Annotated in this window: 775 protein-coding genes, 18 tRNA genes, 3 rRNA genes, 1 other RNA gene, 10 pseudogenes and 2 riboswitches (1 of these 809 only partly in view); of the genes and pseudogenes, 483 read left to right on the forward strand and 324 right to left on the reverse strand. The window is 72.0% G+C overall.

Features of this window, described 5'->3' with window-relative positions; translation table 11 throughout:
- The first annotated feature begins 565 nt into the window (after positions 1-565).
- The 4 genes from OG730_RS24390 to OG730_RS24405 all read left to right on the forward strand — a co-directional run bounded on the left by OG730_RS24390 (position 566) and on the right by OG730_RS24405 (position 5,682).
- Positions 566-2,359: a D-alanyl-D-alanine carboxypeptidase family protein gene (locus OG730_RS24390; RefSeq protein ID WP_327306243.1), complete on the forward strand. Its 1,794-nt coding sequence runs from the start codon at positions 566-568 to the stop codon at positions 2,357-2,359.
- 165 nt (positions 2,360-2,524) lie between these two features.
- Entirely contained in the window at positions 2,525-4,537 is a 2,013-nt protein-coding gene (locus tag OG730_RS24395; RefSeq protein WP_327306244.1) for a DUF8823 domain-containing protein, read from the forward strand.
- Between the two features lie 105 nt (positions 4,538-4,642).
- Positions 4,643-4,852 (forward strand): hypothetical protein, encoded by a 210-nt coding sequence (locus OG730_RS24400; protein WP_327306245.1) that lies wholly within the window; start codon positions 4,643-4,645, stop codon positions 4,850-4,852.
- A gap of 212 nt (positions 4,853-5,064) precedes the next feature.
- The gene (locus OG730_RS24405; protein WP_327306246.1) at positions 5,065-5,682 is read left to right on the forward strand and encodes a sortase domain-containing protein; all 618 of its coding nucleotides are present in this window, start codon (positions 5,065-5,067) and stop codon (positions 5,680-5,682) included.
- 141 nt (positions 5,683-5,823) lie between these two features.
- Here OG730_RS24405 and OG730_RS24410 read toward each other — a convergent pair whose 3' ends face one another.
- Positions 5,824-6,384, reverse strand: coding sequence for a hypothetical protein (locus OG730_RS24410; protein WP_327306247.1), 561 nt, complete (start codon positions 6,382-6,384; stop codon positions 5,824-5,826).
- A 218-nt stretch (positions 6,385-6,602) separates the two neighbouring features.
- Here OG730_RS24410 and trhA point away from each other — a divergent pair, with 218 nt between their 5' ends.
- Entirely contained in the window at positions 6,603-7,388 is a 786-nt protein-coding gene (trhA, locus tag OG730_RS24415) for a PAQR family membrane homeostasis protein TrhA (protein ID WP_327306248.1), read from the forward strand.
- A gap of 68 nt (positions 7,389-7,456) precedes the next feature.
- On the opposite strand, the gene OG730_RS24420 is transcribed toward trhA, so the two are convergent.
- The 4 genes from OG730_RS24420 to OG730_RS24435 form a co-directional block, all read right to left on the reverse strand.
- Entirely contained in the window at positions 7,457-7,816 is a 360-nt protein-coding gene (locus tag OG730_RS24420) for a PRC-barrel domain containing protein (RefSeq protein WP_327306249.1), read from the reverse strand.
- 276 nt (positions 7,817-8,092) lie between these two features.
- A complete protein-coding gene (locus OG730_RS24425) occupies positions 8,093-8,431 on the reverse strand; it encodes a helix-turn-helix domain-containing protein (protein WP_327306250.1) in 339 nt (112 codons plus the stop codon).
- Positions 8,432-9,890: 1,459 nt separating this feature from the next.
- Positions 9,891-10,094: a cold-shock protein gene (locus OG730_RS24430; RefSeq protein WP_109779107.1), complete on the reverse strand. Its 204-nt coding sequence runs from the start codon at positions 10,092-10,094 to the stop codon at positions 9,891-9,893.
- A 248-nt stretch (positions 10,095-10,342) separates the two neighbouring features.
- A complete protein-coding gene (locus OG730_RS24435) occupies positions 10,343-10,678 on the reverse strand; it encodes a helix-turn-helix domain-containing protein (protein ID WP_327306251.1) in 336 nt (111 codons plus the stop codon).
- Between the two features lie 629 nt (positions 10,679-11,307).
- Between OG730_RS24435 and OG730_RS24440 the strand changes: the two genes are divergently transcribed.
- On the forward strand, positions 11,308-11,712 hold the full coding sequence (locus tag OG730_RS24440; RefSeq protein WP_327306252.1) for an ATP-binding protein: 405 nt from the start codon (positions 11,308-11,310) through the stop codon (positions 11,710-11,712).
- A 145-nt stretch (positions 11,713-11,857) separates the two neighbouring features.
- On the opposite strand, the gene OG730_RS24445 is transcribed toward OG730_RS24440, so the two are convergent.
- The 4 genes from OG730_RS24445 to OG730_RS24460 form a co-directional block, all read right to left on the reverse strand.
- A complete protein-coding gene (locus OG730_RS24445; protein WP_327306253.1) occupies positions 11,858-12,172 on the reverse strand; it encodes an SCO5918 family protein in 315 nt (104 codons plus the stop codon).
- A gap of 49 nt (positions 12,173-12,221) precedes the next feature.
- Positions 12,222-12,626, reverse strand: a complete 405-nt coding sequence (locus tag OG730_RS24450) for a CBS domain-containing protein (protein ID WP_327306254.1) — start codon at positions 12,624-12,626, stop codon at positions 12,222-12,224.
- Positions 12,627-12,672: 46 nt separating this feature from the next.
- Positions 12,673-14,205, reverse strand: coding sequence for a DEAD/DEAH box helicase (locus OG730_RS24455; protein ID WP_327306255.1), 1,533 nt, complete (start codon positions 14,203-14,205; stop codon positions 12,673-12,675).
- 322 nt (positions 14,206-14,527) lie between these two features.
- Positions 14,528-14,731, reverse strand: coding sequence for a cold-shock protein (locus OG730_RS24460; RefSeq protein ID WP_327306256.1), 204 nt, complete (start codon positions 14,729-14,731; stop codon positions 14,528-14,530).
- 583 nt (positions 14,732-15,314) lie between these two features.
- Between OG730_RS24460 and OG730_RS24465 the strand changes: the two genes are divergently transcribed.
- Positions 15,315-15,674 (forward strand): GvpU-like protein, encoded by a 360-nt coding sequence (locus OG730_RS24465; RefSeq protein ID WP_327306257.1) that lies wholly within the window; start codon positions 15,315-15,317, stop codon positions 15,672-15,674.
- A 404-nt stretch (positions 15,675-16,078) separates the two neighbouring features.
- Here the strand turns inward: OG730_RS24465 and OG730_RS24475 are convergent.
- The 3 genes from OG730_RS24475 to OG730_RS24485 form a co-directional block, all read right to left on the reverse strand.
- Positions 16,079-16,151, reverse strand: a tRNA-Arg gene (locus OG730_RS24475).
- Positions 16,152-16,273: 122 nt separating this feature from the next.
- On the reverse strand, positions 16,274-17,539 hold the full coding sequence (locus tag OG730_RS24480; RefSeq protein ID WP_442815208.1) for an MFS transporter: 1,266 nt from the start codon (positions 17,537-17,539) through the stop codon (positions 16,274-16,276).
- Entirely contained in the window at positions 17,536-18,891 is a 1,356-nt protein-coding gene (locus OG730_RS24485; protein WP_327306259.1) for an NAD(P)-binding domain-containing protein, read from the reverse strand. Before OG730_RS24485 ends, OG730_RS24480 begins: the two co-directional genes overlap by 4 nt.
- Before the next feature lie 119 nt (positions 18,892-19,010).
- Between OG730_RS24485 and OG730_RS24490 the strand changes: the two genes are divergently transcribed.
- From OG730_RS24490 to OG730_RS24500, 3 genes are all read left to right on the forward strand, one after another.
- On the forward strand, positions 19,011-19,370 hold the full coding sequence (locus OG730_RS24490) for an ArsR/SmtB family transcription factor (RefSeq protein ID WP_327306260.1): 360 nt from the start codon (positions 19,011-19,013) through the stop codon (positions 19,368-19,370).
- A gap of 78 nt (positions 19,371-19,448) precedes the next feature.
- Positions 19,449-19,772 (forward strand): ArsR/SmtB family transcription factor, encoded by a 324-nt coding sequence (locus OG730_RS24495; RefSeq protein WP_327306261.1) that lies wholly within the window; start codon positions 19,449-19,451, stop codon positions 19,770-19,772.
- 11 nt (positions 19,773-19,783) lie between these two features.
- Positions 19,784-20,257 (forward strand): GNAT family N-acetyltransferase, encoded by a 474-nt coding sequence (locus OG730_RS24500; RefSeq protein WP_327306262.1) that lies wholly within the window; start codon positions 19,784-19,786, stop codon positions 20,255-20,257.
- 109 nt (positions 20,258-20,366) lie between these two features.
- Here OG730_RS24500 and OG730_RS24505 read toward each other — a convergent pair whose 3' ends face one another.
- Both OG730_RS24505 and OG730_RS24510 read right to left on the reverse strand, forming a co-directional pair.
- Positions 20,367-21,161, reverse strand: coding sequence for an aquaporin (locus OG730_RS24505; protein ID WP_327306263.1), 795 nt, complete (start codon positions 21,159-21,161; stop codon positions 20,367-20,369).
- Positions 21,162-21,202: 41 nt separating this feature from the next.
- A complete protein-coding gene (locus tag OG730_RS24510; protein ID WP_327306264.1) occupies positions 21,203-21,517 on the reverse strand; it encodes an ArsR/SmtB family transcription factor in 315 nt (104 codons plus the stop codon).
- A 107-nt stretch (positions 21,518-21,624) separates the two neighbouring features.
- On the opposite strand from OG730_RS24510, the gene OG730_RS24515 reads away from it, so the two are divergent.
- Positions 21,625-22,056: an arsenate reductase ArsC gene (locus tag OG730_RS24515; protein WP_327306265.1), complete on the forward strand. Its 432-nt coding sequence runs from the start codon at positions 21,625-21,627 to the stop codon at positions 22,054-22,056.
- A 34-nt stretch (positions 22,057-22,090) separates the two neighbouring features.
- On the opposite strand, the gene OG730_RS24520 is transcribed toward OG730_RS24515, so the two are convergent.
- The 8 genes from OG730_RS24520 to OG730_RS24555 all read right to left on the reverse strand — a co-directional run bounded on the left by OG730_RS24520 (position 22,091) and on the right by OG730_RS24555 (position 31,169).
- A complete protein-coding gene (locus tag OG730_RS24520; protein ID WP_327306266.1) occupies positions 22,091-23,299 on the reverse strand; it encodes an MAB_1171c family putative transporter in 1,209 nt (402 codons plus the stop codon).
- Between the two features lie 2 nt (positions 23,300-23,301).
- On the reverse strand, positions 23,302-23,976 hold the full coding sequence (locus OG730_RS24525; RefSeq protein WP_327306267.1) for a hypothetical protein: 675 nt from the start codon (positions 23,974-23,976) through the stop codon (positions 23,302-23,304).
- A 169-nt stretch (positions 23,977-24,145) separates the two neighbouring features.
- The gene (locus OG730_RS24530) at positions 24,146-25,087 is read right to left on the reverse strand and encodes a helix-turn-helix domain-containing protein (protein ID WP_327306268.1); all 942 of its coding nucleotides are present in this window, start codon (positions 25,085-25,087) and stop codon (positions 24,146-24,148) included.
- A 314-nt stretch (positions 25,088-25,401) separates the two neighbouring features.
- Complete coding sequence (locus tag OG730_RS24535; RefSeq protein ID WP_327306269.1) at positions 25,402-26,130, reverse strand: tyrosine-protein phosphatase; 729 nt, start codon at positions 26,128-26,130, stop codon at positions 25,402-25,404.
- 66 nt (positions 26,131-26,196) lie between these two features.
- On the reverse strand, positions 26,197-28,005 hold the full coding sequence (locus OG730_RS24540; RefSeq protein WP_327306270.1) for a PucR family transcriptional regulator: 1,809 nt from the start codon (positions 28,003-28,005) through the stop codon (positions 26,197-26,199).
- A 376-nt stretch (positions 28,006-28,381) separates the two neighbouring features.
- Positions 28,382-28,861 (reverse strand): RidA family protein, encoded by a 480-nt coding sequence (locus tag OG730_RS24545; protein ID WP_327306271.1) that lies wholly within the window; start codon positions 28,859-28,861, stop codon positions 28,382-28,384.
- Positions 28,858-29,778: a zinc-binding dehydrogenase gene (locus tag OG730_RS24550; protein ID WP_327306272.1), complete on the reverse strand. Its 921-nt coding sequence runs from the start codon at positions 29,776-29,778 to the stop codon at positions 28,858-28,860. The genes OG730_RS24545 and OG730_RS24550 overlap by 4 nt, the downstream gene beginning before the upstream one ends.
- A gap of 110 nt (positions 29,779-29,888) precedes the next feature.
- Complete coding sequence (locus OG730_RS24555) at positions 29,889-31,169, reverse strand: M6 family metalloprotease domain-containing protein (RefSeq protein WP_327306273.1); 1,281 nt, start codon at positions 31,167-31,169, stop codon at positions 29,889-29,891.
- 432 nt (positions 31,170-31,601) lie between these two features.
- Here OG730_RS24555 and OG730_RS24560 point away from each other — a divergent pair, with 432 nt between their 5' ends.
- From OG730_RS24560 to OG730_RS24575, 4 genes are all read left to right on the forward strand, one after another.
- Positions 31,602-32,339 carry a TetR/AcrR family transcriptional regulator gene (locus OG730_RS24560; protein WP_442815209.1) on the forward strand — a complete coding sequence of 246 codons (738 nt, stop codon included), beginning with the start codon at positions 31,602-31,604 and terminating at the stop codon, positions 32,337-32,339.
- A gap of 85 nt (positions 32,340-32,424) precedes the next feature.
- Positions 32,425-33,954: an MFS transporter gene (locus OG730_RS24565; RefSeq protein WP_327306274.1), complete on the forward strand. Its 1,530-nt coding sequence runs from the start codon at positions 32,425-32,427 to the stop codon at positions 33,952-33,954.
- Positions 33,955-34,077: 123 nt separating this feature from the next.
- On the forward strand, positions 34,078-34,884 hold the full coding sequence (locus OG730_RS24570) for a dioxygenase family protein (protein ID WP_327306275.1): 807 nt from the start codon (positions 34,078-34,080) through the stop codon (positions 34,882-34,884).
- Positions 34,877-35,269, forward strand: a complete 393-nt coding sequence (locus OG730_RS24575) for a hypothetical protein (protein ID WP_327306276.1) — start codon at positions 34,877-34,879, stop codon at positions 35,267-35,269. Before OG730_RS24570 ends, OG730_RS24575 begins: the two co-directional genes overlap by 8 nt.
- On the opposite strand, the gene OG730_RS24580 is transcribed toward OG730_RS24575, so the two are convergent.
- Entirely contained in the window at positions 35,241-35,888 is a 648-nt protein-coding gene (locus OG730_RS24580) for a Uma2 family endonuclease (RefSeq protein WP_327306277.1), read from the reverse strand. The two genes, OG730_RS24575 and OG730_RS24580, sit on opposite strands and share 29 nt — an antisense overlap.
- 497 nt (positions 35,889-36,385) lie before the next feature.
- On the opposite strand from OG730_RS24580, the gene OG730_RS24585 reads away from it, so the two are divergent.
- On the forward strand, positions 36,386-37,363 hold the full coding sequence (locus OG730_RS24585; RefSeq protein ID WP_327306278.1) for a sigma-70 family RNA polymerase sigma factor: 978 nt from the start codon (positions 36,386-36,388) through the stop codon (positions 37,361-37,363).
- 98 nt (positions 37,364-37,461) lie between these two features.
- Here OG730_RS24585 and OG730_RS24590 read toward each other — a convergent pair whose 3' ends face one another.
- A complete protein-coding gene (locus tag OG730_RS24590; protein ID WP_327306279.1) occupies positions 37,462-38,427 on the reverse strand; it encodes a helix-turn-helix transcriptional regulator in 966 nt (321 codons plus the stop codon).
- Positions 38,428-38,693: 266 nt separating this feature from the next.
- Between OG730_RS24590 and OG730_RS24595 the strand changes: the two genes are divergently transcribed.
- From OG730_RS24595 to OG730_RS24610, 4 genes are all read left to right on the forward strand, one after another.
- Positions 38,694-40,097 (forward strand): MFS transporter, encoded by a 1,404-nt coding sequence (locus OG730_RS24595; protein ID WP_327309393.1) that lies wholly within the window; start codon positions 38,694-38,696, stop codon positions 40,095-40,097.
- Between the two features lie 140 nt (positions 40,098-40,237).
- Entirely contained in the window at positions 40,238-40,999 is a 762-nt protein-coding gene (locus OG730_RS24600; protein WP_327306280.1) for a DeoR/GlpR family DNA-binding transcription regulator, read from the forward strand.
- Positions 40,996-41,949: a 1-phosphofructokinase gene (gene pfkB, locus OG730_RS24605; protein ID WP_327306281.1), complete on the forward strand. Its 954-nt coding sequence runs from the start codon at positions 40,996-40,998 to the stop codon at positions 41,947-41,949. The genes OG730_RS24600 and pfkB overlap by 4 nt, the downstream gene beginning before the upstream one ends.
- Positions 41,946-44,006 carry a PTS fructose transporter subunit IIABC gene (locus OG730_RS24610; protein WP_327306282.1) on the forward strand — a complete coding sequence of 687 codons (2,061 nt, stop codon included), beginning with the start codon at positions 41,946-41,948 and terminating at the stop codon, positions 44,004-44,006. Before pfkB ends, OG730_RS24610 begins: the two co-directional genes overlap by 4 nt.
- Positions 44,007-44,042: 36 nt before the next feature.
- On the opposite strand, the gene OG730_RS24615 is transcribed toward OG730_RS24610, so the two are convergent.
- The gene (locus OG730_RS24615) at positions 44,043-44,813 is read right to left on the reverse strand and encodes a DUF6227 family protein (RefSeq protein ID WP_327306283.1); all 771 of its coding nucleotides are present in this window, start codon (positions 44,811-44,813) and stop codon (positions 44,043-44,045) included.
- Between the two features lie 192 nt (positions 44,814-45,005).
- Here OG730_RS24615 and OG730_RS24620 point away from each other — a divergent pair, with 192 nt between their 5' ends.
- Positions 45,006-45,647, forward strand: coding sequence for a vitamin K epoxide reductase family protein (locus tag OG730_RS24620; RefSeq protein ID WP_327306284.1), 642 nt, complete (start codon positions 45,006-45,008; stop codon positions 45,645-45,647).
- A gap of 151 nt (positions 45,648-45,798) precedes the next feature.
- Here the strand turns inward: OG730_RS24620 and OG730_RS24625 are convergent, their stop codons facing one another.
- Positions 45,799-46,209 (reverse strand): rodlin, encoded by a 411-nt coding sequence (locus OG730_RS24625; protein ID WP_327306285.1) that lies wholly within the window; start codon positions 46,207-46,209, stop codon positions 45,799-45,801.
- A gap of 278 nt (positions 46,210-46,487) precedes the next feature.
- On the opposite strand from OG730_RS24625, the gene OG730_RS24630 reads away from it, so the two are divergent.
- Both OG730_RS24630 and OG730_RS24635 read left to right on the forward strand, forming a co-directional pair.
- Positions 46,488-47,060: a hypothetical protein gene (locus OG730_RS24630; RefSeq protein WP_327306286.1), complete on the forward strand. Its 573-nt coding sequence runs from the start codon at positions 46,488-46,490 to the stop codon at positions 47,058-47,060.
- A 156-nt stretch (positions 47,061-47,216) separates the two neighbouring features.
- The gene (locus tag OG730_RS24635; RefSeq protein ID WP_327306287.1) at positions 47,217-47,456 is read left to right on the forward strand and encodes a chaplin; all 240 of its coding nucleotides are present in this window, start codon (positions 47,217-47,219) and stop codon (positions 47,454-47,456) included.
- An 86-nt stretch (positions 47,457-47,542) separates the two neighbouring features.
- Here OG730_RS24635 and OG730_RS24640 read toward each other — a convergent pair whose 3' ends face one another.
- The 5 genes from OG730_RS24640 to OG730_RS24660 all read right to left on the reverse strand — a co-directional run bounded on the left by OG730_RS24640 (position 47,543) and on the right by OG730_RS24660 (position 50,553).
- The gene (locus tag OG730_RS24640; protein ID WP_327306288.1) at positions 47,543-47,890 is read right to left on the reverse strand and encodes a hypothetical protein; all 348 of its coding nucleotides are present in this window, start codon (positions 47,888-47,890) and stop codon (positions 47,543-47,545) included.
- Positions 47,891-48,065: 175 nt separating this feature from the next.
- Complete coding sequence (locus tag OG730_RS24645; RefSeq protein WP_327306289.1) at positions 48,066-49,172, reverse strand: chaplin; 1,107 nt, start codon at positions 49,170-49,172, stop codon at positions 48,066-48,068.
- A gap of 121 nt (positions 49,173-49,293) precedes the next feature.
- Positions 49,294-49,527 (reverse strand): chaplin, encoded by a 234-nt coding sequence (locus tag OG730_RS24650; protein ID WP_327306290.1) that lies wholly within the window; start codon positions 49,525-49,527, stop codon positions 49,294-49,296.
- 243 nt (positions 49,528-49,770) lie between these two features.
- Positions 49,771-50,181 (reverse strand): rodlin, encoded by a 411-nt coding sequence (locus OG730_RS24655; RefSeq protein WP_112451357.1) that lies wholly within the window; start codon positions 50,179-50,181, stop codon positions 49,771-49,773.
- Between the two features lie 117 nt (positions 50,182-50,298).
- On the reverse strand, positions 50,299-50,553 hold the full coding sequence (locus tag OG730_RS24660; RefSeq protein WP_327306291.1) for a chaplin: 255 nt from the start codon (positions 50,551-50,553) through the stop codon (positions 50,299-50,301).
- Between the two features lie 174 nt (positions 50,554-50,727).
- Between OG730_RS24660 and OG730_RS24665 the strand changes: the two genes are divergently transcribed.
- Positions 50,728-51,849: a DUF3344 domain-containing protein gene (locus tag OG730_RS24665; RefSeq protein ID WP_327306292.1), complete on the forward strand. Its 1,122-nt coding sequence runs from the start codon at positions 50,728-50,730 to the stop codon at positions 51,847-51,849.
- 19 nt (positions 51,850-51,868) lie between these two features.
- Positions 51,869-53,110 (forward strand): glycosyltransferase, encoded by a 1,242-nt coding sequence (locus OG730_RS24670; protein WP_327306293.1) that lies wholly within the window; start codon positions 51,869-51,871, stop codon positions 53,108-53,110.
- On the opposite strand, the gene OG730_RS24675 is transcribed toward OG730_RS24670, so the two are convergent.
- A complete protein-coding gene (locus OG730_RS24675) occupies positions 53,100-53,309 on the reverse strand; it encodes a hypothetical protein (RefSeq protein WP_327306294.1) in 210 nt (69 codons plus the stop codon). The two genes, OG730_RS24670 and OG730_RS24675, sit on opposite strands and share 11 nt — an antisense overlap.
- A 10-nt stretch (positions 53,310-53,319) precedes the next feature.
- Here OG730_RS24675 and OG730_RS24680 point away from each other — a divergent pair, with 10 nt between their 5' ends.
- From OG730_RS24680 to OG730_RS24710, 7 genes are all read left to right on the forward strand, one after another.
- On the forward strand, positions 53,320-54,750 hold the full coding sequence (locus OG730_RS24680) for an exopolysaccharide biosynthesis polyprenyl glycosylphosphotransferase (protein ID WP_442814999.1): 1,431 nt from the start codon (positions 53,320-53,322) through the stop codon (positions 54,748-54,750).
- A 3-nt stretch (positions 54,751-54,753) separates the two neighbouring features.
- Entirely contained in the window at positions 54,754-56,181 is a 1,428-nt protein-coding gene (locus OG730_RS24685) for an O-antigen ligase family protein (protein WP_327306295.1), read from the forward strand.
- A 422-nt stretch (positions 56,182-56,603) separates the two neighbouring features.
- Complete coding sequence (murJ, locus tag OG730_RS24690; protein WP_327309395.1) at positions 56,604-58,292, forward strand: murein biosynthesis integral membrane protein MurJ; 1,689 nt, start codon at positions 56,604-56,606, stop codon at positions 58,290-58,292.
- Entirely contained in the window at positions 58,282-59,058 is a 777-nt protein-coding gene (locus OG730_RS24695) for a polysaccharide deacetylase family protein (protein WP_327306296.1), read from the forward strand. Before murJ ends, OG730_RS24695 begins: the two co-directional genes overlap by 11 nt.
- Positions 59,055-60,440, forward strand: a complete 1,386-nt coding sequence (locus OG730_RS24700) for a glycosyltransferase (RefSeq protein WP_327306297.1) — start codon at positions 59,055-59,057, stop codon at positions 60,438-60,440. The genes OG730_RS24695 and OG730_RS24700 overlap by 4 nt, the downstream gene beginning before the upstream one ends.
- 71 nt (positions 60,441-60,511) lie before the next feature.
- Positions 60,512-61,225, forward strand: coding sequence for a YveK family protein (locus tag OG730_RS24705; protein ID WP_327306298.1), 714 nt, complete (start codon positions 60,512-60,514; stop codon positions 61,223-61,225).
- A complete protein-coding gene (locus OG730_RS24710; RefSeq protein WP_327306299.1) occupies positions 61,222-62,364 on the forward strand; it encodes a GNAT family N-acetyltransferase in 1,143 nt (380 codons plus the stop codon). Before OG730_RS24705 ends, OG730_RS24710 begins: the two co-directional genes overlap by 4 nt.
- A 14-nt stretch (positions 62,365-62,378) precedes the next feature.
- Here the strand turns inward: OG730_RS24710 and OG730_RS24715 are convergent, their stop codons facing one another.
- A complete protein-coding gene (locus OG730_RS24715) occupies positions 62,379-64,004 on the reverse strand; it encodes a glycoside hydrolase family 26 protein (RefSeq protein ID WP_327306300.1) in 1,626 nt (541 codons plus the stop codon).
- A 150-nt stretch (positions 64,005-64,154) separates the two neighbouring features.
- Here OG730_RS24715 and OG730_RS24720 point away from each other — a divergent pair, with 150 nt between their 5' ends.
- From OG730_RS24720 to OG730_RS24740, 5 genes are all read left to right on the forward strand, one after another.
- Positions 64,155-65,564 carry a carboxylate--amine ligase gene (locus tag OG730_RS24720; protein ID WP_327306301.1) on the forward strand — a complete coding sequence of 470 codons (1,410 nt, stop codon included), beginning with the start codon at positions 64,155-64,157 and terminating at the stop codon, positions 65,562-65,564.
- Positions 65,565-65,646: 82 nt separating this feature from the next.
- On the forward strand, positions 65,647-66,912 hold the full coding sequence (locus tag OG730_RS24725) for an NAD(P)-binding domain-containing protein (RefSeq protein ID WP_327306302.1): 1,266 nt from the start codon (positions 65,647-65,649) through the stop codon (positions 66,910-66,912).
- 31 nt (positions 66,913-66,943) lie between these two features.
- Positions 66,944-67,321, forward strand: coding sequence for a hypothetical protein (locus tag OG730_RS24730; protein WP_327306303.1), 378 nt, complete (start codon positions 66,944-66,946; stop codon positions 67,319-67,321).
- 14 nt (positions 67,322-67,335) lie between these two features.
- On the forward strand, positions 67,336-69,447 hold the full coding sequence (locus tag OG730_RS24735) for a SpoIIE family protein phosphatase (protein WP_442815210.1): 2,112 nt from the start codon (positions 67,336-67,338) through the stop codon (positions 69,445-69,447).
- A gap of 67 nt (positions 69,448-69,514) precedes the next feature.
- Positions 69,515-69,694 (forward strand): hypothetical protein, encoded by a 180-nt coding sequence (locus OG730_RS24740; protein ID WP_243335422.1) that lies wholly within the window; start codon positions 69,515-69,517, stop codon positions 69,692-69,694.
- A gap of 132 nt (positions 69,695-69,826) precedes the next feature.
- On the opposite strand, the gene OG730_RS24745 is transcribed toward OG730_RS24740, so the two are convergent.
- Entirely contained in the window at positions 69,827-70,288 is a 462-nt protein-coding gene (locus OG730_RS24745) for a DUF6299 family protein (protein ID WP_327306304.1), read from the reverse strand.
- Positions 70,289-70,462: 174 nt separating this feature from the next.
- Between OG730_RS24745 and OG730_RS24750 the strand changes: the two genes are divergently transcribed.
- Positions 70,463-71,068, forward strand: a complete 606-nt coding sequence (locus OG730_RS24750) for a DUF4352 domain-containing protein (RefSeq protein WP_327306305.1) — start codon at positions 70,463-70,465, stop codon at positions 71,066-71,068.
- Positions 71,069-71,125: 57 nt separating this feature from the next.
- The gene (locus OG730_RS24755) at positions 71,126-71,620 is read left to right on the forward strand and encodes a DUF5949 family protein (RefSeq protein WP_327306306.1); all 495 of its coding nucleotides are present in this window, start codon (positions 71,126-71,128) and stop codon (positions 71,618-71,620) included.
- A 126-nt stretch (positions 71,621-71,746) separates the two neighbouring features.
- On the opposite strand, the gene OG730_RS24760 is transcribed toward OG730_RS24755, so the two are convergent.
- The 3 genes from OG730_RS24760 to OG730_RS24770 form a co-directional block, all read right to left on the reverse strand.
- A complete protein-coding gene (locus OG730_RS24760) occupies positions 71,747-73,006 on the reverse strand; it encodes a cytochrome P450 (protein WP_327306307.1) in 1,260 nt (419 codons plus the stop codon).
- Positions 73,007-73,089: 83 nt separating this feature from the next.
- Positions 73,090-74,259, reverse strand: a complete 1,170-nt coding sequence (locus OG730_RS24765) for a low temperature requirement protein A (RefSeq protein WP_327306308.1) — start codon at positions 74,257-74,259, stop codon at positions 73,090-73,092.
- A gap of 28 nt (positions 74,260-74,287) precedes the next feature.
- Complete coding sequence (locus OG730_RS24770) at positions 74,288-75,010, reverse strand: sirohydrochlorin chelatase (RefSeq protein ID WP_327306309.1); 723 nt, start codon at positions 75,008-75,010, stop codon at positions 74,288-74,290.
- 272 nt (positions 75,011-75,282) lie between these two features.
- On the opposite strand from OG730_RS24770, the gene nirB (OG730_RS24775) reads away from it, so the two are divergent.
- From nirB (OG730_RS24775) to OG730_RS24830, 12 genes are all read left to right on the forward strand, one after another.
- On the forward strand, positions 75,283-78,069 hold the full coding sequence (gene nirB, locus OG730_RS24775) for a nitrite reductase large subunit NirB (protein WP_327306310.1): 2,787 nt from the start codon (positions 75,283-75,285) through the stop codon (positions 78,067-78,069).
- A 199-nt stretch (positions 78,070-78,268) separates the two neighbouring features.
- Positions 78,269-79,690: a NarK family nitrate/nitrite MFS transporter gene (locus OG730_RS24780; RefSeq protein ID WP_327306311.1), complete on the forward strand. Its 1,422-nt coding sequence runs from the start codon at positions 78,269-78,271 to the stop codon at positions 79,688-79,690.
- 198 nt (positions 79,691-79,888) lie between these two features.
- The gene (locus OG730_RS24785; protein ID WP_327309397.1) at positions 79,889-81,199 is read left to right on the forward strand and encodes an anaerobic C4-dicarboxylate transporter family protein; all 1,311 of its coding nucleotides are present in this window, start codon (positions 79,889-79,891) and stop codon (positions 81,197-81,199) included.
- A gap of 239 nt (positions 81,200-81,438) precedes the next feature.
- On the forward strand, positions 81,439-83,709 hold the full coding sequence (pflB, locus tag OG730_RS24790; RefSeq protein ID WP_327306312.1) for a formate C-acetyltransferase: 2,271 nt from the start codon (positions 81,439-81,441) through the stop codon (positions 83,707-83,709).
- A gap of 109 nt (positions 83,710-83,818) precedes the next feature.
- The gene (gene pflA / locus OG730_RS24795; protein WP_327306313.1) at positions 83,819-84,646 is read left to right on the forward strand and encodes a pyruvate formate-lyase-activating protein; all 828 of its coding nucleotides are present in this window, start codon (positions 83,819-83,821) and stop codon (positions 84,644-84,646) included.
- A 116-nt stretch (positions 84,647-84,762) separates the two neighbouring features.
- Positions 84,763-85,857 (forward strand): MFS transporter, encoded by a 1,095-nt coding sequence (locus tag OG730_RS24800; protein WP_327306314.1) that lies wholly within the window; start codon positions 84,763-84,765, stop codon positions 85,855-85,857.
- A complete protein-coding gene (locus OG730_RS24805; protein ID WP_327306315.1) occupies positions 85,854-88,190 on the forward strand; it encodes a molybdopterin oxidoreductase family protein in 2,337 nt (778 codons plus the stop codon). Before OG730_RS24800 ends, OG730_RS24805 begins: the two co-directional genes overlap by 4 nt.
- Before the next feature lie 6 nt (positions 88,191-88,196).
- The gene (locus OG730_RS24810; RefSeq protein ID WP_327253148.1) at positions 88,197-88,796 is read left to right on the forward strand and encodes a 4Fe-4S dicluster domain-containing protein; all 600 of its coding nucleotides are present in this window, start codon (positions 88,197-88,199) and stop codon (positions 88,794-88,796) included.
- On the forward strand, positions 88,793-89,476 hold the full coding sequence (locus OG730_RS24815; RefSeq protein ID WP_442815002.1) for a QcrA and Rieske domain-containing protein: 684 nt from the start codon (positions 88,793-88,795) through the stop codon (positions 89,474-89,476). The genes OG730_RS24810 and OG730_RS24815 overlap by 4 nt, the downstream gene beginning before the upstream one ends.
- The gene (locus tag OG730_RS24820) at positions 89,473-89,841 is read left to right on the forward strand and encodes a DUF6755 family protein (protein ID WP_327306316.1); all 369 of its coding nucleotides are present in this window, start codon (positions 89,473-89,475) and stop codon (positions 89,839-89,841) included. The genes OG730_RS24815 and OG730_RS24820 overlap by 4 nt, the downstream gene beginning before the upstream one ends.
- 2 nt (positions 89,842-89,843) lie before the next feature.
- Positions 89,844-91,271: a NarK family nitrate/nitrite MFS transporter gene (locus OG730_RS24825; RefSeq protein WP_327306317.1), complete on the forward strand. Its 1,428-nt coding sequence runs from the start codon at positions 89,844-89,846 to the stop codon at positions 91,269-91,271.
- Positions 91,272-91,308: 37 nt separating this feature from the next.
- Positions 91,309-91,536 carry a hypothetical protein gene (locus OG730_RS24830; RefSeq protein ID WP_327306318.1) on the forward strand — a complete coding sequence of 76 codons (228 nt, stop codon included), beginning with the start codon at positions 91,309-91,311 and terminating at the stop codon, positions 91,534-91,536.
- Positions 91,537-91,549: 13 nt separating this feature from the next.
- Here OG730_RS24830 and mscL read toward each other — a convergent pair whose 3' ends face one another.
- From mscL to OG730_RS24865, 7 genes are all read right to left on the reverse strand, one after another.
- Positions 91,550-92,053: a large conductance mechanosensitive channel protein MscL gene (gene mscL / locus OG730_RS24835; protein ID WP_327306319.1), complete on the reverse strand. Its 504-nt coding sequence runs from the start codon at positions 92,051-92,053 to the stop codon at positions 91,550-91,552.
- Between the two features lie 120 nt (positions 92,054-92,173).
- Positions 92,174-92,740, reverse strand: a complete 567-nt coding sequence (locus tag OG730_RS24840) for a hypothetical protein (protein WP_327306320.1) — start codon at positions 92,738-92,740, stop codon at positions 92,174-92,176.
- A gap of 139 nt (positions 92,741-92,879) precedes the next feature.
- Complete coding sequence (gene pyrF / locus OG730_RS24845) at positions 92,880-93,617, reverse strand: orotidine-5'-phosphate decarboxylase (RefSeq protein WP_327306321.1); 738 nt, start codon at positions 93,615-93,617, stop codon at positions 92,880-92,882.
- 17 nt (positions 93,618-93,634) lie between these two features.
- Entirely contained in the window at positions 93,635-94,468 is an 834-nt protein-coding gene (locus tag OG730_RS24850; RefSeq protein WP_327306322.1) for an S-methyl-5'-thioadenosine phosphorylase, read from the reverse strand.
- A gap of 86 nt (positions 94,469-94,554) precedes the next feature.
- Positions 94,555-94,869 (reverse strand): FmdB family zinc ribbon protein, encoded by a 315-nt coding sequence (locus OG730_RS24855; RefSeq protein WP_327306323.1) that lies wholly within the window; start codon positions 94,867-94,869, stop codon positions 94,555-94,557.
- Between the two features lie 67 nt (positions 94,870-94,936).
- Entirely contained in the window at positions 94,937-96,277 is a 1,341-nt protein-coding gene (locus OG730_RS24860) for an MFS transporter (RefSeq protein ID WP_327306324.1), read from the reverse strand.
- A 364-nt stretch (positions 96,278-96,641) separates the two neighbouring features.
- A complete protein-coding gene (locus OG730_RS24865) occupies positions 96,642-98,213 on the reverse strand; it encodes a potassium/proton antiporter (protein ID WP_442815211.1) in 1,572 nt (523 codons plus the stop codon).
- Positions 98,214-98,518: 305 nt separating this feature from the next.
- On the opposite strand from OG730_RS24865, the gene OG730_RS24870 reads away from it, so the two are divergent.
- Positions 98,519-101,371 carry a penicillin acylase family protein gene (locus tag OG730_RS24870; protein WP_327306325.1) on the forward strand — a complete coding sequence of 951 codons (2,853 nt, stop codon included), beginning with the start codon at positions 98,519-98,521 and terminating at the stop codon, positions 101,369-101,371.
- A 9-nt stretch (positions 101,372-101,380) separates the two neighbouring features.
- Here OG730_RS24870 and OG730_RS24875 read toward each other — a convergent pair whose 3' ends face one another.
- On the reverse strand, positions 101,381-101,992 hold the full coding sequence (locus OG730_RS24875) for a 5-formyltetrahydrofolate cyclo-ligase (protein ID WP_327306326.1): 612 nt from the start codon (positions 101,990-101,992) through the stop codon (positions 101,381-101,383).
- A gap of 92 nt (positions 101,993-102,084) precedes the next feature.
- Between OG730_RS24875 and galU the strand changes: the two genes are divergently transcribed.
- The 8 genes from galU to OG730_RS24915 all read left to right on the forward strand — a co-directional run bounded on the left by galU (position 102,085) and on the right by OG730_RS24915 (position 108,128).
- On the forward strand, positions 102,085-102,987 hold the full coding sequence (gene galU, locus OG730_RS24880) for a UTP--glucose-1-phosphate uridylyltransferase GalU (protein WP_327306327.1): 903 nt from the start codon (positions 102,085-102,087) through the stop codon (positions 102,985-102,987).
- 4 nt (positions 102,988-102,991) lie between these two features.
- The gene (gene glp / locus OG730_RS24885) at positions 102,992-104,335 is read left to right on the forward strand and encodes a molybdotransferase-like divisome protein Glp (protein ID WP_327306328.1); all 1,344 of its coding nucleotides are present in this window, start codon (positions 102,992-102,994) and stop codon (positions 104,333-104,335) included.
- Between the two features lie 73 nt (positions 104,336-104,408).
- Complete coding sequence (gene moaC, locus OG730_RS24890; protein WP_327306329.1) at positions 104,409-104,945, forward strand: cyclic pyranopterin monophosphate synthase MoaC; 537 nt, start codon at positions 104,409-104,411, stop codon at positions 104,943-104,945.
- A complete protein-coding gene (locus OG730_RS24895; protein ID WP_442815003.1) occupies positions 104,942-105,526 on the forward strand; it encodes a MogA/MoaB family molybdenum cofactor biosynthesis protein in 585 nt (194 codons plus the stop codon). Before moaC ends, OG730_RS24895 begins: the two co-directional genes overlap by 4 nt.
- 17 nt (positions 105,527-105,543) lie before the next feature.
- Positions 105,544-106,164 (forward strand): GNAT family N-acetyltransferase, encoded by a 621-nt coding sequence (locus tag OG730_RS24900; RefSeq protein WP_327306330.1) that lies wholly within the window; start codon positions 105,544-105,546, stop codon positions 106,162-106,164.
- Between the two features lie 157 nt (positions 106,165-106,321).
- Positions 106,322-107,332, forward strand: a complete 1,011-nt coding sequence (sepX, locus tag OG730_RS24905) for a divisome protein SepX/GlpR (protein ID WP_327306331.1) — start codon at positions 106,322-106,324, stop codon at positions 107,330-107,332.
- Between the two features lie 78 nt (positions 107,333-107,410).
- Positions 107,411-107,484: transfer RNA gene (locus OG730_RS24910), tRNA-Ala, on the forward strand.
- 185 nt (positions 107,485-107,669) lie between these two features.
- The gene (locus OG730_RS24915; RefSeq protein ID WP_327306332.1) at positions 107,670-108,128 is read left to right on the forward strand and encodes a hypothetical protein; all 459 of its coding nucleotides are present in this window, start codon (positions 107,670-107,672) and stop codon (positions 108,126-108,128) included.
- A gap of 203 nt (positions 108,129-108,331) precedes the next feature.
- Here the strand turns inward: OG730_RS24915 and OG730_RS24920 are convergent, their stop codons facing one another.
- Both OG730_RS24920 and OG730_RS24925 read right to left on the reverse strand, forming a co-directional pair.
- On the reverse strand, positions 108,332-108,832 hold the full coding sequence (locus OG730_RS24920) for a GNAT family N-acetyltransferase (RefSeq protein ID WP_327306333.1): 501 nt from the start codon (positions 108,830-108,832) through the stop codon (positions 108,332-108,334).
- Positions 108,833-108,929: 97 nt separating this feature from the next.
- Entirely contained in the window at positions 108,930-109,178 is a 249-nt protein-coding gene (locus OG730_RS24925) for a hypothetical protein (protein WP_327306334.1), read from the reverse strand.
- Positions 109,179-109,513: 335 nt separating this feature from the next.
- Here OG730_RS24925 and OG730_RS24930 point away from each other — a divergent pair, with 335 nt between their 5' ends.
- Together OG730_RS24930 and OG730_RS24935 are read left to right on the forward strand one after the other, a co-directional pair.
- Positions 109,514-110,602 carry a recombinase family protein gene (locus tag OG730_RS24930; RefSeq protein ID WP_327306335.1) on the forward strand — a complete coding sequence of 363 codons (1,089 nt, stop codon included), beginning with the start codon at positions 109,514-109,516 and terminating at the stop codon, positions 110,600-110,602.
- A gap of 35 nt (positions 110,603-110,637) precedes the next feature.
- Positions 110,638-111,441, forward strand: a complete 804-nt coding sequence (locus tag OG730_RS24935; protein ID WP_327306336.1) for an exodeoxyribonuclease III — start codon at positions 110,638-110,640, stop codon at positions 111,439-111,441.
- On the opposite strand, the gene OG730_RS24940 is transcribed toward OG730_RS24935, so the two are convergent.
- Positions 111,423-112,097, reverse strand: coding sequence for a MerR family transcriptional regulator (locus OG730_RS24940; RefSeq protein ID WP_327309401.1), 675 nt, complete (start codon positions 112,095-112,097; stop codon positions 111,423-111,425). The genes OG730_RS24935 and OG730_RS24940 overlap by 19 nt on opposite strands.
- A 208-nt stretch (positions 112,098-112,305) precedes the next feature.
- Here OG730_RS24940 and OG730_RS24945 point away from each other — a divergent pair, with 208 nt between their 5' ends.
- From OG730_RS24945 to OG730_RS24960, 4 genes are all read left to right on the forward strand, one after another.
- Positions 112,306-113,877 (forward strand): flavin-containing monooxygenase, encoded by a 1,572-nt coding sequence (locus OG730_RS24945; protein WP_327306337.1) that lies wholly within the window; start codon positions 112,306-112,308, stop codon positions 113,875-113,877.
- Entirely contained in the window at positions 113,874-114,896 is a 1,023-nt protein-coding gene (locus OG730_RS24950) for an alpha/beta fold hydrolase (protein WP_327306338.1), read from the forward strand. Before OG730_RS24945 ends, OG730_RS24950 begins: the two co-directional genes overlap by 4 nt.
- On the forward strand, positions 114,893-115,777 hold the full coding sequence (locus tag OG730_RS24955; protein WP_327306339.1) for an SDR family oxidoreductase: 885 nt from the start codon (positions 114,893-114,895) through the stop codon (positions 115,775-115,777). The genes OG730_RS24950 and OG730_RS24955 overlap by 4 nt, the downstream gene beginning before the upstream one ends.
- A gap of 78 nt (positions 115,778-115,855) precedes the next feature.
- A complete protein-coding gene (locus tag OG730_RS24960; protein WP_327306340.1) occupies positions 115,856-116,023 on the forward strand; it encodes a hypothetical protein in 168 nt (55 codons plus the stop codon).
- Positions 116,024-116,127: 104 nt separating this feature from the next.
- On the opposite strand, the gene OG730_RS24965 is transcribed toward OG730_RS24960, so the two are convergent.
- Entirely contained in the window at positions 116,128-119,436 is a 3,309-nt protein-coding gene (locus OG730_RS24965; protein ID WP_327306341.1) for a S41 family peptidase, read from the reverse strand.
- A gap of 210 nt (positions 119,437-119,646) precedes the next feature.
- On the opposite strand from OG730_RS24965, the gene OG730_RS24970 reads away from it, so the two are divergent.
- Together OG730_RS24970 and OG730_RS24975 are read left to right on the forward strand one after the other, a co-directional pair.
- Positions 119,647-120,237, forward strand: a complete 591-nt coding sequence (locus OG730_RS24970) for a TetR/AcrR family transcriptional regulator (RefSeq protein WP_327306342.1) — start codon at positions 119,647-119,649, stop codon at positions 120,235-120,237.
- Positions 120,238-120,399: 162 nt separating this feature from the next.
- A complete protein-coding gene (locus OG730_RS24975) occupies positions 120,400-122,607 on the forward strand; it encodes an MMPL family transporter (protein WP_327306343.1) in 2,208 nt (735 codons plus the stop codon).
- A 121-nt stretch (positions 122,608-122,728) separates the two neighbouring features.
- On the opposite strand, the gene OG730_RS24980 is transcribed toward OG730_RS24975, so the two are convergent.
- Complete coding sequence (locus OG730_RS24980) at positions 122,729-123,151, reverse strand: SsgA family sporulation/cell division regulator (protein ID WP_327306344.1); 423 nt, start codon at positions 123,149-123,151, stop codon at positions 122,729-122,731.
- A 207-nt stretch (positions 123,152-123,358) separates the two neighbouring features.
- On the opposite strand from OG730_RS24980, the gene OG730_RS24985 reads away from it, so the two are divergent.
- From OG730_RS24985 to OG730_RS25005, 5 genes are all read left to right on the forward strand, one after another.
- Entirely contained in the window at positions 123,359-124,414 is a 1,056-nt protein-coding gene (locus OG730_RS24985; protein ID WP_327306345.1) for an energy-coupling factor ABC transporter permease, read from the forward strand.
- 1 nt (position 124,415) lies between these two features.
- Positions 124,416-125,177: a cobalt ECF transporter T component CbiQ gene (gene cbiQ, locus OG730_RS24990; protein ID WP_327306346.1), complete on the forward strand. Its 762-nt coding sequence runs from the start codon at positions 124,416-124,418 to the stop codon at positions 125,175-125,177.
- Positions 125,165-125,947 carry an energy-coupling factor ABC transporter ATP-binding protein gene (locus tag OG730_RS24995; RefSeq protein WP_442815004.1) on the forward strand — a complete coding sequence of 261 codons (783 nt, stop codon included), beginning with the start codon at positions 125,165-125,167 and terminating at the stop codon, positions 125,945-125,947. Before cbiQ ends, OG730_RS24995 begins: the two co-directional genes overlap by 13 nt.
- Positions 125,948-126,026: 79 nt before the next feature.
- The gene (locus OG730_RS25000) at positions 126,027-127,184 is read left to right on the forward strand and encodes a serine hydrolase domain-containing protein (RefSeq protein WP_327306348.1); all 1,158 of its coding nucleotides are present in this window, start codon (positions 126,027-126,029) and stop codon (positions 127,182-127,184) included.
- A gap of 55 nt (positions 127,185-127,239) precedes the next feature.
- Entirely contained in the window at positions 127,240-127,713 is a 474-nt protein-coding gene (locus tag OG730_RS25005; protein ID WP_327306349.1) for a YbaK/EbsC family protein, read from the forward strand.
- 131 nt (positions 127,714-127,844) lie between these two features.
- On the opposite strand, the gene OG730_RS25010 is transcribed toward OG730_RS25005, so the two are convergent.
- Together OG730_RS25010 and OG730_RS25015 are read right to left on the reverse strand one after the other, a co-directional pair.
- On the reverse strand, positions 127,845-129,491 hold the full coding sequence (locus tag OG730_RS25010) for a penicillin-binding transpeptidase domain-containing protein (protein WP_327306350.1): 1,647 nt from the start codon (positions 129,489-129,491) through the stop codon (positions 127,845-127,847).
- Positions 129,492-129,642: 151 nt separating this feature from the next.
- Complete coding sequence (locus OG730_RS25015; protein WP_442815005.1) at positions 129,643-131,424, reverse strand: dolichyl-phosphate-mannose--protein mannosyltransferase; 1,782 nt, start codon at positions 131,422-131,424, stop codon at positions 129,643-129,645.
- A gap of 157 nt (positions 131,425-131,581) precedes the next feature.
- On the opposite strand from OG730_RS25015, the gene rsmI reads away from it, so the two are divergent.
- The 13 genes from rsmI to OG730_RS25080 all read left to right on the forward strand — a co-directional run bounded on the left by rsmI (position 131,582) and on the right by OG730_RS25080 (position 148,297).
- Positions 131,582-132,466 (forward strand): 16S rRNA (cytidine(1402)-2'-O)-methyltransferase, encoded by an 885-nt coding sequence (rsmI, locus tag OG730_RS25020; protein WP_327309403.1) that lies wholly within the window; start codon positions 131,582-131,584, stop codon positions 132,464-132,466.
- Between the two features lie 301 nt (positions 132,467-132,767).
- Complete coding sequence (locus tag OG730_RS25025) at positions 132,768-133,139, forward strand: hypothetical protein (protein WP_327309404.1); 372 nt, start codon at positions 132,768-132,770, stop codon at positions 133,137-133,139.
- Between the two features lie 10 nt (positions 133,140-133,149).
- Entirely contained in the window at positions 133,150-134,028 is an 879-nt protein-coding gene (locus OG730_RS25030) for a TatD family hydrolase (protein WP_327306351.1), read from the forward strand.
- 766 nt (positions 134,029-134,794) lie between these two features.
- Positions 134,795-135,979, forward strand: coding sequence for a resuscitation-promoting factor (locus OG730_RS25035; RefSeq protein ID WP_442815212.1), 1,185 nt, complete (start codon positions 134,795-134,797; stop codon positions 135,977-135,979).
- Positions 135,980-136,074: 95 nt separating this feature from the next.
- A complete protein-coding gene (rsmA, locus tag OG730_RS25040; protein WP_327309406.1) occupies positions 136,075-136,914 on the forward strand; it encodes a 16S rRNA (adenine(1518)-N(6)/adenine(1519)-N(6))-dimethyltransferase RsmA in 840 nt (279 codons plus the stop codon).
- On the forward strand, positions 136,911-137,807 hold the full coding sequence (locus tag OG730_RS25045; protein ID WP_327306352.1) for a 4-(cytidine 5'-diphospho)-2-C-methyl-D-erythritol kinase: 897 nt from the start codon (positions 136,911-136,913) through the stop codon (positions 137,805-137,807). Before rsmA ends, OG730_RS25045 begins: the two co-directional genes overlap by 4 nt.
- 401 nt (positions 137,808-138,208) lie before the next feature.
- The gene (locus OG730_RS25050) at positions 138,209-139,528 is read left to right on the forward strand and encodes an acyltransferase family protein (protein ID WP_327306353.1); all 1,320 of its coding nucleotides are present in this window, start codon (positions 138,209-138,211) and stop codon (positions 139,526-139,528) included.
- Positions 139,529-139,556: 28 nt separating this feature from the next.
- Entirely contained in the window at positions 139,557-141,356 is a 1,800-nt protein-coding gene (locus OG730_RS25055; RefSeq protein ID WP_327306354.1) for an ABC-F family ATP-binding cassette domain-containing protein, read from the forward strand.
- A 151-nt stretch (positions 141,357-141,507) separates the two neighbouring features.
- Positions 141,508-143,223: an outer membrane protein assembly factor BamB family protein gene (locus OG730_RS25060; RefSeq protein WP_327306355.1), complete on the forward strand. Its 1,716-nt coding sequence runs from the start codon at positions 141,508-141,510 to the stop codon at positions 143,221-143,223.
- Positions 143,224-143,296: 73 nt separating this feature from the next.
- Positions 143,297-145,048, forward strand: a complete 1,752-nt coding sequence (locus tag OG730_RS25065; protein WP_327306356.1) for a hypothetical protein — start codon at positions 143,297-143,299, stop codon at positions 145,046-145,048.
- Between the two features lie 171 nt (positions 145,049-145,219).
- Positions 145,220-145,909 carry a response regulator transcription factor gene (locus OG730_RS25070; protein WP_327309407.1) on the forward strand — a complete coding sequence of 230 codons (690 nt, stop codon included), beginning with the start codon at positions 145,220-145,222 and terminating at the stop codon, positions 145,907-145,909.
- Between the two features lie 99 nt (positions 145,910-146,008).
- Positions 146,009-147,010 (forward strand): UDP-glucose 4-epimerase GalE, encoded by a 1,002-nt coding sequence (gene galE / locus OG730_RS25075; protein WP_327306357.1) that lies wholly within the window; start codon positions 146,009-146,011, stop codon positions 147,008-147,010.
- Between the two features lie 501 nt (positions 147,011-147,511).
- Positions 147,512-148,297 (forward strand): response regulator transcription factor, encoded by a 786-nt coding sequence (locus tag OG730_RS25080; RefSeq protein WP_327306358.1) that lies wholly within the window; start codon positions 147,512-147,514, stop codon positions 148,295-148,297.
- Here the strand turns inward: OG730_RS25080 and OG730_RS25085 are convergent.
- Positions 148,256-148,753: a MarR family winged helix-turn-helix transcriptional regulator gene (locus tag OG730_RS25085; protein WP_243335294.1), complete on the reverse strand. Its 498-nt coding sequence runs from the start codon at positions 148,751-148,753 to the stop codon at positions 148,256-148,258. The genes OG730_RS25080 and OG730_RS25085 overlap by 42 nt on opposite strands.
- Before the next feature lie 161 nt (positions 148,754-148,914).
- On the opposite strand from OG730_RS25085, the gene OG730_RS25090 reads away from it, so the two are divergent.
- Both OG730_RS25090 and OG730_RS25095 read left to right on the forward strand, forming a co-directional pair.
- Positions 148,915-149,796 carry a trans-aconitate 2-methyltransferase gene (locus OG730_RS25090; RefSeq protein WP_327306359.1) on the forward strand — a complete coding sequence of 294 codons (882 nt, stop codon included), beginning with the start codon at positions 148,915-148,917 and terminating at the stop codon, positions 149,794-149,796.
- A gap of 2 nt (positions 149,797-149,798) precedes the next feature.
- Entirely contained in the window at positions 149,799-150,191 is a 393-nt protein-coding gene (locus OG730_RS25095) for a VOC family protein (protein ID WP_327306360.1), read from the forward strand.
- 83 nt (positions 150,192-150,274) lie between these two features.
- Here the strand turns inward: OG730_RS25095 and OG730_RS25100 are convergent, their stop codons facing one another.
- Both OG730_RS25100 and OG730_RS25105 read right to left on the reverse strand, forming a co-directional pair.
- Positions 150,275-150,946 (reverse strand): TetR/AcrR family transcriptional regulator, encoded by a 672-nt coding sequence (locus OG730_RS25100; protein ID WP_266881878.1) that lies wholly within the window; start codon positions 150,944-150,946, stop codon positions 150,275-150,277.
- Positions 150,946-151,926, reverse strand: a complete 981-nt coding sequence (locus OG730_RS25105) for an acyl-CoA desaturase (RefSeq protein ID WP_327306361.1) — start codon at positions 151,924-151,926, stop codon at positions 150,946-150,948. The genes OG730_RS25100 and OG730_RS25105 overlap by 1 nt, the downstream gene beginning before the upstream one ends.
- 441 nt (positions 151,927-152,367) lie before the next feature.
- On the opposite strand from OG730_RS25105, the gene ppc reads away from it, so the two are divergent.
- On the forward strand, positions 152,368-155,133 hold the full coding sequence (ppc, locus tag OG730_RS25110) for a phosphoenolpyruvate carboxylase (RefSeq protein WP_442815006.1): 2,766 nt from the start codon (positions 152,368-152,370) through the stop codon (positions 155,131-155,133).
- Between the two features lie 111 nt (positions 155,134-155,244).
- Here the strand turns inward: ppc and pth are convergent, their stop codons facing one another.
- The 5 genes from pth to OG730_RS25135 form a co-directional block, all read right to left on the reverse strand.
- On the reverse strand, positions 155,245-155,835 hold the full coding sequence (gene pth, locus OG730_RS25115; RefSeq protein ID WP_327306362.1) for an aminoacyl-tRNA hydrolase: 591 nt from the start codon (positions 155,833-155,835) through the stop codon (positions 155,245-155,247).
- 91 nt (positions 155,836-155,926) lie between these two features.
- Positions 155,927-156,502 (reverse strand): 50S ribosomal protein L25/general stress protein Ctc, encoded by a 576-nt coding sequence (locus OG730_RS25120; RefSeq protein WP_327306363.1) that lies wholly within the window; start codon positions 156,500-156,502, stop codon positions 155,927-155,929.
- Positions 156,503-156,694: 192 nt separating this feature from the next.
- On the reverse strand, positions 156,695-157,672 hold the full coding sequence (locus tag OG730_RS25125; protein WP_112451977.1) for a ribose-phosphate diphosphokinase: 978 nt from the start codon (positions 157,670-157,672) through the stop codon (positions 156,695-156,697).
- A 133-nt stretch (positions 157,673-157,805) separates the two neighbouring features.
- On the reverse strand, positions 157,806-159,254 hold the full coding sequence (gene glmU / locus OG730_RS25130; protein ID WP_327306364.1) for a bifunctional UDP-N-acetylglucosamine diphosphorylase/glucosamine-1-phosphate N-acetyltransferase GlmU: 1,449 nt from the start codon (positions 159,252-159,254) through the stop codon (positions 157,806-157,808).
- A gap of 109 nt (positions 159,255-159,363) precedes the next feature.
- A tRNA-Gln gene (locus OG730_RS25135) sits at positions 159,364-159,435 on the reverse strand.
- Between the two features lie 154 nt (positions 159,436-159,589).
- Between OG730_RS25135 and OG730_RS25140 the strand changes: the two genes are divergently transcribed.
- From OG730_RS25140 to OG730_RS25150, 3 genes are read left to right on the forward strand one after another with little or no spacing between them, the layout of a single operon-like run.
- Complete coding sequence (locus OG730_RS25140; RefSeq protein WP_327306365.1) at positions 159,590-160,852, forward strand: sensor histidine kinase; 1,263 nt, start codon at positions 159,590-159,592, stop codon at positions 160,850-160,852.
- Between the two features lie 6 nt (positions 160,853-160,858).
- Positions 160,859-161,131 (forward strand): hypothetical protein, encoded by a 273-nt coding sequence (locus tag OG730_RS25145; protein ID WP_327306366.1) that lies wholly within the window; start codon positions 160,859-160,861, stop codon positions 161,129-161,131.
- Positions 161,132-161,159: 28 nt separating this feature from the next.
- Positions 161,160-161,702 carry a hypothetical protein gene (locus OG730_RS25150; protein WP_327306367.1) on the forward strand — a complete coding sequence of 181 codons (543 nt, stop codon included), beginning with the start codon at positions 161,160-161,162 and terminating at the stop codon, positions 161,700-161,702.
- Positions 161,703-161,883: 181 nt separating this feature from the next.
- Here the strand turns inward: OG730_RS25150 and OG730_RS25155 are convergent, their stop codons facing one another.
- Together OG730_RS25155 and OG730_RS25160 are read right to left on the reverse strand one after the other, a co-directional pair.
- On the reverse strand, positions 161,884-162,411 hold the full coding sequence (locus tag OG730_RS25155; RefSeq protein WP_327306368.1) for an SUKH-3 domain-containing protein: 528 nt from the start codon (positions 162,409-162,411) through the stop codon (positions 161,884-161,886).
- 5 nt (positions 162,412-162,416) lie between these two features.
- Complete coding sequence (locus OG730_RS25160; protein ID WP_327306369.1) at positions 162,417-163,064, reverse strand: YwqJ-related putative deaminase; 648 nt, start codon at positions 163,062-163,064, stop codon at positions 162,417-162,419.
- A 230-nt stretch (positions 163,065-163,294) separates the two neighbouring features.
- Here OG730_RS25160 and OG730_RS25165 point away from each other — a divergent pair, with 230 nt between their 5' ends.
- The 3 genes from OG730_RS25165 to OG730_RS25175 all read left to right on the forward strand — a co-directional run bounded on the left by OG730_RS25165 (position 163,295) and on the right by OG730_RS25175 (position 167,815).
- Complete coding sequence (locus OG730_RS25165; protein ID WP_327306370.1) at positions 163,295-164,344, forward strand: SMI1/KNR4 family protein; 1,050 nt, start codon at positions 163,295-163,297, stop codon at positions 164,342-164,344.
- A gap of 7 nt (positions 164,345-164,351) precedes the next feature.
- Positions 164,352-166,808, forward strand: coding sequence for an SUKH-4 family immunity protein (locus OG730_RS25170; protein ID WP_327306371.1), 2,457 nt, complete (start codon positions 164,352-164,354; stop codon positions 166,806-166,808).
- A 134-nt stretch (positions 166,809-166,942) separates the two neighbouring features.
- Complete coding sequence (locus OG730_RS25175; RefSeq protein WP_327306372.1) at positions 166,943-167,815, forward strand: DivIVA domain-containing protein; 873 nt, start codon at positions 166,943-166,945, stop codon at positions 167,813-167,815.
- Positions 167,816-168,269: 454 nt separating this feature from the next.
- Here OG730_RS25175 and OG730_RS25180 read toward each other — a convergent pair whose 3' ends face one another.
- Both OG730_RS25180 and OG730_RS25185 read right to left on the reverse strand, forming a co-directional pair.
- The gene (locus OG730_RS25180; RefSeq protein WP_327306373.1) at positions 168,270-169,091 is read right to left on the reverse strand and encodes a hypothetical protein; all 822 of its coding nucleotides are present in this window, start codon (positions 169,089-169,091) and stop codon (positions 168,270-168,272) included.
- A 75-nt stretch (positions 169,092-169,166) separates the two neighbouring features.
- Positions 169,167-170,861, reverse strand: a complete 1,695-nt coding sequence (locus tag OG730_RS25185) for an MFS transporter (RefSeq protein WP_327306374.1) — start codon at positions 170,859-170,861, stop codon at positions 169,167-169,169.
- Between the two features lie 363 nt (positions 170,862-171,224).
- Between OG730_RS25185 and OG730_RS25190 the strand changes: the two genes are divergently transcribed.
- Positions 171,225-172,001: an ABC transporter ATP-binding protein gene (locus OG730_RS25190; protein ID WP_442815007.1), complete on the forward strand. Its 777-nt coding sequence runs from the start codon at positions 171,225-171,227 to the stop codon at positions 171,999-172,001.
- Positions 171,998-174,571, forward strand: a complete 2,574-nt coding sequence (locus OG730_RS25195) for an ABC transporter permease (RefSeq protein WP_327306376.1) — start codon at positions 171,998-172,000, stop codon at positions 174,569-174,571. The genes OG730_RS25190 and OG730_RS25195 overlap by 4 nt, the downstream gene beginning before the upstream one ends.
- 70 nt (positions 174,572-174,641) lie before the next feature.
- On the opposite strand, the gene OG730_RS25200 is transcribed toward OG730_RS25195, so the two are convergent.
- Positions 174,642-175,016 carry a type II toxin-antitoxin system VapC family toxin gene (locus OG730_RS25200; protein ID WP_327306377.1) on the reverse strand — a complete coding sequence of 125 codons (375 nt, stop codon included), beginning with the start codon at positions 175,014-175,016 and terminating at the stop codon, positions 174,642-174,644.
- Positions 175,013-175,288, reverse strand: a complete 276-nt coding sequence (locus OG730_RS25205; protein WP_327306378.1) for a type II toxin-antitoxin system Phd/YefM family antitoxin — start codon at positions 175,286-175,288, stop codon at positions 175,013-175,015. Before OG730_RS25205 ends, OG730_RS25200 begins: the two co-directional genes overlap by 4 nt.
- Before the next feature lie 230 nt (positions 175,289-175,518).
- On the opposite strand from OG730_RS25205, the gene mfd reads away from it, so the two are divergent.
- Positions 175,519-179,055: a transcription-repair coupling factor gene (gene mfd, locus OG730_RS25210; RefSeq protein ID WP_327306379.1), complete on the forward strand. Its 3,537-nt coding sequence runs from the start codon at positions 175,519-175,521 to the stop codon at positions 179,053-179,055.
- 87 nt (positions 179,056-179,142) lie between these two features.
- On the opposite strand, the gene OG730_RS25215 is transcribed toward mfd, so the two are convergent.
- Positions 179,143-179,304 carry an Rv0909 family putative TA system antitoxin gene (locus tag OG730_RS25215; protein WP_327306380.1) on the reverse strand — a complete coding sequence of 54 codons (162 nt, stop codon included), beginning with the start codon at positions 179,302-179,304 and terminating at the stop codon, positions 179,143-179,145.
- 110 nt (positions 179,305-179,414) lie between these two features.
- On the opposite strand from OG730_RS25215, the gene OG730_RS25220 reads away from it, so the two are divergent.
- On the forward strand, positions 179,415-180,134 hold the full coding sequence (locus OG730_RS25220; protein WP_327306381.1) for an HNH endonuclease family protein: 720 nt from the start codon (positions 179,415-179,417) through the stop codon (positions 180,132-180,134).
- Between the two features lie 98 nt (positions 180,135-180,232).
- Here OG730_RS25220 and OG730_RS25225 read toward each other — a convergent pair whose 3' ends face one another.
- Positions 180,233-180,943, reverse strand: a complete 711-nt coding sequence (locus tag OG730_RS25225) for an Rv1352/Rv1906c domain-containing protein (protein ID WP_327306382.1) — start codon at positions 180,941-180,943, stop codon at positions 180,233-180,235.
- Positions 180,944-181,087: 144 nt separating this feature from the next.
- Here OG730_RS25225 and OG730_RS25230 point away from each other — a divergent pair, with 144 nt between their 5' ends.
- The 3 genes from OG730_RS25230 (at position 181,088) to OG730_RS25240 (ending at position 185,560) form a co-directional block, all read left to right on the forward strand.
- The gene (locus tag OG730_RS25230) at positions 181,088-183,232 is read left to right on the forward strand and encodes an N-6 DNA methylase (RefSeq protein WP_327306383.1); all 2,145 of its coding nucleotides are present in this window, start codon (positions 181,088-181,090) and stop codon (positions 183,230-183,232) included.
- A gap of 193 nt (positions 183,233-183,425) precedes the next feature.
- Entirely contained in the window at positions 183,426-184,055 is a 630-nt protein-coding gene (locus OG730_RS25235) for a hypothetical protein (RefSeq protein WP_327306384.1), read from the forward strand.
- Entirely contained in the window at positions 184,052-185,560 is a 1,509-nt protein-coding gene (locus tag OG730_RS25240) for a protein kinase domain-containing protein (protein ID WP_327306385.1), read from the forward strand. Before OG730_RS25235 ends, OG730_RS25240 begins: the two co-directional genes overlap by 4 nt.
- Here OG730_RS25240 and OG730_RS25245 read toward each other — a convergent pair.
- Positions 185,548-187,917 carry a YfhO family protein gene (locus OG730_RS25245; RefSeq protein WP_327306386.1) on the reverse strand — a complete coding sequence of 790 codons (2,370 nt, stop codon included), beginning with the start codon at positions 187,915-187,917 and terminating at the stop codon, positions 185,548-185,550. The genes OG730_RS25240 and OG730_RS25245 overlap by 13 nt on opposite strands.
- Positions 187,918-188,093: 176 nt before the next feature.
- Here OG730_RS25245 and OG730_RS25250 point away from each other — a divergent pair, with 176 nt between their 5' ends.
- The gene (locus OG730_RS25250; RefSeq protein ID WP_327306387.1) at positions 188,094-188,714 is read left to right on the forward strand and encodes a SurA N-terminal domain-containing protein; all 621 of its coding nucleotides are present in this window, start codon (positions 188,094-188,096) and stop codon (positions 188,712-188,714) included.
- A 30-nt stretch (positions 188,715-188,744) separates the two neighbouring features.
- A complete protein-coding gene (locus tag OG730_RS25255; protein ID WP_442815008.1) occupies positions 188,745-189,740 on the forward strand; it encodes a nucleoside triphosphate pyrophosphohydrolase in 996 nt (331 codons plus the stop codon).
- Between the two features lie 60 nt (positions 189,741-189,800).
- Here OG730_RS25255 and OG730_RS25260 read toward each other — a convergent pair whose 3' ends face one another.
- The gene (locus OG730_RS25260) at positions 189,801-191,012 is read right to left on the reverse strand and encodes a globin domain-containing protein (protein ID WP_327306388.1); all 1,212 of its coding nucleotides are present in this window, start codon (positions 191,010-191,012) and stop codon (positions 189,801-189,803) included.
- A 172-nt stretch (positions 191,013-191,184) separates the two neighbouring features.
- On the opposite strand from OG730_RS25260, the gene OG730_RS25265 reads away from it, so the two are divergent.
- The 7 genes from OG730_RS25265 to OG730_RS25295 all read left to right on the forward strand — a co-directional run bounded on the left by OG730_RS25265 (position 191,185) and on the right by OG730_RS25295 (position 198,697).
- Positions 191,185-192,465, forward strand: a complete 1,281-nt coding sequence (locus OG730_RS25265) for a cytochrome P450 family protein (RefSeq protein WP_327309410.1) — start codon at positions 191,185-191,187, stop codon at positions 192,463-192,465.
- 143 nt (positions 192,466-192,608) lie between these two features.
- Positions 192,609-193,787, forward strand: coding sequence for a LysM peptidoglycan-binding domain-containing protein (locus OG730_RS25270; protein ID WP_327306389.1), 1,179 nt, complete (start codon positions 192,609-192,611; stop codon positions 193,785-193,787).
- Positions 193,788-194,063: 276 nt separating this feature from the next.
- Positions 194,064-194,235: riboswitch (cyclic di-AMP (ydaO/yuaA leader) on the forward strand.
- A gap of 2 nt (positions 194,236-194,237) precedes the next feature.
- The gene (locus tag OG730_RS25275; protein ID WP_327306390.1) at positions 194,238-194,936 is read left to right on the forward strand and encodes a transglycosylase family protein; all 699 of its coding nucleotides are present in this window, start codon (positions 194,238-194,240) and stop codon (positions 194,934-194,936) included.
- Positions 194,937-195,256: 320 nt separating this feature from the next.
- A complete protein-coding gene (eno, locus tag OG730_RS25280) occupies positions 195,257-196,543 on the forward strand; it encodes a phosphopyruvate hydratase (protein WP_327306391.1) in 1,287 nt (428 codons plus the stop codon).
- A gap of 108 nt (positions 196,544-196,651) precedes the next feature.
- Positions 196,652-197,140: an FtsB family cell division protein gene (locus OG730_RS25285; RefSeq protein WP_327306392.1), complete on the forward strand. Its 489-nt coding sequence runs from the start codon at positions 196,652-196,654 to the stop codon at positions 197,138-197,140.
- 40 nt (positions 197,141-197,180) lie between these two features.
- The gene (locus OG730_RS25290; RefSeq protein WP_327306393.1) at positions 197,181-197,759 is read left to right on the forward strand and encodes a DUF501 domain-containing protein; all 579 of its coding nucleotides are present in this window, start codon (positions 197,181-197,183) and stop codon (positions 197,757-197,759) included.
- Positions 197,756-198,697 carry a Ppx/GppA phosphatase family protein gene (locus OG730_RS25295; protein WP_327306394.1) on the forward strand — a complete coding sequence of 314 codons (942 nt, stop codon included), beginning with the start codon at positions 197,756-197,758 and terminating at the stop codon, positions 198,695-198,697. The genes OG730_RS25290 and OG730_RS25295 overlap by 4 nt, the downstream gene beginning before the upstream one ends.
- A gap of 70 nt (positions 198,698-198,767) precedes the next feature.
- Here OG730_RS25295 and OG730_RS25300 read toward each other — a convergent pair whose 3' ends face one another.
- On the reverse strand, positions 198,768-199,907 hold the full coding sequence (locus OG730_RS25300; RefSeq protein ID WP_327306395.1) for a DNA polymerase III subunit beta family protein: 1,140 nt from the start codon (positions 199,905-199,907) through the stop codon (positions 198,768-198,770).
- A 441-nt stretch (positions 199,908-200,348) separates the two neighbouring features.
- Here OG730_RS25300 and OG730_RS25305 point away from each other — a divergent pair, with 441 nt between their 5' ends.
- Positions 200,349-201,734, forward strand: coding sequence for an NAD(P)/FAD-dependent oxidoreductase (locus OG730_RS25305; protein ID WP_327306396.1), 1,386 nt, complete (start codon positions 200,349-200,351; stop codon positions 201,732-201,734).
- A 198-nt stretch (positions 201,735-201,932) separates the two neighbouring features.
- Positions 201,933-203,252, forward strand: a complete 1,320-nt coding sequence (locus tag OG730_RS25310; protein ID WP_327306397.1) for a class I SAM-dependent methyltransferase — start codon at positions 201,933-201,935, stop codon at positions 203,250-203,252.
- Between the two features lie 94 nt (positions 203,253-203,346).
- On the opposite strand, the gene OG730_RS25315 is transcribed toward OG730_RS25310, so the two are convergent.
- Positions 203,347-205,899 carry an ABC transporter permease gene (locus OG730_RS25315; RefSeq protein ID WP_327306398.1) on the reverse strand — a complete coding sequence of 851 codons (2,553 nt, stop codon included), beginning with the start codon at positions 205,897-205,899 and terminating at the stop codon, positions 203,347-203,349.
- A gap of 64 nt (positions 205,900-205,963) precedes the next feature.
- A complete protein-coding gene (locus OG730_RS25320; protein ID WP_327309411.1) occupies positions 205,964-206,728 on the reverse strand; it encodes an ABC transporter ATP-binding protein in 765 nt (254 codons plus the stop codon).
- A gap of 591 nt (positions 206,729-207,319) precedes the next feature.
- Here OG730_RS25320 and OG730_RS25325 point away from each other — a divergent pair.
- Positions 207,320-207,401: transfer RNA gene (locus OG730_RS25325), tRNA-Leu, on the forward strand.
- A gap of 187 nt (positions 207,402-207,588) precedes the next feature.
- Positions 207,589-208,446: a Bax inhibitor-1/YccA family protein gene (locus OG730_RS25330; RefSeq protein ID WP_266957629.1), complete on the forward strand. Its 858-nt coding sequence runs from the start codon at positions 207,589-207,591 to the stop codon at positions 208,444-208,446.
- Positions 208,447-208,586: 140 nt separating this feature from the next.
- Here OG730_RS25330 and OG730_RS25335 read toward each other — a convergent pair whose 3' ends face one another.
- Complete coding sequence (locus OG730_RS25335) at positions 208,587-208,817, reverse strand: DUF4287 domain-containing protein (protein ID WP_327306399.1); 231 nt, start codon at positions 208,815-208,817, stop codon at positions 208,587-208,589.
- 106 nt (positions 208,818-208,923) lie between these two features.
- Between OG730_RS25335 and OG730_RS25340 the strand changes: the two are divergent.
- A pseudogene (locus OG730_RS25340) lies at positions 208,924-209,223 on the forward strand (hypothetical protein); the annotation flags it as partial.
- Positions 209,224-209,454: 231 nt separating this feature from the next.
- Here the strand turns inward: OG730_RS25340 and OG730_RS25345 are convergent.
- The 3 genes from OG730_RS25345 to OG730_RS25355 form a co-directional block, all read right to left on the reverse strand.
- A complete protein-coding gene (locus OG730_RS25345) occupies positions 209,455-210,270 on the reverse strand; it encodes a hypothetical protein (RefSeq protein ID WP_327309412.1) in 816 nt (271 codons plus the stop codon).
- Between the two features lie 416 nt (positions 210,271-210,686).
- The gene (locus tag OG730_RS25350; RefSeq protein WP_327306400.1) at positions 210,687-211,907 is read right to left on the reverse strand and encodes an acetyl-CoA C-acetyltransferase; all 1,221 of its coding nucleotides are present in this window, start codon (positions 211,905-211,907) and stop codon (positions 210,687-210,689) included.
- Positions 211,908-211,974: 67 nt separating this feature from the next.
- On the reverse strand, positions 211,975-213,060 hold the full coding sequence (locus tag OG730_RS25355; protein WP_327306401.1) for an SGNH/GDSL hydrolase family protein: 1,086 nt from the start codon (positions 213,058-213,060) through the stop codon (positions 211,975-211,977).
- 168 nt (positions 213,061-213,228) lie between these two features.
- On the opposite strand from OG730_RS25355, the gene OG730_RS25360 reads away from it, so the two are divergent.
- Complete coding sequence (locus OG730_RS25360; protein ID WP_327309413.1) at positions 213,229-214,614, forward strand: cystathionine beta-synthase; 1,386 nt, start codon at positions 213,229-213,231, stop codon at positions 214,612-214,614.
- A gap of 384 nt (positions 214,615-214,998) precedes the next feature.
- Here the strand turns inward: OG730_RS25360 and OG730_RS25365 are convergent, their stop codons facing one another.
- On the reverse strand, positions 214,999-215,391 hold the full coding sequence (locus tag OG730_RS25365) for a hypothetical protein (RefSeq protein WP_327306402.1): 393 nt from the start codon (positions 215,389-215,391) through the stop codon (positions 214,999-215,001).
- 9 nt (positions 215,392-215,400) lie between these two features.
- Positions 215,401-216,663, reverse strand: coding sequence for an MFS transporter (locus tag OG730_RS25370; RefSeq protein WP_327306403.1), 1,263 nt, complete (start codon positions 216,661-216,663; stop codon positions 215,401-215,403).
- 312 nt (positions 216,664-216,975) lie between these two features.
- On the opposite strand from OG730_RS25370, the gene OG730_RS25375 reads away from it, so the two are divergent.
- Positions 216,976-217,818, forward strand: a complete 843-nt coding sequence (locus tag OG730_RS25375) for a MurR/RpiR family transcriptional regulator (protein WP_327306404.1) — start codon at positions 216,976-216,978, stop codon at positions 217,816-217,818.
- Between the two features lie 57 nt (positions 217,819-217,875).
- Here OG730_RS25375 and OG730_RS25380 read toward each other — a convergent pair whose 3' ends face one another.
- Positions 217,876-219,039: an FAD-dependent oxidoreductase gene (locus OG730_RS25380; RefSeq protein ID WP_327306405.1), complete on the reverse strand. Its 1,164-nt coding sequence runs from the start codon at positions 219,037-219,039 to the stop codon at positions 217,876-217,878.
- A gap of 112 nt (positions 219,040-219,151) precedes the next feature.
- On the opposite strand from OG730_RS25380, the gene OG730_RS25385 reads away from it, so the two are divergent.
- Entirely contained in the window at positions 219,152-219,733 is a 582-nt protein-coding gene (locus OG730_RS25385; RefSeq protein ID WP_327306406.1) for a TetR/AcrR family transcriptional regulator, read from the forward strand.
- 610 nt (positions 219,734-220,343) lie between these two features.
- On the opposite strand, the gene OG730_RS25390 is transcribed toward OG730_RS25385, so the two are convergent.
- On the reverse strand, positions 220,344-221,717 hold the full coding sequence (locus OG730_RS25390) for a type III PLP-dependent enzyme domain-containing protein (RefSeq protein ID WP_327306407.1): 1,374 nt from the start codon (positions 221,715-221,717) through the stop codon (positions 220,344-220,346).
- A gap of 104 nt (positions 221,718-221,821) precedes the next feature.
- On the opposite strand from OG730_RS25390, the gene hutU reads away from it, so the two are divergent.
- The 9 genes from hutU (at position 221,822) to OG730_RS25435 (ending at position 233,602) form a co-directional block, all read left to right on the forward strand.
- Positions 221,822-223,507, forward strand: coding sequence for a urocanate hydratase (gene hutU / locus OG730_RS25395; protein WP_327306408.1), 1,686 nt, complete (start codon positions 221,822-221,824; stop codon positions 223,505-223,507).
- A gap of 23 nt (positions 223,508-223,530) precedes the next feature.
- On the forward strand, positions 223,531-224,721 hold the full coding sequence (locus tag OG730_RS25400; RefSeq protein ID WP_327309414.1) for an allantoate amidohydrolase: 1,191 nt from the start codon (positions 223,531-223,533) through the stop codon (positions 224,719-224,721).
- Entirely contained in the window at positions 224,712-226,070 is a 1,359-nt protein-coding gene (locus OG730_RS25405) for a formimidoylglutamate deiminase (protein WP_327306409.1), read from the forward strand. The genes OG730_RS25400 and OG730_RS25405 overlap by 10 nt, the downstream gene beginning before the upstream one ends.
- 171 nt (positions 226,071-226,241) lie before the next feature.
- On the forward strand, positions 226,242-227,420 hold the full coding sequence (gene hutI, locus OG730_RS25410; protein ID WP_327306410.1) for an imidazolonepropionase: 1,179 nt from the start codon (positions 226,242-226,244) through the stop codon (positions 227,418-227,420).
- A gap of 177 nt (positions 227,421-227,597) precedes the next feature.
- Positions 227,598-228,257, forward strand: coding sequence for an LPXTG cell wall anchor domain-containing protein (locus OG730_RS25415; RefSeq protein WP_327306411.1), 660 nt, complete (start codon positions 227,598-227,600; stop codon positions 228,255-228,257).
- A gap of 17 nt (positions 228,258-228,274) precedes the next feature.
- Complete coding sequence (locus OG730_RS25420; RefSeq protein WP_327306412.1) at positions 228,275-229,342, forward strand: COG1470 family protein; 1,068 nt, start codon at positions 228,275-228,277, stop codon at positions 229,340-229,342.
- An 89-nt stretch (positions 229,343-229,431) separates the two neighbouring features.
- The gene (locus tag OG730_RS25425) at positions 229,432-230,547 is read left to right on the forward strand and encodes a hypothetical protein (protein ID WP_442815213.1); all 1,116 of its coding nucleotides are present in this window, start codon (positions 229,432-229,434) and stop codon (positions 230,545-230,547) included.
- Positions 230,544-231,881, forward strand: coding sequence for a hypothetical protein (locus tag OG730_RS25430; protein WP_327306414.1), 1,338 nt, complete (start codon positions 230,544-230,546; stop codon positions 231,879-231,881). The genes OG730_RS25425 and OG730_RS25430 overlap by 4 nt, the downstream gene beginning before the upstream one ends.
- A 1,547-nt stretch (positions 231,882-233,428) precedes the next feature.
- Positions 233,429-233,602: a hypothetical protein gene (locus tag OG730_RS25435; RefSeq protein WP_327306415.1), complete on the forward strand. Its 174-nt coding sequence runs from the start codon at positions 233,429-233,431 to the stop codon at positions 233,600-233,602.
- A 63-nt stretch (positions 233,603-233,665) separates the two neighbouring features.
- Here the strand turns inward: OG730_RS25435 and OG730_RS25440 are convergent, their stop codons facing one another.
- Positions 233,666-235,183, reverse strand: coding sequence for a peptide MFS transporter (locus OG730_RS25440; RefSeq protein WP_327306416.1), 1,518 nt, complete (start codon positions 235,181-235,183; stop codon positions 233,666-233,668).
- 493 nt (positions 235,184-235,676) lie between these two features.
- Between OG730_RS25440 and OG730_RS25445 the strand changes: the two genes are divergently transcribed.
- Positions 235,677-236,354: a response regulator transcription factor gene (locus OG730_RS25445; protein ID WP_243335168.1), complete on the forward strand. Its 678-nt coding sequence runs from the start codon at positions 235,677-235,679 to the stop codon at positions 236,352-236,354.
- 124 nt (positions 236,355-236,478) lie between these two features.
- Positions 236,479-237,744, forward strand: coding sequence for a sensor histidine kinase (locus OG730_RS25450; RefSeq protein WP_327306417.1), 1,266 nt, complete (start codon positions 236,479-236,481; stop codon positions 237,742-237,744).
- A 36-nt stretch (positions 237,745-237,780) separates the two neighbouring features.
- On the opposite strand, the gene OG730_RS25455 is transcribed toward OG730_RS25450, so the two are convergent.
- Positions 237,781-238,338 (reverse strand): GtrA family protein, encoded by a 558-nt coding sequence (locus tag OG730_RS25455; RefSeq protein ID WP_327306418.1) that lies wholly within the window; start codon positions 238,336-238,338, stop codon positions 237,781-237,783.
- 257 nt (positions 238,339-238,595) lie between these two features.
- On the opposite strand from OG730_RS25455, the gene OG730_RS25460 reads away from it, so the two are divergent.
- From OG730_RS25460 to OG730_RS25475, 4 genes are all read left to right on the forward strand, one after another.
- Positions 238,596-239,735: a 5-(carboxyamino)imidazole ribonucleotide synthase gene (locus OG730_RS25460; protein WP_327306419.1), complete on the forward strand. Its 1,140-nt coding sequence runs from the start codon at positions 238,596-238,598 to the stop codon at positions 239,733-239,735.
- Positions 239,732-240,268: a 5-(carboxyamino)imidazole ribonucleotide mutase gene (gene purE / locus OG730_RS25465; RefSeq protein WP_327306420.1), complete on the forward strand. Its 537-nt coding sequence runs from the start codon at positions 239,732-239,734 to the stop codon at positions 240,266-240,268. Before OG730_RS25460 ends, purE begins: the two co-directional genes overlap by 4 nt.
- Positions 240,265-241,476 (forward strand): dipeptidase, encoded by a 1,212-nt coding sequence (locus OG730_RS25470; RefSeq protein ID WP_327306421.1) that lies wholly within the window; start codon positions 240,265-240,267, stop codon positions 241,474-241,476. Before purE ends, OG730_RS25470 begins: the two co-directional genes overlap by 4 nt.
- A gap of 206 nt (positions 241,477-241,682) precedes the next feature.
- On the forward strand, positions 241,683-242,762 hold the full coding sequence (locus tag OG730_RS25475; RefSeq protein ID WP_327306422.1) for a membrane dipeptidase: 1,080 nt from the start codon (positions 241,683-241,685) through the stop codon (positions 242,760-242,762).
- A gap of 7 nt (positions 242,763-242,769) precedes the next feature.
- Here OG730_RS25475 and OG730_RS25480 read toward each other — a convergent pair whose 3' ends face one another.
- The gene (locus tag OG730_RS25480) at positions 242,770-244,107 is read right to left on the reverse strand and encodes a glycosyltransferase 87 family protein (RefSeq protein WP_327306423.1); all 1,338 of its coding nucleotides are present in this window, start codon (positions 244,105-244,107) and stop codon (positions 242,770-242,772) included.
- 205 nt (positions 244,108-244,312) lie between these two features.
- On the reverse strand, positions 244,313-245,665 hold the full coding sequence (locus OG730_RS25485; RefSeq protein WP_327306424.1) for a UDP-glucose dehydrogenase family protein: 1,353 nt from the start codon (positions 245,663-245,665) through the stop codon (positions 244,313-244,315).
- A gap of 208 nt (positions 245,666-245,873) precedes the next feature.
- Here OG730_RS25485 and OG730_RS25490 point away from each other — a divergent pair, with 208 nt between their 5' ends.
- The 3 genes from OG730_RS25490 (at position 245,874) to OG730_RS25500 (ending at position 249,028) form a co-directional block, all read left to right on the forward strand.
- Complete coding sequence (locus OG730_RS25490; RefSeq protein ID WP_266878075.1) at positions 245,874-247,046, forward strand: acyl-CoA dehydrogenase family protein; 1,173 nt, start codon at positions 245,874-245,876, stop codon at positions 247,044-247,046.
- Positions 247,047-247,177: 131 nt separating this feature from the next.
- Positions 247,178-247,831 (forward strand): hypothetical protein, encoded by a 654-nt coding sequence (locus OG730_RS25495; RefSeq protein WP_327306425.1) that lies wholly within the window; start codon positions 247,178-247,180, stop codon positions 247,829-247,831.
- Between the two features lie 114 nt (positions 247,832-247,945).
- Positions 247,946-249,028 carry a mannose-1-phosphate guanylyltransferase gene (locus OG730_RS25500; protein WP_327306426.1) on the forward strand — a complete coding sequence of 361 codons (1,083 nt, stop codon included), beginning with the start codon at positions 247,946-247,948 and terminating at the stop codon, positions 249,026-249,028.
- Between the two features lie 50 nt (positions 249,029-249,078).
- Here OG730_RS25500 and OG730_RS25505 read toward each other — a convergent pair whose 3' ends face one another.
- A complete protein-coding gene (locus OG730_RS25505) occupies positions 249,079-250,431 on the reverse strand; it encodes an LCP family protein (protein WP_327306427.1) in 1,353 nt (450 codons plus the stop codon).
- Positions 250,432-250,537: 106 nt separating this feature from the next.
- Here OG730_RS25505 and OG730_RS25510 point away from each other — a divergent pair, with 106 nt between their 5' ends.
- Both OG730_RS25510 and OG730_RS25515 read left to right on the forward strand, forming a co-directional pair.
- A complete protein-coding gene (locus OG730_RS25510) occupies positions 250,538-251,080 on the forward strand; it encodes an acyl-CoA thioesterase (RefSeq protein ID WP_327306428.1) in 543 nt (180 codons plus the stop codon).
- 79 nt (positions 251,081-251,159) lie between these two features.
- A complete protein-coding gene (locus tag OG730_RS25515; protein ID WP_327306429.1) occupies positions 251,160-251,990 on the forward strand; it encodes an SGNH/GDSL hydrolase family protein in 831 nt (276 codons plus the stop codon).
- A gap of 272 nt (positions 251,991-252,262) precedes the next feature.
- Here OG730_RS25515 and OG730_RS25520 read toward each other — a convergent pair whose 3' ends face one another.
- Positions 252,263-253,786, reverse strand: a complete 1,524-nt coding sequence (locus tag OG730_RS25520; RefSeq protein WP_327306430.1) for an LCP family protein — start codon at positions 253,784-253,786, stop codon at positions 252,263-252,265.
- Positions 253,787-253,927: 141 nt separating this feature from the next.
- On the opposite strand from OG730_RS25520, the gene OG730_RS25525 reads away from it, so the two are divergent.
- Positions 253,928-254,953 carry a glycosyltransferase family 2 protein gene (locus tag OG730_RS25525; RefSeq protein WP_327306431.1) on the forward strand — a complete coding sequence of 342 codons (1,026 nt, stop codon included), beginning with the start codon at positions 253,928-253,930 and terminating at the stop codon, positions 254,951-254,953.
- Between the two features lie 98 nt (positions 254,954-255,051).
- Here the strand turns inward: OG730_RS25525 and OG730_RS25530 are convergent, their stop codons facing one another.
- The 4 genes from OG730_RS25530 to OG730_RS25545 all read right to left on the reverse strand — a co-directional run bounded on the left by OG730_RS25530 (position 255,052) and on the right by OG730_RS25545 (position 260,962).
- Entirely contained in the window at positions 255,052-256,719 is a 1,668-nt protein-coding gene (locus OG730_RS25530; RefSeq protein WP_327306432.1) for an LCP family protein, read from the reverse strand.
- Between the two features lie 110 nt (positions 256,720-256,829).
- On the reverse strand, positions 256,830-258,566 hold the full coding sequence (locus OG730_RS25535; protein WP_327306433.1) for an LCP family protein: 1,737 nt from the start codon (positions 258,564-258,566) through the stop codon (positions 256,830-256,832).
- 222 nt (positions 258,567-258,788) lie between these two features.
- Entirely contained in the window at positions 258,789-260,033 is a 1,245-nt protein-coding gene (locus tag OG730_RS25540; RefSeq protein ID WP_327306434.1) for an LCP family protein, read from the reverse strand.
- Between the two features lie 179 nt (positions 260,034-260,212).
- Positions 260,213-260,962: a TIGR03089 family protein gene (locus OG730_RS25545; RefSeq protein ID WP_327306435.1), complete on the reverse strand. Its 750-nt coding sequence runs from the start codon at positions 260,960-260,962 to the stop codon at positions 260,213-260,215.
- Between the two features lie 150 nt (positions 260,963-261,112).
- Between OG730_RS25545 and OG730_RS25550 the strand changes: the two genes are divergently transcribed.
- Together OG730_RS25550 and OG730_RS25555 are read left to right on the forward strand one after the other, a co-directional pair.
- Positions 261,113-262,561 (forward strand): peptidoglycan recognition protein family protein, encoded by a 1,449-nt coding sequence (locus tag OG730_RS25550; protein ID WP_327306436.1) that lies wholly within the window; start codon positions 261,113-261,115, stop codon positions 262,559-262,561.
- Positions 262,562-263,266: 705 nt separating this feature from the next.
- Entirely contained in the window at positions 263,267-264,154 is an 888-nt protein-coding gene (locus OG730_RS25555; protein WP_442815214.1) for a DNA-3-methyladenine glycosylase family protein, read from the forward strand.
- A 21-nt stretch (positions 264,155-264,175) separates the two neighbouring features.
- Here the strand turns inward: OG730_RS25555 and OG730_RS25560 are convergent, their stop codons facing one another.
- Genes OG730_RS25560 through OG730_RS25570 form a run of 3 tightly spaced genes read right to left on the reverse strand, consistent with a single transcriptional unit; the run spans position 264,176 to position 267,038 of the window.
- Positions 264,176-265,480: a coenzyme F420-0:L-glutamate ligase gene (locus OG730_RS25560; protein WP_327306438.1), complete on the reverse strand. Its 1,305-nt coding sequence runs from the start codon at positions 265,478-265,480 to the stop codon at positions 264,176-264,178.
- Positions 265,477-266,436 carry a 2-phospho-L-lactate transferase gene (cofD, locus tag OG730_RS25565; RefSeq protein ID WP_327306439.1) on the reverse strand — a complete coding sequence of 320 codons (960 nt, stop codon included), beginning with the start codon at positions 266,434-266,436 and terminating at the stop codon, positions 265,477-265,479. Before cofD ends, OG730_RS25560 begins: the two co-directional genes overlap by 4 nt.
- Before the next feature lie 53 nt (positions 266,437-266,489).
- Positions 266,490-267,038 (reverse strand): cysteine dioxygenase, encoded by a 549-nt coding sequence (locus OG730_RS25570; RefSeq protein WP_327306440.1) that lies wholly within the window; start codon positions 267,036-267,038, stop codon positions 266,490-266,492.
- 660 nt (positions 267,039-267,698) lie between these two features.
- On the opposite strand from OG730_RS25570, the gene OG730_RS25575 reads away from it, so the two are divergent.
- The 3 genes from OG730_RS25575 (at position 267,699) to OG730_RS25585 (ending at position 273,539) form a co-directional block, all read left to right on the forward strand.
- Positions 267,699-267,962 (forward strand): WhiB family transcriptional regulator, encoded by a 264-nt coding sequence (locus OG730_RS25575; protein WP_112450237.1) that lies wholly within the window; start codon positions 267,699-267,701, stop codon positions 267,960-267,962.
- A 436-nt stretch (positions 267,963-268,398) separates the two neighbouring features.
- Entirely contained in the window at positions 268,399-272,052 is a 3,654-nt protein-coding gene (locus OG730_RS25580) for a glycosyltransferase family 2 protein (protein WP_327306441.1), read from the forward strand.
- On the forward strand, positions 272,049-273,539 hold the full coding sequence (locus OG730_RS25585) for a DUF5719 family protein (protein ID WP_327306442.1): 1,491 nt from the start codon (positions 272,049-272,051) through the stop codon (positions 273,537-273,539). The genes OG730_RS25580 and OG730_RS25585 overlap by 4 nt, the downstream gene beginning before the upstream one ends.
- 329 nt (positions 273,540-273,868) lie before the next feature.
- Here OG730_RS25585 and OG730_RS25590 read toward each other — a convergent pair whose 3' ends face one another.
- Positions 273,869-274,363 carry a metallopeptidase family protein gene (locus OG730_RS25590; RefSeq protein ID WP_442815011.1) on the reverse strand — a complete coding sequence of 165 codons (495 nt, stop codon included), beginning with the start codon at positions 274,361-274,363 and terminating at the stop codon, positions 273,869-273,871.
- Between the two features lie 136 nt (positions 274,364-274,499).
- Between OG730_RS25590 and OG730_RS25595 the strand changes: the two genes are divergently transcribed.
- The 6 genes from OG730_RS25595 to OG730_RS25620 all read left to right on the forward strand — a co-directional run bounded on the left by OG730_RS25595 (position 274,500) and on the right by OG730_RS25620 (position 280,242).
- Positions 274,500-274,874, forward strand: coding sequence for a DUF3499 domain-containing protein (locus OG730_RS25595; RefSeq protein WP_327306443.1), 375 nt, complete (start codon positions 274,500-274,502; stop codon positions 274,872-274,874).
- A gap of 78 nt (positions 274,875-274,952) precedes the next feature.
- On the forward strand, positions 274,953-276,323 hold the full coding sequence (locus tag OG730_RS25600; RefSeq protein ID WP_327306444.1) for a phosphomannomutase/phosphoglucomutase: 1,371 nt from the start codon (positions 274,953-274,955) through the stop codon (positions 276,321-276,323).
- Between the two features lie 265 nt (positions 276,324-276,588).
- Entirely contained in the window at positions 276,589-276,777 is a 189-nt protein-coding gene (locus OG730_RS25605; protein ID WP_274552984.1) for a Trm112 family protein, read from the forward strand.
- An 81-nt stretch (positions 276,778-276,858) separates the two neighbouring features.
- On the forward strand, positions 276,859-277,992 hold the full coding sequence (locus OG730_RS25610) for an SIS domain-containing protein (RefSeq protein WP_327306445.1): 1,134 nt from the start codon (positions 276,859-276,861) through the stop codon (positions 277,990-277,992).
- A 39-nt stretch (positions 277,993-278,031) separates the two neighbouring features.
- On the forward strand, positions 278,032-279,204 hold the full coding sequence (gene manA, locus OG730_RS25615; RefSeq protein ID WP_327306446.1) for a mannose-6-phosphate isomerase, class I: 1,173 nt from the start codon (positions 278,032-278,034) through the stop codon (positions 279,202-279,204).
- 93 nt (positions 279,205-279,297) lie between these two features.
- Positions 279,298-280,242, forward strand: coding sequence for a cation diffusion facilitator family transporter (locus tag OG730_RS25620; protein ID WP_327306447.1), 945 nt, complete (start codon positions 279,298-279,300; stop codon positions 280,240-280,242).
- 72 nt (positions 280,243-280,314) lie between these two features.
- Here the strand turns inward: OG730_RS25620 and lepB are convergent, their stop codons facing one another.
- Positions 280,315-281,007, reverse strand: a complete 693-nt coding sequence (lepB, locus tag OG730_RS25625) for a signal peptidase I (protein WP_327309416.1) — start codon at positions 281,005-281,007, stop codon at positions 280,315-280,317.
- A gap of 173 nt (positions 281,008-281,180) precedes the next feature.
- Positions 281,181-283,271 carry a fructose-specific PTS transporter subunit EIIC gene (locus tag OG730_RS25630; RefSeq protein WP_327306448.1) on the reverse strand — a complete coding sequence of 697 codons (2,091 nt, stop codon included), beginning with the start codon at positions 283,269-283,271 and terminating at the stop codon, positions 281,181-281,183.
- Between the two features lie 362 nt (positions 283,272-283,633).
- Here OG730_RS25630 and ahcY point away from each other — a divergent pair, with 362 nt between their 5' ends.
- Positions 283,634-285,085, forward strand: coding sequence for an adenosylhomocysteinase (gene ahcY / locus OG730_RS25635; protein ID WP_327306449.1), 1,452 nt, complete (start codon positions 283,634-283,636; stop codon positions 285,083-285,085).
- A 112-nt stretch (positions 285,086-285,197) separates the two neighbouring features.
- Positions 285,198-285,830 (forward strand): hypothetical protein, encoded by a 633-nt coding sequence (locus OG730_RS25640; RefSeq protein ID WP_327306450.1) that lies wholly within the window; start codon positions 285,198-285,200, stop codon positions 285,828-285,830.
- Here OG730_RS25640 and OG730_RS25645 read toward each other — a convergent pair.
- Positions 285,827-286,747, reverse strand: a complete 921-nt coding sequence (locus OG730_RS25645) for an RDD family protein (RefSeq protein ID WP_327306451.1) — start codon at positions 286,745-286,747, stop codon at positions 285,827-285,829. The two genes, OG730_RS25640 and OG730_RS25645, sit on opposite strands and share 4 nt — an antisense overlap.
- Positions 286,748-286,862: 115 nt before the next feature.
- On the opposite strand from OG730_RS25645, the gene OG730_RS25650 reads away from it, so the two are divergent.
- The 4 genes from OG730_RS25650 to rrf all read left to right on the forward strand — a co-directional run bounded on the left by OG730_RS25650 (position 286,863) and on the right by rrf (position 293,585).
- The gene (locus OG730_RS25650; RefSeq protein ID WP_327306452.1) at positions 286,863-287,870 is read left to right on the forward strand and encodes a stage II sporulation protein M; all 1,008 of its coding nucleotides are present in this window, start codon (positions 286,863-286,865) and stop codon (positions 287,868-287,870) included.
- A gap of 591 nt (positions 287,871-288,461) precedes the next feature.
- Positions 288,462-289,986, forward strand: a 16S ribosomal RNA gene (locus OG730_RS25655).
- A 283-nt stretch (positions 289,987-290,269) separates the two neighbouring features.
- A 23S ribosomal RNA gene (locus OG730_RS25660) occupies positions 290,270-293,393 on the forward strand.
- 74 nt (positions 293,394-293,467) lie between these two features.
- Positions 293,468-293,585, forward strand: a 5S ribosomal RNA gene (gene rrf, locus OG730_RS25665).
- Together the 16S, 23S and 5S rRNA genes form the textbook arrangement of a ribosomal RNA operon.
- A gap of 98 nt (positions 293,586-293,683) precedes the next feature.
- Here the strand turns inward: rrf and OG730_RS25670 are convergent.
- The 6 genes from OG730_RS25670 to OG730_RS25695 form a co-directional block, all read right to left on the reverse strand.
- Positions 293,684-294,280: a Uma2 family endonuclease gene (locus tag OG730_RS25670; protein ID WP_327306453.1), complete on the reverse strand. Its 597-nt coding sequence runs from the start codon at positions 294,278-294,280 to the stop codon at positions 293,684-293,686.
- A gap of 48 nt (positions 294,281-294,328) precedes the next feature.
- The gene (locus tag OG730_RS25675) at positions 294,329-295,639 is read right to left on the reverse strand and encodes a DUF58 domain-containing protein (RefSeq protein ID WP_327306454.1); all 1,311 of its coding nucleotides are present in this window, start codon (positions 295,637-295,639) and stop codon (positions 294,329-294,331) included.
- Positions 295,639-296,601 carry an AAA family ATPase gene (locus tag OG730_RS25680; RefSeq protein ID WP_243337432.1) on the reverse strand — a complete coding sequence of 321 codons (963 nt, stop codon included), beginning with the start codon at positions 296,599-296,601 and terminating at the stop codon, positions 295,639-295,641. The genes OG730_RS25675 and OG730_RS25680 overlap by 1 nt, the downstream gene beginning before the upstream one ends.
- A complete protein-coding gene (locus tag OG730_RS25685; RefSeq protein ID WP_442815014.1) occupies positions 296,598-297,953 on the reverse strand; it encodes a DUF4350 domain-containing protein in 1,356 nt (451 codons plus the stop codon). The genes OG730_RS25680 and OG730_RS25685 overlap by 4 nt, the downstream gene beginning before the upstream one ends.
- Before the next feature lie 395 nt (positions 297,954-298,348).
- Positions 298,349-299,011, reverse strand: coding sequence for a DUF4129 domain-containing protein (locus OG730_RS25690; protein ID WP_327306455.1), 663 nt, complete (start codon positions 299,009-299,011; stop codon positions 298,349-298,351).
- A 7-nt stretch (positions 299,012-299,018) separates the two neighbouring features.
- Entirely contained in the window at positions 299,019-300,242 is a 1,224-nt protein-coding gene (locus OG730_RS25695; protein WP_327306456.1) for a glycerophosphoryl diester phosphodiesterase membrane domain-containing protein, read from the reverse strand.
- Positions 300,243-300,514: 272 nt separating this feature from the next.
- Between OG730_RS25695 and mtrA the strand changes: the two genes are divergently transcribed.
- From mtrA to OG730_RS25725, 6 genes are all read left to right on the forward strand, one after another.
- A complete protein-coding gene (gene mtrA, locus OG730_RS25700; protein WP_274552971.1) occupies positions 300,515-301,204 on the forward strand; it encodes a two-component system response regulator MtrA in 690 nt (229 codons plus the stop codon).
- A gap of 1 nt (position 301,205) precedes the next feature.
- Positions 301,206-303,302, forward strand: a complete 2,097-nt coding sequence (gene mtrB, locus OG730_RS25705; protein WP_327306457.1) for an MtrAB system histidine kinase MtrB — start codon at positions 301,206-301,208, stop codon at positions 303,300-303,302.
- Positions 303,292-305,139 (forward strand): LpqB family beta-propeller domain-containing protein, encoded by a 1,848-nt coding sequence (locus OG730_RS25710; protein ID WP_327306458.1) that lies wholly within the window; start codon positions 303,292-303,294, stop codon positions 305,137-305,139. Before mtrB ends, OG730_RS25710 begins: the two co-directional genes overlap by 11 nt.
- 88 nt (positions 305,140-305,227) lie before the next feature.
- Positions 305,228-305,998: a ComF family protein gene (locus OG730_RS25715; RefSeq protein WP_327306459.1), complete on the forward strand. Its 771-nt coding sequence runs from the start codon at positions 305,228-305,230 to the stop codon at positions 305,996-305,998.
- Between the two features lie 358 nt (positions 305,999-306,356).
- Positions 306,357-307,058, forward strand: a complete 702-nt coding sequence (hpf, locus tag OG730_RS25720) for a ribosome hibernation-promoting factor, HPF/YfiA family (RefSeq protein ID WP_389434907.1) — start codon at positions 306,357-306,359, stop codon at positions 307,056-307,058.
- A gap of 258 nt (positions 307,059-307,316) precedes the next feature.
- A complete protein-coding gene (locus tag OG730_RS25725; protein WP_266878018.1) occupies positions 307,317-308,045 on the forward strand; it encodes a response regulator in 729 nt (242 codons plus the stop codon).
- 48 nt (positions 308,046-308,093) lie between these two features.
- On the opposite strand, the gene OG730_RS25730 is transcribed toward OG730_RS25725, so the two are convergent.
- Complete coding sequence (locus tag OG730_RS25730) at positions 308,094-309,269, reverse strand: winged helix-turn-helix domain-containing protein (protein WP_327306460.1); 1,176 nt, start codon at positions 309,267-309,269, stop codon at positions 308,094-308,096.
- Between the two features lie 9 nt (positions 309,270-309,278).
- Positions 309,279-309,857: a GNAT family N-acetyltransferase gene (locus OG730_RS25735; RefSeq protein WP_327306461.1), complete on the reverse strand. Its 579-nt coding sequence runs from the start codon at positions 309,855-309,857 to the stop codon at positions 309,279-309,281.
- A gap of 240 nt (positions 309,858-310,097) precedes the next feature.
- Between OG730_RS25735 and secA the strand changes: the two genes are divergently transcribed.
- Positions 310,098-312,878: a preprotein translocase subunit SecA gene (gene secA, locus OG730_RS25740; protein WP_327306462.1), complete on the forward strand. Its 2,781-nt coding sequence runs from the start codon at positions 310,098-310,100 to the stop codon at positions 312,876-312,878.
- 103 nt (positions 312,879-312,981) lie between these two features.
- Here secA and OG730_RS25745 read toward each other — a convergent pair whose 3' ends face one another.
- Positions 312,982-313,650: an Rv3235 family protein gene (locus tag OG730_RS25745; RefSeq protein ID WP_327306463.1), complete on the reverse strand. Its 669-nt coding sequence runs from the start codon at positions 313,648-313,650 to the stop codon at positions 312,982-312,984.
- A 446-nt stretch (positions 313,651-314,096) separates the two neighbouring features.
- On the opposite strand from OG730_RS25745, the gene OG730_RS25750 reads away from it, so the two are divergent.
- The 3 genes from OG730_RS25750 (at position 314,097) to OG730_RS25760 (ending at position 320,797) form a co-directional block, all read left to right on the forward strand.
- A complete protein-coding gene (locus OG730_RS25750) occupies positions 314,097-314,597 on the forward strand; it encodes a DUF6912 family protein (RefSeq protein WP_327306464.1) in 501 nt (166 codons plus the stop codon).
- A gap of 110 nt (positions 314,598-314,707) precedes the next feature.
- The gene (locus OG730_RS25755; RefSeq protein ID WP_327309418.1) at positions 314,708-315,418 is read left to right on the forward strand and encodes an HAD family hydrolase; all 711 of its coding nucleotides are present in this window, start codon (positions 314,708-314,710) and stop codon (positions 315,416-315,418) included.
- A gap of 396 nt (positions 315,419-315,814) precedes the next feature.
- Positions 315,815-320,797, forward strand: a complete 4,983-nt coding sequence (locus tag OG730_RS25760) for an NAD-glutamate dehydrogenase (RefSeq protein WP_327306465.1) — start codon at positions 315,815-315,817, stop codon at positions 320,795-320,797.
- Positions 320,798-320,896: 99 nt separating this feature from the next.
- Here OG730_RS25760 and OG730_RS25765 read toward each other — a convergent pair whose 3' ends face one another.
- Both OG730_RS25765 and OG730_RS25770 read right to left on the reverse strand, forming a co-directional pair.
- Complete coding sequence (locus tag OG730_RS25765) at positions 320,897-321,703, reverse strand: ABC transporter ATP-binding protein (protein WP_327306466.1); 807 nt, start codon at positions 321,701-321,703, stop codon at positions 320,897-320,899.
- Complete coding sequence (locus OG730_RS25770; RefSeq protein WP_442815016.1) at positions 321,696-322,655, reverse strand: ABC transporter permease; 960 nt, start codon at positions 322,653-322,655, stop codon at positions 321,696-321,698. Before OG730_RS25770 ends, OG730_RS25765 begins: the two co-directional genes overlap by 8 nt.
- 148 nt (positions 322,656-322,803) lie before the next feature.
- Here OG730_RS25770 and OG730_RS25775 point away from each other — a divergent pair, with 148 nt between their 5' ends.
- Positions 322,804-323,439 carry a TetR/AcrR family transcriptional regulator gene (locus tag OG730_RS25775; RefSeq protein ID WP_327306467.1) on the forward strand — a complete coding sequence of 212 codons (636 nt, stop codon included), beginning with the start codon at positions 322,804-322,806 and terminating at the stop codon, positions 323,437-323,439.
- A gap of 274 nt (positions 323,440-323,713) precedes the next feature.
- On the opposite strand, the gene OG730_RS25780 is transcribed toward OG730_RS25775, so the two are convergent.
- The 5 genes from OG730_RS25780 to OG730_RS25800 form a co-directional block, all read right to left on the reverse strand.
- A complete protein-coding gene (locus OG730_RS25780) occupies positions 323,714-325,963 on the reverse strand; it encodes a bifunctional glycosyltransferase/CDP-glycerol:glycerophosphate glycerophosphotransferase (protein ID WP_327306468.1) in 2,250 nt (749 codons plus the stop codon).
- A gap of 128 nt (positions 325,964-326,091) precedes the next feature.
- Positions 326,092-327,000 (reverse strand): carbohydrate ABC transporter permease, encoded by a 909-nt coding sequence (locus OG730_RS25785; protein WP_442815017.1) that lies wholly within the window; start codon positions 326,998-327,000, stop codon positions 326,092-326,094.
- Positions 326,997-328,391: a carbohydrate ABC transporter permease gene (locus OG730_RS25790; RefSeq protein WP_442815018.1), complete on the reverse strand. Its 1,395-nt coding sequence runs from the start codon at positions 328,389-328,391 to the stop codon at positions 326,997-326,999. Before OG730_RS25790 ends, OG730_RS25785 begins: the two co-directional genes overlap by 4 nt.
- Positions 328,392-328,395: 4 nt before the next feature.
- Complete coding sequence (locus OG730_RS25795; protein ID WP_327306469.1) at positions 328,396-329,820, reverse strand: ABC transporter substrate-binding protein; 1,425 nt, start codon at positions 329,818-329,820, stop codon at positions 328,396-328,398.
- Between the two features lie 149 nt (positions 329,821-329,969).
- The gene (locus OG730_RS25800) at positions 329,970-333,608 is read right to left on the reverse strand and encodes an FHA domain-containing protein (RefSeq protein ID WP_327309422.1); all 3,639 of its coding nucleotides are present in this window, start codon (positions 333,606-333,608) and stop codon (positions 329,970-329,972) included.
- 505 nt (positions 333,609-334,113) lie between these two features.
- Between OG730_RS25800 and OG730_RS25805 the strand changes: the two genes are divergently transcribed.
- Both OG730_RS25805 and OG730_RS25810 read left to right on the forward strand, forming a co-directional pair.
- On the forward strand, positions 334,114-335,901 hold the full coding sequence (locus OG730_RS25805) for a serine/threonine-protein kinase (protein WP_327306470.1): 1,788 nt from the start codon (positions 334,114-334,116) through the stop codon (positions 335,899-335,901).
- Between the two features lie 176 nt (positions 335,902-336,077).
- Positions 336,078-337,325: a serine/threonine-protein kinase gene (locus tag OG730_RS25810; protein WP_327306471.1), complete on the forward strand. Its 1,248-nt coding sequence runs from the start codon at positions 336,078-336,080 to the stop codon at positions 337,323-337,325.
- 63 nt (positions 337,326-337,388) lie between these two features.
- Here OG730_RS25810 and OG730_RS25815 read toward each other — a convergent pair whose 3' ends face one another.
- Positions 337,389-338,489 carry an isopenicillin N synthase family dioxygenase gene (locus OG730_RS25815; RefSeq protein ID WP_327306472.1) on the reverse strand — a complete coding sequence of 367 codons (1,101 nt, stop codon included), beginning with the start codon at positions 338,487-338,489 and terminating at the stop codon, positions 337,389-337,391.
- A 323-nt stretch (positions 338,490-338,812) separates the two neighbouring features.
- Here OG730_RS25815 and prfB point away from each other — a divergent pair, with 323 nt between their 5' ends.
- Positions 338,813-339,922: a peptide chain release factor 2 gene (gene prfB, locus OG730_RS25820; protein ID WP_327306473.1), complete on the forward strand. Its 1,110-nt coding sequence runs from the start codon at positions 338,813-338,815 to the stop codon at positions 339,920-339,922.
- Between the two features lie 133 nt (positions 339,923-340,055).
- On the opposite strand, the gene OG730_RS25825 is transcribed toward prfB, so the two are convergent.
- Positions 340,056-340,250: a hypothetical protein gene (locus tag OG730_RS25825; protein WP_327306474.1), complete on the reverse strand. Its 195-nt coding sequence runs from the start codon at positions 340,248-340,250 to the stop codon at positions 340,056-340,058.
- A 225-nt stretch (positions 340,251-340,475) separates the two neighbouring features.
- Here OG730_RS25825 and ftsE point away from each other — a divergent pair, with 225 nt between their 5' ends.
- The 6 genes from ftsE (at position 340,476) to OG730_RS25855 (ending at position 347,203) form a co-directional block, all read left to right on the forward strand.
- Positions 340,476-341,165, forward strand: coding sequence for a cell division ATP-binding protein FtsE (gene ftsE, locus OG730_RS25830; RefSeq protein WP_327306475.1), 690 nt, complete (start codon positions 340,476-340,478; stop codon positions 341,163-341,165).
- Positions 341,166-341,182: 17 nt separating this feature from the next.
- Complete coding sequence (gene ftsX / locus OG730_RS25835; protein WP_327306476.1) at positions 341,183-342,106, forward strand: permease-like cell division protein FtsX; 924 nt, start codon at positions 341,183-341,185, stop codon at positions 342,104-342,106.
- Between the two features lie 67 nt (positions 342,107-342,173).
- Positions 342,174-343,403 carry a S41 family peptidase gene (locus tag OG730_RS25840; RefSeq protein ID WP_327306477.1) on the forward strand — a complete coding sequence of 410 codons (1,230 nt, stop codon included), beginning with the start codon at positions 342,174-342,176 and terminating at the stop codon, positions 343,401-343,403.
- An 18-nt stretch (positions 343,404-343,421) separates the two neighbouring features.
- Complete coding sequence (gene smpB, locus OG730_RS25845) at positions 343,422-343,907, forward strand: SsrA-binding protein SmpB (RefSeq protein ID WP_266908355.1); 486 nt, start codon at positions 343,422-343,424, stop codon at positions 343,905-343,907.
- 127 nt (positions 343,908-344,034) lie between these two features.
- Positions 344,035-344,423, forward strand: a transfer-messenger RNA (tmRNA) gene (gene ssrA / locus OG730_RS25850).
- 287 nt (positions 344,424-344,710) lie between these two features.
- Entirely contained in the window at positions 344,711-347,203 is a 2,493-nt protein-coding gene (locus tag OG730_RS25855; RefSeq protein WP_327306478.1) for a hypothetical protein, read from the forward strand.
- 198 nt (positions 347,204-347,401) lie between these two features.
- On the opposite strand, the gene OG730_RS25860 is transcribed toward OG730_RS25855, so the two are convergent.
- Positions 347,402-348,658, reverse strand: a complete 1,257-nt coding sequence (locus OG730_RS25860; protein ID WP_327309423.1) for an MFS transporter — start codon at positions 348,656-348,658, stop codon at positions 347,402-347,404.
- Between the two features lie 351 nt (positions 348,659-349,009).
- Between OG730_RS25860 and OG730_RS25865 the strand changes: the two genes are divergently transcribed.
- The 8 genes from OG730_RS25865 (at position 349,010) to OG730_RS25900 (ending at position 359,201) form a co-directional block, all read left to right on the forward strand.
- Complete coding sequence (locus OG730_RS25865; protein ID WP_327306479.1) at positions 349,010-349,972, forward strand: LysR family transcriptional regulator; 963 nt, start codon at positions 349,010-349,012, stop codon at positions 349,970-349,972.
- A gap of 169 nt (positions 349,973-350,141) precedes the next feature.
- Positions 350,142-351,512, forward strand: coding sequence for a nitrate/nitrite transporter (locus OG730_RS25870; protein ID WP_327306480.1), 1,371 nt, complete (start codon positions 350,142-350,144; stop codon positions 351,510-351,512).
- Positions 351,513-351,678: 166 nt separating this feature from the next.
- Positions 351,679-352,923, forward strand: coding sequence for a uroporphyrinogen-III synthase (locus OG730_RS25875; protein ID WP_327306481.1), 1,245 nt, complete (start codon positions 351,679-351,681; stop codon positions 352,921-352,923).
- Positions 352,924-353,026: 103 nt separating this feature from the next.
- On the forward strand, positions 353,027-353,572 hold the full coding sequence (locus OG730_RS25880; protein ID WP_327306482.1) for a GNAT family N-acetyltransferase: 546 nt from the start codon (positions 353,027-353,029) through the stop codon (positions 353,570-353,572).
- Positions 353,573-353,632: 60 nt separating this feature from the next.
- Positions 353,633-354,202 (forward strand): CGNR zinc finger domain-containing protein, encoded by a 570-nt coding sequence (locus OG730_RS25885; protein ID WP_327309424.1) that lies wholly within the window; start codon positions 353,633-353,635, stop codon positions 354,200-354,202.
- 161 nt (positions 354,203-354,363) lie between these two features.
- Positions 354,364-356,694, forward strand: a complete 2,331-nt coding sequence (locus tag OG730_RS25890; RefSeq protein ID WP_327306483.1) for a HelD family protein — start codon at positions 354,364-354,366, stop codon at positions 356,692-356,694.
- A gap of 479 nt (positions 356,695-357,173) precedes the next feature.
- Entirely contained in the window at positions 357,174-358,598 is a 1,425-nt protein-coding gene (locus OG730_RS25895) for an NAD-dependent malic enzyme (RefSeq protein WP_327306484.1), read from the forward strand.
- Between the two features lie 321 nt (positions 358,599-358,919).
- The gene (locus OG730_RS25900) at positions 358,920-359,201 is read left to right on the forward strand and encodes an HU family DNA-binding protein (RefSeq protein ID WP_007264399.1); all 282 of its coding nucleotides are present in this window, start codon (positions 358,920-358,922) and stop codon (positions 359,199-359,201) included.
- A gap of 214 nt (positions 359,202-359,415) precedes the next feature.
- On the opposite strand, the gene murA is transcribed toward OG730_RS25900, so the two are convergent.
- Positions 359,416-360,759, reverse strand: a complete 1,344-nt coding sequence (gene murA, locus OG730_RS25905; RefSeq protein ID WP_327252982.1) for a UDP-N-acetylglucosamine 1-carboxyvinyltransferase — start codon at positions 360,757-360,759, stop codon at positions 359,416-359,418.
- A gap of 273 nt (positions 360,760-361,032) precedes the next feature.
- Between murA and OG730_RS25910 the strand changes: the two genes are divergently transcribed.
- From OG730_RS25910 to OG730_RS25965, 12 genes are all read left to right on the forward strand, one after another.
- Positions 361,033-361,593, forward strand: a complete 561-nt coding sequence (locus OG730_RS25910) for a YqgE/AlgH family protein (RefSeq protein ID WP_327306485.1) — start codon at positions 361,033-361,035, stop codon at positions 361,591-361,593.
- Between the two features lie 72 nt (positions 361,594-361,665).
- The gene (locus OG730_RS25915; RefSeq protein WP_243337322.1) at positions 361,666-361,953 is read left to right on the forward strand and encodes a DUF3039 domain-containing protein; all 288 of its coding nucleotides are present in this window, start codon (positions 361,666-361,668) and stop codon (positions 361,951-361,953) included.
- Between the two features lie 153 nt (positions 361,954-362,106).
- A complete protein-coding gene (locus OG730_RS25920; protein ID WP_327306486.1) occupies positions 362,107-363,756 on the forward strand; it encodes a beta-N-acetylhexosaminidase in 1,650 nt (549 codons plus the stop codon).
- 425 nt (positions 363,757-364,181) lie between these two features.
- A complete protein-coding gene (locus OG730_RS25925) occupies positions 364,182-365,114 on the forward strand; it encodes an FAD binding domain-containing protein (protein WP_374323622.1) in 933 nt (310 codons plus the stop codon).
- Positions 365,111-367,108: a 2Fe-2S iron-sulfur cluster-binding protein gene (locus OG730_RS25930; protein ID WP_327306487.1), complete on the forward strand. Its 1,998-nt coding sequence runs from the start codon at positions 365,111-365,113 to the stop codon at positions 367,106-367,108. The genes OG730_RS25925 and OG730_RS25930 overlap by 4 nt, the downstream gene beginning before the upstream one ends.
- 44 nt (positions 367,109-367,152) lie before the next feature.
- Positions 367,153-369,438 carry a xanthine dehydrogenase family protein molybdopterin-binding subunit gene (locus OG730_RS25935; RefSeq protein ID WP_327309425.1) on the forward strand — a complete coding sequence of 762 codons (2,286 nt, stop codon included), beginning with the start codon at positions 367,153-367,155 and terminating at the stop codon, positions 369,436-369,438.
- A gap of 146 nt (positions 369,439-369,584) precedes the next feature.
- The gene (locus tag OG730_RS25940; RefSeq protein WP_327306488.1) at positions 369,585-370,085 is read left to right on the forward strand and encodes a DUF2563 family protein; all 501 of its coding nucleotides are present in this window, start codon (positions 369,585-369,587) and stop codon (positions 370,083-370,085) included.
- Positions 370,085-371,563: a WXG100 family type VII secretion target gene (locus tag OG730_RS25945; RefSeq protein WP_327306489.1), complete on the forward strand. Its 1,479-nt coding sequence runs from the start codon at positions 370,085-370,087 to the stop codon at positions 371,561-371,563. The genes OG730_RS25940 and OG730_RS25945 overlap by 1 nt, the downstream gene beginning before the upstream one ends.
- A gap of 21 nt (positions 371,564-371,584) precedes the next feature.
- Entirely contained in the window at positions 371,585-372,763 is a 1,179-nt protein-coding gene (gene mycP / locus OG730_RS25950; RefSeq protein WP_327306490.1) for a type VII secretion-associated serine protease mycosin, read from the forward strand.
- A gap of 56 nt (positions 372,764-372,819) precedes the next feature.
- Positions 372,820-373,245, forward strand: a complete 426-nt coding sequence (locus OG730_RS25955; RefSeq protein WP_327306491.1) for a hypothetical protein — start codon at positions 372,820-372,822, stop codon at positions 373,243-373,245.
- 16 nt (positions 373,246-373,261) lie between these two features.
- Positions 373,262-375,622 carry a hypothetical protein gene (locus OG730_RS25960; protein WP_327306492.1) on the forward strand — a complete coding sequence of 787 codons (2,361 nt, stop codon included), beginning with the start codon at positions 373,262-373,264 and terminating at the stop codon, positions 375,620-375,622.
- Between the two features lie 108 nt (positions 375,623-375,730).
- The gene (locus OG730_RS25965) at positions 375,731-376,336 is read left to right on the forward strand and encodes a hypothetical protein (RefSeq protein WP_327306493.1); all 606 of its coding nucleotides are present in this window, start codon (positions 375,731-375,733) and stop codon (positions 376,334-376,336) included.
- A 57-nt stretch (positions 376,337-376,393) separates the two neighbouring features.
- Here OG730_RS25965 and OG730_RS25970 read toward each other — a convergent pair.
- Positions 376,394-376,468 (reverse strand) — tRNA-Cys (locus OG730_RS25970).
- Positions 376,469-376,670: 202 nt separating this feature from the next.
- Here OG730_RS25970 and OG730_RS25975 point away from each other — a divergent pair.
- From OG730_RS25975 to OG730_RS26000, 6 genes are all read left to right on the forward strand, one after another.
- Positions 376,671-378,128 carry an MFS transporter gene (locus OG730_RS25975; protein ID WP_327306494.1) on the forward strand — a complete coding sequence of 486 codons (1,458 nt, stop codon included), beginning with the start codon at positions 376,671-376,673 and terminating at the stop codon, positions 378,126-378,128.
- Positions 378,129-378,390: 262 nt separating this feature from the next.
- Positions 378,391-378,591 carry a hypothetical protein gene (locus OG730_RS25980; protein WP_327306495.1) on the forward strand — a complete coding sequence of 67 codons (201 nt, stop codon included), beginning with the start codon at positions 378,391-378,393 and terminating at the stop codon, positions 378,589-378,591.
- A complete protein-coding gene (locus tag OG730_RS25985) occupies positions 378,588-378,986 on the forward strand; it encodes a type II toxin-antitoxin system death-on-curing family toxin (protein ID WP_327306496.1) in 399 nt (132 codons plus the stop codon). The genes OG730_RS25980 and OG730_RS25985 overlap by 4 nt, the downstream gene beginning before the upstream one ends.
- A gap of 193 nt (positions 378,987-379,179) precedes the next feature.
- Positions 379,180-380,964: a DEAD/DEAH box helicase gene (locus OG730_RS25990; protein WP_266877913.1), complete on the forward strand. Its 1,785-nt coding sequence runs from the start codon at positions 379,180-379,182 to the stop codon at positions 380,962-380,964.
- A gap of 404 nt (positions 380,965-381,368) precedes the next feature.
- Entirely contained in the window at positions 381,369-382,010 is a 642-nt protein-coding gene (locus tag OG730_RS25995) for an IclR family transcriptional regulator (protein WP_054222485.1), read from the forward strand.
- A 98-nt stretch (positions 382,011-382,108) separates the two neighbouring features.
- The gene (locus tag OG730_RS26000; RefSeq protein ID WP_327306497.1) at positions 382,109-382,906 is read left to right on the forward strand and encodes a S16 family serine protease; all 798 of its coding nucleotides are present in this window, start codon (positions 382,109-382,111) and stop codon (positions 382,904-382,906) included.
- Here the strand turns inward: OG730_RS26000 and OG730_RS26005 are convergent.
- From OG730_RS26005 to OG730_RS26040, 8 genes are all read right to left on the reverse strand, one after another.
- Complete coding sequence (locus OG730_RS26005; RefSeq protein ID WP_327306498.1) at positions 382,836-384,131, reverse strand: MFS transporter; 1,296 nt, start codon at positions 384,129-384,131, stop codon at positions 382,836-382,838. The two genes, OG730_RS26000 and OG730_RS26005, sit on opposite strands and share 71 nt — an antisense overlap.
- Positions 384,128-384,373 carry a hypothetical protein gene (locus OG730_RS26010; protein ID WP_327306499.1) on the reverse strand — a complete coding sequence of 82 codons (246 nt, stop codon included), beginning with the start codon at positions 384,371-384,373 and terminating at the stop codon, positions 384,128-384,130. Before OG730_RS26010 ends, OG730_RS26005 begins: the two co-directional genes overlap by 4 nt.
- Positions 384,374-384,410: 37 nt before the next feature.
- Complete coding sequence (locus tag OG730_RS26015; protein WP_327306500.1) at positions 384,411-385,034, reverse strand: ArsR/SmtB family transcription factor; 624 nt, start codon at positions 385,032-385,034, stop codon at positions 384,411-384,413.
- 87 nt (positions 385,035-385,121) lie between these two features.
- Positions 385,122-386,087, reverse strand: a complete 966-nt coding sequence (locus OG730_RS26020) for a glycine betaine ABC transporter substrate-binding protein (RefSeq protein WP_327309426.1) — start codon at positions 386,085-386,087, stop codon at positions 385,122-385,124.
- 27 nt (positions 386,088-386,114) lie between these two features.
- Entirely contained in the window at positions 386,115-386,981 is an 867-nt protein-coding gene (locus OG730_RS26025; protein ID WP_327306501.1) for an ABC transporter permease, read from the reverse strand.
- A complete protein-coding gene (locus tag OG730_RS26030; RefSeq protein WP_327309427.1) occupies positions 386,978-388,249 on the reverse strand; it encodes a betaine/proline/choline family ABC transporter ATP-binding protein in 1,272 nt (423 codons plus the stop codon). The genes OG730_RS26025 and OG730_RS26030 overlap by 4 nt, the downstream gene beginning before the upstream one ends.
- Positions 388,250-388,295: 46 nt before the next feature.
- Entirely contained in the window at positions 388,296-388,943 is a 648-nt protein-coding gene (locus OG730_RS26035; protein WP_250741110.1) for an ABC transporter permease, read from the reverse strand.
- 94 nt (positions 388,944-389,037) lie between these two features.
- Positions 389,038-389,508 carry an Lrp/AsnC family transcriptional regulator gene (locus OG730_RS26040; RefSeq protein ID WP_112448141.1) on the reverse strand — a complete coding sequence of 157 codons (471 nt, stop codon included), beginning with the start codon at positions 389,506-389,508 and terminating at the stop codon, positions 389,038-389,040.
- 133 nt (positions 389,509-389,641) lie between these two features.
- On the opposite strand from OG730_RS26040, the gene hppD reads away from it, so the two are divergent.
- Entirely contained in the window at positions 389,642-390,793 is a 1,152-nt protein-coding gene (hppD, locus tag OG730_RS26045; protein ID WP_327306502.1) for a 4-hydroxyphenylpyruvate dioxygenase, read from the forward strand.
- A 96-nt stretch (positions 390,794-390,889) separates the two neighbouring features.
- Here hppD and OG730_RS26050 read toward each other — a convergent pair whose 3' ends face one another.
- Positions 390,890-392,398 carry a tetratricopeptide repeat protein gene (locus OG730_RS26050; RefSeq protein WP_327306503.1) on the reverse strand — a complete coding sequence of 503 codons (1,509 nt, stop codon included), beginning with the start codon at positions 392,396-392,398 and terminating at the stop codon, positions 390,890-390,892.
- A 96-nt stretch (positions 392,399-392,494) separates the two neighbouring features.
- Here OG730_RS26050 and OG730_RS26055 point away from each other — a divergent pair, with 96 nt between their 5' ends.
- Entirely contained in the window at positions 392,495-393,886 is a 1,392-nt protein-coding gene (locus OG730_RS26055; protein ID WP_327306504.1) for an FAD-binding oxidoreductase, read from the forward strand.
- Position 393,887: 1 nt separating this feature from the next.
- Here OG730_RS26055 and OG730_RS26060 read toward each other — a convergent pair whose 3' ends face one another.
- Complete coding sequence (locus OG730_RS26060) at positions 393,888-394,367, reverse strand: SsgA family sporulation/cell division regulator (RefSeq protein ID WP_327306505.1); 480 nt, start codon at positions 394,365-394,367, stop codon at positions 393,888-393,890.
- Between the two features lie 295 nt (positions 394,368-394,662).
- On the opposite strand from OG730_RS26060, the gene OG730_RS26065 reads away from it, so the two are divergent.
- Together OG730_RS26065 and OG730_RS26070 are read left to right on the forward strand one after the other, a co-directional pair.
- Positions 394,663-396,243, forward strand: coding sequence for an RDD family protein (locus OG730_RS26065; protein ID WP_327306506.1), 1,581 nt, complete (start codon positions 394,663-394,665; stop codon positions 396,241-396,243).
- A gap of 88 nt (positions 396,244-396,331) precedes the next feature.
- Positions 396,332-397,102, forward strand: a complete 771-nt coding sequence (locus OG730_RS26070) for an RDD family protein (protein ID WP_327306507.1) — start codon at positions 396,332-396,334, stop codon at positions 397,100-397,102.
- A 104-nt stretch (positions 397,103-397,206) separates the two neighbouring features.
- Here OG730_RS26070 and OG730_RS26075 read toward each other — a convergent pair whose 3' ends face one another.
- Positions 397,207-397,506 (reverse strand): hypothetical protein, encoded by a 300-nt coding sequence (locus OG730_RS26075; protein ID WP_327306508.1) that lies wholly within the window; start codon positions 397,504-397,506, stop codon positions 397,207-397,209.
- A 504-nt stretch (positions 397,507-398,010) separates the two neighbouring features.
- Between OG730_RS26075 and OG730_RS26080 the strand changes: the two genes are divergently transcribed.
- Positions 398,011-400,416 carry an immune inhibitor A domain-containing protein gene (locus tag OG730_RS26080; protein WP_327306509.1) on the forward strand — a complete coding sequence of 802 codons (2,406 nt, stop codon included), beginning with the start codon at positions 398,011-398,013 and terminating at the stop codon, positions 400,414-400,416.
- Between the two features lie 111 nt (positions 400,417-400,527).
- Positions 400,528-400,896, forward strand: coding sequence for a hypothetical protein (locus OG730_RS26085; RefSeq protein WP_327306510.1), 369 nt, complete (start codon positions 400,528-400,530; stop codon positions 400,894-400,896).
- 94 nt (positions 400,897-400,990) lie between these two features.
- Here OG730_RS26085 and OG730_RS26090 read toward each other — a convergent pair whose 3' ends face one another.
- Both OG730_RS26090 and OG730_RS26095 read right to left on the reverse strand, forming a co-directional pair.
- The gene (locus tag OG730_RS26090) at positions 400,991-401,590 is read right to left on the reverse strand and encodes an isochorismatase family protein (RefSeq protein WP_327306511.1); all 600 of its coding nucleotides are present in this window, start codon (positions 401,588-401,590) and stop codon (positions 400,991-400,993) included.
- 263 nt (positions 401,591-401,853) lie between these two features.
- Complete coding sequence (locus tag OG730_RS26095; RefSeq protein ID WP_327306512.1) at positions 401,854-403,182, reverse strand: nicotinate phosphoribosyltransferase; 1,329 nt, start codon at positions 403,180-403,182, stop codon at positions 401,854-401,856.
- An 81-nt stretch (positions 403,183-403,263) separates the two neighbouring features.
- On the opposite strand from OG730_RS26095, the gene clpS reads away from it, so the two are divergent.
- From clpS to OG730_RS26130, 7 genes are all read left to right on the forward strand, one after another.
- Positions 403,264-403,578, forward strand: coding sequence for an ATP-dependent Clp protease adapter ClpS (clpS, locus tag OG730_RS26100; RefSeq protein ID WP_243337276.1), 315 nt, complete (start codon positions 403,264-403,266; stop codon positions 403,576-403,578).
- A complete protein-coding gene (locus OG730_RS26105) occupies positions 403,578-404,192 on the forward strand; it encodes a DUF2017 domain-containing protein (RefSeq protein WP_327306513.1) in 615 nt (204 codons plus the stop codon). The genes clpS and OG730_RS26105 overlap by 1 nt, the downstream gene beginning before the upstream one ends.
- A 367-nt stretch (positions 404,193-404,559) precedes the next feature.
- Positions 404,560-405,981, forward strand: coding sequence for an amino acid permease (locus OG730_RS26110; protein WP_327306514.1), 1,422 nt, complete (start codon positions 404,560-404,562; stop codon positions 405,979-405,981).
- 175 nt (positions 405,982-406,156) lie between these two features.
- Positions 406,157-406,579, forward strand: a complete 423-nt coding sequence (locus OG730_RS26115) for a M67 family metallopeptidase (protein ID WP_327306515.1) — start codon at positions 406,157-406,159, stop codon at positions 406,577-406,579.
- Between the two features lie 99 nt (positions 406,580-406,678).
- The gene (locus OG730_RS26120; RefSeq protein ID WP_323182362.1) at positions 406,679-406,786 is read left to right on the forward strand and encodes a putative leader peptide; all 108 of its coding nucleotides are present in this window, start codon (positions 406,679-406,681) and stop codon (positions 406,784-406,786) included.
- A gap of 89 nt (positions 406,787-406,875) precedes the next feature.
- Entirely contained in the window at positions 406,876-407,163 is a 288-nt protein-coding gene (locus OG730_RS26125; RefSeq protein WP_327306516.1) for a MoaD/ThiS family protein, read from the forward strand.
- Positions 407,163-408,113, forward strand: a complete 951-nt coding sequence (locus OG730_RS26130) for a PLP-dependent cysteine synthase family protein (RefSeq protein WP_327306517.1) — start codon at positions 407,163-407,165, stop codon at positions 408,111-408,113. Before OG730_RS26125 ends, OG730_RS26130 begins: the two co-directional genes overlap by 1 nt.
- Positions 408,114-408,597: 484 nt before the next feature.
- Here the strand turns inward: OG730_RS26130 and OG730_RS26135 are convergent.
- Together OG730_RS26135 and OG730_RS26140 are read right to left on the reverse strand one after the other, a co-directional pair.
- Positions 408,598-409,002: pseudogene (locus tag OG730_RS26135) on the reverse strand (DUF488 domain-containing protein).
- On the reverse strand, positions 408,942-409,376 hold the full coding sequence (locus tag OG730_RS26140) for a hypothetical protein (protein WP_327306518.1): 435 nt from the start codon (positions 409,374-409,376) through the stop codon (positions 408,942-408,944). Before OG730_RS26140 ends, OG730_RS26135 begins: the two are co-directional and overlap by 61 nt.
- Positions 409,377-409,614: 238 nt before the next feature.
- On the opposite strand from OG730_RS26140, the gene OG730_RS26145 reads away from it, so the two are divergent.
- Complete coding sequence (locus OG730_RS26145) at positions 409,615-410,367, forward strand: MBL fold metallo-hydrolase (protein WP_327306519.1); 753 nt, start codon at positions 409,615-409,617, stop codon at positions 410,365-410,367.
- 95 nt (positions 410,368-410,462) lie between these two features.
- Here OG730_RS26145 and OG730_RS26150 read toward each other — a convergent pair whose 3' ends face one another.
- Together OG730_RS26150 and OG730_RS26155 are read right to left on the reverse strand one after the other, a co-directional pair.
- Complete coding sequence (locus OG730_RS26150) at positions 410,463-411,728, reverse strand: PTS transporter subunit EIIC (protein ID WP_327306520.1); 1,266 nt, start codon at positions 411,726-411,728, stop codon at positions 410,463-410,465.
- Between the two features lie 407 nt (positions 411,729-412,135).
- Positions 412,136-413,437, reverse strand: coding sequence for a PTS transporter subunit EIIC (locus OG730_RS26155; RefSeq protein WP_327306521.1), 1,302 nt, complete (start codon positions 413,435-413,437; stop codon positions 412,136-412,138).
- Between the two features lie 221 nt (positions 413,438-413,658).
- Here OG730_RS26155 and OG730_RS26160 point away from each other — a divergent pair, with 221 nt between their 5' ends.
- The 4 genes from OG730_RS26160 (at position 413,659) to rdgB (ending at position 416,000) form a co-directional block, all read left to right on the forward strand.
- Positions 413,659-413,955: a PTS sugar transporter subunit IIB gene (locus tag OG730_RS26160; RefSeq protein WP_327306522.1), complete on the forward strand. Its 297-nt coding sequence runs from the start codon at positions 413,659-413,661 to the stop codon at positions 413,953-413,955.
- Between the two features lie 140 nt (positions 413,956-414,095).
- Positions 414,096-414,827 (forward strand): ribonuclease PH, encoded by a 732-nt coding sequence (gene rph / locus OG730_RS26165; RefSeq protein ID WP_327306523.1) that lies wholly within the window; start codon positions 414,096-414,098, stop codon positions 414,825-414,827.
- A gap of 124 nt (positions 414,828-414,951) precedes the next feature.
- Complete coding sequence (locus tag OG730_RS26170) at positions 414,952-415,338, forward strand: hypothetical protein (protein WP_327306524.1); 387 nt, start codon at positions 414,952-414,954, stop codon at positions 415,336-415,338.
- Between the two features lie 44 nt (positions 415,339-415,382).
- The gene (gene rdgB / locus OG730_RS26175) at positions 415,383-416,000 is read left to right on the forward strand and encodes an RdgB/HAM1 family non-canonical purine NTP pyrophosphatase (protein ID WP_327306525.1); all 618 of its coding nucleotides are present in this window, start codon (positions 415,383-415,385) and stop codon (positions 415,998-416,000) included.
- A 59-nt stretch (positions 416,001-416,059) separates the two neighbouring features.
- Here rdgB and OG730_RS26180 read toward each other — a convergent pair.
- From OG730_RS26180 to bcp, 3 genes are all read right to left on the reverse strand, one after another.
- Positions 416,060-416,143 (reverse strand) — tRNA-Leu (locus OG730_RS26180).
- A gap of 42 nt (positions 416,144-416,185) precedes the next feature.
- Positions 416,186-417,208 (reverse strand): HNH endonuclease signature motif containing protein, encoded by a 1,023-nt coding sequence (locus OG730_RS26185; protein ID WP_327306526.1) that lies wholly within the window; start codon positions 417,206-417,208, stop codon positions 416,186-416,188.
- A gap of 144 nt (positions 417,209-417,352) precedes the next feature.
- Entirely contained in the window at positions 417,353-417,820 is a 468-nt protein-coding gene (gene bcp, locus OG730_RS26190; RefSeq protein ID WP_250741149.1) for a thioredoxin-dependent thiol peroxidase, read from the reverse strand.
- A gap of 115 nt (positions 417,821-417,935) precedes the next feature.
- Here bcp and OG730_RS26195 point away from each other — a divergent pair, with 115 nt between their 5' ends.
- The 4 genes from OG730_RS26195 to OG730_RS26210 all read left to right on the forward strand — a co-directional run bounded on the left by OG730_RS26195 (position 417,936) and on the right by OG730_RS26210 (position 420,421).
- The gene (locus OG730_RS26195) at positions 417,936-418,253 is read left to right on the forward strand and encodes a DUF3618 domain-containing protein (RefSeq protein WP_327306527.1); all 318 of its coding nucleotides are present in this window, start codon (positions 417,936-417,938) and stop codon (positions 418,251-418,253) included.
- Positions 418,254-418,299: 46 nt separating this feature from the next.
- The gene (locus tag OG730_RS26200; protein WP_243337241.1) at positions 418,300-418,644 is read left to right on the forward strand and encodes a GroES family chaperonin; all 345 of its coding nucleotides are present in this window, start codon (positions 418,300-418,302) and stop codon (positions 418,642-418,644) included.
- Between the two features lie 55 nt (positions 418,645-418,699).
- A riboswitch (guanidine-III (ykkC-III) riboswitch) is annotated at positions 418,700-418,793 on the forward strand.
- 31 nt (positions 418,794-418,824) lie between these two features.
- Positions 418,825-419,145: a DMT family transporter gene (locus OG730_RS26205; RefSeq protein WP_327306528.1), complete on the forward strand. Its 321-nt coding sequence runs from the start codon at positions 418,825-418,827 to the stop codon at positions 419,143-419,145.
- 334 nt (positions 419,146-419,479) lie between these two features.
- A complete protein-coding gene (locus tag OG730_RS26210; RefSeq protein WP_327306529.1) occupies positions 419,480-420,421 on the forward strand; it encodes an FG-GAP repeat domain-containing protein in 942 nt (313 codons plus the stop codon).
- A gap of 97 nt (positions 420,422-420,518) precedes the next feature.
- On the opposite strand, the gene OG730_RS26215 is transcribed toward OG730_RS26210, so the two are convergent.
- Positions 420,519-422,996 (reverse strand): transglycosylase domain-containing protein, encoded by a 2,478-nt coding sequence (locus tag OG730_RS26215; RefSeq protein ID WP_442815020.1) that lies wholly within the window; start codon positions 422,994-422,996, stop codon positions 420,519-420,521.
- Positions 422,997-423,182: 186 nt separating this feature from the next.
- On the opposite strand from OG730_RS26215, the gene OG730_RS26220 reads away from it, so the two are divergent.
- From OG730_RS26220 to OG730_RS26235, 4 genes are all read left to right on the forward strand, one after another.
- Entirely contained in the window at positions 423,183-424,013 is an 831-nt protein-coding gene (locus OG730_RS26220; RefSeq protein WP_327306530.1) for an ABC transporter permease, read from the forward strand.
- Positions 424,006-424,908, forward strand: coding sequence for an ABC transporter permease (locus tag OG730_RS26225; RefSeq protein WP_442815021.1), 903 nt, complete (start codon positions 424,006-424,008; stop codon positions 424,906-424,908). Before OG730_RS26220 ends, OG730_RS26225 begins: the two co-directional genes overlap by 8 nt.
- Positions 424,909-424,910: 2 nt before the next feature.
- On the forward strand, positions 424,911-425,894 hold the full coding sequence (locus tag OG730_RS26230; protein WP_327306531.1) for an ABC transporter ATP-binding protein: 984 nt from the start codon (positions 424,911-424,913) through the stop codon (positions 425,892-425,894).
- A 130-nt stretch (positions 425,895-426,024) separates the two neighbouring features.
- On the forward strand, positions 426,025-426,756 hold the full coding sequence (locus tag OG730_RS26235; RefSeq protein WP_327306532.1) for a DUF1707 SHOCT-like domain-containing protein: 732 nt from the start codon (positions 426,025-426,027) through the stop codon (positions 426,754-426,756).
- Positions 426,757-426,913: 157 nt separating this feature from the next.
- Here OG730_RS26235 and OG730_RS26240 read toward each other — a convergent pair whose 3' ends face one another.
- Positions 426,914-427,108: a hypothetical protein gene (locus tag OG730_RS26240; RefSeq protein WP_327309631.1), complete on the reverse strand. Its 195-nt coding sequence runs from the start codon at positions 427,106-427,108 to the stop codon at positions 426,914-426,916.
- On the opposite strand from OG730_RS26240, the gene OG730_RS26245 reads away from it, so the two are divergent.
- On the forward strand, positions 427,047-428,303 hold the full coding sequence (locus OG730_RS26245) for a DUF445 domain-containing protein (RefSeq protein ID WP_327306533.1): 1,257 nt from the start codon (positions 427,047-427,049) through the stop codon (positions 428,301-428,303). The genes OG730_RS26240 and OG730_RS26245 overlap by 62 nt on opposite strands.
- 242 nt (positions 428,304-428,545) lie before the next feature.
- Here the strand turns inward: OG730_RS26245 and OG730_RS26250 are convergent, their stop codons facing one another.
- From OG730_RS26250 to OG730_RS26260, 3 genes are all read right to left on the reverse strand, one after another.
- Positions 428,546-429,316, reverse strand: coding sequence for a class I SAM-dependent methyltransferase (locus OG730_RS26250; protein WP_327306534.1), 771 nt, complete (start codon positions 429,314-429,316; stop codon positions 428,546-428,548).
- 187 nt (positions 429,317-429,503) lie between these two features.
- Positions 429,504-429,803 (reverse strand): hypothetical protein, encoded by a 300-nt coding sequence (locus OG730_RS26255; RefSeq protein WP_327306535.1) that lies wholly within the window; start codon positions 429,801-429,803, stop codon positions 429,504-429,506.
- Between the two features lie 65 nt (positions 429,804-429,868).
- Positions 429,869-430,045, reverse strand: coding sequence for a hypothetical protein (locus OG730_RS26260; protein WP_327306536.1), 177 nt, complete (start codon positions 430,043-430,045; stop codon positions 429,869-429,871).
- Between the two features lie 192 nt (positions 430,046-430,237).
- Between OG730_RS26260 and OG730_RS26265 the strand changes: the two genes are divergently transcribed.
- From OG730_RS26265 to OG730_RS26290, 6 genes are all read left to right on the forward strand, one after another.
- Positions 430,238-430,780 (forward strand): GNAT family N-acetyltransferase, encoded by a 543-nt coding sequence (locus OG730_RS26265; protein WP_327306537.1) that lies wholly within the window; start codon positions 430,238-430,240, stop codon positions 430,778-430,780.
- Positions 430,781-431,408: 628 nt separating this feature from the next.
- Positions 431,409-432,695: a hypothetical protein gene (locus OG730_RS26270; RefSeq protein ID WP_327306538.1), complete on the forward strand. Its 1,287-nt coding sequence runs from the start codon at positions 431,409-431,411 to the stop codon at positions 432,693-432,695.
- A 43-nt stretch (positions 432,696-432,738) separates the two neighbouring features.
- A complete protein-coding gene (locus tag OG730_RS26275; RefSeq protein WP_327306539.1) occupies positions 432,739-433,137 on the forward strand; it encodes a very short patch repair endonuclease in 399 nt (132 codons plus the stop codon).
- Positions 433,138-433,266: 129 nt separating this feature from the next.
- A complete protein-coding gene (locus tag OG730_RS26280) occupies positions 433,267-435,360 on the forward strand; it encodes a helix-turn-helix domain-containing protein (protein ID WP_327306540.1) in 2,094 nt (697 codons plus the stop codon).
- On the forward strand, positions 435,357-436,340 hold the full coding sequence (locus OG730_RS26285) for a hypothetical protein (protein WP_327306541.1): 984 nt from the start codon (positions 435,357-435,359) through the stop codon (positions 436,338-436,340). Before OG730_RS26280 ends, OG730_RS26285 begins: the two co-directional genes overlap by 4 nt.
- A gap of 5 nt (positions 436,341-436,345) precedes the next feature.
- Positions 436,346-437,284: a DUF6339 family protein gene (locus tag OG730_RS26290; protein ID WP_327306542.1), complete on the forward strand. Its 939-nt coding sequence runs from the start codon at positions 436,346-436,348 to the stop codon at positions 437,282-437,284.
- A 20-nt stretch (positions 437,285-437,304) separates the two neighbouring features.
- Here OG730_RS26290 and OG730_RS26295 read toward each other — a convergent pair whose 3' ends face one another.
- From OG730_RS26295 to OG730_RS26320, 6 genes are all read right to left on the reverse strand, one after another.
- Positions 437,305-438,576, reverse strand: coding sequence for a DNA cytosine methyltransferase (locus tag OG730_RS26295; RefSeq protein ID WP_327306543.1), 1,272 nt, complete (start codon positions 438,574-438,576; stop codon positions 437,305-437,307).
- Between the two features lie 53 nt (positions 438,577-438,629).
- Positions 438,630-439,592 (reverse strand): DNA cytosine methyltransferase, encoded by a 963-nt coding sequence (locus OG730_RS26300; protein ID WP_327309430.1) that lies wholly within the window; start codon positions 439,590-439,592, stop codon positions 438,630-438,632.
- Positions 439,593-439,634: 42 nt separating this feature from the next.
- A complete protein-coding gene (locus OG730_RS26305; protein ID WP_327306544.1) occupies positions 439,635-442,592 on the reverse strand; it encodes a Z1 domain-containing protein in 2,958 nt (985 codons plus the stop codon).
- 16 nt (positions 442,593-442,608) lie between these two features.
- Positions 442,609-443,589, reverse strand: a complete 981-nt coding sequence (locus OG730_RS26310) for a PD-(D/E)XK motif protein (RefSeq protein WP_327306545.1) — start codon at positions 443,587-443,589, stop codon at positions 442,609-442,611.
- Positions 443,582-445,114, reverse strand: a complete 1,533-nt coding sequence (locus OG730_RS26315; protein WP_327306546.1) for an ATP-binding protein — start codon at positions 445,112-445,114, stop codon at positions 443,582-443,584. Before OG730_RS26315 ends, OG730_RS26310 begins: the two co-directional genes overlap by 8 nt.
- A gap of 98 nt (positions 445,115-445,212) precedes the next feature.
- Complete coding sequence (locus OG730_RS26320; RefSeq protein WP_327306547.1) at positions 445,213-446,214, reverse strand: SEC-C domain-containing protein; 1,002 nt, start codon at positions 446,212-446,214, stop codon at positions 445,213-445,215.
- 56 nt (positions 446,215-446,270) lie between these two features.
- Between OG730_RS26320 and OG730_RS26325 the strand changes: the two genes are divergently transcribed.
- From OG730_RS26325 to OG730_RS26350, 6 genes are all read left to right on the forward strand, one after another.
- On the forward strand, positions 446,271-447,089 hold the full coding sequence (locus OG730_RS26325) for a class E sortase (RefSeq protein WP_327306548.1): 819 nt from the start codon (positions 446,271-446,273) through the stop codon (positions 447,087-447,089).
- Between the two features lie 42 nt (positions 447,090-447,131).
- Positions 447,132-447,314: a DUF3311 domain-containing protein gene (locus OG730_RS26330; protein ID WP_327306549.1), complete on the forward strand. Its 183-nt coding sequence runs from the start codon at positions 447,132-447,134 to the stop codon at positions 447,312-447,314.
- 38 nt (positions 447,315-447,352) lie between these two features.
- A complete protein-coding gene (locus OG730_RS26335) occupies positions 447,353-448,900 on the forward strand; it encodes a sodium:solute symporter family protein (protein ID WP_327309431.1) in 1,548 nt (515 codons plus the stop codon).
- 123 nt (positions 448,901-449,023) lie between these two features.
- On the forward strand, positions 449,024-449,377 hold the full coding sequence (locus OG730_RS26340) for a DUF6412 domain-containing protein (protein ID WP_442815022.1): 354 nt from the start codon (positions 449,024-449,026) through the stop codon (positions 449,375-449,377).
- A 118-nt stretch (positions 449,378-449,495) separates the two neighbouring features.
- Positions 449,496-450,377 (forward strand): hypothetical protein, encoded by an 882-nt coding sequence (locus tag OG730_RS26345; protein ID WP_327306550.1) that lies wholly within the window; start codon positions 449,496-449,498, stop codon positions 450,375-450,377.
- A 122-nt stretch (positions 450,378-450,499) separates the two neighbouring features.
- Positions 450,500-451,357, forward strand: coding sequence for a fumarylacetoacetate hydrolase family protein (locus OG730_RS26350; protein WP_327306551.1), 858 nt, complete (start codon positions 450,500-450,502; stop codon positions 451,355-451,357).
- 80 nt (positions 451,358-451,437) lie between these two features.
- Here the strand turns inward: OG730_RS26350 and OG730_RS26355 are convergent, their stop codons facing one another.
- On the reverse strand, positions 451,438-452,547 hold the full coding sequence (locus tag OG730_RS26355; RefSeq protein WP_327306552.1) for a Gfo/Idh/MocA family oxidoreductase: 1,110 nt from the start codon (positions 452,545-452,547) through the stop codon (positions 451,438-451,440).
- A gap of 125 nt (positions 452,548-452,672) precedes the next feature.
- On the opposite strand from OG730_RS26355, the gene OG730_RS26360 reads away from it, so the two are divergent.
- The 13 genes from OG730_RS26360 (at position 452,673) to OG730_RS26420 (ending at position 466,027) form a co-directional block, all read left to right on the forward strand.
- Positions 452,673-453,728, forward strand: a complete 1,056-nt coding sequence (locus OG730_RS26360) for an ROK family transcriptional regulator (protein WP_442815023.1) — start codon at positions 452,673-452,675, stop codon at positions 453,726-453,728.
- 531 nt (positions 453,729-454,259) lie between these two features.
- Positions 454,260-455,039, forward strand: coding sequence for a hypothetical protein (locus tag OG730_RS26365; protein ID WP_327306554.1), 780 nt, complete (start codon positions 454,260-454,262; stop codon positions 455,037-455,039).
- Positions 455,040-455,174: 135 nt separating this feature from the next.
- Positions 455,175-455,948: a GntR family transcriptional regulator gene (locus OG730_RS26370; RefSeq protein WP_327306555.1), complete on the forward strand. Its 774-nt coding sequence runs from the start codon at positions 455,175-455,177 to the stop codon at positions 455,946-455,948.
- Positions 455,949-456,095: 147 nt separating this feature from the next.
- Complete coding sequence (locus tag OG730_RS26375) at positions 456,096-457,217, forward strand: TIGR03364 family FAD-dependent oxidoreductase (protein ID WP_327306556.1); 1,122 nt, start codon at positions 456,096-456,098, stop codon at positions 457,215-457,217.
- 5 nt (positions 457,218-457,222) lie between these two features.
- The gene (locus OG730_RS26380) at positions 457,223-457,954 is read left to right on the forward strand and encodes a phosphonatase-like hydrolase (protein WP_327306557.1); all 732 of its coding nucleotides are present in this window, start codon (positions 457,223-457,225) and stop codon (positions 457,952-457,954) included.
- Positions 457,951-459,000: an ABC transporter ATP-binding protein gene (locus tag OG730_RS26385; RefSeq protein ID WP_327306558.1), complete on the forward strand. Its 1,050-nt coding sequence runs from the start codon at positions 457,951-457,953 to the stop codon at positions 458,998-459,000. Before OG730_RS26380 ends, OG730_RS26385 begins: the two co-directional genes overlap by 4 nt.
- Positions 458,993-459,976, forward strand: a complete 984-nt coding sequence (locus OG730_RS26390; RefSeq protein ID WP_327306559.1) for a 2-aminoethylphosphonate ABC transporter permease subunit — start codon at positions 458,993-458,995, stop codon at positions 459,974-459,976. The genes OG730_RS26385 and OG730_RS26390 overlap by 8 nt, the downstream gene beginning before the upstream one ends.
- A complete protein-coding gene (locus OG730_RS26395; protein WP_250741184.1) occupies positions 459,963-460,760 on the forward strand; it encodes an ABC transporter permease in 798 nt (265 codons plus the stop codon). Before OG730_RS26390 ends, OG730_RS26395 begins: the two co-directional genes overlap by 14 nt.
- A 73-nt stretch (positions 460,761-460,833) precedes the next feature.
- Complete coding sequence (locus tag OG730_RS26400; RefSeq protein WP_327306560.1) at positions 460,834-461,928, forward strand: 2-aminoethylphosphonate ABC transporter substrate-binding protein; 1,095 nt, start codon at positions 460,834-460,836, stop codon at positions 461,926-461,928.
- A gap of 176 nt (positions 461,929-462,104) precedes the next feature.
- Positions 462,105-463,631 (forward strand): alkaline phosphatase family protein, encoded by a 1,527-nt coding sequence (locus OG730_RS26405; RefSeq protein ID WP_327306561.1) that lies wholly within the window; start codon positions 462,105-462,107, stop codon positions 463,629-463,631.
- A 177-nt stretch (positions 463,632-463,808) separates the two neighbouring features.
- Positions 463,809-464,588, forward strand: a complete 780-nt coding sequence (locus tag OG730_RS26410; RefSeq protein ID WP_327306562.1) for an HAD-IIA family hydrolase — start codon at positions 463,809-463,811, stop codon at positions 464,586-464,588.
- A gap of 92 nt (positions 464,589-464,680) precedes the next feature.
- A complete protein-coding gene (locus tag OG730_RS26415; protein WP_327306563.1) occupies positions 464,681-465,352 on the forward strand; it encodes a hypothetical protein in 672 nt (223 codons plus the stop codon).
- A gap of 48 nt (positions 465,353-465,400) precedes the next feature.
- Positions 465,401-466,027: a class F sortase gene (locus tag OG730_RS26420; RefSeq protein ID WP_327306564.1), complete on the forward strand. Its 627-nt coding sequence runs from the start codon at positions 465,401-465,403 to the stop codon at positions 466,025-466,027.
- Positions 466,028-466,107: 80 nt separating this feature from the next.
- Here the strand turns inward: OG730_RS26420 and OG730_RS26425 are convergent.
- Positions 466,108-466,181, reverse strand: a tRNA-Lys gene (locus OG730_RS26425).
- A gap of 248 nt (positions 466,182-466,429) precedes the next feature.
- Between OG730_RS26425 and OG730_RS26430 the strand changes: the two genes are divergently transcribed.
- The 5 genes from OG730_RS26430 to OG730_RS26450 all read left to right on the forward strand — a co-directional run bounded on the left by OG730_RS26430 (position 466,430) and on the right by OG730_RS26450 (position 473,542).
- Positions 466,430-467,791 (forward strand): peptidoglycan-binding protein, encoded by a 1,362-nt coding sequence (locus tag OG730_RS26430; protein ID WP_327309433.1) that lies wholly within the window; start codon positions 466,430-466,432, stop codon positions 467,789-467,791.
- Positions 467,792-467,802: 11 nt separating this feature from the next.
- Positions 467,803-470,763: an SPFH domain-containing protein gene (locus OG730_RS26435; RefSeq protein WP_327306565.1), complete on the forward strand. Its 2,961-nt coding sequence runs from the start codon at positions 467,803-467,805 to the stop codon at positions 470,761-470,763.
- A gap of 232 nt (positions 470,764-470,995) precedes the next feature.
- Positions 470,996-471,622, forward strand: a complete 627-nt coding sequence (locus OG730_RS26440; protein ID WP_327306566.1) for a lytic polysaccharide monooxygenase auxiliary activity family 9 protein — start codon at positions 470,996-470,998, stop codon at positions 471,620-471,622.
- 58 nt (positions 471,623-471,680) lie between these two features.
- Complete coding sequence (locus OG730_RS26445) at positions 471,681-473,357, forward strand: AMP-binding protein (protein WP_327306567.1); 1,677 nt, start codon at positions 471,681-471,683, stop codon at positions 473,355-473,357.
- 111 nt (positions 473,358-473,468) lie between these two features.
- Positions 473,469-473,542, forward strand: a tRNA-Lys gene (locus OG730_RS26450).
- 92 nt (positions 473,543-473,634) lie between these two features.
- Here the strand turns inward: OG730_RS26450 and OG730_RS26455 are convergent.
- Entirely contained in the window at positions 473,635-474,393 is a 759-nt protein-coding gene (locus OG730_RS26455; protein WP_243337173.1) for an IclR family transcriptional regulator, read from the reverse strand.
- Positions 474,394-474,633: 240 nt separating this feature from the next.
- Here OG730_RS26455 and OG730_RS26460 point away from each other — a divergent pair, with 240 nt between their 5' ends.
- On the forward strand, positions 474,634-475,830 hold the full coding sequence (locus OG730_RS26460) for an LLM class flavin-dependent oxidoreductase (RefSeq protein ID WP_327306568.1): 1,197 nt from the start codon (positions 474,634-474,636) through the stop codon (positions 475,828-475,830).
- A gap of 22 nt (positions 475,831-475,852) precedes the next feature.
- Here OG730_RS26460 and OG730_RS26465 read toward each other — a convergent pair whose 3' ends face one another.
- Positions 475,853-476,428, reverse strand: a complete 576-nt coding sequence (locus OG730_RS26465; RefSeq protein ID WP_327306569.1) for an NADAR family protein — start codon at positions 476,426-476,428, stop codon at positions 475,853-475,855.
- Between the two features lie 328 nt (positions 476,429-476,756).
- Between OG730_RS26465 and OG730_RS26470 the strand changes: the two genes are divergently transcribed.
- The 3 genes from OG730_RS26470 to OG730_RS26480 all read left to right on the forward strand — a co-directional run bounded on the left by OG730_RS26470 (position 476,757) and on the right by OG730_RS26480 (position 479,694).
- The gene (locus tag OG730_RS26470) at positions 476,757-478,460 is read left to right on the forward strand and encodes a glycosyl hydrolase family 18 protein (protein WP_327306570.1); all 1,704 of its coding nucleotides are present in this window, start codon (positions 476,757-476,759) and stop codon (positions 478,458-478,460) included.
- Positions 478,461-478,625: 165 nt separating this feature from the next.
- The gene (locus tag OG730_RS26475; RefSeq protein WP_327306571.1) at positions 478,626-479,474 is read left to right on the forward strand and encodes a helix-turn-helix domain-containing protein; all 849 of its coding nucleotides are present in this window, start codon (positions 478,626-478,628) and stop codon (positions 479,472-479,474) included.
- The gene (locus OG730_RS26480; protein ID WP_327306572.1) at positions 479,434-479,694 is read left to right on the forward strand and encodes a DUF397 domain-containing protein; all 261 of its coding nucleotides are present in this window, start codon (positions 479,434-479,436) and stop codon (positions 479,692-479,694) included. Before OG730_RS26475 ends, OG730_RS26480 begins: the two co-directional genes overlap by 41 nt.
- Position 479,695: 1 nt before the next feature.
- Here OG730_RS26480 and OG730_RS26485 read toward each other — a convergent pair whose 3' ends face one another.
- Positions 479,696-481,546: a putative bifunctional diguanylate cyclase/phosphodiesterase gene (locus tag OG730_RS26485; protein WP_327306573.1), complete on the reverse strand. Its 1,851-nt coding sequence runs from the start codon at positions 481,544-481,546 to the stop codon at positions 479,696-479,698.
- 441 nt (positions 481,547-481,987) lie between these two features.
- Between OG730_RS26485 and OG730_RS26490 the strand changes: the two genes are divergently transcribed.
- On the forward strand, positions 481,988-483,181 hold the full coding sequence (locus OG730_RS26490; protein ID WP_442815025.1) for a M6 family metalloprotease domain-containing protein: 1,194 nt from the start codon (positions 481,988-481,990) through the stop codon (positions 483,179-483,181).
- Positions 483,182-483,299: 118 nt separating this feature from the next.
- Here OG730_RS26490 and OG730_RS26495 read toward each other — a convergent pair.
- From OG730_RS26495 to OG730_RS26505, 3 genes and pseudogenes are all read right to left on the reverse strand, one after another.
- Positions 483,300-483,373: transfer RNA gene (locus OG730_RS26495), tRNA-Lys, on the reverse strand.
- Positions 483,364-483,937 (reverse strand): annotated as a pseudogene (locus OG730_RS26500) (bifunctional DNA primase/polymerase). Before OG730_RS26500 ends, OG730_RS26495 begins: the two are co-directional and overlap by 10 nt.
- 202 nt (positions 483,938-484,139) lie before the next feature.
- A complete protein-coding gene (locus OG730_RS26505) occupies positions 484,140-484,487 on the reverse strand; it encodes a DUF8844 domain-containing protein (protein ID WP_327306575.1) in 348 nt (115 codons plus the stop codon).
- A gap of 137 nt (positions 484,488-484,624) precedes the next feature.
- Here OG730_RS26505 and OG730_RS26510 point away from each other — a divergent pair, with 137 nt between their 5' ends.
- On the forward strand, positions 484,625-485,899 hold the full coding sequence (locus OG730_RS26510) for a M20 metallopeptidase family protein (protein WP_327306576.1): 1,275 nt from the start codon (positions 484,625-484,627) through the stop codon (positions 485,897-485,899).
- Here OG730_RS26510 and OG730_RS26515 read toward each other — a convergent pair.
- On the reverse strand, positions 485,889-486,587 hold the full coding sequence (locus OG730_RS26515) for an NADPH-dependent FMN reductase (protein WP_327306577.1): 699 nt from the start codon (positions 486,585-486,587) through the stop codon (positions 485,889-485,891). The genes OG730_RS26510 and OG730_RS26515 overlap by 11 nt on opposite strands.
- A 114-nt stretch (positions 486,588-486,701) precedes the next feature.
- Here OG730_RS26515 and OG730_RS26520 point away from each other — a divergent pair, with 114 nt between their 5' ends.
- Positions 486,702-487,190, forward strand: a complete 489-nt coding sequence (locus OG730_RS26520; RefSeq protein WP_327306578.1) for a MarR family winged helix-turn-helix transcriptional regulator — start codon at positions 486,702-486,704, stop codon at positions 487,188-487,190.
- Between the two features lie 49 nt (positions 487,191-487,239).
- Here the strand turns inward: OG730_RS26520 and OG730_RS26525 are convergent, their stop codons facing one another.
- The 4 genes and pseudogenes from OG730_RS26525 to OG730_RS44340 all read right to left on the reverse strand — a co-directional run.
- Positions 487,240-488,583 (reverse strand): AAA domain-containing protein, encoded by a 1,344-nt coding sequence (locus OG730_RS26525; protein WP_327306579.1) that lies wholly within the window; start codon positions 488,581-488,583, stop codon positions 487,240-487,242.
- Positions 488,580-490,190, reverse strand: coding sequence for a hypothetical protein (locus OG730_RS26530; protein WP_327306580.1), 1,611 nt, complete (start codon positions 490,188-490,190; stop codon positions 488,580-488,582). Before OG730_RS26530 ends, OG730_RS26525 begins: the two co-directional genes overlap by 4 nt.
- The gene (locus tag OG730_RS26535) at positions 490,181-491,500 is read right to left on the reverse strand and encodes a hypothetical protein (protein WP_442815026.1); all 1,320 of its coding nucleotides are present in this window, start codon (positions 491,498-491,500) and stop codon (positions 490,181-490,183) included. The genes OG730_RS26530 and OG730_RS26535 overlap by 10 nt, the downstream gene beginning before the upstream one ends.
- Before the next feature lie 187 nt (positions 491,501-491,687).
- Positions 491,688-492,320 (reverse strand): annotated as a pseudogene (locus tag OG730_RS44340) (phosphatase PAP2 family protein); the annotation flags it as partial.
- A 149-nt stretch (positions 492,321-492,469) separates the two neighbouring features.
- Between OG730_RS44340 and OG730_RS26545 the strand changes: the two are divergent.
- A complete protein-coding gene (locus tag OG730_RS26545) occupies positions 492,470-493,063 on the forward strand; it encodes a histidine phosphatase family protein (protein ID WP_327306582.1) in 594 nt (197 codons plus the stop codon).
- A 120-nt stretch (positions 493,064-493,183) separates the two neighbouring features.
- On the opposite strand, the gene OG730_RS26550 is transcribed toward OG730_RS26545, so the two are convergent.
- A complete protein-coding gene (locus OG730_RS26550) occupies positions 493,184-494,533 on the reverse strand; it encodes an NsdA family TPR-like regulatory protein (RefSeq protein ID WP_327306583.1) in 1,350 nt (449 codons plus the stop codon).
- A 304-nt stretch (positions 494,534-494,837) separates the two neighbouring features.
- On the opposite strand from OG730_RS26550, the gene OG730_RS26555 reads away from it, so the two are divergent.
- Together OG730_RS26555 and OG730_RS26560 are read left to right on the forward strand one after the other, a co-directional pair.
- The gene (locus OG730_RS26555; protein ID WP_327306584.1) at positions 494,838-495,254 is read left to right on the forward strand and encodes a hypothetical protein; all 417 of its coding nucleotides are present in this window, start codon (positions 494,838-494,840) and stop codon (positions 495,252-495,254) included.
- 56 nt (positions 495,255-495,310) lie between these two features.
- On the forward strand, positions 495,311-496,228 hold the full coding sequence (locus tag OG730_RS26560; protein WP_327306585.1) for a spermidine synthase: 918 nt from the start codon (positions 495,311-495,313) through the stop codon (positions 496,226-496,228).
- A gap of 7 nt (positions 496,229-496,235) precedes the next feature.
- Here the strand turns inward: OG730_RS26560 and OG730_RS26565 are convergent, their stop codons facing one another.
- Both OG730_RS26565 and OG730_RS26570 read right to left on the reverse strand, forming a co-directional pair.
- Positions 496,236-497,729 (reverse strand): class I adenylate-forming enzyme family protein, encoded by a 1,494-nt coding sequence (locus OG730_RS26565; RefSeq protein WP_327306586.1) that lies wholly within the window; start codon positions 497,727-497,729, stop codon positions 496,236-496,238.
- 57 nt (positions 497,730-497,786) lie between these two features.
- Entirely contained in the window at positions 497,787-498,329 is a 543-nt protein-coding gene (locus OG730_RS26570) for a hypothetical protein (protein WP_327306587.1), read from the reverse strand.
- A gap of 79 nt (positions 498,330-498,408) precedes the next feature.
- Between OG730_RS26570 and OG730_RS26575 the strand changes: the two genes are divergently transcribed.
- From OG730_RS26575 to OG730_RS26595, 5 genes are all read left to right on the forward strand, one after another.
- The gene (locus OG730_RS26575) at positions 498,409-499,095 is read left to right on the forward strand and encodes a response regulator transcription factor (protein WP_327306588.1); all 687 of its coding nucleotides are present in this window, start codon (positions 498,409-498,411) and stop codon (positions 499,093-499,095) included.
- A 10-nt stretch (positions 499,096-499,105) separates the two neighbouring features.
- Positions 499,106-500,479, forward strand: coding sequence for a sensor histidine kinase (locus OG730_RS26580; protein ID WP_327306589.1), 1,374 nt, complete (start codon positions 499,106-499,108; stop codon positions 500,477-500,479).
- 68 nt (positions 500,480-500,547) lie between these two features.
- Complete coding sequence (locus OG730_RS26585) at positions 500,548-500,712, forward strand: DUF5993 family protein (protein ID WP_327306590.1); 165 nt, start codon at positions 500,548-500,550, stop codon at positions 500,710-500,712.
- Between the two features lie 11 nt (positions 500,713-500,723).
- Positions 500,724-501,365 carry a disulfide bond formation protein B gene (locus tag OG730_RS26590; protein WP_327306591.1) on the forward strand — a complete coding sequence of 214 codons (642 nt, stop codon included), beginning with the start codon at positions 500,724-500,726 and terminating at the stop codon, positions 501,363-501,365.
- Between the two features lie 119 nt (positions 501,366-501,484).
- A complete protein-coding gene (locus tag OG730_RS26595) occupies positions 501,485-502,159 on the forward strand; it encodes an NADPH-dependent F420 reductase (protein WP_327306592.1) in 675 nt (224 codons plus the stop codon).
- Between the two features lie 92 nt (positions 502,160-502,251).
- On the opposite strand, the gene OG730_RS26600 is transcribed toward OG730_RS26595, so the two are convergent.
- Positions 502,252-503,532: an MFS transporter gene (locus OG730_RS26600; RefSeq protein WP_327306593.1), complete on the reverse strand. Its 1,281-nt coding sequence runs from the start codon at positions 503,530-503,532 to the stop codon at positions 502,252-502,254.
- Positions 503,533-503,680: 148 nt separating this feature from the next.
- On the reverse strand, positions 503,681-504,184 hold the full coding sequence (locus tag OG730_RS26605; protein ID WP_327306594.1) for a MarR family winged helix-turn-helix transcriptional regulator: 504 nt from the start codon (positions 504,182-504,184) through the stop codon (positions 503,681-503,683).
- A 102-nt stretch (positions 504,185-504,286) separates the two neighbouring features.
- Between OG730_RS26605 and OG730_RS26610 the strand changes: the two genes are divergently transcribed.
- Positions 504,287-505,192 (forward strand): NAD(P)H-binding protein, encoded by a 906-nt coding sequence (locus OG730_RS26610; protein WP_327306595.1) that lies wholly within the window; start codon positions 504,287-504,289, stop codon positions 505,190-505,192.
- Positions 505,193-505,274: 82 nt separating this feature from the next.
- Positions 505,275-506,999, forward strand: coding sequence for an FG-GAP repeat domain-containing protein (locus tag OG730_RS26615; protein WP_327306596.1), 1,725 nt, complete (start codon positions 505,275-505,277; stop codon positions 506,997-506,999).
- A 51-nt stretch (positions 507,000-507,050) separates the two neighbouring features.
- On the opposite strand, the gene OG730_RS26620 is transcribed toward OG730_RS26615, so the two are convergent.
- The 4 genes from OG730_RS26620 to OG730_RS26635 all read right to left on the reverse strand — a co-directional run bounded on the left by OG730_RS26620 (position 507,051) and on the right by OG730_RS26635 (position 509,781).
- Positions 507,051-507,123: transfer RNA gene (locus OG730_RS26620), tRNA-His, on the reverse strand.
- 96 nt (positions 507,124-507,219) lie between these two features.
- Complete coding sequence (orn, locus tag OG730_RS26625) at positions 507,220-507,822, reverse strand: oligoribonuclease (RefSeq protein WP_266877785.1); 603 nt, start codon at positions 507,820-507,822, stop codon at positions 507,220-507,222.
- An 83-nt stretch (positions 507,823-507,905) separates the two neighbouring features.
- The gene (locus tag OG730_RS26630) at positions 507,906-509,075 is read right to left on the reverse strand and encodes a helix-turn-helix domain-containing protein (protein ID WP_250741288.1); all 1,170 of its coding nucleotides are present in this window, start codon (positions 509,073-509,075) and stop codon (positions 507,906-507,908) included.
- Between the two features lie 376 nt (positions 509,076-509,451).
- Entirely contained in the window at positions 509,452-509,781 is a 330-nt protein-coding gene (locus OG730_RS26635) for a hypothetical protein (RefSeq protein ID WP_327306597.1), read from the reverse strand.
- Positions 509,782-510,256: 475 nt separating this feature from the next.
- Between OG730_RS26635 and OG730_RS26640 the strand changes: the two genes are divergently transcribed.
- Positions 510,257-510,787 carry a universal stress protein gene (locus tag OG730_RS26640; protein ID WP_214951587.1) on the forward strand — a complete coding sequence of 177 codons (531 nt, stop codon included), beginning with the start codon at positions 510,257-510,259 and terminating at the stop codon, positions 510,785-510,787.
- Positions 510,788-510,886: 99 nt separating this feature from the next.
- Positions 510,887-511,453: an acetate uptake transporter gene (locus OG730_RS26645; RefSeq protein WP_327306598.1), complete on the forward strand. Its 567-nt coding sequence runs from the start codon at positions 510,887-510,889 to the stop codon at positions 511,451-511,453.
- A 68-nt stretch (positions 511,454-511,521) separates the two neighbouring features.
- On the opposite strand, the gene glmS is transcribed toward OG730_RS26645, so the two are convergent.
- The 3 genes from glmS to OG730_RS26660 form a co-directional block, all read right to left on the reverse strand.
- Positions 511,522-513,339, reverse strand: a complete 1,818-nt coding sequence (glmS, locus tag OG730_RS26650) for a glutamine--fructose-6-phosphate transaminase (isomerizing) (protein WP_327306599.1) — start codon at positions 513,337-513,339, stop codon at positions 511,522-511,524.
- Between the two features lie 62 nt (positions 513,340-513,401).
- Complete coding sequence (locus OG730_RS26655; RefSeq protein WP_327306600.1) at positions 513,402-513,683, reverse strand: hypothetical protein; 282 nt, start codon at positions 513,681-513,683, stop codon at positions 513,402-513,404.
- Positions 513,684-513,790: 107 nt separating this feature from the next.
- Positions 513,791-514,747: a DUF4429 domain-containing protein gene (locus tag OG730_RS26660; RefSeq protein ID WP_327306601.1), complete on the reverse strand. Its 957-nt coding sequence runs from the start codon at positions 514,745-514,747 to the stop codon at positions 513,791-513,793.
- Between the two features lie 52 nt (positions 514,748-514,799).
- Here OG730_RS26660 and OG730_RS26665 point away from each other — a divergent pair, with 52 nt between their 5' ends.
- Complete coding sequence (locus OG730_RS26665; protein ID WP_327306602.1) at positions 514,800-516,392, forward strand: beta-N-acetylhexosaminidase; 1,593 nt, start codon at positions 514,800-514,802, stop codon at positions 516,390-516,392.
- A 4-nt stretch (positions 516,393-516,396) separates the two neighbouring features.
- Here the strand turns inward: OG730_RS26665 and OG730_RS26670 are convergent, their stop codons facing one another.
- From OG730_RS26670 to OG730_RS26695, 6 genes are all read right to left on the reverse strand, one after another.
- On the reverse strand, positions 516,397-517,332 hold the full coding sequence (locus OG730_RS26670; protein WP_327306603.1) for a siderophore-interacting protein: 936 nt from the start codon (positions 517,330-517,332) through the stop codon (positions 516,397-516,399).
- A 251-nt stretch (positions 517,333-517,583) separates the two neighbouring features.
- A complete protein-coding gene (locus OG730_RS26675; protein WP_327306604.1) occupies positions 517,584-518,624 on the reverse strand; it encodes an ABC transporter substrate-binding protein in 1,041 nt (346 codons plus the stop codon).
- 125 nt (positions 518,625-518,749) lie between these two features.
- On the reverse strand, positions 518,750-519,910 hold the full coding sequence (locus tag OG730_RS26680; RefSeq protein ID WP_327306605.1) for an acyl-CoA dehydrogenase family protein: 1,161 nt from the start codon (positions 519,908-519,910) through the stop codon (positions 518,750-518,752).
- Between the two features lie 8 nt (positions 519,911-519,918).
- A complete protein-coding gene (locus tag OG730_RS26685; RefSeq protein ID WP_327306606.1) occupies positions 519,919-520,851 on the reverse strand; it encodes a hydroxymethylglutaryl-CoA lyase in 933 nt (310 codons plus the stop codon).
- Entirely contained in the window at positions 520,848-522,995 is a 2,148-nt protein-coding gene (locus OG730_RS26690; RefSeq protein WP_327306607.1) for an ATP-binding protein, read from the reverse strand. Before OG730_RS26690 ends, OG730_RS26685 begins: the two co-directional genes overlap by 4 nt.
- A 16-nt stretch (positions 522,996-523,011) precedes the next feature.
- Positions 523,012-524,643, reverse strand: a complete 1,632-nt coding sequence (locus OG730_RS26695; RefSeq protein ID WP_327306608.1) for a carboxyl transferase domain-containing protein — start codon at positions 524,641-524,643, stop codon at positions 523,012-523,014.
- A gap of 100 nt (positions 524,644-524,743) precedes the next feature.
- Here OG730_RS26695 and OG730_RS26700 point away from each other — a divergent pair, with 100 nt between their 5' ends.
- The 3 genes from OG730_RS26700 to OG730_RS26710 all read left to right on the forward strand — a co-directional run bounded on the left by OG730_RS26700 (position 524,744) and on the right by OG730_RS26710 (position 526,997).
- Entirely contained in the window at positions 524,744-525,322 is a 579-nt protein-coding gene (locus tag OG730_RS26700; RefSeq protein WP_243337072.1) for an SACE_7040 family transcriptional regulator, read from the forward strand.
- Positions 525,323-525,378: 56 nt separating this feature from the next.
- A complete protein-coding gene (locus OG730_RS26705; protein ID WP_327306609.1) occupies positions 525,379-526,185 on the forward strand; it encodes a phosphatase in 807 nt (268 codons plus the stop codon).
- A gap of 380 nt (positions 526,186-526,565) precedes the next feature.
- A complete protein-coding gene (locus OG730_RS26710; RefSeq protein ID WP_327306610.1) occupies positions 526,566-526,997 on the forward strand; it encodes a hypothetical protein in 432 nt (143 codons plus the stop codon).
- 82 nt (positions 526,998-527,079) lie between these two features.
- Here OG730_RS26710 and OG730_RS26715 read toward each other — a convergent pair whose 3' ends face one another.
- Genes OG730_RS26715 through OG730_RS26725 form a run of 3 tightly spaced genes read right to left on the reverse strand, consistent with a single transcriptional unit; the run spans position 527,080 to position 530,124 of the window.
- Complete coding sequence (locus OG730_RS26715) at positions 527,080-528,042, reverse strand: cation diffusion facilitator family transporter (protein ID WP_327306611.1); 963 nt, start codon at positions 528,040-528,042, stop codon at positions 527,080-527,082.
- A gap of 24 nt (positions 528,043-528,066) precedes the next feature.
- On the reverse strand, positions 528,067-528,948 hold the full coding sequence (locus tag OG730_RS26720; RefSeq protein ID WP_327306612.1) for an acyl-CoA thioesterase: 882 nt from the start codon (positions 528,946-528,948) through the stop codon (positions 528,067-528,069).
- An 18-nt stretch (positions 528,949-528,966) separates the two neighbouring features.
- Entirely contained in the window at positions 528,967-530,124 is a 1,158-nt protein-coding gene (locus tag OG730_RS26725; RefSeq protein ID WP_327306613.1) for an acyl-CoA dehydrogenase family protein, read from the reverse strand.
- Between the two features lie 247 nt (positions 530,125-530,371).
- Here OG730_RS26725 and OG730_RS26730 point away from each other — a divergent pair, with 247 nt between their 5' ends.
- Positions 530,372-531,244, forward strand: a complete 873-nt coding sequence (locus OG730_RS26730; RefSeq protein ID WP_327306614.1) for a hypothetical protein — start codon at positions 530,372-530,374, stop codon at positions 531,242-531,244.
- Positions 531,245-531,318: 74 nt separating this feature from the next.
- Here the strand turns inward: OG730_RS26730 and OG730_RS26735 are convergent, their stop codons facing one another.
- On the reverse strand, positions 531,319-532,533 hold the full coding sequence (locus tag OG730_RS26735; RefSeq protein WP_327306615.1) for a hypothetical protein: 1,215 nt from the start codon (positions 532,531-532,533) through the stop codon (positions 531,319-531,321).
- Between the two features lie 130 nt (positions 532,534-532,663).
- Entirely contained in the window at positions 532,664-534,484 is a 1,821-nt protein-coding gene (locus OG730_RS26740) for a helix-turn-helix domain-containing protein (RefSeq protein WP_327306616.1), read from the reverse strand.
- Between the two features lie 117 nt (positions 534,485-534,601).
- On the opposite strand from OG730_RS26740, the gene speB reads away from it, so the two are divergent.
- The 6 genes from speB to OG730_RS26770 all read left to right on the forward strand — a co-directional run bounded on the left by speB (position 534,602) and on the right by OG730_RS26770 (position 541,228).
- On the forward strand, positions 534,602-535,570 hold the full coding sequence (gene speB / locus OG730_RS26745; protein ID WP_327306617.1) for an agmatinase: 969 nt from the start codon (positions 534,602-534,604) through the stop codon (positions 535,568-535,570).
- Between the two features lie 46 nt (positions 535,571-535,616).
- Complete coding sequence (locus OG730_RS26750; RefSeq protein WP_327306618.1) at positions 535,617-537,284, forward strand: thiamine pyrophosphate-binding protein; 1,668 nt, start codon at positions 535,617-535,619, stop codon at positions 537,282-537,284.
- 82 nt (positions 537,285-537,366) lie between these two features.
- Positions 537,367-537,741: a hypothetical protein gene (locus OG730_RS26755; protein WP_327306619.1), complete on the forward strand. Its 375-nt coding sequence runs from the start codon at positions 537,367-537,369 to the stop codon at positions 537,739-537,741.
- A gap of 16 nt (positions 537,742-537,757) precedes the next feature.
- Positions 537,758-539,905 (forward strand): DUF6571 family protein, encoded by a 2,148-nt coding sequence (locus OG730_RS26760; RefSeq protein ID WP_327306620.1) that lies wholly within the window; start codon positions 537,758-537,760, stop codon positions 539,903-539,905.
- Position 539,906: 1 nt separating this feature from the next.
- A complete protein-coding gene (locus tag OG730_RS26765; protein WP_327306621.1) occupies positions 539,907-540,554 on the forward strand; it encodes a hypothetical protein in 648 nt (215 codons plus the stop codon).
- A 32-nt stretch (positions 540,555-540,586) separates the two neighbouring features.
- Positions 540,587-541,228 (forward strand): hypothetical protein, encoded by a 642-nt coding sequence (locus OG730_RS26770; protein ID WP_327306622.1) that lies wholly within the window; start codon positions 540,587-540,589, stop codon positions 541,226-541,228.
- On the opposite strand, the gene OG730_RS26775 is transcribed toward OG730_RS26770, so the two are convergent.
- Positions 541,218-541,628, reverse strand: coding sequence for an ATP-binding protein (locus OG730_RS26775; protein ID WP_327306623.1), 411 nt, complete (start codon positions 541,626-541,628; stop codon positions 541,218-541,220). The two genes, OG730_RS26770 and OG730_RS26775, sit on opposite strands and share 11 nt — an antisense overlap.
- A gap of 163 nt (positions 541,629-541,791) precedes the next feature.
- Between OG730_RS26775 and OG730_RS26780 the strand changes: the two genes are divergently transcribed.
- Positions 541,792-542,556, forward strand: a complete 765-nt coding sequence (locus OG730_RS26780; RefSeq protein ID WP_327306624.1) for a GntR family transcriptional regulator — start codon at positions 541,792-541,794, stop codon at positions 542,554-542,556.
- A gap of 82 nt (positions 542,557-542,638) precedes the next feature.
- Entirely contained in the window at positions 542,639-546,496 is a 3,858-nt protein-coding gene (locus OG730_RS26785) for an ABC transporter ATP-binding protein (RefSeq protein WP_442815027.1), read from the forward strand.
- A 73-nt stretch (positions 546,497-546,569) separates the two neighbouring features.
- On the opposite strand, the gene OG730_RS26790 is transcribed toward OG730_RS26785, so the two are convergent.
- A complete protein-coding gene (locus OG730_RS26790) occupies positions 546,570-547,001 on the reverse strand; it encodes a hypothetical protein (RefSeq protein ID WP_327306610.1) in 432 nt (143 codons plus the stop codon).
- Positions 547,002-547,263: 262 nt separating this feature from the next.
- A complete protein-coding gene (locus OG730_RS26795; RefSeq protein ID WP_327306626.1) occupies positions 547,264-547,698 on the reverse strand; it encodes a hypothetical protein in 435 nt (144 codons plus the stop codon).
- A gap of 333 nt (positions 547,699-548,031) precedes the next feature.
- On the opposite strand from OG730_RS26795, the gene OG730_RS26800 reads away from it, so the two are divergent.
- Positions 548,032-548,793, forward strand: coding sequence for a hypothetical protein (locus OG730_RS26800; RefSeq protein ID WP_327306627.1), 762 nt, complete (start codon positions 548,032-548,034; stop codon positions 548,791-548,793).
- Between the two features lie 81 nt (positions 548,794-548,874).
- Here OG730_RS26800 and OG730_RS26805 read toward each other — a convergent pair whose 3' ends face one another.
- From OG730_RS26805 to OG730_RS26820, 4 genes are all read right to left on the reverse strand, one after another.
- Positions 548,875-549,306 (reverse strand): hypothetical protein, encoded by a 432-nt coding sequence (locus OG730_RS26805; RefSeq protein WP_327306628.1) that lies wholly within the window; start codon positions 549,304-549,306, stop codon positions 548,875-548,877.
- 64 nt (positions 549,307-549,370) lie between these two features.
- A complete protein-coding gene (locus OG730_RS26810) occupies positions 549,371-549,805 on the reverse strand; it encodes a hypothetical protein (RefSeq protein ID WP_327306629.1) in 435 nt (144 codons plus the stop codon).
- A 274-nt stretch (positions 549,806-550,079) separates the two neighbouring features.
- On the reverse strand, positions 550,080-550,472 hold the full coding sequence (locus OG730_RS26815; RefSeq protein WP_327306630.1) for a hypothetical protein: 393 nt from the start codon (positions 550,470-550,472) through the stop codon (positions 550,080-550,082).
- 129 nt (positions 550,473-550,601) lie between these two features.
- Entirely contained in the window at positions 550,602-551,156 is a 555-nt protein-coding gene (locus OG730_RS26820; RefSeq protein WP_327306631.1) for an EF-hand domain-containing protein, read from the reverse strand.
- Positions 551,157-551,255: 99 nt separating this feature from the next.
- Between OG730_RS26820 and OG730_RS26825 the strand changes: the two genes are divergently transcribed.
- From OG730_RS26825 to OG730_RS26835, 3 genes are all read left to right on the forward strand, one after another.
- On the forward strand, positions 551,256-552,908 hold the full coding sequence (locus OG730_RS26825; protein WP_327306632.1) for an aldehyde dehydrogenase family protein: 1,653 nt from the start codon (positions 551,256-551,258) through the stop codon (positions 552,906-552,908).
- A gap of 71 nt (positions 552,909-552,979) precedes the next feature.
- On the forward strand, positions 552,980-553,402 hold the full coding sequence (locus OG730_RS26830; RefSeq protein ID WP_327306633.1) for a hypothetical protein: 423 nt from the start codon (positions 552,980-552,982) through the stop codon (positions 553,400-553,402).
- Between the two features lie 84 nt (positions 553,403-553,486).
- Positions 553,487-554,956, forward strand: a complete 1,470-nt coding sequence (locus tag OG730_RS26835; RefSeq protein WP_327306634.1) for a S28 family serine protease — start codon at positions 553,487-553,489, stop codon at positions 554,954-554,956.
- Between the two features lie 36 nt (positions 554,957-554,992).
- Here the strand turns inward: OG730_RS26835 and OG730_RS26840 are convergent, their stop codons facing one another.
- Both OG730_RS26840 and OG730_RS26845 read right to left on the reverse strand, forming a co-directional pair.
- Positions 554,993-556,870 carry a glycoside hydrolase family 3 protein gene (locus OG730_RS26840; RefSeq protein ID WP_442815028.1) on the reverse strand — a complete coding sequence of 626 codons (1,878 nt, stop codon included), beginning with the start codon at positions 556,868-556,870 and terminating at the stop codon, positions 554,993-554,995.
- A gap of 10 nt (positions 556,871-556,880) precedes the next feature.
- Positions 556,881-557,837 carry a LysR family transcriptional regulator gene (locus OG730_RS26845; RefSeq protein WP_327306635.1) on the reverse strand — a complete coding sequence of 319 codons (957 nt, stop codon included), beginning with the start codon at positions 557,835-557,837 and terminating at the stop codon, positions 556,881-556,883.
- Positions 557,838-557,956: 119 nt separating this feature from the next.
- Here OG730_RS26845 and OG730_RS26850 point away from each other — a divergent pair, with 119 nt between their 5' ends.
- Positions 557,957-558,904, forward strand: a complete 948-nt coding sequence (locus OG730_RS26850) for an EamA family transporter (protein ID WP_327306636.1) — start codon at positions 557,957-557,959, stop codon at positions 558,902-558,904.
- Between the two features lie 27 nt (positions 558,905-558,931).
- Here the strand turns inward: OG730_RS26850 and OG730_RS26855 are convergent, their stop codons facing one another.
- On the reverse strand, positions 558,932-559,900 hold the full coding sequence (locus OG730_RS26855; protein WP_327306637.1) for a helix-turn-helix transcriptional regulator: 969 nt from the start codon (positions 559,898-559,900) through the stop codon (positions 558,932-558,934).
- Between the two features lie 308 nt (positions 559,901-560,208).
- Between OG730_RS26855 and OG730_RS26860 the strand changes: the two genes are divergently transcribed.
- The 14 genes from OG730_RS26860 (at position 560,209) to OG730_RS26925 (ending at position 578,160) form a co-directional block, all read left to right on the forward strand.
- On the forward strand, positions 560,209-561,012 hold the full coding sequence (locus OG730_RS26860; RefSeq protein ID WP_327306638.1) for a hypothetical protein: 804 nt from the start codon (positions 560,209-560,211) through the stop codon (positions 561,010-561,012).
- A gap of 231 nt (positions 561,013-561,243) precedes the next feature.
- Entirely contained in the window at positions 561,244-561,825 is a 582-nt protein-coding gene (locus tag OG730_RS26865; RefSeq protein ID WP_327306639.1) for a GNAT family N-acetyltransferase, read from the forward strand.
- Between the two features lie 319 nt (positions 561,826-562,144).
- Positions 562,145-562,729 carry a cysteine hydrolase family protein gene (locus OG730_RS26870; RefSeq protein WP_327306640.1) on the forward strand — a complete coding sequence of 195 codons (585 nt, stop codon included), beginning with the start codon at positions 562,145-562,147 and terminating at the stop codon, positions 562,727-562,729.
- A gap of 43 nt (positions 562,730-562,772) precedes the next feature.
- The gene (gene hypE / locus OG730_RS26875) at positions 562,773-563,798 is read left to right on the forward strand and encodes a hydrogenase expression/formation protein HypE (RefSeq protein WP_327306641.1); all 1,026 of its coding nucleotides are present in this window, start codon (positions 562,773-562,775) and stop codon (positions 563,796-563,798) included.
- A 22-nt stretch (positions 563,799-563,820) separates the two neighbouring features.
- Positions 563,821-566,280, forward strand: a complete 2,460-nt coding sequence (hypF, locus tag OG730_RS26880) for a carbamoyltransferase HypF (RefSeq protein ID WP_327306642.1) — start codon at positions 563,821-563,823, stop codon at positions 566,278-566,280.
- Complete coding sequence (locus OG730_RS26885) at positions 566,277-567,611, forward strand: diaminobutyrate--2-oxoglutarate transaminase family protein (protein WP_327306643.1); 1,335 nt, start codon at positions 566,277-566,279, stop codon at positions 567,609-567,611. Before hypF ends, OG730_RS26885 begins: the two co-directional genes overlap by 4 nt.
- Before the next feature lie 78 nt (positions 567,612-567,689).
- Positions 567,690-568,418: a hypothetical protein gene (locus OG730_RS26890; RefSeq protein WP_327306644.1), complete on the forward strand. Its 729-nt coding sequence runs from the start codon at positions 567,690-567,692 to the stop codon at positions 568,416-568,418.
- A complete protein-coding gene (locus tag OG730_RS26895) occupies positions 568,405-569,829 on the forward strand; it encodes an MFS transporter (protein WP_327306645.1) in 1,425 nt (474 codons plus the stop codon). Before OG730_RS26890 ends, OG730_RS26895 begins: the two co-directional genes overlap by 14 nt.
- Positions 569,830-569,839: 10 nt before the next feature.
- On the forward strand, positions 569,840-571,189 hold the full coding sequence (locus OG730_RS26900; RefSeq protein ID WP_327306646.1) for an amidohydrolase: 1,350 nt from the start codon (positions 569,840-569,842) through the stop codon (positions 571,187-571,189).
- A complete protein-coding gene (locus OG730_RS26905) occupies positions 571,186-572,460 on the forward strand; it encodes an ATP-grasp domain-containing protein (protein ID WP_327306647.1) in 1,275 nt (424 codons plus the stop codon). The genes OG730_RS26900 and OG730_RS26905 overlap by 4 nt, the downstream gene beginning before the upstream one ends.
- Before the next feature lie 76 nt (positions 572,461-572,536).
- The gene (locus OG730_RS26910; protein ID WP_327306648.1) at positions 572,537-575,158 is read left to right on the forward strand and encodes an ATP-grasp domain-containing protein; all 2,622 of its coding nucleotides are present in this window, start codon (positions 572,537-572,539) and stop codon (positions 575,156-575,158) included.
- Positions 575,155-576,495, forward strand: coding sequence for an MFS transporter (locus OG730_RS26915; protein ID WP_327306649.1), 1,341 nt, complete (start codon positions 575,155-575,157; stop codon positions 576,493-576,495). The genes OG730_RS26910 and OG730_RS26915 overlap by 4 nt, the downstream gene beginning before the upstream one ends.
- Positions 576,492-577,718 (forward strand): aminotransferase-like domain-containing protein, encoded by a 1,227-nt coding sequence (locus tag OG730_RS26920; RefSeq protein ID WP_327306650.1) that lies wholly within the window; start codon positions 576,492-576,494, stop codon positions 577,716-577,718. Before OG730_RS26915 ends, OG730_RS26920 begins: the two co-directional genes overlap by 4 nt.
- A gap of 67 nt (positions 577,719-577,785) precedes the next feature.
- Entirely contained in the window at positions 577,786-578,160 is a 375-nt protein-coding gene (locus tag OG730_RS26925) for a nuclear transport factor 2 family protein (protein WP_327306651.1), read from the forward strand.
- Positions 578,161-578,290: 130 nt separating this feature from the next.
- On the opposite strand, the gene OG730_RS26930 is transcribed toward OG730_RS26925, so the two are convergent.
- Positions 578,291-578,905 carry a DUF937 domain-containing protein gene (locus OG730_RS26930; RefSeq protein ID WP_327306652.1) on the reverse strand — a complete coding sequence of 205 codons (615 nt, stop codon included), beginning with the start codon at positions 578,903-578,905 and terminating at the stop codon, positions 578,291-578,293.
- Between the two features lie 301 nt (positions 578,906-579,206).
- Between OG730_RS26930 and recD2 the strand changes: the two genes are divergently transcribed.
- The gene (gene recD2, locus OG730_RS26935; protein ID WP_327306653.1) at positions 579,207-581,453 is read left to right on the forward strand and encodes an SF1B family DNA helicase RecD2; all 2,247 of its coding nucleotides are present in this window, start codon (positions 579,207-579,209) and stop codon (positions 581,451-581,453) included.
- 183 nt (positions 581,454-581,636) lie between these two features.
- Positions 581,637-582,926 carry a citrate synthase gene (locus OG730_RS26940; protein WP_243335006.1) on the forward strand — a complete coding sequence of 430 codons (1,290 nt, stop codon included), beginning with the start codon at positions 581,637-581,639 and terminating at the stop codon, positions 582,924-582,926.
- A 293-nt stretch (positions 582,927-583,219) separates the two neighbouring features.
- Here the strand turns inward: OG730_RS26940 and OG730_RS26945 are convergent, their stop codons facing one another.
- Together OG730_RS26945 and OG730_RS26950 are read right to left on the reverse strand one after the other, a co-directional pair.
- A complete protein-coding gene (locus tag OG730_RS26945) occupies positions 583,220-585,517 on the reverse strand; it encodes a heavy metal translocating P-type ATPase (protein WP_327306654.1) in 2,298 nt (765 codons plus the stop codon).
- A 126-nt stretch (positions 585,518-585,643) separates the two neighbouring features.
- The gene (locus OG730_RS26950) at positions 585,644-585,877 is read right to left on the reverse strand and encodes a heavy-metal-associated domain-containing protein (protein ID WP_266877713.1); all 234 of its coding nucleotides are present in this window, start codon (positions 585,875-585,877) and stop codon (positions 585,644-585,646) included.
- 186 nt (positions 585,878-586,063) lie between these two features.
- Between OG730_RS26950 and OG730_RS26955 the strand changes: the two genes are divergently transcribed.
- Positions 586,064-587,299, forward strand: coding sequence for a cation:proton antiporter (locus OG730_RS26955; RefSeq protein ID WP_327309436.1), 1,236 nt, complete (start codon positions 586,064-586,066; stop codon positions 587,297-587,299).
- Here OG730_RS26955 and OG730_RS26960 read toward each other — a convergent pair.
- Complete coding sequence (locus tag OG730_RS26960; RefSeq protein WP_327306655.1) at positions 587,277-588,017, reverse strand: TetR/AcrR family transcriptional regulator; 741 nt, start codon at positions 588,015-588,017, stop codon at positions 587,277-587,279. The genes OG730_RS26955 and OG730_RS26960 overlap by 23 nt on opposite strands.
- 141 nt (positions 588,018-588,158) lie before the next feature.
- Between OG730_RS26960 and OG730_RS26965 the strand changes: the two genes are divergently transcribed.
- Complete coding sequence (locus OG730_RS26965) at positions 588,159-590,420, forward strand: MMPL family transporter (RefSeq protein ID WP_327306656.1); 2,262 nt, start codon at positions 588,159-588,161, stop codon at positions 590,418-590,420.
- 44 nt (positions 590,421-590,464) lie between these two features.
- Here OG730_RS26965 and OG730_RS26970 read toward each other — a convergent pair whose 3' ends face one another.
- From OG730_RS26970 to OG730_RS26985, 4 genes and pseudogenes are all read right to left on the reverse strand, one after another.
- Complete coding sequence (locus OG730_RS26970; RefSeq protein WP_053674774.1) at positions 590,465-590,665, reverse strand: helix-turn-helix transcriptional regulator; 201 nt, start codon at positions 590,663-590,665, stop codon at positions 590,465-590,467.
- Positions 590,666-590,903: 238 nt separating this feature from the next.
- A pseudogene (locus tag OG730_RS26975) lies at positions 590,904-591,254 on the reverse strand (GNAT family N-acetyltransferase); the annotation flags it as partial.
- Between the two features lie 19 nt (positions 591,255-591,273).
- On the reverse strand, positions 591,274-592,287 hold the full coding sequence (locus OG730_RS26980) for a Gfo/Idh/MocA family protein (protein ID WP_327306657.1): 1,014 nt from the start codon (positions 592,285-592,287) through the stop codon (positions 591,274-591,276).
- A 55-nt stretch (positions 592,288-592,342) separates the two neighbouring features.
- The gene (locus OG730_RS26985) at positions 592,343-593,257 is read right to left on the reverse strand and encodes a sugar phosphate isomerase/epimerase family protein (RefSeq protein WP_327306658.1); all 915 of its coding nucleotides are present in this window, start codon (positions 593,255-593,257) and stop codon (positions 592,343-592,345) included.
- 66 nt (positions 593,258-593,323) lie between these two features.
- On the opposite strand from OG730_RS26985, the gene iolC reads away from it, so the two are divergent.
- Genes iolC through OG730_RS27005 form a run of 4 tightly spaced genes read left to right on the forward strand, consistent with a single transcriptional unit; the run spans position 593,324 to position 598,632 of the window.
- Positions 593,324-594,307: a 5-dehydro-2-deoxygluconokinase gene (iolC, locus tag OG730_RS26990; protein ID WP_327306659.1), complete on the forward strand. Its 984-nt coding sequence runs from the start codon at positions 593,324-593,326 to the stop codon at positions 594,305-594,307.
- Positions 594,291-595,244, forward strand: coding sequence for a 5-deoxy-glucuronate isomerase (iolB, locus tag OG730_RS26995; protein ID WP_442815030.1), 954 nt, complete (start codon positions 594,291-594,293; stop codon positions 595,242-595,244). The genes iolC and iolB overlap by 17 nt, the downstream gene beginning before the upstream one ends.
- On the forward strand, positions 595,241-597,121 hold the full coding sequence (gene iolD / locus OG730_RS27000) for a 3D-(3,5/4)-trihydroxycyclohexane-1,2-dione acylhydrolase (decyclizing) (RefSeq protein WP_327306660.1): 1,881 nt from the start codon (positions 595,241-595,243) through the stop codon (positions 597,119-597,121). The genes iolB and iolD overlap by 4 nt, the downstream gene beginning before the upstream one ends.
- An 11-nt stretch (positions 597,122-597,132) precedes the next feature.
- Positions 597,133-598,632: a CoA-acylating methylmalonate-semialdehyde dehydrogenase gene (locus tag OG730_RS27005; protein WP_327306661.1), complete on the forward strand. Its 1,500-nt coding sequence runs from the start codon at positions 597,133-597,135 to the stop codon at positions 598,630-598,632.
- Between the two features lie 149 nt (positions 598,633-598,781).
- Here OG730_RS27005 and OG730_RS27010 read toward each other — a convergent pair whose 3' ends face one another.
- The 5 genes from OG730_RS27010 to OG730_RS27030 form a co-directional block, all read right to left on the reverse strand.
- Positions 598,782-599,996 (reverse strand): hypothetical protein, encoded by a 1,215-nt coding sequence (locus OG730_RS27010; RefSeq protein WP_327306662.1) that lies wholly within the window; start codon positions 599,994-599,996, stop codon positions 598,782-598,784.
- A 72-nt stretch (positions 599,997-600,068) separates the two neighbouring features.
- Entirely contained in the window at positions 600,069-601,091 is a 1,023-nt protein-coding gene (locus OG730_RS27015; RefSeq protein ID WP_327306663.1) for a WxL protein peptidoglycan domain-containing protein, read from the reverse strand.
- Between the two features lie 116 nt (positions 601,092-601,207).
- Positions 601,208-602,500, reverse strand: a complete 1,293-nt coding sequence (locus OG730_RS27020; RefSeq protein ID WP_327306664.1) for a hypothetical protein — start codon at positions 602,498-602,500, stop codon at positions 601,208-601,210.
- A gap of 321 nt (positions 602,501-602,821) precedes the next feature.
- The gene (locus OG730_RS27025) at positions 602,822-604,072 is read right to left on the reverse strand and encodes a S8 family peptidase (RefSeq protein ID WP_327306665.1); all 1,251 of its coding nucleotides are present in this window, start codon (positions 604,070-604,072) and stop codon (positions 602,822-602,824) included.
- Between the two features lie 257 nt (positions 604,073-604,329).
- Positions 604,330-604,743: a GNAT family N-acetyltransferase gene (locus OG730_RS27030; protein ID WP_327306666.1), complete on the reverse strand. Its 414-nt coding sequence runs from the start codon at positions 604,741-604,743 to the stop codon at positions 604,330-604,332.
- A gap of 353 nt (positions 604,744-605,096) precedes the next feature.
- Between OG730_RS27030 and OG730_RS27035 the strand changes: the two genes are divergently transcribed.
- Positions 605,097-605,753, forward strand: coding sequence for a nucleoside deaminase (locus tag OG730_RS27035; RefSeq protein WP_327306667.1), 657 nt, complete (start codon positions 605,097-605,099; stop codon positions 605,751-605,753).
- A 47-nt stretch (positions 605,754-605,800) separates the two neighbouring features.
- On the opposite strand, the gene OG730_RS27040 is transcribed toward OG730_RS27035, so the two are convergent.
- Complete coding sequence (locus tag OG730_RS27040; protein ID WP_327306668.1) at positions 605,801-606,370, reverse strand: hypothetical protein; 570 nt, start codon at positions 606,368-606,370, stop codon at positions 605,801-605,803.
- A 311-nt stretch (positions 606,371-606,681) separates the two neighbouring features.
- On the opposite strand from OG730_RS27040, the gene OG730_RS27045 reads away from it, so the two are divergent.
- Positions 606,682-607,119, forward strand: coding sequence for a phospholipase (locus OG730_RS27045; protein WP_442815031.1), 438 nt, complete (start codon positions 606,682-606,684; stop codon positions 607,117-607,119).
- 34 nt (positions 607,120-607,153) lie between these two features.
- On the opposite strand, the gene OG730_RS27050 is transcribed toward OG730_RS27045, so the two are convergent.
- Positions 607,154-607,585, reverse strand: a complete 432-nt coding sequence (locus tag OG730_RS27050; RefSeq protein ID WP_327306669.1) for a metallophosphoesterase — start codon at positions 607,583-607,585, stop codon at positions 607,154-607,156.
- Positions 607,586-607,842: 257 nt separating this feature from the next.
- Positions 607,843-608,748 carry an N-acetyl-1-D-myo-inositol-2-amino-2-deoxy-alpha-D-glucopyranoside deacetylase gene (mshB, locus tag OG730_RS27055; RefSeq protein WP_327306670.1) on the reverse strand — a complete coding sequence of 302 codons (906 nt, stop codon included), beginning with the start codon at positions 608,746-608,748 and terminating at the stop codon, positions 607,843-607,845.
- Between the two features lie 59 nt (positions 608,749-608,807).
- Between mshB and OG730_RS27060 the strand changes: the two genes are divergently transcribed.
- A complete protein-coding gene (locus OG730_RS27060; RefSeq protein ID WP_327306671.1) occupies positions 608,808-609,440 on the forward strand; it encodes a class I SAM-dependent methyltransferase in 633 nt (210 codons plus the stop codon).
- Between the two features lie 18 nt (positions 609,441-609,458).
- Here OG730_RS27060 and OG730_RS27065 read toward each other — a convergent pair whose 3' ends face one another.
- Genes OG730_RS27065 through OG730_RS27110 form a run of 10 tightly spaced genes read right to left on the reverse strand, consistent with a single transcriptional unit; the run spans position 609,459 to position 618,259 of the window.
- Positions 609,459-610,457, reverse strand: a complete 999-nt coding sequence (locus OG730_RS27065; RefSeq protein ID WP_327306672.1) for an aminotransferase class I/II-fold pyridoxal phosphate-dependent enzyme — start codon at positions 610,455-610,457, stop codon at positions 609,459-609,461.
- Positions 610,454-611,824 (reverse strand): nucleotidyltransferase family protein, encoded by a 1,371-nt coding sequence (locus tag OG730_RS27070; protein ID WP_327306673.1) that lies wholly within the window; start codon positions 611,822-611,824, stop codon positions 610,454-610,456. Before OG730_RS27070 ends, OG730_RS27065 begins: the two co-directional genes overlap by 4 nt.
- Complete coding sequence (locus OG730_RS27075; protein ID WP_327306674.1) at positions 611,814-612,314, reverse strand: CYTH domain-containing protein; 501 nt, start codon at positions 612,312-612,314, stop codon at positions 611,814-611,816. Before OG730_RS27075 ends, OG730_RS27070 begins: the two co-directional genes overlap by 11 nt.
- Positions 612,311-613,036, reverse strand: a complete 726-nt coding sequence (locus OG730_RS27080) for an HAD family hydrolase (RefSeq protein WP_327309439.1) — start codon at positions 613,034-613,036, stop codon at positions 612,311-612,313. The genes OG730_RS27075 and OG730_RS27080 overlap by 4 nt, the downstream gene beginning before the upstream one ends.
- Complete coding sequence (locus OG730_RS27085; RefSeq protein WP_327306675.1) at positions 613,033-613,695, reverse strand: hypothetical protein; 663 nt, start codon at positions 613,693-613,695, stop codon at positions 613,033-613,035. Before OG730_RS27085 ends, OG730_RS27080 begins: the two co-directional genes overlap by 4 nt.
- Positions 613,692-614,393, reverse strand: a complete 702-nt coding sequence (locus tag OG730_RS27090; RefSeq protein WP_327306676.1) for an MOSC domain-containing protein — start codon at positions 614,391-614,393, stop codon at positions 613,692-613,694. Before OG730_RS27090 ends, OG730_RS27085 begins: the two co-directional genes overlap by 4 nt.
- Positions 614,390-615,337 carry a nucleoside-diphosphate kinase gene (locus tag OG730_RS27095; protein WP_327306677.1) on the reverse strand — a complete coding sequence of 316 codons (948 nt, stop codon included), beginning with the start codon at positions 615,335-615,337 and terminating at the stop codon, positions 614,390-614,392. Before OG730_RS27095 ends, OG730_RS27090 begins: the two co-directional genes overlap by 4 nt.
- A gap of 17 nt (positions 615,338-615,354) precedes the next feature.
- Positions 615,355-616,392, reverse strand: a complete 1,038-nt coding sequence (locus OG730_RS27100) for an acetylxylan esterase (protein WP_327306678.1) — start codon at positions 616,390-616,392, stop codon at positions 615,355-615,357.
- Entirely contained in the window at positions 616,389-617,357 is a 969-nt protein-coding gene (locus OG730_RS27105; RefSeq protein ID WP_327306679.1) for a nucleoside-diphosphate kinase, read from the reverse strand. The genes OG730_RS27100 and OG730_RS27105 overlap by 4 nt, the downstream gene beginning before the upstream one ends.
- A gap of 35 nt (positions 617,358-617,392) precedes the next feature.
- Positions 617,393-618,259, reverse strand: coding sequence for a diiron oxygenase (locus OG730_RS27110; protein WP_327306680.1), 867 nt, complete (start codon positions 618,257-618,259; stop codon positions 617,393-617,395).
- A gap of 754 nt (positions 618,260-619,013) precedes the next feature.
- Between OG730_RS27110 and asnB the strand changes: the two genes are divergently transcribed.
- The 12 genes and pseudogenes from asnB to OG730_RS44345 all read left to right on the forward strand — a co-directional run.
- On the forward strand, positions 619,014-621,230 hold the full coding sequence (gene asnB / locus OG730_RS27115) for an asparagine synthase (glutamine-hydrolyzing) (RefSeq protein ID WP_327306681.1): 2,217 nt from the start codon (positions 619,014-619,016) through the stop codon (positions 621,228-621,230).
- Positions 621,227-622,018 carry a CPBP family glutamic-type intramembrane protease gene (locus OG730_RS27120; RefSeq protein ID WP_327306682.1) on the forward strand — a complete coding sequence of 264 codons (792 nt, stop codon included), beginning with the start codon at positions 621,227-621,229 and terminating at the stop codon, positions 622,016-622,018. Before asnB ends, OG730_RS27120 begins: the two co-directional genes overlap by 4 nt.
- On the forward strand, positions 622,011-622,787 hold the full coding sequence (locus tag OG730_RS27125; protein ID WP_327306683.1) for a nucleotidyltransferase family protein: 777 nt from the start codon (positions 622,011-622,013) through the stop codon (positions 622,785-622,787). The genes OG730_RS27120 and OG730_RS27125 overlap by 8 nt, the downstream gene beginning before the upstream one ends.
- A complete protein-coding gene (locus OG730_RS27130; protein ID WP_327306684.1) occupies positions 622,787-623,068 on the forward strand; it encodes a PqqD family peptide modification chaperone in 282 nt (93 codons plus the stop codon). The genes OG730_RS27125 and OG730_RS27130 overlap by 1 nt, the downstream gene beginning before the upstream one ends.
- Before the next feature lie 27 nt (positions 623,069-623,095).
- Entirely contained in the window at positions 623,096-624,352 is a 1,257-nt protein-coding gene (locus OG730_RS27135; protein ID WP_327306685.1) for a hypothetical protein, read from the forward strand.
- Between the two features lie 32 nt (positions 624,353-624,384).
- Positions 624,385-624,567 (forward strand): (2Fe-2S)-binding protein, encoded by a 183-nt coding sequence (locus OG730_RS27140; RefSeq protein ID WP_327306686.1) that lies wholly within the window; start codon positions 624,385-624,387, stop codon positions 624,565-624,567.
- 34 nt (positions 624,568-624,601) lie between these two features.
- On the forward strand, positions 624,602-625,120 hold the full coding sequence (locus OG730_RS27145; protein ID WP_327306687.1) for a hypothetical protein: 519 nt from the start codon (positions 624,602-624,604) through the stop codon (positions 625,118-625,120).
- Between the two features lie 12 nt (positions 625,121-625,132).
- A complete protein-coding gene (locus tag OG730_RS27150) occupies positions 625,133-626,398 on the forward strand; it encodes an MFS transporter (RefSeq protein ID WP_327306688.1) in 1,266 nt (421 codons plus the stop codon).
- Between the two features lie 3 nt (positions 626,399-626,401).
- Positions 626,402-627,589, forward strand: coding sequence for an ATP-grasp domain-containing protein (locus OG730_RS27155; RefSeq protein WP_327306689.1), 1,188 nt, complete (start codon positions 626,402-626,404; stop codon positions 627,587-627,589).
- Positions 627,590-627,591: 2 nt separating this feature from the next.
- On the forward strand, positions 627,592-629,583 hold the full coding sequence (locus tag OG730_RS27160; RefSeq protein ID WP_327309440.1) for a phenylacetate--CoA ligase family protein: 1,992 nt from the start codon (positions 627,592-627,594) through the stop codon (positions 629,581-629,583).
- Positions 629,580-630,815, forward strand: coding sequence for an MFS transporter (locus OG730_RS27165; RefSeq protein ID WP_327306690.1), 1,236 nt, complete (start codon positions 629,580-629,582; stop codon positions 630,813-630,815). Before OG730_RS27160 ends, OG730_RS27165 begins: the two co-directional genes overlap by 4 nt.
- A gap of 149 nt (positions 630,816-630,964) precedes the next feature.
- A pseudogene (locus OG730_RS44345) lies at positions 630,965-632,230 on the forward strand (BTAD domain-containing putative transcriptional regulator); the annotation flags it as partial.
- A 105-nt stretch (positions 632,231-632,335) separates the two neighbouring features.
- Here the strand turns inward: OG730_RS44345 and OG730_RS27180 are convergent.
- From OG730_RS27180 to OG730_RS27195, 4 genes are read right to left on the reverse strand one after another with little or no spacing between them, the layout of a single operon-like run.
- Entirely contained in the window at positions 632,336-632,587 is a 252-nt protein-coding gene (locus OG730_RS27180; protein ID WP_327306693.1) for a hypothetical protein, read from the reverse strand.
- A 57-nt stretch (positions 632,588-632,644) separates the two neighbouring features.
- Positions 632,645-633,931 carry a cytochrome P450 gene (locus tag OG730_RS27185; protein ID WP_327306694.1) on the reverse strand — a complete coding sequence of 429 codons (1,287 nt, stop codon included), beginning with the start codon at positions 633,929-633,931 and terminating at the stop codon, positions 632,645-632,647.
- Positions 633,931-634,680: a thioesterase II family protein gene (locus OG730_RS27190; RefSeq protein WP_327306695.1), complete on the reverse strand. Its 750-nt coding sequence runs from the start codon at positions 634,678-634,680 to the stop codon at positions 633,931-633,933. Before OG730_RS27190 ends, OG730_RS27185 begins: the two co-directional genes overlap by 1 nt.
- A gap of 55 nt (positions 634,681-634,735) precedes the next feature.
- The gene (locus OG730_RS27195) at positions 634,736-636,520 is read right to left on the reverse strand and encodes an amino acid adenylation domain-containing protein (protein ID WP_327306696.1); all 1,785 of its coding nucleotides are present in this window, start codon (positions 636,518-636,520) and stop codon (positions 634,736-634,738) included.
- A gap of 137 nt (positions 636,521-636,657) precedes the next feature.
- Between OG730_RS27195 and OG730_RS27200 the strand changes: the two genes are divergently transcribed.
- From OG730_RS27200 to OG730_RS27225, 6 genes are read left to right on the forward strand one after another with little or no spacing between them, the layout of a single operon-like run.
- Positions 636,658-637,698 (forward strand): pyridoxal-phosphate dependent enzyme, encoded by a 1,041-nt coding sequence (locus OG730_RS27200; protein WP_327306697.1) that lies wholly within the window; start codon positions 636,658-636,660, stop codon positions 637,696-637,698.
- A gap of 58 nt (positions 637,699-637,756) precedes the next feature.
- On the forward strand, positions 637,757-638,938 hold the full coding sequence (locus OG730_RS27205) for an ATP-grasp domain-containing protein (RefSeq protein WP_327306698.1): 1,182 nt from the start codon (positions 637,757-637,759) through the stop codon (positions 638,936-638,938).
- Positions 638,939-638,961: 23 nt separating this feature from the next.
- Positions 638,962-640,194: an MFS transporter gene (locus tag OG730_RS27210; protein WP_327306699.1), complete on the forward strand. Its 1,233-nt coding sequence runs from the start codon at positions 638,962-638,964 to the stop codon at positions 640,192-640,194.
- Positions 640,187-641,365 carry an ATP-grasp domain-containing protein gene (locus OG730_RS27215; protein ID WP_327306700.1) on the forward strand — a complete coding sequence of 393 codons (1,179 nt, stop codon included), beginning with the start codon at positions 640,187-640,189 and terminating at the stop codon, positions 641,363-641,365. The genes OG730_RS27210 and OG730_RS27215 overlap by 8 nt, the downstream gene beginning before the upstream one ends.
- 60 nt (positions 641,366-641,425) lie before the next feature.
- Entirely contained in the window at positions 641,426-642,433 is a 1,008-nt protein-coding gene (locus OG730_RS27220) for an ATP-grasp domain-containing protein (RefSeq protein ID WP_327306701.1), read from the forward strand.
- Positions 642,430-643,758, forward strand: a complete 1,329-nt coding sequence (locus tag OG730_RS27225) for an ATP-grasp domain-containing protein (protein WP_327306702.1) — start codon at positions 642,430-642,432, stop codon at positions 643,756-643,758. The genes OG730_RS27220 and OG730_RS27225 overlap by 4 nt, the downstream gene beginning before the upstream one ends.
- A 387-nt stretch (positions 643,759-644,145) precedes the next feature.
- Here the strand turns inward: OG730_RS27225 and OG730_RS27230 are convergent.
- A tRNA-Arg gene (locus tag OG730_RS27230) sits at positions 644,146-644,218 on the reverse strand.
- 323 nt (positions 644,219-644,541) lie between these two features.
- On the opposite strand from OG730_RS27230, the gene OG730_RS27235 reads away from it, so the two are divergent.
- The 5 genes from OG730_RS27235 (at position 644,542) to OG730_RS27255 (ending at position 651,697) form a co-directional block, all read left to right on the forward strand.
- Positions 644,542-646,179, forward strand: coding sequence for a dynamin family protein (locus OG730_RS27235; protein WP_327306703.1), 1,638 nt, complete (start codon positions 644,542-644,544; stop codon positions 646,177-646,179).
- Between the two features lie 4 nt (positions 646,180-646,183).
- Positions 646,184-648,010, forward strand: a complete 1,827-nt coding sequence (locus OG730_RS27240; protein WP_327306704.1) for a GTPase — start codon at positions 646,184-646,186, stop codon at positions 648,008-648,010.
- A gap of 136 nt (positions 648,011-648,146) precedes the next feature.
- On the forward strand, positions 648,147-648,554 hold the full coding sequence (locus OG730_RS27245) for a single-stranded DNA-binding protein (RefSeq protein WP_327306705.1): 408 nt from the start codon (positions 648,147-648,149) through the stop codon (positions 648,552-648,554).
- A gap of 68 nt (positions 648,555-648,622) precedes the next feature.
- Positions 648,623-649,981 carry a thioester domain-containing protein gene (locus OG730_RS27250; protein ID WP_327306706.1) on the forward strand — a complete coding sequence of 453 codons (1,359 nt, stop codon included), beginning with the start codon at positions 648,623-648,625 and terminating at the stop codon, positions 649,979-649,981.
- Positions 649,982-650,206: 225 nt separating this feature from the next.
- On the forward strand, positions 650,207-651,697 hold the full coding sequence (locus OG730_RS27255; RefSeq protein WP_327306707.1) for a bifunctional phosphatase PAP2/diacylglycerol kinase family protein: 1,491 nt from the start codon (positions 650,207-650,209) through the stop codon (positions 651,695-651,697).
- A 63-nt stretch (positions 651,698-651,760) separates the two neighbouring features.
- Here the strand turns inward: OG730_RS27255 and OG730_RS27260 are convergent, their stop codons facing one another.
- Entirely contained in the window at positions 651,761-652,336 is a 576-nt protein-coding gene (locus OG730_RS27260) for a hypothetical protein (RefSeq protein ID WP_327306708.1), read from the reverse strand.
- A 202-nt stretch (positions 652,337-652,538) separates the two neighbouring features.
- Here OG730_RS27260 and ettA point away from each other — a divergent pair, with 202 nt between their 5' ends.
- From ettA to OG730_RS27275, 3 genes are read left to right on the forward strand one after another with little or no spacing between them, the layout of a single operon-like run.
- A complete protein-coding gene (ettA, locus tag OG730_RS27265) occupies positions 652,539-654,203 on the forward strand; it encodes an energy-dependent translational throttle protein EttA (protein WP_327306709.1) in 1,665 nt (554 codons plus the stop codon).
- An 18-nt stretch (positions 654,204-654,221) separates the two neighbouring features.
- Entirely contained in the window at positions 654,222-654,674 is a 453-nt protein-coding gene (locus OG730_RS27270) for an acyl-CoA thioesterase (RefSeq protein WP_327306710.1), read from the forward strand.
- Positions 654,671-655,384 (forward strand): DUF8010 domain-containing protein, encoded by a 714-nt coding sequence (locus tag OG730_RS27275; protein WP_327306711.1) that lies wholly within the window; start codon positions 654,671-654,673, stop codon positions 655,382-655,384. Before OG730_RS27270 ends, OG730_RS27275 begins: the two co-directional genes overlap by 4 nt.
- Before the next feature lie 30 nt (positions 655,385-655,414).
- Here the strand turns inward: OG730_RS27275 and OG730_RS27280 are convergent, their stop codons facing one another.
- Positions 655,415-655,819, reverse strand: coding sequence for a globin (locus tag OG730_RS27280; RefSeq protein WP_243334938.1), 405 nt, complete (start codon positions 655,817-655,819; stop codon positions 655,415-655,417).
- 125 nt (positions 655,820-655,944) lie between these two features.
- Here OG730_RS27280 and OG730_RS27285 point away from each other — a divergent pair, with 125 nt between their 5' ends.
- The 3 genes from OG730_RS27285 to OG730_RS27295 all read left to right on the forward strand — a co-directional run bounded on the left by OG730_RS27285 (position 655,945) and on the right by OG730_RS27295 (position 658,286).
- The gene (locus OG730_RS27285) at positions 655,945-656,934 is read left to right on the forward strand and encodes a methyltransferase domain-containing protein (RefSeq protein WP_327306712.1); all 990 of its coding nucleotides are present in this window, start codon (positions 655,945-655,947) and stop codon (positions 656,932-656,934) included.
- 96 nt (positions 656,935-657,030) lie between these two features.
- Positions 657,031-657,414: a PadR family transcriptional regulator gene (locus OG730_RS27290; RefSeq protein WP_327306713.1), complete on the forward strand. Its 384-nt coding sequence runs from the start codon at positions 657,031-657,033 to the stop codon at positions 657,412-657,414.
- Positions 657,411-658,286 carry a hypothetical protein gene (locus OG730_RS27295; protein ID WP_327306714.1) on the forward strand — a complete coding sequence of 292 codons (876 nt, stop codon included), beginning with the start codon at positions 657,411-657,413 and terminating at the stop codon, positions 658,284-658,286. Before OG730_RS27290 ends, OG730_RS27295 begins: the two co-directional genes overlap by 4 nt.
- 76 nt (positions 658,287-658,362) lie before the next feature.
- On the opposite strand, the gene OG730_RS27300 is transcribed toward OG730_RS27295, so the two are convergent.
- The 14 genes from OG730_RS27300 to OG730_RS27365 all read right to left on the reverse strand — a co-directional run bounded on the left by OG730_RS27300 (position 658,363) and on the right by OG730_RS27365 (position 677,899).
- Complete coding sequence (locus OG730_RS27300) at positions 658,363-659,493, reverse strand: FHA domain-containing protein (protein ID WP_327306715.1); 1,131 nt, start codon at positions 659,491-659,493, stop codon at positions 658,363-658,365.
- Positions 659,494-659,619: 126 nt separating this feature from the next.
- The gene (locus OG730_RS27305; RefSeq protein ID WP_327306716.1) at positions 659,620-660,945 is read right to left on the reverse strand and encodes a vWA domain-containing protein; all 1,326 of its coding nucleotides are present in this window, start codon (positions 660,943-660,945) and stop codon (positions 659,620-659,622) included.
- Between the two features lie 43 nt (positions 660,946-660,988).
- A complete protein-coding gene (locus tag OG730_RS27310) occupies positions 660,989-662,911 on the reverse strand; it encodes a protein phosphatase 2C domain-containing protein (protein WP_327306717.1) in 1,923 nt (640 codons plus the stop codon).
- Positions 662,912-662,914: 3 nt separating this feature from the next.
- On the reverse strand, positions 662,915-665,647 hold the full coding sequence (locus OG730_RS27315) for a serine/threonine-protein kinase (protein ID WP_442815215.1): 2,733 nt from the start codon (positions 665,645-665,647) through the stop codon (positions 662,915-662,917).
- Positions 665,648-665,652: 5 nt separating this feature from the next.
- The gene (locus tag OG730_RS27320) at positions 665,653-666,966 is read right to left on the reverse strand and encodes a coiled-coil domain-containing protein (RefSeq protein WP_327309442.1); all 1,314 of its coding nucleotides are present in this window, start codon (positions 666,964-666,966) and stop codon (positions 665,653-665,655) included.
- 101 nt (positions 666,967-667,067) lie between these two features.
- Positions 667,068-668,003, reverse strand: a complete 936-nt coding sequence (locus OG730_RS27325) for a glutamate ABC transporter substrate-binding protein (RefSeq protein WP_327309443.1) — start codon at positions 668,001-668,003, stop codon at positions 667,068-667,070.
- Positions 668,004-668,149: 146 nt separating this feature from the next.
- Positions 668,150-669,475: a GlnX family signal transduction membrane protein gene (locus OG730_RS27330; protein WP_327309444.1), complete on the reverse strand. Its 1,326-nt coding sequence runs from the start codon at positions 669,473-669,475 to the stop codon at positions 668,150-668,152.
- Positions 669,476-669,752: 277 nt separating this feature from the next.
- Entirely contained in the window at positions 669,753-670,778 is a 1,026-nt protein-coding gene (locus OG730_RS27335; protein WP_327306718.1) for an N-acetylglucosamine kinase, read from the reverse strand.
- Positions 670,769-672,034, reverse strand: a complete 1,266-nt coding sequence (locus OG730_RS27340) for a 6-phospho-beta-glucosidase (protein ID WP_327306719.1) — start codon at positions 672,032-672,034, stop codon at positions 670,769-670,771. The genes OG730_RS27335 and OG730_RS27340 overlap by 10 nt, the downstream gene beginning before the upstream one ends.
- A 5-nt stretch (positions 672,035-672,039) precedes the next feature.
- The gene (locus OG730_RS27345; protein WP_327306720.1) at positions 672,040-672,957 is read right to left on the reverse strand and encodes a carbohydrate ABC transporter permease; all 918 of its coding nucleotides are present in this window, start codon (positions 672,955-672,957) and stop codon (positions 672,040-672,042) included.
- Positions 672,954-673,913, reverse strand: a complete 960-nt coding sequence (locus tag OG730_RS27350) for a carbohydrate ABC transporter permease (protein ID WP_327306721.1) — start codon at positions 673,911-673,913, stop codon at positions 672,954-672,956. Before OG730_RS27350 ends, OG730_RS27345 begins: the two co-directional genes overlap by 4 nt.
- A gap of 4 nt (positions 673,914-673,917) precedes the next feature.
- The gene (locus OG730_RS27355) at positions 673,918-675,252 is read right to left on the reverse strand and encodes an extracellular solute-binding protein (protein WP_327306722.1); all 1,335 of its coding nucleotides are present in this window, start codon (positions 675,250-675,252) and stop codon (positions 673,918-673,920) included.
- A 118-nt stretch (positions 675,253-675,370) separates the two neighbouring features.
- On the reverse strand, positions 675,371-676,618 hold the full coding sequence (locus tag OG730_RS27360) for an ROK family transcriptional regulator (RefSeq protein WP_327306723.1): 1,248 nt from the start codon (positions 676,616-676,618) through the stop codon (positions 675,371-675,373).
- Positions 676,619-676,795: 177 nt separating this feature from the next.
- Positions 676,796-677,899, reverse strand: a complete 1,104-nt coding sequence (locus tag OG730_RS27365; protein WP_442815032.1) for a mechanosensitive ion channel family protein — start codon at positions 677,897-677,899, stop codon at positions 676,796-676,798.
- Positions 677,900-678,160: 261 nt separating this feature from the next.
- Between OG730_RS27365 and OG730_RS27370 the strand changes: the two genes are divergently transcribed.
- On the forward strand, positions 678,161-678,715 hold the full coding sequence (locus OG730_RS27370) for an HNH endonuclease (RefSeq protein ID WP_327306724.1): 555 nt from the start codon (positions 678,161-678,163) through the stop codon (positions 678,713-678,715).
- A 337-nt stretch (positions 678,716-679,052) separates the two neighbouring features.
- On the opposite strand, the gene OG730_RS27375 is transcribed toward OG730_RS27370, so the two are convergent.
- A complete protein-coding gene (locus tag OG730_RS27375; protein WP_327306725.1) occupies positions 679,053-682,109 on the reverse strand; it encodes a glycoside hydrolase family 84 protein in 3,057 nt (1,018 codons plus the stop codon).
- A 398-nt stretch (positions 682,110-682,507) separates the two neighbouring features.
- Between OG730_RS27375 and OG730_RS27380 the strand changes: the two genes are divergently transcribed.
- Genes OG730_RS27380 through OG730_RS27390 form a run of 3 tightly spaced genes read left to right on the forward strand, consistent with a single transcriptional unit; the run spans position 682,508 to position 685,101 of the window.
- A complete protein-coding gene (locus OG730_RS27380) occupies positions 682,508-682,756 on the forward strand; it encodes a hypothetical protein (protein ID WP_327306726.1) in 249 nt (82 codons plus the stop codon).
- A 15-nt stretch (positions 682,757-682,771) separates the two neighbouring features.
- Positions 682,772-684,841, forward strand: a complete 2,070-nt coding sequence (locus OG730_RS27385; RefSeq protein WP_327306727.1) for a 4-alpha-glucanotransferase — start codon at positions 682,772-682,774, stop codon at positions 684,839-684,841.
- Between the two features lie 20 nt (positions 684,842-684,861).
- Positions 684,862-685,101, forward strand: coding sequence for a hypothetical protein (locus tag OG730_RS27390; protein ID WP_327306728.1), 240 nt, complete (start codon positions 684,862-684,864; stop codon positions 685,099-685,101).
- A 99-nt stretch (positions 685,102-685,200) separates the two neighbouring features.
- On the opposite strand, the gene OG730_RS27395 is transcribed toward OG730_RS27390, so the two are convergent.
- A complete protein-coding gene (locus OG730_RS27395; protein WP_327306729.1) occupies positions 685,201-685,692 on the reverse strand; it encodes a MarR family winged helix-turn-helix transcriptional regulator in 492 nt (163 codons plus the stop codon).
- Between the two features lie 128 nt (positions 685,693-685,820).
- Between OG730_RS27395 and OG730_RS27400 the strand changes: the two genes are divergently transcribed.
- The 3 genes from OG730_RS27400 to OG730_RS27410 are packed head-to-tail and all read left to right on the forward strand — an operon-like array spanning position 685,821 to position 688,653.
- Complete coding sequence (locus tag OG730_RS27400) at positions 685,821-686,771, forward strand: EamA family transporter (protein ID WP_327306730.1); 951 nt, start codon at positions 685,821-685,823, stop codon at positions 686,769-686,771.
- A 51-nt stretch (positions 686,772-686,822) separates the two neighbouring features.
- The gene (locus OG730_RS27405; RefSeq protein ID WP_327306731.1) at positions 686,823-687,740 is read left to right on the forward strand and encodes a DMT family transporter; all 918 of its coding nucleotides are present in this window, start codon (positions 686,823-686,825) and stop codon (positions 687,738-687,740) included.
- A 10-nt stretch (positions 687,741-687,750) separates the two neighbouring features.
- On the forward strand, positions 687,751-688,653 hold the full coding sequence (locus tag OG730_RS27410) for a LysR family transcriptional regulator (RefSeq protein ID WP_327306732.1): 903 nt from the start codon (positions 687,751-687,753) through the stop codon (positions 688,651-688,653).
- Positions 688,654-688,827: 174 nt separating this feature from the next.
- On the opposite strand, the gene pepN (OG730_RS27415) is transcribed toward OG730_RS27410, so the two are convergent.
- Positions 688,828-691,398, reverse strand: a complete 2,571-nt coding sequence (pepN, locus tag OG730_RS27415) for an aminopeptidase N (protein WP_327306733.1) — start codon at positions 691,396-691,398, stop codon at positions 688,828-688,830.
- Positions 691,399-691,537: 139 nt separating this feature from the next.
- On the opposite strand from pepN (OG730_RS27415), the gene OG730_RS27420 reads away from it, so the two are divergent.
- Positions 691,538-692,047: a DUF1203 domain-containing protein gene (locus OG730_RS27420; RefSeq protein WP_327306734.1), complete on the forward strand. Its 510-nt coding sequence runs from the start codon at positions 691,538-691,540 to the stop codon at positions 692,045-692,047.
- A gap of 78 nt (positions 692,048-692,125) precedes the next feature.
- On the opposite strand, the gene OG730_RS27425 is transcribed toward OG730_RS27420, so the two are convergent.
- Entirely contained in the window at positions 692,126-693,154 is a 1,029-nt protein-coding gene (locus OG730_RS27425) for an aspartate-semialdehyde dehydrogenase (protein ID WP_327306735.1), read from the reverse strand.
- Positions 693,155-693,405: 251 nt separating this feature from the next.
- On the opposite strand from OG730_RS27425, the gene OG730_RS27430 reads away from it, so the two are divergent.
- Positions 693,406-694,896 (forward strand): M28 family metallopeptidase, encoded by a 1,491-nt coding sequence (locus OG730_RS27430; protein ID WP_327306736.1) that lies wholly within the window; start codon positions 693,406-693,408, stop codon positions 694,894-694,896.
- A 100-nt stretch (positions 694,897-694,996) separates the two neighbouring features.
- On the opposite strand, the gene OG730_RS27435 is transcribed toward OG730_RS27430, so the two are convergent.
- Together OG730_RS27435 and OG730_RS27440 are read right to left on the reverse strand one after the other, a co-directional pair.
- Positions 694,997-698,329 (reverse strand): S8 family serine peptidase, encoded by a 3,333-nt coding sequence (locus tag OG730_RS27435; protein ID WP_327306737.1) that lies wholly within the window; start codon positions 698,327-698,329, stop codon positions 694,997-694,999.
- A gap of 334 nt (positions 698,330-698,663) precedes the next feature.
- Entirely contained in the window at positions 698,664-699,224 is a 561-nt protein-coding gene (locus OG730_RS27440) for a CGNR zinc finger domain-containing protein (protein WP_327306738.1), read from the reverse strand.
- A gap of 119 nt (positions 699,225-699,343) precedes the next feature.
- On the opposite strand from OG730_RS27440, the gene OG730_RS27445 reads away from it, so the two are divergent.
- Positions 699,344-699,802: a VOC family protein gene (locus OG730_RS27445; RefSeq protein WP_327306739.1), complete on the forward strand. Its 459-nt coding sequence runs from the start codon at positions 699,344-699,346 to the stop codon at positions 699,800-699,802.
- A complete protein-coding gene (locus tag OG730_RS27450) occupies positions 699,802-700,707 on the forward strand; it encodes a pyridoxamine 5'-phosphate oxidase family protein (RefSeq protein ID WP_327306740.1) in 906 nt (301 codons plus the stop codon). Before OG730_RS27445 ends, OG730_RS27450 begins: the two co-directional genes overlap by 1 nt.
- Positions 700,708-700,763: 56 nt before the next feature.
- Here the strand turns inward: OG730_RS27450 and OG730_RS27455 are convergent, their stop codons facing one another.
- Both OG730_RS27455 and pepN (OG730_RS27460) read right to left on the reverse strand, forming a co-directional pair.
- The gene (locus OG730_RS27455; protein WP_327306741.1) at positions 700,764-701,723 is read right to left on the reverse strand and encodes a putative endonuclease domain-containing protein; all 960 of its coding nucleotides are present in this window, start codon (positions 701,721-701,723) and stop codon (positions 700,764-700,766) included.
- Positions 701,724-701,994: 271 nt separating this feature from the next.
- Positions 701,995-704,550, reverse strand: a complete 2,556-nt coding sequence (pepN, locus tag OG730_RS27460; protein ID WP_327306742.1) for an aminopeptidase N — start codon at positions 704,548-704,550, stop codon at positions 701,995-701,997.
- A 110-nt stretch (positions 704,551-704,660) separates the two neighbouring features.
- Between pepN (OG730_RS27460) and OG730_RS27465 the strand changes: the two genes are divergently transcribed.
- Complete coding sequence (locus OG730_RS27465) at positions 704,661-705,308, forward strand: mycothiol-dependent nitroreductase Rv2466c family protein (RefSeq protein WP_327306743.1); 648 nt, start codon at positions 704,661-704,663, stop codon at positions 705,306-705,308.
- 68 nt (positions 705,309-705,376) lie between these two features.
- Positions 705,377-706,084, forward strand: coding sequence for a hypothetical protein (locus OG730_RS27470; protein ID WP_327306744.1), 708 nt, complete (start codon positions 705,377-705,379; stop codon positions 706,082-706,084).
- 40 nt (positions 706,085-706,124) lie between these two features.
- On the opposite strand, the gene OG730_RS27475 is transcribed toward OG730_RS27470, so the two are convergent.
- The 3 genes from OG730_RS27475 to OG730_RS27485 all read right to left on the reverse strand — a co-directional run bounded on the left by OG730_RS27475 (position 706,125) and on the right by OG730_RS27485 (position 709,891).
- Positions 706,125-706,781: a superoxide dismutase gene (locus OG730_RS27475; protein ID WP_327306745.1), complete on the reverse strand. Its 657-nt coding sequence runs from the start codon at positions 706,779-706,781 to the stop codon at positions 706,125-706,127.
- A 158-nt stretch (positions 706,782-706,939) separates the two neighbouring features.
- The gene (locus OG730_RS27480) at positions 706,940-708,349 is read right to left on the reverse strand and encodes an amino acid permease (protein WP_327306746.1); all 1,410 of its coding nucleotides are present in this window, start codon (positions 708,347-708,349) and stop codon (positions 706,940-706,942) included.
- Positions 708,350-708,493: 144 nt separating this feature from the next.
- Complete coding sequence (locus tag OG730_RS27485) at positions 708,494-709,891, reverse strand: amino acid permease (protein ID WP_327306747.1); 1,398 nt, start codon at positions 709,889-709,891, stop codon at positions 708,494-708,496.
- 284 nt (positions 709,892-710,175) lie between these two features.
- Between OG730_RS27485 and OG730_RS27490 the strand changes: the two genes are divergently transcribed.
- On the forward strand, positions 710,176-710,757 hold the full coding sequence (locus tag OG730_RS27490; RefSeq protein WP_327306748.1) for a biotin transporter BioY: 582 nt from the start codon (positions 710,176-710,178) through the stop codon (positions 710,755-710,757).
- 79 nt (positions 710,758-710,836) lie between these two features.
- Here OG730_RS27490 and OG730_RS27495 read toward each other — a convergent pair whose 3' ends face one another.
- Positions 710,837-712,276: an amino acid permease gene (locus OG730_RS27495; RefSeq protein ID WP_327306749.1), complete on the reverse strand. Its 1,440-nt coding sequence runs from the start codon at positions 712,274-712,276 to the stop codon at positions 710,837-710,839.
- 220 nt (positions 712,277-712,496) lie between these two features.
- On the opposite strand from OG730_RS27495, the gene OG730_RS27500 reads away from it, so the two are divergent.
- Both OG730_RS27500 and OG730_RS27505 read left to right on the forward strand, forming a co-directional pair.
- Positions 712,497-712,982: a ribose-5-phosphate isomerase gene (locus tag OG730_RS27500; protein WP_243334875.1), complete on the forward strand. Its 486-nt coding sequence runs from the start codon at positions 712,497-712,499 to the stop codon at positions 712,980-712,982.
- Between the two features lie 98 nt (positions 712,983-713,080).
- Entirely contained in the window at positions 713,081-713,890 is an 810-nt protein-coding gene (locus tag OG730_RS27505) for an Fpg/Nei family DNA glycosylase (RefSeq protein ID WP_327306750.1), read from the forward strand.
- Between the two features lie 7 nt (positions 713,891-713,897).
- Here the strand turns inward: OG730_RS27505 and OG730_RS27510 are convergent, their stop codons facing one another.
- Positions 713,898-715,133, reverse strand: a complete 1,236-nt coding sequence (locus tag OG730_RS27510) for a GNAT family N-acetyltransferase (RefSeq protein WP_327306751.1) — start codon at positions 715,131-715,133, stop codon at positions 713,898-713,900.
- 116 nt (positions 715,134-715,249) lie between these two features.
- On the opposite strand from OG730_RS27510, the gene OG730_RS27515 reads away from it, so the two are divergent.
- The 4 genes from OG730_RS27515 to OG730_RS27530 all read left to right on the forward strand — a co-directional run bounded on the left by OG730_RS27515 (position 715,250) and on the right by OG730_RS27530 (position 719,607).
- Positions 715,250-716,395: a SpoIIE family protein phosphatase gene (locus OG730_RS27515; RefSeq protein WP_327306752.1), complete on the forward strand. Its 1,146-nt coding sequence runs from the start codon at positions 715,250-715,252 to the stop codon at positions 716,393-716,395.
- Between the two features lie 1,037 nt (positions 716,396-717,432).
- Complete coding sequence (locus tag OG730_RS27520) at positions 717,433-718,830, forward strand: pyridoxal phosphate-dependent decarboxylase family protein (RefSeq protein ID WP_327306753.1); 1,398 nt, start codon at positions 717,433-717,435, stop codon at positions 718,828-718,830.
- Complete coding sequence (locus OG730_RS27525; protein WP_327306754.1) at positions 718,827-719,282, forward strand: HD domain-containing protein; 456 nt, start codon at positions 718,827-718,829, stop codon at positions 719,280-719,282. The genes OG730_RS27520 and OG730_RS27525 overlap by 4 nt, the downstream gene beginning before the upstream one ends.
- A 130-nt stretch (positions 719,283-719,412) precedes the next feature.
- Positions 719,413-719,607: a hypothetical protein gene (locus tag OG730_RS27530; protein WP_327306755.1), complete on the forward strand. Its 195-nt coding sequence runs from the start codon at positions 719,413-719,415 to the stop codon at positions 719,605-719,607.
- A gap of 97 nt (positions 719,608-719,704) precedes the next feature.
- Here OG730_RS27530 and OG730_RS27535 read toward each other — a convergent pair whose 3' ends face one another.
- Together OG730_RS27535 and OG730_RS27540 are read right to left on the reverse strand one after the other, a co-directional pair.
- The gene (locus OG730_RS27535) at positions 719,705-719,950 is read right to left on the reverse strand and encodes a hypothetical protein (RefSeq protein ID WP_327306756.1); all 246 of its coding nucleotides are present in this window, start codon (positions 719,948-719,950) and stop codon (positions 719,705-719,707) included.
- Between the two features lie 126 nt (positions 719,951-720,076).
- Positions 720,077-720,147 (reverse strand) — tRNA-Gly (locus OG730_RS27540).
- A gap of 178 nt (positions 720,148-720,325) precedes the next feature.
- Here OG730_RS27540 and OG730_RS27545 point away from each other — a divergent pair.
- From OG730_RS27545 to clpX, 5 genes are all read left to right on the forward strand, one after another.
- A tRNA-Pro gene (locus OG730_RS27545) sits at positions 720,326-720,402 on the forward strand.
- Between the two features lie 187 nt (positions 720,403-720,589).
- The gene (gene tig / locus OG730_RS27550; protein WP_327306757.1) at positions 720,590-721,984 is read left to right on the forward strand and encodes a trigger factor; all 1,395 of its coding nucleotides are present in this window, start codon (positions 720,590-720,592) and stop codon (positions 721,982-721,984) included.
- Between the two features lie 321 nt (positions 721,985-722,305).
- Positions 722,306-722,923, forward strand: a complete 618-nt coding sequence (locus OG730_RS27555; RefSeq protein ID WP_250739480.1) for an ATP-dependent Clp protease proteolytic subunit — start codon at positions 722,306-722,308, stop codon at positions 722,921-722,923.
- Positions 722,924-723,030: 107 nt separating this feature from the next.
- Entirely contained in the window at positions 723,031-723,681 is a 651-nt protein-coding gene (locus OG730_RS27560) for an ATP-dependent Clp protease proteolytic subunit (RefSeq protein WP_243334852.1), read from the forward strand.
- Positions 723,682-723,834: 153 nt separating this feature from the next.
- On the forward strand, positions 723,835-725,121 hold the full coding sequence (gene clpX, locus OG730_RS27565; protein ID WP_250739478.1) for an ATP-dependent Clp protease ATP-binding subunit ClpX: 1,287 nt from the start codon (positions 723,835-723,837) through the stop codon (positions 725,119-725,121).
- Positions 725,122-725,624: 503 nt separating this feature from the next.
- On the opposite strand, the gene OG730_RS27570 is transcribed toward clpX, so the two are convergent.
- A complete protein-coding gene (locus tag OG730_RS27570; RefSeq protein ID WP_327306758.1) occupies positions 725,625-726,590 on the reverse strand; it encodes a flagellar basal body-associated FliL family protein in 966 nt (321 codons plus the stop codon).
- Positions 726,591-726,717: 127 nt separating this feature from the next.
- Between OG730_RS27570 and OG730_RS27575 the strand changes: the two genes are divergently transcribed.
- Positions 726,718-729,339 carry a valine--tRNA ligase gene (locus tag OG730_RS27575; RefSeq protein WP_327306759.1) on the forward strand — a complete coding sequence of 874 codons (2,622 nt, stop codon included), beginning with the start codon at positions 726,718-726,720 and terminating at the stop codon, positions 729,337-729,339.
- 114 nt (positions 729,340-729,453) lie between these two features.
- Here the strand turns inward: OG730_RS27575 and OG730_RS27580 are convergent, their stop codons facing one another.
- Entirely contained in the window at positions 729,454-730,035 is a 582-nt protein-coding gene (locus OG730_RS27580; RefSeq protein ID WP_327306760.1) for a vitamin K epoxide reductase family protein, read from the reverse strand.
- 152 nt (positions 730,036-730,187) lie between these two features.
- On the opposite strand from OG730_RS27580, the gene OG730_RS27585 reads away from it, so the two are divergent.
- On the forward strand, positions 730,188-731,339 hold the full coding sequence (locus OG730_RS27585; RefSeq protein ID WP_327306761.1) for a sensor histidine kinase: 1,152 nt from the start codon (positions 730,188-730,190) through the stop codon (positions 731,337-731,339).
- Positions 731,340-731,360: 21 nt separating this feature from the next.
- Here the strand turns inward: OG730_RS27585 and OG730_RS27590 are convergent, their stop codons facing one another.
- Positions 731,361-732,410, reverse strand: a complete 1,050-nt coding sequence (locus OG730_RS27590) for a rod shape-determining protein (RefSeq protein ID WP_327306762.1) — start codon at positions 732,408-732,410, stop codon at positions 731,361-731,363.
- A 117-nt stretch (positions 732,411-732,527) separates the two neighbouring features.
- Here OG730_RS27590 and folC point away from each other — a divergent pair, with 117 nt between their 5' ends.
- From folC to galE (OG730_RS27685), 19 genes are all read left to right on the forward strand, one after another.
- The gene (gene folC / locus OG730_RS27595) at positions 732,528-734,042 is read left to right on the forward strand and encodes a bifunctional tetrahydrofolate synthase/dihydrofolate synthase (protein WP_327306763.1); all 1,515 of its coding nucleotides are present in this window, start codon (positions 732,528-732,530) and stop codon (positions 734,040-734,042) included.
- A 3-nt stretch (positions 734,043-734,045) separates the two neighbouring features.
- The gene (locus OG730_RS27600; RefSeq protein WP_327306764.1) at positions 734,046-734,405 is read left to right on the forward strand and encodes a DUF4233 domain-containing protein; all 360 of its coding nucleotides are present in this window, start codon (positions 734,046-734,048) and stop codon (positions 734,403-734,405) included.
- A 62-nt stretch (positions 734,406-734,467) separates the two neighbouring features.
- Positions 734,468-734,878: a nucleoside-diphosphate kinase gene (gene ndk / locus OG730_RS27605; protein WP_327306765.1), complete on the forward strand. Its 411-nt coding sequence runs from the start codon at positions 734,468-734,470 to the stop codon at positions 734,876-734,878.
- A gap of 296 nt (positions 734,879-735,174) precedes the next feature.
- Positions 735,175-736,194, forward strand: a complete 1,020-nt coding sequence (locus OG730_RS27610; protein WP_069923827.1) for a rod shape-determining protein — start codon at positions 735,175-735,177, stop codon at positions 736,192-736,194.
- A gap of 181 nt (positions 736,195-736,375) precedes the next feature.
- Positions 736,376-737,323 carry a rod shape-determining protein MreC gene (mreC, locus tag OG730_RS27615; RefSeq protein ID WP_327306766.1) on the forward strand — a complete coding sequence of 316 codons (948 nt, stop codon included), beginning with the start codon at positions 736,376-736,378 and terminating at the stop codon, positions 737,321-737,323.
- Positions 737,324-737,335: 12 nt separating this feature from the next.
- Positions 737,336-738,040, forward strand: a complete 705-nt coding sequence (gene mreD / locus OG730_RS27620) for a rod shape-determining protein MreD (RefSeq protein WP_327306767.1) — start codon at positions 737,336-737,338, stop codon at positions 738,038-738,040.
- A 13-nt stretch (positions 738,041-738,053) separates the two neighbouring features.
- Positions 738,054-740,234, forward strand: a complete 2,181-nt coding sequence (mrdA, locus tag OG730_RS27625; RefSeq protein ID WP_327306768.1) for a penicillin-binding protein 2 — start codon at positions 738,054-738,056, stop codon at positions 740,232-740,234.
- A gap of 15 nt (positions 740,235-740,249) precedes the next feature.
- Complete coding sequence (gene rodA / locus OG730_RS27630) at positions 740,250-741,452, forward strand: rod shape-determining protein RodA (protein WP_327306769.1); 1,203 nt, start codon at positions 740,250-740,252, stop codon at positions 741,450-741,452.
- A gap of 117 nt (positions 741,453-741,569) precedes the next feature.
- A complete protein-coding gene (locus OG730_RS27635; protein ID WP_327306770.1) occupies positions 741,570-743,102 on the forward strand; it encodes a CYTH and CHAD domain-containing protein in 1,533 nt (510 codons plus the stop codon).
- Between the two features lie 73 nt (positions 743,103-743,175).
- Positions 743,176-745,116 carry a TIGR03960 family B12-binding radical SAM protein gene (locus OG730_RS27640; protein WP_327306771.1) on the forward strand — a complete coding sequence of 647 codons (1,941 nt, stop codon included), beginning with the start codon at positions 743,176-743,178 and terminating at the stop codon, positions 745,114-745,116.
- A gap of 637 nt (positions 745,117-745,753) precedes the next feature.
- Positions 745,754-745,897 (forward strand): hypothetical protein, encoded by a 144-nt coding sequence (locus OG730_RS27645; RefSeq protein ID WP_327306772.1) that lies wholly within the window; start codon positions 745,754-745,756, stop codon positions 745,895-745,897.
- A gap of 51 nt (positions 745,898-745,948) precedes the next feature.
- Positions 745,949-747,061, forward strand: coding sequence for a hypothetical protein (locus tag OG730_RS27650; protein WP_327306773.1), 1,113 nt, complete (start codon positions 745,949-745,951; stop codon positions 747,059-747,061).
- Positions 747,062-747,205: 144 nt separating this feature from the next.
- Positions 747,206-747,997, forward strand: coding sequence for a TIGR03936 family radical SAM-associated protein (locus OG730_RS27655; RefSeq protein WP_327306774.1), 792 nt, complete (start codon positions 747,206-747,208; stop codon positions 747,995-747,997).
- Between the two features lie 246 nt (positions 747,998-748,243).
- Positions 748,244-752,344: an Rne/Rng family ribonuclease gene (locus tag OG730_RS27660; protein WP_327306775.1), complete on the forward strand. Its 4,101-nt coding sequence runs from the start codon at positions 748,244-748,246 to the stop codon at positions 752,342-752,344.
- 446 nt (positions 752,345-752,790) lie between these two features.
- Complete coding sequence (gene rplU / locus OG730_RS27665; protein ID WP_214950890.1) at positions 752,791-753,111, forward strand: 50S ribosomal protein L21; 321 nt, start codon at positions 752,791-752,793, stop codon at positions 753,109-753,111.
- Positions 753,112-753,124: 13 nt separating this feature from the next.
- Complete coding sequence (rpmA, locus tag OG730_RS27670; RefSeq protein ID WP_030013081.1) at positions 753,125-753,379, forward strand: 50S ribosomal protein L27; 255 nt, start codon at positions 753,125-753,127, stop codon at positions 753,377-753,379.
- Between the two features lie 180 nt (positions 753,380-753,559).
- Positions 753,560-755,002 (forward strand): GTPase ObgE, encoded by a 1,443-nt coding sequence (obgE, locus tag OG730_RS27675; RefSeq protein WP_327306776.1) that lies wholly within the window; start codon positions 753,560-753,562, stop codon positions 755,000-755,002.
- Between the two features lie 130 nt (positions 755,003-755,132).
- A complete protein-coding gene (locus tag OG730_RS27680) occupies positions 755,133-756,755 on the forward strand; it encodes a glycosyltransferase family 2 protein (protein WP_327306777.1) in 1,623 nt (540 codons plus the stop codon).
- A 100-nt stretch (positions 756,756-756,855) separates the two neighbouring features.
- Positions 756,856-757,845: a UDP-glucose 4-epimerase GalE gene (gene galE / locus OG730_RS27685; RefSeq protein ID WP_327306778.1), complete on the forward strand. Its 990-nt coding sequence runs from the start codon at positions 756,856-756,858 to the stop codon at positions 757,843-757,845.
- Positions 757,846-757,964: 119 nt separating this feature from the next.
- Here galE (OG730_RS27685) and OG730_RS27690 read toward each other — a convergent pair whose 3' ends face one another.
- Both OG730_RS27690 and OG730_RS27695 read right to left on the reverse strand, forming a co-directional pair.
- The gene (locus OG730_RS27690) at positions 757,965-759,170 is read right to left on the reverse strand and encodes a glycosyltransferase (RefSeq protein ID WP_327306779.1); all 1,206 of its coding nucleotides are present in this window, start codon (positions 759,168-759,170) and stop codon (positions 757,965-757,967) included.
- The gene (locus OG730_RS27695) at positions 759,167-762,046 is read right to left on the reverse strand and encodes a bifunctional glycosyltransferase/CDP-glycerol:glycerophosphate glycerophosphotransferase (RefSeq protein WP_327306780.1); all 2,880 of its coding nucleotides are present in this window, start codon (positions 762,044-762,046) and stop codon (positions 759,167-759,169) included. Before OG730_RS27695 ends, OG730_RS27690 begins: the two co-directional genes overlap by 4 nt.
- Before the next feature lie 156 nt (positions 762,047-762,202).
- Here OG730_RS27695 and OG730_RS27700 point away from each other — a divergent pair, with 156 nt between their 5' ends.
- The 7 genes from OG730_RS27700 to OG730_RS27730 all read left to right on the forward strand — a co-directional run bounded on the left by OG730_RS27700 (position 762,203) and on the right by OG730_RS27730 (position 769,230).
- Positions 762,203-763,222 (forward strand): glycosyltransferase family 2 protein, encoded by a 1,020-nt coding sequence (locus OG730_RS27700; RefSeq protein ID WP_327306781.1) that lies wholly within the window; start codon positions 762,203-762,205, stop codon positions 763,220-763,222.
- Positions 763,222-763,737 (forward strand): GtrA family protein, encoded by a 516-nt coding sequence (locus tag OG730_RS27705; RefSeq protein ID WP_327306782.1) that lies wholly within the window; start codon positions 763,222-763,224, stop codon positions 763,735-763,737. Before OG730_RS27700 ends, OG730_RS27705 begins: the two co-directional genes overlap by 1 nt.
- 81 nt (positions 763,738-763,818) lie before the next feature.
- On the forward strand, positions 763,819-764,946 hold the full coding sequence (gene proB, locus OG730_RS27710; protein WP_327306783.1) for a glutamate 5-kinase: 1,128 nt from the start codon (positions 763,819-763,821) through the stop codon (positions 764,944-764,946).
- A 98-nt stretch (positions 764,947-765,044) separates the two neighbouring features.
- A complete protein-coding gene (locus OG730_RS27715; RefSeq protein ID WP_327309446.1) occupies positions 765,045-765,443 on the forward strand; it encodes a DUF8830 family protein in 399 nt (132 codons plus the stop codon).
- A gap of 631 nt (positions 765,444-766,074) precedes the next feature.
- Positions 766,075-767,352, forward strand: coding sequence for a glutamate-5-semialdehyde dehydrogenase (locus tag OG730_RS27720; RefSeq protein ID WP_327306784.1), 1,278 nt, complete (start codon positions 766,075-766,077; stop codon positions 767,350-767,352).
- A 77-nt stretch (positions 767,353-767,429) separates the two neighbouring features.
- Complete coding sequence (locus OG730_RS27725) at positions 767,430-768,005, forward strand: SCO2584 family spore wall biosynthesis protein (protein WP_327306785.1); 576 nt, start codon at positions 767,430-767,432, stop codon at positions 768,003-768,005.
- 67 nt (positions 768,006-768,072) lie between these two features.
- Positions 768,073-769,230 carry an SCO2583 family membrane protein gene (locus OG730_RS27730; protein ID WP_327306786.1) on the forward strand — a complete coding sequence of 386 codons (1,158 nt, stop codon included), beginning with the start codon at positions 768,073-768,075 and terminating at the stop codon, positions 769,228-769,230.
- On the opposite strand, the gene OG730_RS27735 is transcribed toward OG730_RS27730, so the two are convergent.
- Positions 769,214-770,335, reverse strand: coding sequence for a M48 family metallopeptidase (locus OG730_RS27735; protein ID WP_327306787.1), 1,122 nt, complete (start codon positions 770,333-770,335; stop codon positions 769,214-769,216). The two genes, OG730_RS27730 and OG730_RS27735, sit on opposite strands and share 17 nt — an antisense overlap.
- 141 nt (positions 770,336-770,476) lie before the next feature.
- Between OG730_RS27735 and OG730_RS27740 the strand changes: the two genes are divergently transcribed.
- From OG730_RS27740 to OG730_RS27805, 14 genes and pseudogenes are all read left to right on the forward strand, one after another.
- Positions 770,477-770,644 carry a hypothetical protein gene (locus OG730_RS27740; RefSeq protein ID WP_267753255.1) on the forward strand — a complete coding sequence of 56 codons (168 nt, stop codon included), beginning with the start codon at positions 770,477-770,479 and terminating at the stop codon, positions 770,642-770,644.
- Positions 770,645-770,733: 89 nt separating this feature from the next.
- Positions 770,734-771,351, forward strand: coding sequence for a nicotinate-nucleotide adenylyltransferase (gene nadD / locus OG730_RS27745; RefSeq protein WP_243334788.1), 618 nt, complete (start codon positions 770,734-770,736; stop codon positions 771,349-771,351).
- 24 nt (positions 771,352-771,375) lie between these two features.
- Complete coding sequence (locus tag OG730_RS27750; RefSeq protein ID WP_327306788.1) at positions 771,376-773,133, forward strand: LytR C-terminal domain-containing protein; 1,758 nt, start codon at positions 771,376-771,378, stop codon at positions 773,131-773,133.
- A gap of 141 nt (positions 773,134-773,274) precedes the next feature.
- Positions 773,275-773,721: a ribosome silencing factor gene (rsfS, locus tag OG730_RS27755; protein WP_250739445.1), complete on the forward strand. Its 447-nt coding sequence runs from the start codon at positions 773,275-773,277 to the stop codon at positions 773,719-773,721.
- A gap of 47 nt (positions 773,722-773,768) precedes the next feature.
- On the forward strand, positions 773,769-774,452 hold the full coding sequence (locus tag OG730_RS27760) for a histidine phosphatase family protein (RefSeq protein WP_327306789.1): 684 nt from the start codon (positions 773,769-773,771) through the stop codon (positions 774,450-774,452).
- A 112-nt stretch (positions 774,453-774,564) separates the two neighbouring features.
- Positions 774,565-774,637 (forward strand) — tRNA-Ala (locus OG730_RS27765).
- Positions 774,638-774,774: 137 nt separating this feature from the next.
- On the forward strand, positions 774,775-775,008 hold the full coding sequence (locus OG730_RS27770) for a hypothetical protein (RefSeq protein WP_073915042.1): 234 nt from the start codon (positions 774,775-774,777) through the stop codon (positions 775,006-775,008).
- Between the two features lie 177 nt (positions 775,009-775,185).
- Positions 775,186-775,258 (forward strand) — tRNA-Ala (locus tag OG730_RS27775).
- Positions 775,259-775,581: 323 nt separating this feature from the next.
- Positions 775,582-778,455: a leucine--tRNA ligase gene (gene leuS / locus OG730_RS27780; RefSeq protein WP_327306790.1), complete on the forward strand. Its 2,874-nt coding sequence runs from the start codon at positions 775,582-775,584 to the stop codon at positions 778,453-778,455.
- 159 nt (positions 778,456-778,614) lie between these two features.
- Positions 778,615-779,313 carry a hypothetical protein gene (locus OG730_RS27785; protein WP_327306791.1) on the forward strand — a complete coding sequence of 233 codons (699 nt, stop codon included), beginning with the start codon at positions 778,615-778,617 and terminating at the stop codon, positions 779,311-779,313.
- Positions 779,314-779,707: 394 nt separating this feature from the next.
- A complete protein-coding gene (locus OG730_RS27790; protein ID WP_327306792.1) occupies positions 779,708-780,553 on the forward strand; it encodes a DegV family protein in 846 nt (281 codons plus the stop codon).
- Positions 780,554-780,651: 98 nt separating this feature from the next.
- Positions 780,652-781,641 carry a ComEA family DNA-binding protein gene (locus tag OG730_RS27795; protein WP_327306793.1) on the forward strand — a complete coding sequence of 330 codons (990 nt, stop codon included), beginning with the start codon at positions 780,652-780,654 and terminating at the stop codon, positions 781,639-781,641.
- A 101-nt stretch (positions 781,642-781,742) separates the two neighbouring features.
- A pseudogene (locus tag OG730_RS27800) lies at positions 781,743-784,139 on the forward strand (ComEC/Rec2 family competence protein); the annotation flags it as partial.
- Between the two features lie 136 nt (positions 784,140-784,275).
- Positions 784,276-785,157 (forward strand): YceI family protein, encoded by an 882-nt coding sequence (locus tag OG730_RS27805; protein WP_442815033.1) that lies wholly within the window; start codon positions 784,276-784,278, stop codon positions 785,155-785,157.
- 164 nt (positions 785,158-785,321) lie between these two features.
- Here the strand turns inward: OG730_RS27805 and OG730_RS27810 are convergent, their stop codons facing one another.
- Positions 785,322-785,582, reverse strand: coding sequence for a hypothetical protein (locus OG730_RS27810; RefSeq protein WP_327306794.1), 261 nt, complete (start codon positions 785,580-785,582; stop codon positions 785,322-785,324).
- A gap of 90 nt (positions 785,583-785,672) precedes the next feature.
- Between OG730_RS27810 and holA the strand changes: the two genes are divergently transcribed.
- Together holA and OG730_RS27820 are read left to right on the forward strand one after the other, a co-directional pair.
- Positions 785,673-786,665: a DNA polymerase III subunit delta gene (gene holA, locus OG730_RS27815; protein ID WP_327309448.1), complete on the forward strand. Its 993-nt coding sequence runs from the start codon at positions 785,673-785,675 to the stop codon at positions 786,663-786,665.
- Between the two features lie 57 nt (positions 786,666-786,722).
- A pseudogene (locus OG730_RS27820) lies at positions 786,723-787,700 on the forward strand (IS481 family transposase); the annotation flags it as partial.
- 468 nt (positions 787,701-788,168) lie between these two features.
- Here OG730_RS27820 and OG730_RS27825 read toward each other — a convergent pair.
- Positions 788,169-789,599: an MFS transporter gene (locus OG730_RS27825; protein ID WP_327306795.1), complete on the reverse strand. Its 1,431-nt coding sequence runs from the start codon at positions 789,597-789,599 to the stop codon at positions 788,169-788,171.
- 92 nt (positions 789,600-789,691) lie between these two features.
- On the opposite strand from OG730_RS27825, the gene OG730_RS27830 reads away from it, so the two are divergent.
- On the forward strand, positions 789,692-790,351 hold the full coding sequence (locus OG730_RS27830) for a TetR/AcrR family transcriptional regulator (RefSeq protein WP_327306796.1): 660 nt from the start codon (positions 789,692-789,694) through the stop codon (positions 790,349-790,351).
- A gap of 197 nt (positions 790,352-790,548) precedes the next feature.
- On the opposite strand, the gene rpsT is transcribed toward OG730_RS27830, so the two are convergent.
- Complete coding sequence (rpsT, locus tag OG730_RS27835; RefSeq protein WP_250739437.1) at positions 790,549-790,815, reverse strand: 30S ribosomal protein S20; 267 nt, start codon at positions 790,813-790,815, stop codon at positions 790,549-790,551.
- A 223-nt stretch (positions 790,816-791,038) separates the two neighbouring features.
- Between rpsT and lepA the strand changes: the two genes are divergently transcribed.
- From lepA to hemW, 3 genes are all read left to right on the forward strand, one after another.
- The gene (gene lepA / locus OG730_RS27840) at positions 791,039-792,904 is read left to right on the forward strand and encodes a translation elongation factor 4 (protein WP_327306797.1); all 1,866 of its coding nucleotides are present in this window, start codon (positions 791,039-791,041) and stop codon (positions 792,902-792,904) included.
- 231 nt (positions 792,905-793,135) lie between these two features.
- Complete coding sequence (locus tag OG730_RS27845) at positions 793,136-795,028, forward strand: AMP-dependent synthetase/ligase (RefSeq protein ID WP_327306798.1); 1,893 nt, start codon at positions 793,136-793,138, stop codon at positions 795,026-795,028.
- 93 nt (positions 795,029-795,121) lie between these two features.
- Positions 795,122-796,354, forward strand: a complete 1,233-nt coding sequence (gene hemW, locus OG730_RS27850) for a radical SAM family heme chaperone HemW (RefSeq protein ID WP_327306799.1) — start codon at positions 795,122-795,124, stop codon at positions 796,352-796,354.
- Positions 796,355-796,649: 295 nt separating this feature from the next.
- Here the strand turns inward: hemW and OG730_RS27855 are convergent, their stop codons facing one another.
- Positions 796,650-797,447, reverse strand: coding sequence for a DUF3097 domain-containing protein (locus tag OG730_RS27855; protein ID WP_327306800.1), 798 nt, complete (start codon positions 797,445-797,447; stop codon positions 796,650-796,652).
- A gap of 28 nt (positions 797,448-797,475) precedes the next feature.
- Positions 797,476-798,201 carry an MBL fold metallo-hydrolase gene (locus OG730_RS27860; protein WP_327306801.1) on the reverse strand — a complete coding sequence of 242 codons (726 nt, stop codon included), beginning with the start codon at positions 798,199-798,201 and terminating at the stop codon, positions 797,476-797,478.
- Between the two features lie 153 nt (positions 798,202-798,354).
- On the opposite strand from OG730_RS27860, the gene hrcA reads away from it, so the two are divergent.
- The 6 genes from hrcA to OG730_RS27890 all read left to right on the forward strand — a co-directional run bounded on the left by hrcA (position 798,355) and on the right by OG730_RS27890 (position 803,912).
- Entirely contained in the window at positions 798,355-799,371 is a 1,017-nt protein-coding gene (hrcA, locus tag OG730_RS27865) for a heat-inducible transcriptional repressor HrcA (RefSeq protein ID WP_327309449.1), read from the forward strand.
- Positions 799,372-800,508 carry a molecular chaperone DnaJ gene (gene dnaJ / locus OG730_RS27870; protein WP_250739430.1) on the forward strand — a complete coding sequence of 379 codons (1,137 nt, stop codon included), beginning with the start codon at positions 799,372-799,374 and terminating at the stop codon, positions 800,506-800,508. It abuts the gene before it with no gap.
- Between the two features lie 191 nt (positions 800,509-800,699).
- A complete protein-coding gene (locus OG730_RS27875; protein WP_327306802.1) occupies positions 800,700-801,791 on the forward strand; it encodes a nitronate monooxygenase in 1,092 nt (363 codons plus the stop codon).
- Positions 801,788-802,531, forward strand: a complete 744-nt coding sequence (locus OG730_RS27880; protein WP_327306803.1) for a 16S rRNA (uracil(1498)-N(3))-methyltransferase — start codon at positions 801,788-801,790, stop codon at positions 802,529-802,531. The genes OG730_RS27875 and OG730_RS27880 overlap by 4 nt, the downstream gene beginning before the upstream one ends.
- 100 nt (positions 802,532-802,631) lie before the next feature.
- Entirely contained in the window at positions 802,632-802,991 is a 360-nt protein-coding gene (locus OG730_RS27885) for a histidine triad nucleotide-binding protein (protein ID WP_327306804.1), read from the forward strand.
- Between the two features lie 3 nt (positions 802,992-802,994).
- Positions 802,995-803,912 (forward strand): ribonuclease Z, encoded by a 918-nt coding sequence (locus tag OG730_RS27890; protein WP_327306805.1) that lies wholly within the window; start codon positions 802,995-802,997, stop codon positions 803,910-803,912.
- Between the two features lie 196 nt (positions 803,913-804,108).
- Here the strand turns inward: OG730_RS27890 and OG730_RS27895 are convergent, their stop codons facing one another.
- Positions 804,109-805,536, reverse strand: coding sequence for an MFS transporter (locus OG730_RS27895; protein ID WP_327306806.1), 1,428 nt, complete (start codon positions 805,534-805,536; stop codon positions 804,109-804,111).
- A 196-nt stretch (positions 805,537-805,732) separates the two neighbouring features.
- On the opposite strand from OG730_RS27895, the gene OG730_RS27900 reads away from it, so the two are divergent.
- The 7 genes from OG730_RS27900 to OG730_RS27930 all read left to right on the forward strand — a co-directional run bounded on the left by OG730_RS27900 (position 805,733) and on the right by OG730_RS27930 (position 812,035).
- The gene (locus OG730_RS27900; protein ID WP_442815034.1) at positions 805,733-806,902 is read left to right on the forward strand and encodes a carbohydrate kinase family protein; all 1,170 of its coding nucleotides are present in this window, start codon (positions 805,733-805,735) and stop codon (positions 806,900-806,902) included.
- 315 nt (positions 806,903-807,217) lie between these two features.
- Complete coding sequence (locus OG730_RS27905) at positions 807,218-808,264, forward strand: PhoH family protein (protein ID WP_327306808.1); 1,047 nt, start codon at positions 807,218-807,220, stop codon at positions 808,262-808,264.
- A 13-nt stretch (positions 808,265-808,277) separates the two neighbouring features.
- Entirely contained in the window at positions 808,278-808,775 is a 498-nt protein-coding gene (gene ybeY, locus OG730_RS27910) for an rRNA maturation RNase YbeY (RefSeq protein ID WP_327306809.1), read from the forward strand.
- Positions 808,772-810,079, forward strand: a complete 1,308-nt coding sequence (locus OG730_RS27915; RefSeq protein ID WP_327309450.1) for a hemolysin family protein — start codon at positions 808,772-808,774, stop codon at positions 810,077-810,079. Before ybeY ends, OG730_RS27915 begins: the two co-directional genes overlap by 4 nt.
- Positions 810,076-810,438, forward strand: coding sequence for an MmcQ/YjbR family DNA-binding protein (locus OG730_RS27920; protein ID WP_327306810.1), 363 nt, complete (start codon positions 810,076-810,078; stop codon positions 810,436-810,438). Before OG730_RS27915 ends, OG730_RS27920 begins: the two co-directional genes overlap by 4 nt.
- Before the next feature lie 291 nt (positions 810,439-810,729).
- The gene (locus tag OG730_RS27925; protein WP_327306811.1) at positions 810,730-811,086 is read left to right on the forward strand and encodes a cytidine deaminase-like protein; all 357 of its coding nucleotides are present in this window, start codon (positions 810,730-810,732) and stop codon (positions 811,084-811,086) included.
- A 104-nt stretch (positions 811,087-811,190) separates the two neighbouring features.
- A protein-coding gene (locus OG730_RS27930; protein ID WP_442815035.1) for an IS5 family transposase occupies positions 811,191-812,035 on the forward strand; the annotation gives its coding sequence in 2 pieces (ribosomal slippage) (positions 811,191-811,544 and positions 811,547-812,035; 843 coding nt in all).
- Between the two features lie 15 nt (positions 812,036-812,050).
- Here OG730_RS27930 and OG730_RS27935 read toward each other — a convergent pair.
- Together OG730_RS27935 and OG730_RS27940 are read right to left on the reverse strand one after the other, a co-directional pair.
- A complete protein-coding gene (locus OG730_RS27935; protein ID WP_327306812.1) occupies positions 812,051-812,575 on the reverse strand; it encodes an ankyrin repeat domain-containing protein in 525 nt (174 codons plus the stop codon).
- Positions 812,576-812,621: 46 nt separating this feature from the next.
- Positions 812,622-814,010, reverse strand: a complete 1,389-nt coding sequence (locus OG730_RS27940) for an MFS transporter (protein WP_327306813.1) — start codon at positions 814,008-814,010, stop codon at positions 812,622-812,624.
- Between the two features lie 71 nt (positions 814,011-814,081).
- Here OG730_RS27940 and OG730_RS27945 point away from each other — a divergent pair, with 71 nt between their 5' ends.
- The 4 genes and pseudogenes from OG730_RS27945 (at position 814,082) to era (ending at position 818,976) form a co-directional block, all read left to right on the forward strand.
- A complete protein-coding gene (locus OG730_RS27945) occupies positions 814,082-815,146 on the forward strand; it encodes a GlxA family transcriptional regulator (RefSeq protein WP_327306814.1) in 1,065 nt (354 codons plus the stop codon).
- Positions 815,147-815,266: 120 nt separating this feature from the next.
- On the forward strand, positions 815,267-816,703 hold the full coding sequence (locus OG730_RS27950) for a WxL domain-containing protein (protein WP_327306815.1): 1,437 nt from the start codon (positions 815,267-815,269) through the stop codon (positions 816,701-816,703).
- A gap of 446 nt (positions 816,704-817,149) precedes the next feature.
- Positions 817,150-817,518, forward strand: a pseudogene (locus OG730_RS27955) (WxL protein peptidoglycan domain-containing protein); the annotation flags it as partial.
- A gap of 507 nt (positions 817,519-818,025) precedes the next feature.
- Entirely contained in the window at positions 818,026-818,976 is a 951-nt protein-coding gene (era, locus tag OG730_RS27960) for a GTPase Era (protein WP_374213701.1), read from the forward strand.
- Between the two features lie 109 nt (positions 818,977-819,085).
- Here the strand turns inward: era and OG730_RS27965 are convergent, their stop codons facing one another.
- The 5 genes from OG730_RS27965 to OG730_RS27985 all read right to left on the reverse strand — a co-directional run bounded on the left by OG730_RS27965 (position 819,086) and on the right by OG730_RS27985 (position 822,771).
- Positions 819,086-819,757 (reverse strand): class I SAM-dependent methyltransferase, encoded by a 672-nt coding sequence (locus OG730_RS27965; RefSeq protein WP_327306816.1) that lies wholly within the window; start codon positions 819,755-819,757, stop codon positions 819,086-819,088.
- A 107-nt stretch (positions 819,758-819,864) separates the two neighbouring features.
- Entirely contained in the window at positions 819,865-820,512 is a 648-nt protein-coding gene (locus OG730_RS27970; RefSeq protein ID WP_327306817.1) for an SMI1/KNR4 family protein, read from the reverse strand.
- A 13-nt stretch (positions 820,513-820,525) separates the two neighbouring features.
- The gene (locus tag OG730_RS27975; protein WP_327306818.1) at positions 820,526-821,347 is read right to left on the reverse strand and encodes a GNAT family N-acetyltransferase; all 822 of its coding nucleotides are present in this window, start codon (positions 821,345-821,347) and stop codon (positions 820,526-820,528) included.
- Between the two features lie 27 nt (positions 821,348-821,374).
- Positions 821,375-821,644, reverse strand: coding sequence for a protealysin inhibitor emfourin (locus tag OG730_RS27980; RefSeq protein WP_327306819.1), 270 nt, complete (start codon positions 821,642-821,644; stop codon positions 821,375-821,377).
- Positions 821,645-821,712: 68 nt separating this feature from the next.
- On the reverse strand, positions 821,713-822,771 hold the full coding sequence (locus OG730_RS27985; RefSeq protein ID WP_327306820.1) for a M4 family metallopeptidase: 1,059 nt from the start codon (positions 822,769-822,771) through the stop codon (positions 821,713-821,715).
- Positions 822,772-823,147: 376 nt separating this feature from the next.
- On the opposite strand from OG730_RS27985, the gene leuA reads away from it, so the two are divergent.
- From leuA to OG730_RS28015, 6 genes are all read left to right on the forward strand, one after another.
- The gene (gene leuA / locus OG730_RS27990) at positions 823,148-824,911 is read left to right on the forward strand and encodes a 2-isopropylmalate synthase (RefSeq protein ID WP_327306821.1); all 1,764 of its coding nucleotides are present in this window, start codon (positions 823,148-823,150) and stop codon (positions 824,909-824,911) included.
- Positions 824,912-825,240: 329 nt separating this feature from the next.
- Positions 825,241-825,936 (forward strand): TerB family tellurite resistance protein, encoded by a 696-nt coding sequence (locus OG730_RS27995; RefSeq protein ID WP_327306822.1) that lies wholly within the window; start codon positions 825,241-825,243, stop codon positions 825,934-825,936.
- A gap of 788 nt (positions 825,937-826,724) precedes the next feature.
- A complete protein-coding gene (locus OG730_RS28000; RefSeq protein WP_327306823.1) occupies positions 826,725-828,239 on the forward strand; it encodes a nucleobase:cation symporter-2 family protein in 1,515 nt (504 codons plus the stop codon).
- A 133-nt stretch (positions 828,240-828,372) separates the two neighbouring features.
- On the forward strand, positions 828,373-829,119 hold the full coding sequence (gene recO, locus OG730_RS28005; RefSeq protein WP_327306824.1) for a DNA repair protein RecO: 747 nt from the start codon (positions 828,373-828,375) through the stop codon (positions 829,117-829,119).
- 11 nt (positions 829,120-829,130) lie between these two features.
- Positions 829,131-829,952: an isoprenyl transferase gene (locus tag OG730_RS28010; protein WP_327306825.1), complete on the forward strand. Its 822-nt coding sequence runs from the start codon at positions 829,131-829,133 to the stop codon at positions 829,950-829,952.
- A gap of 23 nt (positions 829,953-829,975) precedes the next feature.
- Positions 829,976-830,545: a YcxB family protein gene (locus OG730_RS28015; RefSeq protein ID WP_327306826.1), complete on the forward strand. Its 570-nt coding sequence runs from the start codon at positions 829,976-829,978 to the stop codon at positions 830,543-830,545.
- A 161-nt stretch (positions 830,546-830,706) separates the two neighbouring features.
- Here OG730_RS28015 and OG730_RS28020 read toward each other — a convergent pair whose 3' ends face one another.
- From OG730_RS28020 to OG730_RS28035, 4 genes are read right to left on the reverse strand one after another with little or no spacing between them, the layout of a single operon-like run.
- Positions 830,707-831,138: a Fur family transcriptional regulator gene (locus tag OG730_RS28020; protein ID WP_327306827.1), complete on the reverse strand. Its 432-nt coding sequence runs from the start codon at positions 831,136-831,138 to the stop codon at positions 830,707-830,709.
- A gap of 59 nt (positions 831,139-831,197) precedes the next feature.
- Positions 831,198-832,061, reverse strand: a complete 864-nt coding sequence (locus OG730_RS28025; protein ID WP_327306828.1) for a metal ABC transporter permease — start codon at positions 832,059-832,061, stop codon at positions 831,198-831,200.
- Positions 832,061-832,852, reverse strand: coding sequence for a metal ABC transporter ATP-binding protein (locus OG730_RS28030; protein WP_274552013.1), 792 nt, complete (start codon positions 832,850-832,852; stop codon positions 832,061-832,063). Before OG730_RS28030 ends, OG730_RS28025 begins: the two co-directional genes overlap by 1 nt.
- Before the next feature lie 35 nt (positions 832,853-832,887).
- On the reverse strand, positions 832,888-833,862 hold the full coding sequence (locus OG730_RS28035; protein ID WP_327306829.1) for a metal ABC transporter substrate-binding protein: 975 nt from the start codon (positions 833,860-833,862) through the stop codon (positions 832,888-832,890).
- Positions 833,863-834,018: 156 nt separating this feature from the next.
- Here OG730_RS28035 and OG730_RS28040 point away from each other — a divergent pair, with 156 nt between their 5' ends.
- Positions 834,019-835,401 (forward strand): glycine--tRNA ligase, encoded by a 1,383-nt coding sequence (locus tag OG730_RS28040; RefSeq protein ID WP_266877543.1) that lies wholly within the window; start codon positions 834,019-834,021, stop codon positions 835,399-835,401.
- A 69-nt stretch (positions 835,402-835,470) separates the two neighbouring features.
- On the opposite strand, the gene OG730_RS28045 is transcribed toward OG730_RS28040, so the two are convergent.
- The 6 genes from OG730_RS28045 to OG730_RS28070 form a co-directional block, all read right to left on the reverse strand.
- Positions 835,471-836,202, reverse strand: a complete 732-nt coding sequence (locus OG730_RS28045) for a VC0807 family protein (RefSeq protein WP_327306830.1) — start codon at positions 836,200-836,202, stop codon at positions 835,471-835,473.
- Positions 836,203-836,342: 140 nt separating this feature from the next.
- On the reverse strand, positions 836,343-836,936 hold the full coding sequence (locus OG730_RS28050; protein ID WP_327306831.1) for a TetR/AcrR family transcriptional regulator: 594 nt from the start codon (positions 836,934-836,936) through the stop codon (positions 836,343-836,345).
- A 21-nt stretch (positions 836,937-836,957) separates the two neighbouring features.
- Entirely contained in the window at positions 836,958-838,016 is a 1,059-nt protein-coding gene (locus OG730_RS28055; protein WP_327306832.1) for an aldo/keto reductase, read from the reverse strand.
- Positions 838,017-838,125: 109 nt separating this feature from the next.
- Positions 838,126-838,554 carry a MarR family winged helix-turn-helix transcriptional regulator gene (locus OG730_RS28060; protein WP_327306833.1) on the reverse strand — a complete coding sequence of 143 codons (429 nt, stop codon included), beginning with the start codon at positions 838,552-838,554 and terminating at the stop codon, positions 838,126-838,128.
- A complete protein-coding gene (locus OG730_RS28065) occupies positions 838,554-838,970 on the reverse strand; it encodes an SRPBCC family protein (protein ID WP_327306834.1) in 417 nt (138 codons plus the stop codon). Before OG730_RS28065 ends, OG730_RS28060 begins: the two co-directional genes overlap by 1 nt.
- A 129-nt stretch (positions 838,971-839,099) precedes the next feature.
- Entirely contained in the window at positions 839,100-839,444 is a 345-nt protein-coding gene (locus tag OG730_RS28070; protein WP_327306835.1) for a DoxX family protein, read from the reverse strand.
- Positions 839,445-839,534: 90 nt separating this feature from the next.
- Between OG730_RS28070 and OG730_RS28075 the strand changes: the two genes are divergently transcribed.
- The gene (locus tag OG730_RS28075; protein WP_327306836.1) at positions 839,535-839,990 is read left to right on the forward strand and encodes a MarR family winged helix-turn-helix transcriptional regulator; all 456 of its coding nucleotides are present in this window, start codon (positions 839,535-839,537) and stop codon (positions 839,988-839,990) included.
- A gap of 72 nt (positions 839,991-840,062) precedes the next feature.
- Here the strand turns inward: OG730_RS28075 and OG730_RS28080 are convergent, their stop codons facing one another.
- Entirely contained in the window at positions 840,063-841,523 is a 1,461-nt protein-coding gene (locus OG730_RS28080; protein WP_327306837.1) for an MFS transporter, read from the reverse strand.
- Positions 841,524-841,587: 64 nt separating this feature from the next.
- On the opposite strand from OG730_RS28080, the gene dusB reads away from it, so the two are divergent.
- From dusB to OG730_RS28095, 3 genes are all read left to right on the forward strand, one after another.
- Positions 841,588-842,730, forward strand: a complete 1,143-nt coding sequence (dusB, locus tag OG730_RS28085) for a tRNA dihydrouridine synthase DusB (RefSeq protein ID WP_254382970.1) — start codon at positions 841,588-841,590, stop codon at positions 842,728-842,730.
- A gap of 375 nt (positions 842,731-843,105) precedes the next feature.
- A complete protein-coding gene (gene ppdK, locus OG730_RS28090; RefSeq protein ID WP_327306838.1) occupies positions 843,106-845,814 on the forward strand; it encodes a pyruvate, phosphate dikinase in 2,709 nt (902 codons plus the stop codon).
- A gap of 468 nt (positions 845,815-846,282) precedes the next feature.
- A complete protein-coding gene (locus OG730_RS28095; RefSeq protein ID WP_327306839.1) occupies positions 846,283-847,368 on the forward strand; it encodes an ArsR/SmtB family transcription factor in 1,086 nt (361 codons plus the stop codon).
- 63 nt (positions 847,369-847,431) lie between these two features.
- Here the strand turns inward: OG730_RS28095 and OG730_RS28100 are convergent, their stop codons facing one another.
- Positions 847,432-848,592, reverse strand: coding sequence for an alkaline phosphatase PhoX (locus OG730_RS28100; protein ID WP_327306840.1), 1,161 nt, complete (start codon positions 848,590-848,592; stop codon positions 847,432-847,434).
- A gap of 263 nt (positions 848,593-848,855) precedes the next feature.
- Between OG730_RS28100 and OG730_RS28105 the strand changes: the two genes are divergently transcribed.
- Together OG730_RS28105 and OG730_RS28110 are read left to right on the forward strand one after the other, a co-directional pair.
- A complete protein-coding gene (locus OG730_RS28105) occupies positions 848,856-849,320 on the forward strand; it encodes a group III truncated hemoglobin (RefSeq protein WP_327306841.1) in 465 nt (154 codons plus the stop codon).
- Positions 849,321-849,443: 123 nt separating this feature from the next.
- Complete coding sequence (locus OG730_RS28110; RefSeq protein WP_327306842.1) at positions 849,444-849,860, forward strand: VOC family protein; 417 nt, start codon at positions 849,444-849,446, stop codon at positions 849,858-849,860.
- A 10-nt stretch (positions 849,861-849,870) separates the two neighbouring features.
- Here OG730_RS28110 and nirD read toward each other — a convergent pair whose 3' ends face one another.
- From nirD to OG730_RS28125, 3 genes are read right to left on the reverse strand one after another with little or no spacing between them, the layout of a single operon-like run.
- Positions 849,871-850,200, reverse strand: a complete 330-nt coding sequence (nirD, locus tag OG730_RS28115; protein ID WP_327306843.1) for a nitrite reductase small subunit NirD — start codon at positions 850,198-850,200, stop codon at positions 849,871-849,873.
- Complete coding sequence (gene nirB, locus OG730_RS28120; RefSeq protein WP_442815036.1) at positions 850,197-852,776, reverse strand: nitrite reductase large subunit NirB; 2,580 nt, start codon at positions 852,774-852,776, stop codon at positions 850,197-850,199. Before nirB (OG730_RS28120) ends, nirD begins: the two co-directional genes overlap by 4 nt.
- Before the next feature lie 2 nt (positions 852,777-852,778).
- Positions 852,779-854,056, reverse strand: coding sequence for an NAD(P)/FAD-dependent oxidoreductase (locus tag OG730_RS28125; RefSeq protein WP_327306844.1), 1,278 nt, complete (start codon positions 854,054-854,056; stop codon positions 852,779-852,781).
- Between the two features lie 167 nt (positions 854,057-854,223).
- Between OG730_RS28125 and OG730_RS28130 the strand changes: the two genes are divergently transcribed.
- The 4 genes from OG730_RS28130 (at position 854,224) to OG730_RS28145 (ending at position 858,463) form a co-directional block, all read left to right on the forward strand.
- Positions 854,224-855,525 (forward strand): ferredoxin reductase family protein, encoded by a 1,302-nt coding sequence (locus OG730_RS28130; RefSeq protein ID WP_327306845.1) that lies wholly within the window; start codon positions 854,224-854,226, stop codon positions 855,523-855,525.
- A gap of 599 nt (positions 855,526-856,124) precedes the next feature.
- Positions 856,125-856,901, forward strand: coding sequence for a sulfite exporter TauE/SafE family protein (locus tag OG730_RS28135; protein ID WP_327306846.1), 777 nt, complete (start codon positions 856,125-856,127; stop codon positions 856,899-856,901).
- 51 nt (positions 856,902-856,952) lie between these two features.
- On the forward strand, positions 856,953-857,957 hold the full coding sequence (locus OG730_RS28140; RefSeq protein WP_327306847.1) for a class I SAM-dependent methyltransferase: 1,005 nt from the start codon (positions 856,953-856,955) through the stop codon (positions 857,955-857,957).
- Positions 857,954-858,463 carry a hypothetical protein gene (locus OG730_RS28145; protein ID WP_327306848.1) on the forward strand — a complete coding sequence of 170 codons (510 nt, stop codon included), beginning with the start codon at positions 857,954-857,956 and terminating at the stop codon, positions 858,461-858,463. Before OG730_RS28140 ends, OG730_RS28145 begins: the two co-directional genes overlap by 4 nt.
- Here OG730_RS28145 and OG730_RS28150 read toward each other — a convergent pair.
- Positions 858,460-859,863, reverse strand: a complete 1,404-nt coding sequence (locus OG730_RS28150; RefSeq protein WP_327306849.1) for a DHA2 family efflux MFS transporter permease subunit — start codon at positions 859,861-859,863, stop codon at positions 858,460-858,462. The two genes, OG730_RS28145 and OG730_RS28150, sit on opposite strands and share 4 nt — an antisense overlap.
- Before the next feature lie 117 nt (positions 859,864-859,980).
- On the opposite strand from OG730_RS28150, the gene OG730_RS28155 reads away from it, so the two are divergent.
- Positions 859,981-860,619 (forward strand): helix-turn-helix domain-containing protein, encoded by a 639-nt coding sequence (locus OG730_RS28155; protein WP_327306850.1) that lies wholly within the window; start codon positions 859,981-859,983, stop codon positions 860,617-860,619.
- Here OG730_RS28155 and OG730_RS28160 read toward each other — a convergent pair.
- From OG730_RS28160 to OG730_RS28175, 4 genes are all read right to left on the reverse strand, one after another.
- The gene (locus OG730_RS28160; RefSeq protein ID WP_327306851.1) at positions 860,616-861,248 is read right to left on the reverse strand and encodes a class F sortase; all 633 of its coding nucleotides are present in this window, start codon (positions 861,246-861,248) and stop codon (positions 860,616-860,618) included. The two genes, OG730_RS28155 and OG730_RS28160, sit on opposite strands and share 4 nt — an antisense overlap.
- A 126-nt stretch (positions 861,249-861,374) precedes the next feature.
- The gene (locus tag OG730_RS28165) at positions 861,375-861,953 is read right to left on the reverse strand and encodes a GVDTG sorting domain-containing protein (protein ID WP_327306852.1); all 579 of its coding nucleotides are present in this window, start codon (positions 861,951-861,953) and stop codon (positions 861,375-861,377) included.
- A gap of 349 nt (positions 861,954-862,302) precedes the next feature.
- Complete coding sequence (locus tag OG730_RS28170; protein ID WP_327306853.1) at positions 862,303-863,580, reverse strand: ATP-binding protein; 1,278 nt, start codon at positions 863,578-863,580, stop codon at positions 862,303-862,305.
- Entirely contained in the window at positions 863,577-864,311 is a 735-nt protein-coding gene (locus OG730_RS28175; protein WP_327306854.1) for a hypothetical protein, read from the reverse strand. The genes OG730_RS28170 and OG730_RS28175 overlap by 4 nt, the downstream gene beginning before the upstream one ends.
- 202 nt (positions 864,312-864,513) lie before the next feature.
- On the opposite strand from OG730_RS28175, the gene OG730_RS28180 reads away from it, so the two are divergent.
- Complete coding sequence (locus OG730_RS28180) at positions 864,514-865,035, forward strand: gamma-glutamylcyclotransferase family protein (protein WP_327306855.1); 522 nt, start codon at positions 864,514-864,516, stop codon at positions 865,033-865,035.
- A gap of 86 nt (positions 865,036-865,121) precedes the next feature.
- Here OG730_RS28180 and dnaG read toward each other — a convergent pair whose 3' ends face one another.
- The 4 genes and pseudogenes from dnaG to OG730_RS28200 all read right to left on the reverse strand — a co-directional run bounded on the left by dnaG (position 865,122) and on the right by OG730_RS28200 (position 870,802).
- The gene (gene dnaG, locus OG730_RS28185) at positions 865,122-867,047 is read right to left on the reverse strand and encodes a DNA primase (protein ID WP_327306856.1); all 1,926 of its coding nucleotides are present in this window, start codon (positions 867,045-867,047) and stop codon (positions 865,122-865,124) included.
- 34 nt (positions 867,048-867,081) lie between these two features.
- The gene (locus OG730_RS28190) at positions 867,082-868,356 is read right to left on the reverse strand and encodes an NAD(P)/FAD-dependent oxidoreductase (protein WP_327306857.1); all 1,275 of its coding nucleotides are present in this window, start codon (positions 868,354-868,356) and stop codon (positions 867,082-867,084) included.
- Between the two features lie 93 nt (positions 868,357-868,449).
- On the reverse strand, positions 868,450-869,793 hold the full coding sequence (locus OG730_RS28195) for a deoxyguanosinetriphosphate triphosphohydrolase (RefSeq protein WP_327306858.1): 1,344 nt from the start codon (positions 869,791-869,793) through the stop codon (positions 868,450-868,452).
- A 77-nt stretch (positions 869,794-869,870) separates the two neighbouring features.
- A pseudogene (locus OG730_RS28200) lies at positions 869,871-870,802 on the reverse strand (sirohydrochlorin chelatase).
- A 230-nt stretch (positions 870,803-871,032) separates the two neighbouring features.
- Here OG730_RS28200 and OG730_RS28205 point away from each other — a divergent pair.
- From OG730_RS28205 to OG730_RS28220, 4 genes are all read left to right on the forward strand, one after another.
- Positions 871,033-872,049 carry a hypothetical protein gene (locus OG730_RS28205; protein ID WP_327306860.1) on the forward strand — a complete coding sequence of 339 codons (1,017 nt, stop codon included), beginning with the start codon at positions 871,033-871,035 and terminating at the stop codon, positions 872,047-872,049.
- A gap of 162 nt (positions 872,050-872,211) precedes the next feature.
- Complete coding sequence (locus OG730_RS28210) at positions 872,212-872,928, forward strand: SanA/YdcF family protein (RefSeq protein ID WP_327306861.1); 717 nt, start codon at positions 872,212-872,214, stop codon at positions 872,926-872,928.
- A 15-nt stretch (positions 872,929-872,943) separates the two neighbouring features.
- Positions 872,944-873,765: a glucose 1-dehydrogenase gene (locus OG730_RS28215; protein WP_327306862.1), complete on the forward strand. Its 822-nt coding sequence runs from the start codon at positions 872,944-872,946 to the stop codon at positions 873,763-873,765.
- Between the two features lie 163 nt (positions 873,766-873,928).
- Positions 873,929-876,058: a molybdopterin oxidoreductase family protein gene (locus OG730_RS28220; protein ID WP_327306863.1), complete on the forward strand. Its 2,130-nt coding sequence runs from the start codon at positions 873,929-873,931 to the stop codon at positions 876,056-876,058.
- Here the strand turns inward: OG730_RS28220 and OG730_RS28225 are convergent.
- Entirely contained in the window at positions 876,055-876,633 is a 579-nt protein-coding gene (locus OG730_RS28225; RefSeq protein WP_327306864.1) for a nucleotidyl transferase AbiEii/AbiGii toxin family protein, read from the reverse strand. The genes OG730_RS28220 and OG730_RS28225 overlap by 4 nt on opposite strands.
- An 18-nt stretch (positions 876,634-876,651) precedes the next feature.
- Positions 876,652-877,257, reverse strand: coding sequence for a nucleotidyl transferase AbiEii/AbiGii toxin family protein (locus tag OG730_RS28230; RefSeq protein WP_327306865.1), 606 nt, complete (start codon positions 877,255-877,257; stop codon positions 876,652-876,654).
- A gap of 175 nt (positions 877,258-877,432) precedes the next feature.
- Between OG730_RS28230 and OG730_RS28235 the strand changes: the two genes are divergently transcribed.
- Positions 877,433-878,548, forward strand: coding sequence for an RNA polymerase sigma factor (locus tag OG730_RS28235; protein WP_442815037.1), 1,116 nt, complete (start codon positions 877,433-877,435; stop codon positions 878,546-878,548).
- Positions 878,549-878,613: 65 nt separating this feature from the next.
- Here the strand turns inward: OG730_RS28235 and OG730_RS28240 are convergent, their stop codons facing one another.
- Both OG730_RS28240 and OG730_RS28245 read right to left on the reverse strand, forming a co-directional pair.
- Complete coding sequence (locus OG730_RS28240) at positions 878,614-880,539, reverse strand: ABC transporter ATP-binding protein (RefSeq protein WP_327306867.1); 1,926 nt, start codon at positions 880,537-880,539, stop codon at positions 878,614-878,616.
- The gene (locus OG730_RS28245) at positions 880,536-882,269 is read right to left on the reverse strand and encodes an ABC transporter ATP-binding protein (RefSeq protein WP_327306868.1); all 1,734 of its coding nucleotides are present in this window, start codon (positions 882,267-882,269) and stop codon (positions 880,536-880,538) included. The genes OG730_RS28240 and OG730_RS28245 overlap by 4 nt, the downstream gene beginning before the upstream one ends.
- 232 nt (positions 882,270-882,501) lie before the next feature.
- Between OG730_RS28245 and OG730_RS28250 the strand changes: the two genes are divergently transcribed.
- A complete protein-coding gene (locus OG730_RS28250; RefSeq protein WP_327306869.1) occupies positions 882,502-882,867 on the forward strand; it encodes a cupin domain-containing protein in 366 nt (121 codons plus the stop codon).
- Positions 882,868-882,924: 57 nt separating this feature from the next.
- Here the strand turns inward: OG730_RS28250 and OG730_RS28255 are convergent, their stop codons facing one another.
- Complete coding sequence (locus OG730_RS28255) at positions 882,925-884,364, reverse strand: FGGY family carbohydrate kinase (protein ID WP_327306870.1); 1,440 nt, start codon at positions 884,362-884,364, stop codon at positions 882,925-882,927.
- A 150-nt stretch (positions 884,365-884,514) separates the two neighbouring features.
- Entirely contained in the window at positions 884,515-884,823 is a 309-nt protein-coding gene (locus OG730_RS28260) for a YtxH domain-containing protein (protein WP_327306871.1), read from the reverse strand.
- Positions 884,824-884,969: 146 nt separating this feature from the next.
- Here OG730_RS28260 and OG730_RS28265 point away from each other — a divergent pair.
- From OG730_RS28265 to OG730_RS28280, 4 genes are all read left to right on the forward strand, one after another.
- Positions 884,970-885,042: transfer RNA gene (locus OG730_RS28265), tRNA-Asn, on the forward strand.
- Positions 885,043-885,047: 5 nt separating this feature from the next.
- Positions 885,048-885,120 (forward strand) — tRNA-Asn (locus OG730_RS28270).
- A gap of 188 nt (positions 885,121-885,308) precedes the next feature.
- Positions 885,309-885,385, forward strand: a tRNA-Ile gene (locus OG730_RS28275).
- Positions 885,386-886,407: 1,022 nt separating this feature from the next.
- Positions 886,408-887,655, forward strand: coding sequence for an MFS transporter (locus tag OG730_RS28280; RefSeq protein WP_327306872.1), 1,248 nt, complete (start codon positions 886,408-886,410; stop codon positions 887,653-887,655).
- A 268-nt stretch (positions 887,656-887,923) separates the two neighbouring features.
- On the opposite strand, the gene OG730_RS28285 is transcribed toward OG730_RS28280, so the two are convergent.
- A complete protein-coding gene (locus OG730_RS28285) occupies positions 887,924-889,099 on the reverse strand; it encodes a carboxylate-amine ligase (protein ID WP_327306873.1) in 1,176 nt (391 codons plus the stop codon).
- Positions 889,100-889,262: 163 nt separating this feature from the next.
- On the opposite strand from OG730_RS28285, the gene OG730_RS28290 reads away from it, so the two are divergent.
- Complete coding sequence (locus OG730_RS28290; protein WP_327306874.1) at positions 889,263-890,585, forward strand: MFS transporter; 1,323 nt, start codon at positions 889,263-889,265, stop codon at positions 890,583-890,585.
- Positions 890,586-890,644: 59 nt separating this feature from the next.
- Here the strand turns inward: OG730_RS28290 and OG730_RS28295 are convergent, their stop codons facing one another.
- Positions 890,645-891,055 (reverse strand): cupin domain-containing protein, encoded by a 411-nt coding sequence (locus tag OG730_RS28295; protein ID WP_327306875.1) that lies wholly within the window; start codon positions 891,053-891,055, stop codon positions 890,645-890,647.
- A 49-nt stretch (positions 891,056-891,104) separates the two neighbouring features.
- Between OG730_RS28295 and OG730_RS28300 the strand changes: the two genes are divergently transcribed.
- The 3 genes from OG730_RS28300 to OG730_RS28310 all read left to right on the forward strand — a co-directional run bounded on the left by OG730_RS28300 (position 891,105) and on the right by OG730_RS28310 (position 893,742).
- Positions 891,105-891,941, forward strand: coding sequence for a helix-turn-helix domain-containing protein (locus tag OG730_RS28300; RefSeq protein ID WP_327306876.1), 837 nt, complete (start codon positions 891,105-891,107; stop codon positions 891,939-891,941).
- Between the two features lie 157 nt (positions 891,942-892,098).
- On the forward strand, positions 892,099-893,196 hold the full coding sequence (locus OG730_RS28305) for an esterase-like activity of phytase family protein (protein WP_327306877.1): 1,098 nt from the start codon (positions 892,099-892,101) through the stop codon (positions 893,194-893,196).
- A gap of 9 nt (positions 893,197-893,205) precedes the next feature.
- Positions 893,206-893,742, forward strand: coding sequence for a hypothetical protein (locus OG730_RS28310; protein ID WP_327306878.1), 537 nt, complete (start codon positions 893,206-893,208; stop codon positions 893,740-893,742).
- On the opposite strand, the gene OG730_RS28315 is transcribed toward OG730_RS28310, so the two are convergent.
- From OG730_RS28315 to OG730_RS28325, 3 genes are all read right to left on the reverse strand, one after another.
- Positions 893,707-895,140: a carboxyl transferase domain-containing protein gene (locus tag OG730_RS28315; protein WP_327306879.1), complete on the reverse strand. Its 1,434-nt coding sequence runs from the start codon at positions 895,138-895,140 to the stop codon at positions 893,707-893,709. The two genes, OG730_RS28310 and OG730_RS28315, sit on opposite strands and share 36 nt — an antisense overlap.
- Positions 895,141-895,598: 458 nt before the next feature.
- Positions 895,599-897,194: a sensor histidine kinase gene (locus OG730_RS28320; protein WP_327306880.1), complete on the reverse strand. Its 1,596-nt coding sequence runs from the start codon at positions 897,192-897,194 to the stop codon at positions 895,599-895,601.
- Positions 897,191-898,228: a rod shape-determining protein gene (locus tag OG730_RS28325; protein ID WP_327306881.1), complete on the reverse strand. Its 1,038-nt coding sequence runs from the start codon at positions 898,226-898,228 to the stop codon at positions 897,191-897,193. Before OG730_RS28325 ends, OG730_RS28320 begins: the two co-directional genes overlap by 4 nt.
- A 242-nt stretch (positions 898,229-898,470) precedes the next feature.
- Here OG730_RS28325 and OG730_RS28330 point away from each other — a divergent pair, with 242 nt between their 5' ends.
- Positions 898,471-899,217, forward strand: coding sequence for an esterase/lipase family protein (locus tag OG730_RS28330; protein WP_327306882.1), 747 nt, complete (start codon positions 898,471-898,473; stop codon positions 899,215-899,217).
- On the opposite strand, the gene OG730_RS28335 is transcribed toward OG730_RS28330, so the two are convergent.
- Positions 899,214-899,816, reverse strand: a complete 603-nt coding sequence (locus tag OG730_RS28335; RefSeq protein WP_327306883.1) for an RNA-binding protein — start codon at positions 899,814-899,816, stop codon at positions 899,214-899,216. The genes OG730_RS28330 and OG730_RS28335 overlap by 4 nt on opposite strands.
- A 79-nt stretch (positions 899,817-899,895) precedes the next feature.
- Here OG730_RS28335 and OG730_RS28340 point away from each other — a divergent pair, with 79 nt between their 5' ends.
- Positions 899,896-900,654, forward strand: a complete 759-nt coding sequence (locus OG730_RS28340) for an SCO2400 family protein (protein WP_327306884.1) — start codon at positions 899,896-899,898, stop codon at positions 900,652-900,654.
- A 51-nt stretch (positions 900,655-900,705) separates the two neighbouring features.
- On the opposite strand, the gene OG730_RS28345 is transcribed toward OG730_RS28340, so the two are convergent.
- Entirely contained in the window at positions 900,706-901,128 is a 423-nt protein-coding gene (locus OG730_RS28345) for a MarR family winged helix-turn-helix transcriptional regulator (RefSeq protein WP_327306885.1), read from the reverse strand.
- A gap of 98 nt (positions 901,129-901,226) precedes the next feature.
- On the opposite strand from OG730_RS28345, the gene OG730_RS28350 reads away from it, so the two are divergent.
- From OG730_RS28350 to OG730_RS28360, 3 genes are all read left to right on the forward strand, one after another.
- Entirely contained in the window at positions 901,227-902,249 is a 1,023-nt protein-coding gene (locus OG730_RS28350; protein ID WP_327306886.1) for an NADP-dependent oxidoreductase, read from the forward strand.
- A gap of 65 nt (positions 902,250-902,314) precedes the next feature.
- Positions 902,315-902,737, forward strand: coding sequence for an organic hydroperoxide resistance protein (locus OG730_RS28355; protein WP_243329373.1), 423 nt, complete (start codon positions 902,315-902,317; stop codon positions 902,735-902,737).
- A 135-nt stretch (positions 902,738-902,872) separates the two neighbouring features.
- On the forward strand, positions 902,873-903,760 hold the full coding sequence (locus tag OG730_RS28360) for an EI24 domain-containing protein (RefSeq protein WP_327306887.1): 888 nt from the start codon (positions 902,873-902,875) through the stop codon (positions 903,758-903,760).
- Here OG730_RS28360 and OG730_RS28365 read toward each other — a convergent pair.
- A complete protein-coding gene (locus OG730_RS28365) occupies positions 903,750-904,661 on the reverse strand; it encodes an NAD(P)-dependent oxidoreductase (protein WP_327306888.1) in 912 nt (303 codons plus the stop codon). The two genes, OG730_RS28360 and OG730_RS28365, sit on opposite strands and share 11 nt — an antisense overlap.
- Before the next feature lie 97 nt (positions 904,662-904,758).
- On the opposite strand from OG730_RS28365, the gene OG730_RS28370 reads away from it, so the two are divergent.
- Complete coding sequence (locus OG730_RS28370; protein ID WP_327306889.1) at positions 904,759-905,109, forward strand: winged helix-turn-helix transcriptional regulator; 351 nt, start codon at positions 904,759-904,761, stop codon at positions 905,107-905,109.
- Positions 905,110-905,146: 37 nt separating this feature from the next.
- On the opposite strand, the gene OG730_RS28375 is transcribed toward OG730_RS28370, so the two are convergent.
- The 3 genes from OG730_RS28375 to OG730_RS28385 form a co-directional block, all read right to left on the reverse strand.
- Positions 905,147-905,881 (reverse strand): class I SAM-dependent methyltransferase, encoded by a 735-nt coding sequence (locus OG730_RS28375; protein WP_327306890.1) that lies wholly within the window; start codon positions 905,879-905,881, stop codon positions 905,147-905,149.
- A 242-nt stretch (positions 905,882-906,123) separates the two neighbouring features.
- On the reverse strand, positions 906,124-906,873 hold the full coding sequence (locus OG730_RS28380; protein WP_327306891.1) for a carbon-nitrogen hydrolase family protein: 750 nt from the start codon (positions 906,871-906,873) through the stop codon (positions 906,124-906,126).
- Between the two features lie 25 nt (positions 906,874-906,898).
- Complete coding sequence (locus tag OG730_RS28385; protein WP_327306892.1) at positions 906,899-907,483, reverse strand: TetR/AcrR family transcriptional regulator; 585 nt, start codon at positions 907,481-907,483, stop codon at positions 906,899-906,901.
- 186 nt (positions 907,484-907,669) lie between these two features.
- On the opposite strand from OG730_RS28385, the gene OG730_RS28390 reads away from it, so the two are divergent.
- Entirely contained in the window at positions 907,670-910,123 is a 2,454-nt protein-coding gene (locus OG730_RS28390) for a beta-glucosidase family protein (protein WP_327306893.1), read from the forward strand.
- 90 nt (positions 910,124-910,213) lie between these two features.
- Here the strand turns inward: OG730_RS28390 and OG730_RS28395 are convergent, their stop codons facing one another.
- Positions 910,214-911,125 carry a GDSL-type esterase/lipase family protein gene (locus OG730_RS28395; protein WP_327306894.1) on the reverse strand — a complete coding sequence of 304 codons (912 nt, stop codon included), beginning with the start codon at positions 911,123-911,125 and terminating at the stop codon, positions 910,214-910,216.
- A gap of 250 nt (positions 911,126-911,375) precedes the next feature.
- Between OG730_RS28395 and OG730_RS28400 the strand changes: the two genes are divergently transcribed.
- A complete protein-coding gene (locus tag OG730_RS28400; protein ID WP_254385450.1) occupies positions 911,376-911,870 on the forward strand; it encodes a DUF3145 domain-containing protein in 495 nt (164 codons plus the stop codon).
- A 166-nt stretch (positions 911,871-912,036) separates the two neighbouring features.
- Here OG730_RS28400 and OG730_RS28405 read toward each other — a convergent pair whose 3' ends face one another.
- The 5 genes from OG730_RS28405 to OG730_RS28425 form a co-directional block, all read right to left on the reverse strand.
- On the reverse strand, positions 912,037-913,314 hold the full coding sequence (locus OG730_RS28405; RefSeq protein WP_327306895.1) for a beta-ketoacyl-[acyl-carrier-protein] synthase family protein: 1,278 nt from the start codon (positions 913,312-913,314) through the stop codon (positions 912,037-912,039).
- Between the two features lie 76 nt (positions 913,315-913,390).
- Positions 913,391-913,639, reverse strand: a complete 249-nt coding sequence (locus tag OG730_RS28410) for an acyl carrier protein (protein WP_327306896.1) — start codon at positions 913,637-913,639, stop codon at positions 913,391-913,393.
- A gap of 63 nt (positions 913,640-913,702) precedes the next feature.
- On the reverse strand, positions 913,703-914,707 hold the full coding sequence (locus OG730_RS28415; protein ID WP_327306897.1) for a ketoacyl-ACP synthase III: 1,005 nt from the start codon (positions 914,705-914,707) through the stop codon (positions 913,703-913,705).
- 19 nt (positions 914,708-914,726) lie between these two features.
- Positions 914,727-915,653 (reverse strand): ACP S-malonyltransferase, encoded by a 927-nt coding sequence (locus OG730_RS28420; RefSeq protein ID WP_327306898.1) that lies wholly within the window; start codon positions 915,651-915,653, stop codon positions 914,727-914,729.
- An 89-nt stretch (positions 915,654-915,742) separates the two neighbouring features.
- Complete coding sequence (locus OG730_RS28425) at positions 915,743-916,960, reverse strand: PucR family transcriptional regulator (RefSeq protein WP_327306899.1); 1,218 nt, start codon at positions 916,958-916,960, stop codon at positions 915,743-915,745.
- An 80-nt stretch (positions 916,961-917,040) separates the two neighbouring features.
- Between OG730_RS28425 and OG730_RS28430 the strand changes: the two genes are divergently transcribed.
- Positions 917,041-917,446, forward strand: the 5' portion of a protein-coding gene (locus OG730_RS28430) for a pirin family protein (RefSeq protein WP_327306900.1). The gene runs 266 nt beyond the window's last position; only the first 406 of its 672 coding nucleotides appear in the window; the start codon lies at positions 917,041-917,043; its stop codon lies beyond the right edge, outside the window.

Below are 917,446 nucleotides of genomic sequence, written 5' to 3' on the forward strand. Positions count from 1 at the left end.
TACTGAGGGCTCGCCGTCTGCCCCCGGCAACCAGGCGGGCCCGGGTGTCCCGGCTCCTTCCGGTACCCGAGGCCCTTCGGGCGCCCCGGGCTCTCCGGCGACTCCGGGCAAGGACGCCGCCGCGGGTGCGTCGGCTACCTCCGGCGCCCAGGCGCCCTCGAGCGCTCCGGCCGCCCCGGGTGCCCCGGCTTCTTCCGGTAGCAAGGCGCCTTCGGGCGCGCCGGGCTCTTCGGTGCCGTCGGGTGCTCCGGCTGCGCCGGGCAACCGGGCGGGTGCTGGTGCCCCGGCTTCTTCCGGTACCAAGGCGCCTTCGGGCGCGCCGGGCTCTTCGGTGCCGTCGGGTGCTCCGGCTGCGCCGGGCAGCCAGGCAGCCCCTGGTGCCCCGGCTTCCGCCGACGCCCCGGCGACCTCGGGGAACCCGGCCGCTCCGGGTGCCCAGGCCGCTCCGGGCAGCCGGACTGGTTCCGGTGCTCCGGCGGCCCCGGGCGGTCGGACCGCTTCCGGTGCTCCGGGTGCCTCCGCCGGTCGTGGCTCCGGTGAGTCGGGTGACAGTGAGCGGACGGCCGTGTTCCGGGCGGTCAAGCCCGGGTCGGCCCCGGGTGGTTCGGCGGAGGACAGCGAGCGGACCGCGGTGTTCCGCGCGGTCAAGCCCCCGACTCCGGCCGCTCCGGCCGGCGACGAGCCGATCGACAGCGAGCGGACGGCTGTGTTCCGGGCCATCAAGCCCGGCACCGCCAACCCCAGCACCGCCAACCCCGGCACCACCAAGCCCGGCACCGCCGGGCAGGGCACCGCCGGGCAGGGCACCGCCAAGCCCGCCGCCCCCGGCCAGGGGCCCAACCCCGCCGGGCGTGGCAGCGTCGGGCAGGGGTCGGCTCAGGCGGGGTCCGAGCGTGCCGGTGGTGCGGAGCGGGCGAGCACCTTCGTACCGCTGCGGAGCGACGACGGGCCCGCGCGGCCCACCGCGGGCGCGCCCGGCGCGCCCAGCGCACCGGCCCCCGGGCGGACTCCGGTCCCCGCCGGCGTGCGGACCCCCGTGACGCGGGAGTCCCCCGAGCGGACCACGCAGCAGCCGCTGCCTCCCAAGCCGCCGCTCGACATGCTGGCGGACCTCACCAACAACCCGCCCCCGCCGCCGAGCGCGGCCCGTACGGCCGTACGCCGGTTCAAGATCTACGCGCCGATCCTGGTGCTCCTCGCGGTGATCCTCGCCGTCGTCCAGCTCGTGCGCCCGCTGCCGGCTCCGACGTTGAAGATGACCACGAACGCCTCGTACACCTTCAAGGGCGCCGAGGCGTCCATGCCGTGGCCGAAGGAGGGCCAGGCCTACATGGCCGCGGCCGGCCTCGGCACCGTCGGGACCTTCGGCGAGCAGAAGCCCGTGGCGATCGGCAGCGTGGCCAAGGCCATGACCGCCTACGTCATCCTCAAGGACTTCCCCATGAAGAAGGGGGAGAAGGGCCAGATGATCCCCGTCGACAAGACGGCGGTCGACGACGGCAAGAAGGAGACCGAGGGCGAGTCCACGGTCAACAACTTGAAGGAGGGCGACGAGATCTCGCAGTACGACGCCCTCTCCGCGATCATGATCCCGTCCGCCAACAACGTCGCGCGGCTGCTCGCGCGCTGGGACGGCGGGCAGGAGGCGTTCGTCAAGAAGATGAACGACACCGCCAGGGAACTCGGCATGACCAACACCACGTACACGGACCCGTCGGGTCTGGACGCGACCACGGTCAGCACCGCCGAGGACCAGGTCAAGCTGGGCCTCAAGATCGTCGAGATGCCCGAGCTGATCGACATCACCAGGAAGCCGTCCTGGACCGACCCCACGGGCAAGAAGTGGCGGAACTACAACGACCTGGTGCCCTTCAACGACTCGCTCGGCATCAAGACCGGCTCCACCACCAAGGCCGGCGGCAACCTGCTCTTCGCCGCCGAGAAGAAGGTCGGCAAGACCAACCAGCTGATCGTCGGAGCGGTACTCGGCCAGCACGGCGTGCCGATCCTCGGCACCGCGATCGCGGCGAGCAAGGACATCATGCTCGCCACGCAGAAGATGCTGAAGGCCGCGCCCGTCATCAGGAAGGGTGATGTCGTCGGCTACGTGGACGACGGACTCGGCACCCAGGTCCCGGTCGTGGCCACCGCCGACGTACAGGCGGTCGGCTGGCCGACCCTCACGATCGCCATCAAGCTGGCTGACGGGGCCACCCAGCTCCCGCAGAGCGCCAAGGCGGGCTCGGAGATCGGCATGCTGACGGTCGGCGAGGGCGCCAGCCAGGTGAAGGTGCCGGTGGCGCTGCAGAGCGACCTCACCACACCCGGCCTCGGCAAGAAGCTGACGCGCGTCGGCTGACCCGTGGGCCGCGGGCCGCACGCCGCGGCCCGCAGGCGGCCGGTCGAGGCCGCGCAGGAGCGCGGAACGGGTCCGGCGACCGCCCCCGGGGCAACCCCGGGGCGGCGGACCGCGTCTACGAACCGAGGGACGCACCCGAGGGACCGGAGTGGGGAGTACGTCGGCGTGACCACCGCTGAGCGGCAGGACCAGGGCCAGGGCCAGAGCCAAGGCCAAGGCCAAGGCCAGGGCCAGGACCAGAGCCAGGACCAGAGCCAGGAGCAGGGGCAGGGGCACGGCCAGGGGTACGGCGCCCACGGCAGCGGCGGAGTTCCGGCGCGAGCCGCCGACGCCACTGAAGCCCCAGGGGCCCCAGGGGCCCCAGCGGCCCCCGGCGCGCAAGCCCGCCCCGGGCCGGTCCTCCGCGCCCTCGGCTGGGCCCGCCGGCACCCCGTGGCCGTGGCCACCGCGCTGGCCGGGCTGCTGCACCTGATCTGGTTCTTCGCCGTCGCCAACAGCGGCGGCGACCTCGCCGCGCAGGACGCCTGGGCGGAGTTCGTGGGCCGCCATCCCGACTCGGCGTACAACCTCGCCTGGTACGGCGGCATGCACCCGGTCTCGTACAGCGTGGTCTCGCCCTACGTGATGCACGTGCTCGGCGTCCGCACCACGATGATGATCGCCGGTACGGTCTCGGCCGGGCTGCTCGCGATGATCCTGACCCGCTGCCGCGGCGCCGTCCGCGAGCCGCTGTGGCCCGCCCTGGCCGGGGTGTACGGGCTGCTGTGCAACGCCCTGTCGGGCCGCGTCACCTTCGGGCTCGGCGTGATGTTCGCCCTCGGGGCCGTCGCCGCCGTCTTCTGCTGGCCCCGCAAATGGGCCGAGCGGCGCTGGGCGAAGGCCGCCGTGGCCGCCCCGCTCGCGGCGATCGCCACCGCCTCCAGCCCGGTGGCCGGACTGTTCCTCGGGGTCATCGCGGCCGCGCTGTTCCTGAACGGCCGGCGCCCGGGCGCGTACGCCCTGGGCCTGGCCCCGGCGGCGGTGGTCGGGCTGTCCTCCTGGCTGTTCCCCTTCTCGGGGACGCAGCCGATGAAGCTGCTCTCGGCGGCGCTGCCCTTCGCGTGCGCGCTGGCCGCGCTGTTCCTCGTACCGCAGGGCTGGAAGACGGTCCGGACCGCCTCCGCCATCTACGCCCTCGGGGTGGCGCTGACCTGGGCGATCGACTCCCAGGTCGGTTCGAACGTGACCCGGCTGGCCATGCTGTTCGGCGGGGTGGTGCTGCTCGCGGCCCTCCCCTACGAGGCCCCGCGCACGCGCCGCTGGTACGGGCTGCTCCTCGCGCTGACCGGGGTGACCGCCTGGATCACCGTCAACAGCGTCACCGACATCGTCCGCACCACCCCGCTGGCCTCCTGGAGCCGCGAGCTGGCCCCGCTGGTGGACCAGCTCCAGAAGGCGGGCGCCGACCGGGGCCGCGTCGAGGTGGTCCCGGCCAGCAGCCACCGCGAGTCCTCCGCCTTCCCCGCGTACGTGAACCTCGCGCGCGGCTGGAACCGGCAGGCGGATCTGGAACGCAACGCGGTCTTCTACGACGACACCCTGACGGCATACAGCTACCGCGAGTGGCTGGACCGCTGGGCCGTGCACTACGTGGTGCTGCCCGCCGACAAACCCGATGAGGGCGGGCGGGACGAGGCGAAGCTGGTGCGCGAGGGGCTCCCGTACCTCCAGCAGATCTGGGGCGACGCGAACTGGCAGCTTTTCAAGGTCACCGACCCGACGAACCTGGTCGCCGGCCAGGCGGCGGTGGTGCGGGCCAGCGCCGACCAGCTGGTCATCGACGTGAAGCAGGCCGGCCGGGTGTTCGTGCGCATTCCGCACTCCCCGTGGCTCGGTCTGGTGGACGGCGCGGGCAAGCCGGTGGAACCGCCGCAGGAGACGGAGGCCTCCAAGGCCGCCGGTAAGGCGACGCCGAAGGGCACGGTCGCCGAGCCCAAGGTCTACGCGAACACCGCGGGATGCCTGTTCAAGGCGCCCTCGGACGGCATCGGGGACGAGTGGACGGAACTGCTGGCCCCGGCGCCGGGGGAGTACCGGATCGCGGCGAAGTACCAGCTCCCGCGGGGCACGCCGTGCCCGGAGGAACTGCTCTACGAGGTGCTGGGGCCGCCGGAGCGCTCGACTCCGCCGCGTCCTTGATCGACCATTCTTTACGTCCGGTCCGGGTGCGTTCGGCCCTATATATGCATACGATCCCAGTAGTCCGATTGGGTGCCCCGAGTCTTTTTAGGGAGTGACGACGGGATGAGCAAAGAGCAGAAGCAGGACTTCCAGGCGGCTGTCGCGAAGGCCGAGGAAGCGACCCACCTGCCCGGCGTCGTGCAGCACGCGCACGGCTTCTCCGGTCCGATCCGGAGCAAGGTCAAGGGCGGAGCGCACACGAAGGCGGAACTCAAGCGGGCCGGGACCCCGCAGGGCGACCGCATCGGCGAGCGCAGCAGAGGCCTGAGCTGAGGGATGATCTGGCCCTTCCGGCGCAGGCCGGAAGGGCTTTCGTCTGCCTGCGCCCTGTTTCCTGCGCCCTGCGCCCTGTGTCCAGCGGCCCTTAACGGGTTCGCGGGGCGGCGTCCGGCCGACTGTTACGTTCCCGACGGACTATCCGGACATGCCTCTCGTAACGTCGTGGTCGTCGCCACCGCAGGTGACGCCGACCGAGGGAAACATTCATGCGCGCCACCTTCCGCACCGCCGCCGTCGCCACGCTCACCGTGTGCGGGACCCTCACGGCGTGCGGCACCGGGGGCGGCACCGGGCTGCCGGCGGACCCCAAGGTGGGCAGCACGGCGGCTCCCGCCCCTCAGGGCGGGCACACGGCCGCCGCCGCCCTTCCGGGCTCGAAGCCGACCGGCATGAAGATCGAGGCGGCCGGCGTGGACGCGAAGAAGATGGTCGACCTCGCGGTGGACCCGGCGACGGGAGAGCTCGGCGTGCCGGACGCGGACACCGACGCGGACAACCCGGGGTGGTGGACCCAGGGCGTGACGCCGGGCGAGAAGGGGGTGTCCGTGCTCGTCGCGCACTTCGACACGAAATACGGGCCCGCGGTGATGAAGAACGTCAAGAAGATCAAGCTCGGCGACCTGATCGAGGTGTCGCGCGAGGACGGGAGGACGGCCAGGTTCAAGATCCGCGAGATCGAGGACGTCGCCAAGAAGGACTTCCCGACCGACAAGGTCTACGGGGAAACCAACCGCCCCGAGCTGCGCCTGCTGACCTGCGGCGGCGAGATCAAGAACGGCCACCGCACCAACAACGTGATCCTCTACGCCGACCTCGTGGCCTGATCCCGACCAGCCGCCCCCGACCGCGGACACCGGCGACGCCGTAGGGCGTCGGGGCGAGCGGTACGCGCTCAACGGGCTCACCGAACCCGACACCGAACCGGACACCTTCCAGCGGCTCCTGCTCCCGGGTGACGGCGCGGGTCAGACGCTCGTCCACGCGTCGAAGAAGGCCTCCCGCCTGGACGGATCGGCTGACTTGTGGTCCGCGTGCAGGACGCGCCAGGCGGTGAGTTCGAGGTCGCGGAGCCACAGCTCGCCGATGACCTGCGTTTTGAGGTCGGGGAGGTGGTCGGACTCGGCGAGTGCCTGGCCGATGACCTCTCCGGCTGCGATGCGCTGGGGCGGGGTCATCTCGTCGAAGGCCGAGAGGATCTGCCCGGCCAGGCCGGTGCCTTCTCCCGCCAGCGAACTCAGCACGCACGCTTTGATGTTGGCGGGCAGCAGGTAGAGGGAGCCCGAGGACCTCCACAGTTCCGACCAGAAGTGCTCTCCGGACGCGGTGGGGGCGGGCAGCGCGGCCAGTAGACCGAGAAGGTGTGCGGTGGCCGCGTATCCGTCGGAGTGGGCCGATGCGACGACGGCGATGTCCGCGACGCGCTCCACGTCGATGTGGCCGGCTTCGAGGCGGGGGTCCAGCCCCAGCCGCTGTTCCAGCTGATGGGAGAGGGGGGCTGACGCGTGGGAGCGGAACTCGGGAAGCATCGGCGGTCCTTGGACGTAGGCGAGCGGAGAGGCCCGTTCGGAAGCCCAGATCGTTCCCCTGGCCCGCCGGATTACACGAGTTCCACAGCCCCAGTTGGAGGAGGACCGCCAGGACCGCAACCAAGAGGCGGTCGAACCGGCCGCACCCGACGATGCCGCGCCGGAGGCTGGAGCCACCTCGGGCCATGCCGCTCCGGACCGGCTCCTAGCATGGACTCATGGTTGCCAGTGATGCCCAGCAGCACGTGTCAGGACGGGAAGCAGTGCCCCGGGACGACGCCCGAGCCGGCCGTGTCGTCTCCACACCGACGGATGGGGGAAGCGAGGGCTCCGAGCCTCCCGCCGACCTGTTCGGGCGAGCGGCCGATCTGGTGGAGCCGATCAAGCCGAAGCTACGGGGCTGGCTCCATGCCGGCATGGTCCCCGCGTCCCTGGCCGCGGGCATCGTCCTCATCTGCCTGGCAGGAACACCGCGGGCCACTGTGGCTTGCACCGTGTACGCCGTCACCGCCTGGCTGCTGTTCGGGACGAGCGCCGTCTACCACCTCGGCACCTGGGGACCGCTCGGGGAGGCCGTCCTGCGCCGCCTCGACCACGCCAACATCTTCCTGATCATCGCCGGCACCTGCACCCCGCTGGCCGTGCTCCTCCTCGCACCTGACCAGCGGTCCGTCCTCCTGTGGATCGTGTGGACGGGCGCTCTGGCCGGCATCGCCTTCCGCGTCCTGTGGATCGGAGCGCCCCGCTGGCTGTACACGCCCTGCTACCTGGCCCTGGGCTGGGCACCGGTGCGCTACCTGCCCGACTTCCTGCACAGCGGCGGGGCGGCCGTACTCACCCTGATCGTGACGGGCGGGCTGCTCTACAGCGCGGGCGCCGTCGTGTACGCCCTCCAGCGCCCCGACCCCTCACCCCGCTGGTTCGGCTACCACGAGGTGTTCCACGCCCTGACCGTGGCAGCCTTCACCGCGCACTACATCGCCGTCTTCCTCGCTGCCCACTGAGCGCGACGACGTATCGATGCATGCCCACCCATTCGTGCGGTGCCGGCGAGTTGCCGACCGGCTTCGGGTCAGGGCGCGGGCGGGCGGCGGAGGGAGGCGTAGTAGCCGCCGACCGCGGACAGGTAGGTGTGGTCGGCTGTTTCGCTGTCTGTGGTGAACCGGGGTGCGGCTTTGATGTCTTCCTGCGTGGCCGAGACCTTCACCGCCTGCGCAGCCGTATCGATGTGGGTGATGGCGTCGGCCGGGATCAGGACGCTCCTGCCGAACACCCACACGCCGGTGTCCACGACCAGGTGCTGCATGCCCGGCTGGTCCTGCTGTCGGTCGACGTGCCCGATGACACCGTCGGCGGCTTCCACGGTGAATCCCACCAGCGACTGCCCGGGCGTGTATCCGCTGTCCTGCGCGTACATCCACACTCCGCTCACAGACCGTCTCCTCGTCCTCGGCGACCGGGCGTGGTGGCTCGGTGCCCCACCGGTGCGCGCCTGACCGACCAGATGCCCCGGTGTCCGCTGCCGAACCGCGTCCGCGGAGGATTCCGGGCGGGCGCGCCAGGGCTGACCGCGCAGAGGCCTCGACGCCCGAGTACCGCTCCGCCCCGGAGTGGCCGGTGGCCGAAGAGGCCCCGTGCCTACGCACCCGCGTCACCTCGGGAATGCTTGAAGACCGGGAGCCCGCCGACGCCGACGGGCACGATCACCTCAGGCCGGGGTCGATGGACCCGAAGATTCGCCGGCTCGGCGGTACTCGGCGTTGATGCGCTGGGCTTCTTCGAGCTGGTCTTCCAGGATGATGATCCGGCAGGCGGAGTCGATCGGGGTTCCGTGGTCGACGAGTTCGCGGGCTCGGGCAGCGATGCGCAGCTGGTAGCGGGAGTAGCGGCGGTGTCCGCCGTCCGAGCGGAGCGGGGTGATGAGGCGGGCCTCGCCCAGGGCGCGGAGGAAACCTTGGGTGGTGCCGAGCATCGCGGCGGCCCGGCCCATGGTGTAGGCGGGGTAGTCGTCGTCGTCGAGACGGCCGAATGAGTCGTCTGCTGTCATTGAACCTCTTTCAGGAACGCGTGGAGGGGCCCTGGTGCCTATGGCACCAGGGCCCCGAAGGAACTGCTACACCATCTGCCGGCCCTGTTACCGCGCCGGCCTTCTGTTTCCGCAGACCCGACTCATGCGTGATCGGGTTGCGGGGATCGCGGTTGCTTGACCGGAGACCACCTCACTGACGATGTCCTGCGGTACCCGGGCTTCAACCTGCCGGCCCGGGCGATCCTGATGGCGCCAAGCTCCTCCGTTCTTCCCTCGGTGATCAACTACTTACCAAGCGGGGTACTGCGTACTGCTGATGATGCTTACCGCTGGTACTGCGTACTGCGAACCGCTTGCACTGCTCGCGGCCTGACCGAGCACCGCTTCGGCAGCCAGCCCCGTTGCCCGTCCTGCGTCTGCTCTGGCTTGGAACCCCACTGCCGAACTTCCTGGTGGCCGCGCCTGCACTCGACGCTTTCACCAAGGTGCCGCTCACTGACTTCACTTCACTGCTGGGTACTGCACCTACGAGAACTGCACTTGCGGGTACTGCCACTGCGTTAACTGCGGTACTGCTCGTGGTGGCCCCTGATGACTGCGGGCCACCCGGTCCGGTCGTCAGTCCCGTCGCCGTCCTGCACCAGCCCTGGCTTCGGAACTCCACCACCGCACCGTCCTGCGCACTGCGACTACGGGCACTACTGGTGATGCGTACTGCCCTCCTGCGAACCGCTTGTACTGCTCGCGGCCTGTCCTAGCGCCACGTTTCGGCAGCCAGCCCCGTCGCCCGTCCTGCGTCTGCTCTGGCTTAGAACCCCACTGCCGAACTTCCCGGTGCGCGCGCCCGCAGCCGACGCCTTCACCGAGGTGCTGCTCTACTCGCTTCGCTGCTGGGTACTGCTCGTGGTGGCCCCTGATGACTGCGGGCCACCCGGTCCGGTCGTCAGTCCCGTCGCCGTCCTGCACCAGCCCTGGCTTCGGAACTCCACCACCGCACCGTCCTGCGCACTGCAACTGCGGGTCCTGCGTGTACTACTGCCGGCAGTTCGTCTCTGCCAGGCCCTGCTGTCTCGCTGGGCTACGAGAGAAACCATAACCACGTCACGGCCCAATGTCTACTCCAGCCAAGATAGATTTGCTCTTGGCCGGTCAGGAGGTAATCGAGCTCGAACCGTTTGGCGAACGCGACGGATGATCATTGGGTACACCTCGACCGCAGTGCGCAGGTCGGCAGTGGCAAGCGCAGAGCCGCTTCCCGGAACAGCTGCGCCGGTGGGCAGGCCGGTGGAGGGGTCTCACGTCCTGACCGAACCGTCCTGACGCGGATCAGGGCCGCGCGGCAAACGCTGCGCGGCCCTGATCCAGTACTCCCCGGTTCCCGCCGACAGCGCAGACGTCCGCTGATCGGGCGCCCGCGAGCTGTACGGACAGCCGTGAGCGTCGATCGCGGCGGCCGCGCGGGCGGGGTGGGGGAGGGTTAGGCCGGGTTGATGTTCTCGGCCTGGGGGCCCTTCTGGCCCTGGGTGATGTCGAACGTCACGACCTGGCCCTCCTGGAGCTCGCGGAAGCCCGAGGAGTTGATCGCGGAGTAGTGGGCGAAGACGTCCGGGCCCCCACCGTCCTGGGCGATGAAGCCGAAGCCCTTTTCAGCGTTGAACCACTTCACAGTTCCCGTAGCCATGTCTCATGCCTTCCAGTCGATGAACGCCTGCCACATCCTGTGGCAGGCGGAGGTGATCGTCCTGGTTCCTGCGGCACTGCACAGCAAAACGCCCACACCAAGGCGTGGGCAAAGGGGACTTCCGAACCACGACAGCTGACGCAGACGCTACACGCCTTCAACGGCCCGTCACCATAGGAATCAAGGTGCGTCATTCCTCCGACACGCGCGGGCGGGAGTGCCCACCGCGACCGGCGGGCACGTCCACCTCAGGCTGCCTTGCGTGGGCGCCCTTCGGCCGCGGGGGATTGCTGCTCGGCGTGGACGCGCTGAGCTTCCTCAAGCTGGATCTCGAGCATCACGATCCGGCAGGCGGCCTCGATGGGAGTGCCCCGGTCGACGAGTTCGCGGGCGCGGGCGGCAATGCGCAGCTGGGAGCGGGAGTAGCGACGGTGACCGCCCTCGGAGCGCAGCGGGGTGATCAGGTGGGCCTCTCCAATGGCGCGGAGGAAGGCCTGGGTGGTACCGAGCGTCTCTGCGGCCCGGCCCATCGTGTAGGCGGGGTAGCCGTCGTCGTCGAGACGGCTGAACGAGTCGGCTGTCATCGCACCTCACTGCGAAACAGATGGAGGAAGGGGGAACGCGGGGAGGGGCCCTGGCGCGTACGACACCAGGGCCCCGAAGGAACTGCTACACCATCTGCCGGCCCTGTTACCGTGCCGGCCTTCTGTTTCCGCCGACCCGACCGAAAGGCTGTCGGGAGTACGGGGATCGCGGTTGCTTGACCGGAGACCACCTCACTATCGATGTCCTGCGGTACCCGGACTCAGGCGTACGTCCGGGCGATCCTGATGGCGCTTCAACTCCTCCGTTCATCCCTCGACGTCAACTGCTCGCACAGCGGGGGACTGCGTCCTGCTGGTCCTTCTCTTACTGCTGGTACTGCTGGTACTGCTGGTACTGCTGGTACTGCTCATGGCCTGCCCCAGCGCCACGTCTCGACAGCCAGCCCCGCCGTCCGTCCTGGCAGTTCGTCTCTGCCAGGCCCTACTGTCTCTCTGGGTTACGAAAGAAACCATAACTACGCCATGACCCAATGTCTACTCCAGCCGGGATAGATTTTTGAGTGCGTGTCGCGGAGGTAATCGGGTTCCGTCAGGTTGAACAGCCGTGGGTCAGGGAACAACGACCGGGCAGGCAAGGCCGGACACCGACAACAGACCCGGAGCGCGCGATGACCACGATGAGCGCCGAGTGCACGGCCCTTGCTTCTCTGTCCGCCGTCGCCGAGGCGCGCCAGGCGGCCCGGTCCTTCATCGAAACCCTCGGGCAGCGGGCCATCGAGCCGGAGCACGCCGACACCGTGATCCTGGTCGTCTCCGAGCTCGTCACCAACGCCCTGCGTCACGGCGGCGGCTGCTACACGCTCCGGCTGGCCGTGCATCCCGACGCCATCGAGGTCGCCGTCGAGGACTCCAGTCCTCTCTCGCCGCGCATGCGTATCCCCGACCTCGTCGACGGCACCGGAGGGTTCGGCTGGCACATGGTCAACGACCTGGCCCGCGCCACCGTCGTCACGCCCGCCCCTGAAGGCGGGAAGATCGTACGCGCCCTCCTGCCCCGTCGGACCCCCGGATAGGCGCGAGCCTGGGGTCAGGTCAGGCCGCCCGGTGTGCGGTCCACCCACATGCGCTTACCTCTGGGGATGCGGAAGGGCCCGACCGGCGCGTGCCGGTCGGGCCCTCTTCGCTACGCGGGTGGCGGTGTGCGCCGGGGCCCGGAGGTCAGACGGTCACAGGGGTGCCGAGCATCGCGGAGGCCCGCTGGAGGGGGCTGAGCACGCGCGTGGCCACGGCGGTCCGGGGAAGGGCGCCGCGGCAGGTGAAGCCGAGCTGGGTCATGGCGCGGAGGACTTCGCCGGCGCTGAAGTCGCGCCTGTCCTGGCGGGTGATGACCTGGCCGACCTGCTTGACGGGGTAGGTGCGGCGGCCGATGATCACGGACTCGCCGAGGACCTCCTCGGGCTTGATGCCCTTCATGGACTCCAGGACGCCGCTCTTGGTCAGGTCGAACGGGAAGCGGGCGATGACGCAGCGCATGGTGCCTCACAGAGTGAAGAGGGGAAGGGTCCGGCCACGGTGAGGTGGTTCAGCGGGCGAGGGCGAGGACGCCCAGAGCGCTGCCTTGCTCATCGACGACGGGCAGGGCGGCGAGCTTGCGGTAGCGCATCGCGTGCTCGGCCTCGGCCATCGTGGTCACGGGCGAGGCGAACGGACCGCGGTCGCCGAGGACTTCGCGCAGCCGGAGCCGGTCGGTGTACGCGGCGCTGTCGCGGACGGCGCTGAGCCGCTCCCGGGTGATCAACCCGGTGCAGAGGCCGTCCTCGTCGCAGACGAGCAGGTGGTCCGCGCGGGAACTGGCCGTGACGGCCAGGGCCACCTCGACGGTCATGTCGTCACAGACCTGCGGTCCGGCCGCCTCCATGGCGTCCTCCACCGTCTTGCGGACGAGGTCGGCGTGCGCGGATCGGGGCTGCATCTGGACCAGCGTCAAAATCTGCCTCCTGCAGAGATGGGTCAGTTTCCGGATCACGTAGTGCTCAGGCCGCCGCATCAAAAGCGGACTGCCGAGCGCTCGCGCGCCGGGCGGCCGACGCGGGCCCGCGGCGCCCGCGGGAGGCAGTGCTGCGCTTGGGCCGCTCGGACACCGGAGCGGTGATCGTGACCGGAATGCCGGAGGGTGCCTGCGCGCCGGTGATCCGGGTCAGGGCCTCGTCGCCCGAGCGGACCTGGGTGGTCAGCGGGGTGACGCCCGCGGCCTGCATGAGGCGTGCCATCTCGCGGCGCTGGTTGGGCAGGACCAGGGTGACGACGCTGCCGGACTCGCCGGCGCGGGCGGTGCGGCCGCCGCGGTGCAGGTAGTCCTTGGGGTCGGTCGGCGGGTCCACGTTGACGACGAGGTCGAGGTTGTCGACGTGGATGCCGCGGGCCGCGACGTTCGTGGCCACGAGCACGCTGACGTGCCCGCTCTTGAACTGCGTGAGGGTGCGGGTCCGCTGCGGCTGGGACTTTCCGCCGTGCAGGGCCGCGGCGCGCACCCCGTTGCTCAGGAGGTGCTCGGTCAGCCGGTCCACGCCGTGCTTGGTGTCCAGGAACATGATCACGCGGCCCTCGCGGGCGGCGATCTCGGTCGTGGCGGCCTGCTTGTCGAAGTTCTGCACGTGCAGGACGTGGTGTTCCATCGTGGTCACCGCGCCCTGCGAGGGGTCGACGGAGTGCACGACCGGGTCGGTCAGGTAGCGGCGGACCAGCAGGTCCACGTTGCGGTCGAGGGTGGCGGAGAACAGCATCCGCTGGCCCTCGGGGCGCACCTGGTCGAGGAGCGCGGTGACCTGGGGCATGAAGCCCATGTCGGCCATCTGGTCCGCCTCGTCCAGGACGGTGATGGCCACCTGGTTCAGCCGGCAGTCACCCCGCTGGATGAGGTCCTTCAGACGGCCCGGGGTGGCGACGACCACTTCGGCGCCGGCACGCAGCGCCTGTGCCTGCCGGTAGATGGGCATGCCGCCGACGACGGTGGCCATGCGCAGCTTGACCGCGCGGGCGTAGGGGGTGAGGGCCGCCGTGACCTGCTGGGCGAGCTCACGCGTCGGTACGAGGACCAGAGCGAGCGGCTGACCCGACTCGGCGCTCTGTCCGGCGGTGCGGGCCAGCAGGGCGAGGCCGAAGGCCAGGGTCTTGCCGGAGCCGGTGCGGCCACGGCCGAGGACGTCACGGCCCGCGAGGGTGTTGGGGAGGGTGGCGCCCTGGATCGGGAACGGCGTGGCCATGCCCTCACGGGTGAGCGTGGCGAGCAGCTGGGCCGGCATGGCGAGGTCGGCGAAGGCCTCGACGGCGGGCAGCGCGGGGGTGATCGTCTTCGGCGGCGCGAACTCGCCCTGGATCGCAGCGGGCCGACGACCATAGCCGCCCGAGCGGCTCGGGCCACCGGAGCGGCTCGGGGCCGGAGAGCCGAAGCGGCTGCCCCGGCTCGAACCGGAGCCGGAGCCGGCGCCGGCGCCGGAGCCGAAAGCGGGGCCGCCTGTGCGGCTGCGGGTGCGGGAGGAGCGTTCGTTCGTACGGGAGGGGTTCATGCGGAACCTTCCTTGATGCGGCACGTATCAAGGAATTCCCGCAGCGTAGGAGCGGCGCAGAGAATTGCGAGAACGGGCCGAATGGAAATGCGTAAGCGGATCTGGCGGACAGGAAATCTGTACGGGCTCAGACGCTGAAAAAAGGTGGCGCCATGCGGGCGCGACAACCAAAAACAATCCACTCGGGTTCGGCTCTCAAAGGGCCGGTCCGTCGAGTGTCTTCATGATCGATACCGCGGGTGAACTCACCGCGGGAAATGCGTGCAGCTGGGGCCCGCACCCCGAGGGATGCGGGCCCCAGCTGTAGAACGCGTGTCAGCGCTTAGGCGGGAACGATGTTCTCGGCCGTCGGGCCCTTCTGGCCCTGCGCGATGTCGAAGATGACCTTCTGGCCCTCGTTCAGCTCGCGGAAACCCTGGGCGGCGATGTTCGAGTAGTGGGCGAACACGTCAGGACCGCCACCCTCCTGCTCGATGAAGCCGAAGCCCTTTTCCGCGTTGAACCACTTCACGGTACCAGCAGCCATGTCATATCTCCTTTGGGGCAATACATCGGCGACTACACTGTGCAGACGCCGTGTCGCCGCGATGATGCCCCGCCCGGTAAAAGACCGGGAAATATAAAGCGCTTCCAGTGGAATGAATTCCGGCTGGAGGCGCTTGAAGTTCTTGGGTACCAAAACTGCAACCGAGATCGACAGTAGCACGCTGCGGCGGCTTGCGTGCGTTGAATATTTCCGACCGCCGTGTTGCGGTAGAAACTCTCCCCGCTGGATCCGCTAAATCCTTAGGTCGCGGTGACAGATATTGATTCACCCCGACCGCAGCATTCTTTGGCTGTTCGCCGCCGGCTGCGGGAGGCGGCCGCGAAGGCGGCCGGTTGGAGACGCGTGGGGGACAGGTCCGGACGTGGCGGACTGCCGGAGGGGTCCTCGCGGTGACGAAGTCTTGTACGGCAGCGAACGCGGCCCGGGGGAGGTTCGACCCGACCCGGCGCCACTGGCGGTTCGGAGCCCCGGCAGCGGCCGCCCCGCCCGGCGCGGGCTCGTAGGTTCCGCGTAGACCGCGGGCATTGCCCGCGGTGGCGCGGTGGCGAATAAAATGACTTCCATGTCGAAGCCTGACGAGCTGCTCGTGAACCTCGCCGCCTTGGTGGAGTCCGGGCAGAGCAACCAGATGTCCCTGACCGTGGTCACCGGCGGTGCTGTCATCACCGGCCGGCTCGCCCCCGAAGCAGTGTGGAGAGAGCGTGTGTCGGAGGTGCTGACGGATTCCGCCCGCCTGGGCGAGTTCTCCTCCATCTTCACTGCCACGACACCCAAGGAGGGACCGCCCACACATCTGCACTTCCATGTGGCGCGGATCCTGCAGGGAACCGTGGGCATCCCGGAGACGGGCGGGATGTACCGCATCTCGATCAAGGACGTCAGCGCCTGGACCGTGGGCGACTTCAGCTACTCCGACAACTGACCCGCGACTACGGCGCGGACCCGCCGCAGGACTGAGGGCCCGACCGGTGCGTCCGGTCGGGCCCTCGCCGCCGCTGGACCACAGCTCTCGATCACCATCACGGCGGACACCTACCCGAGCCTGCTCCCCGAGGCCGACCTCGCGATCGCCGAGGCCGCGGCCCGGCTCGTACCGCGCGCTCGAGCGGCCGGTCAGGGTGCCCCCGCTGAGGCCCCCAAGGGCGCCGAGCCCGGAGCAGAAGGCGCAGCGCACGTGCCGGATCGTGCCGATCCATCGGCGGGAATCCCGGAGATCATCGGCACGTCCGCTCACGCACCGCTCACGCAAACGGCCCCGGACGAGGGGTCCGGGGCCGAATAGGGCGCCTCCCTGGGAGGAAATCCAGGTCAGCGGCTTACAACTTGTGCCCTCGGCAGGATTCGAACCTGCGACACCCGCTTTAGGAGAGCGGTGCTCTATCCCCTGAGCTACGAAGGCGGGCCTTGCGTGAAGCGTGGCTGAACGCTCTGTGTGAGAGTCCGGCTCGCCTCGGCAAGGTCCTGGGCTGCCACAAGGGCAGCCCAGGGACAGGGTAGCGGATCCGGGCGGGGCTCCGCGGCTCAGTTCTTGGGGGATCGGGTGAGGTCTTGGTGCTGGATCCGCGGCTGGGCGCTGCTCGTCCTGGAGGTGCCGAGTGCGAGGCAGGCGGCCGCCATCGAGAGTGAGGCCAGGGCCGCGAAGAGGTGGGGGTAGCCGCCGAGCGGGCCCGCGAGGGCGGCTCCGGCCCAGGGGGCCAGGGCTCCCGCGATGTGGGCCGGGGCGCCGAGGAGTCCGGAGAGGCGGCCGTAGTGGGTGGTGCCCCAGCGGTCGGTGACCGCCGTGGCCTGGAGCAGGGTCAGGTTGCCGCGTACGACACCCGCCAGGACCGCGAGGGCGATCAGCAGGGGCATCGGGCCGGGCGCGAGGGCGAAGGCCGCGGTCGTCGCGCCGCCCAGGGCGATCAGGGTGACGGTGCGGGTGGCGACCGAGGTGGGCGCGGACAGGCCGGTGTACAGGGTGCGGCCGAGGGTCTGCCCGGCGCCCCCGAGTCCCAGTGCCCAGGCGGCGGTTGTGGCGCTGGCGTCGCGCTCGGTGAGGAGCGGGATGATGCCCATGACGACGGCGTACATGGCGAAGCCGGAGAGGGTGAAGGCGACGGCCAGGAGGAGGAAGGGCCGGCTGCGGGCGACGGGGGTGCGGTCGGTTGACGGCGGGGTGGGCGGTGCCGGGGGCCAGGGGGCGCGCAGGGCGAGGGCGTGGGCGGGGATGGTGACGGCGGCGAGGATCAGGGCAAGGGCGACGTAGGTGGCGCGCCAGCTGAGGTGTTCGGCCAGGGTCGCGGTCAGCGGCGCGAAGACGGTGGAGGCGAGTCCGCCCGCGAGGGTGACGACGGTCAGGGCGCGGATGCGGTCGGGGCCCCACCAGCGGGTGAGGGCGGCGAAGGCGGGCGGGTAGAAGGTGGCGGCCATGGTCAAGCCGGCCAGGACCCAACCCAGGGTGAACACGGCCAGGTTGGGGGCGGTCGCGATGGCGAGGAGTGCGATGGCGCCCAGCACGGAGCCCGCGGTCATCACGGCGCGCGGCCCTCGGCGGTCGAGGATCCGGCCGATGGGGATGCCGGCCAGCGCCGAGACGAGGAGCGCGAGGGAGAAGGCGGCTGTCGCGGCATTGGTGGACCAGCCGGTGTCGGCGGTCAGGCGTGGGAGGAGTACGGGGAAGGCGTAGTAGACGATGCCCCAGCTGGTGATCTGTGTGGCGCACAGGGCGGGCAGGGCGGCGCGCGGCCGCGACCGGACCCCCGTCCTGGTCGCGGCCGCGTCGGCCCGGGGGTGTGGCACGGAGGTCAGCAGCCGCCGGAGGGGGCCGGGGCGCCGATCGTGAGGGTGGCCGGGGCCGCGCAGCAGCCTCCGCCGCTGGTCTCCTCGGCCGCCGCGGGCTGGTCGAAGAGGCCGGCGCCGCCGCAGACTCCGGTTTCGGGGAGGGTGAGTTCGACGCGTTCGGCGGCCTCGTGGTCGCCTGCGAGGTGGGCGGCGATGGAGCGGACCTGCTCGTAGCCGGTCATGGCGAGGAAGGTCGGGGCGCGGCCGTAGGACTTCATGCCGACGAGGTAGACGTCCTTCTCCGGGTGGGAGAGCTCCTTCACGCCGTGGGGGTAGACCGTGCCGCAGGAGTGCTGGTTCGGGTCGATCAGCGGGGCCAGGCCGACGGGGGCCTGGAGGCGCTCGTCGAGGCCGAGGCGCAGCTCGTCGAGGAAGGTGAGGTCGGGGCGCAGGCCGGTGAGGACGATGACCTCGTCGACCGGGTCCAGGCGCCGGCCGTCCTCGGCGATCAGGACCAGCTGGTCGCCGGTCCTCTCGACGGCGGAGGTGCGGAAGCCCGTGACCGCGTCGGCGTGGCCGTCGTCGACGGCGGCCTTGGCGGCGAGGCCGAGGGCGCCGCGCGCGGGGAGCTGGTCGGCGCTGCCGCCGCCGAAGGTGGAACCGCTGATGCCGCGGCGCAGGATCCAGACGGAGTGGGTGCCGGAGGCCTCCTTGGAGAGGCCGGCCAGGTAGGCGAGGGCGGTGAAGGCGGAGGCTCCGGAGCCGATCACGGCGGTGCGCTTGCCGGCGTAGCGGGCGCGGACGGCCGGGTCCTTCAGGTCGGGGATCCGGTACGAGATCCGGTCGGCGGCGGCCTTCTCGCCGAGGGCGGGCAGTCCGTCGCCGCCGATGGGGCTGGGGGTGGACCAGGTGCCGGACGCGTCGATGACGGCGCGGGCGGTGAGACGTTCCTCGGTGCCGTCGGCGTTCAGGACGCTGACGGTGAAGGGCTGGGCCTCGCGGTCGGCGTCGACGATGCGGTCGCGGCCGAGGCGGGAGACGCCGGTGACGCGGGCGCCGTAGCGGACCTTGTCGCCGAGGACGTCGGCGAGGGGCTGGAGGTACCGCTCGGCCCAGTCCGCGCCGGAGGGGTAGGTCGCACGGTCAGGGGCGGTCCAGCCGGTGGGGGCGAGGAGCTTCTCGGCGGCCGGGTCGAGGAGCTCGGACCAGGTGGAGAAGAGCCGTACGTGGCCCCACTCGCGGACCGCGGCGCCGGCGGCGGGTCCGGCTTCCAGGACCAGGGGCTCGATGTAGCGCTCGAGCAGGTGGGAAGCCGCGGCGAGTCCGGCGGGGCCGGCACCGATGACGATGACGGGCAGGGCTTCGGTGGATGCGCTCACGGCGGGCTCCCGGTGTGATTGATTCGATGAACGTCGATGCCCTTCTGGACTCAGCATCCACCGTGTATCGACGTACGTCAACATAGACATCTGTCGAATTTGGAGGGAGGATTGCTTTCATGTCCTCCACGAAGCCGCTGCCGATGCTCGAAGGCGAAGCCGCGGCACCCTGTTGCCCGCCGCTGACCGAGCGCCCGCTGACGGCCGAAGAGGCCGAGCGGACCGCCCTGATGTTCAAGGCCCTCGGCGACCCGGTGCGGCTGCGGCTCTTCTCCGCGATCGCCTCGCACGAGGGCGGCGAGGCGTGCGTCTGCGACATCTCCGATGTGGGCGTCTCCCAGCCGACGGTGTCCCATCACCTGAAGAAGCTCCGGGAGGCGGGCCTGTTGTCCTCGGAGCGCCGTGGGACCTGGGTCTACTACCGGGTGGAGCCTTCCGTCATCGCGGCGATGAGTCAGATGCTGGGCCGCTCCGCCTGAGCCGCTTCGCCCGCGCCTGCGCGCGTGCCTGCTGGCGGCCTTCCGGCCCGCCCGTTCATCGACTATCGTCGATGAACGATGAACGAGACGACGAAACCCGGTCAAGGGCTGAGCCCCGAGGACGCGCAGACGTACTCAGGGTGGTTCAGGGCCCTCGCGGACCCCATGCGCGTACGACTGCTGAACCTGCTGGCGGAGGAGCGGCGCCCCCTGACGGTCGGGGAGATCACCGAGCGACTGCCCATCGGCCAGTCGACCGTGTCCCACCACCTCAAGCTGCTGGCCGAGGTGCGCTTCGTGCTGCCCGAGCGGCGGGGCACCTCCGTCAGCTACGAGGTCAACGACGCCTGCCTGGAGTGCTTCCCGGCAGCCGTGTCGGCGATCCTCGGGCGGCGGCCGTGAACATCTCTCCCATGGCACGGGATCACGCCGAAGAGGTCCTGGAGATCTACCGGGCCGGCATCGCAGGGGGCAACGCCACCTTCGAGACCGAGGCCCCCACCTGGGCCGAGTTCGACGCGGCGAAGCTGCCCGAGCACCGTTTCGCCGCGGTCGGCCAGGACGGGAAGCTGCTCGGCTGGGTCGCCGCCTCCAAGGTGTCCGACCGCTGCGCGTACGCGGGGGTCGTCGAACACTCCGTCTACGTCCACCCCGACGCCCGGGGTCGCGGCGTCGCCCGCGCCCTGCTCGACGCCCTGATCGCCTCGACCGAGGCGGCGGGCATCTGGACGATCCAGTCCGGGATCTTCCCCGAGAACACCGCGAGCCTGGCCCTGCACCAGCGCGCCGGCTTCCGCGTCATCGGCACCCGCGCCCGCATCGGCCGCCACCACGGCGTGTGGCGCGACGTCGTCCTGCTGGAACGCCGCAGCCCCACGATCGGCTGACCGCGCCAGCCTCACCGATCCCGGACCCGTTCCCGCGCCCTGGCGTGGCCCGCGCGCCGAACTCGAGCCCGACGCGCTTCAGCGCCTCAGCGGCTCCGAGATCTCACGGTCATGCGGAGGGTGACCCGCCGTCCGTCGTGCCGCGCATGAAGATGACCGCGACCAGGGCCAGGCCCACCACCGAGCCCACGAGCTGCACGCCCACGAAGGCCGGCACGGACGCGGGGGCGATGCCCGCGAAGGTGTCGGTGAAGGCGCGGCCGATGGTGACGGCGGGGTTGGCGAAGGAGGTGGAGGAGGTGAACCAGTACGCGGCGCCGATGTACGAGGCCACCGCGACGGGCGCGAAGCGCAGGCGGTCCGTCCGCGCCAGGCCGAAGATCAGCAGGATCAGCCCGGCGGTGGCCACGACCTCGCCGAGCAGCAGGTTCCCGGCGGAGCGGTCGTGCGTGGCCCACTTCACCAGGGGCTCGCCGAACATCGCGTCGGCCAGGATCGCGCCCGCGATGGCGCCGGCGATCTGGGCGGGTACGTAGACGGCCAGTTCGCGGGCGGTGACTCCGCCGCCGGTGCTGCGGGCCGTCCACCATTCGGCGAGGCTGACCACCGGGTTGAAGTGGGCGCCGGAGACCGGGCCGAGGAGGGCGATGAGGACGCCGAGGCCGAAGACGGTGGCGGTGGAGTTGGCCAGCAGTTGCAGGGCCACGTCCTGGGTGAGCTTCGTCGCCTGGATGCCGGACCCGACGACGACCGCGACCAGCGCGGCCGTCCCGACGAGTTCTGCGGCGGCGCGCGCCACCAGCGGGGCGGCGGGCGGGGTCGCGCCGGGTACGGGCCGGGGTGCGTCGACGGGTATCGCGGCGTCCACCGCGGGTGCGGCGGCGACGGGCTCGGTGACGGACAAGGCGGGTTCTCCTCGGGCAGGTGAGGGGGGATCCAAGCGGGCTACGGGCAGGACCGCTTGGTGTTCGCTTCGGAAGTGGCACGCGCGGCCTGCGCGAGGCCGGCGAACTGACCGGCGATGGCCTCGATGACTTCCGGGCGGAGTCTGTAGTAGATGAAGCGGCCGCACGGTTCGGTGTCCACGACCCCGGCCTCTCTGAGCACCTTCAGGTGGTTGGAGAGGTTGGTCTGCTTGGCGCCGGTCTCTTCCACGAGGTGCGTGGTGCACAGCGTCTCGCGGGAGAGCAGGGTCACGATCTGAAGCCTGAGGGGGTCTGCCAGGACTCGGATCAGTTCAGTGTCGACTGACGTCATCATGGACTGATACTTTCACATCGCCCGGGGCTGATGACGGTCCGGGCCGAGTCATGGCCGCCCGAGCGCGATCGACGGCCCCGTCGACCCTGCCGATGAAGGAAGAACCGATGCCCTCCACCCCGCTCGCGTCCGTGCTGTTCGTCTGCGTCCACAACGCGGGCCGCTCGCAGATGGCCGCCGGCTTCCTGCGTCACCTCGCGGGCGACCGGGTCGAGGTCCGTTCGGCCGGCTCCGTCCCCGGCGAGCGGATCAACCCCTCGGCCGTCGCCGCCATGGCCGAGCTGGGCATCGACATCTCCGGCCAGAAGCCGAAGGTCCTCACCCCCGAGGCCGCGCAGGCCTCGGACTACATCATCACGATGGGATGCGGCGACGCCTGCCCGTACTTCCCCGGCAAGACCTACCTCGACTGGCAGCTGGAAGACCCGGCCGGCCAGGGCGTGGAGGCCGTACGCCCCATCCGCGACGAGATCAAGGGCCTCATCGAGGGCCTCGTCGCCGAGATCGACGCCAAGACCGCGGAGAACCAGGAGAGCTGAGCGCATCGGGGCGACCGGCCCGACTCACCGGCACTCATCCACCCGGGCTGGTCCGCGGTGTGAGCCCGACCCCTGCCGTGGTCTGCCGGGTCCGCTGGACGCGCGGGGAGCGCAGCATGGCGGCGGACAGGTCTACGAGGTCTTCGGAGTCCTCGGTGGAGGTGATGGTCCAGCGTTGCTCCGGCGTGACGGCGGGCCGGGCGAGGCCCTTCTGGATGACGGCGTGGGCCAGGACGGAGGCGTCGGCCTCACTGCGGGCCCGGCGGCCCTCGGAGTGGTCGGCCAGGGCGAGGTCGTAGGTCTTCGTGCCGGTCGTGTGGTCGAACCACGGGGTCAGCCGCAGTACCGCGTCGAAGATGTCCGTCTCCCGCTGGATGAGCCGGCGTTCCACGGGTTTCCACCAGGGCATCGGCGGTGGACTCGTGGGCGGTATCTCGCGACGGATCTCGGACCAGAGGGGCCGCAGGCGGCGGAAGCGGTGAAGGGCCCGCCAGCGGGATTCGGCGCCTTGCCCGATGGCCGGGAGCAGGATGCCGATGCCCGTCATGCAGGAACCCACCCCCGCGAGGGGAGGGGCGATGTCGGTGCCGAGCCAGTCCCATCCGTCCGTACCCGCCCATCGGGCTCCGACGGCCAGGAGTTTGAGCAGGGCGTACGACAAGCCGAAGCCGAATGCGGCGACGAGGATGAGCAGTCCCGCGTAGGTCCAGGCATCGTGGACGTCTCGAAGCTCACGGGCCCACCGCCAGCACCTCGTCGCGACCACGAGGGTCGTGGCGAAGTGCGCGGTCAGGCTGAGCACGATCAACTCGCGCACGAAGGGGGTGTTCGCGTAGAAGGTGTCGAAGTCCCGGCGCCGCTCGATGGGCATGCTGCCGAGGTAGAAGAGGACGCAGAAGGTCACGATCAGTACGGCGGTCGCGGCGACCCAGATCCTGGTGCGTCTGCGCAGGACGTCTTCGGTATCCCCGCGCCAGTGGATGAGGAGCACGTTCGCAGCGCAGGACAGGCACGACAGAATGCAGCAGACGATGAGCACCGAGACGTTCGAGACACCGAAGAACCGGTTGACCCGCTCGATCGTCGGCGGAGCACCGAATACGAAACCCGCCGCCGGCGCCGCGAGGATCACCAGGATGGACTGGGCCATCGCCGAGTGCCGGTTGCGCCAGAACGAGGGAGCCTTCACCACCAGAGCTATGGCCAGGGCGCCGGCCGGAATGTAGTAGTCCGATCCGGTCATGCTCAGTACCCTCTGCCTCTGCCCATGCTCGACTGGATCCGCCCCGCCAGGCCGGTCGTCGGCACGGAGTCGCCGCCCTTCAGGCACTCCCGCACTCGGGCTCCCATCCGCAGCCCGAACTCCTCGGCGTCGCTCTCCTCTTGGGTGTCGATGTGGCTCCTCGCCGCCAGGGCGACGAGGTCGTCGCCCGCGAGTTCACCACCGAGCGAACGGGCGACGGCCGCGGCCACGTCGCTGGAGGCGCCGTGCGACAGACACTCTCCCATCAGGACGTGCCACATCTCGTGGGCGAAGATCACGAACTGGTGGAGCGTGGTCGTCTGGTTTTCGATGATGATGACGATCCGGTCGTCGAACCTCGCCGTGAGGCCACTGGCCGTGTCCACGGGAAACCTGCGGAAGTACAGGAGGACCGGCCGGAAGGGGGCTTTCCCGCGGTCGTCGTTGAAGCGTCGCTCCACATCGGCTCTCAGTACCTCGAACAGGCTGTCCGGGTCCGAGGGAATCGGCCTGTCGAGCCCCGCGAGAACCGCCTCGCAGAACTTCGCGATCTTCCGCGCGTTGGCGCGTCGTGCCCACTGGGCCCTCGGTGCGCCGAGCGCGCCCCGGTGGTGCGGCAGGCTGCCGAGAGTCGCGAGTACCCTCCGGCGGAAGTCGGCCGGCTGCCCCTCGTTCATCCGTGTGCCCCCACTGTGCTTTCCCCTTCGATGAGTGGTGGAGTCGCCCCCGCCCCGCCGCCATGTCCGGTGACCGACGTCAGATCAATTTCTGTGCTCGAACCGACTCTAGGGTCCTGCGGTCGCTCCCGGCGATCGTGGCCACGAGCGTCCGGAAGCAACTGGATTCCTAGAAATCGGTGTGGTCGCCCTGCTGGGGCTCCGCGCCGAACATGTCGGCCACCCAGCGCATGAGTTCGGCGTTCTGCGCGTCGCCCTCCACTCCGCGTGCCGCCATGGCGGTCAGGCCGATGCGTGCCGTACGCAGACTCGTCACGACGGCCGCCACTTCCGCGTCGCCGGTTTCGAAGAACATGGCCGGTACGTCGAGCGCGGCCGCCAGGGCCTCCAGAACCTCGGGGCCGGCGTGCGCAGGCCGGCCGAGGCGCAGGCTCGTCACGAGGGGGCCGTTCAGCACCGTCCGGCCCGTCCGGGCGTTGCCGAGTTCGGCGATCTCGGAATCGGTGGGGCGGTGCTGCTCGGTGGCGCCTTCGAGGAGGGCGGCGATCTTCTTGGCTATGCCGTACGGCCCCACGGGCTGGCGGAGCTCGGCCTGCGGGGGCTGAGCCGGAGTGGCGCGAGTCCGCGGGTCGTGGGCCTGCGGGACGTGGGTGCCCGGGCCGGGGGCCCACCCGGGCCCTGTCGCGGCGTCCTCGCCGAAGGAACGCTTCTCCGCCGCGAGGAGCTCTTCGACGCTGACGCCGTAGGCCTGGGCGAGTGGAGCGCGGTAGTGGGGGGCGAGTTTGCGCCGTCCGCCTTCGGCCGCGCGTACCGGGGACGCCGAGCCGGTCTGAGTGACGGCCGCGGTGTCCTTCTGCGTCATGCCCGCGTCGCATCGCAGGTCCGCGAGGGTCGGGAGGCCGGGCCGCGGGAACAGGTCGTCGACGCGCTCGCCCATCAGTGCCGCGAGTCGGGGCAGCTTCTCCGGTGGCGGGGTCGCGTCGCCGCTCTCGTAACGCGACACCACGGAAGGGTCCTTGACCCCGAGCGCCGCGGCCACCTGTGTCTGGGTCATGCCCTTCGCGACGCGCGCGCTGCGCAACCCGGAGGCGTCAAAGCGGCGTTCGGGCATCGGGACTCCACGGTGCGGGCGGGCGGTGGCTGCTTTTAGCCGCTTGATCGGATCGCCAGATACATATAACTTGCATTTGGCAACCCGAGGGGGGTACATCCGAGGTGGGTTCAACCCGCCTCGGATGCCCTCCACGCTACCAAGCACGCCTGTCGATCAGTCCGTCAATCGTCCGAAGGGACGTTGCGCATCCCATCTCGGGAGGGGCTCGCGGCAGCCGGGCCGCCCGCGGCGAGAACATCCGCGGCACGTTGGGCGGGATGTCCCGCGTCCAGACCTGTCTCCTCGCGGCGCACCACCGCGTTCGAGGGGCGTCACCGCGTCAGGAAGCGGTCCCGCAGCGCTGCCGCCGTGGCCGGCGTGATGCCGACCTCGTCCGCGAGGTAGGAGTCGACCGAGCCGTAACGGGTGGCGAGACCGGCCAGGGTCAGGCGCAGGATCTCGGCGGGCGCGCGGCCGTACGAGGGCCAGCGCATCGTGCGGCCCGGGTGGGCGGTGTGCCAGTCGGCCGTCAGCCGGGCGGTGGCCAGCTCGGTCAGGGCGAAGTCCGCGAGGATCTGCTCCTCGTCCACGCCGAGGAGGGTCAGGACGAGCGCCGCGATCAGGCCGGTGCGGTCCTTGCCGGAGGCGCAGTGGAAGACCGCCGGGCCCGGGCCCTCGGCGAGCAGCTCGATCGCGGCGCGGATCTCCGCCACCCCGTCCTCGGCGACTTCGGCGAACCGGTCCGCGAGGAACCGCCACGGGTCGGTGTCCGGGTCGATCTCCGCCTGGTCGTACGGCCGGTGCTCGATGCTGAGGTTGGCGTACGTGAACCGCTCGGGCTCCGGTATCCGGCCCTTCGCCTCGATCTCCCAGGGGTAGCGCAGGTCGATGACCGTCCGCACGCCGAGGCCCAGGAACCGGTCCCAGTCGGCGCCCGCGAGCTTCCCGAGCGAGTCCGCCCGGTAGAGGGCTCCCCAGGCGACGGTGGAGCCGTCCTGCGCCCGATAGCCCCCCAGATCACGGAAGTTGTGCAGTCGCTCGAACTCGATGTGACGGTTCATGCGCGGATCCCCCTCGATGGCGTACCGATGATCTTCCTGCGCTCGAGAGGCTACTGCGGGCGGGGCTCAGCCCATCTGCAGGGCCGCGGCGAAGTCCATCTTGTCCTCCAGCCGGCTCAGGTTGCGTCCCGTCAGCGCCTCGATGCGGCTGATCCGGTAGCGCAGCGAGTTCACGTGCAGGTGCAGCGCCTCTCCGCAGCGCGCCCAGGAACCGTCGTGTTCCAGGAAGGACCGCAGGGTGGGTACCAGGTCGGAGCCGTAGCGCCGGTCGTAGTCGGTCAGCGGTGCCAGCAGCCGGCGGCTGAACTCCCGCCGGACCTCGGCCGGGATCAGCGGCAGCAGCGCCATGACGTGCGCGGCGAGATCGTCCGGCCCGGAGGCGGCGACCGGCTGCGAAGGGGCCGCGACCTGACGGGCGTTACGGGCCTGCGCGAGCGCGTGCCGCAGTTCCGCGGCCCCGCCCACCGGGTCGCTGACGCCGAAGGCCAGCCGCTCCCCGGCCCGCAGCCCGCGGGGCAGCGAGCCGCCGGCGACCCGCTCGACCGCGTCGGGTGTCAGGCGCGCGTCCTCCCCGACGAGGACGAAGGCCACGGCCTCGGCCCCGTCAACGGCCCCGGCCCCGTCCCCGTCCTCGACCGCCGTGACCGCCATCCTCGGTCCGGCGTCCGGCCCCAGGCAGCGCGGATGCAGCAGGACCTCCTCCAGCAGGCCGCGCGCGGACGCCGCCACGGGCAACCCGTGCGCGCCCTTCGCCTCCAGCCGGGCCGATACGGCCTGCCAGCACAGCCGGCCTTCCGGACCGGCGGCCTCCGAGGCCCCGGCGGCCCCCGCCGTGAGCCGGGCCGCCGCCTCCTCTTCCTCGAAGAGCGACGGCCCGCCCTCCCGGGCGGCGGCCGAGCCGACCAGCGCGAGCAGCCGTTCGGCGGCGCGCCGCCGCACCGTGCGGTCGGTGTCGCGGCCGCCGCGCTCCACCGCGACCAGCCGCGCGAGCCGGTCCAGCAGGTCGACGCGTTCCTCGTTCCAGTCGGCGCTGTCGGCCTCGACGGCGATCAGCCAGTCGGTCAGCGCCGCACGGGGAGCGGAGTCCCCTTCACCGGCCCCGGAGCGGACCGGGAACAGGGAGAAGGCCGTCCCGCGCGCGACCGTACGGTGCGGGGCCCGCTCGCCCGCCCGTTCGGCGGCCAGGAACCGCCCGGCCAGCGCCGAGGCGGTCTTCTCCGGCAGCGAGGGATGCGCGCCCGCGATCTGCCGCCCGGTCGGGGAGAGGATGTGCGCGCGCAGATCCAGCTCGGCCAGCAGCAGTTCGAGGAGGGCTTCGGATCCCGCCCCGGCCTGTCTCTGGGTGCTGAAGCGCCGGTGCCGGTCCACGAGCGCGGCGAGCCCGCCGATCCGCTCCTCGGTCCTGCCGCGCGCCACGTACTCGGTGACCGAGGTGAACGGCACCTCCACGCCCACCGCGAGCAGCGGCAGCCCGTGCCGGGCGCAGGCCTCCACCAGATCGTCCGGAACGTGCCCGAGCCGCGCCTCGCCCGCGCCCAGCGCCACGGCCCCCGCCTGCACGAGCACCCGGACGAACGCGTCGGACCGGTCGGCCGCCGCGTCCAGGTCGGCGCCGGAAGCGGCAGCGGCCTCCGGGTCCCGCTCGGCTCCCGGGTCCTGCTCGGTTCCCACGTCCAGGCCGTGCCAGGCCAGTCCGGACAGCACCAGGTCCCCGGGGGACACGAAGCGCCCGGGGTCGGGCAGATCGATGGTCACCGTTCCGAGGACGGGCCGGTCGAGGTCCCGCTCGCCGCCGGGCAGGCGCAGCAGGCGGAGCGGACACAGGTCCGCAGGTGCCTGGGTCTCATCGGACGACAGCAGATCACGCAGCCTCATGGCCCCACTTTGCCATGTGCCGCCGGGTTGCCGATCGCGACGTATCCCCGCTGAACCGCAGGTCAGGCCTTTACGTTGGGGTAATTCCACGGAAATCGGGGTGAGTCCGAGCGCGCCGGTTCGTGGGATCGGTGACTTCCCGGCACCCCGCCCGGGGGAGCGCCCCGCCCGCACGGCGCGGTACGGACGATCGGCGTCCCAGCTGGTGCCGATCGGCCCTCATCGCGGCCGCCCGCCGGTGACTTCGGCATCTGGGGCGGACTCACCGGACACGAGCGCCGTGCCCGCAGGCGGTACGGCCGCCCCTGCGACGGCTGACGCAGGCTGACGCAGGCCGACGGCGGCTGACGGCCGCCGGGCTTAGAGGCTTAGAGGCCTAGAGGCCCATGGGAGCGTGCAGTTCGACGAGGATCTCCACCTCGACGGGGGAGTCCAGCGGCAGCACGCTCACGCCGACCGCGCTGCGGGCGTGGATGCCCGCGTCGCCGAAGGCGGTGCCCAGCAGCTCGCTCGCGCCGTTGAGTACGCCGGGCTGTCCCGTGAAGTGCGGATCGCTGGCGACGAAGCCGACCACCTTGACCACGCGCTTCACGGCGGACAGGTCCCCGGCGACGGAGGTGATGGCGGCCAGCGCGTTCAGCGCGCACTGCTGCGCCAGTTCCCTCGCCTGCTCCGGGGTGACCTCGGCGCCGACCTTCCCGGTGAGGGGGAGTGCGCCGTCGACCATCGGGAGCTGGCCGGAGGAGTACACGTAGTGCCCGCTCCGTACGGCGGGGACGTAGACGGCGACCGGCGAGGGCGTCGGCGGGAGCTTGAGACCGGCGGCGGCGAGGCGCTCTTCGGGGGTGCTGGTCACGGGCGGATCTCCTTGGGGTCGCCGGCGGGGGAGGAGTGGCCCGGCCGGGGGAAGAGGATGACCGGCTTGATCATGCCGGGCTCCTTGGCGGCGAGCCGCCCGAAGGCCTCCCCGACACGGTCGAACGGGAACTCGTGCGTGGTGATCACCGTCGGGTCCACCAGCCCGTCCCCGATCAGGTGCAGCGCCCGCGCGAGCCGCGCCCCGCTGCTCTGCGGCGGCCGGCAGCGGGCGTACGTGATCTTCCCGCCCCCGGAGAGCCCCCCGCGGGCGGCCCGCGCGGCGGCGGGCGCGGCCGTCGCCATGATGGCGCGGTCGGCGCCGGAGCCGCCGGTCAGTTCCAGGATCCGCTCGCTGGTGTCCTCGTAGGCCGGGTCGATCACCACGTCGGCCCCGAACCGCAGGGCGAGGCGCTGGCGCTTCATCTCCGGTTCCACGGCGATGACGCGGGCCCCGCGCAGCCGGCCGGCCGCGATGGTCGCGCTGAGCCCGACCGCGCCCTGGCCGAAGACGACGACGCTCCCGCCCGGGGGCGGCCCGGACTCCTCGGCGGCGGCGAAGCCGGTGGGGAGCGCGCCCGCCGCGTAGAGGGCCTGGTGGTCGGAGATGGTGTCGGGGAGCGCGACCAGCCCGGCCCCGGCCGCGGGGGCGCGGAAGAACTCGGCGAGCCGCCCGTGGCCCTCGACGCCGACGCGCCGGCCCACGTAGGACGGGCACACCCCGGGGCCGACGGCCTCGACGACGCCGACGGCCTCGTGCCCGAGCCCGGCGGGCGCACCGGCGGCGGTGTGCCCGTCCCAGGCGCAGATGAGCGCTGCCGTGGTGCGTACGAGGACCTCGCCCGCCCGCGGGTGGGGGACGGGCCGTTCCAGCACGGAGGGCGGCTCGCCGGTACGGCGCAGCGCGAAGGCCTTCACGAGTCTCCTTACTACGTCGTCACACGGCTATTTCCCAACCATGCGGGTACGGATCCGGTCCGGCGGGGGGCCGTAGGTCGGAACCTGGCGGGCCGACCGTCAGCACTTGCTCAAGGCCGGGTGACCCTGACCTGGTAGCTGCCGTTGCGCAGTTCGCCCACGACCGAGACGCTGATGCCCGACTTCTCGTCGGTGAAGGTCTCGCCCGGCCGGAACGGCGCGTCCGAGAGCTCCGCGTGCACGTTGGAGCGCCGGGTGCAGCCGCCGCTCGCGCCGGAGCTGTCGGAGACGGTGACGGGCCCGCGGCCGGTGTCGACATCGGAGTCCACCTTGTAGATGAGCACGCCGGGCTTGCAGACGGCCTCGTCGTTCCCGGCGCGGGTGCGCACCTCCACGGCGTACCCGGCGCTCTCGGAGACGGGGACGAAGGCCAGCTTGGTGCCGCCCTCCACGGCCAGCGGGCTCAGCACGTGGTCGCTGACCCCGGACTTCCCGGCGCAGCTGATCTGGTTGCTGTCGAGCCAGCCCAGCTTCCACTTGTGCCAGCCGAGCAGGTCGTTGTTGGCGCCCCAGTCCTCGCTCATGATGTCCCAGTGGCCCACCGTGCCGCCGCCGTCGGCGGTGTAGAGGTCGGGCAGGCCGAAGACGTGGCCGTTCTCGTGGGGGAGCACGCGGTAGCCGGTCTCCCGGTAGGAGCCGGAGCCGTCGTCCTGGCGGCTGTAGACGAAGGACGTGTTGGCGAGCGGGACGCCGTCGGCCATCGGGGCCTCGCCGTTGCCGGAGAAGGTGACGGAGAGGACGGTGTCGAGGGCGGAGGGGCCGGCGTTCGGAGTGACGAGGATGTTTATCAGGTCGTACCGGGAGAAATCGACCTCGGCGTCGGAGGCCTTGACGATGTGCTCGACGAGCTGGCGGTAGCCGGGCTCGTACGCGGAACCCCGCTCGATCCCGTACGCCGCGAACGGCATCGGCATCCGCAGCCAGTTCTTTATCGGCGCCTCGGCCCGGTAGGTCAGCCGCCCGTAGGAGCTGATGCGAAACCAGTCGGACGTCTGCGGGAAGAACTCCGCCATCCGGTCGGCCGCCGTGCCCTCGCCCTTGGCGTCGGGGAAGTCGATCATCAGGTTCAGCGCCCGGACCTCGCCGGTCGAGCGCGAGTACCCCGGAGCCGTCGGCAGTCCCTCCGACATCTGCACGCCCATCGCGCCGGCGATCCGGCAGGGCGCGAGCATCGATTCGGCGCTGGTCGCGCCCACCGGCCCGGCCGCCGAATGGCTGCGGCTGGATATGCCCGCGCTCGCCGTAGCCGTGATGCCGAGGGCCAGCGCGGTGATGCCGATGTAGACGCTGGTGCGGCTTGGCTTGCGTATCCGGTGGCGCGTCTGCGACATGGAGATCGGCCTTCGGGTCCGCGGCAGCCGGCCGGGTCCGGACTGCGCTCTGTGGGCTCACCCTCCGACGGCTGGCGCGGGCTCGCGCGCCGGAGGAGGCCAAACGGGAACGGAGACCCTGGAGTCGTGTGACCCAGGTCACACGGGAGAGTGAAATAAGCGGGGACCCTCTCCCCGTTTGAACCAGAGTCCCCATGAACCGGGGATCCGCTCCCCGTTTCGGGGATCGGGCAACCCACCCGTAATCGCCTGTAAGCACCCGTAAGCACCCGTCACCGGAAGTGCCCGTCACCCGCCAGGGAGCCGTCCATGAAGAGCCCCGCCACCACCGATCCGGCGGCCCTGCCCGTACCGGGCCCGGAGGCCGACCTCGACCTCACGGCTCCGGCCGCGGGTGCCCGGGGCGCCTCCGGCGCGGGTGCGGGCGTGGGCATGGGGGCGGGCGTGGGCGTGGGCGGGGGCGCGTGTGCGGTCGTGGGCGCGGCCGCGGGCAAGGTCAAGGCGGCGGTCAAGGCGGCGGGCAAGCGCGCCCGCACCTCCGCGGACGGGGTCCCGCGTCCGCGCGCCGACGCCGTCCGCAACCGCGAGCGCATCCTGACCGCCGCCCGGGACGTGCTCGTGGAGTTCGGCCCCGCCGCGCCCCTCGACGAGATCGCCCGCCGGGCCGGCGTGGGCAACGCCACGCTCTACCGGCACTTCCCCGACCGCCCGGCCCTGATCCACCACGTCGTGCTCTTCGGCCTGGACCGGGTGACCGCCCTGGCCGTCGACTCGCTCGCCCAGGAGCCGGACGCCTTCGCCGCGCTGCGCCGGTTCACGCACGCGGCGGCGGACGAGCGGATCGGCGCCCTGTGCCCGGTGCTCTCCAGCGAGTTCGACCACGACCACCCCGAACTGGTCGCCTCCCGCGAGACCTTGGAGGAGTCGATCGAGGCCCTGCTGGCCGCCGGTCGCGCCTCCGGGCTGCTGCGCTCCGACGTCGGCGTCGGCGACCTGATGATCGCGCTGTCGCAGCTCAGCCGCCCCCTCCCGGGCACCGCCTGCTTCGACGCGGACGTCTTCGTCCACCGTCATCTGCAGCTGTTCCTCGACGGGTTGATGGCCCCCGCCCGCTCCGAACTGCCGGGCTCGGCGATCACCCTGGCGGACCTGAGGCGGAAAACCATGTGACGCCCCCAGGTCGCGCCCTCTAGCGTCGTAAATCAACCCTGATCGTCTTATTTCAGTCATCTCGCACCATGAAGTGGGTACCCCCATGTCAAAAACAGCCGCGAACCCGCAGCTGACCGGCGCAGACCCCAGTCGCTGGAAGGCCCTGGTCTTCATCGCGCTGGCGCAGCTGATGGTCGTCCTCGACGCCACCATCGTGAACATCGCCCTGCCGTCCGCCCAGACCGACCTCGGCATCTCGGACGGCAACCGCCAGTGGGTCATCACCGCGTACGCGCTGGCCTTTGGCGGGCTGCTCCTCTTCGGCGGCCGCATCGCCGACAAGTGGGGACGCAAGAACGCCTTCATAGTCGGCCTGACCGGCTTCGCCCTGGCCTCCGCGCTGGGCGGCGCCGCCCAGGGTGAGGCCATGATGCTGGGCGCCCGCGCCCTCCAGGGCGCCTTCGGCGCACTGCTCGCGCCCGCCGCGCTCTCGCTGCTGGCCGTCATGTTCACCGACGCCAAGGAGCGCGCCAAGGCCTTCGGCATCTACGGTGCGATCGCCGGTGGCGGTGGCGCCGTGGGCCTGATCCTCGGCGGTGTCCTCACCGAGTACCTGAACTGGCGCTGGACCTTCTTCGTCAACATCCCGTTCGCGATCGTCGCCGCCGTCGGCGCCTGGATGATCATCCGCGAGCCGGCCGGCGGCCGTAACCGCGCCCCGCTCGACATCCCCGGCGTCCTGCTCTCCACGACCGGCCTGGTCGCCCTCGTCTACGGATTCACCCGCGCCGAGTCGGCCGGCTGGTCGGACGGCCTCACCGTGGGCATGTTCGTCGCCTCGGTCGTGCTGCTCGCCTCGTTCGTCTTCGTCGAGTCCCGTACGAAGAACCCGCTGCTCCCGCTGCGCGTCCTGCTGGAGCGCAACCGCGGCGGCGTCTACCTCTCGCTGGGCCTCGCCGTCATCTCGATGTTCGGCCTGTTCCTCTTCCTCACCTACTACCTGCAGGTCGTCAAGGGCTTCTCGCCCGTCACGACCGGCTTCGCCTTCCTCCCGATGATCGTGGGCATGATCACCGGCTCCACGCAGATCGGCGCCCGCCTGATGACGCGGGTCCCGCCGCGCCTGCTGATGGGCCCCGGCTTCATGGTCGCCGCCGCCGGCATGCTGCTGCTGACGCAGCTCGAGGTCGGCTCCTCCTACCCGGCGCTGATCCTGCCGGCGCAGCTGCTGCTCGGCCTCGGCATGGGTACGGCCTTCATGCCCGCCATGTCCCTGGCCACGTACGGGGTCAACCCGGCCGACGCCGGTGTCGCCTCCGCGATGGTCAACACCTCGCAGCAGGTGGGTGGCGCGATCGGCACCGCCCTGCTGAACACGATCGCCGCCTCCGCGACGACCGCGTACCTGACCGACCACGCGGCCGCGGCCGCGGCGGGCGGCCCGGCGGCGCAGCTGATCCAGGCCCAGGCCATGGTGGAGGGCTACTCCTCCGCGATCTGGTGGGCGGTCGGCATCCTGGTCGCCAGCTCGCTCATCGCCCTGACCCTCATCACCACGGGCAAGCCGGGCGCGGGCGACCCGCTCGCCGAGGGCGCGGACGCCGACATGAAGATCCCGGTGATCGCGCACTGACCCGCCCGGGCCCCGCTCGGGGGTGCGTGAGGGAATGACTGATGACCCCGCATCGTTCAAATTTGAACGATGCGGGGTTAGTCTGTTCGTGGCGCCCCGCCGCGACGATTCCTGGAGCTCCCGATGACCGTGCCGATGCCGACGCCCGAAGCCGTCACCCCCACCCGGATGCCGGCGCTGTACCTGAGCCACGGAGCCCCGCCGCTCGCGGACGACCCGGTCTGGCCCGGTGAACTGGCCGCCTGGTCGGCGGACCTGCCCCGCCCCCGGGCGATCCTGATGGTCTCCGCCCACTGGGAAGAGGCCCCGCTCGCCCTCGGCGCCACCGAGCCGGTCCCGCTCGTCTACGACTTCTGGGGCTTCCCCGAGCACTACTACCAGGTCCGCTACGACGCTCCGGGCGCCCCCGAGCTGGCCGCGGCGGTCCGGGGGCTCCTCAAGGCCCCGGGCACGCCCGTCCAGGACATCCCCGACCGCGGCCTGGACCACGGCGCGTACGTCCCGCTGGTGGAGATGTTCCCCGGAGCCGACATACCGGTGCTCCAGATATCGATGCCCACCCTCGATCCGCGCCGCCTGATGGAGATCGGCCGCAAGCTGGCCCCCCTGCGCGACGAAGGCGTCCTCATCGTGGGCAGCGGCTTCTTCACCCACAACCTGGCCGCCCTGCGCCACACCGGCCCCGGCGTCCCGTCGTGGTCCGCCGAATTCGACGCCTGGGGCCACGAGGCACTGGCCGCCTCCGACATCGACGCCCTGCTGGACTTCGAGGCCAAGTCCCCGGCCGGCCGCCTGGCCCACCCCCGTACGGAACACTTCGCCCCGCTGTTCGTCACCCTGGGCGCCGCGGAATCCGACCTCGCGGCGGCGTCTACCCCCGTCTCGGGCTTCTGGATGGGCCTCTCGAAGCGCTCCCTGCAATTTGGCTGACCCCGAGCAGCGGCTCTGGTGCCCCAGCGGCTCCGCGTACGCGCCGGAGTCGCTGGTCCTCGCCGTCCGCGAAGGCCTCGACGGCCCCCCGGCCTACCTCCCCGCACCCCGCCCGGCGGCCGAAGCCCTGGCCGAGCTCGCCGACGGGGTGGAACCGCGCCGCCTGCTGCGCCTGGCCTCCCACTGCGTCCCGCACTGCCTCAACCGCGCGGGCGACACCTGCACCCTGGCCACCCGCCTGACGGCGACCGCGAGCCCCCGGGCCGGATCCCCGCTCCCGCCCTGCCACCTCCGGCCGGCCTGCAAGTGGTGGACCCAGTCGGGCCCACCGGCCTGCCGCGCCTGCCCGCAGGTCGCTACCCGCCGCTCCGCCCCGGACCGGTGACGTCCTCCCCGATGGTGAACCCCTTGGCGGGGCCGGTCGGGATCGAGATCGGGGTGCCGTATGCCGTCCGCGACTCGTCTTCGTAGACGGCCTTCTCGGGGTCGGGTGAGGTCAGCACGGTGACGGTGCCACCGGCGTCGAAGTCGTCGATCAGGACGTACACGGGAACGGCCGCCCGGGCGTAATCGCGCCGCTTGCGCGTCCGGTCGCGCGTGATGTTGTCGCTTCCGGGGGAGACGACCTCGACGATCATCGCTACGGCCGAGGCGTCGACCCCGAGACCGTCCTCGGTGACGTGTCCCTCGGTGTCCTCCAGTACGACGAACAGATCGGGAATCCACACCTTGCGTTGGTGGACGACGTTCATGTCCTGGCGAGCGGCGAACTCGCCGCCGGCGAGGAACACGACGAGCTGATCCCTCAAGCGATTGACGGTACGGCCGTGCGAATAGCGACCCGTGGGTGACACCTCGATGAACCCCTCGACGATCTCGGCGTGGTAGCCCTCGGGGAGTTCCATGGCTTTCCATGCCTGCCACAGGACGTCGTCAAGGTCCGACGGGGGAGTCGCGACCTTCGGCATTACGGCCTCCAGCGTCTCGTGGGCGAGAGCGGTCATGTGCAGCACCTCCTCTGAGTGTGGGCGCCGCCGGCCGGACGGCACAAGCGACTCTCCGATGCTCGGGGCGCTGCCGCTCATGCCGGAGGAATATGCCATCGGTTCACTCGGACGAGTAGGCCCCCGCCGACCGAGGCAACCAGAAGCCGGTGGGGACCGTCTCTCGGGGTACAAGCGCAGTCGGGGACGGCGCTGCCGCAGGGGAGAAACCGCCCGTGTCAAGTGTGACGGTGGTCTCACCGCTGCCCCGCGCGGACGGGCCCGCCGCCCCCTGGGGTCGGCCGTAATCCCCGCCCTGACCTGCGGATCTTCGGGTCCGTCGGCATCGCTCATCCCCTCGAGCCGGGGGGTGGCGGGGCAGGATACTGCAAGATCTCGAAAAACAGGGAGCGACGTGGGAATTCTGTCCCGATTCCAGTCGTTGTTTCCTTCGGAAGCGGGCACTCGGGAGAGTGTCACCGCACCACCGCGACCGAACTCATCGCAAGGGAGCACGCATGGCAACCCGCGCCGTCGCCCGTCGTCAGTCCACGAGCAGCGCTCGTGCCGTGGGCGGGGAGATCGCAGACCGCGACCTGGTCGGCATGTACCTGGACGAGATCGCGCGCACCCCGCTGCTCGACGCGGCCAAGGAAGTCGAGCTCTCGCAGATCATCGAGGCGGGCGTGTACGCCCAGCAGATCCTCGACGGCGCGATAGAGCGCAAGGGCAAGCAGCCCTCCCGGGACGAGCTCGAAGCCCTGGCCGCCGAGGGCGAGCGTGCCAAAGAAGTCTTCATCCGCTCGAACCTCCGCCTGGTCGTCGCCGTGGCCCGCCGCTACCCGCGCAGCGGCCTTCCCCTCCTCGATCTCATCCAGGAGGGCAACGCCGGCCTGGTCCGCGCCGTGGAGAAGTTCGACTACGCCAAGGGCTTCAAGTTCTCCACGTACGCCACGTGGTGGATCCGCCAGGCGATCACCCGCTCCATCGCCGACCAGTCCCGCACCATCCGGCTCCCCGTCCACCTGGTGGAGGAGCTCGGCAGGATCCGCCGAGTGCAGCGCGAGTTCAACCGCGAGAACGGCCGTGACCCGGAGCACGCGGAGATCGCCGCCGAGCTGGACACCACGGAGAAGCGCGTCGGAGACGTCCTGGACTGGGCGCGCGACCCGGTCAGCCTGAACATGGGCGTGGACGAGGACGGCGACACGCAGTTCGGCGACCTGCTCGAAGACACTTCGGCGATTTCCCCCGAGCAGTCCGTCCTCTCCCTGCTGCGCAGCGAGGAGCTGGAGGACCTGCTGGGCAAGCTGGACCAGCGAACCGCGTCGATCATCAAGATGCGTTACGGCATTGACGACGGTCGAGAGCGTACGCTGACAGAAGTGGGCAAGCAGCACGGCCTGACCCGCGAGCGGATCCGTCAGATCGAGAAGCACGCGCTGCTCGAACTGAAGAAGATGGCCCGCGACACCGGCTTCGACGCGGTGGCCTGACCGGCCCCAGACGAAGCCCCCCATACGAGCCCCCGGCGCCTATCCCCCCCAGGCGCCGGGGGCTCCCCTTTGCCCCCTACGGCCCCGCCGCTTTGCCCCTACGGCCCCGCCGCCTCCGCCAGCCGCGCACCCAGCACCCGAGCCGCCTCCACCAGGAACTCGGGCCCGTGCACGACGAACGGCACCCCGGCCAAGGCCAACCGCGCCACCAGCCACTCCGGCGAATCCGCCGACTCGAACCGCACCCGCACCCCGGCGCCCTCCCCGGCGCCGCCCCCCGCCGGCGCGACCACGTACTCCCGTGCCCACTTCGGCAGCTCCGCCGCCTCCGCGAAGGTGACATCGACCAGGTAGGTCGACTCCCTGCCGCGCAACCCCCGCCGCACGAACTCCACCGCATCCATCGGCAGCTCCCGCGGAGCGAACCGCACTCCCGTCGCACCGGGCTCGCTCAACCGGTCCACGCGGAACGTCCGCCAGTCCTCGCGCTCCATGTCGTAGGCCACGAGGTACCACCGGCTCCCGGTGCTGACCAGCCGGTACGGCTCCACCAGCCGCCGTGAGGCCACCCCGTCCCGGGCCCGGTAGGCGAACCGCAGCCGCTCCGGCCCCGCCACCGCCGAGGCGATCGCCGTCAGCGTCCGCGGATCCACGCTCGCCCCGTCGCCCCGGGCCACCGCGACCGTCGCCGACTGCAGCGCGCTCACCCGCCGCCGGAGCCGCCCCGGCAGGACCTGCTCCAGTTTCGCGAGGGCCCGTACGGAGGCCTCCTCCACGCCTTCGATCGCATGCCCGGCCCCCGCCCGCAGCCCCACCGCGATGGCGACGGCCTCCTCGTCGTCCAGGACGAGCGGCGGCATCGCGGCGCCCGCCACCAGCCGGTACCCGCCCTCCGCGCCGAGCGTGGCCTCCACGGGGTATCCGAGCTCCCGCAACCGGTCGATGTCGCGCCGGATCGTACGGGCGCTCACCCGCAGCCGCTCGGCCAGCTCGCTCCCGGGCCACTCGCGCGGGGTCTGGAGCAGGGAGAGCAGGGAGAGCAGACGGGCCGGGGTGTCGGTCATGGTTCAAAGATGCCAGCCAAATAGGACACCAACTGACCTAGATGCCGTCTAGGTTTCTCCTCATGAGCACCGAGACGACCCAGTCATCGCCCGAAGGAAAGAACGGGCCCGTACAAGAAGAGCGGACCGACCCTCCCGTAGAGACCACCTCGATCAGCAAGTCCGGCGAGGCCGGCGACTCCGGCCGCGCCGGAGGCCCGGGCACGGCCGGCGACGAGTCCGCGGCCCCCGCCGACCGCCGCCGCTGGATCGCGCTCGCCATCGTGATGACCGCGGCCTTCATGGACCTGGTCGACGTCACGATCGTCAACATCGCGATACCCCGGATGCGCGAGGACCTCGGCGCCTCCACCAGCGCCATCCAGTGGATCACCGCGGGCTACGCGCTCGCCTTCGCCGCCGGCCTGATCACGGGCGGCCGTCTCGGTGACATCTACGGCCGCAAGCGCCTCTTCCTCATCGGCATATCCGGCTTCACCGCGGCTTCGCTGCTCTGCGGCCTCTCGCCCAGCCCCGACGTGCTCGTCGCCTCCCGCATCCTCCAGGGCGGCATGGCGGCCATGATGGTCCCGCAGGTGCTCGCGATCATCCACGTCACCTTCCCGCCGCACGAGCGCGGCAAGGTCTTCGGCCTGTTCGGTGCGATCATCGGCCTCGGCGCCGTCTCGGGCCCGATGCTCGGCGCCCTGCTCACCGAGTGGAACATCGCCGGTCTCGAATGGCGCCCGATCTTCCTGATCAACCTGCCCGTCGGCATCGCCGGCGTGATCCTGGGCCGCAAGTTCATCGCCGAGTCCAAGGCCCCCAAGGCGCTGCGCCTGGACCTGGTCGGCGTCGTGCTCGCCACCCTGGCCCTGGTCATGCTGATCTTCCCGCTCACCCACGGCCGCGAGAACGACTGGCCCGTGTGGGGCTTCGTCTGCATGGTCGCCTCGCCGGTGGTCTTCATCGCCTTCATCGCCTACGAGAAGTACAAGATCCGCAAAGACGGCTCCCCGCTCGTCGAGCTCTCCCTCTTCAAGGTCAAGAGCTTCGCGGGCGGCATCGCCGTCCAGCTGACCTTCGGCATCGCGACCGGCATCTTCTTCCTGGTCTGGACGCTCTACATGCAGATGGGCCTCGGCTGGAGCGCCCTGAAGGCGGGCTCCACCGGCATCCCGTTCTCGATCGCCGTCTCGGCCGCCGCGGGCGTGTCCGTACAGAAGCTCGTACCGCGCTTCGGCCGCAAGGTGCTCCAGGCCGGCGCGCTGGTCATGGCCGCGGGCGTCCTCCTCTACATCTGGGAGTCCGACCGCTACGGCATGGCCATCACCTCCTGGCAGATGGCCGCTCCGCTGATCGTCATGGGCATCGGCATGGGCCTGATCATCGCCCCGCTGACCGACACCGTGCTCTCCGAGGTGCCGCGCGAGCACGCCGGCTCGGCGTCCGGCCTGATCAACACCACCGGCCAGATGGGCAACGCGCTGGGCCTCGGCCTCACCTCCGTCGTCTACTTCGGGTTCATCGAGGACGACGGGGTCTTCGGGCCGCCCTACGTCGACGCGTTCCACCACGCCATGTGGTGGGTCGCGGCCGTCCTGGTCGTGATCTTCTCGGTGATGTTCATGCTGCCGCGCAAGGCCGTCCCCATCGCCGAGCGCGAAGGCGGCACGGAGTACGCGGGCTAGTCCGCACACCTCCGCGCTTCTCCTGACGGGCATGTCCGCTTCTGTTGGCGGGCATGCCCGTTTGTTTTGTTTTCAGGCGCAAACGGGCGTACGATCCTAAGGAACCCACAGAGTCGGGCATCGAACGGATCTGAAACCACATGTACGCACAGGAGCGCCAGCAGGAGATCCTCCGCCTCGCCCGCGAGGCGGGCCGGGTCGACGTCCTGTCCCTGGCCGACCAGTTCCAGGTCACGGCCGAGACCGTGCGCCGCGACCTCAAGGCCCTGGACCGGTCCGGGCTCGTGCGGCGGGTGCACGGCGGTGCCATACCGGCCGGCCGCCTCGACTTCGAGCCGGACCTCACCGAGCGCGAGTCCACCGCGGCCGACGAGAAGGACCGCATCGCCGCCGCGGCGCTCGCCGAACTCCCCGCGGGCGGCAGCGTCGTCCTCGACGCGGGCAGTACGGTGGCCCGCCTCGCGGCCGCGATCCCGGTCGACTCCGCGCTCACCGTGGTCACCCACGCGCTGCCCGTCGCCGCCCGGCTCGCCGACCACACCGGCATCGACCTCCACCTCGTCGGTGGACGCGTCCGCCACCGCACCCGCGCCGCCGTCGACGCCTGGGCCCTGCGCACCTACGCCGAGATCCGCGCGGACGTCCTCTTCCTCGCGACGAACGGCTTCACGGCCGAGGGCGGCCTGACCACCCCCGATCTCGCCGAGGCCGCCGTCAAGCGGGCCGCGATGGCGGCGGCCCGACGCGTCGTCCTCCTCGCCGACTCGGCGAAGGCGGGCCAGGAGCACTTCGCGCGCTTCGGCTCCTTCACGGAGGTCGACCTCCTCATCACGGACCCGGGGCTCGACCCCGCTCAGAAGGCGGCGATCGAGGCCGCCGGTACGGAAGTTGTGCTCGTATGATCCTCACCGTCACCCCGAACCCCTCCCTCGACCGGACCTACGAAGTCCCCTCGCTGGACCGCGGTGAGGTGCTGCGCGCCACCGCCGACCGGGTCGACCCCGGGGGCAAGGGAGTCAACGTCTCCCGCGCGGTGGCCGCCGCGGGCGTCCGTACGACGGCGGTCCTCCCGCTCGGCGGCACGCCGGGCACGATGATCGCCGAACTCCTCGGCGCCCAGGGCGTGGACGTCACGGCGGTCTCCATCGCCGGGCAGACCCGCTCCAACATCTCCCTGGCCGAACCGGACGGCACCCTCACCAAGATCAACGCCGCCGGCCCGGAGCTGACCCCCGAGGAGTCGGCGCTGCTCCTGGAAACGGTCCGCACCTGCTCGGGCGGCGCCGCCTGGATCGCCTGCTGCGGCAGCCTCCCGCGGGGCCTCGGCCCCGAGTGGTACGCCGACATCGTGACCCGGGCCCACGCCGCGGGCGCCCGCATCGCCCTGGACACCTCAGGCCCGGCGCTGCTCGCGGCGCTGGCGGCCCGCCCGGACGTGATCAAGCCGAACGCCTCGGAACTCGCGGCGGCGGTCGGGCGGCCCCTGGCCACCCTCGGCGACGTGCTCAAGGCCGCGGAGGAACTGCGCTCGCTGGGCGCGGGCGCGGTCCTGGCCTCCCTCGGCGCGGACGGCCAGCTCCTGGTCTCCGAGGAGGGCACCTACTACGGCACGGCGGCCGTCTCCTCGGTCCGCAGCAACGTCGGCGCGGGCGACGCCTCCCTCGCCGGCTTCCTGATCGCGGGAGGTACGGGGCCTGCGGCCCTGGCCTCCGCCCTGGCCCACGGCGCTGCCGCGGTCCAGCTTCCCGGCAGCCTCATGCCGGCCCCCTCGGACCTGCGGCCCGACGCGGTCCATGTCACCCAGGACCTGCCCCTGGACCTCCCTCTGTCCGAAATGAGTGACGAGCGATGAGCGAGATGATCACCCGTGACCTGGTCGACCTCGACCTGTCCGCGGAGTCCAAAGTGGGGGCGGCACGTGCCCTCGCCGAACGGATGGTGACGCTGGGCCGGGTCACCGACCTGGACGGCTTCCTGGCCGACGTGGCCGCGCGCGAGGCCCAGATGCCGACCGGCCTGGAAGGCGGCATAGGCATCCCCCACTGCCGCTCCACCCACGTGACGGCCCCCACCCTGGCCTTCGGCCGCTCCCCGTCGGGCATCGACTTCGGCGCCCCGGACGGCCCGGCGGACCTGATCTTCCTGATAGCCGCCCCGGCCGGCGCCGACGACGCCCACCTCTCGATCCTCTCCACCCTGGCCCGCCGCCTGATGCGCCCGGACTTCGTGGCGGCTCTGCGCGCGGCGGCCACTCCGGAGGAGGCGGCGGCACTGGTGGCCGGCGAAGAACCGGCTCCGCCCAATCCAGCCCCTTCGGCCGCCAATCCAGCCCCTCCGGCGTTTGAGGAGCGGGGGTCCGGGGGCGGAGCCCCCCGCGCGGCGGAGCCGCAAAATGCTGCACAGCCGGGAAGGGGCGGGGTGGGGGAAAGCCCCGCAGGGCAGCCGTTCCGAGTGGTCGCCGTCACGTCCTGCCCCACGGGCATCGCCCACACCTACATGGCGGCGGAGTCCCTCCAGCAGGCCGCCGCCGAGGCGGGAATCGAGCTCACGGTCGAAACCCAGGGCTCGGCCGGCTTCACCAAGCTCACCCCGGAAACCATCGCCGCCGCCGACGCGGCCGTCTTCGCCCACGACGTCCCGGTCAGGGAGAGGGCCCGCTTCGCCGGCAAGCCCACCGTGGACGTAGGCGTCAAGGCCGGCATCAACCGCCCGGCGGAACTCCTCCAGGAGGCCCGCGACAAGGCCGCCCGGGGCGAGGTGTCCACCACCTCCCCCACCCCGGTGGAAGAGGCCGGAGAGGACCAGGACGGCTACGGCGCGAAGCTCCGTACCTGGCTGATGTCCGGCGTCAGCTACATGGTCCCCTTCGTCGCCGCCGGCGGCCTCCTCATCGCCCTGGCCTTCGCCATCGGCGGCTACGAGATCAACAACGCCCCTTCGGTCGCCGAGCACTTCGTCTGGACCGAGGCCGCCAGCTGGGCCGCGCTGCTCTTCCAGACCGGCGGCCTCGCCTTCGGCTTCCTGGTCCCCGTACTGGCCGGCTACATCGCCTACGGCATGGCCGACCGGCCCGGTCTCGTCCCCGGCTTCGTCGGCGGCGCCGTGGCCCTCACCATCGACGCCGGATTCCTCGGCGGCCTGATCGCCGGTCTCATCGCGGGCGGCACCGTCCTCGCCGTCCAGAGGCTGAAGATCCCCACCGCCCTGCGCGGGATCATGCCGGTGGTCGTCCTGCCGCTCATCGGCTCCGCCGTCACCGCGTTCCTGATGTTCCTGGTCGTCGGCAAGCCCGTGGCCTCGCTCCAGCGGGCCCTCACCGACTGGCTGTCCGGCCTCTCAGGCGCCAACGCGATCATCCTCGGCGTCATCCTCGGCCTGATGATGTGCTTCGACCTCGGCGGCCCGCTCAACAAGGTGGCCTACGCCTTCGCCATCGGCGGCCTCGCCACCCCCAACGAGGGCAGCCTCAAGGTCATGGCCGCCGTGATGGCCGCCGGCATGGTGCCGCCGCTGGCGATGGCACTGGCCACCACGGTCCGCGGCCGGCTCTTCTCCAAGACGGAGCGCGAGAACGGCAAGGCCGCCTGGTTCCTGGGCGCCTCCTTCATCAGCGAGGGCGCCATCCCGTTCGCCGCGGCCGACCCGCTGCGCGTGATCCCGGCCTCCATGGTGGGCGGCGCGGTCACCGGAGCGCTCTCGATGGCCTTCGAGTGCACCCTGCGGGCCCCGCACGGCGGCATCTTCGTGATCCCGCTGATCGGCAACCCGCTGCTCTACCTGATCGCCATCGCCGCCGGTACGGCCACCAGCGCCGGCCTGGTCATCCTCCTCAAGGGGATGCGCAAGCAGGACACGACCGCCGAAGCGGCGCCCCTGCCGGACCCGGCCGAGGTCACCGTCGCCGCCTGACCGACTTCCCGGTCCAGGACCAGGTCCCGGTCCCCGTCACCTCACCCGCGCGCGGAGCTCCATGGCTCCGCGCGCGGCCGTTTCGGTCTCGTAGACCTCGCACATGTGCCGTCCGTCCGGCGTCACCGTGTGCTCGACCTCCCACAGGCTGAACTCGCTCCCGTCCAGCAGGACGAAGGAGTGCTCGTACAGGCTGAAGCCGGCGTCCCGCCCGTCCGCGAGGCACTGCCGGGTGCCGAACACCTGCGTGATCTGGTGCGCGTAGGCCGACCGCAGCAGCAGGGCCACCTGCTCGCCCGGCCGGTCCGGGTTCTCCGCGCGGCGCAGCACCCGGCGGGCGTGGTCCGCGGACTCCTCCACCGCGTACTCGCGGTGCCGCTGGGCGGGGGTCGGATTGCTGAACAGCGCGCTCAGCACGGCGATGTCGCTCTCCGGGTCCTCCTCGACCGTCACCTCCACGAGGTCCCGCGCCACCTGCGAGGGGACCTCGCCGAAGAGCCGGGCCGCCGCGAGGCAGGTCTCCGCCTTGCCGGCGAAGACCTCGTACCGTATGGACAGGCCGTCGTCCTGACGGTGGGCCAGCTCCCACAGGACGACGGAGTCGCCGTCGGACAGCAGGTAGGCGTGCCGGTGTATCTCCCGCCACGGTCCGGCCGCGGGACTGCGGCGGGTGGTGTGCAGCGAGGACCTGTGGGCGAGCGCGGTGCCCAGCCGCTCGACCAATTCGTCCGGCAGGTCGAAGGAGTTGAGGGCGCGGCCCAGGAGTCGGCCGAGGTGCGCCTCGGTGGTCTCGTGCGGATCGCTCAAGGTGGGTCTCCAGGCCGTCGCAGCTTGTCACTTCGCGGAAGCTCAACGTAGCCCCTGGGTCTGACATCACGTCCGGGGTTCGGTAAAACGTCCGGGAAGCGCCGGGGGTTCCAGCCACCCCTTCAGGTCAACCTCCATGTCGATGAGCATGGTTGGGCCTGATGGCGGGCACAAGGGCGGGAGCATGACCGTATGGCAACAAATACCGTGGGAGTCCCCCGCCAGCAGGCCCGGCCCCACAACCGCAAGGACGCTGAACCGATCGCGGCCCCCCGTGCGCTGGCCTGGCTGCTGCTGCTCACCGGGGCCGCCGGGGTGCTGGCCGCCTGGGTCATCACCCTGGACAAGTTCCTGCTGCTGGAGAACCCGGACTTCAAGCCCGCGTGCAGCCTCAACCCGGTCGTCTCCTGCGGCAGCGTGATGAAGAGCGAGCAGGCGGCGGCCTTCGGCTTCCCGAACCCGATGCTGGGCCTGGTCGCCTACGGGGCGGTCGTGTGCGTCGGCGCCGGCCTGCTGGCCGGGGCCCGACACCGCGGCTGGTTCTGGCTCGGCCTGAACGCCGGAATGCTCTTCGGCGTCGGATTCTGCTCCTGGCTCATGGTCCAGTCGCTCTACGAGATCAACGCGCTCTGCCTGTGGTGCTGCCTGACCTGGGCGGCCACCCTGGTGATGTTCTGGGCGGTCACCGCGCACACCGTGCGCACGGGGATCCTGCCCGCGCCCGCGCCGGTACGGAACTTCTTCGCCGACTTCGGCTGGGCCCCGCCCGTCCTGCACACCGGCGTGATCGGGATGCTGATCCTGACCCGGTGGTGGGACTTCTGGACCGGCTGAGGCGGCCGGACGACATGCGAGGGCCCCGGCAGCTGGACGCTGCCGGGGCCCTCGTCACTTCACGACTTCACACCGCTTCTTCGAACGCGTCGCTCCACGGGCGCCGGGCACGTGGACCACGGGGTCCCGGAGCGTAGGTCGGGAGCGGAGATCAGCTGCCCTGGGAGACGTTGCCCGAGAGGACCGGGATGTTGTCCAGGATGTGCGAGAGCGGCTCGTCGCCCTTGGCCTGGGTGGAGTTCTCGGTGCACTGCTGGTTCTGCGGGTTGGACAGGACGTTGATGTCCTGGACGCCGATGTTGAGCAGCGCCACCAGCGACTGGGCGTTGACCTTGGCCGGCAGACCGATGCAGGGCTTGTTCAGGGTGCCCTGGACGACTCCGAGCTGCGGGCTCATGTCACCGTGGGTCTTCTGGTTGCCGTAGGCCTGCACGGCACCGTTCCCGTTGACGGTGTTGATCCCGTTGTCGTTGCCGATCGCCATGGCGGGGGCGGCAGCAGCAGCGCCCGCGCCGACGGCGGCGGCGGTGACCGCGGCAGCAGTCATGATCTTCTTGAGCATCTTGATCCTTTTGTCGCACGAGTGCCCGCTAGTGGAGCGCCCTGATCAACTGTTCTTCCGGACGTTGGTTCCGCTGCTTCACTCAAACGGCCTGTCCACGGCCAGGTTTTCCCCGAGTGGGGTGAGCCGCCCCCGGACGCGTGCGCGAAGCCCGTACGCACCCCGGAGCGGCGCGGGGGGCCCGCGCTCGTGTTGCGCTCCGTGGAACCCGTTCGCACGGTGGGTAAGGAAGCGGATCGCTCGGGTCCGTTTCTGAGCGACCACCAGAAGGAACACCCATGCACCGCACCAAGGCCTCCCGCGTCCGCGTCCTCGTCCCGTCGGCCCTGGCGGTCGTCATACTCACCGGCGCGGCAGCTCCCGCGGGCGCCGCAGAGGGTGCCGGTGCCGCCGCGAACCGGGTGGCGGCCGCCCAGGAGGAGATCAACGAGAGGGTGGCGAAGGCGGGTCCCGTCGAGGACGCCCTCGCCGCCGTCTCCAAGATCCTGGAGGGTCTGACCAAGAGCCTGGGTGATCTGGGGATCAAGATCCCCGAGATCAAACTGCCCACGCTCCCGGCCCTGCCGGCGATCCCCGCGATCCCCGGCCTCCCGGACCTGCAGCTCCCGGCGATTCCGGCGATTCCGGCGGTACCCGCGGTACCCGCGGTACCCGCGGTTCCCGCGGTGCCGGAGATCCCCGACATCCCGGTCCCCGACGTCCCGATCCCGGAGATCCCCGGCGTCCCGGCGCTTCCGGTCTCCGATCCCGCGGCCCCGCCCGCGGCCGCGGTGCCCGCCGTGCCGGCGGTGCCCGCGACACCGGCGGGCCTCGTCCCGAAGGTCCCCTCGTTCGCGGAGTTCCTTCCGTAGGCACCGGGATCCCTACGCGGACCCGCACGCGGTTACGACTATTGGGCTGAACAGGTCTGATCGCGTGCGGAACCGTGTCGTCTGGGATGCTGGACCGTTTCGCTCGATGTGAGCCCCGGAATCGGGGCAGAACATCGAAGAGAAGGTGCACTTCCCATGAACACTGCCAAGAAGGCCGCCCTGGTCCTGGCCACCGCTGGTCTCGCTGCGGCCGGTGCCGCCGGCTCCGCTATGGCCGACTCGTCGGCCGAGGGCGCGGCCGTGGGTTCCCCCGGTGTCCTCTCGGGCAACCTGGGTCAGGTCCCGGTCCACGTCCCGGTCAACGTCTGCGGCAACTCCGTCAACGTGATCGGTGCGCTGAACCCGGCGTTCGGCAACGTCTGCGTCAACGACTGACGTTCGACACACCACATGACTGTGGGCGCCCCCGGCCTCGCCGGTGGCGCCCACAGTCATGTCGGCGGGAGAACGGGACGGACCCGTCAGTGCTTGCTGCCGCCGTTGAGCTTCACTCCGCCGAGCAGCGGGGAGGCCTGAGTGGCGCCGTTGGCGAGGTGCATCACCTCGGCCGGAGCGTCGTTCTTCACCTCGTTGACCTTCTGGACGGTGGTGACGACCTTCTCGACGCTCTCGCCCTGCTCGGCCAGCCCGTTGCCCACGGTCTGCGGCAGCGCCGCCGATACCGGGTTCACCGAGTCGGTGACCGCCGTCAGCCCGCTCGTCAGGCTCATGGGGACGGCCGGCGCCTCCGTGGCGGCGAAGGCGGGGGAGGTGGCGCCGAGGGCGGCGACGGAGCCGACGACGACTGCGGCGACCTTCGAGAGCTTCATTTCAAAATCCTCTTCCAGGGGTGTCCAATGGCGGCCAGTGGCGACCGTCGCGCCACTTTCGACCTGGTTAACGATTACCCGGCGCCACGGAAACGCGGAACCGAACACGGCAACGGCCGGAGAATCCGACAAGGGATTCTCCGGCCGATATTTTTTCTGATTACCGGTATTGCCGTCAGGCGGCCTTGCGGGACCTGCGGTACAGAATGGCGCCGCCCAGGATCAGGGCCGAGGCCAGGGCCGCCGCGGCGCCGGGCTGTCCGGCACCGGTCGCGGCCAGCTCCTGCCGCGCGGGGGCCGCGGGGACCGCCGCGACGGGGACGGCCTCGGGGGCGGGTGCCGGGGCGGGCGCGGGAACCGGCGCGGGTGCCGGGGCGGGCAGCGGTGCCGGAGGCAGCGGGACCGGCAGGTCACCGGCGGGGGCCGCCGGCGGCTGGTCGACCGCGGGCACTACCGGCGCCGGGTGCTCCACGACCTGGCTGCCGTGCGGGGGCATCGGCGCGGGGGCCTCCTCCACGGGCGCCGGAGCGGGGAGCGTGTGCGGAGCCTCCTCCACTACGGGCGCCGGAACGGGCTCGGGCTGCGGCGCGGGTGCCTGCTCTACGGGAGCGGGCGCGGGCGCCGGAGCGGGAGCCGGGTGCTCCGCCTCGGGCGCGGGCAGCGGCTGCGGCGCGGGGGGCGCGTGCTGCGGGGCCGGCGCCGGGGGGTGCTCGGTGTGCGGCGGCTGCTCGTGCTGCGACTCGTGCTGGGGCGGGGGCTCGGGCCGCTCCGGGGCGGGGTGGTCGTCGCACTCCTCCTCGCCGGAGTCTCCGTAGCCGCCCTGCGGCCCGGGTCCGTGGTCCTCGTGGCCGCCCTGCGGCCCGGGTCCGTCCTCGCCGTAGCCGCCGTGCTGCTCGGGTCCGCGGTCCCCGTAGCCGCCCTCCTCGTGCCGGTCGTGCTCCTCCTGCTGATCGACGTAGCGGCGGACCTGTTCGGCCTGCTGCGGGCTGAGGTAGCGCTCGTAGTCGTGGCCGGCGTCGGAGCCGGTCGTGGTGGCGCAGTTGTTGCCCATGGCGGGGTTGAGGCCCGCTCCGGCGTCCACGGTGTTGCCGCACACGTTCGGCGCGAAGGTGATCGGTACCGAGACGCTGTTGCCGGCCAGCACGCCCGGTGAATGGGAGGCCTCGGCCATCGCCCCGGGTTGTGCGTAGGCCGCGCCGGTCGCGATGGACAGCAGGCTGGACGCGGCGGCCGCGGTGAGCACCCCCTTGCCCAGTACCTGTCGGCTCAGTACCTGTCGCATGGGTCCTTCCCTGTCTACCGGCCCTGCGGCCGGTGCTGAATCGAAGGTGGCCTCGGAGTGCACCGCCGTGCACTCCGAGGCCACCCCGAGGAGGTCTGCCCTTGCGGGCACAGGCGCTTCGTCAGGCGTTGACGCAGGTGTTGCCGAACGCGGGGTTCAGCAGGGCGATCACGTTGACGGTGTTGCCGCAGACGTTGACCGGGACGTGGACCGGGACCTGGAGCACGTTGCCGGACAGGACGCCCGGGGAACCGACGGCCTTGCCGTCGGCCGCCGAGTCGGCCATGGCGGGGGAGGCGGCACCGGCGGCCATCAGAATGCCGGCGGCCAGCACCACTGCCTTCTTGTACGTCATTTGTTTTCGTTTCCTTCCCGCAGAGGTCTATCCGCTGCAGGAATAACAACGAGTGGGTCCGGGAAAAGAAACCGCGGATTTTTGCGCGCCTCCGGCCAATTCACTCAGATGCCTGTGCGTCCTGAATTGTGGCCGGATTTTTCCGCGCCCTTATTCGAGTCCCGACATGCGGCGGGGCCGCCGCGACCCGAAGGTGCGACGGCCCCACTGGTGCGGTGCTGTGTCGGCTGGCGCGGCGCTGTGTCAGCTGCCGGCGGAGGCGTTGCCGGACAGGACCGGGATGTTGCTGAGGATGTGCGAGAGAGCCTCGTCGCCCTTGGCCTGGGTGGAGTTCTCGGTGCACTGCTGGTTCTGCGGGCTGGACAGGACCGGGATGTCCTGGACGCCGACGTTGACCAGAGCCAGGACGGACTGGACGTTGGCCTTGGCGGGCAGGGCGATGCAGGGCTTGTTGAACGAGCCCTGGATGAGCGCCATCTGCGGGCTCATGTTGCCGTAGGTGGCCTGGTTGCCGTAGATCTGCGAGGCCCCGTTGCCGTTCACGGTGTTGATGCCGTGGTCGTTGCCGATGGCCATGGCCTGCGGGGCCATGGCGGCACCCAGACCGACGAACGAGGCGGCAACCGCTGCGCCGGCCGCAAACTTCTTGATCATGATGGTCCCTTTTTTGCAGGATTGCCCGTTACTCAAGCACCCGGAACAACGGCGCAACCGCGGTTCGGGTTGCGTGTATTCACTCGGATGCCGAAGTTTCGGGCGGCACGGTTGACGTCAGGCGTTGACGCAGGTGTTGCCGAACGAGGGGTTCAGCAGGGCGATCACGTTCACGGTGTTGCCGCAGACGTTCACCGGGACGTGGACCGGGACCTGGAGCAGGTTGCCGCTCAGGACGCCGGGGGACTCACCGGTGAAGCCGTTCGCCGTCGCGCCGCCGTCGCCGTGCGCGGAGGCGAGGCCCGCGCCGCCCATCAGCAGCGCGGTGCTCGCGACCGCCAGGGTGGCGCCGCGCACCAGCCTCTTCTTCATCTCGCTTTTTCCTTTCCGTTCGAACAATGGTGCAAGCCATAACGACCCGCCCGTCTCCAGGGTGCGTGTTATCGCCCAAAAGGCCGTATGAGCGAGTCCGGCGTGATTTCCCTCCTGACTTCTGACAAAGTTCACTCCTGTTTTGTCCCCTTGATCGAAAATGGAGACAGGGTCATGGGTTCCTCCCGCAGAATCCTCGGCACGCTCGGTCTGCTGTCCTGCCTCGCACTTTCGGTGAACGTCCCCGCAGCCGGGGCCGCCGCCGCCCCGCCGGGCGTGCGGGGGCCGCTGGTCAAGGAGGCGCCCCGGGTGCCCTTCACCCAGCGTTACCAGGCGGTGCAGCACGGGGGCCTGGTCCGGGCCTCGAACTCCTCCATCGGCTGCCGCAAGGAGGAGTCCGCGCAGGCCGAGCCGTGTGCCGCGGTCAACAAGGGCGCGGCGGGGACCAACGGCGACTACGAGATGTTCTACGACGAGGTCGACAAGGACCCGGACACCTACAACTCCACCCGGGCCGAGCTCAAGGTCCCGGCGGGCGCGAAGGTCTCGTACGCCCGGCTGTACTGGGGCGGGAACCTGCGGGTCGGCGAGCAGAAGCCGCCGGAGGACAACGGCCGGGTGCTCGTCGCCGAGCCGGGCGGCGCGTACAAGGAAGTCCTGGCCGATACGGCGATCGGGCACCGCAGCGATGCGGCCGCTGACGCCTACCAGGCCTCCGCCGACGTGACCCCGCTGGTCCGCAAGGGCGGCGCCGGGATGTGGACGGTGGCCCAGCTGAACATCGCCATGGGGCACTCGGACGCGGGTGCCTGGGGCGGCTGGACGCTGGTGGTGGCCTACGAGCACCCGCAGGAGCCGGTGCGCAGGGTCTCGATCTGGGACGGCTTCGAAGGGCTGGCCGCGGGGGCCGGCGAGGCGGCGGGCGAGACGGTGGAGCTCACCGGCCTGGACGCGGCGCCCGGAGCGCGGGGGCGGGCCGGGGTGGTCGCGTACGACGGGGACCGCGGAACGCTCGGGGACTCACTCACGGTGACCGCCGACAGCGGTCGCCGGATCAGCCTCAGTGACGGAGAAAATCCTTTTAATGATGTTATGAATTCCACGATCACGGAATTCGGCGATCACTCGTTCGTGCGACAGCCCGAACATATGAATAACCTCGGATATGACGCGGACGTGTTCGATCTGAGCCCCGCCCTGTCCGGTGGTGCCCGCAGCCTGACCTTCGGGTTCACGGGCGAAAACCAGGGTCATTTCCTCGGTGTGCTCTTCGTTCAGACAGACGCGCGCCGCTGAACGCAGGAGACCACTCCACGTGCCCACGCAGCCTTCTTCTTCTCCTTCCGCATCCCCCTCTCCCGACCCTTCTCCCGATCCCTCTCCCGCGCCGTCCCGGCCTCCGGTCGTCCTCCACCTCGTCCAGCCGGTCGAGGGCGGGGTCGCCCGCGTCGTCGTGGACCTCGTACGCGCCCAGTCCGCGGCCGGCCTGCGGACCTTCGTCGGCTGCCCGCGCGGCGGACAGCTCGCCGACGCCGCCCGCGAGGCCGGGGCCGAGGTGCTCACCTGGCGTGCCGGGCGGGCTCCCGGGCCGGGCCTGGCCGCCGAAGTGCTCGGCGCGCGCCGCCTGATCGGGCGGGTCCGGCCCGACATCCTGCACGCCCACAGCGCCAAGGCCGGACTCGCCGGGCGGCTCGCCGTGCGCGGGGCCGTCCCGACCGTCTTCCAGCCGCACGCCTGGTCCTTCGACGCCGTGGGCGGGGCCACCGCCGCGCTCGCGCTGCGCTGGGAGCGCTTCGGGGCCCGTTGGGCCGACCGGGTGCTCTGCGTCAGCGAGGCCGAACGCCGCACCGGGGAGTCCGAGGGGATCGCCGCCCGCTGGTCGGTGATCCGCAACGGCGTCGACCTCGGCCACTTCCGCCCCGGCGGCCCGGACCCCGTCCAGGACAAGGCCCGGGCGCGCGCCGAACTGCCCCTGCCCACTGCCTTCCTGGGGGACGGACCGCTCGCCGTCTGCGTCGGCCGGCTCTGCCAGCAGAAGGGGCAGGACGTCCTGCTGCGCGCCTGGCCGGAGCTGCTCGGAGCCGTTCCCGGGGCCCGTCTCGTGCTCGTCGGGGACGGCCCCGACATGGAACGGCTGCGCCGTGGCGCCCCGCCCTCGGTCCACTTCGCGGGGGCCGCCTTCGACATCCGGCCGTGGCTTCGGGCCGCCGATCTCGTTGTACTGCCGTCGCGGTGGGAAGGCATGGCGCTCGCCCCGCTCGAAGCCATGGCCTGTGGCCGACCGGTCCTGGTCTCCGACGTCAGCGGTGCCCGCGAGAGCCTTCCGCCCGGCCAGGGGCGGCTGTGCCTGGTGGAACCGGAGGACCCGACGGCGCTGGCCAAGGCCCTGGGCGGGCTGCTCGCCGAGCCGCGGCTGCTCGCCGCACTCGGGGAGCAGGCGGAGCGGCACGCGCGGATGGAATTCGACGTGCGGCGCACCACGGACGCGGTCACCGGTCTGTATCACGAACTGCTGGGCAGGCCCCGGCCCTTGAACCAGGAGCGCATCAGCCGATGACGATGGACAGCGCACCCGCCCGGCACACCGGGCAGGGCGGTACGGGGCCCGCCGGCGGTATCACCGGCATCACCGGCATCTCTGGTACCACCAGCGGCGCCGGGGCGACCAGTACGGCCACTAGTACGGCCACCAGTACGGCCACCAGTACGGCCACCAGTACGGCCACCAGTACGGCCACCGGGACGGTCTCCGGCACCGGCGCCGCCGTGCGCCGTTCCGTGACCGCGATCCACCCCCCGCGCGGACCCAAGGCCGACCGCGCGCGGGCCACCGTACGGCCGAGCCGGGTGCGCCGCCGGGACGGGATCGCCCCGCTGCTGGCCGCCGACGCGTTCGCCGCCACCGCGACGGTGGCGGCGCTGCCGGGGACGGAGCTGCCCCTCGGGGCCGCCGCTCCCCTCGCACTGGCCCTGGTCGCACTGCACGCGCAGGCCGGGCTGTACCGGCCGCGGCTCGCCCCCTCCGCGCTGCTCGAACTGCCCTCGCTCGCCGGGCGGTCCGCCGCCCTGTGGTGCGGGGCCGCCGCCGTGCTGGCCGCCACCGCCCCGGGCGAGGCCCTGGGCTGGAGCGCGCTGCTCGGCGCCGTCTGCGTCCAGGTCGCCCTGGCCTGCGCGGGACGCGGCCTCGTCAACCAGCTCCGCCGCCGCACCCGTGCCCGCCGCCCCGCCTCCGCCCTGGTCGTCGGACCCGGCGCCGGGGCGAGCGCGGTCGCCGCCGCCCTGCACGGGCGCCCCGAGTACGGACTGCGCCCGGTCGGGCTCGCGGACACCGGGACCGACGGGGAGGGGGACGCGGGAGTTCCCGTACTCGCCACCCACGAGGACATCCGGCGGGCCGTGATCCAGAACTCCGTCCGGCACGCCGTCTTCACCCGCCCGCCCGAGGCAGACGAACGCACCGCCTCCCTGGTGCGGCTCTTCCACGACCACGGGTGCCGGCTCTGGCTCGCCGACCCGGCGGGCACCGCCAAGGTCACCGGGATGCGCGTCGCGCAGCCCGCCGACCAGCTGTGGGGGTACGCCGTCCAGCCGCTGCTGCCGCGCCCGGCCCGGCCGGTCGAGCGGTACGCGAAGCGGGTCATCGACTCCTCGCTCGCCGCGATCGCGCTGCTCGCCGCCGCCCCCGTGATGGGGGCCTGCGCGCTGGCCGTACGGGTCTCCGACGGGCCCGGGGTGATCTTCCGGCAGGAGCGGGTCGGCCTGTACGGACGCCCCTTCACTCTGCTGAAGTTCCGCACCCTGCGCGCCGACGCGCACGAGTCCGCCACCCGCTGGACGGTGGCCGGCGACTGCCGGATGAGCCCGATCGGCTCCTTCCTGCGCAAGTCCTCGCTGGACGAGCTGCCGCAGCTGTGGAACGTGGTCCGGGGTGACATGAGCCTGGTCGGTCCGCGTCCCGAACGGCCTTTCTTTGTGGCCAAGTTCAGCAGCGTGCACCCGGGGTACGAAGCCCGGCACCGGATGCCGGTCGGCATCACCGGGCTCGCCCAGATCAACGGGCTGCGCGGGGACACCTCCATCGAGGACCGGGCCCGCTTCGACAACCACTACATCGACACCTGGTCGCTGTGGCAGGACCTGTGGATCCTGGCCCGCACCGCGGCCTCCTTCTTCCGCTTCCGGCTGGGGGGCAGCTAAAGCATGAGCCTTGCCGCACCGACGTCCCCGACGTCATGGTCCTGCCCGGACCCCGCCGATCTGCTGCGCCGGCACTGGCCGCTGCTGCCGCTCGCCGCGACCGTACTGGCGCTCCTGATCCCCGTCCCGGCGGGTGACGCGAGCGCCTCGGGGAAGGTCGGTCCGGCCGACGCCGCCTCACTGCTGCTCGTGTTCGTCTGCGGGGTCCAGGCCCTGCGGGGCCGGGTCCGGCCGCTGAGCCCGCTGGGGGTGCTCGTCCTCGGCCTCCCGGCCGTCGGGCTCGCCGTCTCGACGGTGACCGCGGGGGACCCGTACGCGGCCCTGCCCGGGTTCGTGCGCTACCTCCAGGTGTTCGTGCTGGTCCCGGCGGCGATCGTGCTGCTGGTGCGGGACGCCTTCGAGTTCCGGCTGGCCGCCGGGTGCTTCGTGGTGCTGGCACTGGTCCAGGGAGCGGTGGGCGTGGTGCAGTTCGCCACCCACACCGGTGCCTCCTACCAGGGCGAGGACATCCGCGCCGTGGGCACCTTCGGACCCGGGGACGTCATGGGCATGGCCACGGTCGTGGCCTACGGCCTGATCGTCGCGACGGCCGGGGCGCTGGCTCCGGGGCTGCCGGCGCGGGTCCGGCGGGCCTCGGGCACGGCCGCGCTGGTCCTGGTGCTCCCGCTGGTGCTGTCCTTCAGCCGGGGCGCGTGGATCGCGACCTTCGCCGCGGCCGGGCTGGTGATGGCCCTGGCCGGGATCCGGCGGGCCCTGAAGGTGCTGCTCGCGCTGGCCGCCGTCGGTGTGGTCCTCGTGGGCGGGTTCGGCGTCGGCTCCGCGATGGTCGCGGAGCGGCTGACCTCGATCACGCAGGTCTCCGACGCCCCCGACCAGTCGGTGACCGACCGCTACACGATGTGGGACGCGGCCGGCTCGATGTGGCGCGAGCGGCCCGCGGTGGGGGTCGGGCTGAAGGGCTTCCCGGCCAACCGGGACTCGCACTCCGGGCTGGCGCTGTCCTCCGGCAGCGACACCGCGGGCGCGGGCCAGGGGTACGTCCGCCAGCCGCTGCTCTCCCCGCACAACATGTACCTGCTGGTGCTGAGCGAGCAGGGGCTGATCGGGCTGATCGCCCTGGCGGGCGGCTGGCTGGCCGTCCTGGTGGCGGGCCTGCGGCGGTGCCTGTCGGGCGCCGGTGCGGTGCGGGACTGCGGACTGGTCGCCATCGGCCTGCTCGTGTGGCAGCTCACCGACTTCCTCTACGCGGACATCGGGGGCCCGTCCACCGTGCTGACCGGAGTGATCATCGGGCTGGCGGCCTGGTGGGCGCTTCCCTCCGGGAGCGGGACGGGCGAGCTCGCCTCGGGCGGCCGGGCCGCCGCGGGATCCGGCCGCGGGTCGGGCGCGCCCGGCCGGGCCGCGGTCCCTGAGGGTGCGGCCGGCCGGTGACGGATACGACGCCCTGGCGGCGGCCCGCAGCCGCGGCGACCGAGGTCGCCGCGGCTGCGGGCCGTCCGCCGCACCCGCCGGTGGCCCCGGTCGCGCAGACCACCGGTCCGGCCGACAGCGCGAGCCGCGTGGCCGCCTCGGGCGGACCGCTGTCCGCCGGACGCGGCGCCGCGCACGTGGGCGTTCCCGTCCCCGCCGGCGACGCCGGAGCGGGCCGTGTGGTGGCCACCGGCCGCCCGGGCCCGGGACTCGAAGGGCCTGCCGGGTCCGGGGCCGTCGGGACCGCGGCGCCGGGCACGGCGCCGGGCGACGCGGAGGCCGTGCGCCGGTCCGTACTGGGCACCGCGGCGACCGGGTCCGTACGGGCCGGGAACGGCCGGGATCCGGGTGCCCCGGCCGCGCGGGACGGCGGCCCGCGCCGGATGGCGGGGGGCGGGCGCCGGGACGGCGACCCCGACGCGACGGCCGACGGGGCCCGGTCCGGGATCGGCGGGGCGCTCGCCAAGGCGGCCGCCGTGACCGCCGGGCTGACCGCCGCCGGGGCGGTGTTCGGGCTGGTCCGCGACCAGACCATCGCGCACCTCTTCGGAGCCGGGCACGACAGCGACGCCTTCCTCATCGCCTGGACCGTCCCCGAGATGGCCTCGACGCTGCTCATCGAGGACGCCATGGCCCTGCTGATGGTGCCCGCCTTCAGCCACGCCCTGGCCCGCCGGGCCGCCAGCCGGGCCGGGCTCACCCGCCAGGAGGCTCGCGCGCAGGATCCCGTACGGCTGCTGGTGGGGGCCACGCTGCCGCGGCTGCTGGTGCTCCTGGCCGCCGTCGCCTCCGTGCTCGTCGTCGCCGCGCCGCTCGTCGTGGGCGTGCTCGCGCCGGGGCTGCCCGACCCCGGGCTCGCCGTCGAATGCACCCGGATGACCGCCCTGACCGTGCTGTCCTTCGGGATCGCCGGCTACTTCAGCGCCGCCCTCAGGGCGCACCGCTCCTTCGTGCCGCCCGCCGCCATCTACGTGTCGTACAACGTCGGCATCATCGGGACCATGGTCGCCCTGCACGCCCTGTGGGGAGTGCGCGCCGCCGCCGCCGGGGTCGCCGTCGGCGGAGTCCTGATGGCCCTGGTCCAACTGCCCGCCTTCATCCGCAACGTGGGCTTCGGACCGCCCCGCGCCGTGCTGGCTGCGGGTCCCCCGCGCCGCCAGCGCGACCGGGACCGGCCGACGCTGATCGCCTTCGGGGTGATCGCACCGGTCATCTTCTTCGCCGTCTTCCGGCAGTCCCAGGTCCTCGTCGAACGGTTCCTCGCCGCCTCGCTGCCGCCCGGCGCCATCTCGCACCTCAACTACGCCCAAAAAGTCGCGCAGATGCCGATGGTGCTCTCCCTCATGATCTGCACCGTCACCTTCCCCGTCGTCGCCCAGGCCATGGCCGGCGGGGAGCGGGACAAGGCCCGCAGGCGGGTCGAGCGGGACCTCGCGCTCGCCTCGCTCGCCGTCCTCATGGGCACCGCGCTCGTCATCGGGTACGCCCCCCAGATCATCCAAGTGCTCTTCGAACGCGGGGCGTTCACCCACGTCGACACCGAGGCCACCGCCTCCGTCATGCGGGTCTACGGGCTCGGCCTGCTCGGCCACTGCCTCGTCGGAGCGCTCTCGCGGCCCTTCTTCTCCACCGCCCGGCCCACCTGGTTCCCGGCCCTCGCCATGGGCTCCGGACTCCTCGTCAACATCGTCGCCGGAGCCTTCGCCGTGGGCTGGTGGGGCATCTACGGGATCGCCGCCGCCAACGCCGCCGGCATCTCCACCACCGCAGCACTGCTGCTCACCGGACTCGGCTCGCGGATCATCGCCATCCAGGTCCGCCGGGTGGCCATCAGCATCGGCCGGCTCTCCGTCGCGGCCCTCGCCGCCTGCGCCACCGGCTGGATCGCCGGCCCGATGATCCCCGACCCGCTCGTCAGCGCCGCCCTCGGCTGCCTGCTGGTCCCGGCCATGTTCGGCGCCACCGGCATGGCCATACGGGCCCTGGAGGTCACCGCCCTGCCGGGCCAGCTCGCCCAGCTCACCGCTCACCTCACCTCCCAGCTCACCCAGAGGTTCCGCAATGTCCGCTGACACCGAAACGGCGCGCCCCGCCGCGGCGGTCACCGCCCGCCGCGGCGCATCGCCGTGGGTCCTGATGTACCACTCCGTCGCCGAGTTCACCGATCCCGCCGAGGACCCGTACGGCATCACCGTCACCCCGCACGCGCTGGAGGCGCAGCTGCTGTGGCTGCGCTCCCGCGGGCTGCGCGGGGTGTCCGTCGGCGAGCTGCTGCGGGCCCGCGCCGCCGGGCGGGACGCCGGACTGGTCGGGCTGACCTTCGACGACGGCTACGCCGACTTCCTGACCCGCGCACTGCCGCTGCTGCGCCGCTACGACTGCACCGCCACCCTCTTCGTGCTGCCCGGGCGGCTCGGCGTGGACAACGTCTGGGACCCGCTGGGCCCCCGCAAGCCCCTCCTCACCGCCGAGGGCATCCGCGAAGTCGCCGCCGCCGGCCAGGAGATCGGCTCGCACGGGCTGCTCCACCAGGACCTCACCGCGGCCCCCGACGACGTACTGCAGCAGGAGCTGCGCGGCAGCCGGGAGCTGATCCGGGAGCTGACCGGGACGCTGCCCGCCGGATTCTGCTACCCGTACGGGCACCTCGACGCCCGGGTCGTCTCCGCGACCCGGGCCGCCGGGTACGGCTACGCCTGCGCCATCGACCCGGGCCGCCTCGCCGGACCCCACGCGATGCCCCGTACGCACATCAGCCAGGCCGACGGCGGCCCCCGGCTGCGCATCAAGCAGGTGCGCCACCAGGTGCGGGAGCTGCGCCGGGCGGTGCACCTGTGAGCCCCGGGAAGGTGCTGCACGTCATCACGGGACTCGGCGTCGGGGGCGCCGAGCAGCAACTACGGCTGCTGCTGCGGCACATGCCGATGCGCTGCGACGTCCTGACGCTGACCAACCCCGGGCCGGTCGCGGAGGGGCTGCGCGCGGACGGCGTACGGGTCGTCCACCTCGGGATGCGCGGCAACCGCGACCTGGGAGCGATGCCGAAGCTGGTGAAGTTCATCCGCCGGGGCCGCTACGACCTGGTCCACACGCACCTGTACCGGGCCTGCGTGTACGGGCGCCTCGCGGCGCGGCTCGCGGGCGTGCGGGTGAGCGTGGCGACCGAACACTCCCTGGGGGCCGCCGAGATCGAGGGCCGGCCGCTCACGGGCGGCGTACGGGCCCTGTACCTGGCGAGCGAGCGGCTGGGAGCCGCGACCGTGGCCGTGTCGGACACGGTGGCGGCCCGCCTGGAGGCCTGGGGGGTGCCGGCCGCGCGGGTGCACGTGGTCCCGAACGGGATCGAAGCCGTGCGGTTCCGCTTCGACGAGGCCGTACGGCGGGCCACCCGGACCCGGACCGGCCTGCCCGAACGGGCCTTCGTGGTCGGCGGCGTCGGCCGGCTGGTGCCGGGGAAACGCTTCGACGTCCTGGTCCGGGCGGTGGCGGCGCTGCCCGGCGCGCACCTGCTGCTGGCCGGGGACGGGCCGGAGCGGGCCGCGCTGCGCCGGCTCGCCGCCGAGCTGGGGGCGCAGAGCCGGATCCACCTGCTGGGGGAGCGGGACCCGCTGGGCGACAGCACCGACGGGCGGACCCCGGGGATCCCCGCGCTGCTCGCGGCGATGGACGTGTTCGTGTCCCCTTCGCGGGAGGAGGCCTTCGGGCTGGCGGTGATCGAGGCGCTGGCGGCGGGGCTGCCGGTGCTGCACGTCACCTGCCCGGCGATCGACGACCTGCCCGCGGCGCAGGCGCCGGGGGCGCGGCGGATCGGCACCGGCACGGAGGAACTCGTCGCGGCGCTGCGGGGGCACATGGAGGCCGGCGTCCGGCGGCTGCCGCCGCCCGGGGTGGTGCGGCGCTACGACATCGGGCGGAGCGCGGAGCAGTTGCTTCGCGTGTACGACCTCGCGATGGCCGGCTCGCCGGCCGGGTCCCGGGTAGTGGGGGCGCTGCCCGCTCCCGGCAGCGGCCCTCGGGGCGCCGCCCCGGCGGGTCCGCAGGGCGCGGCGCCGTTGCCGGGGACCAGTCCCCGGACCCCTGCTCCTCAAACGCCGGAGGGGCTGGATCTCGGCTCGGCCGATCCGGATCCGGCCCCGGCCGGAGGGGCCGCGCCGGCGGGCGTCGCGGGACGGGCCGATGACGGGCCGCCCGGGGCTGCGCGCGGCGGAGAGGCCGGCTGAGCCGGCCGCCGCAGGGGTCCGCGGAGAAGGACCCGAACCACACCACCCGTCACCAGGAAAGAGGTACGCACATGGCGGACACCGCCGACCAGAAGAAGTCCACCCACCGGCGCCGGGTACGGCTGCTGTCGCCGCCCGTGTGGTGGCCGCTGCCCGCCGTCGCGGTGCTGGGGCTCGCCGCGGGCGGGGCGTACGGGGTACTGAAGGCGCCCGAGTACGCCGCCACCAGCTACGTCGTCGCGGTTCCCGACGACACCACCGAGCCGGCCACCGCCCTCGGCTTCGCCCAGGCCTACGCCCGCATCGCCACGAGCAGTTCGACCCTCGCGTACGCCCAGCCCCGCGCGGGCATCAGCGTGCAGAAGCTGCGGACCCAGGTCCGCGCCGAGACCTCCCCCGAGTCCCCGATGATCGCCGTCACCGGGACCGCGAAGAGCGCCGGCGAGGCCGCCGACATCGCCAACGCCGTGGCCGACGCCCTGTCGCTGAGCAGCAACACGGCCGCCAAGAACACCGGCGTGCAGCTGCTCCTCTTCAACCAGGCCGTCGCGCCCAGCGACCCCGCCTCCGCGTCCCCCGCCCTCAGCGGGGCGGTCGGGCTGTGCGCGGGCGGGCTGCTGGGAGGGCTGTGGCTGCTGGCCCGGCCGACGGCCGCCCGGCGGCGCGGCGAGGAGACCGCCTCGGACGCGGTGGAGAGCATCACGGAGCCCGTCGCGGAGGAGTACGCCTCGCTGCCCGCGCAGGGCGAGCCGGCCGCGGCCAAGGAGAAGGAGTCGGTGCGATGACCTCCGGCTCCGCCGGGGCCCTGTCGGTGACGCTGTGCCGCGATCCCCGGCAGTTCGCCGTGCTGGAGGAGCAGTGGAACCGGCTCGTCCGCGCCTGTCCCACCGCCACTCCCTTCCAGAGCCATGCCTGGCTGCACTCCTGGTGGCTGTCCTACGGCAAGGACGGCCGGCTCCGCATCGTCCTGGTGCGGCGCGGGGAGGAGCTGGTCGGCGCGGCCGCGCTGATGCTCGTACACCGGCCGATGCCGCTGCTCGTGCCCCTCGGCGGGGGCATCACCGACTACTTCGACGTGCTCGTCGCGGAGCGGTACGCCGACCAGGTCGTGCCGGCCCTGGCCAACGGTCTGCACCGGGCCGCCCGGGGCGCGGTGGTCGACCTGCGCGAGGTGCGGCCCGGGGCCGCGGCCGAAGCCGTGTACGCGGCCTGGCCGGGGATCGGCAGCAAGCTCACCGACTCCACCTGCATGGAGCTGCCCGCCGTGCCCTTCGACGAGCTGGTCAAGCGGATGCCGGCCTCCGGCGCCCAGCGGGTGCGGGCCAAGCTCCGCAAGACCGACGCGGCCGGGATCGAGGAGCACGAGGTCACCGAGCAGGAAGTGCCGCGAGCCGTACGGACCTTGCTGCGGCTGCACGAGAAGCAGTGGCGCGGCCGCGGGGTGACCCCCGAACACCTCAAGCCCCGCTTCGCCGAACACCTGACCCGGGCCACGCGGCGGATGGTGCGCGCGGGGGAGGGCCGGCTGGCCGAGTTCCGGCTCGACGGGAAGGTCGTGGCCGCCAACCTGACGCTGCTCTCGGGCGCGCTCAGCGGCGGCTACCTCTACGGCGCCGATCCCGACCTGCGGGACCGGAAGGTGGACGTGGCCACGCTGCTGCTGCGCTACGAGGCCACCCGCGCGCTCGCCGAGGGACGCCCGGTGGTGAGCTTCCTGCGCGGCAACGAACCGTACAAGAACCACTGGCGGCCGCGGACCGTGGTCAACCAGCGCTTCCTGCTGGCCACGGCCGCGCTCGCGCCCCTGCTGCGACTGCACGAGTCGCAGGTGACGGGGCGCGAGCGGGCGGTGGACGTACTGCGGGAGGCGTTGCCGGCCGCCAGGGACTGGCGGGCGCGGCTCAACGAACTGCGGGTCCGATGACCCGGACGCCCCGCCTAGAAGGGCCAGAAGCCGGACTCCTTGCCCCAGTCGACCTTGACGCAGACCGACTGCTTGCCGACCAGCTTGGAGAGCCACTCGCCGAAGTTGATCGGCACGCACCACTCCGAGCTGTTGACGGGCGGGACGGTCGGGACGGTCGGAACGGTCGGTACGGGAGGCGTCGTCGGCTTGGGCGGCTGGGACGGCTCCGGCTTCGGGACGAGCGGCGAGGGCGTCGGGGACGGGACCTCGGGGCTCGGCTTGGGCACGACCGGGCTCGGGCTGACCTCGGGGGACGGGACCAGCGGGCTGGGATCGACCGGGCTGGGCTCGACCGGGCTCGGTTCGACCGGGCTGGGCTCGACCGGGACCTCCGGGCTCGGGACCACGGGCGAGGGCGTCGGGACGACCGGGCTCGGGACGGCAGGACTGGGGACGGCAGGGCTCGGGCTGACCTCGGGGCTCGGGACCAGCGGGCTGGGCTCGACGGGGCTCGGCGCGACCGGGCTGGGCGCGACCGGGCTCGGGACCTCCGGGCTGGGGAGCACGACCGGCGGGGTGACCACCGGCGTCGGGATCTCGGGCGTGGGGACCTGCGGGGTCGGGATGACCGGCGTGGGCACCACGGGGGTCGGGACGACCGGGGTCGGGATGACCGGGTCGGGCCGCTGCGGGGTCAGCGCCTCGCGGAAGACCTTCGTCGAGGCCGGGTTCTGCTTGCACTGCCAGACGCCGTGCGGGCAGTAGTCGGTGATGGTGTGGTAGAGCGGCTTCTGCTTGTCGATCCACTGCAGCATGCGCCGCACGTACTCCGGGTTGTCCCCGTTGCGGAACAGCCCCCACTCCGGGTACGAGATCTCTTTGCCGTGTGCGCGGGCGAAGTCCACGTGCTGCTGGAGCCCGTACGGCTGGCTGATCTGGTCGTCGAAGGTCCGGCCGGGAGCCTGGTCGTACGAGTCCATCCCGACGATGTCGACCACGTCGTCGCCCGGGTAGCACTTGGTCCAGCCGATCGCGTCCGTGCCGCGGTTCGGGGTGAAATCGAACTTGAACTTCTGGCCGGGCACGGACCGCATCGTGTTGACGACGCGCTTCCAGTACGCCTTCCAGTTCTCCGGGTCGGGCCCGCACCGGTGGGTGTACGTGGTGCCGTTCATCTCCCAGCCGAGCACGATCACGGTGTCCGGGACGCCCAGCGCCACCAGTCGTTCGGCGAGCTTCTTGAAGTGCCGGTCGTACTGGCCCTCCGCGCCCGCCCGGATCAGCTGGGCCACCTGGCGGTCGGGGATCCGGTCCTCGTTCCGCTCCTGCATGGGCACGTTGAGGACGAACATCCGGTCGTCCCGCTGGCGCCGCCACCGCGCCCAGTCGTCCAGGAAGCTGACGCCGCCCTCGATGCCGGCCCACTGGTCGCCGGGCAGATAGGTGTGCCCGACCCGGATCTCCTTGCCGCCCAGCCAGTTCGACAGGAACGGGATGCGGGCCACTCCGGGCGGCCCGTAGTCGAGGTAGGCGCCCATGGCGACGTCGGATCCGGTGCTCTGCTCCTCGGGGGCCGCGAGGGCGGCCCCGGTGGCGAGCAGTCCGGCCGTCACCGTTCCGATGCAGGTGCTCGCCAGTCGGCGGCGTGGTCTGGGCATGGCGTCTCCCGAGCTTTCCTGAATCGGTGTGCTTACCAAAGACGTTAGGCATCACATCTGACGAATGGCCTGTCCGGTGACCTCTTCCTAGGCCATTCGCACGTGCGCACCCTCCCCGCTTGGTCCGACTAGGTGAAAGACACCGTTCCCATGCACGCGCATCGCAGCCAAGTGCCCGCAGTTCTGCTCAGACTCGATCGGAATCCGTTCCACCACGGAACCCTCGGCGCCGTCAGATCCCTTGGGCGCGCGGGTGTGGAGGTCCATGCCGTCGTCGAGGCCGGGGGAGGTCCCATGGGGCGTTCGCGCTACCTGCGCGCCGTGCATCCCGGACCCGTCGGCGGCCTCGACCCGGAGGCGCCCGAGGCGCTGCTGGAGTGCCTGACCGGGGTCTCCGAACTGATCGGCCGTCCGGCGGTGCTCATCGCCATGGACGACCTCAGCGCGATCGCGGTGTCACGGGTCGCGCCGATGCTGACGGACCGTTTCCGGATCCCCCATCAGCCCGACGACCTGCCGGCGCGGGTGGCGGACAAGGCGGAGCTGTCGCGGCTCTGCGCCCGGTGGGACGTACCGCACCCGGAGACCGTGATCCCGGCGAGCGGGGCCGAGGCGGCGGAGGCCGCGTGGCGGCTCGGGCTCCCGGTGATCGCCAAGTGGAGCCGGCCGTGGCTGCTGCCCCCGGGCACCGGCCTGCGCAGCACCACCCTGCTCCAGTCGGCCGCCGAGGCACGGCGGCTGCACGAGCGCTCGGCGGAGGCGGGCAGCAGGCTGCTGCTCCAGCGGTACCTGCCGGCCGGGCCGGACACCGACTGGTTCTTCCACGGCGCGTTCGCCCGGGGCGGGCGTCCGCTGATCACCGGGTCCGGCCGCAAGGAGCTGTCCTGGCCGGTACGGACGGGGCTGACGGCGGTCGGGCGCTGGCTGCCGGATCCGGCGGTGGAGGAGGCGGGGCTGCGGCTCGCCGAGCGGCTCGGCTACCAGGGGATCCTGGACCTGGACTTCCGCCGGGACGAGCAGGGCGTCTTCCGCCTGGTGGACTTCAACCCGCGTCCCGGGGCGCAGTTCCGGCTCTTCACCGACGCGGGCGGCCTGGACGTGGTCCAGGCGATGTACCTGGACCTGACGGGCCAGCGGGTCCCGGAGCCGTCCGGCGGACCGGGCCGCGTCTTCGTGGCGGAGAACTACGCCCTGCTCGCGGCGGTACGGGGCCGCTCGCTCCCGCGCCGCCCCCCGGCTCCGCCCGCCGGAGCGGGCGCCGCGACCGCCCCCGCGCGCCGGGGCCGGGGCCGGGAGCGGGGGCAGGTGGAGGCGGCGTGGTTCGCCGCCGACGACCCGATGCCGTTCCTGGGGATGCTCGCCGCCTTCCTGGGGCGCGGTGCGTTCAAGGGGCTGCGGGTGCTGCGCGGGGTCCCCGAGCAGGGCCGCCGGACGGCCCGGGCGGTGGTCCGCGCCCCGCGCCAGCGGGGCCGGGAGCTGCCCCCGGCCGCCGCGGGGTCCGGCCCCCGGTCCGCTCCGCCGGAGGCCCCGGCGGAGCCGGACGAGCTGGTGACGCGGTAGGGCGCGGGGCGCGCCGCGTCACGCGGTGCGGTGCGGGTGGCAGTGGGCGAACCATGAGGCTGGAGGGACTGCGGTGACACGGATGGACGACCTCGTGGTGGTCGGAGCGGGGCCCTATGGGCTGTCGATCGCGGCCCACGCGGCCGGGGCGGGGCTCGGCGTGCGGATCCTCGGGCGGCCCATGGCCTCCTGGCGGGACCACATGCCCGAGGGCATGTACCTCAAGTCGGAGCCGTGGTCCTCCAACCTGTCGGCGCCCGACGGGCGTTACACGCTGGCCGAGTACTGCGCGGGCCGCGGGATCGCCGCCGAACACGGAACTCCGCTGCCCATCGGGACGTTCAGCGCGTACGGGCTCTGGTTCGCCCGGCAGGCAGTACCCCCGGTGGAGGAGGCGACCGTCACCGAAGTCACCCCGCAGGGCGGGGGTTTCCTGATCCGCACCGCCGAGGGGCCGCCGCTGCTCGCCCGGACCGTCGCGCTGGCCGTGGGCGTGATGCCGTTCGTCCGGTACCCCGAGGCGCTACGGGACCTGCCCGCGGCGCACTACTCGCACAGCAGCGGCCACCGCGACCTGACCCGCTTCGCCGGCCGCGAGGTCGCCGTGCTCGGCGCCGGGCAGGCGGCCCTGGAGACCGCGGCCCTGCTCGCGGAGAGCGGGGCCCGGCCGTGCCTCGTGGCCCGGCGCTCCCGGCTGAACTGGAACACCGTCCCGCAGCCGCTGCGGCGGCCCCCGCTGCGCGCCCTGTGCGATCCGCACAGCGGCCTCGGCACCGGCTGGCGCAGCTGGGCCTGGTCCGAGCTGCCCTGGGCGGTGCGCCGGCTGCCCGCGCCGACCCGGGAGCGGATCGCCGCCACCGCGCTGGGCCCGGCCGGAGCCTGGTGGCTGCGGGAGCGCTTCGAGCGCCGGGTCCCGGTCCTGCTCGGGCACCGGCTGCGGCGGGCCGTCCCGGCGGGCGGGCGGACCCGGCTCGGGCTGTCCACCGCCGCCGGGGAGTCCGTCGTCCTGGACACCGCGCACGTGATCGCGGCGACCGGCTTCACCCCGGACCTGGCCCGGCTGGAGCTGCTCGACGCGGGGCTGCGGGCCGCGCTGGTCACCGTAGGGGAGAGCGGGACGCCGGAGCTGAGTCCCGGCTTCGAGTCCTCGTGGCCCGGGCTGTTCTTCGCGGGACTGCTGACCGCTCCCTCATTCGGCCCTTCCATGCGATTCGTGCACGGTGCCGGCTTCACGGCGGGGAGACTGGTGTCAGGAGTCCGCAAGCGTCTGGGGGCCCGGAGCCCGCTGACGGGATCCACCGGCACGCCCCGGAACGACCGGGCTCCGGCTGCCGGGCATAGAGCGTGAGAGCCGGTCACACGACGTGAGAGGTGTCGCGATGAGCGAGGAGCGCGCACAGGGCCGGGGCTGGGTGAGGATTCCGGCCAGCCGTGCGGAGCAGCCCGGTACGACGAGGGCGGCGCCCGTGCAACCGTACGCGCAGCCGCCTTACGGGCAGTCGCCGTACGGGCAGGCCTCCTCGCCGCAGGACCCGTACGCGCAGGACCTGTACGCGCAGGATCCGTACGCGCAGGGCCCGTACCCGCAGGATCCGTATCCGCAGGGCCCGTACCCGTATCCGCAGGCCCCGTACGACCCCTCGACGATCTACCTCTCCCTCGTCAAGCGCTGGCAGGAGGCCGGACGCACCCTTCCGGGGCATCCTGACGAGGAGTGGGAGCGGCTCATTTCCCAGCCGTGCTGGCCCGGCCGTTAGGTGGTGTGAGTCTCGTGGCAGCGGCGGAGCGACGCGACAAGAGACCGGAGGGCCCCGGAAGCACGGGGGCCGCCGGGAGTCCCCTCATCGGCCCGGGCGAGCGGCTCGCGCTCAACAGCATGGGCAGCTTCGAGTGGGACCTCGGCGCCGGGACCCTGGACATGGACGAGGCCGGGAGGGCGGTCTTCGACCTGGACCCGGAGGACTTCGACGGCACCCCGGACAGCCTGGGGCTGCGGATCCCGCTCGACGATTCCGCGCGGCTCCGGGACACCGTCCAGGGTGTCCTGGACGGCGGTGAGGAGACGTACGGCCAGTACTTCACGGTGCAGCGGCGCGACGGCCGCGACCAGTGGACGCACACCCAGGGCCGGGTCCTGCGGGACGACGAGGGGCGCCCGGTGCGCATCGTCGGCATCGTCCGGGACGCGACGGCCGAGCTCGCCCACCTCACGGTGCTGCGCAAGCTGGAGTCGGCGCGCGCCCAGCAGGCGACCATCGTGCAGCGGACCACGGAGGCCCTGTCGCGGGCGGTGACCGTCGATGACGTGACGGCCACCCTGACGGGCGCGGGGGCGCTGGAGCGGCTCGGCGTCGACGGGATGGCGCTGGGGCTGGTCGAGGGCGGCCACATCAAGATCATCGCGCTCAGCGGGGAGTCCCTGGAGATCCTCAGCGAGCGCAAGTTCACGCGGCTGGACGGCTCGCTGCCGCTGTCGCAGGCGGTGCTCACCCGGAAGGCACGTTTCGTCACCTCGCTGGCGGAGCTCGCGGGCGAGTTCCCGCTGCTCGCCGACTACCTGAGCCGCATCCAGTACGACGCGGCCGCCTACCTCCCGCTCATCGCGCAGGCCGAGGCCATCGGCGGACTGGTGCTCTTCTACCGGCGCCGCACCGACTTCAGCCCCGAGGAGCGCAACCTCTGCCTGGGCCTGGCGGGCATCGTCGCCCAGTCGCTCCAGCGGGCGCTCCTCTTCGACCAGGAGCGCGAGTTCGCCACCATGCTCCAGGCCGCCATGCTGCCGCGGCGGATCCCCGAGATCACCGGCGGGGAGATCGCGGTGCGCTACCACTCGGCCTGGAGCGGCCGCGAGGTCGGCGGGGACTGGTACGACGTCATCGCCCTGCCCCGCGACCGCGTCGGCATCGTCGTGGGCGACGTACAGGGCCACGACACGCACGCCGCCGCCATCATGGGCCAGCTCCGCATCGCGCTGCGCGCCTACGCGGGCGAGGGCCATCCGCCCTCCACCGTGCTGGCGCGCGCCTCCCGCTTCCTGGCCGAGCTGGACACCGAACGGTTCGCGACCTGCATGTACGCACAGGTGGACCTGGAGACCGGAGGCGTACGGGCGGTCCGCGCGGGCCACCTCGGACCGCTGATCCGGCACACGGACGGGCGAACGGGCTGGCCCAATGTGCGCGGCGGCCTGCCGCTCGGGCTGGCCACGGTCTTCGAGCAGGAGGAGTTCCCCGAGACCCGGCTCGACCTGGTCCCCGGCGAGACCCTGGTGCTGTGCACCGACGGGCTCGTCGAGGAACCCGGCACCGCCATCACCCAGGGCATGGAGGCCCTCGCCCACGCGGTCCGCAGCGGCCCCCAGGAGGCCGGGGCGCTCGCGGACCACCTCTCGGACCGGCTGTGGGAGCGCTGGGGCTCCGGCGACGACGTGGCCCTGCTGGTGCTGCGCCGGGCGCCCGACCCGGGCACGCACCGGGCACCGCGCATCCACCAGTACGTCCACCAGGCGGACCCGGAGGGGCTCTCCGAGGCCCGCTACGCCCTGCGGCAGGCGCTGCGCGACTGGGGCATGCCGGAACTCGCCGACGACGTGGAGCTGGCGGCGGGAGAGCTGCTGGTCAACGCCCTGCTGCACACCGAAGGCGGAGCGGTGCTGACGATGGAGGTGCTGCCGGAGCCGGTCCGGCGGATCCGCCTGTGGGTCAAGGACCGCTCCAGCGTGTGGCCGCGGCGGCGCACCCCGGGGGAGTCGGCGACCACGGGGCGCGGGCTGCTGCTGGTGGACGCGCTGGCCACGCACTGGGGCGTGGAGTCCCGGGGCGACGGCAAGGCGGTGTGGTGCGAGTTCTCCGCGGCGGGCAGCGCGGCACGGAACGCCCCGTGACCGGGTGTTCACGTCGAGTTGTGGGGCGGTGGGGGCGGGGTGATGATGCCGCCATGGAACGGATTGCGTGGAACCCGCCGTGCGCCGGCTGAGCAAGCGCGCGGTGACGGGAGTCCTGGCGCTGCTGCTGTGCGCGGCCGGGGCGGCGACGGCGGTGGACTGGTCGACCGGGCGTCCGGACACGGACCCCGGGTGTCAGACGGTGGCCTTCATGTCGATGACGGGCGAGGCGCCCGCGTGCCGCTGACGGGCGAGGCGCCCGTGTGCCGCTGACGGGTCCCGTCCGGCTCCGGTCGGCGGCGGCGCCCGGCTCCCGGTGGCGGCGGCTCCCGGTAGCGGCGGCTACCGGAAGGGCGTATGCGCGCACCGCGGGCGGTGTCTACCGGTGGTCGATCACCCGGACCGGGCGGACGTCCTGCGCGACCGTGTCGATCGACCGGGGCAGCAGCCCGCCGCCGAAGCGGATCTCCTGCAGCTCGGCCTCGGCCAGCGCCTCGCCGGCGTGCACGGTCGGGGTGAGCCGGAGCGTGCCGTGGGCCGCCCAGTCGTGCACTTCGCCGTCGCACTGGGCGTCGCCGCCGCCGATGCTGAGGCGGACGTCCTCCTGCTCGATGGTCGCCTTGATCTGAACCGCCCCCGAGGGTGACGGGGCGGTGCAGTGGTACTCACCGAAAAGGTGGATCGTGCCGTCGGGGGCGATGTGCGCTTCCGAAGATACGTAAATGTCACTGCCGTGCATTTCACCGCCGTGGGGCGCGGCATTCGCCGGGGCGGTGAATACCGCCGTGGCGCCCAGTGCGGCGAGTGCGGCCAAGGCCATGCGGGGGCCGGTCGTGGCCATCGTTCCTCCTGTTGGACGAGGGATGCAAGGGGTTGCGGAATTCCGCCGGAACGCATTGTGCTGGCATATGGAGGTCAATGGGTTCCGCGCGATCGTGTCGGTGTGTGCAATTTCCCGCCCGGGCGCGTGAGACTGACCGGAATACGTCCCCGAAGATCCCCGAAGGGATCCCGCATGCGTCAGTCCGCTCTTGTCACGGCCGCCCTCCTCCCGCTCCTGCTCCTCGGTGTCACGGCCTGCTCCGGCGCCCCCGAAGGGGCCGCGCTCGCCCCGGCGGCGGTGCCCGCCGTGCCCGTGGACGACGGTGCGCCGGGCGTCGGGGACGATCCCGCGGCCGAGCGCGACGGGGTGACGCGGGCCGCCTCGAAGGACGCCCATGTGGGTGACTCCGTACGGGTCAGGGGCCGGGAGGTCGGCCGCCACCTCCAGGTGGTGCTGGGCGCCTACGTCGATCCTGCGGTCAGCGTCGAGAAGAACTTCGCCCCGGCGGCGGGCAAGCGCTGGGTGGCCGCCTCGATGTCGTTCGTCAACGTCGGTGGAGCCTCGTACGGGGCTCTCGGGCGCATGTGGGCGCTCGACGGCGCGGGGCAGCGCCACCCGGTGGTGCCCACGGGCGAGCTCACGACCGGCAAACCACTCGTCTTCGATTCGCTCTCGGTCGGTGAGCGGGCCGAAGGATGGGTGGTGTTCGAAATTCCGGAAAACACGCGCATCGTGCGGCTCCAGTACCAGGACGCGAACATGCTGGCGAATTCCGGAGGTGGATTCTGGGCGGTCTAGCCCGCCCGGGTGAAACGGCGTCAAAGGGCCGGGCCGTCGGCCACTAAGGTGCGGCGCATGACTTCTACCCAGGCCGAACTCGACCGCTCCAAGCTCGGCACCCTTTCGGTGCTCGCGTGGATCGGCGACCCCGAAGAGGCCCACGACATTCCCTATCTCCTCGCCTACATCCTCGGGGACGGTCCCGACGGTCCCCAGGCGAGCGAGGCGGCCGCCCGCGGGCTGCTGGAGGAGATCGGCCTGCCCATCGGCGACGTGGTGATGGACGGAGTCCGCAACCCGGCCTCCTTCCCGGTGCAGATCCTCCTGGAGGGCAACCAGATCGCGCTGACCCTGCCGGGCATGAACGCGAAGTGCATCGCCCCGCCGGAGTGGGTCAAGGCGGCGTCCGACAGCGGGCAGGCGTACTTCCTCTTCGCGACCCGCGCCTGGCCCGAGGCGGTTCCCGGACAGCCGGTCGAGGCCGAGACGCTGCAGGCGTTCGCGGGTGACACCGAGGTGCTCAACCACAGCGCCCACGCCGTGCTCGCGGTGCGGCGCCTGCAGCGCTAGGAGCCCTCGGCGCCGGGCACCACGCCCCCCGCTCCGGCCGCCGGGCTCCCAGCCCGCTCGGTGGCCGGTACGCCTCCCTCGGTCTCCTTCGGGCTCCTCCGGTCTTCTCCGGTCCTACGGGCCGGCCTAGGGCCGGTCGAAGGCGAAGCGCAGCGAGCGGACCCGGTTGTCGAAGCTGGAGCCGGCCAGATCCGGCAGGCCCACCGCGCGCAGTCCCACCGGGCGGGTCAGCAGCTCGCGGAAGAGCGCCTTCATCTCCACCCGGGCCAGGTGCGCGCCCAGGCAGAAGTGCGGCCCGCCGCCGCCGAACCCCAGGTGGGGATTGGGGGAGCGGGTGATGTCGAAGGCGTCCGGATCGGGGAAGACGGCCTCGTCGCGGTTGGCGGAGGCGTAGTACAGCACCACCTTGTCGCCGGGGACGAACGTGTGGCCGCTCAGGGTGTGTTCGGCGACCACGGTCCGACGGAACTGGATGATCGGCGTGGAGTGGCGGATCATCTCGTCCACAGCGCCGTCCGCGTGTGCCTCGAAGTCCGCTACCAGCAAGTCGCGTTGGTCCGGGTGGTCGGTCAGCAGGGTCAGGCCGTGGGTGATGGCGTTGCGGGTGGTCTCCACCCCGGCCACCATCAACAGGGAAAAGAACGCGCCGAGTTGACGCGCGCCGAGCGCCTCGCCGTCCACGTTCGCGCAGACCAGGGCCGAGATCAGGTCGTCGGTCGGGTTCTCGCGCCGATCCCGCCCGATCCCCGCCACCATCCGCTGCATCCGGGCCAGGGCCCGCAGTCCGCGTCCGGGCATCCGCAGCCGGGCGGTCAGACCCCGCTCGACGCCGATGTTCTCGGAGGCGTGGTTGACGCGGTCGGCGATCTCGGCACGGTAGCGCTCCGGGATGCCCATCATGTTGCAGATGACCTCCAGGGGCAGCTTCGAGGCCACCGCCTCGACGAAATCCTCCGGCCGCCGGTCCAGTACGTCGTCCACGATGCGTGCCGCCACCGCGTGGATGTCCTCCTCGGCCGCCGCCAGCAGCCTCGGGGTGAAGGCCCGTTGCACGATCTTGCGCAGCTGCGCGTGCTCGGCGCCGTCCAGGTTGACCATCGAGTCCCCGAACAGCGCCCGCACCCAGCGGGCCGGCTCGGGCGTCGTCACCCCGGGCGCGCTGGCGAACACCTTGGGCAGCCGGCTCGCCTCCTGCACGTCCGCGTGCCGTACGAGGGCCCAGTGCCCGGCGCCTTCGGGGACGAACACGGGGGAGTCCAGGGCCCGCAGGCGGGCGAAGGCGGCCAGCCGGTGGGCGGGGGGCGCCTGCCAGAAGGCCGGGTCGGCCAATTCCCTGCCGGGGGCTTGACCGGGGGCTGGGCCGGGGCGTTGTGCGGGGAGTGTCATGGCCTGGAAACGGTGCCGGGGGCGCGGGGGTGACGGGTCCGGCGCGGCGCCGTTGCCGGGGGCTCCGCCCGGACCCTCGCGCCTCAAACGCCGGCCGGGGCGGAGGGGGCGCGGTCCGCCAGGGACATTCCGATCACCACCGTGGCCACCGCGACCAGACCCGCGTACAGGACGGCGTACGTGCCCGTCCACGAGCAGGCCAGCATCGCGAGGGCGGAGACCGGGAGGGTCAGCTGCTGGGCGAGGCCCCGCTTGAAGTGGCGGGAGTGCAGCAGCCAGACCATCAGCAGGAAGAGCGCGGTCGGGACGGTGACGGCCGCGTTCGCGGCGAGCCGCGAGATGTGGGCCTTGCCGACCGCGTGCTCGACCGCCACCTCGATGCCCGCTCCGATCGCCGCGCCCGAGGCGAAGATCAGCAGGTGTCCGTACCCCCACGGGATCGCTTCCCGGTTGGAGGTCAGGTGCTCGTGCATCGGCACCGCGAAGTAGATCCACCAGGCGGCGAAGACGATGAGCAGCCCGCCGGCGGCGATCGGCAGCAGCTCGCCCAGGGCCTCGTGCTCGTCGAGGGCGGACTTCACGGCCACGGTGCTCGCCGAGATCGTCTCGCCGAGCACGATGATGGTGAACAGGCCGTAGCGCTCCACGATGTGGTGGGCGTGCCACGGCGTCTGGTGGCCGCGCTCGGCCAGCACCGGAACCAGCAGCTCGGCGGCGGCCACGACCAGGAACAGCCAGTGCCTCATGCCGTCCGGGACGAACAGCAGGACCACCCAGCCGGCCTGGCACAGGACCAGCCCGGCGGCGTACTTCAGGGCCGCGGTGCGGGCCTCGCCGCTCTCGCCGGAGGCGGCCCGCAGCCATTGGGCGGTGAGCGCGACGCGCATGATCAGGTAGCCGATGACGGCCATCGTCCAGTCGTTCTCGTTGAACGCCCGGCCCACGCCGGCCGCGTAGACGAGCACGCCGGCGATCTGGACGAGCGTCGCGATCCGGTACGGCACGTCGTCGCAGTCGTAGGCGGAGGCGAACCACGTGAAGTTCATCCACGCCCACCACACGCCGAAGAAGACGAAGAAGTAGTTGATCACGCCGGTGCCGGGATGTCCCTCGGCCAGCGCGTGGACGAGCTGGGCGCCCGCCTGCGCGATGGCGACGACGAAGCACAGGTCGAAGAACAGCTCCAGCGGGGTCGAGGCGCGGTGGCCCTCGTCCCGGCTGCGGGCGGTCATGGGTACGTAAACCAGAGCCATACCGCCCAGGACACCAGCCCTACGGGGTTCAGCAGGCGAGGCGCGCGGCCCTCAGGGCCCGTGTGCCCCGGGCGGACTCGTACCGGCCCAGGACGAGCCGGGCGAGCCGCGGGTGGTCGGCCAGCGGCTCCGAGACCGTCCAGGCGGCCGAGGCGTTCAGGGCGCGGGTGAAGCGGCCCGGGGCCAGCAGGTGCGCGGCCACCGCGATCCGGCGGTAGCCGGCGTCCTGGAACGCGGCCAGGGCTTCGGGCACGGTCGGCCCGGCCGAGGTGAGGTAGGCGGGCAGTACGGGGACGGGGTCGCCGCTGCCCTCGAACTCCAGCAGGGCGGACAGCTGGGCCGCGCAGGCCTCCGTACCGGTGTTCCCGCCCGGGCGGGAGGAGCCGGCGCCGGCCACGACCACCGCGTCCGCCCGGGTGTACGGGCCACGGCGCCGCTCGGCCTCACGGAGCCGGCCGTGCAGGGCGCGGGCGACGTCGCGCTCGCCGCTGAGGCCCTCGGTGAGCACGCAGCCGGTGCCCTCCAGGACGGCGGGGATGTCAACGCGGCGGTGGAAACCGTCGCCGAGCAGCAGCGGGACGACCACGGCGCGCGGGTGTTCCCGTACGACCTCGGCGAGGGAGGGGCGCTGCACGTCGAGGTGCCCGACCAGCGCGTGCACCCCGCTGATGGCCTCCACGGCGGCGACGAGCCGGTCAATGGTCGCGGCGGCCTCCGGGGCCGCGCTGCCGTGGACGGCGATGACGAGCATGTGGTCTGCCTCCCTGGTCCACCCCGTGGGTCCCCCTTCCACGCTAGGCCCGCCGCGGCTCCGGGGCAGCCTGGCCAAGGGCCCGCGCGGCAGGCCGGAGGTCCTGTGCGGAAAGGGTCGTTTCCCCGTCCCCAGGGGTCCTTTTCGGGCGTCCGGGGCCGTGGCCGCGACCTACCGTCGAAGAGTCGGAACGCATGCACGCGTGACGTCTTGGCCCGGCCGCCCTGGCCGCCCCGGGACCGCGCGGCACAGGGACACACGGAGTGAGATCCATGGGGCAGACGCTGGTTGTCATCGGCCACGGCATGGTGGGGCACCGCCTGCTGGAGGCGCTCGCCGAGCGTGACGCGCTCGCCGACCCGACCCGCCCCGAGCGCGGCGGCTGGCAGGTCACCGTCCTCGCGGAGGAGGAGCGCCCCGCCTACGACCGCGTGCACCTGTCGGCGGCCTTCACCGGCTCCACCGGCGAGGAGCTGTCCCTGGTGGAGCCCGGCTTCCTGGAGAAGTACGGCATCGACCTGCGCCTCGGCGACCCGGCGGAACTGATCGACACCGCCGCCCGCACGGTCACCGCCCGCTCCGGCGACGTGCTCCGCTACGACGCCCTCGTGCTGGCGACCGGCTCCTACCCCTTCGTGCCGCCGATCGACGGCGCCGACGCCGAGGGCTGCTTCACCTACCGCACGCTCGACGACGTCGAGGCCCTGACCGCCTACGCCGCGGACCCCGGGGTCCGTACCGGTGTCGTCATCGGCGGCGGGCTGCTCGGCCTGGAGGCGGCGGGCGCCCTGCGCACCCTCGGACTGGTGACGCACGTCGTGGAGTTCGCGCCCCGGCTGATGCCGCTGCAGGTGGACGACGGCGGCGCTGCCGCCCTGCGGGCCACCATCGAGTCCATGGGCGTCGCCGTCCACACGGGCGTCGGCGCGGCCGGCGTGCAGATCCACCCCGACGGTCGGGCCCAGGCGCTCCGGCTGACCAGCGGCGAGGAGATCGGCTCCGACGTCGTCGTCTTCTCGGCCGGTGTGCGCCCGCGCGACCGCCTCGCCCGCGAGTGCGGCCTGGCGGTGGGCGACCGCGGCGGGGTCGTCGTGGACGGCCACTGCCGCACCAGCGACCCGTACGTCTACGCGATCGGCGAGTGCGCGCAGACCGTAGACGGCAAGGTGTACGGCCTGGTCGCGCCCGGCTACCAGATGGCCGAGACCGTCGCCGAGGCCCTCGCGGGCGCCGGCGAGCTGACCTTCACCGGGGCCGACACCTCCACCAAGCTCAAGCTGATGGGCGCCGACGTGGCCTCCTTCGGCGACCCCTTCGCCCCCGAGGGCCGCGACGGCGCCGTCTCGGTGGTCTTCTCCGACGCCCGCGAGGGCGTCTACAAGAAGCTGCTCCTGGGCCCCGACGGCGCCCTGCTCGGCGGCATCCTGGTCGGCGACGCGGAGGCCTACGGCTCGCTGAAGCCGCACGCCGGCCGGCAGCTCCCCGCCCCGCCGGAGGCCTTCATCCTGCCGTCGAGCGAGGGCGTGGCGCTGCCCGGCGCGGACGCGCTGCCCGATGACGCGGTCGTGTGCAGCTGCCACAACATCACCAAGGGGCGGGTGCGCGAGGCGGTCGTCGCGGAGTCCCTCACCGACATCGGCGGCATCAAGAAGTGCACCAAGGCCGGTACGGGCTGCGGCGGGTGCGTCGGCACCCTCCAGGCGGTCCTGGACGCCGAACTGGCCGCCGCGGGCATCGAGAAGCCGCGCGGGCTGTGCGAGCACTTCACCCTGACCCGGGCGGAGATCTACGAGAAGATCCGCACCGAGCGCATCCGCGGCTTCAGCGAGCTGCTGGAGTCCTACGGCGAGGGCGGCGAGGGCTGCGCCGTCTGCAAGCCGGTCGTCGCGAACGTGCTCGGCACCCTCGCCCCCGACCTCGGCATCGGACACATCCTGGCGGGCGAGCAGGCGGCCCTGCAGGACTCCAACGACCTCTTCCTCGCCAACCTCCAGAAGGACGGCACCTACTCGGTCATCCCGCGCGTCGCCGGCGGCGAGATCACGGCCGAGCAGGTCATCGCGCTGGGCGAAGTGGCCCGGGACTACGGCCTCTACACGAAGATCACCGGAGCCCAGCGCATCGGCCTCTTCGGGGTCGAGAAGGAGCAGCTGCCCGACATCTGGCGGCGCCTGGGCGGCGCCGGATTCGAGTCCGGGCAGGCGTACGGGAAGTCCCTGCGCGCGGTGAAGTCCTGCGTGGGGGCCCGCTTCTGCCGCTTCGGGCAGGGCGACTCCATCCAGCTCGCCATCGACCTGGAGCTGCGCTACCGGGGTCTGCGCACCCCGCACAAGTTCAAGGGCGGCGTCTCGGGCTGCCTGCGCGAGTGCGCGGAGGCGCGCGGCAAGGACATCGGCGTCATCGCCACCGCCAACGGCTGGAACCTCTACGTCAGCGGCAACGGCGGCGCGACCCCGCGCCACGCCGACCTGCTGGCCTCGGACCTGAACACCGCCGAACTCTTCGCGCTGATCGACCGGTTCCTCATGTACTACATCCGCACCGGCGAGCGCCTGGAGCGGACGTCCGCCTGGCTGGAGCGGCTCGGTGGCAGCGGCGCGGGCCTGGACCACCTGAAGGCCGTCCTGATCGAGGACTCGCTCGGCCTGTGCGCGGAGCTCGAGGCGCAGATGGAGCGCCACGTGTCGGCGTACGAGGACGAGTGGTCGGCGGTCCTGGAGGACCCTGCGGCGCTGGAGCGCTTCGGGACCATGGACTTCGGAGCGGCCGAAGGCGCCGAGGGCGCGGCGCAGGCGCTGGAGCCGGGCCGCGGCCGCACCGCGGTGCTGCCGGACGGCACGGAGGCCGCGGTCTTCAAGGACCGTGCGGGCGAGCTCTACGCGGTCGGCAACCGGGACCCCTTCTCGGGCGCCGACGTGATCGCCAACGGCATCATGGGCTCGCGCGACGGGGTGCCCGTCGTCGCCTCGCCGATGCACAAGCAGGTCTTCGACCTGCGGACGGGCATCTGCCTGGACGACCCGGAGGTGTCCCTGCCGCTGGTGGAGCTCAAGCCTTAGGGCTCTGCGGCGGCCGTACCAACGCACTGTGGGCGATGGGACCTTGTCCTGTCGCCCACACGACGTTCTCCCCTGATGCGGGGCGCCCCTGTAGGCGGACCCTAAGAAGGTCAGGGCTTTCAGCTTCATTTTTCTCAACCCCTCCGAACATCCGGGCCCCTTCAAACCTTCAGGCCCCCTCGACCCTTCAGGACATGCCATGAGTTCCGCCAAGCAGGACGTGCGCGCGGCGACCGCCCGGGTGCAGGCGCCGGATCCGGCGCAGTACCGCCCCGGTCGCACCATCACCGAGTGGACGCCGGAGGACCCGTCCTTCTGGCAGACCACCGGCAAGAAGGTCGCCACCCGCAACCTGTGGATCGCGGTGCCCGCCCTGCTCGTGGCCTTCGTGGTCTGGCAGGTCTGGAGCATCACGGCGACCAACCTCAAGGACGTCGGCTTCGGCTTCTCGCAGTCCCAGCTGTTCTGGCTGACGGCGGTCCCCGGCATCACGGGCGGTACCGCCCGCATCCTGTACACCTTCATCGGCCCGATGATCGGCCAGCGCCGCTTCACCGCGGTCTCCACGGTCATCCTGATCGTGCCGCTGCTGTGGCTGGGCTTCGCGGTGCAGGACCCCACCACCTCGTACAGCACGCTGGTCGCCATCGCCGCGCTCTGCGGCATCGGCGGCGCCAACTTCTCCTCCTCCCTGGCCAACATCGGCTTCTTCTACCCGAAGCAGGAGAAGGGCAACGCGACCGGCATCAACGGCGGCCTGGGCAACCTGGGCGTCTCCGTGGTCCAGCTGCTCACCCCGATCCTGATCACCACCTCGGTGCTGGCGATCGGCTCGGGCCAGAAGAAGGCCGACGGCTCGGAGATCTACCTCCAGAACGCCGCCTTCGTCTGGGTGCCGGTCCTGATCGTCCTCGCGGCCATCGCCTGGTTCGGCCAGAACGACCTGAAGGTGGCCTCCACCCCCTTCAGCCAGCAGAAGATCATCTTCAAGCGCAAGCACAACTGGCTGATGACCTGGCTCTACGTCGGCACCTTCGGCTCCTTCATCGGCTTCGCGGCGGCGCTTCCCCTCCTGATCAAGACCACCTTCCCGGCGTACTCCGTGGCCACCTACGCCTGGATGGGCCCGGCGCTCGGCGCCCTGGCCCGCTGGGCCGGCGGCTGGATCGCCGACAAGTTCGGCGGCGCGCGGGTGACGATCCTGTCCTTCGTGGGCATGGGCGCGTCGATCATCGGCGTGATCACCTTCCTTCCGGCGGGCTCCGACCAGGGCTCCTTCTACGGCTTCTTCTTCTGCTTCCTGTCGGCGTTCTTCTTCTCGGGCATCGGCAACGGCTCGACCTTCCGCCAGATCCCGGTGATCTTCCGCGGCCAGCACCTCGCGGGCCTGACCGAGGGCACTCCCGAGTACGCGAAGGCCCTGAAGCAGGCCGAGATCGAGTCGGGCGCGGTGACCGGTTTCACCGCGGCCATCGCCGCCTACGGCTTCTTCTTCATCCCGGCGATGTTCGCCAACTTCGCCGTGACCAGCGCGATGTGGGGCTTCGTCGCCTTCTACGCCAGCTGCGTGGTCGTGGCCTGGTGGTTCTACGCCCGCAAGGGCGCGGAGGCCCCCAGCTAGACCGTCCCTTCCTGACCCTGCCCGGCCGGTACCCCCGGCCGGGTCGGCCCGGGTGTGGGTGAGGGGACGCCGCGCCGGCGGAACCCGACCCCACCCGGGCTTTTCGGTGTCCCGCCCCGCTTCCCCGGCCACGCCTGCGCCCGGGCCCCGACGCGGGCCGGGACGCACACAGACTGAAAGGCCACGTCCGTGCTCGGCATGTTCCTGCAACTCGGTGTCATGGTGGCGGCCATCGCCCTCGGGTCCCGCAAGGGCGGAGTGGCCATGGGGCTCTGGGGAGCCGTCGGGGTCTTCGTGCTCGCGACGTTCTTCGGGGTCACCCCCGCCGACACCTCAGGCGTCGTCGACGTCATGCTGATCATCCTCGCGGTGATCATGGCGGCCGCCGCGATGGAGGCGGCCGGTGGCATCGACTACCTCGTCGGACTGGCCGAGAAGGCGATCCGCCGCAAGCCCAGCCGGGTGGTCTACGTGGCTCCCCTCGTCTCCTGGGCCTTCACCCTGGGCGCCGGCACCGCCCACGTCTTCTACCCCTTGCTCCCCGTGATCCACGACGTGGCCCGCGAAGGCGGCGTCCGGCCCGAGCGGCCCATCGCGGTCGCCTCCATCGCGGCCACCTTCGGTATCACCGCCTCGCCCGTCTCCGCGGCCATGGCCGCCATGATCGTGATGTTCGACGGGGGCGGCTGGAACCTGCCGCGGATCATGGCCGTCGCCGTGCCGTCCACGCTGCTCGGCGTGCTCGTCGCGGCCACCGCGCAGTCCCGGATCGGCAAGGAGCTCGGGCAGGACGCCGAGTACCTGCGCCGGCTGGCGGCCGGCGAGATCGAGGCCCCGGCCCCGGCCCCGGCCGAAGCCGCCCCGCCGCTGCGGCCGCGGGCGCGCTGGTCCGCGTACCTCTTCCTCGGCGGGACCGTCGCCGTCGTCCTCAGCGGACTCTTCCCGGCGCTGCGCCCCGAGACGGGCAAGGGACCGCTCTCGATGCCCGCCACCATCGAGATCCTGATGATGGCCGTGGCCGCGCTGATCCTGCTCCTGTGCAAGGTCGACGCCAAGCGGATACCCGGCACGGACGTGGCCAAGTCCGGGCTCGTCGCCGTCATCGGGGTCTTCGGGCTGTCGTGGCTGGGGCTGTCCTTCATCGGCGCCAACGAGACCCGGATCACCGGCGCCCTCGGCGGGGTCGCACAGGACCACCCCTGGTTCTTCGCGATCATGCTGCTGCTCCTCTCCGCGCTGCTGTTCAGCCAGGCCACGACCACCAAGGCGCTGATGCCCCTCGGGCTCGCCCTCGGTATCCCGGCCCCCCTCCTCATCGCGATGTGGCCCGCCGTGAACGGCTATTTCCTGCTCCCCACCTACGGCACCTTCATCGCGGCGATCAACTTCGACAGGACCGGCACCACCCGCGTCGGCCGCTTCGTCGTCAACCACTCCTTCATGCTGCCCGGCCTGATCACCACGTGCGTCGCGGTATCCACAGGTTTCGCCCTGGTTCAGATTGTCTGACCGGTCCGAGCTCCCTCCGCCTGCTCCGTCAGACTTTTCCCAGAATCTTGTGAAAGTTTTCACAAGCGCACGATGGACCTTTGACCTGCTCAAAGTGCCAGGTCAGCCGGGATGGGAGACCCTTGGGGCTGGGGATCAGGGGACTTTCGGGCCCCAGCTCAGGACCAACGCGGCGCCAAATGATCGATCAAAAGGCGTGCAATGGAAGCAAGCAATGAGGCGATCGGAAGGTGCGGGCGATGACTGCCACCCCTGCGGAAACCACGAAGAACGGCGAGGCCTGGAACGGCTTCAAGGGCGGTCTGTGGCGCGACGCCGTCGACGTCCGCGACTTCATCCAGCAGAACTACACGCCGTACGAGGGTGACGACACCTTCCTCGCCGGCCCCACCGAGCGCACCACCGCCGTGTGGAAGGCGATCACGGACAAGTTCCCGGAGGAGCGCGAGAAGGGCGTCTACGACGTCTCGTACGACATCCCGTCGTCGATCACCGCGCACGCCCCCGGCTACATCGACCGCGACAAGGACCTGATCGTCGGCCTCCAGACGGACGCCCCGCTCAAGCGCGCGATCATGCCCTACGGCGGCTGGCGCATGGTCGCCGGCGCGCTGGAGACCTACGGCTACCCGGTCTCCGACGACCTGGAGAAGGTCTTCACGGAGTACCGCAAGACCCACAACGCCGGTGTCTTCGACGCGTACACCCCCGACATCCGCGCCGCCCGCAAGGCCGGCATCGTGACCGGTCTGCCGGACGCGTACGGCCGCGGCCGCATCATCGGCGACTACCGCCGCGTGTCGCTCTACGGTGTCGACCGCCTCATCGCCGTCAAGAAGGAGGAGAAGGAGGAGATCAACTCCCTCCCCGCGGGCAACCGCTCGCTGGAGGAGACGATCCGCCTGCGCGAGGAGCTCTCCGAGCAGATCCGCGCCCTCGCCGAGCTCAAGGCGATGGCCGCCTCCTACGGGTATGACATCTCCGGCCCGGCCACCACCGGCCGCGAGGCCATCCAGTGGCTGTACTTCGCGTACCTGGCCGCCGTGAAGGAGCAGAACGGCGCGGCCATGTCGCTCGGCCGCACCTCCACCTTCATCGACGTCTACCTCCAGCGCGACATCGAGGCCGGCATCCTCACCGAGGAGCAGGCCCAGGAGCTGGTCGACGACTTCATCATCAAGCTCCGCATCGTCCGCTTCCTGCGCACCCCGGAGTACGACGAGCTCTTCTCCGGCGACCCCACCTGGGTCACCGAGTCGATCGCCGGCATGGGCGAGGACGGCCGTCCGCTGGTCACCAAGACCTCGTTCCGCTACCTCCACACCCTCTACAACCTCGGCCCGGCCCCCGAGCCGAACATGACCGTCTTCTGGTCGCCCCAGCTGCCGCAGGGCTTCAAGGAGTTCTGCGCCCGGGTCTCCATCGACACCTCCTCGGTGCAGTACGAGTCCGACGAGCTGATGCGCCCGCGCTTCGGCGACGACACCGCCATCGCCTGCTGCGTCTCGGCGATGCCGGTCGGCAAGCAGATGCAGTTCTTCGGCGCCCGCGTGAACGTCGCCAAGACGCTGCTGTACGCGATCAACGGCGGCCGGGACGAGAAGTCCGGTGCCCAGGTCGGCCCGTCCACCGGCGCCCTCACCTCCGACGTGCTGGACTACGACGAGGTCATGGCGAAGTTCGACGAGCAGATGGAATGGCTCGCCGACACCTACGTCCACGCCCTGAACGTCATCCACTACATGCACGACAAGTACGCCTACGAGCGCATCGAGATGGCGCTCCACGACCGCGACGTGCGCCGCACCATGGCCTGTGGCATCGCCGGCCTCTCGGTCGCCGCCGACTCGCTGGCCGCCATCAAGTACGCCAAGGTCACCGCCGTGCGCGACGAGACCGGCCTCGCCACCGACTACACCATCGACGGCGACTACCCGGCGTACGGCAACAACGACGACCGTGTCGACTCGATCGCCGTCTGGCTGGTCGAGGAGTTCATGAAGAAGATCCGCAAGCACCCCACGTACCGCGAGGCCGAGCACACCCAGTCGGTGCTGACCATCACCTCGAACGTGGTCTACGGCAAGAAGACCGGCAACACGCCGGACGGACGCCGCGCCGGCGAGCCCTTCTCCCCGGGCGCCAACCCGATGAACGGCCGCGACACCCACGGCTACGTCACCTCGGCGCTGTCGGTCGCGAAGCTCCCGTACGAGGACGCCGAGGACGGCATCTCGCTGACCAACACCGTCACCCCCGACGGCCTGGGCCGCACCCCCGAGGAGCGGATCAAGAACCTGGCCGGCGTCCTCGACGGCTACATGGCGGTCGACGGCTTCCACATGAACGTGAACGTGCTCAACCGCGACACGCTCATGGACGCCATGGAGCACCCGGAGAACTACCCGCAGCTCACCATCCGCGTCAGCGGATACGCGGTGAACTTCGTCCGCCTCACGCGCGCTCAGCAGCTCGACGTGCTGAACCGCACCTTCCACGGCTCTCTCTGACCCTTACGAGAGCCCACGAGCACGCGCGGCCCGGGGCCGGCCCTCACCCGGCCCCGGGACCGCGCGTCACCAGATCAGCCCACGGAATCTGGAAGCTGGAGCACCTGCCATGACCGTCCTCTTCGGTACGAGCCTCCCCGTCGGCCATGCCAACGCGATCAGCGTGAGCGCCGGCCAGACGCCCGCCGCCGCCGCGACGCAGCGGCCGAGCGAGGGCACGGTGCACTCCTGGGACCTGTCCACCGGGGTCGACGGCCCCGGGACCCGGTTCGTGACCTTCCTGTCCGGCTGCCCGCTGACCTGCCTGTACTGCCACAACCCCGACACCATGCGGATGCGCAACGGCAAGCGCACCTCGGCCGACGACGTCATCGCCGAAGCCCGCAAGTACACCAAGTTCATCTCCGCCTCCGGGGGCGGTGCCACCATCTCCGGCGGCGAACCGCTGCTCCAGCCCGTCTTCGCGGGCGAACTGCTGCACCGGATGAAGAACGACCTCGGACTGCACACCGCGCTGGACACCTCCGGCTTCCTCGGGGCCCGCGCCACCGACGCGCTGCTGCGCGACGTGGACCTGGTGCTCCTGGACATCAAGTCCTGGGACCGCGAGACGTACAAGAAGGTGACCGGCCGCCCGCTGGAGCCGACCCTGGACTTCGCCCGCCGCCTCGCCGACCTCGGCAAGGAGGTGCACCTGCGGTTCGTGCTCGTGCCGGGACTGACCGACGCCCGGGAGAACATCGAGGGCGTCGCCGCCTTCGCGGGCGCACTCGACAACATCTCGCGGGTCGACGTACTGCCCTTCCACAAGCTAGGCGAGAGCAAGTGGGAGGCGCTCGACATGAAGTTCACCCTCCACGACACGCCGTCGCCGACCGCCGCACAGGTCGCCGAGGCGAAGGCGATCTTCGCCGCGCAGGGACTGAACGCGGTCTGAGGCCCGGGACCTCTCTACGGGACCTCCCTACGGGTCCGCCCGCGCCTCACTCGAACAGCGCACCCATAAGCTCCGCATAACGGGCCGAATCGGTACAGAACACCTAGCGTGGTGCTGTGTCCGAGCCCTCAGATGTCATCGACGCCGCGCCGCCCCCACCGGCGCCCGAGACCCCGCCGCCGGCCGGGCGGTCCGTCACCGCACGGGCCACCCTGGCCGGCACCGTCGTCTCGCTCCTGCTCATCCTCGCGATCGTGCTCGGCAGCCGACTGCTGCGGGACTTCGACTCGGCCCTGCTGCCGTACGCCGTCGCCACCGTCTTCCTGGCCTTCGGCGTGGCCTACCGGTACACCGTGTGGGTCTCGGCCCCCGGTGCGCGGCGCCTCTTCAAGAAGGGCATCGGCAGCTTCTGGTCGGTGGAGAACTTCCGCAAGGCGCCCACCGCCCTGCCGAAGATGATCGCCACCTACCTCGGCTTCCAGAAGTTCCTCGGCGCCCGCTCGCGCCCCCGCTGGATCGCGCACCAGCTGATGTTCTGGGGCTGCCTCCTGGCCGCGGCCATCACCTTCCCGCTGACCTGGGGCTGGTTCACCTTCACCTCGGAGAGCGGCGCGGGCCCCGGCTACGACATGCGGATCTGGGGCATCAAGGTCCTCGGCTTCGACGCGCTCAGCGTCCTGGGCTGGCTGATGTTCCACGGCCTGGACATCGCCGCCGTCCTGGTCATCCCCGGCGCCTCGTACTTCCTGTACCGGCGGATGAAGGACCGCGGCGCCATGACCGGCCAGCGCTTCGCCTACGACCTGCTGCCGCTGATCTGTCTGATCGTCATCTCCGTGACGGGTCTGCTGCTGACCTTCTCCTCGATCTTCCTGCACGGCGGCGGATACGAGTTCCTCGCGATCCTGCACATGGTGTCGGTGGTGTTCACCCTCATCTACATCCCGTTCGGGAAGTTCTTCCACATCGTCCAGCGCCCGGCCGCCGTCGGCATGCAGCTCTTCAAGTACACGGCCCGCCAGGACGAGCAGGTCTTCCTCTGCAAGCGCTGCGAGGAACCCATCGACACCGCCCCCTACGTGGAGAACCTGCGCGGCACGATGAAGGACCTGAAGCTCGACTTCGACGCCTGGGCCGAGTACTGCCCGCGCTGCAAGCGGGTCCTGCGCGGCAATGCCTACCTGACCCATGTCAAGAAGGGCTTCAAGTGACCGCGACCGACCCGGGCAGGGCCGCGGCCCGGCCCGCACCCGTGCCCGTCTCCATCGACCCCTCCATCGCCCCGCCCGGCACCCGCAACTTCCGCGACGCCGGAGGCATCCCCGCCGACCAGTGGCACGCCGACCAGAACGGCGAAACCCTGGTCCCCACCCACTGCTGCTTCTGCGGGGTGCAGTGCGGGATGTACCTGCGCGTGGACAAGGGCGGCAAGGTCTTCGGCGTGGAACCCCGCAACCACGACATCAACCGGATGCGGCTGTGCCCCAAGGGCATCAACGCCTACCAGCAGGTCAACCACCCCGACCGGCTGACCGCCCCGCTGATGCGGCGCTCCCGGGACGAGGAGTTCAAGGAGTGCTCCTGGGACGAGGCCCTGGACTTCACCGTCTCCGAGATCCGGCGCATCCAGGAGGCCCACGGCAACGACGCCTTCGGGCTGCTCGGCGGAGCCAGCCTGTTCTCCGAGAAGACCTACCTGGTCGGCAAGTTCGCCCGGGTCGCGCTGAAGTCCAAGCACGTCGACTACAACGGCCGCCTGTGCATGGTCAGCGCCGCCGGAGCCAACAAGCTCGCCTTCGGCATCGACCGGGCCGGCAACCCCTTCTCCGACATCCTCCTCACCGACTGCCTGCTCATCGCCGGGTCGAACGTGGGGGAGTGCTTCCCCGTGATGACCCAGTACCTGTGGGGTGCGCGGGACCGCGGCGCCTCGCTGATCGTGATCGACCCGCGCGAGACGGCCATCGCCCGCACCGCCGACATCCACGTCGCGCTCAAGCCCGGCACCGACTCGGCCTTCTTCAACGCCGTACTGAACGTGGTCATCGCCGAAGGCCTCACCGACGAGGCCTACATCGCCGCGCACACCACCGGCTGGGAAGAGGTCAAGAAGACCGTCGCCGAGTACCCGCCGTCGCGCTCCGCGGAGATCTGCGGGGTGCCCGCCTCGCAGATCGTCCAGGTGGCACGCGTCTTCGCCGGCGCGGACAAGGCCATGGCCTGGCACGCCCGCGGCATCGAGCACCACTCCCAGGGCGTCGAGAACTGCCTGTCCGTGATCAACCTGTGCGTGGCCACCGGCCACATCGGCAAGCCCGGCGCCGGCTACGGCACCATCACCGGGCAGGGCAACGGACAGGGCGGCCGCGAGCACGGCCAGAAGTCCGACATGCTGCCCGGCGGCCGCTCCATCACCAACCCGGAGCACCGCAAGCAGATCTGCCAGATCTGGGGCATCGAGGAGTCCGAACTCCCCACCGCCGGCACCTCCATGATGGAGATGGTCTGGCAGATGCAGCGCAAGGAGATCCGCGGCCTCATCGGCATCTGCAACAACCCCTTCGTCTCCCTCCCCAACTACGCGGTGGTCAAGGACGGCTACGACACCGCCGAGTTCCACGCCCAGTTCGACTTCTTCCTCTCCGAGACCGCGGCCAACGCCCACGTGGTCTTCCCCGTCACCACCTGGGCCGAGGACGAGGGCGTGATGGCCAACGCCGAGGCCCGCGTGGTCAAGCACAACAAGGCCCAGGATCCCCCCGCCGGGGTGCGCACCGACACCTGGGTCATCTGCGAACTCGCCAGGCGGCTCGGCGCCGGGAAGCACTTCGAGTTCCCCGGCTCCCGCGAGGTGTTCGAGGAGCTGCGCGTCGCCTCCGCCGGCACGGTCAACGACTACTACGGCATCACCTACGACCGGCTCGACGAGACCGGCGGGATCGCCTGGCCCTGCCCCTCCACCGAGCACCCGGGCACCCCCCGGCTGTTCGAGGACGGCAGGACCTACCACCCCGACGGGAAGATCCACATGCAGGTCGTCGAATGGCATGCGCCCATGGACGCCTACACCGAGGAGTACCCCCTCTCCCTCACCACCGGCCGCACCGTCGCGCACTTCCTCTCCGGCAACCAGACCCGTCGGCTCGGCGCCCTCGTCGAGCAGACCCCCCGCCCCTGGGTGGAGGTCCACCCCTCGCACGGCTTCCGCAACGGCGACCCGGTACGGGTGGTCACCCGGCGCGGCAGCGAGGTGTTCCCGGCCCTGGTCACCGAGGCGATCCGCCCCGACACCGTCTTCATCCCGTACCACTGGCCGGTCCCGACGTCCGCGAACGCCCTGACCATCGACGCCCTCGACCCCCGCTCGAAGATCCCCGAGTACAAGGTCTGCGCCGCCCGGATCGAGGCCGCCGAGCGGGTCGACGAGGTGCCCGCCCCGCCCACCCCGCCGGGTCGTGAGGCCTATCCGGAGACCCAGGTCTCCCGCACCGACCCCCTGCCGCCCACAGCCCCCCAGGGCCGTGGCACGGCGGAGAGGAGCTGACCCGCCATGATGGGCCGCACGATCTTCATCGACCCGGGTCGCTGCATCGGCTGCCAGGCGTGCGTCTCGGCCTGCCGCGAGTGCGATTCGCACCGTGGGAAGTCGATGATCCACCTCGACTACACCGAACCCGGCATGTCCGTCGCCTCCCTCCCCAGCGTCTGCATGCACTGCGAGGACCCGGTCGCACCCTGCGCCGAGGTCTGTCCCGCCGACGCGATCCTGGTGACCGCCGACGGGGTGGTCCAGCAGGCCGACACCACCCGCTGCATCGGCTGCTCCAACTGCGTCAACGCCTGCCCCTTCGGCATCCCGAAGATCGACCTCCAGGCGAAGCTGCAGATGAAGTGCAACCTCTGCTACGACCGCACCGCCTACGGCCTCGCCCCGATGTGCGCGACCGTCTGCCCGACCGGGGCCCTCTTCTACGGAACCCTCGAAGAGCTCCAGGCGGAGCGCCCCGGGGTCCAGGTGGCCGACTCCTTCGTCTTCGGCGACGTCGTCGTCCAGACCGGGGTCGCCATGGTCGTCCCCGCCGACAAGGTCCAGTGGCCCGTCCCCGGCGGCCTCCCCGTCGTCGAGATCAACGGAAAGGACGTCCGGTGAGCGTCACCGAGCAGCCCCCTCCACACCCAGGGCACCGGGGCGACGGCCCCGCGGACGGCGGCGCGGCCGCCGACGCCGCGATCGAGCAACTGCGCGACCGGATCAGCGCCGACTCCCTCACCACCCGCCGTGACTACCTGCGGATCGTCGCCACCGTCTCCGGCGGCCTGGCCATCGGCGGTGTCGGCGTCGCCGCGGGCATCCTGCACCGGCACGGGGACAACGAGGGCCTGCCCGACCCGAAGAAGGTCGCCGACCTGCTGCCCCCCGGCCAGTCCGTGGCCTTCCGGTTCCCCGGCGAGGACGACCGGGCCCTGGCCGTGCGCCTCGGGGACGGCTCCCTCGTGGGCTACTCCGCCGTCTGCACCCACCTGGCGTGCGGTGTGCTGTGGCGCGAGGACCGGGGCCCCGACGGGGAGCTGTACTGCCCCTGCCACGAGGGTGTCTTCGACGCCCGTACCGGCGAGGTGACGGCCGGTCCTCCGCCGCGCCCGCTGCCGCGGATCTACCTGACCGAGCAGGCCGACGGCAGCGTCTGGGCCGTGGCGACCGCCCGGTCGGGAGAGCAGGTGAAGGACGCGCTCTGCCGGCAGTTCGGCGACTCCCACCCGCAGGAGTCCGCCCGCCTGGGCTGCCCCGGCGCGGCCCGGGCCGGTACCACCGAGAGGAGGCCCACATGAGCGAGGCACCGCTGCCACCCCGCCCGGAGTACCACCCGGGCAGTGCCCAGCCACGGCTCAACCGGCCGGTGCGCGAGAGGTACCCGCAGATCCGCTCCACCAGCGGGTACGGGGACCCCCGGATCCGGCACACGGGCCCGGGCCCGGGAGCCGGCACCGAGCAGGAGCCCGAGCGCTCCTCCCGCCTCAACGCGCGCCTCGCCCTGGCGCTCACGGTCGTGATCGGCCAGCTCTGGGCGCTCACCGTGACCGTCAACGAGTGGATGAAGGGAAACACCGGCACGGCCTGGTGGGGAGCGGGGTTCCTGATCCTGTCCTTCCTCGTCGTGATCGGACTGTGGCTCCTCGACCCGAAGGACCGATGACCATGTCGATGCCCACGCCGACCTCGTCGGCACCCCGCAGTCACCGTGCGGAGAGCTACAAGCCCGGGGCCACCATCGCCGACTGGCGGCCCGAGGACGAGGGCTTCTGGAATTCCAAGGGCCACCGGGTCGCCCAGCGCAACCTCTGGGTCTCGATCCCCGCGCTGATGCTCGGCTTCGTGGTCTGGCAGGTCTGGTCGGTGACCGTGGTCCGGCTCAACGACGTCGGCTTCGGTTTCTCGAAGTCCCAGCTGTTCTGGCTGACCGCCATCCCCGGGATCACCGGCGGCACCTTCCGGATCCTCTACACCTTCATCGGGCCGATGTTCGGCGAGCGGAAGTTCACCGCCTTCAGCACGATCATCCTGGTCGGTCCGATGCTGTGGCTGGGCTTCGCGCTCCAGGACACCGGGACGCCGTACTGGGAGCTGGCGCTGATCGCGGCCGTCTGCGGCATCGGCGGCGCGAACTTCGCCTCCTCGATGGCGAACATCGGCTTCTTCTTCCCCAAGCGGGAGAAGGGCAGCGCCAACGGCCTCAACGGCGGCCTCGGCAACCTCGGCGTGAGCGTGGTCCAACTGGTCGCCCCGCTGGTGGTCACCGCGGCGGTCCTCGGCGCCCCGGCGGGCGGACCCCAGCACGACGCGAAGAAGAACACCGACATCTGGCTGCAGAACGGCGCCTTCCTCTGGGTGCCGCTGCTGGTCATCATGGCGCTGGCCGCCTGGTTCCTGATGAACGACCTGAAGGTGGCCGCGGCCCCCTTCAGCCAGCAGAAGATCATCTTCAAGCGCAAGCACAACTGGCTGATGACCTGGCTCTACGTCGGCACCTTCGGCTCCTTCATCGGCTTCGCGGCCGCCCTGCCGCTGCTGATCAAGAACAACTTCGAGGGGCAGGGCTACCAGGCCACCACCTACGCCTGGATCGGCCCGTTCATCGGGGCCCTCACGCGCTGGGGCGGCGGCTGGCTCTCGGACAAGATCGGCGGAGCCAGGGTCACCATCCTGTCCTTCATCGGCATGGCCGCGGCCCTCGTCGTGGTGATCTTCGCGCTGCCGTCCGGCGGCCAGGAGGGCAACTTCTGGCCCTTCTACATCGGCTTCCTGGTGGCCTTCGCCTTCTCCGGCCTGGGCAACGGCTCGACCTTCCGGCAGATCCCGGTGATCTTCCGGGACCACCACATGAAGGCGGCCGAGGGCAAGGGCCCCGAGGCGCAGGCCGCGGCGCTCAAGCAGTCGGAGATGGAGTCGGGCGCCGTCACCGGCTTCTCCTCGGCCATCGCGGCCTACGGCTTCTTCTTCATCCCGGCGATGTTCGCGGCCATGGCCGTCACCAACGCGCTGTGGATCTTCATCGGCTTCTATGCCACGTGCCTGGTGGTCTGTTACTGGTTCTACGCCCGCAAGGGCGCCGAGGCTCCCAGCTGAGCGGGGCCGGTGGCGGGGGCGGCCGTACCCTGGAGGCATGAGCGACGCCCCCGCCACCGACCCGCACGCCCCGAAGTCCCCGCCGGCATCCGAGGCGGAATCCCGGCCGAAGGCCCGGCCGAAGCCGCGACTGGACTTCGGCGACCCGCTGGACCAGCAGTCCTCGGACGACACCGACCGGGGCTGGGGCGATCGGCCGCCCGCCGGCGGAAGCGCGGCCGACCTGGCCCGCTTCCTCGACGAGAAGCCTCCGCACCACGTCTGACCGCGGAGCCCGCCTAGAGCCGGGGGCTCGGAGCGTCGGAGTGCGCGCTCCCGCCACCCGCGCCGCGCTGGGCGATCAGCTCGTCGCGGATCTCCTTGAGGACCACCAGCTCGGTGATCTCCATGGTCTCCTGGACGCCTTCCTTCGCCTTGCGGCGAGCCTCCTGCCGGGCGAGGTACTTCGACATCGGCAGCACCATGAGGAAATACACGACCGCGGCGGTGATCAGGAAGGTCAGCGCGGCGTTGAGCACCGAGCCCCAGAGGAGCTCCACGCCCGTCGGCTTGCCGTCCGCGCCGACTCCGCAGGGGTCCTTGATGCAGCTCTTGTAGGCGTCCAGACTCTGCGTGCCGACGAGGCCGATCACCGGGCTGATCAAGCCCTTCACGACCGAATTCACGATGTTCGTGAACGCGGCGCCGATGACCACGGCCACCGCCAGGTCGACCACGTTGCCGCGCATCAGGAAGGCCTTGAAGCCTGCCAGCACGCTCACCTTCTTCTTCTCGCTCACCACTGAGCCTTTCTTCGTATCTGCCGAACACGGAGCCAACGGTTCCGAAAGCTACGGCAGTTTGGGTCGGGGGTGTCCAATCGACCCTCACCTCACGGTGACTTGACCGCACGTTCGTACGATTCAACACAAGGTCACCGCCAGACGGGAAACGCTCCCGGCTCCCACGAGGGCCCGCGCGGTGTCCCGGGGGACGGACAGCACCACCAGCGCCCCGCCGTCCCCAACACCAGCTTCCGGAGCGGGTACTTCGGCGACCCGGGCCCCCGCCGCCACCACCCGTGGCGGCCCGCCGCGCTCCGCGGCGACCACGTCCACCCGGTCCCCGGGCCGCAGCAGCCGCACCGTCGCCGCGTCCGCGATGCGCACCGGAGCCGACACCAGCCGCACCGCCGCCGGAGGGGGCTGCGCCGCGGGCGGAGACGAGCCCCGCGAGGCCCGCGCCTCGGTGCCGCCCACCACGAGCACGGCCGCGACGACCGCCAGCCCGGCCGCGGCCCCGCGCCGCCGGCGCCGCACCGCCCTGCGCAGCCGGTCCCCGGCCCGCCCCACGCGGAGCGGGGCGAAGAGGGGAACGGAGCGCGCGGGAGGACACGTGGCGGAGGAGGGGTGCCGGGGGACGGGGGAGGGACGCACCGGGGTGTGGACGTGAGGCGAGGAGAGCGACGGGACGCGGGAGTTCGCGGTCATGAAGGCCACCACCAGACGGGGAGGGATCCGAAGCCCGGACCCAACGCCCGGACACCCCACACGATCCGCCGCCCCGCCGGATCCCGCTCGGACCTGTGGACCGTCCCCAGCTTGTGGATATCCCCGTCACCCGCAGGAGCTACAGAGAGCCGCCCGCCCCGACCCGCCGCAGCGCCGCCACCGGATCCGCGGCCCGGGTCACCGACCGCCCCACCACGACGTGCGAGGCCCCGGCCGCGAAGGCCGCCCACGGGGTGTCGGCGCGGGCGTGCCCGCCCGTCTCCCCGCCCGTCCCCGCCCCCGCCCCCGCTGCTCCCGGCAGGGTCAGCGTCACCCCCGGCGTGACGATCAGCCGATCCGGCCCCAGCAGCTCCCGCAGCGCCCCGGCCTCCCGGGGCGATCCGACGACCCCGTCGCAGCCGGCCTCCGCCGCCAGCCGGGCCAGCCGCAGCACCTGCTCGTCGGTGCCCGCGCGGATCCCGATGTCGGCGAGGTCGCTCCCGGTCATGCTCGTGACCACCGTCAGCGCGAGCACCCGGAGCCCGGGGAACTCCCGCGCGGCCTCCACGGCGGCCGTCATGATGCCCGTACCGCCCATGGAGTGCACGGTGACCACGGAGGCGCCCAGGGCGCCCGCGGCGCGGACGGCGCCGGCCACGGAGTTCGGGATCTCGAAGAGCTTCAGGTCGAGGAAGACCTCGTGGCCCTGGTCGACGAGGCCGCGCACGAGGTCCGGCCCGGCGGCGGTCAGCAGCTCCAGCCCGACCTTGTAGAAGCCGCAGGCGCCCCCGAGACGTGCCACGAGGGCCTCGGCGGCGCCGCGGTCGTCGAAGTCGAGGGCGACGATGACCCGGCGGTCGGCGGTGCTGCCGTTCACGGCAGGGGGCTCAGCCACTAAGGCAGCTCGATGCCCAGGTCCCAGCCGTCGTGGGCGTGGGTGCACAGGCAGGCGCGGGATTCCGTCGGGGGCAGGGCGGCCACCGCGTCGAAGAGGACCTCGCGCAGCCGGCCGACGTTCTCGCCGAAGACCTTGAGGACCTCGGTGTGGGAGACCCCCTCGCCCGTCTCCGCGCCCGCGTCCAGGTCCGTGACCAGCGCCATCGAGGTGTAGCAGAGCCCCAGCTCGCGCGCGAGGACCGCCTCGGGGTGGCCGGTCATGCCGACCACCGACCAGCCGGCCGCGGCGTGCCACTGCGATTCGGCGCGGGTGGAGAAGCGCGGCCCCTCGATCACGACCATGGTGCCGCCGTCCACGGGCTCCCACTCCCGCCCGCGCGCCGCCGCGAGCGCCACCGAGCGGCCCACCGGGCAGTACGGGTCGGCGAAGGTGGTGTGCACGACGTTGGGGACCGAGCCGTCGGGGAGCGGCTCCCCGTCGAAGAAGGTCTGGGCGCGGGACTTCGTACGGTCGACCAGCTGGTCGGGGACGAGCAGGGTGCCCGGGCCGTACTCGGGGCGCAGGCCGCCCACCGCGCAGGGGCCCAGCACCTGGCGGACTCCTACGGAGCGCAGCGCCCACAGGTTGGCCCGGTAGTTGATCTTGTGCGGGGGCACGGTGTGGCCGCGCCCGTGCCGGGGCAGGAAGGCCACGGTCCGGCCGGCGAGCTCGCCGAGGTAGAGGGAGTCGCTGGGGGGCCCGTAAGGCGTCTCCACCTGGATCTCGGAGACGTCCTCCAGGAAGGAGTAGAAGCCCGATCCGCCGATGACACCGATCTCTGCATTCGCCATGCGGCCACCCTAACGGGGCATGTCGAAGGCCCCGCGGTCCGTGGGGACGGGCGGGGCCTCGGGCGAAGCATGAAGCGTCGGGCAGGTCAGGCGGCCGAGGTGCTCGACGACGAAGACGAGGAGGTCGAGGACGTCGAGGACGTCGATGTGCTCGACGACGACGCGGCCGGGGTCGCGGCGGGCGTCGAAGCCGGCTTCGAGGCAGGGGTGCTGCTCGACGAAGCGCCGCGGCTGTCGTTCCGGTAGAAACCGGAGCCCTTGAAGACGATGCCGACCGCGGAGAACACCTTCTTCAGGCGTCCGTCACAGCTCGGGCACACGGTCAGTGCGTCATCGGTGAACTTCTGCACGGCCTCAAGGCCCTCACCGCACTCGGTGCACTGGTACTGGTAGGTCGGCACGAATTTCCTCCTGGCACTCTGGCTCAATGAGTGCTAACGACGCTTCATGGTGACGTATTCCGGCGGATCAGTCCACCGTCACCGGGACTCGGTGACCCATCCCACGCTCGTTCACCTTCGTGGACGCTGCGGTGGGCGCGGCCTGTGCGGCCGGCTTGGACGAGCTGACGATCCGGCTCGGGGCCTTCGGAGCCAGCTTCGCACGCAGCGCCAGCAGGATCGCCAGAGCGAGCACGGTGGCCACCATCGGCACGAGGAACCCGTACGAGGACCCGTGCGCGTCCGTCAGGCGGCCGGCCAGGGTCACGGCTCCGGCCTGCCCGAAGGCGACGCCACCGGTGAGCCAGGTGAAGGCCTCGGTCCGCGAGGTGGCCGGGATCAGCTGCTCGATCATGGTGTAGCCGGTGATCAGCGCGGGGGCGATGCACAGACCGACGACCAGGCCGAGCGCGCCCAGCAGGATCATCGAGTTCGCGGCCCACAGGACCGAGGCGGCCGCGGTGAGACCGATGTAGCCGAGGATCAGGCGGCGGCGCGGGCCGATCTTCCAGGCGATGGCGCCGCAGGCGATGCCGGCGATCATGTTGCCCGCGGCGAAGACGCCGTAGAGCAGACCGTTGGCTCCCGGGTTGCCGATCTCCTCGGAGAAGGCGGCGAGCGAGACCTGCATGCCGCCGAAGACGGCGCCGATGCCGATGAAGGCGACGATCAGGACGCGCAGGCCGTGGAACGACAGGGCCGGGGCGTGCTTCTCACCGTGCGCCGGGCGGGCGACGGGCTTGGGCTGCGTGGCGCGCTGCGCGGCGAAGAGCAGGCCGCCGATCAGGGTCAGCGCGGCCTCGGTGACCAGACCGGCCGCCGGGTTGATGCCGGTGCACAGCGCGGTGGCGAGCACCGGGCCGACGACGAAGGTGAACTCGTCGGTGACGGACTCGAACGCGGCGGCCGTGGGCAGCAGCGGGGAGCCCTCGAGCTTGGCCGCCCAGCGGGACCGGACCATGGGTCCGACCTGCGGGACGGATGCACCGGCGGGGACGGCCGCCAGTGCGAGCGCCCAGACGGGCGCACCCAGCAGCGCGAACGCCACCAGGGAGCTGACGGCGGTGGCGTGTACGAGGGCCACCGGGACCAGGACGGCGCTCTGGCCGTGGCGGTCGATGAGCTTGCCCATGACCGGGGCGAACACGGCCATGGAGATACCGGTGAAGGCGGCGACGATGCCGGCGCTTCCGTAGGAACCGGTGGTGTGCTGGACGAGCAGCAGGATGCTGATCGTCAGCATGCCGAAGGGGAGTCGCGCGGCGAATCCCGGGAGAACGAAGCCGAGGGCGCCGGGCGTGCGCAGGAGCTGCCCGTAGCCGGGTCGGGTGGACGTGGCGGACTTGTCGGTCGTGACCGCGGATGTCACGGCCTGGCCTTTCCGCTGCCTGGTAGAACTCCCCGTCTGCGGACGATGCGGCGCCTTGTGAGCGATCGCACCCGTACATGTGGGAGCCCCGAGAGCTGTCCTCTTGCGCAAAACCGAGTGATACCTGGGCGCCCACTGCGGGAGGGCACCGCGGCCGCTTTGCGGTCGCGCCAGCTCTGCGTCAGGCAGAGTTGGTTCGATGTGTGTTCCTTAATCGTACAGGCAGATCGACCGATACGCCCTGTGATTAGGGCTACAGGGCGTGTCTTCACCTGCGATTAACTGGAACTTCGCATTCAAGCCCCACCTAAACAGGGGTGAATATGGACAGAGAGCATCGAAAATGTTGAATTAGAGCGCCGCTCTAACCGGTGCCGGAGCGCTTTCCGGACCCCTTGGCAGGCCCCTTCGCGGACCCCTTGGCAGCGCCCCTGGCCTTCGCCTTCCCGCCCGCGGACCCGGCCCCGCCGGCTTCCCCGCCGGTCCCCAGCCAGCCCGCGAGCTTGCCGCCCCGGGCCACCGCGCGCAGCCGCGCCTCGGCCGCGTCCCGTACCGGGTCCGTGGCCACCACCAGCAGCTCGTCCCCGCGCCGCAGCACGGTCGACGGCGCCGGTACGAAGCTCCGCGCGTCCCGGACGACCAGCGTGACGGAAGCCCCCGGCGGCAGCCGCAGCTCGCTCACCTCGACGCCGTGCATCCGCGAGGCGGGCGGGATCGCGAAGGACAGCAGGTGCCCGCGCAGCTTCTCCAGCGGCGCCGACTCGATGCCCAGGTCGGAGGCGGTCTCGTCGCTGTTGCCGAGCTTCAGCTTGCGCGCCAGCCAGGGCAGGGTCGGGCCCTGGACCAGGGTGTAGACGACGACCAGGACGAAGACGATGTTGAAGACCCGCTCGCTGCCCTCGATTCCGGACACCATCGGGATGGTCGCCAGGATGATGGGCACGGCCCCGCGCAGGCCCGCCCAGGACATCAGCGCCTGCTCCTGCCAGGGCAGCCGGAAGGGCAGCAGGGAGACGAAGACCTCCAGCGGCCGGGCCACCATCGTCAGCACCAGCCCGATGATCACCGCCGGCCAGAAGTCGTGGACCAGCTCGTGCGGGGTGACCAGCAGGCCCAGCAGCACGAACATGCCGATCTGGGCGATCCAGCCGAGCCCGTCGGCGAATCCCCGGGTGGCGGGCCAGTGGGGGAGCTTCGCGTTCCCGAGCACCATCGCCGCCAGGTACACCGCGAGGAAGCCGGAGCCGTGCGCCATCGCGCCGGCCGCGTACGCGGTGATCGCGATCGCCATCACGGCGATCGGGTAGAGGCCCGAGGCGGGCAGGGCCACGTGCCGCAGCCCGTACGAGCCCAGGAAGCCCACCGCCAGGCCGATCGCGACGCCGATCGCCAGCTCCAGCGCGATCTTGCCTATGAGGACGTACCACTGGTCGACCGGTCCGACGGTCGCGAAGGCCACGACCAGGATGACGACGGGGGCGTCGTTGAAGCCGGACTCGGCCTCCAGCACGCCCGTCACCCGGGAGGGGAGCGGGACCTTGCGCAGGACCGAGAAGACGGCCGCGGCGTCGGTCGAGGAGACGACCGCGCCGATCAGCAGGGCTTGGCGCCATTCGAGTCCGACCAGGTAGTGCGCGCCCGCCGCGGTCACGCTCACGCTGACGGCGACGCCGACCAGCGACAGCACGATCGCGGCCGGCAGGGCCGGCTTGATCTCTTTCCACTTGGTGCCCAGACCGCCCTCGGCGAGGATCACGACGAGCGCGGCGTAGCCGATCACCTGGGTCAGCTCGGCGTTGTCGAACACGACGTTGCCGATGCCGTCCTGGCCTATCGCGACACCTATGCCGAGGTAGATGAGCAGGCTGGGGAGTCCGCTGCGCGAGGAGACGCGCACCGCCGCCACGGCGACGAGCAGCACGAGCGAGCAGACCAGCAGGAGCTCATTGAGCGTGTGGACAGTCAGCGGGCGGCCCTTTCCTCGACGTGCCTGACGATGACGGAACGAGGACGTCGGACGGACGGATCGTTCCGGCAGGGGCACGGACGGCAAGTACTTCGTTACCTTACCTAATCTTTGACGCGCCCTTTACTCGATAGCCACATTGTGAAACGCCTGAGGGGCTCTGTCCTCATGACCTGTCGTCATGAGCTCGACCCCTGGCGGATCAACGCACCCGGTCCTGCGCCTATGGTTGCTCCCAGCACTCCCAGGACCACCCTGCCCCTCTAAGGACAGCGATGCCCGCCAACGAAACCGCCCCTTCCGTCAAGAAGAAGGGACGACGCGCCCGTCTGATCGTGCTCGTCCTGGTCCTGGCGCTCTTCGCTGGCCTCGGGTACGGGGCGTACTGGAGCGTGGACAGCGTGCGGGCCTCGTTCCCGCAGACCACCGGCTCCCTGAAGGTGCCCGGCCTGACCGGGCCCGTCGACGTCAAGCGCGACGCCAACGGAATCCCCCAGCTGTACGCCGACTCCGACGAGGACCTCTTCCGCGCGCAGGGCTTCGTGCACGCGCAGGACCGGTTCTGGGAGATGGACGTACGCCGCCACATGACCTCCGGGCGGCTCTCCGAGATGTTCGGCTCCGGCCAGGTCGAGACGGACGCCTTCCTGCGCACGCTCGGCTGGCGCCAGGTCGCGCAGCAGGAGTACGACACCAAGCTGTCGGCCGACACCAAGAAGTACCTGCGGGCCTACGCCGACGGGGTCAACGCGTACCTCAAGGACAAGTCCGGCAAGGACCTCTCCGTCGAGCACGCCGCCCTCAAGCTCAGCGACGACTACCAGCCCGAGCAGTGGACCCCGGTCGACTCGGTGGCCTGGCTCAAGGCGATGGCCTGGGACCTGCGCGGCAACATGCAGGACGAGATCGACCGCGCGCTGATGACGGGCAAGCTCTCGCAGGCGCAGATCAACGACCTCTACCCGCCGTACCCCTTCGACCGGAACCGTCCGATCGTCGAGGGCGGCACCGTCAAGGGCGGCAAGTACACCCCCGCGGCCGCTCCCGGCTCCGGCAGCCCGGTGGGCTCCACCACCGGCGGGCAGGGCACCACCACCGGCTCGCAGGTCTCCTCGCGGACGACCGGGCAGACCACCGGCGAGACCGGCCTGGCCGGCAACGCCACCGCCCAGGGCGCGACCGTGGGCCTGCGCAGCTCGCTCAGCGCGCTGGCGAGCACCCTCGACACGATCCCCGCGATCCTCGGCCCGGCCGGCAGCGGCATCGGCTCGAACTCCTGGGTCGTCGCCGGCAAGTACACGACCACCGGCAAGCCGCTGCTCGCGAACGACCCGCACCTCTCCCCCCAGCTGCCCTCGGTCTGGTACCAGATGGGCCTGCACTGCCGGGCGGCCTCGGCCGCGTGCCAGTACGACGTGGCCGGCTACACCTTCTCCGGCATGCCGGGCGTGGTCATCGGCCACAACGCCGACATCGCCTGGGGCATGACCAACCTCGGCGCCGACGTGACCGACCTCTACCTGGAGCAGGTCAAGCCCGAGGGCTACGTCTACGACGGCAAGACGCTCCCCTTCACCACCCGCGAAGAGGTCATCAAGATCGCCGGCGGCGGTGAGAAGAAGATCACCGTGCGGTCCACCAACAACGGCCCGCTGATCTCCGACCGCAGCGACGAGATCGCCACGGTCGGCTCCCGCGCCCCCGTGAGCAGCGCCGCCCCCGACCGCGGCAGCGGCTACGGCGTCTCCCTGCGCTGGACCGCGCTGGACCCGGGCAAGTCGATGGACGCGGTCTTCAAGCTCGACCGGGCCAAGAACTTCCAGGAGTTCCGCACCGCGGCCCGCGACTTCGAGGTCCCCTCGCAGAACCTGATCTACGCCGACAACAAGGGCGCCAACGGCAACATCGGCTACCAGGCCCCCGGCCGCATCCCGATGCGCACCAACGGCGACGGCAAGATGCCGGCCCCCGGCTGGGACTCCAAGTACGCCTGGAAGGGCGGCAAGGACGGCAACGCCGGCTACGTCCCGCAGGACGAGATGCCGTGGGCGCTCAACCCGGACCGCGGCTTCATCGTGACCGCGAACCAGGCCGTCACCGAGACCGGTCAGGGCAAGTACCCGTACGTGCTGACGACCGACTGGGGCTACGGCGCCCGCAGTCAGCGGATCAACGACCTCATCGAGGCGAAGATCAAGGACAGCGGGAAGATCTCCACCGACGACATGCGCACCATGCAGATGGACAACAGCAGCGAGATCGCCGCGCTGCTGACCCCGATGCTGGCCAAGATCGACGTCTCGGACCCGGACGTCCGCTCCGCGCAGAAGCTGCTGGAGGGCTGGAACTACACCCAGGAGCCCGACTCGGCGGCCGCCGCGTACTTCAACGCGGTCTGGCGCAACATCCTCAAGCTGGCCTTCGGCGACAAGATGCCCAAGGAGCTGCGGGTCGAGGGCAGCTGCATGAACGTCCCCGAGTCGACGACCGGCCCGGCCGACGACCTCGTGACGATGGTCCGCGAATGCGGTGAGCGCGCCTCCGACTCGGCGCAGCCGGACGGCGGGGACCGCTGGTTCGAGGTGGTCCGCCGCCTGGTCAAGGACGAGGACTCGGCCTGGTGGCAGGCGCCCGCCGTCGGCCGCACCGTGGCCGCCACCACCACCCGCGACCAGCTCTTCGCGCGGGCCATGAAGGACGCCCGCTGGGAGCTGACCGCCAAGCTCGGCAAGGACCAGTCGACCTGGAGCTGGGGCCGCATGCACCAGCTGATGCTGAAGAACCAGACGATCGGCACCGAGGGCCCCGGCTACCTCCAGTGGCTCCTCAACCGCGGCCCCTGGAACCTGGGCGGCGGCGAGGCCACCGTCAACGCGACCGGCTGGAACGCCTCCAGCGGGTACGGGGTCACCTGGGTGCCGTCGATGCGGATGGTCGTGAACCTCGCCGACTTCGACAAGTCCCGCTGGATCAACCTGACGGGCGCCTCGGGGCACGCGTACCACGACCACTACACGGACCAGACCTCGCTGTGGGCCAAGGGCGAACTGCTCGACTGGCCCTTCGGGAAGGACGCCGTGGACAAGGCCACGATCGACACCCTGACCCTCCAGCCCGAGGGTTCGTGACGATCGCGCTCAAGCGCTGAAGCGGAGCACCCCCGACGGGGTGGCCACCGCCTGAACGGGGTGGTCGTGCGGTTCCTCCGGGACCCGCGCGACCACCTCGTCGTCGTAGAGCAGCACGACCAGCGCGGGATGCGCCCCGGCGCGCTCCAGCCGCTCCAGCACCCGGTCGTACGAGCCTCCGCCCCGGCCGAGCCGCATCCCCCGCCGGTCCACGGCCAGTCCGGGCAGCAGGACGGTGTCGGCGCCGGTCACCGCGTCCGGCCCGAGGCGGGGCCCGGCGGGCTCCAGGAGCCGCATCTTCCCCGGGTGCGCGGCCTCGGCCAGGCTCTCCGGGCCTTCGTACGCAGCCCAGTCGAGGTCGTTGTCGGGCAGCAGGACGGGCAGCAGCACGCGGGTGCCGGCCGCCCGGAGGGCGTCGAGCAGTTCGTGGGTGCCGGGTTCGGAGCCGATGGAGACGTAGGCGGCCACGGTCCGGGCGGAGCCGAGTTCGGGCAGGCGCAGCGCGGTGCGGGAGAGGGCGCCGGCCGTGGTGCGCAGGGTGTCGGCGGACAAGGCGCGGCGGGCCGAGAGGAGTTGCCGGCGCAGCTCCGTCTTGGCCCTCGAAGGCTGGTTCTCCGTCATGGCTGGCTCGTCTCCCTTTCTATCCGGGTAAAGCTGATCATGTTCATCTGAACCTCACGTGGCTCTCATCGCGAGCGACTATCGTTCCGCCCATGACTCAGTTGCACCCCGTGATCAAAAAGGCCGTCATCCCGGCCGCGGGCCTCGGCACTCGGTTCCTTCCCGCAACCAAGGCGACACCCAAGGAAATGCTTCCTGTGGTGGACAAGCCGGCCATCCAGTACGTCGTCGAGGAGGCCGTGTCGGCCGGCCTCGACGACATTCTCATGATCACGGGCCGTAACAAGCGCGCCCTCGAAGACCACTTCGACCGCAACTACGAGCTGGAGTCGGCGCTCATCGCCAAGGGCGACGACGACAAGCTCAAGAAGGTCCAGGAGTCCAGCGACCTGGCCACCATGCACTACGTCCGCCAGGGCGACCCCCGGGGCCTGGGCCACGCCGTGCTGTGCGCCGAGCCGCACGTCGGCGACGAGCCCTTCGCCGTCCTCCTCGGCGACGACCTCATCGACCCCCGCGACCCGCTGCTGCGCCGGATGACGGAGATCCAGCAGCGCGCCGGCGGCACCGTCGTCGCGCTGATGGAGGTCGATCCCTCCCAGGTCCACCTCTACGGCTGCGCCGCGGTCGAGCCCACCGACGAGGCGGACGTGGTCCGCATCACCGGTCTCGTGGAGAAGCCGGACGCCGCGGACGCGCCCAGCAATTACGCGGTCATCGGACGATACGTACTCGATCCGGCGATCTTCGGCATACTGCGTGAGACCGAGCCGGGCCGCGGCAACGAGATCCAGCTGACCGACGCCCTGCAGAAGCTGGCCGCGGACGAGACCGTCGGCGGCCCGGTGCACGGCGTGGTCTTCCGGGGCCGCCGCTACGACACCGGGGACCGCGGGGACTACCTGCGGGCCATCGTCCGACTCGCGTGCGAGCGTGAGGACCTGGGCCCGGAGTTCCGCACCTGGCTTCACCATTACGTCACGGAGGAGATGTAGGACCTTGAGCAAGCCCGAAGCAGCGCAGGACACCGACCCCCAGCGACTCTGGTCGGTGGACGAGCACCTGGCGGACGTCCTGGCCACGGTCCGGCCGCTGGAGCCCATCGAGCTCCAGCTGCTGGACGCCCAGGGCTGTGTCCTGGTCGAGGACGTCACCGTGCCCGTCGCCCTGCCGCCCTTCGACAACAGCTCGATGGACGGGTACGCCGTCCGGACCGCCGACGTCCAGGGCGCCAGCGAGGAGTTCCCCGCGGTGCTGACGGTCATCGGGGACGTGGCGGCCGGTGACGGCGAGCTGCCGACCGTCGGCCCCGGCCAGGCCGCCCGGATCATGACCGGCGCTCCGCTGCCCCCCGGCGCGGAAGCCGTCGTACCGGTCGAGTGGACCGACGGCGGCACGGGCGGCGGCGCCGCCTCGGGGATGACCCCCGCCAGCGAGTCGCCCGAGGGCGCCGCGGGCGAGGTACGGGTCCACCGCCCCGCCGAGGCGCGGGCGCACGTCCGCTCGCGCGGCAGCGACGTACAGGCCGGGGACCTCGCGCTCGCCGCGGGCACGGTCCTCGGGCCGCCGCAGATCGCCCTGCTGGCCGCCATCGGGCGGGGCACCGTACGGGTGCGTCCGCGCCCGCGCGTGGTCGTGCTGTCCACCGGCAGCGAGCTGGTGCAGCCCGGCGAGGCCCTGGCGCCCGGCACGATCTACGACTCCAACAGCTTCGCCCTCGCCGCCGCGGCGCGGGACGCCGGAGCCATCGCCTACCGGGTCGGAGCCGTCGCCGACGACGCCGACACCCTGCGCTCCACCATCGAGGACCAGCTCATCCGGGCCGACCTGCTCGTCACCACGGGCGGGGTCAGCGTCGGCGCGTACGACGTGGTCAAGGAGGCCCTCACGGACCTCTCCACGGGTGACGACGATGTGGACGGCGCCGGGATCGACTTCCGCAAGCTCGCCATGCAGCCCGGCAAGCCCCAGGGGTTCGGCACCATCGGCCCCGACCACACCCCGCTGCTGGCCCTGCCCGGAAACCCGGTCTCCTCCTACGTCTCCTTCGAGCTGTTCGTGCGCCCCGCGATCCGCGCCCTCATGGGCCTGCCCGCCTCCGAGGTCAGCCGGCCGAGCGTGCGCGCGGTGCTCAAGGCGGACAAGGCGATCGGCTCCCCGGCCGGCCGCCGGCAGTTCCTGCGCGGCAAGTACGACGCCCAGAGCGGCACGGTCAGCCCGGTCGGCGGAGCGGGCTCGCACCTGATCGCCGCGCTGGCGCACGCCGACTCGCTGATGGTCGTACCGGAGGACGTGACCTCGGTGGAGCCCGGGGCCGAGCTGGAAGTGGTCCTGCTCGGCTGAGGTCGGGCCGATGCGGGTAGCGTGTTGCACCACACAGGCCCTTGCGGGGCCCGGACGGGAGCGGCACGCAGATATGGCAGCGACTTCCCGGGGGGAAACCCCCGGACCCCCTCAGCAGAGCAGCGCCGGCGGCGCCGCCGGCACCAGGCTGACGCACATCGACGAGGCCGGCGCGGCCCGGATGGTCGACGTCTCGGCGAAGGACGTCACCACCCGGACGGCGCGGGCCAGCGGCCGCGTGCTCGTCTCTCCCCGGGTCATCGAACTGCTGCGGGGCGAGGGCGTGCCCAAGGGCGACGCCCTCGCCACCGCGCGGATCGCCGGGATCATGGGGGCGAAGAAGACCCCCGACCTGATCCCGCTGTGCCACCCGCTGGCCGTCTCCGGGGTGAAGGTGGACCTGAAGGTCACCGACGACGCCGTCGAGATCCTCGCCACCGTCAAGACCACGGACCGTACGGGCGTCGAGATGGAGGCGCTGACCGCCGTCGCGGTCGCCGGGCTCACCGTCATCGACATGGTCAAGGCCGTCGACAAGGGCGCGGTCATCACCGACGTCCGGGTCGAGGAGAAGACGGGCGGCAAGTCCGGCGACTGGGCGCGCTCGTGAACGCCCCGCGCGGCGGCGAGGTCCACAGCCACGCACACGCCCCCGAGGCGGCCCCCGCGACGCCCGCCGCCCCGGCGCTGCGCGCGCTGGTGGTCACGGCCTCGAACCGGGCCTCCCAGGGCGTCTACGCGGACAAGGGCGGCCCGGTCCTCGCCGAGGGCCTGAGCGCGCTCGGCTTCGCGGTGGACGGCCCGCGCGTGGTCCCCGACGGGAACCCCGTGGAGGCGGCCCTGCGCGAGGGCGTGGCCGCCGGGTACGACGTCATCCTGACCACCGGCGGCACCGGCATCTCGCCGACCGACCGGACCCCCGACGCCACCGCCCGGGTACTGGACTACGAGATCCCGGGCATCCCGCAGGCGATCCGCGCCGAGTCCCTGGCGAAGGTGCCCACCGCGGCCCTGTCCCGGGGGCTGGCGGGCGTGGCCGGACACACCCTGATCGTGAACCTGCCCGGTTCCACCGGCGGCGTCCGCGACGGGATCGCGGTCCTGTCCTGCGTCCTGCTGCACGCCGTGGACCAGATCCGCGGCGGCGACCACCCTCGTCCCGAGGGCAGACCGCCGGGGAGCGCGAGCTGAACGGCCCCTCCTGGCCGGTGGTGCTGGCGGACGGCGATGTCACGCTCCGGCCGATAAAACTGCGGGACCAGGCCGCCTGGCGCGAGGTCAACCGCCGCAACCGCGACTGGCTGCGGCCCTGGGAGGCGACGATCCCGCCGCCCGCGCCCTGGGGGCCGGTGATCCAGCGGCCGACCTACCGTCAGATGGTGCGCCACCTGCGGGCGGAGGCGAACGCGGGGCGCATGCTGCCCTTCGTCATCGAGTACCAGGGCCGGCTGGTCGGCCAGTTGACGGTCGCCGGGATCACCTGGGGCTCGATGTGCGCGGGCCACGTGGGCTACTGGGTGGACCGGGACGTGGCGGGCCGCGGGGTGATGCCCACGGCGGTCGCGCTGGCGGTGGACCACTGCTTCGCGAAGGTCGGTCTGCACCGGATCGAGGTGTGCATCCGCCCGGAGAACGGTCCGAGCCGGCGGGTGGTGGAGAAGCTCGGCTTCCGCGAGGAGGGACTGCGCCCGCGGTACCTGCACATCGACGGAGCCTGGCGCGATCACCTCGTGTACGCGCTGACGGCGGAGGAGGCGCGCGAGGGGCTGCTGCGCCGCTGGCACCGCGAACGTCATCCGTCCGGTCCATCCACGCCGTCCGGACAATAGAAATCCGATATCTGTTCGAATTCTTTCGCGCAATGACCGATTCGCCCATAACCTGATCCGAAGAATCACAAAAAAAGTCCGTGATATCAGCGAGATCGTGCGACACGCCGTCCCAATTGGCGGATCCGCCCGGCCGCGCCCCTCTACGGTGTGGGGTGTGAGCAGCAGCGGCCTCATCTACGCAGTCATTGTCGGGGCCTGGGCCGCCTACTTGGTGCCCATGTGGCTCCGGAGGCAGGACGAGCTGAACGAAGCCCGTCCGACGGAACGCTTCTCCACCGCCATCCGGCTGCTTTCCGGCCGGGCGGGAATGGAGCGCCGTTACGCCAAGGGACTGCGTGAGCGCGGTGACGAGGAGGCGCAGCCCCAGCCCCCCGCGGACCCGGACGCCGCGACGGAAACGGTGAAACCCGTGGACGCCGCCGACGCCCGGGCGGTCGTCGTGCCCCCGCCGACCCGCGCCGAGCCGAGATCGACCGCCTCCGATCGGGCCGACCGCGCGGAGCGGGCCCGCCGCGAACAGCGACTCGTCGTCCTGGCCCGCCGCCGGCGCACCACCGCGCTGCTCTTCCTGATCTTCACCTTCGGCGCGGTCGCCGCCGCCGTCGGCGGACTCCAGTACCTGTGGGCCCCGGCCGTCCCCGCCCTGCTGCTGAGCGCGTACATCGTGCACCTGCGGGTCCAGGAGCGACGCCGCTACGAGTTCACCATGGACCGGCGCCGCGCCGAGGCGGCCGCCCGCCACCTGCGCGAGAACCGCCCGCGCCGCCGGGAGTCCGAGGCGTCGGCCGGCTCCGACCCGGACCCCGCGCCACCCGTCTCCCCGCAGGAGGCCGGCCGGCGCGCCCTGGTCGAGCAGACCGACCACGCGGAGTGGGTGGACCAGCAGCGCGAGCGCGAACGCGGCCCCGCCCGAGGTGACAGCTGGGAGCCCGTACCGGTGCCGCTGCCCACGTACGTGACGGCCCCGGTCGCCCCCCGCGCCACCGGCCCGGCGACCCCGGACCCCTGGAGCGCGACCCGCTCCAGCACGGCCGAGCCGACGGAACCCCGCCTGCGCGCCCAGCCGTCCACCCCGTCGCCGCGCCCCCGCCCGCGCGACGCGGCCCGTACGCCGCTCTTCGACCAGTACGAGGGCGACGAACGCCCGCGCGCCGCGAACGAGTGATCGATGACCTGCGCGGACGCTCCCCGATACCGGTTTTGGAGCACCCGCGAGGGGATGCTAATGTTTCACACGTCGCAAGGGCCTGTGGCGCAGTCTGGTAGCGCACCTCGTTCGCATCGAGGGGGTCTGGGGTTCAAATCCCCACAGGTCCACAAACGACAGTTCACGGGTTGCTCCCGAGAACGGTGACGAGATCCCGTCCGATCGAAAGATCGGGCGGGATCTTCGTCGTTTCGGGGGTCGTTGGCCCGACAGCCCGGGATTCCTCGTGCCGTTTCACGACGTGGAACGTGAAGCGCGACGCCACCGGGCGACCGGGCGGTTCGGCGATGTCCGAGTGGACGATGCCTTCCTGCAGTTCTGGTTACGTCCGCTGGGACTGCAGGCGATCAACTTCATGGGCGGGGGCCGGACCGGGCGCCGACTGCCCTTCGTGGTCGAGCCCGAGGTGCTCCATCGGGAGCGGGGCCGGATCGTCTGGCACCCGGGTGTGGTGCGGGGGCCGAGCGGGCTGTTCTGCTCCCTGGAGGTCCGAGCGGAAGGCGGCGCGGAGACGGAACTCCTCGGTGCCGGGTGGCAGCTGGGTGACCGCCCCGAGAACGCTCCGCTGCCGATCGGGATCACGGCCGAGTCCGGCGAGTCCCTTCCCGGGACGTCCACGACCGTACTCGGCGGGGAACGGGCCCTGCGGACATACGGCTGGGTCACCCCGCAACACAGTCCGGACCTGCGCCTCCACTACGAGGTGCCCCCGCTCGGCGTACACGTCGTCCGCGACGTCCGTGCCGCCCCGTAGCGGCAGAATCCGGCGCCGATCAGCCGCACTGCCCTGTGAAGACCGGGCGTTCCACGCTCCGCCACCTTCTCGAAGTAGACCTTCACGTGGTCAGACGTTCTCGAACCACGCGTGGTCCCCCCGGTCTTCGTCATGGCGTCCATGAGGGCGGCGGGGCGCCGCGCCCGCGGGAGCGGGCGGTGCGGGCGCGGGCACGGGGCCGGCTAGGCCGGGTTCAGGGGCTTCGTCATGCAGCGGCTGGAGTCGTGGAAGCGGTAGTGGCCGAATTTGGCGTCCGTCAGGGTGTAGCCCTCGGAGAGGTAGAGGGCGATGGCCTCGGGCTGCTGGTCGCCGGTTTCCAGGGCCATGCGCAGGCGGCCGGCCGCGCGGGCGTCCGCTTCGAGGGCGGCGAGGATGCGGCGGGCCAGGCCCAGGCCGCGGGCCTCGGGTATCACGTACATGCGCTTCAGCTCGGCGTCGCCGTCCGAGTAGCCCTCGTCGTTCGCCTCGTGGCCGCGCCACCCGCCGCTGGCCACCGGCGCGCCCGAAGCGTCGTAGGCGAGGAGGTAGAGGCCGCTCGGCGGGACGAACATCGCCGGGTCGAGGAAGGTTTCGTCGCCCTCGCCCTCGTAGCGCTCCTGGTATTCGATCTGCACTTGGTCGTTGAGCTTGACCGCGTCCGGGTGGTCGTACGACACGGCGCGGAGCTGGATCTCCTGAGACATCGGAACAGCCTACGGGTCACGGCTCACTGCCCGAGTGGTGCGGCCCGGGGCCGGGGCTCCGGAGCGGCACGTGGCGGGCCCCCGGAGGGCGCGTCCGCTATTTGCCCTTCAGGATTTGATCGACGCGACCGGTCGAGAGGCTCAGTCGCTCAGCGATCTCTCGCAGCTTGAGGGTCTTGCGCAGCTCCGTCACATCGTCCGCGCGAATCCTGCGCAGGTCCCCTTGTGCCTCCCGCAGGGAGCCGAGCAGTTCGGTCACCGCGACTGCACGCTCCGCACCGCCGGGCATGGCGCGCACGGCTTCGATGGCCGTGCGGAGGAGAACGGCGGGGGCCTGAGTGTCCATGCCGGAGATTCTAGCCACCTGCGAGCGGCAGCCTTCTAGGCCTCTTGAATATTTTTCTAGTGCTCTATAAATTTGAAACAGGAGGGCGTCGCGGGAGCTGGTTTACCTTGCGTGCCCGCGAGTAGGGGAGGGATGCGCGTGACGCGTGCGCCGGTCGACTTGTCCGGGCTTGAGTCCTACGTCGGCTACATCAGGGTCTCGACGTGGAAGGAAGAGATGATTTCCCCCGAGCTGCAGAGGGTGGGGATCGAGGACTGGGCCCGCCGTACGGGACGTCGAATCGTCGGGTGGATCGTCGATCTCGACCAGACCGGCCGTACTTCAACCGCAAGGTCATGGAAGCCATCGCCATGGTCGAGAAGGGTGAGGCAACCGAGCGGATCGACGCCCGGACGGCATCCGGCCGCCTCCAGCGGGGCGTCCTGTTCGAGTTCGCGGCCTACGAGTCCGACAAGCTCGGTGAGCAATGGCGCGAGACCCACGACCACCGCCGCTACAAGCTGGGGGTCCCTGCTACAGGCCGGCCCCGCAGTGGTTACATCTGGCACCCGCGTCGGCTGGCCGACGGCAACGGTGGGGGGACCGTTCAGAACGAGCGGTACGAACCCGACCTCGCCGGCGACGCGCCCGCGTATGCGGAGGTGTATCGGCGCTTCGTCGGCGGCACGTCGTTCTACGCCCTGTGTGGCTGGCTCAATACCCACGGGTTCCTCACGGTGCGAGGAAACCCGTGGAGCGTCCAAGTACTCATGCGGTACATGGACTCCGGTTTCCCGGCCGGTCTGCTGCGTGTGCACGACCCGAAATGCGCGTGTGGGGAGAGCGGCACCTGTCCCCATCACATCTTCGCGCCCGGCGCGCACGAGGAACTGATCTCGTCGGAACTGTGGCAGCAGTACCAGGACGAACGCGACAGCAGGCGCAAGATGCAACCGCGCTCCGTTAGATCTCTCTATCCGCTCACCAACCTTGCCAAGTGTGATCAGTGCCGTGGCACTGCCCCGGTGGAGTCGAGGGACCGCAAGGGCCCGGACGGGCAGAAGCAACTCGTACGGGGTTACTCCTACTGCTGTGGCCGACGCTCGGTGACGAGTACGCATGGGTGCCCCGGCTTCTGGGTTCGGCGGTCCGTGGTCGAGGGTGAGCTGCACGACTGGATCGTCCGCGAAGCGGAGAAAATGACCGTAGGCGAGGCGAGGCTTGATCGCGCCGACTTTGAGCCCTTGATCGTCCGGCTGGCGCAGGAGTGGGGCGTGCTCTTGGACTCCGAGAAGAACGCGCTGCTCAAGCGGCTCGTTCGTCGAGTTGCCTTCAGGCGGGGAGAAGGGGCGCCTGTGATCGCCAACGTGCATCCGCTGTGGGAGGCGGACCCTTGGGCCGATGGTGGTGAGACGAGCAGCCGCTCGGATGGTGCCGCCGAGTAGGCTGTTCCCGTTTTGTGCGATGTGGGGAGCATGTCTTGATCACTGTGACGTCCGTAAACGTGAACGGAATCCGCGCCGCCGCCAAGAAGGGGTTCTCGCCCTGGCTGGCCGGGTCGGACGCCGACGTCGTCTGCCTGCAGGAAGTGCGGGCCGAGGAGGGGCAGATTCCGGACGAGGTGCGGGCGCCCGAGGGGTGGCACACCGTGTTCGCGCCGGCCGCCGCCAAGGGGCGGGCCGGGGTCGCGGTGTACACGCGGCGGGAGCCGGAGCGGGTGCAGATCGGCTTCGGGAGTGACGAGTTCGACACCAGCGGGCGGTACCTGGAGATCGACCTGCCGGGTGTGACCGTCGCCAGTCTTTACCTGCCCTCCGGGGAGGCGGGGACCGAGAAGCAGGACGAGAAGTACCGGTTCATGGGGGAGTTCCTCCTGTATCTGCAGGAGCTCAAGGTGCGGGCCGCCGCGGACGGGCGCGAGGTCGTCGTCTGTGGTGACTGGAACATCTGCCACCAGGAAGCCGACCTGAAGAACTGGAAGACCAACCGGAAGAACGCCGGATTCCTGCCCGAGGAGCGCGAGTGGCTCGGGCAGGTGTACGACACCGCCGGGTACGTGGACGTGGTGCGCAGCCTGCACCCGGACACCGAGGGGCCGTACTCCTGGTGGTCCTACCGCGGGCGGGCCTTCGACAACGACGCCGGCTGGCGGATCGACCTGCAGGTGGCCACGCCGGGGCTGGCGGCCAAGGCCGTCAAGGCCTTCGTGGAGCGGGCCGAGACGCACCCCGAGCGGTGGTCCGACCACGCGCCCGTGACCGTGGTCTACGAGCTCGGCGTCTGACCCGACGGGGGGAGCGAGGGGCCCGGTGGGCGCAGGCGGTCCATGGACATCGTGAGTTCCGCCTCGACCACGCTCTTGGCCAGGGGGCGCAGGCGCGGGACGGCTTCCTCCGAGATGTGGACGGAGATGAGCTCCGTGAACAGGGCCGCCATCGCGTCCGTGTGCGCGCGGACCCGGCGGCCCGCCTCCAGGACGGCCGAGAGCGGTACGCCCTCGCGGACCAGCGCCGAGGAGACGTCCAGGAGCCGGCGGCTGACGTGGACGATCTCCTCGCCGTCGGTGGCGAGGTAGCCGAGGTCGAGCGAGGCCGCCAGGTTCTCCGGGGTGACCTCGCCCTCGAAGTAGTCGGCGAGGGCCTCGGGCGTGAGGCGGACCGGGGTCTCCTCCGACCAGCCGATGCCGAGCAGCTCACCCAGTTGGCCCACGTCGCGGCCGTTCTCGAAGGCGACCGTCAGCTCGGCTATCCCGCCGAGGGTGTGGCCGCGCTCCAGCAGGGCGGCGATGGTGCGCAGCCGGGACAGGTGGTGGTCGTCGTACCAGGCGATGCGGCCCTCGCGGCGGGGCGGCGGCAGGAGCTTGCGCTCACGGTAGAAGCGCAGGGTGCGTACGGGGATGCCGGCGGCCTCGGCCAGCTCTTCCGTGCGGTATTCGCGCACTGTGGTCCTTGCTGCTGTGGCGTGGGTGGGTGGCGCCGCGTCCTGCGTCGCATTGTGCGGCACGTGGGCAGCCTAGGGCGTACTCCCGGTAACTTTCCCGGCGCGACCCCTACCCATGAGTACGGAGCTGCTCTACTCTCCCGATTGTGCCAGTGATTGCTGGCAGCATCTGAATGGGCGTTGGCATCGGCATCCGAAGGTGGCTGGCATGGGCGTGGGCGGTGGCATGGACGGGCGCGTGCAGGAACGAGAGCAGGAACGCGAGCACGTACGCGTGGCGGTGATCGGCTCCGGGTTCGGCGGGCTGGGCGCCGCGGTGCGGCTGCGGCGCGAGGGGATCACGGACTTCGTCGTCCTGGAGCGCGCCGACTCCGTCGGCGGCACCTGGCGGGACAACAACTACCCCGGGTGCGCCTGCGACGTGCCCTCCCATCTGTACTCCTTCTCCTTCGCCCCCAATCCCGACTGGCCCCGCACCTTCTCCGGCCAGCCCGCGATCAGGGAGTACCTGGAGCACGTGGCCGACACCTTCGGGCTGCGCCGCCACATCCGGCTGAACCACGAGGTCCGGATGATGCGCTGGGACGCGGACGGGATGCGGTGGGAGATCGAGACCGCGGGCGGCGACTTCACCGCCGACGTGGTCGTCTCCGCCACCGGGCCGCTGTCGGACCCGAAGATGCCGGAGATACCCGGACTCGCCGGCTTCCCCGGCAAGGTCTTCCACTCGGCCCGCTGGGACCACGAGTACGACCTGCGCGGCAAGCGCGTCGCCATGATCGGTACGGGTGCCTCCGCCATCCAGATCGTGCCCGCGATCGCCCCCGAGGTGGAGCGCCTCACCCTCTTCCAGCGCACCCCGCCGTGGGTGATGCCGCGCACCGACCGGGCGATCACCTCGGTGGAGCGCTGGCTGCACCGCCAGCTCCCCTTCACCCGGGCGGCCCGCCGCGGGCTGCTGTGGGGGATACGCGAGCTCCAGGTCAGCGCCTTCACCAAGCGGCCGAACCAGCTCGGGCTGATCGAGTCCCTGGCCAAGGCCAACATGGCGCGCTCGATCAAGGACCCGGCGCTGCGGGCCAAGCTGACGCCCTCGTACCGCATCGGCTGCAAGCGGATCCTGCTGTCGAGCGAGTACTACCCGGCGCTGGCCCGTCCCAACGTGGACCTCGTGGCCTCCGGGCTCAAGGAGATCCGGGGTTCGGTGCTGGTGGCGGCCGACGGGACCGAGACCGAGGTCGACGCGATCGTCTTCGGCACCGGCTTCCACGTCACGGACATGCCGATCGCCGACAGGGTGGTGGGCGTGGACGGCAAGACCCTCGCGGAGGTCTGGAAGGACGGGATGCAGTCCCTGCGCGGGGCCACCGCGGCGGGCTTCCCGAACTGGATGACGATCATCGGTCCGAACACCGGGCTCGGGAACAGCTCGATGATCCTGATGATCGAGTCGCAGCTGAACTACATGGCGGACTACATGCGCCAGCTTGGTGTCCTGGGCGGCAAGGTCGCCCTCGCCGCACGGCCGTCCGCCGTGAACGCCTGGAACCGGCAGGTCCAGACCCGGATGGAGCGGACGGTGTGGAACACCGGCGGCTGCACCAGCTGGTACCTCGACGCGCAGGGCCGCAACACCACGGTCTGGCCGGGCACCACCGGGGAGTTCCGCAAGGAGACCCTGGGCGTGGACCTCGGCGAGTACGAGGTCGTACGGGGCCGCGAGCGCGAGCGGGTCCCGGCGGCCGGTGGGGCCGAAGCGGTGCGGGAGGGGGCCGCGTGAGCCGCCTGACGCACGTGACCGCCGGGCCGTACGCCCCGCCGGCGGCCCGCCGGGAGCTGGTCGCCACCTCCGCCGACGGTGCGCGCCTGCACGTCGAGGTGCACGGCGAGGACGGGGCCCCGGCCATCGTGCTCGCACACGGCTGGACCTGTTCCACCGCCTTCTGGGCCGCGCAGATACGGGCCCTGTCCGGCGAGCACCGGGTCATCGCCTACGACCAGCGGGGCCACGGCCGCAGCCCCGCCGGTGTCCGCTCCGGCTACGGCACCGAGGCCCTCGCCGACGACCTCGTCGCGGTCCTGGGAGCCACCCTCGCCCCCGGCGAGAAGGCCGTCGTCGCCGGCCACTCCATGGGCGGGATGACGGTCATGGCCGCCGCCGCCCGGCCGGAGTTCGCCGAACACGCCGCGGCGGCGCTGCTGTGCAGCACGGGCAGCGGCCGGCTGGTCGAGGAGGCGCAGGTCCTGCCGTGGCGGGCCGGCCGCGCGAGGACCCGTATCACCGGGGCGGTCCTGGGATCCCGGGCCCCGCTCGGGCCCGTGACCCCCGTCGCCCGCAAGGTGCTGAAGTACGCCACGATGGGCCCCGGCTCCGCGCCCGACAAGGTCGAGGCCTGCGCGCGGATCGTGCACGCCTGCCCCACCCCGGTGCGGCACGCCTGGTCCGGGGTGCTGGCCGCCCTGGACCTCGACGCGCGGCTGGCCGCGCTCACCGTGCCCACCGCCGTCATCGGCGGCAAGAGCGACCGGCTGACGCCGATCGTGCACGCCCGGGGGCTGGCGGCCGCGCTGCCGAACTGCGTGGGCCTCACCGAGCTGACCGGAGTCGGGCACATGAGCCCGATCGAGGCCCCGGAGGCCGTCACCGCCGCCGTGCGCGAGCTCGCCGAGGCGTATCTCGGACGCTCCGCCGTCCGCCGCTCCGGCAGCGGCAGCGCCGGCGGCAGCGACATCGACATCGACATCGACATCGACACCGACATCGACACCGACCGTCCCGCGAAGGAGAAGACCGCGTGAGTGCCCGTAAGAGTCTGGAAGGCCAGGTCGCCGTCGTCACGGGGGCCGCGCGCGGGGTCGGCGAACTGCTCGCCCGCAAACTGTCCGCCCGCGGCGCGAAGGTGGCCCTCGTGGGCCTGGAGCCCGAGGCCCTCAAGGAGGTCTCCGCGCGGCTGCACACCGACAGCGACCACTGGTACGCCGACGTCACCGACCACGTGGCCATGGCCCGGGTCGCGCAGGAGGTCAAGCAGCGCTTCGGCAAGGTGGACATAGTCGTCGCCAACGCCGGAGTCGCCTCCGGCGGGCCCTTCGCCGACTCCGACCCCGACGCCTGGCGCCGGGTCATCGAGGTCAACCTCATCGGCGGCGCCGTCACCGCCCGTGCCTTCCTGCCCGTCCTGATGGAGAGCCGCGGGTACTTCCTGCAGATCGCCTCCCTCGCGGCGATCACCCCGGCGCCGATGATGACCGCCTACTGCGCCTCCAAGTCCGGGGTCGAGGCCTTCGCGCACTGCCTGCGCTCGGAGGTCGGCTACAAGGGGGTCAAGGTGGGCGTCGGCTACCTGTCCTGGACCGACACCGACATGGTCCGCGGCGCCGACCAGGACGAGGTCATGCGGGAGCTGCGCCAGCGGCTGCCGTGGCCGTCGAACCAGACGTACCCGCTGGGGCCGGCCGTCGACCGGATCGTCGCGGGCATCGAGCGGCGCTCCGCGCACGTGTACGCGCAGTGGTGGCTGCGGGGCATGCAGGGGGTCCGCGGGTACCTGCCCGGGATCATCTCGGCAGTCGGACAGCGCGAGATGAAGCGGTTCGAACCGCGACTGGCCAGTGTCTCCAAGGGGCTTGTGGGGGCCGGCGGGGCCGCGGACGAGCAGGAGCGCAGCCAGAACCGCTGACCGGAATGCGCTGAATGTCCACCTGGGTGAGACTGGTCGGGTTCCCCTTACCGAACACCGCTACAGGAGTGAGGACACATGGGCATCAAGGACCAGTTCCAGGACAAGGCCAGGGAACTCGCGGAGCGGGCGAAGGCCTCCGGCCAGCAGGACGAGGTGTCCGAGCGCGCCTCGGAGGCCGTCGACCAGGCCAAGGGCAGGGCCCGCGACACGTTCGACGGGACCGCCGAGAATTTCGAGAAGTAGCGACACGTAGCGACACGTAGCGACACGTAGCGACACGTAGCGACACGTACTGAGGGGTGCGACCCGCCGTCCCGGGTCGCACCCCTCAGTCATGCCCTACGGGATCACCCCCGCGGCGGCAGCCGCGGCCGGCGCCGGTCCGGTACGTCCGTGTAGCCGGGCGGCACCGCCGCCGGGTCCTGTTCCAGCAGCTCCAGCGCCAGGTGCACGGCGTCGTCGAGCTGCGCGTGCCGCCCCTCCGCCCAGTCGAGCGGGGTGCGCAGGATCGGCAGGTCGGGCTCCACGCCCTGGTTCTCCACGGACCAGCCGTACTCGGGGAACCAGGCCGCGTTCATCGGCACCGTGATCACCGTGCCGTCGCCGAGGGTGTGCCGGCCGGTCATGCCGACCACCCCGCCCCAGGTGCGCTGGCCGACGACCGGGCCGAGCCCCAGGAGCTTGAAGGCGGCGGTGATCATGTCCCCGTCGGAGGAGGTCGCCTCGTCGGCCAGGGCCACGATCGGGCCCCGGGGCGCGTTGGAGGCGTAGGAGACGGGCTGCGCGCCCCGGGTCAGGTCCCAGCCGAGGATCGAGCGGGTCAGCTTCTCCACCACCAGCTCGCTGATGTGCCCGCCGGCGTTGCCGCGTACGTCCACGAGCAGGGCCGGCTTGGACATCTCGGCGCGCAGGTCGCGGTTGAACTGCGCCCAGCCCGAGCCGCCCATGTCGGGGATGTGCAGGTAGCCGCACTTGCCGTCGCTGATCTCCCGGACCACGGCGCGGCGTTTGGCCACCCAGTCCTGGTAGCGCAGCGGCCGTTCGTCGATCAGCGGGACGACCGCGACCCGGCGCGAGCGGCCCTGCCCCTCGGCGGGCTCGAAGGTGAGCTCCACGGTGGTGCCGCCGGCCGCCGAGAGCAGCGGGTAGGGCCCGGTGACCGGGTCCACCGGGCGGCCGTCGACGTGGGTGAGGACCGCTCCCTCGCGGATGCCCGTGCCCGCGAGCGGGGAGCGGGCCTTGGAGTCGGAGGACTCGCCGGGCAGGATCCGGCCGACGACCCAGGACCCGTCGCGGGGGAAGAGGTTGGCGCCGAGCAGGCCGATGGCCCGCTGGTAGTGCGGGGGGCCTTCGTTGCGGCGGGCCGGGGACACGTACGCGTGCGAGGTGCCGAGTTCGCCGAGGACCTCCCGCATCAGGTCGGCGAACTCGTCGGGGGAGGCCACCCGTTCGACCAGGAAGCGGTACTGGCGCAGCACCCCGTCCCAGTCGATGCCGCACATCTTCGGCTCCCAGAAGTAGGCGCGGATCAGCCGCCCCGCCTCCTCGAAGGCCTGGCGCCACTCGGCCGCCGGGTCCACCTCGTGCAGGATGCGCCGCAGGTCCAGGTAGACGGTGGAGTCGGAGTCGCCGGACTCCGTCGCCGGGACGGCGCGCAGGTCGCCGTCGTCGTTGACCACGAGCCGGGTGCCGTCGCCGCTGACCGCGAACCAGTCCAGCCCGGAGGCCAGCTCCGTCTTGCGGGCCTTGGTGAGGTCGAAGTACTCCAGGGTGGGCTTGCCGCTGGTGTCGGCCGGATTGGCGAAGGTCTCGCCGAGCGCGCCCGAGATCGGCCAGCGCAGCCACACCAGCCCGCCGCCGCTCACCGGGTAGAGGGCCGAGTACTTGGAGGCCGACACCGGGAAGGGCGTGACCCGGCTCTCCAGGCCCTCCACCTCCACGGTGACCGCGCCGTCGCCGGACTCCGAGTCCCCCTCGACCGGGTCGAGTCCGCCCGCCGCGGGGCGGCCGTCGGGGGAGAAGGCGAAGGGGGAGGGGGTGGCCGAGGACAGCGGCACCAGGTAGGGGCGGCAGCCCAGCGGGAAGGACAGGTCGCCGGTGTGGACGTCGTAGACGGGGTCGAAACCGCGCCAGGACAGGAAGGCGAGGTAGCGCCCGTCCCGGGTGAAGACCGGGCTCTCGTCCTCGAAGCGGCCGTTGGTGACGTCGATGACCGTGTGCGCGCCGGGTCCGGAGATCCGGGCCATCTTGATCTGGCGCAGCGAGCGGCCGATGCCGGGGTGGGACCAGGTCAGCCAGTCCCCGTCGGGGGAGAAGGCGAGGTCGGTGACGGGCCCGTTCTCGGACCGGATCAGCTCGCTGGCCTCCCCGTTGGACTCCTCCGTGGCGTCGATGAGCAGCAGCCGCCCGTCGTTGGAGGCGATCGCGAGCCGCTCCCCGTCCGGATCGGAGAGCAGCTCCAGTACCCGGCCCACCGCGCCGGAGGCGAGCCGGCGGGGCTCGCGGTCGCCCGAGGCGCGGGGCAGGTAGGCGATCTCGATCGCGTCCTCGCCCTCGGCGTCGGTCACGTACGCCACCTGCCCGCCGCTGCCGAGCATCTCGGGCAGCCGGACCCGTACGCCCGGGGTGTCGGCGATGGTGCGGGCGGGCCCGTCGCGGTGCGTGAGCCAGTACAGGCTGCCGCGCACGACGACGGCGCTGGCCCGCCCGGTGGCGTCCACGGAGAGGGAGTCGACGTGGCTGGCGGCCGGGACCTGGTAGCTGCGGCGGCCCGCTCGGGGGCCGCCGAGGCGGACCTCCAGCTTGCGCGGGGTGGCGCCGGGGGCCAGCGACTCCACGATCCACAGGTCGCCGGCGCACTGGTAGACGATCCGGGAGCCGTCGCTGGAGGCGTGCCGGGCGTAGAAGTCCTCGTGGTCGGTGTGCCGGCGCAGGTCCGTGCCGTCGGGCAGGCAGGAGTAGACGTTGCCGATGCCCTCGTGGTCGGAGAGGAAGGCGATCCGGCCGTCCACGAACATCGGGGAGTCCAGGTGGCCTTCGACGCCCTCCAGCAGCCGCTCGCCGTGCAGCCACAGCCGGCCGGTGGCGCCGCCGCGGTAGCGCTTCCACGCGGCGGGCTCGTGCGGGGGCTTGCCGGTCAGCAGCAGGGTGCGCCGCTCGGCCGGCTCCTCCGCGCCCCCGTCACGGTGTGGGGCCTCGTCGTGGACGGCGATGTCGGAGACGGGCCCCCAGGGGAGCCGGCCGCCGGGGCTGCCGTCGGTGGGGAGGGTGTACGCCCAGGCGAAGTAGGAGAAGGGCTGGCCGTGCGAGGAGACGGCCAGGATGTCGCTGCGGCCGTCCTTGTCGGGCGGGGTCCAGCCGCAGACCCGGGTGTCGGTGGCGCCCCAGTAGCTGAGGCGGCGGGCCGGGCCGCCGGAGACGGGGGCGAGGTGGATCTCGGGGTCGAGGCTGCGCCAGGTGGTGAAGGCGATGTGCTTGCCGTCGGGGGAGAACCGGGGGTGGCCCACCCGGGTCCGGTCGACGGTGATCCGCCAGGCCCGGCCCGCGGGCTCTCCGGGAGGTACCAGGGGTGCCACCCAGAGGTCGTCCTCGGTGGCGAAGCACAGCAGATCGTCGTGGAGATGGGGGAACCGGAGGTACGCCGCGTCGTGACTCACCCCCCAATGCTTTCCGCGCGGAGGGGGGCTGGCAACTCGTACAGGTGATCCATGCGGCCTTCCGCGAGGGCGGCGCGAAGGCTCGGGGGCGTGACCGACGCCACTCCCTAAGCGAAACGGAACTGTTTCGTTTCGCTTAGGGTTCGGGGTATGGTCGATCCGTACGAAACGGTTTCGTTCGGTTGGGCAAGGTCGGGAGGAGACGCCGGGATGGTCGAAGAGGTCATGTCGCGTCGCAGCCGGATCACCCCCGAACGGGAAGCCGAACTGCACGGAGCGGTCCTCGACCTGCTCCGCGAGGTCGGCTACGAGGCGCTGACCATGGACGCGGTCGCCGCCCGTACGAAGTCCAGCAAGGCCACCCTCTACCGCCAGTGGGGGAGCAAGCCCGAGCTGGTCGCGAAGGCCCTGCGCTGCACCCAGCCGGTCTCCCTCCGGGAGATCGACACGGGCAGCATCCGCGGGGACTTCGGGGTCATGATCGAGAACTCCGACGACGCCCAGATGGCGAAGGACACCGCGCTGATGCGGGGCCTGACCCACGCGGTGCACGAGAGCCCCGAGCTCCACAAGGCGCTACGGGACCTGCTGGTCGATCCGGAGATCAACGGTCTGCAGGAGATGCTGCAAAGAGCGGTCACCCGGGGAGAGATCGCCCCGGACTGTCCGGCCCTGGCCTTCGTTCCGCACATGCTCATCGGGGCGTTCATCGCCCTTCCGCTCATCGAGGACCGGTCCGTCGACCGGACGTTCCTCGGTGACTTCATCGACGCCGTGGTCTTCCCCGCCCTCGGCGTCTGATCCCGCCCGGCCGCTCACCTGCCCGGCTGCCCACCCACGCAGCCGCCCGCCCGCGCTGTCCCCGCGCTCGAATTCCTGCCTGCCCTGACACGCCGCTCTCGTCGTCGGTACGGCATTCCATGCCCTGATCCATCCCACGACCCGAACGGGAGAACCACCGACGTGGCCACCTTCCTTTACCGACTCGGCAGGGGTGCCTTCCGGCGCCGCCGATTCGTCGCCCTCGTCTGGGTGGCGCTGCTGTTCGTCGCCGGCTTCGGCGCGGCATCCGCGTCCGCACCCACCTCAGGCTCGTTCTCCATACCCGGCACCGAGGCCCAGAAGGCCTTCGACCTGCTGGACCAGCGCTTCCCGGGGATGGCCGCCGACGGCGCCACCGCCCGCATCGTGATCAAGGCCCCGGCCGGCGAGAAGGTCGACTCCGCGGCCGTCAAGCCGCAGGTCGAGAAGATCGTCAGTGAGCTGAAGGACGGTCCGGGCAAGGACCAGATCTCCTCGGTCACCAGCCCGTACGAGGCCAAGGCCGTCAGCGAGGACGGCTCCACCGCCTACGTGAGCGTCAAGTACAAGGTCAGCGGCATGGAGCTGACGGACGCCACCCGCGAGGCCCTCACGGAGTCCACCACGGCCGCCAAGGCCGACGGACTGAACGTCCAGATCGGCGGCGACGCCCTGCAGGCCGCCCCCGAGACGGGCTCCGGCGAGATCATCGGCATCGCGATCGCCGCGATCGTCCTCGTCATCACCTTCGGCTCGCTCATCGCCGCGGGCCTGCCGCTGCTGACCGCGCTCATCGGCGTGGGCATCGGCATCTCCTCCATCACCGCGCTCGCCAACGTGCTGGACCTCGGCTCCACCACCTCCACCCTCGCGATGATGATCGGCCTCGCCGTCGGCATCGACTACGCCCTCTTCATCGTCTCCCGCTACCGCGCGGAGCTCGCCGAGGGCCGCGAGCGCGACGAGGCCGCCGGCCGCGCCGTCGGAACCGCCGGTTCCGCCGTCGTCTTCGCCGGTCTGACCGTGGTCATCGCCCTCGTGGGCCTGGCCGTCGTCAACATCCCCATGCTCAGCAAGATGGGCTTCGCCGCCGCCGGAACCGTGGTCATCGCCGTCCTCGTCGCCCTGACGCTGGTCCCGGCCATGCTCGGTTTCGCCGGCAAGAAGGTGCTGCCCGCCGGCACCAAGTCCCGCTTCCTCGGCAAGGGCAAGCCCGCCGCCGAAGGCGCCGAGGCCAAGCCCAACGGCGGCACCCGCTGGGCCCGCTTCATCCTGCGCCGCCCCGTCATGGTGCTGCTCGCGGGCGTGATCGGCCTCGGCATCGTCGCCGTCCCGGCGAGCAAGCTGGAGATGGGCCTGCCGGACGACGGCGCCCAGCCGGTGTCCACCACCCAGCGCCAGGCGTACGACATGCTCTCCGACGGCTTCGGCCCGGGCTTCAACGGCCCGCTGATGGTCGTCGTGAACGGGGACAAGGCGCTCGCCGACGCGACGGTCGAGCGGATCAAGGGCCTGGACGGCGTGGCCGCGGTCATGCCGGCCACCCAGAACGAGGCCAAGGACGCCGCCGTCATCACGGTCGTCCCGAAGGACCGTCCGTCCTCCGTGGAGACCGAGGACCTCGTCCACGAGATCCGCGAGGGCAGCGACAGCGGCAAGGTGTTCGTCACCGGCGCGACCGCGATGAACATCGACTTCTCGCAGAAGATGAACGACGCGCTGCTGCCCTACCTGGCACTCGTCGTCGGCCTCGCCTTCCTGCTGCTGATGCTCGTCTTCCGCTCGATCCTGGTTCCGCTCAAGGCGGCGCTCGGCTTCCTGCTCTCGGTGGTCGCCGCCCTCGGCGCCGTCGTGGCGGTCTTCCAGTGGGGCTGGCTCGGCTCGCTCTTCGGGGTGGAGCAGACCGGCCCGATCATGTCGATGATGCCGATCTTCATGGTCGGCGTGGTCTTCGGTCTGGCCATGGACTACGAGGTGTTCCTGGTCACCCGCATGCGTGAGGCGTACGTCCACGGGGAGCGGCCGGGTCAGGCCGTCGTCACCGGGTTCCAGTACAGCGCCCGGGTGGTCGTGGCCGCGGCCGTCATCATGATCGCGGTGTTCTCCGGCTTCATGGGCGCCAGCGACCAGATGGTGAAGATGATCGGCTTCGCGCTGGCCATCGCCGTCTTCTTCGACGCCTTCATCGTCCGCATGACCATCGTCCCGGCCGTCCTCGCGCTGCTCGGCCACAAGGCCTGGTGGCTGCCGAAGTGGCTCGACCGGATCCTGCCGAACGTGGACGTGGAGGGCGAGAGCCTGCGCAAGCACCTCGGCGACGCCGAGGACGGCTCCGGTCCCGACAAGGACCGCGAGCTGGCCAACGCCTGACCCTTCGGTCGGTAGTAGGTACGTACGCGGAACGGCCCCGCACCGGGAGGTGCGGGGCCGTTCCGCGTGCCCGGCCGCCGTCCGGATCGGATGGGTCCGGATCGGGCGGGTCCGGCTGGGCCTAACGGGTGGCCGCGGGCGAGGGCGCGTACGTACGGCGCAGGAAGCGGCGCAGGGCGGCGATGTCGAACTGGACCACCGCGACGCCCTCCGGGGAGTGGAACTCGACGACGGCCTGGACGCGCCCGCAGGGCCACACGCGTACGTCGCCGGTCCCGGTCGGGGCCTGGAGGCCGGCCTCCAGGAGGGCGCGGGGGAAGACCCACTCGTTGTCGGTGCCCTCGGGGGAGAGGTCGGCGGGGAAGACGATCCGTACGGCCAGCGGCTCGTCGGGGACGAAGCGCAGGGCGACCGGGATGGCCCGGTAGAGGGGGTCGTCGGTGATCACTCGGGCCCGAACCCGTTCCTCGACGAGGGGGGCCGTGGCGGTCGCGGCCCGGGTGGCGGTGGCACCTGCGGATGGATTCTCGGCGGCGGCTGACATCGACAAGACTCCTCGAATCGGAACATTTACGTCCGTATTTCCCCCAGCCTCGCACATTCCCACGAATCCGCACGGGGCTATTTGTGACGTGACCGCTCTTGCCAATCATTCGCAAGAAGGCCCTATCCTTGAACGGTTAAAGACTTTGTCAGCTCAACGGACCATTCGCCGGACCGTTCGCCGGACCGCAGGAAGCGGAGCAGAACCATGCATGTGCCCGACGGCTTCATCGATGCCCCCGTCTCCATTGCCGCAGGTGTCGCCGCCGCCGGAGCCGTGGCGGTCAGCCTCCGGGGCGCCCGCCGGGAGCTCGACGAGCGCACCGCGCCGCTCGCCGGCCTCGTGGCCGCCTTCATCTTCGCCGTGCAGATGCTCAACTTCCCCGTCGCGGCCGGAACAAGCGGCCACCTGCTGGGAGGCGCGCTCGCCGCGATCCTCGTCGGCCCCTATACGGGTGTGCTGTGCGTGTCCGTGGTCCTGCTCATGCAGGGCCTCCTGTTCGCCGACGGCGGCCTGACCGCCCTCGGCGTCAACATCGTCACCATGGGCGTCGTCACCGTGGTCGTCGCCTACGCCGTCTTCCGCGCCCTGGTCAAGCTGCTGCCCGACAGCCGCCGCTCGATCACCGTCGCCGCCTTCGCCGGAGCCCTGCTCTCCGTGCCCGCCGCGGCCGCCTTCTTCACCCTCCTCTACGCCCTCGGCGGCACCACCGACGTCCCCATCGCCAAGGTGTTCGGCGCCATGGTCGGCGTCCACGTCCTCATCGGCATCGGCGAGGCCGTCATCACCGCCGCCACCGTCGGCGCCGTGATCGCCGTCCGCCCCGACCTGGTCCACGGCGCCCGCGGCCTGTCCGCCCCGCTGAAGCTGCGCGTCGGCGGCGAACTGGTCGACGCCCCGGCCGCTTCCGCGGCCGTGCCCGTCGCCGCCCGCTCCACCAAGCCCGTGTGGATCACCGGCCTGGTCGCCGCGCTGGCGCTCGCCGGCATCGTCTCCTTCTACGCCTCCTCCAGCCCGGACGGACTGGAGAAGGTCGCCGCCGACAAGGGCATCGACCAGAAGGTCACCGAGCACGCGGCCGCCGACTCCCCGCTCGCCGACTACAGCGTCAAGGACGTCTCCGACGCCCGTCTCTCCGGCGGCCTCGCCGGAGTCATCGGCGTCGGCGCGACCGTCCTCGTCGGCACCGGCGTGTTCTGGACCGTGCGCCGCCGCCGCGCGGCCGACCTGACGGCCGCCTCCACCGCCGTACCGGCCGCCTGACATGGGCGCGGGCCACGCCCACAAGCTCTACCGGCCGGGGAGCTCCCCGGTCCACGACCTGCCGCCGCACTGCAAGCTCGCCGCGACCTTCGGTTTCGTGGCCGTCGTCGTGTCCACGCCCCGCGAGGCGGTCTGGGCCTTCGGGCTGTACGCCGTCCTCATCGCGGTGGCCACCATCGTGGCCCGGATCCCGCTCGGCTTCCTGCTGCGCCGCCTCCTGATCGAGGTGCCCTTCGTCGCCTTCGCCGTCCTGATGCCCTTCGTGGCCCAGGGCGAGCGGGTGGAGGTCCTCGGCATGTCGCTCAGCGTCTCCGGACTCTGGGGCGCCTGGAACGTCCTGGCCAAGGGCACCCTCGGCGTGGCCGCGTCCGTGCTCCTGGCCTCCACCACCGAACTGCGCGCCCTGCTGCTGGGCCTCCAGCGGCTCAAGCTGCCGCCGCTGCTCGTCCAGATCGCCTCCTTCATGATCCGGTACGGGGACGTCATCAGCGACGAGCTGCGCCGGATGTCCATCGCCCGCCGCTCCCGCGGCTTCGAGGCGCGCGGGATCCGGCACTGGGGGGTCCTCGCGAAGACCGCCGGGGCCCTGTTCATCCGCTCCTACGAGCGCGGCGAGCGGGTCTACCTCGCGATGGTCAGCCGCGGCTACGCCGGCTCCATGCCGGTGATCGACGAGGTGGCGGCCACCCGCACGCAGTGGGCGTACGCGGCCGCGCTCCCGGTGACGGCGCTCGCCGTCTGTCTGATGGGATGGTCCTTGTGAACGCAGCCCCGGCCCCGGCCCCCACCCCGCCCTCGCTGGAAGTCTCCGGCCTCGCCTACGCCTACCCCGACGGCCACCAGGCCCTCTTCGGGGTCGATCTCACGGTCGGGCAGGGGGAGCGGGTGGCGCTGCTCGGTCCCAACGGCGCCGGCAAGACCACCCTGGTGCTGCACCTCAACGGCATCCTCACCGGCGGCGTCGGCACCGTGAGCGTGGCCGGGCTGCCCGTGGAGAAGCGCAACTTCGCCGAGATCCGCCGCCGGGTCGGCATCGTGTTCCAGGACCCCGACGACCAGCTGTTCATGCCGACCGTCCGGGAGGACGTGGCCTTCGGCCCGGCCGCCGCCGGGCTGCGCGGCGCCGAGCTGGAGGAGCGGGTGCGCGGCGCCCTGGAGCAGGTCGGGATGGCGGCCTTCGCGGACCGGCCCCCGCACCACCTGTCCTTCGGGCAGCGCCGCCGGGTCGCGGTGGCGACCGTACTGGCCATGCGGCCCGAGATCCTCGTACTGGACGAGCCGTCCTCCAACCTGGACCCCGCCTCGCGCCGCGAGCTCGCGGACATCCTGCGCTCGCTGGACGTCACCGTGCTGATGGTCACGCACGACCTGCCCTACGCACTGGAGCTCTGCCCGCGCGCGGTGATCCTCAGCGAGGGGACCATCGTGGCGGACGGCCGCACCCAGGACGTGCTGTGCGACGAGGCGCTGATGCGGGCGCACCGCCTGGAGCTGCCCTTCGGGTTCGACCCGCGCTCCGTATCGGTGGGATGAGCACATCGGTGGGATGAGCACAGTGGTGGGATGAGCACAGTGGTGGCATAAGCGCCGGTCGGAGGTTGTTGCACACCCCGTGGACATCAAGGGTGTGGTGGCGGAGGGCTTCGAGCCCGTCAGGGACGCGTTCGTACGCAACTTCGAGGTGCTCGGCGACCGGGGCGCGGCCGTGGCCGTCTACCGCGACGGGCACAAGGTCGTGGACCTGTGGGCCGGCACCAAGGACGCCGAGGGCACCGAGCCCTGGGGCGAGGACACCGTGCAGATCGTCCGCTCCGCGACCAAGGGCGTGGCCGCGGCCGTACCGCTGCTGCTCCAGCAGCGCGGGCTGCTGGACCTGGACGCGCCGGTGAGCTCGTACTGGCCGGAGTTCAAGGCGGGCGGCAAGGAGCGGACCAGGGTCCGCGACCTGCTCGCGCACCGCGCGGGCGTTCCGGCCCTGGACCGGGGGCTGACGGTGGCCGAGGCCGCGGACGGAGTCTCCGGAGCGCGCGCGGTCGCCGCCCAGCAGGCCTTCTGGGAGCCCGGCACCGAGCACGGCTACCACGCGCAGACCTTCAGCTGGCTGCTGTCCGAGCTGGTGCTGCGGGCGACCGGCCGCACGCTGGGGGGCATCCTGGCCGAGGAGATCGCGGAGCCGCTGGGCCTGGACTTCTGGATCGGCCTGCCGGAGTCCGAGGAGCGCCGGGTGGGCCGGGTGGCGCCGGTCGATCCGCCGGAGAGCGCGGGCACGCTCAGGACCCGGCCGAAGCGAAACGTTTCCGCGGCCTACGCCGATCCGGACTCCCTCACCCGCCGCGCCTTCGCGGCCATACACCCGCTGCCGGACGAGAACGACCCCGCCTACCGGGCGGCCGAGCTGCCGGCCTCCGCGGGCATCGGCACGGCCCGCGCCCTGGCCCGCTTCTACGCGGCCACCATCGGCGTGGTGGAGGACGGCGCGCGGATCTTCACCCCGGCCACCACCGCGCTGGCCGGCAAGGAGTTCTCCTCGGGCCCCGACCGCGTGCTGGTGGTCAACACCCGCTTCGGCCCCGGCTACATGCTGCACGGCCCGGCCTCCCCGCTGCTGTCCCCGGCCTCCTTCGGGCATCCGGGTCGCGGCGGCTCGCTGGCCTTCGCGGACCCGGAGGCGGGCATCGGCTTCGGCTACGTCACCAACGCCCACGCCAAGTCGGTCACCGCCGACCCGCGCGCCCAGGCCCTGGTCCGGGCCGTCCGCTCGGCGCTGTAGCCCGGCCCGCGAAACGGCGTCGCACGGGCGGGGCGGGGAGCGTTAGCGTGCCGTCATGACGACGACCACGCATCCCCTCTTCGCCGAAGCCCTCGCCGCACTGGGTCTGGAACCGGGCGTACGGAGCTTCCCCGACGGGACCCGGACCGCCGCGGACGCGGCCGCCGCGATCGGCTGCGAACTCAGCCAGATCGTGAAGTCGCTGATCTTCGCCGCCGACGGGGTTCCCGTACTGGTCCTCATGGACGGGGCCTCCCGGGTCGACGTGGAGGCGGTGCGCCGCGAGCTCGGCGCGGGCGCGGTGACCCGGGCGGACGCGGCCCTGGTCCGGGAGACCACCGGCTACGCCATCGGAGGGGTGCCGCCCTTCGGGCACCGCACCCGCACCCGGGTCCTCGCGGACCGCTCCCTGCTGGCCCACGACGTGGTCTGGGCGGCCGCGGGCACCCCGCACACGGTGTTCCCGATGGATCCGCGCGAGCTGATCCGGCACGCGGGGGCCGCGCTGGCCGACGTACGGGAGGGCTGAGCGCCGGCTGTCACAGGCCCGTGCAGGGCGGCCGCCGCGGGCGGGCGCGACAGGCCGGCCGACGGACGGAGTCCGGCGCAGCGGCGCGAAGCCGAGGAGGCCCGCCAGGGCCGACGCGTGCGAGCGGCGCGTCAAGAGGAGAGGACGGCCGCCACGATCGGGCCCGCCGCGTCGCCGCCGTGGCCGCCGCCCTCGACCATCGCCGCGGCCGCCACGTCGCCGCTGAAGCCGGTGAACCAGCTGTCCGGGCTCTGCGCCCCGTCGACCTCCGCCGAGCCGGTCTTCGCACCCTTGTCGGAGCCGTGGACCGCGGACATCGCGCCCTGGGCGGTGCCCGAGGTGGCCGTCAGCTTCATCATCCGCACCAGCTGCGCCGCCACCGAGGGCTTCATCCGCCGGGTGGCCCTGGCGAGCTCGCGGTCGTCCAGCGAGGCCTTGACGACGACCGGCTGGCGGAACACCCCGGTGCGGGCGGTCGCCGTGATCGAGGCCATGGTCAGCGGGTTCATCTGGATCTGGCCCTGGCCGATGTACGCGGCGGCCGCCGCCGGCCCGGTGGCGGCCGGGACCTTGCCGTCGACGGTGGGCACGCCGACCTTCCACTCGACGCCCTCGCCGATGCCGAAGACCTCACGGGCCTCCTTCGGGAGCGCGTCGTCGTCGTCGACCGGCAGGATCTGCTTGATGAAGGCGGTGTTGCAGGACTGGGCGAAGCTCGTCGCGAAGGTCTCGCCCTCGAGCTTGAAGCCCTTCAGGTTCTTGAAGGTCTTGCCTCCCCACTGCACCTCCGCCGGACACGGGGCGACCTTGTCCGCCGCCACCAGACCGCGGTCCAGGAGCATCGCGCCGGTCACGATCTTCATCGTGGAGCCGGGCGCGCGGGCCCCGCTGAGGGACGCGGGGAAGCCGTCCGAGCGGTGGTCCGCGACGGCCAGGACGTTTCCGGTGCTCGGCTGGACGGCGACCACCGAGGACTGCGGGAACTTCAGGACCGCCTTCTCGGCGGCGGCCTGGACGTCCGCGTCCAGCACGGTCTGGATCTCCCCGGCCTTCCCCTCGACCAGCGTCAGCAGGGTCCGCCGGGGGGCCTCCTGGGCGACCGGCTCGATCCACAGCTCGGCGCCGACCGTGCCGCCCAGCCGCTCCCCGTACTTCTTGCGCAGGCTGTCGAGCACCGGGCGCAGCGAGGGGTACTTCTCGGCCGTCAGCTCCCTGCCCTTGCGGTCCACGGCCTTGACCGGCGGGTTGGCCGGGGCGCCGCCGCGCAGCCTCTCGCCCTTCTGGAGCTGCGGGTGGAGCACCGAGGGCTGCCAGTCGACGAGCGGCAGCCCCGAGGTGTTGCCGCGGACCACGGTCAGCTTGGACTCGTAGGCGAGGGGCTTGGTGACGCCCTCGTAGGTGACCTCCGCCGCGACGGAGTACGCCACCGTGGTCCCGGTCTGCGCGCCGGGGGTGATCGCGACCTTGGAGACGTAGGCCCTGGCCGTGAGATCGGCGAGGGCGACCTGCGCCTCCGCCGGGTTGTTCGTCAGATCGGCGCCGGCCCGGGCGTCCCCGGCGGCCCACGCGGTGAAGAAGGCCCGGGCGGTCTCGGCGGCGTCCTTGTCGCTGACCGGCCCGGTGCCCTTGGCGGGCACGGCCGGGCCGCTCGCGCTGGTGCTCTTGGTATCTCCGTCGTCGCCGGTGTCACCCACCAGCGAGTACACCCCGTAGACGGCCCCGCCCAGCATCGCGAGGAAGGCCCCGCCGACGACGGCTCCCTTTGCAGCCCCGTTCATTCCCGCTCCCCGTTCCCGTGTCCCCTGCCCCGGCCCTTGAACGCTGAACGCTGAACGTGTTCAAGAACCCTGTGGAGTAGACCTTACGCCGAACAGGCAAGCGATTTCAGGGGTTTGGATGCCCCGGGCGACCGGAATCACAGCCGCCCCGCTATACCCAGGTGTCCAGCCACATGCGGTTCTGCCAGGAGTCCATCGGGATGGACTGGCCCGTGTAGATCGGCCAGAAGTAGATGAAGTTCCACACGATCAGGAGCACCAGGACGCCCGCCGCCACCGCGCCCAGGGCGCGGCGGCGTTCCGAGGAGCCGGCCGGGCCGAGGAGGGCGCCGATCATCATGGCCACCGCCAGGCACAGGTACGGGACGAAGACCACCGCGTAGAAGAAGAAGATGGTCCGCTCCTGGTAGTTGAACCAGGGCAGCAGGCCCGCGCCGAGCGCGCAGGCGATCGCGCCCGCCCGCCAGTCGCGGCGGAAGAACCACCGCCACAGCACGTAGAGCAGCGCGAAGCAGCCCGCCCACCAGAGGAGCGGGGTGCCGAGCGCCAGCACCTCGCGGGCGCACTTGGCCGTCTCCGTCGCCGGGCAGCCGTCCGTGCCGGGCGAGGGGGACTCGTAGAAGTACGAGACGGGACGGCCCAGGACCAGCCAGCTCCACGGGTTCGACTCGTAGGTGTGGCCCGAGGTCAGGCCCACGTGGAACCTGTAGACCTCCGTCTCGTAGTGCCACAGGCTCCGCAGCCACTCCGGCACGAAGGACCACATGCTGTCCTGGTCGTTCTTGGCGGCCCAGTCGCGGAAGTAGCCGCCCTTGCCGTTGTCGGGGGAGAGGATCCAGCCCAGCCACGAGGCCACGTAGACGGAGATCGCCACGGGGACGAGGGAGAGGAAGGCGCCCCAGCTGTCGCGGAGCAGCATCGCCAGGTACGGGGTGCCCGCGCCCGCCGTGCGGCGGGCCGCCGCGTCCCACAGGACGGTCAGCACGCCGAAGAAGGCGAGCACGATCAGGCCGTTCCACTTCGTGCCGAAGGCCAGGCCGAGGCTGATCCCGGCCAGGAGCCGGTACGGGCGCCAGCCCAGCTTCAGCGTCTCCGCGATGTGGGCGTCCGGCCGAATCCGCCCCTCCTCGTCCACGGGGAGCGCGGCGGCGAGCCGGGCCCGCGCCTTGTCCCGGTCGATGACGAGCGCTCCGAAGGCGCCCAGCACGAAGAACATCAGCACCAGGTCGAGCAGGGCGGTCCGGCTCATCACCAGGTGCAGGCCGTCCACGGCCAGCAGGAGGCCGGCCAGGCAGCCCAGGAAGGTGGAGCGGAAGAGGCGCCGGCCGATGCGGCACAGCATCAGCACCGACAGGGTGCCGAGCAGGGCGGTCATGAACCGCCAGCCGAAGGGGTCGAAGCCGAACATCCACTCGCCCAGGCCGATCACCCATTTGCCGACCGGCGGGTGCACGACGTAGCCCGGGTCCAGCGGGAGGGGCACCCCGTCGGGGTTGGCGAGGATCGACTTGTCGATGTCCTTGGGCCAGCTCGCCTCGTAGCCCTGCTGGATCGTGGCCCAGGCGTCCTTGGCGTAGTACGTCTCGTCGAATATCACCGCCTTCGGGGTGCCCAGATGGGCGAACCGCAGCACCCCCGCGACCAGCGCGACCAGCAGCGGCCCGGCCCACGCCAGCACCCGCTCCCAGCGCACCGCCGCGGCCGGCCCGATCCCGATCTGCGCCCACAGCTGGGCGGACGGCCGTGCGTACGGGGGCACCAGGCGGGTGCCGACGTCCGACTGCCGTTTGGCCCCGGCGGGCCGTACGTAGCCGAAGCCGCGCAGCCGGCGCAGCCAGGCGGACGGCTGGTCGGCGGGGTCGGGGCCGGGCCCGGCCTCGGTGGCGGGCGGGGCCCCCGCAGGGCTGGGCGGCGGCGTCGCGGTACTGGTCACCGGCACATCGTAGGGAACGACCCTGTGCCGGACCCAGGGGGACGGGAGTGTGGGGCGCGGCGGTTGGGGCGGCTGAGAGGATGGGGCGGTGACCACTGAGCAGCCCCGCACCGCCGAAGCCCCCTCCCCGACCCCTTCCACGGCGTCGTCTTCCGACGTGCCGGGGGTCGGCGTCCTCGTCCTCGCCGGGACCCCCATCGGAGACCTCGCCGACGCCCCGCCGCGGCTCGCCTCCGAGCTGGAGCGGGCCGATGTGATCGCCGCCGAGGACACCCGGCGGCTGCGCAGGCTGACGCAGGGGCTGGGCGTGTACACCACCGGTCGCGTCCTGTCGTACTTCGAGGGCAACGAGTCCGCGCGCACGCCCGAGCTGGTCGAGGCCCTGGAGGCCGGCAAGCGCGTCCTGCTGGTCACGGACGCCGGCATGCCCTCGGTCTCCGACCCCGGCTACCGGCTCGTCGCCGCCGCCGTGGAGAAGGACATCAAGGTCACGGCCGTACCCGGGCCCTCCGCCGTCCTCACCGCGCTGGCCCTCTCCGGGCTGCCCGTCGACCGCTTCTGCTTCGAGGGCTTCCTGCCCCGCAAGGCCGGCGAGCGCCTGAGCAAGCTCCGCGAGGTCGCCGCCGAGCGCCGCACTCTCGTCTACTTCGAGGCCCCGCACCGGCTCGACGACACCCTGGCCGCCATGGCCGAGGTCTTCGGCGCCGACCGGCGCGCCGCCGTCTGTCGCGAGCTGACCAAGACCTACGAGGAGATCAAGCGCGGCGGGCTCGGCGAGCTGGCCGCCTGGGCCGCCGAGGGCGTGCGCGGGGAGATCACCGTGGTCGTCGAGGGCGCCCCGGCCGCGGCCCCCGGCGATGTGGACGCCGAGGAGCTGGTGAACCGGGTACGGGTGCGCGAGGAGGCGGGGGAGCGGCGCAAGGAGGCCATCGCGGCGGTCGCCGCCGAGGCCGGAGTACCCAAGCGCGAGGTCTTCGACGCGGTGGTCGCGGCAAAGAACGAGGCACAAAAGTCGCGTCAAGTCGGTAAAGAGCTAACCTGAAAAGCAAAGCTCAGACCGCGCACCGGGCGCTTTGGGCATGACTCGCCCAAGGACCGTCCAACAGTAGACAGGGCCTGATGCGCTCCCGCCCGAAGAGGCGTCCACTGGCAATGGCACCAGTGGAACAAGAGGAGCTGGCATGAGTGAGATCGCCGAACCCCAACCCGTCTCCGTACCCACCGCTTCTACCGTCACCGCTTCTACCGTCACCGCTTCTACCGTCACCGCCCCGGCCGCCGCTGCCGCGGCTCCCGCTCCCGCCGCCGTGCCGACCGTGCACGAGGCGTACTCCTTCGCCTGCATGAAGTGCGGCTACGGCTGGGAGCAGGGGTACGAGATAGAGCACCACACCGACGGCAGGGGCATGCCGTTCATCGTCTACACGGCGGACGGCGAGCGCGTACCCTCCCCGCTGTCCAACCCGACCTGCATGAACTGCGGCGGCCACGTGGTGCGGATCATGCGGGAGGGCCAGGTCAAGTCCGTCATCGGCATGCTCGACCAGCTCTACCACCACCGCGCGGCCCCGGGGATCGCCGGCCCGGTGCCCGCCGGGTACACCGCGAAGACCCCCAAGCCCCGCAAGGCCGCCCTGCACGACGCCCCCGGGCCGGTCCCGGTGGAACGGCCCGGCCTGATGGCCCGGCTGCTGGGGTTCTTCCGCCGGTCATAAGATCGGCCGCATGAGCCGTAGTACGCCGAACGACGCACCGCCCCCGCTGCCGCAGCCGCTCCGGGTGGCGGTCGCCGACTCCCACACCCACCTGGACATGCAGTCCGGCACCGTCGAGGAGGGCCTCGCCAAGGCCGCCTCCGTCGGGGTGACCACCGTCGTCCAGGTGGGCTGCGACGTGAAGGGCTCCCGCTGGGCCGCCGAGACCGCCGCCGCGTACGACAACGTGCACGCGGCCGTGGCCCTGCACCCCAACGAAGCCCCCCGGATCGTCCACGGGGACCCCGACGGCTGGTCGCGCCAGGGTGCCCGGACGGGCGGCGGCGAGGCCGCGCTCGACGACGCGCTCGCTGAGATCGAGGCCCTGGCGGCCCTCGCGCACGTGAAGGCCGTCGGCGAGACCGGGCTCGACTACTTCCGGACCGGCCCGGAGGGCATGGCCGCGCAGGAGCGTTCCTTCCGCGCGCACATCGAGATCGCCAAGCGGCGGGGCAAGGCCCTCGTCATCCACGACCGCGAGGCGCACGCGGACGTGCTGCGGGTCCTGCGCGAGGAGGGCGCCCCCGAGCGGACCGTCTTCCACTGCTACTCCGGCGACGCGGAGATGGCCCGGGAATGCGCCGCCGCCGGCTACTACATGTCCTTCGCCGGGACGGTCACCTTCAAGAACGCGGCGCCGCTGCGCGAAGCCCTGGCGGTGGCCCCGCTGGAACTGGTCCTGGTGGAGACGGACGCCCCCTACCTCACCCCGGCCCCGTACCGCGGCCGGCCCAACGCGCCGTACCTCATTCCGCTGACCGTACGGGCCATGGCCGCGGTCCGCGGCATCGACGAGGACGCCATGGCGACGGCCCTGGCGGCCAACACGGCCCGCGCCTTCGACTACTGAGCGCGCCCGCCGAGCCCTCTCACCCGTTCGCCACGTTCCGTAGTCGTTCCGCTTTGTAGCGTGACGGTCGCTCCGCTAGGGTGCCGTGCCCGAAGCAGCCGGACGGACCAGTGGAGCGAGCGCGATGAGCGATGTGGCCTGGCCGGCCGGTGGACGCGACCCCTGGGCCGTGGCCCCGGACCCGGACACGGATCCAGGCCCCCACCCGGACCCGGATCCGTACCCCGGGCCGCGGGGGGCGGGCCAGGATCTGGGGCTGGACCTGGACCTGGACGCCGGGCCGGTGTCTTACCGGGACGTGGACCTGGACCCGTACCGGGGCCCGGGCGGGGAGCCGGGCCCTGACCCGTACGGAGGCCCGACCGTGGACCCGTACGGGGGCCCGGGGGCGGACCCGGCCGTGGGCCCGTACCGGGGCCCGGGGGCGGACCCGGACCCGTACCCGCCCCTCCCGGCACCCCACCCGGAGCCCGGGGTGCCTGCGCCCCGGGGCGGCGGGCGCCGGCGGACGGCCGCGGAGTCCGGGACGGGCCGCCGGGCGCGCGGCCGAACCCCCGCCCCCGCGGCGTCCCCGGAAGCGGGCCCCGTACGGACCCTCGCTCCGGACCCCGCCCCCGAGCCGGAACCCCCGGCCACCGGCCGCCGTCGCCGCGGCGCGCCGGTGGCGTCCGTGGACACCGCCCCGGCCGGACCGCCCCCCGCGGGGACCGGGCGGCGCCGGGGCGGAGGCGGACTCGGCACGGTGCCCGCGCCGGGCGGCCCCGGCATCGGCGTCGGTGTCGGCCCCGACGTCGCCCCCGCTCCCGCCCCCGCTCCCGCCCCCGCTCCGAGGCGGCGTCGCGGCGCCGCCCCCGCTCCCCGCGACACCTGGCGGCGCATCGTGCCGCAGGCCCTGGTCGTCGCGTTCCTGGCGGGCGGCACCACCGCCTTCGTCGCCGCCGACAAGGCCGTACGGCTCACCGTCGACGGAGTCCCGCGGACCCTGCACACCTTCGCCGACGACGTGGACGGGCTGCTCGCCGCCGAAGGGCTCGGCATCGGCCCCCACGACCTCGTCGCCCCCGCCGGGGCGCAGGTCCTCGACGACGGGGACGAGATCGTCCTGCGCTACGGCCGCCCGCTGAGCCTGACCCTCGACGGACAGCGGCGCGAGGTGTGGACCACCGCCCGCACCGTGGACGGCGCACTGCGCCAGTTCGGCATCCGCGCCGAGGGCGCCTACCTCTCCGCGCCCCGCACCGCCCCCGTCCCCCGGACCGGCCTGACCCTGGCCGTCCGCACCGAACGCAGCATCACCTTCATGGCCGACGGCCGCGAGCGGCCGATCCGCACCAACGCCGCCACCGTGCGGGAGGCCCTCGACGAAGCCGGGATCACCCTCCACGGCCAGGACACCACCTCCGTGCCCGCCGACGCCTTCCCGCGCGACGGCCAGACCGTCGCCGTGCTCCGCATCACCGGCACCCGCGAGATCCGCGAGGAACGCATCCCGTACGCGACCGAGCGGGTCAAGGACTCCTCCCTCTTCGCCGGCACCGAAGTCGTCGAGCGCTCGGGGCGGCCCGGGGCGCGCAGGGTCACGTACGGCCTGCGCACCGTCAACGGGGTCCGGCAAAAGCCCCGCCGGATCGCCGAGGAGACCGTCCGCGAGCCCGTCAGCCAGCTCGTCAAGGTCGGCACCAAGCCGCTGCCGTCCTCCGTCCAGGGCGCGGACGGCCTCGACTGGGGCGCGCTGGCCCGCTGCGAGTCGGGCGGCCGGCCCGGCGCCACGGACCCCTCGGGCACGTACGGGGGGCTCTACCAGTTCGACGTACAGACCTGGCAGGCCCTCGGCGGCAGCGGCCGCCCGCAGGACGCTCCGGGCCCGGAACAGACGTACCGCGCCAAGAAGCTGTACGTACAGCGGGGGGCGAGTCCGTGGCCACACTGCGGCCGTACCCTTTATCGGTGAGCACCGCAGAGCAGCAGCCCGAATCCTCCGCGCCGGAGACCGTCCCGACCGAGACCGCCGCCCCCGAAACATCCGCCCTCCTCGGGGCGGCCGACATCCGGGAGCTGGCCGCCGTACTCGGCGTACGGCCGACGAAGCAGAAGGGCCAGAACTTCGTCATCGACGCCAACACGGTGCGCCGCATCGTGCGCACCGCCGAGGTCCGGCCGGACGACGTGGTCGTCGAGGTCGGGCCCGGGCTGGGCTCGCTGACGCTCGCACTGCTGGAGGCCGCCGACCGGGTCGTCGCCGTAGAGATCGACGACATCCTGGCCGCCGCGCTGCCCGCCACCATCGAGGCGCGGATGCCGGAGCGCAAGGACCGCTTCACGCTGGTCCACTCCGACGCGATGCTGGTCAAGGAGCTGCCCGGACCGCCGCCGACCGCGCTCGTCGCGAACCTCCCCTACAACGTGGCCGTGCCGGTCCTGCTCACCATGCTCGACCGCTTCCCGAGCATCGAGCGGACCCTGGTCATGGTGCAGGCCGAGGTCGCCGACCGGCTGGCCGCGGAGCCCGGCAACAAGGTCTACGGAGTCCCCTCGGTCAAGGCCAACTGGTACGCGGACGTCAAGCGGGCCGGCGCCATCGGCCGCAAGGTCTTCTGGCCCGCGCCGAACGTCGACTCCGGGCTCGTCTCCCTGGTCCGCCGCGCGGAGCCGGTCAAGACCACCGCGACCAAGGCCGAGGTCTTCGCGGTCGTCGACGCGGCCTTCGCGCAGCGCCGCAAGACGCTGCGCGCGGCGCTGTCCGGCTGGGCCGGATCGGCGGCGGGCGCCGAGGCGGCGCTGGTCGCGGCCGGGGTCTCCCCGCAGGCCCGCGGCGAATCCCTCACCGTCGAGGAGTTCGCGGCGATCGCCGAGCACAAGCCCGCCGCGGAGAGGCCCGCGCTGTGAGCGGGTCGGTCACCGTACGGGTCCCCGCCAAGGTCAACGTCCAGCTGGCGGTGGGCGCGGCCCGGCCCGACGGCTTCCACGACCTGGCGAACGTCTTCCTCGCGGTCTCCCTCTACGACGAGGTCACCGCGACCCCGGCCGCCGGGCTCACCGTGACCTGCGCCGGACCGGACGCCGACAAGGTGCCGCTCGACCGCACCAACCTGGTGGCCCGGGCGGCACAGATCCTCGCGGAGCGGGCGGGGCTGCGCCCCGACGTCCACCTCCACATCGAGAAGCGGATCCCGGTGGCGGGCGGCATGGCCGGCGGCAGCGCCGACGGGGCGGGCGCGCTGCTCGCCTGTGACGCCCTCTGGGGGCTGAAGACCCCGGTGGAGGAACTCCTCGCCCTGTGCGCCGAGCTGGGCAGCGACGTGCCGTTCAGCCTGGTCGGCGGGGCGGCGCTCGGTACCGGGCGCGGGGAGATCCTGACCCCGGTGGCGGCCGGCGGCTTCCACTGGGTGTTCGCGGTGGCCGACGGCGGGCTCTCCACCCCGGCGGTGTTCCGCGAGTTCGACCGGCTCACCGCGGGTACGGAGGTGCCCGTGCCGCAGGCCTCGCCGGCCCTCCTCGCGGCGCTGGCCTCCGGGGACCCGGACGAGCTGGCCGCGACCCTGGCCAACGGGCTCCAGCCCGCCGCCCTGTCGCTGCGGCCGTCGCTCGCCGACACCCTCGCGGCGGGTACGGACGCCGGGGCCCTGGCCGCGCTGGTGTCCGGCTCCGGCCCCACGACGGCCTTCCTGGTCCGCGACGCGGAGTCCGCGGCGAAGGTCTCGGCCGCCCTGACCGCGTCCGGCACTTGCCGCGGCACGCACGTGGCCACGAGCCCGGCCCCGGGCGCGACCGTCCTCTGACATCCCCGGGCCGGGGTCCCGGCCAGCGCGGCCCGACGGGCCCGGGCGTGCCGCTGCGCGGCGAGGAGTCCCCTACCCGCCCTTCCACCATCCCCCAGACTCCGTCCGGGGGGACCCCCAGCCGGGGGCCAGCCCCCGGACCCCCGCTCCTCAAGCGCCGGAGGGGCTGGATAAACCCAGCCTCGCCGGCGTTTGAGGCGCGGGGTATGGGGCGGAGCCCCAGGAGGGGTCCGGGCGCAGCCCGGGGAACGGGCGAAGGGCGGGTCGGGGAAGTCCGCCCCGCGCAGCGGTAAAGGTCGCAGCGGGGACCTCCGCCCCGCGCAGCGGATGCCCCGGGTACTCAGGCGGGAGTGAGTACCCGCGCCCTGTTGCCCGGCGGGCCCGCGCGGGAGCGTGGGGGCATGGGAGCCAGCGCAAGCGACATCGCCGCAGCCACCCCCGCCACGCGGGACCGTTACGTCGACCTGCTCCGGGTCGCCTCGCTCGGGACCGTCATCGCGGGGCACTGGCTGATGGCCGCCGTCAGCACCGACGGCATAGGGAACCTGCTCGCCGTCGTGCCGCCGCTCCAGGTGCTCACCTGGGCGCTGCAGGTGATGCCGGTGTTCTTCTTCGTCGGCGGGTTCTCGCACGCCCTGTCCTACCGGTCCCTCGCGCGGCGCGCCGACGGCCCCGTCTACGCCGCCTTCCTGCGGGCCCGGCTGCGCCGGCTGTTGCGGCCCACCCTCGTGTTCGTCGCCGTCTGGACCGCTGTCGCCCTCGTCGCGCAGCTCCTCGGCGGGGGCGGCGGGCGGCTGTCCGGGGCGGCGCTGCGGCTGGTCACGCAGCCGCTGTGGTTCATCGGGATCTACCTCGCGATGGTCGCCCTGACCCCGCCCCTGCTGAAACTGCACGAGCGCCACGGCTGGGCCGCCTTCGGGGCCCTGGCCGGGGCCGCGGCCGCCGTCGATCTGCTGCGCTTCGCGGGCGGTGTCCCGTACGCCGAGTTCCTGAACTTCGCCTTCGTCTGGCTCGCCGTCCACCAGCTGGGCTTCCTGCGCGCCGACGGGCGCATCCGCCGCCCCGGCGCCCTCGCCGCCGCCGGGCTCGCCGGGGCCGTGGCGCTGGTGGCGTACGGGCCGTACCCGCTGTCCATGGTCGGGATGCCCGGGGAGAAGGTCTCCAACATGGCACCGCCCACCCTCGCCCTGCTCGCGCACGGGATCTGGCTGGTGGGCGCCGTGGAGCTGCTCAGGGGCCCCGCCGCCGCGTGGCTGGCCCGGCCCCGGGTCTGGCGCGGGGTGGTCGCCGCCAACGGGGTCGCCATGACGGCCTTCCTCTGGCACCTCACCGCGATGCTCGCCGTCTACGCCGCCCAGCTGGGCCTCGGCATCGCCCTGCCCGAGCCCGCCGGGCCGGCCTGGTGGGCCCAGGTCCCGGTCCGGTTCCTCGCCGCCGCCGCGCTGACCTGCGTACTCGTCGCGGTCTTCCGGCGCTTCGAGGCACCCGGCGCGAGCGGAACGCACCCCGGGTCCGGCCCCCGCGCCGCCCTCGGCACCGCGCTGTGCCTGCTCGGCGTCCTCGGGCTCTCCACGACCGGCCTCGGCGGGCTCCTGGACGGCCACAGCGCCACCCTGATCGCCCTCCCGGTCACCGCGCCCGCCGCGATCGGCATGGCGCTGGGCGGCTGGCTGCTGGTGGAACGGTCCGGCACTTCGCGGAGGGTTAGGCTGAGGGGCTGATCCACACCCCTTCCCTGGAGCGCTCCTGATGGCCGTCAACCTGGTCAATGTCGAGGCAGTCAGCAAGGTGTACGGCACCCGTACCCTGCTCGACGGCATCTCCCTCGGCGTATCCGAGGGGGACCGGATCGGTGTCGTAGGCCGCAACGGCGACGGCAAGACCACCCTCATCCGCATGCTCGCCAAGCTGGAGGAACCCGACACCGGCCGGGTCACCCAGAACAGCGGCCTGCACATGGGCGTGCTCACCCAGCACGACTCCCTCGACCCCAAGGCCACCGTCCGGCACGAGATCATCGGGGACATGGCCGACCACGAGTGGGCCGGCAACTCCAAGATCCGCGACGTCCTGACCGGCCTGTTCGGCGGGCTCGACCTGCCCGGCTTCGGGCAGGGCCTCGACACCGTCATCGGCCCGCTGTCCGGTGGCGAGCGGCGCCGCATCGCGCTCGCCCAGCTGCTCATCGCCGACCAGGACCTCCTCGTACTCGACGAGCCCACCAACCACCTCGACGTCGAGGGCATCTCCTGGCTGGCCAAGCACCTCCAGGAACGCCGCTCCGCACTCGTCTGCGTCACCCACGACCGGTGGTTCCTCGACCAGGTCTGCACCCGCATGTGGGACGTGCAGCGCGGTGACGTCCACGAGTACGAGGGCGGCTACAGCGACTACGTCTTCGCCCGCGCCGAGCGCGACCGCATCGCCGCGACCGAGGAGTCCAAGCGGCAGAACCTGATGCGCAAGGAGCTCGCCTGGCTGCGCCGCGGCGCCCCGGCCCGTACTTCCAAGCCGCGCTACCGCATCGAGGCCGCCAACGAGCTGATCGCCGACGTGCCGCCGCCGCGCGACAAGTCCGCGCTGATGAAGTTCGCCAACGCCCGCCTCGGCAAGACGGTGTTCGACCTGGAGGACGTGACCGTCCAGGCCGGCCCCAAGACCCTCCTCAAGCACCTCACCTGGCACCTGGGCCCCGGCGACCGCGTCGGTCTCGTCGGCGTCAACGGCGCCGGCAAGACCTCCCTGCTGCGCGCCCTCGGCGAGGCCGCCCGCACCCAGGGCGAGGTCCAGCCGGCCGCCGGCACGGTGACCGTCGGCAAGACCGTGAAGCTCGCCTACCTCTCGCAGGAGGTCGGCGAGCTCGACCCGTCCCTGCGCGTCCTGGAGGCCGTGCAGCGCGTGCGCGACCGGGTGGACCTCGGCCAGGGCCGCGAGATGACGGCCGGCCAGCTGTGCGAGCAGTTCGGCTTCACCAAGGAGAAGCAGTGGACGCCCGTCGGCGACCTCTCCGGTGGTGAGCGGCGCCGGCTGCAGATCCTGCGCCTGCTGATGGACGAGCCCAACGTCCTGTTCCTCGACGAACCCACCAACGACCTCGACATCGAGACCCTGACCCAGCTGGAGGACCTCCTCGACGGCTGGCCCGGGTCGATGATCGTGATCTCGCACGACCGGTTCTTCATCGAGCGCACCACCGACACGGTCATGGCCCTGCTGGGCGACGCGAGCCTGCGGATGCTGCCGCGCGGACTCGACGAGTACCTCGAGCGCCGCCAGAAGATGATCGACGCCGCCTCCCCGGCGCCCGCCGCGGCCGGTGCCGGAAAGTCCTCGGCCTCCGGGGACGCGCGCGCCGCGAAGAAGGAGCTGCAGAAGATCGAGCGGCAGCTCAACAAGATGACGGACCGCGAGAGCAGTCTGCACGCCCAGATCGCCGAGAACTCCACCGACTTCGACAAGGTCGCCAAGCTCGACGCGGAGCTGCGCGAACTCATCTCGGGCCGGGACGAGTTGGAGATGCGCTGGCTGGAGCTCGCCGAGGACGCGTAGGCCCCGGGGCCCACGTGCCCCAACTGGCTGATAACAGCGGCATCACGGGCCGGTCCTCCCTTGGGAACAGGGGGCGGACCGGCCCGGGCAGTTCCCGCCCGCAGTGATAGAAAGGGCTTCCTCCCACACCCGAAGCCGAAGGTATGCGCTGATGACCGAGCCGCCCCAGCCGCCGAACCAGCCGCCTAACCCTTCCGGTTACGGGCACCTGCCCGGGCCCCCGCAGCCCGGTTACGGGTTCCCGCCGCAAGGCGAGAACCCGTACGCGCAGCAGCCCCAGCAGCCCCCGCAGCAGCCCCAGCCGCAGGGCCCGTACGGCCAGCAGCCGCAGGGTCCGTACGGTCAGCAGCCGCCCGGGGGTCACGGCTTCCCGCCGCCGCCCCCGCACACGGCTCCCGGCTTCCCCGGCGGGCCCGGCATGCCGCCGGCGCCGCCCGGCGGGCCGAAGAAGAAGAACCTCGCCGTGCTGATCGCGGCCGCCGTGGCCGGCGTCCTCGTCCTGGGCACCGGCGGCTACTTCCTCTTCTCCGGAGACGGCAAGGGCAACGACAAGGTCATCGGGCAGGACACCACGCCGCCGCCCGTCGACGGCAAGGCCTCGCCCTCCGCCTCCGTGGACAAGGGCGACGGCAGCGGCAACGGAGGTGAGGAGGAAGAGGACCTCAACGCCGGCCGCAAGCAGGGCGAGAGCAAGGTCCTCTGGCTCAAGACCAGCAAGATCGACGGCCCCGGCCCGGGCGTCGACTCCAAGGGGCAGTGGATCGTCGGGGACACCGTCGTCAAGACCGTCTGGAAGTCGGTCACCGGCTACGGCGTCAAGGACGGCAAGGAGAAGTGGACCCTCACCCTCCCCGCCGTGATCTGCGGGGTCACCGACATGACCGAGGACGGCAAGACCGTCGTCATGTACGAGAACGGCGACTCCAGCGGCGCCGACTGCAACATGATGCGGATGATCGACCTCAAGACCGGCAAGGAGGGATGGACGAAGGAGGTGCCGAAGGAAAACCTCTTCGACATCATGACCTCCCCGGACCTCGCCCTCACCGGTGACGCCCTCGTCGTCAACCGGACGGGCACGAGCAGCGCGTTCAAGGTCAGCACCGGGGACAAGCTCTTCACCAACAAGCGGGACCAGGGCTGCCAGCCCGGCGACTTCATCGCGATGAACGGGAAGATGCTCGCCGTCGCGACGTGCAACGACGCGGACAAGACCGTCCAGGTCATGGACGCCGACCCGGCCACCGGCAAGAACACCTGGATCTACAAGCTCCCCAAGGGCTTCGACGTCGAGAACGTCTACTCGCTCGACCCGATCGTCCTGGACCTCGGCAACGGCGAGAGCAAGGAGCGCTCCATCGTGGTCCTCGGACCCGACGGCAAGCAGCGCGCCACCGTCGCCGGCGAAGGCAGCTTCCCGGTCGGCTGCGGCGGCCTCTTCAGCTTCAACCGCTCGCTCCAGAGCTGCGGTTCCTCCTACGTGGACGCGAACACCCTCTACCTGCCCACCAAGGCCGACATCGGCAAGGCGAACGAGATCGTCGCCTTCGACCTCGGCACCGGCAAGGTGAAGTGGCGCACCCCGGCGGGCGAGGGACGCACCCTCACCCCGCTGAAGGCGGCGGGCGGCCAGGTCGTCGTCTACCGCGAGGCGGAGAGCGAGAAGGGCGGCGAGGTCCTCACGATCCCGGCCGCCGGAGGCACGCCCACCGCGGTCCTGCGCAACCCGTCCGGCGCCGCGGCCCCGGTGGAGAGCTCCTTCTACTCCCCGAACGTGGACTACGTGGACGGCCGGCTGTTCATCTCGTCCTCCCACCTGGAGGCCAAGAACAAGAGCGAGAAGTTCCTGATGGTCTTCGGCAAGTGAGAGCCCGCCCCACCGCGCACGAGCAGTCCGCCGAGCAGTCCGCCGAACCGCCCACCGAGAGGCAGTAGCACCGATGAGTACCCCGCCGCCCCCCAGCCAGCCGCCGTCCGGCGGGTTCGGCGCGCCCAAGGACCAGCCGCCCGGCGGGTTCGGCGGGCCGCCGCCGGTGCCCCCGCAGACGCCCCCGGCCATGCCGGCCGGCCCCCCGCCGCCGCCTCCGGCCATGCCGCCGACGGTCCCGGCCGGGCCGCCCGCCGGTCCGCCCGCGGGGCAGGCCTCGTACGGCTATCCACAGGAGTCCTACGGCTACCCGCAGCAGCAGCCGCAGCCCGTCACCGCGCCCATGTACGCGGCCCCGAGCCCGGCGGCGCCCGCCGGCGGCGGCAACGACGTCCGTAACCAGCTGATGATCGTCGGCGCGGCCCTCCTGGCCATCGTCCTCATCGTCGGCGGCGGCTTCTGGTACGTCGGCGACGACAAGGGCTCCGCCGACCCGGCCGTGGCCGACGGCGGCGCGAGCCCCGGCACCGGCGGCGACAAGGCACCGGGCGGCGGCGGCACCGAGAAGGTGCCGGCCAAGACCAAGTCGAAGACCCTGGTCAACCTCCCGATGCCGGAGTCGAACGAGATCGTCCGGATCCCCGGCTCCTGGCTCACCGACACCACCTACGCCAAGTCCGACATGGGCAAGATCGTCGGCTACAACGTGGCCGACGGCGCCAAGAAGTGGGAGATCCCGCTCGGCGCCAACGTCTGCGCCGCGAGCCGCTGGGTCTCGGACAACAAGACGGCGATCCTCTTCGACGCGGCCCTGCCGACGGCCGAGAAGAAGTACCAGCCGTGCAACCAGGTCGGCGTCATCGACCTGAACTCCGGCAAGCTCCTGTGGAAGGCCGGCACCAAGGTCCAGGGCGGCGGCGAGAAGCCCATCGAGTTCATGGAGGTGACCGTCAGCGGCCAGACCGTGGCCGCAGGCGGACTGAACGGCGGCTCCGCCTGGAACCTCGCCGACGGCAAGCCCCTGTGGACGCCCAAGGCCGGCGCGGACGACTGCGAGGACCAGGGCTACGGCGGCGGCCCGGCCCTCGCCGTGATCCGCCGCTGCGGCCCGTACGGGAGCGCCTCCTCGGTGTCCGCCCAGTCCCTCGACCCGGTCACCGGCGCACAGAAGTCCTCGTACAAGCTGCCCCCGGGTGTGGAGGACGCCCTGATCGTCTCCACCAAGCCGCTGATCGTCGCGGCGAACATCAACGACACCGCCAAGAACGCCATCGGGGTCAGCGACCTCTTCGTCCTCGACGACGGGGGCCAGCTCAAGACCCGCATCCCGCTCACCTCGGGCAACTACAACCCCGAGTGCGGCACCAAGGTCGAGGACTGCGTCAACATGGTCGTCGGCAACGGCAAGCTCTACCTGCCGACCCAGGAGCACCAGGGCGGCTCGACCGACTACGGCCGCACCAACGAGATCGTCTCCTTCGACCTGGAGACCGGCAAGCTGACCACCGACCGCGCCGACGCCGGCGAGCGCTACAGCATCTACCCGCTGCGCATGGACGGGTCCAACCTCATCGCCTTCAAGGTCCCGCCCTACGACGGCGGCGGCCAGGTCGTCTCCATCGACGGCAAGACGATGAAGGAGACCCTGCTGATGCAGAACCCGGCGACCAAGGAATCGCAGCGCGCCGAGACCCAGTTCCTGCCGGATTCCGCCGAGTTCCTCTACGGCAACGGGAGGTACTTCATCGCCCGCACCGCCGTGCACCGCAAGTCCACCGTGTCCAGCGACCCGTACTACAACTTCGTCTCCTTCACGACGGGCTGACCGGCGGCGGCACCCGCGCAGCACGTCAGGAAAGCCCCGGGGAAAGCCCTGGGGAAAGCCCCGAAGCCCCCGGAAGGTCCGTCCTTCCGGGGGCTTCTGCGCGGTTACCGCACCGCGCCGTCGAACAAGCGTGTAGCTTGCCGGGTCAGAAGGGCGGGGGTGGGTGCCTCAATGGGCGTACGGGTCATGGTGGTCGACGAGCACCGGCTGCTGGCCGAGGCGCTCGCCTCGGCCCTGAAACTGCGCGGCCACCGGGTGCTGGCGGCCGCCGCGCCGGCCGCGGGCGCCGCCGAACTGGTCATCAGCCGCGCCCCGGAGGTCTGCCTGCTGGGCACGGCCACGCCCGCCGAGCCCGGGGTCTTCGAGCCGATCGTCCGGATCAAGCGGGAGCGCCCGCAGATCGCCGTGGTCGTGCTCGGCCCGGTACCCAGCCCGCGCGGGATCGCCGCCGCCTTCGCGGCCGGCGCCTCGGGGTACGTACGCCACGACGAGCGGATCGAGGGCGTGGAGCGGGCCCTGGCCAAGGCGCGGGCGGGGGAAGTGGCCATCTCGCCACAGCTGTTGCAGGGGGCCTTCGCGGAACTGCTCAATCCCGCCGCCCAGCCCGACGACGAGGGCAGCCGGCTGCTGCGGCTGCTCACCCCGCGCGAGGTGGAGGTGCTCGTCCGGGTCGCCGAGGGCGAGGACACCCGGCTCATCGCCGCCGGCATGGCCATCGCGCCGAGCACCGCGCGCACGCACGTCCAGCGGGTCCTGATGAAGCTGGGGGTGGGCTCGCGGCTGGAGGCGGCCGCGCTGGCCGCCCGTACGGGTCTGCTGGACCGGGCCGGACCGCCGCCGTCCGGGGGCGCCGGGCCCTGAGCGGGGCCGGGCCGGATTTCCCCGGCGGCGCGGATTCCGGTATGCCGGTCACCAGCACGCGCACGGTGCGTGCGTTTCCCGGCGAGAGGCAGTAGGCACGTGAGCGAGACGGCGTCTTCCCAAGCTTCCAAGACTTCCCAGTGCTCCAAGTACTTGGTCACCGGCGGAGCCGGATACGTGGGCGGGGTGGTCGCGGCCCACCTCCTCCAGGCGGGTCACGAGGTCACCGTCCTCGACGACCTCTCCACCGGCTTCCGTTCGGGGGTGCCGGCCGGCGCCGCGTTCATCGAGGGCCGCATCCAGGACGCCGCCGAGCACCTGGACCCCTCCTACGACGGGGTCCTGCACTTCGCGGCCTCCTCACAGGTCGGCGAGTCCGTGGTGAATCCCGGCAAGTACTGGGAGAACAACGTCGGCGGCACCCTGGCCCTGCTGGCGGCGATGCGCGGGGCGGGCGTGCGCCAGCTGGTGTTCTCCTCCACCGCGGCCACCTACGGGGAGCCCGGCGACGGGCCGCTGACCGAGTCCTCGGTGACCGCCCCCACCAACCCGTACGGGGCCTCGAAGCTGGCCGTCGACCACATGATCGCGGGGGAGTGCGCGGCGCACGGCCTCGCGGCGGTCTCGCTGCGCTACTTCAACGTGGCGGGCGCCTACGGGCAGTTCGGCGAGCTGCACGACCCCGAGACCCACCTGATCCCGCTGGTCCTGCAAGTGGCCCTCGGCGAGCGGGAGTCGATCTCGGTGTTCGGCGAGGACTACCCCACCCCGGACGGCACCTGCGTGCGGGACTACATCCACGTCGCCGACCTGGCCGAGGCCCACCTGGCCGCGCTCCGGGTCGCCGCCGAGGGGGAACACCTGGTGTGCAACCTCGGCAACGGCAGCGGGTTTTCGGTCCGAGAGGTCATCGAGACCGTCCGCAAGGTCACCGGGAAGGAGATTCCCGAGGTGGTGGCGCCCCGCCGGGCGGGGGACCCGGCCTTCCTCGTCGCCTCCGCCCGCAGGGCCCACGAGCGGCTCGGCTGGACCCCGACCCGCTCGGACCTCACCGGCATCGTGACCGACGCCTGGAACTTCACCCGCGCCCGGCGCGGCTGAGCCCGTCGGCAGCCACCGGCAGCCACCGGTGCAGTGCGCACCGGCAGCCCCTGGCCCACGCGCCCCCGCCCCGATCAGGGCGGGGGCGTGCGTGCGTTCGGGGCGCGCCGTTCCCGGGCGCTGCGCGCGGGCGCCCGGCGTGCGCACGCCGAGTGAAATACCCCCCGTGCAACTGCCCGTGGCACGCGGTCGGGTGGAACGGGCCACCGCCCCGGTGGCATGCGGTCGATTTCAAGCCACCTCGGAGCGGTTCCGGAAGCGCCTCGCCGGAAAATCGCTCGGAAAACTTCTGCAATTCGGCCAACCACGAGCCGACCCCGGCCCTACGCTGATGCGTGACACCGGTGGGGGCCGGTGTTGATTCAGGGGTCGAGACAAGTCGGGTACGACGTCCGGTCCGGGGTAGTGCAGAGATGTCACGGCGGCGGCCGAGGCGCCTGCGGATCACCCGGTCCGGGCGTCGTACCCGCAGTCGTCCGTTCCCCGACCCTTGGGGGTTTTGTGGTCCGTATCCGGGTACTCGTGGTCGACGATCACCGCATCTTCGCCGAATCTCTCGCCGCCGCGCTCGCGGCCGAACCGGACGTGGACGTCTCCGCGGCCGGCAGCGGCCCCGCCGCGCTGCGCTGCCTCGAACGCGCGGTGGCCGAAGGGCGCCGCTTCGACGTGCTGCTGGTCGACGCCGACCTGGCCGCCGTGCCCGCGGGCGTCCCCGCCCAGCGGGAGTCCGGTTCCGCCCCGTCCGCCGCCGACGGGATCGCGCTGGTGGCAGGCGTACGGGTGTCCCATCCCGCGGTCCGTACGGTGGTCCTCGCCGAGCGCGACGACGCACGCCGTGCCGCGCTCGCGCTCCAGGCGGGAGCCTCGGGCTGGGTGGCCAAGGACTGCTCGCTCTCGCGGCTCCTGGCCGTCGTCCGCGGAGTCCTGCGCGAGGAGACGCACCTTCCGCCCGCGCTGCTCACCGGAGTTCTCCGCGAGCTGACCGCGGCGCGCAAGCACCGTACCGACAGCGAACGGCTGGTGGAGTCCCTCACGCCCAGGGAGCACGAGGTGCTGCGCTGCATGGTGGCGGGGCTGGGCCGCAAGGACGTGGCCGCGCGGCTGTTCCTCTCCCCGCACACGGTCCGCACCCACATGCAGAACGTGCTGGGCAAGCTGGGCGTGCACTCCACGCTCGCGGCGGTCGCCCTGGCCCGGCGGGCCGGCGTGCGCCCCGCGGACCTGCCCGGACTGCCGGGGCAGGGACTAGCCGGGGATGTTGTCGAACGGAGCGGTCAACTGGCGTAGCAGCCCGGCGAGATCGCCGCGCTGCGTACGCGAGAGCTGGGCCAGGATCGCCCGTTCCTGGGCCAGCAGCCCGGCGAGCGCCTGGTCGGCGCGGTCACGGCCCTCGGGGCTGAGGCGCACGAGGACCCCCCGGCGGTCGTTGGGGTCCGGCAGCCGTTCGACGAGGCCCTTCTTGGCGAGCCGGTCGATGCGGTTGGTCATGGTCCCCGAGGTCACCAGGGTCTGCGTCAGCAACTGGCCGGGGGAAAGCTGGTAGGGCGCGCCCGCCCGCCGCAGCGAGGTCAGGACGTCGAACTCCCACGGCTCCAGGCCGTGCTCGGAAAAGGCCAGCCGGCGGGCACGGTCGAGGTGCCGCGCGAGCCTGCTGACGCGGCTGAGTACCTCGAGCGGTTCCACGTCGAGGTCAGGGCGTTCCCGCCGCCATGCCGCGACCAGTCGGTCGACCTCGTCCTCCATGCCGATCAGTGTAAAGGGTCTGTCGATGTGAAGTCTCTTTAAATCGAGCATCTCGTTATCAAGTATCTTGACGTCGAGATATATTTTCCGCCACCATGGGGCATGGAGGGGGCCGGAGCAGCTTCCGATTCCGACCGTACTGCCAGCAAGGAGGCTCGAACATGCATTCCGATACCGCGCCGGCCAGGACCCCCGCGTCGACATCCCCCACGGGTGGAGCACCCGCCGCGCCCGCCGCGCCCACCTGGGACCCGCAGCAGTACCTCAGGCACGCCGGCCACCGGGCCAGGCCCTTCCTCGACCTCCTCGCCCGGATACCCGAGCTCCCCTCCCGGGCCGCCCGCATCGCCGACCTCGGCTGCGGCCCGGGCAACGTCACCGCGCTCCTCTCGGACCGCTGGCCCGAGGCCCACATCACCGGCTACGACCTCTCCCCGGAGATGCTCCACCGGGCCGACGCCGAGTACGCCGGTCCCACCGGTGGCGGGGGCAAGCTCGACTTCCGCCACGGAAACCTGGCCGACTGGCTCCCGGAGGAGCCGTACGACCTGATCGTCTCCAACGCCGCCTTCCAGTGGGTCCCCGGCCACGCCGGATCCTTCGCCCCCTGGATCAACGGACTGCGCCCCGGCGGCACCTTCGCGTTCCAGATCCCCGGCAACTTCACCGCCCCCAGCCACCGGATCCTCGCCGACCTGTGCGACACCCCGCGCTGGCGCGGCCGGCTCGCCGGACACGGAGCCCGCTACATCCACATCCTCGAACCCTCCGGATACCTGGAGCGCTTCACCGAGCTCGGCTGCGCCGCCGACGTGTGGGAGACCACCTACCACCAGCTGCTCCAGGGCCCCGATCCCGTACTGGACTGGGTGAAGGGCACCGCCCTGCGGCCCGTGCTCACCGCGCTGGCCGATGACGAGGAGGCCGTCGAGGCCTTCCTCGCCGAGTACCGCACGCTGCTGCGCGCGGCCTATCCCACGGGTCCCCGCGGCACCGTCTTCCCGTTCCGCCGGATCTTCGCCGTCGCCCGCAGGGAGGCCTGAGCATGCTCGCCGGAGTCGACCACGTCCAGCTCGCCGCCCCGCCCGGCTCGGAGGACCGGCTCCGCGCCTATTACACCGAGGTCCTCGGCATGACCGAGATCCCCAAACCGCCCCTGCTCGCGGCGCGCGGCGGCTGCTGGTTCGCCGCCGGGCCGGTCCAGCTCCACCTGGGCATCGAGGAGGACTTCCGCCCCGCCCGCAAGGCGCACCCGGGACTCAGGGTCGAGGGCATCGAGGCCTACGCGGACAGGCTCCGGTCGCGCGGCGCCACCGTCGTCTGGGACGACGGCCTGCCGGGACACCGCCGCTTCTACTCGCAGGACCCGGTCGGGAACCGGATCGAGTTCTTGGAGAAGCACAGCTTGGAGAAGCACAGCTTGGAGAAGCACGTCTGATGCTCTGATGTCACACACGACGGCGCCCCGCCACCGGATCTCCGGTGACGGGGCGCCGTCGTGCGCACACGCGGTACGGGGGCTCACTTCTTGCGGTGGCCCACCAGTCGCGGCTTCGCCTCCAGGTTCTCCAGCCCGTGCCAGGACAGGTTCACCAGGTGCGCCGCCACCTCGGCCTTCTTCGGCTGGCGCGTCTCCAGCCACCATTGCCCGGTCAGCGCGACCATTCCGACCAGCGCCTGCGCGTACAGCGGGGCCAGCTTCGGATCGAAGCCGCGGGCCTTGAACTCCAGGCCCAGGATGTCCTCGACCTGCGTGGCGATATCGCTGATCAGCGAGGCGAAGGTGCCCGTCGACTGGGCCACGGGGGAGTCGCGGACCAGGATCCGGAAACCGTCCGTGTAGTTCTCGATGTAGTCCAGGAGCGCGAACGCCGCCTGCTCCAGGAGCTCCCGCGGGTGCCCGGCCGTCAGCGCGCCCGTCACCCCGTCCAGCAGCTGGCGCATCTCGCGGTCCACGACGACCGCGTAGAGACCCTCCTTGCCGCCGAAGTGCTCGTAGACCACCGGCTTGGAGACTCCGGCCTTCGCCGCGATCTCCTCCACCGACGTGCCCTCGAACCCCTTCTCGGCGAACAGGGTGCGGCCGATGTCCAGCAGTTGCTGACGCCGTTCGGCGCCCGTCATCCGGACCCGGCGGGTGCGCCTGGGCTTCTCGCTGCTGGAACTGCTGCCGTCGTTTCCCACGCCCCCCATCATGCCGCGTTCGACACTTCTTCCTTGCGTCGGGCGTCGATCCGGGCCTCCGAGGGCCAGCGGACGTCGGACGCCCAGCCCAGCTGTTCGAACCAGCGGATCAGCCGCGCACTGGAGTCGACCTGGCCGCGCAGCACACCGTGCCGGGCCGAGGTCGGGTCGGCGTGGTGCAGGTTGTGCCAGGACTCGCCGCAGGACAGCACCGCGAGCCACCACACGTTGCCGGAGCGGTCGCGGGACTTGAAGGGACGCTTGCCCACCGCGTGGCAGATCGAGTTGATCGACCACGTCACGTGGTGCAGCAGCGCGACCCGGACCAGCGAGCCCCAGAAGAACGCGGTGAAGGCGCCCCACCACGACATGGTCACCAGACCGCCCACCAGCGGGGGCAGCGCCAGCGAGAACATCGTCCAGAAGATGAAGTCGCGCGAGATGCGGCGGATCGCCGGGTCCTTGATCAGGTCCGGGGCGTACTTCTGCTGGTCGGTCTGCTCCTCGTCGAAGAGCCACCCGATGTGCGCCCACCACAGGCCCTTCATCAGGGCCGGCAGCGTCTCGCCGAAGCGCCACGGCGAATGCGGGTCGCCCTCGTGGTCGGAGTACTTGTGGTGCTTGCGGTGGTCGGCCACCCAGCGCACCAGCGGCCCCTCGACCGCCATCGACCCCATGACCGCCAGGGCGATGCGCAGCGGCCGCTTCGCCTTGAAGGAGCCGTGCGTGAAGTAGCGGTGGAAGCCGATGGTGATGCCGTGGCAGGCGAGGAAGTACATGAACACCATCAGGCCCACGTCCAGCCAGCTCACCCCCCAGCCCCAGGCGAGCGGAAGGGCCACCAGCAGGGCGAGGAAGGGGACGGTGATGAACAGCAGCAGCGCGATCTGCTCGACCGACCGCTTGTTCTCACCGCCGAGGGTCGCGGACGGCACGGACGCGCCGGAAGACGCCGAGGCGTCCTCGATCACGTCGGGACTGATGGTCATAGGTGTGTCCCCTGAGGGTGAGGGAGTCGGCAGGCGCGCCGCCCGGCCACACGTCCCTACGGGTGCGTAACCTACGGCAACGTAAGTATGGCAAAGGTCCCCCGCGCGGCAAGAGGAGCGCGCCCGGTACCGGTATGCGCGGGGCCCGCGCACCGCGTCGCGCTCCCCGTCCCGCGGTGCTTCGGTCCCTGCCCCGGGACGCCCGCCGCCGGGCCGATCGGCCCGCGCCGCGGGGCCGTCGTCCCGCCTGGTGACACAGGGACCTGGTCACCGGTACGGGCCACCTATCCTGGTGTCGTCGGACAGCGCGGTCCGCACGGGCAGCCCGAGCTGCGCATCAGGAGCGGTGGCACCGCCGGACGAAGGTCCGGGCGGGCACCACCGCGCGCAACCGGAGCCCACCTCCCAGTAGCGCTCGAAACACTGCAAGGAGCCGCACCTGTGAGCAGTGCCGACCAGGCCCACTCGACCACCGCCCCGGCGACGTCCCCCGCCGGCGCCGCCAACGCCGAGCTGCGCGCGGACATCCGCCGCCTCGGCGACCTCCTCGGCGAGACCCTCGTACGTCAGGAGGGCCAGGACCTCCTCGACCTGGTCGAACGCGTCCGAGCCCTCACGCGCACCGACGGCATCGCGGCCGCCGAGCTGCTCGGCGACACCGACCTGGAGACCGCCGCCAAGCTGGTGCGCGCCTTCTCCACCTACTTCCACCTCGCCAACGTCACCGAGCAGGTGCACCGCGGCAAGGAGCTGCGCGCCCACCGCGCCGCCGAGGGGGGCCTGCTGGCCCGCACCGCCGACATGCTCAAGGACGCGGACCCCGAGCACCTGCGCGAGACGGTGAAGAACCTCAACGTCCGCCCCGTCTTCACCGCGCACCCCACCGAAGCGGCCCGCCGCAGCGTCCTCAACAAGCTGCGCCGCATCGCGGCCCTCCTGGAGGAGCCCGTCTCGGGCGCCGGCGAGCGACGCCGCCACGACCTGCGCCTCGCGGAGAACATCGACCTCGTCTGGCAGACCGACGAACTGCGCGTGGTCCGCCCCGAGCCCGCCGACGAGGCCCGCAACGCGATCTACTACCTCGACGAGCTGCACGCCGGCGCCGTCGGCGACGTCCTCGAGGACCTGGCCGCCGAGCTCCAGCGCGTCGGCATCGAGATCCCGGCCGGCACCCGCCCGCTCACCTTCGGCACCTGGATCGGCGGCGACCGCGACGGCAACCCCAACGTCACGCCCGACGTGACCCGGGACGTGCTGATCCTCCAGCACGAGCACGGCATCACCGACGCCCTGGAACTCATCGACTTCCTGCGCGGACTGCTGTCGAACTCCATCCGCTACACCGGTGCCACCGAGGAGCTCCTGACCTCCCTCCAGGCCGACCTGGAGCGCCTCCCGGAGATCAGCCCGCGCTACAAGCGGCTGAACGCCGAGGAGCCGTACCGCCTCAAGGCCACCTGCATCCGGCAGAAGCTCCTCAACACCCGCGAGCGCCTCGCCAAGGGCACCCCGCACGAGGAAGGCCGCGACTACCTCGGCACCGCCGAGCTGCTCACCGACCTCACCCTCATCCAGACCTCCCTGCGCGAGCACCGCGGCGCGCTCTTCGCCGACGGCCGCATGGACCGCACCATCCGCACGCTGGCCGCCTTCGGCCTCCAGCTCGCCACGATGGACGTGCGCGAGCACGCGGACGCCCACCACCACGCGCTGGGCCAGCTCTTCGACCGGCTCGGCGAGGAGTCCTGGCGCTACGCGGACATGCCCCGCGACTACCGCGGCCGCCTCCTGGCCAAGGAGCTGCGCTCGCGCCGCCCGCTGGCGCCCACCCCGGCCCCGCTCGACGCGGCCGGCCAGAAGACCCTCGGCGTGTTCGGCGCCATCAAGGACGCCTTCGAGAAGTTCGGTCCCGAGGTCATCGAGTCCTACATCATCTCGATGTGCCAGGGCGCCGACGACGTCTTCGCCGCCGCCGTCCTCGCCCGCGAGGCCGGTCTCATCGACCTGCACGGCGGCTGGGCCAAGATCGGCATCGTGCCGCTCCTGGAGACCACCGACGAGCTCAAGGCCGCCGACGTCATCCTCGACGAGATGCTCGCCGATCCCTCCTACCGGCGCCTGGTCTCGCTGCGCGGCGACGTGCAGGAGGTCATGCTCGGCTACTCCGACTCCTCCAAGTTCGGCGGCATCACCACCTCCCAGTGGGAGATCCACCGCGCCCAGCGCCGGCTGCGCGACGTGGCCCACCGCTACGGCGTGCGCCTGCGCCTCTTCCACGGCCGCGGCGGCACCGTCGGCCGTGGCGGCGGCCCCTCGCACGACGCGATCCTCGCGCAGCCCTGGGGCACCCTGGAGGGCGAGATCAAGGTCACCGAGCAGGGCGAGGTCATCTCCGACAAGTACCTCGTACCGTCGCTGGCCCGCGAGAACCTGGAGCTGACCGTCGCGGCCACCCTCCAGGCCTCCGCCCTGCACACCGCCCCGCGCCAGTCCGACGAGGACCTGGCCCGCTGGGACGCGGCCATGGACACCGTCTCGGACGCCGCGCACGACGCGTACCGCGCGCTCGTCGAGGACCCGGACCTGCCGGCGTACTTCTTCAAGGCCACCCCCGTGGACCAGCTCGCCGACCTGCACCTGGGCTCGCGCCCCTCGCGCCGCCCCGACTCGGGCGCCGGCCTCGACGGCCTGCGCGCCATCCCGTGGGTCTTCGGCTGGACCCAGTCCCGCCAGATCGTCCCCGGCTGGTACGGGGTCGGCTCGGGCCTGAAGGCCCTGCGCGAGGCGGGCCAGGGCGACGCGCTGACCGAGATGGGCGAGCGCTGGCACTTCTTCCGCAACTTCCTGTCCAACGTCGAGATGACGCTGGCCAAGACGGACCTGCGGATCGCCCGCCACTACGTCGACACCCTGGTGCCCGACGAGCTCAAGCACGTGTTCGCCCGCATCGAGGCCGAGCACGAGCTGACCGTCCGTGAGGTCCTGCGGATCACCGGGGGCGAGAAGCTCCTCGACTCCAACCCGGTCCTCCAGCAGACCTTCTCGGTCCGTGACGCCTACCTGGACCCGATCTCCTACCTCCAGGTCTCCCTGCTGGCCCGCCAGCGGGCGGCCGCCGAGCGCGGCGAGGAGGCGGACCCGATCCTGTCCCGGGCGCTGCTCCTGACCGTCAACGGCGTCGCGGCCGGTCTGCGCAACACCGGCTGAGGTTTCGTACGGCACGGCAGAGGGCCCGCACACCGGACGGTGTGCGGGCCCTCCGCGCGTGCTTCTGGCTGTTGGCCCTCCAGCTGTTGGCCCCTCTAACTGTTGGCCCCTCTAACTGTTGTACGTGGACTGCGCGCGCTCCAGGCCCTCCTGGATGAGGCACTCCACGGCGTCCGCCGAACGGTCGACGAACCAGTCCAGCTCCTTGCGCTCCGTGGAGGAGAAGTCCTTCAGGACGAAGTCCGCGACCTGCATCCGGCCGGGCGGGCGGCCGATGCCGCAGCGCACCCGGTGGTAGTCGGGGCCCATCGACTTCGTCATCGACTTGAGGCCGTTGTGGCCGTTGTCCCCGCCGCCCAGCTTCAGCCGGAGCGTCGGGTAGTCGATGTCCAGCTCGTCGTGGACCGCGACGATCCGGTCCAGCGGCACCTTGTAGAAGTCCCGCAGCGCCGTCACCGGGCCGCCGGACAGGTTCATGAACGACATGGGCTTGGCCAGCACCACGCGCCGGTTCAGCGGTCCCGGCGGGCCCATCCGGCCCTCGACCACCTGGGCGCGGGCCTTGTGCGCCTTGAACTTGCCGCGCATCCGGTCCGCCAGCAGGTCGGCGACCATGAAACCGATGTTGTGGCGGTTGCCCGCGTACTCCGCACCCGGGTTCCCGAGACCCACGATCAGCCAGGGCGCCGCGTCGTCCGACATCAAAAGCTCCTTATACGAAGACGACCGCCGTCCCGCTCCAGTGGAGCCGGACGGCGGTCGTTCAGCAAGTGCTGAGGGTGAGCGGTGAGGCTCAGGCCTCGGAGCCCTCGGCGGCCGGCTCCTCGGTGCCCGCACCGATGACCTGCAGGACGGCGATGTCGCCGTCGACGGCCAGCGTGGTGCCGGCCGGCAGGACCAGGTCGGAGGCGGTGATGGTGGCACCGGCCTCCAGGCCCGCGATCGAGACGGTGACCTCGGTCGGGATGTGGGTGGCCTCGGCCTCGACGGAGATGGTGTTCTGGAGGGTCTCCAGCATGTTGCCGCCCGGGGCCAGCTCGCCCTCGGTGACGATCGCGACGTCGACGGTGACCTTCTCGCCCTTCTTGACGATCAGGAAGTCGACGTGGGAGATCGAGCGCTTCAGCGGGTGCTTCTGAACGGCCTTCGGGATGACCAGCTCGGTGCCGGCGCCCTCGATGTCCAGGGAGAGCAGGACGTTCGGGGTGCGCAGCGCCAGCTGGAGCGCGTGGGCGTCCACGTTGACGTGCTTCGGGTCGGTGCCGTGGCCGTAGATGACCGCAGGGGTCAGGGCGTCGCGGCGGGCCTGGCGGGCAGAGCCCTTGCCGAAGTTTTCGCGGACCTTCGCGGCAAGCTTGATCTCGGACATGCTCACTCCTCGTGGGGTGACGGAAATGGACGACAGTCACCCGGCCGGAACACGGCCTGCTACGAAGAGCGCGTCGATAACGGAGCATCCATACCCGTGAAAACGGGAACGGCCTCCCTCGCCGAGCAACTCAAGGAGTGTACCCGGCGGGGAGGCCGTACCCAAAAACGATCTCACGCACAGAGGTCGTGCTTACTGCTGCTCTTCGAACAGGCTGGTGACCGAGCCGTCCTCGAAGACCTCGCGCACGGCGCGGGCGATCATCGGGGCGATGGAGAGCACCGTGATCTTGTCGAGCTCCAGGTCGGACGGGTCCGGCAGGGTGTTCGTGAACACGAACTCGCTGACCTTGGAGTTCTTCAGGCGGTCGGCGGCCGGGCCCGACAGGATGCCGTGCGTGGCCGTCACGATGACGTCCTCGGCGCCGTGCGCGAAGAGCGCGTCGGCGGCGGCGCAGATGGTGCCACCCGTGTCGATCATGTCGTCGACCAGGACGCAGACGCGGCCCTTGACCTCGCCGACGACCTCGTGGACGGTCACCTGGTTGGCGACGTCCTTGTCGCGGCGCTTGTGCACGATCGCCAGGGGGGCGTCCAGGCGGTCGCACCAGCGGTCGGCGACGCGTACGCGGCCGGCGTCCGGGGAGACGATCGTCAGCTTGGAGCGGTCAACCTTGGCGCCGACGTAGTCCGCGAGGACCGACAGGGCCGAAAGGTGGTCGACCGGGCCGTCGAAGAAGCCCTGGATCTGGTCGGTGTGCAGATCGACCGTGAGGATGCGGTCCGCACCGGCGGTCTTCAGCAGGTCCGCGACCAGGCGGGCCGAGATCGGCTCGCGGCCCTTGTGCTTCTTGTCCTGGCGGGCGTACCCGTAGGACGGGACGATCACGGTGATGGAGCGTGCCGACGCGCGCTTGAGCGCGTCGATCATGATCAGCTGCTCCATGATCCACTTGTTGATCGGAGCCGTGTGGCTCTGGATCAGGAAGCAGTCCGCGCCACGCGCCGACTCCTGGAAGCGGACGTAGATCTCGCCGTTCGCGAAGTCGAAAGCCTTGGTCGGCACGAGGCCGACACCGAGCTGGTGCGCGACCTCCTCGGCCAGCTCGGGGTGGGCGCGGCCGGAGAAGAGCATCAGCTTCTTCTCGCCGGTCGTCTTGATCCCGGTCACAGCACTGTCTCCTCAGACGTGGGAAAGCTGCTCGCCCCCATGTGCGTCCGTCCCGCACACGGTGAGCCAGCCGAATTGCGTTCACCTATCACGGTACGCCGTATCGGGCGTAGCCGTTTCCGGTCAGTTCACCTCAGCGTTCGGCGGAGTCCTCGCGGACCGCCGACTGAGCCGCTGTCGCGGCGGCACTTCCCGGACGCTTGCGGGCCACCCAACCCTCGATATTCCGCTGCTGGCCACGGGCCACGGCCAGGGCGCCGGGCGGCACGTCCTTCGTGATCACGGAGCCGGCGGCGGTGTAGGCGCCGTCCCCGATGGTGACGGGAGCCACAAACATGTTGTCCGAACCCGTCTTGCAGTGTGAGCCGACGGTCGTGTGGTGCTTGTGCTCACCGTCGTAGTTCACGAACACGCTGGCCGCGCCGATGTTCGTGTACTCGCCGATCGTCGCGTCGCCGACGTAGGACAGGTGCGGGACCTTGGTGCCCTCGCCGATCGTGGCGTTCTTCATCTCCACGTACGTGCCCGCCTTGGCCTTCGCGCCCAGGTTGGTGCCCGGACGCAGGTACGCGAAGGGGCCGACGCTCGCCGAGGGGCCGACGACGGCGGTGTCCGCCACGGTGTTGTCCACCCGGGCGCCGGCGCCGACGTGGGTGTCCTTCAGGCGGGTGTTGGGGCCGACCTCGGCCAGCTCGGCCACGTGGGTGGTGCCGAGCAGCTGGGTGCCGGGGTGCACGATCGCGTCCTGGCCGAAAGTCACCGTCACGTCGACGAGCGTGCTCGCCGGGTCGACGATCGTCACGCCGGCGAGCATGGCGCGCTCCAGCAGGCGGGCGTTCAGCAGGGCGCGGGCCTCGGCGAGCTGGACCCGGTTGTTGATCCCGAGGATCTGCCGGTGGTCCGCGCCCACGGCCGCGCCGACCCGGTGGCCGGCCTCGCGCAGGATGCCGAGCACGTCGGTGAGGTACTCCTCGCCCTGGCTGTTGTCGGTGCGGACCTTGCCGAGGGCGTCGGCGAGGAGGGCGCCGTCGAAGGCGAAGACCCCGGAGTTGATCTCGGCGATGGCGCGCTGGGCGTCGGTGGCGTCCTTGTGCTCGACGATGGCGGTGACCGCCCCGTCGGCGCCGCGGATGATCCGGCCGTACCCGGTGGAGTCGGGGACCTCGGCGGTCAGCACGGTGACGGCGTTGCCGTCGGCCTCGTGCGTGGCCGTCAGCGCGGCCAGGGTCTCGCCGGTCAGCAGCGGGGTGTCGCCGCAGACGACGACCACGGTGCCGGCGGGACGGTCGGCGCCGAGCTCTTCGAGGGCCATCCGGACGGCGTGCCCGGTGCCGTTCTGCTCGTACTGGACCGCGGTGCGGACGTCGGCGTCGATCGCGGCGAGGTGCGCGGTGACCTGCTCGCGGGCGTGCCCGACGACGACGACGAGGTGGGTGGGGTCCAGCTCGCGGGAGGCGGCGACGACGTGACCGACGAGCGAGCGCCCGCTGATCTCGTGCAGAACCTTGGGTGTGGCCGACTTCATGCGGGTGCCTTCACCCGCTGCGAGTACGACGACGGCTGCCGGGCGGTTGGCGCTCACGGGTGTGCCCTTCGGCTTCGGGTGGTGGACCCGTGAAGGATACCGGTGGGTTTAAGGCCCTAAACGAGGGTGGGTCCCGACTGTGCACGTCAGGACCCGGACCGTGGAGCTCCCCTGTCAGGACTCGAACCCGAACATAAGGCACCAAAAGCCTCAGTGCTGCCAATTACACCACAGGGGATTAATCGACTTAACCGGACATTGCGCCCTGGTGGTCGAGCCGACGGGACCTACTATGCCGCACCGGGCGCCCTGAATGCGACGGTACAAATCCGTGCCCTTCAGCGGGATTTCCGCTCGCCTCCCGGCCGTACCCGCTGCGTAGGCTGGACCGTATGACCAGTACGGGGGAAGAGCAGGGAGAGGCGGGGGCCGGGCGGGACGGGCCCCTGTGGTGGGACGACCGCAGGTCGGCCGTGTTGGACGTGGGGCTCGGCGCGGTGTCCGCCGTCGAGTGCGGGGTGGAGGGCGTCGGGTTCGCCCGAGAGGCGGGGATCCCGGTCTTCGCCGGGGTGCTGTTCGGGCTGCTGATCGGGACCGTGCTGGTCCTGCGGCGGCGCTGGCCGATCCTCGTGGTGCTCGTCGGCATCGCGGTGTCGCCGGCGGCCATGGGGTTCCTGCTCGGCGTGGTCGGGCTGTACACGCTGGCCGCCTCCGAGGTGCCCCGGCGGATCACCGCGACCCTGACGTCGATGTCGCTGGCCGCGACCTTCGTGGTGATGTACATGAGGACCCGGCACCAGCCCGACGTCACCCTGACCATCGTCATCACCCTGTCCGTGTTCGTGGCGGTGGCGCTGACCGTGCCGCCGGTGCTGTTCGGGCTGTACACGGCGGCCCGCAGACGGCTGATGGAGAGCCTGCAGGAGCGGGCGGACTCGCTGGAGCGGGAGCTGTCGCTGCTCGCGGACCGGGCGGAGGAGCGGGCCGAGTGGGCCCGTACGGAGGAGCGGACCCGGATCGCCCGGGAGATGCACGACGTCGTGGCGCACCGGGTGTCGCTCATGGTGGTGCACGCGGCGGCGCTCCAGGCGATCGCCGCCAAGGATCCGGTGAAGGCGGCGAAGAACGCGGCGCTGGTCGGGGACATGGGGCGGCAGGCGCTGACGGAACTGCGCGAGATGCTCGGGGTGCTGCGCGCCCAGGCCCCGAGGCCGGCGGCCCCGACGGCCCCGGTGGCGCTGATCGGGAGCTTCGACGACGGGCCGACGCTGGGCGAGCTGGAGGCGCTGGTCGGACAGTCGCGGGCGGCCGGGATGACCGTGGAGCTGGACGTGCGCGGCGCGTACTCCGCGTACGTGGCGGAGGTGGAGCAGACCGCCTACCGGGTGGTCCAGGAGGCGCTGACCAACTGCCACAAGCACGCCGCGGGCGCCCGGGTCGTCGTACGGCTGGCGCACCGGGAGGGCGAGGTGGCCATGCAGGTGGAGAACGGCCCCTGCGACGGCAAGGCGGCCGAGCCGGGGCTGCCGAGCGGCGGGAACGGCCTGGTCGGCATGCGCGAGCGGGTGCTCGCCCTGGGCGGGGTGTTCGTGTCCGGCCCGACGGACGAGGGCGGTTTCAAGGTCTCGGCGGTCCTGCCGGGCGATCGGGGGTAGCGGCGGATGGTCTGGGACTACTGCGACGGGGATCTGCGCTGGACCCCGGCCGGGGTCCGCGCGTGGTGGGCGGGCCGGGATCGGGTCGCCCGGCACCTGGACGAGGCGCTCGCGGATTTCGGGGCGGGCGGCAGTGCCGAGGACGCCGATGCGGCTGCCGGAGTGCGGGACTTCCAGGGGTACCTGGCCGGCGGGCTCGCCGGTGATGTGCGGGCGTATCTTTTCCGGCTGGAGGAAGGCCGGTATCCGGAGGCCGGGGAGCGGCTGCCGGAGCTGTGAGGTGTGGCGGCGAACAGGGGGAGAGTAGATGACGGTGGGCTGGGATCCGGTGGCGGGGCTGACGGACGAGGACCGGAAGCTGTTCCAGGGGCGGTGGGAGAAGCGGCTCTGGCTGAACGTGCCGGGGCCCTTCTACACGGGCGAGACGGACACGTGCTGGACCGGGCGGCTGAACGCGCCGAGCAACGTGATGTACGCGGCGAGCACCGAGGGCAGCCTCGAGTACGTCTTCCGGCAGCCGCGCGGCCCGGGCGAGGTGCGCGAGGTGGTGAACGCGGCGGACGAGGAGCCCTTCCAGGAGTACGCCTACGACGGGGACCGCTGGTGGACCCCGGAGACGGTGCGCCACTGGTGGGCCGGGCGGGGCCGGGTCGAGGAGCACCTGGCGCTCACGCTGGCCGAGTACGGGGACAGCGTCCATCCCGCCGACCGGGACGCCGCCGTGGGGGCACGGGAGTTCCGGGCCTATCTGGAGGGCGGGCTCGCCGCCGATCTGCGGGCGTACGTCTTCCGGCTGGAGGAGGGCCGCTACCCGGGCGAAGGGGAGCGGCTCCCCGGGCTCGAGGCGTAGGGGGAGAGGACAGGCCCTAGGCCGTCTCTTTCGGATCTTGCCGGGCCCGCGACGCCTGGCACCGCGCCTGGCCGCACTGCCGAGGCGACCACGTACGCCCAGTACGCGAGCGCCCCGACAGCACGCCCAGGCACGGCACCAGGCGCCGCGGACTCGGCCGACAAGATCCGAAAGAGACGACCTAGGCCGGGCCTTCGGTCTGGCCCGTCGTCAGGCGGGTCGGCTGGAGGCCGGTGAGGAGGAGGGTGAGGGCCTCGTCGAGGGTCGCGCCGAGGTACCAGTCGCCGGTGTGGTCCACGCAGTAGACGCGGCCCTCGCGGTCCAGGGCGAGGTGGGACGTTCCGTCGGCCTCGACGCCCAGCGGGCAGAGCTGGGTGGACAGGGCGCGGCCGAGGTCCGCGAAGGTGCGGGCGAGGTGGAGGCCCGTGAGCGGGTCCAGGCGTATCGCGGTGGGCGCGATCTGGCGGCCGGGGCCCGCGGTGCTGACGGTGAGGTTCCCGAACTCCGCCCAGGCTTCGACCGCCGCCGGGAAGACGGTGTGCCGGTGCCCGGCGGGGGTGGTGTGGTCGCGCAGGGCGTCGGCCCAGTACTCGGCCTGCTTGATGTCCCAGCGGCCCGGTTCCCAGCCCGCGGTGCGCAGGGCGGAGTCCACGGCGACGGGGAAGCGGGCGGCCGAGGAGCGGGCGTACGAAGCGGAGGTGGTGGTCATGGCGGCTACTCGGGGTGGGAGAGGTCGACGGGGCGTACGCCGAAGTGGGCGAGGAGGGCCTCGCAGGAGCGGCAGGGAGGTGCGTAGCTGCCGTGGAGCGGGTCGCCGTCCTCGCGGATGCGGCGGGCGGTGATCTTGGAGTGCTTCAGTGAACGGCGGGCCTCGCTCGGGGTGAGCGGCTTGCGCGAGGCGCGCTTGCTGCGGGCGCCCTCGACGGTGGCGAGGTGCCGGGAGAGCAGGATCGCCTCCGGACATCGGCCGGTGAAACGTTCGCGCTGGCCGCTCGTGAGGGTGTCGAGGAAATCCTGGACGAGCGCGTGCAGTACGGGCGGCAGGTCGGCCTTGCCGGCGGTGCCGGTGAGGGTTTCCCCGCGTACGGACAGGGCGGCGGCCACGGTGGGCAGGATCCCGTCGCGGCGGAAGCGGAGCACGGGCACGGCGGGGCGGCCGTCACCGCCGCCGCCCCAGCGCAGGCGGGGGTCGCCGGGGCCCTGGTCGGCCGCGGCGCGGGCCTGCGCCGGGACGGCCGCCGGGCCGCTGGTCCCCGTAAGGGCCGCGGGGTCGCGGGCGTCCGAGGGGTCCGCGGATCCCCGGGCTCCCGCGCCTCCTGAGTGGGCGTCGGCCGGTTCTGTACGTGTCGCCGTGTCGTGCATGGTTGCGCTTTCCCTCCCGTGGCCGCGGTGCTGACCGCTGTCGCGCACGCCCCCGTGCTGTGGGGACAGCCTGTCAAATGTCCCGTGGCATGTGGAAGCGGGGTCGAATATTCGTATCAATTCGGAACTTCCCGGCCCTCCCGCGGGGTCCCCGCGCACGTGCGGGTGACGTCCTCGCCGGAGCACATAGGCTGTGGTGAACCAGCCAGATCCAGCAGGGGGCTACCGCCATGACGACAGGTCGGCTCGGGCATGAGGCCGCGCCACCCAACGCCGCTTATTCGGGGCAGGTCGTGCATTTCCCGGACCCCGTCCGGGCCGCGCGCCATCCCCACGGAGTCCGCATCGACGCGAACGGACATCCCGACTTCGCGCTGTACGCGCGCGCGGCCGTCGAGATCGCCGAGCCCCCGGAGGGCTTCGGCGTGGACGAGCTGCGCCTGACGGACTGCGTGTCCGCGAACGCGGCCATGCGGGGAGGCGGCCACGAACTGTGGGACACCGTCGGCCCGGTGTCGACCCCGCACGGCTGGACCTGGCACCACGTGTCCGGCACGCGCCGCATGGAGCTGGTACCGGTCGAGGTGAAGTCGCTGCTGAGGCACCACGCCGGTCTGGCGACGGCCGCGGTCGACCACGTCAAGCGCGGGTCGCGGCCGTTGCAGGAGGTGCGCCCGGTGCACCTGGGACTGCCCAAGACGGTGGTCTCGGTCACCGAACAGCAGGTCCAGGGCGTCGAGGAGGACCTCGGCTACCGGCTCCCGGAGGCCTACCGCTCCTTCCTCAAGGCGGCGGGCGGCTGCGCGCCCGTGGGCACGGGGCTCGACGTGGAACTGGGACTGCTGGTGGACCAGCCGTTCTTCACCGTGCGCGAGGAGGCGGCGGTCAACGACCTCGTCTACATGAACAAGTGCCTGCGGGATCACCTGACGAAGGACTACCTGTGCGTGGCCTTCGTGCAGGGCGGGCTGCTCGCGGTGAAGGTGCGCGGGGAGGGGATCGGCTCGGTCTGGTTCTCCCCGTACGACGACGCGCGCGACCAGGACGGCTGGTCGGTGCAGGAACGCGTGGAGCGGTTGCTGCTGCCGTGCGGTGCGGATTTCGACGCCTTCCTGGAACGGCTGGCGGGCAATCCGCCGGAACTGGAAACGGTGGCCGGTCTGATGGTGGACGGCGGATTCGCGCGCTCGGTTCCCGTGACGGGTACGGGCACGGGCGCGGGTTCGGCGGAGCGTTCGGTTCCGGGTGCCGGTCAGGCAGCGGCACCGGTGGAGAGGTGACGGCGCGATGGTGACGTTTGCGCAGGCGCAGGAGCGCGCCGAGGAATGGATCAACGGGGACGTGCCCGCGTACCAGCACCGCGAGGTGCGCGTACGGGAGTTCGGACTCGGTTTCGTGGTGTGGGCGGAGGACCGCCCCGCGGGCCCGGTGTCGGGGGGCGGCCGGCAGCGGCTGGTCATCGCGCGGGACAGCGGGGAGGTGACGCTCTGGCCCGGCCTGCCGGTGGGTGAGGTGATCCGCCGCTACGAGGAGGAGTACGGGGCGTCGGCCGCGCAGGCCGAGGCTTCGGTGCCGGTGCCGCGCATCGACTCGGAGCAGACCTCGTTCATGCTGAGTCCGCCGGAGTGGCTCCAGGAGGCGGCGGACCGGGCCGGGATCCCGGCGGCTCCGGCTGCTCCGGTGAGCCCGGCTGTCGCCGTGGCCGCTTCCGCGGAGCCGGTGGCGGAGCCCGTGCCCCTGCGGCGCGGGGGAGAGGTCCCCTACGAGCCGACCGCCAACGACGGGGTGCCCGCCGAGGTCCCGACCGGGGCCACGCCCTGGGCCGGGACCGACGTGAACCCCGGTGCGGACTCCGTGTCCGTACCGCTGCCGGCGACGGTGTTCGCGCCGCCGCTGTCCGGATCGGACCTGGACGACGCCCCGGCGTCCTCGGGGCCGGGCCCGGAGGCGCGCACGACCCTGATGCCCAGGGGCAGTGAACTGCCGAAGACCGCCGTCGTGCCCGCGCTGGATCCGGAGTCCGGGCCGGGGCGGGGGCCGGCGTCCGGTGGGGACATCGCCGACGCGCCGACGAGCAAGGCGCGGGTCAACCGGTCCGCGGCCCCCTCGCCCGTGACTCCGCCGGGTCCGCCCGGTGCGCCGGGCGGGGCCGGGGAGTCGCCTTCGTACGCCGCGACCATGCTGGCGGGCCCCGGCGGTCCGCGGCAGCCCGGTCCGCCCGGAGCTCCGGGGGCGCCCGGCGTGCCCGGTGCGCCCGGTGGCGGGCTGGATCATGCCGCGACGATGCTGGCGGGCCCGGCCGTCACGGGACAGCCGCCCGCGCCTCCCGGTCCGCCGGGGGCTCCGGGGGGTCCCGGGGGTCCGGGGTCGTCCGGGTCGTCGGGTGGGCGCGGGGACGCGTACGCCGCGACGATGCTGGCCGGTCCCGGTGGTCCGCAGCCTCCCGGCCCGCCCGGTCCTCCCGGCCGGCCCGGTGTTCCGCAGGGCGCCGGGCAGCCGCCGGCGCCGCCCGGTCCCCCCGGCGTGCCCGGTGGCGGGCTGGACCATGCCGCGACGATGCTGGCGGGCCCGGCCGTGACGGGGCAGCCGCTCGCGCCTCCCGGTCCGCCGGGGGCTCCGGGTGCTCCGGGGGCGTCCGGTGGGCGCGGGGACGCGTACGCCGCGACGATGCTGGCCGGTCCCGGCGGGCCGCAGCAGCCCGGCCCGCCCGGTCCCGCGCCGCAGGCACCCGTACCGGCGCCGCAGTCACCCGCCGCCAACCCCGGCGTGCCCACGGTCGGCCCCGGCTACCAGGCCGTGCTGCGCTACCGCGCGCCCGACGGCTCCGAGCAGCAGCTCATCCGCCGGTCCGCGCCCGGCACCCCGCACCCCGAGTGGCAGATCCTCTACGAGCTGCGGGCGATGAACGTGCCTCCGCAGCAGGTGCTGGAGCTGCACACGGAGCTGGCCTCGTGCGAGCTGCCCGGCGGCTACTGCGCCCGCATGATCCGGGAGACCTGGCCGCAGGTCCGGATCACGAACGTGGCCCCGTACGGGACGGACCACGCGGGCCGGCAGCAGGGCATGCGGCACCTGCTGACCCACCAGGGCGAACTGCACCAGGTGGCGGACGGCCCGGCGCGCCCCGCGCCGGTGCGCGCACCGCTGCCGCAGGTGCCCCTGCAGCCGGCGATCCCGCTGGACGCGATCGCCCAGGAACTGGCGGGGGCGTTCGGCCCGCAGGGGGTGTTCCGCTTCGAGCAGCGCGCGGTGTCCCGGCAGGGCGTGCCGGAGATCGTGGCGCAAACGCTGATGTGGTCGGGCCTGCCCGTCGACTTCGGGCCGTTCTTCTGGGCCCAGGCCGTACCGGGCGCACCGCTGCCGACGCTGGCCGAACTGGCCGCGCAGCGGCAGGTGCAGCCGGCCTCGGACGCGGGCTCGTACCTGGTGGTGGGCAGCGACTTCGGCAAGGCGCTGTGCGTGCAGTACGGAACCGCGCACATCGTCGCGGTCCCGGTGGAGAGCGGTCCCGGCGGGGCGCCGGTGCCCCCGCAGTTCGTCAACTCCTCGCTGCCGCAGTTCGTACGGTCCCTGGCGATGCTGGGTCACATGTGGCGGCTGCGCCAGCATCTGACGCCGGAGCAGGCGGGCCGCTGGACCGTCGATTTCCAGGCGAATCTGGCGGGGCTGGACAGCGCGGCGCTCGCGTCGCCGGAGAACTGGTGGTCGGTGCTGCTGGAGCAGATGTGGGACGGCCTCCTCTGATCCCCCGCTGATCCACGGCTGATCCGGATGGCCGGGTCGTGACCCTCGAACGGGGTCTCGGCCCGGCCATTCGGGCTTCCGGGAGCAAATGACGCATCCTTGGCAGGAACCCCCGCGAGAGAGGCGCTTCCAGGATGAGTGCACCCTTTACGACCGTGCGTGGCCGTGGCTACCGGGCGGAAGAGGTGGACCGGTACCTCGCCCGGCTGTCGGGCGGCCGGGACGACGCCTGGGAGCGGGTGGCCCGTCTGACCGTGCTGGCCAGGGACATGGAGGCGGAGGCGGAGCGGCTGCGCGTGGTGGTCTCCGGACTGGCCCCGCAGACGTACGACGAACTCGGCGAGCGGGCCCGCCGGATCCTGCTGCTGGCCGAGGAGGAGTCCGAGACCCTACGGGGTGACGCGCGGGCGGACGCCCTGGCGACGGCGGGCGCCGCCGAGGCGCACGCGGACCGGGTGACGGAGCTGGCGCGCGGCGACGCGGAGGCGGTGCGCGAGCAGACCGAAGTCCGGGCCCGGCAGGCGCTGCTGCGGGCGGGGCGCGAGGCGGACGACGCGCGGACGGAGGCGCGGGACGACGCGGCGGCGTGGCGGGCGGAGGCGGCTGCCGTGCTGGCGGACACGGCGCGCCGGGCGGAGGCGATGCTCGCCGAGCGCGAGCAGGAACACGCGGAGCGCTGGGACGCGGCGGAGCGGGAGCTGGCGGCGCGGGAGGCGGAGATGGCGGCGCGGGAGGCGGAGCTGGAACGGTACGCGCAGTCCCGGCTGGCGGAGGCGAAGCGGGCGTTCGCGCAGACCCAGGAGACGGCGCGGCACGGGCAGGAGGACGCCGAGGCGAGGGCGGCGGAGCTGATCGCGGAGGCGCGGGTGCGGGAGGAGCGGGTCGGTCGGGAGACGGAGCGGATCCTTCGGGAACACGGGGAGTCCCAGGACGAGATGCGGGCCCACATGAACCACGTCCGCTCCAGCCTCGCGGCGCTGACGGGGCGTGCGCCGGCGGAGGGCTAGCGGCGTTGCGCCTCAAGCGCCGGCGGGGCTGGGGTTGGCCTGGGCGCGGGGTGGCTGCGGGTGGGGGGTCGGTGCCGGGGGCGGGGTGGGGTGTCGGCCTGGACTGCATGATTTAGGCGCCCTGTGCCGTACTTCGACAGTAATCCCGAGTAGTGCGCCACAAATCACGCTTTACGTCCCGGCCAACACCCCACCCCGCCCCCGTCCCCGACCCCGGTACGCAGCCCCCGATCGGGGTCGTTCTTTCAGCCGTCCGGCGTTTGAGGACCGGGGTCTGGGGCGGAGCCCCAGGGGTCCGGGCGCAGCCCGGTACCCCTGCTTTCAGCCCGTCCGGCGTTTGAGGACCGGGTCCGGGCCGGCCCGGGGAACGGTGGAAGGGCGGGTAGGGGATCCAGCCCCGCAGGGCCCACCAGGCCGCACCCGCCTAGAGGCCCCGCGCAGCGGGGTGGGTGCGTCAGGACGGCTGGGTGGGCGGGGGGACGTAGGGGGACGGGTCGCTGCGGAGGCCGTGGGTGGTGACCATCACCGTGAAGGCGGGCGGCGCCGATGGGGGGAGGGGGGCCGACAGGGCCCCCGGCGGGGTGACGGTGGTCGGGAGGGGCGTGCCGTCCAGTTCGATCCGGGGGGCGTCCCCGAAGCCGCCGCCCTCGACCGAGAGGAGGCCGTCCGCGACGGAGACCCTGGTGATCACCGGATTGCCTCGGATCGCCACCTTGTTCAACAGGTACGCGCCGGCCGGCGCCCCCGTCAGCGCCCACATCTCGGAGGGCAGCTTCGGCAGCCCGCCGCCCACGTCCGACAGGAAGAACGTGACGACGTAGAGCATCGTGACCGCGCTCAGGGCGACGTACTGCAGGTCGACCAGGTCGGTCCGCCCGCCGTCGTTCGCGATCAGGTCGTGGATCGGCCGCCGCCCCGTGCCCTTGGGCGCGGGTTTGGCCATGGAGCCCCGCTCCACCCGCATGCCGACCACCGCCTTCGCCGCGATGAGGGCGGCGTACGGACCCCCGAGCAGCGGGAGGTAGACGGTGGTCAGGGAGGACAGGGGGCCCTCGGGGCCCTGGAACCAGTCGACGCCGCCGCCCGCGGTGAGTCCGTAGCCGAGGGTGGCCAGGAGCAGCCAGAGCAGGATCACGGTCCAGGCCAGGGCGAGCGTGATCGAGGTGGAGAGGCGTCCGTCGCGGCCGGTGACGAAGCCGGGGTGGCGGAGCAGGCGCAGGACGATCGGGCCCGCCAGGGCGGCGAGTAAGGCGAGTGCGAAGAGCGCGGACGTCATGTGTGGTCCCCCCGGGAGTGCGGCGTCTCCGAAGAGGGTTACCGGTTCGGTCCGGGCATGACAAGTTGCCCGGGCTCAGCCCTCGCGCTGTTCCGGCAGCACCGGGAACCGCCGCGGCGCCACCAGCAGCAGCACCAGCGCCGACGCGGCCGCCGCCAGGGTCGCGCCGAGGAAGATGTGGTCCCCGGCGGCGGCCACGGCCCGGCGCAGGTACTCGGCGGCCTCGGGGGCGAGCAGGTCCGGGTGGGTCAGGGCCTTGGAGACGTCGTCCAGGTTCGAGGGGAGACCCGCCACCGGGGCGTCTGCCAGCCGGCCGGCGATGGTGGCGTTGGCCACGGCCCCCAGCAGCGCCGCTCCGACGCTCTGGCCGACGTTGCGGCAGAACAGCACCGAGGCCGTGGTGGTTCCGCGCTCCTGCCAGCCCACCGTGGACTGGACCCCGACGATCAGCGGGAGCTGGAAGAGGCCGAGGGCCCCGCCCAGCAGCAGCATGATCAGGACGGGCTGCCAGACCGGCGGGGGGTAGGGGAGCAGGGTGAAGGCGCCGAGGACGGCGGCGGCCAGGGCGACCCCGGTGGCGGCGGTGTTGCGGAAGCCGATGCGCCGGTAGACGTGCTGGGCGAGGGCGGCGCTGATCGGCCAGCTCAGGGTCATCGCGGAGGTGACCAGGCCGGCGCCGGTCGGGCCGAGGCCCAGGACGCTCTGGGCGTACGTCGGCATGAAGACCATCGGGGCGACCATCAGCAGCCCGAGCCCGGCCATGGCCAGGTTCACGGCGGCGATGGTGCGCCGGCGCCACACCCAGCCGGGCAGGATGGGCTGCTCGGCCCGGCGTTCGATCCGGACGACGAGCGCGCCCAGCGCGGCGCTCGCTCCCAGCAGCCCCAGCGAGGGCGCCGACAGCCAGGGCCAGGCGACTCCGCCCTGCACCAGCGCGAAGAGCAGCAGCCCCCCGCAGGCGAAGACGGCGACGGCTCCCCGCCAGTCGACCGGGCCGGTGCGGCCGGGGGGCAGGGTGGGCTCGACCAGGTGGCGGCTGATGATCCACAGGGCGGCGGCGGCCAGCGGCAGGTTGAGCAGGAAGATCCAGCGCCAGTCGGTGTACGTGGCGATCAGCCCGCCGAGCGCGGGGCCGGCCAGTGCCGAGGTGGCCCAGACCGCGGACATCCGGGCCTGGATGCGCGGCCGTTCCCTGAGCGGGTAGAGATCGGCGGCCAGGGTCTGGACGGTGCCCTGCAGGGCGCCGCCGCCCAGGCCCTGGAGGATCCGGAAGGCGATGAGGGCGGCCATGTTCCAGGCGGCCGCGCACAGCAGCGAGCCGAACAGGAAGAGGCTGATGCCGAGGAGCAGGACGGGCTTGCGGCCGTAGGTGTCGGAGAGCTTGCCGTAGACGGGCAGGGTGACGGTTCCGGCCAGGACGTAGCCCGAGAAGATCCACGAGAAGACGGCGAAGCCGCCGAGGTCGCCGACGATCTGCGGGACGGCGGTGGCGACGATGGCGGTGTCCAGGGCGACGAGGCCCATGGTCAGCATCAGGGCGGCGACGACGGCCGTACGGGGTCGCCCGGGCGGGGGCTGCGACCCCGGAGCCGGAGCCGGACCCGGAGCCGGACCCGGAGCCGTGGCCGGGGCCGTGGCCGGACCCGTCGCGGCATCCGTCGCGGCCCCCTTCTTGGCGGAGGCTTGGTCTGCGGATCCGGCGGCTTCGCCCCGGGGTATGCCTCCGGCACTGTCGCCGGTACTCGCGCCCGTGCTCTCCCCTGAGCCCATGAAAAACCCTTCCCCCCGTGCGTACCTGCGCGGACACCATCTCACTGCGGCATTGCGGGGCGGTATCCCCTCAGGGCGCCTCGTCCCAACGGGCGAGATCCCCTAGGGGTTCGTCCTCATAAGGATCCAGGGCCGCTTCGTCCCAGGGGAGGAGGAGGAAAGGGCGCGGGGGTCCTTAACTGGTTTCTACAGGGCGGGAGTCCGGGGGGTAGGGCTAGCACCCCTATGGATACGGCGATTGGCACCAGCGCGCCGCGGTACCCCGCCCAGCAGACTTCGAATGAAGCGCGTCACAGCGCGCCGAGTGACATCGAACCGACGACCGTACGCGGCAGAACGAGGGGAAACACCGTGACAACGGCTATGACCGAAACCAGGCACGGGGGTACTGGAGGGCATGAGGCCGTCGCGGCGCGGGCGCGGAAGGTCGTCAAGGCCTACGGCTCCGGCGAGACGCGGGTGGTTGCCCTCGACGCGGTGGACGTGGACATCCACCGAGGCCGGTTCACCGCGATCATGGGGCCCTCGGGCTCCGGCAAGTCCACGCTGATGCACTGCCTGGCCGGCCTGGACACGGTGACCAGCGGCCAGATCTTCCTGGACGACACCGAGATCACCGGGCTGAAGGACAAGAAGCTCACGCAACTGCGCAGGGACCGGATCGGCTTCATCTTCCAGGCCTTCAACCTGCTGCCGACGCTCAACGCCCTGGAGAACATCACGCTCCCCATGGACATCGCCGGCCGCAAGGCCGACGCGGAGTGGCTGAACCGGGTCGTGGAGACGGTGGGCCTGGCGGGCCGCCTCAAGCACCGGCCGACCGAGCTCTCCGGCGGCCAGCAGCAGCGTGTGGCGGTCGCCCGCGCCCTGGCCTCCCGGCCCCAGATCATCTTCGGCGACGAGCCGACCGGAAATCTGGACTCCCGGGCCGGCGCGGAAGTCCTGGGCTTCCTGCGCCGTTCGGTGAACGAGCTGGGCCAGACCATCGTCATGGTCACCCACGACCCGGTCGCCGCCTCCTACGCGGACCGCGTCATCTTCCTCGCGGACGGCCGGATCGTGGACGAGATGCACCGGCCCACCGCCGACCAGGTCCTGGACCGCATGAAGGACTTCGACGCCCGTGGGCGGACGTCATGACCGTCATGAAGACCGCGCGGCGCAACTTCTTCGCGCACAAGGGGCGGATGGCGCTCTCCGCCGTGGCCGTCCTGCTGTCCGTCGCCTTCGTCTGCGGGACGCTGGTGTTCACGGACACCATGAACACCACCTTCGACAAGCTGTTCGCGGTCACCAACTCCAATGTCACGGTCACCCCGAAGGAGGCCGAGAACAGCGGGGAGACCCCCGACACCGGCAAGCCGCAGGCGCTGCCCGCCTCCGTCGTCGCGCAGGTGGAGAAGGCCGAGGGCGTGAAGTCCGTCGAGGGCGGCGTCTCCTCGATGGCGGTCACCGTCGTCAACTCCAAGAACGAGAACCTCGGTTCGACCACCGGAGCCCCGACCTTCGCGGGCAACTGGACCGAGAACGAGCTGAAGTCGATGAAGATCATCGAGGGGCAGGCCCCGCGCGGCCCCACCGACGTGATGATCGACAGCGACACCGCGAAGAAGCACCACCTGAAGCTCGGTGACGACATCCGCACGATCGCCGTCACCGGCGACATCCGCTCCAAGATCACCGGCATCGCCGCGTTCACCGTGACCAACCCGGGTGCGACCATCGTCTACTTCGACACCGCCACCGCGCAGCAGAAGCTGCTCGGCGCCCCGGACGCCTTCACCCACCTGAATGTCACCGCCAAGGACGGGGTGAGCGACGCGCAGCTCAAGACGCATGTGGCTGCCGCCGTCGGCGCCGACACCTACAAGCTGCAGACCGCGAAGGAAGCCGCGGACGCCAACAAGAAGAGCATGGACTTCCTCGACATCATGAAGTGGGTGATGCTCGGCTTCGCCGCGATCGCCTTCCTCGTCGGGATCTTCCTGATCTTCAACACCTTCTCGATGCTGGTCGCCCAGCGCACCCGTGAGATCGGCCTGATGCGGGCCATCGGCGCCGACAGCGGCCAGGTGCTCAAGTCGGTGGTCATCGAGGCCCTGCTGCTCGGCGTGGTCGGCTCGATCCTCGGCGTCGCCGCCGGCGTCGGCCTGGCCGTCGGCCTGATGCAGCTCATGAGCCAGATGGGCATGAGCCTGTCCACCGAGGACCTGACCATCGCCTGGACCACGCCGGTCGTGGGCATCGTCCTCGGCGTCGTCGTGACTGTCGTCTCCGCCTTCATACCGGCCCGCCGGGCCGGCAAGGTCTCCCCGATGGCCGCCCTGCGCGAGTCCGGCACCCCCGGTGACAAGAAGGCAGGCCGGATCCGCGCCGCCCTGGGCCTGGGCCTCACCGGCATCGGCGCCGCGGCCCTGTACCTGGCCGGTACCGCCGACTCCGCCGGTACCGGAGCGAAGTGGCTGGGGCTGGGCGTCCTGTTCACCCTCATCGGCTTCATCGTGATCGGCCCGCTCCTCGCGGGCGTCGTGGTCCGGGCCCTGTCCGCCCCGGTGCTGCGGCCCTTCGGCTCCATAGGCCGCCTCGCCGAGCGCAACGCGCTGCGCAACCCGCGCCGCACCGGTGCCACCGCCGCCGCGCTGATGATCGGCCTCGCGCTGGTCGCCTGCCTGTCGGTGGTCGGCTCCTCGATGGTGGCCTCGGCCACCGACGAGCTCGACAAGTCGGTCGGTGCGGACTTCATCGTCCAGTCCCAGACCGGGCAGCCGGTCGTACCGCAGGCCGAGGAGGCGCTGCGGGCCACGCCGGGCCTGGCGCACGTCACCGCCTACCGGGAGGTCGATGCCAAGATCACCGCCCCCGACGGCACCACCGAGTCGGACGGGATCGGGGTCCAGGACCCCACGTACGCCCAGGACGTCCGCCGCAAGACGACCGCCGGCGAGCACGCGGACGCGTACAAGCCGGGCTCGATGTCGGTGGGCTCCGAGTTCGCCACGAAGCACCAGGTGAAGCTCGGTGACGAGCTGACGGTCGCCTTCACCGGGGGCAAGACCACGAAGCTCAAGGTCGCGGCGATCACGAGCGACGAGGGCAACCTCGACAAGGGCATGAAGTACGTCAGCACCGCCGTCGCCGAGGCGAACCTGCCCGCCGACAAGATGCCCCGGCCCTTCATGGTGCTGGCCACCGCGAAGGACGGCCAGGACGACGCCGCCTACGCGGCGGTCAAGTCGGCGCTGGCCGAGTACCCGCAGTACCAGGTGCTCAACCAGACGGACTACAAGCAGGCGCTGAAGGACCAGGTCGGCCAGCTGCTGAACGTGGTCTACGCCCTCCTCGCCCTCGCGATCATCGTCGCGGTCCTGGGCGTGGTGAACACCCTGGCCCTCTCGGTGGTCGAGCGGACCCGCGAGATCGGCCTGATGCGCGCCATCGGTCTCTCCCGCCGCCAGCTGCGCCGCATGATCCGCCTGGAGTCGGTGGTCATCGCCCTCTTCGGCGCCCTGCTGGGCCTCGGCCTGGGCATGGGCTGGGGCGCCACCGCCCATCAGCTCCTCGCACTGGAGGGCATGAAGATCCTCGAGATCCCGTGGCCCACCATCCTCGGCGTGTTCGCCGGCTCCGCCCTGGTCGGCCTGCTGGCCGCCCTGGTCCCGGCCTTCCGGGCGGGCCGGATGAACGTCCTGAACGCGATCGCCAGCGAGTAGTCGCCGGTCGGTCGTTCGGGGGAGCCCCGGCCCCGCCCCACCCTTTCGGGCGGGGCGGGGCCGGGGTCGTTCACACGCTCATGACGGGCACGTCGTAGAGCGGGATGTGCTTGTCCCGGGTGACGAGGGTGAGCCCCTCCGTCTGGGCCTGGGCGATCAGTATCCGGTCGAAGGGGTCCCTGTGGTGCAGGGGCAGCTGACCCGCCCGGATTCCGTGAAGAGCCGTGATCGGGAGGGGCCTGAGCTGGCAGTCCCGGGCCTGTTCCGGCAGGTCCTCCGGGCCGTCCAGCTTGCCGAGCGCCTGCTTGACGGACAGTTCCCAGGGGGTGACGGCGCTGACGTGGACGAGCCGCTCGGTGTCCAGCAGATGCTTCACTTCGTCCGACAGTTGGGGCGAGTCCGTCAGCCACCACACGATGACGTGCGTGTCGGCCAGAAGCTTCACTCGGAAGCTTCGGTGGCCGGGGCGGGGAGCAGTCCGAAGGCCTCGGCGAAGCCGGGATCGTCGGACATGTCGTCGAAGTCCTCGTGGAAGACGACGGGCTCGGTGACCGATCCTCGGGCCGTCCGCCGGACCTTCCCCGCGAGCGGGATCACCTTGGCCACCGGCTCGCCGGCCTTGCTGATGATCACCTCTTCGCCGGTGGCGACGGTCTCCAGGATCTTGGAGAAGTTCGTCTTCGCGTCGTGGACGTTGTACTGCCGGGCCGCTTCCATCGCGCACTCCAGGGCATGGGCGAAGAGGTGGACTAACTATCGGGCTAAGCGTAATCAGGTCGGCGCAGTCCGCGCCAGTTCCGTCACCCTCACGAGGGACCCGGATCCCACGCGCGGGTGTCGGAGCCGCGTCGTAGGGTGGGAACCCCCGGCCCGTTCGACGTGTCGGGTCCTTCGCGTTGCCGCCTCGCGGGGACGCGCCGCACCTCACCGGACGGAAAGCCGCCTTCATGAGCCTGCACGGACTGCTCGACGCCGTCACCCGGGACCCCGCACTCGCAGAGGCGATCACCGCGGCCGGTGACGGCAACCGCATGCACGTGGACCTCGTCGGCCCGGCCGCCGCGCGGCCCTTCGCCATCGCCGCGCTGGCCGCCCGTACCGGGCGCACCGTGCTCGCCGTCACCGCCACCGGCCGGGAGGCGGAGGACCTGGCCGCCGCGCTGCGCTCGATGCTCAACCCCGACGAGGTCGCGGAGTACCCCTCCTGGGAGACGCTGCCGCACGAACGGCTGAGCCCGCGCAGCGATACCGTGGGCCGCCGGATCGCCGTACTGCGCCGCCTCGCGCACCCCAGCAAGGACGACCCCGCCGCCGGCCCGGTCTCCGTGGTCGTCGCGCCGATCCGCTCCGTGCTCCAGCCCCAGGTCAAGGGGCTCGGGGACCTGGTTCCGGTGAGCCTGCGCCAGGGCGAGAGCGTGGACCTCGGCGCGGTGACGCAGGCGCTCGCCGCAGCCGCGTACGCCCGGGTGGAGCTCGTCGAGAAGCGCGGCGAGTTCGCGGTGCGCGGCGGCATCCTCGACGTGTTCCCGCCCACCGAGGAGCACCCGCTGCGCGTGGAGTTCTGGGGCGACGAGGTCGAGGAGATCCGCTACTTCAAGGTCGCCGACCAGCGCTCCCTGGAGATCGCCGAGCACGGCCTGTGGGCCCCTCCCTGCCGGGAACTGCTGCTGACCGACGAGGTGCGCGGGCGCGCCGCGGCCCTCGCGGAGCTCCACCCCGAGCTGGGCGAACTGCTCCACAAGATCGCCGAAGGCATCGCCGTCGAGGGCATGGAGTCCCTGGCGCCGGTCCTGGTCGACGACATGGAGCTGCTGATCGACGTACTGCCGGCCGGTTCGATGGCCGTCGTGTGCGACCCGGAGCGGGTGCGGACGCGGGCCTCGGACCTGGTGGCGACCTCCCAGGAGTTCCTGATGGCCTCCTGGGCCGCCACCGCCGGCGGCGGTGAGGCCCCCATCGACGTGGGCGCGGCCTCGCTGCGCGGGATCGCCGACGTACGGGAGCACGCGCGCGAGCTCGGCATGATGTGGTGGTCGGTATCCCCCTTCGCGGCGGACGAGGACGCAGCCGTCGGCCGCGACACCCTCAGCCTCGGCATGCACGCCCCCGAGGCCTATCGCGGCGACACCGCCCGCGCGCTCGCCGACACCAAGGCCTGGCTCGCCGACGGCTGGCGCACCGTCTACCTCACCGAGGGCCACGGCCCGGCCGCCCGTACCGTCGAGGTGCTCGGCGGCGAGGGCATCGCGGCCCGCCTGGAGGCGGACGTCACCGTCCTGGAACCCTCGCTGGTCCACGTCTCGTGCGGCTCCCTCGACAACGGCTTCGTCGACCCGGTCCTCAAGCTCGCCGTCCTCACCGAGACCGACCTGACCGGTCAGCGCACCGCCACCAAGGACCTCGGCCGGATGCCGACCCGGCGCCGCAAGACGATCGACCCCCTCACCCTGGAGGTCGGCGACTACATCGTCCACGAGCAGCACGGCGTCGGCCGCTACATCGAGATGGTGCAGCGAACCGTGCAGGGCGCCACCCGCGAGTACCTGCTCGTCGAGTACGCCCCGGCCAAGCGCGGCCAGCCCGGCGACCGCCTCTACATCCCCACCGACCAGCTGGAGCAGGTCACCAAGTACGTCGGCGGCGAGGCCCCGACGCTGCACCGGCTCGGCGGCGCCGACTGGACCAAGACCAAGGCGCGCGCGAAGAAGGCGGTCAAGGAGATCGCCGCCGACCTCATCAAGCTCTACAGCGCCCGCATGGCGGCCCCCGGCCACACCTTCGGCCCCGACACCCCCTGGCAGCGCGAGCTGGAGGACGCCTTCCCGTACGCGGAGACCCCCGACCAGCTCACCACCATCGCCGAGGTCAAGGAGGACATGGAGAAGTCGGTCCCCATGGACCGCCTCATCTGCGGTGACGTGGGCTACGGAAAGACCGAGATCGCGGTCCGCGCCGCCTTCAAGGCGGTCCAGGACGGCAAGCAGGTGGCCGTGCTCGTCCCGACCACGCTGCTGGTGCAGCAGCACTTCGGGACCTTCTCCGAGCGGTACGCGCAGTTCCCGGTCAAGGTGAAGCCACTGTCGCGCTTCCAGAGCGAGGGCGAGTCCAAGGCGACGCTGGAGGGCCTCAAGGAGGGCTCCGTCGACATCGTCATCGGCACGCACCGGCTGTTCTCGCAGGAGACCAAGTTCAAGGACCTGGGCCTGGTCATCGTCGACGAGGAGCAGCGGTTCGGCGTCGAGCACAAGGAACAGCTGAAGAAGCTGCGCGCCAACGTGGACGTGCTGACGATGTCGGCGACCCCGATCCCGCGCACCTTGGAGATGGCGGTCACCGGCATCCGAGAGATGTCCACGATCACCACCCCGCCCGAGGAGCGCCACCCGGTCCTGACCTTCGTCGGCCCCTACGAGGAGAAGCAGATCGGCGCCGCGATCCGCCGCGAGCTGCTCCGCGAGGGCCAGTGCTTCTACATCCACAACCGGGTCGAGTCCATCGACCGGGCGGCCGCCAAGCTGCGCGAGATCGTGCCCGAGGCGCGCATCGCGACGGCGCACGGCCAGATGTCCGAACAGGCCCTGGAACAGGTCGTGGTGGACTTCTGGGAGAAGAAGTTCGACGTCCTCGTCTCCACGACGATCGTCGAATCCGGCATCGACATCTCCAACGCCAACACCCTCATCGTCGAGCGCGGCGACAACTTCGGCCTCTCCCAGCTCCACCAGCTGCGCGGCCGCGTGGGCCGTGGCCGCGAGCGCGGGTACGCGTACTTCCTCTACCCGCCGGAGAAGCCGCTGACCGAGACCGCGCACGAGCGGCTCGCGACGATCGCCCAGCACACCGAAATGGGCGCCGGCATGTACGTGGCGATGAAGGACCTGGAGATCCGCGGCGCGGGCAACCTGCTCGGCGGCGAGCAGTCCGGCCACATCGCGGGCGTCGGCTTCGACCTCTACATCCGGATGGTCGGCGAGGCCGTGGCGGACTACCGGTCGGCCGTCGACGGATCGGTCGAGGAGGAGCCGCCGCTGGAGGTGAAGATCGAGCTGCCGGTCGACGCGCACGTCCCGCACGACTACGCGCCGGGCGAGCGGCTGCGCCTCCAGGCGTACCGGTCCATCGCGGCGGCCAACTCCGAGGAGGACGTCAAGGCGGTCCGCGAGGAGCTCACCGACCGCTACGGCAAGCTGCCGGAGCCGGTGGAGAACCTGCTGCTGGTGGCCGGACTGCGGATGCTCGCCCGTGCCTGCGGGGTCGGTGACATCACCCTCCAGGGCCCCAACATCCGCTTCGGGCCGGTGGAGTTGCGCGAATCGCAGGAGCTGCGGCTGAAGCGGCTCTACCCGGGGTCGGTCATCAAGCCGGCCGCCTCGCAGGTGCTGGTGCCGCGGCCGAAGACCGCCCGGGTGGGCGGGAAGCCGCTGGTCGGACGGGAACTGCTCGGCTGGACCGGGGAGTTCCTCGCCACGATCCTCGGTTCGTAGGCGGGACGCCCGCGGGTGCGGGTACGGCGACGGCCGCGTCGGGGACCTTCCGGTCCCCGGTCGCGGCCGTTCGCGTTCCCGCGGGGGTTACTTGTTCGGGTCGTCGTCGATGCCGAGCTTCTCTTCCATCGTCTGCTGGGCCTTGTCGATCTGGTCCGCGTACTTGTTGCCGGTCTTCTCGTTGGCCTCTTGTTCGAGGTTGTCGGAGATGTCCTTGCCCTTGTCCTTGAACCTGTCGAAAATCCCCATGCTCGGGCTCCTTCCGTAATCCCCTCTGCGACGCTACGCCCGTTTGGGGCGGTTCGCTCGCTAGAGAGTCGGAACGTCCCGTTAAGGCGTGGAGTTTAGGATCTTGTCCTATGCGTCCCCGCCCGCTGTTTCCCGCCCTCCTGCTCGCCGCCTCCGCCGCCGCCGTCTCCGGCTGTACGGCGCCCCCCGCGGCCGGCGCCGGTGCGAGTGCGAACGCCCCCGGCCCCGCCAACGGGCCGGTCGCCTTGGCCTCGGTGGACGGGCTCGCGGTCAAGGGGCGGGCGCCGAAGACGGGGTACGCGCGCGAGCGGTTCGGCAAGGGCTGGCTGGACACCGACGGCAGCGGCTGCGGGACCCGCGAGGACATCCTCAAGCGGGACCTGGCCCGGACCACCTTCAAGGACGGCTGCAAGGTGCTGACCGGGGTGCTGGAGAAGGACCCCTACACCGGTGCCCGCATTCCGCACGAACGGGGCCGCACCGGCGTGGACATCGACCATGTTGTGGCCCTCTCCGACGCCTGGCAGAAGGGGGCAGGGGGCTGGGACAAGGGCAAGCGGATCGCCTTCGCCAATGATCCGCTGAACCTCCTCGCGGTCGACGCCGCGGCGAACCGCAAGAAGGGGGACGGCGACGCGGCCACCTGGCTTCCACCCGACCGCGGGTACCGCTGCCACTACGTCGCGGCCCAGATCGCGGTCAAGCGGAAGTACGGTCTGTGGGTCACGGTCGGCGAGCGCGACGCGATGAGGCGGGTGCTGACCGGCTGCCCGGGGGAGCGCCTGCCGACCGGCGGTAATTCCACCCGCCCGCCGGAGCGGCTGCGCTGATCCCCCCCGGATCCACCCCCTGGTCCCGCCCTTTGAATCCACCCCCTGGTTCCACCCCCTGGTTCCGCCCCTCGGAGCCCCCCTGGAGCGGGCCTCGGTCAGCTCTTCTTCCAGTCCTGGCAGTCGACCGTCGTGAAGAAGCCGTCCCCGGCGGCGATCGTCACGACGGCCTGGCCCTCGGGGTTCTCGTTGGCGATGATCGTGTCGAGGCTGCCGGTCGCGTCCTTGGTGCGCTCCCAGTAGCAGCCGCTGCCGTCCTCGGTGGAGCCGGCGGACTTGTAGGTGCCCGGGGCGATGTCGACGCCGACCTTGAGCATGCCGCCCTTGCCGGAGACGTCGGCCTTCGGGGTGCCCTTGGCCTTCGGGTCCACGAGCTCCCAGCCCTTGCAGCCCTCGGTCTTGAAGATCTTGTCGGTGGCGCCGATGGCCACGTACGAGAGACCCACGACGTTGGCGTTGTCGAGGATCGACTCCGGCTCGCCCTTGGAGTCCTTGGCGCGCTCCCAGTAGCAGTTGTCGTCGGCCTTGTTGCCCGCCGAGCGGTACAGGCCGGGCTTGACGTCGGAGCCGACCTGGAAGGTGCCGCTGCCCTTGATGGCCGACTTCGCCTTGCCCGCGTCGGGGGCCGCGGCCGGGGCGCTGCTCTTCGCCGCCGGCTTCGAGGCGGCCGCGTCGGCGCCCTTGTCGCTGGTGGTGTCGCCGCCGCCGCACGCGGTGAGCGTCACGAGGGCGACGGCCGCGCCGCATCCCGCCAGGACCTTGGTGCGGCCGGCGCGGGCGATCCAACTGGTGCGCGTGGTGTGGGACATGTGTGTGGCTCCTGCCTGATCTGACGTCCTGTTCGGTGAGATCATCACAACAGAGCCTGTGAACCGAGTCAACGCGTTTCTGAGAGATTCTTAAATTCACACTGTGAATGGGTCTCTCCACTTTGCAGCGGTATGCTCGCGCACATGCCGGAGCAGAAGCCCCCCACCGAGGCCCCAGCCGCCCCCCACGTCATCGCCCCCGAAGTCGCCCCCGAAGCCGCCCCCGAAGCCGCCCCCGAAGTCACCGCCGCGGACATCGCCCGCCTCGCGGGAGTCGGCCGCGCCGCCGTGAGCAACTGGCGCCGCAGGCACGCCGACTTCCCCCGCCCCGTCGGCGGCACCGAGACCAGCCCCTCCTTCGCGCTGGCCGAGGTCACGGACTGGCTCCGGGCCCAGGGCAAGCTGGCCGAGGTCCCACTGCGCGAGCGCGTCTGGCAGTACGTCGCCGCCCACCCCGGCGGCTCCGTGGCCGCGCTCGTCAAGGCCGGGAGCGCGCTGCTCCTCGTACGCGACCGGCCCAGGGAGTGGCTGGAGGCCGCGGCCGTCTCCGACGAGCGGATGGCCGCCCTCCTGGCGCCCGCCATCGACCGCGTGCTCGCCCTGCGGTTCGGGCCCGTGCACCCGCTCGGAGCCGCCGCCCCCCTGACGCCCGCCTCCGTGCCCTTCCTGCGGGCCGCCGCCGAACTCGCCGCCGAACTCGGCACCAAGGGCGCCTTCGAGTTCCTGCTCGGCCGCCACCTGGAAGCCAACCCCCGCCAGTACACGCTCACTCCGGACGGCCTCGCCACCCTCATGGCCGCCCTCGCCGGGCCGTCCCCCCGGACCGTCCTGGACCCCGCCTGCGGCACCGGCACCCTGCTGCGGGCCGTCCCCGGGGCCATCACCCGCTACGCGCAGGACAGTTCGGCCGAACTCGCCTCCCTCGCCGCCCTGCGCCTCGCCCTCCAGTCGGACGCCCCGGTCCGCGCGGCCGCCGCCGACAGCCTGCGCGCCGACGCCTTCGCGCGCCCCGCCGCCGAACCGGTCGACGCCGTGCTCTGCCACCCGCCGTTCAACGAACGCAACTGGGGCCACGAGGAGCTGTCCTACGACCCGCGCTGGGAGTACGGGCTGCCGGCCCGCGCGGAATCCGAACTCGCCTGGGTCCAGCACGCCCTGGCCCACCTGCGCGAGGGCGGCACCGCCGTCCTGCTCATGCCGCCCGCCGCCGCCGCCCGCCGCTCCGGCCGCCGCATCCGCGCCGACCTGCTGCGCCGGGGTGCGCTGCGGGCCGTCGTGGCCCTTCCGGCCGGCGCCGCGCCGCCGTACGGGATCCCGCTGCACCTGTGGGTGCTGCGCAGGCCCGCCCCGCACGCGGCGGCCCCCTCCGGGCTGCTCCTCGTGGACACCGCCGCACTCGCCGACGGTCCCGGACCGGGCACCGGGCGGGCCGGGTGGGCCGCCGTGCACGGTGCGGTGGAGGAGGCCTGGACGGCGTACGCGCGCGGCGGCCCGGCCCCGGAGGTACCGGATGTCCCCGGCGTGCGCCGCGTGGTGCCCGTCGTGGAGCTGCTCGACGACGACGTGGACCTGACCCCGGCCCGCCACCTGCCGCCGCCCGCCGCGGGCGGCGGCCTGGCCGAGCTGACCGCCGTACGGGACCGGCTGGACTCGACGCTGACCCGCGCGGCCCGGCTCACCCCGCCGGCCCCGCCCACCGCCTCCCCGGACCGTCCCGCGGCCGCGCCGCCCCGGCTGCCGCTGACCACCGTCGGCGAACTCGCCCGCGCCGGAGCCCTGCTGCTGTACACGGGCACCGGCAGCGGCGCGGGCGGGGCCCCCGTCCTGACCGAGTACGACGTGAGCGCCGGCACCGGCCCCTCCGGCACCCTGGCCGACGCCGCGGAACAGCCGCTGCTGACCGCGCCCGGCGACGTGGTCGTCCCCCTCACCGGGGGCGCCGGCGTGGCCCGGGTGGTCGACGCGGCCACCGCCGGGGCGGCCCTCGGCCGGGGCCTGCAGCTGCTGCGGCCCGACCCGGCCGCGCTGGACCCCTGGTTCCTGGCCGGCTTCCTGCGTGCCACCGCCAACAACCGGCGCGCCAGCAGCCACGCCTCCACCACGACCCGGCTCGACGTGCGCCGCCTCGAACTGCCCCGGCTGCCGCGGACGGAGCAGGAGGTCTACGGGGCGCGGTTCCGGGCGCTGGCCGAGTTCGAGGACGCCCTGCGGCTGGCCGCCCGGCTCGGGGAGCAGCTTGTACAGGGGCTGTACGACGGGCTGTCGGACGGCACGGTCCGGCCGGAATGAGCCCTCGGGCCGTCCCCGGCCGGGGCGGCTGACCGCCCGGGGCTGCGACCGTACAACGGTTGAGCGCATCCCCTCACTCCCGGCCGGGAACGCTGTATACGCTCTGACCCGGAATCCCCCGCGGTTCCTCGTCCTTCCACCCTCTCTCCGCCCTTCCTCCGCCTTTCCTTCGTACGGCCCGTCAGGAGCAGCGATGCACGGCCCCGGCACTCCGCCGCCCCACGGTCACCAGCCCAGCACCGGGGGCGTGGTGGCGCTGCGCGTGCTGTTCGCGCTGCTGCCCATCCTGAGCTGCGGGTTCCTCGCCTGGGGGACGATGCTGCGGCTCGCGCTGGTCACCCGCAAGCCCCGGGACTGGTGGCTGTTCGGGGTCTCCTGCGCGGTCGAGGTCGGCTCGCTGGCGCTGATCGGCGCGGACCCGACCGCCGACGCCAGCGGCTGGCAGGGCAACGCGGGGGCCTTCGGCACGCTCCTGAACGGCCTGGTGGTGTGCGTCTACTACCTCGTCGCCGAGATCCGGCACTTCGAGGCGCTCAAGGCCGGGCCCGCCGCGGCCGGCTGGTACCCGCCGCCCGCCTCCTCCTACGTACCGCCCCAGCAGCAGACCGGGCCCGCCTACGGCTACCCGCCGGTGAGCCAGACCGGCCCGCAGCAGCACCAGCAGCACCAGCACCAGCCGCAGCAGCCCCCGCGGCAGGCCCCCGAGCCCACGCCCGCCCCGACCCCGCCCCCGCGCATCGGGCAGGTCCGCGCCGAACTCGACGAGCTCAGCGAGCTCCTGCGCCGCCAGCAGCCGCCCCGCGACGAGGACCCCCGCCCGTGACGGACCGGCTCATCGGCGACCGCTACCAGCTCGCCACCATCCTGGGCCAGGGCGGCATGGGCCAGGTCTGGACGGCCTACGACCGGCGCCTGGACCGCCGCGTCGCGGTCAAACTGCTGCGCCCCGACAAGGTCGCGGGCCCCGGCTCCGTGGCCGAGGAGCTGCGCCGCCGCTTCGTGCGCGAATGCCGGGTCACCGCCCAGGTCGACCACCCCGGGCTGGTCACCGTGCACGACGCGGGCAGCGACGGCGACGAGCTGTACCTCGTCATGGGCTACGTCGAGGGCGCCGACCTCGCCGACCACCTCGCCGAGCACGACCCCTATCCGTGGCCCTGGGCGGTCTCGGTGATCGCGCAGCTGTGTTCGGTGCTGTCGGCCGTGCACGCGGTGCCGATCGTCCACCGGGACCTGAAGCCGCGCAACGTCATGGTCCGCCCCGACGGGACCGTGCTGGTCCTGGACCTCGGCGTCGCCTCCGTGATGGACACCGACACCACCCGCCTCACCAGCACCGGTTCGCCCATCGGCAGCCCCGCGTACATGGCCCCCGAACAGGCCATGGGCGGAGCCGTGGGCCCGCACACCGACCTCTACGCGCTCGGCGTGGTCCTGTACGAGCTGCTGTCCGGCAACGTCCCCTTCGCCGGCTCCACGGCGCTCGGGGTGCTCCACCGGCACCTGTACGAACCCCCGCTGCCGGTGCGCCAGTTGCGTCCCGAGGTCCCGCAGCAGCTCGAAGCCCTGCTGCTGAAGCTGCTGGCCAAGGACCCGCAGGACCGGCCCGCCTCCGCGCAGGCGGTGTACGCGGCCCTCGCGCCGCTGCTGCCCCACCACGGCTCGGGCGCCCCGACCGGCCCCCTCGACCCGACCCGCCCCTTCCTGCGCCCGCAGGCCCCCTGGCCCGACCGCGCCACCGTGATCCCGCCCCGGCCCGCGACCCCGCCCCCGCCGCCGCGGCCGGACGTCCCGGCGGCCGTGGAGGAGGCCAAGAAGCTCCTCGACCAGGGCAGGCTCACCCAGGCCGTGGACATCCTCGGCGGCATCCTCCCGGCGGCGGCCGAGCAGCACGGCGCGCACTCGCCGGTGGTCCGCTCCCTGCGCAAGCAGTACGCCGCCACCCTGATGGACGACGGCCAGTACCGCCGCGCTCTGCCCGAACTGCGGCGGCTCGCCGAGGAGTTCCCGGCCGGCGACCCGCAGTCCCTGCGCTTCCGCTACGACGCGGCCCAGTGCCTGGAGCAGCTCGGCGAACCGGCGGCCGCCCTCGCCGAGTACCGGGCGCTGCTGCCGCTCTTCGAGAACCACTACGCGAACCCGGACCCGGGCCTCCCGCTGGAGGTCCGCCGCCGGATAGCGCACCTGCTGCTCTCCCTCGGCGACCGTCCGGCGGCCCACGACACCCTGGCCCGGCTCCTCTTCGACGCGGAACGCCTGCACGGCCCGAACCACCCCTTCACCGAGGAGGTCCGCCGCACCCTGCTCTGGCTCGGTCAGGTCCGCTGAGGCTCCGGCCGGGTCCGCCGCCGCAGGGCCGGCAGGGCCACCAGGGCCGCCAGGACCAGCAGGGCTCCGGCCGCGACGGCCGCGCCCGGGACGAGGCCCGGGGGGCGGAAGGTACAGGCGACGGCGGTGGTGCGGCCGTCCAGCGGGATCGCGACCAGGCCCAGCCGGGCGGAGGCCGGGCGCCCGTTGCAGGTCCAGCCCGCGATCGCGGGGACGGAGAGCACCGCCGTCCCCGTGCTGCCCGGCGGGAGCACCGCGTGGACGCCCGAGGAGCCGACCCGTACGGACACCGCGGCCGTGGCCCGCAGCCGGGCGACGGCCGCGGTCAGCAGGGAGCGGTCCAGGCAGGACAGCTGCCGGTGCGCCGGCGCCGCCCCCTCGAAGAGCAGCGCCGAGGCCGGGCCGTGGGAGGGCCCCAGGGGTTGCAGGGCCGCCCTGTTGCGCGGCGGGTTGGCGCTCAGCCGGAAGGCCGCCCCGTCCGCGAGGCGGGCCGTCCCGTTGTACTCCGGGGCCCACAGGAAGGCCTCGGTCCCCGCCCGGCAGACCCCCGGGGAGAGCGGATCCTCGTACACCCGCGCGCCCAGCAGGAGCTCCTGGTTGGCGAAGGGCGAGGCCCCGTAGGCCGGTTCCGCGCCCGGCGGGCGGACGGTGACCAGCGGCGGGACCTCCGCCCGCGCGACCGTGCCGTCGGGCCGCAGCCGGGCGCCGACGGAGAACACGGCGTCCGTCACCGGGTTGTCGAGGCTCTGCACGTTGCGCCCGCGCGAGGTCCAGCCCGCCCCGAGGGCCACCATGGTCCGCGTGAACAGGTCCGGGGTGTGGCTGCTGTAGTACGCGCCGCCCTCCCCGCCCAGCAGCATCGGGTCGTTGCCCGTCAGCGCCGGCCGCCCGGCGTCCGTGCGGTACGCGGGCCAGCCCTCGGCCCCCTTCAGGGCGTCGGCCCGCGCGGTGTGCGCCGCGCCCCACACCGGGTAGTCGTCCAGGCCCGCCAGCTTGCCCCGCTGCCCACTGGCGGTGGTCGCTGCCGCCTGGACCAGCAGCACCAGCGCCAGTACGGCCGCCGCCGGCAAGGCCAGGCGCCGGTGGCGCAGCGCCCACCAGGCGGCCCCCGCCAGGACCAGGCCGCCGCCGAAGAGGGCGAGGCCCCACGGGGTCGCCAGCCCGCTCCCGCTCGCCCCGAGCAGGACGGCCCCCAGCACCCCGGCGCCGCCCGCCAGCGCCCACGGCCCGGGCGGGCCGGCCGACAGCCCCGCCCAGGCGGCCATCACCACGATCCCGGCCAGCACGAAGGTCTGCCGGTACGGGCTGCCGTTGGGCGTCGCGAAGAGGTGCCAGGCCAGGTGCGTCGGCATCCACTGGAAGGACAGCAGCACCAGCAGGACGAGCCCCGTCCACAGCAGCCGCTCCCGCCCGGCCACGGCCCGGTGCAAGGGCAGGGCCGCCGCGAGCAGCAGGGTCCCGGTGCCGATGAACAGGGCGGGGGAGGAGAAGGAGTAGGTGGCGGGCAGCAGCCGGGCCAGCAGGTCCTCGGCCGGCACCGGCACGAAGGGCTTGAACCACCCCGGGTAGGCCTGCTTCGAGCTGAGGAAGAGGGGCACGAGCACCGGCGCCGACAGGGCGACGCCGAGCGTGGTGGTCAGCGCCGCCCGCGCGAGGACCCGTAGCCGAGTCTTCGCACCCTCCCGGGTGAGGAGCAGCCGGACCAGCAGCACCAGGACCGCGCCCAGCGTGGCCATGTAGGCGGTGTAGAAGTTCGCCGTCCAGCAGAGCGCCACCACCACGACGGCCGCCACGGGCCGGCGCGCGCGCAGCGCCCACTCACCCGTCAGACACAGGAGCGGAAAGGCGATCAGCCCGTCCATCCACATCGGGTTGTACGAGGCCTCGATCACCGACCAGCCGCACAGCGCGTACGAGGCCCCGAGCAGCCCCGCCGCCCACCCCGGCCCGCGCCGCTGGGTGCGCAGCAGCCAGGCCATCGCCGCCGCCGCGGCCGCCGCCTTGAGCACGGTGACCACGTACACCGCGAGGTCGATGTCCTGGCGCGGGAACAGCCCCACCAGGACCGCGAACGGGCTGGTCAGATAGGTCCCGAGATCGGGCAGGAAGCTGGTCCCGTACCCGGACTGCCAGTTCAGCAGCAGTCCGCCCGCGGCGCGCCCGTGCAACAGGTCCCACAGGTGTGCGTGGAAGGGGACGAACTGATTGCCGAGGTCGTTGATGCTGCGGTGGCGCGGCCCGTACGGGAAGACGCGCGCCACCGCGTCTCCGGCGACCACGGCCGCCACCGTGACCAGGGCGGCGAGCGCCGAGCCGAACAGGGACGGGCGGCGCGGGGAGCGGTGCGGTGTCGACATGGTGGGCCGACCGTGGCACCCCGGGTGGGCCGAAGGGTGGCCATTGAGGGACGCGAACCCCAACACCCCCGGAATCGTTGGTCGAACCAGTGGCTCTGATCACCCCGACTGCATAACATCGATCACCGCACGGCCCTTGTGCACCGAAGCACAATCTCCCGGCCCTGGAGGCTCCTTTGCACCGTCGCACAGCGCTCTCCGTTTCCGCCGCCCTGCTCCTGGCGGCCCCTCTGCTGTCCGCGTGCTCGGGCGAAGCCCGCCCCGGCACCGCGGCCGTGATCGGCGGCGAACGGATCACCACCTCCGCGCTCCAGGCCCAGGTGAACGACGTCCGCACCGCACAGAACAGTTCCGAACACGCGGCCGAGCTCATCGCGGCCGTCCCACAGCTCGACCGGGTCAAGCTCAGCACGATGCTGCAGAGCCGGATCCTCGACCGGATGGCGAAGGACGCCGGGATCGAGGTCACCCCCAAGGAGCTCGAGGACGCCCGCAAGGCGTACGACGACGGCAACCGCGGGGCCGCCGCCTTCGAGGAGGCGATCCTGCAGAAGGCCGCCGTCGCCCCCGACCAGATCGAGCGCTGGGTCCGCGACCAGGTGCTCTTCGAGAAGCTGAACGCCAAGTACGGCGAGGGCAAGCTCGCCGAGCCCGCCGCGAAGGCCGCGGCCAAGCTCGGCATCGAGGTCAACCCGCGCTACGGGGTCTGGGACCCCCAGCGGGTCACCCTCGGCGAGCACTCGACCCCGTGGATCACCCAGGTCACCCGGCCCGAGCAGCCCCCGGCCGGGGCCTGAGCGCTCATGGCGGGGAGGTAGGTTCGGAGGGTGACTGACGACGTGTCCTCCGAGCCCACCGGCCGCATCGTGCTGCTGACCACCAGCCACCGGGTGGCCCCCGGCATGCTGTCCTGGCCCGCCTGGCAGACCCTGCGCGCCGCGGACCGGGTGCTGTGCGCCGACCCGGGCCACGTCCAGCTCCCCTACCTGCGCGAGGCCGGCGTCGACGTGGCCCTGGAGGCCCCCGACGCCCAGGCGCTGATCGAGGAGTGCGCCGGCGGGCACACCGTCGTCGTCCTGCTCAGCGGGGAGGGGGACCGGCGGCTCACCGACGGGCTGGCCCGCTTCGCCGGCTCGGGCCGGGTCGCCGTACCGGACCTGGAGCTGCTGCCGGGCTCGTACGACCTGCCCGGCGCACGCCTGCTCGACCTCGTCCAGGTCATGGACCGGGTCCGGCGCGAATGCCCCTGGACCTCGGAGCAGACCCACGAGGGACTGGCGAAGTACGCCATCGAAGAGGCCTACGAACTGGTCGAGGCCATCGAGGCCGGGGACCGGGAGGAACTGCGGGAGGAGCTCGGGGACGTCCTGCTCCAGGTGGTCTTCCACGCACGCATCGCGGAGGAGGGCGGCCCCGGTGAAGGCGAAGAGGACGAGCCGTTCTCCATCGACGACGTGGCCGGGGCCCTCGTCGAGAAGCTGATCCACCGGCACCCGCACGTCTTCGGCGACGCGACGGCGCGGACCCCCGAGGACGTGCACGCGCACTGGCAGCGCACCAAGCAGGAGGAGAAGCAGCGGGAGTCGGTGACCGACGGGATCCCGGTCGGACAGCCCGGTCTCGCGCTCGCGGCCAAGCTGGCGGGCCGCGCCCGTGCGGGGGCGGTGCCCGTGGAACTGCCCCGCGGGGAGGGCGTCGGGTACGAACTGCTGGAACTGGCGGCGCGCGCCGAGGCGGCGGGGACCGACCCCGAGACCGCGCTGCGCGCGGCGGCCCGGACCTACCGGGACGCGATCCGCAGGGCCGAGGGCGTCGGCGAGTAGCCCACGGCGGCGGGAGGCACCGGCGGCGTCAGGCACCGGCGGCGTCAGGCAGTGATGTCCTCAATGCTCCCGGGGAGCCCGGCCGGACGGGTTGTGCCAGTGCGGGTCGGGGCGGTTCAGGAACCACTCGCCGAAGCCCATCGGGCGGCTTCCGTCCTCCTGGCTCCTGCCACTGGCGGGTACGGAGTCGTAGAAGATCCCTTCGGGGCGCGCGCCGAGTTCCTCCAGGAGGTACGAGGTCTCCCGGATGAACTGCGGCGGACCGCTCAGGTAGACGTTCTGGTCGGGCCACAGCCCGCGGTTGCTGAGCGCCGTCGCCAGCCGGTCGGTGGCCTGGTTGCGGTGCCGGCCGGGGGCGGGGGTGATGTAGGTGACGCTCAGCCAGTCCAGGGAGTCCGCGTACGCGTCGATGAGCGGGCGGTCGTAGAGGTGTGCGGCGTCGCGTGCGACCACGAAGAGCCGCGCGTCCTGATCGGGAGGGTGTTCCGCCAGGTCCTCCAGCATCGCGCGGACCGGGGCCCAGCCGGTGCCGGCGGCTATGAAGCTGACCGGGCGGTCCTCGCGGCGGAAGGTCATCTGCCCGCCGGCCGCGCCGAGCCGCAGCACGTCCCCGGGCTGGGTCTCGCGGATCAGGGCGGTGCTGAGGCGGCCGCCCTCGATCCGGCTGACGTGCAGGTCGAGCGTGCCGTCGGCGCGGGGCGCGTTGCCCAGGGAGTACGTGCGCCAGGTCGTCGGCACCCGGTCGCTGCTCACGCTCGCGTACTGGCCGGGGACATGGGGGAAGTGCGCGTGCGGGCGGAGGGTCAGGACGCCGATGTCCTCCCCGTACAGCAGGTGGCGTACGACTTCCGCGTCCCACCAGGGCGGATCCTCGCTCTCGGCGGCGCCGGCCATCATCGCGTCCGCGATCACCTGGTACGCCTCTGACCAGGCCTTCTCCACCTGCGGGTGCCAGGCGGACCCGGAGGCCTCGGCGAGCGCGGCGATGAGGCTGGTGCCCACGGCCGCGTAGTGCTCGGGCCCCGCCAGGAACTTGCGGTGGTCGCGGCCGAGGTCGCGGAGATAGGGGACGAGCGTCTCGTTCTCCAGGTGGGCGATCACATGGGTGAGCGCGGCGAAGAGCCGGTCCCGTTGCCGTTCCATGTCTTCGAGGGAGGCCGGGAAGAGATCACGGACTCCGGGGTTGTGCCAGAAGAGGTGGGAGTAGAAGAACTTGACCGCGTGCTCGGCCCGTCTCTCCACCACCGCGAAGCTGCTTTTCAAGATCCTCACATCCACAAAACCGAAAGTAGGAACGCCGGGGAACGTGAGGTCAAGCCAGAGCCGATCTACGGACAGCCGCGATAAATGGCCCATATGGGGTGATGGGTGGCGGGCGGGATACGGTCTCCGGGTGCACGAGCAGACTCCCGCAGCCCCCGAAGAGCCCGCCGCCGACCAGTCCGTGGACGGATCCGCGCCCCTCTCCACCGCCGTCTCCGACTCCCCTCCGACCCTGTTCGACTGGGAGTTCGCGACCGACCCGTACCCGGCGTACGCCTGGCTGCGCGAGCACGCCCCCGTGCACCGCACCACGCTCCCCAGCGGGGTCGAGGCCTGGCTCGTCACCCGGTACGCCGACGCCCGCCAGGCCCTCGCCGACCAGCGGCTCAGCAAGAACCCGGCGCATCACGAGGGCTCCGCACACGCCAAGGGCCGCACCGGGATCCCCGGGGAGCGCAAGGCGGAACTGATGACCCACCTCCTCAACATCGACCCGCCGGACCACACCCGGCTGCGCCGGCTGGTGTCGAAGGCGTTCACCCCGCGCAGGGTCGCCGAGTTCGCTCCGAGGGTGCAGGAGCTGACCGACCACCTCATCGACCGGTTCGCGGAGAAGGGGGAGGCGGACCTCATCCACGAGTTCGCCTTCCCGCTCCCCATCTACGCCATCTGCGAGATGCTCGGCGTACCGCGAGAGGACCAGGACGACTTCCGCGACTGGGCGGGAATGATGATCCGGCACGGCGGCGGGCCGCGCGGCGGCGTGGCCCGGTCCGTGAAGCAGATGCGCACCTATCTCGGGGAGCTCATCCACCGCAAGCGCGACGACCTCGGCGACGACCTGATCTCCGATCTGATCCGGGCGAGCGACCACGGTGACCACCTGACGGAGGCCGAGGCCACCGCCATGGCCTTCATCCTCTTGTTCGCGGGGTTCGAAACCACGGTCAACCTCATCGGCAACGGGGTCCACTCCCTCTTCATGAACCCGGAGCAGCGCGAGCGGCTCCAGCTCTCCCTCGCCGCGGGCGAGACCGGACTGCTGGAGACCGGCGTGGAGGAGCTGCTGCGCTACGACGGCCCGGTGGAGCTGGCCACCTGGCGGTTCGCCACCGAGTCCTTCGCCCTCGGCGGCCGGGACATCGCGGCGGGAGATCCGGTCCTGGTGGTCCTGGCGGCGGCCGACCGGGACCCCGAACGGTTCGCCGACCCGGACACCCTGGACCTCTCTCGGACGGACAACCAGCACCTCGGGTACGGGCACGGCATCCACTACTGCCTGGGCGCCCCGCTCGCCCGGCTCGAAGGGCAGACCGCCCTCGCGACCCTGCTGACGCGGCTGCCCGATCTGGAACTCGCCGTGGCACCCGAAGAGCTGCGCTGGCGCGGTGGGCTCATCATGCGGGGGCTGCGGACGCTGCCGGTCCGCTTCAGCGCCGAATCGAAGGCCCAAAACACCTGAAACCGGCCTGATCTGAAGTCAGTTCACCGCCCAAACTTGTGACAGGCGTTCGAAGGCCGCTAGGTTCTGCCGTTACCCCGCCGTTATGCGAAAGGTGCAGCCTCATGCGTTCCGGGAACGGCCGCCACAGACGCCCCCGACAAGTGCCCGCACTTGTCGTCACCGCCGGAGTCACCGGCACCGCGCTCGCCCTGCCGCTGCTCGCCGCCACGGGCGCGAGCGCGGCGGAGACCTCCACATGGGACAAGGTCGCCGAATGCGAGAGCGGCGGCACGTGGAGTGCCAACTTCGGCGGCGGCGCGTACGGCGGGCTGCAGTTCACCCAGGAGCAGTGGAAGAGGGCCGGCGGGCTCGACTTCGCCGAGCGCGCCGACCTGGCCAGCCGCTCCCAGCAGATCGCGGTCGCCGAGCGCGTGCTGGCTTCCCAGGGCCCCCAGGCGTGGCCGCTGTGCGGAGTGCCGGCCGGCCTGACCCAGGACGCGCCCGCCGCCGAGGTGGACCCGGGCCTGCCCAGCGGTTCCGGATCCGCCTCCCCGGCCCCCTCCCGCCCGGACGAGGCCGTGCCGCACGCCGGCTCGGGCAAGCCGTCAACGGACTTCGGGGCCCCCACGCCGAAGACCCCGGCTCCCGAGGCCCCGTCGGCCTCGGCGCGGCCCGACTACCCGATCGGCGTGCCCGGCGAACTGCCCGTCATGCCCGCGCCGGACCTGGAGACGCCCCCGGGACTCCCGGGCGACCCGACGGTTCCCACGAGCCCGGTGGACCCCACCGCCCCAGTGGCGCCGCCGTCCGGGGACCCGACCGCTCCGGTCGGCCCCACCGCGCCGGTGGCTCCGCCGTCGGGGGACCCGACGGCTCCGGTGTCCCCGTCCGACCCGTCCGACCCGTCCGACCCGTCCAACCCGGGTGACCCGACGAACCCCGGGGACGCGGCGAACCCGACCAACCCGGGGAACTCCGCGAACCCGTCAAATCCGGTCAACCCGGTTGATCCCACAGCCCCGACGGCTCCGGCCGCACCCGGCGCGTCCACCGCTCCGGGCGCGACGCCGACCCCCGGTGCGGCCTCCGGTTCGGCTTCCGGTTCGACCGAGGGCGGCGGCAAGCACCGCGGCCCGGCCGCGGTCGAGACGGCCTCCGGGTCTGATGCCGCGTCGGAGTCCACGTACACCGTGAAGGCGGGCGACAGCCTCATCGAGATCGCGGACGCCAACGGAGTGAAGGGTGGCTGGAAGGGTCTCTACGAGGCCAACGAGCAGGTCATCGGCGGCGATGCGGACCTGATCAAGCCCGGCCAGAATCTGGATCTAACGCACCAATAGGGGCACTTAAGCCGCCCGGAACCAGCTGATTGTCCGTTTTCTGTAAGTGAGACATGTGTCTCTTCAGGTCAACTGGCGTGTCCGGCCCGGAGGGTTCCGCAAACCCCGCCCTCACCTGCGCAAACGTCCTTCCGGGGAGCGCAAGTAGGCACCGTTTTCCCCCGATGTTGCTCGTTGAACATCGGGGGGAGACCTGTCTACCTTCTGAATCGCTCGCCACCGCGGGCTCCTTCGACCGCATCGCCGAATCCTGCCGGCGGACGGAGGGAACACTCGTCGCGTAAAGCGCCGAAGGCAGGAGCGGGGGAACCAAGGTAGGCGCCGGTAGCGGCCGTTGAGAGACGGTCACAACGCCGGCTAGGGGTTAAGACGAGCGCTAGGTCGCTCGGCCGGGCACTCACTCGCCCGAACCCGACAGCTCACCTCGTAGGCGTCGGTGAGGAGAACTCCATGCTGCTTTCGGGCAAGGGCAAGCACCGTCGCGGTTCCAAGGCCGTCCGCATCGTCACCCTCGCCGGTGTCGCCGGTGTCACCGTGGCCGCGCCGCTGATGGCCGCGGGCACCGCTTCCGCCGCGACCGGCGCCGAGTGGGACCGGGTCGCCTCCTGCGAGTCCGGCGGCAACTGGTCCATCAACACGGGCAACGGCTACTACGGCGGCCTGCAGTTCTCGTCCTCCACCTGGGCCGCGTACGGCGGCAAGGCGTACGCCGCGCAGGCCAACCAGGCCTCCAAGGGCCAGCAGATAGCCATCGCCGAGAAGGTCCTCAAGGGCCAGGGCAAGGGCGCCTGGCCGTCCTGCGGCGTCGGCCTGTCGAACTCCTCCTACACCGGCGGCGGCTCGGGGACGACCACCCCCTCCAAGCCGAAGACGCAGCCGAAGCCGGCCGCGCCGAAGACGAAGCCGAAGACCGAGGCTCCGAAGAAGGAGACCAAGCGCGTCGAGGCTCCGACGACCCGCTCCGAGCGTCCGGCCGCCGCGCCGAAGACGGGCAACGGCTCCTACGAGGTCAAGTCCGGCGACACGCTGGGCGCGATCGCCGACGCGAACAACGTGTCCGGTGGCTGGGAGAAGCTCTTCGAGCTCAACAAGGAGATCGTGTCGGACGCGAACCTGATCTACCCCGGCCAGAAGCTGAACCTCAGCTGAAAGCCGTGAGAACGCTCGCGGCCGCTTTCGCGACGCGCAGTAGTTCCACCGCGTAGTTCCACCAGCGATTCCACCGCCCGGCGCGTAACCCCCTTCGCGCCGGGCGGTGCTGTGTGCGGATGTCCCCGGTCTGACGGAGCCTCCGAAAGGCCGATGATCAAGGGTCCTATGTCCTGTAAGAGGGGCATTCAGGCCCTTTTTCGTCCCAGCCCCCGGGCGGTCGGCTGGCCGAGTGCCCGGAGGCGGTTAGGCTCTAAGCGGCAAGGCCATCCCACGGCCTGACACGCCACCGCACACCCAGCGTCACATCCCAGAAGGAGATGCTCGTGCCGTCCATCGACGTCGTCGTAGCCCGGGAAATCCTGGACTCCCGAGGCAACCCCACGGTCGAGGTCGAGGTGGGCCTCGACGATGGCAGCACCGGCCGTGCTGCAGTCCCGTCCGGCGCCTCCACCGGAGCGTTCGAAGCCGTAGAGCTCCGTGACGGTGACCCCAACCGTTACTTCGGCAAGGGCGTAGAGAAGGCCGTCCTCGCCGTCATCGAGCAGCTCGGCCCGGAGCTCGTCGGCTACGACGCCACCGAGCAGCGCCTGATCGACCAGGCGATGATCGACCTGGACGCCACCGAGAACAAGGGCTCCCTCGGCGCCAACGCCATCCTGGGCGTCTCCCTCGCCGTCGCGCACGCCGCGTCCGAGGCCTCGGACCTCCCGCTGTTCCGCTACCTCGGCGGCCCGAACGCGCACCTGCTGCCCGTTCCGATGATGAACATCCTGAACGGTGGGTCGCACGCCGACTCCAACGTCGACATCCAGGAGTTCATGATCGCCCCGATCGGCGCGGAGTCCTTCTCCGAGGCCCTTCGCTGGGGTGCCGAGGTCTACCACACCCTCAAGAAGGTCCTGCACACCAAGGGCCTCTCCACCGGTCTCGGCGACGAGGGCGGCTTCGCGCCGAACCTCGAGTCGAACCGCGCCGCGCTTGACCTCATCGTCGAGGCCATCAAGCAGGCCGGCTACGTCCCGGGCACCCAGATCGCGCTCGCGCTCGACGTCGCCGCGTCCGAGTTCTACAAGGACGGCAACTACGAGTTCGAGGGCAAGTCCCGCTCGGCCGCCGAGATGACCGACTACTACGCCGAGCTCGTCGAGGCGTACCCGCTGGTCTCCATCGAGGACCCGCTGTTCGAGGACGACTGGGCCGGCTGGAAGACCCTCACCGACCGCCTGGGCTCCAAGGTCCAGATCGTCGGCGACGACCTCTTCGTCACCAACCCCGAGCGTCTCGCCCGCGGCATCGAAGAGGGCTCGGCGAACGCCCTGCTCGTCAAGGTGAACCAGATCGGTTCGCTGACCGAGACCCTGGACGCCGTCGAGATGGCCCAGCGCAACGGTTTCAAGTGCATGATGTCGCACCGTTCCGGTGAGACCGAGGACGTCACGATCGCCGACCTCGCGGTCGCCGTGAACTGCGGCCAGATCAAGACCGGCGCCCCGGCCCGCTCGGACCGCGTCGCCAAGTACAACCAGCTGCTGCGCATCGAGGAGATCCTCGACGACGCCGCGGTGTACGCCGGCCGCAGCGCCTTCCCGCGCTTCAAGGGCTGAACACCCTGATCGGTCCTTAGGGGCGCAAGCCTCCCTACGTCCCCGCACTCGGTCCCGTACCGTGTGCGGGGACGTAGTGCGTCGTGCGCATATAGGGGAGGCGGATCAATGGCCGGGAACCGGGACCGGTTCGCCACGTTCTCGACCGCGACCAGGCTCAAGCAGCTCGGTGAGCGGACCGCGGCACACGTGTACCGCTCGCAGTCCCGCCGGCAGGTCCGCCGCAGCCGGCTCACCGGCCGGGCCGCCCTGCTCGTGCTCGTCCTCTGTACCCTGGTCGTCGCCCTCGCGTATCCGATGCGCCAGTACGTCTCCCAGCGCTCGGAGATCGCGCAGCAGCAGAAGGAGGCCGTCTCCGCGCGGGACCGGCTGGAACGGCTGCGCGACGAGAAGGCCCGCTGGCAGGACAACGCGTACGCCGAGCAGCAGGCGCGCAAGCACCTGCACTTCGTCCGGCCGGGTGAGGTCAGCTACATCATGACCGACCCCGGAGCCGCCGCGGGAGAGCAGCGCCGCGGCGGACAGGCCGCCACCGACCGGCCCTGGTACTCCAACGTCTGGGACGGCGTCGACAAGGCCGACCGCCCGGGCGACTGAGTCCCACCCATCCACGAGAACGAAAAGACTTCCTCCAGGCATGCAGACGCCCCCGCCCCAGACCGACCGGACCGAGCCGACCGCCGCCGACATCGAGGCGTTCGAACAGCAGCTCGGCCGCCCCCCGCGCGGGCTCCGCGCCATCGCGCACCGCTGCCCCTGCGGGCAGCCGGACGTGGTGGAGACCGCCCCGCGGCTCCCCGACGGCACCCCCTTCCCGACGCTGTACTACTTGACCTGCCCGCGGGCCGCCGGTGCGATCGGCACGCTGGAGGCCAACGGCGTGATGAAGGAGATGCAGGCCCGCCTCGCCGTGGACCCGGAGCTGGCCGCGGCCTACCGGGCCGCGCACGAGGACTACATCACCCGCCGCGACGCCATCGAGGTGCTCCAGGGCTTCCCGAGCGCCGGCGGCATGCCGGACCGGGTGAAGTGCCTGCACGTGCTGGTCGGCCACTCCCTGGCCGCGGGCCCGGGCGTGAACCCCTTCGGCGACGAGGCGCTGGCGATGCTGCCCGAGTGGTGGGCCAAGGGCGCCTGCGTCACCCCGTGCGGCGAGAAGAAGGCCGACGGGCACGCAGAGAACGCCGCGGCCGCGGACGGGGAGGCGGGCGCGTGACCCGGGTCGCGGCCGTCGACTGCGGTACGAACTCCATCCGGCTCCTCGTCGCGGACCTCGACCGCGCCACCGGCGAGCTGACCGACCTGGACCGCCGGATGACCGTCGTCCGGCTCGGCCAGGGCGTCGACAAGACCGGCCGGCTGGCCCCGGAGGCGCTGGAGCGCACCTTCGCGGCGTGCCGCGAGTACGCGGCGGTCATCAAGGAGCTCGGCGCCGAGCGGGTGCGCTTCGTGGCGACCTCGGCCTCCCGGGACGCCGAGAACCGGGACGAGTTCGTCCGGGGCGTCCTGGACATCCTGGGCGTCGAGCCCGAGGTGATCAGCGGGGACCAGGAGGCCGAGTTCTCCTTCACCGGCGCCACCGGCGAGCTGACCGGCCGCACCGATCTGGAGCGGCCCTTCCTGGTGGTGGACATCGGCGGCGGCTCCACGGAGTTCGTGGTCGGCACCGAGCACGTCGGGGCGGCCCGCTCCGTCGACGTGGGCTGCGTCCGGATGACCGAGCGCCACCTGACGGTGGACGGGGTCGTCACCGACCCGCCGACCGCCGAGCAGATCGCCGCGATACGGGCCGACATCGAGGCGGCCCTGGACCTGGCCTCCGAGACGGTCCCGCTGGCCGAGGCGCGCACCCTGGTGGGCCTGGCCGGTTCGGTGACCACGGTCGCCGCGATCGCGCTCGGCCTGGAGGCGTACGACTCGGCGCGGATCCACCACTCCCGGATCCCGTACGGGACGGTCCGCGAGATCAGCGAGCGGATGCTGACGCTGACGCACGCCGAGCGCGCGGTCATCCCGGTGATGCACCCGGGACGGGTCGACGTGATCGGCGCGGGCGCCCTGGTCCTGCTGGCGATCATGGAGCGGATCGGCGCCACGGAGGTCGTCGTCTCGGAGCACGACATCCTCGACGGAATCGCCTGGTCCATCGCCTGACGGGCCGTTCGACACGCACGTGAGGGTGCCCCCGGCGGATCCCGCCGGGGGCACCGTCACGTCCGGACGGCTACCCGTCCAGCCGGACCGGCATCAGGAGGGAGAAGGACTCCTCGTCGTCGGGGCGGCGGATCGCCACGGGGGCCTTGGGGGCGCCGAGCTCCAGGATCAGCCGGTCCCGGGCTCCGGCGGCGAGCGCGTCGAGCAGGAACGCGCGGTTCAGGCCGACGTCGGCCGGTTCGTCGTCTCCGTCGGCGCCCAGGGACACCGTCCCCTCGCCGGTCACCCTGAGCACGCTGAGCTCGCCGGTCGCGCCGTCCCGCTCGCGCACGGCCGGGCGGACCGGGCCGTTCTCCAGCGTCTCGCGGAAGGCCGGAACGTCGACCAGGACCCGGCGCCCCGCGGGCAGGCTGATCAGGCGGCGGTAGTCGGGGAACTCGTGGTCCAGGCACCGGCCGGCCGCCTGGCGGTCCGCCGCCTCCGTCTCCAGGGCCACGCGGTCGCCGTCCACGGTCAGCAGGACCGGGGCGTCGTCGCTCAGCAGCGCCCGCATCGCGTCCGCGAGCGGGGCGGGTACGAGGAGCTGGACGCGGGGACCGGTGTGGCCGGTGACCCCGGCGCGGGCCACGGCCAGGCGGTACCGGTCGGTGGCCACGACGCGCAGCGCCCCGTCCTCGATGTCGAACAGGATGCCGCCGAGCACCGGCAGAGCGGGATCGGCGGAGACGGCGAACCGGACCGAGTCCAGGGTGGCGGCCAGCTCGGGCCCGGAGACGGTGAGCCGCGCGGTCGTGCCGGCGGCGGCGTGGGCGGCGGCCTGGGCGGTCGTGCGGGCGGTCGTGTTCGTGATCGTGGTCTCGGTCATGGGGGTCTCCCTGCGGTCGAGTAGGGCGCGGATCGCGGAGAGCTCGGTGCGGGCGTCGGACAGGCCCTCTTCCAGCCGGAGCAGGTGCGCCCGGAGCAGGCCGCGGACCAGATCGGTGTCCGCGCCGGCCCAGCCGGCCAGCACGAGCCGGATGTCCGCCAGGGGCATCCCGGTCCGCCGGAGCCGGGCCAGCAGCCGGGCCTCCTCGACCTGCTCGGGTCCGTACCAGCGGTACCCGCTCGCCGGATCCACCCGGACGGGAACCAGCACGCCGGCCCCGTCGTAGAACCGCAGGGCACTCACGCTCAGGCCGCTGTCGAGGGCCGTCTCGCCGATACTGCGCATCTCGTTCTCCACGCCCCGAACCCTGGGCCCTCGACCAGGTCGAGGGTCAAGAAGGGCTCCTGGGGGGCTGTTCGGGGGTCTTAGGTCCCGTCGTCCACATGAACTTCGTGAAGTTCTTCACAAGGAAAAGGTGCCTGTAAGGGCCTCGGAGGAGCCTTTTGGGCGAGTCCGGAGCCTCCTGGGCCTTCTTTTTGCTCGCGTTCGTGCGATTGCCGGACCTCGCACACCTCTGGCGGTAGGTATCCACGAAGGCGGTGGTCTACTCCGCTTAGGGGCTCGGAGGCCAGTTCAGGACTGGTGTTCAACGACTCCCGTTACACCCTGGTTCCCGCTTCGCGCCATGACCTCGGTCACGTGGGCGGCGGAGTGTAGCAGAGGGTCCCAAGGTCCTTGTGAAGGGGCTCACGAGCGTCACCCCTGGGGGTGCTGGATACTCGTTCCATGAGCACCACGGAGCGTCCCAGGATCCTCGTTGTAGGAGGTGGGTACGTAGGCCTGTACGCAGCCAAGCGCATCATGAAGAAGATGCGTTACGGCGAGGCGACCGTCACGGTCGTCGACCCGCGCTCGTACATGACCTACCAGCCCTTCCTCCCCGAAGTGGCCGCAGGCAGCATCTCGCCTCGGCACGTCGTCGTACCGCTGCGACGCGTGCTTCCGAAGGCTGAGGTCCTCACCGGCCGGGTCACGAACATCGACCAGGACCGCAAGGTCGCCGTCGTCACGCCGCTGGTCGGCGAGGCGTACGAGCTGCCCTTCGACTACCTGGTGATCGCGCTCGGCGCCGTCTCCCGCACCTTCCCGATCCCCGGCCTCGCCGAACAGGGCATCGGCATGAAGGGCGTGGAAGAGGGCATCGGCCTGCGCAACCACGTACTCGAGCAGCTCGACAAGGCCGAGTCCACGACGGACGAGGACGTCCGCCGCAAGGCCCTCACCTTCGTCTTCGTCGGCGGCGGCTTCGCCGGTGCCGAGACGATCGGCGAGGTCGAGGACATGGCCCGCGACGCCGCGAAGTACTACTCCAGCATCAAGCGCGAGGACATGCGCTTCATCCTGGTAGACGCGGCCGACAAGATCCTTCCCGAGGTCGGGCCCAAGCTCGGCACCTGGGGCAAGGAGCACCTCGAGTCGCGCGGCATCGAGATCTACCTGAACACCTCCATGGACTCCTGCGTGGACGGCCACGTGGTGCTGAAGAACGGCCTCGAGGTCGACTCCAGCACCCTCGTGTGGACCGCCGGCGTGAAGCCCAACCCCGTGCTGGCCCGCTACGGCCTGCCGCTGGGCCCCCGCGGCCACGTGGACGCCGAGCCGACCCTCCAGGTCAAGGGCACGGACTACATCTGGACCGCCGGCGACAACGCCCAGGTGCCCGACCTCGCCGCCCGCAAGGCCGGCGTGGAGAACGCCTGGTGCCCGCCGAACGCCCAGCACGCGCTGCGCCAGGCCAAGGTCCTCGGCGACAACGTCATCTCGGGCATGCGGGGCTTCCCGCAGGCCGAGTACTCGCACTCCAACAAGGGTGCGGTGGCGGGCCTCGGCCTCCACAAGGGCGTCGCGATGATCGTCATGGGCAAGATGAAGATCAAGCTCAAGGGCCGTCTCGCCTGGTACATGCACCGTGGCTACCACGGCATGGCCATGCCGACCTGGAACCGCAAGATCCGCGTCTTCGCCGACTGGACCCTCGCGATGTTCCTCAAGCGCGAGGTCGTCTCCCTCGGCGCCCTGGAGAGCCCCCGCGAGGAGTTCTACGAGGCCGCCAAGCCGGCGCCGGCTCCGGCCGCCGTCACGGCCCCGGCCGAGAAGGCCAAGGCCTCCTGACCCCGTAGGGCCCCGGCAGGACGAGCAGGATCAGCGGTACCGGCAAGACCAGTACGACCAGTACGACCCAGCGCGTCCCGAAGGGGCCGCCCGCCATCCGTGGTGCGGGCGGCCCCTTCGGCATATTCGGGACCGGATCCGGGTATGCCGTGCGGTCGGAACTTGTCGAGCTCGTCGGTGCTTGTTGGAGGATCCCGCATGAACGACGCCGCGCCGCGGCTGGCCGCTTTAGCCGAAACCCTGATGGGAGCCCCCCTCCCCGTCCGGATCCGGGTCTGGGACGGCAGCGAGGCCGGTCCGCTCGGCGGTCCCATCCTGGTCCTGAACAACCGGCGCGCCCTGCGCCGGATCCTGTGGAAGCCCGGCGAGCTGGGCCTGGCCCGCGCCTGGGTGGCCGGGGACCTCACCGTCGACGGGGACCTGTTCGAGCTGCTGGACCGGGTCGGCGGGCTGCTCTGGGAGCGGGACCGCGAGCCGGCTCCCGAGCCGTCCGCCGGCAAGGGCGCCGGGCCCGCCGCCCTGCTGCGCGATCCGCGCTCCCGGGCCGCCGTACGGGGCCTCGTGGGCCTGGCGCGGCCGTGGACCAAGCCGGCCCCGCCGCCCGAGGAGGCCGTCCGCCGCGGCGGGCCCCGGCACACGAAGGGCAGCGACCGGCGGGCCATCAGCCACCACTACGACGTGGGCAACACCTTCTACGAGCGGGTGCTCGGCCCGTCGATGGTGTACTCCTGCGCCTACTGGACCCCCGGCGGGAGCCTGGAGGACGCCCAGCGGGACAAGCTGGACCTGGTCTGCCGCAAGCTCGCCCTGGGCCCGGGGGACCGGCTCCTGGACGTCGGCTGCGGCTGGGGCTCGATGGCCCTGCACGCGGCCCGGGAGTACGGGGCCAAGGTCACCGGGATCACCCTCTCCGGCGAACAGGCCGCCTACGCCCGCAAGCGGGTCGCGGAGGAGGGCCTGGCGGACCTCGTGGAGATCCGGGTCCAGGACTACCGGGACGTCAAGGACGGCCCGTACGACGCCGTCTCCTCCATCGGGATGGCCGAACACGTCGGCGCCGAGCGCTACCGCACGTACGCCCACACGCTGTACGGCCTGCTGCGGCCGGGCGGGAGGCTGCTGAACCACCAGATCGCGCGGCGTCCCGAACCGGACGAGGAGGCCTACCGGATCGACGCGTTCATAGACGCCTACGTCTTCCCCGACGGCGAGCTGTCGCCACTGGGCACCACCGTCGGCGAGCTCGAGCGGGCCGGCTTCGAGGTCCGCGACTTGGAGGCGCTGCGCGAGCACTACGCGCTCACCCTGCGGGCCTGGGTGGCCCGGCTGGAGGAGCACTGGGAGGAGGCCCAGCGGCTGACCTCGCCCGGGCGGGCCCGGGTCTGGCAGCTGTACATGGCCGCCTCGGCGCTCGCCTTCGAGCACAACCGGCTCGGCGTCAACCAGGTGCTCGCGGTGCGCACCGGGAGACGGTCGGCCTCCGGAATGCCGCTGCGCGCACGGGAGTGGCCCGCGTAGCCCCGTACGCCGGGTGAAACGGCCGCAGGGCCCCGCGACGTGATGTCGCGGGGCCCTGCGGCTTCGTACGGGCGCCGTCGTACGGCCGGCGCGGCTACTCCGTCTTGATCGCGGTCAGCATGTTCAGCCGGGCCGCGCTGCGGGCGGGCCACATGGCCGCCAGGGCGCCGACGATGCCGGCCAGCAGCATGAAGATCGCGATCCGGTCGAAGGGGATCACCAGGGCGTAGTTCGGGATCGAGCCCTTGACGGTCTCGCCGACGGCCCAGGCGATGAAGGTGCCCAGCGCCACGCCGATGACCGCGCCGAAGAGCGAGATGACGATGGCCTCCAGCCGGATCATGTTCTTGACCCGGCCGCGGTCCAGGCCGATGGCCCGCAGCATGCCGATCTCCTGCGTCCGCTCGTACACGGACATCGCCAGGGTGTTGACGACGCCGAGGACCGAGATGATCAGCGCCATGGCGAGCAGGCCGTACATGATGTTCAGGGCGGTGTTGATCATGCCGCCCATCTGGTTGCGGATGTCCTGCTGGGTGGCGAAGGTGATCGCCGGGTTCTTGCCGAGGGCGTCGACGAGGGCCTGCTCGCCCTTGGCGGAGGGGCCGCCGTCCATCTTGACGAGGACCTCGCGCAGGTACGGCTTCTCGTCGTGCCGGTCGAGGATCCGGGAGTCGATCACGTAGGGGGAGAGCATGCCCTCCATGTCCTTGTAGACCGCGCCGACCTTCAGGCTCTCCTTCTTGTTGTCCGGGAAGGTGACCTTCAGGGGGGAGCCGACCGACAGGCCGTCCGACTTCGCGGTCTTCTCGGAGACGGCCACCTCGCCCTTGGCGAGGCTGGTCAGCTGCCCGCTGACCACGTCGAAGTTGAGGAGCTGGCCGATGGTCGCCGGGTTGACCCCGGAGACGGAGCGGTAGGTGTCGCCGTCGCCGACCTTGAAGTCGCCGGCCTGCTGCGGAGAGACCGCCTTGACGCCCGGGGCCTTCGCCAGGGCCGGGATCACGGATGCGTCCAGGCTGCCGAAGCTCTCGCCCATGGAGACCGTGTAGTCGGCCTTGAGGTTGTCCGTCGTCATCCGGTCGATGGCCTTGCCCATCGTGATGCCGAGCACGGACAGGGCGGTGACCAGGGTCAGGCCGATGGCCAGCGAGGCGGCGGTGACGGCGGTGCGGCGCGGGTTGCGGACCGCGTTCTGCGCGGCCAGCTTGCCGGCGACGCCGAAGGCCTTCTCCAGCAGCGGGCGGACCGCCGCGATGACCGGGCGGGAGAGGGCCGGCAGCAGGACGATGATGCCGATCATCGTGAAGAAGGCGCCGGCGCCGATGAGCACCCTGCCGTCCTTGCCGGCGATCGCGCCGCCGAGGATGGCGAGCAGACCGAGCAGGGTGACGGCGCCGCCGATGCTGTTGCGCAGCACCAGGGACTTGGAGGAGGCCGGCAGGTGGGCGCTGCCCATCGCGGCGACCGGGGAGATCTTGGCGGTGCGGCGCGCGGGCAGCCAGGCGGCGAGCATCGTGACGACGACGCCGATGACGATCGCCGCGAGGACGGTGGCGGGGGCGACGACCAGCGGGCCGGCCGGGATCTTCACGTCGAAGGCGCCCATCGCGGCGCGCATGCCGATGGCGAGCCCGACGCCGGCGATCAGGCCGATGGCGGAGGAGATGACGCCGACGACCAGGGCCTCGGCGAGGACCGAGCGCTTGACCTGGCCGCGGTTGGCGCCGACGGCGCGCAGCAGGGCCAGTTCCTTGGTGCGCTGGGCGACCAGCATGGTGAAGGTGTTGTAGATCAGGAAGATGCCGACGAAGAGCGAGATCAGCGCGAACGTCAGCAGCATCTGGTTCATGCTGCCCATGCCGGCTTCGATGTCCTTGGCCTGCTCGGCCGCGAGCGCCGCCCCGGTCTGGGCCTTGGCGTCCTTGCCGACGAGCGGCTTGATCTCGGTGAGCAGCTGGTCGGCGCCGGTGCCGGCCTTGGCGCTGACCGACAGCTCGCTGTAGTAGCCCGGCTCCAGGTAGAGCCGCTGGGCGGTCGGGGTGTCGAACAGGACGAGCGAGCCGCCCGCGTTGACCGCGCCGTCCTCGGTGGTGAAGACGCCGGCGAGCGTGTACTCCTTGGCCGGGCCGTTGTCGGCCACGCGGACCTTGTCGCCCACCTTGTACTCGCCGCGCTTGGCGGTCTCCTTGTCGAGGGCGATCTCGCCGGCCTTGGCCGGGCCGTTGCCCTCGGCGAAGGCGTAGCGGGGGTCCTTGCCGTCCTTGAGGGGGACGAAGTTGGCGCCGGTGTTGGCCCAGCCGGTGCCGATCAGCTTGCCGTCCTGGTCGCCCACGGCGGCGAAGCCGCTCACGCGGCCGGAGGCGGCGTCGACGCCGTCGAGGGCCTTGACCTTGTCGAGGGTCTTCTGGCTGATGCCCGGCTCGCCCTCCTTGACGCCCTCGTCGTTGCGGGAGGCGCCGTAGGAGGTGACCGAGACGGCGACGCCGTCGAAGCTCTTGGCGGACTGGTTCGACATCGCCTTGCCGACGGTGTCGGTGAAGACGAGCGTGCCGGAGACGAAGGCGACGCCGAGGACGACGGCGAGCACCGTCATCAGCAGCCGGGCCTTGTGCGCGAGCACGTTGCGCAGGGCGGTACGGAACATGGTGGAGGAATCCAGGTCTAGGAGGTCAGCGGGGACGGACGTCTGCGCGGGGCGCGGGCGTCCCTCAGCTGGTGCGGCCCTTGGCGTCGAAGGCCTTCATGCGGTCGAGCACGCCGTCCGCGGTGGGCTGGATCATCTCGTCGACGATGCGGCCGTCGGCGAGGAAGATGACGCGGTCCGCGTAGGAGGCGGCGACCGGGTCGTGGGTGACCATCACGACGGTCTGGCCGAGCTCGCGCACGGAGTTGCGCAGGAAGCCCAGGACCTCGGCGCCGGAGCGCGAGTCGAGGTTTCCGGTGGGCTCGTCACCGAAGATGATCTCGGGGCGGGAGGCCAGGGCGCGGGCCACGGCGACGCGCTGCTGCTGGCCGCCGGAGAGCTGGGTGGGGCGGTGGGAGAGGCGGTCGGCGAGGCCGACCATGTTGATCACCGAGTCCAGCCACTGCTTGTCGGGCTTGCGGCCGGCGATGTCCATGGGGAGCGTGATGTTCTCCAGGGCCGTCAGGGTCGGCAGCAGGTTGAAGGCCTGGAAGATGAAGCCGATCTTGTCCCGGCGCAGCTGCGTCAGCTGCTTGTCCTTCAGGGTGGACAGCTCGGTCTCGCCGATGCGGACCGACCCGGCGGAGAAGGTGTCCAGGCCGGCGACGCAGTGCATCAGCGTGGACTTGCCGGATCCGGAGGGGCCCATGATCGCGGTGAACTGGCCCTGCGCGAAGTCCACGGAGACGTTGTCCAGAGCGACCACCTGGGTCTCGCCCTGGCCGTACACCTTGGAGAGGCCGGAGGCGCGCGCGGCGACGGCCTGGGCGGTGTGCGGGGCGTAGTTCATGGTGGTCACGGGGGCGGCTCCTCGAAGGACGGACCGGGCTCACGGTCCGCGGTTGGCGGGACCCCTCCATCCTCGTGGCGCCCACCCCCGCTCCGGATCAGCCGTGATGCCCCTTCTCCGGTCCCCTGGAGACTGACCACGGAGGGCCGGGCCTCCTCCTTTGGTATGACGGCGGCGCGGGGCGGACGCGGGGAGGCAGCCGGTCCGGCGGGGCCCGGAACGGGAAACGGGAGCCGCGCACGGGCCGGAGCGGAGCCCCTGCGGGGGTGGGAACGGAGCCCGCACCGGGGGCGGAAGCGGAGCCGGGGCCGGGGGCGGGGGCGGACCGGCGGGGGACCGGAAGCGGAGCCGGCCCGAGGGGGTGGCGCACGGGGTGGCGTGCGGGGTGGCGCGGGCCATCGAAATCCCGTCAATCCCGTGGCGGCCATGATCGACGCCCGGAACGTGCCGACCGCGCCTTCTGTCCCCTGACGAGCCGTCAATCACCAATAAAATCAGACAACATCGGCGAGATGCCCAGGTGGGGGCGCAAGTCTTCCGGATAGGCTCGGCGTAGCGTTCAAGGCTTTTCCTACGGGGCCGCTACGCCCTGCCCGGATGGTGGAATGCAGACACGGCGAGCTTAAACCTCGCTGACCCTCGGGTCGTGCCGGTTCAAGTCCGGCTTCGGGCACGATGATGTTGAGGACGTTCCGATTCAGGCCGGAACGCGCGGACGGCGGGGGCGCCACGGGTACCCCCGCCCGTCACGCCGGACTCGTGCCCCCGGGGAAAGATCCTCCTCCAGCAGTAGGGCGATTCCTTTGCGTTCGCATTACTCTTGACTCCAAGGCCGCGCACGGTGGCCATGGAGGAGTGAGATGAGGAGCAGCAACCCGGTCTTCTCGCGACGGGGGTTCAGCCGCGACAACGGTGCTTATGCGGGCTTCGGCACGCAGCAGCCCCAGGCCCAGGCCGGGACCGCCACCAACCCGTACGCGACCAACCCCTACGCGACCGACCCGGCCACGGGTATGCCGCAGGCGCCGGTCCGCGGCAACGCGATGACCATCGACGACGTCGTGAGCCGTACGGCTCTGACGCTCGGCACGGTCATCCTGACGGCGGCGATCTCCTGGATCGTTCTTCCGGTCGACTCGGCCAACATCAACAAGTCGTACGGCATCGCCATCGGCGCCGCGCTCATCGCGTTCGTCTTCGCGATGATCCAGTCGTTCAAGGCCAAGCCGGTCCCGGCGCTGATCCTGGCGTACGCCGCGTTCGAGGGCGTCTTCCTCGGCGTCATCAGCTCGGCCGTCAGCACCTACACCGGCCCGGGCACGGTCGTCCAGGCCGTCATGGGCACGATGTGCGTCTTCGCCGGCGTGCTGTTCGCGTACAAGATGCGCTGGATCAGGGTGAACCGGCGCTTCGTCGGCTTCGTGATGGCCGCCGCCGTGGGCTTCATGCTCCTGATGGTCGTCAACCTGCTGTTCTCCGTCTTCGCGGGCGGCGACGGCCTCGGCTTCCGCAGCGGCCCCCTGGGCATCCTGTTCGGCGTCATCGGCATCCTCCTGGGCGCCGCCTTCCTCGCCATGGACTTCAAGATGGTCGAGGACGGCGTGGCCTACGGCGCTCCCCGCGAGGAGTCCTGGCTGGCGGCCTTCGGCCTCACCATGACCCTGGTGTGGATCTACATGGAGATGCTGCGCCTGATCTCCATCCTCAAGGGCGACTAGTACCACCGGCTCCACCCGTTGAGCTGAGGAAGGCCCCGCGAGCACGCGCTCGCGGGGCCTTCCCGCATGCCGGGGGTCAGCGGATCGGGTGATCGGGACGGACGGGAAGTCGGGGGCTCGGGACGGGGGCAGGGGCCGGCTCAGCCGAACTTGCGGGCGGCCCTGCGCAGGTCGTGCTCGTGGATGATCGCCTTGGCCTGGCCGTACGACAGCTCGTGCGCGCCGAGCAGCCAGCTGACCTTCTCTTCGAACCGGACGAGGGAGGGGCCGTCCTCCACGGTCCGGAGCCAGTCGGAGAGTTCACGACCGGTGGTCTGGGGGATTCTGTCGATCATGTTGCGGTGGGTCTGTTCGGAGAACTCGACGGACATGGGCGCCTCCGGGGGTATCGCCGTGCTGTGCTGTTCTCTTCACGCCACCGTGCCGGAGAGTTCGGCCGTTGGCAATGGCGCCGGGGCGGCGCGTAAGGTCGGCCGGGTGCTCGATACCTCACCCTTGACCGCCGCCGTGGAACGTTTCGCCGACCGGCTGCGGGCGGCTCCGCAGAGCCGGCTCCAGCAGGGAGCCGCCGAGGTGGCGCTGGACCTGGCCCGGGAGCTCTCGCTGCGCGCGCAGCGGCTGGAGGCGGCCTCCACGGGCGCCGGGGACGGCGGGGGCGGCGCGGGGGCGGCTCCGGCGCGGACGATGCCCGACGCCGGCATCTTCGTGGTGGGCGACCAGCTCGCCGTGGCGGGGCTGGACCTCGCCGAGGCCCTGTACGCCGCGTCGGCCGGCGCGACCGGCGCGACCGGCGCGACCGGCGCGACCGGCCTGGTCGGCTCCCCGGGCGCGACGGGCGCACAAGACGGACAGGACGCACCCGACGCATCCGACGCACCCGACGTATCGGGCCCGGACGTGGCGAAGGCCCCGTCCGAGATGCTGGACGAGGCCGTTCGGCTGGTCGATCAGGCGGAAGCCGGGGCGCTGCGGTGACGCGGATCGCCGCGCGGGCTCAGAGCGACGGGCTCAGAGCGAGGCGATGACGCGGTCGGCGAGGATGTAGACGTTGCTGTCCGGGTCCTCGGAGTCGCCGCAGGAGAAGGTCAGGGCGTAGGCGCCGGAGATGCCCGAGCCGCCCAGCAGGACCGGTGCGCTGCCCGAGCGCAGGGCGTCGGCGAGCCGCTCGGCGGTCTCCCGGTGGCCCGGGGTCATGCAGAGCGTGGTGCCGTCGGTGAAGACGTACACGTCCAGGGTGCCCAACGGGCCGGGGCGGACGTCCGCGAGGGCCGTACGGGCCTCCGCGAGCTCCTCCAGGCGGTTGACCGTGCGCTCGTGGTCGGCGCCGGGGTGCGAGGCCTGCACGGGGACGAAGTCCGGGTGCGAGGGGTGGCGCCGGCGGGCGGCGGCCAGCTCGGCCGAGTCCTCCGGGTAACCCTGGTAGTCCTCGGCGTCGTCGCCCAGGAGCGGCTCCAGGCCCACCATGTCCGCCTGCCGGGGCAGGAAGACGGGGCTCTCCTCGCCGAGGCCGGACAGGCCGCCCAGCAGCGAGGGGGCGTCGGCGGCGTCACGCGCCTCCTGAGCGGCCCAGAAGGCGCGCGCCTCGGCGAGCTCGCGCTCGCGCTCCTCGGCGAGGGCCTCGGCGACGGCGGCTCGTATCTCGGCGGCCGGGGACTCCACGGCGCTACGGGCGTGCGGAACGGTTGCGGCGGCGCCACGGGGGTGCGAAACCGTCAGCTCACCGCGCAGTGCGGTGACCTGCTTGCGCAGGCCGTGGACGGCGTGCAGCGCAGCAGCGCCGACGGCCGTGGCAGCGGCCGTGGTCAGCAGTAGGGCAAGAGACATGGCGCTCACTGACTAACTCCTGATTGATTCGATCCCCCGACTTCCTACATCAGCTTGTCCTGAACTGGGAATGGCTTGCAGTGCATTACGTCATGAATTGGACAGGCCTTTCGTCCCGGGAGCCCCACCCGAACCAGGCCTGACCTGGGGAAACAATGATCCCCCAGGACTAAGGTCACATCCTGGGGGACATTTGGTCACAGAATGGCCGCGACAGGATTGGATTCGGCGTCAGTACGGCGTATGGGATCAAGCGGATCCCTTACGCCGTCTGGCCTCGGCTCTTGATCCCGGCGGCCCCGCTCGATCGAGACCTAGCTCAGCCGCTCGATCTTGTGGTCGCGCTGAGCTTCGCCTCCGCTGCGGGCAGGTGCCGTCCTTCGTGCCTCAGGACGACCCCTACCCTCCGCTGCGGCTCAGCTCAGCCGCTCGATGATCATGGCCATGCCCTGACCGCCGCCGACGCACATGGTTTCGAGGCCGAACTGCTTGTCGTGGAACTGCAGGCTGTTGATCAGCGTGCCGGTGATGCGCGCGCCGGTCATCCCGAAGGGGTGACCGATGGCGATGGCCCCGCCGTTGACGTTCAGCTTCTCCAGCGGGATCTCCAGGTCCCGGTAGGAGGGGATCACCTGGGCCGCGAAGGCCTCGTTGATCTCGAAAAGGTCGATGTCGCCGACGGTCAGGCCCGCCCGCTTCAGGGCCTGCTTGGACGCCTCGACCGGGCCCAGGCCCATGATCTCGGGGGAGAGGCCGGTGACGCCGGTGGAGACGATCCGGGCCAGCGGGGTCAGGCCCAGCTCGCGCGCCTTGGTGTCGCTCATGACGACCAGCGCCGCGGCGCCGTCGTTCAGCGGACAGCAGTTGCCGGCCGTGATCAGGCCGTCGGGGCGGAAGACGGGCTTGAGGCCCTGGACGGCCTCCAGGGTGACCCCGGCGCGCGGGCCGTCGTCCTGCGAGACGACCGTGCCGTCCGGGGTGGTGACCGGGGTGATCTCGCGGGCCCAGAAGCCGTTCTTGATGGCTTCCTCGGCCAGGTTCTGCGAACGCACGCCGAACTCGTCCATGTCGGCGCGGGTCACGCCCTTGAGCCGGGCCAGGTTCTCCGCGGTCTGCCCCATGCCGATGTACGCGTCGGGGGTGCGGCCGTCCTCGCGCGGGTCGTGCCAGGAGGACCCGGTGGACTCGGCGACCTCCTTGGTGCGGGCCTCGGAGTCGGCGAAGAGCGGGTTGTGGGTGCCCGGGATGCCGTCGGAGGAGCCGTTCACGGACCGGGAGACCATCTCGACGCCCGCGGAGATGAAGACGTCGCCCTCGCCCGCCTTGATGGCGTGCAGCGCCATCCGGGAGGTCTGCAGCGAGGAGGCGCAGTAGCGGGTGATCGTGGTCGCGGGCAGGTGGTCCATGCCCATCTGCACCGCGACGATCCGGCCGAGGTTGTGGCCCTGCTCGCCGCCCGGGAGGCCGCAGCCCAGCATCAGGTCGTCGATCTCGCGCGGGTCCAGCCCGGGGACCTTGGCGAGGGCGGCCTGGATGACCGTGGCGGTCAGGTCGTCCGGGCGGACGTCCTTGAGGGATCCCTTGAAAGCGCGCCCGATCGGCGAACGGGCGGTGGAAACGATGACGGCTTCGGGCATCGGGGCTCCAAGGGAAGTGGTGTCGTACCGGGACCGCATGCGAAGTTACCGCCCCGTACCGTCGAGGTCACTGCCCTTGCGATGTGACTCCGGTCGCTCTGGGCGCGTCCGTGGCACCGTCCGGCGCGGTACCTCCAGTCTGCTCCGCCCGCGCGCTCCGCCCCGGCTGCTCCGTGAGGTCCTCGCCGGGCACCCGGCGCCTGCGCCGGTACTTGAGCAGGGCCCAGGCGCCCCGGGCCCCGGTCACCTCCGTGCCGGCCTGTCCCGCCGCCGCCGAGGCGGCCTTGGCCAGCGGGAGCATGTCCTCGTTGCGCGACACGTCCAGCCGGTCCGACTCGGGCCAGACGCCCAGGGCCGCGCACAGGGTGGGCAGTATGGCCATCGCCGCGGTCGCGTAGCCCTCCGCCGACGGGTGGTAGGAGTCCGGGCCGAACATCTCGCGGGGGTTCGCCGCGAACTCCGTCCCCATCAGGTCACCGATCGAGACGGTACGGGCGCCCAGCGCGAGCACCCCGATCGTCTGGGCGGCCGCCAGCTGGCGCGAGACCCGGCGGGCCAGCCACCGCAGCGGTTGGTACACGGGCTCGATGGTGCCGAGGTCCGGACAGGTGCCGACCACCACCTCGGAGCCCGCGAGCCGCAGCCGGCGTACGGCCGCGGTCAGCAGCCGCACCGACTGGGTGGGCGGCATCCGGCGGGTCACGTCATTGGCGCCGATCATGATCACGCACACGTCGGGGGGCGGTTCGTCACCGTCCAGCAGCAGCCCCGTCTGGCGGTCCAGGTCGTCCGACATCGCACCCGAAAGGGCTACGTTGCGCAGCTCGACCGGCCGCTCGGCCACCGCCGCCAGCCCCGAGGCCAGCAGGGCGCCCGGCGTCTGCCGGGCCCGCAGCACGCCCAGCCCGGCCGCCGTGGAATCGCCCAGCACGCCGAACCGCAGCGGGCCCGGACTCAGCTCGGGACCGCCGAACTCGCTCCCGTACAGCCCGTCCGCGCGCGGCGGATCCGGGAGCCCGGTGCCGACCGTCCGCTTCGCGAACTGCATCTCCGCGACCACCAGCCCGACCGCGGCGGCCCCGACGAGCCCGAGCCCGCCACCGCCGTACGCCGCCCCCGCCGCGATGCGGCGGGCCGTCCTCGCCCTGGACACCCTTCAAGCCACCTTCTCGGTCCCTTGGCCGGATCCCTGCGCCGTGCCTGCTCGACCCCGCCGTCCTGTTGACCTTCCTGCCCCGTAGGGACGGTCGCCCAATCCCTTTCCGCATAGTCTGGCGGTGCCTCCCGGAGAACCCGTGGAGTCCCCTCCTTGGAGAACATGGTGCAATTCCACGACTCGATGATCAGCCTCGTCGGCAACACCCCGCTGGTGAAGCTCAACCGTGTGACCGAAGGCCTCCAGGCCACCGTCCTGGCCAAGGTCGAGTACTTCAATCCCGGCGGATCCGCGAAGGACCGGATCGCCGTGCGGATGATCGAGGCCGCCGAACAGAGCGGAGCACTCAAGCCCGGCGGCACCATCGTGGAGCCCACGAGCGGCAACACGGGTGTAGGACTCGCCATCGTGGCCCAGCAGAAGGGTTACAAGTGCATCTTCGTCTGCCCCGACAAGGTCTCGGCTGACAAGATCAACGTCATGCGCGCGTACGGCGCCGAGGTCGTGGTCTGCCCGACCGCCGTCGACCCCGAGCACCCGGACTCGTACTACAACGTGTCCGACCGCCTCGTGCGCGAGACCCCGGGAGCCTGGAAGCCCGACCAGTACAGCAACCCGAACAACCCGCGCTCGCACTACGAGACCACCGGCCCCGAGCTCTGGGAGCAGACGGACGGGAAGATCACCCACTTCGTCGCGGGCGTCGGCACGGGCGGCACGATCTCGGGCACCGGCCGGTACCTCAAGGAAGCCTCCGGCGGCAGCGTGAAGGTCATCGGCGCCGACCCCGAGGGCTCGGTCTACTCCGGAGGCTCCGGCCGTCCGTACCTCGTCGAGGGCGTCGGCGAGGACTTCTGGCCGACCGCCTACGACGCGGAGGTGGCCGACGAGATCATCGCGGTGTCCGACAAGGACTCCTTCCAGATGACCCGTCGCCTCGCGAAGGAGGAGGGCCTGCTCGTCGGCGGCTCCTGCGGCATGGCGGTCGTCGCCGCGCTGCGGGCGGCCGAGGGCCTCGGCCCGGACGACGTGGTCGTCGTCCTGCTCCCGGACAGCGGGCGCGGCTACATCAGCAAGATCTTCAACGACGAGTGGATGGCCGGACACGGCTTCCTGGAGGACGCGGGCCCCTCCGCCCGCATCCGGGACGTGCTCGCGGACAAGGCGGGCGGCATCCCCTCGCTGGTCCACATGCACCCCGAGGAGACCGTCGGCGAGGCCATCGAGGTGCTGCGCGAGTACGGCGTCTCGCAGATGCCGATCGTCAAGCCGGGCGCCGGCCACCCCGACGTGATGGCCGCCGAGGTCATCGGCTCCGTCGTCGAGAAGGAGCTGCTGGCGGCGCTGTTCGCGGGCGGCGCCTCGCTGGGCGACCCGCTGGAGAAGCACATGAGCGCGCCGCTGCCGCAGGTCGGCTCGGGCGAGCCGGTCGCCGAACTGATGGCGGTGCTCGGCGAGGCCGACGCGGCGATCGTGCTGGTCGAGGGCAAGCCGACCGGTGTGGTGAGCCGTCAGGACCTGCTGGCGTTCCTGGCCAAGGGCGCGAAGTAGCCCGTACGGGTTGGCGTACGGGTCCGCGTACGGGTCCGTGTACGAGTGCGTGTACGGGTCCGCGCGCGGGCGACGCGCAAACGGTACGGGCCCGACACGTGGCGGCAGCACCGGCTTAACACGGCTCCGGCACAGTGGTGGTTGTCGGCAGGGAAGCCCGGGAAACCGGGACCCGGCCGGCACCACGAACGGCGTCGGCGCACTTCCGGAGCGGCTCCCGGACCGCGTTGGACGCCACGGACGCGCGGACGGCCCTGACCCGGCCCGTGTCCTGCGCGGGGACCGCCGTCGTCCCGCCCCCGGGAAACCGGGGTGCGGCGGTCCCCGCGCATAAACATGTGCGCGGGCCGTCCGCCAGGCCCCGGCCGCCCTGCCGCCCGGCCGTCAGTTCAGCTGATCGGTACCGCGCTCGTCCCGAAGGCGGAGGCGGGAGAACTTCGCCGCGTGGGCGTAGTTGACGCCCAGGATGCCGAGCCAGACCACGACCAGGCCGCTGAGATCCGCCTGGGCGGCGCCGATCGCGGAGAGCGGGATCGCCAGCACCAGGGTGATGATCGCGAAGCCGAACCGCTCGCCGAAGCTGCCGTCCGGGGAGTCCGCCGCACCGGGCCGGGTGCCGCGGGCCGCGGAGAGCCGCTCCTCCGCGAGCCGCCGCCGGATCTGTGTGTCCACCTTCTCCACGAACGAGTCGACCAGCTCGGCCTCGTACTCCGCCCCGAGCTCCCTACGGGCGTCGAGCGTGGCGGAGAATTCCTTCTTCAGCTCTTGGGACTCCATCCCGCCACCCTAGGATCCGGCGTCCTCGCCGGCACTGGGGTTAGCCCCCGTATCGCGTCGGACGAGCTCCCGGACGGGTCGGACGAGGAGGAGGGCCAGGGCGCAGCCGAGGCTGATCGCGGCGCCGGCCAGCAGGAGCGGGCGGATGCCGAAGAGGTCGCTCGCCGGGCCCGCCAGGACCTGGCCGAGGGGAATGGCGAGGATCGAACCGCCCACCTCGTACGCGGTCACGCGGTTGAGCCGGTCCTCGGGTATCTGGGTCTGCATCGTGGTGGACCACTGGACGCCCCAGAACGCCCAGCCCACGCCGCTGATCGCGTAGCCGAGCATGAGCAGCGGCAGGGCCGGGACCAGGGCCGCGGCCAGCGGCATCATCGGGAACAGGAACATCGCGACGCCGCCGCCGAGCAGCGGGCGGGCCGGGCGGAGCCGGATCGCGACGAGGCCGCCGAGGACGCAGCCGGCCCCGAAGGCGCCCTCCGCGTACCCGAAGGCGGCCTTGCCGTGCTCGGCGATGATCGAGGCCGCGCCGAGCGGGGTGAGCGGGCCCCAGACGAAGACGCCGAGCACCCACCAGATCAGGATCACGGCCCACAGCCAGGACCTGGAGCGGAACTCCTCCCAGCCCTCCCGCAGGTTCGTGAGCATGGACTGCGAGTGGTCGGGTGCGAGGCGGGGGAGCCGCAACGCGAGCAGGCAGGCCCCGCTGATGGCGAAGGTGGCGGCGTCGATCACGAACACCCAGGCCGTGGAGGTGGCGGCGACGAGGACACCGGCGAGCGCCGGCCCGGCCATCGTGGCCATCCCCTGGCTCACCCGCAGCACACCGTTGGCCTGGGTGGGGTCGGTGGAGACCTGGGGGACGAGGCTGGCGGTGCCCGGCTGGAACATCGCTGTCGCGATGCCGCCGAGGACCGATCCGCCGATGACGAACCAGAGGGTGGGGTGGCCCGTCCAGAGGTAGACGGCGAAGGAGCCCTGGGCCACGCAGCGGACCGCGTCGGCGCCGATCATCTGCGGGAGGGGGTGGAAGCGGTCCGCGATCACCCCGCCGAAGACGATGAAGAGGGCGAAGGACCCCATCCAGGCGCCCAGCGCGTACCCGATGCCGCTCACCCCGTAGCCGAGCGAGAGCATGGCGACGGCCAGGGCGACCGGCATCATCATGTCGCCCAGCATCGACACGATGCGGGCGGTGAAGAACAGACCGAAGTTCCTGGTCCAGAGGCGGGTTCCGGGCAGGGGTGGGGCGGATACGGACGAAGACAGCATGGGGGCCAATTCGCTTGAATTCGGTGGGGGTTGACCGGTGGATGGGGGTGGCCGGCCCTTGAGGATCAAGTGCCGGCGTCGGGCCGGTCAAGGGAATTGATCCGGGTCCGGGGGCGGCTCGCGGGGAGGCTGGCCGGGTGGCTCGTGAAGGCCCGTCGGCGGGCCGTCGGAGGCCCGTCGGAGGGTCGCCGGGAGGTCTCGGATTACGGGATCGGGTTGCCGTCCTGCATAGCCGCATGCAGAGTGCTCGGAGACTGAATATCCCGTCGGTGGCCGCCCGGCCGCCCGAGGGACGGGACGGAGGGGAACGGGATGAGCGAGAGCCCTGCGGCCCGGCTGCAGAAGCTGTTCGAAGGGCACCGGCTGACGCCCACGCAGCGGCGCATCGCCCACTGCATGGTGCGCGGGGCGGCCGAGGTGCCGTTCCTGTCGAGCGTGGAGCTCGCCGAGCTGGCCGGGGTGAGTCAGCCGTCGGTGACCCGGTTCGCGGTGGCGCTGGGCTTCGACGGCTATCCCGCGCTGCGTCGGCACCTGCGGGAAGTGGCCCCCGCCGAGCGGGCCGGGGGCGGGGAGCAGGACACGTACAACGAGTACCAGCAGGCCGTCCAGGGCGAGATCGAGAACCTGCGGCAGCTCTCCGCGATGCTCGCCGACCCGGAGCCGGTGCGCGAGGCGGGCCGGTTGCTGGCCGGGTCGAGCCCGCTGCCCGTCCTGGGGCTGCGCGCGGCGTCCTCGCAGGCGCGCGGGTTCGCGTACTTCGCGGCGAAGGTCCATCCGGACGTACGGCTGTTCGACGAGGGCGGCTCCATGCTCGCCGACCGGATCGACGCGGCCGCGGGCGCCGGGGCCTCGGCCCTGCTGTGCTTCGCGCTGCCCCGCCATCCGAAGGAGGTCGCGGAGGCCCTGGAGCACGCGCGGGGGGCCGGGCTGACCGTGGTCACGGTCGCCGACTCGGCCTTCGCGCCGGTGGCCCGCCACTGCGACCTGCTGATCCCGGCGCCCGTCGGCACGGGCCTGGCCTTCGACACGGCGTGCGCGCCGATGCTGCTGGGGCGGGTGCTGCTGGAGGCGATGGCGGACGCGCTGCCGGACGCGCAGGCCCGGCTGGAGGCCTTCGACGCGCGGGCCGCGGCGCGGGGGCTGTTCGTGGAGTAGGGCTCGTCGGCCGGCCGGCCGGGTGGATGGTCGGCCCGCTGTCCCCGCTGGGTGTGGCTAGCGGTAGTTCAGTTCCGCCAGTTCGGTCGCCAGGCGCTTGTTGAGTGCCGGGATGCGGGCCAGGAGCGGGAGCAGGGTGTTGCGTACGGCGCGCACGGCGGGGTTGCGGGTGGCGGCGATCCGGGTCATCCGGTCGGTCAGCGCGATCACGCGCAGGGCTACGGGCCGCCGGGTGGCCTCGTAGGCGTCGAGGGCCTCGTCGGTGCCGGTGGCCAGAGCGGTGGTCAGGGCGGTGGCGAGGGCGCGGCCGAGGGCGTGGCCGTCCTGGATGCCGGTGTTCATGCCCTGGCCGCCGGCCGGGCTGTGCACGTGCGCGGCGTCGCCCGCGAGCAGCAGGCGGCCCGCGCGGTACCGGTCCGCGACCCGGTGGTGGACCCGGAACCGCGAGGACCAGACGACGTCGGTGACGGCGGCCTGGCCGGGGGCACGGGTGTCCAGCAGCGCCTGGACGAAGGGCAGGTCCGGCTCGGCGGGGGCGTCGGCGACGGTGGTGACCACGCGGTAGCGGCCTCCGGGGAGCGGGGCGACCACGGTGGGGCCGGCCGGACCGAAGGTGAGGGAGACCTCCTGGGGGCCCGGAGCCCAGTCCATCGTCACGTCGGCGAGGACGAAGGACTCCTCGTAGGCGCTGCCGGTGAAGCCGATCCCGGCGGCCTCGCGCACCGTGCTGCGCATCCCGTCGGCGCCGACGGCGTAGGCGGCCCGCAGGGTCTCGCCGGTGGCGGTGGTGAGGACGACCCCGGTGGCGTCCTGGGAGACGGAGGTGACCTCGTACGGGCGGTGGACGTCGCCGCCGAGGGCGCGGAGCCGGGCGAGGAGCACGGCCTCCGTCTGGTCCTGGGGAACCATCAGGGCGTACGGGTGGGCCGTGGGCAGGCCGTCGAAGGTGACGGCGGCGAGCGGGCGGGCGCCGTCGCGGATCCGGAACCGGGTGACGGGGGTGCCGCGCCGGACCAGCTCGGCGGAGGCGGCCGGGTCGAGGTCGTCGAGGACCTCCAGGGTGCGGGCGTGGACCACGGCGGCTCGGGAGGTGTTGGCGCCCTCGGCCTGCCGGTCCAGGAGCACGAAGTCGATGCCCGCCTCGGCGAGGGTCAGGGCGAGGGTGAGGCCGGTGGGGCCGGCTCCGACGACGGCGACGCGGGTGGTGGCGGGGAGCGGCATCTGGGGTCTCCTCCTGGATGCGATGCCAACGGTTGTTGGCCAACGGTTGTTGACTTAAGGGTGCGGGTGGGTGGGGTGGCTTGTCAACGGTTGTTGGCCTACGGTTGTTGGCATGGTGAGTGATGGAGTGGCGGTGGGTGAGACCCGGGGCGAGATCCGGAGCGAGACCCGGGGCGGGCAGACCAAGGCGGCGATTCTGCGGGCGGCGCGGGAACGATTCGCCGCGCAGGGGTACGAGCGGACGACGATCCGCGGTGTCGCGGCGGACGCGGGGATCGACCCGTCGATGGTGATGCGGTACTTCGGGAACAAGGAGGGCCTCTTCGACGCGGCCCTCGCGGTGGACCTGCGGCTGCCGGACCTGGCGGCGGTACCGGCGGGGGAGTTGGCGCAGGCGCTCGTACGGCACTTCGTGGAGCGGTGGGAGGGGGATCCGGCGGATGACGCGCTGCTCGTGCTGTTGCGCTCCGCGGTGACGCACGAGGCGGCGGCGGCCCGGATGCGGGAGGTCTTCGCGGCCCAGGTCGCGCCGGCGCTGGGCCCTGGCCGGGGGGAGCGGGTGGCGGGGCTGGTGGCCACGCAGCTGCTGGGGCTGGCGCTGACGCGGTATCTGCTCCGGCTGCCTCCGATGGTGGGGCTTTCGCCGGAGGAAGTGATCGCGGCGGTTTCGCCGGGGGTGGCTGCGGTGCTCTAGCCCTGGCGGGTCCCGGGTCCCGGGTGCGGCGCCATTGCCGGGGACGCTGTCCCCGGGCCCCTGCGCCTCAAGCGCCGGCGGGGCTGGGGTTGTGCCGGGGCTTGGTGGCTGCGGTGGGGGGTCGGTGCCGGGGGCGGGGTGGGGTGTTGGCCTGGACTGCATGATTTAGGCGCCCTGCCCGCTACTTCGACAGGGTGCGCGTGTTCTCGCGCCACAAATCACGCTCTACGTCCCGGCCAACACCCCACCCCGCCCCCGTCCCCGCCCCCGGTACGCAGCCCCCGACCGCGTCGTTCTTTCAGCCGTCCGGCGTTTGAGGACCGGGGTCTGGGGCGGAGCCCCAGGGGTCCGGGCGCAGCCCGGTACCCCGTCCCAGCCCGTCCGGCGTTTGAGGGCCGGGGTCCGGGCAGCGCCCGGGGAACGGTGGAAGGGCGGGTAGGGGACTTCGCCCCGCGCAGCGGCAAAGGGTCGCAGCGGGGACTTCGCCCCGCGCAGCGGCAAAGGGTCGCAGCGGGGACTTCGCCCCGCGCAGCGGTGAGGGGCGCGGCGAAGGACTTCGGACCGTGCAGGGGCAAGGGGCGCAGTCGGGGCGTGGTCCCGGGCCGGGGGGTCAGAGGAGGGCGTTCGGGGTGGCTGCGCCCGCTTCTGCGGTGATGGCGGACAGGGGTTGTGGGGCGCGGGCCAGGGTGAAGCGGACCCCCGTGGGGGTCAGCGCGAAGCCGTGGATCGGGGGGCGGGGGAGGCTGTTGTAGCCGTAGTGCGCGGTGAAGGCGTACGCCCCCGTGTCGGGCACGCAGACCAGGTCCCCCGGGGCCAGCGGCGGCAGCTCCCGCGCGGCGGCAAGGAGGTCACCCGCGAAGCAGGCCGGTCCGGCGATGTCCTGGGCGACGGGCGGCCCCGTCAGCGGAGCCCCCTTCGCGGAGTAGGGGAGGATGCGCAGCGGCCAGGCCGCCGGGGCGTACACCGTGCGGGTCGCCAGCTGGACCCCCGCGTGCGTGAGCGCGATCGGCCGCCCGCCGGTGGTCTTCGTGTACTCGACTCGGGTCAGCACCAGCCCGTGTTTGGCCGTGAGGGACCGGCCGAATTCCGTGACCAGCCCGTACGCCCCGGAGAAGAGTCCGGGGACGGCCGAGCGCAGCACGCTCACGTACTCCGAGTGGGTGGGGGTGACGGTGTCCGAGGTGAAGTTCACCGGCAGCCCGCCGCCGATGTCCAGGGTGTCGACCTGCCGCCGGCCGGCCGCCGCGTTGATCTCCTCGGCCAGGGCGTACAGCTCCCGCACCCCTTCGGCGATCAGCGGGAGCGGAACCCCCTGGGAGCCCGAGTGGGTGTGCAGCCGGGTGAGCCACGGCCGGTCCAGGTACGCCCGTACGAGCCACTCGCGCGCGCCCGGATCGCGCAGCGCGATGCCGAACTTCGAGGTGGCCGTGGCGGTGGAGAGGGCGTCGATGCTGCCCGCGCCGGTCTGCGGGTTGATCCGTACGCCGATCGGGGACGTGGTGGCCGCCCGGGCGACGAGGGTGTCGAGGCGTTCCAGCTCCTGGCGGTTGTCGGCGTTCACCGCGATGCCCAGGGCGAGGGCCTCCCGCAGCTCGGCGGCCGTTTTCGCGGGGGAGTCGAGGACGATGCGCTCCGGCGCGACCCCGGCCGCGCGGGCCAGGGCCAGCTCGCCGGGGCTGGCCACCTCGCAGCCCAGTCCGGCGTCGGCGAGCAGCCGCAGGACGGGGACGAGCGGGGCGGCCTTGACGGCGAAGGCGTGCAGGACGGGGGTGCCGGGGGCGAGGGCCCGGGCGAAGGCGCTGGTCAGGGCGGCGGCGGAGGCGCGGATGCCGGCCGTGTCGAGCAGGCAGAGGACGGGGGCGTCCTCGTCGATCAGGCCCTGTTCGACGGCGGCCCGTACGGCCAGGTCCCGTCGGCGGGCCGCCTCCCGGGTGGTGTCCTCGGTGGAGTCCGCGGTGGCGTGCGCTGGTGCGTCGGCTGCCATGTCCGCCATCCCATCATCCGGCGCGTCCCCCCGCAGCTGTTGACTGAATCTATTCAGGGAGTGAAGATGTGAATAGATTGACCAACACCGGAGGAGGCACCGCCATGTCAGGACCCCGCCCCGTACGTGCCGCGCGAGGTACCGAGCTGAGCACCCTGGGATGGCAGCAGGAGGCCGCGCTGCGGATGCTCCAGAACAACCTCGACCCCGAGGTCGCCGAGCACCCCGACAAGCTCGTCGTCTACGGCGGCACCGGCAAGGCCGCCCGCGACTGGCGCTCGTACGACGCGATGGTCCGCACCCTCCAGACCCTCAAGCAGGACGAGACGATGCTCGTCCAGTCCGGCCGCCCGGTCGGCGTCATGCAGACGCACGAGTGGGCGCCGCGCGTGCTCCTCGCGAACTCCAACCTGGTCGGCGACTGGGCCAACTGGGAGGAGTTCCGCCGCCTGGAGAACCTGGGCCTGACCATGTACGGGCAGATGACGGCCGGTTCGTGGATCTACATCGGCACCCAGGGGATCCTCCAGGGGACCTACGAGACCTTCGCGGCCGTCGCCGCCAAGCTGCATTCAATTGGCAAGGGAGGGGTCAACGGCACCCTCGCCGGCACCATCACCCTCACCGCCGGTCTCGGCGGCATGGGCGGCGCCCAGCCGCTGGCCGTGACGATGAACGACGGCGTCGCCATCTGCATCGACGTGGACCCGCGCGCCATCGACCGCCGCATCGAGCACCGCTACCTGGACGTCAAGGCGAACGACCTGCGGCACGCGCTGCAGCTCGCCGTCGAGGCCCGCGACGCCCGCAAGCCGCTCTCCATCGGCCTGCTCGGCAACGCCGCCGACCTGCTCCCGCAGATGCTGGCCGAGGGCGCGCCGATCGACATCGTGACCGACCAGACCTCGGCCCACGACCCGCTCGCCTACCTCCCCGTCGGCGTCGACTTCGACGACATGGCCGACTACGCGGCCAAGGACCCGGCCGGCTTCACCACCCGCGCCCGCGAGTCCATGGCCACGCACGTCGAGGCCATGGTCGGCTTCATGGACGCGGGCGCCGAGGTCTTCGACTACGGCAACTCCATCCGCGGCGAGGCCCAGCTGGCCGGCTACGACCGCGCCTTCGCCTTCCCCGGCTTCGTCCCCGCCTACATCCGCCCGCTGTTCTGCGAGGGCAAGGGCCCCTTCCGCTGGGCGGCGCTGTCCGGCGAGGCCTCGGACATCCACAAGACCGACAAGGCGATGCTGGAGCTCTTCCCGGAGAACGAGTCCCTGCACCGCTGGATCAAGATGGCCGGCGAGCGCGTCCACTTCCAGGGACTGCCCGCCCGCATCTGCTGGCTCGGCTACGGCGAGCGCGACAAGGCCGGCGAGCGCTTCAACGAGATGGTCGCCGACGGCACCCTCGCCGCGCCGCTGGTGATCGGCCGCGACCACCTCGACTGCGGTTCGGTGGCCTCCCCGTACCGCGAGACCGAGGCCATGCTCGACGGCTCCGACGCGATCGCCGACTGGCCGCTGCTCAACGCCATGGTCAACGTGGCCTCCGGCGCGTCCTGGGTCTCCATCCACCACGGCGGCGGCGTCGGCATGGGCCGTTCCATCCACGCGGGCCAGGTCACGGTCGCCGACGGCACGAAGCTCGCGGGCGAGAAGATCCGCCGCGTCCTGACCAACGACCCGGGCATGGGCGTCATCCGCCACGTCGACGCCGGCTACGACATCGCCGAGACGGTCGCCGACGAGCGCGACGTCCGCATCCCGATGCGCGAGGGCGACGACGCGTGAGCGAGGCCGCATCGTTCCACCGCATGTGGGCCGAGCTCGCACCCATCGGCCGCCACGCGGACTCCGGCGGCTACCGCCGCCACGCGTGGACCGGCGCCGACGCCGACTGCCGTACGTGGTTCCAGGCGCAGGCCGAGGCGCGCGGGCTCGCGTACGAGACCGACCGCAACGGCAACCAGTGGGCCTGGCTCGGCGACCCCCTCGCCGGTGACGCGGTCGTCACCGGCTCCCACCTGGACTCCGTCCCCGACGGCGGGGCCTTCGACGGCCCCCTCGGGGTGGTGTCCTCCTTCGCGGCCCTGGACGAACTCCGCAGGAGGGGCGCGGAGTTCTCCAGGCCCCTGGCCATCACCAACTTCGGCGACGAGGAAGGGGCCCGCTTCGGGCTGGCCTGCGTCGGCTCCCGGCTGGCCGCCGGGCAGCTGACCAAGGAGAAGGCGTACGAGCTCCGCGACGCGGACGGCGTCAGCCTCCCGCAGGCCATGGAGGCGGCCGGGTACGACCCCTCCGCCATCGGCGCCGACCCCGAACGGCTCGCCCGCATCGGCGCCTTCGTCGAACTGCACGTGGAACAGGGCCGCGCCCTGGACCTGTCCGGGGACCGGGTCGGCATCGCCTCCGCGATCTGGCCGCACGGCCGCTGGCGCTTCGACTTCCGCGGCGAGGCCAACCACGCCGGCACCACCCGGCTGGCCGACCGCCGCGACCCGATGCTCACCTACGCGCAGACCGTGCTCGCGGCCCGCGCCGAGGCGGCCCTCGCCGGGGCCGTGGCCACCTTCGGGAAGATCGCCGTCGAGCCCAACGGGGTCAACGCGATCCCCTCGCTCGTGCGCGGCTGGCTCGACTCCCGCGCCGCCGACCAGGCGACCCTCGACACGGTCGTGACCGCGATCGAGAAGGCCGCCCGCGAGCGGGCGGACGCGGAGGGCATCGACCTGGACGTGGTCCGGGAGTCCTTCACCCCGGTCGTCGAGTTCGAGCACGCCCTGCGCGAGGAGATGAACCGCATCCTCGGCGGAGCCGTCCCCGTGCTCGGCACGGGCGCGGGACACGACGCCGGAATCCTCTCGGCGGCCGTCCCGACCGCCATGCTGTTCGTACGCAACCCCACCGGGGTCTCGCACTCCCCGCGGGAGTTCGCCGCCGAGGACGACTGCGTGGCAGGCGTCCTCGCCCTCGCCGACGTACTGGAAGGCCTCGCATGCAGGTGAAGGGGCACGTGCTGAAGACGTACTGGCTGGAGCACGCCTGGCTCGGCACCCATGTCGAGCCGGGCGTCGCCCTGGACGTAGCGACGGACGACGGGCGGATCTCCGCCCTGCGCATCGGGGTCGAGACCCCGCCCCCGGGCGCCGAGGTCCTGCGCGGACTGACCCTCCCGGGCCTGGCCAACGCGCACAGCCACGCCTTCCACCGGGCCCTGCGCTCGACCGTGCAGGTCGGCTCGGGCACCTTCTGGACCTGGCGCGACTTCATGTACAAGGTCGCCCAGAACCTCACCCCCGACCGCTACTTCGCGCTCGCCCGCGCCGTCTACGCCGAGATGGCGCTGGCCGGCATCACCGCGGTGGGCGAGTTCCACTACGTCCACCACGCTCCCGGCGGGGTCCCGTACGCCGACCCCAACGCCATGGGCGAGGCCCTGATCGCGGCCGCCGCCGAGGCCGGCATCCGCATCACCCTGCTGGACACGGCGTATCTGTCCTCCGGCTTCGGGCAGGCCCCCAATCCCCACCAGCTGCGCTTCTCCGACGGCACCGCGGACGCCTGGGCCGAGCGGGTCTCGGCGCTCAAGTCCCGCGAGCACGCCCTGATCGGCGCCGCGATCCACTCCGTGCGCGCGGTACCGGCCGGGGAACTGGCCACCGTCGCCGGCTGGGCGTCCGAACGCCGGGCCCCGCTCCACGTCCACCTCTCGGAGCAGACCGCCGAGAACGACGCCTGCCTGGCGGCCCACGGCCGCACCCCGACCCAGCTGCTCGCCGACCACGGGGTGCTCGGCCCGCGCACCACCGGGGTGCACAACACGCACCTCACCGACGCGGACATCGCGCTCCTGGGCTCCACCACCACCGGCACCTGCATGTGCCCCACCACCGAACGCGACCTCGCCGACGGCATCGGCCCGGCCGTACGCCTCCAGCGCGCGGGCAGTCCGCTCTCGCTGGGCAGCGACAGCCATGCGGTGATCGACCTGCTGGAAGAGGCGCGGGCGATGGAACTGAACGAGCGCCTGAGCAGCCGTACGCGCGGCCACTGGACGGCGAACGCGCTGCTGGCCGCCGCCACGCAGGACGGGCACGCCGCGCTGGGCTGGTCGCAGGCGGGCCGCCTGGAGGCCGGGGCCCTCGCGGACTTCACCACGATCGCCCTCGACTCCGTGCGCACGGCGGGGGCCCTGCCCCGGCTCGGCGCGGAGACCGCCGTCTTCGCCGCCTCCGCGGCGGACGTCCGCCACACGGTGGTGGGCGGCCGCCACATCGTCCGGGATGGCACCCACACCCTGGTCCCCGACGTCCCGACGGCCCTGGCCACCACCATCGCCGCCCTCCGCGGCTGACGAATCCGCCCGCGGCGGGCCTTCCCCCACCCCGCCCCTTCCCGAAACCGGGGGCTGCCGCCCCCAGCCCCCCGCCTCGGGGCTCCGCCCCGGATCGGGGTCCGGGGCGGAGCCCCGGTTTCGGGAAGGGGCGGGGTGGGGGAACAAACAACTCGACGACCCCGAGGGACCATGACCACCACAGCCATCACCAACATCGGCAGCCTCGTCACCAACGACCCCGCCCTCGGCGACGGCACCCCCCTCGGCCTCATCCAGAACGCGGCCGTGGTGATCGACGGCGACCGCATCGCCTGGGTCGGCCCCGCCGACAAGGCGCCCGCCGCCGACGACGCGTTCGACGCGCAGGGCCGCGCCGTGATCCCCGGCTTCGTCGACTCCCACTCCCACCTCGTCTTCGCGGGCGACCGCACCGCGGAGTTCAACGCCCGCATGTCCGGCCGCGCCTACTCCGCCGGAGGCATCCGCACCACCGTCGCCGCCACCCGCGCCGCCTCCGACGCCGCGCTCGAAGCGAACCTGGTGCGCCACCTCCACGAGGCCCGCCGCCAGGGCACCACCACCTTCGAGACCAAGTCCGGCTACGGCCTCACCGTCGAGGACGAGGCGCGAGCCCTCCGCATCGCCGCCGCGCACACCGAGGAGGTCACCTACCTCGGCGCGCACATCGTCTCCCCGGACTACGCCGAGGACCCGGCGGGCTACGTGGCCCTCGTCACCGGCGAGATGCTGACCGCCTGCGCCCCGTACGCCCGCTGGGTGGACGTGTTCTGCGAGAGGGGCGCCTTCGACGGCGACCAGGCGCGGGCGATCCTCACCGCCGGCGCCGCCGCCGGGCTGATCCCGCGCGTCCACGCCAACCAGCTGTCCCACGGCCCCGGCGTCCAGCTCGCCGTCGAGCTGGAGGCGGCCTCCGCCGACCACTGCACCCACCTCACCGACGCCGACGTGGACGCCCTCGCCCAGGCGTCCGGCACGACCGTGGCCACCCTGCTGCCCGGCGCCGAGTTCTCCACGCGCGCGCAGTGGCCCGACGCCCGCCGGCTCCTCGACGCGGGGGTCACCGTGGCGCTGTCGACCGACTGCAACCCGGGGTCCTCCTACACGAGCTCGATGCCGTTCTGCATCGCCCTCGCCGTCCGCGACATGGGAATGACCCCGGACGAGGCCCTGTGGTCCGCCACCGCCGGCGGCGCCCGCGCCCTGCGCCGCGCCGACATCGGCACCCTGACCCCCGGGGCCCGCGCGGACCTGGCCCTGCTCGAGGCCCCCAGCCACGTCCACCTCGCCTACCGGCCGGGTGTTCCGCTGGTCTCGGCCGTCTGGCAGAAGGGCCTCAAGACGGCCTGAAACAGCCGGTATCCGGACGCCGCGATCCGCCCCCGGGCGCGGATCGCGGCCTATGGACGGGCTGTTGATACGGCGTCGTCCTTTGTCTTCCCTCCGTAAGGCCCCGGGGCTACCTTGAGCCACCCATCTGATGTGCCGTCAGTAACTTGTGGCCCGAGGTTCGAGGGGAAGACGAAGGTGTCCGACCGGAAACGCTCCACCGCGCTCGCGCTGGCCTCCGCGCTGGCGGGGGCGGCGGTACTGCTGGCCGCCCCCGCGGCCCATGCGGCCGTTGTCGACGTCCAGTACGACTGCAAGACCCCCATCGGGGACAAGTCGGCGGTCTCGCCGATCGAGATCAAGGGAGTCAAGGAAGGCAGCGGGTACAAGCTGACGATGTCCTTCCAGAAGGGCGTCTCCTCCAGCCCCATCGAGCTCGGCAAGGGCGCGATGACGCCCAGCGCCGTGATCATGGTCGACGGAGCGGAGAAGGCGTCGGTCCCGGTCTCCGGGGCACCCAACTCCGAGGCCGTTCCGGCCAACACCCCCATCAAGATCAGTGATCTCTCGGGCACGTACACGCCCAAGAAGTCCGGCAAGGTCACCCTCACGCCGGGCGTGCTCACGATCAAGGCGATGGGTACGACCACCACCTGCACCCCGGGCAACAGCCCCAAGCCGTCGCTCGAACTCGACGTGGCGGGCGCCGCGGGCGGCAGCACCACCGGGGACAGCCTTCCGCAGACCGGCCCCGAGGACTCCGCCATCGCCCTCGGAACCCTGGGCGCCACCGTGATCCTCTCCGGCGCCGCCGGCGTGCTCTGGCTGACCCGGCGCGGCCAGCGGGCCCGGTCCTGAACGGAGCGCACCCGGTCATGCCCGTGCTCCACTCGCCCCGAAGGCCCGGCGGGCTCCTCCTCGCCACCGTCGCCGCCGCGGCCGCCGCCGTGCTCCCCTGCGCGGTGGCGGCCCCGGCCGCCGCCGCCGGGCCCGGCTGGACCGCCGAGCCCGTCGCCGGGAGCACACCGGCGGCGGCGAAGGCCGGGGCCCGCCCGTACGTCGCGCGCCCGTTCTTCTACCTTGCCGGTCCCTCCGGCACGGTGCTGGAGGACCGCCTCGTCCTGGCCAACACCAGCGACCAGGAGCACACCATCACCCTGCGCGGCGCCGACGTCTACAACACGGCGGACGGCGCCTTCGCCGTGCGCCCCGCCGGGCCCGCCGCCGGAGGCGGCTCGGAAGGGCACGCCGGCGGCGCGGGCCCGTGGATCAGCTTCGGCGCGGGCACCACGGTCAAGGTCCCGGCGCACACCCGCGCCGTGGTCCCCTTCACCGTCACCGTGCCGCCCGGCTCCCCGCCGGGGGACCACCCGGCCGCCGTCGTCGCCACCGAGTCCGGCCGCGAGGTGGGCGTACGGGTCCACCTGCGCGTCGGCGGCCCGGCGCTGGCGGCGCTCACGGTCGAGGACGTGTCCGTACGGGGCAAGGGCGCGACCGCACGCGTCGCCTACACCCTGGTCAACCGCGGCAACGTGGCCCTCGCCCCCGAGCTCGCCATCAGCGCCGGGGGAACCCTCGGCAAGGTCGCGGGCCGCAGCGTCCGCACCCTGCCCGTCGAGGTGCTGCCCGGCCAGCGCGTCGAGCTGACCGAACCCTGGCCCGGTGCGCCCGTGTTCGACCGGGTCGCACTGACCCTCACCGTCACGGCCCCCGGCGGCGCCCGCGCCACGGGAAGCACCTCGGCCTGGTTCGTGCCCTGGGGCATCGCGGGCACGACCGGCCTCGGGCTGCTGGGCCTCGGCGCCGTGGCCGCGGGCGCGCTGCTCCTCGTACGCAAGCGGCGGATCCGGTCCGGTGACGGGCCCGGGCCCGCGCCGCACGGGAGCGCCGTACCCGAAGAATCCCCAGCGCCGGAACACGAGTTGACGGGAGCACCCAGGTGAGCGCCAAGGCCGGTGGGAGACACGGCGGCAAGGTCAGGGCCCTGGTCGCGGCGGGACGCGCGGGGCTGGTGGCGGGGCTGGCGGCGGGTCTGGCGGTGTGCGCGCTGGCACTGTGCGCGGCGGCCCCGGCCGCCGCGGACGACGGGGCCAAGCCCGCCGTGGCCCTCTCGCTCAAGGAAGCCGCCAAGGGCACGCAGATGGCCGTCACCGGAACCGGCTGGCGGGCCAAGACCATGGTGATGCTGCTGGTCTGCGGACAGAACATGATCGGCGGCACCAACAGCTGCGCCAACGCCGACGGGGTGGCCGTCTCGGTCGCCGACGACGGGCACTTCTCCGCCCAGCTCCCGGTGGTCGCCCCGCCCAAGCCCTGCCCCTGCGTGGTCAACGTGACCTCCGTCAACGGGGACCAGTCCACCGTCGCGGCCGCGCTGAAGATCACCGACCACCCGGTCGCCGACCTGCCCGCCGAGGGCGGCACGGCCCGGCTCGCCCTGCTCACCGGGGTCCGGCTCAAGGGCGAGGACGGGGTGCTGACCTGGTTCGGGGCCCCGCCCGGCCGCACGTTCACGGTCACCGTGGGCAATCTCGGCTCCGCCGCGGTCAAGGACCCGGTCTTCCAGCTCGGCACCGCCCACGGGGTGTTCGCGCCGACCTGGGAGGAGGTCCGCTGGAAGGGCACCATCCCGCCCGGCGGCAAGGCCGAGGTCTCCCTCGACGCCACCCTGACCGCGGGCGCCCACGGGGACTACACCCTCTCCCTCAAGTACGGGGAGACGGTGCTGGCCACGCAGCCCTGGGGCGTGGCCCGCCCGTACGGGGTGCTGCTGTTCTGGGGCCTGCTCCTGCTGGTGATCCCGGCCGGCGTCTTCCGCATCGGCATGGCCGTCGTGGACAAGGTCCGCCCCCGCGCGGGTCTCTCGGCGCTCGGAGGCCGCCACCGCGGCCACGGGCCGGACCCGGCGGCGGCGGTGACCGCCCGGCTGCCGCGGATCCCGGCGGTACGGGGCCCCGCGCGGGCTCCCGTACGGGGGCCCCTGGCCCGCTCCGCCCCGTCGGCCGAACCCCCACAGACCACCACGGCGGCACTGCCGTGGTTCACCCCGGACAGCGCGCCGGGGACAAACGCACCATCCGACGCACCACAGGCAGCACAGACGTCCGCACCGTCTGAGAACAGTCCGACGACGAAAGGAAACCTGTGAACACCCAACGGAGGATGAGCGCGGCCGCGATCGCGCTGCTTCTCGGCGGCGCGGGCGTGGTGATGGTGGCCGCGGCCCCGGCCGGCGCGGCCGAGATCTCGTTCCAGACCGTGTGTGATCCACCGATCGGGAGCAACATCGAGGGGACGACCAAGGCCGAGGTCACCGTGACGCCCGCCGAGGCCAAGGTGGGCGACGAGGTGGAGGTGGTCTGGAAGACCACCAAGGCGGCTTCGGACAACCCGGGCTACACGGATCTGGCGCCGAACTCGGTGACCCCGTCCGGGGTGATCAAGCTGGGCGGGGACGCCACCGGCGACCTGGCGGTGCAGGGCAAGGCGGAGAACCCGGCGATCCCCAAGAACTCGCCGATGGTGGTCACTCCCATGAAGGCGAAGCTCAAGCTGACGAAGGCCGGCACGGTCACCCTGACCCCGGCCTCGTACAAGATCAACGTGATGAGCACGGACACCGTGTGCACGGCCAAGGCGGGGACGACCGTCCCGGTCGGGGCCACGATCAAGGTGACCGGCTCGGGCACGCCGCCCACCACGGCTCCGCCGACGAGTCAGCCGCCCACGAGTCAGCCCCCGACGAGCCAGCCGCCCACGAGCCAGCCGCCCACGAGCCAGCCCCCCACCAGCCAGCCGCCCACGAGCCCCGCGCCCACCCAGTCCGGTGGGGGCCAGACCGACTTCCCGGGCCAGACCGTGGACGTCACCTTCGACTGCGGGTCCTTCATCCAGGGCGGTCCGCTCAAGGGCAAGGTGACGATCAACGCGAAGAAGAACGGCGGCAACTACGACCTGACCGCCACCACCGCCAAGGGCGTGATGAACAGCCCCATGGACCTTCCCGCGGGAGCGCTCCAGCCGGCTCTGGACATCAAGCTCGGCGGGGCCGACAGCGGCATCGTCAAGGTCAGCGGTCCGGGCAACCCCGATCCGATCAAGGGCGGCGCGCCGGTCAGTCTCAGTGACATGAAGGGCACCTACAAGCCCGGCAAGACCGGCAAGACCACGCTGACCCCGGACAAGCTGACGATCAACGTGGTCATGGCCCCGGGCGCCGCCCCGATCGTGGTGCCCTGCGTGGCGAAGTCCAGTGCGGTGTCGCTCACGCTCGACACCGCCGCCCAGCCGGGCGGCTCGGGCACCTCCGGCTCCTCCGGCGCCGCGGGCTCCTCGGGCAGCACCTCGGGCGGCCTCGCCCAGACCGGAGCCTCGGACGACGGCGGCATCAAGGCCCTGGCCCTGGTCGCCGGCACGGTGATGCTCCTCGGCGCGGCCGTCTTCACCTTCACCCCGTGGCGCCGCCTGCGCGGCACGAGGTAACCGGACCGTCGCCCGGCAGCCGCGCGCATCCGCCTCCCGGCGTGGTGCGCGCGGCAGGGCTGATGTGTCAGGTTTCAAGATCGAGTAGTTGGTAATGGTCGGTGGCGGCGGCGATGTTCGTCCAGCCGGTCCACCACCTCGGTCAGCGAGGCGAGTTCCGACAGGTCACCGGACGGGCAGGGCAGGTCGATGCCCCCGTACGGGCGATGCAGGACATCGATCAGGGAGGATGACACGCGAACGCGACCCCGGTTCGTGATCAGCTCATCTCGCAAGCCGAGAACACATCAGCCCTGGTTCAGAGTGCCGTGCGGCCTGTGAGAAACGCGAAGAGGCCGCCGCACCGTGTAGTGCGGCGGCCTCTTCGTTCGAACCAGGCGGTTCAGAAGTGTGTCAGTGACCCTTTTCGTCCTGTCGCGCATAATAGGGCGAAAATGATACCGGGAAGGTCTTTGCTCGGCATCGGCGTCGACCCGAGTTCATCCAGGGGAGCGTTACCCCGTTAGCCCGCAAGTCTGCGCCAGTGTCCCTTTTGGTCTCCGGCTCCAGGATGTATCCGGAAGGCCCTGCGGCGTGACCTGGAGATCTTATGGCATTGCCGATTTAAATACCGTCAGGATTGCAGCTATTAAAATAGCTGCAACGGTGAGGGCATCTGATCACCTTGTTGTGTTGCGGCCACTGCAAATCCCTTACCCGGCGGGTGTCTCTATTACCTCAGCTCCGTCTTCCCGATGATCAGGGCAGATGCGAGCGGGCAGGTTACAGACGAGTTCTGACCGAATGGCTTCCAAGGCCCCTGCACCCACGTGTTGATGGTGTGGGTGTTCCCTCGGCCCCGCTCCATGGCGCAGTACGCAGCCGCACGGTGTTGCGTCTTGCTTCGATCCATTCCGGGCCCAGTGAGGGCCACACACTTGGAGGTGACCGTCTTCTTGGCGATGGACTGATCCAGACTGCATGACCAGCCATTAGTTGCTGCTGAGGCCTGGCCGGCGCCGAAAACGGCGAGTCCCCCCGCCGCAATAAGCGTGGCTGTCCCCATGGTGAACCACTTGCGCATTCCTGCGGAAAGGCTGTATGTGGTCATGATACGCCTCATCCCCCTTGATTGTGAATTGGTGAAGGCTACGTCAGTTAAGGAATTGGTAGCCGGCGACAGAATCCTCTCCCTCTGGAAACGCCAGGGGGAGAGGGGTGAGAGATGATTCCAGAAAGCGTGAGCTGGTGAAAGCGTTACCTAGAGTTGTGAGATATTGGTCACTTCCCACCGAGGGGTGAGTCTGCGTAGGGGTAGTCCGAAAGGGCGGTTCCCTTAGTGAAGTCGCCTTTACTGTCGAGGAGTTGAATCTGATCGGTCGTTTTCGGGTGCTGGGTGATGTCCCTTTCCCCTGCGCCTGCAAGAACGGGCTCATGCGGCTTGCAGTCGACCCTCGCTCCTCAGTAGACAGGCCACGCGCCGGCTTGTGTTCAAGGCCATTGCGGGGCAGGGCTGATGTGTTCTCGGCTTGCGAGATGAGCTGATCACGAACCGGGGTCGCGTTCGCGTGTCATCCTCCCTGATCGATGTCCTGCATCGCCCGTACGGGGGCATCGACCTGCCCTGCCCGTCCGGTGACCTGTCGGAACTCGCCTCGCTGACCGAGGTGGTGGACCGGCTGCCCGATCCCCGGCGGGTGCGGGGCGGCCGCTACCGGCCGGGCGCCCTGCTCGCCCTGTAAAACAGGGCGGCCCGGGACGCTTTTGGCGTACCGGGCCGCTTGCTGTGAAGGACGGGGCGTGCGTCAGTGCACACTGCCCATCAGTGACTGGACCCTCTTGCGGTACGAGTAGACCGCGAAGCCGGCGAGCACCGCGGCGGCGGCCTCGAAGGCGATCACCCAGGTGCCGTTCAGGTCCACCTTGGCGATGGAGAGCAGGCTGGTGATGCAGTCACCGGCGGTGACCGCGAGGAACCAGACGCCCATCATCTGGGAGGCGTACTTCTGCGGGGCCATCTTCGTCGTGACGGAGAGGCCGACCGGGGAGACGCACAGCTCACCGATGGTCTGGATCATGTAGATCGAGACGAGCCACATCGGGGAGACCATGGTGCCGTCGCCCGCCATGTTCATCGGGACGATGAAGACGAAGAACGAGGCGCCGATCAGGACCAGACCCATCGCGAACTTCACGATGGTGTTCGGCTCCTGGTTCTTGCGCGCCAGCCACAGCCACAGCCAGGCGAAGACCGGGGCCAGGGCCATCACGAACAGCGGGTTCAGCGACTGGTACCAGGTGGCCGAGAAGCCGAGGCCGAAGACGGTGTCGGCGGTCTTGTCGTCCGCGAACAGGGACAGCGTGGAGCCGCCCTGGTCGTAGATCATCCAGAACACCGCGGCGGCGATGAAGAAGAAGATGTACGCGGTCATCTTCGACTGCTCGGAGACCGACAGGTCCTTGTCGCGCTTGATGCGCGTCAGCACGGCGATCGGGATGAACAGGCCGGCCAGCGTCAGCGGGACCAGGGCCCAGTTCAGCGTGTAGGCGCCGAGGGCGACCACGGCGCCGTAGAAGACCGCGATGCCCAGGACCGCGAGCGCGACCTTCGTGAGGACCGCCTTGCGCTCCTCCGGGGACAGCGGGTTCGGGACCAGGTTGCTCTTCGGGCTCAGGTGCTTGGTGCCGAGCAGGAACTGGGTGAGACCCAGGGCCATGCCGACGGCGGCGAGGGCGAAGCCCAGGTGCCAGTTGTGCTCCTTGCCGACCGTTCCGACGACGAGCGGGGCGACGAAGGCGCCGAGGTTGATGCCGATGTAGAAGAGCGTGAAGCCACCGTCACGGCGCGGGTCCTCGGGACCGTCGTACAGGTGGCCGACCATCGTGGAGATGTTGGCCTTCAGCAGACCGGAACCGGCTGCGACGAGGATCAGACCGACGAAGAACATCGCCTGACCCGGCACGGCCAGCGAGATGTGACCGGCGATGATCACGAATCCGGCGATGGCGACCGTCTTGCGGGCGCCCCAGACGCGGTCACCGAACCATCCGCCCGGCATGGCCATGAGGTAGACCATGGAGACGTACACGGAGTAGATGGCCGTGGTCGTCGCCGCGGTCATCGCGAGGCCGCCGCCCTGGCTGCCCGTGGCGGCGTCGGCGCCGCCCGAGACCAGGTAGTACACGAGGAGGGCGCGCATGCCGTAGTAGGAGAACCGCTCCCACATCTCGGTCATGAACAGAGTGGCCAGGCCACGGGGGTGTCCGAAGAAGGTCTTCTCGGTGGAGGGGTCCGCCGAGTCCTTCGTCAGGCTGGAAGCCATGGTCGATCCTTGCTTGCTCGGGACGCGCGGCTTCGTGAGCTCGACGGCGCCCGGTGAGGTGGCCGGTACCGGCTTCGGGTGTCCCGGACCCCACGCCCGGGGGTCTCGCTCCGCGGGGGCGAAGACGAAGGAACATCCGCAACCGGGATCCACGCCCGTCGCGCTCCATCGCGCGAAGGGCCCGGCCCATAGGTCATTCACTGTCATCTGCTGCCCGGAACGGGCGGTGCGACAACAATGCCTGCCCGATCAGGGCAGAAATAGAGACTTTCGGCTGGTTTTCGCTCGAAAGTCTCTTGGAGGTAGTGCATCAGGCGTCTCGACACCATACGACACGACAGTGCCGCATATGAAAGTACTTGAGATATGGATCACAGGTTGCAGTGGAACCAACTGGGTACATTCGAAGGCCGTTAGTAGTCCCCGAGGACAGATATACAGGGGCCTGTAGGCGGGCCTCTTCTTTCCCCCGCCGCGGACTACCATCACCCACATGACGCGTGTACTGCTCGCCGAGGACGACGCATCCATCTCGGAACCCCTGGCCCGCGCCCTGCGCCGGGAAGGGTACGAGGTCGAGGTCCGGGAGGACGGCCCCACCGCCCTGGACGCGGGACTGCAGGGCGGCATCGACCTCGTCGTGCTGGACCTGGGGCTGCCGGGCATGGACGGGCTGGAGGTCGCCCGCCGGCTGCGCGCCGAGGGGCACGGATTTCCGATCCTGGTCCTCACCGCCCGCGCCGACGAGGTCGATACGGTCGTCGGCCTGGACGCCGGCGCCGACGACTACGTGACCAAGCCCTTCCGGCTCGCCGAGCTGCTCGCCCGGGTCCGGGCCCTGCTGCGGCGCGGCGCCACCGAGGCCTCCCAGGCCCCGGCCACCCACGGAGTGCGGATCGACGTCGAATCGCACCGCGCGTGGATGGGCGAGGAGGAGCTCCAGCTCACCGCGAAGGAGTTCGACCTGCTGCGGGTCCTCGTCCGCGACGCGGGCCGGGTCGTCACCCGCGACCAGCTCATGCGCGAGGTCTGGGACACCACCTGGTGGTCCTCCACCAAGACCCTCGACATGCACATCTCCTGGCTCCGCAAGAAGCTCGGCGACGACGCGGCCAACCCCCGCTACATCGCCACCGTCCGCGGGGTCGGTTTCCGCTTCGAGAAGAGCTGAGAGCGCCTTCGGGAAGAGCCGGAGCACCCCGGGAGCACCGAGGGAGCACCGAGGGAGCACCCCGGGAGCACCCAGGGAGCCACCCGGGGCCGTATATCTGGATATCTAGGGCATCCTCGGAGTCATGCGTCGCCGCCTGATCAACTCCACGCTCGCCGTGGTGCTCGTCGTCATCGCCGTCTTCGGGGTCTCCCTCGTCATCGTCGAGACCCGCACCATCACCAGCAGCGCCCAGGACCGGATCGAGTCCGAGGCGCTGCGGCTGGTGGGGACCGTCGAGAGCGACGTCCTGGAGAAGAAGCCGCTCGACCCCGGTGCGCTCGCCGAACAGCTCGGCGCCGGCCGGTACGCCCGGATCTCGATCCCCGGCCGTGAACCGGTCGAGATCGGGACGCGCATCGCCGACAGCGTCGTCCGGGGCACCGCCCGCGGGGAGCAGGGCGAGACCGTGGTCGTCGAGGAGTCCCGCTCCACCGTCACCCGCGAGGTGGGCCGGACCCTGGCCGTGGTCGGCGCCGTCGCCCTGCTGGCCGTCGTGGCGGCCGTCCTGCTCGCCGTGCGCCAGGCCAACCGGCTGGCCTCCCCGCTGACCGACCTCGCCGAGACGGCCGAGCGCCTCGGATCGGGCGACCCGCGGCCCCGCCACAAGCGGTACGGGGTTCCCGAGCTGGACCGGGTCGCGGACGTACTGGACTCCAGCGCCGAGCGGATCGGCCGCATGCTCACCGCCGAGCGGCGGCTGGCCGCGGACGCCTCGCACCAGCTGCGCACCCCGCTCACGGCCCTGTCGATGCGGCTGGAGGAGATCACGGTCACCGACGACCTGGAGACCGTGCGGGAGGAGGCGACGATCGCCCTCACCCAGGTGGAACGGCTCACGGACGTGGTCCAGCGGCTGCTGACGAACTCCAGGGACCCGCGCACGGGCTCGGCCGTCCCCTTCGACCTGGACGAGGTCGTCAAACAGCAGCTGGAGGAGTGGCGCCCCGCCTACCGCAGCGCGGGCCGGGCCGTCGTCCGCTCCGGGAAGACCGGCATCCGCGCCGTGGGCACCCCCGGGGCGGTCTCGCAGGTCCTGGCGACGCTGGTGGAGAACTCCCTCATGCACGGAGGCGGCACCGTGGCGCTGCGGACCCGCGTGATCGGCAACCAGGCCGTACTGGAGGTCACCGACGAGGGGCCGGGCGTCCCGCCGGACCTCGGCAACCGGATCTTCGAGCGGGCCATCAGCGGCCGCAACTCCACCGGCATCGGTCTCGCCGTGGCCCGGGACCTCGCGGAGGCCGACGGCGGCCGCCTGGAGCTGCTCCAGGCCCGGCCGCCGGTGTTCGCCCTGTTCCTGAGCCGGACCGCGCCGACGCCCACGGAGCCGGAGCAGACGGTCCGCTGAGGGCGGCCGGGGCGGCGGGAGCCGCCGCCGCGGGCCTCAGTTGGCCGCGGTCTCCGGGGTCCGCGCCACCGGGGCGGCCTGCGCGTCCGGCGCGGTCGCGGCCTGGCCGTCACGCTGCTCGACGACCAGCGAGGCCGCGGGCGGCGCCGGCAGGGCCTTGAAGACCCAGGTGCGGTAGGACCAGAAGCGGAACACGGTGGCGATGCCGATGCCGGTGAACTTGAAGAAGTTCGAGGCGAGCGGCCCGTCCCAGTGGAAGCCGTAGGTGGCGGTGAAGAGGATGCCGTTCTCGATCACGAGCCCGATCGCGCTGAACGCGACGAACAGCCCGAGCTCGCGGGTGCGGCCCGCACCGGTCCGGTCGGCCCGGTCCCGGTAGGCGAAGTAGCGGAAGCCCAGGTAGTTCGTGACGATGGCCACCAGAGTGGCTATCACGCTCGCGCGCACCACCTGGAGGTCGGTGACCTGCCGGATCAGGTTGAAGACGCCCAGGTTGACCAGGACCCCCAGCCCGCCGACGGCCCCGAACCTGGCGATCTCGCGCGCGAGACCGCGCGCACGGCCGAGGACGGATCCGTTCTCCGGCTTGCTCATATGAGGCTCAGTCCTGTCTTCGGGGCCCCCGTATGAGGCGTCACACGTCTACTCCACACGTTTGACCCGTGCGCGCCCATGCTAAGTGTCGCCCCATCGGTACGTCTGCGCCTTCGGACACCGTGCGACACACGGCACACCCGCCGCGCTCCCGCCGCGCTCCCGCCCCGCTCCCGCCGCGCGCGAGCGGCGGGTACCGGCCAGGGCCGTCCCCGGGTGGGTCCGGATGGCGGAATACCGCCGGATACCCTGGAGGAGTGACGTTCCCGGTAGTCGGCATGGTCGGCGGCGGACAGCTCGCCCGCATGACCCACGAGGCGGGTATCCCCCTCGGCATCAGATTCAAGATCCTCAGTGACACCCCACAGGACTCGGCGGCCCAGGTCGTGAGCGACGTCGTCATCGGCGACTATCGCGATCTGGAGACCCTGCGCGCCTTCGCGCGCGGCTGTGACGTGATCACCTTCGACCACGAGCACGTGCCCATCGCGCACCTGCGGGCCCTGGAAGCCGACGGCATCTCCGTCCGCCCGGGGCCCGACGCGTTGGTGCACGCCGCGGACAAGGGGGTGATGCGCGCCAAGCTCGACGCGATCGGCGCGCCCAGCCCCCGCCACCGGATCGTGAGCGATCCGGCGGACGCGGCCGCCTTCGCCGAAGAGGTCGGCGGGTTCCCCGTCATCCTCAAGACGGTGCGCGGCGGGTACGACGGAAAGGGCGTGTGGTTCGTCCGCACGCCGGCGGACGCCGAGGCCCCGTTCAAGGCGGGCGTCCCGGTCCTGGCCGAGGAGAAGGTGGACTTCGTCCGCGAGCTCGCGGCCAACATCGTCCGCTCCCCGCACGGCCAGGCCGTGTCCTATCCCGTAGTGGAGTCCATCCAGGTCGACGGGGTCTGCGACACGGTCATCGCCCCCGCCCCGAACCTCTCGGAGGCCCTGGCCGGCGAGGCCCAGGCCCTGGCCCTGCGCATCGCCAAGGAACTCGACGTGACCGGCCACCTGGCCGTGGAGCTCTTCGAGACCACCGACGGCCGGATCCTGGTCAACGAACTGGCCATGCGCCCGCACAACAGCGGGCACTGGACGCAGGACGGTGCCATCACCTCCCAGTTCGCCAACCACGTGCGGGCCGTCCTGGACCTCCCCCTCGGCGACCCGCGCCCCCGCGCCCGCTGGACGGTCATGGCCAACGTGCTCGGCGGGGACTACCCCGACATGTACGCGGCGTACCTGCACTGCATGGCCCACGACCCCCAGCTGAAGATCCACATGTACGGCAAGGACGTGAAACAAGGCCGCAAGGTCGGCCACGTCAACACCTACGGCGACGATCTGGACGATGTGCTGGAGCGCGCACGTCACGCAGCCGGCTACCTCAGAGGAACCATCCAAGAATGAGCACCTCCGCAGCAGCTCCCGTCATCGGCATCGTCATGGGTTCGGACTCCGACTGGCCCGTCATGGAGGCCGCCGCCCAGGCCCTCGACGAGTTCGAGATCCCCTACGAGGTGGACGTGCTCTCCGCGCACCGGATGCCGCGCGAGATGATCGCGTACGGGGAGCGGGCCGACGGACGCGGCCTCAAGGCGATCATCGCGGGCGCGGGCGGCGCCGCCCACCTGCCCGGGATGCTCGCCTCGGTCACCCCGCTGCCGGTCATCGGCGTGCCCGTCCCGCTGAAGTACCTCGACGGCATGGACTCCCTGATGTCGATCGTCCAGATGCCGGCCGGGATCCCCGTCGCCACCGTCTCGATCGCCGGTGCCCGCAACGCCGGGCTGCTCGCCGTACGGATGCTGGCCGCGCACGACCCGGAGCTGCGGGCCCGTATGAACGACTTCCTCCAGGACCTGAACGACCAGGCCACCGAGAAGGGCAAGCGGCTGCGTACGAAGGTCGCGGGGCAGGACTCCTTCGGATTCGGCAAGTGACCCCCGGCAGCGCCGCGGGGGCCGCGGACGCGTCCCGGCACCTGGACGCGGCGCGCGAACTGCTCGCCGAGCACCCGGTCGTCGACGGGCACAACGACCTGCCCTGGGCCCTGCGCGAGACCGTGCGCTACGACCTGGACCGGCGCGACATCGGCCGCGACCAGAAGGGCCACCTGCACACCGACATCCCCCGGCTGCGCGCCGGCGGGGTCGGCGCGCAGTTCTGGTCGGTCTACGTGCGCTCCGACTACGCCGGGGACGACGCGGTCAGCGCCACCCTGGAGCAGATCGACGTCGTCGCCCAGCTGATCGACCGTTACCCGCGCGACCTGGTGCGGGCGCTGACGGCCGACGACATGGAGGCGGCCCGCGCGCAGGGCCGGATCGCCTCGCTGATGGGCGCCGAGGGCGGGCACTCCATCAACAACTCGCTCGCCACCCTGCGCGCCCTGCACCAGCTCGGCGTGCGGTACATGACGCTCACGCACAACGACACCATCGACTGGGCGGACTCGGCGACCGACGAACCCCGGCACGGCGGCCTGAGCGATTTCGGCCGCGAGGTCGTCCGCGAGATGAACCGGATCGGCATGCTGGTCGACCTCTCGCACGTCGCCGCGACCACGATGCGCGACGCGCTCGCGGTCACGGCCGCGCCGGTGGTCTTCTCGCACTCCTCGGCGCGGGCGGTCTGCGACCACGTGCGCAACATCCCCGACGACGTGCTGGCGCTGCTGCCGGCCAACGGCGGGATCGCGATGGCCACCTTCGTGCCCAAGTTCATCCTCCCGGCAGCCGTCGAGTGGACCCTGGCGGCCGACGAGAACCTGCGCGCGCACGGCCACCACCACCTCGACACGACCCCGGCGGCGATGGCCCTGCACCGGGCCTTCGAGGAGGCGCGCCCGCGCCCGGTGGCCACGGCCGCCACGGTCGCCGACCACCTCGACCACATGCGCGAGGTGGCCGGCGTCGACCACATCGGCATCGGCGGGGACTACGACGGCACCGCCTTCACCCCGGCCGGGCTGGACGACGTGGCCGGGTACCCCAACCTGGTCGCCGAACTGCTGGCACGCCGCTGGTCGAAGGCCGACCTGGCCAAGCTGACCTGGTCGAACGCGGTACGGACGCTGCGCGACGCCGAGGCGGTGGCGCGCGAGCAGTCGGCCTCCCGGGGCCCGTCCAACGCGGTGCTCCAGGCCTGAGGCCGAGCAGCCCCGCCGCTTCCCGGCCGGCCGCCCGGCGGATCCGGCGTACGGGCCGTGACCAGCGCACATCTGCGCCGGTTACACCCGAACGCCACATCCGCCGGGCGCCTCCGGCGTCCCACATGTCACGGTGGCAACATCTTCCCTGCTTCTCTCCCGCTGCTTTTCGCAACGACACAGCCGCCGAGACCGGAGCGCACGCCATGGCCGACCTGCAGGACGAACCGCACACGAACCCGGTGGCCCCCGTGGGTCCCGGCTCCCTAGGAGCCGAGGATCCCACCGGCACGTTGCTCCCGGGCGCCCTGGACCGGGCCGCCGCACTGCTCAGCGTCCATCCCGTCGCGGATGGCAGCAACACCCTCGTCTGGACCCTTCGGACCAGTCCGTACCACGACATCGAGACCTCGGACGCGGGCATCGACACCGACATCCCGCGGCTGCGCGCCGGGGGAGTGGGGGCCCAGTTCTGGTCGCTGCTCATGCCGCGCGAGGCCGCCGCCACCGATCAGGTGGTGTCCGACACCCTCGAACAGATCGACGAGGCCCTGGCCCTGATGCGCCGGTACCCCGACAGCCTCTGCCTCGCGCTGACCGCCGACGACCTGGCGGACGCCCGGAACCGGGGCCGCATCGCCTCGTTCCTCGGCCCCGTACCCGGGCGCACCCTGACGGACTCGCTGGGCGCGCTGCGCGCCTTCCACGCGCTGGGCGTACGGATCCTCGCGCCGGCCGGGGCCCCCTGGGCGATGGAGGGACTGACCGCCTTCGGCCACGAGGTGGTCAAGGAGATGAACCTGCTGGCGATGCTGCTGGACCTCAGGGGCTGCCCGCCCGCACCGGCCTGCCAGCTCGCCGCGGCCTCCAAGGCACCGGTGATCATCTCGCACACCGGGGCGGCCGCCCTCAATCCGCACCCGGACAACGTGACCGACGAGGTGCTGCTCGCGCTGCGCGCGGCGAACGGCCTGGCGATGGTCAGCTTCGACACCGCGCTCACCGGGGATTCCCTGCACGCGGTCGCGGACCACGTGGAGCACGTACGAGCCGTCGCGGGCCCCCACTGCGTGGGCCTGGGCGCCGGCTTCGGCGCCGAGCCGGGCATCAGCCGGCCGACGGGACTGACGGACCCCTCGGGCTATCCGCGGCTGATCGCGGAACTCCTGGAGCGGGGCTGGCCGGAGACCGACCTCGCCCTGCTCACCTGGGGCAACGCCCAGCGGGTGGTGCGCGACGCGGAGTTCACGGCCCGCGCGGCCCAGCACCGCAGGGCCGCCTCCTGAGCGGGAGTCAGACGCGCGCCGGCAGCTCGGAGCCGGCCTTGGGCGCCGGGGCCGCCGCGGTCCCGGCGTTTGCGTTCCCGTTCCCGTTCCCGGTCCCATTCCCGGTCCCATTCCCGTTCCCGGTTCCGGGTACGGGGCTCACGCTCGCCCGCCACAGGAGCAGGCAGGACCAGACGGCGGCCCAGGCCAGCAGGCCGTTGCGGAGCACCAGGAGGAACGTGCCGATGCCGCTGCCCGCGAGGATCTGCGAGACGTAGGTCAGTGGGTAGATCACGGTGGTGACCGCGGTCGCGGCCACGATCAGCCAGGCCACCGGCCGCTGCGTGGTGTGCTTGCAGGTCAGGCACACGGCCGCGAGACCGACCAGCCACATCAGGTACTGCGGGCTGAGCACGCGGCTGGTGATGGTGAAGACGAGGATGGCGCACAGCCCGGCGTCCAGCGGGGTCGCGGTCGTCCAGCGCCGCGCCTTGATCCGCCACAGCAGCAGCCACGCGAACCCGACGCCCGTGAGGCCGACGGAGAGCATGGCGACGCTGGAGACGTAGGGGCCGACGTACTCGTAGGCCCCGTAGCGGACTTCGGACTTCCCGGACCAGGCGCCGACGAGCTTGCCGAACATCAGGGCGGAGCCGCCGAGGGACTCGACCTGGATGCCGCGGTTGCCCTGGTTGCCCAGGAAGCCGAGGGTGTCGCGGAAGAACAGCGCGAGCACGGCGAGCAGGACGGCCCCGGCCGCCACGGCCGACAGGATGGCGTCGCGGGTGGTGCGGCCGCGCGGGGTGCCGATCAGCGTGAGCAGCGGCCAGACCTTGACCATGGCGCCGATTCCGGCGAGGACCCCGCCGAGCTTGCGGCGGAAGCGCAGGCACAGCAGCGAGCCGACGGCGAGCAGGGTGACCTGGAGGTCGTAGCGCGCGAAGGGAAGCGACAGCAGCAGCGGCAGCGTGGTCAGCCACAGCACGGCGCCGGCCAGGCTGCCGTCGGAGCGGCGGGCGGCGCGGACCAGGCCGACGGTGATCAGCGCGTCGCAGATCACCGTCAGGGCGACGAAGGCCTCGAAGTAGCTGAGGAAGGGGAGCAGGTCGGGCGACAGGAAGATCGCCGCCGCGGCCGGCGGGTACTGCCACATGACGTCGCCGTGCGGCATGGTCCCCGTCACGAGGACGTTGTACCAGTTGTTGTAGGTGACGGTGATCTCCGCGCGGACCGAGGAGGTGCCGTGCAGGTTCACCACCAGAAGGACCACCATCAGGGTCCGGGTGGCCAGCCAGAAGCCCGCCATGGCCAGGCGGCCGGCGCGCCCCCGGAGTGCGGAGTCGATGGTCGTGCTCGTACTGGTCATCGGGCGTGAGTCTAGCGATCCATCGTGTGCGGCCCGGGTGGTCCCGCCAACGATCCGGTGACGAGATGTGAAACCGCTCATTCCGCAACGAAGCGGATCAAGACCGCGGCGGGGGTCGGCCGCCGGGCCGACGCCACGTCAGGCGCCGGGTCCACGCCGGGCCCACGCGCGGCCCATGCCGGGCCCACGCCTGGCCGACGCCGCGTCAGGCGCGGGGCCGGCCCATCGCGCGGTAGGTCCAGCCGGCCGCGCGCCACAGGGCGGGATCGAGGGCGTTGCGGCCGTCGAGGACGAGCCGGTCGGTGACGACCTCGCCGAGGGCGGCGGGGTCCAGGTCGCGGAACTCCCGCCATTCGGTGAGGTGCAGGACCACCTCGGCGCCGCGGGCGGCGTCCAGGGCGGTGTCGGCGTACCCGAGGGTGGGGAAGACGCGGCGGGCGTTGTCCATGCCCTTGGGGTCGTAGACGGTGACCTGGCCGCCCTGGAGGTGGATCTGGCCGGCCACGTTCAGCGCGGGGGAGTCGCGGACGTCGTCGGAGTCGGGCTTGAAGGTGGCGCCGAGGACGGCGACCCGCTTGCCGAGGAAGGAGCCGCCGACGGCGTCGCGGGCCAGCTCGACCATGTGGCCGCGGCGCCGCATGTTGATGGAGTCGACCTCGCGCAGGAAGGTCAGCGCCTGGTCGGCGCCGAGCTCGCCGGCCCGCGCCATGAAGGCGCGGATGTCCTTGGGCAGGCAGCCGCCGCCGAAACCGATGCCGGCGCGCAGGAACTTCTTCCCGATGCGCTCGTCGTGGCCGATGGCCTCGGCCAGCTTCACCACGTCGCCGCCGGCGGCCTCGCAGACCTCGGCCATGGCGTTGATGAAGGAGATCTTCGTGGCGAGGAAGGAGTTGGCGGCGGTCTTGACGAGTTCGGCGGTGGGGAAGTCGGTGATCACCAGCGGGGTGCCCTCGCCCATGGGGGTCGCGTAGACCTCGCGCAGGAGCTTCTCGGCGCGCTCGCCCCGTTCGCCGTCGATCCCGATGACGATCCGGTCCGGGTGCAGGGTGTCCTGGACGGCGAAGCCCTCGCGCAGGAACTCCGGGTTCCAGGCGAGCTCGATCTCCTCGCCGGCCGGGGCGAGCGCGGTCAGCTTCGCGGCGAGGCGCTCGGCGGAGCCCACCGGCACGGTGGACTTGCCGACGACCAGGGCGGGCCGGGTCAGGTGCGGGGCGAGCGATTCCACGGCGGAGTCGACGTAGCTCATGTCGCAGGCGTACTCGCCGTGCTTCTGCGGGGTGTTCACGCAGACGAAGTGGACGTCGCCGAAGGCGCCGGCCTCCTCGTAGGAGGTGGTGAAGCGCAGCCGGCCCGTGGAGCCCGGCAGTCCGGCCACGTGCGCGGCCAGCAGTTCCTCCAGCCCCGGCTCGTACATGGGGACGCGGCCGGCGGCCAGCATGGCGATCTTCTCCGGCACCACGTCCAGTCCGAGCACCTCGAACCCCAGCTCCGCCATCGCCGCGGCGTGCGTTGCGCCGAGGTATCCGGTGCCGATCACAGTGATCTTGAGGGGGGCCATGAGTGCTCCTGGAGGTGCGGGGCCGTTCGCGGCAACCGAGCATAGTCGGGCCGGTGGCCGGGGATGCATTCCGGAGCCCGCCACCGGTCGGCCACCCCGCTGTCACGCAACTCACGCCCGACGGCCGTGTCGCGGTCGGCGGCCGGACACTAAGCTTGGGCTACTTAACGGTAGTTAACACCACGCACCACCTGGGGAGTGAGAGATCTTGGCGGGTTCTGCCGACTTCGACCTGTACCGCCCGGCCGAGGAGCACGACATGCTCCGCGAGTCCGTCCGCGCGCTCGCCGAGGCGAAGATCATGCCCTTCGCCGCCGCGGTAGACGAGGAGTCCCGTTTCCCGCAGGAGGCCCTGGACGCCCTCGTCGCCAGCGACCTGCACGCCGTCCACGTGCCCGAGACCTACGGCGGCGCGGGCGCCGACGCCCTGGCCACCGTCATCGTGATCGAGGAGGTGGCCCGCGTCTGCGCGTCCTCCTCCCTCATCCCGGCGGTCAACAAGCTCGGCTCGCTCCCGGTGATCCTCTCCGGCTCCGAGGAGCTCAAGGCCAAGTACCTCGGCCCGCTGGCCAAGGGCGACGCGATGTTCTCGTACGCCCTCTCCGAGCCCGACGCGGGCTCCGACGCGGCCGGCATGAAGACCCGCGCGGTGCGCGACGGCGACTTCTGGGTGCTCAACGGCGTCAAGCGCTGGATCACCAACGCCGGCGTCTCCGAGTACTACACGGTCATGGCCGTCACCGACCCGGAAAAGCGCTCCAAGGGCATCTCGGCCTTCGTGGTCGAGAAGTCCGACGAGGGCGTCTCCTTCGGCGCCCCGGAGAAGAAGCTCGGCATCAAGGGCTCCCCGACGCGCGAGGTCTACCTCGACAACGTCCGCATCCCGGCCGACCGCATGATCGGCGCCGAGGGCACCGGATTCGCCACCGCGATGAAGACCCTCGACCACACCCGCATCACCATCGCCGCCCAGGCCCTGGGCATCGCCCAGGGCGCCCTGGACTACGCCAAGGGCTACGTCCAGGAGCGCAAGCAGTTCGGCAAGCCGATCGGCGACTTCCAGGGCGTGCAGTTCATGCTCGCGGACATGGCCATGAAGATCGAGGCCGCCCGCCAGCTGACCTACTCGGCCGCGGCCCGCTCGGAGCGCGTCTCCGGCGGCGGCCCGCACGAGGACCTCACCTTCTTCGGCGCCGCGGCCAAGTGCTTCGCCTCCGACGTGGCCATGGAGGTCACCACGGACGCCGTCCAGCTCCTCGGCGGCTACGGCTACACCCGTGACTACCCGGTGGAGCGCATGATGCGCGACGCGAAGATCACGCAAATCTACGAAGGAACGAACCAGGTCCAGCGCATCGTCATGGCGCGCAACCTGCCGTAGCGTCCCGGCCCCGCCGGACGCGAGGTCTCCCGGTCCACGGCCGGGGGGCCTCGCGTGTTCCGGCCAACGGCGCACCCCCTAGGCTGTGCGCCGGTCGGCCCCTGCACGGGGCCGCGGGGGCGGGGAACAGGATGTCCGTAGAACGTCACACAGCGGGGATGCTCCAGCAGATCGCCCGGCAGCAGGACATCGTCGAGATCGCCCCGCAGGGCACCCCGCAGAAGGCGGCGGCCCTGGCGTACGTGGCGGAGCAGTACGGCTACACGTACGGCACGGCGTACCGGACCGGGTTCAAGGACTCGCTCGTCCAGGTCCGCATGCACCGGGACCCGCGGCCCGAAGCGCGCGTCCGAGAGGCGGCCACCATCACCGCCCATCCGCGGGCGGGCAACGGCGGGACCGTGCCGGGGCTGGGGCAGGGTTCGCTGAAGCCGCTGCCCGAGGCCGCCGGCGCCGTGGCCGAGCTGAAGGACCTCGTCACCTTCGACGTCATGGCCATGTACGTCGGCGACCGGAAGCAGAGGGTGATGTGCTACCTCGGCTGCGCGGTCGTGACCGGCCTCATGCTCTACGACGGGACGCCGGTCGGAGAAGCGGTCCTCTCCGGCGGGGCGGTCGCGCTGTGCCTCGCCCTGGCGTTCCAGGTGGGCACGATCCGCCGCGGGAGGATCACGCGGCGGCTGACGGCCGCCGGGTTCCACGAGGTGCGCGACGATCAGGGCGCCCGGCGGTTCCTGCGCCCGGGGCAGCAGTTGCCCGGCCACGCCAACCCGTTCGCCGCCTGAGGCCCTGGCCTGCGGCGCAGACGGCCACACTCATCAGGCACGAGCTCCCTGGGGACCCCCCGGATGGGCTAAATTTGGACCTTCGTACGCCGGAACCGGTTGGGGAGAACGCAAATGACGGAAGCGATCCTGCTGGTCGGCGGACAGGGGACGCGGCTGCGCCCTGTCACGGTGAACACGCCGAAGCCGATGGTGCACACGGCAGGCGTTCCCTTCCTCGCCCACCAGATAGCCCGCGCCGCCGCCGCGGGCGTCACGCACATCGTGATGGCCACCTGCTACCTCGCCGAGGTCTTCGAGCCCTACTTCGGGGACGGGTCCGACTTCGGCGTCCACCTGGAGTACGTGGTCGAGGACGAGCCGCTGGGCACCGGCGGCGCCATCCGCAACGCGGCGCGGCTGCTCACCGGCGGTCCGGACTCCTCCGTGCTCGTCTTCAACGGGGACATCCTCACCGGCCTGGACATCGCCGGGCTCGTCGAATCGCACAAGGCGGCCGACGCCGACGTCTCCCTGCACCTGGTCCGGGTCGACGACCCGCGCGCCTTCGGGCTGGTCCCCACCGACGCCCACGGGCGGGTGCTGGCCTTCACGGAGAAGCCGCAGACGCCCGAGGAGATCATCACCGACCAGATCAACGCCGGCTGCTACGTCTTCCGGCGCAGCGTGATCGACACCATCCCCGCCGGCCGGTCCGTTTCCGTGGAGCGCGAGACCTTCCCCGGGCTGCTCGCCTCCGGGGCCACCCTGCACGGGGTCACCGAGAACACGTACTGGATGGACCTCGGCAAGCCGGAGGCGATCATCCAGGCCTCCGCCGACCTGGTCCGCGGCATCGTCCCCTCCCCGGCCGTCCCCGGACGCCGCGGCGAGTCCCTGGTCCTGCCCGGCGCCCACGTGGCGGCCGGGGCCAAGCTGTCGGGGGGCACCGTCGTGGGCGCCGGAGCCCGCGTCGAGGCGGGCGCGGTGGTCCAGGGCTCCATCGTGCTGGCGGACGCGGTCGTCGGCCCCGACGCGCAGGTATCAGCCAGCCTGATCGGCGCCGGCGCCTCGGTGGGCGCGCGGACCGTACTGGACTGCGCCGTCATCGGTGACGGAGCCGAGGTGGGGGCCGACAACGAGCTCCGCGCCGGCGCCCGGATCTGGTGCGGGGCGCGGCTGCCCGACGCGGCGATCCGCTTCTCCTCCGACGCCTGACCCGATGGCCTCGGACGGGGCGCCCCGGCAAGGGGCGCCCTCCCGCGCGATCAGTTCCCGCGGACGGTGACCTTCTCGTCCTTCTGGATCTGCTGCACCAGCTGCTGCACCTTGGCCTTGTCCCAGACGAGGTTGCCGCCGCGCTGACCGGAGATCGGCATGTTCATGGACACGCCGTCACCCCCGCTGATGCCCTTCATCGCGAAGAACATCGACCCCATGTCGTAGAGCCCCATGTCCTTGTCCACGATCAGCGTGTCCAGGCCCGCGCCCAGCACCGGGTACAGCGCGAACGGGTTCAGGATCGTCGAGGGGGTCGCCGCCTGGCTCGCCAGCGCCGACAGGAACCTCTGCTGGTTCTTGGTCCGCTGGAGGTCCGACTCGGCGAAGGCGTAGCGGGTCCGTACGTAGGCCAGCGACTGCTCGCCGTTCAGCGTCTGGGTGCCCTCCTTGAAGTCGGCCCCGGACTTCTCGTCCTTGAACCCCTTCTCGATGTTCAGCTCCACCCCGCCCAGCGCGTCCACGATGTTCGCGAAGCCGGCGAAGCCGATCTCCGCGTAGTGGTCGATGCGCAGCCCGGTGTTGAACTCCACGGTCCGCACCAGCAGCTCCGGGCCGTCCTGCGCGTACGCCGCGTTCAGCTTGGTCCGCTTGCCCGTGCCCGCGAACTTCTTGCCCGACTCCGAGCCGATGAAGGAGGGGATCTCCACGTCGGAGTCGCGGGGCAGGGAGATCATCGTGTTCCCGCTGGAGCACTTGGCGAGGATCATCATCGAGTCGGTGCGCTTGCCCTCGGCCGAGCCCGTGTGGAGCTTCTTCTTGTCCTCGGCGGACATGCCCTCACGGCTGTCGGAGCCCACGATCAGGTACGTCGTGCAGTCGCCCTCCTTCGGGCGCTCGATGACCTTGGAGAGGTCGACCTCGCGGCGCACGTTGGAGTCGGCCCAGAAGTAGGTGCCGATGCCCGTCACGAGCAGGCCGGCGACCAGCACGATCGAGCCGATCTTGATCCGCTTGCGCCAGTCCGGCGCCGGGCCCGCCGGCCGGGCCGGGCCGCCGGGGCCACCGGGACCGCGCCCGCGCGGCCCGGCGGGCGGCTGGCCGCCGCCGCCGTAGACCTGACCGGTGTTGTAGCCGCTGTCGTAGGTGCCGCCGCCGTCGTACGAGCCGTCCTGCTGCGGAGGCACGTAAGCCGGCCCGGCCGGCGGCCGGCCCGGACGGCGCGGGGGCTGCCGGGGCTGCGGCGGCTGCTGCGGCTGCCGGGACGCCTGGGGGCCGGGCCGCTGGACGTGCCTCATCCGCTGTGCGCCTTCCGGCTCCGCCTGGCCGCTGCCGCGGCCGTACCCGTCATCGCGGCGGCCACGCTGGTCCTGCTCGCCGCTCCACCCGTCCCAGTCACTCATGTGCCCAAGAATGCCTGGCCGGGAGGGCCGCGGAACACCCCCGGCGGCTCTTCGTACCGGTGCTGTTGCAGAGCTGACACCGGCGAGCCGCACTTAAGCTGTCTCCATGACAGAGATATCGGGCGAGCTGCCGGGAAAGCCGATCTCGGCTTCCCGCACCACCCTGAGCCACATCATGACCGCCAATGACACCAACCTGCTCGGTACGGTGCACGGCGGAGTGATCATGAAGCTGGTGGACGACGCGGCCGGCGCCGTGGCCGGCCGCCACTCCGGCGGCCCGGCGGTCACCGCCTCCATGGACGAGATGGCCTTCCTCGCCCCGGTCCGCGTCGGCGACCTCGTCCACGTCAAGGCCCAGTGCAACTGGACCGGCCGCTCCTCGATGGAGATCGGCGTACGCGTTCTCGCGGAGCGGTGGAACGAGTCCACCCCCGCCACCCAGGTCGGCAGCGCCTACCTCGTCTTCGCCGCGGTCGACGCCGAGGGCAAGCCCCGCCAGGTTCCCCCGGTCCTCCCCGAGACCGAGCGGGACGAGCGGCGCTACCAGGAGGCCCAGATCCGCCGCACCCACCGGCTCGCCCGCCGCCAGGCCATCCGCGACCTGCGGGAAGAGCGGTCCGCGCAGGGGCTGGACGCCGACGTCTAGTGCGCCCGGGTCCGTGCTCCCGTCCGGCCGCGCCCGTCCGCTCGCTGCCGCCCCGCCCCACCCGGAAGGCAAAGGCATCATGAACCGCCGATCGGCCGTGTTCGCAGGCGTCGCCGGCCTCGCAGGAATAGCCGTCGCGGTTCCGCTGCTGACGCCGTCCTCCGGGAAGGCCGCCCCCGCCGCCATGGTCCCGCCGTTCCCGACGGCCTCCTCCGAGGCCTCGCCCGGGGCCTCCTCCGCCGCGCGAGCGCCCCGCACCCTGCGCGTCATGCCCCTCGGGGCCTCGACGACCGCCGGTGTGGGGAGCTCCGACTTCGGCGGCTACCGGCTGCCGCTGGGGCGCCTGGTCGCGGCCCGGCCGGAGTACGCCATCGACTTCGTCGGCTCCCGGGCCCAGGGCCCCATGGAGGACAACCAGCACGAGGGGCACCCCGGGTACACCGTCGGCCGCATCCGTGCCGGGGTCGACCGGTGGATCGAGGCCGCGAACCCCGACGTGGTGCTGCTGCACATCGGACTGAACAACCTGAACCGCGGCGGCGACCCCGACCAGGCCGCGGACGAGGCCGGGGAACTGGTCGACCGGATCTTCACCCTGCGCCCGGGGATCACCGTCATCATGCAGGGCCTGGTCCCCTCGACCCCCGGCTCGAAGGACCAGGACATCTCCGGGGCCATCGCGGAGTACAACCGGAACCTCAAGCGGATCGAGACCCGGGAACAGGGCGCGGGCCGGCACTTCCGCTTCGTCAAGGCCCCCTGGCTGACCCCCGCGGACCGGGCGGACGCGACCACGCCGGCCGAGCTGGCCGACGGCCTGCACCCGAACGACACCGGGTACGCGAAGGTGGCGGACGCCTTCTTCGAGGCGATGGAGCGGGCCCACTCGGACGGCTGGTTCGGGAAGTGAGCTCGGATCGCCCTTCCGGGGGCGATCTTCCGCACCGTCCGCACCTTCCGTCCCGACGAGGTCCGGGCCCTCGTCGGCAGGATCGCCGCCGAACAGGACGGACGGCTCGACATGTACCGGGAGTACGGCTTCACCGATGCCGACGGCACGCAGCCGGACTTCGCCGCCCACTGGGCGCAGAACCTGGAGGCGGAGTACGGGCCCCTCGGCGACCCGCTGTAACCCGGTCCGCCCCGAGGGCCCCCGCCGCCCCGACCCGTACGCCGGTCCGCTCAGGAGCCGCCGCAGACCACCTGGTCGCCGGTGACCACACCGAACTCGCCCTGGTACGGGTCCTCCGCGCGCACCGCCACCACCTTGCGGTAGTCCGCGCCCGCGATCACCACCACGGTCCGCCCCTGCCCCCGCACGGCCCGCATCTCACTGCCGGGCAGCGCGGTGGACACCGTACGGGCCGACCGGTCCCAGCGCGGGTCGTACGTGATCACCGTGCGCTTGACGTCCCGGCTCGCGCCGTTCCCCGGAGCCCGGGTGGTGTCGAAGCCGGTGGCGCGCAGCGCCGAGTCCACCCGGGTGCCCAGCCCGTCGATCCGGGTGCCGTTCTCCACCTGCACCCGGACCTGCCCCGGAGGCACGTCCACCGGCACCGCCGGCTGCCGGCGCACCGGCTTGCCGGGGGCGGGGGCCGGGGACAGCGGCCGGTCGTCGCGCAGCGCCTGGAAGAGCTTCGCGGCCTTCGCCTCGTCCCATTTCACCGTGGAGCCGATGCCCTTGACCGGGAAGGAGGGGTTGCCGACGGGCACTGAGGCGAACTCCGAGGACGAGGGGGTGAAATCGCGCATCGCCTGTCCGAGCGCCAGCATCTGCTCGGAGCCGAAGCCCCGGTCGGCCCGGACCGAGCTCAGCAGGGTGGAGCTGACCTGCTTGAACTTGACGGGGTTGAGCAGCACCCCGCCGCCCGTGGCCTGCTTGATCAGGGCCGCGATGAACCGCTGCTGGCGCTGCATCCGGCCCAGGTCCGAGGCCCCGTCGACATGGCGCGAGCGCACGTACTGCAGGGCCTGGCCGCCGCTGAGCCGGTGGGTGCCGGGGAGCAGGTCGAGGCCGGTGTTGGGGTCCTTCATGGTCTTGGCGGTGCAGATCTCCACGCCGCCCATGGCGTCGACCGTCTTCATGAAGCTGGTGAAGTCCACCTCCAGGTAGTGGTCGATCTTCACGCGGGTCATGCTCTCGACGGTGCGCACGGTCAGCTGGGGCCCGCCCTCGGCGTAGGCGGCGTTCAGCTTCACGGGGTGGGCCCCGTGCGGTTTGCCGCTGGAGCCGTCCACGTGCGCGGGCAGTTCCACGAAGCTGTCCCGGGGGAGGCTGATCACGCTGGCCCGCGCCCGGTCCGCCGAGAGGTGGACGAGCATGACGGTGTCGGTGCAGTGGCAGGGCGCGCCGCCCAGGCGGTACTCGCGCTTCTCCTCGGCGGTGATCTTGTCGCGGCCGTCGGTGCCGACGAGCAGGAAGTTCACCCCGTGCCCGGCCTGCGGCCGGTTCTTCATGTCCTTGAAGGGGTCCACGCGCTGGATCCCGGTGTCCAGCCCGGTCATCACGGCGTGCCCCAGCGCCCCCGAGCCCAGGACGAGCACGGACAGCCCCGCGGCGAGCCGGACGCCCCAGCGGGGTCTGTCCTGCGGCCGGTCCCCGCCCTTCCGGGGCCCGGCCGGACCGCCGGGCCGCGGCGCGCGCTGCGACGGCCGGGCGGACCGGGCGGGCAGGGCGGGTCGGGTGGGACGGTGCGGCTGGGGCACGGGGGACACCTCGCACGATCGGCAGATTCGTCAGAACAGTAGGTCCATACGATCAGCCGCTGTCCGTACTGCTCATCCGGCGCGCACCCGGTTCCCCCGTACGCGGTAACGTGACACCGATACCCGACCTTGAAGGACCACATGCCCGCCCAGCAGCCCGCAGTCTCGGTGATCATGCCGGTGCTCAACGAGGAGCGCCATCTGCGCGACTCGGTCCACCACATCCTCGGACAGGAGTACGGGGGTGAGATGGAAGTGGTGATCGCCCTCGGGCCGTCCAAGGACCGTACGGACGAGATCGCCGCCGAGCTGGTGAGGGAAGACCCGCGCGTCCACACCGTCCCGAACCCCACCGGCCGCACCCCCGCCGCCCTCAACGCGGCCATCCAGGCCTCCCGGCACCCGATCGTGGTGCGCGTGGACGGCCACGGAATGCTCTCCCCGAACTACATCGCCACCGCGGTCCGTCTCCTGGAGGAGACCGGCGCGCAGAACGTCGGCGGCATCATGCACGCCGAGGGCGAGAACCCCTGGGAGGACGCCGTCGCCGCCGCGATGACCTCGAAGATCGGCGTCGGCAACGCGGCCTTCCACACCGGTGGCAAGGCCGGCCCCGCCGACACCGTCTACCTCGGGGTGTTCCGGCGGGAGGCCCTGGAGGCCGCCGGCGGGTACAACGTGGAGTTCATCCGCGCGCAGGACTGGGAGCTGAACTTCCGCATCCGCGAGGCCGGCGGCCTGATCTGGTTCTCGCCGGAGCTGAAGGTCCAGTACCGGCCGCGCCCCTCGGTGCGGGCGCTCGCCAAGCAGTACAAGGACTACGGGCGCTGGCGCCACGTGGTGGCCCGCTACCACGCGGGCTCCATCAACCTGCGCTACCTCGCCCCGCCGGCCGCCGTCTGCGCGATCGCCGCCGGTCTGGTCGTCGGCGCGGCCGTCACCCCGTGGGCCTTCGTCCTCCCGGCGGGCTACCTCGCGGCGATCACCGCGGGCTCCGTCCCGGCCGGCAAGGGGCTGTCCCTCAAGGCCCGGCTGCGCATCCCCGTCGCGCTGGCGACCATGCACGTGTGCTGGGGCTACGGCTTCCTGACCAGCCCGCGCTCGCTCGCCGCCAAGGTCATCGCGAGCCGCCGCCCGTCGGTGAGCCGGGACCCCGCGGGGCTCTGAGCTCCCGTACCCGCACGGAACACACACGAAAGGGGTGACCCGGTCCTCGTCGGACCGGGTCACCCCTTTCGTGTGTGCGAGGCCGCCGGCCTCTCAGGTCACCAGCGGAACGGCTTGTAGATGTCCATGCAGCTGGTGTCCGTGGCGTTGAGCACGTCGGCCGATTCCGGGACGTCGCCGGCCTCGGGCGGCGCCTGCTGCGGGTAGACGTTGCCCTCGCGCCAGTCGGCGCCCACCAGGACCGTGATCTTGGCCGCCGAGGCCGCCTTCTGCACCGAGGTGGCGGGGATGCCGAGCGCCGCGGCCACGCTCTGCGCGTCGGCGGCCTGGGCGTCCGTGGCGTAACGGACGACCGTCGCCTTCTCCGGGATGAGCGCGCCGTCCGCCTTGGCCAGGGTGAACCCCTTGCCGACGAGCTGGCCCGCGATGGCCGTGGCCCGCTTGGGCACGGGCTTCGCACCGGATCCCGTGCCGTTGACCACCTGCACGGCGATCTTTCCGGGGGCGGAGGCCGGCGGCGCGGAGGACGGCTGCGTGGTCGGCGCGGGGGTGGACGCCGACGCGCTCGCGGCGGGCGCCGGATCGCCGTTCTTGTCCATGGCCACGTCCTCGCGGAGCAGCTCCCACACCTTCGGGGCGTCCTTGGGGTCGAGGATCAGCCGGTCCTTGTCGCTCGGGGCCGTCAGCACCGGGATCGTGGTCGACGTGATGCGGTTGATCGGGACGTCCTTGAGCAGCAGGGCGAGGTCGAGGAGCTTCTTGACCGTCCCGATCTCCTCCGACACCTCCAGCGCCTTCGTCGCCGCCTCCGCCAGGCCCGTGAGGCGGGGCAGGTCGGTGAAGGCGTTCTGGCTCTTGAGCCCGCGCATCATCGAGTTCATGTACATGTGCTGCGCCTTGGCCCGGGCCATGTCACTGCCGAAGGCGTGCCGGGTGCGCAGCCACTGGAGCGCCTGCTGGCCCTGGACCCTGGTGGTACCGGCCTTCAGCTTGAGGCCGGAGCCACCCGTACCCGACCCCGGCTCCGACTGGTCGAAGACGTTCTGGTTGACGCAGACGTCCACGCCGCCGATCGCGTCGGCCATGCTCACGACCCCGACGAAGTCGATCGTCATCCAGTGGTCGATGTAGACGTTGGCCATCTTCTCCCAGGTGGCCAGGGTGCAGCCCGGACCCCCGCGCGAGAAGCTCTCGTTGATCATCATCTTGGTGGCCTTGTACTTCGCGCCCGTCTTGGGATCGGAGCACTCAGGGATGTCCACGATCGTGTCGCGCGGCACGGAGGTCACCGAGGCGTTCTTCCGGTCGGCCGATATGTGGATCAGCATCTGCACGTCGGCCCGCGCGGGGCCGCCGATGTTGTCCCAGTCCCCGCCGAGCTTCGCGTTCTCCTCGTCGCGGACGTCGGAGCCGAGCATCAGGATGTTGATCGGGCGCCGGCCCGCGGCATCGGCCTCGCCCCTGGCGACCCCGCTGTCGCCGCTCAGGCGCTGGCCGCTGCGGATGTTGCCGTTGAGGTGGCGGTAGTAGAGGTAACCGGCCGCCGCCGTCCCGAGTATGAGCAGCGCGAGGACCAAGGCCGTCCAGCGCAGTATGCGGCGCCCCCGCCGGGTCGGGCGCCGGCCGCCGCCCGCGCCCCCGCCCCGGCCTGAGCCGGACCTCGGTGCGGGTACGGCACTGGTGGCCGTCGGACGGGTGCCGGCGCCGGATATGCCGTCGCCGGCCCGGCCCGGCGCCCCCTCCCCTTGCACGCTGCTGTGCCTCACGCGTCCCCCATCACGATCATCACGATCAGTCTGTGTCGGTATTGTGCCGGTCCGACGGGCTCCGGTACGTCATTGCGCGACCGCGGGGAGCCGGTCGGCCCCCCTGTCGGTCACTTGGCGCAGACGGACTTGTCCGCCTCCACCCGCTGGACGCCCTCGGGCGCCTGCTGAGGCGCCGTCAACGAGACTCCCGCCCCCTTGAAATCCGCACCGAGCGTCAGCTTCATCGGCGTCTTGGGCGCGGCGTCGGCCGTGCCCATCTTCAGCGCCGTCGCCGGCAGGCCCATCATCTCCGCCAACGCCCTGGCCTGATCGGCCTGGTTGGGCGCGTACTCCAGCTGCGTGGCCGCCACCTTGGCGGGCGCGTTGCCCAGGTTGCTGGACTTGGGCACCCCCTTGGTGTTCTGCAGCCAGTTCAGGGTGCCGGACGCGGATCCGGCCGGTCCGCCGCCGTTGTAGACCTCCACCCGGACGTCCGCGGCCGCCGCGCGGGGACCCTGCATCAGGGCGTCCAGCTTGGCCTTCGCGTCCGAGGCGGCAGCGTCCTTCGCGGCCTGTTCCTTCTTCTCGACCTCGGTCAGCGAGACGTCGCCCCGGATCATCTGGAGCAGGGGCTCCGCCTGTGCCTGCTTGACCACCACTGTGGCCTTCGAGCCGACCGGCTCCGCCGGATTGTCGATGACCGGGAGCGTGGTGAAGGTGATGTTCTTCAGGTCGATGCCCTTCAACTCGCCCGCGAGATCGGTGAGTTTGGCGATCGACCCTATGCCCGAGTCCACGCTCAGCGATTTGGTGGCCGCCTCGGCGAGGGAGAGGAACTTCTGCGGACTGGTCAGGGTCTCCTTCGACTTCATCTCCCGCATCATCGAACCCAGGAACTGCTGCTGGGTCTTGATGCGGTCGAGGTCGCTGCGCTGGCCGAAGGCGTGCCGGGTCCGTACGAAGGCCAGCGCCTGTTCGCCCTGCAGCCGGTGCTCGCCCGCCGTCAGCTTGAGCTTGGAGTCCTTGTCGTTCACGTCCTTCGCCACGCAGACCGGTACGCCGCCGACCGCCGTGCTCAGGTTCTTCACCGCGTTGAAGTCGGCCATCATGAAGTGGTCGACCTGGATCCCGGTGAGCTCCTTGACCGTGCGCATCGTGCAGCCCGGGTCGCGCCCCGCCTGCCCCAGGCTGGTGTTGAAGCGGGCTCCGCGCTCGCCGGGGATGTCCTTCGTCGAGCCGTCCGGCTGCTTGGTCGGACAGGTCGGCACATCGGTGATCAGGTCGCGCGGGATGGACAGCGCGGTGGCGTTGGAGCGGTCCTTCGCGACGTGGAAGAGGATCGTGGTGTCGGCGTGCCCGACGCTGCCGGCGTCCCCGTACCCCTCGTTGCCCGCGCCGCTGCGCTTGTCCGTGCCGATGACGAGGATGTTGATCGGCTGGTCCTTGCTGAACCCGCCGCTCGTACCCGCGTCACCGACGTCGGTGACGTTGAGGTTGCCGTTCAGGTGGTCGTAATAGAGGTACCCGGCGATCGACCCGCCGACCAGCAGGAACGCCAGCGTTCCGCCGGTGACGACCAGGATCTTCTTGCGCCGCCCGCCGCCTCCGCCCCTGCGGGGACGTGCGCCGCGCCGGCCTCCGGGCGGGGCGTCACCGCGGCGCGGTCCGGGAACGGCGGGACCGGCGGGGGAAGCCGGGGAGCCGGGGGTTCTGCGGGGTGGTGTCGTGCCGGGCGCGCGCCGCTGCGAGGGCGCTTGCGCAGCGGATTGCTCCAGTCGCAGCTCGTAGTTGCCGGTGCGGGGGTTCAGCACCCACTGGTCTGCGGGGTCGATCTCGTCGGCCCGTCCACGGCTTTGCGCATCCACGGTTTGCTCGAATCCTCCGTCGGTGCTTCGCGACGCGCCTCCCCCAGGCGCACGGTCAACGATCCGGCTGCTGGCACACGGCCTCTGGTCTGGCCGGGCGCCGGATCGCTCACCTTATCCGGACAGGTTCGCCGCAAACCATGCTGGTGATGAATTCCACGCACTTACAACGGGGCAATCGCCCCAACAAGCTCGGCCCGGGCACCGCCTTTTGGGATTGCTTTACCGGCAGTCGGCCACTCCGGCCGTGGTGCCGGTGAAGGTGGGGACGGGCGTGGAGGGCTCCGCGGTTCCCGGGCGGCCCCCGGTGCCGCTCGTGGTGCCGCTGGTAGTGCCGTCCGCCTCGTTGCCGTCCGCCTCGTCGTCGGCCGCGGCCGCGGCGGGCTGGGGTGTGGCCGCGGGCGGGGCGATGGTGAGCGGCTGGTCCGACCGCAGCCGCTGGAAGAGCTGGGTCGCGTCCGGCTGCCGCAGCTCGTCCCGGTTGAGGTCGGCGGCGTACGGCCGGCGCGGCACCGTGAGGAACTTGATCTGCTCGGTCGGGATGTCTCGTACGCCCCGGACGAGCTCGTACAGCCCGCGCAGCGAGGCGAGCCCCGGGTCGGTCGTCACCGCGGAGGTCGCCGCGTCCAGCAGCGGGTACAGCCGGGCCGGATTGAGCAGCACCCCGTTGCTCTGCACCTTCTTGACGAGCGACCCGAGGAACGCCTGCTGGCGCTCCATCCGCTCGGTGTCACTGCCGTTGCCCAGGCTGTGGCGCGCCCGTACGAAGCCCAGCGCCTGCTCGCCCTGCAGGGTCTGCCGGCCCGCCGGCAGCTTCAGCTTGGCCTCGGTGTCGTCCACCGGCCGCCGCAGGCACACCTCGACCCCGCCTATGGCGTCCACCATCTTCTTGAAGCCGCTGAAGTCCAGCACCATGTGGTGATCGACCCGGATCCCGGTCATCGCCTCCACCGTCCGGATCGTGCAGGCGGTCCCGCCCCACTCGAAGGCCCAGTTGAACTGGGCGAACTGCTCCCTGGTCCGGCTGCCGTCCGGCTTCAGGCACGCGGGTATCTCCGTCATCAGGTCCCGCGGTATCGACACCGCCGTCGCGCTCTTCCGGTCCGCCGGCAGGTGCAGCAGGATCGTGGTGTCCGAGCGCTGGGTGCCCTGGTCCTGCCCGTACCGGGCGTTGCCCGCGCCGGTGCGCGAGTCCGAGCCGATCAGCAGGATGTTCTGCGCGCCGCCCGCCAGGTGCGCCGGGCGCTCCTTCTCGTAGCGCCGCAGCTCGGCGGCGGCCGAGGTGTCCTCGGCGATGTTCCCGTCGAGCTTGGAGTAGATCCACCAGCCCGTGCCCGCTCCGGCGACGACGAACAGGCCGGTCCCGAGCCCGATCCAGCGCAGCAGCCGGCGCCGCCTGCGGACGTTCGGAGGCTTGTCGCCTCCGGCCGCATCGGTGCCGCCCGGTATGCCCGCGCTGTCCGTCACTCGCGTTCCGTCCCCTCACCCGAACCGGTACGGGCCGTACGGGTGAGTACGGCCTGTGCCGATCCTGCCCCCGGGTGCTCGACGCGGCCCGGGGGCACGGCCGTGTATAGGGCCATGTGGGTGACAAATCGCCCAGATCCGGCATTGGGCGGTGTGGGTGACGGCGGCGGCGGGCCGGATCAGGCCGTGTGGGTGACCCGCTCGCTCTCGATCCGCTGCGCCAGGGCAGCGTCCGCGAGCCCCTCCGCGTTGCGGCACAGCACCACGGAGCCGCCCGTGGCCAAGGCCGCGTAGAGCCCGGCCGAGAGCCCCTCCCAGCTGTCGTAGCCCTGCCGGGACAGCACCCGGGCACCTTCGCCGAAGCCGAGCTTCACCGCGTCCTCGCGGGCCCGCTCGCAGATCCGGGCGTACGAGAGCTCCTCACCGCCGACCACCAGGCCCGGGCCGTCCGCGTCCACGGGCTGGAAGGGCGCGAACCGGTCGCCCTGCCCCGGCACCTCCACGGCGTAGTCGGCGAAGCCGGCCGGCGGCTGCGGGAAGCGCCCGCCCAGCGGCCGCAGCGCGAGCGCCACCCGCTCGCCGGAGCACGCGGCGGCCTCCTCCAGCGTGTCCGGGCCGCTCACCACGAGATCGGCGCCGCCCGGATCCCCGCCCACCTCCACCACGACCCCGACCGAGGCACAGGCGAGCAGCCACACGGCGCTCTGCCAGTGCGCGGGGAGCAGCAGGGCGAGCCGGTCGCCGGGCTCGGCGCCCAGGTCGCCCTGGAGCAGATTGGCGGTCTTGGCCACCCAATTGGCGAAGGTGGCGACGGACAATTCGACGCGCTCGCCCGTGGCGTCGTCGTAGAAGGTGACGAGCGGGCGGCCGGGATCGGCGGCGAGCGCGGATCGCAGCAGGTCGGCAGGGGTGCGGTCAGTGGCGTTCACGGACCAGAGCCTACGCGGAGGGACCTGCGCCCCTCCTCCGTACGGCCGCAGCACGATCCCCCGTACGGAGGAGGGGTATCCGTACCGGGACCGGACGGCGCGTCAGTTCTCGGATGGCGCGGGCCTGCGGCAGTCCCCAACATCCTTTCCATGCGTGCATTCCTTGCTTCCTCCATCGGCGTCGCGACGGCTGCCGCACTGGCCCTGCCGCTCGCGCTCCCCTCCACGGCCCTCGCCCACCCGGCGGCGACGCGGCAATCGGCCGGGGCGGGCCCGTCGGCCCCCGCGGCCCCATCGGCCATCGCCGGATCCACCCAGTCCCTGCCGCTGGTCCCCGTCGGACCCGCGGCGAACCGCGCCTCCGGGGTCCCCGGCATGAGCACCTCGCCCCGGCTGCCCGAGACCCGCGGCCTGCCGGCGCGCGACGTCAAGACCTTCTCGCTCGTCGGCGTCGTCTGGGACGACGCGAGCACCCGGCTCGACGGACGCGTCCAGGTCCGCACCCGCTCCGTGACCACCTCGGACTGGTCCGAATGGCAGGACGTCGAGACCCACAACAGCGAACACGCCGCCGACCCCGACACGGCGGAACGGGGCACCGGCCGGGTCCGCGGCAGCACCGCCCCCCTGTGGGTCGGGCAGTCCGACGGCATCGAGGTCCGCGTCCAGGCGGAACACGGTGACCGCGAGGTGAGCAGCGGGCTCCCGAGCGGCATGCGCATCGAACTGGTGGACCCGGGGGAGTCCTCCCGCCCCCAGTCGGACGCGAAGAACGGCAACGCCAACGCCACGGCCGAACCCTCGCCCGTCGTCGACGACGACGACAAGGGCGAGCTGGCCCTCCTGCCCGGCATGACGATGGAGATGGCGGAGTCCTCCTCCGCCAACGTGCCGATGGCCCCCCTCGGCGCCCAGGAGATCCCCGCCCTCAACAAGGCCGACTCCACCGCCGACGCGGTCCTCGCCGACGAGGCGCTCGCGGCCGCCCCGTACATCGGCCCGCGCCCGAAGATCGTCACCCGGCTGGGCTGGGGCGCGGACGAGAGCCTGCGCGAGAAGGGCTTCGTCTACACGAACACGGTCAAGGCCGCCTTCGTCCACCACACCGCGTCCGGCAACAACTACGCCTGCAAGGACGCCCCGGCCGTCCTGCGCAGCCTGTACCGCTACCACGTCGTCAGCAGCGGCTGGCGGGACATCGGCTACAACTTCGCCGTCGACAAGTGCGGCACCGTGTACGAGGGCCGGGCGGGCGGCGTCGCCAAGGCGGTGCTCGGCGCGCACACCATGGGCTTCAACACGGACAGCATGGGCGTCGCCGTCATCGGCACCTTCTCCTCCACGGCCGCCCCCAAGGCGGCGGTCGACGCGGTGGCCCGCCTCACGGCCTGGAAGCTGGGCCTCTTCGGCGCGGACCCCCGCGCGAAGACCACGCTGCGCTCGGGCGGCGGCAACCTCTACACGAAGGGCAGCAACGTCCGCCTCAACGTCATCTCGGGCCACCGCGACGGCTTCGCCACGGAATGCCCCGGCCGCCTCCTCTACAACGCACTCCCCCCCACCCGAACCGCCTCGGCCAAACTCCAGGGCCGCCCCTGAGGCCACTCCTTCTCGACGCGTCCCTCACACCGCTGCGCGGGCTTCGGGACGCTGCACCGGGCACCCTTTCGACGCGCCGGCGAGGCTGAAACGGCCCGCCGGGACCGGAACGGCCCTCCGGGCGCAGCCCCGTACACCCTTCCAGCCCGCCCGCGCCATTTCAGCCGTCCGGCGTTTGAGGACCGGGGTCCGGGGCGGAGCCCCAGAGGGGTCCGGGCGGCCCGCCCTTCGGGCCGCCCGGGCCCGTCCAGCCGCCCGATGTCCGAGGACCGGGGTCCGGGGTCCGGGGCGGAGCCCCAGGGTCTGACCGGGGTCCGGGCGGAGCCCGGGGAACGGTGGAAGGGCGGGTAGGGGACAGCCCCGCAGGGCTACGCTCAAGGCATGGCCGGCCGCTACGACCCCCTCACCCGCACCGCGATCCGCGGCGGCCGCACCCCGGTGCCCCCACCACCCCCGGGCCCCGCCCGAGACACCGGAGCCACCGACTCCCAGGCACCGGCACCGGCACCGACGCAGGCCCAGGCCCAGGCTCCAGGCCAAGGCGCCGGCACGGGCGCGGCCCAGGCTCCAGGCCAGGGCACCGGCACGGCCCAGCCCCCCGCCCCGGCCCCGGGCGAGCCCGCAGGCCGGACGTACGGCCAAGCCGCAGGCGACCGCGCGGCCCGCCCCAAGACCCGCACCTGGGCCCCACCCGGCGGCGGCCCGGTGGATCTGGGGCTCACCCTCGGGCCGCTCAGGCGCGGCCCCGCCGACCCCACCTTCCGCGCCGGACCCGGCACGGTCTGGCGAGCCACCCGCACCCCCGCCGGCCCGGCCACCCTCCGCGTCACGCTGGAGGGGACGGAAGCGAGCGCCACCGCGTGGGGGCCCGGCGCCGACTGGGTCCTGGACGGGCTGCCCGAGCTGCTCGGCTCCGCCGACGACCCGGCCGCCTTCGTCCCCCGCCACCGGCTCGTGCACGCCAGCCACCGCCGTCGCCCGGGCCTGCGCCTGACCCGCACCGGCCTGGTCCTGGAGTCCCTGATCCCGACGGTCCTGGAGCAGAAGGTCACCGCCGACGAGGCGTACCGCGCCTGGCGCCGCCTCGTACGCCAGTACGGCGAGCCGGCTCCGGGCCCGGCTCCGGGCACAGGTCCGGACGGCCCCGGCCTCTACGTCATGCCCGACCCCCGCACCTGGGCCCTGATCCCCTCCTGGGACTGGCACAAGGCCGGAGTCGATTCCAAGCGCTCCGCCACCATCGTCCGCGCGGCCCGCCTCGCGGCCCGCCTCGAAGAGGCGACCGCCATGGACCTGCCGGCCGCCGCCGCCCGCCTGGAGGCGATTCCGGGCATCGGCCCGTGGACCTCCGCCGAGACCCTCCAGCGCAGCAACGGCGCGGCCGACGCCGTCACCACCGGGGACCTGCACCTGCCCGGGATCATCGGCTACGCGCTGGCCGGGAACCGGGACGCCGACGACGCCGCCATGCTGGAGCTCCTCGCGCCCTACGCCGGCCAGCGCCACCGCGCGGCCCGCCTCGTCCTCCTGGCCGGCGCCGCCCCGCCCCGCCGGGCCCCCCGGATGTACCGGAGCGACATCGGCAAGCTGTGAAGGGCCGGCGCCCCCAAAGGGTCAGCGGACCTCGATGAACTCCTCCGCGGCCCGCACCGCCCGCTCCGCCGGAGCGACTGCGGCGTGCCCGACGGCCACCGCCCCCATCGGGTCCCAGTCCTCCGGAAGGCCGAGCACCTTGCGCACCACGTCCCGGCAGAACATCGTCGAGGACACCCACGCGGAGCCCAGCCGTTCCCCGGCCAGCGCGACCAGGAAGTTCTGCACGCCCGCGCCCATCGCGACGACGAACATCTCCCGTTCCGCGGCGTCCCGCCGCGCGTGCCCGTAGTCGTGCGCGCCGTCCGTGACCAGGCAGGGCACCACCAGATAGGGCGCGGCCCGCAGGACGTCGCCCCGCCGGACCCGCTTCGCGACGGACTCCTCGGACTTCCCGTCCCGCCGCAGGTCCTCGATCCAGGCGTCCCGCATCGCGTCCAGCAGCTCCAGCCGCGCGCCCGCCGACTCCAGCAGCACGAACCGCCACGGCGTCGTGTGGTGCGGCGCCGGGGCCGTCACGGCCGCCGCGACCGCGCGGCGCACCGCGCCCGGGTCCACCGGCTCGGACGTGAAGGCCCGTACGGTACGCCGCTGCGTCACCGCCTCCCGTACCGCCTCCGAGGTGCCCAGCCGGAACATGTCGTCGGCCGGCGAGCGCACCAGGTCCACGGCCGAGGAGCCCTCGCCCAGAAGGTGCGCCAGCCCGCGGACCACCGCCACCGGCAGGCCCTCCGCCTTGCCCTTGACCAGGTCGCCCGCGGCGGCCAGCTCGTCGGCGGTCGCCACGACCGTCGCGCTCAGCGGGTTCCCGTGGGCGTCGGTGCCGCCGCGCAGGTCGTCCAGGACCCGGACGCCGGCCGAGCCGATGGCCACGTCGGTGAGCCCGGTGCGCCACGGCCGCCCGAAGGTGTCCGTCACGATCACCCCCACGTCCACGCCGAGCAGCTCCCGCAGCCCGGCCCGGATCGAGGCGGCCGAGGCGTCGGGGTCCTCGGGCAGCAGCAGGACGGTGCCGGCCTCGGTGTTCGAGGCGTCGACCCCGGCCGCGGCCATGACCAGCCCCTGCCGGTTCTCCACGATCCGCAGCGTCCCCCGGCGCGCGACGACCCGTACGGTCTCGGCGTCGATCGCCTCCTCGCGCGAATCGGCGCGGACGATCCGGCCCTCCGCCTTGGAGACGATCTTCGAGGTGACGAGCAGGATGTCGCCGTCCCGCAGCTCCGGCCCGGCGGCAGCGATCAGTGCCGCCAGGTCGTCGCCGGGCCCTACCTCGGGGATCCCGCCGATGGCCCGGACCTCGTACGAGGGCCCGTGCGGGGCGGTCACCGGGAGGCCTCCGCCAGTTCCAGCGCGGCCCGCGCCATGTCCGCGGTGGCGGCCAGGTCGGTCATCATCAGCGGGACCGCCCGGCAGGTGATGCCGGCGGCCTCCACCGCGGTGACGGCGTCCGCGTCGGCGGTGTCGACGAGCCAGCCGTCGAGCAGTTCGGTGCCGTAGTGCAGGGCGACGGCCGCGGCGGTGGACTCGACGCCCACGGCGGCCAGCACCTTGTCGGCCATCCCGCGCACGGGGGCGCCCCCGACGATGGGGGAGAGCCCCACCACGGGCGCCGTGGCGGCGGCCACGGCCTCGCGGATGCCGGGTACGGAGAGGATGGTGCCCACCGACACCACGGGGTTCGACGGCGGGAAGAGGATCACGTCGGCGGCCGCGATGGCCTCCAGGACGCCGGGCGCGGGCTTGGCCTGCTCGGCGCCCACGGGTACGACGGCCTCGGCGTCCACCGCGGCACGCATGCGGACCCAGTACTCCTGGAAGTGGATGACCCGGCGCTCGCCGCTCTGGGAATCGGTGATCGCGACGTGGGTCTCGACCCGGTCGTCGGACATGGGGAGCAGCCGGACCCCGGGCTGCCAGCGGTCGCAGAGGGCCTCGGTGACGGCGCTGAGCGGGTAGCCCGCACCGAGCATCTGCGTACGGACGATGTGGGTGGCGAAATCGCGGTCACCGAGGCCGAACCAGGTCGGTCCGACCCCGTACGCGGCGAGTTCCTCCTTGACGGTGAAGGACTCGTCGGTGCGGCCCCAGCCCTGGTCCTCGTTGATGCCACCGCCGAGGGTGTACATCACGGTGTCCAGGTCGGGGCAGACCTTGAGCCCGAACAGGTGAATGTCGTCACCGGTGTTGCCGATGACGGTGATGTCCGCGTCGGGAACCGCGGACTGGAGACCTCGGAGGAAACGGGCGCCGCCGATGCCGCCGGCCAGAACAACAATGCGCATACCGCGAAGTCTGTCAGGCGGCGTCGGGGATCAGCCGGACAGGGCGCCGGTGATCAGACGGACGCGGCCTCGGGCCGGGCCGGGGAGCAGCTGTGCATCGGCATCTGGGTCAGGCCGGGGAAGTACACGTGCAGGCTGACGGCGCCTTCGAGGCTGTCGTTCTGCACCTCGTGGGCGTACCCGGGGGCGAAGACGCGCTGGGAGCCGGCGCCGAGCGCGAGCCGGCCGCGGGCGGTGTGCTCGGTCAGTTCGCCGTCCAGGACGGTCAGGACGCCGGAGGAGGCGCCGTGGTCGTGCAGGCCGCTGCCCTGGCCGGGGACCCAGCTGAGCAGCCAGACCTCGTAGCCGGGGCCGGTGCGCAGCCGGTGGTACCAGCGGGTCGTGGCGTCGTACCGGACCAGGTGCTCCCACTCGGAGCGGTCGGCGGCGATGGAGCGCGCGAGGCCCACGAACTCGGCGACGGTGGCCGGGTGCTCGCGGGCGGGCTGCAGCAGGTGCTGGACGGAGAGGATGTCGCCGGCGATCTGGAGGTCGCTCTCGACGGGCGCCGGGGCGACGGCTGCGGCGGTGGGGGTGGCGTTCAGGGTGCTGGTGCTGTTCATCGGGGGGTTCCTCGACGGATGTCAGTCGTGCGGCGGTTGCTGTGGGGGGCGAGCTGGAGCTCAGGGGAGCCGAAGCTCCCGAGGCATCAACAGCTGCAACAGCAACAGCGAACCTGGGCAGCGCACAGGAACCCACGAATGGGGGTCCGGGTGACTGCCGAGAGCGCTGACATGCGTACAAGAAGACCCGGTGGGGGGTCGGACTGTCAACCCAATGTCCGATTTGGTAGAAAAGTTTCACCTCATCCGGTTACCGTGCCCGGAGAAAGGTTTGTGCAGTCGGTACCAGGGGATGTGGCGCTGCGAGTCGCGCCGCAGCTCGCTGTGGCGGCTCTCAAACCCGTAAAGCCGTACGACGTCCTTCTGTGGCTGAAATGTGATCTGCGCCGCTTCTTCGGCTGGATCGGAACCCCACCACAGAGTGACGCGTCGGCTACGGGGGAGGGAGTGCCGGTTGTGGCGCCTGTGGCATGTGTCACGATTTTTGGCGATTTGAACACTTTCTGCATAGGCTTGGTTCCGCAGAGTGAATAAGGGGCCCAATAGCAGATCTCGGCTTGACTGCGCCGGAGCCCCGCACTTGTAATTTCACTCGTGTCGTTACGTAGCGATGAGTGACGGCATGACCACGGGGACGCACAGACAGAGCGAGGGGCGCACATGACCGAGCTGGTTCAGGAACTGCTGGTCGAGGAGGCGGACGAAGAGCTCGGTTGGCAGGAGCGTGCTCTCTGCGCCCAGACCGACCCCGAGTCCTTCTTTCCCGAAAAGGGCGGCTCGACCCGCGAGGCGAAGAAGGTCTGCCTCGCCTGCGAGGTCCGCTCCGAATGCCTGGAGTACGCACTCGCCAACGACGAGCGATTCGGCATCTGGGGCGGCCTGTCCGAGCGCGAGCGGCGACGCCTGAAGAAGGCCGCCGTCTGAAGCGCCCTCGGCGCGCACCGAACGGCGCCCACGGAAGGGCCCGCGGCAGGGCTCACAGCAGGTCCCGCGGCACGGCCCACGACATATCCGGCGGCATATCCGCCGAGATGTCCAGCGGCAGACCCGACGGCACATCCGACGGCAACCCCGACGGCATATCCGACGGATCCCCCGGATCCGCCGGCCCACCCGAAGGCATAGCCGCCTGTGCACCCGGCCTCACGCACGGCAGTGGCCGAAGTGCACGCACCGGTACAAAACGCAGCACGACGAACGGCACGACCCGCACGGCGATGTTCAGAGCAAACGGTCCGCCTCCCGCACCTTCCCCGCAGGAGGCGGACCGCTGTGTTCCCAGCCGTTAGGGTGGGGCGCTGTCCAGCAGCCTCCGAGGGCACACCACCCCCGGACCCCCGGCCGGAGGGCCCGTACCGCGATGTCCCTGCACAGCCAGTCGAGCGCCTCCCACCAGGCTGCCGCCGCACCAGAGTTCCCCCGGCACGTCGTCACCGCGGTCCTCGTCGCCCACGACGGCGCCCGCTGGCTGCCCCGGACCCTCGCCGGTCTCCTCGGCCAGGAACGCCCCGCCCAGAGCCACATCGCCGCCGACACCGGCAGCGCCGACGACTCCGCGCGCCTGCTCGGCGAGGCCCTCGGCGAGGACCGCGTCCTGCACCTGGCCCGCCGCACCGGCTTCGGCGCCGCCGTCGACGAGGCCGCCCGCACCGCCGGGACCCTGACCCCCGAGGAACTCCCGTACCTCAAGCGCCCCTCCGGCTGGGATCCCGTCAGCCGCACCTGGCGCGACGACACGTACGACCTCCCCGACCTGCCCCACGGCGAACCCGTCCAGTGGCTCTGGCTGCTCCACGACGACTGCGCGCCCGAGCCCGACGCCCTCGCCGAACTGCTGCGCGTCGCCGACGAGAACCCCGACGCCGGCGTCATCGGCCCCAAGCTGCGCGGCTGGTACGACAAGAAGCAGCTCCTCGAAGTCGGCGTCACCATCGCCCGCAGCGGCCGCCGCTGGACCGGCCTGGACCGGCGCGAACAGGACCAGGGCCAGCACGACCAGGTCCAGCCGGTCCTCTCCGTCTCCAGCGCCGGCATGCTGATCCGCCGCGACGTGTACGACGCCCTCGGCGGCTTCGACCGCCGCCTGCCCCTCATGCGCGACGACGTCGACCTGTGCTGGCGCGTCCAGAGCGCCGGCCACGCCGTCCTCGTAGCCCCCGACGCCGTCCTGCGGCACGCCGAGGCCTCCGCCCGCGAACGCCGCACCGTGGACTGCGTCGGCCGCTCCGCCGCCAGCCCGCACCGCGTCGACAAGGCCGGCGCCGTCTACACGATGCTGGTCAACAGCCCCGGCCGCGCCCTCCCGTACGTCCTGCTGCGCATCCTCCTCGGCACCGTCCTGCGGACCCTCGCCTACCTCGTCGGCAAGGCCCCCGGACAGGCCGTCGACGAGGTCACCGGCCTCCTCGCCACCCTGCTCCGCCCCGGCCGGATCCTCGGAGCCCGCCGCCGCAGGGGCCGCGCGGCCGTCACCGCCAAGGAACTGCGCCCCCTCTTCCCGCCGCCCGGCGCCAGCCTGCGCGCCAACGCCGAACAGCTCGCCGAGTACTTCGGCGCGGGCGGCGACACCGAGAGCGGCGCCGCCGGCCGGCACGGCGGAGCCGTCGAATCGGGACCCGGCGGGGACGACGCCGACTACCTGGACATCGAACAGTTCGCGCGCCTCAAGCGGATCGCCCGCAAGCCCGCGCCCGTCCTCTTCGGCCTCCTCCTGCTCGTCTCCCTCATCGCCTGCCGCTCGCTCCTCGGCGGCGGCTCCCTCATGGGCGGAGCCCTGCTGCCCGCCCCCGACGGCGGACCCGACCTCTGGCGCGTCTACGCCGACGACTGGCAGCCCGTCGGCACCGGCACCACCGCCGGAGCGCCGCCCTACCTCGCCGTCCTCGGCGTCCTGTCCACCCTGCTCCTCGGCTCCACCAACGCCGCCCTGACCCTGCTGCTCGTCTGCTCGGTCCCGCTCGCCGGACTCACCGCCTACTTCGCCTCCCGGCCGCTGGTGGAATCCCGGCTGCTGCGCGCCTGGGCCGCCGTCGCCTACGCCTTCCTCCCCGCCGTCACCGGAGCCCTGGCCGGCGGCCGCATCGGCACCGCCGTCCTCGCGATCCTGCTCCCGCTCATCGCCCGCTCCGCCGTCTCCGCCTTCGGGTTCGCCGACGGGGAGGGCGAGGGCAGCTGGCGCTCCGCCTGGACCTACACCCTCCTGCTGACCCTGGCCACCGCCTTCACCCCCGTCGTCTGGCCGCTCGCCGCCCTCCTCGGGGTCGCCGCGCTGGTCCTGCGCCGCGCGCGGTGGAAGACGTACGGCCCCCGCCTCCTCGCGACCCTCGGCGTCCCGGTCCTCGTGCTCGCCCCCTGGTCGCTGAGCCTGCTCACGCATCCCGCGAGCTTCCTGCGCGAGGCCGGACTGCCCTACGGAGCCGGCTCGGCCACCGGCCTGGACCTGCTCGGCATCAGCCCCGGCGGCCCCCGCACCGCCGGCGGCCTGATCCTCCTCGGCGTCGTCCTCGCCGCCCTGGCCGCGCTGCTGCGCGCCGACCGGCAGTTCGCCGTACGCACCGCCTGGGCCACCGCGCTCGCCGCGCTCGTCCTGGCCGTCCTGGTCAACCGCACCACCTGGGCCGGCCCCGCCACCCTCGTCTACGGACTCGCCCTGCTGGCGGCTGCCCTCATCGGCGCCGACGGGGCCAAGGTGCGCGTCGCCGCCCGCAGCTTCGGCTGGCGCCAGCCCCTCGCCGCCCTGATCGCGCTCGCCGCCGCCGTCGGCCCGGTCGTCGGCGCGGTCGGCTGGATGCTCAGCGGCGCCGCCGGACCGCTGGAGCGCCGCGACCCCGTTCAGGTCCCCGCCTTCGTCGCCGAGGAGAGCGGCACCCGCGACCAGGCCCGCACCCTCGTCATCGGCGCCGACACCCCGGCCGTCCTCGCGTACAGCCTGGTCCGCGGCTCCGGCGGCCGCCTCGGCGACTCCGAACTCGCCGCCCGGGCCGGCAGCGACACCCGCCTCGACAAGGTCGTCTCCAGCCTCGTCGCCGGCTCCGGCGCCGACCAGACCGACCAGCTCGGCGGCTTCGCCATCCGCTACGTCCTGGTCCGCGACGGCGCCCCGCAGGAAATCGGCCGCGTCCTGGACGCCACCCCCGGCCTCAGCCGCCTCAGCAAGCTCGAAGGCAGCGCCCTGTGGCGGGTCGACCGGCAGGTCGCCCGCGCCGTCATCGTCTCCGGCAAGCCCGGCGAGGCGCCCATCCCCGTCGCCTCCGGTCCCGTCGAGGCACACACCAAGATCCCGGCGGGCGAGGCCGGACGCGTGCTGCGCATCGCCGACCGGGCCGACGCCGGCTGGCAGGCCACCCTCGACGGCAAGCCGCTCAAGGCCAAGACCGTCGACGGCTGGGCCCAGGGCTTCGAACTCCCCGCGGACGCCGGCCGGCTCGACCTCGTCCACGAGGACGCCCTCACCCGGACCGCCTGGCACTGGGCCCAGGGCCTGCTCGCCCTGGTGCTCCTGGTGATGGCCCTGCCGGGCCGCCGCGCCCGCCTCGACGACGACCTGCCCGAGGACGAGGCCCCGGCCGCCGAGGAGGCCGGCGAGGGCCGCCGGGCCCGTCGCCTGCGCGAGCAGGCCGAGCCGGACCCGCAGTCCGGGCCCGCCCCGGCCGAGGCGGCCGTCGCGGCCGACCCGTACGCGCAGATCCCGGCGCAGCAGACGTACGCCGAGGACGCGTACGCCTACCAGCAGCCGGCCTACGGGGACCAGGGCGGCCAGGGCGGCTATGCCTACGACGCCGCCGCCCAGGACCAGCAGCAGTACGCCCCGTACCCGTACGAGCAGCAGCAGCAGTACACCGGCCACCCGGCGGACGCCCCGTACGAGCAGCCGTACCAGCCGTACGAGCAGCAGCCGTACCCGCCCTACCAGCAGCAGCCCGACCCCCAGACCGGCTACGACACCTACGGCCAGCACGACGGACAGCACGACGGGCAGCACGCCCCGCGTCCGGACGGGAGCCCCCAGCAGTGAAGCAGCGCGTACCCCTCACGCTCGCCGCCGTCACGGCCGCCCTGGCCGCCGTCACCGGCCTCGCCACCCTCACCGCGCCGGCCGCCGACGGGGCCTCCACGGCCGCCGGGGGCAAGGCCGCGGCCCGGATGCCGGTCGAGCGGTCCCTCCTGGTGTGCCCCGCTCCCAGCACCTCCGACATCGCCGAGACCCTGTACACGGCGATCACCCCGGGCGCGGCCTCCCCGGGCGGCAAGGGCACGGCCCGGCTGCTGGGCGCGACCAAGGAGGCCAAGCCCGTCCTGGAACTCAAGGAGCCCGGCAAGCCCGTGGGCGCCAAGGCCTCCGGAGCCGAGGCCCCCGCGCTCAGCGGCGTCGCCGACGGGTTCCTCGCCCCCGGCTGGAGCGCGCAGCAGACCACCATGGTCTCGGTGGGCCGTACGCGCGGCCTGCTCGGCGTCGGCTGCACCACGCCCGGCACCGACTTCTGGTTCCCCGGCGTGAGCACCGCCAAGGGCCGCGAGGACTATGTCCACCTCACCAACCCCGACGACACCGCGGCCGTGGTGGACATCAAGCTGTTCGGCCCGGACGGCGCGGTGAAGGCCGAAGCCGGGATCAGCGAGAACATCCGCATCGACCCGAAGTCCAGCAAGGCCATCTCCCTGGCCTCCCTCGCCCCCGGCGCGCAGCTCGCGGACGTCACCGCCCACGTGACCACCCGCGCCGGCCGGGTCGGAGCCACCGCCCAGGTGGGCGAGGAGGGCGTCGGCGCCGACTGGCTGCCCGCCTCCGTGGACCCGGCGGGGAGCCTGGTCCTGCCCGGGATCCCGGCGGACGCCACCTCCGTACGGCTGGTCGCCTTCGTTCCCGGCGAGGAGGACGCGGACCTCAAGGTGAAGCTGGCCGCGCCGAACGGCTCGATCAGCCCCGCGGGCAGCGAGCAGTTCCACGTCAAGGCCGGCATGACCGCGAGCCTCGACCTCAAGGACGTCACCCGCGGCGAGGCGGGCTCCCTGGTCCTCTCCCCGGCCGACCCCAAGAAGTCCGAGGTCCCCGTGGTCGCGGCCCTACGGGTGGTCCGAGGCACCGGAGCCAAACAGGAAGTCGCCTTCATCCAGGCGTCCGCCCCCGTCGGCACCCGGGCGACCGTCGCGGACAACCGCCCCGAGGCCAACGCCACCCTGCTCTCCCTGACGGCCCCGGCCGGCGCCGACGCCACGGTCAAGGTCACGACCTCCCCGGGCACGGAGGGCGGCGAACCCGCCTCCCAGGAGGTCAAGGTCAAGGGAGGCACCACGCAAACGGTGGCCCTCGCCCCGACGGGCGGCAAGGGCGCCTACGCCCTCACGGTGGAAACCCTCTCCGGCGGCCCCGTCCACGCGTCCCGCACCGTGACGATCCCCCGCGACGGAATCCCGATGTTCACCATCCAAACCCTCACGGACGACCACTCCACGGTCTCAGTCCCCAAGGCCACCCAGGACCTCACGGTCCTGACCCGCTAACAGCCGCCCAGCCGCGGAGCCGATCCAGCCGTCCGGCGCTTGAGGACCGGGGTCCGGGGCGGAGTCCCAGGGGGTCCGGGCGCAGCCCGGTACCCCTCCCCAGCCCCGCCGGCGTTTGAGGCGCGGGTCCGGGCAGAGCCCGGGGAACGGTGGAAGGGCGGGTAGGGGACAGCCCCGCAGGGCCACCCCCGCACCGCCGACGCGGGTCGGGACGGCAGGCCGGGCCAGGATGACGCGGCCGGGCGAGCCGGCACGGCAAAGGGCGGGCGATCACGGCAAGGCCGGGTCAGGAAGACGGGGGCGGGCAGGCCCGCCAAGGGCCCGGACGCCTAGTCCGACCCGTACCGCGGATCCACCGTCTCGGGCGACAGCCCAAGCAGCTCCGCGACCTGCTCCACCACGATCTCGTGCACCAGCATCGCCCGCTCGTCCCGAGACTTCGCCCGAATCTCCACGGGCCGCCGGAACACCACGATCCGGGCCGGCCGCCCACCCCCGGCCTCCGCCAGCGCCCCCAGCGGCACCGCCTCGTCGTTCCAGCCCGCCTCCGCGCCGCCAGGCGCCCCCGGCACGTCGCCGATCATGAACTCCACCTCGGCCAGCTGCGGCCACCGCCGTTCGAGCCGCTCCACGGAGTCCCGTACGAGGTCTCCGAAGAGCTCCCCCCGGCTCGCCGACAGCGGTACCTGCGGAGGAGCCACCGGCCCGCGCATCCCGCGCCCGTGCCGGTCGCGCCGCCGCACCCGTGGCTCACCGGCGGGGGACCCGCCGGGCAGGGAGGCGGCAGGGGGCACGGGAGGGGGAGGCAGAGTGCTGTCCGTCACCCCCGCAGGGTAGCCCGCAGATCCACGCCGGGGCGGGGGAGATCGGACGACACGGGGGCGGCACGGGGGCGACACGGGCGAGCGTCGGGGGGCGAGTCGTCGCGGCCCGGTCAAGAGTGCGGTACGGTCCAACGTCGTGAGCCTTGTACGTCGCTGTTCGCGCACCGCGTGCGGCCGCCCTGCCGTCGCGACTCTGACGTACGTCTACGCCGATTCGACCGCAGTTCTCGGCCCGCTCGCCACCTACGCCGAACCCCACTGTTACGACCTCTGCGCCGAGCACTCGGAGCGCCTGACCGCTCCGCGCGGCTGGGACGTCGTACGCCTCACCGACGGGTCGGCGCCCTCGCGTCCCACCGGTGACGACCTCGAAGCACTCGCCAACGCCGTGCGCGAGGCGGCCCGTCCGCCGGAGCGCGCGGCCGGAGCGGGTGGCGCGGGTCAGGGCGGTCCCAGCACCGGGGAGACCCGTCGCGGACACCTCCGCGTCCTGCGTTCGCCCGATTCCTGACATTCGGTTGATCTGAAAAGCCGCGCTGTGTCCACGGTAGGTTTGCTTCACCGCACATGACCTTCAGGAGGGCAGGCAGTGGCCACCGATCTTTCGAACATCGTCAAGGCGTACGACGTACGGGGCGTCGTGCCGGACGAGTGGGACGAGCAGCTGGCCGAACTGTTCGGCGCCGCCTTCGTCGAGGTGACCGGTGCCTCGGCGATCGTCATCGGCCACGACATGCGGCCCTCCTCCCCGGCCCTGTCGGGCGCCTTCGCCCGCGGCGCGGCCGCGCGCGGAGTCGACGTCACCCTCATCGGGCTGTGCTCCACGGACCAGCTGTACTACGCCTCCGGCAAGCTGAACCTGCCCGGCGCGATGTTCACGGCCTCGCACAACCCGGCCCAGTACAACGGCATCAAGCTCTGCCGGGCCGGCGCCGCCCCGGTCGGCCAGGACACCGGCCTCTCCACCATCCGCGAGCTCGCGGAGCGGTGGAGCGACGAGGGCGCCCCGGCGATCCCCGCCGGCACCGTCCCGGGCACCATCACCGAGCAGGACACCCTCACCGGCTACGCCGACCACCTGAAGGGCCTGGTCGACCTCACCGCCGTCCGACCGCTGAAGGTCGTCGTCGACGCGGGCAACGGCATGGGCGGGCACACCGTCCCCACCGTCTTCACGGGCCTCCCGCTGGACGTGGTCCCCATGTACTTCGAACTGGACGGGACCTTCCCCAACCACGAGGCCAACCCCCTCGACCCGAAGAACATCGTCGACCTCCAGGCCCGCGTACTGGCCGAGGGCGCCGACCTCGGCATCGCCTTCGACGGTGACGCCGACCGCTGCTTCATCGTCGACGAGCGCGGCGAGGGCGTCTCCCCGTCCGCCATCACGGCCCTGGTCGCCGCCCGCGAGCTGGCCCGCAACGGCGGCACCGGCACGGTGATCCACAACCTGATCACCTCCTGGTCCGTGCCCGAGGTCGTCCGCGAGAACGGCGGCACCCCCGTCCGCACCCGCGTCGGCCACTCCTTCATCAAGGAGGAGATGGCCAAGTCCGGCGCCATCTTCGGCGGCGAGCACTCGGCGCACTACTACTTCAAGGACTTCTGGAACGCGGACACCGGCATGCTCGCCGCGCTCCACGTCCTGGCGGCCCTCGGCGGCCAGGACGGCCCCCTCTCGGACCTGGTCTCCTCCTACGACCGCTACGCGGGCTCCGGCGAGATCAACTCGACGGTCGCCGACCAGAAGGCCCGCCTGGCCGCCGTCAAGGAGACCTACGGCTCCGCCGAGGGCGTCACCCTGGACGAACTGGACGGCCTCACCGCGACCAGCGCCGACTGGTGGTTCAACGTCCGCGCCTCCAACACCGAGCCCCTCCTGCGCCTCAACGTAGAAGCCCGCGACGAGGCCACGCTGGCCAAGATCCGCGACGAGGTCCTGGCGCTCATCAGGGCCTGAGCAAAATCAGCCCCGTCGGCGTTTGAGGCGCGGGGCCCGGGGCGGAGCCCCAGCAGCGGACCCGCACCCGACCCGCGGCCGTACCGCCGAGCCACCTCCCGGCCGGGGCCGGAGCACCAGCTCCACCCCGGACCGGAGGTCCGCCTCGACCCCGCACCAGAGGTCATCCTCAACCCGTCACCAAAGGTCATCCTCAACCCGTCACCAAAGGTGACTCGGCGGTAGGCTGACCAGGCCCGATCCACACCCCCGAAGGGAACCGCACATGCCGCTCGAAGCCGGCCTCCTGGAGATCCTCGCCTGCCCCGCCTGCCACTCGCCCCTGGAGGACAAGTCGGCCGACGCGGAGACCCCGGAGCTGATCTGCACCGGCGGCCAGGACTGCGGTCTCGCCTACCCGGTCCGCGACGGCATCCCGGTCCTCCTCGTCGACGAGGCACGCCGCCCCGCCTGAGCCTCCTACCGCCACCCCGCGCAAACGCTGAGACTGGTTCCGTCCACACAGGTTCCGTCACCCACACAGCCGGAGGCCGCCATGCTCGACGAGTCGCTCCTCGACGCACCTGACGATCTCGCCCGCGCCGACCGCCGCGGTCTGCTCCGCGGCGCCGCCGACGCGGGCGCACGGGTACGCACCGCGGCCCGGCACGCCGCCGAGGCCGGTCTCGGTGACCTGCGCCCCGACGGCCGACCCCGCGCGGTCCTGATCGCCGGGCCGGGCACCGCCGCCACCGGGGTCGCCGATCTGCTCGGCGCGCTCGCCGGAGCCTCCGCGCCCGTGATCCGGCTGCACCCGACCGGCGTCGCGCACGCCGCCGGGGCCCTGCGCTGGACCCTGCCCGGCTGGGCCGGCCCCGTCGACCTGCTGCTCATCGCCACCACCGACGGAACCGAGCCCGGCCTCGCCGTCCTCGCCGAGCAGGCCTACCGGCGCGGCTCCACCGTCGTCGCCGTCGCCCCCGAGCGCTCGCCGCTGAGCGAAGCGGTGGACGGCGCGCACGGGCTCCTCGTACCGATGGCCAAGGCCCCGTACCAGGAGTACGACGAGTCGGCCGCGGCCGGCCCCGGCGCCCTCTGGGCCCTGCTGACCCCGCTGCTGGTGCTCCTCGACCGGGTCGGCCTGATCACCGCCGCACCGCAGACCCTGCAGCTCGTCGCCGACCGGCTCGACCGCACGGCCGAACGCTGCGGCCCCGCCATCGTCACCTACTCCAACCCGGCCAAGACCCTGGCCTCCGAGCTGGCCGACTCCCTCCCGCTCATCTGGAGCGAGGGCGCCGCCGCCGGACCCGCCGGACGCCGCTTCGCGGCCACCCTCGCCGAACTCGCCGGGCGACCCGCACTCGCCGCCGACCTTCCCGAGGCCCTCCCGGCCCACGGGGTCCTGCTCTCCGGCGATTTCGCCGCCGGCGCCGACCCCGACGACTTCTTCCGCGACCGAGTGGAAGAACCGCAGGCCCTTCGCGCACGCATCGTCCTGTTGCGCGACAGGCCCGCAGGCGGACTGACAGCCGCCCCTGCCGCACGAGAGCTCGCCCTTAGCCACGACACGGCCATCAGCGAGCTCGAACCGGAGGAGGGCACAGAGCTGGAACAGCTCGCCGAACTCCTCGCCGTCACGGATTTCGCCACCGCCTACCTGGCGTTGGCCTCCGGGGGACACAGCTGAGGCGCACGCACGCGCGCCTCTCACCCAGGAAGACGACCGATGGACCGCCTCACGAACACGATCCGCCCCTACGCCTGGGGATCGACCACCGCGATTCCCGGGCTCCTCGGAGTCGCGCCCACCGGCGAACCCCAGGCCGAGCTGTGGATGGGCGCCCACCCGGGCGCCCCCTCCCGCCTCGACCGCGGAGCGGGCGAGCGCGCCCTCTCGGACGTCATCGCCGCCGACCCCGAAGGTGAACTGGGAGTCGCGTCCGTCCGCAAGTTCGGCCCCAGGCTCCCCTTCCTCTTCAAGGTCCTCGCCGCCGGCGCCCCGCTCTCCCTCCAGGTCCATCCCGATCTCGCCCAGGCGAAGGCCGGGTTCGAGGACGAGGAGCGGCGCGGAGTCCCGATCGACGCACCGGACCGCAACTACAAGGACGCCAACCACAAGCCCGAGCTGGTCTGCGCCCTCACCCCCTTCGAGGGCCTGTCCGGGTTCCGGCCGCCGCTGGAGGCCGCCGCCCTGCTGGAGGGCCTCGGCGTCAACTCCCTGAAGCCCTACGCCGACCTCCTGCGGGCACACCCCGAAGAGGCGGCCCTGCGCGAGGTGCTCACCGCCGTCCTCACCGCCGACCGCGCCGAGATGGCCCGTACGGTCACCGAGGCCGCGGCCGCCGCCGAGCGGCTCGGCGGCCCGTACGCCCCGTACGCCGGACTGGTCCACCACTACCCGGGCGACCCGGGGGTCATCGCCGCGATGCTCCTCAACCACGTGCAACTCCAGCCCGGCGAAGCCATGTTCCTCGGCGCCGGCATCCCGCACGCCTACCTCGACGGCCTCGGCGTAGAGCTCATGGCCAACTCCGACAACGTCCTGCGCTGCGGGCTCACCCCCAAGCACGTCGACGTGCCGGAGCTGCTGAAGGTCACCCTCTTCGAGCCCGGCGACCCCGGCATCCTGCGCCCGGAGGGCAACGGCGAGGAGGTCTACGAGACTCCCATCGACGAATTCCGGCTCTCCCGCTTCGTCCTGGCCGCCGCCGGCGCCCCCCGGGTGCTGCCCGACGGCACCGCGCAGATCCTGCTGTGCACGGCGGGCTCCCCGAAGGCGAACTCCACGAAGTCCGGCGAACTGACCCTGGCCCCCGGCGAATCGGTCTTCGTACCGGCCGGCGAAAAGGTCGAACTGTCCGGAACCGGCACCGTCTTCCGTGCCACCGTGGTGGTCTGACGTACCGTCCCTCTCGGTGGCTGTGAGAATCTGCGGCCGTAGCGCGGCGTCCCGGCCCGGGGCGCCGCACCGAGGAAGGGACACATCGCAACCATGAGCGCGTCGGGCGGTACCAAGGCGATCGTGGCGGCACTCGCCGCCAATCTGGCCATCGCGGTAGCCAAGTTCGTGGCCTTCGTCTTCAGCGGCTCGTCGTCGATGCTCGCGGAAAGCGTCCACTCGCTGGCGGACTCCGGAAACCAGGGCCTGCTCCTGCTGGGCGGCAAGAAGGCCCAGCGCGAGGCGACTGCGGAACACCCCTTCGGGTACGGGCGCGAGCGCTACATCTACGCCTTCCTCGTCTCCATCGTGCTGTTCACCGTCGGTGGCATGTTCGCCATCTACGAGGGCTACGAGAAGATCCACGAGCCGCACGCGATCTCGCACTGGTACTGGCCGGTCGGCGTCCTCCTGTTCGCGATCATCGCGGAGTCCTTCTCCTTCCACACCGCGATCAAGGAGTCGAACGAGATCCGCGGCAGCCTCACCTGGGGCCAGTTCATCAAGCGCGCCAAGGCCCCCGAGCTCCCCGTGGTCCTCCTCGAAGACCTCGGCGCCCTCATCGGCCTCGTCCTGGCCCTCGCGGGCGTCGGCATCGCCCTGCTCACCGGCAACGGCGTCTGGGACGGCATCGGCACCCTGTGCATCGGCGTCCTGCTGATCATCATCGCCATCGTGCTCGCCGCCGAGACCAAGTCCCTGCTGCTCGGCGAGGCCGCCGGTACCGAGGACGTCGAGAAGATCAAGGCAGCCGTCGTCGACGGGGACGTCGTGACCGGCATCATCCACATGCGCACCCTGCACCTCGGCCCCGAGGAGCTCCTGGTCGCCGCGAAGATCTCCGTCCAGAGCGACGACACCGCGACGGAGGTGGCCAACGCCATCAACGCCGCCGAGGCCCGCATCCGCGCGGCCGTCCCGATCGCCCGCGTGATCTACCTCGAGCCGGACATCTTCAACGCCGAGGCCGCGGCGAAGGGCACCAACCCGGGCAACTGACCCGGCGCCCGACGCGAAGGAGGCCCCCCCCTGCGCACACGCAGGGGGGCCTCCTTCGCGTCACGCGGGTGGTCAGTCGGAAGACGCGGCCTCGTACGACCACGTCAGCTGTCCCGGACCGGTGGGCGCCGCGTTCCGCGCCGCCTTCGCGGCCCGCCGCCGCGCCACCAGTGAGCCGATCCCGAGCCCGCCGCCGACGAGGAAGACCGGCACACCGAGCAGGCCCACGAGCCCGACGACGTCCACCGCGACCGGCATCTCGGCCAGCGTGACTCCCCATACGGCCGACACCGGCACCGTTCCCTGGTCCCGGTTGCGGGTCCGCAGATGGGAGTCGTAGGAATTCGAGCGGTTGTCGCCCATCAGGAACATCCGCCCCTCGGGCACCGTGACATCGAAGGGAGCCGTCGCCGGCACGGCCGGGTCCTTGAGGTACGGCTCGGCGAGCGGCTCCCCGTTCAGCGTGAGAGTCGCCTGACCCGGCGCCCACGAGATGCGGTCCCCGCCCAGGGCCACCACCCGCTCGAAGACCTGCTGGCCGCTCTGTACCCCTGACCCGTCCACCCACGAGGGAGGGGCCGCGACGATCACGGCGTCCCCGTGCCGGACCTCCGGCGGAGCGGTCCGCGCGAACCAGACCTGGTCTCCGGGGGAGTAGGAGGGCCTCATCGACTGGGACGGGACGATCGTCATCCGGTAGTCGTCCGAGAGGACGTACCTGGCCCAGCTCGCCGATCCCACGAACAGCACCGCTCCGAGCACCATGAGCACCACCGCCCAGATCCCTCTTCGCCGTCCCGGCCTGCGCTGATCCCGCCCCATGTCCGTCCCCTTCGCCAAAAGCCCTGTCGGCTGGCGAAGCGTACGCAGCGCCCTCGGGCCCCGTACCACCGAGGTGGGGTACGGGGCCCGAGGGGCGTTCCGGAGGATCCGCGCGGCTACTGGATCTCGCGCAGCACGTCCAGGATCGCGGCCTTGCCGGGCGCGGCCTGCAGCCGCTCCCGGAAGCCGGTGTCCATCAGCTTGCGTGACAGCAGCGCCAGGATCCGCAGGTGCTCGTCCCCGGCCGCGGCCTCCGGCACGGAGATCATGAAGACCAGCCGGGCCTTCGTCCCGTCCAGCGCGCCCCACTCGATGCCCTCGTCGGACCGGGCGAAGCCCACCGTCGGGCGGGTCACCGCGTCCGTCTTGGCGTGCGGGATGGCGATGGACTCGCCGAGGCCGGTCGTGCCCTGCGCCTCCCGGGCCAGGGCGACCCGTACGAGCTCGTCCACGTCGGTGACGTTGCCGGTCGTGGCCAGCATCTCCGCCATCTCGCGGATGGCCGCCTCCTTGGAGTCCGAGGACAGCTCCGTCTTCACGGTCTGCTCGGTGAGGTACCCGGAGAGCACCTCGGGCGGTCCGCCCGCGGCCACCGGAGCCGCGGTCGAGGCCTGGGCCCGTACGGCCGTCCCGGCGCCCGCGCCCGCGGCGGCGGTCGCGACGGCGCCCGCACCGCCGCCACCGCCCACGGGGGCGCCCGCGCCGACCAGGGCCGGCTCCGGCGAGAGGCCCGCGGACCCGCCGCCGATCACGCCCTCCCGGCGCAGCTTGAACTCGATCAGGGCGTTCGTGGTCAGCGCGGTCACGACCGCACCGGCCGCGATGGCCACGAAGAACATCGCGACGCCGCTGATCGCACCGAACAGCGAGACGATCGGACCGCCGTGCGGCACCGAGTCCTGGACCCCGGCCACACCGGCGATCGCACCGGCCACCGCGCCACCGAGCATGTTCGCCGGGATGACCTGGGCGGGCCGGGCCGCGGCGAAGGGGATCGCTCCCTCGGAGATGCCGAAGAAGCCCATGAACAGGGCGGCCAGGCCCGTTTCCTTCTCCTCGTCGCTGTAGAGCTTGCGGCGCAGCAGCGTGGCCAGGCCCTGGCCGAGCGGCATGACGGGGATGGCCGCGGCGGCCATGCCCATGACGTGGTTGTTGGTACCGATGAGGCCGACGGCGACGAGGAACGCGGTCTTGTTGACCGGACCGCCCATGTCGAAGGCGATCATCAGGCCGATGATGGTGCCGAGCACGATCGCGCTGGAGCCGGTCATCCCGTTCAGCCAGTCGGTCAGGTGCGTGAAGACCCAGGAGATCGGCTGGCCGATCACGTAGATGTAGAACAGGCCCAGGGCCACGGTCGACACGATCGGGATCACGATGATCGGCATGATCGGCTGGATGACCTTGGGGACCTTGACCTTCTTGATCCACATGACCAGATAGCCCGCGATGAAGCCCGTCGCGATGGCGCCCAGGAAGCCGGCGTTCGCCTCGGCCCCGTAAATCTCCACGGCGTTGGCGGCGAGGAAGCCGCCGATCATGCCGGGTACGAGGGCGGGCCGGTCGCCCAGTGCGTAGGCGATGTAGCCGGAGAAGATCGGCAGCATCAGCGAGAAACCGGTCAGGCCGAGCTTGTTGACGTAGAACCAGAAGGTCCCGTCGGGAATGACCAGCCCGCCCTTGGCGTCCGCGTGCCCGCCGAGGGACAGGGAGACGGCCAGCAGCAGACCGCCCACGACCACGAACGGGATCATGTGGGAGACGCCGTTCATCAGCGCCTTGTACGCCTGGCTGCGCTGATGGCCGCCACCGCCGGCGCCACTGCCGGCTGCCGCCGCCGTCCCGGACCGCACCGGCGCGCTCTGCGCGCGCTGGATCAGCTCCTCCGGCTTGTGGATGCCGTCCGCGACACCGGTGGAAAGGACCCGCTTGCCGGCGAACCGGTCGAGGTCCACTTCCTTGTCGGCGGCGATGATGACGGCGTCCGCTTCCCTGACATCGTTGTCAGAGAGCACGTTCTCGGCCCCGATCGATCCCTGGGTCTCCACCTTGATCGAGACGCCGAGACGGTCGCCGGCCTGCTGGAGCTTCTCCGCGGCCATGTACGTGTGCGCGATACCGGTGGGGCACGCGGTAACGGCGACGATCTTCACGGGCTTGCGCCCGCTCGCGTCCCCGCCTTCGGGAGGGCCTGCCGGACTGGTCACTGGAATCTCCTCACGACACATGCGTTGTCCTGCGGGATCGCGCGTACAACCCGACCCAACGGCATCCTCGTCCATGTAAGGGCGTGATCAAAAGTCCGAAAGGCCCCTAATTCTCCGGCGGAAGCCCCGAACCCGGGCCGAGACTTGCCCACCGCGGCCCCAAGTCGCCTGGGCCCCGCTCGGCCGATCGGTGTAGATTCGTCATCAGTGTCAGGCGTCGCTGCTGATGGCGGTCGGGCGGTCTTCGGACCGGCCGAGGGGAGAGAGGACCCCCGACGGACTGAGCGCCTTGTGCGCCGTCCAGCGGACGGTGCGCGGCTCAGCCGTACCCACCTCTCCACCCTCACGAGGAGCAGCACCATATGACTGCCGCATTCACCGACTTCAAGGTCGCGGACCTCTCCCTCGCCGTCTTCGGGCGCAAGGAGATCACCCTGGCCGAGCACGAGATGCCCGGCCTGATGTCGATCCGCCGGGAGTACGCGGCCACCCAGCCGCTCGCCGGCGCCCGCGTCACCGGCTCCCTGCACATGACCGTGCAGACGGCCGTCCTCATCGAGACCCTCGTCGCCCTCGGCGCCGACGTCCGCTGGGCCTCCTGCAACATCTTCTCCACCCAGGACCACGCGGCCGCCGCCATCGCGGTGGGCCCGAACGGCACCGCGGAGAACCCGCAGGGCGTCCCCGTCTTCGCCTGGAAGGGCGAGACGCTGGAAGAGTACTGGTGGTGCACGGAGCAGGCGCTGACCTGGCCGAACACCCCCACCGGCGGCCCGAACATGATCCTCGACGACGGTGGCGACGCCACCCTCCTCGTCCACAAGGGCGTCGAGTTCGAGAAGGCCGGCTCCGCTCCGGACCCGTCGACGGCGGACTCCGAGGAGTACGCGAACATCCTCACCCTGCTCAACCGCACCCTGGGCGAGAACCCGCAGAAGTGGACGCAGCTCGCGTCCGAGATCCGCGGCGTCACCGAGGAGACCACCACCGGTGTCCACCGCCTCTACGAGATGATGGCCGAAGGCACCCTGCTCTTCCCGGCGATCAACGTGAACGACGCCGTCACCAAGTCGAAGTTCGACAACAAGTACGGCTGCCGCCACTCCCTCATCGACGGCATCAACCGCGCCACCGACGTCCTCATCGGCGGCAAGACGGCCGTGGTCTTCGGCTACGGCGACGTCGGCAAGGGCTGCGCCGAGTCGCTGCGCGGCCAGGGCGCGCGCGTCATCGTCACCGAGATCGACCCGATCTGCGCCCTCCAGGCGGCCATGGACGGCTACCAGGTCGCGACGCTGGACGACGTCGTCGAGACGGCCGACATCTTCATCACGACCACGGGCAACAAGGACATCATCATGGCCGCCGACATGGCCAAGATGAAGCACCAGGCCATCGTGGGCAACATCGGCCACTTCGACAACGAGATCGACATGGCCGGCCTCGCGAAGATCGAGGGCATCGTCAAGGACGAGGTCAAGCCCCAGGTCCACACCTGGAAGTTCCCCGACGGCAAGGTCCTCATCCTCCTGTCCGAAGGCCGCCTCCTGAACCTGGGCAACGCCACCGGTCACCCGTCCTTCGTGATGTCGAACTCCTTCGCGGACCAGACCCTGGCCCAGATCGAGCTCTTCACCAAGCCGGCCGAGTACCCCACCGACGTCTACGTGCTCCCCAAGCACCTCGACGAGAAGGTGGCCCGCCTGCACCTCGCCGCGCTCGGCGTCCGCCTGACCACCCTGCGCCCGGAGCAGGCCGCGTACATCGGCGTGGACGTCGCGGGCCCGTACAAGCCGGACCACTACCGCTACTGATCCCCACGGATCAGCGGCACCCACGCGGCACCCCCGCAGCACCACGCGTCAGGCCCCCGGCATCCGTGCCGGGGGCCTGCCCCGTACCCGCCCGAACCCAGGAAGACGCCCCATGCCCCGAGGCCGCTACGCGCTGCACGACCCGCACGACCACACCCCCCTCGGCGAGGAGCACTTCCACTGCGCCCCGGGCCCCTCCGGCTGGCGCTACGTCTCCCAGCTCACGGCGCCCGACGGCGCGCACCGCGGCTCCGTCGACCTGGCCGTCGACGAACTGGGCCGCCCCATCCGCCTGGAGGTCAACGCCTCCAGCTGGCAGGTCCGCGGCGCCGCCATCGACGGGATCACCTGGGTGCGCACCGACCCCGCCGGAGCCGAAGCCACCGAGGGCAACGTCCCCGGGGCCGCCGGCTTCACCGGTACCTCCCCGGCCTTCCTCGTCGCCACGGCCCGGCTGCTGCGCCTGACCCCCGGCGGTCCCGCCACCCGCGTCCGCCTGGTCGCCCTGACCGACCCCGTCCTGGCGGCCCGTACGACCGACCAGGCCTGGGCGCTCCTCGACCGCGCCGAGCACCCCACGGACAGCGGCCCGCTCCTGGTGGACGAGTACCGGGTCACGGCCCTGGACACCGGCGAGGTGCACACGGTCCACATCGCCGGCGACGTGGTCCTCTCGGCCCCCGGCATCGAACTCGAACACCTGGAGACCCCGCCGTCGGCCTTCACCGACGCACCGCTCGGCTAGGCGGGCGGCGCGAACCCGGTCGCCCTGGGCGGCTCGGGTACGGGTACGGGTACGGGCGCCACCGGAGCCACCGGAGCGGCGACGGGAACCACCGCCGGCGCGACCACGGCCGGCATCACCACCGGCGCGTGCTGCCCGTACGGCACGGGAGCGGCCCCGGGAGCCGGCTGCTGCCGGAAGGCCCGCGCGGCGTCCCGCGACTGCCGTTCGTGGACCACGGCCATCAGGAAGGCGGCGGCCGGCACCCCGACGGGCGGCGGAGCCCCCGTACGCGCCACCAGATCGTCCGCGAGCCGGGCCGCCATCGAGGCACCCACCTGCGGATCCAGCTGGTTCATGCGCGTCAGGTACTGCCGGATCGCCAGCCACAGCCCGTCGGGCACCGCGGACAGGTCCAGCCCGCCGAACCGCCCGGCCAGCCACGGCGGCGGCGGAGGCACCGGCATCACCCGCGCCCCCGGCACCCGCTCCCGGATGACCAGCGTCCCCGCGAACACGTCCCCGAGCCGCCTTCCCCGCTCGGAGAACAGCGAGGCGATGCACGCCACCGACCCGAAGGTCATCAGCAGTTCGAAGACCCCGAAGGCCCCGCGCACCAGCGCGTGCCGGAAGCGGATCGGCCCGCCGTCGTCACGCACCACGCGCAGCCCGCACGCGAGCTTGCCCAGCGAGCGCCCGTGGCTCAGCGTCTCCACCGCGATCGGCACGCCGACCAGGACGAGGACGAACGAGGCCACGGACACGGCCGCCCGGGCCGCCCCGTCCATCGACGCGGTGGCCAGCACGAGCCCGATGGAAATGAGCAGGTACCCGGCGACGTACACGAGCAGGTCCAGCAGGATCGCCAGCGCCCGGCTCGGCAGCCTCGCCGGTCGCAGCCCCAGGACGACCGCGTCCCCCGTCACCAGATCGCTCACCGACGCACACCCTTCACGTGACCTGCCCCGCCCCATCGGCCTCCAGTCTGCCAAGCTGACGAGGCAAGCAGTAGGAGAAACCGGTAGGGACCAGGGGCAGGGGAGCGCCAACCGCATGGATCTCGACGTCTTCGTTGCGGCCCACCAGGCCGAGTGGGCCCGCCTCGAACAGCTCCTGGGCCGGGGCCGCCGCCTCACGGGAGCCGAGGCCGACGAGCTCGTCGCGCTCTACCAGCGCACGGCCACCCACCTCTCCCTCGTCCAGTCCAGCACCCCCGACCCGATGCTCACGGGCCGCCTGACCCAGCTCGTCGCCCGCGCCCGCGCCACGGTGACGGGCACCCGCCGGTCCGGCTGGCGCGACGCGGCCCGGTTCTTCACGTCGGGCTTCCCGGCGGCCGTCTACCTCAGCCGCCGCTGGTGGATACCCACGGCTCTGATCTCCACGGCCGTGGGCGTGCTCGTCGGCTGGTGGATAGCCACCCACCCGGAGATCCAGAGCGCGATCGGGGCTCCGGACGACCTGAAGGCGATGACGAAGCCGGGCGGCGGGTACGAGACGTACTACTCCAGCCACCCTGCGGCCTCCTTCGCGGCCCAGGTCTGGACGAACAACGCCCAGGCCGCCGCGATCTGCCTGGTCCTGGGCGGCTTCCTGGGCCTGCCGGTCCTGTACATCCTGTGGCAGAACATGCTCAACCTGGGCGTCGGCATCGGCCTGATGTCCTCGGCCGACCGCCTCGACGTCTTCCTCGGCCTGATCCTCCCGCACGGCCTGCTCGAACTGACCGCCGTCTTCGTCGCCGCCGGTACGGGCCTGCGCCTGGGCTGGACGGTCATCGACCCGGGTCACCGCACCCGCCGCGTGGCCCTCGCCGAACAGGGCCGCGCCGCCCTCGGCATGGCCATCGGCCTGGCGGCGGTGCTCTTCCTCTCGGGCCTGATCGAAGGCTTCGTCACCCCCTCCGGCCTGCCCACCTGGGCCCGCATCGGCATCGGCGTGGCCGCCGAGGCGGCCTTCCTGCTCTACGTCTACGTCCTGGGCGGCCGCGCGGCCCGAGCCGGCGACACGGGCGACGTGGAGCAGGCCGACCAGACGGCGACGCTCCCCACCGCGGCCTGATGTGCGTCCGGGCCTGCTGAGCTGCTAGTCTCCTCGTCGTCCCGCAAACACTGTTGACACGGTGGCTGTGGGGAGGTAGATTCGAACGGTTGCCTCGAACTGGACAAGTTCGGCAGCGATGGTTTAAAGTCTTTCTCGCCCCCCAGGAATTGAATTCCGAGCGGGCACATCCAACTCTTCATTCAGGAAACTGAAGCCGGGAAATCCGGTGGAAAACTTCTGATAGAGTCGGAATCGCCGGAAAGGGAAACGCGAAAGCGGATGACCTGGAAGGCGAAAAACAAGCGAGACAGACTCTGATAGAGTCTGAAACGCAAGAACAGAACGAAAGCCCGGAGGAAAGCCCGAGAGGGTGAGTACAAAGGAAGCGTCCGTTCCTTGAGAACTCAACAGCGTGCCAAAAATCAACGCCAAAAAGTTGATACCCCGTCCATTTCGATGGATGAGGTTCCTTTGAAAAAGACCTGTGAGGTCGCGGTTCTGCCGTGATGCTTGCAGGCAATTACACAGCGAGGACGCAGTGGACGGTCGGTCTTATTCCGACATGACTGTCCCGCTCTAAGTGCGTGTGCACCCGATTACGGGTAAACATTCATGGAGAGTTTGATCCTGGCTCAGGACGAACGCTGGCGGCGTGCTTAACACATGCAAGTCGAACGATGAAGCCCTTCGGGGTGGATTAGTGGCGAACGGGTGAGTAACACGTGGGCAATCTGCCCTTCACTCTGGGACAAGCCCTGGAAACGGGGTCTAATACCGGATAACACTCCTGCCTGCATGGGCGGGGGTTAAAAGCTCCGGCGGTGAAGGATGAGCCCGCGGCCTATCAGCTTGTTGGTGGGGTAATGGCCCACCAAGGCGACGACGGGTAGCCGGCCTGAGAGGGCGACCGGCCACACTGGGACTGAGACACGGCCCAGACTCCTACGGGAGGCAGCAGTGGGGAATATTGCACAATGGGCGAAAGCCTGATGCAGCGACGCCGCGTGAGGGATGACGGCCTTCGGGTTGTAAACCTCTTTCAGCAGGGAAGAAGCGAAAGTGACGGTACCTGCAGAAGAAGCGCCGGCTAACTACGTGCCAGCAGCCGCGGTAATACGTAGGGCGCAAGCGTTGTCCGGAATTATTGGGCGTAAAGAGCTCGTAGGCGGCTTGTCACGTCGGATGTGAAAGCCCGAGGCTTAACCTCGGGTCTGCATTCGATACGGGCTAGCTAGAGTGTGGTAGGGGAGATCGGAATTCCTGGTGTAGCGGTGAAATGCGCAGATATCAGGAGGAACACCGGTGGCGAAGGCGGATCTCTGGGCCATTACTGACGCTGAGGAGCGAAAGCGTGGGGAGCGAACAGGATTAGATACCCTGGTAGTCCACGCCGTAAACGTTGGGAACTAGGTGTTGGCGACATTCCACGTCGTCGGTGCCGCAGCTAACGCATTAAGTTCCCCGCCTGGGGAGTACGGCCGCAAGGCTAAAACTCAAAGGAATTGACGGGGGCCCGCACAAGCAGCGGAGCATGTGGCTTAATTCGACGCAACGCGAAGAACCTTACCAAGGCTTGACATATACCGGAAAGCATTAGAGATAGTGCCCCCCTTGTGGTCGGTATACAGGTGGTGCATGGCTGTCGTCAGCTCGTGTCGTGAGATGTTGGGTTAAGTCCCGCAACGAGCGCAACCCTTGTCCTGTGTTGCCAGCATGCCCTTCGGGGTGATGGGGACTCACAGGAGACCGCCGGGGTCAACTCGGAGGAAGGTGGGGACGACGTCAAGTCATCATGCCCCTTATGTCTTGGGCTGCACACGTGCTACAATGGCCGGTACAATGAGCTGCGATACCGTGAGGTGGAGCGAATCTCAAAAAGCCGGTCTCAGTTCGGATTGGGGTCTGCAACTCGACCCCATGAAGTCGGAGTTGCTAGTAATCGCAGATCAGCATTGCTGCGGTGAATACGTTCCCGGGCCTTGTACACACCGCCCGTCACGTCACGAAAGTCGGTAACACCCGAAGCCGGTGGCCCAACCCGTAAGGGAGGGAGCTGTCGAAGGTGGGACTGGCGATTGGGACGAAGTCGTAACAAGGTAGCCGTACCGGAAGGTGCGGCTGGATCACCTCCTTTCTAAGGAGCACAGTACCGATTGCAGACAAACGTTCTGCACGGTCAGCTCAGGGTGGAACGTTGATTAGTTGGCACGGTTTCCTGGATGGATCACAAGTACTGCTTCGGCGTGGAAAGTGACTCACTGACGGGGGATCGTGCTTGGCACGTTGTTGGGTATCTGAGGGTACGGCCGGAAGGTCTTATCTTCGTGATGCCGGCCCCAGTGAACTTCGTCTCCGGATGAGGGTGATGGGTGACTGGTCGTTGCTTGAGAACTACACAGTGGACGCGAGCATCTGTAGGCCAAGTTTTTAAGGGCGCACGGTGGATGCCTTGGCACCAGGAACCGATGAAGGACGTGAGAGGCCGCGATAGGCCCCGGGGAGCTGCCAACTGAGCTTTGATCCGGGGGTGTCCGAATGGGGAAACCCGGCAGTCGTCATGGGCTGTCACCCATGCCTGAACACATAGGGCATGTGGAGGGAACGCGGGGAAGTGAAACATCTCAGTACCCGCAGGAAGAGAAAACAACCGTGATTCCGGGAGTAGTGGCGAGCGAAACCGGATGAGGCCAAACCGTATGCGTGTGATACCCGGCAGGGGTTGCGCATGCGGGGTTGTGGGAATTCTTTTGATCGGTCTGCCGGCCGGTCGGCGAGTCAGAAACCGTTGATGTAGTCGAAGGACATGCGAAAGGTCCGGCGTAGAGGGTAAGACCCCCGTAGACGAAACATTAACGGCTTGCTTAAGAATCTCCCAAGTAGCACGGGGCCCGAGAAATCCCGTGTGAATCTGGCGGGACCACCCGCTAAGCCTAAATATTCCCTGGTGACCGATAGCGGATAGTACCGTGAGGGAATGGTGAAAAGTACCGCGGGAGCGGAGTGAAATAGTACCTGAAACCGTGTGCCTACAAGCCGTGGGAGCGTCGCCGTTATTCTTCGGAATAACGGTCGTGACTGCGTGCCTTTTGAAGAATGAGCCTGCGAGTTAGCGGTGTGTAGCGAGGTTAACCCGTGTGGGGAAGCCGTAGCGAAAGCGAGTCCGAATAGGGCGATTGAGTTGCACGCTCTAGACCCGAAGCGGAGTGATCTAGCCATGGGCAGGTTGAAGCGGAGGTAAGACTTCGTGGAGGACCGAACCCACCAGGGTTGAAAACCTGGGGGATGACCTGTGGTTAGGGGTGAAAGGCCAATCAAACTCCGTGATAGCTGGTTCTCCCCGAAATGCATTTAGGTGCAGCGTCACGTGTTTCTTGCCGGAGGTAGAGCACTGGATAGGCGATGGGCCCTACCGGGTTACTGACCTTAGCCAAACTCCGAATGCCGGTAAGTGAGAGCGTGGCAGTGAGACTGTGGGGGATAAGCTCCATGGTCGAGAGGGAAACAGCCCAGAGCATCGACTAAGGCCCCTAAGCGTACGCTAAGTGGGAAAGGATGTGGAGTCGCAGAGACAACCAGGAGGTTGGCTTAGAAGCAGCCACCCTTGAAAGAGTGCGTAATAGCTCACTGGTCAAGTGATTCCGCGCCGACAATGTAGCGGGGCTCAAGCGTACCGCCGAAGTCGTGTCATTGCAGCAATAGGGCCAACGCCCGCTGTGATGGGTAGGGGAGCGTCGTGTGCCGGGTGAAGCAGCAGCGGAAGCTAGTTGTGGACGGTTCACGAGTGAGAATGCAGGCATGAGTAGCGATACACACGTGAGAAACGTGTGCGCCGATTGACTAAGGGTTCCTGGGTCAAGCTGATCTGCCCAGGGTAAGTCGGGACCTAAGGCGAGGCCGACAGGCGTAGTCGATGGACAACCGGTTGATATTCCGGTACCCGCTTTGAAACGCCCAATATCGAATCAGGCGATGCTAAGCCCGTGAAGCCGTTCCGGACCCTTCGGGGAAAGGAAAGTGGTGGAGCCGGTGACCCAGACTTGTAGTAGGTAAGCGATGGGGTGACGCAGGAAGGTAGTCCAGCCCGGGCGGTGGTAGTCCCGGGGTAAGGGTGTAGGCCGAGGGGTAGGCAAATCCGTCCCTCATATAAGGCTGAGACCTGATGCCGAGCCGATTGTGGTGAAGTGGATGATCCTATGCTGTCGAGAAAAGCCTCTAGCGAGTTTCATGGCGGCCCGTACCCTAAACCGACTCAGGTGGTCAGGTAGAGAATACCGAGGCGTTCGGGTGAACTATGGTTAAGGAACTCGGCAAAATGCCCCCGTAACTTCGGGAGAAGGGGGGCCATCACTGGTGATCGGATTTACTCCGTGAGCTGGGGGTGGCCGCAGAGACCAGCGAGAAGCGACTGTTTACTAAAAACACAGGTCCGTGCGAAGCCGTAAGGCGATGTATACGGACTGACGCCTGCCCGGTGCTGGAACGTTAAGGGGACCGGTTAGTCACATTTCGGTGTGGCGAAGCTGAGAACTTAAGCGCCAGTAAACGGCGGTGGTAACTATAACCATCCTAAGGTAGCGAAATTCCTTGTCGGGTAAGTTCCGACCTGCACGAATGGCGTAACGACTTCTCGACTGTCTCAACCATAGGCCCGGTGAAATTGCACTACGAGTAAAGATGCTCGTTTCGCGCAGCAGGACGGAAAGACCCCGGGACCTTTACTATAGTTTGATATTGGTGTTCGGTTCGGCTTGTGTAGGATAGGTGGGAGACTTTGAAGCGGCCACGCCAGTGGTTGTGGAGTCGTCGTTGAAATACCACTCTGGTCGTGCTGGATGTCTAACCTCGGTCCGTGATCCGGATCAGGGACAGTGTCTGATGGGTAGTTTAACTGGGGCGGTTGCCTCCCAAAAAGTAACGGAGGCGCCCAAAGGTTCCCTCAGCCTGGTTGGCAATCAGGTGTTGAGTGTAAGTGCACAAGGGAGCTTGACTGTGAGACCGACGGGTCGAGCAGGGACGAAAGTCGGGACTAGTGATCCGGCGGTGGCTTGTGGAAGCGCCGTCGCTCAACGGATAAAAGGTACCCCGGGGATAACAGGCTGATCTTCCCCAAGAGTCCATATCGACGGGATGGTTTGGCACCTCGATGTCGGCTCGTCGCATCCTGGGGCTGGAGTCGGTCCCAAGGGTTGGGCTGTTCGCCCATTAAAGCGGTACGCGAGCTGGGTTTAGAACGTCGTGAGACAGTTCGGTCCCTATCCGCTGTGCGCGTAGGAATATTGAGAAGGGCTGTCCCTAGTACGAGAGGACCGGGACGGACGAACCTCTGGTGTGCCAGTTGTCCTGCCAAGGGCATGGCTGGTTGGCTACGTTCGGGAGGGATAACCGCTGAAAGCATCTAAGCGGGAAGCCTGCTTCAAGATGAGTATTCCCACCTCCTTGAGAGGGTAAGGCTCCCAGTAGACGACTGGGTTGATAGGCCAGATGTGGAAGCCCGGTAACGGGTGGAGCTGACTGGTACTAATAGGCCGAGGGCTTGTCCTCAGTTGCTCGCGTCCACTGTGTTAGTTCTGAAGTAACGAACTGTGTTCATATCCGGTTGGTTAACTTCATAGTGTTTCGGTGGTCATAGCGTTAGGGAAACGCCCGGTTTACATTCCGAACCCGGAAGCTAAGCCTTTCAGCGCCGATGGTACTGCAGGGGGGACCCTGTGGGAGAGTAGGACGCCGCCGAACAATTATTGTAGAGAGCCCCGTACCAGGGAACTGGTACGGGGCTTTTCTGCGTTTACGGGGACTTTTCAGGGCCCCGTCCATGTGGATTTGGTTAGGGCCTACCAGTCGGCGGGGTAGCTCTTGAGACCGCTCGTGTCGAGAGTCCAGCGGCCGGCGATGACGGTGTCCCCGAAGGAGTACGGGACCTTCTTTCGGTAGCGGATGCCGTCAGGTCCTTCCGAGGGGTCGCTGTGCACCGTGGCGGTCTTCTTGTCCTTGCGGGGGTCCACGACGACGTAGAGCGGGACGCCCATCTTCGGATAGTCGTGGAGCTTGTCGCGGATGTCGGTGAGGGAGTTCGTGCGTGAGACGACCTCGACCACCATCAGGACATCGCGGGAGTTCACGACCTTGGCCGTGTCGTCGGTGTCTTCCTCGGCGATGACCATGAGGTCGGGGACCTTGGTCAGGCCCGTCACCGGATCACCCATGTTGGTGTCGTTGAGAGCCATGACCTCGGGTGTCTGAGCCTCGATCTGACGGCGTAGCCGCACCACGTTCAGACCGTGTGGAGCTGTGGGGCTCATCATCGTGAGGGAGATCTGACCTTCGGTCGTCTGCACCTTCCACTGGTCTTCCTGGTGCTCGGCCAGCTCGGAGAGTTGCTCCGCGAAGTCGTGCATGCGGCGCATCTGCTCCGGGGTGAGATCGGCCATGGTGTCCTCCTGGTGGGTACCCGACCAGCGTAGCCAGTCGGTCACCACCTAGAGCCGACCCGCTGCCTTGAGGGCCAGGTAGGCGTCGGCCAGGGCCGGGGCCAGGGCGTCCGGGGTGGCGTCGACCACGTGGACGCCGTGGCGGGTGAGCTGTTCGGCCGTGCGGCGGCGGGCCGCCTGGGACTGGGTGCCCGCGGCGGCTTCGTAGACGGCTTCCACCGTGCCGCGGGACTTCGTCATCTCCGCTACGTGGGGGTCGCAGACCGAGGCGAGGAGGACCGTGTGGCGCTGGGTGAGGCGGGGGAGGTGCGGGAGCAGGCCCTCCTCGACGGGGGCCTGGTCCAGGCTCGTGAGGAGGACCACCAGGGAGCGGCGCGGGGCGCTGCGCAGGATGGTGGAGACCAGGGTGCGGGAGTCGGTTTCGACCAGTTCCGGTTCGAGGGTGGCCATCGCGTTGACGAAGGCGGGCAGGGTGTCGGCGGCGCCGCGGGCCTGGATCTGGGCGCGGAGGCGGCGGTCGTGGGCCAGGAGGTCCACGCGGTCGCCGGCGCGGGTGGCCAGGGCGGTGAGGAGCAGGGCCGCGTCCATCGCCGAGTCGAGGCGCGGGGCGTCGCCGACGCGGCCGGCCGCGGTGCGGCCGGTGTCGAGGCAGATCAGGATGTGGCGGTCGCGTTCCGGGCGCCAGGTGCGGACGGCGACCTTGTTCTGGCGGGCGGTGGCCCGCCAGTCGATGGAACGGGTGTCGTCGCCGGGTACGTAGTCGCGCAGGCTGTCGAACTCCGTGCCCTCACCGCGCGTCAGGACGCTGGTGCGGCCGTCCAGTTCGCGCAGGCGCGCGAGGCGGGAGGGGAGGTGCTTGCGGCTGCTGAACGGGGGCAGGACGCGGACCGTCCAGGGGACGGTGTGGTGGCCCTGGCGGGCCAGCAGGCCCAGCGGACCGTACGAGCGGATCGTGACGCGGGACGCCTGGCGGTCGCCGCGGCGGGTGGGCCGCAGGCGGGTGGTGAGGCGGCGGCGTTCGCCCGGAGGCACCGTCAGGGTGTGGCGGGAGTCCGCGATTTCCGTTCCGGGGACCCAGCTGCTCGGGGGCCAGGCGTCGCGGATCCGGGCGCGGAGGGTCCGGGGGGACGGGTTCGTGACGGTGAGGTGGACGTCCGCGGACTCGCCGAGGCGGACGGAGGTGTCGCCGGAGCGGGCCAGGAGGAGCGTGCGGACCGGGGCGGCGAGGGCGTAGTCGACCGCGCAGGCCAGGGCGAGCGGGGCGTTGACCGCCAGCATCCCCGTCCAGCTCGGTCCGAGGACGCCGACGGGGATGCTGCCGAGGGCCGCGAGCAGGGCGGCGCGTCCGGTGAACGCCATCAGCGCGGTACGGGGACGTGGGTGAGGATCGCGGTGATGACCGCGTCGGCCGTCACGCCCTCCATCTCGGCCTCGGGGCGGAGTTGGACGCGGTGGCGCAGCGTCGGCAGGGCCAGGGCCTTCACGTCGTCGGGGGTGACGTAGTCGCGGCCCACGAGCCAGGCCCAGGCGCGGGCGGTGGCCAGCAGGGCGGTGGCGCCGCGCGGGGAGACGCCGAGGGTGAGGGAGGGGGATTCGCGGGTGGCGCGGCAGATGTCGACGACGTACGCGGTGATCTCCGGGGAGACGCTGGTGGCTTCGACGGCCTTGCGGGCGGCGTCGAGCTCGGCGGGGCCGGCGACCGGGCGGATGCCCGCGGAGTGCAGGTCGCGGGGGTTGAAGCCGGCCGCGTGGCGGGTCAGTACGCCGATCTCGTCCTCGCGGGAGGGGAGCGGGACGGTGAGCTTCAGGAGGAAGCGGTCGAGCTGGGCCTCGGGGAGGGGGTAGGTGCCCTCGTACTCGACCGGGTTCATGGTGGCGGCGACGAGGAACGGCTCCGGGAGCTTGCGGGGCGTGCCGTCGACGGTGACCTGGCGCTCCTCCATCGCTTCGAGGAGGGAGGACTGGGTCTTGGGGGGCGTGCGGTTGATCTCGTCGGCGAGGAGGAGATTGGTGAAGACCGGGCCGTTCTGGAAGGAGAACTCCGCGGTGCGGGCGTCGTAGACGAGGGAGCCGGTGACGTCGCTCGGCATCAGGTCGGGGGTGAACTGGACGCGCTTGGTGTCGAGTTCGAGGGAGGCGGCGAGGGCCCGCACGAGGAGGGTCTTCGCGACGCCGGGGACGCCTTCGAGGAGGACGTGGCCGCGGCAGAGGAGGGCTACGACGAGACCGGTGACGGCGGAATCCTGGCCGACCACGGCCTTTCCGATCTCGGTGCGGAGCGCCTCCAGGGCGGAGCGGGCGCTGTCCGTGGTGGCCGTCATGAGGTGCGGACCTCCCTTTCGAGGGCGTCGAGGTGGTCGGCGAGCGCGATGAGCGCCGCGTCGGTGGTGGGGGTGGTGCCGAAGAGCAGGGTGTCCGGGGCGTGCGGGGGCCGTCCGGCGGTGAGGCGGGCCGCGACGGCGGGGACCAGGGAGGCCGGGTCGTGGGCCTGGGAGGCCGGTACGCCGACCAGCGCGGCCAGGCGTTCGCGGGCGGCGGCGCGCAGCACGGTGGCCGCGCGGTCGCGGGCGTCGGCCTTGCGGTACAGGCGGGCGCGGCCCTCGGTGGCCTCGGAGGCGCGGACGAGGACGGGGAGGCGTTCTGTGACGAGCGGGCCGAGGCGGCGGGCGCGCCAGAGGGCGGCGACGGCGGCGGCGAGGAAGAGCTGGAGCAGGGCCCAGCTCCAGCCGGCGGGGATCAGGTCGAGGAAGTTCCGCTCCTCGCCGGTGCCTTCGGCGTTGTCGGGGTCGCTGTCGGCGAGGGACGGCAGGTACCAGACGAGGTGCGGGCGGGAGCCGAGGAGGTGGAGCGCGAGGGAGGCGTTGCCCTCCTTGGCGAGGTTCTTGTTGAGGAGGGCGTCCTCGGAGCCGAGGAGGACGGTGTCGCCGCCGGGGATGCCGGTGGGCAGGACGAGGAGGGTGGGGTGGCCGGCGTCGGGGTAGCAGCCGGTGGCTCCGGGGGTGGTGGTGGCGTAGTTCTGGCCGCCGCCCGTCGCGGCGCGGCCCGCGGTGGTGGCGGCGGGGAGGGTGCAGGAGCCGCCCGGGTCGAGGTTCGTGTCCGGGGCGGTGGAGTTGCCGGGGGTGCGGGTGCCGGGGGCCAGCGAGGGGAGGCTGAGGGAGCTCGGCGCGAGCAGGACGGTCCGGCCGCCGGAGAGGTCGATCGCGGAACGGACGGCGCGGAGTTGGGTCTCCCCGAGCCGGTCGGGGTCGGTGACCAGCAGGGTCGTGTCGGGTCCGGCGGCGTCGGCGGCCTCCGCGGCGGTGGTGACGACACGGGTCGTCACCCCGCGGTCCGCGAGGAGTTCGGCCACGGCCCGGCTGCCGGCGGGGTCGGCGGAGCGGGGGTCGAGGTAGCCGTGCCGGGCACCGGAGTTGAGGGCGGCGAGGGCCAGCCCGGCGGCGAGGAGCACAGCGAGCGCGAGGAGGAACCCGCGGGAGCGGGTCCACAGGTCCCGGGGCGATGCGCCTCCGGCGGTGGTACGGGGAGGGGCGGCGGCCTCGCCGGCCGCCGGGGCGGGGGCTCCGTCGGCGCGGGTCGCTGCCGAGGGGGCTGCGCCCGGGGCGGGGCGGCCCGCGCCCGGGGCTGCGCCCGGTCCGCCCCCACGAGGGGGTGCTGCCGCGGAGCTGGGGGGCACGGGGGCTGCGCCCGGCACGGCGAAGCCTGCGCCTGGCGGGGCCGCCGACGGGTGGGGAGGGGGCGTTGGGGCTGCGTCCGGCGTGCCGGAGCCTGGACCTGGCGGGGTCGCTGCGGGGTGGGCGGGAGGCACGGGGGCTGCGCCTGGGGTGCCGGAGCCTGGACCTGGCGGGGTCGCTGCGGGGTGGGCGGGAGGCACGGGGGCTGCGCCTGGGGTGGGGTGGCTCTGGCCGGGGGCTGCGTCCGGGCCGTCCAGAGCTGCGTCCGGCGTGCCGGGGGCCGGGGACGGCGGGGGTGCTGCCGGGTGGCCGGGCGTCACGGGGGCGGCGCCTCCCGTGGGGTGGTCCGTGCCGGGGGTGGCGGTGCCCGAGGTGCCCGGGGAGGGGGTGTTGTCGGTCATGGGGTGGGGCCTGTCAGGAGGGGCTTGGTGTGGGACAGGGCCCGGTCCAGGGTGGTGAGGGTCGCGTACATGTCGGGGGTGGCGGGGTGGGCGCCGTAGGTGACGTCGTCGAAGGTGCGCGCGGCCGCGCGCAGGGCCGTGGCGTGGGACGGGAGGGAGCGGGCGGCTTCGGCGGCCGCCTCGTCCGCGGTGCGGCCCGGGCGGGGGTCGAGGAGGGTGCGTTCCTCCAGGGAGCGGACCACGGCGCGCATGCGCTCCTGGACGGCTTCGCTCCAGCGGCCCTCGCCGGCCAGTGCTTCGGCGGTGGCGCGGTGGTCCGCCGCGCTGCGGACGCCGTCGTCGAAGAGGGTGCCGGGGGCGCGCGAGGCCGTACGGCCGGGGGTGCCCAGGCGCCACCACAGGGCGGCGGCGACCAGGAGGGCGAACACGATGATGGCCAGCAGGCCCAGCGCGCCGCCCGGGGTCGCGCCGGAGGCGCGGTCGAAGAGGTCGCCCACCCAGTCCCAGAAGCGGTTCAGGGCCCGCTGGACCAGCCCGGGGTCGTTCTCGTGGTACGCGGGCTTGGACAGCTCGTGGCGGGCCGCCTCGCGGGCGGCCTCGCGGCCGATGCCGGGTTGTGGCGTGGGTTGTGGTGCGAGCAGGCCCCCCGTGCTCCTCATTCCCGCGTCAGCCTCCGGTCGGCGGCGTGGTGGTGCCGTAGTTCTCGATGCCCGCGGCCCGCGCCAGCTCCAGGTCGAGGGCCTCGCGGCGGATGCGCTGGTCGACGTAGAGCAGGACGGTGACGCCCGCCTGGACCGGCATGGTGATCGTCAGGGCGATGACCCCGCCGATGCCCACGGAGATCAGGTAGCCCCAGCTCGTCGCCCCCGTACCGTCGGCCATGCCGTCGAGGCCGCCGCCGAACACCAGCGCGCCCATGACGGTGAGGGGGAGGACGATGAGGGCCGAGAGCAGGGTCGTGATGATGCCGGTCAGCAGGGTGATGCCGAAGATCCGCCACCAGGAGCCCTTGACCAGCTTCGAGGAGCGGACGAGGGCCTTGCGGACCGTCGTCTGCTCCAGCATCAGGGCGGGGGAGGCCAGGGCGAACCTGATCCAGAGCCAGAGGATCACTCCCAGGGCGGCGAACCCGCCCAGGATGGCGAGGGCGGCCTGTCCGGCCAGGGCGCCGGGCAGGACCAGGACGCCGAAGAGGACGGCCGATCCGATGCCCAGGAGGAGGGTGAGGCCGAACAGCCGCAGGAGCTGCGGGCGCGCCTCGCGCCAGGCGGCGCCGATGGAGGAGCCGTGTCCGAGGACCGCGCGGCTGAAGATCATGGTGAGCATGGCGGTGGCCACGATGGATCCGACGAGCTGGATGAAGCCGTCCAGCGCGCTGACCCCGATCATGCTGCCGAAGGATTCGAGCTCCTCCTTCCCCGTGCCGCTGCCCGACGCGTCCACGACGAGGTCGGCGAACAGGTACTTCTGGGTGAGCACGCTGGTCAGCTGGACGACGACGGCCACGATCAGGGTGATCGGCAGCACCGCGCGCCAGTGCTTGCGCATGGTGCTGACGGCGCCGTCGAGGATCTCGCCCAGGCCGAGCGGCCGCAGCGGGATCACGCCGGGCTTCACGGCCTGGGTGTGCGCGCCCCAGCCGTTCGGGCCGCCGTTCTGGGGGCCGGTGCCGTACGAACCCCAGCCCGCGCCCGGCTGCGGAGCCGGGGGCTGCTGCGGGTTCGGCGGGGTGTGGCCCGGGGTCGGGCTGGACCACTGGCCGGGCGGTGGCTGCTCGGCGGACCACTTGGAATCGCTGCCGGAACCGCCCGCGGGTGGCTGCGTACCGGGGGAGCCCTCACCGTCGGACGGGGAGGATCCGGGCGTAGCCCAGCCCGGAGAGTCGTTCATCGTCGCTCCTTCACGTGCACGCGGGGTGCGGGCGCTTGGTCCGGCTGCCATCGTGCCATGTGACAACCTCGAACGGACCAGCCGTCCCGAACGGAACAGGGGCCTCCCGGATCCCGAATGGATACCGGACGGATCCCGGACGTTCGCGCCTTCGTCTGGGGGCCGGATCCGGGGCACACTGGGCGCCCTGATCTCCACGCAGGTCCGAGGGACGATTTCCAGCCCCTTTGGCTGTGGGACAGCTCACCGCCGGGTAACGATTAGCTAATGGGATGATGTCAACCATGAAGGGACGCGTCCTTGTCGTCGACGACGACACCGCGCTGGCCGAGATGCTCGGCATTGTGCTGCGTGGAGAAGGTTTTGAGCCGTCGTTCGTAGCGGACGGCGACAAGGCACTGGCTGCCTTCCGGGAGGCGAAGCCGGATCTCGTGCTGCTCGACCTCATGCTGCCCGGTAGGGACGGCATAGAGGTGTGCAGGCTGATCCGCGCCGAGTCTGGCGTACCGATCGTGATGCTCACCGCCAAGAGCGACACCGTGGACGTGGTCGTGGGCCTGGAGTCCGGGGCCGACGACTACATCGTCAAGCCGTTCAAGCCGAAGGAGCTGGTGGCCCGCATCCGGGCCCGCCTGCGCCGTTCGGAGGAGCCGGCGCCCGAGCAGCTGACCATCGGTGACCTGGTCATCGACGTGGCGGGGCACTCGGTGAAGCGGGAAGGCGCCTCGATCGCGCTGACCCCGCTGGAGTTCGACCTGCTGGTCGCGCTCGCCCGCAAGCCCTGGCAGGTCTTCACCCGCGAGGTGCTGCTGGAGCAGGTCTGGGGCTACCGCCACGCGGCCGACACCCGCCTGGTCAACGTGCACGTCCAGCGACTGCGCTCCAAGGTCGAGAAGGACCCGGAGCGCCCCGAGATCGTGGTGACGGTGCGCGGGGTCGGCTACAAGGCCGGACCGAGCTGACATGACACCCGGCAAGCCCCGTGGCCGCTCCCGCTGGGGAGCGCTGCGGGGCGGCCGGCAGCTCCGCCTCGACGCGGTCGGAGCGCCCGGCGGCCCCGTGCTGCGACTGTTCGTACGCCTCGTACGACGGCCGCTGCTTCCGGCTGTCCGGCTGTGGCGGCGCAACATCCAGCTCCGGGTGGTCGCCGCCACCCTGCTGATCTCCCTCGCCGTGGTCCTCGCCCTCGGGTTCGTGGTCATCGCGCAGGTCAGCAAGGGCCTCCTCGACGCCAAGGAGGAGGCCGCGCAGAGCCAGGCCGCGGGCGGCTTCGCGGTCGCACAGGAGAAGGCCAACACGCCCTATACGGCGGACGTGGCCGACGCCTCCGACAACAAGGTCGGCCGGGACGCCAGTACCTGGATGAACTCCCTGGTCAAACAGCTCGCCAGTGGTGGGCAGAGCGCCTTCGAGGTGGCGGCGCTGGGCGCCGGCACCGGAACCGGCGAGGAACAGCCGGCCGGCCGGGGCGCCCCCGGTGTCCGCGGAGCCCGTGCCTCCGGCAACGTGGACCCGACCGCGAGCGTCCCGCTGGGGCTGCGGCGCGACGTCAACCACGCGACCGGCGCCTTCAAGACCTTCTCGCAGATCCGCTACACCGACGCCGGGGACAAGCTGCCCGAGCCCGCGCTCGTCATCGGCAAGCGGCTCACGGACATCAACGGCGACCCGTACGACCTGTACTACCTCTTCCCGCTCACCCAGGAGGAGGAGTCCCTCAACCTGGTCAAGGTCACCATCGCCACCGCGGGCCTGTTCGTCGTCGTCCTGCTCGGCGGGATCGCCTGGCTGGTCGTGCGCCAGGTCGTCACCCCCGTCCGGATGGCCGCGGGGATCGCCGAGCGGCTTTCGGCGGGTCGGCTCCAGGAGCGGATGAAGGTCACCGGCGAGGACGACATCGCCCGTCTGGGCGAGGCCTTCAACAAGATGGCCCAAACCCTCCAGAACAAGATCCAGCAGCTGGAGGACCTCTCCCGGCTCCAGCGGCGCTTCGTCTCGGACGTCTCCCACGAGCTGCGCACCCCGCTGACGACGGTCCGGATGGCGGCGGACGTCATCCACGACGCCCGCGCCGACTTCGACCCGGTCACCGCGCGCTCCGCCGAGCTCCTCGCCGGGCAGCTCGACCGCTTCGAGTCGCTGCTCGCCGACCTGCTGGAGATCAGCCGGTTCGACGCGGGCGCCGCGGCCCTGGAGGCGGAGCCGATCGACCTGCGGGACGTCGTGCGCCGGGTCATCGACGGGGCGCAGCCGCTCGCCGACCACAAGAACACCCGGATCCGCGTCCTCGGGGACACCCAGCCGGTGATAGCCGAGGCCGACGCCCGGCGCGTGGAGCGGGTCCTGCGCAACCTCGTCGTCAACGCCGTCGAGCACGGCGAGGGCCGCGACGTGGTCGTCCGGCTCGCCTCGGCGGGCGGGGCCGTCGCCGTGGCCGTACGGGACTACGGAGTCGGGCTCAAGCCCGGCGAGGCCACCCGGGTCTTCAACCGCTTCTGGCGCGCCGACCCGGCGCGGGCGCGCACGACCGGCGGTACCGGCCTCGGCCTGTCCATCGCCGTCGAGGACGCCCGGCTGCACGGGGGCTGGCTCCAGGCGTGGGGCGAGCCCGGCGGCGGCTCGCAGTTCCGCCTGACGCTGCCGCGCACCGCCGACGAGCCGCTGCGCGGATCGCCGATCCCGCTGGAGCCCGAGGATTCCCGGGCCAACCGGGCCAGGGCCGCCGCGGATGCCGCCGGCGCCGCGGAGGGCTCCGCGGCGGCCGGGCGCCAGGCGCAGCAGGCGGGGCGGAGCGACCGGTCGCCGATACCGCCGAGGTCCCCGGTCGCGGGCGCGGTGCCCGTACCGGCCGACCCGACGGCGCTGCCGGGCAGCGGGGCACGGGTCGTGACCCGGCCGGCGGAACAGGGACACGGTTCCGGGGGCGGGGCGGCGAACGCGCGCTCCGGCGGGGCGGGGGGAGCAACCGACCGGGAAGGTGGCAGCGGTGGAACCGGCGGATCAGGCGGATCAGGCGAAGGGGGCGGCGCGGGTGCCCGGGGTGGATCGCATGGGCGCTGAGCCGGGCCGGTCGCACCGGCGCACGCCGGGCGCACTGGGCGCCCTGAGGGCCCTCGCCTTCGGTGCGGCGGGGCTGCTGCTGGCCGGCTGCGCCTCCATGCCCGACCACGGCGAGGTCCGACCCGTGGAGGCCTCCCAGGGCGTCGACTCCCAGGTCCGCGTCTTCGGCGTGCCGCCGGCCGACAAGGCCAGCCCGCAGGAGATCGTCGACGGCTTCCTGGAGGCCATGACCAGCGATGATCCGCAGCTCCAGACCGCCCGCAAGTACCTCACGGACGACGCGGCGAAGAACTGGAAGCCCGGAGCGGCCGTCACCGTGCTCTCCGCCGGCCTCGACCGGTTCTCCGTACCGGGCGAGAAGGAGCCGGCGGCCATCCCCCGGTTCAAGATCGCGGGCAAGATGCTGGCCACGGTGGACGAGCGCAGCGCGTACCAGCCGGAGACCGGCGGTGAGCCCTACGAGGAGTTCCTCCAGCTCCAGCAGAAGGACGGCCAGTGGCGGATCGCGACCCCGCCCAGCAGCCTGGTGCTGAGCGAGTCCGACTTCCAGCGCATCTACCGGCCGGTCAACAAGTACTATTTCGCGGGCTCCACGCTCGTCGCCGACCCCGTCTACGTGCGCCAGCGCAGCGACCCCGATTCCCGGATGGACCCCACCACCCAGACCGTGACCTCGCTGCTGGCGGGGCCCTCCAAGTGGCTCGGGCCGGTGGTCACTTCCAGCTTCCCGACCGGTACGGAGCTGCGGGAGGGCACCAAGTCCCTTTCGATCGACGGTCAGAACACGCTCCGCGTCCCCCTGAACAAGAACGCGGACGACGTCGCGGAGCCGCAGTGCCAGCGGATGGCGACCCAACTCCTGTACACGGTCAAGGATCTGACGGGCTTCCGGGTCGACCGGGTCGACATCGTGCGCTCCGACGGCACCACGCGCTGCCAGGTGTCCGAGGCGGCCGCCGCCGTGATCGCCAACCTGCCGCCCTCGCCCGGACACCAGTACTACGTGGACGCCGAGAACCGGTTGCAGCGGTTGAACCTGGACCCCAACAGCGAGGAGCAGCAGGACCCGCCGTCACCGGCTCCCGGGCCGCTGGCCGCGAACCCGGCCTTCAAGGTGGGCTCCGCCGCCGTGTCCTACGACGAGAAGCGGGCCGCGGTCGTCTCCGAGGACGGGCACGGGCTGTACGTGGCCAACCTGACCACCGCCGGGCCGATGCCACCGGCGCTGCTGACCGCCAAGGGCACGAAGCCCAATGGGCTCACCACCCCGACGTGGGACGCGGCGGGCGACCTGTGGGTCGCGGACTCCGACGTGCAGAACTCGACGCTGTGGCGGCTGCCCGGCGGCGCCGGGCCGGCCGAACGGGTCGAGGTGACCGGGCTGAACGGCAGGCGGATCACGGGGCTGAAGGCCTCGCCCGACGGTGTGCGGATCGCGCTGCTGGTGCAGCGGGAGAGCCGCAAGTACCTGTACACCGGGCGGATCGAGCGGCCCGACGGGAAGGGCGACGCCTCGGCGGTCTCGGTGCGCGAGCTGCGCGCGGCCGCCCCGCAGCTGGCCGACGTGACGGCGATGAGCTGGGCGCCGCGGGGCCGGCTGCTGGTGGTGGGCCGGGAGAGCGGCGGGGTCGTACAGGCCCGCTACATGCTGGCCGACGGCTCGATGGTCGGGGCCGGCCTGCCCGGCGCGACCGGGCTGGTGGCGGTCGCCGCGAGCGAGGACGAGAAGAAGCCGGTGGTCGCCGAATCCCTGGAGGACGGCATCGTGTGGCTGCCGCCGGGGGCGCAGTGGCGCACGGTGGTGGCCGGCGGACGGGCTCCGGTCTACCCGGGCTGACGGCCGCGGACGAAGCGACGGCCCGCCCTTTTCCGTGGTTGTCCACAGGGGTGGTGGGCGGCTGTCCCCGCCCGGCAGAGTGGTCGGCATGCGGGAGTGGTGGCGGGGGCTGGCGGGTGAGCTGGCCGGGCTGGTGCTGCCGGTCGGGTGCGCCGGCTGCGGGGCCGGCGGCGCGGCGATGCTGTGCGGAGCCTGCCGGTCGGAGCTCAGTGGGGCCTTGGCGGGGCCGGTACGGCCGTCTCCGTGCCCCGCGGGGCTGCCCGCGGTCCATGCGGCCACCGTGTACCGGGAGGCCGTACGGGCCGTCGTGCTGGCCCACAAGGAGCGTGGCGCGCTGCCGCTGGCCGGTGCCCTCGGCGCCGCACTGGCGGCCGCGGTCCGCGCGGGCGGGCCGGGCGGCGCAGGCGGCGGAGACGTCGTACTGGTTCCCGTGCCCTCCGCGCGGCACCGGGTGCGGGCGCGCGGGCACGATCCGGCGCGCAGGATCGCCCTGGCCGCCTCGGCGCGGCTGCGGCGGGAGGGGGTGCCCGCGCGCGTGGCGCCCGTACTGAGGCTGCGGCGGGCGGTGGCCGACCAGGCGGGCCTGGGGGCCGCGCAGCGCCGGGAGAACCTCGCCGGGGCCCTGGAGGCGCGGCCCGGGGCCGGTCGGGTGACGGCGGGGGCGGCCCGGATCGTCGTGGTGGACGACCTCGTGACCACCGGATCCACCCTGGCGGAGGCGGCGCGGGCGCTGCGCGCGGCCGGGATCGGAGCGGCCTCGGCGGCGGGTCTGGCGGCCGCCGTGGTGGCCGCGCCGGCGGACTCCTTCGTACGTCCCGGCGCCGGTGCAACTCGAACAGAGCAAAAAACTTGGGAATAGATTTGGAACTGGAGGGGAAGGCGCATCGTTGCAGGTAGTAAGAGGGAACGGCCACCTGAACGGAGGTACGTTCCGGTAGCGGGTGCCGACAACCGGCATAGAGGGATATGTTCGGTTGTAAGGAATTGGCGAACCTTGGCCCCGCGCATCGGAGCGCACGTTTCGAGCGTCGTGACGATTCGGAAACTTCGTGTCAGAGGTTGTCCCTCGACTCCGAAGTCGGTGGGGTGTAGATCTTGCCGGTGGGGGAGGAGGAGGTGGAAGTCGCCAAGTCCGAGGCTCCGGTGTTCACCGGGGTCTGGTGCGAAAGGGAGACGCTTCGCCCCTGAGGCGGAGCTATCCGGGAACGGAGTTCTGCGTGGACATCGTCGTCAAGGGCCGTAAGACCGAGGTGCCCGACCGGTTCCGCAAGCACGTGGCCGAGAAGCTGAATCCGGAGCGGATCCAGAAGCTCGACGCGAAGGTGATCAGCTTGGACGTCGAGGTGTCCAAGGAGCACAACCCGCGCCAGGCCGACCGTTCCGACCGCGTGGAGATCACCCTGCGTTCGCGGGGCCCGGTGATTCGTGCCGAGGCTTCCGCCGCCGACGCGTACGCGGCGCTCGACCTCGCTCAGGACAAGCTGGAGGCCCGGCTGCGCAAGCAGCACGACAAGCGCTACACGCGGCGCGGCGCCGGACGACTCTCGGCGGCGGAGGTCGCCGACGTGGTCCCGAACGCCGCCACCCTCAACGGCAACGGCGAGCCGGTCAACGGCGAGAAGACGGACGCGATTCCGACCACCCGGATCGGATCGCTGGAAGTGCAGGGCGACGGCCCGCTCGTCGTGCGCGAGAAGACCCACTCGGCCGCACCCATGTCGCTCGACCAGGCCCTGTACGAGATGGAACTGGTCGGTCACGACTTCTATCTGTTCGTCGATTCCGACACCAAGATGCCGAGCGTCGTCTACCGGCGCCACGGTTATGACTACGGCGTGATCCACCTCAACGCCTCCGACGCCGCCTCCAGCTCGGGTGAGCTCGACGGCGCGGGCGCGGGTGGCGCGCTCGGAGGCTGAGCCGCTGATTCCGGACTGATTCCGGGCTGGATCCGGATGTCCGTGCGGTGCCAGTGTGGTGCCCCCGCGTTCGCCCAGGCGGGCGCGGGGGCACTCGTGTGAGGTGATGGCTGCGAAACGGTGGCTTGTATGGGTCGGCCTGTAACCGTCGGCACCCGTTCGGTTACCTGGGCATGGAATCATGTCGGGCAGTCAGCCGGCGGCCGCTCTCGTCGGATTGACCCAGCAGCTCAGCACCGTGGTGCAGGGGGAGGAACGATGGCGGACAGCTTCGGGCCGGTGCGTGATGACAACGGTGCGGGCTGCCGTGACGAGGACCGGGTGGCAGAGCCGATCCGGGTTCTCGTGGTCGACGACCACGCGCTGTTCCGGCGCGGGCTGGAGATCGTCCTCGCGCAGGAGGAGGACATCCAGGTCGTCGGCGAGGCGGGAGACGGGGCGGAGGCCGTGGACAAGGCGGCGGATCTGCTGCCGGACATCGTGCTGATGGATGTGCGGATGCCGCGGCGCGGCGGGATCGAGGCGTGCACCTCGATCAAGGAGGTGGCGCCCTCCGCGAAGATCATCATGCTGACGATCAGCGACGAGGAGGCGGACCTCTACGACGCGATCAAGGCGGGGGCCACCGGGTACCTGCTGAAGGAGATCTCCACGGACGAGGTCGCGACGGCGATCCGGGCGGTGGCGGACGGGCAGTCGCAGATCAGTCCGTCGATGGCGTCGAAGCTGCTGACGGAGTTCAAGTCGATGATCCAGCGGACGGACGAGCGGCGGTTGGTGCCGGCGCCACGGCTGACGGATCGGGAGCTGGAGGTCCTGAAGCTGGTGGCCACCGGGATGAACAACCGCGACATCGCGAAGGAGTTGTTCATCTCCGAGAACACCGTGAAGAACCATGTGCGCAACATTCTGGAGAAGCTGCAGTTGCACTCCAGGATGGAGGCGGTGGTGTACGCGATGCGGGAGAAGATCCTCGAGATCCGGTAGGCCCTCCGGTGGGCCCATCGGGGCGAGGTCCCTCGTGGAGCCGCGGCTTCAGAGGGTCGACAGTTCCGCCGTTACCGCCGCCGCTTCCGCCGGAGAGCTCGCGCGGTCGATCCGGATCGCGTCGCAGCCGACCCAAGTGGCGGCTTCGCGGAGGGCTTCGGCCATGGCGCGGGCTGCCTTCGGGGTGGTCAGGGAGAGCTGGCGGGCCACCAGGGTGGTGCCCTCGCGGGCCGGGTCCACGCGGCCCTGGAGGTGGCCCCCGGCCAGCAGGGGCATCGCGAAGTAGCCGTGGATCCGCCGGGGCTTGGGCACGTAGGCCTCCAGGCGGTGCGTGAAGCCGAAGATCCGCTCCGTGCGCGGGCGTTCCCAGATCAGGGAGTCGAAGGGCGAGAGCAAGGTCGTGCGGTGGCGGCCCCGGGGGAGCGGGGAGAGGGCCGAGGGGTCCGCCCAGGCCGGTTTGTCCCAGCCCTCCACCTGCACCGGGACCAGGCCGGCGTCCTCGACCACGGCGTCGAAGTCCTGGTTCTTGAGGCGGTGGTAGTCCGCGATGTCGGAGCGGGTGCCCACGCCCAGGGACCGCCCCGCGAGGGCCACGAGGCGGCGCTTGCACTCCCGGTCGTCCAGTTCGTCGTGGAGCAGGGCCGAGGGGACCGCGCGCTCGGGCAGGTCGTAGACCCGCTTCCAGCCGCGGCGTTCGGTGCAGACGACCTCGCCGATGTCGAGGAGCCACTCCACCGCGATCTTCGTCTCGGACCATTCGAACCATTCGCCGCCGTTCTTGGCGCCGCCCAGTTCGGTGGAGGTGAGAGGGCCCTCGGCCGCCAGGCGGTCCAGGACCGTCTTCGTCGAGCGGTCCTTGTCCTCCAGGACGTGCCAGCGGTGGCCGCGGGCCTTGCGGGCCCGGCGGCGGAAGGCGAAGTGCGGCCATTCCTCGATCGGCAGGATGCAGGCCGCGTGCGACCAGTACTCGAAGGCGTGCTGGTCCGACCAGTACGAGGCTTCGACGGTGGAGCGGCCGACCGCGCCGAGCCGCGCGTACGGGACGAGCTCGTGGGAGCGGGCCAGTACGGAGATCGTGTCGAGCTGGACGGCGCCCAGGTGGCGCAGGACGCCGCGGACCCCGCCGCGCCGGTCCGGGGCGCCCAGGAATCCCTGCGCGCGCAGCGCGATGCGGCGGGCCTCGTCGGCGGAGAGGGACACGGTCGGCGGGGGTGCGGGCGTCATGACCGCACCCTAGACCCGGCCACCGACAGGCGAGGGAAGGTACGGGAGGCGGGAGGGCAGGCCGAGGTCCGAGGGGAGCATGGCGCCCGTCCAGCAGTCCCGCAGGGTTTCGCGGTGTTCCATGCCCGCGCGCGCGACGCCCTCGATGGTGAAGCCGGCCTTCTCGGCGACCCGGCGGGAGGCGTCGTTGCCGACGCCCGCGCGCCAGATCATCCGCACGCAGCCCAGGTCGGTGAAGGCCCAGCGCAGTACGGCGGGCAGCGCCTCGGGCAGGTAGCCGCGGCCCCGGTGGCCGGCGACGGTCCAGTAGCCGACCTCGTGCGCGTTGTCGCCCTGCGGGCCGAGGCCGACGCAGGCGACCAGCGGGCCGCCCGCGCCGAGCCGGACGCCGAAGTTGTACTCGGATCCGTTCAGCCCGCCCGGGACCCGGGTCGCGAAGGACTCGGCGTGCGTCCGCTCGTACGGGACGGGGACCGGTATCCAGCGCTGGATCGCGGGATCCTGCAGGGCCGCGTACACCTCGTCCGTGTCCGAGGCGTCCAGGGGGCGCAGGACGAGACGCTCGGTGGTCAGGGTGATCGGTTCCATGGACGGATTCTGCTCTGGGAGGACGGCCGCGGGGAAACGGATTCCGGAAGAGGGACCGCCCATACCGGCACCTTCGGTGCCCCTCGCACGTTCTCATTTCCGGGCAGTCCAGCCCCGCGGCAGTGCGGACCTCCCGACGCGACCGCGTCCTCGCTTACGATGGCCGTTGCGGTGGGGCCCACCCTCCGTGCCCGCGCACGAATACAGTGCCAGGCCCGACCGGCAAGGAGACAAACCTCGGTGTCCGTCTTCAACAAGCTCATGCGTGCAGGCGAAGGCAAGATCCTCAAAAAACTGCACCGCATCGCGGACCAGGTCAACTCCATCGAAGAGGACTTCGTCAACCTCTCCGACGCCGACTTGCGTGCGCTCACGGACGAGTACAAGCAGCGCTTCCAGGACGGCGAGACCCTGGACGACCTGCTGCCCGAGGCCTTCGCGACGGTCCGCGAGGCCGCGAAGCGCGTCCTCGGCCAGCGTCACTACGACGTCCAGATGATGGGCGGCGCCGCCCTGCACCTCGGCTACGTCGCCGAAATGAAGACCGGTGAGGGCAAGACCCTCGTCGGCACGCTCCCGGCGTACCTGAACGCGCTGTCCGGCAAGGGCGTCCACCTGATCACGGTGAACGACTACCTCGCCGAGCGCGACTCCGAGATGATGGGCCGGGTGCACAAGTTCCTCGGCCTGGAGGTCGGGTGCATCCTGGCGAACATGTCTCCGGCGCAGCGCCGTGAGCAGTACGCCGCCGACATCACGTACGGCACGAACAACGAGTTCGGCTTCGACTACCTCCGCGACAACATGGCGTGGTCGCAGGACGAGCTCGTCCAGCGCGGCCACAACTTCGCCGTGGTCGACGAGGTCGACTCGATCCTCGTCGACGAGGCCCGTACCCCGCTGATCATCTCGGGCCCGGCCGACCAGGCCACCAAGTGGTACGCGGACTTCGCGAAGCTGGTGACGCGCCTGACCAAGGGCGAGCCCGGCCAGCCCCTCAAGGGCATCGAGGAGACCGGCGACTACGAGGTCGACGAGAAGAAGCGCACCGTCGGCATCCACGAGACCGGTGTCGCGAAGGTCGAGGACTGGCTCGGCATCGAGAACCTCTACGAGTCGGTGAACACCCCGCTCGTCGGTTACCTCAACAACGCGATCAAGGCCAAGGAGCTCTTCAAGAACGACAAGGACTACGTCGTCATCGACGGCGAAGTCATGATCGTCGACGAGCACACCGGCCGTATCCTCGCGGGCCGCCGCTACAACGAGGGCATGCACCAGGCCATCGAGGCGAAGGAAGGGGTGGACATCAAGGACGAGAACCAGACCCTCGCCACGATCACCCTGCAGAACTTCTTCCGCCTGTACTCGAAGCTGTCGGGCATGACCGGTACGGCCATGACCGAGGCCGCCGAGTTCCACCAGATCTACAAGCTCGGTGTCGTCCCGATCCCGACCAACCGCGACATGGTCCGCAAGGACCAGGCGGACCTGATCTACCGCACCGAGGTCGCGAAGTTCGCCGCCGTCGTCGACGACATCGCGGAGAAGCACGAGAAGGGCCAGCCGATCCTCGTCGGTACGACGTCGGTCGAGAAGTCCGAGTACCTCTCGCAGCAGCTCTCCAAGCGCGGCATCCCGCACGAGGTGCTGAACGCGAAGCAGCACGACCGCGAGGCCACGATCGTCGCCCAGGCGGGCCGTCGCGGCGCCGTCACGGTCGCCACGAACATGGCCGGCCGTGGTACCGACATCAAGCTCGGCGGCAACCCGGACGACCTCGCCGAGGCCGAGCTGCGCCAGCGCGGCCTGGACCCGGAGGAGCACATCGAGGAGTGGGCGCACGCCCTTCCCGAGGCGCTCACGCGGGCAGAGGCGGCCGTGAAGGCGGAGTTCGAGGAGGTCAAGGAGCTCGGCGGGCTGTACGTGCTGGGCACCGAGCGCCACGAGTCGCGCCGCATCGACAACCAGCTGCGCGGCCGCTCCGGCCGACAGGGCGACCCGGGCGAGTCCCGCTTCTACCTGTCGCTCGGCGACGACCTGATGCGACTGTTCAAGGCGCAGATGGTCGAGCGCGTCATGTCGATGGCGAACGTGCCGGACGACGTGCCGATCGAGAACAAGATGGTCACGCGGGCGATCGCTTCGGCCCAGTCGCAGGTCGAGACCCAGAACTTCGAGACGCGCAAGAACGTCCTGAAGTACGACGAGGTCCTCAACAACCAGCGCACGGTGATCTACAAGGAGCGCCGCCGCGTCCTGGAGGGCGAGGACCTCCAGGACCAGATCCGTCACATGATGGACGACACCATCGACGCGTACATCACGGCCGAGACGGTCGAGGGGTTCGCGGAGGAGTGGGACCTGGACCGGCTGTGGAACGCCTTCCGGCAGCTCTACCCGATCAAGGTCACGGTGGAGGAGCTGGAGGACGCCGCGGGCGACCGCGCCGGCATCACCGCCGAGTTCATCGCGGAGTCCGTCAAGGACGACATCCACGAGCAGTACGAGGCCCGCGAGGCCACGCTCGGCTCCGACATCATGCGCGAGCTGGAGCGGCGCGTGGTGCTGTCGGTGCTGGACCGCAAGTGGCGCGAGCACCTGTACGAGATGGACTACCTGCAGGAGGGCATCGGCCTGCGGGCGATGGCCCAGAAGGACCCGCTGGTCGAGTACCAGCGCGAGGGCTTCGACATGTTCAACGCCATGCAGGAGGGCATCAAGGAGGAGTCCGTCGGCTACCTGTTCAACCTGGAGGTCCAGGTCGAGCAGCAGGTCGAGGAGGTCCTGGTGTCGGACTCCGGTCCGTCGCTGACCAAGCCGGAGATCCGGGCGAAGGGCCTGGACGCCCCGCAGCGGCCCGACCGCCTGCACTTCTCCGCGCCCACCGTGGACGGTGAGGGCGGCGTCGTCGAGGGTGACTTCGAATCGGATTCCGGTGACGACTCCGATTCCGGGATGACGCGCGCGGAGCGCCGCAAGGCCGCGAAGGCCACGGGCGGCCGTCGCCGCAAGAAGTAACCCGCGGGCAGCTCGCGGGAACGCCGCCGGGGCCGGACACCACGCTGTGCGTGGGGTCCGGCCCCGGCGGCGTTGGTGTGTGTTGGCGCGTGCGGGCCCGGGGTCATGGGCGGGGGCCTTGGAGTTCCACGGCGGCGCAGCGCCAGCGCAGGTCGGGGCCCTGTTCCAGGCGGAAGGCCAGCGCGGTGAGGCGCTCGCCCGTCGCGATGCGGGCGAAGGCCTCGATGACCCCCGGGCCGGGGGTGAAGCGGCCGCACCCGTGGAGGACGGGGCTGAGCCGGCGGGCGTCGTACGCGCGCTCCTGCGGGGGGTCGGCGGGGGCGAGGGTGATCAGCTGGTCGTAGGCCGGGCCGATGGTGTGGCCGATCAGGGAGTGCACGGGGCGGCGTCCGCTGAGGACGGCGAGCAGCCGTTCGGCGAACCAGTGGTGCGGGCCGCTGCCGCGGGGGACGGTGGTGGGCGGTCGGCGCCGGTCGTGGCGGCCGGGCCGCGCGGTCCGGGGGCCGGTCCCGGCCGGCCGCGCGGAGCCCCGGCCGGGCCCGGTGCCGGCGCCGCCCCCGGCAGCCGTTCGTGGGCCGCCGCCGCTCCCGGGGCGCCGGGTGGTCCCGGGCCCGGGCCCGGTGGGCCCTGTGGGCCCGGGGCTGCGGAGGCTCTCGGTGGGCCCGGGGACGCCGGGGTTTCCGGTGCTCCCGGGCGCGCGGGGGCTTCCGGTGGGCCCCATGGGGCTGGTTCCGGGGGTGGTTCCCGTGGGGTGGGGTGTGCTGGTGGTCATGGCGGTCGTCCCCGGGGTCGGGCCCGGCGTGGTACCGGGCGGTAACTTGGTAGGGGACTTCTACGGGGCCGCGAACACGCTCCGCAACGATGCCGCGGGGGCGCCCCGGGTCCGGCCCGCCTTCACCTATCCGGGTCGGTCCCCGGCCGCCCCCGGGCCCGGGCCCCGGGCCCGCGGGGCGGGAGGTGGACGCCGCATGGCCCCGCCGCGGCACCCCGAAGGGGGACCCGGGCCGTCACGGATGGAGTCCGGGCCTCGGGGCCGGTCCCTTCCGGGGGCGGCGTCACCGGACGGGCCCGCCCCGGGCCGTCACGGACGGGGTGCGGGGCGGGGCGGCGGAGTTGTGGAGGGTGCTGGGGGTGATGCGTGTGAGGGGGCGGCGGGGGATGCGGGGCGGGTCCCGGTCGTATCCTGGGGGCGTTTCCGACTACCGAAAGCAGCCGGCCATGCGCGTGTACGTCCCCCTGACCCTGCCCGGGCTCGCCGAGGCGCACCAGGCGGGTGAGCTGGGCCCGGCTCCGCTGCGGGCGTACGCCGTCACGCCCGGGCTGCGCGAGTGGTTCGTGTCGGACGACATCGAGGAGCTGGAGTACGCCGCCCTGACCAGGGCCGCCGTCGCCTCGCTGCGGATGATCGCCGAGGACGGGGCCGCGCCCCGCAAGCGGGTCGTGGTGGCCGTCGACGTGGACGACAAGGCCGCCACCGCCGTCCCCGGCGCCGACGAGGCCGCGCTCGGCCAGGTGGCGCTCGCCGGGGCCGTACGGCTCTCGGTGGCGGCCGCGGTGCACGTGGACGCCGAAGAGGCCCTGGAGGACGTGAGCGCCGCCGTGGCGGCCGTCGCGGCCGCGGACGGGGGCGACGAGGACGCGCGCTCCACCGTGGACGAGGCCGAGGAGCACGAGCTGCTGTGGTTCGGGGTCCAGGAGATTCCGGGGCTGCTGAAGTGAGCGCCGCACCCCGGAACCCCGCACCCGAGGGCCCCGTGCCCGTGGTCCCCACGCCCGAGGGCCCCGCGCTCGCGGTGCCGGCACCCGCGGTGCCGGTCCGGGCCGCCGCCGTGCCCGTCGCCGCCGCGTCCGCGCGCCCGGCGGCCCCGGTCCCGGCGTCCGCGGCCCCGCACATCGTCTGGGACTGGAACGGCACGCTGCTCCACGACATCGACGCCGTGATAGCAGCCACCAACGCCTCCTTCGCCGAGCTCGGCCTCGCTCCGATCACCCTGGAGCGGTACCGCGAGCTGTACGTCGTACCGGTGCCGAAGTTCTACGAGCGGCTCATGGGCCGGCTCCCCACGGACGCCGAGTGGCTGGTCATGGACGAGGCCTTCCACCGCCACTACTGGGTGGCCGCCGAGGACGCCGGGCTCGCCGAGGGGGCCCGCGACCTCCTGCGGGACTGGCAGGAGGGCGGGCTCACGCAGTCCCTGCTGTCCCTCGCGCCCCACGACAAGCTCGTGCCGCTCGTCCGGGCGCACGGGATCGACACGCACTTCCTGCGCGTCGACGGCCGTACCGGGCCCTCCCACACCACCAAGGCGGGACACCTCGTACGTCACTTGGCGGCCCTGGAGGGGACGGGAGTGACGGCCGGGCGTACGGTCCTCATCGGAGACGCCGTGGACGACGCGCTGGCCGCCGCGCACGTGGGCGCGCGGGCCGTCCTCTATACGGGCGGATCACACAGCCGGGGCAGTCTGGAATCAGCCGGTGTCCCCGTCGTGGACAGCCTGGCGGAGGCCGTCCGCACTGCTCGCGAGCTGGCCGGATAGCGACCGGCGCATGAGCGGAGAGCGACCGCGCACCGGCCTGGCACGCCCGGCCGGGCCGGGCCCTGTCCAGAGTGTCAAAGTTACCCCCCCTCTTTTGTACACATACAGCTCATGACGAGCCGGGGGTGGAGCGAGATAGCCTGGTACCCGTGATCAGCGCGATAGTTCTCGGAGGCACTGAAGCCTCCGCCCGGCGCCCGGCGCACATACGTGCCCGGGCCCTCGCTGATCTCCGCCCCCGGGACGGCCGGCCGATCTTGGCCGATTTCCTCCCGGTGGGCTCTCTCGACGGCATAGCGTCGATCCCGGACGGACAACGAATCCCCGCCTCGCGGTGCTATGCCATTCCTTCCTTCACCTACGTCACGCAATGGCGCGCGACAGGAGCCAGAGGACATGCAGACCAAGCTGGACGAAGCAAAGGCCGAGCTGCTCGCGCGGGCGGCACGGGTAGCTGAGAACAGCCCGGCCGGGGGGCTACTTCCGACTGGGTCCGAACCGGGGGAGCGTCCCGACCGGGACACGACCCTCGCCTACCTCCAGCGCTACTACCTGCACACGGCCCCGGAGGACCTGCTCGACCGGGACCCGGTCGACGTGTTCGGAGCCGCGCTCTCGCACTACCGGCTCGCGGAGAAGCGTCCGCAGGGCAAGGCGAACGTGCGCGTGCACACCCCCACGGTGGAGGAGAACGGCTGGACCTCCAGCCACTCCGTCGTCGAGGTGGTCACCGACGACATGCCCTTCCTCGTGGACTCGGTGACGAACGAGCTGTCCCGCCACGGGCGCGGCATCCATGTCGTGATCCACCCGCAGGTGGTCGTCCGCCGCGACGTCACCGGCAAGCTGATCGAGATCCTCGGCCCCGACTGCGACGCGCACGGTCCCCGCACCGCGCGCCCCCACGACTCCCTCGTCGAGTCCTGGATCCACGTCGAGATCGACCGCGAGACGGACAAGGCCGACCTCAAGCAGATCACCGCCGATCTGCAGCGCGTCCTGTCCGACGTGCGCGAGTCCGTCGAGGACTGGGAGAAGATGCGCGACGCGGCGCTGCGCATCGCGCAGGAGCTGCCCGAGGAGCCGACCGCCCCGGACCTGCGCGAGTACGAGCTCGAAGAGGCCCGCGAGCTGCTGCGCTGGCTCGCCGACGACCACTTCACCTTCCTCGGCTACCGCGAGTACAACCTCGTCGACGGCGACTCCCTGTCCGCCGTGCCCGGCACCGGCCTCGGCATCCTGCGCTCCGACCCGCTGCACCACGGCCAGGATGAGGCGCACCCCGTCTCCCCGTCCTTCAACCGGCTGCCGGCCGACGCCCGCGCCAAGGCCCGCGAGCACCGCCTGCTGGTGCTGACCAAGGCCAACAGCCGCTCCACCGTCCACCGCCCGTCGTACCTCGACTACGTCGGCGTGAAGAAGTTCGACGCCGAGGGCAACGTCGTCGGCGAGCGCCGCTTCCTCGGCCTGTTCTCCTCCGCCGCGTACACCGAGTCGGTGCGCCGGGTCCCGGTCATCCGCCGCAAGGTCGCCGAGGTCCTGGAGGGCGCGGGCTTCGCCCCGTCCAGCCACGACGGCCGCGACCTGCTCCAGATCCTGGAGACGTACCCGCGCGACGAGCTGTTCCAGACCCCGGTCGACCAGCTCCAGGCCATCGCCACCTCCGTGCTGTACCTCCAGGAGCGCCGCCGGCTGCGGCTGTACCTGCGCCAGGACGAGTACGGGCGCTACTACTCCGCGCTGGTCTACCTCCCGCGCGACCGCTACACCACCGGCGTGCGGCTGCGGCTGATCGCGATCCTGCAGGAGGAGCTCGACGGCATCAGCGTCGACTTCACCGCCTGGAACACCGAGTCGATCCTCTCCCGCATCCACTTCGTCGTCCGCGTCCCGCAGGGCACCGAGCTGCCCGTGCTGACCGACGCCGACGTCGAGCGGATCGAGGGACGCCTGGTGGAGGCCGCCCGCTCCTGGGCCGACGGCTTCGGCGAGGCGCTCGTCGCGGAGCTGGGCGAGGAGCGCGCCGCCGAGCTGCTGCGCAAGTACTCCAACTCCTTCCCCGAGGGCTACAAGGCCGACCACTCGCCGCGCTCGGCCGTGGCGGACCTGTGCCACCTGGAGCGGCTGAACGCCAGCGACCGCGAGTTCGCGCTGTCGCTGTACGAGCCGGTCGGCGCGGGCCCCGGCGAACGCCGGTTCAAGATCTACCGCACGGGCGAGCAGGTCTCGCTCTCCGCGGTCCTGCCGGTCCTGCAGCGCCTGGGCGTCGAGGTCACCGACGAGCGGCCGTACGAGCTGCGCTGCACCGACCGCACCAACGCGTGGATCTACGACTTCGGTCTGCGGATGCCGCTCCCCAGCGGCGGCGCGGACGCAGCCGGGAACGCGAACTACCTCGGCGACGACGCCCGCGAGCGGTTCCAGGACGCCTTCTCCGCGGTCTGGCGGGGCGACGCCGAGAACGACAACTTCAACACCCTGGTGCTGGGCGCCGGACTGACCTGGCGCCAGGCCGTGGTCCTGCGCGCGTACGCCAAGTACCTGCGCCAGGCCGGTGCCACCTTCAGCCAGGACTACATGGAGGACACCCTCCGCAACAACGTCCACACCACCCGGCTGCTGGTCTCCCTCTTCGAGGCCCGGATGTCGCCCGGCCGCCAGTCCGCGGGCACCGAGCTCGTCGACGCGATGCTGGAGGAGCTGGACGGGGCCCTGGACCAGGTCGCCTCGCTGGACGAGGACCGCATCCTGCGCTCCTTCCTCACCCTCATCAAGGCGACGCTGCGCACGAACTTCTTCCAGCTCAACTCCAAGGGCGAGCAGCACTCCTACGTGTCGATGAAGTTCGACCCGCAGGCGATCCCCGATCTGCCGGCGCCGCGTCCGGCCTTCGAGATCTGGGTCTATTCCCCGCGCGTCGAGGGCGTCCACCTGCGCTTCGGCAAGGTCGCCCGGGGCGGCCTGCGCTGGTCCGACCGCCGCGAGGACTTCCGTACGGAGATCCTCGGCCTGGTCAAGGCGCAGATGGTCAAGAACACCGTCATCGTGCCCGTCGGCGCCAAGGGCGGCTTCGTCGCCAAGAACCTCCCCGACCCGTCGGTGGACCGCGACGCCTGGCTCGCCGAGGGCATCGCCTCGTACAAGATCTTCATCTCGGCGCTGCTCGACATCACCGACAACATGGTCGGCGGCGAGGTCGTGCGGCCCAAGGGCGTGGTCCGCCACGACGAGGACGACACCTACCTCGTCGTCGCCGCCGACAAGGGCACCGCGACCTTCTCCGACATCGCCAACGGGGTCGCGGAGTCCTACGGGTTCTGGCTCGGCGACGCCTTCGCCTCCGGCGGCTCGGCCGGCTACGACCACAAGGGCATGGGCATCACCGCCCGCGGCGCCTGGGAGTCCGTCAAGCGGCACTTCCGCGAGCTCGGGCACGACACCCAGACGCAGGACTTCACGGTCGTCGGCGTCGGCGACATGTCCGGCGACGTCTTCGGCAACGGCATGCTGCTCTCCGAGCACATCCGCCTGGTGGCGGCCTTCGACCACCGGCACATCTTCATCGACCCGAACCCGGACGCGGCGACCTCCTACGCCGAGCGCCGGCGCCTGTTCGAGCTGCCGCGCTCCTCGTGGGCGGACTACGACAGCTCGCTGCTGTCCGCCGGCGGCGGGATCCACCCGCGCAGCGCGAAGGCCATCCCGGTCAACGCGCAGGTCCGCGAGGCCCTCGGCATCGAGGCGGGCGTCACGAAGATGACCCCGGCCGACCTGATGAAGGCGATCCTGCACTCCCCGGTGGACCTGCTGTGGAACGGCGGCATCGGTACGTACGTCAAGGCGACGGCCGAGACGCACGCGGACGTCGGCGACAAGGCCAACGACGCGATCCGCGTCAACGGCGCCGACGTGCGGGCCAGGGTCATCGGTGAGGGCGGAAACCTGGGCCTGACCCAGCTCGGCCGCATCGAGTTCGCCCGTATCGGCGCGGGCGGCGAGGGCGGCAAGGTCAACACCGACGCCATCGACAACAGCGCGGGCGTGGACACCTCCGACCACGAGGTGAACATCAAGATCCTGCTGAACGCGGTGGTCACCGACGGGGACCTGACCGTCAAGCAGCGCAACAAGTTCCTCGCCGAGATGACCGACGAGGTCGGCCGGCTGGTGCTGCGCAACAACTACGCGCAGAACGTGGCCCTGGCCAACGGCGCCGCCCAGGCGCCCAGCCTGCTCCACGCCCAGCAGCGCTTCATGCGCCGCCTGGGCCGTGACGGCCTGCTGGACCGCGCCCTGGAGTTCCTGCCCAACGACCGGCAGCTGCGCGAGCTGCTGAACACCGGCAAGGGCCTGACCCAGCCGGAGCTGGCCGTCCTGTTCGCCTACACCAAGATCACGGTGGCGGACGAGCTCATCCACACCGAGCTCCCGGACGACCCGTACCTCGCCCGCCTGCTGCACGCCTACTTCCCGGGCGCGCTGCTCGCGAAGTTCCCCGAGCAGGTCGACGGGCACGCGCTGCGCCGCGAGATCATCACCACGGTGCTGGTCAACGACACCGTCAACAGCGGCGGCTCGACCTTCCTGCACCGTCTGCGCGAGGAGACCGGAGCCTCCCTGGAGGAGATCGTCCGGGCGCAGCTCGCGGCCCGCGAGATCTTCGGCCTGGCCGAGGTGTGGGACTCGGTCGAGGCCCTCGACAACAAGGTCGCCGCCGACGTCCAGACCCGGATCCGGCTGCACTCGCGGCGCCTGGTCGAGCGCGGTACGCGCTGGCTGCTCAACAACCGGCCGCAGCCGCTCCAGATCACCGAGACCATCGAGCTCTTCTCGGAGCGGGTGGAGCGGGTCTGGTCGGACGTGCCGAAGCTGGTGCGCGGCGCGGACCTGGAGTGGTACGAGGCCGTCATGGCCGAGCTGATCGGCGAGGGCGTGCCGGAGGAGCTGGCGGCCAAGGTGGCCGGCTTCTCGTCCGCCTTCCCGACGCTGGACATCGTGGCGATCGCGGACCGGACGGGTGTGGAGCCGCTGGCCGTCGCCGAGGTGTACTACGACCTCGCCGACCGGCTGGACATCACCCAGCTGATGGACCGGATCATCGAGCTGCCGCGGGCCGACCGCTGGCAGTCGATGGCCCGCGCGTCCATCCGCGAGGACCTGTTCTCGGCGCACGCGGCGCTGACCGCGGACGTGCTCGCGGTCGGGAACGGCACTTCGACTCCCGAGGAGCGCTTCAAGGCGTGGGAGGAGAAGAACGCGGCGATCATCGGGCGTGCGCGGACGACCCTGGACGAGATCCAGGGGTCGGACGACTTCGACCTGGCGAACCTGTCCGTCGCCATGCGGACGATGCGCTCGCTGCTGAGGGCGCACGCGTAGCCCTCACGGGCAGCGGTACGCGTACGCGTACGAGTACGGGCCGGGCCCGGGACCCTCTGGGGGGTTCCGGGCCCGGCCCGCGTTCGTGGTGCGCGGTGGTCAGCGCTTCTTGGTGAACGCCTCGTACGCGTCGCAGACCTCGCCGGAGGGGCCGTCCATGCGCAGGACGCCCGATTCGAGCCAGATCGCGCGGTCGCAGGTCTCGCGGACCGTGCCGATGCCGTGGCTGACGAGGAAGACGGTGCCGGCGTGTTCGCGGAGTTCTTCGATGCGGGCCTGGCTGCGGCGCTGGAAGGCGGCGTCGCCGGTGGCCAGGGCCTCGTCGATCATCAGGACGTCGTGGTCCTTGGCGGCGGCGATGGAGAACCGCAGCCGGGCGCCCATGCCGGAGGAGTAGGTGCGCATGGGCAGGCTGATGAAGTCGCCCTTCTCGTTGATGCCCGAGAAGTCGACGATCTCCTGGTAGCGCTGGCGGATCTGCTGCTTGGTCATCCCCATGGCGAGGCCGCCGAGGACCACGTTGCGTTCGCCGGTCAGGTCGTTCATCAGGGCGGCGTTCACGCCGAGCAGCGACGGCTGGCCGTGCGAGAAGATCCGGCCGCGCGCGACCGGCTGGAGGCCGGCGATGGCGGACAGAAGCGTGGACTTGCCCGAGCCGTTGGTGCCGATCAGGCCGATGGCCTCGCCCTTGTACGCGGTGAAGCTGACGCCCTTGACGGCGTGCACCTCGCGGATGCCGGGGGCGGGCTTGCGCGAGAAGATCCGGCTCATGGCCGCGGTCGCGCCGCCCTTGCGGCCGCCCGAGCCCTGGACCTTGTAGATCACGTGGACGTCGTCGGCGATGACGGTCGGGGTACGGGTCTCGGGTGCGGGTGCGGGTGCGGGTGCGGTTGCGGTGTCAGCCACGGCCGTACTCCTCCTCTGCCTTCCAGAAGAAAACGAACCCGCCGATGCCGGCGAGCAGGGCCCAGCCCAGGGCGACCAGCCAGACGTGCGGCGGGAGCTGGCTCGCCTGGTACGAGTCGATGAGCGCGAAGCGCATCAGGTCGATGAAGACGGCGGCGGGGTTGAGCTTGAGGGCCATCGAGACCCAGGACGGCAGGTGGTCCGTACGGAGCATCTGGTCGATCGACCACATGACGCCCGAGGCGTACATCCAGGTCCGCAGGATGAACGGCATCAGCTGGCTGATGTCCGGGCTCTTCGCGCCGATCCGCGCCATGGCCATCGCGCAGCCGGCGCAGAAGACGGCCATGAGGACCAGGGTGGGGGCGGCGAGGAGCCAGCTCAGGGCCGGGGTCTGGCCGTAGATGAGCAGCAGGATGACCAGCGCGCCCATGGTGATCAGGAGCTGCTGGAAGAGCTGGACGACCGTGGACAGCGGCAGCGAGGCGCGCGGGAAGTGCAGGGCGCGGACCAGGCCGAGGTTCGACTGCACGGCGCGGGTGGAGGCGTTGAAGCAGCTTCCGATGAAGTCCCAGACGAAGACGCCGGTGATCAGGAACGCGATGTAGTCCGGTACGGCCTTCTGGGCGTGCATCACGACGCCGAAGATGAAGTAGTAGACGGCCGCGTTGAGCAGCGGGGTCATCAGGTGCCAGACCTGGCCGAGGCTGGCCTGGCTGTACTGGGCGTGCATCCGGGCGGTGGCGTACGCGGTCACGAAGTGACGCCGGCCCCAGAGCTGCGCGATGTAGCGGGGGAGCGTGGGGCGGGCTCCGCTGAGGGTCAGGTCGTGCGCCGCCGCCAGCTCGGCGACGGGGTCCGGAGCCTGGGTCCTGTTCTTGTCCTTGCCCTTGCCCGTGGTGCGGCCCTTGCGGTGCGAGGGGGCGGGCGGTGGCGCGGTGGTCACTGTCACGAGGGTCGCTTTCGACGGGGGCGGGGCGTCGGGCGATCGATGGGACGGGTCCGTATCGATGGAACGGGTCCGTATCGTCGCTACGGCGAGGTTAGGTCGTGACACGACGAAACGCAACCGTATCGTCGTCGCGGGTTATGCTCTGCTCATGACGCCTGAGCCCCCTGCCGCCACCGCTCCCCCCGCCGCCCGCAGAGCCCCCGCGGGGGCCGCCGTCCTCCGTGAGGACGTGACCGAGGCGATCCGGACGGCAGTCGTCGAGGAGCTGGCGACGGTCGGGTTCGCGCGGATGTCGATCGAGGGCATCGCGCGGCGGGCGGGCGTCGGGAAGACGGCCGTGTATCGCCGGTGGAAGTCGAAGCTGCACCTGGTGCTCGACCTGGTGGGCGCCTTCGCCACGGACGGCCTGCCGGTGCCGTCGACGGGGTCCCTCTACGGGGACGTACGGGCGCTGCTGGAGGTGATGTCACACGTGCTGCGGCATCCGGTGGCCTCGGCGGTGATCCCCGACCTGCTGGTGGAGGCGGCGCGGAACCCGGAGATCGCCGACGCGGTACGGGGCGCGCTGCTGGAGGGGCAGCGGCGGATGGCGGAGGGGATCATCTCCGAGGCGGTCTCGCGGGGCGAGCTGCCCGTGGGGGTGGATGCGGGGCGGGCGCTGGATCTGGCGATCGGGCCGCTGTACTGGCGGCAGGTGGTGGTGCGGGACGCGGTGTCGCGGGGCTACCTGGACGACCTCGCGCGGTCCGTCGTGGCCGGGCTCACGGCCGGGCCGGCCGCCTGAGGGCTTGCGCTGCGCGCGGCCGTCCCTCTGCGCCCCGGCTGCGACCGTTGCCGCTGCGCGGGGCCCGGTGGGCGGGTGCGGGTGGCTCGGCCCTGCGGGGCGGAGTTCCCCTACCCGCCCTTCCGCCGTTCCCCGGGCGCTGCCCGGACCCGGTCCTCAAACGCCGGACGGGCTAGGAGGGGCAGGGGTACCGGGCTGCGCCCGGACCCCTTCTGGGGCTCCGCCCCAGACCCCGGTCCTCAAGCGCCGGACGGCTGAAAGTGGCTGCGACTGCCTACGGCCAGCGGCCCGTGGTCAGGTGGGCCAGGGTGGGTTCCGGGGTGGCGGAGGGGGCTGCGGGGGTGGGGCGGCGGTCTTCCAGGGGGGTGATGGGGGCGGTCGGCTGGCTCAGGAAGACGCGGCGGACCACGCGTTCCGCCGCCTGGCCGTCGTCGTGCGTGCAGAACCGGGTCCGGAAGGACGCGCGGAGCTGCGCCGAGCGGGAGCCCTGCCAGTGGCCGGTCGCGAAGATGTCCACCAGCTCGTCCTCCGTGCGGGCGATCGCTCCCGGGGGGAAGGCCCGCAGGTCGAAGTACGTGCCGCGGGAGGCCTCGTACGCCTCCCAGTCGTCCGCGTGGATGACGATCGGGCGGTCCAGGGACGCGTAGTCGAACATCAGGGACGAGTAGTCCGTCACCAACGCGTCCGAGGCCAGGCAGAGTTCCTCGACGGAGGGGTGCGAGGAGACGTCGAGGAGGCGCGGGTGGGGATCGGGGGAGGGTGAGCCCGCGTACGTGAGGTGGGTGCGGGTCAGGATCGTGTAGCGCGGGCCCAGGTCGCGCAGGATGCGGTCGAAGTCCGGCTGCGCGGGGCGGCTGCGGCGGTAGTCGCGGTGGGTCGGCGCGTACAGGATCGCCGTGGAGCCCGGCGGGATGCCGAGGCGTTCGCGCAGCTCCAGGACCTCCGCCTGGGTGGCCCGGTGGAACACGTCGTTGCGGGGGTAGCCGTACTCGAGCGTCGTGTAGGAGGACGGGACCGCCTTCTCCCAGACCAGGGTGGAGTGGCGGTTGGAGGAGAGCAGGTAGTCCCACTGGTCCGCGCCGCGCAGCAGCCCCGCGAAGTCCGTCGTGGGGGTGGCCGCCGGGCGGTCCTGGAGGTCGAGGCCGACGCGCTTGAGCGGGGTGCCGTGCTGGGTCTGGAGGAGGATCTGGCCCGGGCGCTTGACGAGGGTGCGGTCGAAGTTGACGTTCGTGACGAGGTACGTGGCGCGGGCCAGGGCCGTCCAGTACGCAGCCGAGCCCGGGCGGAGCGGAGTGGTGCCGCGGGGCACGGTCGAGGCGTGCGCCGGGTCGCAGATCCACGCCGTCCGCATGCGCGGGGCGAGTTCGCGCAGCTTGGCCTCGATCGCCGCCGGGTTGCAGGCGTAACCCCCGTGCCAGTACGCGGAGAAGACCGCCAGCTCCGGCCGGAGCGGGAGCAGGCGCTGGGCGCGGTAGTGCAGGCGCAGGGCGGTTTCGCCGAGGCCCCGGCCCAGGGTGATCCCGGCGCGGCCCGCCGCGAGCGAGGCCGAGCGGAGCACGGACAGGACGCGGTACGCGCGCCGGGTGCCCAGCCGCATCAGGAGGTGGCGGGTGCGGTCCGTCCGGCTCAGGGACAGCGGCCGGGGGCCCGGCACCCGGTAGCGGCGCAGCAGGGCCGAGGCCCGGGCGAAGAACTCGGCCCGGGCGGCGCGCGGGAGCCGGCGCGGGTCCGCGTACAGGGCGCAGAAGTGCTCGGCCATCCGCCGGTGCACGGCGGGCCGCCAGCGCTCCAGCTCGGGGCGGGTGGCGAGGTAACCGAAGACGCGGTCGTACTGGTCGAAGACGTCCAGGTGGCGTCGGGTGGACGTGGTCAGGATCGAGCCCGTGCGGCGCTGGCGGTAGTGCACGCAGACCCGGTCGAGGACGGCGACCGACTCCGCCGCCAGCAGCGCCGGATAGGTCCAGGGGGTGTCCTCGTAGAAGCCGGGCGGGAAGGAGAGGCCCTCGCGCTCCACGTACTCGCGGCGGTAGGCCTTGTTCCACACGACCATCAGCATGCCGAGGAGGGCGGGGCGGTCGGCGAGGCGGAAGCTGGCCGGGCCCTCCTCGGAGAGGCGGTGGGACTGGCTGTTGCGGACCAGCTCGCCGGTCCAGTAGGTGCGCGCGTAGTCGTAGACGAGCACGTCCGGGGAGCCGGTGGCCTTCAGCCGGTCGGTGACGGCCTGGAGGGCGCCGGGGGCCAGGGTGTCGTCGCCGTCGAGGAAGAGGACGTAGTCGCCGGTGGCCCGGGACAGGCCCGCGTTGCGGGCCGGTCCCAGGCCGAGGTTGTGCGCCAGGTGCACGGCGGTGACCCGGGGGTCCCGGGCCGCGCAGTCGTCGATGATCGAACCGCAGGCGTCCGGGGAGGCGTCGTCGACCACGATCAGTTCGAGATCCGGGTACGACTGGGTCAGGACCGAGTCCAGACTCTCCTGGAGGTACGCCTGGACCTTGTACGCGGGCACGATGACGCTGAACCGGGGCACGGCACATCCAGGGGTCGGCGCGGACATATGGCCCAGGAACCCCCGGCGTGGTGATCGGGTTACGCAGGGTGCGGCATTCGGGTTACGGAGCGTCAACAACGCACGTCAACACCGTGATCCACACCGCTCTACTTGATCGCTCCCGCCATCACCCCCGAGACGAACTGCCGCTGGAAGGCGAAGAAGACGACGAGCGGCACCACCATCGACAGGAAGGCGCCGGGCGCCAGCACGTCGATGTTGTTCCCGAACTGCCGTACCTGCTGCTGGAGCGCGACCGTGACCGGCGGGTGCGCCGAGTCCGCGAAGACCAGGGCGACCAGCATGTCGTTCCACACCCACAGGAACTGGAAGATGCCGAGCGAGGCGATCGCCGGACCGCCCAGCGGCAGCACCACCCGGGCGAACAGCCGCAGTTCGCCCGCCCCGTCGAGCCGGGCCGCCTCCAGCAGCTCGCGCGGGATCTCCGCGAAGAAGTTGCGCAGCAGGAACACGGCGAACGGCAGCCCGAAGGCGGTGTGGAAGAGGACCACCCCCGCCGTGGTCTCGAACAGGCCGATGGAGCCGAAGAGTTCGGAGACCGGGATCAGCGCCACCTGGACGGGCACGACGAGCAGCGCGACCACGAGCAGGAACAGCCAGTCGCGGCCGGGGAACTCCAGCCAGGCGAAGGCGTATCCGGCGAACGAGCCCAGCGCCAGGACGAGCAGGGTCGCCGGGATCGCGATGGCCGCCGTGTCGATGAGCGAGCCCGTGACGGTCTCGTTGGCCAGCAGCCGCTCGTAGTTGCCGGCCGTCAGCCGGGAGGGCGCCGTCAGCGCCCGCCACCAGCCGCCGTCGTTCAGCGCGGTGGGCGAGAGGAAGGAGGAGACCAGCAGTCCGAGCGTGGGCAGCAGCCAGAACAGGCCCGCGAGGACCAGGAAGACGCGCAGCGCCCCGCCGGCCGCCCGGGCGGCCAGGGACCGCGCGGTGGCCGCTGAGGTCGGGGGCGGCGTACGGGACGGCATACGGGGCGGCGTGCGCGGCGGTGTGCTCATCGGCGGGCCTCCCGGCGCATCCGGCGGATGTTGTAGGCCATGACGGGAGCCACCAGCACCAGCAGCAGCACCGCGATGGCGCTGCCCAGCCCCTGATCGGCGTCCGTGCCGAAGGAGGTCCGGTACAACTGGAGCGCCAGGACGTTCGCGTCGTCCTGCACCGCGCCCGGCGCGATCACGAAGACCAGGTCGAAGACCTTCATGACGTTGATGACGAGGGTCACCAGCACGACGGCCAGGACGGGCGCCAGCAGCGGCACCGTGATCCGCCGCAGCACCTGCCACTCGCTCGCCCCGTCCACCCGCGCCGCCTCCAGCAGCTCGCGCGGTACGGCGGCCAGCCCGGCCCCGATCAGCACCATCGCGAACCCGGCCCACATCCACACGTAGGCCCCGATCACCGCCGGGGTCACCAGGGTCGGGCCGAGCCATTCGACGCCCGCGTACGCCTCCCGGAAGTTCGAGGCGGGCAGCCGCAGCAGCGCGCCGTCCGCGGCGGCGGACAGGGTGAAGGTGCCGTCGGCCCGGGTCCGCGCCGAGTCGACCACCCGGCCGTCCTTGACCGCCTCGACGCGCAGCCCCGACAGGGCGGACTCGGTGGGGTCGACGGTGTTCGTCGTACCGCCCCCGCCCCGGGTGAAGTCCTGCCAGGCGGTGCCGGTGACCTTCCCGGGCTCCGTGGCGGCCGGCCGCGCCGTCCGCGTCCCCGGGGGAAGGGCTTCGGGGGCGATGCCGACCAGCGGGAGCGGCGCGGGCACGCCCGCCCGTACCGGATCGCGGGTCACGTACGCGCCCCCGTCGGCCGGGGCCAGCGGCGAATCCCGGCCGGGGCGGGCCTTGGGGAAGGCGGAGGACTCGGCGAAGGTGTCGTGGACGCCGACCCAGACGGCGTTGGCGACGCCCCGGTCGGGGTCGGCGTCGTAGACGAGCCGGAAGATGATGCCCGCCGCGAGCATCGAAATGGCCATCGGCATGAAGACGATCAGCTTGAACGCCGTTCCCCAGCGCACCCGTTCGGTCAGCACGGCGAAGAGCAGACCGAGCGCGGTGGCGCTGACCGGGGCCAGCACCACCCAGAGCGCCGTATTGCCCAGCGCGGTGCGGATCGTGTCGTCGCGCAGGATCTCCCCGTAGTTCCCGGCGCCCACGAACTCCTCGCCGGAGCGGTCGAAGAAGCTGCGGTACAGCGAGTACCCGATGGGGTGCACGACGAGCGCGCCGAGCAGGACGAGGGAGGGGAGGAGGAACGCCGCGGCCGTCAGCCGGCGGCGCCGGGTCTCCCTGTTCTTGGGGGAGCCGTGGCCGGTGGCGGCCGCCGGCGCCACCGGGGTGGTCGCGGGCGATCCCGTCGGAGAGGCGGACGATCCCGTGGGGGAGGCTGCCGGGGTCACGGGGTCAGTTCCCGTAGGCCTTGGCCGCGTCCGCCTCCAGCCTCGCCTGGGTCCCCGCCACGTCGGCCGGGTTCGCCAGGAAGTCCTGGAGCGCCTTCCACTCGCCCGCGCCCGGGGTGCCGCCGAAGGCCGACGGGGCCTGGTCCGACATGTCGAAGCGGAAGTTGTCGCCCGCCGCGATCAGGGCCTCGGCGATGCCGCGCTGGATGTCGTTCGGGTACGCGGCCGGTTCGAGCGCCTTGTTCGGGGAGAGGAAGCCGCCCTCACGGGCATGGATCCGCGCCGAGTCCACCGAGGCCAGGAACGTCAGCAGCGCCTGCGCGCCCTTCGAGTCCTTCAGCGCCACCGCCACGTCCCCGCCCGAGACCACCGGAGCCTTGGCGCCGACCGCCGGGAAGGGGAAGACCAGGGCGTCCGTGCCCACCTTCGCGTCCGTCTGGGCGATGTTGACCGCCACGAAGTCGCCCTCGAAGACCATCGCGGCGCCCGGCCGGTCCCCGCCGGTGAAGGTCTGCGTCACCGACTTCGGGAACTCGGTCGCCAGCGCCCCGCTCTGGCCGCCCGCCAGGAAGTCCTTGCGGCCGAACAGCTCGGCGAGGGAGGTCAGCGCCTGCTTGACGCTCGCGTCCGTCCACTTGATCTCGTGCTTCGCCAACTGGTCGTACTTCTCCGGGCCCGCCTGCGAGAGGTAGACGTTCTCGAACCAGTCGGTCAGGGTCCAGCCGTCGGCCCCGGCCACCGACACCGCCGGGGTGCCGGACGCGGACAGGGTGTCGGCCGCGGTGAGCAGTTCCTTCCAGGTCTTCGGGGGCGTCACGCCCGCCGCCTCGAAGGCCTTCGCGTTGTACCAGATCAGCGATTTGTTGGCGGCCTTGTAGTAGACGCCGTACTGGGTGCCGTCGACCGCGCCCAGCGTCTTCCAGCCGGGCGAGTAGTTCTGGTCGAGCTGGGCCTTCGCCTCGGGGCCGACCGGCTGCGCCCACTTGTTCTTCACCGCCGAGGCCAGCGCCCCGACCTGCGGGAGCAGCGCCACGTCCGGCGGGGCGCCGCCCGCGATCTTCGAGCCGAGGAAGGTGACGATCGGGTCCTGCGCGGGGACGAAGGTGACGGTGGCGCCCGTCCGCCGCTCGAACTCCTTCAGCACCTTGACGAAGTTCGCCTGCTCCGCCCCCGTCCAGACGGCGGCGACCTCCAGCTTCTCCCCGTCGAGCCGGGGTAACGCGACGGACGGCCCGCCCGAGATGTCGGGGCCGTCCGGGCCCTTCGCCGGATCCTTGCCGTCGCCGCCGCACGCGCTGAGCGCGAGCGCGCCGGCCACGGCCAGAGCGGCCCACGTGTGATGCGTACGAAGAGATCGCGTACGAAGAGATCGCGTACGGAGCGATCGCGTACGGAGAGATGTCGTGCGGCTCGTTCCCTGCTTGCGCATGGCGGTGCCCCCGATGCCTCGCTGGCGATGGTGTGTCCCGTGCCACAAGGTCTACGCCGCCCCGCGCACCCCCGCAATACCGCCTCGCGGGGTACGGGGGTGCGCGGAGGGCTGCTCGGCGGGCCGCTTGGGGGCCGGCCGAGCGGCGTTCACGGGGCCGGCGGGAACAGCACCGGTACCGCCGACACCAGGTGCGAGGCCCGGTCCAGGGCGCTGGCCAGCAGCGCCAGGTCGGTCGGGCCGTTGCCCAGCTCGCGGACCGGGCGACGGGCCGGCGGATCGCCCATCCGCTCCCACTCCACCGGCACCACCGTCGGCCGCAGCGTCGCCGTCCGGGGGATCCGTCCGGTGACCCGGCCGCCCTGGAACGGGACCGCGCGCCCGTCGGCGTACCGGAGCACGCCCCGGCCGGGACCCGGCTGGTCGGGGGCGTCGAGCTCCACGCACAGGGTCGTGAGACGGGCCAGCTCGGTGTCGGCCGTCCGGTCCGGGCGGGCGCTGGTGGCCACCAGGTGCACCCCGAGCCGGGCACCCTCGCGGGCCACCGCCTCCAGCGCGCGGACCACCGAACCGGCGGCGGGCCGGCCCGTGCTGCCCAGACCCGGCGCGACCAGCGCGTCGAAGTCGTCCACGAGGACGACCAGGCGCGGCAGCGGGCTGGGCCCGGCCGCGGGATCGGTCCGGGTGGCCGAGGAACGCAGCCGCAGGGTGCCGGACCGCTGGGGTTCGAGATCGCCGCGCAGCTCGCCCGGGGTGGGCTGGCGGGGAGAGACCATCCGGTCGGAGACCTCGCGCACGGCGTGCCACTCGGAGAACGGCACGCCGTCCAGCAGCTCGGCCCGCCGCTTGAGCTCCGCGCCCAGCGCCTGCGCGAACTCCCGCATCCGCAGCGGGTCCGAGGCGATCAGGTGCGCCGAGACGTGCGGCAGCTCCGTACAGGGCAGCAGGCCGTCGCCGCGCTCGCCGCCGGCCCCGTCGAGCAGGACCAGGCCGAGCCGGTCGGGCCGGGCGGCCGCCGACAGGGAGGCCGCCACGGAACGCAGCAGTTCGGTACGGCCGCTGCCGGCGGGCCCCTCGATCAGCATGTGCGGCCCGTCGGTGACCAGTTCGGCGCCCACCGCCCCGCGCCGGCCGGTGCCGAGGACTATCTCCGCGAGCCCGCCGACGCGCTGGCCCTGGTCGGTGGCGGCGGCCCAACGGGCCATCAGTGAGGCCGGGGTGGCCCGGGCCAGCCCCAACTCGTCCAGCAGCCGCGCGGTCTGGGGCAGCTGTGCGGCGGCCGGGCGGTAACCGCCCTCGGCCGCGGGGGAGTCGGCCTTGAGAGGGGCCAGGGCGCGGGCGAACCGCTCCGCCCAGGCCGCCGAAACGGCGTCCGCCGTCGCCGTCCCGCCGGACGCGGCCGGTTTGCCGCCGGAGACCGCGAAGGTCCGTACGGTCGTGGCCACATCACCGCTGAGCAGGGCGGCCGTCGAACAGTCGCGGAAGGCGGGGGCGGCCGCGCAGGCCGCCTCGTAGGTCTCGGCGACGGGCGAGGCGGGCGTCGCCGCCGGCGCCTCGGCCAGGGCCAGCACGTGGATCCCGGCGGCCGGCCCGTGCGAGGCCAGCCGGCTGGTGATGTCCCGCAGGGCCCCGGGACCGGGGTCCCCGTCGAGCACCAGGAGGGTGTAGGGGCCCCGATAGGCGTACGAGGCCTCGCGCACCGCGTCCGGGCCCGCGGCGGCCCAGTGGGTACCCAGGGGGCCGTCGTCGAGCCGCCGGGTCAGCTCCCCGGCGCGGGCGGCCGCCTGATCGCGGTCGTAGGCCAGCAGCAGCCGGCAGTCCTGCCCGTGCGCGGGGCGCACGTGGGGCAGCCAGCCGAGCCAGCCCCAGTCGCGGCGGCGTTCGGCGAGCGGGCGGGCCCGGTCGGTGGAGATCAGCACGATCTCCAGACGCTGGCCGGGGGCGTGCAGCGCCGCCAGCCGCGCGATGACGGCGCGGGCCACACCGGTCAGCCGGGCCCGGGGCCCCGCGATGCCGAGCGCGCCGGTCTCGCGGAGCGCGACCTCGCTGCCCGCGCCGAGCGTGACGTCCAGCCCGGCGGGCCCGGCCCACAGCCGCGGGGCCGGCCCGAGGGCGGTCAGCAGCAGGGCCGCGGGATCGTCGGAGCCGGGCCGCGCGGTGACGGCGGCCGCCGCCTCGGCGACCACCTCCACCTCGGCGGCCTCCGCCCCGCGCACCCACTTCCGCGCCCAGGCCCCGATGCCGCGACGCCCCGCACGCCGGGGCTCGGCCTCCCGGGCCGCCTCGGACTCCTCCCAGCCGCCGGCGCCGTGATGCTCGACCCCGGTGCGCTGGGCCGCCGCCGGGCCGTCGTGGCCGTGGGGGGCGGAGTACGGGTCTGCGGCGGGTGCTCCCGCGTGGGGGCCCGGATACGCCGGCGCCGCGTACGGGGCCGGCGTACCGCCGGGGTGCGCTGCCCCGTCGTACGGGTGCGGGGCCGCGGCCGGGTGTGCGGCTCCGGCCTGGTGGGATGCTCCGCCGTACTGTGCGGCGCCGGGTGCGCCGGGCCCCGGCCCGGGCCCGGGCCGGGCGATCCGGCCGGCGTGGTGGGGGTCGGCGTAGCCGTCCTGGCCGGCCTCGCCGTACGGCCAGGGGGCCGCGGCAGCGGAGCCGGACGCGGACGGGCCGCCCCCGGTGTGGTGTTCGGAGCCCCGGGCGGCGGGAACCGCTCCGGCGCCGCCGTCCCGGTACGCCACGGGCGAGGGAGCTGTCCGGCCGGGGTCGGGGGCGGAGCCCCCGTTTCGGGACGGGGCGGGGTGGGGGATCTGCGCTTGCGCGCCCCGGCTCCCCGCGTCGGGACGAGCCCCACCGGCCCGGGCTCCGCCGGGGGTGTGGCCGTCGGGGTGTGACCTGGCCGGGGCGCCGGGCGTTGCTCCGGCCCAGGCTCCGCCTGCGGAGTGCGACTCCGCCGGGGCGCCGGGCGTTGCTCCGGCCCAGGCTCCGCCGGCGGAGTGCGACCCCGCCGGGGTGCCCGGCGTAGCGGCTGCCCGGGCTCCGTCGCCCTCGGGTCGCGACCCCGCCGGGGGGCCGGCATCGGGGTGGCCCGGGAGGGAGACGGCGAGGTGGCCCTCCAGGTCCGGGGTGAGGGGGAGGGGGGAGGACGCCGGGCCCACGGCCAGGCGGAGCGTGGACTCGCCGACCCGCAGCAGCGCGCCGGGCGCGAGCGCCACCCGTTCCGCGCCGACCACGGCGCCGTCCAGCGTGGTGCCGTTCGTCGACCCGAGGTCGGCCACCGCCACCCGCCCGTCGGGGAGCACCGTCACGGTGCAGTGCAGGCGCGAGACGTCCGGATCGTCCAGCGGGACGTCCGCGTCGGCCGAGCGCCCGATCCGGATCGCCCCCGGGTGCAGCAGGTGCACCCCGCCGGCGTCCGGACCGGCCACGACGTGCAGTTGCGGCCCGTCGCCGAGGGCCGCCGCGGTCCCGTCCGTGCGGACGTCGGGGCCGGGCACGTTCAGCGACAGCACCGCCCCGTCCACCAGCGGCGGCTCGCCGAGCGCGGCCCGCGCGGGGTCCAGGCGCTCCGTACCGGCGTACAGCACGACCGTGCCGCCGGTGTCGGGGCCGCCGACGGTCGCCGCGAGCCCGGAGGCCACCGCGGACAGCGCCGTTCCGGCGGGTGCGGTGACGAGCACGTCACAGCTCGCCGGGGTGCCTCCCCCGCCGGTACTCCCGCCGGAGGCGCTCGCGGTGGCGGTCTGGTGGCCGCTGCGCGACCCCGACCCGAGGACGGTCAGCCGGATCTGCATCGCCGTCAGCGGTCCCTTCTGCGCGGTGCGCGGTGCGTGCGCCCGGCAGGGACCTGTGGGACGGATCACCCGGTGCCGTTCGCACGTGGTGCCCGTCCGTCCGCCCCCACCCGGCACGGACGCGTCGTCCGGTCAGGTCTGCCCGGAAGGCGGGGCTCCCGTCCCGGCCGTTCCGTACGGGTGCATCCTCGCACCTGTCGTCATCGACACGCCCGCCACCCACCGGCAATTGATCTTGATCGGTCGCGGACCGGCACCGGACCTGCGAGCGGGCCGATCGGATATCGACAGGATGGCCGGGAAAATCGCCCCCGGCATACGCCGCAAACATCACCCTTCGCGCATATGTGCGGCAACCAACCTCCCTCACCCCGCGTCTTCCTTCGGGACAAGCCCTAGAGTGGGCCGGAAAACCATTGCGCGGATCAGGCGTGGATGAAGCGTGCACCGAGTGTGCGGCACGGGGACCACTCGCCGGAATCGACGACAGCAGGGAGCGCGTGACGTGCGGCCAGTCGGCAGCAAGTACCTGCTCGAGGAGCCGCTCGGGCGCGGCGCCACGGGCACCGTCTGGCGCGCCCGCCAGCGTGAGGCGGCCGGTGCGGAGGCGGCGGTGGCCGGCCACCCCGGCGAGACCGTGGCCATCAAGGTCCTCAAGGAGGAGCTGGCCCAGGACCCGGACATCGTCATGCGCTTCCTGCGCGAGCGCTCGGTCCTGCTGCGCCTGACGCACCCCAACATCGTCCGCACCCGCGACCTCGTCGTCGAGGGCGATCTCCTCGCCCTCGTCATGGACCTCATCGACGGCCCGGACCTGCACCGGTACCTCCGCGAGAACGGCCCCTTCAGCCCGGTCGCCGCGAGCCTGCTCACCGCCCAGATCGCGGACGCGCTCGCCGCCAGCCACGCCGACGGCGTGGTCCACCGCGACCTGAAGCCCGCCAACGTCCTGGTCGACGAGCGCGACGGCCAGATGAAGCCGATGCTCACCGACTTCGGCATCGCGCGCCTGGCGGACTCCCCGGGCCTGACGCGCACGCACGAGTTCGTCGGCACCCCGGCCTACGTGGCCCCCGAATCCGCCGAGGGCCGCCCGCAGACCTCCGCCGTCGACATCTACGGCGCCGGCATCCTGCTCTACGAGCTCCTCACCGGCCGGCCGCCCTTCGCCGGCGGCACCGCGCTGGAGGTGCTGCACCGCCACCTCAGCGAGGAGCCGCAGCGCCCGCCGAACGTGCCCGAGCCGCTGTGGACGGTCATCGAGCGCTGCATGCGCAAGGAGCCCTACGAGCGCCCGAGCGCGCAGACCCTGGCGCGCGGCCTGCGCGTCGTCGCCTCCGGCATCGGCGTGCACTCCACGGCCGCCGAGGTCGAGGCCGCCCTCGGCGTCGGCGCGCTCCTGGCGCCCGACCCCTCGCCCGCGCCGGTGCCCGCGACCCCGGGTGCCGCGGACGCGACGCAGATACTGCCCGGGGGCTCCGCCGGATCCGCCGGGGCCTCCCCGATGGGGGCCTACGACCCCAACGCCATGACCAGCGTGATGCCGCCGGTCGGCGGGGCCGACGCCACGTCCGTGCTCCCGAGCACGGGGGCGCCCGGCGCCGACGCGACCTCCGTGATGCCGCCCGTGCAGCGGCCGGACCAGCCGCACCCGTGGCAGTCGCAGCTGCAGGCGGCCCGCGACCGCAACGAGCAGACGCAGATGCAGTACCTGGACCCGAGCGAGGACCCCCTGCGCCGGCGGCCGCAGCGCCAGGCGCCGCCGCAGCAGCAGTACCAGCAGCCGCCCCAGCAGCAGCCGCAGCGACCGCAGCAGCCTCCGCAGCAGCAGCCGTACCGGCAGGCCCCGCAGCCGCAGCAGTACCAGCAGCCTCAGCAGTACCCGCAGCAGCAGTACGCGCCGCAGCCCCCGCCGCAGCACTATCAGCCGCAGCAGCACCCCCAGCAGTACCAGCAGCCGCAGGGACAGCCCCAGTACCGCCAGCCCCAGCAGCCTCAGCAGCAGCCCCCGCAGGGTCCGCCGCCGGGCCGCCAGCCGGAGCGGCGCGAGCCCCGCGAGCCCCGCCGCAGCGCGAACCCGGTGAAGATCCCGGGGCTGGGCTGCCTCAAGGGCTGCCTGGTGATGATCCTGGTGTTCTTCGTCGCGGGCTGGCTGATCTGGGAGTTGACCCCCCTCCAGGGGTGGGTCGGCACCGGTCGCGGCTGGTGGGACCAGGTGTGGACCTGGGGCTCGGACGCCGTGGACTGGGTCACCGCGATCGGAGACGCCACGGGCGGCGGCTCGACCCCCTGATCGACCTGATCGGCACAATCCACCCGAACCGGTCCTTGTACCGGTGACTTCGTGGATTTGTCGACTTCCGGGACGTGATTTCGCCCGCAGAAGTGAAGGTCGCCGCGATCCGTGGACTCCAACACCCATCCGGCCGCGTAGCTTTGGTGCGTACGCCAGCCGCTGAGGGAGCAGTTGTGGCACGGAAGATCGGCAGCCGGTACACCGCGCACCAGATCCTGGGACGCGGCAGCGCGGGCACGGTGTGGCTGGGCGAGGGGCCTGACGGCCCCGTCGCCGTCAAACTGCTGCGCGAGGACCTCGCGTCCGACCAGGAACTCGTCGGACGGTTCGTCCAGGAGCGCAGCGCGCTCCTGGGCCTGGAGCACCCGCACGTCGTCTGCGTCCGTGACCTCGTCGTGGACGGCAACGACCTCGCCCTCGTCATGGACCTCGTCCGCGGTACGGACCTGCGCACGCGCCTCGACCGCGAGCGGCGGCTCGCCCCCGAGGCGGCCGTCGCGATCGTCGCCGACGTCGCCGACGCCCTGGCCGCGGCGCACGCGGCGGGGGTCGTGCACCGGGACGTGAAGCCGGAGAACGTCCTGCTCGACATGCAGGGCCCGCTCGGCCCCGGCGGCGCGCACCCGGCGCTGCTCACCGACTTCGGTGTGGCCAAGCTCATCGACTCGCCGCGGCGCTCCACCGGCGGACGGGCCTCGGCCCCGACCACCCGGATCATCGGCACGCCCGACTACCTGGCGCCGGAGATAGTGGAGGGACTGCCGCCGCGCGCGGCGGTGGACATCTACGCCCTGGCCACCGTGCTGTACGAACTGCTCGCCGGCTTCACGCCGTTCGGCGGCGGCCACCCCGGGGCGGTGCTGCGGCGCCACGTGACGGAGACCGTCGTCCCACTGCCGGGCATCCCCGACGAGCTGTGGCAGCTCATGGTCCAGTGCCTGGCCAAGGCCCCCGCCTCGCGGCTGCGGGCCTCGGAACTCTCCCTGCGGCTGCGGGACCTGCTGCCGCTGCTCGCGGGGATGCCGCCGCTGGACGTGGACGAGCCGGACGAGCCGGAGCAGGCGGACTTCCCGGAACCGGAGGCCGCCGCCGCCGATCCGGTGCGGCGACGGGGTGTGGTTCCGCTGGTCCCCGGCTCCGCCACCGACTCCAACCGGGACACCCACACCTCGATGCGGGTGCCGGGGCCGGACGAGCTGGCGGGGGGCGCGCTGGGCACGGCCCGGGTTCCGCGCCCCGCCGGCGGGCACCGGCCGGGCTCCGCGCGGCACCGGGCGGAGACCGTCCGCAAGCGCCGGCTCGCGCTGTCGGCCGCCGCGGTCGCGCTGGCCGCCGCGGTGGGCGTCGGCAGCTGGCTGGCCGTCTCCTCCGACTCGGCGCCGCCGCAGGACGACAGGCAGTCGGGCTCCACGGCCCCGTAGTACGGGGGTGCGGCCGGCTCCGCCCTGCGGGGCTGGCCGGCCCCGCAAGGCTCCCGGGCCGGGCTACGCGCCGCCGACCAGCTCCGGGTGCCAGCGCCGCGCCACCGCGGGGTGGGCCCGGACCCAGCCCTTCAGCTCGTTGCGGCCGTACTCCGCGTGCAGCGGGTTCGACGCGTCGTGCGCTATCCCCGGCGCCGCGTCCAGGTAGTCGCCCGGGACCGTCTCGATGACGGCGTCCAGGCGCGGGTTGTAGAAGAACGGCACCGAGAACCGCTCCACGGCCCCCGCCGGGCTCACCACGCGGTGGTCCGTGGCCGTCAGGTACCCCTCCGTGGCGATCTCCAGCAGCTCGCCCAGGTTGACCACGAAGGCCCCCGGCATCGGGGGGACGTCCAGGAAGGCCCCGTCCCGGACCACCTGGAGCCCGCCCACCGAGTCCTGGAGGAGCAGGGTGAGGAAGCCGTAGTCCTTGTGGGCCCCGACCCCCTGGTCGGTGCCCGTCGGGGCGGATCCCGGGTAGCGGATCAGCTTCGTGTGCAGGTGGGGCCGGTCCGCGAAGGCCGCGTCGAAGAAGTCCGCCGGGGCGCCGATCGAGGCGAGCAGCTCCTGGAGCAGGCGGTGCGCCACCGCCGCCAGCCGGGACTGCCACTCCAGCACCGCGTCCCGCAGTTCCGGAAGCGCCGCGGGCCACTGGTTGGGACCCTCCAGCCACAGGTACGCCGGGTCCTCCGGTCCCACGTCCCGCGCCGGCCGCTCCGCTCCCACGTCGAGCTGGTCGCGCCAGTCGGAAGCGCCGCCGGTCAGCTCGTGCCCGATGCGGGTGTACCCCCGGAAGTGCGGGGAGTTCAGATTGCTCACGGCCAGCCGGTCCGCCTCCGGGAGGGCGAAGAACGCCCTGGTCAGGGCCAGGATGCGGGCGGTCTCGGCGGCGGTGATCCCGTGCCCGGTGAGGTGCAGGAAACCGCTGTCCCGGGCGGCCGCGTGCAGTTCCTTGCGGAAGGCGTCGCGCAGGGCCGGATCATCGGCCTGGGACAGGTCCAGGACCGGGAGCGAGTGCGCCTCGGGCGAAGCGGAGGAGGACGGCGAAGAGGAGGTAGAAGCGGAGGGAGGAGAAGCAGGAGCGGAAGAAGGGGAAGACGCGGGAGAAGGGTGCGCGGACGGCATGACGGCTCCGTTTCGGATGTCACGGGGTCCTGTCCCCAGGGGTGGCGGGGGCCGCGGTGGGGGAGGGCCGCCGGCAGGGTTGGCGCCGGGGCCGCGAGGCCGCGTACAGGACCAAGTCGGATCGGGGTGGATCAGGCTTGGGGATGGTCCGGCGGCAGACAGCTCGTCGTCGTGACACGCATGTGGTCCACATGGCGGCGCTTGACGAGGAAGACGGTCATATCGTGAGCGTACGCCCGTACGACCCGTCATTAGTACGGGGGATTCGGCCTGGCCGGAGAGCGGCCGGAGAGCGGCCCCCGGGGACCGGCTACGCTGGACCCGTGGCAGTCGTCGATGTTTCCGAAGAGCTGAAGTCCCTCTCCTCGACCATGGGGTCGATCGAGGCCGTCCTGGACCTCGACAAGCTGAGGGCAGAAATCGCCGTGCTCGAGGAGCAGGCCGCCGCGCCGTCCCTGTGGGACGACCCGGAGGCCGCCCAGAAGATCACGAGCAAGCTTTCGCACCTCCAGGCGGAGGTCCGCAAGACCGAGCACCTGCGCGGGCGCATCGACGACCTGGCGGTGCTGTTCGACCTCGCCCAGGAGATGGACGACGCGGACACCCTCGCCGAGGCGGAGACCGAGCTGGTCTCCGTGCGCAAGGCCCTGGACGAGATGGAGGTCCGCACCCTGCTCTCCGGCGAATACGCCGAGCGCGAGGCGCTGGTCAACATCCGTGCCGAGGCCGGCGGCGTGGACGCCTCCGACTTCGCCGAGCGCCTCCAGCGCATGTACCTGCGCTGGGCCGAGCGGCACGGCTACCCGACCGAGATCTACGAGACCTCGTACGCGGAAGAGGCCGGCATCAAGTCGACCACCTTCGTGGTCAAGGCCCCGTACGCCTACGGCACCCTCTCCGTCGAGCAGGGCACCCACCGCCTCGTCCGGATCTCGCCCTTCGACAACCAGGGCCGCCGCCAGACCTCCTTCGCGGGCGTCGAGGTGCTGCCGGTCGTCGAGTCCAGCGACCACGTCGAGATCGACGAGGGCGAGCTGCGCGTGGACGTGTACCGCGCCTCGGGCCCCGGCGGCCAGGGCGTCAACACGACCGACTCCGCGGTGCGCATCACGCACCTGCCGACCGGCATCGTGGTCTCGTGCCAGAACGAGCGCTCGCAGATCCAGAACAAGGCCAGCGCGATGAACGTCCTCCAGGCCAAGCTGCTCGAGCGGCGCCGCCAGGAGGAGAAGGACAAGATGGACGCCCTCAAGGACGGCGGAAGCTCCTGGGGCAACCAGATGCGGTCCTACGTCCTGCACCCGTACCAGATGGTCAAGGACCTCCGGACGGAGTTCGAGGTCGGCAACCCGCAGGCGGTGCTCGACGGCGAGATCGACGGCTTCCTGGAGGCCGGGATCCGCTGGCGCAAGCAGCAGGAGCAGACCGCGTAGTCGGCGCGCACGCGCGTACCCGTGCACGTACGGAAGGGCCCGGACACCTCTACGGTGTCCGGGCCCTTCCGCTCTTGCGTCTACTGCGTCTACTGCGTCTTCTACGTCTGATCGGGACGTGGCGGCTGAGGAGCTACGCCGTCTGCTGAGCCACCAGTGCCAGCGCGGTCACCAGGATCACCAGCAGCGCGACGAGCGCCACCGGGTTCACACCACCGGAGAAGGGGCCCTCCTGCTGGAGGCGCTCCCGGTTCGCCCGGCACACACGGCAGCGGCCCTGGCTGACGGGTCCGGCGCAGTTCGCGCACACGAGCCGGTCATATGTCATGCGCTCCTCCTCTCGTCCCCTCGGTTACAACGGTCGCGGGAACCGGTCCGTTCCCCCTCCCACTGTGCCAGCTTCGATGACATTCGGCGCGGCCCCTCCGGGCAATCGCGATCGCGCACCTCTCGGACCAGGGGATATATCGGGCAACTCCGGACGCCGGGTCCACACCTCGCGCCTGTTCGCGTATGGTCACGGACACCTACTCCCGGCGACCGTGGTGCACCCGTGATCCGATTCGACAACGTCTCCAAGTCCTACCCGAAGCAGAGCCGCCCCGCACTCAGAGATGTCTCCCTGGACATCGCGAAGGGCGAGTTCGTCTTCCTGGTCGGCTCCTCCGGCTCCGGCAAGTCCACCTTCATGCGGCTCATCCTGCGCGAGGAGCGGGCGAGCCACGGCCAGGTGCACGTCCTGGGCAAGGACCTCGCCAAGCTCTCCAACTGGAAGGTTCCGCAGATGCGGCGCCAGCTGGGGACCGTCTTCCAGGACTTCCGTCTCCTGCCCAACAAGTCGGTGGCCGAAAATGTGGCCTTCGCCCAGGAGGTCATCGGCAGACCTCGCGGCGAGATCAAGAAGGCCGTTCCCCAGGTCCTGGAACTCGTCGGCCTCGGCGGCAAAGAGGACCGGATGCCCGGCGAGCTCTCCGGTGGTGAGCAGCAGCGCGTGGCCATCGCCCGTGCCTTCGTCAACCGGCCGGCGCTGCTGATCGCGGACGAGCCCACCGGCAACCTGGACCCCCAGACCTCCGTCGGCATCATGAAGCTGCTGGACCGGATCAACCGGACCGGCACCACCGTGATCATGGCGACCCACGACCAGCAGATCGTCGACCAGATGCGCAAGCGCGTCATCGAACTCGAGCAGGGCCGTCTCGTCCGCGACCAGTCGCGCGGCGTCTACGGCTACCAGCACTGAAAGGCTCCTGAGACGCGATGCGCGCCCAGTTCGTCATGTCGGAGATCGGGGTCGGTCTCCGCCGTAACCTGACCATGACCTTCGCGGTCATCATTTCCGTGTCCTTGTCGCTGGCCCTGTTCGGCGGTTCCCTGCTCATGCGCGACCAGGTGAGCAAGATGAAGGGGTACTGGTACGACAAGGCCAATGTCTCCATCTACCTCTGCAACAAGAACGATGCCGAGGCGACCGGCGGATCCGCCTGTTCCAAGGGGGCGGTGACCCCGGAGCAGAAGACGGCCCTGGAGGCCGAGCTCAAGGGCATGGACCTCGTCAAGGGGGTCACCTACGAGTCCGCCGACGAGGCCTTCAAGCACTATCAGGAGCAGTTCGGCAAGACCGCCCTGGCCGCCTCCATCACCCCGGACCAGATGCAGGAATCCTTCCGGGTGAAGCTGAAGCAGCCCGAGAAGTACAAGGTCATCACGACCTCCTTCTCCGGCCGTGACGGCGTCCAGTCCGTCGAGGACCAGCGCAGTGTGACGGACAACCTCTTCAAGCTCCTCGGCTACCTCAACATCGCCGCCCTCGTCATCATGCTGGTCATGCTGATCGTGGCCCTCCTGCTGATCGTCAACACGGTGCGCGTCTCGGCCTTCAGCCGGCGGCGCGAAACCGGGATCATGCGCCTGGTGGGCGCCTCCAGCTTCTACATCCAGGTGCCGTTCATCATGGAGGCGGCCTTCGCCGGCCTGATCGGCGCGCTGCTCGCCTGCGGGATGCTCGGCGCAGGCCAGTACTTCGTGATCGACCACGGCGCCGCGCTGCGCGAGAAGATGGAGCTCATCAACTTCATCGGCTGGGACTCGGTCCTGACCAAGCTGCCGCTCGTCCTGGTCATCGGTCTGCTGATGCCCTCGCTGGCGGCCTTCATCGCCTTGCGCAAGTACCTCAAGGTGTGACGAGCGCCCCGCGAGCGGTACGGCCAACCACCCGTACCGCGCGGGGCCTTGTCCTAGACTCGGCGCCATGCCGGGCCTGCCGAGTATTCCCGCCTTCTGTCTCCAGCCCCGCGACGTGCGTCGCGGGGCTGTTGTGACGTTGCTCTTCCTCGCCGCCGTGGGGGTCGGAGCGGGCACCGGCAGCTGGGGCGACGGCGGCTCCGCCGACTCCGCGGGGCCCGCCGCGCTGGTGGTGGGTACGGAACCCGACGCCGCCCCGCCCGGGCCGCGGGTCCCCGCGCAGGCGCCCCGCGCGGCGGCCACCGCCGACCGGGACGCGGTGGCCCGCGCGGCCGCCGAGGCCGTCGCCGAGGGCAAGTCCGCCAAGTCGGCGGCCCAGGACGTGGTGAGCCGCAGCGGGGACCGCTGGGCCGCGGTGTACGACCAGGGCGAGTACGAGGCCTTCGCCGACGACCTGGACGGCCACTGGACGGGCGTCGGCCTGTGGGCCGGGCGGCTGCGCGACGGCCGCATCGAGATCGACCGGGTCCAGCCCGGCAGCCCCGCGGCGCGGGCCGGGATGCGCGCCGGGGACCGGCTGCTCAGCATCGACGGGCAGGGCGTGACCGGGCTCCGGGTGGCCGAGGTGGTGTCCCTGCTGCGCGGCTCGGCCGGTACCCCCGTGGAGCTGAAGCTGACCCGCGGCGGGACCGACCTCACGCGGACGGTGCGGCGCGAGGAGCTGCGCAGCGAGCCGGTGACGGTGCGGTCGCTCGCCGGCGGGATCACGGTCATCAAGGTCGCCTCCTTCACCCGGGGGTCCGGCGACCGGGTCCGCTCGGCGGTCCGGGCCGCCCCGGCCGGCGGCGGGGTCATGCTCGACCTGCGCGGCAACACCGGAGGCCTGGTCACCGAGGCGGTGACGGCCGCCTCCGCCTTCCTGGACGGCGGGCTGGTGGCGACGTACGACGTGCGCGGCGAGCAGCGGGCCCTCTACGCGGCCCCGGGCGGCGACACGGCCCGCCCGCTGGTGGCGCTGATCGACGGCGGCACGATGAGCGCGGCCGAACTGGTCACCGGAGCCCTCCAGGACCGCGGCCGCGCGGTGGTGGTCGGCACCCGCACCTTCGGCAAGGGCTCGGTGCAGATGCCCACGGAGCTGCCGGACGGATCGGTGGCGGAGCTGACGGTGGGGACGTACCGCACTCCGGCGGGCCGCGGTCTGGACGGCACGGGCATCACCCCGGACCTGGCGGCGGCGGACGGGGTCGAGGAACGGGCCCGCACGGTATTGGGTGGCATCGGGGTGGGTCCATAGTGCGAAAATGACCGCACTATGGCTAAGGAAACAGGGCGCAAGCTGATCGCCCAGAACAAGAAGGCGCGGCACGACTACACGATCATCGACACCTACGAGTGCGGCCTCGTGCTCACGGGTACCGAGGTCAAGTCCCTGCGCCAGGGCCGTGCCTCGCTGGTGGACGGCTTCGTGTCGGTGGAGAGCGGCGAGGCCTGGCTCTACAACGTGCACGTGCCGGAGTACAGCCAGGGCACCTGGACCAACCACAGCGCGCGGCGCAAGCGCAAGCTCCTGCTGCACCGCGAGGAGATCGACAAGCTGGACTCGAAGACGGGGGAGACCGGCAACACGATCGTGCCGCTCGCCCTGTACTTCAAGGACGGCCGGGCGAAGATCGAGATCGCGCTGGCGAAGGGCAAGAAGGAGTACGACAAGCGGCAGTCGCTGCGCGAGAAGCAGGACACGCGCGAGACGAACCGGGTGATCTCGGCCGTGAAGCGCAAGGAGCGCGGCCAGCTTTAACCTCCTGGCACACGGTGGTCCACTTCGCGTACGATGGCGTCAGCACCACGCGCTTGCGGGTGGCGCCGGTCGAGCGGGACGCATGGAGAGCGCCTGCTGGATTTCATAACTGAACAGCGTGAAACATGGGGATGATCGGTTTCGACAGCGGATGTCGATGTAGGGGAAGCGAGCCGAGAAAGCGGCAATGATCTCGTTAACCATATGTCGCAAACAATAATCGCCAACTCCAAGAGCGATAACTCCCGCTTCACCCTCGCTGCCTAATAACAGTGAGCTGAAGCCTCTGTGAGGAGCGTCAGCCCGGAAGTGGTCCCGGTCCGGATCCTGGCGTCAATTAGGGATCTAAACCTCTAACTCCGGTCACGGGGGATAGAGGGAAATCAAACAGTGACTGAGCCCGTCGGAGACTTGTCCGTGTGATCTCCGGGGCTGAGAAAAGCGCAGCGGAATGCGCTCGGAGAAGCCCTACTTCTGCACCGTTGGACGCGGGTTCGATTCCCGCCATCTCCACCACCCCATGTGAAAAAGCCCCCGGCTCGCGAGTCCACTCGCAGGCCGGGGGCTTTTTCGTTGTGTGGGTGTGTGGGTGTGTGGGTGCCGGGGCTGCGCCGGTCAGAGGTGACCGGCCGTGTCAGTCGCCGATCCGCTCCTGCGTGAAGGCCGGCTGTGAGGGGGCCGTGGGCCGGAAGGTGGTCGGGTGCGGCCGACCGGTCGTACGGCAGCGTGCCGTTCACTCGGGAGCGATCCGTATATCTGATGATCGCGGCGATTGCGCAAGCCCGATCGAAAGGCGCACCCCCATGTCTCTCGCCTCCTGGGCGGACCTCTCGGCGGCACGACGGCAACTCGCCGCCGGTGCCGTCACTCTCGGCATCACCGTGGCCGTGGTCCTGCCCACGACCGCCGCGGCCGCCGGCCCGTTCGGCGGCGGTCACGACCGTGCGGACGGAAAGGTGATCACCAAGAACGCCCAGTCCGTCCACGCCGGTCCCACGACGAAGGCGAAGCGGGTCGGCTCCCGCCACGGCGGCGGACGCGTCAGCCTCAAGTGCAAGCTGCGCGGAGAGACGGTCGACGGCAACGACATCTGGTACCTGCTCGCGGACCGCGAGGGCTGGATGGCCGCCCGCTACGTGAAGAACCACCACCCGGTGCCGTGGTGCCCCGTGCAGCCGCCGGTCAAGGGAGAGAAGGGCGACAAGGGGGACAAGGGAGACCGGGGGGAGAAGGGCGACCGTGGAGAGCCCGGTCTGAAGGGTGACGACGGCGCCAAGGGCGCCAAGGGCGACAGGGGTGACAACGGCGAACCCGGGGTTGCCGGTTCGAACGGCGAGCCCGGACGGGACGGTGCGCCGGGAGCCAAGGGTGATCCCGGCGAGCGGGGTCCGGCCGGAATCCGGGGTGAGCGGGGCCAGGACGGGATGCCGGGGGCCGACGGCCCGAAGGGCGACCCGGGCGGGAACGGCCTGCCGGGAGCCAAGGGTGATCCCGGCGAGCGGGGGCAGGACGGGGTCGCCGCGAATCAGGGAGACCGGGGCGAGCGGGGCCCGGTCGGGCCCAAGGGCGATGCCGGACGGGACGGAGATCAGGGTCCCGCCGGGCCGAAGGGCGACCGGGGGCCGAACGGCCTCGCGGGCGCGCAGGGTGAGGCCGGCGAGCGGGGTCCGGCCGGGGCGAAGGGCGATCCGGGGCAGCCAGGATCGAAGGGTGACCCGGGCGAGCGCGGGCCGGCAGGCCCCAAGGGGGACCTCGGACCGAAGGGCGACCCCGGCGGCGACGGCGCCCCGGGCCCGGCCGGCGTACAGGGGCAGAAGGGTGACCAGGGCGCTGCCGGGCCGCAGGGCGAGCCAGGCCGTGACGGTGCGGCGGGTCAGGGCGGCCCCAAGGGCGACCCGGGCGAGCGCGGGCCGGGAGGAGCCAAGGGCGATCCGGGGCAGGCGGGGCCGCAGGGCCTGCCCGGCCCGGCCGGAACGCAGGGCGAGCAGGGCCGCGACGGAGCCCCCGGACCGGCCGGGGCCAAGGGCGAGCCCGGCACGTCGGGCCCGAAGGGCGACAAGGGCGAGAGCGGCCCGGCGGGCGGGAAGGGCGACCCCGGGGAGCGCGGTCCCGCCGGTCCACAGGGTGAGCCCGGCCGCGATGGGGCCAGGGGCCCCGCCGGTGCCAACGGGATCGACGGCGCCCCGGGGACCGACGGCCGCGACGGCCGCGACGGCGCCCCCGGCCTGAAGGGGGACAAGGGCGACCGCGGCGAGACCGGACCGGTCGGCGGCAAGGGCGACACCGGCGAGCGGGGCCAGGCCGGCGCGGACGGCCGCGATGGGGCCCCCGGATCCAAGGGGGAGACCGGCGATCGGGGCGTGGCCGGTGCGGACGGCCGCGACGGGGCCTCCGGGGCGAAGGGCGACGCGGGGGAACGCGGTCCGGCGGGCACGAAGGGCGACGACGGCGACCGCGGCCCGGCCGGGCCGAAGGGCGACCGGGGCGACACCGGCGGGAAGGGCGACAAGGGAGACGCCGCCGACGGCATCGACGGCGCCCCCGGAGTGAAGGGCGACACCGGGTCGCCGGGCCCGAAGGGCGACAAGGGCGACCTGGGTGACACCGGTACCCCCGGAGCGCAGGGTGTGGTGGGCCCGAAGGGCGACAAGGGTGACCAGGGCCAGGCCGGACCCGGCGGTGCCAAGGGCGACCAGGGGGCCAAGGGCGACCGAGGCGAAGCCGGTCCCCAGGGCCCGGCCGGTTCCGACGGCGCCACCGGCGCGAAGGGCGACCCGGGCACCGTCGGCGCGCAGGGCGTGGCGGGGGCGAAGGGGGATCCGGGCGTCCAGGGCGTGGCGGGTCCGAAGGGTGACACCGGGGCCGCCGGGCCGGTGGGTCTGCAGGGTGCTGCGGGGCCGACCGGGACTGCCGGAGCGCAGGGCGTACAGGGTTCGAAGGGCGACACCGGCGCCCAGGGGCCCCAGGGATCGCAGGGATCGCAGGGGCTCAAGGGTGACAAGGGTGACCAAGGCGAGCGGGGGCAGGCCGGGCCCACGCGTGATCCGGTCACCCTCATCGGGGAGATCCAGGCCGTCCCGAAGGGCAGCTCCAGCAACTACAACGGTCCCGTCTGCCCGGCCGGTACCAAGGTCATCGGCGGCGGCTTCTTCCAGACCAGCACCCCCTCGGACGCGAACCTGCTCACCTCGCACCCGAACACCGACGCCAACCGGTGGCAGGTGTGGCTGAAGAACCCCGCCTCCGCGGGCGACACCGGCGTCCGCGTCTACACGATCTGCCAGCCCACCGGCTGACGGAGCCCGTGCACACACCGCGCCCCCACGACCGCCCGAGCGGCGGCCGTGGGGGCGCGGTGCCGCTGCACGGGCGGCGCTCCCCGACAGCGTGCGCGCCGACCCGGTGGCATCCGTCGGGACGGCCGAGGCGGGTGGGCCCGGACGCCCGGGACCCGCTCGTGGGTGCTCGCTCCCCGGGCCCGTCGGGGCACGCGTTCACCCCGCGGGCGGGTGCTTCGCCACCGAACCCCCCGCCCGCGCGAGCCCCAGGGCGAGCACCGCCGCCCCCGCCGGGAGGGCGTACGGGGTCGTCGCGCCCCAGTGGTCGATCGCGGCGCCGGCCGTCGCGGAGCCCGCCGCGATGCCCGCGAAGAGGGCGGTGACGGCGAGGGTCATGCCCTCGTTCAGGCGGCCCGGCGGGGTCACGGCGTGGATCCGGGACATCGCGGTGACCATCACCGGGGCCGTCGCCATGCCGGCCAGCAGCAGGGCCAGGGCCAGGGGGAGGAGATGGCCGGTGGCGGCCGCCGCCAGCGGCAGGGTCATGGCTAGGGCCAGGACGCCCAGGCAGACGGGGAGCGTGCGCGGGCGCAGGGTGCCGTAGAGCAGGCCGGCCGCGCAGGAGCCGGCCGCCTGGAGGGCGAGGACCGGGCCCGAGAGCCCGCCGAGGCCGTGGGCGCCCAGGTGGGCGATGGAGGTGATCTCCATGGAGCCGAACATCGCGCCGAGGGCCAGGAAGAGCGGCAGCAGTCCTCCCAGGGCACGGAGCGGGGACGGCCCCCGGACCGCGGGTGCGGGCGGCGGCTCGGTGGCGCGGTGAGCGGTGAAGAGCAGCATCCCGGTGAGGAGCAGGACGGCCCCGGCCAGCGTGCCCGCCTCCGGGAACGCGGCGGTGCACAGGAAGGCGGCGGCCACCGGTCCGAGCATGTACGCCAGTTCGTCCGCGGCCTGCTCGAAGGACATCGCGGTGTGCCGGGACGCCGGGTCGTCCCGCAGCAGGTGGGTCCAGCGGGCGCGGGACATGCCGCCGATGTTGGGTGTGGTCGCGGTGGCGGCGTAGGAGGCGAAGAGGGTCCAGGCGGGGGCCTCGGTACGGACGCACGCGATCAGGGAGAGCGAGCCGAGGACCGCGATCAGGGTGGCGGGCACGGCGACCCGGGCCTGCCCGTACCGGTCCACCAGCCGGGCCGTCCACGGCGCCACGAGGGCGGTGGCGGCCAGGCCGGCCGCCACGACGGCGCCGGCGAGGGCGTACGAGCCGCGCTGCCCGGCGATCATCATGACGGCGCTGACGCCGAACATGCCCATGGGGAGCCGGGCGATGAGGTTCCCGGTGGTGAACCCGCGGGTGCCGGGGAGCGCGAAGAGCCGGCGGTACGGGCCCGGGACGCGGGCCGGCCGCGCCGCGCGGGCCGGGTGCCGCGGCCGCGGCGGGGCGGCGGCGAGCACCAGCGTGGTGCCGGAGACGGCCATGAGCGGCCCGCGCGCGGCCGGGGCGGCGCGGCGCGCGGATCCACCGGACCGGGCCACCGGCGGGGTGCCCGCGAGGGGCACGGCAGACGGGCCGGCGGCGATCGGGCGGGCCACCGGCGGGGTGCCCGCGACGGGGACGGCAGACGGGATGGCGGCAGAAGGGCCGGCGGACGGCGGGATGGCGGCGGACGAGGTGGCGGCAGACGGGCCGGCGGCGACGGGGACGGCGGCCGGCGGGGTGGTGGGCATGGATCAAGGCTCGGGCCGGGGACGTCAGCGGTCCAACACCTGTTCGGGAGCGATTCACCGCTCTGCGTTGTCAGTCCGCCCGCCGTTGTCTAGTCTCCGCAGGTGACGCCCCGAGACGTGGAACCCCGCCTGCTGCGCGCCTTCCTCGCCGTGGCCGAGGAACTGCACTTCACCCGCGCCGCCGCCCGGCTCTACGTGGCCCAGCAGGCCCTCAGCCGGGACGTGCGCCGGCTCGAGCAAACCCTGGGCGCGGCCCTGTTCCTGCGCACCACCCGCGCCGTGGAGCTGACTCCGGACGGGGAGCGGCTGCTGCCCCTGGCCCGGGGCGTGCTGCGGGCGCACGAGGAGCTGGCCGGGGCGTTCGCGGGGCCCCGGCCGCTGCTCGTCGATCTCAACACCGACGGCCCCGGCACCGCCCGCAGCGTCCTGGACCGGGCCCGCGAACTCGCCCCCGACTGCGAGCTGATGGCCCGCTTCGAGTCCGGGCTCACCCATGCCGCCGCCGAGATCGCCGCGGGCCGCCTCGACGTCTCCTTCGGGTACGCCGACGGCCTCGACCCGGCGCTGCGGGCCCGCCTCGTGCGGACGCCCGTACGGTACGAGCCGCTCGCCGTGCTGCTGCCCGAAGGGCACGCGCTGGCCGCGCTGGACGCCGTACCGCTGGACGCGCTGCGCGGCGAGTCGGTGTACACCGGGGCCGGGAACCCGCGGACGGCGGAGTGGACCGGGCTCGCGCGCGAGCTGTTCGCCGGGCGGGGCATCGAGCCCGCGCCGCCCGCGCCGGTGGCGGTGGGCAAGGAGGAGTTCCGCCGGGTCATGGTCAAGACCGGCCGCCCGGTCCTGGCCACGGTGGGCTTCCTCGACATGCCCGGCTGCGTCAAGCGGCCGCTGACCGCGCCGGTGCCGCTGTCGCCGCTCTCCATGGTGTGGCGGAAGGGAATGAGCCATCCCGGGCTCGACGCGCTGCGCCGCGCCGCCGCGGAGCTCGGGGCCGGGCGCGGCTGGCTGGAGGTGCCCCCGGACAGCTGGCTGCCCGCGCTCACACCGGGCCCCGGCGGCGGGTGAGTGCAAGGTTTCCCGCCGGTCATCCGGCGGGGACCGGGGCCGAAACGAGCCCTTCGTACGGTCGTCACCACGGACGGGACGCGACGAGCCCGGCACGACCGGCAAGGCCCGGCAAGGCCCGGGGCGGCCGACGAGCGCGACGTGATCGCAGCAGCTGTGGAGGCGTGTGATGACCAGTACGACCGCACCGCGCAAGGGTGGCCGCTGGATCGAGCGGTGGGAACCCGAGGACGAGACCTTCTGGCGGGAGACGGGCGAGAAGACCGCCCGCCGCAACCTGGTCTTCTCCGTGCTCTCCGAGCACATCGGGTTCTCGATCTGGTCCCTGTGGTCCGTGATGGTGCTCTTCATGGGCCCGAAGTACGGGATCGACCCCGCCGGGAAGTTCTTCCTCATCGCCACCGCCACCTGCGTGGGCGCCCTGGTCCGCGTCCCGTACACCTTCGCCGTGGCCCGCTTCGGCGGCCGCAACTGGACGGTCGTCAGCGCCCTGCTGCTGCTCGCGCCGACGGTCGCCGCCTGGATCGTGATGGAGCCCGGGACCTCGTACGACACCTTCCTGCTGGTGGCCGCGCTGACCGGGGTCGGCGGCGGCAACTTCGCCTCGTCGATGACGAACATCAACGCCTTCTTCCCGCTGCGCAAGAAGGGCTGGGCGCTCGGCCTCAACGCGGGCGGCGGCAACATCGGCGTCCCCGTCGTCCAGCTCGCCGCCCTGCTGGTCATCGGTACGGCCGGGGCCGGCCACCCGCGGCTGCTGCTCGGCGCCTACATCCCGCTCATCGTGATCGCGGCGGCGCTCGCCGCGCTGCGCATGGACAACCTGGCGCCCGTCCGCAACGACACCGGAGCCGTCCGGGACGCGGCCCGCGACGCGCACACCTGGATCATGGCGTTCCTGTACATCGGCACCTTCGGCTCCTTCATCGGCTACAGCTTCGCCTTCGGCCTGGTGCTCCAGACGCAGTTCGGCCGCACCCCGCTCCAGGCGGCCTCGCTCACCTTCATCGGACCGCTGCTCGGCTCGCTGATCCGGCCGGTCGGCGGGGCCCTCGCGGACCGCTTCGGCGGCGCCTGGATCACCCTGGGCACCTTCGTGTCGATGGCGGCGGCCACCGGAGTGGTGATCCTGGCCTCCGTACGGGAGTCCCTGCCGGTGTTCCTGGTCGGCTTCGTGGGGCTGTTCGTCCTCAGCGGGCTCGGCAACGGCTCCACCTACAAGATGATCCCCGGCATCTTCCAGGCGAAGGCGCTGGCCCGCGGGATGAGCGGCGAGGACGCGGCCGCGTACGGGCGGCGGCTGTCCGGCGCCTCCATGGGACTCATCGGCGCGGTCGGCGCGCTCGGCGGACTCGCCATCAACCTGGTCTTCCGCGAGGCGTTCCTGAGCTCCGGCTCGGGCACGGCGGCCTTCGTCACCTTCCTCGGCTTCTACGCGGTGTGCGTAGCCGTCACCTGGGCGGTATACCTTCGCCGGCCCGCCCAGGCGATGATCCCCACGGCCGGGGCGGAGGCGAAGCCGCAGCTCACCTCGGTGTAACGGCGGGCACACGCTGGTTAACGGCACCGAAATACGCGTGAACCGAGCCTGATACGCCACCGGGGCAGGCTCGGTTCACGCGAGCGTCACGACTACGCGACCGCGACACCGGACCCCGATATCGGACCCCGACACCGGACCCGACCACTGCGCGAGGCAGGTCACCATGCACGACCAGGACACCCCCACCGGTCCGCCCCTCAGCCCGCCCGCCGGTCAGCCCGCCGATCCTCCGGCCGGTCCGCCCGCCGGTCAGCCCGGCCGTCCTCCGGCGGGCTCGCCCGCCGGTCCGCTCGCCGGATTCACCGTCGGGGTCACCGCCGCCCGCCGGGCCGACGAGCTCATCGCCCTGCTGCGCCGCCGCGGGGCCACCGTGGTGCACGCGCCCGCCCTGCGGATCGTGCCGCTCGCCGACGACGTCGAACTGCTGTCCGCCACCAAGGAGCTGATCGGCTGCGCGCCCGACGTGGTGGTGGCGACCACCGCCATCGGCTTCCGCGGCTGGATCGAGGCCGCCGACGGGTGGGGGCTCGGCGAGGAACTGCTCGGGCGGCTGCGGGAGACCGAACTGCTGGCGCGCGGCCCGAAGGTGAAGGGCGCCATCCGGGCCGCCGGACTCGTGGAGACCTGGTCCCCGCGGTCGGAATCCCTCGCCGAGGTACTGGACCGGCTGCTCACGGCCGGGGTGGCCGGCCGGCGCATCGCCCTCCAGCTGCACGGGGAGCCGCTGCCCGGGTTCATCGAGGCCCTGCGGGCCGGCGGGGCCGAGGTGGTCGGCGTACCCGTCTACCGGTGGATGGCACCGGAGGACCTCGGGCCGCTGGACCGGCTGCTCGACGCGGTGGCCGCGGGCGGGGTGGACGCGCTGAGCTTCACCTCCGCCCCGGCCGCGGCCTCGCTGCTGACCCGGGCCGCGGAGCGGGGCGTACGGGACCAGGTGCTCGGGGCGCTGACCGGCGGGTCGGTGCTCTCCGCCTGCGTGGGGCCGGTGACGGCCCTGCCGCTGCAGGCGGAGGGCGTGCCCACGGTGCAGCCCGAGCGCTTCCGGCTGGGACCCCTCGTGCAGCTCCTGTGCCAGGAACTCCCCGGCCGGGCCCGGGTCCTCCCGGTGGCCGGACACCGGCTGGAACTGCGCGGCCACGCGGTCCTCCTCGACAGCGAGCTGCGCCCCGTCCCACCGGCCGGCATGGCCCTGCTCAGGGCCCTGTCCCGGCGCCCGGGCTGGGTCGTGGCCCGCTCCGAACTCCTGCGCGTCCTGCCGGGCGCGGGCCGCGACGAGCACGCGGTGGAAACGGCGATGGCCCGCCTGCGCGTGGCCCTGGGCGCACCGAACCTCATCCAGACCGTCGTCAAGCGCGGCTACCGGCTGTCCCTGGACATGGCCGCCGACACGAAGTACGCGGACACCTGAGGGGCCGTGCGGGGCGGGCCGGACCGCTCCCGCCCCGCCCCGGGCCGGGAGCCGGCGGGACACCGGGCTGGCCGCGGACCGGGTCGTCCGTTAGCGTGCCCGGATGATCATTGACGGGGTGGAGATGCGGGAGATCCGGACGGCCGACGCCGCCGGGGTCGCCGAGGTGCTGGACCGGAACCGGGAGTACATGGCCCCCTACGAGCCCCGCCGGGCCGAGGAGTTCTACACCGAGGCCGGGCAGCGGGGGCGGATCGAGGAACTGCTCGCGGCGCGGGCGGACCGGCGGGCACGGCCGTTCGTGCTGGTCGCCGCCGACGGCGGGGTGGCCGGGACGATCAACCTCCAGAACATCGTGCGCGGGGCGCTGTCCAGCGGCGCCATCGGCTACTGGGTGGACGAGGCCTGGACCGGCAAGGGGCTGGCCACCGCCGCGCTCCACGAGGTCATCCGGGTCGCTCGCGACGAGGAGCGGCTGCACCGGGTCGAGGCGGGGACCCGGGTCGAGAACCTGGCCTCGCAGCGGGTCCTCGCGAAGGCGGGCTTCGAGCAGTACGGGCTCGCGCCCCGCTACCTGCACGTCGGCGGGGACTGGCAGGACCACCGCCTCTTCCAGCTGCTCCTGAACGACGAGCCGCCCGCCCTCTAGCCGAGCGCCCGCGGGACGGGCACTCTGGGGGCACGCCCCGAGAGGGAGGCGGTGACGGGTATGTGGTTCGACTCCGGGCGGGTCTGCCTGGACCTGGTGGCTACTTTTTCTCCCCTCGCGCACACCGAGGGCATCCGGGACGGTGACGGGCTGCGGCTGTGGCTCACCGGAGCCGGGCTGGTGCCCGACCGGACGCCGCTCGCCCTGGTCGGGGACGACTGGGTGCGCGCCTTCCGGGTGCTGCGCGCCGACGTCGAGAGCCTCGTACGGGCCGAGCTGGCCGGAGCCGCGCCGCCCGAGGCCGCTCTGGCCCGGGTCAACGCGGCGGCCGCCGGTCCACCCCCGGGACTGTGTGCAGTACAGGACCAAGAAGGTCACCTCGTACGGGAGTTGTGCGGCGGAGTCGAATGCGCCGGGCTGCTCGCCTCCGTGGCCCGGGACGCCGTCGAACTGCTCACCGACCCCGGCGAACGGGACCTGCTGCGGGCCTGCGAGGGCGACGGCTGCGCCCGGGTCTACCTCGACACCTCGCGCGGACACCGCCGCCGCTGGTGCTCCAGCGAGCTCTGCGGCAACCGCGAGCGCGTGGCCCGGCACCGGCGCCGCGTCCTCGAATCCCGCCCCGGCTGACCCGGCCCCGGGCCCTCGCGGGGCAGCCGCGGGGCAGCCGCGGGGCAGCCGGGCAGCGTGATCTTCGTCCTGATCCGCGAGCCGTCCCGGAAGGGGCGTGCGCGGGCGGGTCCCTTGGCGTACGGTTGACGGCTGCCCATGCACGTCAGAAAGGGGCCTTGGTGGCCGCGCAGAATGCCGCTGTCGACAGCACGGCGGATTCCGTCCGCGATCGGGAGATCGCGGTCGAGCAGACGCATCTCGATCACGTGTACCGACGCCTTGAGGAGAAGATCCACGAGGCGGAGTTCCTGATGAACGACGCCGCCAAGCGTGGCCAGGTCGGCACGCCGGGCGCCCTCGCGGAGCGGGACGCGCAGGTGTTCCGCGCCGGGATCCACCTCAACCGTCTCAACAACGAGTTCGAGGACTTCCTGTTCGGCCGCGTCGACCTGGTCCTCGGCAAGGACGGGGAGCGGGGCCCCGACGGCGCCTTCACCTCCGTCGAGCCCGCCGACGACGCGATCCGCGCCGACCTGACGGCCGATATCGCCGAGACGCTCCACATCGGCCGCATAGGAGTCCTCGACTCCGACTACGCGCCGCTCGTCATCGACTGGCGGGCCCCTGCGGCCGCGCCGTTTTACCGCTCCACCCCCAAGGAGCCCGGCCGCGTCGTGCGCCGCCGGGTCATCCGCTCCAAGGGCCGCAAGGTGCTCGGCGTCGAGGACGACCTGATGCGCCCCGAGGTGACCGCCTTCCTCGACGGGCACGAGCTGCCCGTCATCGGCGACGGCGCCCTGATGGCCGCCCTCGGGCGGGCCCGTACCCACTCGATGCGCGACATCGTCTCCTCCATCCAGGCCGAGCAGGACCTCGTCATCCGGGCGCCCGCCGCCTCGGTCGCCGAGGTCGCGGGCGGACCGGGCACCGGCAAGACCGCCGTCGCCCTGCACCGCGCCGCCTACCTGCTCTACCAGGACCGCCGGCGCTACTCGGGCGGCATCCTGATCGTCTCCCCGACCCCGCTCCTGGTCGCCTACACCGAGGGCGTCCTGCCCTCCCTCGGCGAGGAGGGCCAGGTCGCCATCCGGGCGCTCGGCTCGCTCGTCGACGGCGCCGAGGCGACCACGTACGACGATCCGTCCACGGCACGGATCAAGGGCTCGTCCCGGATGCTGAAGGTGCTGCGCAAGGCCGTACGGGGCGCCCTGGAGTTCGGCGGCCCCGGCGGGGCACCCGCCCCCGACCGGCTGCGGGTGGTGGCCTTCGGCCGCCGCCAGGAGCTTGAGGCCCACGACCTCGACCGGATCCGGCAGAACGTCCTGTCCGGCACCGCCCCGGTCAACCTGCTGCGCCCGCGCGCCCGCAAGCTCCTGCTGGACGCGCTGTACTCCAAGTCCGGCGGGGCCGGCCGGCACAGCGACCCGGAGCTCGCCGCCGAGCTGCGCTCCGCCTTCGACGAGGACATCTCGACCGAGGACGCGTTCATCGAGTTCCTGCACGCCTGGTGGCCCGAGCTGACCCCGCGCGGGGTGCTGGCCTCCATGGCCGACGAGCGGCGCCTGGCCCGCTGGTCGCGCCGCGACCTGAACCCGCGCGAGACCCGGCAGCTGGCGCGCTCCCTGCGTCGGGTGGGCCCGGACGGCAAGGGCGCGCTGTCGGTGCACGACGTGGCGCTGCTCGACGAGCTCCAGCAGCTGATCGGCGCGCCCGCGCGGCCCAAGAAGAAGCGGGAGCTGAACCCGCTGGACCAGCTGAGCGGGCTGGAGGAGCTGATGCCGACCCGCGAGGAGACCCAGTGGGAGCGGGCCGAGCGGCTCGCGGCGGAGCGCACCGAGTACGCGCACGTCATCGTCGACGAGGCGCAGGACCTCACGCCGATGCAGTGGCGGATGGTCGGCCGCCGCGGCCGGGGCGGCACGTGGACGGTGGTCGGTGACCCGGCGCAGTCCTCGTGGACCGATCCCGAGGAGGCGGCCGCCGCGCGCGACGAGGCGCTGGGCACGCGGCCGCGGCGCAAGTTCACCCTGACGGTGAACTACCGCAACCCGGCCGAGGTCGCCGAGGTCGCCTCGCGGGTGCTGAAGCTGGCGGCGCCGGGCACGGAGCCGCCGACGGCGGTGCGTTCCACGGGCCTGCGGCCGCGCTTCACGGCGGTGCCCCCCGTGGACGGGGACCTGCGCTCCACCGTCGTCGAGGAGACCCGGCGCCTGCTGGAGCAGGTGGACGGCACGGTCGGCGTGGTCGTGGCCATGGACCGGCGCGCGGAGGCCGCGGGCTGGCTCGCGGACCTGGGGGAGCGGGCGGTCGCCCTGGGCAGCCTGGAGGCGAAGGGCCTGGAGTACGACGCCACGGTCGTGGTCTCCCCGGCGGAGATCGCGAACGAGTCCCCGGCGGGTCTGCGGGTGCTCTACGTGGCCCTGACCCGCGCGACCCAGCAGCTGACGGTGATCTCCACCGGCCAGGACGAGCCGGATGCGGAGGGCGTCGCCGCGCTGCTCAAGCCGTAGGAGCGGGCCGGGGACCGGCACGGGACGGGCGTGGCACCGGCGTAGGGCCGGTTGGTCGGCGGCCAAGGGCGTGGTCCCGACAACCGGTCGCCGGTAGGGGGATCACTTCGGGCGAACCTTTGTTAGCCTGGGTTACGGCACCGACTCGATCCAAGCCCCCGGGCCCAACCTTCGTCGCCTAGAGCGACCACTTGCCGCGAGGCGAGCATGGCGGGTCGGTGTCATAGACGTAGGAAGCACCAGGTCCGCGTCCTCCACTCCGTGGAGGGCGCGGACTTTTTTGTATGGGCCACCCATTCCCCGGACCCCGGTTATCTCGTATGGTGGAAGAGTTCTTCCGAAATTTGTAGCTGGTTACCTTGTACCGGCTGGTAGGTGGGACGATCGGACAACAGGTCCTGCCGCACCTGCCACGTTTCGGCCGGAGCAGTGCTGGGCCCTGTGTACAGAAGAACCAGGGACAGAAGAGGAACACGGCCATGGCAACGGCGCCCAGCGTCTCGTACTCGATGACGGTCCGCCTGGAAGTGCCCGCGAGCGGAACCGCGGTCTCCCAGCTCACCACCGCCGTGGAGTCCTCCGGTGGCTCGGTCACCGGCCTCGACGTGACCGCATCCGGCCACGAAAAGCTCCGCATCGACGTCACCATCGCGGCGACGTCCACGGCGCACGCCGACGAGATCGTCGAGAAGCTCCGCGGGATCGAGGGCGTCAGCCTCGGCAAGGTCTCCGACCGCACCTTCCTGATGCACCTCGGCGGCAAGATCGAGATGCAGTCGAAGCACCCCATCCGCAACCGCGACGACCTCTCGATGATCTACACCCCGGGCGTGGCCCGCGTGTGCATGGCGATCGCCGAGAACCCCGAGGACGCCCGCCGGCTGACCATCAAGCGCAACACCGTCGCAGTCGTGACGGACGGCTCCGCCGTGCTGGGCCTGGGCAACATCGGCCCGATGGCCGCCATGCCGGTCATGGAGGGCAAGGCGGCCCTCTTCAAGCGGTTCGCCGACATCGACGCCTGGCCGATCTGCCTGGACACCCAGGACCCCGACGAGATCGTGGCCGTCGTCAAGGCCATCGCCCCCGGCTTCGCGGGCATCAACCTGGAGGACATCTCCGCGCCGCGCTGCTTCGAGATCGAAGCCCGGCTGCGCGAGGCCCTCGACATCCCCGTCTTCCACGACGACCAGCACGGCACCGCCATCGTGGTCCTCGCCGCCCTCACCAACGCACTGCGCGTGGTGGGCAAGGCCGTTGGCGACGTCAAGGTCGTCATGTCGGGCGCCGGCGCCGCCGGTACCGCGATCCTCAAGCTGCTCCTCGCCGCCGGCGTCAAGAACGCCGTCAGCGCCGACATCCACGGTGTCGTGCACGCGGACCGCCCCGACCTCGTCGACGCGGCCGCGGACTCCCCGCTGCGCTGGATCGCCGACAACACCAACCCCGAGGGCTACACGGGCACTCTGAAGGAGGCCGTGGTCGGCGCCGACGTGTTCATCGGCGTCTCGGCCCCCAACGTCCTGTCCGGCGAGGACGTGGCCGCCATGGCGGAAGGCGCGATCGTGTTCGCGCTCGCGAACCCGGACCCCGAGGTGGACCCGGCGATCGCCCGCCAGACCGCGGCCGTCGTGGCCACGGGCCGGTCCGACTTCCCGAACCAGATCAACAACGTGCTGGTCTTCCCGGGCGTCTTCCGCGGTCTGCTGGACGCCCAGTCCCGCACCGTGAACACCGACATGATGCTGGCCGCCGCGAGCGCCCTGGCCGACGTGGTCGGCGAGGACGAGCTGAACGCGAACTACATCATCCCGTCGGTCTTCAACGACAAGGTCGCCGGCGCGGTCGCCGGAGCCGTCCGCAAGGCCGCCTCCGCGGCCGTGACGGCGCCCACCTCCGTCTGATCCCCGGCGCGTCGCGGGATGCGGGCCCCCCGGGCCGCCCATAGGGTTGCGGGGATGCCCGCGTGGCCCGCGGTCCGCGTCGTCCGGACACCCGTCCGGACGCCTTCTGGCGCGGACGGAGCGTCACCGCGGCGTGACTGTGGCGCTTTTCGTGTGACCCCGGCGGGTGCCGGATTGGCTTTCCCGCCGGTGGTGGGGGCAGGATGCGTAACCGGGCGAGAGGGTCTGACGTCAGACCCGGGTCCGGGGACTGTCCTAGGGCCCTGGCAGCATCGGCTTCGATCTCACGCCTCTAAGGCACGTTGAACACGGGAGTACAACATGAACCGCAGTGAGCTGGTGGCCGCTCTGTCCGAGCGCGCCGAGGTGACCCGCAAGGACGCCGACGCCGTTCTGGCCGCGCTCGCCGAGACCGTCGGCGAGATTGTCGCCAAGGGCGACGAGAAGGTCACCATCCCCGGCTTCCTGACCTTCGAGCGCACCCACCGTGCCGCTCGCACCGCGCGCAACCCGCAGACCGGCGACCCCATCCAGATCCCGGCCGGCTACAGCGTGAAGGTCTCCGCGGGCTCCAAGCTCAAGGAAGCCGCCAAGGGCAAGTAGTCCGCCCTTGTGCCGAGGGCCGCACCGGCCCCCGGGACGGCAGTAGGACGCAGTACGTGACAAGCGGTACGCCAGAGGCGGCCACCCGGCACCGGGTGGCCGCCTCCGGCGCTTCCGGAGGGCGAGTGGCCTCCGGGAGCCAGAACGCCCCCACGGGCCCTGTACGGGGCCCGTGGGGGCGTTCTGGGACGGTCTGGGTGGATCTACGCCCGTGTCAGACGAGGTCCCCGCCCGGGAGCTCGACCTTGGCGCCCAGTTCCACGAGCTTCTCCATGAAGTTCTCGTAGCCCCGGTTGATCAGGTCGATGCCGTGGACCCGCGAGGTGCCCTCGGCGGCGAGCGCCGCGATCAGGTACGAGAACCCGCCGCGCAGGTCGGGGATGACCAGGTCGGCGCCCTGGAGCTTGGTGGGCCCCGAGACGACGGCCGAGTGCAGGAAGTTGCGCTGGCCGAAACGGCAGGCGCTGCCGCCCAGGCACTCCCGGTAGAGCTGGATGTGCGCACCCATCTGGTTGAGCGCGGAGGTGAAGCCCAGGCGGGATTCGTAGACCGTCTCGTGGACGATCGACAGGCCGGCGGCCTGGGTCAGCGCCACGACCAGCGGCTGCTGCCAGTCGGTCTGGAAGCCGGGGTGGACGTCCGTCTCCAGCGCGATGGCGTTGAGCGGACCGCCCGGGTGCCAGAAGCGGATGCCGTCGTCGTCGATCTCGAACGCCCCGCCGACCCGGCGGAAGGTGTTCAGGAAGGTCATCATCGAACGCTGCTGCGCGCCGCGCACGTAGATGTTGCCGCCCGTGGCGAGGGCCGCGGACGCCCAGGAGGCGGCTTCCAGCCGGTCCGGGAGCGCCTTGTGGTTGTAGCCGCCGAGGCGGTCCACGCCGGTGATCCGGATGGTCCGGTCGGTGTCGACGGAGATGATCGCGCCCATCTTCTGCAGGACGCAGATGAGGTCTTCGATCTCCGGTTCGACGGCGGCGTTGCTGAGCTCGGTGACGCCCTCGGCCAGGACGGCCGTCAGCAGCACCTGCTCGGTCGAGCCGACCGACGGGTAGGGCAGGCGGATCTTGCAGCCGCGCAGGCGCTGCGGGGCCTCCAGGTACTGACCGCCCTCGCGCTTCTCGATGGTCGCGCCGAACTGGCGGAGCACCTCGAAGTGGAAGTCGATCGGCCGGCCGCCGATGTCGCAGCCGCCCAGGCCCGGGATGAAGGCGTGGCCGAGGCGGTGCAGCAGCGGGCCGCAGAAGAGGATCGGGATGCGCGAGGAGCCCGCGTGCGCGTCGATGTCGGCGACGTTCGCGCTCTCGACGTGCGAGGGGTCGAGCACCAGCTCGCCCGGTTCGTCGCCGGGCCTGACGGTCACCCCGTGCAGCTGGAGCAGCCCGCGCACGACCCGGACGTCCCGGATGTCGGGAACGTTGCGCAGCCGGCTGGGCTCACTGCCGAGCAGGGCGGCGACCATCGCCTTGGGTACGAGGTTCTTCGCGCCGCGGACACGGATCTCGCCCTCGAGCGGGGTTCCGCCGTGGACAAGCAGTACATCGTCACTGATGCCGGTCATGAATCTCGCGTTCCGGAGAGGGGTGGGCAGGGGGCCAGTGAAAAGGGTAAGGGGCATGCCCCCCTTGTTCGTAAGGCTGACGGGGCCGTAGGACTGTCATGAATTCGGCACAACACCCTGGGTGCCCGCCAGGTGGCGGAGCGTCTCCTTCCGCCCGGGGTCCGGCCGGAGGGCCGTGCGCGCCCCGAACTGCCGCCGTGCGCCCTGAGCTGCGCGGGATCCCGATGTGCCGCTCACTCCCCCTCACGGGCGAATGTGCGAGACCATGTGGCCATGACCGAGGTGTCCTCCCTCACAGGGCGGCTGCTCGTGGCCACCCCCGCCCTCGCGGACCCGAATTTCGACCGCGCGGTCGTCCTGCTGCTCGACCACGACGACCAAGGCTCGCTCGGTGTCGTCCTCAACCGCCCCACCCCGGTGGGCGTCGGCGACGTCCTGCTGCCCTGGGCTCCGCTGGCCAAGGACCCCGGCGTGGTCTTCCAGGGCGGCCCGGTGGCGCTGGACTCGGCGCTGGGGCTGGCGGTCATCCCGGGCGAGGAGGGGCCGCTCGGCTGGCGCCGGGTGCACGGGGCGATCGGCCTGGTGGACCTGGAGGCCCCGCCCGAACTCCTCGCGGCGGCCCTGGGGGGCCTGCGCATCTTCGCCGGGTACTCGGGCTGGGGCCCGGGGCAGCTGGAGGAGGAACTGGGCGTGGGCGCCTGGTACGTGGTCGATTCCGAGCCGGGCGACGTCTCCTTCCCGGATCCGGAACGGCTGTGGCGAGCCGTGCTGCGGCGCCAGCGCAGCGAGCTGGCCATGGTGGCCACGTACGCGGACGACCCGTCGCTGAACTGAGCCCGGGGCCGGGGCGGCCGCGGGGGCCGGTGCGGATCCCTCGCGCGCGAGGGACTCGGTACCCTGGCAGTCATGAGCACTCTTGAGCCCGATCGCGGGACTGGTACGGGGACCCTCGTAGAGCCGACGCCGCAGGTGTCCCACGGCGACGGCGACCACGAGCGCTTCGCCCACTACGTCCAGAAGGACAAGATCATGGAGAGCGCGCTCGGGGGCACCCCCGTCGTCGCGCTCTGCGGCAAGGTCTGGGTGCCGGGCCGGGACCCGAAGAAGTACCCGGTCTGCCCCATGTGCAAGGAGATCTACGAGTCCATGGGCCCCGGCGGGGACAAGGACAAGGGCGGCAAGGACGGGAAGTAGTCCTCCGGCCCTCCTGGAACGGGACGAAGGCCCTCGGTGCGCACACGTGCGCCCGGGGGCCTTTTCCGTGCCCCGGGGGCGGGTTAGGGTCGCCGCATCAGCGCCATGTGAAACGTGCGTTGCACATGCTGCAACGGTGGAGGAGCCGATCCCATGCCCGAGTTGATCCCGCAGCCCCGGTACGCGCGATTCCTGCCCGACGCCGGCACCTACGAGCTCACCGACCCGCTGCTCGACGCCGCTCCCGGTACCGAGGGCGCCGCCCGCTGGCTGCGCCGCGAACTCGGCGCGGCCACCGGCTGGGCGCTGCCGGCCCCGGCCCGCGGGGAGGCGTCCGGCGAACGCCCGGTCATCCGGCTCGCGCTGCGCCCGGACATCGCGCGGGGGACCGGGGCCGAGTCGTACGAGGTCCACGTCGCGGCCTGCTCCGTCCTCCTGGAGGGCGCCGATGAGGCGGGCCTCTTCTATGCCGCCCAGACGCTGCGTCAGCTCCTGGGCGCCGACGCGTACCGGCGGGCGCCGCTGCCCGGAGCGGTGTGGCGGCTGCCGGTCGGCGATCTCCAGGACGGGCCCCGCTTCGGCTGGCGCGGGCTGATGCTCGACGTGGCCCGGCACTTCATGCCCAAGGACGCGGTGCTGCGGTACGTCGACCTGCTCGCCGCCCACAAGCTCAACGTGCTGCACCTGCACCTGACGGACGACCAGGGCTGGCGGGTCGAGATCAAGCGCTACCCGCGGCTCACCGAGGTCGGCGCCTGGCGGGCCCGCAGCCGGTGGGGCCACCGGGCCTCGCCGCTCTGGAACGAGACCCCGCACGGCGGCTTCTACACCCAGGACGACCTGCGCGAGATCGTCGCGTACGCGGCGGAGCGGCACGTGCGGGTGGTGCCGGAGATCGACGTGCCGGGGCACTCGCAGGCCGCGATCGCCGCGTACCCGGAGCTCGGGAACACCGACGTGGTGGACACGGCGGCGCTGGAGGTGTGGGACGACTGGGGCGTCAACGAGAACGTGCTCGCGCCCACCGAGGCCGTCCTGCGGTTCTACGAGGGGGTCTTCGAGGAGCTGCTGGAGATCTTCCCGCCGGAGGTCTCGCCCTTCGTGCACGTGGGCGGCGACGAGTGCCCCAAGGCGCAGTGGAAGGCCTCCGCGGCGGCGCGGGAGCGGATCCGGGAGCTGGGGGTCGACGGCGAGGACGGTCTGCAGTCCTGGTTCATCCGGCACTTCGACGGCTGGCTCGCGGAGCGCGGCCGCCGGCTCATCGGCTGGGACGAGATCCTGGAGGGCGGACTGGCCCCGGGAGCGGCCGTGTCCTCCTGGCGCGGCTACGAGGGCGGCATCGCCGCCGCGGAGGCCGGCCACGACGTGGTGATGTGCCCCGAGCAGCAGGTGTACCTGGACCACCGTCAGGCGGGCGGCGAGGACGAGCCGATGCCCATCGGGTACGTGAGGACATTGGAGGATGTGTACCGGTTCGAGCCGGTTCCGCCGAAGTTGTCCGAGGAGGCCGCCGCCCACGTGCTGGGCGCGCAGGCCAACGTGTGGACCGAGGTGATGGAGGACCAGAGCCGCGTCGACTACCAGGTGTTCCCGCGCCTCGCGGCCTTCGCCGAGGTGGTGTGGTCCCGGCTGCCGGAGCCCGCGGAGCGGGACTACGCGGACTTCGAGGCGCGGATGGCGGCCCACTACCGGCGGCTGGACGCCCTCGGGGTCGACTACCGGCGACCGGGCGGCCCGTTGCCGTGGCAGCGCCGGCCCGGAGTGCTCGGACGCCCGATCGAGGGAGCGCCCCCGAACGTGTGACGGGCCCGCGGCGCGGGCCCCGGCTCGGGCCTCCGTCGCGGCCGCTGTCCCGGCGGCTGTCCCGGCCGCTGTCCCGACCCCTGTCCAGGCGCCCGGACCGAGGCCCGGACGGAGGCCCGGGGCAGGGTCCCCGGAGCGAGGTCGGGGCGGGGCCGGATCACGGGCGGATCGCAGTCGGATTGCAGTCGGATCGCGGCCGGATCACGGTGAACGCCGCGGGTGGTGCGGGGGCCCCGCGGAGGGCGTGTTCGCGGGCGGGGGCGGGGTCTTGCGGGGGTGGTGCGCCGGTGGTGCGCGGGCGGTGGACCCTCGCGTCCGGTGCTCCGGAAGATGTGCCAGAGTTGCCACGTCCCGGCGGTGAGCACGTACCGTACGGCGGACAGGCGTGAGCGCCGGGACCGGGACATCGGGAAGGGGCAGCTGGGTTGACCACGCACGCACCGCACGCACCGCAGGCACGGGACTCGTCCCAGGGGCCCCGCAGCGACCCGCGGGCGGGGAACGCGGAGCAGTCCGTGACGCTGCCGGCCTCGCTCGACGAGGCCGTGGCGGCGCTCGCGGCCATGCCCGCCGCCGTCCCCGTCGCGGGCGGCACCGACCTCATGGCCGCCGTCAACGCGGGACTCCTGCGCCCCGCCGCCCTGGTGGGCCTCGGCCGGATCAACGAGATCCGCGGCTGGCAGTACCAGGACGGCCACGCGCTGCTCGGCGCCGGTCTCACCCACGCGCGCATGGGCCGGCCCGACTTCGCCGCCCTGATCCCGGCCCTGGCCGCCGCCGCGCGCGCCGCGGGCCCGCCGCAGATCCGCAACGCCGGCACGCTCGGCGGCAACATCGCCACGGCCGCGCCCACGGGCGACGCGCTGCCCGTGCTGGCCGCGCTGGAGGCCGTGCTCGTCATCGTCGGGCCCGGCGGGTCGCGGCGCGAGATCCCGGTCTCGCACCTGCTCGCCGGCCGGGAGATGCTCCGCCCCGGAGAGCTGATCGGCTTCGTGCGGGTGCCGTTGCTGCACGCGCCGCAGGTGTTCCTCAAGGCCACGGGCCGTACGGGACCGGGGCGCGCGGTGGCGTCCGTAGGGCTCGTACTGGACCCCGCGCGCCGAGGTGTCCGCTGCGCGATCGGCGCGGTCGCCCCGATGCCGCTGCGGCCGCTGGAAGCCGAGCAGTGGGTTGCTTCGTTGATCGACTGGGACGGGGACCGCAGCCTGGCCCCCGAGGCGCTCGAAGCCTTCGGCGAGTACGTCGCGGCGGCGTGCGTGCCCGACCAGGGGGAGCCGGTGGCTCCCGCAGTACTGCATTTGCGGCGGACGGTGGCCGTGCTGGCACGGAGGGCCCTGGGGAGGGCGCTGAGCTCATGAGTGAGAACGACAACACGGGTGCCGCGGGCTCCACGGGCCCCCACTGGGGCTGGGAGCCGGTGCCGCACGGCGGCGAGTACGACTCCGACGCCACGGCCTTCGTGAAACTGCCGCAGGACATGCTGGACGCGCTCGGCACCGGGGAGCCCCTCGCGGCCCCCGGGCACGGCTACGTGCCGCCGCCGATGATCGTGCCGCTGGGCACGGGGAGCACGGACCCCGCGGCCACGGGTACCTGGACGATCCCGGTGCAGTGGCCCGAGGCGGGCGCGGCGGCTCCGGCGGACGCGGGTGCGGACGCGGGCGCTCCGGGGGTCGCTGCGCGGGCGCCGATCCCGGCGTCGGTGCCGATCCCGGCCTCGGTGGCCGCGGCGTTCGCCGATCCGGCGGCCGAGCCGGTGGCCGAGCCCGTCGCGGATCCCTACCGGGAGTCGTTCGGCGAGCCCTTCGCGGAGCCCTTCGCGGGGCCCTACGGGGACCCCGTCGGGGAGTCCTTCGGGGGCTCCGCCGGGGACTCCATCGGGTCCGCCGGGGAGTCCTTCGCGGGGAGCCGGGCCGGCGCGCACGAACCGGGGGCGACCGCCGAGTGGCACTTCCCCGAGGCGGCGGCGAGCGACGTGTGGACCCCGGGCGGCGCCGGCGACACCGGCAGCTTCGGGCAGCTCGCGGCGGCGGCCGACTGGAGCCGGGCCCCCGCGACGCTGCCGGGCGGGGCCGCGGCCCCGTGGGCGACGCATCCGGACTTCGAGGGTGCGCGCGGGTACCTGGCGCAGCAGCCGGACGGGGACGGGGCGGGTTCCGATCCGCTGGGTTCCGGCCCGCTGGGCTCCGATGCGCTGGGCTCCGATCCGCTGGGCTCCGGGGTGCTTCCCGGGGATTCCGCACCGGCCGGCGGACCCTTCGGCCCGGCCCCGGGGCGCGGACCGCGCGTGCTGGGCGGCCCGGGCGTCGGTACCCCGCTGGAGGGGGAGCCGGTCCACCCGGCCCCGCACGACATCGAAGCCGCCCACGGCCCGGCGCAGGTTCCGGACTCGGGGGAGCGGCAGCATCCGGGGAGCGAGAGCGAACCCGGCGGCGAAGCCGGGGCCGAGGGCGAAGCCGGGGCCGCCGAGGCGGAGCCGGGGTTCGGCGCGGGCGTGCCGGGCCAGGGCGAAGCCGGGGCCGGGCCCGTGCCGAGTAGGGACGACGCCGACCTGGCTGTCGAGACGGCTCCGGCGGGGACGGCCGAAGGGGTTCCGGCCGAGGGGGAGACGTACGAAGAAGAATCCCTCGAGGGGGCGTCCGGAGCGGACGCCGGGGCCGTGGCCCAGCACGAGCACCCGTCGGCCTCCTACGTCCTGCGCGTCAACGGCGCCGACCGGCCCGTCACCGGCGCCTGGATCGGCGAGTCCCTCCTCTACGTGCTGCGCGAGCGCCTCGGCCTCGCCGGCGCCAAGGACGGCTGCTCCCAGGGCGAATGCGGCGCCTGCGCCGTGCAGGTCGACGGCCGGCTCGTCGCCTCCTGCCTCGTCCCCGCGGCCACCGCCGCGGGCAGTGAGGTCCGTACCGTGGAAGGCCTCGCGACCGACGGGGAACTGTCGGACGTGCAAGAGGCGTTGTGCAGGTCGGGTGCGGTGCAGTGCGGGTTCTGCGTGCCCGGCATGGCCATGACCATCCACGACCTGCTGGAAGGCAACCACGCCCCCAGCGAGCTGGAGACCCGCCAGGCGCTGTGCGGCAACCTCTGCCGCTGCTCCGGGTACTCGGGCGTCATCGAGGCCGTCCGCGAGGTCGTGGCCGAGCGCGGCTCGGCGGCGGAAGCCGCCGCCGCGGCCTCGGCCGAGGCACGGATCCCGCACCAGGCCCCGCCGGGCGAGGGCGGCTTCCACGGGCCGCAGGGCGACGCGGGCCGGCAGGGCGACCACGGAATCCAGGGCGACCACGGAGTCCAGGGCAACCACGGAGTCCAGGGCAACCAGGGCAACCACGGCAACCACGAGGGAGGCACGGCGTGAGCGCCCACGACGCGGCGACGGTCCCGGTATCGGTCACGACACCGTTGCCCGAGGGCACGGAGCCGTCGGAGTCGGCGGTCCCGCGCGGCATCGGCGCGTCCGTCCCGGCCACCGACACCCGCGCCAAGACCGAGGGCACCTTCCCCTACGCCGCCGACCTGTGGGCCGAGGGCCTCCTCTGGGCCGCCGTGCTGCGCTCCCCGCACGCCCACGCCCGCATCCTCTCCATCGACACCTCCGCCGCCGCCGAGATGCCCGGCGTGCGCGCCGTCGTCACCCACGCCGACGTCCCCGGCGCCACCACGCACGGCCGCCGCATCGCCGACCGGCCCGTCTTCGCGCACGACGTGGTCCGCCACCACGGCGAGTCCATCGCCGCCGTCGCCGCCGACCACCCCGACACCGCACGCCTCGCGGCCGCCGCGATCGCCGTCGAGTACGAGCTCCTCGACCCGGTCACCGACCCCGAACAGGCCTTCGGCGCCCCCGACCTGCACCCCGACGGCAACCTGATCCGGCACATCCCGCTGCGCTACGGCGACCCCGAAGCCACCGGCGACGTCGTCGTCGAGGGCCTCTACCGCATCGGCCGCCAGGACCCCGCCCCCATCGGCGCCGAGGCCGGGCTGGCCGTACCGCGCCCGGACGGCGGCGTGGAGATCTACACCGCCTCCACCGACCCGCACACCGACCGCGACCTGGCCGCCGCCTGCTTCGGGCTGGAACCGGACCGCGTACGGGTCGTGGTCACCGGGGTCCCGGGCGCGACGGCGGACCGCGAGGACGCCGCGTTCCAGCTCCCGCTCGGCCTGCTGGCCCTGCGCACCGGCTGCCCCGTGAAGCTGGCCGCCACCCGCGAGGAGTCCTTCCTCGGCCACGCCCACCGCCACCCGACGCTGCTGCGCTACCGCCACCACGCGGACCTGGAGGGCCGGCTGGTCAAGGTCGAGGCCCAGATCCTGATGGACGCCGGCGCCTACGCCGACGCCTCCTCGGAATCCCTGGCCGCCGCGGTGGCCTTCGCCTGCGGCCCGTACGTGGTTCCGCACGCCTTCGTGGAAGGCTGGGCGGTCCGTACGAACAACCCCCCGTCGGGCCACGTGCGCGGCGAAGGCGCCATGCAGGTCTGCGCGGCCTACGAGGGCCAGATGGACAAGCTGGCGGCCGCCCTCGGCATCGACGGCGCCGAACTGCGCCTGCGCAACGTCCTGGCCACCGGCGACCTCCTCCCGACCGGCCAGACGGTCACCTGCCCCGCCCCCGTGGCGGAACTCCTGCGCGCGGTCCGCGACCACGAGCTGCCCGCCCTCCCCAAGGACACCCCGGAGGAGGACTGGCTGCTCCCCGGCGGCCTGGAGGGCGCGGGCGAGCCGGGCGCGGTGCGGCGCGGGGTCGGGTACGGGGTCGGCATGGTCCACATGCTCGGCGCCGAGGGCACCGACGAGGTGTCCACGGCCACGGTGAAGATCGTCGGCGGCGCCGCGACGGTCATCTGCGCGGCCGTCGACACCGGCCAGGGCTTCTCCACGCTCGCCCGCCAGATCGTCCAGGAGACCCTGGGCGTCGACGAGGTCGTCACGGCCCCGGTCGACACCGACCAGCCGCCGGCGGGCCCCTCGGCCCACGGCCGCCACACCTGGGTCTCGGGCGGCGCGGTGGAACGCGCGGCGAAGATGGTCCGCACCCAGCTCCTCCAGCCGATGGCGCACAAACTGGGCATGTCCACCGAACTCCTCCAGATCGCGGATGGCCGGATCACGTCGTACGACGGCGCGTTCTCCACGACCGTCGCGGAGGCGATGGAGGGCAAGGAACTCTGGGCCACGGCCCAGTGCCGCCCGCACCCGACGGAGCCGCTGGACGGCGACGGCCAGGGCGACGCCTTCGTCGGCCTCGCCTTCTGCGCGATCCGCGCGGTGGTCGACGTGGACATCGAGCTGGGCTCCGTGCGCGTCGTGGAGCTCGCGGTAGCCCAGGACGTCGGCCGCGTCCTCAACCCCCGCCAGCTGGAAGCCCGTATCGAAGCGGGCGTCATCCAGGGCGTGGGCGCGGCCCTGACGGAGAACCTCCGCACGGCCTCGGGCCTGATCCGCCACCCGGACCTGACGGGCTACGCCCTGCCCACCTCCCTGGACGCCCCGACGGTCCGCATCGTCAAACTCGTCGAGGAACGCGACGTGGTGGCCCCCTTCGGCGCCAAGCCGGCGAGCGCCGTCCCGGTGGTCACGGCCCCGGCGGCGGTGGCCTCGGCGGTCCGCGCGGCCACGGGCCGCCCGGTCAACAGGCTCCCGATCCGGCCATCGGCGGCGGTGGCGGCGCCCAACTCGTGACCTTGTGACCCTGATTGCACCTGCAACTCGGAACTTGGGCCTGTCGGACTCTCTCGATACAGTGTTTGTGGACACTGGCGACGTGCGTGTGCGAATGCGCGCGAAGCGGGTGTGAACGGGGACGACGGGGAGTCGGGGAGGCCATCGTGGCAGTGGACTATGGGCCGGGCGTGTTCGGAGTGGACTTCGGTGTGGGCGTGGCCTCACCGGCGGCTCTGGGCGCGCTCCAGGTCGAGTACGAATCGCTGACGGACTACAAGAAGCGGGTCGACGGTCTGCTGGAGAAGCTGGACGGCTCCCCGGCGAGCGACAAAAAACTGGCGGACGGCACCCTCCCGGAGAACTCCCTGGGCGAGGGCTTCGCGGAGGCCAAGCGACTGTTCACGGCCTACTCGACGGTGCACACGCAGTTGCTCGCGCTGTCCAAGGGGCTGGCGGATCAGATCGAGGGGCTCGGTATCGCGATCCAGACGGCGGGACGGGGCTTCGGGAACGTGGACGAGGACACGAAGCGGCGGATGCTGGCGATCAGTGAGCAGGCGAAGGCCAACTACGTCCCGGAACGGGACCCTCTCGCGCCTCCGCCGCCGCACAGTTCTGCCTCGCAGGGCGCAACTCCCGGTGCGACGCAAGGTGGTGGCTTCTAATGGCGACGAACTTCGAGAACCACACGCACCAGCAGCTGCTGGCCATGCTCGCCTCGGCCAACGCGGAGACCCTCAAGGAGCGCGGCGCGCAGCTGACGGACGCCGCGGCGACCATCAAGGAGATCGGCGAGAGCCTCAAGGACCACCGGGTGACCGGCTGGGAAGGCGAATCGGGCACGGCCTTCCAGGACTGGGTCAGCCGCGCGGGCAACGCGACGCTGCGCCTGAGCGAGTACAGCGCCGAGGGCGGCAAGCAGCTGACGCAGGCCAGCCAGGTCGTCATCGAGGTCAAGGCCAACATGCCGACGTACGACTCGACGGCGGCGGCCAACCTCGAAGCGGCCCGCGAGTACCACAACGACCCGGACGCGCAGCAGATCGGCCAGCAGGCCCACTCGAAGCTGAGCGGCGACCGGCAGCAGGCGATCCAGCAGATGACGAAGCTGGCCCAGGGGTACGAGGCTTCGGCCACCGGGATGGAGATGGCGGAGGTTCCGACGTTTCCGGAGCCGCCGCCGGCGTTCGTTCCACCGAGGGTGCACGGGTCTGAAGATGTAGCCCGCTCCAGTGGCGGCACCGGAGGGACCGGATCAGGCGGATCGTCGTATGCGCCGGTAACGGCGACGCACAGTGGTTCATCGCCCGATTCTGACTCCTCAGGTGGTGCGGGCAGTACCGGTCTGACGCCAACTGCTCCGACGCCGGGCCCCGTTCCGGTGCCACCGGACCGCAGCATTGGCACTGGACTCGACACCGTCGGCCCGGTACCGAGTACGACCCTTCCCCCGGCCCCGGGAGTACCCGGCGGTCCGGGGCCGGTCGGGCCGGGCGGAGGCGGTCCGGGTGTCACCCCCGGAGGGTTCGTCCCGCCTCTGACGCTACCGCCGGGTGTTGGCACACAGAAGCCGATCGGGGGTGTCGGCCCTGGTGGCTTCGGTCCCGGCGGGAGCATTCCCGGAGCCGGCGGGATCGGCGGTAAGGGTGGCGGACTAGGCGGTGTTGCTGGGCTGCCCCCGCGCGACAGCGGGATCAGTGGCGGTAGGCCTGTCACGCCCGGTGGGCCGGGTACGAGCATTCCTCGTGGCACGGTCATCGGCGGTGAGGGCTCTCAGGCAGCTGGTCGCGGCATGGGCATGGGTGGCGGCATGGGCGGAGGCCCGCACGGCGGTTCCGGCGGTGCTTCCATGGCCGGTCGTCGTCTCGCCACCGAACCGGGCGGTGTCGTCGGTGGGCGTCAGCCGGGGGCGGGGGGGCGCTCGATCGCAGGTGGTCAGCCGTTCACTCAGGGCGGTACGGGACTGGTTCGTGGTGGATCGGGTGCTGGTCCGGTGGGTGGACCGATGGGTCACGGTGGCGCGGGTGCACATGCTTCGGGCAGGCGGGGCGACGGGCAGCGGGGTGAGCGCGCTGACTATCTGGCTGAGGATGCAGAGACGTGGCAGGACGGCCGTGGCGTCGTTCCGCCGGTGATTGACTGACTGGAGTAGACGTTGCACGGGATGCGTATGCGCAAGGCGACCGCGGTCTTGGCGGGTTTCCTGCTGGCGGGGGTCGCTGCGACTCCAGCTCACGCAGAGACCATTAGGTCGAAGCAGTGGCACCTCACGTCGATGAAGGCCGATGACATCTGGAAGTCCAGTACTGGTAAGGGTGTCACGGTCGCTGTCATCGACGGTGGAGTTAATCGCATCCCTGAACTGGAAGGGCAGGTAGTCCCCGGAAAGGACTTCGCCACGACCTATGACGGAGACGAACGAACGGACTCGAACGAGCACGGTACTGCGATGGCTGCGTTGATCGCGGGAACCGGTAAGCACCCAAGCGGTGATGGGTCGTTCGGCCTTGCTCCAGGGGCTAAGATCCTCCCGATCCGCGTGCCCGAAGCCGTCGACGTAAGGAATGCATCCTGGACTGCGGCGATTCGGTACGCGGCGGACTCGGAAGCGAAGATCATAAACATTTCGCTGGCGTCTTCTGACGAAGACCCGGCGCGCCTTGATGTAGTGAAGTACGCGCTTTCTAAAGGCAAGTTGATCTTTGCCGGTGTCGGCAATGACGGGGACTCGACGAACAAGTTGATGTATCCGGCAGGGACGCCCGGCGTGGTGGGTGTCGGGGCTGTCGATTCCACTGGCAAGGCGACTGCGGAGTCACAGCATGGTTCGCAGGTGGATCTGTCGGCCCCGGGTATCGACATCATCTCGGCCTGTTCTGGGAAGACGGGCTTGTGCAAAAGCCACGGCACAAGTGACGCCACCGCCCTCGCCTCCGCCTCCGCCGCGCTGATCTGGTCCGCCCACCCGGAGTGGACCAACAACCAGGTTCTCCGGGTCATGATGAACACCGCCGGCAAGCCCCTCGACGGCGCCGAGCGCAGTGACTTCATTGGGTACGGCACCGTCCGCCCCCGCATCGCCGTGCCCAACCCCGGCGACCCCGGTCCCGCGGACGTCTACCCGCTCCCCGACCTCGCCGCAGCCGGCGGCGGTACCGGGACCAAGGTCCCCTCGGCGCCGTCCTCCGCCGCACCCTCCGGCCAGGCGGCCACCCCCGCCCCCCAAGCCGAGGCAAAGGCAGAGGGCAGTGGCAGCCTCCCCTGGCTCGCCCTCGGCCTCGGCGCCTGCGTGCTCATCGGTGGAGCCGTCACCGCGGTCGTCGTCCGGCGCAGGGCACGCTGAGTCGCTGAGCCGCGTACAGCCGTACCGCCGTACAGGCAGAAAAGGGAGCGCACGCCGTGTCATTCGACGAGGAGTGGTCCGAGGCCCGGACCACCGCCGCCGCCAACGTCGCCACGCGGCTCAACAGCGTCCCGGCCGCGCCCGGGCCCGGCGGCGGCAGCGCCGATCTGGAGCTGAACCAGGACCACATCGGCGAGGTCGGCTCCGAGGCCTACAAGCTCCACACCCGGCTCTCCACCGACGGCAAGCACGCCGCCGCCTCCACCGCCGAGGCGGCCGGCGCGCTCACGCGCGAGGGCTTCGCGAGCGGTGCGGCCCTGCTCAAGGTCAACAGCCGCTGGGAGAGCCAGCTCAAGACCCTCGTCGCCGCCTGCGCGAACATCTCCAACGGCCTGAACTACTCGCTCTCCTCGCACAGCAAGGAAGAGCAGCAGCTGCACGCCGATTTCACGGCCTCCAAGATCGACGAGCTCCTCAAGTGACGAAGGTTTCGCACACGTGCTGACGTACGAGAACGTCGTGAACGCGCCCCTCGGTCCGCTCCAGACCGCGATCACCGACTGGGCCGCGATGGTCAAGAAGCTGGACGAACTGGCGGAGTCGGCCCGCAACGGCATGAAGGCCAAGTCGGACAAGGCCCAGTGGAACGGCGTCACGGCAGGCGTCGCCCGCCCCTTTATCGACAAGACGGCCAAGGAGTTCGACGACGCGGCCCGCGAGGCGAAGGGCATCCACAAGGCGCTGGCCGAGGGGCACGAGACCTTCAAGGCCTCGCGTGAGCAGCTCCGGAAGATCGCCGACGTCGAGGCCCCCGCGGCCGGTTTCCGGGTGAGTGCCGACGGCAAAGTCGAGACGGCGCCCTTCGCGAGCGACGCGGACCGGTATGCGGCCCGCCACGATCCGGACTACCTGGAGTCCGTCCGTGTGAACCTTCCGCTCTGGCAGGCGAAGGTCGATGCCGTCGTCGATGCCTGCGACGACGTCGATCAGTCGCTCGCCCGCCTGCTCACCGCCAATGTCGCGGACGACCACGACTTCACCGCGGCCAAGTACGGCAGCCTCGACGCCGAACAGGCCGCCCGTGCCGCGGAGCTCGCGAGGAAGGGCCGCGGACTCACGCACGAGGAGCTCGTCGAGCTCAACGAGCTGCTGGCCGACAACGCTAAGGTGCCGGAGTTCTCGACGAAGTTCTACGAGGCGCTCGGTCCCAAGGGCGCGCTGGAGTTCTTCGGAACGATGTCCACGGACACCTTCGACTATGCGAAGCAGGATCCGCAGCGGCTGGGGGACGTACGGGAACTCCAGCGAAACCTTGGCTTCAACCTCGCCACGGCCACGAACTCCAGGACCGAACCGCACCTTCCGGACAGCTTCGCCCAGGACCTGCGCAGACTCGGCACCGAGCGCATCCCGCTGGCCCGCTACGACCAGAACCCGCCCTACGGTTACCAGTTGCTCGGCGGCATCATGCGCTACGGCGCCTACGACCCCAAGTTCCTGGTCCCGATCGCCGAGCACGCCACCCAGATCCACGCCAAAGACCCGAACTTCTTCAACGGGGCACGCCAGATCAACGGCTACGGCAAGAACATGCTCAACCCGTCGGGCATCAACGGCGCCGGCTACGACCCGGTGGTCAGCTTCCTGGAGGCCCTGGGGCACAGCCCGGAGGCGTCCCGGCAGTTCTTCGACCCGGAGGGGCGCCCGCACGCGTACAACCACGACGGCACGGAGAAGTCCGGCCCCGCCGACCTGGGCAAGGGGCCGGACAAGAAGCCGATCACGAGCTACCTCGACTTCTTCGCCAACGAGAAGTACGACTTCACCATCGATACGGAAGGTACGAACCCGGACGAGCTGAAGAAGGTCCAGCAGTACATGCCGGATGCCCTCGGTCATGCTCTGGAGGCGGCAACCCTCGGTCACGCCTGGGACGACTCCAGGCCCGTCCTCGACCGGACCGAGGCGGGCGCACGGGTCATGGACGAGGTCGTCGCGAAGTACGGGGGCGATGCGGGTCTGCTCAAGCACCAGGAGTCGCTCGCGGACAGCCTCGGCACCATGACGGCCGGGTACATCGACGATGTGAACCATGCGCTGAACGACGAAGAAGGCAAGAAGAACCAAACGGGCAACAGCGTCTTCGCCCCGGGTGCGGACGACAAGCAGGCGCACGCCTCGATGGATCGCGCGGGTGCCCGTGATCTGTTGAGTGCGCTGGGGCAGCACCCCGACGCCTACGCGACCGTCTCCACGGCCGAACGGGTTTACGCGGCAAGCGTTCTCGAGACCCAGGCCGTGCACGACGGACAGGTCGATCAGGGCCGTGCCCGGTCGACCATCAGTACGACGGCAACGGTCCAGGGGATGCTCGATGAGTCCCGGGCCGGGCAGGTCGCGGCCGAGGGTGCGGACAAGTACGAGGAGTACGAGAAGGCCCACGAGAAGAAGGCGGCGTGGGTCGAGTTTGGCGCCGCCGGAGCGGTGGCGGCCGGTGTGGCCTTCCTGCCCGCCACCGTGGCTGCCGCAGGGGTCGCGGCGATCGTCGTTCCCCTGGCGACGGACCTGGCCAGCGGAGCGGTGGAGCAGGCGGCCTCGCAGGTCGTCGGCGAATGGTCCGACGGATCTGTCAAGAAGTACGAGGACGACACGAAGGAAAAGGTGCATCTGACCAACAAGCAGATGTACGAAGCGGGTGAACGCAGCGCCGAAGCCCCTATGAATCAATTCATGGAGCGGCATAAAATCGACAGGAACAGTGAATTCGGGAGAGATCTCATCACTGAAATGGGTTCCGGCTACAGGGATGGGGATTTCCGGGCCGAGCGCCAAGGGCACTCTCCTGAGACGGGTAAGTGAGTGATGGTGCGAAGCGGTTCACGGCTCCTGCGGGCGGGCAGTGTCGGCCTGGTCTTGGTGGGTGTGTTGACGTCCGGATGCGCGTCGCCGGAGGAGCCTGAGGAGCCGGTGCTCGAGCCGAGAGTGGTTGCGGCTACCGGTGTCTGCGGGGGGACGCTCTTCCCGGCCGGCGCGGGTCCGTCCCTTGAGCGCGTTCTGGAATCCTCGAAGTTCGTCATCCGGGACGAGGACAAGGATCTGAGCACTGCGGAGAGCGCCAAGATGCTGGAGGACGCCTACCGCTCCGGGAAGGATGTGCGCAACAAGCCCACGGCTGACTGCAAAATCTCCGGGGAAGAACGGCTCGTCGGTGATTACGAGCGCTACGTGTCGGCCCTGGTGAGATTCAAAGCATTCAGTAAGAAGGCCTGGACCTCCGGGGTGGGGGAAGAGGTTTATGACGAGGGTGTCTCGGTGACGGGGGCGAAGCGCCAGCGCAGCATCGAGTTCGACTGCGTCAGCGCACGCGTCGGCTCCAGTGTCGAGATCCCCCTTCGGGTCACCGTCACCTTCATGAACCAGTTCGGCGAGGGCGCCGACGATGAGGCGGTCCTCGTCAACGACTACCTCCTGCTGGCCCACGCGGCCGGCCTCTCGATGTCCAAGGAGCTGGGCTGCGCCGACAACGGCGGCCTCCCCGCCGGTCCCGAGGGCCTGCCGGCCATGATCCCCTGAGGCTGCGTACGACGAAGGCCGCTCGGGGGAGCGCCTTCCCCTGAGCGGCCTTCGGTCTGGAAGCCGTGACCGGAATCGAACCGGCGTAACTCGCTTTGCAGGCGAGTCCCTCAACCACTCGGGCACACGGCTGGGTGGTGGTGATGTGTATGACCGTACGAGGGGGAGGGAGCGTGGGGAAGGGGTACGGCGGGCGTGCAATGTGACTGCCATGCCGCGTTCACAGAGGGAGTGGGGGAGGGGGCGCGGGACCTTTGGCCTAGGGCTGGGGGAGGGGGTGGGATCGGTCGGAATGACAGGGTCGAAATAGAGGTATGAGCCTTACTCTGGGGCGATGAGCGTCCTCCCCCAGCGAGCTGCTGTCACACCCGCCGAAGCGATACCCGACCCGAAGGGCGGGGTCCTCGGGCCCGCGTACCGGACGCTCAGCATCGGGATCATTTCCGTTGTCTTCTTGATCGCCTTCGAGGCCACAGCCGTCGGGACCGCCATGCCCGTGGCCGCCCGGGAGCTGGACGGGATCGCGCTCTACGCCTTCGCCTTCTCCGCCTACTTCACGACCAGCCTCTTCGGGATGGTGCTCTCCGGGCAGTGGGCCGACCGGCAGGGGCCGCTGCGGCCGCTGACCGTGGGGATCGGGTGCTTCGCCGCCGGGCTGGTGTGTTCCGGGACCGCCGGGGCGATGTGGATGTTCGTGCTCGGGCGGGCCGTGCAGGGGTTCGGGGGCGGGCTGGTCATCGTGGCGCTCTACGTGGTCGTCAGCCGGGCCTACGAGGAGCGGCTGAGGCCCGCGATCATGGCGGCCTTCGCCGCGAGCTGGGTCGTGCCGTCGATCGTCGGGCCGCTGGCCGCGGGGACGGTCACCGAGCACCTCGGGTGGCGCTGGGTGTTCCTCGGGATCCCCGCGCTGGTCTTCGTACCGCTGGCCGTGGCGCTGCCCGCGATACGGCGGAACGCGTCCGGGCCGGTGGACCCCGAGGCGCCGCCCGTGGCGTTCGACCGGCGGCGGATCCGGCTCGCCCTCGGGATCTCGGCCGGTGCGGGGCTGCTGCAGTACGCCGCGCAGGATCTGCGGTGGCTGTCGTTGCTGCCGGGGATCGCGGGGGCGGCCCTGCTGGTGCCCGCCGTGCTGGGGCTGCTGCCGCGCGGGACCTATCGGGCGCGGCGCGGGCTGCCGTCGGTGGTGCTGCTGCGCGGTGTGGCGGCGGGGTCGTTCATCGCGGCGGAGAGCTTCGTACCGCTGATGCTGGTCACCCAGCGGGGGCTGAGCCCGACGATGGCCGGGTTCTCGCTCGCGCTGGGCGGGGTGACGTGGGCGCTCGGCTCGTGGGTGCAGTCGAAGGGGCGGATGGATCCGCACCGGGAGCGGTTGATCGTGCTGGGCATGGTCATGGTCGCGGTGGCCATCGCCGGGGCGCCCGCGGTGCTCGTGGAGTGGGTGCCGGTGTGGACGATGGCGCTCGTGTGGGCGCTGGGGTGCCTGGGGATGGGGCTCGTGATCGGGTCCACGAGCGTGCTGCTGCTGAAGCTGTCGGCGCCGGAGGAGGCGGGGGCGAACTCCGCCTCGCTGCAGATCTCCGACGCGCTGGCGAACGTCGTGCTGCTGGCGGCGGGCGGGGCGGCGTTCGCCGCGCTGGGCGGGGGAGCGGTGGGGGCGGCGCACTCCGTGGCGGAGGGGGCCGGGGCTTCGCACCCCGGCGCGTTCGTGGTGGTGTTCCTGCCGATGGCCTGTGTGGCCTTGGTGGGGGCGTGGGTCGCCACCCGGCTGGACGCGGAGCCCCGGCGGGGCTGAGGCGATGGCCCGGTGGCCCGGCCCGGTGGCCCGGGGTCCGGGCGGGCGGCGCCTGGCCCGTGGTGCGGCGCCGTTGCCGGGGGCCAGCCCCCGGACCCCCGCTCCTCAAACGCCGGAGGGGCTGGATTTTCGCCGGTGTCGCCTTGTTTGTAGGGCCCGGTGGCCCAGCCGGCCCAGCCGGCCGGCGGGGTCGGGTGCTCGGCGGGGTGGGGCGGACGGAATGTGGGGGCGGGTCCGGGACGATCCGGCTTAGCATCCGGGGATGAGTGAGCTGATCATCGTCATGCCCGACGCCGAGCGGGCGGAGCTGGCCGATCTTGCCGATGCCACCGGGCAGAGCGTCGAGGACGCGGTGCTGGCCGCCGTGCGGGGCTGGGTGCGGGGTGAGCGGGAGCGGGCCGGGAGTGAGGCCCTGAGGTTGGCCGGGCGGCATGCCGGGCTGTTGCGGAGGCTCGGGGAATGAGCACCACCAGGCACCTGACCCTCGGAGAGGTCCTCGACCTCGCGCGGTACGCCTGCCTCGCCCAGGACCAGCCCGTCGAGCTGCGCGCCCCCGGGCTGCTGGAGTCGGCCGTGCACCGGCCGCGGGCCCGGATGTTCGGGACGGCGGCGTACGCGGACACCTTCGAGCAGGCCGCCGCGCTGCTGCACGCGATCGCGACGAACCATCCGCTCGTCGACGGGAACAAGCGGACCGCCTGGCTCGCCGCCGCGACCTTCCTCGCCCTCAACGGCGTGGATCTCGGCGACGCGGACCAGGACTCCGCGTACGGCCTGGTCATCGACGTGGCGGCGGGAAACGAGGAGCACATCGGGCGGATCGCGGAGCGGCTGCGCGCGCTGAGCCGAAGAATGTGACGCTCGCCGCACGCGCCGAGGTCACGGGCCTGTCCCTCCGCGAGGGGCGGGCCCGGGCCGGTAGGGTGGCCCGGTTGTCCTACGTACGACTGCCCGTACCGCCGGCCGTAGCGATACCCGGAACGCACCCCCGGAAGATGCCCGGAGTGCGTGCCCGGAACGGATACGCCGCCGAGAGACCGAACCGGAGACCGTGACTACTACCGCCTCCCACCACCTCTCACCCGCCTTCCCCGGCCGCGCGCCGTGGGGTACCGCCAGCGCCCTGCGAGCTTGGCAGCAGGGTGCGCTGGACCGGTACCTGGAGACCCAGCCGCGCGACTTCCTCGCCGTCGCCACCCCCGGCGCCGGCAAGACCACCTTCGCGCTGACCCTCGCCTCCTGGCTGCTCCACCACCACGTGGTGCAGCAGGTGACCGTCGTCGCGCCCACCGAGCACCTGAAGAAGCAGTGGGCGGAGGCCGCCGCCCGGATAGGGATCCGGCTGGATCCGGATTACTCCGCGGGGCCGCTCAGCAAGGATTACCACGGGGTCGCCGTCACGTACGCGGGTGTGGGCGTGCGGCCGATGCTGCACCGCAACCGGTGCGAGCAGCGCAAGACGCTGGTCATTCTCGACGAGATCCACCACGCCGGTGACTCGAAGTCCTGGGGCGAGGCCTGCCTGGAGGCCTTCGACCCGGCGACCCGGCGGCTCGCGCTCACCGGTACGCCTTTCCGGTCCGATACGAATCCCATTCCTTTCGTGGCGTATGAGGAAGGGAACGACGGAATTCGGCGGTCCTCCGCCGATTACACGTACGGCTACGGGAACGCGCTCGGGGACGGGGTCGTGCGGCCCGTCATCTTCCTTTCCTACAGCGGCAACATGCGCTGGCGCACCAAGGCGGGCGACGAGATCGCCGCCCGCCTCGGCGAGCCGATGACCAAGGACGCCATCTCGCAGGCCTGGCGTACGGCGCTCGACGCGCGCGGCGACTGGATGCCGAACGTGCTGCGCGCCGCCGACCAGCGGCTGACCGAGGTCCGCAAGGGCATCCCGGACGCGGGCGGGCTGGTCATCGCCGCCGATCAGGACTCCGCGCGGGCCTACGCCAAGCTCATCCGGGAGATCACCGGGAGCAAGGCCACCGTCGTGTTGTCCGACGACACCGGTGCCTCGAAGCGGATCGACGAGTTCGCCGCGAGCAACGACCGGTGGATGGTCGCCGTCCGCATGGTGTCCGAGGGCGTCGACGTACCGCGGCTCGCCGTCGGCGTGTACGCCACCACCATCTCGACCCCGCTGTTCTTCGCGCAGGCCGTCGGGCGCTTCGTGCGCTCGCGCCGGCGCGGCGAGACGGCGTCGGTGTTCCTGCCGACGATTCCCTACCTGCTGGGCTTCGCGAACGAGATGGAAGTCGAGCGCGACCACGTCCTCGACAAGCCGAAGAAGCAGGGCGAGGAAGACCCGTACGCCGACTCCGAGAAGGAGATGGAGGAGGCGAACAAGCAGGAGGACGAGGACACCGGCGACGAGGAGCAGATGTCCTTCGAGGCCCTGGAGTCCGACGCCGTCTTCGACCGGGTGCTCTACGACGGCGCCGAGTTCGGCATGCAGGCGCACCCGGGAAGCGAAGAGGAGCAGGACTACCTCGGCATCCCGGGACTGCTGGAGCCCGACCAGGTGCAGATGCTGCTCCAGAAGCGGCAGTCGCGGCAGATCGCGCACAGCAAGCGCAAGCCCGACTCGGAGGCGGACCTGCTGGAGCTGCCGGCCGACCGGCGGCCCGTGGTCTCGCACAAGGAACTGCTGGAGCTGAGGAAGTCGCTCAACACGATGGTGGGCGCCTACGTCCACCAGAGCGGCAAACCGCACGGGGTGCTCCACACCGAACTGCGCCGCGTGTGCGGCGGACCGCCGAGCGCGGAAGCCACGGCGGGACAGCTGCGCGAGCGGATCAAGAAGGTCCAGGAGTGGGCCACCCGGATGCGGTGATTTCCTACGGAATACGGCACGGCGGGTGGGCGGAGATTTGTACGGTCTGCGCCCGCCCGGGTCGTCGTAGCGGTGGCGCCGCACCCGTGGTGGGAGGCCCTGACGGGCCGCCCGGGCGGCCCGGGGACACGAGCGGCGACCGGAGGGCCGAAGGTCACGAATCTGCGGCGATGTGCGATTTCAACCGGCACAAAACGCCAGTAGGCGCCCGGATTCTGGACGAGCCCTTCCGCTGAGCGAACCCGCTCGCTACTGTCCCCGCATCGAACGCCCCGTGGCAGCGCCGCCGCGGGAGCGCAGCCGGTGCCATGGCCGCTACCGGCGGCCTCTCCGTGCGTCGCCGAGGGACCGGCGGCGCTATCCCCAGAGAGTCACCGCCGCCCACCGAAAGAGGGAGAGGCGTCGTGACCGCGGAAACCTCCCAGACTCTCGACCGAGGACTCCGAGTTCTCAAACTGCTCGCCGACACCGACCACGGTCTGACCGTCACCGAGCTCTCCAACCGCCTCGGTGTCAACCGCACCGTGGTCTACCGCCTCCTGGCCACCCTCGAACAGCACGCCCTGGTCCGCCGCGACCTCGGCGGCCGCGCCCGCGTCGGGCTCGGCGTGCTGCGCCTGGGCCGCCAGGTGCACCCCCTCGTGCGCGAGGCGGCACTGCCGGCGCTGCGCTCCCTCGCCGAGGACATAGGCGCCACCGCGCACCTGACCCTCGTGGACGGAACCGAGGCGCTCGCCGTGGCGGTCGTCGAGCCGACCTGGACCGACTACCACGTGGCCTACCGGCCCGGCTTCCGGCATCCGCTGGACCGCGGGGCGGCCGGCCGGGCCATCCTGGCCGCCCGTCAGGGCACGCTCATCGAGCCCGGGTACACGCTCACCCACGGTGAGCTCGAAGCGGGCGCCAGCGGCGCTGCCGCGCCCCTCGTGGGCATCACCGGGCTGGAGGGCAGCGTGGGAGTCGTCATGCTGGCCGACGCCGTGCCCGAGCGGGTCGGCCCGCGCGTGGTGGACGCCGCCCGAGAAGTGGCCGACGCCCTGCGCTGAGCCGCGCGGCAGGTTGTGGAACAGGACACCGAGCCGTGTCCCCGATCACCGGGGGCGCGGCTCGACCCGTTGCCGGGCACCCGCGCTAGATTGGCCCGGTGCTCTCTCGCCTCACACGTCTGCCGCGTCCCGCCGCCCTCGTCGTCTGCGCCGTGCCCGTGCTCGCGCTGTTCGCCGTCGCGGCCTTCGCACCGCTGCCCTTCGTGATCGCGCAGCCGGGCCTTACGGCCGACGTGCTCGGCTCCCGCGACGGCAAGCAGGTCATCAGCATCACCGGGGCCCCCACCCGCCAGACCACGGGCCAGCTGCGGATGACCACCATCCAGGCCACCGGTCCCTCCACCTCCGTCACCCTCTCCGAACTGGTCGGCGACTGGTTCGACACCACCCGGGCGGTCATGCCCAGGGCGTCGGTGTACGGATCGGGCGGAAGCGACAAGGAGATCGAGGAGCACAACCTGGAGGAGATGACCAAGTCGCAGTCGACGGCCTCCCAGGCCGCCCTCGGCTACCTCCGCAAGGACCCGAAGGACGTGAAGGTCGAGCTCAACCTCGCCGACGTCGGCGGTCCGAGCGCCGGACTGCTCTTCTCCCTGGGCATCGTCGACAAGCTCGACGGGAACGGCAGCGGCGGCGATCTCACCGGCGGCCGCAGCATCGCCGGTACCGGCACCATCAGCGCGGACGGCGAGGTCGGCGCGGTCGGCGGGGTGGCCCTGAAGACTCAGGCCGCGCGGCGCGACGGGGCGAGCGTGTTCCTCGTACCGAAGGCGGAGTGCTCGGACGCGAAGTCCGAACTCCCCGAGGGGCTCCGGCTGGTCCCCGTCACTTCGCTGACGGATGCGGTCGACGCGCTGCGGGCTCTGCAGAAGGGCGCGTCGGTTCCGTCCTGCTGAACCGGGGCTCCGCCTCCATGCTCCGCCAGGACGGGAACACCAGGGGGGAGAGCGTGGCGAGGAAGTAGACCCCGCCGAACACCAGCAGCGCCGTGGTCACCCCGAAGCCGTCGATGAGCAGCCCCGCGGCCAGCCCGCCCAGCGGCATCGTCAGCTCGCAGCCCGCCTGGGTCACGCCCGCGACCCGGCTGCGCAGCTCGTCGGGCACCTTCTCCAGCATGACCGTGGTCAGGATCGGGTTGAGCACGCCCGCGCCCAGCCCCGACAGCGCCATCGTCACCGCGAGCGGCAGCGAGGTGTCGGTGAAGGCGGCGACCGCGTAGCGCGGGGCCCCGCACAGCAGGAACGCCGCCGCGAACACGGTCCTCCGGGGGAACCGCTCGCCCCAGGCTCCGTAGAGCAGGGCGCCCAGCAGCGCGAACCCGCCGAAGAGGGCGACCATCAGGCCCAGCGCGGTGGCCCCGCCGAGCGCGTCGCGGCCGTGCACGGGCAGCAGGACCGAGGACCAGCCCTGGTCGAGGCCGTTGGTCATCATCACCATCACCGTGACGCCGAGCAGCAGCCGCGTGCGGATCAGGAACCGCCAGCCCTCGGCGAGCTCCGCCCGGTAGCCGGCCAGCGACACCTTCCCGGTGGCGCGCTGCGGCTCGGCGGCCGGTATCCCGCGCACGAAGGCGGCGACCAGCAGCGCGGAGGCGCAGAAGGTGGCGGCGTCCAGCAGCAGCACCGACTCGGCGCCGAGCGTGGCGATCAGTACGCCGGCCAGCGCGGCCCCGATCATGCGGGCCCCGCGCGAGACGGCGTCGTAGAGGCTGGCGGCGCGGGCGACGGTGGTACCGGCGTGCTCGGCGAGATGGGGGAGCAGCACGTAGCGCGAGGCCAGTCCGGGGGTGTGCACGAGGCCGCCGACGGCCATCAGCGCGCACAGCATCCAGAACTCCAGCAGCCCCGCGTAGTGCAGCAGCGGGATGGCGCCCACGGACAGTCCGCAGATCAGGTCGGAGCCGGCGGAGACCCGGCGGCGGCCGAGCCGGTCGATGACCGGGCCCCCGACCAGGGCGGCGATCGCGACGGGCAGGGTGGCGCAGAAGGCGACGATCCCGGCCCGGCCGGCGCTGCCGGTGGTCTGGAGCACGAACCACGGGACGCCGATGAGGGTCAGCGAACTCCCGGCTATCGAGATGGTGTTGGCGACCAGGACGGCGGTGAAGGGGCGACGGTTCACGCGATGCCGCCGTGCGGGCGGGAGATCCGGGCGTTGCGGGCGATGCGTGCGTGCAGGTGCGCGGGCTGGATCAGGTGGATGCCGGTGGCGATCAGGGCCTCGCCGACCCGGTTGCGCAGGGCGGCGGCGGGGTGCCGGCGCAGGTGCGGTGCGGCCTCCCGCGCACGGCGCCAGGCGGCGGCCTCGGCGGTGCGGGTGGTGTGGGTGGCGGCGTGGATCTGGGCATGGCTGAAGGCGTGCACGGCAGGGCTCCTTCTGCGAAAGGGGGTGTGGAGGGCGCTACTTGGTGTTGACCGGGAAGGCGTGCGTGTGGAAGCGGACCAACTCGGTGCCCTCCGAAGGAGGCAGGTCGCGGTAGCTGTTGATCAGGTCGTGGACCTTGAGGACCAGCTCGTGGGTCTGATCGGCCGTCAGCTTCAGCGAGAAGTCGCTGAGTTCGGAACTCCGCCGCCAGTCCATGGCCCAGGTGTGGGCTTCGCCCAGCCAGGTGGACAGTTCCTGTTCGTGGATCTTCACGATCTCGGCGAGGAAGACCTCCGCGGCGCTGCGCGTGACGGGGTCGTTGTCGTAGATCAGCGCCTCGTCGAACTGGGTGCCGTCCTGGCAGGCCCGCCACCAGCGCTCGCGGCCCTTGCCGTGTTCGGGGGCGTCCTCGACGAACCCGTGCGCGGCGAGCTGGCGCAGGTGGTAGCTGGTGGCGCCGCTCGATTCCCCGAGCCGCTCCGCCAGTTGTGAGGCGGTGGCCGGCCCGTGCCGGCCCAGATCGCCCAGCAGGCGGATGCGCAGCGGGTGGGCCAGGCCGCGAAGGGAGTGCGGGTCGAGCCTGCGGACCTTCGGATCGGTCGGCTTCTGGAGGTCGGGGTTCTCGGGGTCGAGGTTCTCGGGGTCGGGGTTCTCGGGCATGCCTCAACAGTAGAGTTGCAAAGAACCCTATGCAAGGGTTTCTTTGCAACTACTTCTTTGCATCCACTCGTCCGGGTGAGGCGGGGCTCAGCCCTCCCTGATGAACCCCTCCGCCACCAGCCAGTCCTTCGCCACCTCGTGCGGGTCCTGCCCCTCCACGTCCACCAGCGCGTTGAGCCGCTGCGCCGTCTCCGTCGTCAGCCGCTTCGACAGGGGGTCCAGCAGGCCCGCGATCGCCGGGTACTTCTCCAGGGTCTTCGCGTGCAGTTCCGGCGCCGCGTTGTAGTTGGGGAAGAAGTGCCGGTCGTCGGCGAGGGTGTCCAGGTCCATGGCCTTGATCCGGCCGTCGGTGGTGAAGGCCTCGCCCAGCAGGCAGGAATCGGACTTGGAGACCTGCGTGTAGATGATCCCGGCGTCCATCTTCATGACGTTGCCCGCCGGGATCTTCATCCCGTAGGCCTTCTCCATCCCCGGCAGCCCGTCCTCCCGCGAGGCGAACTCGTTCTCCACGCAGACCGTCACCGCCTTGGGGTCGCGCTGCGACAGCGCCGCCACGTCCGACATGGTCTTCAGCCCGTACTTGGCGTTGTTCTTCTTGCTGATGGCCAGCGTGTAGGTGTTGTTGAGCGTGGACGGCGGCAGCCAGGCCACGCCGTTCTTCACGTCCGCGTCCCGCACCGCCTTCCACTGTTCGTACGGGTCCGTGATCGGCTTGTCGTTGCCCAGGTAGGTGATCCACGCCGTGCCCGTGTACTCGTACATGGCGTCCGCGTCGCCCTGGATGATCGCCTCGCGGGCGCTGATCGATCCCGGCAGGTTGGTGCGGTCCAGGACCTCCGCGCCGGCCGCCTTGAAGATCAGGCCGATCATCTGGCCGAGCACGATGTTCTCGCTGAAGTTCTTCGAGGTGACCGTGAGCGAGGCGCCCTTGAGGGGCTGTCCCTGGCCCACCGAGCCCGGGAGGACGTCGTCCACCATCGGGGACCCGCTCTTGAGCCCGCAGCCCGCGAGCGGCAGCCCCAGCGCCAGCAGGGCCGCGCAGGCCGTGGCCATCCGCACGGAGAGGGAGAGCTTGTCCATCTACGCCTCCAGCCCGCGCGGGGTCAGGACCGTCTCGGCCAGTGAGGCCAGCCAGTCCACGAACAGCGCCAGCGCCACCGTCAGCACCGAGCCCAGCACCAGCACCGGCATCCGCTGCGTCTGGATCCCGGAGGTGATCAGGTCGCCGAGGCCCCCGCCGCCGCCGAAGGTGGCCAGGGTCGCGGTGCCGACGTTGAGGACGAGGGCCGTCCGTACGCCCGCCAGGATCAGCGGGACGGCCAGCGGGAGTTCCACCTTCGTCAGGGTGCCCATGGAGGACATCCCGATCCCGCGCGAGGCCTCCACCAGCTGGGGGTCGATCCCGCGCAGCCCCGCGACGGTGTTGGACAGCACGGGCAGGACGGCGTAGGCGACCATGCCGATGATCGCCGTCGAGGGGCCGATGCCGAGCCAGATGACCAGCAGGGCCAGCAGCCCGATGGCCGGGGTGGCCTGGCCGATGTTGGCGATCGCGGTGACCAGCGGGGCCGCCCGGCGCAGGCCGCGGCGGGTCAGGGCGATGCCGAGCGGGATCGCGATGATCAGTACCCAGAAGGTGGAGATCGCGGTGAGTTTGACGTGCTGCCACAGCCGGAGCTCGACGTTGCCGTCCTTGAGGGAGTTCTCCGCGATCGTGTCCAGGGTGGCGTTGGTGATCCACAGGTACGTGGCCAGCAGCACCAGCGCCAGCACGATGGGCAGGGTCACCAGCCGGGCCCAGGTGAGCCGGCTCCCGGGGCGGGGCGGTGCGATGGAGGCCATCACCGTCTCGTCGGGCACGGGCTCCTCCGGATCCCGGAAGACGTGCCCCTTGAGCTCGTGCTCGCCGGGCGGGCGTTCGGGGGAGACCGGGTTCCGGGGGCTCATGAGCCCTCCGAACCGTCCCGGAGCCCCTCCAGGTCCCGCTCGGTGCGGTGGTGGCGCAGCTCCTCGAGGTCGTGCGCGTGCTCGGCCGCCGTCAGCCGGTCGGCCTCCAGCATCTCGTGCACGGAGTTCATCAGGGTCTCCATGTCCACGACGCCGATGTACTCGCCGCGCCGCCCGGTGACGGCCACCCGGCCGCCGCTGTCGGTCAGTACGGCCTCCAGGGCGTCGTGCAGCGTCGCGTCCCGGGTCACCGTGTCGTGCACGAGCTGCCCGGCCCGGGCCAGCGAGCCCTTGGCGCGCATCAGGTCGCCTCGGCGCAGCCATTTGTACGGGCGGCCGCGCCGGTCCAGCATCAGCAGTTCGTTGCCCTGGCCGGCGCGCAGGGTGTTGAAGATCTGCTGGAGCGGGTCGTCGACGGAGACGGTCGGGAACTCGGCGATCTCCACGTCCCGCACGCGGGTGAGGTTGAGCCGTTTGAGGGCGGCGCCCGCGCCGACGAAGCCGGAGACGAAGTCGTCGGCGGGGTTGGTGAGGATCGCCTCGGGGGTGTCGAACTGCGCGATGTGCGAGCGCTCGCGCAGGACGGCGATGCGGTCGCCCAGCTTGATGGCCTCGTCGAAGTCATGGGTGACGAAGACGATCGTCTTGTGCAGCTCGTGCTGGAGCCGGATCAGCTCGTCCTGGAGGTGGTCGCGGGTGATCGGGTCGACGGCGCCGAAGGGCTCGTCCATCAGCAGGACGGGCGGGTCGGCGGCGAGCGCCCGGGCCACGCCCACGCGCTGCTGCTGGCCGCCGGAGAGCTGGCGCGGGTAGCGGCCGTGGAACTCGCGCGGGTCCAGGCCGACCAGGTCGAGCATCTCCTCCACCCGGTCCTTCACGCGGGACTTGGACCAGCCGGTCATCTTCGGGACCAGGGCGATGTTCTCGGCGACCGTCATGTGCGGGAAGAGCCCCGAGGACTGGATCGCGTACCCGATCTTGCGGCGGAGTTTGACCGGGTCCATGTCGGTGACGTCCTCGTCGCCGATGCGGATCCGGCCGGAGGTGGGCTCGATCAGCCGGTTGATCATCTTGAGGGTGGTGGACTTCCCGCAGCCGGAGGGGCCCACGAAGACCACGAGCTCGCCCGCCTTGATCTCCATCGAGACGTCGTCCACGGAGGGGTTGGGGTTGCCGGGGTAGCGCTTGGTGAGATTCTCCAGCTGGATGGTGGCGCCGGAGGCGGAGGCGGAGGCGGAGGCGGAGGCCGGCACGGGTTCGGCCGGCACGTTCTCGGTCGGCGGGTGCTCGGTCGGCGGGCTCGCGGGCGTCGGCTCAGACACGGATTCCCCTCGGGATGGTGAGACGGCCGAGCAGGACGTACGCGGCGTCGAAGAGCAGGGCGAGGATGACGACGCCGAGCGTCCCCGCCAGGACCTGGTTGATGGCGTTGGCGCTGCCGAGCGAGGCGATCCCGCGGAAGATCTCGTTGCCCAGGCCCGGCCCGGAGGCGTAGGCGGCGATGGCCGCGATGCCCATCAGCATCTGTGTGGAGACCCGGATGCCGGTCAGGATCGGCGGCCAGGCGAGCGGCAGTTCCACCTTCAGCAGCTGGGCGGAGCGCGACATCCCGATGCCCTTGGCGGCGTCGACCAGGGCCGGGTCCACCCCGCGCAGCCCCACGATGGAGTTGCGGACGATGGGCAGCAGCCCGTACAGCGTCAGGGCGATCACGGTCGGCGCGACGCCGAGGCCGACGATCGGGATCAGCAGGCCGATCATGGCCAGGGAGGGGATGGTCAGCACCGTGGAGGTGGAGGTGACCGCGAGGTTCCCGGCCCAGCCGCTGCGGTAGGTGAGGACGCCGATGGCGACGCCGAGGGCGGTCGCGATCACCATGCACTGGAAGACGGCGCTGGCGTGCTGGAAGGCGTCGGTCAGGAGCTGCTGGTGGCGGTTGGACAGGTAGGCCCAGAAACTCACGCCGCGTCACCCCATCCGTAGTCGCCGCACGTCGATCGTCGGTCACCGGTGGTCGGTCACCGGTGGTCGGTCGTCGACCACCGGCGGTCGACCGTCAGTCGTCCTCGGCCGCCTGTTCGACCAGAGGGATGATCCGCAAGGGCACGGGATTCTCCATGACAATCGCCGTCGAAGCCCTCACGATGCCATCAAACGCGACAACTCGGTCGATCACCCGCTGGAGATCCGCGTTCGACCGGGCCACGAGCCGGCACAGCATGTCCCCGTGCCCGGTGGTCGTGTGCAGCTCCAGCACCTCCGGGACCCCGTCCAAGTGGGCCCGTACGTCCGCCCCTTGGCCCTGTTTGATCTCCAGCGTGGCGAAGGCCGTCACCGGGTACCCCAGGGCCGCCGGATCCACCTGCGGGCCGAACCCCCGGATGACTCCGTTCGACTGAAGCCGGTCCAGCCGGGCCTGCGCCGTGCCGCGCGCCACACCGAGCCGGCGCGAGACCTCCAGGACCCCGATCCGGGGCTCGCGGGCGAGCAGGACGATGAGCCGGCCGTCGAGTTCGTCGATTCCCATGGGTGCCTCCCGGGCGGTCGGTCGGTGGTCATAGTGCACAGATATCCCAGCAATGGTGGGCTGAGACTGGTCAGTCTGTACAGCGGAAATGGAAACTATTGCGCATCTTGTGGAACGGCGGGACTCTGCCGTCATGACTGAGACCCAGCCGCTCGACATCGCGCCGTCCACCGCCGCCAAGGCCGATCCCTTCCCGGTCAAGGGCATGGACGCGGTCGTCTTCGCCGTAGGCAACGCCAAGCAGGCCGCGCACTTCTACTCGACCGCCTTCGGCATGAAGCTCGTCGCCTACTCCGGACCGGAGAACGGCACGCGCGAGACGGCCAGCTACGTCCTGACCAACGGCGCCGCGCGGTTCGTCCTCACCTCGGTCATCAAGGCCTCCACCGACCGCGGCCGCTTCCTCGCCGAGCACGTCGCCGACCACGGCGACGGCGTCGTCGACCTGGCGATCGAGGTCCCGGACGTGAAGGCGGCCTACGCCTACGCCGTCGAGCACGGCGCGCGCGGCCTGGACGAGCCGTACGAGCTCACCGACGAGCACGGCACGGTCCGGCTGGCGGCGATCGCCACCTACGGCCAGACCCGGCACACCCTGGTCGAGCGCGGCGACTACACCGGCCCGTACCTGCCCGGCTTCGTCTCCGTCGCCCCGATGGTCGAGCCCCCGGCCAAGCGCACCTTCCAGGCCATCGACCACTGCGTGGGCAACGTCGAGCTCGGCCGGATGAACGAGTGGGTGGCCTTCTACAACAAGGTCATGGGCTTCACGAACATGAAGGAGTTCGTGGGCGACGACATCGCGACCGAGTACTCGGCGCTGATGTCGAAGGTCGTCGCGGACGGCACCCTGAAGGTGAAGTTCCCGATCAACGAGCCGGCGATCGCGAAGAAGAAGTCGCAGATCGACGAGTACCTGGAGTTCTACGGCGGCGCCGGCGTCCAGCACATCGCGCTCGCGACGAACGACATCGTCCGCACCGTGCGGGCGATGCGGGCGGCCGGCGTGGAGTTCCTGAACACCCCGGACTCCTACTACGACACCCTCGGCGAGTGGGCGGGCGAGACCCGCGTCCCCGTCGAGATCCTGCGCGAGCTCAAGATCCTCGTCGACCGCGACGAGGACGGCTACCTGCTGCAGATCTTCACGAAGCCGGTCCAGGACCGCCCGACGGTCTTCTTCGAGATGATCGAGCGCCACGGGTCGATGGGCTTCGGCAAGGGCAACTTCAAGGCCCTGTTCGAGGCGATCGAGCGGGAGCAGGAGAAGCGGGGCAACCTCTAAAGAGCAACCCCTGGGGGGCAACCTCCAGAGACTGCGGGAACGCGGACGCCGGTGGGGCCGGATCTTCCGGCCCCACCGGCGTCCGCGGCGAGCCCCCTACGGCTTCGCCTTCGGCTTGGGCACCGCCTTCGGCCTGGGCACCGGCTTCGCCTTCGGGAGTTCCGGGGCCACCCACGGGGTGGTGGGCTGCATGTTCTCCGGGCCGCCCGACGGGGGCTTGCCGATCGACGCCAGGGCCGCCTTCGCCAGGGGTCCGCGTACCGGGGAGAAGCGCGGGTTCGTCCGCATCGTCTCCTCCAGGTGCCGCCGCGCCCCCGCCTCGTCGCCCAGGCCCCGCTCGATCACCGCCCGGTGGTAGGAGAACTCCGCGAGCCGCAGCCCCTGCTCCGTGGCCTTCTTCGCGTACTCCAGCGCCGCCGTGTCGTCGCCCGTCTTGTGCAGCGCCCAGCCCAGCGCGTCCGCCACCGGCAGGCTCTTGTGCCGGGCCCACTCCGCCGTGAGGCGCCGTACGGCCGCGCCCGGGTCGCCGTGGTCCGCCTCGAAGCGGCCCAGGACCAGCTCCTCGTTCACCCCGCTCCGGGCGGCCTGCGCCGCCAGCCCGTCGTACACCGCCTTCGCCTCCTCGCCCCGGCCCAGCGACTCCAGCAGCTCGCCCAGCTCCAGCGACAGCGCCGGCAACGCGGCCCGGCCCAGCGCCAGCCGGTAGTCCCGTACGGCCTCACCGCCGCGGCCCAGCGCCGCCAGCACCCGCGCCCGGCCGCCCAGCGCCGCCGCCTGGCCCGGATCGGTGCGCAGCGCGGCCTCGTACTGCTTCAGCGCCTCCGCGTCGTCACCGCGCTCCCACGCCAGCTCCCCGAGCCGGAACAGTACGTAGGCCTTCTCCGCCGGGGCCTTCGCCGCGCCCCCCGCGTGCTCCATGGACATGGCCGCGTCCTCGCGCCAGCCCCGGTCCCGGTACACCTGCGAGGCCTTCGTGAAGGCCGCCAGCCCCGGCCGCAGGTCCACCAGGCTCTCCATCGCCTTCTCGGCGGCCTTGTAGTCCCCGAGACCGCCGTACGCGTCCACGAGCACCGGGTACGCCGTCCACCGCTTCGGCGCCTGCGCCCGTACGAGCTCGCCCCACTTCTTCCCGGTCCCGAAGTCCCGCCGGGCGTTGGCCAGCGCGCCCATGCCCGTCATCGCGTCGAAGTTGCCCTTCTCCGCCGGGCGCAGCTCCAGCGAGCGCTTCAGGGCGCCCTCCGCCTTCGGGTACCAGGCGGCATCGGCCGTCCGCCGGGCCTGCTCCAGGTACGCCGATCCGAGCACCGCCCACGAGCCCTCGTCGTCCGGGTGCTCCGCGACCCACTTCTCCCGGTCGGCGACCAGCGCCGACAGGTCCACCGCCGCCGCCGGAGCACCCATGCCGACCGCCGCCCGGGCCCGCTCGCTGGGCCCCGGCGGGCGCGCGTCGTCGCCCGTGCGGGCCGGCCGGATCACCAGGGCCCCGGCGATCAGGACCACCAGGGCCGCCGCCGCCACGAGCGTCTTGCGGCCGGTGAAGGTCACGGGCGGGGCAGCCTGCCGCTGCCTCTCCTGAGAGACGGATGCGTCGCGCATAGGGTCCATGGAGTCACTGTGCGTCAATATGAAGAGTTCGCCGAGGTGTCCGAAGAGCGTCGCGGGCGTGTTCACACCGATGGCCCCGACTGTCACGCTGGCACCATGGCTGACGAAGTTGACGATGGCTCACGCACGCTCCACGCGCTGCTCCTGGAAGGCCTCCCGCCCGAGGCCCTGCTGACGGACCCCCAGGTGACCGCCTCCTACTCCACCGACATGGCGAGCTTCTGCGCGGCCGGCACCCCGGCCGCCGTGGTCCTGCCCCGGACCGTCGAACAGGTCCAGCACGTGATGCGCACCGCCCACGCGCTGCGCGTGCCCGTGGTCCCCCAAGGAGCCCGTACGGGCCTGTCGGGCGCGGCCAACGCCTCCGACGGCTGCGTCGTGCTGTCCCTCGTGAAGATGGACCGGATCCTGGAGATCGACACCGTCGACCGGATCGCCGTCGTCGAACCGGGCGTCGTCAACGCCGTCCTCTCGCGCGCCGTCGCCGAGCGCGGCCTGCACTACCCGCCGGACCCCTCCAGCTGGGAGCAGTGCACCATCGGCGGGAACATCGGCACCGCCGCCGGCGGTCTGTGCTGCGTCAAGTACGGGGTCACCGCCGAGTACGTGCTGGGCCTCGACGTGGTCCTCGCCGACGGCCGGCTCCTGCGGACCGGCCGGCGCACCGCCAAGGGCGTCGCGGGGTACGACCTCACCCGCCTGTTCGTCGGCTCCGAAGGCAGCCTCGGCGTCGTCGTCCGGGCCGTCCTCGCCCTGCGCCCGGCACCGCCCCGCCAGCTCGCGCTGGCCGCCGAGTTCCCCTCCGCCGCGGCCGCCTGCGCGGCCGTCTGCGCCGTCATGGAGGCCGGACTGACGCCCTCGCTGCTGGAGCTGATGGACCGTACGACCGTCCGCGCCGTCAACGCGCTCGGCAAGATGGGCCTGCCCGACACCACCGAGGCCCTGCTGCTCGCCGCCTTCGACACCCCGCACGCGCCCGAGGACCTGGCCGCCGTGGGGGCGCTGTGCACCGCCGCCGGGGCGAGCGCCGTCGTACCGGCCGAGGACGCGGCGGAGTCCGAACTGCTCCTCCAGGCGCGCCGGATGGCCCTGCCCGCCCTGGAGGCCCTGCGGCCCGCGACGATGATCGACGACGTGTGCGTACCGCGGACGCGGCTCGCCGAGATGCTGGACGGGACCGCCGCCATCGCCCGTACGCACGACCTGCTCATCGGGGTCTGCGCGCATGCCGGCGACGGGAACACCCACCCCATCGTCTGCTTCGACCCCGCCGACGAGGACGAGACCCGGCGGGCCCGCGCGTCCTTCGAGGAGATCATGGCGCTGGGACTCGAACTGGGCGGGACCATCACGGGGGAGCACGGGGTCGGCGTCCTGAAGAAGGAGTGGCTCGCCCGCGAACTCGGCCCGGTGGGACTGGAGATGCAGCGCGCCGTCAAGCACGCCTTCGATCCGGAGGGGCTGCTCAACCCGGGCAAGCTCTTCTGAGTCACAGGTCCCCGTCCGCGGACTCGTCCGACGGCCACGGGTCGCGCATCCACAGCTCGTCGGCCGGGGTCGGGGCGAGCAGCTCGGCCAGCGCCGCGTCCAGGCCGAGCCGGTCGGCCTCGGTGCCGGGCGGCACGATCCGCAGGGTCCGCTCCAGCCAGGCCGACACCGACACGGCGGGGGCCTCCAGCAGGGCGTCGCCGTCGGGCGAGCTGAGGGCCATGCACAGGACGGCCTGCTGGCCGACCTTCGTGGGCCAGATCCGCACGTCTCCGTGGCCGCACGGACGGAACACCCCCTCGACCAGCAGCTCGCGGGCGAAGGTCCAGTTGACCGGGGTGCTGGAGCCGGTGTGGAAGGTGATGTGCACGGCGTACGGGTCGTCCGTCAGGTACAGCAGGCGGGCGGGGACGGGCACGCTGCGCTCGGGGGACAGGACCAGCTTCAGTTCCAGCTCGCGCTCGACGACGGGGTGCTGCATGGCGGCCTCACTTCGGTACGGGTGCGTGTTCGGGTGGTGCGCGGGGCCCTGGAGCGGCCCACACCCGGAGAGAGCGCCGAAGTGCCCGGGTATGACGCGAGTTCGCGAGGCAGATCGAGGATTGGCCGAAATCTATCGGCTGACCGAATTCTTTCGTACGGGGCTGCGCTCGTCAGGGTTCGTCAGGGTTCGCCCGAACGCTTGGATTCTCCCGTTACCGGACCTGTCGGGGGGCGGTTCTTGGCTATGGTCCACCCCTGCAAGAAGCCTCAAGCCACGATCGGAGTTGGGGACATTGACGGCCTCCCCTGGTGACGGCGAGCACGCGGCCCGCGAGGGCTACTACCCCGATCCGTCCATCCCCGGGTACGTCAGGTTCTGGAACGGCCTGAACTGGGTTCCCGGTACGAGCCGCCCCGCGGCCCCTGCCGACGAGACGGGTCCCGTGTTCCTCGACCAGACGGGCATGAGCGAGGCGCTGCGCGAGCCGGAACGGGCTGAACACAGACCGCGGCCCCGGCCCGCCCCGGCACCCGCCCCGGTACCCGCACCGCCGTCCTGGCCGGAGCCCGCGGGCTCCGCCGCGGCTCCGGCCGCGCGGTCGGAGGTGGAGTCCTGGGCGGAGTCCGCTTCGCGGTCGGACTTCGGGTCCTGGCCGGCGGCGGGGGCGGGGGCCGCGGACGCGGCCGGGGACGCGGGCGGATACGAGCCCGGATACGCGTCCGGATCCGAGCCCGGATACGAGTCGGGATACGCGTCGGGGTCCGAGCCCGGGTCCGCGGCCGCGGAATGGCAGGCCGACCCGCTCCACCAGTCCGGCTTCGGCGGGCCGCGCGACCGCCGGGTGTCCTGGGGGCACGAGGAGGAGGCCGCGGCCCGCCCCGGCGGGATCTCCCTGGCCCGCCCGTCGGTACCGGCCCCCACTCCGCACCAGGCAGCGGCACCGGCACCGGCACCACTACGAGCCCAGGCGCCCGGACAGTTCCAGGCCCAGGCGCCGCTCCAGGCGCAGGCGCCGGCTCACGCCCCGGCGCCGGCCCACCGCGCGGCTCAGGACCCGGCCCCGGCCCCGGCCCGGCACTCGGCCCCGGCCCCCGTGTCGGCCGCCCTGCCCGCGCAGGCGTCCGGCTCCGCCGCCCCGGGCGGGCTCGGCATCCTGTCGGCGCCCTCCCCGGTCGCGGCCCATGCCCCCGCTCCCGCGCGGCCCGGCGCTCCGGGTGCGGACCCGGAGCCGGTGGAACGCGTACGGCGCCCGGAGCGCCCCGCCCCGGCCGCCCCGGCGGAGCCCGCCCGGCGCGCGGCCCCCGTAGAGCGGGCCGACCGTGCGGAGCGGGCCGGGGCCGACGTGCCCCCGGCTCCGCGTCCCGAGCGGACCGGACGCGCGGTGTTCGAGCGGATGGCGGAGCGGGCCGTGCGCCCCGCCGGGCTCGTGCGCCGCGCGACCGCCCGGCTGCTGGACTCCCTCGTGTACGCCGCCGTCGCGACCGGGGTGGCGCTGCCCCTCGTGCCGGGGACGACCGCGCACCTCGAGGCCAAGGTGGACGCCGCCCGGGCGGCCGGCCGGACCACCACCGTGTGGCTGCTGGACGGGACCACCGGCGGCTCGCTGGGCCTCGTGCTCGGCGTCGTCCTCCTCTTCGGCGTCTTCTACGAGGCCCTGCCCACCGCCCGTTGGGGCCGCACCCCGGGCAAGAAGCTGCTCGGCGTACGGGTCCTGGCCACCGCCACGCTCCGCCCGCCCCGCTTCGGCGCGGCGCTGCGCCGCTGGCTCGTGTACGCCCTCCTGGGCCTCCCGGGGGCCCTGTGGGCCCTCGCGGACCGGCAGCGGCGCCGGACCCTCCACGACCGCGCCGCACGCACGTACGTGGCCCGCTAGGGCCCCTGCGGGCCGTCCCAGAGCGCGGTGTCCCCCGAATGGACGCGTCCCCGTTGCGGGCCGCTCCGGGCCGGGTTCGACTCGGGCCATGAGCACCGACCAGCCGCCGCCGGGCCAGCCGCCCGAGGACGACCCGTTCCTCAAGAAGCCCCAGGAACCGACGCCTCCGCCGTCGGGTGGTTCGCCGTACGGCTCACCGCCCGCAGGCGCCGGCGGGGCCTTCCCGCCTCCGCCGCCCGGAGGCGGCGGGGGCTACCCGCCGCCGCCCCCGCCCGGGGGAGGCGGCTACCCGCCCCCGCCGCCCCCGTACGGCGGAGGCGGCAACGACCCGTACGGCGGTGGTGGGGGCGGCTACGGCATGCCCGACCCGCTCGCCGGGATGCCGCCGCTCGCCGACTTCGGCAAGCGGCTCGCCGCGCGCGTCATCGACCTGCTGATCATCGCCGTCCCGCTGTTCGTCATCCAGCTCTTCGCCGGTGACCGCAACCGCTACACGGTGAAGACGAACGAGGGCGAGGACGTCACCGAGGTCATCACCAAGTCCTACAGCGGCAGCGGACTGATCATGACGCTGATCTCGATCGTCGCGTACGTCGGCTACGACTGGTGGTTCGTCAAGAAGAACGGCCAGACCCTCGGCAAGAAGTGGATGGGCCTGCGCGTCGCGATGCTCAACGACGGCAGCGTCCCGCAGTCCAACGCCGCCCTCTCCCGCGCCGCCGTGCTCTGGCTGCCGACGCTGATCTGCTGCTTCTGCCTGTGGCCGATCGCGCTCGTCATCTCGATGCTCGTCGACAAGCCCTACAAGCAGGGTCTGCACGACAAGGTGGCCAAGACCGTGGTGGTCCAAGCCGCGTAGAAGTACCCGGTCCGGTGTGCGCGGGCGGTCTCCCCACGGGGGAGGCCGCCCGCGCCGCGCTGTGCGCGGGGGCGGAGCGGTGGTGTCGGAGCGGTGGCGTCCCGTCAGTGGTGCACGGGGTGCTCGACCGGGGCCGGAGCCGCGGCCGGGGCGCCCGCCGGCACGTCCTGCGGGACGGTGTCCGGCACGGGCGAGGCGGTCCTCGTACGGGTCGCCGCGTGCCGTCCGCGCCGGCGGGGCAGCGGAACGGTGAGGGCGACGAGGACCCCGAGGGCGAGGGCGGCGGCGGAGATGACCGCGATGCCGAGTCCCGTACTCGTCTGCGAGAGCAGCAGCATGGCGATCGTCGAGACGATGACGGTGGCGGACCCGTAGGCGAGCTGTGCGGCAGTCGGACGCGGCATGGCGATATCCGTCCTCGAAGCGGGAGGGGGGGTCGGCTCGGCCGGGGCTGGCGCCGAGTGACCCTACGACGGTGGATGCCCGAGCGGAACTGTCGGTAAGCGTGACCTCACTCATGTGGGGGGAGGCAGCGGAGCACAGGGGGCGCACGGGGGGCACCGAAGGGGTCCGGGGGGCGGGGAGGGGTGGACGGGACCGAGGGGATTCCCTCTGGTTCGATGGGGCCCGACGACTGCCGGGGGATGGTCCGGGGCGAGTCCGGGGCGGACCCGGGGCGGGTCCGATGGGGGGTCGGAAGTCCCCTTCGTCCCCTATGGCCGCCGAACGTCCGAATAGCGGAACTCGGTGACCGCATAGTGCAGTTGTAAGGAACAAGTCAAGGTCTGTCTTTTCTCGCGTCTCTCCGGTCAAATGTCGTCACTTGAGACGCGCGCCGCACGGAACCCCCCAACTCCTACGGAGAAGTTCCGCACCACTTCGCGGCCGCGGGAGGGGAACGACATCAAGTGACCAGCAACTCGGCCAGACGACGAGCGCTGCGCGCCGCCGCAATCGGCGTGACCCTGGCAGCGACGGCGGCCACCGGCGCCGCCTTCACGATGGCCACGGCAGACCCGGGTGCGAAGGTGTCCGCCGCGGACCGCCAGGACCCGACCGCTCCTTCGAAGGAGCAGGTCAAGCACAACCTCGAAGGCCCGTTCAGCAAGCAGCAGGAGCAGGCCCGCAAGGCTGCCCTGGAGCAGGTGCTGAGCGGCAAGAAGACCGTCGAGCAGAAGGGCGCCTCCAAGGTCGTCAAGCTCGACGACAAGAAGTACGTCGAGCTCGGCCGCGAGAAGACCGACAAGATCTTCACGATCCTCGTCGACTTCGGCGACCAGGTGGACAACACCACCACGTTCGACCCGGACGGTGCCGGCCCCAAGCCGCCCGTGCCCAAGTACGGCGGCAACCCGGGCCCGCAGCACAACCAGATCGCCCAGCCCGACCGCACTGTGAACAACAGCACGGCCTGGCGCAAGGACTTCAACCGCGCGTACTTCCAGGACCTGTACTTCGGTACCGGCAAGGGCAAGAACTCGCTGAAGACCTACTACGAGAAGACCTCCTCGGGCCGTTACTCGGTCGACGGCGAGGTGGCCGACTGGGTCAAGGTCCCGTACAACGAGGCCCGTTACGGCTCGAACTACTGCGGCCAGAGCAACTGCGCCAACGTCTGGGACACGGTCAAGGACGGCGTGACCGCCTGGGCCGAGGGCCAGAAGAAGGCCGGGAAGACCGACGCGCAGATCAAGGCGCAGCTGGCCCAGTACGACCTCTGGGACCGCTACGACTTCGACGGCGACGGCAACTTCAACGAGCCCGACGGCTACATCGACCACTTCCAGATCGTCCACGCGGGCGAGGACGAGTCGGCCGGCGGCGGCGTGCAGGGCACCAACGCCCTGTGGGCCCACCGCTGGTACGCCTACGGGACCGAGGCCGGCAAGAACGGCCCCGCGAACAACAAGGCCGGCGGCACCCAGATCGGCAACACCGGCATCTGGGTCGGCGACTACACGATGCAGCCCGAGAACGGCGGCCTCGGCGTCTTCGCGCACGAGTACGGCCACGACCTGGGCCTGCCGGACCTCTACGACACCTCCGGTGGCGGCGAGAACTCGGTCGGCTTCTGGTCCCTGATGTCGGCGGGCTCCTGGCTCGGCAACGGCAAGGACTCCATAGGCGACCTCCCGGGCGACATGACCGCCTGGGACAAGTTCCAGCTGGGCTGGCTGAACTACGACAAGGCCAAGGCCGCGACGAAGTCCACCCACAAGCTGGGCGTCTCGGAGTACAACACCAAGGACAAGCAGGCGCTGCTCGTCGACCTTCCCAAGAAGAAGGTCACCACCGACATCGTCGCTCCCGCCGAGGGTGCTTCGCAGTGGTGGAGCAACATGGGTGACGACCTCAAGAACACCCTCACCCGCTCGGTCGACCTGACCGGCAAGTCCTCCGCGGCCCTGTCGCTCAAGGGCTGGTGGGACATCGAGGCGGAGTACGACTTCCTGTACACCGAGGTCTCCACCGACGGCGGCGCCACCTGGACCGCGCTCGCCGGCACCGCCGACGGCGTGGCCATCCCGGTCGACGCTTCCAACAGCCCGTCGCTCACCGGCGTCTCGGGCGGCTGGAAGAACCTGGCCTACTCGCTGGACGCCTACGCGGGCAAGAAGGTCAACCTCCGCTTCCGCTACCAGACGGACGGCGGCGCGGGCGGCAAGGGCTTCACCGGTGACGCCCTCGCCATCACGGCGGACGGCGCCACGGTCTTCACCGACGGCGCGGAGAACGGCGACAACGGCTGGACCGGCAAGGGCTTCTCCCGCGTCGGCTCCGGTTTCACCAAGGAGTACGCGCAGTACTACCTGGCCGAGAACCGCCGCTACGTCTCGTACGACAAGACCCTCAAGGTCGGTCCGTACAACTTCGGCTTCACCAACACGAAGCCGAACTGGGTCGAGCACTACGCCTACCAGGACGGCCTCCTGATCTGGCAGTGGGACACCTCCCAGAAGGACAACAACACCAGCCAGCACCCCGGCGCCGGTCTGATCCTTCCGATCGACGCCAACGCCAAGCCGATGAAGTGGTCGGACGGCACCCTGCTGCGCAACAAGATCCAGCCGTACGACGCCGCCTTCAGCGCGTACAAGACGGATGCGATCACCCTGCACAAGAACGGCCAGGAGCTCTTCCTGAAGCCCAAGCCCGCGCAGCTCGTCTTCGACGACCACAAGGGCAAGTACTTCTACGACGAGAACCCGACCGGCTCGGTGAAGACCACTGACACCAACACCAAGATCAAGATCGTGAAGGAGACCTACGACGGTCTCGTCATGACGGTCGAGGTCGGTCCCTCCACCAAGTAATTCGGTAAAACCGCAGGTCAAAACATGATCGGCCGTCGCCCCCTAGCGGGCGGCGGCCGATCGCGTTTAGATGCGTGGGCTGAGTTTCTTATTGACGGGGGAGATGAAGACATGCCCGGTGGAGGTTTCGTCCGATTGCCAGGCGGCAGCGTGGTCGTCGCGCTCACGCTGCCCAGACCGTCCGTGGAAGGTGCCGTCGGCGCCGTCAAGGGCGGACTCGTAGGGCGCAGCACAGCCGGCGTCGCAGGCGCCGCCGAAGGTGGAAACGTCCGCGTGCTGGTGCACGCGGTGAACCGGGCCCGCGCCCTGACCAGGCTGCGGAACCTCGGACTGCGCGCCGTCTACCTGCGCGGGAACGCGCAGCCGCCCACGCCGGACGAGATCACCGCCGTCCTGCACCACCCCGACGGCCTGCTCTGGCGCTCCGCCCCGGACCGGGCGGCGGAGCTGTGGCACCCGATCAGGGCCCTGCTGGGGTGACCGGGCGGGGCCGGGCCCCGGGGCGGGGCCGGGCGGCCCCGGTGACGTGGCCGGGGCCTCAGGCGGGGCCTCAGCCTGGGCCTCAGCCGGGTTCTCAGCCGGCCACCACGGGGGTCCCGCTCAGCTCCACCCCGGCTTCCCGGAGCTCCGCCAGCGCTCGGGTCGTGGTGTGCGGGGCCACGCCTGCGGTCAGGTCCAGCAGCACGTGCGTACGGAACCCCGCGCGGGCCGCGTCCAGGGCGGTGGCCTTCACGCAGTGGTCGGTGGCGATGCCGACCACGTCGACCTCGGTGACCTGCCGGTCGCGCAGCCACTCCACGAGCCCGCGGCCGTTCTCGTCCGCGCCCTCGAAACCGCTGTACGCGGCCTCGTACGCCCCCTTGTCGAAGACGGCGGCCACGGCCCCCGAGGCGACGGCGGGCGCGAAGTTCGGGTGGAAGCCCACGCCCTCGGTCCCGGCGACGCAGTGCACCGGCCAGGAGGTCTCGTAGTCCGGCTGGGCCGGGGGGTGCGCGAAGTGGGACCCGGGGTCGACGTGGTGGTCGCGGGTGGCGACGACGTGCCGGTACCCGGCGGTGGCCTGGCCGATGAGCTCGGTGATGGAGGCGGCGATGTCGGCCCCGCCGGTGACCGCGAGGCTGCCGCCCTCGCAGAAGTCGTTCTGGACGTCGACGACGATCAGTGCGCGGTGCATGTCCGGTGCCCTTCGGTTGGGTGTTCTTGTGGGGCGGAGTGGTCCTGGCGAGACGGCGCGGGGCCCTGCGGGGCCTTTCCCCCACCCCGCCCCTTCCCGAAACTGGGGCTCCGCCCCAGGCCCGCGAGGCGCGCACGCGCAGGCCGGGCCGCAGGCCGGGCCTCAGCCGAATCCAGCCCCGCCGGCGTTTGAGGCGCGGGGTCTGGGGCGGAGCCCCAGGGGCCCCGGCTGCGCCGGGTTCGCGGCCCGGCCCCGCCCCGGCGCTACGCGTACTCGGTCGGGATCACGGCCTCGCCGCGGGACAGCTGCGTGGCCGACAGGGGCAGGCCCGCCAGGACCTCGCGGTGGCGGTCCCGGGCCGTCTCCAGGGACTCGCGGGCCACGACCTCGCCGCCCTTGACCAGCTCCACGAGCAGCTGCCTGTCCGCCAGCGCGGCCGGCACCGGCCCGGTGCCGAGGACCTCCGCCTCCGCGATCCCCTCGGAGTCGGCCCGCCGGGCCGCCCACTTGCGTCCCCCGACGGAGGTCTTGCCGCCGGAGGACTTCTTCGCCACCGACACCAGCGGCGCCTTCGGGTCGGCCGAGGCCGCCCGCGCCACCAGCTTGTAGACCATCGAGCACGTCGGGTGCCCGCTGCCCGTCACCAGCTGGGTGCCGACCCCGTACGCGTCCACCGGAGCGGCCGCCAGCGAGGCGATCGCGTACTCGTCCAGGTCCGAGGTCACCACGATCTTCGTCCCCGTGGCCCCCAGCTCGTCGAGCTGCTGCCGCACCCGGTGCGCGACCAGCAGCAGGTCCCCGGAGTCGATGCGGACGGCGCCCAGGTCCGTCCCGGCGACCTCCACGGCCGTGCGGACCGCCTCCGCGACGTCGTAGGTGTCCACCAGCAGCGTGGTGGAGCCGCCCAGCGAGGCGACCTGGGCGGTGAAGGCGTCCCGCTCGCTGTCGTGCAGCAGGGTGAAGGCGTGGGCGCTGGTGCCGACCGTCGGGATCCCGTACCGGAATCCGGCCGCCAGGTCCGAGGTCGAGGTGAAACCGCCGACGTACGCGGCGCGCGCCGAGGCGACGGCCGCCAGCTCGTGCGTGCGCCGGGCGCCCATCTCGATCAGCGGCCGGCCGCCGGCGGCCGAGGACATCCGGGAGGCGGCCGCGGCGATCGCGGAGTCGTGGTTGAGGATCGACAGGATCACGGTCTCCAGCAGCACGCACTCGGCGAAGCTGCCCTCGACGCGCAGGACCGGGGAGCCGGGGAAGTAGACCTCGCCCTCCGGGTAGCCCCAGATGTCTCCGGAGAAGCGGTACGAGGCGAGCCAGTCGAGGGTGCGGGCGTCGACGACGCCGCGCTCGCGCAGGAACTCCAGTACGGCGCCGTCGAAGCGGAAGTTCTCCACCGCGTCGAGCACCCGGCCGGTCCCCGCGATCACTCCGTAGCGGCGCCCCTCGGGGAGCCGGCGGGTGAACACCTCGAAGACCGAGCGGCGGTCGGCCGTGCCGCTGGCCAGCGCGGCCTGCAGCATCGTGAGCTCGTAATGGTCCGTGAAGAGCGCTGTCGACGGCACGTCCACCGGCAGGCCCAGGTCCGCAGGGTTCATGTGACGGATGCTAGCGCACATCTCGTCAGAGTGACGAGATGTAGGGGCCCGTTTGTGCGACGGGCCCCTGTCAGTGGCAGCATGGGACAAGTGAGTGTTGCTCCCATTGAGATCGAACGCACCGAATCCGCCGAAGAGACCTTCGCGGTCCCCGAACCCGACGTCCCGTGGGTGACCCTGGTGCACAACGACCCGGTCAACCTCATGAGCTACGTGACGTACGTGTTCCAGGCGTACTTCGGCTACTCCAAGGACAAGGCGAACAAGCTGATGATGGACGTCCACCACAAGGGTCGGGCGGTCGTCTCCAGCGGCAGCCGCGAGGAGATGGAACGGGACGTGCAGGCCATGCACGGCTACGGCCTCTGGGCGACCATGTCCCAGGACCGCAACTGATGGGCGGCGTCTTCGAACCCCTGAAGGCCGGCGGGGCCGCCATCGCGCTGGACGAGATCGAGATCTCGATCCTGCGCTCCCTGGCCGTACAGCTGCTGGAGCTCATCGGACCCGGCGAGCCGGAGCCCGAGCCGGACGCCGACCCGCTGGCCGCGCTCTTCGCCGCCTCCGACGGCCCCACCGAGCCCCCCTCCGACCCGGCCCTGGCCCGGCTCTTCCCCGACGCCTACGGCGGCCCGGAGACCCCGGCGAACGCCGACACGGAGGAGCTGCGGGCCCACTCGGCCGAGTTCCGCCGCTTCACCGAGAACGACCTGCGCACCCGCAAGCGGGAGGACGCGCTGGCCGTCGTACGGAGCCTGGACGGGCTGAGCCCCGCGGGCGACGGCGCGGCCGTCCTGGAGGTCGACGGGGAGCTGCGCCTGCGCTGGCTGGGCGCCCTGAACGACCTGCGGCTCACCATCGCGGCCCGCCTCGACATCACGGAGGACGACGAGAGCGCGGTGCTGTTCCGGCTCCCGGACGACGACCCGCGCAAGCCGATGGTGATGGCCTACCTCTGGCTCGGCGGTCTCCAGGAGACCTTGATCGAGACGCTCGCCGGGACCCTCTGAGGGACCGCCCGTGGAACCTCCGGGGGTACCTCCCGGGGAACCCTCTGAAGATCCTCAAGTACGTCCGCCGTTCGCTCAGCGGACGCTCAAATCCGGATAACGATCAGATCACCACGATGTGGTGATCTGATCCATTTCAGGACCTCTGTCCTGATTTTTTTATGCCCTGCGTCACATTTTCCGCCCTCTCGCACCGGTAAGCACGTGATAAATCTTCACGACCGCCGACGGGGCGCCACCCATGCCCCCCGGCCTGCTTGAACCGGCTGACCGCCGGCGTGCAACTCCATCCGTATCCGGGGGGATCGAGGACCCGATCCGCTGCCAGTCATGGCGCGGGTCGGCGTGGAGAAAGGCGCACCAAGACATGACCTCCGTACAGGTCGACGAGCAGCAGCACGACACGGGCGAGGGCGACGGCTACCACCGCGCACTCGGAGCCCGCCAGATCCAGATGATCGCGATCGGCGGCGCCATCGGCACCGGCCTCTTCCTGGGCGCCGGCAAGGCCATCTCCAAGGCCGGCCCCAGCCTGATCCTGGCCTACGCCATCGCGGGCCTGGTCATCTTCTTCATCATGCGGGCGCTGGGCGAACTGCTCATGTACCGCCCGGTGTCCGGCTCCTTCTCGGACTACGCCCGGGAGTTCCTCGGCCCCTTCTGGGGGTACGTGACCGGCTGGACCTACTGGCTCTTCTGGGTGGTCACCGGCATCACCGAAGTCACCGCCGCGGCGCAGTACATGTCGTACTGGACCCATGACGGCTTCCCGCAATGGGCGTACGCGCTGATCTTCACCGTCATCCTCTACGGCGCCAACCTGATCTCCGTGAAGCTCTTCGGCGAGCTGGAGTTCTGGTTCTCCATGGTCAAGGTCACCGCCATCGTCGGCATGATCCTGATCTGCGCCGGCATCCTCACCATCGGCTTCTCCGACGCGGCCGACACCGCCACCGTCTCCAACCTGTGGAACGACGGCGGCTTCTTCCCCAAGGGCCTCGGCGGCACGCTGATGACCCTGCAGATCGTGATGTTCGCCTTCCTCGCCGTCGAACTGGTCGGCGTCACCGCCGGCGAGTCCAAGGACCCCGAGAAGACCCTGCCCAAGGCCATCAACACCGTGCCGTGGCGCATCGCCGTCTTCTACGTCGGCGCGCTCATCATGATCCTGTCGGTCGTCCCGTGGCACGAGTTCCAGCCCGGCGTCAGCCCCTTCGTCGCCGCCTTCGAGAAGATGGGCCTCGGCGTCGGCGCCGCGATCGTCAACTTCGTCGTCCTGACCGCGGCCCTTTCCTCCTGCAACTCGGGCATGTACTCCACCGGCCGCATGCTGCGCGACCTCGCCCTCAACGGCCAGGGCCCGAAGTTCTTCACCAAGCTCACCAAGAGCGGCACCCCGCTGGTCGGCACCACCTTCTCCGCCGCGCTGATGCTGGTGGGCGTCTGGATCAACTACGTCGCCCCGGGCAAGGCCTTCGACTACGTCGTCTCCTTCGCCACCATCTCCGGCATGTGGGCCTGGATCATGATCCTGGTCTGCCAGATCCGCTACCGCGCCGCCTCCGACCGCGGCGACCTCCCCGCGTCCCCGTTCCGCGCCCCCGGCGCCCCGTTCACGAGCTACTTCGCCCTGGCCTTCATCGGCATGGTCATCGTGATGATGGGCATCGACAAGGACGCCCGGGTCTCGCTCTACTGCGCCCCCCTGTGGGGTCTGCTGCTCGGCGTCTCCTACCTGGTGATGAAGTCCCGCGACCCGCGCGGCGCGGCCTTCACCAAGGCCTCGTAGCGCCTCCAAGGCCTCGTAAGGCCTCCACGAACCGCGGGTCCCGGCCGCCTGTCACGGGCGGGAACCGCGCGGCATTCGGGCGCGATCCCTTGTGAACGGCGGATCGTGTCCACCATCCGGGCCGTCCCGTACCAGTCCTCGGTACGGGAGGGCCCGTCTGCTTATCCTGTCGCTCATGCTGACCATCACCCAGGACCTGTACGACCAGATCGTCGCGCACGCCCGTCAGGACCACCCCGACGAGGCCTGCGGCGTGGTGGCCGGCCCGGCCGGCACGGACCGCCCCGAGCGGTTCGTACCGATGCTGAACGCGGCCCGGTCGCCCACGTTCTACGAGTTCGACTCCAAGGACCTGCTGAAGCTGTACCGCGAGCTGGACGACCGGGACGAGGAGCCCGTCGTCGTCTACCACTCGCACACCGCCACCGAGGCCTACCCCTCGCGCACGGACGTCACGTACGCGAACGAGCCCGGAGCGCACTACGTCCTGGTCTCCACGGCGGACAAGGACGGCCTCGGGGAGTTCCAGTTCCGGTCGTACCGGATCGTCGAAGGCGTGATCACGGAGGAAGAAGTGCAGGTCGTAGCGGCCTACTGAGGCACCCCCACAGGGCTACTTCTCAGTATGTGAGCGAGATCCGTCCACGATGCGGGATCACACTCCAAACCAGGGACCGGGAATCGTTAACATGACCGCATGGTTTCCCACGACGTGAGCATCGAGACGCCCGGCAGGCTGCTGCTTGTGGCGCGGCTGCACGTCGACCTGTGCCGCCTCGCCAGCGCCATCTGTACAGCCGCCTGAGCCCCCGGCGGCCCCCTCGCGGGGCCGCACGCGCTCACGCCTGCTCCGCTTCGCCCGCCTTCCCTTCACCATCCTGACTGGAGCCTGCCATGGCCATCGAGGTCCGCATCCCCACCATCCTCCGCACCTACACCAACGGCGAGAAGGCCGTCACGGGGGAGGGCGCCACGCTGGCCGACCTCTTCACCGACCTGGAGACCCGCCACAAGGGCATCCAGGAGCGCATCATCGACGAGGGCAAGGGCGGCGAACTGCGCCGCTTCGTCAACGTCTACCTCAACGACGAGGACGTCCGCTTCCTGGACGGCATCTCCACCGCGCTCAAGGACGGCGACAACGTCACCATCCTCCCGGCCGTAGCCGGCGGATCGAAGTAATGCGCTACGACTCCCCCCTGGCCGCGGTCGGCAACACGCCGCTGGTACGCCTGCCCCGGCTCTCGCCCTCGGACGACGTCCGCATCTGGGCGAAGCTGGAGGACCGCAACCCGACCGGCTCGATCAAGGACCGCCCCGCGCTCCACATGGTCGAGCAGGCCGAGAAGGACGGCCGGCTGTACCCCGGCTGCACGATCCTGGAGCCCACCTCGGGCAACACGGGCATCTCCCTCGCGATGGCCGCGAAGCTCAAGGGCTACAAGATCGTGTGCGTCATGCCCGAGAACACCTCTCAGGAGCGGCGCGACCTGCTGGCCATGTGGGGAGCCGAGATCATCCCGTCGCCGGCGGCGGGCGGCTCGAACACGGCCGTCCGCGTCGCGAAGGAACTGGCGGAGCAGAACCCCTCCTGGGTGATGCTCTACCAGTACGGCAACCCGGACAACGCGGGCGCCCACTACGCCACGACCGGCCCGGAGATCCTCGCGGACCTCCCCTCGATCACCCACTTCGTGGCGGGGCTCGGCACCACCGGAACCCTTATGGGCGTGGGCCGCTACCTGCGCGAACACGTCCCGGGCGTCAAGATCGTCGCGGCCGAACCGCGCTACGACGACCTCGTCTACGGCCTGCGCAACCTCGACGAGGGCTTCGTCCCCGAGCTGTACGACGCCTCGGTCCTGACGACCCGCTTCTCCGTGGGCTCGGCGGACGCGGTCACCCGCACCCGGGAGCTCCTCCAGCAGGAGGGCATCTTCGCGGGCGTCTCCACGGGCGCGGCCCTGCACGCGGCGATCGGCGTCGGCCGCAAGGCGGTGGCGGCGGGCGAATCGGCCGACATCGTCTTCGTCGTGGCCGACGGCGGCTGGAAGTACCTCTCGACGGGCGTCTACACGGCGGCCACCACGGAAGAAGCCATCGAAGTCCTCCAGGGCCAACTCTGGGCGTAGCCCGCACCTCCTTCTCAACGCGTCGCTCGCACCGCTGCGCGGGCTTCGCGGCGCTGCGCCGGACTCCGTCCGGCGGTGGCGGGTCGGCGGTGCCGCCACTGCGGTCTCGGCGTGGGGCTGGTGGGCGGGTGCGGGTGGGTTGGCCCTGCGGGGCTGGGTCCCCTACCCGCCCTTCGCCCGTTCCCCGGGGCTGCGCCCCGGACCCCGGCCACGTGCGGCGCCGTTGCCGGGGGGCTGGGGATATCCAGCCTCGCCGGCGTTTGAGGCGCGGGGTCTGGGGCGGAGCCCCAGGGGGTCCGGGCGCAGCCCGGGGCCTGTTCCTTTCAGCCCGTCCGGCGTTTGAGGACCGGGTCCGGGCTGGCCCGGGGAACGGTGGAAGGGTGGGTAGGGGACAGCCCCGCAGGGCCTCCACCCGCACTCGCCCGCCGGGCACCGCGCCGGGGCGGCAGGGCCGAGCGCCCCGACCGGCCACCGCCGGACGGCGTTAAGAAGGCGGCCCCGCCAACAGTGCGGCCAGCACCCCCGCATGGCTGCCCCCCGGATCCTTGACGGCAGTCAGCAGCGTGACCGGCCCGGCCGCGGCCACGGCCCGCAGCCGGGCCAGTTCGGCCACGGCCTCCTCCCCGCGGAGCTACGCCCCGTACCGCTCCCGGAACTCCGCCACAGACCCGCCCCCGTGAAACCACTTCCGCAGCTCCCCCGACGGGGCGACCGCCTTCGCCCACTCGTCGACCCCCGCCGCCTCCTTCGAGAGCCCCCGCGGCCACAGCCGGTCCACGAGCACCCGGACCCCGTCCAGCTCCGGGTCCGGGGGATCGTAGACCCGCTTCAGCCGGACGACCCCGGCGCCCCGGGCCCCGGCCCCCCGAGCCCCTTCACCTCGTCCCACACCGCCGGATCCACCGCCCCCAGCGGCCGCGCCCTCGCGAACTCCCACACCGACACCTCCACCGCCCGGTCCGCCTCCAGGAACGCGCCCCGCGCCCCCACCACCCCCGGCGGCAGCGGGATCACCCCGGCGCGCCGGTCGTCGTACTTCCCGGTGATCCGCGCGATCCGCGCCCGGTGGCCCCGTACGCCCAGCACCAGGACGGGCCGCCCGTCCTCCAGGGACCACAGCTCGCCGGCCTCCGGCCGCGGCAGCGGGCCCGGTCCGTGCGGCGGATCCGCGGCCCGCCGCAGCGGCCGCGCCCGCCGGGGGAGGAGCACCAGCAGGATCACGACCACCACGGCGGCGACCGCCGGCCACCAGGACGTGTCCATACTCCGACCGTAGTCCTGCCCGACGCCCCCGGCACGGCAGCGGCACACCCACCGCGCCGCGCCACACCGCGCCCGCACGGCAACCCGGGTCCGCCCCGTCGCTCCCCCGGGTGACAGCTCAGGTGATTCGCCCCACAACGGCCTGCCGCGGAGGAGCGACCGGACCTTTCGCGCCTTACGCTCGACCCACGCACGGCCCGCATTCCGTCCACGGACCGTCCACGGAGGTTCACGCTCCATGAAGCTCACCGTCGTCGGCTGTTCGGGGTCGTTCCCGTCCGCGGAATCGGCCTGTTCGAGCTACCTCGTCGAGGCCGACGGCTTCCGGCTGCTCCTCGACATGGGCAACGGCTCCCTCGGCGAGCTCCAGCGCCACATCGGGCTCTACGACCTCGACGCGATCTTCCTCAGCCACCTGCACGCCGATCACTGCATCGACATGTGCGCGTACTTCGTCGCCCGCTTCTACCGCCACGAGGGCGGCCGCTGCGGCACCATCCCCGTCTACGGCCCCGAGGGCACCGAGAAGCGGCTGTCCACCGCCTACGAGGACGTCCCCGACGAGCGTTCCATGAGCGAGGTCTTCGACTTCCGGACCCTGAAGTCCGGCACCTTCGAGATCGGCCCGTTCCAGGTCCGCACCGAGAAGGTCTGCCACCCGGTCGAGTCCTACGGGATCCGCGTCGAGCACGGCGGCCGCTCCCTGACGTACTCCGGCGACACCGGTGTCTGCCGCGAGCTGGGCCTGCTCACCGAGGACACCGACCTCTTCCTGTGCGAGGCCTCCTTCACGCACGGCAAGGAGGACATCCCGGACCTCCACCTCAACGGGCGCGAGGCCGGGGAGTTCGCCCGCGCCGGCCGCGCCGGCCGGCTCGTCCTGACCCACATCCCGCCGTGGACGGACGCCGAACGCAACCTGGCGGACGCCCGCGCCGTCTACGACGGCCCGGTGGAGCTGGCGTACACGGGCGCGGTGTACGAGGTCTGAGCCGGGCTTCTGCGCACGCAGGTCGCAGGTACGGAAAAGCCCCCGCCCTCCCTTCCGGGAGAGCGGGGGCTTTTCCGTGGTGTGGGGCGGGAGACCTACTTGGCCTCGGCCTTCTCCATCTCGGCGAGCTCCTCGTCGGACTCGCGGCCCGGCGTCGGAAGGTTGAACTTGGTGATCGCGAAGCGGAAGCCGAAGTAGTAGACCGCTGCGAAGACCAGGCCGATCGGAAGGATCAGCCAGGGCGAGGTCGCCTTGCTCCAGCCGAGGCCCAGGTCGATCAGGCCGGCGGAGAAGTTGAAGCCGGCGTGCACCCCGAGTGCCCAGGTGACGGCCATGGAAACGGCCGTCAGCACCGCGTGGATGGCGAACAGGACCGGGGCGATGAACATGAAGGAGAACTCGATCGGCTCGGTGACACCCGTGACGAACGAGGTGAGGGCGAGCGAGACCATCATGCCGGTGACCGCCTTGCGGCGCTCCGGACGGGCGCTGTGGGCGATGGCCAGAGCGGCGGCCGGCAGACCGAACATCATGATCGGGAAGAAGCCGGACATGAACATGCCCGCATCCGGGTCGCCGGCGAAGAAGCGGGTGAGGTCACCGTGGACGACGTCGCCGGCGGCGGTGGTGAAGTCACCGATCTGGAACCAGGCGATGGTGTTGACGAACTGGTGCATGCCGATCGGGATCAGCCCGCGGTTGATGAGGCCGAAGAGGCCCGCACCGCCGGCGCCGAGGCCGGTCATCCACTCGCCGAAGTTGGAGATGACCTCACCGATCGGCTCCCAGACGACGCCGAAGAACACACCGGCGAGGACGCCGACGAAGGCCATGACGATCGGGACCAGGCGGCGGCCGTTGAAGAAGCCGAGCCAGTCCACCAGCTTGGTGCGGTGGAAGCGCTGCCACAGGACCGCGGCGAGCAGACCCATGATGATGCCGCCGAGGACACCCGGGTCGTTGATCACCGCGGGGACGTCGACACCCTTGTTCTCGGTGGTGTTGATGATGGCCTCGTGTACCGGGAAGGCCGTGAGGACCTTCTGGTAGACCAGGAAGCCGACCAGCGCCGCGAGGGCGGTGGAGCCGTCGGACTTCTTCGCGAAGCCGATCGCGACACCGATGCAGAAGAGCAGCGGCAGGTTGCCGAAGACAGCGCTGCCGGCGGCGGCGAACACCCCGGCGACCTTGTCCCAGCCGAGGCCGTCGACGCCGAAGACGTCGGGCTGGCCGAGGCGCAGCAGGATACCGGCGGCCGGCAGAACGGCGATCGGCAGCTGAAGGCTGCGGCCGACCTTCTGCAGACCCTGGATCAGGCCGGAGCCCCGCTTCTTGGCGGGAGCGGCGGTGGCCGTACTCATCAACTTCCTCCAGTGGACAAGACGCTGCCTGGGGACATGGCAAAAAAGGGGGGATGGCGGCGTCTCAGGAAAGGGGAGGACCCCGGGCCGAAAGGCCTACGTGGTCTACACCACTCAGTGGTGTAGACCAGTTGTAGCACGGTGAGGTCCGCGTAAGGAACCCACCAATTCCGTGGTGGAAGACACACCGGGACATACATGGCAAAGGCCTCCGGACCCTGTGGGTCCGGAGGCCTTCGTCTCTTATGTGGCTGTTTCTGGGAGGGCTTACGGCATCGCGCGGGAGGACGTTCGGCCACCCCCGGGAGGGGGCCTCGGGCGGGCCCCATGGGCCCTTCGCCGCGCCTCGGGGGTACGTCCGACCCTCGCCGCCGGGCGGCGCGCACGGGCCGGAAGTCCCTTCGGGCCTACGCCTTGGTGTTCTCCGCCTGCATCGCTTCGATCTCCTCGTCCGACTCCCGGCCGGGCGTCTTGATGTCCCACTTCGTGATCGCGAAGCGGAAGATGCCGTAGTAGACGACCGCGAAGCAGAGGCCGATCGGAATGATCATCCAGGGCTTCGTCGCCAGGCTCCAGTTGATGCCGTAGTCGATCAGGCCGGCCGAGAAGCTGAAGCCGTCCTTGACCCCGAACGCCCAGGTCACCGCCATCGACACACCCGTGAGCACGGCGTGCACCGCGTAAAGCATCGGCGCCAGGAAGAGGAACGAGTACTCCAGCGGCTCCGTGATGCCGGTGACGAAGGAGGTCAGGCCCACCGACAGCATCAGACCGCCGACCTCCTTGCGCCGGGCCGGCTTCGCGCAGTGAGTGATCGCCAGCGCCGCCGCCGGGAGGGCGAACATCATGATCGGGAAGAAGCCGGTGAGGAACTGGCCGGCGTTCGGGTCTCCCGCCAGGAACATCGGGATGTCACCGTGCACGGTCTGCCCGTCCGGCTTGGTGTAGCTGCCGAACTGGAACCACACCGGCACGTTCAGGAACTGGTGCAGGCCGATCACCAGCAGCGCGCGGTTCGCGACGCCGAAGATGCCGGCGCCCAACGACCCCAGGCTGATCAGCCAGTCCGAGAAGCTCTCCAGCGCGTCGCCGATCGGCGGCCAGATCAACAGGCACAGGACGGCGAAGGCGATCGCCACGAAGGTCATGATGATCGGGACCAGGCGGCGGCCGTTGAAGAAGCCGAGCCAGTCCACCAGCTTGACGCGGTGGAAGCGCTGCCAGAACCAGGCGGCCAGCAGGCCCATGACGATGCCGCCGAACACCCCGGGGTTCTGGAAGGTGTACTCGGCGAAGGTCTGGTCGGGCCCCAGGCAGCCACCACCGATGTCCTTCGTCCCCGTCGGGCAGTCCTTGGGGAAGACGCGCAGCACGCTGCGGTAGACGAGGAAGCCGACCACCGCCGCGAGCGCGGTCGAACCGTCCGCCTTCTTGGCCATGCCGATCGCGACGCCGATGCAGAAGAGCAGGGGCAGGCCGAGGTCGGCGTTGAGCAGGGCGCCGCCCGCGGCGGCCATGACCTTGGCGACGGTCGTCCAGCCCAGGCCGTCCTTGCCGAGGAAGTCGTCCTGGCCGAACCGGTTCAGGATGCCGGCCGCGGGCAGCACGGCGATCGGCAGTTGCAGGCTCCGGCCCATCTTCTGCAGCCCTTGGAACAAGCCGTTCCACCACTTCGGCTGTGGCACTGCTGCGGCGCTGCTCGCGCTCATCCGCGTCCTCCCTGACCGGCCCGTTTTTGGCAGTCGCGACACTTGCGGCACACTGGTGTAGACCACTTGTGTTGCGGTCGCATTTCACCCGCCTTGAGGGCAGGTTGGTGCTGATCATCATCATTCGGCAGATACCGGGCATGTGCCCGCGTAGCTGGGCCAATCGTGGGCTACCGTGACGAAGCGGACCGCCCTGTTGGTCGGTCGGTCGGGCGGCAGGCGTGCAGACGCCGGGCGCCGGATGTCAGTCGGACTCGTTCTTCGTAGAACTCAGGGAGAAACACATGGCCACCAAGGCTGAGAAGATCGTCGCCGGGCTCGGCGGCATCGAGAACATCGAAGAGGTCGAGGGCTGCATCACCCGCCTGCGCACCGAGGTCATCGACCCGAGCAAGGTCGACGAGGCCGCGCTGAAGGCCGCCGGCGCCCACGGCGTCGTCAAGATGGGCACCGCGATCCAGGTCGTCATCGGCACCGACGCCGACCCGATCGCCGCCGACATCGAAGACATGATGTGAGCTGAGCCCACCGGCTCACGCGCGCCCCTGCGCGCACCCGTACGAGCGCCCGCGCGCGCACCCGTACGTACGACAGGACCCCGACCGGACGCACCCGGACGGGGTCTTCTCGTTCCCTCGCACCGGCTAGGCTCGGTGCCATGTCTCGCATCGACGGCCGCACGCCCGAACAGCTCCGCCCGGTCACCATCGAACGCGGATGGAGCAAGCACGCAGAGGGCTCCGTCCTCGTCTCCTTCGGGGACACCAAGGTCTTCTGCACCGCCTCCTTCAGCGAAGGCGTCCCGCGCTGGCGCAAGGGCAGCGGCGAAGGCTGGGTCACCTCCGAGTACTCGATGCTGCCCCGCGCCACGAACACCCGCGGCGACCGCGAATCCGTACGCGGCAAGATCGGCGGCCGCACCCACGAGATCTCCCGCCTGATCGGCCGCTCGCTGCGCGCCGTCATCGACTACAAGGCCCTCGGCGAGAACACCATCGTCCTGGACTGCGACGTCCTCCAGGCCGACGGCGGCACCCGCACCGCCGCCATCACCGGCGCCTACGTGGCCCTGGCCGACGCCATCGCCTGGGGCCAGGGCAAGAAGCTCATCAAGGCCGGCCGCAAGCCCCTGACCGGCACCGTCGCCGCCGTCAGCGTCGGCATCGTCGACGGCGTCCCGCTCCTCGACCTCTGCTACGAGGAGGACGTGCGCGCCGAGACCGACATGAACGTGGTCTGCACCGGCGACGGCCGCTTCGTCGAGGTCCAGGGCACGGCCGAGGGCGAGCCCTTCGACCGCAAGGAACTCAACGCCCTCCTCGACCTGGCCGCCGGCGGCTGCGCCGACCTGGAAGCCCTCCAGCTCGGCGCCCTGGAACTCACCCTCTGACGCTGGTGGCAACCGCGCGGCCCGTCCGCGCGTCTCTTGGCATACGGGTGCACGGCGTCGAAGCCGTGCGCCCGTCCACGTATCTGCGTATCCGCGTATCCGCACCATCCTCCTGGGGGCCGAAGTGAAGCCGAAGTACCGCCTGGCAGCCGTCGCCCTGACGGCAGCGCTCGCCATACCCGCGATCACCTCCTGCGACGCGATCTCGACCGCGATGGACTGCGCGAGCACGGCGGTCGCCATCACGGACGGCGCCAACGACCTCCAGCAGGCGGTCTCGCAGGCCGGCAACAGCCCGCAGGACGCCCAGAACGCGCTCAACGCGATCGAGGCCAACCTCAAGAAGGTCGGCGACCAGACGGACAACGCCGACCTGAGCAAGGCCATCTCCTCGATGAACACGGCCGTCCAGAACGTCCGCACCTCCATCGAGAGTGGCACCACCACCCCCGACGTCACCCCGGTCGCGGACGCGGCCAGGGAGATCTCGAAGGTCTGCACCCCGGGCTGAGCCCGCGGCCCGGAGGCCGCCGGGCGGCCCGGGATAATGGCCGCATGACCTCCACGCAGCCCAGCCGCCTGATCCTCGCCACGCGCAACGCGGGCAAGGTCACCGAACTCCGCGCCATCCTGTCCGCCGCCGGCCTGCCGCACGAGCTGGTCGGCGCGGACGCGTACCCGGAGATCCCGGACGTCAAGGAGACCGGCGTCACCTTCGCGGAGAACGCCCTCCTCAAGGCCCACGCCCTGGCCCAGGCCACCGGCCTGCCGGCCGTCGCCGACGACTCGGGCCTCTGCGTGGACGTCCTCAACGGCGCCCCGGGCATCTTCTCGGCCCGCTGGGCCGGTGCCCACGGCGACGACGCCGCGAACCTCGCGCTCCTCCTGGCCCAACTCGGCGACATCGCCGACGAACACCGCGGCGCCCACTTCTTCTGCGCGGCCGCCCTCGCCCTCCCGGACGGCACGGAACGCGTGGTCGAAGGCCGCCTCCTGGGCACCCTGCGCCACACCCCGGCGGGCACGGGCGGCTTCGGCTACGACCCGATCCTCCAGCCCCTGAACGAGTCCCGCACCTGCGCGGAACTCACGGCGGACGAAAAGAACGCCATCTCCCACCGAGGCCAGGCCTTCCGAGCCCTGGTCCCGGCGGTGAGGGAACTCCTGGGCTGACGCAGCCCGAACAATGCCGAAGGCCCCCTACGCGGCTGCGTAGGGGGCCTTCGTGTAGGTGCGGTCGGAGGGACTCGAACCCTCAAGGGATTTCTCCCACAACTACCTAAAAGTTGCGTGTAGGCCAATTCCACCACGACCGCGACTAGCCGGGCAATTCGGACATCAGGCTTGGCCGGCTGCGGCTAGTGTACGACTGCCTGGCTCCGGCGGGCGACACCATTGCGGCCGCGGCCCCCGCGGCACCAGGTGTCGGTCAGCGCATGGCAGTTGGGGCACAGGTAGCGGAGGTTTTCGCGGCGGTTGTCGAGCCAGTCCCCGTTGATGTGGTCGATGTGGAGCGTGATTGGCCGCCCTAGCCATTCGCCAGGGTTCCCGCAGTTCGCGCAGGTGCATGGAACTCCGACCTCCTGGAGTGCGCGGTGGAGGCGGGGTCGGTTGAGCCGGGCAGACCCCTCTGGGCGGACGTTGAGGGTGTCGGGTGCGACGGCTCTCGGGGCCACCGCTATGCCGGACGCCCAGGGGCGCCGCTTGAAGTGATTGACGTCGAGACCGAGTTGGGCGGCGCGTCGGCGTACCCGGCGGTGATTGACGTCGTTGACCTCGAGGCCGAGGGCGCGCATGAGGTCCGCGTAGCTGTTCGCCTTCGGCGTGGCGGAGCGCAGGAGTTCCTCGGGAATGGTCAGCCGGGAATTGCGGAAGTGTGTGGTGTCGATGCCGTAAGTCCGGAGCATTTTCCCGAGAACGGATCGGGACCGACTGTCGTCGGCCATGCCCAGTGCGCGAGCCGTACCGCGGATGCTGTCAGCGTCGGCAGCCGCCTTGGCGAGCTCTGCGGAGGTGAACGGCAACTCGATCACCTCGCGCCGCATGCCTGTGAAGTGGCTTGTGTCGATGCCCGCTGCCGTCATGCGTCGGACGATGTGCGACAGAGCGCCGGTGGCAGGGCGTATGCCGAGCTTGAGGGCCACCTCGCGCAGCGTGCTGGATGACGCGGCGGCCGCTGCTATCGCCTCGTCCGGGTACTTGCGCCACGGGCTGCGCTTCGTGAAGTGGCTGCTATCGATCCCAAAGAAGGTGACTCTCTCCTGGATCATGCGGCGCTGCCCGCTGCTCTCCTTGATGTGGAGTCGCCGCATGAGGTCGGCCCAGCCCTTCGAGTCGGCGACGGCGGCGGTCAGTGTGTCTCGGTCGTACAGTTCGGCCATGGTCCCCTCCGGTTCGGCCGCGCGTGCGGCCCTCGTACGGAGTAACGGACCGATAGTCGGACAGTTACGGCTGGATTCGTCCGGCATGCAGAACGGCCCGCACCGGGTGGGTGCGGGCCGCTGTGTAAGGAGGAGGGGGCGGGGTCAGATGCCCAGGTCCTTGATGATCTTGGCTACGTGGCCCGTGGCCTTGACGTTGTAGAGGGCGCGTTCGACCTTGCCCTCCTCGTCGACGATCACCGTGGAGCGGATGACCCCGGTGACGGTCTTGCCGTACAGCTTCTTCTCGCCGAACGCCCCGTACGCCGTCAGGACCTCCTTCGAGGGGTCGCCGACCAGGGTGACCTTCAGGTGTTCCTGCTCGCGGAACTTCGCCAGCTTCTCCGGCTTGTCGGGCGAGACGCCGATGACGTCGTAGCCGGCCGTGGCCAGCACCGCCAGGTTGTCCGTGAAGTCGCAGGCCTGCTTCGTGCAGCCCGGCGTCAGCGCGGCCGGGTAGAAGTAGACGATGACCTTGCGGCCCTTGTGGTCGGCGAGCGAGATCTCGTTGCCGTCCGCGTCGGGCAGGGTGAAGGCGGGGGCGATGTCGCCCGGCTCAAGTCGCTCGCTCATGCTCAACAGTCTCCTCAAGAGGGGATCGGTACGAAGTCGAGACTAAGCTGCTGACTGACTGTTCATGGCGGGCTACGCCCGCCATGGGACCGACCACGACGACGGAGGCAGCGCGGTGCCGGAAGCCAGGACCCCCGCACAGATCGAGGCGGACATCGTCCGCCGCCGCGAGCAGCTCGCCGAGGCGCTCGACGAGATCGGGGTGCGCATGCACCCCAAGACGATCGTCGGGGACGCCAAGGCGAAGATGGTCGGGAACATCGACCACGTCGTCGGTCGCGCCGTGGCGACGGTGAACCGGCTGGTGACCGATGCCGGCGACGGGCTGCGCCACGAGGACGGCGCCCCGCGCGTCGAGCGGATCGTGCCGGTCGCGCTGCTCGCGATCGGCGTCGTGGGGCTGCTGGTGATCTCGGCGCGACGCAAGCGCTGAGGCCCCGGCGGGGTGCGGGGCGGGTGTGGCCGGGTAGGTTCGGTGCGTGAGCGAGAACACCACCACCCACGACAAGCTGCCGATCCGCATGCTGCACGACCGCGTGCTCGTGAAATCCGATTCGCCGGAGGGTGAGCGCCGCTCGGGCGGCGGCATCCTGATCCCGGCGACGGCCGCCGTCGGCAAGCGCCTGGCCTGGGCCGAGGTGGTCGCGGTCGGGCAGAACGTACGGACGGTCGAGCCCGGGGACCGGGTGCTGTACGACCCTGAGGAGCGGGCCGAGGTGGAGGTCCGCGGGGCGACGTACCTGCTGATGCGGGAGCGGGACCTGCACGCCGTGGCCGCCGAGCGGCTGGAGGGGTCGGAGGACTCCACGGGGCTTTATCTGTAGCGCCAAGAGATGTGGGAAAGGGCCGGTGACCATCGTCACCGGCCCTTTTCGTTCTGCTTTGCTACGGTAGGGGAGAACCCCCGACGAGACGCGCCGTACCGGGTGGCTGTCGCGCTGTTGCCGATGGCTGCATGACAAGACGACGCACCCCGTTCCGCTCTCGTCCCGGAGGTGCCTGTCATGGCCTGGGTTCTGCTCATCGTCGCCGGTCTGATCGAAGTCGCTTGGTCGATCGGCATGAAGTTCACCGACGGATTCACCCGGCTCTGGCCGAGCGTGTTCACGGGCGCCGGCATCGTGGCGAGCATGGTGCTGCTGTCGATCGCGGTCAAGACCCTGCCGATCGGTACGGCGTACGGCGTGTGGGTCGGCATCGGCGCGGCCGGTGCGGCCGTGGTCGGGATGGTCGCCATGGGCGAGCCCGTCACCGCCGCCCGGATCTTCTTCATCTGCCTGCTGCTGGCCGCCGTCGTCGGGCTGAAGGCCACCTCCGGTCACTGAGTTCCGCCGGTGGTGGTTCTTGTCACAGGGGTCCCGGGCCGGGGAAGGGGACGGGGGGTGCGGGCCCCCCCGGACCGCTCGGCCGGGGGCCGGCGGGCATGCCGGAACCGGCGCCGGCGAAGTTCGGTTCACGGGCCTGTGCAGGGCCCCGGAATACAGCGGCGCTACAGGTCAGACCATCGTGGGGCGGCGGGGGTTGTATGTGCGGACGGGAATTTTTCCGGGGGCGCGGCACCGCGGGAAAACCCGAGGGGGGACGGGCCGGACGTGTGAGAGGGTTTGGCACCGCGGCGGTGATCTACAGGGCCGCGGGTTCATTCTCAGGGGGATACACATGGCTTTCGGTAAGCGTTCCGCGGTCCTGCGCGGCGTCGTCGTCGGTACGGCAGTCGCGCTCGCGGCGGCCGTCGCGGGCGGTACGGCGTTCGCCGACGGCGGCTCGGCCGACGCTGCGGCCGCGAAGGCCGCGGCCTCGCAGCGCGGCGGACACCAGGCCGGGCAGCCGGCGGCGCGCGCACTGGCCTCGGTCGAGACGCCGACCTTCCCGCTGTACGGGGTCAACAAGAAGAACTCCTCGCTGGACCTGTTCTTCGCGAACGGGACGGGCGGTTTCCAGCCCGCGTACAACATCGACCTGGACTACTCGTACCTCACCGATTTCATCGATGTGGACAACGACAAGGACGGGGACGCCGAAGCCAGCTGGGTCGTGTACAAGGACGGCAAGCTCCGCTACGGCTGGTCCGACGACCAGGGCCAGTACCAGTCGAAGCAGGTCGGGACCGGGTACCAGATCTACGGTTCGACGATGCTGTCCCCGGGCAACCTGGGCGGTGGCACGTCGGCCGACCTGCTGGGCGTCGACAAGGCGGGCGTGCTCTACGAGTACCTGGCCTACCCGGACGGCCGGGTCACCTCGCGGGTCAAGATCGGGGCCGGCTGGGGTCAGTACACCCAGATCGCCGGGCAGGGCGACCTGACCGGTGACGGCAAGGCCGACATCGTGGCGCGGGACGGCTCCGGGGTGCTGTGGCTCTACCGGGGCACCGGCAACTACGCGGCCCCGTTCGCGGCGCGCACGAAGATCGGTGCCGGCTGGAACACCTACAACCGGCTGGTGTCGGTGGGTGACCTGACGGGTGACGGCAAGACCGACCTGGTCGCGCGGAAGTCCAACGGGGACCTCTACCGCTACACGGGGACCGGCAGCGCTGCCGCCCCGTTCAACAAGCCGGTGAAGATCGGCAGCGGTTTCCAGGCCTACAACCTGCTGTGACCGGTCCGTAGGACATGCCAGTGGCCGCCCCCGAGGAGGGGGCGGCCACTGGCATGTCACGGGCCCGCGGTGTCCCGGGTCCTGGGCTGAGCGGTGGCTACTCCAGTAGGTCCGCCGGTGGACGCAGGCCCTCGGTGGTGCCGCCTTGGGCGCCTGTCGTCGTGCCGTTCGTCGTGCCGTTCGTCGTGCCGTTCGTGGTGCCGCCGTCGGTCTGACCGCCCGTGGTCTGGCCTCCGGTGGTTTCGCCTCCGGTGGTCTGGCCGCCGGTGGTCTGGCCTCCGGTGGTTTGGCCGCCCGTGGTCTGGCCCCCGTCCGTCTGGCCTCCGGTGTTCTGGCCGCCCGTCGTGCGGCCTCCGTCCGTCTGCCCGCCCGTCGAAGGGGTCCGCGTCGGGCGGCCCGGCCGGCCCGAGGGACGGTCGCCCGGGGTCTCCTCCTCGGACTGGCTGGGGTTCGGTTCCACGGGCGGGGGCGGCGGGGGCCGGTTGGCGCCGGGCATGAGCTCCAGGTCGAAGTCCACGGGGTCGCTGTCCGCCAGGGCCGTCTTCGTGTACTGGGCCCAGATCCGGGCCGGGTAGCCGCCGCCTCCGATGCGGGCCTCGCCCAGGGCCCCGTAGAGGGATTCCAGGGAGCCGGTGTCCGGGTCCTGGCCCATCATCGAGACGACCGTGACCAGGTTCGGTGTGTACGCCGCGAACCAGGCCGAGCGGTCCAGTTCAGCGGTCCCCGTCTTGCCGGCGGCCGGGTGGCCGGCGGCCAGGGCGGCCGTACCGGTGCCGTTGTCCACGACGCTGACCAGCATGGACGTGGTGGTGTCGGCGGCTTCGCGGCTGACGGCCTGGACCGGGTCGCGGGGCGGGAGCGGGACGGTGTCCCCGGCCTTGGTGATCTTCTCGACGAAGGTGTACGGGGTGCGGCGGCCGTGGGAGGCGAGGGTCGCGTAGGCCTGGGTCATGTCCAGGACGCTGGCCTGCATGGTGCCCAGGGCCATGGCCGGTACCGGGGCGAAGTTCGGGGTGCTCTCGGGGATGCCGAGGGCGATGGCGGTCTGCTTGACCTTCTCGGTGCCGACGTCGACGACCATCTGGGCGAAGACGGTGTTGACGGAGAGGTCGGTGGCGGCGTTGACGGTGATGTTCCCGTAGCTGAGCTGCCCCTCGTTCTCGGGGTCGAAGGGGATGCGGCTGCCGACGACGGGCCGCTTGTTGTCGCCGTTGTAGATCGTGTACGGGGTGATCGTGCGGCCGCCCTGGGTGCGGGAGTCGTTCTGCACGGCGGAGGCGAAGACGAACGGCTTGAAGGTGGAGGCCACTTGGTAGTCGTGCCGGGTGGCGTTGTTGACGAACTGCTTGGTGTAGTCGATGCCGCCGTACAGGGCGACGACCTTGCCGGTGGCCGGGTCGATGGAGACGGCTCCGGTGCGTACGACGCGGTCCGCCTTGCGCTTGGCGGGGTCGAGCTTGCTGACCATCTTGTCGTTGACGGCGTCGACCATGGCGGTCTGACGGGTCTTGTCGATGGTGGTGTTGATGCGGTAGCCGCCCTCGGCGAGGGTTTTGTCGTCGAGGATCTTGTTCTCGACGATGTAGTCCTTGATGGCCTCGACGAGGTAGCCGCGCTGTCCGGAGAGGCCGGCGGCCGGGCGGACCTTGCCGGGTTCGGGGAACCGGGTGGCCGCGCGTTCGGCGGGCGTCATCCAGCCCTTCTTGACCATGCCGTCGAGCACGTAGTTCCAGCGGGCGGTGGCGCGGCCGCGGCCCTGGGGGTGGGCGACGACGTCGAAGGCGCTGGGGGAGTTGAGGAGGGTGGCGAGGTAGGCGCCCTCGGCGGGGTTGAGTTTGCCGACGTCCTTGCCGTAGTAGGCCTGGGAGGCGGCCTGGATGCCGTAGGCGTTGCGGCCGAAGTAGCTGGTGTTCAGGTACCCCTCAAGAATGTAGTTCTTCGACTTCTCGCGACCGAGTTTGATCGCGATGAAGAACTCCTTCACCTTCCGCTTGATCGTCTGTTCCTGGCCCAGGTAGTAGTTCTTGACGTACTGCTGGGTGATGGTGGACCCGGACTGGGTGCCCTTGCCGGTCGCGGTGTTCCAGGCGGCGCGCAGCATCGCCGCGGGGTCCACGGCCCGTTCGGAGTGGAAGTCGCGGTCCTCGGCCGCCAGTACGGCTTCCTGGACGGTCAGGGGGATCTGGGAGAGCGGCACGTTGACGCGGTTGACCTCGCCGTCGCGGGCGAGCTGGGTGCCGTCGGTGTAGAGGTAGACGTTGGACTGCGCCGTGGCGGCCGCGTTGGCGGGCGGGATGTGGACGAGCAGGTAGCCGGCCACGAGGGCGCCGCAGACGAGCAGCGCGAGCAGCAGGAACGCGCCCAGGACCATGCGCCAGGTCGGGAGGAGCCGGCGCCAGCCGGTGCGCTTGGCCTTCTTGGCGGCCTTGGCCTGCTCCTTCCGGGCCCTCTTCGCCTCCTTGGCCGTGGGTGGCGCTCCGGATGGCTGGGGCGCGCCGGTGCCCGGAGCCGGCTGTCCGTCGGGGGTGTCGGGGTCGCGAGGCGTCCAGCCGGGCGGTGGTGACGGGTCGCTCATCTCCGGGACTCCTCGGCGCCGTACGAAATATCCACATCTGTACCTCATGCTGTCTACCCGATGGCCGCCGGTTCCGCTCCGGACGGGCGTAATTCGTTCGCGTGGATCGCCCCTCCGCACTAAGCTCGCGCGCTTTGGCCGACGTAGGAACGACGCAGCTAGGACCTGGGAAACGGAGGGGACGAGGTGCGCCAGCCGGTAGTGGGACGAGCCGGGCTCTACGGGGCGGTCGCGGCCGGGGGGTTTCGCAGGTACGCCACCTACGGGACGGCCACCGCGGCCGGGGTGTTCACCAACACCGTGTTCGGTTTCATCCTCGCCTACACGTACATCGCGCTCTGGGACGAGCGGCCCGGGCTCGGTGGCTACGACCAGTCCGAGGCCCTGACGTTCATGTGGGTCAGTCAGGCGCTGCTCTCCGCGGGGGCGCTGATCGGCGGCGGCTTCCAGGAGGAGTTCCAGGAACGGGTCCGTACGGGTGACATCGCCGTCGACCTGTACCGTCCGGTCGATCTCCAGGCGTGGTGGCTCGCGGGTGATCTGGGCCGGGCGGGGTTTCAACTCCTGGGCCGCGGCGTAGTGCCGCTGGTGATCGGGGGGCTCGCCTTCCAGCTGGCGCTGCCCTCCGCTCCGCTGCGCTGGCTGCTCTTCCTGCTGTCCGTGCTCCTCGGGCTCGTCGTCAGCTTCGCACTGCGCTACCTGCTGGGGCTGGCGGCGTTCTGGCTGATGGACGGGGCCGGGATCAACATGATGGCCACCGTCGTCTCCATCTTCTGCTCCGGGATGCTGCTGCCGCTGACCGTGTTCCCGGGCGGCTTCGGCGAGTTCGTCCGCGTCCTGCCCTGGGCCGCGATGCTCCAGGTCCCGGTGGACGTCCTGCTCGGCGGTGGCGGCGCGGGGGCCGCGGGTACGGCGGGGGCGCTGGGTTTCCAGGCCGCTTGGGCGGTGGCGCTGCTCGGGCTGGGGCGGCTGGTGCAGTCGGCGGCGACGCGGAAGGTGGTGGTCCAGGGTGGCTGAGCGGGTGGCGGAGGGCGGGGCCGGGGCCGCGGTTACCGTGCCGACGGCGAAGGCTGCGGCGGAGCTTGTCGTCCCGCGGCGCAGCCGGGTCCTGGAGGGGCTGCGCGGCTACGGGCTGATCGCCGCGATGTGGATCCGGTCGACGATGACGTACCGCACCTCCTTCGTGCTCTCCACTTTCGGCAACGCGGCCATCACGCTCCTCGACTTCGTCGCGATCATGATCATGTTCTCGCACGTGGACGAGCTGGGCGGCTTCACGCTGCCCGAGATCGCCCTGCTGTACGGGTCCTGCTCGGCCTCCCTGGGCCTGGCCGACCTGCTGCTCGGCAACACCGACCGGATCGGCACCCGGATCCGCGACGGCTCCCTCGACACCATGCTGGTGCGCCCGGTCCCGGTGCTCGCGCAGGTGGCGGCCGACCGCTTCGCGCTGCGCCGGCTGGGGCGGATCGGGCAGGGGCTCGCGGTGCTGGGGTGGGCGGTCTCGGAGCTGGACCAGGTGCACTGGACGGCCGGGAAGGCACTGATGGTGCCGGTGATGATCATCGCCGGGGCGGCCATCTTCGGCGCGGTGATGGTGGCCGGCGCGGCCTTCCAGTTCGTCGCCGGGGACGCCGCGGAGGTGCAGAACAGCTTCACCTACGGCGGCTGCACCATGCTCCAGTACCCGCCGACCGTCTTCGCGAAGGACCTGCTGCGCGGGGTCACCTTCATCGTGCCGCTCGCCTTCGTCAACTGGCTGCCCGCGCTGTACGTGCTGGGCCGGCCCGATCCGCTGGGGCTCCCGGGGTGGGTGGCGTTCGCGAGCCCGCTGGTGGCCTTCGCGGTGTTCCTCCCCGCGTCGCTGGCCTGGCGCGCGGGCGTTCGTTCGTACCGCAGCACGGGGAGCTAGCCATGTCGGATCCGGAAGCGCTGATTTCACTGCACGAGGTCGAGAAGGTCTTCGACGTACGGCGCCGGGTGGGCCTGGTGCGCCGGGAGAAACGGCAGGTCAGAGCCGTGGACGGGATCAGTTTCGAGGTGGCCCGGGGCGAGATGGTCGGCTACATCGGACCCAACGGCGCCGGCAAGTCCACCACCATCAAGATGCTGACCGGCATCCTCACCCCGAGCGGCGGCCGGCTGCGGGTCGCCGGCATCGACCCGGCCCGGGAGCGGATGCGCCTCGCGCACCGGATCGGCGTGGTGTTCGGGCAGCGCACGACGCTGTGGTGGGACCTTCCGCTGAAGGACTCGTACGCGCTGATGCGGCGGATGTACCGGATCCCGGCGGCGCGGTTCGCGCAGAACATGGAGCGCTGCGTGGACCGGCTCGACCTCGCCGAGCTGCTCGACGTACCCGTACGGCAGCTGTCGCTGGGGCAGCGGATGCGCGGGGACATCGCGGCGGCGCTGCTGCACGACCCCGACGTGCTGTACCTGGACGAGCCGACGATCGGGCTGGACGTGGTGAGCAAGGCGAGCGTACGGGGCTTCCTGCGGCAGCTGAACGAGGAGCTCGGCACCACGGTGCTGCTGACCACCCACGATCTCCAGGACATCGAGCAGCTGTGCGAACGGGTGATGGTGATCGACCACGGGCGGCTGGTGTACGACGGCTCGCTGGGCGGACTGCACACGGCGGACGGCGCGGACGGCGCGGCGGCGAGCGAGCGGACGCTGGTGGTGGACCTGGAGCGGGAGCTCCCTCCGATCGAGGTGGCGGGGGCGCGCGTGGTGAAGGTGGAGGGCGCGCGGCAGTGGCTGGCCTTCCCGGCGCGGGCTTCGGCGGCTCCACTGGTGGCGGCGGTGGCGGCGGAGTACCCGCTGCTGGACCTGTCGGTGCGGGAGCCGGACATCGAGGACGTGATCGCACGGATGTACGCGGGGCGGGGGTAGGCGGTAGGGGGGAGGGGGTGGGGGGAGGGGGGTAGGCAGGGCGGGCCAGGGGTTAAATCAGGGACAACCCTGAGCCGGAGCGGGGTTCGGGCCGTACCGCTCCGCGGGGTGACTGCATAGGCTGGTCCGTATGAGTGATGAGCGGCCTGAGACGCCGTTGCCGCCGTTGCCCGAGACGTCGCCGCTGCCCGAGCTGAGGGCCTCGGACGCCGACCGGGAGCGGGTGGTGGACCGGCTGCGGGACGCCGTCGCCGAGGGCCGGCTCGATATGGACGAGTTCGAGGAGAGGCTGGACACGGCCTACCGGTCCCGCACGTACGCGGAGCTCGAACCGTTGACCCGGGATCTGCCCGCGCCCGGCGCGACGGCCCCGATCGCGGCCGCCCCGGTGGGTCCGGTCGGGCTGACCAAGGCGGTGCCGGCGGGTTCGGAGGCCGCCTGGCCGGCCCGGATCGTGGGCGGGGGAGGGGCGGCGGGCGGCCCGGCCATGGCCGTGGCGGTCATGTCGGGCTTCCAGCGCAAGGGCAACTGGACCGTGCCCGCGCGGTTCCACGCGGTGGCGTTCTGGGGCGGCGGTGACATCGACCTGCGCGAGGCGAACTTCGCCGAGCGCGAGGTGGTGATCAACTGCGTCGCCATCATGGGCGGCATCCAGATCATCGTGCCGCCGGGCATCGAGGTCGATGTACGGGGTATCGGCGTGATGGGCGGCTTCGACCAGCGCGACAGCCCGGGCCCCGTCGAGCCGGGGGCTCCGCGGGTGGTCGTGACGGGCCTCGCCTTCTGGGGCGGGGTCGAGGTCAAGGTGAAGCCGCCGAAGCAGCGGGCGGTCTCGAAGCGGAAGCCGCGCAAGGAGCTGTAGGCGGCCGGCGGCTGCCTGGAGGGGCCCGCGGGGTCCCTCAGCCGGGGGACGAGTACGGCGCGCCGGGAACTCCCCGGGCGCCCCGGGAGTCGGATGCTATGGAGTCGGACGCTTTGCGGACGAAACCGTCGCCCGGGGGAAGGCAGGAGCACGTGGATCAGGGCAGCACGACGACTACGGAGGAGGCCGAGCCTTCGTCGACCTCTTCGTCGAAGGCATCGCAGTCGTCGCAGTCGTCGCAGTCGTCGACGGCGTCACCGGCCGGGCCGGCCGCGGCGCGCGGTGGGTTCGTGTTCAGCGAGGCGGACGAGGAGCGTCGCCATGGCGTCCGCCGGATGAAGCGGACCGCCACCGGCCTGCTGATCCTGGTCGCGCTGATCTACGTGGCGGCGAAGTGGGCGGAGCACGCGGGCGCGGGCGGCTGGGCCGGGTACGTGGCGGCCGGAGCCGAGGCGGGCATGGTCGGCGCGCTCGCGGACTGGTTCGCCGTCACCGCGCTCTTCCGGCGGCCGCTCGGCCTGCCCATCCCGCACACCGCGATCATCCCGACGAAGAAGGACCAGCTCGGCGTCTCGCTCGGGGAGTTCGTCGGGGAGAACTTCCTCTCCGCCGACGTGGTCCGTACGAGGCTGCGCGCCCTCGGCATCGGCGGCCGGCTCGGTGCCTGGCTGGCCGAGCCCGCGCACGCCGACCGGGTCACGGCGGAGCTGGCCACCGCCCTGCGCGGGGCGCTGACCGTCCTGCGGGACTCCGATGTGCAGGCCGTCGTGGGCGAGGCGATCACGCGGCGGGCGGAGACGGCGGAGATCGCGCCGGGCATCGGCAAGACGCTGGAGAAGGTCGTCGCGGACGGCGGCCACCGCCGGGTCGTGGACCTGGTGTGCGCGCGGGCGTACGACTGGCTCGTCACCCACGCCGAGTCGGTCGAGGCGGCGGTGCAGGGCGGGGCGCCGGGCTGGACCCCGAGGTTCGTGGACCGCAAGATCGGCGACCGCGTCTACAAGGAACTGCTCCGCTTCGTCCAGGAGATGCGGGACATGCCGGAGCACCCGGCGCGCGGGGCGGTGGACCGCTTCCTCGCGGACTTCGCGGCGGACCTCCAGTCGGACACGGAGACGCGGGCGCGGGTGGAGCGCCTGAAGTCGGAGATCCTGCAGCGGGAGGAGATCCAGGACGTGATCGCCTCCACCTGGACGGCGGTCCGCTCGATGATCATCTCGGCGGCCGAGGACGAACGCAGCGCGCTGCGCCTGCGGGTCCGTTCCTCGCTGATGTCCCTGGGCTCGAGGCTGGCCACGGACGGCCGGCTCCAGGACAAGGTGGAGGGCTGGATCGAGGGCGCGGTGGTGTACGTGGTCACCACGTACCGCAAGGAGATCACCTCCCTCATCACGGACACGGTGGCGGGCTGGGACGCGGAGCACACCTCGCGCAAGATCGAGGCCCACATCGGCCGCGACCTCCAGTTCATCCGCATCAACGGCACGGTGGTCGGCGCCCTGGCGGGCCTCCTGATCTACACGGTGTCGCGGGCCTTCGGCGCGTAGGGCGCCGAGGCGGGGCGCCGGTGGCGGGGCGGCGGGGTGGTGGGGTGGCCCGACGGGGCAGTGCCCGGCGGCTACGGGCCCGGCGGCTACGTTGCCGGGGCGACGGGGCCGACGACCGAGACGGCCCCGCCGCAGCCGGGCAGGGCGGGCGGCGTCCGGCCGGGCGGTGGCTCAGCCGGGCAGGGCGGGCGACGCGCCAGCCGGGCAGGGCGGGCGGCGCCGTACGGGCCCCCGGGGAGCGGTCAGCGGCGCCGGGCGAGATGGACGACCAAGTCGGCGACGATCTCGACGCGCTCGGGCAGGACCCGCGCGATCCCGCGGAACACCTGCTCCCGCTCGAGGGCCGGGAGCGCGGCATAGGCCGAGACGGTGGAGAGGTAGCCGGTGTACTCGTCGGCGCTCATCGTCAGCCGGCGGTCGATGACGACCTGCCGCACACCGCCGAACCAGGCGGAGCCGGCCCGCCGGAGTTCGGTCCCCGGCCACTGCATGGCGTCCCCGGGCGGTGTTCCGTCCGGGGACGGGACCTCGTCGCTCTCCAGGAACGGAGCCCGCGCCGCGCGAACGGCTTCGGTCACGGCCGGGTCGGCGGGCCGCACCTGCCCGCCTGCCGAGGCGAACACCCCCGCCGGCTCCAGCAGGGCGGCCACCCGCGCCCACCGGCCCTCCGGGACCGTCCAGTGCAGGGCCGCCACCGCGTAGACCAGCCCGTACCGCCGGCGGCCGGGCCGTAGGTCCTCGAGGGAGGCCCGTACGGTGCTGACGCCGGAGGCCCGCACGTGCTTGCGCAGCTCGCGGAGCATGGCCCCGTCCGGGTCGGTCGCGGTGACCGTGACCCCCTGTCCGGCGAACAGCCGGGTCGCTTTCCCGGTCCCGGCCCCGATTTCGAGGGCGCTCGTGACCGGACCGCCGGCGTACTCCCGCACGAGGTCGAACAACTCCGGGGGATACCCCGGCCGGAACCGCTCGTACGCTTCCGCCCGCGCTCCGAAGCTCAGCGCACGATCGGGCATGCCGAAGCCCCCTTGCTCGAACGGGATGCCCGCACGGGGCCGCGTACCGCGGCGGGCGGGCTGGACGCGACCGGGCACGACTGGACGTGACCGGGCTGACCTGGCTGACCGGGCGTGGGACCGGGCACTGCCCGGGCCGGCCCGGACTTCGGCCGAGGGACTTCGGCCAGGCTGCCCCGGCCGGGGTTCAGCCCCGGTCGGCAATCGCCCACGACGCGGCGGCGACCACACCGGCGGCGCCGATGACCGCCGGCCAGGCGCCGACCTTCTTGGCCAGCGGGTGCGCACCGGCGAAACCGGCGAGGTACAGCGCGCCGAGCCCGGCGGCGGCCGGAACGCCGCCGCGCTTGTGCCACTCCCGCCCGGCCACGACGCCCGCGGCGCCGAGGACGACACCGCCGAGCGGCCGCTTCTTGGTCCACCGCGCGACGGCGTAACCGCCGACCAGACCGGCGGCCGCCACTACAGAACTCGGTACCCGTGCCATGCTGTCCAACTCCCTCACCTCATCGGATCATCGGTTCATACGCGCACACCTATTCGCCCCCGAGGCTAACTCGACCGCTTGACCACCCGCCGGGCCCCCACCGCGGCCAACACCAGTACGGCGCCGCCGATCACCGGATTGGGCACCGCGTCCCGCACACCGCGCGGCAGCACCGCCACCACGCCCAACACGAGCAGAAACGCGAGCCCGCACCCGCCGACGGCCCGAAGGAGTCTGTCCACGTGCTGCTCAACGCGGCCGCCCGGCCGCCCGACACGGACCGCGCCGAGGGGATTTGTCGCACACTCGCCGGATCCGCGCGATGTCTGCTGATGGAACCCGATGGGCATAAATTCAATCTCCCACCCAAAGGGGCAAACCACCCCGGCCCCACCCGCCCGCCCCACCCCACCCACATCAGGAGCCAGGACATCGTGATCTGCTACGGACAGGCCGTCCTCGACCTCGCGGACGAACTGGTCGACGCCTACGCCGACGTCTTCTCCGCCCCGCCGTGGAACGAAGACGAAGAAACCATTCGCCAGTTCGCCGCCCGTCTCCCGGCCGACGCCCGGCGCCGTGGTTTCCGTACCGCCTTCATCCAGTCCGCCACGGGCATCGACGGCTTCGCGACGGGCTGGCTCACCCCGGCGGCCTTCCCGAAGAACCGTGCGTACGCCCAGGTCGCGGCGCAGCTCGGGTCGGCCCGGGTGAAGGAACTCCTCACCGGGGCGCTGGAGATAGACGAACTCGCGGTACGCCCCTACGCACGCGGCCGCGGCACCGCCCGGGACCTCCTCGCCGAGATCACCACCGACGCCCCGGACCGCCGCGCCTGGCTGCTGACCAGCCGCCTGGCCAAGAACACGGTGGCCACGTACCGCCGCCTGGGCTGGCACGAGGTGGCCCCCCTCCCCGGCACGGAGACGGGCGTCATCGTCTTCCTCTCCCCGGACCACCCGAACCGGGCGGCATAACCCGCCGGCCCGGGCACCCCCTCCCCGACCGACCCGGGCACGGCACGGAGCCGGGCGCCGCCGCTCCTCCGGCCTCGGCCGGGCCCGGGGGGCCCTGCCCCGGCTCTGCCCGTCCCGGACCGGGCGGCGCAGTCGGGCCGCACGCCGCCTGCCGGGAAGCCATGCAACCGGGCCGCTGCCGCTGAGAGATGACCCGCCCTCACGGAGCACCTCCGCGGCCCCTTCGCCCTGACCGATGACCTGGCCGACGACCTGACCGGCCGCCAGGTCGATGGTCTGCCAGATCTTCAGGCCGGCCACCAGTCCCACCGGCGGCCTTACCGGTATTTCTACCGACGGCTCTACCGACAGCTCGACGTCCCGCCCATCGACCGACTGCCCGGCAGTCACATCGTCAGGCCCATCGATCGCCCGACCGGTACGCCCGGCGGCCGGGTCCGGGGAGACCCGGCGCTCCGGTCGTGTTCCTCACCCCGGCGTGACCGAACCCGTCTTCCACCCGAACGGCGGGTCTCGCGACGCGAAGCCTCACCGGATGGCGCAGGACGGCCGTGAGAGTGCCCACGGGCTGCTCCGAAACATCGCCCGGCGGGGCGTCCGAGCACCTCGGACAGGGCATACCGCGCCCATGAACCCCACCACAGGCACCACACGAACCACACCCGCCCGGCAGGCCACGCACCAGGCCCACCCGGCGCAGGCCACGCACCAGGCCCACCCGGCGCAGGCCGCACATCAGGCTCGCTCGGCGCAGGCCACGCACCAGGCCCACTCGGGGCAGGGCACGCACCAGGCCGGCTCAGCGCCAGCAACCCGTCAGGCCCGCCTGGCGCCAGCCACGGCCCACCCGGCGCACTCGGCACAGCCCACCCACCCGGCACACCCGCCGCGGCCCCGCCCGGCCGCCCGGCCCCGGCCGGCCTCTGAGGCGACCCCCGCCCGCCGCCAACTCAATCTCGCCACGCGCCACCAACTCACCGCCACCGCCGGCATCCCACCCGGCACGATCACCTCCCGCACCCGCCCCGGCGGGCCCTGGCAGCGCCTGCTGCCCCGGGTCTACCTCCTCCAGACCGGCCCCCCGGACCAGCGCCAACGCGCCCTCGCCGCCGTCCTCTACGCCGCCGAGCCCGGCTCCGACCCGCTCTCCGGCGACACCGCCGCCCTCACCGGCGGCGCGGCCCTCGCCCTGCTCGGCATCCGCGAAGCCCCGTACACCCCGGCCGACGTCCTGATCCGCGCCCCGCGCCGGCTCGCCGCCTCACCAGAGGTACGGCCGTTCCCCACCACCCGCTGGCCCCGCACCATCACCGTGTCCGGCATCCCGAGTACCCGCCCGGTACGCGCGGCCGCCGACTTCGCGGCCCGGACCGACGAGCCGGCGGACCGGATCCGCTCGATCCTCGCCCAGGTCGTCCAGTCCGGCTGGTGCCACCCGCAGGACCTGCACGCCGAACTCCGCGCCGCCCGCCTCCTGACCCGCCCCGCGATCCGCGCGGCGGCCGCGGAACTCCTCGCCGGAGTCCGCTCGTTCGCCGAGGCCCAGGCCCGAGACACCTTGACCGCCACGGACCTGCCCACCCCCCTCTGGAACGCCCGCCTCCACACCCCGGACGGCACCTTCCTGGCGAGCCCGGACGCCTACTGGCCCGACGAGGGCGTGGCCCTGGAGATCGACTCGGCGGAGTACCACTACACCCGCGACTCCTGGCACGCCACCCTCCACCGCCGCCTCCGCCTGGAGACCCACGGCATCCTGGTGGTCAGCGCCACCCCGTCGATGATGCGAGACACCCCGTCGGAAGTAATCGCAGCCCTCCGCACCCTCCTCACCCTGACCACCACCCGCCCCACCCCACCCACGGCCCTGGCCCGCGGCCACGTCCAACTCGAACTTCCCGTTCCGCGACAATGACGGCGTGGAAGCCCTTGAGAGCACTCCCGGCGATCGAGCTCGTATGAGCCGCCAGAAGAGCAAGGACACCGGGATTGAGATGGCCTTGCGGCGAGCCTTGCACGCGGCGGGCTTGCGCTACCGGGTCCATCGTCGACCGGCGAAGGGGGTGCGACGCGAAGCCGACATCGTCTTCGGCCCCACACGGGTCGCCGTCTTCGTGGACGGCTGCTTCTGGCACGGATGTCCCGAACACGTGACGTGGCCCCGACGAAATGCCGAGTTCTGGCGAGCCAAGATCGAGGGAAACCGGGCACGGGACCACGACACCGACGTGCGCCTCGCCGAGTCCGGCTGGCTGTCGCTCCGGGTGTGGGAACACGAGAGTCCCGACGAAGCCGCCGTCCGCATCGTGCGGGCAGTCGAGGAACGGCGGTCCGGCCGCGTGTCCGCCGGGCGGTGACGGGCTGTCGGGGCCCCTGAGTGAGTCCGCACCGTCACCGCTATTTGGCATCGCCTGACTCGTCAAAACTCCGCTGTTAGGGTGATCGTGGCCTACGTAATCACGAGCCTGACCAGCGGAGGAAGACGTATGGAGCAGCCGGGCGAGGAGTTCGGTCCGTGGCTCTCGCGTCAGTTGAGCCGCATGAACATGACGCAATCCGATCTTGGTGATCGGCTGGGGCTGACTGGGGCGGTTCTCTCCGCGTGGGTCAATGGACGGAGCGGGCCGCGAGACGAGACCAAACATGCTCTCGCCGAGTTGTTCGGCACGGATGCCGCATCGGTGCCCAGCCGATCCACCGCTGTCCCACCCGAACCCCCCCGACGCTGGCACCATCGTCCGGCCCACGCCGACGGAGGCCGTGAATATGGCAACGCCGCCACCTTCGCCTTCGATGCGGACATGTCCGTGCTGGCCCGGGAAGCGACCCAGAACTCCCTCGACGAGCGCCACGACCCGAGTGTTCCCGTGCGCATGCACTACACCCTGCACGAACTGAGCGGAGAGTTCCTTTCGGACTTCCTTGCTGCTCTGCGCTGGGAGGATCTGCGACCGCACTACGACCAAGCGGCGTCGGCCGAGCAGAAGGTCTCGAGGAGCCTGCGGGCGGCACTGGACGATCTGGAGACGCGGAAGTCCCTCCTCCTGCTCCGCGTCGACGACTACAACGCCAACGGCCTCACCGGCCCCGAGTATCAGGACGGGCGCTTCGCCGCCGTGGTCAGGCGTCAGCTCGACAGTCACAAGGAGGCCGGTGGTCGGGCGGGCGGGTCCTACGGTCTGGGGAAGGCCACACTATGGGCCGCGAGTCGATTCGGCCTCGTGCTGATCAACTCCACCCTCTCCGAGCCGTATGAAGGGCGTACGGAGCGACGCGTCATTGGACGGTTGGACCTTCCGTGGAGGCAGGTGGGAGGCGAGGCGTTCGCGGGCCCGGCTTGGTTCGGCGAGCCCGACTCCGAACCCACCCACAAGGACGTGTCGCGCTCCTGGTGGGCGAGCGGGGATGTGGTCCGCAGCCTCCATCTCGAAAGGAGGGACGGAACTCCTGGGACGTCCTTCCTCGTGGTGGGCGCGCACGACGCCTCGGGAGATGCGGAAGAGTTGCAGGACCTCCACGAAAAGTTGGTCCGCTCGCTTGCCGACGGGTTCTGGGCAGCCATGATCGGAGGACGCGACGCGGGCCCGCTGTTGGACGTCCGGGTGAGCGCCCTGCGCAACGGCCGTGTGGTCATCGGGGAAGAGAGGGTCGACCCGCATTCCCGACATCCGGCCCTGAGCCGAGCGTTGCAGTGCCACCTCGACGGCAGGGTGGTGGACGTGCTTACATCAGCCGACCAGGTGGCCCGTGTCGAGGTCCCGCTGATAGTGACGCCCCGAAAAGGCCATGGACGGGTGCGCGACAAGGGCAGGGAGCACCGCGCGGTCCTCTTGCTCACCCCGGCGGCCGATACGGATGAGAAGCACAGCCGCGTCGTCTGCATGCGTGGCAACCGCATGACCATCACGGAACACAGGCCGCGCGAGTTGCCGCTCGGCACCACGCCTTTCCAGGCAGTCCTCCTTGCCGGGTACGCGACGGATCGTACGGGTGAGGACGTGGACCTCGCCGAGGCGTTCCTGCGTGCTTCGGAGCCACCCGAGCACGACCGTTGGGACCGCACGGAGGAACTGACCTCCCTCTACGAGCGTGGTGCCGTCAGCCGGCTCAAGGAGTTTCGCGGTGACGTGGACAAGGCGGTACGCGGCCTCGTGGGGAGGCGGGACGTCAACCGATCCGGGGGCCCTGCGGTGTTGAGGGACCTCCTGAAGCTGGGTGTGCCCACAGCGGCGCAACGGAGGACACAGAGCTTCCCCGTGGTCCGGAGCGTCGATGCGCGCGTCGATGATGCCGGGGCTTGGAACGTGACCGTGGAAATCAAGCTGCCCGATGCGGAGGATCCCTGGCTGCTGACGCCGGTGGCGAAGTTCGACGTGCGCTCCGGTGGCAGGCCGGTGGTCGATTGGGCCGAGCTCGTCGCGTCCGTCGACTGTCGTGTGGAGGCGGGCGACCTGGTGGTCGACCCCGGGGTACGCACGGCCGTGTTCCATGGTGTGACCGATCCCCGCACCCACCCGGTGCATGGTGGGTTCGCCCGCCTTGTGGTGGAGGTCCAGAAGGCGCGCGGGGGTGTGAAGTGACCGCGGTGTTTCCCTATCCGACGATCTTCGGAGACATCGACCTGAAGGTCGTCTCCGTCTCCGTCGATGGCGCGGAGCTTCCGTACGACAAGATCTCCGCTGCGGACCGGGCAGTGGCCCTGCACCGGTCCGGGCGGGGCGAATGGGATCGTGCCAGGCTCCGGGTCGTCGTCACGGCTCCGAACGAGGAACTGCTCTCGGGGCCGTGGTCGGATGTCGCCTTTCTCGCGGTCCTGTCGGAGAAGGCCACCAACAGACGCTTCGCGACGGTTCTTCTACGGGGCGCGGACGGGACCATGCAGGGAACGGTCGAGCTGGACCGAGCATGCCACGTCAGTCGCGCGATGTTGGGCGTCCTCGTGGTGGCGACCGTCGGCGGAGTTCCGGGCCGCCTGGTCGGTGTCTCCACGGAGGACTGGGCCGTCGACCTCAAGGCTTCCGTGCCTGTGCGGCAGCGGGAGATCGACATCGTCGAAGTGGACTTCAAGGAAGGCCCGCACGAGTGGCTGCGGCCGTACAAGGAGTCCGCGTGGATCGTCGAGACCGCGGGGGAGATCCCCACCGTCTACCTCAACACGGGCGCCGTAGAAGGACTGATCGAGGCGCTCGCCGGCACCGGGGGAAGTGCTGCGGTGAGGACCCTGCGTGAGCTCAGCGCGAGTCAGATCGCCCAGGATGCCTGGACGGCGATGTTCCACACCGCGATCAGCGACCTGGACGTCGACGAGGACGGAACTCCGTTGATGCCCACCGGTTGGCGAGAGGCGGTTCTCCGCGTGATGCTCCCCGACGTGCTGCCCGGTCGGCAGCTCACCGACGCCCTGTACGAGCTCACCGAACGGCGTACGAAGGGTCACGGTTGGGCGGAGGTCCAGACGGGTGTGCAGTTCGCGGCGGGACGGCGCAGTCGCACCACGAGGAATCTGACCAACGCGGTGCGCTCGGTGCACGGGGAGGAAGAGAACGGTGTCTCCAGGTGAGCGGCATGAATCGTGAGGATCTCCCCTCGATGCTGGGCTTCCTGTCCGATGCCGCTGTGGCCAAGCATCTGAGCCGCGCGGTGCAGACCGGCCAGGCGACACCGCCGCAGATGGCCCTGCGCAAAGCATCCGAGGAACTTGCTCCTGGATCTCGATGGCGTACGGCACCGGTACGCGACCTCGTGGAGCAGGCGATGATCCGACACGACGGCAACCGGGCGGCCGCAGACGGGTGGTTGGCTCCGCGCCTGCACGCGACGCTGCGCATGACACGTGCGGAGGCCGCGGACAACCGGTTGTGGAACCACCTGGCCATGGTCGTGGCCCCGGACTACGTCGCGTGGAGGCATAGCCGGTTGGACGCGGATGCGGGGCAGGGCGCGGCGACAGTGACGCGTTTCTCGGGGCCGCACTACACGCAGGCCTTCTCGCGGCTGTGGTGGGCGGCCGAGCTCTTTCGGGACGGATCGGACTACCGTCCGGTCGAGGTCGCCTGCCGGCTGCAGGACGTGCTCCAGACGACCATGCGTCTTGACGTCATCGATCATCGTCCTACGGCACAGGCGATCTTGAAGATCCTCGGTAGGCGGCTCGCCGCAGGAGAGCGGCGTATGGGAGATAGGGTCAACGCTCTGTCGGCTGCGGTGAACGCGGCGGGCAGCACCTTGGTGTACGAGGTGCTCGCTCCTGACGGAGGACCCGAGACCGATGCGCTTCGCGACTGGATCGACGAGTCGGAGCACGCGGCGGCGGTTCCTTGGGAGCGGCTGCCGGAGGGTCCCGACGACGGAACCGTGCGACAGGCCTCTGTCGAGGCGTTGGTTCCGATCTTCGACCGGCTCCTGGCCGAGGCCCCACTGCGCGACAGGGGGGCGAGAAGGAAGGGCCTCGCGGAGCCCGTCTCGGCCGGCGTGAGCCTCGCCAAGCCGTCGGACCGTGCGTGAAACGCCGGTACCGGCCGGTCTCACATACGCGGTGCCAGGTAGGTGTGGATGGCCTCGGCCAGGGTCGAGCCGAGGCCGACGGGTACGGCATTGCCGATCTGGCGGGCGATCTGAACCTTCGTCCCGAACCACTTGAATTTTGACGGGAACCCTTGAATGAGGGCCGCCTCGTAGTGGGTGATGGGGCGATCCGCCGTGGGGTGGAGATAGCGCCCCTTTTCCGGCTTGTAGAATTCCGTGCGAATGGTGACGGAGGGCGTGTGCATCCGGAGACGCCCCATCACGTCTCCGGACCCGGAATTGTGATTGTCCCAGCTCGGTGTCGAGAGGGAGATTTCCTCTCCCTCGATCTCGGCGTACCCGGCATCCGTGGACAGGCGGATATTTCCTGCCGCATCCATGCGGTAGGAAACGCCGCGCAGGTCGTTCCGGTTTCCGTTCTTCTTGATCGCCATGTACCGCGCGCGGGAAAGATCTTCCGGGTGCCGGCGGAAGTGGAGGTCGGTCGTGAGGTAATGCCCCGGCACGCCGTCGACGAGAGCGTTCCCGCCCCGAGGTCCGGGCATCTCCTCTAGGAGGCGGCGCTTGGCAGACGTACCGAAAACCTTTGAAACGGGCTCCCAGCGAGGCCTGATCGCGGACCCGTCGAAGAGTGATCCTTGTGCGGGATCGGTATCGATCACGGGCCCGTTCTTCGCGTGCGTCGGCTCGGGATGCCGGAGCGGGGTCCCGAAATCCTTGTGCGTGCAGATCACGATCACGCGGCGCCGAGCCTGCGGGACCCCGTAGTCGGCAGCGTTCATCATCGCCGGCACCACGGTGTAGTCGTACAGGGGGTGACCCGGCGTTTCGGAGGCAGTGCGGAGATCGTCGAACTGGGGAGACCTCAGGAAGCGGTCCACGTTCTCGATCACGAACAGTTTGGGGTGGACCTTGGCCACCACCTTGACGTACTCCTGCCACAGCTCGTTTCGGGGGTCGTCAGGGTTCTGCTTGCCGAGCCCGGAGAAGCCCTGACACGGAGGCCCGCCCATGATCACGTCGACCTGGCCCTTGTACGGGGTTGCGTCGAAGTGCGCGATGTCACCCGGGTACACGTGTGAACCACCGAAGTTGGCGGCGTAGGTGGAGGCCGCCGCTGCGTCGAACTCCACTGCCGCGACCGACTTGAAGGGACTCACGCCACTCGGCTTGTATCCGGCGAAACCAGCGGAAAAGCCACCAGCCCCGGCAAACAGGTCCATGACCCGGATCTCCCCGGGCTGAGACGACTGAGGCTGGTTCTTGCTCATGAGGGTCAAGTGTAGTCACCGGTGTCGGTCGTATTGCAGGGGTTCGATGAGCGTCAGGCGCGCAGCGCGGAGGCGATGGCGGCACCGAGAGTGCGGCCCACGGGAGGCGGTGAGGCATGGCCGATCTGGCGATATCGAGCCGTCTTGCGACCGGCGATGCGCCACTCGGGTGGGAAACCCTGCAACAGGGCCGCCTGGTCGACGGTCAACGGCATCATTCCGGGTCGGCCGAGCGCCGGATCCCAGTGGAAAGTCTCGTCGGGTACCTCGTCGGCGACGGTCCCTCCGTCAACGCCCATGCGGGCCCAGGCGCCCTTCGACCCCGTCGGACCCAAATCGGCGCCTCCCCGAGCCCAGGACCCGCCCACAAGGGTCGGGGCCGGTTCGACGGCCTGCGCCGCCCAGCGCGCGGCATCGGGCCAGCCCCGCCGGGACATGGATTCGACCAAGGCCTCACCCACCGAGAGGTGTTTGTTCACGGTCGCGAGCGGTTCGACGAACGCGTCGAGAACATCGCCTTTGAACGCGACCAGGATGCCCTGACGTCGCATCTGGGGGACCCCGTAGTCGGCAGCGTTGATCACGAGCCACCTGTGCCGATAGCCGAGGTGGGAGAGTTCCGCGGCCACATAGTCGCGGATCGCCTCATAGGCCGGCTTGGTCGCCAGGTCGGGCACGTTCTCGACGAGCAGGGCCTTCGGCTGCACTCCGTGCATGAGCATCATGGTGGCGCGCAGCAGCTCGAGCTCGACGTCGCTGTCACGTCGACCGGCGGTGGCCGTGGCCTTCACACGGGGTAGACCTGCGGACAGCAGGTCTACGTCGTACGTCTGCTGGTGCTCACAGGGGTCGAAGTCCAGGAGGTTCGTCTCCAGAACCTTCCAGTGGGGTCTGTTCCATCTGAGCGTCTCGACGGCCACGTCCCGATTGTCGAGAAGTAGCACGGGGTCGAATCCCGCCTGCTCCAGGCCCAGTGCGAGACCGCCGGCGCCCGAGCAGACGTCCAGGGATCGCATTCGTTCCACGACCGTCACGCGTACCGCCCTCCGACTCCCGGATCAGCCCTTGTCGATCTCCGACCTGTCGATGATCGCACTCGCCGCCGAGGAGACCGTTGTGAATTGGACAACCCGGCCGTTGGCGCTCTGCGCGGTTGCCGGGGCGACGAAGGCGAAAGCCATGACGACCTTGTCCGTGCCCAAGCGACCCTCGGAGTCGATGGATGCGCGGTGATGGCGCTCGAGCACCGGATAGAGGACGAGCGCACCGCGGCGCTCGCCGACGAGGCTCTCCGTTGCGGCGTCGCCTGAATCAGGGAGGGCGCCCGCGATCCGATAGGCGACTCCACGGTGCTTCCGGTCGCTGATGGCGCCGAATAGAGGATGCCGGTCCTTGCGGCGGTCACGGGCGAACCAGGAGTAGCTGCGGCCCGCGGCGCCGAGCCTCAAGGTCTTGTTGTCGGAGGCCAGGTGTTGGGGGGCGAGGACGAGCCAGTCGTCGATCTTGCCGGGGGTGGCTCGAGTGATTTCCTGGAGGTACCGGAGGTGGGGATCGAAGGGGTCGGCGGTCTCCCAACTCAATTGCTCGAAGACCGACAGCATCGTCTCGGCGGGCACGTTGCCGGTCAGCGCCGGGAACCGGTGCGTGATGCCCTCTTGGGGGAAGTGGTAGGCGTACGTCGTGGGGACTTCGCCGAGGCTTTCCAAGACGGGCGACCACAGGGCCGTGTTGTTTTCCAGGCCCTTCTGGGGATAGGCGGTGGGCTCCTCCCAGCGGCCGGCCGATCGGACGAGTTCCAGCCGGGCGTTGTACATCTTGTTCGGACTCGTCGGCTTCAGCCACGGAGCATGCTGGGAGACGAGCGGCGGGATCTGGTCGGGGGTGACCTGAGGGCGCCCGTCGACCATTTCGGAATAGCGTTCCAGCTCCGATCGGAATGCTTCCTCGTCCCGGCAGATGGCTTGGAAGCCGTCGTAAAGATCGAATTCTGACCCTCCGATCGTTTCCTTGCGGCCGAGGTACAGGCGGACGAGGTCTCGATATCCCTTTCGGAAGCCGAACCAACGGCCCATTTGCATGAGGGTGGAAGCGTTCCCGGCCCGGCGCCGGAAGAAGGAGACGGTGAGTCCCTCGACCGTGAACCCACGGGCGAGTTTTTGGCCACCGATGAGGATCTTCCAGATCGCGCGCTTGTCGAAGTCGGCCTCGCCCGTCTCGAGGTCCTGGTCGCCGTTCACAACGATGATCGGTTGCTCGTCGCCGCCGATGCGGACGACCGCAGGTCCCACGTAGGGCAGGAGTTCGTCGTACGAGGCGGGGACGGCATGCCCGTCGGAACGTACGGCGGAGACCAGGGAGACGTCGGTGTCGAACAAGTGGCGCAGTCGAGCGTGGCCCTGGGGTCCCGTGTAGCCGGATTCGTGCCACAATCCGAGGACCCGCTCGTGCAAGGACCGATGTACATGGGTCCGTACGGACTCGTGGATCAGCATCGTGTGGTGCTGGAAGAATCCGTCTCCGAGGCCCCCCAGGTCCTCCCGGTACAGCTTCATCGCCGCACTCAGGACGAACATGTCCATGGCTTGCTGCATACAGGTGTCGTCGTCGGCATCGTCCACGATGTCGCGTACGTGTGCCTTCTCGTTGGAGTTGGCGAAAGTGAGCTCGCCGGCCTCCAACGCAGAGTCCAGATCGTGGAAGTCTCGCGCCCCCATGTACCCGTCCGGTCGGGGGAGGGAGATGATGAAATCCTTGGGGAAGATGTCCTCGGTGTCGCTGGGGTCGACGAAGACGTTGGCGAACGGTGTGGCGGTGTAGCCCACGTACTGGGCTCGGGGCAGCATCCTCAGGAGCTTGGAGATCTGCTCGTTGATGGCACTTCGCTGAGCCGCATCCGGCTTCGACGTGTTGACGGACGCTTCGTCCGATTCGTCGTCGATGATCAGAACGGGGATCTCGGAGAGCGGTGTTCTGATCTTGCCGAGGTCCTTGACGAGCTTGGCCAATACGGTCTTGTTCTTTTTGACCACCATGAGGCTCGCGGACGAACGGTGAAGGTTCTCTCGGTCGTACAGCGGGAGCGCCGGCTCTCGCTTCTCGAATTCCAGAGCCGTGATGCCTTGGAGGAGACTCTTGTAGTCGTTCTTCCGCGTTGTCATGCGGACGATGTCGAAGGCCCCCAGCGCTGACGGCATGCCGCCGAAGGTGATGAACTTTCCGGCCTTCCAGGCCGGGTCGTCGGCGTAGTCCGACTCCATTTCGTCGGCGCCGCGCATGATGTTCTCCCGCCCCACGAGTTCCATGTCGAGGCGGCGCTGAGTCTGGGCTCGCAGCATGTTGAGCGTGCCGCCGAGGACGATCACCAGGCGGTATCCGGCGTCGACGGCCTTGGCCATGACACCGGTGAAGTTGGCTGTCTTACCGGACTGGACGTACCCGACGACGAGGCCCTTCGATTGGTAGACCTCCTCGTCCGTGGGGTCGGCCAGCCGTTCGACGACCTGGTCCGTCGCGACATCGAGACCGGCGATGGCGTGCGGGGACCATCCCTTGGCGACGAGGAGTTTGCGGTACGCCGGCCAGTAGTGAGGTCGGCTCCGCTGCGACTCCGGGGTGTACCACGGCTTGAACTTCTCGCTGATCACGAGGGGGCCGGCGGTCTTGGGGACGGGGACGAGCTCGTCGAGCAGCTTGTAGGTGGCGTCTTCAAGCTTGAGCAGGTGGTAGACCTCGATGCGGCGCTCGTCCGTTCGCGGCGCCGCATCCCCCCAGGCGGGATGCTCCGCGTAGTCCCACTTGGTGAGCTGGCGGCGCCACAATTCGACCAGCTGGTCGGTGGACCTGGCCTCCCGCAGGGCGGACTGGAAATCGCTCTCGGAAGCGAATGCCTCGGCATCGGGATGCATGTCTTCGGCTTGGTAGACCAGAGCACGGGCCAAGTTCTTGGGCTTGCTGCCATCCAGGTCGGCCAGTACGGCGCCGTGCAATTCGAGCCTGAGGGTGTCGTTGCCTGTCATCGGGAATCCTCGTTCGTCACGGGAGACGGAAGTCTGTGAGATCGACCGGGGATCCCGGCACGGGGGTCAGGTGGTTGACGTGAATGCAGTAGTCGATCGAGGAAACGTGCTCCCTGACCGCGGCGGGAAGCATGTCCGTGGTCATCCTCGGCAAGTGGTCGGCCGGAACGAGCAGCGGTTCGGTACGTAGGGTCCAACGCTCGTCATCCCGTTCGTCGGAGGACCATCCCGCCGATGCGAGGGAGGCTTCGATGGACATCGCGGCGATGCGGTCGGCCGCGCGGGCGTCGCGGAGCACCGCGGCGGCCGAGTCCCCGAGGGAACGCCCCCCGATTCCGCCTCGGGTCAGCTGGAGGGAGGCGAACCAGAGAGAACGTCCTTCGGACTCCTCGAGCTGCCTGATTCCGTGAACGGTGTGCCGGCGCTCTTCGGCCGTCGTCGTCTTCACCTCGAGGTCCGTGGCCGCGAGTCCGAAATCGTGCTGCTCCCCACGGGGGCCCGTCCAGGACCGGGCCGCCGCCTCCCACCCGTGCGACCGGGCCACTGCCTGCAGAACGGCGAGTTCCCCGTGGAGGCCGACCCGCTTGTCCAGGCCGAGTCCGTGAGGCCGACCGAGCAGTTCGCCCCAGGCGCGGATGGTTTCTTCGAGGGCTTCCTCCAGCGTGCGGTCGCCGGTGACGATGCGATCCGCCACGGCCATCAGAAGGTCGTGGAAGTCGCGCACGAGGGCCACCTGAGTGGTGCTGATCCGTGCCATGCGTGTGCCGTGATGGTTGATTTGGTCGATGGCCACGGCAGGCAGGGTGGAACGAGGAGGCCTTTGGTGGCGGTCCAGTTCCACGGTGAGCGAGATGTCGCGCCCGCCCTGGCCGATCTCGTACCGGACCGTACGCCGAGCCCCGGCATCGGAAAGTCGATAGCTCGTGGCTTGGCCCGCGCCCAGGTAGTGCTCGACCGTCGACCAGCCCAGTTCCGGGGCAGTGCCGCGGTCAGTCATCGTCGCCCATCCGTTCGAGCTCCACTCGTGCGGCGGCGACCAGAATGGACTGCCACAACTGCAGATTGTCCTTCTCTCGACTGCCGCTGTAGTCCTTCTCGAAGACCTGGTGGAGGAGGAGGTAGACGAGGGTTTTGACGGTGGGAGCGTCGTTCAGCCCACCGCGACGCCCGCCCAAGAGGGCCGTCCTGTAATGCTGATTGAGAACGATGGTGCGCTCTTCGCGGTCGATCTCGAAGAAGACGCTGTTGTCCAACTTTTGCCAACGGACCGAGATGGGTTCCTCGCCCTGAAGCAGGGGGAGCTCGTCCTCGATCGTTTCGCGCAGGGTGGGGTCGAACCCCTTGCCCGGGCCGATGACGGGCTTCCGGGTGGTGCTCGCACGCTTCCGAGAGTCCCGATAGACCGCGTCGGCCTCAGCCACGTACCCGGGGAACCTTCGCCCCTCGGAGTCCACGGCTCCGTCAAGCGCCGCGATGAACTCGGGAGAGACTTCCACCCCCTCCTTCTTCACGGTGAGTCGAAAGACGTCCGCGGTATCGGAGGGGAGATCAACGGCGACCCGCGCCAGTGCGAGGTGTTGTTCGGGCTGGCGGAAGTTGTTCCAGCCGCCTGCTTGAACCAGCCTGTTGTGGCGGTAGAAGTAGAAGCCCTGCCGGTCGAGCCCCGTGCCGACGGCTTTGAAGCCGTCCAGGGTGGATTTGGCTGGCCAGATATGGGCCTCGAGTGACATTCGGCGGATCGACGGGCAGTCGACGGTGAACCGGCGGGGGTGGTCCGGGTGACCGGACACCGGATACGCGAAGGGGTCGAGTGGCTCGACGCCGAAGTTCATGTATTCGGTTCCGGTATTCACGTCCTCGACGGCAATGGTGATGTTGAAGTCGTCGCGGGCCAGGAAGCGATGGAGGTACAAGCCGAGCTGGAGCCCGAGACGATTGATGGTGCGTAGTAGATAGCGGTTGGTCTGCCCGCCCCCTCCGTGGCGAGGGAAGTCCTTCACCCCGTCCCAGCGGATGACCGTTCCCTGCCAAGTGATCGGCCGATCGGAGTAGCGGTCGATCAGGGACTGGGCGTAGTCGCCCGCGACGATGTCGCACTGGTACCCGCTGACGGCTCGCTCCATGAGCCAGCGCCGCCCGACGGCCCTCGTCCGTCGCGTCTTGCTCACTACGGTCACTGCGGCGGCATGACTCAAGGAGGCCGACTTGAGCCCCGTCCCGAACATTCCCAGGGACTGGGGGTCGTATCCGCGACGGCCGCCGACGGTCATCGCGACGTCGAGTTCCTCCTCGGTCATGCCCTTGCCGTCGTCGATGACCAGGAGGCTGACCAGCCGGTCCTCGTCACGCAGAAAGTGAATGACGACGTCGCGCGCCCCGGCGTCGATGGAATTGTCGACGAGGTCGGCGATGGCGGTCTCGAACCCGTACCCCTGGCTGCTGAGCGCTTCCATGTACCGGGAGTCCGGTGGGAGGTGCTTGGTTCCGGTCGTGGGGACGTCGAACTGCCAGTCGTCGGTCATTTCCTGCCTTGGAGACTCGCCCATACGGAGTGACTAAGGGTAACGGCGGTCGCCATCCATGGACAGGGCCCTATGTCCCCACGGTGGGGGCGAGTAGGTCAGGCCGCCCCGTGGCAGTCGCCGTAAGGCCTGCCCGACGTGCACCAGCACGGGTTCGTCCGGGTGGGGGGCCACGGGGTGGCTTTGCCTCGGGCGGCCAGGGTGGTGGCGTATTCCGCCAGGAGGGACGGGGAGGACGGGGAGGTTTTCTCCGAGGCCGCGAAGGCTTCGTAGGAGGGGACGCTGGCCGTGACGATGCCCAGGTTCGTGGTGCCCGAGGCGGCCAGGGTGCGGAGGGAGGCTTCGACCTGGGCCAGGTGGGCGTCGTGGGAGGGGTACTCCGCCGAGAGGGTGGGGTACGAGGTCAGGAGTTCTGCCAGTTCGCGGGCCGGCCAGTGGAGGATGGCCACCGGGAAGGGGCGGGAGAGCGCGGCGCGGCGGTCGCCGAGTTCGGCGCGCAGGCGGGCGATCTCGGCGCGGAGTTCGGCCGGGTCGTCGGAGCCCAGGGCCCAGATGCGCTTGGGGTCGTGGAGTTCGTCCAGCGGGATCGGGCCGATGTGGCGGGTGTCCGCGACCATGTCCCAGTCGTCGTGGGGGAGTCCGAGGAGGCGGCGTACGCGGTGGCGGCCCGTGAGGAGCGCCGTCGTGGCCTGGGTGAGGGGGGTGTTGTCCGGGGCCAGGAGGGTGGCCGCCTCGGTGAAGCACTCGTGGGAGGCCTCGAGTTCGTCATGGGCTTCCAGGGCCTCGGCGATGACTTCCCAGGGGGCGGGGTCCGCGGGGGCCGCCGCCCGGATGCCCTGGATGAGGGCGCGGGCCTCGGGCTCGTGGCCGTACTCCCAGAGGTTGGCCGCCTGGAGGGCCTTGATGAGGGAGGGGTCGTCCGTCGTGTCCGCGGCCAGGAGTTGGTCGTAGAGGGCGCTCGCCCGTTCGCGTTCGTCGGCCAGTTCGAGGTGGGCCGCGGCCTGGAGGAGCAACGGCTCCTGGTCCTCGGGGTAGCGGGTCGCCGTGCGGATGAGGCGCTCGGCTTCGGCGATGTGCTCGGCAGGCGTGTCGGGGCGCATGGTTTGCAGCGTACTGCCGCTGGTCAGTTGAGGGGGGAGGACTTAGGGTGCCGCCCGTGCGAGATCGCGTGCGGGTCGTGGTGCAGGGGAAGGGCCGGCGGTCCTGGCATGTGCGCCGGGCCGGTCTTGCCGGAGTGCTGTGGGCGGCCGGTGAACTCGCCGTCACCGTGGGCGTGGTGGTGATGTTGCTGGTGGTGCACCAGGTGTGGTGGACCAACCGGCAGGCGCTGAGCGCCGCGCACGAGATGGTGAGAGAGCTGGAGGAGGCCGCCCCACCTTCCGGGTGGCCGGAGGACGGGCCGCAGGACGGGCCGGCGGACGGGGCGCAGGAAGAACCCGCCGGTGCCGCTTCCGCCGACGGGTCCGCCGGGTCCGACGGGTCCTCGGGCGGTGCGCCCGGGAACTCCGGGCCGCGCGCCGGCAAGCCGCCGCCGCGGGAGTCCGCGTACGGGATCCTGCGCATTCCGCGTCTGGGCGTCGCCGTGCCCGTCGCGCAGGGCGTGGACAAGCGGTCCGTGCTCGACAAGGGGTACGCCGGGCACTACGCCGGAACCGCGCAGCCCGGGGCCGAGGGGAACTTCGCGGTCGCCGGACACCGCAACACGCACGGGGAGCCCTTCCGTTACATCAACCGGCTCAGGGCCGGGGACGAGCTGATCGTGGAGGTGCGGGGGAAGAGGTACGTGTACCTGGTCGGGCAGACGCTGGCGGAGACGACCGAGCGCGACACCGGGGTGATCGCGCCCGTCCCGCGCAGCATCGTCAGGCCCGGGGCCGGGTACAGCGAGCCCGGCGCGTACATCACGCTGACGACCTGCACGCCCGAGTACAGCTCCAAGTACCGGCTCGTGGTGTGGGGGACGCTCAAGCGTTGACGGGGGGAGGGGCCTTAGGGTGGGGCGGTGCGTCGGAAAAGGATGAAACGTCCCCAGTTGGTCTGGCTCGCCGTGCCGTTCGTGCTGTTCGTCGGGGTGCTGCCGTTCGCGAACCGGGTGGAGCCGGCGTTGGGCGGCGTACCGTTCCTGCTCCTCTGGTTCATCGGGGCGACCCTGCTGACCCCGCTGGCGGTCTGGCTGACCTGGCGCGGTGATCACCGGTGAGCCGGGTGGCCGTGGCGACCACCGTCTTCGCCGTGTTCATGGTGGCCACCGTCGCGCTCGGGCTGCTCGCGGTGCGCGGGCGGGACGGGGATGGCGGGGGCGGCGGCGGTGGGCTCGCCGAATGGTCGGTGGGCGGGCGCTCGCTCGGCACCGTGTTCATCTGGGTCCTGATGGCGGGCGAGGGGTACACGAGTTTCAGCTACCTCGGCGCGGCCGGCTGGGGTTACAACTACGGCGCCCCCGTGATGTACGTGGTCGCCTACATGTCCTGCGGCTACGCCGTCGGTTACGTCGTCGGGCCCATGCTGTGGGACTACGCGCGCCGCCACGGGCTGGTCGGGATCGCCGACATGGTGAGCCATCGCTACGGGCGCCCCTGGCTCGGCGCCGCGGTCGCGGTGCTCGCGACCGTCTTCCTGCTCCCCTACATCCAGCTCCAGATCACCGGCATGGGCGTGGTGGTCTCGACCGTCACCTACGGGGCGGTGTCCCTGGAATGGGCCTACTTCATCGCCTTCGCCGTCACCACCGGCTTCGTCGTGGTGAGCGGGCTGCGCGGCAGCGCGTGGGTGTCCGTGCTGAAGGACGTACTGGTCATCGCCACCCTCGGGTTCCTCGCCGTCTACGTGCCCCTGCACTACTTCGGCGGCTACGGAGAGCTCTTCGAGCGGCTCACCGCCGAACGCCCGCAGTGGCTGACCCTGCCCGGCGCCGGGAGCGGGACGGGGGGCCGGGGCGAACTGGGGGTGGCGTGGTTCGCGTCCACCACCGTGCTGAACGCGCTGACCGTCGTCATCTTCCCGACCACCGTGGCGGGGTACCTGGGCGCGCGGAGCGCCGACGCGCTGCGCCGCAACGCCATCCTGCTGCCCGCGTACAACGTGCTGCTCTTCGTGCCGATGCTGCTCGGCATGGCGGCGCTGTTCGTCGTACCGGGGCTGACGGGCGCGGAGTCCAACCTGGCGCTGTTCAAGCTGGTCGTGGACTCCCTGCCGGCGTGGGCGGTGGGGGTGATCGGGGTGGCGGCGGCGCTGTCGTCGATCGTGCCGATGGCGGTGTTCATGCTGGTCATCGGCACGATGTGGGGGCGCAGCGTGCTCTCGTTCCTGCCGCGCTGGAGCTCGGGCGAGCGGCAGAAGCTCGCCTCGCAGGCGGTCGTGGTGGCGGCCGGGACGATCGCGCTGGTGATGACGTACGTGGCGCCGAACACGCTGGTCAGGCTCTCGCTCGTGTCCTACGAGGGCATGGCGCAACTGGTGCCGATGCTGCTGCTGGGGCTGGTGTGGCGCAGGCTCACGACGGTGGCCGCGGTGTGCGGGCTGGCCGCGGGGGTCGCGGTGGTGTGCGGGCTGGTCTTCACGGGCAACGACCCGGTGTGGGGCGTGAACGCCGGGATGATCGCCCTCGCGGTGAACCTGGCGATCGCGCTGACGGTGACCTGGCTCGGCCCGCGGGAGCGGGCGGGGAGCGGGGCGGGGGCTGGTGGGCCCGATCGGCGGCCGGACGAGGAAGTGCTGGCGCGCGATCCGCTGCCCGGAACCGGGGATCAAAACGAGGCCCCGTCCGTTGTCAGTGCGCATGGTTAGTATCGAGTGCCAGTGCTAGTACGGGATCACCTACGGGGTCACGTACGGGGTCACGTAGTACGGGTGTGAGTCGCCGGTCTCTTACGGGAGTTCGTGCGCGGGAGCTGGAAGGGGGTGGTTCGTGTGGCAGAGCACAGCGGGCTTCGCCCCGTGGGGTTCACCGCGCCGTCCGCGCAGTCCTTGCCGTCCGCGCGCCTCGTGGCCCTGCTGACCTCCCTCCTGCTGCTCGGCGGGTTCCTCGGGCTGTTCGCCGGGGAGGGCGGGCTCGGCGCTGTCGTGGTGGTCCTCGCGACGACCCTCGCCGTGGGTACCTCGGCCCTGGCCGCCCGGCTGGTCCGGGCGGTGCCGCCGCACCGAATACGTACCGCGATCCGTGATCGCGAGCAGCGCACGGCGTTCTTGCCGCAGCGGGATCCCGACGCTGCGGGCCGGTCGCGGCCCAGGGCGCCCGGCCGGGCCCTTCCGACGGCCGCGTAGGGGCGCGCAGCTCCTTCCTCCTGATCACTTCTGATCGCCACACCTTGCCGCCCCTCGCGGGTCGTCACGCCGAAACGCATCTCTTTCGACGTTCGACGAGTCCCTTCGGAGGGCCCACGTGTCCGTTTTCATCGATCTTGTTGCTCTGCTGGGCCGGCTGCTGGAGCCGGTGCTGGCCGAGTCCGCGACCGCTGCCGCGATCGTGCTGTTCACCGTGCTCGTGCGGCTCGCTCTGCACCCTCTGAGCCGGGCCGCCTTCCGCGGGGCGACTCCCGTGGCGGGCATCCTGCCGGTGCTGCTCCAGCTGCCGGTGTTCTTCCTGATGTACCGGGCGTTCTCCTCGTCCGAGATCGGCGGGGCCACCAACGAACTGCTCGGCCACCGGTTGTTCGCCGCACCGCTCGGGGACCGGTGGGGTGAGGCGCTCGGGGAGGGCGGGCTCTTCGGCGAGCAGGGGCTCGTGTTCCTCGGGCTGTTCGCCGCCGTCGCGGTGGTGGCCGCGTGGAGTGCGGTGCGGGGCCGCGCGGCGGCTGCGCTGATGGCTGCCACTGGCGGGGCCGGTGGCGCGAAGGCCGGTGGTGCGACGGCCCCTGGTGCGACGGCCCGTGGTGCGAAGGCCGGTGGTGCGAAGGCCGGTGGTGCGGAGGCTGCCGGGTCCAAGGCTGCCGGGTCCAAGGTGGCGAAGGCCGCCGGGGCCGGGACCGGCCGGGGGAACGGCGTGCGGGCGAAGGCGGCCGGGGGTAGGGCGGCCTCGGGTGCCGGGGCTGGCGCCGGTCTGACGGCCGAGCAGCAGGAGCTCGCGCGGAAGCTGGGCGGCGTACTGCCCCTGCTGTCCTTCGGGACGCTGATCACGGCTGCCCTGGTGCCGCTGGCGGCCGGGTTGTACCTGGTCACCACCACCGCGTGGTCGGTCGCCGAGCGTGCCTGGCTCCAGCACCGGAAGGACCGGTCGGAGCGTGCCGGGCTGGCGCTCAGCGGAGCTGAGCGTTCCGCCATGTGAACAGGGTCTTGCGGATGAGGCCGTCATCTTGGAGGATCGACCAATCCTCCGATGGCCGCAACCCATCGGCCGGCCCGGGGCATGCCCATGGGCCGACCACCCTCGACCACGGGAGAATGCCCATGAAGCTGCTGCGTGTAGGACCCGTCGGGTCGGAGCGCCCCGCGCTGCTCGACCAGGACGGGACCCTGCGGGACCTGTCCGGCCTGATCACGGATGTGGACGGCGCGCTGCTCGCCGACGACTCCGTGCTGTCCCGGGTACGGGACGCGGCCGAGTCCGGTGAGCTCCCGGTGCTGGACGCCGAGGGTCTGCGGATCGGGTCCGCGGTCGGCCGCATAGGCAAGGTCGTGGGCATCGGCCTGAACTATCACGGGCACGCGGCCGAGGTGGGCGCCGAGGCGCCGGCCGAGCCGATCATCTTCCTGAAGGCCCCGGACACCGTGGTCGGCCCCGACGACACCGTGCTGATCCCGCGCACCAGCGTCAAGACCGACTGGGAGGCCGAGCTCGGCGTCGTCATCGGTGCCACCGCCCGCTACCTGGCCTCCGCCGAGGAGGGCCTCGCGCACGTCGGCGGGTACGTCCTGGTCAACGACGTGACCGAGCGCGCCTTCCAGACCGAGCGCGGCGGCACCTGGGACAAGGGCAAGAACTGCGAGACCTTCACCCCGCTCGGCCCCTGGCTGGTCACCGCGGACGAGATCCCGGACCCGCAGGCGCTGGACGTGAAGCTGTGGGTCAACGGTGAGCTCAAGCAGGACGGCCACACCTCCGACCAGATCTTCCCGGTCGGCGAGGTCGTGCGGTACGTGAGCCAGTTCATGACCCTGTACCCGGGCGACGTCATCGTCACCGGCACCCCGGCCGGTGTGGCCGCGGGCCAGCCGGAGCCGAAGCCGTTCCTGCGAGCGGGCGACGTGGTGGAGCTGGAGATCGACGGGCTCGGCCGTCAGCGCCAGGAGTTCAAGGACGCGTAGTCGCGGATCGACAGGGAGGGGCGGTGCCGTCGTCGACGGCGCCGCCCCTTTTCCCGTTCCCGTCCGGGGCCCCGGACGGCTCAGACCTTCACCGTGCACCCCTCGCTCGACGACCTGCGGGCCGCCTCCAGTACGTCCAGGCAGTGCGCCGCCTCCAGGGCCGTGACGGGGGCCGGGCCGCCGTCGCGCAGGGCCGCCGCCACGGCCGCGTAGTACGCCGGGTAGTCGCCCGGGGTGGTTCGTACCGGCGTGCCGCCGCCGGTCAGAGGTGATTCCCCGGAGCCCAGCCGGCCCCACAGGTGCTCGGGCTCCTCGCCCCAGGTCCGCTCGGGGTCGCCGGGGCGCAGACCCTCGCGCAGGGCCCCCTCCTGCGGGTCCAGGCCGTACTTGACGTAGCCCGCGCGGGAGCCCAGTACGCGGAAGCGCGGGCCCAACTGGGCCGTGGTCGCGCTGACGTAGAGGTGGGAGCGGACCCCGCTCGCGTGGGTGAGGGCGATGAAGGTGTCGTCGTCCGCCTCGGCGCCCGGGCGGCGTACGTCGGTCTCCGCGTAGACCCGTACCGCGGGGCCGAACAGCACCAGCGCCTGGTCCACCACGTGGCTGCCGAGGTCGTACAGCAGCCCGCCGATCTCCTCGGGGGCGCCGGACTCCCGCCAGCCGCCCTTGAGCTGCGGACGCCACCGCTCGAAGCGGGACTCGAAGCGCTGCACCTCGCCCAGCTCGCCGTCGGCGAGGAGGCGGCGCAGGGTGAGGAAGTCGTTGTCCCAGCGGCGGTTCTGGAAGACGGAGAGGAAGGTGCCGGTCCGCTCGGCGAGCGCGGCCAGCTCGCGGGCTTCGGCGGCGGTGGCGGCGAGCGGCTTGTCCACGACGACCGGGATGCCGGCGGTGAGGGCGGCCGTGGCGAGCGGGACGTGCGTCTTGTTGGGGGAGGCGATGACGATCAGGTCGGGGGCGGGGCTCTGGGCGAGCAGCTCGTCGGCGGTGGCGGCGATCCGGACGTCCGGGTAGGCCTCGCGGACCTGGGCGGCGCGGCCCGGGTCGGAGGTGACGACGGTGTCGAGGACCAGACCCTCGGTCGCGGAGACGAGCGGGGCGTGGAAGACGGAACCGGCCAGGCCGTAGCCGACGAGACCTACGCGGAGGGGGGCGGGGGTGGTGGTGGGGGAGGTGGCGGAGGCGGTGGCGTTCATGGTGACTACTTTGGCAACAGTGTTGCTTAAGTGCAAGGAGGGTGGACAATGGCCAGGTGGACAGGGGTAGCGGGAACGGCAGGGACAGCAGGAGCGGCGGGGGCGACGTGAGTGGTGGCAGCGGCGTGAATCTGCCCGTGCTCCGCGGGCACAACGACGCGCTGGTGCTGGATCTCCTGCGCGGAGCCGGCCCCGCCGGGCTGGGCCGCGGTGACCTCGCCGCGCGTACGGGGCTCACCCCGCAGGCGGTCAGCAAGATCGCCGCGCGGCTCCGGGGCGAGGGCCTGGTGGCCGACGCCGGACGCGAGGCCTCCACGGGAGGCAAACCGCGCACGCTGCTGAGGCTGGTCCCGGAGGCGCGGCACGCGGTCGGGGTGCACCTGGACCGCGACGAGCTCACGGCGGTACGGGTCGATCTGGCGGGCCGCGTCGTGGCGGACGGGCGTGCCCCGCTGGACTTCGGGGCCGGTCCGGACGCGGTGGTCGAGGAGGCCGTACGGGCTGTCGCGCGGGTGTGTGGTGACCGGCCGCTCCTCGGCGTCGGCGTGGCCGCGCCGGGGCCGCTGGACTGGCGGACCGGGGTGCTGGGGCGGGTGACGGGGTTCCCGGAGTGGGAGGGGTTCCCGTTGCGGGAGGTACTGGAGGGGCGGCTGGGGGTTCCCGTGCGGGTGGACAAGGACACCAACGCGGGGGTCGCGGCGGGGGCCGGCTTCGGAGAGGCCGCCTTCGGGGAGGCCGTGGCGTACGTACACGTCGGCACCGGACTGGGGGCGGGGCTCCGGCTGGCCGGTAGCGGCGAGGTCTACCGGGGGCGGCGCTCGGCGGCGGGCGAGTTCGGACACCAGGTGCTGCGGCTGGACGGGCCGGCCTGCCGGTGCGGGGGGCGCGGGTGCGCGGAGGTCCTGTGCCTGGACGCGGTGGCCGGCGGCCGGCTGGAGGAAGCGGCGCGGATCGTGGGGGAGGCGGCGGCGAACCTGGTCGCGCTGCTGGATGTGGACCGGGTGTTGCTCGGGGGCCGGGTCGTGGCGGCTGCGCCGGGCGTGTTCCTGGAGGGGGTGCGGGGGGTTCTGGGTGTGCGGGCCTTTGTGGGGGGTGCGGTGAGGGTGGAACTCGCGGAGGGGGGCGTGGCGGAGGGGGCGGCGGAGCTGGTGCTTGGCCCGTTGTTCGGGCGAGGGGCGTGACCCCTTGGCCCCTGGCCCCTCTGGCCCCCTGAGCCCTTGGTGCTCTGGCCCCGGACTGGAGAGTGGCTCGTGCGTGCCGGTGTGGCGGCGTCCCCGGCCGGGGGAGGAGTCGCGTGCGGGTGGGCGGCCCTGCGGGGCTGTCCCCTACCCGCCCTTCCACCGTTCCCAGGGCTCCGCCCTGACCCGGTCCTCAAGCGCCGGACGGGCTGAAGAGTGGGGATCCCGGGCTGTGCCCCCCCCGGGGCTCCGCCCCAGGCCCCGGTCCTCAAACGCCGGGCGGGCTGGAGAGCAGGGATCCCGGGCCGCACCCGTCCCTCGGGGCTTCGCCCACCCGAGTCCGGGGTTGAAGCGGCTGGTGGGGGGCGGGGGGTGTGCGCCGAATGGGGGGAAATGGGGAGAGGTTGGGCGTGGTGCTGGACAGGGGGGTTGGCGGGCGTGGGAAGGTGCGGGCAAGGCCGGGGTGATTGTCGGTTTGTCCGGCAATCCTTTGATGGGTCATTCTGTTCTGGCGTCGGCGAGTAGGGGTTCTCCATGCGACTGCGCAAAGCCCTTGCCCTCGCAGCCGTCCTCGTGGCCGCCACCGCCTCCGCCGTCACCACGGGCACCCCTTCGTACGCGGACATCGGCAACGGCGGCGGTGCCCGACCCGCGCCCGCGTTGCCCTCGCGGGTGGAGGCCAGTTGCGGTGACGGGAAGAGCGCGCAGTTCCCCATCGGTGCCCGTATCCGCGGCGGGCCGGCCGTGTACCGGACCGGCGGTGAGGCGCAGACCTGGTACCTCGACCTCACCAACACCACCACGTCCCAGTGCACGGCCATCCACCCCGTCGTGGTCTTCACCGACCCGGCCCGCGCCCTGCGCCCCGCCCATTTCCGGATGGAGTTCGACGCCCCCGGCCATGCCCTCCCCGTCAGTCTGGAGCGCACCGACCGGGACGAGATCGTCGCCGTCTTCGACGGCGGCGACGCGTTCTCCGGCTTCACCATCGGCCCCGGCGGTTCCGTGACCGTCACCGTCCGGCTCGCCTTCGCCCCCGGCGCCCCGCTCGGCGAAGCCGTCGCCGACGCCGCGCTGGTGCAGCGCAAGGGCGACGACGGGGACTGGATCGGGGAGACGGGCGGCTACCGGTTCGAGGTCCAGGGCCCGGACGCGGAGACCGGCGAGGCCGGAGCGCTGGCCGAGACCGGCCGCACCCCCGCGGCCTGGACGTACGCGGCCGGCGCCGCGGCCGCCCTGGCCGGCGGCGGCGGACTCCTGCTCGGGGCCCGCCGGTTGCGACGTGAGGGGCGGCAAGGACCGCAGTCCACGTAGAGCGGCCCGCGTAGAGCGGCCCGCGTGGAGCGGCCCGCGTGGAGCGGCCCGCGTGGAGCAGTCCACGTAGAGCGGCCCGCGTACAGCAGTCCGCGTGAAGCAGTCCACCCGGAGCGGTCCACGTAGAGTCCGAGGGTGGAAGAACCGACCGCCTACGCGCACCACCACCAGCCCGGCCTGCCCGTCCGCTCCGGCATCCCCGAGCACGGCCGCATCCCCAAGTACTACGCCGTCAAGGCCCGCATCGCCGGGCTGCTCGACGAGCTCGGCGAAGGGGGACTCCTCCCCACCGAGCGCGATCTCGCCGAGCAGTACGAGGTCTCCCGCGAGACCGTCCGCCAGGCCCTGCGCGAGCTGCTGCTGGAGGGCCGGCTGCGCCGCTCGGGCCGTGGCACCGTCGCCGCCGGGCCGAAGCTCGAACAGCCCCTGTCGCTGGCGAGTTACACCGAGGGCGTGCGCCGCCAAGGACGCACCCCGGGCCGTCATCTGATCGGCCTGGAGCGCTTTCCCTGCCCGGCCCCCGTGGCCCCCGGCATCGGCGCCGAGCCCGGGGAGCCGGTCTGGCACCTGGAGCGGGTGCTGCTCGCCGACGAGGAGCGGGTCGGGCTGGAGAGCACGTACGTCCGGGTCGCCCGTGCGCCCCGCCTCGACATCGATTTCCAGCCGGACTCCTCCTTCTACGGATACCTCCACGACAGGCTCGGCATCTCCTTCGGCGACGCCGACGAGAAGCTGGAAACGGTCCTCGCCACCCCCCGCGAAGCCCTGTTGATCGGCACCCCGCCCGCGCTCCCGATGCTGCTCATCCACCGCTTCTCCCGGGATCAGGACGGCAGGCCGCTGGAGCGGGTGCGTTCTCTCTACCGTGGTGACCGGTTCAGCTTCACGACCCACCTGCAGCCCGAATAGCCCCACCCGAAGCCCCCGTAAGCAGGGAAAAGGGGCGGAGTCGCATTACGGAACGGTAACGGGTCTAGTCCAAGCGTTGGAGGCTGTTCACCGGAGCGTCGCCCGGGGGATCCTCCGGGGTCACGGGCCGCCGTCACCTTGGAGCACGTGAGAGTCATAGTCGTCGGAGGCGGCGTGGTAGGCACCATGCACGCCTGGCAAGCAGTGGAACGCGGCCACGAGGTCGTCCAGATCGAGCGAGAAGCGGAGGCCCGCGGCGCGTCCTTGCGCAATTTCGGCCAGATCTGGGTCAGTGGCCGGGCCGGGGGCGAGGAGCTCGACACCGCCCTGCGGGCCCGCGAGCTCTGGGAGGCGATCGGTGAGCGGGTGCCCGGCCTGGGCTTCCGCGCCATCGGCTCGCTGACCCCGGTGCGGGGCTCCCGCGAGTACGCCGTCGCCGAGGCCGCCGTGGCCCGCCCCGACGCCGCCGCCCGCGGCTACAAGCTGGTCACCGCCGAGGAGGCCAGGGCGATCAACCCCGCCCTGCGCGGCGCCTTCGAGGCCGCCCTGTGGTGCGAGCGGGACGCGGCCGTCGAGCCGCGCACCGCCCAGCTCCACCTGCGCGAAGCCCTCAAGGCCTCCGGCCGCTACACCTTCCTCCCCGGACGCGAAGTGCGCGAGGTCGTCGGGAACGGAGCCGTCCGCGACGACCACGGCGACGTCCACCAGGGCGACGCCGTGATCCTGGCCACCGGCGCCTGGCTCTCCGGCCTGGTCCGCGAGCTGGCCCCCGAGCTGCCCGTGCGCCGCGTCCGGCTGCAGATGATGCAGACCGCCCCGCTCGGCGAGCCCCTGACGACCTCGGTCGCCGACGCCGACAGCTTCCGCTACTACCCCGCCTACAAGAGCGAAGCCCTCGACGAACTCAACGCCGAGCAGGCCCAGGCGCCGATCGCCGCCGCGCACAAGATGCAGCTGCTGATGGTGCAGCGGCAGGACGGCGGACTGACCATCGGCGACACCCACGAGTACGAGCACCCCTTCGCGTTCGACACCCTCGAAGACCCCTACGCGCACCTCGCCGAGGTCGTCGAGTCCTTCCTGGGCCGCCCGCTGCCGCAGATCAGGCACCGCTGGGCGGGCGTGTACGCGCAGTGCACCGACACCACCCGCGTCGTCCACCGCCAGCAGGTGGCTGACGGCGTCTGGCTGGTGACCGGGCCCGGCGGCCGGGGCATGACCTGCTCGCCCGCCATAGCCGAAACCACCGCGAACGAACTGGGCTGGTAAGCGATATGACCGACCACCTCAACCCCGACACCCGCCGACTGATCGTCCTCGACATGGCCGGCACCACCGTCGCCGACGGCGGCCTCGTCGAGCGCGCCTTCGAGCGCGCCGCCGAGCGCCTCGGCGTCGAGCCGGGCAGCGCCGACCACGCCGGCAAGCTCCAGTACGTCCGCGACACCATGGGCGAGTCGAAGATCTCCGTCTTCCGCCACCTCTTCGGCGCCGAGGACCTCGCCCAGCGCGCCAACGCCGCCTTCGAGCAGGCCTACGGGGAACTCGTCGACGGCGGCCTCATCGCCCCGATCCCCGGCGCCCGCGAGGCCGTCGAGAAGCTCCGCGCCGACGGCCGCACCGTGGTCCTGACCACCGGCTTCGCCCGCGTCACCCAGGACGCCATCCTCGACGCCCTCGGCTGGCAGGACCTGGCCGACCTCACCCTGTGCCCCGCCGACGCGGGCGGCCGCGGCCGGCCCTACCCGGACATGGTGCTGGCCGCCTTCCTGCGCACCGGCGCCGTGGCCGACGTACGGGACGCCGTGGTGGCCGGCGACACCTCCTACGACATGCTCAGCGGCGTCCGCTCCGGCGCCGGGATCGTGGCGGGCGTCCTCACCGGCGCCCATGACCGCGCGGCCCTGACCGGGCACGGCGCCACCCACGTCCTGGGCTCCGTCGCCGAACTGCCCGCGCTGCTGGAGCGCGTCGCGCACGAGGAGTCCGGGGAGCCCGGCGCGTGAGCGGCATCCGCTTCGACTCCGTCTCGGTCGCCTACGGCGGGACCACCGTCCTGGACTCCCTCGACCTGACCGTCGAGCCCGGCGAGGTCATGGCGCTGCTCGGGCCCTCCGGCTCGGGCAAGACCACGGCCCTGCGCGCGGTGGCCGGCTTCGTGCGGCCCGCCTCGGGCCGGATCCTGATCGGCGGCCGGGACGTCACCGCGCTCCCGCCGCACAAGCGCGGCATCGGCATGGTCGTCCAGCAGTACGCGCTCTTCCCGCACATGCGCGTCGCCGACAACGTCGCCTTCGGCCTGCGGGCGCAGAAGGCGCCCAAGGCGGAGATCCCCGGCCGCGTCGCCGAGGCCCTGGAGATGACCGGGATGGCGGCCTACGCCCAGCGCTACCCCCGCGAGCTCTCCGGCGGACAGCAGCAGCGCGTGGCCATCGCCCGCGCCCTCGCCATCCGCCCCGGGGTCCTCCTCCTGGACGAGCCGCTGTCCGCGCTCGACGCGCAGTTGCGCTCCGGGATGCTCACCGAACTGGCCCGGCTGCACCGCGAACTCCCCGACGTGTCCATCCTCTACGTCACCCACGACCAGGTCGAGGCGCTGACCCTGGCCGACCGGATCGCCGTCATGGACCAGGCCCGCCTCCAGGACTGCGGCACCCCGCAGGAGCTGTACCGGGCCCCGCGCACCGAGTTCACCGCCTCCTTCGTCGGCAACGCCAACCTGCTGCCCGTCACCGTCGCCGACGGCGGCGCCCTCTTCGCCGGGCACCCCCTCGCCCTCGACTCGGGCCGCGCGGCCGTCGGCGCGAGCGCCACCCTGTGCGTCCGCCCGCACCTGCTCGGCCTCGGCGCCGGCCCCAACGCGCTGACCGGGACCATCACCGAGGTCCAGTGGCGCGGCTCGACCCACCGGCTCTACGTGGACATCGAGGGCCACCGGGTCAAGGCGGACCTGCCCGAACTGCGCGAGACCCCGGCGCTGGGCGACCACGTCACCCTGCACTTCGAGCCGCGGGACGCGGTGCTGCTGGCCGCCGGGGTGTCCGATGCCTGAGGCCACGGACCGGCGCACACCCGCGGCGGGGCCGCCAACCGCCACCCCCGCTCCGGCCGTACCCCACCAGCCCGTACGAAGCCCTGCCCCCGGCACGCCCGAAAGCCCGGCCGGAGCCCCCGACGGCTTCGCGGCGAAGGCCGCCGTCACGCCCCGTAGCGTTCCCGGCTGGCTGTGGACCGTGCCCCCCGTCGCCGTGCTCGCGGCGGTCTTCCTCTACCCCCTCGCGCTGGTCGTGCAGCAGTCGCTGTCGCCCGAGAACGGGGGCGGCGCCTTCGACGCCTACGCTTCCGTCTTCGCCTCGCACTCCTTCCGCGAAGCGCTCGGCACCACGGTCTGGCTGGCCGTCGGCGCCACCATCGGCTGCCTGGTTCTCGGCTTCGCGCTTGCGCTGGTCATCGCCTTCGTCCCGTTCCCCGGGGCCCGCGCCGTCGCCAAGTTCATCGACGTCTTCCTCTCCTTCCCCTCCTTCCTCATCACCCTCGCCCTCCTCTTCATCTACGGCACCGTCGGCATGGCCAACGGCCTGTGGACCGAAGGATTCGGCGCCGCCGAGGGCCCCTTCCACTTCCTGACCACCCCGTGGGGCGTCCTCCTCGCGGAGATCACCTACTTCACGCCCTTCGTGATGCGCCCGCTCCTCGCCGCCTTCTCCCAGCTGGACACCGCCCAGCTGGAGGTGGCCTCCTCGCTCGGCGCGAAGCCCGGCCGCATCATCCGGCGGGTGATCCTCCCCGAGTCCCTCCCGGCCCTCGCCGCCGGCGGCAGCCTCGTCCTGGTCATGTGCCTCAACGAGTTCGGGATCGTCCTGTTCACCGGAGCCAAGGACGTCACCACGCTCCCGATGCTCATCTACGGCAAGGCGATCCTCGAATCCGACTACGCCGCCGCCTGCGTGGTCGCCGTCGTCAACATCGTGATCTCCGTCGGCCTGTTCGGCCTCTACCGGGTGGTGAGCAAGCGTGCTGGTGCATAGCAAGAGCGGCCGCTGGGCCGCCTGGAGCCTCTTCGGCATCCTCTTCCTGCCCCTCTTCGCCCTGCCGCTGCTCGTCGTGGTGGCCGCGTCCTTCTCCACGCACTGGTCCGGGGCCTTCCCCTCCGGCCCCACCACCGAGAACTACGCCGCGGCCGTCCGGGGCGAATCCCTCCAGGCGCTGACCACCTCGCTGCTCACCGCCCTGGCCGCCAGCCTGATCGCGCTCACCGTAGGCACCTGGGCGGCGCTCGCCGCCGCCGGGCTGCGCAAACGCGGCAAGAGCTCTCTGGACGCGCTGTTCATGCTGCCGGTGGCCGTGCCGTCCGTGGTCGTCGGCCTCGCCGTGCTCGTCGCCTTCAGCAAGCCGCCGCTGCTGCTCAACGGCACCAGCTCGATCGTGATCCTGGCGCACACCATTCTTGTCACGGCGTTCGCCTACCAGTCGGTTTCGGCTGCCATCGTGCGTCTCGACCCCGCCTACGAGCAGGCGGCGGCCTCCCTGGGCGCCCGTCCCGCGTACGTGCTGTGGCGGGTCAAGCTGCCCCTCCTGCTGCCGTCGCTGACCGCGGCGGCCGGGCTCTGCTTCGCCCTGTCCATGGGCGAGCTGAGCGCCACGATGATGCTCTACCCGCCGGACTGGATGCCCCTCCCGGTCCGGATCTTCACCGCCACCGACCGCGGCTCGCTCTTCAGCGGATCCGCCGTCGCCGTGGTCCTCATGGCCACCACCCTGCTGGTCCTGCTGGCCGTCTCCCGCGTCCGCACCAGGGCCACGTACCGCTGAACCACCCCGCTCGACCCCTGTGCGCCACCCCCGCTGAACTCCCGCTGACTCCCTTTCCCCGTAAGGAAGTTCCATGCCCAGCACCAGACACCTCCGCATCACCGCCGCCATCACCGGCAGCCTCGCCCTCGCCGCCGGCCTCACCGCCTGCGGTGGTTCCTCCTCAGGCGGCTCCGCCGACTCCGCCGACACCAAGGGCGGCGGCGAGAAGGTCGTCACCGTCTACAGCGCCGACGGCCTCAAGGGCGACAAGGGCGACGGCTGGTACGACAAGGTCTTCGCCGACTTCACGAAGAAGACCGGCATCGAGGTCAAGTACGTCGAGGGCGGCTCGGGGGAGATGGTGCAGCGCGCCGTCCGCGAGAAGACCAACACCCAGGCCGACGTCCTGATCACGCTGCCCCCGTTCATCCAGCAGGCCGACGGCAAGGGCCTCCTCCAGGCCTACACCCCGCAGGGGGCCGACAAGGTCAACGGAGCGAACAAGTCCTCCGAGGGCAAGTGGACCTCCGTCGTCAACAACTACTTCGGCTTCGTCTACAACAAGAAGGAGCTGGCGACCGCCCCCAAGACCTGGGAAGAGCTCCTCGACCCCAAGTTCAAGGGCAAGCTCCAGTACTCCACCCCGGGCGTCGCGGGCGACGGCACGGCCGTGCTCATCAAGGCGATGCACGACTTCGGTGGCAAGGAGCAGGCCAACGCGTACCTGAAGAAGCTCCAGGCCAACAACGTCGGCCCGTCCTCCTCCACCAGCAAGCTCGCGCCGAAGACCGACAAGGGCGAGCTGCTCGTCGCCAACGGCGACGTCCAGATGAACTTCGCGCAGTCCAAGTCCATGCCGAACCTGGGCATCTGGTTCCCCGCCAAGGACGGCGGCAAGCCCACCACCTTCTCGCTCCCGTACGCGGCCGGCCTCGTCGAGAAGGCCCCGCACACCGAGAACGGCAAGAAGCTCCTCGACTACCTGCTCAGCGAGGACGCCCAGAAGCTGGTCAGCGGCGTCGGCGGCGGCTTCCCGTCCCGCACGGACGTCAAGCCCACGGACGCCAACGCCGTCGAGCTCACCAAGCTCATGACCGGAGTCGAGGTCTTCGAGCCGGACTGGGCCGACATCGACAAGAACCTCACCGGCTATGTAGACGCGTGGAAGTCGGCGACCGGCAGCTGACTGGTCGCCTCCCGGTCACCCACGACCGGGATAGTGACGAGCGGATAACGGGTCTGGACCGAGTCTCGTCTTCGGTCCGGACCCGCCGTACGCTCGCTCGCGTCGCCGCACGACCGTACGCCCGCACGCCCCGTACGTCCCCTGCGCCTTCCCCACGATTACTCCCGGAGGAGTACGTGCCCACTGTCCTGTCCGGACGGACCCTCGCCGTGGCCGCCACCGCCACCGCCCTGCTCGCCACCGGTCTCGCGGCCCACGCCGCGACCGCCGACGAAACCGGCGCCGCCGCCGTCACGAACAAGGTTCTCGTCATCGGCATCGACGGCACGGTCCTGGACCGCGTCAAGGTCGCCAACGCCCCTTACCTGAACGGCCTCATGGCCCAGGGCCTGACCGCCAAGAGCACCCTGTACGCGAACCCGATGGCCGCCACCTCCTCGGGCCCCGGCTGGTCCACGATCGCCACCGGCGTCTGGCCCGACAAGCACGGGGTGAAGGACAACTCCTTCACCGGCAAGAACTACACGGCCTACCCGGACTTCCTGACCCGCGTCGAGAACGCCAACCCGGCGCTCAACACCTACGCGGCCGCCGACTGGGAGCCCATCACCTCCACCGACCAGAACGGCCCGATCTTCTCCGCCAAGGTGGACAAGCGCCTGAACCTCAAGGGCGACCGCGACGGTTACGGCAGCGAGGACCCGAAGATCGCCGCCGCGGCCTCCGCCGAACTGCGCGACCAGAACCCCGACGCCGCCTTCGTCTACTTCGGCGAGATCGACCACGCGGGCCACTCCTCCGGCGCCGCGAGCCAGGAGTACCTGGACACCATCGCCCGCGTAGACGTCCTCGTCGGCAAGCTCCTCACCGCCGTCCAGAGCCGCCCGACCTACGCCCAGGAGAACTGGAAGGTCCTGGTCACCACCGACCACGGCCACACCAACGCGGGGGGCCACGGCGGCTCCACCATCCAGGAGCGCGGCACCTTCGTCATCGCCAAGGGCGCCGGCATCCCGGCCGGTTCGGTGCGCGAGGACGTGAAGCTGGTGGACGTGGCCGCGACCGCGCTCCAGCAGGTCGGCGTCCCCACCACCGGGCTGGACGGCGTCCCGCTGAACGCCCCGGACGACGACCCCTTCGACGCCCTGCGCCCCAACCTCCAGGCGCGCGTGGACGAGACGGGCATTCCGGCCGGTACCAAGGGCTTCACGCACACTCCGCCGGCCGGCTGGTCGGTCGACAACTCCAAGATGGGCACCGGCGGTGTCACCGAGTGGGCCGGATGGGCCTTCGCGACCGACGAGTTCTGGAGCCAGTCCCAGCGCGACCAGTGGCGCGAGCTGAACGTCCGCTCCCGTGACGTCTTCGCCGTCGCCGACTCCGACGAGTGGGACGACAAGAGCCACACCGGTTCCTACGATTCCACGCTCCTCACCCCCAAGTGGGCGGTCACCGGAGGCACCACGCGCAACCTGACCTTCCAGACGCACTACCACCACGAGGCCGGCCAGACCGCCCAGGTCCTGGTCTCCTACAACGGCGCCGCCGCGTCGGTCGTCAAGAGCTACACCGCCGACGCGGTCGCCCGCTCCGAGTCGATCGCGCTCCAGATCCCGGCCGGCGCCACCGACGTCCAGGTCCGCTTCCGCTACGCCGGCAGCAACAACTGGTACTGGACCGTGGACAACGTCAAGCTCGGCTGAGGTCGCTCCCGGGCGGTACGGGACCTTCGGCGGGGGCCTTCGACGGGCCTTCGCGCAGGCCCGTTCCGCCGTGCGGTCCGGGCCGTGGACGCCCCACGCGTCCGCGGTCCGGCCCGGATAAGGTGGTAGAGACCAGAGGTCACAGAGGTCAGGCCACCGAGAGCGGAGAACAGTCCAGTGGCAGAGCGCAAGCCGATCGAATCCTGGCTCACCGACATGGACGGGGTCCTCATTCACGAGGGAACCCCGATCCCCGGCGCCGACGCCTTCATCAACCGGCTGCGCGAGTCCGGCAAGCCTTTCCTCGTGCTGACGAACAACTCGATCTACACCCCGCGCGACCTCCAGGCCCGCCTGAGCCGGATGGGCCTGTCCGTCCCGGTGGAGAACATCTGGACCTCGGCCCTGGCCACCGCGAAGTTCCTCGACGACCAGCGTCCGGGCGGCACCGCGTACGTCATCGGCGAGGCCGGTCTCACCACCGCCCTGCACGACATCGGCTACATCCTGACCGACCACGAGCCGGACTACGTGGTGCTGGGCGAGACCCGGACGTACAGCTTCGAGGCCATGACCAAGGCGGTCCGCCTGATCAACGCGGGCGCCCGCTTCATCTGCACCAACCCGGACGAGACCGGCCCCTCCACCGAGGGCCCGCTGCCCGCCACGGGCGCCGTCGCCGCGCTGATCACCAAGGCGACCGGCAAGCAGCCGTACTTCGCCGGCAAGCCCAACCCGCTGATGATGCGCACCGGCCTGAACGCCATCGGCGCGCACTCCCACAGCAGCGCGATGATCGGCGACCGGATGGACACCGACATCCTCGCCGGGCTGGAGGCGGGCATGCAGACCTTCCTCGTGCTGACCGGTCTGACATCGGTCGAGGACACCGAGAAGTTCCCCTACCGGCCGACCCACACCTTCGACTCCATCGCCGATCTGGTGGATCTGGTTTAGGTCGTACGGCTGACACGTACGGGCCAAGAGGGCGCCGCTCCGGATGCGGAGCGGCGCGCCGCGCGTGAATCTCCTTGTTGAGGAGGTTCACCATGCGCAGTGATTTGATCGCTCTCCGTGTCACCGGGGTGGCCGTCGCCCTGACGGCCCTGTCCGCCGTGACCGCTCCCTTCGCTTTCGCGGGGGAGGATGACTGGAACCGCGACCGGGACCGCGGCAGCGTCTCGGCCGACCCCAATCCGGCGGAGCCGGGGGCGCAGGTCAAACTGCGCGTCCGCGGCTGTGAGGAGGACTGGGCCGTCGCCTCGTCCGTCGCCTTCGTCTCCGAGGTCCGCCTCTCCACCGGCCGCGACGACCGCCGCACCCTGTGGGGCGACGCGATGATCCGCTCCTGGGCGGAGCCCGGCCGCCACGACATCAAGATCAAGTGCGGTGGCCGCGGCGGCGAACGCGAGTGGGGCACGATCGAGATCGAGCGCCGCCGCGAGCACCGCCCCGACCCCCACCACACACCGGTCTGGCCGGTCCACGCGGGCGGCGGAGGCATGTCCGAGGAGATCGCCGCGAAGTCCAAGGCGGCGGGCGCGGCGGACGCCGCCAAGGCCGCCGACTCCGCGCAGCTCGCCGCGGCGGCTAAGAAGAGCCACGAGGGCGAGGGGCCGGGCCTGCCGCACACCGTGATCGGCGCCGTGCTCGCCGCCGCGGCCACCCTCGCGGTCGCCGGACGTGCGCTGACCCTGCGCCGCCGCCGCAGCGGCGAGTGACCGGGTGATCGGGTGAGCGGCGAGCCGAGGAGCTCCGGGAGCTCCCGGGTGCTGACCTTCGCGGCCTGGTCGGTGCTGGTCCTCGGCCTGTGGCTGTGGGGCCGGGAGATCACCGGAGTGGCGATACCCCTGCCCGGGCAGGCCGGCGGACCGGCCGCCCCGGGCATGCCCGCGGCGCACAGCCCGCTCGGGCCGGCCGTGCCCGCGCGGGTCGACGTACCGTCCCTCGGCATCCAGGCCCCGGTGATCGTCCGGGACCTCGACGCGCAGGGGGCGATCGAGCCGCCCCCGTACGAGAACCCGGGCACGGTCGGCTGGTGGCGCGGCGGAGCCCAGCCCGGCACGGCCGGGACCGCGCTGCTGGTCGGCCACGTGGACACGAAGTCGAAGCCGGCGGTGTTCTACGGCCTGAGCTCGGCGAAGACGGGCGACAAGATCCGCGTGGTGCGGGCCGACGGATCGGTGGCGGAGTTCACGATCGAGGACGTACGGGTCCACGAGCGCGCGGACTTCGATCCCGCCAAGGTGTACGGGCCCAAGGTCCGCGGCCGGGCCGAACTGCGGCTGGTCACCTGCGGCGGCACCTACGACAAGGCGGCCAAGGAGTACTCGGCGAACGTGGTCGTGTCGGCGTACCTGACGGGTGCCGGAGTCCGCCCCGGCACGGCGGCCTGACCGCAGCGCTTTCGGCGGAGCTTCACCGCACACGAAGAAGCCCCTCGCAGTTCTCACTGCGAGGGGCTTCTTTGCGTCTGTGCGCCGCCAGGGACTCGAACCCCGGACCCGCTGATTAAGAGTCAGCTGCTCTAACCAACTGAGCTAGCGGCGCTTGGTGACAGGGAAAACTCTACCCCACCGCCGCGGGTGCTCGTGACAAGCCGCGCGCGTTCTGTCCGATTAACCCATGTTTGGGGGTTTTGTCGTGCACGATATGTCTGGGCCAGGCCGGATCTGATGCCCCGCCAGATGCGGTCCCGGCCGGCCGGCGACGAGCAGGGGAGTGGACGGAACCGCATGACGATGCAGCCTCCGACGCATGTGTACGAAGTGACGCCGATGGCCGAGGCGATGCCGCCGATGCCGCTGCCCTCCTTCGAGGAGTACGAACCCACCGGCGACTGCCCGTGCCAAGGCTGCGCCCAGCGCCGCCGGACGCTCGCGCGCGCCCGGGCCATACCGCTGCGCGACGGCGGACACCCCGCCGCGCGCGGAGCCCGCCGGGCGCTGGTACTGGCCACCGCCGCGGGGGTGGTCCTCGGCGGAGGCGGCGCGTCCGTGGCCGCGGCCGCCGCCCCGGGCCCCGGTGGCCGGGTGGCGCTGGACGACCCCGGCCCGGGCACCCCGCAGGGCGGCCGGGCCCCGCTGCACGGGCCCAAGGGCGGCAAGGGCACCACCGCGAAGCCGGCCGGGCTGCCGGGAGCACCCGCGGCGGTGCGGCGGACCGACCGGGCGACGATCATCAACCGGGCGAAGCTGTGGCTGGACGCGCAGGTCCCGTACAGCATGGAGCAGTACTGGTCGGACGGGTACCGGCAGGACTGCTCCGGCTTCGTCTCGATGGCCTGGAACCTCGGCACGAACGAGTGGACCGGGAGCCTCGACAAGTTCGCGACCCGGATCACGAAGGACGAGCTGCTCCCGGGAGACATGCTGCTCTTCCACAACCCGGCCGACCCCAACAAGGGTTCGCACGTCGTCCTCTTCGGCGGGTGGGTGGACCAGACGCGCACGCACTACGTCGCCTACGAGCAGACGCGGCCCACGACGCGGAAGCTCGCCACGCCGTACGGCTACTGGAACAACGCGGTGAAGTACGTCCCGTACCGGTTCAACGGGGTGGCCGGCGGAGTCGTTCCCGAGCCCCCGGTCACGGGCGAACCGCCCGCGCCGGGCGGCACGGGCGGCGTCTCGGCCACCTACCCCGGAGCCTCGAAGTTCGGGCCGGGCGCGGACAACGCCTACATCACCCAGCTAGGCCGGATGCTGATCGACCGGGGCGGGCTGCGGTTCTACCCGACGGGCATCGGCTCCAAGTGGACCGACGCCGACCGGAAGGCGACCGAGGCCTTCCAGCGCGCCCAGGGCTGGACGGGCGCGGACGCCGACGGCATCCCGGGCGCGCACACCTGGCGGCTGCTCGCCCTGCACCAGGGCAAGGACATCCCGCCGACCACGGGCGGCACACCGGGCCCCGCGGGCAAGCCCGCCTACCCCGGGGCGTCCTTCTTCCGGCCGGGCGCGACCCACCCGTCCATCACCGCCCTTGGCCGCCAGTTGGTGAAGAAGGGCTTCGGCAAGCACTACCTGTCCGGAGCGGGCCCCCGCTGGGGCGAGGCCGACCGCCGCAACGTCGAGGCGTTCCAGCGCGCCCAGGGCTGGCGCGGCGCCGAGGCCGACGGCTACCCGGGCCCGGAAACCTGGCGCCGGCTGTTCGCATGACGGAGGCAACGATGTACCCCACGCGCACGACATCGACCACGGGCACCTTCCAGATCCCCCCGCACCCGACACCCCGAGCGATGGCCCCCCTGGTGGAGGCCGGGAGCGAGGCGACTTCGGGCGGAGCCGGCCGGACCGGAGCCACCTCCGCCGGAGCGGACCCGGCCGGAGCCGCCCAGGCTGTTGCCGCCCCGGCCGGAGCCGGTCCCGACGGAGCCGCCCCGGGCGTTGCCGCCCAGGCCGCAGCCGGCCTGATCGGAGCCGGTCCGGGCGGAGCCGCCCAGGCCGGTGCCACCCAGGGCGGGGCCGCCTTGGCCGGAGCCGCCGGAGCCATTCCGGCCGGAGCTGGTCCCGGCGCTGCCGTGCCGGCAGCGGTCGGCCCGCGGTGGGCCGTTCCGGCTGCCGGAGGCTCTTCGGCCGGAGCCGCTGCGGACGCCGCCGCACGGGCCGGAGCCGTGCCGGACGCATTCACACCGGCAACTGCCGCTCCCCGCTGGGCCGTTCCGGCCGAGCGCGACCGGGTCGTTCCGGCGCCGGCCACGGCAGGACATGCAGCGGCGGAGGCCGGCATCGAGCGGGGCTCGCACTGGCCGGGAGGCCATGACCGGGCCGCGTCCGGGCACTCCGCTACCGCACCGGCCGCCGCCGGGCGGGCAGAGGCCGAGCCCGAGGCCGGTACGGAGCCGTGCTCGCACCCGGCCACGCCCGACCGGGCCGGGTCCGCGCCGGTGGCTTCGGGGCGGGCAGCAGCCGAAGCCGCCACCGAGCGCGGCTCGAACCCGTCGGCCGAGCACGGCCGGGCCGCCTCCGCGCAGGCCGCCTCCGCGCAGGGCGCCTCCGCGCCGGGTGTTGGCGGATGGGTCGGGGCCTCCGTGGCCGTGGCCTCCGGCGCGGTGCCGGCCGTGGGTTCCGCGGCGTCCGCGTCCGGGACGGCGGCACCGGTGACCGAGTGGACCGCGCCGACCGGTTGGGACCTGGCGGCCGGGCTCTCCGGGCCCCTGCACGCGGAGGCCGGCGCCGGGGACGGACGGGAAGCCGGCGGCTTCCCCACAGTGGGTGTGGCGCCGCACGGGCTCGCCGGTCGGATCGGGGAGGCCGCGCGCAGCGACGTACCCGCGGCGCGGGCCCAGGCCGGGCCCGGGGTGGACATCCCGCATCCCCAGGACGAGGCGGCCCACGCCGCCGCGGCCACGCTCCGGCCGCGGCACCCCGACACCGAGACGGCCAGGCCGCACCCGCAGGACGACGAGGCCCGGCCCCCGGCCGTGTCCCTCTCCGCCGCGACGGCCAGGGCGGAGCACGCCCCGCGGCACGCGGGTCCGCCCGCCGCCTGGGACCTGCCCGGACAGGGCGGCTCGTCCGCCGAGCAGGGGCGGGCCCCGCAGCACGCGGTTCCGGCCCCCGCCGCGGAGGCCGCGTACGCGGATCCGCACCCGGTACGGGACCTGCCCGAGCCGGGCGACGCCGGTCCGGCCGACCGGGCCGCCGGGCGGGAGTTGACCTGGTCCGTGCCCGCTCCGGGCGCGGCCGGTGACGCCGACCCCGTGGGCGGCGATCCGACGGGCGGCAGCCCCGTCGGCAACGGACCCGCAGGCAACGGACCCGTAGGCGGCGACGCCGACTCAGGACGGGAGACCTCGGACGGGCAGGCCGTCACGCTCGGGTCCGCCACCGGCGGGTCCGCGGCCGACGCGGCCGAGGAGGGCGAGCCCGCCCACGGCGAGCCCGCCCACGGCGAGCCCGCCCACGGCGAAGCCGCGACCGGTCCGCAGCCCGCGACCGGCAACGCCATCGTTCCCGGGCCCGAGGCCGCGGCCGCCGCGGCCGGCCCGGACGTCGCCGACGTCGTCGCGCGAGCCGTCGCCCGCATCGCGGAGGACGACACGCAGGATCTCCCCCGGGTCGCCCCGCCCCGCGGCGTCGCGGTGACCGAGGTGCCGGTGCACCTGCCGTTCCGCGGCGCGGGCCAGCCGACCCCGCAGCCGCAGCCGAACCCGCAGCCGAAGCCGGGAGACCCGGCCCCGCCGAAGGCCAAGGCCGCCGCGACCCGGCCCGCCCCCGGACGCCGCGTACCCCGGGGCGACGACCGGCTCCACGAGCACCGCGGCCCGGTGCTCCCCGGCTGGATCGCCGTAGCCGTCGGCGGCATCGCGCTCGCCGGCTGCGCCGTCGTGCTGTGGCGGGCCGGGGCCGTCCCCGACGCCCTCGCGGTGGCCTTCGGCGCGGAGCCCCGCCCCTACCGGGGACTACAGGCACGGTTCTGGCCGCCGCTCGCCTTCCTCGGGGTCGTCGCCCTGCTCGCCCTCGGCGGTCTGGGCCGCGGCCGCGCCGGCCACGCCTGGGTGCTCACCCTCTTCGGCCGCTACCGCGGCACCGTCCGCCGTAGCGGCCTGACCTGGATCAGCCCCCTCCTGCTGCGCCGCCGGGTCGATGTCCGGCTGCGCCACTGGCGCAGCGACCCGATGCCCGCCGTGGACTCCGGCGGCCTCGCCCTCCAGGTCGTGGTCCAGGTGGTCTGGCAGGTCAAGGACACCGCCCGGGCGACCCTGGCGGTGGAGGACCACGTCGACTACCTCGCCGAGCAGGTCGAATCGGCCATGGCCCGGGTCCTGTCCCAGCTCCCCGCCGACGCGTTCCACGAGGACGCCCCGACCCTGCGCGACGCCGAAGCCGTCGGCGACGCGCTGACCCGGATGCTGGCGGCCGAGACCGAGGCGGTCGGGGTGGAGGTGTTCTCGGCGCAGCCCACCCGGATCGAGTACGCCCCCGAGGTCGCGGACGCCATGCGCCGACGCCGGGTCGCGGCGATCGACGCGAAGCACCGGGACACCGTGCTGACCTCGGTGGTCGACGCGGTGGACGACACCGTCCACCGCCTCACCTCGCGCGGGATCGTGGAGCTCGACGACTACGAGCGCAAGGCCCTCGTGAAGGACCTGACCGTCGCGTTCTACACGGGCCGCTCCGAGTAGGACTCACAGCACGGCACGGGCCGACAGGAGAACGGGTGGAATCCGGGTGGTCCGGACCACCCGTTCTTCCGTTGGTCTGGACATGGCCAACTCCCGTCAATACTGTGGAACTTGGTCTAGACCTAAACCAGAGCTCGTGAACGGGCCGTGCCGCCGAACCCGGTACGGCCCATCCCCACGCGTGCGCACGCTCTCTCCGGACATCCCCCCACGTTCAAGGAGCATCAGCCTCATGCGTTCCTTCCGCATGCCCAGAACCAAGCGGGCCGCCGCCACGGCCACCGCCACCACCCTCGGCCTCGGAGTCGTCGCCGCCCTCGCGCTCGTCACGGCCCCCACGGCCAGCAGTCACGGGTACACCGACACCCCGATCAGCCGCCAGAAGCTCTGTGCCAACAAGACCGTGTCCGACTGCGGCCCCATCCAGTGGGAGCCCCAGAGCGTCGAGGGCCTCAAGGGCTTCCCGGCGGCCGGTCCCGCCGACGGCCGCATATGTGCGGGCAACCACACGGAGTTCGCGCAGCTCGACGACCCGCGCGGCGGCGCCTGGCCGGCCACCCCGGTGACCAGCGGGCAGAGCTACAGCTTCCGCTGGCAGTTCACGGCGAACCACTCCACCACCGACTTCCGCTACTACGTCACCAAGAACGGCTGGGACTCCACCAAGCCGCTCACCCGCGCCGCCCTCGACCCGCAGCCCTTCCTCACGGTCGCCTACAACGGCGCCCGCCCCGCCGCGACCACCGTCCACCAGGGCACCATGCCGAGCGGCAAGACCGGCCGGCACATGATCCTCGCCGTGTGGACGGTCAACGACACCCCGATGGCCTTCTACTCCTGCTCCGACGTCCAGTTCTGATCGCCACGGCCCGCCACAGCGTTCAATTCTGACGGAACGTCAGCTATTCTCCGGCGGCATGCGGACGACGAGGACACCCGAGACCGTCGCGGAGCTCATCGCGAGCCAATGGGGCGACCACCGGCCCGGTCTGAAGTACGCCGACGGCGTCCTCAGCCACCACCGGACCGCCCTGGAGGCCGCGGCGCGCGCCGCGCTCCTCGTCGACCTGCTGCCGCCGGGGGCGGAGCCGCACATCGGGGTGCTGCTCGACAACACCCCCGAGTTCCCGTTCTGGCTCGGCGCGGCGGCCCTCGCCGGGGCCGCCGTCGCCGGGATCAACCCGACCCGGCGCGGCCCCGAGCTGGCCCGCGACATCCTGCACACCGACTGCCGGATCCTGGTGACCGAGCGGACCCACCTGCCGCTCCTGCGCGGCCTGGACCTGCCCGGCGTACGCCTGCTCGTGACGGACACGGAGGAGTACGCGGCCCTGCTCGCCCCGTACGCGGGCGCGAAGCCCGGCGACGCGACGCTCGGCCCCGGTCCGACCCCGTCCTCCCGGCTGCTCCTCTACTTCACCTCCGGCTCCACCGGAGCCCCGAAGGCCGCCATCTGCACCCAGGGCCGCCTGGCCGGCGCCGGCGCCTCGCTCGCACGTCACTTTTCGGTCACCCCGGACGACGTCCACTACATCTGCATGCCCCTCTTCCACGGCAACGCCGTCATCGCCGACTGGCTCCCCGCCCTCGCGGGCGGGGCCGCCGTGGCCCTGCGCCGGCGCTTCTCGGCCTCCGCGTTCCTGGACGACGTACGGGCCTACGAGGCGACGTACTTCACCTACGTAGGCCGGGCGGTGCAGTACCTCCTCGCCACCCCGCCCCGCCCCGACGACCGCGCGCACACCCTGCGCCTGGGCTTCGGCACCGAGGCCGGCGCCGTCGACGCGGCCCGCTTCGCCGAGCGCTTCGGGGTCCGCCTCGTCGAGGGCTACGGGGCCACCGAGGGCGGCGCCTCCGTCCAGCGCACCCCCGACACCCCGCCGGGCGCGCTGGGCCGCGCGGGCGCCGGCGACGACCTGGCCGTCATCGACCCGGAGACCGGCCGCGAGTGCCCGCCGGCCGAGCTCGACGCCCGCGGCCGGCTCCTCAACGGCTCCGAGGCCATCGGCGAGCTGGTCAACAAGGGCCGCAGCCTCTTCGAGGGCTACTGGCGCAACCCCGACGCGGAGGCCGCCCGCACCCGCGAGGGCTGGTACTGGACCGGGGACCTCTTCTTCCGCGACCCCGAGGGCTTCCTCTACTTCGCCGGCCGCACCGACGACCGGCTGCGCGTCGACAGCGAGAACCTGGCCGCCGCGGTGATCGAGAACATCCTGGCCCGCTGGACCCGGGCGGCGGCGGTGGCCGTGTACGCCGTACCGGACGAGGTGGCGGGCGACCAGGTCATGGCGGCCGTGGCCCTGCGCGAGGGGGCCGTCTTCTCCCCGCAGGGCTTCGCGTCCTTCCTCGCCGCCCAGCCCGACCTCGGCACCAAGATGGCCCCGCGCTACATACGCGTGGTCGGCGCCATGCCGACCACGGCGACCAACAAGGTCCACCGGGTCTCCCTGCGCGCCGAGGCCTTCCGGACCACCGACCCGGTCTGGTGGCGGCCGCGCGGCGAGGACGCGTACCGGAGGCTGGAAGCGGAGGACCTGGAGGGGCTCCTGGAGGCCTACGAGACCCAGGGCCGCGCCGATCTGCTGGGCCGCTGACCGCGGCCACTGGCGGGGTCGGCGAAGGGCCGCGCGAGGGGTCGCAGCGGGCGGTTCCGGAACCGGTTTTGAGCACCCCGGAGGAGCAGGTAGTATTTTCGATGTCAGCAGGCGCCGCTAGCTCAGTTGGTTAGAGCAGCTGACTCTTAATCAGCGGGTCCGGGGTTCGAGTCCCTGGCGGCGCACCTGTCCTTCGGGCGGTTTCCGGTTTCACCGGGAACCGCCCGAAGTGTTTTCCGGGTGCTCGCGTGGGTGGGAGCCCGCCCGCCTCCCCCCTTCAGAGGGTGAGCGACAGCAGCAGCGGCGCGGCCTTGCGGTTCAGCACGTCGGCCGCGGCCCGCAGGCGGTGGGCGTGCTCCACGGGCAGCGACAGGGCCAGGCAGCCCACCGAGGCCCCGGCCGTGATCGGGACGGCCGCGCAGACCGTGCCGACGGCGTATTCCTGCAGGTCGAGCGTGGGCACCGTGGCCGGCTGGCTGTCCAGCTTCGAGAAGAGGATCCGCTCGTTCACGATGGTCTTCGAGGTCAGCCGGGCGATCTTGTGCCGGGACAGGTGGTCGCGCCGTCCGTCCAGGTCGAGCTGGGTCAGCAGGCACTTGCCCACCGCGCTGGCGTGGGCCGCCGAGCGGAAGTCGACCCACTCGTGGACCTTGGGGGTGCGCGGGCTGTCCGCGAACTGGGTGATCCGGACCTCGCCGTCCACGTACCGGCTGATGTAGACCGCGGCGCCGACGGAGTCCCGCAGCCGGTCCAGGGTGTCCTGGAGCTTGTCCTGCAGCGCCTGCTGGCGGTCGACGCCGGATCCGAGCAGCACGAGGGAGTCCCCGATGGCGTAGGCCCCGTCGGACACCTGCAGTACGTACCCCTCACGCCGCAGCATGAGGAGCATCGGGGCGAGGTGGACCGCGGGCAGGCCGGTCTCACGCGCGATCTGTACGTCGGTCACGCCGCCGGTATGGCGTGCGACCGTTTCGAGTACGCGCAGGGCGTACTGCACCGAGTGGAACGGCGCGGTCGGCTCGGGCTTCAGCGCCACGGTTTTCCCCCTAGCAGGTTGTTACCGCTTGCTCTCACACGATAGCCATCAAGAGGCCCGTGTGGAGCGCCTGTTGATGAGATTGATGGCTCGATTACATCGCTCTGCCTGGATCTACTCCGATGGCATATGCCAAGGTCATGCGTGGTGTCCGAGAGTGCCGGGAATGCCCGGACCGGCCGCGCGGTTCGGGTTCTTCGTACGGACGAGGACGGACGGGCGAGCGGAGCGGGAGAGACGATGAGTGACACCGGAGGCGCGGGAGACGCTGGACGACGGGGAGCCGACCGTCCGGGCGACGGATCGGGCGGTCGGCCGGGCGACGGGCCGGGCGGCATATCGGGCGGAACATCGGGCGGAACATCGGGCGGGGGAGAGATCCGCGGGACGGCCCTGGGCCGCGCGCCGGTGCCGCTCTCGGTGCTCGACCTCGTCACCGTGGGCGCCGGCAGCACCGCGTACGCCTCCCTGCGCACCAGCGTCGACATCGCCCGGCTCGCCGAGTCCCGGGGCTACCACCGCCACTGGGTCGCCGAACACCACTCGATGCCCGGGGTCGCCAGCTCCTCCCCGGCCGTGATCCTGGCCCACCTCGCCGCCCACACCTCCCGGATCCGGCTCGGCTCCGGCGGGGTCATGCTGCCCAACCACGCCCCGCTCGCCATCGCCGAGCAGTTCGGCACCCTGGAGGCCCTGGCCCCGGGCCGGATCGACCTCGGCCTCGGCCGCGCGCCCGGCACCGACGGGCAGACGGCCGCCGCCCTGCGCGGGCCCGGGCGCCGTGACGAGGCCGTGGACGAGTTCCCCCGGCAGCTCGCGGAGCTGATCCGCTTCCTCGACGACGACTTCCCCGACGGGCACCCGTACGCCCGCGTGCACGCGGTGCCGGGCCCCGTCCAGGGCCCCGCCGCACGGCCTCCCATCTGGCTGCTCGGCTCCTCCGGCTTCAGCGCCCGCCTCGCCGGCGGACTCGGGCTGCCCTTCGCCTACGCACACCACTTCTCCCCGGCCGGAACCCTGCCCGCCCTCGACCTCTACCGGCAGTCCTTCCGCCCCTCGGCCGTCCTGGACGCCCCGTACGCCGTCATCGGAGTCGCGGCCCTCGCCGCCGACACCGCCGCGGAGGCCCGCGCGCAGGTGCTGACCGGCGCGCTGTCGATGCTCCGGCTGCGCAGCGGGCGGCCCGGGCTGGTCCCGACGCCCGAGGAGGCGGCGGCGTACCCGTACACGCCGCTGGAGCGGGAGTTCGTGGACGACCGCCTCGCGAGCGTGGTGCACGGCACCCCCGACGAGGTCACGCAGGGCCTGGACGCCCTCGCGAAGCTGACCGGCGCGGACGAACTGATGCTGACCGCCAACGCCCACGCGGGGGAGGCCCGCCTCCGCTCGTACGCCCTCGTCGCGGACGCGTACGGCATGCCGACCCTCGGCGCCTGAGCCCCGGCCCTCCCCGGTCCGTCTACGGGCAGGGGATCCCGGACCGCCGCATGTGCAGCTCGGACCGGACCAGTTTGAGGAGCCGGCCCGTCCAGTTGCGGCCCTGGCCGGCATTGTGCCCCCAGAAGGCCGAGTCGAAGTCGTCGTAGACCAGGGTGGCGTCGTCCGTCGCCAGCAGGATGTCGGCGAGCTCGGGGTGCTGGTCGTACTTGGCGCGCAGCAGGCTGGTCATGAAGGCGGCACGCGCTTGCTCCCAGCCCTTACGGCGCGGTGCCATCAGCGCGAGCTTGCGCGCTTCGCGGTACGTCTCCGTCACGGTGACCGCCTCGCTCACCTCTGGATCCGCGACGGACAGCCACTCTCCCATCCCGGGCGCGGCCGCGGCAGCGCCTTCGGGGACGGTGGTGGCCACCCAGCCGATCCGTAGCTTCTCCTCGAACTCCTCGACGGTGCACAGGCCCCAGCAGTCGATGAGCCCGTCGGCGTAGATGAAGAGGTCGATCAGGTGGTGGTGGCCGTTGCGGATGAAGGCGGGCCGCCAAGTGCCCGGTATGCGGATGCCGTCCACGGTGCGATGGGTGACTCGGTTGCCGATCATCCGGTGATTCTGCCGCCCGACGCGCGTCCCCCCGGAAGGGTTTACGGATGCGCAGCAGCCCCTAGCGCCTCACACGCGCCGACATCCGGAGTTTGGCTGGTTTGTTGCTGAAACCTTGCCGGAGGGTGAATGAAGGCAGCCTTAAATCGCTCGTCACCATGGGTGGCGGGTGATTTTTGGTGTGGTCCCAAGTCCCTGACGTGGGCTTCTGGTCGGTGAGTGGTCTAGTCCTTCTTTGGTCCAAACCATTGACTCGGGACCGGAGTGATCGCTATCACTATCCCCACCTGAAGTCTTGCCTTCCCCTCCCACTCCCCGGAGGCAGTTCATGCACATCCGTAAATCCCTCATCGCGGCCGCCGCCACGGCCGCGCTGGCCGGCGGCACGCTGGCCGCCTTCGCGGGACTCACCACCGCCTCGGCCGCCGAGGCCGGGACCACCGCGACGGCCGGCAACGTCAAGATCGCTTACTACGACCAGTGGTCCGTGTACGGGAACGCGTTCTATCCCAAGCACCTCGACACCCGTGGCATAGCGAGCAAGCTGGACGTCATCAACTACTCGTTCGGCAACATCCACCCCACCAACCTCACCTGTTTCGAGGCGAACAAGGCGGCGGGCGACGACAACAACGCCAGCGCCGGTGACGGTGCGGGCGACTCGTACGCCGACTACCAGAAGTCCTTCAGCGCGGCCGACAGCGTCAGCGGCGTCGCGGACAAGTGGGACCAGCCGATCGTCGGCGTGTTCAACCAGTTCAAGCAGCTCAAGGTGAAGTACCCGAACCTGAAGATCAACATCTCGCTCGGTGGCTGGACCTACTCGAAGTACTTCAGCGACGCGGCCAAGACCGACGCTTCCCGCAAGAAGCTCGTCACCTCCTGCATCGACCAGTACATCAAGGGCAACCTGCCCGTCGAGGGCGGCTACGGCGGCGCGGGCAGCGCGGCCGGCATCTTCGACGGCATCGACATCGACTGGGAGTACCCGGGCTCGTCGGGCGGCCACCTCGGCAACCACTACGCCCCCGAGGACAAGCAGAACTTCACGCTCCTGCTCAAGGAGTTCCGCAGCCAGCTCGACGCCTACGGCGCGGCCAACGGCGGCAAGAAGTACCTGCTGACCTCGGCCCTCCCGGCCGGCCAGGACAAGATCAAGTACATCGAGACGGACAAGATCGGCGCGTACCTCGACTACGCGAACATCATGACGTACGACATGCACGGCGCCTGGGACTCGGACGGTCCGACGTACCACCAGTCCCCGCTGCTGCCCTCGTCGTCCGACCCGACCGACGTGATCGCCCCGGGCACCGAGAAGTACAGCGTCAAGAACGCCATCGACTCCTGGATCGACGGCAACGCCGCCTACGGCATCACCGGCGGCTTCCCGGCCAACAAGCTGGTCCTGGGCTACGAGTTCTACTACCGCGGCTGGAAGGGCGTGCAGCCCGGTACCACCAACGGTCTCGCCCAGCCCGCCACCCTGGCCTCCGCCGCCCGTCCGACCAGCCAGCAGGCCGGCATCGCGCTCTACAAGGAGCTCGGCGGCATCGTCGACAACCCGGCGACCACCTTCTGGGACGACCAGGCCAAGGCCTCGTACTTCTACAAGGACGGCGAGTTCTTCACCGGCCTCAACCAGAAGTCCATCCAGGCCCGTGTCGACTACGGCAAGCAGCGCGGCCTGGCCGGCGCGATGATGTACTCCCTGCTCGGCCTGGACGCCAACGCGACCCTGCTGAACCAGATCTCGGACTCCCTCGGCGGCACCACCCAGCCGCCGACCACCCCGCCGACCACGCCTCCGACCACCCCGCCCACGACGCCGCCGACCACCCCGCCGACCACGCCTCCGACGACGCCGCCCGCGGGCTGCACCGCTCCGGCCTACGTCGCGGGCAACGTCTACACCGGTGGCACCGAGGTGTCGTACAACGGCCGCAAGTACAAGGCCCAGTGGTGGACGCAGAACGAGGTGCCCGGCACCACCGGTGAATGGGGTGTCTGGAAGGACCTCGGCGCCTGCTGATCCCCCCACCCCGCGCCGAGCGCCGGCAGCCCCCGCACTCCCCTCCCAGGGTGCGGGGGCCGCTGTGTGACATGGTTGCGGGATTCCCCGTACCGGAGCGTGCGGTGGTCGCTACGCTCGGCGACGAATTGGATCCGCACGCGTCCTCATGGGGGTGACCATCCCATGGTCAACATCCGCGCTCTCGATCCCAGCGCCTCGCCGCTGGACTACTACGGCAATGAACTCCGCCGCCTGCGGGAGGCCGCCGGCCTGAAGCAGCAGCAGCTGGGCGACATCATCTTTTGCGCCGCCTCCCTGATTGGGCAGGTGGAGACGACCAAGAAGATCCCGACCCGGGACTTCTCGGAGCGGCTCGACGCCGCCCTGGGCACGGACGGGCACTTCTCCCGCTTGGTCGGGCTCGTCCTACGGAGCGTGCTGCCGCCGTGGTTCCAGCCGTTCGCGGAGATGGAGGCGAAGGCGGCTTACATCTCCACGTACCAGGCTCAGTTGGTCTACGGGCTCTTGCAGACGCCTCGCTACGCACGCGCCGTACTGGCCAGCGGGTTGCCCGATGATCTGGATGATTTGGTCGCAGCCCGCCTCGATCGTCAGCGGATACTGGACCGAGACCGTCCGCCCATGGTGTGGGTGGTGCTGGACGAAGCCGCCCTGTACCGGCCGATCGGTGGCCGGGAGGCCATGAGGGAACAGCTCGCTCATCTCTTGACCTTCCGGAACAGGCGGTGGGTCAAGATTCAGGTGTTGCCGTTCTCGGCCGGTGAACACGCCAGTCTTATCGGCTCGTTCAGCACGATGAGGTTCGATGGTGATCCGGACATCGTCTACTCGGAGGACCTCATCTCCGGGCGTATGACGGCCAACCCGGACACGGTGAAGGAAGCTGCTCTTCGTTACGCTCACCTGCAGGCCGCTGCTCTCTCCGTGGAGGAATCGGCGGCATTGATCATCCGCGTAATGGAGGAACGCTATGGGCACCAGCCAGAACCTGACCAGCGCGGCGTGGCGTAAGTCGAGCTACAGCGGCAACACCGGCGGCGAGTGCGTCGAATGCGCCCCCCTCGGCACGGCCGCCTGGCGCAAGGCTTCGTCCAGCAGCACCAACGGCGGCGAGTGCGTGGAGATCGCCGCCCAGCCCTGCCGCATCGCCGTCCGGGACTCCAAGCGCCCCGACGGCCCCGCCTTCACCGTCGCGCCCGAGGCCTTCGGGGCCTTCCTCCGGAGTCTCTGACTCACACCTCGGGGTGCGGCGCCGGCCCCTCCGGGTGGGCGGGGCCCGTCGCCGCCTGGCGGCTGATGATGGCTGCGATCGCTTCCGGGGGCACCGCCCGGGAGTAGAGCCAGCCCTGGCCGGTGTCGCAGCCGATGTGCCGCAGGCGGGCCGCCTGGTCGGCGGTCTCCACGCATTCGGCCGTCACCGTCAGGCCCAGCCGGTGCGCGAGCTGGACCAGGGCTTCGACGATGGTCTCGTCGGCCGGGTTCGGGTGGGAGCCCTCCTCGTAGCGGAAGCCGCGGACGAAGGAGCCGTCCAGTTTGAGGACGGAGACGGGCAGGCGGCTGAGGTAGGCCAGGTTCGAGTAGCCGGTGCCGAAGTCGTCGATGGCGATCCGCACCCCCATGTCGCTCAGCGCCTGGAGGGCCTGGAGCGGGCGGCCCGCCGAGCCCATGACGGCCGACTCCGTCAGTTCGAGCTGGAGGAGCTGGGGGGCCAGGCCGGTCTCCGCCAGGATCTCGGCGACGTCGCCGACGAGGTCGGAGTCCCAGACCTGGCGGACGGCCACGTTGACGGAGACGAAGACGGGGGAGTCGCTGGGCTGCTCGATCTGCCAGCGCCGGGCCTGTCGGCAGGCGGTCTGGAGCACCCAGCGGCCCAACTGGACGATGGAGCCGTCCTCTTCGGCAATTCCGATGAACCGATTCGGCGTCAGCATGCCGAACTGCGGATGGTTCCAGCGCACCAGGGCTTCCACCCCGCGCACCGCCCCGCTCTCGAGGTCCACCAGCGGCTGGTACTCCACGGTGAACTCGCCGCGCTCCACGGCCGGCCGCAGCGTCGAGGCCAGGGCCTGCCGGGTCATCCGGTGCGCGTTGCGCTCCGGGTCGAAGAGGGTCCAGCGGGCCTTGCCGTCCGCCTTGGCCCAGTAGAGGGTCGTGTCCGCGGCCTGCATCAGGCCGGTCGCCGAGGTCCCGGCGGCCGCCCGCTCCACCACGCCGATGGACGCGGAGACCGACAGCCGCTGACCGGCCAGGTCGAAGGGCTCCTGTACGGCGGCCAGGACGCTCCGCGCCAGGTCCACGAGCTGTTCGGTGCCGGTGGACTCCTCGACCAGCAGGGCGAACTCGTCGCCGCCGAGCCGGGCCACCAGGTGACCGCCGGTGCGCCCGTAGCCGGACTGGTCGGCGCACTGGGTGAGCCGCTGGGCGACGGCGGTCAGCAGCCGGTCGCCGACCCGGTGGCCGAGGGTGTCGTTGACGGCCTTGAACCCGTCGAGGTCCAGGTAGCAGAGCCCGATCCGGCCCGTGCCGCTCTGCCCGTACGAGGAGGCCTCCAGGGCGGCGGAGAGCCGCTCGAAGAACAGCGCCCGGTTGGCGAGCCGGGTCACCGGATCGTGCATCTGGAGGTGGCGCAGCCGGGCCTGGAGGTCGCGCCGGTCGCTGATGTCGGCGACGGACAGCAGCACGTCGCCCGTGCCGGGGACGGGGCCGAGGGTGATCTCGGTCCACAGGGAGTGGCCGTCGGGGTGCTTGAGGCGCCGGGTGCAGCGGAGCCGGGCCTGCCGGCCGCGCAGCACCTCCTTGTAGGCGTGCCAGGTCCGGGCCTCGGAGGCCAGGTCCACCAGCTCGGCGGCGGACTGTCCGGCGAGGACGTGCGGCTCGGAGCCGAGGAGCGCGGCGAGGGCCTGGTTGGCTCCGGCGATGTGGCCGGTGCGGTCGACGACGGCCATGGGGAGGTGGGCCGCGTTGAAGGCGGCCCGATAGTCGGCCCGGTGGTCGGGCTGGTGGCCGGGCTGCTGGTCGGCCCGGTGGTCGTCGCGGTCCGGAGTTGCCGTCGCCGCCGGCGTCGCCGGGTGACGCTGCGTCATGGCCGGTCGGATGCCGTCGGCCGCCGACCCGGGTCCATCTGGGGTTCCGCTCACCGTTGGCTCCCGCAGTGCGTGTGAGTGTCCGTGCAGGAAAGTGTGCCGATCATAGAGGTTCCCGGACGGCCCTATCCAGCGGCGACGCCGTATGTGACGCGGGAGTTCGGTGTGATGACGGATCGTCGGCCTGACGCCGAATGATCGTTTCCGCACGGCTGTGAGCGTCCGGCGCCCACCCCTGTCCCGACCTGATCACTCGTGACTTTCCGTAGGCGCATGTGCGAAACCCGGCGTCACCGGCTTGCCCTAGTGCTCACTCGTGTGGGGCAGCGGAACAGGGCATTAGTAAGACAATCGCCCCAAGGTGGATGAAGAGGTACTAATCCACCACCGGAGGTCGATGTGCCGCGACAGCAGACACCCGGGGGAGTGGACCGCTCCCGCATGCGAACCACGGCGGCGGCGCTCACTTCCCTGACGGCGCTCGCCGCCATGTCGCTCGTCGCGGGACCCGCGGTCGCCGCTCCCGGAGCCGGACCGTGCGCGCTGACTCGTACCGCGGCCCACCACTCCCTGGGCCTGGACAGCTGGAACGGCGCCTACCCCAAGCCCGAGCGCACCCTCAACGCGGTCATGGTCTTCCTCTCCTTCCCCGACCACCGCACCGCGCTGACCACCGAGGAACTCACCGCCGACTACTTCCCGGCGACCAGCGAGTTCTTCGAGCGGGCCTCCTACGGCCGCTTCCGGCTGGTCGCGCACCCGCAGAAGCAGTGGATCCAGATGCCGAAGCCGTCCGCCGCCTACGGGATACAGCGCGACTGGGCCCCGGCGGACCGGGCCTCCTACCTGCGCGACGCGGTGGCCGGAGCGGATCCCTCGGTGGACTTCAGCCGGTACGACGTCGTCTACTTCGTCGCCGACCCGGACGCGCCCGGCGTCGACTCCGACGCCACCAAGGTCGTCAACTTCGAGCAGCCGATCCGGGCGGACGGCGCCGACCTGCGCCGCATCGTCACGGTCTTCGAGAAGCACCCGCCGGACCGCAACGTGCTGGCCCACGAGACCGGGCACGTCTTCGACCTGCCCGACCTCTACCACCGCCCCTCGGACGGCAAGGGCGACTGGGACACGTACGTCGGGGACTGGGACGTCATGGGCAGCCAGTTCGGCATGGCCCCCGACCTCTTCGCCTGGCAGAAGTGGAAGCTCGGCTGGCTGGACGCCTCCCAGGTGGACTGCGTGGGATCCGGCTCCTCCCTGCACACCCTCCAGCCGCTGTCCGAGGCCCCGCGCCCGGGCGGTACGGGCGGCACGCGGATGGCGGTGGTCCGTACGGGTCCCGGCAGCGCGATCGCCGTCGAGGCACGGGGCTCCGCCGGCAACGACGGGGACACCTGCACCGAGGGGGTCCTCGTCTACCGGGTCCGCAACGAGGCGGCTTCTGGCGGCGGGCCCATCGAGGTCGTGGACGCGCATCCCGACACCGAGGCCTGCTGGGACCGGTCGGTGTACCCGCCGCTGGCGGACGCCCCGCTGGAGGTGGGAGAGACCTTCACCGTCCCGGGTGAGGGGATCACCGTCGAGGTGGCGGACCGCACGCCGTCGGGCGCGTACACGGTGAAGATCACGCGGTAGCGGTAGCCGTAGCGGTAGGGGCGAGGGGCGAGAGACGAGAGACGAGAGACGAGAGACGAGAGACGAGAGGCGGGACACGAAAAAGACCCCCACTCGCGTGGGGGTCTCTTTCCGTCTGTGCGCCGCCAGGGACTCGAACCCCGGACCCGCTGATTAAGAGTCAGCTGCTCTAACCAACTGAGCTAGCGGCGCTTGGTGACGAGAGAGACATTAGCACCCCCGGCGGCGATCGGAAAAATCGATATCCGCAGCTCGGGTGGCACGGACGAACGCCCACAGCAGTGCCTCGGGTCCGGGTAGCCACGGCAACCGGGTGTCGGGCGCCACGAGCCAGCGCGAGGGCCCTCCGCCGGCGGCCAGCGGGGGCACGGTGACGGCGTCGCCGGGGCCGTGGCAGAGCGGGGCGGGCACCGGGGTGCTCCACTCCTCCCAGGCCAGCAGGGCCGGGAGCCGGTGGGCCGTCCCGGGCGCGGCGAACAGCAGGGTCCGCCCGCGGTGCACGGCCGCCGGCCCGGAGCCGGGGCCTTCGGCCCACAGCAGGTCGAGCATCCGGCGGCCGAGGACGAGGGGGACGTTGACGACGTCGAAGGCGGTGCCGCAGGGCAGCACGGCGGGCGCGGTGGGCCGGGCCTGCCAGGCGGCCAGCGTGCCTCCGGGCCGGGCGGAGGCCGAGGCCAGCCAGGCGGCGCCGGCCGGGGTGACGTGGTTCGCGGAGGCGGTCGTCGTCCGCGGGTCGAGCGCGGGGCAGCCGGTCATCGTCGTCATGTGTCCAGGTCTACCCGCGGTAGCGGACCGATCTCCGGGAGTTACGGGAAACCGGGACAGGCCGGGTGGGACTGGGGTATGTTGCGCCCTGCATATGCCAGAGGTCGAGGCCGGGCGTGTCTTCCGGGCATCCCATGGGTCTCAGGCGCCTCAGGGGTCCCGGGTGTCCCGGGCGTGTTCTCCGGTCGGCTGCTCACGCGCCCTCGGGGGTGGTGCCGCGCAGCAGGGACTCGCCGAACTCGATCATCTTGTGGGCGTAGTCCTCGGTCCACTCGGCCTGCTCCGCGATCGTCGCCGCGGACAGCCGGTCGAACCGCCGCGGATCCGCGAGCTGCGCCGCCGCCACCGCCTGGAACTCCACCGCCCGCTCCTGGGCGGCGCGGAAGGCCAGGGTCAGCTCCGTGGCCCGGGCCAGCAGTTCCCGCGGGTCCTCGATCGATTCGAGGTCGAAGAAGTGCTCCGGGTCCGTGACGGTCTCCGGCGGCTCGAAGAGCAACTGCGCGGGCCGAAGCCTCCGCTCGGTCCGCTCGGGCTCTGCCATGCGTGTCCTCCTGCTGGGCGTGGAAAGGGCTTCCGGGCCGAGAGCCTCCGGGGTCGAAAAGCTTCCGGGCCACCGTCTATTGTCCTGCTTCGCGCAAGGGCGCCCGAGGGCCCCGGTGGATGGGCTAGAACGTACGTATGACCCATGGTGTGCACGAGGAGCTGGACAAGCTCTGTGACGAGGGCATCGAGCAGGTGATCGGCTGGCGCCGTCATCTGCACCGCAATCCCGAGCTGCCCAACCGCGAGGCCGCCACCGCGCGGCTCGTGGCACGGGAGCTCACCGGGTTCGGACTGGACGAGGTGCGGACCGGCATCGCGGGGCACGGGGTGGTCGGTGTGCTGCGCGGGGGCCGGCCCGGGGACCGGGTGGCGGCGCTGCGGGCCGACATGGACGCCCTGCCCGTTCCCGACCGCTGCGGAGCGGACTTCGCCGCCACCGGCGCCGCCTCGCACGCCTGCGGCCACGACTGCCACACCGCGATGCTCCTCGGAGCGGCGCGAGCGCTGGCCGACGTACGGGTACGAGAACGGCTGCCCGGAACCGTGCTGTTCGTGTTCCAGCCCGCCGAGGAGGGCCCGCCGGTCGACGAGGAGGGCGGGGCGCGCCTGATGGTGGCCGAGGGGGCCTTCGCGGACCCCGTCCCCACGATGGCCTTCGGCATGCACGTCACCCCGCACCCCAAGGGCTGGGTGGGCTACAAGTCCGGCCCGATGTACGGGGCCTCCTGCCTGGTCCGCGTCGCCGTCACCGGCAAGCAGGCGCACGCCTCCTCCCCCTGGCACGGCGTCGACCCGATGCCCGCCGTCGGGGCGCTGCTCACCGGGATCGGCCAGCTCTACCGGCAGGTGTCGGCGTTCTCGCCGGTCACGGTCTCCATCGGGCACATCGAGGACGTCGGCCGGTTCAACGTCATCGGGGAGACCGTCACCCTGTGGGGCACGATCCGCTGCGCCGAGGAGCGGGACATGCCCGAGGTCAAACGCCGGCTGACGGCGCTGGCCGAGCACACCGCCGAGGCCTACGGGGCCTCCGCGACCGTCGAACTGCTCCAGGACGTGCCCGCCGTGCACAACGACGCGGCGTGGGTCGAGGACGCGCTGCCCACCCTGCGCCGGGTCGCGGGCGCGGACCGGGTGGTGGAGGTCGGCGGCACGCTGGGCTACGACGACGTCTCCGAACTCATCACCCGCTTCGGCGGGCTGTACGTGATGCTCGGCGTCCAGGACACCGCCCTGGACCCGGCGAGCGGCGAACCGGCGCCCGTCCCCGGCGGCCGTGGCCTGGTGGGCAACCACCACCCCGGTTTCTACGCCGACGACGACACCCTGATCACGGGCGTACGGCTGCACGCGCACGCCGCGTACGACCACCTGGCGGGGTCCCTCGTCACGCGCCTCCTCACGCGCTGACCGGCGTCCTCGACAGGGCGGAGAGCTCGTCCAGTACGGTCGCCAGCTCGCCGTCGAGGCCCTCGGGGGCCCGGAACCCGTCGGCCGTGACCAGTCCGGTGATGCCCGGGACGGCCACCGAGGCCCCGGCCGGCACCATGCCGACGGCCTCCAGCACGGGCCGGAGCATCCGGCCGGCCGGGGCGCCGCCGGATCCGCCCGCGCTGTAGGAGAGCAGGCCGGCCGGCTTGCCCCGCCATTCGCGGTGGAGGAAGTCGATGGCGTTCTTGAAGGGGGCGGTGAAGCCGCCGTTGTACATCGGCAGGACGAAGAGGAAGGCGTCGGCGGAGTCGACGAGGGCGCTCCACGCGCGGGTGTGCGGGTGGGTGTAGATCCCGGTGGAGGCGTATTCGGGCTCGTCCAGGAAGGGCAGGGCGACGTCGGCGAGGTCGACGGGGGTGACCTCGAAGCGGCCCCCTCCGTGCGCATGCGCCTGGTCCGCGGCCCAGCGGGCCAGGGGGCGTGCGGCGGAGGTGGGGCGGACGGAGGCGGAGACGACGTGCAGGCGGATCGGGCTGGTCGGGCTGGTCGGGCGGATCGGGCTGGTCGGGCTGGTCGGGCGGATCGGGCTGGTCGGGCTGGTCGGGCGGATCGGGCTGGTCGGGCTGGTCGGGCGGATCGGGCTGGTCGGGCTGGTCGGGCTGGGCATGGCGGGCTCCTTGCGGGCGAGCAGTTTTGTTGACGTGTCACCTATGGGAGCGGGGGGATGGGTGATGTGTCAACTAGGTAGGTGACGTGTCACGTACCGGTCTAGACTTCGACCATGACCGAGAAAGAGAGCGAGAGTGCGCCGCGCTGGCTCAGTGAGCCCGAACAGCAGGCCTGGTACGCCTGGCGGCGGATGTTTCCACTGGTCAACGCCGATATCGCACGCGATCTGACCCAGGACAGCGGGCTCTCCGAAGCCGACTACGACGTCCTGTCCGTCCTCGGCTCCACCGACGGCCACCGCATGCGCATCAGCGCCCTCGCCGTCCTCATGCAGTGGTCCCGCAGCCGGCTCTCCCACCAGCTCACCCGGATGGAGCAGCGGGGCATCGTCCGCCGCGAGGAGGTGGCCGACGACGGGCGCGGCGCCGAAGTGGTGCTCACCGAGCAGGGCGTCACCACGATCATGACGGCCGCCCCGCTCCACGTGGAATCGGTGCGCCGCCACCTGATCGACATCCTGACCCCGGAGCAGCTGAGCACCTTCGCCGAGGTGGGCGAACTGCTCCGCACCCGCCTCGGCGTCGAGCGCAAGACCCGCTGAGCCGCTGACCCGCTACCCCGTGGAGTCGCTGACCCGCTGACCCGCCGGGCTACGGTCGCCAGACCACCCGGTGTTCGGCCAGGTGGGCCAGTACCGAGTGGTTGGCCTCCCAGCCGTCCGGGAACTTCATCGTCACGCCCAACTGCACCGGTTCCGAGGACGGGTGGGCGTCCAGGAGCTCCGCTATCCCCGCCCTGGCCACCACCACGCAGGCGTGCCGGTGCCGGGAGGCCAGGACGCAGAGCCGGCCCGTCTCCAGGTGGAAGGCCGTCGCGTCCGGGCGGCCCGACAGGGGGTGCAGGACGACGGTGAGGTCGTACTCGCGGCCCTGGAGCCGGTTGGCCGTGTCCACGGTGACGCCCGTGACCCCGAGCGCGGACAGCGCCGCCCGGACCGCCGCCGCCTGGTCCCGGTGCGCGGTGCCCACCGCGATCCGGTCCGCCGTCAGCGGTGACGGGCCGCCCGGCTGCTCGTCCACCGTCACGGCGCCCCGGTCCAGGGCCCGGCGCACCACCAGGGCCACCGCCCGCACGGCCTCCGGGTCGGTGCGCGGGGTGTGGCGGGCCGGCAGTTCGAGCAGGCCCCACCCCGACTCGGCGGCCTCGTCCAGCACCCGGTCGGGGCCCGAGCCGTCGCCCGCGACCCCGTAGGACATCCGCCGCTCGCCGTGGCCCGTACCGCTGCGGAACCGCGTGTACGGGTAGAAGGCGCGGGAGACCAGGGGCGCGGCCGAAGCCGGCAGCCGCCAGGACACCGGCAGCCGGTGCTGCGGCAGGTCGGGGTTGTGCGCGAGGAGGGTGGACACCGCCGAGGCGGAGGGGTCGTAGGACAGGCCCGCCCACTGCTCGGCCCCGACCACGCTGAAGGGGTCGAGCTGCCCCGGGTCGCCCACGAACAGCGCCCGGTCGAACAGCCCGGCCACGGCCAGCAGCGCGTCCGAGCGCATCTGGTACGCCTCGTCCACGATGGCGTGCTCCCAGGGCTCCACGTCCTTGACCCAAGCCCACTTGGCCGCCGTCGAGATGGTGACCGGCAGCCCCGCGAGGTCCCCCGGCTTCGCCGAGAGCACCACCGAGTCCAGCTCGCGCAGCGCCGGATCGTAGGCGTCGCCCTCGCTGCTGTGCAGCCGGCCCACCTTCAGCTCGGGATCCTTCGCGTGCAGCCGCAGCACCAGGTCGTCGACCTGCGCGTTGGTCTGCGCGACCACCATCAGCCGGCGCCCGGCCGCCGCCAGGTCCCGGGCCGCCCGCACCACCAGCGTGGACTTCCCGGCCCCGGGCGGGGAGTCCACGACCACGCCCCGGGCCGCGCCGTGCAGGGTGTCGCGCAGGATGGCGTCGGTGGCCCGGCCGGCGGCCGCGCCCGGATCGAAGGCGGTGCTCGCGGTGCTCACAGGAGGTCCTCGGCGGTCACGGGATCGGGCAGTGGCAGCGTCGGGGCGGCGCCGGTCAGGTGTGCGGGCGGCCCGCCGTGGGTCCACGGGGTCTGCTCCGGGTCCGGCAGCTTCGGGCCGCCGCGCGCATCGTGCTCGAAGAGCGTCCAGCACACCCGGTCGCCCTTCTCCGGCACCGAGCCCGGCTCCGGGTCCTTGCCGCGGCCCATCTTGTCGAGAACGCGCAGCACGAGCCGGCCGTCCTCCTCCCAGCGGACGAACTGCGCGCTCTGCGGGCGCCCGTCGAGCGAGCGGTAGACCTTCGGCCCGCCGCCCCCGCCTCCGCCGCCGTCCTCGGTGAGCTGCGGGCGGTCCTCCGTGGCCACCCACACCAGCGGGCGCGGGCTCGGCCGCTTCGACTCCGTCCACTCCATGACCACTTCGGTGACCTCACCGGCGAACGCCTCGCCCGAGAGCCGCCGGCCCGCCATCACCAGCAGGTCGTCCAGTGCCTCCTGGGCGTCGAGCCGCACCTGCTCGGTCTCCCGCGCCGCGAGCTTGCGCGCGGCCGTCACCGCGTCGTCGCGGCGCGGCTGCGGGCCCTCGCCCGCCCGGACCCGGTCCCGGTGGCCGGTGTACGACCAGCGGTCACCGGTCCAGCGGTCCTCGACCCGCTCGCCCTCCGGCAGTTCGCGCAGCAGGGCGATCGAGTCCCAGACCGCCCGCCAGGTGCCCTCCATCTGTTCCACGACCAGCCGCCGGACCGCCTGCTCGGCTGCCGCGCGCTGTCCGTCGCCGTTCCCGCTCACGTCGGAAGCCGCCCGTGCCGCGTCGAACCTCGCGATGGCCGGGGCCAGCAGCTTGTTGTCGAAGGCCGGATCGGTGGCGGGGCCGGCCGGCGGGACCAGCAGCAGGCCCCGCGGGTCCCGGCCGAGCTCCGCGCGCAGCGCCAGCTCGGCGCCGGACTCGCCCTCGGGCGGGTCGATCCACGCCAGCAGGGCGCCCAGGTGCTGGTCCTCCAGATTGCTCTGCCCGGTCGCCCAGTGCCGCGACAGCAGGTCGGTCGCCGACAGCAGCATCGAGGAGCCGGGCACCCGGGAGCGCTCGGCGAGGTGCGTGAACCAGCGCCCCAGCAGCGGGACCTGCGCGGGCGCCGGATACGGGTGCTCGGGATCCTCCTCCGCGGTCCGCCGGAACCGCATGGAACGCCCCAGCAGCCGGACGTACTCGATGCCCGTGCGGCTCGGCACGATCAGCTGCGGAGCGTCCAGGCAGAGCTCGGCCTCCACCTTGACCCGCTTGCCCGTCGCGGGATCGGTCTCGGTGCGCTCCACCGGTTCGACGGCGTCCGCGTACCCCTCGATGTACGGGACCACCTGCGCGGCCAGCTCCGCCAGGAACTCCCACCGCAGGTCGCGGTCGCGCGGCTGCGGTATGGCCAGGACCTGCGGCCGGTCCGGATCGGTGCCGATCATCGCGCCGAGCGGAGCCCCGGCCTCGCCCGCCGTGGTCAGCGGTACGAAGACCAGCGGGCGTTCGCTCAGATGCCGGTGCCGTACGGTCGCCAGCGGCTGGGCCCGCCCGGCGCGGACGGCCTCCAGCCGGGCCAGGGTGTTCATCAGCGACATGCGGCGGCCTCCGTGCGGATGCGGGCGGGGGCCTGCTCCAGCGCCTCGGCGCGCAGCCGGGCGGCCCGGCGCAGGGCGGCGGCCGTGGGATCTTCGGGGGCCGCCGGGTCGGGGGCCCGCCCGCCGGGGGCCTCCCCGCCGGGCGAACCGCAGGCCGCCGCCAAGGCGGCCTCGACCGTGGTCAGCCCGCCCAGCTCACCCCGTACGGAGCGGCCGAGCGCGGTCACCTCGTCGGCCGTGCGCGCCCGGTCCCGGCAGTGGAAGGCCAGCTCGCAGGCGGCCAGGCACTCGGGGGCGTAGGCGGCGGACACGGCCGAGACGGCCTCGGTCAGCTCCTCGGCGGAGCACGCGGGATCGAAGGTGAGGCCTTCGGGCAGGGCCCCGGCCAGCTCCTCGACCCGGGTGAGCCGCTCCAGCTGGCGCCGGGTCACCGAGCGCTCGCGCCGGACGTCGACGGGGGCCGCGGTGGGCAGGTTGGAGAAGTCCTTGGGGCAGACGAGCAGCACGGTGTGCCCGACCTCGGCGCCGGCCACCTTCGCGGCGGTCGTCTCCAGGGCCAGGACGTAGACGGCGGCCTGGCGGGCGGCGGCGCCCACCTTCGCGGCGTCGGCCGCCCCGTCGATCATCGGGAACGACTTGATCTCCACCACGGTCCAGCGCCCGTCGGGGTCCACGACGACCGCGTCCGGCTCCAGGTAGGCGGGGGAGCCGGCCACCTCCAGCGCGAGCATGGGGTGGTCGAGCAGGGTCCAGGCCCCGGCGGCGGTCGCCTCGCGCAGCGCGAGCGCGGTGCGGGCGGCGCGGCCCTGGGGGCCCGCGGCGGTGAGGTCGGGGGTGAGGACGTCCGGTCCGGGCGGGCCGGCCGCGCCGCCGGATCCCGTGCCGAGGTGCTCGTACACCAGCCGCAGGAGCTCCGCTCCGCCGTCGCCCTTGACCTTGGCCTCGAAGGAGTTGCCGCGCACGATGGCGAACTGCGACTGCCCGAAGGCCGCGGGGGAGCCGAGGGCCGACGCCAGGACGGTCTTGTCCACGCCGGCGCCGTCGAGCAGGGCGCGTCTGCCGCAGCCGGGGTTGGCGGCGAGGGCCGCCAGCGCGCGGGCGTCGAGCGGGCGCGGCGCGACGTCGGGGCCGCGCAGATCAGCGAGCCGTTGCCGCAGCGTTTTCGGAGGATTCAGGGCATTCAGGGCATTCGGGAGATTCGACGGCGGCGTCGTCGGCTGTGTGGTGCGCCACGCCGCCGGCCCCGCCGTCGGTCCGGGGGACGGCGGAGGGGTCTGCGGCGGCTGACCGCTGGACGGGTAGGAGCTCACCCGCGGAAGTGTCCCATCCGCCACTGACAATCGTGGACTTACGGCGGAAACCGGCTGTTCGGGTGGTGTGCGGAGATCCGGTGGACGCGGGGAGCCCCGTGACCGCGGCCGGCAGGGCGCGGGCCGCGAGGTAGCCGGCGCCCATTACGGCGGCCCCGGCGACGGCGTCGAGGAAGTAGTGGTTGGCCGTGCCCATGACCACGAGGGTGGTGAGGACGGGGTACGCGGCCCCGAGCACCCGGACCAGCGGCCCGCGCGCGCGGCACCACAGCATGATCCCGCACCACAGGGCCCAGCCCACGTGCAGGCTGGGCATGGCCGCGAACTGGTTGGTGAAGGAGCCGAGCCCGCGCGGCGCGCTGGCCTCCCCGCCCCACCAGCCGTAGGAGCTGTAGCGGGCCATCGTGTCGGTGAACCCGTACGAGGCGTCGAGCAGCCGGGGCGGGCAGGTGGGCACCAGGGCGAAGCCGACGAGCCCGAGGAGGGTGGAGGTCATCAGCCAGGTGCGGGCGAAACGATACTGCTGGGGGCGGCGCCGGTAGAGCCAGACCAGCACCGCGGGGGTGACGAGGTAGTGCAGGGAGGCGTAGACGAAGTCGGCGGGTACGCCGAGGACCGCCTGGCCGGTGAAGAGCCGGTTGAGCGGCCGCTCCAGGTCCAGCGCCAGGAGCTCCTCCAGGCGCAGGATCGCGAGCCCGTGGTCCACCGCCATCCCGACGTCGCCCCGGGCGAGGAGTCTGCCACCCGAGTACGCCGCGTAGACGATCCCCAGGAGCAGCAGTTCGGCCCACCAGCGCGGAGGCTGCCGCCTATTAGTCATACGGCGTATGACGTGTGTGAAGGGGCGAGGGTTGCGTGGCGTTCACCTGATGGATGATGGAGCGGCGACGGAACCCCCGCAAAGCAGTGCGAATGGTCGGCCCGTCGGTGCGTTGCCCGTATCTCACCCCCTCGACCGGGAGAACTCATATGGCCCCCCGCATCCTCTTGGCCCGTCACGGCCAGACGGCGTGGTCCCAGCTCGGCAAGCACACCGGACGCACGGACGTGCCCCTGCTGGAGGAGGGGAAGCGCGGCGCGAAGCTGCTCGGCGAGCGCCTCGCCCGCGACCCGTGGGCGGGCCTGCGCGGGCTGGAGGTGCGCACCAGCCCCCTGGTGCGGGCGAGCGAGAGCTGCGACCTGGCCGGCTTCGGCATCCAGGCGGAGCCCTGGGACGCGCTGATGGAGTGGGACTACGGCGACTACGAGGGCATGACCCCGGCCGAGATCCAGGCGATCCGGCCCGGCTGGCTGATCTGGCGCGACGGGGTCCCGGGCGGCGAGTCCGTCGCGGACGTCTCGGCCCGCGCCGACGAGGTCGTCACCTGGGCACGCTCGGCCGAACGCGACGTCCTCGTCTTCGCGCACGGCCACATCCTGCGCACGCTGGCCGCGCGCTGGCTCGGCTTCGAGGCCTCCTTCGGCGCCCGCATCCGGCTGGAGCCGACCTCCCTGTCGGTCCTGGGCTGGGCGTACGGGGCCCCCGCGCTGGAACGCTGGAACGACACGGGGCACCTGGAGTGATCCAGCCCCTCCCGGGGCCCCTCCCAGCGGTAGCCGGGGGAGTTCGAGGAGCGGGGTCCGGGGCGGATCCCCAGGGGCTCGTGCGCGGCGCGCCGCCCCCGCCCGCCCCCCTCCGGGGGGTCAGGCCGACGCGTGCTTGGCGAGGAACGAGCCCACGCGCGGGGAGCGCTGGTGCGGGACCAGGGTGCGGGCCGTCGCCGCCAGCATCGACTGGATCCGGGTCGACTGGACCTCCTCCAGCAGCTCCATGACCCGCCCGCCCGCCCAGGCGGCCTCGTCGGGGGCGCCCGCGTGGGCCAGGTTGTCGGCCAGCTCCGCGGTGTAGAGGGCGACGTTGCGCGCGAAGTGCGGGTCCTGGAGGTCCGCCGCCCGGCGGGCGTGCCGGGCGGCCCGGGCGTGCTCGCCGAGCGAGGCCCAGCAGCGGGACTCCAGGGACTCCAGCTCGGCTTCGCCGAAGAAGGACATCCACTCGGGGTCGGCCCCCGCCTCGCCGCGCGAGAACTCCGTGTGCGCCCGGGTCAGCGCCTCCTCGCAGGCCTTGCGGTCGGACAGCCCGGCCCAGCCGCCGGCCTCCCGCAGGGCGAGTAGCGACAGCAGCCGCGGGGAACCGAGCGACCGGGCGGCGCGGCGGCCCGCCTGGGCGGCCCGTACCGATTCGCGGGGGCGCCCGCAGTCCCGGGCGAGGAAGGCCATGTTGCTGAAGGCGTGCGCCTCCAGGCCGGCGTCCCCGGAGACCCGGGCCGTGGCCAGCGCCTCCGCGTAGTGCGAGCGGGCGTCGTCGAACCGCCCCGAGTCGTGCGCGAGCCAGCCCACCGAGATGGCCAGCTCTCCCGCTCCCGCGTGCAGCCGGTCCTCCGTCGACTGCCGGGTCGCCCCCGCGTCGAGCAACGCGTAGGCGGTGCGCAGGGGTTCGGCGGCCCGCCGGTACAGGGCGTCGGCGCCGTGCCGGTCGTCCAGCAGCCGGATCTGGCGTACGGCGTCCTCGACGGCGGCCGCCTCGGACTCGCCGGCGCGGGAGGGGAGTCGGCGGCTGTCGCCGAGCAGGGTGAGGCTGAGGGTCGCGGCCGCGACGGTCACGGAGCCCCCCGCCATGAACGCGCGACGCAGCACGTCGCTCTCCTTGGAACGCGAAGGGGCGGGGGAGCCGGTGGGGCGGGGGCGCTTGGCGAAGGCGGAGAAGGGGGCGGCCTGTTCGCGCTGCGCCAGCCGTCCCCGTACCGTCTCGCGCGGGGAGAACCCCAGATCGGCCAGGGTGCGGCCGGGGAACATGTGGAGGAAGACCCGCTCGTAGGCGTAGTTGGGGCAGCGGATCTCACCGGACTCGACCCGGCCGATGTAACGGGCGTCGCAGGAAACCGTTTCTCCGATTTCCTTCGCCGCCCTGCGCACCAACGCGGCGAACTCGGCCGGGGAGTGCTGACCGCGCAGCCGCCGGAAGGGGGTGTTGGGTGAGTGGGGGGACGTCGCCATGGACGCGGCCTCTCTGGGCAAGTGATTGCGCTGCCGGTGACTGTGTGGTGCCTGTGACGCGCTGCCCGGCGGGCATGAACGTACCGCCACGGACGGAGGGTTGACTCGGTGTTTGGCTACAAAACGGATATCTCACCCGCGATCCGCCATGAACTGCCATCCTTTGCAGCGTCTTGCCGCCGCACCTGTTGACGTTCCCGTGCGTTGAACCCGTGCGGAGTGGGAGGAAGCCCGCCGGCTTCCGGGACCGCTCCCGCGATGCTCGTACGCGGATCGAGGAGGGGTTCCCTTGGTGGAGGGCGGCATGGAGAGTACGGACACGAAGACCGCGCCCGAGCCCGGAGCGGACCTCCTCGCGGGCGCCCCGGACCTGGTCACGGTGCCCACCCGGCAGGGACTGGAAGCCGTCGACATCATCCAGCGGGCCGCCGGCCAGGCCAGCCGCTCGGGCGGCGTCGGCCCGGTCCTGCACGACGGCTCCGGCAGCACCCTCGGCTTCCTCGTCCCGCCCGGCACCGCCGACGGCTGGGACCTCCCGGGCAGTGCCTGTACGCACACCAACGGGCGCGGGATGCGCTTCGGCGACACCTCGCCCACCGCGGGCGACACCGGCTGGCTGCTGCCTCCGGAGGCCGTCGGGACGGTCACCGACCCGGAGGTGCTGCGGGCGGCCCTGGGCGAGGCGGCCCGGCTGATCGAGGCCGCCGACAACTGCCGCTGAGCCCGGCCCGCCTCCGCCGATCCCGGTCCCCGGCCCTGACCAGCCATAATGAGGGTGTGGCGAGCAAGGGCAAGGGCAAGGGCAGCACTGGCAAGGGCAGCACCGGCAAGGACAGCGGTGACAAGCGGCGCGGGCGCGAGAGCACCGAGGCACCCGCCGGGCAGGTGGACGGCGGCCACGCCGCCCTGGAGCCCGACCGGGAGCGGTCGCGCGCCTGGACCCTGCTGATCGACGGCGCCCCGCAGTCGCACGTGGACCTGGACGACCCCGGACACCTGGACTTCTCCTACCAGCGCCGGATCGGTCACCTGATCGACCTCTTCGCCCCCGCCCGCCAGCCCCTCAACGTGCTCCACCTCGGCGGCGGCGCCTTCACCCTCGCGCGCTACACGGCCGCCTCCCGCCCCCGCTCGACGCAGCAGATCGTCGAGATCGACGCCGGGCTCGTGGCCTTCGTACGGGAACACCTGCCGCTGGACCCGCAGGCGCGGGTCCGGGTCCGCGCGGTCGACGCCCGGGCCGGGCTGGCGAAGATCCCCGACGGCTGGGCCGACCTGGTCATCGCCGACGTGTTCAGCGGGGCCCGCACCCCGGCGCACCTGACGAGCGCCGAGTTCCTGGACGACGTACGCCGGGCCCTGGCGCCGGGCGGCTGGTACGTGGCGAACCTCGCGGACGGTCCGCCGCTCTCCCATCTGCGGGGCCAGATCGCCACCGCCGCCTCCCGGTTCAAGGAACTGGCCATGGCGGCCGACCCCGTGGTGTGGCGGGGGAAACGCTTCGGCAACGGCGTGCTGGTGGCCGCCGACCGGGAGCTCCCGGTCGCGGAGTTCACCCGCCGGGTGGCCAGCGACCCGCACCCCGGCCGGGTCGAACACGGCCGCGCCCTCATCGAGTTCGCGGGCGGCGCCGCCCCGGTCTCGGACGCCTCGGCGGTGGCCTCGCCGGAGCCCCCGCCGTCGGTCTTCCGCTGACCCGCGGCTAGTTCTGTGAAGCCGCCGCGAGCTCGCGCAGGCGGCGCTTGTCCGGCTTGCCGCGGTCCGTCAGGGGGAGCGCCGGCAACCAGAACACCGCCGCCGGCCGCTGCCCCGGGGCCAGCTCCGCCGCGACCAGCGCGCACGCCCCGTCCGCCGCCGCGGCCGTCGGGGCGTGGCCGGGGGCCGCGACGAGGAAGGCGCAGACCGCCTCCCCGGTGAGCGGGTCCGTCCGCCCCACGACGGCCGCCCGGGCCACGGCGGGGTGGCGGGTCAGGGCCGTCTCGATCGGGCCGCAGTAGATGTTCGCCCCGTGCACCATCACCACGTCCTTGACCCGGTCGTCGAGGTACAGGTACCCGTCGGCGTCTACGTGCCCGACGTCTCCCGTGCGCAGCCAGCCGTCGCGCAGGACCTCGGCGGTCAGGGCGGGCTGGTTGCGGTAGCCGGCCATCACCATCGGGGAGCGCACCCAGATCTCCCCGCTGGCCCCGGGCGCGGAGCCCCGTACCTCGACCTCCACGTCGGGCGCCGGACGGCCCACGGAACCCAGCAGGTGGGGGCGGTCGGCGGCCGCCGCGTCGTGGTCCGCCGGGGAGAGCCGGCTGAGCACCCCGGCCTCGTTCATCCCGTAGCCCTGGGTCCAGCGCACCCCCGGACCCCACCGGGTCAGCGCCCGCCGCAGCCGCTCCGGGTGGACGGGGGAGTCGCCGTAGGAGACGCGCACCAGGCCGGGCACGCCGTCGGCGGTCTCCGGGTCGTCGAGCAGCCGGTACAGCATCGACGGCGTCAGGTACGTGGACGCGGGCCCGAGCCGCCGGCAGGCCTCGGCGAACTCCCGCGTGCCGAAGGGGTGCAGGATCTCGGAGCGGCCGCCGACCCGCAGCTGCTCCAGGCAGCGGCCGCCGGAGCGCTGGGAGAGGGAGTCGGTCGACACGAACGTGAGGGGCGCGGCGTCGGGAGCTTCGGTGCGGGTGGCCGTGCGGGCCGCCATGGCGGCGAAGGTCGAGGCCACCCCCTTCGGCCGGCCCGTCGTACCGCCCGTGTAGGTCACCCGGGCCACGTCCTCGCCGCGCGCCGCCACCGCGACGGGCAGGGCCTCCCGGGCGGCGGCCAGCTCCAGCAGGGCGGCCAGGCCGATGCGGGCCCCCGGGCCCGGCGGCACCGGGATGTCGTGGACCACCAGGGCGGGCTCGCAGTCCCGTAGCAGGTGGTTGAGTCCGTGGGTGGTGGGGCCGACGCACACGTGGGTCAGCCGGGCGCCCAGCACGTGCGCGGCCAGCCGTACGAGGAGGGTCTCGGGCGGGTTCCCCGCCGATGCGCAGGCCAGCCCGGAGCCGCGCCGGATCCCCAGGTCGGTCAGGGCGCCCGCCAGCCGGTACGTCCAGGCCAGCACCTCGGAGTGGGTCAGGACCCAGGATCCGGACCCGAAGGCGGGGCGGTCCGCGTACCGCTCGCAGGCGTCGATCAGGTCGGTGACGTACCGCGCGCCGGTGCTCATGGCGCCACGGTATCCGGCGGGCCCGGTGCGGGAGACGGGTGCTACGGGTCGCAGGTCCTACGGGTCGACGATCTCGACCAGCGGCGGGTGGTCGTGCCAGGTGCAGAACACCGACACCTCGCGGCCGTCACGCGTGAAGGTGACGCGGATCCAGGACGGCTGCTTCCAGACCTGCATCCGCCAGCCGGCCAGCGGGGTCGCCGAGACCAACTCGGCGGAGGTGGAGCCGAGGCCGAAGACGACCCGGCCGCCCGAGACGCTGTACGCCTTCACGTTCTCCGCCGCGGGACCCTGACGCCCCGAACGGGGAGTCGGCGTCGCGGAGGGCTTGGCGGAAGGGGAGGGAGAGGGGGACGGGGAGGCCGGTGCCGTGGACGCGGACGGCGACGGGGAGGGCGACGGCGTCGGCTCCGGCGGCAGAGCCCCGTGCGTGGAGGAGGACAGGGGCTGCGCGGCCAGCGGCACCGCGAGCGGCGGATCGTAGGCGGTCCCGGACATGACCGAGTGCACGCCCCACCAGGACAGCGTCACCGCCGCCCCGGTCGCCAGGGTCCACGCCCCCGCATGGGCGACTGCTCTACCGACAGATCCTCGTCGCATCGGGGGACATACTGCACCACCGGCCCCAGACCCGGCCCGGCACCCCTCGGCATCCCCCGAATGGGCTACGGTGCGGGCCATGGCTAGTGTGCTCGTGGTCGAGGACGACCAGTTCGTACGTTCCGCCCTCATCCGGCACCTGACCGAGGCCTCGCACACCGTGCGCAGCGTCGGCACCGCCCTGGAGGCGCTGCGCGAGGTCGCCCACAACCGCTTCGACGTGGTGATCCTCGACCTCGGACTGCCCGACCTGGACGGGGCCGAGGCGCTCAAGATGCTGCGCGGGATCACCGACGTGCCCGTCATCATCGCGACCGCCCGGGACGACGAGGCGGAGATCGTCCGGCTGCTCAACGACGGCGCCGACGACTACCTGACCAAACCCTTCTCCGTGGAACACCTCTCCGCCCGGATGGCCGCCGTCCTGCGCCGCACCCAGGCGGCCGACGCCGAACCGCCCTCCCGCGTCCTGCGCGTCGGCGGTCTGGCCATCGACCCGCTGCGCCGGCAGGCCGAGCTGGACGGGGCGGTCCTGGACCTCACGCGGCGGGAGTTCGACCTGCTGGCCTTCCTGGCCGGGCGGCCGGGCGTGGTCGTGGCCCGCCGGGAGCTGCTCGCCGAGGTCTGGCAGCAGTCGTACGGAGACGACCAGACCATCGACGTCCACCTGTCGTGGCTGCGCCGCAAGCTCGGCGAGACCGCGGCCCGCCCGCGCTACCTGCACACCTTGAGGGGTGTCGGGGTGAAGCTGGAGCCGCCGGCGTGAGGGGCCTCCTGTGAGGTGGGCCCTCGTCAAGGTGTGCCTCGCGGTCACCGTGATGGTGGTCGTGGCCTTCGCCGTACCGCTCGGGCTGGTCGTCCAGGAGATGGCCAGCGACCGGGCGTTCTCCAACGCCGAGCGGCAGGCCGCCACCATCGGGCCGACGCTGTCCATCACCACCGACCCGGTGCAGTTGCGCAAGGCCGTGGAGTCCACGCAGATGGGCGCCGACCGGCGGATGGGCGTGCACGTCCCGGCCGTCGGGGACACCCCGCGCGTGGACATCGGCGACGGCTGGGCCGGCGAGCGCGCCGTCTCCGAGACCCGGCGGATCGGGCGGGCCGCGACCGTCCCGGTGAGGGGCGGCGGTTTCGCGCTGCTCCAGCCCGTGGCCCTCGGCTCCGGGGACATCGCCGTGGTGGAGATCCTGGTGCCGGAGAGCGAGGTCAGCAATGGCGTCGCCACCGCCTGGGTGGTCCTCGCGGGCGTCGGGCTCGCCCTGGTCGTGGGCTCGGTGGCGGTCGCGGACCGGCTCGGCGCGCGCCTGGTGCGGCCCGCCGAGCGGCTCGCGGACGCCGCGCACCGGCTGGGCGAGGGGCGGCTGGGGGCCCGGGTGCCGGAGGACGGGCCGAAGGAACTCCGCTCGGCGGCCGTCGCGTTCAACTCGATGGCGGACCAGGTGGTGGAACTCCTGGCCAACGAGCGGGAGCTGGCCGCCGACCTCTCGCACCGGCTGCGGACCCCGCTGACGGTGCTCCGCCTCAACGCGGCCTCCCTCGGCGACGGCCCGGCGGCGGAGCACACCCGGGCGGCCGTGGAGCAGCTGGAGCGGGAGGTCGACACGATCATCCGTACCGCCCGCGAGCAGCGTCCGGCCGCCGCGCAGGGTCCGGGCGCCGGCTGCGACGCCTCCGAGGTGATCCGCGACCGGATGGGGTTCTGGTCGGCGCTGGCGGAGGACGAGGGCCGCGAGGTGCGGCTCGCGGGGGTGGACCGTACGGTACGGATCCCCGTGGCCCGGCCGGAACTCGCCGCGGCGCTGGACGCCATGCTGGGCAACGTGTTCCGGCACACCCCCGAGGGCACCCCGTTCGCGGTGGACGTCCACGACGCCGGGGACGCGGTCATCGTGCTCGTCTCGGACGCGGGGGGCGGCATCGCCGATCCGGACGCGGCCCTGCGGCGCGGCAACGACGGCGGCCGCGACGGGTCGACGGGCCTGGGGCTGGACATCGTGCGGCGGGTCGCGGAGTCGACGGGCGGGGACGTGCGGCTGGGGCGCTCGGTGCTCGGCGGCACCGAGGTGCGGGTGTGGATCGCCCTGGACGGGCGGACGCGGGGCGAGTCCGCCCGCGGCGGACGCAGCCGGCGCAGGCGGCGGCGCAACTGACGTAACCGCGCGGGTGGCGGGGGCGCGCCGCGCGTTCGGCATGTCCCCCTGTCGGTACGGTCCGCGCCATGGACACCCTCATCTTCGGCGGCCTCCTCGCCACCTCCATCGCGATGTACCGGGACTCCCCGAGGTTCGTCGTGCTCGGCGCCTGGTGGCTCGTGCTCCTCGCCGTGATCCTGCTGATGGCGCACCACATCACCAGCGGCCTCGCCCTCACCTTGAGCTACTGACCGTGGCCGCGATGTCCAGCCTCCTCCCGGAGGCTTCCCTGGAGGGCGGCCTGCTGGGCCGGGTCCAGTTCTGGTTCGCGTGCGCCTTCGCCGTCGGCTGGACGGGGGTGGTGTGCGGCGGGCTCTTCTACCAGTTCGGGATGGGGGAGTACCCGTGCCCGCTCTGCATCGTGCAGCGGATGTTCATGCTGCTGGCGGCCATGGGGGCGGCCCACATCGTCCGGACGGCGCTCTCGCGCGGGGCGGTCGGCGGCCGCGACTACATGATGGGCTGGGGCCTGTCCCTGGTCGCCGTGACCGCCGGCTCGTTCGCCTCGTGGCGGCAGACGACGCTGCACATCCTGCCCGGTGACAAGGGGTACGGGAGCGAGGTGTTCGGCCTGCACCTCTACGTCTGGGCGTTGATCCTCTTCCAGGCCTCGGTCGTCGCCGTCGGCATCGTCCTGGCCTTCGCCCACGCCACCGCGGACCGGGTCGTCCCGGCGCAGGAATCGGGACCGTACCGCACGGTGGGGATGCTCGCGCTGTGGTTCCTGTCCCTGGTGATCGCCGTGAACCTCGTGGCCGTCTTCCTGGAAGAGGGCTTCCACTGGTTCCTGCCGGACGACCCGACGCGCTACCAGTTCTTCTACGACGTGGGGATCCTGGACTAGCTGAGGTTGGCGCGGAGTCGACGCCTCTCGCGCGGGAATCCGCCCGACCTGCTTGAGTGGGTCCGCCCTTCTTCGGGTTCTCCTCCCCCATTTCCTTCCGTACGCGATGGGAAGCCGTCATGCGCTACGCAGTCCTCGGCACCGGGATCGTCGGCCGTACGGTCGCCACCCGGTTGCTCTCCCTCGGCCACGAGGTCGTCATCGGCACCCGGAACCCCGGGGCCACCCTCGACCGCGCCGAGTACGCCGCGTGGCAGCGGGCCAACCCGGCGGCGGGCCTCGCCCCCTTCGCGGAGGCGGCGCGGCTCGGCGAGGTGCTCGTCAACGCCACGGGCGGGCAGGTCAGCGTGGCCGCCCTGACGGAGGCCGACGCCGCGCACCTGGACGGCAAGATCCTGATCGACATCGCGAACCCCCTGGACTTCTCGCGCGGGTTCCCGCCCGGCCTCGACCCGGTGGACAGCGACAGCCTGGGCGAGCTGATCCAGCGGACCTTCCCGGGGCTGCGCGTGGTCAAGACGCTGAACACGATGAACTGCCAGGTCATGGTTGACCCGGGCAGGGTCCCCGGCGCACACACGGTGTTCCTCTCGGGTGAGGACGCCGGGGCGAAGAAGGCGGTACGGGAACTCCTGTACTCCTTCGACTGGAGCGAGCACAGCGTCATCGACCTGGGCGGCATCGAGAGCGCGCGCGGCACGGAGATGCTGCTGCCGGTCTGGCTCCGGCTGATGGGGACCCTGGGGCACACGGACTTCAACTTCCACATCCAGGGCGCGAACCGGACGGAGTAGCTCCCGCCGGGAAGGAGCGGCTCCCGCCCGGACGGAGGCGGAGATCTTGCCGCCCCCCGGAGGCGGGCCGAGGGTGGCCGTGACGAAGAAGCTCATGGAGACCGTGAAGGGGCTGGCGGCGATGAAGAGTTCGGGCTGAGCCCCGGCACCGGTGCCGGTCGCGCGACCGGCCCCAGGATCCGGTCGGCGGCCGCCCACGCCAGTACCGCGGAGGCGGCCGCGGCCGCGCAGGAGACGGCGAAGGCGGCCCGGTACCCGTAGGCCGCGGCGAGCGGACCGGAGGCGGCCGCGGCCAGTGCCTGGCCGACGATCAGCCCGCTGCCGGCCAGGGTCATGGCCTCGCCCATCCGCCGCGCGGGGCCGGCTCGTTCCACGAGGCCGAACAGCGCGATCAGGTGCGGGGCGACGGCCAGTCCGATCCCGGCGACGGCGAAGGCCGCGCCCCACAGGCCGGAGACGGCGAGCAGCGGAAGCGTCAGCAGCGCCTGGGCGGCGATGGTCCGGCGCAGCCGGACGGTCAGGCTCGCCGACCCGGGCCGGGCCACGGTCACGAAGCCGGCCACCGAGCTGGTCACGGCCATGGCGGCCCATACGAGCCCGGCGGCCCCGGGGGATCCGACGGCCACGGCGAGGGCGTTGACCCCGGTATTGGCCCCGCTCCAGGCGGCGCCCTGGAGGACGGCCACGAGGAACAGCAGCGCGAGCCCCGGAGACCACAGCCGTACGTCGCCCCGCGCGGCGGCGCCGACTTGTCCCATGGGGTCTTGCCGCATCGGGCCGGGCGCCGTGGGATGCAGGGCGAAGAGCGTCCCGAACACCAGGCCCAGGGCGGCCGCCAGGACCAGCGCCGAGGCGGGGTGGACGGTCACCGCGAGGATCCCGGCCAGCGCGGGCCCCACCATGAAGCCGACCTCGTCGAGGGTGGTGTCGAAGGAGAGCGCGGCCCCGACCAGGGCCTTGTCCTCTCCGGCCAGCCGCGCCCACCGGGCCCGGGCCAGCGGCCCGACCTGGGCCGCCGTGAGGCCGGCGGCGACGGCGAGCGCGATGCGGGCGGCGAGCGGCAGTCCGCCCAGGACGGCGGAGACGAGGGCGAGGAGCACGGCGGCGTTCGCGACGCAGGCGATCAGCAGGACGGGCCGGTGGCCGCGCCGGTCGGCGAGCCGGCCGATCACCGGGCCGCCGAGGGCCTGGCCGAGCCAGAGGGCGGCGGCGATGGTCCCGGCGTCGCCGATGCCGTCGCGTTCGTTGATGAGCAGCAGCGTCCCGATGGGGCACAGCGCGGCGGGCAGGCGGGCGAGGAACCCGTAGACGGGCAGGGCGGGGCCGCCGAGGGCGAACACCCCGCGGAAGCCGGCGGGTGCGGGCGTGGGCATGGACAACCTCCAGCCGCACGCCGACCCTCCCGTTTCTCCGGCGCGCGCCGTTGCCCGTTGGGCTGGACGCTAACGCCGGGGCGGGCCGGTTGGGAAGGGGCTGGAGAGGCCTCTGCGGGAGGGTCTGCGGGAGGTCTGCGGGAGGTCCCTACGGGGCGGAGTCGCCCGAGGTCAGCCGCCTGGCCTGGGCGCGGCCGACCTCGGCGGCGCGGTGCAGGTAGTCGGCGATGACCGCCAGTTCGGAGTCGGAGTAGCTCGCCAGAACGGCGCCGAAGGCGCGGCCGGGGGTTTCCCAGGCGGCGCCGATCCGTTCGCGGGCGGCGGGGGAGAGGGCGACGAGGGAGCGGCGGCGGTCGTTCGGGTCGGCGTGCCGCTCGACGACGCCGGCCTTGACCATGCGGTCCACGAGGCGGGTGGCGGAGCCGGAGGTCAGGCCGGTGAGGCGGGCGATGTCACCGGTGCTGACCGGCTCGGTCTCCATGTCGAGGAGGGCGACGCACTGCATGTCGGTGGGGTGCAGGCCTACGTGGTCGGCCATGGCCTGGTTGAAGAGCGAGTAGTCGGCGTAGTGCCGCTGGCTCTCGGTGACGATGCGCGCGAGCAGCTCGGCGCGGCTCCACTCATCACTCGAACGAGCGTAATCGGTTGACATCGGCTTCTCCGTGCTCCAAATTTGTCTGTGTGGCGCAGAGAATGCGTCACACAGAATCTGCGTCACGTATCCATTCTAGAGCAGGAAGAGCAGGAATCCGCCATGTCGCACACGCCCAACACGCCCCGCACGCCGAACACCCTGAACACGCCGAACACCCTGAACGCGCCGAACACCCTGAACACGCCCGAGGTCCTCGTCACCGGTGGCCGCGGCTCCATCGCCCGCGGTCTCTCGTCCCTCCTCGCCGCCCACGGCGTCCCGCACCGCCTCGCATCCCGCGAGCCGGACTCGCCCGGCACCGTCCGCTGCGACCTCACCGATCCCGCGACCTTCCCCGCAGCCCTCGCCGGCGTCCGCTCCGTCTTCCTCTACGCCGAGGCCGCCGCCATCGACGCCTTCGTGAAGGAGGCCGTGAGCGCCGGCGTCGAACACATCGTCCTCCTTTCCTCCTCCTCGGTCCTCGCCCCCGACGCCGCCGGCAGCCCCCTCGCCGCCTCCCACCTCGCGGTGGAGCGGGCCCTCCTCGCCTTCCCGCTGCGCACCACCCTGCTGCGCCCCGGATCCTTCGCGAGCAATGCCCTCGGCTGGGCCCGGTCGTTGAAATCGGGCCGCCCGGTCCACCTGCCGTACCCGGGGGCGTACAGCGACCCGGTCCACGAGACCGACCTCGCCGAAGCCGCCTTCGCGGTCCTGACCGACCCCTCGCTCGCCGGTCGCGCGTACACCCTGACCGGGCCGCGGACACTGACCTTCGCCGCCCAGCTGGCCCTACTGGGCGAGGCCGTGGGCCACCCCATACCCTTCGAGCCCGTCTCGCGCGAGCAGTGGAAGGCCGAGGCCGACGGCTACATACCGGGCCCGTACGCGGAGGCCCTGCTCGACTTCTGGGCCGCCTCGGACGGCCTTCCGGTCGGCCTCACCGAGGATCTGCAGCACCTCACCGGCCATGCGCCGCGCACCTTCGAGACCTGGTCAGCGGACCATGCGGACGCCTTCCGGGCTTAGCCGTCTTCCCCGGCCCCGGGCGCCTCCGTCGGTGGAGGCACGTGTTAGCGTCCGCCGATTGATCGATTTCCCAGGGGGGAACATGAGAAGGCTTTTGGGCGCGGGTGTCACGGTTGCGCTGCTCGTCACCGGCGGCATCGCGGGTGCGGGCACGGCCATGGCGGCCGGGGACCCGACGTTCTACTTCAGTCCGGTCGAGGACAAGGTCCTCATGCCGGGCGAGGGGTGGGCCGAGCTGGCCCCGTCGAGCACCGGCGGGAACGGCGACGGGAAGGCGGACGGCACCTACGTCTACGTCGTGAGCAAGAAGCCGCTCACGGACGCCGGCTGGTCCGGGGGTGGGGCGCCGGCCGGGCTGAAGGTGGGCCTGACGGAGAGCTGCGCACCGAAGGCCGGTATCGCCGGCGTGTACCTGTGCAACCTGGACGGGTGGAACAACCCGTATCCGCAGATATCGGCTCCGAGTTCGACGGCGAACGGCGTGACGGCCTACTACGGCCTGGTCTACGTGCCGCGCGGCGCCAGCATCACCGCGGGCATCAAGGAGGCGCAGACCGCGGGATCCAAGGCCATCGGCCCGCGTCGGGCGCACGCCACGGTCACCGTGAAGAGCAAGGCGCACGTCGCGCTGAACACCGTCACGCAGTCGACGCCGACGCTGCCGGCGGGCGGCTCGGTGATGCAGACGGTGGAGTTGCACGCGGTCGACAAGGGCAGGCTGCAGTTGAGCCTCTCCCCGGCGGCGGGCTTCCGCCGGTGGGACCAGGACGAGCTGAAGGTCACGGTTACCGGTGTCCAAGCGGGTGGCATGGCCGGTGCCGAGTGCGATCACTCCTTCGGCGAGATCGGCTGGGGCAACGAGATCCGCTGCGACATCGCGAAGCCCGGCGACTACACGGTCACCTACAGGCTGACGGCCGATGCGACCACGCCCGCGTGGAAGCTGAGCGCCACCGCGGTCTATGAGGTGTACACCGGCGGCTGGGGCGACAACCCGGAGACGGCCTCGGACTTCACGATCTCCAGCTCGATACCGGTGTCCCAGCGGTACCGGATCGTGGGCCGCGACGCCGGGGGCGAGCTGTGGGACTACAAGAGCACGGGCAAGGTCGCCGAGCCGTTCACGCCGGTCGACCCGGTCGGCGGCACCTTCGACTGGAACCAGTACACCGCGCTGACCAGGCTGGCGCCGGTCACGGTCCAGAGCACCGGGCGGGGTGCGGTGGGGCGGGACAAGGCCGGGGTGCTGTGGCTGCTCCCGACCTCGGGTGACGGCGGCATCTACAAGAACCGGATACGCGTCGGTGCCGGCTGGAACGTCTACGACACGCTGGTCGGTGTCTCCGACGTGACCGGCGACAAGAAGGCGGACCTGCTGGCGCGGGACACCGCGGGTGTCCTGTGGCTGTACCAGGGCACGGGCCTGAACTCGAGGCCGTTCGAGACCAGGGTGCAGATCGGCCGTGGCTGGAGCATCTACGACCAGCTGGTGGGCGGCGTCGATCTGACCGGTGACGCCAAGCCCGACATGGTGGCCCGGGACAAGGCCGGGAAGCTGTGGCTGTACCAGGGCACGGGGGTGGCTGCGAAGCCGTTCGCGACCAAGCTGCAGATAGGCACCAACTGGCAGATCTTCAACTCGATCGTCGCGCCGGGTGACCTGACGTCCGACGGCAAGGCCGACCTGGTGACCCGCGACAAGGCCGGCAGCCTGTGGCTGTACCAGGGCACGGGGGTCGCCGCGAAGCCGTACGCGGCCGGAGTGAAGGTCGGCACCGGCTTCGGCGGGTACAACCTGCTGTTCTAGGAAACGCGGAAGGCCCCGGTCCGCTTTCGCGGACCGGGGCCTTCTCGTCAGGGTGAGTGACGGGACTTGAACCCGCGGCCACCTGGACCACAACCAGGTGCTCTACCAACTGAGCTACACCCACCATGTCCGGTCGGAAAACCGACCGGCCGAAGAAAAGGGTACAGGGTCCGGGAGGGTGCTCGCTCCCCCCTTTCCCCGCACCCCGCTCCGGTGGGTGCTAGGCGCCGGGGACGACGTGCTTGGCGGCGATGGTGCGCGCCGTGTCCGAGTCCGGACCGGGCTGCGGCACGAAGACGGCCTCCCGGTAGTAGCGCAGCTCGGCGATGGACTCCTTGATGTCCGCGAGCGCCCGGTGGTTGCCGTTCTTCGGCGGGCTGTTGAAGTAGGCGCGCGGGTACCAGCGGCGTGCCAGCTCCTTGATCGAGGACACGTCCACGATCCGGTAGTGCAGGTACCCCTCCAGCGCGGCCATGTCGCGCAGCAGGAAGCCGCGGTCGGTGCCGACCGTGTTTCCGCAGAGCGGGGCCTTGCGGGGTTCCTTCACGTGTTCCCGTACGTAGGCCAGGACCTGTGCCTCCGCGTCCGCGAGGGTGGTCCCGCCGGCCAGCTCGTCGAGCAGGCCGGACGACGTGTGCATCTCGCGCACCACGTCGGGCATGGTTTCCAGGGCCGCGTCCGGCGGGCGGATCACAATGTCCACGCCTTCGCCGAGCACGTTGAGCTCCGAGTCGGTGACCAGTGCGGCCACCTCGATAAGTGCGTCGTCCGTCAACGAGAGCCCGGTCATCTCGCAGTCGATCCACACCATGCGATCGTTCATGCGCCCCACCTTATGCGGAAGGTCCCCCGCATCGGTGACCACCGAGGTGACCACTGGTGCGGGGGACCTTTCCTTGGACCTCGTTACGCGTGCTCGCGCAGCACCCGGCCCGGGGCGTACAGCTCCGTCACCGTGGGACCGGCCGCGGCCAGTGCCGCCGCGGCCCGCTGCGGCTGCGGAGTGCGCTGGTGCGGCACCGGCGACTCCGACAGCTGTGCCACCTGGACCACGTCCGCCTGCGGGCGACGGGCCCGGTAGGCGGAGCGGTAGGCCGCCGGGGAGGACCCCAGCTGGCGGCGGAAGTGACCGCGCAGGGCGACCGGCGAGCGGAACCCGCAGCGTCCGGCGACCTCGTCGACCGAGTAGTCGGAGGTCTCCAGCAGCCGCTGCGCCTGAAGCACCCGCTGGGTGATCAGCCACTGGAGCGGCGCACTGCCGGTGAGCGAGCGGAACCGCCGGTCGAAGGTGCGCCTGCTCATGTAGGCGCGCGCCGCCAGCGTCTCCACGTCGAACTGCTCGTGGAGGTGTTCCAGTGCCCAGGCGACGACCTCGGCCAGCGGGTCGGCGCCGATCTCCTCCGGCAGCGACCGGTCGAGGTAGCGTTCCTGGCCACCCGTGCGGCGCGGCGGGACGACGAGCCTGCGGGCCAGTGCGCCCGCCGCCTCGCTGCCGTGGTCCGTGCGCACGATGTGCAGGCACAGGTCGATTCCGGCCGCGGTGCCCGCGGACGTCAGCACGTCGCCGTCGTCGACGAACAGCTCGCGCGGATCGACGTGGACGGACGGGTAGCGCTTGGCCAGCGTCGGCGCGTACATCCAGTGCGTCGTCGCGGGCCGGCCGTCCAGCAGGCCGGCGGCGGCGAGCACGAACGCACCCGTGCACAGTCCGACGATCCGGGCCCCCTCCTCGTGCGCCAGACGCAGCGCGTCGAGCGCCTCCGGCGGCGGAGGCGAGGTGATGGAACGCCACGCGGGAACGACGACCGTGCCTGCCCGGGCGATCGCCTCCAACCCGTATGGCGCGGTCAGTTCGAGTCCGCCGGTGGTCCGCAGCGGACCGTCCTCACCGGCGCACACGAGCAGTCGGTAGCGTGGAACTCCCGCGTCCTGCCGGTCAATGCCGAACACGGAAAGTGGAATGGAGCTCTCGAAGATCGGTCCGCCGCTGAAGAGCAGCACCGCGACGATCTCCCTGCGGCGACGCCCCGCGAGCTTCCTGCCGTCTACGACGACGGCGGTGGAATCCTGGCTCATGGCGCTAAGCCCCCCTTGGGTGTCGCGACTCCTTGGTCTGGTCGCACCTGCACGTATCCCCTCGGCCTTGCACGTGGCTCCCCCGCCGTAAATACATGATCGAATCTACTGCGTCCCGTGGTGTCGGCGTGACAAGTTCAGCACGCAGCGCTATGTCGACTTGGCAACTTGGCGAAAAGCATTCGATCAGGAAGCCTTCCACTCCGCTACCCGGGTGGAAAGCGCAGTGTCCGGCCATGGCCAGTACTCGTAGGGTCAAAGACCCCTTGTAGCTCCGTAGTCGCTGATGGTGAGGGGGTCGGGGGGACATTCCGGCAAGGGGGGCGACCTGCCGGGAAGTTGGCTGAAAACATGCGGGTGTGGATGTGCGAATCGGTCAGTCGTGAGGGGACATCCCGCCGGAAACCTGACATCCGCGCTGGGTTCCGGCCCCGGAGCGCGAGTGCCGGCCCCGGTGCGCGGGCGTCAATCGGTCCTCCGCGAGGACCCGGGCGGCATTCCGCCCCGTCCGCTCCGTCTGCTCCGAGTGGCGCAGCAGGACCCGGCAGGCCGCCGTGACGGCCGCGAGGCCCAGAGTGGCGACGGCGGCCCCGCCGAAGGAGGTCCCGTAGACGACCAGGACCACGGGGACGAGCAGGCAGCTGAAAGCCGCCCAGCGCACCACGTCACCCGCCGGGTCCTCCTGGGGCCGCCGGGAGGGCTGCACGGACGAGTGAAGGGGAGGGGGCGGCGTGTGGACGGACTGCTTCGGCTGAGCGGGCGACTGAGCGGGCTGGACGGGGTGAACCGGACGACCGGGCACGGCGTGCTCCCTGCGGGCTCTTCCTGGACGGTCGGACTCGTACCCAACGGCGTGCGGCGCGGCTCGGTCACTGCGCGCACGGGTGGCGCACACCCGATGAGGTGCTCCCGGTCACTGGCTGTAGGGGGCAGCGGACATTGCCAAGGAGGCGTGGCTGCGGCATGCTCCCTGGGACGCTCTCCAAGGGCGGCATGACCTGTGCAGCACAGGAGTGTCGCCGTACCCTGGTGGGTATGGGCTTGGGAAGATGCTTCCCGGACAGAGCTCGGTCACACTGAGTTGTCTTTTTCTGGAATCGTCCCGCTTGAATCGTCGCTTCCGCCTATTGGCGCCCCGCCCGCTTGTCCCTTCCCCTGAGGACCTCTTCGCCGAGACACCCATGGCCGGTCACGAATTCTCCGAACCCGCGGACCGTAAGCGCAAACGCCTCGCCGACCCCGAATCGGCCGACCTGCGCGCGGTGGAACAACCACGTCATCCCTGCGACCCGGCCTTCCGGCACGGGGTCGTGGTGGGCTTCGACGGATCCACGTCCAGCGAGCGCGCCCTCGCGTACGCGATCGGCATGGCCCGTCGCTCCGGCTCCGGTCTGATCATCGTCCACGTCGCGAACCGGCTGCCCACCACCGTGTGGGCCGGCTGCGAGCCGCCGGTCTTCGTGGACGTGCCGGACCACCGCACCGAGGTGCTGGGACTGGAGCTGGCCTGCGCGGACTACCTGTCCGAGGTTCCGTGGATCCTCGTCGAGCGCGGCGGGGACATCTGCCACGAGCTGGAGGAGGTCGGCCGGGAGTACTCGGCGGACGCCATCGTGGTCGGTTCCACGCACGGGATCGTCGGCCGGATCTTCGGATCGGTGGCGGGCCGGCTGGCGAAGCGGGCGCAGCGACCGGTCGTTGTCATCCCGTAACCGACTGTATGTCGATTGTGCGGTTGTGCACCCCCATATAAGGGGTAGATAAAGGCTGCTGGGGCGCAGCAAACAACTGCAGATCGAAGGGAGCCCGCCGTGGACAATGGTGTCTCTGCGGGAAGCACGGCCTCGACTTCGACCCTCGGGCACATCGCCCTGGGTCTCACCCTTCTCGCGTTCGGGATCGGCAACACCGGCATCATCGACGGTGTGACCGCGGCGAACTCCGTGTCGCTCGCGATGTACCTCGGCGGACTCGCCCTGTTCGTCCTCGGAGTCCTCGAGTACCGCGGCGGCGACGGCTTCAACGGCACGGCCTTCGCGGGCATCGGCACCTTCTGGTTCATCTGGGCCGGCGGGGCCGACGGAAAGGTTTCGGCAGACGCGGCCGGACTGTTCCTCGTGCTGTTCGCCATGCTGGGACTGACCCTCACCGCCGCCGCCTCGGGCGGGCTGTTCGGTCAGGGCGTGTACGGCCTGTTCACCCTCTCCCTGCTGCTCCTGGCGATAGGCACCTTCGCCGAGAGCGACGGGCTGGCCAAGGCGGCCGGCTGGGTGGCGGCGCTCTGCGGACTGCTGGCCTGGTACGGGGCCACCGCGGCGCTGGCGAGCTGGCCGATGGCCCTCGGCAAGGGCCGGCGCGGAGCGGTCGCCACGAGCTGACGCACACCGCACGCGCACCGCGCGAAAAGGCCCCCGGGGATCCCCGGGGGCCTTTTCGCGCGTGCGACCTACTCGACGGTGACGGACTTCGCCAGGTTGCGCGGCTTGTCGATGTCCCGGCCCATGGCCAGGGCGGTGTGGTACGCCAGCAGCTGCAGCGGGATGCCCATCAGGATCGGGTCCAGCTCGTCCTCGTTCTTGGGCACGAGGATCGTGTGGTCGGCCTTCTCCTGCTTGCTGTGGGCGACCGCCAGGATCCGGCCGCTGCGGGCCTTGATCTCCTCGAGGGCCGCGCGGTTCTTCTCCAGCAGGTCGTCGTCCGGGACGATCGCGACCGTCGGCAGCGAGGGCTCGATGAGGGCCAGCGGGCCGTGCTTGAGCTCGGAGGCCGGGTAGGCCTCGGCGTGGATGTAGGAGATCTCCTTGAGCTTCAGGGAGGCCTCCAGGGCCACCGGGTAGCCCCGGACGCGGCCGATGAACATCATCGACTTGGCCTCGGCGTACTCGGCGGCCAGCTTCTTGATGTCTTCCTCGCCGTCCAGGATCTCCTGGATCTGCGCGGGCAGCTTGCGCAGGCCGTCGATGATCCGCTTGCCGTCGGTGACGGACAGGTCGCGGATGCGGCCGAGGTGCACGGCGAGCAGCGCGAAGGCCACGACCGTGTTGGTGAAGCACTTGGTGGAGACGACGCAGACCTCGGGGCCGGCGTGCACGTACACGCCGCCGTCGGCGGCGCGGGCGATCGCGGAGCCGACCACGTTGACCACGCCGAGGACGCGGGCGCCCTTGCGCTTGAGCTCCTGCACGGCCGCGAGCACGTCGTACGTCTCACCGGACTGGGAGACCGCGATGTAGAGGGTGTCGGGATCCACGACCGGGTTGCGGTAGCGGAACTCCGAGGCCGGCTCGGCGTCGGCGGGGATGCGGGCCAGGCTCTCGATGAGGCCCGCGCCGATCAGACCGGCGTGGTACGAGGTGCCGCAGCCCAGGATCTTGACCCGGCGGATGCCGCGCGCCTCGCGCGGGTCCAGGTTCAGGCCGCCCAGGTGGACGGTGTTGAAGCGGTCGTCGATCCGGCCGCGCAGGACGCGGTCGACCGCGTCGGCCTGCTCGGAGATCTCCTTGTGCATGTACGTGTCGTGGCCGCCCATGTCGTAGGAGGCGGCCTCCCACTCCACGGTCTCGGGCGTGGCGGTGGTCGTCGTGCCGGAGGTGGTGTAGGTCCGGAAGTCATCCGCCTTCAGGGTCGCCATCTCGCCGTCGTCGAGGGTGACGATCTGGCGGGTGTGGGCGACGAGCGCGGCGATGTCCGAGGCGACGAACATCTCCTTCTCGCCGATGCCGAGGACGACCGGGGAGCCGTTGCGGGCCACGACGATGCGGTCGGGGAAGTCGGCGTGCATCACGGCGATGCCGTAGGTGCCCTCGACGACCTTGAGCGCCTCGCGGACCTTCTCCTCCAGGGTGTCGGCCTGGGCGCGGGCGATCAGGTGGACGAGCACCTCGGTGTCGGTCTCCGAGAGGAAGACGACCCCGTCGGCCTCCAGCTTGGAGCGCAGCTCGGAGGCGTTGTCGACGATGCCGTTGTGGACGACGGCGACCTTGTTGTCGGCGTCCAGGTGCGGGTGGGAGTTGAGGTCGCTCGGGGCGCCGTGGGTGGCCCAGCGGGTGTGGGCGATGCCGGTGGTGCCGGCGAAGCGCTTGGGGACCCGGGACTCCAGCTCGCGTACGCGGCCCTTGGCCTTGACGACCTTCAGGGCCGCGGCCTTCGGGCTGTTGACGACGATGCCCGCGGAGTCGTAGCCGCGGTACTCCAGTCGCTGCAGGCCCTCCAGCAGCAGCGGTGCCACGTCACGCTTGCCGATGTAACCCACGATTCCGCACATAAGGTCTTTCCCCTCCTGAAGTTCGGTTGCTCTTGCCGCTGTCCGGATCCCCGGCAGGTGTCTCAGCCGTAGACGATGCGGCGCAGTTGCCGGAGCGAGAGCTCCGGCGGTGCCACGGCGCGGTGCGGCAGCTCGGCCGCGATCCGCTCGAAGATGTCCGCGTTGACCGCGCCCCCGGACTGGAGCTCACGGTGGCGCCGGCGGACGAACTCCTCGGTGCTCTCGTCGAAGTACGCGAGGACGTCGAGCACCACTCGGGCGGCTTCGCCCCGCTGGAGCGAGGTGCTGCGCACCAAGTGGTCGACGAGGTCGTCGTGCGACGGCGACGGGCGGCGGTCGGGCATCCGTCGATATTGGCGGTACGGGCCGAAGAACGCAAAAATCCTGCCCGAAATCGGGCAGGATTGCGCTGGTCTGGACCAGGGGAGGGGGTAATTCCGGTCTTAGAGGGTCAGAAAAGACCCAAAATCGCCGCTTTCGCCGTCGTGAACTCCTCGGCCGTGAGGATCCCCGCCTGATGCAGCTCTCCCAGCTCGCGCAGCCGCCGCAGCAGGGCGTCGTGGTCCTGCGCCGGGACGGGGGCGGGCGCGACGGCCGGACCGGGGTCCGGCGAGGGCGCGGGCGGGAGCGGGAGCGCAGGGGAGAGGGGGGAGGAGAGGGAGAGCGAGGGCGGGAGCGAGGGCGAGGGCTCGGGCGCCCGCGAGGGCGCCGCCGGGTGCGGCATGCGGACCGCCACGGCGGCCGCGACCAGCGCCATCAGGGGGTCCTTCTTGAAGCCGAACAGCTCCACCGTGTACGGGTCGTACTTCGGCGCCGCGCTCTGGCCGGCGCCGGCCAGGGCGAAGCGGATCCACCCGTTCTCCAGTCCCCGCGACGGGGCCCACTCCACCGACCGCAGGTCCGCGACCCTGAACTCCCGGGGGCCGCCGGAGCGTTTGGCCTCCTCCGTCGTCCAGTTCCATTCCAGGGCCACCCGGTCCCCGTCGAAGGCCACCGTCCCGTCGCCCGCGCCGACCGTGATCGGCACGGAGGGACCCGGCAGGAGGTAGGAATCGGCGGGGCCGCCGTCCACCTGGTCCAGCAGGAGGGCGCCCCGGACCTCGTCCACGAAGTACTCCGCCACCCCGCCGCGGTCCGGCTCCACCGTCAGCCGGTACGGGTCGGAGGCCTCCGGCAGCCGGCCGCCCGTCACCTGGAGCAGCGGGTCGGCGCCGTCTCGCAGCCGCAGGCGCAGCCGGCCCGCTTTGCGCCCCGGTTCGTAGGAGATGCCGGCCAGCGCGCGCAGCGGGACGAGTACCTCGCCCAGCGTCTGGCGCAGCGGTCCGACCCCCTTGTCGCGGCCCGGCACGATGCGCACCGCGTCCCCGTCGAAGGTCCATGTGCCGTCCTTCTGGATGATTTCCGCCATCCTTGGATTCTTGCATCGGCCCCACGAGCCCGGTTGGCCTATACCTATGCGCATGAGAGTCCCGCGACGCGTGCTCGCCGCCCTCCTGGTCCTCGCCGCCGTCCCCGCGGCCGCTTCCTGCTCCAGCGCCGCCAGGGGGGACGACGCCCGGCCGGGCGACGAGCCCCCCGTCGCGCTCGCGCCCTACCAACGGCTCCTCCCGGCGCCCGTCTCCGCACGGGCCAAGGGTCCGGGGTACGCCTTCGGCCCGGGCACGGTCATCCGTACCGGCCTGACCGGCGACGAGGAGGTCCGCAAGGTCGGCGAACTCCTCGCCGAGCAGCTCCGCGGCCCCAGCGGGCTGCCGCTGCCCGTGGTCGACGGCGCGGAGGGAGACGGGATCCGGCTGCGGATCGACGAGGGCGCCGAGGGGGCGGGGGAGGAGGGCTACCGGCTGGAGTCCGGGCCCGGCGGGGTCACCCTCACCGCCCGCACGCCGGCGGGCCTCTTCCACGCCGGCCAGACGCTGCGCCAGCTCCTGCCGGTGTCCGGCCCGGGAACGGTGCCCGGCGGCACGGTCACCGACGCGCCGCGCTTCGCGTACCGCGGTGCCATGGTGGACGTGGCCCGCCACTTCTTCACGGTGGAGCAGGTCAAGAGGTACGTCGACCAGCTCGCGCAGTACAAGGTCAACACCCTGCACCTGCACCTGACCGACGACCAGGGCTGGCGCATCGCGATCGACTCCTGGCCGCGGCTGGCGGAGTACGGGGGCGGGAGCGAGGTCGGCGGCGGGCCCGGCGGGCACTGGACGAAGGACGAGTACCGGGACCTGGTGGCGTACGCCTCCGAGCGGTACGTGGACGTGGTCCCCGAGATCGACATGCCGGGCCACGTGAACGCCGCGCAGGCCGCCTACGCCGAGCTGAACTGCGACGGCAAGGCGCGCGAGCGCTACACCGGGATCAAGGTCGGCTTCAGCTCGCTGTGCGTGGGCCAGGAGCGGACCTACGCGTTCATCGACCAGGTGCTGGGGGAGCTCGCGGAGCTGACCCCGGGCAAGTACCTGCACATCGGCGGCGACGAGGCCCACTCCACGCCCGCGGCGGACTACGCGGCCTTCATGGACCGGGCCCAGGCGGTGGTGGCGAAGCACGGCAAGACGGTGGTGGCCTGGCACCAGCTCGCGACGGCCCGGCCGGCCCCGGGGGCGGTGCTCCAGTACTGGGGACACGACCGCACGGCGGCGGCCGAGAAGGCGGCGGTGGCCGCGGCGGCCAAGGCGGGCAGCCCGGTGATCCTGTCCCCGGCGGACCGGCTCTACCTGGACATGAAGTACGACAAGGACACGAAGCCGGGCCTGGCCTGGGCCGGGTACGTACCGGTCCGCCGCGCCTACGACTGGGACCCGGGGGCCTACCTGCCGGGCCTCCCGGAGTCCGCGGTCCTCGGGGTGGAGGCCCCGCTCTGGACGGAGACCATCGCGACGCGGGGGGACTGGGAGCTGATGGCCTTCCCGCGCGTCCTGGGCCTCGCGGAGCTGGGCTGGTCCCCGGCCGCCACCCACGACTGGACCGCGTACCGCGGGCGACTGGCCGCCCAGGGCCCCCGCCTGGACGCCCAGGACATCAACTACCTCCGGACACCGGAGGTGCCGTGGTCCTGACGGCCTAGAGCTCCGCGGCCGGGTCCTCGTCCGGGGCCCGGCCCGCGTAGGCCTCCGCGAGGAGTTGTTCCTCGGTGGCGCCCAGGCGCCAGTAGCCGGTGAAGCGGACCGCGCGGCGGTCGATGCCGCAGTCCTGGACGAAGTGCCTGCGCACCGCCCGGATCGTCGCGGACTCGCCCGCGATCCAGGCGTACGGGGCTCCGGCGGCGGGCCGTTCGGCGGTCCGGAGGGCGTCCAGGACCCGGTCGGTGCGTTCACGGCCGGCGCCGGGGTCCCGTACGACCCAGGTGATGTCCGCGCCGGCGGGCGCCCGGAGGTACAGGCGGTCGTCCTCGTGCGGGATCTCGAACCAGGCCCTGACCGGGATCCCGGCCGGGAGGCGGTCCAGGATCGCGGCGGCCGCGGGCAGGGCGGTCTCGTCGGCGTAGAGGAGGAACGCGTCGGTGCCGGCCGGCGGCTGGAAGCGTACGGACTTGTTCTCCGCGACGGCCGGGCCGATGGCCAGGATCCGGCGGCCGGTCACCGCGCGGCCCGCCCAGGACGAGGCGGGGGAGGAGCCCCCGTGCAGGACGAAGTCGATGTCCACCTCGTCCACGCCGTCGGCGGTCCGGCGCTGTTCGCGGACCGTGTACGAGCGCATCACCGGGCGTTCCTCGTCCGGCATCCCGCGCCAGTCCGCGAACCAGGTGTCCTCGTCCGTGGACGGCAGCGCCGTGTGCTCCCGCCCGGCGGGCGGCAGGAAGAGGGAGAGGCTCTGGTCGTGGCCGCCCGAGCGGAAGCCGCTGAGGGACTCGCCGCCGAAGGTGATCCGCAGGAAGGAGCGGCCGAGGCGGCGCGTGCGGAGCACTTCCAGTGCGAAGAACCGGAAGTGCGGGGTGGCATCGGCGATTTCGGCGATTCCGGCGCCTTCGGGTGCGGCGTCCGGGGCGGTGGCGGTCATGCGGTCCCCCTGGGAGTCGGGTCGGTGGCGGGCCGGGCGGCCGGTACGGCAGCGGGGCGATGCGGCCCGTTGGTGCGCGGGATGCGGCAGAAGGCCCCGGCGCCCGGGTGGGGCGTCGGGGCCGGACTGCCGGGGCCGGTCTGCCGGGGCCGGTCTGCCGGGGCCGGTCTGCCGGGGCCGGTCTGTCGGGGCCGGACTGCCGGGGCCGGGCGTCGCGGGCCCGGCAAGATCCGAAAGAGACGACCTGGGGGTCAGCTGACCTTCTTGGCGCCCTGGATGGCCTTGGTGAGCTCTTCGACGATCTGCGCGCACTTCTCGTAGGAGTAGATCGGCTCCGTCACGCGCGGGGTGATCTGGCCGGCCTTGACGGCCGGCATCTCGGCCCAGGTCGGCTTCGCCTTCAGCTCCTGCGGCTGGAGGGTGCCGGTGCGGTTGTCGAGGAGGACGACGTCGGCCTTGTACTTGCCGGCGTTCTCCCAGCTGAGGCTCTCGAAGAAGCCGCCCTCGACCTTGTCCGGGGTGATGAACTCGACGCCGAGCGACTGGAAGTACTTCAGGTCGGCGGAGGTGGCCGGGGTGGAGACGTAGAACAGGTCGGCGGCGCCGGAACCGACGAGCACCTTGATGCCGGGGTTCGCCTTGGTGGCCTCGCGGAGCTTCGCGGAGGCGGCCTCGAAGCGGGCCTTGGCGTCCACGGTCTTCTTGGCGTTCAGGTCGGCGCCGAGGGACTTCGCGAGGTCCGCGGTGCGGGCCAGGGCCTTGTCCATGGTGACGTCGCCGCCGACGCCGATCGCGGCGGCCGGGGCCAGCTTCAGGATCTTGTCCTTGGAGGCTTCCGGCAGGTACCAGTAGCTGCCGGGCTCCCAGGTGTTGGTCACCAGGAGGTCGGGCTGGAGGGCCGCGTACTTCTCGACGTTGAACTCGTCGTAGACGTTGCCGAGGATCTCGACCTTGGAGATGTCCATCGACCCGGCCTGTACGTCGGCCTTGCCGTCGGCGGTCTTCGTCGGGCCGAACACGCCCTTGACCTCGACCCCGTAGTCGTGGAGCGCGGCGGCGGTGCCGGTGAAGGCGACGATGTTCTTCGGCGTGGACTTGGTGGTGACGTCCTTGCCCATGTCGTCCTTGAAGCTCCAGGGCCCCGAGGCCGCGGCGCCCGTGCCCTTGTCGCCCGAACCGTCCTTCGCGGAGTCGCTGCCGCCGCAGGCGGTGAGCGCGGCCACGAGGCCGAGGGCGCCGCCTGCCGCGATGAGGCCGCGGCGGGTGAGGAGGGAGGAGCGGGACTTGGGCATGGGGATGTCCACTTTCGTGCGTACTGGGTGGCTCGGGCGTTCGATAGGAAGGTTAGCCTAACCTTTGCTGGAAACGATAAAGGGCCCTCCGCCTGGAGGGCCCCGTACCGCACCGCCGACTGCCGCTAGGAGGAAAGCCCCAGCTCACGGGCGATCAGCATGCGCTGCACCTCGCTCGTGCCCTCGCCGATCTCAAGGATCTTGGAGTCGCGCCACATGCGGGCCACCGGGTACTCGTTCATGAACCCGTAGCCGCCGTGGATCTGCGTGGCGTCGCGCGCGTTGTCGACCGCCACCGTCGAGGAGTACAGCTTCGCGATGGCCGCCTCCTTCTTGAACGGCTCCCCGGCCACCAGCCGGGAGGCCGCGTCGCGCCAGCCGATCCGGGCCATGTGGGCGCGCATCTCCATGTCCGCCAGCTTGAACTGGATGGCCTGGTTGTCGCCGATCGCCTTGCCGAAGGCGTGCCGCTCCTTGGCGTACTTCACCGACTCGTCCACGCAGCCCTGCGCCAGGCCCGTCGCGAGCGCCGAGATGGCCACGCGGCCCTCGTCGAGGATCCGCAGGAACTGGGCGTAGCCGCGGCCCTCCTGGCCGACCAGGTTGGCGAGGGGGACCCGTACGCCGTCGAAGGACAGCTCACGGGTGTCCGAGGAGTTCCAGCCGACCTTGGAGTAGGGGGCGGCCACCGTGAAGCCGGGGGTGCCGGACGGGACGATGATCGAGGAGATCTCCGGGCGGCCGTCTGCCTTGCGGCCCGTCACGGCGGTGACGGTGACCAGACCGGTGATGTCCGTACCGGAGTTGGTGATGAAGCACTTGGAGCCGTTGATCACCCACTCGTCGCCGTCCCGGACGGCGGTCGTGCGGGTGCCGCCCGCGTCGCTGCCCGCGCCGGGCTCGGTCAGGCCGAAGGCGCCGAGGATCTCGCCGGAGCACATCCGCGGCAGCCACTCCCGCTTCTGCTCCTCGGTGCCGAAGAGGTACAGGGGCATCGCGCCGAGCGAGACGCCGGCCTCCAGGGTGATGGCGACCGAGGAGTCGACGCGGGCCAGCTCCTCGAGGGCGATGCCGAGGGCGAGGTAGTCGCCGCCCATGCCGCCGTACTCCTCCGGGAAGGGCAGGCCGAACAGGCCCATGCGGCCCATCTCGCGGACGATCTCGTACGGGAACTCGTGCCGCTCGTACAGATCGCCGATCTTGGGCGCCACCACATCGTGCGCGAACGCCTCTACGGTGCGGCGGAGTTCCTCGTGCTCGGGGGTGAGCCGGTGGTCGAGGGCCATGGTCTTCGTTACTCCTTGTGGGAGAGGGCGCGGACGGTACGGGAGGGGCTGGGTCGCCCCAACTGCTCGGCCATCCACACGCTCGTGGCGGTGAGGGCGGCCAGATCGACCCCGGTCTCGATGCCGAGGCCGTCGAGCATCCAGACGAGGTCCTCGGTCGCGAGATTGCCGGTCGCGCTCTTGGCGTACGGGCATCCGCCGAGGCCGCCCGCGGACGCGTCGACGGTGGTCACGCCGTGCTGGAGCGCGGCGAGGGTGTTGGACAGGGCCTGGCCGTAGGTGTCGTGGAAGTGCACGCCGATCCGGTCGGTGCCCACGCCCTCCTCGTTGAGCGCGGAGAGCAGGGCCCGCACGTGTCCCGGGGTGGCGACGCCGATGGTGTCGCCGAGGCTCAGCTCGTCACAGCCGAGGTCCAGGAGGGCCTTGGCGACGCCCACCACCTGGTGGAGCGGGACCGGGCCCTCCCAGGGGTCGCCGAAGCACATCGAGAGGTAGCCGCGGACGTGCGCCTCGTGCTCCTTGGCGCGGGCCACGACCGGCTCGAACATCTCGAGGGACCCGGCAACCGTGCGGTTGAGGTTGCGGGAGGCGAAGGTCTCGCTGGCCGAACCGAACACGGCGATCCGGGTGGCCCCGAGCGCGAGCGCGCGGTCGAGGCCGCGGTCGTTGGGGACGAGGACCGGCAGCGCGGCCTTCACGTCGGCGAGGAGCGGGAACAGTTCCTCGGCGTCGGCCAGCTGGGGGACCCACCGGGGGTGCACGAAGCTGGTGGCCTCGATGGTGGTGAGCCCGGCGGCGGCCAGCCGGTGCACGAACTCGGCCTTCACGTGGGTCGGGACGGCCGTCTTCTCGTTCTGCAACCCGTCGCGCGCGCCGACCTCGTGGATGCGGACCCGGGCCGGGAGGCCCTCGTCCGGGAAGCTCATCGGAAGCCCGTTCATTCGGCCTTCTCCTCCTCGTCGGGGGTGACCACGGCCAGGACCTGGTCCATGGCGACCGTGGTACCCGGGGTGACGTCGAGTTCGGTGACGGTGCCGGCGTGCGGGGCGGAGATGACGTGCTCCATCTTCATGGCCTCGACGACGAGCAGGCTCTGACCGGCGGCCACCTTCTCGCCCACGGTCACCTTGACCACCGTGACGGTGCCGGGCATGGGGGCGGCGAGGGTATCGGCGCCGCCGCGTCCCGCGCCGCGGAGGTTGGCCTCGACCGGGTCATGCGCCTGGACGTGCCAGGAGTCGCCGTCGCGGCCGAGCCAGGTCCCTTCGGGGGAGCGGGCGTAGGCGAAGCGGTGCGTAACGCCTTCGAGTTCGACCGTGAGGTGGTCGGGGGTGCGGTGCACGATCCGGCCCCGGGCCGGGGTGCTGGGGCTCCGCCCCAGACCCCGCGCCTCAAACGCCGGCGGGGCTGGATGTGGCTCGGCGCCGCTGTCGAGCAGGAGCTCCGTGTCCGGGCCCGTTCCGACGGGGCGGGTGCGGACCGTTACCGGGTCCTGGCCCGGGAGGCGGAAGTGATGGACCGTCCAGGCGGGGGTCCCGCCGAGGCGCCAGCCGTTGGCGGAGTCGAACGGGTCGACCCAGCCCGGCTTCGCCGAGCCGGACGCGCCGGCCTCATCCAGCCTCGCCGGCGTTTGAGGCGCGGGTCCGGGCAGAGCCCGGTTTCGGGAAGGGGCGGGGTGGGGGACAGAGAGCAGGGCCGCAGCCGCGTACACCTCCGCCGGCACCCCCTCGGGGAGGAGGTCGGCCAGGTCCCGCTCCACCAGTCCGGTGTCCAAGTCGCCCGACACCACATCCGGGTGCGCGAGCAGCCTCCGCAGGAAGCCCGTGTTCGTCTGCACACCCAGGATCACCGTGTCCGCCAGGGCACCCCGCAGCACCCGCAGGGCCGCCGCCCGGTCGGGACCGTAGGCGATGACCTTCGACAGCATCGGGTCGTACGTCGACCCGGTGTCCACCCCCGCCGCGAGGCCGGAGTCGGTACGGACGGAGCCGCCGGACGGCTCCGACAGGGCCAGCACCATGCCGCCGGAGGGCAGGAAGCCCCGCGCCGGGTCCTCCGCGCAGACGCGGGCCTCGATGGCGTGGCCGGTGAGGGTGACCTCCGACTGGCCGAAGCCGAGCTCCGCGCCCGCCGCGACCCGGAGCTGCTGCTCCACCAGGTCCAGTCCGGTGACGAGCTCGGTGACCGGGTGCTCCACCTGGAGCCGGGTGTTCATCTCCATGAAGAAGTACGAGGAGGGGTCCCCGCCCGGGACGATGAACTCCACCGTGCCCGCGCCGACGTACCCGCAGGACCGCGCCGCCTCCACCGCCGCCGCGCCCATCGAGGCCCGCAGCTCCGGCGTCAGCAGGACCGACGGGGCCTCCTCGATCACCTTCTGGTGGCGCCGCTGGAGGGAGCACTCGCGCTCCCCGAGGTGGACCACGTTCCCGTGGGCGTCCGCCAGGACCTGGATCTCGATGTGCCGGGGCCGGTCCACCCACCGCTCCACGAGCAGGGTGTCGTCGCCGAAGGAGGACTTCGCCTCGCGCCGGGCCGCCGCGATCTCCTCGCCGAGCAGCCCGGAGTCCCGTACGAGCCGCATGCCCTTGCCGCCGCCGCCCGCCGAGGGCTTCAGCAGGACCGGCATGCCGATCTCCTCGGCGGCGGCCACCAGCGCGGCGTCGGACAGACCGCTGCCCGAGGAACCGGGCACCACGGGCACGCCCGCCGCCTTCACGGTCTCCTTGGCGCGGATCTTGTCGCCCATCAGGGAGATCGCCGAGGCCGGCGGCCCGATGAAGGCCAGGCCCGCGTCCGCGCAGGCGGCGGCGAAGGCGGCGTTCTCCGCGAGGAAGCCGTACCCGGGGTGGACTGCCTCGGCGCCCGTGCGGCGCGCCGCGTCGAGCAGCCGCTCCACCGACAGGTAGCTCATCGAGGCCGCCGCCGGGCCGATCCGCACGGCCGTGTCGGCCTCCCGTACGTGCCGGGCGTCCGCGTCGGCGTCGCTGAAGACGGCCACGGAACGGATGCCGAGCTCCCGCAGCGTGCGGATGACGCGGACCGCGATCTCGCCCCGGTTGGCGACCAGAACAGTGCTGAACATCAGTGAGGTCCTCACGTCACATGCGGAAGATGCCGAAGCCCGGCTGCGTTTGATCCTTTTGGCTCAGGGGAGCGTTCGCGCACGCGGTCAGGGCCAGTCCCAGCACCTGCCGGGTCTCCATCGGGTCGATGACGCCGTCGTCCCACAGCCGCGCCGTGGCGTAGTAGGCGTTGCCCTGCTCCTCGTACTGGGCCCGGACCGGGGCCTTGAAGGCCTCCTCGTCCTCGGCCGGCCATTCCTGGCCCGCGCCCTCGATCTGGTCGCGCTTGACGGTCGCCAGGACCGAGGCCGCCTGCTCGCCGCCCATCACGGAGATCTTGGCGTTGGGCCACATCCACAGGAAGCGGGGGCTGTACGCCCGCCCGCACATCGAGTAGTTGCCCGCGCCGTACGAGCCGCCGACCACCACCGTGAGCTTGGGGACCCGGGTGCAGGCCACGGCCGTGACCATCTTGGCGCCGTGCTTGGCGATGCCGCCCGCCTCGTAGTCCCGGCCGACCATGAAGCCGGAGATGTTCTGGAGGAAGAGCAGCGGGATGCCGCGCTGGTCGCACAGCTCGATGAAGTGGGCGCCCTTCTGGGCCGATTCGGAGAAGAGGATGCCGTTGTTGGCGACGATCCCGACCGGGTGGCCGTGGATCCGCGCGAAGCCGGTGACGAGCGTCTGCCCGTACTCCGCCTTGAACTCCTGGAAGCGGGAGCCGTCGACGATCCGGCCGATGATCTCGCGGGCGTCGTAGGGGGTGCGCGAGTCGACCGGCACCGCCCCGTACAGCCCGTACGGGTCCACCTTGGGCTCCTCGGGCGCCTCGACCGACCAGGGCAGGGCCCCGCGATCGGGCAGGGTCGCCACGATGTTCCGTACGATCCGCAGCGCGTGGGCGTCGTCCTCCGCGAGGTGGTCGGTGACCCCGGAGACCCGGGAGTGGACCTCGCCGCCGCCCAGCTCCTCGGCCGTGACCACCTCGCCGGTGGCGGCCTTCACCAGCGGCGGACCGCCCAGGAAGATCGTGCCCTGGCCGCGGACGATGACGGCCTCGTCGCTCATGGCCGGGACGTACGCGCCGCCCGCCGTGCAGGAGCCGAGGACGGCGGCGATCTGCGGGATGCCGGCGCCCGACATGCGGGCCTGGTTGTAGAAGATGCGGCCGAAGTGGTCCCGGTCGGGGAAGACCTCGTCCTGCATGGGGAGGAAGGCGCCGCCCGAGTCGACCAGGTAGAGGCAGGGGAGACGGTTCTCCAGGGCCACCTCCTGGGCGCGCAGGTGCTTCTTCACGGTCATCGGGTAGTACGTGCCGCCCTTGACGGTGGCGTCGTTCGCGACGATCACGCACTCGCGGCCGCTGACCCGGCCGATGCCGGCGATGACCCCGGCGGCCGGGGCCGCGCCCCCGTACATTCCCTCGGCGGCCAGCGGGGCCAGCTCCAGGAAGGGGGACCCCGGGTCGAGGAGGGCGTCCACGCGGTCGCGCGGCAGCAGCTTCCCGCGGGCGGTGTGGCGGGCGCGGGCCTTCTCGCCGCCGCCGAGCCGGGCCGCCTCCAGGCGGGCCCGCAGGCCCTCGGAGAGCTCGCGGTGGGCGGCCTCGTTGGCCCGCCAGGCGTCGGACGCCGGATCGGCGGCGCTCGTCAGCACTGGTGCCTGCTGCATCGGTCGAGCTCCCTTGCTCGGTGCGCTCGTGTTAGTGAGCGTTAACGCATGTGGGGCTTAGGTTAACGACCGCTAACGGCCCTGTCTAGAATGGATTCCCATGAGCACCAGAGCGGCCGCCCCGACCAGGCGCGAGCAGATCCTCGGCGAGGCTGCGCGCCTCTTCGCCGAGCGCGGTTTCCACGGCGTGGGCGTGGACGAGATAGGGGCCGCGGTGGGCATCAGCGGCCCCGGCCTGTACCGGCATTTCGCGGGCAAGGACGCGATGCTCGCCGAGCTGCTCGTCGGCATCAGCGAACGGCTGCTGACCGGTGGGCGCCGTCGGGTGGAGGAGGCGGCCGGTGACCCGTCCGGCGTACTGGCCTCCCTCATCGACGGCCACATCGACTTCGCGCTCGACGACCGGGCGCTGATCACCCTCCACGACCGGGAGCTGGACCGGCTGCGCGAGGCCGACCGCAAGCTCGTGCGGCAGCTGCAGCGCAAGTACGTCGAGCTGTGGGTCGATGTCGTACGGGAGCTGCACCCCGAGGTGGGCGAGGCGGAGGTGCGCGTCTCCGTGCACGCGGTCTTCGGCCTGCTGAACTCCACCCCGCACCTCGCGGCGCTCGGCCGGGACGCGACGGAGTCGCTGTTGCGGCGGCTCGCGAACGGGGCCTTCGGAGCGCTGTCGGGATGACCGGGCGCGTCCGCAGGTCGGGATGGACGGGGCGGCTCCGTGTGCTCGGCGGCAGAATGGGCCGCATGCCGAAGCCGATAGAGACGCCTGTGCCCAGCCGAGCCGAACTCGTCGACCACCTGGTCCGGACGCGGATCGCGGGGGACGTCGCCACTCCACGCGAGAACAATCTGTCGCATTATCGCAAGCTCGCCAACGGCGACCGGCACTACTGGCTGGGCCTGGAGCTGGGCGACCGCTGGACGGACGAGCAGGACGTCCTCGCGGTGATGGCCGAGCGCTGTGGTGTCGTCGACGACCCCGGGCACCGCGTCGGCCAGGACACCATCGACCCCGAACTCACCGTGGCCGCCCTCGACCGGATGGCGGCGCGGCTGCGCAAGGCCGCGCTGGACCGGCAGAGCGTGCTGCTGGCCACGGGGCACCCGGGTGGGCTGCTGGACGTGCACCGGGCCACGGCCGACGCGTTGCGCTCCGCGGGCTGCGAGATCGTGGTGATCCCGGCGGGGCTCGTCGCCGACGAGGGGTCGGTGTGGCAGTTCGCGGACGTCGCGGTCATGGAGCGGGGGGCGACGCTGTGGCACACCCACTCCCCGGGGCCGATGGCGGCCGTCCTGGACGCGCTGGCGGCCCATGGCCGCCCCCAGCCCGACCTGGTCGTCGCCGACCACGGCTGGGCGGGCTGCGCGGCGCAGCGCGGGCTGGACGCGGTGGGCTACGCCGACTGCAACGACCCGGCGCTGTTCCTGGCGGAGGCCGAAGGCACGCTCCAGGTGGCGGTGCCGCTGGACGACCACGTCCGGAACCCGCGCTTCTATGACCCGATGGTTGCTTATCTGCTGGCGGCGTCGGGGCTGCTTTAGCCCTGCGGCGGCGTTGCGCCTCAAGCGCCGGCGGGGCTGGGGTTGTGCCGGGGCTCGGTGGCTGCGGGTGAATTCAGTCCCGCCGCGCCATTTCAGCCGTCCGGCGTTTGAGGACCGGGGTCCGGGCCGGCCCGGGGAACGGTGGAACGGTGGGTAGGGGACCCAGCCCCGCAGGGCCCGCGGCCCCGCACCCGCACGCCGGGAAGGCGCGGAATTACCAAGATCGGGGATCCGCGTCAAGCCCCGAACGTGAGTGTCATGACGCGGATCCCGGCAGAGGGTTTATTTGGAGTACGCCCTCACCGGGAAACACCGGAAGAAGCAGAGGGCAGGAAATCGCTCCTAATTCCCTCTCTTGGTTTTCCGAATGGAGAACGGCCATGTTCAAGATTCTCTCGACCCGCCGCATCGTCCTCGCCTCCGCTTCCGTCGCCCTGCTGGGCGGTGGCATAGCCCTTCCCGCCACCGCGATGGCCGCTCCCTCGGTCGCCCCGCAGCACACGGTCACCGTCCTCCATGACGACAGCGCCGACGGCATCGGCACCGGCGGCGACGCCAACGCGGAGAACACCACGGTCGGCGGCACCTCGCAGGGCGGCAACGCCGACAGCGGTGTCGGGAGCTGCAAGGGCAAGTGCACCATCACCACCGGAAACGCCACGGGCGGCGACTCCAGCGCCGACGCCATCAACACCGGCGACGCCACCGCGGTCGGCGGGGACGGTACCGGCAAGGGCGGGAACCTGAACAAGGTCAACAAGCAGACCGTGAAGAACCAGCTCAAGAAGGACCTGAAGGCCAAGCTCCACTAGGGACACCTCGCAGCCCGACGGCGCCCCCGGGATTCCCGGGGGCGCCGTCGGGCGAGGCCCGCGCAGCGGTGCGAGCTCGGTGTCAGGAGGGACTGGGGGTGGGGTCCAAGTAGACGCGGCGGATCGCCGGGAAGCGGTCGCGGAGCTGCGCCTCGGCCGTCTCGCACGCCGCCTCCACCTGCGCGGCGGACGCCAGGTCGTGGAAGTCGATCTTCGCGGCGATCAGCACCTCCGAGGGCCCCTGTACCAGTGTGGTCAGCTCCAGTACGGCCTCGATGTGCAGCACCGACAGGAGCTCCTCCCGTACCTCCGCCCGCATCCCCTCCGGCAGCGGTCGCCCGATCAGGTACTGCGCGTTCGAGCGCCCCAGCTCCCACGCCACCCACACCAGCAGCAGTCCGATGAGGAGCGAGGCGACCCCGTCGTACACGCCGGACCCCGTGAGCTGTGCTCCCAGCAGGCCGCCCGCCGCCAGTGCCAGACCGATCAGCGCGGCCACGTTCTCCAGGAGGACGGCCTTCACGGCCGTGTCCGGGGTGTGTTTCACGTACAGCCCCAGCGGCGCCCGCATCCGCGCGGCCTCGCCCTTGACCTGCCGCCAGGCGACCAGGAGGGAGTAGCCCTCCAGGACGGCGGCGACGGCCAGGATGATGTAGGAGAGGGTGGGGTTTCCGGGGTCCTCGCCGTGGAGGAGGGTGTGGATGCCGTCGTAGACGGCGAAGACCGCGCCGCCGACGAAGGTGGCGACCGATGCGAGGAGCGCCCAGATGTAGCGCTCCGGCCCGTAGCCCAGCGGGTGCGCCTCGTCCGCCGGCTTCGCGCTCCGCTTCAGTGCGGTCAGGAGCATCACCTCGGTCACCGTGTCGGCCACCGAGTGCGCCGCCTCGGAGAGCATGGCGCTCGATCCGCTGAGGACGCCGCCCACGGCCTTGGCCGCGGCGATGCCGAGATTGGTGACCACGGCGACGATGACCGTGCCGACGCTCTCGTTCTCGCCCTGGCCGTCGGTTCCGGTTCCGTTCACCATCGCATCGCTGCTGGTCATGGTGTGACGTTACGTCGGACGGCCCTACCGCGCGCGCGGGACGCGCACCACGCCCTCCTGAATGACCGTCACGGCGAGCCTGCCGTCCTGGGTCCAGATCCTGGCCTGGCCGAGGCCCCGGCCGGCTGCCGCCGAGGGCGACTCCTGGTCGTAGAGCAGCCATTCGTCGGCGCGGAACGGCCTGTGGAACCACATCGCGTGGTCGAGTGACGCGCCGACCACGTCGCCCACCGCCCAGCCGCCCTTCCCGTGCGCCAGCAGCACAGAGTCGAGCAGGGTCATGTCGGAGACGTACGTGGCCAGGCAGGTGTGCAGGAGCGCGTCGTCGCTCTCCAGCTTGTCGGCGGTACGGAACCACACCTGCGAGCGCGGTTCGACCGGTTCGCCGACGCTGCCCCAGGGCGGGACCGTCGCGTAGCGCAGGTCAACCGCGCCGCGCGCCTCGATCAGGCGCTCCACGGTGCCCGGGTCGCGGAAGACCTCGCGGTAGAGGGGGAGCGATTCCGCGGCCGTCGGGAGGGTCTCCGGATCCGGGGCGTCGGGCATCGCGGCCTGGTGGTCGAGGCCCTCCTCGTACGTCTGGAAGGACGCGGAGAGGTGGAAGATCGGCTGGCCGTGCTGGACGGCGACGACGCGGCGCGTGGTGAAGGAGCGTCCGTCGCGGATCCGGTCCACCGAATACACGATGGGCGCGCCGGGGTCACCTGCGCGCAGGAAGTACGAGTGCAGCGAGTGCGCGGTGCGGTCCTCGGGGACGGTCCGGCCCGCGGCCACCAGGGCCTGGGCCGCGACCTGGCCGCCGAAGACCCGCGGTACCAGCGCGGAACGACTGGTACCGCGGAAGATGTTCTCCTCGATCTGCTCGAGGTCGAGCAGGTCGAGGAGAGTCGTGAGGGCCTCGTTCATGGGGGAAGGCTAGATGCCTTACAGGCCCATCGACTTGGCGATGATGGACTTCATGACCTCGCTGGTGCCGCCGTAGATGCGGTTCACGCGGTTGTCGGCGTACAGGCGGGCGATCGGGTACTCGTTCATGTAGCCGTAGCCGCCGTGCAGCTGGAGGCACTTGTCGATGACGCGGTGCGCGACCTCGGTGCAGAACAGCTTCGCGGAAGCGGCCTCGGCGGCGGTGAGCTCGCCGGCGTCCAGGGCCTCCAGGGCGCGGTCGGCGACGGCCTCGGCCGCGTCCACCTCGGCCTGGCAGGCGGCCAGTTCGAACTTGGTGTTCTGGAAGTGCGCGACCGGCTTGCCGAAGACGGTGCGGTCGGTCACGTACTGCTGGGCGAACCGGACGGCGGCCTTGGACTGCGCGTACGCGCCGAAGGCGATGCCCCAGCGCTCGGACGGCAGGTTGGCGCCGAGGTAGTAGAAGCCCTTGTTCTCCTCGCCGAGCAGGTCCTCGACCGGGACCTTGACGTCGACGAATGCCAGCTCGGCGGTGTCGGAGGTGCGCAGGCCGAGCTTGTCGAGCTTGCGGCCGATGGAGTAGCCCTCGGACTTGGTGTCCACGGCGAAGAGGGAGATGCCGAAGCGGCGGTCGTCCTCGCTGGGGGCGGAGGTGCGGGCGCAGACGATCACGCGGTCGGCGTGCACGCCGCCGGTGATGAAGGTCTTGGAGCCGTTGAGGACGTAGTGCGTGCCGTCCTCGGAGAGCTTCGCGGTGGTCTTCATGCCCGCGACGTCGGAGCCGGTACCCGGCTCGGTCATCGCCAGGGCCCACATCTCCTCGCCGGAGACGAACTTCGGCAGGAAGCGCTTCTTCTGCTCGTCGGCCGCCAGCATCTTGATGTAGGGGAGGGCGAGCAGCACGTGCACGCCGGAGCCGCCGAAGTTGACGCCCGCGCGGGAGGTCTCTTCGTAGAGGACGGCCTCGAACTTGTGGGTGTCCAGGCCGGCGCCGCCGAACTCCTCGGGGACGTTGATCCCGAAGATGCCCAGCTCGCCGAGCTTGTAGTAGAACTCGCGCGGGGCCTGGCCGGCCGCGAACCACTCGTCGTAGACCGGGACGACCTCGGCCTCGATGAAGGCGCGGATGGTCTCGCGGAACGCCTCGTGGTCCTCGTTGAAAACGGTACGGCGCACGGCCGGCTCCTTTCGGTCGCGGCGGTCCGCCGCTTTTATAGCTAAGCGCTTGCTCATAGCTAAGTTACCCGGCGGTCACTCGGGCTGTCCAGGGCGGGGCGGTGTGACTCCGAACCCTTCCGCGCGCCGGGCCCCGGCTCAGGGATGTGGCCCATGGCGACTGGCCGGATAGCCCCTTCTGCCGTCACCGCTCCCGCGGCTTGACTCGTGTCTCCAGAGCTCGCCCCCCGACAGAACAGGAACCGGCATGATCAGGAGGCTTTTGGGCCTTACGGCGGCCCTCGCCGCCACCGTGGTGCTCGGCGCGGGCACGGCCGGCGCCGCGGAGCGGCAGCGGGCAGAGGCGCCCCGGCAGGAGAAGCGCGTGTTCAACGCGATGCAGATCGCCTTCGACCCCGCCCGCCCCGATGCCTTCTGCACCATCGGGGCCGTCGGCAACGACGACTACGGGCGGAAGATCGCGATCTCGGCCGGGCACTGCGTCTCCGGTCCCGCCTACGCCGACCGCGAGATCCGCGAGGACATCATCCCGGTCTACCACCGCCAGGACATCGGCTACGGGCCCATCGGGTACGTCCGCTGGTTCAAGGACCCGGAGGGCTCCTCGACGGGACACCTCACCAAGGACTACATGGTCATCGAGCTGGTCGCGGGCGTGACCCTCTCGTCCCAGGGGCCGCACCTGAAGCAGACCGGCGTGATGGAGGTGCCCGGCGGGATCCCCAGTCCCAACGCGCTCACCCCCACCCTGAATAACGAACGGCTGATCGGCGCCGCCTGGTTCAACAACAACGAACTGGTCGTCTCCGGCCAGCTCGGCGTCTGGTACGGCCGGATCACCAACAACGACCGGGGCGTCTACCAGGCGCACCCCCAGCACAAGGCCGGTGACTCCGGCGGGCCCACGATCTGGCACGTGCCGGGGTCGGCCTACCCGTCCGAGGCCAACGGCGGCCAGGCCCAGGGACCCTGGGCCGGCATCACCAAGGCGATCATTCTCGGATTCCCCATGTACGCGTACACGAGCTCGGCGAACATCGTGGCCGACCTGCGCGCCCGTGACGCGGCGGACCCCGCCGACGTCTTCGGCGCCGGCTTCGAGGTGACCGCGAACCCGTGACGGGTTGCCACCCGGTCTGATCGGCAAGACATCCCCTGGTCGACACCGGCCCCGGCCGGACCCGCCGCGGACGCCTAAAGCGGGTCCGGCCGGGGCCCGGGATCACCGGGCAGCACGTGCGCCTGCCGGGCGGCGCACGTCCAGATCACCGGATGGACCGCGCCCAGGGCGTCCTGGGCGGCGCCGCCGACCCGGTCGTCGTCCGACACGGCGTACGCGGTGCTGTAGTTCCCCACGCCGCCGATCCCGGGCAGGACGCGCATCGGCCCGCTGCCCGTCCAGTACTCCGCCATGGCCCCCGGCAGGTCCGGATGGCCCGGGTAGGGGTAGGAGAAGTCGGCCACTCCGACCGTGACCCCGGTGGCCGGGCTGACGTCCTCGAAGCTGCTGCCCACGGAACCGGAGGCCAGCGGTGCGTCGGCGGGAGGCCCGTCGGGGGTGCGCCACACGACCCCGTGTTCCCGGCCGTCACCGCCGGGCCGGTGGCGGCCGACGGCCCGCCCGGACTCGTCCAGCGCCAGGACGGTGTAGCGGTCCGTCGGGACGCCGCCGGTAGCGAGCAGCGCGGGGGCGGCGGCCGGGTCGGCGGGCCACAGGACCCCCCGGCCGTAGTTGAAGCCTTCGTGGGGCACGTAGGCGTTTCCGGCGACCTGTCCGGCGTTGTTGACGCCGGCCATGAGGGAGAAGGTGGATCCGGCGGGCGCGGGCAGCTCACGGCGGACCCGGCCGTCGCCCGACCACCTCACGGCGACGGTCCGCAGCCGGGTCTCGTCCCGGAACCTGCCGACGATGACGCCCCGGTCGTTGACGCCGACGGCGGAGTCCCCGCCCGGCAGCAGCGTGACGGCCGCCGCGCCCACCCGGTAGCTGAACGCCCGCGAGCCTTCGCCCGTGATGATCAGCTCCCCGGCCATGAGGCCGTGCCGGTTGACGCCCAGCACCCGGCCCGCGCCGTTCGATCCGGCGGGCAGCGGTACGGCGAACACCTTCGTCCCGACCCAGTAGGCGGGGGCGTACCCGCTCATGCCGACGGCCAGCCGCGCGGGCCCGGGCGCGATGGCGGTGACCTCGGTGCGGCGCACCCACGGGCTCGGGTGCGGGTCCTCCGCGCCGGGCAGCTTCTCCAGGACTTGAACGGACGGCGTGCAGCGCGCGCCGGCCCCCTCCGGGACCGGAGCCGGAGCCGCTCGTGCGGCGGCGGCGGCGGTCTGCGGGGGAGCCGTCAGCGCGAGCGCGGCGAGCAGGGTCCCCGCCGCCTTGAGGCCGCCCCGCGTCGTTCTGTTTCCCATGGATCCCCCCGGATCGACAGTGCGAGAGCCGACTGCTGGTCGGGGGACATCCTTGCCGTAATGGACAGGCGCGGACAGATCGGATCCGGACATCGGTGGGGGCGAGGAGCGCGGCCGGCCGCGCCCGGCGTCACTCGAGGAGTGCGCCGGGCGGAACGGGGGAGCAGCGCAGCGCGAACCACAGCTCCATCCGGGTGTCCGGGTCGTCCAGGTCGGCTCCGCCCAGGAGCGCGGCCGTGCGGGCGATCCGCTGGCGGACGGTGTTGCGGTGGATCCCGAGCGCGGCCGCGCTGCGGTCCCAGCTGCCGTGGTGGGCAAGCCAGCCGCGCAGGGTGTCCCGGAGCGCGGGGGAGAGGGGGCCGAGCAGGGCCTCGGCGTGGGTCCGGGCCTCGGCCGCGCCGACCAGGCCCGCGAGTCCGGGCTCCGTGTGGCGGGCCAGCGGGGTACGGGCCGCCTCGGCGCGCTCCAGGGCCCGCCCGGCCTGCGCGTCGGCTCCGGGCAGGCCCTCGGCCGGGGCCGGGGCGCTGACCCCGAGCCGCCATCCGGGCTGCGGGGTGGGCTCGCGGTCGGTGAGCAGCCGCACGGAATCCGTGCGGGGCAGGCCCGCGCGTGCGATGCCCCTGTGGGGGGAGTCCTCGCGCGGGTCCAGCAGCGCGGTGCCCAGCGCGGCCGCCAGGGCGCGCGGGTCACCGGCGCCGCGGGCGTGTACGGCGTACCAGGGGCCGGGACCCAGCGCCCCGGCCGGCTCCCCGCCGAGCAGCAGCCGGGTCAGGGCGGCCTCCGCCCCGGCCGGGCGGCGCGCGGTGAGCAGGGTCAGCAGCACGGCCGCGACCGAGGCGACGGTGTGGTCCCCGGGAGCCCGCGCCGGGGTCGCGACGGCGAGGACCCACCCGTCGCCGAGGGCGTGGACGCTGAGGTGGAGCCCGTCGTGCGCGGCCGTCGCGGTGACGGCGGAGCCGGGTGCGACCCGCCGGGCGAGGGTGCGCAACACGTCGAGCACCTCGGGGGCGGGCACCGGCCCGGATCCAGCAGTATCGGCGGGTGCTGCCCCGCCCGGCGCCGGCTCGGTGGGCGCCGGCGTGTCCGGCAGGGGCGTGGGGAGCAGCCCGGCCCAGCCGCCCAGGGTCGCCGCCAGGCGGCGCAGGACGGCCGGGACCGGGTCCGGGCGGGCGGCCGCCGCCGCCAGGGACTGCTGGGCCTCGGTCACCCGGCGGAGCTCGGCGGTCCGGGCCCGCGCCATCAGCCGCCAGACGCTCCGGCCGACCGCGGTGAAGGGGGTCCCGGGCGGCACCTCGACCAGGGGCAGGCCGTGGCGGGCGCACGCCTCGATCAGGGCCCTGGGGACGGTCTCGTGCACCGGGGTCACCCCGAACCCGATGGCCCCGACCCCGGCCCGGACCAGCCGCGCGACGTACGGTCCGGCGTCGATCAGCTCGCCCCCTGCCTGCCCGGCACCGCCGTGCCCGGCTCCGGCCTGCCCGGCCTCTGCGTGCCCGGCACCGCCGTGCCCGGCTCCGGCCTGCCCGGCCTCTGCCGGCCCGGCACCTCCGTGTCCGCCCCCCGCGTGCCCCGCCCAGGCCCGGCCCGTGCCGGCCCGGTCGGTGCGGGTGTGCCCGCTGGGCGGGTGTCCCGCGTCCCCGTGGCCGGGGCGGACGCCGGTGTCGGCGGGCCCGGCTCCCGCCGGGCCGCCGTCCGCCGCCGAGGGCGGCTCCGTGCGGCCGCCCGCACCGTGCTCCGTTCCCCCGGCCGGCCAGGCACCCGCCACCGCGAGGCCCTCGCCCGCCGTCAGCAGGAGCTCGCCGCCCAGCAGGTACGGAGAGGGGTCCGTCATCTCGGAGGCGTGGACTCCGTGGAGTTCCGCTTCGGCGGGTCCGGCCAGGTGGCGCAGCCCCAGCTCGTGGTCGGCGAGCAGCCGGGCGAGCGCGACCGGCGGGGTGGGCGGGGCTTCCATGGGTGGATACTCCGTACACATTGGGGGAGCCTGATGGATGAAACGTACACTTCGCCCACCCGGGGTGTCCGTTTACGCTCGAAGGACCGCACCGCACACCTCCCCGGAAGGCCCCCCATGAGCACGCAGCCGCGCGGCCCCGTCGACTCCTCCCGCATCCCGCGCTACGCGGGCCCCGCGACCTTCGCCCGGCTGCCCCGCCTGGACGAGGTCGGCGGCAAGGCCGACGTGGCCGTCGTCGGCGTGCCGTTCGACTCCGGTGTCTCGTACCGCCCCGGCGCCCGCTTCGGCGGCAACGCGATCCGCGAGGCCTCCCGCCTGCTGCGCCCGTACAACCCCGCGCAGGACGCCTCCCCGTTCGCGCTCGCGCAGGTCGCCGACGCCGGCGACATCGCGGCGAACCCGTTCAACATCAACGAGGCCGTCGACACGATCGAGGCCGCCGCCGACGAGCTGATCGGCAACGGCTCCCGCCTGATGACCCTCGGCGGCGACCACACCATCGCGCTGCCCCTGCTGCGCTCGGTGGCGAAGAAGCACGGCCCGGTCGCGCTGCTGCACTTCGACGCCCACCTGGACACCTGGGACACGTACTTCGGCGCCGAGTACACGCACGGCACCCCGTTCCGCCGCGCCGTCGAGGAGGGCATCCTCGACACCGAGGCCCTGTCGCACGTCGGCACGCGCGGCCCGCTGTACGGCAAGCAGGACCTGGACGACGACGCCAAGATGGGCTTCGGCATCGTCACCTCGGCCGACGTCTACCGCCGCGGCGCCGACGAGGTCGCGGACCAGCTCCGCCAGCGCATCGGCGACCGCCCGCTGTACATCTCCATCGACATCGACGTGCTGGACCCCGCGCACGCGCCCGGTACGGGCACCCCGGAGGCGGGCGGCATGACCTCCCGCGAGCTGCTGGAGATCATCCGCGGGCTTTCCTCCTGCAACCTGGTCTCGGCGGACGTCGTCGAGGTCGCCCCGGCGTACGATCACGCGGAGATCACCTCGGTCGCGGCCTCGCACACCGCGTACGAGCTGACCACGATCATGAGCCGCCAGATCTCTGCGGCACGCGGCGCCAAGTAGGCACAGCGCGCAGGCGAAGGCGAACCCGAAGGGCGAGTAAGCGCACGTGACGCACGACCACGACCTGGTACTCCGTCCCACCGAAGCCCAGAAGGCGGCGGCGCTCGCGCCCCCGCCGGGGCGCACGGGCGGAGACCTGGTCGTGGAGACGCTGCGCTCCCTCGGCGCGACAACCGTCTTCGGCCTGCCCGGCCAGCACGCGCTCGGCCTCTTCGACGCCGTCGGCCGTTCCGACCTGCGCCTGGTGGGCCTGCGTACGGAGAACAACGCCGGGTTCGCCGCCGACGCGTACGGCCGGATGACCGGCGAGGCGGCGCCCCTCCTGCTGTCCACCGGCCCGGGCGCGCTCATGGCGCTCCCGGCCCTGGCCGAGGCGGCGGCGGCCTCCGCCCCCGTCCTGGCGATCTCCTCGCAGGTCCCCACCCCCGGCCTGGGCGGCGGCCGACGCGGCCACCTGCACGAGCTGCGCGACCAGTCGGCCTCGTTCCGGGACGTGGTCAAGTCCGTGCACACCGCCCGGACCCCCTCCCAGATCCCGTCCGTGATCGCCGAGGCCTGGGAATCGGCGCTGACCGCCCCGCACGGCCCGGTGTGGGTGGAGATCCCGGAAGACGTGCTGCGCGCGGAGACCTTCGTCCCGCAGGTCACCGGCATGGACGCGACCCCGCACGAACTGGCGCCGCGCCCGGAGCTGACCGCGCTGGCGGCGCACTGGCTGGAGAACGCCGAGCGCCCGGTGATCATCGCGGGCGGCGGGGTGATCCGCTCGGACGCGGCGGGCAAGCTGAAGCAGCTCGCGGAGCGCCTGAACGCCCCCGTCGTCACCACCTTCGGCGGCAAGGGCGCCTTCCCCTGGACCCACCCGCTCTCCCTCCAGTCCTGGCTGGAGGACCGCCACATGACGGACTTCCTGGAGGACGCGGACGTCCTGCTGGTGGTCGGCTCGGGCCTGGGCGAACTGTCCTCGAACTACCACACGTTCTTCCCGGAGGGCCGGGTCGTCCAGATCGAGGCGGACCTCGGCAAGCTGGAGTCCAACCACGCGGGCCTCGGCATCCACGCGGACGCCCGCCTCGCCCTGCAGGCGCTCCTCGAAACGGTCGCCGAACGCCCCGACCCGCAGGCCCCCGAGCGCGTCCGCCTGCTCCTCGCCGACATCGCGGACCGACTGGCCTCCCAGGACCTGACCCTGGAGCAGCAGCTCCTCACCTCGATCCGCCAGGCCCTCCCGCCCCGCTCCCCGTCCTTCTGGGACATGACGATCCTGGCCTACTGGGCCTGGTCGGCCTTCGACGCCAAGCACCCCAACACCATGCACTCGGCGCAGGGCGCGGGCGGCCTCGGCTACGCCTTCCCGGCGGCGCTCGGCGCGGCCGTGGCGGAGCCGGGCACCCCGGTGCTCGCGGTCTCCGGCGACGGCGGCGCGATGTACTCGATCGCCGACCTGGCCACCGCCCGCCAGCACGACCTCGACGTCACCTGGCTGATCGTGGACGACGGCGGCTACGGCATCCTGCGCGAGTACGGCTGCGAGACGGGCACGGCCCTGACCCGCCCCGACTTCGTAGCGCTGGCGGCCGCCTTCGACATCCCGGCGACCACGACCACCCCGGAATCCCTCCGCGAGGACCTGGCCAAGTCCCTCAAGACCCCCGGCCCTTCGCTCCTGCTCCTTCCGGTCAAGCCGAAGATGTTCGCGCCCACCCACGTCTGAGTGGTCCGCGGCCCGGGTTAGGTTGGTACCGGTCATTCCGGTCGGCCCGGGCCCGTCCCGGTCGCACATCCTTGGGGGAGCGGTGTCGTTCGAGCAGCAATGGGCCCAGCAGAGGCAGTCCGCGCCCGCGCCGGGCACCGGAGTCCTGGGGACGGCCCCGCCCGCGAAGAAGAAGGCGGCCGACACCATCGAGAACGTCCTCCAGCCCGGTACGACGAAGGCGGCGGACGCCGCCGACGAGCCGACGACCACCGCGGTCAGGGCCTTCGCGGGCTGGGAGACGGCGACCGGCCTGACGAAGGCCCACACGCACTGGGACGACCAGGTCAAGCGCCTGATGGGACGCCTCAGCTCGGAGAAGACGGCCCTGCGCGGCGCCTCGAACCTCTTCACCGGCAACGACCAGCTGACGGGCCAGGGCTTCCAGCCGGTCACGTCCAAGCTCGCAGGCCTGTAGGGGAGACGGGGACACGATGCCGACCTACCAGGAGATCGTCACCACCGACCTCGGGGCGCTGGTCACGGCCGCCGACGGCTGGAAGTCGATGGCGACGCAGTTCAAGACGATGGAAGACGTCTACGAGAAGGAAGTCCAGAGCGTTTCCAGTGGTAACGGCTGGATGGGCAGCAGCGCGCAGACGGCGAGCAACAACGCCGCCATCACCCGCCGGGAGTTCGACGCGGCGCAGACCCAGGCGCTGGCCATGGAGTCCCTGCTCCGCGACGCGCACGCCCGCTTCACGGACCTCAAGGGCCGCGTGACCTCAGCCGTCGCGGACGCGGTGAAGGCCGGCATGAGGGTCTCGGACGCGGGCAACGCGAGCTACGACTTCAGCAAGGCCGACCCCGCCTCCGTGAACGCGATCCGCCACGACCCCGACCTCCCGGAGATCGAGCGGTCCTGGACGCAGCGCATCGCGGACACCGTGAAGGCGGTCACGGAGTTCGACGAGGACGTACGCATCGCCCTCCTCAACGCGTCCGGAGCCGACGGCACGTCCCTCTTCGGCTTCAACTCCCGGGCGGTGGGCGACGTGGAGGCGGTGGAGGCCCTGGCCCTCACCCACAAGATCCAGTCGGGCGACGCCTCCCCGGACGACCTCAAGCACTACGACGACCTGCTCCGCCAGAACGCGAAGGACAGCCACTTCAGCGAGGCGTACCTGCACTCGCTGGGCGCGAAGGACACGGTCCACCTGGCCGACCAACTGGTCCTGGCCTCCAGCGAACGCGGCGCCTCGGCGGCCGACAAGAAGCTCTACGAGTCGATCAGCACGGGCCTGGCGGGAACCATCGCCTCGGGCACGAAGGACCCGGACAGCTACGCCTACAAACCCTTCATGGCGGGCCTGAAGGAGCAGGGTCCGGCCCTGGTCGCCGACGGCCTGCGCCCGACGTACGGCTACCAGTCCCTGGTCACCGTGATGCAGCGCGGCGACGGTTACGGCAAGCAGTTCCTGAACGACCTCGGCGACGGCATGATCGAGGCCGAGAAGTCGAAGCCCCACATGTACGACCACGCGTACGACTCCCAGCGCCCGAACCTGGTCTCCGACCCCCTGGACGGCCTCCTGGGCATCATGGCCAAGGACCCGGACGCGGCGACGCACTTCCTGGACCCCGAGGCCCCCGGTAACAAGAACGAGCACCTGAAGTACCTCCTCTCCGACCGCGACATGCCGGACCCCTGGATCTCGACGGGCGTAGGCCAGCCGATCGCGATAGAGGGCGACAAGACGGCCGGCCTGGGCGCCGCCATCCAGTCGGCGGCCACGGGCCACGCGGACGGCGAAAAGCTCGGCCCGCCCGGCCCGCACACGGAGGGCCAGGCCCGCGTGATGCACGACGCGATCCGCCTCCTGGACGAGGACATGGGCGGCGACGAGTTCCCGAAGGACCGCGAGGGCCTGCGCCAGCCGATGGCGAAGGCGCTGGTCGACTACGTCGCGGACACGCACGAGATCCTGGGAGGAAAGAGCGCCGACCTGGGCGAGATCGAGGGCAGGGACTCGATCCACGGTTCGGGCGACCAGGCTCGGATCGCGGTCGGCCAGGGCAGTCTGATCCGGGTGATGCGCGGAATCGCCGACGACGGCCCGGCGTTCGCCCTGATGGTCGAGGCGGAGCGGTCCTACGGGGCGTCGCAGCTTGAGGCCGCGGCCCCGTTCAGGGGGGACCTGCACGGGGTGAGCGCGGACTGGGACAACCGTGCCCATGACATCGGGGTGGCCAACGGCGCCCTCAACGGGATCGGTGCCGATGTGTACAAGGACAAGGAGGACGACCGGGTCACGTGGGCGGAAGGCACGTCCACGCACACGTCCGCCGTGGTGAACGGCCTCATCGGTGAGATCCCGGTCGTGGGCACGCTCGGCGGCTCGTTGATGGACTCGCTCGGGTACGAGTGGGTCGAGGACGTCAAGGGCGAGGCCGAAGACCAGAGCAAGAGGGAATCCAGCAGCAACTTCGGAGCGGGTGTGCAGGGGACCAACCGCATGCTGGACGGGTGGGGGCACGACCGGCAGATCAGCCAGGACCCCGCGTTTGACCATGCCAAGAACGAAGCCGGCGAGGGTTACACCTCGGGACGGGATGCCGCTCGTGCACACCTCATGCCGTGACGTGGCCACGGTTCTCGGAGGCTCGGCGGCCGTACTCGCCTGTGTCCTCGCGCTGACGTCCTGTACGTCGGGCGGCTCCGAGGCGAAGGCCGCGAACCCGTGTGAGATCAGAGCCGACGCGCAGGAAGGCGCACTCGTGCGGGGGATCCTCTCCGTCGAGAGCTTCGAGACGAAGGTCTCCAAGTCCACGAGCGAGCTGACCGACAAGATGAGGTTCGTCCTGCGGAACATGAAGCCCGGGAAGGACTCGGCCTTCAACGCCGCATGCACCTACGGGTCGACCGACGGGCAGCGCGACGCACGCGCGGTCTTCTCGTTCGGCTGGTCCCCGCGCGAGGCGGTCGCGGAGCCGACCCGTCCCGGTGACTCGGCCTACGATGTGAACGGCTCGCGCGCCACCGCCAGCACCACCGCGTCGGCCCTGCTCGTCCAGTGCGACCTTCCCGGTGACCTCGCGGCGGAGTCGCGCAGGGTATGGCTCTCGGCAGACGCCTATTTCTCGTTCACCCCGTCCGCGCCGGCTGCGGACCAGGCGGCCAAGGACCGCCGGGCCACCCTCACGTACCTCATGACCCGCCGCGTCACCGAAGCCCTCGCCTGTGAGAACAAGCCGCTGGCGCAGGCACCCGTGGTGCAGCCGCGTCCGTGACCACCGTTTCGGCCGCGCCAAGGAGGGACTTCGTGAAGGTCTTTGGACGCTCGGCGGCCGCACTCGTCTGCGTGCTGGCCCTGGCGTCATGCACCTCGGACAAGCCCGCCCCCGAGGCCGCGAACCTGTGCGGGATCACTGCGGCCTCGGAGGAGGAGACGCTGATGCGTGAAGTCCTCGGGGTGAAGGAGTTCACGACGAAGGTCTACACCCCGACGGAAAAGCTGGTGGACATGTCGGAGCGCGCTCTGCCGGTGATCCGTCCCGAGAAGACCCGGTTCTTCACGAACGTGTGCGAGTACGGGACGGGTGACGGGCAGCAGGACTTCCACGTGACGTTTCTTACCGGCTGGTCTCTCCGGTCTGCTCAGGCGCCGCTGGGCAACGGTGCGGTGTACGAGTTGAACGGTGCGCAGGGCCTGGCCACCGACAGTCGTTCGAGGCTCCTGGTCCAGTGCGACATGCCGGGTGAGCTCGGGGAGCAGTCACGCAAGGTGTGGCTGACGGGAGACGCCAACTTCGCCCCGTCCCGGGCGGACGTGGATCAGGTGACCAAGGACAGAAGAACGGTGCTCACCTACCTCATGGCCCGCCGCGTCACCGAAGCCCTAGGCTGCGAGAACAAGCCGTTGGCGCAGCCGCCCGTGGTGAAGTCGCTGCCTACTACTCCCTGACCTCGGCCCAGACCGCCTTGCCGATGCCGTGGCGGCGGGGGCAGCAGCCCCAGCGTTCGGCCAGGGCGGCGACGATCGCGAGCCCGCGGCCCCGCTCGTCCGTGTCCGGCACCACCTGGGGCGTGAGCTTCACGGCGGGGCCGGCGTCGGCGACCTCCACGCGCAGCAGCCCCTCGTAGCGGGCGATCCGGATGCCGATGTCCCGGCCCTGCGGTGCACGCGAGTGCCGTACGGCGTTGGTGACCAGCTCGGAGAGCAGCAGCTCCGCCGCCTCGGCGGCTCGCGCCCCGATGCCCCACGCGGTGGCCTGCTCGCGCAGCAGCATGCGGGCCCGGCCGGGGGCGCGGGTGTTCCGGGGCACGAGCCAGTAGTTCTCGTTGGCAGCACAGGGCAGTGTCATGGGACCTCGCCTATCTAGATACCTGAGACAAGTGAAGCGAGAGCCGGGTTGACCGTCAAGAGGTATCTAGATATGTCCGATGCCGACGGGTGTTGCGCGGGCGCACGGCCTCCGGTGCCCCGATGCGCCCCTAGGCTGTCGGGAGATGATCGGGGAGGACCGCATGCCGAACGACGGCGCCGCACGGCAGCCCAAGTACCTGCGCATCGCCGCCGCGCTGAAGGACGCCATCGCCTCCGGTGAGTACGGGCCCGGTGACCGGCTGCCTGGTGAGAGCGACCTCATGGCCACGTACGGGGTCGCCCGGATGACGGCACGGCAGGCGTTCGCCGTCCTCCAGACCGAGGGGCTGACCGAAGCGCGCAAGGGTGCCGGGGTCTACGTTCGTGAGTTCCGCGTCGGCATCCGGCGGCGCGGCATCCAGCGGCTGGCCGTCGAGGTGTGGGGCGCGGGAGGCTCCATCTGGGCGGCGGACGGCAAGGGGCGCGACCCCGTCGTCGAGTTCATCGGGGTCACCGAAGAACCCGTGTCCGAGGCCGTCGCCGCCGTGCTCGGGCTCCCCAGCGGGGCACCCGCTTGCGTCCGGCGGCGCAGGTTCCTGCTCGACGGGAAGCCCGTCATGTTCGCGACCTCCTACCTCGACGCCGCCCTTGTCGCCGGTACTCCCGTCGCCGAGCCCGACAGTGGCCCCGGCGGGATCTACGCGCGGCTCGCCGAGCTGGGGCACAAGCCCGCGCGGTTCCGGGAGGAGGTCCGGTCGAGGATGCCCACCTCCGACGAGGCCGCGAGCCTCGGGCTGGCCGCCGGGACGCCCGTCGTACTGGTCGTCCGTACCGCCTTCGACGGCGGCGGGCGGGTGGTGGAGGTCAACGAGATGGTGCTCGACGCCTCCGCCTATGTGCTGGAGTACGAGTTCGACGCCCAGTAGGACCCGTAGGACCCCGCAGGACCCCGTAGGACCAGCACCGCGCGCGGAACCCGCGCAACCCAGTTCGAATTGTTGCGGCGGGATGAAATCCGCCGGTCGGAGCGTTGGGGCTTCCGGTAGGGCAGGACGAACGGGGAGGCAGTACGTGGCTACGGCGACGGCGGGAACGGCGGCTGACAGCAAACAGGGGTGGGGGAGGCGGCTCGCCGCCTACACCTGGCGGTACAAGGCCAATGTGCTGCTGGCCCTCGGGTCCTCGCTCGGCGGCATGGCCGTCATGGCGCTCGTGCCGCTCGTCACCAAGGTGATCCTCGACGACGTCATAGGCGACCAGAGCAAGCCCATGACGCCCTGGGCGCTGATGCTCATAGGCGCCGCGGTCCTCGTGTACGTGATGACCTACATCCGCAGGTACTACGGCGGGCGGCTCGCCCTCGACGTGCAGCACGACCTGCGCACCGACATGTACGCCACCATCGCCCGGCTCGACGGCCGCCGCCAGGACGAGCTGTCCACCGGGCAGGTCGTGGGGCGGGCGACGACCGACCTCCAGCTGATCCAAGGGCTGCTCTTCATGCTGCCCATGACCATCGGCAACTTCCTGCTCTTCGGGATATCCCTCGGGATCATGCTGTGGCTCTCGCCGCTGCTGACCGTCGTGGCGCTGCTCATGGCCCCCGCGCTCTGGTTCATCGCCAAGCGCAGCCGCAAGAAGCTCTTCCCCGCCACCTGGTACGCCCAGAGCCAGGCCGCAGCCGTCGCCACCGTCGTCGACGGTGCCGTCACCGGTGTCCGCGTCGTCAAGGGCTTCGGCCAGGAGGAGCAGGAGACCGGCAAGCTCCGCGAGGCCGGCCGCCGGCTGTTCGCCGGGCGGATGCGCGGGATCCGGATGAACTCGCGCTACACCCCGGCGCTGCAGGCCGTACCGGCCCTCGGCCAGGTCGCCATGCTGGCGCTGGGCGGCTGGATGGCCACCAAGGGGCAAGTCACCCTCGGTACCTTCGTCGCCTTCTCCACCTACCTCGCCCAGCTCGTCGGCCCCGTCCGGATGCTCGCCATGGTGCTGACCGTCGGCCAGCAGGCCCGCGCCGGCGTCGAGCGGGTCTTCGAGCTCATCGACACCGAGCCGGTGATCCAGGAGGGGAGCAAGGAACTGCCCGCCGACGCACCCGCGACCGTCGAGTTCGACGACGTGCGCTTCGGGTACGACCCCGAGCGGCCCGTGCTCGACGGGTTCCGCCTGTCGATCGCCGAGGGGGAGACCGTCGCCCTCGTCGGGTCCTCGGGCAGCGGGAAGTCCACCGTCTCCCTGCTGCTGCCGCGCTTCTACGACGCCGACCGCGGCGCCGTCCGCGTCGGCGGCCACGACGTGCGCGCGCTGACCTACGACTCGCTGCGCGACGCCATCGGGCTCGTGCCGGAGGACTCCTTCCTCTTCTCCGACACCATCCGCGCCAACATCGCCTACGGGCACCCCGGCGCCACCGAGGAGCAGATCCGGGCCGCCGCCCAAGCCGCCCAGGCCGAGGGCTTCATCGAGGCGCTCCCCGCCGGCTACGACACCACGGTCGGCGAGCAGGGCCTGACCCTCTCCGGCGGCCAGCGCCAGCGCATCGCGCTCGCCCGCGCCATCCTCACCGACCCCCGCCTGCTGCTCCTCGACGACGCCACCTCCGCCGTCGACGCCCGCGTCGAGCACGAGATCCACGAGGCGCTGCGCGCCGTCATGGCCGGCCGCACCACCCTGCTCATCGCCCACCGCCGCTCCACGCTCGCGCTCGCCGACCGGATCGCCGTACTGGACCACGGGCGGCTCTCCGACGTCGGTACGCACGAGGAGCTGGAGCGCCGCTCCGCCCTGTACCGGCGGCTGCTCACCGACCCGGACGCGCTGGGCGCCGGCTCCCCGCGGACGCCCGAGGCGCCCGCCATGGAGGAGTTCGAGCGGGACATCGAGCGGGACATCGAGTTCGAGGCCGAGATCGACTCCGAGCCGGTCAACGCCAAGCGCCGGGTGGCCGGCGGGATCACCCCCGAGCTCTGGCAGCGCCAGGAGGAGGCGGAGGAGAAGGCCACCGCCGCCGCGGGGATGTCCGCCACTCCCGAGCTGCTCGCGCAGGTGGCCGCGCTGCCGCCCGCCGACGACACCCCCGACGTGGACGAGACCCGCGCGGCGTCGGCCGAGGACAGCTACAACCTGGGCCGCCTGCTGCGCGGCTTCTGGGCCCCGCTCGCGATATCCCTCGGCCTCGTCGCCCTCGACGCCGGCTCCGGGCTGCTCCTGCCCATCCTGATCCGGCACGGCATCGACCAGGGCGTCGAAGCGGCCGCCCTCGGCGCCGTCTGGGCGGCGTCCCTCCTCGCGCTCGGCGTGGTCCTGGCCCAGTGGGCCGCACAGTTCGCCGAGACCCGGATGACCGGCCGCACCGGCGAGCGCGTGCTCTACGCCCTGCGCGTCAAGATCTTCGCCCAGCTCCAGCGCCTCGGCCTCGACTACTACGAGCGCGAGCTCACCGGCAAGATCATGACCCGGATGACCACCGACGTGGACGCCCTGTCCAGCTTCCTGCAGACCGGGCTCGTCACCGCCGTCGTCTCCGTCCTGACCTTCTTCGGCATCCTGGTCGCCCTGCTCGTCCTGGACGTGGAGCTGGCGCTGATCGTCTTCGCCACGCTGCCCCTGCTGATCATCGGCACCGTCTTCTTCCGCAGGAAGTCCGTGGCCGCCTACGAGCTCGCCCGCGACCGGGTCGGACTGGTCAACGCCGACCTCCAGGAGTCCGTGGCCGGGCTGCGCATCGTCCAGGCCTTCCGCCGCCAGCGCGCCGGCGCGATCCGGTTCGCCGAGCGCAGCGACTCGTACCGCGAGGCCCGGGTCCGCGGCCAGTGGCTGATCTCCGTCTACTTCCCCTTCGTGCAGCTGCTGTCCTCCGGGGCCGCGGCCGCCGTGCTGATCGTGGGCGCCGGGCGGGTGGAGGCCGGCACGCTCACCACCGGCGCGCTGGTCGCCTACCTGCTCTACATCGACCTGTTCTTCGCCCCCGTCCAGCAGCTCTCGCAGGTCTTCGACGGCTACCAGCAGGCCACCGTCTCCCTCGGCCGGATCCAGGGCCTGCTGCGCGAGCCCACCAGCACCCCGCGCCCGGCCGACCCGCGCCCGGTCCCCGAGCTGCGCGGCGAGATCGCCTTCGAGGGGGTCCACTTCTCGTACGGCACGGCCGAGGAGCGCGGGGCGAAGGAACCGGCGCTCACCGGCATCAGCCTGCGCATCCCCGCCGGGCAGACCGTCGCCTTCGTCGGCGAGACCGGAGCCGGCAAGTCCACGCTGGTCAAGATGGTGGCCCGGTTCTACGATCCGACCGCCGGCCGGGTCACCGCCGACGGGGTGGACCTGCGCGAGCTGGACCTGACGGGCTACCGCCACCGCCTCGGCGTCGTCCCCCAGGAGCCGTACCTCTTCCCGGGAACGGTCCGCGACGCCATCGCCTACGGGCGGCCCGAGGCGAGCGACTCCGAGGTGGAGGCCGCGGCGCACGCGGTCGGCGCCCACGCCATGATCGCCACCCTGGACGGCGGCTACCTGCACACCGTCACCGAGCGCGGCCGCAACCTCTCCGCCGGCCAGCGCCAGCTGATCGCGCTGGCCCGCGCCGAGCTCGTCGACCCCGACGTGCTGCTGCTCGACGAGGCCACCGCCGCGCTCGACCTGGCCACCGAGGCCCTGGTCAACCAGGCCACCGACCGGCTCGCGGGCAAGCGCACCACCCTGGTCGTGGCGCACCGGCTGACCACGGCCGCGCGCGCCGACCGGGTCGTCGTCATGGACCGCGGCCGGGTCGCGGAGGACGGCACCCACGCCGAGCTGCTGGCCCGCGGCGGCCGGTACGCCGAGCTGTGGCGCACCTTCGCGGGTGAGGACGAGCCGGCCGCGGCGGCGTAGGACCGAGGCACACGAAACGGCGCCCCCGGGATTCCCGGGGGCGCCGTTGTGCTGGGTGGTGGTGCCGGTGTCACTAGTGGAGCTTGGCCTTCAGGTCCTTCTTGAGCTGGTTCTTCACGGTCTGCTTGTTGACCTTGTTCAGGTTCCCGCCCTTGCCGGTGCCGTCGCCGCCCACCGCGGTGGCGTCGCCGGTGTTGATGGCGTCGGCGCTGGAGTCGCCGCCCGTGGCGTTTCCGGTGGTGATGGTGCACTTGCCCTTGCAGCTCCCGACACCGCTGTCGGCGTTGCCGCCCTGCGAGGTGCCGCCGACGGTGGTGTTCTCGGCGTTGGCGTCGCCGCCGGTGCCGATGCCGTCGGCGCTGTCGTCATGGAGGACGGTGACGGTGTGCTGAGGGGCGACCGAGGGGGCGGCCATCGCGGTGGCGGGGAGGGCGATGCCACCGCCCAGCAGGGCGACGGAGGCGGAGGCGAGGACGATGCGGCGGGTCGAAAGGATCTTGAACATGGTCGTTCTCCATTCGGAAAAGAATGAGGGGAGGAAAAGGGATTCGGGGTGATTCCCTGCCCTCTGACTCTTCCGGTGTTTCCCGGTGAGGGCGTACTTCAAATAAACCCGATATCGGGATCCGCGTCATGCCACTCGCATTCGGGGCTTGACGCAGATGGCCGATCTTGGTAGTTCCCGTTGGCGGTCGGGAACGCCCATGGCAGCAGAACGGCGCCCCCGGGATTCCCGGGGGCGCCGTTCTGCTGGGCGTGGGCTGGGCTCAGTGTCCGAGCTTGGCCTTGAGGTCCTTCTTGACCTGGTTCTTGACCGTCTGCTTGTTGACCTTGTTCAGGTTTCCGCCCGTACCGGTGCCGTCGCCGCCGACCGCGGTGGCGTCGCCGGTGTTGATGGCGTCGGCGCTGGAGTCGCCGCCGGTGGCGTTGCCGGTGGTGATCGTGCACTTGCCCTTGCAGTTGCCGACGCCGCTGTTGGCGTCGCCGCCGCGGGATTCGCCGCCGACGGTGGTGTTCTCGGCGTTGGCGTCGCCGCCGGTGCCGATGCCGTCGGCGCTGTCGTCATGGAGGACGGTGACGGTGTGCTGAGGGGCGACCGAGGGGGCGGCCATCGCGGTGGCGGGGAGGGCGATGCCACCGCCCAGCAGGGCGACGGAAGCGGAGGCGAGGACGATGCGGCGGGTCGAGAGGATCTTGAACATGGCCGTTCTCCATTCGGAAAGGAAAGGGGGTTCTGATTCCCGGGGTGTTTCCCGGGGAGGGCGTACTTCAAATAAACCCGATGGCAGGAATCGCGTCACGCCACTCGCATTCGGGGCTTGACGTGGATGGCCGATCTTGATAATTGCGGTGCGTCGCACCCGAAGGCCCCGGGGGTGACGGGGTAAGGCGTCGGGGATGTGACAACACGCCGTGTACGGACGCATCCGTACGGTGGCGGGACCCGCGCGATAGCGTCGCCCCGAACAAACCCCAGCGCGCGCACGCTTGGACACAGTCGAATTGCTCCGCACACGAATCCCGGAGAATTTCCGATGAACCAGCGTTCCTGGACCCGTCGCATCGTGCTGGCCACGGCCTCCGTGGCATTGGCCGGCGGCATCGCCCTGCCCGCGACCGCGATGGCCGCACCGGCGTTCCCGTCCTACGGCCACAGCAGCATCAGCGCCCTCGTGGACGGCGCTTCTCCCGGAGCCTGTGAGGGGTTCTGCCAGGGGAGCAACAACATCGCCGCGGGCGAAGGCGCCTCCGGCAGCTGTACGGGCCTGTGCCGCGACAGCACCAACACGGCCGTCGGTGACCGGGCCTCCGGCGTGTGCACGGGTCTGTGCGGTGACAGCGTCACCACCGCGGTCGGGGCGGGTGCGTTCAACGAGTGCACGGGCCTCTGCGGCACCAGCACCAACACCGCCGTGGGCGACGGCGCCTCCAACCGGTGCAACGGCCTCTGCCTCGACAGCGTCAACACGGCCGTGACCGCCGACGTGCTGAGCCGTAGCAGCCACGCGGCCGCGAGCTCGACCGGGCAGACGATGCGCGGCGGCGGCGACGGCGGCGGGGGCGACCGCAGGGGCGGCGACGCCAGCGCCGTCAGCGGATCCGCCACCGCGACCAACACCACCACCGGCGGCACGGCCGTCTCGGGCGACGCCACCTCCGGTGTGGGGACCTGCATCGGCAGGTGCACGATCACCACCGGGAACGCCACGAGCGGCAACGCCAGTGCCGACGCGCTGAACACCGGTAACGCGACCGCGACGAGCGGAGACGCGACCGCCACGGGCGGCAACGCCTGACAGCGGGCACACGACGGCGCCCCCCGGGATTCCCGGGGGGCGCCGTTCTGCTGGGTGGTGCCGGGTGGCGTGCTGGGTTCGCTAGTGGAGCTTCGCCTTCAGGTCCTTCTTGACCTGGTTCTTGACCGTCTGCTTGTCGACCTTGTTCAGGTTGCCGCCCTTGCCGGTGCCGTCGCCGCCGACAGCGGTGGCGTCGCCGGTGTTGACTGCGTCGGCGCTGGAGTCGCCTCCTCGGGCGTCGCCGGTGTCGATGGTGCACTTGCCCTTGCAGTTGCCGACGCCGCTGTTGGCGTCGCCGCCCCGGGAGTCGCCGCCGACGGTGGTGTTCTCGGCGTTGGCGTCGCCGCCGGTGCCGATGCCGTCGGCGCTGTCGTCCTGGAGGACGGTGACGGTGTGTTGCGGGGTGGTGGCGGGGGCGGCCATGGCGGTGGCGGGGAGGGCTATGCCACCACCGAGGAGGGCGACGGAGGCGCTGGCGAGGACGATGCGGCGGGTCGAGAGGATCTTGAACATGGTCGTTCTCCATTCGGAAAGAAAAGGGGGATCCGGGAATTGTCTGAGGAAAGGCTCCGGGTGATTACTTGCCGAGCTTGGCCTTGAGGTCCTGCTTCAGCTGGTTCTTGACCACCTGCTTGTTGACCTTGTTCAGGTTTCCGCCGGTGCCGGTGCCGTCGCCGCCGACCGCGGTGGCGTCGCCGGTGTTGATGGCGTCGGCGCTGGAGTCGCCGCCGGTGGCGTTTCCGGTGGTGATGGTGCACTTGCCCTTGCAGTTGCCGACGCCGCTGTTGGCGTTGCCGCCCTGCGAGGTGCCGCCGACGGTGGTGTTCTCCGCGTTGGCGTTGCCACCGGTGCCGATGCCGTCGGCGCTGTCGTCCTGGAGGACGGTGACCGTGTGCTGCGGGGCGACCGAGGGGGCGGCCATCGCGGTGGCGGGGAGGGCGATGCCACCGCCCAGCAGGGCGACGGAGGCGGAGGCGAGGACGATGCGGCGGGTCGAGAGGATCTTGAACATGGTCGTTCTCCATTCGGAAAGGAAAGGGGATTCGGGAATCTTCCGGGGAAATGATCCGGAGTGATTTCCTGCCCTCTTGGCTTTCCGGGTGTTTCCCGGTGAGGGCGTACTTCAAATAAACCCGATGGCGGGATCCGCGTCACGCCACTCACGTTCGGGGCTTGACGCCCGGAGCCGCCTCCCGTAAAAGCGCTGCTCGCGTCTCCTCGTACACGCACCGGAGCCCCGGGTCCGTCGTGCGGACCCGGGGCTCCGGTGTGCTCCTGCGTCGACCTCACGTCCTCGCGTCGTTGGGGACGGTCGCGTGTCCCAACGCCGCGTCGTCGATGTTCTCGGGCGGCCCGCAGGGGGCGGCTACGCACTGGTACTCCGGCTTGTCGGGAACCCGGATGACGTCGGGAGAGTGCTTGCCGGGGCGCTTGCCGTGCTTTCCGTTGCCCCACTTGCCCGGGCTGTCCTTGGCGGGCCGGTCCGTGTGGATCAGGCCCTCGTCGGAGTCGGTGCGGAGCAGGAGGGTGGACTCGTTGCCGGTGTCGTCGGCCCTGACCGCGTGCGAGCTCGCGGGAGTGGCGGCGAAAGCGGCGGCCGGCGCGAGGACGCCGCCGGCGACGATGGCGGCCGAAGCGGCGAACAGGACGAGGCGCGGCTTCCTGGAAACGTGGTTCATGACTGCTCTCCTCTGGTGGGCGAGGCGGATGGGGGTTCCTCCCAGTACGCCCCGCCGACCGTGCGGAGTCACGACCCGAGATCTCGCGGCTTGACGGAGCGCGGATCCCCGGTTAGGTCGCTTTCGGGGCTAGAGCTCGCCGAAGAGCAGGTTGCCGGGGGCGTCCTCCTCGGTGCCGGTGTAGTACTCCCGTACCGCACCGAGGAGCTCGTCCACGGACAGGAATCCGTCGTGGTCCGCGTCGATGCGGGTGAAGAGCGCGTCGGTGTCCTCGCGGTTCAGCTTGGTGTCGAAGGCGAGCTGGGCCGCGTGGAACTCCTCGGGGCTGATCCGCCCGTCGTCGTCCTTGTCGGCGACCAGGAGCATCGCGTGCGCCATGGGCCGGAACGACTTGTCGTAGGCCGCGCGGTCGTCCTGGAAGAGGCGGGTCATGCCCTGCTTGTACTCCTCCGGCGTGACCTTCCCGTCCCGGTTCATGTCCAGCTCGGTGAAGAGCTCCTGCCAGAAGTCGACCAGCCCGCCCATCACCTGGGTCGCCTTGGGGGAGGTCGCCGGCTCGCCGAGGGCCGACAGCAGGCGGGACCCGAGCCCGATGATGTCGTGCTCGTCGATCACCTGGTCGTCGTTGACGTCCAGGTGGGCGAAGGCGCGGTCCAGCTTGCGGTCGAGCAGGTCGTTCGTCATTTCAAGTGCCTTTCGCGGCTACGGTGCGGGGTTCCCCGTTCACGTAGCGTAATCTCCTGCGTGATCACGAACTCCCGTTATCCCGCTAGGAAGTTGTGGATGCACTCTTACGAGGTATGGGTCAACGGCGTCGAGGAGCCCGGCACCCGTTGGGTGTACTCGCCCCGGGTGGGGCGGCTGCTCCGCGAGCCCTTCGCGGTGCTCGGCCTCAAGGCCCGGCTGGAGCGCGGCGAGGACCTGCCGTACGACGACCGGCTGCTGGCCGGCCGCGTCGCCCTGTCCACCCCCGAGCAGGGTGCGCGCGCCCTGGCCGCCGCCCGCGCCGCCCAGCCGGGATGGGCGGGGATCCCGCTCGCGGACCGGCTGGAGCTGCTGTACGGAGTCCACCGGGCCGTGGTCGAGCGCCGCGAGGAGCTGACCGGGCTGCTGGTCGCCGAGGGCCACCCCGTACGGCTGGCCGCCTGGGAGCTGGACTCCGTGACCGCCTCCTTCCACCCGGACTCCGTCGCGGACTTCGCCGGGCGGCTGCGGGAGCCCGAGCGGACCGCCGCCGGCCGCCGGACCCGCATGGTGCGCAAGCCCGACGGGGTGGTGTGCCTGAGCCCGCCGCGCAACGCCCCGACCTCCAACTCCTTCTACGGGGTGATGGCGCTCGCCGCCGGCAACAGCCTGGTCGTCAACGCGCCGCCCACCGCCCCGCTGGGCGTCTCCTTCGTCTACCGGGAGATCGTGGCCCCGCTCCTGGAGCGGCTCGGCGCCCCGCCCGGCACCCTGAACGTGCTCTGCACGCACGCCCGCGCCGTGGTGCGCCAGTGGCTGGACAGCCCCGACTGCGACGACCTCGTCTTCTTCGGCGGCTCCGAGCAGGGCCTCAAGCTGGAGCGGGAGTGCGTGGCCGCGGGGAAGAAGCCCGTACTCGAGCTGTCGGGCAACGACGGGGTGCTGGTGTGGCACGACGCCGAGGCCGATCTCGCCGCGCGGGCCCTGTGCGAGCGGTACTACGGCTCCGGGCAGATCTGCATGACCCCGAAGTTCGCCATCGTGCATCCGGAGGTCGCCGACCGGCTGCTCAAGGAGCTGATGGAGCAGGTGCGGGAGATCCGGCCCGGGCCGCCGGAGGACCCGCGCACCGTACTGAGTCCGGTGGTCAAGCGGGCGGAGTTCACCGAGTTCCTCGGTGAGGTGCTGGAGGAGGCCGGCGGGGAGCTTTTGTGCGGCGGGGAGTTCGTCGACGTGGACGACGAGCCCTCGGCGGCGGGGCCGTTCATCCGCCCGGCGGTCGTCCGGGTGGACGGGCTGGACCGGGCCGCCCGGCTGCGCGCCTTCCGCGAGGAGACCTTCTTCCCGCTGCTCTGCGTGGTCGTGCCCGAGGCGCCGGTCCGGCTGGAGGAGGCCATCGGGTTCCTCAACGCCAACCGCTACGGCTTGCGCAACTCCCTGTGGAGCCGGGACGAGCGGGTCGTCGAGCGGTTCTGCGAGGAGGTCGTCAACGGCGGCATGCTGAAGGTCAACGACTCGCACATCGGCTGCCTGCCCCTGCTCCCGTACAACGGCGGCACGGGAGCGACGGGCGGGGTGTTCGGCGAGGCCAACATGCCCGCCGTGCGCACCACGCACCTCCAGTCGATCGCCGTCGCCACGCTGGTCCGGCCACGGGAGTCGGTCTTCGACCACGCGGCGGCGTGCGGGGAGCCTCCGGCGGCTCCGGAGGCTTCGGCGGGTTCGGCGGGTTCGGCGGGTCGTATGGGTTGAGTTCTTGTCCGGAGCAACCATGTGAGGCGGCCCGGCGTCGTACGAACGTACGCACGTTGTACGTACGACGGATGGGAGACAGGGTGTTGAAGGCGCGCGAGCCGCGGAACCCGCGGAAACGATGGGCCGCCCGCGCCGGGGTGGTCACGGTGACGCTCGCGCTGGGCGCGGCCGGACTGCTGGCGGCGCAGCCCGCGTACGCGGCGTCCGGCGGGTGCGCCGGGAGCCTGGTGCGGACGCTGCCCTTCTCCACGGGGGAGGTGCGCGTCTACAAGACCCGCGACCGGGCCTGCGCGATGACGGTCGCCCGGACGCCCGGTCAGCGGCGGGAGATGTCGGTGAGCATCCAGCCGCGCGGCGGCTTCCCGGTGCGCGACGCGGGGCGATTCACCCGGTACGCCGGACCCGTCAGCGTCCACGCGATCAGCCGCTGCGTGTATGTAAAGGGGAGCGTGGGAGCCGGATCCGTCGATTCCGGCTGGATCCTTTGCTGATGGAGCGGCCCAACTAGGTCTGTTCAGCCGCGTGTTCCCCCGGCTAGGTTCACGGCGACCGATGTGAACTCATGGGGAGTGTGAATGCGCAAGAAGCTCGGATGGCTGCTGTCGCTCGCGGTGCTGATCGGCACCGTGGGTACGGCCGGCACCACGGCGCAAGCGGCCACCGCCGCGGAACCGTCCGCCGTCACGGATGCCACCGCCACGGATGCCAAGGCCGCCACGGAAGACATCAAGGACCGGATCCTCGCGATCCCCGGGATGAGCCTGATCGAGGAGAAGCCGTACCCCGGCTACCGCTTCTTCGTCCTGAACTACGAGCAGCCGGTGGACCACCGGGCGCCGTGGAAGGGCACCTTCAAGCAGCGCCTGACCCTGCTGCACAAGGACGTCACGCGGCCCACGGTGTTCTTCACCTCCGGCTACAACGTCAACACCAACCCGCGCCGCAGCGAGCCGACGACCATAGTCGACGGCAACCAGGTGTCGCTGGAGTACCGATTCTTCACCCCGTCCCGCCCCGATCCGGCGAACTGGTCGAACCTCGACATCTGGCAGGCGGCCAGTGACCAGCACCGGATCTTCACCGCCCTGAAGAAGGTCTACAAGAAGAACTGGCTGGCCACGGGCGGCAGCAAGGGCGGCATGACGGCCACCTACTTCGAGCGCTTCTACCCGCGCGACATGGACGGCGTCGTCGCGTACGTCGCCCCCAACGACGTGGTGAACAAGGAGGACTCGGCCTACGACCGGTTCTTCGCCAAGGTCGGCACCAAGGAGTGCCGCGACAAGCTGAACGCGGTGCAGCGCGAGGCGCTCGTGCGCCGCGAGCCGCTGGAGGCCAAGTACGCGGTCGCCGCCGCCGAGAACGGCTGGACCTTCACCACCGTCGGCAACCTCGACAAGGCCTACGAGGCCGTCGTGCTCGACTACGTGTGGGCCTTCTGGCAGTACAGCCTGCTCGCCGACTGCGCCACCATCCCGGCCGCCGCCACCGCGACGGACCAGGAGATCTGGGACACGATCGACGCGATCTCCGGCTTCTCGGCCTACGCCGACCAGGGCCTGGAGACGTACACCCCGTACTACTACCAGGCGGGCACCCAGCTCGGTTCCCCCGACATCAAGCAGCCCCACCTGGGCGACCTGAGCCGCTACGGCTACCAGCCGCCGCGCAACTTCGTGCCCCGCGACATCCCGATGACCTTCCAGCCCGCGGCGATGCGGGACGTGGACACCTGGGTGAAGAACAACGCGAACCAGATGCTCTTCGTCTACGGCCAGAACGACCCGTGGGGTGCCGAACCGTTCCACCTCGGCTACGGGGCCCGCGACAGCTACGTGATGATCGCTCCGGGCGCCAACCACGGGGCCAACGTCTCCAAGCTCGTGGAGGCCGAGAAGGCGCTGGCCACCGAGAAGATCCTCAAGTGGGCCGGAGTGGCCCCGGCCGCCGCGCCCACCGGCGCGGCGAAGGCCACGCCGCTGGCGAAGCCGGACGCGCAGCTCGACCAGCGCGACATCGAGCGCGAGCCGATGCTGCGCCCGTAACGGCTCCGTAGGGGGCCGCGGGAGGGGTGCGGGGGCTTACCCGTACGCCAGCCCGTGGCCCAGCGGGTAGCGGCCCGGCACCGGGACCGGCAGGCGGCCGGTCGGCCGTACGGTCCCGGTGAGCACCCGGGCCGCCGCCCGCAGCTCCACGTCCGTCCAGGTGTACGTGGCCAGCTCGGCCGCGCAGGCCGGCAGCCGGGCCGGGTCGTAGGGGTTGCGGATGGCCACCAGGACCACCGGCACGCCGGTGGCCAGCAGTTCGGTGACCAGCTCCCGCTGCGGGCTCGCGCCCTCGGGGACGTTGTACGTGCACACGAGCACGGCCGCGTTGCCCGGGGCGGCCGCCACCGCGCGGGCGGGCGGCAGGGCCGTGGCCCGGCAGCCCAGCGCGGACAGCTCCCGGGCCAGTACCGCGGTAGGGGGTCCCGTCGTACCCGTGGGGGAGACGGGGTCCGTCCCGGTGACCAGGAGCAGCGGCCGGTCCGCCGGATCCAGCGGCAGCAGCCCCACCGGATTGGCCAGCAGGGTCGTCGTACGGTCCGCGATCTCCCCGGCGGCCGCGAGGTGTGCGGGGGTGCCGACGGTGGCGTCCACCGCGTCCAGCACCCGCGCCGCGTCCTGCGCCGCCTCCCGGGCCGGCGCGTCGAACAGACCCCGGCGGGCCTTCAGTTCCAGGATGCGCAGCACCGACTCCTCGATCCGGGCCCGGGTCAGCTCCCCCGACTCCAGGGCCGCCAGCACGCTGCGGACGGCGAGCCCCAGGTCCGGCGGGTTCAGCAGCTGGTCGCAGCCCGCCTTCAGGGCCAGCACCGGGACCCGGTCGTCCCCGTACTTCTGGCGGACCCCGGCCATGTCGAGGGCGTCGGTGACCACCACCCCGCCGAACCCCAGGCGTTCGCGCAGGATCCCGGTGACGATCGGCCGCGAGAGGGTCGCCGGATCCCCCGAGGGGTCGAGCGCGGGGAAGACGATGTGCGCCGTCATCACCACGTCGACGCCCGCCTCCACGGCCGCCCGGAACGGCGGCTCGTCCAGCTCCTCCCACTGGGCCCGGGTGTGCTTCATCAGCGGCAGCCCGACGTGGCTGTCGGTGCCGGTGTCCCCGTGCCCCGGGAAGTGCTTGGCCGTCGCGGCCACTCCGGCGCCCTGGTAGCCGCGGACCTGCGCGGAGACCAGGGCCGCCACGGCGTGCGGGTCGGCGCCGAAGGACCGTACGCCGATGACCGGGTTGGCGGGATCGACGTTCACGTCGGCGACCGGGGCGTAGTCGTGCCGGATGCCCATGGCCGCCAGCTCGGCGCCCGCGATGCGCGCGGCCCGGCGGGCCTCCGCGGTGGAACCGCCGCTGCCCAGGGCCAGGGCGCCCAGCGCCATGGCGCCCGGGAGCAGGGTCGCGGGCCGGCCCACGCGGGCGACGGCGCCGTGCTCCTGGTCGATGGAGAGCAGCAGCGGGACGCCCCCGCCCGAGCCCGCGGCCGCCCGCTGGAGCCCGGCCGACAGCTCGGCGATCTGGCGCGGGGAGCGGGTGTTGTGCGCCCAGCCGAAGTAGACGATCCCGCCGAGGTGGTAGCGGGCGACCAGCTCGGCGGGGGTGCGCACCCCGAAGGCCTGCTGGTTGAGGGCGGCGTCCTCGGGGTCGGGCTCGGTCGCCGAGTGGCCGTACGCCCGCGATACGAAGAGCTGCCCGACCAGTTCGGCCGGGCTCATCCGCGCCATCGTCTCGCGCGGCGCGGCCCCCGACGAGTGACGGGCGGGGGAGCGCCCGGGCGCGCGGTCGCCGGGCCGGGAGTCGTCGGGGGCCGGGCCGCCGGGGCCGCGGGCGGGTTCCACCGCGGCGGAGGCGGCCCCCGCGGCGGTGACGGCGGCCACGGCGGCCACGGTGAGCAGGGTCCGGCGGGAGGCGTGGTTCGGCACGCGCCGGACCCTACTGCGGTACGGGGTCTCCGGAGCGGGGGACACTCGCGGAGTCCCCCGGACGGGGGGCGACCAGCGGCCAGTGCTCGCGCAGGGTCCGTACGGCCTCGGTGATCGCCGGCCGGCGGGCGGCCCCGGTCCGCCACAGGGCGTACAACCGGCGTACGGGGCCCGGCTCCAGCGGTACGGCCACCGCGCCGGGCGGCAGGGTCCCGGTGCCCAGCCGCGGTACGACGGCCACCCCGAGCCCGGCGGCGACCAGCGAGACGATGGTGTGGTTCTCCTCGGCGACGTGCGTGATGTCGGGCTCGAACCCGGCCGTGCGCAGGGTCCGCACCAGCCAGTCGTGGCAGACCCGGCCGGGCGGCTGGCACACCCATCGCTGCCCGCCCAGATCCGAGCGGTGGATGACCTCGCGCGAGGTGAAGGGGTGCCCGGCGGGCACCACCAGGTCGCAGCGGTCGTCCCCGATCACCGCCTGCTCCACGCCCTCGGGGGCGGGCAGCGGGGCGATGTCCCAGTCGTGGGTCACGGCCAGGTCGGTGACCCCGCGCGAGACGAGGTCCATCGACAGGTGCGGGTTGATCTCGGTGAGCCGTACTTCCAGGGCCGGGTGACGGTGGGCCAGGTCCGCGAGGACCCCGGGGAGCAGGCCGCGGGCGGCCGAGGCGAAGGCGGCGACCCGCAGCCGGCCCACCGGCTGGCCGCGGGACTCTTCCAGCGCGGTCTCCGCCCGCTCCGAGATGTCCATCAGCTGCTGGGCCGTGGCGGCCAGCAGTTTGGCCTCCTCGGTGAGGGCGACCCCGCGGCCGTGGCGTTCGAGCAGGGTGGTGCGGGTCTCCCGCTCCAGCTTGGCGATCTGCTGGGAGACGGCGGAGGGGGTGTACCCCAGGGCGGCCGCGGCGGCGCCGACCGAGCCGTGGACGGAGACGGCGTGCAGGGCGCGGAGCCGGGAGAGGTCGAGCATGCCAGGCAGCTTAGGCCGCGGGCACGGCAGTTGGATGGAGGTTGGATGAAGCAACGCTACATCCGACCCTGAAGACATCCGCGCTGGTGCTAAATGGTTGATGAGCGGATGCTCGGAGCATGCGACCCCTTCACATCGCCCTGGCGGTCCTCGTGGCCGCGGTCTGGGGCTTCAACTTCGTCGTCATCGAGTTCGGGCTCGGATCCTTCCCGCCGCTGCTGCTGTCCGCCCTGCGCTTCCTGGTCGCGGCCCTGCCGGCGGTGTTCTTCGTCGGGCGCCCCAAGGTGGCCTGGAAGTGGATCGTCGCGGTCGGCGTGGTCCTCGGCATCGCGAAGTTCGGGCTGCTGTTCACCGGCATGGCCAACGGGATGCCGGCGGGGCTGTCCTCGCTGGTGCTCCAGGCGCAGGCGGTGTTCACCGCCGTGTTCGCGGCCGTCGTGCTCAAGGAGCGGCCGGGCCGGCTGCGGATCGCGGGCATGACCGTGGCCTTCGCGGGGATCGCCGTGGCCGCCGTGGACGAGGGCGCCTCCGGGCCGGTGCTGGGCTTCACGATGGTGATCGCGGCCGCCGCGTGCTGGGGCGTGTCCAACGTGCTGACCCGCAAGGCCTCCCCGCCCGACGCGCTGAACTTCATGGTGTGGGTGAGCGTGGTGCCGGTGCTGCCGCTGGCGGGACTGTCGCTGCTGATCGAGGGCCCCGAGCGGGACCTGGCGGCGCTGCGCGGGCTCGACTGGAGCGGGGTCGGGGTCATCGTGTACCTCGCCTGGATCACCACGGTGTTCGGCTTCGGCGCGTGGGGGTTCCTGCTGCGCACCTATCCCGCCTCCTCGGTGGCGCCCTTCTCGCTGCTGGTCCCGGTCTTCGGGATGAGCTCGGCGGCGCTGGTGCTCGGCGAGGACGTGAGCGGGCTGCGCTGGGTGGCGGCCGTCCTGCTGGTCGGCGGGGTGGCGGTGACCTCCCTGGTCCCCTCGAAGCCCCGGGCCGCGGCGCCGCGGCCGGCGGAGGGGCCGGAGCCCGCGGTGGTGGCCTCACTGGAGGTTCCGCTTCCGGCGGCGGGCGGCCGCTAGGCGCCGCCCGCTCCGGCTCCCGGCGGGTCAGACGCCGTTGAAGGGCTCCTTCGCCAGCAGGTATCCGGCGTGGAGCCGGTTGCGGGCGCCGATGCTCTTCATGATGTTCGCAATGTGGCGTTGACAATTGCGCAAAGAAATACCGACCACGTGGGCTATTCTGTTGTCCGATTCGCCCTGAATGAGCAGCGACACGATGGTCTGCTGAATGTCGGAGGTAATCGCGGCGCGCGCCGATTGATCGTTTTCCGAGGTGAATTTCTCGGCCGCGCTCCAGGCCCGCTCGAAGGCCTCCGACAGGAATGAGACAAGGTGGCTATTTCTCGATACCGCCGCCCCGTGCGATCCGTCCGCGAGCGGGATGATCGCCACTTCCTTGTCGAAGATGATGCAGCGCGGAAAACCGCCGGCGAGCGTGCACACTTCCGCGCCGAGCGGTGTCACCCGCCCCACGAAGGACGCCGTGGCCGGGCTGAACCGGGCCGTGTGCTGGTAGAGGGTCCGCATGCGCACCCCTCGCCCCAGCAGGCGTTCGGTCCGCTCCAGGCTCTCGGCGAGCACCTCCTCGTCCCGGGCGCCGCCGGGCTGGGAGGTGAGCACCTCGGTGCGGCTGCCGTCCGCGAGTCCGGCGATGAGTTTGCGCACGTCACCCAGGCCCGGTACGACCTCCAGCGAGGTGTCGTCCCGGAGATCCGCGGTCTTGACCGTTAACTCATCCAATTCTCCGCGTAGTTGATCGAGGAAGGACTGGGTCTCGTTCAGGCTGTGCTGCGCCGGGTTGAGGACCTTGATGCGCGCGTGCTCCACGGGGTACGGGGTGTAGATGCCCGTCACGGGACACACGCTCAGCAGCCCCAGATCGTCGAGCGCGTCCGCCGCCTCCTGCACCTCGGCGGCGCTCACGTCCAGGGCCAGGGCCGCTGTTTCGCGCGTTGTACCCGGTGTTCGGGTGACGAACCGGTAGAGACGGTCCCCGGCGTGGGTGAGCCGGGGCACTGTAAAAGGATGGACTTGTCTGATTGAGTTCAATTCATCCCCCTGTCATGTTTTCGCCAGCGGCAACATGATCCCAGAAAGGGATGGCTCCGGATGTGGCCGAACGGACAGGATGATGCCGAAGCTGATCCGGACCGCAAGACATCTTGAGGGGCAGGCAAGCATGCCACGTATAGCGAGTTTCCTCATCGCCATTGCGGCAACTTTCGCCGTGACCGTCTTCCTCGCCCCGTCGACGAGTGGTGCGGCGAACATCGCCGCCGCCACTGGCCCGGGTCAGGTAGTCAACGATCTCGGCTGGGGATGAGATGCCTCGTAGTAAGTCGTACAACACGTACTCCAACCTGCAGCGCCCTGAGTTCCGCAAGCGCGTCGACGAGCTCCTGCTGAAGTTCGAGCGGGACTTCTACGAGCGCAGCGCGGGCGCCGACGGGATGCTCGACAAGGAGAAGTTCGACCTCGAGCTGTACAAGCGGCACAACGTCGAGACGATGATCCGGATCGGCCTCAAGCGTGCCGTCGACCCGCTCATCGCCAACTACTGGGCCACCCGGGACCCGCAGCTCTGCAAGGAGTGGGGCCTGTACGGCGCGGAAGAGGGCCGCCACGACCGCATGTTCGCCGGCGACCTGCACAAGGTCGGCATGACGGACGAGGAGATCTACGCGATCCGTCCGACCTTCGCCACCGAGCTGCTCAACGGCTACTTCTACTACACGATGGCCACGGAGGGTCCGCTGGCCGCGATGATCAGCGGGTTCTACCTGGAGTACATCGCGGGCAAGACCCAGCCCGACTGGCTCGACATCATGGAGCAGCACGTCGGCGCCGACAAGACCAAGGGCGCCCGCGCGCACCTGGCCCTCGACGACGACGACGACCACGTCGACATGGTCTGGAACCTGATCATGCGCATCATCGAGGACGAGGCCGACGAGGAGCGCTTCGTCGAGCACCTCATCAAGATCAACTCACTGTTCGTGTCCTACTTCGTCGAGGTCTACGCGGCCACCGTGCTCGGTGCCGGCGCGGACGCCTCGCTGCTGACCCAGGCCGCACCGGCCGCCGCCGTACAGACCAACCTGCAGACGAAGGCCACCGCTTCGGTCTGACCGACCGGCCCACACCTGCCGGCGAGGCGCTGAAGGGCCGGAGCTCTGAAGGGCCGAGCGCTGAAGGGCCGAGCCCCGAAGGGCCGGAGCTCTGAAGGGCCGTAGGGCCGACACCCCCGCAGTCCGGCGATCCCGGGCATTGCGTTCCAGATGTGCCGCGCCGCCCCCACGGGGGCAGCGCCGCGATGTCCGGGGTCCGGCTGCTCCACCGTCTACTCACCAAGGAAGACGATGCACTATTCATGGCCGCGCGAACTGTCCGAACAGGACATGCGCGAAATGATCGAGCTGATGGACGCCGTGGCGGTCAAGGAGATGACCCTCGGCTTCTACGAACCGGTGGGCCTGGAGAAGGGCCTGCCCCTGATGCGGGCCTTCGAGGCCGACCTGCGGAAGGGCGCCGTGGACCTCCTCCACGTCCGCAACAACGAAGGCCGGATCGTCGGCATGGTGACGCTCGCCCGGGCCCCGCTGCCCGCCCGGCGCCACATCGTCGAAATGCGCCGCTGCGTCGTGGCCCCCGACTACCGCGGGCAGTTCCTGCTCGAAGGCTGGGCCGAGGCCCTGCGCAAGGTCGGCGAGATGGGCTGCGACGTCATCACGCTCGAAGTCCGCGACGACGGCCCCTCCGTGCTCTGGCAGCGCCTGGGTTTCCGGGAGTACGGCCGGCTGCCCGACTACGCCCGCGCCGACGGCCGCCCCGTCACCGGCTTCTACATGCACGCCCGGCTCGCCGACATCACGGACCACTTCGAGGCCACCGGCACCTGGCTGCACGAGCTGGAATCCGACCGCGTCGCGGTAGCGAGCTGACCTCCGTACCGGCAGGCCGTACGCACACCGGGCCCGACGCACACCGCGCCTGACACCGTACGCGCACACCCGTAAATCCCCCCTCCCACGCACCCGCACCCGCACCCCTCCCCGCCGCCGCGCCGCCCGCCGGGTCCGCGCAGGCCCCCGCACCGAGCACGCCGTACACCGCCCCGGGCCGATCCGCCCGTGCGCCACGGCCCCTCGCGGCCGACCGGCCGGTGCGCAGCTCCCCACCCCACCCACCGCCCGCCGGGGCGCACATCGACGTGCGCCGGACGGGCTGCGGGACCACGCCACTCCACCGAAGGGCACAGCCATGTCCAAGATCGCCGTCCTGACCAACGACCTCCAGTACGAACTGGTCGAGAAGAACCCGGAGCGCGTCGCCGCCGTCGAGGCCGCCACCCCGCACTTCACCGGCTTCCTCGACGAGATGCGCAGCCGCGGCCACCACATCTTCCACCTGCAGCTCGTCAACGACCCGGACGACCCGAACGCCGAGCGCTACGACGGCTACCTCCCGGTCCAGCGCGGCACGCACGGCGCCGACATCATCGAGGCCTTCCTGGCCCCCGAGGACGTCGTCATGGAGAAGAGCAAGGACTCGGGCTTCTACGAGACCGACCTGCACGAGCGCCTCCAGGCCCTCGGCGTGGACACCGTGCTGATCACCGGCATGCAGACGCAGATATGCGTCCAGACCACCGCCGCCGACGCGTTCTTCCGCGGCTACAACATCTGGGTCCCCTCCGACTGCGTCGTCTCGGCCCGCCTCGACGACAAGCAGCGCGCCCTGGACTGGCTGGAGGGCTACTGCGCCACGGTGTCCGACTCCGCCGAGGTCATCAAGGTCCTCGACGCCGAGGGCGGCCTGCCCCGCAAGAACATCAAGACCCCGTGACCACGCCCCTCCCCGCAACGACCCGTTCCAGAAAGGAACCGGCATGACCACGAGCGTGGATCCCACCGAATTCATCGTCCTCGACCACGGCACCGGCGCGAAGCTCAGCCAGGACCTGGTCCAGCTGATCGCGGCGACCCTCGGCGACGTGTACGTCGGCATCATGGAGGACAGCGCGGTCCTCAAGATCGAGGGCGACCGCATCGCGATGACCACCGACTCCTTCGTGATCGACCCGCCGTTCTTCGGCAACGGGGACATCGGGAAGATCGCGGTCTGCGGCACCGTCAACGACCTGGCCGTGGCCGGCGCCCGGCCCAAGTACCTCACCCTCGGCATGATCCTGGAGACCGGGCTCCCCATCCCCAAGCTGGTCCAGGTCCTCGAGTCGATCCGCGACACCGCCCGCGAGGCCGGCGTACAGATCGTCGGCGGGGACACCAAGGTGGTCCGCAAGGGCGAGGCCGACCAGATCTACCTGAACACCGCGGGCGTCGGGGTCTTCGAGCGCGAGCCGCTCACCATGACCGACGTGCGCCCCGGCGACAAGGTGATCCTCAGCGGCCCCATCGGAAACCACACGGTGCACCTGCTCTCCATCCGCGAGGGCCTCGGCTTCGAGCAGCGCGTGGACAGCGACTGCGCGCCCCTCAACGGCCTGGTCGACACGGTCCTGTCGAACGTCGAGGCCGGCGCCGTCCGCTCGATGCGCGACGTCACCCGCGGCGGCCTGACCGCCGTGCTCCACGAGTACGCCCACAAGCTCGGCCGCACCATCCGCGTCGCCCAGGACGACCTGCCCATCCAGCACGAGACGGCGATGGCCGCCGACATGCTCGGCATCAACCCGCTGCACTGCGCCAACGAGGGCTGCCTCGTGGTCTTCGTGGCCCCGGAGGCGGAGGCCGACGTACTGGCCGCCCTGCGCTCGCTGCCCTACGGCAAGCACGCGGTCACCATCGGCGAGATCTCCGAGGACACCGAGGGCCTGGTGCTGCTGCGCGACAAGGACGGCCGCGAGACCCAGCTGGAGGAACTCCTCGGCGCCGAACTCCCCCGGCTCTGCTGAGAAAGGGACCGAGGAGACCGCCATGAGCAGCACCGAGCAGCAGACCGTCACGGAGCGGCCCGACGGGACGGCCGGCACCGTCGGCACCGGCACTGTCGGCACCGGCAGCGCCCACAGCGCCGTCAGCGCCTTTGACGAGTGGCGCATCCGCGTCACCGGCGTGGTCCAGGGCGTCGGCTACCGGCCGTTCGTCTACAAGCTGGCCCGTGAACTCGGCCTCTCCGGCTGGGTTCGCAACGACCCCGAAGGCGTGCTGGTGGAGGCGTCCGGACCGGTCGCCGCCCTGGAGGAGTTCACGGCGGGCCTCAGCGGCCGCGCCCCCGAGCTCGCCCGGGTGGACGAGGTCCGGCCGACCCGGGGACTGGCCGCGGGCACCGTGCCCGCCGGCCCGTTCACCATCGTGCACAGCGAGCACACCGGAGCCCGGTCCGCGCTGCTCCCGGCGGACACCCACGTATGCGGCGACTGCCAGGCGGAACTTCGCGATCCGAAGGACCGCCGGCACCGCTACCCCTTCATCAACTGCACCAACTGCGGGCCCCGGTACTCCATCATCCAGGACCTGCCGTACGACCGGCCGATGACCACCATGGCCGCCTTCACCATGTGCCCGGACTGCAAGGCCGAGTACGAGGACCCGATGGACCGGCGCTACCACGCGCAGCCCAACGCGTGCCCGGACTGCGGCCCCCGGCTGCTGCTCCGGGACCGCGAGGGGGGCACGGCCGAAGGGGACGAGGCCCTCCTGCGGGCCGCCCGGGTGCTGGCCGACGGCGGGATCGCGGCCATGAAGAGCGTCGGCGGCTTCCACCTCGTGGTGGACGCGACGAACGCGGAGGCCGTGGCCCTGCTGCGCGGCCGCAAGCGCCGCGACTCCAAGCCGTTCGCGGTGATGGTCCGCGATCTCACCACGGCGCAGGCCCTGGTGGACCTCTCCGAGGCGGAGATCGACGTCCTGCGCTCGCCGGCCCGGCCCATCCTGCTGGCCCGCAAGCGTCCGGGCTCCCTCCCGGAGTCCGTGGCCCCGCGCAACCCCAACCTGGGGATCATGCTGCCCTCGGCACCCCACCACCACCTGCTGCTGGACGAGCCCGGTCTCGAAGCGCTCGTCGCCACCAGCGGCAACATCTCCGGCTACCCCATCGCCTACCGCAACGAAGAGGCCCTGGAGCAGCTCTTCGAGATCGCGGACGTGATCCTCTACCACGACCGCGACATCGAGATCCGCGTCGACGACTCGGTGGTCCGCCTCTCCGACCACCCCGAACTCGACGAGCCGCTGCTCCAGTTCATCCGCCGGGCCCGCGGCTACGCCCCCTACCCCGTGGACGTCGGCCGCGAGGTGGCACCCGTGGTCGCCCTCGGCGCCGAACTGAAGACCACCGTCGCCCTCACCAACGGCTCCCAGGTCTTCCTCAGCCAGCACATCGGCGACCTCAAGAACGACGAGACCTTCGCCGCGCACCACCGCACCGCCCGGCACCTGGCGCAGCTGTACGCGCTCAAGCCGGAGGCCACGGCGCACGACATGCACCCGCAGTTCCGCTCCACCCGGGCGGCCCTGGACGACGACGGCACGGGCCCGGCGCTGCCCACCGTGGAAGTCCAGCACCACCACGCCCACATGGCCTCCTGCATGGCGGAGAACCACGTGCGCGGCACCACCCTCGGCGTGATCTTCGACGGCTTCGGCTACGGCGAGGACGGCACGGTGTGGGGCGGGGAGTTCCTCCTCGGGGACTACGCCGCCTTCCGCCGGGTCGGCCGGATGCGCGGCCTGCCGCTGATCGGAGGGGACCAGGCGGTGCGCGAACCCATCCGCACCGGGTACGCGCTCGCCCTGGACGCCTTCGACGGAGACCCGGACCGGGCCCTCGCGGGCTTCCCCGCCCTCGCCGCCCTCGACGCGCAGCGCCGCCAGGTCTTCGCGACGATGGCGGCCCGCGGGATCAACTCCCCGCCCACCTCCAGCATGGGCCGGCTCTTCGACGGGGCCGCCGCCCTCGCCGGGGTCTGCGCCAGGGCCGAGTACGAGGCCCAGGGCCCGATCGAGCTGGAGGGGCTGCTCGACCGCGACGCCACCCGCGAGCCGCAGGCCTCGTACCGCTTCGGGTCCTACGCGGCGGACGGACTGACCGAGGTGGACCCGCGGCCCGTGATCCGGGCCATGGCCGCCGACATCGCCGCCGGACTGCCCGTGGAGCGGATCAGCCGACGGTTCCACACGGCCGTCGTCGACATGGTCCGCGAGCGCTGCACGGCCCTGCGGGAGGAGACCGGGGTCAACCAGGTCGCCCTCTCCGGAGGCGTGTTCCTCAACGAGTTCCTGCTGCTCAACTGTCTGACCGGGCTGACCGCCGACGGTTTCGACACCTATGTCCACCGGCTCGTTCCGACCAATGACGGAGGAATCGCCCTCGGTCAGGTCATGGTCGCCGACGCCCGCTCACACCTGCGGAATCGAAGTGGAGTGACGACGTGACCACCCTCACGCCGGACGAGATGTACACCTTCGTCGAGGCGCGCGAATCGGGCGCCCGAACCTACGCCAACGCCTTCGGCAAGCTCCTCGCCGAAGGGCACGGGGCGCGCGTCCGCGACGGGCACGGCCGGGAGTACCTGGACTGCCTCGCCGCGGCGGGCACCCTCGCCCTGGGGCACAACCATCCGGACGTCCTGGCCGCGGTGGGGGACTACCTCACCTCCGGTCAGGTCCAGCAGGCACTGGACCTGACCACCCCGGCCAAGTACGAGTACCTCCGGGCGCTGTACGCGCGGTTGCCGGGCACCATGGCGGACACCTTCAAGACCCAGTTCTGCGGACCGGCGGGCACCGACGCCACCGAGGCCGCCATCAAGCTCTTCAAGATCGCCACCGGCCGCCGGACGGTGATCTCCTTCCACGGGGCGTACCACGGGATGACGGCGGGCGCCCTCGCCCTCACCGGCAACCTGGGCGCCAAGGAGTCCGTGCCCTCCCTCATGCCGGACGTCCACCACCTCCCCTATCCCTACGACTACCGCTGCCCCTTCGGCATCGGCGGCGAGGCGGGCGTCCGGGCCGGCCTGACCTACATCGAGCGGCTGCTCACCGACCCGGAGAGCGGCATCACCAAGCCGGCCGCCGTCTTCGTCGAAGCGGTCCAGGGCGAGGGCGGGGTGATCCCGGCGCCGGCCGCCTGGCTGCGCGGGCTGCGGGAGATCACCACCCGGCTGGACATCCCGCTGGTCCTGGACGAGATCCAGGCCGGCTTCGGACGCACCGGCACCATGTGGGCCTTCGAGGAGTCCGGGATCGAGCCGGACGCCGTCCTCGTGTCCAAGGCGGCCGGCGGCGGCTTCCCGCTGTCGCTGCTGCTCTACCACGGCAAGTACGACGCCTGGACGCCCGGAGCCCACGCGGGCACCTTCCGCGGCAACCAGATCGCCCTGGTCGCGGGACTCGCCGCCATGCGGGTCACCGAGTCCGAGGGGCTGATCGACAAGGCCGCCGCCAAGGGCAGACTGATCGGCTCCCTGCTCGGCCGGCTGGCCGCCGGTCACCCCGAGATCGGCCAGGTCCGCGGCCGGGGGCTGATGTGGGGCATCGAGATCGTGGACCCCGCCGGCCGGGCCGACGCCCTCGGTTCGCTGCCCGCCGACGGGGCCCGGGCCAAGCGCGTCAAGCGCGCCTGCCTGGACCACGGGCTGCTGCTGGAGAGCGGCGGGCGGCACGGCGCCGTGCTCCGGCTGCTCCCGCCACTGGTGATCACCGACGAGGAGATCCACGAGATGGCGGCGGCGCTGGAGAAAGCTCTGATCGACTGCGTCTGAGCCGGTCGACCGTGCCCGAGCCGGAGCAGCCGGCTCGGCACGGCAGAGCACGGATCCACGAAGAGAAGGACATTCAACATGGCCACGGGAACGAACAACAGCGGTGAGCACGGCGGCGAGTGGCGCGTCGACTTCGACGCGGAGGTCGTCTTCAGCAACGGAGGCGCCCTGCAGATGCAGGGGTTCCGCCTGGACATCCCCGGTGACGACATCGCCGACGGGGACCTGGGCGAACTGATCGTCCGCCACCTCGGACTGCTGATGGTCGGCAGTACGAAGATCACCCGCCGGGAGCTGATCCAGGAGCCCCACAAGGGCTCCCGGAACACCGGCTCGGCCGGTTCCGGCCGCACCACCGCGGACCTGACCGGCCCCGCGACCCGGGCCGCCTGGCCGACGGGCCCGGGCGGGGCCGCCCCGGGCCTCGCCGGCCTGGTGGACCTTCCCGTGGTCCTGGTCCGGCTCCTCGGAGCCGGAGCGCCGGTCGCCGACCGGCTGGCGCTGGCGCCCTTCGACCTCGCGGGCCGCGCCGTCGTCGTACAGACCGGCCGCGCGGCCGGCCCGTACCTCACCGAGGACGCGGTGGACCTGCTCGCCGGGCAGGGCGCGCTCCTCGTGGCGACCGACAGCCGTGAGGGCAACGGGCCGGTGGCGGCGGCGCTCGCCGCGGCCAACCTGCCCGCCCTCACCGGCCTGACCGGTCTCGACTCCCTCCCGGCGACCGGGGTCCGGCTGCACGCCGTGCCCTTCCCCGGGCAGGACACCTCATTGATCAGGGTCTACGGAGTAACAGATGACCAGCATTGACCAAGCCGGTCTCCCGGAGGCCGGTGCGGCGGCGGCCACCGCCGCCGCACCGGCGCCGGGCCGGCGCCCCCGCAGGGAACTGGCCGCCGCCACCGTCGGCTCGGTCGTCGAGGCCTACGACTGGACCATCTACGGCATCCTCGCCCCCTACTTCGCCGAGGCACTGTTCCCCGGCACCTCGCCCACCGCCAAACTCATCGCCGCCTACCTCGGCTTCGCCCTCGGCTTCCTGGTCCGCCCGCTGGGCAGCGTGCTCATCGGCCGCCTCACCGACACCCGCGGCCGGCGCTACGGACTGACCCTCACGGTCGGCCTGATCGCCGCCGGCTCCCTGTTCCTGGCCGTCGTCCCCGGCTACGCCTCCATCGGCCTGGCCGCTCCGCTCCTGGTGGTGGGGGCCCGGCTGGTGCAGGGCCTGTCGGTCGGGGCGGAGAACCCGAGCGTGGCCGCGTACGTCACCGAGACGGCGCCGGCCGGGCGCCGCTACTTCTACAGCGCCGTCTCCTACGGGGGAGTGGTACTGGGCAGCGCGCTCTCCTTCATCGTCATGAACCTCCTGCTCGGAGTGTTCGGCGAGAGCGGGGTCGAGGACGGGGCCTGGCGCCTCGGCTTCGTCTTCGGCGGGCTGCTCGGGCTGACCGCCCTGTGGATCCGGCGGGGCGCGGCGGAGAGCACCGTCTTCACCGCTGCCGCGGGCGGGGCCGCGCAGGGAGCGGCCCCGTCCGCGGGGATGCCGCGGAAGGCGCCGGTCGTGAGGGCTCCGAGCCCCTGGCCGGTGCTGCGGGCCCATCTCCGGCGGCTCGCCGTGGTGTTCGCCATCACCTCCGGGGCCACCACCGCCTTCTACTTCGTCACCGTCGACTTCCCCTCGTACGCCGAGAGCGCCGGGGCCGCCGGCAAGGAGGAGACCTCCGCCGCGCTGCTCCTCGGCATGGTGGCGCTCCTCGCGGCCATGCTCGGCGGCGGCAAGGCGGCCGACCGGATCGGGGCGCTGCCCGTCCTGCGGCTCGGCTTCGCCGGGCTCGCGCTGGGCACCGTACCGCTGCTGCTGGCCATGAACTCCGGACGGGTTCCCGTCCAACTGGTCACCGTGGTGCTGCTCTTCCTGCTGGGCCTCCCGCTCGCGGTGAGCAACGTCTTCGCGGGGCAGCTGTTCCCGCCGGCGGTGCGCGCCGTCGCCGTGGGCCTGCCCACCGCGGCCGCGATCAGCCTCTTCGGCGGCACGTTCCCGATGCTCGCGGAGCTCCTGAGGTCGGCCGGCCTGGGCGCCTGGCTGCCGTGGTGGCCGGCACTGACCGCCGCGGTGGCGCTGGCCGCCTCATGGGCCGTACACGAACACCCCGGTAGCGAACACCCCGGTAGCGAACACCTCGGTAGCGAACAGCCTGTGTCCGTAACCCCTCATGCCTGAGAAGGACGTCATGACCGCACTGCTCGAAGGACTCGACTCGCTGCTGCCGGCCCTCGAAGCCGACTACCGCGACCTGCACACCCACCCCGAACTCGCCTTCCAGGAGAAGCGGACGGCGGCCCTGGTCGCCGAGCGCCTCGCCGCCCAGGGCGGCTGGGAGATCACCACCGGCGTCGGCCGCACCGGCGTGGTCGCGGTCCTGGCCAACGGCGAGGGCCCGGTGGTCATGCTGCGCGCCGACATGGACGCGCTGCCCGTCAAGGAGGCCACCGGACTGCCGTACGCGAGCACCGAGACGGCCACCGACGAATCGGGCACCGAGGTCCCGGTGATGCACGCCTGCGGCCACGATCTGCACGTGGCCGCGCTCATCGGGTCCTGCGCCCTGTTCGCCCGTAACCGCGGGGCCTGGCGGGGCACGGTCGTCGCCGTCTTCCAGCCGGGCGAGGAGAGCGGCTACGGAGCCCGCGAGATGGTCGAGGACGGGCTCTTCGAGCGCTTCCCGCGCCCCGACGTGATCCTCGGCTCGCACGTGGGACCCGGCCCCGTCGGGCTCGTCGCGACCTTGCCCGGCGTGGTCATGGGCGCCACCGACTCGATCACCGTCAAGCTCTTCGGGCGCGGCGGCCACGGCTCGAAGCCCGAGGCCGCGGTCGACCCCGTGGTGATGGCGGCCTCGCTGGTCCTGCGGCTCCAGACCGTGGTCTCCCGCGAGATCGCCGCCCAGGAACCGGTGGTGGTCACCGTCGGCAAACTGCACGCCGGCACCACCGCCGCGGTCATACCCGACACGGCCGAGCTGGGCATCAACGTGCGCACCAGCTCCGCGCCGGTCCGCGAGAAGGTCCTCGCGGCCGTCGAGCGCCTCGCCCGCGCCGAATCGGCGGCGGCGGGCGCGACCGCCGACCCGGAGATCACCTCCGTCTACCACCTGCCCATGACCGTCAACGACACCGCGGCCGCCGAGCGGGTGGCCGACGCCCACCGCGAGCACTTCGGGGCCGGCGCCGTCATGACGATGGGCCCGACCACCGCCAGCGAGGACTTCGGGCTGCTCGCCACCGCCGCCCAGGTCCCCTCGGTGTACTGGTTCTACGGCGGCCTCGACCCGCAGGCCTTCGGGGAGGCCTTCGCGGCCGGCAAGCTGGAGGAGCTCCCGCAGAACCACTCCTCCACCTTCGCGCCCGTCGCCGGACCCGCGCTGTCCGTCGGCGTCCGCACGATGGCCACGGCGGCACTGCCCTGGCTCGCCGCCGCTGCCGCTGCCGCTGCCGCTGCCGCTGCCTCTGCCTCTGCCTCTGCCTCTGCCTCCTCCTCCTCCGAGGGCGCCGACGCGGGTGAGGGGAGCGGGACGGAATGAGCACCGACCGGCCGCACATCATCGTCCTGCACCGCTGGCGGGACACCCACGCGCACTACGCCGACTACATCGACCACGGCTCCGCCCAGGTCACCTACGTCAGCACGGCGCTCGGCCGCGCCTCGTTACCCGAGGCCGCCGCCGCGGTCACCACCGTCGCCCTGACCGACGACCTGCCCGCCGTCCGCGCGGCCGTCACCGGCCTCGTGGCCCGCTTCGGCGCCCCGGCGCGGCTGATCGCCCTCAACGAGGGGGACCTGGACACGGCCGCGCTGATCCGCGAGGAGTTCGCGATCCCCGGCCAGCACACCGCCGAACTGGCCGTGTTCCGAGACAAGCTGACCATGTGCCGCACGGCCGAGGCCGCCGGCCTGCCGGTGCCCGCCTTCGCCCCCGCGCCGGACCCGGCCGCCGTGCTCGCCTTCGGCGAGGCCCACGGCTGGCCGCTGGTCGTCAAGCCGCACCGCGGCACCGCCAGCCGGGGCGTGGTCCAGATCGACTCCGCCGCCGAACTGGCGGAACTGGGCTCCCTGGCCGCCGCCCTGGCCGCCGAACCGCACCTCGTCCAGAGCTACGTGGACGGGCCCATCCTGCACATCGACGGGCTGTGGGAGGGCGATTCGCTCGGCAGCTGGACCGTCTCGCGCTACGTGGGCGGCACCTGCGCCGACTTCACCCAGGGCACCTGGCTCGGCTCCGTGGAGGAGGACGAACCCGCGCTGCTGGAGGCGGTGGAGGCCTTCGCCGCCGCGGTCGGCCCCGCCCTCGGCGGTTCGCAGCCCTGGGTCTTCCATCTGGAGGCCTTCGTCACCCCGGCGCCCGGCGGCGGGCCCGCGCTGGTCTTCCTGGAGTGCGGGGCCCGGGTGGGCGGCGGGGAGATCCCCTTCACCTGGCGCGACGTCCACGAAGTCGACCTGATGGCCGCCGCCGTGGACATCCAGCTCGGCCTGACCCCGGTCCTGCCGCCGCTCAAGACCGGCGAGGTCGGCGGCTACCTGCTGCTCCCGCTCCCGGTGCCCGCCCCCTGCCGCGTCGAAGCGGCCGGCTGGGTACGGGAACCCGCGCCGGGCCGCCTCCCGTACGCCGTCAAGCACACCCCGGTCGGCTCCACGGCCCCGGCGATCAGCGGCTACGAGCACGTCGGCACCCGCTTCCGCTTCCGCGGCGCCACCACCCGGGAGGTCGAGGCCGCCATCACCGAGTCCGCGAACTCCTTCCGGCTGACCTGCGTACCGGTCGGCGCCCCGCCCGCCGACGGCCCGACGGGCTGACCCCCCCCACACGTCTCGCACCCCCTGTTCTCCGGGGCGAACCCGCTCCACGCCCCGTACCGGAAAGGAATCCACCGTGGTCTTCACGACCTCCGAACGCCAGCGCGTCATCCTCGTAGGCAGCCGCATACAGCAGTACCGGGAATACGCCCTGGCCTCCCTCGCCCAGCACTACGAGGTGACCCTCGTCGCGCCGGAGGCCCCCACCTGGCAGGCCCGTTACGTGGAGACCCACCGGATCGCCGACACCACGGACGCGGCCAAGCTGTACGCCCCGGTCGCCGACCTGCGCGGCGAGGTCGCCGACGCCGCGATCGTCACCTGGGACGAGTGGTCGCTGGTCGCCGTCTCCTCGGTCGCCAAGAAGCTCGGCATGCGGGCCATGGACCCGGCGGCCGCCAAGATCTGCCGCGACAAGTACGCCACCCGCCAGGCCCTGGAAGCCGCCGGGATGGCCGCCGTGCGCTACGTCCCGGCCACCACCGAGGACGAGGCCGTCGCCGCCGCCGAGTCCATCGGCTTCCCCGTCGTCGTCAAGCCCCGCACCCTCGGCGGCAGCTTCGGCGTGATGATGGCCCGCGACGTGGACGGCCTGCGCCGGGCCTTCCGGCTCGCCTCCACCAGCCGGCTGCGCGGCGCCGGCACCACTGCCTCGGTCCTGATCGAGGAGTTCATCGAAGGCCCCGAACTGAGCGTGGACAGCGTCGTCGTGGACGGCCTGGCCACCCCCGTCTGCGTGGCCCGCAAGCGCCTCGGCGCCCACCCGTACTTCGAAGAGGTCGGCCACCTGGTCACCGACTGGCGCCACGAGCCCTGGGCCGACGCCGTCACCCAGCTCGTCCAGGACTCGCACCGCGCCGCCGGAGTCGACTACGGGGTCACCCACACCGAACTGCGCGTCGCCGCCGAGGGCCCCCGCCTGATCGAGCTCAACGGCCGCCTCGGCGGCGACCTCATCCCGCACCTGAACAAGCTCGCCACCGGCGTGGACCTGCCGCTGGCCGCCGCCAGGATCGCCTTCGAGGAGACCCCGGACGTCACCCCGACCCGAGCCCTCAGCGCCGAGGTCCGCTTCCTCTACCCGGCCTACGACGGCGCCGTCGACCGCGTCGTCCTGCCCGCCCCCGAGGACGTCGAGGACCTGGCCGAGGCCGTCGCCCTGGTCGAGCCCGGCGACGAGCTGCTGCTCCCGCCCCGCGGCCTCACCCCCCGCTCCGCCGCGCTCATCGCGGTCGGCGAGACCCCGGCCCGCACCCGCCGCGCCCTGGACCGCGCCGAGGCGCTCTCGCGTACGGAGGTCTCCGGTGTCGCCGCGCACCGGCTCGGCGCCCGCGTCGAGAACGCCGTGACCCGCCGCTTCTTCGACCACGAGCGCACCGCCGCCCGCCAGACCGTCTCCGGCGTCCGGGGCGTGGAGTGGTTCCGCTACGGAGCCGGCGGCGGCGAGGGGCTCAACCGCCCCGTCTTCCTCAGCGAGGCCGACGTCACGGGCCTGGAGAACGACCTGAACGGCCTCTTCGAACTGCTCAAGGCGGTGCCCGCCCGGCTCTTCGGCGGCGACCTGCGCGCCTTCGCCACCGCCGTCGGGATGTCGCCCACCCAGGCCGACCTGGTCCTGCGCGGCTCCGTGGACGAGCTCGCCCCGCTCTCCCGCGCCGACCTGTACCGCGAGACCGGCGGCTTCCGCGTCATGGAACTCAACACCGGCTCCTCGCTGGGCGGCTGGCAGATGGGCGAGTTCGCCCGCGCCCTGATCCAGGACGCCGAGTTCGCCGAGTTCGCGGCAGCCGAGGGCCTGGTCTACCCCGACCCGCTCGCCCGCATCACCGAGGTGCTGCGCCGCCAGGCCCCCTCCCTCGAGGGCATCGAGCGGCCGCTGCTGGCGATCACCGACTGGCCCGAGGGCTTCGAGAAGTCCAAGTGCTGGATGGAGTTCGTCGTCCCGGCCTTCGAACGGCTCGGCTTCGAGACCGTCGTCTGCCACCTCGGCGACTTCGCCTACGAGAACGGCAAGGTCCTGCACGCCGGCCGCGAGGTCGATGTCGTCTACCGGATGTTCCTGCCCGGCGAAATGCCCGACGAGCCCCGCACCTACGACCTCGTCAACCCGCTCCTCGACGCCGTCGAGGCCGGCACGGTCGAACTGTTCGCCCCGCTCGACTGCGAGCTGTACGGCAACAAGGGCAGCCTCGCGATGCTCAGCGACGAGCGCAACCGCGCCGTCTTCACCGAGGCCGAGCGCGAGCTGATCGACCGGATCCTGCCCTGGACCCGCTTCGTCCGCGACGAGAAGGTCACCTTCGGCGGCGAGAAGATCGACCTGCTGCCCTACGCCATCGCCAACAAGGACCACCTGGTCCTCAAACCCACCCTGCTCTACGGCGGCGTCGGCGTGACCCCCGGCTGGACCACCGACCAGAAGGAATGGGTCGCCACGCTCCGCCAGGCCGTCGACGGCCCGTACGTCCTCCAGCACCGCCTGCTGCCGACCACCGAGCGGTTCCTCTCCGAGGACGGCGAGACCTGCGAGGACATGGCCGTCGCCTACGGAACGCTGATGGTCGACGGACGCTACGCCGGCACCCTGGCCCGCGGCGTCACCGACCCGGCCGTCGGCATCGTGAGCATGCTGCGCGGTGCCCAGATCGGCTGCGCGTTCCACGTCGACCCGGCCGCCGAGGGAGTGGAAGCCAAGTGACCGACATCGGGAACGGGGCCGCCGAGCCGGTGGAGGAGACGGCGGCCGCGGCACCGGCCGCCGCCGCCCCCGCCACGCTCTGGCGGGACCCGGAGTTCCTCAAGTTCTGGTCCGGGGAGGCGATCTCACAGGTCGGGGCCCAGGTCACGACCCTGGCGCTGCCGCTCACCGCGGTGCTCACGCTCGACGCCAGCTCCTCCCAGGTGGGCTTCGTCAACGCGGCCTCCTACGCCCCGTTCCTGATGGTCACCCTCCTGGTCGGCGTATGGGTCGACCGGGTGCGGCGCAGGCCCCTGATGATCATGGCCAACATAGGGCGGGCGCTGCTGGTCAGCGCGGTGCCGCTGCTGGCCGTGCTCGACCTGCTCCGCATCGAGCACGTGTACGTCGCCGCGCTGCTCGTGGGCACCCTCACGGTGGTCTTCGACGTCTCCTACCAGTCGTACCTGCCGACCCTGGTCGGCAAGCAGCACCTGGTGGAGGGCAACAGCAAGCTCCAGGGCACCAGTTCGCTGGCCCAGATCGGCGGGCCGGGCCTCGCCGGCCTGCTCATCGGCTGGGTCACCGCCCCCTACGCGCTGCTGATCAACGGGGTCTCGTACCTCGTCTCCGTGCTCACCCTGCTCGCGGTGCGGCGCGTCGAGCCGGAGCCGGTGCCCCAGCAGGAGCGCACCGGGATCCGGACCAGCATCGCCGAGGGCATCCGGATCATCTGGGACAGCGCCCACCTGCGGGCCTGCGCCCTCCAGTCCGGGCTCTACAACCTCTGCTGGATGTCCCTCCAGACGGTGTTCGTGCTCTACGCCGCTCGCACGCTCGGCATCTCGCCCGGCGGCATCGGCCTGCTGCTGGGCACCGGGGCGGTCGGCTCGCTGGCCGGCTCGATGCTCGCGCAATGGCTCAAGCGCAGGATCGGTCTCGGCCGCGCCATCCTGGCGGCGCTGCTGCTGTGCTGCCTGGCCCCCGTGGCCATCCCGGCGGCCCCGGCGAACGGCGGGGCGCTCTCGCTGGCCCTGTTCGTCGCCGCCTTCGGCCTGATCGGGGCCGGCGGCACCATGGCCAACATCCACATCATCAGCCTGCGCCAGTCCATGACCCCGGACCACCTGCTGGGCCGCATGAACGCCGGCTACCGCTTCGTCTCCTGGGGGACGCTCCCGCTCGGCGCCCTGCTGGGCGGCTGGCTCGGCGACCTCATCGGGCTGCGCGAGACGCTGTTCGTCACGGCCGGGCTGTTCCTGACCGCCGTCCTGGTGGTCCTCAACTCGCCGGTGTGGCGCCTGAAGGAGTTCCCGCCCCAGCTCGTCGCGCAGCCCCGGAAGGTGGACGCAAGGTGACCCCCGTACAGCAACCGCCCGCCATCGGGAGCCTGCTCGCCCGCCGCACCGGCTGGGGCCGCTCCGACGCGGTGAGCCGGATCCTGGCGGCCGCCGCCGCCCCCGGGGTGCTCTCGATGGCCGGCGGGATCCCGGCCCCCGACAGCTTCCCCGTGGCCCGGCTCGCCGAGGCCACCGACCGGCTGTTCGCCGGGTCGGCCGGGTCCGCGGTACGTGCGCTCCAGTACGCCCCCACGGACGGCATCGCCCCGCTGCGCGAGCTGATCGCGGCCCGGGCGAGCGCGACGGGGTCCACCGTCGGACCCGACCGGGTGATGGTCACCGCGGGCAGCCAGCAGGGCCTGGACCTCGTCGCCCAGACCCTGATCGACGAGGGCGACGAGGTGGCCCTGGACGATCCGAGCTACCTGGGCGCCGTGCAGGTCTTCCGGCGGGCCGGCGCCCGGCTGCTGCCGGTGCCCGGTGACGCGGAGGGGATGCGCACCGACGTACTGGAGCAGCGGCTCCTCGCCGGGGCCCGGCCCAAGCTGGTCTATGTCGTACCGCACTTCCACAACCCCACCGGAGCCGTGCTCTGCGAGGAGCGGCGCCGCCACCTGGCCGCGCTGGCCGAGCGGTTCGGCTTCGTGATCGTCGAGGACGACCCCTACGGGGACCTGGCCTTCGAGGGGGGCAGGCTGCCGTCCACCGACGTCCACAGCGGACGCGTGGTCCGGCTCATGAGCCTCTCCAAGACGGTCTGCCCGGGGCTGCGGGTGGCCGGCCTGGTCGCCCCGGCCGAGCTGATCGGGGAACTGGTCGCCGCCAAACAGTGCGGGGACCTGCAGACCAACACCTTCGGCCAGTACCTCCTCGCCGACCTGCTCGGGGACCCGGAGTTCCTGCCGACCCATCTGGCGGGCCTGCGCACGCTGTACGGCGGCCGGGCCCGCGCCATGGAGGCGCTGCTGCGCGAGCAACTGCCCTGGCTGGACTTCGAACGGCCGCGCGGCGGCCTCTTCTTCTGGTGCCGGCTGACCGACCCCCGGGTCGGCTCGGACGCGCTCTACGCGCACGCGCTGGCGCAGGGCGTCGCCATCGTGCCCGGCACGCCCTTCTGCATCGACGAGGACGGCTCGCGGGTCCTGCGGCTGTCCTTCGCCTCCCTGGACGGCGCGCAGCGCCGGGAAGGCGTCTCCCGTCTGGCCGCGGCCTGGGAGAAGGCACTGGCCGACGGGGTGTGATCCACCCCGTCGGGCGGGCCGCGCATGCGCACCGTCTTTTTCCTCCACACCCCCAAGGAGCAAGACCGTGACAACGACGTCGCACGCACCGGTGACCGCCGAATCCCTGGTGGCCCGGCTGTTCGAGGTGATCGACACCCGCTCGTGGGACCGGCTCGGCGAGGTCTTCGCGCCGGACGCCGTGTACGAACGGCCGGGCTACCCGGCGCTGGAGGGCCTCGACCGGATCCGCCGGTTCTACGAGCACGAGCGGATCATCACCTCGGGAGCCCACGAGGTGAGCCAGGTGACCGGCGGCCTGGCCGCGGCCGCCTGCTGGGGGCGGTTCCAGGGCGCCGACAGGAACGGCACGGCCCTGGACGAGGCCTTCGCCGACACCTACCTCGTCCGCGACGGCAGGATCGAGCGGCGCAAGACCTTCTTCTACCGTCCGGCGATCTGACGTCCCCGCCCGCCGATCGGAGCGCGGGCCGATCGGAGCGCCCGCCGATCGGAGCGCGGGCCGGGTCAGGACCGCCGGGGGGCGGTCCGGACCCGGCCCGGGGCCGTTTCGTCCGAACGGGTGAACCCGGCTACTTCTTGCCGCCGCCGAGGATCTGGCCGAGCAGGTCGCCCAGGCTGCCGCCGCCCGCCGGGGCCGCGCCGGCCGGACCCGCGGGGGCCGCGCCCGCCGCGCCCGGTACCGCTCCCGGTGACGGGATGGGGGACTCGCCGCCGGCTGCCGTCGGGGACCCGGCGCCCGCGCCCGCACCCGCGCCTCCGGCCTTTCCGGCCGCGCGCTTGGCGAAGACCGCCAGCAGGACCGGGATCAGCAGCTCGATGACCCGGGCCACGGTGGGCGCGGGGATGCCGGTCTTCTTCGATACGGCGTTGGCCACGGGCTTGCTCACCTTGGCGAGCACCCCGGCCATCATCCCGCCGCTGAGCATGCCGCCCAGGCCGCCGCCGAGGGTGGCCACGCCTTCCAGCGGGGCCTGGGTGACCTCGGCGAAGGCCTGGCGGACCTCGTTGCCGTCGTCGTCATCGGCGTCGGCCTTCTGCTGGAGGTCGCCGGTCATCGCCCCGACCGTGGCCGCGACGGTGTCGCGGGCGCCGTTCGTGTCGGTGCCGAGGAGACCGGCGATCTCGGTCAGCCGGTCGTCGCCGAGTTCGTTCAGCACGTCGTCCTGGAAGGAAGGTTCGCTCATGTCTGAAACGCTACTTCTGTGGCGATTCGGCGGCACCTCGGATGGCCTCCGGAACCCGCTTGGGTAATGGAAAAGTAAAGTTCCGGATCCGCGTGCAACCACCGGCGGGGGTCGAGGGTCGTATGTTGCGTCGGGACTTCCGGGGGGGATCCGGGGGGATCGGGGAGTCCGACGAGGGAGGGGTAACCGTGAGGGGGTCCGGCCGAAAGGCGGGACCCCCTTCTGGTTGGCCGTTTCCGCTTGGCGGCCGAGTTCTCCACAGCCCCGCCGGACCGTCACACCCGGGCTGTAGCTTCGGGCCATGACGACGAACGCGCCCGCGGCACCGGCGGTGGTCGAAGGCGTGCTGGAGCGCATCACCTACGCCAACGAGGAGAGCGGGTACACGGTCGCCCGCGTGGACACCGGCCGTGGCGCCGGCGACCTGCTCACGGTCGTCGGATCCCTCCTCGGGGCCCAGCCGGGTGAATCGCTGCGCATGGAGGGCCGCTGGGGCTCGCACGCCCAGTACGGCAGGCAGTTCACCGTGGAGAACTACACGACGCTGCTCCCCGCCACGATCCAGGGCATCCGGCGCTATCTCGGCTCCGGCCTGATCAAGGGCATCGGTCCGAAGATCGCGGACCGGATCGTGGAGCACTTCGGCCTCGACACCCTCGACGTCATCGAGGAGCAGCCGAAACGGCTGATCGAAGTGCCCGGCCTCGGCCCCAAGCGGACCAAGCTGATCGGCGCGGCCTGGGAGGAGCAGAAGGCCATCAAGGAGGTCATGGTCTTCCTCCAGGGGGTCGGCGTCTCCACCTCCATCGCCGTGCGCATCTACAAGAAGTACGCCGACGCCTCCATCTCCGTGGTGAAGAACCAGCCGTACCGGCTCGCCGCCGACGTCTGGGGCATCGGCTTCCTCACCGCCGACCGCATCGCTCAGGCCGTCGGGATCCCGCACGACAGCCCGGAGCGGGTCAAGGCCGGCCTCCAGTACGCCCTGTCCCAGTCCGCCGACCAGGGGCACTGCTTCCTGCCCGAGGACCGGCTCATCGCCGACGGGGTCAAACTGCTCCAGGTGGACACCGGGCTGGTCATCGACTGCCTGGCCGAGCTCGCCGGAGATCCGGAAGGGGTCGTACGGGAATCCGTGCCCGACCCGCAGGGCGGCCCGGACCCCCTCACCGCCGTGTACCTCGTGCCGTTCCACCGCGCCGAGCTGTCCCTGGCCGGTCAGGTGCGCCGCCTCCTGAACGCGGAGGAGGACCGGCTGCCCGCCTTCCGGGACGTGGACTGGGACAAGGCCCTGGGCTGGCTCGCCGGCCGGACCGGAGCCACGCTGGCCCCCGCGCAGCGCGACGCGGTCCGCCTCGCGCTCACCCGCCGGGTCGCGGTGCTCACCGGCGGGCCGGGCTGCGGCAAGTCCTTCACCGTCCGCTCGATCGTGGAGCTGGCCCGGGCCAAGAAGGCCAAGGTGGTCCTCGCCGCCCCCACCGGCCGGGCGGCGAAGCGGCTGGCCGAGCTCACCGGGGCCGAGGCCTCCACCGTGCACCGGCTCCTGGAGCTCAAGCCGGGCGGGGACGCGGCGTACGACCGGGAGCGGCCGCTCGACGCGGACCTGGTCGTGGTGGACGAGGCCTCGATGCTCGACCTGCTGCTGGCGAACAAGCTGGTCAAGGCCGTGGCACCCGGTGCCCACCTCCTGCTGGTCGGGGACGTGGACCAGCTGCCCTCGGTCGGGGCGGGCGAGGTGCTGCGCGATCTGCTCGCCGAGGGCGGACCGGTCCCGGCCGTCCGGCTGACGACCATCTTCCGGCAGGCCCAGCAGTCCGGGGTGGTCACCAACGCCCACCGGATCAACACCGGCCTGCCGCCGATCACCGACGGGCTCCCCGACTTCTTCCTGTTCCCGGAGGAGGACACCGAGGAGGCCGGAAAGCTCGCCGTGGACGTCGCCGCCCGTCGTGTTCCGGCCAGATTCGGCCTCGACCCGAGGCGGGACATCCAGGTCCTCGCCCCCATGCACCGCGGCCCGGCCGGCGCCGGAAACCTCAACGCGCTGCTCCAGCAGGCCATCACCCCGGCCCGGCCGGGCCTGCCCGAGAAGCGGTTCGGCGGCCGGGTCTTCCGGGTCGGCGACAAGGTCACGCAGATCCGCAACAACTACGACAAGGGCGCCAACGGGGTCTTCAACGGCACGGTCGGCGTGGTCACCGGCCTTGACCTGGAGGAACAACGGCTGACGGTGCGCACGGACGAAGACGAGGAAGTGGCCTACGAGTTCGCGGAGCTCGACGAGCTGGCCCACGCCTACGCCGTCACCATCCACCGCTCCCAGGGGAGCGAGTATCCGGCGGTGGTGATCCCGGTCACGACCGGCGCTTGGATGATGCTCCAGCGGAACCTTTTGTATACGGCCGTCACCCGGGCGAAGAAACTGGTCGTCCTGGTCGGGTCCCGCAAGGCCCTCGCCCAGGCGGTGCGTACCGTTTCCGCAGGCAGGAGGTACACGGCCGTCGCACCCAGGCTCTCCGGCCGCATACCGGTGGGAAACATCACCTAGATGATCGATCATTTGGGGTTCCTACAACGGTTGTGGAGGGGGCAGGATGTGCACGCTGGCGGCACTGAGTGCCGTCAAAAACACCAAAGCTCGACCCCGAGTGCACTCACCTGCGCCAAATGGGGGAAGGTAGAGGCAGTCAGGGCACCTCGAAGAAGAGGCACTACGTCGGTGAGGGATGACGTGAGCGACAACTCTGTAGTACTGCGGTACGCGGACGGTGAATACACCTACCCGGTGGTCGAGAGCACCGTCGGTGACCAGGGCTTCGACATCTCGAAGCTCAGGGCTCAGACCGGGCTGGTCACCCTGGACAGCGGCTACGGAAACACCGCCGCCTATAAGTCCGCCATTACCTACCTCGACGGTGAGCAGGGCATCCTGCGTTACCGCGGTTACCCGATCGAGCAGCTGGCGGAGCGCTCGACCTTCATCGAGGTCGCCTACCTGCTGATCAACGGGGAGCTGCCGACCGTCGACCAGCTCGCGTCGTTCCGCAACGAGATCACCCAGCACACGCTGCTGCACGAGGACGTCAAGCGCTTCTACGACGGCTTCCCGCGCGACGCGCACCCGATGGCGATGCTGTCCTCCGTGGTCAGCGCGCTGTCGACGTTCTACCAGGACAGCCACAACCCGTTCGACGAGAAGCAGCGCAACCTCTCGACGATCCGGCTGCTGGCCAAGCTCCCGACGATCGCGGCGTACGCGTACAAGAAGTCGGTCGGCCACCCGGTGGTCTACCCGCGCAACGACCTCGGCTACGTCGAGAACTTCCTGCGCATGACCTTCTCCGTGCCGGCCCAGGAGTACGACCTGGACCCGGTCGTGGTCGCCGCGCTCGACAAGCTGCTGATCCTGCACGCGGACCACGAGCAGAACTGCTCGACCTCCACCGTGCGTCTGGTCGGCTCCTCGCAGGCGAACATGTTCGCCTCGATCTCCGCCGGCATCTCGGCCCTGTGGGGCCCGCTGCACGGTGGCGCCAACCAGTCCGTTCTGGAGATGCTCGAGGGCATCAAGAACGACGGCGGCGACGTCGACGCCTTCATCCGCAAGGTGAAGAACAAGGAAGACGGCGTCCGCCTCATGGGCTTCGGACACCGCGTCTACAAGAGCTTCGACCCCCGGGCGAAGATCATCAAGGCGGCGGCGCACGATGTCCTCTCGGCGCTCGGCAAGGACGACGAGCTCCTCGACATCGCCCTGAAGCTGGAAGAGCACGCGCTGGCCGACGAGTACTTCGTCGAGCGCAACCTCTACCCGAACGTGGACTTCTACACCGGCCTGATCTACCGGGCCATGGGCTTCCCGACCGAGATGTTCACCGTGCTCTTCGCGATCGGCCGGCTGCCCGGCTGGATCGCCCAGTGGCACGAGATGATCAAGGAGCCTGGCTCCCGCATCGGCCGCCCGCGCCAGATCTACACCGGCGAGGTCCTGCGCGACTTCGTCCCGGTCGAGTCCCGCTGACCCGAGGGTCGAGCCGCAGTACCCGCAGGACTCGTAGAACGTCTTGTACAGGAAAAGCGCCCCGCCATCGATCCCCCCACGGGTCGAAGGTCGGGGCGCTTTCCTTACCCCGGAACGGATTCCCCCCACGGGACCCGGACCGGGTGTCTGCGTGCCGAGGCAACGTGTAGTCGTCCCAACACGTTTTCGGCATCGCCCCATTAGACCCATGGGGCTGACCGATGGTTACGTCGGGGGTCCTGTGATCTGCGTCTCGTGTGAAGGGACTGTGCGCGAGACGTGAAGGGTGATCACTAGCGGAAGGAGCGCAGCCGCAGGCTGTTGGTGACCACGAAGACCGAGGAGAAGGCCATCGCGGCCCCCGCGATCATCGGGTTGAGCAGTCCGGCCGCGGCCAGCGGGAGCGCCGCCACGTTGTAGCCGAAGGCCCAGAAGAGGTTGCCCTTGATGGTGGCCAGGGTCCGGCGCGAGAGCCGGATCGCGTCCGCCGCCACCCGCAAGTCGCCCCGCACGAGGGTCAGATCGCTCGCCTCGATGGCCGCGTCGGTGCCGGTGCCCATGGCCAGGCCCAGGTCGGCCTGGGCCAGCGCGGCCGCGTCGTTGACCCCGTCGCCGACCATGGCGACCGTACGGCCCTCGGCCTGCAGCCGGCGTACGACGTCCACCTTGTCCTGCGGGAGGACCTCGGCGATGACCTCCTCGATGCCCACCGCGCGGGCCACCGTCTGCGCCACGGCCTTGTTGTCGCCGGTCAGCAGAACCGGCGTCAGACCCAGGGCCCGCAGCCGGGAAACGGCCTCGGCGCTGGTCTCCTTGACCGCGTCGGCCACGGTCAGCACCCCGCGGGCCTCCCCGTCCCAGGCGACCAGGACGGCGGTGGAACCCTCGGCCTCGGCGGCGGCCTTGACCTCGGCGAGGGCGGCGGGCAGCGCGATCGACCAGTCGGCGAGCAGCTTCTCGCGGCCCACCAGGACGGCGTGTCCGTCGACCACGCCCTGGACGCCGAGCCCGCCGTGGTTCTCGAAGCCCTCGGGGACCGACAGACCGCCGGGGAGCTCCGCGGCGCCCGCCGCGATGGCCCGGGCGATCGGGTGCTCGGAGGCGTGCTCCAGCGACCCGGCCAGGCGCAGCAGTTCGTCCGCGTCCACGCCCTCGGCGGGGTGGGTGGCGGTCAGGGTCATCCGGCCGGTGGTGACGGTGCCGGTCTTGTCCAGGACGACGGTGTCCACGCGGCGGGTGGACTCCAGCACCTCGGGACCCTTGATCAGGATGCCGAGCTGCGCGCCCCGGCCGGTGCCGACCATCAGCGCGGTCGGGGTGGCCAGGCCCAGGGCGCACGGGCAGGCGATGATCAGGACGGCCACGGCGGCGGTGAAGGCGGCCGTCGGGTTGTCGGTGATCAGCAGCCAGGTGACCCAGGTGCCCAGGGCCAGGACGAGCACTACGGGAACGAAGATCCCGGAGATCCGGTCGGCGAGGCGCTGCACCTCCGCCTTGCCGTTCTGCGCGTCCTCGACCAGCTTGGCCATCCGGGCGAGCTGGGTGTCCGAGCCGACGCGGGTGGCCTCGACGACGAGGCGGCCGGAGGTGTTGACGGTGGCTCCGGTGACCCCGTCGCCCACGGTGACCTCGACCGGGACCGATTCACCGGTGAGCATGGCGGCGTCCACGGCGGAGCTGCCCTCGACGACCGTGCCGTCGGTGGCGATCTTCTCGCCGGGCCGGACGAGGAACCGGTCGCCCACCGCGAGCGCGCTCACGGGGATGCGCACCTCGGCGCCGTCGCGCAGCACCGCCACGTCCTTGGCGCCGAGCCGCATGAGGGCCTTGAGGGCCGCGCCGGCCTTCCGCTTCGAGCGGGCCTCCAGGTAGCGGCCGAGCAGGATGAAGCTGACGACTCCGGCCGCCACCTCCAGGTAGATCGCCGAGGAGCCGTCGGTGCGGGAGGCGGAGAGGTCGAAGCCGTGGCGCATGCCGGGCATTCCGGCGTGGCCGAAGAACAGGGCCCACAGCGACCAGGCGAAGGCGGCTCCGGTGCCCACCGAGACCAGGGTGTCCATGGTGGCGGCGCCGTGCCGGGCGTTGGTCCAGGCGGCCTTGTGGAAGGGGAGGGCGCCCCAGACGACGACGGGGGCGGCGAGGGTCAGCGAGAGCCACTGCCAGTTGTCGAACTGGAGCGCCGGGACCATCGCGAGCACGACGACGGGCAGCGAGAGGAGCACGGAGACCAGGAGGCGCTGGCGCAGGGCGGCCAGCTCGGGGTCGCGGGCTTCCTCGGCCCCGGCGGCCCGCGCCTCGGGACCGGTCACGGCCTCGGGCTCCGGCGGCGGGGGCTCCTCGGCGGTGTAGCCGGTCTTGACCACGGTGGCGATGAGGTCGGCGACCGCCACGCCTTCGCCGTACGAGACCTTGGCCTTCTCGGTGGCGTAGTTCACCGAGGCGGTGACCCCGTCCATCCGGTTGAGCTTCTTCTCGATGCGGGCCGCGCAGGAGGCGCAGGTCATCCCGCCGATGGCCAGCTCGACCTCGGCGGTGGGCGCGGTGGCGCCGGCTGCCGCTATGGGTCCGTCGTGCACTGTGCTGCTGCTCATGTTCCGGCTCCAGGGGGAGGGCCGGGCCGTACGGCACCAGTATGAGCTGGCCGGTACGGCCCGGCGGGGTACTGCGGGGTGCTGCGGGTATTGCGGGGTACCGCGGTTCTGCCGAAGGGGGAGGACTCAGGCCTGGCCGGCGAACTCGTAGCCGGCCTCGTCGACGGCGGCGCGCACGGCTGCCTCGTCGAGCGGGGCGGCCGAGACCACGGTGACCTCGCCCGTCGCGGCGACGGCCTTGACCGAGCTGACGCCCGCCAGTTCGGAGAGCTCGGCGGTCACCGCACCCTCGCAGTGCCCACAGGTCATGCCGGTCACCCGGTAGACGGTGGTGGTCTGGGTGTCCGTGTCGGCGCTCATGTCGTTCTCCTCTTCAAGGGCGTTTCCGGGCGGCCGGAAGGCGGCGGACGGCTCGTGGAGAGGTCACCGTTCATCCCGGCACTGCGAGACTATACCCCTAGGGGGTATCAACGCGAGCATTCGACGGGCGTTCGGCGAGATCTTTTGCGGTGGACAATCCGCGCGAAGCGTATGTAAATGGCACACATGGCGCACTCGGGGACCACTCTCATCCTGATCATGTCGATCGCCGTGCTCGCGCCCCTGCTCGCGTACGGGGTCTCGCGCTGGCTCCCCGTCCCGCTGGTGATCTTCGAGATCGTCCTGGGCGTCCTCGTCGGACCCGACGTCCTCGGCTGGGCCCACTCCACCGACGTCATCGACGTGCTCAGCGAGCTCGGCCTGGCGATGCTGATCTTCCTGGCCGGCTACGAGATCCAGTTCGCCCAGGTCAGGGGCGACACCCTGAAGCGGTCGGTGTGGGCCTGGGTGGCCGCCCTCGCACTGGGGCTCGGGCTCGGACTGCTGCTGTCGGGCGGCGGGTTCGAGAAGGGGGTCTACATCGGCACCGCGCTCACCAGTACCGCGCTGGGCACGATCCTGCCGGTCCTGCGGGACTCGGGGGACCTGCAGAGCCGGTTCGGCTCGGTGATGATGGCGATGGGCGCGGTCGGCGAGTTCGGGCCGATCATCGCGATGGCCCTGCTGCTCAGCGGACGGGCGCCTGCTCAGTCGGCGGCGCTGCTGATCGGCTTCGCGGTGCTCACGGCCGCCGCGGTGTTCTGGGCGATGCGGCCCAAGCCGCCCTGGTTCGCCCGGGTCATCGCCAAGACCCTGCACAGCAGCGGTCAGTTCGCGGTGCGCCTGGTGGTGCTGATCCTCGTGGCCTTCCTGGCGCTGTCCGAGGTACTCGGCCTCGACGTCCTGCTCGGCGCCTTCGCCGCGGGTCTGATCACCCGGCTCGTGCTGCACGGGGCCGCGCCGGAGAGCAGCGAGGCCGTGCTGTCGAAGGTGGAGGCCTTCGGTTTCGGCTTCCTGGTGCCGCTGTTCTTCGTGGTCACCGGGATCGAGTTCGACCTGACCGCGCTGCTCGGGGGCGGGCGGGCGCTCCTGCTGCTGCCGGTGTTCCTGCTCCTCTTCCTCGTGGTGCGCGGGCTTCCGATGTGGCTGCTGGCGCCCCGGGACCTCGGGCGCAAGGACCGCTCCGCGCTGGTGCTGTTCGGCTCCACGGCGCTCCCGCTGGTGGTGGCGATCACCACCCTGGGCGTGCAGGCCGGGAAGCTGGAGTCGGGGGAGGCGGCGGCGCTGGTCGGGGCCGGGATGGTGTCCGTACTGGTCTTCCCGCTGGTGGGGCTGCGGTTGCGGGCCGGGTCCGCCGCCGGTGCCGGACCCGGCGGCCCCGGGGGTGTCGGGGAGATGGTCAGCGAGGAGGAGGCGTGGTGATCATCGGGTCCAGGTAGCGGAACAGGACGGTCTTCAGCTCCGCGACGTACGCGGCCCGCTCCGCGCCCTCGCTGGCCAGGATCAGCTCGAGCGAGACCTTGACGATGCCGAGCACCATGGTGGCGACCTGCGTGAGCTCGGCGTCGGTGGCGGGCGTGCCGTCGGTGGCCGGGGAGCCGTCGGCGGCCGGGGTGACGCAGGCGCGCAGTACCCCTTCGACGCGGGTCAGCATGCCGACGTGCAGCTCGTCGTGCTCCTGGGCGATGCCGGGGATGCCGGAGCCGTGCATGAGCGCCAGGAAGGCCGGGTTCTCGCAGTTGAAGGCGATGACCGGATCCAGGACGGCGTCGAGCAGCTCGGGCAGCGGGCGGTCCAGGTTCTCGGGGAGGAAGGCCCGGCCGTGCGCCTCGTGGGCGCGCTGGAGGAGGTGCCCGCCCAGCTCCACGGCGATGGCCTCCTTGTTCGGGAAGAACTGGTAGAGCGTGCCCGGGGAGACGCCCGCCTCGCGGGCGATGGCGTTGGTGCTGGCCGCCGCGTAACCCGTACGGCAGAACACCCCGGCGGCGGCTGTCAGGAGCTGGGCGATCCGGCGCTCACCGCGGGCCTGGCGGCGGCGGGGGGCGGTTTCGGCCGCCGGTTCCGTCGCGGGTGTCGGCGCTGCCTCCACGGCCGATTCGCCTGCTTTCTCCGCATCTGTGGCCCGAGAGGTCTCCCGCATGTCCAATCCCTTGCTTCCTGTTGCTTCCCGTGGGTGATTGACAAACGCGAGAGGTCGCTCGCATTCTTGGAGAACGCGAGCGACTGCTCGTGTTTGCCAGTCTAAGTGGCTTGGCAATCACGGTGAAGGGGACACCGAGACATGTCCGAAGTCAAAAAACCGCCGCCGCCTGGGGAGGGCGGCCGGTGGACCGGGCTCGTCACCACACGGCCGAGGCTCTCGCTGCTGCTCGCCCTCGTGGTCACGGCCCTGGCCGTCTTCGCCGGCGGAGGCGTCGCCGACCGACTGGGAAGCGGGGGCTGGGAGGACCCCGACGCCCGCTCCACCTACGCCACCAAGGCGCTGGAGCGCGAGTTCCCGGGCTCCCAGCCCAACCTGCTGCTACTCGTTGACATAGGGGCCGCCGGGGCCGCCGCCGGGACGGCCGGGGTGGACGACCCGGCCGTCGCCGCCGAGGCCGAGCGGCTGACGGCGCGGCTCGCCGCCGAGCAGGGCGTGACCGGCGTCGGCTCGTACTGGCGGACCGGCCTGCCCACCCTGCGCTCCGAGGACGGCCGGCAGGCCCTGATCGCCGCCCGGGTCCTGGGCGACGAGAAGACGGCCAATGCCGTCCTGGACCGGATCGTCCCGAGCTACCGCGGCGAGCACGGACCGGTGACGGTGTCCCTCGGCGGCCCGGCCGCCGTCCAGCGCGAGGTGACCACCACCATCCAGGAGGACCTGCTGCGCGCCGAGCTGATCGCCCTGCCCGTGACGCTCGTCCTGCTCATCCTCGTCTTCGGCAGTGCCATCGCGGCCCTGCTGCCCCTCGGCGTGGGCATCATCGCCATCATCGGAACCAATGCGGTGCTGCGCGGGCTCACCGAGTTCACCGACGTATCCGTCTTCGCGCAGAACCTGACCACCGCCCTGGGGCTCGGCCTCGCCGTCGACTACGCCCTGTTCATCGTGCGGAGGTTCCGCGAAGAGCTGGCCGCCGGGCGCGACCCCGTGGCGGCCGTCGGAGTCACCCTGCGCACCGCCGGGCGGACGGTCCTGTTCTCGGCACTGACCGTGGCCGTCGCCCTCTCGGCCATGCTCTTCTTCCCGATGTACTTCCTGCGCTCCTTCGCCTACGCCGGAGTCGCGGTGGTCCTGCTCGCCGCGGCGGCCGCCCTCATCGTGCTGCCCGCGGCGCTCGTACTGCTGGGGGAGCGGGTCAACTCCTTCGACCTGCGCCGGCTGTGGCGCAGGTCCGGACCGGCCGGGACCGACCCGGGCCGGGCCGGGGGCGGGCGGGGCTGGGCGCGGCTCACCGATCTGGTGATGCGCCGCGCACCGGTGTTCGCCGTGGTCACCACGGCCGGACTGCTGCTGCTCGGAACGCCCTTCCTCGGAGTGAAGTTCGGCACCGTGGACGACCGGCAGCTGCCGGCGACCGCCGCATCGCACGTGGTGCAGCAGCACATCCGCGAAGGCTTCCCGGGCAGCCCCGGCGGAGCACTGACCGTACTGACCGAGGGGGCCTCCGGCGCCGCCGATCTCGACGCCTACAAGCGGCGGGTGGAAGCCCTGCCCGGAGTGGTGGGGGTGGAAGGGCCGGTGAGTTCGGCGGCCGGCGCCGGATACGCCTACTTCTCGGTGCTCACCGAGGGCGAGGAAGTGGGGGAGGAGGCCCAGGACCTGGTGGGCCTGGTGCGGGCGGTCGAAGCACCCTTCGACACCGCCGTGACCGGACAGGCCGCGGTGCTCGTCGACGCCCGTGACGCCATAGCCGGGAAACTGCCCCTGGCCCTGGCCGTCGTGGTGCTGGCCACGCTGCTCCTGGTCTTCCTGCTCACCGGGAGCCTGCTGATACCCGTCCAGGCCGTCCTGCTCAACGCACTGAGTCTGACGGCGATGTTCGGGGCGGTGGTGTGGGTGTTCCAGGAAGGCCACCTTTCCGGACTGCTCTCCTTCACCTCCACCGGAGACATCGAGACCACCCTGCCGGTGCTGATGTTCTGCATCGCCTTCGGACTCTCCATGGACTACGGGGTGTTCCTCATATCCCGGATCAAGGAGGAGTACGACCGGACCGGGGACCACGAGGGCGCGGTGCGCGCCGGGCTGACCCGCACGGGCGGACTGATCACCGCCGCGGCCGTGATCCTGGCGGTGGTGATGGTCGCCATCGGCAGCTCGCGGGTGACCAACACCAAGATGCTGGGCCTGGGGATCGCCCTGGCCGTGCTCATGGACGCGATGGTCGTGCGGAGCCTGCTGGTGCCGGCGGTGATGAAGCTGACCGGGAAGGCCACCTGGTGGGCGCCGGCGCCGCTGCGCAGACTGCACGAACGGATCGGGCTGAGCGAAGGGGAGCCGTCCCCGGCCCCGGCCTCCGAGCGGCCCGAATCCGAGCCGGTGCCCGCCGGGAGCCGCTAGCGGACGGGGCCCGGGAGGGTCCCGTCCCTGGACCGGACGCCGCGTCAGTCCTCGCGGCGTCCGCGGTTGCCGGGCCGGCGTGCCACCCAGGCGCGGATGGTGTCGGCGTACCAGTAGGGCTTGCCGCCCTCCACGTGGTCGGGTGCGGGCAGCAGCCCGTGCTTGCGATAGGAGCGCACCGTGTCCGGCTGGACCCGGATGTGAGCGGCGATCTCCTTGTACGACCACAGCTGTCGGTCGCTCATCCTCGACACCTCCTTGTCCACGCCGCGGGGCCGGCCGGGAGGCCGTCGGGGGAGCCGGCGCGTGGACACTGACGATCACTCAGGTTGTGCCCGGGGAACGACGCAGGGTGAGGTCAGGGGAGGGGCTGTCGTCCGGCTGTGACGCAAGACCCGCGTAATGCGGACATGTGTGACACACCGGCAACCCTCGTGACACGGGTGGCACATGCGGCGCAGGCGCCGCCGCGGTGGCGCGCGGTCACATGGGGAGGGAGAGGAGCCGCACCGGTCCCGGGGGCCAGGCCGCGTTTTCGTGCAGGGGGGTCACCATGGTGCGGAGCGGCATGGGGACCGAGCGGTCTCCGGGTTGTTCGACGAGGACCTCCTCGTCGAGCAGGTGCCATCCGAGGTGCTCGTACAGCGGCACGAGCGCCGGCCGGCAGAACAGGAGCGCGTGCCGGGGGCCCATCGTGCGCGCGTGGCGGAGTGCGGCCGCGAGGACGAGCCGCGCCAGCCCGCGACCGCGTACATCGGGGGCGACGGCCACTCCTCCGACGCCCACCACCTCCGTCTCGGCGCCGCCGATCGCAACGGGCAGCCGGAGCAACCCCAGGGCCCGGGCGGGTGGATCAGCGGTACAGGGGCGGGCGTTCGGTCAGTTCCACCGGGGTGCGTGCGCCGGTGCGGGCCGCGGCGATGCCCGCCTCGGAGACGGCGGACGCCGCGTAGCCGTCCCACGCGTCGGGGCCGTCCACCCGGCCCAGCGCGGCCGCCGCGACCCAGCGGCGGAGCTGGCGGTCGTAGGCGTCGGCGAAGCGGACGGTGAAGTCCTGGTCGATCTCCCCGCCCCACCGGCCCGCCGACTGGACGACCATCGCGTGGCCGTCGCCGATCCGGGCGCTGCCGGACTCGCCGACCGCCTCGCACTGCACCTGGTAGCCGAAGCCGCAGTTGACGAAGATCTCCACATCCACCACGGCTCCGCCCGAGGTCTCCATGAGGACCAGCCGGGGATCGCGCAGCCCCTCGCGGGCGGCCGAAGTGGGCGTCGGCGACAGCACGGTCACCGCGGTGATCTCCTGGCCCAGCAGCCAGCGGGCCGCGTCCACCTCGTGCACCACCGAATCGCTGATCAGCATCTCGCTGGTGAAGAAGGACGGCGAGGAGGCGTTGCGGTGCCGGCAGTGCAGGAACAGCGGCCGCCCGATGCCACCCGCGTCGAGCAGCTCCTTGAGCCGCGCGTACTCGGCGTCGTAGCGCCGCATGAAGCCGACCTGGACGAGCCGGCGGCCCAGCCGCGCTTCCGCCTCCATGATCCGCAGGGCGCCCGCCGGATCGGGGGTCAGCGGCTTCTCGCAGAGCACCGGCAGCCGCCGCTCCAACGCGTGCAGGATCGCTTCCTCATGGGCGGGCCCGGGCGAGGCGATCAGTACGGCGTCCACCCCGGGCGCCGCTATCGCGGCCGCCGGATCGGTGTGCGCGACCGCCCCGTCCAGACCGGCCGCGACCTCCTTGACCCGGTCCCCGTCCGGGTCGGCCACGGCCACCACCCGGGCCCCGCCGACCGTCCGGCCGAAGCGGCGGACGTGGTCGGAGCCCATCTTCCCGGTACCGATGACGGCGATGCCGAGCGTGCTGGTCATGATCTGTTCCTCCACGAGGGTTCGTACGGCCGGGGATCGGGGGATCCGGCCCGGTTCAGCGGGCGCCGCAGGAGCGCAGGTGGGCGCGGGTGCGGCGGGCGATCGGCAGCGGCCGGTCGGGCGGGCACGGGTACATGTCCTGCTCCACGATGGCGAACAGGTCCACGCCGAGCCGCTCGGCCGCCGCCAGCACCGGTTGCAGCGCGGGTACCCCCGCCGGCGGCTCGCACATCACCCCGCGGGCCACGGCCGGCCCGAAGGGGACCTGGTCCCGGACGATTTCGGCGAGGATCCGCGGGTCGACCTGCTTGAGGTGGAGGTAGCCGATCCGCTCGCCGAAGGTCTCGATGGCCCGGACGCTGTCGCCCCCGCAGTACGCGTAGTGCCCGGTGTCCAGGCAGAGGGAGACCAGCGCGGGATCGGTGGCGTCGAGGAAGCACGCCACGTTCTCGGGGGTGTCGATGTGCGTGTCCGCGTGCGGGTGGACGACGATCCGCAGCCCGTACTCGTCCTGGACCCGCTTCCCCAGCCGCTCGGTCTGCGTGGCCAGTTCGCGCCACGCATCCGGCGTGAGGGTGCGGTCCTCCAGGACCTCGCCGGTCTTGTCGTCCCGCCAGAACGACGGGATCACGACGAGGTGCGCCGCGCCCATGGCCCGGGTGAGCTCCGCGATCCGCGACACGTGCTCCCAGGTCTCCTCCCACACGGCGGGCCCGTGATGGAGTCCGGTGAAGACGGTTCCCGCGGAGACCCGCAGGCCGCGCGCCGCGACCTCGGCGGCGAGCCGGACGGGATCGGTGGGGAGATAGCCGTAGGGGCCGAGCTCGATCCACTCGTACCCGGCTTCGGCGACCTCGTCCAGGAACCGCTCCCACGGGGTCTGCCGCGGATCGTCGGGGAACCAGACCCCCCAGGAGTCCGGAGCCGAACCGACGCGGATACGGGTCAACGCGGGCGGTGAGGACGTCATACGGCCACCTTAGGGTGCGAGGCTCTTCGGTACGGGGAGCACTCGGTCGGGAGGATTGGTGTGGTGATGGCTGCGGATCCGTTGGCGTTCGACCTGATCACGATGGGGCGGATCGGGGTGGATCTCTACCCCCTGAAGACGGGCGTACCGCTCGGCGAGGCGGACACCTTCGGGAAGTTCCTGGGCGGTTCCCCGACCAACGTCGCCGTCGCGGCGGCCCGGCTGGGCCGGCGGACGGCGGTGATCACCCGGACCGGCGCGGACCCCTTCGGCGCGTATCTCCGGGCGGAGCTGCGCGGGTTCGGGGTGGACGAGCGGTGGGCCGGGGAGGTGGCGGCCTATCCGACGCCGGTGACCTTCTGCGAGATCTTCCCGCCGGACGATTTCCCGCTGTACTTCTACCGGTACCCGAAGGCGCCGGACCTGGAGATCGCCGCGGACGAGCTCGACCTCGACGCGGTGCGGGCGGCGCGGATGTTCTGGATGACCGGTACGGGGCTCAGCGCGGAGCCGAGCCGGACGGCGACCCTGGCCGCGCTGGAGGCGCGCGGCAGAAGCCCGTTCACGGTCTTCGACCTGGACTGGCGGCCCATGCTGTGGCCCTCCGGGGAGGGGGAGAGCGCGGGGCCCGAGCCCGGGGAGTGGTACCGCCGGGCCCTGTCCCTCGCCACCGTGGCCGTGGGCAACGCCGAGGAGTGCGCGATCGCCACCGGCGAGAGCGAACCGTACGCGGCCGCGCGGGCGCTGCTCGCGGCCGGGGTGGAGCTCGCGGTCGTGAAGCGCGGCCCGGCCGGAGTGCTGGCCGTCCACCGGGACGGGACCGCGGTGGAGGCCGCGCCGGTGCCGGTGACCGTCGTCAACGGGCTGGGCGCGGGCGACGCCTTCGGCGGGGCCCTGTGTCACGGGCTGCTCGCGGGATGGGAGTTGGAGCGGGTGATCCGCTACGCGAACGCGGCCGGGGCGATCGTGGCCTCGCGGCTGGCGTGCTCGACGGCGATGCCGTTCGCCGGAGAGGTGGAGGAGGTGCTCGGCCGTGCCGGTGGTGTCTGAGTGGGCGATGGAGTGGACGAGGCTGCTCGCCTTGGACCTGGCACCGGGGGAGGTGTACGCGCACGGGTGCGGGGAGTCGGAGTGGATCGTGCTCCCCCTGGCGGGCGGCTGCGACGTCCGCTGCGCGGAGCCTTCCCCCACCCCGCCCCTTCCCGAAACCGGTGGCTCCGCCGCCGGCCCCCCGCCCCGGGCCTCCGCCCCGGACCCGGCGGGGGCTCCGCCTCCGGACCCCCGCGCCCCACACGCCGACGGGGCAGGGATTGTCTTCCGGCTCCGGGGGCGGCGCGGGGTGTTCGACGGTCCGACGGACTTCGCCTACGTCCCCCGGGACGGGCACGCCGAGATCACCTCAGGTGAGGGCGGCCGCTTCGCGCTGGTCGGCGCGCGCTGCGAGCAGCGGCTGCCCGCGCGGTACGGGCCTGCCGCCGAGGTACCCGTAGAGCTCCGCGGAGCCGGACAGTGCTCCCGGCAGGTCAACAACTTCGCCGCCGCCGGAGTCTTCGACTGCGACCGGCTCATCGCCGTGGAGGTGCTCACCCCCGGCGGCAACTGGTCCTCGTACCCGCCCCACAAGCACGACGAGCACCACCCCGGCGAGGAATCCCGGCTGGAGGAGATCTACTACTACGAGATCGCCCCGCACGGGGACACGCCCGGCCTCGGCTATCAGCGTGTCAGCCCCTCCCCGGCGGGGAAGACCGACATCCTCACCGAGGTGAGGACCGGTGACGCGGTCCTCATCCCGGACGGCTGGCACGGCCCCTCCATCGCCGCGCCCGGCCACGACATGTACTACCTCAACGTCATGGCGGGCCCCGGCGCGACCCGGGAGTGGCTCATCCGCGATCACCCCGGTCACGGCTGGATCCGCTCCACCTGGGCCGGCCAGGACATTGATTCAAGGCTCCCCTTCCCCCGAGCGGAGGACCCCGCATGACACCGACCGTCCGGCTCACCGTCGCGCAGGCCCTCGTCCGCTTCCTCTCCCGCCAGTACACCGAGCGCGACGGGCACCGGCAGCGGCTGATCGCCGCCACCTGGGGGATCTTCGGGCACGGGAACGTCGCCGGCATCGGCCAGGCACTCCTGGAGACCGGCCGCGGGGAGATGCCGTTCCTCCAGGGCCGGAGCGAGCAGGCCATGGTGCACGCCGCCGTCGGGTTCGCGCGGCAGAGCGGGCGACTGTCCGCGCACGCCGTCACCACCTCCATCGGGCCGGGCGCCACCAACCTCGTCACCGGGGCCGCCCTCGCCACCATCAACCGGATCCCGGTGCTCCTGCTGCCCGGGGACGCCTTCGCGACCCGGCCCGCCGACCCCGTGCTCCAGCAGCTGGAGGTCCCCCATGCGGGTGATGTCACCGTCAACGACACCCTGCGGCCCGTGTCCCGCCACTTCGACCGCGTCACTCGTCCCGAGGCCCTGATCCCCGCCGCGCTCCAGGCCGTACGGGTCCTCACCGACCCGGTGAACACCGGCGCGGTCACGCTCGCGCTGCCCCAGGACGTCCAGGCCGAGGCGTACGACTGGCCGGAGGAGTTCTTCGCCGAGCGGGTGTGGGGCGTACGCCGGCCCCGGCCCGACCGGACCGAGCTGGCCGCCGCCGCCCGGGCCGTACGGGGCTCCGCCCGGCCGCTGATCATCGCCGGCGGCGGGATCCGGCACAGCGGGGCGCGGGCGGCCCTGGCGGAGTTCGCCGCGGCCACCGGGATTCCGGTGGCCTCCACCCAGGCGGGCAAGGGGGCCCTGCCCTGGGACCACCCCGCCGACGTGGGCGGCATCGGGCACACCGGCACGGCCACCGCCGACGCGCTGGCCCGCGAAGCCGATCTGGTGATCGCCGCCGGGACCCGGCTCACCGATTTCACCACCGCCTCCGCGACCCTGTTCCAGCACCCCGGCGTGCGCTTCCTCGGGCTCAACCTCGACCCGTACGACGCCCACAAGCTCGCCGCCCGCCCCCTGGTCTGCGATGCGCGGGAGGGCCTGGAGGAACTCCTGGCCGAGGTCGCCGGGTACCGGGTGGACCCCCCGTACGAGGCGGCGTACAAAGAAGGGAAGAGGGCGTGGGAGCGGCTGGTCGACGGGGCCTACGCGGCTCCCGACGAGGACTCCGTCCCGACGCAGGCACAGGTGCTGGGCCTGCTGGACGGCCTCGTCGACGGTGACGACATCCTGATCAATGCCGCCGGTTCGCTCCCCGGGGACCTGCACAAGCTGTGGCGGGCCCGTTCCGCGGACCAGTACCACGTCGAATACGGGTACTCCTGCATGGGCTACGAGATCCCCGCCGCGATCGGCACCGCGCTGGCCGCCCCCGGCCGGCCGGTGTGGGCGCTGGTCGGCGACGGGACGTACCTGATGAACCCGACCGAGATCGTCACCGCCGTCCAGGAGGAGATCCCGGTCAGGCTGGTGATCCTCGACAACCACGGGTACGCCTCCATCGGCGGCCTCTCGGACGCGGTGGGCGCCGAGGGGTTCGGTACCGCCTACCGCTTCCGGGCGGTGGACGGTTCGTACAGCGGTGCGCCGCTGCCGCTGGACCTGGCGGCCAACGCGGCCTCCCTCGGGATGGCCGTGATCCGCCCCCGCACCATCGGTGACCTGCGCAAAGCCCTCGCCCGGGCGCGCGAGGCGGACCGTCCCACATGTGTCTACGTGCAGACCCGAACACCCGACACTGTGTCGGGCCCGCCCCCCGCACAGGCGTGGTGGGATGTACCTGTGGCCGAGACCGCGACCCGTACGTCGGCGGTGGAAGCCCGAGAAGAGTACGACCGGCAAGCCGCGCAGCGACGTCGCCATCTGTGAAGGAGTTAGGCATGAAGACCGTCAACCACTGGATCGGTGGCAAGACCGTCGAGGGCGCGTCGGGCAACTACGGCCCGGTCACCGACCCGGCCACCGGCGAGGTCACCACGCAGGTCGCCCTCGCGTCCGCCGACGAGGTCGACGCGGCCGTACAGGTCGCCAAGGAGGCGTTCCTGTCCTGGGGGCAGTCCTCGCTGGCCGCCCGCACCAAGGTGCTGTTCGCCTACCGCGCCCTGCTGGACGCCAACCGCGACGCGATCGCCGAGCTGATCGTCGCCGAGCACGGCAAGGTGCACTCCGACGCGCTGGGCGAGGTCGCCCGCGGCCTGGAGATCGTCGAGCTGGCCTGCGGGATCACCGTGCAGCTCAAGGGCGAGCTGTCCACCTCGGTCTCCAGCCGCGTGGACGTCTCCTCGATCCGCCAGCCGATCGGCGTCGTCGCGGGCATCACCCCGTTCAACTTCCCGGCGATGGTGCCGATGTGGATGTTCCCGCTGGCCGTGGCCTGCGGCAACACCTTCATCCTCAAGCCGAGCGAGAAGGACCCCTCGGCCTCCACGCTGCTGGCGCAGCTGGCGAGCCAGGCCGGTCTGCCGGCGGGCGTGCTGAACGTGGTCCACGGTGACAAGGTCGCCGTCGACGCGCTCCTGGCGCACCCCGACATCGCCGCCGTCTCCTTCGTGGGCTCGACCCCGATCGCCCGCCACATCCACACCACCGCCTCGGCCAACGGCAAGCGCGTACAGGCCCTGGGCGGCGCCAAGAACCACATGCTGGTGCTGCCGGACGCCGACCTGGATGCCGCCGCGGACGCCGCCGTCTCGGCCGCCTACGGCTCGGCCGGCGAGCGCTGCATGGCCATCTCCGCGGTCGTGGCCGTCGGCGCCATCGCCGACACCCTCGTCGACAAGATCCGCGAGCGCGCCGAGAAGATCAAGATCGGCCCCGGCAACGACCCGACCTCCGAGATGGGCCCGCTGATCACCGCGGCCCACCGCGACAAGGTCGCCTCCTACGTGACGGGCGCCGCGGCGCAGGGCGCGGACGTGGTCCTGGACGGCACCGGCTACACGGTGGAGGGCAAGGAGAACGGCCACTGGATCGGCCTCTCGCTGCTGGACAACGTCAAGACCGACTCCGACGCCTACCGCGACGAGATCTTCGGCCCGGTGCTGTGCGTGCTGCGCGTGGACACCTACGAGGAGGGCGTGGCGCTCATGAACGCCTCGCCGTTCGGCAACGGCACCGCCATCTTCACCCGTGACGGCGGCGCCGCCCGGCGCTTCCAGCTGGAGATCGAGGCGGGCATGGTCGGCGTCAACGTGCCGATCCCGGTGCCGGTGGGCTACCACTCCTTCGGTGGCTGGAAGGACTCGCTCTTCGGCGACCACCACATCTACGGCAACGACGGCACCCACTTCTACACCCGGGGCAAGGTCGTCACGACCCGCTGGCCCGACCCGTCGGACGCCCCGGCCGGCGTGGACCTCGGATTCCCGCGCAACCACTGACCGCCGGGCCCCGGCCGGATCCCGGCCGGGCGCACGCCCGTAGGACCGCACGGCCCGTAGGACCGCACGCCCCGTAGGACCGCTCGCCCCCCGCAACCCTCACCGCGGGGGGGCGAGCTCCGTTTCCGGCCGGGCTTCCCCGGCCGTGCTCAGAGCAGCGGCCAGACGTCCGCCGCCGCCGTCTGCGACCAGAGGGGGTCGCCGTGCCCGTACCCCGGGACGACGGCGAAGCGGACCCGCGGGTTGCCGCCCGCCCGGATCAGCCGGGGGCCGCGCGCGTGGTCGCCGCGGCCCAGCTCGGCGTTGACCCACACCACCTCGGCGGTGATCCGCTCCCAGTCGATCGCGTACGTCTTCCCGTCGCCCGCCCAGACCGAGGCCAGGTCCCGGAGCAGGGCGTCCGGGATCAGCCCGCTGCCGAGGGCGGCGGTCGCCGCGTGCCAGGCGGCGAGCGTGGTGTGGGCGAGGCCGAAGCGGTCCGCCGCCGGGGTGGCCCCGAAGGAGTACGAGCCCGCGGCGTGGCCCTGGGTGTAGATCCAGTTCGCCGGGCCGGGCAGCAGGGCGGTGCGGACCAGCGCGAAGTGGGCGAGCCCGGCGTGGGTGAAGCGGAGCCCGGGGTCCGGGGGCCAGGGGACCTCCGAGGAGCCGCCCGGGTCGGTGACGGCCCGGGCGAGCAGGGCCGGGAGGCCCGGGTCCGTCGCGTACGAGCCCCGCGCGATCCGGGACTCGTACGCGTCCCGGGTCTGGGCCGCCCGTACGGCCAGGTCGCCGGAGTAGGGGCCGGTCGTGTCCAGGGCCACCACCCGGGTCAGGCGGGGCGAGTCGTCGTGCGAGGCCGCGTCCAGAGCGAGCAGGGCCCCGGCGGAGTGGCCGACGTACTGGTACGGCAGCCCGAGCGCCCCGTCCAGCGCCTCCACGACCGAGGCCAGGTCCCGGCGGTGCGCCGCGAGCCCCCAGTCGGGGCCGATGTCCCCCGCGGCCGCGGCGTCCTCGCGCGGGGTGACGCCGACGACGAGCAGGCCCTCGCGGCGCAGCCGGTGGGCGAGGTTCAGGTCGGACGGGGTGAAGAAGGAGGAGCCGAAGTTCAGCCCGCCGCCCGGCAGGAGGTACGCGACCCCGTGCGGGGTCCGCCGGGTGTCCGCGACCACGTCCACCGTGACCGGGGCCGGACCGCCGTCCTCGACCGGGAGCGTGAGCCGGATCCAGCCGTCGCCCGGGACGTACACCGCGGTGCCCGTGCCCAGCGTCCGCTCGACGAGGGTCAGCAGCCCGATCCCCGCGGCGGCGGGATCCGCCGGCGGGCCTGCGGGAACGCCTCCGGGCGCCGGCCGGCCGGACCCCGCTGCGCCGTGCTGTCGTGCCATGTGTGGTGCCCCCCGGCGCCTTCGCCTGCCCGGTGATGGCCGGATGCCGTCACCTGGGGACACCTTGGCCGATCATCGCGCTTCAGCCAAGTCCGGTGCCGGTTCCGGCCGTTCGAGGTCGGCTGCCCGGCGGCGCCGGCGCAGGACCCGGGCGGCGATGGCGGCGCCGACCAGCACCAGGAGGGTGCCGAGCGCGGGCCACGGCACGGCGAGGAACTCCGTGGCGGAGGTGGAGGCGAGGTCGGGGTAGGCGGAGGCCCCGGCGGTGATGTCGACGGTGACCCAGTCCGACTGGGGCGCGTCCGCCCACTCCTCGGTCAGCTCGATCCGCTGGCCCGGCAGCAGCACGAGCTTCAGATCCCGGGCAGGCCGGTCCAGCACCCGGCGGCCGAACAGCCCCTCGGCGGAGACCGTCACCTTCGGCTCGACGACCACGTTGCCGAGGTTGACCAGGGAGTACGTGATCTTGGCGCGGGCGTCCTTGATCCAGGGCAGCAGCGGCGCCGCCCGGCTCACCTTCACGTTCTCCACGCTCAGCCCCGGGGTCACCGGCCCCGGAACCCGGAAGTACAGCCGGGCGCCGACCTGGCGCTTCACCCCGACCTGGACCTTGCCCTCCTTCTGGATGCCCTCCACGGCGGTGTTGAGGGCGACGATCCCGCCCACGTGGTCACCGGGCGTCGCGTCCGCCGGGACCTTCACGGAGAACGGGACGTCCTTGCGGCCCTTGGGCGGCACGGTGACGGTGTTCTTGGTCTCGGGCGGCAGCACGACCCAAGTCCCCACGTCCTTGGGCTTCGTCTCCACCGGCAGCAGCGCGAAGCCGCCGCCCACCGGGGTGTTGACGGCGTCGGTGGCGAAGATCTGGAACGTCAGCTCCTTGTCGGAGGAGTTCACGATCGTCGCGCTGTCGCTGATGGTGGTGCCGGCCTCGCCCTGGTGGAAGAAGTACGCCCGGTCGGTCATCGCCGCACCGGCCGGGGGCGTCGGGAAGACGCCCCAGGTGCCGTTGTCCGCGGCCGTCGCGGGGAGGGCGGGGAGCAGGAGGGCGGCGAGGCCGAGGAGCAGGCCGAGGAGGAGGGTGCGGGTGCGCATGGGCAGTTCTCCAGTCGGGCCGGACGGGGAGGGGGTCGCTGGTCGGGGGTGGTGCGCGGAAGGGTGGTGCGGCGCCGGAGCGCCGCACCACCCGGGGTGGAGCGGGGTCGTACGGGTCAGGCGATCGAGAAGGTGACGACCGACTGGTAGGTGTCCGCGAACATGAACGGCGGGAGCTGGATCATTCCGGCTCCGCCGATCTCGAACTCGCCACCGGTCAGGTCGTCGCCGCCCGCGGCCGCCGAGGCGACCTTCATCGGGACGTCGGAGATCGCGCCGGGCGCACCCGCGGTGCAGGGGCTCGGGCTGGCCGGGTTGGTCACCTTGCAGGTCGGCTGGATGCCGATCTGCGCCGTGGCCATCGAGTGGCCGGTGACCGAGTTCAGGAAGGGCGTCCGGGTCGCCGAGACGTCCCAGCCGAGGGTCCCGCCGCGGAAGTCCTGGACGGCCATCGCGGTGAACTGACCGACGACCGACTGGGACTTGCCGTTGATGGTGACCGAACCGAAGCTGACGGCGGGGTTGCCCGCCTGCGGGCCGATGGCCAGCGGGCCGGGCAGGACCTCGACGTCGACCGGGTTCTGCACGCCCGGCTGCTCGACGATGAAGGAGTAGGTCTTGTACGGGAGGATCGACCCGTCGATCTTGATCGTGTCGGCGGGCTGGTTGACGACGATGTTGCAGGTCGCGACGCCGGCCGCGGTGGCCGTGCCGGTACCGGTGTCACCCGTGGCCGTACCGTTCTTGAGCGCGGAGCAGGTGACCGCGCCCGCCGGGAAGTTGGCGCCCGTGACGACGACTTCCTGGCCCGCCTTGCCGCTGTTGGGCGTCAGCTTGGTGGTGATCGGGTCCTTGGGCAGGGCCTCCACGGCGACCGAGCCGAGCGAGGCGCTCGGGCGCGGGTTCGGGGTGCAGGTGGTGGTGAAGACCGAGCCCATGAGGCTCGCGTCGGTCACCGCCAGGTCCAGGGCCACGTTCACCGTGGTGCCCTCGGAACCGTCCGGGATCTTGACGGTGCCGGAGAAGGCGGCCGGGTTGAGCGCCTGTCCGGCGACCACGTCGACCGTCTCGGGCGGGCTGACGACCGTCTGGAGGGCCGACCCGACCTTGAGGGTGATCTTGGAGACGTTCGTGGTCGTCACCGAGAAGCTCGGGATGACCGGACTCGGACCCGGGTCGATGGTGACCGGGACCACGTCGCCGGCCTTGGCGCCGTCCGGCAGCGTGATCGTGTAGTTCTGCGTGCCCGAACCACCCGGCTGGGGCGCGGGGGCGACGCAGTCCATCGGGACGGGCGTCGTCTTGGTCGCGGCCTGCGCGGTGCCCGACAGACCCACCACGGCGCCCGTCAGGGCCAGGGACAGAGCGCCAGCCCCGGCCAGAACTCTTCGTCGAAACGTTGTACTCACTGGGTCGCGACTCCTTCGTCATACGAACCCTCCCCCCCACCCGCTGTGTGGGGGAGGTCGAGCCGGTGCGGTGGCCGACATTGACGCGTCGCGGGATGGAGAAGTCAATGACTTGCTTTCGCCCGAAGCACACAGAAATTGATGTGCCATCAGGCCGGGTGGAGCGGAGGGGCGGATACCCGTTGGCCCGGGGCGGCGCGGGTGGGGCGGGTGGGGCTGCGGACCGGGTTCCGGACCGCGCGTTCGCACGGGCCGCCGGGGCGGGCCGGCCGGGGTCCGCCGGGGGCGGGGAGGCGCCGCCGGCGGAGGGTCCCGTACGGGCTACTCGGCGGCTGCCACGTGCAGCAACAGGTTCGGCGTCCCGGCCGGCAGGGCCGTGATCCGGTCCCGCAGGGAGTCCCGTACGAGGACTTCGGCCACCTGGGCCGGCGTCCGGCGCGGCCCGCCGGCGGCCAGGCCGCGCGCCAGCACCAGCGCGGCGGCGCCCGCCACGTGCGGGGCCGCCATCGAGGTGCCGGAGGCACGGGCGGTGGCCGTCGCGGAGCCCTTCCAGGCTGAGGTGACGGCCACGCCGGGGGCGGAGAGGTCCACGCAGGCGCCGTGGTTGGAGAAGGAGGCCCGCCGGTCCAGTGCGTCCGTCGCGCCCACGGTGAGCGCCTGCGGGACGCCGGCGGGGGAGCCGGTGCAGGCGTTCTCGTTGGAGTTCCCCGCCGCCACCGCGAAGGTGATCCCGGACGCGATCGCCCGCTTCACCGCGCGGTTGAGGGCGAAGCTGTACCCGCCGCCCAGGCTCATGTTGGCCACGGCCGGGGTGGCGGGCGACTTGAGGGCGTCCTTCACCATCCAGTCGATGCCCCCGGTGATGGCCGACAGGGTCGCGTCCCCGCGGCAGTCCGCCACCTTCACGGCGACGAGCGAGACCCCCTTGGCGACCCCGTAGGTGGCTCCGCCGACGGTGCCCGCGACGTGCGTGCCGTGGCCGTTGCAGTCCGTGGCGCGCTCCATGAACACCGCGTTGGCGCCCCAGCGGGCCCGGCCGCCGAACTCCTGGTGCAGGGTGTTGATCCCGGTGTCCACGATGTACGCCGTGATCCCCTCGGCCTTGGCCGGGTACGTGTACGAGCCGTCGAGCGGCAACTCGCTCTGGTCGAGCCGGTCCAGGGACCAGGGGGCGGGTGCCTGGACGAGGGGCACGGCGGGGGCGACGGGAGCGACGGCCTCGCCCACGGGGGTGTCGTCGTCGATCCGGAAGACCGTGTCGGGTTCCACGGAGGCCACCCGGGGATCGGCGGCGAGTTCGGCGGCGCGGGCCGCGGTGGTGCGGACGGCGAAACCGCTCAGGGCCGTGTCGTAGACGGCCCCGACACTGTCGCCGGCGGCCTCGGACTCGGCGGCGAGGGCGCGGGTGGCCGCGGCGGCGGAGGCGCGGGTGGCGCCGTCCTTGAGGACGACGACGTAGGGGGCGGTGGTGGTGTCGGCGGTGGCGGCTGCGGCGTGGGAGGCGTACGGCGGCAGGGCGGTGGCCGCCGCCAGCAGGGCGGCGGCCGGGAGCAGCGCGGTGAATGCGGTCATGCGGCCGATGCTCGGCGAGGCACAGCCCGACCGCGCGGAGGGTGCGCCGACTGGCCCCACGACACGCCGCCCCGGGGGGCCCTCGGGCCCGGCCGCCCCTCCCGGATCCTGCCGGGCCGGCGACGCCCGGCACCGCGCCCGGCCGTACGGCCGAGGCGACCACGCATGTCCGGCCCCCGAGCGCCCCGACAGCACGCGCGGGCACGGCACCGGACGCAGCGGGCCTGACCGGCAGGATCGGAAGGAGACGACAGGCCCTAGCGGGCGACGGGCCAGCCGAGCATCCTGAAGACACCCTCGTCGCGGGCGCCGGCCGCCCCGTACGTGGCCAGCGCGGCCTCGTTGTCGGTGTCGACGCCCACCCACATGCCGTAGCAGCCGCGCGATTCCGCCTCGGCGGCGAGCGCCTCGGTCAGGGCCCGGCCGAAGCCGCGCCGGCGGTGGGCCTCGTCCACGGAGAGCTCGTAGAGGCACATCTCGGTGCCCTTGTCGGGGTGGATCATCTCGATGCCGGACACCATGCCGACGGGCACGCCGTCCACGTAGGCGATCAGCATCAGGTGCCCCGGTGCGGAGAGGAACCGCTCCGACCAGTCCGCGCGGGCGGGCCCGTCGAACAGGGACTCCGCGGCCTGGAGTTCGGCGACGGTACGTGCGGGGCGGATGTCCATGGCGGTGACGATAGCGCCGCCGCGGACCTGCCGGAAGCGCCCCCGCGAGCGGCGCCGACCCCGCCGCGGGCGGTGGTGCCGCGCGCGGGGTCCCGAAACGCGGGGCGCGGCTCGGTCCGGGAGCGGTGCTGTGGGCGGTGCCGGTCTCGGCGTGGGTGGTGGTGCCGCGCGGGTGGCGGCACGAGGGGTGCCGCTCGGTCCGGGGAGCGGTGTCGGGAGGGGTGCTGGCCTCGGTGTGGGGAGGGTGGTCGGTAGCGATGTTGGGCGGGGGTGTGGGAGCAGTGGCGGCGGGTGCCGATGGGGCGACGGAGGTGGTGCGGAGTGGGGACGGACGGGTTGGTGATAATGGCCGGATGATCAACGGGGAGCACGCCTTCGACACGGAGTGGCGCGCCGCGCCGGAGCCGCTGCGCAGAGCGCTCGCCCTTGCCTACCAGGCGCTCGCGGCCGGAGGCCTGGCGGTCGGCGCCGTCCTCGCGGACGCCGCCGGGAAGCCGGTCGCGGAGGGGCGCAACGAGGCCTACGAGGACGGCCCGGGCACCGGCCCGCTGCGCGGGACACCGCTCGCGCACGCCGAGATGAACGCACTGGGAGCCGCCCGCACGGGTTGGGACCTGGGCACGGCGACGCTGTGGAGTACCCAGGAACCGTGCTCGATGTGCGCGGCGGCGGCCGAGTTCACCGGCGTGGGACGGGTGCGGTACGTGGCCCCGGACCCGTGGGCGCTGTCGAGCGACAACGGCTCCGGCTCCGACGCCGACCCGGGCCGGCAGCACTGGCTGCTGGTGGCCAATGCCATGTTCCTGCGGAGCGTGGCCGTCGCCTCGGACGGCCCTGAGGAGCCGCGGATCCTGACACACCACCGGGCCGTCGAACCCGAGACCACGGCCTTCCACGACAGCCTGCCGACGGGCCTGCCGACGGCCGCCTCACCGGAGGACTGGCTGCGCCCCCACTGGGCCCCTCTCGCGGAACTTTCGGCGGCCCGCGAGCTGCGCACGCGCCGCTGAAGCCGCCGGGCGGTCGGACCAGGGTGCCCCGCGCAGGGCGTCGTGGCTCAGGGGGTCGTGGCCGACACCTGCCGGACGGGGGTGCCGTCCTGCGTCCCCGCCCCGGGTGAGGGGGTGCCGTCGGTCCAGGCGTAGACCTCCTTGCCGCGCACGGTGACCTGGTACTGGTAGGCGCCGCGGCACTCGGGCCGCTCCTCGGCCCGGGTGCCCGCCGGCCACCACTTGGCCTCCAGAGCCGTCCCCGCGTGCTTGCTCGGCGTGCCCGCCGAGCACTGCGGGCCGTCCAGCGGGGTCGCGCCCAGCGTGAAGCGGAGCAGCCGCGCCTGTCCGTCGGTGCGCGCCATTATTCGCACGTCGGTCGCGTCCTTCGGCACCCAGCGCGGCAGCACCCACCTGGCCTCCCCGCGGGCCGTCTCCCCGCGCGCTGCCTGCCCGCGCGTGCCTTCCCCCTGCGTCGGAGCGTCGGCGGCCGTCGCGAAGCGCATGCCCCTCTCCTTGAACACCCGGTCGTTGATCGTGTCGGTCAGGGGGTTGCGCGGAAGGTTGGGCAGGGCGATGGCAGCGGTGGCGAGGACTCCGACGGTGGCGGCGACGATGACGAGAGGGCGGCGGTTCATGTCCCTGAGTATTCGCGGTGGCCGCCGTAGTCCGCGTCCCTCCCGAGGCTGAACCGAATCTCTGCCGGAAGAGTGACATCGGCTCATACCTGAGTACCGGTCCTGATCACGCGCGGAGATCCGGATCCCTCGCGGGGCGGGAGCCGGGCGGCCGCGCGTGCGCCCCGACACCCGTGACGGCGGCCCTCGTTAGAGCATGCGTGCCCCGCCGCCCCGCCCCAGCCCCAGCCCCCACCCTTGCGCCAGCCGTCCCGGCTCCGCCCCCGCCCCCGGCACCCGCCCGGACCGGAGTCCGGGCGTCCGCTCTCGCCGTGGGCGCCGTGGCCGCCGTACTGGCCTTCGCGTCACCGGCGTCCGCCGCCCGGCAGCAGACCCCGCTGGTTCCGCAGGACAAGCCGCTGGTACTGAGCGGCTGGACGCAGCCCGGCGCGGCCAGCCAGGCCGCCTGGGCCGCCGCGCGCGAGAACCGGGCCGAGTGGGAGCCGTACGGCTTCGACTGGTCCACGGACTACTGCACCACGTCCCCGGACAACCCCTTCGGCTTCCCCTTCCGGACGGCCTGCGCCCGGCACGACTTCGGGTACCGCAACTACAAGGCGGCGGGCGGGTTCCCGGCGGCCAAGCCCCGGCTGGACGAGATGTTCCACTCCGACCTCAAGCGCGTCTGCGCGCGCTACTCCGGCGCCCGCAAGGCCTCCTGCGACGGCACCGCGTGGACCTACTACCAGGCCGTCAAGGCCTTCGAGTAGCCCGGAGCAGCCCCGCCCCGCCCCGCCCCGCGGGCTACCCGCCCCGCGGGGAGCGCAGTTCCAGCAGGGTGATGTCCGCCGGGGCGCCGACCCGGACCGGCGGGCCGAAGAAGCCCGCCCCGTTGGTCACGTACACCTTGGTGCCGTCCACCCTGCCGAGCCCGGAGCCGACCGGATTGACCAGCTCGGTGATCGCGGTCAGCGGGAGCATCTGCCCGCCGTGCGTGTGTCCGGACAGCTGGAGGTCCACCCCGTGCCGCGCGGCCTCGTCGGCGAACACCGCCTGGTGGGCGAGGAGTACGACGGGACGCGACAGGTCCCGCCCGCCCAGGGCCTTCCCGAGGTCGGGCCCCCGGCCGTACTCCTTCCCGGCGAGGTCCTCGACCCCGGCCAGGTCCAGGTGGGCCCCGTTGCGCAGGATCTCCACGCGCTCGTTCACCGGCGGTCGGACGCCGACGTCGCACATGTCGTCCAGCCAGTCCCCGACCCCGGCGTAGAGATACTCGTGGTTGCCGGTGACGAAGAAGCTGCCGTAGCGCGATTCGAGCCCCTCCAGCGGCCGGCCGCGGGCCCCAGCTCGGCCGCCGTTCCGTCCGCGAGGTCGCGGACGATCGTCACCAGGTCGGCCCGCGGCCCGTTGCCCATGCGGACGATCCGCTCGGTGTGGGCGCGCCCGAGGAGCGGCCCCAGGTGGATGTCGCTGACGGCGACATGGAGACGGTGCTAGCCGGTGTGGCCGAGCCCCGAGAAGAGGTTGTGGACCGGCGGCGTGCCGGGCGGGGACGGGTCGGCCCGGCGGTAGTACTCGTGGTCGAGGACCGGCTGGCCGAGTTGGTTGGACAGGGCGAAGAACCGGCCCGACACGGTGATCTGCGTGGCGTGTGCCCGCATGGCGTCGATCTTCCGGTCGAGGTGCGAACCGCCCGGGAAGGCCACGGCCACCTGATCCTCCTCCACCACCCCGGAAACATCGGCGAGGTCGGCGACCGCACCGAAACAGGTCCGCTCCGGTGCCCCGTGCAGCATGGAGAGGCTGGCCGCCACCACGGGGCGGGGCACGCAGTTCCAGTAGACCTCGGCGATCTCCCACGGCTGCCCGAGGTCGGGGCGGAACCCCGGGTCCGCGGCGAGCACGTGTGCGCGCATCGTGACCCGGTGGGCCTGGATGTGGTCCGGGTGTCCGTACCCGCCGGTCGGGTCGTAGGTGACGACGATCTGCGGACGGACCTCCCGGACGATCGCCACGAGGTGGGCCGCCGCCTCGTCGACGTCGGCGCGCCAGAAGCTGTTCGTCCGCCTGCCGGCGGCCGAGCCCGTCATGCCCGAGTCGCGGTAGCGCCCGGCGCCGCCCAGCATCCGGTGGTCGCTCACCCCCAGTTCCCGCATCGCCGCCGCCAGTTCCGCGGCACGGTGGGCGCCCAGGGTGTCGTCCCGGTCGGCGGCCAGATGGGCCAGTTCCGGTGGTATGACCTCACCCTCCTCGCCCAGAGTGCAGGTCACGAGAGTGACGTGGTCGCCGGCGTCCGCGTGCGCGGACATCGTCGCGCCATTGGCGATCGACTCGTCATCGGGGTGGGCGTGTACGAAAAGCAGCCGGCGCTCGGGCCATGGGGACCCTGGACGCGTCATCGAGCACTCCTCTGCGGTGGCGAACCGAGCGCGTGATCGCGTCGGAGTAGATTTCCAGCATGTCTGACTATCTCTCGCGTACCCTCGCCGCCTACGGACACAGCGTCCACAAGTACGAATCCGCCACGAAGGACATGGTCCCGGACGCCGAACTCGACATCTTCACCTCGCTGTTGCCCGATCCGGCGGGTCCGGTACTGGACGCCGGCTGCGCCTTCGGCCGCGATACGTCCCTCCTCGCGGCCAGGGGTCTGGCGGTGACCGGCATCGACCTGAGCGAGCCCTTCCTCGGCCGGGCCCGGGAGCTGCACCCCGCCCTCGACTTCCGCAGCATGGACGTGTGCGCGCTGGACTTCGCGGACGGCAGCTTCGCGGGCGTCTGGTGCCAGGCCACGCTGCTGCACCTCAAGGACGAGCACGTACGGACCGCCCTCGGCGAGTTCCACCGGGTGCTGCGCCCCGGCGGGGCGCTGTTCGTCAGCTTCAAGGAGGGGCAGGGCGAAGAGGAGATCGTCGAGTCGTTCAGCGCCGACGCGGCCCGCTTCTTCCGCTACCAGACCGCGGACCGCGTTCGCGACATGCTTGAAGCGGCCGGGTTCGCCGACCCGGACGTACGCGTCGTCAACGAGCTGGAGCGCTACGGGCCGGGGCACCGTGACCTCAACTGGTTGTCGGCGTACGCCCGTTCCTGACTCGGCTTCGCCCGGGGTCTACCGTACGGGCATCAGTGCTCCGGCGGTGCGGGCCGCCAGCAGGGCCACCCGGTCCGCGGCCCGCACGGCCCCGGCCGCGTCGACGCCCGTGAACGCCAGCCGCACCGAACCTGCTTGCCCGTCGAACGCCGAACCGGGGCCCACTCTGAGCTCCTGCTCGGCGAACTCGGCCATGACGCGGTCCTCCTCGGCGCCGTGCCAGGACAGCGACAGCGACATGCCGCCTCCGGCGAACTCCCAGCCCAGCAGCTCACCGAGCCGGTCCGTGAAGGCACCCCGCGCCTCCAGCGTCGGCTCGATGCAGGACCGGTGCAGCGACGCGAGAGCGGGCCGGTCCAGGAAGCCCGCCCAGGCCCGCTGCCAGGTGGTGGCGGGACCGCTGCCGCGCAGCGCCGGCAGTACGGTGACCCCGTCCGGCACGGTGGCCCAGCCGAGCCGGCTGCCGCCGCCGCACAGTTTCGCCAGCGAGGTCACGCTCCAGCAGCCGGGCGGCGGCTCCACCGAGGGCGCGTACCACCGGTAGACCTGATTGACGACCACCTGGTGACCCGCGCGGGCGAGTTCCGCCAGGGCGGCGCGCCCGGCGGTGTCGAGCGAGTGCCCGTCGGGGTTGCGGTACGGGCTGGTCACCCAGACCGTGACCGGCTCCGGGCAGCTTTGTGCGGCGCCGGGCAGTTCCTCCCAGGGCAGGGCGCTCACGGCGGCCGTCCCCGCCAGGACCAGCCCGATGTCGGCGAAGCCCGGCCGTTCCACCAGCGCCGTGCGGGTGAGCCCCGCCCAGCTTCCGGCGAACTGGCGCACCCCGCCGGTGACCACCGTCCGCCCCGGTGGCGCGCCGAACAGGTCGGCCAGCCGTTCCAGCAGCTCCGGGTCGCCCTCGGCCGGCGGAGTGGCCCAGCAGTCCGCCCGGTCCAGCGCCCGGTCGTGCGCCGCGCCGAAGCGGCGCACGAGGGCGTGCGGCCAGGGCCGCGGCGGGCCGGTGAGATCCAGCGTCATCCCCGGGCCGCGGCGACCGCGCGGGCACCGGCGATCAGCTCGGGAGCCAGCAGGTAGTCGACCGTGGCCAGGAAGGTCTCGTCCTCGATCCGGACGTACTGCCCGGACGGGGTGTCGAGCCGCTGGATGCCCCGGTCCGCCCTGAGCGCCTTGGGACGGCCGGGCGTGGCGGGGTGCATCGGGACCGGCTCGCCCACGAGCAGGTCCTCGGCGATGTCCACCGGCACCAGCCGTACGCAGGTCCAGGAGTTCAGTTCGAACGGCTCGGCGGCCTCCTGGCCGGTCCGCGGGGCCACGGCCAGCGACAGCCTGTCGCGGTAGTAGCCGTACGCGTCGGCCGCCACCCGCACCGCGGGGACGAGTCCGCCGCGCCGCCACCCGGCCTCGAACGCGTGGACCGTGGTGCCCAGGCAACGCCGCTGCCAGTGCGGCTCGCGCGGGTCCGGCGCCGGCTCCAGGGTGCGTACGCGGGGCAGGGCGCGCAGCCGTTCCTCCTGCGCCGCGGTGAGCGCGGTGCCGGCCCGCAGCTCGTCCACGATGAAGCTGAGGAAGCCCTCCAGGCCGGCCTGCCGCAGGCGCGCCGTGAAGCGCGGACCATCGAATTCCGGCAGCGAGAGCGCCATCAGCAGGTCGTTGGTGTCCTTGGCCGTCACGAAGTAGTCGCCCGCGGCGTTGTTGACGACGCAGCCGAGGTTCTCCTCGGGCGCCAGCACGTGAACTCCGGGGGCGCCGGCGGGCAGCTGCGCGGTGAGCCCGAGCCTGCTGCTGTGCCGCACCGAGTAGTCGCCGAAGTGGATGTCCACATTCAGCAGGTGATCGGCGCCGTCCGGCACGACCAGCGGGAACTGCCCGTACACCAGGCCCTCGCTCGGGTCGTACTTGATCCAGGGCAGTTCGCCCTTCAGGTACTGGTAGCCGAACCCGGTGCGCAGTGCCCGTACCAGGACGCTCGCCTCGGCCCGGGTCCGTACGAAGATGTCCAGGTCGCTGAAGTCGCGGATGCCGGGATCCTGGTAGGTCGCGCGGGCGCCGAGTCCCTTGATGGCGAAGAACTGCAGCCCCGCCTCGCGGGCGATCCCGTCCAGCATCTCCAGGTTGGCGTCGAGCACCTTGTGCATCCGCTGGAGGCTGTCGGTCTTGGGACGCATCGCCTCCATGCACTGCCGCACGGAGGGCCGGTCCTCGTGCGCGGCGAGCCGGGACATCACCAGCGTGCGCATCCGCAGGGTCTCCAGGAACCGGGCCGCTTCCCGGGAGCCGAGCGAGGCGATGGCGGTCAGCGACCGCTCGATGGTGAACAGCGGCTGGATGCTGGAGAGGCTGCGCAGCGCGGCCAGGTCGTCAAGGATCAGGGATTCAGTGGCCATGGTGGTCTTTCCTCGTGCTCTCTTGCCGTGCGGGGATTCCGTGCGTTGCCAGCGACTGGTTGAGATAGCCGACCAGGCCGGTGGCCTCCTCGCCGACCCAGGCGGGAGGGGTGTACTGCCGCGCCTCCTCGGCGGAGGCGAACTCGACCTCGGCGGTGCACAGCCCGTGCAGGGCGCCGTGGTAGACGTCGACGACGAGGGTGTGCGGTCCGTCGGCCATCCGGTAACGGTCCTTCTCGACCCGCGCCGCCACCGTCGTGGGCCACAGCGCGTCGAAGTCCGCCGCCTCGATCTCGCGTTCCACTTCCACCCGGGTCAGACCGAGACCGCTCTTGACGGTCAGGGTGTGGCGGCCGTCGGCCCGGCGCACGCGGACCTCCGTGCCTTCCCCGGTGATCGCGACGTATCCCTGCCGGACGTTTTGCGCCCTCGCGCCGGCGGGTGGGACGAAGCCGTGGACGAGGAACTTGCGCTCGATCTCATAGGTCATCGGTTTCCTCCCGAAGCGACCGCGGGTACGGCGAGAGCCGCCTCGGCCAGCAGCCGGGGCAGCTCGCGCATGTCCTCGAACACCACCGTGGCGGGCCCGGCCAGCCGTTCACCCGGCGTCACGCCCCCCGCGTATCCGAAGCAGCGCATGGCGGCGGCCCGCGCCGCCTGCGCGCCGAAGCCGCTGTCCTCCACCACGACGCACGACTCGGGCGCGACGCCCATACGGGCCGCCGCGTGCAGGAACAGGTCCGGGGCGGGCTTGCCGTGAGCGACCTCGGTGGCGCTGAAGACCCGGCCCGAGAAGCGTTCGTAGAGCCCCACGAGCCCCAGAGAGTGGCGCAGCTTGGGGTGAGTCCCGCTGGAGGCCACGCAGGTGGGCAGGCCGATGGCGTCGAGCGCCTCCACGATGCCGTCCACCGGGCGCAGCCGCGTCTCGAAGGCGTCCCGCAGGCGCCGGTGGAACTCCTCGTCCCACCGGACGGAGGCGGTGGTCCCCACCCGGGCGGCGATGATCTCCCGGATGGAGGCGCCGGACTTGCCCACGAAGAGTTCGACCACCTGCGCCGCGCTCAGGGACCAGCCGAACTCCACACCGAGCCGGGTGTGGACCTCCACCGCGATGCGCTCGCTGTCGACGAGTACGCCGTCGCAGTCGAAGATGACGAGTTCGACGGGCGCGCTTGCCGGCGCGGAACATCCGTCCCGTCCGTCCGCGTTCAGTGGAGGACCCCCTGGCGTACGAGCAGGTCGCGGATACCGGTGACCTTCTCCGCGCCCAGGCGGCGCTTGGCGATCTCCGCCTCGTTCTCGACCGAGTGCCCGTACTGCCACCAGGCCTCGCCGGTCTCGTTGTTCATGACGACGAATCGGTCCTTGGCGGCCGGGCCGCGGACGATCAGGGAGGTGGTGTCGGGAACCGCCGCGACCGAATGGACCAGCGTGTGACGGATCACGTAGCCCGTGCCGGCGGTCTCGTCCCGCACCAGGCAGGGCGCGCCGATCTTGGTGTCGGTGGTCAGCTCCTCGTAGTCGCCGTACAGGTAGTGGCGGTAGCTGCCCGCGAGCACCCGGTTGCCGAAGGTCCAGCGGTGGTTGTGCGGCCGGTCGAACTCCCGGTCGCGGAAGACGTGCAGCCGGACGCGCACGCCGCTCGCGGCGTCGTTGACCAGGACCACCCGGTCCAGTTCCTGGAGGCGCTCGCTCTGCACCAGCAGCTCCGGCGTGGCCAGCACGTGGTCGAAGGCCGCGGTCAGCCATTCGGACGTGCTCAGTTCCTCCAGCAGCTCACCGAGCTGGTCGTGGAGGACCGGCAGGTCCTCCCACGCGAGCTTGGCCAGCCGGGCCGGGTCGATCAGTGTGCTGTCCCCGATGATGCTCATGCCTGTCCCTGTCCCTTCCCTGCGCCCACCACGTGATGGCGCTCCAGGTCTTCAAGTCGCTGTTCCTGCGCGGCGATCCATTTCCGCGCCTTCCCCTGGATCTTGGGGATCATTTCCGGTGCCTCCAGCAACCGCGGCAGCAGCTCCGGCTCCGTGCTCAGCGCGCGCAGCATCAGATTCACCGTGATGCCGTGGCCCGGCCGCTTGACCACCTCTATGGGGTCGCCCGGCGACACCTCGCCCTCGGTGAGGACCCGGAGGTAGGCGCCGGGGGCACCGTTCGCGGTGAACCGTTCGACCAGGTCCGGGACGTCCCAGAAGCCCGCGAAGACCCGGCAGGGCTTGCGGGGGCGGATCACCTCGAAGACCGCTCCGCCGATGCGCCAGCGCTCACCGATCTCGGCATGGGTGACGTCGATGCCGACGGTGGAGAAGTTCTCGCCGAAGTTGCCGGGCGCCACGGTGCGGCCGAGCTCCCGCTCCCAGAAGGCGGCGTCCTCGCGCGCGAACGCGTACACGGCCTTGTCCGGGCCGCCGTGCGCCTTCGTGTTGACGATCAGATCACCCTCGAGCCCGGTGAACCGCGCGGTGACCGGGCCGGGTACGGGCCGTTTGTCGATCCCGCTGCGCCCGTTGGAGGTCCACGGCCCAGTGCGTTCGACACCGAGGTTCACCGTAAGCAGCTGGGCCGCCGTCACCGCGGGCCACCCCAGTCGGCGGTGACGTTCGGGACGCTGGTGCTCACGCCGGGGAGGTTCATGTCCTCCAGCAGGTGGGTGATCACCGTCAGCAGGTCCCAGCGGTTGGGGTGCTCGTACGAGAGCTCGCGGGTGGCCGCCATGACCTCCGCCAGCGCGATCTCCTCGCCCGCGGCCCGGCGTGCGGCGAGCTCGCCGGGGGCGCCCGGCACGTCGAGGAGCCGCTTCCAGCTGAGCCCGAAGTCGAAGTCGTGTACCGGGTGCGTGCGTTCGAGCGTGTCGAATGCGGCGAGCACTTCGGGGAGGGCGTCGTGGTCGCCGAGGATGCGCTCGCGCATCAGCGCACGGCGGTCGTCGTCGCACAGGACGGCGATCTCCCGGAAGACATCGATGGTCTCGTCCGAGCAGTGCATGAAGTTGAACAGGCCGTTGACCACGCCCAGCTGGTGGCGCAGGTGCTCGGGATGGCGCTGGTCAGGGTCCGCCGGGCCCTTGAGTGAGTTGAGGCGGATGGCGGCGGGCATCCGGCCGGGCTGCCACTCGGTGTCCCTCAGGACCAGGCAGACCGTGTCGGCGGTGGGCAGGATCAGGTCCATCGCCTCGACCCGGTCACGGGTGGCGATGTTGAAGTGGTGACGCCAGACCTCCCGGATGGTCTGCCGGCCGTGCCGGAAGACCACCACGTCGACCGGCCGGAATCCGGCGCCGGCCAGGGCCTGGACCGCGGGGCGCAGCCGGCGGCCCGCGGTGGCTTCGGCCTTGAGCATGCACAGCGTGATGCCGAGCATCCGCGGCAGGTCCCCGCCGAAGGTCCAGCAGCTCTCCCGGAAGTACTGCTCCAGGGAGTAGATCCGCGCCTTCTCCGGAGACCAGGTGACCTGGCCGAGGATCTCCTGGTCGACTTCGCTGAGCCGTTCCTGGTCTGGCATTGCATCGGACAGCACGTGTGCTTTCCCTCTCTTCAGGACACCGGTGCCGCGCTGGACGGCAATCCGTGGGCAGCGGGCCGGCCATCGAGGGCCTCGGCGAGGAAGTCGACTTCCGCCCGGCGCTGGTAGCCGTTGGGCTCGGCGTGCCCGGCGAACGGCCATACACCGATCTGTTTCGGTCCGGCGTAGTGGTGGTAGGTCGTGGCGACGGAGGATGGGGAACAGACCTGGTCCCGCAGCGCGAGGGAGAACAGCGCCGGGCAGCTGGCGCGTTCGGCCAGGGGGATCCCGTCGAAGTAGGCCAGCGTCTCCAGGGCCCGTCCGGCGTGCTGCGGATGGAACTGGCAGAACCGCAGCAACTCACGGTAGGGCTGACGGTCCGGGAGCCGGTCGGGGCCGGTCACATCGCACAGGAACGGGGACTCCACCAGGGCCGCGGCCACCTCTTCGTGCAGGGCCGCCGCGGCCAGGGCCAGCAGGCCGCCCTGGCTGCATCCGGACACGGCGACGCGGCGCGGATCCACCGCAGGGTGCGCGAGGGCGGTGTCCACCGCGCGCACGGCGTCGACGTAGGCGTCCCGGTAGTAGTACTGGGCAGGGTCCAGCAGGCCGCGGGTGACGAAGCCGGGTATGTGGGGGTGAGTCTGGCCCACCGGATCGGGGGTGTCCCCCGGACGCAGGTTGGCGCCGCCCTGGCCACGAGTGTCGACGACCAGGGTGGCCCGGCCGACCGCGGGCCACAGCAGCCAGTCCAACGGCGCTCCGCGTCCCTCGCCGTAGCCGAGGAACTGCACCACGCACGAGACGGGCGGCTGATCGGCGGCCGCGGCGCCGGCGGTGGCCGCCGGATGCCCGGGCACGATCAGCCAGGCCGCGATGCGGTGGCCGCGTGAGCCCGCGAAGGACACGTCGTGCACGGTCGCGGCCGTCAGCGCGGTGGGCACCGGCGTGAACACCGGGTCCAGCGGGTGCACCGCCTCGGCCAGGGTGTCCTGCCAGAAGGCGTCGAAATCGGCGGGGGTCCGGTGCGAGGACCGGAGTCCGGCGAGTGCGGTGGGAAGCCCGTTCACGCAGTGACCGCCGGGGCGTTCTGCCAGGAGGCGAGCAGCACGTTGGGGAAGATGCGGCCGATGCCCGGTTCGTTGAAGCGCAGGGTGTTCGTCAGCAGGCTGAGCAGGTCCCAGTGCGCACCGGGGCCGTCCGCGCCCGCGCGGATCGCCGCGGCGATCAGGTGTACGGGGATGGGCCGGCCCGCGGCGGCCCGTACCATCTCGCCCGCGGGTCCCGGGGAAGCGGCCAGCCGTCGCAGGCTGTTGTCCAGGTCGAGGTCGTGCGCGGGAACCTCGGCCTCCAGGGCCTCGAAGGCCGCGAGGGCCTCGGGCACCGCGTCGAACGCGGCCCGGACCCTCGTCCGCAGCAGCTGGCGGCGCTCCTCGTCGCAGACGATGGCGATCTCTCGCATCACGTCGATCGGCTCGTCGGAGGTGTGGGTGAAGTTGAACAGGCCGTTGACGGCGCCCAGTCGGCTGCGCAGGTGTCCGGGAAGGCGCTGCGCCGGGTCGGACGGGCCCTTGAGCGCGGTCAGCCGGACGGAGGCGGGGACGCTGTCCGGGGTCCACCGTTCGTCGCGCAGGACCAGCATCACGGAATCGCAGGTGCCGAGGACCAGGTCCATCGCGTCGATCCGCTCGCGGCTGGCGAAGTTCAGCTGGAAGCGCCAGGTCTCGCGGACGGTGAGCCGGTCGTGCCGGAACCGGACCACGTCGACGGGACGAAAGCCGTTGTCGCTCAGGGCCTCCAGGGCCTGGTGGTAGCGCCGGCCGGCCGCGGCCTCGGGCTTGAGCACGCACAGGGTGGTGCGCAGGACGTCGTCGAGGTCGTTGCCGAAGAGCCAACTGCTCTCGCGGAAGTAGTTGTCCACCGCGTACAGCCGCTCCTTGGCCGCCGAGCGCGTCACCGTCCGCACCAGGGCGGGTGGGATGTCGTGGAGGATTTCAGAGGTGGCTGCCGTACCGAGGCTGCTGTCTGTGGTCACCGCGGTGCGGTCCTTCCGGTTCGTTCGTTCGGGACTCACAGGGGGAGCCCGTTGGTCAGTCCTGCCGCGTGGAACGCGTCGAGGGTCCCCGGGTCGTCCAGGGCGCCGATCTCGGCGAAGTAGCGGACGGTGGTGCGGCCGGCTTCGGCGATGGAGGCCCGGACGGCCAGGGGCGGGTACGACTCCGCCAGCACGGCTTCCGTCTGCGAGGTGCTGAGGCCGGCCGCGAGCAGGGAGCGGGCCACTGCCGGGTAGTCCGGCTCGAGGAAGATCGTGACCAGCTCGGGCAGCCAGGGCCCGAGCAGCCGCCGCTGCCGCGGGCTCAGGGAGTGCCAGAAGTACTTGAGCACGCTGCGGAAGTAGGCGTGGTGCTTGCCCTCGTCCTCCGCGTGGTCGCGGACCAGGTCGCGTACGGCCGCCGGCAGTCTGCGGTCCTGCGGGAGATCGGCGAGGATCGCCGAGATCAGCGTCTCGCTGACGATGCAGAAGGCGAGGGACTGAGCACCGCGCAGCTCGGGTTCCATGAGCGCGCGCAGCTCCTCCAGCCTCCGCAGGAACGTGGGTTCCACCGTGCGGAGGGGGATTCCGGTTTCCGCCGCGACCTGGGTCATCAGGTCGTGGGAGAACTGTGCGTGCCACGCCTCGTCCGTCGAGATCTTGAAGGCGTCCTCGCGCATGGCGGGGCTCAGGTTCAGATCGTCCCGGCCCCGGCTGAGGTCCACGGTCACGGGAAGTACCGCGACGGATTCGAGTTCGGTCGTGAAGTGCAGGTAGTGGAAGAGACGTTCCACGAGCACGCGGTGCACAGTACCGGGCGCGGCCTCGCGCACGATCGGGTGGGACACCGCGGGAACCAGCTCGGGCGGAAAGTACACCTCGTATTCGGCCGACTGCGAAAGCATTCGGCGCGGCTTGATGCGCACACTCGCACGCTGGTCCCAATTGCCGAATTTGCTCTGGTATTCGTCAGCTACCACAGACTCCGGGCGCGCAAAGATTGACCGTTTTGCGGACATGACATCCGACCCTAGATCAAGTGCCACCGACAAGCAAAGCCAAAAGTTGCGGTGGTTTGCCGCAGAAAAGGGAGCCCCGGGCCCCTTCCTGTTTCAATGGGGTGTACACGACTTCCCGCGAAAAACTGGACAGAGCGGACGGATCGATCCGTTGATATTCGGCCACCGGTTTCCGCCATGGCCGAAAATTTCTTTGTATCTGCGGTTGACCTGCGCGTTGTTTGCGGGATACAAAGTTGATCAAGCGGGTTCGGAGCTAGAGCCGAACTCACTGGTACGGGGGTACCCAGCGTCGCACCACTGCTCTTACAGGCGGTGCGGGTTTGCGCTGACGAACATATTCCGTTAAGCCGCGGCGGTTTACGCTGTGGTGCGATGCGGTTGCAGTCAGTGCACCCACGCGGAATTGGCCCCTCCGAATCTTGCCAAGGAGGAGGTGAAAGTCATGAAGAAGTACATCAAGCCGTCCGCCAAGAAGGTGGGCACGGGCACCATCCTTTCGAACGGCGTCTGATGAGCCGTTGTGCGTCACGCCCGGGATCCGGGCGTGACGCACATTTCGGTACTCAATTCAGTTCATTCGGGACTCCTTATGGGGAGCCCATGTTTGTGTTTTTTCTGTGATTACGGGGTGTGGAAAATGTGCGGCATCGCTGGTGTGGCCCGGATTGACGGGAACGCCCTGCCCGAGGAAGCCGGCGGCCTTCTGGAGGCATTCGCCCGCACACTCGCCCACCGAGGCCCCGACGACCGCCGGCTGCTGTGCGACGGGCCCGTGGGGATGGCCTTCAACAGGCTCTCGCTGGTGAACCCCGAGAACGGCGCCCAGCCCCTGGTCAGCGCCGACGGCAACGTCGTCCTGATCGCCAACGGCGAGGTCTACAACCACCGGGAGCTCGCCGCGGGACTGCCCTCCGGCACCCGCCTGAGCACCGGCTCCGACTGCGAAGTCCTGCTCTACCTCTACCAGCGCGACGGGCTGCGCTTCCTCGACCGGGTGAACGGCATGTTCGCCTTCGTCCTGTGGGACCGCGCACGCAACATCCTGCTGATGGCCCGGGACCGCTTCGGGATCAAGCCGCTCTACTACCACCGGGACAACGAGCGCATCGTCTTCGGCTCGGAGATCAAGGCGCTGTTCGCGGACGGCGCCACCCCGCGTCGCATCGACTGGACCCGCGCGCTCAGCGAGTACGACATGAACGCCACGCCGGCGTTCGTCCACGGCCGCGTCACCACCTGGTTCGAAGACATCCAGCTCGTCGCGCCCGGCACGATCCTGCAGATCCGGCTCCAGGACGGCGCGACGACCGAGCACCGCTACTGGGAACTGCCCGGTCCCGACGGCGATTCCGACATGACGGACGAGGACTACGTCGAGACCTTCCGCGACCTGCTCGCCGCCTCCGTCGCCGACTGCGCCACCGCCGATACCGACCTCGGCCTCTTCCTCAGCGGCGGCATCGACTCGGCCGCCGTCGCGGCACTGGCCCCGGGCAACGGCTTGCAGACCTTCACCGCGCTGACGCCCGGCACGGTCCTCAACGGTGACGCGCACGGCGGTCACCGGACCGCCGAACTGCTCGGCCTGCGCAACCACCAGGTGCTCATCGGCTCCGACCGCGTGCCCAGCCCGCAGGAATGGCGCGACCTGGTGTGGCTGGCGGAGACGCCGATGACCGGCCCCGAGGTCTTCTACAAGTTCGAGATGCACCGCTTCGCCCGGCAGAACTTCCCCGAGATCAAGGGCATGCTGCTCGGCGCCGCCGCCGACGAGATCAATGGCGGCTACATACCCAACTTCGCCGGTGAGGGCGGAGACTGGACCGACTTCGAGTCCAACCTCCGTGATCTGCACCGGCGCCAGGCGCTGGAGCGCAACCCGAAACTCGGCCACTGGTGGGAGCACGAGGGCGTTCCGCTGCTCAATGACGCGGCGATCGACCCCGCGTCCCCGTACGCGGGCGACCACTACGCCGGATACTTCGCCTGGCAGTACCGCACCCTCGAGCAGTACAACGTCTGGCACGAGGACCGAACTGCCGCGGGCAACGGGGTCGAGGCCCGAGTGCCGTTCCTCGACCACCGCCTCGTCGAGCTCGTCGCCCGGATTCCCGCCCACCGCCGCTCCGCACTGCTGTGGGACAAGCGGATCGTGCGCGACGCGATGAAGGGCATCCTCCCCGAGGAGATCCGCACCCGCCCCAAGGGCTACTTCTTCTATGGCGAGGGCGCCCGCCACACCAACCGCGCCCTCACCACCATGCTCGCGCAGGACGGTGCCGCCCTGCTGGAGCAAGCGCTCTCCAGCGACAACGCCCGCCGCTACCTCAACGCCGACGGCCTGCGCACCGCGCTCGACCGGCTCACCCACAGTCCGAGCACCGGAAGCATCGAACTGCTCCTGCGGATCGTCAACCTCGGCCTGCTGGAAGGCATGACGGCGGAGCTGCCGTCACCCCCGTCGCAGGCGGCCGCTCGCCCCAAGCCGGTGGAACTGATCGTCGACGACTGGGAGCGCAGCGCCCCGCAGATCATCGCCCAGGTGGTCGCGGAGCCGGATCTCGACCAGGAGACGGTGTACACCCTCGCCGACGGCGTACTGCTCGCCACGGTGCCGGCCGAGCCGGACAGCTGGTTCCTCGTCGTCGACGGCAGCTTCGAATACGAGATCTCGGCAGTCGACGACGCGGGTTGGCTCGCTCTCCTGCGGACCCTCGACGGAACCCTGACCCTGGCCCAGGTGCTGGAAAAGACGGACGGCCGCCTCGACGACGTCGCCGAACTGTTCCAAGAGGCCATGGCCGTCGGCGTGATCACCGCGAAGCCCGGGACCGAGGAGCCGGTGCAGCGATGAGTACGGCGCCCCCGGCCTCCGCGGAGGCCGGCCGCACGGGTTTCCTGGCCCGCGCCTTCGACCGTACGGCCTGGCCTCCGCGAGGCGTCCGGCTGCTGTCGGCGGCCGTGATGGCGGTCTTCTCCGCGGCCCTCTGGTGGCAGGGCGGTTCCTGGCGCGCGGCCGCCGTGCTGGTCGGCGTGGACGCGCTGGCCGGACTGCTGCCCTGGCGGATGCCCCGGACCCTGCGCACCGGAGCGGCCTACTGGAGCGAGAACGCGATCGCCCTCGCCGTGCCGATCGCCTTCATCGCGTACTCCGCGGGCACCGGGGCGGACTGGCTCACGCAGGGCACCTCCTGGTGGTGGTACGCGGTGGCGCTCGCCTTGGACGCGGGGCTGCTGCTGGCCGGAGGCATGGACTTCCGCCTGCTGTTCTCCGGGGACCTGGCCTTCCTGATGGGGCCGAGCACACCGCTCCAGGCCAGGACCAGAGCGACCACGGGGACCCTGGCGCCCTTCGGAGAGGAGGCGCTGTACCGGTCGGTGGCCGTCACCGTGGCGGGGCCCGCCGGCCTCGTGACCTCGCTGCTGGGCGCCGCCGCCTTCATCGCCCGCCATCACGTCGGGGACAGCCGGTGGCGCAAGGCCCCGCGCGTCCTGGCGGTGGAGCTGCTGGCCGCGCTGTCCCTGCTGGGCCTGGTGGCCCTGTCGGGCTCCGTCTATCCGGCGCTGTTGGCGCACTTGGTCAACAACGCACCGTCCGTACTGCTCGAGCTTCAGCGCTCAGAGAAGGAGAGCCATGGCTGACAACTCGTCGTCCTGCCTGCCGGAGTTGCGCGTCCAGGGCCTTCTCCCGGACGCGCCGCTCTGCATCTTTCAGGCGGGTTCCATCGTGCGCGGCTGGGGCAACCCCACCAGCGACATCGATCTCTTCGTCATCACGGACGGGGTGTGGGGCGGGAGCCTGACCGGCGCCCCCATTCCGCTGGGCGCGGATGTCTTCCGGTCTTTCGAGACCTATGCGCAAGGAACTCGATGCGATGTCCGGTTCCTGACGGACGCCCAGGTCGACACCGTTTTGGCGAAGGTGTCGCACGAGGCGTTCGACAGTGCCGTGGGCGAGGGAATTCAGCTCGACCGCCAGGAGACGGTCCTGCTGGAATGGCTGCGTCATGGTCAGGCCCTCGAATCCGAGGAGTGGCTGAACCGGCGCGCGGACGAACTCAAGGCGTCGGCCTTCGGTTCCATGCTGGTCCAGCGCGGCCTCAACTACGCGGATTCCCGTGTCGAGGACGCCGTGGGGCAGATGTCGATCGGCGACCTGGAGAGCGCGGTGCTTTCGGCCCGGGTGGCCCTGGAATACGCCGTGGACGCGCTGCTCGCCTCGTACAACGAGTACGGGCAGAACGCCAAGTGGCGGGCCAGGCGGTTCCGTGCCGTGGAGCAGTCGGTGCTCTCGTTCGATGAGTACTGGGCGCTGGAGACCATGCGGACCTTCGATCCGGCCGACCCTGCGGCGTGGGTCAACGAAGTCCTCCCCGTGTGCCGAAAGATTTCGATGGAAGTGATTCTCTGATGGCAGAGCAGCCGGTCCTCGCCCTCGACCAAGTCCCCTCGTACCGGCCCGATGTCCGGGTCCGCAATGTACGAGGCGGCTACCTGGTCGCAGTGGCCAACAATGCGTTCGAACTGTCCGAAACTGCGAGCTTCATCTGGAAGCAGATCAACGGGCAAAATTCGATCGCCGATATCGGACGGCTACTGGCCACCGAATACGACATCGATACGGATACCGCAACCGCGGACACCAAGGAAATTCTTGAATATCTCGCGACGACCGGTTCCGTCGTCTTCTGACGTGATGGGAAAGAGATGAACACATCCATGCTCACAGCGAACTCGTGGCTGACGCCCGAGGGTACGCGATCCGCCTCCGTGAAGTGGAGCGAAGGCGCCCTGTCCATTTCCGATCCGCTGGGAGGCGGCATCTCGGCCCCCGGCGGCTATTTCGCGCCGAGCCTGCCGGTCGAGGTCCACTGTCACGGGCTGGGTGACGTCGACTTCTCCGACTTCAGCCGCATGGATCTGAAGGAACTCAACGAGGCCGCGCGGACGGAGGGGATCATCTGTATTCCCACGCTGTACCTCCGCCAGGAGCGCCTCGACGACTTCGTCGGATTCATGGGTGAATTCTCCCGGATGCGCGCGGACGGGGAACTCCCGTACGTCGGAGCGATGGCCCTGGAGGGCCCGCTGGTCGCCAGCTTCGGCGGTACCCCGGCCAGCTCCGTATGGGCTCCGTCGCGCGGGGAGTGGGAGAAGCTGGCGTCCTGCGGGCCGCTCGGACTCGTCTACCTCATGGTCTCGCCCGACGCGCTGACGGCCGGCTCGTACCTGGCCCCGGCGCTGCCGATCGGCTACCCCGACCTGGAATGGATCGTCACCACCCTGGTGGAGCGCGGCGTCCGTCCGGCCCTCGGCCACTTCACCCGCGAGGACCCCCAGCTGGGAGCCGACTGCGTGGAGGCCGCGATCAGCGCGGCCGAGGCGGCGGACTTCCCCGGAAGGGGCGTCCGGGTGATCACGGACCACCTCTTCAACGAGATGCCGCTGCTGATCAAGCACGCGTTCCGCACCACGCGGGCCAAGGCCGAGCGCGAACGGATCATCGCCTCCTACGACCTCCCGTCCTGGAACCTGGCGGACCTGCACGAGCAGGCCGGTCCCGTACCGGCGGCGATCATCCGCGCCGCGCACGCCGGCCGCATCACCGCCTGCCTCAACTTCGACGGTGAGCACGTGGACTTCGCCATCGCACAGCGCGCGGTGGAGCTGGCCGGGCCCTCGAACATGATGCTGATGACGGACCGCAGCGACACCCCTGACCTCGGGGGCCAGCACCTGCACCGCGACTCCGAGAACTCCCTGTGGTACCAGGGCGACGGCGTCGTGGCGGCCGGCACGCAGCCGATCGACAAGCAGATCGCCAACGTGCGAGGCCTCGGCGTGCCGGAATCCGACATCTGGCACCTCATCTCCTTCACCGCCTACCGCACCTTCTTCCCGGAGGTCGACCTGCTCGGCCGCCGGCCGGAGCGCGGCTGCTTCGTGGTCGACGGCAAGCGGATCGCCGTCGGCTGATCCGACGGCTCGAGGGGGGAGCGCCCGTGGTCATGTTCGAACCCGATCCCGACTGTGTCGTGTGCGTGTGCCACGACGTGTCCGAGGCGGAGATCGTCGCCGTGATCCGGACAGGGGCGGGCTCGCCACAGGCCGTCGGCGACGGCTGCCTGGCGGGCACGGGCTGCGGGAGCTGCGTCGAGGCGCTCCACGAGTTGATCGAGGACTTCGGATGAACAGAGGGAACCCCGGATGAACCAAGGCGCATGGATGGACACACCCACGGGTGAGGCGGACCTCAGGGCGTTCATGAGCATGCTGCCCCCCGAGCCCCGCATGCGTGTGGTCGAGTTCACCCAAGGGCGTGCGGAACTCGACAGCGGCCGGGTCGAGGGTGCGGAGACCATCTACGAACGGGTCACCGGCCTGCGCCCGTCCATCTCCCTGCATCACGCCGGGCCGGACGCCACGGCCTTCGCCGGCCAGGAGCTCAGCGGCATCTGGTGCGGGGGGCCGGGCACGTTCCCCACTCCGCAGGACACGCGGGCGGCGCTGGGCGGCTTCCACCGGGCGCTCACGCGGCACGGTGCGCTGCACCTGGACGTGGACCGCCCGTCGTGGGAGCGCGCCGAGACGGCCGAGGAGCTTGTCGACCTCCTCGCCACGACCGGCTTCCGTCCCGAGCGGGTCGACTGCGAGCCCACCCGCATCCGCATTCTCGCCATGAAGACTTGGCGCTGCTGTGCCGACGGTCCCCGCCAGTTCCACGACACCCACGCCGTCTGGTAGGAGCCCATGATGATGTCCTCGCCGCAACCCGCCCCGCACGACCGATCGGTTTTCTGGCGGCTGTGGACGGCCCACAGCACCAGCGCCTTCGGTACGGCCGTCACGACCGTCGCGATGCCGCTCGTGGCCGTCCTCGAACTGGACGCCACCACCTTCGAGACCAGCGTGGTGGCGGCGGCGACCATGTGCGCGTGGCTGCTGTTCGGGCTGCCGTCCGGGGTGATCGTGGACCGCCTGCCGCTGCGTCCGGTGCTGGTCGTCGCCGACCTGGTCCGGGCCGCCGCGCTGGTTTCCGTACCGGTGGCCGTCTACCTGGACTCGCTCACCCTGGCCCAGCTGGTGATCGTCTCCTTCGTCATCAGCGTGGCGAGCGTGATCTTCGAAGTCGGATACTCGACATACCTGCCCGCTGTGGTCACCAAGGACCGGCTGACCGCCAGCAACAGCCTGCTGCAGGGCAGCGAGTCGGTCTCCCAGGTGGCGGGCCCGGCGCTGGGCGGCGGCCTGGTGCAGGCCCTCGGTGCCGCGTACAGCCTGATCGCGGACGTGGTGAGCTACCTCGTCTCGGCGGCCCTGCTGATGACCGTGCCCCCGCCGCGCAGCGGGACGCCGAAGAAGCCCAAGCGCAACATGGCCGCCGAGATCCGCGAGGGCGTCCAGTTCGTCCGGCACCATCCGGTGATCCGGCCGCTCGTCTTCGCCGGCACCGGCTTCAACTTCGCCACCGGGGCCATCGAAGCGCTCACCGCCGTCTTCCTGGTCCGCACGGTCGAGGTCGACTCCTACGCCATCGGCTTCCTGATCGCCGGCCTGGGCCTCGGCGGAGTCATCGGCGCGGCGATCACGACCCCCCTGGTCAAGCGACTGGGCACCACCCGGGCCGCGCTCCTCACTCTGGTCATCGCCCCGATCTCCGCCCTGATGATGCCGCTGACCTTCCCCGGCGTGGGGCTCGCCCTCTTCTTGCTGGGGAACATGGGCTGGGGCGCCTGCACGGTCACCTTCGCGATCATCGGCCGCACCTACCGTCAGACGGCCGTCTCCCCGGACCTCATCCCGCGCGTGATGGCGACCGTCCGGTTCGTCTCCTGGGGTGTCATGCCCGTCGGCGCCCTCCTCGCGGGAGCCCTCGGCGTAGCGTTCGGCAACCGCACCTCCCTGCTGATCCTCTGCCTGTGCACCCTCCTGATCCCGGTCCCGGTGTTCCTTTCGCCATTGCGCAAGACCCGTGAACTGCTCGAGGTGGACGTCGCCCCCTCCGTCCAAGCCCCGCGGTGATCGATGAAGATCCTCGTCGTTCACCAGCTTCCCTACCGCAAGGCCGACTACCGTCAGGCACTCGATCACCGGCGCCATGACGTCACCTACGCAGGACACCCGGACCGGATGGCGGACCTGCCGCCGGATCTGCCGTGCCGGCGTGTCGAGATCCCGGCGCACGAGGACCTCGTAGAGGGCGTGATCAGCCGCACCCGCCCCGACGAGGGCTACGAACAGGTCCTGTCGCTCTCGGAGTTCGGTGTCATCGCGGCCTGGTCGGTCCGTCGGCACCTCGGGCTCGCAGGACCTTCCCTGCGGCAGATCGAGCGCAGCCACGACAAGGTCAGCATGAAGGAGGCCCTGACCGGGTCGGGACTGCGCTTTCCGCGCTTCGCCCGCCCCGCACACCGCTACGGCCTGCTGCCCTGGACGGGCGCGAGCGTCCTCAAGCCCCGCCGCGGCACGTGCAGCCAGGACGTCACGGTGCACGCGTCCGCCAGAAAGGCCCTCGAGGCCTACTGGGCCCTGGAGAACCCGGCCGACTACGAGCTGGAGGAGTACGTCGACGGCGACATCCTGCACGCGGACGGTGTGGTCCGGGACGGCGAACTGCGCCACCTGGTGGTCAGCCGGTACGTCAACAAGCCGATCGACTTCGCCGGGGGAGTCCCGCTGGGCTCCGTCCAGTTGCCGTTGAGCCCCCGTCACCAGAGCTTCGCCGACACCGCGGTCGCGGCGCTCGGCATCGAATCCGGCTGCGTCCACCTGGAGTTCTTCGAGACGCCCCGGGGCGAGCTGGTCTTCCTGGAGATCGCCAACCGGATGGGAGGCGCCGGAGTCGTCCAGGCTCATGGACGGCACACCGGTGTCCACCTGCCCTCCCACGACATCGCCGCCCGCCTGGGACTCGAAGAGCCGCCCGCCGGCCCGGCCAGCGGCCGCTTCCACGGCTGGCTCGTCTTCCCCGGACACCATCTGGGACGGAACGCCGGCAGGGTGGTCACGGTGCCCCCCGCACTGCGCCGCCACCCCTGCGTGGACACCCTCCACATCCTGCCGCCGCACCACCCGCTGCCCGATCACATCACCTACCAGGAGTGGCTGGTCCCGGTGGCCGTCGAAGCCTCACACTCCGATCCGCGGGTGCTCGCCGAGTTCCTGGCGGAATGCGCCACGAAGATCACCATCCGAACCGAGAGCGCGGCGTGAGCATGAGGTACTACCCGACCGACCTGCTGCTGGCGGTCGAGGCCGCCGAACGCCGCCTGCGCGAACAGCCGGACGCGGGGCTCGCCCTGCTCTTCCGGGAGGCGGGACTGTCCCGTCCGAGTGCCCTGCTGAACACCAGGGAACTCGCGGAAGGCCTCGACGAACTCCTCGGGGGCCTGAGCCAGTACCCCTGGCAGCCCCTCACCGACAGCAATGACGTCTGCCTGCTTTCCCCCGTGGGCACGGTGGTCATCACGGACCGGCGGGCCGGCAACACCCTGCGTGGGCTGCTCTTGGCATGGGCGACCGGAAACCACGTGGTCGTGCGTACCGCCCGCCCCCGGTTCTGGCAGGACCTGACCGCGCGGCTACGGCTGCCGGGGCACCCGCTGCCCGACTGCCGGACGATCACCACGCAGCCGGCGCAGTCCGCGCGGTCCGGGGAATCCCCGGAAGCCGCGGACCTCACATCCACCGGCGTCAGCCTCGACGTGCCCGACATCGTCCTCCTTCCGGCGGACGGCACCCCGGCACCGCCCGACGGAGAGCTCTACGCCCCACCGGGCAGCCCGGCCCGGCCCGCGCTCGAGATCCACCTCGATCCGAACCGTGCGGTCGCGTCGCAGGACCTGGCCGGCTCCATCCTTCGGATGGACTGCCGCGCCGAGTGGGCCCAGCGCCTGTTCCGCCGCCGCTACCTCAAGGGCACCACGCTCGCCGCCGCGCGCAGCCGTGACACCGCGCAAGCCGACGACCGCCTGGGCGCCAAGCTGCGCTACCTCACCGGCCGGGCGCGCCGGACCCCTTACTACCGCGGGCTCCCGGACGCCCGTAGCCTGGCGGACCTCGCCCACCTGCCCATCCTCGACAAAGCGGCGCTCCAGGCCCACTCGCTCCCCGCCGGCCGCGACCTGTGCTCCGGAGACTCTCCCAGTGGGGAGGTCCTGCGCAGCGGCGCCACCACCGGAGCCCCGCGCTACATCGTCTACTCACGCACCGACTGGAACAACATGGTGCGCGAGGCCATCCCGCTCTTCTACGGCATGGGCCTCGAACCGGGGGACCGGCTGATCAACACCCTCTTCGGGGGCGACCTCTACGGCGGCTTGACCACCACCCTGACGGAATTCACCCGCATGCCCCTGGAGTGCTACACCACGGCCCAGGCCGTCACGGTGGACTCGCTCCTGATGCTCGTCGACAGCTTCGCCGCCAACGCCCTCATCGGAGTGCCGACCCTGCTGCTCCCCCTGCTGCGGGAAGCGGTCCAGCGGGATCCCGGCCTGCGCATCGAGAAGGTCCTCTACCTGGGGACCGCGATGAGCGACAGTGACCAGACCTGGCTCCGCGACAACCTCGGCACCCGGATCATCTCCAGTGTCCTGGCAGCCAACGACGGTGCCCAACTCGGCTATCAGTGCCCTTATATGAGCGGCCGGCTCCATCACCTCAACGACGACTACAACCTCGTCGAAGTGATCGACGACGACGGCCGCCCGCTCCCGGCGGGCACCACGGGCCAGCTCCTCACCACCAGCCTGCAGAAGTTCGAGGGCCCCCTCATCCGCTACCGGGTCGGCGACCGGGGACGCATAGTCGAGCACGACTGCCCCTGCGGAATCCGGGGCCGCGTGCTGGAGTACCACGGCCGGGCGGACGGGGCCATCCGGGTGAAGGGCGAAGTGCTGCAGCACCAGGAGCTCCTGTCCGAACTCTCGGTCTTCCAGGTCTCCGAACTCCAGGCGCACATCACCTCCCGGGACGGCAGGGAGATCCTCACGCTGCGCGTCGAGTCTCCCGTACCGCTCGAGGCCGACCACCTGCGCGAGCACCTGCGCACCGCGTTCAAGGTGCTCGGCAACGGCCACATGTTCGACGACGGCCTGGACGTCTTCTCGTTCGGCATCGAGACGTACCTCCCCGGCCTGCTGCCCCGCAACGAGAGCAGCGGGAAGATAAGACCCGTCATCGACGATCGCCTGGCCCGGACATGATCTGGCGGGACACCAATGTGCGCATCGTGCTGTCGGCCATCAGCCTGGCCGGCATCGGCATGGGCATCAACATCCTGGCGCTCGGGCAGATCCTCTTCCATCTCACCGGCAGCCCCCGGCAGTTCGCCCTGGTCCTGGCCCTCCAGGCGATCGGCGCCCTGTGTACCCTGCCGTTCTCGGGCCCCCTCGTCGACGCCCTCAGCTCCCGGCACGTCCACCTCGCCTGCAGTCTGGTGCGCGCCGTACTGGTCCTCGCCATGGGGCTGGCCGCGCTGACCCGGCCGCCGCACACCGTCGCCCTGCTCGGCGTCGGCGCCGTGCTCCTGGCCGGCTGCGACAACATCCAGCGCAGCGCGCTGTTCAAATTCACCGCCTGGCACATCGCGCCCGCCCATCAGGCGCGGCTCAACGGTCTGCTCAACGCGGCGGTCCAGGTCGGCGCCCTCCTCGGGATGGCGGTCCTGGCGCTCTTCGTGAGCTTCGGGCCCCCCGCCGTCGGACTCTTCGTGGACGCGGCCGCCTGTCTGCTCGCCGCCCTGCTCATGGCGCGTGCCCGTACCGGCCGTCCCGAAGTCCGCGACCGGACCGCCGGTGCCTTCCGCGGCGCGGGCGCGGCGGTCTGGAACGACTGGCGCCTGATGTACCGGCGCTACCGCGGCAAACCGATCGTGCTCGTCGTCCTGGTCCTGTGCGCCGGAGACTTCGTCTTCCAGTCGGGCGTCAGCACACTGGTCGTGCCGCTGGTCGGCGAGCACTACGGCGGCCAGGGGACGTACGTTTCGGCACTGGAAGCCGTCTTCGCCGCGGGCATGATCACCGCTTCGTTCTTCAGCCGGTACACCCTGAGCCCGCGACTGCTTCCCCTCTGGGCGGTCCTGCAGGCCGCAGCGGCCCTGGCCCTGGCCTATGCCCCCTCGGCGCCGGCGCATTTCGCCACGCTCTTCGTCGCCGGCTTCGCCAATCTCACGAGCATCACCTGGCTGCTCACCACCGTCCAGCAGCAGGCGGGCTACGAGGAGAAGGCCAAGATGGCCTCCCTGCGCATGCTGACGATCGGGGCGGCCACCGCGGGGCTCCTTCCGGCCATCGGGTACGCCGCCCAGGGCTCGCTCGCCGCAGGGTTCCTCTCCGTCACCGCCGTCATGCTGCTGTTCGGGCTCGTAGCCCTGCCGGTGGCCGTGCGCTACCGCCCCCGGCCGGCCGAGCCGAAACCGGTCGGAGCCCTCACGTGAACGCCGAGGAGATCGAGGGCGCGGCATCCGACCAGGTGAGCTTCGCCGTGCTGGGACCCCTGGAGGCCACCGCCGGCACGAGACGGCTGCGGCTGGGCGGCCCCGTACCGACGCGGGTCCTCACCACCCTGCTGCTCAACCCCGGCCAGATGGTGCCGGTATCCCGGCTGGTGGAGGCGGCCTGGGACGCGGAGCCGCCCGCGACGGCGGCGCATCAGGTCCGCAAGGCGATCGCGGACCTACGCCAGCGCATCCCCCGCGGCGGGTCCGTGATCGTCACGGACGGACCGGGCTACCGGGCCGACATCGACCCGGAGCGGCTCGACCTGTGCCTCTTCTCCTCCCGCTTGCAGCAGGCGAGGCAGGCGGTCGACGGAGGACGGACCCGCGAGGCGGCCCACCTGCTGCGCAGCGCCCTCGCCCTGTGGCGCGGTCCCGCCATGGCCGGAGCCAGCAGCGCGGTCATCGCCGCCGCCTCCGCCGTCCTGGAGGAACGCAGGCTGGCAGCCGTCGGACAACTCGTCGATCTCCGCCTGGCGTTGGGCGGCGACAAGGATCTGATCGGAGATCTGCGCGGGCTCAGCGCCGAACACCCCCTGAGGGAGAGCCTGCGTGGACAGCTGATGCTCGCGCTCTACCGTTCCGGCCGCCAGGCCGAGGCGCTCACGGAGTACACCAGGATCCGGGAACTCCTCGTGGAGGAACTGGGCATCGACCCGGGGCAGCACCTGGGCGACCTCTACGCGGCCATCCTGCGCGGCAGCCCCGAACTGGACCCTCCCGCAGCGGAGTTCACCTCGCTCCGCGGTCCCGGCGCGGTCCCGGCGCGGTGCACCCTGCCCCCGGACCTGAATGATTTCGTCGGTCGCCGGCAGGAGCTGTCGCACCTGCTCGCCGGGACCCCGCACCGGGACGACCGGACGTCCCGGATCGTCGCGATCGACGGGATGGCCGGCAGCGGCAAGACCTCGCTCGCGGTCCGGGCCGCGCGTCGCCTCATCGGCGCCTACCCCGACGGACAGCTCTACACCGATCTGCGCGGGTGCACCGCCGACGAGCAGCCCCGCCACCCCGGCGCGGTGATCGGTACGCTCCTGCGCCTCCTCGGAGTTCCCGATGAGGAGATCCCCGACGACCTGGAAGGGCGCAGCGCCGTCTGGCGGGCCACCCTCGCCGGTCGGCGGGTCCTCCTCCTGCTGGACAACGCCTCGGACCCCTCGCAGATCCGCCCCCTGCTGCCGGCGTCGCCGGGCAGCCTGGTCCTCATCACCAGCCGCAACCGGATGGTCGGGCTCGACACGGCGGAGCCCCTCTCACTGGGCGTGCTTCCGCCCGAGGACTCCTTCACGCTCATGGCGGCGGCGCTCGGCGAGGAACGGACCCGCGAGGAACCCGACGCCGTACGGGCCCTGACCGATCTCTGCGGCCACCTGCCGCTGGCGCTGCGGATCGCCGCCGCTCGGCTGCGTAGTCGGCAGCACTGGACGGTGCGGTACCTGGTCGGCCGGTTCGAGGACCCGTCACGGCTGTTGGACGAACTGCGTTCGGGCGACCGCGGGGTGGAGGCCGCACTGCGGCCCTCCTACCTGTCGATGACCGGCGCGCAGCGTGCCGCGTTCCGGTTCCTCGGGCTGCACCCGCACGCCGAGATCGACGTCCGCGCGGCGGCCGCCCTGTTCGGCACCGGGCCGCACGAAGCGGAGGACGTCCTCGAACAGTTCGTGGACATGCGACTGCTGGAGCAGCAGGAGATCGGCCGGTACACGATGCACGACCTGGTACGCCGCTTCGCGCAGCGCCTCGCCCCGCCCGGGGCCGGATCCGGCGCGTCAGAGGCCGCCGGATGCGCGAACGCCACGGTCCCCGTGCGGCGCGGCCGGGGTCAGGTGCAGCGGCAGGCTTCGCAGCCCGTTGACGACGATCGAGTCGAGATGCTCCGGGGCTCCGTCCAGCTCCACGTCGCTCAGCTGCGCGAAGAGCTCCCGCAGTACGGCCCGCATCTCCAGCTTGGCCAGCTGCGCGCCGACGCAGTAGTGGGGCCCGGCCCCCAGGGCCAGGTGCCGGTTCGGGGTGCGGCGGAGGTCGAAGACATCGGGGTCGGGGAAGTGCTCCGCATCCCGATTGGCCGAGGGGAGCCAGCACACCACCAGCTCGCCGGCGGCGATCGGCCGCCCGCCGAGCACCACGTCCCGGGTGGCCCGCCGCACGATGTGCGTGGCGCTGGAGGTCCATCGCAGCATCTCGTCCGTCGCGGTGTCCACGACGGCGTCGAAGTCACGCTGGAGCAGGGCCCGTTGCTCCGGGTGCTGCAGCAGTGCGAGCATGGCGCCCGACAGGGCCAGGCGTACGTTCTCCGTCCCGCCGACCAGCAGGTTGTCGCAGTTGAGCACCACCTCCTCCAGGGAGAGCAACTCGCCCTCGTGGCGCACCGCGGCGAGTACGCTCACCAGGTCGTCGCCGGGGTCGGCACGGCGCCGCTCGGCGAGGTCGCTGAAATAGTCCAGGATCTGCAGGTGGGCGATGCTGCGCTCGGCCGCGGTGCCCGCGCAGAAGGCGTCCGTCGACCATTCCACGATGGCCGGCCGGTCCGCGTCGGGAATGCCGAGGAACGTGCAGACCACCTCGATCGGCAGCTTCGCCGCCACATCGGCGACGAAGTCGATCCGCCCCGCGGCCACGGCCTTCCGGACGATCTCGTGTGCACGGGCGGCGAGGGATTCGGAGAGCAGCCGCAGCCTGCGCGGCGCGAACCAGCCCGCGACGGCATCGCGGAGCAGGGTGTGGCGCGGCGCGTCGGAGAGGGCCAGGGTCCGGTCGCTCCCCGGGTCCTCGCCCTGGGCCAGCGGCCGCAGCAGGATGCCGGACGAGGAACTGAACGTCCCCGCGTCCCGCAGCACCTCCTTGATCTCCTCGTACCGGGTCAGCGACCAGAACCCGGGGAAGACCCCGGGCTCGTGCCACAACACCGGCTCGTTCTCGCGCATCCACTGCCACACCGCGAAAGGATTGCCGTCGCGGTAGGCGCCGCCGTCGACGAGGCAGGTGACGTCGGGGCGTTCGTCGAAGGTGCTCGTTCCGGATGTCTCTGACACCTCGTAGGTCGTCGCGGTCTCCATCAGACGAGCCCGCCGCTCTGCACGAGGGACCGGCCGAGTTCCGCCCGGATCAGGGCGAGCGGCGGATCGGTGCGCAGGTAGAAGTGACCGCCCGCCGTGACCACGGGCGTGAACGCGCCGTCCGTGTGGTCCTGCCAGGAGGCGAATCCGTTCCGCATGTCCGGGGTGTCGTCCTCTCCCACCACGGCCGTCAGGCGTGACCCGATCCGCTTTCCCGGGTACTGCGCGTACTGGGCGACGAGCCGCAGGTCCTGCGCCGCGTAGCCGAGGATCAGGTCGAGTAGCCCCTCGTCCTGACGGATCTCCTCGCTCAACGGCTCGTTCCGTTCGAGGTGGGCCAGTACCTCCCCGGCGTCCTCGAAGGGCACCGGCGAGCGCAGCCCCGGCGCGGCGGCCGAGGAGACGATGAGCGAAGGGACGTGCACTCCGGCGGACCGCAGCCGGTGGGCGACCTCGAAGGCCACGTACGCGCCCATGCTGTGGCCGAACAGGACGGAGTAGCGCTGCTCCCCGCGGAGGATCTCCCCGGCCACCGACTCCGCGAGCGCGGCCAGGCCGGACGGCGCGGCGTCTGCGATCCGGTCCTCGCGGCCGGGGTACTGCACGGCGTGGACCCGGGCATCGGGCAGCAGGTCCCGCCAGGGGCGGAAGAAGGAGGCGCAGCCCGCCGCGTGCGGGAAGCACAGCACGGCAGGTCCGGTGACGGAGTCGGACGAGAGCCTTCTGAGGGACGTGGTCGAGGAAGACATGGCGAACCCATCTCTACGGGTTTGGGCGGGCGTGGGGGACCGGGGCGGATCGGGCTCAGGGCCGGGACAGGAGCTCCACTTGCCGCTCGACGGTGGCGCAGTGGTACACGTCCTTCACCCCGATCGGCCTGTCGGCGATCTTGCCGAGCGCACGGGTCAGCCGGAGCACCGAAAGGGAGTTCCCCCCGAGGGTGAAGAAGTCGCCTCCGCCGATCGCGTCCGCGCCGATGCCGAGGATCTCGGACCAGGCCCGCGCGATCCGTGCGGCGAGGTCGTCGGTGGCGAGGCCGTCGGTGGTGGGGCCGGCCGCGGGCCGGGCCGCCCGGGCGCTCTCCAGCAGCGCTGCCCGGTCGGTCTTGTCGTGCGCCGTCCGGGGGAGCGAGTCGACGAAGCGGAAGCGGTCCGGGGCGACCTCGCCGCCGAGCGCTTCGGCCACCCGGCCGCGCAGCGAGGCGGTGTCGGCCGCGCCCTCGGTCCGCAGGACGACGAAGGCGGTGCAGAGCGAGGCCTCGGTGTCGTGGACGACCGCGGCCGCCCGCACGCCGGGGTCCTGGGTGATCGCCTGCTCCATCGCCTCGATCGTGACGCGCACCCCGCGGATCTTCACCTCGTTGTCGAGGCGGCCCGCGAACTCGATGCCGTCCCGGTCCGACCAGCGGCCGAGGTCGCCGGTGAGGTAGGCCCGCGCGTCCGTACCGTCCGCGTTCCGCAGGGTGACGAACTTCGCGTGCGTCTGCTGCGGATCACCGACGTACCCGGCCGCGACACCCGGCCCGGAGAGCGCGATCTGCCCCACCTCGCCGGCCGGAACGGGACGCAGCCGGTCGTCGAGCAGGCGCACCGCGGTCCCGGGGATCGGGAACCCGATGGTCGAGCGGCCGGGCCGGTCGTACATCCGGTACGTGGACCAGACGGTGCACTCGGTGGGACCGTACTCGTTGGCGAGCGCGACGCCCGGCAGCATCGCGAAGTGGCGGTCGATGACGCTCTGGGCGAGCGCTTCACCGGCGCAGATCGCCACCCGCAGCGAGGCGGCCCCGGCGCGGTCGGCGTCGATCTGGCCGAGCGCGTGCAGGAGCTCCGCGTAGAAGGTCGGCACGGTCAGCAGATGCGTGACGCCGTGCCTGGCGATGAGGGCCAGCAGGGCCTGGGGATCGCGCCGCTCGCCCTCGCGGGCCACGACCAGCGTGCCGCCCGCCGCGAGGGTGCCCCACACCCCGGCCACGGAGGAGTCGAAGCGGAAGGGGGAGAGCAGCAGGAAGACCGGGGTGCCGAAGGGTTCGTACACCGCGAGGCGCGCGGCGGTCGAGCTCGCCAGATTGCGCTGGGAGACCGACACCCCCTTCGGAAGGCCGCTGCTGCCCGAGGTGTAGAGCACGTACGCCTCGTCGTCGAGCGACGGCCCCCCGGGCGCGGACCGCGCGGTGGGGCCGGCCGCCCTGCTCCTGTGCGCGGTCCCGGTGCGCGGGTCGACGACGAGGGCGACCCCCGCCGATGACCGGACGTGCTCCAGGGCACGCTCGGGCGCCTGCGCGTCGACGAAGACGAAGGAGCGCCCGCTGAGGGCGATGCCGAGGGCGTGGACGACGGTGTCCGCCGTGCGATGGGCGCGGATGCCGATCCGGGGGGAACCGCCGGGCCCCTCGTCACCGTCCAGGGCGTGCGCGACGGCGCGGGCCCGGTCCGTCAACTGCCGGTAGGTGACGGTGTCGTCGCCGCATACGACGGCCGCGCTGTCCGGGTGCAGGTCCGCCAGTTCCCGGACCAGATCGCATACGCGTGCCACTGGCGCGGGCAGCGGCGGCCCGGCCGAAACCTCGCCGAACTGAAGAATCGTCATGGGGCGACACCCTTCGTACCGGGAGTCCCGATCCGTTCCCGAAACGTTCCGGGAACGAATCGGGAAGCGCACGGTAGGTCCGTCCCCTAGAACTCGGGTGTCAGAGGCAGACGCTGGACCCATGGGAAGGCAACGAGGTGTACAAGTCATTCGCCGAGCGACTGTCCGAGCCCGATCTCATCGACTTGGGGGACGGAGTCTACGTTCTGAGGTTCGAGGTGATGAAGGTGACCTCGGTGTACGCGGCGGTCAAGCAGCTGCTCGACACCGGAGTGATCAGTCCCGGCCAGACCTTGGTCGACAGCTCCAGCGGGATCTACGGCCATGCCCTGGCACTGGTCTGCCGTGCCCTCGGGCTCAAGGCCCATGTCTTCGCCTCGGTGGCGGTCGACGCGGCGATCCGAACGCAGCTCAAGTACCTCGGGGCCACCTACACGCAGGTCCCCTCCTCCGACGACCCCGGCCTCCAGCATGATCAGGAGACCCGGGTCCGGCTGGTCCATGAGTACATGAAGGCGCATCCGGACGCCTACTGGATGCAGCAGTACCACGACGACGTCCACTACGTCGGGTACGAGAGCGTCGCCGGTACCTTGGTCAAGGAACTCGGCTCGGCCGGGATCACCGTGGTCGGCGGGGTCGGCACGGGTGCCTCGACCAGCGCGATGAGCCGCTACCTGCGGGCCGCGTCCCCGGACGTGCGCATCGTCGGCATCCAGCCGTTCGGCAGCCGGTCCTTCGGCTCGGACAAGATCCCCCTCGACGGGTTCATCGTCGCGGGCATAGGCAGCGGCATCCGCTTCGGCAACATCGACTACAGCGCGTACGACGAGATCCACTGGATCAACTTCGACGTCTCCGCGGCCGGCTGCCGCCACCTTCTGGCCACCACCGGCGTCTTCGCCGGACTGTCCTCCGGCGCGGGCTGGCAGATCGCCCGCCACCTCCGGGCCAACGACCCCGACGGCGGGCCGATCGTCTTCCTGTCCGCCGACCCGGGCCACCGCTACGTCGAGCGCGTCTTCCCGCCCGACGGCCCGGTGGAGACGGACCCGGAGTACGCCCCGCGGCTCATCGACGACTTGGCGGACATGACCGGTCCCTGGAGCGCCATGCACTGGGACAGGCGCCCCTACGGCGTCGAGGACGACCTGCCGGCGTACGTGCCGGCGTCCTGACCTTCCCTCGCGCGCCACCCCCCCCAGACAGCCTGTTCGAATAATGTGAGGCCGATCCATGCCCCATGTCGCCGTCATCAACTACGGCCCCAAGAGCGACTACGCCGCCATCCTCGCGGAACTGACCGGCACCCTGCACGTGTACAGCCACAACGAGCTGAAGAACACCGAGGGATTCGCCCGGTACGAATTCGTCAAGGACTGCGAGTTCGTCCCGTATGCGGAACTGATGATCCGCGGGTCCGCCCGCGACCAGCCGTTCACGCACCTCATCACCGACAACGAGTACGACCTCGAAAGGGTCGCCCGGATACGGGAGGACCTCGGCATCCCCGGCCAGTCGCTGGCCAGCGCGGTGTCCTTCCGCGACAAGGCGGTGATGAAGGAGGTCGCCGGCCGCACCGTCGCCACCGCCCGGTTCGCCCGGCTGACGACGATCGTCGACCTGACCGACTTCATCGCGCAGACCGGCTACCCGGTCGTCGTCAAGCCCGTCAAGCAGGGCGGCTCGCGCGACATCTCGGTGCTGCGCGACGAGGAAGAGCTGATCGAGTTCAGCCGGCGGCACTGGCGCGAGGACCTGATGGCCGAGGAGTTCATCGAGGGTCCGATGTACCACGTGGACGCCGTGCTGGCCCCGGGCTACCGGTTCGTGGCCTCCTCCCGCTACCTGCGCAGCTGCCTCGGCGTCTTCTCCGGGCAGAACAACGGCTCCGTGCAGCTCCACCCGGAGGACAAGTTCGCCGCCCGGCTGGAGGAGTTCTTCGACCGCGTGCTCGAGGCGTTCGATGTGCCGGAGGTCAGCGCGTACCACCTCGAGGTCTTCCACACGCCCGACGACCGGCTGGTGCTCTGCGAGATCGCCTCCCGGGTCGGCGGCGACCGCATCCCGGCGCTCACCCGTGCCACCTACGGTGTCGACCTGCACGCCAGCTGGCTGCGCCAGTCGTGCGCGCTGCCCGTAGACCAGCCGCCGGCCGGACCCCCGGCCCTGGTCCACGGCTCCGTCTCCATCCTGCCGCAGGGCCGCCCGGTGAAGGCGCCCGGTCGCCCGCCGTTCGAGTGGGTGCACCATTACGAGGTCAACGAGCAGCTGGCACCCGGCGCGGTGACCCAGAACAGCACCTCGCACCTGTGCTTCGTGATCGTGAGCGGCGCGGACGCCGCCGAGGTGGAACAGCGGCTGCTGGAGACCGAGGCCTGGCTGATGGCGAACCTGGAAGAAGTGCCGGGCGCATGAACGCGTGGCGCCAAACGTCCCCGGTGGGACGTGCCTTGCTCCTCGCGGTGCTTCTCACCGGCCTGACGACCTTCATGTTCCTGCCGCTGCTGGCCGTCCAGCTGACCGCGCAGGGACTGAAGGCCGACCGGGTCGGGATCCTCGTCGGCCTGCTCGCCTTCTGCGGTCAAGGGTTCTCGCTGGTGAGCGGGCTGATCGTGGACCGGTTCGGTACCAAGGCCGTCCTGACGAGCGGCTTCGCCCTGCGCATCGCGGGGTATCTCCTGCTCGGGCTGGGCTTCACGGGTGAAAGCCCCCTGGCACCCCTGGTGGCCGGGATCGTGGCCATCGGCATCGGAGGATCCCTGCTCGGCCTCTCCATCAAGACCCTCCTGGTACGTCAGGACAGCGTGTCCCCGCGCGAGATGCTGGCGCTGCGCTCCACCTTCGTGAACCTGGGCGTGGTGGTCGGTCCGGCCCTGGGGGCGGTGGTCTACCCGATCGGTTTCCGCTACATTCTCGGCGCCTGCGTGGCCTCCCACCTGTCGCTGGGCCTGTGGCTGGCGCTGCGGCTGCCTCGCCAGGTGCAAGTGCAGGTACAGGTGCAGGTGCCCGTGGCGATGCCGGCACCGGTAGCCGGCGGGCCGAAGCCGGCCCCGGCGGGAGACGACGACGAGGCCCCCGGCGCCCCGGAGCCCGGGCCGACGCCGTGGGCGCGGTGGCAGTGGGTGCCACTGTTCGGGATCGGTGTGGCGTTCTGGGCGATCTACAGTCAGCTCAACGTCGTACTGCCCATCGCCGCCACGGAGTTGACCGGCAGCGCCGCGGCCATTTCCGTGGTCTTCACGCTCAACGGCGCACTGGTCGTCCTGTTCCAGTACACGCTGCTCCGGCACGTGTTCCGCAGCGCCGCCACCCGCAGCCTGCTGGTGATCGGCTTCCTGGCCTTCGCCTTCGGTTACGCGCTGCTGGTCGCCTTCGGCGGCTGGACCGCCCTGCTGGCCTTCGTCCTGCCCATCACCCTCGCCGAGATGCTCATCGCGCCGAGCCTCGACGAGCAGGCCATCGAGGCGGCCTCCCCGCAGCGCACCGGGCTGGCGCTCGGCACGATGAGCGCCGCCGGTGCCCTGGGCAGCCTGCTCGGCTCCGGGATGGGCGGGTACCTCATGCAGTCCTTCCGCGGCGACGGCACCCTCTGGGTGGTCATCAGCTGCCTGTCCGCCGTCGCCGCAGCCTCCTGTTACCTCCTGCCGAAAGGCCGTACGCAGCATGCGTGAAGCACAGCCCACCGCGGTCCTGCTCAATCCCCGTGACACCGTCGTATCAGCGGCGCACGACCTGGGGCTGGCCGTGATCGTCGTAGCCGACCCGAGCCAGCCGAAACCTCCGGCCGTCAACGCCGCGGTGCTGGAGAGCAGTTGGACCGCCTCCAGCGCCGATCTCGTGCGGCAGCTGCGCGAACTCGCCCTGCCCGGCCCGGTCAGCTGCTTCGGCTTCGGCGAGATCGGCTGCTCGGTCGCCGCGGTGGTCAACCAGGAGCTGGGCTGGCCCGGCAACCCGCCGCAGGCCCTGGCCGCGTTCACCAACAAGGCGGAGCTGCGCGCCCTGGTGGGCGAACAGGCCGGCAAGCCGGTCGCGCACGTCACCTGCTTCGCCGAGGGAACGCTCCTGAGCGCGATCGAGACGATCGGGTTCCCCTGCGTGGTCAAGCCCATCGACGGAACCGGAAGTTCCGGTGTGCGGTTCCTGGCCGGCCGGCCCGAGGCCGAACGCTATGCGCAGGAAACCGAGTTCTCCGGTCCCCTGCTCGTCGAGGAGTTCCTGGCGGGCGCCGAGTACAGCGTCGAGGCGATGAGCGACGGCGAAGGCCACCGGATCCTCGCCATCACCGAGAAGATGACCACGGGCGCTCCCCACTTCGTGGAAACCGGCCACACGCTCCCGGTCGGGCTCACCGCGGCGGACGAGGCAGCCGTGACCGACCTCGTCACCGCGATGCTCGATGCGGTGGGCTACCGGTACGGCCCTTCCCACACCGAGATCATGATCACGACCGACGGGCCCCGGCTCATCGAGTCGCACGGCCGCCCCGGCGGCGACCGGATCAGCGACATGCTGGTCCTGGCCCTGGGGGAGGACGTGTTCGCCCAGACCATGGCCGCCGTATTCGGGATGCCCGTGCCCGCCGAGCCCGCCCACCGGCGCGTCGCGGGCATCCGGTACGTCACCTTCGACGGGGCGGTCCCGATGCTCGAACTGAGCACCGCGCTGGTCGCCTCGCTGCCCGGCGTCGAGGAGGTCCACATCGCCGTACCGGCCGGTCAGCTCCCGCCGAGGATCAGCGAGTCGGGCGACCGCCACGCCTTCGTGGTGGCCGTCGCCGACAGCCGCGCCGAGCTCGAGACCCGCCTCGACTGCGCGCTGCGCACGCTGACCGCACACGGCTGAGGCCGCGTTCCCGCTCCTTGCGCCCCTGCTTCCCTCCGTCCTTCCCTAAGAGGTCTCCCCTTGTCGTACAAAATTCTGGTCCTGGTGTCCGAGGCGTCCAAGTTCGAGCTGGACAATCACTCGATCATTCCCAGTGCCCTCTACCGCGAAGGCCACGAGGTGCACATCGGTGACATAGACACCCTGTGCGTGCACGAGTCGGTCGTGGTGTGCGACCGGATCAAGCTGTCCGACGAGTTCGTCAGCGGAGGGGACTTCCCCTCGCTCAGCGAGTCGTACGCCCCGGCCGAGGACTTCGACCTCGTGTGGGTCCTGGCCGGCACCCACCCGGAGTCCGGCACCGACTCGTTCCAGCTGCTTTGGCTGCTGAACCAGCGCGTGCCGTTCGTCAACGACGCGACCGCGCTCTTCTACCTCAACACCAAGATCAACTTGGGTGCCATCGTGCCGCCCGAGAACCTGCCCGTCTCGTATGTCTCGAACGACTTCGACTTCCTGAACGACCTGGTCGAATCCGACGGCGAACGGTCCTGGGTGGTCAAGCCCACCAACGACGGCTGCGGCGCGGACGTGTATGTCGTCAACAAGAGCGACCGCAACCGCTCCGCGCTCCTCGGCTCCGCGACCGGCAACGCCATGTCCCGCCAGGGCAGGTACGGGCGCGACATCATCGGCATGGCCAAGCGCCACACCGCGGTCCAGGAGTACATCCCCAACATCCGCACCAACGAGAAGCGGGTGATCATCGCGGGCGACGAGCCGGTGTCCGGCTTCCTGCGCTTTCACCCGGAGAACGACAACCGCTCGAACGCCACCCTGGGCGCCCGCTTCGAGGCACTGGAACTGACCGCTGAGGAGCGCGAGTTCATCCGGGTGCTCGGCAAGCGGATGATGGACCTCGGCATCTTCTACTCGGGCATCGACCTGGCCTTCCCCTACGTCGTCGAGGTGAACATGGTCAACCCGGGCGGGCTGAGCTACCACCAGCTCGCCACCGGCGAGGACAAGTCCTCCGACGCGGTGAACACCGTGCTCGCCGCCCTGCGCGCCGCCGGGAAGCTGTCATGAGCGTGTGGCCGTGGCTGGACCCGCGCGCCGTGACCGCGTGGTCCGACTTCGAGGCCACCGGCGAGGCGGAGGCGGACCGCAAGGAATTCGCCGAGGCCGTCCACCGCCCGGACTGGAACCACGTGTACCCGCCGCACATCCTCTCCGTGACGGCCGCCGACGAGGTCGAGACGGCCGGCGTGCGGCTCTCCGGGCTGATCTCGGCCTTCCCGCGCCGGGTCTTCGGAGACGACCTCGACGCGTGGACCGCCTACCTCGGCATACCGGAAGGCGACGCCCGGCTCATGTGCGAGGCGATGCGCAGCCCCCGGCTGAGCCGGGTGGCCACCGCCTTCATGCGCCCCGACCTCGTGGTGACCGACGAGGGGTGCCGGCTCGTCGAACTCAACGTGGCCGCGTCGCTCGGCGGTCTCAGTACCTGTGCGCCGTACACCAAAGCCACCCTCCGGTCCGCCTACGCCCGGTTCCTCGACGCCCGCGGCCTCAGCGTGCGCGGAGTCGACACCTCGCAGGTATGGCTCGACGTGCTCGCCGGCCTCGTCGAGCGGCACGGGGACGGGCCCCTGCACGTCTTCGAGGCGACCGCGGACCCGGCGGACCTCGACTCCGGACGCCGGTTCTTCGTCGACATGGTCCGATCGGCCGGGCACGCCGTCAGCTGCGGACTGGTCCACGACCTGGAACTGACCGATGAGGGTGCGTACTTCGCGGGTGAGCGCGTGGACGCCGTGTTCACGGCGTACACCTGGCACGAGACCAAGCAGTTCGTCCCGCCCTCCCTCACCCGCAGGCTGATGGAGCTCGACACCGCGCGGAAGGTCGACTTCATCGGTTCACCCGCGGCGGCCCTGTACGACGACAAGGTGAACCTCACCCTGCTCTTCGACGCCGAGTTCGCCGCTCTGCTGACCGACGAGGAGCGGGCCCTGGTCCAGCGGTACGTACCGGAAACCTTCCGGCTGACCGCGCGGAACCTTGAGCGGGCGTTCGCCCTGCGAGAGGAGCTGATCTGCAAGCCCGCCGACGCCTTCGGCGGCAAGGGCCTGGTGTTCGGCGCCCTGTTGGACGAGGCCGCCTGGCGGGACGTGCTGGCCGAGCGGCTCCAGAACCCCGCCGAGCGGTACATCCTTCAGCGCCGGCTGAGCCCGGCGGTCGTCGAACTCCCCGGACCGCCGTCCTCCCGGCGGGAGGTCGTTCTGGCCCCGCTCGTGTTCGGCGGCCGCTACGCCGGCACGTTCGTCCGGCAGGCCGCCCCGACGGCGGGATCGGCGATCAACGCGTCCAGTGGCGCGGAAGTGGCCGGGGTGCTGACGTTCCGGGACTGAGCACCGACAACGCACAGCCGCCTTACGGCGATCCCGGTGGCGGTGGCGGTGGCGGTGGCGAAGGGCGGGCCGGTGGCCGCACGCCATGAGGCGGACCCCGCTCCGATGGTGGAGCTAGGCAGACACGGCCACCGGTAAGACCCCGAGCTTGTCAGCACCCGAAGTACGCGCAGCCTCGCCACCTTCCCCGTGCACGTCAAAGGAGATTCCGGCCGGCTCCCCTTCGGGAACGACGGGGTGCCGCCGGCCGGTGACAGCCGGACAGCCCCGGACTCGGGATGGGGAGCCTCCGGCGCTTATGGCGGCGCTACGCCGGCCACGCTAAAGTGCCCTGACCTGCACGAAAGCCCTCCACGGGGGAGGGCTTCGGGGTGGGACGGGAAGAAGTGCCCCCGGCAGGACTCGAACCTGCGGCCAAGTGCTTAGAAGGCACCTGCTCTATCCACTGAGCTACGGGGGCCGGAAGGTGGCCGTGGTGGCCTGGAGCCCCTGGGTGGGGGTGGGGCTGTGGTCCGTGCCGGGTCAAGGATAGGGCTCCGGTTGCCTTGTCCCGGTTGCTTCACTCGCGTGCCACGATGTGGAGGTTCGGTGAAGCGGTCCCGATAATCGCAGGCAGGTGCGATTCTCGCACCGCTTTTGCGCCGTGGCGCCCTGGGTGTTGTGCACTCGTTATGCCTGCGCCCCACTCGTCCGCTGTGTCCGGGATGTGCCGCTGGAGTAGCGCTCGGCGCGCAGAGGACGTATAAGCTTCAAAAATGCTCCTAAATTGGGCATTCTTCGCATGTGGTGACCTTGGATGTTCGGCCTCAGCTGCTCGATGCCCTGTCCGCCCTGCGCGACCGGGTCGCGTCCGTGCGTCTGCCGCTGCCCCTGCCCGGCGCCCCCCGCGCCCGCCAGACCAGAGCGGAGCTGCTCGCGCAGCTCGACGACTACCTCGTACCCCGGCTGAAGGCGCCGGAGGCGCCGCTGCTCGCCGTCGTCGGCGGGTCCACCGGGGCCGGTAAGTCCACCCTCGTCAACTCCCTCGTGGGGCGCCAGGTGAGTGAAGCCGGGGTACTCCGGCCCACGACGCGCACCCCCGTCCTCGTCTGCCATCCGGATGACCACCACTGGTTCGCCGGAGTGCGGGTGCTGCCCGATCTGATGCGGGTCTGGGCCCCCCAGGACGACGAGGACACCCCCGCGTCCGCCCGGCGGACCCCCCGCCGGCCGGGTGACAAACACGGGCACGGGTACCCGGCCACGACCCGCGAGGTCCGGATCGAGACCGTCTCGACCCTGCCCCGCGGCCTCGCCATCCTCGACGCCCCCGACATCGACTCCCTCGTCGTCGACAACCGGACGCTCGCCGCGCAGCTCATCTGCGCCGCGGACGTCTGGGTCATGGTCACCACCGCCTCGCGGTACGCCGACGCCGTTCCCTGGCACCTCCTGCGCACCGCGAAGCAGTACAAGGCCACCCTCGTCACCGTTCTCGACCGGGTCCCGCACCAGGTGCTCGCCGAGGTCTCCCGGCAGTACGGGGCCCTGCTCACACGGGCCGGGCTGGGCGAGGTGCCCCGCTTCACGGTGCCCGAGCTGCCCGAGTCGGCGGGCGGGGGCGGGCTGCTGCCCGCCAGCGCCGTGGCACCGCTGTTCGCCTGGCTGGCGCACCACGCGCAGGACCCGGCCGCCCGCCAGTACGCCGTCGGGCGCACCGCCCTCGGCGCGCTCGATTCCCTCGGGCGCCGGATGCCGGAGCTCGCCTCGGCCGTCGCGGCCCAGCACGCCGCCGCCGTACGGCTGACCTTCGCCGTCGAGGACGCCTACAAGAGGGAGGGCAAGCGGGTCCGGGGCCGCCTGGACCGGGGCGCCGTACTCGCCGGGGACGCGCTGACCCGCTGGCGCGGTTACCCACTCGACACCAGCGCCGACGAACTGCTCGACTCCCTCGCGGAATCCCTCGCGGCGCTGCTCCAGTGCGCCGTCGCCGCCGCCGACGAACGCATCGCGGAGGCCTGGCGCCGCGAGCCCGCGGCCGGCGCGGTGTCCCTGCCCGCCCCCGACCGCGAAGCGGCGGAACGTATCGGCGTGGCCGTACGCCGCTGGCGGCGCGTGCTGGAGGAACTCGCCGAGGAAGAGGTCGCGCGGCTCGACAAGCAGCCCGCGCCCGACCCCGACGGGGTCGCTGCCCTGGTCGTCGCGGCCCTCCTCGGCGGCAAGCGGGCCCGGCCGGCCGGGGAGAAGCTCGCCGAACGGATCGGAGTACAGGCCGCCGTACGCCTGCGCGACCGGGGCGGCGAGCTCGTCGCCGAACACCTCGACCAGGTGCTGCGCGCCGAACGCGACCGCCGCCTCGCCCCGATCGAAGCGCTCGAAGTCAGTCCCGAACCCCAGGCCGAGCTGATCGCCGCGCTGTCCGTACTGCAGAAGGAGAGGTGACGCGGTGACCGCCCTGACCGACCGCACCGACGACCGCTGGGACGACGGACTGATCGCCCGTTCACGCCCCCGGACCAGCGAGGACGACTGGCCCGTCGGCGGTGACGAGGAGGGCGACGAAGCACTCGTACGAGCGGTTTCCGGAGCCGGAAGCGACGGAGGCAAGGCCCCCGCGCCCCCGCTCAGCCCCGAGGCGCAGGCCCTGCGCGTCCGCCTCGACGCGCTGCGCCAGCTCATCGGGCTGTCCCGGACCAGGATCCTCGACGGAAAGACCCTCGCCGAAGCCGGACGGGTCCTGGACGAGGCGGCCGCGCGCCGCGGGCTGTCGGCGCAGCACACCGTCGTGGCCATCGCCGGGGCCACCGGAAGCGGCAAGTCCACGCTCTTCAACTCACTCGCCGGAGTGCAGATCTCCGAGACCGGGCTGCGCAGGCCGACGACCGCCGCACCCATCGCGTGCAGCTGGTCCGACGGCGCCGCCGGACTGCTGGACCGCCTGGAGATCCCCGGGCGGCTGCGCCGCCGCCCCCGGGAGACCTCGGAGGCCGAGGCGCTGCGCGGCATGGTCCTCGTCGACCTGCCCGACCTGGACTCGGCCGTCGGGGCCCACCGCGACCACGTGGACCGGGTACTGGCGCTGGTCGACGCGGTGGTGTGGGTGGTGGATCCCGAGAAGTACGCGGACGCCGTCCTGCACGAGCGCTACCTGCGCCCGCTGGCCGGGCACGCCGAGGTGACCTTCGTCGTGCTGAACCAGGTGGACCGGCTGCCCGGGGAATCGGCCGATCTCGTCCTGGACGACCTGCGCAGGCTCCTCGACGACGACGGGATCGCGCTCGGCGAACACGGCGAGCCCGGAGCCACCGTCATCGGACTTTCCGCCCTTACGGGTGAAGGCGTCGGGGAACTGCGCGAGATGCTCGGACAGTTCACCCAGGAGAAGGGCGCCGCGACCCGCCGCATCTCCGCCGACGTGGACAAGGCCGCGGCCCGCCTGCGGCCGCTCTACGTGGCCGACGGCCACGCCGGGCCGGAGATCGGGGAGACCGCGCGCGCCGAGTTCGAGGACCGCCTCGCCGAGGCGGTCGGGGCGTACGCGGCCGGGCTCGCCGCCGAGCGCGCCTGGCGGCGCAACGCGGGCAAGGCCTGCGGCACCCCGTGGCTGCGCCTGTGGCGGTGGTACGAGAGCCGGCGCGCCCCGCGCTCGCTCGGCGGCCTCGCCGCGCTGGCGGCCATGGGGCGTTCCGCGGCGGCCCCCGAGCTGCCGGTCGAGGAAGAGGTGACGGCCCGCCAGCGGGTGGAACAGGCCGTACGGACCGTCGCCGACGAGGCGGTCATCGGCCTGCCCGACCCCTGGGCCCAGGCCGTACGGGAGACCGCGGTCCGAGGCGCCGAAGGGCTCCCGCAGGCGCTGGACGAGATCGCGGTGACCCTCGGGCCGGTGGTCGCCATGCCCAGCGCGCGCCCGCCGCGGCCCTCGTGGTGGCCGGCGGCGGTGCTCGCGCAGGCGGCCATGACCCTGCTCCAGATCTACGGCGGGCTGTGGCTGGTCGGGCAGATCGCCGGGGTCCTGGCACCGAACCTGATGCCGCCGGTCCTGCTGATGGTGGCCGGCATCATCGGCGGACCGCTCGTGGAGTGGGCCTGTTCGATCGGGGCCCGGGGCCCCGCGCGGCGCTACGGCCAGGACGCGGAGCGCCGGCTGCGCCAGGCGGCGGCCGGCTGCGGGCGGGCCCGGGTGCTGGAGCCGGTGGCGGCGGAACTGCTGCGCTACCGGGAGGTGCGCGAGCAGTACGCGACGGTGGCGAAGTTGTCCACAAGCCGTCAGTAGTCCACAGCCGCCGACGGGTTCCGGCCGTCCGGGCCAGCATGGTCCTACGCCGTGCGGATGGTCCGGACGGGTAGGGAACGCGGGTCGGGGCGGAGCGCGGTCGAGCGCACCGCCGGACCCCGGAAGGGCGGCCGGGATGAACGACACCCAGGTGACGCTGGTGGGTTACGTGGCCACGCAGATCGACTACAAGGACACCGCGAGCGGTCCGGCGGCCCGGTTCCGCTTCGCGGTCACCCCGAGGTACTACGACCGGAAGAAGGAGACCTGGGCGGACGCGCCCACCAGCTTCTACACGGTGTGGGCCCGGCGCGGCCTCGCCGTGAACCTCGCCGGTTCCGTGTCCGTCGGCGAACCGCTGGTGGTCCACGGAAGGCTCCGGGTGCGGGAGGACCCGCCCGACGGGGAGGGCAACCGGTGGTTCTCGGCCAACATCGACGCGACAGCCATCGGGCACGACCTGAACCGCGGCACGGCGGCCTTCCGGCGGGTCGTCAGGACGGACGTGCCGCTGATGGCCACTCAGAAGGCGGCGGTGGTCTGAGTGTTCGAGGAGGCTAGGATTCCCCGGTACTCACGGGCACCTGGGCCTTCGGCCCGAAGGGGAAGACTGTGTCGATTGCCGTTCCCGCTCCCTCCACTCCTGCCGCCGCCGCCGGCGTCGCTCCTGGCCGCCCTCCGGGCGGTGTTCCGGTTCCGGTTGCCGCGCGGGCCGGCGGCGCACCGGCGACGCGCACCACGGTCGTCGCGGCCATACGGGGCTCCGTACGGCGGCCGATCGCGATGGCCCTGCTCGCCGCCGCGCTGGCCGGCGCCCCGGGCGCGGTGGCGGTCGCCGACACCGGTCCGGCCACACCCCGGACACCGGAGGGAGCGAGCGCCGTCCTCGACGGGCTGAAGACCTACGGACAGGCCGTCCTGCGCGGCCCGGACGGAACGGTGCGCCGGATCCCGGCCGGGCTGTACGAGATGCGGGTCGACGGTGGCGGCATGCTCCAGACGTACGGAGTCGGTGTCGCGGGCGCCGCGCAGCCCCAGGCCCGGTTCACGGAGATCGGATGGGGCGGCACGCCGCTCGCCGGGAACGGCGAGGCGGGCCGGATCCGCTGGGTACTGGAGCACTCCTACCCCCAGCTGAACGATCTCGCCGGTCTCGCCAAGGCCGCCGGAGCCGCGGCGCTCACCGCGGAGAGCGCCGCGGCCGGGACCCAGGTGGCCATCTGGCGCCTCGCCGAGGGAGTGGCGGTGGAGGCCGTCGACCCGGCGGCGGAGAAGCTGGCCGACTACCTCCAGCGGGCGGCGCGCAGGCTGCCCGAACCGCCGGCGTCGCTCGCGGTGGATCCCGGCGAGGTGTCGGGCCCGCTGGGTACCCGGATCGGCCCGGTCACCGTCCGTACGGGTGCGCGGAGCGTGAGCGTGACCCCGGACCCGGCGGCCCTGGCCATGGGAGTGCGGGTGGTCGACGCCCGGGGCCTGCCGGTCACCTCCGCGGTCAACGGAGCGAAGCTGTACTTCGAGGTGCCGGAGGGGACGGCGGACGGCAGCGCCGAGGTCACCCTCCGCGGGAACACGCGCGTGCCCGTCGGCAGGGTCTTCACCAGCGGGGTCCCGACGCAGGTCCAGATCGTGGCCGGCTCCAGCGAGTCCGCCGCGGTGGCCACGGCGACGGCCACGTGGCCGCAGCTTCCCGTCGCCCGGTCCGCGGACGAGGCGGCGTCGGGCGGGGCCTCGGCCGGGGCGTCCGACGGGGCGATGACGGCGCTGGGCGCGCTGTCGGCCTCCGCCGCCCCGGCACCGGAGCCGGAGACCTCCGGGGAACGGCTGGCCGCCAGCGGCAGCTCGGCGGCCACCCCGGTGATCGCCTCCCTGGCGGTGGGCCTGGTCGTCCTGGGCGGCCTGGTCGTCCTCCTCCTGCGCAAGCGCCCCCTGGAGGACGGCCCCGGCCCGGAGCGGGCGACGGCCCCGGAGTAGGGCCCGGAGCGGGACCCGGGCCCGGAGCAGGAGCAGGACCGGAGCGGGACCCGGGCCCGGAGCGGGACCCGGAGCGGGGACACGGGCCCGGAGCAGGAGCAGGACCGGAGCGGGACCCGGACGCGGACCCGGAGCCGGAGCAGGACATGGACCGGCGCGCCCGGGATCGGGGGTGGGCGGGTGCGGTGGCTGGTTGGGATCCGGGGGTTCGGGTAGAGGCAGGAGATGGCTGATCAAGAACTGACCTGGCGGGGCGCGGTCGCGCGAGGGGACCGGTGGCTCTTCGACGTCGTGGCCGGGCGGCACTGGCCCGGGGCCGACCGGGTGCTGCCGCGGCTCGGCCGGGCCGCGAACCACGGGCTGCTGTGGGGCGGGGCCGCCGCGGGGATCGCCGTCCTCGGCTCGGCCGGGGCCCGCAAGGCGGCCGTGCGCGGGGTCGCCTCCCTCGCGTTGGCCTCCGCGACGATCAACACCGTCGGCAAATGGTCCGTACGCCGGCCGCGCCCGGTGCTGGACGGGGTACCAGCCGCGCGACAGCTCACCACGCAGCCGCGGACCACCTCCTTCCCCTCGGGGCACTCCGCGTCCGCGTTCGCCTTCACCGCCGGAGTGGCGCTGGAGTCCCCGCTCTGGGGCGCCGCGCTGGCCCCGGTCGCCGCCTCCGTCGCCTTCTCCCGCGTGTACACCGGCGTGCACTACCCCTCGGACGTGCTCGCGGGCGCCGCGCTGGGCGTGGCGGCCGGAGTCGTCGTGCGCCGCCTCACCCGGGACGCCCAGGAGGCCCGCATCGTGCCCGGCGACGAGCGCGCCGCCGCGGCACCCGCGCTGCCCGACGGGGCCGGTCTCACGGTGGTGGTGAACACCGGGTCGGGCACGGCCGCCACGACGGGGCTCGACGTACTGCTGCGCGAGCGGCTGCCGAAGGCCGAGCTCGTCGAGTGCGAGGGACAGGACCTCGCCGCGGAACTGGCATCGGCGGCCGAGCGGGCCGCCGTCCTCGGCGTGTGCGGCGGCGACGGCACCATAAACGCCGCCGCCACCGCCGCGCTGCGCGCCGGGATCCCGCTGGCGGTGTTCCCCGGCGGCACGCTCAACCACTTCGCGCTCGACCTCGGCCTCGCCGGGATCGAGGACACCTGCCGGGCCGTGGCGGACGGCCACGCCGTCCACATCGGCGTCGGCCGCTTCACCCCGGGCCCCGGCCCGGACCCGCAGGACACCAGGGCCGGGTACTTCCTGAACAACTTCAGCATCGGGGCCTACCCGGAGCTGCTCGGCACCCGGCTCCGCTGGGCCCCCCGGATCGGCGGCGGCCCCGCCGCCCTCCTGGCGGCGTACCGGGTGCTGCGCGCCGAGCGCCCGGTACGGCTCAAGCTCGCCGGGAAGCCGCGCAGCGTCTGGCTGCTCTTCGCGGGCAACGGCACCTACCAGGGCACGGGCCCGGCGCCCCGCTACCGCAAGAGCCTGGGCGAGGGTCTCCTCGACATCCGGCTCGTCCACGGCGGCGGCCGCCCCGGCCCCCGCCTGCTCGCGGCCGCCTTCGCGGGCCCGCTGACCCGCTCCCCGGTCCACGTCGCCACCCGGCTGCGCAGCCTGCGCGTGAGCGACATCCCCGCCGGCACCCCGCTCGCCTACGACGGCGAGTACGCCCAGGCCCCCACGGCCCTGGTCCTGGACGACCTCCCGGACGCCCTCACGGTCTACCGCCCCCGCTGAGCCCGGCCCCGGCCCCGGCCGCGGCCCTGGGCGCCGCCGGAGGCCGGGGGCGCAGGCCCGCGCTCACACCATGCCGAGATCGGCCCGCATGGTGCTCCGCATGACGTTCGAGCATTCCGACAGTCTGAGCAGCTCGGCATGGATCTCCTCGAAGGAGCAGTCCGGCCCGGGAGCGCCCTCGGCCAGCCGCATCGTGCGGGCGTAGGCCCCCGCCATGCCCCGGGTCATCGAGTCCAGTTCCAGAAGGACGGCGGCGGAGGCGATCATCTGCGCCTGCGCGAAGGCGGCGTGATGGCTGCCCCGGGCTTCCTCCAGCGCCGCCCGCGCGGGCGCGGGCCGCTCCGCCGGATCCGCCGGCGCGTTCGGATCCGCCGACGCGTTGTGGACGGCCCAGAGGAAGGACATCAGCGCGATGCGGTAGCGCCGGTACGCGGCGTTCGTCGCCGCGTAGCACTCCCGCTTGCGATCGCGCTCCGCCAGCTGCTGCTCCCGGGCCCACCCCACCTGCGCGACCCGCTGCTCCCGCTCGAACTGCGCCGCCTGCACCCGCGCCACCATCCGCTGCGAAAGCACCGTCGCGAGCAAAGTTCCGGCCACGCCGACCACGGCCGCGCCGAGCGCGATCAGTCCGCTGTCCATGCGTCCCCCACGTCCCCCACCTCGGCCGCAGCCCCCCGCCACGCCCTCGTCGGCATCATCCTGCCGTGCGGCACAAGGCCTCGGGACCGTTTGGCGGACCCCGTCGCGGTGGTCGCGGGGCCGAACGGGTTTCCCCCCAGGGGTGGACCTCAGGCAAGATGGGGTGTATCTGCCCACCCATCGATCTGCCGGACGGTTTCTCTTGGCTGAGTTCATCTACACCATGCGCAAGACGCGCAAGGCGCACGGCGACAAGGTGATTCTTGATGACGTCACCCTGAACTTCCTGCCCGGCGCGAAGATCGGTGTGGTCGGCCCGAACGGCGCCGGTAAGTCCACCGTCCTCAAGATCATGGCGGGGCTGGAGCAGCCGTCCAACGGCGAGGCGTACCTGTCTCCCGGCTTCACCGTCGGCATCCTCATGCAGGAGCCCAAGCTCGACGAGTCCAAGACGGTCCTGGAGAACGTCCAGGACGGCGCGGCCGACATCATGGCCAAGCTGAAGCGCTTCAACGAGGTCGCCGAGGAAATGGCGACCGACTACACCGACGCGCTGCTGGACGAGATGGGCAAGCTCCAGGAAGTCCTGGACCACGCCAACGCCTGGGACCTCGACGCCCAGCTGGAGCAGGCCATGGACGCCCTGGGCTGCCCGCCCGGCGACTGGCCCGTCACCAACCTCTCCGGTGGCGAGAAGCGCCGCGTGGCGCTCTGCAAGCTGCTGATCGAGGCCCCGGACCTGCTCCTCCTCGACGAGCCCACCAACCACCTCGACGCCGAGTCGGTGAACTGGCTGGAGCAGCACCTTTCGCAGTACAAGGGTTGCGTCATCGCCGTCACCCACGACCGGTACTTCCTGAACAACGTCGCCGAGTGGATCCTCGAACTCGACCGCGGCCGCGCCATCGCCTACGAGGGCAACTACTCCACGTACCTGGAGAAGAAGGCCACCCGTCTCAAGGTCGAGGGCCGCAAGGACGAGAAGCGCCAGAAGCGCCTCAAGGAAGAGCTCGAGTGGGTGCGGTCGAACGCCAAGGGGCGTCAGACCAAGTCCAAGGCCCGCCTCGCCCGCTACGAGGAGATGGCCGCCGAGGCGGACAAGATGCGGAAGCTGGACTTCGAGGAGATCCAGATCCCGCCGGGCCCGCGTCTGGGCTCGATCGTGGTCGAGGTCAACAACCTCAACAAGGCGTTCGGCGACAAGGTCCTGGTCGACGACCTGTCGTTCACGCTGCCGCGCAACGGCATCGTGGGCATCATCGGCCCGAACGGCGCCGGCAAGACCACGCTCTTCAAGATGCTTCTGGGTCTCGAGGCGCCGGACTCCGGCGACGTCAAGATCGGCGAGACCGTCAAGATCTCGTACGTCGACCAGAGCCGCGCCAACATCGACCCCAAGAAGTCCCTGTGGGCCGTCGTGTCGGACGAGCTGGACTACATCAACGTCGGCCAGGTCGAGATGCCGTCGCGCGCGTACGTCAGCGCCTTCGGCTTCAAGGGTCCGGACCAGCAGAAGGCCGCCGGCATCCTCTCCGGTGGTGAGCGCAACCGCCTGAACCTGGCGCTGACGCTCAAGGAGGGCGGCAACCTGCTGCTCCTCGACGAGCCCACCAACGACCTCGACGTCGAGACCCTGTCCTCGCTCGAGAACGCGCTCCTCGAATTCCCCGGTGCGGCCGTGGTCATCTCCCACGACCGCTGGTTCCTGGACCGGGTCGCCACGCACATCCTGGCGTACGAGGGCGAGTCCAAGTGGTACTGGTTCGAGGGCAACTTCGAGTCGTACGAGAAGAACAAGATCGAGCGGCTCGGCGCGGACGCGACCCGTCCGCACCGTGCCACCTACAAGAAGCTCACCCGAGGCTGAGGGCCGAGGAAACGGGCCATGGCCAGACACCACTACCGATGCCCCCTCCGCTGGGCGGACATGGATGCCTTCGGGCACGTCAACAACGTCGTCTTCCTCCGCTATCTGGAGGAGGCGCGGATCGACTTCATGTTCCGCCTCGCGCCGGGGGAGGGCAGTGAGTCCTTCACGGGCGGTTCCGTCGTGGCCCGTCACGAGATCGACTACAAGCTGCCCCTCGTGCACCGCCACGAGCCGGTCCTCATCGAGTCCTGGGTGACCCGGATAGGCGCCGCGTCCCTGACCATCCGCTACGAGGTCAAGGACGAGGCGACCGAGGACGCGCCGGAGACGGTGTACGTGCGCGCCGAGACCGTGGTCGTGCCCTACAACCTCGCCGAGGGGCGGCCCCGCCGCATCACGGCCGAGGAGAAGCTCTTCCTCCAGGAGTACCTGGACGAGCCGAAGAAGACACAGGGCATCGCGGCATGAACGAGCAGCTGCACTTCGCCGACTCCGGGGAGGCGGCGGACCTCGCCGCCTTCCTGGGCCGGCTGGTGCACTACGACCGCGCCGCCGCCGTCCGCCTGCAGGCGCAGGCCGGCGGTGGCGCGCTCGCCGTTTTCGGGCGGCCGCCGTCCTTCGACGTCCTGGCCGTCCGCACGGTGCGGCTCTCCGCTCCGCTCTCCGCTCCGCTCGACCTGACCGTTTCGGCCGGGGAGCTGCTGGAGTCGGTCGACGAGGGCGAGCGGGCCGGAGCCGTCGTCCCGGCGGCCGTCACCGGACCGCCCTGGGCGGGCGTGCTGCCGCCCCGCGGCGGCTGGACCCCGGTGGCCGGGCTGCCCGGCCCCGAGGCGATGGCGAAGGCCGTGGCGGGCGCCGTCGCCGAGTTCCGGGCCCGCGACGAGGCCCTGCCCCCGCAGCACCGGACCCGCTCCGAGCGCGACCGCATCGGCCGCGAGATCTGGTCCCGCACGCTGGGGGACACCGAACTTCCGCTGCGCGCCGTGCACGCCGCGCAGTCCCTGGGCTTCCTGCGGCCGGTACGGTCCACCGTGCCCGCCGCCCCCACCGCGGCCGGAGCCCCCGAGCTCGTGGCCCTGTTCGCCTCCGGCGGCTGGCTGCGGCTGCGCACCCCGTACGGGTCCGTGGCCACGCGCCGCCCCGGCGGCCTCGGCACCCTGCTCGTCCGGCCGGTCTAGCCGGCCACGCCCTACGGGATCCCGTACGTCCTAGCCCGCGGTGTTGATCATCGACGCGGCGGCGTACGTCAGGTACCGCCACAGCTGCGCCTCGTGCTCGGGCGCGAGGGCGAGCTCGTCCACCGCCACCCGCATGTGGGCCAGCCACGCGTCGTGCGCGGCGGCGTCCACCTGGAACGGCGCGTGCCGCATGCGCAGGCGCGGGTGGCCGCGGTTCTCGCTGTAGGTGTTCGGGCCGCCCCAGTACTGCATCAGGAACAGCGCGAACCGCTCCTCGGCCGGACCGAGATCCCCCTCCGGGTACATCGGGCGCAGCAGCGGGTCCTCGGCGACCCCCTGGTAGAAGCGGTGGACCAGGCGGCGGAAGGTGTCCTCGCCGCCCACCAGTTCGTAGAAGGTCTGCTCCTGGACCGTGCCCCGCGGAATCTCATTCACCCGACCATCGTCTCAGACGCCCGGACGGAGGACTCCGGCCCTAGGACCCCGGAGTTCGGCCGGGTTCGGCTCCTGACGGCCGCGGCGCGGTCGCACCCGGGCGGTGTCCGCAGGACAGTGGAGGCATGGGCGCACACGCCGAGGTACGCGACGTGCGGGAGACCGCGCACGCCGCTCAGGTACGGGAGCTGACCGCAGCCGGGGCGCTGGAGGATCCGCGCTGGCGGGCGGCCTTCGCCGCCGTGCCCCGGCACGTGTTCGTCCCGTACTACTACACGGGCCGCGGCGCCGGTCACGAGCGGCTCTGGGCCGAGGACCCCGACCCCGAACAGCGGGCCCGCTGGCTGCGCGGGGTCTACACCGACGCCCCGCTCGCCACCCGGCTGCGCGACGGCGAACTGGTCTCCTCCAGCAGCCAGCCCTCGCTGATGGCGAAGATGCTGGAGGCCCTGGACGTCCGCGACGGGGACAGCGTGCTGGAGATCGGCGCCGGCAGCGGCTACAACGCGGCCCTGCTGTGCCACCGGCTCGGCGACGGGCTGGTCACCACCGTCGACCTGGACGAGGAGATCACCGAGTCGGCGCGCGCGCACCTGGACCGGCTCGGCTACCACCCGGCCGTCGTCACCGGCGACGGGGCGCGCGGCTGCCCCGCCCGCGCTCCCTTCGACCGGATCCTGGTGACCTGCACGATCCCGCTGATCCCGCCCGCCTGGCTGGGGCAGTGCCGGCCCGGGGCCCGGATCCTGGGCCCCTTGTCGACCGGGCTGATCGCGCTCACGGTGCGGGACACCGAGTTCGCCGAGGGCCGCTTCCTGCACACCTCGGCCTACTTCGTGCCCCTGCGCGGGGCCACGGCCGCGCCGCCGGGCACGTACGGGATGCCGCGGGGGATCCCGTACGAGCTGGTGGAGAACGAGCGCTTCCAGTTCATGCTCGTGCTCACCTCGGGAGCCCTGCATCCGAGGGAGGCGCTGGACCTGTGGCGGCGCGAGGACCGGCCGTCGCGCGAGCGCTTCGGGGTGACGGTGGGCGCCGCGGGGCAGTGGTGCTGGCTCGACGATCCCCAGGGGCCCTACGTGTGGCCCCTGGGGGAGGCCGTGGGGGAGTCGTAGGTCGGGTGCGTCGGGCGGGGGCATCGGTCGGAGTCATAGGCCGGGAGTCATAGGTCGTCTATCGACATATGTCGGTGGCCGAGCTATGTTCAGGGTGTGACTGATCAAGCTCTCCGCGAGCCGACCCTGCTGATCCTCACGGCGATCGCCGATGCCCCACGGCACGGATACGCGATCGCCCAGGAGGTCGAGAAGATTTCGGAAGGCCGCACCAAAATGCGCACCGGAACGCTCTACGGGGCCCTGGAGCGGCTCCTGGAACAAGAACTCATCGCCGTCCACGAGGAAGAGGTGGTCGACGGCCGCAGGCGGCGCAGCTACGCCCTCGCCCCGCGCGGCCGGGAGATCCTGACCGCCGAGGCGGCCCGGCTCGCGCGCACCGCGCAGGAGGCCACCCGGCGGCTGGGGCTCGGCGGGTCCGCCGCCTCCCTCGGGACCGCCCTCCGTACGGGACTCGGCCGCACGGCGGTGGGCACGTGAGCGCGCTGCTGAGGCTGTATCCCGCCGCCTACCGGCGGGAGTTCGGTGACGAGATCGCCTACGCGTACCAGGAGGCCACGAGCGGGGCGGGGGTGCCCGCCCGGGTGCGGGAAGGCGCCGACGTGGCCGGACACGCCCTGCGCATGCGGCTCGGCCTGGGCTCCGCGGGACGCCCCGGCCGGCTCCTGGCGGCGCTGGCGCCGTTCGCCCTGGTCGCCGTCGGGGCCGCCGCGTCGAGCTGGGCCGGAGTGACGGGCCGTGTCTTCACCATCGCGGGACTGGACGAGATCGGTCCGGGCTTCGCGGGGATGGTCGCGGCCTACCTCGCCATGGTGTTCGGGGCGTTCCTCGCGCTGGCCGGACGCTGGGCGGCGGGCAGCTGGATCGTGCTGGCGGGCACCGTCGTGGTGTTCGCGCTCGGTGCGGTCCGGATGGGCATCGCCTCCATCGGGTTCTCGGCGCTCATCGACGGACCGATGCTCGTGCTGGCCCTGGTGGCCGTGGCGTGCCCGCCGGACCTGAGGCCCGCTCCCCGTGTCCGCACGCGGGCCGGCGTGCTCGCGGTGATGGCGTGGACGCTGGTGCTGACGAGTGCGGTGATGCTGGTCCCGCTGGTGTACCCCTTCACCCAGCTGCGCTTCGCCGTCACGCTGGCCGCCGGACTGCTGCTGGCCGGACGCCGGGCGTTCGCCGGGCTGCGCACGGCGCCCGCCGTCCTGCTCGCGGGTCTGCCGGTCCTGTTCTTCGCCCTCCACCCCGGGGCGCTGCTCCCGCTCGCCCTGGCCGGTCTGCTCGTCCTGCTGCTGGTCGCCGCCGTGGTGGTCGGCGTGCGGGGCCGGCGCGGGGCCCGGGATCCGCTGGTCGGCGGCTGAACATCCCCGAACGCGGCGAAGCCCTCCGGTGATACCGGAGGGCTTCGCCGCGTTCGGGATCCGTGGCCGCGCGAGGTCAGCCGCGCCGGACGGTGATCGTGGTCCAGGCACCGACGTGGACCCGGTCCCCGTCGGCGAGCGGAACCGGCACGTACGGCTGGATCGACTCCTCGCCGCCGTTGATCGTGGTGCCGTTGGTGGAGTTCTGGTCCACCACGGCCCAGCTGCCGTCAGGCTGCTGGACGAGCACCGCGTGCTGGTGCGAGACGCCCGGGTCCTCCGGGGGCACCGACAGGTCGATGTCGGGGGACTCGCCCGTGGAGGCGCGGCGCCGGCCGATGGTGATCTGGCCACCGGACAGCGGGAGGTGCTGCTCGGGGGAGTACGCGGGCAGGTCGAGCCCGGAGGCCTCGGGGCCGCTGCGCTCCATCATCGCGATGAAGTACGAGCGGTCCGGACCGATCGTCGCGCTCCAGGACCCGCCCGGCTGCTGGTAGGGCTGCTGCTGGTACTGCGGCTGCGGCGCCTGGTGCTGCTGCTGGTGGTGCTGCGGCGGCTGGTGCTGCTGCGGCTGCGGCGCCTGGTGCTGCTGCTGGTGGTGCTGCGGCGGCTGGTGCTGCTGCGGCTGGGGCGGCTGGTACTGCCCCGTCCGGGACGGCTGCTGCTGGTACTGCGGCGGAGCCTGCTGAGCCTGCGGCTGCTGGTGCGGCTGCTGCTGACGCGGCTGCTGCTGGTGCTGCTGCGGGGGCGGCGGCTGCTGCTGGTACGGGGGCTGCTGGAAGTCCTGGCGCGCCGGAGGCGGCAGCATCCAGTCGTCCTCGCGCTGCAGCGGCTCGGCCGGGCGGTTGACCCGGGAGGGCCGCGAGCCCTGGTAGTCGAAGTGGTCCTGGGAGTACGCCGGCGGGGCCCCGGGCGCGCCCGGAGACGGGGGCGGCGGCCCAGGCAGGTCCGGGGACAGCGGCGTGTACGAGGTCGCGGTACGGGTCAGGAAGTTGTACCGGCACTCCTCGCAGAACGGGGCCATGGCCTCGCGCGGGGTCCGGCACTGCGGGCAGAGCTCGGCCTGTGCGGTCGGCTCGCCGGTGGGAGGGTAGCCGTAGCCGTAGGAGGGCGCCCCGGGGGTGCCCGTAGGGGCAGCCATGCGGTGGCCGCAGACCTCGCACCAGTCGTCGGAGGCGGACTGGTGCCCGTTCGGGCAGGTCGGCATCGCGGCGCTTCCTCCTTCTTCCTGCGTCAACGAGGCAGGGTCTTCTTCTGCTGCTTCTTCTTCGCGTCTGTTCGCATGCGGTCCGCATCTGATCAGAGCGTCACGATCAGAGCGTCAAGCCGTACGTCAAGATTTTCGCACTCGAACGGTTTGAGTGGAACGCGTTTCTAGTGTCATCTCGTCCGCGTCGGCGACCTTTGCCTTCAGTCGCACAGTACCCGCCGCCGCGTCGACGACATCCACCACCTTGGCCAGCAGCTTGGCGGTGTCGGCATTGCCCGAGGAGCTCGCCAGCTGCACGGCCCGGCCGAGCTTGGCCGTGGCACCGCCGACGTCCCCCAGTTTGCGGGCCTCCAGGCCCTGCTGGATGGCCTGTGCGAGCTCGGCCTGTCCGGTGTAGTGGGCCACCTGGGGGTTGATCGCGGTGGACGCGGCGAGATCGTCCGTCCAGACGGCGCGGACCAGGCCCTGGGCGAGTACGGCCGGCTGCTCGCCGGGGGCACCCGGCATGACCAGGGCGGCGCGGGCGGCCAGCATCTCCTGGCCGACGGCCGCGCCCGGGACCCGTACGCACACGTGGTACTCGCGGGACTCGTCGCCCCAGGAACCCGTCGGGTAGTCCCCGGCGCGCGGGGAGGCCTCCGTACGGCGGCCGGTCAGGTCCTGCACGGCGGGAGCGACCTGCTTGACGTACAGGACCTCCGCGCCCACCGGCGTCCACAGGCGCAGTGAGACGTCCGCCACTTCCTTGCCCATGACGTTCTCCATCATCTGCGTGAAGTCGGCCGTCAAGCGGGCCGGGTCGGCCACGATGTCGGCCGTGCCGAGCAGCGCGCTCGCGATGCCGGTGACCTCCTTGACCTCCCAGTCGGTCCCCACGCCGCGGGCGTCACACGTGAAACGGCCCGCGCAGGCGTCGAGCGTGGCGCGGAGCACGGCCGGGTCCTCGTGCTCGTTGCGGCCGTCGGTGAGCAGGATCCCGTGCCGGATCGCGGCGGTGGACCCGCGGAGCAGGCCGTCGGCGAGGCGCAGCCAGGTGCCGATGGCGGTGCCGCCGCCGGAGGAGAGGCCGCGCAGGGCCTCCTTGGCCTGGGCACGGGTGGTCGCGTCGGCGATGGCGAGGTGGCCCCGGCGGGGGAACACCTCCTTGGCCACGTGGGTGCCGGCGATCACGGCGAAGGCCGTGCCGTCGCGGAGGGTGTCGACGGCGGCGGCCGTCGCCTCGCGGGCGCCGCGCATCTTGTCGGGCGGGTACTCCATGGAGCCGGAGCAGTCGACCATGATCACCACGGCGGCGCCGCCCGGGGCGACGGCCGTCCGGGTGGCCGTGGCTCCGCCGGTCGAGGTGACCGTGACGATGGCGTGGACGTCGCGGGAGCCCTCGGCGAGGAACTCGTTCTGGTACACCTCCACGCTGAAGCGCGGGGCGCTCGGCTTGGCGAAGTTCGCCACTGGTCGCTCCTCCTCGGGGACGGGTACGGGGGTGGTACGGGGGTCAGGCCCGGGACTGCGGGGCGGCCGGGCCCGCGGCGCCCGCAGCGCCCGCGGGCGGGGTCTGCGGGTCCGGCGGGGTCGCCGCGAAGGGGACGATCGCCACGGTGACGTTGTCGTGCCCGCCGCCGTCGAGGGCGTGGCCCACCAGGACCTGCGCACTGTGCAGGGGCCGGACGGCGGCGTCGTGCGGGAGCACCTGCGCCATGTCGCGCGCGGACTCGGCGTAGTTCCACAGCCCGTCGGTGCAGACCACGACCACGCCGTCGTGGTCGGGCTTGAAGGTGGCGGTGTGCGGCTCCAGGTCGTAGGCGTCGGCCCCGAGCCAGCCGGTGATGGCGTGCGCGCGGACGTCGGCGTAGGCCTCGGCCTCGCCCATCAGGCCCGCCGCGACCATCTGGGCGGCCCAGGAGTCGTCCTCGGTGAGCCGGCGGGGCAGGGCGGCGCGGTCATCGGGGACCCAGTAGGCACGGCTGTCGCCGACCCAGCCGATGGTCAGCAGGCCGCGGCTGACCACGGCGCCGACCAAGGTGCAGGCGGGCGCGTTCTGGGCGCCGGGCACCTCGGGGGCCAGCGCGTTCACGGCGGTGGCGGCGGCCAGGATCGCCTCGTGCATGGCCTCCTGGGGGTGGGTGCCGCGGGGGAGGGCCTCGAGCAGCGCCTCGTTGGCGGCTCCGGCGGCCGCGGCGGAGGCCTCGTCGGGGCGGCTGGCGGAGGAGACGCCGTCGCAGACGATGGCCACGGTCGCGGCGGAGCCGTCGGGCAGCGCGGTGGCCGCCACGGCGAAGGAGTCCTCGTTGCGGTGGTGGCGCAGCCCGCGGTCGCTGACGGCGGCGACGCTTCCGAGCTCCTCCTCGAGGTGGTCCCGCTCCCGGGGCTGCGCGTGCCCGCAGTGCTCGCAGTACCCGTCGGTGTCCACCCGCCCGGCGCGGCAGGCCACACAGGTCTTCCCCCCGGAGTCCCCCTGCGGGGCGGGGGCCTGACCGGCGTGGGGGGCTTCGCCCCCGGTGGCGTGGCCCTGCTGGACCGGGTCGCCGTACGGGACTTCGCCGCCGGGGTGCTGCCCCTGCGGGGCGGTGGCGCCGTACGGGGGCTCGCCCGCGTGCTGCCCCTGCTGAGCGGGACTGCCGTACGGGGGCGTGCCCTCGGGGTGCTGCTCCTGGGGGGCCGAGCCGTACGGGGCTTCGCCGCCGGAGGCGTACCCCGGCGAGGAGGGGCCGCCGTACGGGGCTCCGTGCCCCGGGCCCGTGCCCTGCCGGTCGGGGTCGTGCCCGCCGGCCGGGTCGCCGTACCGGGCTTCGCCGCCGGGGTGCGGGCCCTGCGGGGCGGGGAGGTCGTAGGAGGTGGCGTGCTCTCCCGGGCCCGGGGTGCCGTACGCGTCGGAGCCGTCGTACACGGCCGCACCGGAGCTGTCGTACGCGGCCGCGCCCGCGCCGTGGGACGTGCTGTCGGCCGGGTGCCGGCCCTGAGCGGACGCGGCGTACGGGCCCTCGGGGACCTGGGGCGCGCCGTGGCCGGGGTCGGACCAGCCCTCGGGGCCCGACACCAGGGTGGGGGCGGCGGTGGAGACGCTGCCCCAGCCGGGCGCGGCCTCGCCCGCGTACCCGGGGGCAGCCGGTTCGGCGTGGCCGCCGGAGTGCCGGGAGGCGAAGTCCTCGCCGGGCGCGGGGAGTCCGCGGGCGGCCGGGATCCCACCCGCCGGGGAGCCCAGCGGGGAGCCCGGCGGGGCCGCGGGCGGGGCCGGCGGGGCCGCCGGAGCGGAACCCGCCGGAGAGGCCGGGGCCGCGTGGGCCGGTGCCCGTTCCGGGGCTCCGGCCTCCGCGGCGGCGGTGGTCGTCAGGGCGTAGCCGCAGAGGCCGCAGAAGCGGTCACCCTCCTCCAGCGGTTCCGCGCAGCTGGGGCAGCCCGACAGCCGATGCATCGACATCAATCACACCCACGTCCGGGGACGGAAACGGTTTGCCCGCTCCACCAGTTCGATCCTCTCCTCGCCCCGCTGCGCCAGCCGTGCCAGCACGCGGAACGAGCGCTCCAGGCCGAAGCGCAGTCCCCGCTCGTCCAGTTGGCAGCCGAGCAGCGAGGTACGGCCGGGGTCGCAACCCCGGCTGCCCGACAGTACCCAGTCCAGCGCCGAGCCCAGAACTTCCGCCCTGAGCCGCTCGTGGCGCACCGAGTCCAGGCCGAACCGCCCCAGGGCCTCCACCTGCGCCGCGGCCGCCGTCAGATCGGCCAGCAGGGCTTCCTGGGGCGACCGGTCGCGCAGGCGTGCCCGTACGGCGGCCACCCGCGCGGCGGTGTGGTGGATCGACACCTCCGGTACGGATTCCAGCGTGCGCACGGCTCCGTCCCGGTCCCCGGTGGCCAGCTGCACCCGGGCCAGCCCGAACGCCGCGGCGACGAAGCCGGGGTCCGTGGCCCACACCAGCCGGTAGTACTCGGCGGCGTTGTCCAACTGCCCCAGCACCTCCGCGCACAGCCCCAGCGCCAGCTTCGGCGCCGGCTCGCCCGGGAAGGCGTCGTAGATGGCGTCGAAGGACAGGGCCGCCGTCTCGTCCTCCCCGACGGCCAGGGAGGCGATGCCCCGGGCCCACACCACGCGCCAGTCGTCGGGGTGCCGCGCCTCCAGCCGGGTCAGCGCGTCGGCGACGAGCGGCGCGTCGGCGCCGCCCAGTTCGAGCCGGGCCCGCAGCTCCCGCAGCCGCAGCTCCGCGGATTCGGCCGGCGCCGAGCCCAGCGCGGCCAGCAGGTCGGCCGGCGCGGAGGCCAGCAGGCCCGCCAGGAAGCCGGCGTTGGGGTCGGCGGCGTCGACCAGCGGCACGGGCAGCGCCAGCGCGGCCTCGCGGGTGTCCAGCGTGGACAGCTCCGGCCGCCGCGGGGCGGTGATCCCGACGGGAGGCAGCGGCTCGGCCGGCGGTGCCTGGCGCGGGGCCGGTACGCCCGGTCCGGTGGCCCGGTGCGTCGCGGTGGTGACCAGGCCGGTCGTGCCGTACCCCGTGATGGGCGCCGCTGCCGGAGCGGTCGGCGCCCCCGCGGGCAGGGCGGCGGTGGGAGCCGGAGCCCGCGCGGGCTCCGGGACGGCGGCCGGAGCCGGGACCCGGCCCGCCCGCCACCGCTTCACGGGCCGCTCGCCCAGCCGGGACACGTGCCCGCCGGTCCTGTCGTCGGTGAACAGCCGGTCGTCCGGTACCCGCAGTTCGGGCCCGAAGAGGGTGGAGACCTGCGGCCGCGGGCGGCCCGTCTGGAGCGCGACGACCTCGCGCAGCACCCCCGTCAGCTGGTCCGCCATCTCCTGCGCGGACGCGAACCGCCGTCCCGGATCCGGGTCGGTGGCCCGTACCAGCAGCCGGTAGAAGGACTCGTACCGCCCGAACACCTCGATGTGCCGCGGGTCCGGCAGGGAGTCCACGAACACGTTCGTGTAGCCCTGGAAGTCGAAGGTCAGCACGGCCAGCGTGCGCGCCACCGTGTACAGGTCGGAGGCGACCGACGGGCCGAGCTCCGCCACCTCCGGCGCCTGGTAGCCCACGGTGCCGTAGATGGCCGACTCCTCGTCGTCCATCCGCCGGACCGCGCCCATGTCGATCAGCTTCAGCTGGTCGGCCTGCTGGATGGCGTTGTCGACCTTGAAGTCGCAGTACAGGAGGTTCCTGGAGTGCAGGTGGCCGAGCGCCTCCAGCGCCTCGATGCCGTAGGCGCACGCCTGCTCCACCGGCAGCGGATCGCGGCGGCCGTCGGGCCTGCGCCGCTCGTTGGCGATCTCCTTGAGCGATTTGCCGCCGACGTACTCCATGACGATGTACCCGTCCAGCGAACCGGTCCGCTGGTCCAGGTGCTCCACGAAGTTGTAGATCCGCACGATGTTGGAGTGCTCGATCTCCGCGAGGAAGCGCCGCTCCGAGATCGCGGCCTCCATCGCGTCCTGGTCCCCGGTGTCCAGCAGGCCCTTGAGCACCACCCACCGGTCCGACACGGCCCGGTCCACCGCGAGGTAGACCCAGCCCAGCCCGCCGTGCGCGAGGCAGCCCGCGACCTCGTACTGGCCGTGGACGAGGTCGCCCGAGCGCAGCTTGGGCACGAAGGAGTACGGGTGACCGCACTTGGTACAGAAACCTTCCGTCCGCCCCGGCCGCTCGCCGCGGGCGCGCCCTACGGGAGCCCCGCAGTCTGAGCGTGAGCAGAACCTCTTGCGCTCCGGGACCTCCGGGTTCTCCAGCACCGCCTCCGAAGGATCCGGACGGGGCACCTCCGGGACGTTGACCAGCCCGGCGCCCAGCCGGCCGCGGCCCGAAGCCGAGGCCGCCGAGCCCGAACTGCGCACCGACACCGACCGGGTGGACGCGGCTCCCGAGAGGGCGCGCGAGAGCCGGCCGGACACGGAGCGCCGAGACGAGGACGAACGCGACGAACGCGCGGAACGCGAAGCCCGCGAGGAGGAAGAGGAGGAGGACCGGCCGGACCCGTGCGAGCCCTGGGATCCGTGCGACCCCTGCGAGTCACCGTGGCGGGCCGCGCTCGTCATCGCCGTCGGCACCGACACCAGCTCCTCGGCGCCCGCGGCGACGGCGCCGGCCGGCGCCAGCCCGCAGGTGTCGCAGTAGAGCTCGCCGCCGCCCATGTCCTCGTACGTCCCCGGGCAGCCGGGGCGCATGCACACCGTTCCGATCAGACTCACGCGTCCCCCTCCCTCGGCCCGTCGGGCCACTCGTGCACCGGTCGGTGCCCCTGCCGGTCCTGCTGATCCTGCTGATCCTGCCGGTCCTGCGGCGACGGCAGCGCTTCGGCCGTCGCCCACTGGTAGCGGAGCACCGCCTGCTCGGCGGCCCGCAGATCGCAGGGCGCGCTCCACAGCATCCGCCGGGCGGTGTCGTACCGCTCCATCAGCAGCGGATCCTCCGCCATGCCGAGCCGCGCCACCTTCGCCTTGTAGGCGTCGAGCCGTCCGCGCAGCTCCGCCCGCACGGCCAGGGGAGCCGTCACCGCGGTCAACGATTCGCGGGCCCGCAGCAGTTCCTCCTCGGCCCGCTCCTCCAAGGACTCCAGCAGCGGCGACAGCCGGTGCCACTGGGCCCGGCGCCGGTACTCGGCCGCCGCCGACAGCTGCTCCTGCAGCGCCGTCGGCGGGCCGCTCACCGCGGGCACCTCGGACGCCGCGATCTTCGCCAGCACCTCGCCACGGGCCACCCGGGCCTCCGCCAGGGTCCGGTCGGCCCGCGAGAGCAGGTCCCGCAGCCCGATCAGCCGCTGCTCGGCGTCCTGCCGGACGTCCAGCACCGCCTCGACCTCCCGGCGTACGTCCTCCAGCGCGAGCGCGGCCCGGTCGTAGCGCCCGGTGTCCGGACGGCCGCCCCCCGGCGCGGAACTCCCGGCCACGGAGAACCAGAACGCCAGCGGGTCCTCGATCACCCGGGCCCGCAGGTCCGCCAGCTCGGCCGTGATGGCCTCCAGGTCGTCCCCCGAGGGGTGTTCCCCCGGCCGGACCCCCACCGAGTGGGCGAGGCCGCGGGTGCGGTGCAGTTCGGCGGAGAGCAGATCGATCCGGGCGGGCAGCGCCGACCAGACGGAGTCCGCGGCGACCACCACGTCCAGGGAGCTCGCGTACAGCTCGTTCATGCGGGACACCAGCTCGGCCAGGGAGAACCGCTCGGCGAGCGGGGCCCCCTCCACGGCGGCGCCGGAGATCAGCACCCCGGGCCCGCGCAGCCGGTCCGTCAGCTCGACCAGGTCCTCGCGGCTCGGCCAGCGGCGCCGCTCACGGATCTCCCGGGCGGCGCCCAGCGCCCCGCTGTAGGCGTCGAAGTAGCGCCACAGCCGGGTGATGGCCGCGTCGGCCTCGGCCCAGCGCTCCTTGGTGACCCCGGTCAGCCCGGCGCCCTCCAGGAGCCGTCGGCCGGAGTGGTCCTGGAGCGCGAGCAGCGAGGTCTCGACGGCCTCGTGCTCCGCGCCCAGCCGGGCCAGCGCACGGTCCACGCCGTCCCGGTCCATCACCGCCGGCTGCGTCCCCAAAGGCTGCGTTCCCCAAGGATGGGACTCCACCGATTCCGCCTCCGGTCTCGTGACATCGGGCTCAGAATCCGACACCGGCCTCAGTCCCGGTACTTGGGAGCGGGCGGACCGGCCACGCCGGGCAGCACGGGTTCCAGATGGTGCTTGTAGGCCGCCATCCAGGGGCTGGCGGCGCCGCCGGCGCGGTAGTCCTCCAGCACCTTGTTGACCCGGCGCACCAGGTCACCGGCGTCCTTGTTCATGGCCACCCCGTAGAACTCCTTGGTGAACGGGGAGCCGACCAGCCTGACCGACGGGTCCTGCGCGGCCTGTCCGGCGGCGAGGGCGTTGTCGGTGATGATGCCGTCCACCTCGCCCAACTGCAGCCGGACCAGGCAGTCGAGCTGGTTGGGCACGCTGACGGGGACGGCGCCGTAGGACTGGGCGGCCAGGGCCGCCTCCGCCGTGGAACCGGCCGCCGTGCAGATGCGGCGGCCCTTCAGCGAGGCGTCGTAGCCGGTGATCGTCGAGTCCTTGGGGGCCAGCACCTGCTGCCCGGCCTCGAAGTACGCCGTCGAGAAGGCGACTTCCTCCAGCCGCTTGCAGTTGACGGTCATCGTGCGCACGACGATGTCGACGGTGCCGTCCTTGAGCGCGGGGATGCGCTGGCTGGTGGGGATGGCCCGGTAGATGACCTTGCCGTCCGTGCCGAATATGTCCTTCGCTATGGCCTGGACCAGGGCGATGTCGAAGCCGTCGAGCTCCCCGGCCGGGTTGCGGTAGCCCCATTTGAAGCTGTTCTGGTCCACGCCCGCGACGAGGTGGCCCGTGGCGCGGATCCGCTCGATGGCCGAGCCGTCCAGCCCGTTGGGGCGCAGGCTCGCCTCGGGGTTCTCACAGGTGTCCGCGGGTGCCTGCGGAGCGACGGCCATCCTGGCCGGTTCGCGCACCAGTGAGGAGCCCCCCGGGCCGCCCGGGGCCGCCTGGGCCAGGGGCAGCAGCACGGCGGCGGCCGTCAGCGCGCAGGCCGCGGCCATCGCACCGACCCCGCCCCAGCCGCGCAGCCGGCGCGTCAGCCGCCGCAGGCCGCGTACGTCCGCGCCCTCGGCGGAGGCCTCCGCAGAGGCCTCCGCGGCGCCCTCGGAGCCCATGACCGCGTGCTTCACCCGTCCCGGCATCGCTCTCACCTGTACTCCGAAAGCCTGCGCCCGATGCCGAGCAGGGCGGCCACCGCGCCGACGACCGCCAGGGCCGCCGTACCTGTCACCAAACCGTCGAGCGCCCCGAGCCCGTCCCGCGCCGCCCGGGTGAACTCGTGCTGCTCGTGGACCACGGCCTCCTCCAGCGAGGCGTCCACCGTGTCGAAGGCGGTTCCCGTGGGCTTCGGATGGTCCTTGTCGCCGATGACCTGCCCGACGGCGCCCTGGTAGTCGCCCATCAAGTCGGTCGCCCGGGCCGCCGCGTGGAGTCCCTTCCACTGCCGTACGCCCTCCGCGGCGCGGGCCACCGGTTCGCGGCCGGCCGCGTCGTCGGCCAGCTTCGCCGCCAACGCCAGGCCCGCGTCCAGGTCCTTCATGTCGTTCGCGTAGTCCACGTCGTACTTGTCGGACTTCTTGTCCTCGGCCAGTACGGCGCCGCGCGAGACCAGGGTCAGGTTCTCGTTGGCCCGCGCCTGGAGCGAGGCGATCCGCGCGTCGTTGAGCACCTTGAGCGACTCCTGCCCGTCCGTGCGGGCCTCGCTCAGTCCCGACCGGGCGACCGTGTGCCCGGCGGCCAGCCACAGCAGCAGCACCAGCGAGGCGGTGGTCGCGGCGACGAGCCCGTGGTTGAAGACGCGGTTCGTGCGGCGGTAGTTGCGCCGCTGGACCACGACCAGGGCGGCGAGGGCGAGCAGACCCGCCCCGAGCGAGCCCAGGGGCAGTGCGCGGGCCTCGTCGTAGTCCGTGTAGAGCCGGCCGGTCTCCGCCTCGTAGAGCCGCTGCGCGGCGGGCAGCAACTGGGTGCTCATCTGCTCGTTCGCGTACCGGAGGTAGGCGCCGCCGAGCGGCAGGCCCTGCTTGTTGGTGGCCCGGGCCTGCTCGATCAGCCCGGCGTAGCGGGGGAGCTGCTCGCTCAGCAGGGTGATCTGCTTGCGGGAGTCCTCGCCGGCCGTGGTGCTGGCGGCCGCGTTCACCAGCAGCCGGGACGCGTTGGCTATGTCCTTCTCGTACCGGCTGCGGACCTCGCGGGGCTCCTGGCCGAGCGCGAGGAAACCGCTGGAGGAGGCGGTGTCGGCGTCCGCGAGGGAGCGGTAGATGCTCGCCGCGTCGGCGCTCAGGGGCTGGCTGCGGCCCACGACGTCGTCGGCGGCGGCGACCCGGCCGGAGATCTCCCAGCCGGCCACCGCGCCGAACAGCAGGACCAGTGCGGCCAGGGCCGCCCCGATGATCCGCAGCCGGCCGGGCTCGGTGGTGGCGGCCGCGCGCAGCCGCTCCACGCCCTCGGCCCAGGCGGTGCCCCGCCGGGGCAGCCCGTCGGGCGGCGGCGCCGGCGGCCCGGAGGACGCCGGGACGACGCCGCCGGGCGCGGGCGCGCGTGATGTGATGGCCACCCTGACCTCCCCCTCGGTCCTTCGTGCTTCGCAGCAGTATGGCCTTAGTGGCGGTCCTCCACAGCACCCGGTCCGGGATCAGGCACGATCCGCCCCGATCCGTCCCCGGTCCTGCCCCGGCCGGTCCCCCCGTCCGCTCCGCCCCTTCACCGTCAGTACGCCCTGCGGCCCGTGATGGTTCCGGATCGGGCGCGGTTCATCCGAAATGGGCACGGAGCTTCCCGTAGGCCTCGGGTCCGGGGCCCAGGGCGTCCAGGCCCAGCAGGCCGGCGCCCAGTACCGGCGGGGCCGTCACCACCGACACCCGGGCGTGCGGCGCCCGTTCGGCCAGCAGGGCCTCCACCCGGCCGTTCAGCTGCGGGTGCCGGGCGGCCAGTACGCTGCCGCCGAGCAGGACGGGCGCCGGCGCGTCCAGCAGTCCGAGCCGCTCCAGTGCCACCGAGGCCAGGGCCGCGACCTCCTCGGCCTGTCGCTCGACGAGCGCCGCGGCGACCGGGTCGCCGGCCGCGGCCACCGCGAACAGCACCGGCACCAGCTCGTGCATCCGTACGGCGTCGACGGCGCCCAGGTGCAGCGCCTCGATCAGCGCGTACATGGAATCCAGCCCGAAGTGCCCCGGCAGGGCCGCCGCGAGCCCGGTGGGGCCGCCGCGCCCGTCCTCGGCGCGGGCCGCCCACCACATGGCCTCGGCGGCCAGTCCGCCGCCGCCGCCCCAGTCGCCGGAGATCTGCCCGAGCGCCGGGAACCGGGCCGTGCGCCCGTCGGGGAGCATGCCCACGCAGTTGATGCCCGCGCCGCACACCACGGCGACCCCGCGCGGGCCCCCGGCGTCCTCGCCGAGTCCCGCCCGCAGGATCGCGAAGGTGTCGTTGCGGACCTCGGTGTCCGTGCCCCAGCCGCGCGCGCCGATGGCCCGCGCGAGCTGGGCCTCCTCCACGGGGAGGTCCGCGTTGGCCAGACAGGCCGAGACCCGGTCGGCGTACGGGGCTCCGGCCGCGGGCGCCGGCAGCCCGGCGGCCGCGGCCGCCTCGGCGACGGCCTGCCCGAGGACGTCCACCGCCTGCTCGATCCCGACGCGCGGGGGCTGGAAGCCGCCCGCGCGCCCGGTGCCCAGCACCCGGCCGTCCGCGGCGATCAGCGCCACGTCCGTCTTGCTGTTGCCCGCGTCGACGGCGAGGACGGCCGCGGCCGCCGGCGGGGGAACGGGCCGGCTCACGCCCATGCCAGGTGCTCCTTGTTGTGCGCGAGGAGGCGGTCCGTCAGCCCCTCGGCGAGGTCGAACTGGCCCACCAGCGGGTGGGCCAGCAGCGCCTTGAAGACCCGCTCGCGGCCGCCCCGCAGCGCCGCGTCCAGCGCGAGGTCCTCGTACGCCGTGACGTGGGCGATGAGCCCCGCGTACAGCGGGTCCAGCCGGGGCACGGCCAGCGGCGACGGTCCCGTGCGGTCCACCCGTGCCTGCACCTCGACGACGGCGTCGTCCGGGAGGAACGGCAGGGTGCCGTTGTTCAGCGTGTTGACCACCTGTACGGCGCTGCCGCCGTCGCCCAGCAGGGAGGCGGCCAGGTCCACGGCGGCCTCCGAGTAGAAGGCGCCGCCCCGCTTGGCGAGCAGTTCCGGCTTCTCGTCCAGCGCGGGATCCCCGTACAGGCCGAGCAGTTCCTTCTCCATCGCGGCGACCTCGGCGGCCCGCGAGGGCTTGGTGCCGAGCTCCCGGACCACCTCGTCGTGCGCGTAGAAGTAGCGCAGGTAGTACGAGGGAACCACCCCGAGCCGGTCCAGTACCGCGCGCGGCAGGTGCAGATCGTCGGCGATGGCCTGGCCGTGCCGGGCGAGGAGCTGCGGCAGCAGGTTCTCGCCCTCCGGGCCGCCCTTGCGCACCCCCAGCTCCCAGGTGAGGTGGTTGAGGCCCACGTGGTCGAGGTGGATGTCGGCCGGCGTCAGGTCCAGCATCGCGGCGAACCTGCGCTGGAAACCGATGGCCACGTTGCACAGCCCGACCGCCTTGTGCCCGGCCTGGAGCAAAGCGCGGGTGACGATCCCGACCGGGTTGGTGAAGTCGATGATCCAGGCGTCCGGGTTGGAGCGACGGACCCGCTCGGCGATGTCGAGGACCACCGGGACCGTGCGCAGCGCCTTGGCGAGACCGCCCGCTCCGGTGGTCTCCTGGCCGACGCAGCCGCACTCCAGCGGCCAGGTCTCGTCCTGGAGCCGGGCCGCCTGCCCGCCGATGCGCAGCTGCAGCAGGACCGCGTCCGCGTCGGCGACGCCCGCGTCGAGGTCGGAGGTGGTGGTGATGAGGCCCGGGTGCCCCTGCTTGGCGAAGATCCGCCGGGCCAGTCCGCCGATCAGCTCCAGCCGCTCGGCGGCCGGGTCGATCAGCACCAGCTCGCTGATGGGCAGGGTGTCGCGCAGCCGGGCGAACCCGTCGATCAGCTCGGGGGTGTAGGTGGAACCGCCGCCCACCACTGCGAGTTTCATGATGACTAGCCTTTCACTCCGGTCAGGGTGACGCCTTCGACGAACGCCTTCTGGGCGAAGAAGAAGAGGACGATCACCGGGGCCATGACCAGCACGGTTGCCGCCATGGTGAGGTTCCAGTTGGTGTGGTGGGCGCCCTTGAAGGACTCCAGTCCGTAACTGAGGGTCCAGGCCGCCGGATTGTCGGAGGCGTAGATCTGCGGGCCGAAGTAGTCGTTCCAGGCGGCGAAGAACTGGAACAGCGCGACCGCCGCGATGCCGGGCTTCGCCATCGGCAGGACCACCCGCAGCAGGGTGCGCAGCTCGCCGCAGCCGTCCACCTTCGCCGCGTCCAGGTACTCGTCGGGGATCGTCAGCAGGAACTGGCGCAGCAGGAAGATGGAGAAGGCGTCGCCGAAGGCCATCGGGATGATCAGCGGCCACAGGGTGCCGGAGAGGTCCAGCTGCTTGGCCCAGAAGAGGTACATCGGGATGACGACCACCTGGGGCGGCAGCATCATCATCGCGATGACCAGCATCAGGGACAGCCGCCGGCCGCGGAAGCGGAACTTGGCGAGCGCGTAGGCGACGGGCACCGAGGAGACCACGGTCAGCAGGGTGCCGAGGCCCGCGTACAGCAGGGTGTTGCGCCACCAGGTCAGGAAGCCTGGGGTGTCCCACACCTTCGCGTAGTTGCCCCAGTCCCATTGGTGCGGCCACAGGTCGCGCGTCAGCGCCTGCTGGTCGCTCATCACCGAGGTCAGGAAGAGGAACACGAAGGGGAGGACGAAGAAGAGCGCCGCGGCGACGCCGAGGGAGTGCACGGCCACCCAGTGCAGGGCGGCCCGGCGGCGCGCGGTGCGCACGGCCCGCGCGGAGTCCGGCGTACCGGGCGCGGCGGGACGCGGAGTCGGCCGCGCGCCGCGGGTGATGGTCTGGCTCATGATTCTCGGTCACCTGCCTCGATCAGCCCGCCGCGCCGCCGCATGAGCAGCGCGGTGAAGGCCATGGAGAGGGCGAACAGCACCAGGGCGACCACGCAGGCGGTGCCGTAGTCGAAGCGCTGGAAGCCGACGTTGTAGATGACCTGGGGGAGGGTCAGGGTGGACTTGTCGGGGTACCCGGGCTCGAACTGCTGGCCCGAGCCGCCCATCACGCCGGACGCCACCTTCCCCGCCACCAGGGGCTGCGTGTAGTACTGCATCGCCTGGATGACCCCGGTGACCACCGCGAACAGGATGATCGGGGAGATGTTCGGCAGGGTGATGTGGCGGAAGCGCGCCAGGGGCCCGGCCCCGTCCAGCTCGGCGGCCTCGTACTGCTCGCGCGGTACGTCGAGCAGCGCGGCCATGAAGATGACCATCAGGTCGCCGACCCCCCACACCGCGAGCGCGGTCAGCGCGGGCTTGGACCAGGCGGGGTCCGTGAACCAGCCGGGCGTGGGCAGTCCGACCGCGTCCAGCAGGGTGTTCACCGGGCCGGTGCCCGGGTTGAGCAGGAAGACGAAGGCGAGGGTCGCCGCCACCGGAGGGGCCAGGTAGGGCAGGTAGAACAGGGTGCGGAAGACGCCCGTACCCATCTTGATCTTGGTGATGAGCAGTCCGATGCCGAGCCCGAAGGCGACCCGGCAGGCGACCATGACCACGACCAGCCACAGGGTGTTGCGCATGGCCGGCCAGAACATCGGCAGGTCGGAGAAGACGTAGGTCCAGTTGTCCAGCCCGTTGAAGACGGGCGGGCGGAAGCCGTCGTACTTGGTGAAGGAGAAGTAGACGGTGGAGACGAGCGGGTAGGCGAAGAAGACGCCGAACCCGATCAGCCAGGGCGACATGAAGGCCGCCGTGCGCAGCGCCGACCTGCGGCGCCTGCCGCGCAGTTCGGGGGAGTAGGTGCCGGCCATCGGGCTACTTGGCCTTCGCGATGTCCGTGTCGACCTGCTGGTCGGTCTTGGCGAGACCCGCCGCGAGGTCCGTGACCTCGCCCTTCTCGACCGCGTACGCGAAGTCGGTGAAGGTCAGCTGGTAGGTGCCGCCATCGGCCTGCGCGGGGGTCGTGGTCGACTTCGGGTGCTTGGCGATGTCGATGAAGGTCTTGAACTCCGGGGTGACCTGGAGCTTGGGGGAGTCCAGGGCGGCCAGCGTGGAGGGCACGTTGTGGATGGCGTTGGCGAACTCCACGACCGCCTCGGTGTCGGTCGTCATGTACTTCGTCAGTTCCCAGGCGGCGTTCTGCTTCTTGCTGCCCGCGGAGATGCCCATGATCGTGCCGGCGAGGTAGCCCTTGCCGTACTCGGCGATCCGGTCGTCGGGGACGGGCATCGGCGCGGTGGCGATCTCGAACTTCACCCCGGCCTCCTTCGCCATCGCGGCCCGCCACTCGCCGTCGATCTGCATGGCCACCAGGCCCAGGTGGAAGGGGTGCTCGGCGCTCCACTCGTCGCCGAAGGTGGTGCGGAACCTCTCCAGCTTCTCGTACCCGCCGAGCTTCGCGACCAGGTCCTTCTGCGCCGTCAGCATCTGCGCGAAGCCGGGGTCCTTGGCCAGGTTGGACTTGCCGGAGGCGTCGAAGTACGCCGGGCTCCACATCGCGGCCAGGCGCTGGGGGGCGGTCTCGTAGCCGTGGTAGGTGGGCATGATGCCGAGCTGCTCGTACGAATCGCCCTTGGGCACCGTCAGCTTCTGCGCGGCGGCCACGAACTGGCTCCACGTCTTGGGGGGTTCGGTGATCCCGGCGGCGTCGAAGGCGGTCTTGTTGTAGACGAGGCCGTACGCGTCGCTCAGGAGCGGCAGCGTGCACTGGTTGCCGTTGAACTGGGTGTACTCCAGCAGGGTTTTGGGGAAGACCTTCTCCTTCTCGACCCCGGACTTCTTCAGGAAGGGGTTCAGGTCGGCGAAGGCGCCGGTGTTGCAGAACTTGCCGACGCTGTCGGTGGTGAAGGAGGAGACCACGTCGGGGGCCTTCTCCCCGCCGGCGCGCAGCGCCTGGTTGATCTTGTCGTCCGTCATGTTGCCCGTGACGTTCACCTTGATGTTCGGGTGCGCCTTGGTGAACCGGGCGATGTTGTCCTCGATGGCCTTGATCTCGCTGGGGGCGGACCAGCCGTGCCAGAAGTTGAGGGTGACGTCCTTCTTCGGGTCGTCGGCGGCCGTGTTGGCGGTGGAGCCCGCACAGGCGGTGGCGAGTACGGATATCGCGGCGAGCGCGGTCGCGGCGACGGTGAGGCGGCGGATTCCGGGCATGGCGGAGTCACTCTCTGCGCGGGGGGACTTCCTGGAGGGGTGGGGAGGAGCCGTGTTGCGGGGAGGCGTGCCGTATTGCGGGGAGGTGCGGGTGGTGCGGTGCGGGTGGTGGTGCGGTTCAGCGGCGGGAGGTGTCGAAGACCTCGTCGCGGGTCGCGGCGAGGGCGCTCTCCAGCGCCCCGCGCAGCACGGGCCGTTCCCGTACCTCGCCGGTCACCAGCCGGGGCCGGGACGGGGCGAGGTCGGCGAGCTCGGCTTCGAGGAGTTCGCGCAGCGGCTCGCCGCCGGCGATGGTCAGCGCGCCGGAGAGGATCACGATCTCCGGGTCCAGCACGGCGACCAGCGAGGCGAGACCGGTGGCCAGCGCGGTGGCGTACTCGCGCAGGAGGTCCAGGTGGGCCCCCTCGGGCGCGGCGGCGGCCTGGGTGAGCAGCGCCGCCGCCGCTTCGACCATGGCCCCGGCCTCGGCCCCGTACACGGCGCCGTGCACCGAGCCGGCCCCGGCCGCGGCGGCCGGGGGCGCCTCGACGCCGAGCCGGGCCGCCATCGGGGGCAGTACCTGTACGCCGGCCAGTTCCTGGTAGCCGCCGGAGTTGACCCGGGTGACCTGGCGGACCAGCGGGTGCCCGGCGACCGGCAGGAAACCGATCTCCCCGGCGCCGCCGGTCCAGCCGCGGTGCAGCCGGCCGCCGAGCACGAGCGCGGCCCCGAGGCCCTCCTCGTTCCACAGCAGGACGAAGTCCTCGTGGCCGCGGGCGGCGCCGAGCCGCTGCTCGGCGACGGCGGCGAGGTTCACGTCGTTCTCGTACTCGACCGGCATCGGCAGGGCCGCGGCCAGCTCGTCGAGGAGCGTGGGGGACTGCCAGCCCGCCAGGTGGTCGGCGTAGCGCAGCACCCCGGTGCGGGGGTCGAAGGAGCCGGGGGTCGCGATGACCACCCGGTGGATGTCGGCGAGGTGCAGCCCGGCGTCCTTGACGGCCTCGCCGAGGGCGCGGGTGACCTGTTCGACCGGCCCGGTGCCCTCCGCGTACGGGAGCTCGTGGCTGCCGATCACCTCGCCGGCCAGGTCGGCCACGGAGGCGAGGATCCGCCCCGGGGTGACGTCGAGTCCGGCGACGTGGGCGGCCCGCGCGTTGACGGCGTAGAGCTGCGCGTTGGGGCCGGGGCGGCCAGTGGCGGTGCCGGTGGCGACGACGAGCCCGGCGGCCTCCAGGCGGGCCAGCAGCTGGGAGGCGGTGGGCTTCGAGAGGCCGGTGAGGTGCCCGATCCGGGTCCGGGACAGGGGACCGTGCGTCAGCAGCAGCTCTAGCGCGGCCCGGTCGTTCAGGGCGCGCAACAGGCTGGGCGTACCGGGGGTGGCGGGCATGGGGTGACTTCTCTCTCACCGGGGTGAACTGTTAGGTAAGTTTCCTATTCGTGGGTCGCTCGTGTCAATGGCACTGCGTACACCACTGCCCCCGCGGGCAGGGCCTACGGGGGCAGTGGTGGAGCGGTGTGAAGGGGCGGTGTGAAGGGGCGTGCGGGGCGGGCGTGGGGGCGGGCGCTACTTCGTGATGCGCGGGCCGGAGCCGGAGGCCGCGCCGCCCGCGGCCGGGTGCGGGATCTCCGCCGTGGCCAGGGACTGCGGGGAGGTCGGGTTCGCCAGCGCCGACGGCGCGGCGACGGAGGCCGAGGGGTCGGCCGGGGCCGCGTCCTCCTCGGGCGCCGGCAGGCCCCCGACGATCCCGATGCCCGCGGCGTCGAAGGCGTCCTTTATCCGCCAGCGCAGCTCGCGCTCCACGGCGAACTGCTGGCCCGGCATCGTCTTCGCCGAAACCGAGACCGACATCGAGGCCAGCAGCACCTCGTCCAGGCCCAGCACCTCCACCGGACCCCACAGCCGCTCGTCCCACGGGGACTCCTTGGCCATGGTGTCGGCGATCTCCTTGATCACCTCGCGGATGTGACCGAGGCTCTCGTTGGGCTTGACCTGCACCGCGACGCTCGCCGTGGCCCAGCCCTGGCTGAGGTTGCCGATCCGCTTGATCTCGCCGTTGCGGACGTACCAGATCTCGCCGCTGTCGCCGCGCAGCTTGGTGACGCGCAGACCCACCTCGACGACCTCGCCCGAGGCCACCCCGGCGTCGATCTTGTCACCGACGCCGTACTGGTCCTCGAGGATCATGAACACGCCGGAGAGGAAGTCCGTGACCAGGTTCCGGGCGCCGAAACCGATCGCCACACCGGCCACACCGGCGCTCGCCAGCAGCGGCCCCAGGTTGATGTCGAGCGCGCCGAGCACCATCAGGGCCGCCGTGCCGAGGATCAGGAACGAGGCCACCGAGCGCAGGACCGAACCGATGGCCTCGGACCGCTGCCGGCGCCGCTCCGCGTTGACCAGCAGCCCGCTCAGGGCCGTGCCCTCGACGGCGTCGGCGCCGCGGTTCATCCGGGTGATCAGCTTGGTCAGGGACTTGCGGACCACCGAGCGCAGGGCGAAGGCGATGACCAGGATCAGCAGGATCCGCAGGCCCAGGTAAAGCCATCCGGCCCAGTTCTGCTCTATGAAACTGGCCGCGTTCGTGACGCTCTCGTGGGTTTCTCTGATCGTTTCGGCCGCGTCCGGGTTGTCGGCTGCGAGCGGGAACACGGCGGCAGGCCTGGGCACGGCGGGAACCTCCAGATATAGCGTCCTGCCCGCGGTAGGGGTGGGGCGGGCAGACCATCCACCCTAACGGGGCACTCGGCCTGACTTGTTGCCGTGTTCGAGGGAGAGACCAGACTCACGCGGGGATGAAGCGGTTGTGGTCGAAAACACCTCGGACCCGTTACGGGCGCGTGGTGGCGCTTCGACCAGCCGTAAGGGGAGACTGGAAAGCAGATCGTCCCGGCGCGAGCCACGCGCCGCCGGCGTTATAGGAGGCAGTCCGTGCCGCACGTCCTGGTCCTCAACGCGTCGTACGAGCCCCTCGGCGTCGTACCGCTCCGTCGCGCGCTCGTCCTCGTCCTGGAGAACAAAGCGGTCTCCCTGGAAGAATCCGGCGCCTTTCTGCACAGCGCGACAAGGGCCGTCCCCGCGCCCAGCGTGGTTCGGCTCAAGCGCTTCGTGCGGGTCCCCTACCGGGGGCCCGTTCCACTCACCCGCCGCGCGCTGTTCGCCCGGGACGGCGGCCGCTGCATGTACTGCGGGGCCGTCGCCACCAGTGTCGACCACGTCATCCCGCGCAGCCGGGGCGGGCAGCACGCCTGGGACAACGTCGTCGCCGCGTGCCGCCGCTGCAACCACGTCAAGGCCGACCGGCACCTCGTCGACCTCGGCTGGCGCCTGCGGCACCAGCCGGCTCCGCCGTCGGGGCTGGCCTGGCGGATCATCGGGACGGGGCACCGGGATCCGTGCTGGATGCCGTACCTCCAGCCGTACGGGGCGGAGGACGCGCTGGATCGCATCGGGGTGCCCATCGCCGCCGCGGCGGTCGCGTCGTAGCCCCCTGAGCGGGGCCGGCTGCGTGTGCGGTGCCGCTGCGCGGGGCGAAGTCCCCGCAGCACCCGTTGCCGCTGCGCGGGGCGGAGTCCCCTACCCGCCCTTCCACCGTTCCCCGGGGCTGTACCCCGGACCCCCTGGGGCTCCGCCCCAGACCCCGCGCCTCAAACGCCGGCGAGGCTGGATTTTGGCTGGCGTCAGCCGCACCAGCCCCTCCGGCGTTTGAGGAGCGGGGGCGCGGGGGCGGGCCCCCGGAACGGCGCCGCGCGCGGCAACGGGTCCGGGGCGGAGCTCCGGGGAACGGTGGAAGGGCGGGTAGGGGACCAGCCCCGCAGGGTCGTTACGGGGCCACCGCGAAGGCTTCCGCGCCCAGCAGGCTGCAGCCGTAGCGGGTGGCCCGGGCCTCGCAGGTGACCCGGACGAAGCGGGCCGGGGCGGCCGCCGGGTCCAGGTGGACGGAGTCCACCCCGCCGCGGGACGCGACCGTCGCCGACGGGTGCCAGGCGACACCGTCGGAAGAGGTCTCCACCCGGAACCGGGACGGGTAGGCATCCTGCCAGCGGAGGCGGAGCAGACCGATCCGTGCCGCGGCCGGCAGCTCGGCCTGCCACCAGGCCCCGTCCTCCGCGGGCGAGGACCACCGGGTGGAAGCGGAATCGTCCAGCGCCCCCGACGCGGGGAACGCCGGGGTCTCGTCCGCCGAGGACGAGGCCACGGCCGCCCGCAGCAGGTTCGGGCCCGCCGTGCGCGGATGGGCGCGGACCTTCAGGGTGTGCGTCTCGGAGCCGAAGACGACCGGGACCTCGTAGGTGCCGGGCGCCGTGCCCGCGGCCACCGTGACCTCCACCGGGACGATCGCCGTCGTACCGCGCGCGGCCGCGGCCGTCTGAGGCAGGCGCACCGAGATGCCCGGCGGCGGAGTCGCCGACAGGGGCCCGTGGACCTCGCCGGGACGCAGCGCGGACAGCTGCGCCGGGATCCGCTGCGCGCTCCCGCCGATCTCCGCGTCCACGGTGTCCGGCAGCTCGAAGCGGGCCTCCGGGCCGTCCGCCGTCCACGGGACCACGCTGTGCACGGCCGGGGCCGGGCCCGACCAGACGAGCCGGACCGCGTCGGCCCGCAGGCCGCCCACGTCCGCCTGGGTCCAGCCCGACGCCGCCGCCTCGGCGACCTTGCGCCAGCCCTCGCCCGGTACGTGGGCCTCGATCACGGCGCCCCGGCTGCCCGCCGGCAGCGGGTCCGTCATCACGGTCACCACCGACACCGGCCGGGCGGTGGGCAGCGCGACCGTCCACGCGTCGGCCTGCCGGGTCACCGTGCCCGGCACGCGGGCCGCGCCGGTCCACGCGTCGGCCTCGGCCGCGGCCCGGGCCAGGAAGGGGTCCAGCACCGCCTTGTCGACCCGGGCGGTTTCCGCCCCGTCCGCCCCGGACACCAGCGCGCGGGCGGCGGTGAGGGCCTGCGAGGCCCGCCAGGCCGCCGCCCCGTCCCCGCGGCCCTGCGCCTGGAGGACGTCGAGGGCCAGCTCCCCGGCCGCCCCGTAGCGGGCGAGCCGCGACAGCCAGGGCCCCGCCTCCTGCGCGAGCGAGGGCAGCCGGTCCGGGGCCTCGCGCAGCACGCGGAAGGCGGCGCGCAGCCCTTCGCCCGCCGCCGGGTCGCCGGCGCTCCGGGCCCGCCAGAACTCGTCCATCAGCGGGACCAGGTAGGCGGACTCGGGTTGGGCGAGGCCGGAGGAGGCGTTGTTCCCGGCCAGCGCGGCCAGGGCCTCGCGGGCCTTGGGATCGGGTCCGGCGAGCGAGGCCACGGCCGCCGCCCAGGAGTCGGAGGCCCGGTAGCCGCGCGGGTTCCAGGTGAAGTCCGCCGCCGTGAACAGCGGGATGCGCGACAGCGTGCCCTGGGGCATGGCGTTGGCCAGCACGGCCGCGGAACCGCCCGCGACCACCGGGTCGCGTCCCGCGTACGGGCCGAGGAAGATCCGGCCCGGGTCCCAGTCGTTGACCGGGTAGTTGTCCATGGTGACCAGCGGGTGCTGCCCGAGCGCGGAGCGCGCCGCGGTCATCTCCGGCCCGGTGATCGTGCGCGGCAGCACGCCGACGCCGGTCCAGGCCACCTCGACCCGCCCGTCCAGGTCCTGGGCCAGCGCGGTCCGGTAGGGCGTCGCACCCTCCTGGTAGTACTCCGTCGGCAGCAGCGACAGCGCGGGCGCCCCCGGATAGCGCCGGGCCAGGTGCGCGGCCAGTTCGCCCGCCACCTCCGCGTGCGCCTTCGCGGCCGCCGCCGGGCCCCTGCCGTAGCGCTCGCGGTCGGCCCGGCAGCCCCACTCGGTGTAGCTGACGTCCTGGAACTGCACCTGGAACGCCCGGAACCCGAGGTCCCACATGGCGTCCACCTTGCGGGCGAGTGCCGCCCGGTCCGCCGAGGAGGCCAGGCACATCGACTGCCCGGGCGACACCGCCCAGGCGAGCACCACCTTGTTGGCGCGCGCCCGCTCGGCCAGCTGCCGCAGTTCGGCGGCCTGCGCCGCCGGGTAGTCGCGGCGCCACTCCGTGGTCCGGTACGGGTCGTCGCCGGGCGCCAGCAACAGCCGGTTCAGCTTGGTGCGGCCCATGAAGTCCACCTGCGCGAGCCGCTGCGCGGCCGTCCACGGAGTCCCGTAGAACCCCTCCGTGATCCCGCGCACCGGCGCGGACGGCCAGTCCCGTACGAGGACCCCGGGCACCTTTCCGCCGCCCTGGGCGAGCAGTTGACGCAGCGTCTGAGCCGCGTGGAACAGTCCGTCCTCGCCGGCGCCGGCCAGCGCGACCGTGTCCCGCCCCTCGACGCGGCCCACCGCCAGCCGGTAGCCGCCCGCCGGGAGGTCGCCGGCCGCGTCCGCGCCCAGGGCCCGCAGGGACCGCTCTGTGTCCCCGTCGCCATGCCCCTGTAGCCGTACGACGGGGCCCGCGGCGGGCAGCGGTTGCCCCTCGGCCCGCTCGTGCAGGGTCCGTACGCCCGCGCCGCGCAGGGCGTCGCGCACCACCTGGGCGGCGTACGGGTCCACGCCCGCGGGCAGGACCAGTACGGCCTCGGCGCCCAGCGGCACCGCGCGCGCCGGGTCGGCGGCCGTCGACTGCGGCCGGGGATACACCGCGGGGCCCTCGGCGGCGGCTCGTGCCGGATCGGAGCGGGGGTCGGGCAAGGGGGCGGCGGCGGGCACGGGCGCCGGGTCGCGCAGCGCGGCGGGAGCCGCGGGCGCGGCAGGCGCCGATCCCGGGTCCGGGGCGCCCGGCGAGTCCGGCGCGGTCGGCGCGGCGAAGGCGGTGGGGGGACCCACCACCGCCGAGCCGCTCAGCAGGGCGCCGATGACGGCGACCGCCGCGGCCGTGGCCGTGGCCCGCTTGCTGCCCCTGGTCTGCACGGAGCCACCCCGTCCCGAGTCGTCCCCCGCTCGTACGAATGAGCCAGACCCCACCATCCGTACGCCGGGGTGTCAACGCCGGCGGGTGATCTGACCTGGATCCGCCAGGAATGGGGTGCCGCCGACTGGGTAGGGCTGGGATGTCCTCCGGGCCGCGCGCCGGAGGGCGTTCCCGACGTTCCCGCACGCCAGGGCCGGTGGCTCCGGACGCGTGGTGATCGGAGCGGAGCTCCGCAACACCTCCCGTGCGCGGCGCGAACGCAGGCACGTCTGTGTGAATTCACGGCTCGCGCCGGAGAATTTCCGCTGTCGGTGGTGCGCGGACGGCGCACGGACCGACACAGTGGGAGCCATCCACGGGTCCTGACCGATCCTCACGCACGAAGGAGTGCCTGCCGGTGAACACCAAGGCTGTGAAGACCACCAACGACACCACCGCCATATCCGCCCCGAAACGGCGTCCGCCGCTCGCCCACCTGCCGGCGCAGGCCGACCCCAACGAGCGGAACCTGCGGACCCTGACCAGCGAGCCGTCGCTGGCCGACGCCGCGCACGCGCCGCTGACCAGTGAGCCCCCGCTCGTCTGCGAGGCCCCGCTGACCAGCGAGCCGACCACCCATGCCGCGGCGGCCGCCGCGGGTGACTAGACGACAAGGAACCTGATGGACGACCTCGCCCGGCTCGCGGCCCTGTACGGAGTCGCCACCACCTACCAGCCCGCCGAGGACGTCACCCTCCGGGTCCCGGAGACCACCGTCGCCGCCGTACTGCGGCAGTTGGGGGTGGACACGGACACCCCCGAGTCCCTACGCGCGCACCTGGCCGCCGCCGAGCACGACGCGGCGCACCGGCTGCTGCCGCGCGTGCTGGTGTGGTGGGCCGGCTCCCGGCCTCCCGTGGAGCTGAGCGCGCTGCCCCCGGGGACCCGGACCCTGCTGGAGCCGGAGGACGCCACTGCGGCGGCGGAGGGCGAAGCCGAGGTGGCCGGGGCGCCGGGGGCGGGCGGCCGTGCGGCGCCCTGGAGCGCGGCCGACGCGGGGGAGCCGCCGCTCGGGGTGCACCTGATCCACGCGGAGGCCCCCGACGGCCGCACCGCCACGGCCACCCTGATCGTGGCCCCCGACCGGGCCCCGGCGGCGCCCGAACGCACCCACGGGCTGCTCGTCCAGCTCTACTCGGTGCTCTCCGAACGCTCCTGGGGCATGGGCGACCTGGGCGACCTCGCGGAGCTGGCGCGCTGGGCGGGCCGCGTCCACGGAGCCGGCTTCGTCCAGGTCAACCCACTGCACGCGGCCGTGCCCGGGACCCCGACCGACCCCTCCCCGTACCGGCCGTCCTCGCGCCGCTTCCCCGACCCGGTGCACCTGCGGATCGAGGACGTCCCCGAGTACGCCGACTGCCCGGACCGGGCTGCCCTCGCGGAACTGGCCGACCGGGGAGCCCGGTTGCGGCGCGAGGTGCTGGAGAAGGGGGCGCTGATCGACCGGGACGCCGTCTGGGCCCTCAAGGCGGCCGCCCTGGAGCTGCTGTACGCCGTCCCGCGCAGCCCCGAACGGGACGCGGATTACCGGGAGTTCCGTGCCGCGCAGGGCGCGGAGCTGGACCGGCACGCCGCCTGGTGCGCCGGGCACGCCGGGGAGGACCCGGAGGTCCGGGCCGACTTCCACCGCTGGCTGGTCTGGCTCACCGACGCCCAGCTCGCCGCCGCCCAGCGGGCCGCCAAGGAGGCGGGGATGGCGGTCGGCATCGTGCACGACCTGGCCGTCGGGGTGCACCCGGAGGGCTCGGACGCCACCGGCGCCCCCTTCGGAGCCCCCCACTACGCCCGGGCCGTCTCCGTCGGCGCCCCGCCGGACGCCTTCAACGCCCGCGGCCAGGACTGGGGGCTGCCCCCGTGGCGGCCCGACCGGCTGGCCGCCACCGGCTACGCGCCGCTGCGGTCCCTGCTGCGGGGGGTGTTCCGGTACGCGGGCGCCCTGCGGATCGACCACGTCATGGGACTGTTCCGGCTCTGGTGGATCCCGGAAGGGGCGCCGCCCGCCGAAGGCGCGTACGTCGCGTACGACGGGGAGGCGATGCTCGCCCTGCTGGTCCTGGAGGCGCACCGGGCCGGAGCCCTGGTCATCGGCGAGGACCTCGGCACCGTGCAGCCGGGAGTCCGTCAGGCGCTGGCCCGGCGCGGGGTGCTGGGCACCTCGGTGCTGTGGTTCGAGCGGGACTGGGGCGGCGACGGGGAGCCGCTGGAGCCGGAGCGCTGGCGGGCCGACTGCCTGGCCACCGTGACCACCCACGACCTGCCGCCCACCGCCGCCAAACTGGCCGGCTCCCACGTGGAACTGCGCGACCGGCTCGGCCTGCTGACCCGGCCGGCGGAGCGGGAGCGGGCCGAGGACGCGGCCGACACCGCGCGCTGGCTGGACGTGCTGGAGGACCTCGGGCTCGACACCAAGGGCGAGGAGGCCGCCGTACGGGCCCTGTACGCGTTCCTGCTGCGCACTCCGGCCCGGCTGGTGGGGGTGTGGCTGCCCGACGCCGTGGGCGACCGGCGACCGCAGAACCTGCCCGGCACCTGGGACCAGTACCCCAACTGGCGGCTCCCGGTGGCCGACGCGGAGGGCCGGCCGCTGAGCCTGGAGGCACTGGCCGCCTCGCCGCGGGCGAACGCCCTGCTGGGGGCGGTGCGGGGGGCGGCGGGAACCCGTACGGCACCCCCGGGCGCGCGCGGCGTTTAGGTGTTCGCTACGTTTGCACCGTGGACAAGAAGAACGCTCTGCGCGCCGGCGCCGTCACGGCCGGAACGACGCTGATGATGCTGCTCATGACGTCTCCCGCCCTCGCGGTCACCCGTGACGACGGCGATGACCCGGGTCCGGGCCTGAGCGTCGCCGAGACGCTCGGTCTCTACGTGGCCACGCCGATCGTGCTGTTCCTGATCATCGCCGGTCTGGTGATGGTCGGCGACAAGTCGCGCAAGACGCAGAACGAGAGCTGACCGAAGACCGAACGAAGGCGCCGGGTGTCCGTGAGGACACCCGGCGCCTTGTCGTATCCCGGATCGGTGAGAGCGGGGCCGCCCGGCGGATCGTGTGACCTACGGGACCCCCGCCATCACCTTGCGCAGCAGGCCGGTGAGCGCCGCGGTCTCCGCCGCGTCCAGCCCGGTGAGCGCCGCGCGCTGCACCTCCAGGCCCGCCTCGACCGCCTCGTCGATGAGCGCGAGGCCCCGGTCGGTGATGGTCACCCTGAGCCCGCGCCGGTCGTCCGGGTCGGGGCTCCGGCGCAGCAGTCCGGCCTTCTCCAGTTTGTCCAGCCGTCCCGTCATCCCGCCCGTGGTGAGCATCAGCGTGGCCGAGAGCTGGCGGGGCGAGAGGGTGTACGGGGTTCCGCTGCGGCGCAGCGTGGCCACGACGTCGAACTCCCCGCGCGAGATTCCGTAGCGCGCGTAGGTCTTGTCCATCGCGTCGCCCATGGTTCTGGAGATCCGGTAGATCCGGCCGAAGACGGCCATGGGCGCGGTGTCCAGTTCGGGTCGCACCGCGAACCACTGGTCCGTGATCGCGTCGACGGGGTCCTTGTCGGTCATGGGCGCAGTATCCGGCTTCCGCTGATTCGTTGGCAAGAAAGTTGCTTGCGGAAAAGTAGCTTAGCGATAAGCTACTTCCAAGTGAGCTACTCGCTCGAGCTACTCGTCCCTGCCGGAGGAGCGCCGCCGTGAAGCGCGTCACCACCATCGCCCTGACAGCCCTCGCCCCCATCTCCTGGGGCTCCACCTATTTCGTGGCCTCCGAGCTGCTGCCGCCCGACCGGCCGCTGTTCACCGGCGTGATGCGGGCCCTGCCCGCCGGGCTGCTGCTCACCGCCCTCGCGCGGAAGCTGCCCGCGGGGCAGTGGTGGTGGAAGGCCGCCGTCCTGGGCGGGCTCAACATCGGCGCCTTCTTCCCGCTCCTGTTCCTCTCCGCCTACCGCCTGCCCGGCGGGGTCGCGGCCGTACTCGGCTCCGCGGGACCGCTGTTCGTCGTGGGGCTCGCCGCCCTCCTCCTGGGCGAGCGGGCCAGGCCGCGGACCGTGCTCGCCGCCGTCGTGGCGGCCTTCGGGGTGGGCATGGTGGTGCTGACCGCGCAGGCGCGGCTCGACCCGGTCGGGCTGGTGGCCGGCGTGGTCTCCTCCGCCTCGATGGGCGCCGGCATCGTCATGACCAAGCGGTGGGGGCGCCCGGAGGGCGTCGGCCCGCTGGCCATGACCGGCTGGCAGCTCACCGCGGGCGGCCTGATGATCATCCCGGTCGCCGCGCTGGTGGAAGGGGCGCCGCCGGCGCTCGACGGCGGGGCCTTCCTCGGCTACGGCTACATGATGCTGATCAACACCGGCATCGCCTACTGGCTCTGGTTCCGCGGCATCGGACAGCTCAGCGCCACCTCGGTCACCCTGCTGGGCCCGCTCTCGCCGCTCACCGCCGCCGTCATCGGCTGGGCCGCCCTGGGGCAGGCGCTGTCGCCGGTGCAGGTGCTGGGCATGGTGATCGCCTTCGGCGCCACCGTGGCGGGGCAGCTCGCGGCGGGCTCGGCGGGTGCGCCGCGACCCAAGGCCGTACCTTTCGGTTCTGCTGAAGAAACCAATCGAAATGTTTCGATGGACCTGACGGGTTCCCCGGTGCGACGGTAGACCGACGAACCGACACTCCGAACCCCGAGGGGGAGACACACCGTGGCCGTCATGGACCCAGTCCGCACCGTCCCGCAGGAAGCAGCACCCGGCAAGGCGAAGAAGGGGGCCGCCGGTCTCGGCGTACTCCTCGCCCTGCTCGCGACGGTCGTCTGGTCCGGCAGCTTCGTCGCCACCCGCGGCATGGCCGACAGCATCCCGCCCGTCCAGGCCGTCTTCTGGCGCTGGGTGATCGCCACCGTCGCCGTCGCCCCCTTCGCCGCCCGGCAAGCCTGGCGGCAGCGGGCCCTGATCCGCAAGCACTTCGGCTTCATCGCCCTGGCCACCCTCTTCGGCGTCACCCTCTACAACACGCTCGTCCACCAGGCCGGCCTGACCACCTCCGCCTCCAACATGGGCATGATCATGGCCGCCTCGCCGGTCATCATGGCCCTGTACGCCCGGCTCGGCGGCGAGAAGCTCGGGGCCCGGCGCACCTTCGGACTGGCCCTCGCGGCCCTCGGCGTGCTCCTGCTGGTCGGCAAGGGATCGATCCGCTTCGACTTCGCCGCCGGCGACCTGTGGATGTTCGGCGCCGCCCTGTCCTTCGCCACGTACAGCGCGCTCCTCAAGCGCAAGCCCGCCGAACTGGGCGGCCTCGCCTTCCTGCTCACCACCTTCGTCCTCGGCGCGCTGATGCTCGCCCCGGCCTACGCGGTGTCCGTCAAGGTCCAGGGCGGCTTCCAGGTCACCCCCTCCACCGCCGGAATGCTCCTGTACGTCGGCGTCTTCTCCTCCGCCGTCGCCTTCTTCGCCTGGAACAAGGCCGTCTCGATGATCGGCGCCGCCCGCGCCGGAGTCGTCTACTACCTCCAGCCGGTCTGCGTCGCGGGCCTCGGCCTGCTGCTCCTCGGCGAGACGACCGGCCCGACGAAGCTCCTGTGCATGGCGCTGATCCTGGGCGGCGTGGGTCTGGGTGCCCGGCGGTAAGTTCGGTCCCATGATCGAGTGGGACATCAAGAAGCTGCGGATCCTGCGGACCCTCGCGGAACAGGGGACCGTGACCGCGACGGCCGAGGCGCTGCACATGACGCCCTCGGCCGTTTCGCAGCAGCTGACCAACCTGGCCAAGACGCTGGGGGTCCCGCTGCTGGAGGCGCAGGGCCGCCGGGTGCGGCTCACCGACGCGGCACACCTCGTACTGCGGCACGCGGAGGCCGTGTTCGCGCAGCTGGAACGGGCCGACGCGGAACTCACCGGATACCTCGCGGGGGAGGCGGGCGAGGTGCGGATCGGGGCCTTCTCCACCGCCGTACCGGTCCTCGTGGTCCCGGCGGTCGCCGCGCTGAGGCACTCGCACCCCGGGGTGGAGGTCCGCGTACGGGAGACCGAGGCGGCCGAGTCCTACGAGCTGCTGTCCGCCGGGGTCGTCGACCTCGCCCTCTCCCTGGCCGCCCACGCCCCGACCGCCCGGGACCCGCGCTTCACCCGCAGGACCCTGCTGGAGGACCCCCTCGACGTGGCCCTGCCCCCCGACCACCCGCTGGCCGGAGCCGGGGAGCTGCGGCTCGCGGACCTGTCCGGGGACCCGTGGATCTACGGCGGCTCCGGGCCCTGGTCGGAGATCACCCGCAACGCGTGCGAGGCGGCGGGGTTCGTGCCCGAGCAGGCGCACTCGGCGTCGGGCTGGACGGCGATCCTGGCCATGGTCGAAGCGGGGATGGGGGTGGCGCTGGTGCCCCGCATGGTGGCGAGCCGCGCCGCGGGCGTGGCCGTCCGGGACCTGCCCCACGACCGGCCGACCCGGCACGTCATCGCCGCCCTGCGCAGGGGCTCGGAGTCGGCCCCGGCGGTGGCGCACGTCCTGGCCGCCCTACGGGCCGTAGCCGCGGCCCGGCCGTAGCTGTCGCTGCGGGTGGGCGGCCCTGGGGGGGCAGAGTCCCCTACCCGCCCTTCGCCCGTTCCCCGGGCTCCGCCCGGACCCGGTCCTCAAACGCCGGACGGGCTGAAGAGATCAGCCCCGCCGGCGTTTGAGGCGCGGGGTCCGGGGCGGAGCCCCAGGAGCGGCGCGAGCCGGTTACGCCCGGGCGTCGGCCGCCTGGGCGGTCAGCGCCCGCTCTACGCCCGCGCGGGACTCGGAGACGAGACGCCGCAGGGCCGCGTTCGGCTCGGCCGAGGCCAGCCAGGCGTCCGTCGCCGCGAGGGTCTCCGGGGAGACCTGGAGGGACGGGTAGAGCCCCACCGCGATCTGCTGGGCGATCTCGTGGCTGCGGGTCCCCCAGATCTCCTTGACCGCCGCGAAGTACTTCTCCGTGTACGGGGCGAGGAGTTCGCGCTGGTCGGTCTGGACGAAGCCGCCGATCACCGCCTCCTGCACCGCGTTCGGGAGCGAGTCGCCCTCGACGACCGAAGCCCAGGCCTCGGCCTTGGCCTCCGCCGTCGGGCGCGCCGCCCGGGCGGTCGCCGCGTGCCGCTCGCCCGCCGCGGTCTTGTCCCGCTCCAGCTCGGCCGCGATGGCCGGCTCGTCGGCGACGCCCGTGGCGACGAGCCGCTCCAGGAACGCCCAGCGCAGCTCGGTGTCCACGGCCAGGCCCTTGAGCTCGGCCGAGCCGTCCAGCAGCGCCGCCAGGTAGGTCAGCTGCTCCTCGGTGCGGGCGGTCGCCGCGAAGGCGCGGGCCCACGCCAGCTGGTGGTCGCTGCCCGGCTCGGCCGCGCGCAGGTGCTCCAGCGTGGCCTCCGTCCAGACGGCCAGGCCCTGGTCGCGCCAGGCCGGGTCGGCGTACAGCTCCACGGCCAGCTTGACCTGGCGGTGCAGCGACTGGACGACGCCGATGTCCGACTCCTTGCCGATGCCCGACAGGACGAGGGCGAGGTAGTCGCGGGTGGCCAGTTCGCCGTCGCGGGTCATGTCCCAGGCCGAGGCCCAGCACAGTGCGCGCGGCAGCGACTCGGTGAAGTCGCCCAGGTGCGCGGTGACGTTGGCGAGGGACACCTCGTCGAGGCGGACCTTGGCGTACGACAGGTCGTCGTCGTTCAGCAGGACCACGGCCGGACGGGTCCGGCCGATCAGCTCCGGCACGTCCGTCAGGTCGCCGTCGATGTCCAGCTCGATGCGCTCGCCGCGCACCAGCTTGCCGTCGGTCAGGTCGTACAGGCCGACCGCGATGCGGTGCGGGCGGAGCACCGGCTCGCCCTTGGCGCCGGCGGGCAGCGCCGGGGCCTCCTGGCGGACGGCGAAGGCGGTGATGGCGCCGCTCTCGTCCGTCTCGATCTCGGGGCGCAGGATGTTGATGCCGGCCGTCTCCAGCCACGCCTTCGACCAGGCGGTGAGGTCGCGGCCGGAGGTCTCCTCCAGGGCGCCCAGCAGGTCCGACAGGCGCGTGTTCCCGAAGGCGTGCGCCTTGAAATAGGCCTGCACGCCCTTGAAGAAGGCGTCCTGGCCGACGTAGGCCACGAGCTGCTTGAGGACCGAGGCGCCCTTGGCGTAGGTGATGCCGTCGAAGTTGACCAGGACGTCGTCGAGGTCGGTGATGTCGGCCATGATCGGGTGCGTGGAGGGCAGCTGGTCCTGCCGGTACGCCCAGGTCTTCATGGAGTTGGCGAAGGTGGTCCACGCGTGCGGCCACTTCGAGTCCTCCGCGTACGCCTGGCAGGCGATGGAGGTGTAGGTGGCGAACGACTCGTTCAGCCAGAGGTCGTTCCACCACTCCATGGTGACGAGGTCGCCGAACCACATGTGGGCGAGCTCGTGCAGGATCGTCTCGGCGCGCGTCTCGTACGCCGCGTCCGTCACCTTCGAGCGGAAGACGTACTGGTCGCGGATGGTGACCGCGCCCGCGTTCTCCATCGCGCCCGCGTTGAACTCCGGCACGAAGAGCTGGTCGTACTTCGCGAAGGGGTAGTCGTACGCGAACTTCTCCTGGAACCAGGTGAAGCCCTGCCGGGTCACGTCGAAGATCGCGTCGGCGTCGAGGAACTCGGCGAGCGAGGGACGGCAGTAGATGCCGAGCGGGACGGACTGCCCGTCCGTGCCCTCGTAGGAGCTGTGCACCGCGTGGTACGGGCCGACGATCAGGGCCGTGATGTACGTGGAGATGCGCGGGGTGGGCTCGAAGCGCCAGATGTTGTCCGCGGGAGCCGCGGGCGTCGGGGAGTTCGAGATGACCGTCCAGCCCGCGGGGGCCGTCACGGTGAACGCGAACGTCGCCTTCAGGTCGGGCTGCTCGAAGCTCGCGAACACGCGGCGCGCGTCCGGGACCTCGAACTGGGTGTACAGGTACGCCTGCTCGTCGACCGGGTCGACGAAGCGGTGCAGACCCTCACCGGTGTTGGTGTACGCGCAGTCGGCGACGACGCGGAGCTCGTTGGCCCCGGCGGCGAGGTGGGCGAGCGCGATCCGGGAATCCCGGAAGACGGCGGCCACGTCGAGCGACTTGCCGTTGAGGACGACCTCGTGCACGGCCGGGGCGACCAGGTCGATGAAGGTCTCGGCGCCGGCCTCGGCGGACTGGAAGCGCACGGTGGTCACGGAGGGGTACGTGCCGCCTTCCTGCGCGCCGCTGAGATCGAGCTCGATCTCGTACGAGTCGACGGTGAGCAGCTTTGCGCGCTGCTGAGCCTCTTCACGGGTCAGATTCGTGCCTGGCACGCGGTCATCTCCTTCGATGGTGACGTTCCGGCCCATCCTTCCACGCGGGCCGGGCCACCGTGCCGGAGTAATCCACGGGCGAAACTCGACGTCCGATTTCCGCCAGCTCCGACCGGTCCGACGGAGCACCCTGGACCCCATGACCACCCACGTGACGCCCCACACCGTGCTCGCCATCGCCCCTCCCGTGCTCCGGGCCCTGCGCACCCTCGACGACGCCGGGCGGCCCTGCGCCCCGTACGAGGACCCGGAGGGCGGCGCTCCGCTGCGCTGCTGCCTGCGCCGCAGCGTCCCCGGCGAACGGATCGCCCTCGTCGCGTACGCCCCGCTGCGCCGCTGGGCCGCCGCGACGGGCGTCGACCCCGGGGCCTACGACGAGCAGGGCCCGGTGTTCGTCCACGCCGACGACTGCGGCGGACCGGCCCCCGAGGCCGGACTGCCCTTCGGGCACCCCGGCGCCCTGCGCACGGCCCGCCGCTACGACGCCGCGGGCCGCATCCTCGGCGGGCGGGTGCTCGACCTCGCCGAGGACCCGGACGCGGTGGTCGGGCGGGCGCTGGCGGAGGCCTTCGAGGATCCGCGGACCGCGCTCGTCCACGTCCGCGCGGCCGAGTTCGGCTGCTACCTCTTCGAGGTCCGCCGGGCCTAGAGCAGGGGCGCCAACGCCGAAGGGCGGCACCGTCACGGTGCCGCCCTTCGCCGGTGCGAGCGGGGATCAGATGCCTGATCAGCCGCGCAGCTCCTCCGCGACCAGCTCCGCGATCTGGACCGCGTTCAGCGCGGCGCCCTTGCGGAGGTTGTCGTTGGAGAGGAACAGCGCGAGGCCGTTCTCGGTGGTCTCGTCGACGCGGATGCGGCCCACGTACGAGACGTCCTGGCCGGCGGCCTGGAGCGGGGTCGGGATCTCCGAGAGCTCGACGCCCGGGGCGTCCCCCAGCAGCTCGTAGGCGCGCTCGACGCTCAGCGGGCGGTCGAAGCGGACGTTGACCTGGAGGGAGTGGCCGGCGAAGACCGGCACGCGCACGCAGGTGCCCGAGACCTTGAGCTCCGGGATCTCCAGGATCTTGCGGGACTCGTTGCGGAGCTTCTGCTCCTCGTCGGTCTCGAAGGAGCCGTCGTCGACGATCGAGCCCGCGAGCGGGATCACGTTGTAGGCGATGGGACGCTTGTAGACGGCGGGCTCGGGGAACTCCACCGCGTCGCCGTCGAAGGTCAGCTGGTCGGCGGCCTCGGACACCGCGCAGGCCTGGCCCTTGAGCTCGGCGACGCCCGCCAGGCCCGAGCCGGACACGGCCTGGTAGGTGGTGGCGATCAGCGCGGTCAGACCGGCCTCGTCGTGCAGCGGGCGCAGCACGGGCATCGCGGCCATCGTGGTGCAGTTCGGGTTCGCGATGATGCCCTTGGGGCGGTTCTTGATCGCGTGGGGGTTGACCTCGGAGACGACGAGGGGGACCTCGGGGTCGCCGCGCCAGGCGGAGGAGTTGTCGATCACGACGGCGCCCTGGGAGGCGACCTTCTCGGCGAGGGCCCTGGAGGTGGCGCCGCCCGCGGAGAAGAGCACGATGTCCAGGCCGGAGTAGTCGGCCGTGGAGGCGTCCTCGATGGTGATCTCGCGGCCCTCCCATTCGAGGGTGGAGCCGGCCGAACGGGCCGACGCGAACAGGCGCAGCTCATCCACCGGGAACTTGCGCTCGGCGAGGATGCCGCGCATGACTCCGCCGACCTGTCCGGTGGCTCCGACGATTCCGACCCTCACGGTGACTCCTCTGGTACGTACGACGCGGGCGCGCGTGAAGCCATCATGCGTTCGACCCCACGAGCCTTGTCCAATCCATTGTCCGAGGAGCGGACGGTGTTCTGCGTGTGAACCCCCGTGACAACTCCGTGGCGGCCGTGTTGCACCGCCGCCCGGCGCGCATTTCGCCTGGTCGAAGCCGGTTACGGTCCGGTCTGTCGCGTCCGCAATCCGGACGTGCGTTCCGCACTTCGAACTCGGGGAGAACTACCGTGCGCGCCATCCGCCACCGCCGCCGGTCCATACCGGCGCTCGCCGCCCTCGCGGCCGCCGCCGTCGCGGCACCCGTCCTGCTGGCCGCCGCGCCGGCCTCCGCCCACCCGAGCGAGGGCCGCCTCGCCAAGGAGCTGGTGGAGGAGGTCACCGCCCGCGGCGCCTACCGCCACCTGGCGAAGTTCCAGCAGATCGCCGACGCCAACGGCGGCAACCGCGCCGCCGGCACCCCCGGCCACGCGGCCTCCGCCGCCTACGTGCACGACACGCTGAAGAAGGCCGGGTACGCGGTTTCGTACCAGGACTTCGACATCTACGACGCGCACACGAAGACGGAGAGGACCACCGTCCTGAGCGGCGCGGACCCCCGCGAGCTGGCCACCGCCGCCTTCACCTTCACCAAGTCCACCCCGGTCGGCGGCCTGACCGCCGCGCTGGCCCTGGCCCGGGTCGACGAGAGCCCCGGCTGCACCGCCGACGACTATCCGGCCGGCGCCTTCACCGGGAAGATCGCCCTGGTCAAGCGCGGCACCTGCACCTTCGTGGAGAAGCAGCGGGCGGCCGCCGAGGCGGGCGCCCTCGGCGTGATCGTCTACAACCACAGCGGTACCACCCCGGTCCGCGGCTCGTTCTCCTCGCCCGCGGAGGGGATCATCCCGAGCGCCGGGATCACCCTCGCCGACGGTGAGGCGCTGACCGCCGCCGCCGCGAAGGGGGAGGTGACCGTCCGCCTGGACCTGGACCAGGAGCACGTGAAGAAGACCACCCGCAACGTGATCGCCGAGACCCGGGGCGGCCGCGCCGACCGCGTGGTCACCGTCGGCTCCCACCTGGACTCGGTCCCCGAGGGCCCGGGCATCAACGACAACGGCTCCGGCTCGGCCGGCCTGCTGGAGGTGGCCCTCAAGCTCGCGGACGAGGGCGCCAACAAGAAGGGCAGGGGCAAGCAGACCGCCAACAAGGTCCGCTTCGCCTGGTGGTCGGCGGAGGAGCTGGGCCTGCTGGGCTCCGAGCACTACGTGGCGCAGCTGTCCGAGCAGCAGAAGAAGAACATCGCCCTCTACCTGAACTTCGACATGATCGCCTCGCCGAACCCGGCGCAGTTCGTCTACGACGGCGACGACTCGGACAAGACCGGCGAGGGCGCCGGCCCGGCCGGCTCGGCGCAGATCGAGGCGCTGATCAACGGCTTCCTCGACAAGAAGCACAAGCCGCACGAGGGAAGCGACTTCGACGGCCGCTCCGACTACGGCCCCTTCATCGCGAACGGCATCCCGGCCGGCGGCACCTTCACCGGGGCCGAGGGCATCAAGACGCCGGAGCAGGCCGAGCGGTACGGCGGCACGGCCGGGGCCCCGTACGACCCGAACTACCACGGGGCGGGGGACACCTTGAAGAACATCGACCTGAAGGCCTTCGACACCAACCTGGACGTGATCGCCCACGCGGTGGGCACGTACGCACAGGACCTGGGCTCGCTGGGGAAGTAGCCGACCCGAGGGGGAAGCCGGATGGGGGACCGGCGGGGGAAACAGGCGGGGGCGGTGCTCTGACGAGCACCGCCCCCGCCGCGTTCAGGCTCCTACCGGGTTACGGGAGGACCTTCTCGATCTGCACGCTGCCGGTGCCGGCGGCGGTGCCGCGGGCGTTGAGCAGCTTGACCTCGCCGAAGAACTGGCGGCCTTCCGGAGCGGCGCTGTTGACCAGCACGTTCGCGGAGACGGTGGCCGAAGCGCCGTTGGCGAGGTTGACCGCGGCGGCCTCGTCGACCTGGACGGTGCCCAGGGCGGCCGAGTAGTAGACGTCGCGGTAGTCGTACGTGGTGGAGCCGGACGGGATCGCGTAGCCGAACACCTCGATGGTGTAGGTGCCCGCGGCCGGGTTGAGGAGGCTCACGGCCTCCTCGGAGTCGCCGTCGGCGGAGGTGCCGACCTTGACGCCGTCCTTGTACACGTCCAGGTCGAGGTCGGCGGCGGCGTCGGAGACGTTGCCGATCGCGATGTCGAGGCGGGAGACGCCCTCGCCGATCGTGACCTCGCTGGTGTGGGTCTCACCGGCGGCGATGGTCGGCTTGGCGACCTTCGCGGAGCCGAGCGCGCCACCCTGGAGCTTGCCGCCGGTGATGGCGGCCCCGTCGTTCTTGACGGTCCACTGGACCGGCGCCGGGGTGCCCTGCTTGACCTCGGGCAGGACCTGGACCGCGGGGTCGAAGGCCGCGCCGAGCACGGAGACGTCCAGCTTGAACGGGTTGTCGAGCAGCGGCGACGTGCGGCGCGACTCGACCTCGATCTCCCAGACGCCCGGCTGCGGGTTCGGGTACGAACGCAGGTCGGGGCGGCACAGGTTGGCCGGGTTGTCGTAGTTCGGGTAGCACTGGGTCGTCGCGCTGTCCTCGACGCCCACGCCGTACGGGTGGATCGAGATGAAGCGCGTCTGGCTGTTCGCCGCGAGTCCGCCGAGGGCGACCTCGAGGGTCTTCGCGCCCGCCGGGACGGTCACGAAGTACGACTTGTGGCTGTTGCGCTGCACGGACGAGGTGTTCGAGTAGCTGTAAGCGGGCTTCGCCAGCGGGGTCGAGACGACGACCGTGGAGAGGATCTGCTTGTCGACGCCCTCGGTGAAGGGGTCGTCGAGCTGCAGGATGCCGCTGTGGACGCCGGCCGTGGTGGCCTTGGCCTCGACCTTGATGGTGACGGGCTTGTTCAGCGGCAGCGTGACGTAGTCGTAGCCGCCGATGACCTTGAAGGTCCCGTCGTTGTTGCGCCAGCTGAGCTGGTGCGGGGTGCCGTACTTGACGCCCGTGGTGCGGGTGACGACGACGTCGTAGACCTTCTTCTGGCCGACCTTCAGGCCGCCCTCGCGGTCATAGACGCCGGTGCCGAAGCCCGGGGTCTTCAGGAACTGGTCGATCGCGGTGTCGACCGGAGCCTTGACGGTGAACTCGTTGGCCTTCGCGCCGCGCTGGATGGACTCCCACGCGCCGGGGATGTTGATCAGGCCCGCGCCCTGGGCGTGCGCCGGAACGTCATCGATCTTCTTCGCGCTGCTGGTGAGCGCGATGCGCAGGGCCGCCGGAGTGAGGGCGATCTTCTGCTGCTTGGCGGCCGAGATCAGCAGGGCGCTGGCGCCCGCCGCCTGCGGCGAGGACATCGAGGTGCCCTGGAGCATGCCGTAACCGGCCGGCAGGTTGTAGCCGGCCTCCTTCACCGGTGCACCGGGCAGCCAGGTCTGGATGGTGTTGATCGACGCGCCGGGGGCGGTGATCGTCGGCGTGAAGCCGCCGTCCTCACGCGGACCGCGGGAGGAGAAGGGGAACATGTTGTACTTCTTGGTCACGCCGGAGCCGTAGTTGGCCGCCCAGGTCTCCTTGGAGACCGCCGCACCCACGGAGATGACCTTGTCCGCGAGACCGGGGTCGCCGATGGTGTTGATGCCGGGGCCCTCGTTGCCCGCCGAGATGACGAGCTGGACACCGTAGGTGTCGATGAGGTTCTTGTAGAGCTCGGAGCGCGCGTTGTTGCCGTCGTTCAGGGCCGGCAGGCCACCGATCGACATGTTGACGATGTCCACGCCACGGTTGACGACGAGGTCGATCATGCCCTCGGTCAGCGCGATGTTGGTGCAGCCGCCGGACCAGGAGCAGGCGCGCGAGGAGACGACCTTGGCGCCGGGCGCCTCGCCGTTCATCGCGCCGCCGAACAGGCCGTTGGCGGCGGTGATGCCCGCGACGTGCGTACCGTGCTCGGACTCGATGATGCCGACGTTGACGAAGTCGGCCTTCTTGCCGACCCAGTCGCCGCCCAGCGGGTCCATGGGGACGTCCTTGCGGATCTCGATCACGAACGGGATGCGCTCGGCGACCTCGGTCGCCGGGTTGTCCGTGCCGAAGTAGCCGATCTGGTAGCCGTCCTTGTACGGCTTCATCGGCTCGTTGTTCGTGAAGTCGTTGTCCTGGTCGGTGTCGACGCGGACGGTCCCGGCGACCGGGTCGTAGAGCAGGCCGAACCGGTCGGTGGTGTCCCCGTCCCGGTTGACGTCGCCCTTCATGTCACCGGTGGCGGTGATCGACTCGGTGAAGCGGCTCCACTGGAACGAGCCCTCCGGAGCCTTCCAGCTCCCGCCGCCCGCGGTGAAGGTGCCACCGGCGACGGGGGTGATCTGCGCGCGCCAGGTGGCGTCGCCGTCGGCGAGCGGGTCGGTCGCGGTGACCCAGTCGACGATCTTGCGCTCGCCGGTGGTGGTCTTCTGGAGCGCGGGGTGACCGAGGTCGACACCCGAGTCCAGAACACCGATGGTCACGCCGCGGCCGTCGGCCTTGGGGTTCTTCTTGAGGAAGTCCAGCGCACCCGTCTCGAAGGACGGGTTGTACGGGTTCTTCGCCGGGGTGTTCTTGTCCGGGCCGGGGTAGGTCTCGGCGGCGGTCCGCTTCACCGTCCCCGTCTCGCGGTCCGCGTCCGGACGGGGGTCCGGCAGCTGGATCTCGTGCCGCAGGTCGATGCCGTGCACGGTGGACAGCTTGGCGGCCGCCTTCAGCGCGGCCTCCGCCTTGTCGGTCGGCAGGGTGGCCCGCACGTAGCCGAGCTTGTCGTACGTCTGGCCCACGGAGGCGCCCTGGACGTCGTCGAGCTGCTTGGCCACCTGCTGGGTCTCGCCGGGGGCCGTCGCGACCATGACCGTGACGGTCTTCTCGCCCTTGGTCTTGGCTTCCTGAAGCAGTTCGGCGTCGGCCGATCCGAGCTTCTCGTCGGCCGACTTCACCGCGGGGTTGGGCGCGGGGGTATTCGTGCCGGTCGCCGCGAAGACGGGCATGGCACCGGTGGCCGCGAGAGCGGCGACCAGGCCGGCCGCGGCCGCGACGCGCGCGGCGCGTCGGGCCCCGGGTATGGCGCCGTCTTTGGAACGAGCGGGGGAGTCGAGGGTCATCAGCATCCCTGGCTAAGTGAAAGGTACGGTCCGGATTTCGGTGCCGGATGACCGGTCAGCCTCGCGTAAGTGACAGCTCTTTGGGGAGAGTTGTCACGGACCGATACCTGCCATGGCGGACTCCCGCCAGCTCGGGGCATACGCCAGTGGGCCCGTACCGGGGTGAACGGGTACGAACCTTCGGGCGCGGAGATGGATTTGTAGACTTCCCGACCGTGCGCCAGGGGTGCGACGTGTCTCCGTCTCGGATCGGGTGTGACAACTTCTGGCTCTCCGACGCACGCGCACGTGCGCGAGGCGTCAGGGAGCTGTCCGGCGCGACGGCGCCGGACGGTCAGCGCTCGCGCGTGCGGGCGTAGTGGCGGGAGGCCTTCGCCCGGTTTCCGCAGGCCGACATCGAGCACCAGCGCCGGGTGCCGTTGCGCGAGGTGTCGTGGAAGCGCAGTACGCAGGTCTCGGAGGCGCACTTGCGGATCCGGGCGGGGTCGGAGCCCAGCAGTTCCAGGTAGTCGCGGGCGGCCGTCCAGGCCGGACCCCAGGTCGGGTCGTCGAACTCGGTCCGCTCACCGGGTCCTTCGGCGGTCAGGGTCGCCCGGATCCGGCCGTGCTCCAGGACGGCGTCGACCAGGGCGCGGGCGCTCTCGTCGGCCGGGTCCGCGACCGCGCGGGCCAGTGCCTCGCGGGCGGTGAGCAGGTGGACCAGGGTCGAGGCGTCGGCGCGGAAACGGCCGGCCAGCCCGGCGCTCTCCAGCCAGAGCGCGAGCCCTTCGACGCGGCTGAGCCCGAAGGCTCCGGCGAAGAGGTCGAGCGGTTCGCCCTCCTGGACCCACCGGGTGTTGATCAGGTCCAGGGAGACCGGTTCCCCGGTCAGGGGTCGTGGGTCCGCCGTCGTCATGTCCGCCTCCTCATGGCTCTAACCCCTCAAGGGTACGTGAGCGGTTGACTCCCCGGCTTCTAACCCTTAATCTCGATTTAGAAGGTTAGAAATTAGGTAGTTCTGGGGAAGGAACCGTTGTGACGACCGTCATCAGCAAGCTGCGCACCGGCCACGTGGGCCTGAACGTCACGGACCTCGCCCGGTCGCTCGTCTTCTACCGGGACGGCCTCGGCTTCGAGCTGCTCGGCGAGGGCGAGGAGGAGGACCGGCGATTCGCCTTCCTCGGCCAGGACGGCGAGCTCGTGCTGACGCTGTGGCAGCAGGCCGAGGGGGCCTACGCACCCGGCGCGGCCGGACTGCACCACCTCGCGCTCTCCGCGGACGCCATCGAGGAGGTCAGGGCGTACGAGGAGCGGCTGCGCGGCCTGGGCGTCGACTTCGCCTACGAAGGGGTCGTCCCCCACGGCGAAGGCGCGTCCTCGGGCGGGATCTTCTTCCACGACCCCGACGGAACCCGTCTGGAGATCTCCGTGCCGAGCGGCGCCGAAGGCGCCGAGGCTCCCACCACAGGGGCCCCGACCTGCGGGTTCTTCTAATGTCCGGGTATCACTGGGGCTCGCTGGCCATCCAGGAGCGGGTCGGTGTCCGGGAGCACGCCGTGCACGTCGGGCAGTCCGTCACCCCGCACATCAAGGACGTGGCCGCGGCCTTCCTGGCGCAGCAGCCGCACCTGGTCGTCGGCGCGGCCGATGCCGGAGGGCTGGTCTGGGCCTCACTGCTGACCGGCGCCCCCGGCTTCGTACGGGCCACCGGGCCGGACCGGATCGCGGTCACCGGCGGGGTCCCCGGGGGCGATCCGCTCGCGGAGGCGCTGGCCACCGCCGGCACCCGGGTCGGAACCATCTCCCTCGACCCGCGCACCCGGCGCCGGATGCGGCTGGGCGGAACCCTGGAGGTGACCCCCGGCGGATTCGCGCTGGCGGCCGAACGGGTCTTCGCCAACTGCCCCAAGTACCTCCAGAAGCGGCAGCCTGTCCAGCTCGCCGCCGAAGGAGCCGGTGTCGTGCGGCGCGGGGACGCGCTCACCCCCGACCAGGAACGGGCCGTCCGCGCCGCCGACACCTTCTTCGTCGCCACCTCCGCGGGGGCGGACGGGGCCGACGCGAGCCACCGGGGCGGGATGCCGGGCTTCGTCGAGGTGCTGTCCCCGACCGAACTGGCCTGGCCGGACTACGCCGGCAACGCGATGTTCCTGACCCTGGGGAACCTGCTGGCCGACCCGCGGGCCGGACTGCTGTTCCCCGACTGGGAGAGCGGGGCGCTGCTCCAGCTCAGCGGGCGGGCGGAGCCCGAGTTCGGGGCGGGCGGGGAGCGGCGGGTCCGCTTCCGGATCGAGTCGGTGGTGGAGAGCGTGCACCCGGGACGGCTGCTGTGGAGCGCCCCGGAGTACTCGCCGGCCAATCCGGCGCTGCCCGCGCCGCCTTGGCAGCCTGCGCGGTAGCGGCAGGGCCCGCAGGGCCCGCACCTGGACCCTCGTCCGGGCCTTGACCGGGGCCTTCACCGGGGCAGGACGACGAGGTAGGCGGCGGGCTCGCGGTCGGCGGACGCCGTCAGGGCGGCCCGTACGACCGCCGCCTGCTGCTCGGGCCAGTCGCGGAGCTTGCGCGGGGTGATGTGCAGGACGGTCACCCCGCACCGCTCCAGGGTCTCCCGCTTGCGGACGGACTCCTCCCACGCCTCGTCCTCGCCCTGGCGCGGGGCCCGGGTGTCGATCTCCAGGGCCACCGCCTGCTCCGGCCAGTACGCGTCGACCCCGCCCAGGTGCGGGCCGCCGGGCAGCCGCAGGTCCACGTTCCAGACGGGCTCGGGGAGCTCGTAGCCCCGTACGAGCTGGTACAGCCGGTCCTCGGCGATGGCCCGGCCCTCGGCGAGCAGCGATTCGACGGCGTCCACCACGTGCGGGCGGTTCAGCAGCCGGGCCACTGTCAGCTCCCGCACCACGGCGGCCGGTTCGCAGTGCCCGCCGCGGACGGCTTCGCTGAGCAGGCGGCGGACCGTACCGGCGTCGGAGAGGTGGGCGACGGCGTCGGCGACGGCGCGGGCCACGGGGGCGACGGGCAGTCCGGTGATCTCCACCGGCCGGGGCGGGGTGTGCGCCCGCACGATGCGGACCTGTCCGGCGGAACGCAGCCGGCGGGTGTTCGGGACGAGCACGTCGATCTGCGGGAGGCCGAGCAGGGCGGGGGCGGAGGAGAACCGGTACAGGGCGAGGGCGGCCAGCCCCGTGATCATGACCTCGTCCCCGCGGCGTCCCGCGTACAGGAGCGCCGCGTGCAGCCGCTCCTCGCTCGTCGCGGGCCCGGAATGGAGCAGGAACACCCCCGGCAGGATCTGCTGCCAGGACCGCTCGGCGGCGTCGGAGGCGGAGACCCCGTGCTCACGGAGCTGGGTCAGCGACAGCACGCGGGGGCGGTTGTCGGTGAGGTGGGCGAGGGGGAGGGGTGCGTTGTGGTTCATGACGCTGAGATTCCCTCAGGCCATGGCCTCGCTAACCCCTGTTACACATCCGTCGGCAAATCGGGACAAGCTGGGGCTAAAGTACGGACGTTCGACTGCCGATGGCATAGGCCGCTGACCAGCCCGGGCACCGGTCTTCGGGGCCCAAACGACGGCGAGGCCGGAAAATCCAGCCCCGCCGGCGTTTGAGCCGCGGGGTCTGGGGGCGGAGCCCCAGGGAACGGTGGAAGGGCGGGTAGGGGACAGCCCCGCGGGGTCAGCCCCGGTAGTGCTAGCCCGCCGCCACGTCACACGCCTGCGCACGCAGCGCCCGCGCCAGGTCGTCCCGCGACTCAAGGACCAGCCGCCGCAGCGCGGGCGCGGCACCCGCGTGGGCGTCGAGCCACGCGTCCGTCGCGTCGAGCGTCGCCTGCGAGTCCTGCAGCGACGGGTACAGCCCCCGCACCACGTCCATGCCGATCTGGATCGACCGGTCGGCCCAGATCCGCTCGATGGCGGCGAAGTAGGGCTTCGTGTACGGGGCGAGCAAGCCCCGCTGCGACGGCCGCTGCATCCCCGCGATCGTCGCCTCGACCAGCGCGTTCGACAGCGCGTCCGATTCCACCACCGCGGCCCACGCCTGGTCCTTGACCGCCGCCGACGGCCGCGCCGCCAGGCACCGGACCTGGTGCCGCTTGCCCGACGCCGTGTCGTCCCGCGCCAGTTCCGCCGCGATGACCTCCTCGCCGATCGCCCCGTGCGCGGCCAGCGGCAGCAGGAAGTCCCAGCGCAGCTCCTGGTCCACCTCCAGCCCGTCGATCCGCGCCGAACCCTCCAGCAGCCCCAGCAGCAGCTGGAAGTCGCCCTCGGTCGCCGCGCCCGCCGCGAAGAAGCGGGCCCAGGTGAGCTGGTGCTCCGACCCCGGCTCCGCGAACCGCAGTTCCTGCAGCGCGCACGCCGCGAGCACCTTGCCGCCCTGCTCCCGCCAGTCGGGCGCCGCGTAGTTGCCGACCGCGGTCAGCACCTGAGCGTGCAGCATCTGCAGCACGCCCACGTCCGTCTCCCGGCCCGCGTGGGCCACCACGAGCGAGACGAAGTCCCGCGCCGGCATCAGCCCGTCGCGCGTCAGGTTCCACAGCGCCGACCAGCACAGCGCGCGGCTCAGCGGGTCCGTCACCGAGCCCAGGTGCGAGCGCAGCGAGGCCAGCGAGGCCTCGTCGAAGCGGATCTTGCAGTACGTCAGGTCCTCGTCGTTGACGAGCACCAGGGCGGGCTTCTCCTGCCCCGCCAGCTCGGCGACGACCGTCCGCGCCCCCGCGACGTCCGCCTCGGAGCGTGCGTAGCGCACCAGCGCACCGTCCGGGTCCAGCCGGTACAGGCCCACCGCGACCCGGTGCGGACGCAGCTCGGCGCCGTCCTGGACCACCGCCAGCTCGGTGATCCGGCCGCCCGCGTCACAGGTCACCACCGGGGTCAGCGCGTTCACGCCGGCCGTCTGCAGCCAGGCCCGCGACCATTCGGCCATGTCCCGCCCGGAGACCTCCGCGAGCACCGACAGCAGGTCGTCCAGGGTGGTGTTCCCGTAGGCGTTCGCCTTGAAGTAGCGCCGCGCCCCTTCCAGGAAGGCGTCCCGGCCCACGTACGCCACGAGCTGCTTGAGCACCGCCGCGCCCTTGGCGTAGGTGATGCCGTCGAAGTTCAGCTTCGCGTCCTCCAGGTCACGGATGTCGGCCGTGATCGGGTGCGTGGACGGCAGCTGGTCGGCCCGGTAGGCCCACGCCTTGCGGCTGTTGGCGAAGGTGACCCAGGCCTGGTCGAAGCGGGTGGCCTCGACCAGTCCGAAGGAGCCCATGAAGTCCGCGAAGGACTCCTTCAGCCACAGGTCGTCCCACCACTTCATGGTGACCAGGTCGCCGAACCACATGTGCGCCATCTCGTGCAGGATCGTGTTCGCGCGCCGCTCGTACGAGGCCTGCGTGACCTTCCCGCGGAAGATGTACTCCTCCCGGAAGGTCACCATCCCCGGGTTCTCCATCGCGCCCAGGTTGTACTCCGGCACGAAGGCCTGGTCGTACTTCCCGAAGGGGTACGGGTAGTCGAAGATCTCGTGGAAGAGGTCGAAGCCCTGCTTCGTGACGAGGAACACGTCGTCCGCGTCGAAGTGCTTGGCCAGCCCCTTGCGGCAGATCGCGCCCAGCGGGATGGTCAGGTCCCCGCGGGTGTAGGAGTCCGTGACGTAGTGGTACGGCCCCGCCACCACGCACGTGATGTACGTGGAGATCGGCGCGGTTTCCGCGAAGCGCCGGGTCTGCCCCTCGCGGGACTCCTCGACCCCGTTGCTCCAGACCCGCCAGCCCTCGGGCGCGGTCACCTCGAAGCGGTACGGGGCCTTGAGGTCGGGCTGCTCGAAGTTCGCGTACACCCGGCGGGCGTCGGCCGGCTCGTACTGCGTGTAGAGGTAGACCTCGCCGTCCTCCGGGTCCACGAAGCGGTGCATGCCCTCGCCGGTCCGGCTGTACGCGCAGTCGGCGTCGACCACGAGCACGTTGTCGGAAGCCAGCCCGTCCAGGGCGATCCGCGCGCCGTCGAAGACGACGGCCGGGTCCAGCGGGAGCCCGTTGAGGGTCACGGCGTTGACCCGGGGCGCGAGGAGGTCCGCGAAGCTCGATGCCCCCGGAGCGGCGGCGCGGAAGCGGACGGTGGTCACCGAACGGAAGGTCCTGGGGCCGTCGGCCGGTTCGGCCTCGTCCACCGCGGACCTCAAGTCGAGGACCACCTCGTACCCGTCGACGGACAGCAGCTCGGCCCGCTCGCGGGCCTCGTCACGGGACAGATTCTCTCCGGGCACGTGCACTCCTTCGTGCGTGATCGCGATACCTGACAGAATCCTCCCACGGGGGAATGCGTGTGCGGTCGGAGCGGTTGGGCAGGGAGGAACGTTCCGATCTGAGGAGAGACATGGCTGATACCCAGGTGCGCGAGAAGACCGCTGTCGACTTCTGGTTCGACCCGCTCTGCCCCTGGGCCTGGATGACGTCCCGCTGGATGCTGGAGGTCGAGAAGGTCCGTGACGTGGAGGTCCGCTGGCACGTGATGAGCCTCGCGGTCCTGAACGAGAACAAGCTCGACGAACTGCCCGAGCGCTACCGCGAACTGCTCGGCCCCAAGGGCTGGGCCCCGGTGCGCGTGGTCGTCGCCGCCCAGCAGAAGTTCGGCGACGAGGTCACCGGCAAGCTCTACACCGCTCTCGGCACCCGCTTCCACAACCAGGCGACGGGCCCGACCCGCGAGGCGATCGCCGAGGCCCTGGACGAGGTGGGCCTGCCCGCCGAGCTGATCCACTACGCGGACTCCGACGAGTACGACGAGGTCCTGCGCGACTCCCACAACGACGGCATCAACCGCGTCGGCCAGGAGGTCGGCACCCCGGTCATCTCGGTGCCCGGCGCCGACGGCGGAGAGGTCGCCTTCTTCGGCCCGGTCGTCACCCCCGCGCCGCGCGGCGAGGCCGCCGCCCGCCTCTGGGACGGCACCCTGCTCGTCGCCTCCACCCCCGGCTTCTACGAGATCAAGCGCACCCGCACGCAGGGCCCGATCTTCGACTGACCCGACCGACCCCGCCGGCCCGACCGCCCCGACTAGCAGGGGTCCGGTTCCTCCCTTAACGTCCCCCTATGGGGACTAGCCCGACACGGGAGGAACCGCTCGGCCGCAGCGGCGGACGGGCGGAGCCCGCGATACCGAACGACAACGCCGCACACGCCAGCCTGCCCGCACGCCCCCGAGACCGGGTGCTGCGGGCAGCTTGCGTCGCGGTGCCCCCGCTGTGGTCGGCCCTCGGGGTCCGCCAGGCCGCCGGCACCTTGCGCCACTACCTCCGGGGCACGGGCCGCCCGTACCGGGTCGACGCGCGGGCCCTGCTCGCCGTGCCCGCCGTACGGGAGGACGTGGACCGGCGCCTGCGCGAGTGGCGGGAGGCCGCGCGGGTGCTCGGCGAGCCCGGCGCGTACGCGGCGGACAGCGGCTGGCGCGGGGTGCTGATCACCCGGCGCGCCCGCGAGGGCGGCAGCGCGGACTGGTGGCTGGCGCTGCGCGGGGCCCAGTACCGGATCAGCGGCACGGTACGGGTCCACGAGGACGGCTCCGTGGTGAGCGACTACCGTTTCCAGGTGCACAAGAGCTGGAACTTCGACCGCGGGGAGTCGGAGTTCGGCGTCCCCTTCACTCCGTTCGCGCGGCTCCACGAGACCGGTCTGGCGCGGGAGTTCACGGTGGTCGGCGAGGTGGACGGCCTGGTGGATGCCCAGGGAGGCACAGGAGGCCCCCGCGAGTCACGTCCTCGCGGGGGCCTTCTGGTGGACACGCCCGCAAGTGAAGGTTGAGAAGACGATCACGAGGCGGACGGGCTGAGGTGGCGGCCGATCAGCCCTTGGCGGGGATCAGCAGCGGGGTGTTCGCCTTGGCATCGGTGTAACGCCTGGCCACGTCCTGCCAGTTGACGACGTTCCACATGGCTTCGATGAAGTCCACCTTCTGGTTCTTGTACTGAAGGTAGAAGGCGTGCTCCCAGGCGTCGAACACGAGGACCGGGGTGCTGGCCACGCCGACGTTGCCCTGGTGGTCGTAGATCTGCTCGACGACCAGGCGGCCGCTGACGGGCTCGTACGCGAGCACGCCCCAGCCGGAGCCCTGGGTCGCGGAGGACGCGAAGGTCAGCTGCTTCTTGAACTTCGCGAAGGAGCCGAAGGACTCGGTGATCGCGTCGGCCAGGTCGCCCAGGCCCTCGGCCGCGGTGGGCTCGCCGCCGCCCTCGCCGGTCTTCGGGCTGGCCATGTTGTGCCAGTAGATGCTGTGCAGGATGTGCCCGGAGAGGTGGAACGCGAGGTTCTTCTCCAGACCGTTCAGCGCGCCCCAGTTCTCCTTGTCGCGCGCCTCCGCCAGCTGCTCCAGCGTGTTGTTGGCGCCCGTGACGTAGGCCGCGTGGTGCTTGTCGTGGTGCAGCTCGATGATCTGCGGGTTGATCACCGGCTCGAGAGCCGCGTAGTCGTAAGGAAGCTCGGGAAGCGTGTAGATGGCCATGCGTGTATCGGTCCCCTCGGCGTGCCAACCACTTATTGCAATCAATGCGCAATTGCACGCTAGCAGCAGCTGCTCAAGGATGGGTGCAAGGGGTCCGGATATGACGAAGGCGCGCCCCGTGCCGGTGCACGGGACGCGCCTGTGGTTCCCCGGGGCGGTCAGGCCCTGGCGGCCGCCCTGCGCTGGATGAGGTAGCCGGTGGCGGCGAGGGCCACCGTCAGGCCGCCGGTGAAGACCAGCTGGATCCGGGTGTCGTCGCCCATGGCCATCAGGACCAGGACCCCGACGAGCCCGGCCAGCGCGACCCAGGTCAGATAGGGGAAGCCCCACATCTTCACGACCAGCTTCTCGGGGGCCTCGCGCTCCGTCCGGCGCCGCAGCGCGAACTGCGAGACGGCGATGAAGCCCCAGACGACGAGGATGACGCCGCCGACCATGTTCAGCAGCCAGGCGAAGAGGGTGTCCGGGTACCAGTACGACAGCAGCACGGTGACGAAGCCGAAGCCGGAGGAGGCGAGCACCGCCCGGCGCGGCACCCGGCCGGAGAGCTTGCCCAGCGCCTTCGGGCCCTGGCCGCGGGAGACCAGGGAGTAGGCCATGCGGGAGGAGCCGTAGATGTTCGCGTTCATCGCGGACAGCAGGGCGATCAGGATGACCACGTTCATGACCTGGCCGGCGTGCGGGATGCCCAGGTGGTCCAGGGTGGCCGCGTACGGGCCGTCGGTGGTGACCGCGGGGTCGTTCCACGGCAGCAGCGTGACGATGACCAGCATCGAGCCGACGTAGACGATGGCGATCCGCCACATGGTGGTCTTCACGGCCTTGGCCACGCCCCGGACCGGGTTGTCGGACTCGGCGGCCGCGATGGTCACCGTCTCCAGCCCGCCGTACGCGACCACGGAGGCGAGCAGGCCGACCAGCAGCCCGTCCACGCCGTTGGGCAGGAAGCCGCCGTCGTGCAGCAGGTTGGCGGTGCCGGGGGAGTCGGCGGCGGGCAGCACGCCCAGGACGGCCAGCACGCCCAGGCCCAGGAAGAGGCCGATCGCGCCGATCTTCAGGGCGGCGAACCAGAACTCGAACTCGCCGAAGTTGGAGACGGCGGCCAGGTTGGAGCCGCAGAACATCGCCATGAAGACCAGCACCCACATCCACGAGGGGGTGCCCGGGAACCAGCCCGTCATGATGTGCGCCGCGCCGATGGCCTCGATGGCCACGCCCACGCAGAGCAGGGTCCAGAACATCCAGCCGGCGGTGAAACCGGCCCACGGGCCGATGGCCCGCTCCGCGTGCACCGAGAAGGAGCCGGAGGAGGGGTTCGCGGCGGACATCTCGCCGAGCATGCGCATCACGAACATCACGAGCAGCCCGGAAGCGGCGTACGCGAGCACGATCGAGGGGCCGGCGGCCGCGATGCCGGCGCCGGAGCCCACGAAGAGGCCCGCGCCGATGACCCCGCCGAGGGCGATCATCGAAAGGTGGCGCTGCTTGAGTCCGTTGCCGAGGGGCGATCCGGCTTCGGGCTGCGCCGGGCTGTGCTGCTCAGGAGGGGTGATGGTGCTCTGGCTCATGGGGGCCAGTCTGCCTACCGTCCGATAATCGGACGCTTTATGTCCAGCATACGGATACCGGTTTCACCCGACGTGATCGTCCGCCAGCGCAGCAGAACGGGCCCGGGACCGAAGTCCCGGGCCCGTTCCGTGAGCGCGGCGGAGTCAGGACCGCTTGGCCCGGATCTCCCGGACCCACGCCACGAGCAGCACCGCGGCCGCGGCCCCCGTGGACCACAGCAGCTGCGGCCGCGCCGAATCGTCGAACAGCATCAGGACCAGCACCGTGGCCATCCCGATCAGCGCCGCCCACGTCGCGTACGGGAACAGCCACATCGGCAGCGTGAGGCGCTCCGGCATGTCCCGCTCGATCTTCCTGCGCAGCTTCAGCTGCGAGACCGCGATCAGGGCCCACACGAAGATCAGCACCGCGCCGACCGCGTTGAGCATGTAGAGGAAGATCGTGTCCGGCCACAGCAGGTTCAGCACGACCGAGAAGAAGCCGAAGGCCACCGAGGCGACGACCGCCCGGCGCGGCACCCCGCTGCCCGACACCTTCAGCAGGGTCTTCGGCGCCTCGCCCCGCTCTGCCAGCGAGAACACCATGCGCGAGGACCCGTAGAGGTTCGCGTTGAGCGCCGACAGCAGGGCCACGAAGATCACGACGTCCATGATCTGGCCCGCGTGCGCGATGCCGATCGAGTCGAGGACGGCCACGTACGGGCTCTGGCCCGGCTCCAGCGAATCCCACGGCAGCAGGGTCACGATGACCAGCATCGAGCCGACGTAGAAGAAGAGGATGCGCCACACGGCGCTGCGCACCGCGCGGGAGACGGACCGGGCCGGGTCGTCCGACTCGGCGGCCGCGATGGTGACGACCTCCAGGCCGCCGAAGGCGAAGACGACGGCCAGCATGCCGGCGACCACGCCGCTCGCGCCGTTCGGGAAGAAGCCGCCCTGGCCGGTCAGGTTGGCCATCCCGATCGGGTCGGTGTCGGGGAGCAGGCCGAAGACGGCCAGCGTGCCCAGGATCAGGAACAGCACGATCGCGCCGACCTTGAGGGCCGCGAACCAGAACTCGAACTCGCCGAAGTTCCGCACGGCGGCCAGGTTGCTCACGGTGAAGACCACCATGAAGAGGAGCACCCAGACCCACTGGTCCACCGAGGGCAGCCAGCCGTTCGCGATCTTCGCCGCGGCGGTCGCCTCCACGGCCAGCACCACGACCAGCAGGAACCAGTACAGCCAGCCGGCCGAGAAGCCGGCCCAGCGGCCGAGCGCCTTCTCCGCGTAGACCGAGAAGGAACCGGAGGCGGGCATCGCCGCCGACATCTCGCCGAGCGCCCGCATCACCAGCATCGCGAGGATGCCCGCGAGCAGGTACGAGCAGATGATCGCGGGACCGGCGATGGTGATGCCGGCGCCGGAGCCGACGAACAGCCCGGCGCCGATCACGCCGCCGAGGCCCAGCATGGTCAGGTGGCGCTGTTTGAGACTGTGACTCAGGGGCTCCGGGGGGAGTTCGTCCGTGGTGCCGGGAGGGGCGGACGGGAGGTCGCGCATGAGGGGTGCTCGTACTCTCTAGGGCCTGGCGGCGGTGGGGGCTCCGCGACAGTTGGAGGGACCCTACAGTCTCTCCGGAGAGCGCCCATCCGCGCAAAACGGACGTGTCAGCCGTCATCGCCCGTGACGCGGATCACTCCAACTCGGGCGTTGAGCGGGGTCTTTGTGTACTCCCCACCAAACCGGGGAGTACGGCTTTGTCCCGGGCCACCCTGATGGGAGCCGGGACCCGGGACTAACGTCGGTGATCGTCCCTGCCGCCCCCACCCCCCGCGGAGTCCCCGATGAGCACTGCTTCCGTCTCCTTCCGGCCCGGCGCCGTCCTCGCCGACCTGCTGCCCGCGAGCCGCGTCCGCGACATCGCGCTCGTGGCCGGCGGAGCCGCGCTCACCGGCCTGGCCGCGCAGATCGCCGTCCACGTCGACGGTCTGGCCGCCCCGATCACCGGGCAGACCTTCGCCGCGCTGCTCGTGGGCACCGCGCTGGGCGCCGGCCGCGGCTTCCTGTCCCTGGCCCTCTACACCCTGGTCGGCATGGCGGGCGTGCCGTGGTTCGCGGGCGGCTCCTCCGGCGCGGGCGGCGCGACCTTCGGGTACGTCCTCGGCATGCTCCTGGCCTCCACCGTCGTCGGCGCCCTCGCGCGGCGCGGCGCCGACCGCTCGGTGCTGCGCACCGCGGCCACGATGGTGCTGGGCTCCGCGCTCGTCTACGCCGTCGGCGTGCCCTACCTCGCGCTGTCCACCGGGATGTCCTTCGGCTCGGCCGTCGCGGGCGGGCTGACGCCCTTCCTGATCGGCGACGCGCTCAAGGCGGCGCTGGCGATGGGCCTGCTGCCGGCCGCCTGGAAGCTGCTCGGCCGCGCGTGAGCGCTCGTACGCCCCACGTTTCACACGGCAGCCCCGGACCGCACTGCGCGGTCCGGGGCTGCCGTCATGTCCGGAGCGGTTACGCGGAGGCCTTCAGCGCGGCCTTGCGGCGGAGCTGGCGCGCCACGCCGATCGCGATCACCACGGCCGCGACCAGCAGCGACAGCAGGACGGTCTCGCGGTTGTCCTTGTCGTAGACCATGTAGCCGAGGACGAAGGTGATCATCGCGGCGGTGGCCCAGGTCAGGTACGGGAAGAGCCACATCTTCACCGTGACCTTCTCCGGGGCCTCGCGCATGAGGATCCCGCGCATCCGCAGCTGGGTCAGGCAGATGACCAGCCACACGAACAGCGCGATCGCGCCCGAGGCGTTCAGCAGGAAGCTGAAGACCGTGTCCTTGAAGGCGTAGTTGAAGTAGACGGCGGCGAAGCCGAAGACGACCGAGCCGAGGATGGCGGCCATCGGCACGCCGCGCTTGTTCACCTTGGCGAAGGCCTTCGGGGCGTCACCGCGCTCGCCGAGCGAGAAGGCCATGCGGGAGGCGGTGTACAGGCCCGAGTTCAGGCAGGACAGCACGGCCGTCAGGACGATCACGTTCATGATCTGGCCGGCGTGCGCGATGCCGATCGAGTCCAGGGCGGCGACGTACGAGCCCTTCTCGGTGATCGACTTGTCGTTCCACGGCAGCAGGGTCAGCACGATGAAGATCGAGCCCAGGTAGAAGACGCCGATGCGCCAGATCACCGAGTTGGTGGCCTTGGTGACCGCGCGCCGCGGGTCCTCGGACTCGCCGGCGGCCAGCGTGACGATCTCGCTGCCCATGAAGGAGAAGACGACCATCAGCACACCGGTGAGGACCGAGCCCCAGCCGTTCGGCATGAAGCCGCCCGTGTCGGTGAGGTGGGCGAAGCCCGCACCCGGGTTGTCCGAGCCCGGCAGCACGCCGAAGACGGCCAGCATGCCGATGATCACGAAGCCGCCGATGGCGACCACCTTGATGCCCGCGAACCAGAACTCGAACTCGCCGTACGAGGCGACCGAGCCGAGGTTGGTGACCGTCAGCACGGCCATCACGATCAGCGCCCAGGCCCACTGCGGGACGGCCGGGACCCAGCCTTCGAGGATGACGGCGCCGGCGGTGGCCTCCACGGCCAGGACGACGACCCAGAAGAACCAGTACAGCCAGCCGATGGAGAAACCGGCCCAGCGGCCCAGCGCGCGGTCGGCGTAGGCGGAGAAGGAGCCGGAGTTCGGGCTGGCGGCGGCCATCTCGCCCAGCATCCGCATGACGAAGACGACCATCGCGCCGACCAGCGCGTAGGAGATCAGGATGGCGGGGCCGGCCTTGGCGATACCGCCGCCGGAGCCGACGAAGAGCCCGGCGCCGATGACGCCGCCGATGGCGATCATGGACAGGTGGCGGTTCTTGAGACCGGCCTTCAGGCCGTCGGAGGGCTGGCCTTCACCGGGATTGCCGGTGGGGGAGCCTTCCTTCTGAAGGGTCGTCGTGGAGCTCATGAACGGATCCTTAGGTTCTCGGGTGGCGAGCCCCGGCATTCAAACCTGAGATGAACGCAGGGCGGAAGACCCCAATCCGGATCGTTGCGCTGGGACGAACGTCCAGGACCTAGGTCCCGTGGTGTCCCATCTGCGTTCTTTGGGTTTACTTGAGCTTTAGAAGTGACTTACGCGACACCCCGCGGCGGGTCACCGGCCCGGCTCGTGCCACACTCGGACCATGCGCGTGTACCTCGGATCCGACCATGCCGGCTTTGAGCTCAAGAACCACCTGGTGGACTGGCTCAAGAACAACGGCCACGAGCCCGTCGACTGCGGGCCCCACATCTACGACGCGGTGGACGACTACCCGCCGTTCTGCCTCCGCGCGGCGGAGCAGACCGCCGCGGACGCGGGCTCCCTCGGCATCGTGATCGGCGGCTCCGGCAACGGCGAGCAGATCGCCGCGAACAAGGTCAAGGGCATCCGCGCCATCCTCGCGTGGAGCGTCCAGACCGCCGAGCTCGGCCGCGAGCACAACAACGCCAACGTCATCTCCGTCGGCGGCCGCATGCACACCCAGGACGAGGTCGTCAGCTTCATCGACGCGTTCCTGAAGACGCCGTACTCCGACGAGGAGCGCCACACCCGCCGGATCGACATGCTCTCCGCCTACGAGACCACCGGCGAGCTCCCCCCGATCCCGGCGCACCACCCGCAGGGCTGATCCCGCTTCCGGCCGCGGCGCCCTCTGGGGCGGCGCGGCCGGTTTTTCATTTCCCGGTTCCATCGTTTCCCGGCTTTTCGCTTCCGAGGAGTACCGCCGTGCCCGAGGGGCATACGATCCACCGCCTCGCCGAGGACCACCTCGACCGGTTCGCCGGATGGGAGGTCGCCGTCAGCAGCCCCCAGGGCCGGTTCGCCGAGAGCGCGGCCCTGCTCGACGGACGGATCCTGGACGGCGTCGACGCCCACGGGAAGCACCTCTTCCTGGGCTTCAAGGGCAGCGGCTGGATCCACATCCACCTCGGGCTCTTCGGCAAGTACGCGCTCGGCCCTACACCGGCCCCGCCGACCACCGACACGGTCCGGCTGCGCATCGCCAACGACGACTACTTCTCGGACCTGCGCGGCCCGACCACGTGTGCGTGGATCACGGACGAGGAGAAGGGGGCGATAAGCGCCCGGCTCGGTCCGGACCCCCTGAGGAATGGGGACGACCCGGACACCGCCTGGGCCCGGATCTCCCGCTCCCGCACCACCGTGGCCGCCCTGCTCATGGATCAGAAGGTCGTCTCGGGCGTCGGCAACGTCTACCGCGCCGAGGTCCTCTTCCGGCACGGCATCGACCCCTACCGCCTCGGCAAGGACCTCACCCGCGCCGAATGGGACGCGATCTGGGCCGACCTCGTCGTCCTCATGCGCGAGGGCGTGCGCAACAACCGCATCGACACCGTGCGCGACGAACACCTGCCCGAGGCCATGGGCCGCCCGCCGAGGGTGGACGACCACGGCGGCGAGGTGTACGTCTACCGGAGGGCGAACATGCCCTGCCACATCTGCGGGGGCGAGATCCGCACCGCCGGTCTCGCCGCCCGCAACCTCTTCTGGTGCCCGGGGTGCCAGTCCCGCTAGACCGTTCCTAGAACCCGTGCGGCAGCCAGGGGGCGACGTCTCCCGCGAAGGCACGGGAGGTACGGGCCAGCGCGCCCGGCCGCACCTCGCGCACCAGACCGGCGGCGGCCAGCGAGTTCAGGGTCACCCCGCCCAGATAGGCCGCGCCCAGCTCCCGTACCGACACCTCCAGGTCGGCCGGGGCCTCCGTCCGGGTGCACGTCGCGGCCCCGTCCGCGCCGGCGGTCAGCCGCCAGCGTCCCGCGTTCCACGGGCAGAAGGCGTCCTCGACCTCCAGCACCACGTCGAGCGGAGCCCCGTAGGCCCGCGCGGTCAGCGCCGCCGGCAGGTCCACGAGCCGGACGTGCAGGGAGTCGCGCAGCCGCGCCCGGCTCCGCCGCACATCGGTGACCAGGTGCAGTACGGCATCGTCCGCCGGCCGCTTGACGGCCCGTACGGTCCAGGTCAGGTCGATGGAGCACACGTACCGCCACAGCGCCGCGTACGCCGCCGGGTCGAGCGCGTCGAGGTCCGCCACGTCCACCCGGCCGTCCGAACCGGTCAGGTCCCACTCGGGCTTGACCCGGTAGCGGGCGTACCCGACCACCTCGCCGTCCGCCCGCTCCGCGACCACGCACCGCAGGGGGGAGGCGCCGTTCCTCGACGCCTCCGGGTCCAGCAGCGCCTGCAGCTCCCAGCCCGGCTGCCGGGCCGGCATCCCGGGACGGCCCGCGAGCAGGGCCGCGTAGACCCGCTCGCAGTCGGCCAGGGCCTTGCGCGGATCGGCCAGCCGCAGCCGTACGTCGTCGGTGCCCGGCGGCACGGTCAGCCGTACGCGGGTCTTGTCGATCTCCACGGACATCGAGTACGCGGCGGTGCCGTAGCCGAAGCGCCCGTAGATGACCGGTTCCGAGGCCGTCAGCACGGCGATCGGTTCACCACCCGCCCGGACGTCGTCCAGCTGGCGGCGCATCAGGGAGCTGAGCACACCCCGCCTGCGGTGCGTGGGGGAGACGCCCACCATCGTCACCCCGGCGGCGGGGACGAGCGCCCCGCCCGGGACGGAAAGCCGAAAGGAGAAGGCCCCGGCCGTGGCGACGCAGGTCTCGCCGTCCCAGACGCCGAGGGAACGCTCCGTCTCCGTCAGCGACCGGTAGAGCTCACGCTCCTCGGGGGTCTCGGGCACTCCGCCGAACGCCAGTTCCAGCTGGTCGTACCAGACGTCCCACTCGTCCGACTGCAATACGCGCGTCTCAAGAGCCATACGGCCATCCCTATCAGGGCAATCCGTCCCGGTCGATCTCTTTTCGGTTGCCGATGGGCCCATCTCAGGGGGTACCCCTGCGCGGGCACAGCCAGGATGGATAGGGTCCCGAAGCAATGGCCGGAGCACACGTGGAGTCCCTCCTGGCCCGGTCCCGCATGATGTGGCACCGGGCGCGCACGGCGCTGCGCAAATCCGCCGTCGACTACTTCCGCGGCGACGCCTCCGACTGGCTGGCCTTCGGCGGCCTGCTCCTGACCATCCCGGCCATCGCCTGCGGCACGCTGATGCTGCCCGTCTGGTTCTCGCCGGCCGCGCTCGTCCTGCCGATCGTGGCGGGCGGGCTCCTCCTCCGCCCCGCCAGCCTGCTCGCCCTCTACGCGGCCTCCGCGGCCGCGCTGATCGTCGAGGCCCTCGTCCTCGGCCCCTACACCCAAGGTCCGGCGCGGGTCACCCCCGGCACCGTCCTCGTCGTCGCGGCCTGCGGCTTCTTCGGCCTGGTCATCGCCCAGTTCCGCAGCCGCGTGGGCGTGCCCTGGCGGCGCGGCGGCACCATGCTCTTCGACCTGCGCGAACGCATCCGGGTCCAGAGCAAACTGCCCGCCCTGCCGCGCGGCTGGCACCGGGAGATGGCCCTGCGCCCGGCGGGCGGCCAGTCGTTCTCCGGCGACTTCGTCGTCGCCGCCCGCACCAACGGCGGCCGCACCCTGGAGATCGTCCTCACCGACGTCTCGGGCAAGGGCATGGAAGCGGGCTCCCGCGCCCTCCTCCTCTCGGGCGCCTTCGGCGGCCTCCTCGGAGCCCTGCCCCCGCACGGCTTCCTCCCGGCCGCCAACGGCTACCTCCTCCGCCAGGACTGGGACGAGGGCTTCGCCACCTCCATCCACCTCGTCCTGGACCTGGAGACCGGCGACTACGAACTCCTCTCCGCCGGCCACCTGCCCGCCCTCCAGCTCTCCGCGGGCACCGGCCGCTGGCAGGAGAAGACCGGCGAGGGCCCGCTCCTCGGCGTCTACGACGGCGCCGACTTCACCCCCGCCCGCGGCAACCTCCGCCCCGGCGACGTCCTGATGCTCTTCACCGACGGCCTGGTCGAAACGGCCGACCGCGACATCAGCGAGGGCATCGACCGCCTCACCGGCGAGGCCGACCGCTACGTCGGCGCGGGCTGGGAGGGCGCGACCTGGCACCTGATCGAAAAGGTGGCCAAGGACGTCAACGACGACAGAGCCCTCCTCTTGATCCGCCGCGACGTCTTCTAACGCGCCGCTCGCACGGCTCAGCGCTGGCGCGCTTCCCCGGCTTCGCGCCGCTGCGCCGGACTCCGTCCGACGGTGACCGGTCGGCGTCTTTGCCACCGCCGTCCCGGCGCGGGGCCGGTGGGCGGGTACCGCTGGGTCGGCCCTGCGGGGCTGGATCCCCTACCCACCCTTCACCCGTTCCCCGGAGCAGAGCCCCGGCCCCCCTGCCGCTTGCGGCGCCGATCCCCGGGGCTCTGCCCCGGACCTGTTCCGTGTGCGGGGCCGCTGCCCGGGGCTGTGCCCTACCCGCCCTTCGCCCGTTCCCCGGGCGCTGCCCGGACCCGTTCCGGGGGCCGGCCCCCGGACCCCCGCTCCTCAAACGCCGGAGGGGCTGGATAGACACAGCCTCGCCGGCGTTTGAGGCGCGGGGGTCCGGGGCGGAGCCCCAGGGGGTCCGGGCGCAGCCCGGTACCCAGCCCTTCAGCCCGCCCGGCGTTTGAGGACCGGGTCAGGGCAGCGCCCTGGGAACGGTGGAAGGGCGGGTAGGGGACTTCGCCCCGCAGGGCCCCGCCCGAAGCCGTGGCCGGCCCCTTCCCAGTGGTCGCGCCCGGCACCCTGCCCGCGCCTGAGCCGGTCCCCCCCCGATGCCCGGATAGGCAGGCCCCGTCCGCCCTTGGGCTGATGGGCTCCGCGACCCTCGGGCCGGTGGGCCCCGTCCACCCTCTGTCCGGTGGGACGCCAACGCTCGGGCCGGTGGGACCGCGCCCCGGCCGATAGCCGGGCTACCCCCACCACCAGTGCGCCAGCTCCCGTCCCGACGACCCGGCCCCGAGGGGCCCGTGCGCCGCGAGCCCCGCAGGCCCCCACCCGCCCCGACGCGGTGCCCCCGCTCCGCCCCACGAGGCGCCACCATGAGCCCGGCCGGCCCCGGCCGGCGGCAGCGCCCGCGCGGCAGCGCCCCACAGCCGGTCCGGCCCGGCCCGCGCCACACCGGCGACCGGCCACTCACCTCCGATTGGCCGGTCCGCCGCGGCCCGGCGGCCCCCTACCGTGCCCCCATGGACCGCACCCTCGCCGCCGACCTGGCCCGCCTCCCCGAGCTCCTCGACGCCACCCGCGACGCCGCCGCCGCGACCCTCGCAGCGCTGGACGCGCGTCCCGTCGTACCCGGACCGCCGGCTCAACCGGCAGGGCCGACCCCGCCGCTCCCCGAGCACGGCTCCGGCACCGAGGCCGCCCTCGCGGCCTTCGCGGAGCGCTGGGCCCCGCGGCTGTCGGCCTCCGCCGGCCCCCGCTACCTCGGCTTCGTCACCGGCGGCGCCACCCCCGCCGCCCTCGCGGGCGACTGGCTCACCGCGACCCACGACCAGAACTCCAACTCCGCCCTGGACGGCGCGGGCCAGGACCTCGAACGCGAGACCGTCACCTGGCTCCGCGACCTCTTCCACCTCTCCGCCGCCCACACCGGCACCTTCGTCAGCGGCGCGACCATGTCCAACACCACCGGCCTGGCCATCGCCCGCGAATGGCTCGGCGAACGCCTCGGCGTCTCCCCGGCCGAGGACGGCGCGGCCGCGCTCGGCCCGGTCCGCGTCCTCTCCGGCGCCCCGCACTCCTCCATCGCCAAGGCCCTCTCCGTCCTCGGCCTCGGCCGCGGCTCCCTCGTCCCCGTCCCCACCCTCCCCGGCCGCGAGGCCGTCGACCCGGCCGCCCTGGACCGCGCCCTCGCCGACCGGCCCGGCCGGCCCGCCGTGGTCGTCGCCAACGCCGGCACCGTCAACACCGTGGACTTCGACGACCTCCGCGCCATCGCGGCCCTCCGCGAACGCCACGACTTCTGGCTGCACACGGACGCCGCCTTCGGCGCGTTCGCCGCGCTCTCTCCGGCCCACGCCCACCTCACCGCCGGCCTCGACGCCTCCGACTCGATCTGCGTCGACCTGCACAAGTGGCTCAACGTCCCCTACGACAGCGCCGTCCAGTTCACCCGCCGCCGCGACCTCCAGGCCCGCGTCTTCCAGAACGCGGCCACCTACCTCGGCCCCCTCTCCGAGAACCCCGACCTGGTCCACCTCACCCCGGAGAACTCCCACCGGCTGCGCGCCCTCGCCGCCTGGTTCACCCTGCGCGCCTACGGCCGCGAGGGCCACCGCGAGATCGTGGAACGGGACATCGACTGCGCCCGCTCCCTGGCCGAATCCCTCACACAGGACCCGTACTTCACACTCCTGGCCCCGATCCGCCTGAACGTCGTCTGCTTCACCCTCACCGACACCCCGACCCCGGCCCGCCTGACGGCGCTGCGCGAAGCGGCGGGACCCGAGGTGTTCGTCACCCCCACGACGTACGCGGGAACCCCCGCCCTGCGCGCCGCGTTCTCCAACTGGCGCACCACACCGGCAGACGTACGCCGTATCGCGCAGGCCCTGCACAAGGCGGCGAAGGAGCTCGGATGACGCACAGCCCACTCACCCTCATCGAGGTCGAGGCCCTGGCCCGCGCCGCGCACGAGGGCCAGACCGACAAGGCCGGCCGCCCTTACGCGGAACACCTCGCCGCCGTCGCCGAGGGCGTACGCACCCGCGGCGGCACCGCCGAACAACAGGCGGCGGCCTGGCTCCACGATGCGATCGAGGACGAAGTCCTCACCCCGGCCTGGCTGGAATCGGCCGAACTTCCGCAATCCGTCAAGGACATGGTCCTGGCCGTGACCAAGCGCCCCGGCGAACCGGTCGAGGCGTACACGGCCCGCATCCTCGCCACCCCCGGCGCCCTCCTGATCAAGGAAGCCGACCTGGCCCACAACGCGGACCCGGCCCGCCTCGCGGTCCTCGACGCCCCCACCCGCGACAGACTGTCCGGGAAGTACACCTATGTCCGATCGCTCCTGGGCCTCCCCACCCCCTGACGCGAAAGCGCCACTGTCTCTTCGTCACGAGACGGATAGCCGGGGCGCGTTGGTGGGAGGATGGACCATGTGGGGGTGCGCACGGCCGTACCCCGGGCCGACCAGGGGACGACCGAAGGTGTGATCAGAAGTGGCCATTTCGCTGTCAGTGGTAGTCCTGTTGGCGGTCATCCTCGTGGTGCTCGTCCGCGGAGGCCACCTCAAGGCCGGCCCCGCGATCGTCGCGGTCCTCTTCGGCTTCTTCCTCGCGTCCAGCTCCATCGCCCCGGACGTCAACCGCTTCCTGAACTCCCTCGCGGACACCATCGCGGGCATCAAACTCTGACCAACGCTTCCGGGGCCAGGGCCGAGGAATCATCCTCCGACCTGGCCCTGAGCCGTCCGGGGCGACTGACGGAAGGCCCGAAACGAGGGCCGATCCGCTACAGATACCCCTCGGACGGCTGTGGCGGCGGCTGCCGTGCCGGCTGCGGTGCCGGCTGCGCCCGGCTTCTGTTGGCCCGCCACTTCACCGACTCGCGCCCGTAGCGAACCCCCCACATGAGGATTGCGGTGGCCAGGAAGCCGCGCATGACCGGATCTTCCTCTCTGATCATGAGGATCAGCACCGGTGTCAAGAACACCAGGATCCAACGCGGATGGTTCCGCCAGTCGTTCTTGCCTGCCATGTGACCTCCCGACGGGACCCTAAGGCGCGAGTGGCCCGGAGCCCCCAGGGTTTGCCATCACCGCGTCCGGAACGACGAAGGGCCAGGTCGAGGAAAACTCCTCTGACCTGGCCCTTTGCGTCTCTGAGCGGGTGACGGGAATCGAACCCGCGTAGCTAGTTTGGAAGACTAGTGCTCTACCATTGAGCTACACCCGCAGCATGCGCGTCGCAGGTCCGGGGACCGCGGCACGAAGAGCATCCTAGCGGGTTCCCGCGGGGGATCGCACACCACATTTCGCGCCCGCGGAGAGTCGCGTCCGCTCTGCCGTGGCGCATTCGCCGAAACTCCGCACGCCGGAGGGTCCTCGGGCATGTACCCTACGTGTCGCACCGACGGGGTGTGGCGCAGCTTGGTAGCGCGTCCGCTTTGGGAGCGGAAGGTCGTCGGTTCGAATCCGGCCACCCCGACCAGCAGGATGATCGCGGGATCCCTCTCCGAGACCGCGTCGATGATCGCGTTGTGGGCTGATTGCCGCTTGCGGCTACTATGCAAGCTGCGTGCCCGTGTGTCTGATGTACCGGGCCCGATCCGCTGAGAACCGCTAGACCGCGGCGATGAGCAGAGACCCCCAGCAGTCAGCCACAAGGAGACCGAACCGTGAAGAGCGCCGTGGAGACCCTGAACCCGACTCGGGTTCGGCTCACTGTTGAGGTGCCCTTCGAGGAGCTCAAGGACAGCCTCGACGCGGCCTACAAGAAGATCAACCAGCAGGTCACGGTGAAGGGCTTCCGCAAGGGCAAGATCCCGGCCCGCGTCATCGACCAGCGCTTCGGCCGCGGTGCGGTGCTGGAGGAGGCCGTCAACGACGCCCTCCCGAAGTTCTACACCGAGGCCGTCAACGAGGCCGACCTGAACCCGCTGGGCCAGCCCGACGTGGACGTCACGGAGCTGAAGGACGGCGAACTGCTGGCCTTCACCGCCGAGGTCGACATCCGTCCCGCGATCGAGATCCCGGACTACTCCGGCATCGAGGTCACCGTGGACGCCGTCGAGGTCTCGGACGAGGACGTCGAGAAGTCGGTCGAGCAGCTGCGCGGCCGTTTCGCGTCCACCAAGGACGTCGAGCGCGCGGCCGAGGACGGCGACGTCGTTACCATCGACCTCGAGGCCAAGGTCGACGGCGAGGTGCTGGAGGACGGTGTCGCCCAGGACGTCTCCTACACCATCGGCTCTGGTGAGCTTCTCGAAGGCATCGACGAGGCCGTCAAGGGCCTGGAGGCCGGTGGCGAGGCCACCTTCACCTCCCAGCTGAAGGGCGGCTCCGCCGAGGGCAAGGACGCCGAGGTCACCGTCAAGGTCACCAAGGTTTCCGCCCGTGAGCTGCCGGAGCTGGACGACGAGTTCGCCGGCATGGCGAGCGAGTTCGACACCCTCGACGAGCTGAAGGCCGACAGCCGCAAGCGCCTCGAGAACATGAAGCAGTACGACCAGGCCACGCAGGCCCAGGAGCGCGTCCTGGAGAAGCTGCTGGAGCTCGTCGAGGTCCCGATCCCCGAGAAGCTCCTCGCGGACGAGGTCCAGACCCGCAAGCACAACCTGGAGCACCACCAGCTCGGCCAGATGGGTCTCACCATCGAGAAGTACCTGGAGATCCAGGGCAAGACGGTCGAGGAGTTCGACGCCGAGACCGCCGAGCAGGCGATCAAGGGCATCAAGACCCAGTTCGTCCTCGACGAGCTGGTCAACAAGGAGAAGCTGAACGTGAACCAGGAGGAGCTCACCGAGCACCTCATGCGTCGCGCCGCCTCCTCCGGCATGTCCCCCGACCAGTTCGCCCAGGCCGTCGTCGAGGGTGGCCAGGTTCCGATGCTCGTCGGCGAGGTCGCCCGCGGCAAGGCCCTCGCGGCCGTCGTCGAGGCCGCCAAGGTCACCGACACCAACGGTGAGGTCGTCGACCTCTCCGACGACGAGGACGAGCTCGAGACGGCCGCCGAGACCGTCGAGAACGTCGTCGAGGCCGACGGCGAGATCGCGGCCGACGAGGCCAAGTAACACCCGGGCTCACCCCCGCTGAGCAGTACCAGAGCACGGCCCGGAGGGCCCGTACGCCATCGCGTCCGGGCCCTTCGGCCTTCCTGCGGGAAGGGCCTGCGCAATGCCTTCCGAAGGCCCTCGGTGACGGGGCCCTGACCTTGCGCTCCGAGCGAACAGTTCGGGAAGCGGGATGGCGTTGTCGTAGCTGCGCGTTAGGGTCCATGAATACGAGGGCACGGGAGTACCCGACGCCGGCGGACATCGTCCGCACGGCAGGTCCGCGCCCCAGAACGAGACGCTGAGACGGCACATGGCCGTCGGAGACGAGCAGGTGGATACGTGACGAATCTGAAGCCTTACGCCGCGGGTGAGCCGTCCATCGGTGGCGGCCTCGGCGACCATGTCTACAACCGGCTGCTCGGCGAGCGCATCATCTTCCTCGGCCAGCAGGTCGACGACGACATCGCCAACAAGATCACCGCGCAGCTCCTGCTCCTGGCCGCCGAGCCGGAGAAGGACATCTACCTGTACATCAACAGCCCCGGTGGCTCGGTGACGGCAGGCATGGCGGTCTACGACACCATGCAGTACATCCCGAACGACGTGGTCACCATCGGTATGGGCATGGCGGCCTCCATGGGCCAGTTCCTGCTCACCGGCGGCACCCCGGGCAAGCGCTTCGCGCTCCCGAACACCGACATCCTGATGCACCAGGGCTCCGCCGGCATCGGTGGCACCGCCTCGGACATCAAGATCCAGGCCCAGTACCTGCTGCGCACGAAGCAGCGCATGGCTGAGATCACCGCGCACCACTCCGGCCAGACCGTGGAGACGATCATCCGCGACGGCGACCGCGACCGCTGGTACACGGCGGAAGAGGCCAAGGCCTACGGCCTCATCGACGAGATCATCTCCGCCGCGTCGCTGGTCCCGGGCGGCGGTGGCACCGGGGCCTGATCCCGGCCCCGGCGCACGGGATCCCGTACGGGGATCACCGCGCCCGCCCGCACCAGGCAAGCCTCAGCCCGCAGAACGCCACCAGGACGGTGAACACCCAGATGCACATGAACAACCTTTCTCCCGCGAGCGGCCTCTACACCGGCGCGCCGGTGGACAACCGCTACGTCGTGCCGCGCTTCGTGGAGCGCACCTCGCAGGGCGTCCGCGAGTACGACCCGTACGCGAAGCTCTTCGAGGAGCGCATCATCTTCCTCGGCGTGCAGATCGACGACGCCTCCGCCAACGACGTCATGGCGCAGCTCCTGTGCCTGGAGTCGATGGACCCGGACCGCGACATCTACCTGTACATCAACAGCCCCGGCGGCTCCTTCACCGCGCTGACGGCGATCTACGACACGATGCAGTTCGTGAAGCCGGACATCTCGACGGTGTGCATGGGCCAGGCGGCCTCCGCCGCCGCGGTCCTGCTCGCCGCCGGCGCCCCCGGCAAGCGCATGGCGCTGCCGAACGCCCGCGTGCTGATCCACCAGCCCTCGGGCGGCACCGGCCGCGAGCAGCTCTCCGACCTGGAGATCGCGGCCAACGAGATCCTGCGCATGCGCGACCAGCTGGAGAACATGCTGGCCACGCACTCCTCGACCCCGATCGAGAAGATCCGCGACGACATCGAGCGCGACAAGATCCTCACGGCCCAGGACGCGCTGGCGTACGGCCTGATCGACCAGGTCGTCGCGACCCGTAAGACTTCGAACTGATCCTTGCCGCCAGTTGACGCGGACACATCGCCGGATTCGGCGATGTGAACCACGTCAAGGGGGCCCCGCACGGGGCCCCCGGCAAGGTACCGTCGGATATGAGGCACCAGGAGCGCTGAACCAGGCGTCTCCCAGGCGAAGGGGAAGCACCTCGTGGCACGCATCGGTGACGGCGGCGACCTGCTCAAGTGCTCGTTCTGCGGAAAGAGCCAGAAGCAGGTGAAGAAGCTCATCGCGGGACCCGGTGTGTACATCTGCGACGAGTGCATCGACCTCTGCAACGAGATCATCGAAGAGGAGCTGGCCGAGACTTCCGAGGTCAGGTGGGAGGAACTCCCCAAGCCTCGTGAGATCTACGAGTTCCTGGAGAGCTACGTCGTCGGCCAGGAGCCGGCGAAGAAGGCGCTCTCCGTCGCGGTGTACAACCACTACAAGCGCGTCCAGGCCGGCGAGAACGGCGGCGGGACGGGCCGTGACGACGCGATCGAGCTCGCGAAGTCCAACATCCTCCTGCTCGGCCCCACGGGCTCGGGCAAGACGCTGCTGGCCCAGACGCTGGCCCGGATGCTCAACGTTCCGTTCGCCATCGCGGACGCGACGGCGCTGACGGAGGCCGGGTACGTCGGCGAGGACGTCGAGAACATCCTGCTCAAGCTGATCCAGGCCGCTGACTACGACGTCAAGAAGGCCGAAACCGGGATCATCTACATCGACGAGATCGACAAGGTCGCCCGCAAGAGCGAGAACCCGTCGATCACGCGCGACGTGAGCGGCGAGGGCGTGCAGCAGGCCCTCCTGAAGATCCTGGAAGGCACGACCGCTTCCGTACCGCCGCAGGGCGGTCGCAAGCACCCGCACCAGGAGTTCATCCAGATCGACACGACGAACGTGCTGTTCATCGTGGGCGGCGCCTTCTCCGGGCTGGAGCGGATCATCGAATCCCGTGCCGGCGCGAAGGGCATCGGCTTCGGGGCGACCATCCGCTCGAAGCGCGAGATCGAGGCGAGCAACCAGTTCCAGGAGGTCATGCCGGAGGACCTGGTGAAGTTCGGGATGATCCCCGAGTTCATCGGCCGTCTCCCCGTCATCACCTCGGTGCACAACCTGGACCGCGAGGCCCTGCTCCAGATCCTCATCGAGCCGCGCAACGCGCTGGTCAAGCAGTACCAGCGGCTGTTCGAACTCGACGGCGTCGAGCTGGACTTCGAGCGCGAGGCCCTCGAAGCCATCGCCGACCAGGCGATCCTCCGCCAGACCGGCGCGCGCGGCCTGCGCGCCATCATGGAAGAGGTCCTGATGTCGGTGATGTACGAGGTCCCGTCCCGCAAGGACGTGGCCCGCGTGGTCATCACCTCGGACGTGGTCCGTTCCAACGTCAACCCGACGCTGGTCCCGCGGATCGTCCCGAAGGACCAGGGGCCGCACGAGAAGTCGGCGTAGCCGCCAGGTACGCGTACGCAGAAGGGGCGCCCCCGACCGGGGGCGCCCCTTCTGCGGTCGGCCTATCTTGCGCTGTAATCAGACATAGGTTCGCCATGTCCTGGCGTGGAGCATATTTCCTTGATCGACTTTGCCTCGAACCGTTTTCGATCGAGAGGTAAGAGCGTGAGGCGGAACCGTGTCATGGGAGCCCTGGCGGTGACTGTCGCCGCTACCGTGCTGCCGATGGTGGCGGCTACACCGGCGTCGGCTGACCAGGGTGATTGCCAGTATTACCTCCACACGCAGGGCTATCGGATAGGCCCGAAGGTGGAGTCTGGCTGTAAGGCGGGTAGCGTCAGCGTCTTTGTCAACCCGGGACGCTGGGGTTCGTGCTACTTCGGGTTGACAAACATTGGAGTCAGGAAGGAGCCCGCCGTCACGGCGTGTAACCGCGCGGGCTGGTAGCCCTCTGGCCGCGGCCGGCCTGCACGGAAACGAGTGCCCGTGCAGGCCGCTGGCGATCAGGCTTTAGTGCGGGCCGTGTTGTACAGCTTCGCGGTGTAGCCCGCCGTCTGTTCCAGGGTGAAGCCCTGGGTGCCGCCCATGACGGAGGCGAAGTCCGCCATGCTCACGACGGACAGGGTGCTGTAGTCGCCCCAGATGCAGACCGGAATGGTGAAGGGCTTCGTGAGCGGGTTGTCCGCGGACTTCTTCGGAGTCATCTTGAGCTCCTGGCACTTCATCACGGCGCCCTTGAAGCCGGCCGGGTTCATCACCTTGGGGGAGCCGACGAGCTCCGCCTCCCCGTCCTTGTCGTCCTTCATCGAATTGGCCTTGGCCATGGCGAAGTAGGCGTCCACGGCCTTCTCCGGGTCGGCGATCTCGCCGTACACGCCCTGGAAGTTGAGTGCCTTTGCGGCCAGCGGGTTCTTCGCGTCGCCGGACTGGTAGGCCTCGGCGACCTGGGTCGGGTTCTTGACGCCGACCGCCTCGACTTCCTTGCGGTCCTTGTCGGAGAACTCTTCCTTCGAGCTCTTCGGGTTCTTCTTGTACTCGTCCACCGAGGCCGGAGCCACCAGCTTGTAGCCCTTGGTGTCCGCGGAGATCGACGCCGAGGCGCCGCCGCCCTGCGTGAAGTACCAGCCGGCGCCGCCGATCACGGCCACCGCCAGGACCACCGCGATGATCACGCCGGCCTTCGACTTCTTCGGAGGCTGCTGCGGGGGCATCCCGCCGCCGTACGGGGGCTGCTGCGGGTAGCCGCCGTACGGGGGCTGCTGCTGGGGGAAGCCGGGCTGCTGCTGCTGCGGGTAGCCCTGCTGCGGGACTCCCTGGGGGGCCTGCTGCGGGTAGCCGTAGCCGGGCTGCTGTCCGTAGGGGCCGGGCTGCTGGCCGCCGTACGGGTTCGGCTGCTGCGGCTGCTGTCCGTAGGGCCCCGGCTGCTGCGGCTGCTGGCCTCCGTACGGCCCCGGCTGGTTGTAGCTCATCCCGCGTCCCCCCATGAGGTTGTTTATGCGTCCCACACATCCTGGCGGAAGCCGGGGCGGCGAAGGGCCCCGGGCCCCCGGAAACCCGGTTTCATGACCGGACCGTTACGGCCCTAAACTGTGCCTCGTGACCGAGAACACGCAGACACCCAGCAGCCCCTACTCCGAACTGCCGACCTCCTACGCGCCGGCCGATGTAGAGGGGAAGCTCTACGAGCGCTGGGTAGAGCGTGGGTACTTCGAGGCGGACGAGAAGAGCGACAAGCCTCCCTTCGCCATCGTCATCCCGCCGCCGAACGTCACCGGAAGCCTCCACCTGGGGCACGCCTTCGAGCACACGCTGATCGACGCCATCACCCGCCGCAAGCGCATGCAGGGCTACGAGACCCTGTGGCAGCCCGGCATGGACCACGCGGGCATCGCCACCCAGAACGTCGTCGAGCGCGAGCTCGCCAAGGAGGGCAAGTCCCGCCACGACCTGGGCCGCGAGGCCTTCGTCGAGCGCGTCTGGCAGTGGAAGGGCGAGTCCGGCGGGCAGATCTCCGGTCAGATGCGCCGCCTCGGCGACGGCGTCGACTGGTCGCGCGAGCGCTTCACCATGGACGAGGGCCTGTCCGAGTCCGTCCAGACCATCTTCAAGAAGCTCTACGACGACGAGCTGATCTACCGCGCCGAGCGCATCATCAACTGGTGCCCCCGCTGCCTCACCGCGATCTCCGACATCGAGGTCGAGTACCAGGACGACGAGGGCGAGCTCGTCTCCATCCGGTACGGCGAGGGCGAAGCCTCCATCGTCGTCGCGACGACCCGCGCCGAGACGATGCTCGGTGACACGGCCGTCGCCGTCCACCCCGACGACGAGCGCTACAAGCACCTCGTCGGCACCGAGATCGAGCTGCCGCTCACCGGCCGCCGCATCCCGGTCGTCGCCGACGAGCACGTCGACCCCGAGTTCGGCACCGGCGCCGTCAAGGTGACCCCGGCGCACGATCCCAACGACTTCGAGATCGGCCAGCGCCACGGCCTGCCCAACCTCGCCGTCATGGACGAGCACGCCGTCATCACCGTCCACGGCCCCTTCCTGGGCCTGGACCGGCTGGAGGCCCGTTCCGCCATCGTCGCCGCGCTGCGCGCCGAGGGCCGGATCGTCGCCGAGAAGCGCCCGTACACGCACTCCGTCGGCCACTGCTCGCGCTGCAAGACCACCATCGAGCCGCGCCTCTCGCTCCAGTGGTGGGTCAAGGTCGGCCCGCTCGCCAAGGCCGCCGGTGACGCGGTCCGCGACGGCCAGGTCAAGATCCACCCGCAGGAGATGGAGAAGCGCTACTTCGACTGGGTCGACAACCTCCACGACTGGTGCATCTCGCGCCAGCTGTGGTGGGGCCACCGCATCCCCGTCTGGTACGGCCCGAACGGCGAGATCGTCTGCGTCGGCCCCGACGAGCAGCCGCCGACCGGCGAGGGCTGGACCCAGGACACGGACGTCCTGGACACCTGGTTCTCCTCCGGCCTGTGGCCGTTCTCCACGCTCGGCTGGCCGCGGCAGACCGACAGCCTGGCGAAGTTCTACCCGAACGCCGTCCTGGTCACCGGCTACGACATCCTCTTCTTCTGGGTCGCCCGGATGATGATGTTCGGCCTGTACGCGATGGACGGCACCCCGCCGTTCCACACCATCGCCCTGCACGGCATGGTCCGCGACGAGCGCGGCAAGAAGATGTCGAAGTCCTTCGGCAACGCGGTCAACCCGCTGGACTGGATGGACAAGTACGGCTCCGACGCGGTCCGCTTCACCCTGGCGCGCGGCGCCAACCCGGGTGTCGACGTCCCGATCGGCGAGGACTGGGTCCAGGCCTCCAGCAAGTTCGCCAACAAGATCTGGAACGCCACCCGCTTCGCGATGATGAACGGCGCCACGATCGAGGGCGACCTGCCGTCGGCCGAGGAGATGTCGGCGACCGACCGCTGGATCCTGTCCCGGCTGAACGCGACGGTCGCGCAGGCCGACGCCTTCTACGAGGACTACCAGTTCTCCAAGCTCAGCGAGGCGCTCTACCACTTCGCGTGGGACGAGGTCTTCGACTGGTACGTCGAGCTGTCGAAGACGACGTTCTTCGCGGGCGGCGAGCCGGCCAAGGCCTCCGCCCGGGTCCTCGGCGAGGTCCTCGACGTCATGCTGCGCCTGCTGCACCCGGTGGTCCCCTTCGTCACCGAGACCCTGTGGACCACGCTGACCGGCGGCGAGTCCCTGGTGATCGCCGAATGGCCCAAGGACAGCGGCTTCCGCGACGCCGGCGCCGAGGCCGAGATCGAGGCCATCCAGACCCTCGTCCGCGAGGTCCGCCGGTTCCGCAAGGAGCAGGGCCTCGACGACAAGCAGAAGGTCCCGGCCCGCCTGGACCTGTCCGCCACCACGCTGGCCGCCCACGAGGCCGCCATCCGCCAGGTGCTGCGCCTCCAGCCGGAGGGCGACGCCTTCAGCGCCACCGCGACCCTGCCGGTCGCCGGCGCCACCGTCGCGCTCGACCTGTCGGGCACCATCGACATCCCGGCGGAGCGCAAGCGGCTGAGCAAGGACCTGGCCGCCGCCGAGAAGGAGAAGCAGCAGGCCGAGGCGAAGCTCGGGAACGAGGCGTTCATCGCCAAGGCTCCCGACAACGTCGTGGACAAGATCAAGGGCCGGCTGTCCAAGGCGGAAGGCGACATCGCCCGCCTGAAGGCCCAGCTGGAAGCCCTCCCCGAGGGCTGACGACTCCGGCAAGGCCGGCAGCTCCGGCAAAGGCAAAGACGCAAGCGAAGGCCCCCACGCCGTCGGTCGACGTGGGGGCCTTCGCCGTATCTGTTCCCCGCGAGGGGCCGGGCGTCACAGCAGCCGGGTGCCGAACTTCGTCAGGATGAGCGCCGCCACCACGCCGTACGCCGCCAGCGGCACGACCCAGTGGGGGAGCGCCCGCAGCCGGGAGCCGGCCGGGGCCAGGTGGCGGGTGACGTACCAGAACAGCGGGATCATCACCGCCCAGACGACCATGCACCACGGGCACAGGGCCCCGATCACGTACAGGCACTGGCTGATCAGCCACACCGTGAAGGCGAATCCGGCCGCGATCCCGGCCCACAGCCCGCGCCACAGCCACCGGGGGAACAGCGCCCCGGCGACCAGGGCCGTGCCCAGTCCGGCGAGGGCCGCGAAGCCGGCCAGGCCGAGCAGCATGTTGGGGAAGCCGAGCAGGTTGCCCTGCCAGGTGGTCATCACGTCGCCGCAGCTCAGCACCGCGTTGACGTTGCAGCCCGGGGTGAAGAGGGGGTCCTCCAGGGTGCGGATGCGGTCGTAGGTGAGGACGCCGGAGGCCAGGGCGCCGATGAGGCCGCCGATGAGCAGGAGCAGGGCGGTGCCCCGCGGGGTCGTCGGTCCCCGTTGGGCGGTCGTTCCCCTATGGGTGGTCATTCTCCCGACGCTACGAGCGTGCCGGCGGCCCCGGGTAGAGCGGAACGCCTCCGGACCGAAGGACCTCCGGCCTGTCCGAAGTGCCCTAAATCACGCCTTCTCGGGTCCGGGCGGCCCGGATGCGGGGGTGCCGAGCACGGATGATGGAGGGCATGCACGTCAAGCCCGCCCCTTCGGCGCCCCACCGGCTCACGGCCTTCGGCCGCCGGCTCGGGCAGGGCTGGGCCGGGTCGCCGCGCGTGATGGACCTGCTGGCGGCGCTCAGCTGCCTGGGCCTGATGGCGCTCGACCTGCCGGGCCTGGCGGCCGCCGACAACTCGCTGAGCGGGCCCTCCGCGGCGGTCGTCCTGGCCGTCGGCTGCTCCACGCTGCTGGTGCGGCGCCGACTGCCCTGGGTCTCGTACCTCGCCGCGCTGGTCTTCATCGGCTGGCTGCACGAGCTGACCCTGATCCAGTTCGCGCTGTACTCGGTGGGCCGCTTCCGCGGGCGCCGGGCCGGTGTCCTCGCCACCTTGGGCTACGTCGCCTTCGCGCTGTGCCTGTTCTGCTGCGTGCCGGGCTGGCCGCTGGCCCGGGCCGAGACCCTCAGCTCCTTCCTCAGCCTCGTCGTGCCCATCGGGGTCCTCGCCTCGGCCGTCGGCATCGCCGCCTACCGGCACGACCTGGTGCGCGAGCTCGACACCCGGCGCGCCGAGTCCGCCGTGCTCCAGGCGGTCCAGCAGGAGCGGACCTCCGTCGCCCGCGACGTCCACGACTTCGTCGGGCGCGAGCTGACCCTGCTGACGGTCCGCTCCGAGGTGCTGTCGATGCGCTCGCGCGAAACGGCGTACGCGAAGGACTTTGAAGAGCTCGCCGACACCGCGCGCCGGGCCCACCTGGTGCTCAACGAGATCATCGTGCAGCGCGGGGAGCGGGCGGCGACCCCGGGCGTGGAGGGGCTGGCGGTGCTCGCGGAGGAGAGCGGCCGCGCGGGTTCGCCCGTACGGCTCGCCCTGGATCCGGCCGTGCACGGACTGTCGCCGCTGCGTCAGGCGGCGGTCTACCGGGTGGTGCAGGAATGCCTGACCAACGCCGCCAAGCACGCGCGCGGCCAAACCATCGAGGTGTCCATCGCGGCCGACGGTCCGCAGCTGCGGATCGCCGTCCGCAACGGGCTGGCGGAGCGCCACCCGACCCGGGCCCCCGTCTCGGCGGGCTCGGGCACGGCCAGCATGTCGGAGCGCGTGCGGAGCCTGGGCGGCACCCTGACGGCGACGCGCACGCGGGACGCGTACGAGGTCATCGCGACCCTCCCGAAGGGCTGAGCCCACGGCGCTCCAAGTGGCCTAGGCCCGCGCCGGCGCCAGCAGGCCGCTGAGCGCGTCCATGTCCTCCACGCAGCGGCCCGATCCCAGGGCCACGCAGTCCAGCGGGTCGTCCGCGACGAAGACCGGGATCCCGGTCGAGGAGGCCATCCGCAGGTCCAGGCCGGGCAGCAGTGCGCCGCCGCCGGTCAGGACGATGCCGTGCTCCATGACGTCGCCGGACAGTTCGGGCGGGCACTCCTCCAGGGTGGTGCGGACCGCCGCGATGATCGCCTCGACCGGCTCGTCCAGGGCGGCGCGCACGTCACGCGCGTCGAGCGCGAGCGTCTGGGGCATGCCGCCGACCTTCTCGCGGCCCCGCACCGTGAAGGTGGCGGTCTCCAGCTCGGGCCGGTCCGGCACCGGCCAGGCCGAGCCGATGGCGATCTTGACGTCCTCGGCGGTGCGGTCGCCGATGAGCAGGGAGTGCTCCTTGCGGACGTGGTCGGTGATGGCGGCGTCCATCCGGTCGCCGGCGACCCGGAGCGACCGCGCGGTGACGATGCCGCCCAGCGAGATGACGGCGACCTCGGAGGTGCCGCCGCCGATGTCGACGACCATCGACCCGCGCGGTTCGGACACCGGGAGCCCCGCGCCGATCGCCGCGGCCATGGGTTCCTCGATCAGGTGCACGGTCTTGGCGCCGGCCCGGGCGGAGGCGTGGATGATGGCCCGCCGCTCCACCTGGGTGACGCCGGACGGTACGCAGATCACCATGCGGGTGCGCACCCGGCGGCCGGGAACGGCCTTGCGGACGAAGTGCCGGATCATCTCCTCGGCGGCCTCGTAGTCACAGATCACGCCGTCCTTGAGGGGGCGGATCGCGGTGATGGAGCCGGGAGTGCGGCCGATGGTCTCCTTGGCCTCGGTCCCGACGGCCAGGGCGGTGGTGGTGCCCGCCTTGACGGCCACCACGGACGGCTCATTGAGGACGATGCCGTGCCCCCGTGCGTAGACGAGGGTGTTGGCGGTTCCCAGGTCGATGCCTATGTCGCGGCTGGAACCTGTCTTGTTCGTGCTGGCCTGCGGCATTTATTCCCCAATCTCCTGCCGCAAGGCTTGCATAACGATCCGGTCGCACCGGCAGCCGAAGGTCCCGATGCGACCGGGCCGAAAGTCCCTGTGCCCCTCGTCCGTAGACTGGGTCCCGTGAGTGAGCAGCAGCCCGAGAGCCACGATGACAGCTTCGACGCCTTCGACAAGATCGTGGCGGAAGAGTCCGACCGCGACCCCGACCTGGCGGTGATCGAGGCGGGCAGCCGCACCCTGCGCGCGCAGGCCGGTCCGCCCCAGGGCGACCCGGTGCCCGAGGAGCCCGCCGACCCCGAGGTGGCCAAGGCCCTGCGGGAGGTGGAGCAGGAGTTGGCCGGCCGCTGGGGCGAGACCAAGCTGGAGCCGTCCGTCACGCGGATCGCCGCGCTGATGGACGTCCTGGGCGAGCCGCAGCGCGCGTACCCCTCCATCCACGTCACCGGCACCAACGGCAAGACGAGCACCTCCCGCATGATCGAGGCGCTGCTGAACGCCTTCGAGCTGCGCACCGGGCGCTACACCAGCCCGCACGTGCAGTCGATCACCGAGCGGATCAGCCTGGACGGGGCGCCGGTCAGCGCCGAGCGGTTCGTCGAGACGTACGAGGACATCAAGCCCTACGTGGACATGGTGGACGCGGCCGAGGAGATCCGGCTGTCGTTCTTCGAGGTCCTCACCGGTATGGCCTACGCGGCCTTCGCGGACGCCCCCGTGGACGCGGCCGTGATCGAGGTGGGCATGGGCGGCGCCTGGGACGCCACCAACGTGATCGACGGCGCCGTCGCCGTGGTCACCCCGATCAGCCTGGACCACACGGACCGGCTCGGCTCCACCACCGGCGAGATCGCGCAGGAGAAGGGCGGCATCATCAAGCAGGGCGCCACCGTGATCCTGGCGCAGCAGCCGGTGGACGCGGCGCAGGTGCTGCTGAAGAAGGCCGTGGAGGTCGATGCGACCGTGGCCCGCGCGGGCATGGAGTTCGGCGTCGTCACCCGTGAGGTCGCGGTGGGCGGGCAGCAGCTGACGCTGCGCGGCCTGGGCGGCGAGTACGACGGCATCTTCCTGCCGCTGTACGGCGCCCACATGGCGCACAACGCGGCGGTGGCGCTGGCGGCCGTCGAGGCCTTCTTCGGGATCGGCGCCGATCACGCGCGGGTCCTGGACGTGGAGACCGTGCGCAAGGCCTTCGCCTCGGTGACCTCGCCCGGCCGCATGGAGGTCGTGCGGCGCAGCCCCACGGTGGTCCTGGACGCGGCGCACAACCCGGCCGGCGCACAGGTCACCGCGGAGGCGGTGACCGAGGCCTTCGGCTTCAGCCGGCTGGTCGGGGTCGTCGGCGCGAGCGAGGGCAAGGACGCGCGCGGGATCCTCGAAGCCTTCGAGCCGATCTTCGCCGAGGTCGTGATCACGGAGAACACCAGCCACCGGGCGACCTCCGCCGACGAACTGGCCGCCATCGCGGTCGAGGTCTTCGGCTCCGAGCGCGTGCAGGTGGAGCCGCGGCTGGACGACGCCCTGGAGGCGGCGATCACGCTGGCGGAGGAAGAGGCGGAGTACGGAGGGGCCGGGGTCCTGGTGACCGGCTCCGTCATCACGGTGGGCGAGGCCCGCCTGCTACTGAAGAGGGGCTGAGGGATGCGCACGCTGTGTGCTTCGACGCTGATCGCCGAGTTCTTCGTGATCGGCTTCGCGGGGCTGGTCGCGATGAAGGGCGATCTGAGCCAGGCCGCGGTCTGGTCGGTCTGCGGGATCGCGATGCTGGTGTCGGTGCTGCTGTGCGGGATGCTCTCGCGTCCCGGGGCCGTGCAGATCGGCTGGGCCCTGCAGATCGGGCTGGTGCTGAGCGGCTTCGTCGTACCGATGATGTTCGTCCTGGGCGTGGTGTTCGCCGGCCTGTGGTGGTGCTCGATCCACTACGGCCGCCGCATCGACGTGATCAAGGCCCGCTGGGCCGCCCAGGCGGAGGCCGAGGCCGCCGCCCCGACCGAGGCGTAGGGCTCGCCCGGCCCCCTGTAGCCTCGTCGGACCGCACCCGTATGCCGCAAGGAGTTACCCATATGACCCAGCGCACGCTCGTCCTCCTCAAGCCCGACGCCGTCCGTCGCGGTCTGATCGGCGAGATCGTCGGCCGCATCGAGCGGAAGGCCGGCTGGACCATTCCCGCGCTGGAGCTGCGCACGCTGGACCAGGAGACCCTGGAGGCGCACTACGGCGAGCACAAGGGCAAGCCCTTCTACGAGCCCCTCATGGGCTTCATGGCCAGCGGCCCGGTCGTGGCCCTGGTCGTCGAAGGGGAGCGCGTGATCGAGGGTGTCCGCCAGTTGGCCGGACCCACTGACCCGATTGCCGCCGCGCCCGGCTCCATCCGGGGTGACTTCGGTACCGTCACCCGGGAGAACCTGATCCACGCCTCGGACTCCGAGGAGTCCGCGGAGCGGGAACTGAAGCTGTTCTTCCCGGCACTGTGATCACTCTTTTCTGACGCAACATCAGCCGAATAGCGCTCATGACCTGGGGCGACCGAAGTAATTTCGGTCGCCCTCCGGTATTACCGGGCACATTCGGGAACGCATCGACAGGACACGACGTCACCACTAAGGGGGCGGGTATCCGTTCCGGCGGGCTTGCCGGAGTCCCGTCGCGCGGAGGCCGTACTTGCGGCACTACGATGGGGCCTCCACCCACACACCCACCTCGCCGACCTGACAGCAGCCGCTATCAACTGGAAGGCCAGACGCTCCTCATGGGGAACAAGGGGAACAACATGTCGTTCATCGGCCGTGACATGGCGATCGACCTCGGGACCGCCAACACGCTGGTGTACGTGAGGGGCCGGGGAATCGTCCTGAACGAGCCGTCCGTGGTCGCCATCAACACGAACACCGGTGGCATCCTGGCGGTCGGCTCCGAAGCCAAGAAGATGATCGGGCGCACGCCCGGCAACATCGTCGCCGTGCGGCCCCTCAAGGACGGCGTCATCGCCGACTTCGAGATCACCGAGCGGATGCTCCGGTACTTCATCCTCAAGATCCACAAGCGCCGCTACCTGGCCCGTCCGCGCGTCGTGGTCTGCGTGCCCTCCGGCATCACGGGAGTGGAGCGCCGCGCCGTCATCGAGGCGTCCACGCAGGCCGGTGCCCGCCAGGTGCACATCATCGAAGAGCCGATGGCCGCCGCCATCGGCGCGGGCCTGCCCGTCCACGAGGCCACCGGCAACATGGTCGTGGACATCGGCGGCGGCACCACCGAGGTGGCCGTCATCTCCCTCGGCGGAATCGTCACGGCACAGTCCATCCGGGTGGCCGGCGACGAGCTCGACAACGCGATCATCCAGCACATCAAGAAGGAGTACTCGCTCCTCCTCGGTGAGCGCACCGCCGAGCAGATCAAGATCACCATCGGATCGGCCTACGACCTCGACAAGGACGAGCACACCGAGATCCGCGGCCGCGACCTGGTCTCGGGCCTGCCCAAGACCGTCGTGATCTCGGCCGCCGAGGTGCGCAAGGCGATCGAGGAGCCGGTCAACGCGATCGTCGACGCGGTCAAGACCACCCTCGACAAGTGCCCGCCGGAGCTCTCCGGCGACATCATGGACCGGGGCATCGTCCTGACCGGAGGCGGCGCCCTGCTCCGCGGCCTCGACGAGCGGCTGCGCCGCGAGACGGGCATGCCGATCCACATCGCCGAGGACCCGCTGGACTCCGTGGCGCTCGGATCCGGCAAGTGCGTAGAGGAGTTCGAGGCGCTCCAGCAGGTGCTGGACGCCCAGCCGCGGCGCTGATCCGGCCCGCCGCGCGGCGGCGGAACACAAATGATCCGCCGTACGGGTGCTACCGGGCCCGTGCGGCGGATCGTTGATATACAGGCAAGGTCCGGTGCGAGCCCCGGCTCCACCGGAGCGGTGTGGCCGTCTTTTTCGGCCTGGCCGCACGGTATCTATGAGGAAGGCACGGCCGCCGCACGTGAGGGACACACGAGAAAGCCGGCTGCTCCTGGTGCTTCTGATCGCCATCGCGTTCGCTTTGATCACGGTGGACATCAGGACGGGTGAGGAGTCTCCGGTCGACGGTGCCCGGCAGGCCGCCGCAGCGGTCTTCGGGCCGGTCGAGAAGGGCGTGGCGAAAGGGGTCGACCCGGTCGCCAACGCCATAGGGGCGGTACGGGACTCCGGCGAGCGGCACAACCGCATCGCGACGCTGGAGCGCGAGAACGCCGCACTCAAGGCCAAGCTGGGCAGCGACGACCGGACCCGCAGCCGGATCCGCGAGCTCGACGAGATGCTCAAGCGGGCGGGCGCGGGCCAGTACGGCATCAAGGGCGCCGAGGTCATCGCCATAGGAGCGGCCCAGGGCTTCTCCTGGACCGTGACCATCGACGCGGGCAGCAAGGACGGCATCGAGCGCGACATGACCGTCCTCAACGGGGACGGACTCGTCGGCCGCGTCGCCACCGTCGGCCCCGACACCGCCACCGTGGTCCTCGCCAACGACCCCGACTTCACCGTCGGCACCCGTCTGGAGAAGACCGGCGAACTCGGCTTCGCCACCGGTCAGGGAGACCGGGAGCTCTCCGTGCAGATGCTCAACGGCAAGGCCAAGATCAACAACGGCGACCGGCTCGTCACCTTCGGCTCGCGCGGCAACAAGCCCTTCGTGCCCGGTGTCCCGATCGGCGAGGTGATCAAGGTAGACCCCGCGCGCGGCGACCTGACCCGGACCGTCTGGGTCCGCCCCTTCGTCGGCTTCTCCCGCCTGGACATCGTCGGCGTCGTGGTCATGCCGCCGCGCCAGGACCCGCGCGACGCGGTGCTGCCGCCCAAGCCCGAAGCGCCCAAGCCCACCCCGACGGTCACCGTCACGGTCACCCCGTCGCCCGGCGCGTCCGCGTCCGGCAAGCCGGCCGACGACTAGGAGCCGATCATCATGCGTTTCAACCGGATCCTGCTCTCGGGCACGCTCGTCGTGGTCGCCCTGGTCGTCCAGGTCTCCATCCTGGGCCGCCTCCAACTCCCCGGAGCCGTCCCCGACCTGGTCCTGCTCACGGTCGTCGCCCTCGCGCTCGTGTACGGGTGCGTCAGCGGCGCTCTCATCGGCTTCGCCGCAGGCCTCCTCACCGACCTGGCCCCGCCCGCCGACCACGCCGCCGGCCGCTACGCCCTCGTGCTGTGCGTCATCGGCTACGTCGCCGGACTGGTCCGCCCCGACACCGGGCGGTTCCGCTCCGCCTGGGGCCCGATGCTCACCGTCGTCGGCGCCGCCTTCGTCTCCACCCTGCTCTACGCGGGCGTCGGCGCCCTGGTCGGCGACACCGCCGCCCGCCACGTGGGGATGACCGGGCTGCTCTTCACCGCGGTCCTCTACGACCTGCTGCTCGCCCCCTTCACCGTGCCGTTCATCATGGCCCTGGCCCGCCGCGCGGAGAACGACCCGATGGCCGTCGAGGCCAACGGCGGCCCGCCCGCGGGCAAGGACGTCGCCTCCGGCTGGCTGGCCGGCGGCACCGGACTGCGGATCGGCAGCCAGCGCGGCGGCCTGCGGATGAAGACCGCCCGCAGCCGGGCCAACCGGGCCGGCCGCATAAAGGGAGTCAAGGGAATCAAGGGTGTGAAGAGCGTCAAGAAGCTGTGAGGGAGGAGCCCACGTGACCAACACCGCGGAGAACGGCCGTACGTCCCGGGTGCAGATCCGGCTCGTGATCATCCAGATCCTCGTCTGCTCGATGTTCCTCACCCTCGGCGGCCGGCTCTGGTACCTCCAGATCCGCAACGGCGCCGAGTACTACCACGAGGCCAAGAGCAATCACGTCCAGCGGGTCGTCCAGCCCGCCGTGCGCGGGACGATCCTCGACGCCCGGGGCGTCGCCCTCGCCGACAACGAGACCCGCCTGGTCGTCTCCACCAGCCGCACGGCGCTGATGAAGATGAAGGACCGCGGCCAGGCCGTCATGACCCGCCTCGCCGGCGTCCTGGACATGACCCCCAAGGCGGTCATGGAGAAGGTCCGCCTCTGCGACTCCCAGACCCCCGCGCCCTGCTGGAACGGCTCCCCGTACCAGCCGATCCCGATCACCCTCGACGCCACCACGCAGCAGGCGCTGCAGCTGCGCGAACGCCCCGAGGAGTTCCCCGGCATCACCGCGGAGCCCGTCGCCGTCCGCCGCTACCCGGCCCCCGGCGGGGCCCGTACCGCGCAGGTCCTCGGCTACCTCTCCCCGGTCACCGACGAGGAGATCCACAAGGCCAAGGACACCGACTCGCCCCACCTGCGCTCCGACCAGGTCGGCCGCTCGGGGATCGAGCGCACCTACGACAAGTACCTGCGCGGCAAGGCGATGGTCACCTCGTACGAGGTCGACAACCTCGGCCGCGTCATGCACCAGACCGAGTCCGACGCGGGCGTGCCCGGGTCCACCCTCGTCACCAGCATCGACGCCCGGGTCCAGTCCGTCGCCGAGTACGAGCTCCAAGCGGCGATGAAGGTGGTCCGCAACGAGACCGACAACATCACCAACCGCAAGTACGAGGCCGACTCGGGCGCCGTCGTCGTCATGGAGGCCAAGACCGGCCGGGTCGTCGCGATGGCCTCCCAGCCCGACTACGACCCCAACGCCTGGGTCGGCGGCATCGCCGCCAAGGACTACGCCGCCCTCACCAGCGAGGGCTCCAACTATCCGCTGCTCAACCGGGCCATCCAGGGCCAGGCCCCCGCGGGCTCCATCTTCAAGGTGGTGTCGGCGAGCGCGGCCGTCCGGGCCGGATACCCCTTCGACGACAAGTACCCATGCGGCGCCTCCTACAGCATGGGCAACCGCAGCTTCGCGAACTTCGAGTCCAAGGGGCACGGCCCCATCACCCTCGGCGAGGCCCTCAAGTTCTCCTGCAACACCGTCTTCTACGCCCTCGGGCACAAGGAGTGGCAGCGGGACGGCGGCCTCAAGCCCAAGAAGGACGCCCACGACTGGTTCTACCGGACGGCCCGCGAGTTCGGCCTCGGCTCCGAGACCGGGATCGACCTGCCGAACGAGGTCAAGGGCCGCATCCCCGACCGCAGGTGGAAGCAGAGCTTCTGGGCGGCCAACAAGGACGCCTGGTGCAAGCAGGGCAAGAAGGGCGGCACCTACGTCGAGCTGGTCGCCTACGAGAGCTGCCTCGAAGGCAACCAGCTCAAGGCCTACGACAGCATCAACTTCGCCATCGGCCAGGGCGACGTCCTCGTCACCCCCATCCAGATGGCCACCGCCTACGCCGCCATCAGCAACGGGGGCACCCTCTTCGACCCCACCGTCGGCAAGGCCGTGATCAGCGCCGACGGCAAGCACGTCGAGTGGATCAAGCCCAAGCCGCACGGCAGGCTGCCGATCGACGCCAAGACCGTCAAGGACCTCGACAAGGGCCTGCGCATGGTCGTCGAGCCCGGCGGCACCGCCGCCTGGCGCTTCGTAGGCTGGCCGATGGACAAGATCCCGATGCACGCCAAGACCGGTACCGCCCAGGTCTACGGCAAGCAGACCACCTCGTGGCTGGCGACCTACACCAAGGACTTCGTCATCGTCATGACCATCTCCCAGGGCGGCACCGGCTCCGGAGCCGCCGGCCCCGCCGTCCGCAACCTCTACAACGCCATCTACGGCTTCGACATGGAGGGCAACCAGGACCCGAAGAAGGCACTCCTTCTGGGACCGGAGAAGAAGCTGCCCAAGATCCGCCCCGACGGCGGCATCGATTCCCCCGAGATCCGGCCGTACGTACCGCCGTCCCCGGAAGAACTGGCACCGCCCGTGCTTGCCGGCCCGCCCGCCCAGCGCCCCGCGCAGCACGACTGAGTACCGAGGACCGACATGCAGACCGCCAACAAATTCTCCGTGGCCCGGTACGCGCCGGAGCAGCGGGGGGCGATGGCCAAGCTCACCGCCCGCGACTCCGTGGTGCGCCGGCTCGACTGGCCGATACTCCTCTCGGCGCTCGCCCTCTCCCTCATCGGCGCCCTGCTGGTGTGGTCGGCGACCCGCAACCGGACCTCGCTGAACAACGGGGACCCGTACTACTTCCTCTTCCGGCACGCCATGAACACCGGCATCGGCCTCGTGCTGATGATCGGCACCATCTGGCTCGGCCACCGCACCCTGCGCGGCGCCGTACCGATCCTCTACGGGCTCTCCGTCGTCCTGATCCTCGCCGTGCTCACCCCGCTCGGCGCCACCATCAACGGCGCCCACGCCTGGATCGTGGTCGGCGGCGGCTTCTCGCTCCAGCCCTCCGAGTTCGTCAAGATCACGATCATCCTGGTCATGGCGATGCTGCTGGCCACCCGGGTGGACGCGGGAGACCTGGCCCACCCCGACCACCGCACCGTCGTCAAGGCGCTCTGCCTGGCCGCCTTCCCCATGGGCATCATCATGCTGATGCCCGACCTCGGCTCCGTCATGGTCATGGTCGTCATCGTGCTCGGCGTCCTGCTGGCCTCCGGCGCCTCCAACCGCTGGGTGCTGGGCCTGCTCGGCTCGGGCGCCGGCGGGGCCATCCTGATCTGGCAGCTCGGCGTCCTCGACGAGTACCAGATCAACCGCTTCGCCGCCTTCGCCAACCCCGAGCTCGACCCGGCCGGCGTCGGCTACAACACCAACCAGGCGCGCATCGCCATCGGCTCCGGCGGACTGACCGGCTCCGGGCTCTTCAAGGGCTCGCAGACCACCGGCCAGTTCGTGCCGGAGCAGCAGACCGACTTCGTCTTCACGGTGGCGGGGGAGGAGCTGGGCTTCGTCGGAGCCGGGCTGATCCTGGTGCTCCTCGGCGTCATCCTGTGGCGCGCCTGCGTTATCGCCCGCGAGACGACCGAGCTCTACGGCACGATCGTGTGCGCCGGGATCATCGCCTGGTTCGCCTTCCAGGCCTTCGAGAACATCGGCATGACCCTCGGGATCATGCCCGTGGCCGGACTGCCGCTGCCGTTCGTGTCGTACGGAGGATCCTCGATGTTCGCCGTATGGGTGGCCATCGGGCTGCTCCAGTCGATCAGGGTGCAGCGGCCGATGTCGGCTTGACGCGGTGGGGGGGGGGCCCGCCCGGGCTCGGCTTGATCCGTCGGTTCCCGGGCAGGTTTTCCGCCGCACCCGCCGTTTTCCTTCTCGCCGGGTTCCGTTCAGGACTACGTTCGAACCATGGCGGACACGAAGCGCGAGATCGAGCGCAAATTCGAGTTCAGGACCACCAAGGCCGGACGGCGCGGCGTACCCGACCTGACGGGCACGGACGCCATCGCGGCCGTGACCGACCAGGGGACGGCCGAGCTCGACGCCGTCTACTACGACACCCCCGACCAGCGGCTCGCCGCCGACGGGCTCACCCTGCGCCGGCGCACCGGCGGCAAGGACGCCGGCTGGCACCTCAAACTGCCCGTCGCCCCCGGCGTGCGCGACGAGATCACCGCCCCCCTCGGCGACACCGTCCCCGACGCCCTGACCGCGCTGCTGCGCTCCCGCGTCCGCGACGCCCCGCTGGAACCACAGGTCAGGCTCCTGTCCTCGCGCAAGGTCAGCCACCTCCTCGACGCCGACGGCGTCCTCCTCGCGGAACTGTCCACGGACGCCGTACGGGCCGAGCGCGCGGACGCCACCGCCGCCTGGACCGAGGTGGAGGTCGAACTCGCCGACGGCGCCGACCCGGCGCTGCTCGACGCCGTGGAGAAGACCTTCCGCAAGGCCGGACTCCGGGTCAGCGACGCCCCCTCGAAGCTCGCCCGGGCGCTCATCGAGACCGGAGGGGAACCCCCGGCCCGTACGACCGGCACCGGCACGGGCACCGGCCTCGCCGAGGACACGGTGGGCGCGCACCTGCTCGCCTACCTGCGCGAACAGCGCGACACCCTCATCGCCCAGGACCCCGCCGTACGCCGCGGGCTGCCCGACTCCGTCCACCAGATGCGGGTCGCCACCCGGCGCCTGCGCGGCGCCTTCAAGACCCACCGCCGCGTCCTGGACCCCGCCGAAACCGGCCCGATCGGCGACGAACTGCGCTGGCTCGCCGCCGAACTCGGCGTCGACCGCGACCAGGAAGTCCTGCTGGAGCGGATCCAGACCCGGCTCGACGAACTCCCGCGCACCCTGGTGCTCGGCCCCGTCCGCGGCCGCCTGAAGATCTGGAACGTCGCCCGGCGCACCGGATCGCGCCGCGCAGCGCTCGCCGCCCTCGACAGCAGGCGGTACGTGGCCCTTCTGGGCGCCCTCGACGCTGTGCTCGCCGACCCGCCGCTGCTGAAGGCCGCCGCCAAGCCCGCCGAGTCGGCCCTGCCCGCCGCGGTCCTCGCGGACTACGAACGCCTCGCCGGCCGGATCGGGGGCGCGCTGTCCATGGACCCCGGCCAGGACCGCGACCTGGCCCTGCACGAGGCGCGCAAGGCCGCGAAGCGCGCCCGGTACGCGGCCGAGGCGGCGGCCCCGGCCCTCGGCAAACCCGCGCGCAAGCTGGCCAAGGCGGTGAAGGCGGTCCAGAGCCTGCTCGGCGACCACCAGGACGGGGTCGTCGCCCGCGAAGCCCTGCGCGGACTCGCCGTCCAGGCGGCCGGAGCGGGGGAGTCGGCCTTCACCTGGGGCGTGCTCTACGCCCGCGAGGAGGCACTGGCCGAGCGACGCGAGCGGGAGCTGCCCCAGGTGTGGGCGGCGACCGCGGGCCCGGCGGCGATGGTGCGCGGCTGATCGCGCGGGCGGGGGCGCTCCGGGCCCCGGGGTACGCTTGAGAGTCGCCCCCTGCCCGCTTCACGAAAGTCGCGTGATGACCGAGTCGGTCTTCCCTCAGCTTGAGGCCCTGCTTCCGCACGTCCAGAAGCCGATCCAGTACGTCGGCGGTGAACTCAACTCCACGGTCAAGCCGTGGGAGAGCGCCGACGTCCGCTGGGCGCTGATGTACCCGGACGCGTACGAGGTCGGGCTCCCCAACCAGGGCGTCATGATCCTGTACGAGGTGCTGAACGAGCGCGAGGGCGTGCTCGCGGAGCGCACGTACAGCGTGTGGCCGGACCTCGAAGAACTGATGCGCGAGCACAAGGTGCCGCAGTTCACCGTGGACAGCCACCGCCCCGTCTCGGCGTTCGACGTCTTCGGGCTCTCCTTCTCCACCGAGCTCGGCTACACGAACATGCTGACGGCGCTGGACCTCGCGGGCATCCCGCTCGAGGCCAAGAACCGTACGGTCGACCACCCCATCGTGCTCGCGGGCGGCCACGCGGCCTTCAACCCCGAGCCGATCGCGGAGTTCATCGACTGCGCGGTCATCGGCGACGGCGAGCAGGCCGTCCTCGACATGACCGAGATCATCCGCGCGTGGAAGGCCGAAGGCCGCCCGGGCGGACGCGAAGAGGTGCTCCTGCGCCTCGCGAAGACCGGCGGCGTCTACGTGCCGGGCTTCTACGACGTCGAGTACCTGCCGGACGGCCGCATCGGCCGCGTGGTCCCGAACCGCTCCGGCGTGCCGTGGCGGGTCAGCAAGCACACCGTCATGGACCTCGACGAGTGGCCCTACCCCAAGCAGCCCCTGGTCCCGCTCGCCGAGACCGTCCACGAGCGGATGTCCGTGGAGATCTTCCGCGGCTGCACCCGCGGCTGCCGCTTCTGCCAGGCCGGCATGATCACGCGCCCCGTACGGGAGCGAAGCATCACCGGCATCGGCGAGATGGTGGAGCGCGGGCTCAAGGCCACGGGCTTCGAGGAGGTCGGCCTGCTCTCGCTCTCCTCGGCCGACCACACCGAGATCGCGGACATCGCCAAGGGCCTGGCCGACCGCTACACGGACGACAAGGTGGGCCTGTCCCTCCCGTCGACCCGCGTGGACGCCTTCAACGTGGACCTGGCCAACGAGCTGACCCGCAACGGCCGCCGCTCCGGTCTGACCTTCGCCCCCGAGGGCGGCTCCGAGCGCATGCGCAAGGTCATCAACAAGATGGTCTCGGAAGAGGACCTGATCCGTACGGTCGCCACCGCCTACGGCAACGGCTGGCGCCAGGTGAAGCTGTACTTCATGGTCGGCCTGCCGACCGAGACCGACGAGGACGTCCTCCAGATCGGCGACATGGCGGTCAACGTCATCGCCAAGGGCCGCGAGGTCTCCGGGCAGAACGACATCCGCTGCACCGTCTCCATCGGCGGCTTCGTCCCCAAGCCGCACACCCCCTTCCAGTGGGCCCCGCAGCTGTCGGCCGAGGAGACAGACGCCCGCCTCGGCAAGCTCCGCGACAAGCTCCGCGGCGACAAGAAGTATGGCCGCTCCATCGGCTTCCGTTACCACGACGGCAAGCCGGGCATCGTCGAGGGCCTCCTGTCCCGCGGCGACCGCCGCATCGGCGATGTCATCCGCGCGGTCTACGAGTCGGGCGGCCGCTTCGACGGCTGGCGCGAGCACTTCTCCTACGACCGCTGGATGCAGGCCGCGGAGAAGACCCTCCCCGCCTACGGCGTGGACGTGGCCTGGTACACGACCCGCGAGCGCACCTACGAGGAAGTCCTCCCCTGGGACCACCTCGACTCCGGCCTGGACAAGGACTGGCTCTGGGAGGACTGGCAGGACGCCCTCGACGAAACCGAGGTCGAGGACTGCCGCTGGACGCCTTGCTTCGACTGCGGCGTCTGCCCGCAGCTCGACCTCAGTATTCAAATCGGACCTACGGGGCAGAAGCTGCTCCCGCTGAGTGTGGTGGGCGGCTCTCCGAAGGCGTGACGCTGTGCGATTGCCCCTCTGTCGGAGCAGGGGGGCATTCGTATGCCTAGCGGAGGGATGTGAATGCGTCTCCGGTGTTCGTGAGCCGATGACGGGCGTCCGCGGGTAGGACGAGCTGCATGTGGACCTGCGGTGCGCGAGTCCTGGCGGAACGTCTTGCCCGTGGAGGTCAGAACCCACCGCTCCCCGGTGTATTCCCGCACGAGCACGGGCTCGTCTCCGAGTACGGATACGACCTCGTCCATGAGCCTGGCGTAGACGGCCTGAGGGTCGGGGGCTCCCTGCCCGCCGCCTGGACAGGAACGGCATCGGAGGTACTCGTAATCTCTGGAGCCTGACCGCGTCTTCTGAGCGAGCATGGCCGTGCCGCAATCTGCGCAGACGTGAAAGCCGTACGGGCAGAAGTGCGCGTGGAGCATCCGCCGGCAGCGAGCGTGCGTCTTTCTCCAGCTCGGCCAGCAGTTTTTTATCCGCAGAGGTCCACGAATCTTCAACGGAAACCCTCGGGCTTGTTTTCATGGTGCGAAGTTATCGCTGCGGAGGTGGGACTTCGGTCGATGAAAATAATTGGTCGAATGTGGCGATCTCTTGCCATGGTTCAGTGAAATGTAAAATTCCCTGAAGGGGGAGACGCGTGATGGCCGAGACCGAGATCGACGTCCATGAGGAAGCGCTGGCCTTGGCCGCCGAGGAGTTCGGTACCCACATGCTCGAGGACACCGTGAACGCCGCCCTGATGGAGATCGCGGCAAGCGTCCGGCCCCGCATGCCAATCGACTGACGACGGGCCCTTCGGTGCAACGGTGTGCGGCCGTGGTGTGTCCTTAGCGGTATGGACATGGAGAAGGCGCTGCCGGCGCCGCAGGGGGACGGCTGCTTGGCGGGGGTCGTGCGGATCCCCGTGAAAGTTGTGGCGGTGCTGGTCGTGCTGCCTCTGCGGGTGGTCTGGGATCTGCTGGTCGCCTTCGCGCGGATGCTGAACCGGAGCGTCCTCGGGCCGCTGGGGCAGGGGCTGCGCTGGTTCTGCGAGCGGGCGGTGCTGCCGGTGCTGCGGGGGACCGGGTGGCTGATCGGGACCCTGTTCAAGCTGGTCTTCTACTGGCCCTGGGCGGGCCTCTGGCGTTACGTCGTCCTCCCGGTGGGGCAGGCGGCGTACGCGTACCTGCTGCGGCCGGCGGGTGTGGGGCTCTGGCGGTACCTGCTGGTCCCGGTCTGGGAGTACGGGCTGCTGCCCGCCGGGCGGGGCATCGCCCGGCTGCTCGCGGGCGCGGTCCGGTACCTGCTCGTGCTGCCGGGCGGTGCGCTGTACCGGTACGTCCTCACCCCCGTCGGGCACGCACTGCGGTGGCTGGCCCGGGGGTTCTCGGCGGGCGTGGCCTGGCTGGCGCGGGGGATCGGGACCGTGGCCGTGTGGCTCGGGCGGGCCGTGTTCGTCTGGCCGTGGGTGGCGTTGTGGCGGTATCTCGTGCGGCCCGCGGTGACCGTGGTCTGGCGGTATCTGCTCGCGCCGGTCGGGCGGGGGGTGTGGGCGTACCTGCTCGTGCCGCTCTGGGGGCTGGTCGTCGGGGCCTGGCACATCGCGGGGCGGGTGAGCCGGGCGCTGGGGCGCGGACTGGTGTGGCTGTGGCGGTGGGGAGTGGTGCGGCCCGCCGGATGGGTGCGCCGGCACGTGGTCACCCCCGTCGGGAACCTCCTGCGCGCCGGGTGGGACGTCGGCCGTCGCGCGGCCCGGGCGGCGCACCGGCAGGCCCTCGCTCCCGTCGGCCGTGCCGTCGGCGAGGTGTGGCGGGCCTCCCGCCTCGCGGTGCGCGAGGCTCGGGCCGACGTACGGCGGGCATTGTTCGGGGGGCCGCCCCGGGAACCAGCGAGGTCACAGGCGCGTACTCTGGGTAGTAACAGAGCCGCAGGCGACGCGCCCGCCCCCGAGATCTCCCTGCAGAAGTAGAGCAGGGGTGAGCCGGAGGGCACAGGCACGGCGTGGTCTGCAGGCCCCACAGACCTCAGGGCGACGCGCGAGCCGCGGAGCCCCGCACAAGGAGATGAACCACTGGGCAAGCGACAGCCCGAAGGCCCGCCTCCCGCACCGGTAGTGCAGCGCATCCGCCTGCGCTACACCAAGCGCGGCCGCCTCCGGTTCACCAGCCACCGTGACTTCCAGCGCGCCTTCGAGCGGGCACTGCGCCGCTCCGAGGTGCCCATGGCGTACTCGGCGGGCTTCACCCCGCACCCCCGCGTCTCGTACGCGAACGCCGCCCCGACCGGGACCGGCAGCGAGGCCGAGTACCTGGAGATCGCCCTCGCCGAGCCCCGCGACCCCGCGGTCCTGCGCGAGCTGCTCGACGAGTCGATGCCGGTCGGCCTCGACATCATCGACGCCGTGGAGGCACGCACCTCCGGTCTCGCCGACCGGCTGACGGCCTCCGTGTGGGAGCTGCGCCTGGACGGCGTGGAGCCCGGCGACGCGGAGAAGGCGGTCGAGGCCTTCCTCGCGGCCGAGGCCGTGGAGGTCCAGCGCCGCACCAAGAACGGCATGCGGACCTTCGACACGCGGGGCGCCGTGGTCGGTCTGGAAGTGGTTCCCGTTACGGCGACCGCCGAGGCTGATAGGCCCCTGGACAATGCTTGTGCGATACTGCGGCTGGTTGTTCGGCATTTGACACCTGCCGTTCGACCCGACGACGTCCTGTCCGGTCTCCGAGCTGTGGCCGACCTAACGCCGCCGGTCCCCGCTGCGGTGACCAGGCTGGCGCAGGGGCTCTTCGACGAGGAGTCCGGCACGGTGACCGACCCGCTCGCGCCCGACCGCGAGGCTGTCACGACCGCCCCACCCACGGCGGCCGTAACCGCCGACGCGAAGGCGCCGGAAGGTCCCGCCGCGTAGGGATCGTCGTCGTCGCGCAGCCCTGGGACTCGGGAGCCACCTGGGTCGGGCCGCGCACAGACAGACCTGAAGACTTGAAGACTTCCGCCGGGCCGTACGGACTTTCGCGTACGGAACCGGCGGCCATTGAACTGAGCTCCCGTGTGGCGAACGCGCCCCGGAGGCCGGCTCCGCGCTCATTACGCGGAGCCGTGCCGGACCGGAAGTCAGCCGCGGCGCCCGGGAGCGTGACGGGAGAAACCCCGCATGCTCAACAACGAAAACGACACCACCGCCAACAACGGTGCCGCCGACAGTGGCAGCCCGAGCGACAACCTGCCGCCGCGCAGGCGCCGGCGTGCCGCGTCCCGCCCGGCGGGCCCGCCCGGCGGTGCCGTAGCCGCCGCCGAGGCCGCTCCCGCGCCCGTGGTGGCCGCGGTTCCCGCCGAGGAGGCCGCCCCGGCCGCCGCCCCGGCCCGTACCCGTCGCCGTGCGACCCGCGCCGTGACCGCTCCCGAGGCGCCCGCCGCCGAAGCCGTGGTCGAGGCCCCCGTGGCAGCTCCGGCGGCTGCGGCCGCTCCCGTCGCCGAGGAGCCCGCCGCTCCGGCGCCGCGTGCCCGTCGCCGTGCGACCCGTGCGTCCACCGCTCCCGAGGCGCCCGCCGCCGAGGTCACCGAGCCCGTCGTGGCGGCTCCGGCCGCTCCGGTCGCCGAGGAGCCCGCCGCTCCGGCGCCGCGTGCCCGCCGCCGTGCGACCCGCGCCGTGACTGCCCCCGAGGCGCCCGCCGCCGAAGCCGTGACCGAGGCCCCCGTGGCGGCTCCGGCCGCTCCGGTCGCCGAGGAGGCCGCCGCTCCGGCGCCGCGTGCCCGCCGCCGTGCCACTCGCGCCGTGACCGCTCCCGAGGGCGCCGCCGAAGCCGTGGTCGCCCCGGTCGTCGAGGCTCCCGTCGCCGCCCCGGCCGCTCCGGTCGTCGAGGAGGCCGCCGCTCCGGCGCCGCGTGCCCGTCGCCGTGCCACTCGCGCCGTGACCGCTCCCGAGGCGCCCGCCGCCGAGGCAGCCGTCGCCCCCGAGCCCGTCGTGGCCGAGGCTCCGGCCGCCGCCCCCGCCAAGGCCACCGTCACCGTGGCCGACGCCGTGGACTCCCCGAAGCGCGGCGGCCGCCGCCGCGCCACCCGTTCCACCACCGCCCCGGCCGCCGCCGCGCAGCCGGTGGCTCCCGCCGCCGAGGCCCCGGCCGCCGAGGCTCCGGCCCGCGGTCGCCGCGCCGGGCGTCCCGCCGTCGCCGTGTTCCAGGCCCCGGTGTTCGCCGAGCCGATGTTCCAGACCCCGGAGACCGCGGCCATGATGGCCGCGGCCGCCGCTGCCGCCGCCCCGGCCGAGGAGGTCGAGGAGGAGGAGTTCGACCTCGTCGAGGCCGAGGTCGAGGCCGAGGTCGAGGCCGCTCCGGCCCCGCAGCCGGCCGGCCGTCGCCGCCGCCGTGGCCGCGGCGCCGCAGCCGAGACCGCCGCGCCCGTGGCACCGGCCCCGGCCGCCGCCGCGCCGTCCGGCCCGGTCACGCTGGCCGACGTAGAGCTGGTCGAGGAAGAGGCCGAAACCGAGTCCGCCGAGCTCTACGAGGACGAGACCGACGAGTCGGGCGACCGCCCGTCGCGGCGTCGCCGCCGCGGAGGCCGTCGCCGCCGTCGCGGTGAGGCCGCCGACCTCGACGAGTCCGCCGAGGAAGAGGCCGAGACCGAGTCCGCCGAAGAGGCCGATGAGGACGAGGCCGAGGACGACGAGGAGAACGGCGCCCTCGGCTCCAGCTCCAGCCGTCGTCGCCGGCGTCGTCGCCGGCGCAGCGGTGACGGTGGCACGGACGCCGACGCGGCCGAGGACGACGGTGTGCGCACGGTCGTCAAGGTCCGCGAGCCGCGCCCGGCGCGCGAGCGCTCGGAGTCCGTCGCCGGCTCCGGCTCCACCTCCTCCGACGAGGTCCAGTCCATCAAGGGCTCGACCCGCCTGGAGGCCAAGAAGCAGCGCCGCCGCGAGGGCCGCGAGCAGGGCCGCCGCCGCGTCCCGATCATCACCGAGGCCGAGTTCCTGGCCCGCCGCGAGGCCGTCGAGCGCGTCATGGTCGTCCGTCAGTCGGGCGAGCGCACCCAGATCGGCGTCCTCGAGGACAACGTGCTCGTCGAGCACTACGTCAACAAGGAAGAAGCCACCTCGTACGTCGGCAACGTCTACCTGGGCAAGGTCCAGAACGTGCTGCCGTCCATGGAGGCCGCCTTCATCGACATCGGCAAGGGCCGCAACGCGGTCCTGTACGCCGGTGAGGTCAACTTCGAGGCGCTCGGCATGGCCAACGGGCCGCGTCGCATCGAGGCCGCCCTCAAGTCCGGCCAGTCGGTCCTGGTGCAGGTCACCAAGGACCCGATCGGCCACAAGGGCGCCCGCCTGACCAGCCAGGTCTCGCTGCCCGGCCGCTACCTGGTCTACGTGCCCGAGGGCTCGATGACCGGCATCAGCCGCAAGCTGCCCGACACCGAGCGCGCGCGCCTGAAGACCATCCTCAAGAAGATCGTCCCCGAGGACGCGGGCGTCATCGTGCGCACCGCCGCCGAGGGTGCGAGCGAGGACGAGCTGCGTCGCGACGTCGAGCGCCTGCAGGCCCAGTGGGAGGACATCCAGAAGAAGTCGAAGCAGATCTCGACCTCTTCGCCGAGCCTCCTGTACGGCGAGCCGGACATGACCGTGCGCGTCGTGCGCGACATCTTCAACGAGGACTTCACCAAGGTCATCGTCAGCGGTGACACCGCCTGGGAGACCATCCACGGCTACGTGAACCACGTGGCCCCGGACCTGGCCGACCGGCTGAAGCGCTGGACCTCCGAGGTCGACGTCTTCGCGACGTACCGCATCGACGAGCAGCTCGCCAAGGCGCTCGACCGCAAGGTGTGGCTGCCCTCGGGCGGTTCCCTCGTGATCGACAAGACCGAAGCGATGATCGTCATCGACGTCAACACCGGCAAGTTCACCGGTCAGGGCGGCAACCTCGAGGAGACCGTCACCAGGAACAACCTGGAGGCGGCCGAGGAGATCGTGCGTCAGCTGCGGCTGCGCGACCTCGGCGGCATCGTGGTCATCGACTTCATCGACATGGTCCTGGAGTCCAACCGCGACCTGGTCCTGCGGCGCATGCTGGAGTGCCTGGGCCGTGACCGCACCAAGCACCAGGTCGCCGAGGTGACCTCGCTGGGTCTGGTCCAGATGACCCGCAAGCGCGTGGGCCAGGGTCTGCTGGAGTCCTTCTCCGAGACCTGCGTCCACTGCAACGGCCGCGGCGTCATCGTGCACATGGAGACCCCGACCGTGGTCGGCGGCGGTGGCAACGGCAAGCGTTCCAAGCGCCGCGGTGGCCAGGGCGGGCACGAGCACGACCACGAGATCGATGCCGTGGAGAGCGCCGAGGGCGATGTCTACGAGGTCGAGACCGAGGCGGAGCTGGCTGCCGAGGTCGCCGCTCCCGTGGCACTGCCCGAGCCCTCCTTCGTCGCAGACGAGGAGCTCTACAGCAGCCCGGCCGAGGCCGAGGCCGCTGCCGGAGGAGTGAGCGGCCGCCGCAACCGCCGCCGCGCCACCCGCAAGGCGACCGCTCCGGCGGGCGCCCCGCGCGGTACGGCGACGGACCGTGCCCCGGCGGCTCCGGCCCCCGTGGCCGAGCCCGAGCCGGTGGTCGAGGCCGAGGTGGAGCTCGCCCCGGTCGTCGAGGCGCCGGAGCCCGAGGTCATCGTCGAGGCCGTCGAGGCAGTCGTCGCGGAGGAGGCCCCCAAGGGCCGCACCCGTCGCCGTGCCACCCGTAAGGCGACCGCTCCGGCGGGCGCCCCGGCCGAGGCGGTCCAGGCCCCGGAGCCGGTCGTCGAGGCCCCCGTGGCCGCGCCGGAGCCCGAGCCCGAGGTCGTCGTCGAGGCCGCACCGGCCGTCGTCGAGGCCCCGGCCGAGGCCGTCGAGGCCGCGCCGGCCCGTCCGCGTCGCCGTGCCACCCGTAAGGCCACCTCTCCGGCCGGTTCCCCGGCGGGCGCGGAGGCGGCCGTACTGGTCGTCGAGGCCCCGGTCGAGGCGCCCGTCGAGGCCGAGACCGTCGTGGAGGAGGCCGCACCGGCGGCTCCCGCCAAGAAGGCGGTCCGCAAGACGGCCGCCAAGAAGACGGCCACGACCGCGGCGAAGAAGGCCCCGGCCAAGAAGGCGGCGGCCGTGAAGAAGACGGCGGCCAAGAAGACGACGACCGCCAAGACGACCGCGAAGAAGACGGTCGCGAAGCGGGCGACGAAGAAGACCGCGGCGGCCGAGCAGCAGACGCTGCCCTCCGTCTCGGCTCCGACCGAAGGCTGATCCGGCCGATCCGGCTGACCCAGCCGATCAGCGGATCCCGCTGATCCCGTTCCACCGGCCCCCGCCCGGCACCCCTGGTGCCGGGCGGGGGCTTTTGGCCTTCGGGGCCGCAGGGGGCGCGCTCCCGGCCCGCGGGGCGACGGTGGACCCCCACCGTCCGGATCGGCAGGCGGGAGCCGTGCGGGGTGTCAGCGGCACCGTACGGCCCTCACGGCCGGCCCCGTCACGTGCCCGGTGGCCGCCTCCGAGGCCCCGCGGGACCCCGGTTTGACCCCTCCGACCCGGCCCCGTAACCTAGGTCGCTGGCGTGTCTATGCACACGCCAATCCACTGAGCACCTCACCTCCCGGACCGCCTCGCGGCTGGATCGGGGGAGGCCGGCCTGCGGTTGACGCGGGGCCGGCTGGCTTCAGGGGTTCCCGAACTCGAGTGAGAGAGAGATCCGCGTGTACGCCATCGTGCGCAGCGGTGGTCGCCAGCACAAGGTTGCTGTCGGCGACATCGTTGAAGTTGACAAGATTCCCACTGCCAAGGTTGGCGACACGGTCGAGCTCTCGACCCTGCTCGTTGTCGACGGCGAAGCCGTGACCAGCGACCCGTGGGTCCTGGCCGGCATCAAGGTCCAGGCCGAGATCGTGGACCACCACAAGGGTGCCAAGATCGACATCCTTCGGTACAAGAACAAGACCGGCTACCGCCGTCGCCAGGGTCACCGCCAGCAGTACACGGCGATCAAGGTCACCGGTATCCCCGCGGCTGCGAAGTAAGAGGGACTGAGACATGGCACACAAGAAGGGCGCATCGTCCACCCGGAACGGGCGCGATTCCAACGCTCAGCGGCTCGGCGTGAAGCGCTTCGGCGGTCAGGTCGTTTCCGCTGGTGAGATCCTCGTCCGCCAGCGCGGCACCCACTTCCACCCGGGTTCGGGTGTCGGTCGTGGTGGCGACGACACGCTGTTCGCGCTGCAGGCCGGTTCGGTCGAGTTCGGCACGCACCGTGGCCGCAAGGTCGTCAACATCGTTCCGGCTGCCTGATCTCAGCTCCTGCTGAATCGGTAGTCCGAAGCATCCCGAGGGCGGATCTCAACTCTTCCCGGCGTCAGCCGGGAAGAGAGGTCCGCCCTCGGCGCGTTGTCACATAGACACGTTTAATGGGTAGCAAGGCCTACCCCCCGGGCTTTCCGGGATATTCCCGCTGTATCTGGAGGAACAACCATGACCACCTTCGTGGACCGCGTCGAGCTGCACGTCGCCGCGGGTAACGGGGGCCACGGCTGCGCCTCCGTTCACCGGGAGAAGTTCAAGCCGCTCGGCGGCCCCGACGGCGGCAACGGCGGCCGTGGCGGCGACGTCATCCTGGTGGTCGAGCAGTCGATCACCACCCTGCTGGAGTACCACCACAGCCCCCACCGCAAGGCCACCAACGGCCAGCCCGGCGCGGGCGACAACCGCTCCGGCAAGGACGGCCAGGACATCATCCTGCCCGTGCCGGACGGCACCGTCGTCCTCGACAAGGAGGGCAACGTCCTCGCCGACCTCGTCGGCCAGGGCACCACCTACGTGGCCGCCGAGGGCGGCCGCGGCGGCCTCGGCAACGCGGCGCTCTCCTCCGCCCGCCGCAAGGCGCCCGGCTTCGCCCTCCTCGGCGTACCCGGCACCGGCGGCGATGTCGTCCTGGAGCTCAAGACCGTCGCCGACGTGGCGCTGGTCGGCTTCCCGAGCGCCGGCAAGTCCTCGCTGATCTCGGTGCTCTCCGCGGCCAAGCCGAAGATCGCCGACTACCCCTTCACCACCCTCGTCCCGAACCTGGGCGTCGTCACCGCCGGCTCGACGGTCTACACGATCGCCGACGTCCCGGGCCTCATCCCCGGCGCCAGCCAGGGCAAGGGCCTCGGCCTGGAGTTCCTGCGCCACGTCGAGCGCTGCTCGATCCTGGTGCACGTCCTGGACACCGCCACCCTGGAGTCCGACCGCGACCCGCTCGCCGACCTCGACGCCATCGAGGAGGAGCTGAAGCTCTACGGCGGCGGCCTGGAGAAGCGTCCGCGCCTGGTCGTCCTCAACAAGGTCGACATCCCCGACGGCCAGGACCTCGCCGACATCGTCCGCCCGGACCTTGAGGCCCGCGGCTACAAGGTCTTCGAGGTCTCCGCGGTCTCCCGTACGGGCCTGAAGGAGCTGTCCTACTTCCTCGCCGAGGTCATCGCGAAGTTCCGCGCCCGTACGCCGAAGCAGGAGGCGACCCGCATCGTCATCCGGCCGAAGGCCGTGGACGACTCGGGCTTCACCATCGCCTACGACGAGGCGGAGGACGTGTACCGCGTGCGCGGCGAGAAGCCGGAGCGCTGGGTCCGCCAGACCGACTTCAACATCGACGAGGCCGTCGGCTACCTCGCCGACCGCCTCAACCGCCTCGGCGTCGAGGCGGCGCTGAAGAAGGCCGGTGCCCGCGCGGGTGACGGCGTCGCCATCGGTTCCGACGACAACGCGGTCGTCTTCGACTGGGAGCCGACCATGATGGCCGGCGCCGAGATGCTGGGCCGCCGCGGTGAGGACCACCGTCTGGAGGCGCCGCGTCCGGCGACCACGCGCCGCAAGGAGAAGGAAGCCGAGCGGGATTCCGCCCAGAAGGAGTACGACGAGTTCCGTCCCTTCTGATCGGGCCGTGAGCTTGGGCGGCGGCCGGTGCTCCGGCCGCCGTCACAGGCGCGTCACAGGATTCCGTTTATCCCCCGTTCAGGTGACCCGTCTTAAGGTGACGTTTACCCAGGTGGCCTAGGATCCACGGGTGACGAGCACCCATACCCCCACAGTTGCCGTCGTCGTGATCGCGTACAACGATGCCGAGCTCGTCGGTCAGGCCGTTTCCTCGGCTCTCGCCCAGGGTCCGGTCGTCGCCGAGGTCATCGCGGTCAACGACGCGTCGAGCGACGGCACCGCCCAGGTGCTGGACGAGCTGGCGGCCCGCCACCCCCGCGTGAAGGTCGTGCACCGCACGGAGAACAGCGGGGGCTGCGGTACCCCCCGCAACGACGGCATCGCGGTCGCGACCGCCCCGTACGTCATGTTCCTGGACAGCGACGACGTCCTGCCCCCCGGGGCGATCGACGCCCTGGTGCGCGCGGCCGGGGAGCACCGGTCGCCGGTCACCGTCGGCTCCTGCGTCCGCCGTGAACTGCCCGAGAGCCGTGACGTGCCCTGGGTGCCCGGCCTGTACACGCCGGGCGAGGTCATCGAGCACCCCGCGGACCGGCCGGAGCTGGTCCGCGACACGCTCTGCGTCAACAAGCTGTACGAGCGGGCCTTCCTGGACATGTACGGGATCCGCTTCCCGGACGGCCGGTTCATCTACGAGGACTTCGTGTTCACCGCCCGCGTACTGGCGGCCCGCCCCCGCATCGCGGTGATCGGCGACCTCGTCTACGTGTGGCACGTGCGCCGCAACGCCGCCCAGGTGTCCATCTCCCTGGACCGCAAGGACGTCGGCAACTGGCGTGCCCGTGTGGAGGCCCACCGGGTGGCCTCCGGCCTGATGGCCGCTTCCTCGCCCGAGCTGGGCCGGGCCTGCCAGGTCAAGTTCCTGGAGTACGACCTGCGCATGTACCTGCGCGAGCTCGGCCAGGACCCCGAGTACCAGGCCGCCTGGTGGACGCTGACCCGTGACTACGTCGCCGGGTTCTCCGACGCCGACATCGAGGCCGCCGGGGCGCACGCCCGCTGGATCGTCCGCGTGCTGCGCGCCACCGAGGCGCCGCCCGCCCCGGCCGACCTGCGGCGGCTGACCCGCTTCGCCGCCGACCCGCCCCGCCTGCTGCCCCCGTACGCGACCGGCCCCTCGGGAGCGCCGGTGTGGAGCGACGCGCTGCCGGTGGAGCTGGACGGGCTCGACAAGCTGCCGACGGCGGAGCTGCCCGTCACCATCGACGCCGAGCCGAGCGGCTTCGCCGGGCTCCGGATCCGGGTGCACGACCTGTACTGGCGGCTCGCCGCGGCCGGCCCGCGCACCGTCCAGCTGCGCTTCCAGCCCCGGGGCGACCTGGGGGAGCTGCTGGTCGCCGAGCCGGTGGCGCTCGTGCCCACCGCGGACGGCGACGGGTGGACCGCGGAGCTGCCCTTCCGGCTCACCACGCTGGCGAGCCTCGGGCGGGGCGAGGGCCGGCGGGGCCTGCAGGCGTGGGACGTGAAGCTGAACGTGGAGTGCGCGGACGGGAGCTCCGTGCTCACCTCCCCGCGCCCCCTGCGCCGTCTGCTCCACCGGCGGGTGCTGCCCAGCAGCCGGTACGGTGTGCTGTTGGCGCAGCCGTACCGCACCACGGGGGGATCCCTGGCGCTGCGGCTCGCGCCCGGTGCCGCGGGCGTCGTGAGCCTGGCCCGCCACCGGTTCAACCGGGCGCGGATAGTCCGCGGCTAGCGCGGGATCCGAGCCGTACCGGCGGCCGGGACGGGAAACCGGACGGATGGCCGGACGACAAGCCTGACGACAAGCACGAAAGAGACCTAGGGAGACACGCATGACGTTTCTGATCACTGGTGGTGCCGGTTACATCGGGGCGCACGTCGTCCGCGCGATGCTGCTTGCGGGTGAGGAGGTCGTGGTGCTGGACGACCTCTCCACCGGCAACGCCGACCGCGTCCCGGAGGGCGTCCCGCTGGTGGTCGGATCCGTGCTCGACCGGCAGGTCCTCGACGAGACCTTCGCCCGGCACCGGATCACCGGCGTGGTCCACCTGGCGGGCAAGAAGCAGGTCGGCGAGTCCGTGGAGAAGCCGCTGCACTACTACGAGGAGAACGTGGGCGGCCTCACCGTCCTGCTCCAGGCCGTGGCGGCCGCGGGCGTGCGCAACTTCCTCTTCTCCTCCTCCGCCTCCGTGTACGGGATGCCGGACGTGGACCTCGTCACCGAGGACACCCCGTGCCTGCCGCTGAGCCCGTACGGCGAGACGAAGCTGGCGGGCGAATGGCTGGTCCGCGCGGCGGGCAAGGCCCACGGCATCTCCACCGCCTGCCTGCGCTACTTCAACGTGGCGGGCGCCGCGGCTCCCGAGCTCGCCGACACCGGGGTCTTCAACCTGGTCCCGATGATCTTCGAGCGGTTCGGCAAGGGCGAGGGGGCCCGGATCTTCGGCGACGACTACGCGACCGCGGACGGCACCTGCATCCGTGACTACATCCACGTAGCTGACCTCGCGGAGGCCCACGTGGTGGCCGCGCGCAAGCTCGTCGAATGGGGCGCGCAGGGCGAGTACAAGGACCTCACCGTCAACATCGGCCGCGGCGAGGGCGTTTCCGTCCGCGAGATGGTCGAGCTGGTCAACGAGGCCACCGGGCACACCGATCCCGCCTACGCGCCCGTGGTCTCCCCGCGCCGCGCCGGCGACCCGGCGAAGGTCGTCGCCTCCGCCGACCGGATCTCGTCGGAGCTGGGCTGGAAGGCGCGCCACGACGTGCGCGAGATGATCACCTCGGCCTGGGAGGGCTGGGAGGCCCACCGCAAGGCCTGAGGCCTGAGGCCCGTAGCGCGTAGCGCGCAGAGCGTACGGAGAAGCCGCCCGTCCCGGTCGATTCCGGGGCGGGCGGCGTCGTACGTGCTACGGGCCTCAGGGGGCCCCGTCCGGCGGGGTCAGCGCTCCAGGAAGGAGAACAGCTCCTCCCACCGGTCGGTGATCTCGACGCTGGAGTACCGCTGGACGTTGTGGAAGGCGGCGTCGCCGAGCCGGTCGCGCAGTTCTCGGTCGGCCATCAGCCGTTCCAGCTGTCCGGCCAGCTCTATCGTGTTGCCCAGCCGGGCCAGCAGCCCGTCCTCGCCGTGCGTCACGATCTCCCGGACACCCGGCGCGCAGTCGAAGGCGGCCACCGGCACACCGGCGGCCATCGCCTCCAGCAGCGTGATCGGGAAGCCCTCGGCGCGCGAGGCCTGGGCGAAGACGGAGGCCCCGTTCAGCGCGCCCAGCACGTCGCTGGTGCTGCCCATCCACTCCACGGAGTCGTCCAGGCCGAGCCCGGTGGCGTGCGCCCGCAGGGTCGCCTCCTCCAGGCCGGCCCCGTAGATCCGCAGGACCCAGTCGGGGTGGTGCGGGGAGGCGTCGGCCCACGCGTCGAGCAGCAGGTCCATGCCCTTCTCGAAGGCGAGGCGGCCGACGCTCGCCACGACCTTCTCGGTGCGCGGGGCGGGGGAGGCGGGCATGAACGGCAGCGGGTTCGGCATGCTGGAGACGTTCTCCATGCCCGAGCGGATCCAGAGGTCCGAGTCCTCGGGGGTCAGCACGAGCATGCGGTCGACCTCCCGGTAGTACCGGCGGACCCGCTGGCCCCTGGAGGACCTGTTGCTCGCCTCGAAGGACTCGTGGCTCATGCCGATCACCGTGCACTGCTTGGTGTCGGCGAGGGCCACCCACTCCATCGCCCAGATCTGGGTGACGATCACCACGGCGCCGGGGCGGGCCGCGCGCAGCAGCTCGCCCAGATGGTCGGCCTTGGCCTGCATCTTCGCCCGGCGGGCCGCCTGGCGGCGCCGTTCGGGCGCGTTGAGCCGGCCCTTGATGCCGTGCAGGCTGCGCGCCGCCGGCGGACGGGCGTCGTACAGCGTGGTCACCGCGTAGGGGAGGTCCGCCGGGAGCTGCTGGCGGATCTCCTCGTCGACGGGGGTGATGCCGACGATGTGGACCCGGTGACCGCGGTCGGTGAACAGCCGGGCCATCTGGTGCGACCAGGTGGTCACGCCGCCGAGTTCGTCCACGCTGTTGGAGACGAGGAAGATGTCACGACCGCCGGCGGCTCCGTCCGGGGCCTCCGGCGTCTCCTGGGCGGTGGAAGTCTGCTGGCTCACTTGCCGCTCCTGGTGAAGAACTTCTCGACGATCTGCCGGGCCGCGTCCCCGCGGTCGTACTCGCCGAACTCGGCGAGGAAACGCTGGCGCGCCTCGGCGTACTTGGCATCCGCCTCGTCGAAGGCGGCGAGGGCCTGGAGCAGTTCGTCCGCGGTGGCGACCACCGGGCCCGGTGCCTTCTCCTTGAGGTCGAAGTACGTGCCGCGGATGTCGTTCGCGTACTTCTCGTAGTCGTACGCGAAGAACAGCATCGGCCGGTCCAGGACCGCGTAGTCGAACATCACGGACGAGTAGTCCGTGATCAGCCCGTCCGCGAGCGCCAGCAGCGGCGTGATGTCGTGGTGCTTGGACACGTCGATGACGCGGCCCGCGACCGACGGCGGCAGCGTGACGCTGTTGAGGTAGTGGGTGCGCACCAGCAGCGTGAAGCGGTCACCGAGCCGGTCGGCGAACTCCTCCACGTCGAAGGGGAACTCGAAGCCCTCCACCGTGCCGTCCGCGCTCGCCCGGAAGGTCGGCGCGTACAGCAGCACCTTCTTCTCCGGGTCGATCCCGAACTCGCCGGCCAGCGGACCGCGGACCCGCTCGCCGCTCTGCGCCTCGGAGCGGTGGGCCGCGACCAGGGCGTCGTTGCGCGGGTAGCCCGTGCGCAGCAGCACCTCGTCACGCAGCCGGAAGCCCTTGGCGAGCGTACGGGCGTCGTGCTCGGAGCGGATCAGGAAGTGGTCGAAGCGGTCGACGGCCTCCTGGAAGCGGTCCTGGCCCGCACGGTCCTGCGCCTTGGTGCGGGGCTCGTGGAAGCCCATCCGCTTGAGGGCCGAGCCGTGCCAGGTCTGGATGTACGTGGTCCCCGGGCGCTTGGCCAGCGCCAGCGGGAAGCCCTGGTTGTCGACCCAGTACTCGGCCTGGGCCAGCGCCCGCAGGTAGGCCCAGCTCCAGCGCCGGACCAGGGTGGCGTCCTTGGGGAAGCCGGTGGACTTGCCGCCCGCGTGCGCCCAGATCGCCTCGAACTGCACGCCGGAGCGCACCAGCTCCTCGTAGATCGCCTTCGGGCTGTCGCTGTACTGCTTGCCCATGTGGCTCTCGAAGACGATCGTGCCCTTCTTGATGGGCAGCTTCGAGAAGACCTCGTGGTAGACCTTGACCTTCTGCTCGCCCGAGCCGAGGTTGCGTCGGGCCCGCAGGGCCTTGCGCAGGCTCCGCTTGACCACGCCGGCGGCCTTGCCGTGCATCGCGCCGTCGATCAGCGCCTGGGTGCGCACGGCGGCGGCGCCCTCGGCGGTCAGGACGTAGGACAGGTTGCCCTTCTTGGTCATCTCCGGCTCGAAGCGGTCGGAGACCAGCCGGGTCAGCCTCGGGCGCACGCGCAGCCGGGCCGCCTTCTCCAGGTCGACCTCGCCGACGGAGACGCGGGTGGTGAGCCGGTCCTTGCCCACCGTCAGCTTCAGGCGTACGTCCCAGACCGCGTCGATGATGCCGAGCGGGCGGACGGTGCCGCGGATGTCGGCCGTGGTGTTCCACTCGATCGTGTCCCCGGCGTGGCGCACGGTGGCCACCGGGAAGCTGAAGGAGCGGACGCCGATCTGCCGGCGGGCGCGGAACTCCAGCGTGGCCTTCAGCGCCGCGTCGGGGCGGATCCGGCCCAGGGGGTTCACGATGGCGCCCGACAGGGTGACCTTGCCGCGGCCGTCGTCCTCGTACGAGGTCAGGCGGTTGCCCAGCGCGAGGGAGGCGAGCGGCGCACCGGCGTAGGACTGGTTGGTGACGTCCAGTATCCGGCGGGCCTCGTCCGCGTCGGGACCGTCGATGTGCCGGTCGCACCAGTAGACGCGACCGTCGCGCTCGGCGAGCGGGGACGTGAGCCGGCCGTGGTTGGTCATGGCGTCGGCGGCGGGCAGGAGGTTGTCCCAGTCCTCCTTGCCGAGCAGGTAGGCGCAGATGGCCTGGAGGTTGCTGACGTTGTCGTACGCCGCCGGGTCGATGCCGGCCAGGTAGCCGTTGGCGAGCCGGGCGAACTCCTGGCGGTAGGCGTCGTCGAGCAGCGGCAGGTCGCGCAGGTGGAGCACCAGGTCGTGCTTGAGGAACTTGGTGTCCTTCGCGGACTTGATCTCCGCGTGGCCCTTGGACGCCAGCAGTTCGTCGACGCGGCGGTGGATCTCCATCCGGTGGACGAAGTTCTCGATCTCGTGGCGCCGGTTGCTGATCGACTTCGCCGAGGCGCTCTCCTGCACGTTCCAGTAGTAGACGTGGTTCGGGATGAGCGTGATGCGGCGGGCGGCGACGTAGGCCTGCGCGGAGAAGAGCAGGTCCTCGTAGTGGATGCCGACCGGGAACTCCAGGCCCTGCTCCAGCAGGAACGCGCGCCGGTAGCACTTGTTCGTGGAGAGGGTGTCGTAGACCAGCAGGTCCGGGTACTCGGTGATCGACTCCAGCGTGCGGGTGCGCGCGTAGATCCACGGGTACCACTCGGTGGTCTTGCCCGAACGGCTGTCGAGGTGGACCCGGACGCACATGCCGGAGACCAGGTCGGAGCCGGTCCGCACGGCGGCGTCCAGCATGTTGCGGCAGGCATTGCGTTCCAGCACGTCGTCGCTGTCCAGGAACATGACGTAGGTGCCGGTGGCTTGCTGGATGCCGTGATTGCGCGGGGCGCCGCAGCCCCCGCTGTTCTCCGGCAGCCGGAAGGCGCGCACCCTCCCCGGATGCGCGGTTTCGAGCTTCTGGGCGACCGCGTAGGACCCGTCCTTGCTGCAGTCGTCCACGATCACGACCTCGACCCCGTGCAGGGTCTGGTCCAAAACCGACTGGACGGCTGCCGGGAGACGCTCTGCGTCGTTGTAGACGATGACGACCACGGAGACGTCAGGCACGTGCACCTCGATCCCTCTGTTTCATTGCGTTTATCCCGTCAAAGCTACCCTGTGCCGCACGCGTGCCCGGCAGGGCGGCCACCGCCGTGCATACTTCTAACGAAGAGGTGAGTGGCAGGTCCGGTCGCCGTAAATCACCCGTTCGGACCGCAGGAAGTGTGCATGAAGCTGTCTGTAGTAGTCCCTTGCTACAACGAAGAAGCCGTCATCGACAGCTTCGACACGGAGATTCGCAAGGTCCTGGACGCGCTGCCCGTCGAGTACGAGGTGTGCTACGTCGACGACGGTAGCCGTGACGGAACCCTTGGCAAACTCCGCAAGATCGCGGCGCAGTACTCCGACCAGACCCGCTACGTCTCCTTCAGCCGCAACTTCGGCAAGGAGGCGGGCATGCTCGCCGGCCTGCGCGAGGCGACCGGCGACGCGGTGGTCATCATGGACGCGGACCTCCAGCACCCGCCGGAGCTCATCGCCACCATGCTCGACTACTACCGGCTGGGCCATGACCAGATCATCGCCCGCCGCACCCGTGAAGGGGACAAGAAGGTCCGCACGGCGCTGAGCCGCCTCTACTACCGGGGCATCAACCGCTGGGTCGACGTGGAGCTCACCGACGGCGTCGGCGACTTCCGGCTGCTGTCCCGCCCGGCCGTGGACGCGCTGCTGTCGCTGCCCGAGTACAACCGCTTCTCCAAGGGTCTCTTCTCCTGGATCGGTTTCGACACGGTCCACTTCGACTACCGCAACGCGCAGCGCGAGGCCGGCGAGACGAAGTGGAAGTTCGGCGCCCTGCTGAACTACGGCATGGACGGGCTCATCTCCTTCAACAACCGGCCGCTGCGCATCGGCATCTGGTCGGGCGTGTCGCTGGTGGCCCTGACGGTGCTCTACGCCCTGTTCATCGCCGTCATGGCGATGACCAACGGGGTGGAGTCCCCGGGCTACGTCACGATCGTCGCGCTGATCGCGGGCCTGGGCGGCGTTCAGATGATCATGCTGGGCCTGATCGGCGAGTACATCGGCCGCATCTACTACGAGACCAAGCGCAGGCCGCACTTCCTGGTGAAGGAGGCGCACGGCGCCGACCGGGCGGCCGGCTCCACGGACGCCCGGGACGCCCGGGACGCCCGGGACGCGCTGCGGTCCGAGGCCCAGGCCGTGGTCGCGGAGCGAAGCAACTGATGTCACACACGACGGACGGGCAGCCGGGGCGGCTCAGCGGGCAGCCGGACGAGCGGCCGAGCGGGCAGCCGAGTGCTCAGCCCGCCGCCGACCGGAAGGCCAAGCTGGGCCAGATCATCCGGTTCGGCCTGGTCGGCGGGGTCAACACCGGGACCTTCTTCCTGCTCTACCTGGTCCTGCACCCGTGGATGCCGTACTTCGCCGCGTACTCCCTCGCCTTCGTACTGGCGATGGTCGGCTCGTTCTTCATGAACACGTACTTCACCTACCGGACCCGGCCGACCTGGAAGAAGTTCCTGCTCTTCCCGCTGACCAACATCACGAACTACGTGATCCAGTCCGCGGGCCTCTACGCCCTGGTGACCTGGGCCGGCATGAACACCAAGATCGCGCCGCTCGTCGCGGCCGTCGTGGCCATCCCCTTCACCTTCGTCCTCTCCCGCAAGATCCTCATTCCGGGGACGGCCGGAGCGGCCGGGGAGCCGGAGCAGACCCACAGCGCGTCCACGGTCTGAAACCGGAGGGCGTCCCGGTCCGGGCACCCCGTAGATTGGGCGGGCAGGTTCACAGGTCGGGTCAAGGGGCAGGGGACAGAAGTGTCAGCGGCTAGGCAGGGTGTGCTCGACGCGCGCAGGATCGTGGTCAAGGTCGGCTCCTCCTCCCTGACCACGGCGGCCGGCGGACTCGACGCCGACCGGGTGGACGCGCTGGTCGACGTACTGGCCAAGGCGCGCAGCGGCGGCGAGAAGGAGATCGTGCTGGTCTCCAGCGGAGCCATCGCCGCCGGACTCTCCCCGCTCGGCCTGCGCCGCCGCCCCACCGACCTGGCCCGCCAGCAGGCTGCCGCGAGCGTCGGCCAGGGCCTCCTCGTCGCCCGCTACACGGCCTCCTTCGCCCGGTACGGCGTACGCGTCGGCCAGGTGCTCCTGACCACCGACGACACGAGCCGGCGCGCGCACTACCGCAACGCCTACCGGACCCTGGACCAGCTCCTGGCCATGGGGGCGCTGCCCGTCGTCAACGAGAACGACACCGTCGCCACCGACGAGATCCGCTTCGGCGACAACGACCGCCTCGCCGCGCTCGTGGCCCACCTGGTCCGCGCCGACCTCCTCGTCCTGCTCTCGGACGTGGACGGCCTCTACGACGGGGACCCGTCCCAGCCCGGCACCAGCCGCATCGACGAGGTGCGCGGCCCCGAGGACATCGCCCACGTCACCATCGGCAGCGTGGGCAAGGCGGGCGTCGGCACCGGCGGCATGGCCACCAAGGTAGAGGCGGCGCGCATCGCCGCCGCGGCCGGCATCCCGGTCGTCCTGACCTCGGCCAGCCAGGCCGCGGACGCCCTGGCCGGACGGGCGACCGGCACGCTCTTCCACTCCACCGGACGCCGCTCCACGGACCGGCTGCTCTGGCTCCAGCACGCTTCGACCCCCCAGGGACACCTGGTCCTGGACGACGGCGCCGTCCGCGCGGTGACCGAACGCGGCAGCTCGCTGCTGCCCGCCGGGATCGCCGCGGTCGAGGGCGACTTCGTCGCCGGGGACCCCGTGGAACTGCGCGCGGCCGACGGCCGGGCGGTGGCGCGCGGCCTCGTCAACTTCGACGCCAAGGAGCTCCCGCAGCTCCTCGGCCGCTCCACCCGCGAGCTCGCCCGGGAACTCGGACCCGAGTACGAGCGGGAGGTCGTCCACCGCGACGATCTGGTCCTGCTGCAGGGCTGAGGTTTACGTAAAACCGCCGCGCGGTGGGCCGAGGACTGGTCAACTGTGAGGGGCGGACACGCGTAGCGCAGACAAGGAGGCGGCTGGTGAGACGAGCGCTGACCAGCGTCGGCACCGGGGACGGTGACGTCGGCGGGAGCGGGGAGGACCAGGACGCCTCGCGTCTTTGGCACATCACCCTGAGCGTCTCCGGGAAGCCCGCGCCGCTGTGCGACGTACGCCGCGGGCTGGAGCAGCTGGCCCATGACCACCCCTTCCTGCTGACCAGCCGCTACGCCGACGACCACGCCGAGATCCGCTACTGGGAGGAAGCCCGCGACCTCCACGACGCGGCGGCCGTGGCGCTGCGGCTCTGGGGGGAACACCGGTCCTCGGCGAAGCTTCCGCCCTGGGAGATCGTCGGCCTCGAAGTCATCGACCGAGCCACCTACCACCAACGCGTGGCCGAAGGCTACGGCCCACCCCCGGCCCACCCCGTGGGCGTGCACCCTTATTGACGCGGCGCTCGCACCGCTCAGCGCTGGCGCGCTTCCCGGGCTTCGCGCCGCTGCGCCGGACTCCGTCCGGCGGTGGCTGGTCGGGGCTGCGGCCACTGCCGTCTCGGCGTGGGGCTGGGGGGCGTGTGCGGGTGGGTCGGCCCTGCGGGGCTGGGTCCCCTACCCGCCCTTCGCCCGTTCCCCGGGGCTCCGCCCCGGACCCGTTCCCGCGTGCGGCGTCAGCCAAATCCAGCCCCGCCGGTGTTTGAGGCGCGGGGTCTGGGGCGGAGCCCCAGGGGGTCCGGGCGCAGCCCGGTACCCCTGCTCTTCAGCCCGTCCGGCGTTTGAGGCCCGGGGTCCGGGCAGCGCCCGGCTGGGGGTCCCCCCGGACGGAGTCTGGGGGATGGTGGAAGGGTGGGTAGGGGACAAGCCCCGCAGGGCCGAACCACCCGCACCCGCCCCACCGGGCCCGCGCCGGGACGGCGGTGGCGGCAGCCCCGCCCGACCACTGCCGGACGGAGTCCCGCGCAGCGAGGCGAAGCCGTTAAGGCCCCCCAGGGCCGCACCGCGCGAGCGGCGCGTCAAAGAGGGCGGGCGTCTCGCGGGGTGGAACCCCATCGGCCCAGGGGTGGGCGGGGATTACCCTGGCGGCATGACCTCGCTCGATGCCACGACCTCACCCGTGATCGCCACCGCGCAAGCCGCCCGGACCGCCGCCGCGGCCATCGCCCCGCTCCCGCGGTCCGCCAAGGACAAGGCCCTGCTGGCCATCGCGGACGCGCTGGAGGCCCGTACGGCCGAGATCGTCGAGGCCAACGCCGTCGACACGGCGAAGGCGGCCGCCGCCGGGACCAGCGAGACGGTCATCGACCGCCTCACCCTCACCCCCGACCGCATCGCGGCCATCGCCTCCGACGTCCGCGACGTCGCGGCCCTGCCCGACCCCGTCGGCGAGGTCGTCCGCGGCTCCACGCTCCCCAACGGCATCGACCTGCGCCAGATCCGCGTCCCGCTCGGCGTCGTCGGCATCATCTACGAGGCCCGCCCCAACGTCACCGTCGACGCCGCCGCCCTCTGCCTGAAGTCCGGCAACGCCGTCCTCCTGCGCGGCTCCTCCTCGGCCTACGCCTCCAACACCGCCCTCGTCGGCATCCTGCGCGACGCCATCGTGTCGGCCGGTCTCCCCGCCGACGCCATCCAGCTCGTACCGGGCGAGTCCCGCGACTCCGTCCGCGAGCTGATGCGCGCCCGCGGCCTCGTGGACGTCCTCATCCCGCGCGGCGGTGCCTCGCTCATCAAGACCGTGGTCGAGGAATCCATCGTCCCGGTCATCGAGACCGGTACCGGCAACTGCCACGTCTACGTGGACGCCCAGGCCGACCTGGCCATGGCCGTGGACATCCTCGTCAACTCCAAGGCCCAGCGCCCCTCCGTCTGCAACTCCGCGGAGACCCTGCTCGTCCACCGGGACATCGCCGACGCCTTCCTGCCCCTGGCCCTGGACGCGCTCGCCGACGCCGGCGTGACCGTCCACGGCGACGAGCGGGTGCTCGCGTACGCGGAGGACTCCAAGGTCACCGCGCTGGCCGCCACCGACGAGGACTGGGCCGCCGAGTACCTCTCGTACGACATCGCCGCGGGCGTCGTCGATTCCCTCGACGACGCCGTCGCCCACATCCGACGCTGGACCTCCGGCCACACCGAGGCGATCGTCACCACCTCGCAGGCCGCCGCGCGCCTCTTCACCCAGCTGGTCGACTCGACCACGGTCGCCGTGAACGCGTCCACCCGGTTCACGGACGGTGGTCAGTTCGGCTTCGGCGCGGAGATCGGCATCTCCACGCAGAAGCTGCACGCCCGGGGCCCGATGGGGCTTCCCGAGCTCACCTCCACCAAGTACATCGTCACCGGCGACGGTCACGTACGGTAGTGAACCTCTGAACACGGTGTGGCCGGATTTCGGCCTACACCCTGCCCAAACGTGTCCCTCAGGTCTACGCTGGTCTCGTGCCGGACGACGTGGGGGGCAATCCGTTCCCGGACGACGGGACCCCCGAAGAACATGCAGACGACCGCGGAGGCGCGGACAAGGACTTCGCCTCCGTGGTGTTCGACGAGGACTTCGTCCGGAACGCCGAGATCCGTGAACCGAGCGCCGCGGAGCGCCAGCGGGCCGGCGACCGGGCGCGCGCCGAGGCGGCCGAGGCCGCCCGCGCGGCCTTTGCCGGCGGCTGGACGGGCGACGAGGACTACGACGCGTACGCCTACGGCGGCGCCGAGGGCCACCACTCCGAGGACTCCGGCTGGGACCACGGTCACGGCTACGGAGCCGGTTCCGGGGAAGGCCCGTACGGTGCCTACGGCGGCAGCCTGCGCCCCTACCGCGGCCGCTCTCCGTGGCTGCGCCCGGTCGCCTGGGTGCTCGCCTTCGTGATGGGCCTCGGCATGATCGCGCTCGCCTTCAGCGCCGTGTACCGCAGCGCGGCGAGCGATGCGGAGCCGGCTCCGGCCCCCGCCAGCACTCCGATGGGTGAAGTCGCCGGCGCCGGAGCGTTTATGGACCGCGTCAGCCGCCAACCCTGAAGGTACGACCCCGCTCCCCATCGACGGAGCGGGGGCTTCTCTGGAGCGGGGACAGCGGGGAGAAGCGATGGCCATGCCAGGAGATCCGCCGAACGGCACCCCCGAGGGTGCCGGCGGGGCCGACGACGAGTTCCGGGCCGACGAGTACCGGTCGGTGGTGTTCGACGAGGACTTCGTCCGGGCTGCCCGGCTCCAGGAGTTCTCCGCACAGGAGCGCATGGGCGAGCACGCCCGCGCCGTCCGGAGCCGCTCGATCTGGTCGAGCGGCACAGGCCATCCGGGATCCCGCAGCGGCTCCGGCGGGGCGGCCCGGCAGGGCCGGATCATCGTGCTGTGCATCACCCTGGCGCTCGCCGGCGCCGTCTACATGGGCCTGCGCAACCCCTACGTGCCGTCCGCCGGAGACCCGGCCGAGGCGATGAGCAGCACCGTCGTCCCGCTCGCGCCCTCCGAGCCCGTGCCGGGCGGCCGGCCCGCCGACCTGTACGCGCACAGTCCGGCGGCGCAGTACCGCATCGGGGCGGCCGGGATCAACTTCCCCGGCGTGCGCCGTACCCGCCACTTCAGCGAGGAGCAGGTCCAGGCCGCGCTGACCATCGCCAAGGACTACCTGGTGCAGTCCTCGCTGGACCCCGACGTGCTGTCGGGCGAGGCCTCCCGGCCGGTGCGCGTCCTGCTCGACCCCGACCAGTTGACGCAGTTCGACCAGAGCATGCTCGCGCCGTCCGGCAACGGGCGGCACGCCGTCACCGGCTGGCTGGTCCGCTTCGACCCGGCCACCGCGGTGGTGGCCGACACCCGGGTCCGGGTCAGCGGGGTCCTCGCCGCCGCGGAGGTGGCGCCGAACGCGCTGGAGGTGACCTCCGACCACACCTTCGTCTACGCCGTGCGCCCCGCCACCGGTCAGCCGGCCACGGCGGACGGGGCCTCGCTCTTCACCGTCCGCCGCGAGCTGCGGCTGCGCTTCGACCGCGACGACCTCGCCGCCCGGCGGGCGGAACTCGTCTCGGCCTACGTGATGGCGGGCCCGCAGGCCTGCTCCGCCGACCCGGCCGGAGGTTTCCGCCCGCTGACGGCCGGCGCCGGGCCGACCACCACCGGCCCGGCCGCGACCGACCCGTACGCCAGCGGCAGTCCGCGCCGCACGGCCGGGCTGTGCGGGATGCTCGCGCCGACGGAGAAACCGGCGGAGTCACCGGGGGAGGGCGTCAGCCCTGCTCCGTAGCCCCGCCCTTGCCGGTGTCCTTGCCGGTACCCCGGTCCTCGCCGCTGCCGCTGCCGCTGCCGCCTGAGCCCGAAGCGCCGCCCGCGGCGCCCGTGAACCGGTCCCGCAGCTTGCCGCCGAGGTCCGCCGTACCGCCGGCGATGTCGCCGACCAGCTTCATCAGCGGGTCCTTGCTCGTGCGCACCGTGTCGGCGTAGTGCGCGGCGGACTGCCGGAAGGAGTCGGTCACCGAGGTGTCCTTGTCGTCCTCGCGCCGCGGGTAGTGGCCGTCCATGATCCGCTGGTGGTCCCGGTTCTGCGACCACTTCTTCAGCTCGGCCGCCCGCACCGTCGTGAAGGGGTGCGTCCGGGGCAGCAGGTTGAGGATCTTCAGCACGGAGTCGCGCAGGTCGCCGCCCTGCTCGTACTCCTCGGCCTGGGCGAGGAAGGCGTCGACATTCATCTCGTGGAGGTGGTTGCCGCCCGCGAGCTTCATCAGTCCGCGCATCGAGGCGTGCACGTCCTGCCCCACCAGCAGCCCCGCGCGGTCCGCGGACAGCTCCGACTTGCGGAACCACTCGCGCAGCGCCGTCACGAGCCCCATGATCGCCACATTGCCCAGCGGGATCCACGCGACCTTGAGCGCCAGGGTCGTCAGGAACAGCAGGATCGTGCGGTACACGGCGTGCCCCGACAGGGCGTGGCCCACCTCGTGGCCCACCACCGCCCGCATCTCCTCCTCGTCGAGGAGCTCGACGAGGGCCGTGGTGACCACGATGATCGGCTCGTCCAGCCCGATGCACATGGCATTGGGCTTCGGGTCCTGCTGCACGTACATCTGCGGGACCTTCTCCAGGTCCAGGATGTAGCAGGCGTCCAGGAGCATCGCGTGCAGGTGCGGGAACTGCGTCTCACCCACCCGGACGGAGTCAGACAGGAAGAGCAGGCGCAGACTGCGCTCGGGCAGCAGCCCGCTCAGTGCCTTGAAGACCGTGTCGAAGCCGGTCAGCTTGCGCAGGGCCACGAGCGCGGACCGGTCCGCCGGATGCTCGTACGCCCGTGAGGAAATACCGGGGAACCTCTTTCGGTCCCGCGCCGGTGCCTTGTCGAAGCCCGTCCCTGTCATAGCGCCCTCCCCGTTGGTGTGTGCGGCCGCCCGCCCGTCTATCCTCTCCAACGCCTGAGTCGACGTGAGCGTGCCCCAGGCCCCCGCATACGATGTGAGCGAAATCTCCGCCCGCTCCCCGACTCGATAGGTACCTGCCTGATGAGCCTCGCCTCCACCGCCCACAACCTGGTCGTCCTCGCCTCCGAGGGAGCCGAGAAGCACGGCGGCAACCACGACAGCCTGAGCCCGTACCTGACCGGTGGCGCCGCCTTCGGCATCCTGCTGCTGCTGCTGTGGGTCACCACGCGCCTGAACCGGGACCGCTGAAGCCTCGAAACCCCCGATTACTCAGTACGCCGAGTACGAGCCCGTAGGCGGGTCCCTGCCGCGCCACCGGGCCAGTAGGCTCTGCGCTCATGGGAGAGCAGGAAATGCCTACCGGCCCGGTCAAGCGCAGGCTCGGCGTGATGGGCGGGACATTCGACCCGATCCACCACGGACACCTGGTGGCCGCCAGTGAGGTGGCCGCGCTGTTCCACCTCGACGAGGTGATGTTCGTACCGACCGGCGAGCCGTGGCAGAAGTCGCAGCGGGCCGTGTCGTCCGCCGAGGACCGGTATCTGATGACGGTCATCGCGACCGCCTCGAACCCGCAGTTCTCGGTGAGCCGCATCGACATCGACCGCGGCGGCCCGACTTACACGATCGATACCCTGAGGGACCTCAGCGCCCTCAACGACGACGCCGACCTCTTCTTCATCACCGGCGCCGACGCCCTCGCGCAGATCCTGACCTGGCGGAACGCCGAGGAGCTCTTCGCCCTCGCGCACTTCATCGGCGTCACCCGGCCGGGCCACGTGCTCACCGACGACGGACTGCCCGAGGGAGGCGTCTCCCTCGTGGAGGTTCCGGCGCTGGCCATTTCGTCCACGGACTGCCGTGCACGCGTGGCCAAGGGGGATCCTGTCTGGTACCTCGTGCCCGACGGCGTGGTCCGTTACATCGACAAGCGTGAGCTGTACCGGGGAGCCTGAGCTTCCGGAGAGAGGGGCCCCGCGGTGAACGACCGACACGAGCCGTACGACCCGTATGCCGGCCAGGAGCAGCAGCTCGTCGGCTACGACGTGTACGGGCGGCCGGTGTACGGCCAGGTGCCCGCGCAGCCCGCCCCCGACCCGGCGCCCCCCTATGAGCAGCATCAGCATCAGCAACAGCAGCAGTACGAGCAGGGCTACGGCTACGACTACCAGGGCTACGGCGGGCAGCAGGCCCCGCAGCCCCAGCAGCCGGCCCCGCAGTACTACCCGCAGCAGCCGCAGCAGCAGTACCCGCAGGCCTCCCAGGCCCCGCAGTACGGGTACGACACCCAGGGCGTCCCGCAGTACGACACCCAGGCCACCCAGCAGTGGATCCCGCAGCAGGCCGCCCCCGAGGCCCCGCCGCAGGCGCCCGTGCGGGCTCCCGCGCCCGAGCCGGAGTTCCGTCCCGCCGCCGCGCAGGTCCCGGAGCCGCGCCGGGCCGAGGGGCCGGGCGCGCAGGAGCAGGGGCAGGGGCCCTCGTACCGCACCGAGCAGTTCGCCTTCATCGACCAGGAGGACGAGGAGTCCGAGGACGTCATCGACTGGCTCGCCTTCACCGAGAGCCGGACCGAGCGCCGCGAGGAGGCCCGCCGGCGCGGGCGCAACCGGGTGGTGGCGCTGATCGTCGTGCTGGCCCTCTTCGTCGTCGCGGGCCTCGGCTACCTCTGGTACGCGGGCAAGCTGCCGTTCCTGGAGGCTCCCGGCAAGGCGTCGACGGGCGCGACCGCCTCGGGTCCGCAGAAGCGCGACATGATCGTCGTACACCTGCACAACACCCGGAAGGGCGGTACCTCCACGGCGCTGCTCGTCGACAACGTGACCACCAAGCAGGGCGCCACCGTCCTGGTGCCGAACACCCTGAACGTCTCCAAGGACGACGGCACCACCGCCCAGCTGGGCAAGGCCGTCGCGGACGGGGGCCTGGGCGTACGGGAATCCCTGGACTCGGTCTTCGGCACCCGCATCGGCGGCACCTGGCGCCTGGACACCCCCTTCCTGGAGACCTTCGTCGACCTGGTCAGCGGCATCGAGGTCGACACCGACGTGGCCGTCCCGGCGGACGACGCGGCGAAGGTGCCCGCCGTCGGCAAGGGCCCGAAGCAGAGCCTCAGCGGGGCGATGGCCGTCGCGTACGCCACCTACCGGGCGCCGGGCGAGCCGGAGGCCAAGCAGCTGGACCGGCTCGGCAAGGTCCTGCTGGGCCTGCTGCGCAAGGTGCCGAGCGATCCGAAGTCGGCGGCGATGACGGTGGAGACCACCGGGCAGATCCTGGACCCGGCGCTGAACGCGCAGACGCTGGGCGCGCTGCTCTCCAAGCTCGGCGAGCACGCCAAGGTGGGCGCGTACCGCACCGACCTGCTCGGGGTGAAGCCGGACGGCGGCCTCACGGACGACGCCAACAAGAAGGTCGTCAAGGAGGTCCTCGGCGGCTCGGTCACGGAGGCCCCGCCCGGGGCCCTGCCGCGGGTCGGCCTGAAGGGCGCGACCGGTGACGACAAGACGAACACGGCGGCGAAGGCGGCCCTGCTCAACGGCGGCTACACCCTGGTGGACGGCGGCAAGGCCGACAAGACGGTGCCCACGTCGCAGATCACGTACCAGGACGACGCCCAGCGGGACAAGGCGATCGAGGTCGCCAAGACGCTGGGTCTGCCCGAGACGGCCGTGAAGAAGGCCGAGAACGCGGTGAACGCGGACATCGTGGTGACGCTGGGCAAGGATTACAAACCGTCCTGACCCCTCCCGAGGCCTACTGCCGCCTACGGCGGCGGGGCCCGTCGGGTACGGCTCCGCCCGCGCGGCACGCTGCGCGCGGGCGGTGTCGGCGGTACATGAGACCCTTGTAAGGATCTGCCCGCCAACCCGAAAGCATGGCCAGTGACCGCCACGGACCGCTCCATCGAGCTCATCACCGCCGCCGCCCAGGCCGCGGCCGACCGGCTCGCGCACGACATCATCGCGTACGACGTCAGCGACGTGCTGTCGATCACCGACGCCTTCCTGCTCGCTTCGGCGCCCAACGACCGCCAGGTCAAGTCGATCGTCGACGAGATCGAGGAGAAGCTCCTGAAGGAGCTGGGCGCCAAGCCGGTGCGCCGCGAGGGCGACCGCGACGCCCGCTGGATCCTGCTCGACTACATCGACATCGTCGTCCACGTGCAGCACAGCGAGGAGCGCGTCTTCTACGCGCTGGAGCGCCTGTGGAAGGACTGCCCCGAGATCGACCTCCCCGAGGACGCCAAGCTCACCAAGGGCAAGGCCGAGGAGCACGCCGCGCTGCGCGCCGCGCAGGGCGACGACGAACTGGACGGTGATCTGTTCTGAGCGCGACCCACGACGGCACGACCGGTGACGGCACGACCGGTGACAGTGTGACCGGTGACGGCACGACCGGTGGCGGTACGACCAGCGGTAACAGCCGGACCAGCCGCAAGATCGTCCTGTGGCGGCACGGCCAGACCTCGTGGAACCTGGAGCGCCGCTTCCAGGGCTCCACGGACATCGAGCTGACCGAGGCCGGTGTGGCGCAGGCGCGCCGCGCCGCCCGGCTGCTCGCCTCGCTGAAGCCCGACGCCATCGTCGCCTCGGACCTGATGCGCGCCGCCGCCACGGCTGCCGAGCTGGCGGCCGTCACGGGTCTGGCGGTGACGCACGACGAGGCGCTGCGCGAGACGTACGCCGGCGAATGGCAGGGCCTCACGCACGACGAGATCCTGGACAAGTACGGCGACCAGTACGCGGCGTGGAAGCGCGGCGAGGCGGTCCGCCGAGGTGGCGGCGAGCTGGAGACCGAGGTCGCCGACCGGGCCGCGCCGGTGGTGCTGGAGCACGCCGACCGACTGCCCCCGGGCGGCACGCTCGTGGTGGTCAGCCACGGCGGCACCATCCGTACGACGATCGGCCGCCTGCTGGGCCTGGACTCGTACTACTGGGAGGGCCTTGGCGGGCTCTCCAACTGCTGCTGGTCCGTGCTGGGCGAGGGCGCGCGCGGCTGGCGGCTGATGGAACACAACGCCGGCACGCTGCCCGAACCGGTGCTCGGCGACGACGACTGAGCCCACCTCGGAGCGGCTCCCACCCGGATTTCACTTTCCGGCTGGTCACAGGCTAGAGTTCTTCTTGTTCGCAGCGCAGAACACCGGAAACGGGGGGAGCGTCGCGGAGAGCGGGGCTATAGCTCAGTTGGTAGAGCGCCTGCATGGCATGCAGGAGGTCTGGAGTTCAATTCTCCATAGCTCCACAATCAAGATCCCGTCCCCAACAGGGGGCGGGATCTTTGCTTTTGTCCACAGCTGCCCGAGCGGGCACCGGCATGGCAGAATCGGACGGCCGGAGGGGGGACGACGACGGCCCGACGCGGGAGGGAGTCGCTGACGGATGGGTGCACACCGGCGGCGGTGCGACTGGTGCAACAACGGCACGCCGATCGTGCGGGACATGGAGCCCGTCAACTCCGACTACCAGTACTGGTGCGAGGAATGCGCTCGGGCGCTGATCATAAAAGGCGACCCGATCGAGACCTACCGCGAGCTGGAGGGCGAGCCGATCTACGGGCGGCTGCTCGACGAGCACTGCACGCTCAAGCGGTTCTACCAGTTCGCCCGTGCGTGACGCGGGGACGTGCGACGCGTCGGGAGCCGGGAGTCGGGTCATGTGACGAACAGCCACGAAACGGACATGGCCCGGGGCTCGCGGAAACCGATTTTTGGAGCGGGGCCATCACCGTGTAATGTTTGGGATGTCGCCAAGGGGAACCGGAAACGGGCCAGGAAGCGGCAGGCAAGACAAGGGGCTATAGCTCAGTTGGTAGAGCGCCTGCATGGCATGCAGGAGGTCTGGAGTTCAATTCTCCATAGCTCCACAGTGAAGAAGCGGGCCACCGGAAACGGTGGCCCGCTTCTCGTTGTGTCCCGTCGTGTCCCGTCGAGTCCCGTCCAGTCCCGTCGTGTGTCCACCGGGTGCGTCCCACCGGGTGCGTCCACCGGCCGGAAGGGCAGAGCACCGCTGGGGGCCGCTGCGGTACCCTGACGCCATGCGTGCCGTACGCCTTCTGCTTACCGAGCCGCGCTGAACAGTTCCGACCCCACGAAGCGGTCGGCCCGGCGCGGCGCCCCCTCCTGTGCGAGGGGTTTTTTCGTTTGGGCAGCAGAGCCGGCAGAGACGATCGATGGAGCTTCAGGAATCATGAGCGAGACGAACACCCCGGCCCCCGAGGCGGCCGAGGCGCACCGTTACACGGCTGCCATGGCCGCCGACATCGAGGCACGCTGGCAGGACGTATGGGACGCGCAGGGCACGTACGAGGCCCCGAACCCGACCGGTGACCTGGCGGGTGACGCGACGGTGGTGGCGCGCCCCAAGAAGTTCATCATGGACATGTTCCCGTACCCCTCGGGCGCGGGCCTGCACGTCGGCCACCCGCTCGGGTACATCGCCACCGACGTCTTCGCCCGTCACCAGCGGATGACCGGCCACAACGTCCTGCACACCCTGGGCTTCGACGCCTTCGGCCTGCCGGCCGAGCAGTACGCCGTGCAGACCGGTACGCACCCGCGCGTGTCGACCGAGGCGAACATCGAGAACATGAAGGTCCAGCTGCGCCGGCTGGGCCTGGGCCACGACAAGCGCCGGTCGTTCGCGACGATCGACCCGGACTACTACAAGTGGACCCAGTGGATCTTCCTGCAGATCTACAACTCCTGGTACGACGCGGACGCCGCGAAGGCCCGGCCCATCGCCGAGCTGGTCGCCTCCTTCGAGGACGGCTCCCGCGAGCTGCCCGGCGGAGCCTCCTGGGCCGCGCTGAGCGCGGGTGAGCGCGCCGACGTGCTGAACGGGTACCGGCTGGCGTACGCCTCGGACGCGCCCGTCAACTGGTGCCCCGGGCTGGGCACCGTACTGGCCAACGAGGAAGTCACCGCCGACGGCCGGTCCGAGCGCGGCAACTTCCCCGTCTTCAAGTCCAAGCTGAGCCAGTGGAACATGCGGATCACGGCCTACGCCGACCGCCTGATCGACGACCTGGACGCGCTGGACTGGCCCGAGGCCATCAAGCTGCAGCAGCGCAACTGGATCGGCCGCAGCGAGGGCGCGCGCGTGGACTTCGCGGTCGGCGAGGGCGAGGCCATCACGGTCTTCACCACCCGCCCCGACACGCTGTTCGGCGCCACCTACATGGTGCTGGCCCCCGAGCACGAGCTGGTCGGGAAGATCGTCCCGGCCGAGTGGCCCGCGGGCACCCACCAGCTGTGGACCGGCGGCAACGCGACCCCCGCCGAGGCCGTGGACTCGTACCGCAAGCAGGCCGCCGCGAAGTCGGACGTCGAGCGGCAGGCCGAGGCCAAGGACAAGACGGGCGTCTTCACCGGCGCGTACGCGACCAACCCGGTCAGCGGCGACCTGGTCCCCGTCTTCATCGCGGACTACGTGCTGATGGGCTACGGCACCGGCGCGATCATGGCCGTCCCGGCGCACGACGGCCGCGACTTCGAGTTCGCGCGCGCCTTCGAGCTGCCGATGCGCTGCGTCGTCCAGCCCACGGACGACCGCGACGCCGACCCGCTGGAGTGGGAGGGCGCGTTCTCCTCGTACGACGGCACGATCGTCAACTCGACGGGCGAGGGCATCACGCTGGACGGTCTGGGCGTGGTCGAGGCCAAGGCCGCGATCACCGACTGGCTGGCCGGGCGCGGCATCGGCGAGGGCACCGTCAACTTCCGCCTGCGCGACTGGCTGTTCAGCCGTCAGCGCTACTGGGGCGAGCCCTTCCCGATCGTCTACGACGAGGACGGCGTCGCCTACCCGCTGCCCGAGTCGATGCTGCCCCTGGAGCTGCCGGAGGTCGAGGACTACTCTCCGCGCACCTTCGAGCCCGACGACGCGGCCTCCCAGCCGGAGACCCCGCTGTCGCGCAACCAGGAGTGGGTCAACGTCGAGCTGGACCTGGGCGACGGGCGCGGGGTGCGCGCGTTCCGGCGCGAGACCAACACCATGCCGAACTGGGCCGGCTCCTGCTGGTACGAGCTGCGCTACCTGGACCCGAACAACTCCGAGGCGCTGGTCGACCCGGCGATCGAGCAGTACTGGATGGGCCCGCGCGAGGGTCAGCCGCACGGCGGCGTCGACCTGTACGTGGGCGGCGCCGAGCACGCGGTGCTGCACCTGCTGTACGCGCGCTTCTGGTCCAAGGTGCTGTTCGACCTGGGGCACGTCTCCTCGGTGGAGCCGTTCCACAAGCTGTTCAACCAGGGCATGATCCAGGCGTACGCGTACACCGACTCGCGCGGTGTGTACGTCCCTGCGGCCGAGGTCGAGGAGCGCGACGGCGGCTACTTCTACCAGGGCGAGCCGGTCAAGCGTGAGCACGGCAAGATGGGCAAGTCCCTGAAGAACGCCGTCACGCCGGACGAGATCTGCGAGGAGTACGGCGCGGACACCCTGCGCCTGTACGAGATGGCGATGGGCCCGCTGGACGTCTCGCGTCCCTGGGACACCCGCGCCGTCGTCGGCCAGTACCGGCTGCTGCAGCGCCTGTGGCGCAACGTGGTGGACGAGGAGACGGGCACGGTGACGGTCGTCGACGCGGAGCCGGACGAGGCCACCCTGCGCGCGCTGCACAAGGCGATCGACGGGGTCGGCGGCGATATGACCGGCCTGCGGTTCAACACCGCCATCGCGAAGATCACCGAGCTGAACAACACCCTGACGAAGGCGGGCCGGCCGCTGGAGCGCTCGGTCGCGGAGCGGCTGGTGCTGCTGGTGGCCCCGCTGGCGCCGCACATCGCCGAGGAGCTGTGGCAGCGCCTGGGCCACGGTGAGTCGGTCGTCCACCAGGACTTCCCGGTCGCGGACCCGGCGTACGTCGTGGACGAGAGCGTCACGTGCGTCGTCCAGATCAAGGGCAAGGTCAAGGCCCGCCTGGAGGTCTCTCCGGCGATCTCCGACGCCGAGCTGGAGCAGCTGGCGCTGGCCGACGAGGCGGTCGTGGCGGCGCTGGGCGGGGCGGAGATCCGCAAGGTGATCGTGCGCGCGCCGAAGCTGGTGAACATCGTCGTCTGACGTCCGTCGTCTGACGTCCGTCGTCTGACGTCTGACGTCCGATGTCTGAGGCGTCTAGGGGTAATCCCGTACGGGCAGGTTGGGGGTTCGATTGGAACCCGCGGCCTGCCCGTGGCGTTTACGGTGGAAGGGACGTAAACGGCTGGGGAAGGGACCCTCATGGAGGCTTTTATCATCGTGGCCCTAGTGCTGCTGTTCGCCTTCCTGGGGCTCGGTGCCTACGTGACGACGAAGGTGGTCAAGGCCGCCGCACGCGGGGTGGACCGGACCATCACCCAGGCCCGCCGCACGGTGGAGGACACCACCTTGAAGGCCCGCAGCTTCGGCCAGATCGGTGTCCCCGGCGCGCTGGCCACGCTGCGTCTGGACCTGCGGAACTCGATGCGCGCGACGCAGCAGGCGCTGTACCAGGGGGTCCAGACGGACGCCTCGCTCCAGGAGTCGATCGGCCTGTTCGAGCGGCTGAGCGCGCACGGGCACGAACTCGACGACGAACTGAAGCGCCTGGAGGCGGAGCCCGACCGGCAGCGGATCGCGGCGGTGCTGCCGGACCTGCGGGAGCGCACGGCGCAGATCACGCAGGCTTCGGACTCGCTGCGCTGGGCGGCGCGAGACCGCGCGCGGCGCTTCGCGGAGGAGGACCTCTCGCACCTGTCGGACCAGATCGACGTCGAGTCGGGCGCCCTGAGGGACTGGTCCCGCGCCCCGTCCGACGCCTTCCCCCACTCGACTCCCGAGCCGGCCGCCACGCCCACGACCCAGACCTGGAACACCCCCGAGCCCGCGGCCCTCACGGAACCCACCCCGCCCCCCTCATACCCCTGGCAGAAGACCCGCCGCCCGGAGGCGACGACCTGAGCGGGGTGTCAGGAGACGGTCTGGGGGCAGGGCCAATTCAGCCGTCCGGCGTTTGAGGACCGGGGTCTGGGGCGGAGCCCCAGGGGGGTCTGGGCGTAGCCCGGTACCGCTTCCCAGCCCGTCCGGCGTTTGGGGACCGGGTCAGGGCGGAGCCCTGGGAACGGTGGAAGGGTGGGTAGGGGACCCAGCCCCGCAGGGCCGGACCGCCCGCCGCCCGGCCGGAGCCCAGAGGGTGGCCCGACGGGGGCTTGGGCGACAGCCCGCCGTCGGCCCGGCCGGAGCCCGGCCGAGCGCCCAGAGCCGGCCCGGCCGGCACGCACCCGGAACCGCGGCCGGAGGCTTGCCGGTGGACCCGGGCTGCCGGAACACCTCCACTGCCGGTAACCTCCGCCTCATGTCCCGCCATGTCGCGATCGTCACGGATTCCACGGCCTACCTGCCCCAACCGGCCATGGCGCGGCACGGAATCATCTCCGTCCCGCTGACCGTGGTCCTCGGCGACGAGGCCCTGGAAGAGGGCACCGAGATCTCCGCCAGGAGCCTTGCCCTGGCCCTGCAGAAGCGCCGCTCGGTCACCACGTCCCGCCCCAGCCCCGAGGACTTCGTCCAGGCCTATCGCTCCGCCGTGGAGGCCGGTGCGACGGCCATCGTCAGCCTGCACCTGTCGGCGGAGTTCTCCGGCACCTACGACGCCGCCGTTCTCGCCGCGAAGACCGCCCCGGTGCCCGTCCGCGTCGTCGACACCGGCATGGTCGCCATGGCCCTGGGCTTCTGCGCCCTGGCCGCGGCGGAGGTGTCCGAAGCCGGGGGTTCCCTCGACGAAGCCGTCGCCGCCGCCGAGAAGCGGGCCGCCGGCATGTCCGCGTACTTCTACGTCGACACCCTCGACTACCTCCGCCGCGGCGGCCGCATCGGGGCCGCGCAGGCCCTCCTCGGCTCGGCGCTCGCGGTCAAGCCGCTGCTCACGCTGGACGGCGGGCGGATCGAGATGCTGGAGAAGGTGCGCACGGCCTCGAAGGCCATAGCTCGCCTGGAGGAGCTGGCCGTCGAACGCGCGGGATCGGGCCCCGTCGACGTGGCCGTCCATCATCTCGCGGCCCCGGAACGCGCGGAGAAGCTGGCGCAGAGGCTTCGCGAGCGCATCCCCGGGCTGGTCGAGCTGCACGTCAGCGAGGTCGGTGCGGTGATCGGGGCCCATACCGGACCGGGGCTGCTGGCGGCGGTCGTCTCCCCGCGCTGATCACCGGATCGGGTGGTGGAGATATCCACAACAAGCTCTCCATCCACCGGAATTGAAGGTTCCGAACGCGTGTCGGTGATCGGTCCTACCGTCGTGGCATGACTCTTCGTACGCGCACGTCAGGTCCCGCCGGCGCCACCAGTGGCCCCGGCCGTCCCCGCCTCTCCGACAGCCGTCTGCGGCACCGCCGCGGACAGCGACCCGGCCGCCCCGATCCCGCGGTGGTGCGCCGCCGGGCCGAGGCCCTGCTCGGAGCGGGCCGTCCTCCGGGTGCTCCGCCGCCGGCCGGGGCGGGGCCGCGGGACGGCCGATCCGTCGGGGCGCCGGCCGAGCCGGAGGCTCCCACCCGTCCGGATCCACCGGCCGGGTCCTCTCCGGTGGTCCGGCCCGAGGGGCCTGCCCGGGGTGAGGCCGCGCCCGAGGATCGGGAGGCGCGCGGCCGGGTCTTACGGTGGCTCGCGCTGCGGGAGCGGCTGCCCGTGTGGCTCCAAACCCGCTGCGGGGTGGAGCCGCGGACCGTGGTGGCCGTCTCGGTGGTGCTCGTCGTCGCCGTCGGATTCGCCGTGCAGCAGTTCGGGGCGGCCCGGCCCCGGCCGGTGACCGCACCCGCCGTGGTGGCCCCCGCGGCGGCCGCCCTGCCGGCCCCGACAGCTGTGCGGGCGGGCCACGGGGGCGGTCCCATCCTAGTGGACGTCAGCGGCAAGGTCCGTGATCCCGGGGTGCGCAGGCTGCCGTCGGGCTCGCGCGTCGAGGACGCCTTGGCCGCCGCCGGTGGAGTGCGGCCCGGGACGGACACCACCGGACTGAACCGGGCCCGCGTCCTGATGGACGGCGAACAGGTGCTGGTGGGCGCTCCGGCCCCACCGCCGCCGACCGGCCGGGGCGGTCCCGCCTCCGGGCCGCTGAGCCTCGGCACGGCCACGGCCGAGCAACTGGACGGCCTGCCGGGGGTGGGACCGGTCCTCGCGCAGCACATCGTGGACTTCCGCACGGTGCGCGGGGGCTTCCGCTCCGTGGAGGACCTCCGCCAGGTCAACGGGATCGGCGAGCGCCGATTCGCCGACCTGCGCGAGCTGGTGCGGCCGTGAGCCGGCCCGGCGGACCGGGGCGGGGTGCGGATGCTTCGGGTCCGGCCGCTCGGGGGGCCTTGGCGGGGGGTTCGGGCGGGAGGGGGTGCGTTGAGCCGGGTCTGGTCGGGGTGGGTGAGGGGGGTTCGGACGGGAGGGAGCAGGGCGCGGGGGATGCGGGGCCGGTGGATTTGCGGCTGGTGGGGCCTGCTCTGGCCCTGTGGGGGGCGGCCGCCGTGGGCCTCGGGATGCCCGTCGGACGGAGTGCCCTCATGGCGGGGCTGGGAGTGGGCGCGGCCGGGCTGCTGATGCTGGCCGGCCGGGGGCGCTCCGCGCCGGTCCGGACGGCCCTGGCGGCGGTCCTGCTGTGCGCGGCCGCCGGAGCCGGGGTGGCGGGGCTCCAGCGGGCCGAGGCGCGGGCCGGTCCGGTCCCGGAGCTGGCCCGGGAGCACGCGCGGGTGCTGGCCGACCTCACCGTGGGCTCCGATCCGCGGACGGCCCGGACCGGGAGCGGTCCGCCGGTGGTGCTGCTCGACGCGGTGGTGACCCGAGTGACCGGGCCCGACGGTGCCCGGACCCGGGTCTCGACCCCGGTACGGGTGCTGGCGGGGCATCCGGGGTGGGCCCGGCTGCAGCCCTCGACCCGGGTCGAGGTGGTGGCCCGGCTGGCTCCGGCGCGGGACGGGGAGCGGGCCGTCGCCCTGCTCCGTCCGGCCGGTGACGCCCCGCCCCGGGTGACCGGCGGGCCGGACGCCGTGCAGGGGATCGCCGGGCGGCTACGGGCCGGGCTGCGCGAGGTCACCGACGGGCTGGCCCCGGACGCCAGGGCCCTGCTGCCCGGGCTGGTGGTCGGGGACACCTCGCGGGTGGAGCCCGATCTGCACGACGCGTTCCGCGCCACCGATCTGCTGCACCTGCTGGCCGTGTCCGGCTCCAACCTGACCGTGGTGCTCTTCCTGCTGATCGGAGCCCCGGCCCGCGCGCAGCGGGCCGAGCGCGGCGGGCTCGCCCCGCGGCTGGGGCTCTCGCTGCGGGCGACGGCCCTGTGCGGGATGGCACTGACCCTGGCCTTCGTGGTGGTGTGCCGGCCGGAGCCCAGCGTGCTGCGGGCGGCGGCCTGCGGCTCGGTCACCCTGCTGGCCATCGCCACCGGGCGGCGCAGATCCCTGATCCCGGCGCTGGCCGCCGCCGTCGTGCTCCTGGTGCTCTACGACCCCTGGCTGGCCCGGAGCTACGGCTTCCTCCTCTCCGTCCTGGCCACCGGGGCCCTGCTGACGCTGGCTCCCCGGTGGAGCGAGGCCCTGCGGCGGCGCGGGACGCGGCCCCGCCTCGCCGAGGCGCTGGCGGCCGCGGCGGCCGCCCAGGCGGTGTGCGCGCCGGTCGTGGCGGTGCTGTCGGCCCGGGTGAGCCTGGTGGCGGTGCCCTGCAACCTGCTGGCGGAGCTGGCGGCGGGACCCGCCACGATCCTCGGGTTCGCCGCGCTGGCCGCGGCCCCGGTGTGCCGGCCCGTGGCCGAGGTGCTCGCCTGGTGCGCGGGCGTGCCCGCCGGGTGGATCGCCGCCGTGGCCCGGAGCGGGGCGGGGCTGCCCGGGGCGGAGCTGGGCTGGCCCGGCGGGGTGGGCGGAGGGCTGCTGCTCGCCGCGGCCACCTTCGCGGCGGTACTGCTCGGCGGGCGGGTCGGCCGTGGACGATGGCTCGCCTCCGCCCTGGCCGTGCTGCTGATCCTCGCCGTACTCAGGCCGCCACTGGTCATTCGTACGGTCAAGGGCTGGCCACCGCCCGACTGGATCTACACCCAGTGCGCGGTGGGCCAGGGGGACGCCGCCGTACTCGCGGTCGGCCCGGGTACGGCCGTGGTGGTGGACGCGGGCCCCGAGCCGGGGCCGGTGGACGCGTGCCTGAGGGAGCTGGGCGTGAGCCGGGTGCCGCTGGTCCTGCTGACGCACTTTCACGCCGACCACGTGGGCGGGTTGGCGGGGGTGTTCAAGGGCCGCTCGGTGGGTGTGGTGCAAGTCACCGGACTGGAAGAACCGCCCGGGCAGGCCGCGTTCGTACGGCGGACGGCGACCGCCGCGGGGGTTCCCCTCGTCCGCGCCGTGGAGGGGGAGCGGCGCCGGGCCGGGCCGCTGGAGTGGCAGGTGCTGTGGCCGGCCGGGGACGCCTTCCCCGAGGGCCCCAATGACGCGAGCGTGGCCCTGCTGGTGCGCGCCGCGGGCCTGACCCTCCTCCTGCTGGGCGACCTCGAACCGGGTTCCCAGCAGGCCCTGCTGAGGAACCATCCGGAACTGGGGCCCGTCGACGTCCTCAAGGTCGCCCACCACGGCAGCGCCCATCAGGATCCCGGCCTGCACGAGCGGATCCGGCCGCGCCTCGCGATCGTCCCCGTGGGCGCCGGGAACAGGTACGGGCACCCCGCGGCGGGTACGCTCGCCCGGCTGCGGGAGCTCGGCGCGGCAGTGCTGCGCACGGACGAAGACGGTTCGGTCGCCGTCACCGGCAGCGGCCCGCGACTGCGCGCGTTCCCGGCCATTCGCCGACGGGGCCGTCCCGGGCATACCAGGAGTGACCACTCCGTTTGCCCGCAACCCGACAGCATGATCGAATGCGTTTTCGCCAGAGCGGTCCAAGCCCATACAGCACGGGGGTGCATAAACCATGTTCAGTCGCAGACGGGGGATGGAGACGGCCGGAAGCGCCAGTCCCCATACATCCGCGACACTGACGCTTCCTCATACCGCGCGGCTGCTCAGCTGCCGGGTGCTCGACACGGTCCACCAGCCGGTCCGGCAGGCCAAGTTCGAGGTGACCGACCCGATAGGCCGACGGATCGTCAGCGGGGAGACCGACCCGTACGGCGGTTTCACGGCGACCGTGCCGGCGGGCGAGTACCGGCTGGCCGTCACGGCCGAGGGGTACGCGCCCTTCCACGGGGCGACGCTGGTGGGGGACCCGGCGCAGCCCGGCACCGGGGAGATCGTCCTGGACCCGGTGGACCCGCCGCTGCTGCCGCAGCCCGGCCACTGGGAGCTCGACCCGGGACATTCCTCGATCGGGTTCTCGGCCCGGCACATCGGCTTCGCCCGGATCAACGGCCGGTTCAACACCTTCGCCGGCGCGGTGCGGATAGCCGACCGGATGGAGGACTCCTCCATGCGCGTGATCATCGACGCGGCGAGCATCGACACCGGACTGCGGATGCGGGACGACCACCTGCGCTCCGCGGACTTCCTGGACGCTGCCCGCCACCCGACGGTGGAGTTCTACAGCGAGCGGTTCATCCACCGCAGCGGAAGCCGCTGGTCCGTGGCGGGCGCCCTCACCCTCCACGGGGTCAGCCGGTCCGTGACCCTGGACACCCAGTACCTGGGGCTGGGTACCGGCCTGGAGGGCGAACCGAGGGCGGCCTGCCGGGCGACGGCCGAACTGAACCGCGAGGACTTCACGCTGAACTGGCAGTCGATGCTGGCGCACGGGATCGCGGCGATCGGTTCGACCGTGGAAGTGACCCTGGACATGCAGGTCGTACACAAGGCCTGACCGGGTGGGGTGCGGCGGCCGCGCGCGGGGGCCGGCGGCCGCTGCGCCGCGGCGGCCCGCACATCCGCCGGATGCGCGGACCGCCGCGGCGGGGGACGCCAGGTGCCGAGGGGCGCGGTCAGCCGCCGGGTGGTGTCGTGTCCGCCGCGTCGCCGCGCCGGAGGTTACGGGGCTTCGAGCCAGCCGTCGTACTCGGCGGCGAGTTCGTCCAGGGCCGTGGCGTCCAGCCGTTCGCTCGGGTCCTCGACGACCACCAGCCACTGGGCGTCCTCGGCGTCGTCCTCGCCGGCGAGGGCGTCGCGGACCAGCTGCGGTTCCTCCGGGAGGCCGAAGCGGTCGGCCAGCTCCCGCGCCACCTCGTCGGCGGCGTCGCGGTCGGGCAGGACCAGTACATGTCGCACGTTCACCCGGACATTCTCGGGCATGGGGGAGGGAGCCGTGGCAGGGGGCCGGGAAGGGGATGTGAAGGGCCGGGCCGCGAGGGTCTGTCAGTACGGCGTGGGATGCTGGAGGCGATGGCCACCAGGAAGAATTCCACCGACGATCCGCTCGCCCCGATCACCCTCGCGGTGGGGCAGGAGGACCTGCTGCTCGACCGCGCCGTGCGGGAGGTCGTGACGGCGGCGCGCGCCGCCGATGCCGACACGGACGTGCGTGACCTCGCCTCCGAACAGCTCCAGCCCGGCACCCTGGCCGAGTTGACCAGCCCCTCGCTCTTCTCGGAGCGCAAGGTGCTCGTCGTACGCAATGCGCAGGACCTCTCGGCTGACACGGTCAAGGAGGTCAAGGCGTACCTCGCCGCGCCGTTCGAGGAGATCGCCCTCGTCCTGCTCCACGCGGGCGGCGTCAAGGGCAAGGGCCTGCTGGACGCGGCGCGGAAGGCGGGTGCCCGTGAGATCGCCTGCCCGAAGATGACGAAGCCGGCGGACCGGCTGGCGTTCGTGCGGGGGGAGTTCCGGACGCTGGGCCGTTCGGCCACGCCCGAGGCCTGCCAGACGCTGGTCGACGCCATCGGCAGTGACCTGCGGGAGCTGGCGAGCGCGGCCGCGCAGTTGTGCGCGGACGTCGAGGGCACGATCGACGAGGCCGTGGTCGGCCGCTACTACACCGGGCGGGCCGAGGCCTCGAGCTTCACCGTCGCCGACCGGGCGGTGGAAGGGCGCGCCGCGGAGGCCCTGGAGGCCCTGCGCTGGTCGCTGTCCACGGGTGTGGCTCCGGTCCTGATCACCAGCGCGCTGGCCCAGGCGGTACGGGCGATCGGGAAGCTGGCCTCGGCCCCGCGGGGGGCCCGTCCGGGGGACCTCGCGCGGGACCTCGGCATGCCGCCGTGGAAGATCGACCGGGTGCGGCAGCAGATGCGGGGATGGTCGGCGGATGGTGTCGCGGACGCGCTGCGTGCGGTGGCGGATGCGGATGCGGGGGTCAAGGGCGGGGGTGACGACCCGGAGTACGCCTTGGAGAAGGCGGTCGTCGCGGTCGCCCGTGCGGCGCGGACCCGGCGGGGCTAGGTATAAAACTGCCGGACGTTGGTTACACATGGGTCTCCGAATAGACGGAGGTCTGCCATGCCCCCTTCGCCGCAACAGCAGCAGGACCGCCAGGCCCAACATCGGCTGGCGGTCCTACGACACGCCGAAGAAGTCACCGGGAACGTCGCGCTGACCTGCCGCTACTACGGAATCAGCCGCACCTGCTTCTACAAGTGGCAGCGCCGGTACCAGGACGAGGGCCTTGAGGGCTTGCGGGATCGCTCCAGCAAGCCCCACCACTGCCCCCACGCCACCGAGGACGACGTCGTCAACAAGATCGTCTACCTGCGGAAGCACTACCACTTCGGTCCGATGAAGATCAAGATGTACCTGAAGCGGTACCACGACATCGACATCGCCTGCTCCGCTGTCTACCGCATCCTCAAAAGGCTCGGGATGAACCGTCTGCCGGCCTCTCAGCGCTACAAGCGGCACGACAAGCGCTACACCCGCTACGAGAAGCAGCAGCCCGGCAACAGAGTCCAGATCGACGTAAAATTCATCGAACCGATCGGCCTACCAGAGCAGACACCAGCTGCGGCGCCAGTCACCGCAACCCTGCCCAAGCGACGACGGCGGGCGAAGTGCTACCAGTTCACCGCCATCGACGACTGCACCCGACTGCGGGTCCTGCGAATCTACCCGCGGTGCGACCAGAAGACCGCCGTCCAGTTTCTCGACTACGTCCTGGAGCGCCTGCCGTTCCGCGTCGAAGTGATCCAGACCGACAACGGAGCCGAGTTCCAGTCCGCCTTCCACTGGAACGTCCTCGACAAAGGCATCGCCCACACCTACATCAAACCTGCATCACCGCACCTCAACGGCAAGGTCGAACGCTCCCACCGCATCGACGCCGAGGAGTTCTACCGCATGCTCGAAGGCGTCGTCATCGACGACACAGGCGTCTTCAACGACAAGCTCCGCGAGTGGGAGGACTACTACAACTACCACCGCCCCCACGGCGCCCGCGGCGGCCAGACACCCTACGAACGCCTGAAGCAGAAGACCCAGACCCCGGTGCAATCAAGCTCCGGCAGATGCACACCTAGACCGTCTCTTTCGGATCTTGTCGGGCCCCGGAGCCGTGCCTCGAAGCCGGGCCCCGGAGCCGTGCCTTGAAGCCGGGCCCCGGGCCCCTGGGCGCCTGGGCGCTTGGCCCCTCTGGGCCCTGAGCTCCTGCCTGGCTGCTGTCCTCTGACCGCTTCCCCTGGCCGTGAGGCGGGCCGGGCTGCCGACGTCGGGGGCGGGTGCGGGCGGTGGGCTCCGCGGGGCGAAGTCCCCTACCCGCCCTTCGCCCGTTCCCCGGGGCTCTGCGCCCGGACCCTCCTCCAACTACCGCTCGGCGCTGCCCCTGCCGCGCGTGGCGCTGCCGCGCGTCGCGGTCGCCCGGGCGGTGCGGGGCCGGGCGGGGCCGGCTCTTCGGCTCGGAGCCGCCGCCGTGTGCGGTGCTGGTTGCGGAACGCTGGTCCTGGGGTGGGTGGGTCAGTGGGCCGCGGTTCGGGTGGCGTTGGGATCGGGGCGGCCCTTGGGGAGGAGCAAGGGGGTGGCCAGGGCCAGGGTCAGGGCCGGGTAGGCGAGGGTGGTGAAGTCGGCCGTGGCCAGGGCGGCGATGGCGATGGCCGCGCCCAGTTCGTGCGAGGTGCCGACCAAGCCGGAGGCCAGGCCTGTGTGGGCCGGGGCCACTTCGGACAGGGCCGAGGTGGTGGCGCACACGAAGGCCGCGCCGAGTCCGAGGGCCAGCAGGGCGAAGCCGGGGACCAGGCCCGACCAGAGGCCGCCCAGGGAGGTGAGGGCCGCGCCCGCGGCGGCCACGGTGAACGCCGCCGCGCCGACCGGGCGCCAGCCGAAGCGGGGGAGCAGCCGGGAGCCCAGGTGTGCGCCGGCGGTGGCCGCCACCGCCGCGGGGAGGAAGGCCAGCCCGGTGATCAAGGGGCTGCGCCCGAGGGACTGCTGGATGTGCAGGGAGCTCAGGTAGAACCCGGTCACGAGCAGGCCCGCCGCCCCCAGTATCACCGCGCTGCCGCCCAGGAGGGAGCGCCGGCCCGGCATGGCGGGGGGAATCAGGGGGTTGGCGGAGCGGCGTTGTGTCGCGATCAGGAGGGCCAGTACGGCCAGGGCGGCGATGGTGGGGAGCCAGGAGCATTCGGTCAGGCCGTAGACGAGTGCGCCCGCGGCCAGGGTCGGCAGGAGGATCGCCGGCCCGTTCAGCGGAGCGGTTCGGCGGGCGGGGTCCGCCGTGGCGGACGTGGCGGGGAGCGGGCGGCCGAGCAGGAGCGGTACTCCGATGAGGGCGAGGGCGCCGACGGGCAGGTTGAGGTAGAAGATCCAACGCCAGCCGGGCCCGTCGGTAAGGATTCCGCCGAGCAGGACCCCGAGGGCCGCGCCGGTGCCGCCGATCGCCGCCCACGCCCCGAGGGCGCGATGCCGGGCCGGGCCCTGGAACAGGGTCGTGACCAGCGACAGGGCGGCCGGTGAGAGCAGGGCCGCGCCGACGCCCTGTGCGGAGCGGGCCGCGATCAGCGTGGCGGCGTCTCCCGCGAGCCCGGAGGCTGCGGAGGCGGCGGTGAAGAGGGCCAGCCCGGTCAGGAAGGTCCGCACCGCACCGAACCGGTCCGCGAGCCGGCCGCCGGCCAGCAGGAGGGCGCCGAAGAACAGGGTGTACGCCGTGACGATCCAGGTCAGGCCGGTGCCGGAGAGGGAGAGGTCGGCGCCGATGGCGGGGAGGGCGACGTTCACGACGGTGACGTCGGCGATGAGCATGAACTGGGCCAGGCAGAGGAGGGCGAGGAGGGGGCGACGGCGCGGGTGGGGCGGTGGGCCATGGCTCGGGTGGGGACTCTGGTGGGTGCCCGGGTGGGGGTGTGCGTGGTTGTCCTGGTGGTGGTCCTGCGGGTGCGGAGTGTGCGGGGGCATGGCGAAGCCGCTCCTAAAGTTAACAAGTGTGTTAGGTATTGAGTATGCGGGCTCGCCTGGGGAATGTGAACAGTGGTGTTAAGTTTGTCGGCATGGTCTCCGACGCACCCCGCCCCCGCCGCGCAGACGCCGAGCGCAACACCGCCGCGATCGTCGACGCGGGCCTCGACTGTTTCCTGGCCGATCCGCAGGCGAGCATGGCCGCGATCGCTCGCGCCGCCGGCGTCAGCCGCGTCACGCTCTACTCGCACTTCCCGACCCGGGAAGCCCTCCTCGACGCCGCCCTCGACCGGGCCGTCGGTGAGGCCGCGGCCACGCTGGAGGGGCTCGGCGGCGAGGAGGGGGCGACCGGGGGAGGCGCGGCCGGGGGAGGCCCCGCCGGGGAGGGCGGCGTGGAGGAGGCCCTCGGGGTGCTCATTCGCGGCTCGTGGCGGGTTCTCGACCGGCACTCCGCGGTGTTCGCGGCCGTCTCCGCGGCGCTGCCGCCCGAGCGGTTGCGCGAGCGCCACGACCGGATCCTCGCTCCCGTCCGCCGCGTGATCGGCCGTGGCCGGGAGAGCGGCGAGCTGCGCGCCGACCTGTCCGCGGACTGGCTGGTCACGGTCGTCTACAGCCTGGTCCACGCGGCCGCCGCCGAGGTGCAGGCCGGACGGATGACCCCGGCCGAGGCGCCGGAGATCCTCACGGCCACCGTCCTGGCCGCGGTCTCGGCCCGCCCCGCCGCGCCGGCGAGGCCTGCGGAGCCGGCCTGAGGGGCCCGCCCGCGGCGACGCGGCGCATGCCGAAGGCCCCGGTCGCTGCCCTGGGGAAGGGAGGCGATCGGGGCCTTCGGTTACTTCTCTGGGTGCGCCGCACCCGCGTGGCGAACGCTTCGTGTGCGGCGCGGAGTGCCGGTCGGGAGCGGGAGAGAGGGCCCGCTGGATCCTTGCCCGGCGATCACATCAGGGGCTCAGCCCTGAAGGGAGGCAACCTTGGTCGCCAGCGCCGACTTCTTGTTGGCGGCGGCGTTCTTGTGGATGACACCCTTCGAGACGGCCTTGTCGAGCGCGCGGGAAGCGGCGCGGGAAGCCACGGTGGCCTTCTCGACGTCACCGGCGACGACGGCCTCACGGGCCTTGCGGATGGCGGTCTTGAGCGAGGACTTGACGGCCTTGTTGCGAAGGCGAGCCTTCTCGTTCGTCTTGTTGCGCTTGACCTGGGACTTGATGTTCGCCACGAAAGAGCCTTTGCAGGTTCAGAGATTTGATCTTCGGATTGCGTCCCGTAGAGCTAGAGGGCACACGAGACACAGCTGCTCAGGCTACCAGCTGCCGTTCGACCGGCCCAAACCGAGCGCACTCTCCGGTTCATGGGACCATGGGAGTCTGCGTATAGATCCGTTTCGCGCAGACCGACGCCCACACTTCGTTCCGACTGCGACCCGAGAATCAGGACACTGCGTGCCCGCGATCCCCAGCCACGTGCCCGAGCCGAGCCGTACCGACCCGGCGCTGATCCGCAATTTCTGCATCATCGCGCACATCGACCACGGCAAGTCGACCCTTGCCGACCGGATGCTCCAGCTCACCGGTGTGGTGGACTCGCGGCAGATGCGCGCCCAGTACCTCGACCGCATGGACATCGAGCGTGAGCGCGGCATCACGATCAAGTCCCAGGCCGTCCGGCTGCCGTGGGCCCCGAACACGGGCGAGGACCTGGGCAAGACCCACATCCTCAACATGATCGACACCCCCGGGCACGTCGACTTCACCTACGAGGTCTCCCGCTCCCTGGCGGCGTGCGAGGGCACGGTCCTCCTGGTGGACGCGGCCCAGGGCATCGAGGCGCAGACCCTCGCCAACCTGTACCTGGCGATGGAGAAGGACCTGGCGATCGTCCCGGTCCTGAACAAGATCGACCTGCCGGCCGCCCAGCCGGAGAAGTTCGCCGAGGAGCTCGCGAACCTGGTCGGCTGCCAGCCCGAGGACGTCCTGCGCGTCTCGGCGAAGACCGGTCTCGGCGTGGACGTGCTGCTCGACAAGATCGTCGCCACGGTCCCGGCCCCGGTCGGCCCCAAGGACGCCCCGGCCCGCGCGATGATCTTCGACTCCGTGTACGACTCGTACCGCGGTGTCGTCACGTACGTCCGTGTCGTCGACGGCCAGCTCAACAAGCGCGAGCGCATCCGGATGATGTCGACCGGCGCCACGCACGAGCTGCTGGAGATCGGCGTCTCCTCCCCGGAGATGACCCCGGCCGACGGCATCGGCGTCGGCGAGGTGGGCTACATCATCACCGGCGTGAAGGACGTCCGTCAGTCCAAGGTCGGTGACACCATCACCAGCCTGAACAACGGCGCGACCGAGGCCCTCGGCGGCTACAAGGACCCGCGCCCGATGGTCTTCTCGGGCCTGTACCCGCTCGACGGCTCGGACTACCCGGACCTGCGCGAGGCCCTGGACAAGCTCCAGCTCAACGACGCCGCGCTGGTCTACGAGCCCGAGACCTCGGCGGCGCTGGGCTTCGGCTTCCGCGTCGGCTTCCTCGGCCTGCTGCACCTGGACGTGGTGCGCGAGCGCCTGGAGCGCGAGTTCGGCCTCGACCTGATCGCCACCGCGCCCAACGTGGTCTACCGCGTCGTCCTGGAGGACGGCAAGGAGGTCACCGTCACCAACCCGAGCGAGTTCCCCGAGGGCAAGATCAGGGACGTGTTCGAGCCGGTCGTACGGGCCACCCTGCTCGCGCCCTCCGAGTTCATCGGCGCGATCATGGAGCTCTGCCAGCAGCGCCGCGGCACCCTCCTCGGGATGGACTACCTCTCCGAGGACCGGGTCGAGATCCGCTACACGCTCCCGCTCGCGGAGATCGTCTTCGACTTCTTCGACCAGCTGAAGTCCAAGACGCGCGGCTACGCCTCCCTCGACTACGAGCCCACCGGCGAGCAGTCCGGCAGCCTGGTCAAGGTCGACATCCTGCTGCACGGCGACAAGGTCGACGCCTTCTCCGCCGTCTGCCACAAGGACGCGGCCTACGCCTACGGCGTGCGCCTGGTCGCCAAGCTGCGCGAGCTCATCCCGCGGCAGGCCTTCGAGATCCCGATCCAGGCGGCCGTCGGCTCGCGGGTCATCGCCCGCGAGACCATCCGCGCCATCCGCAAGGACGTCCTCGCCAAGTGCTACGGCGGTGACATCTCCCGTAAGCGGAAGCTGCTGGAGAAGCAGAAGGAAGGCAAGAAGCGCATGAAGATGGTCGGCTCCGTGGAGGTCCCGCAGGAGGCCTTCATCGCCGTCCTCTCCAGTGACGAGTCCGGCGGCAAGAAGAAGTAGCCGCGGCGAAGCCATTGGATGCGAAGCAGGCCCCCGTGCTCCGGCGCGGGGGCCCGCTGCGTATCCGGCCACGGAGCGGAACGCGGGTCGCGGGCGTCCGCTTCGTTATGAATCGGCGTCCCAGGGGCCCTTACGCGCCAGGCGGAGGGCCCCTAGTCTGATCACTGCTCGTTGGTTACTCGCCAGTTACAAGTCCTGTACATGCCCTGCCGCGTGGTCCGGAGGATGTCCGTGAGCGACACACAGACCTTGATCGAGAACCGTCCGCCCACCGTGGCGACCCTCTTCCTGGAGCGTGTCGCCGCCACGCCGAACGCCGAGGCCTACCGCTACCCGGTCCCCGCCGCGGGCGGCAAGGGCGGCCCGGACGACTGGAAGTCCCTCAGCTGGGGACAGGCCGCCGATCGGGTTTTCGCCATCGCGGCCGGGCTCGTGGAGCTCGGGATCCAGCCGGAGCAGCGCGTCGCGCTGGCTTCCAACACCCGGGTCGAGTGGATCCTCGCGGACCTCGGCGTGATGTGCGCCGGCGGCGCCGTGACCACCGTCTACCCGAGCACGAACGCGGAGGAGTCGGCCTTCATCCTCTCCGACTCCGAGAGCCGGATCCTGATCGCCGAGGACGCCGCGCAGCTGGCCAAGGCCCGTGAGCGCCGCGCCGACCTGCCCGAGCTGGCCCACGTCGTGGTCGTGGAGACCGCCGACGCCGTCGCGGCCGAGGGGGACCCCGAGGGCTGGGTGCTCTCGCTGGCCGACCTGGAGGCGCGCGGCCGCGAGTACCTGGCCAAGCACCCCGAGGTGGTCAAGGAGCGGATCGCGGCCATCACCGCCGACCAGCTCGCCACCCTCATCTACACCTCGGGCACCACCGGCCGGCCCAAGGGCGTGCGGCTGCCGCACGACAACTGGTCGTACATGGCCAAGGCCACCGTGGCCACCGGCCTGATCACCAAGGACGACGTCCAGTACCTCTGGCTGCCGCTCGCGCACGTCTTCGGCAAGGTGCTGACCTCAGGCCAGATCGAGGTGGGCCACGTGACCGCCGTCGACGGCCGCATCGACAAGATCATCGAGAACCTGCCGATCGTCCAGCCGACCTACATGGCGGCCGTCCCGCGCATCTTCGAGAAGGTGTACAACGGGGTCGCGGCCAAGGCCCGGGCCGGCGGCGGGGCCAAGTACAAGATCTTCCAGTGGTCCGTCGGCGTGGCCCGCGAGTACGCCAAGGTCACCCAGGACAACTTCCGCCGCACCGGCCGCGCGAGCGCCCCCCTGGGCCTCGCCGCCAAGCACAAGGTCGCCGACAAGCTCGTCTTCTCCAAGCTCCGCGAGGCCTTCGGCGGCAATCTGCGCGCCGCCGTCTCCGGCGCCTCCGCCCTCGCCCCGGAGATCGGCTACTTCTTCTCCGGCGCGGGCATCCACATCCTGGAGGGCTACGGACTGACCGAGTCCAGCGCCGCCTCCTTCGTCAACCCGGGCGAGGCCTACCGCACCGGCACCGTCGGCAAGCCGCTCCCCGGCACCGAGGTCCGCATCGCCGACGACGGCGAGGTGCTGCTGCGCGGCCCCGGCATCATGCAGGGCTATCACGGGCAGCCCGAGAAGACCGCCGAGGTGCTGGAGGCCGACGGCTGGCTGCACACGGGTGACATCGGCGAGCTCTCCGCGGACGGCTACCTGCGCATCACCGACCGCAAGAAGGACCTGATCAAGACCTCGGGCGGCAAGTACGTCGCCCCGGCTGAGATCGAGGGACAGTTCAAGGCGCTCTGCCCCTACGTCTCCAGCATCGTCGTCCACGGCGCCGACCGGAACTTCTGTTCCGCCCTCATCGCCCTCGACGAGCCCTCGATCCTGGTCTGGGCCGCCGAGAGCGGCCTGGAGGGCAAGACGTACTCCCAGGTCCTGGCCGCGCCCGAGACGAACCGGCTCATCGAGACCTACGTCCAGACCCTCAACGAGGGCCTCCAGCGCTGGCAGACGGTCAAGAAGTTCCGCCTCCTGCCGCGCGACCTGGACGTGGAGCACGGGGACCTCACCCCGAGCCTCAAGCTGAAGCGGCCGGTCGTCGAGCGCGAGTTCAAGCACCTCATCGAGGAGATGTACGAGGGGTCCCGGGAGGCGTAGCACCGGGCCCGGTCCGAGGCCCGGTCAGGGGCCCGGTCAGGGTCGCCGCGCGGGACCGTAAACGACCTTGGGGCAGTGCGGGACAATGGGCCCATGCCTTCCGCACTGCCCGACGGTGAACCCATGCCCGAAGACGGCTCCCTGCCGCCCCACGCCCTGGCGGGAGCGGGCGAGCGGCCGCTCGGGTTCTACCTGCACGTTCCGTACTGCGCCACGCGCTGCGGGTACTGCGACTTCAACACCTACACGGCCACCGAGCTGCGGGGCACCGGCGGCGTGCTCGCCTCCCGGGAGAACTACGCCGACACCCTGATCGACGAGGTCAGGCTGGCCCGGAAGGTGCTCGGGGACGACCCGAGGGCCGTCCGGACCGTGTTCGTGGGCGGCGGCACGCCCACGCTGCTGCCCGCCGGCGACCTCGTACGGATGCTCGCGGCGATCCGCGAGGAATTCGGGCTGGCCGAGGACGCCGAGGTCACCACCGAGGCCAATCCGGAGTCGGTGAACCCGGAGTACCTGGCCGAGCTGCGCGCGGGCGGCTTCAACCGGATCTCCTTCGGCATGCAGAGCGCGAAGCAGCACGTCCTGAAGGTGCTGGACCGTACGCACACCCCCGGCCGGCCCGAGGCCTGCGTCGCGGAGGCGCGGGCGGCGGGCTTCGAGCACGTGAACCTGGACCTGATCTACGGGACGCCCGGGGAATCGGACGAGGACTGGCGGGCGTCGCTCTCGGCCGCCCTGGGGGCCGGGCCCGATCACATCAGCGCCTATGCGCTGATCGTGGAGGAGGGCACCCAGCTCGCGCGGCGGATCCGGCGGGGCGAGGTCCCGATGACGGACGACGACGTCCACGCGGACCGGTACCTGATCCTCGACGCGGTGATGGCCGAGGCGGGGTACTCCTGGTACGAGGTCTCGAACTGGGCCACCTCCGAGGCCGGGCGGTGCCTGCACAACGAGCTGTACTGGCGCGGGGCCGACTGGTGGGGGGCCGGGCCCGGGGCGCACTCGCACGTGGGCGGGGTGCGGTGGTGGAACGTGAAGCACCCGGGCGCGTATGCGGCCGCGCTGGCGGAGGGGCGGTCGCCCGGGGCCGGGCGGGAGCTGCTGTCCTCGGAGGACCGGCGGGTCGAGCGGATCCTGCTGGAGCTTCGGCTCGTGGACGGGGTGCCGCTGTCGTTGCTCGCGGCGGCGGGGCTGGCGGCCTCTCGCAAGGCCCTCGCGGACGGGCTGCTGGAACCGGGGCCTTACGAGGCGGGGCGTGCCGTCCTGACCCTGCGGGGGCGGCTCCTGGCCGACGCGGTGGTCCGCGACCTGGTCGACTGACCCCGTTCCCGGGAGGCGGCCCTGTGGGGGAGGAGTTCCCCTACCCGCCCTTCGCCCGTTCCCCGGGCTCCGCCCGGACCCGCTGCCGCGTGCGGCGCCGTTGCCGGGGACCAGTCCCCGGACCCCTGCTCCTCAAACGCCGGAGGGGCTGGATTTTGCCCGGTCGGGGCTGGATTGCCCGCAGGGCAATTCCAGCCCCGCCGGCGTTTGAGGCGCGGGGTCTGGGGCGGAGCCCCTGGGAACGGCGGAAGGGCGGGTAGGGGACGGCCCCGCAGGGTTCGCCTCGCGCCCGGGGCTACGCCGTCACGTGGTCGATCAAGTGCTCCACCGCGCCCAGCAGCGTCGGCTCCAGGTCCTTGTACGAGGTCACGCGCGACAGGATGTGCTGCCAGGCGGCTCCGGTGTTCTCCGGCCAGCCCAGGGCGCGGCAGATGCCCGTCTTCCAGTCCTGGCCGGGCGGGATGACCGGCCAGGAGCGGATGCCCAGGGCGGAGGGTTTCACCGCCTGCCAGACGTCCACGTACGGGTGGCCCACGATCAGGACGTGCGGGGAGGTCACCGCGGCGGCGATGCGGGACTCCTTGGAGCCCGGGACCAGGTGGTCCACCAGGATGCCGAGCCGGGCGTCGGCCGCGGGGGCGAAGTCGGCGACGACGGAGGGGAGGTCGTCGATGCCCTCCAGGTACTCCACCACGACCCCCTCGATCCGCAGGTCGTCGCCCCAGACCCGTTCGACGAGTTCGGCGTCGTGGCGGCCCTCCACGTAGATCCGGCCCGCCCGGGCCACCCGTGCCCGGGCGCCGGGCACGGCGAGGGAGCCCGAGGCCGTACGGGCCGGTGCGGCCGGTCCCCGGGCCGGGCGGGTCAGGGTCACCACGGCGCCGTCCAGGAGGAAGCCGCGGGGTTCGAGGGGGAACACGCGGCGCTTGCCGAAGCGGTCCTCCAGGGTCACCGTGCCCGCCTCGCAGGCCACCACCGCGCCGCAGAAGTCCGTACCCGCCACCTCGACCACCAGGTCCGGATCGGCCGGCACCTCGGGGACGGGCTTGGAGCGCTTCCACTGCGGGGTCAGGTCGGGGGAGTACTCGCGCATCCGGCCGAGGGTAGGAGAGCGGGCCCGCTCACGTGTCCGACACGCCGAAACGGGCCGCCAGTGTGTCGCGTTGGGCACGGACGAAGGCCGCGTCGACCACCGCTCCGTGACCCGGCACGTACAGAGCGTCGTCCCCGCCCAGGGCGAGGAGCCGGTCCAGTGCCGCGGGCCACTGCCGGGGCACCGCGTCCAGGCCCGCCTGCGGCTCGCCCGACTCCTCGACGAGGTCGCCGCAGAAGACCACCTCGCGCGCACCGGGCACGAAGGCCGCCAGATCGTGCCGGGTGTGTCCCGGGCCCACGTTCGCCAGCAGGACCTGTACCCCGCCCAGGTCCAGCGTCCACTCGCCCGACACCAGGTGCCGGGGGAGCACCAGCAGGTCCGCCGCCTCGGCCGCCTCCGCCTCCGCGAGGCCGTGCCGCACCGCGTCGGCCCGCAGCTCGTCCCGGCTCACGGAGAGCAGGGCGTCCAGCCCGACCGGGCCGTAGACCTCCGCCCCCGCGAACGCCGCTCCGCCCAGCACGTGGTCGAAATGTCCGTGTGTGAATGCGAGATGGGTCACGCGCCGCCCCGCCAGCCGCTCCGCCTCGGCGCGCACCAGCGCGCCCTCCCGCAGGGAGGACCCGGGGTCGATCAGAAGGGCCGAATCCTCGCCCACCACCAGTCCCACGGTGCAATCCCACACCGGCAGGCGCTTGCGGCCGGCCCGTTCGGTGAGCCGTTCCCAGCCCGCCTCTTCCCAACGCACGTCCATGCCGCGACGCTACCTTGGCGGGCCGCCCTTGCTAGGGGTGTACCACCCCGCCGTACACTGACCGGGGGATCTCTGGCACTCGAACGCTCAGAGTGCCAGCAGGCAGGGCCTGCCGAAGCCGCGAACGACGGAAACGATGGAGGTGTGCGCGCGATGCTCAGCGAACGCAGACTCGAAGTGCTGCGTGCCATCGTCCAGGATTACGTCGGGACGGAGGAGCCGGTCGGCTCCAAGGCGCTCACCGAGCGGCACCGGCTCGGCGTCTCGCCCGCCACCGTGCGCAACGACATGGCCGTGCTGGAGGACGAGGGCTACATCGCGCAGCCCCACACCAGCGCGGGCCGGATCCCCACCGACAAGGGCTACCGACTCTTCGTCGACAAGCTGGCGGGGGTCAAACCGCTGTCGACGCCCGAGCGCCGGGCCATCCAGAACTTCCTCGACGGGGCCGTTGACCTCGACGACGTCGTCGGCCGTACGGTGCGGCTGCTCGCGCAGCTGACCCGGCAGGTCGCCGTCGTCCAGTACCCCTCGCTCACCCGGTCCACCGTCCGGCACGTGGAACTGCTCTCGCTGGCCCCGGCCCGCCTGATGCTGGTCCTCATCACGGACACCGGCCGGGTCGAGCAGCGGCTCGTCGACTGCCAGACCCCCTTCGCGGACACCTCGCTCGCGGACCTGCGGGCCCGCCTCAACAGCATTGTCGTCGGCCGCCGGTTCACCGACGTGCCGCCGCTGGTGAAGGACCTTCCGGAGTCCTTCGAGACCGAGGACCGGGTGACGGTGAAGGCCGTCCTCGACACCCTCCTCGAAACGCTGGTCGAGGAGGCGGAGGAGCGGCTGATGATCGGCGGCACCGCCAACCTCACCCGCTTCGGACACGATTTTCCCCTGACGATCAGGCCGGTGCTCGAAGCGCTGGAGGAGCAGGTCGTGCTCCTCAAGCTGCTGGGCGAGGCAAGTGAGTCGGGAATGGCCGTAAAGATCGGGCATGAGAACGCCTACGAGGGACTGAACTCCACGTCCGTCGTCTCGGTCGGCTACGGTTCGGGCGGCGAAGCAGTCGCCAAACTCGGCGTGGTCGGACCGACCCGCATGGACTACCCCGGAACGATGGGAGCGGTACGCGCAGTGGCACGTTACGTCGGACAGATCCTGGCGGAGTCGTAAGTGGCCACGGACTACTACGCCGTTCTCGGCGTGCGCCGCGACGCATCGCAGGACGAGATCAAGAAGGCCTTCCGGCGGCTCGCACGCGAGCTGCACCCGGATGTGAACCCCGATCCCAAGACGCAAGAGCGTTTCAAGGAGATCAACGCGGCCTACGAGGTCCTCTCGGACCCGCAGAAGAAGCAGGTCTTCGACCTCGGCGGCGACCCCCTGTCCTCCTCGGGCGGCGGCGGGGCCGGCGGCTTCGGAGCGGGTGGCTTCGGCAACTTCTCCGACATCATGGACGCCTTCTTCGGCCAGTCCTCGCAGCGCGGACCGCGCTCGCGGACCCGCCGCGGCCAGGACGCCATGATCCGCCTCGACCTGGAACTGGACGAGGCCGCCTTCGGCACGACCAAGGACATCCAGGTCGACACGGCCGTCGTCTGCACCACCTGCTCCGGTGAGGGCGCCGCCCCCGGCACCTCGGCGCAGACCTGCGACATGTGCCGCGGCCGCGGTGAGGTCTCGCAGGTCACCCGGTCCTTCCTGGGCCAGGTCATGACCTCGCGCCCCTGCCCGCAGTGCCAGGGCTTCGGCACCGTGGTCCCGACCCCGTGCCCCGAGTGCGCGGGCGACGGCCGGGTCCGCTCCCGCCGCAGCCTCACGGTCAAGATCCCGGCCGGCGTCGAGAACGGCACCCGGATCCAGCTCGCGGGCGAGGGCGAGGTCGGCCCCGGCGGCGGCCCCGCCGGCGACCTGTACGTGGAGATCCACGAGCTGCCGCACCCGACCTTCCAGCGGCGCGGGGACGACCTGCACTGCACGGTCACCATCCCGATGACCGCGGCGGCCCTGGGCACCAAGTGCCCGCTGGAGACCCTGGACGGCCTGGAGGAGATCGACATCCGGCCCGGTACCGGGTCCGGGCAGGCGATCCCGCTGCACGGGCGCGGCGTCACCCACCTGCGCGGTGGCGGGCGCGGCGACCTGATCGTGCACGTCGAGGTCACCACCCCCGGCAAGCTGGACCCGGCGCAGGAGGACCTGCTGCGCCAGCTGGCCAAGCTGCGCGGCGAGGAGCGGCCGATGGGCCAGTTCGCGCCGGGTCAGCAAGGCCTGTTCAGCCGCCTGAAGGACGCCTTCAACGGGCGCTGAGCCGCGCGCGGAGCAGCGTACGAGAACACCTGCGAGCCCGGTCCGGGGATGCCCCGGACCGGGCTCGCGGCATGCGGGGCGGCGGGGCGGCGGCAGGGCGGCGGCGGTATTCGGGCACCCCGGTGAAGGGGACTATGCCAGGCGAATGCCGTGATTCGGTCCCGTGAGCGGGACATGGCACGATGCAGCTCATGTCCTCCGCACCGAACGGTCTCTTCGCGTACCCGATCGTGCAGGCGCCCATGGCGGGCGGCGCGTCCTGCCCGCCGCTCGCGGCCGCCGTGTGCGAAGCGGGTGGGCTGGGCTTCCTCGCCGGCGGTTACAAGACCGCCGACGGCATGTACCAGGAGATCAAGCGGCTGCGCGCGCTCACCCGCCGTCCCTTCGGCGTCAACCTCTTCCTGCCGCAGACCTCCCACGTGGACCCGGCGGCCCTGGAGGCCTACCGCGGGCACCTCGCCAGCGAGGCGTCCTGGTACGAGATCTCCCTCGCGGACGAGGACATCATCGGCACCAGCGACGACGGCTACGACGCCAAACTGGCCATTCTCATCGAGGACCCGGTACCCGTGGTCTCGTTCACCTTCGGCCTGCCCGCGCCCGCGGCCTTCACCTGTTTGCGCAAGGTCGGTACGTACACGATCGCCACCGTCACCTCCGTCGAGGAGGCCCGCGCCGCCCAGGCGGCCGGCGCCGACGCCGTGTGCGTCCAGGGCGTGGAGGCGGGCGGCCACCAGGGCACCCACCGCGACGACCCGCAGGGCGACGGCACCGCCGGGGTCGGCCTGCTCGCGCTCGTCGCGCAGGTGCGCGAGGCCGTGGCCCTCCCGATCATCGCGGCGGGCGGCCTGATGCGCGGCTCGCAGATCGCCGCGCTGCTCGCCGCGGGCGCGGAGGCCGCGCAGCTCGGCACGGCCTTCCTGGCCTGCCCGGAGTCGGGCGCGCACCCCCTGCACAAGAAGGCCCTGACCGACCCGCTGTTCGTCCGGACGGAGCTGACCCGGGCCTTCTCGGGGCGGCCGGCCCGCGGACTGGTCAACCGGTTCATGCGCGAGCACGGCCCGTACGCCCCGGCCGCGTACCCGGCGGTCCACCACCTCACCGCGCCGCTGCGCAAGGCCGCCGCCGCGGCCGGGGACCCGCAGGGCATGGCCCTGTGGGCGGGCCAGGGGCACCGGCTGGCGCGGGCCCTGCCGGCCGGGGAACTGGTGGAGGTGCTCGCGGCGGAACTCGGCGCGGCACAGGACGCGTTGAAGGCAATGCAGATGAGGAGTGCGTCATGACCGCCCCGGTGTTCGTGGTCGAAAAGGTTCCCGCGGGGCCGGAGTTCGTCCTGGACGGCTCCGAGGGCCGCCACGCGGTCTCCGTGAAGCGGCTGGCCCCCGGCGAGGCGCTCGTGCTGACAGACGGCCGGGGAGGCTGGGCCGAGGCCGTCGTGACGGCAGCCGAGGGCAAGGACCGCCTCGTCGTCTCCGTGTCCGGGGTCTTCGAGGAGCCGGAGCCCGCCGTCCGGATCACCGTCGTCCAGGCCCTGCCCAAGGGGGACCGGGGCGAGGTCGCCGTCGAGACCATGACGGAGACCGGCGTCGACGCGATCGTGCCCTGGCAGGCCTCGCGCTGCATCACCCAGTGGCGCGGCGACCGGGGCGCCAAATCCCTCGCCAAGTGGCGGGCCACCGCACGCGAGTCCGGCAAGCAGTCCCGCCGGGTCCGCTTCCCCGAGGTCGAGGAGGCGCTGTCGACCAAGCAGGTCGCGACGCTGCTCGCGGAGGCCGACCTCGCGATGGTCCTGCACGAGGACCGGGACGCCCCCTCGGGCGCGCTGGCCACCGCGGAACTGCCCGCCGCCGGCTCCGTCGTCCTGGTCGTCGGACCCGAGGGCGGGGTCTCCCCGGACGAACTCGCCGCCTTCGCCGCGGCCGGTGCGCACCCGTACCGGCTGGGCCGCTCGGTGCTGCGCACCTCGACGGCGGGCACGGCCGCGGCGGCGGTGCTGCTGGCGCGGACGGGTCGCTGGTCCTGACGGCCGTGACGGCCGTGACGGGCTGTCGGCCCTGACGGGGCCGGTGGGCGGTGGTGGATACGATGCCGGAATCGATCACCCGTCACGAAGGGCTCAGCACATGGCCGGGGAACCGCAGGCCGACTGCCTGTTCTGCAAGATCGTCGCGGGGACCATCCCCGCCACGGTCGTCCGCGAGACGGACACGACCGTCGCCTTCCGCGACATCAACCCGCAGGCGCCCACCCACGTCCTCGTCATCCCGAAGGCGCACTACCCCGACGCCGCCTCCCTCGCGGCCGCGGAGCCCGGGATCGCCGCCGACGTCCTGACCGAGGCCGGCCGGGTCGCGGCGGACGAGGGGCTCCCCGACCACGCCTACCGGCTGGTCTTCAACACCGGCGCCCGCGCCGGCCAGGTCGTCTTCCACGCCCACGCGCACGTCCTCGGCGGCCGTGGCTTCGAATGGCCCCCGGGATAAACCGTGTCCGCAAGAGAATTCGTGGTGCTGGGCACCGCCAGCCAGGTGCCCACCCGCCACCGCAACCACAACGGCTACCTGCTGCGCTGGGACGGCGAGGGCATCCTCTTCGATCCCGGCGAGGGCACCCAGCGCCAGATGCTCCGCGCCGGGGTGGCCGCGCACGACATCAACCGGATCTGCGTCACCCACTTCCACGGTGACCACAGCCTCGGTCTCGCCGGGGTCATCCAGCGGATCAACCTGGACCGGGTCCCGCACCCCGTCACCGCCCACTACCCGGCCTCCGGGCAGAAGTTCTTCGACCGGCTGCGGTACGCCACGGCTTACCACGAGACGGTGCGGCTCGCCGAGGAGCCGGTGGCCGAGGACGGGGTCCTGGCGCGCGGGGACGCGTACACCCTGGACGCCGTACGGCTCTCGCACCCGGTGGAGTCCTTCGGCTACCGGCTCACCGAGCCCGACGGGCGCCGGATGCGGCCCGAACTGCTCGCGCTCCACGGCATCAAGGGGCCGGACGTGGGGCTGATCCAGCGCGAGGGCAGCCTCGGCGGAGTCACGCTCGACGAGGTCAGCGAGGCGCGCGCCGGACAGCGGTTCGCCTTCGTCATGGACACCCGGCTCTGCGAGGGCGTCGAGGAGCTCGCGGCGGGCTGCGACATGCTGGTCATCGAGTCGACCTTCCTCGACGAGGACGTCCGACTGGCCACCGACCACGGGCACCTCACCGCCGGACAGGCCGCCCGGGTGGCCCGGGACGGGGGCGTGCGGCACCTCGTGCTGACGCACTTCTCGCAGCGCTACACCGACCCGTCGGAGTTCGAACGCCAGGCCCGTGCGGCCGGGTTCGAGGGCGAGCTCACGATCGCGGCGGACCTCGTACGGGTTCCCGTGCCGAAGCGGGCCGGACAGCCCGGGTAGCGCGGCCCCGCGGGGCCGCCCGCGGCGGCTTGCGCGGAGCCCTTCCCCGGCCGCGACCGTTCCGCTGCGCGGGGCGGAGTTCCCCTACCCGCCCTTCGCCCGTTCCCCGGGCGGCGCCCGGACCCCCTGGGGCTCCGCCCCAGACCCCGCGCCTCAAACGCCGGCGGGGCTGGATGTGGCTGACGCCGCCGGTGGCCTAGACGCCCGTGCGGGTCCGGCGGCGGGTGCGGTCCCGGCCGCGGCGGGCCGCCGCCGGGGAGAGCAGCAGGACCCGGAGCGGCGGCAGGCGCAGGGGGCGGGGCCGGAGCTGCGGGAGTTCCACGACCTCCAGCTCCTGCGCGCCGACCCGCGGCACCGAACCGGCCGGCGTCCCGGCTCCGGCGGCGAGCACGGCCGCCGGGGCCCCGCCGCGGCGTCGCACCGAGCCCGGGGTCAGCGGGCGGCCGCCGACGTGCAGGGCGACCCCGGCCATCGGCCCGGCCACCGCCAGCAGCAGGATGCCGAGGCCCAGCCCCATGCCGGGGAACCCCGCGGCCTCGGCGAGCAGGCTCCCGGTGACGGGCCCGCAGGCCACGCCGAGCGAGGACGCGGAACCGACCAGGACGGCCCACCGCCCGCGCGGGTCGAGGGCGGCGGCGAGGCCGATGGCGTAGGAGAGCACGACGGGGTAGACCGCGTTCCACAGGATCTCCCCGGCGGCGAAGGCGCCCAAGTCCCGCGCCTGCGAGGCGAGCACCACGCAGCAGGCGATGACCACCGTGCCCACGCCCACCGGGACCGCCCGCCCGAGCCGGGACCCGAGCAGGGAGGCGCCGGTGACCCCGAGCAGCCCGGCGCCGAGCGCGGCCGCGAAGACGATGCCGAGGGTGACCTCGGACAGGCCCGCCTGCTGCGCGCCGATGCGGCCGCTGACGCCCCACAGGGCGTTCTGGGCCAGCGACCACAGCATCAGGGCCCCGGCGAGCACCACCCCGGCGCGCGGGTACGGGAGCCGCCCGGAGGCCCGTACGGCCGGGCCGCCGCGGTCGCCGAGGCCGGTGCGGCGGGCGAGGTCCGCGGCCTCCGTGGCCTCCGTGCGATCGGCCCCGGGCAGGCGGCCCGTCGCCGGCCAGCACACCAGCGCGACCAGGGCGATCGCCGCGAACGGCAGCCCGTGCCCGCCGCCCAGCCGGGGCAGGGTCAGGTACAGGGCCCCGGCCGTGGCCGACACCGACAGCAGCCCCAGCGAGGAGGTCCGGTGCGGGTCGCGCTGCGCCGCGATCCCGGAGGCGGCCACGGCCGTGGCCGTGCCCGAGCCGAAGCCGCCGACGACGGCGCCCGCGATGACGAGGGGCAGCTGCGCGGTGGCGGCGGCCGTGCCGTACCCGAGGACGGCGAGCAACAGCCCGAGCCGGGCCAGCGGGCGGGGCCCGAGGCGCGGGATGCGGGAGGCGAGGGTGAATCCGGCGGCGGCCGAGCCGAGCAGCAGGACCGAGCCGATCAGTCCGGCCTGCGCGGGGCTCAGCGGGAGGTGCGCGTCGAGCCGGCCGACGACGGTCGGCAGCAGGTACGGGGCGACGTAACCGGAGGTGAAGAGCGCGACGAGCGGCCAGGCGGCGGGCGGCGCGGGGGTGCGGTCGGGCACGGGTGTTCCAGGATGTGCAGGTGGAGCGTGAGATTCCGCAAGACCGCGGGGGCTCATATCTATCAAAATGCCCGATCCTCCGAGAAGGGCGTTCGGGCGGTGATCTGCGTCACACTGTATTCCGGGTCGGCCCGGGAGGGAGGGCCCGGAGGCGGTCGTGGGTTGAATCCCATCAGGAAGTCCGATCGGGAAGCCCATGGAAGAACGACCCGCTGAAGAAACGAACCGCCAAGCTCAGAACGCGCACCGACCGAACGGGGAGTACATCGTGACCAGTCGCAGCAGCCGGGACAGCCTCGACTCCGCCGTGGACCCGCTCGGTCCGCTGCGCGACCCCCATGAACCCGGCTGCGACGTCTTCCTGACGGGAACGGTCTTCCTCGACATCATCTTCACCGGCCTCGAATCGGCCCCCGTGCGCGGCACGGAGTCCTGGGCGCGCGGCATGGGTTCCAGCCCCGGCGGCGTCGCCAATATGGCCACCGCCCTCGCCCGGCTCGGCCTGCGCACCTCCCTGGCCGCCGCCTTCGGGGACGACCACTACGGGGAGTACTGCTGGGACGCGCTCGAACAGGGCGAGGGCATCGACCTGTCGATGTCGCGGACCGTGCCCGGCTGGCACAGCCCCGTCACCGTCTCGATGGCCTACGAGGGCGAGCGCACGATGGTCTCCCACGGCCACGAGGCCCCGCCCCCGGCGGGCCCCGGACCGTTCCCCCAGTGCCCGCCCCGCGCCCGCGCGGCCGTGGCCTCGCTCGGCCCGGGCGGCGGCGAGGCCTGGGTCGCCGAGGCGGCCCGGCGCGGGGCCCGGGTCTTCGCCGACGTCGGCTGGGACGACAGCGGGCGGTGGGACCTCGGGGCGCTGGCCGACCTGGAGCACTGCGAGGCCTTCCTGCCCAACGCGGGGGAGGCGATGGCCTACACGCGCACCGACTGCCCGCGCGCGGCGGCCCGGGCGCTGGCCGAGAAGGTGCCGATCGCGGTGGTGACGATGGGCGCCGAGGGCTCGTACGCGGTGGACGGGCGGACCGGGGAGACGGCCGAGGTGCCCGCGATCGCGGTCGACGCGCTGGATCCGACCGGGGCGGGCGACGTGTACGTGGCGGGGTTCCTCACCGGCACCCTCGCCGAGTGGCCCCTCGCGGACCGGCTCGCCTTCGCGGGCCTGACGGCCGCGCTGTCGGTGCAGGAGTTCGGCGGCTCCCTGTCGGCCCCCGGCTGGACGGAGGTCGCCCACTGGTGGCGCACCGCCCCGGAGGCCCTGCGGGGGCGGTACGGCTTCCTGGACGACATCGTCCCGCGGGCCGCGGAGCCCGCCAGCCGGCGCCGGGCGGTCCCGACGATCGGCTTCCGGCAGTCGGCGTAGGCCTGGCCGGCCCGGGGAACGCGTACGGGGCGTGCGGGGCCTCGCCCCCGACCCCGGGCGGTCCGGGCCCGGGTGGTCAGGCCGGGTGCGGCGCCGTTGCGGGGGCCGGCCCCCGAGCCCCGCTCCTCAAACGCCGGAGGGGCTGGTTTGGGCAAACGCCGGCGGGCTGGATCGGGCCGGCGGCCCCGGCGCCCGTAGGGGACCCCGTAAAACCCCTCGGGGATGGCGCGGCGGCGACGTAGGCTTGGAAGTCCGGTGGCCGTCGATCGGCGCGGCCCCTCAGTGGGAGGTATGCGCAGGCCACAGTGCCGGCCCATGACTCAGACACCGACAGCCAAGACCCCCGCGCCGGGGCAGGCAAGAGCCCACTTCTCCGTACCGGCCACGCATCCGATGGTGTCCGTCCTCGGTTCGGGCGACGCCCTGTTGCGCGTGATCGAGAAGGCCTTCCCGAAGGCCGACATCCATGTTCGGGGCAATCAGGTCAGCGCGATCGGCTCGACGGCGGAAGTCGTGCTGATCCAGCGACTGTTCGACGAGATGATGCTGGTGCTCCGCACCGGGCAGCCGATGACGGAGGACGCAGTGGAACGCTCGATCGCCATGCTCAAGTCGAGCGGCAACGGCGGGGGCCCGGACGAGACGCCCGCCGAGGTGCTCACCCAGAACATCCTCTCCAGCCGCGGCCGGACCATCCGCCCGAAGACCCTGAACCAGAAGCGCTACGTCGACGCGATCGACAAGCACACGATCGTCTTCGGCATCGGCCCCGCCGGTACCGGCAAGACCTACCTCGCCATGGCCAAGGCGGTCCAGGCCCTGCAGTCCAAGCAGGTCAGCCGGATCATCCTGACCCGCCCGGCGGTGGAGGCCGGCGAGCGCCTCGGCTTCCTCCCCGGCACCCTCTTCGACAAGATCGACCCCTACCTGCGGCCGCTCTACGACGCCCTGCACGACATGATCGACCCGGACTCGATCCCGCGGCTGATGGCGGCGGGCACGATCGAGGTGGCGCCGCTGGCGTACATGAGGGGTCGCACTTTGAATGAGGCGTTCGTCGTGCTCGACGAGGCGCAGAACACCACCCCCGAGCAGATGAAGATGTTCCTGACCCGGCTCGGGTTCGACTCGAAGATCGTCGTCACCGGCGACGTGACCCAGGTGGACCTTCCGGGTGGCGCCAAGAGCGGTCTGCGGCAGGTGCAGGACATCCTCGAAGGAGTTCCGGACATCGCCTTCTCGCGGCTCACGTCCGAGGATGTCGTCCGGCACAAGCTGGTCGGCCGTATCGTCGACGCGTACGAGAAGTACGACGACAGCCAGGACGCGAAGCAGTCGCGGAACGGCTTCCAGCGGAAGTAGACACAAGCGCACCATGTCGATCGACGTCAACAACGAGTCCGGAACCGATGTCGACGAGCGGGCGATCCTCGACATCGCCCGCTACGCACTCGCCCGGATGCGGATCCACCCGCTCTCGGAGCTCTCCGTCATCGTCGTGGACGAGGACGCGATGGAGCAGCTCCACATCCAGTGGATGGACCTGCCCGGACCCACCGACGTCATGTCCTTCCCGATGGACGAACTGCGTCCGCCGAAGAAGGACGAGGAGGAGCCCCCGCAGGGGCTCCTCGGTGACATCGTGCTCTGCCCCGAAGTCGCCAAGAAGCAGGGCGAGGACGCGCCGACGCAGCACTCCATGGACGAGGAGCTCCAGCTCCTGACCGTCCACGGGGTGCTGCACCTGCTCGGGTACGACCACGAGGAGCCGGACGAGAAGGCCGAGATGTTCGGGCTCCAGGCCGCCATCGTCGACGGATGGCGCGACGAGAACGGCGTGACCGGCCCGTCCCCGGCCCCGACCGTCTCATGACCGGTGATCTCCAGCTGATCACCGGGGCCGTCCTGCTGGTGGTGGTGGCCTGGTTCGCCGCGTGCGCCGAGTCCGGGATCGCCCGGATCTCCGCCTTCCGCGCCGAGCAGGCCGTACGGGAGGGCCGGCGCGGCAGCGCGAAGCTGGCGCAGGTCGCCGGCGACCCCACCCGCTACGTCAATGTCGCCCTGCTGGTCCGGGTCACCTGCGAGATGGCGGCGGGCGTGCTCGTCACGTACGTCTGCCTCGACGAGTTCGGGGAGAACTGGACCGCACTGCTCGTGGCCATCGCCGTGATGGTGCTCGTGTCCTACGTGGCGGTCGGCGTGTCCCCGCGCACCATCGGCCGGCAGCACCCGCTGAACACGGCGACGGCGGCCTCGTACGTCCTCGTGCCGCTCGCCCGGATCATGGGGCCTGTCCCGCAACTGCTGATCCTCCTGGGCAACGCGCTCACACCCGGAAAGGGCTTCCGCAAGGGGCCCTTCGCCTCCGAGGCGGAGCTGCGCGCGATGGTCGACCTCGCGGAGAAGGAATCGCTGATCGAGGACGACGAGCGCCGCATGGTGCACCAGGTCTTCGAGTTGGGCGACACCCTCGTGCGCGAGGTCATGGTGCCGCGCACCGACCTGGTCTGCATCGAGCGGTACAAGACGGTCCGTCAGGCGACCACGCTCGCGCTGCGGTCCGGGTTCTCGCGGATCCCGGTGACCGGGGAGAACGAGGACGACATCGTCGGCATCGTGTACCTGAAGGACCTGGTCCGCAAGACGCACATCAGCCGGGACGCGGAGAGCGACCTCGTCTCCACCGCGATAAGGCCCGCGGTGTTCGTGCCGGACACCAAGAACGCGGGCGACCTGCTGCGCGAGATGCAGTCGGTGCGCAACCACGTGGCGGTCGTCATCGACGAGTACGGCGGCACCGCCGGCATCGTCACCATCGAGGACATCCTCGAGGAGATCGTCGGTGAGATCACCGACGAGTACGACCGGGAAATCCCCCCGGTGGAGGAGCTGGGCGGGGACCGCTACCGGGTCACCGCGCGCCTCGACATCACCGATCTCGGTGAACTGTTCAAGGTGGACTCCTTCGACGACGAGGACGTGGAGACGGTCGGCGGACTGCTCGCCAAGGCGCTGGGCCGGGTCCCGATCGCCGGCGCCTCGGCGGTGGTGGACCTGCCCGACGGGCGGCCGCTGCGACTGACGGCGGAGTCCCCGGCGGGACGGCGGAACAAGATCGTGACCGTGCTGGTGGAGCCGGTGGCTCCCGCGGAGGAATCGGACGGGGAGACGGAATGACGCCGGCGGAGCTGCGCGACTTCTGCCTGGGGTTCAACGCGGCCGTGGAGGAGTTCCCCTTCACCCCGGAGACCTCGGTGTTCAAGGTGCTGGGGAAGATGTTCGCGCTCAGCGCGCTGGACGGCGAGCCGCTGAAGGTCAACCTCAAGTGCGATCCGGAGCGGGCGGTGGCGCTGCGGGCGGAGCACGAGGCGATCGTGCCGGGCTGGCACATGAATAAGCGGCACTGGAACACCGTGACCGCGGGCGGGCCGGGGGCCCTGGCCGACGCGCTGGTGCGGGAGCTGGTCGAGGACTCGTACGACCTGGTGGTCGCGGGCCTGCCGAAGGCGGAGCGGCTGCGGCTCGACCGGCCGTAGGGGCGGGGGCCGCCCGGGGTCGGCCGGGGCCGGGGTTTCCGGCTCCCGGCTTTCCTGCTCACCGGCTTCCCCGCCCCCGGCTTCCCGGCGCTCCGGCGTTCCGGGTCGTGGAATCCGGGAAGGGTCCAAGGTCATCGATCACGGGACCTTCGGGGCCGCGCCCGCGCTTACGCAGCGCTTAGTTTTATCCCTGCGCCACCAAGATCCCGGGGGGACACCGGGGGTGGAGGGGAGAGCGCGTCGGCGGGGTCGTCGTGCGGCCCCGCCGACGCGCTCCATATGCTTCGGGCTATGACCGACAGCACCGGGATCGACCCCGAAGACACCAAGATCATCACGTTGGCGCGCAGCGCCCGGGCCCGCAACGGCGTGCCCGAGGGGGCGGCGGTCCGGGACGAGACCGGCCGTACGTACGTCGCCGGAACCGTGGCGCTGGATTCCCTGAAGCTGAGCGCCCTCCAGACGGCCGTCGCGATGGCCGTGGCCAGCGGCGCCCAGTCCCTGGAGGCGGCGGCCGTCGTCAGCGCCGCCGAGGCCCCCTCCGACGCCGATCGCGCGGCGGTCCGCGACCTCGGCGGCCCGGACACCCCGGTCCTCCTGGCGGGCCCGGACGGCACCCTGAAGTCGACGACTGCGGCCGGATCCTAGGGCCTGTCGTCAAACTCTCGTCGTCGCCCGAAGCGCGGCAGGCGGGAGTTTGACGACAGGCCCCTAGGCCGTTTCCTTCGGATCATCTGATCGTTGGTTGATGTGTGTCGTTGACTGATGCGCAGTGGGCGCGGATCGAGCCGTTGTTGCCGGAGCGGACGCCGAAGAGGGGTGGTCGGTGGCGTGATCACCGGCAGGTGATCGACGCGATCGCGTTCAAGTACCGGACCGGGACGCCGTGGATGGACCTGCCCGAGTCCTTCGGGTCGTGGAAGGGCGCTCACAACCGACTGCGGAAGTGGGCCGCCGACGGAACCTGGGAAAGGGTCTTCACCGCCCTGCTGGCCCAGGCCGACGCCGAAGGCGACCTCGACTGGGTCGTCTCGGTCGACTCCACGATCGTCCGTGCCCACCAGCACGCTGCCGGGGCCCGCCAAAAGGGGCCCCGGACGGCGAGCCCGCCGACCATGCCCTCGGACGATCCCGCGGCGGACTGACCACGAAAGTCCACCTGGCCGCCGACAACCGCTGCCGGCCTCTGGCCTTCGTCATCACGCCTGGCCAATCCGGTGACGCACCTGCGTTCCCGCAGCTCATGGCCCGCTTGCGGGTTCCCCGGCCAGTCGGCAGACCGAGAGCGAGACCGGACGTGGTCCTGGCCGACAAGGCGTACTCGTCCCGCGCGATCCGTTCCCACCTGCGTCGGCGCGGGATCCGCGCGGTGATCCCGCAACCCGCCGACCAACTCGCCAACCGCAAACGCCTCGGCAGCCGTGGCGGCAGGCCACCGGCCTTCGACCGCGAGGCCTACAAGCAGCGGAACACCGTCGAACGCTGCATCAACAAACTCAAGCAATGGCGCGGCCTGGCCACTCGCTACGACAAGACCGCCACCATCTACCTCTCCGGACTCCACCTCGCCGCCATCCATATCTGGTCAGCGAGGTGATCCGAAGGAAACGGCCTAGGCCCGGGGCCGGGCCGCCGGCCCGGCGGCCCGGGTGCGCAGGAACTCTGCCGTCCCGGTGTGGCCGAAGCGGGTCGCCCACTCGGCGGGGGTCAGTGCCTTCCAGCGGATGCCCGGATCGGCTCCGTGCTCCAGCAGGACCCGGGCCGTCTCCGTGTGGCCCTCGGCCCCCGCACGGCCCAGCGCGGTGGCGCGCAGCCCATTGGCGCGGTCGGGGTCGGCGCCGGCGGCGAGCAGCTGTCGCACGATGCCGGTGTGGCCCCTGGTCGCCGCCTGGACCAGCGGCAGTTCCTCGTCGTACGGGCCCGTGACCTGCTCGGGGTCGGCGCCGGAGGCGAGGAGCAGGAGCACCACGCCGTCCCGGCCCTCCCGCACGGCGGTGTCCAGCCCCGTCCACCCGTCGGCGTCGCGTGCGTCCACGGCGACGCCCCGGCTCAGCAGCCGCGAGACCGTGGCGCCGTCCCCGGCCCGCGCCGCCCGTACCAGCTCGTCCGCCGCCGCTGCCCCGCCCGTGTCGTCCACGGGCTCATCCTGGCAGCGAAGGCGCGGCCCCGTACCGGGGCGGTCGTCAGGCCGCGACCGCCCCGACGGCGTCGGCGGGGGTCCGGCGGCGGATGATCATCGCCATCAGGGCCGCCATCGCGCACAGGGCGCCCGAGGCGTACCAGACGGGGTCGTACGAGCCGAAGGCGTCGCGGGCCAGGCCGCCGAGGAAGGCCACCAGTGCGGCGCCGACCTGGTGCGAGGCCAGGACCCAGCCGAAGACGATGGCGCCGTCCTCCCCGTAGTGCTCGCGGCACAGCGCGATCGTCGGCGGGACCGTCGCGACCCAGTCCAGGCCGTAGAAGACGATGAAGAACACCATCGGCGGGTGCACGGTCGGGGCCAGCAGCATCGGGAGGAAGAGCAGGGAGATCCCGCGCAGGGCGTAGTACACGGCCAGCAGGCGGCGCGATTCGAAGCGGTCCGTCAGCCAGCCGGAGAACACCGTGCCGATGACGTCGAAGACGCCGATCACGGCGAGCAGCCCGGCCGCCGCCGTCACCGGCATGCCGTGGTCGTGGGCCGAGGGCACGAAGTGGGTCTTCACCAGGCCGTTGGTGGAGGCCCCGCAGATCGCGAAGGTGCCCGCCAGCAGCCAGAAGGGGCCGGTCCGGGCCGCCTTGAGCAGGACGCCCACGGCCCGGCGGGCGGCGCCGGGCACGGGCGGCGGCTTGGGCGTGTACGGGCCCCCGTACGGGGTGGTCCCGATGTCCGCCGGGTGGTCGCGCAGCAGCAGCCAGACGAAGGGCACGACGGCCAGCGCCGCCAGCGAGACGGTGACGGCCGCGGGGCGCCAGCCGTGGTTTTCGACCAGCCAGGCCAGCAGTGGCAGGAACACCAGCTGGCCGGAGGCCCCGGCGGCGGTCAGGATGCCGGTGACCAGGCCGCGCCGGGCGGTGAACCAGCGGTTGGTCACCGTCGCGGCGAAGGCCAGGGCCATCGAGCCGCTGCCGAGCCCGACGAGGACGCCCCAGTAGAGGACCAGTTGCCAGGAGGCGGTCATCCACACGGTGGCCACCGTGCCGCCGGCTATGACGGTCAGCGCGATCGCGACGACCCGGCGGATGCCGAAGCGGTCCATCAGGGCGGCGGCGAACGGCGCGGTGAGCCCGTACAGCGCGAGGTTCACGGAGACGGCGAGGCCGATCGTGCCCCGCGACCAGTCGAACTCCTCGTGCAGCGGCTCGATGAGCAGGCCGGGGAGCGAGGCGAAGCCGGCGGCGCCGATGATCGTCACGAAGGCGACGGCCGCGACGAACCAGGCGCGGTGGACGCGGTGCCGCCGGGGCGGCGGTGCGTCGGCGGGGGCGCCGGTGCCGGTACCGGCGCGCGTGCCGGAGGTGGGCGTCGGTGCGGGGGAGGGGCCGGTGGAAGCGCCGGAGGCGGGGCCGGGGCCCGGTTCTGTCTGCGTCACGACGACAGTTTCCGGCCGCCGGGTGCCCGTACGACAGTGGCCTGACCGACATGCTTCGATATGATCGGGCCATGGAGCCTCACGCGCACCGGGTCCACCGGGTCCACCGTGTCGTCGTACTCGCCCTCGCCGGGCTGCTGCCCTTCGAGCTCGGGATCCCGCACCGGATCTTCGGGCGGGCGAAGGACCCCGCGACCGGGCGGCCGCTCTACGAGATCCTCACCTGCGGGCTCGCCCCCGGCCGGGTGCTCACGGACGCCGACTTCGACATCCACGTCGAGCACGGCCCCGAACTGCTGGCCACGGCCGACACCGTGGTCGTCCCCGCCTCCTACGAGCTGGGCCCGGTCCACTCGGAGGGCCGGCTCACCCCCGAACTGGCCGCCGCCCTCGCGCACATCAGGCCCGGCACCCGGCTCGTCTCCATCTGCACGGGCGGCTACGTGCTCGCCGCCGCCGGGTACCTGGACGGCCGTCGGGCCACCACCCACTGGTCCGCCGCCGGGCACTTCCAGCAGACCTTCCCGGCCGTCCTGGTCGACCCGGACGTGCTCTACACCGACGACGGGGACGTGCTCACCTCCGCCGGAGTCGCCGCCGGGATCGACCTGTGCCTGCACATCGTGCGCCGCGACCACGGTGCGGCCGTCGCCAACCAGACCGCCCGGTACACCGTCGTACCGCCGCACCGCGACGGCGGGCAGGCGCAGTTCATCGACCGCCCGGTGCCCGAGCCGCAGCAGGCGAGCACCACCGCGGCCCGCGCCTGGGTACTGGACCGGCTGCACGAACCGCTGCGGCTGAGTGACCTGGCCCGGCAGGAGGCCATGTCGGTACGGACCTTCACGCGCCGGTTCCGCGAGGAATCGGGGCTCAGCCCGGGCGAATGGATCACCGGGCAGCGGGTCGAGCGGGCCCGGGCCCTGCTGGAGCAGACCGAGCTGCCGATGGAACACGTGGCCCGGGAGGCGGGATTCGGGACCGCGCAGTCCCTGCGCAAGCACGTTCAGGCGGCGCTCGGCGTGAGCCCGACGTCCTACCGGCGGACCTTCAGGGCGGCCGCGCCGGGTACCGCGTTCGACGGCACCCTGCCATCTCCTGATGGGACATCAGTTCCTGCGGGGTCCGTGCATTGACTTATCCCCCCGCCCGCTCGTGAATGTCCCCCTGGCGGGGTACGGGATCCCAGGGGGCGGTCAGTGCGGACTTCGGCGCGAACGACGGCGCGGCACAGAGGATGGTCGGCGGCCGTCGGCATGGCGGTACTGGCCGCGGCGACCGGGGGCGCGCTGAGCACCCCCGCGGCGGCGGAGGGGGAGACGCCTCCCGGGCAGGTCGAGTTCCCGACGCACTGCCTGCCGCCCCAGGAAGCCGGACTGCCGCCGGCCGACGGGCCCACCACCGCCCGGGTCACCGTGGACGACGTGACGCCGCGCGTGGGCGACACCGTCACCGTCACCTACCAGGTGGCCCGGACCCCCGCCGTGAACCCCCTCTCGGTCGCGCTGCCCGGCGACGCCCTCACCCCGACCGGGCGGATCGTCCTCGGAGGCGCGCAGCAGGGCGAGGTCACGGTCGTCGGAGCCAAGCGCAACGACCCCGTCGCGGTGGGCGGGGCGCTGCCCGCCGTCACCATGACCGGCACCTTCACCGTCACCGCTCCCGGCGAGATCACCCTGGCCCCGGGCGGCTACACCCTGCACACCGGGCACCTCCTCGAACTCGACACCGTGTGCGCGGTCGCCGGGGGCGTGGAGCCGGGACCGGAGCCTTCCGCGTCGGCGTCGGCTTCGGAGTCGGCTTCGGCCTCGGAGGTGCCGCCGCCTCCAACGCCGTCCCCGTCGGCCTCGTCGTCTCCGGGGCCGCTGCCGCTGCCGGCGCCGGCTCCGCTCCCGGGCGGGGCCCCGGTGGCGCAGCGGATCACCGCGAGCCCGCTGCCGACGGCCAACGTGCGCGCCGTCGCGCTCGGCACGGCCGCGGGCGGCCCGGGCGCCAAGGTCAAGGTCACCGGAGCCGGCTTCGTGCCCGGTGCGGAGGTCACCGTGGCGGGCCGGGCGGGTGCGGCGGAGACCGCCGACCGGGTCACCGCCAAGGCCGACGAGCTCGGCGTGGTCCTCGCGGAGCTGCCGGTCACGGACCGGGCGACCACCGCCGTCGTGGCGTACGAGGGCGCGGCCTGGACTCCGGAGCGGGGCTCCGGCCCGGCCGCGTACACGGTGATCGTCGCCGTTCCGCTGCCGCCGGGGAGCCAGACGGTGACGGCGGTCGTGGAGCCGGGCGAGCTGGGCATGACCCAGGAGGGCGACGCCGTGACCCTGGCCGCGGTCCCGTACGGGGACGGTGGCGCGGCGGCCGGCCGGATCGGCACCGTCACCGTCAAGGACGCCCGCGGCGGGCCGGCCGGGTGGTCCCTGATCGGCAAGGTCACCGATTTCACGGGTGCCGGCGGGCTCCGCATCCCGGGTGCCTCCCTGAGCTGGACCCCGACGTGTGAGGCCGCGCCCGGCAGCCCCAGCGCGTGTGCGCCGGGCAGCGCGGGCACGGTCGGGCCCGACGGCGCGGTCCTGGCCTCGACCGGTGACGCCACCCTCGTCGGCGGCACCTTCACCGTCGACGCGGCCGTCACCCTCCAGGTCCCCCCGTACACCCCGCCGGGCGCCTACACGGCGGTGCTGACGCTGACGTTGTCGTGACCCGGCCCAGCCCCTCCGCAGCCCCTGCGCCGCTGCGCGGGGCCGTCTCCCCGCCCCGCCCTTCGCCGGTTCCCCGGGCTGTGACCGGACCCCCTGGGGCTCGGTCCCAGACCCCGCGCCTCCAACGCCGGCGAGGCTGGATCTGGCCGGCGCCGGCCTGTTTGTGCGGGCCACATCAGCGAAATCCAGCCCCTCCGGCGTTTGAGGAGCGGGGGTCCGGGGGTTGGCCACCGGGAACGGCGCCGCACCCGGCAACGGGTCCGGGGCGGAGCCCCGGGGAACGGGGGAGTGGCGGGGCGGGGAGAGGAACCCCGCGGGACCGCCCCGGGCGCGCGTCCCACCGGCGTGCCGCAGGCGAGGAACCGGCACCGGCACCGGCACCGGCTGCGCGGGCGTGGCCGCGCCGGGCCGGGTCGGCGGCCGCCGCCGTGCTCGTGGGGCTCGGCATGCTCCTGCTCGGCGGAGCCGGACCCGCCGCCGCCGCCGACAACGGGCAGTGGTCCGTGCTGCCCGCCGCCAACACGATCGGGCAGCGGCCGTACTTCTACCTCGCCGCCGGCCCCGGCCAGAGCGTCACCGACTCCGTCACCATCGCCAACCGCACGGACCGCCCCCGCACCTTCCGCCTCTACGCCGCCGACGCCTACAACACCGCCCGCGACGGCGGCTTCGCCCTGCGCGGGCCCGAGGAGCCGCGCACCGCCACGGGTGCCTGGACGGCGCTGGCGCGGGAGCGGATCACCGTCCCGGCGAAGACGGCGGTCGACGTCGGCTTCACCCTCACCGTCCCCGACCGGGCCGAACCCGGCGACCATCCTGGAGCCGTCGTCGCCCTGGAGGACCGGCCGGGCGCCGCCACTCAGGGGATAGGGATTCAGCAGGCCGTCGCCGCCCGCGTCTACCTGCGGGTCACCGGTCCCACCGCCCCCGCCCTGGCGGTCGAGGACCTCCGCACCGCCACCGCCCGCGGCGCCGCCGCCGGCGCGGAGATCTCGTACACGCTCCACAACCTCGGCAACGTCACCCTGCGCCCCCGCGCCACTCTGACCGCCTCCGGGGCGCTGGGCCGGAAACTGATCTCCCGTCCCCTCACCGGCCTGCCCGCCGAGCTGCTGCCCGGCCAGCGGGTCCGGCTCACCGCGCACTGGGCGGACCCGCCCGCCCTGGAATGGGCCGAGGTCGCGGTGGTGGCGCGGGCCGACGGCACGGCCGCCCGGGCCGCCGCCGGACACGCCGCGCACCCCGCCCTGAACGTCCTGCTCGCGACCGCTCTGGCCCTCCTGGCGGCGGCCTGGTCGGCGCTGGGAGCCGCATCGGGGAGAATGGCCCGTATGAGCGATCGTTCCCCCGAGACCACCAGCCCGCACCGTGCGGGCTTCGCATGCTTCGTCGGCCGTCCCAACGCGGGGAAGTCGACCCTGACCAACGCGCTCGTGGGTACCAAGGTCGCGATCACCTCCAACCGGCCGCAGACCACCCGCCACACGGTCCGCGGCATCGTGCACCGCCCCGACGCCCAGCTCGTCCTGGTCGACACGCCCGGCCTCCACAAGCCGCGCACGCTGCTCGGCGAGCGGCTGAACGACGTCGTGCGCGCGACCTGGTCCGAGGTCGACGTGATCGGCTTCTGCCTGCCCGCGGACCAGAAGCTCGGCCCCGGTGACAAGTTCATCGTCAAGGAGCTCGCGGGGATCAAGAAGACCCCCAAGATCGCCATCATCACCAAGACCGACCTCGTCGAGTCGAAGGTGGTGGGCGAGCAGCTCATCGCCGTGCACCAGCTCGCCGAGGAGCTCGGCTTCGAGTGGGCCGAGATCGTCCCCGTCTCGGCGGTCGGCGACACCCAGGTCCAGCTGCTGGCGGACCTGATCGCGCCCATGCTGCCGAAGAGCCCGCCGCTGTACCCGGAGGGCGACCTCACCGACGAGCCCGAGATGGTGATGGTCGCGGAACTGATCCGCGAGGCCGCGCTGGAGGGCGTACGGGACGAGCTCCCGCACTCCATCGCCGTGGTCGTCGAGGAGATGATCCCCCGGGAGAACCGCCCGGCGGACCGCCCCCTGCTGGACATCCACGCCAACCTCTACATCGAGCGGCCGAGCCAGAAGGGCATCATCATCGGCCCGAAGGGCGCCCGGCTGAAGGAGGTCGGGATGAAGTCGCGCAAGCACATCGAGGCGCTGCTCGGCACCCCGGTCTTCCTCGACCTGCACGTGAAGGTCGCCAAGGACTGGCAGCGCGACCCCAAGCAGCTGCGCAAGCTGGGCTTCTAGCCCGTTCCCGCCCGTCCGGATCGGGCGAGGCCCCTTCGGCGGACGGAGTCCGACGCAGCGCCCCCGAAGCCCGGGAGGCCCGCCAGGGCCGACCGGTGCGAGGGGCGCATCAAGAGGAGAGCCGCCGCACCTTCACCGCGTTGTCCGTACGGGTCCCGGGCCGGCCGTCAGGCTGGTTCTGGACCCGTACGTGTTCCTCCGCCAGCAGGACCTCCCAGGCGCCGGCCTCCAGTTCCAGCTGGGCGAGGACATCGTCCGGGGTCGGGAAGTCCACCTCCGGGCGGTCCTCCTGCCAGGACGGCCAGCCCGCGTGGCCGACGACGAGCAGGATCCCGCCGGGGGCCACGGCCGCGGCGGCCCGGCGCAGGATCCGGTCGCGCGGGAAGTCCCCGAAGGTGTGCAGGAAGCACGCGGAGACCAGGTCGTACTCGCCCGCCGGGAAGGACTCCGCGAGGTCGTGCCGCTCCCAGGCGGTGCGGTCCGCGACCCCGGCCTCGGCGGCGTGGGCCGCGGCCCGCTCCAGGGCGACCCCGGAGATGTCCGTCCCGGTGACGTACCAGCCCTGCCGCGCGAGCCACACGGCGTCGCCGCCCTCTCCGCAGCCGAGGTCCAGGGCCCGGCCGGGAGCGAGCGGGGCGGTCTCCCGGGCCAGCACGACGTTGGCGTCGCCGCTCCAGATCCTGTCGCTCTCGCGGTAGCGGGAGTCCCAGAACTCCTCGCCCGCGAAGTCGCCCTCGGGAGCGTTCGGGGACTGCGGGGCGTGGTCGTGCGCGTGCGCCATTTCGGCCTCTTTCCGGTCGGTACGGGTACGGATGCCCGTGCCTGCGATGCTCCGCCCGGACGGCGGGCCCGGCCAAGCGGTCTTGCCGTTCCCGCAAAAGAACGGGCTCAGAATTGCGCGGGACGCCCCCAGTCCGGCGGCAGCAGGTCCGAGAGGTCGCCCAGGCCGCGCTCCCGCCACTGCCCGAAGGTCAGCGGGGCCGCGCCGCCCGGGTGGTCCAGGGACAGCGGCACGATCAGGTCGCAGGTGGCCCGGCCGTCCCACCAGACCGTCCCGGCCAGCGGTCCCGCGAGCGCGAGCAGGGTGGCGAAGCCGCAGCCGTTGTCCCGCAGCACCACGCAGCCGGCCGTCTTGCGGTCCTCGAACTCGTCGCCCTCGGCCTCGTTCCAGGCCTGCCGGGCCGTCCGGAGGGCGGCCTCGTCGGGGAAGTCCTCCTCGCGGGGGAACCGCTCCCACAGCGCCGCGTCCGCCTCGACGTAGGAATCGGGGTGCGGGAAGGGCGCGGGCAGCAGATCGCGCCGCGTGTCCGGGTTCCCCGCCCACCACCAGCCGTCCGGGCCCCGCTCCAGCGGGTGCAGCGGGCCGCCCGCGCCGACGTCGAGGAGGTACGAGCGGTACGCGGGAGGGAAGCGGATGCCGAGCTCCGCCTCCGCCTGTTCCACCTCGGCTCCGGTCAGCGGCGCCGGCGCGGCGGGCCGTCCAGCGGCCGGGTCCCGGGGCCACGTGCGGCGGCGGCCCAGCAGCCGGCCGATCACAGCAGCCGGCCGATCACAGCGGCCGGTCCGCGATCAGGGCCGTGCCGACCGAGCGGAAGCCGAGGCGGGCGTAGAGGCGGGCCACGTCCTCGTCGCCCGCCGACAGGAAGACCGTGCGGGCTCCGCGCTCCAGGGCGTCGGCGACCAGGGCGGCCGTCACCGCGAGGGCCAGGCCCTGGCGGCGGGCCGAGGGCAGGGTGCCGACACCGACCACCTCGGAGACGTCGCCGACCGGGATGTACTGGCCGGAGCACAGGACGGCGCCGTCGCGCACGGCCGCGGCCAGGGCGGTGCGGCCCGACTCGATCATCCCCGCGACCCGGATCCGGCGGCCCTCGGAGGCCGGCTCCCGATCCGCGACCGCCAGCTCCGCCGCTCCCGCCTCGCCCACCGCCGTGCCGGGATCGGCGAAGGCGAGCATCGGCACCGTCACGGCCGGGCGCAGCAGCGGGTCGGCCGCGCCGAGTACGCGTACGTCCGGATGCGCGGGGAGCCGCGGCGCCGCCGGGTCGAGCACCATCAGCGGATGCGCGTGCACGGTCAGCCCGGCGGCCTCCGCGGCGGCGCGCAGGGAGGGGGTGGTTTCGGCCACCCACTCGAAGGCCTCGGGGACCTTCAGCTCCCGCTGCCGGGCCAGCACCCCCTCGACGTCGGCCACGGTGACACCATCGGCGGAGGCGGCGCCGAGCGCGGGCCGTGCGTAGTAGGGCCAGCCGTCGCTCTCCTGGACGAACAGGGTCAGCGGGCCGAAGTCCTCGGCCCGCGCCCCACCGGCCCGGGGCGCGGTGTCGTAGTAGCGTTCGAGCTCGGGCAGGCGGTCGGAAGACGTGATCATCCGGCTATCCAAGCAAGTTCGGGCTGCTCAGGCACCTTCTTTGAGGACGCGCGAGATCAGCGAGCGCTGCGCGTCCGAAAGGTTCGGATCCCGGCAGAGCACCGTCCGGCCGTCGACCGTGATCGTGTACGAGAAACCGTCCCGGATCCGGTCCGCCGGTTCCCCCGGCGGACCGTCCCGCAGGGCCAGCCGGGCCAGGTCCTGCCACTCGTCCTCGTCGGGCAGGCCCGAGGTGTCCACCTCGCCGCGCCGCTCGATCCCCGCGAAGCCGCCCGTCCGCACCACCTGAATCCGCATGACGGCCCTCCTACCCCGCGCCCGTCCCCCCACGCCTGCCGCCCCGAGCCCGCCGCTCCGGAGGCCCGCTACCCCAGGCCGACCGCCGACCAGGCCTTCTGCAGGGCCTGGTGTTCCGTGCCGCCGTCGCCGTACCGGGTGACGGCCGCGGCGGTCGTCAGGGCGGCGAACCGGGCGAAGTCCGCCTTCGGGCCCAGCTCCCCGCCGGTCAGGGTGTCGTACCAGATCCGCCCGGCCCGCTCCCAGGCCTTGCCGCCGAGCTCGGTGGCCACCAGGTAGAAGGCGTGGTTGGGGATGCCGGAGTTGATGTGCACCCCGCCGTTGTCGCGGGAGGTGCGGACGTAGTCGTCCATCGTGGCGGGCTGCGGGTCCTTGCCCAGCTCGTCGTCCTCGTACGCCGTTCCGGGCGCCTTCATCGACCGCAGAGCGAAGCCGCTGTCCACGGAGGGGCCGAGGAGCCCGGCGCCGATCAGCCAGTCGGCGTCCCCGGCGGTCTGGTCCAGGGTGTACTGCTTGATGAGGGAGCCGAAGACGTCGGACATGGACTCGTTGAGGGCGCCGGACTGGCCGTAGTACTCCAGGTCGGCGGTGTGCTGGGTGACCCCGTGGGCGAGCTCGTGCCCGATGACGTCCACGGACACGGTGAAGTCGAGGAAGAGGTCGCCGTCGCCGTCGCCGAACACCATCTGGCTGCCGTCCCAGAAGGCGTTGTTGTACAGCCGGTCGTAGTGGACGCTGGCGTTCAGCGGCAGACCGGCGTCGTCGATGGAGTGGCGGCCGAAGGCCTTGAAGAAGAGCTCGAAGGTGGCTCCGAGCCCGGCGTAGGCGCGGTTGACGCTGGCGTCCTGGCCGGCGTCCTCGCCTTCGCCGCGGACCTTCTTCCCGGGCAGCCGGGTCCGGTGCTCGGCGTCGTAGACGGTCCGCTCGGGGGTGTCGGACGCAGTCTCCCCGGCGGGGGGCGGGAGCACCGCCATCAGGCGCCGTACCCGGTGCGAGGCGTCCAGTTCGAGGGTCCGCCGCGCGGCGGCGGCCCGGGCGGGGTCCTCGGACCGGGCGATCTTGTCCAGGAGGTGCGGCGGCACCACGGTGCAGAAGACGGGGCGACGGGGCGTGAGGAAGGCATCCATGCCCGGCAATGTGGCAGCGGGTGATGCCGCTGTCACTAGCTGCGACCATGATTCATTCGCTCGTCTGAAAGCGGTGGCGCCGCATTGACGGATCAACCGGACATCGGGCCGGGTGGCCAAGAGCTAAAGAGGCTTAGCTCACAAAGGGTGCAAAACGGACCTGCCGGTCTTGCATACTGAAACAGGTCCCGCATTACGGGGCGGCTCGGTTAGGCTCGGCCCATCATGCGTTTCGGGCTGCTCCTCCTTAGCTGCCGCGGCGAGGGCCTGTAGTCGTAGGCCGACCCCCTCCCCGCGGAGTTTGGTGTTGCGGTTTTGCGACCGTCCGTCGGCCGTCCCAGCGAACTACACGCGGACACGCGAGGAGCCCTACGTCATGAGCCAGCACACTTTTGTCGGTCGCCCCACGCCCATCACGAACGCGACCCACACCCAGAAGCCCTCCGGGATGCCGATCCACAAGTACGGCTCGTACGAGCAGGTGGACATCCCCGACCGCACCTGGCCCGAGGCCCGCGTCACCAAGGCGCCCCGCTGGCTCTCCACGGACCTGCGCGACGGCAACCAGTCGCTGATCGACCCGATGACCCCCGCCCGCAAGCGCGAGATGTTCGACCTGCTGGTGCGCATGGGCTACAAGGAGATCGAGGTCGGCTTCCCGTCCTCCGGTGAGACCGACTTCAACTTCGTGCGCTCCATCATCGAAGAGGGCGCAATCCCGGACGACGTGACCATCTCCGTACTGACCCAGGCCCGCGAGGACCTGATCGAGCGGACCGTCGAGTCGCTGGTCGGCGCCAAGCGCGCCACCGTGCACCTGTACAACGCGACCGCGCCCACCTTCCGCCGGGTCGTCTTCCGCGGCTCCAAGGAGCAGATCAAGCAGATCGCCGTCGACGGCACCCGCCTGGTCATGGAGTACGCCGACAAGCTGCTGGGCGCCGACACCGTCTTCGGCTACCAGTACAGCCCGGAGATCTTCACCGACACCGAGCTGGACTTCGCCCTGGAGGTCTGCGAGGCCGTCTGCGACGTGTGGCAGCCGTCCGAGGGCCGCGAGATCATCCTGAACCTGCCCGCCACCGTGGAGCGCTCGACGCCCTCCACCCACGCGGACCGCTTCGAGTGGATGGCCCGCAACCTGACCCGCCGCGCGCACATCTGCATCTCCGTGCACCCGCACAACGACCGCGGCACCGCCGTGGCGGCCGCCGAGCTGGCCCTGATGGCCGGCGCCGACCGCATCGAGGGCTGCCTGTTCGGCCAGGGCGAGCGCACCGGCAACGTGGACCTGATCACGCTGGGCATGAACCTGTTCTCGCAGGGCATCGACCCGCAGATCGACTTCTCGCAGATCGACGAGATCCGTCGCACCAGCGAGTACTGCAACCAGATGGAAGTCCACCCGCGCCACCCCTACGCGGGAGACCTCGTCTACACCGCCTTCTCCGGCTCCCACCAGGACGCCATCAAGAAGGGCTTCGACGCGATGGAGGCCGACGCGGCCGCCAAGGGCGTCACCGTCGACGACATCGAGTGGGCCGTCCCGTACCTGCCGATCGACCCGAAGGACGTCGGCCGCTCCTACGAGGCGGTCATCCGGGTCAACTCGCAGTCCGGCAAGGGCGGCATCGCGTACGTCCTGAAGAACGACCACAAGCTGGACCTGCCGCGCCGCATGCAGATCGAGTTCTCGCGGATCATCCAGGCCAAGACCGACTCCGAGGGCGGCGAGGTCACCCCGACCGCGATCTGGAACGTCTTCCAGGACGAGTACCTGCCCAACCCCGAAAACCCGTGGGGTCGCATCCAGCTGCGCTCCGGCCAGACCACCACCGACAAGGACGGCACCGACACGCTGACCGTCGAGGCGGTCGTGGACGGTGTGGAGACCGTGCTGGACGGCACCGGCAACGGTCCGATCTCGGCCTTCTTCGACGCGCTGGCCGGCATCGGCATCGACGCCCGCCTGCTGGACTACACCGAGCACACGATGAGCGAGGGCGCCTCCGCCGTCGCCGCCTCGTACATCGAGTGCGCGATCGACGGCCGCGTCCTGTGGGGCATCGGCATCGACGCGAACACCACCCGCGCCTCCCTGAAGGCGGTCATCTCCGCCGTCAACCGCGCGGGCCGCTGACCGCCCGTCTCGTCCGTGGACCCCGCTCCTCCTTCCGGAGGGGCGGGGTTCCGCCGTTCCCGGGGGCGGCGGCGTCAGCGGGCAGGGTGGCCGCCGTCCCCCGGCGAACTTCTCGTTCACGCGGCCGGGTGCGGGGAAGCCGGGGGGCCGCCGTGGGGGACGGGCGCGCAGGTGGGGCCGGGTGCGGGGCCGGATGCGGGCAGGGGCGCAGATCGGCCAAGTACGGGGGCCGGACGATGTTGTCTTGTCACACGGCTGACGCATCCTCACCGATGTGGCTAACATCACGCCAACCCGGCGATGTTGCCGGAAGGTTACGGAGGTGCGACGTGCTGCCAGTTCGGGGTGGGGACGGCCGGAAGCTGACGGTCTGGGGTATCCGCACCACCTGGAGCACCGTGGGTGACGGGGAGTTCTTCTGCCCCGACTGCGGTGGCGACCGCAATTACCGCCGGCGCACGGGGCGCCGCCGGTTCACCGTCCTGGGCGTGCCGCTGCTGCCCCGCGGGCAGGCGGGTCCCGTCGTCGAGTGCCAGGGCTGCCGTGAGCGCTTCGGCACCGAGGTCCTGGACCACCTCACCACCACCCGCTTCACCGCGCTGCTGCGCGACGCCGTGCACACCGTGACCCTGGCCGTGCTGGCCGCCGGGGGGACGGCCTCGCGCAGCGCGCTGGAGGCCGCCGTGGGCGCCGTACGGTCCGCCGGTTTCCAGGACTGCTCCGAGGAGCAGCTGGAGTCCCTGGTCGAGGGACTGGCCGCCGAGGAGGGCAGGCTCGGGCTCTACGACGGCCCCGACTGCTACGGCGCCGCGCTCTCGATCGAACTGCACGAGGCCCTGGAGCCGCTGGCCCCGCACCTGGCCGGCCCGGGCCGCGAATCGATCCTGCTGCAGGGCGCGCGCGTGGCGCTGGCCGACGGCCCGTACATCCCCGCGGAGCGCGAGGTGCTGGCGACCGTGGGCGCGGCGCTGCGGATCGACGCCGACGAGGTCGCCCGGCTGCTGTCGGCGGTCCGGGCGCCGTAGGGTCCCGCCACGGGGCGCGGGCGGCCCGTACGCCTCTCAGCCAGCGCCCCGCGCCACGGGGGCGGGGCGTGCCGCGGTGAAGCGGCGCAGCGCCTCGGACAGCCCCCGGGGCCGTACCGGCGCAGGGCCAGATCGTGCGGGATCGGCTGCTTCGCCATGCCTCCCGGGATACGCGGCCACGGGCATGAAGCAGATGGTGGCGGCGGCGCAGGCCATCGTTCCGGCCGCGTTGACGGTTTCGGACGCGGCCGCGTCTCACGGTGTGGTCGAAAACGGCACAATCCGAGGTAACGATCGGGCCTCGCGGACCCGATTCGGAGATCCTTCCGCGTGCCGTGAACCGCGGAGGCTTGCCATCCGTACGGGGTGTTTCCACCAGGTGGACGGCCGGAGCGGGGGCTTCATCTTTGCGTGGCCGAACGGCCCGCGGTGCTCTAACCCGCACGTCACCGCGCATGGCCTTCGCGTTCGCGCAGGAGGAAGCGGCCGTTCGTCGAAGCGTTGGCCATAGTCGACGCCGGGGGTCTCCACCACTGGAGAAACCTCCAGATCCCGCACCGGTCCCGGTCAACATTTTGTAGAAGTTGACGATATCTGTGAGCGGCCCCACAGGCGTTCAATTCCGGTCACACGAGGAGACGCCGCCGGTAACACCGCGGAGCTTCGATTCACGTGGACGTACTGATCACCCTGTCGGATCAACGGGCTAACGACCCACTTCGGCCAGGGACAAGCAGCTTCCTCCAGCTTCTTCTCAGTTACCTACCTCATTGAAGGGCAAGGCAGAGATGGCACGTGTCGCCGCACCGCTTTCCGCCACCGGAAAGCAGAGCACGCACCCGGTCGACGAGGTGCTCCCCCTCCCCAAGCTCGCGCTGTACGGCTTCCAGCACGTACTCGCGTTCTACGCCGGTGCGGTGATCGTTCCGATCATCGTCGGTGGTGCCCTCGGGCTCACCACCGAGCAGCTGGTCTACCTGATCAACGCCGACCTCTTCACCTGCGGTATCGCCTCGATCATCCAGGCGTGGGGCATCGGCCGGGTCGGCGCGCGGCTGCCCCTGATCCAGGGCGTCACCTTCACCGCGGTGTCCCCGATGATCGCCATCGGTCTCGGCGCGGGCGGCGGGACGGCGGGCCTGCTCGTCATCTACGGCGCGGTCATCACGGCCGGCATCGCCACCTTCGCCTTCGCCTGGCTGCCCCCCAAGGCCTTCCGCACGATCATGCGGCTCTTCCCGCCGGTCGTCACTGGCACGGTGATCACCGTCCTCGGCATCGTGCTGATCCCGGTCGGCCTCAACGACGCCGCGGGCGGCCTGGGCAGCCCCGACTTCGGTGACCCGAAGAACTTCGCCTACGCCGGCGGCACGATGCTCTTCATCCTCATCCTGATGAAGCTCGGCAAGCCCTTCCTCAACAGCATCTCCATCCTGCTCGGCCTCGTCGGCGGCACCGCCGTCGCCTTCCTGCTCGGCGACGCCAAGTTCGGCGACGTCAGCAACTCGGACTGGATCGGCATCACCACGCCGTTCTACTACGGTGCGCCGAAGTTCGAGTGGTTCCCGATCGTGCTGATGCTCATCGTCATGCTGATCACCATGGTCGAGACCACCGGTGACACCTACGCCGTCGGTGACATCGTCGGCAAGGAGATCGACAGCGAGACCGTGGCCCGCGCCCTGCGTGCCGACGGCGCCGCGACCGCCCTCGGCGGTGTCCTGAACTCCTTCCCCTACGTGGCCTTCGCCGAGAACGTCGGCCTGGTCCGCATGACGAAGGTCAAGAGCCGCTTCGTCGTGGTCGCCGCGGGTGTCTTCATGATCGTGCTCGGCATGATCCCCAAGGCCGCCGCGATCGTCGCCGCCGTTCCGCACGGAGTGCTCGGCGGCGCCGCGACCGTGATGTTCGCGATGGTCGCCCTCGCGGGCATCCAGACCCTCGCCAAGGTGGACCTCAAGGAGGAGAAGAACGCCCTCGTCGTGGGTGTCTCCCTGGCCTTCGCGCTGCTCCCCGCCACCGTCCCGGTCCTCTTCAAGGACCACATGAACGCGGACCTCTCCTCGCTCCTCAACAGCGGTGTGACGCTCGGTGCCACGGCCGCGATCGTCCTGAACCTGATCTTCAACGGTCTGGGCAAGGACGGTGCGCACGACGCCCCGCTCGCCGACTCCCTGCTGGCCGACGCCCCGGCTGACGGCGCAGCGGCGGCGGACGCCTCCCCGGCGGCGGACGACGAGCCCACGGCAGCCATTCCGGCCCAGTCGGGCGAGGGCGAGCCCGCCCCCGCACCGACTGCCTGATCCTCCCAAGGGGTGTCCCCCGCCGGGCCTCGCGCCCGGCGGGGGTCGCTGCCGTTCGGAGGCGGCCGCCGTCCGCGAGGCCGCTGCCGTTCGGGGCGGCCGTCCTGTCGGTGGCGTACGGGACAATGGGCCCATGAGCCTGTTCCGCGACGACGGCATCGTGCTGCGCACCCAGAAGCTGGGTGAGGCGGACCGCATCATCACGCTCCTGACCCGGGGCCACGGCCGGGTCCGGGCCGTCGCCCGCGGCGTCCGGCGCACCAAGTCCAAGTTCGGCGCCGGGCTGGAACCCTTCTCCCACGCCGACGTGCAGTTCTTCTCGCGCAGCGGCGAACTGATCGGCCGCGGCCTGCCGCTCTGCACACAGACCCAGATCATCGCCCCGTACGGCAACGGCATCGCCACCGACTACGCCCGCTACACCGCCGGCACCGCGATGCTGGAGACCGCCGAGCGGTTCACCGACCACGAGGGCGAGCCCGCCGTCCAGCAGTACCTGCTGCTCGTCGGCGCCCTGCGCACCCTCTCGCGCGGCGAACACGCCCCCAACCTGATCCTCGACGCCTTCCTGCTGCGCTCCCTCGCCGTCAACGGCTACGCGCCCAGCTTCGACGACTGCGCGAAGTGCGGGATCCACGGCCCCAACCGGCACTTCTCCGTCGCCGCGGGCGGAGTCATATGCGGCGACTGCCGCGTCCCCGGCAGCGTCGTACCCTCGTCGGAGGCCATCGCCCTGCTCAGCGCCCTGCTGACGGGCGACTGGGGGCATGCCGACGCGTGCGAGGCGCGTCACGTGCGGGAGGGCAGCGGGCTGGTCTCGGCCTACTTGCACTGGCATCTGGAGCGCGGGCTACGCTCGCTTCGGTACGTCGAGAAATAGGAGCTGGGCACATGGCACGACGCGGGATTCTGGGGCGCTCTCGCCGGGAGTACAAGGTTCCCGAGCCGCATCCCTCGGGTGAGCGCCCGCCGAAGATCCCCGGCGAGCTCGTCCCGAACCACGTCGCGATCGTCATGGACGGCAACGGCCGCTGGGCCAAGGAGCGCGGACTGCCGCGCACCGAGGGCCACAAGGTGGGCGAGGGCGTCGTGCTCGACGTGCTCAAGGGCTGCCTGGAGATGGGCGTCAAGAACCTCTCCCTGTACGCCTTCTCGACGGAGAACTGGAAGCGCTCGCCCGATGAGGTGCGCTTCCTCATGAACTTCAACCGCGACGTCATCCGGCGCCGCCGCGACGAGATGAACGAGCTGGGCATCCGCATCCGCTGGGTCGGCCGCATGCCGAAGATGTGGAAGTCGGTCGTCCAGGAGCTCCAGGTCGCACAGGAGCAGACCGTCGACAACGACGCGATGACCCTCTACTTCTGCGTCAACTACGGCGGCCGCGCCGAGATCGCGGACGCGGCGCAGGCCATCGCCCGCGATGTCGCGGCGGGGAAGCTGGACCCCTCGAAGGTCAACGAGAAGACCTTCGCGAAGTACATCTACTACCCGGACATGCCGGACGTGGACCTCTTCCTGCGCCCGAGCGGCGAACAGCGCACCTCCAACTACCTGCTCTGGCAGAGCGCGTACGCCGAGATGGTGTTCCAGGACGTCCTGTGGCCCGACTTCGACCGCCGCAACCTGTGGCAGGCCTGCTACGAGTACGCCCAGCGCGACCGCCGCTTCGGCGGGGCCGTCCCGAACCAGGGCGAGGACGCCACCGGCTGACCCCGGCCGTAGGCTCCGCTGTCATGGACACGAACATGCATGCGGAACAGGCGGCGACGCCGGGCGGCCGGGCGGTCGAACTGGTCTACGTGACGACCCGGCCGGAGCTCGTCGAGGCGCTGCGGGCCCGATCCGCCTCGACGCCCGCGGGGCGACGCCTGCGCTGGATGTATCCCGTGCTGGGGACGCTGTTGGTGCTGGTCGGGGCGCTGCTCATGGTGGTGGACGGGGTCGACACGGGCCTGTCCGCGGGCCTTGCCGTCTCCGGGGTGGTGCTGTGGGCGCTCTCGCCGCTCGTTCCCCGGCTGACGCCCTGGCTGCTGGCGCGGGCGCTCGGCAGCTACGTGGAGAAGGCGGGGGAGACCCGGGTCCTCGTCGACGACTCCGGAGTCCGGGTGACGACGAACGACAGCGAGGCGCGCATCGGGTGGAGCGCGCAGCCCACGTACGTGGAGACGCCGGGCTCGTTCGTCATGCTCAGCGACGACAAGGCGGCGGTGGCCGTCACGGTCCTGCCCAAGCGGGGCATCCTCCCCCCGGCAGACGCCGACGCCCTGCGGGCGATCCTGGACCGGAACCTGCGCAAGCTCTAGGCCGTCTCTTTCGGATCTTGTCGGGCCCGCGACGCCTGGCACCGCGCCTGGCCGCACTGCCGAGGCGACCACGTACGCCCAGTACGCGAGCGCCCCGACAGCACGCCCAGGCACGGCACCAGACGCCGCGGACTCGGCCGACAAGATCCGAAAGAGACGACCTAGGCGGCGGCCGCCGCGCAGTCGGCGCAGGTGCCGAAGATCTCCACCGTGTGGGCGACGTTCACGAAGCCGTGCTCCGCCGCGATGGTCTCCGCCCACTTCTCCACCGCCGGGCCCTCCACCTCGACGGCCTTGCCGCACTTGCGGCAGACCAGGTGGTGGTGGTGGTCCCCGGTGGAGCAGCGCCGGTAGACGGACTCGCCGTCGCTGGTGCGCAGCACGTCGACCTCGCCGGCGTCCGCCAGGGACTGCAGGGTGCGGTAGACGGTGGTCAGACCCACGGAATCACCGCGGTGCTTGAGCATGTCGTGGAGTTCCTGGGCACTGCGGAACTCGTCCACCTCGTCCAGCGCCGCCGCGACGGCGGCCCGCTGTCGGGTGGATCGTCCTCGTACTGGCGCGGTATTCATCTCGCCAGGCGCAGTCGCCACCGGTTCCTCCTCGTTTCGGTCTCGGCCCATTGTGCCAGGCGGCCGACTGCCCGAACCCGTCACACCTTTACGTCGTCCCGCGTACAGACTTCCTCGGCGGCGCGGGCGGCCCTGGCCCGGCGCCGGGCCAGGGGGGTGGACACCGCCGTCAGCACGACGAAGACCGCGATGGCCATCAGTACGATCGAGGCACCCGAAGGGGCGTCGATGTAGTAGGTCACGGCCGTGCCGCTGAGGGCGACGGTCGTGCTGATCGCCATGGCGAGGCCGAGGGTCGCGGCGAAACCGCGGGTCAGCCGCTGGGAGGCCGCGACCGGGATCACCATCATGGCGCTGACCAGGAGCAGTCCGACGATCCGCATGGCGACCGTGACGGTGACCGCCGCGGTGATCGCGATCAGCAGGTTGAGGGCGCGTACCGGCAGTCCGGTGACCCGGGCGAACTCCTCGTCCTGGCACACGGCGAAGAGCTGGCGGCGCAGACCGATCGTGACGGCGAGGACGAAGACGGCCAGGATGACCATCGCGGTGACGTCCTGGGTGGAGACGGTGGTGATCGAGCCGAACATCGAGCCGAGCAGCATCGAGGTGGATCCGCCACCCAGATTGATGATCATGACGCCGCCGGCCAGTCCGCCGTAGAAGAGCATGGCGAGTGCGACGTCGCCGCTGGTCTTTCCGCGCGAGCGGATCAGTTCCATGCCGACGGCGCCGATGACGGTGACCAGCGTGGCCATCCACACGGGACTGGTGTTCATCACGAAGCCGAGCGCGACACCGGTCATGGCGACATGGCCCAGGCCGTCGCCCATGACGGCCTGGCGGCGCTGCACAAGGTACGTGCCGATCGCGGGGGCCGTGATGCCGACCAGGGCGGCGGCGATGAGGGCCCGCTGCATGAAGGCGTAGTCGAGGAGGTCCATCAGCTCAGCAGTCCCGTCCGGAGGGGCTCGGCGTCGTGCGCGGAGTGCGGGTGTACGTGGTCGTGGCCGGGCAGCGCGTGCTGGCCCAGGGCCTCCGGGGGCGGGCCGTCGTGCGTGACGCAGCCGTCGCGCAGGACGACGGCGCGGTCGATGAGCGGCTCCAGCGGGCCCAGCTCGTGCAGCACCAGCAGCACGGTGGTGCCGGCGGCGACCTGGCTGCGCAGGGCGTTCGCCAGGACCTCCTGATTGGCCAGGTCCACGCCGGCCATCGGCTCGTCCATGATCAGCAGTTCCGGTTCGCCGGCGAGCGCGCGAGCGATGAGCACCCGCTGGTGCTGGCCGCCGGAGAGGGCGTTCACGGAGGCGTCGGCGTGGGAGCCCATGTCGACCAGGTCCAGCGCGCGCTCCACGGCGGCCTTGTCGGCCTTGCGCAGGAACCCGAAGCGGGTCCGGGCGAGCCGGCCGGCGGAGACGACCTCGCGGACGGTGGCGGGCACGCCGCTGGCGGCGGTGGTGCGCTGGGGGACGTACCCGATGCGCGACCAGTCGCGGAAGCGCTTGAAGTCGGTGCCGAAGAGGGAGAGGGCGCCGTCGCTCAGCGGGACCTGGCCGACCACGGCGCGGACGGCCGTGGACTTGCCGGAACCGTTGGCGCCGAGCAGGGCGACGACCTCACCGCTGCGCACGGTGAGGTCGATGCCGCGCAGCACGGGGCGCGAGCCGAGCGAGGCCGTGGCCCCGCGCAGGGATATGACGGGCTGGTCCAGGGCCTGTGTGGGCGTGGACTCCATGGCTCGCGCCTCCGATGCCGCTACTGCTGTTGCCATTACTTGGTGCCGAGTGCCTTCTGCAGGTTCTTCAGGTTGGCCCGCATGACCTCGAAGTAGTCAGCGCCCTGGGACTTGTCCGTGATTCCCTCCAGGGGATCCAGGACGTCGGTCTTCAGGCCGGTGTCCGTCGCGAGGGTCTTGGCCGTCTTGTCGCTGGCCAGGGTCTCGAAGAACACCGTCGACACATTGTCCTGCTTCGCGAGGGTCTGCAGCTCCTTCATCCGGGCCGGGCTGGGCTCGGACTCGGGGTCGACGCCGGAGATGCCCTCCTGGTCGAGGCCGTAGCGCTCGGCGAGGTAGCCGAAGGCGGAGTGGGTGGTGATGAAGGTCTTGGAGGCCGTGTTCTTCAGGCCGTCCTTGAACTCGGTGTCGAGCGCGCCCAGTTTGGCGACGAGGTCGTCGGTGTTCTTCTTGTAGTCCGCCGCGTGGTCGGGGTCGGACTTCTCCAGGGCCGCGCCGACGCCCTTGGCGATCTCCGCGTACTTGACCGGGTCGAGCCAGACGTGCGGGTCCTCGCCGGCTTCGCCGTGGCTGTGGTCGTGGCCGTCGCCCTCGGCGGCGTGCTCGTGGTCCCCGTGGCCGGAGGTGCCGTGCACCTCCAGCTTGGTGAGGGTGGCGGCGTCGACGACGTTCTTCACGCCGGACTGGGCGACGGCCTTGTCGACGGCGGGCTGCAGCGTCTTGAGGTAGAGGACGACATCGGCCTCGCCGAGCTGCGCGGTCTGCTTCGGGGTGATCTCCAGGTCGTGCGGCTCGACCCCGGGCTTGGTGAGGGTGTCGACCTTCACGTGGTCCTTGCCGATCTGCTCGGCGAGGAACTGCATCGGATAGAACGACGCCATCACGTCGAGCTTGCCGTCCTTGCCCTCGGCGGCTCCGGCGGCGCCCGAGCAGGCGGTCAGGGCGGTGGCGGCGAGGGCAACGGCTCCGGCGAGGGCGGCGGTGGGTATGAGGCGTCGTCGTACGTTCATGACATCCATTTTCATCAAAGATGGAAACGATTGTCAAAAACCCTGGTCGGAGGGGTGTGGAGCGCCCGTGGAAGGGGGTCCCGATTTGAAAGGGGGGGTGCGGGCGCCGGTAACCTTGAGGCTTCGCCGTTCGTCCTCGTAAATGAAGAGAGCACCGTGGCCGCCGACAAGATCGAAACCATCGTCAGCCTGAGCAAGCGCCGTGGCTTCGTTTTCCCGTGCAGTGACATCTACGGCGGCTCGCGGGCTGCCTGGGATTACGGTCCGCTCGGTGTCGAGCTCAAGGAGAACATCAAGCGCCAGTGGTGGAAGGCGATGGTCACCGGGCGTGAGGACATCGTCGGCCTCGACTCCTCCGTGATCCTGGCCCCCGAGGTCTGGGTGGCCTCCGGTCACGTCGGCACCTTCTCGGACCCGCTGACCGAGTGCACCTCCTGTCACAAGCGCCACCGCGCCGACCACCTGGAAGAGGCGTACGAGGCCAAGCACGGCCGTGTGCCCGCCAACGGCCTGGCCGACATCAACTGCCCCAACTGCGGTGTGAAGGGCCAGTTCACCGAGCCCAAGCAGTTCTCCGGCATGCTGGAGACCCACCTCGGCCCGACCCAGGACACCGGCTCCAAGGCGTACCTGCGCCCCGAGACCGCCCAGGGCATCTTCACCAACTTCGCCCACGTGATGACCACCTCGCGCAAGAAGCCCCCCTTCGGCATCGCGCAGATGGGCAAGTCCTTCCGCAACGAGATCACCCCCGGCAACTTCATCTTCCGCACCCGCGAGTTCGAGCAGATGGAGATGGAGTTCTTCGTCAAGCCGGGCGAGGACGAGCAGTGGCAGGAGTACTGGATGCAGGAGCGGTGGAACTGGTACCGCGACCTCGGCATCCGCGAGGAGAACATCCGCTGGTACGACCACCCGAAGGAGAAGCTGTCCCACTACTCGAAGCGCACCGCCGACATCGAGTACCGCTTCAACTTCGGTGGCAATGAGTTCTCCGAGCTCGAAGGCGTCGCCAACCGCACCGACTTCGACCTCAAGGCGCACTCCGCCGCCTCCGGCTCGGAGCTCGTGTACTTCGACCAGGAGACCAAGGAGAAGTACACCCCGTACGTCATCGAGCCGGCCGCCGGTGTCAACCGCGCGATGCTCGCCTTCATGCTCGACGCGTTCAACGAGGACGAGGCCCCCAACGCCAAGGGCGTCATGGAGAAGCGCACCGTGATGCGCTTCGACCCGCGCCTGGCCCCGGTCAAGGTCGCCGTCCTGCCGCTGTCCCGCAACGCGCAGCTGTCGCCGAAGGCCAAGGGCCTCGCCGCCGACCTGCGCAAGCACTGGAACATCGAGTTCGACGACGCGGGCGCCATCGGCCGCCGCTACCGCCGTCAGGACGAGATCGGCACGCCGTTCTGCGTCACCGTCGACTTCGACACCCTCGACGACAACGCGGTGACCGTGCGCGAGCGCGACACCATGAAGCAGGAGCGCGTCTCCCTGGACCAGATCCAGAGCTACCTCGGCAGCCGTCTGCTCGGCTGCTAGGTTCCGCCGCCAATGCGGCAGTGGCCCGGTGCGCATCGCGCACCGGGCCACCGCCGTCTTCCGGGCCGGTTACGCCGGCGCCGGGCTGCCGGCCTCCGCGGCTGCCGCCGCCGCTGCCGCGGCCCTGCCCCTGGCCTGGCCCTCGGCCTGGGTGCGCTTCGAGAACCGGATGGTCCAGACGATCAGCGAGACCAGGAAGCCGTAGATCAGGAGTGGGCTGACCCAGACCATCGTGTCGACGCTCAGCGCGTACGCCAGCACCAGCCGCAGCGCGGCCTCCACCAGGTACGCGACGCCCCAGACGATGGTCATCCGCCGCATCGCCCCGCGGAAGTCCGGGTACTGCCAGAGCCCGTTGAAGTACGCCACGCCCTCCGTGGTCCCGTCGGTCCCGAACTTGCGGCCGAAGTAGAACATCAGCGGCCGCGGAGTGAACAGGGTGGCGACGCAGAGCACGCCGAACAGACCCGTCACCCCCGAGTCCTTGATGAGCAGGGCACGCGCCGAGTGCGTGCCGATCAGCGTGACGAGAGCGGTGATCACCAGGAAGAACAGGGTGACCACGGCGAACTCGTCGACCTTGCGGCGCCAGGCGAGGTGGACGACGGAGTCGACCACCGGCCAGACGCCGCTGACCAGGAGCGCGGCGAACTCGCTCCAGCCCCGGTCGGTCAGCGTGTTGTACGTGAGGATGGGCGCGACCACGTTGAAGGCGATGGTCAGGACCCAGCCGATGGCGGCGGCCGATCCGGACCTGGCCGGCGGCCCGGACTGCGCTGCCGGTTCTTGCTGAGCGGACAAAGTGTTCCCCCTGGAACGACCTGATGATGTGCGGTAAGGGGAACGTAGGAATACGGAAAGCCGCACGGCAAGGGCCCGCCGCGCCAAATGCTGATCAAGCTGTCCGGACTGGCCGATTCCGGACTGGCCGATTCCGGACGTCAGGGGCGCAGGCCCCGTACGACCAGGGCGGTGACCGCCTCGAACTCGGCGGTGATGGTCGGCGCCAGCCAGTCCGCCGCGTACTGCGGATCGTGGAAGCGGCCGGTGGCATCGAACACCGCGCGCGCGGCGGCCGGTACGTCGGGCGCGCTGAGCGATCCCGCCGCGACTCCCTCGCCGATGATCCGGGAGAGCTGCCCGATCAACTCGGTGATGTGGTGCTCCACCACGCCGCTGCTCTCGTCGAGCAGCACGATGTACGTCGCGAACAGCTCCGGGTCGTCACCGGCCTTGTGGCGCTTGGCCTCGAACAGTGCCTCCAGCCACGACTCCAGCTTGGAGGGGGCCGGCTCGGCCGGCGCCGAGGCGATCTCCTCCAGCATGACCACGCTCTTGGTGAGCCAGCGCTCCGTGACGGCCTCGCGCAGCGCGGCCTTCGAGGGGAAATGCCGGTACACGCTGCCGTGGCTGACGCCCAGGGCGCGCGCCACGTCCACCACGGTCGCCTTGGTCGGGCCGAAGCGGCGCAGCACTTCCTCGGTGGTTTCGAGGATGCGTTCGGGGGTGAGGGGCTCGGCTGCTGCGGGTGGCATGAGTACGACCGTACAGCCGGATCAGTGCTCGCTGTCCAGGTGGGCCATCTGGGCTGCGGGGTATCGATCGCCCGCGGCCGCGCCGGCCGGAACCGCGTCCTCGATGGCGGCCAGGTCGGCGGCGGTCAGGGTGACCTGAAGGGCGCCCAGTGCCTCGCCGAGCCGGTCCCGGCTACGGGCGCCGACCAGCGGCACGATGTCCTCACCCCGTGAGAGCACCCAGGCGATGGCCGTCTGGGCGACGCTCACGCCCTTCTCGTCGGCGACCTTGCGCAGCGCGTCGACCAGGTCGAGGTTCCGGTCGAGGTTGTCGCCCTGGAAGCGCGGGCTCATTCCGCGGAAATCGCCCGGAGCCAGTGCCCGGTCGCGGGTGAAGTGGCCGCTGATCAGGCCGCGGGACAGCACGCCGTACGCCGTGACGCCGATGCCCAGCTCGCGGGCGGTCGGCAGGATCTCCTCCTCGATCCCGCGCGAGATCAGGGAGTACTCGATCTGGAGGTCGGCGATCGGTGCCACGGCCGCGGCCCGGCGCAGGGTGTCCGCGCCGACCTCGGAGAGCCCGATGTGCCGGACGTGCCCGGCCGTGACGGCCTCGGCGATGGCGCCGACGGTCTCCTCGATCGGCACGTCGGGGTCCACGCGGGCGATGCGGTAGACGTCGATGTGGTCCCGGCCGAGCCGCTGGAGGGAGTAGGCCAGGAAGTTCTTGACGGCCTCCGGCCGCCCGTCGTAGCCGGTGAAGCCACCCTCGACCGTGCGCAGGGCGCCGAACTTCACGCTGGTCAGCGCCTTCTCGCGGGCCGCGGCGGGGGCGGTGCGCAGGGCTTCGTTGATGAGGAGCTCGTTGTGCCCCATGCCGTAGAAGTCGCCCGTGTCGAGCAGGGTGACCCCGGCGTCCAGGGCGGCGTGGATGGTGGCGAGGGACTCCGCCCGGTCGGCCTCGCCGTACAGGGCGGACATCCCCATGCAGCCCAGGCCCAGGGGGAAGACGCTGGGTCCGGTCCTGCCGAGGGTGCGGGTGCCGGTCGGTGAGGTGCCGGTCGGTGAGGTGCCGTGTGAGGTGCTCTGGTTCGTCGTCATAGAACGAGAATGGCATGACGGGTGACAGATTTCAATATCTGTCACCCGTTCGTGCAAGAAAGCCCCGCCCGCAAGGCGGACGGGGCTGTGGGTCAGGGCCTGGGGAGCATCAGGACTCGGGGTGGGCCAGGCGGCTCAGCAGGGCGACGGCGTCCCCGCGCGGGACCGGCCGGAAGAACTCCTCGTCCACTCCCTCGACGGCGGCGATCGCCCGCGGCGCCAGCTCGGCCCCGGCAGCGGTGACGCGCAGCCGCTTGGCGCGGGTGTCCGCCGGATCGACCTCGCGGGCGAGCAGCCCCTTCTGTTCCAGGGTGCGCACCACCTGCGAGGTCATCTTCACGTCGGTGCCCGCCTGGCGTGCGAGCGCCTGCTGGTTGGGATGCTCGCCCTGTTGGTTGAGCCACCAGGCGCAGGCGAGGAGGACGAACTGCACGTGGGTCAGGCCCAGGGGCCCCAGCGCCGCGGCGATGCCCCGCTGCCAGCGCAAGGTGGCGTGCCAGAGCAGGAAACCGGGGCTCTCGCCCGGGGTCAGGGCCATCAGCCCCGGGCCGCCCGGACCAGTGCGGCCAGGGTGTCGGGCCAGTCGGCCGTGATGGCCGGGCCGATCTCCGGGCCCGCCTCGGCCGCGCCCTCGCCGCTGATCTCCATCCGGTACACCACCCGGCTGAGCGCCGGGTCGAGCCGGTCGATCCGGTGGGTGGTCCGCAGGACCAGGCCGCCGAAGCGCGCCTCGTCGACGAACATCTCACCCTCGGCGGCCTCGGCTACGAGCAGTTCCACCGGGTCCTGGCCGGCCGGGGTCATGGTGATCTCCGCGCCCGCCGCGAAGGCGCCGCGGAGCTCGATCTTCTCGATGTCGGCGTTCCAGGCGCCCCAGTTCTCGACGTCGGCCCACAGGGCCCAGATCGCCTCGGGTGCGGCGGTGGTCTCGATGCCGTGCTCGTACTCCCACATGGGGGCCTCCTGGTAGATGTTCTTCGCGCAGATTATCTCCGCGAAGACTAACTGTCCAGGAGGCCGGGCGCGGCTCGGGGCGTGGTGGGGCCGCGGCGGGGGCGTGGCGGGGGCGCGGCGCCCGCCGTGTCAGGCTGCCGCGCGCAGGATCAGGGCGGCCGCCGCGATCAGCAGGAGGACGGCCGCGGGGGCGAGGGCGTAGTCCTTCGCGCGCAGGTGGAAGACGATCGCGCCGAGGAAGTAGAGGGTCACGCCGACGGCCGCGGCGATGCCCAGCGGGGTCAGCCACAGGCCCGTGAGCAGGCCTATCGCCCCGGCCGCCTTGAGGGCGGCCAGTCGGGGGAGCCAGGAGTCCGGCACTCCGACCTTCACCATGTTCTCCGTGATCGCGGGGTTGCGCTGGAGGGTGAAGGTCGCGGACGCGGCGAGCACGAGGGCGAGCAGTCCGGCGACGACGGCATAGGCGATGAACATGATGGGCTCCAACGATCGGCGATGTACAACCATTGAATACCATCAACGATTGTCCGGCCGCAATCATTTCCCGGTTGTTACGATGTGGACATGACGGCGATTCAGGACCCCACGCACCCGCCGCAGCGGCTGGGCATGCTGCTGGCCTGGCACGGATCGATCACCCAGACCCGCATGAAGCAGGCGCTCAGCGCCGCCGGACTCACCCCGCGCCACGCGATGGCCCTCACGCACCTGGACGGCGGGCCCATCGGTCAGCGCACGCTGGCCGAGCGGCTGGAGGTGGACCCCAGCGTGCTCGTCGGGATCCTCAACGACCTGGAGGGCGACGGGCTCGTCGAGCGCCGCCGGGACCCGGCCGACCGCCGCCGCCACAACGTCGCCATCACCGACGCCGGCACCGCGGCCCTCGCGAAGACGAACGCGGCCCTCGACGCGGTGGAACTCGCACTGTTCGCCCGCCTCTCGGACCGGGACCAGGAGGCGCTGCGCGGCCTGCTGGACCGGATCGACTCGAACAGCGAGGACTTCGCCTGCGGGGAGTAAGGCGGCCGGGCGCTCAGGTGCTCAGGCACTCAGGCGCTCGGACGGGCACGCGAGCAGCCGCCCGGCCCCGGCTCAGTGCCGCGGCGAGGCGCCCGTGCGCGCGGGGCCGGCCTGCGGCTCCAGCGCGCGGGCCGTGCGCAGGGCCGTCTCCCGGGCCCAGCCGCCACTGGTGGCGAAGCCGACGCACAGGACGAGCAGTCCGCACACCGTGATGATCCACCAGGCCGGCCGGGCCGCGGAGACGAAGTCTGCGGCGGAGCCGGACCCGCCGGCCATCCCGGCGGCCAGGACGGCGCCCACGATCGCCACGCCCAGCGCCCCGCCGGTCTGCCGGCTGGTGGAGGCCACCGCCGCGGCCAGGCCGGCCTGGGAGCGCGGCATCCCGGAGACCGCGGTGTTGGTGATCGGCGCGTTCACCAGGCCGAACCCGATGCCGAAGAGCACGTACCCGCAGAACAGCATCGGCGTCGAGCTCTCGGCCGAGAAGGCGGCGAACAGCAGTCCGCTCGCCCCCATCGTCCCGCCCGCGACCAGCAGCGGCAGCCGCGGTCCCCGGGTGGCGACGAGCCGTCCCGACACGGGGGCGCAGAGGAAGGCGAAGGCCGCCATCGGCAGCATGTACAGGCCCGCGTCCAGGGCGTCCAGGCCCCGTACGTCCTGGAGGTAGAGGGTGTTCAGGAACAGGAACCCGGACAGTGCGGCGAAGGCGCCGACCGCGATGACGGTGGCCCCGCTGAAGGGGGCGCTACGGAAGAACCGCGGGTCGATCAGGGGCTCCGCCCGCCGTGACTCGTAGGCCAGCAGCCCGCCCAGGGAAAGGACGGCGACGAGCGCGCAGCCCAGGATCAGCGGGGAGCGCAGTCCGGCGGAGGGGGCCTCGATGATCCCGAACGTGACCGAGCCGAGCAGCCCCGCGACCAGCAGCTGTCCGACCGGGTCCGGGCGGCGCGGGTGGTCGGCCCGGGACTCCGGGATGTAGCGAAGGGTCAGTACGAGGGCGAGGACGCCGACGGGCAGGTTGATCCAGAAGATGGACCGCCAGCCGACCGAGTCCACGAGCAGGCCGCCGATCAGCGGGCCCGCGGCCATGGAGAGGCCGACGACCGCACCCCAGACGCCGATGGCGCGGGCGCGCTCCTTCGGGTCGGTGAACGTGTTGGTGATGATCGACATGGCGACCGGGTTGAGCATCGAGCCACCGACGGCCTGGATCATCCGGAAGGCGATCAGCCAGCCCAGGCTGGGCGCGAGCGAGCAGAGCACCGAGCCGGCGGTGAAGAGCACGACGCCGGCCGTGAAGACCTTGCGGCGGCCGATCCGGTCCGCGGTGGAGCCGGCCAGCATCAGGAGCGAGGCCAGGACCAGCGTGTACGCGTCGATCGTCCACTGCATGCCGGCCACGGAGGCGTGCAGATCGCGGCGCATGGCGGGGAGCGCGACGTTCAGGACGGTGTTGTCCAGGCTGACGATGAGCAGGCTCATGCAGCAGATCGCCAGGATCAGCAGGCGCCGCCGCTGGGTCAGCTCGTCCATGGGGCCGATAGTACGCCTAACTAACGACATGCGATCAACGGCGCGGCTGGGCCACAATGGTGGGATGACCACGCTCCCCCCGCCTCTCGCGATCGGCCCGCACACCGTGCAGCCCCCGGTGGTGCTCGCGCCGATGGCCGGCATCACCAATGCCCCGTTCCGTACGCTGTGCCGCGAGTTCTCGGGCGGCAAGGGGCTGTTCGTGAGCGAGATGATCACGACCCGGGCCCTGGTCGAGCGCAACGAGAAGACCATGCAGCTGATCCACTTCGACGAGACCGAGAAGCCCCGCTCGATCCAGCTGTACGGAGTCGACCCCGCGACGGTCGGCAAGGCGGTCCGCATGATCGTCGAAGAGGACCGCGCCGACCACATCGACCTCAACTTCGGCTGCCCGGTGCCCAAGGTCACCCGCAAGGGTGGCGGCTCGGCCCTCCCGTACAAGCGCAACCTGCTGCGCGCGATCCTGCGCGAGGCCGTCGCGGGCGCCGGTGACCTGCCGGTGACGATGAAGATGCGCAAGGGCATCAACGACGACCACCTCACCTACCTCGACGCCGGCCGGATCGCCGTCGAGGAGGGCGTCACCGCCATAGCCCTGCACGGCCGCACCACCGCCCAGCACTACGGCGGCACCGCCGACTGGGAGGCCATCGCACGGCTCAAGGAGCACGTGCCGGAGATCCCGGTGCTCGGCAACGGAGACATCTGGTGCGCCGAGGACGCGCTGCGGATGGTCCGCGAGACGGGCTGCGACGGCGTGGTGGTGGGACGCGGCTGCCTGGGGCGCCCGTGGCTGTTCAACGACCTGGTCGCGGCCTTCGAGGGCCGCCCCGAGGACTTCCACAAGCCGACCCTTCGCGAGGTCGCACGGACGATGCTGCGCCATGCCGAGCTGCTGGGGGAGTGGATCGGCGACGAGGCGCGCGGGGTGATCGACTTCCGTAAGCACGTGGCCTGGTACACCAAGGGCTTCTCGGTGGGCTCGGAGATGCGGCAGAAGCTCGCCGTGACCTCCTCTCTGGCCGAGCTGGATGCTCATCTGAGCGAGCTGGACTTGGACCAGCCCTGGCCGGACAGCGCGGACGGCCCCAGGGGTCGTACGTCCGGAAACAACCGAGTTGTCCTGCCCGAGGGCTGGCTGAACGATCCGTACGACTGCGCGGGCGTGAGCGAGGACGCCGAACTGGACACGTCCGGAGGCTGAGAAACGGGTGGCAAAACGTGCCGTCGGTGGCGTGACATACGCCACGCATGGGTGAGGTTTCGCTCAGATGAGCACTGTAGTCACGGATAAGACTTTCAAAGGGTGGCACTGGGTGCCACCCTTTGTTCGTTCAACTCTTGAACGCAAATGGATCGATGATCGCTCATCCGAGCGCAAACAAGCCTCGGTGAGCACCTCATCCTTCGGGATCTGAAGGGTCTTCGTAGGTTTTGGCTACTCGTCAGTTACATTCGATTGGCTGGCACCCAGGTGGTTAAGGCCATATGACGGCCAAGTGGACGTACCCATAAGCCTTCGATCTGGGTATGTTCCTGGCCGTCAGGGCAGCCACCGAGCCTCGAGGAGTCGAGACCCGTGTCGGAAAACAAAGATCAGAAGTTCGTCTACGACTTCACGGAGGGCAACCGCGACCTCAAGGACCTTCTCGGTGGCAAGGGTGCCAACCTCGCCGAGATGACCAACCTGGGTCTGCCGGTCCCTCCCGGCTTCACCATCACCACCGAGGCCTGCAAGGTCTACCTCGACAGCGGCGAGGCCCCGGCCGAGCTGCGCGAGGAGGTCAGCGCGCACCTCGCCGCCCTCGAGGCGAAGATGGGCAAGAAGCTCGGCCAGTCGGACGACCCGCTGCTGGTCTCCGTGCGATCCGGCGCCAAGTTCTCGATGCCGGGCATGATGGACACGGTCCTCAACATCGGCCTCTCCGACGAGTCCGTCGCCGGTCTCGCCACCCAGGCCGGCAACGAGCGCTTCGCGTGGGACTCGTACCGCCGCCTGATCCAGATGTTCGGCAAGACCGTCCTGGACGTGGACGGCGAGCTGTTCGAGGAAGCCCTCGACGAGGCCAAGGCCGCCAAGAAGGTCACCGTCGACACCGACCTCGACGCCGCCGACCTCAAGAAGCTGGTCACCCGCTTCAAGAAGATCGTCGCCAAGCAGGCCGGCCGCGAGTTCCCGCAGGACGCCCGCGAGCAGCTCGACCTCGCCGTCGAAGCGGTCTTCAACTCCTGGAACACCGACCGCGCCAAGCTCTACCGCCGCCAGGAGCGCATCCCGAGCGACCTGGGCACCGCGGTCAACATCTGCTCCATGGTCTTCGGCAACCTCGGCCCCGACTCGGGCACCGGTGTCGCCTTCACCCGCGACCCGGCCACCGGCCACGCGGGCGTCTACGGCGACTACCTGCAGAACGCCCAGGGCGAGGACGTGGTCGCGGGCATCCGCAACACCGTGCCGCTCGCGGACCTGGAGACCATCGACAAGGCCTCGTACGACCAGCTCATGACGATCATGACGACGCTGGAGAACCACTACAAGGATCTCTGCGACATCGAGTTCACCATCGAGCGCGGCCAGCTGTGGATGCTGCAGACCCGCGTCGGCAAGCGCACCGCCGGCGCCGCCTTCCGCATCGCCACCCAGCTCGTGGACCAGGGCCTGATCGACGAGGCCGAGGCCCTCCAGCGCGTCAACGGCGCCCAGCTCGCGCAGCTGATGTTCCCGCGCTTCGACGAGGGCGCCAAGACGACCCTGCTGGGCCGCGGCATCGCCGCCTCCCCGGGCGCGGCCGTCGGCAAGGCCGTCTTCGACTCCTACACGGCCGTCAAGTGGTCCCGCTCCGGCGAGAAGGTCATCCTGATCCGCCGCGAGACCAACCCCGACGACCTCGACGGCATGATCGCCTCCGAGGGCATCCTGACCTCGCGCGGCGGCAAGACCTCGCACGCCGCCGTCGTGGCCCGCGGCATGGGCAAGACCTGCGTCTGCGGCGCCGAGGACCTCGAGGTCGACACCAAGCGCCGCCGCATGACGGTCGGCGGAACGGTCGTCGAAGAGGGCGACGTCGTCTCCATCGACGGCTCCACCGGCAAGGTGTACCTCGGTGAGGTACCCGTCGTACCGTCCCCGGTCGTCGAGTACTTCGAGGGCCGCATGCACGCCGGCGCCGACGACGCCGACGAGCTCGTCGCCGCCGTGCACCGGATCATGGCCTACGCGGACCGCGTACGCCGCCTGCGGGTGCGCGCCAACGCCGACAACGCCGAGGACGCGCTGCGCGCCCGCCGCTTCGGCGCCCAGGGCATCGGCCTGTGCCGCACCGAGCACATGTTCCTCGGTGAGCGCCGCGAACTGGTGGAGCGGCTGATCCTGGCGGACACCGACGACGAGCGCGAGGAGGCACTCAGTGCCCTCCTGCCGCTCCAGAAGAAGGACTTCGTCGAGCTGTTCGAGGCGATGGACGGGCTGCCCGTCACGGTCCGCCTGCTCGACCCGCCGCTGCACGAGTTCCTGCCCGACATCACCGAGCTGTCGGTGCGCGTCGCCCTCGCCGAGTCCCGCAAGGACGCCAACGAGAACGACCTGCGCCTGCTCCAGGCCGTGCACAAGCTGCACGAGCAGAACCCGATGCTGGGTCTGCGCGGCGTCCGCCTGGGTCTGGTGATCCCCGGCCTGTTCAAGATGCAGGTCAGGGCGATCGCCGAGGCCGCGGCCGAGCGCAAGAACGCCAAGGGCGACCCGCGCGCCGAGATCATGGTCCCGCTCGTGGGCACCGTCCAGGAGCTGGAGATCGTCCGCGAGGAGGCCGACCAGGTCATCGCCGAGGTCGAGGCCGCCACCGGCACCGACCTCAAGCTGACCATCGGCACCATGATCGAGCTGCCCCGCGCCGCCCTGACCGCCGGCCAGATCGCCGAAGCCGCGCAGTTCTTCTCCTTCGGCACGAACGACCTGACCCAGACCGTGTGGGGCTTCTCCCGCGACGACGTCGAGGCCAGCTTCTTCACCGCCTACCTGGAGAAGGGCATCTTCGGGGTCTCGCCCTTCGAGACCATCGACCGCGACGGCGTCGGCACGCTGGTCCGCAGCGCCGTCGAGGCCGGCCGGGCCACCCGCCCCGACCTCAAGCTCGGTGTCTGCGGAGAGCACGGCGGCGACCCCGAGTCCGTCCACTTCTTCCACGAGGTCGGCCTGGACTACGTCTCCTGCTCGCCGTTCCGGATTCCGGTCGCGCGCCTGGAGGCCGGCCGCGCCGCCGCCGAGGCGAAGGGCAGCGACAGCCGCTGACCCCTCCGCGGCCCCGATGCCGGGGCCCCCATTGACCGCGCCTGCCCCCGGGTTCCCTGACGTCCGGTGGCAGGCGCGTCTATTTCCCCGGCCTTCCGGGGCGTTCCGGGGCGGTGTTCCCCGCTGTTCCCCGGCGTTCCCCCGGCCCAGTATTGGTTCAATGTTGTTCCAGATGCCTTAACGGCAACAGGCGGTGGACGGATCCCCACCCGTCCACCGCCTGCCGCCAATCCGCCGGACACGTCGGCGCTTCCCGGTGCGACCGACCGCCAGGCCCCGCAAAGCCCCCCACGGCCTTCGCGGAGCGTTTCGGTCGCGCCGGAGTGTGCCCGGCGGAGTACAGGATTTCGGTTGTCACACCTTCGCCGAAAGGGGTTTCAACTGTGGCTGAAAGGCCATGGTGACCACGTGTGACGGCGTGCATACTCAAGGGGCGGGGGGATTGCGGTTGCACAGGTGGGGGTTCGGGTGCTGCGTATCCATTTCACTGGAGTGGACCTCGCGCGCGTAAGGATGGCAGGGCGTCCGGATGCGTTGTGGGAAACCATCTTGAGTTTTCACCGCTTAAGGGACCGGCGCGATACCCGGCTCTTCGGCGATTGGCGTGCGGAAACACGCACCAGGTTGAATGGTGAAACACGACTTCTCGGCGCGCTGATACCGAGCCGCGGGTATTTCCCCGATTTTCTGACCCCCACGGAGGGGCAGTACGGGTGGGACGTGGGCCTCGACGCGCTGCGCGGGATCCGCCCCGAGCGGCTGCGCCGCGAGCTCACCCTCCTCGGGCGGGGCGTGGAGGCCGGCTCGGGCATGGCCGCGGCCTTCGGGATGCCGGGGACGGCCGACGGGGGTGCGCACCGCGGCTCCGAGAGCCCGGTGCCCAGGCGGCTGCGGGACTTCATGGAGGGCGACACCGCGCACCTGCCCCGGCTGCTGGGGGAGCTGCGCGGGTACCACCGGGCGGCCGTGGAGCCGTACTGGAGCCACATCCAGGCGCAGATCGAGGCCGAGCGTGCCGCGCGGGGGCGGGCGCTGCTCGACGGGGGAGCGGACGAGCTGCTGGCCTCGCTGCCGCCGATGCTGCGCTGGCGGGCGCCGGTGCTGGAGTGCGACTACCCGGTGGAGCGGGACGTACGGCTCCGCGGGCGCGGGCTGCTGCTCCAGCCCTCCTTCTTCTGCCGGCGCACGGCCGTGACCCTGCACGATCCGGAGCTGGCGCCCGTGCTGGTGTATCCGGCGGCGGCCGAGCTCTCCTCCGCGCAGGCCGGCGGCGAGGCGGCCCGGCCCGCGGAGGAGCGGCGCAGGCACCGCCAGCTCACCCTGGGCAAGCTCGTCGGGCACACCCGGTCGGTGGTGCTCCAGGCGATCGGTGACGGGGCCACCACGAGCGAGCTGGCGCGCAGGGCCGGGGTGTCGCTGGCCTCCGCGAGCCAGCACGCCGGGGTGATGCGGGAGGCCGGGCTGGTCACCACGCTGCGGCGCGGCAACGCGGTGCTGCACACGGTGACGCCGCTGGGCGCCGCGCTGCTCAAGGGCGGGGCCGTGATGTCGTGACCGGCCGCGCCCCGGCGGGTTCGTGAGCCCGCCGGGGCGCGGCCGGACGCGGCGCCGTCGGGGTCAGGTGCGGAAGGGCCCCGTCACCTCGTAGGTGATGCCGCCCGTGGAGCTGCCGCTCGTGCCGCGCTGGCTGCTGAAGTAGAGGCGGTTGCCGGCGGGGGAGAAGGCCGGGCCGGTGATCTCCGAGGAGGACTGGCCGGTGACCCGCAGGAACGGGGCGACCACGTCGTCCGGGGTGATCACGCAGATCTCCAGGTTGCCGCCGTCCTCGGCGACGTACAGGTCGCCGTACGAGGAGCCCGTGACGTTGTCGACGCCCGTCAGGGGGGCGTTGCCGCCGGGGACCAGGGAGTCGTCGTAGGCCAGCTCGTAGGTGCTGTTCGCGAGGTTGAGCTGCCAGACCCGGTTGTCGCCCTTGGTCGTGAACCACACGGTGTCGTTGGCGTAGTGGCAGCCCTCGCCGCCGTTGAACTTCTTCGAACCCGAGACCTGGGTGCGCGTGGTGGTCGGCGAACCGTCCGGGTCGGGGACATTGGCCCAGGTGAAGGAGCCGGAGGTGGCGGTGCCGGCCTTGAGGACCTGGAGGGTGCCGGAGGAGAGGTTGCCCCAGGTGGTGGGGATGAAGCGGTAGAAGCAGCCGCTGGTCTCGTCCTCGGTCAGGTAGACGACCTGGCGGACCGGGTCGGCGGCGGCCGCCTCGTGCTTGAAGCGGCCCATCGCGGGGCGCTGCACGGCCGCGTTCACCCCGTAGGGGTCGGTCTCGTAGACGTAGCCGAGGCTGACCTCCTCGCAGGACAGCCAGGTGTTCCACGGGGTCTTGCCGCCCGCGCAGTTCTGCCGGGTGTTGGAGAGGATCCGGTAGGCGCCGGTGACGGTGCCGGAGGAGTCGAACTTCACCGCGCTCGCCCCGCCGGAGGGGTTGATCTCCGAGTTCGACACGTAGATCCAGCCCGTGCCGTCGGCGAAACAGGCGCCGCCGTCGGGGGCGCTGTGCCAGCTGTACGAGGTGCCGGGGACCGTCTGGCCGGAGCGGGCTATCACCCGGCTGCTGAAGCCCGCGGGCAGCATGATGCCGTTGGCGTCGGCGGCGCCGAGCGCTCCGTAGGGTCCAGCGCCGGGCTGGGCGGGGGCCGCGTAGGCCGCGCCGTGCATCAGCGTGCCGCCGAAGGCGGCGGCGGAGGAGCCGATGACGGCCCCGCGAAGGAAGGTACGACGTTCCACGGTCACTCCTGTGGAGGAGGGGCTCCGCGCCCGGTCGGGCGGGAGTCACGCACGCGTGGAGGAACCTAGGAGCGTGGAGTTGACGCGACATCAATTCCACATGACGCGGGAGCGACCGGCACGAGGTCAATGAGCCCGGGGGATTTCCGGAAATCGGAGAGGGTGCGAGAGAGCCGCCGAAGCGGTATCGAAGCGGCTCTGGACGGCTTAATGCGGGACTTTCTGCCCTGGGGAGGGGCCCGGTGCGGGAGCATGGTGGAGTGATGAACCCCCATGCCGCCGTCACCGACATCACCGGCCGCGCCGACCTCGACCTCGTCCTGCGCCGCTTCTACACGGCGGCCTTCGCCGATCCGCGCATCGGGCCCTTCTTCACCGAGATCGCCGGTACCGACCTCGACGTGCACCTGCCCCGGATCACCGACTTCTGGGAGCGGGCCCTCTTCCGCAGCGCCGACTACCGGCGCGACGCCTTCGCCCCGCACGCGGCGCTCCAGTCGGCCCGCGCGATGACCGCCGCGGACTTCGGCCGCTGGGTGCAGCTGTGGCGGGCCACGATCGACGGACTGCACCGGGGGCCGAACGCGGAGCGGGCCAAGGCCCAGGGCGAGCGGATCGCGCTGACCCTGCACAAGCGGCTGGCCGGCGCCGACGCCTCGCTGGAGAGCGCCGACGGGCTGGGCTTCGTACCGCTGGCGGCCCTGGAACTGCGCTCGATGACGGCCTGACCTGCACGTCCGTCGCGCGTCGAGGAAATCTCGAAAAAACTTCGCCGGGAGCGATGAGTTCCCCGAGCCCCCGCGGTCTACCTCTCGAAAGCAACGGAACGCGCCGAGAGAAGAGAGACCCCGATGTCCTCCACGTCGTCCACCATGATCTTCGTCAACCTGCCGGTCAAGGACCTGGAGGCCACCAAGACCTTCTGGGGCAAGCTCGGATACGGCTTCAACGCCCAGTTCACCGACGAGAACTGCGCCTCGATGCCCATCACCGACTCGATCGTGGCCATGTTCCTGACCGAGGCCCGGTACAAGGACTTCACCCACAAGGACATCGCGGACGCGACCAAGACCTCCGAAGTGCTGCTGTGTCTGAGCGCCGAGAGCCGCGACGCCGTCGACGAGCTCGTCGACGGGGCCCTGGCGGCCGGCGCCACCGAGCCCCGTCCCGCACAGGACCACGGGGTCATGTACGGCCGCGCCTTCGACGACCTCTCCGGTCACACCTGGGAGATCATGTGGATGGACCCGTCGATGGTCCAGGGCTGAGTCTCAGACCTCAGGTCGCGGCGGTCCGTACCGGGTACGTCCGGACCGCCACCTCCTCGTCGTCCAGGCAGTGCCCCGACTCCAGGTCGAAGCGCTGCTTGAGCAGCGGCGAGGCCACGAAGAGCCGTCCCGAGGCCGAGCCGACCAGCCCGCGCGAGAGCACCTGCGCCCCGGTGAAGGGGTCCCGGTTGCCGATGGCGTACGGGCGTCCCGCACGGTCGACGAACACGGCGGCCTGGCTCCCGTCGGGCAGCAGCGCCGCCACCCCGCGCCCGGGGATCAGCGCCGACAGCTCGCACACGGTGAGCCATCCCTCCGCCACCTGCAGTTCCACGGTCATCGGGTGCCTCCCAGGGGTTCCAGGGTCAGGACGGTCAGGTCGGGCTTGACCTGGCCGCGTTCGGGGACGAACTTCACGCTGGGGTCGGGGGCGCCCGGGGCGTTGACGAAGGACACGAACCGGCGCAGCCGTTCCGGGTCGTCCAGGGTCTCGGCCCATTCGTCGCGGTAGTGCGCCACGTGGTCGGTCATCTGCGACTCCAGCTCCGCGCACAGCCCGAGCGAGTCGTGCACGATCACGTCCCGCAGGTGGTCGAGGCCGCCCTCCAGCCGGTCCAGCCAGGTGGAGGTGCGCTCCAGCCGGTCGGCGGTGCGGATGTAGAACATCAGGAACCGGTCGATGAGCCGGACCAGTTCGGCGTCGGACAGGTCCTGGGCGAGGAGGTCGGCGTGGCGCGGGGTGGCCCCGCCGTTGCCGCCGACGTAGAGGTTCCAGCCGCTCGCCGTCGCGATGATCCCGAAGTCCTTGCTCTGCGCCTCCGCGCACTCGCGGGCGCAGCCGGAGACCGCCGACTTGAGCTTGTGCGGGGCGCGCAGGCCCCGGTAGCGCAGCTCCAGGTCGATGGCCATCCGTACGGAGTCCTGGACCCCGTAGCGGCACCAGGTCTGGCCCACGCAGGACTTCACCGTCCGCAGGGCCTTTCCGTACGCGTGCCCGGACTCGAAGCCGGCCTCGACGAGCCGGGCCCAGATGAGGGGGAGCTGGTCGATGGCGGCGCCGAAGAGGTCGATGCGCTGCCCGCCGGTGATCTTCGTGTAGAGGCCGAAGTCGCGGGCCACCTCGCCGATCACGATGAGCTTGTCGGGGGTGATCTCGCCGCCGGGGATGCGCGGGACGACCGAGTACGAGCCGTTGCGCTGCAGGTTGGCGAGGAAGTGGTCGTTGGTGTCCTGGAGGGCGGCCTGCTCCCCGTCCAGGACGTAGCCGCTCGCGCCGAGGGTGGGGGCGAGCGAGGCGATGATCGAACCGACGGTGGGCTTGCAGACCTCGCAGCCCTCGCCGCCGCGCGCCTCCTCGCGGCCGTGGCTGTCGAGGAGCTTCTCGTACGAGGTCACGCGCAGGGTGCGGACGATCTCGTAGAGCTCGGCGCGGGTGAAGGAGAAGCAGTCGCAGAGCCCCTTGTCGGCGGCCGGCGGCATCAGCTGGCCGATCACCTTCAGGCAGCTCCCGCAGCCGGTGCCCGCCTTGGTGCACTTCTTCACCTCGGGGACCGTCGTGTAGGCGGTGATCGCCGTCTTGGTGACGTTGTGGCAGGAACAGATCACCGCACCGTCCGGGAGCGAGGCCGGGCCGAGGGCGACGGGTGCGCCGGCGCCGGCGGGCAGCACCAGCTGCTCGGGGGTGACGGGCGGTACGGAGCCGGTGAGCGGGCGGAGCAGACCGTAGGAGTCGGCGTCGCCGACCAGGACGCCGCCGAGCAGCACACCCTCGGAGGAGACGACGACCTTCTTGTAGACGCCGGAGCGGGAGTCGGAGTAGACGACGTCGAGGCTGCCGGCGGTGGCGCCGTGGGCGTCGCCGAAGGAGGCCACGTCCACGCCGAGGAGCTTGAGCTTGGTGGACAGGTCGGCGCCGGTGAACTCCTTCTCGCGGCCCAGCAGGTCCGCGGCGGCCGTCTCCGCCATCTCGTAGCCGGGGGCGACCAGGCCGTAGACGCGGCCGTCGGAGGCCAGCGCGCACTCGCCGATGGCGTAGACGTGCGGGTCGGAGGTGCGGCAGTGGGCGTCGACGGAGATGCCGCCGCGTTCGCCGACGGTCAGGCCGCTGTCGCGGGCGAGCTGGTCGCGGGGGCGGACGCCGGCGGAGAAGACGACCAGGTCGGTGGCGACGCTGGAGCCGTCGGACAGCTTCATGCCGCTGACCGAGCCGTCCTCGCCGGTCAGGACCTCCTGGGTGCCGACGCCCGTGTGGACGGTGAGTCCCATGTTCTCGATGGTGCGCAGCAGGGCCGCGCCGCCGCCCTCGTCGACCTGGACGGGCATCAGCCGGGGCGCGAACTCCACGACGCGGGTGGCGAGGCCGAGGCCCTTGAGCGCGCCGGCGGCCTCCAGCCCGAGCAGGCCGCCGCCGACCACGGCGCCGGTGGTCCGCGTCTTGGCGTACTCCTCGATCGCGAGGAGGTCCTCGATGGTGCGGTACACGAAACAGCCCGGGGCGTCCTTGCCGGGGACGGGCGGCACGAAGGGGTAGCTGCCGGTCGCCAGCACGAGGACGTCGTACGGGAACACCTGCCCCGAGCGGGAGGTGACGGTCTGGGCCTCGCGGTCGATGCTCTCGGCGGGGTCGTCGAGGTGCAGGGCGATCCCGTGCTCCGCCATGAAGGAGGCGGGGGTGAGGGAGAGGTCCTCGGGGGTGCTGCCGGAGAAGTACGAGGTCAGGTGCACGCGGTCGTAGGCGGGCCGCGGCTCCTCGCAGAGCACGGTGATCCGGTGCGTGGCGGTGGCGCCGAGTTCGGCGAGCGCCTCCAGGTAGCGCTGGCCGACCATGCCGTGACCGATGAGCACGAGGGCGGGCGCGGTGGCGGGGGAGGTGGCCTGGGCGGTGGCCGGGGCGGGATGGGGCGTGGCTGCGGCCATGATCAGGAGCCTCCGTCGTCGGTGAGCAGGTGGTGCAGGTCGGTGGGACCGTGCTGGTCGGTGAGGGGCGCGCCGTCCTCCCAGCTGCGGGCGAGGGCGCCCACGCTGGAGAGTTCGCCGAGCAGGACCCCGCCGACGAGGCGGTCGCCGCGGATGACGACCTTGCGGTAGGTGCGGCGGGTGGCGTCGGTGAGCCGGACCACGTCGTCGCCGGGGAGCGGGGTGGTCTCGCCGAAGGCGGCGAGATCGAGGGGCCGGTCGCCGCCGGCGGTGAGGGTGAGGCGGGTCAGGGCGCGGGTGCCGCCGTAGGCGGGGTCCGCGGCCAGTCCCCGGCCGGTCCCGATGAGGACCCCGGCGAGCGCGTCGGCCTGTTCGAGGGCGGGGCCGGCCAGGCCGTACACCCGGCCCGCGTGCTCGGCGCAGTCGCCGATGGCGTGGACGCGGGGGTCGCTGGTGCGCAGCTCGTCGTCGACGAGGATGCCGGTGCGGACGTCCAGGCCGGCGGCGAGGGCCAGTCCCGTGCGGGGGCGGACGCCGCAGGCCAGTACGACGAGGTCGGCGTCGAGGCGGTAGCCGACGGCGAGGTCGACGCCGGTCACCCGGCGGGGCGTTCCGGGCTCTGCCTGGGACCGCTCCTCGAACGCCGTCGACAGGCCGCGGACCCGGCATTCCGTGTGGATCTCGACGCCGAGGGTGGTCAGGTGCTCGTGCAGGAGCTCCGAGGCCTCGGCGTCCAGCTGGCGTTCCATCAGGCGTTCGCCCTGCTGCGCCAGGACCACCTGGGCGCCCCGCTCGGCCAGGGCGCGGGCCGCCGAGACGCCGAGGAGGCCGCCGCCGATCACCACCGCGCGCACGCCGGGGCGTACGGCCGCCGACAGGGCCAGGCAGTCCTCCATGGTGCGGAACGCGTGGACACCCGCGGGGAGCTCCCGGCCCTGGGGTTCGAACAGGCCGCGCAGCGGAGGGAGGACCGGGTTCGACCCCGTGGCCAGCACGAGGGTGCCGTACCGCTCGACCGAGCCGTCGTCGCAGTGGACCACCTGCTCCGCCCGGTCGATCCGTACCGCCCGCACGCCCCGGCGCAGCGCCGGGCCGGGGGCCGGGAGGGCCGCCACCTCCGGCGCGTACCGGCCGGCCAGGACCTCCGCGAGGAGGACCCGGTTGTAGGGGGCGTGCTCCTCCTCACCGAGGACGCGGACGTCCCCGCCCAGCCGGGCGGCGAGCCGCAGGCCGGCGAGGCCGCCGCCGATCACCACCACGCGTTGCTGTTCCGAGGTCATGACACGAGAGTGCGCGGCCGCTGTTTCCCCACGGCATCGCCGTTGTTTCCCCGACGGAACCTCGACCTCAGCGTGCGGGTTAAGGGTCCGTGAGGCGTTCCTCAAGGCCGCCTTAAGGATCACCGGGAGGGCCCGGGAGAGCGCCGGAGCGCCCGTAGCGTGGCCGTATGCGAGAGCGGGACATGGCGGTTCGGGTCAAGGGCGGAATACTCGGCGGGGCGGGGACCGTCGCCCTGCTGTGGGCCGTGCAGGTGCGGCCCTCGGCCCGGCTGGACGCGCTGTTCGCGACCGCCGCGCACCTGTCCGGGCTGCTCGCCGGGTACGGGGTGCTCGTCCTGCTGTTCCTCATGGCCCGGGTCCCCGCCGTCGAGCACGGGGTGGGCGCGGCCCGGCTCGCCCGCTGGCACGCGCTGGGCGGCCGCCACGTCCTGCTGCTCTGCTTCGGGCACGCGGCCTTCGCGCTCTGCGGCTACGCCGTGCACGAGGGGGCCGACGTGCTCTCGGCGGTTCGGGAGCTGCTCGGATACCCGGCCCTGGCCGCCGCGGCGATCGGGACCGTCCTCCTGGTCGCCGTCGGCATCACCTCCGCCCGCTCCGTACGCCGCCGGGTCAGCCACGAAACCTGGCGCGGGGTCCACCTCCTGGTGTACCTCGCCGCCGCCCTCGCCTTCGGGCACCAGCTCGCCGGGCCCGACCTGGCCCTCGTCGTCTGGTTCTGGGCCCTCGCCCATGCCGTGGTCGCCGTCCTGCTGCTCTGGTACCGCGCCGTGGTGCCCGTACGCCAGGCCCTGCGGCACGCGCTGCGCGTCGCCGAGGTCCGCGCGGAGGGGCCCGGGGTGGTCTCCGTCCTCGTCTACGGGGAGCACCTCGCGGAGCTGCGCGCGGAGCCGGGGCAGTTCCTGCGCTGGCGGTTCCTCCAGCGCAGGCTGTGGCACACCGCGCTGCCGTTCTCGCTGTCGGCGCCGGTCCGCGGGAACACCCTGCGCATCACCGTGAAGGCCCTCGGCGGCCACTCCCGCCGGATCCGCCGGCTGCGGCCCGGCACCCGGGTCCTCGCCACCGGGCCCTTCGGGGCGCTCACCGCGGCCCGGCGGACCCGGACCAAGGTGCTGCTGATCGCCGGCGGGGTCGGGATCACCCCGATGCGGGCCCTGTTCGAGACGCTGCCCGGCGGGCCGGGGGACATCACCCTGCTCTACCGGGCGGGTGCCGAGGAGCACCTCGTCCTGCGCTCCGAGCTGGAGGCCATCGCCGCCGAACGGCAGGCCGGGCTGCACTACCTGCTCGGGCCGTCGGGCGCCGCCTTCGACCCGCTGGCCCCACAGGCGCTGGCCGCGCTGGTCCCGGAGCTGGCCGAGCACGACGTGTACCTGTGCGGGCCGCCCGGGATGGCGGACGCCACCCAGTCCGCGCTGCTGCGGGCGGGGGTGCCGGCGGGGCGGATCCACGCGGAGTGCTTCGGCTTGTGAGCCCGCCCTTGGTCGGCCGCCGCGGCCGAGTCCGCTTTCGTCCCCGCGGTCGAGCCGCTTCCGCATCCGCTTTCCGAAAGGCCGCCGCCCCTATGCGCCACCCGCTGCACGTCGCCCTGCCCGTGTCCCTTGCCGCTGCGCGGGGCGTGTCCCCTACCCGCCCTTCGCCCATCCCCCAGACTCCGTCCGGGGGGACCCCCAGCCGGGGCTCAGCCCCGGACCCCGGTCCTCAAACGCCGGACGGGCTGGATTTGGCTGCGCCCGGCCCCGGCCCCGGCCCCAGACCCGCCCCCGGTGTTCGGGTGCCGGAGCGGCCGAAGGGGGCGCCGGTCTTTCCCGCGGCCGCGGCGCGGCACCGCAGGCCGCGTACCTCCCCGGCGCGGGCGGCGCTGGCCGTGCTGGGTTCCGTACCGCCGGCCAGGCGGCTCGCGGCCGGGCTCGGGCTGGTCAGCATGCTGGCCGCGAGCGTGCTGACGGTGGTGGTGGACCCGTCGGCTCCCGTGGCCCCGGACCGGGCTCCGGCCGGGCGAAGCTCAACCTTTGCGCAAGTTTCCGGGGATTGATGGCCACTGCACCCACCCGCTCCATAAGGTCGGGCCGTGCCTGACATATCGACAACCATGATCATCGTGCTGTGCGTGGCGGCGGCCGCGGCCGGCTGGATCGACGCCGTCGTCGGCGGGGGCGGACTGCTGCTCCTGCCCGCCCTGCTCCTCGGCCTGCCGAACGCCCACCCCGCCACCGTGCTCGGAACCAACAAGGCCGTGGCCATCGTCGGCACCTCGGGCGCGGCCGTTTCCTACCTGCGCAAGACCTCGGTGGACGTGAAGCTCGCCGTCCGCATCGGCCTGGCCGCGCTCGTCGGCTCGATGGGCGGGGCCGCCCTGGCCGGCGGCATCAGCAAGGACGCGCTGCGCCCGCTGATCATGGTGGTCCTGGTGGTGGTCGCGGCCTTCGTCCTCTTCCGGCCCGCCTTCGGCGCCGCTCCCGGAGCGGCTCCGGTCAGCCGTCAACGCGTCCTGCTCACCATCGCCCTGGCCGGCCTCGGCATCGGCTTCTACGACGGGCTCATCGGCCCCGGCACCGGCACCTTCCTGGTGCTGGCGCTGACGGCCCTGCTCCACCTCGACCTGGTCACGGCCTCCGCCACGGCGAAGATCGTCAACGTGTGCACCAACGCGGGAGCGCTCGCCATGTTCGCCTACCAGGGCATGGTGCTGTGGCAACTGGCCGCCCTGATGGCCGTTTTCAACCTGGCGGGCGCCATGATCGGTGCCCGGATGGCGCTGAAGAAGGGCAGCGGTTTCGTCCGCGGCGTGCTGCTGACGGTCGTCGGAGCCCTGGTGGTCAAACTGGGCCTCGAACAGTGGGGCTGACCTGCTGCGATCGGCCGCCCACGGGCCTGCCCGGGGGATAAGGTTTCCGTCGTGCCCCACCTCGAGATATCCGACCTGATCACCGTCACCGATCCGCTCAGCGGGGCGCGACTGCCCGTGCGCCGGAGTGACGTGGTCCGCCGACTCGACGAGGCCGGGGACCGGCGCGCCGCCCGGATCGTCGCGGGGCTGCCCGTCGGCCCCGACGACGTCCTCGACCCGCTCGCCGTGGACCGGCTGATGATCGCCGTCCACACCGAGCTGCAGCGGCTCAGCGAGGAACTGCGCACCGGGGAGCGCCTGGTGCACCTCCTGGACCCGCTGTTCGAGACCATCCGGGAGATCGCCGGCCGCAACGGCCGGTTCCGCCTGGTCGACATCGGGTCCGGGCTCGGCTACCTCATCCGCTGGCTGGCGTCCACCGGCGCCCTGGGAAGCAACGTCGAGCTGATCGGCGTCGACCTCGACGCCACCCTCGTCGCCGAGGCCGACAGGCTGGCCCGCGCCGAGGGACTCGACTGCCGGTTCGTCCACGGCAACGCCTTCGACCTGCCGGAGATCGCCACCGTCTACGTCTCCACCGGGGTGCTGCACCACTTCCGCGGCCCCGCGCTCGCGGAGTTCTTCGAGGCCCAGGCCGACTCCCAGGCACTCGCCTTCTGCCACTTCGACATAGCCGCCACCCGGCTGGCACCCCTGGGCGCCTGGATGTTCCACCGCGCCCGCATGCGCCATCCGCTCGGCCGCCACGACGGGGTCGTCTCCGCCCGGCGCGCCCACTCGGACGAGACCCTGCTCAGCGCCGCGACCGTACCGGGCATCCGGCCGCTGCTCTACGAACCCCGGGGGCTGTCCAACCCCTTCAGCACCACCCTGCGCCCCATCATCGGCATCCGCCCCTACCTGGAGGACCCGCTGCGCCAGGCCCTCGGCCGCGACTCCCGCCGGCTCGTGGGCGCGGAGCACCTGACCCGCGGCGGACGGCAGCGGCCCGGCGCCGCTTCCCGGTCGGGCGCGGGGTCCGGGGCCGCCTCCGGGTCCGGCACCGCGCGATGAACCCGGCTCTCCCGCTCGCCGTCCTCGGCCTCGTCGACGCCGCCTTCAGCGGCTACCGCGCCTACGCCGGCCGGGACGCCCGGATCCGCAGGCAGCGTGCCGTGGTCCGTGCGGCCCTGCGCGGACTGGCCGTCGGCTCCGTCCTGCTGCTGGTCCCCGCCCTCACGGCCGGCGCCGTGCTGCTGTTCGCCGAGGACCCGGACCGGGCGTACGAGGCCCTCGCCGACGGCGGGACCGGCTTCCTCGTCCCGATCTGGGCCTACACCCTGGCCGTCGGGATCTCGTTCGCCTCCTACTTCGCCCTGCCGTACCGGGCCGGCACGCTCGCCATGGCCTTCGGGCTCGGCCCGCTGACGCTGGCCAGGCCGCTGTTCGTGGCCGGGGCCTGCGCGGGCGCGCTCGTCGGGGGCGGCTGGACCTCCCTCCTGGTGGGAGCCGTGGCGGGCGCCGCGGCCCTGTGCGTGGAGCCGTACGTCCACCGCCGCTGGTACGCGTTCCCGGTCTAGGCCGTCTCCCCGCGGGAGGCCCGGGCCACCCCGAGGAGGAGCAGGCCGCAGGCGGTGACGAGCAGCCAGCCCGGCCGGGACGCCCGGGCGAGGCCGTCCGGGGCGACGCCCGCGGCCAGGGCTCCCGCCACCGCGATGCCGACCGCCGATCCGACCTGGCGGGCGGTGGAGGTGACCGCCCCGGCCACTCCGGCGCGGGACGGCGGCAGGCCGCTGACCGCGGTGTGGGTGAGCGGGGCGTTGGCGAAGCCGAACCCGATGCCGATGAGCAGGTAGGCCGCCAGGAGCGGCGGTACGCCCGGGTCCGGGCCCAGGACGGCCATGCAGAGCCCGCCCGCGGCGGTGAACCCGCCCGCGAGGAGCAGCGGACGCCGGGGTCCCAGGCGCCCGGTCAGGCTGCCGGACCAGGGGGCGCACACGGTGGCTCCGAGGGCCATGGGCAGGGTCGCGGCGCCGGCCGCGAGCGGGGTCCAGCCGCGGGAGTTCTGCAGGTACAGGGTGGTGAGCAGCAGGCTCACGCTCAGTGCGGCGAACACCGCCACCGCGCCCAGTACCGCCGAGGCGAAGGGCGGCCGCCGGAACAGGCGGAGGTCGATCAGGGGCTCGGTCCGGCGCAGTTCGACCCGGACGAAGGCCGTCGTGGCCGCCGCGCCGGCCGCGTAGCAGGCCAGGGCCGCGGGGGAGGCCCAGCCGATGCGGGGGCCCTCGATCAGGATGCCGACCGAGACGAACAGGGCCGTCGTCAGGAGCAGCTGGCCGGGCAGGTCGAGCCGCCGGGCCCGCTGTCCGCGGGACTCCGGCACGAACACCGCGACCAGGACGAGCGCGCCGGCGACCACCGGTGCGTTGATCCAGAACACCGACCGCCATCCGAAGGCCGCGATGAGGGCCCCGCCGATGACCGGGCCCGCCGCCATGCTGAGTCCGAACACCGAGGCCCAGATGCCGATGGCCCGGGCCCGCTCCCGAGGGTCGGGCATCGCGTTGACCACGATCGCCAGGGCCACCGGGCTCAGCATCGAGGCCCCGACCTCCTGGACGGCCCGCGCCGCGACGAGGAGGCCGAGCGTCGGGGCGAGGGCGCAGGCGAGGGAGGCGAGAGCGAAGACCACCAGCCCGCAGCGGAACACGCGGCGGCGTCCGAAGCGGTCCGCGAGGGCGCCGGAGGTGATGAGGAGCCCGGCCAGGACCAGGGTGTAGGCGTCCACGACCCACTCCAGGCCGCGGGTGGCGACCCCCAGGCCCCGTCCGATCGCGGGCAGGCCCACGTTGACGATGGTGGTGTCCACCCCGATGAGGAACATGCTCAGCGCGCAGACGGCCAGTACCGTCCACCGGCGGCGTGCGCCGGGGGCGGGCCCCGCGGCCGCCCCGGCCGGGATCGTCGTGGTCATGTTCATGGGGGGCCGCCTTCGGTCCGCGACGGCCTGTCGGCCGCCGGCTTCGGATGTCGGCCCATGCTCGGACCGGGCGGCGGCCGCGGCCCAGGAAATTTGCCGATACCGCAAAATGACCCCATGGACAGGGACGCCGAACAGGCCGAACGCGCCGAACACACGGAGGGCGCCGAGCAGGCGGAGAACGCCGAACTCGCGCGGACCCTCGACGCCATCGGCCCGCGCCTGCGGGCACTGCGGCGCAAGCGCGGCCTCACCCTGGAGGCGCTCGCGCAGGCCACCGGGATCTCCGTGAGCACGCTCTCCCGCCTGGAGTCGGGCAAGCGGCGCCCCACGCTCGAACTGCTTATCCCGCTCGCGCGGACCCACCGCGTGCCCCTGGACCAGCTCGTGGCCGCCCCGGTCACCGGCGACCCGCGCGTCCACCTGAAGCCCCGCCGCCGGGACGGGAGCGTCCTGGTCCCCCTGACGACGTACCCGGGCCGGGTCCAGGTCTTCAAGCAGGTGCTCGCGCACCGGGAACCGAGACTGGTGACCCACGCCGGCTACGAATGGCTCTACGTGCTCGCCGGCGAGCTCCGCCTCGTCATCGGGGAGCGGACCCTCACCCTGCGCCCCGGCGAGGTCGCCGAGTTCGACACCGGCGAACCGCACTGGTTCGGTCCCGCCGAAGGCGAGGTGGTGGAGATCCTGCACCTGTTCGGACCCCACGGCGACCAGGCCGTGGTCCGCACCGGAGGGACCACGGAGGCGACCTAGTACGTGGCCGTCAGGTGGGCGAAGACGACCACGTTGCCCTGGTAGCCGGTGCGCTTGGAGAAGCCCCCGCCGCAGGTGATGACGCGCAGCTCGGCGCGCGGCGCCGACCCGTACACGCGGGTGTCGGGGAAGGCCTTGGCGTCGTAGACCTCCACCGCGTGGACGGTGAACACGGCCGTACGTCCGTCCGCGCGGGCGATCTCGATCAGGGCGCCCCGGCGCAGCGCGCCGAGGTGGTAAAAGACCGCGGGCCCCGTGGCGTCGTCCACGTGCCCGGCGACCACGGCGGTGCCGGTGGCGCCGGGGGTGGTGCCCTCCCGGTACCAGCCCGCCAGGTCCCGGCGGGCGGGCGGCGGTACTTCGAGACTGCCGTCGGCTTGTAGTCCGAGTCCGGTGAGCGGGGCGTCCACCCGGATGGAGGGGATCCGGATCCGGGTGGGCGGGGAGCCGGGGAGTGCGGCGATGGCGCCGGGGAACCGGGCCTGGGCGCTCAGCGCCTCACCGGGGGAGGGCAGTGGCGGCCGGACGGACTCGCCGGAGCCGCTGCCGATGAGCCAGACGCCGATGCAGGTCGCGAGCGCGACGAGCCCGCCGGCGCGGGCGCGGGCGCGGCGTGCCTCTGCCTCCATGCGGCCCCCTCGGCTTGGTGACGTGGTGTGGCCGTCGCCCGGCCCCGCGAACGGGGGGGACCTCGCGGGGCGGGCGACGGGGGACGGTACCGGTCGGACCGCGGCCGGAGCCGCGGTGGGCGTCCGTCAGTTCCGCGTGCCGCTCGCCCGGCGACGCAGGAACCAGGTACCGCCGACGGCGGTCGCGGCCAGCACTGCCGCTCCCGCCGCGATCTTGACGGGGTCGGTGGTGGTGGTCGTGCCACCGCCCACCCCGGTGCGCACGTGGCCCTGGGGGGCGCGGTCGTGCTCGGTGACGATCAGGTCGCCGGTGGCGAACTTGCCGTTCGCGCAGGTGGCGCCGATCGCGTGGGTGCCGGGGTGGGTTCCGCGGGCGACCTGGAACTGTCCCACGACCACCTCCTTGTGGGTGCCCGGAGCCAGCTTGAAGCGGCCGCCTCCGACGGTGGTGGCATCGCCCTCGGCGTGACTGCCCGGGCCGCAGGCCTTCGTGTTCACCGTGACGGTGGTGCCGGGGGCGGCGGACGTGGGCCACACCTCCAGCGGGGCGAAGTCGCCGGCCGCGAAGCCCGTCATGTCGAAGCCCGTCTTGCCGAAGCCGGGCATGCCCAGGTCCGCGGCGGCGACCGCGCCGGCCACCGGGCCGGCGAACGCGACGGCGGTCAGCGCGGTGGCGGTGAGCACGTGGGCGGTGCGTCGACGCATGAGGGGTCTCCTGTGGACACGGGGTCGTGTCTCCGAGGTAACCCGGGTGCGGGCGGCCGCGCCTGCTGATGTGGTGTCAGATTTGGGCCGGGGGGTCGGGCGGGGGAGCGTTCTCGCAGGTGGGGAGGGGTGGAGGGGTATCCGTAGGGCACCACCCCGTCCGGGTGACGGTGGCCCGGCGGGGCTAGGTCGTCTCTTTCGGATCTTGTCGGCCGAGTCCGCGGCGTCTGGTGCCGTGCCTGGGCGTGCTGTCGGGGCGCTCGCGTGCTGGGTGTACGTGGTCGCCTCGGCAGTGCGGCCAGGCGCGGTGCCAGGCGTCGCGGGCCCGACAAGATCCGAAAGAGACGGCCTAGGCCGGGGGGAGGGTGAGGGTGGCCGAGGCGCCCGAGGGGGGAGGGTTGGTGAGCGTGATCCGGGCGCCGATGACCTGGGCCTGGCCGAGGGCGATGGTCAGGCCCAGGCCCGTGCCCTGGCCGCGTTCGGTCGCGCCCGTCAGGAAGCGCTGCGGGCCGTCCCGCAGCAGCGTCTGCGGGAAGCCCGGGCCGTGGTCCCGGACGGTGACCGTGTTCCCGGCCACCGTCACGGTGATCGGGTCCCCGCCGTGCTTGCGGGCGTTGAGCAGCAGGTTCGTCAGGATCCGCTCCAGCCGCCGGACGTCGGTGCGGACGCGGGTCCCACCCTCGGAGGCGCCCAGCACCTGCGCCTCCACCCCCGAACGCCGGGTGACGGCCTCCACCAGCGGCCCCAGGAGGTGGACGTCCAGCTGGGCCACCTCCCGGTCACCGTCCAGCCGGGCCACCTCCAGGAGGTCCTCCGTCAGACCGCACAGGGCCGCGACCCGGTCGCGCACCAGCTCCGTGGGCCGCCCCGGAGGGAGCAGCTCGGCCGCGGTGAGCAGACCGGTCAGCGGGGTCCGCAGCTCGTGCGCCACGTCCGCCGTGAACCGCTGCTCCGCCACCAGCCGCCGCTGCAGGCTCGCCGCCATCGTGTCCACCGCCGCCGACAGCTCGGCCACCTCGTTCCGCGTCCCGGGAACGCCCGACGGGCCGATCCGCGCGTCGAGTTCGCCCGTGCTGATCCGCCGGGCCGTCTCGGCCGCGGACCGCAGGTCCTTGCTCAGCCGGCTGGCCAGCGCCGCCCCGCCGATCGCCGCGAGGGTGACGACGACCACCCCGAACGCCATCAACTTCTGGTCCAGTTCCGACAGTTCCGCCTGCTCCCCGGCCAGCGACTGGCGTACGGAGAGCACGTGGGCGCCGCCGACCGGCCGGGCGGCCCACACCGCCGGGTGGGGACCGTACAGGTCGAGGTAGGTGGTGCGCTCCCCGGCCAGGGCGGCCTGCCGCAGCGGTTCCGGCAGGCCCGGGCAGTCGAGGCGCGCGTCGGCCTCCCCGACCTTGTCGAAGTCGAGCTGGCCCGTGAGCTCGTACACCTGCCGGACCCGGACGAGCTGCGCGAGGGCGCTCTTGCGCGCCGCGTCGGCCACCTGGTCCGCGCGGGCCTCGTGGATCAGGATGCCGATGGTGAGCGCGACGAGCGAGCAGCCGACGGCGAGCAGGACGGCGATCTTCCAGCGCAGCCCGAGGGAGTGCACGAGGCGGCGGCAGCGGAGCAGGGAACGTTTCACCTGGCCGCCGGCTTCGTGGGGGCGGGGGATTCGGAGCGGGACGGCAGCGGGGTCGGGCGCGCGGGGATTTCGGGGGCGGTCCTCAATCCGGTGCCCGGGCTGGAGATGGAGTTGCCGAACCTGTGCTCGTCGCTGAGGACGCTCATCCGCTGGCCGTCCCAGTGGTAGCGGATGTCGTGCGCGGATCCGTCGTCATCGGTGGTGCGCACCAGCAGGTCGGTGCCGAGGGTGTCGACGGTCATCCGCCGGCCGCTGGTGAACAGGATGGGGAGGATCCTTCCGTCGGCCGCGGTGTAGGCGCTCAGTACCGACCGCCCGGTCTCGGTGTCGGCGGCGACGATCAGCTCGGGTTTTCCGTCACCCGTCAGGTCCGCGTACCGGGCCGGCCGCATTCCGGCCTTGCCGGGGCCCCCGATCGCCGGGCCTCCGCTGAAACGTCTCATCGCCTTGTCCGCGCGGACCACTGCCATCACGTCAACCTTCCCGATCCCCTCCGGCCCCACGGCCGGAGCGCCGTCGAGCGGCCGCGGCGGCGCCACCCTGCCGGCCACCGCCGTACCGCGGGTGCTGGGTGATTCGGTCCACGAGGGCCACAGCGGCTTCGGCCGCGGCTGGGCGGAGACGGGCGGCGCGACCTCGCCGGACCCGAGCCCCCCGGGCGTGCCGCAGGCGCCGAGGCCAAGGCAGAGCAGGGCGGCCGCGGCGAGGTGGCGGTACGTCGGTCGAGTCATGGAAGGCGGAACCGTCGGGTGGTGGGGGAGGGCGGAACGGGGCGAGGCAGACTGACGGTAGACGGCGTCGGTCACGGGGACCGGGCGGGCGTGTAACAGCGGTGCGTACGCGGGCTCCCGCGGCCGCGGTCGGGACGTTCGACCCGCCCCGCGGCCGGTGGGAGTCCGGTCAGCAGCTCAGCCTGAATCGAGGGAGGCCCGCATGACATCGGCCGATCGGCCGGAAGGCCACGCCGAAGGAACGATTCCGCAGGGGGTGCTGCCGCAGCGGGTGGTTCCGCAGGGAACGCCGGGAACGCTTCCGCGGCAGGAGCAGCTCCCGTTCTTCGTCTACGGGACCCTGCGCCCGGGAGAGGTCAACCACGACCTCTTCCTGCGCGGCCGCACCGCCGCCGAGGAACCCGCCCGCCTCCCGGACGCGGCCCTGTACGAGGGCCCCGGATACCCGTACGCCGTGGACCGCCCCGGCTCCGCCATAGCCGGGGAGCTGATCACCCCGGCCCCGGGGGCGTACGGGGAACTCCTCGTGGCGCTCGACCTGCTGGAGGAGTACGCGGGCCCCGGACACCCCGCGAACATCTACGACCGCACCGCCCGCGAGGCCCTGCGCCCCGACGGCACCCCGGTCCGCGCCTGGGTCTACCTGGCCGCCCCGCCCCTGGCCCGCCGCCTCGCCCGCTCCGGCACCCCCATCCCGGGCGGCGACTGGCTGCGCCGCGGCTAGGCCGGCCAGTCCGGACAGGCTCGGCCAGTCCGGCCAGTCCGGCCAGGCCGGCCAGGCCGGTCAGTCCGGTCGGTCCGGTCGGTGGGCTACAGGCCTTCCGCGCCGCGGTTGCGCAGGCGCTGCTCGTACTGCTGGAGGACCCACAGCTCCTCCTGGACGGCCGCCAGCTGCTCGGGCGACCCCTGGTGACCGAGGCGGGCCATCGTGCCCTGGATCTCGCGCACCCGGCGGTCCACCGCGCGGAGCCTGACCTGGACCAGCTGGACCCCGGCGTAGACCTCGTCCACGGTCTTCGCGCGGATCGCCTCCACGACGAGCTCGGTGACCAGCGCGCGGACGGTGTCGTTCGGCGCGGCGTCCCGGACCCGGGTCACATAGTCCTCGGTGCCGAGCGAAGCGCCGCCGGCGTCCAGGATGGCCTGGCGGACGGCCGCGTAGGGCGGGGCGGTGAACTCGTCCATCCCGTACGCGTCGAAGGCGGGGGAGACCAGTGCCGGGCGCTGGAGCGCCAGCTTGAGCAGCTCGCGCTCGGTGATGTGCGCGGGGCTGCGCAGGTTCAGCGCGGGACCCGAGGGGCTCCCGGACGGCGCCGGGATGTCCTCGTACGAGTGGCCGGAGTGACCCGGGCCGCCGGAGGACTGCCCCCGGCGCTGCTGCTGGGGCTGGTTGCCGCGCTCCCGGGCCCAGCGGTCGAGCTGGGCGATCCGCTTGACCACGAACTGCTCGTCGCGCATGCCGAGCATGCCCGCCAGCTGGACCGCCGACTCGTGCTGGATCGCGACGTTCTTGATCTTCTTGATGATCGGGGCGGCTTCCTCCAGCGCGGCCGCCCGCCCCGCCGGGTTCTCCAGGTTGTGCCGGGCCACGATGTGCTTCAGGGCGAACTCGAACAGCGGGGTGCGGGCCTCGACCAGCCCCGATACGGCCGCGTCGCCCTTGGCCAGGCGCAGGTCGCAGGGGTCCATGCCGCCCGGGGCGATGGTGATGGAGGTCTCCGCGGCGAACTTCTGGTCGTCCTCGAAGGCGCGCAGCGCGGCCTTCTGTCCGGCCGCGTCCCCGTCGAAGGTGAAGATCACCTCGGCGGTCGCGTTGTCCATGAGCAGCCGGCGCAGGATCTTGATGTGGTCGCCGCCGAAGGCGGTGCCGCAGGTGGCGATCGCGGTGGTGACCCCGGCCATGTGGCAGGCCATGACGTCGGTGTAGCCCTCGACGACGACGGCCCGGGAGGTCTTGGCGATCTCCTTCTTGGCCAGGTCGATGCCGTACAGCACCTGGGACTTCTTGTAGATCGCCGTCTCGGGGGTGTTCAGGTACTTGGGGCCGTTGTCGTCGTCGCGCAGTTTGCGCGCGCCGAAGCCGACGACCTCGCCGCTGATGTCGCGGATGGGCCACATCAGCCGGCCGCGGAAGCGGTCGATGGGCTTTCCGCTGCGGCTGTCCTGGGACAGGCCCGAGGTGATCAGTTCCTTGTCGCTGAAGCCCTTGCCGCGCAGGAAGCGGGTCAGGTGGTCCCAGCCGGCCGGGCTGTAGCCGACGCTGAAGTGCTGGGCGGCGGCCTGGTCGAAGCCGCGCTCGGCCAGGAACTTGCGGCCGATCTCCGCCTCGGCGCTGCCGAGCTGGTCCGTGTAGAACTCGGCCGCGGCCTTGTTCGCCTCGACCAGCCGGATCCGCTCGCCGCGCCCGCTGCTGCCGGCGGTGTAGCCGCCCTCTTCGTACCGCAGGGTGATGCCGGCCAGGCCGGCGAGCCGTTCCACCGCCTCCGAGAAGGAGAGGTGGTCGATCTTCATGACGAAGTCGAGGGTGTCCCCGCCCGCCTGGCAGCCGAAGCAGTGGTAGAAGCCCTTGCTCGGGCTGACCTGGAAGGACGGGGACTTCTCGTCGTGGAAGGGGCAGAGGCCCTTGAGGTTGCCGCCGCCGGCGTTGCGCAGCTGGAGGTACTCCGAGACCACGGCGTCGATCGGGACCGCGTCCCGTACCGCCTTCACGTCGTCGTCGTTGATCCGTCCTGCCACCGCGCCAGTCTACGGCCGGGCGGAGACAATCCCGTCAGGCCCCTTCCGCCGGAACCAGGGCCGGAAGCGGAATCGAGGGGTCCGCCAGTTTCTCGCGGTCCACCGGCGCCTTCGACCTGATCAGGGCCTGGATGTCCTCGGTGACGTCCCACACGTTCACGTTCATCCCGGCCAGCACCCGGCCGTCCGAGAGCCAGAAGGCGATGAACTCCCGCTTGCCCGCGTCCCCGCGGATCAGCACCTGGTCGTAGCCGCCCGCCGGGGCGTACCCCGAGTACTCCAGACCCACGTCGTACTGGTCGGAGAAGAAGTACGGAACCCGGTCGTACGAGACCTCCTGCCCCAGCATCGCCCGCGCGGCGGCCGGCCCGCCGTTCAGCGCGTTCGCCCAGTGCTCCACCCGCAGCCGGGCCCCCAGCACCGGGTGGTGCGCGGCCGCCACGTCCCCGACCGCGTACACGTCCGGGTCGGAGGTGCGCAGCGAGGCGTCCACCGCGATCCCGCCCCCGTGCTCCCGGTCCACCAGGGCCAGGCCCGAGGTCTCCGCCAGCGCGGTCCGCGGGGCGGCCCCGATCGCCGCGAGGACCGCGTGCGCCGGGTGCTCCTCCCCGTCGTCCGTACGGGCCGCCAGCACCATGCCGTCGTGCCCGACGATCTCCGTCAGATGGGAGCCGAAGTGGAAGCGGACCCCGTGCTCGGTGTGCAGGTCGGCGAAGAGCCGGCCGACCTCCGGACCGAGCACCGCGTGCAGCGGGGTCGGTGCCGGTTCGATCACGGTGACCTCGGCGCCGTACCCGCGGGCCGCCGCCGCGACCTCCAGACCGATCCAGCCCGCGCCCGCGATCAGCAGGTGCCCGTTGTCCCGGCCCAGTCCCGCCAGGGCGCCCCGCAGCCGCTCCGCGTGCGAGAGCCGGCGCAGGTGGTGCACCCCGACCAGCTCGGTGCCCGGGATGTCGAGCCGGCGCGGTTCGGCGCCGGTGGCGAGCAGCAGCTTGTCGTAGGGCAGTGCCGTGCCGTCACCGAGCACCACCTTCTTGGCCTCCCGGTCGAGCTGGACCGCGGGCTGGCCGAGGTGCAGCTCGATGTCGGAGGCCGCGTACCAGGACGCCTCGTGCACGAAGACGCTCTCGCGCTCCTCCTTGCCCGCCAGGTACCCCTTGGAGAGCGGCGGCCGCTCGTAGGGATGCTCGCGCTCGTCGCCGATCAGGATCACCCGCCCCGTGAACCCCTCGGACCTCAGCGTTTCGGCCGCCTTAGCCCCGGCGAGCCCTGCGCCGACGATGACGAACGTCCGGTGTGCGTCGACCACCTGATGCCTCCTCATAACCTCTGCGCCACATGCGACCACATGCGAGCCTCCCGCACCGAGCCTGCCGCGTGAAGGGGGAGTGGCCCGATCGGCTCACCGTTCGGCGCGTCGCGCGCGCTGGATGAGGCGGGCGTGCAGGGAGCGGGCGGAGGCGTCGGTGAGGGCCGCGATCTGGTCCACGACCGCCCGCTTCCTGGCCCGGTCGTCCGGGGCCGCGTCGAAGATCGCGCGGAACTGCGGGTCCAGCCCCTCGGGCGCGCGGGCGCTGACGGCCTCCGCCAGTTCGGCCAGGACGATCCGCTGATCGGCTCGGATCCGCTCCTGCTCGTCGCGCTGTATGACGTACAGGTCGGCGACCGCCTTCAGCACCGCGCACTCGTTGCGTGCCTCGCGCGGCACCACCAGCTCCGCCGCGTACCGGGTCAGCCGGCCGGTCCCGTACGCCTGCCGGGTGGCGCCCTCGGCGGCCAGGCAGAACCGGCCGATCAGCTGGCTGGTCGCGTCCTTCAGCCGGGCCTGGGCCACGGCCGAGCCGTCGTACCCGTGCGGCCACCACTCCTGCTCCATCAAACGGTCCAGCGCCTCGCGGAGTTCCTCCGGCGCGGTGTCGGCGGGCACGTACCGGCCGATGGCCACCCGCCAGATCTCCGTGCGCTCGGGCTCGGCGAAGAGCAGGTTCGGGTCGAGGTGGCCGGCGTGCAGGCCGTCCTCGAAGTCGTGGACGGAGTACGCCACGTCGTCCGACCAGTCCATGACCTGCGCCTCGAAGCACTTGCGGTCCGCGGGCGCGCCGCGGCGCAGCCACTCGAAGACCGGCAGGTCGTCCTCGTAGGCGCCGAACTTCACCGAGCCCGGGTCGGTGGGGTGGTCCCCGCGCGCCCAGGGGTACTTGGTGGCGGCGTCCAGGCAGGCCCGGGTGAGGTTCAGCCCGACGCTGACCAGCTCGCCGGTCGCCTGATCGGGGACGAACCGCTTGGGCTCCAGCCGGGTCAGCAGGCGCAGCGACTGGGCGTTGCCCTCGAAACCGCCGCAGTCCTTGGCGAACTCGTTGAGCGCCTCCTCGCCGTTGTGGCCGAAGGGCGGGTGCCCCATGTCGTGCGACAGGCAGGCGGCTTCGACCAGATCGGGATCGCAGCCGAGGGCCGCGCCGAGCTCGCGCCCGACCTGGGCGCATTCGAGGGAGTGCGTCAGCCGCGTACGAGGACTGGCGTCCCAGTCGTACGAACGCGTCCCCGGGGTCACCACCTGCGTCTTCCCGGCGAGCCGGCGCAGGGCCGCGGAGTGCAGCACGCGGGCGCGGTCGCGCTGGAAGGCGGTCCGCCCGGGCCGTTTGTCGGGCTCGGTGGCCCAGCGCTCGGTATCGGCGGGATCGTACGGCTCGCCGGGCAGGTCGAGGGCGGGTCGGACAGGTGCGGTGGTGCCTTCCATGCCTTCCATGGCCCAAACGGTAACCGCCCGGGCCGACAAGACGAGTCAAGAGGAGCAATCCGATCGATTGCCGCCCAACCCGGTCGCTACGCGGTGGCCAGCTCGAGCGGCTGCGCCTGCGGCTGCTCCCGGCCTACGGGTCCTGCGAGTGCGGCGGCGGCTTCGTCGTAGCGCTGGAGCACCAGCCGGGCCAGCGCCGGATGGTCGCCCAGCGGGGCGGCGGCCGGGCCCGGGGAGGCGGCGGCGCTCGCGGCGGCGAAGCGGCCCGGGGCGGTGAAGTAGGAGGCGACCGCGACCCGGTGGAGGCCCCGCGCGGCCAGGGCCCGTACGGCGGCGGGCACCGAGGGCGCGGTGCCCGAGGCGTAGGCGGCCACCACGGGCACCCCGCCGAGCCGTTCCGAGAGCAGGTCGGCGGTGGCCCGCACATCGGCGGCGGAGTCGGGGTCGCGGGATCCGGCGGCGGCCAGCACCACCGCCGACCCGGCGCTCCAGCCGGCCTCCGCGAGCCGCTCGTACAGGGCCTCGACGAGCAGCGGATGCGGGCCCAGCGGGGCGGCGACCCGGGTCCGCAGATGCCCGGCGCGGGCGGCGGCGGCCGGCAGGTCCCGCTTGACGTGGGTGCCGCGGCCGAGCAGCAGCGGCACCAGGACGGCGTCGCCGGAGGTCCGTTCGAGGGTGTGGTCCAGCAGCGGGTGGTTCAGCTCGATGTGACCGAGCCGGACGTCGAGGCGGGGCCGGAGCTCACGGACCCGTTCGAGCAGGGCTTCGACGGTGTGGAGGGCGCGCGGATCGCGGCTGCCGTGGGCCACGGCGACGAGGGCGGGCTGCTGCATGGGAGGACTCCTGCGTGGTGTCGGGGACGCAGACCGCTGAGCTGCGTACCGAGCTGGGCGGTGATCCGGGTCAGCAGCTCCGCCGTGGTCGCGGGCGGAAGCGGGGGGAGGAACGGCGGGGGCTGGTGCGGGAGGAGGGAGAGGGGCTGGGGCAGGGACTCGGAAGGATGCGCCGGCTCCGTCATGAACCGATCCTGCGCGCGGCAGGTTGCCGGTGCGTTGCGCGGGCGTGACGGGTGTTTGCGACCTGCTCACAGAGGGGTGGACGGCGGGGGTGGGGTCGCGGCGTGCTTCGCTGTGCGCGGGCGCCGGGATGTGCGGGACACCGGGCCGGGCGCGGGGAGCCGGGAGCCGGGCGCCGGGAAGCACGGGGACGGCCGAGGGCAGGCGGGGGACGGGCACGCGTGGGGGACACATGGGCGGTTTCTTGAAGTGGGCGCTCCGCGGATGCGCGTTGCTGTCCGGCGGTGCGGCCGCCGTCGCCTGCGTGCTGTCGCTCGGCGCCTGGGGGACGGGTGACCTGCTCGGCCGGGTCGCCCTCTGGGGCGGGGCGGCGGCCGGCGCCGCCGTCGTGCGGACGGCCCTGGTGGCGGCCCTGGACGTGCGGGAGGCCCGGGCGCGGGCACTGGACGCGTGGTGGGAGACGGGCCGGAAGCGCCCGCCCCGGCCCGGAACGGCCGGACCCGGCTCCGGGGCGCTCTGGGTGCGCACGCGGGAGGTGGTGGTCTGGCTGCTCACCGCCCTGATGTCCGCGGCGCTCCTCGTCGCGCTGTTCCAGCAGCACCACCGTGAGGCGGAGCCCGAACTGCGGCGGGCCGGCGCGGAGGTGGCGACCGCCGTGGTCGCGGGCAAGCCGACGGGGGTGCACGCGCACACCAGCGAGGGCCAGGTCCTGGGGTGGACGGCCCTGCTGGAACTGACCGTTCCGGGAGCGGGAGCGGGAGCGGGAGCGGGAGCGGGGGCGGGATGGGGAGCAGGGGCGCAGCGGGTGCGGGCATCGGCCTACACCTACCGGGAGCCCAAGGCGGGAGACCGCGTACAGCTGCTGTGGGCGCCCTCGGAGCCCGCCCTGGAGGGGCGGGTCGACGAGCGCAAGGACCTGCGGTCCGTGGCCGGGCCGGCCTCCTGGGACGCGTTCCCGCAGGCGGACGAGGCACGCGAGGCGAGCCTCCTGGCCACGTTCCTGACGCTGTTCCTGCTGGCGGCCGGGCTGGGCGGCACGGCGATGATGGAAACGGACGAGCTGAGGGCCCTCCCGTGGTCCGGACGGGCCCAGCTCTGCTGGACCGGCTCGCTGTTGCTCGCCTTCGCCCTGCACCTGCCCGCCCTGTACGGGCATCCGCACCCGGTGGTGGGCGCGGTGGCGTGGGTCTCCTTCCTGCTGCCGGCGCTGGGGCGGGGGGCGGCGTACGCCGTGGTGCGGTGCCTGTAGTGAGGCCCGGGGCGGGGGACGGCCGGGCTCCGCGGTGACCTGCGGGGACGGGAGGCCGCCGGGAAACCATCGGGAACGCGCATGCGTCCGTAGACGACGGGACCACCGGCAAGAATCGGCTGGAACCGGCAAGACCAACAGGGGGATCGATTGAGGCGCGCAATGGTACGAGGTCTGCCGGGGGCGGCGTGGGAGCGGCTGAAAGCCGTACGGATCACCGTGCCCCGGACCGTGCGGGCCCGGCGGCGGGCCGTGCAGGTGGTGATGGCGGGCTGCGTGCTGGCGCTGCTGCCCTCGGCGTGGACGCACGCGTCCGCCGGGCCCCGGCTGCGGACCACCGCCGACGCGCCCGCCGCCGAGGTGGCCGTGGTGTTCGGTGCCGGGCTGTGGAAGGGGCGGCCCACCCCGTACCTCGCGCGCCGCCTCGACGCCGCCGTCGAGCTCTACCGCGCGGGCAAGGTCAAGGTCGTCCTGGTCACCGGCGACAACAGCCGCAGAGACTACGACGAGCCCGACGCGATGCGCGCGTACCTGACGGGTCACGGGGTGCCCGACGCCCGCGTCGTCAGCGACTACGCCGGCTTCGACTCGTGGGACTCCTGCGTCCGGGCCCGGGAGGTCTTCGGCGTACACCGCGCGGTGCTGATCAGCCAGGGCTTCCACATCCGCCGGGCCGTCGCGCTGTGCCGGGCGGCGGGCGTGGACTCGTACGGGATCGGGGTGTCCGACGTGCACGACGCGACCTGGTACTACGGCGGGGCCCGGGAGGTCTTCGCTGCGGGCAAGGCGGCACTGGACGCGGTCTTCGAGCCGGAGCCGCGCTTCTTGGGGCCGAAGGAGGAGGGGGTGTCGCGGGCGCTGGCCTCTCTGGCAGACTGACGCCGCGATCGGCGTATGCCGATTAGTCATATACCGATCTGTCTCGTGCGTCAGGGGTGTGGAACCGTGGCTGTTGTGGATCTGAGCGGCAAGGTCGTCGTCGTCACCGGTGGGGCCCGCGGCCTCGGCGCGGCGGCCGCACAGTCCGTCGTGGACGGCGGCGGCAAGGTGCTGATCACCGACGTCCTGGAGGCCGAGGGCGCCGAAACGGCCGCCAAGCTCGGCGACGCGGCGCGCTTCCTGCGCCACGACGTGACCAGCGAATCCGACTGGGACGCGGCCCTCGCCTTCGCCGTCGCCGAATTCGGCCGGATCGACGGACTGGTCAACAACGCGGGCATCGCCACCGGCCAGTTCCTGGAGCACGAGAGCGTCGAGCACTTCCGCAAGGTCGTCGAGATCAACCTGGTCGGCGTCTTCATCGGCATCAAGGCCGCGATCCCGCTGATGCGGGAGAACGGCGGCGGCTCCATCGTCAACATCTCCTCCGCCGCCGGCCTCACCGGCCTCGCCCTGACCGCCGGCTACGGAGCCTCCAAGTGGGGCGTGCGCGGACTGTCGAAGATCGGCGCGGTCGAGCTCGCGGAGTCCCGGATCCGCGTCAACTCCGTCCACCCCGGCATGACGCTCACCCCGATGACGGCCCCGGTCGGCATCCAGGCGGGCGAGGGCAACTACCCCGGCGCCCCCCTCGGCCGCGTCGGCCTCCCCGAGGAGATCGCCGCCGCCGTCGCCTTCCTCCTCTCGGACGCCGCGGGCTACATGACCGGCGCCGAGCTCGCGGTCGACGGCGGCTGGACGGCGGGCCTCACGGTGAAGTACCTGACCGGCCAGTGACCCGGCGGCAGCGCCCCGGCTCCGGCACCCCGCCGAATATTCGGCTGCCCGCCGCCGGGGCCGCAGCCCTCACCGGAGCCGCAGGGCGGCGCTGAGGGGGAGCATTCCGGCTTGTAACGCGCGGCGGTGGTCCGCGTAACACCGCCGTCGCACGCTGGGCTCCATGCACACCTCGGAATCCGTCACCGCCACGCACTGCCCGTACTGCGCGCTGCAGTGCGGCATGAACCTGCGCCCCGAGCCCGGCGGCGCGGGCGTGACGGTGGAGGAGCGGACCGACTTCCCCGTGAACCGGGGCGCGCTGTGCGGCAAGGGCCGCACCGCCCCCGCCGTGCTCTCCTCCCGGGTGCGCCTCACCGAGCCGCTCGTCCGGAGCCGCGCCGGCCGGCTGGAGCCGGCCACCTGGGAGGAGGCCCTGGACGCCGTCGCCGAGGGCCTCGCCCGCACGCGGCGGTCGTACGGGGCCGACGCGGTCGGGGTGTTCGGCGGCGGCGGGCTGACCAACGAGAAGGCGTACGCCCTCGGGAAGTTCGCCCGCATCGCCCTGGGGACCTCGCAGATCGACTACAACGGCCGGTTCTGCATGTCCTCGGCGGCCGCCGCGCACCAGCGGGCCTTCGGGCTCGACCGGGGGCTGCCCTTCCCGCTGGAGGACATCCCCCGGACCGGCTGCGTCATCCTCGTCGGCTCCAACCCCGCCGACACCATGCCGCCCGCGCTCCGCTTCTTCCGGGAACTCCGCGAGAACGGCGGCACGCTGATCGTGGTGGACCCGCGCCGCACGCGCACCGCCGAACAGGCAGACCTGCACCTGGCCCCGCGCCCCGGCACGGACCTGGCGCTGGCGCTCGGCCTGCTGCACCTGGTGGTGGCGGGCGGGCACACCGACGAGGAGTTCATCGCCGGGCGCACCACGGGCTGGGAGGAGGCCCGGGCCGGCGCGATGGCGCACTGGCCGGAGCTGGTGGAGCGGATCACCGGCGTGCCCGTCCCCAAGCTCCGCGAGGCGGTGACCATGTTCTGCGCCCCGGACTCCGCGATGGTGCTCACCGCGCGCGGCCCCGAGCAGCAGTCCAAGGGCACCGACACCGTCGGAGCCTGGATCAACCTCTGCCTCGCCACCGGCCGGGCCGGCCGCCCGCTCTCCGGCTACGGCTGCCTCACCGGCCAGGGCAACGGCCAGGGCGGCCGCGAACACGGCCAGAAGGCCGACCAGCTCCCCGGCTACCGCAAGCTGACCGACCCGGCGGCCCGCGCCCACGTCGCCGGGGTCTGGGGCATCGACCCCGACACCCTCCCCGGCCCGGGCCGCAGCGCGTACGAACTCCTCGACGCGCTCGGCTCCGACGTCAAGGCCCTCCTCCTGATGGGCTCCAACCCGGTGGTCTCGGCCCCCCGCGCCGCCCACGTCGAGGAGCGCGTCCGCTCCCTGGACTTCCTGGCCGTGGCCGACGTGGTCCTGTCCGAGACGGCGGCCCTGGCCGACGTGGTCCTCCCGGTCACCCAGTGGGCGGAGGAGACCGGCACCACCACCAACCTGGAGGGCCGCGTCCTGCTCCGCCGCCGGGCCCTGACCCCGCCGCCCGGTGTCCGCTCCGACCTGGAGGTCCTGCACGGGCTGGCCACCCGCCTGGGCATGCCGAAGGCCTTCCCGACCGACGCCGAGGAGGTCTTCGAGGAGCTGCGCCGCGCCTCGGCGGGCGGCCCGGCGGACTACTCGGGCATCACGTACGCCCGCATCGAGGCGGAGCAGGGCGTCTTCTGGCCGTGCCCGGCCCCCTCACGGACGGCGGAGCCCGGCTCCGCCGCCGAGCCCGCCGCCGCACCGGAACCCCACCCCGGCACCCCGCGCCTCTTCCTGGACCGCTTCGCCACCGAGGACGGCCGGGCCCGCTTCGTGCCCGTCTCCCACCGCGACGCCGCCGAGGTGCCGGACGCGGAGTACCCGCTCATCCTCACCACCGGCCGGGTCGTCGCCCAGTACCAGTCGGGCGCGCAGACCCGCCGGGTGGACGAGCTCAACGCAGCCGCCCCCGGCCCCTTCGTGGAACTCCACCCCCGCCTCGCGGCCCGCATCGGAGCGGTCGACGGAGCCCCCCTCGCGGTCACCTCCCGCCGGGGCCGCGCGGTCGCCCCGGCCCGGATCACGGACACCATCCGCGCGGACACCGTCTTCATGCCCTTCCACTGGCCGGGCGAGGGCCGCGCGAACACCCTGACCAACCCGGCGCTCGACCCGGTGTCCCGGATGCCGGAGTTCAAGGTCTGCGCGGTCCGCGTGGAACCGGCCTAGCGGTTCTCCGGAGCCCCGGCGAAGGTGGGCTCCAGAGCCTTCAGCAGGCGGCCCGCGTAGGACTCGGCGGAGCCGGGGATCCCCGGGTACTCCTCTTCGAAAGCGGCCCAGTCCGTCTGCGCGAACCCCTCGAAGACCTCGGGGGCGGGCGGCTGTCGCCCGCCGCCGCCGACCTCGAATTCGCCGGAGAGCCGGAACACCTCCGCCAGCAGCGGGTACGGCAGCGCGCAGCTCTCCGCCAGCAGGACCGCGTCGTAGAGGTCCTTGCCCTGCGGGTACGTGTCCCCGGCCAGCCACACCAGCTTCCAGGCGAGGGACAGCTCCGGGGTGGCCGCCAGGAGCGGCGCCCCCGCGTCCTCCACCGGCTCGGGCGCGACCGGCAAGTGCTCGTTGAAGACGAAGTCCAGCTGGACCTGTCCGCCCCGCAACCCCGGTGCGGACCAGGGCAGGACCAGCCTGCGGCCCGGCACGCGTTCGTACGTCCAGATGTACTCGGAGACCGCCTCCGACGCCGGCATCACCAGGCCTTCGTACGGGGCCAGCAGCTCGGCCCCGGCGGTGATCGCGTCCAGCATCCGCCCGGTGCGGTCCTCCTAGATCATCCAGTCCGCGGGGACCACGACGAAGTCCAGGTCGTGCGGCTCCCGCGCGATCCGCGCGAACCACCGGGACATCAGCATGCTGCCGCGCAGCACCAGTGAACCGGCGTCGCCCGAGGCTCCGACCGCGCGCAAGGCCACGTCCATCGCCGCCCCCGCGCCCCGCACGGTGCCGCGGAACCGCTGGGTCACGAAGCGTTCCTGCCACCCGCCCGGGAGGACCCGGCGGGCGTTCCACGACACGTGCGACCCGTGCGGGACCACCATGGATTCCAGGGCGGCCCGGTCGTGGTCGGCCGGGAGCCGCAGCTTCAGGTGGTGCTCGAAGTACCCGCCGCCCGGCCCCGGGGGCTCCGTGGTCCACGGGACCGTTTCCACCTTGACCCGGACCGGGTCGAAGCCGGCCGCGCGCAGCCGGGGCACCAGCGCCTCGTGCCCGTCCCGGTCGGGCAGCGTCAGCATCGGCTGCGAGGCCATCCGGCCCCGGGCCAGCACGATGTGCGTGACCTTCAACTCCCGCTCAGCCGACCATGATGCGAGCCGGGCCAGCTCCGCCGGAACGGCGCAGCGCACGGTGACGTGGGTTTCGTACGCAGACATGACCGCGATCCTCTCGGACATGCGTCCGATCCGCATCGGGGTTCTGGTCCGGGGGTAACCATGGGTCACTCACCGGACTCAGAAAGTGGTCGCACGCCCCTCGTGGCAGAGATGTGTCGTACCCCACACTGAGGTGCGGTGCACCCGTCCTCGGAGCCCTGTGGAGGTCGCCCCCGTGCAGACCCAGAGCCTGACCGTCACCGTCAGCCCGCCCGCCGAAGTGCCCGCGGCCGAAGAGCCCGAGGCCGAGGCCGAGGCCGACGCCGTGCACGAGGAGGAGGCCGAAGAGGCCGAAGAGGCTGAGGAGTTGGGGGTCCCGGAACTCATGGAGAAGGTGCCCCCGCCGCGCAAGCGCCCGGCGGAAGGCTCCGGCGGAGCGGGACCGTCCGCCGACCTGTTCCGGCAGTACCTGCGCGAGATAGGCAGGATCCCGCTGCTCACCGCCGTCGAGGAGGTCGAGCTCGCGCGGCGCGTGGAAGCGGGACTGTTCGCGGAGGAGAAGCTCGGCGGCGGAGCCGCCCTCGACCTGCAGCTCACGCTCGATCTCGACAAGCTCGTCGTCATGGGCCGCATGGCCAAACGCCGCCTCATCGAGTCGAACCTGCGGCTCGTCGTCTCCGTCGCCAAGCGCTACGTCGGCCGCGGACTCACCATGCTCGACCTGGTCCAGGAGGGGAACCTCGGACTGATCCGCGCCGTCGAGAAGTTCGACTACGCCCGCGGCTACAAGTTCTCCACCTACGCCACCTGGTGGATCCGCCAGGCCATGTCCCGCGCCCTCGCCGACCAGGCCCGGACCATCCGCGTCCCCGTCCACGTCGTCGAACTGATCAACCGCGTCGTGCGCGTCCAGCGCCGCATGCTCCAGGAGCGGGGGTACGAACCCACCGCCGAGGAGGTCGCCGTCCACCTCGAGCTGACCCCCGAGCGGGTGCTGGAAGTCCTGCGTCTCGCCCAGGAGCCGATCTCGCTGCACGCACCCGTGGGTGAGGAGGACGATGTCGCGCTCGGCGACCTCATCGAGGACGGGGACGCCGCCTCACCGGTCGAATCGGCCGCGTTCTTCCTGCTCCGCGAGCACCTGGAAGCGGTGCTCTCGACCCTCGGCGAGCGGGAGCGCAAAGTGGTCCAGCTCCGCTACGGACTCGCCGACGGGCGGCCGCGCACCCTGGAGGAGATCGGGCGGATCTTCGGGGTGACCCGGGAGCGGATCCGGCAGATCGAGTCCAAGACCCTCAACAAGCTCCGCGACCACGCCTTCGCGGACCAGCTGCGCGGCTACCTGGACTGAGCGCGTACGCGGGCGGGTACGGAAAAGGGGCGCCCCGTAGGGCGCCCCTCCCGGTACCGGCCGCGCTAGTCGACCTCGGCCACCGCCTGCGCGAACTGCGCCGCGTACAGCCGCGCGTACGCGCCGTCCGAGAGCAGCAGCTCCTCGTGCGTGCCCTGTTCCACGATCGAGCCGCTCTCCATCACCAGGATCAGGTCGGCGTCGCGGATCGTGGACAGCCGGTGCGCGATCACGAAGGACGTACGGCCGTGCGCGAGGCGCGCCATCGCCTTCTGGATCAGCACCTCGGTACGGGTGTCCACCGAGCTCGTCGCCTCGTCGAGCACGAGGATCACCGGGTCGGACAGGAACGCCCGCGCGATGGTGATCAGCTGCTTCTCGCCCGCGCTGACGCCGGCGCCCTCGTCGTCCAGCACCGTGTCGTAGCCCTCGGGCAGGGTACGGACGAACCGGTCGGCGTGGGCCGCCCGCGCGGCCTCCTCGACCTCGGCGCGCGTGACCTCGCGCGTGGCCCCGTAGGCGATGTTCTCGGCGATGGTGCCGCCGAACAGCCAGGTGTCCTGGAGCACCATGCCGATGCCGCTGCGCAGTTCCTCGCGGGTCATCTTGGCGATGTCCACCCCGTCGAGGGCGATCTCCCCGCCCGTGACCTCGTAGAACCGCATCAGCAGGTTGACCAGCGTGGTCTTGCCGGCGCCGGTCGGGCCGACGATCGCGACCGTCTGTCCGGGGTCGACGCTCAGCGAGAGGTTCTCGATCAGCGGCTTGTCCGGCTCGTAGCGGAAGGCGACCTTGTCGAAGGTGACCTGCCCGCGCAGGTTCTCCGGGCGCTCCGGAACCTCCGCGTCCGCCTCCTGCTCGGGCGCGTCCAGCAGCTCGTAGACCCGCTCCGCGGAGGCGACGCCGGACTGCACCAGGTTCGCCATGGAGGCGACCTGCGTGAGCGGCATGGAGAACTGGCGCGTGTACTGGATGAAGGCCTGGACGTCACCGATCGACAGGGTGCCCGAGGCCACCCGCAGACCGCCGACGACCGCGACGAGCACGTAGTTGATGTTCGAGATGAACAGCATCACCGGCTGCATGATCCCGCTGACCAGCTGCGCCTTGAAGGAGGCCCGGTACAGCGCCTCGTTCTGCTCGGCGAACAGGGCCGCGGACTCCTTCTGCCGGCCGAAGACCTTGACCAGGGTGTGGCCCGAGTACATCTCCTCGACGTGCGCGTTCAGGGCGCCCGTGGACTTCCACTGCGCCACGAACTGCGGCTGCGACTTCTTGCCGATCTTCGCGGCGACGTACGCGGACACCGGGATGGTCACCAGCGCGACCAGCGCCAGCAGCGGCGAGATCCAGAACATCATCGCCAGCACGCCGACGATCGTCAGGAGCGAGTTGAGCAGCTGACCCATCGTCTGCTGGATCGTCTGCCCGATGTTGTCGATGTCGTTCGTGGCCCGGCTGAGCACCTCGCCGCGCTTCTGCTGGTCGAAGTACGACAGCGGCAGCCGCGACAGCTTCGCCTGCAGCTCCTCGCGCATCCGGTACACGGTGCCGTTCATGATCTGGTTCGACAGCCGGGTGGCGACCAGCATCAGCAGGCCGGCGACCGTGAAGACGGCCAGCGCCCACAGCGCCACCACCCCGACCGCGCCGAAGTCGATGCCCTTGCCCGGGGTGAAGTCGGTGCCGGACAGCATGTCCGCCATCCCGCCCTCGCCCCTGGCGCGCAGACCGTCCAGTGCCTGCTGCTTGGTGAGGCCCTCCTTCATGCTCCGGCCGACGATCCCCGCGAAGACGAGGTCGGTGGCCTCGCCGAGGATCTTGGGCCCGGTCACCGACGCGGCGACGCTGCCGACGACCGCGAGGATCATGCCCCACAGCTTGGCCCGGTCCCGCGCCAGCGCACTCAGCAGCCGCTTGCCCGAGCCCTTGAAGTCCATGGACCGCGTCGTCGGCGGTCCCATCATCATCCGTCCTCCGGGCCCGCTCACGCCGCCTCCGCTTCCGTCAGCTGGGAGAGCACGATCTCCCGGTAGGTCTCATTGCCGGCCATCAGCTCGTGGTGGCGCCCCTCGCCCACCACCTGCCCCTCGTCGAGGACGATGATCCGGTCCGCGTCGCGGATCGTGGAGACCCGCTGGGCGACGATGACCACGGTCGCCTCTTCGGTCTCGCGGGCGAGCGCGGAGCGCAGCGCCGCGTCCGTGGCGTAGTCCAGGGCGGAGAAGGAGTCGTCGAACAGGTAGATCTCCGGGCGCTGTACGAGTGTGCGCGCGATCGCGAGCCGCTGGCGCTGGCCGCCGGAGACGTTGGTGCCGCCCTGGGCGATCGGCGCGTCGAGCCCGCCCTCCAGCTCGGACACGAAGCCCTTGGCCTGCGCGACGTCCAGTGCGTGCCAGAGCTCCTCGTCGGTGGCGTCGGGGCGCCCGTAGCGCAGGTTGCTGGCGACGGTGCCGGAGAAGAGGTACGGCTTCTGCGGCACCATGCCGACCGTCCTGGCGAGCAGGTCCGGGTCGAGGCGCCGTACGTCCTCGCCGTCGACGAGCACGTCGCCGCCGGTCGCGTCGAAGAGCCGGGGGATCAGCCCCAGCAGCGTGGACTTGCCGCTGCCGGTCGAGCCGATCACCGCGGTGGTCTCGCCGGCCCGGGCCACGAGGTCGACCCCGCGCAGCACGGGGGCCTCGGCGCCCGGGTAGCGGAAGTCGGCGCCGCGCAGTTCGAGGCGGCCGTGGTGGAGCAGCTTGCGGACCGGGTCGGTGGGCGGGACCACGCTGGATTCGGTGTCCAGGACCTCCTGGACGCGCTCGGCGCAGACCTCGGCGCGCGGCACCATCATGAACATGAAGGTGGCCATCATCACGGACATGACGATCTGCATCAGGTAGGCGAGGAAGGCCGTCAGCTGGCCGATCTCCATGTCGCCGGAGTCGATGCGCATCGCGCCGAACCAGACGACGGCGACGCTGGAGATGTTCACGACCACGATCACGGTCGGGAACATCAGCGCGAGCAGCTTGCCGGCCGCCAGCGAGACGCCGGTGAGGTCGGCGTTGGCCTCGCGGAAGCGCTCCTTCTCGTAGTCGTCGCGGATGAAGGCGCGGATCACCCGGTTGCCGGTGATCTGCTCGCGCAGGACCCGGTTGACCGTGTCCAGCCGCGTCTGCATCTTGCGGAACAGCGGGCGGGTCTTCAGCACGATCGCGCCGACCGACAGGCCGAGGATCGGGACGACGGCGAGCAGGACGCCCGAGAGCTTCACGTCCAGCGAGAGCGCCATGAAGATGCCGCCGACGCACATGATCGGCGCGGAGACCATCAGGGTGAAGGTCATCAGCACGAGCATCTGGATCTGCTGCACGTCGTTCGTCGTACGGGTGATCAGCGACGGGGCGCCGAAGTGGCCGAGCTCACGCGCGGAGAAGCTCTGCACGCGGTCGAAGACGCCGGCCCGGACGTCCCGGCCGAAGGCCGCGGCCGTGCGGGCCCCGTAGTAGACGGCGCCGGCGTTGCAGACGAGCTGCACGAGCGAGACGCCGAGCATCAGGGCGCCGAAGCGCAGGATGTAGCCGGTGTCGCCGTTGACGACACCGTTGTCAATGATGTCGGCGTTCAGGGTGGGCAGGTAGAGGCTCGCGCTGGTCTGCAGCAGCTGCAGCAGGACCAGTACGGAGATCGGTTTCCGGTACGGGCCCAGGTGGGTCCGCAGAAGTCGTATGAGCACGCGCAGGCTCCGGTCGGCATGATCGAGGGGGTTCACTCCATCTTCTGCCAACCGGCGGCCGGAACCCACCGCTTTTCGTAAAGCCCGGTCAAAAGGAGTAGGCAGGGCGCGGGAGGGCGTAGGCCGGGTTCCCGCCGGGTTACGGGCCGGCGGCCACCGCGCCGACGCCCGGTGCCGGGAGGACGATGGGGGAGGGGAGGTCTCGGGACGGATCAGCGGCCGTGGAGGAACCATGACGGCAGCCAAACGGGAACAGATTCCCGTCCTCTTGGAGGGCAACGGCGCCGAACTGCGCGTGCTGGAGCTCGGCGGCGGGTTCTCCGTCGCGTTCGGGCGCTTCGACAAGGGCGTCGACATGACCCCGGCGTTCAAGGGCCTGCCCGACGACCTGTGTCCGTGCCCGCACTACGCCTACGTGATCAAGGGCCGGCTCCTGATGCACACGAAGGACGGCGACCAGGTCTACTCGGCCGGGGAGGCCTGCTACTGGCCGCCCGGCCACGCCCCGGTCGCCCTGGAGGACACCGAGTACCTCGACTTCTCGCCCACGGAGGAGTTCCGGGCGGTCGTCGAGCACGTGAAGGCGCAGCTCGGCTGACGCCCCGGTCGGGCGGCAGGCCTCGGCCGGCTGGCTGGTTGGTCGGCCGGCCTTTGGTCAGAACGCTCCGGGGTGGATCTGGTCCCGGGTCGCGATGTACTGCTGGCGCGCGCCCTGCCAGGCCGGGTACTCCTCGTCCGGCTCGAACAGCTGCGCCGCGGGCGCCGGCCACACCGGCGGGGTCTTCGAGGCCGCACCGCCCTGCGCCAGGCCGAGGGCCCACGCGGCCTGCCGGGCCGCGCCCAGGGCCGCGTAGTCCGCCGGCGCCGGGACGAGGACCTGCGTGCCGAACAGCCCCGGCGCGAAGGCCTGTACGGCCGGCAGCTCGGCGGCGGCGCCGAGCAGGAACACCCGGCGGATCTCCACCCCGCGGCTGCGCAGCACGTCGATCGCGTCGACCAGCCCGCAGAGCATGCCCTCGAAGGCGGCCCGCGCGAGGTGCTCCGGCTTCATGGAATCCCGGCGCAGCCCCGACAGGGTCCCGGCGGTGTGCGGCAGGTTCGGCGTCCGCTCACCCTCCAGGTACGGCAGGAGCACGAGTCCGTGCGCGCCCGGCGTCGACTTCAGCGCGAGCTCGCTCAGCCCCTCCAGATCGGTGCCGAGCAGTTCGGCGGTGCCGCGCAGGGCCCGTACGGCGTTCAGCGTGTTCACCACCGGCAGGTGCAGCCCGGTGGCGTCCGCGAGGGAGGTGATCAGCCCGCCCGGCTCCGACAGCGCCTCGTGGTGCACCGCCATCACCGATCCGGACGCGCCCAGTGAGACCACGGCGTCGCCGGGTCCCATGCCCAGCCCGAGCGCGGCCGCCATGGTCTCGCCGGTGCCGGCGGATATCAGCAGCCCCTCGGGCGTGGTCCCGGCGGCTTCGGCCGGGCCGAGCACCTCGGGGAGCAGCGCGCGGTGCCCCAGCGCGAGCTCGACCAGGTCGGGGCGGTAGGCGCCGGCGGCCGCCGACCAGTAGCCGGTGCCGGAGGCGCCACCGCGGTCGGTGGTCCGCCGGGCCGGGCGGCCCAGCAGCTGCCACACCAGCCAGTCGTGCGGGGACATCAGCACGGCCACCCGCCGGGCCGCTTCCGGCTCGGTACGGGCCAGCCAGGCGAGCTTGGCCACGGGCTGCGCCGCATGGGGGACGGAGCCGATGGCCTCGACCCAGGCCTGCCGGCCGCCGAAGGACTCGATCAGCTCGGCGGCGGCCGCCTGGCCGCGCTTGTCGTTGCCGATCAGGGCGGGACGCACGAGGCCGCCCTGCGCGTCCAGCGGCAGCACGCCGTGCTGCTGCGCGGAGACCCCGATGGCCTGCACCCCTTCGAGGAGCCCGCCGCCGGCGGCCTCGCCGAGCGAGAGCAGCCAGGCCTGCGGATCGGTCTCGTGCGGCACCGCCTCGCCGGTGGGCTGCGGATGAGGGGCGTACCCCTGGCGCAGCACGGCGCCCGTTTCGGTGTCACAGACGACGATGCGTGTGAACGTGGAAGAGCTGTCCAGCCCGGCGACTATCCCCATGCGGAGAATTCTGCCGCACGCGGGGACGGGCTCGACCGCCCCGGAGCGCCCGGAACGGGCCCCGTCCCTTATGTGGAACCCCGGGGGGTCCTCTTAGGGGGACCCGGCGCGGGGTCCCCGCAAGAGGACCCCGCGCCGGACCGAACCCGTTCAGGTGTTGCTGGTGCCCCAGTCGTCCTCGCCCGCGCCGTTGCCGCCGACCCGTGCCCGCAGGCCCCGTACCCGCCCGGAGAGGGAGTCCGGCACCGCGTCGCCCACCTTCTCGCTCACCGCGGCGAAGGCCTTGCCGGCGAACTCCCGGCCGCTCTGACCTGCGCTCTCGGCGGCGTTCCGGACGGCCGGGTTCTGCGCGAACTCGCGCGCGGACTTCTTCAACTGTTCATACCGCTCGCGTCCGGCCCGGGTCCCGAGCACGTACCCGAGGGCCAGCCCGACCGCGAACGTGACCTTGTACCGCATGCCTGCCACCCTTCGTCGTGTGGTGCCCGGCCCGCTGGCGATACCGATTGGCGGAGCACCCCCCTGCTTGCGCTAATCTATGACTCGCAACGGGCGCTCGCCCCCTGGCCAAGGCCAGAGGTGGGCTGTTCGGTGCAACGCAGCAATCCCCTGTAGCTCAATTGGCAGAGCAGCCGACTGTTAATCGGCAGGTTACTGGTTCGAGTCCAGTCGGGGGAGCGCGGTCCCCTGTAGCTCAATTGGCAGAGCAGCCGACTGTTAATCGGCAGGTTACTGGTTCGAGTCCAGTCGGGGGAGCAAGAAGGAACGAGGACCCCAGGTGGGTCCTTTTTCTTTTTCCTGCCCTCCACGCGCAACCGCGCAGGGCCCTGCGCGGTCTCTCTGGGCAGGCGAAGCCGATCATGCGAGGCATCCGAGGCGGGAGATCGTATGAGCGGCTATGCTGCGGCAGACGGCGCGCACACATGTACGCGCCACGCCGTGAAGGGGCGGTAGCTCAGCCGGTTAGAGCAGCGGACTCATAATCCGTCGGCCGTGGGTTCGAGTCCCACCCGCCCCACCACGCAGCTGGCCCGCAGAAACGTTGCGACCAGCAACCTTGGTGCCTCGCCCAAACTTCCTGGGTCGGGGCACCTTCCCGTTTCCGGCCACCCCGGCCGCTCCGGCCGCTCCGGCATCCCGGTTCTGCCGCGCCCCGTGGGCCCGTAGGGCCTCGGACGGTGCGCCTGTCGGGGTCGATGGTGCCCGCGCGGCCGTCCGCCTTCGGAGCGGACTCGTACGGCTCCCGGTCGGCCACGACGATCTCCTTGGCCACGGCCGGAGGGCGGCGGCTTCATCCGGCCCAACGACGGGGGCGAACCGGCAGAGCCTTCCGCGTGGGGGGTCGGCACCCCGTGGCGAGCCGAAGGCCGTACGGGCACGGGTCCTCGGCATGGCCGCCGCCGTGGAACCCCCTCCGCCCTCGCGTCGCGCAACGCGGCAGCCTCGGCGGGCAGGTTGAGGGCCCGGCAGAGGCCGAAGGGCCCGAACGGGTCCGGCATTCCGTGCGTGGCGGCCGGGGAGTGAGGTCGTGGTCTGCCGGTGGGGAATTCGGGTCGGTTTTTGCGGTGGCGGCGTGCTGCCCGTCTCGGGTGATATGGGCGAGCATTTTCCGGAGATGTATCGGAGCGGACCAGTTCTCCTCCAAAAGGGCGGATTCCTTCTTCGCTGTCGGCGCCCGGTCGGCCTCGGGGCTTCGGGCGGACCGTCTGTGCCTCCCGGCTGGGAGGGCGGCAGGGCGTCGTGCGGCGGGTCGTGACGGCTGGTCAGGTGCGTGGAGGTCCTGGCGGGCGGGTCCGTGCCGGCGGTGGTGGGCGGCTCCGTGCTCGCGTGGTGAATGGCGTCGGGTGGGGCGGTTTTTCGGGGGAATTGGGGCCGGGTCGGCTGATCGGAATCTGCCTTGTTTTGCGCGTTCGGGGTCCTCTAGCCTCTGGGGCGACTTGAAAGTGATGGTTCTCCGCACTGCCATCTGGATGCAATGACGCAAACACGGTCACGAAGTGAACGGGCTCAAGGGGGACAATTCCAGATGTACGGGGGAGTCGTATGGAGCCCGCTCGCACCCTGACCGCCGATGCCGCCGGGGAAGCGGCGGCGCCGCCGCTGTGGACCAAGAACTTCCGGCTGTACTTCACCGCCCGCCTGGTCTCGCTCCTCGGTGACGCCATGCTGCCGGTGGCGCTCATGTACGGCGTCGTGCAGCTCGGCTACGGGGCCTCCGGGGTGGGCTTCGTCCTGGCCGCGCAGATGCTGCCGTTCGCCGTGCTCATCCTGTTCGGCGGGGTGCTCGCCGACCGGTTCACGCCCCGCCGCATGATGATCGGCGCGGACGCCGCCCGGTGCTGCCTGCAGATCGCCGCCGCCACCGCGTTCGCCACGGGGCACGCCCCGCTCTGGCTGCTGCTCCTCCTCGCGGCGGGCAGCGGTACCGCCTCCGCCGCGTTCCAGCCGGGTGTCGCCAGCATGGTTCCCCAAGTGGCGAAGGACCTTCAGCGGGCCAACGCCACCATCCGCGTCGCCGAGGCCGTCGCCTCGATGGCCGGGCCGACCTTCGCCGCCGTACTGGTCGCGGTGTTCGACGTGGCCCTGGTGCTCGCCGTCGACGCGGCGACCTTCGCCGTCAGCGGCCTCTGTCTCCTGCTGCTGCGGCTCGCCCCCGCTCCCGCCCCGGACCGCAAGACGTCGACCTCGCGCAACCTCCTCGAAGGCTGGCACGAGTTCCGCTCCCGTACCTGGCTCTGGGTCGTCATCCTGGCCTGGGCCGTCAACGGCATCACGACCTTCGGCCCGCTGCGCCCCCTCACCACGCTCCTGGTCGCGAGCGAGCACGGGGCGACCGGCCTCGGCCTGGTCTGGACGGCGTTCGGGGCGGGCAACGTCCTGGGCGGTCTGGCCGCCATGCGGCTGCGCCCCCGGCGGCCGCTGGTCGCCGGAGCGGTCGCGATGTTCGCCTGGGTGGTCCTCCCCCTGTCCAACGCCCTCGGGCTCCCGCTCTGGTCGACGTGCGCGTGCTTCGTGGTCGGCGGCGCCGCCTGGGCGTTCTGGAGCGTCATGTGGGCCACGAGCGTCCAGTCCCAGGTCCCGTCGGCGGTGCTGAACCGGGTCTACGCCTACGACGTCGCCGGCTCCCTCATCGCCTTCCCCGTGGGCCAGGCCCTGGCCGGCCCGGTCGCCGGGCTCATCGGCGCGCGCACGCTGTTGTACGTATCCACCCTGGTCGCGGTCGTGACCTTCGCGGTGCTGCTCTCGGTCCCGGCGGTCCGCTCCCTGCGACGGGCGGAGCCGCCCGCGTGAGGGGGAGGGGCGGCCTGGTGCGGGAGTTCGACGACAGGCCCTAGGTGTATTGGCCCGAAGGCCAGGCGCCTGCTCGGCTGGCAGCCGCGCCCGGCCCGGGAGACGGTCCTGGACTGCGCCCGCAGCCTCATCGCCCACGGGGCCGTCTGAGCGCGGGCCGCCCGGCGGGAGGCGGGGACGGGCCGGCCCCGGCGCGGTGCTCGCACCGCCGGAGCTCCCGGGCTCCGGGGTTCCGAGGCTCCGGTCCTCCGGTCCTCCGGTCCTCCGGTCAGGAGGCCTCCGTTTCGTCCGCCAGGTGGCGCAGGACGTCCTTCAGGTCGCCGCGGCGGGCGAAGGCCGTGCGCTGGCGATGGGCGCCCGAGCCGTCGCGCAGGAGGCCGGCCATGGTCCTCGCCGCGTGGTCGAGGTCGCCGGACGCGGCCAGTTCGGGGGCCACCAGGTCGAGCAGGGCCTCCGCCAGGTCCGCCGCCGGGAGCTCGACGCCCGTGTACGGGTCCAGGCCGAAGCCCTCCAGGCCGTCGTGGGCCGCCCGCCAGCGCGCGAGGCGCAGTACGTCCTCCCGTACGGGTGGATCGGGCCGCTGCTCGGCGATCTCGCGCAGGGCCGTCGCGACGAGGGCGCGGGCCAGTTCGGCCTGGAGGATGGCCGAGTCGATGTCCGGGGACATGTCGGGGGCCCGCAGCTCGAGCGTCGGCCAGTTTCCCGAGGGCCGGAGGTCCCAATAGACCATCTTGGTGTCCAGGGCGGCCCCGGAGCCGAGCAGGGTCTGCACCGAGCGCCGGAAGTGGGCCGTCGAGTCGAAGTGCGGAGGTAGCCCCGCCGAGGGCCAGCCCGCCCAGGCCATCGCCCGCCAGCTGGCGTGGCCGGTGTCGCGGCCGCCCCAGAAGGGCGAGTTGGCCGACAGTGCGATCAGGGTGGGCAGCCAGGGCCGGACCCGGTTGGAGACGGCCACCGCCGTGTCCACGTCGAGGGTGCCGATGTGGATGTGCCGGCCACAGCTGACCAGGGTGTCGGTGAGCGCGCCGAACCGACGGGCCTGCTCGCGCTGGCGCGGCTCGTCGTCGGTCAGGTGGAGCGGTCCCTCCAGGGCGACCACCGGCGAGGGCGCGGCCAGCAGCCGGCAGCCGTGGGCGCGGGCGGCCCGCGCGAGGGTGCGGCGCAGGCCGGCGAGCTCGCTCCGCAGCATCGCGGCCGAGTCGGCGACGGGGGTGGAGATCTCCACCTGGTAGCGGGTGCCTTCGGGATGCAGTTCGTGGGGGAGCCCCGCGGCGGTGGACAGGACGAGCGGGGCGGCCGGGACCACCCGCAGGGTGCGGGCGTCGACGAGGAGGAACTCCTCCTCGACGCCCAGGGTGAGGGGGAAGACCGGAGCGGTCGCGGTCGCGCGGGGTGCCCCCGTCTTCGTGGTGCCGGTGCTCGTGGTGCTGGTGCCAGGTTCGATCACTGCGCCTCCCTGGACATACGAGTCTTTTCATCATGAGCTGAACTTCAGGCGAGGAGCGCACGTCTATTCGGTCAAATGTCCGGTGATAGTGGCGAGTTAGCGGCAAGGATCCGGCCGCCGCGGGGCCCCGGTTCCGGGTGGGGTGAGTGTTGCGCGTGCGTGAATGCGCAGTCCGCGCAGCCGGGCTCCCGGCGGCGGCTGCCTATCATCCGTTGTGACCCGTACGACCGCTCCAGCTCCGTCCACCCGTCCCCGGCGCCGCATATGGGCCGACCTCACCCCGCTGAGAACCTCTCCGGACTTCCGCCGGCTCTGGTTCGGCGGAATCGTTTCCTGGCTGGGCCAGGCGATGACGGCCCTGGCCATTTCGCTCCAGGTCTACGAGATCACCGGCTCCAGCTTCTCCGTCGGACTCGTCGGGCTCTGCTCGCTCGTCCCGCTGGTCGCCTTCGGGCTCTACGGCGGGGCCATCGCCGACACCGTCGACCGGCGCAAGCTCGGCCTCGTCAGCGCGCTCGGCCTGGCGGCCCTGTCCTTCGCCCTGGCCGGCGCCGCGCTCCTGGACTACCACCGGGTCTGGCTGCTGTACTCCGTCGTCGCGCTCCAGTCCCTCTGCGGGGCCCTCAACGGGCCCGCCCGGTCCGCGATGATCCCGCGGCTGCTGCCGGCCGAGCAGCTGCCCGCCGCCAACGCCCTGAACTCCGTGGTCATGACCTTCGGCATGACGGCCGGTCCGGCGCTGGGCGGGGTCATCGTCGGCTGGTGGGGCTACCAGGCCGCGTACCTGATCGACGCCCTCACCTTCGGCGCCGCCCTCTACGCGACGTGGCGGCTGCCGCCGATGAAGCCCGAGGGGTCGGGCGACCGCACCGGGCGGGCCTCCGTACTCGACGGCCTGCGCTTCCTGGGGACCCGGCCGAACATCCGGATGACCTTCTTCTCCGACCTGGCCGCCATGGTGCTGGCCCAGCCGAAGGCGCTGTTCCCGGCCGTCGCCGTGCTCTGGTACGGCGGCGACGCCAAGACGGTCGGGCTGCTCGTGGCCGCCCCCGCCGTCGGGGCGCTGCTCGGCGGGCTGCTGTCGGGCTGGCAGGGGCGGATCCGCCGGCACGGGGTGGCCATCCTGCTCTCCGTCGCCGCGTGGGGGCTGGCCATCGCCGTCTTCGGGCTGACCCGGAACCTCTGGCTCGGGCTGCTCTTCCTGGCCCTGGCCGGATGCGCCGACAGCATCTCGATGGTGTTCCGCACCACCATGCTGCAGGCCGCGACCCCGGACGGGATGCGGGGCCGCCTGCAGGGCGTCTTCATCGTGGTCGTGGCCGGCGGGCCCCGGCTCGGGGACTTCCTCGCCGGGGCCACCGCCGAGCTCACCTCCCCGGCCGTCGCGATCACGGGAGGCGGCCTGGGCTGCGTACTCGTACTGGCGCTGCTGGCCGCGCGGTGGCGCGGGTTCGCCCGGTACGACGCCCGCTCGCCGCAGGCCTGAGAGCGCCGGGCGGGATCCGGCGGCGACCGCCTTTCCGGGGTTCCCGCACCCGGCGGCCCTTACGCGTCCACCGGCTCGCGGGTGCGGTCGCTGACCTCCCCGCCGGTGTTGGCGGTGCCGGCGGGCTCGAACAGCAGGATCGCCGTCTCCCCGTCGGCCCGCGGGCAGTGCTCCACCCCGCGCGGGACCACGTAGATCTCCCCGGGGTTCAGGACGACGTCCCCGGCGCGCAGCCGGATCGTCAGGGTGCCGCTGACGACGAGGAAGAGCTCGTCGGTGTCCTCGTGGGTGTGCCAGATGAACTCGCCCTGGACCTTGGCGATCTTGATCTCGTAGTCGTTGACCCGGGCGATCCGGTGCGGCGCCCACTGCTCGGTGAAACCGGCCAGCTTCTCCGCGATGTTCACCGCGCTCGCTGCCGGGTGGCCGCTCTCGCGCGTGCTCTCGTGCCTGCTCTCGGCTGTCGTCATGGGTGCAGGCTGCCCGGGTGCGCCCGGCCCGGTCTTGTACGTTCCTGACATGTCAGCCGCGATACGTCCGCACAGCACGGTCTCGGCCTGGCAGCCGCCGGTGCCGGGGATCGCCGAGGTGTTCCACGCCCGGTTCACCGACCACGCCTACCCCGCGCACGTCCACGACACCTGGACGCTGATGATCCTCGACGGCGGCCGCGTCGACTTCGGGCTGGACCGCGAACGGCACGGCGTCGGCGGCTCGGACACCGTGGCCCTGCTGCCGCCCGGGGTGGTCCACGACGGGCGGACCGTCACCGAGGCGGGCTTCCGCAAGCGCGTGCTGTACCTCGACGCGTCCGTGCTCCCCCAGTCGCTGACCGGGGCCGCCGTCGACGCGCCGCTGCTGCTCGACGCCGCCCTGCGCGAGCGGGTGCACGGACTGCACCGCGCGCTGGGCGCGCGGGGGTTGCCGGCCGGCGCGGTCGAGCGGCTGGAGGCGCAGTCGCGGCTCGCCTTCGTCCAGGAGCGGCTGCGCACGTGGCTGGAGGGCCGTCCGGTGGTCCCGTACGGGGTTCCGGGCCCGGATACGGCCGTACGACTGCGCGAGCTCCTCGACGCGCGGGTCCTCGGCGGGATCACCTTGGAGGAGGCGTCCGCGCTTCTGGGACACGCCCATCCCACCCACCTGATCCGCGGCTTCCGGAAGGCGTTCGGGCTCCCGCCGCACGCCTACCTCACCGGACTGCGGGTCGCGAAGGCGCGCCGGCTGCTGCTGGCGGGGATGCGGCCGGCCGAGGCGGCGGTGGCGGCGGGGTTCTACGACCAGGCGCACCTGACCCGGCACTTCGGGCGGCACGTGGGGACCAGTCCGGGGAGGTTCGCCCGATCCGGGGGAACGTGAAGGGAAGTTGGCGGGTTCGTTGCCATCGCGTTGCCGGGTCTTCCGTTTTCTTTCGATTCGTCATATGACAGTTCGGAAGTTAACGCCCCGCTCCTCATTGCACCCCGCTCCACCCCGCTCCACCCCCGCCCCAGTCGAATCCAGGAGGAAGGCCTTCATGCGCCTTCGTACGCTCGTCACCACCGCCGTGGCCACCGCCGCGCTCGCCGGAGCTCTCGTTCCGCAGGCCCAGGCCCAGGCCCCCGCGGCTCCGCGGGCACCGAAGGCGGACCGTTCCTGCTCGCCGTACCTCTCGATCGCCGGCTACTCGGACTCCCTCGACAAGACCCTCATCGACGGGAAGCTGGTCGGCGGGCTCTCCGGGCTCGTGGTGGACCGGGACGGCACGATCGCCGCGATCTCCGACAAGTCGGCGCTGTACAAGCTGAAGGTGGGCCGCGGCGACACCCCGACGGCGACGGCCGCCGCGCGGCTGCCGCTGACCGACGGCGCGGGCAAGGCCCTCGACTCCGAGGGGATCGTCGTCGACCGTGACGGCACCTACCTGGTGACGGACGAGAACGCCCCGGCCATCCGGCGGCACGCCCGCACCGGCGAGGTGCTGGGCTCGCTGCCGATCCCGGACGGCTTCAAGCTCGCGCCCGTGGGCCGGGCCACGGTCAACCAGACCTTCGAGTCGCTGCCCCTGCTGCCCGGCGGGCACACCCTCGTCGCCGGTGTCGAGGGCGTGCTGGCCGGGGACGGGAAGGACGCGGAGGGGCGGACGCTCCAGCGGATCCAGACCTGGGAACGCCACGGCCGCGACGGTGAGTTCGTGCTCGGGCGGCAGTACGCGTACCCGGTGGACGCCGGACACGGGCTGGTGGAGCTCGCGCCGACGCGCGACGGCCGGCTGATCGTGCTGGAGCGCGGCTTCACGCAGCAGTTCAAGATCACGGTGCGGCTGTACCTCGCCGATCCCCTGGGCGCCACGGACACCTCGAAGGTGACGGCGCTGGCGCAGGGACCGGAGCTGCGGACCGCCCGCAAGACGCCGATCGGCGACCTCGACGGCTGCCCGACGCTGGGCGCGCCCTCGAAGCTGCCGCAGAACCACCGGCTGGTGGACAACGTCGAGGGCATGGTGGTCACGGACCACGATGAGCACGGACGGGTGCGGCTGCTGCTGACCAGCGACGACAACGAGTTCCCGCAGCAGATCACCCGGCTCTACCGGGTGGACGTGAAGCTGCCGGCGCGGAGCCGCTGGTTCTAGAGTCCGTCCATGGACGTCACGAACGGGTGGTTCGAGGTCGAGGACCCGCAGGAGTGCGGCGAGGAGCCCTGGGACTTCGACGAGGCCGAACTCACCTTCCTGGCGGCCCTGCGCGCCAGGGCCGCCGGCTGGCGGGTGCCGTGGGCTCCCAGCCAGGCCGGACGGCCCGAGGACGAGTCCTCGTTCCTCGTCCACGTCACGCTCCTCGACGAGGCCCGCGGGCTCGTGCTCGGTGAGTGGGCCGTGCACTTCCACGGCACCCGGGTGCGGGCCGGGAGGGTCCGCGACCAGCTCTTCCACCTGGACGAGTCGCCCGAGCACGGCTTCTTCCGGGCCTCCGGCACGGTCGAGGAACTCGCGGAGCGGTGCGCAGACTGGTTCGAGAGCCTGCTGAGCCGTCCTGTCGTCCGCTCCGATTGGGCGTCCGGGGACGGCCGGCCCGCGACCAGCTGGGAGTTCGCCGACACGGGCGAGGTCCTGGTGACGCGCGGTACCGTCCCCGCCGACGGCTCAGCCCCGATCCGTCGGCTCCCGGTCCGGCCCTGATCCTTCAGGCCCTGATCCCTCAGGCCCTGATCCTTCCGCCCCTGATGCCTCCGCGTCCTTCGCGGGGGAGACGATGCCGCGCGCGACGCCCAGGGCGACCAGGTCCTGTGGGCGGACCCGCAGTTGGTCCGCCGTCGCCGGGGCCGACTCCGGGGGCCGCTTGAGGATGGCCGCCGCCAGTTCGGGGGCGATCACCGAGAAGTAGCTGTCCGGGGTGACCCAGGTGTTGCCCGGCGCCGCCAGGGCGAGTGCGCCGCCCGAGCCGCCCTCGCCGATGAGGAGGGTGGTGACGGGGACCGCGGCCGAGGCGAGCGCCGCGAAGGCGTCGGCGATGGCCGCACCCGCGCCCGCGTGTTCGGCGGCGGCGTCGTTGGCCGCGCCGGGGGTGTCCACGAGGGTGAGCACCGGGATCCCGAGCCGGTCCGCGAGCCGGATGACGCGGGCCGCCGTACGGTAGCCGGCCGGGCGGGTGGCGGTGCCGCACTGGGCGGCGTAGGCCAGCGCCCGGCCCTCCCGGAGCCCGAACCCGCACAGCATCCCGGGGTCCGTGCCGCCCGCCCGGTCGCCCGAGAGGGGGAGGCGGAGCTCGAAGTACGCGTCCAGGTACCGCCCGGCGCGCGGCCGGCCGGGGTGCCGGGCCTGCCGGACGGCGTCCCACCCCGTGGAGGGCAGCTCTACGCCGGCCAGCGCGGCCGGGGGTTCCACGGCCCCGCCGGACCGGGGCGCGGCGAACACCCGGAGCCATGCCTCCAAGGTCGCGGGGAGCTCCGCGGCGGGGACGACGGCGTCCACGTGCCCGGCGGCGTACTGCCCCTCGGCGGTGTAGGCGGCCGGATCCGCGTCCGGCGGCCGCACCCGGGACCCGGCGAACCCGACCTGCGCCCCGGGCAGCGCGAGGATCACGTCGGCCCCCGCCCCGAGGGTGGCCCAGCCGCCGCCGGTGGTGGGGTCGCGCAGGACCGCGATCTGCGGGAGGCCGGCGGCCCGGGTGAGGGCGGACTGGCGCGCCACGCGCTGTAGTTGGGTCAGCGCGAGCATGCCCTCCTGCATGCGGGAGCCGCCGGTGGCGATGAGGGAGACCAGGGGGAGTCGGTGGGTGCGGGCGTGGGTGTAGGCCGCCTCCAGCCGGTCGCCGGTGCGCTGGCCGAGGGACCCGCCGAGGAAGCCGAACTCGAAGGAGATCACGGTGGCTTCGTGGCCGCCGATGCGGGCGGTGCCGGTGACCACGGACTCGTCCTCGCCGGTCCGCGTGGCGGCGCGGGCGCGGGAGTCGTCGTAGCCCGCCCAGCCGAGGGGGCCGTCGGGGGCGGAGTGCCGTGGTGGGGTGGGGAGTTCGGTGAAGCTGCCGGGGCCGGTGGCGGAGGCGATGGCGGCGCGGGCCGAGGGGCGGGTCGTCACGGCGCCACCCTACGGGCCGTCGCCTGGGCGCGGCTCGCCCGGGCCGGGCGGCCCCGCCCCTGCGGGGCGATGGCCCCGACCCGCGCTTCCACCTTTGCTCGGCGGCGCCCCGGCGGCGGCCCGGCGTGGCCTCGGGTGGGCCTGGTGCGCGGGTGCGGGTGGGTGACCCTGCGGGGCGAAGTCCCCTACCCGCCCTTCCACCATCCCCCAGACTCCGTCCGGGGGGACCCCCAGCCGGGCTCCGCCCGGACCCCATGCCGGGTGCGGCGCCGTTCCCGGGGGCCAGCCCCCGGACCCCCGCTCCTCAAACGCCGGAGGGGCTGGATTTGGCCGAGGCGGACTGGATTCGGTCGAGGCGGACTGGATTTGGCCGGGGTCCGGGGCGGAGCCCCGGGGAACGGGCGAAGGGTGGGTAGGGGACAGCCCCGCAGGGCCATCCACCCGGCGGCCCGCCAGGGTCAGAGCTGGGCTTCCCAGGTCAGGGTGGTGCCCCGGGTACCTGACTCCGTGCGGCCGTCGTCGGAGACGGTGAGGCGGACCCGGCTGGGGACCGCGTCGACCTCGACTTCGATGGCGGTGACCTCCGCGCGGCGGTGGGCCGCGGCCAGGGCTCCGCGCAGGGCGGAGAGGAGGTCGCCCGCGACGGGCTCCGTCAGCAGCGCGTCCACCGTGCCCGCGAAGTGCACCGACGGCTGGAAGCCCAGCAGGACCGCCGCCCCGCCGGTCTCCCGCAGGACCCGGCCCCGGAAGGTGGTCGGGGCGTCCGTCGGCGGCTGCTGGAGGGCGAAGATGGCCGTGCGGACCTCCTGGATGGTGGAGTCGAGCTCGTCCACGGCGCGGCCCAGCTCCTCGCCGACGGTGTCCCCGGCCGGTGCCTTGGCGGAGCGGCGCCGGGTGCTCTCCAGCATCATCTCCGTCGCGAACAGCCGCTGGACCACCAGATCGTGGAGGTCGCGGGCGATGCGGTCCCGGTCCTCGTAGACCGCCAGCTGCTCCCGGTCGTGCTGCGCGTCCGCCAGGACCAGGGCCAGCGCGGCCTGGGAGGCGAACTGCGAGGCCAGCAGCCGGTCGACGGCGTCGTAGGCGGGGCCGCCGCGGACGCGCGGCAGGGCGAGCGTGCCGATGAGCTGGCCGCCGCTCTGGAGGGGCAGCATCATGCTCGGGCCGAAGCGCTCGCGCACGTGCGTGGTCATCCGGGGGTCCGTCGCCGAGTCCTCTATGAAGACCGGCTCGCCGCCCAGGAGCTGTTCCAGGACCGCCGAGCCCGGGGCGATGGCCGTGCCCACCAGGTCGCCGGGGTCCCCCTGCGTGGAGGCGGCCACGATCTCCATGCCGCCCTCGGGGGTCGGCTGGAGGACGACCCCGGCCGCGGCGTCGGCCAGCAGCCGGGCCCGTTCGGCCACGCACATCAGCGCGTCCGCCGCCGGACGGCCCGCCAGCAGGGTCGTGGTCACGGCGGCGGCGCCCTCGATCCAGCGCTCCCGGCGGCGCGCGGTCTCGTACAGCCGGGCGTTGCCGATCGCTATGCCCGCCTGCGAGGCCAGGACGCGCAGCAGCGCGAGGTCCTCGTCCGTGAACGGGCCGCCGCCCCGCTTGTCGGTGAGGTAGAGGTTGCCGAAGACCTCGGTGTGGACCCGGATCGGGACGCCGAGGAAACCCTTCATCGGGGGGTGTCCCGGCGGGAAGCCCGCGGCGCGGGGGTCCTGGTTCAGGTCCTCCAGCACGAGCGGGCGCGGGTCGGTGATCAGGGAGCCGATCAGGCCGGTACGGCCGTCCGGCAGGTGGGGGATCGCCGCCCTCTCGGCCTCGGTCATGCCGGACGTGAAGAGCTCGGTCAGCCGGAGGCGCTCGGGGTCGACGACCCCGAGCGCTCCGTACCGTGCCGCGCAGAGCTCGGTCGCCGAATCCACGATGTGCTGGAGGGTGGCCCGCAGTTCGAGTTCGGAGCCGACGCTGAGGACCGCCTCCAGGAGGACGGGCAGGCTGGCCGCCTGTCGGGCGGCGACGCCCTGCCCGTCCCCGGGGGCCGGCGGGGGTGGACCGGCGTGCGTCATTCGGCCAGGGGGTTCAGAACCATGGGGGAGATCTTCCCTTCGATCATCATGCCGAGGCCCAGTACCGCGCAGACGTCCGGCCGTTCGGCGATGGCCACGGGCATGCCGGTCGCGTCGCGGAGCATCTGGTCCAGGCCCGGCAGCAGGGCGCTGCCACCCACCATCATGATCCCCCGGTCCGTCAGATCGGCCACCAGGTCCGGCGGGCAGTCGCGCAGCACCTTGCCGATGCCGTCGAGCACGGCGGTCAGCGGGGTGTAGATGGCGTCGCGGACGGCCGCGGTGTCCACGGTGACGGAGCGGGCCAGTCCGGTGGACACGTCGCGGCCGTGGATGAGGGTGGAGGCCGGGCCCTCGGCGGTGATGCCGTTCCCGTGCAGGGCCAGCTGGAGCGGGCGGACGGCCTGGCTGGGCAGCATCAGCTCGTGCGCGTGGCGCAGGTGCTGGACGACGGCGTGGTCGATGGCCTCGCCGCCGACCGGGATCCGTACGGCGGTGACGATCGAGCCGAGGGAGAGGACGGCGACCTGGGTGGCGGCGGCCCCGCACACCATGATCATCGTCGCGGTCGGCTGCTCCACGGGCAGTCCGCAGCCGACGGCCGCCGCGATCAGGGTGTCGACGAGTTCGACGCGCCGGGCTCCGAGTCCGACCATCGTCTCCACCGCCGCGCGCTGGGCGAGCGGGTCGGCGTCGTGCGGGGTGCAGGCGGCGGCCCGCAGCCGGGGCTTGCGGCGCAGGGCGCGCCGCAGCTTCTCGCCGAGGAGGTGGCGCAGCATGCGCTGGGCCATCTCGATGTCGACGACGGTGCCGCCGGAGACGGGGCGGACGACACGGATGTAGTCGGGCGTGCGGCCGGTCATCCGCTCGGCGAAGGTGCCGACGGCGATGAGTGCGCCGGTCCGCGTGTTCACGGCGGCGACACTGGGCTCGTCCACGACCAGGCCGAGGCCCTTGACGTAGACGCGGGTCCTGGCCGCTCCGAGGTCGACGGCCACGTGGCAGCGGCGCAACTGCTCAAGACTGACGGTCACGGCAGATCCTCCCGAGAGCACTGACGCAAGAAGACCGGCGGGTGCCGGTCACACTTCGTATCTTCTCGGGTGAATTACCCGTATTGCCCGATTTGATGCTCCGGGTGGGGGGTGTCGTGAGATACGGAAGGGTCACGAGGGGTGCGGGTGAGTGCTGCACGGGGGTGGAATTCTGCGACGCCAGGCGCGACCATGCCCGCACCCATCGTGCTACTCGTGCGTAACAAGGTAAAGGGGACTCGATGCTGACGGTCCGCCAGCGACTGCTCGCCCTTCTGACGCTCTGCCTGGCGCTGCTCGCGGCGCCCGCGCTCCCGGCCCAGGCCTCCGGGGCGTCCCCGGGGGCATCCTCCGGCGCGCTTTCCGGCTCCGGCGTGCTTTCCGGATCGGCCGTCGCGCGCAATCCGGTGGTCTTCGTGCACGGCTACAACGCCGACCCCGGCGTCTGGGGTTCCCTGCGCGAGGACCTGCGCGCCGACGGGTACGCAGACTCCGAGCTCTTCTCCTTCGGCTACGACACCCACCAGTCCGTCAACGAGGTCCTCTCCGGACGGCTCGCCGCGTACGTGGACGAGGTCCGCCGGCAGACCGGCGCCGCCCGGGTGGACCTGGTCGCGCACTCCTTCGGCTCGCTGGTCACCCGCTGGTACGTGAAGTTCGGCGGCGGCGGTCCGTACGTGGACCGCTGGGTCTCCCTCGCCGGCCCCAACCGCGGCACCTCCACCGCCTGGGCCTGCGCCCTGTGGGACCAGGCCTGCCGGGACATGACCCCCGGCTCGTACGTGGTCAAGAACCTGAACTCCGGCGACGAGACCCCCGGCGCGGTGCGGTACGCCACCTTCTGGTCGAACTGCGACGAGGTCATCAACCCCGACGACAGCGTCCCGCTCACCGGGGCGACCAACACCCCGGTCGGCTGCCTCAAGCACAACGACCTGCTCGGCGACGACCCCACCTCGGCGGGCGTACGGGCCTTCCTGCGGTCCTAACCCGGCTCCGGGAGGTCCGCCACGGTGACCTCCTGGAGCAGGCCGTACGTGAACTCCGCGACGCAGGCCCGCCCCGACGCGGTGAACGCGAGCCGCCACCGCGTCGGGGCGGTGCCCTCCATCGGGCGGACCGGCGCGAAGGCCCGCGCCACCTCGTCGACCGTCGCCGACCAGGGCAGCAGGTCCTCGGGCGACTCCAGTACGGGACCGGGCGCGCCCGGAGCCCGGACCAGCCACTCGTTCCACACGGCCCCGTCCGGCGCGGCGAGCACCTCGAAGCGGAGGCCGGGCCACAGCGGCACCGGCCACAGCAGGGCCTCGCACGTCAGATCGCCGATCGTGCGCGGGGAGACGGCCTCGGGCGGGCCGAGCACCGAGCGGTAGCGGGCCAGGGCGCCCCGCGAACGCGGCGACCGGACCATGGCCTGCCAGCGCTTGTTGGCCTCCCGCTGCTCGGCGAGGGAGGCGCCGAGCAGCCGGCGGGCCTCCTCCGCGAGTCCCGGCTGGAAGTCCGCCATCCGGCGCAGCAGCACCAGTTGGAAGCCGGCGGGGCCGAAGGGGCCCGGCGTGAGGGGCGGTGTTCCCGGCGTCCTGGTCATGGAGCCAAGCCTTCCACACAGGATCCTCACGATCCCGGTATACGGCCGTTGTGAGCGAACGCGTAGCCTGCGGGGCGCCATGGACTATTGCATCGCCTGCCGCAGGTACCTCAACGGTGCGCTGGCGTGCGCCGGATGCGGGACCCCGGCGGAACACCTGAGATCCGCCGCGCCCGCAGTGCCCGCCGCGCCCGCCCCCGCTTTCGGGAGCGACCCGGCCGCGCTCGCCGACGTGTACGCCGACTCCCTCGTCGTGCTGTCCGGAGAACGGGGGCAAGGCCGGGGGCGGGGCCAGGGCCGCGCCGCCGACCGCCGCCGCGCCGGACACCGCCGACGCCGCCGGACCGCGCTCACCGTGGGACTCGGGCTGATGCTCGCCGCCGGAGCCACCCTGGGCCTGGCCCGGCTGGCGGTCGACGGGGAGCGCACCGACCGGGCGGCGACGGTGGTGCTGACCGACGACGCGGGGCCTGCGGAGCCGGCTCCGCTGCCCGGTCTGACGGACGAGCCCGCCGCGCCCTCGGGTACGGCTTCGACGAAGGGCCCGGTGAAGGGCACGGCCGGGAGTGCGAAGCCGGGCGGGACCGGACGGAGCACCGGGGCCTCCACGGAGGGGGCGTCCGGCTCCGCCTCCGGGGCGGGGCCGTCGCGGAGCGCTTCCCGGACTCCCTCGTCCGCTGCTCCGAGCACATCGGGGTCCAGCGGATCCGCGTCTCCCAGCAAGAGCGCGAACCCGAAGGGCCCCAAGGGGAAGCCCGGGAAGCAGTCCCCGCCTCCGCCCCCGCCCCCGTCCCCGTCCCCGACGCCGACCCGTGACTGCTGGTGGATCTTCTGCTGAGGGGCTGACCGCCGACCGCCTCCGGTCGGCCCGGCCTCCGCCCCGCGAGGCTCAGCCCAGCATCCGCCTGAGCAGGTCCCGCAGGACCGCGCGCTCGGCCGCGGTGAGCCCGGCCAGCGGCTCCCGGGCGAAGTCCAGCGACTCGCGGAGCCGGTCGGCGGTCTGCAGGCCCTCCTCGGTGGGCGCGGCGAGCTTCACCCGGCGGTCTGCCGGGTCGGGGCGGCGCTCGACCAGCCCGCGGGTCTCCAGGCGGTCCACGATCCCGGTGATGTTCGACGGCTCGCACCGCAGCTTCTGCGCGATCTTGCGCATCGGCATCGGGTCCAGGGAGAGCAGGTTCAGCACGCGGGCCTGGGCGCCGGTGAGCTGGTGGCTGGAGGCCGCGTGCTCGTACTCCTGGTGGTAGCGGGCCACGACGTCGCCGATGAGCTCGACGACCTCGAGGGTCAGGGGGTCTGCGCGACGACTGGGCATGGATCCAGCGTACCCATTTACTTGACAACATGAAATATCCAGGCGCATGGTTGTTTCACGTTGTGAAGCATTTCCTCCCCTCATCCCAGGAGCACCCCATGTCCCAGATCCCCGCCGTCAGCCGCGAGTGGCACCTCGTCCGCCGCCCGCAGGGCTGGCCCGTCGCCGAGGACTTCGCCCTGCGCGAGGTACCGGTGAACGCCGAGCCCGCCGCCGGCCGGATCCTGGTGCGCAACCTCCACATGTCCGTGGACCCGTACATGCGCGGCCGGATGAACGACGTGAAGTCCTACATCCCGCCGTTCCAGCTCAACCAGCCCATGGACGGCGGCGCGGTCGGCGAGGTCGTGGCCTCGGCCGACGAGCGCTTCGCGGTCGGCGACCACGTGCTGCACGGTCTGGGCTGGCGCGAGTACGCGGACGTGGACGCCAGGCACGCCACCCCCGTGGACGCCTCGCTCGCCCCGCTCTCCGCCTACCTCGGCGTCCTCGGCATGCCGGGCCTGACCGCCTACGCCGGGCTCCTGGAGGTCGCCTCCTTCAAGGAGGGCGACTCCGTCTTCGTCTCCGGCGCCGCCGGAGCGGTCGGCAGCCTCGTCGGCCAGTTCGCGAAGATCAAGGGCGCCTCCCGGGTGATCGGCTCCGCCGGCTCCGACGAGAAGGTGACGCTCCTCACGGAGAAGTACGGTTTCGACGCCGCCTTCAACTACAAGAGCGGCCCCGTCGCGGACCAGCTGAAGGAGGCCGCGCCCGAGGGCATCGACGTCTACTTCGACAACGTCGGCGGCGACCACCTGGAGGCCGCCATCTCCTCCCTGAACGTGCACGGCCGGGCCACCCTGTGCGGGGCCATCGCCCAGTACAACGCCACGGAGCCGGTGCCCGGGCCGCGCAACCTCGCCCTCGTCATCGGCAAGCGGCTGCGCCTGCAGGGCGTGCTGGTCGGAGACCACGCGGGACTGCAGCCGCAGTTCGTCCAGGACGTGGCCGGCTGGCTGCGTTCCGGGCAGCTCGTCGCCGACGAGACGGTCGTGCGGGGAGTGGAGAACGCCACCGACGCCTTCCTCGGAATGCTGCGCGGCGACAACACCGGAAAGATGATCGTTTCTTTCACCGGTTAGGCTCACTCCACACCGCCGTGACGCGTGGGCGCGAGTCCCGGCGATTACCAGGAGGATTTCCTTACATGTCCATCCAGCAGTCCGACGTCGCGTACACCGCCATTGCCACCGCCGAGAACGGCCGTGACGGTCGCGTCGCCACCAACGACGGTCGCCTCGACGTCGTCGTGAACCCGCCGAAGGAGCTCGGTGGCAGCGGCGAGGGCACCAACCCCGAGCAGCTGTTCGCCGCCGGCTACAGCGCCTGCTTCCAGGGTGCGCTCGGCGTCGTCGCCCGCAACGAGAACGCCGACATCACCGGCTCCACGGTCACCGCCGAGGTCGGCATCGGCAAGAACGACGACGGCTTCGGCATCATCGTCAAGATCTCGGCCTCCATCCCGAACGTGGACGCGGCCACCGCCAAGGACCTCATCGAGAAGGCCCACCAGGTCTGCCCGTACTCCAAGGCGACCCGCGGCAACATCACGGTCGAGCTCGCGGTCTGATCTCCGACCCGCTCGACCGGTTCGGCCGGTTGATCCGGTCCGTGCCGTACGTCGAAGGCCGCACCCAGGCACCGGGGTGCGGCCTTCGTCATGCCCGGCGTCCGCCCGTCCGGGCGCCCGCCCTAAACTGGACCCATGCGTGATCTTGCGGGGGGATTCGGCTATCTGCTGGCCGGACAGCGATGGGTACTGGGCCACGGCCGCTGGCTGGGCTTCGGGCTGTTGCCCGGGCTCGTCTCCCTCGTGCTGTACGCCGGCGCCCTCATCGGCCTCGGCTACGGCGCCGACGACCTGACCGCGTGGGCGACCCCCTTCGCCGACGACTGGTCCTCCCCGTGGCTCGGGCTCTTCCGCGGCTTCCTGACCGCCCTGGTCTTCTCCCTCGGCCTCTTCCTCGCGGTGATCACCTTCACCGCCGTGACCCTGCTCGTGGGGCAGCCGTTCTACGAGTCCCTCTCGGAGCAGGTCGACCGCACCGAGGGCGGCGAGGTCCCGGAGTCGGGCCTCACGCTCGCGCAGGAGCTGTGGATCTCCGCCCGGGACAGCCTGCGGATCCTCGGCCGGGTGCTGCTCTTCGGGATCCTGCTCTTCGCGCTCGGCTTCGTCCCCGTGATCGGGCAGACCGTGGTGCCCGTCCTCGGCTTCTGCGTCTCCGGCTTCTTCCTCGCCCAGGAGCTCACCTCCGTCGCCCTGATGCGCCGCCGGGTGCAGCTCACCGAGCAGCTCGCGCTGCTGCGCGCGCGGCGGATGCTGGCGCTGGGCTTCGGAGTGCCGCTCGTCCTGTCCTTCCTGGTGCCGCTCGTCGCCGTGTTCCTGATGCCCGGCGCGGTGGCCGGGGCGACCCTCATGGTCCGGGACCTGGTGGGCGAGAACGGCGAGAACGGCGAGAACACGGAGCGGGGGCAGGACCAGGATCGGGGCCAGAACCAGGCACAGGGGCAGCCCCAGGGCCAGGCGCAGGGCCAGGCGCAGGGCCAAGGCCAGCCTCAGGGGCCGGCGCAGGGCAAGAGCCTCAGCGCCTGAGCAGGGTGATCACCCCGGCGGTGTCCTCGCCGCCGTGGGCCGTCGGATCGGCTTCCAGGCGTTCGCGCATCAGGTCCAGGTACGGACTGATCAGCTCGGCGCTGACCCCCTGATCCGCGGCGGTATTCAGCAAGGTGGCGCTCGCCGTGACCTGCATGGCCAGGTTCGATTCGACGCCCGTGGTGAAGTCCCCCGAGACCAGCCGCTCGGCGGCGGCGCCCACGAAGAAGCCCATCGCCCCCAGCCACTCGGTCAGCAGCGGAGCCAGGTCCTTCGGGGAGACGTCCTCGCCCTCGATCAGCGCGTAGGCGTGCGAGATCCCGGCGAACAGCCCGGTCATCGCGCTCAGCAGGGCCACGTCGTGCAGGGCCGCGTGGCCGGGGTCGGAGCCGACGAAGCGGGCGCCGGCCGGTACCTCCAGCGTGCTCCGGCGCTCCTCGAACAGGTCGGGGGAGCCGCTGTAGAAGACGTACCCGCCCGCCGCGGGCACGCCGATCATCGACGGGGTGGCCATGATCCCGGCGTCGAGGAACCGGGCCCCGCGCTCCAGGGCCCACGCGGCCCGGGCGCGGCCTTCGGCGGGCGTGCCGGTGGTCAGGTCGACCAGGTCCTTGCCGGTGAGGTCCAGGCCCGCCAGTGCCTCGCCGACGCTGGCGTGGTCCAGCAGGCAGACCACGATCAAGCCGTTCGCGGCCACCGCCTCGGCCGCGGTCGCGGCGACGACGGCGCCTTCGGCCGCGAGGGCATCGGCCTTGGCGGGGGTGCGGTTCCAGACGGTGAGGGGGTGCCCGGCGGCGAGCCAGGTGCGGGCGAGGGCGGTGCCCATGGCGCCGAGTCCGAGGAGGGTGAGCGGGGTCTTCGCATCGTTGTTCGTGCCGGTCTTCGTGCTGGTGTCGGTCATGGCGTTTAGCCTGGTGGAGGGCCGTCAGGTGCTCAAGTAGGCACTTCGGAGTGCGTGGTTACCCCGAGGTGAGCGAACAGGTGGGGAGGGGTGCGCGATGGCAATGACACAGCGGCCGGGGGCGGATCACTGCGGGATCGCCGCGGCGATGTCCGTGATCGACGGCAAGTGGAAGGTGTCGGTGCTGTGGGAGCTGGAGCAGCGCCCGCGACGCTTCGGCGAACTGCGCCGCCTGGTTCCAGGTGTCTCGGAGAAGGTGCTCGCGGCCCAGCTGCGCGAGCTGGAGACGGACGGCATCGTCCACCGCGAGGTCTACGAGGAGGTCCCGCCGCGCGTGGAGTACTCGCTGACCCCGCTCGGCCAGGAGCTGAACGAGGCCCTGGCGGCCCTCGGAGCGTGGGGCACGAAGCACCTGATCCCCGGCACCGCCCAGACGGTCCCCGTGTGAGGACGGGGCCGGGCACCCGCCCCGGAGGGCCGGGCGCTCACTTCGGGCGGCGGAACAGCGCCGTCCAGAGGAAGTCCTCGCCGAAGGAACCGGAGGACGCGGGCTCGTCGTTCATCCGGCGCAGCTCCACCTCGGTGAGGTCCCCGAAGATCCGGCGCAGCGCCTCCGGGGTGTAGGCGAGCCCGCCTTCGAGGCGGGCCCGGCCGTAGAACTCCGCGTCGGGCAGCTCGGAGCCCATCGCGCCCGAGGCGAAGCAGGTCAGGGCGAAGCGGCCGCCCGGGGCCAGCAGCCGGTCCAGCAGGGCCAGGTAGCTGATCCGGCGGTGCGGCGGCAGGTGGTGGAAGCAGCCCGAGTCGTAGATCAGGTCGTACGGGCCCACGAGCCCGGCGCCGGCCGCGCCGAAGGCGTCCCCGTGGTGGAAGCGCACCCGGGCTCCGGCGGCGAGCGCCCGCTCCCCGGCCCAGGCCAGCGCCGTCGGGGAGAGGTCGACGGCGTCCACTTCGAAGCCCCGGGCGGCCAGGTGCAGGGCGTTGCGGCCGGGGCCGCAGCCGAGGTCCAGGGCGCGGCCGCCGGCGGGGATCAGCCCGCGGTCGAGGCAGGAGACGAGGTTCTCGTCGGGCTTCGCCGCGAAGAACGGCACCGGCCGCTCGCGGTCCGCGTAGAAGCCGTCCCACCAGGCGGAACCGCCGGCGGTCCAGCGGTCGGCCTCCGGTGCGAAGAGGCCGTCCATGAGGGCGAGCACGTCGTCGATACTGCGTATGGTGCGGTCCATCCGAACCCCTTTCAGATGTCCCCAATTTTATCGGTGGCCCAGAGAAAAGCCCAGGTCAGATGGGGTGCGTGGGATGCCTGACGGGTCATCTGGCGCCTTGTCGCCGCCGGGCCGGTCCCCGCCCCCGCGGGTGGGGAGGGCAGGCGCCCCAGGGCCTCGCCCAGCGCCCCCACGGGCCCTTTCCCGGCCGGTCCGGGCCCTGTTTCCACGCGAGTTCCGGAGTCGTCTGCCCGGACGCCCCGTCAGGCCGACGCCTCCACCGACGCCTCCGCCGGCACTTCCACGGGCACCTCCGCCACGGCGACCGAAGGCGCGCTCGCGTCCCCCTCGGCCAGCAGAGTCCCGTCCGGAGCCCACACCGCCGCGCCCCCACAGCCGGTCCACGGTCCGGCGGGGCCTACGTGGTTGGCGAGGGCCACGTACATCCCGAAGTCCCGTGCGATCCCCGGGTGGATCGCCGCCCGCTCGGCGACGCCGTCGCCCGTGCCGTAGAGCGAGCTCGCCAGGTGGACCCGGCAGCCGGCCGCGGCGCCCGCGGCGGGCACGTCCGCGAAGTGGTTGTCGAAGCAGATCCCCAGGGAGAAGCGGATCCCGCCGAGCTCGAAGCGGCCCGGGACCGACCCGGCGGCGAAGACCTCCTGCTCGTGGCGGAACAGGTGCTGCTTGGCGTACGTGGTCAGGTGCGTGCCGTCCGCGTCGTGGACCAGGGTCGCGATGACGGGCCGGGGGCCGTCCGTGCGCAGGGCGACGTTGAGGGCGGTGGCGATCCCGGTGGACCGGACGGGGTCCAGTCGGGGGTCCTCGGCGTCGGCCAGCCACAGGCCGGGGTCGGCGGTGAGCGCGGCCAACTCGTAGCCGGTCAGCGTGAGCTCGGGGAACACGACCAGTCCGGCGCCCTCCTCCCGGGCCCGCACGGCGAGCGCGGCCGCCCGTACGGCGTTGGCGGACACGTCGGCGGGAACACAGCTCAGCTGCGCGGCGGCGATCTTCATCCGGCCCAGCATGCCAGCCCGGAGATCAGGGCGAGTCTTCGGCCCGGGGCCCCTGGATCAGGTCCAGGAAGACGCGGAAGGTGCCGGGCATGTCCACGGATTCCGGGGCCAGCAGCCACTGGTACTGGAGGCCGTCCATCACGGCGGCCAGCAGCGGGGCGGCCTGCTCGGGGGTGAGGCCCGAGGGGAGCCGCTCGCCGTACTCCGCGCGCAGGACCGCCGCCATCGCGGAGCGCACCTGCGCGTACCGCTCGGCGAAGAACTCCCGCGCCGGGTGGCCCTCGGTGACGCTCTCGCCGAGCAGCGCCGAGAAGGTCTGCACGATGCCGGGGCGCATGGCGTTGTACTCCACCAGCGAGGCCAGCAGGTCCGGGCGCCAGGCTTCGGCCAGGGCGGCGCCGCCGCCGGTGTCCCAGCGGTCGCGCTCCTCCAGGACCGCGACCAGCAGCGCCTCCTTGGTCGGGAAGTAGTGCAGCAGTCCCTGCTGGGTCAGGCCCACCCGCTCGGCGACCGCGCCCAGGGCCGCGCCCCGGTAGCCGCGTTCGGCGATCACCTCGACGGCCGCGCGGACGATCTCCACGCGCCGTTCCTCACTTCTGGCCCTGACCATCGCCCGCCACTCCTTCCGCCGCGCACCTCGCAGCAGGACCGTACGTCATCGAGACATTACGAACAGGTTACGAACCCTACCGCTCTACAGGTAACCGGTCCACGATGGAGCCAGCCGCACCGCGCATCCGCCCCGCACGGCGGAAGCCCGGTCCTGTGCGCCGCTACCCGCACTCAACGAGGAGGCATGGCCGTGACCGATGCCGATCAGGTCCGCAACGACGCCGTAGAGACGGCCCTGGGCAAGCTGGACCTCGACACCAAGGCCCGGCTGCTGGCCGGCCAGGACATGTGGTCGCTGCCCGCCGTACCCGAGATCGGGCTGAAGTCCCTGGTCATGTCCGACGGCCCCATCGGGGTGCGCGGCGTGCGCTGGACCGCCGACGACCCGTCGATCGCCCTGCCCTCCCCGACCGCGCTCGCCGCCGCGTGGGACCCCGAGCTCGCCCGCCGGGCCGGCCGCCTCCTCGCCCAGGAGGCCCGCCGCAAGGGCGTCCACGTCCTGCTCGCGCCCACCGTCAACCTGCACCGCTCCCCGCTCGGCGGCCGGCACTTCGAGTGCTACTCCGAGGACCCGTACCTCACCGGCGCGGTCGGCAGCGGCTACGTGAACGGCGTCCAGGACGGCGGGGTCGGCACCACCGTCAAGCACTTCGTCGGCAACGACGCCGAGACCGAGCGGTTCACCGTCGACAGCGTCATCGCCCCGCGCCCGCTGCGCGAGCTGTACCTGGCCCCCTTCGAGGCCATCGTCGCCAACGCCCACCCGTGGGGCATCATGACCGCCTACAACCGGGTCAACGGCACGACCATGACCGAGCACCGCTACCTCGTCAACGAGGTCCTGCGCGGCGAGTGGGGCTTCGACGGCTACAACGTCTCCGACTGGATGGCCGCCCGCTCCACCACCGGCGACATCCTCGGCGGCATGGACGTGGCCATGCCCGGCCCCGTCACCGTCTACGGCGCTCCGCTCGCCGACGCCGTCCGCGCCGGGGAGGTCCCCGAGGCCGCCGTCGACGGGGCCGTCCGCAACGTCCTGCGCCTCGCCGCCCGCGTCGGCATCCTGGAAGGCGCCCCCGCGGCGGTCGGCGAGGTCCCGGCCCCCATCGACGGCCAGGCGCTGGCCCGCGAGCTGGCCGCCCGCGGCTTCGTCCTCGTACGCAACGAGCCCGTCGCCGCCGGAAAGCCCGTGCTCCCGCTCGCCCCCGGCGGCACCGTCGCCCTCAGTGGCGCCGCCGCCCGCGACGCCCGCGTCCTCGGCGGCGGCAGCGCCACCGTCTTCCCCGAGCGGATCGTCTCCCCGCTCGACGGACTCACCGAGGCCCTGCCCGAAGGCGCGCTCACCTTCACCGTCGGCGCCGACCCCAGCGACGAACTGACCCCCGCGGACAAGGGCTTCCAGCTCCGCGCGGTCTGCCGGGACGCCTCCGGCGCGGTCCTCGGCACCGGCTCGCTGCCCACCGGCCAGGTCCAGTGGATCGGCGACGACCTGCCCGAGGGCGTCACCTACGCGACGATGGCGAGCATCAAAGTCACCGGTACGTTCGTCCCGCGCGAGAGCGGCGAGCACGCCTTCGGCACCCGCGGACTCGGCGCCTTCACGCTCGCCGTCGGCGGCGAGACCCGCTTCGACGGGGTCCAGCCGATGGGTGACGAGGCCGACCCCTTCGAGGCCTTCTTCGGCGCTCCGCAGGTGCGGACCCGCCTCACCCTCACCGAGGGCGAAGCCGTCGAGGTCTCGCTGACCTACCAGGTCCCCGACATGACGACCCTGCCGCTCAAGGCGATCATGTTCTCCTTCCTCCACCTCGGTCCGCAGCGCTCCGCCGACGAGCTCATCGCCGAGGCCGTGGAGGCCGCGCGCGCCGCCGACACCGCCGTCGTGGTCGTCGCCACCACCGAGCGGGTGGAGTCCGAGGGCTTCGACCGCAAGGACCTCACCCTCCCGGGCCGCCAGAACGACCTGGTGCGCGCCGTGGCCGCGGTCAACCCGAACACCGTGGTCGTCGTCAACGCGGGCTCCCCGGTGGAACTCCCGTGGCGCGAGGAGGTCGCCGCGGTCCTGCTGACCTGGTTCCCCGGGCAGGAGGGCGGGGCCGCGCTGGCCGACGTACTCCTCGGCGAGGCCGAGCCGGGCGGGCGGCTGCCCACCACCTGGCCCGCCGAGTTCGCCGACGCGCCGGTCACCGAAGTCACCCCCACCGAGGGGCGCCTGGAGTACACCGAGGGGCTCTTCATCGGCTACCGGGCCTACGAGAAGCACGGGATCGCCCCGGCGTTCCCCTTCGGGCACGGCCTCGGCTACACGGACTGGGCGTACGAGTCCCTGGAGGCCACTCCCACGCTGGCGAAGGTCCGCGTCACCAACACCGGCACCCGGCCGGGCCGCGAGACCGTACAGGTCTACCTGGCGCCGGTCGCGGACGGCGTGGAGCGCCCGGCGAGCTGGCTGGCGGGCTTCGCGAGCGTGACCGCGGGCCCCGGCGAGAGCGTCGACGTGGAGATCCCGCTGCCGGAGCGCGCCTTCGAGATCTGGGACCAGCCGTCCCTGTCCTGGCGGCGGATCGGCGGCGGCTACGAGGTCCGCGCGAGCCGTTCGCACGGCGACACGCGGCTGACGGCGGCCCTCGACCTGTAATGGCCGGAAATCACCCCTATCGGGGCGATTGAAAGAGCTGGACCGGGGGCGGGCCCTGACACCCGTCCCCGGTCCGATCCACCTGCCGCGTCAACGCGGAGGCTCGGCGGACGTCACCTGTCGGTGCGCCAGTTCCGCGAGCCGCGCCTGCCCGTCCTTGCCCGGATGGAACCAGTCCCAGCGGCTCAACTGCTCCGCCGCGAAGGGGTACTGGAAGACCGCGCCGCCGTCGTAGCGGCACAGTTCGTCCTTCGCGCAGACCTCGCGCAGGACCTCGTTGTACTCGACCACGCGCGCCCGCACCCGCTCCCGCCGGGCCGTCGCACCGGCGGTCGCCGAGGTCGGATCGGCGAGCATCGACTGGCAGATGCCCAGCTTCCAGATCCGCCGCACCATCGGGTCGTCCTTGCCCTGCTCCCACAGCCGCTGGAGGTCCGGGACGCTGGAGACGTACACCTGCGAGGCCGGCGAGGCCGCCCGCAGACCGGCCAGCGCCTTCTCGAATCCGGAGCGGAAGGCGGCCAGCGGGGTCATCGACGACGCGGAGGGCCGGCAGGCGTCGTTGGAGCCCACCATCACCGTGACCAGGCCGGGCTTGTGCGCGGCGGCCGAGGCGAGCTGGCCCGGCAGGTCCGCCATCCGGGAGCCGGTCACCGCGTAGTTCCAGCTGCGCGCGGGAGCCTCGGCCTCGCCGAGCAGCCGGGCGGCCAGCGAGCGCACCTCGGGGTCGTCGCCGGTGGCCCAGGAGGCCTCGGGGCAGTCGGCCAGCACCGAACAGGCGTCGAAACCGCGCGTGATGGAGTCGCCCACGGCGGCGACCGAGGCCGGTGCGGTGTTCCACCGCGGGGCCGCCTGCGCCCCGCGCTCGCCCCCGGGCTTCGCCGTGTCCGCCGAACACCCGGTCAGCGCACCGGTGGCCAGGACCATCAGGGCGGCCGCCGCGCCCGCAACCGCACCCGCGGAAGTCCGACGCGCGCGGCGGCGTGGGGCGGTGGTGCGCATGCGGAAGGTCCCTCCTCGTCGCCCCCGTGTCATTCGGCGGCGTCCTGCTGAGTGAATGCTCTGTGTTTACGGGCCCTGGAGCGACCGTACGTCACACCATGACCCCCGGCGCACGGTAGCTTTTTCCCGTGGCGTTTCGGCCGCAAGTCCCGCAACGCAATGTCAAATAATTTCCGTTACATTACATCACGTCACATACTGTCCGTTTTCTGGAGTTTATTCCCGACCTCGTCCCACACTGGAGGTCCCGGTGACGACACGTGGAGTCCTGTACGTGCACTCCGCACCGCGCGCGCTCTGCCCGCACGTGGAATGGGCTGTTGCGGGGGTGCTCGGGGTGCGGGTGAACCTCGACTGGATCCGTCAGCCCGCCTCCCCGGGCACCTGGAGAGCCGAGTTCTCCTGGCAGGCCGAGGCGGGCACCGCCTCGAAACTCGCCTCCGCGCTGCGCGGATGGCACCTGCTCCGCTTCGAAGTGACCGCGGAACCCTGTCCGACCGCCGAGGGCGAGCGCTACAGCTCCACCCCGCACCTGGGCATCTTCCACGCCGTCACCGGCATGCACGGCGACATCCTGATCCCCGAGGACCGGCTGCGCGCCGCCCTCGCCCGGTCCGCGCACGGCGAGACGGACCTGGAGGAGGAGATCGCCAAACTGCTCGGCAAACCCTGGGACGACGAGCTCGAACCCTTCCGCTACGCGGGCGAGGGCGCCCCGGTGCGCTGGCTCCACCAGGTCGTCTGAGGCCCCCCCTTTGCGCCTAAACCGGCGCCGCTCTCGCGGACCTGGTTGCTCGCCGTTGGGGTTCCTCAATTGATGGTTGCGGTGCTCGTCGTTTGGACACCGCAACCGGCACGCAGAAGGCCCCGTCCGGCAGATGCCGAGCGGGGCCCTTCGCGCGTGCGGTGACTCAGACAGTCCTGAAGGCCAGGGAGACGTTGTGGCCGCCGAAGCCGAAGGAGTTGTTGATCGCGGAGATCGGGCCGTCGGCGGGGAGCTTGCGGGGCTCGTCGCGCACGATGTCCGCGTCGATGTCGTCGTCGATGTCGTCGAGGTTGATCGTCGGCGGGGCGAGGCGGTGGTACAGCGCCAGCACCGTCGCGACGGTCTCGATGCCGCCCGCGCCACCCAGGAGGTGACCGGTCATCGACTTCGTGGCCGAGATCGCGATGTGGTCGAGGTCCTCGCCCAGCACCTTGCGCAGGGCCTTCAGCTCGGCCGTGTCACCCTGCGGGGTGGACGTGGCGTGCGCGTTCACGTGGACCAGCTCGGCCGGGTCCAGGCCCGTGTTGTCGAGCAGGTTCTGCAGCGCGGCCGAGACGCCGCGGCCGGTGGGCTCCGGCTGCGCGATGTGGTGGCTGTCCGCGGACAGGCCCTGGCCCAGCACCTCGCAGTAGACGCGGGCGCCGCGCGCGGCGGCGTGCTCCGCGGACTCCAGGACCACGACGCCCGCGCCCTCGCCGAGGACGAAGCCGTCGCGGGCCTTGTCGTACGGACGCGAGGCCGTGGTCGGGTTCTCGTTGTTCTTGGACATCGCCATCATGTTGGCGAACGCCGCGATCGGCAGCGGGTGGATGGCCGCCTCGGTACCGCCGGCGACGACCACGTCGGCACGGCCGGTACGGATCATCTCGACGGCGTAGCCGATGGCCTCGGCGCCGGAGGCGCAGGCGCTGACCGGAGTGTGCACGCCCGCGCGGGCGTTGACCTCCAGGCCGACGTTGGCCGACGGACCGTTGGGCATGAGCATGGGGACGGTGTGCGGGGAGACCCGGCGCACACCCTTTTCCTTCAGTACGTCGTACTGGTCGAGCAGGGTGGTCACGCCGCCGATGCCGGAAGCGATGACGGTGCCCAGGCGCTCGGGCGCGATGGAAGCGCCCGTCGTCGTCTCTGCGCCCGCCGGGGCGGTGTAACCGGCGTCGGCCCACGCCTCGCGGGCCGCGATGATCGCGAACTGGGCCGAGCGGTCCAGCTTGCGGGCCAGCGGCCGGGGGAGGACCTCATTCGGGTCCACGGCGGCGGTGGCGGCGATACGGACCGGGAGTTCGGCGAAGCGCTCACCTTCGAGGGGCCTTACGCCGGAACGGCCGGCAAGCAGGCCTTCCCAGGTCGAAGCGCTGTCGCCACCCAGCGGAGTGGTTGCGCCGATACCGGTGACGACCACGGTGCGATTGGTCGGGCTCACAGGAATTCTTTCTCCACGTTTCAGGGGGTGAATTGTCACGGCGCCACCGCCAGGTGGCGACAAACGCTCGTCAGGCTCAGGCCTGGTTGTCGAGGATGTACTTCGCGGCGTCGCCGACGGTCTTGAGACCCTTGACGTCCTCGTCCGGGATCTTCACCTCGAAGCGCTCTTCGGCGGCGACGACGACCTCGACCATGGACAGCGAGTCGACGTCCAGGTCGTCGGTGAAGGACTTCTCGAGCTGGACGTCCTCGACCGGGATGCCGGCGATCTCGTTCACGATCTCCGCGAGACCTTCGACGATTTCTTCCTGGGTGAAGGCCATGTTGGCGCTCCTTCTATATAGCTAGCTGGGGTCGAACGGAGTCCGGGATGTGGATCCCGGGCCCTAGGGGAGGGTAACGACCGTGGCGGCGTAGACGAGCCCCGCCCCGAAGCCGATGACGAGCGCGGTGTCGCCGCTCTTCGCCGCTCCGGTCGCCAGGAGCCGCTCCATTGCGAGCGGGATCGAGGCGGCCGAGGTGTTGCCGGTGGTTTCGATGTCACGGGCGACCGTGACGTGCTCCGGCAGCTTCAGAGTCTTCACCATCGAGTCGATGATCCGCATGTTCGCCTGGTGCGGAATGAAGACGTCCAGGTCATCGGCGGTGATCCCGGCTGCGTCGAGCGCCTGCTGGGCCACCTTGGCCATCTCGAAGACGGCCCAGCGGAACACCGCCTGGCCCTCCTGCGTGATGGCCGGAAATTTTTCGCCGCCGTCCTTGCCGAGGTACTCGTCCCACGGCACGGTCTGCTTGATGGTCTCCGACTTGTCGCCCTCCGAACCCCACACCGTGGGGCCGATGGCCGGCTCGTCCGAGGGGCCGACGACCACGGCGCCCGCGCCGTCACCGAAGAGGAAGGCCGTCGCGCGGTCCTCCAGGTCGGTCAGGTCCGAGAGCCGCTCCACGCCGATGACGAGGACGTACTCCGCGGAACCCTCGACGACGAGCCCCTTGGCCAGGGTCAGGCCGTAGCCGAACCCCGCGCAGCCCGCGGAGATGTCGAAGGCGGCGGGCTTGCCCGCGCCGATGCGGTGCGCGATCTCGGTCGCCACGGCCGGGGTCTGCTTGAAGTGCGACACCGTCGAGACGATCACGGCGCCGATCTTCTCCGGGGCGATCCCGGCGGCGGCCAGGGCCTTGCCCGAGGCCTCCACCGACATCGCGGCGACGGTCTCCTGGGGGGAGGCCCAGTGCCGCGTGGCGATGCCGGAGCGGGACCGGATCCACTCGTCGGAGGAGTCGATGGTTTCGAGGATGACCTCGTTCGGCACCACGCGGATCGGACGGTAGCCGCCGACACCGAGGATGCGGGCGTACGGGGAGCCCTTGGCAGGCTTGATCTTCGACATGCTGAGTGGGCTCCTTCTCTCAGACCGCGTGCTCGGTGACGAGAGCCGCGGCCTTGTCGAGATCGTCCGGGGTCTTCAGCGCCACGCTCGGTACGCCCTTCAGCGCGCGCTTGGCCAGACCCGTCAGGGTGCCACCGGGAGACAGCTCGACGATCCCGGTGACGCCCAGTGCGGCGAACGTCTCCATGCACAGGTCCCAGCGGACCGGGTTGGCCACCTGGCCAACCAGCCGGGCGACGACGTCGGCGCCCGTGGTCACGACCTGACCATCCTTGTTCGATACGTACGTCAGCGCCGGGTCGGCCGGGGAGAGGGCCGTGGCGGCCTTCTCCAGACCGGCGACCGCCGGAGCCATGTGGTGCGTGTGGAAGGCGCCCGCGACCTTGAGGGCGACGACCTTCATGGAACCCTCGGGCTTCTCGGCCTCCAGGGCCGCGATCTGCTCCATGGTCCCCGCGGCGACGATCTGGCCCGCGCCGTTGACGTTCGCCGCGGTCAGACCCAGCTTCTCCAGGTGGGCGACGACGACGTCCGGGTCCCCGCCGAGCACGGCGGCCATGCCCGTCGCGGTGGTCGCCGCGGCCTCGGCCATGGCGAGCCCGCGGGTGCGTACGAAGGACAGCGCGTCCGCGTCGGACAGCACCCCGGCGTACGCGGCGGCGGTGATCTCGCCGACGCTGTGGCCCGCCACCGCGCCGAAGGCGCCGGGGCCGGCCTTGGTGGTCAGCTCGGCCGCGGCGAGGAGGCCGGCGGCCACCAGCAGGGGCTGTGCGACGGCCGTGTCGCGGATCTCGTCCGCGTCGGCCTTGGTGCCGTAGTGGGCAAGGTCGAGCCCGATGGCGTCCGACCAGCCGGCGACGCGGTCAGCGGCGCCGGGCAGTTCGAGCCAGGGAGTCAGGAAGCCGGGCGTCTGTGCGCCTTGGCCGGGAGCGACGAGTACGAGCACCCTCACACTCTCTCTTGTGTTCGGTCCGCGCCGCCCGTGGGGACAGGGACGAAGAACCATCGGGGTAATTGTTGATGTCCGACAAAAGCTTAGGACTGAGGATCGCCGTCGGCTAGACGTCCGAGGATCAGGGCGATTCGCAGCGTGAACGCGGAGCGGACATCAGAGGGCGACCAGCCGGTGACGTCTGTCACACGTCGCAGCCGGTAGCGCACGGTGTTCGGGTGTACGAACAGCATCCGGGCCGCGCCTTCCAGGCTGCTCGCCTGCTCCAGATAAACACTCAGCGTTTCCAGGAGGGCCGAGCCCGCCTCTTCGAGCGGTCTGTAGATCTCCTCCACCAACTGCTCGCGGGCCGCAGGGTCGGAGGCGATGGCGCGTTCGGGCAGGAGATCATCCGCGAGGACCGGCCTCGGTGCGTCCTGCCACGCCGTACAGGCCTTGAGTCCGGCCGCGGCGGCCTGCGCCGATTTCGTGGCGTTCAGCAGGTCCGGGACCACCGGTCCGGCGACCACCGCACCCGCCGCGAACGGCCCGATCAGCGACTTCGCCACCTGCATGGGATTGTCGCTGCCGCCCGCGATCACCACGAGCCGGTCACCCAGCACACCGGTGAGCACCTGCAGCTTGTGGTGGCGGGCCGCCCGCCGGATCGCCTCGACCGTCAGCTCGCTGTCGCCCTCCGGCGCCGTGCCCAGCACCACGCACACGTGCTCGGGGGAGTTCCAGCCGAGGGCCGCGGCCCGGGACAGCGCGCCCTCGTCGGCCTCCCCGGACAGCACCGCGTTGACCACCAGGGACTCCAGCCGGGCGTCCCACGCACCGCGTGCCTCGGCGGCCTGGGCGTACACCTGGGCGGTCGCGAAGGCGATCTCCCGGGCGTACACGAGCAGGGCCTCGCGCAGGATCGACTCGTCGCCGGGCGCGGCGACCTCGTCGATCGCGGTCTCCATGACCTCGATCGTGGTCCGCACCATCTCGACGGTCTGGCGCAGGGTGATCGCCCGGGTCAGCTCGCGCGGAGCCGTCCCGAAGACATCGGTGGAGATCGCCTGGGGGGTCTCCGGATGCCGGAACCACTCGGTGAACGCGGCGATGCCGGCCTGGGCGACCAGGCCGATCCAGGACCGGTTCTCCGGCGGCATCGCCCGGTACCACGACAGCGTCTCGTCCATGCGCGCGATGGCGTTGGCGGCGAGCCGGCCGGAAGACTTCTCCAGTCGGCGCAGCGTCGCCGCGTGCGGATGGGCCGGAGCCGGATGTGCGGGATGGGCCGCGGGTGAATGCTCACGTTCGGGTTGGGGCACGTGACAAGACTGCCTTATCGGAACCGCTGCGCGGAGTCCGGTCCCGTCCCGGGCCGCGCTCCGGGGCTACGGTGGCCCCCATGATCGATGTACGCCGAAGCCCCGACCGGTACGAGGGCGGGGACCCGGGATCCGGGATCACCACCCGGCACGCCTTCTCCTTCGGCGCGCACTACGACCCCGACAACCTGCGGTTCGGCCCGGTCCTGGCGTGCAACGAGGAGAGCCTCGCCCCCGGCGCGGGCTTCGACGAGCACCCCCACAGCCACACCGAGATCGTGACCTGGGTGGCCGAGGGCGAGCTCACCCACCGGGACGCCGAGGGCGCCACCACCCTGGTGCGGCCCGGTGACGTACAGCACCTCGGCGCGGCGTCCGGGACCCGGCACGCGGAGCGCAACGACGGCTCCGGTCCGCTGCGGTTCGTCCAGATGTGGCTGGCCCCGGCCGATCCGGCCGGGGAGCCCTCGTACGCGCTGGTCCGGG

It is taken from the genome of Streptomyces sp. NBC_01298, from assembly GCF_035978755.1.
In the GTDB taxonomy this organism is placed as follows: Bacteria; Actinomycetota; Actinomycetes; order Streptomycetales; family Streptomycetaceae; genus Streptomyces.

Excerpts from the sequence above, each read along its gene's own strand:
- OG730_RS24400 (WP_327306245.1), top strand. The coding sequence starts at position 4,643 with ATGAGCAAAGAGCAGAAGCAGGACTTCCAGGCGGCTGTCGCGAAGGCC.
- OG730_RS24405 (WP_327306246.1), top strand. The coding sequence starts at position 5,065 with ATGCGCGCCACCTTCCGCACCGCCGCCGTCGCCACGCTCACCGTGTGC.
- OG730_RS24410 (WP_327306247.1), bottom strand. The coding sequence starts at position 6,384 with ATGCTTCCCGAGTTCCGCTCCCACGCGTCAGCCCCCCTCTCCCATCAG.
- trhA (WP_327306248.1), top strand. The coding sequence starts at position 6,603 with ATGGTTGCCAGTGATGCCCAGCAGCACGTGTCAGGACGGGAAGCAGTG.
- OG730_RS24425 (WP_327306250.1), bottom strand. The coding sequence starts at position 8,431 with ATGACAGCAGACGACTCATTCGGCCGTCTCGACGACGACGACTACCCC.
- OG730_RS24430 (WP_109779107.1), bottom strand. The coding sequence starts at position 10,094 with ATGGCTACGGGAACTGTGAAGTGGTTCAACGCTGAAAAGGGCTTCGGC.
- OG730_RS24435 (WP_327306251.1), bottom strand. The coding sequence starts at position 10,678 with ATGACAGCCGACTCGTTCAGCCGTCTCGACGACGACGGCTACCCCGCC.
- OG730_RS24440 (WP_327306252.1), top strand. The coding sequence starts at position 11,308 with ATGACCACGATGAGCGCCGAGTGCACGGCCCTTGCTTCTCTGTCCGCC.
- OG730_RS24445 (WP_327306253.1), bottom strand. The coding sequence starts at position 12,172 with ATGCGCTGCGTCATCGCCCGCTTCCCGTTCGACCTGACCAAGAGCGGC.
- OG730_RS24455 (WP_327306255.1), bottom strand. The coding sequence starts at position 14,205 with ATGAACCCCTCCCGTACGAACGAACGCTCCTCCCGCACCCGCAGCCGC.
- OG730_RS24460 (WP_327306256.1), bottom strand. The coding sequence starts at position 14,731 with ATGGCTGCTGGTACCGTGAAGTGGTTCAACGCGGAAAAGGGCTTCGGC.
- OG730_RS24465 (WP_327306257.1), top strand. The coding sequence starts at position 15,315 with ATGTCGAAGCCTGACGAGCTGCTCGTGAACCTCGCCGCCTTGGTGGAG.
- OG730_RS24490 (WP_327306260.1), top strand. The coding sequence starts at position 19,011 with ATGTCCTCCACGAAGCCGCTGCCGATGCTCGAAGGCGAAGCCGCGGCA.
- OG730_RS24495 (WP_327306261.1), top strand. The coding sequence starts at position 19,449 with ATGAACGAGACGACGAAACCCGGTCAAGGGCTGAGCCCCGAGGACGCG.
- OG730_RS24500 (WP_327306262.1), top strand. The coding sequence starts at position 19,784 with ATGGCACGGGATCACGCCGAAGAGGTCCTGGAGATCTACCGGGCCGGC.
- OG730_RS24510 (WP_327306264.1), bottom strand. The coding sequence starts at position 21,517 with ATGATGACGTCAGTCGACACTGAACTGATCCGAGTCCTGGCAGACCCC.
- OG730_RS24515 (WP_327306265.1), top strand. The coding sequence starts at position 21,625 with ATGCCCTCCACCCCGCTCGCGTCCGTGCTGTTCGTCTGCGTCCACAAC.
- OG730_RS24520 (WP_327306266.1), bottom strand. The coding sequence starts at position 23,299 with ATGACCGGATCGGACTACTACATTCCGGCCGGCGCCCTGGCCATAGCT.
- OG730_RS24525 (WP_327306267.1), bottom strand. The coding sequence starts at position 23,976 with ATGAACGAGGGGCAGCCGGCCGACTTCCGCCGGAGGGTACTCGCGACT.
- OG730_RS24530 (WP_327306268.1), bottom strand. The coding sequence starts at position 25,087 with ATGCCCGAACGCCGCTTTGACGCCTCCGGGTTGCGCAGCGCGCGCGTC.
- OG730_RS24535 (WP_327306269.1), bottom strand. The coding sequence starts at position 26,130 with ATGAACCGTCACATCGAGTTCGAGCGACTGCACAACTTCCGTGATCTG.
- OG730_RS24540 (WP_327306270.1), bottom strand. The coding sequence starts at position 28,005 with ATGAGGCTGCGTGATCTGCTGTCGTCCGATGAGACCCAGGCACCTGCG.
- OG730_RS24555 (WP_327306273.1), bottom strand. The coding sequence starts at position 31,169 with ATGTCGCAGACGCGCCACCGGATACGCAAGCCAAGCCGCACCAGCGTC.
- OG730_RS24560 (WP_442815209.1), top strand. The coding sequence starts at position 31,602 with ATGGGGGCGGGCGTGGGCGTGGGCGGGGGCGCGTGTGCGGTCGTGGGC.
- OG730_RS24565 (WP_327306274.1), top strand. The coding sequence starts at position 32,425 with ATGTCAAAAACAGCCGCGAACCCGCAGCTGACCGGCGCAGACCCCAGT.
- OG730_RS24570 (WP_327306275.1), top strand. The coding sequence starts at position 34,078 with ATGACCGTGCCGATGCCGACGCCCGAAGCCGTCACCCCCACCCGGATG.
- OG730_RS24580 (WP_327306277.1), bottom strand. The coding sequence starts at position 35,888 with ATGACCGCTCTCGCCCACGAGACGCTGGAGGCCGTAATGCCGAAGGTC.
- OG730_RS24585 (WP_327306278.1), top strand. The coding sequence starts at position 36,386 with ATGGCAACCCGCGCCGTCGCCCGTCGTCAGTCCACGAGCAGCGCTCGT.
- OG730_RS24590 (WP_327306279.1), bottom strand. The coding sequence starts at position 38,427 with ATGACCGACACCCCGGCCCGTCTGCTCTCCCTGCTCTCCCTGCTCCAG.
- OG730_RS24595 (WP_327309393.1), top strand. The coding sequence starts at position 38,694 with ATGACCGCGGCCTTCATGGACCTGGTCGACGTCACGATCGTCAACATC.
- OG730_RS24600 (WP_327306280.1), top strand. The coding sequence starts at position 40,238 with ATGTACGCACAGGAGCGCCAGCAGGAGATCCTCCGCCTCGCCCGCGAG.
- pfkB (WP_327306281.1), top strand. The coding sequence starts at position 40,996 with ATGATCCTCACCGTCACCCCGAACCCCTCCCTCGACCGGACCTACGAA.
- OG730_RS24610 (WP_327306282.1), top strand. The coding sequence starts at position 41,946 with ATGAGCGAGATGATCACCCGTGACCTGGTCGACCTCGACCTGTCCGCG.
- OG730_RS24620 (WP_327306284.1), top strand. The coding sequence starts at position 45,006 with ATGGCAACAAATACCGTGGGAGTCCCCCGCCAGCAGGCCCGGCCCCAC.
- OG730_RS24625 (WP_327306285.1), bottom strand. The coding sequence starts at position 46,209 with ATGCTCAAGAAGATCATGACTGCTGCCGCGGTCACCGCCGCCGCCGTC.
- OG730_RS24630 (WP_327306286.1), top strand. The coding sequence starts at position 46,488 with ATGCACCGCACCAAGGCCTCCCGCGTCCGCGTCCTCGTCCCGTCGGCC.
- OG730_RS24635 (WP_327306287.1), top strand. The coding sequence starts at position 47,217 with ATGAACACTGCCAAGAAGGCCGCCCTGGTCCTGGCCACCGCTGGTCTC.
- OG730_RS24640 (WP_327306288.1), bottom strand. The coding sequence starts at position 47,890 with ATGAAGCTCTCGAAGGTCGCCGCAGTCGTCGTCGGCTCCGTCGCCGCC.
- OG730_RS24645 (WP_327306289.1), bottom strand. The coding sequence starts at position 49,172 with ATGCGACAGGTACTGAGCCGACAGGTACTGGGCAAGGGGGTGCTCACC.
- OG730_RS24650 (WP_327306290.1), bottom strand. The coding sequence starts at position 49,527 with ATGACGTACAAGAAGGCAGTGGTGCTGGCCGCCGGCATTCTGATGGCC.
- OG730_RS24655 (WP_112451357.1), bottom strand. The coding sequence starts at position 50,181 with ATGATCAAGAAGTTTGCGGCCGGCGCAGCGGTTGCCGCCTCGTTCGTC.
- OG730_RS24660 (WP_327306291.1), bottom strand. The coding sequence starts at position 50,553 with ATGAAGAAGAGGCTGGTGCGCGGCGCCACCCTGGCGGTCGCGAGCACC.
- OG730_RS24665 (WP_327306292.1), top strand. The coding sequence starts at position 50,728 with ATGGGTTCCTCCCGCAGAATCCTCGGCACGCTCGGTCTGCTGTCCTGC.
- OG730_RS24685 (WP_327306295.1), top strand. The coding sequence starts at position 54,754 with ATGAGCCTTGCCGCACCGACGTCCCCGACGTCATGGTCCTGCCCGGAC.
- murJ (WP_327309395.1), top strand. The coding sequence starts at position 56,604 with ATGGCGGGGGGCGGGCGCCGGGACGGCGACCCCGACGCGACGGCCGAC.
- OG730_RS24695 (WP_327306296.1), top strand. The coding sequence starts at position 58,282 with ATGTCCGCTGACACCGAAACGGCGCGCCCCGCCGCGGCGGTCACCGCC.
- OG730_RS24705 (WP_327306298.1), top strand. The coding sequence starts at position 60,512 with ATGGCGGACACCGCCGACCAGAAGAAGTCCACCCACCGGCGCCGGGTA.
- OG730_RS24710 (WP_327306299.1), top strand. The coding sequence starts at position 61,222 with ATGACCTCCGGCTCCGCCGGGGCCCTGTCGGTGACGCTGTGCCGCGAT.
- OG730_RS24715 (WP_327306300.1), bottom strand. The coding sequence starts at position 64,004 with ATGCCCAGACCACGCCGCCGACTGGCGAGCACCTGCATCGGAACGGTG.
- OG730_RS24720 (WP_327306301.1), top strand. The coding sequence starts at position 64,155 with ATGCACGCGCATCGCAGCCAAGTGCCCGCAGTTCTGCTCAGACTCGAT.
- OG730_RS24725 (WP_327306302.1), top strand. The coding sequence starts at position 65,647 with ATGGACGACCTCGTGGTGGTCGGAGCGGGGCCCTATGGGCTGTCGATC.
- OG730_RS24730 (WP_327306303.1), top strand. The coding sequence starts at position 66,944 with ATGAGCGAGGAGCGCGCACAGGGCCGGGGCTGGGTGAGGATTCCGGCC.
- OG730_RS24745 (WP_327306304.1), bottom strand. The coding sequence starts at position 70,288 with ATGGCCACGACCGGCCCCCGCATGGCCTTGGCCGCACTCGCCGCACTG.
- OG730_RS24750 (WP_327306305.1), top strand. The coding sequence starts at position 70,463 with ATGCGTCAGTCCGCTCTTGTCACGGCCGCCCTCCTCCCGCTCCTGCTC.
- OG730_RS24755 (WP_327306306.1), top strand. The coding sequence starts at position 71,126 with ATGACTTCTACCCAGGCCGAACTCGACCGCTCCAAGCTCGGCACCCTT.
- OG730_RS24760 (WP_327306307.1), bottom strand. The coding sequence starts at position 73,006 with ATGACACTCCCCGCACAACGCCCCGGCCCAGCCCCCGGTCAAGCCCCC.
- OG730_RS24765 (WP_327306308.1), bottom strand. The coding sequence starts at position 74,259 with ATGGCTCTGGTTTACGTACCCATGACCGCCCGCAGCCGGGACGAGGGC.
- OG730_RS24770 (WP_327306309.1), bottom strand. The coding sequence starts at position 75,010 with ATGCTCGTCATCGCCGTCCACGGCAGCGCGGCCCCGGAGGCCGCCGCG.
- nirB (WP_327306310.1), top strand. The coding sequence starts at position 75,283 with ATGGGGCAGACGCTGGTTGTCATCGGCCACGGCATGGTGGGGCACCGC.
- OG730_RS24780 (WP_327306311.1), top strand. The coding sequence starts at position 78,269 with ATGAGTTCCGCCAAGCAGGACGTGCGCGCGGCGACCGCCCGGGTGCAG.
- OG730_RS24785 (WP_327309397.1), top strand. The coding sequence starts at position 79,889 with ATGTTCCTGCAACTCGGTGTCATGGTGGCGGCCATCGCCCTCGGGTCC.
- pflB (WP_327306312.1), top strand. The coding sequence starts at position 81,439 with ATGACTGCCACCCCTGCGGAAACCACGAAGAACGGCGAGGCCTGGAAC.
- pflA (WP_327306313.1), top strand. The coding sequence starts at position 83,819 with ATGACCGTCCTCTTCGGTACGAGCCTCCCCGTCGGCCATGCCAACGCG.
- OG730_RS24810 (WP_327253148.1), top strand. The coding sequence starts at position 88,197 with ATGATGGGCCGCACGATCTTCATCGACCCGGGTCGCTGCATCGGCTGC.
- OG730_RS24820 (WP_327306316.1), top strand. The coding sequence starts at position 89,473 with ATGAGCGAGGCACCGCTGCCACCCCGCCCGGAGTACCACCCGGGCAGT.
- OG730_RS24825 (WP_327306317.1), top strand. The coding sequence starts at position 89,844 with ATGTCGATGCCCACGCCGACCTCGTCGGCACCCCGCAGTCACCGTGCG.
- OG730_RS24830 (WP_327306318.1), top strand. The coding sequence starts at position 91,309 with ATGAGCGACGCCCCCGCCACCGACCCGCACGCCCCGAAGTCCCCGCCG.
- OG730_RS24840 (WP_327306320.1), bottom strand. The coding sequence starts at position 92,740 with ATGACCGCGAACTCCCGCGTCCCGTCGCTCTCCTCGCCTCACGTCCAC.
- OG730_RS24850 (WP_327306322.1), bottom strand. The coding sequence starts at position 94,468 with ATGGCGAATGCAGAGATCGGTGTCATCGGCGGATCGGGCTTCTACTCC.
- OG730_RS24870 (WP_327306325.1), top strand. The coding sequence starts at position 98,519 with ATGCCCGCCAACGAAACCGCCCCTTCCGTCAAGAAGAAGGGACGACGC.
- OG730_RS24875 (WP_327306326.1), bottom strand. The coding sequence starts at position 101,992 with ATGACGGAGAACCAGCCTTCGAGGGCCAAGACGGAGCTGCGCCGGCAA.
- galU (WP_327306327.1), top strand. The coding sequence starts at position 102,085 with ATGACTCAGTTGCACCCCGTGATCAAAAAGGCCGTCATCCCGGCCGCG.
- moaC (WP_327306329.1), top strand. The coding sequence starts at position 104,409 with ATGGCAGCGACTTCCCGGGGGGAAACCCCCGGACCCCCTCAGCAGAGC.
- OG730_RS24920 (WP_327306333.1), bottom strand. The coding sequence starts at position 108,832 with ATGTCTCAGGAGATCCAGCTCCGCGCCGTGTCGTACGACCACCCGGAC.
- OG730_RS24925 (WP_327306334.1), bottom strand. The coding sequence starts at position 109,178 with ATGGACACTCAGGCCCCCGCCGTTCTCCTCCGCACGGCCATCGAAGCC.
- OG730_RS24930 (WP_327306335.1), top strand. The coding sequence starts at position 109,514 with ATGGAAGCCATCGCCATGGTCGAGAAGGGTGAGGCAACCGAGCGGATC.
- OG730_RS24945 (WP_327306337.1), top strand. The coding sequence starts at position 112,306 with ATGGGCGTGGGCGGTGGCATGGACGGGCGCGTGCAGGAACGAGAGCAG.
- OG730_RS24960 (WP_327306340.1), top strand. The coding sequence starts at position 115,856 with ATGGGCATCAAGGACCAGTTCCAGGACAAGGCCAGGGAACTCGCGGAG.
- OG730_RS24970 (WP_327306342.1), top strand. The coding sequence starts at position 119,647 with ATGGTCGAAGAGGTCATGTCGCGTCGCAGCCGGATCACCCCCGAACGG.
- OG730_RS24980 (WP_327306344.1), bottom strand. The coding sequence starts at position 123,151 with ATGTCAGCCGCCGCCGAGAATCCATCCGCAGGTGCCACCGCCACCCGG.
- OG730_RS24985 (WP_327306345.1), top strand. The coding sequence starts at position 123,359 with ATGCATGTGCCCGACGGCTTCATCGATGCCCCCGTCTCCATTGCCGCA.
- cbiQ (WP_327306346.1), top strand. The coding sequence starts at position 124,416 with ATGGGCGCGGGCCACGCCCACAAGCTCTACCGGCCGGGGAGCTCCCCG.
- OG730_RS24995 (WP_442815004.1), top strand. The coding sequence starts at position 125,165 with ATGGTCCTTGTGAACGCAGCCCCGGCCCCGGCCCCCACCCCGCCCTCG.
- OG730_RS25005 (WP_327306349.1), top strand. The coding sequence starts at position 127,240 with ATGACGACGACCACGCATCCCCTCTTCGCCGAAGCCCTCGCCGCACTG.
- OG730_RS25010 (WP_327306350.1), bottom strand. The coding sequence starts at position 129,491 with ATGAACGGGGCTGCAAAGGGAGCCGTCGTCGGCGGGGCCTTCCTCGCG.
- OG730_RS25025 (WP_327309404.1), top strand. The coding sequence starts at position 132,768 with ATGAAGTGCGGCTACGGCTGGGAGCAGGGGTACGAGATAGAGCACCAC.
- OG730_RS25030 (WP_327306351.1), top strand. The coding sequence starts at position 133,150 with ATGAGCCGTAGTACGCCGAACGACGCACCGCCCCCGCTGCCGCAGCCG.
- OG730_RS25050 (WP_327306353.1), top strand. The coding sequence starts at position 138,209 with ATGGGAGCCAGCGCAAGCGACATCGCCGCAGCCACCCCCGCCACGCGG.
- OG730_RS25055 (WP_327306354.1), top strand. The coding sequence starts at position 139,557 with ATGGCCGTCAACCTGGTCAATGTCGAGGCAGTCAGCAAGGTGTACGGC.
- OG730_RS25060 (WP_327306355.1), top strand. The coding sequence starts at position 141,508 with ATGACCGAGCCGCCCCAGCCGCCGAACCAGCCGCCTAACCCTTCCGGT.
- OG730_RS25065 (WP_327306356.1), top strand. The coding sequence starts at position 143,297 with ATGAGTACCCCGCCGCCCCCCAGCCAGCCGCCGTCCGGCGGGTTCGGC.
- OG730_RS25070 (WP_327309407.1), top strand. The coding sequence starts at position 145,220 with ATGGGCGTACGGGTCATGGTGGTCGACGAGCACCGGCTGCTGGCCGAG.
- OG730_RS25085 (WP_243335294.1), bottom strand. The coding sequence starts at position 148,753 with ATGGAGGACGAGGTCGACCGACTGGTCGCGGCATGGCGGCGGGAACGC.
- OG730_RS25090 (WP_327306359.1), top strand. The coding sequence starts at position 148,915 with ATGCATTCCGATACCGCGCCGGCCAGGACCCCCGCGTCGACATCCCCC.
- OG730_RS25095 (WP_327306360.1), top strand. The coding sequence starts at position 149,799 with ATGCTCGCCGGAGTCGACCACGTCCAGCTCGCCGCCCCGCCCGGCTCG.
- OG730_RS25100 (WP_266881878.1), bottom strand. The coding sequence starts at position 150,946 with ATGGGGGGCGTGGGAAACGACGGCAGCAGTTCCAGCAGCGAGAAGCCC.
- OG730_RS25105 (WP_327306361.1), bottom strand. The coding sequence starts at position 151,926 with ATGACCATCAGTCCCGACGTGATCGAGGACGCCTCGGCGTCTTCCGGC.
- pth (WP_327306362.1), bottom strand. The coding sequence starts at position 155,835 with ATGTCGGACGACGCGGCGCCCTGGCTGATCGTGGGTCTCGGGAACCCG.
- OG730_RS25120 (WP_327306363.1), bottom strand. The coding sequence starts at position 156,502 with ATGTCCGAGATCAAGCTTGCCGCGAAGGTCCGCGAAAACTTCGGCAAG.
- OG730_RS25140 (WP_327306365.1), top strand. The coding sequence starts at position 159,590 with ATGACCAGTACGGGGGAAGAGCAGGGAGAGGCGGGGGCCGGGCGGGAC.
- OG730_RS25145 (WP_327306366.1), top strand. The coding sequence starts at position 160,859 with ATGGTCTGGGACTACTGCGACGGGGATCTGCGCTGGACCCCGGCCGGG.
- OG730_RS25150 (WP_327306367.1), top strand. The coding sequence starts at position 161,160 with ATGACGGTGGGCTGGGATCCGGTGGCGGGGCTGACGGACGAGGACCGG.
- OG730_RS25155 (WP_327306368.1), bottom strand. The coding sequence starts at position 162,411 with ATGACCACCACCTCCGCTTCGTACGCCCGCTCCTCGGCCGCCCGCTTC.
- OG730_RS25160 (WP_327306369.1), bottom strand. The coding sequence starts at position 163,064 with ATGCACGACACGGCGACACGTACAGAACCGGCCGACGCCCACTCAGGA.
- OG730_RS25165 (WP_327306370.1), top strand. The coding sequence starts at position 163,295 with ATGACGACAGGTCGGCTCGGGCATGAGGCCGCGCCACCCAACGCCGCT.
- OG730_RS25170 (WP_327306371.1), top strand. The coding sequence starts at position 164,352 with ATGGTGACGTTTGCGCAGGCGCAGGAGCGCGCCGAGGAATGGATCAAC.
- OG730_RS25175 (WP_327306372.1), top strand. The coding sequence starts at position 166,943 with ATGAGTGCACCCTTTACGACCGTGCGTGGCCGTGGCTACCGGGCGGAA.
- OG730_RS25180 (WP_327306373.1), bottom strand. The coding sequence starts at position 169,091 with ATGACGTCCGCGCTCTTCGCACTCGCCTTACTCGCCGCCCTGGCGGGC.
- OG730_RS25185 (WP_327306374.1), bottom strand. The coding sequence starts at position 170,861 with ATGGGCTCAGGGGAGAGCACGGGCGCGAGTACCGGCGACAGTGCCGGA.
- OG730_RS25190 (WP_442815007.1), top strand. The coding sequence starts at position 171,225 with ATGACCGAAACCAGGCACGGGGGTACTGGAGGGCATGAGGCCGTCGCG.
- OG730_RS25195 (WP_327306376.1), top strand. The coding sequence starts at position 171,998 with ATGACCGTCATGAAGACCGCGCGGCGCAACTTCTTCGCGCACAAGGGG.
- OG730_RS25205 (WP_327306378.1), bottom strand. The coding sequence starts at position 175,288 with ATGGAAGCGGCCCGGCAGTACAACGTCCACGACGCGAAGACGAACTTC.
- mfd (WP_327306379.1), top strand. The coding sequence starts at position 175,519 with ATGAGCCTGCACGGACTGCTCGACGCCGTCACCCGGGACCCCGCACTC.
- OG730_RS25215 (WP_327306380.1), bottom strand. The coding sequence starts at position 179,304 with ATGGGGATTTTCGACAGGTTCAAGGACAAGGGCAAGGACATCTCCGAC.
- OG730_RS25220 (WP_327306381.1), top strand. The coding sequence starts at position 179,415 with ATGCGTCCCCGCCCGCTGTTTCCCGCCCTCCTGCTCGCCGCCTCCGCC.
- OG730_RS25225 (WP_327306382.1), bottom strand. The coding sequence starts at position 180,943 with ATGTCCCACACCACGCGCACCAGTTGGATCGCCCGCGCCGGCCGCACC.
- OG730_RS25230 (WP_327306383.1), top strand. The coding sequence starts at position 181,088 with ATGCCGGAGCAGAAGCCCCCCACCGAGGCCCCAGCCGCCCCCCACGTC.
- OG730_RS25235 (WP_327306384.1), top strand. The coding sequence starts at position 183,426 with ATGCACGGCCCCGGCACTCCGCCGCCCCACGGTCACCAGCCCAGCACC.
- OG730_RS25245 (WP_327306386.1), bottom strand. The coding sequence starts at position 187,917 with ATGTCGACACCGCACCGCTCCCCGCGCCGCCCGTCCCTGTTCGGCTCG.
- OG730_RS25275 (WP_327306390.1), top strand. The coding sequence starts at position 194,238 with ATGCTGCTTTCGGGCAAGGGCAAGCACCGTCGCGGTTCCAAGGCCGTC.
- eno (WP_327306391.1), top strand. The coding sequence starts at position 195,257 with ATGCTCGTGCCGTCCATCGACGTCGTCGTAGCCCGGGAAATCCTGGAC.
- OG730_RS25285 (WP_327306392.1), top strand. The coding sequence starts at position 196,652 with ATGGCCGGGAACCGGGACCGGTTCGCCACGTTCTCGACCGCGACCAGG.
- OG730_RS25290 (WP_327306393.1), top strand. The coding sequence starts at position 197,181 with ATGCAGACGCCCCCGCCCCAGACCGACCGGACCGAGCCGACCGCCGCC.
- OG730_RS25300 (WP_327306395.1), bottom strand. The coding sequence starts at position 199,907 with ATGCGCAGTATCGGCGAGACGGCCCTCGACAGCGGCCTGAGCGTGAGT.
- OG730_RS25305 (WP_327306396.1), top strand. The coding sequence starts at position 200,349 with ATGAGCACCACGGAGCGTCCCAGGATCCTCGTTGTAGGAGGTGGGTAC.
- OG730_RS25310 (WP_327306397.1), top strand. The coding sequence starts at position 201,933 with ATGAACGACGCCGCGCCGCGGCTGGCCGCTTTAGCCGAAACCCTGATG.
- OG730_RS25315 (WP_327306398.1), bottom strand. The coding sequence starts at position 205,899 with ATGTTCCGTACCGCCCTGCGCAACGTGCTCGCGCACAAGGCCCGGCTG.
- OG730_RS25320 (WP_327309411.1), bottom strand. The coding sequence starts at position 206,728 with ATGAACTACGCCCCGCACACCGCCCAGGCCGTCGCCGCGCGCGCCTCC.
- OG730_RS25330 (WP_266957629.1), top strand. The coding sequence starts at position 207,589 with ATGAGGAGCAGCAACCCGGTCTTCTCGCGACGGGGGTTCAGCCGCGAC.
- OG730_RS25335 (WP_327306399.1), bottom strand. The coding sequence starts at position 208,817 with ATGTCCGTCGAGTTCTCCGAACAGACCCACCGCAACATGATCGACAGA.
- OG730_RS25345 (WP_327309412.1), bottom strand. The coding sequence starts at position 210,270 with ATGTCTCTTGCCCTACTGCTGACCACGGCCGCTGCCACGGCCGTCGGC.
- OG730_RS25350 (WP_327306400.1), bottom strand. The coding sequence starts at position 211,907 with ATGCCCGAAGCCGTCATCGTTTCCACCGCCCGTTCGCCGATCGGGCGC.
- OG730_RS25365 (WP_327306402.1), bottom strand. The coding sequence starts at position 215,391 with ATGGAGTCCCAAGAGCTGAAGAAGGAATTCTCCGCCACGCTCGACGCC.
- OG730_RS25370 (WP_327306403.1), bottom strand. The coding sequence starts at position 216,663 with ATGCTGTCTTCGTCCGTATCCGCCCCACCCCTGCCCGGAACCCGCCTC.
- OG730_RS25375 (WP_327306404.1), top strand. The coding sequence starts at position 216,976 with ATGAGCGAGAGCCCTGCGGCCCGGCTGCAGAAGCTGTTCGAAGGGCAC.
- OG730_RS25380 (WP_327306405.1), bottom strand. The coding sequence starts at position 219,039 with ATGCCGCTCCCCGCCACCACCCGCGTCGCCGTCGTCGGAGCCGGCCCC.
- OG730_RS25385 (WP_327306406.1), top strand. The coding sequence starts at position 219,152 with ATGGTGAGTGATGGAGTGGCGGTGGGTGAGACCCGGGGCGAGATCCGG.
- OG730_RS25390 (WP_327306407.1), bottom strand. The coding sequence starts at position 221,717 with ATGGCAGCCGACGCACCAGCGCACGCCACCGCGGACTCCACCGAGGAC.
- hutU (WP_327306408.1), top strand. The coding sequence starts at position 221,822 with ATGTCAGGACCCCGCCCCGTACGTGCCGCGCGAGGTACCGAGCTGAGC.
- OG730_RS25400 (WP_327309414.1), top strand. The coding sequence starts at position 223,531 with ATGTGGGCCGAGCTCGCACCCATCGGCCGCCACGCGGACTCCGGCGGC.
- OG730_RS25405 (WP_327306409.1), top strand. The coding sequence starts at position 224,712 with ATGCAGGTGAAGGGGCACGTGCTGAAGACGTACTGGCTGGAGCACGCC.
- hutI (WP_327306410.1), top strand. The coding sequence starts at position 226,242 with ATGACCACCACAGCCATCACCAACATCGGCAGCCTCGTCACCAACGAC.
- OG730_RS25420 (WP_327306412.1), top strand. The coding sequence starts at position 228,275 with ATGCCCGTGCTCCACTCGCCCCGAAGGCCCGGCGGGCTCCTCCTCGCC.
- OG730_RS25440 (WP_327306416.1), bottom strand. The coding sequence starts at position 235,183 with ATGGCTTCCAGCCTGACGAAGGACTCGGCGGACCCCTCCACCGAGAAG.
- OG730_RS25445 (WP_243335168.1), top strand. The coding sequence starts at position 235,677 with ATGACGCGTGTACTGCTCGCCGAGGACGACGCATCCATCTCGGAACCC.
- OG730_RS25450 (WP_327306417.1), top strand. The coding sequence starts at position 236,479 with ATGCGTCGCCGCCTGATCAACTCCACGCTCGCCGTGGTGCTCGTCGTC.
- OG730_RS25455 (WP_327306418.1), bottom strand. The coding sequence starts at position 238,338 with ATGAGCAAGCCGGAGAACGGATCCGTCCTCGGCCGTGCGCGCGGTCTC.
- purE (WP_327306420.1), top strand. The coding sequence starts at position 239,732 with ATGAGCACCTCCGCAGCAGCTCCCGTCATCGGCATCGTCATGGGTTCG.
- OG730_RS25475 (WP_327306422.1), top strand. The coding sequence starts at position 241,683 with ATGGCCGACCTGCAGGACGAACCGCACACGAACCCGGTGGCCCCCGTG.
- OG730_RS25480 (WP_327306423.1), bottom strand. The coding sequence starts at position 244,107 with ATGACCAGTACGAGCACGACCATCGACTCCGCACTCCGGGGGCGCGCC.
- OG730_RS25485 (WP_327306424.1), bottom strand. The coding sequence starts at position 245,665 with ATGGCCCCCCTCAAGATCACTGTGATCGGCACCGGATACCTCGGCGCA.
- OG730_RS25495 (WP_327306425.1), top strand. The coding sequence starts at position 247,178 with ATGTCCGTAGAACGTCACACAGCGGGGATGCTCCAGCAGATCGCCCGG.
- OG730_RS25500 (WP_327306426.1), top strand. The coding sequence starts at position 247,946 with ATGACGGAAGCGATCCTGCTGGTCGGCGGACAGGGGACGCGGCTGCGC.
- OG730_RS25505 (WP_327306427.1), bottom strand. The coding sequence starts at position 250,431 with ATGAGTGACTGGGACGGGTGGAGCGGCGAGCAGGACCAGCGTGGCCGC.
- OG730_RS25510 (WP_327306428.1), top strand. The coding sequence starts at position 250,538 with ATGACAGAGATATCGGGCGAGCTGCCGGGAAAGCCGATCTCGGCTTCC.
- OG730_RS25515 (WP_327306429.1), top strand. The coding sequence starts at position 251,160 with ATGAACCGCCGATCGGCCGTGTTCGCAGGCGTCGCCGGCCTCGCAGGA.
- OG730_RS25525 (WP_327306431.1), top strand. The coding sequence starts at position 253,928 with ATGCCCGCCCAGCAGCCCGCAGTCTCGGTGATCATGCCGGTGCTCAAC.
- OG730_RS25550 (WP_327306436.1), top strand. The coding sequence starts at position 261,113 with ATGCGTGCATTCCTTGCTTCCTCCATCGGCGTCGCGACGGCTGCCGCA.
- cofD (WP_327306439.1), bottom strand. The coding sequence starts at position 266,436 with ATGCGCATTGTTGTTCTGGCCGGCGGCATCGGCGGCGCCCGTTTCCTC.
- OG730_RS25570 (WP_327306440.1), bottom strand. The coding sequence starts at position 267,038 with ATGAACAGCACCAGCACCCTGAACGCCACCCCCACCGCCGCAGCCGTC.
- OG730_RS25575 (WP_112450237.1), top strand. The coding sequence starts at position 267,699 with ATGACCGAGCTGGTTCAGGAACTGCTGGTCGAGGAGGCGGACGAAGAG.
- OG730_RS25580 (WP_327306441.1), top strand. The coding sequence starts at position 268,399 with ATGTCCCTGCACAGCCAGTCGAGCGCCTCCCACCAGGCTGCCGCCGCA.
- OG730_RS25605 (WP_274552984.1), top strand. The coding sequence starts at position 276,589 with ATGCCGCTCGAAGCCGGCCTCCTGGAGATCCTCGCCTGCCCCGCCTGC.
- OG730_RS25610 (WP_327306445.1), top strand. The coding sequence starts at position 276,859 with ATGCTCGACGAGTCGCTCCTCGACGCACCTGACGATCTCGCCCGCGCC.
- manA (WP_327306446.1), top strand. The coding sequence starts at position 278,032 with ATGGACCGCCTCACGAACACGATCCGCCCCTACGCCTGGGGATCGACC.
- OG730_RS25620 (WP_327306447.1), top strand. The coding sequence starts at position 279,298 with ATGAGCGCGTCGGGCGGTACCAAGGCGATCGTGGCGGCACTCGCCGCC.
- lepB (WP_327309416.1), bottom strand. The coding sequence starts at position 281,007 with ATGGTGCTCGGAGCGGTGCTGTTCGTGGGATCGGCGAGCTGGGCCAGG.
- ahcY (WP_327306449.1), top strand. The coding sequence starts at position 283,634 with ATGACTGCCGCATTCACCGACTTCAAGGTCGCGGACCTCTCCCTCGCC.
- OG730_RS25640 (WP_327306450.1), top strand. The coding sequence starts at position 285,198 with ATGCCCCGAGGCCGCTACGCGCTGCACGACCCGCACGACCACACCCCC.
- OG730_RS25650 (WP_327306452.1), top strand. The coding sequence starts at position 286,863 with ATGGATCTCGACGTCTTCGTTGCGGCCCACCAGGCCGAGTGGGCCCGC.
- OG730_RS25670 (WP_327306453.1), bottom strand. The coding sequence starts at position 294,280 with ATGGCCGATCTCACCCCGGAGCAGATGCGCCGCATGCACGACTTCGCG.
- OG730_RS25675 (WP_327306454.1), bottom strand. The coding sequence starts at position 295,639 with ATGGCGTTCACCGGACGCGCCGCCCTGCTCGCGGCCCTCGGCAGCATC.
- OG730_RS25680 (WP_243337432.1), bottom strand. The coding sequence starts at position 296,601 with ATGACGGCCACCACGGACAGCGCCCGCTCCGCCCTGGAGGCGCTCCGC.
- OG730_RS25690 (WP_327306455.1), bottom strand. The coding sequence starts at position 299,011 with ATGAGGAGCACGGGGGGCCTGCTCGCACCACAACCCACGCCACAACCC.
- OG730_RS25695 (WP_327306456.1), bottom strand. The coding sequence starts at position 300,242 with ATGAACGACTCTCCGGGCTGGGCTACGCCCGGATCCTCCCCGTCCGAC.
- mtrA (WP_274552971.1), top strand. The coding sequence starts at position 300,515 with ATGATGTCAACCATGAAGGGACGCGTCCTTGTCGTCGACGACGACACC.
- mtrB (WP_327306457.1), top strand. The coding sequence starts at position 301,206 with ATGACACCCGGCAAGCCCCGTGGCCGCTCCCGCTGGGGAGCGCTGCGG.
- OG730_RS25710 (WP_327306458.1), top strand. The coding sequence starts at position 303,292 with ATGGGCGCTGAGCCGGGCCGGTCGCACCGGCGCACGCCGGGCGCACTG.
- OG730_RS25715 (WP_327306459.1), top strand. The coding sequence starts at position 305,228 with ATGCGGGAGTGGTGGCGGGGGCTGGCGGGTGAGCTGGCCGGGCTGGTG.
- OG730_RS25725 (WP_266878018.1), top strand. The coding sequence starts at position 307,317 with ATGGCGGACAGCTTCGGGCCGGTGCGTGATGACAACGGTGCGGGCTGC.
- OG730_RS25730 (WP_327306460.1), bottom strand. The coding sequence starts at position 309,269 with ATGACGCCCGCACCCCCGCCGACCGTGTCCCTCTCCGCCGACGAGGCC.
- OG730_RS25735 (WP_327306461.1), bottom strand. The coding sequence starts at position 309,857 with ATGGAACCGATCACCCTGACCACCGAGCGTCTCGTCCTGCGCCCCCTG.
- OG730_RS25745 (WP_327306463.1), bottom strand. The coding sequence starts at position 313,650 with ATGACCACCAGCACACCCCACCCCACGGGAACCACCCCCGGAACCAGC.
- OG730_RS25750 (WP_327306464.1), top strand. The coding sequence starts at position 314,097 with ATGCGCGTGTACGTCCCCCTGACCCTGCCCGGGCTCGCCGAGGCGCAC.
- OG730_RS25760 (WP_327306465.1), top strand. The coding sequence starts at position 315,815 with ATGCAGACCAAGCTGGACGAAGCAAAGGCCGAGCTGCTCGCGCGGGCG.
- OG730_RS25775 (WP_327306467.1), top strand. The coding sequence starts at position 322,804 with ATGACGCCTGAGCCCCCTGCCGCCACCGCTCCCCCCGCCGCCCGCAGA.
- OG730_RS25785 (WP_442815017.1), bottom strand. The coding sequence starts at position 327,000 with ATGAGCACACCGCCGCGCACGCCGCCCCGTATGCCGTCCCGTACGCCG.
- OG730_RS25795 (WP_327306469.1), bottom strand. The coding sequence starts at position 329,820 with ATGCGCAAGCAGGGAACGAGCCGCACGACATCTCTCCGTACGCGATCG.
- OG730_RS25800 (WP_327309422.1), bottom strand. The coding sequence starts at position 333,608 with ATGCAGATCCGGCTGACCGTCCTCGGGTCGGGGTCGCGCAGCGGCCAC.
- OG730_RS25815 (WP_327306472.1), bottom strand. The coding sequence starts at position 338,489 with ATGCCGTCCGCGCACCCTTCTCCCGCGTCTTCCCCTTCTTCCGCTCCT.
- OG730_RS25825 (WP_327306474.1), bottom strand. The coding sequence starts at position 340,250 with ATGACATATGACCGGCTCGTGTGCGCGAACTGCGCCGGACCCGTCAGC.
- ftsX (WP_327306476.1), top strand. The coding sequence starts at position 341,183 with ATGCGCGCCCAGTTCGTCATGTCGGAGATCGGGGTCGGTCTCCGCCGT.
- OG730_RS25840 (WP_327306477.1), top strand. The coding sequence starts at position 342,174 with ATGCCGGGCCTGCCGAGTATTCCCGCCTTCTGTCTCCAGCCCCGCGAC.
- smpB (WP_266908355.1), top strand. The coding sequence starts at position 343,422 with ATGGCTAAGGAAACAGGGCGCAAGCTGATCGCCCAGAACAAGAAGGCG.
- OG730_RS25855 (WP_327306478.1), top strand. The coding sequence starts at position 344,711 with ATGTCTCTCGCCTCCTGGGCGGACCTCTCGGCGGCACGACGGCAACTC.
- OG730_RS25860 (WP_327309423.1), bottom strand. The coding sequence starts at position 348,658 with ATGGCCGTCTCCGGCACCACGCTGGTGCTCGCCGCCGCCCCGCCGCGG.
- OG730_RS25870 (WP_327306480.1), top strand. The coding sequence starts at position 350,142 with ATGACCAGTACGACCGCACCGCGCAAGGGTGGCCGCTGGATCGAGCGG.
- OG730_RS25875 (WP_327306481.1), top strand. The coding sequence starts at position 351,679 with ATGCACGACCAGGACACCCCCACCGGTCCGCCCCTCAGCCCGCCCGCC.
- OG730_RS25880 (WP_327306482.1), top strand. The coding sequence starts at position 353,027 with ATGATCATTGACGGGGTGGAGATGCGGGAGATCCGGACGGCCGACGCC.
- OG730_RS25885 (WP_327309424.1), top strand. The coding sequence starts at position 353,633 with ATGTGGTTCGACTCCGGGCGGGTCTGCCTGGACCTGGTGGCTACTTTT.
- OG730_RS25895 (WP_327306484.1), top strand. The coding sequence starts at position 357,174 with ATGGCAACGGCGCCCAGCGTCTCGTACTCGATGACGGTCCGCCTGGAA.
- OG730_RS25900 (WP_007264399.1), top strand. The coding sequence starts at position 358,920 with ATGAACCGCAGTGAGCTGGTGGCCGCTCTGTCCGAGCGCGCCGAGGTG.
- murA (WP_327252982.1), bottom strand. The coding sequence starts at position 360,759 with ATGACCGGCATCAGTGACGATGTACTGCTTGTCCACGGCGGAACCCCG.
- OG730_RS25910 (WP_327306485.1), top strand. The coding sequence starts at position 361,033 with ATGACCGAGGTGTCCTCCCTCACAGGGCGGCTGCTCGTGGCCACCCCC.
- OG730_RS25915 (WP_243337322.1), top strand. The coding sequence starts at position 361,666 with ATGAGCACTCTTGAGCCCGATCGCGGGACTGGTACGGGGACCCTCGTA.
- OG730_RS25920 (WP_327306486.1), top strand. The coding sequence starts at position 362,107 with ATGCCCGAGTTGATCCCGCAGCCCCGGTACGCGCGATTCCTGCCCGAC.
- OG730_RS25930 (WP_327306487.1), top strand. The coding sequence starts at position 365,111 with ATGAGTGAGAACGACAACACGGGTGCCGCGGGCTCCACGGGCCCCCAC.
- OG730_RS25945 (WP_327306489.1), top strand. The coding sequence starts at position 370,085 with ATGGCGACGAACTTCGAGAACCACACGCACCAGCAGCTGCTGGCCATG.
- mycP (WP_327306490.1), top strand. The coding sequence starts at position 371,585 with ATGCGTATGCGCAAGGCGACCGCGGTCTTGGCGGGTTTCCTGCTGGCG.
- OG730_RS25975 (WP_327306494.1), top strand. The coding sequence starts at position 376,671 with ATGAGCGTCCTCCCCCAGCGAGCTGCTGTCACACCCGCCGAAGCGATA.
- OG730_RS25980 (WP_327306495.1), top strand. The coding sequence starts at position 378,391 with ATGAGTGAGCTGATCATCGTCATGCCCGACGCCGAGCGGGCGGAGCTG.
- OG730_RS25985 (WP_327306496.1), top strand. The coding sequence starts at position 378,588 with ATGAGCACCACCAGGCACCTGACCCTCGGAGAGGTCCTCGACCTCGCG.
- OG730_RS26015 (WP_327306500.1), bottom strand. The coding sequence starts at position 385,034 with ATGCCCGAGAACCCCGACCCCGAGAACCTCGACCCCGAGAACCCCGAC.
- OG730_RS26020 (WP_327309426.1), bottom strand. The coding sequence starts at position 386,087 with ATGGCCACGGCCTGCGCGGCCCTGCTGGCGCTGGGGCTGCCGCTCGCG.
- OG730_RS26025 (WP_327306501.1), bottom strand. The coding sequence starts at position 386,981 with ATGAGCCCCCGGAACCCGGTCTCCCCCGAACGCCCGCCCGGCGAGCAC.
- OG730_RS26040 (WP_112448141.1), bottom strand. The coding sequence starts at position 389,508 with ATGGGAATCGACGAACTCGACGGCCGGCTCATCGTCCTGCTCGCCCGC.
- hppD (WP_327306502.1), top strand. The coding sequence starts at position 389,642 with ATGACTGAGACCCAGCCGCTCGACATCGCGCCGTCCACCGCCGCCAAG.
- OG730_RS26050 (WP_327306503.1), bottom strand. The coding sequence starts at position 392,398 with ATGGACCCTATGCGCGACGCATCCGTCTCTCAGGAGAGGCAGCGGCAG.
- OG730_RS26055 (WP_327306504.1), top strand. The coding sequence starts at position 392,495 with ATGGCTGACGAAGTTGACGATGGCTCACGCACGCTCCACGCGCTGCTC.
- OG730_RS26060 (WP_327306505.1), bottom strand. The coding sequence starts at position 394,367 with ATGCAGCACCCCGTCGTCGAGCGCGAGCTGGAACTGAAGCTGGTCCTG.
- OG730_RS26070 (WP_327306507.1), top strand. The coding sequence starts at position 396,332 with ATGAGCACCGACCAGCCGCCGCCGGGCCAGCCGCCCGAGGACGACCCG.
- OG730_RS26075 (WP_327306508.1), bottom strand. The coding sequence starts at position 397,506 with ATGCCGCGTCCGACTGCCGCACAGCTCGCCTACGGGTCCGCCACCGTC.
- OG730_RS26085 (WP_327306510.1), top strand. The coding sequence starts at position 400,528 with ATGCCCGGTGGAGGTTTCGTCCGATTGCCAGGCGGCAGCGTGGTCGTC.
- OG730_RS26090 (WP_327306511.1), bottom strand. The coding sequence starts at position 401,590 with ATGCACCGCGCACTGATCGTCGTCGACGTCCAGAACGACTTCTGCGAG.
- OG730_RS26095 (WP_327306512.1), bottom strand. The coding sequence starts at position 403,182 with ATGAACCCTGCGGACCTGGGCCTGCCGGTGGACGTGCCGTCGACAGCG.
- clpS (WP_243337276.1), top strand. The coding sequence starts at position 403,264 with ATGGGACAAGTGAGTGTTGCTCCCATTGAGATCGAACGCACCGAATCC.
- OG730_RS26105 (WP_327306513.1), top strand. The coding sequence starts at position 403,578 with ATGGGCGGCGTCTTCGAACCCCTGAAGGCCGGCGGGGCCGCCATCGCG.
- OG730_RS26110 (WP_327306514.1), top strand. The coding sequence starts at position 404,560 with ATGACCTCCGTACAGGTCGACGAGCAGCAGCACGACACGGGCGAGGGC.
- OG730_RS26115 (WP_327306515.1), top strand. The coding sequence starts at position 406,157 with ATGCTGACCATCACCCAGGACCTGTACGACCAGATCGTCGCGCACGCC.
- OG730_RS26120 (WP_323182362.1), top strand. The coding sequence starts at position 406,679 with ATGGTTTCCCACGACGTGAGCATCGAGACGCCCGGCAGGCTGCTGCTT.
- OG730_RS26125 (WP_327306516.1), top strand. The coding sequence starts at position 406,876 with ATGGCCATCGAGGTCCGCATCCCCACCATCCTCCGCACCTACACCAAC.
- OG730_RS26130 (WP_327306517.1), top strand. The coding sequence starts at position 407,163 with ATGCGCTACGACTCCCCCCTGGCCGCGGTCGGCAACACGCCGCTGGTA.
- OG730_RS26140 (WP_327306518.1), bottom strand. The coding sequence starts at position 409,376 with ATGGACACGTCCTGGTGGCCGGCGGTCGCCGCCGTGGTGGTCGTGATC.
- OG730_RS26145 (WP_327306519.1), top strand. The coding sequence starts at position 409,615 with ATGAAGCTCACCGTCGTCGGCTGTTCGGGGTCGTTCCCGTCCGCGGAA.
- OG730_RS26150 (WP_327306520.1), bottom strand. The coding sequence starts at position 411,728 with ATGAGTACGGCCACCGCCGCTCCCGCCAAGAAGCGGGGCTCCGGCCTG.
- OG730_RS26155 (WP_327306521.1), bottom strand. The coding sequence starts at position 413,437 with ATGAGCGCGAGCAGCGCCGCAGCAGTGCCACAGCCGAAGTGGTGGAAC.
- rph (WP_327306523.1), top strand. The coding sequence starts at position 414,096 with ATGTCTCGCATCGACGGCCGCACGCCCGAACAGCTCCGCCCGGTCACC.
- rdgB (WP_327306525.1), top strand. The coding sequence starts at position 415,383 with ATGACCTCCACGCAGCCCAGCCGCCTGATCCTCGCCACGCGCAACGCG.
- OG730_RS26185 (WP_327306526.1), bottom strand. The coding sequence starts at position 417,208 with ATGGCCGAACTGTACGACCGAGACACACTGACCGCCGCCGTCGCCGAC.
- bcp (WP_250741149.1), bottom strand. The coding sequence starts at position 417,820 with ATGAGCGAGCGACTTGAGCCGGGCGACATCGCCCCCGCCTTCACCCTG.
- OG730_RS26205 (WP_327306528.1), top strand. The coding sequence starts at position 418,825 with ATGGCCTGGGTTCTGCTCATCGTCGCCGGTCTGATCGAAGTCGCTTGG.
- OG730_RS26210 (WP_327306529.1), top strand. The coding sequence starts at position 419,480 with ATGGCTTTCGGTAAGCGTTCCGCGGTCCTGCGCGGCGTCGTCGTCGGT.
- OG730_RS26215 (WP_442815020.1), bottom strand. The coding sequence starts at position 422,996 with ATGAGCGACCCGTCACCACCGCCCGGCTGGACGCCTCGCGACCCCGAC.
- OG730_RS26230 (WP_327306531.1), top strand. The coding sequence starts at position 424,911 with ATGTCGGATCCGGAAGCGCTGATTTCACTGCACGAGGTCGAGAAGGTC.
- OG730_RS26235 (WP_327306532.1), top strand. The coding sequence starts at position 426,025 with ATGAGTGATGAGCGGCCTGAGACGCCGTTGCCGCCGTTGCCCGAGACG.
- OG730_RS26250 (WP_327306534.1), bottom strand. The coding sequence starts at position 429,316 with ATGCCCGATCGTGCGCTGAGCTTCGGAGCGCGGGCGGAAGCGTACGAG.
- OG730_RS26255 (WP_327306535.1), bottom strand. The coding sequence starts at position 429,803 with ATGGCACGGGTACCGAGTTCTGTAGTGGCGGCCGCCGGTCTGGTCGGC.
- OG730_RS26270 (WP_327306538.1), top strand. The coding sequence starts at position 431,409 with ATGAACCCCACCACAGGCACCACACGAACCACACCCGCCCGGCAGGCC.
- OG730_RS26275 (WP_327306539.1), top strand. The coding sequence starts at position 432,739 with ATGAGCCGCCAGAAGAGCAAGGACACCGGGATTGAGATGGCCTTGCGG.
- OG730_RS26280 (WP_327306540.1), top strand. The coding sequence starts at position 433,267 with ATGGAGCAGCCGGGCGAGGAGTTCGGTCCGTGGCTCTCGCGTCAGTTG.
- OG730_RS26290 (WP_327306542.1), top strand. The coding sequence starts at position 436,346 with ATGAATCGTGAGGATCTCCCCTCGATGCTGGGCTTCCTGTCCGATGCC.
- OG730_RS26295 (WP_327306543.1), bottom strand. The coding sequence starts at position 438,576 with ATGAGCAAGAACCAGCCTCAGTCGTCTCAGCCCGGGGAGATCCGGGTC.
- OG730_RS26300 (WP_327309430.1), bottom strand. The coding sequence starts at position 439,592 with ATGCGATCCCTGGACGTCTGCTCGGGCGCCGGCGGTCTCGCACTGGGC.
- OG730_RS26305 (WP_327306544.1), bottom strand. The coding sequence starts at position 442,592 with ATGACAGGCAACGACACCCTCAGGCTCGAATTGCACGGCGCCGTACTG.
- OG730_RS26310 (WP_327306545.1), bottom strand. The coding sequence starts at position 443,589 with ATGACTGACCGCGGCACTGCCCCGGAACTGGGCTGGTCGACGGTCGAG.
- OG730_RS26315 (WP_327306546.1), bottom strand. The coding sequence starts at position 445,114 with ATGACCGACGACTGGCAGTTCGACGTCCCCACGACCGGAACCAAGCAC.
- OG730_RS26320 (WP_327306547.1), bottom strand. The coding sequence starts at position 446,214 with ATGCGCCCCGACACGCCTGCCGAGCACATCGCCGAAGCCGAGCGCCTC.
- OG730_RS26330 (WP_327306549.1), top strand. The coding sequence starts at position 447,132 with ATGAAACGTCCCCAGTTGGTCTGGCTCGCCGTGCCGTTCGTGCTGTTC.
- OG730_RS26335 (WP_327309431.1), top strand. The coding sequence starts at position 447,353 with ATGGTGGCCACCGTCGCGCTCGGGCTGCTCGCGGTGCGCGGGCGGGAC.
- OG730_RS26350 (WP_327306551.1), top strand. The coding sequence starts at position 450,500 with ATGAAGCTGCTGCGTGTAGGACCCGTCGGGTCGGAGCGCCCCGCGCTG.
- OG730_RS26355 (WP_327306552.1), bottom strand. The coding sequence starts at position 452,547 with ATGAACGCCACCGCCTCCGCCACCTCCCCCACCACCACCCCCGCCCCC.
- OG730_RS26365 (WP_327306554.1), top strand. The coding sequence starts at position 454,260 with ATGCGACTGCGCAAAGCCCTTGCCCTCGCAGCCGTCCTCGTGGCCGCC.
- OG730_RS26380 (WP_327306557.1), top strand. The coding sequence starts at position 457,223 with ATGACCGACCACCTCAACCCCGACACCCGCCGACTGATCGTCCTCGAC.
- OG730_RS26390 (WP_327306559.1), top strand. The coding sequence starts at position 458,993 with ATGCCTGAGGCCACGGACCGGCGCACACCCGCGGCGGGGCCGCCAACC.
- OG730_RS26400 (WP_327306560.1), top strand. The coding sequence starts at position 460,834 with ATGCCCAGCACCAGACACCTCCGCATCACCGCCGCCATCACCGGCAGC.
- OG730_RS26415 (WP_327306563.1), top strand. The coding sequence starts at position 464,681 with ATGCGCAGTGATTTGATCGCTCTCCGTGTCACCGGGGTGGCCGTCGCC.
- OG730_RS26430 (WP_327309433.1), top strand. The coding sequence starts at position 466,430 with ATGCCGCTGCCCTCCTTCGAGGAGTACGAACCCACCGGCGACTGCCCG.
- OG730_RS26435 (WP_327306565.1), top strand. The coding sequence starts at position 467,803 with ATGTACCCCACGCGCACGACATCGACCACGGGCACCTTCCAGATCCCC.
- OG730_RS26440 (WP_327306566.1), top strand. The coding sequence starts at position 470,996 with ATGCGTTCCTTCCGCATGCCCAGAACCAAGCGGGCCGCCGCCACGGCC.
- OG730_RS26445 (WP_327306567.1), top strand. The coding sequence starts at position 471,681 with ATGCGGACGACGAGGACACCCGAGACCGTCGCGGAGCTCATCGCGAGC.
- OG730_RS26460 (WP_327306568.1), top strand. The coding sequence starts at position 474,634 with ATGAGTGACACCGGAGGCGCGGGAGACGCTGGACGACGGGGAGCCGAC.
- OG730_RS26465 (WP_327306569.1), bottom strand. The coding sequence starts at position 476,428 with ATGATCGGCAACCGAGTCACCCATCGCACCGTGGACGGCATCCGCATA.
- OG730_RS26470 (WP_327306570.1), top strand. The coding sequence starts at position 476,757 with ATGCACATCCGTAAATCCCTCATCGCGGCCGCCGCCACGGCCGCGCTG.
- OG730_RS26475 (WP_327306571.1), top strand. The coding sequence starts at position 478,626 with ATGGTCAACATCCGCGCTCTCGATCCCAGCGCCTCGCCGCTGGACTAC.
- OG730_RS26480 (WP_327306572.1), top strand. The coding sequence starts at position 479,434 with ATGGGCACCAGCCAGAACCTGACCAGCGCGGCGTGGCGTAAGTCGAGC.
- OG730_RS26485 (WP_327306573.1), bottom strand. The coding sequence starts at position 481,546 with ATGACGCAGCGTCACCCGGCGACGCCGGCGGCGACGGCAACTCCGGAC.
- OG730_RS26490 (WP_442815025.1), top strand. The coding sequence starts at position 481,988 with ATGCGAACCACGGCGGCGGCGCTCACTTCCCTGACGGCGCTCGCCGCC.
- OG730_RS26505 (WP_327306575.1), bottom strand. The coding sequence starts at position 484,487 with ATGGCAGAGCCCGAGCGGACCGAGCGGAGGCTTCGGCCCGCGCAGTTG.
- OG730_RS26510 (WP_327306576.1), top strand. The coding sequence starts at position 484,625 with ATGACCCATGGTGTGCACGAGGAGCTGGACAAGCTCTGTGACGAGGGC.
- OG730_RS26515 (WP_327306577.1), bottom strand. The coding sequence starts at position 486,587 with ATGCCCAGCCCGACCAGCCCGACCAGCCCGATCCGCCCGACCAGCCCG.
- OG730_RS26520 (WP_327306578.1), top strand. The coding sequence starts at position 486,702 with ATGACCGAGAAAGAGAGCGAGAGTGCGCCGCGCTGGCTCAGTGAGCCC.
- OG730_RS26530 (WP_327306580.1), bottom strand. The coding sequence starts at position 490,190 with ATGTCGCTGATGAACACCCTGGCCCGGCTGGAGGCCGTCCGCGCCGGG.
- OG730_RS26545 (WP_327306582.1), top strand. The coding sequence starts at position 492,470 with ATGGCCCCCCGCATCCTCTTGGCCCGTCACGGCCAGACGGCGTGGTCC.
- OG730_RS26550 (WP_327306583.1), bottom strand. The coding sequence starts at position 494,533 with ATGGCGACGTCCCCCCACTCACCCAACACCCCCTTCCGGCGGCTGCGC.
- OG730_RS26555 (WP_327306584.1), top strand. The coding sequence starts at position 494,838 with ATGGAGAGTACGGACACGAAGACCGCGCCCGAGCCCGGAGCGGACCTC.
- OG730_RS26565 (WP_327306586.1), bottom strand. The coding sequence starts at position 497,729 with ATGAGCACCGGCGCGCGGTACGTCACCGACCTGATCGACGCCTGCGAG.
- OG730_RS26570 (WP_327306587.1), bottom strand. The coding sequence starts at position 498,329 with ATGCGACGAGGATCTGTCGGTAGAGCAGTCGCCCATGCGGGGGCGTGG.
- OG730_RS26575 (WP_327306588.1), top strand. The coding sequence starts at position 498,409 with ATGGCTAGTGTGCTCGTGGTCGAGGACGACCAGTTCGTACGTTCCGCC.
- OG730_RS26585 (WP_327306590.1), top strand. The coding sequence starts at position 500,548 with ATGGACACCCTCATCTTCGGCGGCCTCCTCGCCACCTCCATCGCGATG.
- OG730_RS26590 (WP_327306591.1), top strand. The coding sequence starts at position 500,724 with ATGTCCAGCCTCCTCCCGGAGGCTTCCCTGGAGGGCGGCCTGCTGGGC.
- OG730_RS26595 (WP_327306592.1), top strand. The coding sequence starts at position 501,485 with ATGCGCTACGCAGTCCTCGGCACCGGGATCGTCGGCCGTACGGTCGCC.
- OG730_RS26600 (WP_327306593.1), bottom strand. The coding sequence starts at position 503,532 with ATGCCCACGCCCGCACCCGCCGGCTTCCGCGGGGTGTTCGCCCTCGGC.
- OG730_RS26605 (WP_327306594.1), bottom strand. The coding sequence starts at position 504,184 with ATGTCAACCGATTACGCTCGTTCGAGTGATGAGTGGAGCCGCGCCGAG.
- OG730_RS26610 (WP_327306595.1), top strand. The coding sequence starts at position 504,287 with ATGTCGCACACGCCCAACACGCCCCGCACGCCGAACACCCTGAACACG.
- OG730_RS26615 (WP_327306596.1), top strand. The coding sequence starts at position 505,275 with ATGAGAAGGCTTTTGGGCGCGGGTGTCACGGTTGCGCTGCTCGTCACC.
- orn (WP_266877785.1), bottom strand. The coding sequence starts at position 507,822 with ATGAACGATCGCATGGTGTGGATCGACTGCGAGATGACCGGGCTCTCG.
- OG730_RS26630 (WP_250741288.1), bottom strand. The coding sequence starts at position 509,075 with ATGAGCCAGGATTCCACCGCCGTCGTCGTAGACGGCAGGAAGCTCGCG.
- OG730_RS26640 (WP_214951587.1), top strand. The coding sequence starts at position 510,257 with ATGGCCGGTCACGAATTCTCCGAACCCGCGGACCGTAAGCGCAAACGC.
- glmS (WP_327306599.1), bottom strand. The coding sequence starts at position 513,339 with ATGTGCGGAATCGTGGGTTACATCGGCAAGCGTGACGTGGCACCGCTG.
- OG730_RS26655 (WP_327306600.1), bottom strand. The coding sequence starts at position 513,683 with ATGCCCGACCGCCGCCCGTCGCCGTCGCACGACGACCTCGTCGACCAC.
- OG730_RS26660 (WP_327306601.1), bottom strand. The coding sequence starts at position 514,747 with ATGGCGGAAATCATCCAGAAGGACGGCACATGGACCTTCGACGGGGAC.
- OG730_RS26665 (WP_327306602.1), top strand. The coding sequence starts at position 514,800 with ATGAGAGTCCCGCGACGCGTGCTCGCCGCCCTCCTGGTCCTCGCCGCC.
- OG730_RS26670 (WP_327306603.1), bottom strand. The coding sequence starts at position 517,332 with ATGACCGCCACCGCCCCGGACGCCGCACCCGAAGGCGCCGGAATCGCC.
- OG730_RS26675 (WP_327306604.1), bottom strand. The coding sequence starts at position 518,624 with ATGCCCAAGTCCCGCTCCTCCCTCCTCACCCGCCGCGGCCTCATCGCG.
- OG730_RS26680 (WP_327306605.1), bottom strand. The coding sequence starts at position 519,910 with ATGGCCCTCGACCACCGGCTCACCCCCGAGCACGAGGAACTCCGCCGC.
- OG730_RS26685 (WP_327306606.1), bottom strand. The coding sequence starts at position 520,851 with ATGAACGGGCTTCCGATGAGCTTCCCGGACGAGGGCCTCCCGGCCCGG.
- OG730_RS26690 (WP_327306607.1), bottom strand. The coding sequence starts at position 522,995 with ATGTTCAGCACTGTTCTGGTCGCCAACCGGGGCGAGATCGCGGTCCGC.
- OG730_RS26695 (WP_327306608.1), bottom strand. The coding sequence starts at position 524,643 with ATGCAGCAGGCACCAGTGCTGACGAGCGCCGCCGATCCGGCGTCCGAC.
- OG730_RS26700 (WP_243337072.1), top strand. The coding sequence starts at position 524,744 with ATGAGCACCAGAGCGGCCGCCCCGACCAGGCGCGAGCAGATCCTCGGC.
- OG730_RS26705 (WP_327306609.1), top strand. The coding sequence starts at position 525,379 with ATGGGCCGCATGCCGAAGCCGATAGAGACGCCTGTGCCCAGCCGAGCC.
- OG730_RS26710 (WP_327306610.1), top strand. The coding sequence starts at position 526,566 with ATGTTCAAGATTCTCTCGACCCGCCGCATCGTCCTCGCCTCCGCTTCC.
- OG730_RS26715 (WP_327306611.1), bottom strand. The coding sequence starts at position 528,042 with ATGACCAGCAGCGATGCGATGGTGAACGGAACCGGAACCGACGGCCAG.
- OG730_RS26720 (WP_327306612.1), bottom strand. The coding sequence starts at position 528,948 with ATGAACGAGGCCCTCACGACTCTCCTCGACCTGCTCGACCTCGAGCAG.
- OG730_RS26730 (WP_327306614.1), top strand. The coding sequence starts at position 530,372 with ATGATCAGGAGGCTTTTGGGCCTTACGGCGGCCCTCGCCGCCACCGTG.
- OG730_RS26735 (WP_327306615.1), bottom strand. The coding sequence starts at position 532,533 with ATGGGAAACAGAACGACGCGGGGCGGCCTCAAGGCGGCGGGGACCCTG.
- OG730_RS26740 (WP_327306616.1), bottom strand. The coding sequence starts at position 534,484 with ATGGAAGCCCCGCCCACCCCGCCGGTCGCGCTCGCCCGGCTGCTCGCC.
- speB (WP_327306617.1), top strand. The coding sequence starts at position 534,602 with ATGAGCACGCAGCCGCGCGGCCCCGTCGACTCCTCCCGCATCCCGCGC.
- OG730_RS26760 (WP_327306620.1), top strand. The coding sequence starts at position 537,758 with ATGCCGACCTACCAGGAGATCGTCACCACCGACCTCGGGGCGCTGGTC.
- OG730_RS26775 (WP_327306623.1), bottom strand. The coding sequence starts at position 541,628 with ATGACACTGCCCTGTGCTGCCAACGAGAACTACTGGCTCGTGCCCCGG.
- OG730_RS26780 (WP_327306624.1), top strand. The coding sequence starts at position 541,792 with ATGCCGAACGACGGCGCCGCACGGCAGCCCAAGTACCTGCGCATCGCC.
- OG730_RS26785 (WP_442815027.1), top strand. The coding sequence starts at position 542,639 with ATGAAATCCGCCGGTCGGAGCGTTGGGGCTTCCGGTAGGGCAGGACGA.
- OG730_RS26790 (WP_327306610.1), bottom strand. The coding sequence starts at position 547,001 with ATGTTCAAGATCCTTTCGACCCGCCGCATCGTCCTCGCCTCCGCCTCC.
- OG730_RS26795 (WP_327306626.1), bottom strand. The coding sequence starts at position 547,698 with ATGTTCAAGATCCTCTCGACCCGCCGCATCGTCCTCGCCTCCGCTTCC.
- OG730_RS26800 (WP_327306627.1), top strand. The coding sequence starts at position 548,032 with ATGAACCAGCGTTCCTGGACCCGTCGCATCGTGCTGGCCACGGCCTCC.
- OG730_RS26805 (WP_327306628.1), bottom strand. The coding sequence starts at position 549,306 with ATGTTCAAGATCCTCTCGACCCGCCGCATCGTCCTCGCCAGCGCCTCC.
- OG730_RS26810 (WP_327306629.1), bottom strand. The coding sequence starts at position 549,805 with ATGTTCAAGATCCTCTCGACCCGCCGCATCGTCCTCGCCTCCGCCTCC.
- OG730_RS26815 (WP_327306630.1), bottom strand. The coding sequence starts at position 550,472 with ATGAACCACGTTTCCAGGAAGCCGCGCCTCGTCCTGTTCGCCGCTTCG.
- OG730_RS26820 (WP_327306631.1), bottom strand. The coding sequence starts at position 551,156 with ATGACGAACGACCTGCTCGACCGCAAGCTGGACCGCGCCTTCGCCCAC.
- OG730_RS26825 (WP_327306632.1), top strand. The coding sequence starts at position 551,256 with ATGCACTCTTACGAGGTATGGGTCAACGGCGTCGAGGAGCCCGGCACC.
- OG730_RS26830 (WP_327306633.1), top strand. The coding sequence starts at position 552,980 with ATGGGAGACAGGGTGTTGAAGGCGCGCGAGCCGCGGAACCCGCGGAAA.
- OG730_RS26835 (WP_327306634.1), top strand. The coding sequence starts at position 553,487 with ATGCGCAAGAAGCTCGGATGGCTGCTGTCGCTCGCGGTGCTGATCGGC.
- OG730_RS26845 (WP_327306635.1), bottom strand. The coding sequence starts at position 557,837 with ATGCTCGACCTCTCCCGGCTCCGCGCCCTGCACGCCGTCTCCGTCCAC.
- OG730_RS26850 (WP_327306636.1), top strand. The coding sequence starts at position 557,957 with ATGCGACCCCTTCACATCGCCCTGGCGGTCCTCGTGGCCGCGGTCTGG.
- OG730_RS26860 (WP_327306638.1), top strand. The coding sequence starts at position 560,209 with ATGCCTCGTAGTAAGTCGTACAACACGTACTCCAACCTGCAGCGCCCT.
- OG730_RS26865 (WP_327306639.1), top strand. The coding sequence starts at position 561,244 with ATGCACTATTCATGGCCGCGCGAACTGTCCGAACAGGACATGCGCGAA.
- OG730_RS26870 (WP_327306640.1), top strand. The coding sequence starts at position 562,145 with ATGTCCAAGATCGCCGTCCTGACCAACGACCTCCAGTACGAACTGGTC.
- hypE (WP_327306641.1), top strand. The coding sequence starts at position 562,773 with ATGACCACGAGCGTGGATCCCACCGAATTCATCGTCCTCGACCACGGC.
- hypF (WP_327306642.1), top strand. The coding sequence starts at position 563,821 with ATGAGCAGCACCGAGCAGCAGACCGTCACGGAGCGGCCCGACGGGACG.
- OG730_RS26890 (WP_327306644.1), top strand. The coding sequence starts at position 567,690 with ATGGCCACGGGAACGAACAACAGCGGTGAGCACGGCGGCGAGTGGCGC.
- OG730_RS26895 (WP_327306645.1), top strand. The coding sequence starts at position 568,405 with ATGACCAGCATTGACCAAGCCGGTCTCCCGGAGGCCGGTGCGGCGGCG.
- OG730_RS26900 (WP_327306646.1), top strand. The coding sequence starts at position 569,840 with ATGACCGCACTGCTCGAAGGACTCGACTCGCTGCTGCCGGCCCTCGAA.
- OG730_RS26905 (WP_327306647.1), top strand. The coding sequence starts at position 571,186 with ATGAGCACCGACCGGCCGCACATCATCGTCCTGCACCGCTGGCGGGAC.
- OG730_RS26930 (WP_327306652.1), bottom strand. The coding sequence starts at position 578,905 with ATGAGCGAACCTTCCTTCCAGGACGACGTGCTGAACGAACTCGGCGAC.
- recD2 (WP_327306653.1), top strand. The coding sequence starts at position 579,207 with ATGACGACGAACGCGCCCGCGGCACCGGCGGTGGTCGAAGGCGTGCTG.
- OG730_RS26945 (WP_327306654.1), bottom strand. The coding sequence starts at position 585,517 with ATGAGCAGCAGCACAGTGCACGACGGACCCATAGCGGCAGCCGGCGCC.
- OG730_RS26950 (WP_266877713.1), bottom strand. The coding sequence starts at position 585,877 with ATGAGCGCCGACACGGACACCCAGACCACCACCGTCTACCGGGTGACC.
- OG730_RS26955 (WP_327309436.1), top strand. The coding sequence starts at position 586,064 with ATGGCGCACTCGGGGACCACTCTCATCCTGATCATGTCGATCGCCGTG.
- OG730_RS26960 (WP_327306655.1), bottom strand. The coding sequence starts at position 588,017 with ATGCGGGAGACCTCTCGGGCCACAGATGCGGAGAAAGCAGGCGAATCG.
- OG730_RS26965 (WP_327306656.1), top strand. The coding sequence starts at position 588,159 with ATGTCCGAAGTCAAAAAACCGCCGCCGCCTGGGGAGGGCGGCCGGTGG.
- OG730_RS26970 (WP_053674774.1), bottom strand. The coding sequence starts at position 590,665 with ATGAGCGACCGACAGCTGTGGTCGTACAAGGAGATCGCCGCTCACATC.
- OG730_RS26980 (WP_327306657.1), bottom strand. The coding sequence starts at position 592,287 with ATGACCAGCACGCTCGGCATCGCCGTCATCGGTACCGGGAAGATGGGC.
- OG730_RS26985 (WP_327306658.1), bottom strand. The coding sequence starts at position 593,257 with ATGACGTCCTCACCGCCCGCGTTGACCCGTATCCGCGTCGGTTCGGCT.
- iolC (WP_327306659.1), top strand. The coding sequence starts at position 593,324 with ATGGCTGCGGATCCGTTGGCGTTCGACCTGATCACGATGGGGCGGATC.
- iolD (WP_327306660.1), top strand. The coding sequence starts at position 595,241 with ATGACACCGACCGTCCGGCTCACCGTCGCGCAGGCCCTCGTCCGCTTC.
- OG730_RS27005 (WP_327306661.1), top strand. The coding sequence starts at position 597,133 with ATGAAGACCGTCAACCACTGGATCGGTGGCAAGACCGTCGAGGGCGCG.
- OG730_RS27010 (WP_327306662.1), bottom strand. The coding sequence starts at position 599,996 with ATGGCACGACAGCACGGCGCAGCGGGGTCCGGCCGGCCGGCGCCCGGA.
- OG730_RS27015 (WP_327306663.1), bottom strand. The coding sequence starts at position 601,091 with ATGCGCACCCGCACCCTCCTCCTCGGCCTGCTCCTCGGCCTCGCCGCC.
- OG730_RS27025 (WP_327306665.1), bottom strand. The coding sequence starts at position 604,072 with ATGACCGCATTCACCGCGCTGCTCCCGGCCGCCGCCCTGCTGGCGGCG.
- OG730_RS27030 (WP_327306666.1), bottom strand. The coding sequence starts at position 604,743 with ATGGACATCCGCCCCGCACGTACCGTCGCCGAACTCCAGGCCGCGGAG.
- OG730_RS27035 (WP_327306667.1), top strand. The coding sequence starts at position 605,097 with ATGATCAACGGGGAGCACGCCTTCGACACGGAGTGGCGCGCCGCGCCG.
- OG730_RS27040 (WP_327306668.1), bottom strand. The coding sequence starts at position 606,370 with ATGAACCGCCGCCCTCTCGTCATCGTCGCCGCCACCGTCGGAGTCCTC.
- OG730_RS27050 (WP_327306669.1), bottom strand. The coding sequence starts at position 607,585 with ATGTGCGACGTCGGCGTCCGACCGCCGGTGAACGAGCGCGTGGAGATC.
- mshB (WP_327306670.1), bottom strand. The coding sequence starts at position 608,748 with ATGACGCGTCCAGGGTCCCCATGGCCCGAGCGCCGGCTGCTTTTCGTA.
- OG730_RS27060 (WP_327306671.1), top strand. The coding sequence starts at position 608,808 with ATGTCTGACTATCTCTCGCGTACCCTCGCCGCCTACGGACACAGCGTC.
- OG730_RS27065 (WP_327306672.1), bottom strand. The coding sequence starts at position 610,457 with ATGACGCTGGATCTCACCGGCCCGCCGCGGCCCTGGCCGCACGCCCTC.
- OG730_RS27070 (WP_327306673.1), bottom strand. The coding sequence starts at position 611,824 with ATGGCCACTGAATCCCTGATCCTTGACGACCTGGCCGCGCTGCGCAGC.
- OG730_RS27075 (WP_327306674.1), bottom strand. The coding sequence starts at position 612,314 with ATGACCTATGAGATCGAGCGCAAGTTCCTCGTCCACGGCTTCGTCCCA.
- OG730_RS27085 (WP_327306675.1), bottom strand. The coding sequence starts at position 613,695 with ATGAGCATCATCGGGGACAGCACACTGATCGACCCGGCCCGGCTGGCC.
- OG730_RS27110 (WP_327306680.1), bottom strand. The coding sequence starts at position 618,259 with ATGCTTTCGCAGTCGGCCGAATACGAGGTGTACTTTCCGCCCGAGCTG.
- asnB (WP_327306681.1), top strand. The coding sequence starts at position 619,014 with ATGTGCGGCATCGCTGGTGTGGCCCGGATTGACGGGAACGCCCTGCCC.
- OG730_RS27120 (WP_327306682.1), top strand. The coding sequence starts at position 621,227 with ATGAGTACGGCGCCCCCGGCCTCCGCGGAGGCCGGCCGCACGGGTTTC.
- OG730_RS27125 (WP_327306683.1), top strand. The coding sequence starts at position 622,011 with ATGGCTGACAACTCGTCGTCCTGCCTGCCGGAGTTGCGCGTCCAGGGC.
- OG730_RS27130 (WP_327306684.1), top strand. The coding sequence starts at position 622,787 with ATGGCAGAGCAGCCGGTCCTCGCCCTCGACCAAGTCCCCTCGTACCGG.
- OG730_RS27135 (WP_327306685.1), top strand. The coding sequence starts at position 623,096 with ATGCTCACAGCGAACTCGTGGCTGACGCCCGAGGGTACGCGATCCGCC.
- OG730_RS27140 (WP_327306686.1), top strand. The coding sequence starts at position 624,385 with ATGTTCGAACCCGATCCCGACTGTGTCGTGTGCGTGTGCCACGACGTG.
- OG730_RS27145 (WP_327306687.1), top strand. The coding sequence starts at position 624,602 with ATGGACACACCCACGGGTGAGGCGGACCTCAGGGCGTTCATGAGCATG.
- OG730_RS27150 (WP_327306688.1), top strand. The coding sequence starts at position 625,133 with ATGTCCTCGCCGCAACCCGCCCCGCACGACCGATCGGTTTTCTGGCGG.
- OG730_RS27155 (WP_327306689.1), top strand. The coding sequence starts at position 626,402 with ATGAAGATCCTCGTCGTTCACCAGCTTCCCTACCGCAAGGCCGACTAC.
- OG730_RS27160 (WP_327309440.1), top strand. The coding sequence starts at position 627,592 with ATGAGGTACTACCCGACCGACCTGCTGCTGGCGGTCGAGGCCGCCGAA.
- OG730_RS27165 (WP_327306690.1), top strand. The coding sequence starts at position 629,580 with ATGATCTGGCGGGACACCAATGTGCGCATCGTGCTGTCGGCCATCAGC.
- OG730_RS27185 (WP_327306694.1), bottom strand. The coding sequence starts at position 633,931 with ATGGAGACCGCGACGACCTACGAGGTGTCAGAGACATCCGGAACGAGC.
- OG730_RS27190 (WP_327306695.1), bottom strand. The coding sequence starts at position 634,680 with ATGTCTTCCTCGACCACGTCCCTCAGAAGGCTCTCGTCCGACTCCGTC.
- OG730_RS27195 (WP_327306696.1), bottom strand. The coding sequence starts at position 636,520 with ATGACGATTCTTCAGTTCGGCGAGGTTTCGGCCGGGCCGCCGCTGCCC.
- OG730_RS27205 (WP_327306698.1), top strand. The coding sequence starts at position 637,757 with ATGCCCCATGTCGCCGTCATCAACTACGGCCCCAAGAGCGACTACGCC.
- OG730_RS27215 (WP_327306700.1), top strand. The coding sequence starts at position 640,187 with ATGCGTGAAGCACAGCCCACCGCGGTCCTGCTCAATCCCCGTGACACC.
- OG730_RS27225 (WP_327306702.1), top strand. The coding sequence starts at position 642,430 with ATGAGCGTGTGGCCGTGGCTGGACCCGCGCGCCGTGACCGCGTGGTCC.
- OG730_RS27245 (WP_327306705.1), top strand. The coding sequence starts at position 648,147 with ATGAACGACACCCAGGTGACGCTGGTGGGTTACGTGGCCACGCAGATC.
- OG730_RS27255 (WP_327306707.1), top strand. The coding sequence starts at position 650,207 with ATGGCTGATCAAGAACTGACCTGGCGGGGCGCGGTCGCGCGAGGGGAC.
- OG730_RS27260 (WP_327306708.1), bottom strand. The coding sequence starts at position 652,336 with ATGGACAGCGGACTGATCGCGCTCGGCGCGGCCGTGGTCGGCGTGGCC.
- OG730_RS27270 (WP_327306710.1), top strand. The coding sequence starts at position 654,222 with ATGGCCAGACACCACTACCGATGCCCCCTCCGCTGGGCGGACATGGAT.
- OG730_RS27275 (WP_327306711.1), top strand. The coding sequence starts at position 654,671 with ATGAACGAGCAGCTGCACTTCGCCGACTCCGGGGAGGCGGCGGACCTC.
- OG730_RS27285 (WP_327306712.1), top strand. The coding sequence starts at position 655,945 with ATGGGCGCACACGCCGAGGTACGCGACGTGCGGGAGACCGCGCACGCC.
- OG730_RS27300 (WP_327306715.1), bottom strand. The coding sequence starts at position 659,493 with ATGCCGACCTGCCCGAACGGGCACCAGTCCGCCTCCGACGACTGGTGC.
- OG730_RS27310 (WP_327306717.1), bottom strand. The coding sequence starts at position 662,911 with ATGTCGATGCATCGGCTGTCGGGCTGCCCCAGCTGCGCGGAACCGCTG.
- OG730_RS27320 (WP_327309442.1), bottom strand. The coding sequence starts at position 666,966 with ATGGACCGGGACGGCGTGGACCGTGCGCTGGCCCGGCTGGGCGCGGAG.
- OG730_RS27325 (WP_327309443.1), bottom strand. The coding sequence starts at position 668,003 with ATGGCCGCGGCCTGCGCGCTGACGGCCGCCGCCGTGCTGCTGCCCCTG.
- OG730_RS27335 (WP_327306718.1), bottom strand. The coding sequence starts at position 670,778 with ATGGGCGTGAGCCGGCCCGTTCCCCCGCCGGCGGCCGCGGCCGTCCTC.
- OG730_RS27340 (WP_327306719.1), bottom strand. The coding sequence starts at position 672,034 with ATGAAACTCGCAGTGGTGGGCGGCGGTTCCACCTACACCCCCGAGCTG.
- OG730_RS27345 (WP_327306720.1), bottom strand. The coding sequence starts at position 672,957 with ATGAGCCAGACCATCACCCGCGGCGCGCGGCCGACTCCGCGTCCCGCC.
- OG730_RS27350 (WP_327306721.1), bottom strand. The coding sequence starts at position 673,913 with ATGGCCGGCACCTACTCCCCCGAACTGCGCGGCAGGCGCCGCAGGTCG.
- OG730_RS27355 (WP_327306722.1), bottom strand. The coding sequence starts at position 675,252 with ATGCCCGGAATCCGCCGCCTCACCGTCGCCGCGACCGCGCTCGCCGCG.
- OG730_RS27360 (WP_327306723.1), bottom strand. The coding sequence starts at position 676,618 with ATGCCCGCCACCCCCGGTACGCCCAGCCTGTTGCGCGCCCTGAACGAC.
- OG730_RS27385 (WP_327306727.1), top strand. The coding sequence starts at position 682,772 with ATGGACGACCTCGCCCGGCTCGCGGCCCTGTACGGAGTCGCCACCACC.
- OG730_RS27395 (WP_327306729.1), bottom strand. The coding sequence starts at position 685,692 with ATGACCGACAAGGACCCCGTCGACGCGATCACGGACCAGTGGTTCGCG.
- OG730_RS27405 (WP_327306731.1), top strand. The coding sequence starts at position 686,823 with ATGGACCCAGTCCGCACCGTCCCGCAGGAAGCAGCACCCGGCAAGGCG.
- OG730_RS27410 (WP_327306732.1), top strand. The coding sequence starts at position 687,751 with ATGATCGAGTGGGACATCAAGAAGCTGCGGATCCTGCGGACCCTCGCG.
- OG730_RS27420 (WP_327306734.1), top strand. The coding sequence starts at position 691,538 with ATGACCACCCACGTGACGCCCCACACCGTGCTCGCCATCGCCCCTCCC.
- OG730_RS27435 (WP_327306737.1), bottom strand. The coding sequence starts at position 698,329 with ATGACCCTCGACTCCCCCGCTCGTTCCAAAGACGGCGCCATACCCGGG.
- OG730_RS27440 (WP_327306738.1), bottom strand. The coding sequence starts at position 699,224 with ATGACGACGGCGGACCCACGACCCCTGACCGGGGAACCGGTCTCCCTG.
- OG730_RS27450 (WP_327306740.1), top strand. The coding sequence starts at position 699,802 with ATGTCCGGGTATCACTGGGGCTCGCTGGCCATCCAGGAGCGGGTCGGT.
- OG730_RS27455 (WP_327306741.1), bottom strand. The coding sequence starts at position 701,723 with ATGAACCACAACGCACCCCTCCCCCTCGCCCACCTCACCGACAACCGC.
- OG730_RS27465 (WP_327306743.1), top strand. The coding sequence starts at position 704,661 with ATGGCTGATACCCAGGTGCGCGAGAAGACCGCTGTCGACTTCTGGTTC.
- OG730_RS27470 (WP_327306744.1), top strand. The coding sequence starts at position 705,377 with ATGGGGACTAGCCCGACACGGGAGGAACCGCTCGGCCGCAGCGGCGGA.
- OG730_RS27475 (WP_327306745.1), bottom strand. The coding sequence starts at position 706,781 with ATGGCCATCTACACGCTTCCCGAGCTTCCTTACGACTACGCGGCTCTC.
- OG730_RS27480 (WP_327306746.1), bottom strand. The coding sequence starts at position 708,349 with ATGAGCCAGAGCACCATCACCCCTCCTGAGCAGCACAGCCCGGCGCAG.
- OG730_RS27485 (WP_327306747.1), bottom strand. The coding sequence starts at position 709,891 with ATGCGCGACCTCCCGTCCGCCCCTCCCGGCACCACGGACGAACTCCCC.
- OG730_RS27490 (WP_327306748.1), top strand. The coding sequence starts at position 710,176 with ATGAGCACTGCTTCCGTCTCCTTCCGGCCCGGCGCCGTCCTCGCCGAC.
- OG730_RS27495 (WP_327306749.1), bottom strand. The coding sequence starts at position 712,276 with ATGAGCTCCACGACGACCCTTCAGAAGGAAGGCTCCCCCACCGGCAAT.
- OG730_RS27500 (WP_243334875.1), top strand. The coding sequence starts at position 712,497 with ATGCGCGTGTACCTCGGATCCGACCATGCCGGCTTTGAGCTCAAGAAC.
- OG730_RS27510 (WP_327306751.1), bottom strand. The coding sequence starts at position 715,133 with ATGGCTCTTGAGACGCGCGTATTGCAGTCGGACGAGTGGGACGTCTGG.
- OG730_RS27515 (WP_327306752.1), top strand. The coding sequence starts at position 715,250 with ATGGCCGGAGCACACGTGGAGTCCCTCCTGGCCCGGTCCCGCATGATG.
- OG730_RS27520 (WP_327306753.1), top strand. The coding sequence starts at position 717,433 with ATGGACCGCACCCTCGCCGCCGACCTGGCCCGCCTCCCCGAGCTCCTC.
- OG730_RS27525 (WP_327306754.1), top strand. The coding sequence starts at position 718,827 with ATGACGCACAGCCCACTCACCCTCATCGAGGTCGAGGCCCTGGCCCGC.
- OG730_RS27535 (WP_327306756.1), bottom strand. The coding sequence starts at position 719,950 with ATGGCAGGCAAGAACGACTGGCGGAACCATCCGCGTTGGATCCTGGTG.
- OG730_RS27560 (WP_243334852.1), top strand. The coding sequence starts at position 723,031 with ATGAACAACCTTTCTCCCGCGAGCGGCCTCTACACCGGCGCGCCGGTG.
- OG730_RS27570 (WP_327306758.1), bottom strand. The coding sequence starts at position 726,590 with ATGAGCTACAACCAGCCGGGGCCGTACGGAGGCCAGCAGCCGCAGCAG.
- OG730_RS27580 (WP_327306760.1), bottom strand. The coding sequence starts at position 730,035 with ATGACCACCCATAGGGGAACGACCGCCCAACGGGGACCGACGACCCCG.
- OG730_RS27585 (WP_327306761.1), top strand. The coding sequence starts at position 730,188 with ATGCACGTCAAGCCCGCCCCTTCGGCGCCCCACCGGCTCACGGCCTTC.
- OG730_RS27590 (WP_327306762.1), bottom strand. The coding sequence starts at position 732,410 with ATGCCGCAGGCCAGCACGAACAAGACAGGTTCCAGCCGCGACATAGGC.
- OG730_RS27600 (WP_327306764.1), top strand. The coding sequence starts at position 734,046 with ATGCGCACGCTGTGTGCTTCGACGCTGATCGCCGAGTTCTTCGTGATC.
- ndk (WP_327306765.1), top strand. The coding sequence starts at position 734,468 with ATGACCCAGCGCACGCTCGTCCTCCTCAAGCCCGACGCCGTCCGTCGC.
- OG730_RS27610 (WP_069923827.1), top strand. The coding sequence starts at position 735,175 with ATGTCGTTCATCGGCCGTGACATGGCGATCGACCTCGGGACCGCCAAC.
- mreD (WP_327306767.1), top strand. The coding sequence starts at position 737,336 with ATGCGTTTCAACCGGATCCTGCTCTCGGGCACGCTCGTCGTGGTCGCC.
- rodA (WP_327306769.1), top strand. The coding sequence starts at position 740,250 with ATGCAGACCGCCAACAAATTCTCCGTGGCCCGGTACGCGCCGGAGCAG.
- OG730_RS27635 (WP_327306770.1), top strand. The coding sequence starts at position 741,570 with ATGGCGGACACGAAGCGCGAGATCGAGCGCAAATTCGAGTTCAGGACC.
- OG730_RS27645 (WP_327306772.1), top strand. The coding sequence starts at position 745,754 with ATGGCCGAGACCGAGATCGACGTCCATGAGGAAGCGCTGGCCTTGGCC.
- OG730_RS27650 (WP_327306773.1), top strand. The coding sequence starts at position 745,949 with ATGGACATGGAGAAGGCGCTGCCGGCGCCGCAGGGGGACGGCTGCTTG.
- OG730_RS27660 (WP_327306775.1), top strand. The coding sequence starts at position 748,244 with ATGCTCAACAACGAAAACGACACCACCGCCAACAACGGTGCCGCCGAC.
- rpmA (WP_030013081.1), top strand. The coding sequence starts at position 753,125 with ATGGCACACAAGAAGGGCGCATCGTCCACCCGGAACGGGCGCGATTCC.
- obgE (WP_327306776.1), top strand. The coding sequence starts at position 753,560 with ATGACCACCTTCGTGGACCGCGTCGAGCTGCACGTCGCCGCGGGTAAC.
- galE (WP_327306778.1), top strand. The coding sequence starts at position 756,856 with ATGACGTTTCTGATCACTGGTGGTGCCGGTTACATCGGGGCGCACGTC.
- OG730_RS27700 (WP_327306781.1), top strand. The coding sequence starts at position 762,203 with ATGAAGCTGTCTGTAGTAGTCCCTTGCTACAACGAAGAAGCCGTCATC.
- OG730_RS27705 (WP_327306782.1), top strand. The coding sequence starts at position 763,222 with ATGTCACACACGACGGACGGGCAGCCGGGGCGGCTCAGCGGGCAGCCG.
- OG730_RS27720 (WP_327306784.1), top strand. The coding sequence starts at position 766,075 with ATGACCTCGCTCGATGCCACGACCTCACCCGTGATCGCCACCGCGCAA.
- OG730_RS27730 (WP_327306786.1), top strand. The coding sequence starts at position 768,073 with ATGGCCATGCCAGGAGATCCGCCGAACGGCACCCCCGAGGGTGCCGGC.
- OG730_RS27735 (WP_327306787.1), bottom strand. The coding sequence starts at position 770,335 with ATGACAGGGACGGGCTTCGACAAGGCACCGGCGCGGGACCGAAAGAGG.
- OG730_RS27740 (WP_267753255.1), top strand. The coding sequence starts at position 770,477 with ATGAGCCTCGCCTCCACCGCCCACAACCTGGTCGTCCTCGCCTCCGAG.
- nadD (WP_243334788.1), top strand. The coding sequence starts at position 770,734 with ATGGGAGAGCAGGAAATGCCTACCGGCCCGGTCAAGCGCAGGCTCGGC.
- OG730_RS27770 (WP_073915042.1), top strand. The coding sequence starts at position 774,775 with ATGGGTGCACACCGGCGGCGGTGCGACTGGTGCAACAACGGCACGCCG.
- leuS (WP_327306790.1), top strand. The coding sequence starts at position 775,582 with ATGAGCGAGACGAACACCCCGGCCCCCGAGGCGGCCGAGGCGCACCGT.
- OG730_RS27785 (WP_327306791.1), top strand. The coding sequence starts at position 778,615 with ATGGAGGCTTTTATCATCGTGGCCCTAGTGCTGCTGTTCGCCTTCCTG.
- OG730_RS27790 (WP_327306792.1), top strand. The coding sequence starts at position 779,708 with ATGTCCCGCCATGTCGCGATCGTCACGGATTCCACGGCCTACCTGCCC.
- OG730_RS27795 (WP_327306793.1), top strand. The coding sequence starts at position 780,652 with ATGACTCTTCGTACGCGCACGTCAGGTCCCGCCGGCGCCACCAGTGGC.
- OG730_RS27805 (WP_442815033.1), top strand. The coding sequence starts at position 784,276 with ATGTTCAGTCGCAGACGGGGGATGGAGACGGCCGGAAGCGCCAGTCCC.
- OG730_RS27810 (WP_327306794.1), bottom strand. The coding sequence starts at position 785,582 with ATGCCCGAGAATGTCCGGGTGAACGTGCGACATGTACTGGTCCTGCCC.
- holA (WP_327309448.1), top strand. The coding sequence starts at position 785,673 with ATGGCCACCAGGAAGAATTCCACCGACGATCCGCTCGCCCCGATCACC.
- OG730_RS27825 (WP_327306795.1), bottom strand. The coding sequence starts at position 789,599 with ATGCCCCCGCACACTCCGCACCCGCAGGACCACCACCAGGACAACCAC.
- OG730_RS27830 (WP_327306796.1), top strand. The coding sequence starts at position 789,692 with ATGGTCTCCGACGCACCCCGCCCCCGCCGCGCAGACGCCGAGCGCAAC.
- hemW (WP_327306799.1), top strand. The coding sequence starts at position 795,122 with ATGCCTTCCGCACTGCCCGACGGTGAACCCATGCCCGAAGACGGCTCC.
- OG730_RS27855 (WP_327306800.1), bottom strand. The coding sequence starts at position 797,447 with ATGCGCGAGTACTCCCCCGACCTGACCCCGCAGTGGAAGCGCTCCAAG.
- OG730_RS27860 (WP_327306801.1), bottom strand. The coding sequence starts at position 798,201 with ATGGACGTGCGTTGGGAAGAGGCGGGCTGGGAACGGCTCACCGAACGG.
- hrcA (WP_327309449.1), top strand. The coding sequence starts at position 798,355 with ATGCTCAGCGAACGCAGACTCGAAGTGCTGCGTGCCATCGTCCAGGAT.
- OG730_RS27875 (WP_327306802.1), top strand. The coding sequence starts at position 800,700 with ATGTCCTCCGCACCGAACGGTCTCTTCGCGTACCCGATCGTGCAGGCG.
- OG730_RS27880 (WP_327306803.1), top strand. The coding sequence starts at position 801,788 with ATGACCGCCCCGGTGTTCGTGGTCGAAAAGGTTCCCGCGGGGCCGGAG.
- OG730_RS27885 (WP_327306804.1), top strand. The coding sequence starts at position 802,632 with ATGGCCGGGGAACCGCAGGCCGACTGCCTGTTCTGCAAGATCGTCGCG.
- OG730_RS27900 (WP_442815034.1), top strand. The coding sequence starts at position 805,733 with ATGGAAGAACGACCCGCTGAAGAAACGAACCGCCAAGCTCAGAACGCG.
- OG730_RS27905 (WP_327306808.1), top strand. The coding sequence starts at position 807,218 with ATGACTCAGACACCGACAGCCAAGACCCCCGCGCCGGGGCAGGCAAGA.
- ybeY (WP_327306809.1), top strand. The coding sequence starts at position 808,278 with ATGTCGATCGACGTCAACAACGAGTCCGGAACCGATGTCGACGAGCGG.
- OG730_RS27915 (WP_327309450.1), top strand. The coding sequence starts at position 808,772 with ATGACCGGTGATCTCCAGCTGATCACCGGGGCCGTCCTGCTGGTGGTG.
- OG730_RS27920 (WP_327306810.1), top strand. The coding sequence starts at position 810,076 with ATGACGCCGGCGGAGCTGCGCGACTTCTGCCTGGGGTTCAACGCGGCC.
- OG730_RS27925 (WP_327306811.1), top strand. The coding sequence starts at position 810,730 with ATGACCGACAGCACCGGGATCGACCCCGAAGACACCAAGATCATCACG.
- OG730_RS27945 (WP_327306814.1), top strand. The coding sequence starts at position 814,082 with ATGGAGCCTCACGCGCACCGGGTCCACCGGGTCCACCGTGTCGTCGTA.
- OG730_RS27950 (WP_327306815.1), top strand. The coding sequence starts at position 815,267 with ATGGCGGTACTGGCCGCGGCGACCGGGGGCGCGCTGAGCACCCCCGCG.
- era (WP_374213701.1), top strand. The coding sequence starts at position 818,026 with ATGGCCCGTATGAGCGATCGTTCCCCCGAGACCACCAGCCCGCACCGT.
- OG730_RS27965 (WP_327306816.1), bottom strand. The coding sequence starts at position 819,757 with ATGGCGCACGCGCACGACCACGCCCCGCAGTCCCCGAACGCTCCCGAG.
- OG730_RS27975 (WP_327306818.1), bottom strand. The coding sequence starts at position 821,347 with ATGATCACGTCTTCCGACCGCCTGCCCGAGCTCGAACGCTACTACGAC.
- OG730_RS27980 (WP_327306819.1), bottom strand. The coding sequence starts at position 821,644 with ATGCGGATTCAGGTGGTGCGGACGGGCGGCTTCGCGGGGATCGAGCGG.
- OG730_RS27985 (WP_327306820.1), bottom strand. The coding sequence starts at position 822,771 with ATGGATGCCTTCCTCACGCCCCGTCGCCCCGTCTTCTGCACCGTGGTG.
- leuA (WP_327306821.1), top strand. The coding sequence starts at position 823,148 with ATGAGCCAGCACACTTTTGTCGGTCGCCCCACGCCCATCACGAACGCG.
- OG730_RS28000 (WP_327306823.1), top strand. The coding sequence starts at position 826,725 with ATGGCACGTGTCGCCGCACCGCTTTCCGCCACCGGAAAGCAGAGCACG.
- recO (WP_327306824.1), top strand. The coding sequence starts at position 828,373 with ATGAGCCTGTTCCGCGACGACGGCATCGTGCTGCGCACCCAGAAGCTG.
- OG730_RS28010 (WP_327306825.1), top strand. The coding sequence starts at position 829,131 with ATGGCACGACGCGGGATTCTGGGGCGCTCTCGCCGGGAGTACAAGGTT.
- OG730_RS28015 (WP_327306826.1), top strand. The coding sequence starts at position 829,976 with ATGGACACGAACATGCATGCGGAACAGGCGGCGACGCCGGGCGGCCGG.
- OG730_RS28025 (WP_327306828.1), bottom strand. The coding sequence starts at position 832,061 with ATGGACCTCCTCGACTACGCCTTCATGCAGCGGGCCCTCATCGCCGCC.
- OG730_RS28030 (WP_274552013.1), bottom strand. The coding sequence starts at position 832,852 with ATGGAGTCCACGCCCACACAGGCCCTGGACCAGCCCGTCATATCCCTG.
- OG730_RS28035 (WP_327306829.1), bottom strand. The coding sequence starts at position 833,862 with ATGAACGTACGACGACGCCTCATACCCACCGCCGCCCTCGCCGGAGCC.
- OG730_RS28050 (WP_327306831.1), bottom strand. The coding sequence starts at position 836,936 with ATGCCACCCGCAGCAGCCGAGCCCCTCACCCCCGAACGCATCCTCGAA.
- OG730_RS28055 (WP_327306832.1), bottom strand. The coding sequence starts at position 838,016 with ATGACGACGAACCAGAGCACCTCACACGGCACCTCACCGACCGGCACC.
- OG730_RS28060 (WP_327306833.1), bottom strand. The coding sequence starts at position 838,554 with ATGGCCCTGACCCCGGGCGAGAGCCCCGGTTTCCTGCTCTGGCACGCC.
- OG730_RS28065 (WP_327306834.1), bottom strand. The coding sequence starts at position 838,970 with ATGTGGGAGTACGAGCACGGCATCGAGACCACCGCCGCACCCGAGGCG.
- OG730_RS28070 (WP_327306835.1), bottom strand. The coding sequence starts at position 839,444 with ATGTTCATCGCCTATGCCGTCGTCGCCGGACTGCTCGCCCTCGTGCTC.
- OG730_RS28075 (WP_327306836.1), top strand. The coding sequence starts at position 839,535 with ATGACGGCGATTCAGGACCCCACGCACCCGCCGCAGCGGCTGGGCATG.
- OG730_RS28080 (WP_327306837.1), bottom strand. The coding sequence starts at position 841,523 with ATGGACGAGCTGACCCAGCGGCGGCGCCTGCTGATCCTGGCGATCTGC.
- dusB (WP_254382970.1), top strand. The coding sequence starts at position 841,588 with ATGACCACGCTCCCCCCGCCTCTCGCGATCGGCCCGCACACCGTGCAG.
- OG730_RS28105 (WP_327306841.1), top strand. The coding sequence starts at position 848,856 with ATGAACCCCCATGCCGCCGTCACCGACATCACCGGCCGCGCCGACCTC.
- OG730_RS28110 (WP_327306842.1), top strand. The coding sequence starts at position 849,444 with ATGTCCTCCACGTCGTCCACCATGATCTTCGTCAACCTGCCGGTCAAG.
- nirD (WP_327306843.1), bottom strand. The coding sequence starts at position 850,200 with ATGACCGTGGAACTGCAGGTGGCGGAGGGATGGCTCACCGTGTGCGAG.
- nirB (WP_442815036.1), bottom strand. The coding sequence starts at position 852,776 with ATGGCCGCAGCCACGCCCCATCCCGCCCCGGCCACCGCCCAGGCCACC.
- OG730_RS28125 (WP_327306844.1), bottom strand. The coding sequence starts at position 854,056 with ATGACCTCGGAACAGCAACGCGTGGTGGTGATCGGCGGCGGCCTCGCC.
- OG730_RS28130 (WP_327306845.1), top strand. The coding sequence starts at position 854,224 with ATGCGAGAGCGGGACATGGCGGTTCGGGTCAAGGGCGGAATACTCGGC.
- OG730_RS28145 (WP_327306848.1), top strand. The coding sequence starts at position 857,954 with ATGAACCCGGCTCTCCCGCTCGCCGTCCTCGGCCTCGTCGACGCCGCC.
- OG730_RS28150 (WP_327306849.1), bottom strand. The coding sequence starts at position 859,863 with ATGAACATGACCACGACGATCCCGGCCGGGGCGGCCGCGGGGCCCGCC.
- OG730_RS28155 (WP_327306850.1), top strand. The coding sequence starts at position 859,981 with ATGGACAGGGACGCCGAACAGGCCGAACGCGCCGAACACACGGAGGGC.
- OG730_RS28160 (WP_327306851.1), bottom strand. The coding sequence starts at position 861,248 with ATGGAGGCAGAGGCACGCCGCGCCCGCGCCCGCGCCGGCGGGCTCGTC.
- OG730_RS28165 (WP_327306852.1), bottom strand. The coding sequence starts at position 861,953 with ATGCGTCGACGCACCGCCCACGTGCTCACCGCCACCGCGCTGACCGCC.
- OG730_RS28175 (WP_327306854.1), bottom strand. The coding sequence starts at position 864,311 with ATGACTCGACCGACGTACCGCCACCTCGCCGCGGCCGCCCTGCTCTGC.
- OG730_RS28180 (WP_327306855.1), top strand. The coding sequence starts at position 864,514 with ATGACATCGGCCGATCGGCCGGAAGGCCACGCCGAAGGAACGATTCCG.
- OG730_RS28195 (WP_327306858.1), bottom strand. The coding sequence starts at position 869,793 with ATGGAAGGCATGGAAGGCACCACCGCACCTGTCCGACCCGCCCTCGAC.
- OG730_RS28205 (WP_327306860.1), top strand. The coding sequence starts at position 871,033 with ATGGGCGGTTTCTTGAAGTGGGCGCTCCGCGGATGCGCGTTGCTGTCC.
- OG730_RS28210 (WP_327306861.1), top strand. The coding sequence starts at position 872,212 with ATGGTACGAGGTCTGCCGGGGGCGGCGTGGGAGCGGCTGAAAGCCGTA.
- OG730_RS28215 (WP_327306862.1), top strand. The coding sequence starts at position 872,944 with ATGCCGATTAGTCATATACCGATCTGTCTCGTGCGTCAGGGGTGTGGA.
- OG730_RS28220 (WP_327306863.1), top strand. The coding sequence starts at position 873,929 with ATGCACACCTCGGAATCCGTCACCGCCACGCACTGCCCGTACTGCGCG.
- OG730_RS28225 (WP_327306864.1), bottom strand. The coding sequence starts at position 876,633 with ATGCTGGACGCGATCACCGCCGGGGCCGAGCTGCTGGCCCCGTACGAA.
- OG730_RS28230 (WP_327306865.1), bottom strand. The coding sequence starts at position 877,257 with ATGTCTGCGTACGAAACCCACGTCACCGTGCGCTGCGCCGTTCCGGCG.
- OG730_RS28250 (WP_327306869.1), top strand. The coding sequence starts at position 882,502 with ATGACGGCAGCCAAACGGGAACAGATTCCCGTCCTCTTGGAGGGCAAC.
- OG730_RS28255 (WP_327306870.1), bottom strand. The coding sequence starts at position 884,364 with ATGGGGATAGTCGCCGGGCTGGACAGCTCTTCCACGTTCACACGCATC.
- OG730_RS28260 (WP_327306871.1), bottom strand. The coding sequence starts at position 884,823 with ATGCGGTACAAGGTCACGTTCGCGGTCGGGCTGGCCCTCGGGTACGTG.
- OG730_RS28280 (WP_327306872.1), top strand. The coding sequence starts at position 886,408 with ATGGAGCCCGCTCGCACCCTGACCGCCGATGCCGCCGGGGAAGCGGCG.
- OG730_RS28290 (WP_327306874.1), top strand. The coding sequence starts at position 889,263 with ATGCGCAGTCCGCGCAGCCGGGCTCCCGGCGGCGGCTGCCTATCATCC.
- OG730_RS28295 (WP_327306875.1), bottom strand. The coding sequence starts at position 891,055 with ATGACGACAGCCGAGAGCAGGCACGAGAGCACGCGCGAGAGCGGCCAC.
- OG730_RS28300 (WP_327306876.1), top strand. The coding sequence starts at position 891,105 with ATGTCAGCCGCGATACGTCCGCACAGCACGGTCTCGGCCTGGCAGCCG.
- OG730_RS28305 (WP_327306877.1), top strand. The coding sequence starts at position 892,099 with ATGCGCCTTCGTACGCTCGTCACCACCGCCGTGGCCACCGCCGCGCTC.
- OG730_RS28310 (WP_327306878.1), top strand. The coding sequence starts at position 893,206 with ATGGACGTCACGAACGGGTGGTTCGAGGTCGAGGACCCGCAGGAGTGC.
- OG730_RS28320 (WP_327306880.1), bottom strand. The coding sequence starts at position 897,194 with ATGACGCACGCCGGTCCACCCCCGCCGGCCCCCGGGGACGGGCAGGGC.
- OG730_RS28330 (WP_327306882.1), top strand. The coding sequence starts at position 898,471 with ATGCTGACGGTCCGCCAGCGACTGCTCGCCCTTCTGACGCTCTGCCTG.
- OG730_RS28335 (WP_327306883.1), bottom strand. The coding sequence starts at position 899,816 with ATGACCAGGACGCCGGGAACACCGCCCCTCACGCCGGGCCCCTTCGGC.
- OG730_RS28340 (WP_327306884.1), top strand. The coding sequence starts at position 899,896 with ATGGACTATTGCATCGCCTGCCGCAGGTACCTCAACGGTGCGCTGGCG.
- OG730_RS28345 (WP_327306885.1), bottom strand. The coding sequence starts at position 901,128 with ATGCCCAGTCGTCGCGCAGACCCCCTGACCCTCGAGGTCGTCGAGCTC.
- OG730_RS28350 (WP_327306886.1), top strand. The coding sequence starts at position 901,227 with ATGTCCCAGATCCCCGCCGTCAGCCGCGAGTGGCACCTCGTCCGCCGC.
- OG730_RS28355 (WP_243329373.1), top strand. The coding sequence starts at position 902,315 with ATGTCCATCCAGCAGTCCGACGTCGCGTACACCGCCATTGCCACCGCC.
- OG730_RS28360 (WP_327306887.1), top strand. The coding sequence starts at position 902,873 with ATGCGTGATCTTGCGGGGGGATTCGGCTATCTGCTGGCCGGACAGCGA.
- OG730_RS28365 (WP_327306888.1), bottom strand. The coding sequence starts at position 904,661 with ATGACCGACACCAGCACGAAGACCGGCACGAACAACGATGCGAAGACC.
- OG730_RS28370 (WP_327306889.1), top strand. The coding sequence starts at position 904,759 with ATGGCAATGACACAGCGGCCGGGGGCGGATCACTGCGGGATCGCCGCG.
- OG730_RS28375 (WP_327306890.1), bottom strand. The coding sequence starts at position 905,881 with ATGGACCGCACCATACGCAGTATCGACGACGTGCTCGCCCTCATGGAC.
- OG730_RS28380 (WP_327306891.1), bottom strand. The coding sequence starts at position 906,873 with ATGAAGATCGCCGCCGCGCAGCTGAGCTGTGTTCCCGCCGACGTGTCC.
- OG730_RS28385 (WP_327306892.1), bottom strand. The coding sequence starts at position 907,483 with ATGGTCAGGGCCAGAAGTGAGGAACGGCGCGTGGAGATCGTCCGCGCG.
- OG730_RS28390 (WP_327306893.1), top strand. The coding sequence starts at position 907,670 with ATGGCCGTGACCGATGCCGATCAGGTCCGCAACGACGCCGTAGAGACG.
- OG730_RS28395 (WP_327306894.1), bottom strand. The coding sequence starts at position 911,125 with ATGCGCACCACCGCCCCACGCCGCCGCGCGCGTCGGACTTCCGCGGGT.
- OG730_RS28410 (WP_327306896.1), bottom strand. The coding sequence starts at position 913,639 with ATGGCCTTCACCCAGGAAGAAATCGTCGAAGGTCTCGCGGAGATCGTG.
- OG730_RS28415 (WP_327306897.1), bottom strand. The coding sequence starts at position 914,707 with ATGTCGAAGATCAAGCCTGCCAAGGGCTCCCCGTACGCCCGCATCCTC.